Below are 910,496 nucleotides of genomic sequence, written 5' to 3' on the forward strand. Positions count from 1 at the left end.
CCGACGCGCGCGCGAAGCCCGGGCACGTCCACCCGCTCGCCGAGCAACGTGACCGCCTCGGTCAGGCTGAGACCGGCACGCACGGCGCGCTCGGCGTCGTCCTCGTGGGCGGTGGGGACACCCCAGACCGCCATCACCGCGTCACCGATGAACTTCTCTACGGTCCCACCGTAACGAGCGATGATCGTCCGGGCCGAGGTGAAATACTCGCTCAGAAGCTCCCGCACGTCTTCGGCGTCGCGTGTCTCGGACAACGTGGTGAATCCGACCAGGTCGCAGAACAGCACGGACGCGACACGGCGTTGCGCAACGGGTCCATCGGCGGCGGCCGCGGCCTCCGCGGCGGTTTTCGCCCCACAAGCTGGGCAAAAGCGTGCTCCGGCGGGCAGTCGAGACCCGCAGGCGCCGCACTCGCCCAGGGAGGATCCGCAGTGCGCGCAGAACAGGTCGCCGACGGCCACGGGTTCGAGGCACGTCGTACAGCGCATCCCACGGCCTCCTCTGCGAGCGGACGGTCAACGAACTCCCTCAGCCTAGGGGCGGGAGTGCTCCGGGCCGGAAGCGCCGGCCGCGTGAGGGACGCGACCGCCGGCCGATAGCATTCGGGAAAGTTTCCCGGCGGTGACGCTCGGGCTCCGATGCCGAGGTGACGCGATGACTGCCCGACCCGCCGCCCGCCTCCTGGGTGTGCTCCGCGATACCCGCGAGTCGATCGTGTCGGTATTCGCGAACCGCAACCTTGCACGGATGCAGTACGCACTGCTCACCTCGCTGATCGGCGATCTCGCCTTCGCGACAGCCGTGACGGTGTGGGCCTTCGGCGAGGGCGGAGCGACGGCGGTCGCGATCCTCACGGCCGCCCGTCTCGCCGCGGCCGCGATCACCGCTCCCTTCGCCGCGGCGGTGAGCGACCGTCTGTCGCGTCGGACCACGCTGCTGATCACCCTCGGCATCCGGATCGCGGTGATCGCCGCCGCCGCCGTCTGCCTCGTCGCCGAGGTCGACAGTCCGTGGCCGGTGTACATCCTCGCGGGGGCGGCGGGTGTGCTCGTGGCTCCCTTCCGCACGGCGCAGCGCGCGTGGATGCCGACCCTCGCCGCGCATCCGCGTGAGCTCGCCGCCGCGAACGCCACCAGCGGGACCCTCGAGAGTCTCGCCGTCTTCATCGGACCGGCCCTGGGCGGTCTGCTGCTCTTCGTCACGAGCGTGCCCGTCGTCTTCGGGGTCACCGTCGTGGCGTTGACGATCGCCGTCGTCGCCATCGTGCTGATACGTCCCCCTTCGCGGCTCAATCCGGTGGCCGTCGCTGCACATGAAGAGGCGGGGAGCTTCGTGCGAGAGCTGTCGGCGGGCTTCAGCACGGTGTTCGGCAGCAGTGATCTGCGTGTCGTCACCGGCCAGGTGTGCGCGCAGACCTTCCTCGGCGGTGCAGCCAAAGTGCTGCTCGTCGTGATCGCTGTGCAGATCGTCGGCACCGGCGCCGAGGGGGTGGGGCTGCTCGAGGCCGTTCTCGGTGTGGGCGCCCTCGTCGGCGGGCTCGTTGCGATCGCGCGCGCGTCGCGGCAGCGGCTCGGCTGGGACATGACCCTCGGCGTGCTGCTGTGGTCGGTGCCGTTGCTGCTCGTCGCGCTCGTGCCCCACGTGAGCATCGTGATCGCGGTGCTGCTGATCGTGGGGGCGGCCAACCCGGTCGTCGACATCAACCTCGACACCATCGTGCAGCGTATGACGCCCGAGCACCGGATGGCGCGAGTGTTCGGCGCCCTCGACACCTGTTACATCACCACGCAGGCCCTCGGCTCGCTCGCCATGGTGCCACTGCTCGACCTCGTGGGCCTGCGGTGGTCGCTCGTCGTGATCGCCGTGCCCGTGGCGGCTGTGGCGCTGCTGAGCCTGCGGCGGATGCGGGAGATGGACCGCCGCCTGCGGGCACCGGAGTCGCTGGGACTGCTCCAGCGGATTCCGTGGTTCGCCTCGCTCACGCCGGCGACGCAGGAGTCGCTGGCGCATTCGCTCGTGCGCGTCGAGGTGCCGGCCGGAACCGCGGTCGTCACGCAGGGCGACGACGGCGACGAGCTGTTCGTCATCGAGGCGGGCAGCGTCGAGGTGACGCAGGACGGGCGCCTGCTCCGCACGCAGGACGCGGGCAGCTTCTTCGGCGAGATCGCCCTGCTGTACGACACCCCGCGCTCCGCGACCGTCACGGCCCTCACCGACACGACGCTGTTGTCCCTGCATCGCGACGCGTTCCTGGGCGCGGTGACGGGGGTGAGCCGCTCGCTCGCCGAAGACGTCGCCACCACGCGGCTGACGTTCCGCGGCTGAGCCCTCACCCCCGTAGGAGGAACGGGGGTCAGACGCGGTGGCCGTTGGCCAGGACCGGGATCTTCGCCCGGGTGTCGGGAACGGCGGCGAGCGCGTCGGCGAGGTCCACGACGACGGTGTCGGGCGCGTCGCCGAGACGCACGACGTCGGCGCCGTCGGCTCCGATGACACCGCTGTAGCCGATGCCGGTCGGTGCTCCGACGCCGTCGTCGCGGCCGATCGTGCGCGGGTCGGCCTGGCCCACCGCCACCACCACGCTGGTCGTGTCGAGGGCGCGTGCGCGCGTCAGCAGTTCCCAGTGCTCGCGCTTTCCGGGGCCCGAGCCCCACGATGCGCAGACGATCACGAGCTGCGCGCCATCGTCGGCGAGAGCGCGGAACAGCTCGGGGAAGCGCACGTCGTAGCACGTGGCCACCCCGATGCGCACGTCGCCGAGATCGAAGACGACGGGGTGCTCCCCGGGTTCGACGGCATCCGATTCTCGGTATCCGAACGCGTCGTAGAGGTGGATCTTGTCGTACCGCGCCTCGACCCCGCCGGTGACCAGCAGGGTGTTGCGCACGCGATCGGCGGTCGCAGCCGGGGTGAACATCCCCACGACGACGGTGACCCCCGCGTCGCGGGCGATGCGGCGCACCTCACCGGCCCACTCCCCGTCGGTCGGTTGAGCGAGTTCGGCGAGATCGGGGCCGGCGAATCGGCACATCACCGCCTCGGGAAAGACGACGAGGTCGGCGCCGTCGGCGGCCGCTCTCTCGGTCTCGCGGGCGATGATGTCGAGGTTCTCGACGGGATCGGAACCGGCGACGACCTGGGCCAGGGCGATGCGCATGAGTGTCTCCTTCGTGACGGGTCTCCCCGTGTTGTATACCTGATGTATGCCTTCAGCTGAGCCGCGGTCCGGCCGCGACCGTGCCCTCGGACACCTTCGTGTGCTGTTGACCGACCCCGAGGTCGAGGGTGATTTCATCAATGAGCAGGATGTCGCCGACGCCGTGGGCGTCTCGCGCACGCCGGTGCGCGAAGCCCTGCTCATCCTGGCCTCGGAGGGGCTCGTCGACCTCGAACCGCGGCGCGGTGCGCGCGTCGCGGCGCTGACGCCGCGCGAGACCGCTGAGCTGATGGAGATGCGTGGCCTGATGGAACGGTTCGCGGTGCAGCGGGCGCTGTCGCAGCACGTGTCTCCGCACGAGGCGCTCGCCGAGATCATGCGTCGGCAGGAGGCCGTGACCGAGGGCTTGGATCGCCTTTCGTTCGAACAGGCCCGGGCGTGCATCGAGCTCGACCGCCAATTCCACCAGGCGCTCGTGGATGCCGCGGGAAACACCCTGCTCTCGCGCAGCTATGCGGCGCTGCGCGAGCGTCAGGTGCGCGTCGGTATCGCCGCGCTCGGCATCGGTCCGTCGCGGTGGCAGGCCGTCACGCACGAGCACGGCGCGATCGTCGATGCCCTGCGCGCGGGGGATCAGGCCGCCGCCGAGAAAGCCATAGACGACCATCTGAACATCACCCTCCGCACGATTCTGACCGGTTCCTAAGACGCACGCCCCGGCAGGGGCGGAAGACCCGCGGCCCGTTGGCCTACGGCCTGTCGCGACCCGCGGACCATCCACCTGCGGCCAGTTGCCCCGCGGCCCGCCTGACCGGCGGCCCATCGGTCCGCCGGTCAGGCGCCGGCGCGCTAGGACGCGACGCGCGACGAGGCGAGCACGTCGAGATACTCCTCGTCTTCGGCGTGCTGGGGGTTGCGCCCGAGCAGCAGGCCGACCACGGTGAGCACAGCAGCCACCCCGAGGTAGATCGCCGGAGCGACCCAACTGCCCGTCGCGCTCAGCAGTGCCGTGAAGATCACCGGTGCGAGGGCTCCACCGAACACGCCGGCGATCGTGTACGCCAGCGAGGAGCCCGTGTAGCGCAGGCGTGGGCTGAACTGCTCCGTGATGAACGCGGCCTGGGGCCCGTACATGAAGGAGTGGATCGCGAGGCCCACCACGACACCCAGGATGAACAGAGGTTGCGACCCTCCGCCGATCATGACGAAGAAGACGAACGGCCAGACAGCCGCGGCGACGGCCGCGATCGCGTACAGCACGCGACGGTTGACGAGGTCGCTGAGCCAGCCGGCGAGCGGGATGAGGGCGAGCTGGAACGCGGAGCCGATGAGGGTGGCGGTGAGCACCTGCGAGCGGTCCATGCCGAGCTGTGTCAGGCCGTAGGTGAGGGTGAACACCGTGAACATCGCGTAGAGGATGTCGGGGGCGAGCCGGCAGAGGATGGCGGCGAGCAGGCCACGGCCCTCGAGGCGGAACACGTCTCGGACGGGCGCTTCGGGGCGGTCGCCGGACTGCTCGATCGCGCGGAAGATCGGGGTGTCTTCGAGTGCGAGGCGGATCCACAGGCCGAACGCGACGAGCACGGCCGACAGCAGGAACGCGACGCGCCAACCCCACGCCAGGAACTGCTCGTCGGTGAGCATGAGTGTCAGGGCCGCGAGAACGCCGTTGGCGAGCAGGTTGCCCGCGGGCGGTCCGACCTGCGCGGCTGAGGCCCAGAACCCCCGCCGTCGCGGTGTGCCGAACTCGCTCGACAGCAGCACGGCACCGCCCCACTCGCCGCCGACGCCGACGCCCTGCGCGAAGCGCAGCAGCACGAGAATGACCGCGGCGAGCGGTCCGACGGCGTCGTAGGTGGGGAGCACGCCGATGAGGAAGGTGGCGACGCCCACGAGCATGAGCGTGATCACGAGCACCTTCTTGCGGCCGATCTTGTCGCCGAGTCGGCCGAAGACGATGCCGCCCACGGGGCGCGAGAGGTAGCCGACCGCGTAGGTCGAGAAGGCCAGGAGGGCGCCCGTCAGCGGGTCGCTCTCGGGGAAGAACAGCGCCGGAAAGACGACGGCCGCGGCCGCGGAGTAGACGGCGAAGTCGTACCACTCCAGAGCGGTGCCGGTGAGGCTGGCGGTGTAGGCCTTGGCGAGTGAGCGTTTGTGCTCTCGGCCGTGCAGCGCTCCGTGTCGAACGTTCGTCATGAGGGTCCCATCTGGTGTCGGCGAACCGCGTCGGTGCGTTTCCGTTCCCCTCATACTTGCTGTATACACGACGTATACGCAACCGATACGGCGAGATTTTCTCTCGTCGTAACACCGAGAAGAGGCGACGTGAGCATTCTGGAGTTCGAGATCATCGGCGAGGACACCCTCGTCACCGTCGACGTGCAGCACCTGTACAACGCCGGGTACGCCGGTCGTGACCAGGCCGCCGTGCGGCACCACATCGACGAACTCGCGGAGCTCGGGGTGCCCGCGCCGACGACGATCCCGTCGCTGTACCCGGTGTCGTCCTACCTCGCCCGGCAAGGCGACCTGGTCGAGGCTCAGCACGAGCGCACCTCGGGCGAGGCCGAGTGGGGCATCGTCATCGCGGGTCCCGCGGCCGACGACGTGCTGCTGACCGTGGCCTGCGACCACACCGACCGCGCCCTCGAGGTGCACGGTGTGGCGTGGAGCAAGAACGCCGGTCCCGACGTGCTCGGGCGTCGGGCATGGCGCCTGTCGTCGCTGGGCGGGCGCGCCGACGATCTGCGCCTGCGAGCCTGGGTGGGTACCGAGCGCACCCTCATTCAGGACGGCCGCGTGGGCGAACTGCTGTCGCCGCAGTACTGGCTCGACGTGCTCGCCGAGCGCGGTGAGCGGCAGGCGGGTGTCGCCCTCATCTCGGGCACCATCCCGATGATCGCCGGCGTCGACCAGTTCACCGACCGCTGGGAGGTCGAGCTGCTCGATGAGACCACCGGGGAGTCCAGCGTCGTCCGCTACGACGTCGAACGGATGCCGACGCCGATCGGCTGATCCCCACCGGCGACCGCGTCGGGCGGAACCCCGGGACGCGGGGACTCTCCGCGCGACGGGGGTTGCCGCAGTTCGTCGCTTCGGGGGTGCCGGAGGCGACAGATCGTGGCAATCGGTGGACGGAGGAGGGGTGGATGCCGGGAGTCAGGCCGAGGGCCCGAGTCCTGGCATCCGGGATCGCTCAGTCGGACGACGTGAGAGCCGCGCCGTTCCCGTTGCGCTCGATGTCGTCACACGAGGGGCGGGGCCGGAGCCAGACGCAGCGCCCCGGATGCCGTGACCTCGAGCCGCACGGCATCCAGGCCGTCCACGACGAGGTCGGCGGTCAGCTCCTCATCGGCCGTGGTGCCGGTCAGCGCCAGCACCGCGCACCCCGCGGCCCGTGCTGCGGCGATGCCGGCCGGGGCGTCCTCGACGACGAGGCAGCGTGACGGGTCGACGCCGAGGCGGGCGGCGGCGGTGAGGAACGGCTCCGGGTGCGGCTTGCCGTTGACGACGTCGTCGACCGTGACGAACACCGCGGGCTGCGCGTAGCCGGCCGCAGCGAGGCGAGCCGTCGCGATCGGCACCGACCCCGACGTCACGATTGCTCGACGTTCGGCGGGCACCGAGGCGAAGAACTCCGCGGCGCCGCGGATCGGCCGCAGGCCCACGGCATCCGTCACCTCGAGATCGGTGACGTGCGCGATCGCCTCGGCGTGCCGGTCGGAGGGCAGCAGATGCCCCACGAGCGTGCGCGCGGGCTGTCCGTGATTGGCGTGCAGGGCCTCCATCGACACCTCGAAGTGCTCGGCGAACCGGCGCCAGGAGCGGACGACGGATGCCGTGGAGTCGACCAGTGTCCCGTCGAGGTCGAAGAGCACGGCGTCGAACTCGCGGGTAAAGATGTCTGCGCTCGTGTCGACCGGCCGGCGGAGCCCGAGCGCAGGGAGCACCCGGGCCAGCTGCTGCGCGGTCGAGAGTTCCGCATCCACGGTGATCACCGGGATCGCGGGTGCGACGGGCGCGGTTTCGGGGCGGTGCGCGTCACGGGACGCTCCCCGGGAGGCGCGACGGGATGCCAGCACCGCGGGGTCTCCGTCGACGTGGATGACGTGCGGCTCGGCGGGGGCGAGAGCCGCGCGCAGCGCTTCCCACTCAGCGCCGCCCGCGAGCTCCGCGGTGAAGGGGGCGACGACCACGACGCGGCCGGCCGTGGACAGTGCATCCGCCGCCGTGGCGCGAAGTGCGGCGTAGCGTCCGGCGCGGATCGCGGCGGCGTGCGGCGAGGTGAGCCAGTGGTCGCCGAGCACCCCCGCAGGCAGGGCGTCGAGCAGGGGCGTCGTGACGCTGTCGAGGTCGATCAAGGGCGCCCGGAGCCGCTCGGCGATCGCGCGGCCGAGCGTGCTCTTGCCGCTCCCGGCGGTCCCGGCGACGACGACGGCGAGCGGATCGGGAAGTTGACACGGCGACGGCATACCTCCACGATAGACGTAGCAAGTCACCGGTGTCATGCTCGAAATTCCGGGACTCGAAGAAGTTCCGGAAAGGACGGCCGCGCATGCAAGACACCGGTGACATGGCGACGGGCCCCTCGCGCCTCCACGCGGGCATCGATCTCGGCAGCACGGGCATCAAGATGCTCGTCATCGACGACGCCGGAACCGAGCTCGCCGCCGCCCAGGTGCCCACACCCTGGCGTGTGGGCGAGGGCGGAACCACCGACATCGACGCGGGCGATCTGCTCGCCGCAGTTCGCGCGCTGATCGATCTGGTGGACGCCGAGCTCGCGCCTCTGACCGCCGACCCGCTCACCTCGCTCGCCGTCGCGGGCATGGGCGAGACCGGCATCCTGATCGACGCGGACGGCGTCGCCGCCGGCCCGGGCTTCGCGTGGTTCGACCCGCGCGGGTGGGAGCAGATCGCCGCGTTCCCCGCCGTCGTGCGCGAGGAGTTCGCCGGACGCACGGGATTGCCCCTCGGCGCCCAGGTGAGCGTCGCCAAGCTCGCGTGGCTGCGCGACCAGGGCACGTCGCTCCAGGGTCTGCGTTGGCTCGACCTCCCCGAGTTCGTCGTCGCCGCCCTCGGGGGAGACGTGGCGCTCGAGCTCTCGCTCGCCTCACGCACCGGGCTCATCGACCAGGACTCCGGTGCGGCCTGGCCCGCGATGCTCGACGCGCTGGGGGTCGACGCCGACCTGTTGCCGCCGCTGCGCGGAGGCGGACTGCCCTGGGGCGTGGCATCCGACGCTCTCGGTCCCCGCGTCGCGGGTGCCGCCCTCGCTGTCGCCGGCCACGATCACCTCGTCGCCGCCCAGGCCAACGGAACCCTGGATGCCGACGGCTACCACGTCTCCCTCGGCACCGCCGAGGTCCTTCTGCGCGTGCTCGACGCGCCCCTGGGCTTCGCCGCACGCCAGCGCCTCGCCGACGCGCTCATCAACGAGGTGCGCCACGTCGTGCCGGGCAAGCACGTGCTCGTCGCGGGCGTCAAGACCGGGCTCCTGCTGCGCCGCGCTCTCCACGCCGCCGGGATCAGCGATCGCGCGGGTCGCGACGCCCTCGACGACGCCGTGATGGCCCTTTCCTATGAAGGGGAACTGCCGGCCGGGGCGATCGAGGTCACCGGCGCCCGCAACGACGACGGCGTCCTGCGTCTGACCCTTCACGCCGAGGCGAGCCCCGCCGAGATCTTCGGCGCCGTGCTCCGGCACAGCAACGACGAGATCGCCCAGCTCATCGCCGCCATGGACCGCGAGGTCGCCCCCGCCACGCACTCCACCCTCACCGGCGGCTGGGCGGGCATGGCCAGCGTCCGGCGCGCCCGCGCCGAGGTGCTCCCGAATCCGTCCCTGTCCACCCGCGAGCAGGACGTCGCGTACGGAGCCGCCGACATGGCGCGGCGCCTCGTCTCGGCATCCGTCCCCTCCTGACTTCCCACCCGCCGCGCTCATCCCGACCGGACGCGCGAACAGACCCCCAGAAAAGAGAGATCATGAACGCACTCACCACGCTCGAGCGCCGCGCGCTCCAGTCGATCAGCACCCCCGACGGCCACATGCTCATCGTCGCCGCGGACCAGCGCAACGGCATGAAGGCCGCCATCAAGGACGCTCCGAACGGCTCCGACGCCATCTCGCGCGAAGAACTCGCCGAGGTGAAGGCCGACCTCGTGCGCCACCTCGCCAACCACGCCCCCGCGATCCTGCTCGACCCCGAGGTCGCGCTGCCGCAGATCGTCGACGACGGCGTGCTCGCCCGCGACACCGCCCTCGTCGTCGGTCTCGATGCCTCGGGTGCCGAGACGGTCGAGGGCCTCAAGTACACGCGCTTCGTCCCGGGGGTCACGCCGCACTCGATCCGGGAGCAGGGCGCCGACGTCGCCAAGATGCTCTGGTACACACGGCCCGACAAGCAGGATGCCGACTCCCGCGTCGCGCAGGAGATCCGTGATCTGGTCGCCGCCTGCGAGGCCGAGGGCCTGCTGCTGATCGTCGAACTGCTCACCTACCAGCTCGACGACGAGAGCGACGAGGAGTACAAGGCGAAGTTCGCCGACCTCGTCGTCGACGGTGCCGCGCTCGCGGTGGCGTGCGGAGCGAAGATCCTGAAGCTGCAGTACCCCGGTTCCGCCGAGGCGAGCGCACGCGTGACCGAGGCAGCTCAGGGCGTGCCGTGGGCCGTCCTGTCGGCCGGTGTCGACCACGAGACCTTCATCGAGCAGGTGCGCACGGCCGTCGCCAACGGCGCCTCCGGCGCGATGGCCGGCCGGTCGCTGTGGAAGGACAGCCTCTCGATCGACGCCGACCGTCGCGAGGAGCTCCTCTCGGGCCGTGCCCTGCCGCGTCTGCGCGAGCTCGCCGACGCCGTCGACGGTCGCTGATGACCCCGTCGCCCGCCCCGCATCGTGCGGCCGCTCCGCGGGTGCACGCGGTGCCGGACCGGCTCGATGCCGGGCGGGCGATAGGGTGGCGGGGCCGATCCGCCGCCCGACCCGACCCCGGAGGTGCCCTGTGACGACCATGCGCGACGTCGCCCTGCGCGCCGGGGTCAGCACCAAGACCGTGTCGCGGGTCTTCAACGAAGACCCGCACGTGCTCCCCGACACCCGCGCGCTCGTCGAAGCGGCGATGCGCGACCTCAACTACGTCCCCAACGCGCTCGCCACCACCTTCCGCGCCGGGCGCGCCTCGGTGATCGGCGTGGCCGTCCCCGACGTGGTCGACCCGTTCTTCGCCGCGATCGCGCGCGCCGTCGAGGATCTCGCACGCGACCGCGGGCTCTCGACCCTCGTCACGAGCCTCGGCGACGACCCCGCGGATGAGCGTCCCGCCCTCGAGTCTCTGCTCGGGCGCCAGCTGACCGGTCTCGTGATCGCCCCGGTCGGCACCGACCACTCGTGGCTCGAACGCTGGCGGGGGCACACCCCGATCGTCTTCGTCGACCGCGCTCCCTTCGGGCTGCACACCGACACCTTCACCGAGGACGATGAGGCCGGCGCTCACCTCGCCACGACCCACCTGCTCTCGCACGGGCACCGTCGCATCGCCTACATCGGCGACATGGTGCACCTCTCCACCGAGACCAAGCGCGTCGAGGGGTGGCGCCGCGCGCTGCGCGACGCCGGAGTCGATGTCGACGAGCGCCTCGTCGCCTCGGGTGTCTCGGACCGCGAGTCCGCGGCATCCGCCCTCGAACGACTCCGCGGAATCGACGACCCGCCCACGGCCCTGTTCTCGGCGAACGCGCGCTCGTCGATGGCGCTCGCCCACGTTCTGCGGGGCCGGCCGATGCCCTACGTCGGGTTCGGCGACTTCCCCATGGCCGACACCCTGACGCCGTCCGTGACCGTGATCGACCAGGACCCCCGCCGCATCGGCGCGCTCGCCGCCGAGCGGGTGTTCGCGCGCCTGCAGCCCGAGCCCGGGGTCGACCTCGATGAGGTCACGGTCATCGACGTGTCGCTCGTCGAGCGGGAGTCCTGCGGCCTCTGACGGCGGCTCGTCGTGCGTGGCGGGGCGTCCGCGGTGCCCGAACCGTGCGCTCGGGCCCTCGGGCTTGGCGTCGCCCCGACCCGGGGCGTTCGGATGCCGGGTGTCAGCGCCCTGAGGTGGCGCGACCGGGTGCTGCGCGCCGCCGCCCAGACGAGGGGCGTTCGGATGCCGCGTGGCAGCGCCCTGAGGTGGCCCGACCGGGTGCCGCGCGGCGCCGCCCCGACCAGGGACGCTCGGGTGCCGCGTGGCGTCGCCAGGAGTAGGGCCCGCTCGGGTGCCGCGCGGCGCCGTCCCGACCAGTCGCGCTCCGGCGGGAGGGACGAGCCTCAGGCGCCGATGACCCGAGCGATCGCGCCCCGCGCGCCGTGGGTGGCCAGCGACGTGCGCGCCTCACGATAGGCCTCGCGCAGGCGCGGGTTCTGCCCCAGGTCGCCGAACACGGGCGCGTAGTCGAGCAGCGCCATCGGGTCGTCGGCGACGATGGCGCGCAGGTCGTCGAGGCGGCTGTCGACGGCGGGCGTCTCTTCGCCGGTCTCGGTACGACCCTCGAGGAACACGCTCCACCCCGCGAGCACGAGGGCGGCGTGGTCGATACGTCCGTCACTGTCGAGCTGCGCACGGACGACCGGAAGCAGGAACTTCGGCAGACGGTCGGAGCCGTCGACGACCTGACGCGCGAGCGTGTCGCGGATCGCCTCGCTGCTGAAACGCGCGATGAGCTGATCGCAGTAGGCGTCGAGATCGATGCCCGGCACGGGGCGCAGGGTCGGGATGGCCTCTGCGTGCATGTAGCCCTGCAGGAACGACACGAACAGGTCGTCGGTGCACACCTCGTGCACGTAGTGCGCCCCCGACAGGATGCCGAGGTAGCTCATCGCCTGGTGCGACGCGTTGAGCAGCCGCAGCTTCATGAGCTCGTAGGGCTCCACGTCGTCGACGAGTTGCACGCCGACCTCGTCGAACGGAGGCCGGCCGGCCGGGAACGCGTCTTCGAGCACCCACTGCTCGAACGACTCCGCGCGGACGGGCCAGCGGTCCCGGATGCCGAACTCCTCGGCGATCGCGGCCCGCGTCTCGTCCGTGGTGACCGGGGTGATGCGGTCGACCATCGAGTTGGGGAACGAGACGTTCCGCGCGATCCAGCGTGCGAGTTCGGGGTCGCGGCGCTCGGCGAAGCCGAGAAGCGCCGCACGGGCCACGTGACCATTGCCTTGGATGTTGTCGCACGACATGACCGTGAACGCCGGGATGCCGGCATCCCGCCGTCGGCGCAGCCCCTCGGTCAGCAGGCCCATGACGCTGCGAGGGGGCAGAGCGCCTTCGAGGTCGGCGAGCGTCGCCTCGTCGCGAGGCGCGTAGGTGCCGGTGGCGTCGTCGATGCCGTAGCCGCCCTCGGTGATGGTGAGCGAGACGATCGCCGTGTCGGGGTCGGCGAGCTTGGCGACGACGGCCTCGGGGTCGTCGGGGACGAAGAGGTAGTCGACGATGGAGCCGATGACGCGGCCTGCGGAAGAGCCGTCGGGAGCGGTGGTGACGAGCGTGTAGAGGTCGTCCTGCGCGGAGAGGGCATCACGCATGGCGGCGTCGAAAGAGAGGACCCCGACGCCGCACAGGCCCCAGTCCGTATGGCCCGCCTCGAGCAGGCGGTCGAGGTACATCGCCTCGTGCGCCCGGTGGAACCCGCCGACGCCGAAGTGCACGATGCGCGACCGCACGGCCGAGCGGTCGTACGTCGGGACGGACACGTTCGCCGCGAGAGAGGGGAGGGCGGCGGCGGTGAGGTCGGTCATGCGGGGCTCCGTGTGGGTGGAAGGGGTGGGTCCGGTCCCTTCGACAGGCTCAGGGACCTTGCGTTGCGCGAGCCCGGTGGCTGAGCTCGGTCGTTGCGGGAGCCGGGTGGCTGAGCTTGTCGAAGCCTCCGGGCGGTGGGTCCGGTCCCTTCGACAGGCTCAGGGACCTTCGTTGCGGGAGTCGGGTGGCTGAGCTTGTCGAAGCCTCCGGGCGGTGGGTCCGGTCCCGTTGACGGGCTCAGGGAGCTTGCGTTGCGGGAGTCCGGTGGCTGAGCTTGTCGAAGCCTCCGGGCGGGAGGGGGTGGATGCCGGGACCCTGGGCGTGTGCGTCGGGGTCCCGGCATCCGGGGTTGATCAGCAGCTGGACTTGTAGACCGCGTCCTTGCCGTCGCCGTTGATGTTGTCCTTGGTGAGGATGGTGAATCCGGTCTGGATCTTCTCCTCGGTGGGTTCGCCCTTCAGGGCGGCGATGGCCTGCTTGACGCCGTCTTCGCCGATGGTGGCGGGCTCCTGGGCGACGAGGGCCTGGACGGTGCCGGCTTCGAGGGCCTTGACCTGGGCGGGACCGGCGTCGAACCCGACGATCGTCACGGCGCCCTGCTTGCCGGCCTGCTGGACACCGGTGGCGGAGCCCTCGGCGGCGAAGAGGTTGGCGGCGAAGATGCCGACGATGTCGGGGTCCTTCTGCAGGGCCGCCGTCACGATCTCCGCGGCGGTGGAGGGCTCGTTGTGCGAGTACTGCACCCCGACGGAGGAGAACTTGCTGTCCTTCTTGACGGCGTCTTCGAAGCCCTGCGCGCGGGCGTCGGTGGTGGACACACCCGGGTCGGTGGAGACGACGAGGACCTTCCCGCCGTTCGGGTTGGCCTTCTGGATCGCCTCGAACGCCGCGGCTCCGCCGCCTTCGTTGTCGGAGGAGATCTGCGACACGGCACCGGAGGGGTCTTCCAGGGTCGTGTCGACGAGGACGACCTTGATCCCGGCGGCTTCGGCCGCGGCGATGGGCGCCTGCATGGCGGAGACGTCGGTGGGTGCGATGAGGAGCGCGTCGGGCTTGGACGCGACCACGGCGTCGACGATCGGCTTTTGCAGGGTCGGGTCGAACTTCTCGGGGCCCTGGGTGGTGACGGTGGCGCCTTCGGCCTTGGCTTCGGCTTCGATGCCGCACTGCATGGAGATGTAGAACTCATCCCCGGCGACGCCCTGCACGAACGCGATCTTGTAGCCGTCTGCGCCGGCCGAGGCTCCACCGGAGGAGGCTCCGCCCGAACAGCCCACGAGGGTCAGAGTCGCTGCGATGCCGAAGACCGTCAGTGCGGTCGCCTTGCTGTTCCACTTCATTGTGATCACCGTTTCTTGGTTCGGGTTGTGGGGTGTTGTGTGGGTGGGGAAGGGATGCCGCCGCGGCTCAGCCGCGCCGACCTCCGCTGACGAACTTGCGCCAGAGGCTCTGGGTGTTGCCGCGCATGGCGGCCGAGCGGCGGACCTGGTCGACGTAGACCGCGGCGATCAGCACCGCGCCGACCGCGACCTGCTGCCAGAAGGGCTGGACACCGGTGATGACGAAGCCGTTCTGCAGCACCGCCGGGATGAAGAGGCCCACGACCGTGCCCATGATCGTGCCGACCCCGCCGAAGAGCGAGGTGCCGCCGATCACGACCGCGGCGATGACGTTGAGGTTGGTCTGTGACTGACCGGCGATCGCTGTCGTCGAGAACTGCGAGAGCGACAGGATGCCGCCGAGCCCGGCCAGGGCACCCGAGATCGTGTAGATCTTGATCAGCTGAGCGTCGACCTTGACACCGACGCGACGGGCAGCGATTTCGCTCGAGCCGACGGCCAGCGTGTAGAGGCCGAATCGGGTGAAGTGCAGCACGATCGCGCCGATCACGACGACCACGAGAGCGATGACGCTGATGATCGGGACACTGCCGAACACGTTGCCGTAGCCGATCGAGACGGTGAGCACGGTGGGGACGTCGCGGATGTCGACGCCGCCCGTGAGGATCTGTGCGAGACCCAGCGCCATGCCGAGCGAGCCCAGGGTCACGATGAGCGGCGGGATCTTGGCCTTGGCGATGAGGAACCCGTTCAGCAGTCCCCAGCAGACGCCGCTGAGGATCGCGATGAGGATGCCGACGGTCGCGACGCCCCAGCCCTCTCCGCCCATCGCCCGCATGACGATGGCCGAGACGACGCCGGAGAACACGAGGACCGATCCCACGGACAGGTCGATGCCCGCGGTGATGATCACGTAGGTCATGCCGACGGCGAGGACGGCGAGGATCGAGGCGTTCTGGATGATGAGGCGGAAGTTGGTCCACTGCGCGAACGATTCGGGCGCGATGATGCTGAAGACGATGATGATGGCCAGCAGCACCAGGAGGATCTGGAAGGCCTGCGTGCGCAGGATCCGGCGGACCGGGTTGACCTTCTGGTTGTCGTCGAACGTGCCGATCGCGACGGTCTCGGTGGGGGGAGTCGTGGTGCTCACTTCTGGTCGTCCTTCGTGACGGCGCCGGTCATGAGCCCGACGAGTTCTTCCATGGAGGTGTCTTTCGCGTCGATGTTGGCGACGCGGGTGCCCAGGCGCAGCACCTGGATGCGGTCGGAGACGTCGATCACGTGCGGCATCGAGTGCGAGATGAAGACCACGGCGATGCCCTTGTCACGTACCCGGCGGATGGTCTCGAGCACGTTCTTCGTCTGACGCACGCCGAGCGCGGCGGTCGGCTCGTCGAGGAAGACCACGCGCGAGGCCCAGTGCACCGCGCGGGCGATCGCGATGGCCTGGCGCTGTCCGCCCGACATCTCGCCGACGGGGGAGGTCAGGCTGCGGACCGTGGCACCCAGCTCGTCGAACGCGGCGCGCGAGGCCTTGGCCATGTCCTTGGTCTTCATGAAGCCGAGAGCACCGGCCAGCCCGGGGCGACGGATCTCCCGACCCAGGTACATGTTCTGCACCGGGTCGAGGTGGGGGGCGAGGGCGAGGTCCTGGTAGACGGTCTCGATGCCGAGCGACGACGCGACCTGCGGGTTCGACATGTCGATCGGCTTGCCGTCGAAGAGGATCTCGCCCTCGTCGACCGCGAGGTTTCCCGACAGCGCTTTCACGAGCGTGGACTTGCCCGCGCCGTTGTCGCCGATGAGCGCGGTGACCTCGCCCGGGTAGACCTCGAAATCGACGTTGTTGAGGGCGCGGACGGATCCGAACTGGCGCGACAGGCCCCGCGCCTGCAGCACCGGGGTGGTCGTGGTGGTGCTCATGAGGAAGCTCCTTCGTGATGTCCGACGATCCGGCTGGGAGCGTCGGTGACGGTGATGACGAGATCGGCGCGGTGGCGGCCCCGCTCGACGATGAGGGCGTTGGCTTCGTCGACGTCGCGGACCCAGGCGACAGCCTCTTCCCGGGGGTGGCCGTGCGAGAGGCGGCGCGCCACGAGGCGGTCGCGGCGCGCGTCGGCGTCGACGTCGAGGAACCAGGCCTCGTCGAGACGGGATGCCACGGCATCCCACCCGAGAGCGTCGTGCAGCAGGTAGTTGCCCTCGGTGATGACCAGCGGGACGTCGGCCGGGACGAGGACCGCGGAGCCGATCGACTCCTCGAGGTCGCGGTCGAAGCGCGGGGCGTACACCGCGCGGCCGGCGCGGATGCGATCGAGCAGAGCGATGTAGCCCTCGACGTCGAATGTGTCGGGGGCGCCCTTCCGGTCCCGGCGGCCGAGCCGTACGAGCTCCTCGTTCGCGAGGTGGAAGCCGTCCATGCCGACGAGAACGGCGTCGGCGCCGAGAGCGGCGAGCAACGCGTCGCTGACGGTGGACTTGCCCGCGCCCGGGGTGCCCGTGAGCCCGAGAACGCGACGCTCGCCCGAGTCGACCAGCCGGCGCGCTCGGGTGACGAGATCGTCGAGGCGCAGGGTCGCGGCGGCGGGCGTCGCGGCAGTGGGCGGGGTGTGGGTCACGGCGGTGTGGTCCTTCCGGGCGACGCCGCACGTCGGAGCGCTGCGTCTGTGGAGCGTGTCCGGCGGGGATGGCCGCCGGTCGAACTCCGGTTACGGTAAGCCCACCATGTCACCGGTGTCAACACCCGTGATCAATTCGTCATGACACCGAAGTCATCCGCGTGATTCTGTGGTTATCATGGGCCGCGACGACACCGCCGTCGTCCTTGCCTCCAGGACCCGCGAAAGAGCCCTCCCATGACCGAACTCACCGACCGCACCATCCTCGTCACCGGCGCCGGTGGCGGTATCGGCGGCGCGACCGTGCGCCACCTCGTCGCGGCGGGCGCCACCGTGCTCGCGGCCGGCCGCACGGCCGACAGCGTCGCCGCGATCGCCGCCGAGACCGGCGCCGAGCCCGTCGTGTTCGACCTCGAGTCCGAGGACGAGATCCGCACGGCCATCGAGGGCCGCGACATCTACGGCGTCGTGAACTGCGGTGGGTGGGGCGGCGAGATCGCCACCCCCATGGAGACCGACATCGATGTCTTCGACAAGGTCATGAGCATCAACGCGCGCGGTTCGCTGTTGGTGACCAAGTACGCGTCGCGCGAGATGATCCGCGTCGGCAAGGGCGGCGCGATCGTCAACGTCTCGAGCCAGGCCAGCCTCGTCGCCCTCACCGGGCACATCTCGTACGGCTCGTCGAAAGCCGCGCTCGACAACATCACGCGCGTCTCGGCCCTCGAACTGGGCGGCTACGGCATCCGCGTCAACAGCGTCAACCCGACCGTCGTCATGACGCCGATGTCGGCCTGGTACTGGGGGCGCCCCGACATCGAGGGCCCCTTCCTCGAGGCGATGCCGCTGCACAAGTGGGCGACCGAAGACGACATCGCCGCCCCGATCGTCTTCCTTCTCAGCGACGGCGCCGCCATGATCTCGGGCGTCTCGCTCCCCATCGACGGCGGCTACTCCAGCCGCTGAACGGATGCCACCCCGGCGGCGGCGCGGTGGGCGTCGCCGCCGGGGTGGTGGCATCCCGCGCCTGTCCGCGGGCGACGCGCCCCGGTTGCGGGCGACGCGCCCCGGTTGCGGGCGTCGCGCCCCGGTTGCGGGCGTCGCGCCCCGGTCGTGGGTGTCGGTCAGGCGCGCTCCCGCCCCGCGCAGCACCCACCCCACCCGCATAAACGCGATCCGCGCACAGAAACGCGAGCACAGCGTGTTTCTGTGCGCCGATCGCGTTTATGGGCGGCGAAGTCGTGGCCGCATTCCCACCCCGGGCAAAGCGGGCGGTGCCAGGATCGATGTATGGACCTCTCCGGCATCCCGATCACGACCATCCGCGGCGAGCAGACGACCTTCGGTGGCCTCACCGACGGCAAGGCGGCGCTCGTCGTCAACGTCGCTTCGCGGTGCGGTCTCGCGCCGCAGTACGAGGCGCTCGAGGCGCTGCACAAGAAGTACGCGGACCGCGGGTTCACGGTCATCGGCTTCCCGAGCAACCAGTTCCTGCAGGAGCTGAGCGACGAAGAGAAGATCGCGGAGTACTGCTCGGCGACGTGGGGTGTGACCTTCCCGATGTCGGAGAAGGTCAAGGTCAACGGGCGCCACGCGCACCCGCTCTACCAGGAGCTCACGCAGACCCCGGATGCCGAGGGCAAGAAGGGCCGCATCTCGTGGAACTTCGAGAAGTTCGTCGTCGCGCCCGACGGTCGCGTGACTCGTTTCAGCCCGCGCACGCTGCCGGACGCCCCCGAGGTCATCGCCGCGATCGAGGACGCGCTGCCGAACTGACGCGCTGCGCCACGCGCGCCCCCCGCGCCACCCGCGCCCGCCGCGTCGCGCTGCGCACCCGCGCTGCGCTGCGCCGCGCGACATCGGTGACTGTCCAAGACACGCCGTAACGGGGCGAAGCGTTGCGGCGTGTTCTGGACACTCAACGTGGATGCGCGGGTCGGTAATCTGAGCGCCATGACCGATGCCGTCGTCCTCGTCTCCGGCGGTGCCGCCGTCACCCCGTACACCGACACCGAGCACGCGGCGGCGTCGGGTCTGGCGGCGGGCAACACGATGACCGCGCTCCGCGCGCACCTCCTCGACCGTGGCATCCGCGTCTTCACCGCGCCGGCGCGGATCGGGGCGGGGGAGGTGCGGGAGGATGCTGGGTGGCAGGGCTTCGCCGACGTGCCGGTCGTGCTGCCCGCCGAGGTGACGATCAACGCGGTCGGTCGCGTCGACGACGCGGGCGTGGCACTCGCCGGGTTCCTTCGTCATCTCGCCGCCACGGAGGGTGTGGGCAGCGTCGACCTCGTCGGGCACTCGATGGGCGGGCTGTTCTCGCGCGCCGCGATCCGCGAGCTCGCCGGCGACGGCCCGCGGGTCGAGCGTCTCGTGACGCTCGGCACCCCGTGGGACGGTTCGGTCCTCGGCGACCTGCTCGACGATGAGATCACCGAGGCCGACGCGCACGGCGACCCGGCGACGCTGCAGATCTTCGCCGAGGCCCGCCCCTACGCCGACGCGAACTCCGAGGGCGCCGCGGCCGAGGTGTCACGTCGATTCCTGCGGGGCTGGAACGATCGCCAGGCGGGAGTGCTCGACGGCATCCCGGTGACCGCGATCGGCGCGGGGTACTTCTCGGCGGCGACCGAGCCGGTGCAGCTCTGGCCGCACGACGGACTCGTCTCGCTCACGAGCGGTCGGGCCGACGAGGTGCCGGCCGCGGTGCTCCCCGAGGTCGAGCGGCATTCGTTCCCCGATCACGTGCACAGCATCTTCCTCGCCGAGGGCTTCGGTCTGCCGTGGGAGCGTGCGCTGACGTGGGATCCGGCGGTGTTCGCGGTCGTGGACGCGGCGCTCGGGCGCTGAGGCGGGCGCGTCAGAGTGTCGGAGCGACGAATTCGTGCGCGAGGTCGCTCACGGCGGCGATGTGGTCGAAGTCGTGGTCGGCGCTGAGAATGGTCGCGTCGTTGGCGATCGCGTACGCGGCGATCAGGATGTCCACCGCACCCGCAACGCGCACGAGTCCGGCGTTCCAGAGAGCGGATTGGATGCCGACGGCGAGTGACTCGTCGGGAGCGCGCTCCAGGGGAAAACCCAGCGATATCTGCTCGAGGTAGTGTGCGTGCTCCTCCGGTGACCGGGCGCTGTGGCAGAACTCCACCACCTGGGGAGGGCACGTGACGAAGAGGTCCGACGGAGACCGGGCGATCCTGTCGAGCCGCGTTCGAATGGCGGGGTCGCCCGAAGCCAAGCGTGCCCAGACCGAGTTGTCGACCAGGTAGTCCGTCACGGGGTCGGAGTGGTGACGGGGGAATCCAGTTCGGCTTCGAGGTCGGTGAGCCCGGCGATTCCGGCGATCATCGCGTCTTTCTGCTTCGACGCGATGAGCCGACGCAGGGCGAGGTCGAGCACCGCGCGGTTGGACGGCTCGCCGGTTACGAGACGCGCGCGTTCGAGAAGTCGTGGATCGAGATCGACGCTGGTGACTGCCATGGGTGGCTCCTCTCGATATATAAGTCAGTATATGCCGAGGTGGGCCTTCGGGGCTGGACGCCGTGGCATCCGGGGTATATGTTGTGAGCACCAACAAACCCGCCGTGCGTCACCGCGCACTCGTGCGTCTCCATGCGAAGGAGCAGGAATGCCCACCCCCACCCGCGATGACAAGTTCTCGTTCGGACTCTGGACGATCGGTTACAACGGTGCCGACCCGTTCGGTGGCCCGACTCGCCCGGCGCTCGACGTCGTGCACGCGGTCGAGAAGCTGTCCGAGCTCGGCGCCTACGGACTGACGTTCCACGACGACGACCTGTTCGCCTTCGGATCCACGGATGCCGAGCGCCAGACGCAGATCGATCGCCTGAAGGGCGCTCTCGCCGACACCGGCGTGATCGTGCCGATGGTGACGACCAACCTCTTCTCGGCCCCCGTCTTCAAGGACGGCGGCTTCACGTCGAACGATCGCCAGGTGCGCCGCTTCGCGCTCCGCAAGGTGCTGCGCAACCTCGACCTCGCCGCCGAGCTCGGCGCCAAGACGTTCGTCATGTGGGGCGGCCGCGAGGGCGCCGAGTACGACTCCGCGAAGGACATCCGCCAGGCGCTCGAGCGCTACCGCGAGGCCGTGAACCTGCTCGGCGACTACGTCACCGACAAGGGCTACGACATCCGCTTCGCGATCGAGCCCAAGCCGAACGAGCCGCGCGGAGACATCCTGCTGCCGACCCTCGGCCACGCGCTGGCGTTCATCGACTCGCTCGAGCGCCCCGAGCTCGTGGGCCTCAACCCCGAGGTCGGCCACGAGCAGATGGCGGGCCTGAACTTCGCCGCCGGCATTGCCCAGGCGCTCTACCACGGCAAGCTCTACCACATCGACCTCAACGGTCAGCGCGGCATCAAGTACGACCAGGACCTCGTCTTCGGTCACGGCGACCTGCACAACGCCTTCGCTCTCGTCGACCTGCTCGAGAACGGCGGCCCCGGCGGCGTTCCCGCGTACGACGGCCCGCGCCACTTCGACTACAAGCCCTCGCGCACCGAGGACGAGACGGGCGTCTGGGACTCGGTCTCGGCCAACATGAACACCTACCTGCTGCTGAAGGAGCGCGCCGCGGCCTTCCGCGCCGACCCCGAGGTGCAGGAGGCCCTCGAGGCCGCCAAGGTGCTCGAGCTCGCGCAGCCGACGCTCAATGAGGGCGAGTCGTACGACGATCTGCTGGCCGACCGCTCGGCGTACGAGGACTTCGACACCGACGTGTACCTCGGCGGCAAGGGCTTCGGCTTCGTCCGCCTGCAGCAGCTCGCCACCGAGCACCTGCTCGGCGCGCGCTGATCCGCGTGGGGCCCGGATGCCACGGCATCCGGGCCCTTCTTTCCGTCGAGTGTCCAAGACACGCCGCATCGCCCCCGCGTGAAACGGCGTGTCTTGGACACTGAACGGGATGCCGCACCGGTGCGGCGCGAACAGAGGGAGTGAGCATGGCGCTCGTCATGGGAGTCGATTCGTCGACGCAGTCGTGCAAGGTCGTCGTCGTCGACGCCGAGACCGGGCGCGTGGTGCGTGAGGGGCGTGCGTCGCATCCCGCGGGGACGTCGGTCGATCCCGAGGCGTGGTGGGTCGCGTTGCAGGATGCCATCGGCCAGGCCGGCGGCCTCGACGACGTCGCGGCGGTCTCGATCGCGGGTCAGCAGCACGGCATGGTCGTGCTCGACGCGGGCGGCGCGGTCATCCGCGACGCGCTGCTGTGGAACGACACCCGCTCGGCGCAGGCGGCGCGTGACCTCATCGACGAGGTCGGTGCGGCCGAGTACGCCGAACGCACCGGGGCGGTGCCGGTCGCATCGTTCACCGGGACGAAGCTGCGCTGGCTGCGCGACGCCGAGCCCGAGAACGCCGAACGCGCGGCCGCGGTCGCGCTGCCGCACGACTGGCTGACGTGGCGTCTGCGCGGCTTCGGCCCCGGCAACGCCGTGCTCGAAGAGCTGGTCACCGACCGGTCCGACGCCTCGGGCACCGCGTACTGGGGGGCGGACGGGTACGACCTCGATCTCTTCACCCGCGCGCTGGGCCACGAGGCGGTGCTGCCGCGCGTGCTCGGTCCGTGGGAGAGCGCGGGCACGCTCGACGGTGGTGCGCTCGTCGGCCCGGGGGCCGGGGACAATGCAGGCGCCGCACTCGGCCTCGGTGCAGGAGTGGGCGATGTCGTCGTCTCGCTCGGGACTTCGGGCACCGTCTTCGCCGTCGCCGACGCGCCCACCCGTGACACCACCGGCACGGTCGCCGGGTTCGCCGATGCGACGGGGAAGTTCCTGCCGCTGGTCGCCACGCTAAACGCCGCGCGCGTGCTCGACGCCTTCGCCCGGCTGCTCGGCGTCTCGCACGACGAGCTCGGGGCCCTCGCGCTCGAGGCCGAGCCCGGTGCCGGTGGCGTCGTGCTCGTGCCGTGGTTCGAGGGGGAGCGCACCCCCAACCTTCCGCACGCGCAGGCGTCGCTGACGGGCCTGACCCTGGCATCCACGAACCGGGCGAACCTTGCCCGGGCGGCGATCGAAGGCATGCTCAGCGGCTTGGCCGTGGGGCTCGAGGCGATCCAGGCGCAGGGCGTCGAGGTCCGTCGCGTGCTGCTCATCGGCGGTGCCGCCGCCAACGAGGGCGTCGCGCGGATCGCGGCGCAGGTGTTCGACGCCGAGATCGTCGTGCCCGCGGCCGGTGAGTACGTCGCGCTCGGCGCGGCACGGCAGGCGGCGGGGGTTCTCGCCGGCGGCCCGGTCGACTGGACCGTGGCGACGACCCGCGCGGTCGACGCCGATCACCGGCCCGAGATCCGCGAGCGTTACGACGTGGTGGCGGCACTGCGCGCGCAGGAGTGATCCGTCGCGTCAACGGGCTGGTCGCGTCGCGCCTCGATCCGTAGCGTCGCGCCATGCCGTTGATCCGTCTGGACGCCCCGACCTTCCACCGTGAGATCGAGGTCGATGTTGCCGCCGACCTCGTCGAGGCCGAGGGGATGACCTGGGCGCGCGAAGGGGAGATCGAGGGTGTGCCGCGTTACGTCCCGGCCGCCGCGGGCTGACTCGTCGGCGTTCGGATCTCGGCATCAAGCGGCTGCACCCTCGCGTACGACGGTTGCCGTGCCGCCCGCACCCACGCGGGCCACCGCGCGCCCGGGATCGGGCGTCGCACGGCGTCGAACCGCAGGCCGTGGTCGTCCTGGTCGGGGTCGAGGCGCAGGACGAGTCGAGCGAACGGATGCCATGGGCCCGCCGGCGTGGCGTGCCCGAGCGTGAGGACCCACGGCGTGTCGTCCGCCCCGTCGAGCTCACGCGGATCCGTCGCGGGCGGTCGCCCCGACGCGGTGCGCGCGACGAGCAGAACGGCGCCCCGCGCGCCCTGGAACGGCAGGAGCGATCCCAGGCGCGCGTGTTCGGCGCGGCGGTGGGGCCGGAGCGCGAAGCGCGCGGGGACGTTCCACCCCGCGGACGCGAGTTCGACATCGGCGACGGGCGAGGCCGGGCCCGTCTTGTCGTTCATCGGCGAGGCAGCGCCCGGTTGCCGTCCGGGGGCTTCCCCGCGCAGAGTCCCCGCCGTCCCCCGATCCCACTCCGCGAGATCCACCCGCACCGCGAGCCCGATGATGTCGGGCAACGGCGCGGGCAGCCCGAGCGACCGCGACACCCGCGCGATGACCGGCACCGGCCCCGGCGGTGCGTCGTCGATGAAGGTGACGCCGGCGGACTCGGCATCCGGAATCCAGCGCATCTCACCGCGGAGCACGACTCCGCGGCTGTGGATGGGGCGCGGTGGGCGGAGCCCTTGCAGCAGGACGAAGCCGCTCGCGAGCAGACCCCCGAGCGTGCGCGCGACGGGGGAGTGGTGCAACGGCGGGATGCCGGTCGGCTCGGTCATGCCCCCAGAGCACAACGAAGACCCGCGGACGACCGAGGGGGTTGCGCGCCGCTACTGTGAGGGACCATGAGCGGCGACGGCGGAGGCAAGCGCATCGGGATGCGCGAGGTCGCCGAGGCAGCCGGGGTCTCGCCGCAGACCGTCTCTCGCGTGTTGAACGACTATCCGGGCATTCGAGATGCCACGCGCGAGCGCGTGCTCACCGCCGTCGCGGCGCTGGATTACCGCGTGAACAACGCCGCGCGGGCGCTCGGCACGAGTCTCACCCGGACCGTCGGCGTCGTGGCATCCGATGCCGTTCTGCATGGACCGTCGGCCGGTATCGCCGCTCTCGAGCGGGCGGCGCGGGCGCGGGGCCGGTGGATCTCGACCGCGTACACCGACTCGGACGACCCCGCCGACATCGACGCCGCCGTGCGCCACCTGCTCGACCAGGGGGTCGACGGGATCGTGCTCGTCGCGGCTCACGGAGCAACTCCTCTCGAGGGGTACGACGTGCCGCTCGTGCCGTTGTACGGCGAGTCGGGGATTCGCCAGCGCGACGCGGCCGCCCTCGTCGTGGATCATCTCGCGGACCTCGGACATCGCCGCATCGTCGAGGTCGCCGGCCCGCCGGACTGGCGCGAAGCCCTGGCGCGCACGGCGGGTGTCGCCGATGCCTTGGCCCGGCGCGGGCTCGCGCGGGAGGGGCGCGTCGAGGGGGACTGGAGTGCCGGCTCCGGTGCGGCCGTCGCCGACGCGGTGGCCGCGCACGTGCGCCGCGGTGCCACCGCGGTGGCGGTCGCCAACGACCAGATGGCACTCGGGCTCATGGCGGGGCTCGCCGCCCGTGGGATCACGGTTCCGGCCGACGTCTCGGTCGCCGGCTTCGACGACAACCCGGATGCCGCCTTCTACACGCCCGCGCTCACCACGGTGCGCCTCGACGTCGAGGGCGAGGCGGCGGAGGCGGTGGCGCGGGTGTTGGGCGACGAGCCGACGGCTCCCGCGCAGCCGGTGCTGGTGCCGCGCGCGTCGACCGCCGCGCCGCGCTGACGCCCCGCGAGGGTGCCGCGTCGGCGGCGGCCCCGCGCTGCTGCCCCGCGGCTGCCGCCGGGTCGGCGGCGGGCACAAGTCCGGCGATCCGGCTCAGCCGTCGGGGAGGTGGCATCCCGGGGTCTGTTCTGCAGGAGTTGTGCGGGTGTGCGCGGCACCCCGGGTCGGCGCATCCCGTGCGAAACTCCGGAGATTCGGCACCGTTCGCCGACGTGCCCCGCGGAAAGCCGCACGTCCGTCGGCCCGCCCGCTCGAAATCTCCGGAGCCCGGCACGCGCGCGACCGCGGGCAGTGGCATCCGCCTCTCGCCATCCCGCGATGTTACCGGTAACATGACTCGGGAACCCGCCACCGAGAGAGTCGAAGGAGACCCGCGTGTCCGCTGCCGCCCCGTTCGCCCCCGAGGTGCAGGAGGCGATCGACGCCGTCCGCGCCGACGTCGCGAAGCTGCACGCCGAGCTCGTGCGCTACAACCTCATCGTCTGGACCGGCGGCAACGTCTCGGGTCGCGTGCCCGGCGCCGACCTGTTCGTCATCAAGCCTTCGGGCGTTTCGTACGACGACCTGGCGCCCGAGAACATGATCCTCTGCGACCTCGACGGCAATGCGATCCCCGGCACCCCGGGCTCCGAGCGCAGTCCCTCCAGCGACACCGCCGCGCACGCGTACGTGTACCGCAACATGGCCGAGGTCGGCGGGGTCGTGCACACGCACTCGACCTACGGTGTCGCCTGGGCGGCCCGGGGCGAGGAGATCCCCTGCGTCATCACGGCCATGGCCGACGAGTTCGGCGGCCCCATCCCCGTCGGCCCGTTCGCGATCATCGGCGACGACTCGATCGGCCGCGGCATCGTCGAGACCCTGCGCGGCCACCGCTCGCGCGGCGTGATCATGCAGAACCACGGCCCGTTCACGATCGGGGCGACGGCGAAGGATGCCGTGAAGGCCGCCGTCATGCTAGAAGACGTCGCCCGCACCGTGCACATCGCGCGCGAGGCCGGGCCCCTCATCCCGATCCCGCAGGACAAGATCGACGCCCTCTACAACCGCTACCAGAACGTCTACGGACAGAGCACGGACGACCGCCGATGAACGCCGAACTCACCGCCCTCATCGAGCAGGGCCGCGCCTCGCTGGGCATCGAGCTCGGCTCGACCCGCATCAAGGCGTGCCTCATCGGCCCCGACGCCGAGGTGCTCGCGACCGGTTCCCACGAGTGGGAAAACGTCTACGCCGACAAGCTCTGGACCTACTCTCTGGATGCCGTGTGGTCGGGCCTCCGGGCTGCCTACGCCGAGCTGGTGCAGAACGTGCAGCAGCAGTACGGCGTCACTCCCGAGCGGTACGCCGCGATGGGCGTGTCGGCGATGATGCACGGCTACCTCGCGTTCGACGCCGACGGCGAGATGCTCGCGCCCTTCCGCACGTGGCGCAACACGAACACCGGTGTCGCAGCCAGCGAGCTCACCGAGCTGCTGGGTGTGAACATCCCGCTCCGGTGGTCGATCGCGCACCTGCACCAGGCGGTCGTCGATGCCGAACCGCACGTGCCCGAGATCCGCTTCCTCACCACGCTCGCCGGGTACGTCCACTGGAAGCTCACGGGCGAGAAGGTGCTCGGTGTGGGGGATGCCTCGGGCATGTTCCCGATCGACTCCGCCACGCGTGACTACGACGCCGAGCTGGTCGCCCGCTACGACGGCCTCGCCGCCGGCCGCGTGCCGGCGCTGACGGACCTGCTGCCCGAGGTGCTCGTCGCCGGTGCGGCTGCCGGGGAATTGACGGAAGAGGGCGCCGCGCTCCTCGACCCGACCGGAACCCTGCGCCCTGGCATCCCGTTCGCTCCTCCCGAGGGAGATGCCGGCACCGGCATGGTCGCCACGGGCGCCGTCGCTCCGCGTACCGGCAACGTCAGCGCGGGCACCAGCATCTTCGCGATGGTCGTGCTGGAGCGCCCGCTCACCGAGGTGCATCACGAGCTCGACCTCGTCACGACTCCTTCGGGCGACGCGGTCGCGATGGTGCACTGCAACAACGGCGCGAGCGAGCTGGCGGCGTGGGCGAACATGTTCACCGCCTTCTCGGCCGCGGCCGGCGTGCCGCAGACTCCGGATGCCACCTACGCGGTGCTCTTCTCCGCCGCGCTCGAGGGTGAGCCCGACGCCGGTGGGCTGCTGGCCTACAACCACCTCGCCGGAGAGCCCATCGCGGGTCTCGACGAAGGACGCCCCCTCGTCGTCCGCTCGCCTGACAGCCGCCTGACCTTGCCGAACTTCATGCGCGCGCAGCTGTACGGCGTCTTCGGGACGCTCGCGCTCGGCATGGCGGTGCTGCACGCCGAGGGCGTCGGCCTCGACAAGATGTATGCCCACGGCGGCATGTTCCGCACCGCGGGGGTCGCGCAGCGCTTCCTCGCGGCGGCGCTCGACGCTCCCGTCGCGGTCGCCGAGACGGCGTCCGAGGGCGGCGCGTGGGGCATGGCCGTGCTCGCGGCGTACGTCGCCGACGGCGCGGGCCGCGACCTCGATACCTACCTGGCCGAGGTCGTCTTCGCCGACGCACCCATCACCACCGCCGACCCCGACCCGACGGACGTCGCCGGATTCTCGGCCTACCTCGACCGTTACCGCGCGGGCCTCGCCGTCGAGGCCGCCGCCGTGGCATCCCTCTGAACACGCGAAAAGGAACAGCAATGACCCGCACGAAGCTCAAGAACGACCTCGACGGCTACGAGGTCTGGTTCGTCACCGGCAGCCAGAACCTCTACGGCGAAGAGACCCTGAAGCAGGTCGCCGAGCAGTCGCAGGCCGTCGTCGAGGGGCTGAACGGCCTCCCGGTGAAGGTCGTCTGGAAGCCCGTGCTGAAGGACTCCGACAGCATCCGCCGCATGGCGCTCGAGATCAACGGCCGCGACGACGTCATCGGCGTGATCGCGTGGATGCACACCTTCAGCCCCGCGAAGATGTGGATCTCCGGCCTCGACGCCCTGCAGAAGCCGCTCCTCCACCTGCACACGCAGGCCAACGTCGAGCTGCCCTGGAACGACATCGACTTCGACTTCATGAACCTCAACCAGGCCGCGCACGGCGACCGCGAGTTCGGGTACATCCAGACGCGCCTCGGAGTCTCGCGCAAGACCGTCGTCGGTCACGTGTCGAACCCGGCCGTGCGCCAGCAGATTGAGGACTGGGAGCGCGCCGCTGCCGGCTGGACTGCCGCCCGCACCCTCAAGCTCGCGCGCTTCGGCGACAACATGCGCTTCGTCGCGGTCACCGAGGGCGACAAGACCGAGGCCGAGCTGCGTTTCGGCGTGCAGGTCAACACGTGGGGCGTCAACGAGCTCGTCGAGGCCGTCGAGAAGGCGTCGGATGCCGACATCGACGCGCTCGTGCAGGAGTACGTCGACAGCTACGACGTCGTCGACGAACTGCTCCCCGGCGGCGCGCGTCACCAGTCGCTCCGCGACGGCGCGGCGATCGAGCTGGGCCTGCGCTCGTTCCTCGAAGAGGGCGGCTTCGGTGCCTTCACCACGTCGTTCGAAGACCTCGGTGCCCTGAAGCAGCTCCCCGGTCTCGCGGTCCAGCGCCTCATGGCCGAGGGCTACGGCTTCGGCGCCGAGGGCGACTGGAAGACGGCGATCCTCGTGCGCGTCGCAAACGTGATGGGCGCGGGCCTCCCCGGCGGCGCCTCGCTCATGGAGGACTACACCTACGACCTCGTCCCCGGCTCCGAGCGCATCCTCGGCGCGCACATGCTCGAGGTCTCGCCCTCGCTCACGACGAAGAAGCCGCGCCTTGAGATCCACGAGCTCGGCATCGGCGGCAAGGACGACCCGGTGCGCCTGGTCTTCACCGCCGACCCCGGCCCCGCGCTCGTGGTCGCGATGAGCGACATGCGCGACCGCTTCCGCCTCGTGGCGAACGTCGTCGAGAACGTCGACGCCCCCGACCTGCCGAAGCTCCCCGTCGGCCGCGCCGTGTGGAAGCCGGCCCCGGACTTCGCGACCTCGGCCGGCTGCTGGCTCGCCGCCGGTGCCGCGCACCACACCGTCATGACGACGGCCGTGGGTATCGAGGTGTTCCGCGACTTCGCCGAGATCGCCAAGACCGAACTCGTCGTCATCGACGAGGACACGACGGTCCGCGGTTTCCAGAGCGAGCTGCGCTGGAACCAGGCGTACTACCGCCTGGCCCAGGGCTTGTAAGACCCCGCCGTCCCCGGTTCCTTCGATGATCCGGGGGCGGTGCGGCACTCGCGCGTCTCGCTCTCTCGGGGCGCGTGCCGCGGACTCGTAGTGGCGGTGGGCTGCCACGGGTCCGGGGCATTTCTGTGCCCGGCGCACGTCTGTGTTCGGGGCTGGCCGCGGGCGGTAGCCGTGCCGTCGGGCGGAGTTCGGCCCCGACACGCCGCTACGGCGAGCGGCGTCAGGGCGTGTCGCCCCTGAACTCCGCCTGACGGTACGCCCGCCGGCGCCCGCGGGCCGCCGCAGCCGCGAAAGGGTGTTCGGCCCGCACCGTGTCGGGACATGGATGCCGAGGACAGGCGCCGCGCACCCCGGGGCGAACTCAGGGCCGACCGACGGGATTCTGACGTCCGGCGTCGGGGCCGTGCTCGGTGGTGAAGCGCCGGAGGCGACGCACCGCGCCGATCACTCGAACCACGGCGAACACCCCGAGGACGACGAATGTGATCGCGAATCCCCAGCGCCACCACGGGGCGTCGGCCCCCTCGGAAACGAGGGTCCACACGCTGCCCGCCGTCAGGAACACGGCGCCGACCAGCGTGCAGATCGCCGCTGTCCGTGCGCGATCGAGTCGCATCCGCTGCTGGATCAGCGACATCGCCTCGGGCTCTTCGTCAGAGGTCATGCTCACAGCCGCTGCCCCAGCGACCACAACCGATCAGCCCGCCCCGAGATCGCCTCGGACAGCGCGAACGCCTGCGAATCGGTGAGGGATGCCACGTAGTCGACGATTCCGCGAGAGCGCGCGAGCGTCTCGGCTTCGGCATCCGACGGTCGACGTTCCGCCGGCAGCGCCGCGTACTGCTCCCGGGCCAGCGCGATGAGTTCGCGGAGGCGCCGCGGGGTGCGGGCGCGGTCGAGGTCGTCGTCGAGCCACTCACCGAGGGCGCGCACCGACCGGGCGAGGATGCGGCTCATGCCGCGCTGCTGGATCGCCAGGTCGGGGCGGCTGAGCACGAAGCGCTTGTGCACGAACTTCAGCACCTCGACGTGGTGCCAGGCCCACGGCGAGAGCACCACGGGTCCGGCGCGCGGGGTGTCGAGCGGGCGCAGGCGCGCGGACTCCTGGAACCGACGGATCCACCGGTCGGTGAAGGCGGCGAGCCGGCGCTCGGCCGTCAACGAGCCGTCGAACGGGCGGGCGAGCAGGTCGGTGACCATCTCGGCATCCACATCGCTGACGGCGGCGAGGAAGGCCTCGTCGTCGGCGATCCACGGGTCGTCGCGGCGCATCTTTCGGCGCAGGCGCTCCAGTCCCGCGCCCGGCGCGAGCTCGGCGCGCACCTCCGCGTCGTCGCGCGAGCGCCACTCGAGCACGTCGTCGAGCCAGCCGCGGAACTCCGCCGCGATCGGCGCGTGATCGAGGATCCCCGCGCGGTAGAAGTCGTCGACGTCGTGCACCGAGTACGCGATGTCGTCGGCAAGGTCCATCACGGCACCCTCGATGCTCTGGCGGAGGGGCTCGGCATCCACCCCCTGCCGGGCTTCGTCGAGGTCGTCGAGGTCGAGGTCGTACGCCGAGTACTTGTGCACGCGATACGCGCCGTCGGAAGAGCGGCGGATGCCACGGGGCGGGCCGATCCGTTCGATGTCACGGGCTTCGACCGACGGCGCCCACGGGTACTTCGCCGAGGCGGCGCGCACGGCCGCGGTGAGATTCAGGCCGCGCGGGGCGTTCTCGACCACGTCGAGGGCGGTGAGGATGCGGTAGGTCTGCGCGTTGCCCTCGAAGCCGTCGGGAAGACCGAGCTCGTCGCGCGCGAGGCGATCGAGCGTCGACTCGCCCAGGTGGCCGAAGGGGGGATGGCCGAGGTCGTGCGCGTAGGCGGCGGCCTCGACGACGGTGGCGTTGCAGACGTCGCCCTCGCCCGCTTGGCGTGCGCGCGTGTTGAGCTGCAGCGCGACGACCCGCGCGATCGCGCTCACCTTGAGGGTGTGCGTGAGCCGGTTGTGCACGGGCGCGGCCCCGATGGACGGCGAGACGACCTGCGTCACGGCTGACAGCCGCGAGAAGTAGGGCGAGAACTGGATCCGCTCGAGGTCGATCGACCACGGATCGGCCCGGGCGTCGTCGTGGTCGGGGTGGATCCGGGATGCCGGGTTGCCGACGACGGTCTCGGTCCGGGCGGGGGTCTCCTCGTGCAGCGTCATCGGGTCCTTCCGCGGCGTCAGCGTGGTGCATCAACGCTAACGCCGTTGCGAGCTCACGCGCGGAAGTCGACGAGGCGACTCGCGTCCATCGAGCTCCGGGGAGGCTGTGGACAGCGGATCGTGTTTGCCGTGCCGCCGGTACTTTCGTTGTGAGCCCGGGACATCGCGTCGCGGTGACACGAAAACGGATGAACAACATGATTCAGAATGATGAGCCGATCGTGGTGGAGGCGCCCCCCGCGTCTTCGAGTTCCAGATTCGATGTCCGTAAAGCTGCGCTGCTCGGCGTCGGCGCTCTCGTATTCCTCGCCGTCGGTGCAATCGGAGGGCGTCTGTTTCCCCCGTTCGTCCTCGACGAGGGGTTTTGGCGAGACTTCGTGACGTCCGCGGGGTTCGGTGGGGTCGCGGCACTCGCCGCGGCGGCCATCGCGTTCGGCGCTGCGTGGTACACCAGTCATCGATCGACTCTGAATGCCGCCGCTGACCGGAGGCAACGTGACATCGCGGCCGAGGATGACCGCCTGCAACGAGAAGTCGCGGATCAAAGAGCGCAGTGGTGGGCCCGATTTACGTGGGCAACCGAGAGAGCACTCGACCCGCGACATCGAAACGTCGGTCTGGTGAGCATGATCGGGCTGGTGGGCCACCCTTGGGCCAGCCCGGAAGACACCGACATCGCCGACGCCGTTGCCGACGTCCTCGACAAGTTGGATACTGGAACCCCCGATGGGGGAGCAGAAGGAGGTGAGAGATGACGTCCACTAGTGATGAGACTCGTGACCTCGTCCGCCGGCTCCGCGAAAAAACGCGCCGGGTCAAAGCCCAGCGCGATTCGGGTGAGCAGACGGTGAAGACCTCCAGATCGGGACAGTACGTCATCGTCTCCCGCTCAGGGGGCTCGACCGGACGGTCCGTCTCAAGTGTGCACGGCGAGCCTCTCCCGCCGTCGCCCCGAACTCCTCGCTCTGCCGCCTGACCGGCTGTGCGTGCGCAGATCGCGCCGCTCATTCTGCCTCGCCACCCCTGACGCCTGCGGACGGTGTTCAGACAGCGAGGAGCGCCGCGATGAGGAGGGCGGCACCTCCCGCGCCGCCCTCCCACATGTGCGGCATCAGCCCCGGCGCACCACCACCTCGACCACGCGGGCGTCGTCGGGACCGAGCTCGTAGGTCGGGCCGGTGACGCGCAGACGCACCGCCTCGTCGACCTCGGCGCACGACGACCCCAGCCGCAGCTCGATCTCGCCCGGCTCGACCACACGGCGCATCGCGCGATCGCTGTACGCCAGGCGTGACGCGGGCACCGTGAACCGGATCTCGGCGCTCTCGCCGGGATCGAGCTCGACCCGTGCATACGCGACGAGCGCGGCCAGGGGCCGTGTGACGCTCGCGCCCGTGCGGTGCGTGTACACCTGCACGACGTCGGCTCCGCGCACGGTGCCGGTGTTCGTGACCTGCGCCGACACGGTGAACGCGTCGCCCGCGCGGACCTCGGGCGAGGTTCCGGATGCCGAGATCGCGGCGCTCCGCGAAGCATCACCGGCGCGGAGCCCGGCGGATGCCGCGCCCCCGCGCCCGGACCCCGCCCCCACCCCGTCCACCCGCAGCTCCCCGCGCGCGAACGTCGTGTACGACAGCCCGAACCCGAACGGCCGCACGGGCGTCGGGTCGGTGCTCGTCACACCCGACGGTCCGCCGAGCAGCGGATGCAGGTACGAGTACGGCTGCGCCCCGGCGGAGCGGGGGAGCGAGACGGGCAGGCGCCCGGACGGCGTGGCATCCCCCGCCAGAAGCGCAGCGAGTGCGGGCCCGCCCTCCTCGCCCGGGAAGAACGCCTGCAGCACCGCCGCGGGACCGGCGTTGCCGTCGAGCGCCCAGCTCAGCGCATACGGGCGACCGGTCAGCAGCACGAGCACCACGGGGGTTCCGGTCGCGACGATCGCCTCGACGAGCTGCCGCTGCACACCGGGGAGCTCGAGCGAGTCGGCGTCGTTGCCTTCGCCGACGGTTCCGCGTCCGAAGAGCCCGGCGCGGTCGCCGACGACGACGATCGCGACGTCGGCGTCCCGCGCCACCGCGGACGCCTCGGCGAAGCCCGAGGTGTCGTCACCCTCCACGGCGCAGCCGAACGCGTACGACACCTCGCCGAACCGCTCGACGAGCGCCTCGTGCAGGGTCGGCAGCGAGAAGCCGAGCGGCACCCCGGGGTGGTGCGCGAGCACGTGGTTCGCGAACGAGTAGCACCCCATCAGCGCCTCCGCGCTGTCGGAGTTGGGCCCGATCACCGCGATCCGTCCCGGCGTCGTGAGGGGGAGCACTCCGTCGTTGCGCAGTAGCACCGCGCTCTCGAGAGCGAGACGTCGGGCGAGCGCCCGGTGCTCGGCATCGTCGAGGTCGATCTCGGTCGGGGCGTCGGCGAAGTCGGCATCCAGGAGTCCGAGGTCCTCCTTCTCGGCGAGCACGCGCGCGACGGCACGATCGACCACGGCTTCGGGAAGGGCTCCGGATGCCACCCGCTCGGCGAGGTGCGGATACGCGTCGGGGCCGGGCAGCTCGACGTCGATCCCCGCCTCGAGGGCGAGCTGGGCCGCTTCGCCGAGGGAGCCCGCGATGCCGTGCATCGAGCGGAGGAACTCCACGGCGAAGTAGTCCGAGACCACCGTTCCGTCGAAGCCCCAGCGCCGGCGGAGCAGGTCGGTGAGCAGCTCGGGGCTCGATGCCACGGGTACGCCGTCGATCTCGACGTACGCGTTCATCACCGAACGCGCGCCTCCGTCGCGCACGGCCATCTCGAACGGCGGGAGGAAGACGTCCTGCAGCTCGCGCGGCCCGGCCGACACGGGGGCGTGGTTGCGTCCGGCCCGCGAGCCGGAGTACCCCACGAAGTGCTTCAGCGTCGCGTGCACCCCCGCACTCTGGAGGCCCCGCACGTACGCCGTACCGATGGTTCCCACGACGTACGGGTCCTCCGCGATGCACTCGTCGACGCGGCCCCAGCGGGGGTCGCGCACGACATCCAGCACGGGCGACAGCCCCTGATGCACGCCGAGATCGCGCATCGAGCGACCGATCGCGGATGCCATGAGCTCGATGGCATCCGGATCGAACGAGGCACCCCACGCGAGCGGTGTCGGGAAGGTCGCGGCCTTCCACGCGGCGAAGCCGGTGAGGCACTCCTCGTGGACCAGGGCCGGGATGCCGAGCCGTGTCTCGTTCTTCAGACGACGCTGCTCGCCCCACAGCCATTCGGCGCGCTCGATCGGGTCGACGGGCCGCGTGCCGTAGACGCGAGTGAGGTGGCCGAGGCCGTGCACGGTGGCATCCGCGTAGGCGGTGGAGGTGACCTTCTCGCCCGACAGGGGCGCGACGACCTCGTCGCCCTGGTCGACCCAGTAGCCGACGAGCTGCGCGAGCTTCTCGTCGAGCGTCATCTCGGCGACGAGGGCCTGAACGCGCGGAGAGACGCCGGACGTGAGGGCAGCACCGACGTCGGTGTGGTGGATGGTCATGATCGGATCAGCCCTTCACGGCGCCGGTCAGGCCACCGACGATGCGCCGCTCGAACACGCTGAAGAACAGCAGAGCGGGGATCATCGACAGCGAGGTGAATGCGAGCACGCGCGCGGTGTCGACCGAGTACTGCGAGGCGAAGGCCTGCGTCCCGAGCGGCAGCGTGAAAGCGGCTTCGTTGTTGAGGATGAACAGCGGCAGCATGTACGAGTTCCAGCTGTTGACGAAGGCCAGGATGCCGACCGTCACGACCGCGGGAACGGCGAGCGGCAGCACCATGCGCCAGAAGAAGCCGAGGCGACCGAGCCCGTCGATCGACGAGGCCTCTTGCAGCTCGTTCGGGATCGCGGCGAGGAACGGCGACAGGATGATGATCGTCAACGGCAGGGCGAACGCGATCTGCGGCACGATGACGCCCGCGAGCGAGTTCATCAGCCCGAGGTTGCGCACGAGGATGTACAGCGGCGTGATGGCCACGGTCATCGGGAACATCAGGCCCGCGGTGAACAGGGCGTACACCGCGCCGCGGCCGCGGAAGCGATAGCGCGACAGGGCGTAGGCGGCCATGAGGCCCAGCGCCACGACGAACAGGGTCGTCGCGACGGCCGCGATCGCCGAGTTGCCGACCTGACCCCAGAAGGTGGGGCTCGCCAGCACGTCCGCGTAGTTCTCCCAGTTCCAGCGCGTGGGGAAGCCGGACGGATCGACGGTGATCTCGGCGTTCGAGCGGAAGCCGCCGAGGATGATGTACACCACCGGTGCGAGCATCACGCCGATGAGCAGCAGGGCGACGAATCCCACGATCACGGACGAGCCGCGGTTCGCCCCGGCGGGGCGTCGACGGGACGCGTTGGCGCCCCGCGGGGTGACGAGGGTGGCGGTGGCGGTCACTTGGTGCCTCCCGTGAGGGCGCCGGCCGTGTCGCGACGCAGCACGAACCGCTGATAGATGAGGGCGACGGCGAGCGAGATGAGGAACATCACCACGGCCACCGCGCTGCCGTATCCGAAGCTGCCGGCGTTGCGGCCGTTGGCCACCATGTACGTGGCCATGGTCGAGGTGCCCGCGGTCGAGGCGACGTATTGGCCCCAGATGATCCAGACGAGGTCGAACAGCTGCAGCGAGCCGATGATCGACAGGAACGCCCAGATGCGGATGGTCGGACCCATCAGGGGCAGAACGATGTGCCGCTGAATCTGCCAGTACGAGGCGCCGTCGATCGCGGCGGCCTCGCTGAGCTCCTCGGGGATGCCCTGGAGCCCGGCGAGGAAGAGGATCACGGCGAAGCCGATGTACTTCCACGTGATGATGATGAGCAGCGTCCAGATCGCGAGAGCCGGGTCGGAGATCCAGTCGGCGCGGAGTGCTCCGAGGCCGATCTTCTCGAGCATCCCGTTCATCGCGCCGCTCGACTGGAGCATGAGGCCCCACCCGAGGCCCACGACGACCTCGGAGATGACGTAGGGCACGAAGATCAGCACGCGGATGAGCGACTGCGCCCGCATCTTGCGGTTCAGCAGCAGCGCGAGACCGAGCGCGAGAGGCCCCTGCAGCACGAGCGAGCCGACGACGATGAACGCGTTGTGGCCGAGCGCCTCGTGGAAGGCGGGGTCGGTGAGGATCGTGACGTAGTTGCGGATGCCGACGAAGTCGGTGGGCGTGCCGAACCCCGACCACTTGTAGAAGCCGTAGTAGGCGGCGAGGACCACCGGGAGGATGACGAACGAGACGAAGACGACCAGGGCGGGGCCGAGGAGGATCGCGAGCTCGCCGCGGATACGCCAGTTCTCGCGGCGGCGCCGGACGGGCGACCGCCCGGCCGAGGGGGTGCGCGGGGCACCCTCCTCGGCCAGGCGGCGACCGGCGACGTCGTCGGACGCGGTGGCGACCGGATGACGCACGGTGGTCATATCGGGACTCCTCAGCGCGAGGCGGCGGCGTTGACGGCGTCGACGATGCCCTGCGGCGTGCCCTTGCCGGCGAACAGGTCCACCACGGCGACGTTCAGCGCGTTGCCGACGTTCTGGCCGTAGAGCGTGTCGAGCCACACCGACACATAGGGGGCGTCGGTGTACGCCTGCAGTGCCGACTGCAGGGCGGGAGTGGTGACGGCATCCGTCGCCTCGTTCGAAGCGGGGATGGTCTGGAACGCGGCGGCGTAGTTCTCCTGGTTCTCCTTGTTGACGAGGAAGTTCAGGAAGTCGGTGCACTGCGCGGGAGCGTTGACCCAGCACGAGTAGCCGTCGACGCCGCCCATGATGGCGCCCTTCTCGCCCTTGCCGCCCGGGACCTCGGGGAACGGGAACCAGCCGAGGTCGGCCAGGGGCTTCTCGTCGGGGGTCAGCGAGGCGATCACGCCGGGGTTCCACGCGCCCATGAGCTCCATGGCGGCCTGGTGGTTGGCGAGCAGGCCCGCCGAGGATCCGGCGCCCTGCTGCGCGGCGGTGGTGAGGAAGCCCTCGTTGAACGGCTGGGTCTTCAGGAACGACTCGAGGTTCTCGCCGGCCTGCAACCAGCAGGGGTCGTCGAAGCTGCGGCTCTGGGCGGCCTCGTCGAGCACGTCCTTCGAGCACGCGCGCAGCGCGAAGTTGTAGTACCAGTGCGCGGCGGGCCAGGCGTCCTTGGCACCGACCGCGATCGGGGCGACGCCCGTCGCGCGGATCTTCGCGTCGGCGGCCTCGAGGTCGGAGATGGTCGCGGGGGCCTCGGTCACCCCGGCGGCGGTGAGGAGGTCCTGCGCGGTGAAGATGCCGGAGGGGAGCACGGCGACGGGCATGCCGTAGTTCTTGCCGTCGACCTCGAACGCGTTGAGTGAGGTGCCGAGCGCGCTCTTGGCATCCGCGGAGATCTTGTCGGTGAGGTCCATGACCTGGCCGGCCGCGACGATGTCGGCGAGCTTGCCGCCGCCGCGGGCCATGAACAGGTCGGGGGCATCTCCGGCGTTGAGGGCGGTCTGGAGCTTGCCGTCCATCTCCTCGTTCTGCACGGCCTGAATCTCGACGGTGACGCCGGGGTTCGCCGCTTCGAAGGCCGCGGCGGTGTCTTCCCAGTATTTCTTCCCGTCGCCGGTGGTGGAGTTGTGCCACAGCGTCAGCGTGACCGAGCTGTCGGCGTTCTGGCCCCCGCCGCCGCCGGCGCAGCCGCCGAGCGCGAGGGTGCCGGCGACGGCGAGAGCCGCTCCGGCGAGGATTCTGCGCGTGTTCATGTGATTCCCGTTTCTCTTCGTCGAGGTGCGTCCTCGGGGACGCGCGGTGGTCGTCGGCAGCGATGCCGTATCCAGGGCGTGTGCTGCGCCCCGGGTCTGAGCAGTGTCGCCCGGTCGCGAACGCTCGTCAAACGTTTTCGAAAATGATTTCCACGCTAGGGTCGGATGCCATGACCCGACGCGCCACCATCCACGACGTCGCCGCGGCGGCCGGTGTCTCGGTGGCCACGGTGTCGAAAGCCGTCAACGGGCGGTACGGCGTCTCGCCCGAGACGGTGAGCCGCGTTCTGGATGCCGTGAAGACCCTCGGCTACGAATCGAGCCTCGTCGCGAGCAGCATGCGGTCGCGCAAGACGGGCGTCGTCGGGGTGCTCGTCGCCGCGATCGAGCCGTTCTCGGCAGAGATCCTGAAGGGCGTCGGGGGAGCGCTGTCGGGCACCGGGTACGACCTGCTCGCCTACAGCGGATCGCGCCGCGAGGGCGAAGGGTGGGAGCGGCGATCGCTCAGCCGCCTCAGCGGAACTCTCATCGACGCCGCGATCATCGTGACGCCGACGGTCGTCAACGTCACGAGCGATGTGCCGATCGTCGCGATCGACCCGCACACGGGCCGCGCCGACCTCCCCACGGTCGAGTCCGACAGCTTCACCGGCGCGCAGCAGGCCGTGCACTACCTCGCCCAGCTCGGTCACCGCCGCATCGGCTTCATCGCGGGCCGCCCGGATCTACGGTCGGCCGTGGCCCGTGCGTCCGGGTACCGGGAGGGGCTCTCGGCCGCCGGCATCCCGTTCGATCCCGCCCTCGTCGGCGTCGGGAGGTACGAGCAGGACGTCGCGCGCGAGGCCGCCGACGCCATGCTGTCGCTCGACGACCCGCCGACCGCTGTCTTCGCCGCGAACGACCTGTCGGCCCTGTCGATCATCGACGTCGCGGCCGAGCGTGGACTGCGCGTACCCGACGACCTCTCGGTGGTCGGGTTCGACGACGTGCCCGAGGCCGCGCGCGCACAGCCCGCGCTCACGACCGTGCGTCAGCCGATGAAACGCCTCGGGGCCGAGGCCGTGCGGATGGTGCTCGCTCTCCTCGCGGGCGAAGACCTCCCCGAGACGCACGTGCTTCTGCCGACGCGGCTCGTCGCCCGCGGCACGACGGCTCCGCCGCGCCCGCGCTGAGCGCGGCGTCCCGCCCCGCCCCGCCCCGCCCGTTGAGTGTCCAAGACACGCCGCAACTCCGCACGCGGTAGCGGCGTGTCTTGGACACTCGACCTGCCGTCGCCGCGGGTCAGCGCGCGGCCAGGCGGTACAGCACCTCGGGGCGTCCGCGCGCGCCGAAGCGGTGCGAGATGTCGACCTCGCCGCGGGCCACGAGCACGTCGAGGTATCGCCGCACCGTCGCGCGAGAGGCACCCGACGCGGCGGCGATGTCACGCGCGCTCGCCGGTGTCACCGGGTGGAGAGCTGCCCGGATGGTGTGCATGGTCGACTCCGCGAGTCCCTTGGGGAGAAGGGCTTCGGATGCCACGACCGTGCGCACCGGAGAGGTCACCGGGGAGACCAGCCGGTCGATGTCGCCCTGGCCCATGCTGACGGGCACCTCGGCCGGGCGTTCGGCTCGCCCGCGGCGGTACTCTTCGAGCCGGTTCACGAAGGCCTCGCGGGTGAAGGGTTTGGCGAGGTAGCCGACGACGTGCGCGGCCGCGGCCTGGCGGATCGTCAGGGTGTCGCGCGCGGAGCTGATCACGAGCACGTCGACGTCCCACTCCCGCACGAGCCGCAGGCGGTGCAGCACTTCGACGCCGCTGAAATCGGGGAGGTTCATATCGAGCAGCACGAGATCCACGTCGCTCCCCGCGGCGAGGGCCGCTCCCGCGGCACCCGTCCGCGCGGTCCCCACGAGGCGGAACCCGGGCAGTGCCTCGAGATACGCGGTGTGCAACCGCACCACCGCGGGGTCGTCGTCGACGATGATCGTGCGGATCACGGCATCCGGACTCATCCCCGCACCCCCGCGTGCGGCAGCTCAACCGTGAACCGCGCCCCACCCGACGCCGACCGGCCGACCGTGACCGAGCCTCCGCGCGCGCCCGCGATGCGGCGCACGAGGTCGAGCCCCACGCCCCTGCCCGCGGCGGCCTTCGAGCTGACCCCGCGGTCGAAGATCCGGGCCACGTCGGCCGGCGCGACGCCGGGCCCGTCGTCGGCGACGTCGATCGTCAGCCGCTCGTCGCCCGCGAGCACGAGCACGTCGATGTGTCCGTCGCCGCCGGCCGCCTCGGCGGCATTGCGCACGAGGTTTCCCACGATCGTCAGCACCTCGTCGTCGACGCTTCCGCGCGGGACGAGGCTCGCGGTGTCCACGCGTAGTCCCGCGAATTCCGAGGCCAGCCCCTCGAGCAGCGCCCGCAGCGCCGGATCATCGATGGGGAGACCGGATGCCACGGGCGCGAGCCCGCCGATGTAGGTCAGCGCCTCGCCGGCCTCGCCCTCGGCCACGAGACCGCGGATCACGTGCAGGCGCGTGTGGAACTCGTGCGTCTGCTCGCGCAGAGCGCCGGAGATGCGCCGCTGCGTCTCGAGCTCGCGGGCGTCGGCTTCGAGGCGTCGCACGCGTCGGCGCAGCGCCGCGGTGAGCAGCCCGCTGAGCACGACGCCCAGCACGATCGAGCCGACCACCCAGGGCAGCATCCCCCCGACCGCTTCGTCGAAGCTGCGCGAGATCTCCGACTCCAGCACCCCGACCGAAGCGGTGCCCACCACGGCGTCGGCCGCACGCACCGGCACCTTTGCCCGCAGGCTCGGCCCGATGGTCCCTATCTCGGTGCCGAGGAACGTCTCTCCGGCCAGCACCGCGGTGGCATCCGTCGACACCGTCCGTCCGCGTTCGGCGGGATTCGGGTGGGTGAGCCGGATGCCGCGGACATCGGTGACCACGACATAGTCGACCCCGGATGCCGCGGCGACGACGTCGGCGAGCGGCTGGAGGTCGGCGGTGGCTGCGGCGGTGTCGAGCAGCACCGCACGCTGCACCTGGTCGAGCTCGACGAGGCTCCTCGCGACGTCGAGAACGCGTTCTTCCGTCGCGGCGCGGATGCTGCGCTCCTGAACCGACATGGCGACCAGGGTCGTCGCGAGCACGCAGACCAGGACGACGGTGCACTGCAGGGCGAGCAGGACGGCGAGGCGCACGCGCACGGGCGCGCGATCGGATCGGGTGATCGGCATCGGCACCTCCTCGTGCACGTCGCTTCGGGACCGGATGGTCGTGAGCATCAAAGAGCGCAAAGCCCCTCGAACGCGCCACCGGGGGAGAGGCGCTGACAACCTAGCTTCTCATCCGGAAACGACGATGTCCCGGGAGGGCTTGATGCAGCATCCGACGCCAGCAGAGGCGCAGCACCCCGCGCGCTCACCTCGACGCCGCCTCGTGACGGGGGTCGTGGTGGGTGTGGCCGCGGCGGCACTGTTCGTGACGGCGGGTCTCAGCGCCGCCGCGACCGGCGGGGTCGCCAACCCCCGCACGAAGCTCACCATCGTGGCTCCCGCTGCGCCCGGCGGAGGGTGGGACACCTTCGGTCGCGAAGCACAGCAGGTCATGCGCGAAGAGGGCATCGCCGGAGCCGTGCAGGTGATGAACATCCCCGGAGCCGCCGGCACGATCGGTCTCGGCGCCGTCGCCGAGATGGGCGACAGGCACGACATCATGCTCGTGACCGGAGGCGTGATGGTGGGTGGGGTCATCGTCAACCGGTCGCCCGTGAGCCTCGAGGACGTGCGGCCCATCGTGCGTCTCGCCGACGATTTCAACGTGCTCGTCGTGCCCGGCGACTCGCCCTTCCAGACCCTCGACGACTTCATGCAGGCATTCCTCGCCGACCCCGAGGGCACCGCGATCGCGGGCGGATCGCTCGGCGGCATCGACCACCTCCTCGCCGGCATGCTCGCCCAGCAGGGTGGCATCGACCCGCAGCGCGTGAACTACCTCGCCTACCCGGGTGGCGGCGAGGTCGTCACCTCGCTGCTGTCGCACACGACGCAGGCAGGACTCTCCGGATACAACGACTTCCGCGACCAGATCGAGTCGGGCAACCTCCGTGCCCTCGCGCTGTCGGCCGAGGAACCGCTCGACGACGTCGATGTGCCGACCTTCCGCGAGCAGGGCGTCGACGTGGCGATGTCGAATTGGCGCGGGCTGGTCGCGCCTCCGGGCATCGACGACGAGGTGCACGCGGAGCTCGTGGCCATGGCATCCGAGATGCGGGAGACCGAGGCCTGGCAGGAAGTGCTCACCCGCAACAGCTGGGTCGACAGCTTCCTCGCCGGTGACGAGTTCGCCGCCTACCTGTCGGATGAGACCGAACGTACGACCGCGATCATGAAGGAGCTGGGCCTGTGACCGAACCGTCCACCCTCACCACGGGGTCGCTGCGCGTGCAGCGCACGCCCCGCTGGTACACCGGCCGCAGCGAGCTGGTGGTCGTCGCCGGGGTCTTCGTGCTCGCCGGGTTCATGACCTACGGCACCGCCACCATGCAGGTGCCGGCCGACGTCGCCTTCCCCGGTCCGCAGTTCTTCCCGATGCTCGTCAGCTGTTTCCTCTGGCTCGCAGGCATCGGGCTGCTGATCGAGGTGCTGCGCACGAGTCGCCGTGCGCACGTCGCCGACGACCCCGTCGAGATCTCGAACGAGATGCTCGAAGACCTCGGGGCGATCGACGCGACGGGTGAGATCCGCATCGTCTCGCCCGAGGACGTGGCGTCGACCGCGAAGCCGGCCGCCGTCGACTGGCGCACTCTGGGCGTGACGGTCGCCGCTCTCGCCGGTTTCATCGTCGTGCTGCCGGTGCTCGGCTGGATCCTCTCGGCCGCCGCGCTCTTCTGGGCCATTTCGTGGGCCTTCGGCAGTCGCCGTCCCCTGCTCGACATCGGGGTCTCGGTGATCGTGTCATCCCTCGTCCAGCTCGCGTTCGGGGCGGGTCTGGGCCTGTCGCTTCCCGCCGGCATCCTGGAAGGACTCTCGCCGTGGATCAGCTGATCAACCTCGCCGACGGGTTCGCGGTCGCCTTCACACCGCAGAACCTGCTCTTCCTCGTCATCGGGGCCATCCTCGGCACGGCCGTGGGCGTGCTCCCGGGCCTCGGCTCGGCGATGGCCGTGGCTCTCCTGCTCCCCGTCACCTTCAGCCTCGACCCCACGGGCGCGTTCATCATGTTCGCCTCGATCTACTTCGGTGGTCTGTTCGGCGATTCGACCGCCGGCATCCTGCTCAACACCCCCGGCAACTCCTCCGCGATCGCGACGACGTTCGAGGGCCATCGCATGGCCAAGGACGGCAGAGCGGCCAAAGCGCTCGGCACCTCGGCGATCGGCGCGTTCCTCGGCGGCACGATCGCGTGCGTTCTCGTCGTGTTCTTCGCGCCGTACATCGTCGAGCTCGCGAAGGTGTTCGGCCCCGCGGAGTACTTCGCGCTCGCCGTGTTCGCGTTCGTCGCGATCTCGGCCGTCGTCGCCGATTCGATCGTGCGCGGCCTGGTCGCCCTCGGTCTCGGCTTCGCCCTCGCCCTCGTCGGCATCGACGCGATGACGGGTGCCGAGCGCTTCACCGGCGGAAGCCCGGTGTTCTTCGACGGCATCTCGATCATCGTGATCACCGTCGGCTTGCTCGCGATCGGCGAGGTGCTGCACGTCGCCGGTCACATCCGCTGCGCGGGCGGACCGGGCAAGCTCGTCGCCCCGAGCGGCTCGCCGCTGCTGTCGCGCCGCGAGTGGCGTCAGGCTCTGCCCGCGTTCCTGCGCGGCACGGCGTTCGGTGTGCCCTTCGGAGCGATTCCGGTCGGCGGATCCGAGGTGCCCACGTTCCTCGCGTACGGCACCGAGAAGCGGCTCGCCCGCCGGCGCGGTGACACCGATTTCGGCACCCGCGGTGCGATCCAGGGCGTTGCCGCCCCCGAGGCCGCGGGCAACGCCACGGCCGGTTCGGCGATGGGCGCGCTGCTGGGACTGGGGCTTCCGACCTCGGCCACGGCCGCGATGATGATCGCCGCCTTCCAGCAGTACGGGATGCAGCCGGGTCCGCTGCTGTTCGAGCGCTCCGGCGACCTCGTCTGGCCGCTGCTCGCGAGCCTCTTCCTCGGCCTCATCATCCTGCTGATCATCAACCTGCCCTTCGCGGCGGTGTGGGCGAAGCTGCTGCTCATCCCGCGCCACTACCTCTACGCGGGCATCACGGTCGTCGCGATGCTCGGCGTCTACGCGATCGCCTCGCGCGTGGTCGACCTGTGGCTCGCCCTCGCGATCGGCGTCGTCGGCTTCGTCATGCGGCGCTTCTCGATCCCGCTCGCGCCCGTGCTGATCGCCGCGATCCTCGGACCCATGGCCGAGACCCAGATGCGCCGCGCCCTCGCGGTATCGGAGGGCGACCCGACGATCTTCGTCTCGTCGCCGCTGACCGTCGTGCTGTACGCCCTGCTCGCGATCATCGTGACGGTGAGCGTGTTGCAGCACGCCCGCCACGCGCGCCGCGAGCGCGTCGAGGCCGCCGCCCGCCGCGACGCCCCGGTGCCGGCCGGGCGTCGCTGACCCGCCCGTCCCGGCCCGGCCTGCCGCGTGCGGCCGGGCCGGGCCTTCGGCGTCGCGCCTGCGGCCGCGTCCCGCCCCGCGGCCGCGTCCCGCCCTGCGGTCGCGTCCCGCCCCGCGTCGCGCCCTGCGGCCGCGCCGCGCTCTCGTTGAGTGTCCAAGACACGCCGTTATGGCGGCATGCATTACGGCGTGTCCTGGACACTCAACGGTGGGGCGGGGACGGGCGCGGGCGCAGGGCCCCGGCACCACGGATGCCGACCGGCTAAAGTCGGCGCGTGACCACCGTGCTGCTCGCGCCTGACGGCTTCAAGGGCTCGATCACCGCGGCCGACGCCGCCGCGGCGCTCGCCGCGGGATGGCGCGACGTCCGCCCCGCCGACGCCACGATCGAACGCCCCATGGCGGACGGGGGAGAGGGCACCGCTGACGCCTTCCTCGCGGCGGTTCCCGGTGCGCGCCGCATGCCCGTGCGCGTGATCGGTCCGCACGGCCGCGAGGTCGCGGCATCCTGGGTCCTCCTCCCTCCCACCGCCGCCGCGCCGCACGGAACGGGGGTGGTCGAGTTGGCATCCACCTCGGGAATCGAGCTGCTGGGCGGCGACCTCCGCCCGCTCGACGCTGACACCCGCGGCTTCGGTGAGGCGATCGCCGCCGCCCTCGATCACGGCGTCTCGCGGCTCGTGCTCGGCATCGGTTCGAGCGCCTCGACCGACGCCGGATTCGGGGTCCTCACCGCCCTCGGCGCACGGATCACGGATGCCACCGGCGCCCCCGTCTCGTCCGGCTTGCGGGGTCTGCGCGGCGCCGTCCGCCTCGATCGCTCGGGCTTGCGGCCACCCCCACCGGGCGGAGCGACGGTGCTGACCGACGTCCGCAGCCCGCTCGTCGGCGCGACGGGTGCGGCCGCGGTGTTCGGCCCGCAGAAGGGCCTGGTCGACCTCGCCGAGGCGGACGCCGCCCTCGGGCGCGCCGCCGAGCTGCTCGACACCGACGCTCTCGCACCCGGGGCCGGAGCCGCCGGGGGAACCGGGGCGGCGCTCCAGGCATGGGGTGCCGAGCTCGTTCCCGGGGCCGAGGCTGTCGCCGAGCTCATCGGGGTGCGCGACGCCGTCGAGCGTGCCGACATCGTGGTCACCGGCGAGGGCGCGTTCGACGCGAGCTCCGCGGCCGGGAAGGTCCCCGGCCGTCTCGCGGCCCTCGCCGGAGACCGTCCGGTGCTGCTCGTCGCGGGGCGGATCGCTCCGGATGCCGACACGTCGATGTTCCGCACCACGGTCGCGCTCGCCGATCTGGCGGGATCCCCCGCCGCCGCGCTCGCCGACCCCGCCCGGTGGCTGCGCACCGCGGGCCGCGCGCTCGCCGAGCGGCTCGGTGCAGCCCCACGAGCTCGTTGAGCCCGCGCGAGGTCCCTGAGCCCGCGCGAGGTCCCTGAGCTTGTCGAAGGGACCGGTGGCTTCGACGAGCTCAGCCACCTCGGCAGCACCGTCACAGCCGCCCGCGCGAGGTCCCTGAGCCCGCGCGAGGTCCCTGAGCCTGTCGAAGGGACCGGTGGCTTCGACGAGCTCAGCCACCTCGGCCGCACCGTCACAGCCGCCCACGCGAGGTCCCTGAGCCCGCGCGAGGTCCCTGAGCCTGTCGAAGGGACCGGTGGCTTCGACGAGCTCAGCCACCTCGGCAGCACCGACGCCGGCCGTCGTCGCCCCGGACGCCCGTGGGTCCGCGCCGGCATGACGACCCACCCCACCCCGCCGGAAAGCCGCCATCGCCCCGCGGCTCCGGTACCGTCGTCATGTGGCTATCGCAAGCAATAAGGATGACGAGGTCGATCTCCTCATCGACGCGTGGTCGCGCCTGCTCCCCGACATCGACCTCACACCGCTCGACGTCATGTCGCGTCTGCGTCGCGCGGCCTTCCACCTCTCGAAGCTCCGTGCCCGCGCGTTCGCGAGCGCCGACATCGCGCTGTGGGAGTTCGACGTCCTCGCGGTCCTCCGCCGCGCCGGCACCGAGCTGAGCGCCACCCGGCTGATCGCCGCGACGATGATCGGCAGCGCCGCGATGACCAACCGCCTCGACAAGCTCGCCGAGCGCGGGCTCGTCCACCGCCGCCCGAACCCGTCCGACGGTCGCGCGATCCTCGTCGCCATCACACCCGAGGGCATCGAGCGCGTCGACGCCGCGATGACCGAGCTCGTCCGCCTCGAGGCCGAGGCCTTGCGGGGCGTCAGCCGTGCGGATCAGGCTCTGCTCGCCGATGCCCTGCGTGTCCTCGCCGCTGGCGAGACCCACGAGGCGTGATCGACCTCGCCGCGACGCTCGCCGAGCGGGCGGTCGTGCTCGACGGTGGTCTGGGGACCCTGCTCGAGGCCCGCGGCAATGACGTCTCGTCGTCGCTGTGGTCCGCGCGGATCCTGCGCGACGACCCCGACGAGGTCCGCGCCGCGCACGCCGCGTTCGTCACCGCGGGGGCTGAGGTCGTCATCACGTCGAGCTACCAGGTGGGTTACGGAGCAGGGATTCCGGATGCCGAGGTCGACGCTCTCCTTCACCGGTCGGTGACGCTCGCCCGAGAGGCCGGCGACGTCGTGGTCGCGGCATCCGTGGGCCCGATCGGGGCGCTGCGCGCCGACGGGAGCGAGTACACGGGGGACTACGGTCTCACCGTCGACGAGCTGCGCCGGCAGCATCGCCGCCGCCTGCGCATCCTCGCAGACACCGGATGCGACCTGTTCGCCGTCGAGACCATCCCGTCCGCGCTCGAACTCGAGGCACTCGCGCTCGAGCTCGCCGATCTCGACGTGCCGAGCATCGTGAGTCTCTCGGCCGACAGCACCGCTTTCGCGGCGCGCGGGGCGTTGGCACGGGCTTTCGACATCGCGGCATCCGTGCCGGGAGTCGTCGCGATCGGTGTCAACTGCTGCGCCCCCGAGCACGTCCTCCCCTCCCTCGCGATCGCACCCCGGATGCCTTTGGTGGCCTATCCGAACTCGGGCGAGAGGTGGGATGCCGAGACCCGCACCTGGAGCGGTCGTGCGGCTCCGCTGGCCGAGACCGCTCCATCGTGGGTCGACGCCGGCGCGCGGGTCGTCGGTGGCTGCTGCCGGTCGATGCCCGCCGACATCGCCGCGATCGCCGCGGCCGTGGGCTGAGCGCGGCCGGGTCGCGGCGCCTTACGCGCCGGTTCTCCGCCGACTCCGCGGGGCCGACGAGCCGTCGATGAGCAGGCCGGTCTCTTCGGGTCGCCAGCCATAGGTCGATCGCATCCGTTCCCGCAGCGCCGAGGCGGCGGACGGGATGGCCACTTCCACCCCGTGTGGCGCGTCGACCGCCGTCGGGTCGAGGTCCTGCGCGGCGAGGCGCAGCTCGATGAGCAGGCCGCGCACGCGGTCTCTGCCGAAAGCGGCGGTCGCGAGCTTCCAGTCACCGATCGTGACCAACGTGCGATGGCTGCTGCCGCTGTGCTCCGTGCGCGCCGCGGGACGCCCGACGAGTCCGATGGCCACGCCGCAGAGCAACATCGACGTCACGGAGACGACGCCGGCGCCGGTGATCGAGAACAGGCTCTGACTCAGGGGCGACTCGGGCGTCGAATGCACGACGCTCCGGAGGGCGGAGTACACGCTGTACGCGCCCTGCACGGCGCCGAGGAGACGGGTCGATCGGGGCGGGAGTGCGCGGTTTCGCAGGGCGATCACCGCGCAGGCACCGCAGACCACGGTCAACAGCGCCACCTTGACCTTCATCGATGTGGCAGGGGTGAGCACGGTCGAGCAGACGGCCATGACCCCGCCGATCGCGATCGCGGCGCCGAGCATGACGGGCGAGCCGTAGCGTGCGCCCGACGGAGGCCAGACCGCGACGCACAGAGTGGCCGGCGCGAGAACCATCGCCGTATCGGCGACGACGAGGGCGCCTGGTGCTCCGCCGTTGAAGCTCACGATGTACATGAGACCGGACCCGACCGAGAGAGCCCCGGCGACCGCCGCGTAGCGCAGGTACACGCCCAGGGGTGTCCGGCTGCCGACGCGGGGCAGCACGACGCCGATGACGCCGGCCGCTAGCCCGACGCACATCACGACCACTCCGATCGACAGCAGCATTGACGCCTCCGCGTCACATCATGGGTGCTGACGCGGTCACGGACCCGCACTTGACGCCAGGCCCGAGTCATGCGCGGTGCGGGAAGGTCCTCTCGTGCGTCAGAGGCGGCGCGCGGCGGAATCAGCCGCCCGTCCCGGGGCCGAACGCCTGCTCGTACACGGCGCGGAGCTCGGCGGTTGCGGGCCCCGTCAGGCAGTCATCGGTGAATCCTCCCGTAGAGGCCACGAGGTAGGTGCGACCCGTGACGAACAGGTCGTCTCCCGAGGGCGTCCGCGACTGCGGCAGCTCCACCGTGGCATCCGGAGTCCCCGTGAAGACGTGCGACACCTCGAGGGTGACGACGCCGTCGTCGACGCCTGTCACGAGGGCCTCGTACGCCGTGTCGTTCGTCCGCAGTTCCGCGGCGGTCGGAACCTCGCACGTGACGTATCCGCCCGTGGGCCCGGGTGCCTGGAGCGCGGGTGTCGCCACGAGGCCGGCGATGAGTGCGGCACCCGCCGCGGTCGCCACGGCTCCGAGCGAGGCCCCGGCGAGGAGCAGACGCGCTCGCTTTCGGGGTGCCGGGGCGAGGTCGTCGCGCTCGGCGGCTGCGACGACGCGGCGAATGCGGGCGTCGTCGAGCGGCGGGTGCGCGTTCGTGGGGTCGGCCCGTCGCATCAGCGCTCTGAGGTCGTCGTCATCGGTCATCGTGCCCCTCCTCCCGAGGTCGTGCGCGAGACGGGCGGGCACGCCGCGTCCATTTCTTGACGGAGTTTCTTCTTCGCCCGGTGCAGGCGGATGGTCACGGCGTTCACGGTGCCCCCGATCACCATCGCGATCTCCTGCGGTCCGAGCTCTTCCCAGGCCCACAGGCGGAGCACCTCGGCGTCGGTTCTCGACAGGCGGGCCAGAGCGGTGCGCAGGCAGTCCTCGCGCGGATCGCCCTCATCCTCGGCATCCATCGCCTCCACGGGCGGGTCCACGGTGGTGATGCGATCGACGACGCGTTGCTGTCGCCGGGTGGAACGCTCCGCGTTGCGCAGGCAGTTGCGTGCCGTGACGTACAGCCAGGGCAGCGGATCTTCGGGCACCTCGTCGAAGCGCCGCCACACCACCAGCATGGTTTCCGAGAACGCGTCCTCGGCGGTCTGCGGGTCGGACCGCCGGCGGAGGAACCGAGAGACGGCGTCGCCATGTGCGCGGACGAACGCCTCGTACGTCCGCGTCTTCTCGGGGGAGTGGTGTCGCACACATTGATCATGTCCGACAGCGCGGCAGCCTTTCACCGCTTTCGCGCGCAGAAAAAAAGTTCGTTCCCGATGAAAGAACCCCGTCGGTGTCGGCCATGAACAGATCAGACGCCGCGAACGACGGCGCTCCCTCCCGAAAGGAACTCCCATGCGCACGCGAACCCTCACCCTCCTGGCCGCCTCCGTCGTCGTGCTCGGCATCGCCACGGGAACGGCGACCGCCTTCGCGGCGGCGTCCGACGACGCGATCTCCGACAACACCAGCGTCGACGTCATCGCGCCCGACACCGACGGCGCCGACACCGAGATCGGCATGCCGGCCCCGCTCATCATGACCCCCGCCGAACTCGCCGGGGCGAAGATCTCGCTCGCCGCTGGAGAGGTGCTCATCATCTCGACCGACGACGACACCGCCGGATGGCCGGGCACCGGCGGGACGGACAATGACGCCGTCGCGCACTTCGATGCCGCGTCGACCGATGCGGACGAGGTGTCGTTCAACGCGGGCTTCACAGCGGGCGAGACCGGAACGACGTCCGCCTGGATCCAGGATGCCGCCGGCGTCAAGACGACGTTCGAGATCACGGTCGAGGCTCGGTGAGCCTCGACTCCTCTCCTCGGGCCTCCTGGCTGCCGTCGCGTGCCGCGGTGAGCACGGCAGCCGGGAGGCGCGAGATCTACGTGTACGCGCGTTCCGCTACGCGCAAAGGGCCGGGGCGTCTGTCTCCCGGCGTCCTGCTGGCGGTCTCCACGGTGTTCCTCGCGCTGACGGTCGTCACCACGATCTCCGCAGCCCTTGTCCGTGACGGTCTTCTCGCCGCGCTGGCTCTCGCCGTGGGGCTCGCGATCGCCGCGACAGCGGCGTCGCGCGCGGCGTCATCTTCGTGCCGAGAGGATCAGTCGAAGTCGGCCGCGACAGCGTTCCGGTGATACTCGAAGATGATGCTCGTGCGTGTGGATGCCACGCTGTGCCGCGCCGAGAGGTGATCGACGACGAAGCGGCGCACGGCGGACGAGTCGTCGACGGCGATGTGCACGAGGAAGTCGTCGGCCCCGCCGAGGAAGTAGAGCTGGATGACATCCGGATGCCGGCGCACGTCGTGCGCGAACGCGCGGATGCTCTCCTGTCGCTGCCCCGGGCGGAGGGTCACCCCGACGATCGCCTGCAGCCCGCGGCCGAGGCGGCTCTGGTCGACGGCCGCGTGGAAGCCGGTGATGAGACCTCGATCGACGAGGGAGCGCAGCCGTGCGTGCGCGGTCGATGCGGCGACGCCGAGGTCCTCGGCGATCGCGGCGTTGGTCATTCGCGCGTCGGCGGAGAGGAGTTCGATGATCCGCGCGTCGTGAGGGTGAAGCTCGTCGTCGGGCATCGCAGATCCTTCGGTCGACGGTGGCACTTGGCATGGTTGCGTTCGACAGTACGCCGGTTTGCCGGCATCCATTCGAAGGATCATCGGTTTAACGTCGCCGAAACACTCGTTTCTGCGATTCTCTCGGCAACGCTCAGTCGATCGAGGAGAAACCCATGCGCGTGTCCGTGCCGACCGAGATCAAGAACAACGAGAACCGCGTCGCGATGACGCCCGCGGGCGTGGATTCTCTCGTCCACCGCGGCCATGAGGTGCTCGTCCAGACCGGTGCGGGGGAGGGCAGCGGGTTCAGCGACGACCAGTACCGTGCGGCGGGCGCTGAGATCGTCGCGACCGCCGACGAGACGTGGGCGCGCGCCGAGCTCCTCGTCAAGGTCAAGGAGCCGATCGCCCCCGAGTACGGGTTCCTCCGCCCCGACCTCACGCTCTTCACCTACCTGCACCTGGCCGCCGATCGCCCGCTCACCGATGCCCTCATCGCCGCGGGGACCACCGCCGTCGCGTACGAGACCGTGCAGACCGCCGACCGGGCCCTGCCGTTGCTCGCCCCCATGAGCGAGGTCGCCGGCCGCCTGTCGATCATCGAGGGAGCACACCACCTGCTGCGCGCTTCGGGCGGGCGGGGGCTCCTGCCCGGCGGTGTTCCCGGAACGCCTCGCGCGAAGGTCGTCGTCATCGGCGGCGGCGTCGCGGGGGAGCATGCGGCCGCCAACGCCCTGGGGCTCGGGGCGCGCGTGACGGTCGTCGACATCTCGCTGCCCAAGCTCCGCCAGCTCGAGGAGCGCTTCGGCGGAGCGATCGAGACCCGCGCGTCGACCCGCCTCGAGATCGCCGAGCAACTCGCCGATGCCGACCTCGTGATCGGATCGGTGCTGATCCCGGGCGCGGCCGCCCCCAAGCTCGTCACGGACGACATGGTCGCCGCGATGAAGCCCGGCTCCGTGCTGGTCGACATCGCGATCGACCAGGGCGGGTGCTTCGAGGGGTCGCGCCCGACGACGCACGACGCGCCGACCTTCCGCGTGCACGACTCGCTGTATTACTGCGTCGCGAACATGCCCGGCGCGGTGCCGCACACCTCGACGCGCGCGCTCTCGAACGCGACCCTGCCCTACATCACGCGGATCGCCGACGCGGGCTGGGACGCCGCGGCATCCGCTGATCCCGCCCTCGCGAAGGGCCTGAACGTCCGCGCCGGCGAGGTCACGAACGAGGGCGTCCGCGCCGCCTTCTCCCTCTGACATCCCCTCCGTGGCCTCCGGTCCCGGGGCTGCGGCGGAGGTGGCTGAGCTTGTCGAAGCCTCCGGTCCCTTCGACGGGCTCAGGGACCTCCCGTGGTGAGGGTTCCTCTGCGGCGGAGGTGGCTGAGCTTGTCGAAGCCTCCGGTCCCGGGGCTGCGGCGGAGGTGGCTGAGCTTGTCGAAGCCTCCGGTCCCGGGGCTGCGGCAGAGGTGGCTGAGCTTGTCGAAGCCTCCGGTCCCGGCCCGCAGCGCGACAGCCGGGGAAGATCTGCGCCCCGCTCGGCGATAAGTGCGAGCTTCTTCTCCCGGCGCCACCCCTGTAGCTGCTTCTCCCGCGTGAAGGCTAGCTCGACCGCGTCGAACCATTCCGCATAGACGAGCCGAACGGGTCGACGTTTCCGGGTGAAGGATGCCGCCAGGTCATCGTCGTTGTTGTGCTCCCACACGCGACTCTCGAGTTCGCGGCCGGTACTCCCGACGTATAGCGCACCGCCGCGGCATTCGAGGATGTAGGCCCAAGGCATCCCGTGATCATGGCAGCCTGTGGCGACTGCTCGCGGAGACTGTGGAGAACGTCGCGTCGGGTCCGGTCCCTTCGGCAAGCTCAGGGACCTCGCGTGGGCTCAGGGACCTCGCGTAGCTGGAGGTCTCGGTGCGGCGGAGGTGGCTGAGCTCGTCGAAGCCGCCGGTCCCTTCGGCAAGCTCAGGGACCTCGCGTGGGCTCAGGGACCTCGCGTGGCTGGAGGTCTCGGTGCGGCGGAGGTGGCTGAGCTCGTCGAAGCCGCCGGTCCCTTCGGCAAGCTCAGGGACCTCGCGTGGGCTCAGGGACCTCGCGTAGCTGGAGGTCTCGGTGCGGCGGAGGTGGCTGAGCTTGTCGAAGCCGCCGGTCCCTTCGACAAGCTCAGGGACCTCGCGTGGGCTCAGGGACCTCGCGTAGCTGGAGGTCTCGGTGCGGCGGAGGTGGCTGAGCTTGTCGAAGCCTCCGGTCCCTTCGACAAGCTCAGGGACCTCGCGTGGGCTCAGGGACCTCGCGTGGCTGGAGGTCTCGGTGCGGCGGAGGTGGCTGAGCTTGTCGAAGCCTCCGGTCCCTTCGACAAGCTCAGGGACCTCGCGTGGGCTCAGGGACCTCGCGTGGGCTCAGGGACCTCGCGTGAATCAGAGGCCACCCCCCGCCCGCACCCACGCGTACGTGATCTCGGGGCGGCCCTGGCCCCCGTACCGGGGAACGCGGCGCACCCGCCCGACGTCGGCGAGGTGCTCGAGGTAGCGCCGCGCCGTCACGCGCGACATGCCCTCGGTCTCGCCGACCTCGGTCGACGACACGGCTCCGGATGCCGTGCGCACACGTTCCGCGACGGCCTGCAGCGTCTCGTCGCTCAGGCCCTTCGGCAGCACCGGCGGGGTGACGGTGCGCAGCGATCCGAGCAGCGCGTCGACCTCGGACTGCGTCGCGTCACCGGCCGCGCGGTCGAGGCCCTCGACATAGGTGCGGTAGGCATCGAGGCGCTCGCGGAACGCCGCGAACGCGAACGGCTTGATGAGGTACTGCACGACGCCGATCGACACGGCGGCCCGCACCGTCGCCGCGTCGCGTACCGCCGTCACGGCGATGATGTCGACGCCCGACCCGGCTGCGCGCACCCGCCGCGCGACGTCGAGGCCGTTGCCGTCGGGCATGGTCATGTCGAGCAGCACGAGGTCGATCCGCCGCTCCGGGTCGGCGAGGGCGGTGAGGGCCGCGCGCGCTCCCGACGCCTGTCCCGCGACCTCGAAGCCCGGCACCCGCGCGACGTACGCCGAGTGCAGCTCGAGGGCGAGGGCGTCGTCGTCCACGACGAGCACCCGGATCACGACTCCTCCTCCACCGACGGCAGGAACACCCGCACCGTCGTCGGGTCGCCGGTGATCTGCAGGGTTCCGCCCCGGGCGGCCACGATATCGCGCACGAGCGCGAGCCCGACGCCGCGCCCGCCCGGTGCCTGCTCCGTCTTCGTCGACGCGCCGAACCGGAACGGGTCGGGCAGCGACGGGTCGAACCCTCCTCCGCTGTCCGACACCTCGATCGCGACGTCGCCGCCCTTCTCCGTCAGCGCCGCGCGCACCCACCGGGGCTCCGCGCCCGACGCCGCGGCATCCAGAGCGTTGTCGACGAGGTTGCCGACGACCGTCACCGCTTCCGCGGGAGCGAGCGGCAGCCGCGGTCGCGGCTCCGACACATCGAGGTCGAGGCGCAGTCCGCGCTCGGCCGCCTCGTCGAGCTTACCCAGCAGGAGGGCGACCACGACGGCATCCTCGTCGTCCGAGACGAGACGGTCGGCCAGTTCCTGCCGTTCGCCGGTGGATGCCACGATCAACCGCCGCGCGTCATCGAGCCGCCCGAGCTCCAGCAGCGCCAACAGCGCGTGGAGGCGGTTGCCGTGCTCGTGGGTCTGCGAGCGGAGGGTGTCGCTGAGCGTGCGGACGCCCTCGAGCTCGCCGAGCAGCGCCTGCAGCTCGGAGCGGTCGCGGAGCGTCATGACGTGTCCGCGCTCGGGCGCCCGCCGTCCGTTGAGGTCTCGCGCGTCCTCCTGGTTGACGAGCAGGACGCGATCGCCGTTGACCACCGTCTCCTCGACCATGCGGCGCCCCGTCGAGATGGCCTCGGCGAGGGTGGCATCCATGTCGACGTCGTGCGGATCGAGCGAGACCTGGCCCATCGTCGCGGGCGGGAGCCCGAGCAGGTCGGCGGCCTCGTCGTTGTAGAGCACGATCCGGCCCTCGCGGTCGGTGACGACGAGCCCCTCGCGCAGCGAGTGCAGCACCGTCTCGTAGCTCTCGACGAGCCGCGACAGCTCGGCGGGGGTGTACGACCCGGTCACCCGTCTCGCGCTGCGGCGCACATACAGGGCCCCGAGCACACCGACGCCGACGATGGCGGCGGATGCCACGGCGATCAACGGCACGCGAGCGGCAAGGTCCTGCTGCACGGCGCCCAGCGTGACCCCGACCGAGACGAGCCCGACGATCGGGCCGTCCTCGTCGCCGCCTTCGCGGATCGCCGCGATCGTGCGTACCGACGGGCCGAGGGTCCCCTCGTACACCTCGGTGTAGGTCTGGCCGGCGAGGGCCTCCTCGCGCGACCCCTGGTACTCCTGTCCGATCTCGGAGCGATTGCGATGGGTAAGACGGATGCCGTCCGGCGTCATGATCGTGACGAACGAGAGGTCGGCGTCGCCGAGGATCGACTCGACCATGGGCTGCAGGGTCGCAGAGTCGCGCCGCGCGACGAGGGCGGCTACGTCGGGCTCATGAGCGAGCGTCTCGGCGACCGACCGGGTGACCTGCTCGGCCTGGCGTTGTCCCGAGTCGGTGAGCTGGAACGACAGCAGCACCGCGAGGACTCCGGCGACGAGGACGACGACGCCGAGGGAGACGAGCGCCAGACGCCCACCCACGCTCAGTCGCATGTCACACCCTTCGTCGCGCCTGCCGTGAACAATACGACCACAAATGGTTCCCCCGTCCCGCCTCGATCAAAGTCTTCACATCGACCGGCGCCCCCGCCGGACTCAACGAAGGCGTTAGAAAAGGGGAATCACCCGTGGCACTCTCACTCCGCACCACGCGCGACGGTCGGCCTCGCAAGAGGATCGACCGCAACCACTGGCTCTACATCTCGGTCATCCTCGCGGTCGTCGCCGGTGTCATCGTCGGCCTCGTCGCCCCGGCGTTCGCGACGACCCTCGAGCCCATCGGCAAGGGCTTCGTCAGCCTGATCAAGATGATGATCGCCCCGGTGATCTTCTGCACGATCGTCGTGGGCATCGGCTCGATCGCCAAGGCTTCTACGGTCGGCAAGATCGGTGGCCTGGCGCTCGGCTACTTCCTCGTGATGTCGACCTTCGCGCTCGGTATCGGCCTGTTCGTGGGCAACATCATCCACCCCGGCGAGGGCCTCAACATCGCCGGTGCGCAGTACGACGCCGTTCCCGAGGCGACGACCACGCAGGACTTCATCCTGGGCATCATCCCGACCACGTTCTTCTCGGCCTTCACGGGCGGCAGCATCCTGCAGGTGCTGTTCATCGCACTTCTCGTCGGCTTCGCGCTGCAGGGGATGGGCGAGCGCGGGGCGCGCATGGTCGAGGGCATCAAGAACTTCCAGGTCCTGGTCTTCCGCATCCTCGGCATGATCCTGTGGCTCGCTCCGGTCGGTGCCTTCGGCGCCATCGCCGCGGTGGTCGGCAAGACCGGATTCCAGGCCGTGATCAGCCTCGGCATCCTGATGGGCGCCTTCTACCTGACGTGCTTCCTCTTCATCGCGGTCGTCCTGGGTGGTCTGCTGTTCGCCGTCACCCGCGTCAACATCTTCTCGCTCATGAAGTACCTCGGCCGCGAGTACCTCCTCATCGTCGGCACGTCGTCGTCCGAGGCGGCTCTTCCCCGCCTCATCGCCAAGATGGAGCACCTCGGCGTCTCGAAGCCCGTCGTCGGCATCACCGTCCCGACCGGCTACTCGTTCAACCTCGACGGCACCGCGATCTACCTGACGATGGCGTCGCTCTTCATCGCGACCGCCATGGGTGCGCCGATGTCGATCCCCGAGCAGATCGGCCTCCTGATCTTCATGATCATCGCCTCCAAGGGCGCGGCCGGCGTCACCGGTGCCGGTCTCGCGACCCTCGCCGGCGGCCTCTCGGCCTACCGCCCCGACCTGGTCAACGGCGTCGGCGTCATCGTCGGCATCGACCGCTTCATGTCGGAGGCCCGCGCGGTCACCAACTTCACCGGCAACGCGGTGGCGACGCTCCTCATCGGCGCCTGGACCAAGCAGTACGACGGACAGCGCGTCCGTGAGGTGCTCGCCGGCAACATCCCGTTCGACGAGACGCTCCTCACCGGTCACGACCACTCCGCGACGCCCGCGGATGCCAAGACCGAGCTCCCCGCGACGGTCGACACGCAGGCGCTCAACGCCTTCCGCGCTCAGGCCGAGGCGGAGGCTGCGGCGAAGGGTCGCTCGTGAGCCTGACCCACGACACCCCGGCGGGGGCGGCTTCGGCCGCCCCCGCCCCCGCGCGTGTCGACCTCGCGCGCACCTGGATGCTCCGTTCGCCTCTCGCCGGCCACCTCGAGACCGCGGCCGACGTGCTCGTGCTCGACCTCGAAGACGGCCTCCCCGCCGGCCGCAAGGGCGAGGGACGCGACCGTGCACGTCGAGCGGCGGCTCACGCTCCGGTCTGGCTGCGCATCAGCGCCGCCGGTACCCACGACGGAGAAGACGACCTCGCCCTCGGCCGCGAGCTCGACGACAGCCTCGCCGGTGTCGTGCTCGCGATGTGCGCGGGTCCGGCCGATGTCGCCCACGTCGCGGCATCCCTCCCCTCCGGCGTCTCGATCGTCGCGATGGTCGAGTCGGCCGCGGCCCTGCTCGCCGCCCCCGCGATCGCCGCGCACCCCGCCACGCGCCGCCTCGCCTTCGGCACGGGAGACTTCCGCCGCGACACCGGCATGTCGGCCGACCGACTCGCCCTTTCGTGGCCGCGCGCGCAGCTCGTCGTCGCTTCGGCAGCGGCGGGGATCGCCGGTCCCATCGACGGACCGTGCGGTCCCGTCGACCACGCTCGGGATGCCGCGCTCCACGCCGTCGCGATGGGCTTCACCGGCACTCTCGCGCTTCAGGATGCCGCCGTCCCCGGCGCCCACGCCGGCTTCACGCCCGCACCCGACGAGGTCGAGCGCGCTCGGGCGCTGCTGTCGGCGTCGCCCGACGGTCCGGTCGACGGCTCGTACGCCCCGACGCTCGCTCGCGCTCGCGCGCTGGTGGAGCGGGCGGAGGCGCTCGCCGCGCTGTAGCCCGCCCCAGGTCCCTGAGCTCGTCGAAGGGCCCGCGGGTCCCGGTGGCTTCGACGGGCTCAGCCACCTTGGTTCCGAGGTCCCTGAGCTTGTTGAAGGGCCGGTCTCATCGCGCGGGTTCCGGTGGCTTCGACGGGCTCAGCCACCGTGGTTCCGAGGTCCCTGAGCTTGTCGAAGGGCCCGCGGGTCCCGGTGGCTTCGACAGGCTCAGCCACCGTGGTTCCGAGGTCCCTGAGCTTGTTGAAGGGCCGGTCTCATCGCACGGGTTCCGGTGGCTTCGACGGGCTCAGCCACCGTGGTTCCGAGGTCCCTGAGCTCGTCGAAGGGCCCGCGGGTTCCGGTGGCTTCGACAGGCTCAGCCACCTTGGCTCCGAGGTCCCTGAGCTTGTCGAAGGGCCCGGTACCCTTGCGGTTTCCGGTGGCTTCGACGGGCTCAGCCACCTGGCGTGAGGTCCTGAGCGCGCCCGGAGGCTGCAACAGGCTCAGCCACCTGTGCCGGAGCGCCCCCGCCGGAACCACCGCCGCCGCGCCACCGGCGCGACCGCCGCCGCTTCCTCCCGCGCACGCCGCCGTTCCGCCCAGGCCGCCACCTCGGATTCGACGTCGACGGTCGGGGTCACCACGGGCGGCCCGCCCTGCAGCTGACGACGCGCCTCGATGACGCGCCGGTTGAAGTCGTGCAGCGCCTCACGCACGTCAGGCTCTCGGGCGATGGCATCCATTCGCTCGGCGCGCTCGGCGTATTCGACGCGCAGCGTCAGGGCGGGCGGACCGAGACCGGTGAGCTGTTCCGCCTCGATCTTGCGCCGGATCCACCAGTCGGGGTCGTGCGTCCCGCCCAGGTCGGGGAGGGGTTTGCCGGCGCCGGGCAGGTTGTCGAACTCTCCGCGGCGGATCGCCTGCTGGATCGACGTTTCGACGTACGCGGCCCGCTCCGCCGCGGTCGACCCGCGCTCCGGGCCGGTCGCTCGAGGCTCGGGCTCGAGTCCGCTCTCGCGCAGCTGCCGGTCGACCCGGTAGCGCTCGGCCGACTGGCGTGGGTCGTCGCTCATGGGCACCTCCGGTCCTTCCAGGCTACGACGGCGCGGTGGGCCCGGGGTCGGCGCGCGGCAGTGCGAGCTCGGGCCGGTGCAGCGTGCCGAACTCCGGAGAAATGGATGCCATAGCCCCCTCCCGCGGCCACCGTGGCGTCGAACGGGCGAAACGTCAGGAGTTTCGCACGCCCATCGCCCGCAACCGGGCCCCGCCTCACACCCCCAGGCGCCGCAACCTCTGCCGTGCCATGTCCTGCGCGCGCGGACCCGAGCCGAGCGCCCGCTCAGTCACCCGCAGGATCACGCGCGTCAGGGTCAGTACCGGTAGCGGCCAACGCCGCACGCCGAGCATCGCGCGGTACCGGCGGGGGATCGTGGCCACCGCCGCGGCGAACAGCACCCGGTAGGCGAGCCCCATCGATCCGCGGAACGGGGGCTTACGCAGAAACCGCACCACATCGTCGACCCGCTCGCCGCCCCGCAGCTCACCGCGTTCGTAGAAGCCGTCGATCTCTGCGCGCAGCGCCGCGCGCGTGAGGGGCGGATCGACGACGTGCATGAGCCGCCCCGCGGTCGCCCAGTCGGCGACGTACGCATCCGCTCCGCCCGGGATCGGCTTCCGCGACACCTCGTGCCCCGACAGGAACGCGTCGGTGAAGGCGAGGTGCACCCAGCGCACGAGGTCGGGCGCCTCGGCTGAGTACGCGCGCTCGCTTCCGTCGCCGGCGCGGTACTCGCCTTTCACGCGCTGGTGGAACCGGCCGACTCGTGCGGTCTCGGCATCCGCCTGTGTCCGTGAACCGTAGGTGAGCGTGATGACCCAGCGGACGGTGCCGGTGAGACGCCCGATCGGATCCTCGCGGTACCGCGACCAGTCGTGCACCCCGGCGAGAGCACCCGGGTGCAGCGCTTGGAGCAGAAGGGCCCGGATGCCGGCGACCAGGGTCCCCATTCCGGCATGGACCGTCCACGCGGGACCGTTCTCGACGAAGTACCCGGCGTCGTCGCCCTCGGCGATCGCCCGCACGTAGGGGGCCATACCGGTCGGGTCTCCGGCGAGGGCGACGAGCAGCTTTCCCCGCAGCGACGCGATCCAGTCGGGAACGGGGGAGGGGGAGTCGCTCACCTCTCCAGCGTGCCACCGCCGCGCACGACGGGCGCCGAGGTGTCGCGGCATCGAGAGAGTCAGTGTCCCTCGTGCGAGATGACCGGCACCGTGCCGTCGTCGCGCAGCAGGACGGCGTTCTGCGTCGCACCCAGCGCGGGGGTCACGACGACCGCGATGACCGCGGCGGCGACCAGCAGGCCCACGACGCTCATGGGCTGCGCGGTCCGCTCGGGATGAGCGACGCGGCGCCGACGGCGCAGATGCACGGCGGCGCTCGCGCCGACGATGACGAGAAGCAGGGATGCCGCAGCCACCGCGAGCACACTGGTGTGCGCCGGGACGACGAACAGCATCGCCGCGACGCCGAAGAGCGCGACGAGGCTGCCGCCGAGGGCAGAGCCAGGAGTGACCAGGCGTCCAGCCCACAGGACGACGCCGCCCCACGCCAGGGCGGCGAGCCCGAGGGCCACCAGGCCGGTTCCGAGGCCGATGGCGACGGCCTCGGAACCGGGACGGGTGATCGCACCCGCGCCGAGGGCGGCGGTGATGAGTCCGGCCCCCCACGCGGATACAGAGGGCCACGACCGCACGAAGGTCGCAGCTGTCATGCTCAGACCGCCGCAGTGCGGGGGACGTTGCGCTCGGTGCCGAGGCCGACACCCAGGAGCACGACGGCGCTGGCGAGGTGCAGGAAGTGGTCGGGGACGTTCAGCGCGAGGATGTTCGCCGAGGTGCCGGTCAGGAAGAAGCCGACGATACCGAGCAGCAGGTAGACGGCACCGACGGTGGTGTTGACGCCCTTGGCGGCGCGGGCGTTCGCGAGACCGGCCACGAGAAGGGCTCCACCGATGAGGAGGTGCGCGATGTTGTGCAGCGGGTTGACCTCGAAGATCCCCAGGAGCAGTCCGCCCTGGGTCGCGATGAAGCCCACGCCGCCGGTCACGGCGAAGCCGAGCAGACCGACGAGCAGGTACACGGCCCCGAAGATCGTGGCCACGAGGCGGTTAGGTGAAGAGCTCATGGTGAACCTCCCAGTGAGTTAGCAGCGACCTCGTGGCCGCCTTCCCCACATCTTCGGAGACAATGAGCGGTTCGGATTGGGCTTTGCGCGACCCGGCGTTCTCCGGTACAAGCGGCTGCGGAACACGCCGGTCTCCGGAAACGACAGAAGGCCCCCGAGTACTCTCCGAGGCCCTCCGTTACATAGGTCACCATACGAACCGGCGGGGCGCCTCCTCAGGGGATTGCATTTCACACGCTGTTCACGTACCAAGTCGCTCTGCCACACTCGGCTCATGAAGTTCGAGACGACGCTGTCGCAGATGGGCAACAACACCGGCATCGAGGTCCCGCCCGAGGTCGTCGATGCGCTAGGCGGAGGAAAGCGCGCCGCCGTCATCGTCGACGTGAACGGCTACGTGTACTCGAGCACGATCGGCGTCATGGCAGGCAAGATGCTCATCCCGTTCTCGTCCGACAAGCGTGCCGCGACGGGCCTCTCGGGAGGGGATGCCATCACCGTCGACCTCCAGCTCGACACCGCGCCGCGCACGGTCGAGGTGCCCGCCGACCTCGCGGCGGCCCTCGCCGAGGCGGGTGTGCGCGAAGCATTCGATGCGCTGTCCCCGAGCGCCCGCAAGGCTCATGTGACGAACGTCGAGGGAGCCAAAGCGACCGACACGCGCGCCCGCCGGATCGACGCGATCGTGGCCAAGCTCGGATAGCCCGACCGGCTCGTTCGAACGCCCCGACAGATAACCTGGGAGGGGAGGGTTTCGTGGGTCGCACAAAGGATGCCATTGCCGAGGGGCTGTCGATCGCGACGGCGGCGGCACGGCTCACGGTGCGCAACCGCATCCTCGTCGAGACGATCGCCCGGGGCGGGCAGTTCGACAGCGAGGTCTTCGCCGACTTCGCGCGCCAGACCCTTCGGGCTCTCGCCGATGAGCAAGACCAGGCCGCCGAACGGGTGACGCACCAGCGCAAGCGCGCGTGGGGTCGTTTCTCCGACTCCTCGGGCACTCACGATTACCGCGACCGCGATACGCGCAACCTCCGTCGTCGAGCGAACCAGTCGCGTGGGGTCGCGAAAGAACTGCGCGCCCTTGCCGACGATCCGGCGCGCGTGGAGTCCCTGGTCGCCGCGGCGCGGATGGCGGCCTGGGGAGACGTCGAGGCGAACCTCCGCCAGCGCCTCGACGTCGAGGGTATGACCGCCGACGCCGATCCCGATTACGCCACGATGCGACGCGCGCGCATGGACGCCCTGCGCATGGTCGACCTCGCACGCCTCGCCTCGCAGGCGAAGCGCAAGGCGAAAGAGAAGGCCGCGGCCGAGCCCGAGAAGCCGGCGGACGAGGACGACGACAAACCCGCCAAGTCCGGCAAGAAGAAGAAGTCGACTGCGCGCTGACGCAGCTTTTCTTTCGACCGGAATGTCACACGAGACGGTCGGCCGGACATTCCCGGGTATGGACGAAGCCGGGTTGTGGCGCCGCGTCGCCGCCGACGGCGATGAACGAGCGCTGAGCGAGCTCTACGAGCGGCACGTCGACCGCGTGTTCCGTCACGCCGCGCGATTGGCATCCGATCGACGGGATGCCGAGGATGCCACGGCCGTGGCCTTCTTCGAACTCTGGCGCCGGCGTGACGCGGTGCGTGTCGTCGACGGGTCGCCGCTGCCGTGGCTTCTCGCGACGACGACGAACGCGCTGCGCAACCTTCAGCGCTCGTCGGCTCGCTATCGGCGTCTTCTCGACACCCTGCCCCGCTCGGCGGACGCGAGCTCCGCCGAGGACGAGGTCTTCGCCGATGAGAACGCTCGTGCGCTCCTCGCACCGCTCGGCGCGGTCGATCGACAGCTCGTGATGCTCGTGCACCTCGAGGGCTATCGCGCTGACGAAGCCGCGGTGGTGGTGGGTCTCAGCGCCGCGGCGGCGCGTGCTCGCCTCTCTCGCGCGCGAGCGAAGCTCCGCGATCTCGTCCCGGATGCCACACGCGAGGAGGATTCCGCATGAACGCACCGCGCATCGATCCCGTCTTCCGCGCGGGCCTGCATCGCCAGCTCGTCGCGCAGACGAAGCTCCCGCAGCGGCGCAGCCGCGCGAAGCTGTTCGTCATCGCGGGGGCGGGGGCGATCGTGCTCGCCGCGGGGGCAACGGCGGCGACGGCCGAGCTCTGGACTCTCCCCGGCGGCATGGCCGTCAGCGAGCTGGGTGCTCCGGTGACCGCTGAGGGCACGGGCGACGGCATGCTGTCTCTGCCGCCTCGCCCCGACGCCGCGAACCACGTCCGCCTCGAGCTGCGCTGCCTCACGCCGGGCACCTTCACTTTTCCCGCGGGATCGGTGACGTGCACCGCGGACGACTTCGTGGCGCACCCTGACGGTGCGGTGTCGTGGATCGACGTGCCCCTCGACGCGGTCGGTGCCGAGGTTGTCGTGTCGTCGGATGCCGGCGAGAGGTGGCGTCTCACGGCGACCTATCTCGACGCGGAGCCCGTGCCGCTCGCGGTGAACGATCGCGGCCAGACCTATGGCTCGGCGGGCGCGGGGGAGGAGCCCGACCTCATCGCTGTCGTCGCGACGAACGGCCGTCAGGGCTACGTCGATGCTGACGAGTTGGCGGATGCCACGGGCTCGAGCCAGAACTTCACGTCGCCCGAAGAGGCCTTGCGGTGGCAGGAAGAGCGCGCTGGTCGGGCGGTCGTGGTGCCGGTGTACCTGTCGGACGGGGTGACGAGGGTCGGGGACTTCGTCGTTGGGTGACCCGCGTCGGTGACGCAACGAGTGAGGCCCCGTCGACCGAAGTCGACGGGGCCTCACTCGTTGCTGCGTGTGCGCTTACGCCATGTTCTCGGCGCGGTTGCGACGAACCTTCGCGGCGACCGCGCCGGTCGCACCGGCGAGCACGAGCGCGCCGCCACCGATGTAGATGCCCATGAGCGACTCACCGTTGACACCGGTCGCCGGGAGAGCGGTGCCGCCGCCCGGGTTCGAGCCGGAGCCGGCGCCGCCGCTGCCGTCGGCACGAGCGCCGCTCGCAGCGAGGGTGTACGGGCCACTGGGGTTAGCGGGAAGAGTGACGACCGCAGTCGCAGCGCCCGACGAGTCGGCGGTCTTGGTGACCGATGCCGAGGTGACGGGGAGGTTCGCGGTGGCGATGTTCGCACCGGTGACACCGCGGCCGACGAGCGTGAACGTCACTTCGGTGCCGGGCTGGAAGCCGGAAACCGGAACGGGGCCGTTCGAGGTAACGGTGATCGTGACGGTGTTGGGGCCGGTGGGAACGTACGCCTGCGCGGCGACGGGCGCGGCGAGGAGCAGCGCGGCGGCGACAGATGCCGAGGCAACCGCCGTAGTGAGACGACGCTTCATGAGAGCCTGCTTTCAAGACCTAAACGGTGGTTTTGTAGGTTCCGCTCGTTCCCCGTATCCGTCGGTGCTGCGTGAGGGGACGAGAATGAGGCGGTGTGGTGTAGCTGAGTCCCTACTGAGTATTCCCTAGGTGTCCGCAGGAATGCAAACCGTAACGGTTTCCATCGTGTGAACGGTGTGCGACACGGCGATACATTTCAATGCGAACACCGCATTCACGCTGCATTGCTTTCGATGTTTCAGACGACGAACGTTCGCCGTGCACTCAAGAGCCCGGGCCGCAAGCTGCAGTCACGGTGGGGCTGAGAGACGCGTCAGCGGTCGGCGTCACGAAAGCTTGAGCCTCGGTGGCTGTCGAGGTCCCGCGAACGTTCACCGTGAATGTTGTGGATGCTCCTGGCGAAAGGTCGGTGCTGAACGTGAGCACACGTCGGCCCTGGTATTCGGCCTCCGTGAACGTTCCCCCGTCAGACGCTTGGGCGGACACCAACTCGAAGCCTTCGGGAAGGTAGACGTTCGGGATGACCTTGGCGATTCCGGGGGGTGTCCCATACAACCCGCCACCTGTGATGTACCAGGGCAGAGAGGTTGCGGCGTCCGAGGGTGCGTTGCTCGTCAGCGTGAGGCTGAGGGAAATGTCGCGCTGGCCAACGACCTTGGCTGAGCCGCATGCCCCCCATGTAAGGGAAACGTCCGGCCGCACGTAATAGCTCATTTTTGAGCCGGTTCCGTCGTTCAGGTACACGCCGAAGCGCGCAGTGCGCTCGTCCGTGACGGGGAGCGGGCCGGCGATCGTCGTTCCGTCGATCACTGCTTGTTCTGCGGGGTCAGCGCTCCACATGTAGAAGCGATGCTCGGCACCGGCTCGCGCCAGAGCTGACATCATCGCATTTGCTGAACCTTTTCCGTCAAGAAGGCCCTGGAAGACTGCGCCCGCGGCTCCCGCGAATACAGCATCCTGCGCGGCTGGCTCTGGGTACTTCTTGTAGACGTCGTTTAGGAGGAACGACGCTGCGTTCTTCGAGTCGAGCACATCGCCCGTCGGCAGCGCGACCGGACCTGTGGCGGTAAGGAGGTAGGACAACACGACGGGGTCGACGGCAAAGACGCCGTCAACATTCACGCCCGTCTTTTCGGCATAGATTGACTGCGCAATCGGCCCGTCGACCGAGAAGTCAGGGATTTGTGTCAGGTTGTGAAAGTAGCGAATCGGCTTCGTCCCGTAGATGTCCGTTACCTCAGCGGGAAGCTCGATCGACGGCTGGGTTCCTTCCTTCGTGAGGGCCGTCGCGGACTGAGTGCCGTCAAGGGCGATCGACCCGTTGTCGACCTTAAGCAGAATGGCTGTGCCAGTAATCCCACCCAGCGAACGCCATTCAGCGTTGTTCTGAACGAGCAAGAGGTACTCGCGAGGACCGTTTTGACCCAGCATGACAGGTAGCAGCTGCGACGCTCTGGACAAGCCGTCGACTGAGCTCGCAACCTGACCAAAGAGGTCGCCCGCCTGCTGGACAGCCGACGATACGACGCCGACGAGTGGGGTTCGGTCGATGCCCCTCACCGCGGCTGCAGCTGAGTTCGCTTGAGAGGCAGCATTCTGCGCGGGGACTTGCAGACCAACGAGCGCGCCTGCGTTGACGCGGCCGTCATCGGGCGTTAAAGCGTCGATCGAGATCCCGCCCGCGGCTGTGGCAAGAGGCAGGAGGCTTAGGCGCACGAGGCTATCGGAGGCCTCAGCGACTGAAGCGAGTGCGGCGAGCTGAGGCCCAGCCCAAGGCGTCCGAGCTGCCAGCCCCCACAAGGGGTCCGACGTGAGTTCGTGGGCCGTTCGTGCATCTGATGCGAGACTCGCCAACGTCGGCACTGCGGAGGACGGGTCCTTTGCTGCAGTCGCAATCGCCTGCTGCGCCTGGGATTGGATGGAAGAGAGGATTTTATATGCAATCGCCCCTCGAACTCCGACCCAAAGAGCCAGAAGGGTGCAAGTCACCAGGAAACCGACGAGTATCCAGTTGAACAGACGTCCCGCCCTGCGAGCCAGAGGCGGAAGTGAGTGCGCGGTCATAACTGTGCCCTTAAATGCAAAACTTCGCTTCTTGGTGGGACCTAGGGCGACTTGCAGGGAATAGAGCCTTGAAAGTCGTCGACTGTCACTCGCCCGACTTCCCGAGCCGTCTTTCGCGCACTCAGCGCTCGTCCTCGAGCTTGCTCCGCCTTGCTGTGCGACGTGTGCTCGATCCAGCGTATCCCGACTTCGGTTGGCCCGCAGTTGCCTCGGAGGACGCTGAGCGGTCACGCCGTTTTGCGGGCGCGCCAGCGCCGCTCACTCCCCGGGCAGGTTCTTGCACGTATGCGTAGCCATAACCGTAACCGTACGACGCGTAGTATGAGTCCGGTCCGCGGGTCGGCACCATCGACATCACAAATCCCGCGAGCTTTGCCCCAACGGTGTTTAGCGCTTCGGTCGCGAGCGTTAGCTGATGGCGGGTCGTCCGCCCGGCCGAGACGACCATCAAGGCGCCGCTGGTCGCTTTCGCCAGGATGGCAGCGTCTGTGACGGGCAGTAAGGGCGGGGCGTCGCAAAGAACGACGTCAAAATCCCGCTCGAGCATCTCGAGCAGCACATTCATCTGCTTAGAGCCGAGGAGTTCACTCGGGTTCGGAGGAATCTTCCCTGCGGGCAGGACGTACAGGCTCCGTCCTCCCCAGGGCAACATCACCTCGTTCACTTTCGCTCTTCCGATGAGAACATCCGTGAGGCCCGCGCCGCCCTCGACACTGAGATATTCAGCGACCTTAGGCTTGCGAAGGTCGGTGTCAAGCAGAGCGACACGTTTTCCCGCGTCCGCTAAGGCGATAGCGAGGTTGATCGTCGTGGTCGACTTGCCTTCGCTAGGTATTGAGCTCGTAATGACAAAGCTCGCTCGCCCGCCCATGTCAAGGAACTGCAAGTTTGTTCTGAGCGCGCGAAAGGATTCCGCGCGCGGGCTCAGCGGGTCTACATGAACGATGAGCGGGCGCTCTTTCGCTCTGGCGTCGAAAGCGACGGCACCGATACTCGGCGCTTTGGTGATTTGCTGCGCGTCACGCGGAGTGCGAACGCGATTGTCCAGTAGCGTACGTGCGGCGGCGAAGACGCCGCCGATAACGAGTCCCACGACTGCCCCAATCACTAGACTGAGTGAGATGTTCGGGCTGGCAGGGCTGAGTGCGGCTTGAGCTGCGCTGACTCGACTAATGCGTACGGGGCTAGACCCGTCACTCGACTCAGGCTCGAGCTCCGGCACAACGGTCGAGAGGCTCGCGGCTACCGAATTGGCTATCGAGGCGGCCCGCTCTGCATCGATGTCCGACACGGTGACGGTAATGAGCGTCGAGTTGGGCGTCGCTGTGGCTGCGACGTTCTTTCGGAGTGCATCTGGGGTGGTTGCAAGCCCGAGGTCTTTGATCACAGGTTCAAGAACTGCGGGTGTGGTCACGAGGCCTACGTAGGTGTTTATCCGTGCCTGAGTGAAGCTTGAGCCCTGCTGCAACTCTGCCGCTGTACTTCCCGCTTGGGTCGACACGAACACGGTGCTCGACGACTCGTAGACGGGTGTTCTCGTGAAGGCATAGCCCGCCATTACGCCGAGGCCGACGACAGTGAAGAGTGCTAGTGCCACCCAGTTCTTGCGGAGGATTCGAACGATTTCGCTGAGCTCCATGCTGCCTTCCGAAGACACGCGCCAGCTCAAGGGTTACGCTGCGCAATTGAGCACAGTCTGCCACAGCCCTCAGCGCACCTATTACTCGGCTGGAAGCGGTGACAGATTGACCGCCAAGGAACCGACAACCCGTCCGACCAATGCATGGGGAAAACTCGGGTGCGTCTGACAAAGGTTGGCGGCTCGGGCTGGGAGTCTCGACGGGTGTCTCGGTTTCGGTTGCTTTCGGTGCTCAGTAACCATTGATCGAGGACATGTTGCCGCGCCGACGGGGCCGCCGGGGCGGAACTTCTCTGGCGCTCGGCTGATGGTCGAGGCGATCATCTATCGGTAATGGTGCGCGATCGCATAGCGGGACTTACCGGAGGTGTTCGGGCCGGGGCAGACGGTGTGGACGTGGCGTCACCGGATGGCCGCCGCCGGCAGCTGGGACAAGGTGCAGGCGAGGCTCTCAGCCGTGCCCGATGCGGCGGGATTGATCAATTGGTCACTGTCGGTGGACTCGACCGTCGCCCGCGCGCATCAGCACGCGACGAACACCACTCGCGCCACAGGGGGGCTGAGGCGAACTACACGAATCCGCTGATCGAGCCGCCTGATAGTGGCATCGGCCGCTCGCGCGGCGGGCTGGTGGCAAACATCTATCAGCTCATCGACGGCAATGGGCTGCTGCTTGTCACACTGATTACGCCGGGGCGGGCCGGTGACTCACCGATGTTCCTGCCGATTAGGGCGCACCTACGAGTCAGCCGCGCTGTTGGTCGGCCACGAACTCGTCCGGACGCGGTCCGCGCTGACAAGGCGTACTCATCACGCGCGATCCGCGGGCACCCCCGCTCCCGCGGGATCAGGGCGGTGATCTCCGAGCTCGACGACCAGATCGGTCACCGCAAGCGTCGCGGGTCACGCGGCCGCGGACCCGTCGGGCTCGAAGCCGCCGATTACAAGAACCGCAACGTGACCGAGCGCCGCTCCTGCCATCCCAAGCAATGGCGCGGCCTCGCTACCCGCTCCGACAAACACGCATCACCTACCGCGCCGCCGTGGTCCTCAACGCCGTTATCGCACGGAAAAGCAATGTCAGACAGGTGCTAGGCGCATCACTCCATGTCGGCACACCACTGCCTTCGGCGAGCGTGCCGGGCTCGATCCTCGTCCTCCGCTGACAGCTATGGCTCGAAAGAGTCGACCGTTGGGGTGACGATCGGGACGGTCTGCCGTCGATGTTCTCCGCGGCTTACCAGCACACCCGACATCCCCGCAAAAGTGGGATGCCGGAGTATGAGGCGGGGAGGCTGTCGACGCCGTTCGCCTCGAGTAGCAACGCCCGAAACGCACTCTCCTCGGCATAGGGATTGTACGAGCCGCCCACGCCGCGGTGTCGCGCTTCTGCAGGCGCCCTCGCCACCGTCCGGTCGACGACGGTCGCCTGAAGTCGAAGTCTCAGGCGCTGTTCCCTCAGGCGGTTCTGCTCAACAAGTAAGGAGCCACCGGCGTACAGCGAACCGACGATCGTCACCAACGTGGCCAGGAACGCGAGCATCGCATGAGCGTGTCGGCAAGATTGGCAGATCCGCCCAGCGCAGCAGCGTGGCGGTCGGGGCGATCTGCAAACGTGCCGCTCCCAGAGGGGGAGGGAGTTGGTTATCGATGGGCACGCACTGCAGCAGCGCCCAGAAGTACATGTACGGTAACCGTTCGAGTAGCTTTTTCGCTGCGGCGAAGGGGGTGCCAGACCGTCCGACAAAGTACTGGGGCTGCAGGCGGTCAAGCGCGCGTTTGGTGACGTCGTGCCCACCCGACCTCCGCTCATGTGCGTCCTGGAAGCTCCACAGCGTGCCGTCTGTCGCAACGATGGTGTAGTTCGTGTGCCCCTCGTGGGACCAGAATCCATGGATCGAGGTTGGCGTGATGTCCAAGCCCCACTTCTTGCCTGAGCAAATGTGCTGCGTGAAGGGTCAGAACCGGGCGAAACGCTGGGTCACCAGGGGCTCGGGCGTCGGGGACCGCGTCGACTAGCCCGAGCGCCGCTACTGCCACACCAAGCAATGGTGGGGCCTCGGTAACCTCTTCGACGAACACGCCGCCACCTACTGCGCCGCCGTGATCCTCGACACCGTCATCGCATGGACAAAGGCATTGTCAGACACGCCCTCAGCGATGCGGCCCGCAGCGCAACTTTTCGTAGCGGCGACGTTGACTGACCGTCCGAGACAGTGCGGTCATCCGAGAGCTCAAAGTCTCCTGGCAGCGCCACAACTGGAGAGGTCCGCGTGCTTGTGCCCCAATGCTCGGCGGCTAACGGCAACGAATCCGGGCCCATGTGACGCGATCTCAGCAGGTAGTTTTGCTTCGTGCCTGATGAATCCAGCGGAAATGACGTGGCGTTCGATCGAAGGCGCCATCCGTCGCATAGTGAGCGGGAAGTCAACGCGCCCGGGCGAGGCGGCGTGCGCAGGCGTGTGCGGTTGGACTGGCGCAGGGGCGGCGACCGACGTCGCCGCTGGGACGCCGTCGTGCTTTCCGTAGCGCTCATGGGGTTGGGGGTTGGAATTGTGTTCGGGGGCGCTGCCAACCGACTCGTCGTCGCATCGAATTCTCTCCTCTCTTCAGTAATCCTGTGGTCCGGCATGGCCGCGGCCGTGGCGTTCGCATTGACACGCGCTAGGCCACGTGGTCTCCTAAAGCTGCGCGGCGTCGATCTTCTTTGGGGGTTGATTCTCGGCGTCGTGCTTCGGTTGCTTCAGGGGTGGATGTCCGGCAGTGCGGGCATTCCATTTCCGACCATTGCGACATTAGATGGCGAACTTCCGCAGGGATGGTGGTTGCAGCAAGCGCTGCCCGCCGGGCTGATAGCACCTCTTGTCGAGGAATTCTTCTTTCGCGGGGTAGTCCTAGTTTCGACATACATCGTACTTAAGCCAGCGGTTGGCAATCTAGCGGCCGCGTTCTCTGCTCTGCTATTTTCCGGTGGAATGTTCGTTATGGTCCACGCAATTAACGGATCTCTATCCCTGGTGGATGGTGTCCAGCTCTTCGTTTTTGCGCTCACGTGCTCGCTGCTTGTCCTACTGAGTGGACGGATCTGGGGCGCTGTGATTGTTCACATCACCTACAATCTATCGTTTCTCGCGCTTTTGCTAACGGGCACATTCTTTGCGTAGGCGATGACGCGGTGGCCCTCGGTATGGCCGAATGCCAATTATGAGCTAGGTAGAGATATCTGAGTGTTCCGTGCGGCGCGTCTTGATGAACAGTGATTGTGAGCTCATGTTCTATTGATGCGATGCTCGCGGCTCCTTTCTCCTCAGGCTGCCGGCTTGCTTATACGCCGACCGAGGAGGTCCTCCCTGGCTACGACGAGGGTTCATGGTCATTACAAATCCGGAAGTTTGTGCACCGACTGCACGCAAAGCCTCCCTCGCGAGAACGAGTTGATACCGTGTGGCTCTGCTTGAGACGACGACTATCGCGCTCCCCGCAGTGCGGGAAAGTAACGCGGCGTCGGTTACAGGAAGCAATGGAGGGGCGTCACACAGCACGACGTCGAAGTCTTCCTCGAGTTGTCGAATAAGCGCGTTCATGGAGTCCGACCCGAGCAGCTCGCTGGGGTTAGGTGGCACTCGACCGGCCGGAATTACATAGAGGCTGCGTGTGCCCCATTGCGATACAACGTCGTCAATTGTAGCTCGACCGATAAGGAGATCAGTTAGCCCGGTTCCCGCTTCTATAGAGAGATAGTCTGAGACCTTTGGCCGTCTCAAGTCGGCGTCGATCAGCGCGACGCGCTTTCCTGCGTCGGCTAGCACTATGGCGAGATTGATCGCGGTAGTGGACTTGCCCTCGTTCGGCAGGGAACTCGTAATTACGAAACTCGCATTTTCCGAGGCGTGTATGAATTGGAGATTCGTTCGCAAGGTGCGGAAGGACTCGGCTCGGGCACTGGCGGTATCAGCGTGAACAAGAATGGGGCGGTCGGCCGAGTCCGGATCGGGTGTTATATCGCCGATACGTGGGGCGCGAAGAATCTTTTCTACGTCTTGTGCGCCCCGGATTCGGATGTCGAGCTTGCGCCGCGTAGACGCGGCTACAAAGCCTGACACGATGCCGATGATTGCGCCAAGGGAAAGGTTTATCGGCGTGTTGGGACTGGCAGGTTTGGGTTCTGGCTGCGCCGCTCTCACCTGTGTGATCTGCACCCGGCTAGTCCCGTCCGACGCCTCCGGCTCGAGCCCCTGAACTACTGCGGCAAGGCTCGCTGCGACGGAGTTTGCGATCTGGGCCGCTTGCTCGGCACTTGTGTCGACTACGTATATATCAATCAGTGTCGAATTCAGCGTGGCGGTCGCTCGGATGTTCCGCGCGAGTTGGTCAGGCGTGGTTGCAAGTTCCAGACGATGGATTACGGGACCGAGGACGGCCGGAGTGTTCAGAAGCTCGATATATGTTTTGACGCGACCCTGGGCGAAAATGGAGCCCTGCTGCAATTCGGCTGGCGTGCTGGCGTCTTGAGTCGATACGAATACTGTGGTGACCGACTGGTATAGCGGTGTCCGCGTGAGCGAGTATGTGGTGGCGAGTGCAAGGCCGACGAGGGTCGCGACCAGAATCACCAGCCAGTTCTTTCGGGCAGTGCGAAGGTATTGGGTGAACTGCATGATTCCCCTCGAGAGTGCGAGCTTGGGCAGTTCGCGCATGTCTGGCGTGCTTCAAAGCGTAACTCACGCTGCGATTTGGTTCTGGACTCCGCTCGCGGCCCGCTGAGTGTCAGGCGCACAACGAGGGTGCGGAGGGTCGGGATGGGCGGAAGCCAGTTCTGGTCCCAGGTCCTTTACCGACACCGCACGGGGTTTTTGTGCAATCCATCGTTCCGCGGATAAGGCACCCGTCGTTCGGCGGAGACGCTCGAAGTGCGCAACGGCTCGGCGGAGTACCTCGCTTTAGTAGACCCTGGGCCGTCTTCGTGCGCCGCTCAATGGCCTCCGGCGGCGTGCAATGCGCGTCCGATTGCCATCAGATCTCTGCCGCCTTCCTGGGGGTCAGCGAGACGCGATAGAGTCGCGGGTGTGACCGATTACGTGCGTACCTAGCGCTATGACATGGGGCCCACCTTTGGTGCAGCAGGCTGGCCGTCGCCGGTCTGTCTCGCTCGCACCTGTCTTGATGTTCGCGGCATTGCTCACCAGCCGTCCGAGTGTGCTCGGTGAACTCTTCACCACCGCCTCTGTAGTCCTGGCAGTTATCGCTGCAATCTTGGCGGTCTTTGAGGACCAAGACGTTCGCTTTTCCCGGATGTCGCTGCCGATCGTCGTTCTCCTGGGCGCTGCGCAGTCTTGGCTGCTTTTCCGGAGAGGTGATACAGGCCAGGTCGCCGATCCGAGGGCCACGTTGATTCTCTTGATAGTGGTACTGGCGGCTTCGATAGTTTTCTCGAGCGCTCCGCGCGTAGTCCAGTTCATCAGGATATTCGTCGGTGCAATAATTCTTTTTTGCGCATCCTGTTGCGTCACTGCTATTCTTTGGGCATTGGGTGTGCAAATCGTGATATTCAGCTTCTTCACGGGGCAATGGACGGCGACAGTGCTGTTCCCGTTCACTCCGTCGATAGGTAGTGTGTGGGTGTCCGGCGTTCTGATGCCTCGATTTGGCGGACTCGGGCGTGAACCCGGCTGGATGGGAATGTATATCGCGTTTGCAGCGGTGGCTTGGCGATGGGTCGGAAGGCCACGTTGGTGGGGCTATCTGGTGCTCGCCGTTGGCCTTGTGTGTACGCTTTCGACCGCCGGATTTGGCATTTTTGTGGTTGTAGTCGCGTACGAGGTTTTCTTCCGATTTCGGAGCGGCGACTCGCGAGGAATCATATTCTCGCGTCTTTTGATTGGTACCATGGTGGTCGCCGCGGCAGTTTGGGTCGCTCTCTTCGCGCCCGTGGTGGGTTTGTTAGCGAAAAGTGATGTCAACGCGCTTTCGTTGGACGAGCGAAGTTCTGTTATGCAACTCGGCTTTCGAGCTCTAGCTTCCCTGTCTCTGGGCTCACCGACTGGCGTGGCGAACGACGGAATTGGCCTCGTCGCAGCAACGGCCCCAAATGGGTGGCCATACTTTTTGTTCGTTTCACTCGCCTTTGTAGCCCCGTTAGTTCTAAGCCGACGGCAGGTCCCGGTGGCTATGGTTTCTGTGCTTTACCTGACGATCCTGCTCGCGCAGCCGCCGCAAGACTCAGTCGCTGTGTACATGCTTCTTGTCGCCGCATTCGCGCTCGCGAAGGCCACGGATGTGCCCGCCAATGAGGCCGAAGCGCCGCTGGGCTTACGACAAGAGGTCAGTGAGTAATCGGTACGGCGGTATTCCTCCGCGAACAGGTGGCAAGACTTCACCTATCGAGGGCCGGGGAGTTGCTGATCACTGTCCCAAACTCGACCGGGGCCGCAGACGGCCGGGACGGTCGTCCTGACGCTGGTCGGGGATCGGTTCGATCAGGTACTCGAATCCGCCGCGTCGCGCAGGATCTCCCGACCAAGCGTCATGGCGCTCACGCTGTGCAACGCAGTTCAGCTTCTGGAAGGAGATCATCGATCTGGCGTGTGCCGTACAGGCCCCTATCGGCGCTTCGAACTGAAGACAGTGGGACCGACCGCTGTGGCGACATCTCTGCGGGGCGATCCGCACTCTCGCGCGGGCTAACGTCTCGGGCCAGTACTCGTCGGTACGCAATGACGACGTGCATACTGCAATATAACCCTGTCGTTCGACCTGTTAGCGCTTCATCCGGGATTCGGCCGAGCGAGGGTGATCTCCGCGACACCAGGTCCTGGATCGAGTGGGGGCTGAGCGGGTTACGTGCTGGCTCCTCAATCACCAGCCTCGCTCCGAGCGCTACTCCAACGGGTTCCGGCTACCGTAGGGCCGTTGGAGCGGGCGCGGCGCAAAGCGCTGGCTCGGAACGGCTGGTTCGGCTCGACGTCGGTGATCGGTCGTTAGCCCCAGCGAATTAACGCTCAGTGACGAGCTCGTAAGCTGCGGCTTCCCCGAATCGGTCCCAGGTCAGTGTGCGTCCCTTTCTTGCCGCTGCCTCGGACATCTGGGCAAGCAGATCAGGTCTCCTGCGAATTTCGTGGACGCAACTTACGATAGCGGCCGAGTCTGCGATAGGAACGACAAAACCGTCACGACCGTGGGTAACGATCTCGTGAGAGCCTGCGTGCTCTGAGACGATGCATGGCAGCCCTGTAGACATTGCCTCAGGGACAACAAGTGAGAAACCCTCCGCAAGGCTTGGTAGCACGAGCAAATGGCTCTTCTGATACTCGACCAAAACGCGTTCGGTGCTGAACGGCCCTGTGAGAGAGACGTTCTTCAGACCGAGACTCAAAATCGAGCGCAGCGTCAGATCTGACCCGCGTCCTACAATTTTTAGAGTCGCGAGTCCTTCAAGTTGACGCATCGCCTCAAGCAGATAGCTGATGCCTTTACGCTGATTAACTTGACCCACGAAGAGGAGCCTGATTGGAGAATCGTCAATCTCCGGACGCCGCATGACGGGAGCGCGCTGTACTCTATCGTCGACTCCGTAATGTTGGACGATTGTAGGACCAAGCCCATCAGCTTCAAGAGATCGACGTACGAGATGGCTCCCAGCGATGAATACGTCAGCCAGCTGCATCTCAATTGCCATGTCGGCTAACTGCTCACGATCGCGGTCCAGTCCCTGAAGCGCGTGTGACCAGCTAGGGTTGCGGCTTGCTTCCTTGGCTAGTTCTCCTTCAAGCCAACGCTGGCTCGCAATCGGTTGCATCAAGACGCGTGTCGACTCGCCGGAACACATGAATACACGCGCGCCAGCGGTCTGCTGAGAGACGACATACTTCGGGGGCGTTGATAGGGCTCGGACGTACGCGGCAGCCCTTGCGGAGACGTATCGCGAACGCGTCACCATGAGCCTCTTGCTCCACCCTGACTTGACGCGGGAAAGCAGTTGAAATATCAACTCAAGCGCGAATCCCTTCGTTCGTACCTCGATCTCCTCACAGAAAGATGGTGGTAGGACACGCGCATCGTAGGCAGACTGAGAGATCAATTTGAGCATCTTGCCAGTAGTCGATCGTCCGTCAAACTGTGAGCCTGTGAAGTAGGCAACGCGATATCCGTGCCTGGATAAGCCAATCGCTAATGCGCGCGGCTCGGGATGCGTGCCGGGATTTACGACTATTGCACTCGGCTTCAGTGCCTTGTCACTAGCTCTCCCGGTCATGGCAGGTCGGCCCGTTCTGTTCGACGTGCAATCACTCGCGCGGGCGAGCCGACAGCAGTCGACCCGCTATCAACGTCAGTCAAGACGACCGAGTTCGCGCCGACCACCACAGACTCCCCAAGCCGCACTCCTCCGAGCACCTTGCTTCCGGCGCCCAGGACACAGTTGTCTCCGACAACGGGGTAGGAATGGTCTCCAGAACCGTCCGCATACCTTTCGCCCAGCGTGACCTGTTGTAAGAGAGTGCAGTCGGAACCGACTCTTACGCCAGCCCCGATTACGATCCCGTTCGGGTGCTGAATGACAAGGCCCGGTCCGAAGCCACATCCTGGAGAGAAGTCGGCACCTGTTGAGGAGAGGCACCATGCGCGCACCATACCGGCGAGTCGCCAACTACTTTTGGTGACTAGGTACTGTTGGAGTCTGAGGAAAAGCACCGCCTTGAAGCCGGGGTTCGTGAGCGCAGTTGCCATGAGACTGTGCCACGCAAACCCTTTGTTGGGACGCAGTCGAGAATAGTCTCGCCTCAAAGTAGAGTTTCTCATTTGACTTGTTTGCCTCTCATTGCGTGCCAAGACAGGACTATGACTCCAGCTGCACTACAGTGCATCGTGAACAATCCGATCGCAGATCCGGTTATCCCCAAGTTTGTCAATGCGGTTATAAGTGCGAGACCGGCGATGGTAGCGATAAGCATGCCGATGGGGACTCGCGTTGGTACACCAATCGCATAAAACCAAGAGAGGTACAGCTGCGCGACCGCCGATACTGCTGCCGATAGGAAAACAGCGACGGCGGCAGGGCCTCCCCCCGAGAACTCGGAACCGTAGAAAATCGACAAAGCGAGTGGCGCCAGCGGCGACGCCGCTGCCAGGGTTAGTGCGAAGATGATCACGGCGCGGCGAGCCTTCACGAAAACGCTCATGCGGTGGTCAGGTTCCGAAATCGAGGAGAGTTCTGGTACGACAATCTGCATAAGCGTCGAGATCAGCAGGTTGATCGGATTGAATAGTCGGACCGCGGCCGCGTACAACCCGCCAACCTCAGCGCCCGCCACGAGCGTGACTAAGGGCACATCAAGCTGGGCGAGATTTGCAGCGCCTCCACTTGCGACTAGCGACCAGTTCTCGCGCAAGATGCGGAGGGGGCTGCGCGGCCGTTTCCACAGCGGTGCTGATAAAGCAACGAAGGTCGCCAACCCCAGTACGCCGGCCGATGCGACAGCAGTCAGCGCCCCGAGCGGAGATGACCAGATGAGCATGATCGCCAGAGGAAGCGCGCGACGTAGCACAAGCGTCGTCATCGCGACCCCGCTTCGTTTCATCCCCTGCAGAATCCCGACGAGCAGGTCGCCGAGCGACTCCCCGACAACGTAGACGCAAGCAGCGATTGCCAGTAGGGCGTTTGCACTCCATCCGCCCACAATCGCAATGGCTGCAATCGGAATGGTAACGAACAGAATCAGCCGTAGTATCGCCAGTGTGGCGAGAGTGCCGCCGCCATCCGGGTCGGTTGAAATTCGGAGTACCCGAATCCCGGCCCCTAGGTCAAAAAGTGCGAGCGTGACGAGTGCGATGGAGGAGACGCTAGCGAATATGCCAAATTCTTCGACTCCAAGTGATCGCGCAGTAAGTGCAACCACAAAAATCTGAAGGATTGCCGCAACAATCCTGCCTCCGACGGAGATTGAGAATCGTTTAATCACGAGCTTCTCCTACGCGTTCGCTAGCTGCGACCACTGACTCTCGCACAGCTGCCGAACGTTGGGAAATACTGAAGCCCCAGTGGGGTCAATCTTCTTCGCGCTGGTTATCGCAGAAGAAATAGACTCCGGCTGTGTGGTTTCAGCTATTGCGCCTACCTTGTACATGTCGATCGCCCGATTGACAGCTATATTGCGCAAGCCAACGATGCGCAGCCCGCGGCTCAGTCCGTGGGTTAGGAGTCCGCTGCTTCCGAGCTCATTCGTGTACATGAGTGCCAATATGTCGGTTGTGTTAAGCGCGAGTTCGAGCTCCTGATCCGACAGTCCGCGTGCAACCATCAGCAGATCGTCGTTGGATATTCCCGTTGCGCGAGCCCTAATTTCATTTGCGAAGTCTGGGGATGAGGGCTGCCCTGCAATCAGGAGCCGGAACAATTTGCGGTTCTCCCCAAACTTCAATGCGTCGATGGTCTCAAGTACCGACTTTCTATCATTCAGAACTCCGATAATTCCCACGACGGGTCTGGCATCGGTGTTCTTCCAGGTCGAGAAATCTGATGACGCTCTGCTTATGCTTGTGTCGTCGAGCGATAGCGGGATGAGGCCGCTCGGGTCTATTAGATCCCACCTACTGACACTCGGGTCGAAGGGGCTCACGAGGGTGTGAAGTTCCACCCTCGTCCTCCGGAGCAGCCCGATCAGTAGTTTTTTGATCGTTGCAAACAAGCTGTGATCTTCTGCCTCGGGCCTTCGCATCACAATTCCGCGTACACTTTGCCTTGGAAAGAATGGTCGAAGAAGAAGCAGGGGGACGAGCTTCTCATCAACGTTCGGAATAATCAGCGTTGCCGTGTTCTTTTTTGCGCAACGCAGCGAGGTAAGCGTACTGCTGAGTTGGCTGCGAAGCGTGGATGAGAAAGAAAGTGTCGCTTGAACTTCTGATGGTCGGAATTCCGCTGTCCGACTCAGTAGTCGCGCGAATTCGGGCGAGTTCTGTGCTTCAGGGGAGGTGAGTAGGAGTGTGGCCGTACCATTCTTCGAGGCCTCAGACGAGAGGATGGAGACATAATCCAGTCTGTGGCCGGAGGCCGCTTGCTCGCTCACTACAAGTCGACGCGTGTCTGTCGTTCTCAAAGATTCTCACCGCGCTTCGTTCAGCAACTTAACGACGCCGTCCGCGAAGTTGTGGACCATGGCTTCCAGTTTCGGGTGTTCGTGAATTGGAGCCGTCTGCGGTCGGTCCTGGACAAATCTCGCGAGTAGATCCGCGTATGGCTGCGCGGCGTTAAGCGATGAGTACATGCTCAGTCCCTCGGTCAGGTACTCGATCTCGGGTGCGTGTTGCGAGTGTCGAGTGGTCAGGATGGGGCGAGCGGCGGCGAGCGCCTCCACAGCGACGAGGCCGACGCGACCGGGCACAAGAATCCCCCCACTCTCGAGGATCAGTCGAGCCTTTTGTTCTCCGGCGACGTACCCGACCATCTCTACCTGCCCGCGGGACACCGCGGTGTCGAGAAGATTTGCCTGTGGCCCTCTACCTGCCACCTTTACGTGAACGGGAATGCCTCGGTCGTGCAGAATCTCAAGTGAATCGGCGATGAGATCGATTCGCTTGCTCTGGTCGAGGCCGCCAATATAGACGAGGTACGGATCTCGTTGCCGTGAGTGTACGTGTTTCCGCAGACGCTCAAGTTCTGACGTGTCCAGAGAGTTGTTCACTACCGTGATCTTGTCCTCCGGTACCCCGCAATTCGTGGCGTAGCTCAGCCCGCCTCTCGTGTAGGCGAATATCCGGTTGGCGCGCTTCATCTGCCAGCGTTCCAGGGCAAGGTCTAGACGATTGCCAGCCGAGACGTACGGCGCGACGTGACCCCACAGGCCTACGGATCGTGACCCGCTTCGGAGCAGAGCCTCGTAGGTCCCGACGGAACTCCCCATCAGGGGGAGAATGATGGACTCGCAGTCCTGCCAGTGGCGGCGTGTGGTGTCCATGACGAGCGACCTGCCCCGGACGGATACTGCACGGTGATCGACAGTCGTGAGCCACTCCGGCATTACCGCGTCGCCGCGCTTCGCTTGGGCTGCATCAGGTCTGCCCGCAACCACTCGGATACTTATGCCAAGCGCACGCAAACTCTCCGACAGTTGCTCGAAGAAGGCGACGCGATAGGTGGGCACGTATGGCTGGACGATACATACTTTCTTCAAATTTCGACCCGTCGTGATGTACGGACGTTTGTCGCCCGGCTGCCCAAGCAGTAGCTGGCGCGGCAAGTGCGCGTCATGTTGGCGTCCCCTTGCTGCCGTCTTCACTCGTCGCGCTTCGGTAGTGATCACCAAGCATTCTTGCGACATCGTCGACGTTCAACTGCTGGGAGATGTAGTCGAACGCGCCTCTTCGAAGGCTTTCGGCGACACAGCCGGAGCGCAACACCGAATCTACGGCTTCGGCCAATTCCTCGACTGTTCCGTCGGTGATGAGCGCGGCACCGTAACGACGGCACTCCTCCGCGATCCCGAGGGAATCCGTGCCCACGACGGGCGTGCCGTTGCGAAACGCTTCGAGCATCGACATGGGGAAGACCTCACCGTGCGACGGGAGCACGGATACAAGGGCGTTGGAAAGTAGTCCGTCCGTGTGCTCAGGGGCGACGGGGCCGTCCCACCGGACCGATCCGTCGGGTGAGGCAGCCGCGCACGCTCGGACAACAGCTTCTGCCTGCCCCTCGTCCGGGCCGTACAACACAAAATCGACCGCCGGCCAATCTCGCTTAAGGCGCGCGGCCATCTCGACAAAAGCCAACGGACGTTTACGTTCTTGCAATCGTGCGAGGAAGAGGACGAGATTCTTTCTCCCCTCATATTTTGGGAGCTCGCCCAATTCGATGCCGTTCACAACTGAAGCAGTCCGCGCCTCGGGCGCGATCCGTAAGATCTCCTGCTCTTCTGCGGACGTGAGAGTGAGCACGCGAGACGCACCGACAAGGAGTGCTCTCGTCGACACGAAGTCGAGCGCGAGAGCCAGGGGGCGCGCAGATTTCAAGAGCATCCCGTGGGGTTGTACCACATAGGGTATTCGCCGCAGCTTGGCCAGCACCGCGGCTGGGAGCACGAGTAAGTCCCGTGACAGGTGAATGTGCGCCACATCGAAGTGAGACTTCGAAACTGCCTTCAGAAGCTTTGGTGACACCAAGAACGCGAACTTGCCCTTGCCCGCGAGGAATCGTGCTGGATACAGGCGTATCTCCACGCCGTTCTCGACGCTCACCTTTGGCCTCGCGACAGGTGCGCCGGCCATGATGGTGACAGAGTGTCCTTGACGCGCAAGCGCGGCTGCTTGAGTGAGGGCTACCCGGGTTGGTCCTCCATACGAGCCGTCTGGCGAGACGTATGCAACTAGATGCAAGATTCTCATGACGGACGTGTACCACCGAACCGTCGCCCCTGAGCAGTGCTGGGGCTCGCGCCGAATATCGTTTCGGGCGGAACGTCCCCAGACACCACGGAATTTGGTGTGATGAGAGCAGAGCGGCCGACGTGCGAGCCTCCGAGAACGATGCAGCGAGATGTAATCCAGACGCCGTCTGCGACGTTAACTGGTCGCGTTAGAAGGGCCATATCTCGGCGGTGGGCGTGGCTGCCGGTGCTGAGGAAGGACTCTTGCGAGATCACAACATCGTGTCCAACGTAAATATGGTCCTGATTGTGAAACCAAACGCCCTCACCGATCCAAGACCGATCGCCGATGTGCAGCTTCCACGGGAACTTGACTCGCGTTCGCGGTCGGAAGACGACGCCGCTTCCGATTTCTGCGCCGAACGCTCGAAGCACGCGGACTCGCAGGCTGGAGCTGATTTGCCATGGATTTGTTATGAAAATCAGCTCGCAAATCGCCCACAGATACACCTGCCAGGCTGGTCTATCCCAGGCCGCACGCTCGCCGGGGGCCTTTGAAAGATCGATCACCGGAATGTCGCTCACGGTGGTCCCTTTCCTGTAACTGTGTCGTAACGGTCGCGGCGGTATTCTCTGTCCCGTGAACCCACCGCGAACGCTCTTCTTCGGGCTGAACTATCCCCCGGAGACTACGGGAATTTCCCCGTACACCGGTGCCATGGCCGAGGGCCTGACGCGGCAGGGCCACGAGGTTCGGGCCATCGTGGCGCACCCTCATTATCCGGATTGGAAGATCACGCCAGGTTACGGGCAGTGGTCGCGCAGCGAACGGATTCAAGGTGTCGACGTGCATCGACTGCGGCATTTCGTTCCTGGGCAGCCTTCGTCGTTGCCGCGTGCCCTCTCGGAAGCCACGTTCGGACTGCGGCAGATTTTCGTTCGGTGGGGCCAGCCGTCGGCGATCGTCGCGGTTTCGCCAGCTTTGATCTCGTCTGTTCTCGTCCGTGCTCGTTCATTACTGTCGCACCGTAATACCCCCTTTGTCGTCTGGGTGCAGGATCTCTACGGCATCGGCATGACGGAAATGGGCCGCGGCGGCGGTCTGTCAGAACGCGTCATTCGCGGGCTCGAGCGCTGGCTGTTGCGCTCAGCCACCATGGTCGTCGTCATCCACGATCGGTTCGCGGATCGAGTGCATGCCGACTTTGGAGTGGCGCTCGAGCGCATCGCCGTCATCAGGAACTGGACGCACGTGACAGCGCCTTCTCGCGTCGATGTGGCTGCAGTTCGGGCGTCCTACGGATGGGGCGACGACGAAACGGTGGTACTGCACACGGGAAACATGGGGAGCAAGCAGGGACTTCACCACGTCGTCGATGCCGGTCGACTGGCCCACCAGCGCGGTGAACGCGTACGTTTCGTGCTGGTCGGAAAAGGCTCCCAGCGCGAGGAGCTGGCCGCGCGCATCGCAGGAGAACCCACGACGACCGAGCTTCTGCCGCCCCTCGATGACGCCGCGTTCGCCGCCATCCTGCAGTCCGCCGACATGTTGTTGGTGAATGAGCTACCGGGCGTTGCGGAAATGTGCGTGCCGAGCAAGTTGACGTCGTACTTCACGTCGGGTCGGCCGGTTCTCGCGGCCACCGATGCACTGGGCATCACAGCCCAAGAAGTGCACAACGCCGACGCCGGGATGACCGTTGCCGCGGGCGACCCGGAAGCCCTTCTCGAAGGTGCAATCTCACTCGCTGCAGACCCCGAGGAGGGGCTACGGATGGGCGAGAACGGGAAACGTTACAAAGAGACCGTGCTGAATGAAACATTTGCTATCGAGCGATTCGATAGTCTGCTCGCGGATCTGACCGCCGAAGCCGCCGTGAAGACTCCGGTTTAACTCTCTTTCTCGCTTCCCGAATGGCGGAAAAACGTGACAAAACGCGCTCTCATCACAGGCATCACCGGTCAAGACGGCTCCTACCTGGCCGAACTCCTTCTGGCGAAGGGGTATGAGGTCCATGGCATCGTCCGGCGGGCCTCCACTTTCAACACTCATCGCATCGATCACCTCTACGTCGATCCGCACGACCCGAACGCCAAGCTCTTCCTGCACTACGGCGACCTTTCCGACGGCGCGCGACTCGTCACGCTGATGTCGGAGATCAACCCCGACGAGGTCTACAACCTCGCCGCGCAGTCGCACGTGCGCGTGTCGTTCGATGAGCCCGAGCACACCGCTGACACGACAGGCACCGGGACGATCCGCCTCCTTGAGGCCGTCCGCCTGTCGGGAATCGACACGAAGTACTACCAGGCCTCTACGTCGGAGCTCTACGGTGCGACGCCGCCTCCGCAGAACGAGGAGACGCCGTTCTACCCGCGCTCTCCCTACGCGGCCGCCAAGCTGTACAGCTACTGGATCACCAAGAACTACCGCGAGGCGTACGACATGTTCGCGGTCAACGGCATCCTGTTCAATCACGAATCGCCGCGTCGAGGTGAGACCTTCGTCACGCGCAAGATCACGCGCGCCGTCGCCCGTATCAAGGCTGGACTGCAGAACGACCTCTACCTCGGCAACCTCGACTCGATCCGCGACTGGGGGTACGCCGCAGAGTACGTCGAGGGCATGTGGCGCATTCTGCAGGCCGACACCCCGGAGGACTTCGTCCTCGCCACCGGTGTGGGCTACACGATCCGCGAGTTCCTCGAGACGTCGTTCGGGCACGTGGGCCTCGACTGGCAGGAGTTCGTCAAGTTTGACGAGCGCTACCTGCGGCCCACCGAGGTCGACGCCCTGATCGGCGACCCCACCAAGGCTGCCGACAAGCTCGGCTGGGTGCCTTCGGTGCGCGGTGACGAACTCGCGAGGATCATGGTAGACGCCGATATCACCGCTCTCGAGAAAGGCCCCGAGTGGATCGACACGGTGTCGCTTCCGACGTGGAGCAACGCGGAGCTGTTGGGGGCGCGTGCGTGAGTACCGCTGTTGACGGCGTGAGCTACACCCCGCACGAACTGGACCGCGATGCGACGTTCTACGTCGCCGGACACCGGGGGCTCGTGGGATCGGCGATCGTCCGACGGCTCGAGGCGGCAGGTTTCGACAACATCGTCGGAAAGACCTCGGCGGAACTCGATCTGAAAGACCGCGACGCCGTCTTCTCCTACGTCGGAGAGATCAAGCCGAAGTACCTCGTGTTGGCTGCGGCGAAGGTCGGTGGCATCCTGGCGAACTCGACGTACCCGGTCGACTTCCTCAGCGACAACATGCGCATCCAGGTCAATGTGCTCGACGCGGCTCTCGCGAGTGACGTGGAGCGCGTGCTGTTCCTGGGGTCGTCATGCATCTACCCGAAGTTCGCGGAGCAGCCCATCCGTGAGGACTCGCTCCTCACGGGCCACCTCGAGCCGACGAACGACGCGTACGCGATCGCCAAGATCGCCGGCATCCTGCAGACCCAGGCCGTGCGCCGCCAGTACGGTCTGCCGTGGATCAGCGCGATGCCGACGAACCTCTACGGTCCGAATGACAACTTCTCGCCGCAGGGCTCGCACGTGCTCCCGGCGCTGATTCGTCGCTATGACGAGGCGGCGCAGTCCGGGGCTGAGAGCGTCACGAACTGGGGCACGGGAACGCCGCGCCGTGAGTTCCTGCACGCTGATGACATGGCCGACGCGTGCCTGCACCTACTCGAGCACTACGACGGACCCGACCAGGTCAACGTGGGCACGGGGTCGGACGTGACGATCCGCGAGATCGCCGAGACGATCGCGCGCGTCACCGGCTTCGAGGGCGAGACCGAGTGGGACACCTCGAAGCCCGACGGCACTCCGCAGAAGCTCCTCGACGTCTCGAAGCTGGCCGAGGCCGGCTGGACCGCGAAGATCTCGCTCGAAGAGGGCATGGAGCGCACCGTCGCCTGGTACCGCGACCACGTCGGCGCGCTGCGCCAGTAGGTGTTCCGGCACGTCGTTTTGTTCCGGGTCCGTGACGATGTCGCGGACCCGGACGTTTCGGTGGCCATCGCCGAGCTGAGGGCGGTGGGGGAGTGGCCCGGCATTCTCTCGTGGGATGTCGCGCTGTCGCTGGATACGCGTAAAGGGCGCATGATCGTCGAGGACGGGACGTTCGTCGACCGCGCGGCGTTCGAGGAATGGCGCGCGACCGAAAGGCACCTCGCCGCGGGGAAGAGAATGGCGGCGATCAGCGACTGGTTGGTAGCGGATTGGGAGCGGGGCTGAAGCTCGCCCGTTGGGCCGGAAATGAGACGAGGCCCGGTCGGAAAAACTTCCGAACCGGACCTCTTACTGTCTCAACACAGTGTGCGCCCGAAGGGACTCGAACCCCTAACCTTCTGATCCGTAGTCAGATGCTCTATCCATTGAGCTACGGGCGCAGGGCCTCCGCGCGAAACGGCGCGCAGGCCGTGGTCTAGCATAGTCGCGACCGGCGGCGACGTCTAATCGGCTCGGAACGGCGTGCATCCCGGGCGTGGCGCGAGGGTGACGACGGGGTGTCCGGACGGGGCGGGACGTACGCTGGCCGAATGAGCGCTTACACCTCCGCGTTCGAGCTGTTCTCCATCGGGATCGGACCCTCGAGCTCCCACACCGTCGGCCCCATGAAGGCCGCCCTCCAGTTCGCCACACGACTCGAGAGCGACGGCATCCTGGGCCGCGTGGCCTATGTCTCCTGCTACCTCTACGGCTCGCTCGGCGCGACCGGTATCGGTCACGGGACGCCCGACGCCGTCGTCGCCGGGTTGCACGGCTGGGATCCCGAGACCGTCGACCCGGATGCGGTCCGGCGCCTGTGGGTGGACTGGCCCGACGGGCGTCGGCTCCCGCTCGCCGGGTCGCACGCGGTCCGCTTCCAGAAGGCCGACATCTCGCTCGAGCCACGGAGACGTCTGCCCGGCCACCCCAACGCCATGACCCTCGTTGCGCGCGACGTCCGCGACCACGTGATTGCGGAAGACACCTACTACTCGATCGGAGGCGGGTTCATCCGGCGCGAGGGCGAGCCCGCTCGCGTGGCGGCCGCACCCTTCCCGCTCGCATTCGATGACGCGGCCACCCTCATCGAGCTGTGCGACGAGCAGGGCATCACGATCGCCGAGGCGGCACGTCGCAACGAAGAGGCCCTGCGCTCCGACGAAGAGATCGCCGCCGGCCTCGACCGGATCTGGGATGCCATGGCCGCCTGCGTCAACGCCGGACTCGAGCACGACGGTCTGCTTCCCGGCATCCTGAAGGTCAAGCGCCGCGCGGCGGTGATCCGGCAACAGCTCGAAGAGATCGAAGCCGAGGGGCACCGCGAGCTGCCGGGAGAGTGGCTCGGGGCGTTCGCGCTCGCCGTGAACGAAGAGAACGCGGCCGGAGGGCGCGTCGTGACGGCGCCGACGAACGGCGCCGCGGGCATCCTGCCGGCCGTGGCGATGTACTGGTGGCGGTTCCTCGCCGACTCCGGCCTCGGTGCCGGCAATGCTGTCACCCCGTACGGCGAGTTGGTCGGGAGCGCGCTGCTCGGTTACGACGGTCACGCCGTGACGCGCGGCGAGGTCGCCGGGTGGGACGACGGCGACGTGGCCGAGGCGAATCGACGCCGTGGCATCCGTCGATTCCTGCTGACCGCGACGGCGCTCGGCTCGCTGTTCAAGGCCAACGCGTCGATCTCGGGCGCCGAGGGTGGATGCCAGGCCGAGGTCGGATCCGCCTGCGCGATGGCCGCCGGTGGTCTGACGGCCGTGATGGGCGGAACGAACCGCCAGATCGAGAACGCCGCCGAGATCGCCATGGAGCACCACCTCGGGCTCACCTGTGACCCGGTGGGCGGGCTCGTACAGATCCCGTGCATCGAGCGCAACGCGATCGCCGCGTCGACCGCCGTGACCGCGGCACGTCTGGCGCTGCGCGGAGACGGCTCGCACTACGTGTCGCTGGACGCCGTCGTCGAGACGATGCGTCAGACCGGCATCGACATGTCGACCAAGTACAAGGAGACGAGCGAAGGCGGCCTCGCGGTCAACGTCATTGAGTGCTGACGCGGCTGCGCCCTCCGGGTGGTCGTGAGGCCGCCAGGCGCGGTGGGGCCGATCGGGTCAGCGCTCGCCGCGGAGCTTCGCGGTCAGCGCGTGCAGCTGCGCGAGCTCGTCGTCGTCGAGGCGGGCCATCCGGTCGGCGATCGAACGCCCGTGGGCGGCGGCGATCTTTCGGAACATCACGGCGCCAGCTTCGGTCGCGGTGACGAGTGAGCCGCGTCCGTCTTCGGGGTCGGCGCACTTCGTGAGGAGGTCGCGAGCGACCATGCGCTCGACGAGGCGCGAGACGCTCGGCTGGCTGATCAGCATGTTGCCCGTGACGTCGCGCAGACGCGCGGTCATCTCGGGGGCGCGGGTGACCGTGAGGAGCACGTCGTACTCGGCCTGCGTCAGGTCGGTCCCCTCGAAGTCCGATCGCAGTTCTTCGAAGACCTCGTGCTGCGCCCGGAAAAGGCTCTCCCAGGCCTGGACGGCGAGGCGGCGATCGGTCATGTCTCCACGATAGAGGGACGCATCGGTCGTGCGGCGAGGTCGACGCGGGGCGGGGAAAAAGAGTAAGGGCCGGTCGGAGAGGCTTCCGACCGGCCCTTGTCCCTGCACCAAGAGTGTCCTGCAATCACATGTCGGTAGCTGCCACAGCAAAACAACTACCGTGCGAGCACTCTATAACGGTGAGATAACGGAAGGGAAGGGGGCGGCGTTATCTTCTTGTGACTCTGCTGCCGAGATCGGAGAGAAGATGCGTCGGACTCCGCGGCCCGGCGCGACCGGTCCCTGAAAAAGCGCCGGTGATACAGTTGATTCATGGGCTTGCGGAGATCGACGGCGGACGCGGCTCGCGACCGTGTCCACCGTCAGAGCGTCGATCGCGTCGAGTATGTCGTCGTCGAGATCGACGGCGTCGAGCGTAAGGTGCCCGCGGGTGACATCGTCGAGATCCGAGGCAAGGGTCGCTACCGCCCGCGAGTGGGTCTCGGAGCGGTCAAGCTCGGTCGGGGTGAGCGTGTCCGGCATAGTGTCGACGGGGTGATCGAAGCGACGAAGCCGATTGTTCGGGTCCGCGTGGGTGCCTCCAAGAAGGGCTTTCCGGCGAAGGGCACCGCGCCGCGGCAGCCTTCGTTCGACGAACTGAGTGAGCGGGAACGGGCGGATGTCCTGCATGCGTGGGAGGAAGCGGCCGCCGTTCAGCGCGCGTCTCTCAACTACGTCGAAGAGTTCGAGCGCTCGGGGCGGCAGTACTCCGAAGCGGATGGAGACGGCAACGTCCTCGTCCATCAGCGTCGCGGCTGATGCCGCACCTCCACCTCCTTGTCGGGCCGAACGGCTCCGGCAAGTCGACCTACGTCCATGACGTGCTGTACCCCTCGCAGCCAGCGAACGTCTCGTTGCCGTTCGTCAATGCTGACAACATCGCGAGACGTCGATGGCCCGACGCTCAAATGGAGAATGCGCGTCGCGCGGCTCGAATAGCCGAACAGCAACGTAACGAGATGATTGCGCGCGGGCAGTCGTTCATCGCCGAGACGGTGTTCTCGCACTCCAGCAAGCTCGATCTGCTCCGACGCGCCGCGAGCCACGGTTTCACCACCCATGTACACGTGATGATGGTGCCGGTAGATCTGGCCGTGCAGCGTGTGGGCGACCGAGTCCTCGCTGGTGAGCACGATGTCCCGGAGGAGAAGGTTCGCGCTCGATTCGAGCGGCTGTGGCCGCACGTCGTCGAGGCGGCCGCACTCGCGGATGCGATGGATCTGTTCGACAACTCGCAACCGGCCGCGCCCTTCCGTTTGTGTGCGCGGATCCGGCACGGCGCCCTTATCGGCTCGGCGGAGTGGCCGAAGTGGGCGCCCGCAGAGATCAGGGCGTTCTCGGACGAGGGTGCGCGGTAGCCGGATAAGTCGCGATGTCTGCTTACGGCGGCACCGGCTTCAGCGCCCGCGCACGTGGTTCCACTGCGTGATGACAGCGTTACCGTGCTCGAAGCCCAGCTCGCTCACGGCTGAGGTGCCGAGCACGAAGTACCGCCCGCCGGCGGCGGTCAGGCCGAGCCACACCCCCGCGAGGGCGCGGAGGAAGTGCGCGTGCGAGAACACGAGGATCTGTTCGCCGTTCTCAAGGCGCGGACGGAGGTCGTCGAGAAGGGATGCCGCACGCGCAGTGACCTGCTCGATGCTCTCGCCCGGAGTGGCACCGGCGGGAGCGCCCGCCTGCCAGATGGTCCAGGGGTGGCCCAGCTGCTCGATGATCTCGGGTGTCGTCAGCCCCTCGTAGGCGCCGTAGTCCCACTCGACCAGCCGCGGCTCCAGCTGTGCGTCGGGGTAGCCGGCTCGGGTTGCGGTCTCCACCGCGCGCTGGAGGGGGCTCGTGAGCACCAGGTCGAAGCGGCGCGTCGCGAGGAGTGTCCCCGCGAGCTCGGCCTTGTAGGCGCCCGTCTCGGTGAGGGGGATGTCGGTGAGCCCGGTGTGGCGGCCGGTGCGGCTCCACTCGGTCTCGCCGTGGCGCACGAGCACGAGGCGTCCGTCGGGTTCGGTGAGATCTGCGTCGTTCACTCCCTCATCCTCCCGCGTTGCATCGTCTTGGCGGTGGCGGGAAACGGGCGAGAAACAGAAGAAGGGCCGGCCGAGAAACTCGACCGGCCCATTCTCTGCACCAGAGTGTCCTGCAATCACATGCCGGTAGTCGCCACAGCAAAACAACTACCGTGCGAGCACTCTATAACGGTGAGATAACGGAGGGGAAGAGGTCGGCGTTATCTTTTCGTGATTCATAGGTGGCTCATCAGTTCCCGTCACGGCGCGGTCCCGTTCGTCCACCCTCGAAGGATCGACCGACCCCCGTGAGTCCCGGCGTGCCACGCTGAGCGAAGGCGTGCACGAGGGGCGTGGCCGCCCGGGGAGGAACTCATGAAGGTCGCCGTGTGCGGTGCGACGGGAGTCGTCGGGTCCCACGTCCATCGAGTGGCCCGGGCCCGAGGCCACGAGGTCGTCTCGCTCACCCGGTCGAGCGGGCACGACCTCACGAAGGGGCTGTCCGAAGACGCGCTCGCCGGAGTCGACACGATCATCGACGTCAGTGGCATCCAGACGCTGTCACGGAAACGGGCGACCGATTACTTCCTCGCGGTGTCGCGAACGCTCCAGGAGGCCGGCGCGGCAGCGGGGGTCTCGCACCTGGTGGCGCTGTCCATCGTCGGTATCGACGGGGTCACGTCTTCGTACTACGGGGCGAAGGGGGAGCAGGAACGCGCTGTCCGTGCGGGTGTGCTGCCGTGGACTCTGCTGCGCGCCGCACAGTTCCACGAGTTCGCGGCGCAGACCATCGAGCGCGGATCGGTGGGGCCGCTCATCGTCGTGCCCCGGGCACCCGTCAGGCCGGTCGCGGCTGCCGAGGTGGCCGAGGCCCTGGTGGATCTCGCCGAGGCCGGCCCCGCGGGCGATGCGCCAGACCTCGTCGGGCCGCGAGACGAGATCCTTGTCGACATGGTCCGGGCGCTTCTGACTCGACGGGGAAGCCGTCGGCCGGCGATCGAGATTCCGCTCCCGGGTTCGATGGGAAAAGCGATGAGCTCGGGTCGACTCAGGGGGGTACCGGACGCGTCGCGGCAGGGGCGCCAGACCTTCGCGGGGTGGCTGGATCAGTCCTGACGTCGGAGAGGCGTGGCGTCCAGAGCCGCCGCGAGATCGGCGAGCAGGTCGTCCGCGTCTTCGAGACCCACCGAGAGGCGAAGGTGACCGTACCGGCGGAACTCTGACGGGTAGGTCGCGGTGCGGGGACCGTCGGCGGCGGTGTGCACGATGAGGCTGTCGTCGTGACCGAGCGAGAACCCCGACGTGATCAGGCGAAGGTTCGCCACGAACCGATTCTGCGCATCGGGGTCGCCGTCGAGGGCGAACGCCATCATCCCGCCGTACGCGTCACCCCCGAACTGCCGCCGAGCGAGCGCGTGCCCGGGGTGGGATGCCAGCCCCGGGTACGCGACGAACGCCACGCGCGGATCGGCCTCGAGGAACTCGGCGACCCGCTGTGCCGACGCGAAGTGCTGGCGCAGTCGCAGCGGAAGAGTGACCGAACCGCGCTGGATCATCCACGCGTTGAAGGGCGAGATGACACCGCCGACGTCGACCATGGCGTCGGCCTTGATCGGCTCGATCAACTCGGAGCGTCCGATCACCGCCCCACCCATCGCGTCGCCGTGGCCGTTGATGTACTTCGTCAGCGAGTGCACGACGAGGTCGGCACCGTCGCTGAGGGGTCGATAGAAGGGCGGGGGTGTGAACGTCGAGTCGACCATGAGGATCGCCCCGCCGGCGTGCGCGATCTCGGCGAGCATCGCGATGTCGGCGACCTTGGTGGTGGGGTTGGCGATGGCTTCGACGCACACGAGGCGCGTCTCTGGCCGCATCGCCGCGCGCACGGCATCCGGATCCGTCACATCCACGAAGGTCGCCTGGATGCCGTAGTGGCGGGGGAGCAGCTCGGTCCAGAGGCGCCAGGTCGCTTCGTAGACGACGTCGCTGACGACGACGTGGTCGCCCGCGCTGACGTGCGTGAAGAACACCGCGTGCAGGGCGGCGACTCCGGATGCCAGGGCCACCGCGTCCTCGCCGCCCTCGAGGGCGGCGAGCTTGCGCTCGAGGGCCTGCTGGTTGACGCCGGTGTTGCGCGTGTAGAGGCCGGGGGCAGTCGCCGACCAGCTGATCTCGCTGGGATCGTCGGGCAAGGCGAAAGAGTTCGACATGACGAGCGGTGTGCGCAGTGCCCGCGTGCTGTCCAGTTCGATGCCGGCGTGGACGGCGAGGCTCGCCTCGGAGAGGGTCGCGGCGTCGGTGCGGTCGGGTCGTGACGTCATCGCTGTGGCCTTCCTGTCGCCGGGTGACGGGGCGATCGATCTGAGCTACCCTAGCGTGCAATATAGACACGCGCGAGTGTCTAATTTGCACGAGGAGCACTCATGGCCGGTCCCCGCATCGACGCCGTCGACGAGCGCATCCTGAACGAGTTGCGGACCGACGCCCGGATCCCGCTCGTGACGCTGGCGGCTCGCGTTCACCTGTCACGCAACGCCGTGAAGCAGCGCATGGAGCGCATGGAACGCGACGGTCTCATCGTCGGATACACCCTCGCCCGCGGTCGCGCCGACGACGGGCGCGTCACCGCCATCGTGCTGGTATACCGGGCGGATCGCATGCGCGGCGCGGGCGTCATCACCGAGCTCGCGCGCATCCCCGAGGTGGTCCAATGCGACATCCTCTCGGGGCAGTTCGACCTGCTCGTGACCCTGCGCGCGGAGTCGATGGACCGCATCGGCCAGATCTGGGAGAGCATCGCGGCGCTTCCCGGGGTCTCCGACACCGTCACGTCGGTCTCGCTGACGCGGGTCATCGACCGCGCCTGACGCCGAGCGGATGCCACGCCCTCGTGCTCGTGGCGGGAGGGCGTGGCATCCGAGGGTCATGCGTTGATGCACACGACCTTGGGCTGGGTCATCTCCTCGTAGGCGAAGCGCACTCCTTCGCGGCCCATGCTCCCGTATTTGGCCCCGCCGAACGGCATGCTGTCGACGCGGTAGTCGGAGGAGTCGTTGATCATGACGCCCCCGGCCTCCAGGCGCTCCGCCACGCGCAGCGCGCGGCCGAGGTCGCGCGTGAACAGCCCGGCGTGCAGGGCGTAGTCGATGTCGTTCGCCTGGGTGACGGCCTCGTCCTCGGTGTCGAACGGCGCGAGGACGACGACGGGGGCGAACGCTTCGTCGGCCCACAGCTCGCACGAGAGGGCGACTCCCTCCACGACCGTCGGGGCGTAGACCGAGCCGTCGCGGCGATGACCGGCGAGCACGCGGGCACCGGCTCGCACGGCGTCGTCGACGACCCGCTCGGCGCGCTTCGCGGCATCCACGGTGATCATCGGCCCGACGTCGGTCGCCTCGTCGGTCGGATCGCCCGCCCGCAGGGCCGCCGCCGCGGCCACGAAACGCTCGCGGAACGCGGCGTAGATGCCGCGGTGCACGAGGATGCGCTGCGCGCCGACGCAGTTCTGCCCCGCGGCCCAGAACGCCCCCGAGACGCACGCGTCGACCGCGTGAGCGAGGTCGGCGTCGTCGAACACGAGGACGGGGGCGTTGCCGCCGAGCTCCATCGCGAGCCGTTTCAGCCCCGCGCCGCGCGAGATCGCCTCGCCCGTGGCGAAGCCGCCGGTGAACGAGACGAGCCGCACCTCGCGCGCCGAGACCAGCGCCGCGGCCACGTCGCGATCGCCGTGTACGACCGTCACGATCTCGTCGGGCAGACCCGCGTCGATCAGGATGCCGACGAGGAACTCCGCCGTGAGCGGGGTGTGCGGCGACGGCTTGAGGATCACGGAATTGCCGCCGGCCAGAGCCGGTCCGAGCTTGTGCGCGACGAGGTTCAGCGCGTCGTTGTACGGCGTGATCGCCACGACGATGCCGAGCGGTTCGCGGGTGAACCAGCCCTTCCGATTCTCGGACCCCTCGAAGGCGTCGAACGGGATGACCTCACCCGTCGCCGCGCGCGCCGTCTCGGCCGAGAGCGACAGCGTCGTCACGGCCCGTCGCACCTCTTTGCGGGCCTGCCGGATCGTCTTGCCGGCCTCGCGCACGATGAGCGCCGCCGCCTCGTCGGCACGGTCCTCGAGCAGCTGTGCCGCCCGGTGCAGGACCGCGTGCCGGGCGAAGCGGGAGAGGTCTCGCGACAGAGCGGCGCCGACGCGAGCGCGATCGAGCACGATGGGCACGTCGTTCACGCCGATGGTCGGGACGCTCCCGATCACCGAGTCGTCGAGCGGATTGCGCACCTCGAGAGCGTCGGCGGGAGTCATGAGTGTCATCGCCGTGCCGCCGCGGTCTGCGCCACGCGGGCGTCGATCTCGATGATGTCCGAGAGCAGGGCGTATGCCGTTTCGACGCGTCCCGCCCCGGGGCCGCTCACGGTCACGGTCCCCAGGAGGTCGGTCTCGAACGACACCGCGTTGGTGGGGCCGCTGATGCCGGCCAGCGGGTGGGTGAGGGGGAGGGCGACGGGCTCCACGCTCGCGCGCACCGAGCCGTCGGCCAGGCGTTCGGCCGCGCCGATGAGCTTGTAGCGCAGCCCGCGGGCGGCGGCATCCACGATATCGGCGGGAGTGATTCCCGTGATGCCGGTGCAGGTCACGTCGGCGGGGGTGATGTCGGCGCCGAGGACCTCGTTGGCGAGGATCACGACCTTCAGACGTACGTCGGAGCCTTCGATGTCGGCGGTCGGGTCGGCTTCCGCGTAGCCGAGGGTCTGCGCCTCCGCGACGGACGCGGCGAGGTCCATGCCCGCCTCCATCTGGCCGAGAACATAGTTGCTCGTGCCGTTCAGGATGCCGCGCACCGCGTCGACGCGCAGCCCCTGCAGGGTGGAGGCGGCGAAACGCAACACGGGCGTACCGCTGACGACGGAGCCTTCGTAGGCGAAGTGGACGCCGTTCGCGGCGGCGATCGCGTTCAACTGCGGACCGGCGAGAGCAACCGGTCCCTTGTTGGTCGTGGTGACGCTCTTCCCCGCCTCCAGAGCGAGGCGCACGTGCGAGACGCCGGGCTCGCCGTCGATCGGGTTGGTGAATGTCGCCTCGACGACGATGTCGGCGGTCGTGTTCCGGATGACCTCGACGTTGCGGGGCTCGGCATCCCCACCCGGCCAGCCGGCGAACGTCGCGCCCGGTGCCAGAGCGAAGACGGCGTCCAGATCGATGCCGTCCTCCTGCATGAGAGATCCGAGACGCAGATCGGTGATCGCGACGACACGGAGTGCGAAGCCGAGCTCGGTCGCGAGCTCGTCGCCGCGGTCGCGGATGAGTTCGGCCAGGGCGCGGTTCACGCCGCCGAAGCCGATGAGGGCGAGATCGTGACGGTTCATGGGTCTCCTCGGAAGGGTGCAGGACGGGGTCTGCGGATATCGTCCGTCGCCGTCGTGTCGCTCTGCGCCTGGCATTTCGGCGGCGGCGGATGCCGATATGTCGGTGCGGGTGACGGATTGTCCGACCGGTTTCCCGACTCTCCGCACTCTTGAGCGCAGGGGCGGGGACCGCTACTGTCCGAGGAAACATGTGCGAAATGAACACAGGGCAGTGTTCATGCCACACGAAACGCGATCCGTTCCCCTTCTTCCGAATGCGAGACGCCATGCCACGCTCCACCGACTCCACGTCCCTTCCGAACGCCCTGCCGCAGACCGTCGCGACACAGGTGCCGCTGCGCCGCCTGCAGCGCTCCATGGACGCGCGCCACCTCGTGATGATCGCCCTGGGCGGCGTCATCGGGTCGGGGCTCTTCCTCAGCTCGGGGTACACGATCAATCAGGCCGGGCCCCTGGGGGCGATCGTCGCCTACCTCGTCGGCGCCTTCGTCGTGTACCTCGTGATGTCGTGCCTCGGAGAGCTCGCCGTGGCCTATCCCGTGTCGGGCGCCTTCCACATCTACGCGGCCCGCGCGATCAGCCCCGCGACCGGCTTCACCACGGCATGGCTCTACTGGCTCTGCTGGGTCGTCGCCCTGGGCTCCGAGTTCACCGCGGCCGGGATCCTGATGCAGAGGTGGTTCCCCGGCGTCGAGGTGTGGGTGTGGTGCCTGATCTTCGCCGGCATCCTGTTCACCCTCAATGCGATCTCAGCGCGCGTGTTCGGGGAGACGGAGTTCTGGTTCTCGCTCATCAAGGTGGTCGCGATCGTCGCGCTCATCGTGCTCGGCGGTGCCGCGATCTTCGGCTTCACCCCGCTGTCGTCCGAGCACCCCGGGGCCGTCCTGTTCAGCAACTTCTCGACGCCGGACGGGCTCTTCCCCACCGGTATCGCCGGCGTGCTCATGACCTCTCTCGCCGTCTTCTACGCGTTCAGCGGCTCGGAGCTCATCGGTGTCGCCGCAGGTGAGACGAAGGACCCCGCCCGGAACATCCCGAAGGCCCTGCGCTCGACGGTGCTGCGCCTTCTCGTGCTCTTCGTCGGCTCCATCACCGTCATCGCCGCGATCCTGCCCTACGAGCAGGCGGGCCTGACGTCGAGCCCCTTCGTCGACGTCTTCGAGTACGTCGGGGTGCCCTTCGCCGGCGACATCATGAACTTCGTCATCATCACCGCGCTGCTCTCGGCGGGTAACAGCGGCCTCTTCTCGTGCGCGCGGATGCTGTTCTCGCTCGCCGAAGAAGGGCACGCACCGCGCGCGTTCACGAAGCTCACCTCCCGCGGCATCCCGATCGTCGCCCTCAGCGTCAGCATGGCCGTGGGACTCGTCTCCCTGGTGTCGAGCGTGATCGCCGCCGAGACCGTCTACCTCGTGCTGGTCTCGATCGCCGGTTTCGCCGTCGTCGCGGTGTGGATGTCGATCGTCGCGGCACAGTTCTTCCACCGACGGGCCTTCGTCCGCGGGGGTGGTGATGTGAAGACGCTCGCCTACCGCACGCCGTTCTACCCCGTCGTGCCGATCCTCGCGTTCGTGCTGCTCGGCGTCTCGATCGTCGCGATCGCCTTCGATCCGAACCAGGTCGCGGCGCTGTACTTCGGCATCCCGTTCGTCGTCGCGTGCTACCTGTTCTTCTGGTGGCGGTACGGTCGTCGAGGAGCTGCGCCCGCCGCCGTCGTCGACGAGGAGGCGCCGGCGGCTCCCGCACACGAAGGACGCTGATGAACCCGCCCGCCTCGCTGACGCAGGGACTCGCCCTGCTGCACACCGCGGTCGAGCGGGAGCGATCGGGTCGGCCCGGCTGGGCGCTGTCGCGCCTGGCCGAGGCCGCGGGCGTCGAACGCAGTCGCGCCTCCCGCGTCACACAGGACCTGCGCCGCCTCGACTTCGTCGAACGCGACGAGTCCTCGGCGCTCCGCGCGGGGCGGGCGTACTTCGTCGCGGCGGGGGCACGACACGAACCGTGGCTGCGCGCCGCCCGCGTCCACCTCCGGGGCATGGCGGCACAGCTCGGCATGACGGCGCGGGTCGTCGCCGCTGATGGGCCGCGGGCGCTGCTGCTCCGTGTCGAGGGGGCGGATGCCGCCGGCGAAGGCACCCTCCGTCCCGCGGCGGTCACCCCGATCTGGTGCACGGGCGCCGGAAGGGCGCTGCTCTGGGATCACTCGCTCGCCGACCTCGACGCCTTGCTCGGCGAGGCGCAGTTCGTCGGCGTCGGTGGTCCCGGTGCGGCTCGCACGGTCGCCGCCGTCGATGCCCTGCAGCGACGAGACCGGGCGCGCGGACTTGTGGTCGCGCACGAAGAGTACGTGGCGGGAGTCGACGAGTACGCCCTGCCCGTCCGGGGTCGGCACGGCATCGTCGCGGCGGTGTCGCTCAGCGGTTCGGCCGCCGGAAACGGTCGTGACGATCGGATCGAGGCCCTGCTCGCCGACAGCGCGGAGCGCTTGAGCACTCTCGCCCAGGCCTGAGCGTCAGTGGATGCCGTGCCCCAAGCGCGTCGACAACGTGGCGGCCGCGGTGAGACAGGCATCGGCGAGCCCCGCCGTGCGCGGCTGCAGGACCGCCCGCTCTCCGACGACCTGGACCGCAGCGACGACCTCGCCGCGGAAGTCCCACACCGGAGCGGCCACCGAGTAGAGGCCGGCCTCGGCTTCCTCGTCGACGATCGTGTATCCGCGTTCGCGGGCGGCGTGCAGCCGGGTCAGGAAATCGTCGACGGAGCGCGGCGCCCGAGGGCCCTCGCTCTCGAAGGCGGTGGCGGCGAAGACGGCCCGAACCTCGTCGTCGGGGGCGTCCCACAGCACCGCCTGACCCGCGTCGCTGCAGAACGCGGGGTAGGCACGGCCCACCCAGGTGCCGATCATGCGCGACACCGCCGGCACGCTCTCGACGATCGTGACGGTCGTATCTCCGCGCAGAACGCCGAGGAAGACGGCTTCTCCCGTGGTCGCGGCGAGCTCGTCGAGCACGCTGAGCCCTTCGAGACGCAGACGCCGGTCGACGAGGTCCTCGGCGGCGGTGTACCACGCCCACGACAGCCGGTAGCGGCGCCCGGCGTCGCGAGCGACGACGTCCTGGTCCGCGAGAGCGGCAAGGGTGCGCGAGACGTGCGATCGTTCCCGTCCCAGCGCCCGGGCGACGTCCGTCGCGGAGGCCCCCTGCCCCTCGCGCGTGAGGAGCGCGAGGCTCGCGATGACGTCGAAGGCCCGGATGACAGTCGACGTCGCCTCGTCGTCGGCGACGGCGGCTCCTGGATCGGCGGGGGTCATCGTCACAGCGTAGCCAGGGGTCGCGAACGACGACTTCCCGCGTCGCTCGTCCGCGCGTCGGGACGCCCGGGAGAGGCGACGAACGTCCGATCGATTACTCTGGCTCGCGGCGTCCGCGAGTATCGGCGGCATCCGCTCCGAGCACGAATGCGAGCACATCCATGAACCGCCCCTCGGATCCGTCCACGGCACAGCACGCCCCGCAACGGCAACTGCGCCGCGCCATGAGCGCCCGCCACCTGGTGATGATCGCCCTCGGCGGCGTGATCGGGTCGGGGCTCTTCCTCAGCTCCGGCTACACGATCCACCAGGCGGGGCCCCTCGGGGCCGTGCTCGCCTACCTGCTCGGAGCCTTCGTGGTGTGGCTCGTCATGGTGTGCCTCGGCGAACTCGCCGTCGTCTACCCGGTCTCGGGATCCATCCACATCTACGCGGCCCGCACGATGGGACCGGCGACCGGTTTCGTCACGGCCTGGCTGTACTGGCTCTGCTGGGTGGTTGCCCTCGGATCGGAATTCACGGCATCCGGAATCCTCATGCAGCGGTGGTTCCCGAACGTCGACGTGTGGGTGTGGTGTCTGGTGTTCGCCGGCACCCTGTTCACCCTCAACGCGATCTCGGCGCGCGTGTTCGGGGAGACCGAGTTCTGGTTCGCGGCGATCAAGGTCATCGCGATCCTCGCGCTCATCGTGCTGGGGACCATGGCGATCTTCGGGTTCACCCCGCTGTCGACCAGCCCGCACGAGGCGGTGCTGCTCAGCAACTTCGAGACGCCCGACGGTCTGCTGCCGGCGGGACTGGGCGGCGTGCTCATCACCTCGCTCGCCGTCTTCTACGCCTTCAGCGGCGCGGAGCTCGTGGGTGTCGCCGCGGGCGAGACGAAGGATCCCGGCCGCAACATCCCCCGCGCGCTGCGGTCGACCGTGCTGCGGCTGCTCGTGCTGTTCGTCTGCTCGATCACCGTGATCGCCGCGCTCCTTCCCTACGAACAGGCGGGGCTCAGCTCGAGCCCGTTCGTCGACGTCTTCGAGTACGTCGGTGTGCCGTACGCGGCCGACATCATGAACTTCGTCGTCATCACCGCGCTGCTCTCGGTGGGGAACAGCGGCCTGTACTCGTGTGCGCGGATGCTGTTCTCGCTCGCCGAAGAGGGATACGCGCCACGTGCCTTCACGCGGCTCACCCGCCGTGGCATCCCGATGATCGCCCTCCTGGTGAGCCTGGCGATCGGTCTCGTCTCGCTCATCTCGAGCGTCATCGCCGCCGAGACCGTCTACCTCGTGCTCGTGTCGATCGCCGGCTTCGCCGCGGTGGCGGTGTGGATGTCGATCGTCGCGGCGCAGTTCTTCCATCGGCGTGCGTTCGTCCGCGGCGGGGGAGATGTCGCGACACTCGTCTACCGCACACCGTTCTATCCGGTGGTGCCGATCCTGGCGTTCGTCCTGCTGACGGCCTCGATCGTCGCGATCGCCTTCGACCCCGAACAGGCTCCGGCGCTGTACTTCGGCATCCCGTTCGTCGGCCTCTGCTACCTCTTCTTCTGGTGGCGGTACGGCCGCAAGGGCGTCACCCCGCGCGCGCTCGACGAGGAGGCGCCGGTCGCCTGAGCCGGGGCGCGCGCCTATACGCGCCGTCGAAACCGGCCCGCGCCACCGTACGTCGTGGTGGCTGTCGCCGGTGGGCGGGGCACAGTACGTTCTCCGGAAAGGCGACGCGGCCCCGGTCGGGGGCGTGTCCGACGCTGGGGAGGCATCCGTGGAGACCGTCGACACGATCGTCGTGGGGGCAGGTGTGTCGGGTCTCGCCGCGGCGCGCTTGCTCACGCGTGCCGGACGCCGCGTCATCGTGCTCGAAGCGCGCGATCGGATCGGTGGCCGGACCCACACCGACCGCTCCGGCGGACACGTCACCGACCGCGGAGCGTCGTGGATCCACGGGATCGACGACAGCCCGGTCGCCGAGGCGGCGCGCGCGTTCGGGATGCCGATGGTCGAGTTCACGGTCGGTGGATATCAGCCTGCCGGACGGCCGCTGACGTACTTCGGCGAGGACGGGTCGCGTCTCTCCGCCGAGGAGATCGAGGGGTACGCCGCCGACATCCGTGCGCTGAACGCGGCCCTCATCGATGTGATCGCGGACTCCGCTCCGGATGCCACGTACGCTGACGTCGTCGAGCGAGCGCTGACCCAGCAGGACTGGGACGACGAGCGCAAGACGCGCGTGCGCGAGTACAACGACCGTCGCGCCCAGGAGCAGTACGGCGTCGCGATGACGGGGCTCGGGGCGCACGGCCTCGACGACGACACCGTCAACGGCGACGAGGTGGTCTTCCCCCGCGGATACGACGAGCTCGCCCGCAACTTCGCCGACGGGGTCGATGTGCGGCTGTCGCACGTCGTGTCGGCGGTGCGCTGGTCGCCCGAAGGGGTCACCGTCGAGACCGATCGCGGCGCCTTCTCGGCCGCGAACGTCATCGTCACCGTCCCGGTGGGCGTCCTGCAGTCCGGCGATCTCGTCATCGAGCCGGCGCTGCCCGAGACGCATCGCCGCGCCCTGGCCCTGTTGCGGATGAACGCCTTCGAGAAGGTCGTGCTGCGCTTCCCCGAGAGGTTCTGGGATGCCGAGGTCTACGGCATCCGTCAGCTCGGCGCCGAGGGGCAGTGGTGGCACTCCTGGTACGACCTCGGCCGAATCCACGACGAGCCCGCCCTGCTGACGTTCGCGGCGGGACCCGCAGCGGTCGCGACGCGGGAGTGGTCGGACGAGGAGATCGTCGCCTCGACGGTGGCGCAGTTGCGGCGGCTCTACGGGAACGACGTCCCCGAACCCGAGAGCGCGGTCGTGACGCGCTGGCAGGACGACCCGTTCGCGCGGGGCTCGTACGCGTACATGCTCCCCGGCTCGGTCGGTCCCGACCACGATCAGCTCGCCGTCCCGGTGGGCGGCGTGCTGCACCTCGCGGGCGAAGCGACGTGGGGCGATGACCCGGCGACCGTTCCCGGTGCGATGCTCTCGGGTCACCGTGCGGCCGAGAACGTGCTGGGGCGCGAGATCCCGGTGAGCGACCTCTGGTCATAGGTTCCGGTGGCTTCGACAGGCTCAGCCACCTGGGTTGCGGCCGGGGTAGTCGCTACCGCGGCTCCGGCGGAGGTCCCTGGCTCGCGGCGGAGGTCCCTGAGCTTGTCGAAGGGACCGGGGCACCGATGGATCGGTGGCTTCGACAAGCTCAGCCACCTGGATCGCGGCCGGGGTAGTCGCTACCGCGGCTCCGGCGGAGGTCCCTGGCTCGCGGCGGAGGTCCCTGAGCTTGTCGAAGGGACCGGGGCACCGATGGATCGGTGGCTTCGACAAGCTCAGCCACCTGGCTCGCGGGGGCGACCGCTACCGCGGCTCCGGCCCGGTCGCCACGGGCAGCTCCTCGTGGTTCGACCACTGGCTCCACGACCCCGGGAACACGCGCGGCTCGAAGCCCGCGAGCGTCAGCGCCACGGCCTGATGCGCCGCCGTCACCCCGGAGCCGCAGTAGACGCCGACCGTCATGCCGTCCTCGGCCCCCAGCATCCGGAACCGCGAACGCAGCGCATCCGGCTCGAGGAAGCGCCCGTCGCCGCCGACGTTCTCTGTCGTCGGGGCGCTGATCGCACCGGGAATGTGACCCGCTCGAGGGTCGATCGGCTCGACCTCGCCGCGGTACCGCTCGCCGGCGCGGGCGTCGAGCAGCAGCTCGGACTCGGCGAACGCCCCCACCTCGTCGAGCTCGAGCCTCGGCAGAGCCCCGTACGTCAGCTCGACCGTCCCGGGCGTCGGGGTCTCGGCATCCCCCTCCTCCACCTCGAAGCCCGCGTCGGTCCAGCCGCGCAGCGCGCCGTCGAGCAGCCGGACGTCCGCCACCCCCGCGTACCGCAAAAGCCACCATGCACGCGCGCTCGACATGTTCTTGAGGTCGTCGTAGACCACGACCGTGTCACCCGCGTCGATGCCCCAGCGTCGCGCGGCTGCCTGGAGCGTCTCGACCGGAGGGAGCGGATGCCGGCCCTCGGTGGGCGCGCCGTGAGCTGCCAGGTCGTGGTCGAGGTCGACGTACTGCGCGCCGGGGATGTGTCCGGCGCGGTACTCCGGGCGCCCGTCGGGGCGGTCGAGGCGCCAGCGGACGTCGAGGACGCGCACGCGCCCGCCATCGGGGAAGGTCCCGGCGGCGAGGGCGTCGTGCAGGTCGTGCGCGGTCGTGAGGATCGAAGCCATGGCTCCAGTCTGGCCCTCAGCTCACCGGGGCGGGACCCGGGGTCCGCCCGTCCGCCACGCGCGCCCGAGCGCGGTCATGGCGGGACGCGATCGGCACGAGTTCGGTGGCCTTCGGCAATCCCATCGGGGGCGTTGCGACGTAGATCGTCTCGGCGCGCTCGACGACGTGCGTCTCGTGCCAGATGCCGACCGCGCCCGGAGTCTTCCGCGCACGTCGGTTGAAACGGGTCCACGCGGGGCGGTGCTCGTGCTCGGGGGCGGAGGCGTACGCGTACAGCTTCTCGAGCGACGACCAGTACTGCACGAGGTAGGGCCCGCGCGCTCCGAGCAGCATCGTGGAGCCGAGCAGCCCCGAGTCGGGGTCTACGCTCAGCTCGCGCAGCATCCGGGGCATGTCACCCATCAGCGGCATCCACTGGTCGGGTCTCCACCACTTGTTGACGGTCATGCCGATGTGGAAGACGACCAGTTCGCCGTCGTAACGATGGGTCATTCGACCCGGGTTGATGGATGCCATGGGCTCGTCCTCGCTCGATAGTGGTGCTATCTAGTGTTGGATAGTAGAGCTATCGAGTCAAGGGGGTCGGCGTGCGGATTTCAGAACTGTCGACGGAGAGCGGCGTCCCCGTCGCGACGATCAAGTACTACCTGCGCGAGAAGCTGCTGCCGGAAGGGGAGCGATCCTCGCCCACGCAGGCGTCCTACGGCACCGCGCACGTGCAGCGGCTCGGGGTGATCCGCGCGCTCGTCGACGCCGGCGTCGGCATCGCGGGGGTGCGCAAGGTCGTCGGCGTGCTCGAGGAGCCACCCGAGAACCCCTACGACCTTCTCGGTGCGGCCAACGCCGCGGTGACACCCGAGGTCGTCGGAGACCCCGACCTGACGGAGGCCACCGCGTTGCTCGAGCGGATGGGGGGAAGCCCCGAGAAATGTTTCCCCGAGCAACTCGCGGCGGTCGCGCACGCCCTCGCGGCCCTCGATCGCGCGGGGTTCACGGTGCCGGAGACCGTGATGGACGCGTACCTCGAGCACCTGTTCGCGATCGCCGAGGCCGAACTCGCCGCGACGCCCGAGACATCGATCGAAGACGCGGTGCGGTACGTGGTGCTCGGTACCGCTCTCGTCGAGCCGCTGATCCTCGCTCTCCGTCGCGTCGCCGAGCAGGTCGCCGCGTCGCGACGCTTCGGCACGGGCTGACGTACAAGCAGACCCCGGGCGGCACCCCGGGGTACGGTCGAAGGATGGCCGTCACCCTGCACCGGGCGCCCGTCGCTGAGATCGACCCCCGCACTCTGTATCGCCTCCTCTGGCTGCGCGTGACGGTGTTCGTCGTCGAGCAAGAAGCGGCCTACCCCGAGATCGACGGCCGTGACATCGAGCCGGGTGCCGAGCTGATGTGGGCCAGCGAGGGCGACGAGGTGCTCGCGACCCTCCGCCTCCTGCGCGAGCCGACGAACACGCGCATCGGCCGCGTCGCCACCGCTGCCGCAGCCCGTGGCCGTGGCCTCGCTGCCGACCTCATGCGCGAGGCCGTCGATATTCTGGATGCCGAGGCCCCCGGCGTCCCGATCCTTCTCGACGCGCAGGCTCACCTGGCGTCGTGGTACGGACGATTCGGCTTCGTCGTGTCGGGGGCGCCCTTCGCCGAGGACGGCATCCCGCACGTGCCCATGCGGCGCACGCGCCTCGACACCGAGCGCCTCGTGCTGCGCGAATGGACCCGGTCCGACGATGACCGGGCGTTCCTCTTCGACATGTACCGGCGAGCGGAAGTCCGTCAGTACCTCGGCGACGGCCGGGCGATGACCGATCCGGCCGAGGTCGACGCGACCCTCGACCGCTGGACGAGCCTGGCCGACGGCATCCTCGGAGTCCGAGCCGTCGAGACGCGCGACGGCCGCCGGCTCGGATCAGTGCTATTGAAGCGCATCCCCTGGTCGGCGGGTGCGGGCGACGGGCGGCCCGAAGACATCGAGATCGGCTGGCACTTCCACCCCGACGCGTGGGGGTCCGGGTACGCCACCGAGGCCGCGGCCGCGGTCCTCGCGCTCGCCCACGAGAACGGCATCCGCACGATCGTGGCGGTCACGAATCCGGTGAACACGGCATCCGGCGCCGTCGCGCAGCGCATCGGGCTGCGCCCGGCGGGTGAGACGGCCGACTACTACGACACCACCTGCGCGCTCTACGTCGGCGAGGCCGACGCGTGAGAGCCCGCGCGGCGGCGGTGACGGCCCTAGCCCTCGCGTGCACGCTCGTGCTCGCCGGGTGCGACCTCGGGTTCTCGCTCGGTTTCGGCGGCAAGCCCGACGGGCACTTCGAAGGCAGTGAGCTCACCGTCCCGGTGCTCTACGTCAGCGGCGGCAAGGGAGGTGTGGCGACCCAACGGATCACCGCCGAAGCGGCCGACGGCGGCGACCTCAGCATTGACATCACCGAGAACGACGTCAGCGGTGTCGCCCCGGTCACGCAGTCCGCGACCTGGACCGCCGTCACGGCGGCCACGCTCCTCACCGGGGCGCGTCCCGACACGGCGTACACCTTCGGCTTCGACGCCCGCATCAACACTCCCGCCGCCGGAGCCGTGACCGCGGTCGGCGTGCTCGCGCTCTACTACGGCAGCGAGATCCAGCCCGGCGTCGCCCTCGCGGGAGGGGTGACGCCGTTCGGAACCGTGAGCCCGGTCGCGGGCCTGCCCGAGCAGGTGTCGGCGGCGATCGAGGCGGGCGGGATCGACACCATCCTCGTCCCGGTCGGACAGCGGATCGCCGCGGATGCCAACGGCCAACCGATCGACCTCGATCAGGTCGCGGCGACCGGCGGAATGACCATCACCGAGGTCGCCGACGTCGCGAGTGCCTACGCGATCATGACCGGCGAAGACCTGCCGGAGGCGGCATTCCCCACCCCCGCCGCTTCTCCGACGCCGCTGCCGACCGCGACGGAGGGGCCGGCCGAACCTGGCGACGATGCGTTCGACATCGCCGTCAACAGTGCGCTGGCCCCGCGCAGAGGCATCGCTCACGACGGCGAGCGACGCCTCGCTCGCCGAGCGCTCCCGTGCGACCGCCGACCGCGCACGAGCGCTACGCGAGGCCGGCGACGGTGGGGGAGCATTCGCCGCCGCCGCGACGGCAGCGGACGATGCCGCGGTGGCGGGTGCCCCGGCCGCTGACGCGGCGTCGGTCGGTGTCACGCGCACGGCGGCGGAAGACCTGCTGGACGAGGCGTCGCAGAGTCCTCCCGAAACGCTCGACGCCGCCGATCTCTCGCTCGAGGTCGTCGGAGCGGCCGCCGATGCCTACGCGCTCGCCGCCTACGCGGAGGCCGCCCTCGACGCGGGAGGAGAAGCGGCGCCGACCGCCGCGGCTCTCGCGGCTTCGGCGCTCGCCCGTGCGCAAGAGAGCGCCGCGCTGCGCGATGCGCTCGGCACCGGGGCGGGGTCGATCTCGCGCGACGCCGACCTCGACGGCCTCGGCTCGCTGTTGCGGCGGGCGGCGATCGCCGCCACCGACGCGTACGAGTCGCGCGCGGGCGACGCACCCGTCAGCGCGGGCGACCTGCCGGCCGTGCGGCTCGCTGCCTTCGACGCCGCCCGCGACGACCTCGAGTCGATCGCCGACGACGACGCGTGGCTCGGTCTCGCGCTCGCCGCGACCGCTTTCAGCCGCACCGTTCCGCCGCTCGCCACGCAGCAGGCGGTGCGCGTTCCCGAGGGCGTCGACCCGACGGCGGCGGTCCAGCAGCGCATCGCCGTCGGCGACGAGTACGCGGTGCGCGCGGTCGACGCGCTCGCCGACGCGGGGGCCGAGGTGCCCCTCGTCCGCGGAGCCCTCAGCGACGCGACGGCGACGGCCACGGCAGCTCCCGCTCCCGGCGCGTCGTCGGTGTACGCGACCCCGTTCCTGCGGGCACGCGTACTCGCGTTCGCGGCCGGCGTCGAGCGCGAGTAGAGCGCGGACACTCGTGCGCAACGCCTGGCCGGGCCCCGTGCTCTGACCGCCGGCGTCGGACACGTTCAGTGCGGAGCGTGGTATTCCGTTGTCCCGCGCTTCCAATACCCCTTGACCACGGTGGCGGCGGGGTCGCTCGACCACCGATCGAGCAGCAGAGCTCGTCCGGCGCGGACGATCGACTGTTCCGCGGCGACGAAGCCGAAAACGCATCCCTCCGGCTGCTCCTCGACGTCGAGCGCGTCGAGCCAGTCCGCGAGTTCCTCGCCGGCCGGTCGGTCGCCCCGATGCACCTGAATCACTTGCACGCCCGGGGGAGCGGCGACGGGGAGGTCGTGGGCGGCATCCGGAACCTCGATCGCGATGCGACCGACGGCGTCGTCGTCCATCGCCGCGGCGAATCGGCGGATCGCGGGAACCGCTGTCTCGTCGCCCGCGAGGAGCCACGCGTCCGGGCGCCCGACGAGCACCATCGAGCCGCGCGGCCCTCCGACGCCGACGGGTGCGCCGAGGGGAGCCGTCTCGGCCCAGCGACTGCCGACCCCGTCACCGTGCAGAGCGACGTCGATGTCGAGCCAGCCGCTCTCGGCATCCCAGCTCACCGGGGTGTACTCGCGGCTCGGTGCGGACCGAACGTCGTCCGCCGGTTCTGACGGGAAGAACACGCGGATGTGATCGTCGGCGCCGGGCGAGTCGAAACCCCGGAGGTCGGCTCCCTCGAGCCGCAGCCGGACGTACGACGGTGTCAGGAAGGTTCGGGCGGCGAGCTTCGCCGAGCGGAAGACCAGCTCGTGACGGCGGGGTTCGAGGCGGGCTCCGAGGCCCGGGTTCGACATCTTCACAAAGCTAAGGCTAACCTAACTTCGCGACCGGCCCCGGAGTGTGGCCGGTCCTCATCGCACATACAGCACTGGAGAGATCCCGCATGAGTACCCGTCTGATTCGTCCCCTCGCCGCCGCGTCCGTCGCGGCGGTTCTGGCCCTCACCGGCTGCGCCTCGGGAGCGGCCGCTCCTGCCGAGCAGGCCGCCGCGACCACCGTCACGGTCGAAGACAACCACGGCTCGATCGAGGTTCCCGTGGCCCCCGAGCGGGTCGTCGCGCTCGACAACACGACGTTCGAGACGCTCAGCGAGTGGGGCGTGAAGCTCGTCGCGGCCCCCAAGCCGCTCATGTACGACCTCTGGCCCTCGCTCTCGGGCGGCGATGAGGTGCTCGACGCGGGCCTGCACCGCGAGCCGAACATCGAGAACATCCTCGCCTCCGAGCCCGACCTGATCGTCGGCGGATACCGCTTCCGCGAGATCTACGACCAGCTGAAAGAGATCCAGCCCGCGACGATCGAGACGAGCCCGCGCGACGGCGAGGAGCACACGTCCGAGCTCAAGCGCCAGACCGCCATCCTCGGCCAGGTCTTCGACAAGAACGACGAGGCGGCGAAGCTGAACGCCGACCTGGATGCCGCGATCGCCGACGCGAAGGCCGCATACGACCCGTCGCAGACGGTGATGGGGCTGATCACCTCCGGAGGGAAGATCTCTTACGCCGCTCCCGGAGAGGGCCGCGGTGTCGGCCACCTCTTCCCGACGCTGGGCCTGACTCCCGCTCTCGACCGCGCCGCCGAGGACGCATCGCACGGAGACGACATCAGCGTCGAGGCGATCGCCGCCGCGAACCCGGAGTGGCTGTTCGTCCTCGACCGTGACGCGATGTTCGGCGAGGACGGCTACGTCTCGGCGCAGGAGCTCGTCGAGAACGCCGAGGCGCTGAAGAACGTCCCCGCGGTGCAGAAGGGGCAGATCGTCTACCTCGACGGCAGCTTCTACCTCGACGAGGGAATCCAGGCCTACACGAAGCTCTACCGTTCGGCCGCCGAGGCGTTCGCCTCCTGATCCCGGCCTCCGCCGCGCGCGCGTGAGGGGTCAAAAAGTGTCGCCTGGGTTCGCCCCGGGCGACAGAAAGTGACCCCTCACGCTCGAGCGAGGAGGCCAGAGAGGGATGCCATGAGACAGACCGTCCTCCCACCTCGGGTCGCGCTGCCCGCTGCGGGCTTCGGGGTCGCAGCTCTCGTCGTGCTCTCGCTCTTCGTCGGCACCTACGACATCGCCGGCGACTCCTTCGGCGCCGAGATGTTCTTCATCTCGCGCGTGCCGCGTACGCTCGCGCTCGTCCTCGCCGGCTGCGCGATGGCCGTCTCGGGCCTGATCATGCAGCTGCTCACGCAGAACCGCTTCGTCGAGCCGTCCACCACGGGCACTTCCGAATGGGCCGCCCTGGGACTACTCGTCACGGTCCTCCTCGCCCCGGCCGCACCTCTGCTCGTGCGCATGGTCGTGGCATCCGTCGCGGCATTCGTCGGGACCATGATCTTCATCGGCATCCTGCGCCGGATCTCGTTGCGGTCCTCTCTCGTCGTACCGCTCATCGGGATCATGCTCGGTGCGGTGGTCTCGGCGTTCACGACCTATCTCGCCGTGTCGACGAACTCCCTCCAGATGCTCGGGACGTGGTTCATGGGCAGCTTCACCTCGATCGTCCGCGGGCGGTACGAGGTGCTCTGGGTCGTGGCGATCGTGGTCTTCCTCGTCTTCCTCTACGCCGACCGCATCACGGTCGCCGGCCTCGGTCGCGACATCGCGACCTCCGTCGGCCTCGATCACACGCGGGTGATGCTCATCGGCACCGGTCTCGTCGCCGTCGCCACGGGCGTCACGACCGTGGTCGTCGGCTTCCTGCCGTTCCTCGGATTGGTCGTTCCGAACCTCGTCTCGATGTGGCGCGGCGACAACGCCCGCGCCAACCTGCCCTGGGTGTGCCTCGGCGGCGTGGCCATCGTCATCGTGTGCGACATCGTCGGACGGGTGATCCGGATGCCGTTCGAGGTCCCCGTGTCGATGATCCTCGGTGTCGTCGGGTCGGCGGTGTTCATCACCCTGCTGCTGAGGATGCGTGCTCGTGGCTGAGGTGCTGACCCGTCCTGCTCCGGTGCGGGGGCTCCGTCGTCCGCGGATCGCCCTGGGTTTCGGCATCCTGATCCTCATCGTGGTGGTCGCGGCCGTGGGCGTGCTGACCTGGAACGTGCCGGGTGAGCCCGGTTCACGTGCCTTCTGGCTCGCCGTCAACCTGCGCGTCGTGAGCGTCGCGACCATCGCCCTCGTCGCCTGTTGCCAGGCGGTGGCGACGGTGCTGTTCCACACGGCCACGGCGAACCGCATCCTGACCCCGTCGATCATGGGGTTCGACGCGCTCTACGTCGTGATGCAGACCGCGCTCGTGTTCTTCTTCGGCAGTGCCGCGCTTTCGGCGACCGACGGCCTGCTCAAGGTCGTGGTCCAGAGCGTGCTCATGGTCGGGTTCGCCACGTTGCTCTACGGCTGGCTGTTCGCCGGCCGCCGCGGCAACCTCCACATCATGCTGCTGGTCGGCGTGGTGTTGGGGGTCGGCTTCGGCTCGCTCTCGACGGTCATGCAGCGGCTGCTCACCCCGAGTGATTTCGACATCCTGTCGGCCCGCCTCTTCGGCAACCTGTCGAACTCGGATGCCGACTACCTGCCGTGGGGTGCCCTGGTCGTCGCCGTGGTGCTCGTGCTCGTCTGGCGCGCGCGACACCGGCTCGACGTGTTGGCGCTCGGCCGCGAGGCATCCGTCAATCTGGGACTCGCCTACCGGCGCGAGGTCGTCGGGATGCTCGTGCTCGTGGCCGTGCTCATCTCGGTGTCGACCACGATGGTGGGTCCGATGACGTTCTTCGGTTTCATCGTCGCGACCCTCGCGTACCAGCTCGCGGGCTCGGCGCAGCACCGCGTGGTGCTGCCGTTCGCCGTGCTGCTCGGCATGGCGACCCTGCTCGGCGGGTACTTCGTGCTGCGGCACGTGTTCTACGCCGCCGGGATGCTCTCGATCATCATCGAGTTCGTCGGCGGCCTGTTCTTCCTCGTCTATCTGCTTCGAAAGGGCAGCCTGTGATCTCGCTCACCGATGTCACCATGACCTACGGCGACCTCACCGTGCTCGGTCCCGTGACCCTCGACATCCCGGCCGGTGGGGTGACGGCGCTCGTCGGCCCGAACGGCGCGGGCAAGTCGACCCTCCTCACAATCGTCGGGCGCCTGGCGACGGCGACGAGCGGTCGTGTCACCATCGCCGGCCACGACGTGACGACGACGCCCGGGCGCGCGCTCGCGAAGATCGTGTCGATCCTCCGCCAGGAGAATCACTTCGTCACGCGCCTCACCGTGCGCGAACTCGTCGGCTTCGGGCGCTTCCCGCACTCGCACGGCCGTCTCACCGCCGACGACCACGCGAGGATCGACGAGGCCATCGCCTTCCTCGACCTGACCGAGCTGTCGGGTCGGTACCTCGACCAGCTCTCCGGCGGACAGCGCCAACGGGCCTACGTCGCGATGGTGCTCGCGCAGGACACCGATTACATCCTCCTCGACGAGCCGCTCAACAACCTCGACATGAAGCACGCCGTCGCGATGATGGGCCAGCTCCGGCGGGCTGCCGACGAGCTCGGCAAGACCATCGTCATCGTGGTGCACGACATCAACTTCGCGGCGGCCTACGCCGACCGCATCGTCGCGCTGTCGGACGGGAGGGTCGTGCACGTCGGCACGCCGGACGACCTCATGACCTCATCGACGCTCGAGAACGTCTTCGGCACGCCCGTAGAGGTGCGCCGAGACGGCCCGTACCCCTTGGCGGTGTACTACCGATGAGCCGTCATCGTCACAACTGGATGCCATTGTCCTCGTCGTTCACGCCGACGTTCCGCCCGCGGCTCGACTCGTACGCGATGAGCCATCCCACCGACACGGCGGCGGCCAGGATCAGGCCGAGCCACACGTTCTGCCACACCAGGCCGAACACGATGCCGACGATGAACAGCACCACGCTGCCGAGGACCCAATACGTGCGTCCGCGCGGCCAACCCGTTCCCGTCTGCGTCATGCGCCCAGCCTAGGGGCAGCCCCCTCCACCCCGACCCGCACGCGAAAGAAGACCATGGCCCGTACGAACGCCGCCCAGACGCGGCAGAAGCCCGAGAAGAGCGAACTCCTCACCCTCCGGGTGCGCGAGCGGCGACGCCTCTCGCCCTCGTTCGCGCGCGTGACGGTGATCGGTGACGATCTCGAGCGCTTCTCACCGCTGGGGCGGGACCAGTGGTTCCGGCTGTTCCTCCCCGTGTCCGAGGGCTCGCTTTCGCGCCTGCCGAGCCGGCTCGACACCCTCGCGTACTTCCGATACCTCGCGATCGCCAAGACCGAGCGTCCGGTCCTGCGCAACTACACCGTCGCGGGGTTCCGTCCCTCGGGCGAGCACGGCCCGGAGCTCGACATCGACTTCGTGCTGCACGGCTCCGCCGCCGACGGGACCGCAGGCCCCGCAGCGACCTGGGCGGAGACCTGCCGCCCGGGTGACGCGGTCGCGATCCTCGACGAGGGCATCCTCTTCACCCCGGCCGCCGGTCTCACGGGACCCTACGCCCTCGTGGGCGACGAAACGGCGCTCCCCGCGATCGCCGGCATCCTGGCATCCCTCCCCGCTGACGCCACCGGCACGGCGATGATCGAAGTCCCGGATGCGGGGGACGTGCGCGACCTCGTCGCTCCCGCGGGTGTCGAGGTGCGATGGGTCGTCCGCGCGGACCCGCGCGCGACGCCCGGGATCTCGATTCGCGACGAGGCGATCGCGGCGGCTGCGGAAACACCCGCCTACGCGTGGGTGGCGGGGGAGCAGTCGCTCGTGGCCGCGATGCGCCGGCAGTGGGTGCGCGTCGGCGTCGACAAGCGTGCGATCTCGTTCACCGGGTATTGGCGGGCGCCGCGGGGTCACTGACGTCGCCTGGTCTTCGGTTCGCATCGCCCGGGCCCGCCCTTACCTCGCCGATGTCGGTGGGGCACGCGCTCGCTTCTCCCGGCGATACGGAGGCCGAAGCGGTCAGCGGTCGCGATGGTCCTCGGGGTGCAGTCGCGGTCCGCGGCGCGGTTCGAGCGCCGAGCCGACGTAGATGAGCCGGATCACGCGCTGGCGGTGTCCCGCGAAGGGCTCGAGCAGCTCGAGCATGCCGTCGTCGTCGGTGCGGTGGCCGGTGAGGGCGTACCCCACCTGGTGCGCGAGGTGGTAGTCGCCCACGCTCACGGCATCCGGATCTCCGAAGGCGCGGATACGCGTCTCGGCACTGGTCCAGATGCCGACCCCGCGAAGGCTGATGAACACGCGGTCGCGCGCTTCGCCGTCGGTGGCGGCGCTCGCCGCGCGCACGACGGACTCGCCACGTCGCGCCGTCTCGACGATCGTGCGGGACTGCGGAGGCTCGAGCCCCGCGCGATGCCACGCCCACGACGGGACGTGACGCCACCCGTCGATGTCGGGCGGGGCGAACAGCGGCCGCGGGGTGGGACCGGGGGCGCGTTCGCCGTACCAGGTGACGATGCTGCGCCAGGCCGAGAACGCCTGGAGGCTCGTGACCTTCTGCTCCATGATGGCGCTGACCAGCGCGTCGAAGACGAGATCGGTGCGTCCGATGCGGAGGTCGGGGTGCCGCCGGTGCCACTCAGCGACCGAGGGATGCCGCGAGGCATCGAATCCGTCAGGATCGTCGAGCTTGCCGCAGAGCGCCGGCAGCTGGTCGAGCGCCCATTCGCCACCGGGGCCCCACGCCGCCGCGCGCACCGCGCCCCCGATGCTCTGGCGCAGGGCGAGTGTCGCGACGCCGAGCGGGGTGCGGCTGACGCGCCAGACGACACCGCCGTCGCGCAGCGGCATCGACGAAAAGTAGGTCGGGTCGTTGCGGCCGTGTCGTTGGGCGGCAACGGCGCGACCGATGTCGACGGGCTGCGCGGGACGGTACTCACCCTCGATCGGGCGCTCGGTCGGGACCGGAAGCTCGCGCGGCGTCTGCCGCGTGCGCACCCCGGTCGATCTCATGCCGACACCCTACGTCGCCCCGCCGACATCGCGGCATCCGGGGCTTCATCGCGCCCGCTGGAACGCGCGAGGTGCGGGGTGATCGATCAGAAGCGGTCGGGTGAGGGGGTGCCGTGACCGTAGCGGATCGAGACGTCGGCGTGACGGTCGAAGCGGTACCCCACGCCGCGCACCGTGCGCACGATGTCTTCGTACGCGCCGAGCTTGGCGCGCAGTCGGCGCACGTGTACGTCGATGGTGCGCTCGCCGGGGGCGTCGTCGTCGGTCGAGCCCTCCCAGAGGGATGCCACGAGCTCGGCGCGTTCGATCGTGCGACCCTCGCGCAGCACGAGGTACTGCAGGAGCTCGAACTCCTTGAAGGTGAACGCGGCCGACTCACCGTCGATGAGCACGCGCTTGCGCGAGATGTCGACGACCACGCCGCCGGGCGCACGGTCCTCTTCGGCGGGCTCGTCCTTGGTGCGGGCGACAGCGGACGGCTCGTGCAGGGCGAGGCGCACCACGTCGACGTCGCGGCCACCGGCTCCGGTCGGGGCGAGGGCGACCGTGGCGTACGTCTCGGCGGCGGGGGCGAGCTCGCCCAGCGTGCGGCGCAGTGCCTCGACGAGCGTGCCGAGGCTCACTCCGGCGGCCGCGGCTTTCGCCTCGTCGATGCCGACGTAGAGGGCGAAACCGCGCGGGGCCGAACCCGCGGGGAGCGCGGGGCGGGCCGCCGGGGCGGCGGGGGCGGCTGCGGGGGCGGGCGCCGCGGCAGCCGGGGCCGGTGCGACGGCGGGACGCGCGGCCGCGGGGCTCGCGGCGGTCGGGCGGATGACGGAGGTGGTGGGGCGGTCGAGAACAGCGGAGATCGACATGAGGATGAAGTCCTTGGGTGTGTGAACCCGGGCGTCGTCACGAGGCGGGGTTCGACGGGAGGTGAGAGCCGAGAGGCCGGTGCGCGGTGTCCGGACACGCGTGATCGACGCGCGACGCAGACGACCGGTGGACGACGTCGGCGTTCAGAAGCTCGAGATCGTCGGAGCGAGGGTCGCTGTTAGCGGCACATTCGACAACACATGACAACGCGGCCGGGCATCATCATGCCGGCAGTCCCGTTCGCCTCCCGGGCGGACAGAGAACGCGCATTGACAGTCATGGGGGGATTATGACGCAAGAAGTCCCGCGACGTCAAATCGCCCCGGATGCCGATGCCTCGCGCATTCTGCTCAGTCGGGCGGGGCGAAGGTGAGAGCGGACCGTGCATTCTGCGCCGTCGACGCCCGTTGCTCGTGGGCGGCGTAGCCTCTCGTCATGGCTGACCTGCTTTTCGCCGACGACAAGGCCGCGTCCCGTTTCACCCTGCATCGGGGCGACGATCTGGTCTCCGTTCTCGATTACCGCGACGACGGTCGCACAATCGCCCTCACCCGGGCGTTCACCATCCCGACCTTTCGCGGGCACGGCTACGCCGCCGTCATCACCGAACGGGCTGTCAATGCCATCGAGGCGAGCGGCGACCGCGAGATTCTTCCCGTCTGTTGGTACGTGGGGGAGTGGTTCGAAGCCCACCCCGAGCGTGCCGGCATCCTGAAACAGCGCACCTGACTACGCAGCGCCCCGGCGGGCGTCAACCCCTGCCCGCGTGACCCGCGATGCCGGGATGCTGGAGGCGTCGAAAGGGGAAGTCATGACCGACGACCGCGACCTGCCGGAAGGTGTCATCAACGCCGACCCGCCCGGTGGGTGGGAGAGCGGCGCCGTCGCCGACGGCGAGACCGCAGAGCAGAACGAGAACGCGAAGGGGTCGTCGCGCCTGAACGACGCCGCTCCTTCGGACCCCATCGAGGGGGATGCCGCCAGCCAGGGCATCGACCCCGATATGAGCACGGAGGACTGACATGTCGGACGAGACCCGAGCCCCACAACCTTCCACCGGCCCCGATGGCGGCGCGTCGCCCGCTGATTCGGTCGGCGGAGCACTGCACGACGAGGGCAAGCGCGCGGCACGCCCCGACGAGCAGTCGGAACCGATCATGGACACGCACGAGACCGACGACGAGGCCCGCATCGCCGGAGTCGTCGTACAGACCCGTGCCGACGTCGGCGGCAAGAGCGACGAGCGCGTCGCCGAGGTGTTGCGTCAGCGCTTCGCGCAGATCGGACTCGAGCTCGGCGACGACCGCATCCGTGCCCTCGCGGCTGAGGTCAACGCCTCCTGAGCCCCCCGACGACGCCCCGGCCGGTCCACTCGGCCGGGGCGTCGTCGCGTGCGGGCGAGGGGCCATCGGCCCCGTGATTCCGCGGTCGGGGCGTTTGCTGCGAGCCGATGTCGGAGGGTCGACGTACCGTGTCTGCATGCGGATCCTGCACACCTCCGACTGGCACATCGGGCGCTCCTTCCACGGGCATTCGACTCTCGATGCGCTCTCCGGTGTGCTCGACGCCCTCGTCGCGCAGGTGGCCGAGCACGAGGTCGACCTCGTCATCGTCGCGGGCGACGTCTTCGACTCCGCCACACCCGCCGCCGCCTGCTATCCGCTGCTCTCGCGCACGCTCGGGGCGCTCGCCGATGCCGGTGCCCGCGTCGTGGTCACCAGCGGCAACCACGATTCCGCGGCTCGGCTGGGGTTCCAGTCCGCGCTCCTGCGTCCCGAGATCTCGGTCGTGACCGACCCGCTCTCGGTCGGCGTTCCGGTGACGGTGCACGACGAGCACGGTCCCGTTCACGTCTACGGCATCCCGTATCTCGAACCGGCGATCGTGCGCCACGCGTGGGAGGGGGTCGAGCTGCGAAGCCAGGCCCAGACGATGCAGCACGCCCTCGACCTCGTGCGTGCCGATCTCGCCGAGCGGGGCGGACGATCGGTGGTCGCGGCACACTGCTTCGCCGCGGGCGTCGAATCCACGCCGGGGGTCGAGCGAGAGATCCGTCAGGGCGGGCTCGACGTCGTTCCGCTCCCCGCGTTCGACGGAGCCGACTACGTCGCCCTCGGCCACATCCACGGCCGTCAGCAGCTCTCCGATCGCGTGCGCTACGCGGGCGCGCCGCTGCACTACAGCTTCGGCGAAGCGGGGAAGCCGCGGGGGTCGTGGCTCGTCGAGCTCGACGCCGAGGGACTCTCGTCCGTGAGCTGGATCGACCTGCCCGTGCCGCGCCCGCTGGTGACCCTCCGCGGGCCGCTCGACGACCTGCTGACCGATCCCGCCTTCGACGGGCACGACGAGCACTGGGTGCGCGCCGAATACACCGACAGCACGCCGCAGCCCGACCCGATGCGGCGGTTGCAGGCGCGGTTCCCCTGGTGCGCCACCGTGGTCCACGCGCCGGCGGCGACGCGGCCCGACGAGGGGATCGGTTACGCCCAGCGGGTGCGCGCAGCGCGTGACGACGCCGAGGTCATCGACGCGTTCCTCGTCCACGTCCGCGAGGGCGAGGGCGCGTCCGAGGCGGAGCGTGAGCTCATCCGCGAGGTTCTCGACGCGCACGCACTGTCGGAGGCCCGGTCATGAAGCTTCACCGCCTCGAGCTCGAGGGGTTCGGTCCCTTCCTCGACACGCAGGTCGTCGATTTCGACGCGTTCGCCGACGACGGCATCTTCCTCATCACCGGGCGCACCGGCGCCGGGAAGTCGAGTGTGCTCGACGGTGTCTGTTACGCGCTGTACGGCGGTGTACCGCGCTACGACGGCGCCGAGCGCCGCTTGCGCAGCGACCATTGCACGCCCGACGACCCCACCCGGGTGACGCTGGAGTTCAGCGCCGAGGGCGAGCGCTGGCGGGTGACGCGGTCGCCGGAGTTCGAGCGGCCCAAGCGTCGGGGCGGCGGCACGACGAAAGAGCCGCACCGCGCACTGCTCGAGGTGCGCACCACCGAGGGCTGGGAGGGGGTCGCCGCGCGTCCCGTCGACGTCGGCACCCGGCTCGACGAGATCCTCGGCCTCAGCCAGCAGCAGTTCCTGCAGGTGATCCTCCTGGCGCAGAACCGCTTCGCGCGGTTCCTCCTCGCCAAGAACGACGAACGGCTCAGCCTGCTGCGCACCCTCTTCGGGACGCGGTCCTTCGAGGACTACGCCGCGCAGCTCGATGAGAAGCGCAAGCGCGCGCAAGAGCGCCTCGCCGCCGAGGGCGTCGAAGTCTCTACTCTGCTCGACGAGGCGGAGCGCCTCGCGGCTGAGCTCGACGCCGATCTCGAGACCGATGTCGCGGCGTCGGATGGGGCCGCGGCGACGGAACCCGTCGCGAGCGAGACAGCGAGCGAGGACGCGACCGTGATCGGTGACGCCGCGGCCCAGCCGCCTCCGGCGCCACGATCGGTCGGCGAACGTTTGGCGCACGTCGTGCGTGCCGTCGAGCGAGCCGAGTACCGTGTCGACACGCGAGAGCGCGAGCGCGGTGCCGCCGACGAGGTGCTCGACGGCGCCCTCGCGGCGGAGCGCGAGGCGCGCACCCTGCGCGACCGGCAGCTCGACCGGCTGCGCGTCCGCGAGCAGCTCGCGACTCTCGAAGCCGAGGCAGAGCGCGTCGCCGCGGCTCGTGCGGAAGCGGCGGCTGCGGGCGAGGCCGAAGCGCTGCGCGCAGCCATCGATGCCGACAAGCGGACAGCGGCCGATCTCGCGGCGTCGGAAGACCGTCTCGCGACGGCGGTCGGTCGGGTGGAGGCCGCCGGTGAAGACCCGACCGACGACCTCGACGCCCTGAGGCGTCGCGACGACGAGCTGACGGGCTTGCTGGCTCGGGGTGAGGCGGCTCTGGCGGCCGAGTCCGCCCTGGCCGAGGCCGACGCCGACGGGGCCCGCGCGGCGAGTCGCATCTCGGGCCTCGAGGCCGAGCGTGACACGTTGGCGGAGGGACGCGCAGATGTTCCCGGGCTTCTGAAGACACTCGACGAGCGGCTCGCGGAACTGGCGGGAGCGACGGCGCAGCGAGAGGCCGCGGCGTCGCGATGCGCCGAGACGCGGTCTCGGCTCGACGCGGCCCGAGAAGCCGAGCGACTGCTCGCTCATCGGGAGCAGGCCGACACGGCCGCCTTGGTGCGCGGGGAAGACATGCGCAATGCGACGGATGCGTGGACCGCGCTGCTCCGTCGTCGTCTCGCCGGAGCAGCGGCCGAGCTCGCTCACGAGCTCGTCGACGGGGAGCCGTGCGCGGTGTGTGGATCGCGCGAGCATCCGAACCCGGCGACCGGCGACGACGCTCCGGTCACCGACGAGCAGCTGGCCGCCGCAGAGGTGCGCAAGAACACCGCGATCGAGCAAGACCGTCTCGCGTCCGACGCGGCCCGGATCGCCCGAGACGACTATGCCCTCGCAGCGGCGCGCGCCGGCGGCGAGAGCGTCGAGGCACTCTCCTCTCGCCTCGAGGAAGCGGAGCAGGCGCTCAGCGCGGCACGCGACGACGAAGCCGAGTACGCGCGGGTACAGACCGAGCGCACCCGGGCGGCCGATCTCGATGCGGCGATCGCCGCCCGCCTCGAGACGCTCACCGTCGACCTCGCGAACGCTCGTCAAGAAGCTGCTCTGGCGATGCAAAGAGCCGACTCGCTCCGCGACGACGTCGAGGCCGCGCGCGGCGCGTTCCCCACGGTCGTGGCGCGTCAGGCCGACCTGACCGCTCGCCGCACCGCCGTGCGAGCGCTGACGACCGTCCGCGCCGAGGTCGCCACCGCGGCAGCGGCCCATCGGGAGGCCGCCGAGGCTCTGCGCCGCCTCGTGGCCGAGAGTCCGTTCGACACCGTCGACGCCGTCATGGCCGCCCTGCGTCCGGCTCCCGAACGGCGCCGACTCGACGAGACGATCGCGGCCCACGATGCCGCCGTCGCGTCGGCCCGCCAGCGTCTGCTCGATCTGGAGATGCTCCTCGTCGACGCCGCTGATGGGCCCGTCGACATCACCCCGCTCAGCGCGGCGGTCGCCGCAGCTCGAGAGAACGTCCAGCGGTCCGCCGCTGCACACGCCTCGGCTCTGGCACTCGCCGACCGTCTGCGCGGCCTCGCCCACCGCGCCGACGCGGGGCACGCGGCGGTCGCGACGCTGGCCGACGAACACGCTGTCGTCGCGCGCCTCGCCGACACCCTGGCGGGTCGCGCGCCCAACACCCGGCGGATGACGCTCGAGACGTTCGTGCTCGCCGCCGAGCTCGAAGAAATAGTGGTGGCCGCGAACCTCCGCCTCGAGCAGATGTCGTCCGGGCGCTACCGCCTTCAGCACACCGACGCGCTCGCGGCTCGAGGAGCTGCCAGCGGTCTCGGTCTCGAGGTGATGGACGCCTTCACCGGCCAGTGCCGACCCCCGCAGTCGCTCTCCGGGGGAGAGACGTTCCTCACGTCGCTCTCCCTGGCCCTCGGCCTCGCCGAGGTCGTGACGGCGCGAGCGGGCGGCATCCGCCTCGACACCCTGTTCATCGACGAGGGATTCGGATCCCTCGACGACGAGACCCTCGACCTCGCGATGCGCACCCTCGACGAGCTCCGGCAGGGCGGGCGGACGGTCGGCGTCATCAGTCACGTGGCGTCGATGAAAGACCAACTGCCGGCGCAGCTGCGCGTCGTCGCCACACCGAGGGGGCCGAGCGTGATCACGCAGGATTCCGCGCTGCAGATCGCGTGAGAGCGTCGCCCTCGTCGTCCGCCTAGGCTGGAGACATGCGTAAGAGCACCCTGTGGACCGTCCTCGGTGTCGTCGCTGCCGTCATCATCGCGTGGATCATCGTGAACGTCGTGTTCTCGCTCATCACCTTCGTGTTCCGCGTCGTCGCTGTCGCGGTGGTGGCCGTCATCGTCTTCTTCGTCCTGCGCGCTGTGTTCGCTCGCCGCGACGTCGACTGACGCCGGCACACCGAGCTCCTCCATCTCCGATCGAGGTCGCCCGCGGCGCAGCACCGCTCGCCGTGGGTCTCCCTCGATGCACGCCGGCGACGCAGCCCGCCCGCGTCGTGATCCCGGTCTCCGCGCGGCTCGCCTCGCGCAAGCCCACCCGCGGTGTCCGACGTCAGGAGTAGCGTCGGCCTCGATGCCTGATCACGCACCCTCGTCGAACGCCGCTCATCCCCCCACACGCGACATCGTGCTGTCTCCGAAGCACCGGTGGCGCGCCTACTGGGTCGCGGTCTCGGTCGCCGCGCTCACCATCCTCGACCTCACGAAGGTCAACGTCGCTCTCCCGTCCATCGAGTCCGCCTTGAACGCGGGACCCACCGAGCTGCAGCTCGTCGTGTCGGGTTACATCCTCACGTTCGGCCTCGTGCTCGTGCCGGCGGGGCGTCTGGGTGATCTGCGCTCCCGGCGCGTGCTGTTCCTCGTCGGGCTGTCGCTCTTCCTCGTCACGAGCCTCGTCTGCGCGCTCGCCCCCAACACCACCGTGCTGCTCGTGGCACGCCTCCTGCAGGGCGTGGCGGCCGGCATCCAGATGCCCCAGGTGCTGGGTCTCGTGCAGCAGCTCTTTCAGGGCAAGGAGCGCGGTCGGGCGTTCGGGCTCTTCGGTGCGACCGTGGGCATCGCCACCGCGTTCGGGCCCACCCTCGGAGGGCTGCTGATCGCTCTCGGCGGCGATACCGACGGATGGCGATTGATCTTCTGGATCAACATCCCCCTTGTCGCGATCGTCATCGTTCTTGCCGCGTGGCTCCTGCCGAACACCCGGACCAAGTCGCGCCGTCGGCTCGACCTCGACCCCGTGGGCGTGCTTCTCTTCGCGCTCACGATCCTCGCGCTGATGTGGCCCTTCCTGTTCACCACGGGCTCGCCCGACGACGATCCCCGCCGGTGGTGGTTCCTCGTGGCATCCGTCGTCTTCGCCGCGATCTTCGTGTTCTGGGAGCGCCGCTACGCCGACCTCGGACGCACGCCGCTCATGCCGTTCTCGATCTTCTCGCTGTCGTCGTACCGCAACGGCGTGCTCATCTCGACCGCGTACTTCTCGGCCATTCCGGCGATGTTCCTGCTGGGCACGCTCTTCCTGCAGGGCGGGCTCGGACTCGAACCCGTGTTCGCCGGCATGGTCACGATCGGCTTTGCCGTCGCGTCGGCGTGGAGCTCGTGGATCGGCGGCAACCTCGTCACGCGCCTCGGCCGCCCGCTCGTCGTCTGGGGGATCGTCGGCATGGTCGCCACCGCCGGTGGTCTCGTCCTGGTTGCGCTGTTCACCCCCGCCCGAGTGGACCCCGTGGGCGATGGCGGGAGTCATGGTGGTCGGCGGCTTTGCGGGCGGTCTCGTGATCTCGCCCAACCAGACGCTCATGCTGGCCGACATCCCGGTGTCGAGCGGCGGGGTGGCGGGGTCGGTCGGGCAGCTCGGCCAGCGCATCGGCACGGCGGTGGGCACGGCCATCGCCCTCGCGCTCTTCTACGCCACGATCTACCGCGAGCAGGCCGATGTCGACACCGTCGTGGTGTACCACGACGCCTACGCGTCGGGCATGATCACCGTCGGGATCTTCCTCGCGCTCGCCCTCCTCGTGGGCGTCGCTGACCTCGCGGGTCGGGCGCGCTCGGGCTCTCAGACCCCGTAGCGCTCGCGGAACTCCGCGCGCAGCTCGTGGCTGCACCGCTCAACGACGACGTCCCACAGTTCGGTCGCTCCGTCCTGCGCGCGGTCGGAGACGGCGCGCAGGATGCTGATCGGCACGTCGAACTGCTGGGCGACCCAGATGAGCGCGTACGTCTCCATGTCGACGAGACCGGCGCCGAGGCCTCGGATCAGCCGAACCGCGTCGGGGTCGTCGACGAAGTGGTCGCCGGTGGCGATGATCCGCCCCTCGTGGCCGGTGTCGACCCGGGTCGGCAGCGACACGTGCTCGCCGAACGTGCCGTCGAGCCCCTTCACGTCGTGCTGGATCGCCGCGGCGATGTCGTAGATTCCGCCCTCGATCTCGTCGTCGATCGCCCCGGCGGTGCCGACGACGACGATCTCGTCGTACTCGCCCTCGCAAAGCGCGCGCGTGAGCGCGTAGGCCGCGGGGATCTTCCCGACGCCGGTCAGCAGACGCCGGAAACCGGGGATGTCGTCCTCGAAGGCGACGAGTTCGGACGCGTGGGCGGCGACGAGAAGCTTCACCCTCTCATTGTCCCCGATGGTGCGGGCCCGCACGTCCCGGGCGCTCGGGCACGGAACGCCTCGGGGCGAGCGGAGGGCGTGGGATGAGCGGAGGATCGAGCCTCGGCATCCGCCCTCCCTCGGCCCCTGCTCCTCCGCTCGTCACAAAACGCGCGGCGCTGAGTGAGCGCCGTGGCCCCGAGCGCGACTCGGGGCCACGGGACGAGTCAGCTCTGCGCGGCCTCCGAGGCCTGCGACAGACGCGCGATCTCGTCGGCGCTGAGCTCGAGCGAGGTGCTGGCGAGCAGATCGGCGACCTGTTCGACCTTCGACGCGCTCGCGATGGGGGCGGCCACGGTGGGCTGAGCGCGCAGCCACGCGAGAGCGGTCGTGGCGATCGAGGCGCCGTGCGCCTGACCGATCTCGTCGAGGGCGTCGATCAGCGCGATGCCCGCGGGCGTCGCGAGCTTCGCGGCCCCCTCGGCGCGCGGCGAGTCGCCGGCGGCATCCGGAGTGCGGTACTTGCCCGTGAGGAAGCCGCTCGCGAGGGCGTAGTACGGCACGAGCGACATGCCGTACTGCTCGGCGACGGGGACGATGTCGCGCTCCACCTCGGTGCGGTGGACGAGGTTGTAGTGCGGCTGGATGGCGACGGGGAGGTCGAAGCCTCCGGCTTCGGCCAGCGATATCCACTCGCGGATGCGCTCGGCGGTGTAGTTCGACACGGCCACGTATCGCACGAGTCCGTCGGAGACGAGATCGGCGAAGCCCGCGACGGTCTCTTCGAGAGGTGTGTCGGCGTCGTCGAAGTGGGCGTAGTAGAGGTCGATGGTGTCGACGCCAAGGCGCTGGAGCGAGGCTTCTGCGGCGGCGCGAATGTTCTTCGCGCGGAGCCCCCGGAATTCGGGGTGCTGGCTGACCTTCGTGGCAACGACGACGTTCTCGGGCTTGCGCGAAGCGAGCCACTCGCCGATGAGGGTCTCGCTCTCACCGCCCGAGTTGCCGGGAGCCCAGGCGCTGTAGGCGTCTGCGGTGTCGATGAAGTTTCCGCCGCCCGCGTGGAACGCGTCGAGCACGGCGAATGAGGTGTCGCGGTCGGCCGTCCATCCGAAGACGTTGCCGCCGAGCGAGAGGGGGACGATGTCGAGGTCGCTGCGTCCGATGCGCGTCATGAGAGCCCTTCCGTTGTGGTGTGGTACCTCAGGGTCAACGACGGGTCTCGGCTCGCATTCCCGCGACGCGCGCGTCGCATGTTCGTCCGCACTCCGCGCGGGGGAGTTTTGCCCGAACGCCGCGACGTGGTGACGTCGGCGTGGGTCAGGATCCCCCGGACAGGATGCCGATGAGCCCGCTGATCAAGAACCACAGGCCGATGCCGGCTCCGGCGATCCAGATCACGACCGTTCCGGCGGGGTACTTCTTCTTGCCGTTCGGGTCCTTGCCGTCGGCGTTCTCGCCACTGGGCCCGTTGGGCGCGGTCACGAACGCACCATCATGACGATCGAGGCGATGAGCACGGCGAGACCTCCGACGACGGCGATGGCGGCGATGATGGGCCCCCCGCCCGTGAGGAAGGCGACGACGCCGAGAGCGATGAAAAGGACACCGACGACGATGCCGACCACCTGGTACACGCGATATCGCGCCGTACCGTCTCGGACTTCCTGTTCGCTCACGACGACCCCCTCCCTCCAACCTAGCGAAAAGCTGGGTGTCTCCTGAGACAGTCAGTGCACGATCAGATCTCGATCCGAGGACGTTCTGCGCGGCGTAGCGTAAGCGCATGGCACGCCCCGATCCCGACCCCGTCCGCCCCGGCCAGGAGTCCGTCTGGGGCTATCCGCGGCCTCCCCGCGTCGAGCGCGTCCGGAAAAGGGCGCAGATCGACTTCGGCGGTGTCCGCATCGCCGACACCGACGACGTCGTCCGCGTGCTCGAGACGAGTCACCCGCCGGTGTACTACCTGCCGATCACCGCGTTCGGCGACGCGCTGACCCTCGGTGAGGGGGCGTCGTTCTGCGAGTTCAAGGGTGGCGCCCGCTACTTCGACGTCCACGGCGGCGGGGGAGCCGTGGCTCCGCGTGCGGCCTGGAACTATCCGAGCCCCATGCCCGGTTATGAGGTGCTTGCCGACCGCGTGGCGGTGTACGCCGGCCCGATGGATCGCGTGATCCTGGGCGGCGAGACCGTCGAGCCACAGCCGGGCGGCTTCTACGGGGGCTGGGTCACGAGCGACCTCGCCGGTCCCTTCAAGGGTGTGCCGGGGTCGATGGGTTGGTAGCGGCCCGCACGGTCTGACGCCGCCTGCGCCCGCGGATTCGTCGCGTACGGGTCGATCGCGTGCCGGGCGGCCGCGTCAGCTGTGTGTCGCCTCGGCGAACGCCTCCGGGACGGCCGCGTGCAGGTCGGCCAACCAAACGCGAGCGTTTCCGTCCGATGGCGCGCGCCAATCTCCGCGCGGTGACAGTGAGCCCGCCGGCGACACCTTCGGTCCGTTGGGGATGGCCGTGCGCTTGAACTGCGCGAACCCGAAGAACCGCTGCAGGAAGACCTCGAGCCACCTCGCCACGGTGACGAGGTCGTACGAGGGTCTTTCATCCTCGGGGTAACCCGGCGGCCAGGCCCCGGCATCCGGATCCGACCAGGCGTGCGCGGCGAGGAAGGCGATCTTGGACGGGCGGAAGCCGAACCGCAGCACGTGATAGAGCGTGAAATCGTGCAGGTTGTAGGGGCCGATGCGGTCCTCGGTGGACTGCATACGCCCGTCTTGGCCGGCGGGCACGAGCTCGGGGCTGATCTCGGTGTCGAGCACCGCCTGCAGCACCTCGACGGTGTCGGCGCTGAGCTCGCCCGAGGCGATCACCCAACGGATGACGTGCTGGATGAGCGTCTTCGGCACGCCGGGGTTCACCGAATAGTGGCTCATCTGGTCGCCCACGCCGTAGGTCGACCATCCGAGCGCGATCTCGGACAGATCGCCCGTGCCGACGACGATGCCGCCGTTCTTGTTCGCGAGGCGGAAGAGATAGTCGGTGCGCAGCCCCGCCTGCACGTTCTCGAACGTCACGTCGTGCACCGGCTCGCCCGCCGCGAAGGGGTGACCCATGCGGGCGAGCATCTCGGATGCCGCGGGCCGGATGTCGATCTCCTCGATCGAGGCCCCGACGGCTTCGGCCAGAGCGATCGCGTTGCGCTTCGTTCTCTCGCTCGTGGCGAAGCCGGGCAGGGTGTACGTGAGGATGTCGCTGCGCGGACGGCCCATGCGATCCATGGCGCGCGCGATCACGAGCAGGGCGTGGGTGGAGTCGAGGCCTCCGCTCACCCCGAGGACCGGCTTCGGGTTGCCGATCGCCTGGAGGCGCTGAACCAGCCCCGACACCTGGATGTTGAACGCCTCGTAGCAGTCCTGCGCGAGACGGGCGGGGTCGTTGGGGACGAAGGGGAAGCGGTCGAGGGCGCGGCGCAGCCCGATGTCGCTCGCCGGCGGGGCGAGTTCGAACGGCACCGTGCGGAAGGACGGCGCCGTCGTTCGGCGGTTGTCGTCGAAGGTGCCCTGGCGGATCCGGTCTTGCCGCAGACGATCGAGATCGACATCGGCGACGCTGCGGCGCGGGCCGTCGGGGAAGCGCTCGGTCGTGTCGAGGAGCTGCCCGCCCTCGTAGATCATCGTCTGGCCGTCCCACGAGACGTCGTTCGTCGACTCGCCCTGACCCGCGGCCGCGTAGATGTAGGCCGCGAGGCACCGCATCGACTGCGACTGCGAGAGCAGGTTGCGGTCGTCGGCGCGCCCGATCGTGATAGGGCTGCCCGACAGATTCGCCAGCACGGTCGCACCGGCCAGGGCCGCACCGGACGACGGGGGGATCGGCACCCAGACGTCTTCGCAGACCTCGGCGTGCAGCGTGAGCCCGGGCACGTCGACGGCGTCGAACAGCAGGTCGGGACCGAAGGGCACGGTCTCGCCACCGATGAGGATGTGCTGACCCGCCTGGTCGTCGCCGCGCGCGTACCAGCGGTGCTCGTAGAACTCGCGGTAGGTCGGCAGGTACGCCTTGGGCGCCACCCCGAGAACGCGCCCTCGATGGACGACGACGGCGCAGTTGTAGAGGCGGTTGCCGTGCCGGAGCGGAGCCCCCACGAGCAGCACGGGAAGAAGATCGACGGATGCCGCGACCAGACGCTCGATGCCGGCCTCGACCGCGTCCAGCAGAGGGTCCTGCATGACGAGATCGTCGATCGCGTACCCCGTGAGGCACAGCTCGGGGAAGACGGCGATCGCGACGCCCTCCGCGTCGCACGCGCGGGCGGACTCGAGCACGGCGTCGACGTTGGTCAGGGGGTCGGCGATCGCGACGGGAATCGTGCACGCGGCGACGCGCGCGAAGCCGTGCCGGTAGACGCTCTCGAACGGCAGGTCGGTGATCACCCCTCCAGTCTGGCAGGCCCCTCCGACACAGGGCAGTCGGATCGCGAACCGGGGTCGGCCTGTGGATGGCCACCCGGCGATGTCGGGGGTCCCGGTTAGCGTGGAGGCATGCGGTACATCGAGCGCGACGCGCGCATCGTCTGGAGCGCCAGCGACCTCAAGGCCGCGGCCGAGTGCGAGTTCGCGTGGCTGCGCGCCATCGACGCGAAGATCGGGCGCATCGCCGCAGTCGACGATCCCGAAGACGCGACTCTCGAGCGGGCCGCGCGCCTGGGCACCGCTCACGAGCTGCGCGTGCTCGACGACTACCGCGCGCTCTTCGGCGCCGCCGTTCGCGAGATCCCCGCGGCCCGCTCCTCTGACGCCGAAGCGCTCGCCGAGGCCGTGCGCCTGACCGACGAGGCTCTCGCCGACCCCGAGGCCGAGGTGGTCTACCAGGCCGCGTTCGCCACCGCCGAGTTCGTGGGGTTCGCCGACTTCCTCGTGCGCGAGAAAGAGGCACGCATCGATGGGTCCCGTCCCTGGATCGTGCAAGACACCAAGCTCGCCCGCCGGGCCCGCGTCACCGCGCTCATGCAGCTGGCGGCCTACGTCGACCAGCTCGACCGACTCGGCGTGCCGCGGTCGGGCGAGGTCCAGCTTCTCCTGGGTGACGGAACGACGAGCACGCATCGCGTCGACGATCTCCTGCCCGTCTTCGGTCTACGTCGCTCGCGGTTGCGCTCGCTGATCGCCGACCGCCGGGTCGACCTCGGGGTCGCGGGACCGGTGATCGCGTGGGGCGACGCGCGCGGCGACCTCGACGTCGTCGCGTGCGGGCGCTGCGCCACGTGCGAGATCGAGGTCATCGCTCATCGCGACCTGCTTCTCGTCGCAGGCATGCGGCCGGTGCAGCGCGATCGACTGCGGGCGGGCGGCATCCTGACGATCGACGATCTCGCGCGATCATCCGAGGCGCCCCCCTCGATGAGCGCCGACACCTTCGCGTCGCTGCGCACCCAAGCGCGGCTGCAGCTCGACAGCCCCGCCGGTGTGCCCTCCGACGACGCGCCCGCCCACGCCGTCCCCACCTTCGAGGTGGTGGCGCCCAAGTCCCTCGGCGTGCTGCCCCGCCCCGACCACGGCGACCTGTTCTTCGACTTCGAGGGCGATCCGCTGTACACCGAGGGCGTCGGCGAGCACTGGGGGATCGACTACCTCTTCGGCTGGGTCGACACGAGAGAGACCTACGGCGCGATCTGGGCCCACACCTTCGCCGAGGAGCGTGTCGCCCTCGAGCGCTTCCTCGACATGGTGGCTCTGCGTCGCCAGCAGTACCCCGGCATGCACATCTACCACTACGCCCCGTATGAACCGACGCACCTTCTGACGATGGCCGCGCGTTACGGCGTGCGCGAGGCCGACGTCGACCGCCTCCTGCGCGACGGCGTCTTCGTCGACCTCTACCCGGTGGTGCGGCGTGCGCTCCGCGTCGGCTCCCGCTCGTACTCGATCAAGAAGCTCGAGCCGTTGTACATGGGCGACGAGGTCCGCACGAGCGACGTGCAACGCGGAGACGACTCGATCGTGAAGTACGTCGAGGCCCGCGCGCTCGCCGCCGACGGCGAGGCCGAGGCCGCTCAGCGCGTGCTCGACGATCTGGCCGACTACAACCGGTACGACTGCGTGTCGACCCGGCGACTGCGCGACTGGCTGGTCGACCGCGCACGCGAGGCTGGTGCCGTGCCCGCGCGCGGAGCAGAGCCCGACGAGCAGTCGTACGAGCCGTCGCCGCGCGCAACGGCTTTGCAACGGTGGGCGGCGGATGCCCCCGAACCCGACGCCACCGCGCTCCGCCTCGCCGCCGCCGCGATCGACTACTACCCGCGCGAAGAGAAGACCTACTGGGCGACGCACTTCCTGCGCCTGCGCGAGCCGGTGTCGGTGTGGGAAGAGACGCGCGACGTCGTGGTCGTCGACGCCGCACGATCGCGGGTCGTGGCAGATTGGCACATCCCCGAGTCGGGGCGCGGCTCCGAGCGCCGCCTGGTTGAGCTGCGCGGCGAGCTCGCTCCCGGTACGCGCCTGAGTCCGGATGCCGAGCCCTTCGCCGTCTACGATCTGCCGGCGCCGTTCCCGCTCGAGACCCGTCCGCGGTGGATCCACGGCGCACGCCGGGTCACGGTGCGCGAGGTGCTCGACGACGGAGCGATCGTCGAGGAGATCGCCGCAGACGGCGTCACCTGGGACGAGCTGCCGCTCGCCCTCACTCCTCCCGCGCCGCCCCGCGCCGGTAACCAGCAGAAAGCGATCGATGCGTGGGCCGACGCCGTCCTGGCGTCGGCCCCGACGATGCCGTCCGGCCCCGCCGCCGACATCCTGCGCCGCGTTCCGCCGCGCACCCGTTCGGGGGCGCTCGCGCCCGTGACCGCCGTCGACGGCAGTCCGGGCGATGACGAGGTCACCGCGATCGCACGCAGCGTCGCCGACCTCGAGCACAGTTACCTCGCCGTCCAGGGCCCTCCCGGGACGGGCAAGACGTACGTGGGCTCCCACGTCATCGCCCGGCTGGTCGCCGAACGCGGCTACCGGATCGGGGTGGTCGCTCAGTCGCACGCGACGATCGAGCACATGCTCGACCAGGTCATCGCGGCCGGGGTCCCGGCATCCCGTGTCGGCAAGGCGCCCAAAGACCCGAGCGCTCCGCACGCGTTCACGGTGCTGCCGAAGAACGGGGTGGCCGCCTTCACCGCCGAGAACGCCGCCCACGGATTCGTCGTCGGCGGCACCGCGTGGGACTTCAGTCACGAGACCCGCGTTCCGCGCGGCAGCCTCGATCTCCTCGTCATCGACGAGGCGGGGCAGTTCTCGCTCGCGTCGACCATCGCCGTCTCGCTCTCGGCGCAGCGATTGTTGCTCCTGGGCGATCCGCAGCAGCTGCCGCAGGTGAGTCAGGGTACGCATCCTGAGCCGGTCGACACCTCAGCGCTCGGGTGGATCATCGACGGAGCCGAGGTCGTGCCCCCCGAGCTCGGCTACTTCCTCGCCCGTACGCGGCGGATGCATCCCGCGGTGGCGGGCCCGGTGTCGCGGCTGTCGTACGAGGGCCGGCTCGCGGCGCACCCCTCGACCGCGCTGCGTCGGCTCGACGGCGTCGAGCCCGGTGTGCACGTGGTGCCGGTGCGGCACCGAGGCAACTCGACCTGCTCCAACGAAGAGGCGGCCGAGGTCGCACGTCTCGTGGGCGACCTCGTCGGACGCGCGTGGACCGGCGCCGAGGGGGGAGCGGGCGATTCCGCGACCGTGCACGAACCGCGACCCCTGCGGGCGCAAGACGTCATCGTGATCACGCCGTACAACGCTCAGCAGGTCGCGGTCGAAGAAGCCCTCGCCGCGGCTGGTTTCGGCGACGTGCCCGTCGGGACGGTCGACCGCTTCCAAGGGAAGGAGGCCGTCGTCGCCATCCTCACCCTCGCCGCGTCCTCCGGGCGTGAGGCCCCGCGCGGCCTGGAGTTCCTCCTGCTGCGCAACCGCATCAACGTCGCGATCTCACGCGCGATGCAGACGGCGTACGTCGTGTACTCGCCGTCGCTGCTCGACGACCTTCCCCGCACACCCGAGGGGGTGGCTCGGCTCAGCGGCTTCGCACGGCTGGTCGCCGAGGCCGATTGAGCGCGAAGCCGGCCTGTCGTGCGGGGTTTGGGGCGTGGGTTTCCGTTCGGGGCGCGGTTTTTCACGCCCCAAACGCGGAATGGCGCCCCAAACCGTGAGATCGGGCCCCGGCCCTGGGCGGGACCGCGCCGCCCGAGGGTGTGGCGCGGCTCGGCGGCTTCGCGCGACTGGTCGCCGAGGCCGATTGAGCCCGGCGCGGGCCTGTCGTGCGGGGTTTGGGGCGTGGGTTTCCGTTCGGGGCGCGGTTTTTCACGCCCCAAACGCGGAATGGCGCCCCAAACCGTGAGATCAGGCGCTTGCCGCGGGGGTGCGGTCCTGCCGCGGGTGCGACCCAGCCGGGGGTGTGACCCCGCCGCGGGTGCGACCCCGCCGCGGGTGCGACCCAGCCGGGGGGGGGTGGTGAACCCGCCGGGTGCGACCCCGCCGCGGGAGAGACCCCGCGTCAGGCGGTGCCGTACAGGCGGTCGCCCGCGTCGCCGAGACCGGGCACGATGTAGCCCTTCTCGTTGAGGCGCTCGTCGAGAGCACCCAGCACGAGCGTGACGTCGTGGCCCTCGACCTGCTTCTCGATCGCCGCGACGCCCTCGGGGGCGCCGAGCAGGCAGATGGCGGTGACGTCCTGCGCGCCGCGCGCGAACAGGAACTTGATTGCGGCACCGAGCGACCCGCCGGTGGCGAGCATCGGGTCGAGCACGAAGCACTGACGGTCGCTCAGGTCGTCGGGCAGGCGCTCGGCGTACGTGGTGGGCTGGAACGTCTCCTCGTCGCGCACCATGCCGAGGAAGCCGACCTCGGCGGTGGGAAGGAGCTTCACCATGCCCTCGAGCATGCCGAGACCGGCGCGCAGGATCGGCACGACGATGGGGCGGGGCTCGCTGATCTTGACGCCCTCGGTGAGGGTCACCGGGGTCTTGATCTCGATCGTCTCGACCCGGACGTTGCGCGTCGCCTCGTAGGCCAGCAGGGTCACGAGCTCTTCGGTCAGCTGACGGAAGACGGGCGACGAGGTCTGCTCGTCGCGCAGCACGGTCAGCTTGTGGGTGATGAGCGGGTGATCGGCGACGTGGACACGCATAGGCTCAAGGCTAGTCGCTTGATCGCGACGACTCCGCCTGCAAAATCCGGAAGCCCGCGTGACCCCCACCGCCCTCGACATCTCGGCCATGCGCCGCGCACTGGTGCTCGCCGACGCCGCCGCCGCCGAGGGCGACGTCCCGGTCGGTGCCGTCGTGATGGACGCGTCGGGGACCGTGCGCGCGGAGGGCCGGAATCTCCGCGAGGCGACCCACGACCCGACCGCCCACGCCGAGGTGGTCGCGCTGCGCCGCGCGGCGGAGGCCCTCGGCACCTGGCACCTCGCCGGCTGCACGCTCGTCGTCACCCTCGAACCCTGCGTCATGTGCGCGGGAGCCGTGCTGCAGGCGCGCGTTCCGAGGGTCGTTTTCGGAGCGTGGGATGCCAAGGCCGGCGCCGCCGGATCCGTGTACGACGTCCTGCGCGACAGGCGTCTGCCGCACCGGGTCGAGGTGGTCGGCGGGGTTGCCGAGCGGGAGGCATCCGAGCGCCTGCAGTCCTTCTTCGACGTGCGGCGCGACGCCGACGGACGCGTCGACTGACGCCCTGGCTGACGCGGCCGCCCGGGCGTCAGCGCGGAAGATGCGGGACGACGTCGGTGCCGATCTGATCGGCGTGATCGACGTCGCGGAGGTCGAGCAGCTGGAAGTACACGCGGCTCGCTCCGAGCTCGCGGAGACGGCCGACCTTCTCGATCACCTCGTCCGGCGTCCCGATGATGTTCGCCCCGTTGTCGAACTGCTCCCGGGACTGACCGATCGCCGCCAACCGTCGCTCGATCTCGGCGTCGTCCGCTCCGATGATCGTGGGCAGCGCGACCGACAGCTTGAGCGACGCGGGGTCGCGATCGATGTCCTCGCACGCGGCGCGGACCACCGTGAACTTCTCGGCGACGACGTCCTCGGCGACGAAGCCGATGTTGAACTCGGTCGCGTAGCGCGCCGCGAGCGCCGGCGTGCGCTTCGGCCCGCCGCCGCCGACGATCACGGGCACCCGCTCCTGCACGGGCTTCGGCAGGGCAGGCGCCTCGTCGAGGCGGTAGTGCTCACCCTCGAAGGTGAAGGTCTCGGCATCCGGAGTCGCCCACAGGCCCGTGACGATCGCGAGCTGCTCCTCGAGCAGGTCGAACCGCTTGGTGGGGAAAGGGATGCCGTACGCGGCATGTTCGCGCTCGAACCAGCCCGTGCCGAGTCCGAGCTCGGTACGTCCGCCCGACATCGCGTCGACCTGGGCGACCTGGATCGCGAGGATCCCGGGAACCCGATAGGTCACCGACGACACCAGGGTGCCGAGCCGGATGCGAGAGGTCTCGCGGGCGAGACCGGCGAGCGTGGTCCAGGCGTCGGTGGGGCCGGGACGCGGGTCGCCTTCCCCCATGCGGAGGTAGTGGTCGGAACGGAAGAACCCGTCCAGGCCGTGGTTCTCCGCGGAGCGGGCGAAAGCGAGCTGATCGTCGTACGAGAAGCCCTGCTGGGGTTCGGTGAACAGGCAGTATTCCACGGTGGCCTTTCGGGGCGAGCGTCAGTCGGCGGAGCGCAGGATGATCGCCTCGGTGGGAGGCGCGGGGTCGGCGGGGCGCCCGACGTAGCCGATGTGCGTCAGCAGGGCTTGGCGGAACGCGGCCGGGCGCTCGAGGTGGGCGGCGTGACCGGCTCCCTCCACCGGAACCTCGGTGACCTCTCCGCGCTTGGCGGCGTACGCGGCGAGCACGTCGCGGGTCTGCGACACCATCGGCTGCGCGGGGGCGACGTCTTCGCCGGGCCAGTCGGGGATGACGCCGAGAGCACCCAGGTGGTTGAGGTCGTAGAACGACGCGTCGGAGACGATGGCATCCGCGGTGCCGTAGATCCAGAGGATCGGCGGCTTCTCGGCGAGGTCGACGATCCCCGAGACGTCGAAGTGCTTCGGGGCCATGGTGTTGAGCACGCCGATGGTCCCGGGGGCGAACCCCGGCCAGTTCGGACTCGCCACGGCATCGCCGGGGTAGTTGCCGCCGGCGGTCGAGGTCGACAGCATCGACTCGATCCACACGTCCTCGTTCTCGCTCGCGTAGCCCGCAGCGACGTATCCCGATCGGAACACCGACCGCGGCGATGTGGGTGCCTCGTCGGTGGTGTCGCGGTCGGTCAGGCGCTGGACGAAGTCGGGGTTGGCGCCGCCCGCACCGGTGCCGGCGTCATCGTCGGTGAGACGCGAGCCGTCGCGGCGCGTGCCGCCGAAGCCGAACGGCGAGACGGGGGACTGCAGCGTCAGCGACAGCACGGGGTGGTCGAGCGCGTACTGCATCACCACTCCGCCGCCCATCGACCATCCGACGAGGTGCGCGGTGGGGATGCCGAGGGCCTCGAGGGCGGCGTGGACGTCGTCGCTGAAGTCGCGGACGCCGCGCGTGGCGTCGACGGGCATGTGCTCGGTGCCGCCGAACCCGCGCAGGTCGATCGCGAGCACGCGCAGGTCGCTGGGGAGGTCCTGCATGATCTCCTGCCAGAACAGCGACGACGACACGTTTCCGTGCACGAACACGACCGTGTGCTCGGGCGACGTCGCGGGGTCGTCGCCGGTCCTCTCGAGCACGTTCACGCTGAGGCGGTCGGTGTCGACGAGACGCGCGCTGATGCCGTCGAAGAGTGTCATGAGAGGGTCCTCCGTGTCGCTCGCGGGTGCCCCGGTACGCCCGCGATCCGACTCTAACGCCCACCCCTGTCGGTCGCACTCGGGGTTGCCTGGGAGCGGATCGACGCCCTTCGTAGACTGTCGGACATGACGGATGCCACGACCTCTCTGCCCCCGATCGCGATCCTCGGCGCCGGCTCGATGGGAGGAGCGATCCTCCGCGGTCTCGTCGCGGCCGGGCTGACGGGCGGTGGCGTCACCGCGACCAACCGCTCGATTGCGAAGGCCGCGGAGCTCGCCGAGCTCGAGGGGGTCACGAGTGTCGCCCTCGAGGCGGCTTCGGGTGGCAACACCGCGGCCGTGGCATCCGCCGACATCGTTCTCATCGGCGTGAAGCCGGTCATGGTCCCCGACCTGCTCGACGAGATCGCTCCTCACCTCCGTCCGGGCGCCGTGGTGGTCAGCCTCGCCGCCGGGGTCACTCTCAACACGTTCGCGAAGCACCTCGGCGCCGAGGTGGCCACGCTGCGCTCGATGCCGAACACGCCGTCGCTCGTGGGGAAGGGCGTCACCGGCCTCGCTGCCGGCCCGGCGGCATCCGCCGACGACGTCGCCGTCGTCCGCGCGCTGTTCGAGACGGTGGGGGCCGTGCTCGAGGTTCCCGAGGCGCAGATCGACGCTCTGTCGACGATCTCGGGCTCCGGGCCCGCCTACGTCTTCCTCCTCGTCGAGGAGTTCACGAAGGCAGCCGTTCGCATGGGGTTCGACGACGCCCAGGCGCGGATGCTCGCCGAAGAGACCTTCATCGGAGCCACCGCGCTGATGGCCGCGTCGGATGTCGATCCCGCTGAACTCCGCCGCCGCGTGACGAGTCCCAAGGGCACGACGGAACGCGCCATCGCGGTTCTGCAGGACGCGAGGCTCGACGACACCTTCACGACGGCGGCCGAAGCGGCGCTCGCTCGTGCGAAAGAGCTCGCGGCGGGCAACTGACGCGCGATAAACGCCGTTCGCTCACAGAAACGCGTGCAGCACGTGTTTCTGTGAGCGGCGAGCGTTTATGTGTGGGGGTGGGGCGTCGTCGCGGCGCGGATCGCCGCGCGCTCGCGCCCTCGCTCCGGCCGCGCAGCCGCGCTTACGACGCCAGAGCGTCAGCGGTCGAGCGCGGCGAAGCGCTCGATGTCGGAGTTCGTCCCCGACACGATCACGAGGTCGTGGTTGGTGACGACGGTGTCGGCCTCGGCGTAGCGGAACGGGCGGCCGGGACTCTTCACCCCGACGACCGTCACGTTGTACTTCGTGCGGACACCGGACTGATTGAGACCGACGCCGCGGATGAGCTTGGGCGGGTACATCTTGGCGAGGACGAAGTCGTCGTCGAAGCGGATGAAGTCGAGCATGCGTCCGCTCACCAGGTGCGCGACGCGCTCGCCGGCCTCTGCCTCGGGGTAGATGACGTGGTTCGCGCCCACGCGAGCGAGGATCTTGCCGTGCGACTGCGAAACGGCCTTCGCCCAGATCTGCGGAACCTTCAGGTCGACGAGGTTCGCGGTGATGAGGACGGATGCCTCGATGAGCGAGCCCACGGCGACGACCGCCACCTGGAAGTCCTGCGCACCGATCTGACGCAGCGCGTCGATGTTGCGGGCATCGGCCTGGACCGCGTGGGTCACGCGCTCCGACCACTTCTGCACGAGCTCGAGGTTGCCGTCGACCGCGAGCACCTCGCGGTCCAGGCGATCGAGTTCTCCGGCGCACGCGGCACCGAACCGCCCGAGGCCGATCACCAGGACCGGGGCGTCACTGCGGATGCGTTCAACCAACGATGGGCCTTTCGACGGGCAGCGCGTACAGCTGCGATCGAGACGAGGCCGCGACCGCGGCGGCGAGTGTCACAGTACCAATGCGTCCCATGAACATGGTCACGGCGAGAACGTAGACGGCGGGGTCGGGAAGCTCGGCGGTCAGGCCCGTCGACAGGCCCACCGTGGCGAACCCCGAGATCACATCGAAGAGCACGTGCTCGATCGGCGCGTCGGTGATCCGGCTGATCGTCACCGTCGAGATCGCGACGATCGTCGCCCCCCACGCCACGACCGAGAGGGCGACCCGCTGCACATCGCTGGGGATGCGTCGACCGAAGGCCTGCACCGAGGGACGTCCCTTGGCCTCGGAGAACACCGCGAGGGCGAGGACCGCGAGGGTCGTGACCTTGATTCCGCCGGCGGTGGATGCCGAGCCCCCGCCGACGAACATGAGCATCGACCCGACGATCAGGGTCGCTCCATTGAGGTCGCCGATGTCGATGACCGAGAAGCCGCCGGACCGCGTCATCGCGGAGAGGAAGAAGGCCTGGAACGTCGTGTCCCACGCGTCCATGCTTCCGAAGGTCAGGGGATTGTCGTATTCCAGCAGCAGAATGACGCCAGCCCCGGCGAAGAAGAGGATCACCGTGGTGATGATCGTGAGCTTCGCGTGCAGGGACCACAGTCGGAATCGCCAGTAATGACGCCACAGCGTGAAGATGACCGGGAAGCCGATCGACCCGAGGAAGACGCCCAGCATCAGCACCGAGAGCAGGAAGTAGTCCTGTGCGAACGGCGTGAGTCCGTCCGCATTCGGGACGAAGCCCGTGTTGGTGAAGGCCATCGCCGCGTAGTACGGCGCCTCCCACAGGGCGACGAAGGGGTCGATGCCGCCGATCACGAGTGACGGGTAGATGAGGACCGTGAGCCCCGCCTCGATCACGAGGGTCGACAGGGCGACGGTCCGCAGAAGCTGGCCGACCTCGCCGAGGCGGACCGTCTGGCCCTCGTTGACCGGGCCGCCGTGGGCGCGCAGTGGGTTGCTGTCGCCCGCGGCGATGAGCTTCGCCCGCAGGCCCAGCCGCTTCGAGATCACCAGACCCAGGATCGACGCGAGGGTGAGGACACCCAACGCACCGACGTTCACGCCGATGTACGTGATGACGTGGCCGAGCGGCGACCAGTGCGTGTACATGTTCACCGTCGACAGGCCGGTCACGCAGATCGTCGAGACCGCGGTGAAGAGGGCATCGGCGAACGGCGTGCGCTGTCCGCTCGCCGAGGCCTGGGGGAGCGAGAACAGCGCGGTGAAGAGAAGGATGAGCGCGACGAAGACGAGGACCGCGAATCGCGCCGGCGATGACGTCGTCAGATTCCGCAGCCGGTCCCATGCCTCGGCCGCCATGCGTCGAGCGCGCACGGACAGGCGCACCTCATTCGGCGTCGCTGCCATGCGCCGCTCCCTTCGGTGCCCGAACCCGAATCATGGTACTCGGGCGGGGGCGCGGCTAACCTAATGCCATGGCGGACATCTTCGACGTGATCGCTGACGGAACGCGTCGCGACATCCTTCAGCTGCTCCTGGAGCGGGCGACCGGTGGCGAGCGCGGAACGAGCGTGTCGCAGATCGTGTCGGCGCTCGGTGTGAGCCAGCCGACCGTGTCGAAGCACCTGAAGGTGCTAAGGGAGGCCCAGCTCGTCACGGTTCGCGAGGAGGGGCAGCACCGGTACTACAGCCTGGCCGTCGCCCCGCTCGACGAGGTCGACGACTGGCTGGTGCCGTTCTTCTCGGTGGATGCCGAGAACGAGCCGGCTCTTCCGGAATCGGCGATGCACTACGCCGAGGTCGTGGGCCGCGCGGCCGCCTCGGTGAAGCACTCGGTGACGACCGCATTCCGCAAACTGCCCGGACGGTGATTCGCATACGCGAGTCACAGTGGTCACATAGGTTTACAGCCGTCGCACCCAGACCCTAGAGTGTCCAGCATCGAAGGGTGAGTCCACCCTGGACGAAGGGTGAACGATGGCAGAGCTTCCCGACATGCGCTTCCTCACGGTCGCGGAGGTCGCCGAGCTCATGCGCGTCTCGAAGATGACGGTCTACCGTCTGGTGCACGCCGGCGAACTGCCCGCCGTGCGCTTCGGACGCAGTTATCGTGTGCCGGAGTCGGCGGTCGCCGAGGCCGTGCAACGCCCGGTGTCCGACGTCGGCTAGACTGATCCGAGGCTTTTTTCCAACGCCTGCTGTTCCCGGGGGCCGACATCGGCACCCAGACCCCGACTTAGTGAGGTTTTCCGTGGGTTCTGTCATCAAGAAGCGCCGTAAGCGCATGGCGAAGAAGAAGCACCGCAAGCTGCTTCGCAAGACTCGTCACCAGCGCCGCAACAAGAAGTAAGCGGCCACCACACCGAGCGCCTGTCCGATGCGACGGGCGCTTCGTGTATGCGCCCGCCAGATCCGCTCTTCGGAGGAAAGCATGCAGTCCATCACCATCGCCGAGCTGCGCGCCGGTCGCGATCGTCCGCTCATCGACGTGCGCGAGGAGCACGAGTTCGCCGCGGGACACGTCCCCGGTGCCGTGAACATCCCCATGTCGACGCTGGGTGACCACCTCGACGAGATCCCCGCCGAGCCGTTCGACGTCATCTGCCAGGCGGGCGGGCGCTCCGCGCGCGTGGTCGAGGCTCTCTCGGCGCGTGGCCACGACGCCACCAACGTCGAGGGTGGCACGGGCGAGTGGATCGCCGCGGGTTACGACGTCGAGGTCTGATCTCACCTTTCGTCCTCGTAGGATGAATACGTGACGACCCTCACGTTGATCGGTAAGCCCGACTGCCACCTCTGCGAGGTCGCCGAGCAGATCGTCGAGACGGTCGTCGCCGAGCTCCCCTCCGACGTGGCGGACCGCGTGGTCATCGACCGTGCCTCCATCGCGGATGACGCCGCGCTCTCCGAGAAGTGGTGGGAGAAGATCCCCGTCGTCCTCATCGACGGAGAGCTTCACGCGCACTGGCGCGTCTCGGCCGACCGACTGCGCACCACCCTGTTGGCTGCCGACACCGAAGGAACCCGCGCGTGAGCATCCGACACATCGTCCTCTGGAAGTTGGCCGCCGACGACGCCGACACGCGTGCGCTGCACGCCGAGCAGATCGAAGAACGCCTGCTCGGGCTGCGCGACGTCATCGACGAGATCGAGCACCTCGAGATCGGGCGCAACGTGGTCTCCCCGCAGACCAACTGGGACGTCGCCCTCGTCAGCCAGTTCGCGGATGCCGAGGCCCTCGAGCGCTACCAGGTGCACCCCGCACACCAAGAGGTTGTCGGCTTCGTGCGTTCCGTCGTCGCCGAGCGCGCCTGCGTCGACTACCCCGCCTAGAGCTCGAGCGCTCAGGGCGCGGCCGGTCGTCGAGAGCCGGGTTTCAGCCGATCGGTCGGATCGTCGCGGGCGCCGGGGCGAGAGCGACGCGGATGTGATCTTCCGGGTCCAAGCGGAGCTCGGACGGGTGCTCGACGACGACCTGAACGCCGTCGGAGGTGCGGACGGTGGATCGCCGCGCGCTGCCGAGGAACGTCGTCGCCTCGACGACGGCATCCATCCCGGGGTCGTCCGATCCGATGACCAGGACGTTCTCGGGGCGCACGATGACCTCGCAGTGACCGTCGGCAGCGGGGCGGGCGAGGGGCACCTCTCGGCCCCAGACCTCGACGATCGAGCCATCGACGATACCCGGCACAGCGTTGACGGGGCCGAGTACCTCGGCGACCACGGCGTCGTCGACGCGCGTGTAGAGCTCGTCCGGAGACCCCGCGGCGATGACGCGGCCTCGATCCATGACGACCAGGCGATCGGCCACGGCCGCGGCCTCGGCCGTGTCGCGCGTGACCCAGAGCGTCGTCACCCGGCGCGCGCGGAGCTCGTGCACGACCCGGTCGCGCGTCTCGGCCCGCGCCGCGGTCGGAAGCGCGGCGAGAGGATCGTCGAGCGCGAGGGCTCCGGGACCGGTCGCCAGAGCACGTGCGAGAGCCCAACGCTGGCGGTCGCCGTGCGCGAGCCGGTGCACGAGCTTGTCCAGCGCCCCGAGACCCACGACCTGCGCCAGGCGGGTCGCCTCGGCCTCGGCATCCGGTCGTCCCACTCGCCGCGCCATGGCGGCGATCGAGGTGCCCACGCGGCCGAATCGCGCGACGGGGGTGCGGTCACGGACCTCCGGTATCCGCGGAGCCGCCGCCCCCGCGCGCCCGTCGACGGTGATGACTCCGGCGTCGGGACGCTCGGCGCCCGTCACCGCGCGCAGCAGCGTCGAGGCTCCGCACCCGATCGGGCCGACGAAGGCAATGATCTCGCCCGGCCGTATCTCGAGGTCGATGTCACGCAGCACGGGATTGCCCGCGCGGGAACGGCGCACGCCCTGCAGGGAGATCGCCCACCCCGCCCGCGCGGAGTCGCCGGTCGAGGGCGGCGGGTCCACGGAGCGCACGGTGGTCATGCGCCGACGGTACGAGCCCCTTATGACGTGACGACGCCCGGGGAGTGAACCCCGGGCGTCGGTCGCTCGAACCTTACGGGGCGAGGCGGGTCGGGCCGCGGAACAGGTAGGTGACCTCGCGGATCGAGGATTCGCCGAGCAGGAGCATCAGCACGCGCGCGAGACCCATGCCAAAACCGCCGTGTGGCGGGGCGCCGAAGCGGAAGAAGTCGAGGTAGAAGTCGAGGTGCTCGGGGTCGAGACCCTTCTCTTTCGCCTGCTCGATGAGCACGTCGACGCGGTGCTCGCGCTGCGCGCCGGTGGTGATCTCGACGCCGTTGAAGAGCAGGTCGTACGACTTGGTCAGCCCGGTCTCTTCGTCGCGCATGTGGTAGAACGCGCGGATCTCGGGGTGGTAGTCGGTGATGAACACGAACTGGTGCCCGTACGTCTCGGCCACGTGGGCCGCGATCTGGCGCTCGCCCTCGGGGTCGAGGTCGCCGTCGGTGCGGGGGATCTCGTAGCCGCGAGCCGCGACGATCTCGCGCGCCTCGGCGAGCGGGATGCGCGGGAAGGGCAGCGTCGGCACCTGGACCTCGACGCCGAACAGTTCCTGGATCTCGGCGCCGTGCTTGTCGGCGACGGCCTGGAAGGCCGTGTGCAGGAGTTCCTCCTGCATGCGCGCGACGTCTTCGTGCGAGTCGATCCAGCTGATCTCGGCGTCGATCGAGGTGAACTCGGTCGCGTGACGACTGGTGAAGGACGGGTCGGCGCGGAAGGCGGGAGCGATCTCGAAGATCTTGCCGAAGCCGGCGACCTGCGCCATCTGCTTGAAGAACTGCGGGCTCTGCGCGAGGTAGGCCGTCTTGTCTTCGAAGTAGGGCACCTCGAACAGCTCCGCGTTCGACTCCGAGGGGGATGCCATGAGCTTGGGGGAGTGCACCTCGATGTAGTCGCGCTCGACCCAGTACGTGCGCATGGCGTGCTCGAGCGTCGTCTGCACGCGGAAGATGAGGTTGTTGCGGCGCTGACGCAGGTCGATGAAGCGCCAGTCCATGCGCTTGTCGGGGCTGCTGTCGGCGGCGATGGGGGTCTCGGGGTTGGCCGCGGCGGCGATGACCAGCTCGCCGACCTTGATCTCGACGCCGCCGAGCTTGACGCGCTCGTCGTGCTTCAGCTCACCGCGCACGGTGAGGAACGTGCCGGTCGCGAGGGCGCCGATCATCTCGGTGAGCGCGAGGGCGGCGGCATCCTGATCCGTGGCGTCCTCGGACGGGCGGGTGGCCGGGTTGACCAGCTGCACGGCACCCGTCTCGTCGCGGAGCACGACGAACTGCACCTTCTTCTGATCGCGCACGGTTTCGACCCATCCCGACACCTCGACGGCGCCGGCGGGGAGGGATTTCAGCTGGTTGACCAGGACGCGTTCGCTCACGATCGACAAGTCTACGTGTGGGGTGAGAGCGCCCGCGCTCAGCGGCCGGAGCCGGCGGTCAGCCCCGCCTTGACGTGACGCTGCGCCGCGAGGATGACCACGAGAGCGGGCACGCTGGCGATGAGCGATGCCGCCATGGTCGCTGCCCACGTGTTCAGGTTCGAGTTCGACAGCGCGAGGATCAGCACCGAGATGGGGTACATCTCGTTGCGGTTCACCAGCGTCAGGCCGAAGAGCAGATCGCCCCAGCTGAAGAGGAACGCGAACACGCCGGCCGTGACGATCGCGTTGCGCGACAGCGGCACGACGATGCGCCACAGCGTGCCCACAGGCCCGAGGCCGTCGACGGTGGCCGCCTCGATCACCTCGGTGTCGAGCCGGAGCATGAACGCGCGCATGACGATCACCGCGAAGGGCACTCCGGCGGTGGAGTTGGCGAGGATGAGTCCGATGAACGTGTTGAGCAGACCCCACGAGTTGAACATCGCGTAGAAGGAAGTCGCCAGCACGACGCTCGGGATCATCTGTGCCAGCAGCAGGAGGATCAGCGCGATGCTCACAGCCCGAGACCTCAGCCGGCTGAGCGCGTACGCCGCGGGGATCGCGACGAGCAGGGTCACGAGCACCGAGCCCAGCCGAGACCAGGATCGACACCCGCAGGCCACCGATCCCCGCGTCGTCCAGGGCCATCTGGTACCCGCCAAGACCGGGCGAGGTCGGGAACCACGCGGTGTCGGCCGAGTTCGCCTGCGGCTGGAGGGATGCCGAGATCATCCAGTAGACGGGGAAGAGATACACCGCGAGCACCGCGACCGTGACGATCGTCCACGTCCAGCCACGACGGCGGCGGCGCCTCGAGACGGCGGAGGTCGTGATCGGTGCCGCGTCGACGGTAGGCGCGGCGGGCAGGGTCGCGGTCATTCCTCACGCTCCCGACGGATCGACATCACGGTGTACGCGATGGCGAAGAGGATGCTGATGCCGAGCAGCAGCATGCCGTAGGCACCGCCCTGCCCGAACTGGAACTGCTGGAACGCCTGCCGGTACGACAGGAGGCCGAGCGTGACCGTGCTGTTCGCGGGACCGCCCGCGGTCAGCACGAGCACGAGGTCGACGATGAGCAGCGTGTAGACGACGCTCATCACCACGAGCACCGAGACGACGGGCCAGATCGTGGGGAGCACGATCGCGGTGAGTCGACGCCAGGCGCCGGCGCCGTCGAGCTGCGCCGCCTCGAGCTGCTCGGCGGGCACCTGCTTGAGGGCGGCCCCGAGAATGGTCGCCCAGTACGGCAGGCTCGCCCAGACCGCGACCACGATCACGGCGGGCAGCGCCGTCGCCGGGTTGGCGAGCCACGCCTCGACGGGGATGCCGAGCGCACCCAGGACGTCGTTGATCGGACCGTCGCCGGCCAGGAGCGATTTCCACACGGTGGCGACGACGACGGCGGGGAGCAGCCACGGCAGGAGGATGAGGGTGGGCAACCACCGACTGCCCGGGAAGGTGCGCGCGAACAGCAGCGCGAGAAGGAGTCCCAGGACGAGCTCGAGCGCGACCGCCACGACCGTGATCGTCACGGTGTTCGTCAGCGCGCGGAAGGTGATGGGCTCGGCGAGGATCGCTTCGAAGTTGGCCGTGCCGACGAACGGCGCGCGTCCGGTGATGAAGGTGCCCGTCGTGTAGTTCGTCGTGCTCATGTACACGCCGTACCCGAGCGGGAAGAGGAAGAAGACGACGAAGAAGACGATGGCGGGGGTGAGGAACCCCCACAGCTCACCGCGCTGACGCGCCGCCAGCGAACGCCGGAACCGGCCGGGAGCGCGAACCCCCGACCGGCCGGTCGTCGTCAGCGTGTCCGCTGTCACTTGCCGCTGGCCTGCTCCAGAGCGGCCTGTGCGGTCTGCCCGCCGACGGTCGCGGCCTGGATCGCGTCGACGTACTGCTGCTGCAGGGTGTTCCACTCGGTGCCGAGCTGTGCGGAGTTGTAGGCGCCGTCCACCGCGTCCACGAACGGAGCGGCCGCGGGGACCTTCTCGACGAAAGTGGCCTGCGCGCTGGTGAGAGCGGGGATGTAGCCGCCCTGGACGGCGGTGTCGACCTGGTTCTCCTCGGATGCGCGGCACTTCACCAGGGCTGCGGCGGCGGCTTCCTTCTGGGCATCCGCATTGGCGGCGACGCCGTAGGCGTAGCCGAGCAGGTTCACCTTCGGGGACTCGCCGGACGTCGCGGTGGGAAAGGGGAAAGTGCCCCACTCGAAGGGGATCGAGGTGTCGACGAGGTTCCAGGGGCCCGAGACGGTCAGCGCGGCCTTCTGCGAGGTCCACTGGTCGATCGACTCCCAGCCCCAATTCACGAACTCGGGGGACAGCGAGCCGTTCGCCACGAGGTTCTTGTACAGGTCGACCGCCGCGACGGCACCGGCGCCGGTCGGGTCGGCGGGGTCGCCGCCGGCCGAGAGCAGGAACGGGAGGAAGTAGACGGGAGTCGAGCCGTCACCGCCGATGCCGGGCAGCACGATGCCCTTCTGGTCGGCGGTGGTGAGGGAGCCGGCGAGCTTGACGAGGTCGTCGAACGTCTTCGGAGCCGTCTCGGGGACACCGGCCGCGGCGAAGGCCGCCTTGTTGTAGAAGATCGCGTAGTCCTCGACCTGCACCGGGAGGCCGTAGAGGGTGTCCTGGTAGGTGCCGAGACCGGCGACGCTGTCGGCCAGACCGTCGGTGCTGACGTCGTACTGACCGAGGTCGGCGAGGACTCCCTGCGAGGCGAGCTGCGGGAGCTGCGTGTCCGTGGAGAGCAGGGCCACATCGGGCAGCGACTTGGCTCCCGCCGCCTGCAGGAGCTTCGTCGTGTAGTCGCCGGACTGCGTCTGGACGTCGACCGTGATGCCGAGCTCGGACGCGCAGTCCTCGAAGTACTTCTTCTGCAGGCCCTGATAGGGCTCGAAGTCGATGTTGTTCCACACCGTGAGCGAGACGCCGTCGAAGCCGTCGGTCTGGGCGGGCGCGGCCTGGCCGCCCCCGGAGCAGGCCGTGAGGGCGAGAGCGGCGGTGAGGCCGACGGCGGGAAGAGCGACGCGTCGAAGTCGCTGAGACGTGGATGCCATGGGTGTGTCCGTTCCCGACGACGCCGACGGCGCCGATCGACATGTGCTGTGGGGGTGAGCGGCGGAGTCCGCCCGCGTCACCCCTCACTCTGGGGTCTTCTCGTGACGAACAGGGAACGAACGTGTCACGCGGTGTAACACCGGGCCGTGTCGGAGGCACCGAGCGGGCAGGGTGAAGGCATGGCATCCCCTTCTTCTTCCGTCTCTCGCCGCGTGCTCGTCGACACCGACACCGGTCTCGACGACGCCCACTCGCTCATGTATCTGCTGGCACAGCCCGATGTCGAGATCGAGGCGATCACCACGATCTACGGCAACACGCCGGTCGAAGACTCCGCGCGCAACGTCCGCACCGTCCTCCGGCTCGCCGGGCGCGAGGACATCCCGATCCACCTCGGCGAGGCCGCCCCCATCGAGGGTGAGGCGTCGATCGCCGACTTCGTGCACGGCACCGATGGGCTCGGCGACCGCTTCGAGCGTGCCGAGCTGCGCGTCCAGGACGAGAGTGCGGTGGATGCCATCGTCCGCATCGCCGCGGAGAACCCGGGCGAGGTCGACCTCCACCCGCTCGGACCGCTCACGAATATCGCCCGGGCACTCGAGCGCGACCCGGAGCTCTTCCTGAAGTACCGTTCCGTCGTCATCATGGGCGGCGCCGGCGCCTACCCGCCGCCCGGTGGGGCGACCCTGACGGATGCCAACACGGCCAACGACAGACGAGCGGCCGAGATCGTCTTCGGTGCGCGCAACAACGGCAACGTCGTCATGGTGGGTGTGAACGTGACCGCCCAGGCGATCCTCGACGAGCACGTGCTCACCGTCTTGCGAGGGGTCGGCACCCCGTGGGCGACGTTCGCGGGCGAGGTGCTCGACGCCTACAACGACTTCTACCAGTACAAGTGGGGTCGCCGGATCTCCTCGGCGCACGACGGCCTGGCCACGGTCGTGCTGCACCGTCCCGAGATCGTCACCGGGTGGATCGAGGGGCCGGTGGACTTCACCCCGTATGCGGACTCGCTCGCCACGCGGATCGCCCTGACGAACGACGGGCTGCCGCTGGTCTGGGGGACGCCGGACGGGCCGTCGGTCCGCGCCGTCACGTCGTTCGACAAGACGGAGTTCCTCCGCCGCTTCGTGCAGGCCCTCTCGACCGGCCCCGCCTCGCGCGACTGATTGCCGGCGCGCTCGCCGCCGTCGCGCGCCGCCCTCGCTCGGTACGCCCGCCCCGTCAGCGCACGCCGGCGCGGGCGGGGTGGTCGTCCGCGAGGCGGTCGCGGCGGTCGGAGCGCAGGCGGGAACGGAACGTGCCGTCCTTCGGGAAGCCGCCGTACAGCCCACGCTCGGTGAGGGCGGGGACGAGCATCTCGGCGAAGTCCTCGACCGACGCGGGCGACAGGAACGGGTGCAGCAGGAAGCCGTCGACCCCCGACTCCTCCACGAACGCTCCGATCGCGTCAGCCACGGCGTCGGGGGTGCCGAGGAACCTGTCGTCGGCGAACGCGGTGACTCGCGAGAACTGCCGGCGCACATCGCCCGCGGTCAGCGTGGGCGCGTCGGCGCGGGTCTCCTTCGTCTGCGTGGCGTTGGTGGCGCGCTTGACCAGCGGCTCGTCGTCGGCGTACCGCGAGAAGTCGATGCCGCCCCACCCGGCGTAGGCGGCGAGCTGCGCCTCGGAAGAGTAGTGCGCCTGTAGCGAGTCGATCTTCTCCTGCACCGCGATGTCGGTCGGAGCCACCACGAGGTTCATGCCGACGACGGCGCGGATCTGCGTGGCATCCCGGCCCAGTTCTTCGGCTCTTTTGCGGATGCCGGCCAGCCCCTCGCGGATCGCCACGGGGTCGCTGTCGCCCACGAAGATCAGCTCGGCGTGGCGCGCGGCGAACTCGCGGCCGCGCGGCGACCAACCGGCCTGGATGATGACCGGTGTGCGCTGCGGCGACGGGGTGCTCAGGTGGGGACCCGCGACACGGAAGTGCTCGCCCTCGTGGTCGATGCGGTGCACCTTCGCGGCATCGGCGAAGCGCCCCGAGGCCTTGTCGCCGAGGAACGCGTCGTCTTCCCAGCTGCGTTCCCACAGGGCGTACGCGACCTCGAGGAACTCGTCGGCCCGGTCGTAACGCTGATCGTGGGCGAGCACGTCGAGGCCGAAGTTCGCGGCGGCCCCCGGGAGGTACGAGGTCACGACGTTCCAGCCGATGCGCCCGTCCGTGAGGTGGTCGAGGGTCGAGAACCGGCGCGCGTGGGCGAACGGGTGCTCGTACGTCGTCGAGACGGTCGTGCCGAAGGCGAGGTTCTCGGTGACCGCGGCGAGCGCGGGGATGTGCAGCATCGGGTCGAGCGCGGGCAGTTCGACGCCGGTCTCGATCGCCGTCGCCGCCGACCCGCGGTAGGTGTCGTACATGCCGAGCACGTCGCCGAAGAAGAACAGATCCATGCCGGCCGCCTCGACGCGGCGGGCCTGGTCGATCCAGTAGCGCAGCGAGGTCGCGGAGAGGCGGTCGTCGGCGGGGTGCGTCCACATGCTCGCCGCCGAGGAGCCGTTGCCCACGCAGGCCTGCTCGTACAGGCCGAAGAGCAGGGGCCGGGGGTCAGACATTCGCGGTGGTCCGTTCTTCTCGGGCGGGGGTGCGCCAGCGGACGTGTCCGCCGACGACGGTGAGCAAGGCTTCGCCGGGCCCGGACTCGACGAGCTCCACGAGCGCGTCCTCGGGGGTCGTCGCGTCGACCGGGAACACCGCGAGGTCGGCGCGGGCACCGACGTTCAGGATGCCGGTCGGGTCGCTGGCATCCAGACCCAGGGCGTGCGCCCCTCCGGCGGTGGCGGCGTGGAAGAGGCGGGCGTGCAGATCGACGTCGTCGTACCCCTGGGAGCGTGCGAGGCGGTACAGTTCGGCGACGTCGTCCCAGAGCGACAGGCTCGGCGACGACGAGAGCGAGTCGGTGCCGACCGCGATCGCGTTGCCCTCGCGCAGGTAGGCCGCGATCGGGGGAGGGTCGAGGCCGATGACCGCGTTCGACCGGGGACAGAGTGCGACGCTCACCCCGCGTTCGCGGAGCAGCCGACGGTCGTCGGCATCGACGTAGATCCCGTGCGCGAGGTGCGTGGTCGGCCCGAGCGCACCCAGCGAATCGAGATACGGGATGACGCCCGTGCCGATGCCCCCGTCTCGCAGCAGCGCGAACTCGCCTCGACCGTTCGCGCGCCACCGCTCGGCGAGATCGCCGGTGCCGGTGCGGACGTAGGCGTCCTCCCAGGCGGACTCGGCCGCGTGGATGTGCTGACGCACGCCCCACTCCGCGGCCAGGCGGGACAGGTCGCGGATGACCTCGGTGTCGAGCGAGTAGATCGCGTGCGGCGAGATGCCCACCGCCGGGGGAGTGGGCAGGGCGCCCAGCTGCGCGCGGACGGTGTCGGGGCCCCCGAGGTGCCAGGCGCTCTCGGTCCACCCGAGCACCTCCCAGAAGGCGATCCCGTGCAGCCCCGCCGCGTGCACAGCGCTCCCGGCCTCGGCATCCGTGACGATCTCCGCCACCGCGGTCGTCCCGGACCGCAGGCACAGGGCGGCCCCGGCCGCGGCCGACGCGCTCCAGTCGCGGGGGAGGGGGTAGAGCTCCATGAAGGCGCTCATCCACGACTCGAAGCCCTCGTGCGAGGCGCGTCCGACCGCGGCCATGTCGGTGTACTGCAGGTGCGTGTGCGCGTTCACGAGCCCCGGAGTCAGGGCGCCGTCCCACTCGTGGACCTCCGGGGCGTCGAACTCGCGGACGACCTCGTCGAAGCCGCCGACCGCCGCGAGACGACCGTCGCGCACGGCGACCGCTCCGTCGGCTCGGGCCGGAGCGCCCGGAGAGAGAACCACGCGGGCGCGGTGGACGACCACGCTCACTCGTCGTCTCCCTCTGCGGCGATCCACGAGGCGAGGAACTCCCGCTGCGCCGCCGAGACGGTGTCGACCGTGCCCCCGAAAGAGGCGAGCGCGATCGCCGCGACCTCGTCGTCCGCGCCGCGCGGGAGCTCGTGCACCGCGGCCCCGAGCCCTGGCGTCGTGAGCAGGTACTCCACCGACGCGAGCTGCACCCCGAACGACAGGTCCATGATCTGCACCGGGTTGCCCTCGGCCGCGCTGACGTTGAGGCAGTTGCCGTCGTCGAGGACGTGCACGAGCGATCCGCTCGACATCCGGAGGGTCGACACCGCCCCGTCGCGCGCGATCTCGATCGCACCGGCCGCGCGGGCGGCATCCAGGGCGATCTCCTGCGAGACGCCTCCGCCGACCGCCACGATCGCCCCGCTCGGCAGGGCGTCGAGGTGGGCGACGTCGACGGTGTGCCGGATGCCGGTCGCCGAGATCACGATGTCGGCCTCGGCGGCGGCCTGAGCGAGGGTGCGCACCGGGAAGCCCGCGAACGCCGCTTGCAAGGCCGCCACAGGATCCGTCTCCGTGACGATCACGCGCGCACCGAGGGCAGCGGCGTGCTCGGCGATGCCGGAACCGACGCGCCCGTAGCCCACGACGACGACAGTCGCTCCGCGCAGCGAGCGGTTCGCGACGTCGGCGACCGCGAAGACGACCGACTGGCCCGTGCCGTGCCGGTTGTCGAACAGCGACTTCGACCGCGCGTCGTTGGCGGCGATCACGGGGATGCGCAGCGCACCCTCGGCGTGCATGCGTCGCAGGGGTCGGACGCCGCTCGTGGTCTGCTCGGTCGCGCCGCGCATCTCGGCGCCGACGTCGGGACGCTCGAGGTGCACGAGGCGGATCGTCGAGGCGCCGTCGTCGACGATCACCTCGGGCCGGTGGTCGAGCAGGGCGAGCGCGTTCTCGCGGTCCTCGGAGCGCCCGGCATCCGCCCGCGCGTACACCGCGAGGCCGGCGTGCGCGAGGGCGGCGGCCACCTCGTCGTCGGTGTTACGGCCCGCCGAGGTGACCGTCACCTCGGCTCCCGCCTCGGCGAGGGCGAGGGCGACGGCGGCGGTCTTCGGCTCGAGCACGTCGGACACGCCGATTCGCACCCCGGCGACGGTTCCCGCGCGGCGCAGTCGCTCGGCGAGAACCACGGTGACCGGCATGTGCGCGCGCGCCCAGTCGATGCGGTCCGCTCCCGCGCGCCAGAGCGAGGGGTCGGCGATGCGTCCGATCACGGGGTCACCTCCCGGGCGAAGCGGTCGTCGTCTCCGTCGAGGAGGATGAGGGCGATCAGGGCGTCGAGGAGCAGCCACGGGGTCGCGGCCGGAGGGGCGTCCTCTTCCGGCAGCGGCGACGGCATCTCGACGAGGAAGGCCTTCCCCGCCTGCCCGACGAGCGGGCGCGACGAGGGCGACGTGTGCACGCCCGCGGTCGCCGTCCCCGCGGGGGAGGCGTCGGCGACGAGCCCCTCGAGGGCATCGACGGGAAGGATGCCGTGCCCCTCACCGGTCAGCAGCGTGAGGTGCACGGGAGTGTCGCGGGAGGCGAGGGCGTCGAGCGCTCGCACGCGGTATCCGTCGAGGCGTGCGGCGAGGGCCACCACGGGTGCGTCCGTCGCGCGGATCACCGCGGCTCCCAGCGTGCGGAGCGAGGTCGCGAGCGCCTCGGCGAGCAGCCCGTCGCCCACGACGGTCACGGTCGTCCCCGCGATCGTGAGATTGGTGCGCGACGAGACGGCGCGGAGCACCTGTTCCGCACGAAGCCGGGAGTACAGGATGCCGAACGCCGGCGACCCGAACGGATCGACGCCGTCGTCGGCGCGGGAGAGATCGATCCCGGCCGCCTCACGCAGGAGCGCGAGCACAGACGGGGGGAGGGGAGGGAGGGCACCGCCGTACGACAGGGTCACGAGCGCGCTGCGCCACTCCCGGTGGAGGCGGAGGGAAACGGGGAGCAGCGCGTCGATCCTGTCGGGCGTGAGAGACCGGAAGGACGACACGTCTCGACGGTACGGTGCGCGGGCACCGGATCGCCACTTCGTGACGGTGCGTGGCGTGGCGTGGCGTGGCGTGGTGCGGCGTGGCGTGGTGCGGCATCGTGCCGAGCGGCGGTGGCCGTGGCATCCATAGGATGGCGGGCGTGACCTATTCGATGCCTCCGGAGTCGTTCCGGACGCTCCGGCCCGAGCCCGTGCATCGGTCTTCGCGCACGTGGGACATCGTGCTCACGATCGTCTTCCTCGTGCTGCTGCCGCTCGCCGCGCTCGCCGCGTCGTACGCGGGTCTGTTCCTGGCCTTCGCGTCGGACGCCTGCGGGGTGCAGAACTGCAACAGCGACCTCATGAACCTCGGGCTCTGGTCGGCCGTGATCTCCCCGTGGGTGGTGCTCCTGATCGGCGTCGTCGTCTCGATCGTGCTCCTGGTCAAGCGACGGCTGGCCTTCTGGGTGCCGCTGGCCGCGATGGCGCTCATGACGGCGCTGTGGTTCGTCGCCGCAGCCATCGTGAGCCTCGGGGTCTCGGCATCCTGAATCCGAGAACCCGCTCGGGGGCAACCCCCAGGATTCGCCTCTGACCGGGCCGTAGCCTGGAACGGGCGCCCGGACGGGCGGCCGATCACCGAGCGCGAAGGCACCCGATGACCGACATGACCCTTTCCGTCGCACCCGCGGCAGCCCCCTCCGCGGAGGAGGGGCAGTCCTGGCTGACCTCGCTCGCCGACTGGACCGTCTCGCTCATGGAGGTCATCGGCCCCGTGGGGGCGGGGGTCGCCATCGCCCTCGAGAACCTGTTCCCGCCGCTGCCGAGCGAGGTCGTGCTGCCGATGGCGGGTCTGACCGCGAGCCGCGGTTCGTTCACCCTCTTCGAGGCGTTGCTGTGGACGACCGTCGGATCCGTGGTCGGGGCGTTCATGCTCTACGGCCTCGGCCGCTGGCTCGGGGCAGCCCGCCTGCGCCGCTTCGCCGAGAAGATGCCCCTGTTGCATCCCGAAGACGTCGATCGCACCGTGGCCTGGTTCGAGCGCCACGGCGGCAAGGCGGTGTTCTTCGGACGCATGATCCCGATCTTCCGCAGTCTCATCTCGATCCCCGCGGGCGTCTCGAAGATGCCGATGTGGCGTTTCGGTCTGCTCACGGGTGCGGGCAGCCTCATCTGGAACACGATCTTCGTGCTCTCGGGCTACCTGCTGGGCGAGAACTGGCACATCGTCGAGGAGTACGCCTCGATCCTGCAGTACGTCGTCATCGCGGCCGTCGCGATCGGGGTGGCGTGGTTCCTGTACAGCCGCGTCCGGTCGCTGCTCGCCTCGCGGCACAGCGAGGTGTGAGACCACGCCGGTCCCTTCGACGGGCTCAGGGACCTCGGGCCGGCGTCTTGGCGGTGGCTGAGCCTGTCGAAGCCTCCGAACCACCGCGATCGTCGGTATCTCCACGTCGAAACAACCGCCCCGCTCGCTCAGTCAGACCACAGAACCCGCCCGTAGACTGATCCGGTGCCCGCGGATCGCCTTCATCTCGTGCGCCACGGGGAGGTTCACAACCCCCGTCGCGTGCTCTACGGTCGGCTCCCCGGGTTCGGTCTGAGCGTCGACGGCCGGCACATGGCACGCCAGGCCGCCGAGTACGTCCGCGGGCTCGATCGGCCCGTGTCGGCCCTCATCGCCTCACCGCTGCAGCGCACGCGCGAGTCGGCCGAACCGTTCGTCTCGCTCTTCGGCATCGAGCCCGTGATCGACGAGCGCGTGATCGAGCCGACGAACGTGTTCGAGGGGCGCCGCATGAAGCAGGCGCTCGCGAACCCGGTCAACTGGCGGCACCTGCGCCGGCCCGCCGTGCCGAGCTGGGGCGAGCCGTACGCCCAGGTGGTCGCGCGGATGACGGCCGCCATGACCGATGCCTGGGACCGCGTGCCCTCGGGCGATGTCGTCATCGTCTCGCACCAGCTCCCGATCTGGGTGACCCATCTCGCCCTCTCCCTCCAGCCCACCCGCCACGATCCCCGGAAGCGCCGCTGCGCGCTGTCGAGCGTGACGAGCTTCGAACGGCGCGACGACGCCGACGGCTCCCGCCGCTGGGTCGAAGTGGCCTACGCGGAACCGGCGAGCACCGCCGGGGCCGTCGACGTAGGAGCCGTGTGATGCGCCGAATCCTCACCGCCGTCGCTTCCGCGACCGCTGCCCTCGCCCTCGTGGCCGGGCTGTCCGCCTGCACCACCGACCCGCTGGCCGAGCAGTACCGCGCGGGCGACAACAAGGGCTACATCGCCGCCAACGGGTTCCAGACCCAGGAGATCGCCCCCGACCAGCGGGGGGAGCCCGTCGACTTCGCGGGAACCCTCGACAACGGCTCGCCCGTGTCGAGTGCCGACTTCTCGGGCAAGGTGCTCGTCGTCAACTTCTGGTACGCGACGTGCGGCCCCTGCATCATCGAGGCGCCGCGACTCGAGCAGGCGTACCAGTCGTTCCAGGGCCAGGACGTCGCGTTCCTCGGCATCAACACGTACGACCAGGGTCCGACCGCCCTGTCGTTCGCGCGCGACAACAAGGTGTCGTACTCCAGCGCCCTCGCCGTGAACGACGCCGAGCTCAAGCTCGCCTTCAACGACAAGACGCCCCTGAACGCCACCCCCACCACCCTCGTGCTCGACAAGCAGGGACGCGTGGCGGCCCGCATCATCGGCGAGCTGCCCGAGGCGTCGATCCTCGAGTCCATGGTGCGTACCGTGCTCGAGGAGAACGCGTGAATCCGGGCGCTCTCGTCTTCGACGGGGCACTCTGGCTCGCGATCCCCATCGCCCTCGCCGCGGGACTGATCTCGTTCCTCTCGCCCTGCGTGCTGCCGCTGGTACCCGGATACCTCGGCTTCATCGGCGGCGCCGTCGCACCGCGGGGGAGCTCGGCATCCGGGAACGGTCGCGGTCGTCTGCTCGGCGGGACCCTGCTCTTCATCGCCGGCTTCACCGTCGTCTTCATGGCGCTCAACGTGCTCGGCGGGGCCGCGGGGGCGTTCTTCACTCGTTACGCCGACGTGATCACGCGCATCGTGGGCGTCGTCATCATCCTCATGGGCCTCGTCTTCATCGGGCTCTTCGGCATCGCCCAGCGCTCCGTGCGGATGCAGGCGCGCGGCAACCTCGGCCTCATCGGGGCGCCCCTGCTCGGCATCGCGCTCGGCGTCGGGTGGACCCCGTGCATCGGCCCGACGCTGACCGCCATTATCTCGGTGTCGTATATCGTCGGCGACCCCTGGCGGGCAGCGATGCTGGGGCTGTCGTACTCGCTGGGCCTCGGCATCCCGTTCATCCTGTTGGCCCTCGGCTTCGGCTGGGCGACACGGTCCGTGGCGTTCATCCGCAAGCACATCCGCCTGGTCAACCTCATCGGCGGGGTGCTGCTGATCGTGCTCGGCCTGCTGATGGTCGTCGGCGTCTGGGGAACGTGGATGTCGACGCTGCAGGGGGTGATGCTCAATGTCCAGCTCCCGCTCTGATCGAGGTGGCACCGTGACCGAGCCGACCGACGGCGTCCTGCGCCCGTCCGATCACGCCGACTCCACACCCTCCGGCGACGGGGGCGACGACATCACGCAGCCGCGCCTGGGCGTCATCGGCTGGATGCGATGGGGCTGGCGACAGCTCACGAGCATGCGCACCGCGCTCGTGCTGCTGCTGCTCCTCGCGATCGCGGCCGTGCCCGGATCGATCGTCCCGCAGCGCAGCGCCGACCCCAACGGCGTGACGCAGTACTTCACCGACAACCCCGACCTCGCGCCGGTGCTGGACAAGCTGAGCATGTTCGACGTGTACACGTCGCCGTGGTTCTCGGCGATCTACATCCTGTTGTTCATCTCGCTGATCGGGTGCGTCCTTCCGCGCACCAAGCACCACTGGAAGGCGCTGCGCTCGCAGCCCCCGCGCACGCCCGCGCGGCTCGGTCGCCTCGACGATCACCGCGACGTGACCGTGCCGGTGCCGGAGGGCCAGGATGCCGCGGCCGTCGCCGCCGCGGCCGTCGACAGCGCCGCCGCGCAGTTGAAGAAGAGCGGCTACCGCGTCGCCCGATACGACGGGCGGGGAACGTTCTCGGTCTCGGCCGAGCGCGGGTATCTGCGCGAGACCGGAAACCTCGTCTTCCACGCGGCCCTGGTCGGAGTGCTGATCGCCGTCGGCGTCGGCGGAGGCTTCACCTACACGGGCCAGCGCGTGCTCGTCGAGGGACAGGCGTTCGCGAACAGCCTGCTCGACTACTCGTCCTTCAACCCCGGACGTTTCGTCAGCGGCGACACCCTCACGCCGTACTCGATGACGCTCGACAAGTTCGACGTGAACTACGTCGCCCCCGGGCAGCCCGGTGGCGGGCAGGCCGGCGACTTCGTCGCGCACATGACCACGCAGGCACCCGGCGGCACCCCGCAGGACGGCGAGATCCGCGTCAACCACCCGCTCGATGTGCAGGGCGACCGCGTCTACCTCCTCGGCAACGGCTACGCGCCCACCGTCACCATCCGCAACGCCCAGGGCGAAGAGGTCTTCCACGACTCGGTCGCGTTCCTCCCGCAGGACTCCAACATGACCTCGCTCGGTGTGATCAAAGTCGCCGACGGCATGCCGGAGCAGCTCGGCCTCATCGGCTTCTTCTACCCGACGATGAACGTGCTCGACTCGGGCGCTCTGACCTCGACCTACGGTGCTCTCGAGTACCCCGTGCTGACTCTGCGCGTCTACGCGGGAGACCTCGGCATCGACGACGGCACGCCCCGTTCGGTCTACACGCTCGACCCGACCAACATGACGCAGCTCGCCGGTGGCGACAGCGGCACCCCCGCGATCCGGCTCATGCCCGGCGAGACCCAGGACCTGCCCAACGGGCTCGGCACCATCACCTTCGACAACGCCGCGCCGGCGGGCGCTTCGGGATACGACGGTTCGGTCAAGCGCTTCGTGTCGCTGTCGATCCACCGTGACCTCGCCGGTCCGTGGGTGCTCGCTTTCGCCCTGCTGGCCCTGTTCGGTCTGCTTGCCGCCCTGTTCGTCCCGCGTCGACGCATGTGGGTCAAGGCGACACCGCGCGGCGGGGCGGTGCTCGTGGAGTACGCCGGTCTCGCCCGCGGCGAAGACCCGACACTCGCTGCGGCCGTCGATCAGATGGTCGAGAAGCATCGGGGGTCGCTTCCCGCGGCTGCTCCTGTTTCTGACGCTGCCGCTGCCGCGTCTGCGGCTTCGGCCTCTGCGGCTTCGACCTCCGCGGGGGATGCCCCGAGTGACCCCGCGAACGGTGCCGAATCCGCTCCGACCGACCCGTCCCACCCCGACACCGGAAAAGTAGACTGAGACCATGCCCGGACCGAACTCGCTCCTCCTCGACGAGATCTCCCTTCTCCTGGTGTGGACGGCGGTCGGCGTCTATGTGCTGGCGTTCATCGCCTACGCCATCGACCTCGCGCGCCGTTCCGACCTCGCTGTGAAGGCGAAGGACCAGGTCGTCGCTCGCGAGCTCGTCACGGCCGGTGGCGGGGGCGTCATCGACGCCTCGGCCGGGGGTGTGGCATCCGGTCCCTCGTTCACCGACAAGCCGCGCTATCTGTGGGCGCGCATGGGGACGGCGCTGACCGCGCTCGGGTTCCTCTTCCACCTCGCGGCGACCGTGCTGCGCGGCTTCGCCGCCGGTCGCGTGCCGTGGTCGAACATGTACGAGTTCGCCCTGACCGGCCTGCTCCTCATCGTGATGGTCTACCTCGCGTCGCTGACGCGGTACGACCTGCGCTTCCTGGGGTCGTTCATCACCGGCCTCGCAATCGTGCTGTTGGGCGGCGCGACCCTGGCGTACCACGTCGACGTCACGCCGCTCGCCGATCCGCTCAAGTCGGTGTGGCTCGTCATCCACGTCTTCGTCGCGATCCTCGCGACCTCGCTGTTCGCGCTGGCCTTCGGGCTCTCGGTCGTGCAGCTGCTGCAGACGCGGCGCGAGCGCAAGCTCGTTGGTGCGCCGGTGGATGCCGCCGGCCGCCGCAGCTTCCTGCGCACGCTCCCGTCGGCCGACGCTCTCGAGTCGCTCGCCTACCGCTTCGCGATCGTCGGGTTCATCTTCTGGACCTTCACGCTCATCGCGGGCGCGATCTGGGCCAACGACGCCTGGGGTCGCTTCTGGGGCTTCGACACCAAGGAAGTCTGGACGTTCGTCATCTGGGTGCTGTACGCCGGGTACATCCACGCCCGCGCGACCCGCGGCTGGCGCGGCACCCGCTCGGCCTGGCTGTCGATCATCGGTTTCTCGGCCGTGCTGTTCAACTTCACGATCGTGAACGTCTTCTTCAAGGGCCTGCACGCGTACAGCGGTCTGACGCAGTAGGCACGCGGGGCGGCGCGCCGGGGTGCGGCCGCGCGCCCGCGCGTCCGCCGCGCCCCGCGCGCGCGCCCACCCGTTGAGTGTCCAAAACACGCCGTAACTCGAGTCGGAGTTGCGGCGTGTTTTGGACACTGAACCGGATGCCGCGGCTCACGGGCGCCAACCGGCGGCGCGGAGCGCGGCCACAACGGGAGCCACAACATCGCGTTCCGGGAAGTCGAGGTGGTGGGCGACGATGCGGACAAGGGTCCAGCCCTGCGCGGCGATAGCGCGCCAGCGGTCGGCATCCTTTCGAAACTGCTCAGCGTCGGCGTGCTGTCGTCCGTCGTACTCGACCGCCACACGGTGATCTCGGTAGGCCATATCGAGCCGGGCAACAAATGCGCCAGACGGATCGCGGAGCGTCCAGTTCAGGTCGGGTTCGGGGAGCCCCGCCTGGACGAGAATGAGTCGAACGCGCGACTCGCGCGGGGATTCGGAGCCGGGACGCGCGAGGCCCGCGGCCGAACGTAGCGCGACGATGCCCCGGTGGCGGTGCCTTCCCGCGGCCGCCGCGAGCGCAGATGGCGGAACGTCGTGGGCGAGGAGCCAATCCCCGATCGCCACGAGGTCGGCCTCGCTGACGACCGTGGCGAGGTGCGCCCACGTCGCGACCTTCGCTGTCACGGGTAAGCCATCGAGCGTCGCGATCTCGTCAGACGAGAGGGTGAGGCGATGACCCATGACGCCCTTCGTGCGGGGCTCTCTTGCGGGAGGGACGGCGCTGACGTGTATGACCGCGTCGTGTCGGCAGGCCAACGGCATTCCCCAGAGCCGTGCCGCTGTCGCGTGGCTGAAGAACTGGCCGGGGTGCAGTCGTGGGAGATATGTCCGGCAGCGCTCGAGAACGGAATCGACGGGCACGTCAGCCGACGCGCGCACGCCGTGAAAAGGCGCGTTCAGGTCGCGCGCTATCAGCCGACGACGCGGGACGTGCAGTTCGTCGGCATCCTGCACATGAAACGCCGCGCCGAGGTTTGCGGGCAAGGGCCGGGGAGGTCGCATCGCGCCATCTCACCGGACTTCCGTCCGGCGTTTCGCTGTCCCCTCTCGTCTGTGGAGAGAACACCGCCCTGTGCAGAAGGAGTCGCCGCGTCTGCTCCCATCGCGTCGTGGACGGCCGCACCCCGTCGAGTGTCCAAGACACGCCGTTATGAAGGTGGCGGTTACGGCGTGTTTTGGACACTCAACGAAGGAGAAGGGATGCGGCGCCGCGCCCCGCCTACGCCGCGGCGAGCACCGCGGCGGCGCGCGCCGACGTCGTGCGGCGCCGGACGACCACCAGCGTCGTCACGATCAGCGCGAGCACGCCCCAGACCGCCAGCCCGGCGACACCGGCCCCGACTCCGCTTGCCGACGACAGGGCGCCGAGCATCGCGTCGTAGGCGGGGGAGGTGGGCAGGAGCGACGCGATGCCGGCGAGTACGGGCGGAACCGTCGAGACGATCGTCGCGGCGAGGGCCAGGCTGCCGACGATCGCGGCGATCCATCGCCCGGCTCCACCGAACAGCGCGACGAGCGCCTGGTGCACCGCGGCGAAGGCGACACCCGCGGCGACGCACACGAGCGCGAACAGGGCCCAGTCGCCCCAGTCGTACTTGGATGCCACCTGCACCACCCCCGCGACCAGCAGACCCTGCACGGCGCCGACGAGCGCCGCGGGCGCGAAGCCGCGGAGGGCGACGAGCGCCGACGGGCGACGGCTGGTGAGCGCGCGGGCCGAGACGGCCTGGAACGCGACGAACGACGCCAGACCCCCGAACCACAGCACCGCCATCGCGAGCAGGGGGACGGCTGCGGCTCCGAAGAGCGAGTCGCTCGTCCCGGTCGCCGAGACGGGGTCGGCGACCACGTCGGCGAGGGTCGTCGCCTGCGCATCCGTGTACTTCGGTAGCTGCGCCACGGCGCTGTCGAGGCCGGAGGCCAACGACGAGGTTCCGGATGCCACCTGGCTCACGCCGTCGGCGAGCTGGCCTGCGCCGGTCTCGGCGCCCTGGGCTCCGTCCGCGAGCTTCGCGGCGCCTCCCGCGGCGCTGTCCGCACCGCTGACGAGCTGACCTGCACCGTCGGCGGCCGTGCGCGCCCCGGTCGCAAGCTGCCCGGCACCGCCGGCCGCGGCCTGAGCGCCGTCGGCCAGCTGCGTCGCACCCGAGCCGAGCTGCGAGGCACCCGCGCCGAGCTGTCGCGCGCCGTTGCCGAGGTCGCTCGCACCGCCGGCTACTCCGTCGATTCCGCCCGCGATCGTGTTCAACCCCGTCTCCGCATCGCGCGCCCCCGATGCCAGTCCTTCGGCACCGTCCGCGAGCTTCGCATTGGCGTCGGCGATCGCGCGGACGCCCGCCGGCAGCTCGGCCGCCTGCCCGGCGATCTTGCCGATGTCGGTCACGGTCTGCTGGGCGTTCGGCAGTTCGGCGTTCGCGCGGTCAGACGCGGCGCGCAGCTGCGTGCACAGGTCGGGGGTCTTCTCGGGGTCGCACGAGTCGGCGAGACGTTCGAGGTCTCCGGCCGCGGTGCCCAGCGCCTCGTTCACCTTCGGCGCTGCCGCGGCGACCTCCTTGGCGGTGTCCTCGAAGCCCGGGGGGATGGCATCCGCGATCTGACCGACTTGCGTGGCCAGCTGCCGATTGCCGTCCGCGATCCCGTCGGCACCCGTCGCGAGCTTGCCGACACCGGAGGCCGCGTCGCGGGTGCCGTTCGCGAGACTCGTCGCTCCCGCTGACAGCTTGTCGGCCCCGCCCGCGAGGCCGTCGAGTCCGCCGGAGAGCTGGCCCGCACCGTTCGCGAGATCGCCGGCGCCCGCGGCGAGCTTGCCCGTCCCGTCAGCGAGTTGGTCGGCGCCCGTGGCGAGCTGGCCGACGCCGCCGGAGAGCGAGCCGACACCGGTGGCCAGCTGACCGAGACCCGTCGAGAGGTCACCCGCTCCGTTCGACAGCTGCCCCAGGCCGTCTCGCAGGCCGTTCGCGCCCGTCGCGGCCTGGCCCGCGCCGTCGGCGAGCTGGTGCGCGCCGCTCGCGGCGCTGCCGAGCTGGTCGCTCAGGGTCGTGAAGCCGAGGAAGACGTTCTTCAGGTACTGCGACGACAGTTCGGTGCCGAAGACCGAAGAGGCGGTGGATGCCAGGGTCGCGGTGATCGCGCCGTCCACGACGCGCGCGTTGGGCGCGGTGGCGACGTCGATCGTGGCCTTCTCGGGCGTCTCTCCGGGGCGGGTCGACAGCGAGGCAGCCGTGAAGTTCTCGGGGATCGTGACGACCGCCGTGTAGGTGCCGTCCTTCAGGCCCGCCGCCGCGTCCTCGTCGTTCGAGATGACCCAGTCGATGTTGCTCGCCTGGTCATCGGCTCCCTTGACGAGTCCGCCGGTGAGCTGACGACCGAGCGGCACCAGCTGCCCATTGAGCTCGACGGCCTTGTCGTCGTTGACGATCGCGGCGGTCATGTTCTCGAGTCGGTCGGTCGGGTTGTACAGCGCGCCGACCAGGATGCCGCCGATGACGGCAGGCAGCAGGAGCACACCGACGAGGGTGCGCCAGGTCACGGGGCGGCGTGAGCGCGAGCGCTCGACGGGGAGAGTCATGCGAACACCTCGGAGAGATCGGCGAAGGTTTCGGGTTCGGTGCGGTGCCCGCGCGGCGTCGGCAGGGCGAGGGATGCCACGTCGGGGCGCAGCGCCTCGGACAGGAGCGCGAGGGCCCGGCGTTCGTCGCGCGCCGAGACGATGAGCGTGAACGGGGACGACGCGTCGCCGGAGCGTTCGCGTGCCTCGGTGGCGGCACGCCGCAGCACGTGCGCCACCTCGTCGCGGGCGTCGTCGTCGAGACGGTCGACGTCCGAGACGACCACGATGCGCGTGCCGCGACCCACGGCGTCGGCCACGGTGCGAGCCGCGTCGGCCGTGTCGTCGAGCAGGGCCACCCCGACACGGGCTCGGACGGCCCCCGCGCGCTCGGGGACGAGCAGACCGTCGACGCGCAACCGACCCTCGATCCCGGCGAGGCGTCCCGACAGGGCGAGCAGGAGCGTGCGGGTCATCCGACTCTCGCCGGTGACCAGGAGGGTTCCGCCGTATCCGAGGCGCAGTGAGATGTCACGGAACACCGGCTGGTCGGCATCCGAGGATCCGACGGCGGTCAGCTCGTCGGCCGCGACGGCGATGGCGGGTTCGCTCGGCCAGTCGGCGAGCCGCACCTCGCGCTCGACCGCCTCGCCCTCGACGTCGAGCTTCGGCAGCAGACGGTCGAGCCAGCGCGGCATCCACCAGGCCTTGTCGCCGAGCAGGGCGAGAACCGCCGGGACGAGTGTCATGCGAACCAGGAACGCGTCGACGGCGACGCCGACGGCGAGGCCCAGGGCGATCGGTTTGAGGCTCGAGTCTCCCTCGGGGACGAATGCGACGAAGACGGCGAACATGATGACGGCGGCGGCGACGACCACGCGAGCCGAGCCCACGAACCCACTGCGGACGGCACCGAGCGCGACCTCGCGCGGCGTGCGACCCTCGCGGTTCGCGTGGACGTAGTCCTCTCTCATGCGCGAGACGAGGAACACCTGGTAGTCCATCGCGAGGCCGAAGAGCACGCCCATCACGACGATCGGCATGAAGCTGATGATCGGGCCGACCTTCGCGACGTGCAGGGCGTCGGCGAACCAGCCCCACTCGAAGACCGCGGCGACCACGCCGAACGACGCGGCGACCGAGAGCAGGTATCCGCCCGCGGCGGTCAGGGGAACCCAGATCGAGCGGAAGACGATCATCAGCAGGATCAGCGAGAGGCCGACGACGAAGATCCCGAACGGGAGGAGGGCGGCGCCGAGCTGATCGGAGATGTCGATCGTGACCGCGGTGTAGCCGGTGACGAGAAGGCGCACGCCGAACTCGTCGTACAGCCGCTGCTCCTGCGAGCGCAGCTCGCGCACGAGATCGGCGGTGCGCGGATCGTCGGGGGCCGTCTCGGGGATGATCTGGACGATCCCGGTGTCGGCGGTCTGGTTCGGGGTGGCGAGGGCGACCTCGGCGACGCCGGGGATCTTGGCGATCTCGTCGCCGATGTCCTTCATGAGGTTGAGCGGATCGTTCGAGGTCACGATCGTCCCGGTCATGATCAGCGGGCCGTTGGCGCCGGGACCGAAGTACTCGTCGGTCAGCTCGTACGCGACGCGCGCGGGGTTGCCCGGGGGCAGCTGCCCGGCATTGGGCAAAGTGAGGGCGAGGCTCGTGGCGGGGATCGCGGTGATTCCGAGCAGGCCGATGACCGCCACGGTGGTGACCAGGGGATGCCGGGTGACCAGGCCCACCCAGCGACGGGCCGGGCCGTTGCGCTGGGCGCGGATGGCCGCGGTCTCCGCCTTCTTCTCGCGCTCGGCAGCGTCCGCCGCAGCGGCCGCAGCGGCCGCGGCGACCGTGGCGTCGTCGGCGGGCCCGGTGGCCGCGCGGGCACGGCGGGAGGGCTTCTTCGGCCTCTTGAAGCCCCACCCGACCACGCGGTGCCCGGCGAAGCCGAGGAAGGCCGGGGTGAGCGTGAGCCCGACGCACACGGCGATGGCCACGGCGACGGATGCCGCGATGCCCATCGTGGTCAGGAACGGGATGTTCGCGAAGCCCAGACCGATGAGGGCGATGAGGACCGTGATCCCGGCGAACACGACGGCCGAGCCGGCGGTGCCGACCGCGCGGGCGGTCGACTCCTCGGGGTCCATCCCCGCCCGTGTCTGGTCTTGATGTCGCGACACGATGAACAGCGCGTAGTCGATGCCGACCGCGAGCCCCAGCATGACCGCCAGCAACGGGGTGGTCGACGAGACGGTCGCGAAACCTGTCGCGATGAAGATCAGAGCCACCGAGAGGGCGACGCCGAGCAGGGCGGTGGCCAGCGGCATCCCGGCCACGAGGAACGAACGGAACGTCACCATCAGCACGAGGGCGGCGATCACGACGCCCAGGGCCTCGGTGAGGGATGCTCCGGGGATCTCGGTGGCGAAGAGCTGTCCGCCGAGGATGGCCTGCGCGCCGGACGGGAGCGCGGAGCCGAGCGCCGTCGTCGCCTCGTGCAGAGCGTCCTCCGTCGCCTGAGGGACGGAGGACGCCTCGCCCGCGAACTGGATGCGCACGATCGCGGCGCGGTTGTCGTCGGCGATGCTGCCGGAGATGTTCGCGTCGTAGGGGTCGGTGACGGCCTCGACGAAGTCGAGCGTGCCGATGTCGGTGGTCGTCTTCTGGATGGCGTCCTGGTACGCCTGATCGCGCACGCTCGCGCCGTCGGCCGCGACGACGATGATCTCGGCGCTGGCCCCGCTGACCTGGGGGAAGGTGCGGTCGAGCATCTCGAGACCGGCCTGCGACTCGGTGCCGGGGATGGCGAAGGTGTTGTCGGTTCCCTTGGCGAGGAGAGCGACGCCGCCGCCCGCGAGCACGAGGATGAGCAGCCACGCGCTCAGGACCCGCCACGGGTGACGGAACGACCAGCGGCCCAGGGTGTACAGGAAAGTTGACACGGTGGCGGCTCCCACGATCGGCGGACAGTCGATACATCACCGTATCGGATACAACAATGTATCGTAGTCGCGGGGAGAGGACTCGAACCTGAGTCTCGGGTGTGAGCAGGAGGATGTGGATGACGGATACGGCACCGGCGCCGTCGCGTCGACGGGAGAACACGCGCACGCGTCTCATGGATGCCGCGGCCGAGATGTTCGCGGAAGTCGGCATCGAGGCCGCCTCGGTCGAGGCGATCTGCGAGCGAGCGGGATTCACGCGCGGTGCCTTCTACTCGAACTTCGCCTCGAAGGAGGAACTGTTCCTCGCGCTGTGCGCGCGCTCCGCCGAGACGACCATCGCGTCGGTCCGCGCGCGCGTGACCTCGATCGAGGATCGGGGGCTGAACGGGGCGGGCGATGTCATGCAACTCGTCCAGGAGGTGCTCGAGGCGACCGGCGAGGACCGCCTCGATGTGCTCCTCGGCGCCGAGACACGTTTGCAGGCCCTGCGCAATCCCGAGTTCGCCGAGGCCTATCTGACGCTGAACCAGGGGCTCGGCGAGAGCGTCACGCAGCTCGTGCGCGACATCGCTGACGCGCGGGGGCTGGCGTTGCGGGTCCCCGCCGAGGTGGCGACGGAGCTCCTGCTCGCGGTGTGGATCTCGACGTCCGAGACCGCTCTGCTGACCAATCAGGCGGTGACCGTGTCGCGCGTCCAGCTGGCCGAGCGTCTGTCGCAGGTCGTGGGCCTCATCCTCGAGTGAGCTCGAGCGCGGCGTGACAGCGCCGCAGCCGGTCCAGCCACAAGTCGCGACGATCGTCGTTCGCCGCGACGCGATCGAGATCAGCGGTATTCGGGCGCGGGCGCTCAACGGGCAGGACTCCGCCCCGGGCGCGGAGCGGGGATGCCACCACGTCGGCCGTGAAGAGCGACGCGGTGCCGAGCCCGCAGTCGTAGTCGAGCGCGGGGAGCGCCGCGGCCAGGGCGACGCCCATCGAGAGGCCGATCGACGTGTCGAGAGCGCTCGAGACCACCGCGGGCAGTCCCGCCTGCGCGACGATGTCGAGCGCCGCGCGCACGCCGCCGAGCGGTTGGGCCTTGACGACGAGCAGATCGGCCGCTCCCATCCGCGCCACCCTCAGCGGATCGTCGGCCTTGCGCACGCTCTCGTCGGCGGCGATCGGGATGTCGAGGTACGCGATGCGCTCGCGCAGCTGCGCGAGTTCGTCGACCTCGGAGCAGGGCTGTTCGACGTACTCCAGGTCGAACTCGGCGAGGGCGTGCACGGCCCGTTCCGCCTCATCGACGTTCCAGGCGCCGTTCGCATCGACGCGCACACGACCCTCGGGACCCATCGCCGACCGGACCGCCCGCACCCGCGCGACATCGTCGTCGAGCACCTGCCCCGCCTCGGCGACCTTGACCTTGACCGTCCGGCATCCGTCGTACCGGGCCAGGATTCCCGGGACCTCGGATGCCGCCACGGCGGGCATCGTGGCGTTGACGGGGACCGTATCGCGCCGGGCCGTCGGTGCGGGGTTCCAGCCGAAGTCGAGGGCGGCCGCGAGCCACGTCACCGCTTCCGCGTCGGAGTACTCCACGAAGGGCGAGAACTCCGTCCACCCCGCGGGCCCCTCGAACACGACCGCCTCGCGGGCCTCGACACCGCGGAAGCGGGTGGCCAGCGGGAGGGAGACCACCCGCGCCGTCGCGAGGATGTCGTCGAGCGGGGGGAGGGGCGCGGTGCTCATCTCCCCATCCTGGCCCGCGTGTCCACGCCCGGGAATAGGCTGGCGCCATGCTCTTCGACACTCCGGTGCGCCTCGGCGTCCAGATCCAGCCGCAGCACGTCCAGTACTCCGACATCCGCGATGCCGTCTTCCGTCTCGAAGAGATGGGCGTCGACATCCTGTTCAACTGGGATCACTTCTTCCCCCTCTACGGCGACCCCGACGGCGAGCACTTCGAGTCGTGGACCATGCTCGCGGCGTGGGCCGAGCAGACCGAGCGCGTCGAGTTCGGCGCGCTGGTGAACTGCAACAGCTACCGGAACGCCGACCTGCAGGCCGACATGGCCCGCACGATCGACCACATCAGCAAGAAGGGCGGCGACGCCGGCCGCTTCATCTTCGGCACCGGCTCGGGCTGGTTCGAGCGCGACTACGACGAGTACGGCTACGAGTTCGGCACGGCCGGCTCGCGCCTGAACGCGCTCGCGACCGACCTCGACCGCATCGTCGATCGCTGGGGCAAGCTGAACCCCGCTCCCACCCGCAAGATCCCCGTGATGATCGGCGGAAAGGGCGAGCAGAAGACCCTTCGCATCGTCGCGAAGCACGCCGATATCTGGCACAGCTTCGTCACGCCCGACGAGCTGCCCCACAAGCTCGGCGTCATCGAGAAGTGGGCCGAGACCGAGGGGCGCGACCTCTCGGGCCTCATCGTCTCGAACGAGCTGAAGGACCGCGACGAAGAGGTCGCGGACGCTCTCTTCGACGCGGGCACCCGCCTGTTCACACTCGGCTTCTCGGGCCCCGAATGGGACTACTCGCTCATCGAGCGCTGGTTGGCCTGGCGCGACGGCAAAAATAGCTGACCCCGGTACGCCATGATGAGCGCATGACCCTTCGTCGTGCCCTCCTGGTGGCCGCTGTCGCAACTTCCGTCGTCCTCACGTTGCCCGCGTGCGCGGGACTGAACGATCCTTCCGACGTCGACTCCCTGGTCGCCGAAGGGTCGTCGTTGTCGTCGGCCTCCCCGACGACCCCGACGACCCCGACGACCGACGCTGCGACCGTTTCCGTGCCGCTCGTTCATTCGCCCTCGGGCGGTCTGCGTCTGTACACCACCATCTCCGTAGGCGGCGGCGCGCCTTTCCTCGTCATGCTCGACACGGGGTCGACCGGACTGTTCGTGGAGCCCGGTGTCGTCGGGCCCGAGGTGACGAAGACCTCGACGCCGTTCAAGGTCGGCTATGTCAGCGACTCGCTCGAGACCGACCTCGCGACGGGATCCTTCTCGATCGGCGGTGTGCAGACGACGCAGGACATCACCTTCGGCATCGTCACGACGAAACAGACAGAGGCGATCTACGGCACCGAGGCCCAGGGCATCATGGGTGTGGCCCCTGTCGCCGCCGAGACGGCGTCTGCGGGCCTGCTCTCCCCGTTCGTGCAATTGCCCGCCCCCTACGACCAGGGCTTCCAGGTCGACATCTCGGCGACGGACTCGGGCACCCTGCAGATCGGTCGCCCGACCCCGTCGGCCCAGACCGTCACCACCCCGCTGTCGACGGTGCCTTCGCCTGCGTCCATGAGCGGCACGACGTTCTACAACAAGGACGTCACGCTGTGCTGGACGGTGGGCTCGAATGCGGCGAACTGCGGCCCGACCGATCTCGACACCGGGGCGCCCAAGGGGATGTTCGACACTTCGGTGGCCGGAGACCTGACCGTCGATTCGGGCATCGTCGCCCCCGGACAGACACTTGCCGTTTCCACGCCCGCGGGGGCACCGCTCTGGACGGTCACGACGGGCGGCACCGATGCGCAGAACAAGTTCGACGTCAATTCCCTGGCGAACGGCACGCTCTACAACACCGGTCTCGGTTTCTATTACGCCCAGGTGGTCGGCTTCGACTGGGTCGCCGGAGAGCTTCAGCTGACTCCCCAGTGACCTGCTCGGCTCGGGCTCATGACTCCTGCGTCAGTCGTCGGAGAGCATCCGCGGGAGGTAACCGAGAGTGTCAAGCCGCCGGATGAGCCGCGTTGCCAAGGGGCCGCGCGACAGGGACAGTCGATAGAACCGCGGTCCTTCCTCGGCGTATTGCAGGAGGTTGCGCTCGCGGAGTCCCCGGATGAAACGAGAACGCTGAGCGGCGCTGCCGCGGATGACGTCCTCGAGATCGCCGGCCTTCACGACACCGCGCTCCAAGGTCACGCGCAAAGCGGCATGAGCCTCACGGCTGACCACACCGTCGCGCAGGAGGCTGTCGAGCGCGGGGCCGACGAGATGGTCGATGACGAACTCGTGACGCTGTAGCTCGATCAATCGAGCGATATCGTCACGGATGCCGCTCACGAAGAACTCCGCCCAGGCGATTGTCCCGTCGGCGGTCAGGCTGTCCGCTCGTTCGAGTGCAGAGATGTAGGCGTCACGATCGTTGCCGAACACCGCCGTCGGGTTGAGAGCGCTGTAACCCCGTGTGGCGAAGATCGTCTTGCGGAGCATCGCATAGGTGAAGAGGCGAGAGACGCGCCCATTGCCGTTGCGGAACGGGTGGATCCAGACGAACCGGTGGTGCGCGATCGCGATCTGCAGCATCTGTTCGTGGAGAGGGCGCTCCGCGTTGGCGAAGTCGAGCAAGGCCGACATCTCGGCGTGCACGGTTACCCAGCTCGGGGGCACGTGCGTCGATTCCGTGATCGCCACGTCTACCTTTCGGTAGGAACCTGGTGTCGGATCTCCCTCGCGAACGAGGCCGTCCACCGTGCGGCGGTGGATCTCGCGGATAAGGGTATGCGTGAGTGCGGCTTCGGCGGGCAAGCTATCGATGAACCGGGCGGTCTCGGCGATGTTCTTGATCTCGCTGAGTTGATCCGCGGTGGACGATATGCCGCTCTCGATCTGATCCAAGGCGTCGTATACCGTCGTGTGGTTCCCCTCGATCCGCGCCGACACCACGCTCATCACGAAGTCGAACAGTCTGTGCAGCTCGAGGTAGGTGTCGCGCGGGGTGTCACCTGTTCCGATGTCGGAGCGGAGCCGTTCGATCTCGAAGAGAATCGCCACGAGTTGTGACTCGAAGTCCAGACGTGGAATCACGTACTTGTCTGTCATGGCTTGCTCACTTGCGGATAGAGGGCAAACTACTTGCACTTAGTGCGCCGAGTTCCCTGTCTTTGCGGTACTAAAGCGCTCACGCCGCGCCGAGTTATTTGCACTCACCGTACTGTAGAACTTGCGTGCACCGTATCCGCAACGTGCGCAGGGAGGTTCCGATGACCGTCTCCGAGCTGTTCGACCCCGCCGAGTGGACTCTCGCGCCCGGTGCCGAGCGATACACCGACATCACCGCGCACGTCACCCACGACGGGAGGATCGCGCGCATCGCGTTCGACCGCCCCGAGGTGCGTAACGCCTTCCGCCCGCACACCGTCGACGAGCTGTACACGGCCCTCGACATCGCGCGGCAGGACCACCGCATCGGCGTCGTCCTGCTCACCGGCAACGGCCCGAGCCCGAAGGACGGCGGCTGGGCCTTCTGCTCGGGCGGTGACCAGCGGATCCGCGGGCGAGACGGCTACAAGTACTCGCACGAGGAGCACGTCGTACACGACCCCGGTCGCGCCGGACGCCTGCACATCCTCGAGGTGCAGCGTCTCATCCGCTTCATGCCGAAGGTCGTCATCGCCGTGGTGCCCGGGTGGGCGGCGGGCGGCGGGCACTCGCTCAACGTCGTCTGCGACCTCTCGATCGCCAGCGCCGAGCACGGTCGTTTCAAGCAGACGGATGCCGATGTCGGCTCGTTCGACGCCGGTTACGGCTCCGCCTACTTCGCGCGCCAGATCGGGCAGAAGTTCGCGCGAGAGGTCTTCTTCCTCGCGGAGGAGTACTCGGCGCAGCGCGCGTACGAGTTGGGGGCGGTCAACCGCGTCGTGCCCCACGCCGACCTCGAGCGCGAGGCCATCGCGATGGCCCGCACGATCCTGACCAAGTCGCCGACGGCGATCCGCATGCTGAAGTTCGCGTTCAACGCGGTCGACGACGGGCTCGTCGGGCAGCAGGTGTTCGCCGGGGAGGCGACGCGCCTCGCCTACGGCACCGACGAGGCGGCCGAGGGGCGCGACTCCTTCCTCGAGAAGCGCGACCCCGACTGGTCCGATGTGCCGTGGCACTACTGAGGCCCGGAGCGACCGCGTGAGGCTCGAGGCCCCGGCATCCGGGGATCCTCGCGATGTCGTGCGCGCCCTGCGGGCGGCGGTGCTCGGCGCAGGTCCTGCCGTCGCGCTCGGGGGAGAGGCGCTGCCGGGCGAGGTACCCGCGGGGACCGCGGCCGTCGTGACCACCTCGGGTTCGACCGGCGTTCCGAAATCGGTGGTGATCTCGCGCATCGCCCTGATCAGCAGCGCCTACGCGACGGCCGCGCGCATCGGCGAGGGGGCATGGCTGCTCGCCGTCCCCGCGACCTACGTCGCAGGCGTCCAGGTGATCGTGCGGGCTCTGCTGGCCGACCGGGAGCCGGCCGTCGTCGCCGGACCCTTCCGTCCCGAGCCGTTCGCGGCGGCGGCCCTCGGCATGGCTTCCCACATCGACGGCGCGCGCGTTCCGAGTTACACCTCGCTCGTCCCCGCGCAGTTGCAGAGACTCCTGGATGCCGCGGACCACGACGACACCATCGCCCAGGCGCTGCGCTCGTTCGAGGCCATCCTCATCGGCGGTCAGGCGCTCGCCCCCGCCGTCCGCGAGCGTGCGGCGGCGGCCGGGGCGCGGATCGTGCGCACGTACGGCTCGACCGAGACCAGCGGCGGCTGCGTCTACGACGGGGTGCCGCTCGACGGCGTCGAGGTTGCGATCGTCGGCGGCGAGGTGCGCCTGTCGGGCCCGACGCTCGCCGAGGGCTACCTCGGCGACCCTGAGCGCACGGCATCCGTCTTCCCGACCGACGAGGCCGGCCGGCGGTGGTACCGCACGGGCGACGGGGGAGAGCTCGTCGATGGCGTGCTGCGCGTGACCGGCCGTCTCGACAACGTCATCGTCTCGGGTGGGGTCAACGTGTCGCTGGACCGGGTCGAGGCGGCGGTGCGCGGCATCCGGGGTCTCGAGTCGGCCGTCGTCGTCGCGATCCCGGATGCCACCTGGGGGCAGGGGTCCGCGGTGATCGCTCCGGGCCTCGACCCTGCCGCCACGAGCGAGATCCTGGCCCGCGTGCGTGACGTGGTCGCTGAGCACGTGGGCTCCGTGGCGCGACCGGCGCGCGTGATCGCCGTCGACGACCTGCCGACGCTGTCGTCGGGCAAGCCCGACCGGGCGTCGTTGGCGCGGCGGTTCGACGGCGCGGGCTTAGGATGACCCTCCGTGGCAGCACAGTCTCGTAAGCGCTCGCGTCCCGCCCCGAAGCGTCGTCCGCACGGCAATCCGCAGAAGCACAAGAGCGGGGCACCGCAGGCCGTGACCCCCGCCACCGCGCGCGACTGGATCGCCGCCGCCCGGCTGCGGACGCTGCCGCTCGCGATCACTCCGGTGCTGATCGGCACGGGAGCCGCGACCCTGGTCGACGACCAGCTCCACTGGGTGATCGCCCTCGCGTGTCTCGCGGTCGCGTTCGCGCTCCAGATCGGCGTGAACTACGCCAACGACTACAGCGACGGCATCCGCGGGACCGATGACGTCCGCGTGGGACCCGGGCGTCTGACCGGCGGCAAGAAGGCGAAGCCGCGCACCGTGCTCATCGTCGCGCTCGCGTTCTTCGCGCTCGCCGCGCTCGTGGGCCTCGCGATCGTCGTGCGCACAGGCCAGTGGTGGCTGATCGCGGTCGGCGCGGTGTGCATCGTGGCCGCCTGGTTCTACACGGGAGGCAAGCGTCCCTACGGGTACAACGCGATGGGCGAGCTGTTCGTCTTCGTGTTCTTCGGCCTGGTCGCGACCCTCGGCACCACCTGCGTGCAGGTGCAGGAGATCCCGCAGGAGGCGTGGTTCGGCGCGGTGGCTGCGGGGCTCCTCGCGTGCGCGGTGCTGCTGGCCAACAACCTGCGCGACATCGATCAGGACCGTCTTGCCGGCAAGCGCACTCTCTCGGTGCTGATCGGCCGTCGTGCGACGCAGGTGCTGTTCACGGTGTTCGTGCTCATCCCGTTCGCGATCTCGGCGTTCCTCGCCCTGTTCTACCCCGTCGCCTGGCTGACGCTGATCGCCCTTCTGGGGGCGCTGTCGTCCGTGCTGATCGTGTGGACCTATCGCACACCGCGCGAGCTGATCACCGCGCTGCAGGTCACGAGCTTCACGTCAGTGGCGTACGGCGCGCTGCTGTTCTGGGCATTCGTCGCCTGAGTCGCGAAGCCGGGTGGTGCTCAGCGCTCGGACGCGTCGGGCTTCGTCCGAGCAGCGAAGCCGGGCTGGGCTCAGCGCTCGGAAGCGTCGGGCTTCGTCGGTTCTGCCGCCGCCTCGGTCTCGGGCGACGCGGCGTCGACCACCGCGTCCTCCGCATCGGCGTCGGCCTCAGCGCCCGAGCGGCGACCCGTCGTGGCGCGAGCGGCGCGGCGCTCGGCGAGACTGCCGGTCACCTGGTCGAGCGGGCGGCGGAGGAAGAGCAGCGAAAGGCTGAGCCCGATCAGGGCGGCGAAGACCGCAGCGAGCCACGGGAGCTCTTGGAACACCGGGAACAGCAGCAGGATGCCGAGCGGCACGAGGAATGCGAGCAATCGCAGGACCGTGTAGACGAGGGCCGAGCGAGCACGCATCTCCCCATTCTACGGCGGGGCACGGGCTCGGCGGCGCCCGGCCCGTGTCCAGCCGACGCACGTAGAATCGGTCCATGGCACGGCTGCTTCTGGTACTGGCGCTCGTGGCGACCGCCTTCTGGGTCTACACGATCGTCGACTGCGCGGTGCAGCCCGCGACGCGACACCGCGGGGTCAGCAAGGGCGCCTGGATGGTCATCGTCATCCTGCTGCCCGTGCTCGGCGGCATCCTGTGGTTCCTCGTCGGCCGCGGTCGCGCGGGTGCCCCCGCGCTGCGGCGCGCGCCGGACGACGACCCCGAGTTCTTGGGACGCCTCTCGCCCGCCGCCCGCGCCGACCAGGACGAGCGCATCCGCCGCCTCGAAGAAGAGCTGGCACAGCTCGACTCCGAAGCCGACGACCCGCGCGATGCACGCCCGGAGACCCGGGACGACCCCGGCGACGACGATGCCCGCGGACAGCGCGGCGCCGTCAGCTGACCCGTGAGCACGCCCATCGAGCGCGCCGCGGCGCCCGCGACCGACGCGGCATCCGCCCTCCTCGCCGGCCTCGTCGCCCGCGGGGTCCGGCATGTGGTCGTCAGTCCCGGTTCGCGCTCTCAGGCCCTGGCCCTCGTGGCCGCCGACCTCGAGCGGGCGGGCCTCGTGCACCTGCACGTGCGCATCGACGAACGCGTGGCCGGATTCACCGCCCTCGGCATCGGCCGCGAGACCGGCATGCCGGCCGTCGTCGTCTGCACCTCGGGCACCGCGGTCGCCAACCTGCTGCCCGCTGCTCTCGAAGCCCACCACGCCGGTGTGCCGCTGCTTCTGCTCACGGCCGACCGTCCGCCCGAGCTCCGCGGCGTCGGCGCGAACCAGACCACCCGCCAGCCCGGGCTGTTCCGCGCGGCCGCGCGCTTCGAGGCCGACCTTCCCGTCCCCGAGGCCGTCGACCACGACGGCACCGCCGAACAGACCGCCGAGTTCGACGCGGTCGCGGCGACAGCTCTCGCCGCTTCCCTCGGCGAAGGGGCGCGAGCGGCGGGCCCGGTCCACCTCAACGTCCCGCTGCGCGAGCCGCTCGCGGGCGCCGCTCCGGAGTGGCTCATCGAGCGCGCCACCGCGCGGCCGGTGGCCCCGCCCGTCGACCTCGAGAGCGACGGCGAGGCCGAGGCATCCGGTGCTCTTTACCAGGGCGGAGGCGGGATCGGGGTCGCGGACGTCGCCCCCGAGACCGAGGCCGCGTTCCTCCTCGAGCTCGGGCCGCGCACGATCGTCGTCGCCGGTGCCGACGCCGGGCCGGCCGCCGAAGAGCTCGCTCACCGCGGCGGCTTCCCGCTCGTGGCCGAGATCGTCAGCGGGGCACGGTTCGGGCGCCAGGTCGTGCACGGGTATCGCGCGCTGCTGCGTGACCCCGAGCTCGGCGGCCGCATCGAGCGCGCGGTGGTGCTCGGTCATCCAACCCTCAGCCGCGAGGTCGCGACACTCCTCGGACGCGAAGACGTCGAGGTGATCGCGGTGCGCGGGCCCGGCGAGCCGGTCAACCTCAACGGGACGACCCAGGGAGTGGATGCCATCCGCGTCGCGGGCGGCGAGATCGACCGCGCGTGGCTCGGCGCGTGGATGCGCGCGTCGCGCGAGGCGGCGGTCGACCTGTCTCCGCCCGCCCCGGACGCCGACGGTCTCGCCTCGGCCGTGCCGCACGAACGCCTCGGGGCGATCAACGCCGAGGTCGAGGTCATCCGCGCCCCGCTCGACCGCGCCGCTCTGGTGGATGCGCTGTGGCGGGCGACGTGGCCGCACGACCGCCTGATGTTCGGATCGTCCCGCCTGGTGCGCGTCGCCGACGAGCTCCTGGGCGGCAAGAAGGTGTCGGTACATGCGAATCGCGGACTCGCCGGCATCGACGGTACGGTCGCCACGGCCACCGGGATCGCACTCGCGAGTCAGATCGAGGAGCGCCCCGGCGTGACCCGCGTGCTGCTGGGCGACCTCGCGTTCCTCCACGATCTCGGCGCGCTCCTGCTGCCCCCGGGCGAGGAGGAGCCCCGCCTGCAGGTCGTCGTCGGCAACGACGGCGGGGGCACGATCTTCGACGGCCTCGAGGTCGCCGCCGTGGCCGGTGCCGACGCGATGGAACGCGTCCAGTACACCCCGCAGACGGCACGCCTCGAACAGCTCGCCCTCGCGTTCGGCTGGGAGTACCACCGCGTCACCACGCGCGTCGCCCTCGACCAGGTGCTCACGGCCCCGGGCGGCGGGCGGCAGCTCATCGAGGTCCCGCTGCCGCGCTGAGCTCCCGCCGCGCTGACCTCTCGCAGGATCACCTTCGCGTCAAGGCGTGGCGCGATGTCGGTGGTTCGCGCCACGATGACGGGATGAGCACGAGCGAAAGATGGTCGGTTCCCGCGTCCGAGGCGTTGAGCGTCGCCCCGGGATTCCGCCTCGCCGACATCGACACCCGAGCCACCCCCGGGTATGACGGGAAGAAGGCCGACGGCCAAGCCGATCTCGAGGCCGGGATCGCCCCGCTCTCGGGTCTGCAAGAGCGTCTGTTCGCCCAGAGTGTCGCCGGCACGGCGACCGGTTCCGTCCTGCTCGTGCTGCAGGCCATGGACACCGCCGGCAAGGGCGGCATCGTGCGACACGTCGTCGGCTCCGTCGACCCTCAGGGTGTCGAGCTCGCGTCGTTCAAGAAACCGACCGCCGAAGAGCTCTCGCACGATTTCCTGTGGCGCATCCGTAAGCGGCTTCCGGATGCCGGCCGGATCGGCGTCTTCGATCGCTCACACTACGAAGACGTGCTGATCGGTCGTGTCCGCCAGCTCGCCCCGGCGGACGAGATCGAACGCCGGTACGGTGCGATCGTCGGATTCGAGGCCGAGGCGGCGGATCTCGGCATCCGGCTCGTCAAGGTCATGCTGCACATCTCGAAGGACGAGCAGCGCGCGCGTCTCGCCGAGCGTCTCGAGCGGCCCGACAAGCACTGGAAGTACAACCCGTCCGACGTCGACGAGCGCGAGCTCTGGGACGACTACATGGACGCCTACCAGGCGGCGATCGAGCGCACGTCGACGCCGCTCGCGCCGTGGCACGTCATCCCGGCCGACCGCAAGTGGTACGCGCGTCTCGCCGTGCAGCGCCTGCTCATCGACGCTCTCACCGACATCGATCCGCGGTGGCCGGCGGCCGATTACGACGTCGACGAAGAGAAGCGCCGCCTCGCGGCATCCTGACCCGGAACCCGGCTCAGGCGAGTGCGTCCACGATGGGCCGGAACTTCACGCGCGTCTCGAGCAGCTCCGACTCCGGGATGCTGTCCGCGACGATCCCCGCCCCCGCGTAGGCGGTGATCGGCGCGGTCGGGGACGAGGGCTCGGCGCGATCGATCTGGGCGCACCGCAGCGCGATCGCCCACTCGCCGTCGCCCGAGGCGCCGATCCAGCCGACGGCCCCGGCGTAGCGCCCACGGTCGAACGGCTCGAGGCGGCGGATCACGTCGATCGCCGCGTTCGTCGGCGTTCCCGCCACGGCCGCGGTGGGGTGCAGCACGCCCACGAGATCGAGCGACGACGCCGCCTCGCTGAGCACGCCCTCGACGTCGGTGGCGAGGTGCCACACGTTGGGCAGCTTGAGGGTGAAGGGCTGCTCGGCCGCCGCGAGCGCCGAGGTGTGCGGACGGAGCGCCGTGAGCACGCTCTGCACGGCGAACCGGTGCTCCTCCTGGTCTTTCGTGCTCTCGGAAAGAGCGAGGGATGCCGCGGCATCGGTGTCGGCGTCGGCTCCGCGGGCCACGGTCCCGGCGAGGACTCGCGCGGTCACCGTCCCGCCCGACACAGTCACGAGGGTCTCGGGACTCGCGCCGATCAGCCCGTCGACCGCGAAGACCCAGCAGTCCGGGTAGCCCTCGTGCAGCGACCGCACGAGACGGCGGAGGTCGGAGCCCGCCGGGATCGTGCCGGTGATGTCGCGCGCGAGGACGACCTTTCCCACCTCGCCGGCGTGGATCGCCTCGACGCCGAGGCGGACGGCATCCTGGTACGCCTCAGCGGTCTGGCGGCCAGGGCCGAGGGTCGCCGACCAGTGCGGTCCAAACGGGGAGCGGGGCGGTAGCTCGGGTTCCGGCTCGTCCGGGGTGTCGTCGAACGCGAGACGCGTGACCCACGCGCGTCCGCTGTGGCGGCCGACGATCGTTCCGGGCACGCGCAGGACGCTCTCGCGCTCGGACCGGGGGTCGAAGACGAACGATCCGAAAGCCACGAGTCCCGTGCCGGGGAGCTGTACGGGGTCGTCGACCTCGGCGGCCGCCGCGATCGCGCGCCACCGGTCGGCGACGCTCGCGTCGCCCGGACGTGCGCCCCGATAGCGCAGGGTGAGCAGGTCACCGAACGCGGCGAGGGACTCTCCGCGACGACTCCAGAAGAGCGGGTCGTAGGGGGTGGTGTACGCGAGCACATCGTCCATCGGGGGCAGCTCGCGCGTCACCACGCGCAGGCGCGGCACGGCGTCATCCGCGGGTTCGATCACGTTCTCGAGCGTAGACCCGCTCTCGGCGGGGCTCTCGGCAACCGTTCGCCGTCGACATAACGCCGTGCATCCGTGTCCGTGACCGTTTCGGGCATGCGTGTCGGTGCAGGTGCCCCCGGCGCGTCGGGCGCGCGGTGCCGCGGGATGCGCCAGGGTGCCGGTGGCCCGTTTTAGACTCGCGACATGTCCTCCCGTCCCGCTCCCGGCACGCGCCTGATGTTCCGCTGGCGCAAGTGGGACGGCTCACCCCACTGGGTGCAGGACAGCGTCTACCTCGGATCCGACGACTGGGGCGATTGGTTCGGCCAGCAGGTGGGCTGGCGCAGCGCGCGCCCCGGGGCCGAGTTCGTCTGCCGCCAGCCCAACGTCACGCTGGTTCCCGCGAGCGGCGACTGGGCCTTCACCCACAACGCCGCCCCGCACCCGGTGGCCGTGTACATCGACCTCGCGTGGGACATCCGGTGGAGCGACGACGGGGTGCCCGGCGGCATCGACATGGATCTCGACGTCGTCCGCCGCACCGACGGTCGCGGCACGTGGATCGACGATCGCGACGAGTGGGACGAGCACCGCGTGCAGTACGGCTACCCCGGCGACATCGTCGCGCACCTCGAGGCCACCGCCGTCGAACTCGAGCACCGTGTGCGCGAGGGCATCGCGCCGTTCTCCGACGCCGTGACCGGGCCGTGGCTCACGCGTCTGGCCGAGCTCGCAAGCCCCGAAGACCCGCCGCGCCCGCCCGCCTAGACTCGACGGGTGAGCAGCGACCCCAACCGCGCCGACCTCGGCAAGGACCCGCAGCGTGTCAGCGGCATGTTCGACCAGGTGGCCCCCGCCTACGACCGCACCAACACCGTGCTGAGCCTCGGCAACGACCGCTTCTGGCGCGCCGCGACACTCCGGGCCGTCGCCCCGAAGCGGGGCGAGCGCATCCTCGATCTCGCCGCGGGCACCGGGACCTCGTCGATGGCGTTCGTCCCCAGCGGTGCGCACGTCGTCGCGGCGGACTTCTCGAGAGGGATGATCGCCGAGGGACGCCGTCGCCACGGAAACGTGCCGAACCTCGAGTTCGTGCAGGCGGATGCCACCGACCTGCCGTTCCACGACGAGGAGTTCGACGCGGTCACGATGTCGTTCGGGCTGCGCAACGTCAATGATCCGCGGCGCGCTCTGCGCGAGCTGCTCCGGGTGACCCGTCCCGGTGGCCGGATCGTGGTGTGCGAGTTCTCGCACCCGCCGTCCCGCGCGTTCAACGGCCTCTACCGCCTCTACAACGACCGCGTCCTGCCGATCGCCGCACGCGCGGTCAGCTCGAACGCCGAGGCGTACGACTACCTCAACGAGTCCATTCGCGACTGGCCCGACCAGCCGACGCTCGCCAGCTGGATGCGCGACGCGGGCTGGGATGCCGTGGCCTACCGCAACCTGTCATTCGGCATCGTCGCTCTGCACCGCGGCATCCGCCCCGCCTGATGCGTGCGGCGCGACCGACGCGTGCGCACACGACCTCGCTCCGCAGACAGCCTGTCAACCGTCGAGATAGCCGAGGGACGGCGCGAGCGCGCCAGGATAGGCTGAAACCGTGACCCCGAGACTGCCCGCGGCCAGCACCCGCCTGTCGGGCAAGCTGGGCCTGAGTGACCGCATCTTCGCCGGCCTGCGTTCGCGCACCCTGCTGTCGACCGTCGAGGCGGGTCTCGCGCGCGTCGAGGGCACGCTCGAAGAAGAGGTGCGAAGCGCCGATCGCCTCGCCGACGTCACCGCCCGGTACCTGTACGAGGCCGGTGGCAAGCGCGTCCGGCCGATGCTGGCGATCCTCACGGCGCAACTCGGGCGCGGAACGACGCCCGAGGTCATCGAGGTCGCCACTGCTCTCGAGCTGACGCACCTCGGCTCGCTGTACCACGACGACGTCATGGACGGTGCCGACAAGCGCCGCGGGGTGCCGAGCGCCCAGACGGTGTGGGGCAACAACATCGCGATCCTCACCGGTGACCTGCTGTTCTCTCGCGCGAGCCAGCTCATGGCCCGGCGCGGCGAGCGGGCCATCCAGCTCCAGGCTGACACCTTCGAGCGGCTCGTGCTCGGGCAGATGCATGAGACCGTGGGCCCTGCGGAGGGCGACGAGCCCGTCGACTTCTACCTGAAGGTGCTTGCCGACAAGACCGGTTCGCTCATCGCCGCGGCCGCGCAGTGCGGCGTCATCTACTCCGGCGCCCCCGAAGAGTTCGAAGAGCCCATGGTGGTCTTCGGCGAGAAGGCGGGCGTCGCTTTCCAGCTTCTGGACGATGTGATCGACCTCTCGCCGGACGCGTCCGAAACGGGCAAGGTGCCCGGCACCGACCTGCGCGCGGGCGTGCCGACGATGCCGTACCTGCTGCTCGGGCACCGCTCCGACGCCGCGTCCGCCGATCTGCGCACGCGCATCGACGAGGGGCAGGAGCGCATCGCGGCCGGCGCCGACCCGGCGATCCTCGACGCTCCGCTCGCCGAGCTGCGCGATCACGACACGACGCACGAGACGCTCCGCCTCGCGCACCAATGGTCGCAAGAGGCGATCGACGCCCTCGTACCGCTGCCCGACGGTGCCGTGCGCGAGGCGCTGACGCGCTTCGCCCGCGCGGTCGCCGATCGTTCGGCCTGACTTTTCCACCACCCCCCGATCCCGATCGAGAGGACCCCATGACGAAGCTGCGCCTCGCCATCGTCGGAGCCGGCCCCGCCGGCATCTACGCCGCCGACATCCTGCTGAAAGCCGAGCGTCAGTTCGACGTCTCGATCGACCTGTTCGAGCAGCTTCCGGCACCCTACGGTCTGGTCCGTTACGGCGTGGCTCCCGACCACCCGCGCATCAAGGGCGTCATCACGGCGCTGCGCGAGGTGCTCGACCGCGGTGACATCCGCATCTTCGGCAACGTCCGCTTCGGCGAGGACATCACTCTCGACGACCTCAAGCAGCACTACAACGCGGTGATCTTCTCGACCGGCGCGATCCGCGACGCCGACCTGGACATCCCGGGCATCGACGCGCACGGCTCGTACGGCGCGGCCGACTTCGTCAGCTGGTTCGACGGTCACCCCGACGTGCCGCGCGAGTGGCCGCTCGAGGCCGAGTCGGTCGCCGTCATCGGCAACGGCAACGTCGCCCTCGACATCACGCGCATGCTCGCCAAGCACGCCGACGACCTGCTGCCCACCGAGGTTCCCGACAACGTGTACCAGGGGCTGAAGGCCTCGCCCGTCACCGACGTCCACGTCTTCGGCCGCCGCGGTCCCGCGCAGGTGAAGTTCACCCCGCTCGAGCTCCGTGAGCTCGGCGAGCTGCGCGACGTCGACATGGTCGTCTACGACGAGGACTTCGACTACGACGAGGCCTCGCTCGCCGCGATCCAGACGAACAAGCAGGTCAAGGTCATCGACCGTGTGCTGCAGGAGTGGCGTACCCGTCCGGGCGTGAACAACGCCGGGGGAGAGGCATCCCGTCGCCTGCACCTGCACTTCTGGGCCAAGCCCGTCGAGGTCGTGAAGGATGCCGAGGGCCGCGTCGCCGCATTCCGGTACGAGCGCACGAGGCCCGACGCCGAGGGCGGCGTCGTCGGCACCGGCGAGATCCGCGAAGTGCCGATCCAGGCGATCTACCGCGCGGTCGGCTACTTCGGTTCTCCGCTGAAGGACATCCCGTTCGACGAGCGCCACGGCGTGATCCCCAACCACGAGGGCCAGGTGCTGTCGGCCGAGTCGAACGAGCGCATCCCCGGCGTCTACGCGACGGGCTGGATCAAGCGCGGCCCCGTCGGCCTCATCGGACACACGAAGTCGGATGCCATGGAGACGGTGCGCCACGTCATCAACGACCAGAGCGAGTGGTGGCGTCCCGCGCACCCCGAGGAAGAGGCGATCCCCGCCCTGCTCGAGGAGCGCGGCGTCCGGTGGACCGACCTCGACGGCTGGCACCGCCTCGACGAGCATGAGATCGCCCTCGGCGCGCCGCACGAGCGCGCCCGCATCAAGGTCGTTCCGCGCGACGAGATGATCGCGATCTCGCGCGGCGAGTAACCCGCGTTCTCGAAGAGCCGCCCCGTCTCCGGACGGGGCGGTTCGTCGTTCGCGCGCGCGTGCCGCGCCACAGGGTGAAATCCCCAGGATGCAGGTATAGCTCCCCTCCGTGATGGGTGTTCGCACCCCGTCAGCCCCGGTAGCGTGGCGCCGGCGACGTACGTTCATCCACCGAACGGAACTCGCAATCTCGGTCGATGCACCTGCTGGTCGATGGCGCCGGAACGTTGCCCCGAACGTGCGGAGCGGCGCGTCGATGAAAACAAAGACGCCCTCCCGGAAGAGGGCGTCGGGCAGCGATCGTGACAATCAACCGCTGCTGTGGTGTCCGCCCAGTTTATCACCGCAGGGAAGTGGAGGGGAGTGTGGAAGCCGCAGAAGCAGAACGTCTCATCGTCTACATCGATGGCTTCAACCTGTATCACGGCCTGCACGACGCGGCTGGTAACCGGCTGCTGTGGCTCGACATCGTCAAGCTCGCGACAACTCTGCGGCCGCGGTCAGCTCTCGTTCAGGTCACGTACTTCACCGCCATCGTCCTGAACGAACCCGATGCGCAGGCTCGCCAGGATCGGTACCTCGCCGCGCTCCGCAGCTTGCACCCGAGCCGATTGACCGTGATCAAAGGCCAGTTTCAGGAGAAGTCTCGGACCTGTCGATCGTGCGGGGCGACATGGACCAGCTACGAAGAGAAACAGACGCATGTGAACATCGCTGTACACCTCGTCGCCGACGTCGCCGCGAACAGGGCCGAATCGTTCATGCTCATGACCGCCGACACCGATATCATCCCCGCCGTGAAAATGGCCTGGGGCGCGAATCCCAACGCACACATCTTCGCTCACTTCCCTCCTCATCGTGGTTCAGACGCCATGCGTCGTCTGATGCCCGCATCGCGACGCACCACCCTTGCCCGCGTGGAGAAGTGCCTGCTCCCTGCGGTCGTGAAGTCTCAGGACGGCGCAACCTTCCGGCGGCCCGAGAAATGGGACCCTTTGCCCGCCTCCGATGTCGTTGCTCCTCCGGCTGCGGCTGGTGAGCACGTGTGTTCATCGCCTCCACGGCAGCCCGGTAGCTGAGGTCGCGCGAGTACCATCCCCCGATCGGCGGGGGCAACCCTCGTGCCCGGATCCGCCCCGCATCGACAGGATGGACGCACGACGCCGGGCACCGACGCCCGCACCGAGGCGAGGGGGCCGGATGCGAACAACGAAACGGATCGTGGCCGGGGCGTCCGCGGTGGTCCTCGCCGGCACACTCGGCGCCTGTTCCGCGGGCGACGGGGTGCCGACCCTCACCTGGTACATCAACCCCGACGACGGCGGTCAGGCTGAGATCGCGGCATCCTGCACCGAAGCCGCCGACGGCGCGTATCGCATCGAGACCTCGCTGCTGCCGCGCGATGCCGCCTCGCAGCGGGAACAGCTCGCCCGGCGTCTCGCCGCGAGCGACCGCTCGCTCGACATCATGAGCCTCGACCCGCCGTTCATCCCCGAGCTCGCCGAGCCCGGATTCCTCGCTCCCGTCCCCGATGAGCTGCAGGACACCGACGGAATCGTCGAGGGCGCGGTGCAGTCGGCCAGCTGGAACGGGGAGCTCGTGACGGTGCCGTTCTGGGCCAACACGCAGCTGCTCTGGTACCGCAAGTCGGTCGCCGAAGCCGCCGGTCTCGACATGACGCAGCCGGTCACGTGGGACCAGATCATGCAGGCCGCGGAAGACCAGAACAAGCAGCTCGGCGTCCAGGGCGCACTCGCCGAGTCGCTCACGGTCTGGATCAACGCCCTCGTCGCCTCGGGCGGCGGCAAGATCCTCGAGGATCCCGAGGCGAAGCCCGACGAGATGCAGCTGGGCCTCGAGTCCGACGCGGGCAAGAAGGCGGCCGAGATCATCGGGCGTATCGGATCGTCGAACCTCGGCGGCCCGGGACTGCCGACGGCCGACGAGAACGCGAGCATGAACCTCTTCCAGGGCGACAACGGATCGTTCATGGTCAACTGGCCGTTCGTCTACCCGGCCATGCAGGGCGCGGCCCCCGAGGTCGTGGAGGACCTCGGCTGGGCGGTCTACCCCCGAGTGGATGCCGGGACCCCGGCCGCTCCTCCCGTCGGAGGGATCAACCTCGGCGTCGGGGCGTACAGCGAGCACACCGATCTCGCCTGGCAGGCCGTGAAGTGCATCGTCAGCCCCGAGAACCAGGCGCGGTACTTCGTCACCAACGGCAACCCGCCCTCCAACCTCGCCGCGTACGACGACGCCGAGGTGAACGAGAAGTTCCCGATGGCATCCACGATCGCGGAGTCCCTGCAGCTGGGGGCGCCCCGACCGCAGACGCCGTACTACAACGAGATCTCCATCGGACTGCAGCGCACGTGGCATCCGCCGAACGCCGTCACCCCCGATACGACGCCGCAGACCTCGACCGACTTCATCCTCGCGGTGCTCAGAGGGGAGCGACTGCTGTGACTGCTGAGATCGCTGCGGCCGGCAAGATCCGGGCCGACAAGGAACCGGGCGCGAAGCCCAAGAAGCGTCGCTCCGACCGTGCCCGGGCGGAGGCCCGCCTGGGCTGGATGCTCGCCGGCCCCGCTTTCGGCATCATGCTCCTGGTCACGCTGTACCCGATCGTGCAGGCTCTGTGGGACTCCCTCTTCAGCCTGCGACTGACGGCACCGGACGACCGGGAGTTCATCTGGTTCCGCAACTACCAGGTCATCCTCGGCGACCCGGCTTTCTGGCAATCCATGGGCGTGACGCTCTTCATCACCGTCGTCACCGTACTACTCGAGCTGATCATCGGTTTCGGTTTCGCGCTCGTGATGCACCGGGCGATCAAGAAGCTCCGCGGCTTCGCCCGCACGGCGATCCTCGTGCCCTACGGCATCATCACCGTCGTCTCGGCCTTCGCGTTCTTCTACGCCTTCGACATCAACTCCGGCGGGTACGTCAACAGCTGGCTGTCGTGGATCCCCGGGTTCGACGAGAACCTCAACTGGTTCGCTTACCAAGGCACCTCGCTCACGGTCATCATCCTCAGCGAGGTCTGGAAGACCACGCCCTTCATCTCGCTGCTACTGCTCTCCGGTCTCGCTCAGGTGCCCGGCGACCTTGAGGAAGCCGCGAAAGTCGACGGGGCGACCGGGTGGGAGGTGCTCCGCCGCGTCATCCTGCCGAACATGAAGGCCGCGATCATGGTCGCGGTGCTCTTCCGCACGCTCGAGGCGTTCCGCATCTTCGACAACATCTTCATCATGACCGCAGGGGCCAACGACACCGAAGCGCTGTCGCTGCTGGCCTACAACACCTCGATCGGACGCCTCGAGATCGGTCTCGGCTCCGCGATCTCGGTGCTGCTGTTCCTCAGCGTCCTCATCATCGCCGGCATCTTCATCAAGGGCTTCAAAGTGGATCTGTCTGCGGGGAGGAACTCCTGATGCGTGCAATGACCTGGCCCCAGCGGATCATGTGGCTCGTGATTATCGCGGTCGTGCTGGTGTGGTCGCTCTTCCCGGTCTTCTCGATCCTGATGACGTCGTTCAAGACGCAGGCGGGCCTCTTCTCCGGAACGCTGCTGCCCACCGAATGGACGCTCGACAACTACGCCACGATCCTCGCTCCGGGCGGTAGCGCGCCGGACCTCTTCCTCCCGGCGCTGCGCAACTCGATCGGCATCTCGCTCATCGCGACGTTCGTCGCCGTGGTGCTGGCGACGCTGTGCGCTTACGCGATCGCCCGGCTCGACTTCCCCGGCAAGCGCATCATCCTCACCACGGCGCTCGCGGTGTCGGTCTTCCCGATCGTGTCGATCGTCACTCCGCTGTTCAACCTGTGGCGTGTGGTCGGCCTGTACGACACGTGGCTCGGCCTGATCATCCCGTACCTGTCGCTCACGCTGCCGATCTCGATCTGGACGCTCGCGGCCTTCTTCCGCCAGATCCCGTGGGAGCTCGAGCAAGCCGCCCAGGTCGACGGGGCGACCCCGTTCGAGGCGTTCCGCAAGACCGTCGTGCCGCTCGCTGCACCGGGGGTGTTCACCACCGCGATCATCGCGTTCTTCATCGCGTGGAACGACTTCGTCTACGGCATCTCGTTGACGTCGACGGATGCCGCCCGCCCGGTGCCGGCGGCCCTGTCGTTCTTCACCGGGGCTTCGCAGTTCGAGGAACCCACGGGCGCGATCTCGGCGGCGGCCATCGTCGTCACCATCCCCATCGTCATCGTCGTCGTGATCTTCCAGCGCCGGATCGTGTCCGGTCTCACGCAGGGCGCCGTCAAAGGCTAAGGAGCGAGTCCGTGGCATCCATCACTCTGAACAAGATCGTCAAGACCTACGACGACGGCTTCACCGCGGTCAAGGGCGTCGATCTCGACATCGCCGACGGCGAGTTCGTGATCCTCGTCGGGCCCTCGGGCTGCGGCAAGTCGACGCTGCTGCGCATGATCGTCGGACTCGAGGACATCTCGGACGGCGAGCTGAAGATCGCCGACGAGGTCGTGAACGACAAGGCGCCCAAGGACCGGAACCTCGCGATGGTCTTCCAGAACTACGCGCTCTACCCGCACCTGACGGTGTACGAGAACATCGCCTTCCCGATGCGGCTGAAATCGAGCGACCTCGACGACAAGGAGATCGACGAGCGCGTGCGTCGGGCCTCGAAGCTGCTCGAGCTCGACGAGCACCTCGAGCGCAAGCCCGCCAACCTCTCGGGCGGTCAGCGTCAGCGCGTCGCGATGGGCCGCGCGATCGTGCGCAACGCCAGTGCGTTCCTGTTCGACGAGCCCCTGTCGAACCTCGATGCGAAGCTGCGGGGGCAGATGCGCACCGAGATCGCGCGGCTGCAGCGCTCCCTCGGGATCACCACCGTCTACGTCACGCACGACCAGACCGAGGCGATGACCCTCGGCGACCGCGTCGCGGTGCTGCGTCGCGGCGAGCTGCAGCAGGTCGCGAGCCCGCGCGGGCTCTACGACCAGCCGGTGAACCTCTTCGTCGCGGGCTTCATCGGCTCGCCGCCGATGAACTTCCTCAGCGGCACCGTCGACGGCGACGTGCTGCGCCTGCCGATCGCCGATGTGCCGCTCGACGACCGGCTGCGCAAAGCCGTCGAGGGGCGCGACCTCGTGATCGTGGGCGTCCGACCCGACGCGTTCGAAGACGCCGACTCGACCGAGCGCGATCTCACGGGCGGTGTGACGGCGGAGCTCGACATCGAGATGACCGAGTGGCTCGGCGAGGTGCTCTACGCCTATGTGCCCTATGAGACCGACGCCACGGTGAAGGACAAGCTGTCGGAGCTCGACCGCGACCTCGACGGCGAGAGCCTGCGCACCGAGCTCGTCGTGGCACTGGATGCCATGAGCTCGATCCGCGCGGGAGACGCGGCGCGCCTGTGGTTCTCGCCCGACTCGCTGCACCTGTTCGACCCGGAGACGGGCGTGAACCTCACGCGCGACGAGGCGAAGGCCGAGAAGCTGGAGGAGGACGCCCGCGCGGCGCGCAAGCGGGCGCTGGAGCGGGCGAAGGAGCGCGCCGCCCGAGAGGACGCGTCGGCGTCGCGCTGACGGGCGTCGGCGTCGCGCTGGGCGGGCCGAACTCCTGAGTAGCGGCACCTCGGGGGTCGGAGCCGCCGTCTACCCGGCTCTTTCGGCCGGCTTCTCAGGAGTTCTGCGCGGTCTCGCTAAGCGCCCCGCCGTAGGCTGGGGCGATGGGGGAGTGGCATCCGGACATGCTCGGTGAGGGCTTCGAGCAGCAGACGCTGCCGCTCGGGGACGATGTCGACGGAGAGGTGGTCGCCACGCTCGTGCGAGCCCGGCCGCACGCGGGGGCTCGCCTGTTCGGTGAGCTGCGCGATACCGACGTTCTCTACGTGCACGGATGGTCGGACTACTTCTTCCAGACGGACCTCGCCCGGTTCTTCACCGACCGCGGCGCACGGTTCTACGCGCTCGACCTGCGCAAGTACGGTCGCAGTCTGCGATCCGACCTCGCGCCCGGATACGTCGCGTCTCTCGACGTGTACGACGCCGACATCGCCGCGGCGCTGGATGCCATGGCCACCGTGCGCGAGGGGCGACGGCTCGTGCTCCTCGGGCACAGCACCGGTGGCTTGACGTTGACGCTCTGGGTGGCGCGGCATCCCGGGGTGGCCGATGCGCTCATCCTGAACAGCCCGTGGCTCGAGCTGCAGCTCGGCCCGCTCGGACGGCAGGCCCTCGCCCCGCTCGTCAACGCCCGCGCGCGATTCGACCCGCTGGGGACGCATCCCGTCGTCGACCTCGGCTTCTACACGCGGGCCCAGCGCGAGCTGGGCACGCTCCCCGACAGCCCCGAGGGCTGGCGCCCGGCCCAGGGCTTCCCGACGCACCCGGGCTGGTTGGCCGCCATCATCGCGGGCCACGCGCGGGTGGCATCCGGTCTCGACGTCGGCTGCCCGACCCTGGTGCTGCTCTCGGCGCGATCGACGGTGGCGCTCAGCTGGAACGACGCGATGCGCGAGACCGACTCAGTCCTCGTGGTCGACGACATCGCTCGAGCGGCGACCCGCATCGCCCGCACGGTAACGATCGCGCGGATCGACGGTGCCCTGCACGATGTTTTCCTCTCGGCACCGGGGGCGCGGGAGGCCGCGTACGCGGCGCTCGGGGCATGGCTGCGAGGGCTAGCGTAGAACGCGATCGAAGGAGACCCATGACCCTCACCGCCACCGAGCGCTACCGCGCCGCCCGTGACGAACTCCTCGCGGCGCGCACCGACCCCGACCGCGCGGCGGCGTTCACCTGGCCACGGTTCGAGGGATCCTTTAACTGGGCGATCGACTGGTTCGACCCGATGGCGCGAGGCAACCACGCTCCGGCTCTGATCGTCGTCGACGACGACGGCACCCACCACCAGCGCACCTTCGACGAGCTCGCCCGCCGATCGGACCAGGTCGCCGCGTGGTTGGCATCCCGGGGCGTCCGTCGCGGGGACGCGGTCCTGCTCATGCTCGGCAATCAGGTCGAGCTGTGGGAGGCGATGCTCGGCATCATGAAGCTCGGCGGCGTGATCGCGCCGACGACGACCGCTCTCGGCGCCGGCGACCTCGCCGATCGGATCGAGCGGGCCGAGATCCGGCACGTCATCGTCGGAGCCTCGGATGCCGAGAAGTTCGACGACCTGCCCGAAGGTCTGGGCCGCATCGTGGTGGGCGGTCAGCACGCGGGATGGGCCGCGTACGACGACGCGTTCCTCGCCGAGGCGGACCCCGCGCGGCATCCGGAGACCCTCGCCGACGACCGCCTGCTGCTCTACTTCACGTCGGGGACCACGTCGAAGCCGAAGCTCGTCGAGCACACGCACGCGTCGTATCCCGTGGGGCACCTCTCGACGATGTACTGGCTGGGTCTCCAACCCGGCGACGTGCACCTCGCCATCAGCTCGCCGGGGTGGGCGAAGCACGCGTGGAGTCTCTTCTTCGCGCCGTGGATCGCCGGGGCCACCGTGCTCGCCCTCAACTACTCGCGCTTCTCGGCCGAGCGTCTGCTCGACGAGCTCGAGCGCGACCGCGTCACGACGTTCTGCGCTCCGCCGACCGTGTGGCGCATGCTGATCCAGGCCGACCTCGCCGGGCGTCGGGGGGCGCTGCGCGAGGTCGTCTCGGCGGGCGAGCCGCTCAACCCCGAGGTCATCGCGACCGTGCAGCGCGCGTGGGGCCTCGACATCCGCGACGGCTACGGCCAGACCGAGATGACCGCCGTGGTCGCGAACAACCCCGGGAGCCCAGCTCGTGCCGGGGTCGATGGGACGCCCGCTGCCCGGGTGCCCCGTCGTGCTGATCGATCCGGTGACCGGAGAGCCGGCCGACGAGGGCGAGATCTGCCTCGACCTGTCGGTGCGGCCGCTCAACCTCATGACCGGCTACGTCGGCGACCCGGAACGCAACGACGAGTCCACCGCGAACGGTCTGTTCCACACGGGAGACGTGGCGCGCCGCGACGACCTCGGCACGATCACCTACATCGGTCGCACCGACGACGTGTTCAAGTCCTCGGACTACAAGATCAGCCCGTTCGAGCTCGAGAGCGTGCTCATCGAGCACCCCGCCGTGGTCGAGGCGGCCGTCGTTCCCGCCCCGGACGACCTGCGGCTGTCCGTGCCCAAGGCCTACGTCGTGCTCGCCGCGGGATTCGAGGCCGGTGATGAGGTCGCGATCGACATCCTCCGCTACGCGCGCGAGAAGCTCGCTCCGTTCCAGCGGCTGCGCCGCGTCGAGTTCCTCGAGCTCCCGAAGACGATCTCGGGCAAGATCCGCCGCGTCGAACTGCGTCAGCGCGAGGAGGCCGCGGTGCGCGGCGAGGTCACCCCGGTGGAGTGGCGCGACGACACGCTCCGGGGATGACCCGGCGCGCGTGGACCATCGCGGCGTCGCTCGTCGGCGTCGCCGCGGTCGTCGCCGCGGCGCTCGTGCTCTCGCAGGGGGCGACACCGGATGCCATGCCGTCCGCATCCGCGACGTCGCCGTCGGTGACGCCCACGCGCACCTCGTCGCCGCGTCCCTCGCCGTCGGTGACGCCGACGTCGTCCCCGACGTCGTCCCCGACGCCGTCCATGTCGACCTCGGGGCTGTTGCGGATCCCGCGCGACGCGAAGGGGAACGCGCGCGTGCTCGTCACGGGTGACTCGCTCGCGGCCGGATTCTTCGCCTCCACCGAGGCGCAGGGCTTCTCGTCCCTCGTCACAGGAGCGTTGGGGCGTGTCACGCCGACGACGGTGTCGCGCGCGCATCAAACCCTCTCGACGGTCGCGGGTGTCACCGAGGTCCCGCCCGACCTCGATCTGGCGGTGATCGAACTGGGGACCAACGATGTCGGCATCCCGACCCCGCTCGCGGACTTCGAAGCGCAATACGGCGATCTGCTGGGGCGGATCCGCACGTCGTCGCCGGACGCTGCCCTGGTCTGCCTCGGCACCTGGACGCACGACGGCGCTGCGTACGACGAGGTGATCGCGCGCTCCTGCGCGGCGAACGCCGGACGCTACGTCTCCCTTGCCGGTCTCTTCGCCGTGGCCGAACTGCACGGGCCGGCCGGCCGCGACACCTTCGTCGGTACGGGCGACGAGTTCCACCCCAACGACGCGGGGCACCGCGCCATCGCCGACGCCGTCTTGGCGGTGCTCGCGCGCTGATGGTTGCGCTCCGCACGCGGGGTGCCGAGAATCACGGGGTGAGCGTGATCCTGGATGCCGGTCCCTTCTTCCACGGAACGAAAGCCGCTCTGCGGGTCGGCGACCTGCTGACCCCCGGCTTCCGATCGAACTACCGCCCCGAGATCGTCATGAATCACGTGTACTTCACCTCGCGTCTCGACGGGGCGGGGCTGGCCGCCGAGATCATCCCGGGGGATGGACTCCCGCGCGTGTACGAGGTCGAGCCGACGGGCGAGTTCGAGGACGACCCGAACGTCACCGACAAGAAGTTCCCCGGCAACCCCACACGGTCGTTCCGCAGCGCCGCACCGGTGCGGATCGTCGCCGAGCGCGACGACTGGACCCGCCTGACCCCCGAGGCGCTTGAGACGTGGCGACGACGCCTGACCGAGATGCGCGACGAGAACGCCGAGATCATCAACTGACCGCGCGGTTCACGCCGGCTCGGTCGTGCGGATCAATCCGCAGTTCACGCACGACCACGCGACGAGGAAGCGTTCGTCGTCGAGAATCTCGAACGACAGCGGGTCTCCGCACGTGGGGCACCGGCGCGGGTCGGGAGTGCGCTGACGCATGACACTCAGGCTACGCGCGGTGGCGCGAGAGAGGGTCGATAGGCTCGGGGGATGCCGGACGCCCCTCGCCCCGCCGACGCGCGGACGCTCCACATCGTGGCGCTGGTGCTTACGGTTCTCTCGGTCGTGGCGTTCTTCACGCTCACCGGCGGAGTGATCGACTACCTGATCATGATCGCGTGCGCGGGAGCGGCGGTGTTCTTCGCCATCCGGGGAGTGCTCCGCCCCGGGACGCTCCGGTGGGTGGTCCTCGCCGCCGGAATCGTGGCGACGCTCATGCTCGTGACGTCGCTCGGTCTGTTCGTCATCCGCGTGACGCGGGTGCTGACGTCCGACGCCCCGTTCTAACGGGCGTAGGTGACGTGGATGACGCCGCTCTCGGCGACCTCCGACGTCACGCTGTAGCGCTGGTCGAGGCCGCGCAGACCGTCCCACAGCCGGTCGCCCTGTCCGAGGATCACCGGGCGGACGGCGACGTGCAGGTGGTCGACCAGGTCGGCCTCGAGCGCGGACCGAACGGTCGACAGCCCGCCGCCGATCCGGACGTCCGCGTCGCCGGCGAGTTCGCGCGCCCGGGCCACGGCATCCGCGATGTCCTCTGACGTGAACTCGAATCGCGTCCCGTTGTCGAAGGTGATCGGCGCGCGCTCCCGGTGGGTGAGAACGAGGACGGGAACGCGGAACGGCGGCTCGTCGCCCCACCAACCGCGCCAGTCGGGGTCGTCGGGGAACAGGTGGAGTCCGAACATGGCCGCCCCCATCACCTCGGCGCCGATGCCCTCGAAGTACGCCGCGGCGTAGCGGTCGTCGACCCCGGTGGTGCCGGCGCCCGAGGTGTCGCCGAAGACGCGGGCGCGGAACGTCCGCGTCGCCATGTAGTCCTCGACGAGCCGGCCCCAGTCCTCGCCCATGGGATTCTCGGCGGTCTGGTCGGCGGGCGCCGCGACTCCGTCGAGCGAGATGTTCAGATCGACGCGGACGGCCATGGCATCCCCTTTGCGGAACCGGTCAGTGATGATGCGTGAATCGTACGCCGGTGGCCCTTCACCGCCGAAAGGGGGACAGACATCGGCCATGCTCCGCCGTACGGTGGATCCCTTACTCGCTTCGACGACGCAGCGCTCCCCGCACGATCTGACCGTTCAGGAGCACCGATGTCTCGCCCACGCACTGTCACCCACGCGTACCGAATGCCGGGCGGGTGGGAGAAGATCGATCGGCAGGCTCTCACCGCCGACCACGCGGAGGCGCTTCGCGGCGAGGGTTTTACTCTCGTCCGCGCTCGCCGCGGCTGGTCCGATACGCGGGAGATCTCGCTCAGCCTCTTCCTGGCGAAACACGGCTAGACCGAGCGGCTCCGTGCCCCCGCGCGAGTCGCCGAATCGGGCAGTACCCGGCGGTGGCGAGCTGGCGGCTTCCGGGGTGGACCTGCGCGCAGAGCTGGTCGGCACCGCTACGCATGCTGCACCGCGTCCAACTACCATGGAGGCATGACCCCGCGAGACAGTCCGACTCTCGCCGATATGACGTCGTGGGTTCATCACTACGACGAGCACATCGCTGCCACGCCGGCTCGAGTGGTCGCGCACGGCGATCCTACGCAGGAGGGCCCGGGGATCGTTCTTGTCTATCTGAAGTACGCGCCTGCGGCCGTTTACCTCCAACTCAACGCGAACGGCAAGTGGGCGGCCACCCTCACCGAGCGCACCGACGAGCTGACGGGCACATCGCTCGATCTCATCGGTCTCGGCGAAGAAGTCACGGCCGCGGGGCGGCTGTGCGCGTACCTGCAGGAACGCACGGACGCACTCGTCTGAGCTCGCTGCTCGGCACATTCACCTGCCGACCTCGCTGCTCGCGGGCACGAGATGCGACGTGGCATCCGCCGCGGCTGCAGTCGTCGTTCACGCTGAACACGTACGCCCACCTGTGGCCGTCCGTGGAGGACACGACGCGAGCGGCGACGGCGGACCTCATGATCTCCTTCGCCGCTCTCGCGGACTGTCCGCGGGCTCCGGGCGGAAAGCCCGGCTCAGCGCGAATTCTTACCGATAGTTCGTGAACTGCAGATCCACGTCGAGGTCGGCGGCCTTCAGCAGGCGCTGAACCTCTTGCAGGTCGTCGCGCGACTTCGACTGGACGCGCAGTTCGTCGCCCTGGATCTGCGACTTCACGCCCTTGGGGCCCTCGTCGCGGATGATCTTGCCGATCTTCTTCGCTATCTCCTGCGAGATGCCTTCCTTGAGCGTGGAGGTGATGCGGTACTCCTTGCCGCTCTGCACCGGCTCGCCGCTCTCGAGGCTCTTCAGCGAGATGCCGCGCTTGATGAGCTTGGTCTGGAAGACATCGAGCACGGCGTTCGCGCGCTCTTCGGAGTTCGCTTTGATGACGATCGACTCGCCGCTCCAGGCGATCGACGCGTCGGTGCCCTTGAAGTCGTACCGCTGCTCAACTTCTTTGTGAGCCTGGTTCAGGGCGTTGTCGGCTTCCTGTCGATCGATTTTCGAGACGATGTCGAATGAGCTGTCGCTTGCCATTCCGCAAGTTTACAACCGCGGAAAATCAGGCCTCGGGGACTTGTGCTCGACGTCAATGAGAGCCACGCATACCGGGTGACGTATGGGGTGAGCCCTAGCCTCGGGCCATGTCACGACGACGCGTCCCCCGCTTCCGCGCCGTACTGCTCTCCCTCATCGCGGTAGGGGCGCTACTGCCGCTCTCGGCGTGCGCGTCCGGATCCGGCCACGCGCCGCCCTCGGGAGCGCAGGATCCCGAGGTCGTCGCCGCTCGCACCGCAGCCGCCGGCGCGGAAGACGAGTTGCTGGCCGCGGCCGCAATGGGTGAGGTCATCTCGACGGGCGTGCAGGACTACTGCAAGCGCGGGTCGTACAGCGCACCCTGGGGTCCCTTCGACCGGTACTACTGGTCGTGCGGACACGTCACCACCCGGGTCGTGTCGACCGACACCGCCGATCCTGCCGCGCTCATCGCCGGATACCGCGCCCGTCTCGGCGACATCGGGTGCGTGCCCGACGAGGCCGCCTTCGACATGACCGCCCAGTACTGGCAGATGTACGGGGTGCCGGGGCACAACGCCAACGGCGACCCGTACTCCGTCGACGACCTGCCCGGCGGGACTGCCGTCTGCGCGGACGGACGCAGCATGGGGGTCGCGGTCCGCTCCGCGGCGGGCTTCGACAGGGGGACTTTCTTCACGTACGCCGAGGGCGACGGCGAGAAGATCACGGATCAACGCGTCGATGCGGCCCTGGTCCACGCGCGCGCTCCGGAACTCGTCGTCGTGCTGAGCACCAGCACCGGGTATCACAGCGTCCTCCGCAACGAGCCCGAGCCCGAGGACACCCCCGAGCCGGGATACTGCGCCTGCTACAGCGGCAATCCGTGTGACTGCCCGGGCGGGTAGAGCGTGTTTCCGTGACACTCTCGGGTGCCGTGCGGGTGAGCCTCGAGGGGGCGTCGCGTCGGGTGATCCGCCGTCGTCTCCCATCGCCGTGGTTCAGCGTTGCCGTCGCACGGCTCACTCGTAGTCGGGCAGCTCGAAAGTGTCGGCAGGAGGGCGGAACAGCCCCGCGGTCACGCGCCGACCGGCGCGCGACGCGGCCGCTCGCAGCACGCCGTGGAAGATGGCGATCCCGGCGCGAGAGCGCGGGTTCGCGAGCCGCGGTGTACCGGGAGGCAGATCCTGGGCGCGCTCGACGAAGGGGCGGAGGACGTCCTCGTAGCGTTGGAGGGCCGTGTCGACGTCGTTGCTGCGCCCGAGTTCGCCGGCCAAGACGTACGCACCCACGAGCGACAGGGTCGTTCCCATGCCGCTGAGCGGGGAGGCGCAGTAAGCCGCGTCACCGACGAGCGCGACCCTGCCGCGGTGCCAGGTGTCGAGGTGCACTTGCCCGACCCGGTCGAGGTAGAGCTCGTCAGTGTCGGTCATTTCGCGCAGCACGCGCGAAGCCTCCCACCCGGCATCCGCGAACCGCTCGCGCAGCCCGGCCCGCACATCTCCGGCGGTGTCGTCGCCTGTATCAGTCCGCTCGTCGCCGCGGGTCGGGTACGACAGCGTGGCGCGGATCGTGCCGAGGTTGTCGGGCCGCAGGGTCACGCTGCGCCCGCCCACGGCCGAGTACCACCGCCACCAGTCGGTGTCGTCGGGCGTGCGGGGGATCGTCAGGTACGCGGTCGACATGTTCTTCGAAACGATCGGATCGATGCCGGGGAAGACCAATCTGCGGGTACGGGAACGCATCCCCTCGGCGATCACGACGAGGTCGAAGAGCTCGTCGCTCCCGTCGTCGAATCCGACCTGGCTGTCGGTGGCGCGATCATCGAGTGAGCGGATCGTCGTGCCGAAGCGGAAGACGACACGATCGGCGATGAGGTCGAACAGAACGCGCGACAGCTCGCCGCGGAGGATTTCGAGCTCCGCTGTCGCGCCACCGGTGTCGTCGCGCCCCGCCGGGAAGCTCGCCACGGTCTGCCCGCGGCCCCCGATGAACCGCGTCCCCACCTCGTGCGTGTTCCGGGCGCGGATCGCCTCCTCCACCCCCATGCGGCGCGCCACCTCGCGCCCGGCCCCGCGGATGTCGATGTTCTGCCCGCCCGTGCGAAGCTCGGGCGCGCGCTCGATCACGGTGACGTCCCATCCCGCGCGGTCCATCCAGAAGGCGAGCGTCGGTCCCGCGATGCTCGCGCCGCTGATGAGGACTCGTCTCCGCGCGGTCATCGTGTCACCTCCGTCGTGGCCGTCGCCCCGGACGCGGGTTGCTCGGACGCCTCGGCACTCACCGGGCGGGAAGGGATGAGGAATGTGGCGATGACGCCGATGACGAGGAACCCGGCGGCGACGAAGGCGCCGAAGGCGACGGCATCCGTCATCGCCTGACGTGCCAGGGCCGCCACGTTCTCGAGGCCCGGCACCTGGCCGATCGGCGCGATCGCCGCACCGGCGCTGTCGGTCACCGCATCGGCGAAGTCCTTCGCGTCGGTGGGGGCCAGTCCACTGTCTTCCAGTTTGCCCTCGAGGGTCCGGCTGAGCGAGGAGAAGAAGACGGTCGTGAGGGCTGCGATTCCGAGCGCGGAACCGAGCTGACGGAAGGTGCTCTGGATGCCCGAGCTCTGCCCGCCTTCGTCACTGGGCACATCGGCGAGTACGACGTTGGTGACCTGTGCGGTCGCGAACCCGACGCCCACGCCGTAGAAGAAGAGGACGACGGAGACGAACGGCCAGGACGCCTCGGTGAAGGCCGCGACAAGGCCGAGGCCCGCGAGGCCGAGCACTTCCAGCACCAACCCGAGTCGCACGAAGGTCAGTGCGCTGACCCGGTTCGCGAGGGGGAAGCTGATCCCGCTGGCGACGAAGCTGCCTATCGCGATTGGTACGAGCGCGAGCCCCGCCTGCAGAGGGGAGTATCCGAGCGTGAACTGCAGCCAGAGGGGAAGCACCGCGATGATCCCGAACTCGCCGAGCCCGATGATGAGGGTGGCGATGTTGCCGTTGCGGAAGGACGCGATCGAGAACAGGCGTGTGTCCATGAGCGGCCGGTGGCGGCTGCCCGGGCGGCTGAGTCGCGCCTGCCGCCAGACGAACAAGGAGAGGAAGAAGGCGGACACGACGAGCGCGATGAAGACGGGTGACAGGCCGGAGTCCCAGCGGAAGCCGAACAGGTCGAGAGTGTTCTCACTGAGGATCCAGCCGTAGACGCGGCCCTCGACGAGTCCGAAGGCAAGCAAGCCGAGTCCGATGACCGAGAGAGCGGCGCTGAGGCCGTCGACACCACCACGGGAGCGGGCAGGCTGAACGAGGAACAGGGCGCCGATGACGAGAATGACGATCGTGAGGGGGATGTTGATGCCGAATGCCCATCGCCACGAGGCGTGCTCGGAGAGCCATCCTCCGAGCACGGGGCCGAGCGCCGTGGCGGCGCCGATCGTCGAGCCCCACACCGCGAACGCCTTACCGCGCGCGGCGCCGGTGAACATCGCGTTGAGCAGCGCGAGCGAGGTCGGCAGGACGGCGGCGGCGCCGATGCCCTGCAGGAAACGGGCGAGGATCAAGATGTCGCCCGTGGGCGCGAGACCCGCGAGCAGGCTCGTGAGGCCGAAGACGACGACGCCGGTGAGGAACACCGTCTTCGCGCCACGAAGGTCGGAGATGCGGCCGACGACGAGCAGCAGCGCGGCGAAGACGATCGCGTACGACTCCTGGATCCACTGAGCTTGGCTCGAATCGATGCCCAGGTCATCGATCACCGAGGGGGTGATGACGTTGACGATCGTCGTGTCCACGACGATCAGGGCGACACCGAGGGCCACGGCGATCAGGCCCACCCAGCGGCGCGCGTTCTCGGACAGTGTCATCGCGATCTCCTCTAGTACTTTCATGATCAAATAATTGCTCGGAAGAATAACTTGAGGAAGTGATAACCTGCAAGTCCGACCACGGCACGTCAGGACGGGAGGCCGATGTGGGCGAACCCCACGCTCCCCTGACCCCGGACCCGGTTCCGGGGTCGGTCACGGAGGCGGTCACGGAGGCGCTCCGCGCCTACGGAGCGACGTATGCACAGGTCGCCCGGGCGTTCGCCGCTCACGCGGGACTGCACTCCACCGATGCGGCGGCGATGATCGAGATCCTCGGGGCCGAAGAGCGCGGCACGCCGCTCTCGCCCGCGAAGCTGAGCGACCGGATCGGCCTCAGTTTCGGTGCGACCTCGACCCTCTTGAATCGGCTCGAAGCAGTCGGTCACGTCGCCCGCAGCCGCACACACACCGATCGTCGAGTCGTGACACTGCACTCGACCCCCGAGGTGCAGCGGCTCGCCGAGGAGTTCTTCGAGCCGCTCGGGCAGCGCATCGACGCCCTCCTCGCCGCGCACTCTCCTTCGTTCCTCGCCGAGTTCTCGGCACTGCTGACGACGCTGCGCGACGCCACCGACGATTACGTCTCCGACGGCCGGGCAGGCTAGGACGAGTCGTCGAAGACGCTCGCGAACCCACCTCCTGTTCGACGTTCGGCGAAACGACCTACGGCCACCCGGGCTTCGGGGAGCGGTTGTCGTCGCGTCCGAGGACGCCGGTCCAGGATGCCGACTGCTCGCCGTCTCGCGCCCGCACCTGCCCGGGCTGTGCCCCCGTGTAGCGGAACCCGCACTTCTCGGCCACCCGCATCGACGCGATGTTGCCGACGACGCACTCCCAGAGCATCCGCTCGATGTCGACGCGCGCGAAGGTGGCGTCGATCACGGCTCCGAGCGCCTCCGGCATGATGCCGCGACCACGGTGCTCGGCCCCGAGCCAGTAGCCGACCATGCCCCATGGGACGCGGACACCGATCACGCCGAGCAGGGGTCCGGCATCCGATTCGCGCAGCGCCCAGGTCCATTCGCGGTCCTCGGCCCAGCCGTCCGCGACGTACCCCTCGATGAACCCGACCGCGTCGTCGCGGGTGTACGGCCACGGGGTGGTCATGTAGTGCTCGAAGACCGGGTCGGCGCAGTATCGGGCGATGTCGTCGACATCGGCGAGCGTGGGCTGATTCAGGACCAGGCGTGCGGTGCGCAGCGAGAACGGCGTCATCGCCGCAGCCTACCGATGCGCTCGTAAACTCGGATTCCATGCGAGCACTCACCGAGAACGAGGTCCGGGACGCGTTCATCAACGCCACCCCCGACGAACTGCGTGTCATCGCGATGCCCCATGATTTCGTGCTGACGGATTGGGATCACCTCGACTTCTTCGCGTGGCGCGACCCGAGAACCCGTGGGCGCGGATACGTCATCGCCGAGCGCGACGGCGAGCCCACCGGTGTGGTGCTGCGCGCCGCCGAGGGGCAGTCGCGCGCGCGGTCGGCGATGTGCAATCTCTGCCACACGATGCAGCCGGGGGATCAGGTGTCGCTGTTCACCGCCCGCAAGGCCGGGGCGGCGGGGGAGCAGGGCGACACGGTCGGCACGTACATGTGCGTCGACCTCTCGTGCCACGAGACGGTGCGCCTCGCCGCGCCCCTCGCCCCGAGCGAGATCCGCGCCAGCGTGGATCGCAAGATCGACGGAACGAAGCGGCGGACCGAGGAGTTCGTCGATCGCGTGCGCGAGGTCGCCGACATCGCACGGTAGGCACCCGGCATGAGATGCCCGGGGTGGTTGGAGGCATCCCTTCCGGGATAGTAGAGTGGTCTATCGCGCCTCCGGTCGACTGCCAAAGCCGGGCGGGTGCGCACTTGGCGAGTTACCCAAGCGGCCAAAGGGATCTGACTGTAAATCAGACTGCATTGCATTCGGGGGTTCGAATCCCTCACTCGCCACCGGCGTGACGTCCCGCGACATGAGGTTCATGTCGCGGGACGTTCTGGTTTTGGAACCTTCGCGTCAGAGTCGAGCGAGCGCGTTCTCGATGCGGCTTTCCATCACCGCGATGCTGTTCTGGTCTGCGCCGTGCGCCGAGGCGCGCTGAGGTGCCTTCTCGAGCGCGGCGCGCGTGGCATCCAGGAACTCCGTGACCTGCACCGGCTTGACGCCGAAGAGCGACAGGGTGTCGCCAGCCGTCCAGGCTGCGAGGTCGGGTGCAACGTTGCCGAACAGAGCGAGCTCGTGCGCGTCTCCGTCGGCGAGCGGTGTGGGATTCACATCGAAGGCGGGAGAGAGTTGACAGTCGCGACCTCGGCGGAGGAAGCCATGATTTCGGAGATGATCGTCGCGGTTTCCCACGAGGTGGCCGAACACGCCGCGGCGCCACAGCTCGACGGTATCCCCGCCGTTCGTGCGGGTGAAGTCGGCGAGGTCGAGCCAGTCGCCACCGTCGCCGTCACGGGCCTCCAGAGCGGTGAGGGCCGAGAAGTAGGGAATGCGCGTGTGGGCGACCGTACGGTCGAAGCGCTTCAGGAAGAGCACCGTTCTCGGCTCGCCGCCGACGGTGAGGGTTCTCGTCTCATGATCGGGAACGTCGATGCCCGCCGCTGACATCGCGTCGAGCATGGTGGCTTCCCACGCCATGACGTTCCATTCGTCGCCATGGGGTTTCGGGAACTTCACCAGCCACAGGTCGCTTCCGCGGCGTACGCCGGCCTTGGGGCGCGCGCCTCCCAGGGATCCGGTGGCCCGGAACAGTCGACGCAGCGCGACTTCAGCGATGTCGCGATCTCCGCGTTGGATGGCATCGGCCGCCGCGAGGATCTCGCGCAGTTCGGCTTCGACGGGGACGCCGTCGCCGTCGGAGACGGCCTGGCCGTCGACCCAGAATCGCGTGGCGCCCTGGCGGGAGAAGTCGTTCACCCCGAGCAGCAGGGTGATGTCGTCGAGGGTGCGCCCTCCCGAGGCCCGGGTCATCACCTTCCTGCCCCACGTATCGGGGGCCGAGTCGCTGAAGGGATTCGGCGTCATGGACTGCGCGCCGCCCGCGAGCGGCAGAGCGGGGACCAGGGGGAACGCTTTCGGATGAGCGAGATAGCTGTCGTCGTAGCGGAATGACCCCGTCGCGCGGGTCCGATAGATCGTGCCGGCAGGGATGTCTTCGCCGTCGATGACGGTGGTGACGCCTACCTGATCAGCCACGATCGGCCCGTACCCGTGTGGGAAGCTTCTCGCCCGCCAGGAGCCTGCCGCGGTCGGTCCGGTACGGATCGGCAGCGTCGATGACGGCATCCATCATCCCCAGGACCCGCAGGACCCGCAGTGTCTTCTCGAGGGTCGCTCCTTCCCCCTTTTCGAGCCGGACGATCAGCGGCTGGCTCACGCCCGAGCGTTCCGCGACCATCGCCTGCGTGAGGCCCATGAGCTTTCGTTGGGTCGAGATGTGCTGGCCCAACGCGCGCAGCGCGCGCTTCACGGGGAGAGGGGTGACGGCCATGCCTCAATTTAACACAACGAAATTGTTACCAAAAGAAGCTTACGTACACTAATTCGGTTTTTTAGCGCGTGGCGAGGTCCCGCCGTATCAGCGCCGGCCTCGCCCCTGGCTGTCGCGGTGACCCCCTCTTCACGCTCCGAGCGCCGCACCGCGTCCGTGGCATCCCCGCGTCCGCTCAGACACGTCAGGGCCATCGCATCCGGCCAGCGGTTGCGATCGCGGCCAGGGTCCCGAGCGGGCTCAGCCGGGTGGGCTCAGCCGGGCGGGCTCAGCGCGCCTGTTCGAGGAGGATGCGGGACTTCGACTCGAGGAAGCACAGGAGCGAGCCGAGCACGGTCACCTCGTGTCCGAGGTTGACGAGGTCGGCCGCGCCGAGCTCGATCACCGACTCGCGCGGCTCCATCGTGACCTTCCACGCGCCTTCGCCACCCGTCATCGGCTGCAGATAGCTGATCGTGTTGGCGCGGCTGAGATCGACCACGATCAGTCCCGCGTCGGGGTCTTGGTCGTCGTCCTGTTCGAGGACGCGGATCTCGCTGCCGGTCAGATAGCCGCGCGCGAGGAACTCCGCGAGCCACTGGTCGAGCGTCTCTTTGTCGAGCAGTTTTCGGACCGGCACGCGCGTCTCCTTCCCCGGGGGAGAACGAGAAGACCCGTTCCCACCGCCATTATGGCGGCCGGAACGGGTCGGGCGTGCGGTGTGCTACTAGGCGGCGCGGACGGGACGCGTCGAGGGGCGCGACGGCGAACTCGAGACGGAGGTTCGCGACGACACGCGGACGGCCTCCTCGGTGGCCTCCCATGTGCGTACGTCGATGTTGAGCCCGGTGGCGGAGTTGGACTGGTCGGCGAGGGCACGCAGGTACTCGCCGCTGAGCTGCTCGGGCTCGGGGGAGTCGAAGACGAAACGCAGGGGAATCGACGGCTGGAGCCAGATCGTCGAGCGCCCGGTCTCATCGTCGGCACCTGACCACGTCAGCGTGAACGATTCTCCGCGTCGCAGCTTGGTGGCCGTGATGACCTTGATGTATCCGAGCAGGCGGTCCGGCAGGGTGACGGGCGACGTGTCGGATCCGTAGTAGAGCTTTGCCATGGCGATCTCCTTGTCTGGGTCGTTGGGCGGGGCTAACTGCTAATCTAGCAGGTAATTCACGAATTTAAATAAATACATGAAATGTTCATCGATCTGGCTATGCTCGAAGAGAGGCCAGCCGGGGCCGCGGGGGAGATCGACCATGCCAGATGCGTCATCCGTCCTCATCGAGGCCCTCGGCGAGTATGTCGAGGCGGGAAGAGATGCCCTGGTCGTCGCGCGAAAGTCGCTGGGTGTCAGCGAGCTGGAGGCGCGCGCGATCCGCAGCATCGGTGCTCATCCCGGCATCCGTCCCTCCCTGCTCCGAGAGCACCTCGACGTCACCTCGGCCGGCGTGACGACACTCGTGGATCGGCTGGTCGGACGCGGCGTGCTGCGCCGCGAGCTCGACGCCGAGGATCGTCGCGTGAACCACATCTTCCTCGAGGTCGATCTGGATGCCGAGCCGTGGTCGGCACTCGGGCGCTTCGAGACCGAGGTGTACGCGGCCATTCGCGCGGAGTCCTCGGAGATGTTCCACGGCTTCGCGGATCTGCTCCGCCGCGTCACCGCGCGGGCGCAGGCGCGGATCTGACGCGACCCGCCTCGAGGCGCACGATGTGCGTCGCGCAGGCGATGAGCGCCTCGTCGTGGCTCACGCAGACGACGGATGTGCCGCGTCGCGTCTCCTCCGCGATCGCCGCGCGGATCAGGCTGCCGCTGTGGGTGTCCAGTCCGGTGGTCGGCTCGTCGAGGAGCAGGAGATCCGCGCCGCTCGCCAGCCCCTGCGCGAGGAGCGCGCGCTGTCGTTGACCGCCCGACAGGGACGCGAAGGGATGCCGAGCGAGGGGCGTGATGTCGAGTCGCGCCATCGCGGCGTCGACGGCCTCGCGCTTCGCGGCTGACGTGCGGGGCCGAGGGGCGGGGCGTCCCCATGTGCCCACCGCGACCATCTCGCGGACCGTGAGGGGGAGTCGATCGGAGATCGCTGCGCGCTGCGGAACGAAAGCGCGCGTGCGTCCGCGCACCTCGATCTCTCCCGACGTCGGTCGTCGGGCGCCGGCGAGCACTTCGAGGAGAGTCGACTTTCCCGCCCCGTTCGAGCCGACGATCGCGGTGAGGGCCCCCGCGGTGATGTCGAGGTCGACGTCGTCGACGGCGCGGACGCCGGAGAACTCGACGCGGATGCCGCGAAGGGAGGCGGAAAGGGGGGTCATGGCATCCATTCTATGAGTTTGAGAATCGTTCTCATCGACGCTACGGTCGTCCCTCGTGTCCTTTCTCACCGATCCGTTCTCGTTCGAGTTCGTGCAGCGCGCGTTCTGGGGCGGGTCGCTCGTCGCGATCCTGTGCGGCATCGCCGGCACGTGGGTGATCGTGCGCGGCATGGCCTTCCTCGGTGAGGCCCTCGCGCACGGGATGCTGCCCGGCGTCGCGCTCGCGACCGTTCTCGGTGTGCCCGTCCTCCTCGGCGCCGCCGCCAGTGCGGTGGTGATGAGCCTCGGCATCGGGGCGCTGCAGCGCCGCGGACGCCTGTCGTACGACACGAGCATCGGTCTGCTGTTCGTCGGCATGCTCGCACTCGGCGTGATCGTCATCTCGCACGCCGGGAGCTTCGCGACGGATGCCACGGCCATCCTCTTCGGCGACATCCTCGCCATCGGGGTCGACGACCTCGTCGTGCTCACGGTCGCCGTCGCGCTCGGGGTGGTGCTGGCGGTGGCCGCGCATCGCCACCTCGTCGCGCTCGCCGTCGACGAGCGAGTCGCGCGCGTGCTCGGTCTGCGGCCGCGGCTCGCACAGGCGGCGCTCGTCGGGCTCGTCACGCTCGCCGTCGTCGCCTCGTACCAAGCGGTCGGATCGCTCCTGGTCGTCGGCCTGCTCGTCGCCCCCGCGGTCGCGGCTCGCCCGTGGACCCACCGCATCCCGACCACGATGGCGCTCGCCGCGGTGATCGGTGTGGTCGCGGTCTTCGTGGGACTCGTGATCTCGTGGCACGCCGCCACCGCGGCCGGCGCGACCATCGCCGCCACCGCCATCGCCGCCGCCGGGGTCTCGGGCGCGCTGCGCTGCGGCGTCACCGTGCTTCGCCGCCGCCCCGTCTCGGCCGTTCCTGTTCCTCTCTGACGCAGAAAGCCCTGATGCTCCACCGCTCTTCCCCCCACCTGCTCATCCCCACTGGCGTCCTGCTCGTCGTGCTCTCCGGGTGCGCGGCCTCGACGGCTCCCGCGGCCGAGCCCTCGCGCGACACCCACGGCGAGATCGCCGGTGCGGCCGAGCTCGCCGAGCCCGCGCTCGGTCTCACCTCGATCGACGAGGAGGGGCGCGTGTCGCACTTCGACCTGCTCGACGAGACGACGGTCGATCTCGGCACCGTCCGCGCTCCCGTCGCGATCCACTCCGACGGGCGCTACCTGTTCTCGGTCGACGACGCCGGGATCTCGATCGTCGACAGCGGCGTCTGGACCTGGGATCACGTCGACCACTTCCACTACTACCGCGCCGAGGCGCGCGTCCTCGGCGATGTTGCGGGGGAGGGCGTCGCCACCGTCGCCACCTCGAACTCGTCAACGACCGGCGGAACGGGTCTGTTCTTCCCCGCGTCGGGAGAGGCCGTGCTCCTCGACACCGAAGCGCTGTCGAAGGGCGAGATCGCCGAGAGGTTCCGGTTGGCCGTCGAGCCCGGCCCCGGACTGGTCGTGCCCGCCGGGTCGTTCGCCGCGGTGGCCGCGGGCGACGAGGTCATGCTGCACGCCGCGGATGGCGCGGCGATGGGCGACCCGGTCGCCTGCGTCGATCCGGCAGGCACGATCACGACCCGCGTGGGGGCGGTGATCGGATGCCGGGACGGCGCTCTTCTCGTGACGGTCGAAGACGAGCAGCCCGTCGTCGAGCGCATCCCCTATCCCGCGGGAACGACCGCCCCGCGCGCGACCGCATTCGCCAACCGCGAGGGCCGCCCCACGGTCGCGGGCGTCGCCGAGGGTGCGGGCGTGTGGCTGCTGGACACCCGAGAGCGAACCTGGACGCTGCTCCCGACGACCCAGCCCGTCCTGCAGGCGGTCGCGGTCGACGACAATGATGCGAACGTCCTCGTGCTCACGGCCGACGGCAGCGTGCGGGTGCTCGACGGGGAGACGGGCGCGGAGCGCGCGGCATCCGTCCCGCTCGTCGGCGCGAGTCTCGCCGCGGGGCTCCCGGTCGCCCTTGTCGCCGACCAGCAGCGCGCCTACCTCAACGGCCCCGCCGAGAACCGCCTGTGGGAGCTCGACTTCGCCGACGGAGCCCGCGTCGCTCGGGAGTTCACGCCGGAGCGCGCCCCCCTGTTCTTCGCCGAGACGGGGCGCTGACATGAGAAGGATCTTCGCCATCGCCCTGGCCGGTGCGTTGCTCGCCGTGACCGGGTGCGCGGGGAACGCGGCATCCGATCGTCCGCTCGTCGTGGTGACGACCAACATCCTCGGTGACGTCGTGTCGCAGCTCGTCGGCGACGACGTCGAGGTCATGACGCTCATGCGTCCCGGCGCCGACCCGCACTCGTTCGAGATCTCGGCAGCGGAGGCGGCGCGCATGCGCTCGGCCGACCTCCTCGTGGCCAACGGTCTTGGACTCGAGGAGGGGCTGCAGCAGCACCTCGACGCCGCGGCGGCCGAGGGGGTGCAGACCTTCGTCGCCGGCGACGCCGTCACGGTGTTGCCCTACACGTCGACCGATGCCGACGGGGCCGACGATCCGCACTTCTGGACCGACCCCGCGCGGATGATCGCGGTCGTCGATGCCCTCACCCCGGTGCTCGAGAGCCTCGGAGGCACCGCGGTCGTCGATCACGCTGCCGCGTACCGCGCCGAGCTCGAGGATCTGGATGCCGAGATGACCGCCGCGTTCGCCGCGATCCCGGCCGAGCGACGCGCTCTCGTCACCAACCACCACGTGTTCGGCTACCTCGCCGACCGCTTCGGCTTCCGCGTGGTGGGGGCGGTGATCCCCGGCGGCACCACCCTGGCTGCTCCGAGCGCGAGCGACCTCGCCGATCTCGTCGCGGCGGTCGACGACGCCGGAGTTCCCACGATCTTCGCCGAGTCGTCGTCGCCCGATCGGCTCGTCCAGGCGCTCGCCGACGAGGCCGATCGCGACGTCGAGGTGATCGAGCTGTACACGGAGTCGCTCACCGACGCCGACGGGGGCGCCCCCGACTACCTGACCATGATGCGCGTCAACACGGAGCGCATCGCCCGCGGCCTGTCGCCCTGAGCGGCTGCCGCCCCTCCCGAAAAGAAAGAGAAATCACATGCGAAGTTCTTCCTTCCGCGCGGGTTCCCTCCGCCGTGCGGGCCTGATAGCTCTCGCGGTCGGCGCGACCGTCGGACTCACGGCGTGCGCGGGTGGTGCCGGCTCCGCCGCGCCCGCGTCGAGTGCCCCGGCGGACACCGGGACCCGCGTCGCCCTGTCGTACCCCGGCGGCATCGTCGTGCTCGACGGCGCGAGCCTCGAGACCCTCGCCGACGTCACCTCCGAGGAGTTCACGCGCCTGAACTCCGCGGGCGACGGCCGCCACGTCATGGTCACCACGAGCGAGGGCTTCCAGGTCCTGGATGCCGGGACGTCCTCGACCGAGCCCGAGCTGACCGACCTCGTGTTCCCGGCGTCCAAGCCCGGCCACGTCGTGACGCACGGCGGCAAGACGGTGCTTTACGCCGACGGCACGAGCGACTCGACGATCTTCGACACCGATGCCCTGCTGGCATCCACGGACGCGCTTCCCGCGGTCGAGACGATCCCCGGTGTCGAGGCGCACCACGGCGTGTCGATCGTGCTCGAGGACGGCTCGTTCGTCACGACCGTCGGCAACGCGAACGGTCGCACGGGCATCGTCGTGAAGGATCCGTCGGGGGCCACCGTCGCCGAGAACGCCACCTGTCCCGGCGTGCACGGCGAGGGAACCACCGAGGGAGAGGTCGTCGTCTTCGGCTGCGAGAACGGCGCGCTGATCTACGCCGACGGCGAGATCACCAAGGTCGACGCTCCGGACCAGCCCTACGGCCGCATGGGCAACATCTTCGTCACCGACACCAGCCCGCTCGTGCTCGGCGACTACAAGGACGACCGGGATGCCGAGGGCTACCTCCTGCACCGCGTCGCGGTGATCGACACCGAGGCGAAGACCCAGACGGTCGTCGACATGCCGGAGGGTGCCGAGTACACGTTCCGCGACCTCGCGCGTGGCCCCGGAGACCTCGGCTACATCCTCGCCTCGGACGGCGCGATCCACGTCTTCGATCTCGAGAAGGGCGCGTTCACCGATTCGTTCCCCGTCATCGACGCGTGGGAGGGGCCCGTCGAATGGCAGAACGCCCACCCCGCCATCAAGGTCTCGGGCGACATCGCCTACGTGACCGAGCCGGCGAAGAACGCCGTGCACGCGGTCGATCTCACCTCGGGCGAGGTCGTGAAGAGCGCGACGCTCGACGTCACCCCCAACGAGATCGCGCTGACCCGCTGATCCTCACCGACCGCCCCGGTCGTACGCCACCTGCAGTGCCCTGCGCACCGCGCGTACGCCGGGGCGGTCGGCCGTTCCGCGCCGGACGGCCGTGAACACCTCGCGGCGCGGCTCGCCCGGCAGGTCGACCAGCCGCACCGCCGGGGCGTCGCCGGCGAAGACGAGGTCGGGGATCATGCCGACGGCGTGACCGGATGCCACGAGCCGCACGTGCGCGGTCAGGTCGGCCATCTCGAACCTCACGTCGGGCTCGAAACCGGCGGCTCGGCACTGCTGGGTCGCCCACTGCCGGGCGGCGGTGCCCACCGGCTCCATCACCCAGGCGCGGTCGCGCAGGTCGTCGAGCCGCGCTGCGGGGTCGTCTCGGGAGACCGCCAGGCGGATGGCATCCCGCCCCAGCAGGCTCCGCTCGATGCCGCCGCGGTGCTCGCGCGTGTGGCCGGGGTACTGCTCGGCGACAGCGAGGTCGAAGCCGCGAGCGGCCACCTCGAACAGGCCCTCCTCGGGAGCGAGCTCGGCGACTTCGATGCGCATCCCCGGCTCGCTCTCGGCGAGGGCGTCGAGGGTGCGAGGGAGCAGGCCGTGGGCGGCGGACTGCATGACCGCGACGCGCACGGGCGCGAGGGACGGGCGAAGGCGTTCGAGCTCCGCGCGGGCGGCTTCGTCGGCGGCGAGCATGCGCGCGGAGTGGGCGGCGAGGGCCGCGCCCTGCGCGGTGAGGCGGAGGCGGCGGCCGTCGGGCTCGAGCAGCGGGACGCCGGCCTCCTTCTCGAGGAGCGAGAGCTGCTGCGAGATCGTCGAGGGGCTGTAGGAGAGGGCCTCGGCGACGGCGGCGAGGGTTCCGCGGATCGACAGTTCGTGCAGCAGGCGGAGACGGCGCAGATCGAACATGGCATCCCTTCGCTTTCATCGAAGATAACTCATTGCTATTGATCGCTTTTCCCGATGAGATCCGGGCTGCACACTGAGGGCATCCGAGGAAGGATCGCCATGTCGCTCACCGACCAGCACGCCCCCGCCACTCCCGCAGCCCTCGTGTCTCCGCACGAGCTCGCAGACGAGGCGATCGCCCTCGTGCGCCGCTGGCTCGCCGAGAGTCGCGACGAGCCCGTCGACGTCTCGGCCGAGCGTCTCGCCGGCGTGCTGCGCGATCCGCACGGCCTCGACTTCACCGTCGGTTTCGTCGACGGTGTCGTGCGCCCCGAGGACGTGCGGGTCGCCGCGCGCAACCTCGCCGCGCTGACCCCGCTCATCCCGGGGTTCCTCCCGCTGCACCTGAAGGCCGCGATCCGCCTCGGCGCGTTCACCGCGCCGATCCTCCCGCGAGTCGTCGTGCCCGCCGCACGCCTCGCGCTGCGGTCGATGGTGCGTCACCTCATCGTCGACGCGAGCGATCACAAGCTCGGCGCGGCCATCACCGCGATCCGCGGCCGAGGAGACGGCATCCGTCTCAATGTGAACCTTCTCGGTGAGGCGATCCTCGGCAAGAAGGAGGCAGCGCGCCGGCTCGCCGGCACCCGCAGGCTCCTCGCGCGCGACGACGTCGACTACGTCTCGATCAAGGTCTCGTCGACCGTCGCCCCCCACACGCCGTGGGCGTTCGACGCCGCCGTCGCCGATGCCGTGTCGGCTCTGCGCCCGCTGTACCGCGTGGCGAAGCAGACCGGCACCTTCCTCAACCTCGACATGGAGGAGTTCAAAGACCTCGACCTCACCCTCGCGGTGTTCGAGACCCTGCTCGGCGAGCCGGAGTTCCACGGTGTCGAGGCCGGCATCGTGCTGCAGGCCTATCTGCCCGACGCCCTCGCCGCGACGATCCGCCTGCAGGAGTGGACCGCCGCGCGGGTGGCATCCGGGGGCGCGCCCATCAAGGTGCGCGTCGTGAAGGGCGCGAACCTGCCCATGGAGCGGGTCGATGCCGACGTGCACGACTGGCCGCTCGCGACCTGGCCGTCGAAGCAGGCGACCGACGCTTCTTATAAGGCGGTGCTCGACTACGCGCTGCGGCCGGAGCACACGAAGAACGTGCGGATCGGCATCGCGGGACACAACCTGTTCGACGTCGCCCTGGCCTGGCTGCTCGCGGAGCGGCGGGGCGTCACGGCCGGCATCGAGGTCGAAATGCTCCTGGGCATGGCCACCGCGCAGCAGGCCGTCGTGCGCCGCACCGTCGGGTCGATCCTGCTCTACACGCCGGTGGTGCACCCGCAGGAGTTCGACGTCGCGATCGCGTACCTCATCCGACGGCTCGAGGAAGGGGCGTCGAGCGAGAACTTCATGTCGGCGGTGTTCGACCTCGACACCCACGAGGCGCTGTTCGCCCGCGAGCGCGATCGCTTCCTCGCATCCCTCGCCGATATGCCTTCCGGCGTTCCCGCCTCGAACCGGGTGCAGGATCGCACCGCGCCCGCTGCTCCCGCGCCGACCCGGGGCTTCCGCAACACCCCCGACTCGGACCCGGCGATCGAGGCGAACCGGCGGTGGGCCGCCGGGATCGTGACGCGGATGCAGGGCTCTTCGCTGGGCATCGACACGATCGCGGCCCACACCGTCACCGACGAAGCGGCTCTGAACACATTGATTCAGGATGCCGCGGACGCCGCCGCCGCGTGGCACGCGCTCGGGGCCGACGGGCGCGCCGAGATCCTGCACCGGGCCGGCGATGCCCTCGAGGCGCGTCGCGCCGACCTCATCGAGGTCATGGGCGCCGAGTGCGGCAAGGTCATCGAGCAGAGCGACCCCGAGGTGTCGGAGGCGATCGACTTCGCGCACTATTACGCCGAGCAGGCCCGGGCGCTCGCGTCGATCGACGGAGCGCGGTTCACCCCCGTCGGTGTCACCGTCGTGACCCCGCCGTGGAACTTCCCCGTCGCGATCCCCGCAGGCTCCACTCTCGCGGCGCTCGCCGCGGGCTCCGCCGTCGTCATCAAGCCCGCGGCACTCGCCGAGCGCTCCGGCGCCGTGATGGTCGAGGCGCTGTGGGAGGCCGGCGTTCCTCGCGACGTGTTGAAGCTCGTGCAGGTGTCGGAGAACGACCTGGGTCGGCAGCTGCTCACGCACCCCGCGGTGGAGCGCGTCGTGCTGACGGGTGCCTATGAGACGGCCGAGCTGTTCCGCTCGTTCCGTCCCGACCTTCCTCTGCTGGCCGAGACGAGCGGAAAGAACGCCGTGATCGTCACCCCCAGTGCCGACCTCGACCTCGCCGCGAAGGACATCGCGATGTCGGCGTTCGGGCATGCCGGTCAGAAGTGCTCCGCGGCATCCCTCGTCGTCCTCGTCGGCTCCGTCGCCCGCTCGCGCCGCTTCCGCGACCAGCTCGTCGACGCGGTGATCTCGCTCGAGGTCGGGATGCCGTGGGACGAGGCCTCGCGCGTCGGCCCCCTCATCGAGCCCGCGCAGGGGAAGCTGCTCTCGGCGCTGACCACTCTGGAGCCCGGCCAACGTTGGGTCGTCGAGCCGCGCCGCCTGGACGACGAGGGTCGTCTGTGGCGTCCCGGCATCCGCGGGGGCGTGCAGCCCGGTAGCGCCTTCCACCGGACGGAGTACTTCGGTCCCGTGCTCGGCATCATGACTGCCGAGACGCTCGACGAGGCGATCGACATCGTCAACGCGATCGAGTACGGCCTCACCTCCGGTCTGCACGCGCTCGACTCCGGCGAGATCGACGCCTGGCTCGCGCGCATCGAGGCGGGCAACGTCTACGTCAACCGCGGCACCACGGGAGCGATCGTGCAGCGCCAGCCCTTCGGCGGATGGAAGAAGTCGGCGGTGGGTGCGGGAACCAAGGCCGGCGGCCCGCACTACCTGTTCGGGTTCGGATCGTGGACGGATGCCGAGAACGAGGCCGTTGCGGGTCCGGACGCGCTCGCCGCTCCGGCGCTCGCCGCCGTGCCCGCCGCGGACCGTGCGTGGCTGGCATCCGCTCTCGCGAGCGACTCCGCCGCATGGGCCTCGGAGTTCTCGCTCGCGCGCGATGTGACGGGGCTCGAGTCGGAGCAGAACGTGCTGCGGTACGCGGCGGTGCCGGTGACCGTGCGGGTGGAGGAGGCGTCGGAGACGACGCTGGTGCGGGTCGTCGCCGCGGGGGTTCGGGCCGGTTCCCCGGTCGTCGTGAGCTCCGCGCGAGAACTGTCTCCCGCGGTGCGTGCGTGGCTCGAGGGAGTGAGCGTCGGCTTCGCCGTCGAGGACGCCGCGGAGTGGGGCCGTCGCGCCGCACGTCTCGCGCGTTCGGGTGGCCGCGTGCGCCTGCTGGGTGGGTCGATCGCCGCGGTCGCGGAGGTCACCGGGGGATCGCCATCGGTGGCCGTCTACGCCGGCGACGTCACGCGCGCCGGGCAGGTCGAGCTGCTGCCCTTCCTGCGGGAGCAGGCCGTGTCGATTACCGCGCACCGCTTCGGGACACCGCGGCGGCATGCGGTGCCGCCGCTGGTGTCCGCCGGCTGAGTTCGTGGCGCCGTCGGGTATCGCAGCCGTGCGCGCGCCGTCAGGCGGAGTTCGGTGTCGGCGCGCGGAACCGCGTGGGTGCGCGGCGGCGTGTCGCGTCTCGACTCCGCATGACGGTCCGCCCGTGGTCGCGGGTCAGGCCGTGCCCGAGGCCGTCACCCGCTCGGCCGCACGTCGAACCGAGGCCGGAACGGGCGTCCCCTCCCGCGTCTGAGGCGACGTGACGGGGTCGCCCACGCTCATCCGCAGCGGTAGCGTGCCGGCCCACACCGAGCGGTCCTCACCGTCGTCGTCCTCCTCGACCATCGAACCGGCATTGTCCTTGACGCTGGCCACGGCGAGCGGGATACGCAGCACCATGGTCGCGGCCAGTTCTCGTCCCGTCATCGGTCGCACCTCGAGGCCGCGCCCCGGCATGAGGTGCTCCGAGAGCGTCAGGAGCGCCGCTTCTTTCTCCTCGGCGGGAACCACGGATGCCACCCCGTGCACGACGGCGCACCGGTACCGCATCGAGCTGTCGAACAGGGAGCGCGCGTACTTCAGGCCCATGAGGTGGGTCACCGTGACGCACACCGGCGCGCCCGCGGCGATGCGGCGGAAGAAGTCGCTTCCGGTCGACCCGTGGATGAGGAGGTCGTCCCCGTCGCGGCCGATGCCGATCGGAAGCGCCACGGGGCGATCGTCGCGCACGATAGCCAGGGTGGCGGAGAGGGCGCCGTCGATCACGTCGTACAGGGCCGCACGATCGGTGACCTGGTAGTGGGATTCGCGGCGGACGCGGGTTTGGGCGGTGAGAGGGAGGTCGGTCATTCTCCGAGTTCACTCGATCGACTGGTCTAGTACGTAGACCAATTCGTGCCGTTCCGCGTGGACCAGTGGCAAACTGTCGCGGTGATCTCCCTTGGCATCCTGGATCGGCGCTCCGCCGTGCCCCTGCATGAGCAACTCGCGCACGGCTTGCGAGCCGCTGTTCTGGACGGGCGCGTGAGCGGTGGAGAGCCGGTGCCCTCCACGCGAGCCCTCGCCGCCGACCTGGGGGTCGCCCGGGGAACGGTCGTGGCGGCGTATGAGATCCTCGCGGGCGAGGGCTACCTTCTCGCCACTCCGGGGGGAGGGACGGTGGTCGCCGATCTTGTAACCCGTTCGGCCGAGCGACCCGCGCCGACGGTGGTGCCCGCGGCCGCGTCGGACGATGAGGTCGATCTCAGTCCCGGCCGCCCCCGCACCGAGGGTCTCTCTGACGCAGCCTGGCGCTCGGCCTGGCGGCGGGCGGCCGCCCTCGACCCGGCGTCGGACGTCGACGACGCGCAGGGGTTCCCCGCCCTGCGCGCGGAGATCGCGAGGCACCTCGGGCGCACCCGCGGTCTCGGGGTCGCGGCGGACGACGTCATCGTCACCGCCGGCACCAGCGATGCGATGCTGCTGACCCTGCTCGCGCTCGGATCCGAGCGCGGTCGGGAGCGACTTCGCGTGGGCATCGAGGACCCGGGCTACCCTCGCGTGCGCATGGTCCTTCGGCGTCTCGGTATCGACTCTGTGCCGATCCCCGTACGGGTGGGATCCGGGCTCGATCTCGACGCCCTCGCTCAGCACCGCGATCTCGACGCGCTGATCGTGACGCCGAATCACCACTACCCGCTGGGCAGTCGACTGGATGCCGAACAGCGGGCGGTCCTTCTGGCCTGGGCCGCAGAGGAGAACGTGATCGTCGTCGAGGACGACTACGACAGCGAGTTCCCGCACGGGCGGGCACCCCTGCCGCCCTTGGCGCTCCTGGATCCGTCCCGCGTGGTGCTGATCGGCAGCATGTCGAAGGTCCTAACGCCGGCCGTGCGGTGCGGATGGGTCGTCGCTTCCGGACCGGTGGGCGAGCGGATCCGTGCGACGCGCGAGGACCTCGATCTCCCGGTCTCGCTCGTGCAGCAGCATGCGTTGGCGCTGTACCTCGCCGAGGGGGCGCTCGCCCGCCATACGGCCCGACGGCGGCGCGACTACCGGCATCGTCGGCAGCTGCTGCTCGAGGCGTTCGCGAACGTGCCGGGGGTCGAACTCGTGGCGACGGACGGTGGACTGCACGCCGTGGTCCTGCTCGCCGGACAGGGACTCGACAAGGAACGCGCGATCGTGGCCGGCGTGGCTGAGAGCGGTGTGCGGGTCGAACCGCTGTCACGGTACGCGGCTGGCGTTGCGTCTGCGCCGCTTCCCGCGGGTTTCGTGTTCGGGTACGCCGAGCCGTCGACCGTGGCTCTCATGGAGGCGGTCGCTGCGATGATCGGCGTCCTGCGGGCCGAAGTCGCGGGCAGCGGTGCGGCGGAAAGGCTGAGTGGTCCCTAATCGGGCCGGGTGAGCCACCCCGCCCCGTACAGGATCTCTCGCCCGATGTCATCGGGGGAGCGCCCGTTCGTCGCGATCCGCGCATCGGCGGCGTGTGCGTCGAGCTCCGCGGCCGCGCGTCTGCTCCGGGCGATGTGCTCGTCGACGGACGTGCCCCACTCGCGCCGAGCGAGTCTCTCCGCTGCGGCAGCGTCGGTCGATGTCAGCAGAACGGTGTGGGCCCGCACCTCGCCACCGGCCGCCGCCAGCGCGGCCGACAGGGCCTCGACCTGCGCGATGCTCACGGTGTTCGTGAACAGCAGCCGGTGGTATCCGAGGGCTCGATAGGCGGCCCACATCGAGGTCAGATTGTGCTCAGCGAGAGCAATACCCTCTCGCCAGGGTTCCGGATATGCCTGGTCGAGATTGTCGCCCTCGATGACGGCGTGCCGTACGCCGTGTGCCGCGAGGATTCGCGACGCTTCCGCAGCCACCGTGGATTTGCCCACGCCGGATCGGCCCCCGATGAAGATGACTTCTGTGAGCGGCATGTCCTTCGGTGGGACACCGCCGCGAAGCACGCGCATCATCCCCGAATTATGTCGGCATCGCGCGATCGGTGCGGCGTCGGGGTCGAAAACGTTCCGTCAAAACGGCGCGGCGTCCGGCGGGGTCGAGATTGCGGTGGTGTAGCCCTCGCCCGCTCCGTCTGAATCCGGGAGGAACATGATCCGCGGCGGCGGAGTCTCCGTCACGTGCTGACCCAGCGGACTCCGGAAGCGGAGCGTGCCGTCAGACTCCTGAGTCACGCTCCACGCCGTCTCTGTCTTGAGGGTGTGATGCCGCACGCACAGGTGGCACAGGTTCGTCAGCGTGGTCGCGCCGCCGTGCTGTGCTTCGTGATTGTGATCGAGCTGGCACCGGGTCAGCGGTGCACGGCACCCCGGAGCGCGACAGTGCTGGTCGCGCGCAGCGAGGTAGCGGCGCTGGGCGGCGGACGGGCTGTAACGGTCGACCTCGAGCACCGTGCCCGTGACGGGGTCGCACAGGACGCGATCCCACCCCGGAGCGTGGGCAGCGAGGTGCCGTGCCGACTCCGGGTCGATGGGGCTTCGCCCGGCGACGGCCGCACCCGCGTCGGTGTGCCCGAGGAGCGTCAGCACGGGCACAGTGATCTGGACCTGAGCGCGAATCGCGCCGAGGCCGCCGGGACACGTCGCCTCGGTCGTCGGGTCGATCGTCGGAGCGGCCGTCAGGAGAAGGTCGGCGCAGAGATCGGCCCCGATCTGCGCGAGCGTCCGCTCGTCAGGGGAAACGCGAGGGGTGTCCGCCCGTGAAGGGGTCGCGCGATCGGCCGCTGTCGCGGTGTCACCGGGGAGCCCGCCCGTCGCGAGCTCGTCGGTTCCGCCATCTCCGGCCACCGCTCTGCTCGACGCCCGGATCACCGCGGCCTGTCGGCGCAGACGGTCCCGGATGCCATAGGCCACGGTCGCGGACAGGATGACGCTCAGCTCGGCCATGCCGTCCGCGAGGTCGCGAACGCTCACTCCCCGCGCTCGTGCTGCGCGGGCATGCCGAGTTGTCATCCCCTCCGGCTGAACACTCTCCGCGAGTTCGCGCGCGAAGGCCCGCACGCGCGCCGGGGAGTCTCGTTCCGCGCGGGAGAGAACGACCTCCTCCCACCCTCTTCGCGTCTCGTCGTCATCAATGGCGACCCCTGTCTCGAGCACCGCCTGAACGTGCCGGAGCGTGATGCGACCCGATTCGAGCGCATCGACCGTTGAGCTGAATTTCTCGGTCAGCGTGTACGCGTCGTCGAGCTCTCGCTGGACGGTCAGGTCGTGCGACTTGGTCGCCACCGCGATCTCGAGAGCCGCCGAACGGATCGGCATCTCGCGTTCTCGTGACGCGCGGGAGCCTGCCCGTGCGACCTCTGCGAGTGCGATCTGCATGACCTCTGCTCGCTGCCGGATCAGCGTGGCCTGCAGGCGCGCGACGTCGGCGGTGACCGCGCGGATCTCGGCGACCAGCGCGCGGAGGCGGTCGCCGTCGTCGGGACTCGGCCCCATGGGAGAGGGGGGAGCGAGGAGATCGGTCATGGCTCCACGATAGAAACTATGTTCGAATGTCTCAATCGAACTCACCCCGCTGTCGCGGAATCTCACCCGAGTACGCGCGCGCCGTCGCCGTCGCACTCGAGGCCTCCGACCTCGAGCGCCCCCACCCTCCTCACCCCTCGAGAATCTCCAACGCCGCCATCGCCGCGTTCTGTCCCCCGATCCCGCTCACCGCGCCGCCACGCTGCGCGCTCGACCCGCACAGCAGCACGCGCGAGTGCGCCGTCGCGACGCCCCATCGCGCGGACGGGGTGGCAACGGGCGCAGCAAGCCACGGCCACGACAGTCCGCCGTGGAAGATGTTCCCGCCGACCATGTTGAGCGATTCCTCGAGATCCGCGGTGGTGCGCGCCTCGATGCACAACCGCCCGTCCGGCGCCCGCAGGATGCAGTCCCGCAGCGGCTCGTCGAGCACCGCGTCGAGGGATTGCTGCGCTGCCGCCAATAGGCGCGCGCCGGCCGCGACGGGATCGGTGTCGTCGATGAGGCGATGCGGCACGTGAAGCCCGAAGAGCGTCAACGTCTGCGCTCCGCTCGCGCGCAACTCCTCGCCGAGGATCGACGGATCGGTCAGCGAGTGGCAGTAGATCTCGAGGGGAAGCGGATCCGGCAGCATCCCGCCCGTCGCCGCGACGAAGGCCGAGTCGAGCTGCGTCATGGTCTCGTTGACGTGGAACGTGCCCGCAAACGCCGCCTCGGGTGAGACGGAGCGGTCGCGAAGTCGGGGGAGCCGCGAGAGCAGCATGTTGACTTTCACCTGTGCTCCCTCCGGCTCGTCGACCGAGGTCGGTGTCCCGCCGGCCGTCAGGAGCCGCGCGAGCACCGCTTCCCCGACGCCGCTGAGCACGAGCGAGCCGTAGAAGACCTCGGGTCGATCGGTCACACCGTGCACTTCTCCGTCGGGGGAGACCGACACGACGTCGATGCCCGTGAGGATCTCGGCCCCGGCTTCGCGCGCGACCCGCTCGAGCTCGGCCGTGACGGCGCCCATCCCGCCCACGGGGACGTCCCAGTGCCCGGTCTCGCCGCCGATCACGTGATAGAGGAAGCACCGGTTCTGCGCGAGCGACGGATCGTCCGACGACGCGAAGGTCCCGATGAGTCCGTCGGTCAGCGCGATCCCGCGCACGAGGTCGCTCTCGAACGACGAGCGCAGCAGGTCGCCGAGCGGACGCGAGGTGAGCGCCGACCACAGCTCGTCGTCACCCACGCGGTCCCGAACCTCGTCCTCGGTCGGCAGCGGCTCCGTCATGGTCGGGAAGACCGCGCGCGCCAGCGGCGCCAGACGCTCCCCGAACGCCGCGTACCTCTCGGCGTCGCCGGCATCACCGAGCGTTCGGGTGAACGAGGCGGCGGTGGCCTCGGCATCCTGTGTGTCGATCAGGATCCCGCGCGATGGATCAGCCGGATCCGGCGTGTACGACGAGTACCGCCGACGCCGTAGGTCGATCCGCAGGCCGAGATCGTCGATGATCTTCCGCGGCAGCAGACTGACCAGGTACGAGTACCGCGACAGGCGTGCATCGACCCCCGCCCACGGTCGTTCCGACACGGCGGCGCCGCCCACGGCATCCGACCGTTCGAGAACCACCACCGATCGCCCTGCCCGGGCGAGGTAGGCCGCGGCGACGAGGGCGTTGTGTCCTCCTCCCGCGATGACGACGTCGTACCGGCGAGTTTCCGAAGCGGTCATGCCCCCACGCTAGCGATGACCCCGAATCGCACCGAGGGGGTGGCGCAGTAGCGTGGATGCCATGACCCTCGCCGCGGAACTGCTCGACATCGCCACCCGCATCGCCCGAGAGGCCGGTGACCTCGCACGTCGCCGCCGAGAAGAAGGAGTGACGGTCGCCGCGACCAAATCGGCCGCCGCCGACATCGTCACCGCCGCCGACCGCGAGGTCGAGGCGTTCGTGCGCGCCGAGCTGGAGCGCGTGCGTCCGGGGGACGGGTTCTTCGGAGAGGAGTCCGCGGCCACCGAGAGCGCCACCGGCGTCACGTGGGTCGTCGACCCGATCGATGGCACCGTCAACTACGCCTACGGTATCCCGGCGTGGGCGGTCAGCATCGCCGCCGTCGAGGGCCCCGCGGATCCGGCCGAGTGGGTCGCGCTCGCCGGTGCGGTCTACAACCCCCTGACCGGCGAGATGTTCCGCGCCTCGCGCGGTGGGGGCGCCTGGCTCGGTGACACGCGTCTCGCGGTGACGAACGATGTGGGCGAGGCCGGGGGCCTCGTCGCCACCGGCTTCGGATACGACCCCGCCACGCACCCGCCCACTCTTGCTCAGCTCGGCCGGGTCATGCCCATCGCGCGCGACGTCCGCCGCATCGGGGCGGCCTCGCTCGACCTCGCCTCGGTCGCCGCCGGACGAATGGATGCCTATTACGAGAAGGGCACCAACCCCTGGGATCACGCGGCGGGGGCGCTCCTCGTCGAGGAAGCGGGTGGCATGCTCGGGGGCGCTCCCGGGGGCCGTCCGGGCAAGGGAATGGTCATCGCCGCGGGGCCCGCGTTCTTCCCGCGCCTGGAGGAGCTGCTCGACTACGACAGGTGAGATCGGGGCTGCACTCATGGCATTCACAGTCCCGCCGGGTTAGTCTGTTTACCCGATCGTTATTTTCGCGACCCGAACAAGCGGAAATGGCAAAAGCCCCGAAAGCCCGAAGCCGTCGCGCCTGCGACACGACACGAGAGCCATCGCGCGTTGCCGTCAGAAGCCCCAGAGACTGAGCCCGCCCGCACCCGGCGATCCAGTCGACCCACCGCAGTGCCCGCCTCGACCCCGCAGCTCACGCGGGCCGAGATGCGCCGCCGCACCGCTCCCGCCGTCCTGGATGAATCGACTCCGGATGCCGCCACCCCCAGCGAACCCGCCCCGGTCGATGCCGAGGTGGCTGCCCAGTCGGCCATGGTCGAGCAGGTTGCCGCGGCCGTCGTCGAGACCGTCATCGCCGCGACGATCGAGCCCACGCTTCCTCCCCGCCGACGGTCGAGCCGCGCGGCCGAGGCGACCCCGGCTTCCGAGCAGCGTTCCTCCGAGGCCGGCGTCGAGGTCCTGGCATCCGAGTCCTCCTCCGTCGACGCCGATGCCCTGTCGGTGACCGTCGTCGACGAGCGCCAGTCCGACGAGGGCGACATCGCGGTCATCCTGCAGAGCGCCGAGCCCGCGACCGCGACCACCCCGGTCACGCTGCCGACCTCTCCCATCACTCTTCCCGCCACGCGGCGGACCCGTCGTCGACCCGTGGCCCCCGCGGAGATCGCGGACACCGAGGCGCAGCCTCAGACCGTGAAGCCCGAGGCCGCAAAGCCCGCGCAGGACGCGCCCACGGGCGCTTCTTTCGGTCCCGCCGCGACCACGGCCGCTGACAGCGACGTCGTGGACGAATTCGAGGCGGCCGCCCGCCTCTTCGCTTTCACCGGCGAGCCCTCCGAGCAGTCGGCCCCCAAGGTCGCCGCCCCCACCCAGCCCGTCACTCAGGGACTCCCGGTCGCCGCGGCTCCCCGCACGCGTCGGAACGGCCGCCGCATCGCGGCCGCGTCGTTCTCGGTCGGTGTCATGGGTCTCGTCGGCCTGATGACCGTCGGCATGACCATGCCCGTGAGCGCGCTGGCTTCGGCCAGCGGTACGTCGAGCGTCACGGCGCCCGACACCACCCAGCCCGCGACCGTCACGCTCGCGGCCGGTGACACGTCGGGCGGAGACGTCGGCGACAGCCAGGCCATCCAGGCGTACGTGGCCCCCGCCGAGTCGCAGGCCGCCGTCGTCGACCGCGCCGACGACGGCTACCAGGCGTCGACCTACGCGCAGATGGCCATCGACTCGGGCATCAAGTACCCGTCGAACTTCTACGTCAACAACCCGAACTCGCCCATCCAGTGGCCCTTCGCGGTCGGCGTGTCGATCTCGTACGGCTTCGGCATGCGCGACGGCGGCTTCCACGAGGGCGCCGACTTCGTGCCCGGCGAGGGTGCCCCCGTGCAGGCGATCGCCGACGGAACCGTCCGCATCGCGACCGAGCAGGGCGGGGCCTTCGGCGTCACCGTGCTGATCGACCACGAGATCGACGGTCAGCTCGTCTCGAGCCGCTACGGACATATGCAGTACGGCTCGCTGCAGGTCACCCCGGGCGAGCACGTGCACGTCGGACAGTTCCTCGGACGCACCGGCAACACCGGCCGCTCGTTCGGTGCTCACACGCACGTCGAGATCCTTCAGAACGGCACCACGCCGATCGACCCGATCGCGTGGCTGCGGCAGCACGCGGGAGGCTGACCGATTGGGGAATCGGGCCTCGGCTCTGATATCCTCTTCTAGTTGCCCGGAGAGATCCGGGTACGCCCCGATAGCTCAGTGGCAGAGCACTTCCATGGTAAGGAAGGGGTCGTCAGTTCAATCCTGACTCGGGGCTCAAGGCATCACTTTCGAACACCGGATGCCGTGCGGCGGGGTAGCTCAGTTGGTGAGAGCGCACGACTCATAATCGTGAGGTCGCGGGTTCAAGCCCCGCTCCCGCTACTTCTCAGAGGGGTTAGCTGCCTTACTCGAACAATCCTCGAGGCCAGGGCGGACCCTCCGCGTGGATCGTGCGGTGGTTGCTTAGATCGATGTTCTCCGGGAAACGCTTTCCTTGCCCGTCGCGGAACTATTGGTTCGTACCAAGCTCGGCCCGGAAACGATCGTTTTCGGCGACCACCTACTCCGATGCGACTCTGCATGGCGGGAGGTCCACGGTGCCGGCGGATCCGCACGTCAGTCGCATGCCCCATGTTCGATCGCGCCGACAGTTCACCATCTTGAACTCCGACCAGTCGTAGCTTCCGAACTTGCCGGGCCATGCCCAGAAGATGACTGCGGAGTCTTCGAATTTCACCTCAATGCCGGTCTCGGAGAACCAGTCCCACGTTGCAGCACCCGAGTAGACCTCACCTGTGTCGTCCCAACAGATTCCGGAATCGGTCCTCACCCATTGCCCTTCTGGCACATTCGTCAGTTCGGCATTACCCCCGGGCGAGATCATCAACGACATTCTCGGTTCCGTATCGCTGGCATCGGTATCGTTCCGGCCCCCGTCCCAGGCCGCCGGAGGCTGCGGTCTGGATTCGGGTTCGCGCCCACCGCAAGCCGCTAGTCCAATGGTCAGGAGAAGGGTGGCAGAGGCTATCGCGGCTAGGCGTCGGAGCATTGCATCATCTCTGTTGGTAGGCCAGTGGGGACACTCTGAGGCGTCGATGTTGCGGGCTCCGGAGATGAGCCCATCCGCGTGGGGACTGCCGCACGAGCCGACCTCGTTGACCCCGTCCTCTGCTGGTTTCGACGCAAGCTAGCGGCGCGGGCCGAGCAACCCAAGGTTCACTCCGCCGAGAACAATTGATCTCGCGCTACCCCCGTTGAATCAGCTTTGCGCCCGATGACCATCACAGCGGTTGCAAGGACCATGCCGAGGAGTCCGACGAGTGCTCCGGGGATAGTCAGCCCTGTCAAAGTCATAAGGTCGCTATTCGATCCGCTTGTCGCGCCAACGAGATAGGCGGCAACCGTGACGCTCGCCCAGACCAGCGTCACCGTGGACGTCAGCAGAAGAGAGGGAGCCGCGGTAAGGGTCCCGAGACCGCTTATGCACCTCGCAGCGCCTACGCAAAGGCCCACGGCCAAGAGCGCGAGAGCGGAGGCAATTGCGATCGCATAGCCTTCCTCTCCTTCGTCTGTGTAGCTAGCCGTGGACGCGAAGAAGAGAACCGCAGTCAGGACGCAGAACACGGCGACTGATACGCAGACCAAGGCTGCGAACGCGGCGCGCCAATGGATAGCCCGCCGCTCTCGAGCATGCAGTGCGCCGGGCGATTCAGACCTGATTCTGGTGACCCCCACGCCGCGAGCCTAGTCCCGTTTGCCTGTCAACTCCGTACGTGGTGTCGCGAAGTCGACTGATCTCCGACGGCGCTAGCCGTTTGCGCATTTGATGAGCGTGGACGTCAACGAGCTTTGCGTAAACAGCGTTCGGCGTGTTGCGAAAACTAACCGGTTTCGGCTCGGGTGAAGCCGTGGTGAAAAGCTCCCCTGAACATGCGTGTCGAGTCGACTTGATACCCCGTGCCGAAACGAGAAATGGGTCGAACGACGTGAAGCCATATCTGGGCCACAGGTTGATGCTCGTAACGCCGGGGGCGAGTCACCTCACTTGGGGCTACCGCCGCGCGGGCGCCGGCTGGTATGAAACCGATCGTTTCTGGGTCTAGTGAGGCGCAGCGAGTCTAAGGGTGTGAACTGCCGTGGCGAATGTCGCGTTTGTCGCATTGTTTCGCGTCCGATGAGGAGGACTTCCTCGGAGGCATCGACGGCCTCCTAGAGGTGACGCGGTTGCGGCCCTACTCATGCGATCGTGGACCAGTGAGCTTCGCAGACCTGGATCTTCCTGTTGCAGTGACGACACTTGGCGAGGGTGCAGGTCCGCCGGTGATCGTCCTGCCCGGAGGGCCCTGCCGAGGACCGGAGTACTTAGGTGATCTAGCAGGCTTAGGTGAGACGCGTCAGTTGATCCTGATGCATCCCCGTGGGACCCCTAAAAGCGGCGGCCTCTCCCGCGGTTGGTGGACAGACGCGAACGACGTCATCCTGGTTGCGGATGCACTCGGCCTTCAATCGTGGCCCACTCCGCCGGAACCAGACTCGCTCTCGCCACGGCGACCCAGTTCACGTCGCGGGTTCGTTCCATGGCTCTCATCACCCCGCCCGCATCCTGGCTCACCGACATACCGTCCGACGCCGAATCGATTGCCGAGAAATACTGCGCTCTGGAAGCTCGGGAGGCTCTTGCGCTCGTGTTGACGGACGAACCCTCCACAGAGTTCGAGTTTCATGAGGCCTTCCAAAGGCAGGCGCCTGCGAGCTACGCACACTGGACCGCGGTCGAGCAGAGCCACGCGAAATCGGGAGCCGTCAGTTTAGTAGCGGCGGCGGCATGGTTCGCCGACATTCCTCCGGACGCAGGCGATCGCATCCGAGCAACCCCACAACCACCAACCCTCGCGGTTGCGGGCGATCGGGACCTCCTGACCGGCGTCAAGCCCGTCGCTGGGTACGCCAGCCTTCTTGGCGCTGACTACGCCCTCATCGAAGAGTGCGGCCACTACCCGTGGGTCGAGCAGCCGCAAGCGTTCCGCGGCCGACTGGACGCCTGGCTGAACCGACACGTCTGAGACTCAAGCCGCCGCATGGTCGCGTGACACACCGCGTACATCGGCGTACGTGGGGACTGGCATCGCGGTAGGCGCGGAGTGTTCTCAAACACCGAGCCGTTGGCATCGGCGCCCCTCACGCACGCGTACAACGACCTGTGATAGCGGGCGGACGAAGACTCGAACGCCGCCTAGGTTCGACTCCCACCCCGGGGCCGGCGCTGGATACCTGCCCGAACTAGGGCTTGACGGACACCGTTGTAGCTGACGTCGAAGTGGGCCGCGGTAGCCGCGAGCGACTTGCCGCTCTTATAGAGCGCAGTGGCTTCGCGCACCTGCTCTTCCGACAGGGGCTGACGCCGAAGCTGAACGCCTTCGTCGCGGAGCAGCTTCAGCAGGCCACCCTTCGAAAGGGTGTAGTCGACGCAGAGAGATGGGGTTGTCGCGCCGGACTGGTACTTCTTTACGATCTCATCGACGAGAGAGGGATCAAGCCGACGGCGCAGGAGTCGAGGCGACCTCTTGGAGGGTGCATTGAATACGGGCGTATTCGGCGCTAGGCCAGCCAGTTTCTTCAGTTCCACCAGGGGTGGCGGCAGAAGTGCCGATTTATTCGAGTTGCGGTGTACTGGGCCTACTTCAGGGATAGGACTCGAGTCTTACTCGAACAATTGGCCAAGGCCAAGGCGCGGCACCTCCGCGGCGATGGCTCAGACACGTTCTCTTCCTTGCCCTATCGCGGGTCGCGAGACCATGCTGACCTGCTTTTCGTTGAGTCCAAGCAGCAGAGAGTCGCGGTCACCGGTACTCCGGGTCCGACTGAGCAGCGATCTGCCTGACCGGCATGGAGTGGTTGCTCAGATCGATCACCGTGTTCTGGAATTCGCCGTCCGTTGCCTGGGTCAGCTCGGGAGATAGGTGCTCGATCGGGACGAGAGCAGCTACGCCCTTGCCGTGCCGGGTCAGGACGATGGACTCGCCCCCGAATCGGACGCGGTTGACGAGTTCCGAGAGCTGACCGCGGGCCTCGGAAACTGGAACTTCGTCCGTCATGACACCATGCTACATTATGTGAAATTTGTACAAAATGTAGCGAGGCGAGGTACGTGGTCTATCGGGCGGAGGACGGTCGTAGCTTCGGGTGGCTGTGGGGCGCCACGGTAGGGGCCGCGCTGGGTGACGGTTTATCGATGACGGCCTTCCCGTTGTTGGTCGCCAGTCAGACGCGGGATCCGTTCATCGTCTCTCTTCTGCAGGTCGCGACAGGCCTACCTTGGCTGCTGTTCGGTCTCTTGGCGGGGGCCCTGGTCGATCGATGGGACCGCCGAGCGGTCATGTGGCGCACTGACCTGGCACGCCTTTGCATCGCCCTCTCGCTCGGGGTGCTGGTCGCGCTCGGTCATGCGCCGGTGGCCGTCGTTCTGCTCGCGGCTTTCCTTCTTGCGTGTGGGTCGACGTTGATCCGGAGCGCGGCGCCCGCGTTGCTCCCCACGCTCGTTGCGCGTGAGAAACTGGCGCACGCGAACGGCCGCCTGCAGGCGGGTTCTACCGTTTCGGGCAGCTTCCTCGGTCCCGCCGCGGGAAGCGTGCTGTACTCCCTCTCCGCGGCCGTGCCCTTCCTCACGCAGACGTTCGCCCTGGTCGTGTCGACAGTGTGCGTGTGGCGACTCCCCGCGACCCTCGTGCCGTCAGCATCGCGAACAGGGCGCAGCTCGATCTGGGCTGAGGCCACTGACGGGGTGCGGTGGCTGGCTGCGCACCGAGTTCTGCGCTCCATTGCAGTCGGCACGATTCTGCTCGCCGCCTCAACCGGCGTGCTCCTCGCCGTTCTCGTCATTCATGTGCTGGAGTTCCTACGTCTGCCGCCCGTCGGGTACGGCGTACTCATCAGCGTGTACGCCGGCGGGAGCCTCGCGGGATCACTCCTCACCGCACGACTCCGACACACACTCGGAACCAATCGGTGTCTGCTGACTTCTGCGCTCCTCGGGACTGTGTCCATCGCAGCCCTCGCGATGGCTCCCAACGCAGCTCTCGCAGGAGGCGCCCTCTTCACCCTCGGCGTCGCAACCATGCTGTGGAACATCCTGGCGGTCACGGTCCGACAGGAACTCACCCCAAACCACCTTCTCGGGCGGGTGACGAGCGCGTTCACCGTCGCAAGCGTAGGCACCGCACCCATCGCCGCACCGCTAGGGGGCGTCGTCGCTTCTCTCACCAACACGTCGGTGGCAATCAGCGGCGCAGCGCTGCTCTGCGCATTTGCATGCATTGCCGTCGGTCGACTCCCGTACCTGGATGACACAAAATGGGCCGAATAGATGACGCCATGGTGCGAGACCGATTGACTGCGGGAGCATGTGAGTGTGCATCACACACTGCGCCTCTCAGCCCGCGTCCGTAACTCGTCGAGGGGAAAATGTTGAGCGACGTTGAGGAGCGTCTCGAGCTCCTCGAAGCCGAACTGGCCATACGCCGGCTTGTCGCCGTGTACTGTCATGGCGCTGATAAACGTGATCTTGATCGATTTCTGAGCGTGTGGGCATCGAACGCATCTTGGGTGCTCAGTGACGAGGCGACCTTCAGAGGTCACGATGCCATCGCGAGTGTCGTTCGACGCCAATGGGAAGCCTTCGCCGGTTACGTTCACTAGACCACCAATCACGTCGTCGAAGTCGACGGGGACCGAGCAAAGGGCGAGTGCGATGTCGCCGTGGCGGTCCAGCTCCACAACGGTCAGTGGCTACACTCCGGGGGCACCTACATCGACGAGTACGTTCGTAGCGACGGGCGCTGGTTGATCGCTCGGCGAGATGCCCGCCGCGGCTTCGACATCGACCCGCCGCCGGAACCTCACGATATTCCGGTTCGTTTTGACGACCTTCTCTCGTCAACTGACGAAGAGAACTGAGCCGTCCCTGTCGGCTAAAGAGCGAAGCCGTGCTCATGACGTTTTGGTGCCAAACCGATCGGTTTCGCGCCGAGGTGTGCCGCTTCTGTCACATCAGCGCACCGTGCCTGGTCGGCGGCTAGGGTCGAATATCTCAGCGAGCGAAAGGAGCCCATCGGATGCGACGCCCCTTCATGACCGACCCCGAGCTGCTGCGCTCGTTGCGGGGCCAGCAGTACCTGGTGCGCCGCCCCGTCGCGGACGTTGCGAAGTTCTACGACGACGAACAGCGATCGCTTCGAGGTCTACTACAGACATCTCTCCCTTGTCCCAACACCGGCCATGTGACCTTGCGCGGCTTCTTCGAGCCCGAACGAGTGCAGCCGCTTGGAGATGCTCTAGCGGGGTGGGCGCAACTCCAAGCTCCCATCGATCTCCGGGTGGCAGCCGTCGACGGATTCCCGACACCATTTCAGATCGTGATCGCGCGAGCCGAACGTTCGCCATCCCTCGTGAGCGCCTACACGGCCCTCACCGAGATGCTCGACACCAGCGACTTTAGACGCATCGGCGAACTCCCGCTTTACGAGTGGGTGTTTCACCTGTCACTCCTATATGCCGGTGCCCTGCCCGAACTCGAGTGGCTGGCGCTCCATGGTCAGAGTCGGCGCGACCTTGCATCGGTGCCGGCCGAAGTGATCACCTCCGCTGAGTATGTCTGGTACGACGACGACGGCGAACACATCGAGGTCCTGCCCCTCGGCACGGATCGCTACTGACCCAACGGCGCTACCTCAAACATTGAACAAAGGCTCGGGTGCGAGCGTGGGATGCCGTGGCTATCGCTCTACCATTGAGCGCCATGCGATACCGGCTGATGAACGATTACTTAGCGGACTGGCCGTTCTGGGGGGAGGGGGAGGATGCCGGGCTGTGTGCTGCAGGTAATCCCGCGCTTCCCGCTGATCTGGAAGCCGACATTCGGGCATGGGCTGCATGCTTCAATGACCAGTTCAGTTGGGAGTATGGATGGCCGGATGAGGAGACCGCCGCTGCTCACAAAGTCGAGGGCGAACGGCTGCACCGTTGCGTACAGCGGGCCCTACCTGAGCATGACATCGTCCTCAACTACTGGGAGAAATCCGTCCGATAGGCACTCGCGCTTCGACGCATCACCGATCGACTTCGCTGCTATCGATTGATGGCTGCCCATGCCTCAAACTCCCCCTGCACCTCGTCGAAAAAAGCCGTCTTCGCCCGCGTGTAATCGTCGTAGTCGGCTTTGCCGACCTGTTGTGCACTGAGATCTCGTTTCACTGCCTCGTAGCGACTGCGAGCGTCAGGGTTAGCCCGTAACCAGTCGCGGAACCAGACCGTGTAAAAGCCCCAGGGGGAGTCTGCTCGTCGGACATGCAGGATGGCTTGGGCGTCCTCGTTCCAGAAAAGTTGCTTCTCCCATACGCGGGGATCGACCTCGACCGAGCCTCGTGGAAGGTCGCGGTCGACGCCCGGGGAATCTGGTCGGGATCCACGAGCCCTCATGTAGCCCAACGGTTGCAACCTCGCGCGGAGGTCCCCCTCGGCGGGCAGGGGAGAAATGCGTAGCTGCAGATCGATTAGAGGCTTCGCTGCAAGGCCAGGCACGGAGGTGGAGCCGATGTGATCGAGTTTCGCGGACTCGCTGCCATCCATTCCTTTCAACGCGTCGCCCACGTCAGACAGTAAACGCGATGCGCGCTGAGGCCACTCGGCTTGATGCTCGACCAGCGCAGCCGGATTTTTCTCCTCGCTCACGTCAGCTTCGCAGGGTCGCGTAGTCAGCTACGGACGTGAACTCTGCCGCGGCCGCTTGAAGTGTGGGGTCGGCGGCGATGAAGGCGTCGGCCTGCAAGGTCGCGACGGCGAGGTACTCCGCGAGCGCGGTGTCCTCCCAATCGAGTTGTCCTGCGATCTTCCACGCGGTGGCTCGGGAGACACGGTCGCCGAGCAGACGGATCTGCAGGGTGGCGAGCCCGTCGAGTTGAGCGCGCGCAACCTTCTCCTCAATCGCACCTTCGCGCATCTCGCGGTAGAGCAGGGAGAGCACGTGGCTGCGCAGCACGGCGGGACCCACGAGGCGATGCCGAGACCCGATTCCGGGATCGTCGCGAATGATTCGGAGTGCGGTGGGCGCGTCGATCGCGAAGCGCTTTCCTGCGGGCTTCATCATCTCTTCAGCCAATCCCGTTCGATCCTGGTACTCAAGTCTGAGGCGGAACACCACGGAAAAGGTGTCGCCCCCGAGGGCACAAATAGGAGTAACCAACCACTTCCACGGGACGCCTGGAAAATGGCCACTGACCCCGCTCCGCAACACCAACCTGTGGTGCAAAACCCATCGGTTCGCGCCACCAACCCGTCGAGGGTGGAGTGAGTGACGGTGTACGTATTACCGCCCTGCAGAAGACGCCTCGATCCTCTGACTCCCGAGTCAACCCTCGCCCGGACCCGATGCGAGTCGGGTGAGCCGCGTGCGCCCCGAGACGCTGGCGTAGTCGACCAGATACACATGTTGTCCCGGCCCAAGCCGGTCGATGAGATCGATTAGCGGGATACCTGACCGGAAATCGTGTTCACTGATCGACCGTGGGTAAGCCCCAGCGACGAGGAAAACGGGCATGCGTTCGATTCCGTCAACCGGGTGAGTCCTGGTCATGTGACGAGTCTGCTATGTGCGGCGGCACCGACGCCACATCGGTCGGGACAGGGCTAGCGCCAGTCCGACCGCGGGGTGGGAGTGCAACGAGCGATGTGGTGCGAAGCCGATCGGTTTTGAGCCGGGCAACGGCGCCGCGAGAAGTTTCCCTGAACGCGCTCACGGAGTGGGCTCGAAACCCCATGTCGAAACGGGAAACGGGTCGAAAAGTGTGTGGGCATTCTTGTGGCCAGGGGTCGATGCTCTCAGTGCTGGGGGGGCTCACTTATAGCTACCGCCGCGCGGACGCAGCTGAACTCCCTCTCTGATGAGGCGCTGCCGCACGTTGTTGTAGCTGGTGTCGAGGCGAGACGCGATGGTGGCGATTGGATGGCCGTGCTCGTACATCGCTCGTGCGACCTCGACCTGGTCGCTAGTGAGCGCTTGATGTCGCAGTGATGCTCCCTCGTCTCGAAGCAAGCGAAGGATGCCGGTCTTCGACAGACCGTAGGTCTCACAAAGACTTGGGGTCGTTGCGCCCGACTCGTACTCAGTGACGATTCGCTTGACCTGCGCAGGTTCGAGACGTCGCCGAAGTGATCGGCTCACCTGTTTTAGAGGGTTGGTTGAGAGAGGCAAATCTGTCGCTAGGCCAGCCAGTTTCTGCAGTTCTCCCAGGGGTGGCGGCAGCAGTGAATCGGCCTGGCTTTCGTTCCTATTGGGAGCCTTGTCCGGCAGGTGCTGGATTGGCTGATTCGAGGTCAGCGTAATACGCGTCCTCGACTTCGATCGGGGTGCGCATGTCGAGCTCGCCGTGGAGGCGGGAGTTGTTCCACCGCCACACGTATTCGAGTGTTGCCAGTTCCACCTGCTCGACGGTTCGCCAGGGGCCTCGCTGGCGGATCAGTTCGGTCTTGTAGAGGTTGTTCACGGCCTCGGCCATCGCGTTGTCAAACGAGTCGCCGACGGTTCCTGTCGAGGGGATGGCGCCGAGTTCGACGATCCGGTCGGTGTAGACCATTGCGGTGTAGTTCGATCCGTGGTCGGCGTGATGGATCAGCCCGTCGAGCCTGCCGCCGGCGTCCCACGCGGCCATGTCGAGCGCCTGCATCGGCAGGATCTCGGCCTTGAGCGTGGCGGCGACGTTCCACCCGACGATGCGTCTCGAGTAGACGTCGGTGACGAACGCGACGTACGCGAAGCCGGACCAGGTCGCGACGTAGGTCACGTCGCAGACCCAGAGCCGTCTCGGAGCCGGCGCGGTGAAGCGCCTGTTTACGAGGTCGGCGGGCAGCACCGTTGTCTTGTCGGAGCGGGTCGTGAACACCCGCTTCGACTTCCTCACGCCCCGGACACCCGCGAGACGCATAAGCCTCTCGGTCTGGTCGCGGCCGATGTCCCACCCCTGCCGGCGTATCAGCGCATGCATCTTCCGTCGCCCGTAGACGCCGTAGTTCTCCGCATGCAGCCTGGCGACCTCCGGTGCGAGCAGTTCGTCCCGCAACCGCCGCGTTGACGGCGTTCGGGCGAGGGCGGCGCGGTAGCCGCGGGAGGTAAGGAAACCCTGGACTGCCGGTCGGAGGACCCGGCAGATGAGCTCGACCCCGAAACGATCCCGGTGTTCACTGATGAACCGGATCATCTCGGTCAGGGGCGGTCGAGCTCCTTCGCGAAAAACACACTTGCAGCCTTGAGAATCTCATTCGCCTTACGAAGCTCGGCGTTCTCCTTCTGCAGCCGCTTGATCTCCGCCGCCGCGTCCGTTGTCAGCCCGGGTTTGGCGCCCGCGTCGACTTCCGCTTGACGCTGCCACAGTCGCAGCGTCTCCGGACTCATCCCCAGCAGGCCCGCGACATGCCGCACGGCGCTCATCATCGTCGGGTGCGACGGCCGCGTCTCCGCGAGCATCCTGAGCGCCCGCTCACGCATCTCCGGCGAGTACTTCCTGTTCATCGTCTTCCATCCTTGCTTGAAGAACGGAACGAAAGTCAGGCCGATTCAGCAGCGCGGATTTATCCGAGTAGCGGTGTACCGGCTCTACTTCGGGGATGGGACTCGAGTCTTACTCGAACAATTCTTCAAGGCCAAGATGCGGAACCGCCGCATGGATGGCTCATACGCGTTCCTTCTTTGCCCTGTCGTAGGTGGCGAGACCCATGCTGACCTGCTGTTCGTTGAGTTCAGTCAGCAGGGAGCGGTGGTCACCGGTAATCCGGGTCCGACTGAGCGGCAATCTGCCCGAGCGGCATGGAGTGGTTGCTCAGATCGATCACCGCGCTCTCCGGAAAACGCCTTCCTCGCCCGTCTCGGAACTATTCGTTCGTACCAAGCTCGGCCCGGAAACGATCGGTTTTGCGCCACGTGCGGTCGACGCTTTTCGTAGTGCGCACCGCGTTGATGCGCGAGGCGCTGGATTTGACTGTTGGGTAAGACCGTTAGGGTTGCGCCTCGTCTAGGAAGCCGCCATGCGTACTAACCAATCGCCGATCAGTGTGAGGACGACTCCCGATCGGTCCAGATGGACGTTGTGCCCGGCGGTATCCAAGGTGACGAAGGTGGCGCGCGGGTAATGCTCAATCGTTGCCCATGCGTCTTCGCAGCCGACCACATGGTCCTGCCGTCCTGTAAAAAACAGTGACGGCTGCGTGAATGGCTCTGGGGATAGAGTCTCAGGCTCAGCCGACAGCGCGTATCGCTCGGAGATCCGATTCAAAGCGTCTTGGTCTGCCGCGGCGAGGCCAGGATGCGCATGTTCTAGGAAAGCCTGCGCCTTGTCGTTCGTGTGCATCACGGCCATGTCGGCGTACTGGGGCGCAACGTCACCAAGTTCGCGCAACACCGACGCGTCGGATGACAAGACCGTCCGCTCTGGGACGGCCCTGTGTGACTTGTTGGACACGAAAACGGGTGCGATCAGCGCCAGCCCGAGAGCCTGGAGTCGGAAGTCGTGCGCAACTCGGCGGGCGATCATGCCGCCGAACGAGTTCCCGAGCACGGCGAACGGCTCATCACCTACCCGCTCGCGAACTTCGGCCTCAACCGCGAGCACGACGTCCTCCGCGCTCGCCACCTCACCAGCAGGTGTCTGCCCGTGGCCCGGGAGATCAAAGTACATGTCCACCTCGGAGGTCAGCCGTCGGTCAACGCGTACCACCGGCTGTGGGATCCGGTCACATCGTGATCGAGCGAGGGCGCGGTACCGCTCGCCGCGCCCCCGCCCGCCTGCCGTCGCAGCACGCGCGCGTGGTGTTACGCCCCGCTACGCTCCCCGTGCCCCCGACGAAGCGCGCAGCATTCCCGCGCCGCACCACACCCGTGCACCGTGCACACTCCCCGGTGTGAAGTCCGTCACTCGCGCCACTGTGCCGCCCGCGCGATGTTCCTAGCGTGAGGGGAGCGCGAAGACGCGCACTCCAACGCTCGAATCGCGCCGACGCAGCCGTCGGCGCGGGGAGGTGAACGACGATGTCTCTCGACGAACTCGACACGCGCACCACGACACGGGGCACGGTGTCCGGCCTCGATCATCTGCCGTGGCGGAGCCCCTCGGCGGGGACCGCGCGGCTGGCGGTGCGCGATGTGACCGAAGAACTCAGCTACCGCGCCCTCGAACGACGCGCCGCGGCCTGCGCGGAGCAGTTCGCCGCGCGGGGCATCGGCCGCGGCGACGTCGTGGCGATCATGCTGCCGAACTCCGTCGCGTTCCTCACCGCCATGCTCGGCGCCTGGCGCGTCGGTGCCGCGGTGACCCCGGTGAACCCCACCTTCACCGAGCGCGAGCTCCGCTACCAGCTAGACGACTCGGGAGCGCGTCTGCTCATCACCTCGGCGGCACCGAACGTCGAGGTCGAGACGCTCGCGCCGGCGGATCTCGCCCGCGTCGCGGACGGGCCCGTCGACGACCCGGCCATCACGCCCGACACCCTCGCACTGCTGGTGTACACGAGCGGTTCGACCGGGCAGCCCAAGGGCGTCATGCTCGACCACGCCAACCTCAGTGCGATGGCTCGATCCCTCGGCCGGCACATCGAGCTCGGACCCGACGACCAAGCCCTGCTCGTGCTGCCGCTGTTCCACGTCAACTCGCTCTGCGTGAGCTTCCTCGCCCCGATCAGCGCCGGCGGCAGTGTCTCGATCCTCGAGCGCTTCGCCCCCGCCACCTTCCTCGACGCGGTCCAGCGCTTCCGGCCCACCTACTTCTCCGCGGTGCCGGCGATCTTCGCCCGTCTGGCAGAGATTCCGCGGGAAGAGTTTCCGCGTCTGCCCTCGTTGCGCGTGGCGATCTGCGGGGCGGCTCCGGCCAGCCCTGAACTCCTCGCTTTCAGCGAGGAGCGCTTCGGCATCCCGATCCTCGAGGGGTACGGCCTCACCGAAGCCACGTGCGCCTCGGCGTGCAACCCGCTGTGGGGCGAGCGCAAGCCCGGCACCGTGGGCCGCGCGCTCCCCGGCCAGCAGATCGCCATCCTCGACGACGAAGGCCGTCTCGTGCCCCCGGGCGTGCGCGGCGAGGTCGCGATCCTCAGCCCCACCGTCATGCGCGGATACCTCGGACGACCGGATGCCACGGCCGAGGTGATGCGCGGAGGATGGCTGCGGACCGGGGATATCGGCATCCTGGACGAAGACGCCTACCTGACGCTCGTCGATCGGGCCAAGGACATGATCATCCGCGGCGGCGAGAATCTCTACCCCAAGGAGATCGAGGCCTTCCTCGTCACCCACCCCGCGGTGCTCGAGGCCGCGGTCATCGGGCGCCCTGACCCGGTGTACGGCGAGGTCCCGATCGCTGACGTCGTGCTGCACCCCGGCGAGACCGTCACCGAGGACGAGTTGCGCGCCCACTGCGCCGAGGGCCTCACCAAGATCAAAGTGCCCGCCGAGATCCGCATCGTCGCCGATCTTGTGCGCAACCCGGTCGGCAAGGTCGACAAGCCGGCGATGCGCCGCGCGCTCGCCGCGAGCGCCGCCTGACCACCTCTCTTCCCCTCATCCCGTCACCGAAGGAGTTGTCATGGGATTCAAAACCGGCGATTTTCCGCCCGTCGATCTGTCGACGTTCTTGCACCAACCGCTGCGTGAGCGCGTCAAGGCGCTCGGGCTCCACTGGGTCGAGTACGGCTTCGGATCGCCCCGTATGATCGCGGCGACTTACCTCGTCAAGATCGCCGTGCTGTGGCTCCTGATCGGCAGCATCATCATCACGGCGACGAGCGGTGTGGGATGGTTCTGGCAGGTCGACCAGTGGTGGAACCAGCCGATCGTCTATCAGAAGGCGATCATCTGGACGATGCTGCTCGAAGCGATCGGTCTCGCCGGGTCGTGGGGGCCTACGGCGGGCAAGTTCAAGCCCATGACCGGTGGCATCCAGTTCTGGGCTCGTCCGGGCACGATCCGGCTGCGGCCGTGGGCCTGGGTGCCGGGGACGGCCGGCGACACCCGCACGATCTTCGACGTCGTCGTCTACCTCGGGTTCCTCGCGGCGCTCGCCACGGCGCTCGTGCTCCCCGGCACGGTGACCCCGGCGCTCGCCGCGGCGCTGCCCGGGAACACGAGCGGGCTCGTGCAGACCGCCCCCGTGATCGTCGCGATCGCGCTGCTGGTGATCGTGGGGGTGCGCGACAAGACGATCGCGGTCGCCTCGCGCATCGAGCAGTACCTGCCGGCGCTGGTGTTCTTCTCGGTGCTGTCGTTCGTCGACATGATCATCGCGCTGAAGCTGCTCATCGTGGCCGTGTGGGTCTGTGCGGGCGTTTCGAAGTTCGGCAAGCACTTCGTCAACGTCATCCCGCCGATGCTCAGCAACACCCCGTTCTGGCCGCCGCGGTGGCTCAAGCGAGCCCTTTATCGCGACTTCCCGCGGGACGTCCGGCCGTCGAAGCTCGCGCACTTCATGGCGCACGCCATGGGCACCACGGTGGAGATCGCCGTTCCGCTCGTGCTGCTGTTCTCGCAGAACTTCTGGGTGACGCTTGCGGCGGTGGTGCTCATCGTGGGCTTCCACCTGTTCATCTTCTCGACGTTCCCGCTCGCCGTTCCGCTCGAGTGGAACACCCTGTTCTGCTACGCCGCGGTGTTCCTCTTTCTCGGATTCCCGGCGCAGTCGGGGTACGCGGTCACCGACTTCTCGAACGGGTGGCTCCTCGCCGGGATCGTGGCGGCCCTGCTGTTCTTCCCGGTGCTCGGCAACATCCGCCCCGACAAGGTCTCGTTCCTCCCATCGATGCGTCAGTACGCCGGCAACTGGGCGTCGGCGCTGTGGACTTTCACGCCAGGAGCGGAGAAGAAGCTGGATGCCGTCATCCGCCCGACGAAGAACCAGGTCGATCAGCTGGTGCAGCTGGGGTACGCCCCCGAGGTCGCTGAGATCACGATGCAGCAGACCCTGGCTTGGCGCTCGATGCACAGCCAGGGCCGCGGCCTCTTCTCGGTGCTGTACCGGGCACTGCCCGACATCGAGACCCGCACGATCCGCGAGGGTGAGTTCGCCTGCAACTCGGTGATCGGCTTCAACTTCGGCGACGGGCACCTGCACGACGAGTCGCTCATCCGTGCACTGCAGAGCCGCTGCCGCTTCGAGCCGGGCGAGTTCGTGGTGGTATGGGTGGAGTCCCAAGCCATCCACGCGAACTACCAGGAGTACAAGGTGATCGATGCGGCCCGTGGCGTCATCGAGCGGGGGCGCTGGCGCGTGGCGGATGCCGTGGCCGCCCAGCCGTGGCTCGCGGACGGGCCCATCCCGCTCGAGCGGTCCTGGCGCGCCGACGCGACCGGCCCGGTGACCGAGGCGACGAACAGCGTCCGCACGGTCTCGCGCAGGCGAGGAGAGCGGGTCCCGAAATGACACGCGCCGTGGTCGTCGGCAGCGGTCCCAACGGGCTGGCCGCTGCCGCGACCCTGTCGGCCGCCGGCCTCGACGTGCACGTCGTCGAGGCGGCGGACGAACTCGGAGGAGGGGCGCGCAACAGCGAGCCCCTCCTCGCGGGGCTCATCCAGGACCACTGCGCCGCGGTGCACCCGATGTCCGCGGGGTCGCCGTATTTCGCTGATCTCGAGCTGCCCGCCTCGCCATGGGCGCTCCCCGAGATCGACTGCGCCCACCCGCTCGACGACGGCGACGTGGTGCTGCTGCGCCGCTCCATCGACGACACCGCGGCCGACCTCGGGCGCGACGGGTGGCGGTGGCGGACCATCTTCGGGCCGTCGTCGAGGTCATTCGCGGCACTGTCGGAAGACATCCTGCGCCCCCTCGTCGGCATCCCGCGTCATCCTCTTCTCCTCGCGCGCTTCGGCGCCGGCGCGGCCCTGCCGCCGGTATGGACCTCCCGGGCGTTCGCCGAGGAGCGGACGCGGGCACTGTTCCTCGGCGTCGCGGCCCATGCGTTCCAGCGGCTCGACCAGCCCCTCGTGGGCGGGATCGGCGTGGGCATCATCACCGCCGGGCACGCCGTGGGCTGGCCCGTGGTCGCGGGCGGCACGGGGACGCTCACCGCGGCCGTAATCGCGCGGCTGCGCGAACGCGGGGTGACGTTCGAGACCGGTCGGCGCATCCGTTCGCGGCGCGATCTGCCCCCGCACGACGTCGCCATGCTCGACGTGCACCCGCACGCCGTCGCCGAAATCCTCGGGGGGAGCCTGCCGCGTCGCACGGCGGAGGCGTTCCGCCGCTTCCGCTCCGGGCCCGCGGCCTTCAAGGTCGAGTTCGCCGTCGAGGGCGGCGTGCCGTGGCGAGCGGAAGAGACCGGCCGTGCCGGGACCGTGCACCTGGCGGGGTCGGCGCGCGAGATCGCGGCCGTCGAACGCGACGTCGCCGAGGGGCGGATGCCGGAACGTCCCTTCGTGCTCGTGGGTCAGCAGCACGTCGCCGATCCGCAGCGCTCGGTGGGGAACGTGCACCCGCTGTACGCCTACGCTCACGTGCCCGCCGGCTACACGGGGGATGCCACCGACGCCGTCGTGTCGCAGATCGAGCGGTTCGCCCCGGGCTTCCGCGACCGCATCCGGGCGATGCGGGTCATCACCGCGACGGAGTGGAGCCAGCGGAACCCGAACTTCGTCGGCGGCGACATCCTCACCGGTGCCAAGACGCCGCTGCAGTTCACGCTCGGTCCGCGCATCACGGCGCAGCCGTACGATACGGGGGTGCCGGGCTATTACCTCTGTTCCGCGGCCACGCCCCCGGGGCCGGGGATCCACGGCCTGTGCGGCGTGAACGCCGCACGACGCGCGCTGCGCGGCATCGTGCCCACGGCCGCGCGGCGAACGGCGGAAGCTCAGCCCGCGTGACGACGGCATCCGGTCCCGGCGAGACCCACGAGGGCGACGTCTCCGAACTGCTCGCGCTCGTCGCGCGACAGCTCGACCTGCGCATGCCCGAGATCGTTCGCGAGATGCGCGACCTCCTGGCATCCCGGATCGACGATCTCGGGGGCGACCCGCAACTCGTCGAGATGCTGCAGGCGAGCATCGAGGGCAACGTGACGACGATCTGCCACATCCTCGCGAACCAGATCGATCTGGAGAGTCTGCAGCCCACGACCGCCGCCGTCGAGTACGCGGCGCGGCTCGCGCAGCGCGATGTTCCGCTGTCAGCTCTGACCCGCGCCTACTACCTGGGGCAGAGTATGTTCCTACGGCTCGGGATGGACGAGGCGGAGCGCCTCGGTGTCTCGGACCGCGTGAAGATCGACGTGGTCCGCGATATCGCCGACGTCGTGCACCGCTACATCGACTGGATCCTGCAGCTCGTGACGGGCGTGCACGAGCAGGAGCGTCGGCGCTGGTGGAGCACCCGCGCGACGTTGAACGCGAGCATCATCCTCAAGGTGCTGCGCGGCGACTACCTGCCGATCCGCGGATTCGTCTCCGAGACCGGATACACGCTTGCGCAGACGCACCTCGGTGTCATGGCGTGGTCTGACCTGGATTCCGATGACGCCGCGCGCCAGCACGAGATCGACGTCCTGCTGCGCCGGCTGGCCACGGTCGTACGGTCTCCTGCGCCGCCGCTGATCACGGTGGTGGACCGGTCGACCGCCTGGGCGTGGTTCGGGGCGCCGCTCCTTGACGCCGGCGTCGTCGCGCAGGTCGAGGAGCTCGTGACGACGGTGCCCGGTGTGCGGATCGCCCTCGGCGAGCCAGGCCACGACGTCGCCGGCTTCCGTCGCACGCACGAGCAGGCGGCGATCGCGCGGCTCGTGGCGCTGTCGTCGCCGCGCTACCGCGATCGCGCGGTGGTGTCGTACGCCGACCCGCAGGTCGCTCTCGTCCAGCTGTTGACGAAGGATGCCACGGCGACGGCGGCGTGGGTGCGCGAGGTTCTGGGCGATTACGCCGGTGCCGGGGAGCACGCGCGCTCGATGCGCGAAACCGTCGCGGCGTACTACGCGGCAGACAAGAACGCCGTGCGTGCGGCGGAGCAGCTCGGCGTGCACCGCAACACGGTACGTCAGCGCGTCGACCGGTTCGAAGGGGCGGTCGGGGCGCGCGGCGTCGATCCGCTGCAGGTCGCCCTGGCGCTGCGGATCTACGACGACCTTCTGCTCGACGGAGCCGACGCCCACCACACGTGACGGGCGTTGCGCCGCTCAGCGTGTCCGTGCGTCACCGATCTTCGCCGTGATGGTAGCCGCCCCCTGCGCGGAGGGTGCGTTCGCTGTCGTCGGTGTTGAGTGGGCTCGGCCGGGGGCGGGGCGCCGGATGCTTTGGCTCGCCGCGTGCATCGGCATCCTCGACGTGGTCGCCAACGCGCTGTACCTCGAGGCGGTGCGTAACGGGATGCTGTCGGTCGTCGCCGTGATCAGTTCGCTGTATCCCGCGAGCACCGTCGTCCTCGCCTTCGCGATCGATAGAGAGCGACCCACCCGCCGTCAGGTCGTCGGGTTCGTCGTGGCCATCGCAGCCTTGGGGATCATCACGTGGGGGAGAAGCTGAGGCGGCGGAGCTCTCACGACGTGGACGTCTCGTCACCGTCGGCCTCCTCTCGGTCGCCGCTCCACCCCGTCCCTGACGAAGGCTTGCCGGACGTTGCCGTAGCTGACGTCGAAGTGCGCAGCTATAGCCGCGAGCGAAACACCACTCTCATAGAGGGCCGCCGCCTCGCGCACCTGCTCGTCGGTCAGAGGCTGGCAACGGAGTCGGACGCCTTCGTCGCGGAGCAGCTTCAGCAAGCCGCCCTTCGAGAGGGAGTACTCGATGCAGAGCGATGGCGTGGTTGCGCCCGAGCAGTACTTGTCGACGATCTCAGCGATCAGAGTCGGTTGAAGACGTCTCCGAAGCGGCTGAGGCATCGGCGCGGGGCAAGCGGTTGAGGCGCCCGGAGCGGGCCTGAGGCCAGCCAGTTTTTGCAACTCCACCAGAGGTGGCGGCAGGAGCACTGATTTATTCGAGTAGCGGTGTACCGGCTCTACTTCTCGGACAGGTTAGCTGTCTTACTCGAACAAGTGCCGGGCCTAGATGTCGCAGCGACACGTCTCCGGCTCCTCCCTCGTTGGATGTCCGTCTCATCCTTCGGGTGAGCTTGCGCGAGGGCTACTCAGATCGTCCAGCCCAGAGGCGTGCTTGAGCGTGAGTATGGTCAGCGCAGTCTGGGTGGTCCAGACAACGCCCTAACTCGGAAGCGGCGGTCCTCGAGGGTGCTCAACGGCGCGCGCATTTTGCTGGTTCCGGTGTGTCGATAGTCGCGATGGTGGTGGGCGCTTCTGTTCCTGCCGAGGCGACGAGCTTCCCGGTGCCGGCTTCAGCTGCGCAGGCCGAAAAGCAGCCATCGCTTTCGTCAGAGCCAACACCCAATGTGGACTCTTCGGTACCGGAGAGTGAGTTCGATCCCCTCACCGACGAGCCCGTCACGCCCAAGCCTGTCTCGACGGTGGCGCCATCGCACCTGTGTCGACGTCGTTCGCGTCGAGGCAAGATCGACCACGACATTCTCGAGGCGCGAGTAGGCCTAACGACAAGTCTGATTGTTCATCAGCGTAGTACGCGGTCCCGACCTCAAGCGGCGTGATCATCACCAGATGGGGCGTCGTTGTGTGTCGATTCGTTGCTTGCGGGGGTATCGGAGCAGCCGGACCAGGTTTCCGATCGCGATGAAGGTGAAGACGACGCCAGTGAGATAGAACCAGGGGGTGTTGAACACCTCGGGCAGGGCGAGGACGAACATTCCGGTGGGGAGGAAGGTGTTGATCGTGCCGAAGACGATCACGATCCCCAGCCCCACGCTGGTGCCATCCCGGGAGCCGCGCCGCGCCCACAGAACGCCGGGGCCGGCAGCCATGACGACGTTGGTGAGCGCGAACCACTGGAGTACGCTGCCTTCGCCCATGAACACGATGAGCAGGTTCACCACCGCGTAGAACCCGGCGAGTTGAACCAGCAGGTTCAAAACCGCCTGGCGGATGGTGACTCGATCGCCGAAGTACGGGCCCCAGATCTCGACCCGTTCCAGGGTGACGGCCTTCCAAAGGTTGAAGATCTCGAATCCGGTCCACACGAACAGCGCGATCGACGCGACGGTGAGGAACCAGTTCCAGTTGTGTGCTGCGGCGGCGCTCAGCAGGATCACTGCCCAGGAGCTGTCGTGGGCAAGGTAGAAGGTGTGCATCCAGATCGGGAACGGGGCCTTCTTCTCCCGCGTCACCAGCCGGAAGCTATACAGGTACTCCCAGTAACCAAACGCGAAAGTGAGCCCCGCCGCGATCAGGAGAGGGATGTTGTCGAGAGTGAAGGCAGCGATGAGCTGGTCGTACATGGTGGGTTTCCTCTCTGGCTGCGCGAGCGGGACGCCTCATTGGAGAGGTCGGGCAGCCCCCCCCCGGGGGGGGGGGGGGGGGGGGGGGGGGGGGGGGGGCATCGGCGGAGGTCATGCGCGCGGAAGCTTTTGCTCGTTCTGAGATCTCGCCCGCGGGTCGAAAAGCCGCGTCAGCGCGTCCTGCCGGCCAGGACGGTTGCGCCCGGTCGCCCCGACTGAGCGGTGCGACCGGGCCGCGTCCAGCTTCTTACTTGCTGACCTTGCGGTATGTCTCGGGTCGGGGAAGCGCGGATCCGAACGAGTATGCTGCGGGGTCGTCGCCCCAGAACTCGGCCCAGCGCCTGATCTTGCCGTCTTCGATCTCGAAGACGGAGGCGAAATGTCCATCGTGGGTGTCGTCGTGGTCCGGGCTGAAGCAATGTTCGGTTCGTTCGGTGATGACGGTGGAGTCTCCCTCGGTGGCGAGGTGGAGGAGGGTTACCTTCGCAAAGGGTCGGCAGTAGATCTCGATGTACTTCTCGAGTGCACCGAGGACCGCGTCGATGCCTTCTCGGTCGGGCCTGCCTGTGTTCTGGAGAACGACGTCGGGATGCAGGTGACGAATGTAGGCCTCCTTGAAGCCGACCTCGCCCCAGTCCTTGTAGAAGTTTCGAACAACGGTTTCTGCGGTAGTAGGCATCTTCTTTCCGTTCTCGGTCGCTGCGCTCGCGCCAGACATTGGTTCGAGTCTTGATCTGTCGGGTGTTATGTCGGGGGTGCTGCCGTTACGGCGTCTTCACTGTTGCCAAATGAGCTTTGAGGGGAACCGCGGTATCGGCGAGCTCGGAGGCAGACGCGTGGACGCCGTTCTTGACGAGTTGCTTCCCCTGGGCGAAGTCGGCGACGGAGTTGATGCAGTCCAGGGCGATGACACGACCTTCTCGGAGGTAGACCACACTGAACTTCCTACTCTCGACGTCGCCGCGGATTACAGCGTCGTCGTGGCCGGTTTGAAGACCGACTGTCTGCAGTTTGACGTCGAACTGGTGTGACCAGAACCACGGCGGGGAAGGCGGGGCCTGGTCCACTCCAAGAAGGACCTCAGCCAGTGCTTTTCCGTGCTCATTCGCGTTGGGAACCGATTCGAGTCTGACTCGCGAGTCGGCAGCGAACGGGTGGGCGATGTTGACGCAGTCACCGATGGCAAACACATCGGGAAGCGACGTTCGGAAGCACTCGTCGACTTCGAGTCCGTTCGTCACCGTTGCGCCTGCAGCGGCGAGAGGCTCGACGTTGGGTATGAGGCCGACGCCGACAAGGACGATGTCTGCGGGGAGGAGAGTGCCGTCGAGAAGCTCGACGCCGGACGCATTCCCGTTCTCGCCGACGATGCGCTCGATCCCGCTCGCGAGCAACACCGTGGTGTCGTGCTTGCGGTGCAGGTCGAGGTAGAAGTCGGAAACGGCATTGCAGGTGACCCGGGCGAGGAGCCGGTCTTGTGCTTCGATGACGGTGACGTCGAGCCCGAGGGTGGCGAACGCGGCGGCGGCTTCGAGGCCGATGTATCCCCCGCCGATGATCACTGCGCGGTGAGCGGTGCCGACCCTCTGCCGCAGGTCGGCGGCGTCCTGGTGCGTTCGGAGAGAGAGGACGCCAGCGAGTTCGGCGCCGGGAAGTGAGAGTTTGCGGGCCCGGCCGCCTGCGGCCCAGATCAGCCGGCCCCAGCTGATGCGCTGACCGTCCTCGAGCATCGCGACGTGTCCTTCGGCGTCGACAGACTCGACTGTCGCAGGGGCGATCAGGTCGATGTCGTGCTGCGCATACCAATCGGCATTGTGAAACAGGAAGTCGTCGATTTCGGCTTCGCCACGCAGGAAGGCCTTCGACAGCGGAGGTCGCTCATAGGGCAGCGAGTCTTCCGCGTTGATGATGCCCACAGTTCCGGCGAATCCGCCTTTCCTGAGCGAATCGGCCACCTGCACGCCCGCTTGACCGGCCCCCACGACTAGCACGTCATATGCCTCGAGCACGTCTCTCTCCCTTCCCTTATGCGATCGACGGGGAAGAGCATCCGCACATCGTCGCCACGGTCGAGCTAAGCCAACTGGATGAGCAGACGCGCGTCCAATGCATCTTCCGCGGGGAAAAGATTCCTCCAACGCACAAAGCTCAGATGCGTTTCCCGCATTTTTCGGGTCTACAAGATGCATTGGACACTCGACCAGGCCCCGCGTCAACATGGGACCTCAGCCTCGCGGAAGGACAACGATGACCGACTGGCACGCAATCGATAACAAGCTTCTTGACCCTCACTGGTACACCACGCGTGAGTACCACGACGTGTTCAAGACCATGCGGGACGAGGACCCCGTGCACTGGACTGAGAACGAGCGATACGGTCGGCCTCACTGGTCGATCACGCGCTACGACGACGTCAAGGACTATCTGCTCCGCGACGATCTCTTCAGCAACCGGTGGGACACGCGCGTGACCCGTTCACCGAAGCGGCGCACGCCCGAGGAGCGCCACGCGCAGGGGTGGGACATCAACCCGGCCACCAACGACAACCCGGTCCACGATCTGTATCGGGCTCCGATCAACAAGCACTTCAGCGTGCCCGCGATCGGACGCCTCGGCTCGGATGTGTCCGGCATCGTCGACGAGATCATCGCGGATGTCGCGGAGCGAGGGGAGTGCGACCTCGTCGAGGACATCGCAGCCGAGCTTCCCGTGAAGGTGATCCTCCGGATGCTCGGTGTGCCGGAGTCGGACTGGCCGTACCTGCGCGAGGCGTCCTGGCAGTGGCTCGCCTCCGCGGATCCGCGATGGGTGATCGACAACGACCCGGTCGCCACGTACAACGTCGGAATGGGCAAGCTCCTGGACTACTGCCAGGACCTCGCGATCGCCCGTAGGAAGGACCCGAAGGACGACTTCGCGACGGTGATCGGCCAACTGCAGATCGACGGCGACGAACTGAGCATCCACGAGATGCGGATGTGGTTCACCACGATGATCGGTGGCGGCCTCGAGACCACACGCAACGCTGCAGCAGTCGGCCTGTGGGCCTTCATGCTCAACCCGGACCAGCGTACGGCACTCCTCGATGACCCGTCCCTGACCAAGCCCGCGATCGAGGAAGTCCTCCGCTGGGCCACCCCGACGAAGAGCCGGCTCAGAGTCGCAACCCGTGACTTCGACCTGAACGGGAAGCGGATCAAGACCGGCGACTGGGCGGTCGGCTTCCTGGCGTCGGCCAACAAGGACGAGACGGTCTTCCCGGACCCTCACCGCTTCGACATCACAAGGACCCCCAACGACCACCTCGCGTTCGGAACCGGGATCCACCTCTGCTTGGGACGGGCCCTCGCGCGACTCGAACTCGCATCCCTCATTCCGCGGGTCCTTCAGACCTTCCCCGACCTGCGCCCGGTCTCGGATGCGGAGCCGAACTGGATCGCGGACTACGGCGTCAACGGCTTCACTTCGATGCAGGTGGCGTACACGTCCGTCTCGTCGGCGGTGAGCGCCCGATGACGCGCATCGTGTACGTACTCCCCGACGGAGCGGAACGACTCGTCGAAGCGTCGGACGGGGAGTCCCTGATGAGGGCAGCTCTGCAGAACGACATCTCCGAGATCGTCGGGGAATGCGGCGGCGAGATGTCGTGCGGCACCTGCCACGTGTACATCGACGACGCTCCGGACGGGATTGATCCGCAGTCCCGTGACGAGCGGGAACTGCTTGACATGGTCGACAGTGCGCGCCCCTCAAGCAGGCTGGCGTGCCAGATCGCGGTCCGACCCGAACTTGCAGGCCTTTGCGTACGGATCGCCGACGCCCAGTGACGGACGGCATCCTGCGCTGGGGTGTGAAGCAGAGCTTCCGGGAGTACGTCCGCGCCATCGACGACGGGTCCGAAGACACCTCGGCACCTGCATACATGCAGAACGGGGAGTTCTGCTTTCCGCAAAGCGAGGGAGATGGTGGTCTCTGTTTCACGGGCAGAGCGACGCTGTCGGCCTACCGCGGCATGCTGGGCGTGACGATCATCGATCCGCGGATCGAGGCGTACAACAACGCGCTGGTGCTCTCGATCGTCGAACCCACGTCACGGTCTGTGCCGCCAAGCCGCCGTATCGTCTGCACCCTCACACCGCGTGAGTCGACAGCGGCTGACGAGCAGATCCTGGATGCGCACCTCACCGATGCGGGCACCGTGCTCTTCGACGACGTCTACCAGCCCGGAACGAGAATGGACCCGGTGACCGTCGTCGGAGCAGATCTCACGTGCTTGTCGCGTCTTCAGCCCGACCCTAGGGTCGCTCCATGATCGACGTTCACAAGCTCCGCCAGTTCCTCATCGTGGTCAAGACAGGCAGTTTTACCCGCGCCGCGGAGGCACTCAACCTCTCCCAATCCGCACTCTCTCGCAGCATCCAATCCCTCGAAGAGCATCTGGGGACCCGGCTGATCGAACGCGAACGCGGACGGACAGGGATCACACTCACCCTGGCCGGGACCGAGCTCTTCGAGCGCAGCGACGCCATCCTCCACGATCTCGACGAAATGGAGAGCCGAATGACGGGAATGCCAGTGCGCGCGGTCCCGACCATCTCCTTCGGCATTGGACCGATGCTCGGGGGTGTCGTCCTTCCAGGGTTCTTCAAGGATCGACTTCTATCCACCCCTGATCTGCGCGTCCGCGTGCACACCAGCACGTCGGATCTCATGACCGAGCTGCTCCTGGACGGTGAGATCGAGTTCTACCTTGGACTGCCCTCCGTGCGGCGGCGATCGACCCGTGTGCGTCAGCAGGTGTTCGGGAATTTCGCGCCCAACTTCTTTGTCAGGCCAGGGCACCCGCTGGCTGAGCAGGAGCGCGTGACGATCGAGGATCTTCTCGCCTTTCCGCGTATCTCGGGGACCGCGTGGAGCGAGAACCTGATGTCCCTGGGTAGCGAACGGGACCGCTACCTTTTCGCGTCGAGCCTCCAGGTGGACGACTACGGGATGCTCGTGGACATCGCATCCAGCTCAGACGCGCTGATCGTGGCCTCCACCCAGCGTCCAGGAGACGGTCTGGTGCGCCTCCCGATCACGATCGAACTCGCCATCTCCAGTAGCGAATTGTCCGTGTTTTCGCTCGCCGGGACGCGGATGAGCCCGCTGGCAGCGGAGATCGTGGACGACCTGAAGAACCGGTACTTGGCCTTGTACGGTGCCGAGCCGGCATTTCCCCCATCATCTACAAGCGCTCACGGCAATGAACCGCCGGCGGGAAGGAGAGCATCACCATGACAACAGCAGAACGGGATCGAGTCCACATCGCGCAGATCGAGGAGTACCTCACCACGCTCTCCAACTGGGGGCGATGGGGTGAGGACGACCGCCTCGGGACGCTGAACCTCATCACCCCGGAGGTCCGACGCCGCGCAGCCGCGAACGTGCGAAGCGGCACCGCCATCTCCTTGGCCAGAAACCTCGACCCCCTGCGCCCAGACCCGCTGCACTCCGGAGTGACGAACGTGCAACGCGATTCAAAGGTCGGCGAGGTGCGTCACCTGCTCGGTAAAGAGGCCCGCTGGGACGCGGTCGGCGAAGAGATCACGCTCAGCCCTCACGGCGGCAACGCACACCTCGACGGGCTAGGCCACTACTACTGGGATGGTCTGTTCTATAACGGCTTCCCCGCGAGCGCATCTAACAACACGATCGGGTCGGCCCATCTTTCGGTCTCGCACGCCACCGAGGGCATCATCACCCGCGGGGTTCTGCTCGACATCGCCGGGCTCCACGGTGTTCCCTACCTCGAGCGCGGCCACGCCGTTCACGTCGACGAGCTCCTCGAGGCCGAACGCCGACAAGGTGTGCAGGTGCGATCCGGGGACGTCCTCCTCATCCACACTGGCAACGCCGCCGCCCTGGAGACCCTCGGACCGGTGTACCGCACTGCCAACCCGGGACCCCTGGACGGCGTGCAGGCCGGACTCGACATCTCCTGCCTTCCCTTCCTTCACGACCGGGACGTTGCCGCCATGGGCGCGGACGGCACGCACGACGTGCAGCCCGCGCAGGTCGACGACTTCGATTTCGCCCGCCCGATCCACGCCGTCAGCCTCGTGGCGATGGGGCTGTGGCTGATGGACAACCTTGACCTGACTGCCTTGGCGCGGGCCTGCGAAGCCGAGAAGCGGTGGGAGTTCCTGTTCACCGCTCTGCCGTGGAGGTTCGTCGGAGCGACGTCCAGCCCCCTCAACCCTGTCGCGGTGCTCTGACGCCGACCAACCGCGAACGCCGGAACGCCCTTCTGGCCAGCAGACGCCACACAACACCAATCTGTATAAGGAGCATGCCCAATGCCTTCGTCAAGTCAGTTCGCCCCGGATCGCCTCGCGGACCGAGCCGAGATCCAGCACCGTGTCCACCAGTTCTGCCACGCCGTCGACCGCCTCCAGCTCGATGAGCTCAGGGAAGTGTTCCATGCAGACGGGATCGACGACCACGGCGCCTACAAGGGCGACGTCGACGGTTTCATCAAGTGGGTCGCGAACCGCCATCAGACGATCGCGTACTCGGCACACCATGTCAGCAACACGATGATCGAGTTTCTTTCGGACGACTCCGCTTTCGTGGAGACGTACTTCCTCGTCTGGCAGAGCGTGAACCCGCAGGCGAGCCTTTTCGCCTCGGACGGTGATGCGCAGCCGTTCGAGGCCATCTCCTCCGGACGGTATGTCGATCACTTCACCCGCAAGGACGGCCGCTGGGCGATCCAGAGCCGGACCACGGTCCCCGGCTCGATGACCAGAGCGGTGGGCAACGAGGGAATGGGCATGGTCCCCGGCTTTGCCGTGGGAAGCAGAAATGCCGATGACCCTGCCATCACCCGCCGTGCAGAACTCGTGGAGGCGACGCGATGAGCTCCACCGCTACCGCCCTGGTCCAGACCGGACCCGACAGTCACGAGTTTCAGGAGATCCCGCTTCCGAGCCTCGTCCCTGGCGCGGCGCTTCTCCGGGTGGAGGCCAACGGCATCTGCGCAAGCGACATCGACGCCTACGAGGGGCACGGCGGCGGCTACGACCCAGCCGACCTGACCCAGTACCCACGGATCAACGGGCATGAGATCGTCGGCGTCATCGAGGACCTCGGCGAGGCTACCGCGGCTCATCCCGGGCTCAAGGTGGGCGACCGTGTGGCGGTGAACCCATGGCTCGCGTGCGGAAGCTGCGAGGCCTGCCGCCGCAATCAGGCGCAGTTCTGCACCGGCATGCCCTGGCGGACGAGCTGCTACGGCTTCATACCGACCTACATCGGCCCGGGGCTATGGGGTGGCTACTCGACTCACGTCTACATCGACCCCCACACCGTCCTGTACCACTTCCCCCAAGAGGTGAGCGCCCCCGACGCCGCTCTGTGGAATCCCCTCGCCAACGGCATTCAGTGGGCGGTTATGGACGCCGGTGTCACCCTGGGGTCCCGCGTCGCCGTGCTCGGTTCCGGACAGCGCGGTCTGGCGTGTATTGCTGCGGCGAAAGCGGCCGGCGCCGGCCTCATCATCGCTACCGGACTCGGGCGAGACGCTCACAAGCTGGCACTCGCGGAACGGCTCGGCGCCGACGTCGTCGTCAATGTCGAAGAAGAAGATGTTGTCGATGTCGCAGCAGCGGCGACCGCAGGCGCCGGGTTCGACATCGTCATCGACACCTCACCCGTCGCGCAGCAGCCGATCCTCGACGGCATCGCGATGCTGCGCAAGGGCGGCACTCTGGCCAGTGCCGGCATCAAGGGGAAGCCCCTCACGGCTTTCCCTCTCGACGCTGTCACCATCAAAGGCATCCGACTCATCGGCGTGATGGGAACCACCCACCAGGCCCAGCAGATGGCCGCGGACCTGATCATCGCGAACACGCTCCCGCTGAGCGACCTCCGCACGCACATCTTCGGCTTCGACCAGCTCCCGCTCGCGCTCGAAACCCTGCAAGGCCGAGTCGAAGGGGAGAACGCGATCAACATTGTCGTCGAACCCCGGTTCACCGCGAACGCTGCGTGAGCTTCGCTCACCCCTCCCCGCCACCACGAAAGGACACCTTCACGCATGACCAGGCTCTACGCCCGCGCCGAGTTCGAACGACTCATCCGCAACGGCCACACCCCGGCAGGAGTGTTCGTCATGTCGACGGACGCCGCGATCACGGCGCTCTACGGCGACGCAGGCTACGACTGGGTCCTCATCGACCGTGAGCACGGAATCATGGACAACAGCCACCTTCGCGCGCACCTCATGGCGGCCGAAGCCAACGGCATCGTCCCCATCGTGCGCGTGCTCGAGAACAACCACGCAGCGATCCAGCAGACGCTCGACGCCGGCGCCCAAGGCGTCATGGTCCCCAAGATCGAGAGCGCGGACGGGGCCGCTCGCGCCGTCAAAGCATCGAGGTACCAAGCCGGTGGACGCGGCATGTGCCCCGTCGTGCCGGCCACGAACTTCTCGGGTGACGACTGGGCACCTTACGCCGCCCGCATGAACAACAACGCGCTCATCATCCCGCTCATCGAAACGAAGGCGGGCGTCGACCACATCGAGGAAATCTGCGCAGTGGAAGGCGTCGACTACGTGTTCTTCGGCCTGGCAGATCTCTCCCAAGACCTCGGGATCGACATGGTCGATGACATCGACCAGCTGATCGCACTCTGGGAGCAGGTGGTCCGCGCCGCTCACTCCGTCGGGGTCCGGGTTGGCGCACCGCTGGGGTACGGATTCGACGACCTCGCCGACTACGGAAGCCTCGCCAGCGACCTCTCAACCCTCCGCGCCGCGGCGGAACGCGACCTCGCCGGGCTTCGACAGGCGGCCACCCCTACCGCGCCCTGAAGGGCCACAACCATACGACCGGACACGCGCGTCGCTCGGCCCGGAGCGGGCGTGCTGGCCACGCGTCTTTGACGAAGAGGTGCAGATGTTCTCGAAGATCCTTGTGGCCAATCGCGGCGAGATCGCGATCCGGGCTTTTCGCGCGGCGAACGAGCTGGGTGCGGCGACAGTGGCGGTGTTCCCGTACGAGGACCGCAACTCGATGCACCGGTTGAAGGCCGACGAGGGGTACCAGATCGGCGAGCCGGGTCATCCGGTGCGGGCGTACCTGGATGTGAGGGAGATCATCCGGGTGGCGCTGCTGTCGGGGGCGGATGCGATCTACCCCGGCTACGGATTCCTGTCGGAGAACCCGGAGCTGGCGGCCGCGGCGGCGGCGAACGGGATCACGTTCATCGGTCCGGCGTCGAGCGTGCTGGAGATGGCGGGGCACAAGGTCACGGCGAAGGAGCACGCGATCGCGGCCGGGGTGCCGGTGCTGAAGTCCACGCCTGCGTCGCGCGACATCGAGGAGCTGCTGGCGGGGGCGGAGGAGGTCGGGTTCCCGATCTTCGCGAAAGCCGTGGCGGGCGGCGGCGGGCGCGGGATGCGCCGGGTCGAGACGCGGGCGGAGCTGCGTCCCGCTTTGGAGGCGGCGATGCGAGAGGCGGACTCGGCGTTCGGGGATCCGACGATGTTCCTGGAGCAGGCGGTGCTGCGGTCGCGTCACATCGAGGTGCAGATTCTCGCGGATGCGGCGGGCACGACCCTGCACCTGTTCGAGCGCGACTGCTCGGTGCAGCGACGAAACCAGAAGGTGGTGGAGATCGCGCCGGCGCCGAACATCAACGACGAGTTGCGCGCGGCGCTGCATCGAGACGCGATCGCGTTCGCCCGCTCGATCGGGTACGTGAACGCGGGCACGGTGGAGTTCCTCGTCGACACGGCGGGGGAGCGGGCGGGTGAGCACGTGTTCATCGAGATGAACCCGCGCATCCAGGTCGAACACACGGTGACCGAGGAGGTCACCGACGTGGACCTGGTGCAGTCACAGATGCTCATCGCGTCGGGCTCCACCCTGGCGGAGATGGGTCTGAGTCAGGACACGATCCGGCTGCACGGCGCGGCCCTGCAGTGCCGGATCACGACGGAGGATCCGACCGACGACTTCCGACCTGACACCGGCCGGATCACCGCGTACCGGTCGCCGGGAGGCGCCGGCGTGAGGCTCGATGGTGGCACCGTCGAGGTGGGTGTGCAGATCAGCCCGCACTTCGACAGCATGCTCGCGAAGATGTCGTGCCGTGGCCGCGACTTCCCGTCCGCGGTGCGGCGCGCGCGTCGTGGTCTGGCGGAGTTCCGGATCCGGGGTGTGTCCACGAACATTCCGTTCCTCCAGGCCGTGCTGGATGATCCCGCGTTCGCGGCGGGTGACCTCTCGACATCCCTTATCGACGAGCGACCGTGGCTGGTGCGTGGCCGGACGTCGAAGGACCGTGGCACAAAGATCCTGAACTGGCTCACCGACGTCACGGTCAACCAACCCCACGGCGTCCCGGTGACGACGGTGCATCCGATCGACAAGCTCCCGCAGATCGACGTGACCGCCCCGGCCCCCGCGGGATCCAGGCAGCGGCTACTCGCGCTGGGGCCGGTGGGCTTCGCGGATGCTCTTCGCACCCAGACCGCTCTCGCGGTGACGGAGACGACGATGCGCGACGCGCACCAGTCCCTCCTCGCCACCCGGGTGCGGACGAAGGACCTCGTCGCGGTCGCTCCCCACGTGGCCCGGATGACGCCGGGGCTGCTGTCGATGGAGGCGTGGGGTGGCGCGACCTACGACGTCGCGTTGCGCTTCCTCGGCGAGGACCCGTGGGAACGGCTCGCCGCCCTCCGGGAGGCGCTGCCGAACATCGCGATCCAGATGCTTCTCCGTGGCCGCAACACGGTCGGCTACACCCCGTACCCGACGGAGGTCACCGACGCGTTCGTGACCGAGGCGGCGAGCACGGGCATCGACATCTTCCGCATCTTCGACGCCCTGAACGACGTGTCGCAGATGCGTCCCGCGATCGACGCGGTCCTGGCCACAGGCGCTACGGTCGCGGAGGTCGCGGTCTGCTACACGGGCGACCTCCTTGACCCGGGCGAGGACCTCTACACCCTCGACTACTACCTGCGGCTGGCGGAGCAGATCGTTGACGCCGGGGCGCACATCCTCGCGATCAAGGACATGGCCGGGCTACTCCGTCCCGCCGCGGCCGCGAAGCTCGTCACCGCGTTCCGCGAACGCTTCGACCTGCCCGTCCACGTTCACACCCACGACACCGCCGGCGGCCAGCTCGCCACCCTCCTCGCCGCCAGTGCGGCGGGTGCCGATGCGGTCGACGTCGCCGCCGCCCCCCTGTCGGGCACCACGTCGCAGCCGTCCGCATCCGCTCTGGTCGCCGCACTCGCCCACACAGACCGCGACACAGGCCTCGACCTGAAGGCCTTGTCCGACCTGGAGCCCTACTGGGAGGCGGTGCGGAAGGTCTACGCCCCGTTCGAGTCCGGGCTGCCCGGACCCACTGGGCGAGTGTACCGGCACGAGATCCCGGGCGGTCAGCTGTCCAACCTGCGCCAGCAGGCCATCGCCCTCGGACTCGCGGACGACTTCGAGCTGATCGAGGACCTCTACGCCGCCGCGAACGGCATCCTCGGCCGCATCCCGAAGGTCACCCCGTCCTCGAAAGTCGTCGGCGACCTCGCCCTGCATCTGGCCGCGGTGAAGGCCGACCCGGAGGACTTCGCCGAGAACCCGCAGAAGTACGACATCCCCGACAGCGTGATCGGGTTCATGGCCGGCGAGCTTGGCGAGCTGCCCGGCGGATGGCCCGAGCCGTTCCGCACCAAGGTCCTCCAGGGCCGCGACGTCAGGGTCGGGGTCACCCCTCTCAGCGACTCCGACCGCGCCGACCTCGCTCCCGACGCCGAGCCCGCGACACGTCGGCAGGCACTGAACCGGCTCCTGTTCCCCACCCCGACCCGCGCGTTCGACTCCAACCGGAACCTCTTCGGCGACCTGTCCGTGATCGACACCGTCGACTACCTCTACGGCCTCCGCCAGGGCGAGGAGCACGTCGTCGACATCGACAAGGGCGTCAAGCTCTACGTCGGCCTCGAAGCCATCTCAGAGCCCGAGGAGAAGGGCATGCGCACCGTCATGACCACCCTCAACGGGCAGCTGCGGCCGGTGTTCGTCCGCGATCGCTCGGTCACAGTCGAAACCAAGGCTGCGGTGAATGCCGACCCGGCTCAGCCCGGACAGGTCCCCGCCCCGTTCTCGGGCGTCGTGACCCTGAAGGTCGCCGTCGGAGACACCGTGGCGGCGGGCCAGGCCATCGCCACCATCGAGGCCATGAAGATGGAGGCCGCAATCACCACCCCCGTCGCCGGCACCGTCTCCCACCTCGCGATCCCCGCGACGCAGCAGGTCGACGCGGGCGATCTCCTGGCCATCATCGCCCCGGGCGGCGCGTCCGTGCCCGCATCCGCCCCGGCAGAGGACAACAAGTGAGCCAGACCGTCGCCCTCCGTCCCGCGCCCAACGGCCGGCCCTGGCTCGCCGTCTCGTTGGGACTTGACTTCACTCAGACCCTCAAGGCCGGCCTCTGCCCGTTGCTCCTCGGCGGAGCCATCAAGGCCGCGATCGCCACAGCACCACTCTCATCCGCTTGGCACCTCGCCTCGAGGATCGGCCGCTGAAGCAACGGCGACCGATAGCAACCCTCAAGCCTCCATCGCTCCTACTCGACGAAGAGAAGAAAGGTACCCCCATGGCTTATGCCACCGTCAACCCATACACCAATGAGACTGTCGCCACATTTCCCGACGCGACGGATGCCGAAGTGGATGCTGCTCTCGACGCCGCTCACGCGGCGTACCAGTCGTGGCGTCAGAGACCTGTAGCCGAGCGGGCTGCGATTCTGGCGCGGGCCGCGGACATCATGCGCGAGCGCACCGAGGAGCTAGCCCGGATCAGCACACTTGAGACGGGACGCTTGTTGGCGGACGCGCGGTACGAGATCTCGGTAGCCATCGGCATTCTCGACTACTACGCCCAACACGCAGAACGCCTTCTCGCCTCACGCCCCGTCGAGACGTTCGCCGGTGACGCGTACAGCGCCGTCACGGTCATCGAACCGACTGGCATCGTGTTCGCGATCGAACCGTTCAACGGCCCCTACTACCAGCCGATCAGGCCGCTGGCCCCCCAGCTGGCGGTGGGTAACGTCGTCCTATTGAAGCACGCCTCGATCGTGCCGCAGAGTGCGGCCGCGGTGCAGCAGATCATGACCGACGCCGGGGTTCCCGACGGCGTCTTCACCAACCTGTACCTCACCCGCGCACAGATCGAGCGTGTGATCGGCGATCCGCGAGTGACAGGGGTTACCCTCACGGGCAGCGAAGCCGCCGGCGCGGTCGTCGCAGCTCAGGCAGGCGCAGCGTTGAAGAAGTCCGTTCTCGAACTCGGCGGTTCGGACGCGATGATCATCCTGGACGACGCGGATCTCGATCTCGCAGTCAGCTGCGCCGTCGCCGGCCGCATGAGCGTCAACGGCCAGGTGTGCATCTCGCCCAAGCGAATGATCGTCCTCGACCCCATGTACGATGCATTCCTCGAACGTTTCCTGTTCTCCCTCTCCGGGCTTACTCCGGGAGACCCGTTCGACCCGGCGACGACCCTGGCACCGATGTCATCTCAAAGTGCGGCCGAAGAGGTCGAGGCACAGATCCGGCTGGCGGTCGATCACGGCGCCAAGGCGAACTACGTCGGTGCTCCCGTCCCTCGCGCCGGAGCGTTCACCCAGCCTGCGGTCTTGACCGAGATCGACTCGGACAACCCGATTTTCCGCCAGGAGATCTTCGGGCCCGTTCCGATGGTGTTCCGTGTCAAGGACGAGGAGGAAGCCATAGCACTGGCCAATGACTCTGACTATGGACTCGGCGGGTCGGTTTACACCCGCGACCTCGACCGCGGCGCCGCGGTCGCCGCCCGGATCGAGACGGGCATGGTCTGGTTGAACTCTCCCACGGGTACGACTGGGGAACTTCCGTTCCACGGCACCAAGCGTTCGGGGTACGGCACCGAGCTGGGAGCGGAGGGGATCACCGAGTTCGCCAACGCGAAGCTCATCGTCACGGTGCCCGCAGTGCGACAGTCGAGCTGACTCGTCCGCATTCGATCGAGAGGCCGCCGGAGTGGTGCAGGCTCACTGCCTGCACTTCCGGCGGCCTCTCTGCGTCGTAGCGATCAGCGTTGTGGGCAGTGGCTTCGCGCGCCTAGCGACGTACGGAGCCACTGCCCGCGATCTATAGTCCGGCTCAGAACCTCGTGATCACTGATCGGATAACTGTTCCGGATGCCAGTGAGTCGTACGCCTCATCGATCTCATCAATCGAGATCTCATTCGTGACGAGATCGTCGAGGTTGTAACGTCCCGCGACGTACATATCGGCGTAGAACGGGATGTCGCGCTTCAGGTTGGTCGAGCCCATCATCACTGCCTTGATGGTCTTGTGCGTCGCAAGGAACGCTGCGGACGTCTCGATCTCGATCTTCGCGCCTGGCTTGCCCATGCCCACGAGGACCGCTGTTCCGCTCGTCTTGGCCGCGGCGATGGCCTGCATCTGAGTGGCGGGCAGGCCGATAATCTCAAAGGCGTAGTCCACCCCGCCGCCGCTGATACGACGGATCTCCTCGACCGGGTCGGTGTTGCGAGAGTTGACGACGTGCGTCGCCCCGAAGCGGGTCGCCATGTCCAGTTTGGTGTCCTGGATGTCGACAGCGATGATCGTCTTCGCGCCAGCGAGACGAGCAGCGGCGATGGCGTTCAGGCCCACGCCGCCAGTGCCGATGACCGCGACCGTATCGCCAGGAGCTACCTTGGCGCTGTTGATGACAGCGCCGGCGCCGGTGACGGTCCCGCAACCGAGGAGCGCCGCGCGGGAGAAGGGGATCTCGTCGTTTACACGGGCGAGCTGGTTCTCGTGGACGAGTGCCTTTTCTGCGAACCCGCCGAGCCCCATCCCTTGGTAGACCGGCCCGTCCGATCCAACCAGGCGAGGCTCTTCTCCTGCGCTGCGCTCGACCGCTAGCGGGTTGAGGCAGTCGGTCTGGATGCCCTCGATGCAGGGCTGGCATCTGCCGCACCACTGCACAAGACAGCCGACCACGTGGTCGCCGACCTGAAACTCGGTGACATCCGGTCCGACTGCAGCGACGACACCAGCGAGTTCGTGGCCGAAAACGGCCGGCAGCGGAAACCCGAAGTCGTTGGCCATCAGCGAGTGATCAGTGAGACACAGGCCAGACGCCTTGACGTCGACAAGCACCTCACGACCGATGGGGTCAGCGATTCGGATCTCGGTGGTGGTGAAGCCCTTCCCTGTCTTGAGGGTCACGGCTGCCTTCATCATGTTCTCCATTCATCTTCGAACGGGGTCGCCGACGGCGACCCAACTAGGCCTGATGGATCAGGTCATCCAGGGGAGTGATCCCGGCGTCAGACGTCAGCCACCAGTGCGGGGCGACGGTGTTGAAGACGCGCAGGAACGTGCGCGGGTTCCGGTCCTCGACGTAGCGGAGCCAACTGGTCAGCACCCCAACGAACAAGTGGGCGAAACCATTGGCAGCCGCCTCTGCGAAGAATTCAGGGTCGACATCTGCTGGCGGGGCGTCTCCACCGTTCCACGTATCTAACCCGAGAGTCTTCTGACTGAGGATCACCGAATCGTGCACATGCCTGATCAGCATCGAGGTCACGCCCGGCGCTTTATCGAACAGAAGCGCCGGGGCGTACACCGCTTCCCGGTGGACGACATGCCCGACCACCTTCATCAAGGTCGCTTCGAACTGCAGTCGCCGCGCGAGCGGATCCCGGATATCCCCGCGAAGTCCCGCGTCGCGCAGGTCGTCCAGTTCGGAACGGAGCGCTTCCTCCAACAGAGCTTCAGGTGAGGGGGAGTGCCGATAGAACGTCGCTCTTCCCACTCCCGCGCGTGATGCCACGTCGGTGATCTTCACGTCTCTGATCGGCGTCGACGCAGCTGCTTCCAGCACGGCCGTATGCAGACGGGCACGAGATTTCGCCTGGCGAGCATCTCCCTCGAATTCACCCATGATACAAGTGTCTCATAAATGGCTCACGAGAAGGAGGAAATTCAGGCTGGGCAACACCGTGGCGGGAAGCTCTTGTAACGCCGGGGCGAGTCACATCATTTGTGGCTACCGCCGCGCGGTCGCAGTTGGACTCCCTCCCCAATGAGTCGCTGCCGTACGTTGTTGTAGCTGGTGCCGAGGCGAGACGCGATAGTGGCGATCGGATGGCCGTGTTCGTACAGCGTTCGTGCGACCTCGACCTGGTCGCTTGTGAGCGGTTGACGTCGCAGTGTTGCTCCCTCGTCTCGAAGCAAGCGAAGAATGCCGGTCTTTGACAGGCCGTAGGTCTCACACAGACTCGGAGTCGTTGCGCCCGACTCGTACTCGGCGACGATTCGCTTGATCTGTGCCGGTTCGAGACGTCGGCGCAGTGATCGACTCACCTGCTCTCCTGGGGTAGCGGAGAAAGGCGAATTTGGCGCCAGATCAGCCAGTTTCTGCAGTTCCACAAGAGGTGGCGGTAGTAGCGCGGATTTATCCGAGTAGCGGTGTACCGGCTCTACCAAGACCGTCAGACAGAAGCGCCGGAGATTCTCCGGCGCTTTTCTCGTCGGTCTGCGCCTGGCTGGCCCGAGCCGCGCGGAATGGCATACGCGCGCCGCTTCCTGGGAAGCTGATGCCATGCACCTTCCCACCCTCCCTTTCGCCCTCCACGCCTCCGAAGGATCGGCGTGGATGCCGACGGCATCCGGAATCGAAGGGACCGCTCCGGCCGGAACCGATCTCTTCGTCGACCCGAGCGGGGTCAGCGGGGTCGCGGCCGAGACGCTGCTCAACGCGCACACCCTGCTCGGCACGCCGCCGGCGGGGGACTTCACGCTGTCCGCGCGGGTGACACCCGACTTCGGGGCGACGTTCGACGCGGGGGTCCTGCTCGCGTGGGTCGACGACACGACGTGGGCGAAGCTGTGCTTCGAGCGGTCCCCGGCCGGAGCGTCGATGGTCGTCTCGGTCGTGACGAAGGGGGTCTCGGACGACGCCAACGGGTTCGTCGTGCACGCGCCCGACGCGCGGCTCCGCATCGCGCGCGTGGGGAACCTCCTGGCTTTCCACGCTCACGACGGCGAGGGGTGGAGCTTCGTCCGGGCGTTCACGCTGCCGGGCGTCGCCGATGCCCTGACCGTCGGTTTCGAGGTGCAGAGCCCGACCGGAGAGGGATGCCGCGTCGCCTTCGACGAGATCGCGTTCGAGCATCGGACGGTCGCCGACCTGCGCAGCGGAGACTGACCCGGTCGCCTCCGCGCGCGCTCACCACCAGCCGGACGAAGCCTCGTCGCCCGTATCCGAGGAGTCGGAGCCGTCGGCCCACGCCAGCCGGAACCCGCAGTCGCGGCACTCGTCCGCCTCGAGGCCCTCATCGATCAGGGGGTGCATCGTGATACCGCACGACGGGCAGATGGGCTGGGCGTCGTCGCGGAGGTCTCCGTACGTCATGGTGGTCTCACAAGCTCGCGGTCGTGCGTGGAGCCTCCATTCAACCCCGGCCACGAGGGGGTGAGGCGCTACCCGCGCCCGACCGTCCGCACGGCCGCCGTCACCACCGGCGCCGCGATGTCGAACGCCGCGCCACCCGGCACCGACTCGAGGAGCCGGCGCGTGTAGTCGTCGCGGGGGTCGGCGAACACGGCCTCGATCGGGCCCTGCTCCACGATGCGTCCGTGCAGCAGCACGACCACCTCGTCGCAGAGCTCTTCGACGACGGCGAGGTTGTGCGAGATGAACAGCATCGTCAGTCCGTGTTCGTCGCGCAGGCGCTCGAGCAGCTGCAGGATCTCGGCCTGTGTCGACACGTCGAGCGCCGAGGTGATCTCGTCGGCGACGATCACGTCGGGGTCGACGACGAGCGCCCGGGCGATCGCGATGCGCTGGCGCTGACCGCCCGAGAACTCGTGGGGGTAGCGGTCCACGGCATCCGGACCCAGGGCGACGGATGCCAAGGCCTCGACGATCCGCGCACGGTGGCGACGCAGGCTCGCCCCGCGGGGATCGATCGCCTCCGCGAGCGTCTGCCCGATGGTGCGGCGCGGGTCGAGGGATGAGAACGGATCCTGCGGGATGTACTGCACCCGTCGGCGGACCGCCGCGATGATCGAGCGGGGAGCGGACGCGAGCTCGATCCCGTCGAACACGACCGACCCGGCGGCGACCCGGTGCAGGCCCACGATCGTCTTCGCGAGCGTCGACTTGCCCGAGCCGGACTCTCCGACGACGCCGATCGTGCGCCCGCGATCGACGCGCAGATCGACGCCGTGCAGCACGCGGGCGCTCCGGATGCCATGACCCAGATCGACCGCGAGGTCGCTGATGCTCAACAGAGGGGTGTCAGACACGGTGGGCCTCCTCGAGGGGGCGCGGAGCGGTGCGCAGGGTGGGGGTGGCCGCGAGCAGGGCCCGCGTGTAGGGGTGCTCCACCTCGCGGCGGCGCAGCTGCTCGGCGGTCAGCCGCTCGACGATCTCGCCGTTTCGCATGACCAGCACGCGGTCGCACAGCGCCTCGACCACCCCGATGTCGTGCGAGATGAACAGCACCGCGGTGCCGTGGTCGCGGTTCAGGCGCTTGAGCTGACGCAGGACGTCGGCCTGCACGGTGACGTCGAGCGCGGTCGTCGGCTCGTCGGCGATCAACAGGGCGGGATCGGTCACCAGCGAGCTGGCGATCGTCGCGCGCGCTGCAGCATGCCGCCCGACAGTTGGAAGGGGTGCTGTCCCATCACGGTTCGCGGCTCACGGATCCGCATCTCGCCGAGGCCGTCGCGTAGACGGTCACGGGCAGCGCGGCGTGAGAGACCGAGATGGACGCGGGCGACCTCGGTCAGCTGCGCGCCCATCCGTAGGGCCGGGTTGAAGGTCGAGCCCGGGTCCTGGTAGACCAAGCCGACCTCGCGCGCGAGGCGCGAACGATGCTTGTTCGACAGGAGGTCGAGGTCGCCGAGGCGGAGGACCTCGGCATCCACTCGCACCCCGTCGGCCTGAAGTCGCGCGAGGGACATCGCCGTCATCGACTTGCCCGAACCGGACTCGCCGACGAGCCCCAGGATCTCTCCTGCGCCGATCTCGAACGAGATGCCGCCGACGAGCGTCTTGCCGCTCGGGGCGGTCACGGTGAGCGCGCGTACCTCGACGAGGGCGTCGGTGTGCACCGAGGTTCCGCGGGGCGTGCGACGTGCGGCGGAGGCACGTGAGGTGCGCGAGCTGCGGGGGTCGAGCCAGATCGCGAGGCCGTCGCCGGTGAGCATCGCCGCGACGCCGGTGAAGACGAGCATGACGGAGGGGCCGACGACCTGCATCGGCTGCGAGTACACGGCGGGGAGGCCCTCGTTGAGCAGACGCCCCCAGTCGAACTCGGGGCTCTGCACGCCGAGGCCGACGAACGACAGGCTCGAGATGTCGAGCAGGGTCAGGGCGAAGCTCGACGCGATGAGCACGAGGAGCGGGCCCGAGATGTTCGGCAGCAGGTGCCGGCTGAACAGACGCAGGCGGGGGACGCCGAGCAGACGAGCGGTGCCGACGAAGTCGCGCGTCGCGACGGAACCGGTCATGTTCGAGGTGATGCGCGCGAAGCTCGGGACGCCGGCGAGGGTGATCGCGATGATCGCCGGAACGGTGCCGGCGCCGAGGATCGCCGCGATCACGAGCGCGAGGATCAGCGAGGGGAACGCGACGGTCGAGTCGACGATGCGCAGCACGACGTCGCGCACCCGGCGGCTTCCCACCCAGATCAGTCCGCCGATGAGCACTCCGAGGACGACCGATCCGATCGTGGCCGCGGTGGCCATGAGCAGGGTCAGACGCGTGGCGACGAGCGTGCGGGCGAGCACGTCGCGTCCGAGGTCGTCGGTGCCGAGCAGGTGCGCGGGCGAGGGTGGCATCCGGGTGTCGGCCGTGACGGTCGTGGCGCTCGCTCCCCAGACGATCGGGGCGACGACCGCGATGACGACGAGCACGGCGAGCATGATCGCGCCGGCGATGAGGGATGCCGGGATCCGGCGTCGGCGGTCAGACATGGGTGGGTCCTCCCAGGGTGCGCGGGTCGATGAGGCCGAGGACCACATCGATCACCAGGTTGATGAGGATGGCGAGCGCGCCCACCGTGAGGACGATCCCCTGGATGACGGGGAAGTCGCGGAAGATGATCGCCTGCACGACCTCGAGGCCGAGGCCCGGGAGGCTGAACACCGTCTCGATGACGATCGCGCCGCCGAGCATGCTCGCGAGGATGAGCCCGGTCAGGGTGAGGGTGCTCGCCATGAGGTTGGGCAGGGCGTGTCGGATGTAGAGCCGTGCCGCGCTCAGTCGGCGGCCGCGGGCCGTGCGCATGTAGTCCTGGTGCAGGACGGAGTAGGTCTCTTGCACGACCACGCGTGCGACGGCGAAGGTCGGGCCGAGAGCGAGAGCGGCGATCGGGAGGATGTAGGCGTTGGACGTCGCCGCCCCGCCCGCGGGGAGCACCTTCAGCCAGATCGCGAACACGACCACCAGCAGGGTGCCGGCGACGTAGGCGGGGAACGAGGCGAAGAAGCCCGCGAGCGTCCCGAAGCCGACGGACAGCCACGGGCGACGCCCACTGCGGGTGAGCACGCCGATCGTCATCCCGACCGGGATGGCGACGAGGATGACGACGAGGATCGCGCCGATCGCGGTCGTGGCCGTGTAGGGCAGCTTCGTCGCGATGGTCGTGGTGACGGGGGTGTTGTAGCGGAAGCTCTGGCCGAGGTCGAGAGTGATGAGACCGTGGAGGTAGTCGAGGAACTGCACCGGCAGAGGGTCGTTCAGGTGAAGGCGCTCGCGGAGAGCCGCGACGGCATCGGCCGAGGCGTTGGGGCCGAGGATCGCGATCGCGGGGTCACCGGGGATCAACGGGACGATCAGAAAGGTGAGGAGCACCAACAACCCGAGCGACAGCACGAGGCCCCCGAGACGGCGGAGGGCGAACGCGCCCCACCCGCTGCCCCCGCCCCGCCGGCGCACCGGTGCGGCGGGGGCCTCGGCGATCACCGAGAGATCGACGCCCGACATCAGTCCGCCGTGGTCCCGGTCAGGACGACACCGCGGGCGAGAGGAGCCTGGCGGTGCTGCCAGTCGAAGATCGGCTCGAGCTCGGCGCCGAGGCGGAGCAGCGTGGCCTCGTCGTAGGGCGCCCCCACGAGCTGGGCACCCAGCGGCATCCCGTTCGCTCCCGTGTGCACGGGCAGCGAGAGTGCCGGGAGGCCCGAGATGTTGCAGAACGCGGTGAACGAGATCGTCGAGAACTCGGTGAGCCGCTCGCCCGCGGGGTCGTTGTTCGCCTCGTCATAGACAGAGCCGACCAGGGGAGTGGGGACGGCAGTGGTCGGGGTGAGCAGCACATCGAAGTCGCGACCCCACTGGGCGTTCACCCGGCGGGTCTCGATCTGCAGCAGGACGGCGATCTCGGCGTACTCTCCCGCGTGGAACGATGCCGCCCGGTCGTAGCGGTACCGGATGTAGGTGTCGAGCTTGTCGGCATCCTCGATGGGCGAGGCCCAGGTCGAGGCACTGATGACGAGGTCGGCGAATCCGCGGGTGGCGCGCTCCGAGAAGAGGAACGGCGAGACGGGCGTGACATGGTGGCCGAGGCTCTCGAGCGCTCGCGCGGCCACCAGAGCCGCCTCGCGATTCTCGGGGTGCACGTCGACGCCGGTGGGTGCCTCGAGGAGCAGGCCGATGCGAAGGCGGGGTCCGGTGGTGCGGATCTCTTCGAGATAGGGCCGGATGGGCGCGGGCGCCGAGTACCACCCGAGCGGGTCGAGGCGGGCGAGCGCGTCGAGCACCCCCGCGGCGTCTTCGATCGTGCGCGTGATCGCGCCCTCGGTGGTGGAGTGCTCCCACGCGCGCACGTCATTGGGAATGCGGCCGCGGCTCGGCTTCAGCCCGACGAGGCCGGTGGCCGCGGACGGCACGCGGATCGACCCGCCGCCGTCCGAGGCGTTGGCGATCGGCGCGATGTCGGCCGCGACGGCGGACGACGCGCCTCCTGACGAGCCGCCCGAGGTGTAGTCGAGGTTCCACGGGTTGCGGGTCTTGCCGTGACGGGCGTTCTCGGTCGCGGTCAGCGCCCCGAACTCGGGGCTGTTCGACCGGCCGAACAGCACGAAGCCGGCCTCTTCGATGAGATCGACGGTGACCTCGTTCGCCTCGGCGGGGCGCTCCTCGACCGACATCGACGAGAAGGTGAGGGGCTGGTCACGGACGGCGACCAGGTCTTTGATCGGCATGGGCACCCCCTCGAACGGTCGGGAGGTGTCACCGCGGCGGATGCGGTCGTCGGACTCGCGCGCGCGGCGGAGGACGTCGTCGCGGTCGATCCACACGATCGCGTTCACGGCGGGGTTCACCGCGTCGAGACGGTCGAGGTAGTGCTGAGCAGCCTCGACGGCCGAGACCTCACCGGAGCGGATCTTCCGGGCGAGCTCGGTGGCGGAGATGGAGGAGGAGATCATGAGGGGTCCTTTCGGGATGCCGAGCCCTGAGGCCCGGCATCCCTGTCGGCGTTACTTCGAGATACGGAAGAGGGGGTCGTCGAGCGCTCCGCCGAGCATCTGCACGGTGAAGCCGGGACGCGAGGCGTAGATGAACGCGTCGTTGAGCAGCGGCAGCGTGTCGGAGCGGCTGACCAGCGCCTGGACCGTCTCGTCGAGGGCGGCGCAGCGTGCGGTCTCGTCGGTCGCGCTGTTGGCGGCGGCGAAGCTCGTCTCGGCGCCGGTGTTGGCGACCGCGCCGAAGTTCGTGCCGCCCCCCTCGAGCGTGGGACCGGTGAGGTTCAGCAGGGGGCTCGCGAGCGAGCCGAGGAAGTTGAGGTCGGCGAAGACCGTCATGTCCCAGTCGCCGGGCTTGGCGGCGACCGTGGTGATCCAGCTGCCGACATCGGTGTTGGTGAGGTCGACCTCGGCGCCTGCGGCACGCAGCGCTTCGGCGATGTACTCGTTGCCGGCACCGGCCGGGCCGATGATCGTCGGTGCCACGAGGCGGATCTTCGTGCCCGACAGCGCCGCGGTGGCAGCGGCCACGTCCTGCGAGGGGATGTCGATGTTCGAGCCGCTGACGCACGAGACGCTGTCGGCTCCGAGGGAGGTGAGCACCGTGCCCGTGTCCTGCGAGGTGACGTTGCCGAACATGGAGCGATCGATCGCCTGGATGACGCCCTTCCGCAGTCCCTCGTCGGTGAAGGGGCTCCCTTCGCGCTCGTTGAAGATGAGGTAGCTGTCCGAGAACGGGTTGACGGTGACGGTGTAACCCGTCTGGCCCTGGAACCGGTCGCGGGTCGTTGCCTGGATCTTGCCGATGTCGAGCTGACCGCCGAGGATGAGGTTCGCCGTGGCGGTGGAATCGGGCGACACCGTGTAGGTGAGGTTCGTCGCGGGAGAGCCGGTGACCGAGCTGGTCCAGGCCGGCCACGCCGAGTAGTCGCCACGCAGCGTGTAGTCGTAGCTCACCCCGGGCTGGAAGGTCTTCAGCGTGTACGGACCCGACTCGCTGCCCTTCACCGTGCCCGCGGCGAGACCGGCGGGGTCGGCGAGGCCGGCGGGGCAGATGATGCCGCTGCTCGCGACCGACATCGCGTCGACCATGTACGGCCACGGGTTGGCGATGTCGACCGTGACCGTGCCGGCGGCGTCGTCCGCGGTGATGGTCGGGGTGTTGCCGGGGCCGAACGTGTAGACGACCTGCGTCGAACCGCTGGCGGGCCGGGCGAAGTAGTCGAGGGAGTTCTTGACGATCGTCGGCGTGATCTTCGTGCCGTCGGAGCACGTGGCATCCGCTCGGATCGTGAAGACGGCCTGCGTCGGGGTCGACGTCCATTTCGTCGCGAGACCGGGCACCAGACCGCTCGCGTCGCGGCGTACGAGGGTGTCGTAGGAGCTGCGCGCGAGCAGGAAGTCCGGGAGCGAGGTGGCCAGCGTCGGGTCGAAGGTGGCCGGGATGTCGATGGTCGTGCGGATCGTGTCGGTGTACGTGGCGGTGGCGTCGCCACCGGTGGTCGTGCAGCCGGCTGTCGCGAACGCGACGGTCAGAGCGAGGGTTGCGGCGATGACGCCGTGACGGGTTTTCATGGTCTGCCTCTCGGGTGATGCGCGGGTCGGGTCGGGGTCAGTCGGCGATCTCAAAGATCTCGATGGTCGTGTGGTGGGGGTTCGCGGTGGCGCGCCGGCCGACGAACATCGATCGCGTCAGCCAGTGCAGGTGGGGAGCGACCGAGCGGAAGCGCGGCGTGCTCTCGAAGTAGACGGCGCCGTCCGCGGGCTCGCGCACGACGCCCACGTTGTAGACGTCGATGACGTCTCCCTCGGTGGTGCGGATGAGGTAGCGGGCTTCGACGGCGAAGGTGCCGTCGGCGCGCACGAGACACCAGTCGCCGCCCCCGGGCACGATCTCGCCAGTGACCTCGCCGGTCACGGGTCCCCCGGTGATGGGGATGAACTCGAGGACGTCGTCGCCCTGCTTCTCGAGCGGGATCCCGGGAGCGACGTGAGCGGTGATGGTGACGCAGTAACGCAGGGATGGAGCGGGAGCCATCGGTTACTCCGGGCTGTCAAATCGGTGCGCTTCGTTGCGCGGTGACGCCGAGTATGTCCATAGTGGATGACATAGTCAACAGCATTCACTAACTCGTAACAATGGCCGTCCACGAGGGAAACACGGGTGACGCGAGGCACGGATGACTGCTCTCCAGGCTGAGCCGCACGCGAGGTCGAAACGTTGTGAGTGGGATAGTCTTCTTCGTTCACGAGGTCGAGTACCGACCAGACCCGTGGACGCCCGCGGGGAGATCGGAGGCAGCATGGCCGAAGAGAAGAGGACCCGTCGCAAGCGCGGTTCGCTCAGTCGCGCCGAGATCGTCGACGCCGCCCTGCGTCTCATGGACGGCGAGGGGGAGTCCGCTCTCACGTTCTCCCGTCTGGGGGCGGAGCTGAAGTCGTCGCCCACTGCGGTGTATCGGCACTTCGCCAGTCGCGAAGACCTGCTGACCGCCCTCGCGGATCGCCTCGACGGCATCTCTCTCGAGGGCTACGAGCCCACGGATGACTGGCGAGCCGACCTGACGGACTTGGCGTGGCGTGCCTGGCGGACGGCGGAGGCTCACCCCGCCGCCGCGGCCGCGACGCTGCTCATGGTCGCCAACAGCATCAACGAGCTGCGCGCCGTGGAGTGGATCCTGCGAGCGATGGCGGTTGCGGGCCTGCGTGGTCGCCCGGCCGTGATGCAGTACCAGGTGTACACGCAGATGGTGCTCGGTGCGGCTTCGGCCTACGGGGCGCGACTGGTGAGAGCCGATTCGCGCGAGGTCGCCGAAGGCTGGATCCAGGTCTATGCGCCCACCGATCCTTCGCAGTACCCGCACGCGGAAGCGGCGAAGGCGGAGCTCGCGATGATGAACTACCGCGAGGTCTTCGCCACGCAGCTCGAGATGTACCTCTCCGCACTCGCGCTCGCGGTCGCCGCCCAAGGTGACGCGTCCGAGAACCCGGGGGACCGCACGGCCCGAGCGTGATGGGGCGCGGGCGCACCGCGCGACGGGTCCGGGTGGATCCTCCCCCGTACTGGGCAGGATGGGGAGCATGACCTCCCGCCTCGCCCTGATCACCGGCGTCGGCACGGGGGCGACCGTTCCTGCGGCTACCGTCGAGTCATGACCGACGCCGCTTCGCCGTCCGCTCGCCTCGGACTCGGTCTCGCGGCGGTCGGTCGTCCCGCCTACATCACCACCGACCGCGACGTCGATCTGGGTGACCCCGAAACGCGCTCGATCGACGCGATGCGCGAGCGCGCGCACGCTCTGCTCGACGAGGCGTGGGCGCTCGGCATCCGCTATGTCGACGCCGCCCGGTCCTACGGGTACGCCGAACGCTTCCTCGGGTCGTGGCTCGCGGCGCATCCGGAGCGTCGTGCCGAGCTGACGATCGGGTCGAAGTGGGGCTACGAGTACGTCGGCGAATGGCGAATGGATGCCACGGTCCACGAGCGCAAAGAGCATTCCGCCGCGATGCTCGAGAGGCAGTGGCCGGAGACTCTCGCCGCTCTCGGGTCGGCACCCGATTCGTACCTCATCCACTCGGTGACCCCGGAGAGTCCCGCGCTCGGGGACGCGGGCGTGCTCGAACGGCTCCGCGAGATCGCCGCCGGGGGAGTGCGCGTGGGGATCTCGACCAGCGGGCCCCATCAGGGCGATGTCGTCGACGCGGCGCGGTCGCTCACCGACAGTCCGTTCTCCGTCGTGCAGGCCACGTGGAATCTGCGCGAGCAGGCGGCGGGACCGGCTCTGGCCCGCGCCCACGCGGTGGGCTGGACGGTGGTGGTGAAGGAAGCTCTCGCCGGAGGAGAGCTCGCTCGTTCCGAGCCCGACGGCGACGTCGGAGCGGGCCTCGACGGAGCGTCGCTGGCCCTCGGCGTCGCTCGAGCGCAGCCGTGGGCCGACGTCGTGCTGAGCGGAGCGGTGACGATCCCGCAACTCCGCCGGGGAGCCGCGGCCACGCCGCGTGAGGTCGACGTCGAGACGCTCGGCCGGTGGGCGGACGATTCCAACGAGTACTGGCGCCGTCGGGCGGCTCGCCCCTGGCGGTAGGTAGCCGCCGGGCGTGATGAGTGACCGCGGGGGTGCCGTGTCCCCTAGTGTCGGCAGTACGTGCCGTCTGACTCGCTTCGAGGAGAACCGATGACCCCCACTGCGCCCGTCCCCACGAAACTCCGCATGTTCTTGAACAGTCTGCTGACCGCGGTGATCGCGAGCGTCGTGTACCTCGTCATCGGTATCCTCCAGGGCCACTCGTCATCGTCGATCACCTTCACCGTCATCGGCATGCTCGTGGTGATCACTCTCGTCAATTTCCTCGCCCAGGTCTGGCGCTACAGCCCGCCGCGTTCATCCCGCAAGGTCTGACATCGCGGACGCTCCGATGCGCCGGGGTGGACGAAGCCTGGACCCACGTCTGAGGGAGGCGCGAATGACACCGTTTCCGACCGAGGGGTCGACGGGTTCGGCCCACGGCCTTCCCGACCGATGACGGAATCGGCGGATCCGCTCCGGTGGCGCGCGCTGGCCGTCCTGCTGATGGGGCAGTTCGCCTCGCTCCTCGACCTCAGCGTCACGAACGTCGCCCTCCCCTCGATCGGGCGCTCGACGGGCGCCGGAGCGAGCGAGCTGCAGTGGGTGATCACGGGCTACGTCCTGGCCTTCGGGCTCGTGCCGGTCATCGGCGGTCGACTCGGCGACGGCCGCGGGCGCCGGCGCATGTTCATCGTCTCGATGCTCGGGTTCGTCGTCGCGAGCGCCCTCGTGGGACTCGCGCCGACCCCCGAGGTGCTCATCGCGGCGCGCGTCGTCCAGGGGATCTTCGGTGGCATGATCGGGCCGCAGGTATCGGGGTTCATTCAGAACGCCTTCCCCCCGCTCGAGCGGGGCAGAGCCTTCGGGCGGCTGGGGCTCACGGTCGGTGCGGGCACCGCCCTCGGACCCGTCGTGGCGGGCCTGCTGATCGCCGTGGGTGGCGAAGACAACGGCTGGCGCCTGGTGTTCTTCATCAACGTGCCCGTCGGTATCGCCGCCGTCCTGCTCGCGCGGCGCTGGGTCGCCGCCGACGTGCCCGCGGCGCAGGGAGCGGGGAGACGGCTCGATCTGCTCGGCGTCGTTCTGCTCGGCGCCGGGCTGCTGTGCCTGCTGTTCCCGATCGTCGAGACCGGCCAGGCCGGCGGTCCCGTGACACTTCTCCTCCTGCTCCCGGCGGCGGGACTCCTCGTCGCCTTCGTCCGGCACGAGTCCCGTCTGACGCGAGCGGATGCCGCGCCCTTGGTCGATCTGCGCCTGTTCCGCACGCGATCGTTCGTGATCGGCGTGATCTTCGCGGTCGTGTTCTTCTGCAGCAACACCGGCATTCCGCTCGTGCTCGCGCTCTATTACCAGAACGGCCTCGGCTTCACGGCGTTGCAGTCGGCGCTGGGGGTCACGGCCTACGCCGTCGGCACGGTCTTCGGAGCCCCCATCGCCGGACGCTTCGTCTCGCGGGTCGGCAGGCCCCTGCTGCTCGGAGCGGTCTCCGTCTTCACCCTCGTCACGATCGTGCTCGCCGTCGTCGTCCAGGCCGCGCCCGGGGCCACCGACCCGACGGGCGTGATCCTGCGCCTGTGCGTTCCGCTCTTCGTCCTGGGTATCGCCGGCGGGTCGATCGTGACACCGAACCAGACGCTGACCCTCGCCGAGGTCGATCCCGCACGCGGCGGCGTCGCCGGTGGCGTCGTGCAGACCGCGCAGCGGGTAGGCGCCTCGATCGGTCAGACGGTGCTCGGCACGAGTTTCGTGCTGGCGCTGGCGGGAACATCGCGCGCGGCCGGACCGGGTTCTCCCGCCCCCGATCCGAGCGCGTTCGCCGGTGCGCTCACCGTGGCGCTCGCCGTGTCCGTCGTCTTCTCCGCGGCCGCCGCGGTGCTCAGCGGGGTCGAAGTGCGCCGCTCACGGGGGCGGTAGCGCCGTTCGGCTCATCGCGGCGCATCCTCTCGCCCTTGCACATCCCAGAGGACGTACTCGATCAGCGACCCGGCGGGAAGGTCGAGATCGGTGTTGGCGTCGATCAGCGCCGACTCGAATCCCACGATCCGGCCGGTATCGACCGATAGCAGCAGAGTCACGTCGGCGTTCGCGGTCGTGGAGGGGATGCCGGCCAGACCCACGACCTCGCGACCGAGACGGTCGCGCGTGGTTCCGAGTACCCGCGCGTCGGGCGAAGCGGCGATGACGCCCAGGAGTGCGCCCTGCTGGACATCGTTCAGCGTCCACTCGCCGAGGAGGCTGCGCACCCCCACCATCGCATCGCCGGCGGTCAGGGTCTCGGTGGCACCCGTCGTGGCGACCAGGAGCGCGCGCATGGCCTCGGCGGACGCCGCCGGCGGCGTGGGGGACAGCGGTCGGAACTGATTGCGCACGTACGTCAGCTCTCCCACCACGGTGCCCGGGGCGGGATCGACGTTCGGCACGGTGTCGCCGCCGGCATCGGTGGCCTCGGCCGCCGTAGTCACCACCGACCCGGAAAGATCCTCGTTCCACCGGAAGTCCACCCATTCGCGCCGGAACACCGTCGCCTCTGCTCCGTCGGGCGAGGCGCTGAAGTACCAACCGAGCGACAGGGAGCGGCGCTCCGGGGGCACCGCGCCGTCGTCCGCAGCCAACCGCGCCTGCGCCTCCGCGACCACCTCGGCGGCCCCGGTCCCGCTGGGGAGAGCCGTGTAGACGAGCGGCTCGGGAGTGACAGCGGATGCCGGGGGCCCCGGCATCCACAGCACTCCCGTGATGATGGTCAGGATCAGCGCGACGGCCGCGGCGGCCGACGTCCACACCAGCATCGGGCGGCGACGCCGGACGGGCGGGCGGTCGAGGATCTGTCGCAGGCGACGTTCGGCGTCGAGGGGAAGGGCAGCGTCGAGCGGGGTCTCGGCGGGGTCGAGCCGGCGCAGCGCGCGCGCGAGGTCATCGTCGGTCATCGGTCACCCCTTCCGCGTGGACGGCGGCACCGTCGAGCAACGGCCGCAAACGTGCTCTCGAGCGATTCAGTCGCGTCCACACCGCCCCGGTGTTCATCTCCATGACCAGGGCCACCTCGGCGGCCGACAACTGCTCCCAGTAGGTGAGCCAGAGGATCTCGCGCTCGCGCTCGGGCAGACCGCGGATGGCATCGACGAGGCGTTGCGCCATCGCGGGCTCGGCCTCGTTCGCCAGAGCGCGCACGTGGTCCTCGATGTGCGTCCACAACGCCTCCTCCCGGTCGCGTCGCCGATACTCGTTCGCGATCAGGTTGCGCGCGGTGCGGTACAACCACGGCAATCCGAACGGATCGCGGGGGTCGCGCTTGCGCCACGCGATCTCGAAGCAATCCATCGTGAGGTCGGCGGCGGCCTCGCGATCCGACACACGCCGCTCGATGAATCGTCGAACGGCGTTGTGGTGCTCGCGGAAGAGCGCCACGAAGTCCGTCTCGTCGATCACCGGCATGCGCTTTCGTGCGTCCGCAGAGGCTGTGCCATGCGGCCGCCGATCCTTACGCGTCGACGGACGGAAGAAAATTCTCGCGCCGGTGTAAGGATCACGCCCCGGACGACACCACCTTGTCGGGGGTGGGTGTCGTCTCCGGCTTCGAGACGATACCCATACGCCCGTCGAGAGATGTTCGGGAAGCAATTCGACGGGCGAGGGAGTGCATCGCTTGGGGGTGGTGCACTCCCTCGGATCCTCGTCACGGCATCCAGGATGCCAGAGGGCGGCAGAGGGTTCCGTTCGGCGTCTGCTCCTGCCCCTTGCCCGGCGTCGAGGTCGGGTGAGTCGTCGCCGCCGGCGCGGGGCGTCGCGCTGCCTCGTGCCCTGTGGTTCTCATCGCCTCGGGATCTCGCCGCGCACGCGCGCTCACTCCGGATCGACGAGGAGGTTCGTGATGCGGGCCGTCGCGACGAGCCGACCATCGTCGTCGGTGACGCGCACGTCATAGGTCGCCATCCGGCGCCCGCGATGCGCCGGTGTGGCGACCGCATGGATGCGACCCTCGCGCGCGCCGCGATGGTGGGTGATGTTGAGGTCGACGCCGACGCACACCTTGTCGAAGGTGCTCGCGTGGATCATCGCCGCCCACGAGCCCACCGCCTCGGCGAGCGCGGCGGTGGCCCCGCCGTGCAATCGACCCAGCGATTGCGTGTTCCCCTGGACGGGGAGGGATGCCGAGACGCGCTCGGCGGACTGCTCCGTCACCGTGATGCCGAGGCGCTCGTCGAGGGCTCCGGGCACGATGGTCCAGGTCGTCATGAGTGCTCCCTCCGCGGTGCGCTTGTCGCGAGCCCGCTCCTCTGACACTATTACTGAACGCTCGGTTGGTAATAGTTTCACCGGGCGTTTTCCCCGCCCCACGGAACGACGGAGTTCTCATGGCCACACAGACCTCGGCATCCCCTTCTTCGACCGGGCTGAAACGAGAAGAACGGCGCGTGCTCGCCGGTACCCTCGTCGGCACCTCGATCGAGTGGTACGACTTCTTCATCTACGCCCAAGCGGCCGGGCTCGTGCTCGCGCCGCTGTTCCTCGCCCCGCTCGCGGAGTCCGACCCGGCCATCGCCCAGGTGCTGTCGTTCGCGACCATCGGCATCTCGTTCCTCTTCCGCCCGCTCGGCGCGATCGTGGCCGGCTACCTGGGTGACCGCCTCGGCCGCAAGAAGATGCTCGTCCTCACGCTCATCATGATGGGCGTGTCGACGGCGTTGATCGGCCTGCTGCCGACCTACGCCGCGATCGGTGTGGCCGCCCCCGTCCTTCTCATCCTTCTGCGCGTGCTGCAGGGTTTCTCGGCTGGTGGCGAGTGGGGTGGTGCGGCCCTGCTGTCGGTCGAGCACGCTCCGGTGAGCCGTCGCGGATACTTCGGCGCGTTCCCGCAGATCGGCGTGCCGGTGGGCATGATCCTCGCCACCGCGACGCTCTGGATCCTCACGTCGTCGATGTCGGCCGAGGCCTTCCTCGCGTGGGGGTGGCGCGTGCCGTTCCTGCTCTCGATCGTGCTGATCGTCGTCGGCTACGTCATCCGTCGCGCCGTCGAGGAGAGCCCGGTCTTCGAGGACCTCGTCCGTCGCCGCAAGGAGTCCTCGGCCCCGCTCGGCCAGCTCTTCCGCAAGAACTGGCGTCAGGTCGTGCTCACCGCGCTGGTCTTCATCGGCAACAACGCCGCGGGATACCTCCTCATCGCCTTCTTCTCCACGTACTCCGTCGCTGTGCTGGGTCTCGAGCGGCCGACCGTGCTGCTGGCCACGACGCTGGCATCCTTCGGGTGGCTCGGTTTCACCCTCTGGGGCGGCTGGCTGTCGGACCGCCTCGGACGCGTGCGCACCTTCCAGCTCGGCTACCTGCTGCTGGCCGTCTGGGCCGTGCCGATGTGGTTCCTCATCGACACCGGGAACATCGTCTGGTACTTCGTCGCCCTCTTCGTCATGACGCTCGGCCTCGGTCTGTCGTACGGACCTCAGGCGGCGCTGTACGCCGAGATGTTCCCGGCGAACGTCCGCTACTCGGGCGTCTCGATCGGCTATGCGCTCGGCGCGATCATGGGCGGTGCCTTCGCCCCGATGATCGCCGAGGCGCTGCTGCGCTCGACGGGCGTCTCGTGGGCGATCGGCGTGTACATCGCCGTCGCGGCGCTGGTGTCGCTCGCCGCGGTGTCGATGATCAAAGAGACGAAGGGCGTCGACCTGCACGCCTGATCCGGATGCCGACGGAGGGGCCTCGCGCGGTGCGCGGGACCCCTCCGCCGTGTCGTGGCCCGCTCCCCGTGCCGTCGTGCGGAGTTCTCGGGCGACGCGCCGCTGGGTGGGGGCGGGGTGCGGTGTGTCGGTGCCGAAGTCCGCGTGACGGTACGCGCGGTCGTGCCGTGCCGTCGTGCGGAGTTCTCGGGCGACGCGCCGCTGGGTGGGGGCGGGGTGCGGTGTGTCGGTGCCGAAGTCCGCGTGACGGTACAGGCGGTCGTGCCGTGCCGTCGTGCGGAGTTCTCGGGCGACACGCCGCTCGGCGGGGACGGGATGCGGCGTGTCGGCGCCGAAGTCGGCGTGACGGTACGCGCGGTCGGCGCGTGCGGGTGCTCAGACGGTGCGGAGTCCGTCGAGCGCGATCCGCACGATGTCGTGGCCGAGGCGATCGCCGTCGACACTGCCGCCGGGGCGGTACCACTCGACGACCGAGTTGATCATGCCGAACAGCAGGCGTGCGGCGACCGCGGCGTCGACGTCATCGCGCACACTGCCCTCCGCCTGCGCCTCGGCGACGAGGGCGGTGACGCGGTGGTCGAACACGCGTCGGCGCTCGAGCGCCGCCTGCTCGACGGCGCTGTTCCCGCGCACGCGAAGCAACAGGGTCACCGCGGGCAACTGGGCGACGAGCACGTCCGTCGCGCCGGTGAGGACGAAGCGAAGGCGATCGGATGCTGCGCCCTCACGGGCACCGGGCTGGTCGAGAACGGCCTCGAGGCCGCCGAGCGCCGCTTCGAGCGCGACCGCCAGAAGCTCTTCCTTCGAGGCGAAGTGGTGGTACAGCGCCGACTTGGTCAGACCCAGGCGGCGGGCGAGGTCGGCCACGCTCGTCGCGTCGTACCCCTGCTCGTTGAAGAGCTGCACAGCGACCGCGAGCAGACCCTCACGGTCGTACCCCGGACGCCCGCGGCGCGCGGGAGCCGTCGTCGTCGTCGAGGGGTCGGCAGCGGTCACGCACTCAGTGTGGCACTTCGATCGAGCGTTGCCGCGTCAGCGCGTGTCGCGCCACGAGTGCTGCGGGTCGTAGCCGAGCAGGCGGCGCGCCTTGTCGATCGACAGCAGCGTCGTGTTCTCGCCCAAATCGCCGCGCGTCTCGACGCCGGGGAACACCTCGGCGACGAGCTCGGCGTTGGGGCGGGTCATGACGGTGTCGGCCGCGGCGATGATGAACGTGTCGAACCCGGCCGGTGCCTTCTCGAGGGCGCGCTCGACGGCTTGCGCGCCATCACGCGCATCGATGTAGCCCCACAGGTTCCACTTGCGGGTGCGCGCGTCGGCGTCGAACGGGAACTCGGCATAGTCGTCGGGAACCATGACGTTCGAGAAGCGCAGGGCCGTGATCGACAGCTCGGGGTTCCAACGCACCAGTTCGACGGCCAAGCGCTCCTCGAGCGTCTTGACCAGCGAGTACACCGACTCAGGTCGCGGCGCGTACTCCTCGTCGACGGGGATGTAGGGCGGGTCGATGTCGAACGGCAGACCGAGCACCGTCTCGCTGGAGGCGTAGACGATTCGCTGGATGCCGAGGCGCACCGCCGCCCAGAACACATTGAACGTGCTGGTCATGTTGTTGTGGAAGGTCGCTACGTCGGACCGGATGCCGGGAGCGGGGATCGCGCCGAGGTGCACGAGGGCGTCGACGCCGTCGTGCTGATCATTCACTCCCGCGAGCGCGTCGATGACCTGGCCGTAGTCGGTGAGGTCGACCTGCACGAAGCCAGGACCGCGCTCGCCGCGAATGTCGAAACCGATCACTTCGTGACCGGCGGCGCGGAGCTCCCGCGCGACGACCGTGCCGAGCTTTCCGGACGAGCCGGTGAGAGCGATGCGCATGGGGCTCCTCGATGTCAGGGGACGTTCTCCGACGCTACCGCCGCCCTCCGACATCGGGGCCGTCTCCAGAAAGCGGAAATTCTGCACAGGTGTCCGCTCCGCGTCAACCTCTCGGTCCGGTTTCCGTCCGAAGTGTTTCGCTATGTGGACGGAACCGCCTCTTCAGCACCCCGGGTGTGCACGCACACCCCGACAGGAAATCGATGCCCTCTTTGTCCACCGCCACAGACGCGTTCCTCGCGTCGCGGGCGGCTGATGGCGACCAGCTCGCCTTCGGAGTGCTGGTGCGTCGTCACGCGCCGTTCCTCGTCGCGTTCGCCACCCGCCTCACCGGCTCGCGCGCCGACGCGGACGACTGCGTCCAGGAAGCCCTGATCACCGCGTGGCGGCGCCTGCCCGACCTCACCGAGCCCGAGAAGGTGCGCAGCTGGCTGACGACGATCGTGTCCCGCAAAGCGACCGATCGACTCCGCGCCCGCAAGGTCTCCGATCAGATCGATGAGCAGATGGTCTCGGCGAAAGACGACCCGGAGCGCTCGGTTGTGGCATCGTCGCAGATGGACGCGCTGAAGAACGTGCTGTCCGAGCTGTCCGAAGAGTTGCGCGTGGTCTGGGTGTTGCGCGAGATCGGCGGCCACAGTTACGACGAGATCGCCGTCGAAGTCGGCGAGAACGCGGCCACGGTGCGCGGCCGACTCGCCAGGGCGCGAAAGATCGTGCTCGAACGCATGCAGGACTGGAGGTGACGGGATGAGCGACGACATCGGGGGCTCGGGCTATTCGCTCGAGGACCTCTCCGCTTACCTCGATCGCGGGCGCGTTCCGCGCATCGCCGCGATCGAGCGCAATGCGGAATGCCAGGCCGTTCTGGCATCCATGGAACGGATGGGGCGGCTCTCGCGAGAGATCGTCGAGGAACAGGCCGCCAAACCCCTGGCCGAGTCCTGGTACGACTCGATCATGCGCGAGGTGATGCGCGAGTTCCGCGCGGGCCGCGATATCCCCCTCGTCCGAGGCGCCGACGGTGTCGAGATCGTCGTGACGGAGGGGGCGCTCTACGAGCTCATCCGTTCCGTCGGTGACGGCGTCGACGGCGTGCTGGTGGGGCGTGTGCGCCTCCAGCAGAACGAGCCCGATGCCCCGCTCGACGTGCGTGTCTCGGTGAGTGTGCGCTTCGGCCGGGCCATGACGGATGCCGTGGAAGAGATGCGCGAAGGGATCCGTGCCGCGATCCAGCGACACGGCGACCTGCGGGTGGGGCGCGTGGACGTCACCGTGGGCGACGTCCACGTCGACGGAGAGGAAGACCAATGACCGAGCTGACCACCGCTGCCCTCGCGCCGCGCATCGACCTCGCCGTCACCGCCACCGAGGGGGTGCGGGAGATGTACTCGGCACGCCCCCTCGTCGCCCGCGCCGTCGAGCGTGCCGTCGACGCCGAGGGGTCTCTCGCCGCGGTCGAGGAGGTCGACGGTGCACGTTCGATCACCGTCTGCATCGGCGTCTCGACCCAGGACGACTCGGTCGCGGTCGCTTCCGCGGTGGCGGCTGCGGTGCGCGGCACCGACGAAGCGGCTGCGGCGGCGACCGTACGGGTCCGCGTCGGGCGACTGGTGGCCCCCGCCTCCTGAACATCTTCTCGGCCCCGGCAAAGGACCGTCGCAATACGCTGGAAGCACCGCTCCCATCCTCTCGGAGGCCGAATGCCCACGCCGCCCGTCATCGCCGTCACCGGTTCCACCGGAGCCGTGGGAGGTCGTGTCGCCCGCGACCTCGCCGCCCGCGGCATCCCGCAGCGTCTGCTGGTGCGCGACGCCTCCCGCGCCCCGGCGCTCGAGGGCGCCGAGGTGCACGTGGCCCGGTACTCGGACGCGGATGCCGCGCGCGCGGCGCTGAGCGGCGTCGAGACGCTCTTCATGGTCTCGGCCTCCGAGACGGCCGACCGCGTCGAGCACCACCGCGAGTTCGTCGAGGCCGCCGCCGCGGCGGGCGTCCGCTCGATCGTCTACACGTCGTTCCTCGCGGCCGCTCCGGACGCCGTGTTCACTCTGGGCCGCGATCACGCGGCGACCGAGGAGATCATCCGCGCCTCGGGCATGCGGTGGACGTTCCTGCGTGACAACTTCTACATGGACATGATGGAGCTCTTCGCGGGCGACGACGGTGTCATCCGGGGCCCCGCGGGCGACGGGCGGTGCTCGCTGGTCTCGCGCTCCGACGTCGCGGCGACGGCCGTGTCGGTCCTGCTCGATCCCACCGCGCACGCCGACACCGCATACGACCTGACCGGCCCCGAAGCCCTGACCATGGCCGAGGTGGCCGAGAAGATCTCGGCCGTCCGCGGTCACCCCGTGCGCTTCCTCGACGAGACGGTTGACGAGGCCTACGCCTCGCGCGCGGCGTTCGGCGCTCCCCGCTGGCAGGTCGACGCGTGGGTGAGCACCTACACCGCCATCGCGAGCGGCGACCTGGCCGGCGTCTCGAGCGATGTCGAGCGGGTCACGGGTCGGCCGGCGCAGAGCTTCGAGGAGTTCCTGGGCGCTGTCGCGTGAGCATCGTCGGCGTCGGGTATGCTGGCGGCGTGCTGACCTGTCGCTGTTGTCGCTGAACGCCTCTCCGCGTTCGTTTTCGACGACCCCGTCAGCCGCGCCCGTACGGGCGCACAAACCCCTCAGGATGCCACCGTGCGTTACGCCCAGAGCGTCGCCGACCTCGTCGGCAACACCCCCCTCGTCCGTCTCACCCGCGTCACCGACGGCATCGCCGCCACGGTCCTCGCGAAGATCGAGTACGTCAACCCCGGTGGTTCGGCGAAAGACCGGATCGCCGCCAACATCATCGACGCCGCCGAGCGTGACGGACACCTGAAGCCGGGTGGCGTGATCGTCGAGCCGACCAGCGGCAACACCGGCGTGGGTCTCGCGCTCGTGGCCCAGCAGCGCGGGTACCGGTGCGTGTTCGTCGTCCCCGACAAGGTCGCCGAAGACAAACGCGCGGTCCTGCGGGCCTACGGGGCCGAGGTCGTGGTGACCCCGACCAACGTCGAGCCCGACGACCCGAACTCCTACTACAGCGTGTCCGACCGCCTCGTGCGCGAGATCCCCGGCGCCTTCAAGCCCAACCAGTACGCGAACCCGAACGGGCCCCGCAGCCACTACGAGACCACCGGGCCCGAGATCTGGCGCGACACCGATGGGCAGCTGACGCACTTCGTGGCCGGCGTCGGGACCGGTGGCACGATCAGCGGCACCGGCCGGTACCTTCGCGAGGTCGCCGGAGGCGCCGTGCGCATCATCGGTGTCGACCCCGTCGGCTCGATCTACTCGGGGGGCGACATTCACGGGTACGACGTCGAGGGCGTGGGCGAGGACTTCTGGCCGCCCGCTTTCGACCCGACCGTCGTCGACGCCTACGAGCGCGTGTCCGACGCCGAGTCGTTCGCGATGACCCGCCGCCTCGCCCGCGAGGAGGGTCTGCTCGTCGGGGGGTCGAGCGGCATGGCCGTCGTCGGCGCTCTTCGCGTCGCCCGTGATCTCCCCGCCGACGCGGTCATGGTCGTCGTGCTGCCGGATCACGGACGCGGCTACCTCAGCAAGATCTTCGACGACGACTGGATGCGCGCGCGCGGCTACGACGTCGAGCCCACGGCATCCCTCATTCCCACCCCCTCCGAGGAGCACTCCGCATGAGCACCCACGCCGCCGCCCGCGGCTTCGACAGCCTCGCCGTCCACGCGGGCCAGGCCTTCGACGAGACCACCGGCGCGGTCATCCCGCCGATCCACGTCTCGACGACCTACGCGCAAGACGGCATCGGCGGCCTCCGCGGCGGATACGAGTACGGCCGCAGCGGTAACCCCACCCGGACGGCGCTCGAGACGCAGATCGCCGCCCTCGAGGGAGGTGCACGGGCGCTATCGTTCGCCTCGGGTCTCGCCGGAGAAGACGCCCTGCTGCGCGCAGCCCTGGTCCCCGGCGACGAGGTGCTCCTCGGCAACGACGTGTACGGCGGAACGTACCGCCTCCTCGCCCGCGTGCTCGGCCCGTGGGGCGTGAAGCTGCGCGTCGTCGACATGAGCGACCTGGATGCCGTCGCCGCGGCGATCGAGGAACGCGCGCCGAAGATGGTCTGGGTCGAGACCCCCAGCAACCCGATGCTGCGCATCACCGACATCGCGGGTCTGGCGCGCCTGGGCCACGCGGCCGGCGCGATCGTCGTCGTCGACAACACCTTCGCCTCGCCCGCCCTGCAACGTCCGATCTCGCTCGGTGCCGATGTCGTCGTGCACTCGGCGACGAAGTACCTCGGCGGCCACAGCGACGTCGTCGGCGGGGCGCTCGCCTTCGCTGACGCGGAGCTCGCCGAGAAGGTGCAGTTCCTGCAGTTCGCCGCCGGTGCGGTCTCGGGGCCGTTCGACGCCTACCTGACCACGCGCGGCATCAAGACGCTCGCGGTGCGCATGCAGCGCCACAGCTCGAACGCGCAGGCCGTGGCCGAGCACCTCGCCGGTCACGACCGCGTCGCGCGCGTCTTCTACCCCGGTCTGCCGGAGCACCCGGGCCACGCGCTCGCCGCGTCGCAGATGAGCGGCTTCGGCGGCATCGTGTCGCTTGAGCTGGCCGACGGCGCCACCGCCCGCCGCTTCGCGGAGTCGACGCAGCTGTTCACCCTCGCCGAGTCGCTCGGTGGGGTCGAGTCGCTGGTGAACTACCCGGATGCCATGACCCACGCCTCCGTGCGGGGGACCGAGCTCGCGGTGCCCGACACCATCGTGCGTCTGTCGGTCGGCATCGAGTCGGTCGACGACCTGGTCGCCGACGTCGACCGGGCGCTCGCTTCGCTCTGAGTCGGACGCCGGGGTCCCGGCATCCACGCATAAACGCGATTCGCTCACGGAAACACGGGGAGAGCGTGTTTGTGCGTGCGGATCGTGTTTATGCGCGCGTGCCGATACCGCTGCGCGAACCCCGGCGGCAGCACGGTTCGTGCGGCGGGGGTATTTCGTTGCGGCGCCGGGGTCCCGGCATCCACGCGTGAACGCGATTCGCTCACAGAAACGCGTGGAGAGCGTGTTTCTGTGAGCGAACGGCGTTTATGAGCGTGCGGCGGGCCGGGGCGCGGAGCTCGCGCCCTCCGGGGCTCGCGCCGCCGCAGCCGCAGCGTGCGACGGTCGCGATGGCTGCGCCCGCCGCGGTCAGCGCTCCGCGCGTGCCAGATTCTGCGTCAGCTCGTCGGCGTTCTGGCGCACGACGTACGCGGGCTGGTCGCGCTCGACGCGCCAGCTCTCGCTGAGCGAGCCGATGTTGACGGTGTCGAAGCCGAACTCGTCGTACACACGCGTGATGAGTGCGACGCCCTCGTCGGAGTCGCTCGCGGTCGCCAGTGCGCGACGGTTGCCGGTGCCGGCGGGGGAGCCGTCGGTGAGGATGTCGGCGGCCATGATGTGGTTGAACGCCTTCACGACGACCGACTCGGGGAGGTGCTCCTGCAGCATCTGCGAGGTCGTGGTCTTCTTCTCGTCGAGGGCGGCGATGTGTCCGTCGCGCTCGAAGTAGTAGTTGTTCGTGTCGAGGACGATCTTGCCCGCCAGGGGAGCGGCCGGGATCTCGCCGATGGCCTTCAACGGCACCGTGACGACGACGAAGTCGCCGGCTTCCGCGGCATCCTGTGCCGTCGCCGCGCGCGCCCGATCGCCGATCGACGCGACGAGATCCGCGAGGGTCTCGGGCCCGCGCGAGTTGGCGATGACCACGTCGTAGCCGTTCTTCGCGAAGCCCTTGGCGAGGGCCGAGCCGATGTGTCCTGCTCCGATGATTCCTACGGTTGTCATGCTCGGATCAACGGCGGGGCCGGCGGGGACATTCCCGGCGAAGGGTCATTGTCATACGCGGTCTAAATATCTAGCAGTTCGAGATATCCGTGTCAATGGGGCACCTTCGTTCGACGCTCCTCGCTACCGTCAGTGCTGTCGCACCCTCGCGCGAGCGGTCGCGGACCGGTGTTCGGGTCACCGTGCCGCTAGACCTGCGAGGGCGACGGCCCCCGGTGGACGCGGCTTCGGACACCGGGGGCCGCTTTCGTTTCCCCCTGCGCGCGGCCTCGAGGGAAGACGCCGCGCGGCCGGGCGGGAGGTGCCAGACTTGACCCTCGTGCACGCCGACACCCGCGCCAAGCGCTCCGTCCGCTTCTTCGCCGTCTGCATCGGCGTCGGCCTTCTCGCCGGCCTGATGTCGGGACTGTTCGGCGTGGGCGGGGGCACCGTCATCGTGCCGCTTCTCGTTCTGCTGCTCGGCTTCGACCAGCGCTTCGCCGCGGGGACGTCGCTCGCGGCGATCGTGCCGACGGCCTCGGTCGGCGTCGTCACGTACGCCATCGACGGTCACGTCGCGTGGATCCCGGCGCTGATCCTCGCCGCGGGCGCCGTCGTCGGTGCCCAGATCGGCACGTGGCTCCTGCCGAAGCTGTCGCAGACGGCGTTGCGCTGGGCGTTCGTCGCGTTCCTCCTCGTCGTCATCGTGAGCCTGTACTTCGTGATCCCTTCGCGCGACGCCGAGCTCGTGCTCACCTGGATCACCGGACCCGGTCTCGCCGTGCTCGGTGTGGTCACCGGCATCCTGGCCGGTCTTCTGGGCGTCGGCGGCGGCATTATCGTCGTGCCCGCCCTGCTGCTGCTGTTCGGCACGAGCGATCTCGTCGCCAAAGGAACCTCGTTGCTCATGATGATCCCGACGGCGATCTCGGGCACCGTGGGCAACCTTCGTCGCTCGAACGTCGACCTCGCGGCGGCCGCCTGCGTCGGGATCGCCGCGTGCGCGACCACGGCGCTGGGCGCACAGATCGCGAAGGCCGTCGATCCGTTCGTGGCGAACGTCCTGTTCTCGATCTTCCTCGTCTTCATCGCGACGCAGATCGCGATCAAGGCGGTGCGGGGTCGCCACCAGCGCTGACGCGCCGATCGTCACGGGCTTCGGCCGACAGGACCGGGCGGACGCCCCGCCGTAGACTGGTTCGGTGCCCGTGAATCCTGAACTGGTCGGTCGTGTGTTCCCGCCGACCGCGCCGTACCTCGTCGGCCGCGAGAAGGTGCGCGAGTTCGCCCGCGCCGTCTTCGCCGACGCTCCGCAGCATTCCGACCCCGAGACCGCCCGCGCTCTCGGCTACGCCGATGTCGTCGCGCCGCCGACCTTTGCGATGGTCGTGCAGGACCTCACGCTCCAGCAGCTGCTCGGCGATCCCGACTCCGGCATCGAGCTGTCGCGCCTCGTCCACGCGGAACAGCGCTTCCGCTACACCCGCCCGATCGTCGCGGGCGACGAGCTCGTCGCAACGCTCTCGGTCACCGGCATCCGGTCGATGGGCGGCAACGCCATGATCACCAGCGAAGCGGAGATCGTGGATGCCACCGGCGCCCACGTCGTGACCACCACCAGCGTTCTTCTGGCGGGGGAGGCCGGCGCATGAGCGAGTTCACCGTGGGCGAGGTCATCGCCGAGCGCTCCGTGCACCTGACCCGCGAGTCGCTCGTGCGGTACGCGGGCGCGTCGGGCGACTTCAACCCGATCCACTACCGCGACGACGTCGCCGCCGCCGTGGGGCTTCCGGGCGTGCTCGCGCACGGCATGCTCACGATGGGCATCGCCGTTGGCACGCTCGCCGACGCGCTGGGCGACAGCGGACGCATCGCCGAGTACGGTGTGCGCTTCACACGTCCCGTCGTCGTCGACCCCGAGGCCGGTGCCGATCTGCACGTCAGCGCGAAGGTCGGTGCCGTCGACGACGACACCGCCCGTATCGACCTCACCGTCACGTTCGCCGAGACCACCGTGCTCGGCAAGGCGCAGGTGCGGGTACGGCTCGCCTGATGCCCGAGGTCGCCCCGATCCCGCTCTCTCAGCTCACGACGCTGCGCACCGGCCGCGAGCCCGCGCGTCTCATCGAGGCGCGCACGGCCGACGAACTCGTCGCGGCGCTCCGCGAGGTCTGGGCCGACGGAGACGAGTGGTTCGTCCTCGGCGGCGGCTCGAACCTCTTCGTCGGCGACGAGCCGTTCGAGGGAACCGTCATCCGCGTGCGCACGACCGGCATCGAAGAACTCCCCGGCTCCCGCCCCGACACCGTGCGCCTGCGCGTGCAGGCCGGGCACGACTGGGACGCGCTCGTCGCCGAGACCGTCGAGCGGGGTCTCGCGGGCATCGAGGCCATGTCGGGTATCCCGGGCACCGTCGGTGCCGCGCCGGTGCAGAACGTCGGTGCCTACGGTCAGGAGATCGTGCAGACCCTCGTCGAGGTGGAGCTGATCGACGAGTCGACGGGCGACGTCTCGGTGGTCTCGGCCGCCGAGCTCGGCCTCGGCTTCCGGACGTCGGTGCTCAAGCAGCACTACGGGTCGATCCCCGATCGTTCGGCGGTGATCCTCTCGGTCACCCTCGAGCTCGAGCGCGTCGGCTCCGGGGAGCGCCCGATCGCGGGGGAGCAGCTGCGCGGGGCACTGGGTCTGGATGCCGATGACGCCGTATCCCTGCGCTGGATCCGCGATCACGTCCTCGCGACCCGCGCCCGCAAGGGCATGGTGCTCGATGCGGAAGACCCCGACACCTGGAGCGCCGGCTCGTTCTTCCAGAACGCGATCGTCAGCGAGGCCTTCGCCCGTACCCTTCCCGAGGCGTGCCCGAAGTGGCCGATGGCGCCGGTCCTCGATCCGGTGACCGTGATCCCGCTCGCCGCGTTCGACGGCATCCTGCCCCCGCCCCCGATCGAGCGACACGAGGTCAAGGTGAGCGCCGCGTGGCTGATCGAGAACGCGGGCCTCCGTCGCGGGTTCCGGTTCCCGCGCTCGCGCGCCGGCCTGTCGACCAAGCACACGCTCGCGCTGACGAACCGCGGTGAGGCGACGGCGGCCGAGATCGCCGAGCTCGCCCGCTTCGTGCAGAGCCGCGTGCACTCCGAGTTCGGTCTGATCCTTCAGCCCGAGCCGGTCCTGGTCAACGTCGAGCTGTAGTCCCCTGCTCTGGCACCTGAGGGGTCAAATCTCGTCGCTTTGGCGCCCTCGAAGCGACACTTCTTGACCCCTCACGCGAGCCGGCGGGACAGGAGGCGGTGGATGCGAGCGATCAGAGTATCCGGGGCGTCGAAGTCGCGCGCGGTGACGACCGTCACCCGGTAACCCAGCGACTCGAGTTCCGCCCGACGAACCTGGTCTCGGCTCCATTGCCGCGGATCGCGGTGGTAGTCGCCGTCATATTCGACGATGAGGCGGGCGTCCCGGAAGAGCATGTCGACACGCGCGACGAACCGATATCCGTCGAAGATCTCGACGTTGCACTCGGGGACCGGAAGTCCCGCCGTCACCAGCAGGACGCGAAGCGCCGACTCCCTCGGTGATTCCGATCCATCGCTCGCCATATCAATGGATCGGCGTCTGGTCAGGGAGCCACGTCCGCCCAACAGGCGATTGTGCATCGTCTCGAGATCCGCGCGGGTGGCGAGGGGATGCCGTCGCGAAAGGAGACGATCGGTGATCGCGGTCAGTTCCGCCACGGAGAGCCACTCCGCGAGTTCTGCCCAGGTACGCACGGGGGAGGAGCAGCGGATGCCCCCGATTTCGACGACGTCCTCGGACGTGACGTCGAGTCGCCGTCCGATCACCCCCTTCCGGCGGATCCGGACCTGTGAGCGCGGCACGCCGACGAACGGCGTCTGCATCGCGCGCGACTCCCACCGGCGCGGCAGGGGCAGACCCAGGATCACGGCAGCCGTAGGCCCGCAACAGAACGCGCCGTCGGGGAGTGCGCGGACGAGCGCGGCGATGCGCCCGAGATCGTCGTCACTCTGGGCGACGACTCGCACGCCGCGATGGGGAGAGTCCCATGCACGAGATCGCACTGTGCTCGCCGATAGCCCGCTGGCACGGGCCTCAGCAAGGGTGAACGCCGGTGACGGAGCGCGGTGCACGGGGCTGCGAGGCATCCCTCATCGTGCCCGCTTCGCCGGATCCCCCGCTCACGCTCTCCACAGCCCTCCTCGTCGAAAGAGTGAGGGGTCAATTCCTGTCGCTGAGATGGAGTCCGAGCGACAGAAACTGACTCCTCACCGGGGGAGGGGAGGGGGGAGGGGAGAGGGGAGGGGGGAGTTAGGCGAACAGGCGCTGGAGGCGCTGCACGCCCTCGAGGAGCTGGTCGTCGCCGAGGGCGTACGACAGGCGCAGGTAGCCGCTCGGGCCGAAGGCCTCGCCGGGAACCACGGCGACCTCGGCCTTCTCGAGGATGAGGTCGGCGAGCTCGAGCGAGGTCGTCGGCGTCACCCCGTCCCACGACCGGTTGAGAAGGCCCCGCACGTCGGGGTAGACGTAGAACGCGCCCAGCGGGTTCGGGACCTCGACGCCGTCGATCTTCGCCAGCTCCGACACGATGAGCTGACGGCGGCGGTCGAAGGCCAGACGGAACTGCTCGGCCTCGTCCTGCGGGCCGTTGAGCGCTGCGGCCGCTGCGATCTGGGCGACGTTGTTGACGTTGCTCGACAGGTGCGACTGCAGGTTGCCGGCGAGCTTCATGGCATCCGCCGGGCCCACCATCCAGCCCACGCGCCATCCGGTCATCGCGTAGGTCTTGGCGACGCCGTTGACGAGGATGGTCTGCTCGGCGAGTTCGGGCACGGCCTCGACGATCGAGACGGCCTTGACGCCCTCGTACGTGAGGTTCTGGTAGATCTCATCGGTGATGACCCAGATGCCGTGCTCGAGGGCCCAGCGGCCGATCTCGGCGGTCTCTTCGGGGGTGTACACCGAGCCGGTGGGGTTCGAGGGCGAGACGAAGACGAGCACCGTGGTCTTGTCGGTGCGCGCGGCCTCGAGCTGCGCGACGGTGACCTTGTAGTCCTGGTCGGCGCCGGCGAACACCTCGACGGGCGTGCCGTCGGCCAGCGCAATCGCTTCGGGGTAGGTCGTCCAGTACGGCGCGGGCAGCAGCACCTCGTCGCCGGGGTTCACCACGGTCTGGAACGCCTGGTACACCGACTGCTTGCCGCCGTTGGTCACGATGACCTGCGAGGGCGCGACCTCGAGGCCCGAGTCGCGCAGGGTCTTGGCCGCGATCGCCTCACGCAGCACCGGGAGGCCGGCGGCGGGGGTGTAGCGGTAGTTCTTGGGATCCTGCAGCGCCTTCGCGGCGGCATCCACGATGAACGACGGGGTTGCGAAGTCGGGCTCGCCGGCCGCGTACGAGATGACGGGACGGCCGGCGGCCTGGAGGGCCTTGGCCTTGGCGTCGACCTTCAGGGTCGCGGACTCGGCGATGGCGGAGAGCTTGCGGGAGAGCGGGGCGCGGGAAGTCACAAGGGAGAGCCTAATGTTTTCGCGCTTCCGCGCCGAGGATCATGACGACCAGGGCACCAGCACGAGCAGGGCGGGAACGAGCATCAGGATGCCGAGCCCCAGCGCCACGATCGACCACACGCGTCTGCCCGCTCGGCGCGTGGCGACGATCAGTCCGATCACGGCCAGCACGATGACGATCACGCCGTCGCCGAAGAGCAGCGGCAGCAGGATGATGCCGAGCCACCAGATCGCGTTCATCTCGGGGATGAGCCCCACGAGGTAGACGAAGAGTGTCGGGATCGCGAGGACGGCGGCGAGGATCACCGCGACGATGCCGAGGACGTCGGCGGGGCGCCGGGGGGAGGCGGGGGCAGTGGCCATGCGGTCACGGTAGCGCGATACCGCTCGGCCGCGCCGGGCGTGAGCGAGAACGCGTCACGGGACGGTAACGCGGGTCCGTTAGCGTTGCGGGGTGACAGCAGAGCCCCTGGCGCGGACGCGCCCTCATCGCCGTGCCGTCCTCGCGCTGTCCAAGCTCGGCCTCGCCACGCTGATCGTCGGGCTGGCGACCGGCCTCGCGGTGCTGCTGCTCGTGTGGATCGTTCACTCGATCGAGCACCTCGTGTGGGGTCACGAGGAGGGGCCGTTCCTCGACGGCCTCGCGCTGCCGTCGCCGTGGTGGCTGCCGATCGTCACCGTGGGTGGGGCGGGTGTCGTCGCCGCGCTCGGGTGGTACCTGCTACGGCGGTTCGGTCGCAAGCTCGCCACGGTCGAGCAGGGTGTCGACGGCGCCCGGATGCCGTGGTGGGAGACGCTCGCCGACACCGTCATCCAGGTGACCTCGGTGGCCCTCGGCGCCTCGATCGGCAAGGAGGTCGCGCCGCGCGAGCTCTCCGCGATGGCGGGCTCGAAGATCGTCGGCTGGTTCGGCCTCGACGCGCGGTGGCGGTGCATCCTCATCGCCTCGGCGGCGGGTGCCGGTCTCGCGGCGGTCTACAACGTCCCGCTCGCGGGTGCGCTGTTCGCGATCGAGATCCTGCTCGCGCAGTTCAGCGTCGGCGGCGCGGTCGTCGCCCTGACCGTCAGCGCGATCGCCACGCTCGTCGCGCGCCCCCTCGTCGGCGACGGTTCGCTCTACGAGGTGCCCGCGCTCGAGGTGAACGCCTCGCTCGTCGTCGCGGCCGTCCTCATCGGCCCGCTCATGGGCTGGGGTGCGACGAGCTTTGCGACCGTGACCAAGGCGCTCGGACGCTTCCGCCCGGCGGGCTGGAAACTGCTCGTCGTCCTGCCCGTGACGTTCGCGGCCGTGGGGGTGCTCGGGGCGTTCTTCCCGCTGATCCTCGGCAACGGTCGCGCCCTGGCCACCGCGGGCTTCGACCTGTCGCAGCCCGCGCTCCTGCTGCTCCTGCTCGCTCTACTGAAGTACGTCGCGACGACGATCTCGCTGGGCTCGGGGGCGATCGGCGGCACCCTCCAGCCCTCCGTCGCAATCGGTGCGGCGCTGGGTGCGGCCGCGGCGGCCGGGTGGGCACTGATCTGGCCGGGCGCCGACGGCACGGCGCTCGCGATCATCGCGGCGGCCGCGTTCTTGGCATCCAACATGCGGGCGCCCTTCACCGCGATCGCGTTGATCATCGAGTTCACCGACACCGGCTTCACGCTCCTGCTGCCGATCTTCCTCGCGGTGGCGGGGTCGCTCGCCGCTTCGCGGCTGAGCTCGCGCGCGGGGCTGCGGCGGTTCACGCCGATCGACCCGGCGCGTCCCTGATCGCTCGGTCGCGAGAGTCGGCTCAGACGAAGGCGGCCAGGGCGGCCTCGAGCGCCGCGGGATCGGCGCCGGACGCGCTGTTGTCGAAGAGCACGTGGTGCGCGCCGCGCCACCGGCAGTCGGCGGCCTGCGCCGTGGCCCAGAACTCGTCCCAGTGGGCGAGCTTCCAGGCGTCGCGACCGTAGCCGCGCGAATCGACGCGGTCCCGGACGAGGGCACCGTCGACCGTCACGTGCACCACGGTGATGACGACATCGGCGGGCCAGTCGTGCGCGGCTGCGGCGCGCTCGAGGTAGTCCTCTTCCGGGAAGTACCGCACGAAGGGGGCGTCGAGCACGACATCGTTGCCCAGGCGCAGGTTGTCGCCGGCGAGGCGGAGGAGCGTCGCGTACTCCAGCCCCATCACCACGTCCTGGTAGTAGGGGTTGTTGTCGCGTTCGTTCTTGTCGCTCCCCGCGGCCTCGAGGAGAGCCTCGGTGAAGGCGGTGGCGACGGAGTCCTTGTCGAGGTACGCGGCACCGATGCGGCGGGCGATGAGGGTGCTCACGGTCGACTTGCCGCTGCCGGCCGGGCCGATCACGAAGAACAGTCGTGCGGTCATGGGGTTCCTCCCGGAGGGCGGGGAGGACGAGAGGTCGTCCTCCCCGCGCGGAATCAGGATGCCGCGGCGGAGCGGTCCTTGACGAACAGTCCGTACGACAGGGCGCCGACCAGCAGCAGCACTCCGCCGATGAGGAACACCGTCGTGTAGTTGCCTCCCGTGGAGGTGAGGATCGCCCCGGTGACCACGGGGGCGACGGCCGCTCCGATGAATCCGCCGAAGTTCTGGATGGCGCCGAGAGAGGCGACCTGGTTCGACGGCGCGACGTCGGAGGCGAGGGTCCAGAGGCACCCGATCGGCACCTGCGAGGCGAAGTAGCCGACCGACAGCAGCACGATGGCGAGCGGGGTGCTGTCGACGTACGCGACGGGGAGCACCGCCGCGGCGGCGAGGATCGCCCCGCCGACGATCGGGATCTTGCGCGCGCGGACGGTGTTCACACCGCGGCGGACGAGCCGGTTCGAGAGCCAGCCGCCGAAGATCACGCCGATGATGCCGCAGAGGAACGGCAGCGACGCGAGCCACCCGCTCTGGGCGAGGCTGAAGCCGCGGGCGGTCTGCAGGTAGCTGGGGAGCCAGGTGAGGTAGACCCACACGGTGTAGAAGATGCCGAAGGCGCCGAGAACCATGAACCAGGTGTTCGACTGCAGCAGCAGGCGTCCCCAGCCGACCTTCTCGACCGATGCGGCGACGCGCGCCTCGGCCTCGGCGCCCTTGATGAGCGCCTGCTCCTTCAGGGTCGGGTCGCGGTAGATGCGCAGCCACACGAGGGCGACGACGATGCCGAAGGCTCCGACGATGATGAACATCCCGCGCCAGCTCATCGTCAGCAGAAGGAAGGTCAGCAGCGGCGGGGCGATCGCGTTGGCGATCTGCGAGCCCGCGTTGACGAGCGAGACCGGGAGCGCCCGCTCGGACTTGTTGAACCAGCGCTCGTTGACCTTCAGCGCCGAGGTGAAGAACGGCGACTCGGTGATGCCGAGGGCGACGCGGCAGGCGTAGAGCACGCCGAAGGAGTTCGCGGCCGCGGTCACGATCGACACGAGAGACCACGCGCCCGCGGCGAACGCGAACATCTTCTTGGGCCCGAACTTGTCGACGAGGTAACCGGCGGGGAGGTTCGCGATCGCGTACGGCCACGAGAACGCCGACAGCAGCAGACCCATCGCGAGCGGGTCGAGCCCGAACTCTCCGGCGATCGTGGTGTTCGCCACGCTGAGGGTCGATCGGTCGAGGTAGTTCACCACCCCGCCGAGGATCAGGAAGCCGACCAGGAACCATCGGATCCGGATCGTCTTCTTCTCGTCGCGCGTGAGCACCGGCGCGTCAGCCGTCGTCTCGCTCATGGTCCACTCCTTCGTGATCGGGTGACGGCGGACGTCGCGGTCCGCCGCGGGGGTCAGTGCGGCGTGCGGACGCTCGCCACGGCGGCGAGGAAGTCCGCCGCTGCTCGGGTGACGTCGGCCATGTCGCCGGTCGGGCGGGCGGCCTTCGTGATGGCGCTTCCGACGCCGACCGCGAGGGCCCCGGCGCCGAACCAGTCGCCGACGTTGTCGCGCGTGGCGCCGCCTGCCGGGAGGATCGGGGCGTGCGCGAGCGGCGCCATGACCGTGCGCAGGTAATCGGGGCCGGCGATCTCGGTCGGGAACAGTTTGACGATGTCGGCGCCGGCCTCCATGGTGGCGACGATCTCGGTGGGGGTGAACGCCCCGCTGATCGTGAGCGCCTGATACCGATTGGCCGCGCGGATCATGTCGGGGTTCAGGTTCGGGCTCACGAGCATGCGCGCGCCGGCCTGCACCGACGCGACCGCCATCTCGGCATCCAGAACCGTTCCGACGCCCACGGCGACGTGATCCCCGAACTCGTCGGCGAGGGTGCGCACGACCTCGAGCGCCCGCGGCACCGAGAGGGTGATCTCGAGGGCCCGGATGCCACCGGCGACGGCGGCGCGAGAGACGGCGAGCGCCTCGTCGGGGGAATCGAGGCGGACGATCAAAACCACGCCGGTGTCGACGACGGCGGAGAGGACTTCGTGCTTCTTTAACATCGTTGCACACGGTATCACGAAAATTCACACGGTAGAACACGATGTCTCATGTCCGCGGAGGCTTAGGCTCGGAGGGATGTCGACACCGCCACCCCTCATCCCGGAACAGCGTCAGCGCGAACTGATGCGTCTCCTGCGCGGAGCGGGGGCTCTCAGCATCCGTCACCTGGCCTCGTCGCTGGGGGTGTCGCACATGACCGTGCGACGCGACATCGCCGCGCTCGAGGACGAGGGTCTTGTGGATGCCGTGCAGGGCGGCGTGCGCCTTCGCGAACGCACCGGTGTGGAGCCCCCGCGCGAGCGGGGTTCTCGCGCGGTGCTCGAGCTCCCGCGCAAGGAGGCCGTCGCCCGTCGAGCCGCCGCGCTGATCACGGACGACATGACCGTCTTCATCGACGCGGGGACGACGTGTCAAGCGCTCGTTCCCCATCTGACGGCGCGGCGCGGACTGACCGTGGTGACCAACGACTTCTTCACCGTCTCGGCGCTGTACGCGCACCCCGCGATCGAGGTCATCCACACCGGAGGGGTCGTGGATGCCGCGAGCGGTTCGTCGAGCGGCGCCCTCGCCGCCGCCACCGTCTCGGCCATGACCCTCGACCTCGCGATCCTCAGCACCGGAACCTGGGACACCGCGCACGGGTTGACGACCCCCGAGCTCGACAAGGTCGTCTTGAAGCGAGCGGTTCTGGATGCCGCGACCTCGGGCGCCCTCGTCGCCGACAGCACGAAGTACGGCACCGCGGAGCGTTTCCGCGTCGTGCCCCTCGACGCGCTCGACGTCATCGTGAGCGACGCCGAGCTGCCCGAGAGTGCGGCGGCGGCGATCGCCGAGATGGGCGTCGAGCTGTGGACCGCGGAGGACTGAGGAGACACCGGGTCACGAAGCGCGTGTCCCTCCGCCGGCGCGCCTAGGCTCGACGGGTGATCGAGTGGATTCTGACCGAGTGGACGCAGATCCTCGGCTTCGCGACGGGCGCCGCGTGCGTGCTGCTGGCCGCACGGCGGAACGTGTGGACCTACCCGATCGGGATCGCGAACAACCTCGTGTTCCTCGTGGTGTTCGTGCCGGCCGGGCTCTACGCCAGCGCCGCTCTGCAGGTGGTCTACCTCGTGCTCGGTGTGCACGGGTGGTGGCGCTGGACGCGCGGGGTCGAACACGACCGCGAGTATGTCGCCCGGACACCCCGGCGCGCCGTGCCCTGGCTCATCGTCGCCGCGGTGGCGGGGACGGCCCTGCTGACCTGGGTGCTCGCCACCTTCACCGATTCGCAGGTCGCCCTGGCGGATGCCGCGACCACCTCGGCGAGCCTCGTCGCGCAGTACATGCTCAACCGCAAGTGGATCGAGAACTGGTTCGTGTGGATCGGTGTGGACGTCGCCTTCGTGGCGCTCTCGATCGCCACCGGACTGTGGATCATCGCCGCGCTGTACGCCCTGTTCATCGGGCTGTGCGTGAGCGGGCTGTGGTCGTGGCGCCGTGTGCAGAGCGAGTCGTCGGATGCCGTGCCCGCGGCGGACGCCCGTGCCTGAGCGCCGCTACCGCCACGGCGTGGTCGTCGGCAAGTTCTACCCCCTCCACGTCGGGCACGCACACCTCATCCGCTCGGCCGTGCGCGCGTGCGAGAAGGTCACGGTCGAGGTGATCGCGGCATCCGTCGAGTCGATCCCCCTCGACAGGCGGGCCGCGTGGGTGCGCGCGGACCACCCGACGGTGCGCGTGGTCGATCTCCTCGACGACACCCCGGTCGACTTCGCCTCCGACACGGCGTGGGACGCGCACACCGCGACCATCGCGGGGCTTCTCGACGAACCGGTCGACGTCGTCTTCACCTCCGACGAGTACGGGGCGGAACTCGCGCGCCGTCTCGGCGCGGACTGGGTGCAGATCGACCCCGGTCGACGCATCAACCCCGTCTCGGGAACGGCCATCCGCGCCGACCTCGACGCGCACTGGCACGAGCTCTCGCCGACGGTCCGTACCGACCTCGCCGCCCGCGTCGTCGTGCTCGGCGCGGAGTCGACAGGATCGACGACGCTCGCCGAGGCGCTCGCCGCCGAGCTTGGCACGCTCTGGGTGCCGGAGTACGGTCGCGAGCTGAGCGAGACGCGCGAGGGCGGGCTCGAGGCGCCCTGGCGCAGCGACGAGTTCGACCTCGTCGTCGACCGGCAGATCGCCTGGGAACAGGATGCCGCGCGCCGGGCGCCGCGTCCGGTGCTGGTCTGCGACACCGACGTGCTCGCCACCGCCCTGTGGCACGAGCGGTACGTGGGCACGGCCGCGCCGCGCATCTTCGCGCGGGCCGCGGCGCACCGCCCGGCGTTGTACATCCTCACGGGCGATCAGATTCCCTTCGTGCAGGACGGGATGCGCGACGGAGAGCACATCCGCGCCGATATGCAGAAGCGCTTCCGCGAGGTGCTCGCGGCGCAACCGGTGCCGTGGCTCGAGGTGCGGGGGACGGTCGCCGAGCGGGTGGCATCCGCTCTTCCCGCCATCCATCGAGCGGTGGCCGAAGCGACCTCGTTCGCCGCTCCCATGGAGGGTCGACCGCACGCCGAGCAAGAGGATCTGCGGCGGCGGGCCGGCGGTTAGGCTGGCGCGATGGCGGACCGCTGGCACAAGCTCTCGCAGGCACCCACCACGGCGGGAACGGGGGAGGGGACGGCCTCGATGACGGCCGCCGACCTGTTCCGTGACACCGCCGAGACGGTCGCGGTGCCGCTCGACGAGAAGCTCCGCCAGACCTACTACTGGATCGTCAACCGCGCGGTGATCTCGCCGTACTACGACGTCGAGTTCTCGTCTGGCGCGCCGCTCGCCTACGCCCTCGGCGACGCGGGCGCCGAGCTGACCCTGCCGAGCGAGGCGTCGTTCTCGTCCAACGTCCTCCTTCCGCTGTTGAGCTTCGCGGTCGGGGGCAAGTGCCTACTCGTCGGCGGTCCGGGGCGCGGCAAGACGACCGTCGCGGTGCTCATGGGCGTCCTCGCCGGCTCCACGCCCGACGACGTGCGCCGCGGGGTGCAGCAGGGACAGCCGCAGCTCACGATCAGCGACCTCGTCGGCATCCCTCTTCCCCGGGACCTCATGAACGCCGCGAGTCTCGCCGAGGTCGGCGTCGCGTGGCGCGATTGGCTGTCGCGGCCGGTCAAGATCGTCGACGAGTACAATCGCATCCCCACGAAGACGCAGTCGGCGCTGCTGACGATGGTCGCCGAGGGGTACGTCGAGAGCCACGACCAGCTCAGGAAGACGGCGCCTGTGTCGGGGGTCGAGAGCTGGTTCTTCACAGCGAACGACGACGCCGGTGGGGGGACGTTCCCGGTCATCCAGGCGCTCCGCGACCGCATGGACGTCACGGTGCCCGCGGCCGGGTTCAACAGCCGTTTCCTCGACGAGCTGATCACGCGCGTCGAAGCCGGCGAGAAGCCCGAGGAGCACGTCCCCGCCGAGCTCGTCTTCGCGCCCGAGGAGCAGACCGCGATGCGGGCGGCGATCCGCGCGGTGCCCGTGCCCGTCGAGGTGCGGCGGCGACTGGAGTTCTTCCTCAGTCACTTCGAGTTCGTCCAGGGCGGCGGGCGACGCTTCGAGTACCGCACGAAAGACACCGTCACGACCGCCGGCGGAAAGGTCGCCGAGACGATCGAGGCGAATTCGGGTGCCGATCTCATGGCCGATCTCGGCGCCCAGACGCTGAACGGGCTCTCGGTACGCGCGTTGCAGACCCTCATCGTGTACGCCAAGGCGGTCGCGTGGTTCCGTGGGCGCGACGAGGTCTCGCTCGCCGACGTCGCCGCGATGGTGCCCTTCGTACTGCGCGGCAAGCTGCTGCCGAACCCCACGCACCCACGTTTCGACGTCGGTGTCGAGCGCGAACTGTCGACCGACCTCATGAGCTGGCTGAGCGATCTCTTCGCCGAGTCGTGCCGTCAGTACGACGCGCTCGGACGCGGACGTCAGGATCCGGTCGGAGAGCTCCTCGCGCAACTGGATGCCGGACTCGACGGGGTCTCCGCCGTCGAGGCCTCGCGGCGCCTGACGGCGGTCGAGGCGCGCCTGCGCGCCGCGTCGACCTCGGGCAAGCTGTACGGCCGCGACTTCGACGACCTGACCGCGCTGAAGTACCTGCACCAGCGCTACACCGCCTACCTCCGCTGGGTCGAGGGGCGGGCGTGATCCGTCGCCCCGGGCATCTCGCAGACACCGAGCCGCCGACCGGGGTGCCGACCGACGTCCCGGGGCTCGACTTCGAGCGCGCGGGGATCAACGTCGAGTCGGGGGGCGGGTCCGCCGAGCGGTTCTGGCACGCGCTCGCCGCCGGGCAGGCGATGCTGCCGGTCGATGTGCCGAGCGATCTCGTCGTCGCCCTCGCGGGGATCGCGGGTTGGCGTGCCGGGGTGCTGGGCCTCCGCGACGACGCCCTCGCTCACCTCCCCGAGGTCCCGCCGGCCGCGGCCGCGGCCGCGCTGGGTATCGCCGAGGGCGAGCTCGGCGCGTTCGCCGAGCGCCAGCGCACCGACCGCTTCTGGTGGCCGGGTCGCGCGGGCCAGCGCGGGTACGTGTGTGCGGTCGGCGGCTTCGCCGGGCTCGGGGGTGCGTGGACCGCCCCGCCCACCGACCCGAGACCGCTGCACGACGACGGCGCCTTCGCCGTGCGCGCGGGGGAGCGCTGGTGGCGCGTCGACGCCGATGTGTGGGGCTCGCGACTCGTCGCGCTCGAGGGGGAGCCGCTGACGGCGCTCGGACGGGGCGCGGGGCCCACGGCATCCCTCCTCACCTTCGCCGAGTCGTACCTCGCGTGGATCTACGTCGCGGGGCCCGCGTGACGGGGCCTCGCGTGAAGACGGCCGCGCTCGAGGGGGACGTCCGCCGCGCGTGGGAGAGCGCGCAGGAGCTCTGGGGCGTGCACATGCACGATCCCGAGTTGCGTCCCGGCGCGGGGAGGAGCCACGGGGCTCCGGCGTGGTTCCGCTTTCCTCCGGCGATCGTCGTCGACCCGCGCATGGTGGCCGAGCTCGGCGGCGCGGGCGAGATGGAGAGCGTCTTCGCGCACGAGCTCGGGCACCACGCCCTCGCACCCGGGACGCGTCTGGATTCGCTGAAGATCCGCCACCAGCTGGCGCGGACTCTCGTCGCGGCGGGAGCGAGCTCGGTGCGAGACGACGATGTCGCGATGCTGTCGAACCTGTGGACCGACCTGCTCGTCAACGCCCGGGTGGCCCTGCTGCAGCGGCGGCGCGACGGGACGGGCGAGCCGGGCATCGTGCGGCTGTCGCGCGCGCTGTACCGCGCCTCGCGCGACACGGGCGGTCGGCTCTGGTGGGTATACCTCCGGACGTACGAGCTGCTGTGGAACCTGCCGGGGGGAACGCTGTGCGCGATAGATCCGCCGCCGGCTCCGCCGCCGCAGGCCGCCACCGAGCACCGCGACAAGGAGAAGAGCCGCGGGAGCTATCGCGGCCGCGAGGATCGGATGCGCGAGGCCCGCGCCGAGGCCGAGCAGGCGGCGCTCGAGCTCGCGGAAGCCACCATCACCCGCCCCGGTCTCGACGCCGACACTCTCGCCGAGCTCGTGCGCACGTTCGCCGGCGACGCTGTGTCGGGCGCGCTGCGCTTCGGCGTGCTGATGGCCCCCTATGTCGTCGCGCAGCGAGCGTCCGGGGCGTCGACGCCGGGCGGCGCGTGTTCCGCCGACGAGGCTCCCCCGGGAGCCGCCGAGCTCGGTCGCGTCCTGGCGGATCGCCGTCTCCAGGCACCTCTCCCTGTGCCGACCGGACGTGGGCCGGGCACGGCACGGTCCGCCGGGAACGGGTCGGGACAGGCGCTCGGCATCGCGGAGACCCTCGAGCTGTACGCGGGCGCGGACCAGGATGCCGTGATCGCGGCGTGGTACCGCTCCGAGGCCGCGCGATGGGTGCGTCCCTTCACGCAGCGCGCACCGTCGACGCCGGCCGAAGAACTGCCCGGCCCCGTCGAGACGTGGGAGACCGGCGACGACCTGGCCGATCTCGACTGGCCCGCGACCCTGCGCGCCGGGGGCGTCATCGTCCCCGGCATCACGACCCGTCGGCGCTCCTTCCTCGCCGACGAGCCGGTGCCGCGCGAGGCGAGCATCACGCTGGACCTGTACATCGACTCGTCCGGATCGATGCCGAACCCTCGATCGGGGTCACCCGCTGTGCTGGCGGGCACGATCCTGGCGCTGTCGATCCTGCGGGGCGGCGGCCGGGTCCGCGTGGCGAGCTTCTCGGGCCCCGGGCAGGTCGCCGGCAGCGAGGACTTCACGCACGACCCGGTCCGCGTCGTTCGCGACCTCGCCCACTTCTTCGGCGGCGGGACGACCTTCCCGCTCGACCTGCTCGAGCGCCGCGCCGCGGGGCGGGGATCGGCGAGCGCCGAGGATCGTCGCCATCTCGTCGTGCTCTCGGACGACGGCCTGGTGTCGATGTTCGGGGCGGGCGATCCCGACCGAGCCGGGGTGGCGGCCCAGGTGCGGTCCACGCTGTCGACCGGCACGCTCGTCGTCCTCGACCGGTCGCGGCAGGTGGAGCCGCTCGCGCGGGCCGCCGGCTACGAGACGCTGTATCTCGAGACGATGGACGACGCCCCCGCGGCGTGCGCGACCCTGGCGGAGGTGCTCAATGGCTGACGCCGACGAACTCCTGAAGGTCTGGGCGAGCATGGCCCCGCCCGAGGGTGAGACCTGGTCGCTCGCGCGCCCCGGGCCCGCGCTCGACGCGGTCGCCGCACGGTTGTCGAGTGTGCCACGGTCGTTCCTCGACGACGACGTGTCGATCAGGGCGCTGTCGGGCGACATCGCGGGTGCCGAGTGCGCTTCTGCGGCCTACGCCGACGATGCCCGGGTGCGCCGCGGCGCGGCGATCGGGCTCTGGCTCCTCGCGAGCGAGGAGATCGTCGAGCCCTTCCGCCCGACCCTCGCCGGGCCGTGGGCGCTCCGCGCCGTCGACTCCCTCGGGCTCCGGGTCGCACCGGTCGTCGATCCGCTCGACTGGCTCGCCGACGACGAACGCCGGGAGGAAGCGGCACGCACCTTCCTGCTGTGGGCCGGGTTCGTCCCCGCGGGAGAGGACCGCGCGACCGCGCAAGCGCTCTGGCAGGCGCGCGACTCGCTCCGGCGCAGCAGCGCGCTCGCCGAGGCCTACGCCGCGTACGAGCACCGCGAAGAGATCGCGCGGCGGCTCGCCGAGGCCCGGGCGAGGGAGGCGGCGGCGAGGTACTCCAGTGAGTGAGCCCCGCGGCCTTCCGACTGCCTCCGAAACGGTGGCGGGGAGTGACAGCGGAGACCCGTCCCGCGGCATCGGCGGCGTGCCGAAGGTGCCGGCACCTGCCCCGATGGCCCCGGCGCGGAGCGACGGCGGTGGGCGGCAGTCGGGGACGGCGCCCGACCCCGACGATCCGCTCGCGCTCGGCGAGTACCGCCCGGGCTCCGCGGCGGTGCTCACGGATGCCGAGCGCTGGCCGACCCTCGACGCCCCCGCCGCGGAACGCCTCCGCCGCTGGCGCACCCACCCCTCCGCGCCCGCCTGGGTGCACGCGACCGGCGACCGGCTCACCGCCGAGGCGATCGAGCGCACGCGTACGCCGCTTCCGCTCGAGGGCTGGCTCGACGAGCACCTCGCGACGGCGCGGAAGCTCCCGTTCTATCGGGGGCACACGGGGCTGCGCACCCTCGCGGACTTCCCCTCGATCGCCCGCGCCGATCTCGCGGCCGACGTCTCGGCGTTCGTGCCGCTCGACGCCGACCTCGACCGCATGCTGCACGGCACGAGCTCGGGCTCGACGGGAGCTGCGCTCGTCATCCCCGACGACGTCGAAGAGGTCGCCCGGGGCTTCCACCTCCTCGTCGATCTCGCCCGCCGTGCGGGTGTCGAGTGGACCCCGGATGCCGAGCGCCTCGCGCTCGTCTGGGTGCTGCAGCAGCGCCAGGCGTTCACCTACATCTCGCTGATCAGCGGCTTCGCCCACCGGGCGATGGCGCGCGTGAACCTCGACGCGCGCGCCTGGCGCGCGGCATCCGATCGCTCCCGATTCCTCGCGGACGCGAACCCGCAGGTGATCTCGGGCAACCCGACGAGCCTCGCCGAGCTGCTGAGCGACGATCTGCGCGAGGTGCTGCGGCCGCTCGCCCTGTTCTCGGGCGCGATGGCGTTGTCGCGGCCCCTGCGTGCCGAGCTCGAGACCGCGTTCGCGTGCCCGGTCATCGACGTCTACGGCCTCCACGAGACGCGACCGATCGCCGCGCGCACCGACGACGGGCCGTTCCGGGTGCTGGACCGGCGCGTGCTCGTCGAGATCCTGGATGCCGCGGGCGACCCGGTGCCCGAAGGCGAGATGGGCGAGATCACGGTGACGGCGGGAGAGAACCCGCTGCTCCCGCTCGTGCGGTATCGCACGGGCGACGTGGGGCGTCTCGTGCGGTTCCCCGATGGTGCGGTCGGGATCGCCGATCTCGAGGGGCGCGAGCACACCGAGTTCGTCACCGGTTCCGGCGTGCGCGTTCCCTCGGTCGATCTCACCCAGCAGCTGCAGAGCCACGGCGCGCTCGGCTGGTCGGTCGTGCAAAGCGCCGGGGGCCCGGTCGAGGTGACGGTGGTCGGTGGTGACGCCGCGCGGATCCGTGAGGCGCTCGTCGTGCTGCTCGCGCAGCCGGTCGAGGTCGCGCGCGTGGACCGCCTCATCGACCTCGGCGAGGGCAAGCCCCGACGCTTCCGCTCCGCGGCGACGGCGTGACACGAGCCCCCTCCCGACACGGGGAGGGGGCTCGCGGCTCCGGCCGCCGTCAGTCGAGGTACTTCGCGTACGCCGGCAGGGTGAGGAACGCCGGGAACTCCGGACGCAGAGCCACCTCGCGGAACACCGCGGCGGCGTCGTCGAAGCGGTCGCCGTCGGTGCGCGGCACCTCGGCCAGCACCTCGTCGAGCAGACCCTCGACGAGGGACCGGGTGATCGTGTCGCCCTCGGCGGTCTCGCGGTCCTGGTGGATCCACTGCCAGATCTGCGAGCGCGAGATCTCGGCGGTCGCGGCATCCTCCATGAGGTCGTCGATCGCCACGGCGCCGAGGCCCCGCAGCCACGCCTCGATGTAGCGGATCGCCACCGAGACGTTGCCGCGCACGCCCGCCGTCGTCACGGGGAGGCCGATCCGCAGGTCGAGCAGGTCGGCGGGATCGACCGCCACCTCCTCGCGCGTACGGTGCAGCTGGTTCTCGCGCTCGCCGAGCACGGCGTCGAACTCGGCGCGCGCCACCGGGATCAGATCGGGGTGGGCCACCCACGTGCCGTCGAAACCGTCACCGGCCTCGCGGCGCTTGTCGGCGGCGACCTTCTCGAACGCCGCCTCGGTCACCTCGGGCTTGCGGCGGTTGGGGATGAAGGCGCTCATCCCGCCGATCGCGTACGCGCCCCGCTTGTGGCAGGTCCGCACGAGCAGCTCGGTGTAGGCCCGCATGAACGGCACCGTCATGGTGACCTCGCTGCGGTCGGGGAGCACGAACCGCGCCCCGCGCCCGCGGTAGGTCTTGATGATCGAGAAGATGTAGTCCCAGCGCCCGGCGTTCAGCCCCGCGCAGTGGTCGCGGAGGGCGAAGAGGATCTCCTCCATCTCGAACGCCGCGGGCAGCGTCTCGATCAGCACCGTCGCACGGATCGTGCCGTGCGCGAGACCCAGACGCTCCTCGGTGAACGAGAACACGTCGTCCCACAGTCGTGCCTCCTCGGCCGACTCGATCTTCGGCAGGTAGAAGTACGGCCCGCGGCCCGCGGCGATCAGCGCGTGCGCGTTGTGGAACACGTACAGCCCGTAGTCGACGAGGGATCCGGATGCCGGCAGCTCGCGGCCCGAACGGTCGATGAACGTCACGTGCTTCTCGGGCAGGTGCCATCCGCGCGGGCGCATCACGATCGTCGGGGTGCGCTCGGCGGTGACCTCGTAGCGCTTGCCCTCGGGGCTCGTGAACGACAGCTGCCCGCGGATCGCGTCGAACAGCGAGAGCTGACCGCCGATGACGTTCCGCCAGGTGGGGGAGGTGGCATCCTCTTGGTCGGCCAACCACACCCGCGCGCCGGAGTTCAGCGCGTTGATGGTCATCTTGGGGTCGGTGGGTCCGGTGATCTCGACGCGGCGGTCTTCGAGGCCCGGGCCCGCGCCGGCCACACGCCACGACGGGTCGTCGCGGATGTGCGCGGTGTCGGCGCGGAAGTGCGGGTCGTCGCCCGTGCCGATCTCGAAGCGCCGGCGCTCGCGCGCGGCCAGCCGGTCGTGTCGGCGCCGCGCGAAGCGGTCGTGGAGCTCGGCGACGAAGGCGATCGCCGCGGGGGTGAGGATCTCGGCATCCCGTCCTTCGAGGGGGCGCTCGAGGCGCAGGTGCGGGATGGATGCCGGAGCGCTCGGCATCCGGGATCCGTCGGTGCTCGCGCGGGTCGGGGTGGGCGGGGGAGAGGTGATGAGGGTCATGGTCGTGGCTTTCTGTGTCGGTGGCGTCCCCTGGCGGCTCGCGGCCGCGAAGTGTTGAGTGTCCAGAACACGCCGTAACAGAGGGGTGGATTACGGCGTGTCTTGGACACTCGACGGGGGTGGGACGGAGAACAGGGGGTCAGTGGAACTGGGCGGTCTCCGTGGAGCCGGCCAGGGCGAGGGTTGCGCTGTCGGGGTTGAGCGCGGTCGAGACGACGTCGAAGTAGCCGGTGCCCGCTTCGCGCTGGTGGCGCGTCGCGGTGTAGCCGTCGGCTTCGGCGGCGAACTCGGCCTCCTGCAGCTCGACGTACGCGCTCATGGCGCGCTCGGCGTAACCGCGGGCGAGGTCGAACATCGAGTGGTTCACGGCGTGGAAGCCGGCCAGCGTGATGAACTGGAAGGCGTAGCCCATCGCCGCGAGCTCCGCCTGGAACGTCGCGATCTGCGCGTCGTCGAGGTGGCGCTTCCAGTTGAAGCTCGGGGAGCAGTTGTACGCGAGCTTCTTGCCCGGGAAGCGGGCGTGGATCGCCTCGGCGAAGCGGCGGGCGAGCTCGATATCGGGCTCCCCGGTCTCGACCCACAGCAGGTCGGCATAGGGGGCGAACGCGAGGCCGCGCGCGATCACGGCATCCAGACCAGGTCGCACCCGGTAGAAGCCCTCGCTCGTGCGCTCGCCGGTGAGGAATTCGCGGTCGCGCTCGTCGATGTCGCTCGTGAGCAGGTCGGCGGCCAGCGCGTCGGTGCGCGCGATGATCACCGTCGGCACGCCCGCGACGTCGGCTGCGAGGCGCGAGGCGTTGAGGGTCCGGATGTGCTGCTGGATCGGCACGAGCACCTTTCCGCCGAGGTGACCGCACTTCTTCTCGCTCGCGAGCTGGTCTTCCCAATGGATGCCGGCGGCCCCCGCCTGGATCAGCGACTGCGCGAGCTCGTAGGCGTTCAGGGGTCCGCCGAAGCCGGCCTCGGCGTCGGCGACGATCGGGGCGAGCCAGTCCTGGGTGATCTCCCCCTCGGCGCGCTCGATCTGGTCCTGGCGGAGCAGCGCGTTGTTGATGCGCCGGACGACCGCGGGCACGCTGTTGGCGGGGTACAGGCTCTGGTCGGGGTAGGTCTGACCGGCGAGGTTGCCGTCGGCGGCGACCTGCCACCCGGAGAGGTAGATCGCCTTCAGGCCCGCGCGGACCTGTTGCACGGCCTGCCCGCCTGTGTAAGCGCCGAGGGCTCGCACGTACTCCTCGGTGTGCAGGAGGTTCCAGAGGTTCTCCGCTCCGCGGCGGGCGAGCGTCGACTCCTCGCGGACGCTGCCGCGCAGGCGGACGACGTCGTCGGCCGAGAACGTGCGCTCGATGCCGTCCCAGCGGGGGTCGGCATCCCAAGCGGCACGGAGCTCGGCGGCGGTCTCGGTCTGGTCGCCGGGGCGGAGCGGCGGCTGCGCGGGGGTGGCCTGGATCGTCATGAGCTTCTCCTTCGGATGTGGGGCTTCGGTGCCCGTGACGACCACTGTGGGCGAAGAACAACCCCGGTTTTCGACATTCGCGTTGTGAAGATCGCGCGATCTTCCGCTTCTGTGAGAACCTGCCGGTATGGACACCGGCGTCTCGATTCCTGCGGCATCCCTCCCGCTCGACGATGAGGGAGTGGACACGCTCACCATCGGCCGACGCATCCGGCAACTGCGCACCGCGCGCGGCATGACGCTCGACGACCTCGCCGGAGCGGTCGGTCGCGCGCCGAGCCAGATGTCGATGATCGAGAACGGCCGGCGCGAGGCGAAGCTCACGCTGCTGCAGGCGATCGCGCGTGCACTCGAGTGCAAGCTCGACCAGATCCTGGATGCCGAGCCCCTCGACGCCCGCGCCACCCTCGAGCTCTCGGTGGAGCGGGCGATGCGCGGGCAGACCTTCCAAGCGCTCGGGATCGCGCCGTTCCGCGTGGGGCGATCGGTGCCGGATGAGGCGCTCGCCGCGATGCTCGCTCTCCAAGCCGAGATCGAGCGCCTCCGGGAGGAGCGGTCGGCGACGCCCGAGGAGGCCCGGCGCGCGAACGTCGCCCTCCGTCGCCTCATGCGCACGCAGGACAACCATTTCCCGGAGCTCGAGCGTGTGGCATCCGGAATCCTCGACGCCGTGGAGCACCCCGGCGGGCCCCTCACCCAGCGCGGGGCGAGCGACATCGCCGCGCACCTCGGCTTCACACTGCACTACGTGCCCGACCTGCCGTCGTCGACGCGCAGCATCGCCGACGTCAAGAACGGCCGGCTGTACCTGTCGACGAAGGTCGCGAAGGGCGATCCGCGCGCGGCGGTGCTGCAGGCGCTGTCGAGCCGGATCCTCGGCCACGGCGAGCCGACGAGCTACGACGAGTTCCTCCGCCAGCGCGTCGAGACGAACTACCTCACCGGCGCACTCCTGATGCCCGAGGCGCACGTGGTCGCCGCGCTTCGCGAGGCCAAGGAGCGGCGCACGATCAGCATCGAGGACCTCCGCGACGCTTACTCGGTGTCGTACGAGACGGCCGCGCACCGTTTCACGAATCTCGCGACGGTGCATCTCGGCATCCCGGTGCACTTCCTCAAGGTGCACGAGTCGGGGACGATCACGAAGGCGTACGAGAACGATGACGTGAATTTCCCCACCGATCGCCTCGGGTCGATCGAGGGGCAGATGTGCTGCCGTCGGTGGACGAGTCGCGTGGTGTTCGAGGAGGACGACCTCTTCAACCCGTACTACCAGTACACCGACACGGGCAACGGGACGTACTGGTGCACCGCGCGCGTGGAGCAGTCGAGTGAGGGCGCGCACTCGGTGAGTGTGGGCGTGCGCTTCGACGACACGCGGTGGTTCCGGGGTCGGGATACGCCCAATCGCGGTGTGTCGCGGCACGCGGTCGAGACGTGCTGCCGCCGCGCTCCCGCGGACCTCGAGGCGACATGGCGCGGGCAGGCGTGGCCGAACGTCCGCACGCCGCGGACGCTCCTCGCGACCCTGCCGACGGGGGCGTTCCCCGGCGTCGACACGACGGAGATGTACGAGTTCCTGCAGGCGCACGCGCCGGCGGACTGACGGCGGGCGGCAGCGGCGCGGTCCCGGGGCGTGCCGTCGGGCGGAGTTCGTGGGTAGGGGGGGGGTGGGGGTGTGCCGTCGGGCGGAGTTCGTGGGGTCCGGGGGTGGTCGGGGGTGTGCCGTCGGGCGGAGTTCGTGGGTGACACGCCGGTTCGGGATGCCGGTGGCCCGGCGTGTCGGGTCGGGACTCCGCGTGACGGTCCGGGTGCGCGGCTCGGGCTGGTCGTGGCCGGTGGTCGGGGGTGTGCCGTCGGGCGGAGTCCGGGGGCCCGGGGGTGGTCGGGGGTGTGCCGTCGGGCGGAGTTCGTGGGTGACACGCCGGTTCGGGATGCCGGTGTCCCGGCGTGTTGGCTCTGGACTCCGCGTGACGGTCCGGGTACGCGGCTCGGGCTGGTTGTGGCGGGTGGACGGGGGTGTGCCGTCGGGCGGAGTTTGCGGGTGACACGCCGGTGCGGGATGCCGGTGGCCCGGCGTGTCGGGTCGGGACTCCGCGTGACGGTCCGGGGACGAGCCCGGCCACCACACCGAGGCCCCGCGTCGAGGCCGACGGGTTGACCATAAACCTGACACGTGTAAGGTTTCTGATCAGTGAGCTCCACCCCCCCGGAGCGCTTTCGATGAGGAGAGCAGTCATGAAGCACACCCTCGCGGCATCCACCGCGATCGTCGGACTCGTCCTGGGCGGTTTCGCCGCGGCATCCCCTGCCGTCGCCGCGCCGCCCTCCGCCGCGACCGAGAAGCCCGGACCCCCGGGTCATGCCGGACCGCCCGCGCACGCCGGCCCCGGCGCGCGCGACCTCGAGCGGTACGCCGCAGACACCTGGGCATCTCTCGCGGCGATGGCCCACGAGAACACCGGCCTGCCCGACGACAACATCGGTGGCGCGCTCGATGAGTCCACGGCATCCGGATACACCTCGCCCACCAACATCGGCGGCTACCTCTGGTCGACCGTGACCGCGCGCGACCTCGGGATCATCAGCGCCGACGAGGCGCGCGAGCGCCTCACCGCCACCGTCGCGACGCTCGAGACGATGGAGCGGAACGAGGGCAGCGGGATGTACTACAACTGGTACGCCCCGGACACCGGCGCGAAGCTCGAGGTCTTCCCGACTTCGGGCGAGGTCATCCACCCGTTCCTCAGTACGGTCGACAACGGCTGGCTTGCGGCGGGCTTGCGGATCGTCCGCGAGGCGGAGCCGACGCTCGCGGACCGCGCCGACGCGCTGTATGAGTCGATGGACTTTTCGGCTTTCTTCGACGCGGCGGGCGCGGCGGGTCTTCCGGCCGGAACGAACCGCGGCGGCTTTTGGGAGGCTCCTCCCGGTGACGGCTGCGCGGTGGAGGCGCCGATGTACAACGGCAGCGGCGAGACGGCGTTCTACACGTGCCACCACTACGACACGACGGTGAGCGAGAGTCGCATCGCGACCTACCTCGGCATCGCGGAGGGCTCCATCCCGGCATCCGGTCTGTACGGCACGCACCGCACGATGCCGGCGGGCTGCGACTGGGCGTGGCAGGAGCAGCTGCCCACCGGCGACACCCGCACCTATGACGGTGTCGACGTCTTCGAGGGTGTGTATTCCTACGACGGCATGAGTTTCGTCCCGAGCTGGGGAGGCAGCATGTTCGAGGCGCTCATGCCCGACCTGCTCATCCCCGAAGCTGAGTGGGGCCCGCGCTCGTGGGGCGTCAACCACCCGATCACCGTCGAGGTGCAGAAGCGTCACGGCCTCGACGAGGCCGGCTACGGGTACTGGGGCTTCTCGCCCGCCAGCAACCCGTTCGGCGGATATGCCGAATACGGCGTCGACATCGCCGGCATCCGCTCCGACGGCTACACCTCGGATGCCGAGAAGACCGACGTCGACGTCGACCGCCCCGGCTGCTCGGAGGGCACGAACCCGAACCCGACGTTCGGCGATGGTGTCGTCACGCCGCACGCCGCGTTCCTCGCCCTGCCCTATGACCGCCAGGGCGTGCTGAAGAACCTGCGCGGCCTCGAGAAGAAGCTCGGCGCGTATGGCCCCGGCGGCTTCTACGACGCGGTCGCCGTCAAGAGCGGCACGGTCGCCGAGCGGTACCTGTCGCTGGATCAGTCGATGATCATGGCGGCGATCGGTAACGCGCTGACGGGCGACTCGCTGAAGGACTACATGGTCGATGACAGGATGGAGCAGAACCTCCGGCCCGCCATCGAGCAGCAGGTCTTCGGCTCGTCGTGGGGCGCCTCGCGTCCCTGACGGCTCGGTCGCTCGATGCCCGGTGCCTCGCGGAGGTGCCGGGCATTGGTGTGCCCGGGGCGGGGGAGAGGATGCCGATGACCGACGCACCCGCTCCCCGCGCGCGCCGCGGCAGTTACGCCAAGGGGCAGCAGACGCGGCAGCGCATCGTCGATGAAGCCGTCGTGGTCTTCGGGCGGTCGGGTGTCACGGCCGGTTCGCTGCGGGAGGTCGCCGCGCGCGTCGGGCTCACGCCCGCGGGCCTCATGCATCACTTCGCCTCCAAGGAGGAGCTGTTCACGGAGGTGCTGCGCCAGCGCGACGAGCGCGTCCGCGCGGCGGCCGGCGACCCGCACGAGCACACGCTCGTCGAGCAGATGCAGAAGGTCGTCGCGCACAACGCGACCACGCGCGGTCTCACCTCGCTCTACACCCTGGTCGTCGCCGAGGCGGGCGACCCCGCGCACCCGTCGCACGAGGCCTTCGCCGAGCGCTATCGTCACGGTGCCGAGACCGCCGCCGAGCTGCTGCGCGCGGGGCAGGTCGCCGGCGAGGTGCGCGCCGACATCGACCCCGAGCATGCCGCGCGGTTGCTGAGCGCGGTGATGGACGGCCTGCAGCAGCAGTGGCTCCTCGACGAGTCGGTCGACATGCCGGCGCTGTTCGCCGAGTTCGTGCGGGGTTATCTGCGGCCTCCGGCTTGAGCTCTGGCATCCGGTGTTCCGTCGTACCTCCGTGTCCGGGTGGGTCGGTGCGCGTCGAGGTGTCGGGGGCGGGCCGTCAGGCGGAGTTCGTGGCGACACGCGGCGTCTGGATGCCGCTGGCTCGGCGTGTCGGCCGAGGTTTCCGCTCGACGGTACGGGCGCGGGGCGGGCGGTGGCGGTCCGGATGGGCAGGGGGCGGCGCACCGGGCGGGCCGTCAGGCGGAGTTCGGGATGACACGCGGGTTGTGGATGCCGCTGGCTCGGCGTGTCGCCGAAGAACTCCGCGTGACGGTACGGGGGCGGGGCGGGCGGTGGCGGTCCGGATAGGCAGGGGCCGGCGCACCGGGCGGCCCGTCAGGCGGAGTTCGGGATGACACGCGGGTTGTGGATGCCGCTGGCTCGGCGTGTCGCGGAAGAACTCCGCGTGACGGTACGGGGGCGTGCGGCGTGGACTCCGCGGGCCGGTACTCGTGGGGCGGGCGGGACGATACCGGGCGGGGCACGGACTCCGCGGGACGGTGCGGGCGGCGGGGCACGGACTCCGCGCGACGGTGCGGGTGGCGCGGCGCGGACTCCGCGCGACGGTGAGTGCCGCGCGGTGGGGAACGCCGCGTGAGGCGACACGCCGCTCGGGCGTGAGAGGGAAGACCGGTTACGACTGCGCGCGGTGCAGGCCGCGGTCGAGGTGGGCGCGGATCGCGAGCTCGACCGTCGGCCAGTCGTGCACGACCATCGCGTAGTCGAAGCGGAGGGTGACGAAGCCCCACGCGGCGGCGTGGGCATCGCGCACGAGGTCGCGGTGCCGGTGGTCGGGGGCGGCGTGGTTCTCGGCGCCGTCGACCTCGACGATCAGGCGCTCGCCGATGAGAAGGTCGACGCGTCCCACCGAGACGACGCCCTGCTGTGTCCGCACGTCGATTCCCCAGTGGCGCAAGCGCCACCGGACCAGGGTCTCGAGTCCGCTCTCGGCATCACGTCGGGCGAAGGCGATTGCCTCGCGACCCGCGGCGTTCGTGTGAGCTTCGAGCCAGGCGAGATCGGCATCCTGGATCTTGTTCTGGTGGAGTGCCGATTCGAGAGCGACCAGGAACTCCTCGATCCCCCGGCATCGGAGTACCTGGCGGAGGGTCCGCGCCACCGTGGGGAGGCCGAAGGCGTCGACGGTGTCACGGTCCCAGTGCGCGATCTCTCCGTTTGCGCGTCGATGTCCTCGCGGCTTCAGTCCGACGTGCAAGGGTTCGGGGTCGGCCAGGATCCAGAGGCCATGGTGTCGCGCAGCGCTCACGCACGCGGGCGGTCCCCCGAGGAGCGCCGCGCGGATCACGGGCTCGCAGGCGTCGGCATCCGCATACACTCCGCGCCGCAGGCGGATGAGAGACCCCGTCCGCAATGCGCGGTCGATCGCGCGGCGCGTCATGCCCGTGGCGAGCAGCTCTGCCCGTGTGCGGACGGATGACGTGTGGCACATCCTCCGAGGATGGCCGAAGCGGCCCGCCGCTCGGGGCGGTCCTGCCCCGACTTGTGGATGGATCGACAGGTTGATCGTCTGGGGAGGAGGCGTCGCCGCTCCCCCGAGGTGTGCCGTCAGGCGGAGTGCGACCCCGACACGCCGCTACGGCGCGCCGCGAAACGGCGTGTCGACCCCGAACTCCGCCTGACGGCGCGGCGGCGCCACGGCCCGCGGCGACGCGCGCGAGCGGCCGACCCCACACATCCCCGGGTTGCACCCCCGAAGGTTATGCGCTTAAACTCAACCACGACGCACGGAAAAAGCACCCGACGACGGGTGCCTGTTCGAGGAGGAACACGATGAAGAAGACCCGATGGAGCGCCGTGGCCGTGATCGCCGCCGCGGCGATCGCCCTCACCGGCTGTGGGCGCACCTCCGACACCGGTTCCGGTCCGAGCGAGGCGGGCACGATCGGTGACGCCAAGGCCGAGGGCACGCTCACGATGTGGGCGATGGGCGCCGAGGGCGAGGCGCTGCCCGAGTTCGTGAAGACCTTCGAAGAGGCCAACCCCGGTGTGACCGTCGACGTCACGCCCGTTCCGTGGGATGCGGCCTACAGCAAGTTCCAGACCGCGATCGCCGGCGGCAACACCCCCGACCTCGCGATGGTCGGGTCGACGTGGATGGCCGACTTCGGCGACGCGCTGCAGACGGTGCCGACCGACCTCTCCACCGACGGCATCTTCCCCGGTGCGATCGACTCGACGATGATCGACGACCGCGCGACGGGCGTGCCGTGGTACGTCGACACCCGCGTGCTCTACTACCGCACCGACATCGCCGCCCAGGCCGGCTGGAACCAGGCGCCCACCACGTGGGACGAGCTGAAGCAGATGGCCGCCGACATGCAGTCCAAGGGCGGGGCCGACTACGGCATCCGTCTCCCCGCCGGCAACGATTCGTTCCAGGGGAACCTCTGGATGCCGTGGTCGAACGGTGCCGAGCTCGAGGACGGCTCGAAGTGGACCCTCGACACCCCCGAGACCGCCGAGGCGCTCGACTACTACCAGAGCTTCTACACCGACGGCATCGCCAACCCCGCCGCCGACCGCTCGGCCGGCGCGCAGGAGGCGGACTTCGTCTCGGGCAACACGCCGATGTTCATCGACGGGCCGGCGTTCATCGGTCTGCTCAACGACCTGGGCGGCGAAGGCTTCGGCGACAAGATCTCGACGGCCGTGCTGCCCGCGAAGAAGTCGTCCACCTCGTTCAGCGGCGGTGCCAACCTCGCCGTGTTCGACAACTCGAAGAACGCCGCCAGCGCCTGGAAGCTCGTGCAGTGGCTGACCGAGCCCGAGACGCAGGCTGCCTGGTACGAGGCGACCGGTGACCTCCCGGCCGTCCAGGATGCCTGGAAGTCCGACGCCCTGGCCTCGTCGAAGACCCTCGCCGCCTTCGGCACCCAGCTCGAGACCGCCAAATCGGTGCCCGCCGTCACGACCTGGGTGCAGGTCGCCGCGGCCGGTGACGCGATGCTCGAGAAGATCCGCCTCGGCCAGCAGTCGCCGGCCGACGGTCTCAAGGAGCTCCAGGCCACCGCCGACCAGCTGGGCCTGGGCTGAGATCATGACGCAGGCAGTCGTGGGCGCGACCGGAACGCGTCGTGCGTCCGGTCGCGCCCGCGCCGGCGGGGGATCGAGCCGCCGCCGGCGCCAGGGATGGGTCGCGTGGGGCTTCGCCCTGCCGTTCGTCGCGGTCTTCGCGGTCTTTATGGTCGTGCCGATCGTGGGCTCGTTCGCGATGTCGTTCACCGACTTCACGGCGCGCGACATCCGCTCGCCGTTCGCGGTCAACTTCGTCGGACTCGAGCAGTACCTCTCGGTGCTCGGCGACCCGGTGTTCCTCACCTCGCTGGGCGTGACCGCGACGTTCGTCGTCGTCGGCATCCCGGTCACCATGGCGGTCGCGCTGGCCCTCGCGCTCGCGCTGAACGCCAGCAAGGGGCGCTTCGTCTCGATCCTGCGCGTCGGCTTCTACGCCCCCGTCGTGACGAGCATCGTCGCGGTGGCGGTCGTCTGGCGCTACATCCTGCAGCCCGAGGGCCTGCTCAACTCGGCGCTCGCGATCATCGGCATCCAGGGTCCGGACTGGCTCAACGACACCCGCACCGCGCTTCCCTCGCTCATCGCGATGGCGGTCTGGCGCAACGTCGGCACGCTGATGGTGATCTTCCTCGCCGGGCTCCAGGCGATCCCCACCGACGTGAAGGAGGCCGCCCTCATGGACGGCGCCTCGTCGTGGCGTCGTCTGACCTCGATCACCCTCCCGCTCCTGCGCCCGACGCTGCTGCTGGGTGCCGTTCTCATCTCCGTCGGCTTCCTGCAGTTCTTCGAGGAGGCGTTCGTGATGACCCAGGGCGGTCCGCTCAACTCCACCCTCTCGGTGGCCTATTACACGTTCAAGCAGTTCGGCTTCGGGCAGTACGGCACGGCCTCGGCCGCGAGCTACCTGCTGTTCCTGGCGATCGCGCTGCTCAGCCTGGTGCAGTTCCGCGTGCTGCGCTCCAAGGATTGAGGGAGGATGCCATGACACTCACGTCCCCCGCGGCTCCGGCCGTGGTCGCCGAAACCGTCGAGCCGCAGCGCCGCCGCCGCTCCGAGAACCGCGTCACCCCCGGTCGCGCGCTCACCTACGGCGTACTCGTCGTCGGCTTGATCGTGTGGATCCTGCCCTTCGCCTGGATGCTGCTGGGCTCGGTCAAGACGCAACGCGAGATCCTGCAGCGCCCGCCCACGTGGTGGCCGCAGGAGTTCACGTGGGAGAACTTCGGCGCCTGGTTCGGCCAGCTGAACTTCGGCCAGTTCTTCGGCAACAGCATCGTGGTGGCGCTGTTCACCGTCGCCGGCAACCTCGTCTTCTGCTCGATGGTCGGGTACGCGCTGGCGAAGATGGACTTCCCCGGCAAGAAGGCGCTGTTCCTCGTCGTCATGGTGACCCTGATGGTCCCGGGCGTCGTCACCTTCGTCCCGCTGTTCGTGATGGTGTCGTCGCTCGGCCTCGTCGACAGCTACGCCGCACTGATCCTGCCGTTCGTCACGACCCCGCTCGGCGTCTTCCTGATGCGGCAGTTCATGCTCGGCATCCCGGATCCGCTGCTCGAGGCCGCGCGCATCGACGGTGCGGGCGAGCTGCGGATCTTCGCCCGGATCGTCATGCCGCTGTGCGGGCCGCCGCTGGCGACGCTCGGCATCCTGACCTTCCTCGCCTCGTGGAACAACTTCCTCTGGCCGCTCGTGGCGGCGCAGACCGAGGCGAAGTACACCCTTCCCGTCGCGCTGTCGCTGTACTCGACCGGGCAGAGCGCCACGAACTACGGCCTCCTGCTGGCGGGTTCCGTGCTCGTGATCGCGCCGATCATCCTGCTGTTCGTCTTCCTGCAGCGCTACTTCATCCAGGGCATCGCCTCGACCGGCCTGAAGTGAGGCGTGGGGCGGGCCCGCGAGCCCGCCCCACTCTCCCGCCCCTGAGCTCCCGCCGGTCCGCGCACCGGCGGCCCCGAAAGGATCCCCCGCATGACCTCCGCCCGCTTCCTCACCGCGCCCGATGGCACGCGCTTCCGCGACCTGAACGGCAACGGCGTGATGGACCCGTACGAGAACCCGACGCTCAGCGTCGAGGAGCGCACCGAAGACCTGCTCGCGCGCCTGAGCCTCGAAGAGAAGGTCGGGCTGATGTTCCAGACCGTGATCGAGGTCGGCGACGACGGCGAGGTGCTCGAGGCCCCGGGCAAGATCTCGAAGTCGCCCACCACCACGGTCGTCGTGAACAAGCGGATGAACCACTTCAACGTGCACGCGATCCGCACCGCCCGGCAGGCGGCGACCTGGAACAACAACCTCCAGGCTCTCGCCGAGACGACGCCGCACGGCATCCCGGTCACGATCAGCACCGATCCGCGGCACGCCTTCGTCGAGAACACGGGCGTGGCCTTTTCGGCCGGTCCCTTCTCGCAGTGGCCCGAGGGGCTGGGGCTCGCCGCCCTCGACGACGTCGAGACCGTGCGCGAGTTCGCCGAAGTCGCGCGGCGCGAGTACGTCGCCGTCGGCATCCGCGCGGCGCTCCACCCGCAGATCGACCTGGCGACCGAACCCCGGTGGGGTCGGCAGGCGCAGACCCTGGGTCAGGATGTCGCCCGCGTGACCGAGTTCACCGCGGCCTACCTGCAGGGTTTCCAGGGCGACGAGCTCGGACCCGAGAGCGTGGCCTGCACGACCAAGCACTTCCCGGGCGGCGGGCCGCAGCTGGACGGCGAGGACGCGCACTTCCCCTACGGCCGCGAGCAGGTGTACCCCGGCGGCATGTTCGACTACCACCTCGAGCCGTTCCGTGAGGCGATCCGTCGCGGCACCGCGGGCATGATGCCGTACTACGGCATGCCGGTCGGCCTCGAGGTCGACGGTCAGCCGATCGAAGAGGTCGGCTTCGGGTACAACCGTCAGATCATCACGGGGCTGCTCCGCGAACAGCTCGGATACGACGGCGTCGTCGTCACCGACTGGGAGCTCGTGAATGACAACCACGTCGGCGACCAGGTTCTCCCCGCCCGTGCCTGGGGAGTCGAGCATCTCTCCGCGGTGGAGCGCATGGAGAAGATCCTGGATGCCGGGAGCGACCAGTTCGGCGGGGAGGAGTGCGTCGAGATGCTCGTCGACCTCGTCCGCTCGGGCCACGTGTCCGAGGAGCGCATCGACGCGTCGGCGCGGCGCCTCCTGCGGGTGAAGTTCCAGCTCGGGCTGTTCGACGACCCGTACGTCGACGTCGACGAGGCCGAGCGGATCGTCGGCAACGCCGAGTTCCGGGCGCTGGGGGAGCGGGCGCAGGCGCGCTCGCTCACCGTGCTGGTGAACGAGGGGGGCGTGCTGCCCCTGCGTCCCGTCAAGACGGTGTATGTCGAGGGCTTCCGTGCCGGCGACGTCGCCGAGCTGGGCAGCGTCGTCACCGACCCCGCCGAGGCCGATCTCGCGCTCGTCCGCATCGGCGCGCCGTTCGAGCCGCGCGACGACCTCTTCCTCGAGGCGTGGTTCCACCAGGGCTCCCTCGAGTTCGCGCCGGGCCTCGTGTACCGGCTGCAGCAGATCGCGGCATCCTGTCCTCTCGTGCTGGTCGTGAATCTCGACCGGCCCGCGATCCTCACCCCCTTCGTGGGGCATGCCGCGGCGATCGTCGCCGACTACGGCAGCTCGGCGAAGGCCGTGCTCGACGCCCTCACCGGCCGCGTGCCCCCGCGCGGGCGCCTGCCGATCGAGATCCCCCGGTCGATGGATGCCGTGCGTTCCTCGCGCGAGGATGTACCGTCGGACACCGGCGACCCCGTCTTCCCCGTGCACCACGGGCTCGAGCTGGAGGAGCCGGCGACCGCGGGGCAGAGGGGGTAAGGGCGGCTCATGGCGGAGGGGCAGACGACGCGACGACCGACCGTGTACGACGTCGCGAACGAGGCGAACGTCTCGATCGCGTCGGTGTCGTTCGCGTTCCGGCGCCCCGACAAACTCAGCGACGCCACCCGCGAGCGGGTCCTCGCCGCGGCGCGCCGCTTGGGGTACGCCCCCAGCGGCGCTGCGCGGGGGCTCGCGCGGGGCCGGACCGGCACGCTCGGCCTGCACGCCTTCGACCTGCTGCTCGAGCGCGCCGACCCGCTCGCGCAACCGCTGAGCGGCATGCCGTCCCCGCCGCTCGACACCGGGGGAGTGATCCCCTGGGATCAGACCGACGACGACGTGCTGTCCGACCCGCGTGCCTTCCCGCTGTACGTCGACGAGGTGCAGCGCGGCTTCGAGCTGGAGTGCTGGGCGCTCGGGCGCCCGGTCATGCTGAGCAGCGGATCGGATGCCGACGTCTCGGTCGCCGACACCGTCGGGCGCGTCGATGGGCTGGCGATCTTCCCCTCGCCGCAGACCGCGCCGACCCTCGCTCGGCACTCCCTGAGCATCCCCGTCGTGCTGTTCAGCGCCGCGCCGGCGGACGACGCGCACCACCGGGTCCGCGTCGACAACGCCCGCGGGATGCGCGCGCTCGTCGCCCACCTCGTCGATGAGCACGCCGCGACCGACCTCGCGTTCGTGGGGCGCCTGGAAGCGACGGATGCCGTCGAGAGACGCGACGCGATGATCGAGGAACTCGAGGCCCGTGGCATCCGGAGCCGTCCCGAGATCGTCGACGCGACCGTCCGCGGCGAGGACGACCTCGTGCCCCAGGTGCGGGCGCTGATCGCGGGCGGGCGGATGCCGCAGGCCTTCGTCTGCGCGACGGACCAGAACGCGTTCACGCTGCTCGACGTGCTCGCGGCCGAGGGGGTGCGTGTGCCCGACGACGTGATCGTCACGGGCTTCGACGGCACGCTCGGCTCGCGCCTGACCAGCCCGCCGTTGACGACCGTCCGCCAGCCGATGGAGGCCATGGGGCGAGCCGCCGCGCGGATCCTCGCGGGCGCGGCCGGAGCTCCGCCCGCGGGCGGCCCGTTCGACGTCGTGTTCGAGCCCCGGGTGCTGGTGCGGGAGAGCTGCGGCTGCTGACGTCGGCGCCGGTCCGTCGGCGGGTGTGCCGTCGTGGCGGGTCGTCCGGCTCGCGGCGGCCGGGGCGTCGGGTGGCTGTGCCGTCGGGCGGAGTTCGTGGGTGACACGCCGGTTCGGGATGCCGTGGCCCGGCGTGTCGGCGGGGATCTCCGCGTGACGGTCCCCGAGGGCCGGTCAGGCCGCGTTCCACCTCAGCCGCGGGGTGCCCAGGCCCGCCCGCACGCCGCCGGGATCGGCCACCGGGAACATCGTGACGATCCGCCCGTCGACGGCGTACGCCAGAGCCGCGGAGCCGTCGGGCAGCGGGGCGCCGAGCGCGATGCGCGCGGTGCGGCCCCCGAACTCCTCGGTCACGGCGTCGGCGCGGGCCAGCAGGGTCGAGGCCGCCGCGGTCGCGCGTGACAGTAGCGTCTTCGGCGGCGCCCAGGGCAGCAGCGCCCCGGTCTCGAGCCGGCACGCTCGCTCCAGTTCGCCCGACAGCCACCGGTCGCGCTTCAAGCCGTACGGGGTGGGCGTCGTCGACAGCAGATAGCCGTAGACGTGCAGCACCCCGGCGTTGCCGATCGGCCACTCCGCCGCGAGTCCCGCCCGCTCGTGCAGTTCGTCGAAGACCCCGCGGGGGACCACGGCAGCCCCGACGTTCTCATCGATCACCGTCGAACGTCCCCACGCGGCGAAGCACCCGGCGGCGCGATCGTCGGCGAGGGCACGGGCGAGCCAGGGGAGGGAGTCGATCGCGGACGCGGGGTCCGAGACGGCGAGGTGCGCGGCGGCGTTGAGGGTCTGCACCGCTCCACGCTACGACGCTCCCGCGCATCGTTTACACGGCGTTCATCTGACGTGGACATTCCGTCCACATTTGCGGCGCATCATGGACGCAACGTCCACGACAGGAGCTTCCTTGCCTCGCCCCGTCCTCATCTTCGACTTCGACGGTACCGTCGCCCTCGGCGACGGCCCCCTCTTGGCCTACGCCCGCGCGGTCGCTGCGCACGCGGCATCCGCCGACGCCCTCGTCTCCGCCGTGGCCGCTCGCCTCGCGGAGCCCTCGGGCGACGCGATCGACGGCTACGACGTCGTCCGCCGCGTCGCCGAGGCCGAGGGGATCGGCGACGACGCGCTCGCCGCCGCCTACACCGCCAGTCGCGTTCAGCTCGGCACCCCCGACGCGCCCGTCGCTGTCGCCGTCGGCCTCGCGGAGTTCCTCCGGACCACGGATGCCGAGCGCCTCCTCGTCACGAACGCGCCGGCGACCCGGCTCGACGAGGCTCTCGCCTCGCTCGGCCTCGCGGGACTGTTCGACCGCATCGTCACCGACGCGGCCAAGCCCGCGGGGCTCGAGGCCCTGCTCGACAGCCTCGAGGAGGGCACCCCCGTGCTCACGATCGGCGATGTCTGGCGCAACGACCTCGCGCCCGCGTACGCCCGCGGCCACGCGACCGCCCTCGTCGGCGGCTACCCCGACCCCGCCGCCCACCCCACCTACCGCGCCGACACCCTCGACGAGCTCCTGTCGGCGCTCGCCCAGTGGGTCGCGAACGCCCGTCTTCCGTTCTCCGCCTGATCTCCACCCGACCCGCAGAAGGAATCATGAACACTCGTCGCATCCGATTCGCCACCGCCCTCGCCTCGGTGGCCCTCGCTTCCGTCGCCCTCGCGGGCTGCTCCGGCACCGCGGGCGCCGCGTCCGGGCCCGCCGCCGACCCGAGCTCGCTCGTGCTCGCCCTCGTTCCCTCCCAGGACCAGGCGAACCTCGTCGACACCGCGAAGCCCCTCACCGACATGCTCACCGAGAAGCTCGGCATCCCGGTCACCGGTGTGGTGTCGAAGGACTACCAGGCCGCCGTCGAGGCCATGGGTGCGGGGCAGGCCCAGATCGGCTTCCTGCCGTCGCTGCAGCTCTGGCAGGCAAACGACCGATACGGTGCCTCGGTCGTCCTCCAGACCGAGCGCAACGGCAACATCACCTACCCGGGCCAGTTCATGACGAACAACCCCGACAAGTACTGCTCGACGCCCGTCGTCGAACGCGACGGCATGAGCTTCTGCAACGGCGCCGACGCGCTGAAGGGCCCGGCCGGGCTCGACTCGATCACCAAGATCGCCGGTGCCAAGGTCGCCGTGCTCGGTCCCGGCTCGCCCGCCGGCTACATCTACCCCATGCTCGCGCTGAAGGAGGCCGGCGTCGACATCGACAGCGGCTTCCAGAAGGTGCCCGTCACCGCCAACGACGCGTCCGTGCTCGCGGTGTACAACGGCGACGCCGAGGTCGGCTTCAGCTTCTGGGACGCGCGCACGCTCGTGCAGAAGGACAAGCCCGACGTGGGTCAGAAGGTCGTCGTCTTCGGCCTGACCAATGAGATCCCCAACGACGGCGTCGCCGTGTCGAAGGACCTCTCGCCCGACCTGCAGAAGAAGATCTCCACGGCTCTCGAGGAGTACTCCGCGACTGACGAGGGCTCCGCCGCGCTCAAGGCCGTCTACTCGATCACCAAGCTCGCCCCGGCCGACCCGTCGTCGCTCGATGTCGTCGCCCGCGCCGCGCAGGAGCTCGGACTCCAGTGACCTCCGGTTCCGTGACCCGGGGCGTCGAGGTTCAGACCTCGGCGCCCTGGGGCATCCGTCTCGACGGCGTCTCGGTGCGCTACCCCAACGGCACGATGGGGCTGCGCGACGTGAGCGTCGACATCGCCCCGGGCGACCTCGTCGCCGTCGTGGGGCTCTCGGGCTCGGGCAAATCGACGCTCATCCGCACGATCAACGGTCTCGTGCCGGCGACCTCGGGCACGGTCGAGGTCGGTGGACGCCGCATCGACGGCGCCTCCGGCCGTCGACTGCGCGAGACGCGCGGTCACATCGGCATGGTGTTCCAGAGCTTCAACCTCGCGGGGCGCACGAGCGTGCTCAACAACGTGCTCGTCGGCCGCCTCGCGCACACCCCGCTGTGGCGCACGCTCCTCGGCGCGTACCGGCCCGAGGATCGCGAGCTCGCGTTCGAGGCGCTCGACCGCGTCGGGATGCTGCCCAAGGTCTGGGACCGCGCCTCGGCGCTCTCCGGCGGCCAGCAGCAGCGCGTCGCGATCGCCCGCGCGCTCACGCAGCAGCCGCGCATCGTCCTCGCCGACGAACCCGTCGCGAGCCTCGACCCGCCCACCGCGCGCGGCGTGATGAACGACCTGCGCCGCATCAACGACGACCTCGGCATCACGGTGCTCGTGAACCTGCACCTGCTCGATCTCGCCCGCGAGTACGGCACGCGCATGATCGGCATGCGCGCCGGAGAGATCGTGTACGACGGGCCCGCGGCATCCGCCACCGATGCCGACTTCGCCGAGATCTACGGTCGCTCGGTGACCGCGGCCGATCGGCTCGAGCGATGACCTCCCTCACCGTTCCTCCGCGTCCGAGAGGACGATGGATGCCGTGGACCGCCGCGCTCGTGATCGTCGCGGTCACGGCGGTCATGTGCCTGCCGGGGGTCGGTGTCGGTCTCGACCTCGCCGCGATCGCGCGCAACTGGCAGCAGGGCGCACTCCGCATCGTCGAACTGCTCACCCCCGACTGGACGTTCTTCCCCCGCACGGTCGGCCCGATCCTCGAGACGCTGCAGATGGCCGTCATCGGCACGGCCGTCGGGGCGGCGATCTCGCTGCCGGTGAGCTTCTGGGCCGCGCGGCCCACCAATCCGTTCACCCCGACGCGGGCTCTCGTGCGCGGCATCCTGAACGTGATCCGCGCGGTGCCCGAGCTCGTCTACGCGGCGGTGCTCGTCGCGATGGTCGGGGTCGGTGCGCTGCCGGGCATCCTGGCGCTCGTGCTGTTCAACGTCGGCATCGTCGTGAAGCTCGTGTCCGAGTCGATCGACGCCACCGACGCCGGCCCGCTCGAGGCCGGGCGCGCCGCGGGCGGCTCGCAGACGCAGATCAACCGCACGATCGCGCTGCCCGACACCTGGCCCACGTTCGTCTCGCAGACGCTGTACGTCTTCGAGCTGAACGTCCGCGCGTCCACGGTGCTCGGACTCGTCGGTGCGGGCGGCATCGGCCTCCTCATCGACGCCGTGCGCACCTTCTACCGCTACGACCAGCTGTCGCTCGTCATCCTCGAGATCTTGGTGATCGTCGTGGTGCTCGACACCGTCAGCGACGCGATCCGCCGGAGGCTCGTATGACCGTCCTCGCTCCCGCCCGCCCCGCGGCGCTCGCCGTGCCCGCGCGCCGGCGTCGGCCGCTTCGCGCCCTGTCGTGGGTCGCGGTGAGCGTCATCGTGATCGCGGCCTTCTGGTCGGCCGACATCACGTGGTCGCGGCTCGGCGAGCTCCCCGCCGAGATCGTCCGCTATCTCGGGCTGATGTTCCTCTCGCCCAACTGGGCGAAGCTCCCCGAGGCGCTCTGGCAGACATGGCGCAGCGTCGAGATGGCGTGGATCGGCACGGTGCTCGGCATCCTGATCGCCACGCCGCTCTCGCTCGTCGCGGCGCGCGGCTTCGGACCGGCGCCCGTGCGCATCGCCCTGCGTTTCGTCTTCTCGCTCGTGCGGGCCGTGCCCGAGCTCGTCTTCGCGATCATCATCCTCTCGGTCACGGGGCTCACCCCTCTCACCGGCGCACTCGCCCTCGCGGTCGGGGGAGTGGGGACGCTCGGCAAGTGGGGCTACGAGGCGGTCGAGAACGTCGCCCCGGGTCCCATCGAGGCGGCGCGGGCCGCCGGCGGGTCGACCGCGCAGGTGCTGCGCTGGGGTGTCTGGCCGCAGGCGGCGCCGACGTTCTTCTCGTTCTGGCTGTACCGCTTCGAGATCAACGTGCGCGCGTCGGCCGTCCTCGGCCTCATCGGCGTGGGCGGCATCGGCGACATGCTCACCTCGTACACCCAGTACCGTGAGTGGTCGACGGTGGGGATGCTCCTGATCGTCGTGGTCGTCGTCACCGTCGCGATCGACGCCGTGTCGGGCCGCATCCGCCGCCGCATCATGGAGGGTCCCCGTGTCCGCTGAGGTGCCCGTCACCGCGCGCATCGCCGCGGTGCGCAACTCCCTGCAGCCGAGCGAGCGCCGCGTCGCCGACTTGATCGTCGACGATCCGGATGCCGTCATCGAGCTCACCGCGCAGCAGATCGCCGACCGCGTGGGCGTGGGACGCTCCTCGGTCGTCCGCGCGTGCCAGACCTTCGGATACCGCGGGTACCCGCAACTCCGCGTAGCGCTCGCCGCCGAGCGGGGGCGACGGACGGTGGCCCCGGCCACGGCGGACGGGCCGCTCGGCGGCATCCGTGCCGCGATCGATCGCATCGCCGACGACCTGCGGGCGGTCACGAGTCTGCTGGACGCCGAGGGGGTCACCGAGGCCGTCGCCGCGGTCGTCGCCGCCCGGCGACTGCTGGTGGTGGCCAGCGGTCTCTCGGCACCGGTCGCGACCGACCTCGCGATGCGTCTGACCGCGGTGGGCCGACCGGCCGAGACCGTGGGCGACCCGATCGGGCAGCAGATCGCGGCCCGGCACCTCGATCCCGAGGACGTCTGCGTCGTGATCAGCGGCTCGGGGGCGAACGAGGCGAGCCTGCGCGCGGCGTCCGCCGCGCGCGCCGCGGGGGCGCGGGTGATCGCCCTGACCTCGTTCTCGGCCTCGCCGCTGACCGAGCGCGCCGACCTCTCGCTCGTTCTCGCCTCGGGCGGCACGTTCCGCGACGAGCTCGAGCACACCTCCCGGATTGCGCACGCGGTGTTCGCCGAGGCGTTCGTCGACGCGGTGGCCGCCGCGCGCGCCGACGACGCCGCGCTCGCCCGCTCCCGCGTGCTCGAGATCCTCTCCGACAACCTCGGCGACGCGGGCTGACGTTCCCCGGGGCGCCGGCCCGTGGCATCCTGTGCCGTCGCGCGGAGTGTGGGGTCGACACGCCGGTTCGGGATGCCGGGGTTCCGGCGTGTCGGGGGCGAACTCCGCCTGACGGCTCGAAACGGCGGCGTCGGAGCGGTCGGGGCGTGGGCCGGTGGCATCCTGTGCCGTCGTGCGGAGTGTGGGGTCGACACGCCGTCCGGGATGCCGGGGTTCCGGTGTGTCGGGGGCGAACTCCGCCTGACGGCTCGAAACGGCGGCGTCGGAGCGGTCGGGGCGTGGGCCGGTGGCATCCTGTGCCGTCGTGCGGAGTGTGGGGTCGACACGCCGTCCGGGATGCCGGGGTTCCGGTGTGTCGGGGGCGAACTCCGCCTGACGGCTCGAAACGGCGGCGTCGGGGCGGTCCGGGCATCGGCCCGTAGCATCCTGTGCCGTCGTGCGGAGGTCATGGCCGACACGCCGTCCGGGATGCCGGGATCCCGGCGTGTCCGCAACGAACTCCGCCTGACGGCCCGGCCCCGGGCCTGACGCCCCGGCCCGGACTCCGCCCGACGGTCCGCCCCTCCTCCGCCGGCCCGGTGCCCGCCGGCCCGGCCCTACTCCGCCAACCGCAGCGCGGCCCACAGCTCCGCGCGGGCCGAGAACGACGACAGGTCGCGGCCCAGCACCCGTTCGGCCTGGGCGATCCGCGCGCGCACGGTGTGGCGATGGATGCCGAGCGCCTGGGCCGTCGCCTCGTGCGAGCAGTCGTGCGCGAGCCAGGAGTCGAGCGTCTCGAGCAGCGCCGATCCCTGCTCGGCGTCGTAGTGCTGGAGGGGGGCGAGTGCCCCGGCGGCGACGGTGCGGGCGGCCTCCGAACCGAGGGCCGCGAGCAGACCCGCGCGCGCGGTGTCGGTGAAGTCGGCGACACCCGGCGTCGCGGTCCGGTCGCGGGCGGTGCGGGCCTGCGTCACGGCGCGCGAGAATCCGTCGTATCCGCTCGGGACGGAGCAGCCGACGACGGTCTCGAAGCGGTCGGCGATCTCGGCGAGAAGGCCCGTCGCCCCCGCGGGGACCACGATGACGAGCCCGTCGTCGCCGCGCCCGAAGAAGAGCTCGCCGCGGCGCTCGTGCGCGCGCATCTCGAGCCACTCCGTCATCGCTGTCGAGCGCGATAATGCCGCCGGGGTGAGCCCGACCACGACGGGGGCCGTGGGCAGCGGCCCGAAGAGGTCGCGGGCGGCGCGGCGCGCGAGCCCGGGGTCGTCGCTCCCGAGCGCCTGGACGAGCCCGGCGCGGAAGGTGCCGATCGCCCGGCCCAGGCCGTCCTGCTGCTCGAGCGCGAGGGCCGCCATCGCGACGACCGCGGTCACGACGCTGCGCGCCTCGTGGTCGAGGTCGTCCGCGGCGATCGCGAGAGCCCCGCGCAGGTTCCCCCCGCGTCCCAGCGTCTGGACGCTGACCGAGACGTCGTCGACCCGCAGCGTCGAGGCCGCGCGGGTACCGCGGCGGAGCATCGTCTCGACCTCGGCCGCGACGCCCTCGACAACCGAGTCGGCGAGCGAGCCCGACGGGTGCGCGGTGCGCAGGGCCCCCGCGGCGTCGAAGAGCCCGACCCAGCAGTCGAGCTGCCGCGAGAGCTCGGCGAGGGTGGCCGAGAGCCCGTCGGGGCGGAGCGCGGCGAGAGAGACCGCACGCTGGGCGGCGAGCGACCAGCTGCGGCGGGCGTAGGCGTCGGCCGCGATCGCCTCGGCGCCGGCACGGGCCACCGCGATGAAGGGCGTGCGGTAGGGCACCTCGAACAGGGGCATCCCCGCCGCCAAACAGGCGTCGGTCAGGCCGGACGGGATGCCGTCGCGCACGACCTCCGTGCCGAAGCCGAGGGCGCGCACGCCCCGCGCCCGCAGGCGCCCCACGTAGGCGGCGTAGTCGTCGTCGGAGGCGAACTGCGTCCCGGTCGTCAGGAGGACGAGACCCTCGCTGAGGAACGGCGTCGGATCGGCGAGGTCGCTCGAGTGCACCCACCGCACCGGGTGATCGACGCTCCCGGCGGGGAGCGCCGACTCGTCCACGGCGAGACGCAGGTGCAGATCGCCGCGCGCGAGGAGGGCGCGCAGGCTCGGCGGCGAGACGGCGGAGTCGGGCATCGATGCTCCTGTACGAGACGTATATGGCAGTGCGAGTGACTGTACAGGGGGGAGAGTGCACCGCGTTGCGCGGCGTCCGTAGCATCGCCGCCATGAGCCTCGACACCCTCCCCACCGTCGGCGGTCCCTCGCTCGCCCAGGAGCGCCGCCTCGTCACCGCCATCCCCGGCCCCCGCTCGCAGGAGCTGCTCGACCGCAAGGCCGCCGCCGTGGCATCCGGGGTCGGGCACACCGTGCCCATCCACGCCGTCGCCGCGGGTGGGGGAGTGGTCGTCGACGCCGACGGCAACTCGCTGATCGACCTCGGCTCGGGCATCGCGGTCACGAGCGTCGGCAACGCGCACCCCGCCGTCGTGAAGGCCGTCCAGGACCAGGTCGCCGCCTTCACCCACACGTGCTTCATGGTCTCGCCCTACGACTCGTACGTCGCGGTCGCCGAGGCGCTCAACCGTCTCACCCCCGGTGACCACGCCAAGAAGAGCGCGCTGTTCAACTCGGGTGCCGAGGCCGTCGAGAACGCCGTGAAGATCGCGCGCAAGCACACCGGTCGTCAGGCCGTCGTCGCCTTCGACCACGCGTACCACGGCCGCACCAACCTCACGATGGCGCTGACCGCCAAGAACATGCCGTACAAGAGCGGCTTCGGCCCCTTCGCCGCCGAGGTGTACCGCGCGCCGCTGTCGTACCCCTTCCGCGACGGTCTCTCCGGCCCCGAGGCCGCCGCCAAGGCCATCAGCCTCATCGAGAAGCAGGTCGGCGCCGAGAACCTCGCCGCCGTCATCATCGAGCCCATCCAGGGCGAGGGCGGCTTCATCGTCCCGGCCGACGGGTTCCTCAATGCGATCGTCGACTGGTGCCGCGACAACGGCGTCGTCTTCATCGCCGACGAGGTCCAGTCGGGCTTCGCCCGCACGGGCGCGATGTTCGCCTCCGAGCTGTTCGGCATCGTCCCCGACCTCGTGACGACCGCCAAGGGCATCGCGGGCGGCCTTCCCCTCGCCGCCGTCACCGGCCGCGCCGAGATCATGGACGCCACCCACACGGGCGGACTCGGAGGAACCTACGGCGGCAACCCGATCGCGTGCGCCGCGGCTCTGGCATCCATCGACGCCTTCGAGAACGAGGGGCTCATCGAGCGCGCCCGGGAGATCGGCACCCTGCTCAAGGCACGCCTGCACGACCTGCAGGCGAAGGACCCGCGTGTCGGGGATGTCCGTGGGCACGGCGCGATGATCGCGGCCGAGTTCGTCGACCCGGCGACCGGCGCGCCCGACGCTGCGCTCACCGCGGCCGTGGCCAAGGCCGCGATCGCCGAGGGCGTCATCGTGCTCACGTGCGGGACTTACGGAAACGTCATCCGTTTCCTCCCGCCGCTGTCGATCGGCGACGATCTGCTGAACGAGGGTCTCGACATCGTCGAGGCCGCCCTGGCCCGCAACTGACGAACGTCCCGGCGGCGGCGTCGACCCGACTCCGCCGCCGCCGGGGCCGGCGGGGCGTTCCGCCAGCCGTCGGCGCAACACACAGACGTGAACGAGAAGAGAGAAGAGCTCATGGACGAGATCACCCGTGACGTGGTCGTCATCGGAGCCGGCGCCGCCGGCCTGACCGCCGCGAACGACCTGCGCAAGGCCGGCCTCTCGGTCGCTGTCCTCGAAGCACGTGACCGCGTGGGCGGGCGCCTGTGGACCGACGTGATCGACGGCGCGATGCTCGAGCTGGGCGGCCAGTGGGTCTCGCCCGATCAGACGGCGCTCATCGACACGGTCGCCGACCTCGGCCTCGAGACCTACAGCCGCTACCGCGACGGCGACAGCGTCTACGTGGGTCCGGACGGCGTGGCCAAGCGCTTCACGGGCGAGATGTTCCCCGTCGCTCCCGAGACCGAGCGCGTCATCGACGAGATCACCGCCCGCCTGGACGCCATGGTCGCCGAGATCGACCCGGACCGTCCGTGGGCGCACCCGAAGGCCGCCGAGTGGGACAAGATCTCGTGGGACGCGTGGCTCCGCGAGCAGACCGACGACGACGAAGCGGTGCGCAACCTCGCGTTCGCGACGGGCTCGGCGATGCTGACCAAGCCCACGCACACCTTCTCGCTCCTGCAGTCGCTGTTGATGGCTTCGTCGGCGGGCTCGTACTCGCACCTCGTCGACGCCGACTTCATCCTCGACAAGCGCGTCACGGGCGGCCTCCAGCAGGTGCCCGAGCTGCTCGCCGAGCGCCTCGGCGACGACGTCTTCCTGAACCAGCCGGTGCGCCGGCTCATCTGGGGCGCCGAGACCACGACGCCGGAGCGCGCCGCGGACACGGCGACCGGTCGGCGCGTCGACGACCTTCGCGCCCTGACCGCGCGCGTCGAAGCGGCGAAGTCCTCATCCGCCGGCGTCACGGCGATCGCCGACGGGATCACCGTCCGTGCGCGCTTCGCCGTCCTGGCGCTCGCCCCCGTCCTGTACTCGCGCATCTCGTTCGAGCCCCCGCTCCCGCGTCTGCAGCACCAGATGCACCAGCACATCTCGATGGGCTTCGTCATCAAGGTGCACGCGGTCTACGAGACGCCGTTCTGGCGCGACAAGGGCCTGTCCGGCACCGCCTTCAGCCCCTATGAGCTGTCGCACGAGGCGTACGACAACACCAATCACGGCGACGAGCGCGGCACCCTCGTGGGCTTCGTGTCCGACCAGAACGCCGACGACCTCTTCCGTCTGAGCGCCGAGGAGCGCAAGGAGAAGATCCTCGAGTCGCTCTCGCACTACTACGGGCCCGAGGCCAAGAACCCGATCGTCTACTACGAGAGCGACTGGGGCACCGAGGAGTGGACCCGCGGTGCGTACGCCGCGAGCTTCGACATGGGCGGCCTCCACCGGTACGGCGCCGACCTGCGCGAGCCCGTCGGCCCGATCCACCTCGCCTGCAGCGACATGGCCGGAGCCGGTTACCAGCACGTCGACGGCGCGATCCGCCAGGGACACCGCGCCGCCGACGAGATCCTCGACCGAGCACGCGGATGAGCGCCGCGGTCGTCGTCGGGTACACCGCGACCGATACCGGGGCCGACGCTCTCGCCCTCGGCATCCGCCTCGCCCGCGCGATCGGGGCACCGCTCGAGATCGCGCTGGTCCTGCCCGGCGACGCCCGCAGCGTCATCACCCCGCCGGACGCGGCCTACACCCGCCACATCCGCGAGCAGGCCGAGAGCTGGCTGAACGACGCGGCGCGTCGGATTCCGGATGCCGTGCCCCACCGCACCCGCATCCGTCACGCCGACTCTTTCGCCGAGGGTCTCGTGGCCTTCGCCGACGAGATCGGTGCGGGCTACATCGTGGTCGGTGCCGCGAACGGGGGACTCCGCGGCCGCCACCGTCTCGGGACCGTCGCGTCGGAGCTGCTGCACTCCTCCGACGTCCCCGTCGTCCTTGCTCCCGAGGGGTCTCGCCTCATCGACCCGGCGCTCGGCATCAGCCGGGTCACCGCCGCGATCGGCAGCCGACCCGGAGCCGACGTGCTGCGCGACGAGAGCGTGCAGCTCGCGGCAGCGGCATCCGTTCCCCTCCGTCTTCTCTCGCTCGTGACCGTCGATCTGCCCGCGGGGCTCGAGACGGGCGCGATCCGCATCGCGGGTGCCGCGCACTCCGAGGAGGTGCTGGCGCAGGCTCGCGCCGAGCTGCCCGCCGACATCGCGGTCGAGGCGACCGTCGCCGACGGCGACAGCATCGAAGAGGCGGTGCGCGATCTCGCGTGGGATCCCGCCGAGCTCGCGATCGTCGGCTCCAGCCGGCTCGCCCAGCCGCGACGCCTCTTCCTCGGCTCGACCGCGGCGAAGATGCTGCACGAACTCCCCGTTCCTCTCGTCGTCGTGCCACGAAGCCGTGCCGACGTTCCCGTCCAGGAAGGACCGCGGCCATGACCGCACCCGCACCCGCCACCGGCAGTGAGGCCGGCGGTCTGTCGAAGAAGGGCCTGAGCGCCGGCACGATCGGCCTCATCGGCGCCGTCGTCATCGGCATCTCGTGCATCGCTCCCGCGTACACGTTCACCGCCGCGATCGGTCCGACCGTGGGTGCGGTGGGCGTCCAGGTGCCGGCGATCATCCTCGTCGGCTTCATCCCGATGCTGCTCGTCGCCTTCGGCTACCGGGAGCTGAACAACCGGATGCCGGACTCCGGCACGTCCTTCACCTGGGCCTCGCGGGCCTTCGGGCCGTGGATCGGCTGGATGGCGGGATGGGGACTGATCGCCGCCACGATCATCGTGCTGTCGAACCTCGCGGGCATCGCCGTCGACTTCCTGTTCCTGCTGATCTCTCAACTCACCGGTCAGCCCGGCATCGCCGACCTCGCCTCGAACCTCGGCATCAACATCGTCGTGTGCCTGCTGTTCGTGCTCGGAGCCACCGTGGTGTCGTACCGCGACATGCAGACCACGCAGAAGCTGCAGTACGTCCTCGTGACCTTCCAGGTCCTCGTGCTCGTCGTCTTCGCGGTGGTGGCGATCACCCACGCGGTGCAGGGCAACGCCTTCGACGCCACGCCGTTCTCGTGGGAGTGGTTCAACCCGTTCGCGGTGTCGTCGTTCAGCGCTTTCGCGGCCGGGGTGTCGCTGTCGATCTTCATCTTCTGGGGGTGGGACGTGACGCTCACCATGAACGAGGAGACGAAGGACCCCGAGAAGACGCCCGGCCGCGCGGCCACCATCACCGTCATCACGATCGTCTCGCTGTACCTGCTGCTCGCGGTGTCGATGATCATGTTCGCCGGGATCGGCGACGGGGAGTTCGGACTCGGCAACCCCGACATCCAGGACAACGCCTTCTTCGCGCTCGCCGGCCCCATCCTGGGTCCCTTCGCGGCGTTCGTGTCGCTCGCGGTGCTGACCAGCTCGGCATCCTCGCTGCAGTCCACCTTCGTCGGCCCGGCCCGCACGCTCCTCGCGATGGGGCACTACGGCGCCCTGCCGGAGCGGTTCGCGAAGGTCAGCCCCCGCTTCTTCACGCCGGGATACGCCACGATCGTCTCGGCGGTCGTCGCCGCCGGGTTCTACGCCGTCATGCGGGTGGTCAGCGTCAACGTGCTCAGCGACACGATCCTCACGCTCGGCATCATGATCTGCTTCTACTACGGGCTCACCGCGTTCGCGTGCGTCTGGTACTTCCGCAAGCAATGGTTCGACTCGGTGCGCAACGTCTTCTTCACGCTGCTGTTCCCGCTCGTGGGCGGGGTGATCCTCGCGGTCATCTTCGTCACCACGCTGATCGACAGCATGAACCCCGAGTACGGCAGCGGTTCCGAGATCGGCGGCGTGGGACTCGTCTTCATCCTCGGAATGACCATCATCCTGCTGGGAGTGGCGATCATGGTCTGGCAGCATGTGCGCCGCCCGGCCTTCTTCCGGGGCGAGACCCTCTCGATCGACGCTCCGGCCAGCGCTCGCCGCGGTCGCCGCGCCGCCGCACGACCCTGACCGACCACCCACCACGACAGAAACGGACCGACACCCATGAGCGATTACGCCGTCGTCAACCCGGCCACGGGCGAGACCCTCGCCGAGTACGACACCCTGTCCGACGCCGGAGTGGAAGCCGCGATCGCCTCGGCCCACGACGGGTTCCGCGTCTGGTCGCGGACCGCGCCCGCCGAGCGCGCCGAGGGGCTGCGCCGCGTCGCCCAGCTGCACCGCGAACGTCGCGACGACCTCGCCGCGATCATCGTGCGCGAGATGGGCAAGCCCCTCGAAGCCGCGCTCGGTGAGGTCGACTTCGCTGCCGACATCACGGAGTACTACGCCGACAACATCGACAGAATCACCGGCGACACCCCGATCGACATCCTCGGTGAGGGCACCGCGGTGATCCGCCGCGCGGGACTGGGAGTGCTCCTCGGCATCATGCCGTGGAACTTCCCGTACTACCAGGTGGCCCGCTTCGCCGCGCCGAACCTCGCGGTGGGCAACACCATCCTCCTCAAGCACGCACCCCAGTGCCCCGAGTCGGCCGAGGCCCTCCAGCTGATCTACCGCGACGCGGGGCTCCCCGAGGGGGCGTACGTCAACGTCCGCGTGAGCAACGACCAGGCGGCGACCATCATCGCGGACCGCCGCGTCCAGGGCGTCTCGGTCACCGGCTCCGAGCGGGCCGGGTCTGCGGTCGCCGAGATCGCCGGTCGCCACCTCAAGAAGGTCGCGCTCGAGCTCGGCGGCTCCGACCCGTTCATCCTGCTGTCCACAGACGATCTGGATGCCGCGGTCCAGGCCGCCGTGGATGCCCGCCTCGACAACGTGGGCCAGTCCTGCAACGGCGCCAAGCGCTTCATCGTCGTCGACGACCTGTACGACGCGTTCCTCGAGAAGTTCACCGCCGCCCTCGGCGAGGCGAAGGTCGGCGACCCGTTCGCCGAGGACACGGTTCTCGGCCCCCTCTCGTCGCTGGCCGCCGCGGAGCGCCTCGACGAGCAGGTCCAGCGTGCGGTCGCCCAGGGCGCGAAGATCGAGGTCGGTGGCACGCGCGACGGCGCCTTCTACCCGGGGACGGTCCTCACCGGCGTCACGAGCGACATGGACGCGTACGGCGAAGAGTTCTTCGGTCCGGTCGGCACGGTCTACCGCGTCTCGGGCGAAGACGAGGCGGTCGCCCTCGCCAACGACACGAGCTTCGGTCTCGGTTCCTACGTGTTCACGACGGATGCCGATCAGGCGGCGCGCGTGGCCGACCGGCTCGAGGCGGGCATGGTCTATGTCAACCTCGTGCTCGCCGACTCCCCGGAGCTCCCGTTCGGCGGAGTGAAGCGCAGCGGGACCTCGCGGGAGCTGGGTCTGCTGGCGGCTGACGAGTTCGTCAACAAGAAGCTCATCCGCACGGCCTGACGCCGACGAGAAGACGGCGGCATCCTTTCTGGATGCCGCCGTCTTCTCGTTTTCCGCGGGGCGTCAGGCGGGCAGGGTGCTCCGGACCTCGGCGGCCTCGCCGTGGCGGCCGAGGCCCTCGAGCGCGTCCCCGAGGTCGATCGCCACCGCCTGGCGCAGCTGCTCCTCGTCGGCCGCGTGCTCGAGCGCCGAACGCAGGACCGCGACGGCTTCCTCGGTGCGCTCGGCACCGAGGAGGATACGCGCGGCGACGAACTCGGAACCGCCCGCCTGCGGGGCGCCGCCGACCGAGAGGAACCCGTCGGCCGCCTGCAGTGCGCAGGCCACCGCTTCGTCGACCCGACCCGCGTTCGCGAGGAAGCGGGCGCGCGTGTCGAGCAGATCGGCGACGAGCCACGGCGCGTCGTCCGCGCGACCGATCTCGATCGCTTCGTCGAGGGGGGTGAGAGCGTCGTCGTCGCCCCGGTACGCCTTGACCTGCGCGAGAGAGTGCAGCGCGTCCGCGAGCATCCCCCGGTTCTCGGGGTCGGTTCGCGCGACCTCGACCGCCGTGGTCAGGGTGTCGACCGACTCGTCCGTCTCGCCGAGGCGGCCGAGCAGTTGGGCCCACGCGACGAGTGCCGAGGCGCGGCGAGCGGGTTCGTCCGCTTCTTCGTGCAGGTCGGCGGTGATCTCCCACGCGCGCAGCGCGTTGCCCCACTCCTCGGCGTGCTCGAACGCGCGGGCGAGCAGACCGACCGTGATCGCGCGCGACCCGGGGGCCTCGCCGGCCGCCGTCTCGTCCTGCAGGACCTCGTCGATCACCTCGACGGCCTCGTGCGCGGCGCCCGTCGCGAGGAGTGCGCGGCCGAGTCCGTACCGCAAGGCGACCGTCGACTCGCTGGCGGCCTCGAGGCGCTGGACCGCGACGCGGTAGCTCGCGACGGCGCGCTCGTTCTGGCCGGCGCGCTCGGCGAACTGAGCCCCCAGCGAGAGCGCGGTCGCGACCACCGGCCCGTCGGCGTCCCACGTGAGGAGGAGTCGAGCTGCCTCGTCGGCGTCGTCGGCTCCGCGGGAGGGGTCCCCCAGGGACTCTCGGAGCACCGCGCGGTCGGTCAGGACGTGGACTCGCCGTCCGACCTCCAGTCGGTCATCCGCGAGGAGGTCGTCGAGCACCGCGATCGCGTCCGCGGGCGCCTGCTTCTCGCGATGGATGTCGGCTTCCGTGTGGGCGAGCGCGTGGACACGATCGATGTCGCCCACCTGTGCGTGGAGCTCGCGTGCCTCGCGGACCGTGCGGAGGGCCTCATCGAGACGGCCGGCGACCATGTGCCCGTACGCCACGATCGTCAGGAGTTGACCTCGTACCCCCGCCGGAGCATCCGGGTGCTCCGAGAGCGCGCGGGCGGCGAACACGTCGTCCTTCCCGAAGAGGGCAGGGCCGAGCTTCTCCTCGAGGTCGGCTCGCGCCTCGTCGCCGACGGCGCGCAGTGCATCCACCCGCGCGGCGAGCACCTGCGCGGCGTCGTCCACGCGTTCCTCCGCGAGCAGGCCGCGCAGCAGCTGGAAGGTCAGGGGCACACGGTCAGCAGCGTCGGCGTCGTCGAGCACGTCGGCGATCGCGTCGATCGACGAGGCGGTGCCGAGAGCTCCGAGCATTCGTGCGCGCACGCGCCGCTCCGCGGGCGTCCACTCGCGAGGCGCCGACACCGGAGCCGCGAAACCCCCGGACGACAGCGGGACGTCGTAGTGCTCGTCGGCCAGAGCGCGCGTGCGCTCGAGGCGCCGCGCGTGCGCGTCGGTCCTGTTGCGTTCGTCGAAGGCCCGCGCGATCTCCTCGGCCCGAGCCCAGCAGAGAAGGGCGAGATCGGATGCCGTCAGCTCCGCGTCGCGCGAGCCGAACAGCGGCGCGAGCTCCGCGGCATCCGATCCCCGCACCGGAGTGTCGCCGTGGCCCGCGCGGGTCACGGCATCCAGTGCCAGGCCGAAGGCGGTCAGGGCCTCCTGATGAGCCTCCGCGTTGAGACCGTCGTGGGTCAGCCAGCGCAGGTGCTTCTCGATCAGGCTGAGAGCGCGCGCTTCATTCCCGGTCACGGTGCAGAAGACCACGTGGTCGGCGATGATCGTGAGGTTGTCGGGGTTGTCGCGAGCGAGGCGATAGCTGCGCGAATGGAAGGAACGGGCTTCCTCGAACCGTCCGGCGCGCAACAGCGGGAGCAGCACGAGAGCAAGGGCGCGCTCGGGCTCCTCGCCGCAGGTGAATCCGCCCTCCACCATCTCCTCGACGAGGCGGATCGACTCGTCCTCGCGTCCGGTCTCGGCGAAGAAGCCCGCGAACTGGCTGCGCACGCACGCGTCGCAGTGGCTGTAGTCGTCGCGCGGTGTGGCCTCGAGGCGTTCGCGCAGCGCGGCCGCCTCGTCGATGCGGCCCGCCGCCCACGCGTCTTCGAACCGGGCCATCAGCGCGCCGCTCAGGCCGACGCCTGCCCGGCGGTAGTGCTGCTCCATGTCGTCGAGCACCGCTTCGATCTGCTCGCTCGCGAACTCCGGCGAACCGCGCAGCGCACCCGCCATCCACTTGTACTGCCACAGCAGGTCACCCGCGGGCTCGAGCTCCGCGGGGAACCGCTCGGGGTCGGACTCGTGCTGCGCGAGGCACCAGGCGAACGAGGTCAGCATGAGATCGGTGTCGCCGATCATGTTGGCGCTCGAGGTCTGCCGGAGGCGCGCTTCGTACTCCAGCCGGGTGTCGCCGCTCTCCTGCGCTCGCGCGACCGCCTCGGCGACGAGAGCCCTCTCTTTCGGTCCCCAGGGCGTCCGGTCGATCTCGTCGAACAGGGCGCGGATGCTTTCGACGGCGGCGGTCATGCGGATCCTTCCGGAGAGATGCGGGGTGAGACGGTCGGGCCGCCGTCGCCGGGCTGCGGCTTCGCGGCGGGCGTGAGGGCCGGCGAGGTGGCGAGGTCGACGAGGTCGGCCAGAGCCGACGACATCAACGCGCGATCCGCGGTGCCGAGGGGATGATGCCCGGCGAGCAGCGCCTGCACGTACAGCACCTGCACGCCGGCGCTGAACGCCCGGCCCTCGGGAGCGTGCGCGAGACGCTGCACGGTCGGGTTGGTCCAGTTCAGGCACAGGCGCGACGATGGGGCGGCCCGCGTCTCGTCTCGTCCGCGCGTGCTGGCGCGCTCGGCTCGATCGAGGACGCCCGCCCACAGTGCCCCGCCTGCGCTGCGGGCCCGGCCGCGATCGAGCGCGCGCAACACCTCGGGGTCGGCGACGAAGAGCGCGGCGGCTTCGGGCCGCTCGAAGGAACGCACGACGACCTCCACGGTCGCGAGCGCGTCCCGCGCGCGGCTCTCGAGCGCGACCACGGCGGCGCGCTGGTCCAGCGGCGGGGGAGCGAGCCGATCGATCTCGTCGGCCACGTCGACGGCTTCGACACGCACGTCGGGGAACACCTCGGGAAGCAGCCGGATCAACTCGTCGTCGTAGAGGTAGCCGCCGTTCACGAGCGTCGTCCCCGTGGGCGCGACGCTCACGACCTGCCGGAAGGCCTCGACCGTCTCCGCGTAGCGGACGGGGGAGGAACGCCGCACGAGGTCGTCGATGCGCAGTCGCCCGACGTTCGTCTCGACCGACAGCCACGGCACGATGAAGCGCGCCAGCTCGTCGTCGTGACGCACGAGCGATTTCAGGGCCACTTCGTGCACGCCGACGAACTGCGCCAGACGCAGGGGATCGCTCAGCGCGAGGTCGAGGATCCACCGGCGCACGGCATCCCCCAGCTCGGTCCGCGTCTGCTCGAGCGCGTCGTCGTCGACGAGGGCCTCGCGGCTCGCGGTGGGGTGAAGGCCCGCCGAATCGACGACGGCCCGCACGAAGAACGCCCAGTCCGGCAGCAGATCCTCGGCCCTCTCGGTGAGCAGCATGCGCTGGAGGTAGACGCGTGTGCTCTGGCGGGCGGTGGATGCCGGGGCGAACGGCAGCACGAACGCCAAGCCGCGCGTCTGCGTGGCGGGCACCGACAGGGGGATGACCGCGAGCGGCTCGGCGCCGAGGAGCTCTCGGCCATATGCCGCCTGTTCCTCGCGGTCGTCGCCGAGGAACGGGGGAGGCGCCGTGACGGTCGTCTCGCCGCCCGAAGGGAGGTCGACGCTCACCGTCACGGGAAGATAGCGGCCGAACGTCTCGGCGAGCTCGACGATGGTCGCCGTGCTCAGCAGCGAGCGGCTGTCGCCGCGCGGTCGCAGGTGCACGCTCGTTCCCACGGGGATGTCATCGGCGCCGGGGCCGACCTCGAAGGTGCCGTCGGCGTGACCGACCCACTCGACCGGATCCGCGCCGTGCGCGCTGCGCGAACGGATGACGATGTCGTCGCACACCATGAAGCACGACAGCATCCCGATGCCGAACTGCCCGAGGAAGTCGGAGCGCGGCAGGTCGAACATGTCGCGCTTGGAGCTGCGGCCGACGGTCGCGAGCAGATCCGCCACGTCGTCGGGGGTCAGACCGACCCCGTCGTCGCGCAGGACGAATTCTTCGGATGCCGCGCTGACCGGCGTGATGCGGACGCGCCCGCCCGCCCCGTCGACCTCTCGGCGTGCGGCGATCGCGTCGACGGCGTTCTGCAGGAGCTCTCGGAGGAACACGCGGGGACCCGAGTAGATGTGGCGGCTCAACAGGTCGATCACGCCGCGCAGATCGACCTGGAACTGCTGGGCGGGGGTCTGCGAAGGCATCCGTGGTCCTCGATCCTCACCGGTCGCCGCAGTGTCGGGGGCCAGAATGGCGACCACCCTCCAGCCTATCCAGGAGCCCCTCCGCGTGGTGCGGCGGGGTGGGGGAGTTCGTCGGCGGTGCGCCCGATGCCGTACACTTGCAGTGCAGTCGAAATCTGCATTCTTTCGCCGTGCCTCGCGCACAGCGGCATCCCTCCCCGAGAGATCCGTGGTGAAGGCGTGCCGGGTTTCGAATCCTGGATCCATCCGGATCTTAGGGCGGTAGCTCAATTGGCAGAGCAGCGGTCTCCAAAACCGCAGGTTGCAGGTTCGATTCCTGTCCGCCCTGCGCACAGCACACGCTGGCAACGAATAGCGACCTAGGTGGTTCGATGACGCAGGACGAGGCGAAGGGCGAGGTCGTCGCTGACCGCGGCGCGCCCCGCGAGAAGAAGCTCAACTTCTTCGCGCGGATCGCTCTTTTCATCCGTCAGGTCTTCACGGAGCTGCGCAAGGTCGTCACGCCCACGCGGCAGGAGCTGATCAAGTTCACCCTCGTGGTCCTCGGGTTCGTCGTCGTGATGATGGCGCTCGTGTACGGCCTCGACCTGCTGTTCGTGTGGCTGACCAGCGCCGTCTTCGGCGTCCCGAGCACCGCCGGCGCCTGACCGGCGCTACGGCGACGAGCGGCCCCACGAGCGGTCGCACTTCAACGGAAGAGATCATCAGTGTCTGAAAGATATGTCGACGACGCCGATTGGGCGACGGCTGCCGAGCAGTCCAGCGAAGACGACGAAGCCCAGGAGGGCAACGTGCTCGCCTCGCAGGAGCACGCCTCCGACGCGGCTGAGCACACCGCCGTCCACGTCGTGGACGACGCCGACGACGCGGATGCCGACGACGACCTCGACGACATCGACATCACCGACCCGGAGGCTGACGCGATCGTGAACGACGCTCTCGAGATCGACGAGACCAGCGAGGCCGAGGCCGCCGCCGAGGTCCTGAACGACGCCCTCGCTGAGGAGCAGGCCGAAGAGGCCGCCGAAGCCGCCGACGAGGTCACCCCCTACGACGGTCCCGACATCAACGGCGAGCCCGACGCGCCGGTCCTCGACGACGAGTTCGTCGACGAGGTGCAGGCCGCCGCAGGCGTGGTCGACGAGGTCGAGGCTGGGCCCACGCAGCCGGAGGCTCCGCTCGACGCGGAAGCGGCGAGTGGAGGGGCTGTGGGGACCGAGTCTCCCGCCGACGCGGCGACCGACGTCGACGAGATCGACGAAGACGCCGACCCCTACGAGGCGTTCCGCTCCGAGCTGCGTTCGCTCCCCGGCAAGTGGTACGTCATCCACTCCTACGCCGGCTTCGAGCGCAAGGTGAAGGCCAACATCGAGCAGCGCAAGTCGACGCTCGAGGTCGAGGACGACATCTACCAGGTCGAGGTCCCCATGGAGGACGTCGTCGAGATCAAGAACGGCCAGCGCAAGATGGTCAACCGCGTGCGCATCCCCGGCTACGTGCTGGTGCGCATGGACCTCAACGAAGACACCTGGTCGGTCGTCCGCCACACCCCCGGCGTCACCGGCTTCGTGGGCAACGCTCACAACCCGACGCCGCTGCGTTTCGAAGAGGCCTTCAACATGCTGAAGAGCCTCGTCGAGGTCAAAGAAGCCGCTCCGGCCAAGGCGGGTGCCGCCAAGGGCGCTCCGGTCGCGACGCGCTCCATCCCGGCCGAGGTCGACTTCGAGACCGGCGAGACCATCACGATCAAGGAAGGCTCGTTCGCGGGTCTGCCCGGCACGATCAGCGAGATCAAGCCCGAGAGCGGCAAGCTCACGGTGCTCGTGTCGCTCTTCGAGCGCGAGACCCCGGTCGAGCTGTCGTTCGACCAGGTCACCAAGATGATCTGACGCCCCGCGCGTCCCCGCGAACGCCCCGTCCGGCCCCGCCGGCGGGGCGTTCGCCGTTCCCCGCGGCTCGTCCCGCGTCGGACGTGCGCGCGGCCTCGCTGCGTGAGGGCTCCCGCACGCGCGGCCTCGGTGGAGACTCCGCCGCGGGTGCGGTCGCGGCGTGGGCTGCGCATAAACGCGATCCGCTCACATAAACGCGCTGTGCACGCGTTTCTGTGGGCGAACAGCGTTTATGCGCGGCTTCCGCACGTGTGGCGGGGTCGCTAGCGCCGCCGGGCCCCGGCGCGACCCCGGGGACGTGTCGTGTGCCGCGCACTGTGCGCGCCGCCGTTCCGGAGCGGGCGCGCCGCCGTTCCGGCGTGCATAAACGCGATCCGCTCACATAAACGCGCTCTGCACGCGTTTCTGTGAGCGGACGGCGTTTATGCGCGGGTGACCCGGCCGACCGGGGCTTCGCTTCTGCCCCCTCGGTCCGCGCGGCACGCCGAGGGCTCACGTCGAGCGCGGGTTCCGACCCACGGCTGAAAGGGCTGCGAGGTCGGGGCGTCGCACCGGACGCAACCCGGCCGCGAGCAGCGCGTCGCGCAGGGCGTCGACCCCGATAGCGCCCGCGTAGTCCCAGCGTGCGACGCGCCACCCCTGTCGGCGAAGGGCGTCTTCGCGCTGTTTCTCCGCGCGCAGCGCTTCAGCAGCCGCAGCGGGATCATGCAGGCCGTACTTCGACCACCCGTCGCTCTCGCCGATCACTCGATGTTCCGGCCAGCAGAAGTCCGACCTATACGTGCGCCCCGCGACCTGATGCTCCGTCTGAAGCGCCGGAGCGGGGAACCCGCACCACTCGATGACGGCTCGACTGATCGATTCTCCCGGCGACTCGGCCATCGGGACGGCGCGCGTCAGCGCCCACTGCGCCCGGCGCACTCCGAACGTGTTGCTCTGTTCGAGCAGACGTTCCAGGAACTGTTCGGCGTCCAAGCCGAACGTCCGTGACGCCGCATCCGCGACCGCCAGCCCGAGCGCCGGGGGGAGAGCGCGCGCGAGGTCGACGACGACGTTCGGGATGGTCGTGATCCGGATGCCGGCCACCTCGCACGTCGATCGCGGATCAGCGCTCGTGTGCACGGTGACGTCGCCGTAAGACACCGACCGCGCGCGACGTCCGTCGAAGATGTGGATCATGCGCGGCTCCCCGAACACCGGCAGTCCGACCAGCGCCGCGGCGGACTCATGCGAGAACACCGCATCTCTTCGTGCCACGGCGAACGCGTGGACTCGCACCAGGTAACGCTCCCACGGTGCGAGGCCGTCCCATGCGGTACGAACGGTGTACACACCCGAGCGGACGCGCAGCATCGACTCGTCGCGCCAGAGTGGCGGTCCGGATCGCGGCGCGCCCGAGGCCACGATCAGCGGTGCGGGCGAGGCGCGGAGCGCCCGGGGTGCGGTGTCCATTCCGCGAGGGTGCCACGTTCTCGCGCGCCGCTCGGGACGCCTGTGGATAACCACCGGCGCGGTCGCCGCATAAACGCGATTCACGCACAGAAACACGTGCACATCGCGTTTCTGCGCGCGGATAGCGTTTATGCGTGGGGGAACCGCCGTGCCGCACCCGCCCACCCGCGCCGCGGACCGCCCCGCCGGCCAGCGACGCGGCCCCGCCCCCCGGCACCCACCCGCGCCGTGACCCCGCCCACCCGCGACGCCGGACGCTAGACGCCAGACGCCAGACGCCAGACGCCAGACGCCAGACGCCAGACGCCGGACACCGGATGCCGCGACGTGGCGTATGATGTGAAGGTTGCTCGTGCGTCAGCACGGCGACGACCGCTGTCCGGAACCGCCGGACGTGCGGGAGAGAGGGAGCCGCGAGGCACCCGCTCGAGAGAGGAAAAGGATATGGCACCCAAGAAGAAGGTGACCGGCCTGATCAAGCTCCAGATCAACGCCGGTGCCGCCAACCCGGCGCCGCCGATCGGCCCCGCGCTCGGTCAGCACGGCGTCAACATCATGGAGTTCTGCAAGGCCTACAACGCCGCGACCGAGTCGCAGCGCGGCAACGTGATCCCCGTCGAGATCACGGTGTACGAGGACCGCAGCTTCACGTTCATCCTGAAGACGCCCCCCGCGGCCGAGCTCATCAAGAAGGCCGCCGGCCTGCAGAAGGGCTCCGCCACCCCGCACACGACCAAGGTGGGCAAGCTCACCAAGGAGCAGGTGCGTCAGATCGCCGAGACCAAGCAGCCCGACCTGAACGCGAACGACATCGAGGCCGCCTCGAAGATCATCGCCGGCACCGCCCGTTCCATGGGCATCACGGTTGAGGACTGAGGGAGATAACAATGGCTACCAAGTCCAAGGCATACCGGGCCGCCGCTGAGAAGGTCGCGCCCGACACGTTCTACACCCCGACCGAGGCCGTCGCCCTCGCGAAGGAGACCGGCTCGAAGAAGTTCGACTCGACCGTCGAGGTCGCGCTGAAGCTCTCGGTCGACCCCCGCAAGGCCGACCAGATGGTCCGCGGCACGGTCATCCTGCCCCACGGCACGGGTAAGACCGCGCGCGTCATCGTCTTCGCCAACGGCCCCGCGGCCGAGGCGGCTCTCGCCGCCGGCGCCGACGAGGTCGGTGGCACCGAGCTCATCGAGAAGGTCGCCGGCGGTTACACCGCGTTCGACGCGGCCGTCGCCACGCCCGAGCTCATGGGCCAGGTCGGTCGCCTCGGTAAGGTCCTCGGACCCCGCGGCCTCATGCCGAACCCCAAGACCGGCACCGTGACCCCCAACCCGGCCAAGGCCGTCGAGGAGATCAAGGGCGGAAAGATCGAGTTCCGTGTCGACAAGCACGCCAACGTCCACTTCGTGGTCGGCAAGGCGTCGTTCTCGGCCGAGCAGCTCGACGAGAACCTGAAGGCCGCGCTCGAGGAGATCGTCCGCCTCAAGCCGTCGAGCTCGAAGGGCCGTTACATCCAGAAGGGCGCTGTCTCGACCACGTTCGGTCCCGGCATCCCGCTGGACGTCAACGTCCTCGTCTGACGACCGTCACCGGAAGCCCCGCTGCGCCTCGCGCCGGCGGGGCTTCCGCGTGTCAGCAGCACTCCGCAGCTGCACGGACGTGCAACACGACGTCATCCGGGAAGACTCCCACTGCGCTCCGTGTTGTGCTGGAAGGCGCCTTCGCGCCTCACCCCCCACCCCCACCACCAAGGAACAGCTATGCCCCGTCGCCGTTTGACCGTCCTCGCCGCCACCCTGGGTCTGAGCGCCCTCGCGCTGACCGCCTGCAACGGCGGCACGACTTCTGGAGCGACCCCCGGTGCGGGATCGGAGTACGGCCTCGTCTCGGACGGCACCCTGACGGTCGCGACCGAGGGCACCTACCGCCCGTTCTCGTTCCACGAGGGCGCGGGTGACCTGACCGGCTTCGACGTCGAGATCGCGAAGGCCGTGGGCGACAAGCTCGGCCTCGAGGTGAAATTCCAGGAGACGCAGTGGGACGCGATCTTCGCGGGCCTGGATGCCGGGCGCTTCGACGTCATCGCGAACCAGGTGTCGATCAACCCGGAACGTCAGCAGAAGTACACCTTCAGCGACCCGTACACCGTCTCGCGCGGCGTCATCGTGACCACGGAGGGCGACACCTCGATCTCGAGCTTCGCCGACCTCGCGGGCAAGACCACCGCCCAGTCGCTCACGAGCAACTGGTACGAGCTCGCGACCCAGAGCGGCGCGCAGGTCGAGGCCGTCGAGGGCTGGGCTCAGGCCGTCGCCCTGCTCAAGCAGGGTCGTGTGGATGCCACGATCAACGACCAGCTGACCTACCTCGACTACGAGAAGACGAACAGCCCCACGGGCCTGAAGATCGCGGCCCAGACCGACGACACGTCCGAGAGCGCCTTCGCGTTCAAGAAGGGCCAGGACAAGCTCGCGGAGGCCGTGAACGGTGCTCTCGAGGAGCTTCGCGCCGACGGCACGCTCGCGGAGATCAGCCAGAAGTACTTCGGTGAGGACGTCACCCAGTAAGCACGCGCTGTAAAGCCCCGCGGACCGCCCTCTCCTCACCTCTAGCGTGGAGCGGGGCGGTCCGCCCCCGCGTGATGGATCCCGGGCACGCGCCCGTGTGAAGCGGGCGCCCCGCCCGTGTGAAGAAGGAGGCCCATGAACGACGTCTGGTCGTTGATGCTCGACTCGTTCTGGCCGATGGTGCTGGCGGGACTGCGGGGAACCATCCCCCTGTCGCTGGCCTCGTTCGCGATCGGCCTCGTCATCGCGCTTCTCATGGCGTTGCTCCGGCTGTCTCGCAACGTCGTGCTCTCCGGCTTCGCCCGGTTCTACATCTCGATCATCCGTGGCACGCCGCTGCTCGTGCAGCTGTTCGTGATCTTCTACGGCCTGCCCGCGGTCGGCGTCACCATCGACCCGTTCCCCGCGGCCGTCATCGCGTTCTCGCTGAACGTCGGCGGGTACGCCGCCGAGGTCATCCGCGCCGCGATCCTGTCGGTCCCGCGCGGGCAATGGGAGGCCGCTCACACCGTGGGGCTCTCGCCGCGCAAGACGCTGACGCGCATCATCCTCCCGCAGGCGGCTCGCGTCTCGGTGCCTCCGCTGTCGAACACGTTCATCTCGCTCGTGAAGGACAGCTCGCTGGCATCCCTCATCCTCGTCTCGGAGCTGTTCCGTCAGGCGCAGAACATCGCCGCGTTCTCGTACGAGTTCATGGCCGTCTACCTCGAGGCGGCTCTGATCTACTGGCTGTTCTGCCTGGTGCTGTCGTTCGGGCAGAACGCGCTCGAGAAGAGATTGGACCGCCATGTCGCCCACTGAGACTCCTCTGCTGCAGGTCACGGGCCTCGAGAAGAGCTTCGGCGCCAACCGCGTGCTCGACGGCGTCGACCTCGAGGTGCGCCGCGGCGACGTGCTCGTGCTGATCGGCCCCTCGGGCTCCGGCAAGACGACGGTTCTGCGTTGCCTCAACGGCTTGGAGACTCCGGATGCCGGTGTCGTGGCGTTCGACGGAGGACCGAGCGTCGACTTCGCGGGACGTGTGAGCAAAGCCGATCGCATGGCTCTGCGCGACCGTTCGGCGATGGTCTTCCAGCACCACAACCTCTTCCCGCACCTCACGGTCTTGCAGAACGTGATCGAGGGGCCGGTGCAGGCGCACGGTGTCCCGCGAGCGGAGGCCGTCGCGCGCGCCGTGACGCTGCTCGACCGCGTCGGACTGACCGAGAAGCGCGACGCGTACCCCTCGGAACTCTCCGGCGGACAGCAGCAGCGCGTCGGCATCGTGCGCGCCCTGGCGCTTCAGCCGCAGCTGCTGCTCTTCGACGAGCCCACCAGTGCTCTCGACCCCGAACTCGTCGGCGAGGTGCTGACCGTGCTGCGCGAGCTCGCGAACGAGGGCTGGACGATGGTCATCGTCACTCACGAGCTCGGTTTCGCGCGCGAGGTCGCCGACGAGGTCCTGTTCTTCGACGAGGGCGTGATCGTGGAGCGCGGTGCGCCATCGGAGCTGCTGCGCCAGCCGAAGAAGGAGCGCACGCAGCGCTTCCTCAACCGCCTGCTGCGCCCCCTCGACGGCCCCGATCCCGCCTGACGCCGGCCCGTCGCCGCGGTTGCCTCGTCGCGCGATCGCGGGGCTGGCTCCGCCGAAGCGGACGCGCGTCGGCCCGGGTAGCGTCGGAGCATGCGCCTCGAGAACCTGCTCGGCATCGACGTGCCGATCGTCCTCGGTCCTTTCGGCGGCCTCTCCTCGGTCGCTCTGACCGCGGCGGTCAGCGACAGCGGCGGCCTCGGTTCGTACGGTTTGTACGGATACACGCCCGACCGCATCCACGACACGATCGCTGCTCTGCGGGCGGCGACATCGCGGCCGATCGCGGTGAACCTCTGGCTCCCGCGCGGCGACGAGGTCACCCCCGTCGACGTCGACGTCGACCCCTTCCTCCGCGGTGCGGCGCCCCTGTACGCGGCCGCGGATGTCGCGCCACCCGTGCCCCCGGCATCCTTCCTTCCGCCCCTCGACGAGCAGCTCGACGCCGTGTTCGCCGCGCGACCCGACGTGTTGAGCGTCGTGTTCGGGGTTCCGGATGCCGCCACCCTGGCTCGCGCGAGGGACCTCGGCATCCGCGTCCTCGGTACGGCCACCACGGTCGCCGAAGCGGTCGCCCTCGATGCGGCGGGGGTCGACGCGGTGGTCGCGACCGGAGCGGAAGCGGGCGGGCATCGCGTGTCGTTCCTGCGGGACCCCGCGCAGTCGCTCGTCGGCACGTTCGCGCTGATCCCGCAGGTCGTCGACGCGGTGGACGTTCCCGTGATCGCGGCCGGGGGGATCGCCGACCGACGCGGGGTGGCGGCGGCCCTGGCGCTTGGTGCGGCCGGAGTGCAGGTCGGGACCGCGTTCCTGCGCACTCGCCAGTCGGCCGCGACCGCGGGTCACCGGGACGCGATCGCTGCGGCGGCTGACGTCGACACCGTGCTGACGCGAGCGATGAGCGGACGGCTGGCGCGCGGCATCCCGAACCGCGCGATGCGCGACCTCGAGGCCACGGGGATGATCGCGCCGTTCCCCGCACAGAACTGGCTGACCGGGGTGTTCCGCGCCGCGGCGGCTGCGGCGGGCGAGCACGACCTGGTGTCGCTGTGGGCGGGGCAGTCCGCGGGTCTCGCGCGTCTCGACGACGCGTCCCAGGTGCTCGCGGAACTCCGCGCGGGGCTGCCTGGCTAGGTGACCGCGCGGGTCAGACGGTCGCGCGGATCTCGAAGGCGTCGGGGGCCGTCTCGGAGCTGACCGCGACCTCGACCCGATCGACCGCGGCCGACGGTGGGCCGTGATGCGCCCACGCGAGGACGTCCTCCACGATCGCCGGATCGCCCGACAGCAGAGCCTCGACCGTGCCGTCGCGTCGGTTGCGGACCCACCCTCGCAGGCCCGCGCGCTGCGCCTCCTCGCGCAGGGCATACCGGAACCCGACACCCTGCACCCGTCCGTGCACCGTGATGGCCACTGTTCGCATGGGTCCATTCTCGTCGCCGAGCTTCCGGCAGCTCGGGGCGCGTTCGTCACGTCGGGGCGCGCGAACCGCCCTGAACCTGGCGATGGTGGAACGGACGCGATCGCCGCTCAGTGCGGGAGCACGAGCGAGAGCGCGAGCGCGAACATGACCACGGCGATGATCGCGTCGAGGATGCGCCACGCGCGCGGCGTATCGAGCCATCGCCCGAGGAAGCGGGCACCGAAGCCCAGGCCCGAGAACCACACGAGGCTCGCCACGCACGCGCCGAGCGCGAACGCCCACCGCCCGTCACCGTGAGTGGACGCGACCGAGCCGAGCAGGAACACCGTGTCGAGGTAGACGTGCGGGTTCAGCCAGGTGAGGGCGAGACAGGTCAGCACGGTTGCGACGAGGGTCGTGCGGGCCGGGCGGGTCTGCACGATCGTGGCTCCGGCATCCGGAATCGACGGGGACGCGGCGGTGTCGATGCGCAGCGTCTCGCCGCTCGGACGCACGGCCCGCCGAGCGGCGAGGACGCCGTATCCGACGAGGAATGCGGCACCGGCCCAGCGCACGACCACGATGAGCCAGGGGACCGCCTGCAGCACGAGCCCGATTCCCGAGACGCCGAGGAGGATGAGGATCGCGTCCGAGACCGCGCAGACGGCGACGACGGCGAACAGGTGCTCACGTCGAACACCCTGGCGCAGGACGAACAGATTCTGCGCGCCGATGGCGACGATGAGCGAGAAGCCGAGGCCGAGACCGGCGAGCAGGGGAGCGAGCACGCTCCGACGATAGGGGTGCGCGGAACGAAAGCCCAGCTCAGGATTCTGATGGGCCATTAGCATCGCTTCATGTCGATTCCCCTCGATCTCGCCCGCACGCTGGCCGTCGTCGTCGAGGAGGGAACCCTGGATGCCGCGGCCCGTCGCCTGCACGTCACTCCGTCCGCGGTGAGTCAGCGCCTCCGTGCGCTCGAAGACCAGCTCGGTCGCGTCGTGCTCGTCCGGTCGAAGCCGGTGCGGACGACCGAGGCCGGAGACGCGGTGGTGCGCCTCGCGCGCCAGCTCGCGCTGCTCGAGCACGATGCGCTGACTGCGATCGGTACAGAGGACGGGGCCGTGGCATCCGTCCCGCTCGCGGTGAACGCCGACTCGCTCGCCACGTGGTTCCTGCCGCCGCTGGCGCGCGTGGCGGCCCGTCGACCGGTCGTGTTCGATCTGCACCGCGACGACCAGGATTTCACCGCGGGCCTCCTCGAGGCGGGCACGGTGATGGCGGCGGTCACCTCGCGTGAGACCCCGGTTGCGGGATGCCGCGTGCGTCGGCTCGGCGTCCTCAGATACGAAGCGGTGGCGACGGTGTCGTTCGCGGCACGCTGGTTCGCCGACGGGGTCGATGCGGCCTCGCTGGCGGACGCGCCCGTGGTGGACTTCGACCGTCGCGACGACCTGCAGACGCAGTGGTTGGTGCGTCGGGGAGTGGCGGCGGGGGCCCCGCCGCGGCACCGGGTTCCGGCATCCCAGGACTTCGCCACCGCCGTCGAGTTGGGCCTCGGATGGGGGCTGCTGCCGCGCTTCCAGTCGGCCGCCGGCCTGGCCGAGGGCACGCTGGTGCGCCTCGGGGACGATCCGATCGACGTGCCGCTGTTCTGGCAGCAGTGGAATCTCACGTCCTCCCTCCTCGACGACATCGCGGAGGAGGTCGTCGAGGAAGGACGCCGGGTGCTCGCGAACGGCTGAGTCAGTCGTCGCTGACGTGCAGCACGATCTTGCCGCGGGTGTGTCCGCGCTCGAGCTCGGTATGCGCGGCGGCTGCGTCATCGAGGTCGAAGACCCGGTCGATGAACACGCGCACGGCACCGGAGTCGATCAGGCGACCGATCGTGGCGAGCGCTGCGCCGTCGGGGATCGTCTTGTAATCGGTGGACCGGATGCCACGCGCCGAGGCCGCTTCGCGGAATCCCGGCCAGGCGCCGGTCGGCACCTCGATCAGCAGACCGCCGGGACGCAGCACCTCGAGCGATCGCGTTCCCGTCTCGTCGGCGACGTTGCCGATGAGGTCGATGACGACGTCGACGTCGGCCACGACGTCTTCGAAGCGGGTCGACGTGTAGTCCACGACCTCGGCGGCGCCGAGGTCGCGCAGCCAGTCGAGGTTGTGGGGAGACCCCGTGGCGATGACGTGTGCGCCGAAGTACGCGGCGAACTGGACCGCGAAGTGCCCCACTCCGCCGCTTCCGGCGTGCACGAGGATGCGCTGACCCTGGTGGGCGAGAGCGGTCTCGACCACGAGGCCCCACGCGGTGAGCGCGGCGACCGGGACGCCCGCGGCCTCGACGTACGACAGGGCGGCGGGCTTGCGCGCGAGCGACAGGGTGGGGACCACGGCGTACTCGGCGTAACCGCCGGGCGTGCGGGGGACCGCGGCCATGCCGTACACCTCCGTGCCGACGGGGAAGGGGTGCGCGTCGAACGGGGCCTTCACGACGACTCCGGACACGTCGAGCCCGAGAACGGACGGCCACGCGTCGATCGCGCCCGACATTCCGCGGCCCGCGCGGGTCTTGGCGTCGATGGGGTTGATGCCGGCGGCGACCACCCGGATGAGCACCTCGCTGAGCACGGGTGTCGGGACCGCGATCTCGGCGACCCGCAGCGCGTCGGCGGCGCCGGGAGCATCGAAGACGACCGCCCGCATCGTGTCGGGGACCGCGGGGGCGGGGTCGATGCTCGTCTCGGGACGCGTCGATCGGAATCTCATCGGGCGCTCTCTCTCGCGTACGGGCGGCGGCACCGCCGCGGTTCCCCCAGTCAATCGCGCGATTGTCTCCGCGGTGTTACACCTCGGTCACCGTGTCGCGACGGGCCGTTCAGCGCCTGGCCGGGGCGTTGTGCGGTCTGCCCACGCCGCGGGCGTCTGCTCCTCGGGCCTCCGAGAGCGCGCGGCGGGCGTGAACGCGCCGCTCGAGTGTCCACGACACCCGGGCGATCCGAAAAGACACCGAAAAGACATCCGGGTGTTTCGCACACTCAGCGAAAGCCGGGCCGCTCGCAGCGAACGCGCGGTCGGCCCGAACGGGCGTGCGGCGCTCAGTCGCTCGCGGGGACCTCGCCGACGGCGAGGGCGTGCAGCAGCGTCGAGAGGTGTTGGATGTCGTCGACCGACCAGTCCGCCAACGCCTCGAACAGTCTGCTCTCGTGCGGAGCGCGGGCGTCGGCGAGGCGCTGGTGACCCAACTCCGTGACCGAGATCAGGCGGGAGCGTCCGTCGTTGGGGTCGGGGGCCCGCGTCACCAGACCCAGGTCCTCGAGCTCGCTGATCGCCCGGCTCAGGAACCCCTTGTCCGCGGTCAGTCGCTCGGCCAGGGCGGAGAGGGTGAGCGGTCCGAAGCGACTCACGACCGACAGGGCCTTGAAGGTCGCGGGGAGCATCCCGGGACTCACGCGTTCCGCCGCCTCGGAGACGAAGCGGCGGAACACGGTCATGAGCTCCGAAAACGACGCCTCCAGGGCCTGCACAGCCTCACGGCGCTCGTCGTTCGGTTCGCTCGTCACGTCAGACATCCTCTCCCATCTGAGCCTCGCGGCGTGCGCGGCGGGAGGGAGTGGCATCCTCAGTCGGCACCGCACCGGTCGCGGCCAGCGTCGACATGCCCGCCGGAACCGACACGGTGGCGAAGTCCGCCTCGCTCGCCGCCACGCGCTCGGTGGTCGTCATGCGGGTCAGCGGACGGTTCGGCAGGAAGAGGATCGCGATGAGGCTGACCACGGCGACCGGCACCGCGATCAGGAACGAGTGGGCGATCGACTGGGCGTAGATGTCCTCGACGATGACGCGCACGCTGTCGGGCAGCGTCGACACCTGCGGGATGGTGCCCGACTGCAGGGACTGGGCGACGGATGCGCCGTTCGCACCGAGGCCCATGATCGCGGTCTTGAGGTCTTCGGCCCGGTCGGTGAACAGGCTGGTGGCCATGCTGGCGAGGGCGGCTCCCATGACCGAGACGCCGATCGTGCCGCCGAGGCTGCGGAAGAACGTCACGCCCGAGCTCGCCGCGCCCATCTGGGTGGGGTTCGCGGTGTTCTGCACGACGAGGACGAGGTTCTGCATCGTCATGCCGACGCCCGCGCCGAGGAAGAACATGTAGAGCGAGACGAGGGCGAAGTTCGTGTCGTAGTGGATCGTCGACAGCAGGAACGATCCCGCGATCAGCAGCACGCCACCGGCGATGAGGAACGGCTTCCAGTGGCCGAAGCGCGAGATGAGCGCGCCGACCACGATGGACGAGACCAGCAGGCCGCCGATCATCGGGATGGTCATGACGCCGGCCTCGGTGGGCGTGGCGCCGCGGGCCATCTGCATGTACTGGCTGAGGAAGACCGAGGTGCCGAACATCGCCAGACCCGTCGCGATCGAGGCGATCGTGGCGAGGGTGAAAGTGGCATCCCGGAAAAGGGTGAGCGGCACGAGCGGCTCGGAGGAGCGCAGCTCGACGACGACGAACAGGACCGCGGCGATGACGGCGCCGCCGACCATCAGCATGGTCTCGGTGCTGGCCCAGTCGAAGGACTTCCCGGCGTTGGTGACCCAGATGAGGATGAGCGAGACCGCGGTCGAGAGCAGCACGATGCCGAGGTAGTCGATCTTCACGGTCCGCTTCGCGCGCACCGGCAGGTGCAGGGTGCGCTGCTGGATGAGGAGCGCAGCCACGGCGAAGGGGAGGGCGACGAAGAAGTTCCAGCGCCATCCGAAGGCGTCGGTGATGACACCGCCGAGGAGCGGCCCGCCGACGGTGGCGACGGCCATGACCGCACCGAACAGGCCCATGTAGCGACCGCGCTCACGGGGGCTGATGATGTCGGCCATGATGACCTGGCTGAGGGCGGCGAGGCCACCCGCGCCGAGGCCCTGCACCGCGCGGAACGCGATGAGCATGTCGGTGTTCTGCGAGAATCCGGCCGCGGCGGTGGCGAGCACGAAGATCGCGATGGCGACCTGGATGAGCACCTTGCGGTTGAACAGGTCGGCGAGCTTTCCCCAGATGGGGGTCGAGATCGCGGTGGTGAGCAGGGTGGCCGTGATTACCCAGGTGTAGGCGTTCTGGTCGCCCGACAGGTCGTGCACGATGACGGGCAGCGACGTCGAGACGACGGTCGAGGCGAGCATCGACACGAACGTGCCGAGCAGCAGCCCGATGAGGGCGGGGAGGACGCGCCGCTGCGCGGGCGCGTCGACGGAGGTGGTTGCCATGCGGAACTCCACGAAAAGGGGGACGGATGCCGCGACGACGATGGCGCGATTAGTTGACTGACGTCAACGATACGCCTGATGCTTGACTTGCGTCAACTATTAATCGAGGAGCGCGAGGGCGCGATACCTCTCCGTGGGTTCCTGCCGTGTCGGCGCCGGCTGGCGCGCCTGCATGGTGCGGCGGTAGAGCTCGTCGATGAGCGAGGTCGCGAGTCCCACGAGTTTGGCGATCTCCCGCTCGTCGCGGTCGATCCACTGGCAGCGCGGCTCGTCGTGCAGGGGCACGAATCCGTCGTGCTGTTCCCACGCCACGAGGGTCCGCTCCGCGCCGAGGACGTGTTGCTGCCACCAGATCTGCCGCATGTACGTGCGGGGGATCGAGCGCCAGGCCTTGTTGGTCGTCTTGATCTCGGCCAGGACGACGCGGCCCTCGCTGTCGACGACGACGCCGTCGGGAGTGGCCAGGTGCCGCTTCTCGACGACCGCGTGATACAGGGCTGACGAGGGCTGGATGCCGTGCGTCGCGGCCACCCACGCGGCGATCTCGGGCTCGCGTCGACGACCGTGCGCCGTGAAGGCATTGCCCGAGAAGTTCGAGCCCATGAGCTTGGCATCCGCTGCGCGCGCGATCGCGTTCGGGCTGGTCAGGGTGGCGACGTCGGTCGCGGTGATCCCGCGCGAACGCGCGCGGATCCAGGCGACGCGATCACGCGAATCCGCGACGATCCGGGCGTCGAGGTCGGCGCTGCGGGAGGCGACGAGCTCGGGGGACATGCGTTCGACCCTAACCCCGCTCGACGGCGGATCTCCTGTGACGCTCGGCGCGTCGGCATCCGGGGTCTTGTCATCGAAGTAAGGGTGACCTAAGTTGAGGTCATGACTCCGGATGCCGAGCACCTCCGTCGCCCCGACGGTGGATGCTGGTGCGAGCTCGAGGGGGCCGTGCTCCTGGGCGGCGACGCGAGGAATCTGCCCGAGATGCGGCGGATCGCCGCCGCGCTGTCGCCCGCGGCGCACGTGACGATCGCGATCGAGATGTCGGGGGTGCGGGAGGTCGAGCCGTTCGACGCGGGCGACGCGCGGGTGAGCTGGCTCGATCGTTCGGTCGGCGGCCGGATCCGTCCGCGTGGCGAGCGTTTGGCGCAGGCGATCCACGCCTGGTGCGCCGAGTGGGCGTGCGGGGAGTCTCCGGTCTGCACCGTGTGGCTCGGCGCCCGGACGCCCACGCGCATCGTGCGCATGACCCAGGCGCTGCTCCCGGCCCCGCGCGTTTCCTGATCGGGTGGGTGGCCGGTCGCGGCGGTGTCGCGAGATGACCGGCGTTTCACGAGATGACCTGGGTTTCGCCGTCATGGCGGGTCTTCTCGGCGAACGACGGTCATCTCGGCGAGGGACGGGGGTGCGGAAAGGGTTCCTGCACAGGCGGCGGCGGGAGCCGGCTGTCCACGGATCCCGACCGCAGGCGAGCGGGCGTGCATCAGGATGCCAGAGCATCGGGGAATGCGATCGGAGCAGCTGTGGTGGGGCCTCGGTTCCGGGATGTACTCCCGCGAGCTGTTGCTCTCTCGTGGTGTGCCTGCGAGCGTTCTGTCTCTCGCGTCGAAAGCGGGGCCGTGGCTTCGTCTGCAGCCGGGTGTCTACGTCGAGCGTGAGGTACATCTCGCGCGGCTTCCAGCTGAGCGGCACCGGGTCGCCGTCGCTGCTGCCATGTCGGCGACCCGCGGGGGGTCCGCAGTGGTGTCTCACCTGTCTGCGGCGGTCATCCACGGCCTGCCGCAGTATCGCTTCGCTGACCGTCCCGTGGAGGTGACACTCGCAGGCGCGATCGGAGGGTCCAGTCGCGCCGGCCTTCGTCGACATCTCGACGCGCTCCCCGACGACGACGTCGTAACGATCGACGGCATCGCCTGCACGAGCCTGGACCGTACGGTGTTCGATGTCGCGCGCACGGCCCCGCTCGAGATGTCGCTCACGTGCGCTGATGCGGCGCTGAGGCGTGAGGTGGTGTCGTCGCACCGGTTCGATCCCGGAGCTCAAGAGGCGTGGCGCGAGCGCATGCGGGAGCGTGCGCATCGCGCAGCCGGGTCGCGCGGCATCCGACGGGCGCGCGAGGTCATCGAGTTCGCCGACGGTCGCGCAGAGCTTCCCGGCGAAAGCGTCAGTCGGCTGCAGTTGCACCGCATCGGATTCCGAGAGATCGACCTGCAGGTCGCCGTCGCGGGACCTCAGGGTTCGACGTACTTCGTCGACATCGGGCTTCGCGATGTGCGGACCTTCTGGGAGTTCGATGGCGAGGTCAAGTACAGGGATGCCACGATGCGCGGCGGCCGGTCCATCGAGACCGTCTTGCTCGACGAGAAGCGTCGTGAGGACTGGATCCGCGGAACGACACAATGGCGCCTCTGTCGAGGCGGGTTCGGCGACATTCGCACGCCCGAGACACTCGCCGCTCGCCTTGCCTCCTTCGGTGTGCGCCCGCCCCGCTGATCCGCGACCCCGTGTGGGCCGTTCGGAATGCGGCCGCGTACGCCCCGGCGGGAAGTCGAGATGACCGGTGGTACGCGAGATGACCCGGGTTGCGTGGGAAGCGCGTGTCATTTCGGCGAACGCGGGTCACTTGGGCGCGCGGAACGGGGGCGGGCGGACGGGCCAGCGCGGGCGGCACCGGATTGGCGGGGGAGCGCGGCGTCGGGTACAGTAGAGGCCAAGCCAAAGACCGTCGGTCATCGGAGTGCTCGCACACCGATCGAAGCGTTCGCTGAAAAGCGGAGGACCTACGCAGGTAAACGAACCTCTTCCGAGCTCCGTGCGCCTGCGCCGGAGCTCTTCTTTTTTGTCCGGACCCCGGTGTCTTCGGCCGGCGCCCCGCCTCCGCGGAGCGCCTCGTACACACAAGGAGTGGCCATGGCGCAGAAGGATGCATCGGTCGCCGAGCTCACGAAGAACTTCGAGAACTCGACCGCCGTTCTGCTGACCGAGTACCGCGGTCTGACGGTTGCCCAGCTCAAGCAGCTGCGCAACGACATCCGTCAGGACGCGGATTACGCCGTGGTGAAGAACACGCTGACCAAGATCGCCGCTGCCAAGGCGGGGGTCACGGGACTGGATGACGAGCTCAAGGGCCCGTCCGCCATCGCGTTCGTGCACGGTGACCCTGTCGCCGTCGCGAAGGGCCTGCGTGCCTTTGCCAAGGCTAACCCTCAGCTCGTGGTGAAGGGCGGCTACTTCGATGGCGCCGCGCTGACCGCGGATGAGGTCAACAAGCTCGCCGATCTCGAGAGCCGTGAAGTCCTGCTGGCGAAGCTCGCCGGTGCGATGAAGGCGACGATGACCAAGGCGGCATACGTCTTCCAGGCGCTTCCGTCGAAGGCCGTTCGCACGGTCGACGCGCTGCGCGAGAAGCAGGACACCGCGGCCTGACCCGGCCCGGCTGATTAACCCGATCAAGGAGATACAACATGGCTAAGCTCAGCACCGAAGAGCTGCTCGACGCGTTCAAGGAGCTCACCCTCATCGAGCTCTCCGAGTTCGTCAAGGCGTTCGAGGAGACCTTCGACGTCACCGCTGCTGCCCCCGTGGCCGTTGCCGGCCCCGCCGCCGGTGGCGCTGCCCCCGCCGAAGAGGCCGAGGAGAAGGACTCGTTCGACGTCGTCCTCGAGGCCGCGCGGTGACAAGAAGATCCAGGTCATCAAGGTCGTCCGCGAGCTCACCTCGCTCGGCCTCGGCGAGGCCAAGGCCGTCGTCGATGGCGCTCCCAAGGCCGTGCTCGAGGGCGCGAACAAGGAGACCGCCGAGAAGGCCAAGGCTGCCCTCGAGGAGGCCGGCGCTTCGGTGACCCTGAAGTAATTTCGCTTCACGGTCGCAGCAACGCGATTCAGAAGGTCCGGATGCCACTGGCATCCGGACCTTCTTCGTTGTCAAGAGAGCGGGGTCCGAGGATGCCAATGGCATCCGGACCTTCTTTCGTTGCGGCACGTGTTCACACGATGGCAACGAAAGAACCCTGGGAATTCCTGATGAGGTCGTCTACGGTCGAAGAGACCCCCCGTCGATCCCCCCACCCGACGATGTCCGTCGGATTCGCAGGAGACCCATGTCACCCGTGCCCTCTCGGCGACCCTCGGGCCGCACCGCGACTGCGCTGAGCGCTGCCGTCGCCGCCGCCCTTCTCGGTTCCGCCCTCGTCGCCCCCGCCGCCGCCACCGCCGCACCGCTCGCGCCGGCCACGCCCGTTCCCACGGACACCGTCGCGCCGACCTCGACGCCGCCCGCGGAGGCGCCCGCGGAGCCCGCACCCACCGCGCCGGCTCCCACGGAGACTCCGGCAGTCGATGCCCCGGCGAAGACCGTCGAGACCGCCGTTCCGACGCAAGAGGCGGAAGCCGCGGCCGACATCACGCCCATCCGCGACATCCAGGGCGAGGGCGACAGCACTCCGCTCGACGGTCAGACCGTCACCACGCGCGGCATCGTGACCGCCGCGTACCCGACCGGCGGCTACAACGGCTTCTTCCTCCAGACGGCCGGGACCGGTGGTGAGCTGAGTGCCGAGCACACGGCATCCGACGCCGTCTTCGTCTACGGCTCGCGCGCGGTCGCCCAGGTCGCGATCGGCGACTACGTCGAGGTCAGCGGCACGGCGGGGGAGTACAACGGGCTCACCCAGATCGTCTCGGACGCCGACCTCGTCACCGTTCTCACCGAGGACGCGGAGCCGGTCACCCCGGCCGAGGTCGCGTGGCCGCGAACCGACGAGGAGCGCGAGCGCTTCGAAGGAATGCTGCTGGCCCCGCAGGGCGACTTCACCGTCACCAACACCTACATCACCGGCCAGTACGCGGAGATCGGGCTCGCGGCGGGCACGACGCCGCTGCTCACCCCCACCGAGGTCGCTCGACCCGGCACCCCGGAGCTCGATGAGGTCGTCGCCGACAACGCCGCGCGGGGTGTGGTGCTCGACGACGGCGCGTCGCTGAACTTCCAGCGCTCCGCGACGGACGTGCCCCTCCCGTACCTGTCGCTCACCGACCCCGTGCGCGTCGGCGCCCCGGTGACGTTCACGCGTCCGGTCGTGCTCGACTACCGCTTCGACGCGTGGAAGCTCCAGCCGACTCAGCAGCTGACCGTCGAGAACGCCGCCGACGTGCAGCCCGCGACGTTCGCCAACACGCGCGCGGAGCGTCCGGCCGACGTCGGAGGGACGGTCCAGCTCGCGAGCTTCAACGTGCTCAATTACTTCACGACCACCGCGGAGGACGTCGGTTGCGACTCGGTCTACACCGACCGCGAGGGCAACCCGATCACGGCGAACCGCTGCCCTGAGCCCGGTCCGCGCGGAGCGGCGAACGACGAAAACCTGCAGCGCCAGCAGGCGAAGATCGTCGCCGCGTTGAACGCGATGGATGCCGAGGTCGTCTCGCTCGAGGAGATCGAGAACTCCGCTGCCCTCGGTAAGCCCCGTGACGAGGCCCTGTCCACCCTCGTCGCCGCGCTGAACGCCGATCTCGGCGAGGACGCGTGGGCCTTCGTGCCGTCGCCGAACGCCCTTCCGGCATCGGAGGACGTCATCCGCACGGCCTTCATCTACAAGAAGGCGGCGGTCAGCCCGGTCGGCGACAGCGTCATCCTCGACGACCCGGCCTTCTCCAACGCGCGCCAGCCGCTCGCCCAGGCGTTCGCGCCCGCCGGTGGCGACGACGCCGCCTTCGTGGCCATCGTGAACCACTTCAAGTCGAAGAGCGACAGCGACCCGGCTGCCGGAGGCGACAACGCAGCCGGTGACCAGGGCGCCTTCAACGGCGACCGCGTGCGCCAGGCGGAGGCTCTCGTCGGCTTCGCCGACGAGCAGGCGGAGGCCCCCGCCTCCGGCGCGGTGTTCCTGCTCGGTGACTTCAATGCCTACACGCAAGAAGACCCGATCCAGGTGCTCCGCGACGCGGGGTACGTCGACCTGGCCGGCGACACCGGGAAGTACACGTACTCGTACGACGGTCAGTCGGGCTCGCTCGATCACGTGCTGGCATCGCCGGCGGCGCGGGAGCTCGTCACCGGCACGGACGTCTGGAACATCAACGCCGGCGAAGCGCTCGCGCTCGAGTACAGCCGTTACAACGCGAACGTCCGCAACTTCTACGACGCCTCTCCCTACCGCTCGAGCGACCACGACCCCGTGGTCGTGGGTCTCGACCTGTCGGGGACGACCGAGCTCAACCTGCTGAACATCAACGACTTCCACGGGCGCATCGACGCCAACACGGTCACCTTCGCCGGCACGATCGAGCAGCTGCGCGCCGAGAAGGGCGATGACCGCTCGCTCTTCCTCTCCAACGGCGACAACATCGGCGCCTCGCTGTTCGCCTCGGCGAACGCCCAAGACGCCCCCACGATCGACGTGCTCAACGCGCTCGAGGTCGCGGCATCCGGAGTCGGAAACCACGAGTTCGACAAGGGCATCGACGACCTCACCGGTCGCGTCACCGAGCGCGCGGCATTCCCCTACCTCGGGGCGAACGTCTACCGCGACGGTCAGCCGGTGCTCCCCGGGTACGAGATCGTCGAGGTGAACGGCCTCCGGGTCGGCGTCGTCGGCGCCGTCACCGAGGAGACCGCCTCGCTCGTCAGCCCCGAGGGAATCGAGGGCATCGAGTTCCGCGAACCGGTCGCCGAGGTGAACCGCGTCGTGGCCGAGATCCGCGATCAGGTCGACGTCCTCGTGGCGGAGTACCACGAGGGCGCCCTGCAGGGCGAGACGTCGGGAGGCACCCTCGATGACGCCCTCGCGCGTGGCGGAGCGTTCGCGCGCATCGTCACGGAGACGGATGCCGACGTCGACGCGATCTTCACCGGTCACACCCACGAGGAGTACGCGTGGGACGCACCGATCCCCGGCACCGACGGAACGCGTCCCATCCTGCAGACCGGCAACTACGGCGAGAACATCGGACAGGTCGTCCTGACGATCGACCGCGCGAGCCGCGACGTCATCGGCCACGAGGCCCGCAACGTCCCGCGGCTCTCGGCCGAGGAGGTCGAGGGTGACGACGAGCAGACCTCCGAGAACAGCAAGGCTCTGGATGCCGAGCTCATCGCGACCTACCCCCGCGTCGCCGAGGTCGCCGACATCGTCGATCGCGCCCTCGCCGAGGCCGAGCGGGTCGGTTCGCAGCCGGTCGGGTCGGTGTCGGCGGACATCACGACGGCATTCCGGGGTGGCGCGTACGTCGACGGTGTCTACCAGGGCGGTGAGCGCGACGATCGCTCGAAGCAGTCGGCGCTCGGCAACCTCGTGGCCGACGCCCTGCACGACACGCTCGCCGACCCCGTGCGCGGTGACGCCGACCTCGCGGTGGTGAACCCGGGCGGTCTGCGCGCGGAGCTGCTGCGCGGCGACGACGGCGTGATCACCTTCGCCGAGGCCAATGCCGTGCTGCCGTTCGTGAACAACCTCGGAACCACGAGCCTCACCGGCGACCAGCTGCGTCGTCTGTTGGAGCAGCAGTGGGGCGACGCGGCCGGTCGTGCCGCGACACTCTCGCTGAGCGTGTCCGAGAACGTGCGTTACACCTACGACGCCACGCGCGCGCCCGGCGAGCGCATCACCGGCATCTGGATCGACGGGATGCCGGTCGACCCGGCCGCGTCGTACCGGGTGGGCTCCTTCAGCTTCCTGCTCTCGGGAGGCGACGCCTTCACGGTGTTCGACGAGGGAACCGATTCGCGCGACTCCGGTCTGATCGACCGGGACGGCTGGATCGCGTACCTCACGTCCCACCCCGACCTCGCTCCCGACTTCACCGCGCGGGGCGTCCAGGTGACGGGTGCGCCGACCGAGGCGGCCCGCGGGACCGAGGCCGCGTTCACCGTGTCGGGCCTCGACCTCACCTCCCTCGGCAGTCCCGCGGCCACCGAAGCCAGCGTCACCGTCGGCTCAGGAGAGTCGCGAACGGTCGCCGTGCGCGACGGCGTCGCCGAGGTTGCGGTTGCCGTTCCTGCGGACGCGCCCGACGTGCTCGACATCACCGTTTCGACGGCCTCCGGCTCCACCGCCACGGTTCCCCTGCGCGTGGTCGGGGGCGCCGAGGTGCCGGCCGCTCCCGGCGGCGGCGACGGCGGCGAGGCGGCGCCCCCGCGCGGCCCCGACGGACTTCCGCGCACCGGTGCGGATACGGCGTGGATGGGCGGCGGAGTCCTCGCGGCCCTCGCCCTGCTCGCGCTCGGCGTGGCCGTGCGGCGGCGCGGGATGCGTCAGGCCGACTGAACCCTGAGAGAGAAGGGGCCCCGGATGCCACGGCATCCGGGGCCCCGTTCTGTCACGCGCTCCGCGGGGGAGCGGTGGAGGCGCGCACGACCAGGCGTGTGACCGCCTCGGTGCGTCGGGCGGGTTCGTCGGTGCCCTCGATCATGGACAGCAGCAGCCGCGTCGCTTCGACCCCCTGGTCGAGGGGATACTGCTCGACCGTGGTGAGCGAGAACATCTCGGCGTAGTCGTGGCCGTCGATGCCGACCACGCTGAGCTCGGTCGGAACCGAGATGCCCATGCGGCGAGCGGCGATGATGACCCCGATCGCGACCTCGTCGCACGCGGCCACGACACCGGTCGGACGCGACCCCGCGTCGGCGAGGAACGACGCAGCGGCCGCATAGGCGTCAGTGATCGTCAGCGTCGAGGGCACGCTGCGGATACGGACGGCGAGCCCGTGATCGTTCATCGCGTTGCGATAGCCGATCGAGCGTTCGTCGACGTCCTTCGCCGGGGCGTCGGTCGGGGGAGTGCTGCCGACGAAGGCGATGTCGGTGTGCCCCAGTGCGATCAGGTGCTGCGTGATGATCCGCGTGATCGCGACGTTGTCGAGGCCGAGGGTCGGGACTCCGGAGAGCGGGTTGCCGATACTGACGACGGGCTTGCCGATGTTCGCCAGGCGCTCCAGGTCGGCGTCGTCGGGCTCGAGCGCCACCGCGATGATCCCGTCGAACCGTTTGCGGGCGAGGTACGTCGAGTAGAGGCTCTCGCGGTCGTTGGAACCGGGCTCGGCGACATAGAGGGTGACGTCGTACCCCCGGGGGATGAGCGTCCGTTCGACGCCCTCGACGATGGCGCCGAAGTACCACCGGTTCACCTTGGGGACGATGAGCGCGATCGTACGCGTGCGGCCGGTCGCCAGGCTCACGGCGCTGGTGGACGGCACGTATCCGAGGGTCGACGCCGCGTCCGAGACGCGACGACGGGTGTCGTCGGAGACGTAGCCGCCGCCGGTCAGCGCACGACTCGCCGTCGATTTCGACACGCCTGCCAGGCGAGCCACATCGGCGATTCCGCTCATCGGTGTGTTCCTCGGTGTCCGGTCGACCTCCGTGTCGACGTCGAAGCAGATTACCTGAGATTCACCCTTTATGGAACCGGTTCCCCCGCGAATCGTCGCCCGAGATCCGCGTGATTTCGCCAGTTACGCGTTCGTGATATTTCGATGTTGCGCAACTTCTGGTTCTCGCCTACGGTGATCTGGAATCGGTTCCTGACAGAATCCGATGCACCATTGAACTCGAAGAGGAGAGACCACATGGGTATGTCACAGCGGTATCGCCTGCTGGCCCCCGTCGGGCTGCTGGCGGTCGGCGCGATCGCACTCGCAGGCTGCGCCGAGGGTGACAGCGGGGGCGGCACGAGCTCGGGGGGCGAGACCACCGTCCGCATCTCCGGCGGTATCACCGGCAGCGAAGCCGACCTGCTGAACCAGTCGTTCGAGAAGTTCACCGCCGACACCGGCATCAAGGTCGTCTACACCGGCGACAAGAGCTTCGAGGGCAACATCGTCACGAAGGTGACGGGTGGAGACGCCCCCGACATCGCGATCGTCCCGCAGCCGGGTCTGCTCAAGACCCTCATCGGCACCGGCGACGTGCAGAAGGCGTCCGACACCGTCTCGTCGAACGTCGACAAGTACTGGGGCGAGGACTGGAAGTCCTACGGCAGCGAAGACGGCACGTTCTACGCGGCTCCCATGCTCGCCAACCTCAAGGGCTACGTCTGGTACTCGCCGGCGAAGTTCAAGGAGTGGGGCGTCGAGGTCCCGAAGACGCTCGACGAGCTCATGACCCTCACGGCCACGATCCAGCAGAAGACCGGCGCCGCCCCCTGGTGCGCGGGCTTCGCGTCCGGCGACGCCTCGGGCTGGCCGGGCACCGACTGGATCGAGGACATGGTCCTGCGCCAGTCCGGACCCGAGGTGTACGACCAGTGGGTCGCCAACGAGGTCAAGTTCACCGACGCGCCGATCAAGGAAGCGTTCGACGCCACCGGCAAGATCCTGCTGAACCCGCAGTACGTCAACGCCGGTTTCGGTGACGTCAAGAGCATCAACTCGGTGGCCTTCGCCGACGTGGCCGCCAAGGTCGCCGACGGCAGCTGCCCGATGACCCACCAGGCGTCGTTCCTGTCGTCGAACTTCCAGACGGTCAAGACCGCCTCGGGCGGCGAGGTGAAGGTCGCTCCCGACGGTGACGTCTACGCCTTCCTGCTCCCCGGCGTGACCGAGGGCAAGCTCGCGGTCGAGGGTGGCGGCGAGTTCGTCACCGCGTTCTCAGACGACGCGAACGTGCAGAAGGTCGTGGAGTTCATGTCGACGCCCGAGTTCGCGGATGCCCGTGTGAAGCTCGGCGGCGTGATCTCGGCGAACAAGGGCGCTGACCCCTCGCTGGCGTCCAGCGAATTCCTCACCGAGGCGATGAAGACGCTGCAGGACCCGAACACCACGCTGCGTTTCGACGCATCCGACCTGATGCCCGCGACCGTCGGTTCGGGATCGTTCTGGAAGGGCATGGTCAGCTGGATCGACGGTACGCCGACCGACCAGGTCCTGAGCGACATCCAGGCCGGCTACAACAACTGACCTCTTGAGGTCCACCCGATGGGTCGTCCGTGCTGCGGGCGGCCCATCGGGGCCATACTTCTCATCTGCCCGGCATGGCCCGGGCACTCATCGGTGGGCACGAAGGCGTGTTCGGGAGGGACGTCATGACCGAGATCACACACGTGGAGAAGACGCCGTCGGCGTCTCCTCCGCCGCGGGGGCGAGCGGCGGCGAAGCCGCGAGACTCCGCGCCACAGCGCCGGACCACGATCCTCGTGGTCATGGTCGGGCTCATCCTCGTGGTGGCGCTCTTCCTCTTCATGGTCACGAGGGCCCCGGCCGAAACGAAGCCCACGACTCTGGGCTTCTCGCTCAACAGCTTCTTCAACTGGCTCGGCGGACTGAACCCGCTCGTGCAGATCCCCCTCGTGCTCCTGGTCTTCGGTGCCGTCGTGGGGCTCCTCCTGCTGCTCATCGAGTACGCGCCGCGCTCCGGAAAGGGCTACTTCTGGCTGCGGCTCGTCGCGTGCTTCGCGATCCCCGTGCTCGCGTTCATGCTCCTGCGTCCGTACCAGAACGCCGTCATCTACGTGCTCGGCATCGCGGTACTCCTCGGCGCGATCCTCTTCTACGCCGACTACCGCTCGCGTCAAGGTGCCGGCTACCTGTTCCAGCTCATCCTGTTCGCCGCCCCCGCCGCCATCCTGCTGCTCCTGGGCCTGGTGTACCCCGCCATCACCACCTTCTTCCAGTCGTTCTTCGACAAGACCGGTGACAACTTCGTCGGACTGGACAACTACGTCTGGACCTTCACGAACCCCGAGGGCTTCTGGTCGGTCATCAACACCCTCATCTGGGTGCTGCTCGCCCCGACCATCGCCACCGCGATCGGCCTGGCCTACGCGGTCTTCATCGACCGGGCGGCGGGCGAGAAGTACCTGAAGGTGCTCATCTTCATGCCGTTCGCGATCTCGTTCGTCGGCGCCGGCATCATCTGGAAGTTCGTCTACGACTTCCGTCAGGGCGACCAGATCGGCATCCTGAACGCCATCGTCACCGCCTTCGGTGGGCAACCCGTCTCGTGGCTCGCCGCGACGCCCCTGGTCAACACCCTTCTCCTCGTCGTGGTGTTCATCTGGAGCCAGACCGGTCTCGCGATGGTCATCCTCTCGGCCGCCATCAAGGCCGTGCCGCCGGAGCAGATGGAGGCCGCCGAACTCGACGGTGCGAGCGCGTGGGAGCGGTTCATCAACGTCACCGTTCCCGGCATCCGCTCCTCGCTCATCGTGGTCCTGACCACGATCGCCATCGGCGCGCTGAAGATCTACGACATCGTCGCCGTCATGACGGGTGGTCGCAACGACTCGACCGTGCTCGCGTTCGAGATGGTGAACCAGCAGCAGCGGTTCCAGAGTTACGGCCACTCCGCGGCACTGGCGGTCGTGCTGTTCGTCTTCGTGCTGCCGCTGATCATCTTCAACGTGCGCCAGATCCGGAAGCAGAGGGAACTGCGATGACCACCTCGACCGTCGTTCTCGAGCCGACGTCCGACGGGCGGAGCGCTCGCCAGGTCGCCCGCGACACGCGCAAGCACGAGGCCATGGCGCGCAAGCGCCTCACGTCGAAGGGCGCGACGATCGCGGCCGTCGTGATCGCCTTCTTCTGGACCATCCCGACGTTCGGCCTGTTCGTGACGTCGTTCCGGCCCGGATCCGACACCCAGTCGACCGGGTGGTGGACGGTCTTCACCGACCCCAGCTTCACGCTGGAGAACTACCGGCTGGCCTTCACCTCGGGTGGCACGGCGCTGACCCTCGCGCAGTCGTTCCTCAACTCCCTGGCGATCACGATCCCGGTTGTGCTGTTCGCTCTCGCGATCGCGTCGCTCATCGCGTACGCGTTCGCGTGGATCGACTTCAAGGGGCGGAACTTCTTCTTCATCTTCATCTTCGCGTTGCAGATCGTGCCGCTGCAGATGGCCCTGGTGCCGCTGCTGAGCCTGTTCTCGCGCGGGCTGACGATCAACGAGGTCACGATTTTCCCGGGCTTCGACCTGCGCGGCGTGGAGCACAGCTTCGCGACCGTGTGGATTGCGCACGTGATCTTCGCGATGCCGCTGGCCATCTTCCTGCTGCACAACTTCATCGCCGAGATCCCGCACGAGGTGATCGAGGCGGCGCGTGTGGACGGTGCCGGACACGGCCAGGTGTTCTTCCGCATCATCCTCCCGCTCGCCGCCCCGGCGCTCGCGTCGTTCGCGGTGCTCGAGTTCATCTGGGTGTGGAACGACCTGCTGGTGTGGCGACGATCTTCGCGCCATCGTCATCGCTGCCGCTGACGCAGTCGCTGAACTCGCTGTCGGGCACCTGGGGAGACCAGTGGTTCCTGCAGTCGGCCGGTACGTTCATCTCGATCCTCGTGCCGATCATCGTGTTCTTCCTCCTGCAGCGGTTCTTCGTCCGCGGCCTCCTCGCCGGCGCCACGAAGGGCTGAGGTCAGGCACGACCGGAGGGGCGTGGCATCCGTTTTGGGGGATGCCACGCCCCTTCCTGTGTCGGGCGCGCACACGCGGCTTGTCGGGTGTGCGGTGGCGGGTGCGCGGTACGCGTGCGGGCGCGCGGTGGCGGGGCGGGGGTTGCGCTCGCGCATAAACGCGATTCGCGCGCGGAAACGCGGTGTGCTCGCGTTTCTGTGAGTGGATGGCGTTTATGCGTGGCCGTTGGGTGCCTCGCGAGCTTTGGGCTGCCTCGCGGTTGCGGTGCGTCGGGTGGTGGGGCGGGGGTTCCGCTGGCGCATAAACGGGATTCGCGCGCGGAAACGCGGTGTGCTCGCGTTTTTGTGAGTGGATGGCGTTTATGCGTGGCCGTTGGGTGCCTCGCGAGCTTCGGGCTGCCTCGCGGATGCGGTGCGTCGGGCCGCGGGGTGAGGGTTGCGCTCGCGCATAAACGCGATTCGCGCGCGGAAACGCGGTGTGCTCGCGTTTTTGTGAGTGGACGGCGTTCATGTGTGGCCGTCGGGGAGCCCGCTCACCTCGGATGCCGGATGCCGGATGCCGGATGCCGGATGCCGTGAGTGGGGCGTCGAAGGGGCGGCGCGGGTGCGACCCCCCCCCGCATAAACGCGATTCGCGCGCATAAACACGATGTGCTCGCGTTTCTGTGAGTGGATCGCGTTTATCGATGCCAGCCCGGCCCGGCGCCCACCCCGCCCGGCGCGGAGCGGCTTGGAGCGGTGCCGTCTCGCCCGGCCCGGCCCCCGCCCGGCCCGGCCCAGTGCCCGCCCGACCCGACCCGGCCCGACCCGACCCGGCCCAGCCCGACCCGGCCCGGCGCGACCCGGCCCAGCGCGACCCGGCCCAGCGCGACCCGGCCCAGCGCGGCCCGCCCGCGGGCGCGGCGCGCGGGCGCGGGTCAGGCGGTGCAGGCGAGGCGGGACTGGATGTCGCGCATCGCGTCGATCTCGGCAGACTGGCCGGTGATGATCGCTTGCGCGACCTCGGCCACGCGCGGCTGGTCGCCCAGCTCGATGACGGCCTCGGCCATGGGGATCGCGCCCTGGTGATGGCGGATCATCAGGGAGAGGAACAGGCAGTCGGCGGGCTGGCCCTCGAGGGTCTGGAGCTGGTCGAGCTCGGCATCCGTCGCCATCCCCATCTGCGCGAGGAGCTCGTCCTGCGTGAACGCGGAGGTGTCTCCGTGGCTATGTGCGCCGGAGGCCTGCATCCACGTCATCAGCGGCTGCGGGGACGACTGCGGCAAGCCCCACTGCACCAACCAGCCGTACATCTCACCGCGCTGGCCCGACTGCGCCGTCGCGATGTCGTACGAGAGCGTGCGCAGTTCGTCGTCGTCGGTCTTGCGGTAGATCTCCATGGCCATCAGCACCGCTTGGGTGTGGTGCACCTGCATGTCGCGCGCGAAGCCGGCGTCGGCGGACGTCGTGGAGGGATACGTGGGCGCGGCCGTCGCGCCGAACGCCGTGAAGCGTCCGATCGCGAAGGCCACGGCCACGATGGCGACGGTCACGACCGCGACCACGATCCACCGGACCGCGGGGCGTGCGACCGGGGCGTCGTCGGTCATGTCAGGCCTTGCCCGGCCCGTCGATCGCACCCGAGCACGCGGCATTGGGCTCGGGCACGTTCTGGCTCCGCCAGTACTCGGTGAAGAACTCGCCGATGCGCGGGTCGGTGGGGGAGTCGACCTTGAGCTGGTGGTTCCAGCCGCTCACCGCGACGGGGGTGTCGAGGCCGGGGTACGGCGAGAGGATCGCGTAGCTCGACGGCATGACGGCCTTGAGCGCATCGATGCCCGCCGCGTCGACCTGATCGGGGTTGTACGTGATCCAGATCGCCCCGTGTTCCATCGAGTGGACCGCGTTCTCATTGGGCACCGGCTCGGTGTACACCGCGCAGTTCAGCCAGTACGGATTGTGCGGGCCGCCCGCGGGAGGGTTCTGCTCGTAGGTGACGGCACCCTGCACGTGGTCGGAACGGTTCTCGAAGGTCTGCACGCCCTCGATCACACGGCCCGTGCTGTTGCCCGCCTGGTAGCTCGTCGGGGGCGCGGGGGCGAAGACGAACGAGGCCACGACGACGCCCACGACGGCGAGGCCGGCCGTCGATCCGACGACCCACCAGACGAGCTTGCCGCGCTTACGACGCGCGAGCTCTTTCTGGTACTCGGCGAGCTTCGCCTGCCGCTTCTGCTCGCGCTGCTGCTTGACCGTGAGGTCGATCTGGGACTGCTTCGCCGGGTTTCCGCTGCTGCGTTTTTCAGGGGGAGGCGTCATGTGCGGTGTTCGTCTCTCTTCGGGGCGGGACACGTCGGCTCAGGCCGATTCGTCCAGCCTATGCGGATGAATACGGCGTCGGCCTGGGAGGAACCCGCATACCGGGATGGTGGGATGCACGGACCGCGCGATAGTATGACGATGTCGAATCGATTCGAGGTTCGATGATCCCCCACCTTTTTTTCGGCCCGACTCGTTCGGGCTGTCTGTGTTGCGAAACGAATTGACGCGTGCTCGATACTGCTTCTCTCCCCGTCGTCCCCCCGACCTCCGCGCCTGACCGCTCACCGACCGGTGCCATCCGCACCCTCGGCAAGAACCCCGCCACGGCGCCGATCGTGCTGCACCCGGGCGATGCGATCTCCGCCTCCCGCCGCGTGCTGTACATCATCGTGCTCGGCGCGTTGACGGCGCTCGGCCCGTTCACGATCGACCTCTACCTCCCGGCGTTCCCCGTGCTGGAGGCGGATTTCCAGACCAGCGCAGCCGCCATCCAGCTCACCCTCACCCGGAACGATGATCGGCTTCGCGCTCGGCCAGCTGATCGTCGGACCCCTGAGCGACAAGGTCGGTCGACGTCTGCCGCTGCTGTCGGTCACGGCGCTGCACGTCGCGGCGAGCGTCTTCGCGGCGCTCGCCCCCACGCTCGAGACCCTGTCGGTCGCGCGGGTGCTGATGGGAGCCGGAGCCGCCGCGGGAGGCGTCGTGGCCGCGGCGATCATCCGCGATCTCTTCGGCGGACGCCGCCTCGTGGTCATGCTGTCGCGCATGGCGATGGTCTCGGGTGTCGCCCCTGTGCTCGCACCCCTCGCCGGGTCGGCGCTGCTGCTGGTCATGAACTGGCGGGGCATCTTCGTGGTGCTCGCCGTGTACGGAGCGATCATGCTCGTCTCGGCGGTGTTGTTCGTCCCCGAGACCCTGCCGCCCGCGCGCCGCAGCGGCCCCGGCACCACGACGGTCTGGCAGCGCTACGCGAGCGTGTTCCGTGACCGCGTCTTCATCGGCGTGCTCATCATCGGCGCGATGGCCTTCAGTGGGCTGTTCTCGTACCTCTCGGCATCCTCGTTCCTGTTCCAGGTCACCTATGGCTTCAACGCCCAGCAGTACGGCGTGCTGTTCGCGGTGAACTCGGTCGGCGTCGTGGTCGGTGTGCAGATCGCCTCGCGCCTGGCTGCGCGCTTCGGCCCGCAGTGGGTGCTCGCGGTGTCGACGATCGTGCTCGTGCTCGCGGGTGGGACGATCGTGCTCACCGACCAGTTGGGCCTCGGGCTGTGGGGCACCGTCATCCCGCTGTTCTTCTTCATGACGGCGTGCGGCTTCACGTTCCCGTGCGCGCAGGTGCTCGCCCTCGATCGCCACGGCAAGGCGGCGGGCACGGCGCAGTCGATCATCGGTGCGGCGAACTTCGGTGTCGCGGGCATCATCTCGCCGGTCGTCGGGCTGCTGTCCGCCGGTGCGGGGATCACCGCCACGACCATGGCATCCGTCATGGTGGGCTGCGCGGTCATCGGCGTGCTCGCGCTCTGGCTGCTCGTGCGTCCCCGCACGGTCGAGCGCCTCGCGCCCTGAGAGTGGGGCGAAGGCGCCCTGACCAAGGCGAGGTGCGCCGCGAGAACGGGCCCAGAACACTAGCAGAGCGCGCGTCCGGCCCCGCGGCGATCCGAGAGACGGCATCATGAACCGATGGATGCCGAATCCGCCGACGTATCGGCCCCCGCTCTCCGCTCCGAGCGCGCGCGGGGGATCCTCGGCCTGACGCTCGTGGCGCTCGCGTGCGGACTCGGTGCCTGGGTCTTCTTCCGCGGGCCGACGCCGTTCGCGATCGACGTGTGGTGGAACCACCTGTTCGTCGCCGCACCGTCACCGCCGCTGCTGGCGTTCGCGCTGGCGATGGATGCCGTGGGCGGGCACTGGGTGGCCGTGTTCGTCGTTCCGCTGGGCGGGGCTCTGGCGCTGTTCCTCGCGGGACGACGCTGGGGAGCGTTATACTTCCTCGCCGCCTCCGTGGGCAGTGCCCTGATCGTGCAGCTTCTCAAACACACGTTCGGCCGCGCGCGACCGGAGGACATCCTCGTGCTGTCCGATCACGGGTCCTTCCCCTCGGGCCACACGGCCAACGCGGCCACCGTGGCCGTGGTCGCCGTCGTGATCTTCCCCGCCCTGTGGGTGCGGATTGCGGGGGTCGCGTGGGTCATTGCGATGGCGTTCAGCCGGACCTACCTGCACGCGCACTGGCTCTCGGACACTCTCGGCGGTGCCCTCGTCGGTGCGGGGATGGCGCTCATCCTCGCCGCGCTCTTCGCTCACCTGCGTCTTCGCGATGACGACCGGCTCGCCGTCCGACGGACCTCGCGACGACCGGATGCCACGATCTCGGGCGCGCCGTAGGCTGGCCGCCATGAGCGACAACGGAGCGTCGTCCACCGGTCCTTCCGACGATCCCGAGGTCGCCCGCCTGCGCGCGGCGGCCGAGGCCGCGGAGGCGGAGCTGCGCCTGGCGCGGGCGCGGGCCGATCTCGCTGAAGCGGAAGCCGCTGCGGCGCGGGCGCGCGCGGCGGCGGGCGGGGGAGGTGGGACTTCCCCTTTAGCGGAGGGAACGGACGGGCCGCCGGTGGTCGGCGGTCAGGTCGCGGACGCACCGGCCCCGGGAGCCCGTGCCCCGGAGACTCCGACCGCGCCGGCCCCTACGACGCAAGCTCCCGCCGCCGAAGCGCCCGCCCCGGAGTCCCCTACGCCGCAGGCCCCCGCACCCCAGGCCCCGGCCCCCCTCACCGACGCCCAGGTCGCCGCGATCGCCGCCGGGTACGCCTCGGACGCCGCTGCTCTCGACCTCGGCGTGCTCGTCAACGGCGGGCCGGTGGCATCCGTCCCCGTCCGGATCCCGCTCGCGATGACCAACCGCCACGGACTCGTCGCGGGCGCCACGGGAACGGGCAAGACGCGTACGCTGCAGCTGCTCGCCGAGCAGCTCTCGGCCCACGGTGTGCCGGTGTTCGCCGCCGACATCAAGGGCGACCTGTCGGGGATCGCCGCTCCGGGTGCTCCCAGCGACAAGCTCACCGCGCGCACCGCGGCCCTCGGGCAGGACTGGTCGCCGCGGTCGTACCCCACCGAGTTCTTCGCGCTGGGCGACGACGCCGCCTCGGGGATTCCCGTGCGGGCGTCGGTGTCGGGTTTCGGGCCGCTGCTGCTCAGCCGCGTGCTCGGCCTCAACGCGACGCAGGAGTCGAGCCTCGGACTCGTGTTCCACTACGCCGACGAGAAGGGTCTGGCGCTCGTCGACCTGCCCGACCTTCGCGCGGTGCTCACCTTCCTCACCAGCGACGAGGGGAAAGACGAGCTCAAGGGCATCGGCGGTCTGTCCGCCGCGACGGCCGGGGTGATCCTGCGCGAGCTCGTCGCTTTCGCCGCGGCGGGAGCCGACACGTTCTTCGGCGAGCCCGAGCTCGACGTCTCGGTCTTCCTGCGGACCGCACCCGACGGGGCCGGGATCGTGAGCCTGCTCGAGGTGCCGAACGTCGCGTCGCGACCCGAGCTGTACTCGACGTTCCTGATGTATCTGCTCGCCGAGCTGTACGAGGTGCTCCCCGAGGTCGGCGACCTCGACAAGCCGAAGCTCGTGTTCTTCTTCGACGAGGCGCACCTGCTGTTCCGCGACGCCTCGAAGGCGTTCCTCGCGGCGATCACCCAGACGGTGAGACTCATCCGGTCCAAGGGCGTCGGCGTGTTCTTCGTGACGCAGACCCCCAAGGACGTACCCGCCGACGTGCTGGCGCAGCTCGGCTCTCGCGTGCAGCACGCGTTGCGCGCGTTCACCCCCGACGACGTGAAGGCCCTCCGGGCGTCGGTGCGGACCTACCCTGACTCGGGCTACGACCTCGAGCGCGTCCTGCAGGAACTCGGTACCGGCGAGGCCGTCATCACGGTGATGAGCGAGCGCGGTGCGCCGACCCCGGTCGCGTGGACCCGTCTGTTCGCCCCGCGCGCCTCGATGTCGCCCATCCCCGCCGAGACCATGGCGGCCGCGGTCACGGCATCCCCCCTCTTCGCCACCTACGGCACCCTGATCGATCCGGAGTCGGCCCGCGAGATCCTCGGGGCTCGGATGCAGGCCGCTGCCGACGCCCGCGCCGCAGCGGAGAAGGCGAAGAAGGACGCCGCCGACGCCGCCGAGCACGCGAAGCAGAAAGCCGCGATCGACAGGGCGAACGCCGAGGCGCAGAAGAAGGCGCAGCGCGAGTACGAGCGGATCCTCAAGAGCACGGCGGCGCCACGTCGACGTTCGAGCGGCCCGACCTCACCGCTCGACGACGTGCTGGGGCGCGGTGCGACGAAGAGCATCGTGACCGATGTGATCCGCGGTCTCTTCGGTACGGGCCGACGGCGCTGAGAGACGGCGCGCGCCTCGGGACGCACGGCGGAAGGATCGTGGATGCCAGGGGTCCGGCATCCGCGATCCTTCGCGTCACGACCGACGCACGGAGAGCGGCATCGTCGAGGTGTCGATGAGGGGATCGGAATCCTGCCGCTCCACGAGAGCAGCGGCCTCGGCCGGCGTCTCGACCGTGGGAACCGACCCCAGCAGCGGGCGCCTCGCCGTCTCGCGCATCGCGAGGAGGGCGACGAGGCCCAGCGCTGCGAAGAGCATGATGTAGAACGCCGGCATGAGGGTGTTGCCGGTCGCGGCGATGAGGGCCTGGCTGATGAGCGGTGTCGTTCCACCGAAGAGCGAGACGGCGACGTTGTAGGCCACCGCCATCGCCCCGAAGCGCGAGGCGGTCGGGAAGAGCGCCGGAAGGGCGGATGCCGAGATCGCCACGTAGAACGCCACCGGGACGGCCGCCATGCAGAGGGCGACCATCACGGCCCACATCTCGCCGATCTGCATGATGAGGAACGCCGGCACGAGCAGGACGAGCGCCGAGCCCGCGGCGATCGCGTACACGGGCTTGCGTCCGATGCGGTCGCTCAGGCGTCCGATGAAGGGGAGGGCCGCGGACATCACCACGAGCACGGGAACCGTCGCGACGGCGGCCGTGAGGTTCGACACCCCGACCTCCTCTTCGAGGTAGACGGGGATGTAGCTCGTCAACGCATAGCCCGCCGTGTTCGTGGCGGCCACCAGCGCGATGCCGATCAGCAGCGCACGCCAGTGGTGCCGAACGATCCCGCCGAGACCCTGGCGAGCCAGCGGATCGTCGGCGTCGCGCTCGTTGACCGCGCTCGTCTGCTCGAAGGACGGGGTCTCGGGGATGCGCAGGCGGAACCAGATCGCGACGATTCCGAGGGGGATCGCGAGCAGGAACGGGATGCGCCAGCCGTACTCGACCATGGCGTCGGGACCCGAGATCGAGGTCGTGATCGCCGTGACGATCGCCACCGCCGACGCTCCGGCGGCGAAACCGATGTACGACCCCACGTCGAGGAACGACGACCAGAACCCGCGGGTGCGGTCGGGCGAGAACTCCGAGACGTAGGTCGTCGCACCGGCGTACTCGCCGCCGGTCGAGAAGCCCTGCACCATCTTGAGCACGTAGAGCGGCACGATCGCCCACAGGCCGATCGCCGCGGAGGTCGGGAGCAGGCCGATCAGGGCGGTGGCCGCGGCCATCATCGCCATCGTGAGGAAGAGCACCTTCTGCCGACCGATGCGGTCGCCGAGCGGGCCGAGGACGAAGCCGCCGAACGGTCGCACGAGGAAAGAGATCGCGAAGCCCAGGAGCGTGACCAGGAGGCCCCACGGGTCGGGGAGGTCGGAAGTGAAGACCACCGACAGCGTGACCGCCAGATAGCCGTAGATGCCGAAGTCGAACCACTCCATGAAGTTGCCGACAACGGTGCCGCCGATGGCGGTGCGGACGCGTTTCTTGTCGACGACGATGACGTCGTCGACGTCGAGCCGGGGAGTGGGGGATGCCGAGGGGGGATTCTCGTTCATCCTTCTAGCGTTACCCCGATCGGTGCCCGGATGCCAGCCGAGGCGCCCCGGCCGACTCGTTGCTAACGGAGTGCTAGCGGGTGCTAGCGGAAGGTCAGCACCTCGTCGCCCCACACGCGGCGGAGATCGCCGTCGAGATCGGCGACGACCTGGTCGTGGCGGTCGATCACGAGCGTCGCGCGCGCGTCGGCGCCCGCGGTCGTGAAGGCCGGCCACACGGGCGCGTCCGGCGCCGCGGGTTCGTCTCCCCGGGCGAAGGCGATCCACCGCGCCTGCATGCGGGCCGAGATCAGCTCCGCGACCCGCTTGCCGCCCAATCGGAACGTCGGGTCCTTCGGGCCGCTGACGAGGTTGCCCCACACGTAGGGCAGCTCCGCCGCGTGCGTGGCGCCCAGGCCGATCAGGCGCAGGAACGGCGAGGCGTGATCGAAGCGGTAGAGCCACACCGGGGCCGCGGCAGCGTGTCCCTCCGCCGCCCAGAGCGTCGGCAGGCGGAATCCGATGTCGCGGGCGACGCCGAGCCCCACCGCGCGGTGGCGCACGTGCTCGTAGGCGGCGAGGACCTGCTCGCGGCTGGGCAGTTCGACGCCGGGGTTCTGTTCCGCCATGTCGGCGAACATCTTGTCGATGCGGTCGCCCGTAATGGGGATCAGCGGCGACTTCATGTACGAGAACAGCGAGGCCTCGTCCTTGTTCGTGCCGATGATCAGGGGCACGGGGATGCCGCGGCCCTCGCGCAGCACCGTGATCGGCGCCTCGGGCAGGAGGTCGCCGTCGACGACGGGGGCGAACGCGAGCGTGCCCGGATCGGTCACGGGAACCGCCGAGTACACCGTCCATCCTGCGGCGACGACCGCGTCGACGGGAGCGTCGCGCAATGCAGCCGGATCGGCGGCATCGACGCCCAGCGCATCGAGGAACTGCTCGGCGACCCGGGTCGCACGCTCGCGGCCGTAGACGCTGGAGACCGGCGACGATTCGGCGATCGCTCGGGAGAACAGCCCGCGCGCCGACGGCGTCGCCAGCAGCGTCGTGACCAGTCCGCCGCCCGCGGACTCGCCGAACACGGTCACCCGCGCGGGGTCGCCGCCGAACGCCGAGATGTTGCGCTGCACCCAGCGCAGGGCGAGCAGCACGTCCTTGAGGGCGAGGTTCCCGTCGAAGCCGGCCCCCGGCACCGCGCCCGAGAGGTCGAGGAACCCGAGCGCGCCGAGACGGTAGTTGACCGTGACCACGATCACGTCGCCGGTGTCGACCATCGTTGTGGCGTCGTACATCGGCTGGCGCGACGATCCGAAGGTGTACGCGCCACCGTGCAGCCACACCATGACCGGACGCGGGGCCGTGTCGTCGCCGGGAGCCCAGACGTTCAGCGACAGGCAGTCCTCGTTCTGGACGGTGCCCTCTCCGAGCGGCATGGCGGGGTTCGTGGGCTGAGGGCACACGGGCCCGAAGGCTGTGGCATCCACCTCTCCGTCGGCATCCGGGGCCGCCAGGGGTTCGCGCCAGCGTCGCTCGCCCGTGGGCGCGACGGCGAAGCGGATGCCGCGCCACGACCGGACCCCGCGGTCGAGGAGGCCACGGAAGGTTCCGGCGGGGGCGGTGATGAGGGGAGAGGTGTCCATGGGCGTCCTCACGCGGTGAGCTGGTGGATCAGGTGGGCGGCTTCGGTCGCGGCGAGGATCGCGAAGAGCACCGTCATGATGACGGCATTGTGCGCGATCATCTCGTCCTTCAGACGGCGCAACGCGGAGACGACGGCGGGTAGGCCCGTCGCGCCGAGCAGCGTGGGCAGCACCAGCGCGAGGGATCCGGCGACGGCGAGCGCGACGCACAGCAGGACGGTCACGGCGACGGGGAGGTGCGCGGCGCCCAGCAGCGCGCCGCCCTTCAGCTCGAGGGGGAGGTTCTTGCTGTTGGTGGCGGCCATCAGCACGCCGAGCCCGGCGGCGCGCGCGGGAGTGATGGCATCCACCGCCGCCAGCCAGCCCGGGGCCACGGGAGCCGTGCCGGGCTTCGGGCGGCCGCGCCAGCTGACCACGGCGAACACGGTGAAACCGACCGTGAGCAGGGCCGTCAGCACGAGCACGACGATCTTCCCGCCCTCGCCGTGCGAGGCGGCCGAGGCCCCCGCCGATGTCGCGGTGCCGACGCCGATGACGGCGAGCGTGACCAGCACGAACGCGCCGGTGTAGGCGGGGGCGGCGGTGCGGCCGCGCGCCGAGAGCAGGATCGCGACGACGGCGACGATCGGCAGCGGCGAGATCGCCATGCCGACGGCGAGGGGCAGGAGGGAGGAGAGCTCGGACATCGACGCCGACGCTACGCGCGGCGTTCCGGCGTCCCGTCGGAATGTTCGGCGCACACGACAGAACCCGCCGCTGCGGCCGCGTCGTCGACCGCGAAGACCGCCTCGAGCACGGCATCCGCCCCCTCCGCCGTGAGTCGCGCCCCCAGGCGCTCGGCGTGCGATCCGGGGCGCAGCCGCGCGTGCGGGCTCGGTGCGCCCGGCGAGACGATCCGCACCCGCAGGCGGGGGCCGCCGGCGGTTGCGGCCACGCGCAGCTCGACGCGCGCGGTGCGTTCGCGCGCGTGCTTCGCCGCGTTCAGCAGGCCCTCGCTCACGACGTCGACGACGTCGCGCGCGAGGGCCGAGTCGGTGCGCAGCGCGGCGCTCGCCGCGTCGGAGACGTCGGCGGAGACCGGCATCGCGGCTCCCCAGGTCTGGAGCACCGGGCCGAGCGAGTCCGCCGCGGCGGGGGCGGTGGGGCGATCGAGAACGGTGCGGAGCTGCTCGCTGAGCATATGCAGATCGGCGGCGAGGACGGCGACGTCAGCGGGGGCGGCGTCGGGATGCCGGAGGGCGAACTGCACCGCCGCCCCCTGGGCGTCGGCGTGCAGGAGGCCGGCCGCGCGGCGCAGGGCAGCGCGGACGCGGCGGGTGCCGAGGTCGTCGGCGCGCCCGCGCGCGGCCACGGCACCGGACAGGCGCCGACGCTCGACGCGCAGCGCGTGAGCCGTGCTGCGGCCCGCGGCGAGGGCGAACGCCAGGGCGGGATAGGCCAGAACGGCGAGGGAGGCTGCGGCGAGCGGCACGCCCTGGCCGACGGCGACCGCTGCCAGCGTCAGGCCCGCGAGCAGGGTGGTCGCGACGAAGACGGCACCGCGGGCCCGGGGTCGCCGCCGCAGCGAGGGGAGTCGGGCCGCGAGATCGGCTGCGCCGCCGGAGAGGAGGGCGACGCAGAAACCGACGACCAGGTCGATCGGCGCGACGCTCCGCAGCGCGTAGGGGAGGACGGCCAGCGCGTAGACGCCCGCCGCGAGTCCCGGCGGGGGAAGTCGCAGCGGTGACGCCCGCCGGCGGAGGGCGCGCGGAGCCTGTGCGTCGAGCGGATCACCCGGCGCGGGCGGAGCGGCGGCGCGCTCGTCGAGCCGGTGGGCGTGCGCGCGGACATCGACGGCGAGAGCGCGCACGTCGGCCGTGGTCTCGAACCGGGCGGTGGTCAGGAGGTCGGCGGCGGCGAGGATGTCGGCCCGCGCGGCGGCGGCGTATTCGCGCACCCGCGCGGCACTGCCTTCCCACTGGGCGAGGACCTGCGCGAGCAGCGCGTTGGTTTCGCGGATCGACCGCGCCGCGTCCACGAGCGTGGCCGTTCCGATCAGCGCGATCGTCCAGACGACGAGATTCGTGAGGATCCGCAGGGGCGCGTCGGTGGGCGGGGGAACCGGCAGGCCGCCGAGCCGCGAGAGGGCGTCCTGCAGCGGCGGCCGCGCGGCCGCGGTGAGCACCAGCGCCGACACGATCACCGCCGCGCGTACTCGGGGGTCGGAGGCGGCGCGTTCGATCAGGGCGACCCCCGCCCAGACCACCGAGATCCCGGCCGCGCCGGCGGCACCGACGAGCGCGCGCTGGAGCACGGAGAGCCCGACCGGGAGCGGCGCGAGCAGCGTCACCGAGACGACGAACACCGCCGCGAACGTCCACGCGGTGACGAAGTGGCCCCCGGTCACCGCGCGACGCACGGCGGGCCACAGCGTGATCACGCGACGGAGCCGAACTCGGCGAGATAGAGAGCGCTCGCACGCACGCGGGGGTTCGTTCCGCCCGCCGCGCGCAGATCGAGGCGCGCGAAGATACGGCTCATCGCGCGCTCCACCGCCCGCGTCGTGGTGCCGCGCTCGCGCGCGATCTGCTCGTTCGACCAGCCGCGTGCGACGAGCGCGAGCACCTCGATCTGACGCCGGGTGAGACCGGCCAGAGCGGAGGCGCGCACCGGCGTCGGCGCGGGCGGTGTGGCTCGGCGCAGTGCCGCCTCGACGGCATCCACCACCACTTCGGCCGAGGTCACGTCGAGCTTCGAGACGAACACGGCCCCGGCGGGGCCGCGGTGCCCGGCGACGGCCCCGGGGAAGCTGCTGAGGAACACCACGGCCAGGTGCGGGGCCAGACCGGTGAGCATCGTGGCCAGCTCGACGCCGGACGGGCGCGAGCCCAGGTCGATGTCGGTGAGCAGGACGTCGGGGTCGCTGTCGGCGAACAAGCGCGTCGCCTCGGCGGCGTCCGCGGCTCCGGTGGCCTCGAATCCGCGGTGGACCAGCATGTCGCACAGCAGCGCACGCATCGCCGGCTGATCCTCCACGACGAGCACGCGTCGCACCCACGCGGTCACCACGCGCCTCACCCTAGCGCCGTCAAGCCCCCGTCGTGGGCGAGGCCGCGGCGTACCGTGTCGGGCATGAGCGAGCTGTCCGCCCCCACCGGCCGTGAACCCGCGCTCGTCGCGCAACCCCGCCCCGACGGGTCGGCGCCGCGGGCTCTCGTGCTCGGCGCCACGGGCTACCTCGGCGGACGGCTCGTGCCGCGGCTGCTCTCCGCGGGATATCGCGTGCGGGTGCTCGCCCGCGACGCGCGGCGAGTGGAGGCCTTCCCGTGGGGGCACGACGTCGAGACGATCGAGGGCGATGCGACGGATGCCGCCGCGGTGGCCCGCGCGGTCGACGCGGTCGACGTGCTGTACTACCTGATCCACTCCATGGGCGGCGGCCGGAATTTCGAGGATACCGATCGCCGCGCGGCGCGCACCGTCGCCGACGCCGCGGCCGCGGCATCCGTCTCGCGCATCGTGTACCTCGGCGGGCTCCACCCCGACGACGCCCCGCTGTCGGCGCACCTGCGCTCGCGCGTCGAGGTGGGGGAGATCCTGCTCGCCAGCGGCGTGCCGACGCTGGTCCTGCAGGCCGGGGTCGTGATCGGGTCGGGCTCTGCGTCCTTCGAGATGGTGCGTCATCTCACGGACGTTCTCCCGTACATGCCCGCGCCGAAGTGGGTGCGCAATCGCATCCAGCCCATCGCCGTGCGCGACGTGCTGCACTACCTGCTCGGGGCGGCGCGGGTCGCCCCGAACGTCAACCGCGCCGTCGACATCGGCGGCCCCGACGTGCTGCGGTACGGCCAGATGATGAACGGATACGCCCTCGAGGCCGGACTCCACCAGCGCGCCATCGCGTCGCTGCCCGTGCTCACGCCCCGGCTGGCCTCGCACTGGGTCAACCTCGTCACACCGATCCCGAAGTCCATCGCGCGTCCGCTCGTGGAGTCGCTGCAGAACGACTGCGTCGTGAAGGATCGCGCGATCGACGATCTCGTGCCGCGGCCCGAGGGCGGACTGTTGCCGTATCGCGAGGCCGTCCGACGGGCCCTCGGGCGCGTGAACGACGACGCGATCGAGACGAGCTGGCAGGATGCCGAGGTCTCCGGCGCCCCGAGCGATCCGCTGCCGAGTGACCCGGACTGGGCCGGACGGCTGGTGTACACAGACGAGCGGACGATGCGCACGAGCGCGAGCCCCACGCAGCTGTGGTCGGTGATCGAGGGGATCGGCGGAGAGAACGGCTGGTACTCCTCGCCGCTGCTGTGGGCCATCCGGGGGTGGATGGACCGCCTGGTCGGCGGCGTGGGCCTCGCGCGCGGCCGCCGCAGCCGGAGCGTCGTGACCGTCGGCGACGCGCTGGACTTCTGGCGGGTCGAGGCGATCGAGCCCGGACACCTGCTGCGCCTGCGGGCCGAGATGAAGGTGCCCGGCGGCGCATGGCTGGAACTGCGGGCGAGCCCCGACGGCGACGGTGCGCGCTTCGATCAGCGGGCTCTGTTCTTCCCGACGGGCCTCGCCGGGCGGCTTTACTGGCTCTCGGTGCTGCCGTTCCACGGCCTCATCTTCAGCGGCATGGCGCGGCGCATCACCGCGGCGGCCGAGTCGGTCCAGCGCGACGACCTCGAACCGAAGGCGAAGGCCGGGCGCATCGCCCCTGAGGTGCCGGAGGTCGAGACGGTCCCGTCGGCGGCCGACGCGCGCGCCTAGGCTGGAACGGTGCCGTACACCGCCCACGTGATCACCGTGTCCGACCGCTCGGCCGCGGGACTCCGCGAAGACCGGGGCGGTCCGCTTGCGGTCTCGCTCCTGCGGGACGCCGGCTTCGACTGCGGCGACCCGGTCGTCGTCCCCGATGGCGCCGACAGCGTCGAAGCGGCCCTGCGCGCGGCGATCGCCACGGGCCGCGGGCTCGTCGTCACGACCGGCGGCACCGGCATCGCGCCCACCGACCGCACGCCCGAGGGCACGGCGCGGGTCCTCGATCGCGAACTCCCTGGCATCGCCGAAGAGCTCCGCCGACGGGGACTCTCCGACACCCCGCTCGCGGTGATCTCGCGCGGCCTCGCCGGGATCGCCGACCCCGGCACCCTCGTGGTGAACCTTCCCGGAGCCACGCGGGCCGTGGCATCCGGAATCTCGGTGATCGTCGAGATCGCCCCCCACGTGCTCGACCAACTCGCCGGAGGAGACCACGCATGAGCGCCGTCCGCATCGCCCAGCTGTCGGAGGAGCCGCTCGACCTCGACGCGCACCTGCGCGCCGTGGAAGACGACGCGTCGGGCGCCGTCACGACCTTCGTCGGTCGCGTGCGGAACACGGATCCGGATGCCGATGACGCCGTCGTCGCGCTGGAGTACAGCTCGCACCCCGACGCGCCCGCCGCTCTCCACCGCATCGCGCAGGAGGCCGCCGCGGGTACCGACGCGATCGTCGCCGTGAGTCACCGCGTGGGCCGGCTGGAGGTGGGGGAGGCCGCCGTCATCATCGCCGTGGCATCCGGTCACCGCGCCGAGGCGTTCGAGGTGTGCCGCACCGTGATCGAGACGATCAAGACCGACCTCCCGGTGTGGAAGCGGCAGGTCGAGGCCGACGGCACGACCGCGTGGAAGGGTCTGGGCGGCTAGATCGGTCGCGCGACGGTCAGCGCGCGTGGTTCGGCGGGGAGTGGTGCCCCGGCGGGCGGGGGAGTGGCGCGCGCGGATTGCGGCGCGCAGCCGGCATAAACGCCATCCGCGCACATAAACGCGTGCAGAGCGTGTTTCTGTGCGCGAACAGCGTTTATGGGGAGCGAACGACGCGGAGCGCCCCGATCAGCCGCCCGCGAACGGCGGGAGCACATCGACGTGCGTGACGCCGTCCAGGGGCGCGTCGTCGTCGTGACGCGTGCCGTCGACGAGGACGGCGCAACGGTCGAGGATGCCGCCGAGGGCGGGGTGGTCCGCGACGACCCCGGCCCGCAGCGCGGCGAGGCTGTGCTCGGCGCGGTCTTCGGCATCCGTTCCCGCGGCCTCCGCGGCGGCGGCGAAGTACCGGACGCGGACGCTCACGCGCCGGCTCCCGCGTCGGGGGTGGAGCCGGCCGGTTCGCCCGGCCTTGCCCAGTCGCCCGACTTCCCGCCGGTCTTCGACACGATGCGGACGTTCTCGATGAACGTTCCCTTATCCATGCCCTTCACCATGTCGACGACCGCGAGGGCTGCGACCGAGACGCTCGTGAGCGCTTCCATCTCGACGCCGGTGCGGTCGGCGGTGCCGACGGTGGCCTCGATCTCGACGCCGTCGTCGGTGATCTCGAGATCGACCGACGCACGGTGCACGCCGATGACGTGCGCGAGCGGCAGCAGGGCGGGCGTGGACTTCGCGGCCTGAATGCCGGCGATCCGCGCCACGGCCAGCACGTCGCCCTTGGGCGCGGTGCCGTCGCGCAGCGCCGCGACCACCTCGGGCGCGCAGCGCACGAAGCCGCGGGCGGTTGCGGTGCGGACCGTGGGCTGCTTGAGGGTGACATCGACCATGCGGGCGTGGCCCGCGGCATCCAGGTGCGTGAAGGTCATGGAATCAGCATGACATCGAGCGTGTCGCCCACCGACACGGCGGACACCTCGGCGGGCACGATCGCGAACGCTTCGGCTCGCGCGAGAGAAGCGGCGAGGTGCGAGCCCGACCCGCCGGCCGTGGCCGGTCGGGCGGTTCCCGCGACGAGATCGACCGCGGCCGGGAGGTACTGGCGGCGTCCGGGCGGTGTCGTCCAGGCCTCGGATGCCGTGAGCCGGGCGATGCGCCGATCGAGCACCGCGCGTCCCTGCAGGGCCAGGAGGGCGGGCCGCACGAACACCTCGAACGACACCGCGACGCTCACGGGGTTGCCGGGGAGGCCGAAGACGAGCCGCCCGTCGGCGAGAGCGCCGAACGCCTGGGGCTTGCCGGGCTGCATCGCCACCTTCTTGAAGGCGATGCGGTCGGACAGGGCGAGGCGCACGGGCTCGTAGGCCCCCGCGCTCACGCCGCCGGTGAAGACCACCACATCGGCGCGCGAGGCGCGCGCGAGGACGGTCTCGATTCCCGCCGGATCGTCGCCGACGCGGTCGACGAGCTCGATGTCGGCGTCGGCGGCCGCGACGAGCGCGGCCAGCAGTGTCGCGTTCGAGTCGGGGGTCTGCCCGCGCGTGGGCGTGTCGCCGGGAGCGACGAGCTCGCTTCCGGTGGAGACGACGGCGACACGCGGGCGGCGCCGGACGGCGACCTCGGCGACCCCGGCCGCGGCGGCCGCCGCGAGAGCGAAGGGGCCGAGGCGTTCTCCTGCCGAGAGGACGACGTCGCCGGCGCGGGTGTCGCCGCCGCGCCGACGGATGAAGGCGCCCGCGGCGGCGGGGGCACGGAGGACCTCGATCGTGTCGAGCGAGTCGGCGAGGCCCCCGGCGGTGTCTTCGAACGGGACGATCGCGTCGGCGTCGGCGGGAACGGCGGCGCCCGTCATGATGCGCGCCGCCTGGCCCGGGACGATGGCGGGATCGTCGGCGGTGCCGGCCGGCAGATCGGCGACCACTCTCAGCGACGCCGGGTGCTCGGCATCCGCCCCCTCCACGTCGGCGAAGCGGACGGCGAAGCCGTCCATCGAGGAGTTGTCGAAGCCGGGGAGGTCGTGCGCCGCGAGCACGGGCTCGGCGAGGGTGCGGCCGGAGGCCTCGGACAAAGACACGGTCTCGGCGGGGAGCAGCGAGACGGCGGCGAGCACCCGGGAGCGGTGCTCTTCGACGGTGAGGAGGCGGGTCACGCTCGGGCCTTTCGAGTCGGGGCGGCGTATGCCGCCGCCTGTCGTACGTGTCTTACCGTCCCCGGATAGCGCTGAGGTGCGCTGTTTGTCCGGCGCGAGTGTGCCACCGCGTGCATTTCGCGCACCTCAGCGTGGGTTGTCACAGTCGCCTCGCGGGGCTCAGGGGAATGACGTCCTGACGTGCGCGGAGCGCGTCGATCACCACGAGGCGGCCGAGGAGCGGCTCGCCCGCGCCGGTGACGAGCTTGACGGCCTCGGTCGCGAGGAGACCGCCGACCTGCACGCACAGGGAGCCGAGCACGCCGACCTGCGCGCACGTCGGCGGCTCGCCCGCCGATCCGGGCGGAAAGAGGTCGCCGAGCACGACGGGTGCGTGTCCTTCGGGCGGGGCCGACCAGAACACGGTCACCTGCGCCGACCACTCCTGCACGGCTCCCCAGACGAGGGGGATGCCGAGGGCCTCGGCCGCGGCGGCCACCGCCTCGCGGGTGTCGAAGGTGTCGCTGCCGTCGATCACGAGGTGAGCGCCCTCGAGCAGCTCGCGGGCATTGTCGGAGGTCAGGCGTACCGTGCGTTCATGGACGACGGTGAGCGGCGACAGGGCCTGGACGGCACGGGCGGCGGAGGTGGTCTTCGCCGTGCCGATGTCGTCGACCCGGTGGGCGAGCTGGCGCTGCAGGTTGGTGCGTTCGACCGTGTCGTCGTCGATGATCACGAGCTCACCGACGCCCGCCGCGGCGAGCGAGAGCAGCACGGGGGAGCCGAGTCCTCCGGCGCCCACCACGGCGATACGCGCGGCCGCGATCCGCCGTTGCCCCTCCTCACCGATACCGGCGAGCACGGCGTGACGCGCCGTGCGGATGAGTTCTTCGGGGGCGAGGGATGCCACCGGCTCGACGAGCGGTCTCATCCGCCGATCGCGCTCATCGTGCGCTCGGGCTGGACGAAGTCGGCGCGCGCGAGCCCTACGCGATCGGAGCCGTGGGCGCGGGGCTTGAGCCACATGGCATCCCGCCAGATCTGCGCGAGACCCTCGTCGTCGGCGCCGTCACGGAGCGCCGTGAGCAGGTCGGTCTCTTCGTGGGAGAACAGGCACGACCGGATTCGGCCGTCGGCGGTGACGCGCGTGCGTGAACAGGTGGAGCAGAACGGTTCGGTGACCGACGAGATGATGCCGACGTGCCCGGCGAGGGCGGTCTCGCCGAGGCGGCGCACCTCCCAGCGCTCAGCGGGCGCGGCGCCCCGGCCCCGGGGGTCGGCGGTGAGGGTGAAGGCCCCCTCGATCGCGGCGCGGATGTCGCGGGCCGGGATGACGTTGGTCGCGCTCCATGACCGGTCGCCGTCGAGGGGCATGTCCTCGATGAAGCGCATCTCGAAGCCGTTCGACACGGCCCAGTCGACCAGGGGGACGACCTCGGTGTCGTTGATGCCCCGGAGGAGCACAGCGTTGATCTTGATGGGGCCGAGGTCCGCGGCGCGCGCGGCCTGGAGACCTGCGAGCACCTTGTCGAGGTGCGGGCGGCGCGTGAGCTCGGCGAAGGTCTCGGGGTGGAGGGTGTCGAGCGAGACGTTCACGCGGTTGAGGCCGGCATCCTTCAGGGTCTGGGCGCGGCGGTCGAGGCCGACCGCGTTCGTCGTCAGCGAGATCGGCAGATCGGGATTGTCGGCGCGGATGCCGGCGATGATGTGCTCGAGGTCCTTGCGCACGAGGGGCTCGCCGCCGGTGATCCGCAGTTCTTCCGCGCCCAGGGAGTGCACAGCGACGCGGACGATGCGCCGGATCTCGTCGGCGCTCATCAGCTGCGACTGCGGGAGCCACGGCATCCCGTCGGCCGGCATGCAGTACGTGCAGCGGAGGTTGCACTTGTCGATCACCGAGACGCGCAGGTCGGTGGCGACCCGGCCGAAGCGGTCGAGGAGACCGCCGCTCCGCGGAGCGCCGGCGACAGGTTCGTGCGCGGGGCGCTCAGGATTCGCCGTCGCGGGGCCGGTTCCGCCGGTCGTGCGGACCGCGCCGAGCCCGCTCACCGCGCCGTTCGCGGTCACGGTCGCGCCGAGGGGGACGACGACCGGACCACGCGTCGCGCTCGCGTGCTCGGCATCCATGGGTTGAGCCTAGGTCAGCGGAGAGGAAGCGGGGGCGTGAGCAGGGGATTCGGCGAGCGGGGCGGCGGGATGGTTGTCGCGGCGCTGCGTGTTGGGATGGGAGGAGATTCGGGGAGGGGAGGACGGAGTCGCGGCTGGGCGTCCTCCCCCGCAGAAATCTCCTCCCGCGGCCGCCCCGCCGTGCTCCGGCGGCCCGCGGTACCGTCGTCGCATGCCGAACAGCTTCCGCATCGCCACGGCCGCCCGCCTCCTCGGGGTCAGCGACGACACGGTGCGGCGCTGGATCGACCAGGGCGTGCTGCCGACGACGGGGGCGTCGCCGGTGGAGATCCCGGGCAGGGCGCTCGCCGAGCGGGCGGTCGCGCTCGCCGACGAGCCCGACGACCCCACCGGGATCGCCTCGAGCGCGCGCAACCGCTTCGTCGGCATCGTCACGCGCGTGCGCATCGACGGCGTGATGGCGCAGGTCGACCTGCAGTGCGGACCGCATCGGGTGGTGTCGCTCATGTCGGCGGAAGCGGCCGACGAGCTCGCGCTCGAGCCGGGCTCGCTCGCGGTGGCGTCGGTGAAGGCGACGGTCGTGACGGTGGAGGCGCCGCGCGGCTGATCGGCTCGGCCTCGACGGGAGCGAAACTCCTGAGTTTCGCCGTCGCGCCGCGCTGTGGGGCGTGGTGTGTACCCCTTCCGGATGGTTTCTCAGGAGTTTGGCCCGCTGGTGACCGCGGTCGCGCCACGAGGGATCGGGCCTCAGCGGCCCGAGCGGGCGGAGAGCGGATATATTCGACCTGAATATCCGCAAATGCGGATCCATGTCGAGGCGCCTGGCGCCGGGAAAGGAACTCCCATGCGCCGCCCCCTGCGTCTCGCCGGTGTCCTCGCCACCGCCGCTCTGCTCGCCGCGTGCGCCAGCCCGTCGTCTCAGCCCGCGGCATCCGCGGATCAGCTGGGCGTGACGCTCGAGGTCTACGCCGCGGCGTCTCTGCAGCGCTCCTTCGACGAGATCGCGACGGCGTTCGAGGCCGCGCACCCGGGCGTCACGGTGGCTCCCGTCTACGACGGGTCGAGCACGCTCGCGACGCAGATCGGCGAGGGTGCCCCCGCCGACGTGTTCGCCTCTGCCGATGAGAAGAACATGTCGAAAGTGGCCGCGCAGGCCCCCGACCCGCGCATCTTCGCGGCCAACACCCTCGTGATCGCGGTGCCGGCGGGCAACCCCGGGGGCGTCGAGGGGCTCGAAGACCTTCCCCGTGTGACGACGGTGCTGTGCGCCCCCGAGGTCCCGTGCGGGGCGGCATCCCAGACGCTCCTCTCGAACGCCGGGGTGACCGTGAGCCCCGCGAGCGCGGAGCAGAACGTCACGGCCGTGTTGTCGAAGGTCGCCGCGGGCGAGGCCGACGCCGGACTCGTCTACGCCACCGACGTCGTCGGTCGCGACGACGTCGAGACGATCGTGCCCGACGGAGCCGACGCGGTGGTCAATCGGTACCCGATCGCGGCGCTGGCCGACGCGCCGAATCCCGAGGCGGCAGCCGCCTTCGTCGCCTTCGTGCTGTCGGACGACGGAAAGCGTATCCTCGCCGACGCGGGGTTCCAGGCGCCGTGAGGGCGGCGGGGTACGTCCCGCGCTGGCTGATCGTGCCGGCGGCCATCGGGCTGCTCTTCCTGCTCGTGCCGCTGACCGCGCTGATCGCCCGGGTGGAGTGGGACACGCTGATCAGCGATGTGACGTCGGATGCCGCCCTCTCGGCGCTCGTCCTGTCGCTGGCCACGGGGGCCGTCGCCACCCTGGTGTGCGCGGTCGTGGGCATCCCCCTGGCGCTGGTGATCGCCCGGAGTCCCGCGCGGACCGCCGCTCTGCTGCGGGCACTCGTGACCGTGCCGCTCGTCCTGCCGCCGATGGTCGGCGGTGTCGCGCTCCTCTACCTCTTCGGCCGCAACGGCTGGTTCGGCGCGCTCGGGCTGCCGTTCACCACCCCCGCGGTCGTGCTCGCGCAGGTGTTCGTCGCGCTGCCGTTCCTCGTGCTCGCGGTCGAGGGCGCGCTGCGCAGTACGGGGGTCGAGTTCGAGCGCGCCGCCGCCTCTCTCGGCGCGTCGCGCGCGACGATCCTGCGGCGGATCACGTTGCCTCTCGCCGCTCCCGGGATCGTCGCCGGCGTCGTGCTGTGCTTCGCGCGGGCGATCGGGGAGTTCGGGGCGACCGCGCTGTTCGCCGGGAACCGTCCCGGCGTCACGCAGACCATGCCGCTCGCGATCTACACGGCCTTCAACGGTGCCGGCGTCTCGCAGGGCACCGCCGTCGCCCTGTCGCTCCTGCTGCTCGTGACGGCGGTAGCGGTGCTGCTGCTCGTGCGCGGGTGGCGCCCGGGGGTGGGGCGATGAGCGGGCGGAAACCTGGCGATCAGGCGGTCCCCGCGACTCCGGATGCCGCCGCCCTCCACGCGCACGTCGTGGTCCGCCGTCGCGACTTCGCCGTCGACATCGCCCTCGACGTCGCCCCCGGCGACACCGTCGCGGTCATGGGCCGCAGCGGAGCCGGAAAGTCGACGCTCCTCGGCGCGCTCGCCGGACTCGTTCCGCTCGACGGGGGAGAGATCGTGCTCGACGGACGTGTCCTCGACCGCGCTCCGCGCGTGCGCACCGCTCCGATGCACCGCGGGATCGTGCTGCTCGGGCAAGACGCGCGCCTCTTCCCGCACCTGACGGCGCGCGAGAACGTCGCTTTCGGCCCGCGAGCGGCCGGGGTCCCGGCATCCGTCGCCCGTTCCTCCGCCGACGAGTGGTTGACCCGGGTGGGACTCCCCGGTGCGGGGGACCGCCGGCCCGCGCAGCTCTCGGGCGGGGAACAGCAGCGGGTGGCCGTCGCCCGGGCGCTCGCCGCGGAGCCGCGCGTGGTGCTGCTCGACGAGCCCCTCGTCGCGCTCGACGCGGTGACGGCGGCGGAGGTCCGCGCGACGCTTCGCGAGTGCCTCGCCGGGGTCACGTCCGTCGCCGTCACGCACGATGCGGTCGACGCGGCCGCGCTGGCCGACCGGCTCGTGATCGTCGAGCGAGGAAGGGTGACCCAGGAAGGGGCAGTGCGCGAGGTGCTGTCCGCCCCGGCGACCGAGGTCGCCGCGAAGATCGCGGGGCTCGAGCGGCTCGTCGGTGTGGCGCGCGCGGGCGGTTGGGAGGGGGCCGGAATGCGCCTGGAGTCGACGGATGCCGCCTCTCGCGCTCTCGTCGGGAGCGACGGGGTCGCGCTGGCTGCCGTCTTCCGCGCGTCCGACCTGCGGCTGGGAGAAGGATTCCCCGCGATCGTGTCGCACCTCGAGCCGACGCCGTCGGGCGTGCGCGTCGTCACCGACCGCGGGGCTGCCGAGGTGGCGCCGGGTGAGGCCGCGGGGCTCGGTGCGGGAGACGCCGTGCGGGTGAGCGTGGCGCCCGATCGGGTGCGGTTCGTCGCGGCATCCTGACTCTGTGCGCCCTGTCGGGGCGGCGATCGACGGCAGGACCCTTACCCCGGGGCTCGACGCCGGTCGTGGCGGGGGTGACCCGCGCATGCGGCGGCACTCACCCGCCGCATGTAAAACACACCGTCAGATGGCATGCATACATGCCTTCCTGGTTGGCTGTCCCTGTTCGACGGATGACGGCGTACCAACGCTGTGAGGGGGCATAGTGATGGCTACGGCAAGTCCACCCGTGCGCGCTTTCCTGATCTACGGCCTTGTCCTCAGCGTGGTGATGGCGGGGTTCCATCTCGTGGCCGCCGGGGCGAGGGGCATCGATCTCGTGGCGCTGATCGTGCTGGCGCTCGCGGCGGTGACGATCGCCGTCGCGGCTGTCATCCTGCGGAAGCCGCTGACGCGTGCGCCCTACGCCTTCTTCGTCTTCCATGTCGTGAGTTATGTGATCGTCGCGGGCTCCACCTCTCTGCATGCCTTCGTGGCGGACTGGGCGGGTGCGCGCGGGGGTGGGCTCGGGTGGATGATCGGCCTGTGGAGCGTGGGGCTCCTCGTCCACGCGTTCGCCTCGGTTGCGCGCAACGGGTTTGCGGATGCTGACCTCTGAGGAGCACCGTCTCGTCGAGTACGCGTGCAAGACGTGGGCGGACGGGCATGTCAAAGCCAGCTTGGCGGTGTTCGCAATGCTCGCCCTGAGCAGCCGGCCGCAGTGGGTCGGTGACGTGCAGGAGAGCGTGCGCGAGATGTCGCGCGGCGCCATGCAGCCCGACGCGCAGACCCTCCACCGGATGATGCGTCGGCTCGACCGGCTCGGACTCGTGAGATGCGTGCGTTACGAGTCGCGGGGTCCGGGTGCGGCGCGCAAGATCTTCGCCCTGACCGAGGTCGGTGAGGCGGCGATCACAGCGCACTTCTCCCGGTCCTGGGGCCACCTGTCGTCGCAAAGCTTCGTCCACGCGTGGCGCCGGGTCGCGGCGAACGATCTTCCTGACTGCGCGTGCTGTCGGGGCCGCGTCCGTATCTCGGAGTGGCGATGACTGTCGTCAATATGCATGCCATCGGCCCTGGTTGCCTCGAAAGGGGCATGTTTGAGTGCTGTCGTGGGTAGTCGCCCACGACGGAGACCACGAGGAAAGACAGGAGTTTCGGATGCTCAACGTGCTCGATCGAGTGGAGGACAAGTTCTTCGCCGAAGAGGCATCGGTCGCACCGGGCGGCTGGTGCTGCTGGTGCTGGTGCTGCTGCTCCATCAACTTCAGCATCTTCTGACCGGGCGACGGGCGGGTTCGACCGTGGTTCCAGGTCGATCCCGCCTGTTTCCCGAAGGGCATCAGATGACAACGGAAGGAATCCCGCTTTGACCGCTACCGCCCCGTCTCCCTCGAATGCGCACGGCGTGTCCGACGCAACGACCTACCGCCTGCGGACGGGCTTGTACGTCCTTCCCCACGGTGACGATGAGGTCTTCGTCCGGGAGGGCAGTCGTGCCGCGTTCTCGAAGATCGTGCGTGATCCCGCTCGTCGGCGTCTGCTCGCGCGCATCGTGCAAGCGGCGACCGCCCCCGTCACAGCGGCCGCACTCGCCGAGGGCTGGGGAGTGGACGGGGCCGACATCGAGGAGATCGCGGAACAGCTCACCGAGGCCGGGGTGCTGACCCCGTGCGGGGGGCCCGCGGGCACGACGATCGTGGCCCTTCACGGACGAGGACTCCTCGCCGATGCTCTGACGGACCTCGCGCGAGGCGATTCGCGTCTCGACGTCCGCTCGCTCGACGAACTCGACGACGTGCACGAACTGATCGCCGACGAGGGAGTGGAAGCGGGGGATATCGTCCTCGCGATCGTTTCGGATGTGCTCGACCCGGTGCGCTTCCTCAGGGCCAATACGGTCTCGCTCGAGTTCGGCATCCCTGCGGTCTACGTCCACACCGACGGCCCGGAGGCGGTGATCGGTCCCATGGTCGTACCCGGCGAGACCGCGTGCTATCTGTGCCACGACCTTCAGGACGAGGGGGCCCGGCATCTTCGCGACGAGTACCTGGTCTACAAGGACAGTTTGAGCCGCGGCGTTTCCGGCCCGGGTGGCGACGCCGCCGTCATCGCGCTCGCGGCCGCGTGGGTGCGGCTTGCTCTTGCGCGACGCGATCCGTCCTCGACCGGCTTCCTCGATCAACGCGTCCTTCGTGTCGAGACGAGCCGGATGGAGGTCATGAGTCACCGCGTCCTCACCATTCCACGATGCCCCGCGTGCGCCACGACTCGGCCCGAGCTGCAGCACACCTTCCTCTGACGACATGGCCACTCTCAGCGATCACCAGAAGAACAATCGCATCGTCTTCGAGACGGTCGAACCCGGTTACGAGCACGGCGTCGAACAGACGGTGCTCTCCGGGCCCCATCTCCAACTCCTCGCGCCCACACCGCGCGACCTTTATCAGCACCGCCTGCACGACGTCGACGGCTCTGTTTCCGAGATGTATCAGGCCAACGCCCGGTGGCGCCTCTCAGACCTCGACGCCGCACCGAGCGACAACGAGGCGCAGCAGTTGCGGGCGTGGTTCCTCGCCTCCGGTCGCACCTACTCGACCATCGAGGAGAACGTCTCGGGCGTGCAACTCGCCCTCACCGACGTCCCCTCGCCGCTCGGCACGGCGCTCGCAGCCGTGGCACGTCTCGGCGCGGAATCCGGACTGTTGTACGGCTCCGATGTGGTCCTGCTGTGGCGCGGCGCGACGTGGTTGCTGCCCGCGTCGTCATCTCACCTCGTGCGTATGCGTCTCGTCGGGCCGAAGCTCCAGCGACGCCTCGTGAGCGCCACTCCGGTCGACAAGCGCGCGGCCTTCGACGCGGCGTCCGCGATCGTGTCGGTGACGACGGTGCCGTGGCGGGTCGAGATTCTGCAGGGTCCGCGTGGCTACCGCGTGGCCCTTCAACAATCGGGATTGCTGCTCACCGTCCTCATGCAGACCCTCGCTCGAGCGGGTGGCGCCCCGACCGTGGCAACGGACTTCGCCGACATCGAGGTCGACACGGTCTTCGACCAAGACGGGATCGAGCGGTTCACGACTGCTCTTGTCGCCGTCTCCGCGGAGGCCGCGCCGCGACCGCCCGGCACGGACGCCGGTCGCACGCCAGAAGACGCCGTGACAGACGCTGATCACGGGGAGGGCGCCCGATGACCGCCGAACACGCGACCGCGCTCGATCGGCCGAACACCGTGCCCGCGCTGATCGACGACCTCACCGTCCTTCTCGACCGCGCGGCGGCCGATGGGCTGTGTCACCCCTCGTGGGCGGCGGCCGCTCTGGACCTCGTGCGCGAAGGCGTGCCGTTGATCAGCGACGACGACGTTCTTGTCGCCCACCTTATCCATCGGTCGCTGCGTGCCGAAGCGAGCAAGGACGGGCCACCGGTCTCGCGCCTCGCGACCATGCGCGCTCCGGATCTCGCCGTCGGTCGGCCCGGCGAACGCCGCGTGAGCCTCCCGGGGGATCTGCCCGACATGCTGCAGCCTTTCGCCGAGCTCGTCGCCGAGCGCCGATCGACGCCGATGTACGGCAGTGACCCTCTGCCACTAACGGATCTCGCCGGCATCCTGAGCCAGTCGTTCGGTTCGAGAGGCTTCGAACTCGGATACCAACGCCGCGACATCCCCAAGCGCGTCGGGGCATCGGCGGGCGGCCTGCAGTCTTACGACTGCCAGGTGATCGTGAACGACGTCGAGGGTCTCGAACCCGGCAGGTACTCCTACGATCCGCTCGGGCACGAATTGGTGATCGAAGAACTCGGCGACTTCCGTCTTCCGCTCCGCGACGCGGCGATCGAGTCGGACTTCCTGCTCTTCGCACAGGCGGTGATCGCCCTGACCGGAGACTTCCCCCGCGTGGCGTGGAAGTACGGCACTCGCGGGTATCGCTACATGGGGCTGGATGCCGGGATCGTCACGGCTCACGTCTACCTCGCCGCCACGGCACTCGGCGTGAGCGTCAACGCCCTCGCCGCGTTCGCCGACGATCCGCTCAACCGATTGCTGCGGTTGGACGGCAAGGACCGGTTCGCGCACTTACTCATTCCCATCGGCACCGCTCCCGGGCGCCGTCCCCGATGACCGGTCCCCTCGAGGCGATCGGCGCGGCCGTCGGTGTTCTCGCCGTGTTCGGCATCGTGATGGCCGTGCTCGATCTCGTCGCCCGCGGCGGGGCGTGGTGGCTTCGAACGGTGGTCGAGGAGCACGGCGCTGTCGTGTACGTGGCGGTACTGCTCGTCGCCACCTTTGCTCTGGCGGTGACGGGCGCGCTCGACCCGCTCGCCGCGCTCCGCATCGACGTGGGGCCGACGGTGGTGCTCGCGTCGGCGATTGCGATCCCGGCAGCCGTGACGTGGTATGTCGTCGAACTGGCCGTCTCGTCGGCGTCCGTGCGCGCGCAGGCGGCGCATCGCCCGGGCGGCCGCGTCGGTTCCGTTGTCGACGGGGTCGCCGACGTCGTTCGACGCCCGGTCCTGTGGTGGTCGTTGGCGGTCGCCTCGGCGGTGACGGAGGAACTGATCTTCCGGGGGATGCTGCTCGTCAGCCTCGCCAGCGCGTGGGGGGTGCTCGCCGCCGTCGCACTGTCCGCCGTCCTGTTCGGTTTGCACCACATCTCGTTCGGCGCCCCGTCGGTGGTGTCCAAGACGGTGGGCGGGATCTTCCTCGGCGTCCAGACGGTCGTCTGCGGCTCCGTCGTCCCGGCGATCGCGACGCATCTGATGTTCCAGGCGCTGGTCTTCCGCCGGCTTCGGCGCCGACGGACGGCGCATCATGTCGGTTGATTTCCACGCCACGGGGGAGGGATACCTCCGTTCGCCGCGGCACAGTTCGCTGCGAGATGTCGTGCAGAGCACCATCGCCGCCGAGCGCGCGGCCGGTGTCGTGGTGACTCGCCGACTGGGGGTCTCTCTCGCCTGGTGGCTGTTCGCGAGGGAGTACGACGAGCGCGTCGGCATGACCGGCGACGACCCGCACCTCGGCGCGACCGAGTGGGGCGGAGAGTGGATCGAGACGGAGCCACGCGGACCGCAGGGGTGGTGGCCGGCGCCTCAGTGCGACGGTGTCGTCTTCGATGGCCTCGCGCGACTGGGTCTGCGCTGGGTGTGCCTCGGCGCTTCGGTCGGCGATCAGCTCGATCGGATCGCCGGCCTCGCCCGCGATCGGGGGTTGGCGTTGGCGCTGCGACCATCTCCGGGGGCGGTGCGGTTTGCCGCCTCGAACCCGTCCGTCGAGGCGACCTGGGAGTCGCTGCCCGCCCTCCTTGCGGTTCTGGTGACGGGGGAACATGCCGGTGTCCCGCCGGAGTCCACGGCCGACGTCCTGCGTGTCGTCGCTCGGGCGAGTCAGGATGACGTCGTCAGGGCGATCGATCGAGTCTCCGCCCTCGGCTTGCCGGTCGTCCCGCTCCTGACCGTCGCCGAACGGCAGGCGGGTCTGCGCGCGCTCGTGTGGTCGCCGCAGCTGAGCGCGGCGGCTCGTGCTCTGCCCTATCACGAGCGTCTGCTGTCGCTGCGTGCGCCCGGCGCTCTGCGGATGGGCGGGCGTGAGGCGGCCTTGCACCTCGGCATTCCTCTGCTCGATCGGGCCGGTGAACGCGAGGTCGCCGCGGGGCTCGAGCGCTCGCGCGAAGCGGTGCGCGAGCTGTATGCCCGCGGCCATGACGTTCGCGCGGGTTCGGGCGCTCCCGGGGCGGGCTGCGCGCCCGGACTGGCGGCGCTCGACGAGAACGAGGCGTTGGCGGCACTGGGGGCCGCCGCCGAGGCGGTATCGCGATGAGAGGGAACGAATGACGAGCGACATTCCGTTGTTGTCCGTGCGCGGTCTGGGTAAGGCGTACGGGCCGGTGCGTGCCGTCGTCGACGCTTCGCTCGAGGTTCGCGCCGGAGAGATCGTGTGCCTCGTCGGCCCGAACGGGTCGGGCAAGACCACGCTGATCGAGTGCGTCGAGGGGCTGCGCGCGCCCGATGCCGGTCGGATCGAGCTGCTCGGCGACGCCGGAGGGTCGCGCCGCGAACGCGCCAGGATGCTCGGGGTGCAGTTGCAGGAGGAGGGGTTCCCGGGGCGCATCCGCGTCGCCGAAGCCGTGATTCTGTACGCAGCGATCTACTGCGTCGTCGGCGCTGACGGTGACCTGATCGCGCGGCTGGGACTCGAGGAGTTCTCGCGCCGGCCGTTCGAGACGTTGAGCGGCGGGCAGAAGCGTCGGACGGCCCTCGCTCTCGCGTTCATCCACGACCCGCGCCTCGTGATCCTCGACGAGCCGTCCGCCGGGCTCGACCCCGAGGGCCAGGGTGAGATCATCCGCCTGCTCGTCGACCGGGCGTCGACGGGAGTCGGGATGCTGGTGACCACCCACGACATGCACGTCGCCGCCGAGATCGCGCACCGCGTCGTCGTGATGTCGCGCGGGCGCACCATCGCCGACGGCACCCCGGCGGAGCTGCTCGCGGCACTCCCGCACGAATGGTGCCTCACGGGTATCGACGCGGCGTCGTCCTCACAGACGGCGTCGGCGGTGCGCGACGGCCGCAGCACGCGCACCTACGGGCCGGTCGACGATCTGCGCGCGGCATACGAGGCGTTGACGCCCGCCCAGCGGGCACGCGCCACCCTGCGACGCACCGATCTCAGCGACATCGCATTCCTCGGCGGTGTCGCGCACGACGAAGGAACACCCGCATGACGTCTCTCGTCCGCTCGCTCCGGGCTCTCGTCGGAGTGGAACTGCGCCTGTTCCTGCGCGAGCCGACAGCGATGTTCTTCTCGATCGCCTTTCCCCTGATCCTGCTGCTGTTCGTCGGCTCCATCGGAGCAACCGACGAGGTGGCGCCGGGCATTCGCTTCATCGACACCTACATGGCGTCGATGGTTGCCGTCACCGCGGCCAACGTCGGCATCATGGGGCTGTCCATCCATGTCGCTGAGAACCGCTCGCGCGGGGCGCTGAAACGGTACCGTCTCTCTCCTCTCCATCCCGCCGTGTTCTTCGGGGCGCAGTTCATCACAGCCGCTGTCACGGTGACCGTCTCGCTCCTCGGTCTCATCGTGGTCACCCTCGTGCTCTACGGGTTGTCTTCGACGGCGAATTGGCCGGCGTTCCTGGCATCGGCCCTCGGGGTGCTCGTCGTGACGGTCGCGTGGGGGGTGCTCCTCGGCGGCCTCCGTCTGCCGATGCGCAGTGTGCAGGTGGTGTCCGCCGCCGTGTTCTTCGTCATGTTCTTCTCGAGTGGAGCGGCCCTGCCCCGGCAGTCGTTCCCCGATTGGCTGCAGGCCATCGTGCAGTGGAACCCTCTCGCCATCGCCAACGATCTGCTGGTCTTCACCTATAGCGGCTATGGCGAGGTCGACGCCTCGCGGCTCTTCGCCCTGACGCTCTCCACCGTTGTCGTCGTCATCGTGACGACGCTCACGTTCGATTGGGAAGGACGTAGTTCATGACACCCGTACGCCTCGAAGAGACGCACTGGAACCGTCGCCGCCCTGTGGTGGCGACCACGTTGACGCGCGAAGAGGAGAGGTCGCTCGCGGAGATCGAGTCGCTGCACTCGCCCGACGGCTTCATCCGACTGCTTACGACGTACTTTCGCGCGGCATCCGGCGCGCATCTGCACACCGCGCACGGGCAGTACTTCGACTTCGACCACATCGTGAGCCGTGTGCTCGGGGTGGCGGGATTGAACTCGGGCTACAGCTCGCAGGTCTACGGCGGCGGCAAGGGCCTGGATCTGCCGAACGCCTATGTGTCCGCGATGGGCGAGGGTGTCGAACGCGTGCTCGGGTCGTTCGCGTTCCTGCAGTGGGCCGACCGCCTCGCCTACGGCAGCCGCCGCGAGATGCAGCGACAGGGGCGCGTGTGTCTGGGAGCGGACGATATCCCGCTCTTCTCCGACGCGCAGTACGCCGACCCGCACTTCCTCTTCGACCGGTGGGGCGACGACGACCACCTCGGGTGGATCCCCGGCCGGCGCCTGTACGCCGGCGACGAGGTGTGGGTGCCCGCGCAGCTCGTGCTGTTCACGTACTATCGGCAGCCCGAGGAGCCGCTCATCGGTCTCGCCCCCAGCGGCGGACTCGCCTGCCACGTCTCGACCGACAAGGCCGTCTTCCACGCTCTCGACGAACTTATCGAACGTGACGCGGTCAATCTTCGCTGGCATGCCCGGGTGCCGCTCGACGAGATCGTGCTCGACGTGCCTTTACGTGACCGCCGCCTCCAACGCGCGGTCGATCGCCTCCACGAGGGGGTCGGAGCCCCGAGATTCTTCCTTCAGAACCTTGACTTCCCCGAGTTCCCGGTCATCACCGCCGTGCAGTTCGACGAGTGGCTGCCCGAGATGACCTACAACGCAGGCGGGGGGATCGGACCGACTCCGGATGCCGCGATGCGTTCCGCCCTGGGGGAGTACTCGCAGTCGGAGCGCACTCTGCGCATCTGCCAGCAGACCGACAACTGGCAGTTCCGGGCCTCGTTCGAGCGGCTCTTCGGCATCCACCCGGATGCAGAGCCGCACGAATTCCTCCGCTTCGTGCAGGCCATCACGTTCTATGGCTACCCCGAGAACGCGCGCCGCACCGATTGGTACTTCCGCGGCGGCGGGGAGGTGCGCCTGAGCGAGCTGTACGACATCGTCGATCGGGCCGACCCCGATCCCGTCGCTCGTCTGCATTCGTCGTTGCAGAAGCGGGGGATCGACCCGATCATGTTCGACTTCAGCCACCGCGACCTCATGCAGACGCGCATCTGGAAGAGCTATATTCCCGAGCTCGCGCAACCGTACCCGCCGCAGACTCCGGCCCTCGGGCATCCGCGTTATCAGACCGTGCCGGTCGAAGCCGGATTTCGCGCCGAACCTGTCGGCGACGATCTGCTCTCAGACCCCCTGCCGTACCCGTGAGCGGCGACGTGAGTTCGCACCGGCGACGAGACGCGCTCGCATCCACGGCCGTCGCACTGGCGTGCACGCGTTTGGGTGCGGTGCTCGGGCTGATGCCCGTGATCGTCGCATCCGTGGGGGCGCAGAATCTGCTGCCGTTCGCGCTGCATCTCGCCGGCGCCGCGGCGACGGTGATCACGCTCGTGCAGCACCGGGTCGTTCTCCGTCTGATCGGGATCGCCTTCACCGGCTACAGCACGATCGCCCTGGCCGGCACGGCTCCGCCTCTCGTGGCGACGTGGCTGTGGGTGTGCGGCGGTGCACTGACGGCGAGTCTGCTCATGGTGGTTCTTCGGCCCGGGGGGCGCCCGCGCCCCGCGGCGTGGATCGCCGGGGTCGTGGGCGGCGTCGTGGGCAGTGGCGTGTCGCTGCTCTTGCTCTTGACGTGACGGCTCCGGCGGGTCCCGGTCCGCGCGTCCGACCTGCGGCTGGGAGAAGGATTCCCCGCGATCGTGTCGCACCTCGAGCCGACGCCGTCGGGCGTGCGCGTCGTCACCGACCGCGGGGCTGCCGAGGTGGCGCCGGGTGAGGCCGCGGGGCTCGGTGCGGGAGACGCCGTGCGGGTGAGCGTGGCGCCCGATCGGGTGCGGTTCGTCGCGGCATCCTGACGCTCGCGCCTCGCCGATATCGCGCGGAGCGCCCGCCGGTGGGAGCGCGCCCGCCGTGGCCACGGCTCGCAGTGGCGATGTCGGACCCGTGGGCGACAATCGGCCTATGAGCGAATCGACCGTCACCCGAGCAGCGGGTGCGCGCCTGCTGAGCATCGGCGAGTTCTCGCGATACGTCGGTATCAGTGTGCGGATGCTGCGCCACTACGACGAGCGCGGGCTCCTCACGCCCGCGTCGGTCGACGCGTTCACGTCGTACCGGCGGTACACGCCCGATCAGCTGCGCGTGGCGGGCCGCATCCGCACCCTGCGCGACGCCGGTTGCGGCATCTCGCTCATCGCGGAGCTCCTCCCGCTCTTCGCCACCCCCCACGTGCTGCGGGCGCGCCTCGCTCAGCACGCGGCCTCGCTCGAGACCGCGGCCGCCGAGCTTCGAGCGCAGCAGCGTCTGACGCTGTCGTTGGCCGACGCGCTCGACACGTCGCCGGCCGTGGTCGGTGAGCGGGTCTTCCCCGCCGTGCGGACGCTTCGGCTGCGGCGCACGGTGGCCTGCTATCCGGCGGAGGGTGAGCTCTGGGCCGACCTTCGCGACCTGATCGCCCGCCCGGACGGCGCTGACCCGGCGCGCTTCGGCGAGCTGGTCGGCGCCACCTACTTCGACGAGGAGTTCCGCGACGACGACGTCGAGATGGCGATCTGGCGCGACTACAGCGGGCCGTTTTCGCCGCAGGACGGGTTCGACATCGCTGAACTCCCCGCGCAGCGCGTCGCCTGGACCACCCACAGGGGAGACTTCGACACCATCGGGCGCGCGACCGAGATCCTCGGCACCTGGATCGCCGAACACGGGTTCGCGCGAGCGGGTGCCCTCTTCAATGTCTACGTCGTGGGGCCCGGGCGAGAGAGCGACCCCGCGAAGTGGGTTACCGAGGTCAACGTGCCGATCGCTTGACCCTCTCACTGTGGCAGGTCGCACTCTCGATGCAGAGGGCGGACGAGCCGCCCGAGACGAGAGAGGTCACACCCATGAGCGACACGAACACCGTGAACTACTTCGAGATCGGCACTCCCGACCCGCAGGCCGCTCGCTCCTTCTACGGGCAGCTGTTCGGCTGGCGGTTCGCGGCCGCCAATCCCGGCGGCTACGCCGCCGTGAACGAGAACGCCGGCGGGCTCTGGGACACGTCGCAGATCGGCGGTGAAGCGTGGGCGGTGTTCTACGTCGAGGTCGCGGACATCCGCGCGACGCTGCAGTCGGCGATCGAGCAGGGCGCCGAGGCGGTGCGGCCGCTCGTTGACAACGGGACGATCCTCTTCGCCCACCTCGCCGATCCGGCCGGCAACCGGTTCGGCGTGTGGCAGCGCAAGCTCGTCGGCTGACGAGCGAGACGGGGCCGCTCCCGCTGGTGAGTGCCCACAACTCCCGGACGCCGAGTCCGTGACGCACGGGACTCCAACTGAGTGTCCAGAACACCCGGGCCTCGCAAGATTCTCTCCGGGTGTTCTGGACACTCAGCCCGCCGGCTGGGCCTACGGCGCGGTGACGGGACGTGATCAGCGCCCGGGCGGACGGGTCAGCCGGAGACGACCCGCCCGTCCTCCATCCGCACCTCGCGGTCCACCAGCCCGGCGGGCACCTCGACGTGCGACACGAGCAGCACGGCACGGTCGCGATCGACCGCGCCGAGCAGGTCGTGCAGCAGGGCCTCGGATGCCGCGGGGTCCACGCCCGCGGTCGGCTCGTCGAGCACGAGCACCGGGAACCCGCGCAGGAGCGCCCGTGCCAGAGCCAGTCGTTGCGCCTGCCCGCCCGAGACGAGGACGCCCCGGTCGCCGACGCGGGTGTCGAGGCCGCCGCGCTCGCGGACCCAGCCGTCGAGCCCCACGCGTGCGAGGACGGCCCACAGGTCTGCGTCGCTCGCCGTGTCGCGAGCGAAGAGCAGGTTCTGGCGCACCGACTCGTCGAACAGGAACGGCGCCTGCTCGATCAGCCCGACCGTCCGGCGCAGGTCGTCGCCGGAGAGCTCGCGCGCCTCGATGCCGCCCACCGTGTACGACCCCGCGTAGTCGAGGAAGCGCACGAGAACGTGGGCGAGCGTCGTCTTGCCCGCGCCGCTCGGCCCCGAGACGAGGACACGCTCTCCGGGGCACACGCGCAGTTCGACGTCGTCGAGCCGCCCGGCGTCGCCGTCGGAGTCGCTGCGGGCGGGCCAGTGCGCCGCCAGCCCGCGGAGCACGAGACCCTCGCCGAGTGCGGGCCCGGTGCCGGTGGCCGCGGGTTCGGTCTGCGGCAGGCCGTCGGGGATGGTCTCGGGCACCGCTTCGGCGATCCGCTCGGCCGCAGCCCGCACCTGCCGCCAGGACGCGAGGGCGAGAGGAACCGGTCCGAACACCTCGAACACGGCCATCGGCAGAAGCACGACGACCGCGAGCCCCGGCCCCGAGAGGGTCCCGCCGGTGACGCCCGGGGCCGCGACCGCGAGGGCGAGCAGCGAGGCGGCGCCGGCGAGCACCGAGACCGTACCGGAGGTGAGCCCCTGCGCCACGCCCCGACGGACCAGCGCCCGGCGCAGAGCGGCGTCGGCGGAGCGGACGCGCTCGCGCGCGGCATCCAGAGCCCCGTAGGCGGTCAGCACGTCGAGGTTCGTCAGGAGGTCGTGCACCGCGTCGGCGACGGCGGTGCGAAGCGGCGCCACCGAGCGCTCCGCGCGGGAGCCCGCCGCCCACCCGACGGCCACGGCGACCCCGAAGGCCACGACGAGGCAGGCGAGCAGCACGAGTGCGGCCGGCCACGAGATGAACGCCGTGAAGACGACCGCGGCGAGAGAGGTCAGGGCGGCGGCCGACAGGGGCAGGACGACCCGCAGCGGAAGGTTCTGCAGCTCCTCGACGTCGTCGACGACGCTCGACAGGAGTCCTCCGCGGTGCGCGCGCCCGAGCCCGTCCGGCGCCAGGGGCACCAGCTCGCGCACGAGATCGGCGCGTAGGCCCGCCAGCTGGTGCAGGGCCGCATCGTGGCTCGTCAACCGCTCGAGGTAGCGGAACACCCCGCGCGACAGCGCGAACGCGCGCACCCCGACGACGGCGGCCGACAGGTACATCACGAGCGGCTGCTCCGCCGCCCGCGCGATGAGCCATGCGCTCGCCGCGAGCAGCGCGACGGCACTCAGCGCGGTGCCGAAGCCCGACAGCACCGCGGGCGCGAACCGACGACGCGAGGGCATCGCCGAGCGCAGGATGCCGCGTACCCGGGTGTTCACTCGCGTCCCTCCTGGTGGCCGGGGGCGGGGCGGAGGTGGCTGAGCTCGTCGAAGCCTCCGGTCCCTTCGACGGGCTCAGGGACCTGGCGTGCGGGCTCAGGGACCTCGCGTGCGGGGTCGAGGGCCTGGGCGATGTCGGGGGCGGGGCGGAGGTGGCTGAGCTCGTCGAAGCCTCCGGTCCCTTCGACAGGCTCAGGGACCTGGCGTGCGGGCTCAGGGACCTCGCGTGCGGGGTCGAGGGCCGGGGCGACGTCGGTGTCGGGGCGGAGGGTGGCTGAGCTCGTCGAAGCCTTCGGTCCCTTCGACAGGCTCAGGGACCTCGCGTGCGGGCTCAGGGACCTCGCGTGCGGGCTCGAGGGCCGGGGCGACGTCGGTGTCGGGGCGGAGGTGGCTGAGCTCGTCGAAGCCTTCGGTCCCTTCGACGGGCTCAGGGACCTTGCGTGCGGGCTCGAGGACCTCGCGTGCGGGCTCGGGGGCAGCGGGACGCAGCTCGACCACGCGATCCGCGATCCACCGCGCGGACGGGCGGTGCGACACGAGCAGCACCCCGCGACCGGCGTCGGCCTCACGGCGCAGGGTCGTCCACAGGTGCGCTTCGGTCGTGGCATCCAGGGCGCTCGAGGGCTCGTCGAGCACGAGCACCGGCGCACCGGCGATGCGTGAGCGATACAGCGCTCGGGCCACGGCGACCCGCTGCGCCTGCCCACCGGAGAGGCCCGATCCGCCCGCGCCGAGCGGCGTCGCCGGATCGATGTCGGCGGCCGCGTCGGCCAGCGCTCGCGCTACGGCGACGGCATCGAGGGTCGACCCGAGCGCGACGTTCTCGCCGACCGTGCCCGACACGAGTCCGGGCCGCTGTCCCGCCCACGCGACCACGGCGCGCGCGTGGGAGACGGCCTCGCCACCCACGCGCACCTCGCCGTCATGCTCGGCGTACCCGAGCAGCGCGGCGATCAGCGACGACTTCCCGACTCCGCTCGGGCCGGTCACGAGCACGATCTCGCCCGGTCCCACCGACAGCGACACCGTCGGCATCCGGTGCACTCCGCGGTGCACACGCACCTCGCGCAGCGCCACCGTCGACCCGGTCGCCGAGGTCTCGGCATCCGGGGCGGGGGTCTTCCGGGCGGCATCGAGGGCGTCGAAGATCTCGCCCGTGGCCGCGACCCCCTCCGACGCCGCGTGGAACTGCACGCCGACCTGGCGCAGCGGAAGGTAGGCCTCGGGCGCGAGCAGCAGCACGAACAGGCCGACGAGCAGCGAGAGGTCGCCCGCGAGGAGCCGGAAGCCGATCGTCACGGCGATGATCGCGACGGAGATGGATGCCAAGAACTCGAGGGCGAAGCCCGAGAGGAACGACACGCGCAGCACCGTCATCGTCTCGCGCTTGTAGTCGCGCGTGACGGTCTCGATCGTGTCGGCGGCACGGTGCTGACGCCCGAACGCCTTGAGCGTGCCGAGGCCCTCGACCGTGTCGGCGAAGCGTGCGGCGAGCCTCCCGAGCGTGCGGTACTGCTTCTGCTGCACGGCACGGGTCGCCAGTCCGATCAGCACCATGAAGATCGGGATGAGCGGGATCGTGAGGACCACGATGAGGCCCGAGAGCGGATCGGCCAGGGCGATCGCCCCGATGAGGATCGGCATCGTGATCGCGGTCGCGACGAGCTGCGGAAGATAACGCCCGAAGTAGGCGTCGAGCGCCTCGAGGCCGTGCCCCGCGGTGGTCGCGAGCGACGCGGTGTTGCGCCCGGCCAGCCACCGGGGGCCGAAGCCGGGCCACCGCGGCGACGAGCTTCTCACGCAGCTGCAGCGAGGCGACCGCCGCTCCGCGCGCCGACACGCGCTCCGACGCGACGATCAGCAGCCCGCGCAGGAGGACCAGGGATGCCGCCACCCCCACGTATCCCCACAGGTCCGCCGGTGGTCGCCCGCCGATCGCGCCGACGAGCGCCGAGGTCAACGCCCACGCGAAACCGACGATCACGCCGGTCTGCGCCAGCACGATCGCGGCGGTGATGACGAGGAACCCGCGGGCGGCCGTGGCGTAGCGCATGAGCCGCGGGTCCACGGGACGCATCTTCTCTGCTCCCACGTCACTCACGACAACGATCCTTCCAGACGGGCCGCCCCGCTCCCCGAGGGAGCGGGACGACCGGCGTCAGTGCGCGACGAGGGCGGCCTTCTCGATGCGGGCGCGCGTGACGCGCTTGCGGAACACCCAGTACGTCCACCCCTGGTACGCGAGCACCAGCGGCAGGAAGATCAGCGCCGCCCAGCTCATGATCGTCAGCGTGTAGTCGGTGCTGGACGCGTTCTCGATCGTCAGGCCCGAGCCCGCCTCGAGCGTCGAGGGCATCACGTTCGGGAAGAGCGCGAAGAACAGGGCCGCCACCGCCGTGACGATCGTGATCGCGCCGAGCGTGAAGGCGGTGCCCTCGCGGTCGCGAAGGTTGGCCACCCACGAGCCGATCAGGGCCAGCGCGGCGATGCCGGACAACGCGACGACCCCCAGCAGGAGCGGCGCCTGATTGTTCGCCGCCTGGACGATCGTCCAGACCAGGAACAGGGCTGCGGCCACGATGGTCGCGAGGCCCGAGGTCCGGGCGAGTTTCCGCGCATCCGTCCGCACCTGCCCGTCCGTCTTCAGCGCCACGAAGTACACGCCGTGGGTGAAGAAGAGCAGCAGAGTCACCAGGCCACCCAGGATGCCGTAAGGGTTGAGCAGCGTGAACAGGGTGCCCACGTACTCGTGATCGGCATCCAGAGGCACGCCCTGCACGATGTTCGCGAACGCGACTCCCCACAGGAACGCGGGGACGGCGGAGCCGATCACGATCATCCGGTCGAAGCCGCGCTTCCACTTCAGCGACTCGCGCTGGTGACGGTACTCGAACGAGACTCCGCGTGCGATCAGCGCCAGCAGGATCAGCAGCAGCGGCAGGTAGAACCCGCTGAAGAGGGTGGCGTACCACTCGGGGAACGAGGCGAACAGCGCCGCTCCCGCGACGATGACCCACGTCTCGTTGAGGTCCCAGACGGGGCCGATGGTGTTGATGATCTGGCGGCGCGCGATGTCGTCCTTGCCGAGGAACGGCAGTGACATCCCGACACCGAAGTCGAACCCGTCGAGCACGAAGTAGCCGATGAAGAGGAATCCGACGATCCAGAACCAGAGGTAGGCGAGATCCATGATGTTCTCCTTGAGCCGACTCAGTAGACGGTGGTCGGGGTGTTCTCGACGGTGTCGGGCTCCCGCGCCGCGTTCGGATCCGGCAGTGGGTCCGGTCCCTTCTGCGCGTACTTCTTGATGAGTCCGAATTCGACCACCGCGAGGCTCGCGTAGGTGAGGGTGAAGGCGATGAGCGAGACGAGCACGCTCCATCCCGGGACGCTGGGGGAGACGCCGTCCTGCGTGAGCATCAGGCCGAAGACGATCCACGGCTGGCGGCCCATCTCGGTGAAGACCCAGCCGACGAGGCTCGCGATCATCGGCAGGGGAGCGGCCCAGATCGCCACGCGCCACATCCACTGCTTCACGGGGCGGGTCGCCTTCTTGCGCGTGACCCACAGACCGACCGCGCTGATGAGGGCGGTCAGGCCGCCGAGCGCGATCATCCAGCGGAAGGCCCAGTAGGTGACCCACAGCACGGGCGCGAAGTTCCCGTCCACCTGGTCGGCGAACTGCGGGAACATCTGCTGGCTGTACAGCGTGTTCAGGTCGTTGATGCCTTCGACGCAGCCGTCGAGGGAGTGCGTCGACAGGATGCTGAGGAGGAAGGGCACGCGGATCGAGAACAGCTCGCTCGTGCCGTCGGGGGTGCCCAACGTGAAGATCGAGAACGAGGCATCCTGTCCGCAGACGGTGTTGAAGGTCGCCTCCGCCGCCGCCATCTTCATCGGCTGGGTCGCGACCATCACCAGGCTGAGCTGGTCACCGGCGACAGCCACGAGCACGAAGGACACGATCGCCGACCACAGCCCGAATCGGAGGGTCGTGCGCATCATCTCGACGTTGCGACCGCGAGCGAGGTGCCAGGCGGAGATCGAGGCCACGATCATCGCCGCGAACATCCAGCCCGAGAAGATCGTGTGCGGGAAGGCCGCGAGCGCCACGGGGTTGGTGAGCATCGCCCAGAAGTCGACGAGTTCGGCGCGGTGGCCGTCGGCGGCCATCTGGTAGCCGACCGGGTTCTGCATGAACGCGTTGGCGGCGATGATGAAGTAGGCCGAGAACGTGGCCCCGAGGGTCGCCATCCAGATGCTCGCGAGGTGAGCGAGGCGAGGGAGCTTGTCCCAGCCGAAGATCCACAGGCCGATGAAGGTGGCTTCGAGGAAGAAGGCGAGGAGCCCCTCGAAGGCGAGCGGTGCGCCGAAGACATCGCCCACGAAGCGGGAGTACGCCGACCAGTTCATGCCGAACTGGAACTCCTGGACGATGCCGGTGACGACGCCCATGGCGAAGTTGATGAGGAAGATCTTCCCGAAGAACCGGGTGAGGTGCAGCCACTTCACGTCTCCGGTGCGGTACCAGACGGTCTGGAAGATCGCGACGACGAGCGACATCCCCAGTGTCAGAGGCACGAAGAGGAAGTGGTACAGGGTCGTCAACCCGAACTGCCAGCGGGCGAGAGCGAGGGGGTCGAGCCACTCCACGAGGAGCCTCCGATCAAGCTGTGCTATGTGGTCAGACCACATGCTACGCCGCGCCGCACCGCGCCATTCCGCGTTGATTCGGCATCGAACCATATACTCGGAAAGTCATTTCTCGAGCGTGTTCGGAGAGTCCATGTCGGTGCGTCAGAGCCTGCTCGCGATCCTCGATCAGGGCGCCTGCTACGGCTCCCAGCTTCGCGCCGAGTACACCCGTCGGACCGGGGCGGCGGTGAACGTCGGGCAGGTCTACACGACGCTCGAGCGGCTCGAACGCGACGGCCTGGTCGACAACCGCGGAGTCGACGACGACGGGCGGGTCCTCTGGAGCGTCACGCCGGCGGGGCGCGCGGAGGCGCGCGCGTGGCTGAGAGCGGCGACCGTTGCCGACGGACGCGACGAGGTGGCCCTGCGCATCGCGCTGGCGGTCACCCTTCCGGACGCCGACGTCCCCGGCATCCTGGCTGCTCAGCGCGCCGGTGTGCGGGCTGCCCTCGCGGAAGAGGCGACTCAGGGCGACGGAGCGGATGCCACCGGGACGGCGATCGTCGCCGCGGCCCGGCGCGCTCGTCTCGAGGCTGAACTGCGCTGGCTCGATGAGGTGGAGGTGCTCGCGGCCGGGGCGACCGGCCTCGCGATCTCGGACGAGCGTCCCCGTCGCGGTCGCCCGGCGCGGGCGGCGCTGTGAGGGTAGTTAGCCGCACGTAGGAGTTTCGTCAAGGCCGGAGTGGATCAGAACCTCGGGGCACAGGGTGAGAACACACCCGGACGACCGAAGGAGTCACACATGGTCATGGAAGCACCGCTCAGCCGCCCGGGTCGCGTCGTCGCCGCTACGGCGGCCCCGTCGACACCCGTGGCTCCGATCGAGATCCCCTGGACGCGCATCGACATGGACCTCTACGAGGTCGCGCGCGACGGGTACATCGTCGGTTACGTGGAGGTCGTCGGCTCGGTCTTCGTGGCGCTCGGCGGAACGCGCTACGACCGCGCGGTCGAGGTCGCCCAGCACCTGACTTTCCACGCCGCCGTCGACGCGGTCCTGCGTCGCTCCGCGTGAGCGGTCAGCGCACGAGCGTGTAACCGGCTTCGTCGATCGCCGCCGCCAGCTCGTCATCGCCGGCGGTGCCGTTCGAGCGGATGCGGACGATGGATACGCCCCCGACGTTCAGGTCGATGCTCGCGACCTCGACGCCGTCGAGGGCGTCCAGCTCTTCGGTCACGGCGCGGACGCAGTGAGCGCACGTCATGCCTTCGACGCGGAGCTCGCTGTCGTAGAGGTCCTCGCTCGCCGAGGGGGTGGGGGCGGCAGCCGCGATGGTGTGGCCGCACCCGCAACCGTCGCCGCATCCTCCGCCGGAGGGCGTCGAGGCGGTCAGTCCGAGTTCGATGCGCTGCGTGGCCATGGGGGTCTCCTTCACGAACGGACCAGGCGGGCGATCGCCTGGTTGGCTTCTCTGAGCTTCTCTTCGGCGACGGGACCGCCCTGCGCCGCCGCCTCGGCCACGCAGTGCGACAGGTGATCGTCGAGGAGCGAGAGGGCGACGGTCTCGAGCGCCTTCGTCGCGGCGGACACCTGGGTCAGGATGTCGATGCAGTACTGGTCGTCGTCGACCATGCGCGCGATGCCGCGCACCTGGCCCTCCGCGCGACGCAGACGCTTGAGCAGGTCGTCCTTGTGGCCCACGTATCCGTGCATACGTCGATAATACCCCCGTGGGGTATACGAAGCACCGAGTTCCGGTCTGTCAACCCCCTCGGAATTCCGAGCTCGCCGACGGATGGTCGAGACATCAGGAGGTCGACATGTTCTCTCGTCGTACCGGTGGTGGCCAGCGATGACCGCCGACCCCTTCCCCACCGGCCCCCATCGCCCCGTGCGCATCCCGCACCTGCCGCCGCTGCGCCAGACCCGTGCCCAGCGTCGAGAATCGAAGGATGACGCGAACGCTGGCCGCGCTCCCGGGCGCCGCACGCCGCCTCTGCCTGAGCCGGAGGAACGGGGAGATCTGCACGCGTGAGGCGGGCCACCGCGGGCTCCACCATCGCCGCGGCGGTCACCTCCTCTGGTCCGAGGCGCAGGCCGACCCGCCCGAGTGCGCCGGCGCGGGTGCGCCCGCCGAACCCGCTGTGACCTTGGCCGACGGATTCCCCGGCGGCCGGGCGCTGTGTCCGGTGTGCTGGGGTTTCGTGCCCCTCGACGATGCCGGCAGACTGCTCGCGCACGATACGTGGCGTGGCGATCCGACCCGCGAGGAGGCCGACCGCCGGCGTGTGTGGTTCAACGCGCACGGGTGGTGACGGTCACGAACCCCGGAGCGCGTCGACCGGTTCGATCCGTGCGGCGCGGCGGGCCGGGATACCGCCGGCGACGAGCCCCACGACAGCGCCGAGCAGCGCGCCTCCGACCGCGACGAGCGGGTCGAGGACGGGAGTCCACTGCTGCGCGACACTGACGCCGACGACCGCGAAGACGCCGAGCGAGGAGCCGATCAACCCCCCGAGCGTGCCGATCACGATCGACTCGATGACGAACTGGCCCGCGATCTGCCTCCGCGTCGCGCCGAGCGCGCGGCGCAGACCGATCTCGGTCACGCGTTCCATCACCGACATCATCGTGACGTTCGCGATCCCCAGCCCGCCGGCCAGCAGGACGATCACGCCCAGCAGGACGAAGACGAACCCCACATCGGACTGCACGCCCGTGCTGAGCTCCGATGTCCCCGGCGGCGCGCCCACGACGATGGTCTCGGGGGCGTCGGGTGAGAGCGTGAGGGGAACCTGGTCGCGCAGCTGAGGGCCGGCGCCGACCGCGATCCGCGCCCGAAGGTCTCCCGGCGCCCGCACACCGAAGTCCCGCCGAGCGGCGCCGTTCGGGACCACGGCGGCGTCGAGCAGCTCACCCGCCGTGTCGACGCCGTCGAAGATTCCGATGACGGCGTACGCGACACCGTCGATGAAGATCGACGGCTGGGTGTCGATGCGGTCGACGCCGAGTTTCGCCGCCGCGCTCGCCCCGAGGAGCGCGACACGGTCGCCCCGTCGATCGTGCCCGTCATCGAAGGAACGCCCCGCGACGAGGTGCCCGCCGACCATGTCGAGCACCCCCGCGGATGCCGCGAACAGAGCGGGAGAGAGGATCGTGGGCGCGGACGGGTCGTCGACCGACACCGCGCTGATCGTCCCCGTGCCGAGATCCACCTTGGTCGACAGCGCGGCCGCCTCGACACCGGCGAGCCGCTCGACGCGCTCGGGGGCGTCCCACGGGAGCCGGGCCGTGGCAACGGAGGTCCCGCCCTGCGACGAGGTCTTGGCGGGGGTCACGACGATCTGCGTGGCGGAGGCGGCGTCGAACTGGCGGGCGATCTGGTCCGTCGCCGTCTGGGAGAAGCCGATGGTCGCGACGAGGGCGGCGATCCCGAGGACGGTGCCCGCCACCGTCATCGACAGGCGACCGGGGCGGGTGCCGATGTCGCTCGTCGCCTCGGTCAGGAGATCGAGGAACCCGAATCGGTCGGCGCGAGGCACATCGTCGTCGACCCGATGCCGCCGTCGTCGCGCGAACCGGGTGAGGAGGCGCCTCATGCCACTTCGTCCACTCGTCCGTCGGCGATCCGGACGGTCCGGTGCGCTCGCTCGGCCACGTGCGCATCGTGCGTGATGAGCACGAGCGTGAGCCCGTCCGCGTGAAGTTCCTCGAAGAGCTCCATGATCTCGAGTGTCGTCGTGCGGTCGAGGTTCCCCGTCGGTTCGTCGGCCAGCAGAACGCGCGGGCGTGTGACGACAGCTCGGGCGACGGCCACGCGCTGACGTTCGCCGCCGGAGAGCACCCCCGGCCGGAAGTCCAACCGATGATCCAGTCCCACACGGTGCAGGGCTTCCCTCGCCCGCGGCTCCCGTTCCGCCCGTGGCGTGCCGCTGTACAGCATCGGCATCATGACGTTCTCGAGGACCGTGCGACGCGGCATCAGATGAAACGCCTGGAACACGAAGCCGAGGGAGCGGGCACGCACGGCCGCGCGCTCGTCTTCGCCGAGGTTCCTCGTGGGAGTGCCCGCGAGGACGTATTCGCCGATCGTCGGCCGATCGAGCAGGCCGAGGATGTTGAGCATCGTGGACTTCCCCGATCCGCTCGGACCGACGATCGACAGGTAGTCGCCCTCATCGACACGGAGGTCGACGGCCCGGAGCGCGTGAACCTCGGGGGTGCCGGGGAACGAGCGCGTGACCTCCCGCAGATCGATCACCGGCGGGCGCTCAGCGTGCGTCACCGTCCCACCACCACGAGATCACCGGGCGACAGTGCGCCTTCGACGGGCTTCACCTCGACGGCGCCGTCTGCAGCGAGACCCGTCTCGACCGTGATGAGTCTGGTCGCGGCGCGGTCTCCGTCGCGCGGATCTCCCTCGACCACCTCGACGCGTTCTTCTCCACCCGGACCGGCCGACAGAGCGGCCAGGGGGACGTTCAGGACATCGCCCTGGGTCGCGCCGACGGGAATGGTGACGCGCAGGTTCTGACCCTGCACCGCGGTCACTTGGTCCGGGGTGAGCGGGTCGGGGGACAGGGCCACGGTCCAGCGGTCGGACGATTTCTTACCCGGCGTCAGGGCGGTGATGGTGGCCGCGTGCGTCGAGCCGTCGGGCAGATCGGCGGTGGCCTTGTCGCCGACCTTCAGCAAGCGCGCATCGGCTTCGCTCGCCGACCCGGAAAGAGCCACGGTCGCCCCCGAGACGACCATGGCGACCCCTTTCAGTTCTGCGCCGCGCCGCGCGTCGACGGAGTCGACGCGACGTGGCAGCGACGTGAGGTACAGCACCTCTCCCGCCGGGAACACGGGCAGCGCCGCCTCCCGGGCGCGTGCGAGATCGACGGTCGCCTCGCTCAAGCGCGCGCGGGCGGCATCGAGTTCCGCGCGCGCGCTGCCCGTATCGGGAGCTGTGTCGAGCTGTCGGCGCTTCAGCTGAGCGAGGTCCAGAGCATCCTGCAGGTCGCCGATCTTCGCGCCGTCGTCCGGCGTCTGCGCGCGAGCCTGGTCGAGAGCGCGCTGCGCGCTGGAGACGGCGTTGTCGGCCTCGCGCTTCTCGACGTCGCTCGCCCCCGTCCGCGCCTTGTCGAACGCGGTCTGCGCGGTGGTCACGCCCTGCTCGGCCGACGACACGGCGGTCTGCGCGCTGCGCAGCGCCGCTGTGGCGGTGTCGTCGGTCGCCGGCGCCGAATAGCCCACCTGTGCGTACAACGAGGCGACGGAGGCGGCCGCCTGTTCGTCGAAGACGTTGTTCGCCGGGTCGCCGGCATCCAGTCCCACGGTGCGCATCGCCCACTTGAACTGCACGACGTCGGGCCCCGCGACGCCGTAGCGCAGGGTGCGGTACGACGGCAGATCGCCGGGGAGGACGATGACGGGTCGCCCGGCCACCTCGAGTGCCACCGACAGGGCGGAGAGCGGGGTTCCGACGGACGGGACCTGCCCCGTGACCACGGCGGCGCCGGGGAGTCCCGCCGTATCGATCTGCACGTCGACGGGGTCGGCGTAGCCGACCTCGGCCCGGATCGTGACGTCGTTGCTGAGCGGGCCGAAGGCGACGGGCACCGTCACGAGGCCCGGTGCCGGCGCTGTCGTGTTCGCCGCGGCGTCGGCGGGGGAGACCACGAATCGACCGACGACCAGACCCGCCACCAGCGCGCAGACCGCGACGATCGCGGTCACCCACAGCGGACGGTTGCGCCGGAAGAGGGCACCCGGTCCGGTCCACCGGGAGCGCCGCGCCGCGTTCGCCGCCTCTTCGCCCACGGCGCTGTCCGACGCGGCATCCGATGCGGTGGTCGGCCCGGTCACTTCTTCGCCTGCGCGGCGGCCTTCAGCGCCTCGAGCTCGGTCTTGTGCGCCGCGATGAACGCCGTCTCGGCCTCCGTCTGGGCCTTTCGGGCGCGAGCGGTGTAATCCGTCTTCTCGCGGCAGTCGAGATCGGCGAGGGCGAGGTCGATCTCTTCGTCTTTGAGCTCCGCCAGAGCCTTCTTGTCGGGAGTGGCCGGTGCCTCGGAGGAAGCCGCGCCGCCCGCGTTCCAGAGCGCGTTGAGCTGGTCGTGGATGCTCGCCGCGGCATCGGGTTGCGTGGCGAAGCCCGTGTGTCCCGCCTCCTCCATGCACGCCGACCATTCGCGGTTCGCCTCGGACATCCCCGGATACGTGCTCGATTGCTGCCAGAGCTCGGTGATGGCGTTCATCAACGGAGCGAACTGATCGGTCTGAAGCGGATCCTCGCCGCTGACCTCGTGCTGCGCCTCGCCCTGGCATCCGGCCGTCTTCCAATCCCAGGTGGGGGTCTCATCCTCGGCAGCGGTGTCAGTCGTGGAGGCGGGGGGCGTGCCCCACAGCGCGTCGGAGAAGGCCTGCTTCTCGGACTCGGAGAGGGTGCTCAGGTAGTCGGCGTTGGGGTCGACCCACGTCGTCGAGGGGTTCTCGGCGTCGTCGCTCCCGGGGAACGCGACGGCACCGTAGCCCCACTGCGAGACCCACTGACGGTCGTCGGGCTTCCACGCCTCGCCGGAGCCGTCGACGATGGTCGCCGATGCCTGCAGGTCGGGGGTGTACTCGAACCCGTTCTTCTTCATGCAGGCCGCCACGAGCTCTTCCCGTTTCTTCCCGAGCTCGGCCAGCTGTTCCTCCGAGCTGCCTCCCGCGCCGTACACCGCGGACAGGTACTCGGTCAGCGGCGATTGCTCGGTCGCGCCACCGTCGCCCGACGCGTCGGGTGACGACGCGCCGGTGCAGCCGGTGAAGAGGAGGGCCGCGGCGAGGGCGATCGGCACAGCGAGAAGGGGGCGAGACAGCGGCATGTGGTCCTCCGTGGTGTCAGAAACACCCACCCTCACAAGGCATGGCCCCGCGGACGTCGTTCTCAGGGCTCATTTCGCCCGCCGCTTCCGCTGACGAGCGCGCCCGCCGTCACCCGACCGTCGGTCACGATGAACGTCTCATCGAGGGAATCGCTATGAACGAGGTCGTGCGTGACCAGGAGCGTCGCCGTCTGTCGTTCGTGCGTGAGTCGGGCGATGAGCGCCATGATGACCGCCCCGCGGGCGCGGTCGAGAGCGCTGGTGGGCTCGTCGACGAGGAGCACGCGCGGCTCGTGGACGAGCGCCCGGGCGATCGCGACGCGCTGGCGCTGTCCGCCCGACAACTGCGCGGGTCGTCTGTTCGCGTGCTCCGCGAGCCCGACGGCGTCGAGCAACTCGTCCACTCGCGCACGGATCGCGGGCCTCCGGGTGCGACGGTGGCGCCCTCCCAGCTCGGCCATCGCGCACAGCTGCTCGCGCGCGGTGAGCGCGGGGAGAAGCTGCGGCTGCTGGAACACGATTCCGATGCGCTCGCGGCGAAGAGCGGTGGCGTCCGCGCGGCTGAGGCGCGTGGCATCCGTCCCGTCGATGACCACGCGGCCCGCGTCGGGTCGGACGAGGGTCGCGGCGATCGCGAGCAGGCTCGATTTGCCGGAGCCCGATGCTCCGGTCAAGCCGGTCACGACACCGGGACGAGCCTCGAGAGTGGCGTGGTCGACGGCGGTGAGGCGGGCGTCTCCGTCGGGATAGGTGAGGGTGACGTCGTCGAGAAGAATCATCGAGTGCTCCCGAGAGCGGTGAGGGGGTCGGACGAGGTGACGGTGCGCAGCGAAACGGCCGAGCCGAGCACGCCGAGCGCGATCATGATCGCGGCGGGCACGAGGGTCGTCAGGGGGCTGAGGACGAAGGGCAGCGCGCCGCCGGCCAGCGTGCCGAGCAGCGCCGTGAGGCCGATGCCGACCCCCACCCCGACCGCGAGCATCACCAGCGCCTGACCGAGAGCGTCGCGGACGAGAGCGGGGGTGCTCGCCCCGAGGGCCTTGAGCACCGCGATGTCGCCGGAGCGCTGCATGGTCCACACGGTGAAGAACGCGCCGACGACGAGCGCCGAGACGCCGAAGAGCATTGCGATCATCAGCGCGAGCGAGCCGATCTCGGAGCGGAACGTCGACAGGGCGGTGAGGCTCGACAGGGGAGAGGATGCCGTGGTGCCGGTGTCGGCGGCGACGGTGTCCCACGCGGGTGAGCCGGAGACCGCGAGCACGGTCGGCTGTCCCGTTCCGCCCAGACGCTGGTCGAGGGCTGCCCACGCGTTCGACGTGAGCGTGACAACCGGCGTGTGGCTGTACCAGTCGTCGCCCCCGATCGCCGTGACCCGATAGGAGGAACCCGCGATCGTGATCTCGTCGCCGACCGCGGCGCCCAGGTTCTTCGCGGCCCCCGTCGAAAGATCGATCTCGTCGTCGCGGCGGGGAGCGGCGAACGTCGTGCCGGCGTCGAGGCCGAACACGGCCACCGCGGTCGAGGCGCCGGGTCCCTCGGCGCGCGTCTGCGTGATGCCGACCGGGGCGACCGCGTCGACACCCGCGGCGTCGCGCCACGCGTCGACGGTGGCGCCGTCGATCGCGGAGTCGGCGAAGGTCGCCGCAGCGTCGCCCGCCGGCTGCAGCACGAGCCGGTCGCCGGGGAGTGCGAGCACCGCCGAGACGTTCTGGGCGGCGAGGCCTCCGGTGAGGCCCGACAGGAATCCGACGAGCAGGGTGATGAGGGCGACGACCGCCCCGATGAGGGCGAATCGCCCGCGAGCGAAGCGCAGATCGCGCCATGCGACGTACACGCCGCCTCCTTTCGGTCGACGGGTCTCGTCGACGTCCTTCCACCCTCGGCACCGGATGCCGCCGGGTCATCGCCGTCCCGGGCGAACTCTCGTTCCACCTTTCGGATGATCCGCCGGGGCGGCGGCATCCGTAGCCTGGATCGCGTCATGTCTCATCGCCCTCTCGCCCCGGTGTTCGCAGGGCTGCGCATCGGGCTGCACGCGCTCTTCGCGGGCCTGCTGGCGCTCGTCGTGGTGCGTGTCCTGTTGACGGGCGGGGGAGTGACGCCGATCGTCCTGGCCGTGGCACTCGGCGGGATCTATGGCGCGGGAGCCTGGATCGCGCGCGGCGGACGCTCTCCGGCGGGGGTGGCCTGGGTGCTCGCTCTGACCGCGGTGTGGGCCGCGCTGGTGTGGCTCGTACCCGAGGCGGCGTACCTCGTCTTCCCCCTGTTCTTCCTCTATCTCCACGTGCTCCCCGGAGCGGCAGGCCCTCTCGCGGTGGTGGCGACAACGGCGCTCACAATCGCCGCCTTCGCGCTGCACGGCGGCCTCACCGTCGGCGGAGTGGTCGGCCCCGTCGTGGGCGCCGGCGTCGCCCTGCTGATCGGACTCGGATACGCGGCCCTCGAGCGTCGCGCCGCCGAACGCGAAGAGCTGATGGCCGAGCTGCTCGCGACGCGCGATCGCCTCGCGGCTGCGGAACGAGAACAAGGCACCCTGGCGGAGCGTGCGCGCCTCGCGCGCGAGATCCATGACACGGTCGCCCAAGGGTTGTCGAGCATCCAGATGCTGCTGTACGCGGCGGAGCGGGCGGATGCCACCGGCCCCGGCATCGACCACATCCGTCTGGCGCGACGAACCGCCGCCGACGGTCTCGCGGAGACACGGCGGTTCATCCGCGAGCTCGCGCCACCGAGTCTCACGCACGGTCTCGGCCCCGCCCTGGAGCGGCTCGCGCGCGGATGGGGAGAGCACGCGGGGGTCGCCGTCGACATCGACGTCGCCGAGGAGGTACTCCTGCCCATGGACGCCCAGACCGCTCTGCTGCGCATCGCGCAGGGAGCCCTCGCCAACGTCGCTCAGCACGCCGCCGCGACGCACGTGCGCGTGAGCTTGAGCACCTCCGACGACGCGGTCCGTCTGACGGTGTCCGACGACGGTCGCGGCTTCGACCCTGACTCTGACGAGGCGCAGGACGGGGGAACCGACTCCTTCGGCCTTCGCGCGATGCGCGAGCGCGTCGATCAGCTCGACGGCACGATCGAGGTGACGAGCGCACCCGGAGAGGGAACGACCGTCACCGTCGCGCTTCCGGATGGGGGAGCCCGATGATCCGCGTCGTGGTCGCCGACGATCACCCCGTCGTCCGCGCGGGGGTTCGCGCGCTGCTGGACGCCGAGCCCGACGTCGACGTCGTGGGGGAGGCGGCGACACCCGACGACGCCGTGGACCTCGCCGCCCGCCTCTCGCCCGAGCTCGTCCTGATGGACCTGCAGTTCGGCGACCGCGCCGCCGGGGCCGAGGCGACCCGACGCGTCCGCGCGCTCGCCGCGCCTCCGTACGTCCTGATCCTCACCAACTACGACACCGATGGCGACATCCTCGGCGCCGTCGAAGCCGGTGCCAGCGGGTACCTGCTCAAGGACGCGCCGCCGCACGAACTGCTCGCGGGCGTCCGCGCGGCCGCGGCCGGTCACAGCGCCCTCGCCCCCGCGATCGCGGGCCGACTCATGGCGCGTCTGCGCGAACCCCGCATCAGCCTTTCGGCGCGCGAGATCGAGGTGCTCCGGCTCGTGGCGCGCGGCGCCGCGAACGCCGAGGTCGCGGCCCGTCTGCATATCACCGACGCCACCGTGAAGTCGCATCTCGCGCACGTGTTCTCCAAGCTCGGAGTCACCTCGCGCACCGCTGCCGTATCGGCCGCCCGCTCGCTCGGCATCCTGAGATGAGAACCGCCGCCCGCGCCCGTTCGCAAGGCGAGCCCGGAGCGGGCTCGCGCTCCTAGACTCGCGGGGAGGGCCCTCCGCGGCCCCGACGCACGATGAACCATCCACGATGAACGGGGATCCAATGCAACTCGCCATGGTCGGTCTCGGACGAATGGGCGCCAACATCGTCCGCAGGCTCATGAAGGACGGTCACGACTGCGTCGTCTTCGACGTGAATCAGGATGCCGTGGCTGCCCTCGTCGCGGAAGGCGCGACCGGCGCGACCAGCATCGCCGACCTCGCCTCGAAGCTGACCAAGCCGCGCGCCGTGTGGCTGATGATCCCCGCGGGCTTGACGGGCACCGTCGTGGATCAGGTCGCGGAGGTGTTCGAGCCCGGCGACATCATCATCGACGGCGGGAACTCGAACTATCGCGACGACGTGCGTCGCGCGGCCAAGCTCAACGAGTCCGGCATCCACTATGTCGACGTGGGCACGAGCGGCGGCGTCTTCGGTCTCGAGCGCGGCTACTGCCTCATGGTCGGCGGCCACGACGAGGCCGTCGCGCACCTCGAGCCGGTGCTGCGCACCATCGCTCCCGGGCCGGGCGACGTCGAGCGCACGCCCGGCCGCACCGGTGAGTACTCGACCGAAGAGCGCGGATACCTGCACTGCGGCCCCTCGGGTGCCGGGCACTTCGTGAAGATGGTGCACAACGGCATCGAGTACGGCATCATGGCCGCGCTCGCCGAGGGGCTCAACGTGCTCAACAACGCCGACGCGGGTCTGCACCAGGGCGAGCACTCCGCCGAGGTCGCGCCGCTGGAGGAGCCGGAGTTCTACCAGTTCGACATCGACACCGCGCGCGTGACCGAACTGTGGCGCCGCGGCTCGGTCATCTCGTCGTGGCTGCTCGACCTCACCGCCGCCGCCCTTGAGCAGAACCCCACTCTCGACGGTCTCGCCGGCCGTGTCTCGGACTCGGGCGAGGGCCGCTGGACCGTCAAGGCGGCGGTCGACACGGGCGTTCCGGTCCCCGTGCTCGCGGCCTCCCTGTTCGAACGCTTCGCCTCGCGCGGTGAGGACCACTTCGCCAATCAGGTGCTGTCGGCCATGCGCCTGCAGTTCGGCGGACACCAGGAGCTTCCCGCCGGCGACGTTCTCGAGGCCGGGTCGAAGAAGGCTGACAGCGGCAAGAGCTGACCCTCGGACGGTGCCCGCCGCGCCCTGTGTGCGGCGGGCACCGGAAAGCAGCGAGACTGGAGGGATGAGCACGTCTGCCCCTCCCCCCTCTGACCGCTACGTCGTCGCCACAGACGGTGCCTGCAAGGGCAACCCGGGTCCGGCCGGTTGGGCATGGGTCGGGGAAGACGGCCACTGGGCGGCGGGCTCGATCCCCGAGGGAACGAACAACATCGGCGAGCTTCTCGGGCTCCTCCACGCGATCACCGATCACGCCGACGTGCGGGAGCTGGTCGTGCAGGCGGATTCGAAGTACGCGATCGACACGTACTCGTCGTGGATGGACGGCCACCGTCGTCGGGGCTGGGTCACGAGCGCGAAGAAGCCGGTCGCGAATCGCGGCATCCTCGAGGCGCTGATCGCCGCCCGTGACGCCCGACGCGCGGCCGGTCTTCCGGACGTCGTGCTGGAACACGTCCGCGGGCACAGCGGTCACGTGCTGAACTCGTGGGCCGACGAGCGGGCCGTGCGCGCATCGCAGCACGCGGCCAAGGGCGAGGAGCTGATCTGGACGTCGTTGCGCGGTCTCGAGCGGCTGGACGTCGCTTCGGCGCCACCGCGTTCCGCGGCCGACCGCAACGGGCGCTGAGGCGCGGTTCGGCGGGCGGCGATCCCGGGGCGGCGTCCCGCGGGCGGCGTTCGCCGCGCCGAGGCGCGGCCATAAACGCTCTCCGCCGCGTCGAGGCGCGACCATAAACGCTCTCCGCGCCCATAAACACGTGCGCAGCGCGTTTATGTGAGCGGATCGCGTTTATGCGGCGTCCCGACGCGGCTGCGGATCGGGGCTGACCCGGCCGACTCGCTCAGAAGTCCTTGCTCGCGAGCGCGGGGGTGCGCAGCAACGCGCTCTTCAGGACGTTCTCGCCCGGGTAGAGGCGCGTGCCCTTGAGGCTCCCGAACGCGAACGGCGCGCGCATGTGCCAGATCGAGACGCCCGTGCACCAGCGCGACTGCAGCGGTGCCCGCAGGACCGACTGGTACAGCAGCCCCTGGACGTCGAAGTTCTCGACGCCCGTGGGCGGAGAGCTGTTGTCCTGCTTGGCGAGACCGTCGACGCGGGGTTGCACACCGACCTCCGTGATCAGGAACGGGATGCGCAGGGCGTCGCAGACGGTCTCGAGCTTGCCGAGGTGGTCGTCGGTCTTCCCCCCGCCGCCCCGCCATCCCGCGGCGAGCTCGTCGACACTGATGTTCGGCGTATTCGGCGTGTAGACCTTATCGGTCAGAACGACCCACGAATTGATGCCGAACACGTCGAGCAGCCGTGCCATGTGCGGCGTCGACTGCGGGATCCAGAAGGTGTACAGCAGAAAGAGCTCGAGCGTCGTGAACGCCGCGGTGAGTTTGAGCGCCGGCTCCGCATCGCGGAGCTTCTGGATCAGCGGCACCCAGCGGTCGTAGGTGGCGGCATCCGTCTGATGCGGCTGCTCGCACGCGAGTGAGAGGTATTCGACGTCGTTGCGGGCGCAGAGGTCGGCGAAGAAGAGAAGCTGGTCCTCCCAGTTCGCGAAGAACGCATCGAGCGAGGCCGGGGTGTAGTTGCCGCGGTAGAACCCGTCGCCCTGGTCGTTCGTGACGATGTGCGGCTTCACGAGCGTGACGCGGACGCCGCGTTCGCGCGCCTGCTGGAAGACCTTGTCGATCCGATCGTCCGAGACGCGGGTGAAGGTCGTGGAGGTCGGATCGGAGATGAAGCAATAGATGACGAGCGTCGCGTTCGCCCCGAGGCGGGCGATCCGATCCAGTTCTTTCGCCGTGACCGACATCGGCGTGCGCTGGTCGAGGCTCAGCGAGATGCTCAGGTCGCGCTTGAGGGGCGCGACCTTTCCCGCGAAGGTGCGGGTCGACCGCTTCTTGCCCGCGGCGACCTCGAGGGAGAAGCGGTAGGCGCCCTCCTCGGTCGGGCGCCCGACGAGGCTGCCGGCGGCGATGCTCACGCCCGCGGGCAGGGTCCCCGACGTGAGCGTGAGGGTGGCGTCGGCGGCATCCGAGATCCTGCGGACGACGCTGTCCCACGCGGAGAGGCGAAGGTCTTCGGGGCCGTCGGTGGGTGAGGGGCTGGAGCGCGGCGTCGGCGTGGCAGAGCTCGCTCGCGCGCTCGGCGCGGACATGGGCTTCTCGGGGGCGCCGTGGGTCATCACGGTTGCGGCGGCGACGCTTCCGACACCGAGACCGAGGGCGCCCAGGGTGCCGACGATCATGCTCCGCCGTGACAGCTCCATCAAACCCCTCCCGATGCGATGGCTTCGTCGACCGAGAAGAACTCGTGCTCTCCCGCCGGATCAGCGTAGGACGCGCGGATGAACGGCGTGCCCCGCGAGACCGAATCGTCGGCTTTTCAGGGGCTTCTCTCGGTCGAGCGCGGTCAGACCAGCGTGAGTCGCCGCCGACCCGGATCGAGCACCCATCGCGGAGCGAGGGGTGCACGCAGATGATCGATCAGGGGTGTGTGCGTCGTCGGGACCCCGGTCGCGCCGCGGAGCCAAACGAAGACGATCAGCGCGATGAACCCGGTGAGGAGTTTGTCGATCACCGAGGTGAGGAGGTTCGTCGAGAAGGCCGCGGCGACCATCGGCAGCCCCATGGTCTCGAGCGACAGCGTGACGGTGTCCGATCCGTGTCCGGAGAAACCGGCGAAGAGCAGCACGTTGAGGGGTGCTCCGACCAGCGAGCACGCGAGGGCCACCAGCAGGTTCAGCTGGAAGTACCGCACGATGTCGCCGCCCATCCCGAAGCGGCGGACCCCGTACCCCCAGACGAGCGCGCCGACCGCGTTCACGAGCGCGAAGGGTGCGGCCCCGGTAATCCCGACGGCGACCCCGCACAGGTTCGTCAGCAGACCCATGGCCACGCCGTACCAGGGCCCGAACACGATCGCCGCGACGGCGGTGCCGACCATGTCGAGGTAGAGGGGCAGATGGAGCTGCTGCACCACGACGAGCCCCACGACGTTCAGCAGGAGGCACCCGACGAGCGTCAGGGGCGCGAAGCGGCGACGGGTGGGGGCCGCGGGGAGCAGACGGGGTCGCTCGACCGGTGCCGGAGCGTCGACGGCCGGGGTGGGCCGTTGACGAGCGGCGGGTTCGGTGAGGCGGCGCACGCGGTGGTAGCGCTCGACCCATGTCTCGGCCTCCGCGTCGTTCGCGCCGAGGGCGCGGACGATGTCGTGCACGAGAACCGGATCCATGCGCGATCGTCCCGGGCGGAAGACGTCGTAGACGGTCGTGCGTGCCGGGTACGCGGATGCGGCGGGAACTCCGCGTGCGATCCGGAGCTCACCCACGCGACGCGCCAGTTCACCGTACGAGAGGGGGCCGCGGGCGTCTTTGAAGGCCACGAGGTCGCGCGCGATGCGGTCCAGGGAATCGGGTTGATCCTGCGGTGAGGCGGAGAGGACCACGGCAGCCCCTTCTGTCGATCACGGTGGTGCGCTGATCACCCTATCCGCGCGATCCGTCCTCGTTACGCTGGAGTCTTCCCTGTGATGTCGACGCTCCGCGTCGCGCTCGAAAAGGAGCCCCTCATTCCCGAGTCCCGTATCCGTGCCCTTCGCACCGCGTCCCTCGTCATCGCGGGCCTCGGTGCCTCCGCCACCATGAGCACCCTCGGTTCGTGGTGGACACCGCTCATCCTCCTGATCGCCACCGCCGGCGCGCTGCTGGTGGTGTTGCGCACACCGGCCGGGGCGGTGGCATCCCGTGCCCTGGTGCCGGTGCTCGTCGTCGTGGTGGCGCTGACGGTCGCGGGTGTCCTCGGGGCGCTGGGCGTCCTGCCGAACGGGTGGGTCTGGGCTGCGCTCGGCGCGTACATCGTGGCGTGGGGCGAGTACCTCGTGTCGCAGACGATCGCGCGCTCGCGGGGGACGACGGCGCGCTGACCGCTCGTCTACTCGACGGCGGTGCCCTGGTGGAAGATGCACCGGGGATGGGGTGAGACGATCCACAGGGACGACCGGCGGCTGACGCGGTCGTCGAAGCGCAGCACGTACTCGAGCAGCACGGTGTCGGGCGCGACGGTCCGGGCCGCACGTTCCGTCATTGTCCCCGGCGCCTCGCCCGGCTCGTCGCGCAGTGCAGCGATGATCGCTCCCTTGGTCCATCGGCGTCCGGACTGGCCGACCTCGACGAAGGCGTCGTCGAGCAGTCGGTCGACTTCGGCAGGGACGCGGCGGACGGCCGGGTCGAGCAGGCGTTCCTCGGCGGCCCAGGCTGCCGCGACCAGCGCGTCGGTATCTTGGACTCGGAACCGTGTGAGGGTATTCGGCACGGGACTCGTGCTCCCGGAGACGTGGTCGCGACGCAGGGCGCAGTAGGCGACGGATGCCACGGGCTCAGCGCCCTCGACCGGCCACCCGTCGCGGTAGTACGCCTCGCACACCCACCCTCCGCGCTCGAACGCGCGGCGCATCGCGAGGTTGTCCTCGCGCGTCTGGCCCTCGAGCCGGAGGACATTCACTCGGGTCGAGAACACGCGATCACGCGCCAGCGCGAGGGCCGTCGTTCCGAAGCCGTGCCCGCGCCAGACCTCGGCGAGGCGGAGGTCGATCATCGCCGTGGCGTCCCCGAGGTCGTCGAGCCGGATGAGCCCGACGCGGCCGCGGTCGCCGTCGAGCCAGTAGGCCTCGGTGTCGTCGCCGTGCCACGCTCCGTCCTCGATCGCCCGTTCCACGTCTGCGGCCGTGAGACGCGATCGCACGTGGAAGGGGAAGACGTTCGTCGTGAGGAAAGCGATGAGCTCCGCGCGGTCACGCCGCGACGGATCCATCGGGGTGAGCGACAGGGGCATGCCCCCCCACCGTAGACACCCGGGGCACCGATGCCGAGGGCCCGGACGCCGAGCGGGTGGCATCCGGGCCCTCGGGGGATCGATCAGGCGGTGACCGACGTGGTGGTCGGGACCCAGCCGAGGGCCGGGGCGACGTGGCGCGCGAAGTTCTCGACGAGTCGGAGATTGAACTCGACGCCCATCTGCGACGGGATCGTGAGCATCAGGGTGTCGGCGCTCATCACGGCGGCGTCGTTCTGCAGCTGCTCGACGAGCACGTCGGGGGTCGCGGCGTAGGTCTTGCCGAAGGTCGAGCGCATGCCGTCGATCACGCCGATCTGGTCGCTGCCGGCCGAGCCGCCGAAGTACATCTCGTCTTCGGCGGTGACGATCGGGAAGATGCTGCGGCTGACCGAGGTGCGCGGCTCGCCCTCGTGCCCGGCCTCGCGCCACGCGGCGCGGAACGCGTCGAGTTGCTGCGCTTGCAGGAGGTCGAACGGCGTGCCGTCCGCCTCGGTGAGGAGCGTCGACGACATGAGGTTGACGCCGACGCGGCCGGCCCACTCGGCGGTCGCCGTCGTGCCGGCGCCCCACCAGATGCGCTTCCGGAGTCCGGGGGAGTGCGGCTCGATGCGCTGCAGACCGGTGCCGCCGCCGAACGGGCTCATCGGGTCGCGCTCCGCGAGACCCTCGCCGTCGATCGCGCGCAGGAACAGGTCGAAGTGCTCGCGAGCGATGTCGCCGCCGCGCGGGTCCTGCGAACCCGTGTACCCGAACGCCTCGTATCCGCGCACGACCGTCTCGGGTGACCCACGGCTCACACCGAGGGCGAGGCGGTTGCCGCTGATCAGGTCGACGGATGCCGCCTCCTCGGCGAGCATGAGCGGGTTCTCATAGCGCATGTCGATGACGCCGGTGCCGACCTCGATGCGCGAGGTGCGGGCCGCGATCGCCGCGAGCAGGGGCATGGGCGCCGCCTGCTGGCGCGCGAAGTGGTGCACGCGGAACGAAACGCCGTTGACCCCGAGGTCATCCATGCCCTGGGCGAGGTCGATCGCCTGGAGCATCGAGTCGCCGGCGGTGAGCTGGCGACCGCCGCCGAGGGGGCCGTAGTGGCCGAAGGAGAGTGTGCCGAAGGAGCGCATGTACGGTGCAACGCGGCATCCGTCAATCTATTCCCACGCATGAACTTGCCGTGACACGATGCACAGGATGGACGCGGATCACGGCAGCGAGCTCGAGCGTCTTCGCGCGCGGGCGTACGGTCCGAACGCCGACATCGGGGGCGACCCCGCTGCCGTCGCGCGTCTGCGTGAACTCGAAGACCTCGAGCGGATGCGCACTGTCCCGCTCGAGGCCGAGGCCGAGACCGAGGCGGATCCGGGCGACGACGCCGACGTGCCCCAGCCGGACCCGGAACCGGAGGAGGCGGAGCCCGCCCCGCGGCGCCCCCTCCTCCGCTCGCGCCGCCGCGTCTGGGTCGCGGCGCTGGCGGTTGCGGGGGTCGTGGCCCTCACGAGCGCCGCCACCGCGGCCGGGGTCAGCGTCACCGCCGTGGACCGCACCTCGGGGATCGCGCAGACGGACACCCTCACGGTCGATCCCGACGCGGAACTCGGGTCGGCGGGATACCTCGGATTCGATCCCGAACAGACCAGGGGGTTCGCCGACTACTACGGGCTGACGGTGTTCTCGGGCGTCTCGCAGATCGACTCCGAGGGCAATCAGGCGGAGTGCCTCATCGCGCTCGACACCAGCGAGGTGCGCGACGCGGACTCCCCGCGCTCCGCGCCCCGGGGGATCCGGGTCGGTGGCTGCGGCGCCGGTCCTTTCCCGGCGAGCGTCGAGTTCATCGTGACGTCGTCGTTCCCCGAGCCGTTCCGCGCCCGCTATCCCGTGGGCACGGCGATGCAGTTCGTGCTCGACGACGGCGACGTCGGGGTCTTCAGCGCCGACGGTTGAGTCGAGGAGCGGTGGCGGTCCATCTGCATGACCGGTGGGGCGGGTGGGGCGCCCGGACCTCCGCGAGAGCACTCCCGCCCCTCGGATCATGCAGATGAGCCACGCCCCCATCGGGCGAGACCCCGGCGGATGAGAGGGTGGAACAGTGACCCCCCTCCTCGAGCACGTGCCCGCCGGCAGCGATCCGGATGCCGTGTACCTCGGCTTCGTCGAGTGGGCGGCCTCGCGCGGGCTGACGCTCTACCCCGCGCAGGACGAGGCGATCATCGAGATCGTCTCGGGCGCGAACGTGATTCTGTCGACACCGACGGGGACGGGGAAGTCACTCGTCGCGGTCGCCGCGCACGCGGCATCCCTCGCCCGGGGTGGCCGCAGCTACTACACGGCCCCGATCAAGGCGCTCGTGAGCGAGAAGTTCTTCGCGTTGGTCGACATCTTCGGTGCCGAGAACGTCGGCATGGTCACGGGCGATTCGTCGGTCAACGCCGACGCGCCGATCGTGTGCTGCACGGCGGAGATCCTCGCGAACCTCGCCCTGCGCCAGGGGGCCGACGCCGTCCCCACGGCCTCTCCAGACGCCGCTGGCGCGGCGCCCGGAGCCTCGGGCCGCGTGGGCCCAGTCGACCAGGTCGTCATGGACGAGTTCCACTACTACGGCGAAGCCGACCGGGGCTGGGCGTGGCAGGTGCCGCTGCTGTTGCTGAACCGCGCGCAGTTCATCCTCATGTCGGCGACGCTCGGCGACGTCGAGGACATCGCCGACGACCTCTCGCGCCGCACGGACCGGCCCACCGCGCGGGTCACCGGTGTCGAGCGCCCTGTGCCGCTGCACTTCGAGTACGCCCGCACGCCCGTCCACGAGACGGTCCAGGAACTGCTCGACACCAAGCAGGCGCCGATATACGTCGTCCACTTCTCCCAGGCGGCGGCGATGGAGCGAGCGCAGGCGCTGTCGTCGATCCGCATCATCGGCCGCGAGCAGCGCGACGAGATCGCCGAGGCGATCGGCGGCTTCCGCTTCACGACCGGCTTCGGCAAGACGCTGTCGCGCTACGTGCGCGCCGGCATCGGCGTGCACCACGCCGGTATGCTGCCGCGCTACCGCCGCCTCGTCGAGACGCTCGCGCAGCGCGGCCTGCTGCGCGTGATCTGCGGCACCGACACCCTGGGCGTCGGCATCAACGTGCCGATCCGCACCGTGCTCATGACCGCGCTGACGAAGTACGACGGCACGCGCATGCGCCAGCTGTCGGCGCGCGAGTTCCACCAGATCGCCGGACGGGCGGGGCGTGCGGGCTACGACACCGCCGGCACGGTCGTCGTCATGGCGCCCGATCACGAGATCGAGAACGCCGCTCAAATCCTCAAGGCCGGCGACGACCTCAAGAAGCAGAAGAAGATCGTGCGCAAGAAGGCGCCGCAGGGCTTCGTCAACTGGACGGAGCAGAGCTACGACCGCCTCGTCGCGGCCGAGCCCGAGCCGCTCGTGCCGCAGATGAAGCTCAGCGCCGCGATGCTCATCAACGTCATCGCCCGCGGCGGCGACGTCTTCGGAAACGTCCGCTCTCTCGTGTTCGACAACCACGAGCCCCGCGCCCGGCAGTACGAGCTCGCGCGGCGGGCGATCGCGATCTTCCGCACCCTCGTGCAGGCGGGCGTGGTCGAGGTCATTCCCGCGCGTGAGGGGTCAGTTTCTGTCGCTTCCGAGGGGTCGGAAGCGACAGAAACTGACCCCTCGCGCATCAGGCTCACCGTCGACCTGCAGCCCAACTTCGCGCTCAACCAGCCGCTGTCGCCGTTCGCGCTCGCGGCGATCGAGATGCTCGACCCCGAGGTCGAGCTGGGCAGGGGCCCGGATGCCACGCCCCCGGCGTCGTCGGTCGGCACGGGGCACTACGCGCTCGACGTCGTCAGCGTCATCGAGGCGACGCTCGACGATCCGCGCCCGATCCTGTCGCAACAGCAGTTCCGCGCGCGCGGCGAGGCGGTCGCGGCGATGAAGCGCGAGGGTATCGAGTACGACGAGCGCATGGAGTTGCTCGAGGAGATCACCTGGCCGAAGCCGCTGGACGAGCTGCTCGCGCAGGCGTACGAGGTCTTCGCCTCCAGCCAGCCCTGGATCCGCGACTTCGAACTGTCGCCCAAGTCGGTCGTGCGCGACATGTTCGAGCGGGCGTGCTCGTTCGGCGAGTACGTGTCGCTGTATCAGCTCGCCCGGAGCGAGGGGTTGGTGCTGCGGTACCTCAGCGACGCGTACCGGGCGATCCGCCAGACCGTGCCGGTGGATGCGCAGACGCCCGACCTGCTCGACCTGATCGCCTGGCTCGGAGAACTGGTGCGCCAGGTCGACTCGAGCCTCGTCGACGAGTGGGAGCAGCTCATCAATCCTGCCGACGACCCGTCCGCCCCGGTGGTGCCGCCCGCGCCGCCGTCGATCCTCACGAACCGCCGCGCGTTCGTCGTGCTCGTGCGTAACGAGATGTTCCGGCGCGTGCAGCTCGCTGCCCTGCAGAAGGACGAGGAGCTCGTCGAGCTCGACCCCGACGTCGACTGGCCCGGCGTGCTCGACCGCTACTTCGACGAGCACGACGCGATCGGCACGGGCGGTGCCGCGCGTTCGTCGGCGTACGTCGACATCGACGAGTCGGCCGCCGCCGAGGGCATCTGGCGCGTCGAGCAGACGATCGACGACCCCGCGGGCGACCACGACTGGCGCATCCGTGCCGAGGTCGACCTCGCCGCCTCCGAGGAGGAGGGGACCGCGATCGTGCGGGTCACCGAGGTGCTGCGGCTCTGACCGTTCCTCCCCAGGGGGTATGGGGTGAATTCCTTCCCGGGATGGCGCCCTCCCGGGCCCGGCCGAAGCATCGGTCGCCTAGAGTCGTGCCATCCCGGTGAAAGAAAGAAGGAGCCGCTCGTGGAGACTCTTCCGCTCATCTCGACCGCGATAGGTCTCGTTCTGTCGGGCTCGGCGGCCATTCTCGGAGGCACGAAATGGATGCTGACCCGGGTGGAGCAGCGCACCGACGCCCGTTTTGCTCGCGTGGACGAGCGTTTCGATCGGATGGACGCGCGCTTCGAACGGCTTGAGGCTCACACGGATGAACGCTTCGCCACGGTCGGGGACTCGCTGGTAGAGGTCAAGCTCGGTCTCGCACGCCTGGAGGCTCGCACTGATGAGCGTTTCTCCGCGGTCGGGCACTCTCTCGGCGAGGTCAAACTCGCTCTCGCGCGGCTGGAGGGTCCCCACCCTCCGTTCATGATCGCTCGGGGCTGACTGTTCGAGCGGCTCTGGTATCGACCCCGCTCGGCCGAGATGCCTGAGCCTGTCGAAGCCGGCGGAACCCGTATGGACCGACGGATGCCGAGGCACTGAGGCCCCGGCATCCGGTGTCTTCGTGCGTGTTTACGACTTGCGGGCGACGCGGTTCTCTGCGCTGACCATCCACGAGAGCTGCTCGAGACGCTCGAGGACCCCGTGCAGGATGTCGGCGCTGGTGGGGTCTTCGTCGTCGACGTCGTCGTGGACCTCGCGGACCGTGCCGACGGTCGCATCGAGGCGTTCGGTGATGAGGTCGATGACCTCGGACGTGTCGACCTCTCCCTGCGGGAACTCGGGCAGGGTCGTCGTCTCGGCGATCGTGTCGCTGCGGCCGTCGGGCAGCGCGTGCAGGGCACGCATACGCTCGGCGACCTCGTCGCTGAACTCGCGGGCCGCGTCGATGATCTCGTCGAGCTGCAGGTGAGTGTCGCGGAAGTTCTTGCCGACGACGTTCCAGTGGGCCTGCTTGCCCTGGATCGAGAGCTCGATCAGATCGACCAGCACGGCCTGGAGGCTGTCGGTGAGTTTCTCCGACGCCTGGAAGCCCTTCTCGGCGTTCTGCTCGTCGGTCGTTTCGGGGCCGCTGCCACCGCGCGCGGGGCGGCGGCGGTTCTTGGTCGGGGTGTCCTTGGTGGTCGTGGACATGCACGTTCCTTTCACTCGCGGTGTCAGCGACGTTAGAGGTGCCGACCGAGCGGAGGGCGGGGGTTGTGCCTCGCCGAGTGTCGCGGTAATCGGAAGCGGACGTTTCGGATCGTCGCGCTCGTGGTCGAGGGCACCGCGACCGCGCATGTGCCGCTGTCGAGGATCTCGCCGTCGCCGTCGATACGACGCTCCCGTAGCCGCTCCCCGCCAGATCGACAACCCCGCCGTATCGAGACAGGAGCGTTCTTAGCGTGGGGACGTGCCCTCGACCCCGCCTCCACCTTCCCGGCCGCTCCGCGACTACGCCGCGATCGGCGACGGGCGAACGGTCGCGCTGATCGGCCGTGACGGATCGATCGACTGGCTGCCGCTGCCGAACATCCACTCGCGCCCGGTCTTCGCGCGGCTCGTGGACGAGTCGGCCGGCGGGTGCATCGAACTCGCTCCCGTGGGGGAGTACGAGGTGACCCGCCGCTACATCCCGCGCACCAACGTGCTCGAAACCACGTTCACGACCGAGAGCGGCGTCGCGACACTGACGGACGCCATGGTGACCGGCATCGCGGGCCGTCTGCCCTGGGCCGAGCTCGCCCGCCGTGTGGAAGGCGTGAAGGGCGAGGTCGAGTTCGCCTGGTGCGTGCAGCCCGGCACCATGCTGCGCTCGGCCGCGCCCTGGACCGAGCGGATCGACGGCTTCACCGTGATGCGCGTCGGCCACGTGTCGCTCGCCGTGGTCGGCCACGAGCATGGCATGCGAGGTGAACCGGATGCCGGGAACGAGAGCATCGAGGGCGGGTTCACGACGTCGAAGGGGTCGCGCCATCTCCTCGTCGTCGCGGCGACCGAGGGGGAGCCGCTGCGGATCCCGGACGCGCAGAACGTCGATCGGGGCATTGACCGCACCGTGGACGGGTGGACGATGTGGTCCGACGAGTTCGCGTACGACGGGCCGTGGGCCGAGGACGTGCAGCGCAGTGCCCTCGCGCTGAAACTCCTGCTGTTCAGCCCGACCGGGGCGATCGCGGCCGCGGCGACGACGTCGCTCCCGGAGAACCCGCGGGGCGGGAAGAACTGGGATTACCGCTACGCCTGGGTCCGCGACCTGGCCTACACCGCGCACGCGTGGGTGGGTTTCGGCCTCCGCGAGGAGACGCACGCGGCGATCTCGTGGTTGCTGCGCACGATCCGCAAGAACGGTCCCGAGGTGCAGGTCATGTACACCCTGGACGGGGACGCCGAGATCGGGCTCGAGAAGCACGAGGTCCCGGGCTGGAACGGCAATCAGCCCGTCGTGACCGGGAACCCCGCACAGGGCCAATTGCAGCTCGGCGTGTACGGCGACCTCATCGCCCTGTGCCGCACCTACGTCGAGGCCGGCAACCGCCTCGACATCCAGACCGGCCGCCTCCTCGCCGACGTCGCCGACCGCACGTGCGATCTCTGGCGGCGCGAGGACTCGGGCATGTGGGAGCTCCCGGAGCTGCGCCATTACACCTCGTCGAAGATGGGGTGCTGGAAAGCCCTCGACGACGCGCAATGGCTCGCCCAGGGCGGGCACATCCCCGACAACGGCGACCGCTGGCGCGCCGAGCGCGACCGCATCCACACCTGGGTCGAGGAGCACTGCTGGTCGGAGAAGCTCGAGGCGTACACGATGGCGCCCGGGACCGAAGACCTCGACGCCTCGGTCCTCTTGCACGCTCCCACGGGTTTCGACCGCGGCGAGCGGATGTCGAAGACCCTGGACGCCCTCACCGAACGCCTCGGCACCGAGAATCACCTCGTCTACCGCTATACGGGCATGGACCAGGAGGAGCAGACGTTCGTCGCCTGTGCCTTCTGGCGGGCCACCGCTCTCGCCTGTGTCGGCCGGCACGACGAGGCGATCGAGGCGATGGACGCCCTCGTCGCGCAGGCGAACGACGTCGGCGTCTACTCCGAGATGATCGCCGAGTCCGACGGGGCGTTCTGGGGCAACCTCCCGCAGGCCCTGAGCCACCTCGCCCTCATCAATGCCGCTCTCGTCATCCGCGATGTCGTGGATGCCGAGGAACTCGGCGGCCGTTGAACCGGCCGGGTACGTGACACCCGGCATCCATCCCCCACCGAAAGGACGTGTCATGAGCACGCAGTACACCTTCACCGACCCCACGAAGCTCTACGCCGACATCGAGCCGCAGGCGCAGGATCAGCCCGAGCCCGGGCTCGATGCCGAGCTGACCCCGAAGGCCGCTCTCGGCGAGGACACCTACGTCGGCAGCGATCGCCTGAAGGGTCGGAAGGCCCTCATCACCGGTGCCGACTCGGGCATCGGCGCGGCCACCGCGATCGCCTTCGCCCGCGAGGGCGCTTCGGTGGCGATGTCGTACCTGCCCGAGGAGCAGGTGGATGCCGACCGCATCGCCGACATCCTGCGCGAGGCCGGAGCGACCGTCGTGCAGATCCCCGGCGACCTGCGCGAGCGGGAGTACGCCCGCACGCTCGTGAAGGAAGCGGTCGAGGGGCTCGGCGGTCTCGACATCGTCGTCAACAACGGCGGCAAGCAGATCTTCAACGAAGACGTCACGACCCTCTCGGATGAGCAGTTCGACGACACCTTCAAGACCAACGTGTACGCGATGTTCTGGATCTGCAAAGAGGCGGTGCCGCACCTGAAGCCCGGTTCGACGATCATCAACACCACGTCGATCCAGGCGTACTCGCCGGCGCCGATCCTCGTCGACTACGCCTCGACGAAGTCCACGATCAACACCTTCACGAAAGCGCTCGGCCAGCAGCTCGCCCCGAAGGGCATCCGCGTGAACGCGGTGGCCCCGGGACCGATCTGGACGCCGCTGCAGGTCACCGACGGCCAGCCGAACGAGAAAGTCGACGAGTTCGGTGAGGAGACGCCGCTCGGACGCATGGGCCAGCCGGCCGAGCTCGCGCCCGCGTACGTGTACCTCGCCTCGGCGGAGTCGAGCTACGTGATCGGCGAGACGCTGAACGTCAACGGCGGCATGCCGACGCCGTAAGCATTTCGCCAAGAGGGGCCGTCGTCCGGGTGCGGGCGGCGGCCCTTCCGCGTGTCCCGGTCCCTTCGACGAGCTCAGGGACCTGTGGTGGGGAGGTGGTTGAGCTTGTCGAAGCCTCCGGTCCCTTCGACGAGCTCAGGGACCTGTGGTGGGGAGGTGGTTGAGCTTGTCGAAGCCTCCGGTCCCTTCGACGAGCTCAGGGACCTGTGGTGGGGAGGTGGCTGAGCCTGTCGAAGCCTCCGGTCCCTTCGACGAGCTCAGGGACCTGTGGTGGGGAGGTGGTTGAGCTTGTCGAAGCCTCCGGTCCCTTCGACGAGCTCAGGGACCTGTGGCGGGGAGGTGGCTGAGCCTGTCGAAGCCTCCGGTCCCTTCGACGAGCTCAGGGACCTGGCCGGCCCCGGTCAGATGAGCCGCTTCCGGTAGAAGATCTCGCCGTCGGCCGTCTCCTCGGTGCGGTGATACCCCTCGCGCTCGTACAGGCGCTGGTTCGCCTCGCTGAGGCCGCCCGTGAAGAGCTCTGCCTCGATCGCTCCGGCTTCGCGCCCGCGTTCTTCGACGGCGCCGAGCAAGAGCGTCCCGAGTCCCTCGCCCTGCTGGTCCGGTGCGATCGCGAGACGCCCGATCAGCAGCAGATCGCCGTCCCGCCGCGCGCGCACGGCACCGACGATGCGGTGATCGGACACCGCGACGCAGCCGAGGTTCTCGACGAGCTCAGCGCGGAGTTCCTCCAACGTCTGGGTCAGCGGCGGCATGTCGGGGTCGCCGTAGATGAGCGCCTCGCTCGCGAACGCCGCGCGCTGGATTGTGAGCACCTCTCCGGCGTCGTCGGGGGTGATGGGGCGGATACGGGGGCTGGCGGTCATGATCGCTTTCCGGGGGAGAGGTGAACAAAAAGGGCGGAGATGACAACGGTCCGGGGTCACGGGGTTAACTACGATGGCTGTGGCCACCAATGAACGACTTCTTCGATACCCGCGTCCGCACCGACGACGTCGCGGACACGCTGGCGTGGCTGCAGGCGCAGTACGGACACGTCGATGTCCAGGCCGACGACGCGTCGTTCGCCGAGCACGCGATCGGGGACGGGGCGTTCTCGTTGCGCCACCTCGACTGGGACTGTCGTGCCGAAGTCATCTACGAGGCCGACCGGTTCTTCGTGGCGACCTCCACGCCCGGATACGTCTGGAGCATCGGATCGGATGCCGGGGAGTACAGCGTCGAACCGGGGATCGTCCAACCCGGTCAAGAGCTGATCGGCCGCCCCGAATCGACGCGGTTGCAGCTCGCCGCCTTCGATGCTGGCCGGCTCACCGAGACGGCGCGCATGATCTACGGCGATGAGACGCTCACCGTCCGGTTCGAGGGGACGGCACCCGTCTCGCGCCGGATGCGCGAGTACTGGCTCGCCACACTGCGCTGGTCGCTGACCCAGGGGCCGGTCATGTCGGAACCGCTCGTGCGGGCCCAGGTCTACCGCTCGCTCGCCGCCGCCACGCTTGAGACGTTCGCCCTCGTGGGCGATCCGCGTGAGCGCCGCGCGTCGGCGATCGAGCAGGCGGCGATCTACGCCTCGGCGACCGCATGGCTGGACGATCACGCTTCGCTGCCCATCACGATCGATGACGCCGCCGCCGCGGTGGGCGCTTCGACCGAGGGGCTGCGGCGCGCCTTCGCGGCGAATGGCCAGCTGGCGCCGACCCCCGAGGCGTACCTCGCCGCGGCGCGAATCAGCGCCGCCCACGCCGATCTCGTCGCGGCCGACGCCGCGGTCACCACGGTCGCCCAGGTCGCGGCCCGTTGGGGCTTCACCGCTCCGGGACGCTTCGCCCAGGCGTACCGCGCAGCCCACCGCGTGGATCCACAGGTCGTCCTCGATCGCTGAACCGTTCAGCGGTCGCGGTCGGTGTACTCGCCGGGGTTCTCGAGGTCCTCGCGGTCCTCTTTCCCCGACGGAAGCTCGACATCGGTGTAGGCGCCGGCTTCGTCGGCTCGTGGCCGCGATTCGGTACCGTCCGCATTCTCCCGATCGACGTACTCGCCGGGCAGATCGGAACTGCCGTGGTCGCGCTCGCGGCCGGGGAGTTGCACGTCGGTGTACTCGCCTTCGTCGGGTCCGGTTCCACGGCCTGTGGTGTCGCGTTCGCTCATCGTTGGGTCTCCCGCCGTCGTGATGCTCTCGACCGTAGACCCGACTCCGCGAGGCCGCCCGGCCTTGACACGACGGCCTATCGGCCTCGTGTCAAGGGCGGTCGCCCGAGGGGGTCGGCGGGACAGAGTGGAGACATGCCAGCTCTCGCCATCATCCTCATCATCGTCGGACTCGTCCTGCTGTTCCTCGGCGTCTTCGTCGAGGCCGTGAAGTTCCTCCTGTGGATCGGGATCATCATCCTCATCGTGGGTGTGATCGCGGCCCTCATGCGCTTCATCCGTCGAAACGCCTGACCGACTCGTCCGCCCGCCCGATCTGCTCGGGCGGGCGCTTCGTCACGCGCCGTCCGTCACGCCGAGAAGAGGTCGCGTGCGCGCGGGCGATGCACCGAGGCCACGGCATCCAGAGCCGGACCCAGCTCCGGATGCCGGAAGCGGAAGCCGGCCTCGGTGAGGACGCGCGGCACGGCCCACCGGCTCTTCAGCACCAGCTCGGGTTCGTTGCGCAGCACCGCCATCGCGGGGTCGAGCATCCACCGGTAGGCGCTGAGGCCGATCCTCCGCCCCGCGACGCGCCGGATCTCGCGCATGAGCGTGCGGTTGTCGCTGACGCCGGGCGCCGCCAGGTTGACCGGTCCCTCGAGATCGTCGCGATCGCGGAGGAACCGGACGGATGCCACCACGTCGTCGATGTGGATCCAGCTGAAGCGCTGGCGGCCCGACGTCCGGTGCCAGTTCGACCAGACCGGCCCGGTCGGATGCGCGCCGATCCCTCGGTAGCGGCGGTGCGGGAACCACCAGCTGTCGATCTGCGCTCCGCCGAGTCCGAGGCGCCCGAGCGCGAACAGCATGCGTGTCGCCGGTCCGTCACCGAGGACGATCGCCATGCGCAGCGCGATGCGGCGGGTCGCGGGGAGGTCGCCGTCGAAGAACGTCTGCTCCCACGAGGTCGCCACGTCGACCGAGAATCCGTCGCCGATGACCCCGTCGCGTTCGTCGTTCCCCCGCTCCGTCTCGTGGCGGTAGATCGTGGCGGTGGACGCGTTGAACCACACGCGGGGCGGACGGGCTGCCGTGCGCACCGCGCGGTGCAACGCCCTCGTCGTCTCGACCCGTGAACGCAGGATCTCGTCGCGTGCCGCGTCGGTGTACCGGCACGACACGATCTTGCCCGCGAGGTTGATGAGCACGTCCGCGCCGTCGACGAGGCGATCGATGGCCGGTTGGTCTCCCCAGGTCGCGGTGCCCGTCCGGCCGATCGTGTCGAGGTCGTATCCCTCGTCACGGAACGCGGATGCCAGAGCTCGGCCGACGAAACCACTCGCTCCGGCGATGACGACACGGGGTCGGGGCACGGCATCCTCCTGGGTCGGACTCAGCCTAGGGGGCGCACCGCCCGCGCCCGCTGTCGACAGAATGAAAGGCATGGCGAAACCGCTCGACGTGGCCCCCCTCCTGCAGCTGCGCGACGGATACGGCGACCGCGAGGAAACGGAGGCCGTGCGTCTGTTCGCCGAGGCGAACGGCGCGCAGTTCTGGCCCCTCGTCCTCGACCAACCGTTGCCGGGTGTGGTCTTCCGCGACGCCGCCGGCCGTCCGCGTCAGATGCAGGGTGCGGGCCGGATCGTGCGGTTCCCGGGCGACCCCGAGATCGAGATCGCCAACTCCGCGTTCCAGTACGCGATCGAGCTCAACGTCATGAGCTCGGCGTGGGGATACGCCGCCGTCCGTCTGTCGCGCCCCGCGCCGGCCCTCCTCGTCGAGACGGCGAGCGCGCGGGCGATCCGGCTCCTGCCGTCGACGCCGACCGCCGCGGTGACGCTCACGCTCGGGAACGGTACCGAGGTTCACGTCGATACTCGGGCGGTGGACTGGGCCCGTGGCATCCTGCGTCCTGACATCCTCGAGCTCCTCGACGACGCCGAGCTGCCGTTCGACCTCGAGATCGTCGAGGGCTGGCTGTTTCTCTACAGTCCGCGGCAACTCGCCGTGGGGGACCCGCGCGTGTGGCGGCGGGCGCTGGGCGTCGTGGCGGCCGTCCGCGAGGCCGTCGAGGAGGCGGACGGCACCGATGCCATGGCATCCGGGGCTCCTCCGGTGCTGCCGATGAAGGACCGGCCGTGGAAAGGCGGAGGACGGCGGGCTCTCGTGCTCTACGGCTCCGTGGCCGCCGTCGTGATGCTCCTGGGCGTCGGGATCGCGCTGTTCGCGCGGTGATGGCGGCGGTCGGCCCCGCGCCCGCCTGACACAATGGCTGTCATGCGACGGCAGGAACGAGGAACGCGCGTCGTGCGCGGAGCCGTGGCTGCCGCGGTGGCGACGTTCATCGCTCTGCTCTCGCACGTGACCGCCGGGGGAGCCCTGCCCGGCGCGGTGGGCATCTTCGTCCCTCTCGCGCTGTCGTTCGTCGCGTGCACGGTGCTCGCCGGTCGTCGCCTCTCGGCTTTACGTCTGGGCTTTGCGGTCGGCATCAGCCAGGTGCTGTTCCACACGCTCTTCGTCCTCGGCAGCTTCGGTCCGGGAGCCTCCGCCGGTCACGTCCACGGAGGAACAGACGCGGTGCCCGCCCTCGGTGCGGATGCCGTGATGATGACGATGGCTCCGGATGCCACGATGTGGGGCTGGCACGTCGTCGCCGCCGCGTTGACCACCGCCGCCCTGCACCGCGGCGAGCGGACCGTCGCGCACCTGCGCGAACTCGCCGTCCGCCTGGCCGGCTGGCTGCGCGCGCGGGTGCACATCCTCACCGTCGCGCCCGGGCCGGTTCCGGCGCGTCGCGTCCTCGCCGAGATCGTCGCCGACGTGCGATCCGTCTCGGTCCTGCTGGCCGCGAGCTCTCGGCGACGCGGCCCGCCCCTCGGCGCACACTGACGCCCGCCCCGCGTGATCCGTCGCGGGGCGTTCGGTCGTCGGCATCCGGTGTCTGACGCTCCTCAGCGCTCGGCACCCGCCGCGACCGGCCCGTCGTGCACGCGCACGGCGGGGATTCGCGTCCTCAGGGACGCCCGTGTCCGTCGTGCCGTACGGTCGCCCGTGCGCGTGGGCAGCGCTGTGCGCTGAACCCGCGCCGTCGCGGCGCGCTCGGCATCGCCGAAAGAGAGAACCCCATGATCCGCCTCCGCGCCGTCGCGGTTGGATGCGCCGTGGCCGTCGTCGTCGTTCTGACGTCGGTCGTCCCGGCATCCGCCCACGACCAGTTGTTGTCCCATCCATTCGGAGAGGGGGTCTCGCGATGACGCCTCACCGACCCGGTGGTCTTTCCGCCTCGGGCGGCGCACCCGTGTCAGGCGCCTCCCCCTCCCCGTCTCCAGCCCCATCGAGTGTCCAAGAAACCCGGAGTGCCGGGGACGCGAGTCCGAGTGTTCTGGACACTCAACATGGTCGCGGTGCCGGAGGCGCGGCATCCGGTGCCGTCCGCAAGGGATGGTTCACGGCGTTGCTGCGGAGGGTGCACTTCTTCGCGGGGATCCTCGTGGGGCCGTTCATCCTCGTCGCGGCGGTGAGCGGCGGGCTGTACGCCCTCACACCCACGATCGAGAAGATGGTGTACTCCCACGAGCTCACCGCGACCTCGACCCTGGTTGGGATGCCGTTGGCCGACCAGATCGAGGCCGCCGAAGCCTACGTCGGTTCCGGTGCCTCGCCCGTCGCCGTGCGACCCGCGCCCGAGCCCGGCGCCACCACACGCGTGATGTTCACCGATGAGACGCTGCCCGAGAGCACCACGCGAGCGATCTTCGTCGACCCCGCCACGGCCGAGATCCGCGGCGATCTCCCCGTCTACGGCACGAGCGGCGCGCTCCCGGTGCGTCACTGGATCAGCGATCTGCACCGCTCGCTCCACCTCGGCGCCCCGGGCCGCTGGTACAGCGAGCTCGCGGCATCCTGGCTCGGAATCGTCGCGCTCGCGGGACTCGGACTGTGGATCGGGCGCTTCGTACGCAGCCGCCGCGGGCGCCGCGATCTGCTCCGCCCCAACCGGTCGCACCGCGGGTACCGTCGCCTGTCGGGCTGGCACTCGGCGGTCGGGATCTGGGTCGTCCTCGGGGCGATATTCCTCTCGGCCACCGGGATCACGTGGTCGACCTTCGCGGGCGCGAACGTGACGGACCTGCGCGCGGCGATCGGCGGGGGAACGCCCGCTCTCGACACCTCGCTGCACGGTGCCGCCGACGCCGGCGGGGACCACGCGGAGCACCTGGGCGCCATGCCCACTGCGCCGACGGCGGCGAATCCGGCGACGTTCGACGCGGTGCTCGCGACTGCGAAGGGCGTCAACGTCAACAGCGGCGACGTCGAGATCCGCCCACCGAGCGCCCCGGGCACCGCGTGGGTCGTGCAGGAGATCCACCGGAGCTTCCCCACCGAGGTGGATGCCGTGGCGATCGACGGCACGACCATGCAGGTCGTCGACCGCGTCGACTTCACGGACTTCCCGCTGCTCGCGAAGCTGTCGCGCTGGGGGATCGACCTGCACATGGGCACGATGTTCGGTCTGGCGAATCAGATCGCTCTGTTCGCTCTGGCGGTCGGGATCGCCGCTCTCGTGGTGCTCGGCTACGCGATGTGGTGGAAGCGTCGGCCCACGCGGGGATTCGCCGCCGCTCCCGCGCGGGGCGCTCTTCGTGGGGCTCCCTGGTGGGGCGTCGGGGCTGTTCTCGTCGGCGCCGTGCTCATCGGACTGGTGCTTCCGCTGGTCGGCTACCCGCTCGCCGCCTTCGTGGTGCTTGACGTGCTGCTCGGGTGGCGCGCGCGGCGGACGGGGCTCCGGCCATCCGACGGGTGACCACGCCCGCCTCGGAGCCCGCCTCGGACCCCGCCGGTCAGGCGTCGTCGGGATCCGGGAGGTTCTGGGCGATGCGGCTCGAGGCAGCGGAGTCGCGGCCCACGCCGGGCTGATACTTCGCGATCGGATCGTCGCCGTCGACGTGCGGCTCCGGATCCGTGCCGTTCACGGGCTCCTCGGCCGTCGTGTCCTCATGGTGGCGCGAGGTCGAACCGCTGTCACCCCGGGCGTCGTCGGTGCCGCGCTCCATGCCGCCGTCGGCCGCGCGCGTTCCGACCCCGGGCAGGTCGTTCTGGCTCGACACGTTCTGCACGCGCGCATCGTCGTCGGTGTCGATCTCGGTCGCGGCGACAGCGCCGCTGTCGGCTCCCGCGCCGCCCGCGGGGACGTCGGCGGCGAGACCGTCGGAGTCGGCGACGGTGTCGCCGTGATCGGCGCCGGGGAGATTCTCGGGGGTGGGAGTGTTCATGGACGGTCCTTCCGTGGGGCGTGCGGCCACGTTAGGCGCGGGGTCCGACATCGGCGGCGGGGTTGACGTGACTCGAACGCCGGGATCCCGGCATCCGACCGCCCCGATGTCGGAAGCGCTGGCTAGGCTCGAGAACAGCGTCGAAAGGACATCCCATGCAGCAGCGCCCCCTCTCCCGCACCGGCCGCGAGGTCTCGGCGATCGGTCTCGGCACCTGGCAACTCGGTGCCGACTGGGGAGACGTCAGCGAAGACGATGCGCGGGCCGTGCTGGCGGCCTCGGCCGAGGCCGGCGTCTTGTTGTTCGACACCGCCGACGTCTACGGCGACGGCCGGTCCGAGCAGATCATCGGGGCATTCATGAAGAGTCGGGATGCCGATGACATCACCGTCGCCACCAAGATGGGCCGCCGCGAAGACCAGGTGCCCGAGAACTACGTGATGGAGCACTTCCGCGGCTGGCTCGACCGTTCGCGCCGCCTGCTCGACACCGAGACGCTCGACCTGGTGCAGCTGCACTGCCCGCCCTCGGCCGTGATCGACGACGACGCCACGTGGGAGGCCCTCGACCAGCTCGTGTCCGAAGGGGTGATCGCGGCGTACGGCGCCTCGGTCGAGACGATGGACCAGGCGTTGTCGGCCCTGACCCGCCCGAACCTCACCAACCTGCAGATCATCTTCAAACCCGTTCCGCCTCAAGCCCCTCGACGAGGTGCTTCCGCTCGCGGCCGAGAAGAACGTCGCCGTGTTCGCGCGCGTGCCGCTCGCGAGCGGGCTGCTGTCGGGCAAGTATTCGCGGTCCACGACCTTCGCCGAGAACGACCACCGCTCGTACAACCGCAACGGTGAGGCGTTCGACAAGGGCGAGACGTTCTCGGGTGTCCCGTTCGACGAGGGCGTGGCCGCGGCCGACGAGCTCAAGGCATCCCTCCCCGAAGGAGTGTCGCTGCCCGCGGCGACGCTCGCGTGGATCGCGTCGCGCGAGGGTGTCACGTCGGTGATCCCGGGCGCACGCTCGGTGTCTCAGGCCACGGCGAACGCCCAGGCCGCCGAGCTGCTCGAGGGCGGCTTCGACCTCGACGCGTTCGACGCTCTCGTCCGCGACGTGTACGACCGCCGACTGCGAGCCGAGATCCACCCGCAGTGGTGACCCGCGCATGACGAAAGCCGGGCCCGCTCGTGAAGGCGGGCCCGGCTTGTCGTTCAGGGGACGCGTCAGCTGACGTCGCCGCGCCAGGCGCCGGACTCGGCACCGCGCGACTCGATGTACTCCTTGAAGTTCTCGAGGTCCTTCTTCACCGAGTGGTCGTCGGCGCCGAAGACCGCGCCGAGCTTCTCGAGCACGCCCGTTGGCGCCCAGTCGATCTGAACCGTGACACGCGTCTCGTCGTCCGACAGGCGGTGGAATGTCACGACGCCGGCGTGGTTTTCGTCTCCGCCGATGCTGTTCCACGCGACCCGCTCGTCGGGGTGCTGTTCGGTGATCTCGGCGTCGAACTCGCGCTCGGCCCCGGCGATCTTCACCTTCCAGTGCGTGAGGGTGTCGCTCTTCTGCGTGATGGACTCCACGAAGCTCATGAAGTGCGGGAAATCCTCGAACTGCGTCCACTGGTTGTACGCGACGCGGACGGGAACGTTGACGTCGATGGTTTCGATGACCTGGGCCATGGTGTCCTCTTTCGTGTGGTTTCCGGGGCTGTTCCAGTCTTCGGCCGTCGTGGCCGACATGCCCCCGGGGTTGAGGGATCGGCGCGGATGACCTATACGCGCGGGTGCTGTGGCGACGGCGAGCGGGGGCCGCAGCGATGGCGGCGCGCGGTCGCGGCGGCGAGGGCGCATAAACGCGATCCGCGCACAGAAACGCGAGGAGAGCGCGTTTATGGTCGCGGATCGCGTTTATGCGCGGATGTGGGCGCCCCGGATGCCGGGTCGGCGCCCCGGATGCCGGGTGGGCGCCCCGGATGCCGGGTCGGCGCCGGGTGCCGGGTCGGCGCGCCGGGTGTCGCGAGCGGGCGGGTCGCGCGGACGTCGGGTCGTCGCTCCGCGGTCGCTCGTGCGAACGCCCCGGAGCGTGGGGCGGAACCGCCGGGAGCCCCGTGTCAGGCACGCCCCCGCAGGATCAGGTGCCAGTACACCCAGGGCAGCACCCGGCGGTCGGCGATCCAGGACAGGTAACGCTCCCGGTACAGCGAGCGCCAGAACGGGATCGTCGGCTGCAGCCGGCCCCACCGGTCGAACTCCGCGAACACGACCGTGCCGCGCGACACCGTGAACGGCACCACGCTGTACCCGTTGTACTTCTGGTTGGGCGCGCGTCCCTCCAGAACGGCGCGCAGGTTCTTCACGAGCGCCTTGGCCTGCTGACGAATCGCGCCGCCCGAGCGCCGGGTGGCGACCGCCGCCGCGTCGCCGACGGCCCAGATCTCCGGGTGCCGCACGTGCTGCAGCGTCTCGGGATCGACGTCGACGAACCCGTGCGGATCATCGGATGCCGCGAGTCCACTGCCCGCGATCCACTCGGGCGCCCGCTGAGGAGGCACGGCGTGCAGCACGTCGTACTCCAGCGTCTCCTCCGCGTCGCCGCGGCCGATCGTGAGCGTGCGGGTCTCGGCATCCACGGATCGAAGGTCACGGCTGTAGCGCACCTCGATGCCGTACTCGTCGAGTTTGCGCCGCAGCTCGCGATCGATCGCCGGGATGCCGAAGGGCACGGGGTCGGGACACACGAAGACGACGCGGATGTCGTCGCGGACGCCGATCGCGCGCCACCAGTCGCACGCGAGGTACATGGGCTTCTGCGCGGCCGCGCCGCACGAGGCCGGCTCGGGCGGTTGCGTGAACACCACGGTCCCCGACCGGAGATCGCGCAGGACCGCGGAGGCCTTCGCGGCCAGCGCGTAGTCGTAGTTCGAGATGCCGGAGTCGGCGGCCATCGCCTCGGGCAGGCCGGGGACCTGTTCCCACGCCATGCGCATCCCGGCGCAGACCACGAGCTGGTCGTAATCGACTCGCCCGCCCGAGACGAGGTGGACTCGCCGGGTGTCGGCATCCACCGTGAAGACCTCGTCGCGCAGCCACCGCACCCCCGGAGGGATGACGTCGGCCTGGGGCCGCGCGGCCTCCGAGGCGCGGGCAGCCCCGCCGGCGATGTGCGACTGCAGGGGAGCGAAGACGTGGAGCGTCCGCGGTTCGATGACCGTGATGTCGGCCAGACCGGCGCGGTGCAGGCGCCCGGCGACCGACAGTCCGGCGTTGCCGCCGCCGACCACGACTATGCGGGGATTCGTCATGCCCTCACGCAACGTCATGTCGTGGACCCGCGCCAGCGCCTTGACAGCCGTGGTGGGTGACGCGCTTACGCGAAGGTGGCGGCGGGGAGGCTGTCGTCCGCGGGTTCCGGCACGACGTACAGACCGGTGGGGGAGTTCGCCGTCGACATCAGCGCTTCGAGCCACGCGCGGTTCACCGCCGGCGGACGTCCGCCGTTGAACTTGAACACGAGGTTCGCTCGGGGGTGAAGCCACACAGCGGTACGTCCGCCGCCCGTGCTGATGTCGTCCTTCCACACGAAGTAGAACGGCTCGCCCCGGCGCAGCTTGTTTCCGATCACGACCTGGAGGTGCGCCAGGAGGCGATCCTCGAAGTCGTTGCGAACGCCGCCCTCGTAGATGAACTTGCCCACGTATCCCTCTCCGCGGGCCATCCCGCTGCTGTGTCCGTGTCATCGAAGCCGCTCGCGAGCTCCACGCGGCCCGGCGCGCGCCGAAGGACGGCCGCTTTGCGTACGAGTCCCCGCACTTTCGCGTCGTCGGGTGGGCCGGCCTAGGTAGTTTTCCCCGTAGTCCTCGTCCTGCCCGTGGCGCTGTCAAGGGGCGGGGCGGTGCGCGTCGCCCGCGATGGGATGAAGGGGTTCAAACGAAAGGACCTCTCATGAGCGACGCCTCGATCGACCCGTCCACCCCCGACGTTCCCGTCACCGACCCCGACGGCGGTCTCTCGGGTGCCCAGCCGTTGCGCGACGGCGACACTTCCATCGAGCCCGATCCCGCGCTCGACCCCGCGCAGGCGGAGTGGGATGCCACGACGGCCGTCGATGCCGGTGTCGACCCCGAGGACATCAACCCCGCGACGGCCACCGGTGCCGACCCGGCCGAGATCCCCGCGGACGACAGCGACATCCCGCTCGAGGACATCCACCCGGAGTCGACCGGGACCGACTCGCAGGGGGAGGACCCCGGCATCGTCGAGCTCGGTGAGGAAGGCCAGGGCGACCTCGCTCCCGAAGACCTCTGACCGCTTCGCGTCGCCCCCGGCTCCTGCGGCGGGGCGGCGCGGGGCGAAACTCCTGAGTTTCTGTGGTCCAGCGGGCAGCAGGTCGCGGATCTCCACCCCTGCGCCACACTTCTCAGGAGTCTCGTCCGCCGCGAGAGCGGACGGCGTCGTCCGTAACCCGCAGGCGCAGCGTCCGCAACGGTGTCGCCGCCAGCCGCAGACGTGCGCCGGCGTACGGCACGCCGCCGCGGAGCCGGAGTCCGACGGCCGCCCAGCTGCAGAGGCCGCGCTCGATGGCCCAGACCGGCACCCACAGCGCCGCGGACCGTGGGTAGACGGCCCCACCGCCCGCGCGACGGCGACCGAGTTCCCCGAGCCCGATCACCGCGAGGGTGAGGAAGGCCAGGATGCCGCGCCGCCGACGCAGGCGCCACACGACGGGGATGATCGCCAGCTCGGCCATGAGCCGCACCGGCTGGGCATGACTGTCGTACGCCTGGCGGACGCGCTGCGACCAGAACCGGCGCGCGGACGGAGGTCGTCGGGGCACGAAAAGGTCGCGCCGCGCGCGTACTCGCCCTCCGCCTGCGCGCACGGTGCGCTCCATCTCGCAGTTCTCGAACAGGGCGTCTGCGTCGTATCCGCGAGGCAGGGCTGACCGGCGGAGCCCATACGTCCCGGGGTAATCGGCTCCGAGGGCGCGGTTCACGAGCGACCGCGCCGTGTCCCAGTGGGCGTGCCAGGGGCGCGGGAAGAAGACGTTCTGCGGCTTGACCAGGTCGGCATCCTGAAGCTCCGTCACGAGGGCCGCGAGGGTGTCGGGCGTGTGGCGCACGTCGTCGTCGGCGAGGACGACGCGCTCGTGACGAGCGACCGCGAGCCCGCTCAGCACGCCGCGGACCTTGCCGTTCGCCCCGCCCTCGACGGCGGGCTGCACGTGGCGCACGTGCCCTCCCCACGCGTGGGCGTGCGCGCGGAAGAGCGCCGGCGCGGAACCGTCCACCACGGTCACGTCGATCCACCGCGAGAGGTCGCGCAGATAGGCGGTCAGCTCGTCGAGGTCGTGGTCGTCGTGCCACCGCAGCGGCAGCACGTACTCGGCGTCGACGCGCACGGCTCAGTCGTCGGTGCGGAACCCGGATGCCTTGTGGGTGCCGTCGCAGTAGGGCTTGATCGTCGACAGGCCGCAGCGGCAGAGCGCCACCGTGCGCCGGGTTCGGGCGACGGGCTCGCCCTCGCTCGTGCGGATCTCGGCGTCCCCGCGGACGAGGAGCGGACCGTCGGGGTAGGCGGTGATGGTGACGGGGTCGTCGCTCATCGTGCATCCTCTTCACGCAACGACGATTCGCCCCGCGACCAGGCGTCGAGCATGTGCCGGCCCACCCGCGCATCGACCTCGAGGCACACCGCCGCGCCGAACAGGATGTCGGCGAGCAGGTCGGGGCGGTCTTCGGCGAGGGCGCCGGCCAGGTCGTGTCCGGCGATCTGTTCGTGCACCGCATCCGCTTCGACGTGCTCGTCGAAGTACTCGCAGACGTCGTCGTCGAACCCGAGCCGACGTAGCCCCTCGGCGTAGAGACGGTTGGGGATGGACGAGGTCATCTCGAACGCGGCGAGATGCCCGACGATCGCGCCCAGCAGGCGCCGATTGAGGCCGAACATCGACATGGCGTTGTGCGATGCGAGGGTCACGGCTGGCACCTCGTCGATGTACGCTCCGTACTCGGCATCCAGGCCTGCGGCGCGGACCGCGCGGGCGAAGAGGGTCGCGTGCACGCGGTCCGGGCGGCCGCCGCCGTACTCGTCGGACTGGATCTCGACGAGCGCCGCCTTCGGGCGCCCGGTCAACCGCGGGATCGCCCACGAGTGCGGGTCCGCTTCCCGGAGCGTGTAGATCGTGCGCTGGACGAGGAACTCGCGCGCCTGGTCGAGGGTCGCCTTCCGAGCAAGGTGGCGCGACAGGCTCGGGCCGGTGTCGGCGCCGGTCATCGTGAAGAGCGCGCGGGCCACGGCATCCGCTGTCGCCGCCGGAAGCGCGGGAACCTCGACGCTTCGCCGCAGCGAGAGATCGAAAGCCGTCTCGATCACGCGGCGCGTGGCGATGAGGCTCGGGTTCCACTCCAGGTCGGCGCGGAAGGCGGGGATGGATCCGTACGACGACGCGTACAGCGCGAACAGGGCCAGCTGCAGATCCTCGTCGCGTTCGATGTCGACGGATGCCGCGACCGCGGCGTCGGCGAGAGCCGTGTGGGCGGTGACGGCACCGTGGACGAGGTGGTCGAGCACGGCGGCGCTGACCGGGCCGCGCGGACGGAAGGGCAGGGTGGGCGCGACGGCGCGATCGTCCGGGGGGCTCAGGGGGGAGGGGATGGTGACAGACACCTCGGCACTCTGCGGCGGTCAGCGCGCTGCGCCGAGGGCCTTGACACCGAGCGCGGGCACGACCGGCCGTGCCCTCCGCGCACGCGGCGTTTGCCCCGCGCGCACGGCGGGGCGCGCCCGTCGCCCACCTTCACGGTTGCGCCCATGCACCGCGCGCAGACGGCGAGGGGGCCGGCCCCGGAAGGCCGGCCCCCTCGTGGTGCGACTCACTGCTCGATGAGCTGCGGGGTGCTCTCGTGCGCTTCGATGACGCCGTCGTGGTCGTCGGTCGAGACGGCGATGCGGCGCGGCTTCGCCTTCTCGCTGACCGGGATCGTGACGCTGAGCACGCCGTTGCGGTACGACGCGCTGATGTTGTCGGTGTCGATGCCCTGGCCGAGGTTGAGCTGCCGCACGAACGAGGCCGTCTCGCGCTCGCGGGTGATCCACTTCACGCCTTCGCCCGAGGAGAGCGTGCGTTCGGCGCGGATCGTGAGCAGCTGACCGTCGACGTCGATGTCGACCGATCCCGGGTCGACGCCCGGGAGGTCGGCGGCGAGGACGTAGTGGTCACCATCGCGGTAGAGGTCCATCGGCATCCGTCGCGGTCCGCCGCCGCGGCGAGCGTCGAGAAGGGTCGACGCGAGGCGGTCGAGGTCGCGGAAGGGGTCGTAGGTGGCCATGTCGATACTCCTTTTCGATCTGTCCGTTGAAGTTGAGTCGTGTTCGCTCAACTGCGACCAGATTAGCACTCTCGGGATGAGAGTGCCAAGACCCCGGGTGCGCGATTGTCACGCACTCCGTGGCCGACGACAACCCCCGTGCCGAACCCGTCGAGCGACCCGTTTCGTAGCCCCCAACGCGCCACCCCGGTCGACCGACCGAGCATCCCCCCACGGCGCGGTGAGGAGAGACGATGTACTTCCACCGGCAAGAGCTCCAGCATTCCGCGACCCCCGAGAAGCCCGACGCGGTCTACGCCCGCAAGCTCCAGGAGGTGCTGGGCGGGCAGTACGGCGAGATCTCGGTCGCGATGCAGTACCAGTTCCAGGCCTGGAACATGCACATGCCCGGCAAGTACCGGGATCTCGTGTTCGGGATCGGCGCCGAAGAGATGGGCCACGTCGAGATGCTCGCGATCATGATCGCCCAGCTGCTCGAGAAGGCCCCGCTCGGCATCACCGAGGAGGCCGTGCAGAACGACCCGACCGTCGCCGCGGTCATCGGCGGCACCGACATCCAGCACGGGATCGTCGCGGGGGCCGGCGCGCGCCCGGTCGACTCGATGGGCAACCCGTGGCAGGGCAGCTTCGTCACCGCGAGCGGCAACCTCCTCGCCGACTTCACGGCGAACGCGAACGCCGAGATGCAGGGGCGCGTGCAGGTCGCGCGGCTCTACCACCAGACCGACGACCACGGCGTGAAGGACCTGCTCGCGTTCCTGCTCGCACGCGACACCATGCACCAGAACCAGTGGGCAGCGGCCGCCGCCGAACTGCAGGCCGAGGGGCTCGAGAAGCTCCCGGTGCCGAGCAACTTCCCCCTCGACAAGGAGGATCGCGACGTGTCGTACCAGTACATCAATTTCAGCGACGGGAAGCAGGCCGGAGACGGTACCTGGGCCTCGGGCCCGACCCCCGACGGCAAGGGCGAGTTCACCTACCTGCCGGAGCCGCCCGCGGGCGTGCCGATGCCCCCGCCCACGCACCCCGACGCCCGGTTCTACGGCACGACCGAGCTGCCGAACACGGTCGAGAAGCTCGCCGGTCGCGCGCAGGACGCGCTGCACAAGGAATGAGCGGGGCGGATGCCGCGGTGCCGGGGCCCTCGACGGTCTCGGCACCGCGGAGCGGAGCGAGCTTCCCCGCGATGCGCGCGGCCAAGGTTCCCCGGGCGATCGTCGCGGGGCCGTACGGCCATCCGTTCCATCCGGTCGCGGTGACGATCCCGATCGGGGCGTGGTCGTCGAGCCTGGTGTTCGATCTGCTCGGGCTCGCCGCCGACGACCCTCGGGCTTTCGCGACGGGCTCGCGCTGGCTCATCGGAATCGGTCTCGGCGGGGCCGCGTTCGCCTCGGTGCTCGGGCTGCTGGACATGTCGCGCATCCCGTCCGGGACCCCCGCTCGCCGGACCGCGCTCGCGCACCTGGTGCTCAACGTCACGGCGATGGTGCTGTTCTCGCTCGGTCTGCTCGTGCGTCTCCTCGACCTCGGCCGCGTGCCGGTCGTCGCCTTCGCTCTGAGCGCCGTGGCTTCTCTCGGTCTCGGCGTCTCCGGCTGGCTCGGCGGCAAGCTCGCGTACCGCTGGGGCGTCCGTGTCGCCGACGAGAACACGCAGCGAGAGGGCTTCGAGACCGCCTGAGGGTCGCGTCGTCTCCGTTTCGGAACCCGGATGCCATGGCATCCGGGTTCCGTCGTTCCCCCGTCGCGGTCGTGCCGGGACGTGTGCCGTCGGGCGGAGTTCGTCGGCGACACGCCGGGTGGGGGTGTGGGGTGGCGGCGTGTCGGGGAGGGGCTCCGCACGACGGTACGCGGGGACGGGTGGCCGGGGAGGCCTGTGGCCGTGTCGCGGCTGTGCTGGGACGCGTGCCGTCGGGCGGAGTTCGTGAGCGGCACGCCGGGGGAGCGGTCTCGGGATCGGCGTGTCGGGCGAGGTCTCCGCGTGACGGCACGGTTGGCCGGGAGACCTCGTGGATGACGAAAGTGGCAGGACGTGTACCGTCGCGCGGACCTCGGCGGCGACACGCCGGCGCCGCGGGCTCGGGACCGGCGCGCCGCGCCCCGACTCCGCGCGACGGCACGGCGCGCCGGGTGAAAACTCCGCACGACGGCACGCCGCGCCGACCGCCCTCGCCGCACGATAGCGTCGACGAATGACGGATGCCGCGGCGAAGCCGCACCTCGTGCGGGCCCTCTGGGGCGCGACCCATCCCGGTCCCACGCTCGTGGTCACCGTCCTCTCCCTCGCGCTCGGGATCGCGGCGGGCGTCGAGCCCGCGCGCCTCGCGCTGCTCGTGGTGGCCGTCTTCGCGGGTCAGGTCTCGGTGGGGCTCTCCAACGACGCGATCGACGGGGCGCGTGACGCGGCCGTCGGCCGCACCGACAAGCCCATCGCCGGGGGAGCGGTCACCCCGGAGCGTGCGCTCGCGGTGGCCGTGGCATCCGCGATCCTCGCCGTGGGGCTCTCGGTGCCGCTGGGCCCGGGGCTCGTCGCGGCGCACGCCATCGCGCTCGGCTCGGCCTGGGCCTACAACGCCGGGCTGAAGTCGACGCCGTTCTCGATCGCGCCCTTCGTGTTGAGCTTCGGGCTCTTCCCCTCGTTCGCGACGCTGTCAACCGTCCCTCCGGCGCTCGCGGCGCCCTGGGCGTCCGTCGCCGGGGCGGCGCTCGGAGCAGCCGTCCACCTCACCAACGTCGTGCGCGACCTCGACGACGACCGCCGCACCGGGGTGCGGGGACTCCCGCACCGTCTCGGAGCGCGCGCCTCGGTGGTCCTGGCCGCGTGCGGGATCCTCGCCGGCGCGATCGCGGTGCTTCGGGGCACGGATGCCACGGCCCTGGGCCTCGTCTTCTTCGTGGCGGTGGCGGCGGTCGCGGTCGCCGCGGTGGTCATGGTGTTCGTGCGATCGCCGGGGCGGGCGGTGTTCCAGCTGACGATGCTGGCGGCGCTGCTGCTCGCCGCGCAGCTCGTCGTGGCGTGACGGCGCGGGCCGCTGGGCAACGGCCCGGTGGCTTCGACGGGCTCAGCCACCTGTGTTGCGGGGGTGGGGGCGGGGTCCGGTGGCTTCGACGGGCTCAGCCACCTGGGCTGCGGGGGTGGTGCGCTGCTCAGCCACCGGCAGTGAAGCGGTCGGGGCGGGGCACCGACGGACTGAGCCGCCGCGGCGCCCCGCCCCGGACCGCGGACTACTGCGGGCGCACCCGGAGGTGCGTCACGCCGCCGTCGACCTCGAGGGCCGTGCCCGTGGTCGACCCCGACAGCGGGCTCGCGAGGTACAGGATCGCCCCGGCGACCTCGTCGGGCGTGACCATGCGGCCCGTCGCCTGGCGGGCGTCGAGCGCGGCACGCTCGGCGACCGGGTCGGGGAAGTTCTGCAGCATCCGCTCGACGAAGGGCGTCGACACCGTGCCGGGGCTCACGCAGTTCACCCGCACGCCCTCGCGCACATGGTCGGTCGCCATCGCGTAGGTGAGCGAGAGGATCGCTCCCTTCGAAGCGTTGTAGACGGCGCGCTGGGGGAGGCCGTTGAGCGCCCCGATCGAGCACACGTTGACGATCGACGCGTGCTCCGAGCGCTTAAGGTACGGGAGTGCTGCGGCGCACGCGCGGGCGGTGCCGCGCACGTTGATGTTCAGCACACGGTCCCAGTCGGCCTCGGTGGCCTCCTCGACGGTTCCCACGCAGCTCACACCCGCGCTGTTCACCAGCACGTCGACGCCGCCGAATCGGTCCGCGACGGCGGCCAGGGCGGCATCCACGGAGTCCCGGTCGGTGACGTCCGCCCCGAATCCGGTCAGGCCCTCGTCGAGATGATCGGTGACCAGGTCGAGCACCGCCACCCGTGCGCCCCGCGCGGCGAACGCCTGTGCCGTCGCCAGTCCGATGCCCGAGGCTCCGCCGGTCACGACGACGGACAGACCGTCGAACTCGCCGGCGCTCATGCCTGCACCATCGTCTGACGCGCGCGGCCGAGACCGTCGATCTCGAGCTCCACCACGTCGCCGGCTCGAAGATAGGGCATGTCCGGGAGCCCCATGGCCACGCCCGCGGGGGTCCCCGTGTTCACCAGGTCGCCCGGGCGCAGCACCATGAACTGCGACAGGTACCAGACGACGTACGCGACCGGGAAGATCTGCGCCGAGGTCGAGCCGTTCTGCCGTTCGACGCCGTTCACCGAGAGGCGCAGGCCGAGAGCCTGCGGGTCTTCGATGTCGGATGCCGGCACCAGGTCGGGTCCGAGGGGGTTGAACGTCTCGCAGCTCTTGCCCTTGTCCCACTGGCCGCCGCGCTCGAGCTGGAACTCGCGCTCGGAGACGTCGTGCGAGACGACGTATCCCGCCACGTGGGCGAGCGCCTCGTCGGGGGAGGACAGGTACCGCGCGGTCGAGCCGATCACGACCCCGAGCTCGACCTCCCAGTCCGTCTTCGTCGATCCGCGCGGAATGAGCACGTCGTCGAAGGGGCCGACGATCGTCGAGGGGTCTTTCATGAAGACGACCGGCTCGGCGGGCACCGCGGCACCTGTCTCGGCCGCGTGGTCGTGGTAGTTCAGCCCGATGCACACGATCTTGCCCGGGGCGGCGATCGGCGCTCCGACACGGAGGGCGTCGGCATCGGCGAGCGGTGTCAGCTCGCCGCGTGCGGCCGCGGCACGCGCGCGGGCCAGACCGTCGGCGGCGAGGAACGCCCCGTCGATGTCGGCGGTCAGCGGCCGCAGGTCGTACACGGCACCGTCGTGGCGCAGGACGGGGATCTCGGCGCCGGGGTCACCGAGTCGAGCGAAGGTCATGGGTTCTCCTTGGGGTGGATGGTTCAGCGGGTGACGGGGTCGGCGGATGCCGCGCCGTCGAGCTCGGATCGTCGGATGCCGCCCTGCCAGTCGCCGGGATGCAGGCAGGCGTACGCGCCGGCCAGCGATGCCGTGCGCAGGCGGGTCGCGGCGTCGCCGCCGAGGAGGCGCTCGGACAGGTATCCGGCGGCGAACGCGTCACCGGCGCCGACGGTGTCGACGGGGGTGATCGGGACGGCGGCCACGCGATGGAGGTCGCCGTCGACGACCGCGACGGCCCCGTCGCCGCCGAAGGTGACGACGGCCTCGGCGGGACCGGCCGCGGCCAGCGCGCGGGCGAGGTCTTCCGGAGCCGTGTGCGCGTGCAGCATCCGGGCTTCGTCGTCGCTCGCGAAGACGATGTCGGCGCGGGCGATCACGTGCGCGTACGCGGCGACGGCCTCGGCGTGGGCCCAGAGACGGCTGCGGTGGTTCACGGCGAACGACACCAGGGCGCCGGCTGCGCGAGCACGGTCGACCGCGACGACCACGGCGTCGCGCGCCGACTCCGACAGGGCGAGCGTGACACCGGTCACGTGCAGGATGTCGCCGGCGGAGAGGGGAAGCCCGTCGAGGTCGGCGGCCTCGAGACGGCTCCCCGCGCTGCCGCGGCGGTAGTAGTCGACGGTCGTGGCCCCCGCGCGCGGCGTCGACTTGAGCATGAGACCGGTGGGCGCGCCGGTGTCGACCAGGGCTCGGACCTCGACGCCCTCCGAACGCAGGTCTCCCACCACGCGACGCCCCAGAGCGTCATCGCCGACGCGGCCGAGCCACGTCACGGGGATCCCGAGGCGGGCGAGTCCGATCGCGGTGTTCCCCTCGGCCCCGCCGGTCGCGACGTGCGCCTGCGACTGGTGCTCCCAGCCCCCGACACCGGCACCGAGGACGAGCCCCATGCTCTCGCCGAGCGTGACGACGCGGCTCATCGGGCGGACCGTGCGTCGTCGCGGATGCGGGCGCAGTCGGCGGCTGCCGCCGCGATCGCGTCGAAATCGCCGCGCGCGATCGCGTCGCGCGGAACCATCCAGCTGCCGCTCGCCGCGAGCACCCACGGACGACGGAGGTAGTCGCCGAGACTGTCGGGCGAGACGCCGCCGCTCGGCACGAATCGCATACCGGGGAACGGTCCGTGCAGGGCATCGAGGTAGCTCGCGCCCCCGAGGTGCCCGGCGGGGAAGACCTTCACGTCCGTGAACCCGTCGGACAGGGCCCGCTGGACCTCGGTGGGCGTGGCCACTCCCGGCACGACCGCGACGCCGCCGGCGCGCAGCCGGTCGGCGATCGCGGGGTCGTACCCCGGCGTGACGGCGAAGGTCGCGCCTGCGTCGATCGCGGCATCCGCCTGCTCGACGGTCAGCACCGTCCCCGCACCCGCGAGGAACCCGTCGATGCCGGAGGTCGCGGAGATCGCCGCGAGTCCCGCGGGGGTGCGCAGAGTGAACTCCGCGCAACCGATACCCCCGTCGCGCAGGGCGAGGGCGAGATCCCGCGCGCGATCGGCGTCGTCGAGCACCACGACGGGGACGATACCTACGGAGCTGAGGCGTTCGGTGAGCGAGGACGAGTCGTTCATCGCCCGAGCCACCCCCCGTCGACCGGGAGCGTGATGCCCGACACGTAGTCCGAGGCGCGGGAGGCGAGGAACACCGTCGCCCCGGCGAGATCGGATGCCTCGCCCCAGCGCCCCGCCGGGATGCGGTCGAGGATGGCAGTCGAGCGGGCGCTGTCGGCGCGCAGGGCCTCGGTGTTGTCGGTGGCGATGTAGCCCGGCGCGATCGCATTGACGTTGACGCCCTGGGACGCCCACTCGTTCGCGAGGGCCTTGGTGAGCCCGGCGATGCCCGACTTGGCCGCCGTGTAGCCCGGCACGTTGATTCCGCCTTGGAAGCTCAGCAGCGAGGCGGTGAAGATGATCTTGCCCCGACCGCGTTCGAGCATCTGCCGGGCGACCGCCTGCGTGAGACGGAACTGGCTGCTCAGGTTGATCTGCACCACCCGGTCCCACGCGTCCAGCGGGTGCTCCGCCGCCGGGGCGCGCTCGATGGTGCCGGCGTTGTTGACGAGGATGTCGATATGGCGTCCGGAAAGCTCCGCCGACAGCGCGTCGACCGCCGACGGGTCGCCGAAGTCGCACGCAATTCCGGTGAAGGAGCGACCGGTGGCCGTCACCGCGCGTTCGATCTCGCTGCCCGACGTCGATTGCGAGGCACTGACCCCGATGATGTCGGCCCCCGCCTCGGCGAGGCCGAGCGCCATCGCGAAGCCGATCCCGCGTCGGGCGCCCGTGACGACGGCGGTCGTGCCTTCGAGGGAGAACAGCCCGCTCATGCCTGGCCTCCCACGTCGACGAGGATCTTCATCGCGCGGCCGGCCTCGAGGTCGGCGAAGGCCTCGGCGGTGGCGCTGAGCGGCACGATGCGGGTGATGAGCAGATCGGTGGGGATCACACCGCCGGCGACGAGCTCGACGGCGGTCTCGAAGTCGGGACGTTGGTAGACGCGCGCGCCGAGCAGGCGCAGCTCGCGCCAGAACATCCGCTGCAGGTCGATCTCACGCGGAGTCGGATGGATGGCGACGACCACGATGGTGCCGCGCACCTTCGCCAGGCCCGTGGCACCGCGAACGGCGGCAGCCGCTCCCGAGACCTCGAACACGACGTCGGCGCCCGCGCCCCCGGTCCATTCCTCGACCACGGCGACCTGGTCGCGCTCGCGGGGATCGAGGGTGGCGAAGCCGAGCTCCTCGATCTGCGCGCGGCGCTTCTCGTCGAGCTCGATCACGAGCACCTCGGCGCCGACATGGCGGGCGACGCACGCGATGAGGACGCCGATCGGGCCACCGCCGATGACCACGGCCTTGTCGCCGGGCGCGAGCTCGGCGCGGCGCACGTCGTGCACGGCGACGGCGATGGGCTCGACGAGGGCGGCGTGATCCAGTGCGATCCCCTCCGGCAGACGCACGAGCGTCTCGACCGGCACGTTCCACAGCCCCTGGAGCGAGCCGGGGGAGTCGATGCCGATGAAATCGAGGTTCTGACAGATGTGCTGGTTGCCGGCGCGGCAGGCGGGGCAGGTTCCGTCCCACGCGAGCGGCATCACGGTGACCCCGTCGCCGACCGCCCATCCTTCGACGCCCTCGCCGAGGGAAGCGATCGTGCCGCTCATCTCGTGACCGAAGACGAGCGGCGTCTGCACCCGCGCGTCCATCGAGCCGTGCAGGATGTGCAGGTCCGTCCCGCAGAGGCCGGTGTAGGCCACGCGGATCTGCACCTGGCCGGGACCGGGAGGGGTGGCATCTGCCTGCCGGACGTCGATCGTGTGATCGCCCACGTAGGCTGCTGTCAACATTGACTCTCCTAAAGATCAGATGACTCTCGCATCCATCATGCACCACAGGTGGTCATATGTCTTGGTTTCGCCACCAATGACGGGCCAGAAAGCGGTTTCTATGGCAAGGAGCACGATACCAAGCCGCGAGGGCGCGGGCGGCGCGCGGTAAATATGTCTCAGTCATCGGATGAATGTCGTGTACGCTCAGCGAGACGAAGGAGGCTCCATGCGAACGCGTGCACTGCGGCACGGAACACCGCTCACCGAGATCGGTCTGGGTGCCGCCCAACTGGGCAACCTCTACCGCGAGACCACCGAGGCCGAGGCGGACGAGTCCGTCGACGCGGCGTGGGTCGGCGGTATCCGGTACTTCGACACGGCCCCCCACTACGGACTCGGCCTGTCGGAGCGTCGCCTGGGGGCGCGTCTCGCGAACCGGCCTCGCGACGAGTTCGTGATCTCGACCAAGGTCGGGCGCGTGCTCGAGTCGAGCCCCGAGACCGCGGATCTGCGCGATGACGAGGGCTTCGACGTGCCGCGCGACGTCGTCCGCAGGTGGGACTTCAGTCGCGACGGCATCCTGCGCTCGGTCGAGGACTCCCTGCGGCGTACGGGACTCGACCGGTTCGACATCCTCTACCTGCACGATCCCGACGATCACTTCGCGCAGGCGTCCACCGAGGGCATCGGCGCGCTCATCGAGCTGCGCGAGCAGGGGGTCGTCTCGGCCGTCGGTGCCGGGATGAACGCGGCCGACCCGCTCGCCGAGCTCATCCGGCGCGCCGACATCGACGTCGTGATGTGTGCGGGGCGGTACACGCTCCTCGACGACTCCGCTGCCGCAGAGCTTCTGCCGCTCGCCCAGGAGCGCGGAGTCGGCGTCGTCGCCGCCGGGGTCTTCAACTCCGGCCTCCTCAGCGCCCCGCGTCCGCCGGCGGACGCGACCTACGACTACCAGCCCGCGCCCCCGGAGCTCATCGCGCGGGCGAACGCGATCGCCGACGTCAGCGAGCGCCACGGGGTGACCCTGCCCGACGTCGCGGTGGCCTTCGCCCTGCGGCATCCCGCGGTCGTATCCGTCGTGCTCGGCGCGCGAGGACGCCGCCAAGTGACGCAGAACCTCGATCGCGCCGCCACCCCCATCCCCGACGACCTCTGGCTCGACCTCGCCGAGGCCGGCCTCATCTCCCAGGAAGACGCATGACCACGATCACCGCCGTCACCGCGCACGACGTGCGCTTTCCGACCTCGCTCAGCATGGACGGGTCGGATGCCATGAACAAGGACGGCGACTACTCCGCCGCCTACGTGGTGGTGCACACCGACGACCCCGAGCTGAAGGGGTACGGCTTCACGTTCACCATCGGACGCGGCAACGACCTGTGCGTGGAGGCGGCGCGTCAGCGTGGACTGCCCCTCGTCGGACGCTCGGTCGAAGATGCCGTCGCCGACCTCGGGGGCGTCTACCGCGAGCTCGCGTCCGACTCGCAGCTGCGCTGGCTCGGTCCCGAGAAGGGCGTCGTGCACCTCGGCATGGCCGCGGTCATGAACGCCATGTGGGACCTCGCCGCCCGGGTCGCGCAGAAGCCCCTGTGGCGTCTGCTCGCCGACATGACCCCGGAGCAGCTCGTCGACGTCGCCGACATGCGCTACCTGTCGGACGCCCTCACGCGCGAGGAGGCCATCGGCATCCTGACCGAGCTCGCTCCCACGCGCGCCGCGCGCATCGCCGAGCTCGAGGGCCGCGGCGGCTACCCCTGCTACACCACGAGTGCCGGCTGGCTCGGGTACAGCGACGACAAGTTGCGGCGTCTGCTGCAGGAGGCCGTCGACGAGGGGTACCGCCACGTCAAGCTCAAGGTCGGCGCGAGCCTCGACGACGACATCCGGCGTCTGCGCATCGCGCGAGAGGTGATCGGGTGGGATGCCAACCTGATGATCGACGCGAACCAGGTCTGGGACGTCCCCGAGGCGATCGAGTGGATGAGCCACCTCGCCGAGTTCAAGCCGCTGTGGATCGAAGAGCCCACGAGCCCCGACGACGTTCTCGGGCACGCCGCGGTGCGCAAGGCCGTCGCCCCGATCGGGGTCGCGACCGGCGAGCACGGGATGAACCGGGTGCTGTTCAAGCAGATGTTCCAGGCCGAAGCGATCGACTTCTGCCAGCTCGACTCCGCCCGCCTCGCGAGCGTGAACGAGATCATCGCCGTCTACCTGATGGCCGCGAAGTTCGGGGTACCGGTGTGCCCGCACGCCGGCGGCGTCGGTCTGTGCGAGCTCGTGCAGCACCTGTCGATCTTCGACTTCGTGTGCGTGTCCGGGACGCTCGAGAACCGCGTCACCGAGTTCGTCGACCACCTGCACGAGCACTTCGTCGACCCGTGCATCGTCGAGAACGGCGCGTACGTGCTCCCGTCGCTGCCCGGTTACAGCGCCGAGATGTACGACGCGTCTCTGGCCGAGTACACCTTCCCTGAGGGAACGTACTGGGCGAGCCGGTGACGGCTACTGGGCTTCGGGGTCTTCGTCCGCGTGTGCGGCGCTGAACTCCTCGACGCCCAGGAGGTGCACCTGCATGCGGATGCGAGCCCGGGCGGGATCCCGACGGACGAGTTCGTCGAGGATCGCCCGGTGCTCGGCCTGCGTCTCGCGCACCGACCCGCGGTGCGTGATGGCGCGCCAGAGTCGCGCGCGGAACGTGCGCCCCACGAGCGTGTCGATGATGGCGGCCAGCGCGGGATTGCCGCTCGCTCGGGCGATGATGCGGTGGAACTCGGTGTCGGCGTCGATGAAGCCCTCGAGGTCCATGTCGGGCTCGTTCTCGAGGATCGTGTCGACGACCCCGAGCGTCCGGTCGAGCTGCTGCAGCTCCTCGTCGGTGAGACGCGTGGCGGCGAGCGAGACGGTCTCGGCCTCGAGCATTCGTCGCACCGCCAGCAGGTCGGCGGCGTGGGCGGGCTGCTGGAGGTCGGCGAGGAAGCCGAGCGGGCTCAGCAGGGTGCGGGGGTCGAGCGCCGTCACGTACGTGCCGTCGCCCTGTCGCGTCTCGAGGACCCCGAGCGTCGCGAGCGCCCGGACGCCCTCGCGCAGCGAGCCGCGCGAGACGCCGAGTTGCGCCGCCAGATCTTTCTCGATCGGCAGGCGCGACCCGGGACCGAGCTCCCCTCGCGTCAGCATCGTCTTGATGCCGTCGATGACCACGTCCGTCTGGGAACGCGGTGCGGAGACGAAGTCGTCGGTCATGGCGGTCAGTCTACGGACTGCAAGGATTCATCGGAGGAATTCGGCCGATTCCGCTCGAAACACCCCCGTCGGTGGCGAAAACCTCCGATGATGATTGTCCGAACCCGCCCGAGGAGGCACGCATGACCTTTCCCGTGATCGACGCCCATCAGCACGTGTGGGACCCGTCCCGCGCCGAGTACGACTGGCTCACGCCGGACGCCGCCCCGATCGACGGGGTCATGACGTTCGCCGACGTCGCCCCAGAGCTGCGCGCGGCCGGTATCGACTTCACCGTGCAGGTGCAGTCGGCCGACAATCCGGAGGACACGCAGCTGATGCGCGAGTCGGCTGCGGCCCACCCCGAGGTGGCCGGCATCGTCGGGTACGCCCCGCTCGAGGATCCGGAGGCGACGGCTCGCACGCTCGCGTCGTGGGACGGCGACCCGCTCATGGTCGGCGTCCGCACCCTCATCCACAACCAGCCCGACCCCGACTGGCTCCTGCGGCCGGACGTCGACGCCTCCCTGGGGCTGCTGGAAGAGCGCGGTCTGTCCTTCGACGTGGTCGCCGTGCTCCCGCGCCACGTCGAGATCGTCCCACTGGTCGCCGCTCGTCATCCCCGCCTGCGGATGGTGATCGACCACCTCGCGAAGCCGCCGATCGGCGTGAGCGACGGGGCGGAGTGGGGTCGTCTGATGAGTGCCGCCGCGGAGAACGCGAACGTGTACGCCAAGGTGAGTGGACTGTACTCGGCGACGGGCGACAGCTCGGCGTGGACGACCGACCAGATCCGCCCGTTCGTGGACAGGGCTCTCGAGATGTTCGGGCCGCACCGCCTGATGTACGGCGGGGACTGGCCGATCTCGGTCCTCTCCGGCGGGTACACGCGGGTGTGGAACGGTTTGCGCCCCCTCTTCGACGAGCTCGACGCCGACGCCCGCGAGCGAGTCCTGGGGCGCACGGCGGCAGAGTTCTACCGTCTCGACGCGCTCCGGCTGGGCATCGCCGACTGATCTGGAACTCCTCCTCCGGTGGACGAGGTCGTCATTCATATGATGTATCGTCGGGACGAACCTGATGCCGCCGCAGCTGGTCGACCGGCTTCGCCCGGTCACCCCCGTGCCGGTGACCGTGCCGCTTCGAAGGAGAACGAATGAGAAGGATCGCGTCCGTCATCGGTGTCTCGCCCGAGAACCGCGAAGAGTACGAGCGGTATCACGCCGCCGTCTGGCCCGGTGTGCTCGAGCGGCTCACGCGCAGCAACATCCGCAACTACTCGATCTATCGCTACGGCGAGCTGCTGTTCGCGTACTACGAGTACGTCGGCGACGACTACGAGGCCGACATGGCGGCGATCGCGGCGGACCCCGAGACGCAACGCTGGTGGTCGGTGCAAGAACCCCTGCAGAGCCCCGTGCCCGACCGGCGCGAGGGCGAGTGGTGGCACGAGCTCCCCGAGATCTTCCACCTCGACTGACCCGCGGCCCGGGCGCCGTGTCGCGGCCGGCATCGCGCCCGCGCCAAGGTGCGGCTCAGCTGCGGGCGGCCCGATCCGCCTGCATCGCGTACGCGCGGGTGAAGGCGAGGCCACCCGGTCCCCGCAGGACCGCGCGCAGCGCCGCCGTCTTGGCCGCGTGTGCGGACGGGCCGAGCGCCCGCCCGAGGAACGTGTTGAGCGCGGCCAGGCGGGCCGCGTGCCGCGCCGACGCGAGACGATCGCGCTCCCAGCGGGCGAGCCCGTCCGGTGCGTCCGTCCGCAACCAGCGCGAGAGCAGCGGGGCGAGGGTGAGCGCGTCGAGGAGTCCGAGGTTCATGCCCTGACCGCCGATCGGGCTGACCTCGTGCGCCGCGTCGCCGACGACGATCACGCGGCCGCGCCGGAGCGCGGGAGCCACGGCGCGGCGGACGCGGAAGGTCGTCGCCGCGGGGATGTCGACGTCGAGCCCGGCCCGGTCGGCGACGGCGCGGCGGAGGAAGGCCGTGGCATCCGGGATCTCGTCCGTGCCCGCCCAGGCCACGAGACGACGGTGACCGTCGGGGAGCGGGAATGACTCGAGCACGCCCGCGCGTTCGAGGTGGACGCGCGCGACGGGACCGCCGGGAGCGACGACGTCGGCCATCGCGTACCGGTCGGGGTATCGGTGCGTGCGCACGGCACCGGGTCGGTAGACGAGGTCTCTCCCCGCCCACCCGGATGCCACGACGACGAACCGGGCGCGGATCTCTTCGTCGCCGTGCGGGCCGACGGCTCGCGCGCGCACCGACGCGCCGTCGTCGATCAGCGCCGTGACGGCGACCCCGCGCCGGACGGGCGGGGCGAGCCGGGTGAGGACGTCGACCGTGTCGGCCTGGGGGAGCGCGGCGACGTGCGGGTGTCGCGCGCGCAGTCGGTCGAAGCGGATCTCGGCCAGCAGCCGCCCGTCGGCGCGGGCCTCGCCGCGTTCGATGGCGCACCGCGCGGGCGAGCAGGTCGTCGGTCGCGCCCGAGTGCTCGAGGAGCGCGAGGGCGGGGGAGTGGATGCCGATGGCCCGCGTCCCTCCGCCGATCGACGTCCGCTTCTCGACGACGTCGACCTCGACCGCCCGCGCGCGCAGGTCGGCGGCGAGGGCGAGACCGACCGGGCCCGCACCGACGACGAGGACCTCAGGCATCCGCGCGCCCTCTCGCGACGGCGAGCACGCGGAAGGGCGCCGGGGTCTCGACGTGCCACGGCGAGCCGAGGGCCTCGGCCAGCTCGGGTGCGCGGTGGCTGCGGCGGATGGAGCGGAGCCCGTCGACCCGCAGGAAGGTTCCCGCCGACAGCGGCGTGATGCCGACGGCGTACAGCGCGTAGGCGAGGCGGCCGCGGGCGATGTCGCCGTGCAGCACGGGTCCGCGCGACAGCGTGAGCGAGTCCTCGGCGAACCGGTGAAGTCCGTCGGCGTCGAGGTGGTGCAGGACGTGGTTCGAGAGCACGACGTCGAAGCGCTCGCCGGCGGCGATCAGCTCGCGTGACCCCTGTGCGACGAAGCGGACCCCGGGTCGTTCTCTCTCGCGTGCCGCCTCGAGCGCCCGGGGATCGGGGTCGGCCCCCACCCACTCGACGTCGAGGCCGTCGCGCGCGGCGAGGGTCGCGAGGCGCACCACCACGTCACCGCCGCCGCATCCGAGATCGAGCACGCGGGCGGGGCGGCCGAGCGCGCGCAACTCGGGGCGCACGCGCGAGCGGTACACGTGGCCCCACGCCGAGACGAGCCGGTTCACGAGGCCGAACCGGCGGTACGTCGCGGCGAGGGTACGGGGGTCGCAGTCGGGGTCGTCCATCAGCTCGGTGAGGGCGGTGTCGCGCTCGGCGAGCCCTCGCCACGCTCCCCGTGCGCGGGTCACGGGCGCCGCAGCGTCAGACGCGCCGCCTCCACGGTGAGCCCCGGGCCGAAGGCCAGCGCGGCCACGCGGTCGCCGTCGTCGCGCGAGGGCTCGGCGAGGAGGTCGCGCAGGATGAACAGCAGGGTCGCGCTCGACATGTTGCCGTGCGCGCGCAGGACCTCTCGCGAGGGCGCGAGGGCGCCGGCATCCAGATCCAGGGCGGTCTCGACGCGGTCGAGGATGCTGCGGCCCCCGGGATGAACGGCCCACGCGTCGATCCCGTCGAGGTCGCCGATCACGTCGGCGGCGATGCCGACGATCTCTCGGCCGATGATGCGCGGGACCTCGGGCGTCAGCGTCATCTCGAAGCCCGAGTCGCCGACGGTCCAGGCCATGTCCCGCTCGCCCTCGTCCGTCACGTGGGTCGCGAAGCCGTCGAGGTCGAAGCCCTCGTGCGCGGGATCTCCGGATGCCACGACCGCCGCAGCGGCACCGTCGGCGAACACCGAGGCGGCGACGATCTGATCGGGGTGCGACGAGGTCTGCCAGTGCAGAGAGCACAGCTCGGCGCACGCCACCAGCACGACGGCGTCGGCGTCGGCGGCGACGATGCGCGCGGCCAGGCGCAGCGCGGGGATCGCCGCGGCGCACCCGATGAATCCGAGGTGGTACCGCTCGACCGTGGTGGCGAGACCCAGGTCGCGGACGAGCCGGTAGTCGGGGCCGGGCGCGAACATGCCGGTGCACGAGACGGTCACGACGTGGGTGATGGCATCCGGCGTCCGCCCCGACCCGGCGATCGCGGTGCGCGAGGCCTCGGCGAAGAGCGTCGGCGCGGTGCGGCGGTACTCGTCATTGCGGGCGCCGGTCGGGGGCATCAGCAGGGTGTCGCCGTCGCGGACACCGAGGGCTCCGCCGCCCTCGCCGGCGAGCTGGGGGAGGACGACGTGCCGCGTGTCGATCGCCGCCGCGTCGAAGGCCGCGCCGACCAGCCGCTGCGCTTTCCGGTCGAACCCGGGCTGGGCCGCGAAGAGGTCGCGGAGCGTGGCCTGGTCGACGCGCGTCTCGGGCAGGGCCGTGCCGATCGAGAGGATGCGCGCGGTCATGCCTCACTGTAGACACGCTTTCCCGGGTCGGCTGCGGGGATGGCGCGGGTGTCGCCCGCCGTCTATGGTGCGGCGCCCGTCGGAGGGCACGGTGGCTTCGACGGGCTCAGCCACCTCGCGTTCCGGCCGGGTCGCCGTCGCGGCGAGGTCCCTGCCGCGTGGAGGTCCCTGAGCCTGTCGAAGGGACCGGTGGCAACCGCGGCGCGGTCCGGTCGCACGTCCCTCGCGGCGGAGGTCCCTGAGCTCGTCGAAGGGACCGGTGGCAGTCGTGTCCGGAGCCTGTCAACCCGCTCAGCTCGTTCCGCTCGACAGGCCTACGGTGGCCCCTCCCCACGGAAAGGACGCCGCCATGACCGGCCCCCGCCACGACCCGAACCGGGTGTTGAACCAGGAAGCCGTGCAGAACCCGAATCGCAAGGCCTGGCTCCTGGCATCCGGGCTCCTCGCCCTGATCGCGATCGTGCTGTTCGCGTTCTCGGTCCCGATCGTCGCGGCGTGGGCATGGATCGGCATCGCGTTCCAGGTCGCGATCTTCGCGGCCCTGCTGGTCAACGGCTTCACGGGACGCAAGGGCTCGTACCAGGGCTACCTGTTCGCCGTCCTCCTGTGCGTTCAGGCCGCGGTCGCGCTGCTCGTGATCGTGGTGATCGCTATCGCCGCGTGGATGCCCGCCTGAGCAGCACGGGCGCTCCGCGTGCTGCTCCAGTGTCCGAAACACCCGGACGCTCGGAAAAATCGTCCGGGTGTTTGGGACACTCAGCGCCGGGACGGCACCTCGCGCGACCCGACTCGGTTACGCGGCGAGCGCGTCCCGGAGCAGCAGGCCCGAGATCGCCTCGCGATACTCGTCGACCATCCGGCGTCGGTCGAGACGACCCCGCGCGCGGATCGCGGCTGCGCGGAGCGCGCCGCGGTGGGCGAGAGCGTGCGCCCAGGTGCCGGCGATCGCGTCCGCGTCGCGCGGAGTGACGAGGCCGAAGCCCTCGACGACGCGAGCGGCGTCGCCGACGTCGGTGGTCACGGGGATGGCCCCGGATGCCGCCCCCTCAGCCAGGCAGAGCGGTGCGGCCTCGCCGAAGGCACTGGTGAGCGCCACCACGTCGGCGATCCGGTACAGCTGCGGCATGTCCTCGCGGAGTCCGAGGGCGTGGAGGTGCGCTCCGTCCGGGATGCCGCTCTCGGCGACGAGCGAGGCGAATCCGACGTTGTCGCGAGTCATTCCCGAGCCGCACATCACGTAGTGCGCGTCGGGGAAGCGCCGCGCGTGCCGCGCCACCGCCGCGAGGAACAGGCCCGGATCCTTCATCGCGTCGAACCGCGCCGCCAGCAGGACGACGTGCGCCGATTCCGGGATGCCGAGACCCTCGCGGATCCGGCGACGCTCGAACCGCGTCCCCGGCCGGAACCGTCGCGTGTCGATGCCGTTGTCGATGATCCAGGCGTCGCCGGCGGCGACACCGGCGCGGGCGTACGCGTCGGACGTGGAGGCCGCGCACGAGATCGTCGCCGACACGATGCCCGCGGCGGCGGCATCCGTCAGCCATCCCAGAGCCGGTCCGGAGTGGGTGGGGTCGGAGCGGTGCAGGCACGCGGCCGTCGGACGAACGGGGAGCAGGCCTGCCTTCTCGAGCGCGAGGACCAGGCTCAGGGGCTGCTCCTTCAGAGACAGCACGATGTCGGCCTCGTCGAAGAGCGCGGCGGCGTGGTCGAGCTCGGCAGCGCTGAACGCGTCGGGTGTGATCGGTCGATCGCCGGCGACGCGCTCGAACGCGGTAATCCCGACCCCCGCTTCGCGCAGACGGCGGTAGCGCGTGTCATCCCGGGCGTCCTGCAGGGACGCGTCGCGACGGGCCGCGGAGGTCAGCGACAGGACATGATGCTCTTGATCGCCGGATGCCGCCAGGCTCGCGACGACATCGGAGTGCAGGATCCGCGCGCCTCCCGCGAAGAATCCTTCGTAGAGCGACAGCACGCGCACGGGTCGAGACATCGGATCGCCTTCCGGGGGAGGGGCGCCGCGTCGTCTGACGCGGTTGTCTCATGCTGAAGGCTCGACCCCGGGTGGCGGGTTACGCCGCGAAGACCATCGTGTGAACGACCGGACACGTCACGAGGCGCCGGATTCCGAGAGGGACCCGGCGCCTCGTTGCAGGGCAGCCGTGGGGCGGGGCGAGCCCGGTGCCCCGCCCCACGGTGTTCTCGGCGCAGCCGCTCCGTCACGCCTCGCGGACGGCGTCTCCGGCGTCCTGCGCGCGATCGCGGACGGTCGACACCGCCGCCGACGAGTCGTCTTTGACGTGCTGCACCGCCTCAGTCGCGCGGTCTTTCACCGCGGCGGCGGCATCTGCGGCCGGTTCTTTGAGATCCTCCGCGATGTCGTGGGCGACGCTCTTCGCCTGCTCGACGAGCGGTTCGGCCTTGTCCTTCGCTTTCGCGGCGGCGTCGCGCTCGGCGCGCGACGGGGGGATGAGCGAGGCGACGACGAGACCGGCGCCGAAGGCCACCAGGCCGACCGCCAGCGGGGCACCCTTCACTTTCTCGGTCGCGTTGTGCGCGGCATCCGCGGCTCCGTGGGCGAGATCGCTCGCAGCCGAGCCTGTGTCGTCTGCAGCACCCATGAGGCGGTCGCGCAGGCCGCCGACGGCGTGGCGCACCTTGCTCTTCTGGCGGTCGACGATCTTCGACGGGGTGACCTTGTCGGCGAGAGCGTCGACGTCCGAGCCGAGCTCGGCTCGCGTGCGCTCGATCTCTGCGCGGATGGCTTCCGGTGAATCGGTCATCGGTTCTCCTCGTTCCTGGTGAATGCTTCCGGGATCTCCTGCAGGGTCGCCGCCGTCTGCGGCACGCCCTGCACCTTCTTCAGTTGTGCGCGGCCGATCGCGAAGAGGATCCCCGCGATGATCGCCCAGAGCACGGCCACGACGACCGCGGACCACGCCGACCCGACGACGAGGGCGAGGGCCGCCCAGAGGGCGATGGAAAGGAACAGCACGACCATCCCGGCCGCGTAGCCCGCCCCGCCGAGCAGCCCGGCACCTTTCGCCGACTTCGAGGCCGAGTCCTTCACCTCCGCTTTCGCGAGCGCGAGCTCCTGGCGCATGAGGGTGGACATGTCGCGCGTGACCTCGCCGACCAGGTCGCCGAGCGATGTGGTCGCGGCCCGGCGCTCCGAGGGGGTTGCGTCGCTCATCCGTCACCCCGGGCGTCTGTGCCACCGAGGCGGGCGGCGGATTCGGTGTACAGCGGCGGATCGCCACCGTCGACTCCCGCGACGAGGCCGGTGTCGTCGACGACGGCATCCCCCTCGGTCGAGGGGAGAGGAGCCTCGGCTGCCCGCGCGGCGGCATCCGCCTCGGCGAATCGTGGGCCGTCCGCCGTGTCCGACGCGCTCGCGGTGCTCGATGCGTCTCCGGTCGATGCGCCGGCGGCCAGGGCCCGGCTGAGGCGGCCGACGACGATTCCCGCGATCGCGGCCGCCGCGATGAACGTGCCGGGCCGACGCCGGGCGAAACCCGTCACATCGTGGAGGAGCTGCTGGGGATCGCGGTCGCCGAGCCAGGTTCCGACCGTCGACACGTGAGACGCCGCGCGCCGCACGAGTTCGCCCGCGAAACCGCCGTTCTCGTCGGCATCCGCCATCCGCGAGAGGTCGTCGCCCATCGTGCCGAGGCCGACGGCGAGACGCTGCTGCTGGCCGGCTGCCTGGTCGGCGAGCTCTCGACGCGACTGCGACACGAGGTCGGCGACGCGATCCTTGGCGACGCCGGCGACCGCTGCCGCCTCGTGCGCACTCGTCTCGGCGACGCTCTGCGCGGCCTCTCGTGCGGTGGTGGTGACCTCGGACGCCTCGTGCGTAGCGGCATCCATCTTTCCGGGGGCGTCTCGCTCCTCGCCGTCCGACGCGGTGAACTGCGACATGTTCGCTCCTTCCGTTGTCCTGATGGGACTCTCGGTATAGGTGCGATCGATGGGCGCCTCCGATGGCCTTGCGCCCCGCCGTTGCGCGTGCAACGCGCGATCCGGCCCAGTGCTCGTCCCTTTCACCCGTCGGCGCGCGCTCACGCGCACAGAGCCGGAATGAGTACGATGTACGGTCGTGTCGTCGTCACCCGATTCGCCATCCGGCTCCGCCCCGGATTCACCGATGGGCCGCGCCCTCCTCGCCTACGGCGAGGCGCGTCGCACGGCGGTCGCCGAGGCGCGGCGCGAGCTGTCGTTGAACGAACTCGACGCTCGCGCGCTGCTCTTCATCGTCGACAGCCCGGGCGCTCGACCCTCGGACGTGCGCGACCACCTCGGCATCACGTCCGCGGGCGTGACGACGCTGATCGATCGATTGGTGCAGCGCGGTGCGGTGCGTCGCGACCTCGACACCGAGGATCGTCGGGTGAACCACATCACCGCCATCATCGACCTCGACGCGCACCCCTGGTCGCTGTTGCGCGCTTTCGACCGGTCGATCGAGCGGGCGATCGCGGCACTCGACCCGGATGAGGGCGCACGCGTCGCTCACATCCTCGAACGCGTCGTCGCCGAGGCCTCGCGAGCGGGCTGACGCGCCTTACTGCCCCGCGAGGAATGCTTCGGAGCGCGCCTGCAGGAACGAGCAGAGCGCCGAGAGCATCGCGAGCTCTCCCGAGAGGGCGAGCACCTTCCCCGCGGGCAGGGGAGCGGCGTTCTCGCGCGGCTCGAATGTCACGGCCCAGTCCGTCGATCCGGCCGCAGCGCCGGGAGCCACGAAGAACGTCGTCGAAACGCTGCGCAGCTGCGCCGCGATCAGTCCTCGATCCAGATCGTCGTCCAGATCCTGGGGAATGACCCGCAGAATGTCGGCGTCGTGGTACCCCAGGCCGTGGAAGTCATCGACCCACGATTGCAGAGTCGCCATGGTGCGAAAGGTCATTCGGCATCCCGTCGATCGATGGCCGCCGGAACGCGCGCCTCACCAATTATGCGACCCGCCGTCTCGGTTGCGGGCCGAGAGACCACGATCGGTGCGCGAGCGCTGCCCAGCGGCCGCCCTCGCTCGTTTCTCGCCAATGACCGGGAACGGTACGGTGAAGGGATTCCCCCGGCATCCTTTCTCGTCGATATCCCCCCGATGTCCTGAGAGCGATCCCACGCACATTTCGCGTGAGAAAGCAACGGTGTTGCCGCACGTTTCCGGACGATTTAGGAAAGCCCCGTGGAGCATACGAACATCGAGACCAGGGATGCCGCCGTCGTCGAGGAGATGTGGCAGACGGTCGTTCCGGGGGCTCGTATCTCGCGCGCCGACGCCATTCAGCCCGCGTTGAACTGGCACGCCGTGTCGGATACGGGATTCGCTTTCTGCGATTACACGATCGGATCGACCATGCTCGTGGAGTCCGACCCTCTCGATCAGGTTGTCGTGGGGCGGATCGCGGGGTCGCGCGTGGCGGGAACGTATCGCCGTGAACGCATCGACACGGCGGTCCCCTTCATGGTCGTCGATCGTCCACTCGAGGTGGCCTTCACCGGACGCATCGCCGGGACCGCTGTCTCGTTCTCGCGCTCCGACTTCGAGGACGGTGCGCGTCGGCTTTCGGGTGATGAAGGACTGCGGGTCCGTGCGACCGGGTACGCCCCGGTCAGCGAGCAGCGCCTGCGGTACTGGACGCGCACGTGGGAGTACGCGAGAGACGTCCTGCTGCGCTCCCCGGAGCGAACCCCGCTGATCCAGCAGCAGGCGCGGACGCTCATGCTCGAGGCGTCGCTGCTCACCTTCCCCACGACCTTCACCGATGCGCTCGCCGCGGGCCGCCCTGCCCGTCCGCTGCCGGCGCCCGTCCGCCGCGCCAAGGCGTACATCGAAGCCCACGCGGCGGAGTCGGTCGTTCTGGCCGACATCGCTGCGGCGGCCCGGCTGTCGCCCCGCGGCTTGCAATACGCCTTCCGGGCCTCCACCGGGCGCACCCCCATGCAGTACCTGCGGCGCGTGCGCCTGGACGCGGCTCGCGCCGATCTGCGCAGCGCCGACCCGTCCGTCGACACGGTCGCGGCGATCGCGGCGCGCTGGGGCTTCTCGAACCTCGGTCGCTTCGCCGCGATGTACCGCGGGGAGTTCGGCGAGACGCCGTCGACGACGTTGAGGTCCTGAGCGGCTCAGGTCATCGGGGAGGGCAGCACCGGACTGTTCGCGGTGAGCCGCGCGAGCACGCGGTGCGCGAGCTTCATGAACTCGGTCGTCGCCGGGGAGACGGTTCCGCCGCGCCGCGTGATGAAGGCGTAGTGCTCGTTGACGGGCGGATCGAGCGTCGTCCAGTGCAACCCGCGCTCCGCGATGACGGATCGTCCGACGTGGTACGACACGAGCGAGTCGCCGACGTCCTGCGCCGCCAGCTCGAGCGCGTGGGTCTGGAACTCGACCTCGATGATCGGCTGCATGCCCAGTCCGGCTGCTTGCGCGCGCTGCAGGATGGAGACACGCAAAGGATCATCCTGTGACCAGCGCGCTTCGGAAAGGATGAGGGGACGGGTGGCCAGGGTCTCGATCGCGACCGGCGCGGCGGTGTGCGCGGGATCGCGAGAGACGTAGACCACCTGATCGACGAAAACGCTCTGCGAGACGACGAGGTCGCGATCGTTTACCGGGAGCTGCACCAGACCGGCCTCGAGATCGCCCCCGCGGACCGCGTCGGCGACCTCGGACGAGTTCAAGCCCGTCACGCGGATCCGCACGCCGGGGTGCTGAGCGTGGAACTCTCGGATGAGGTCGGTCAAGAGGTACAGGTGCGCGCTGTTGAAAGTGCCGAACGACACCGTGCCCTCTTCGAGGCTCTTCACTCGGCGGCCGAAATCGGCGAGTTCGACGACATCGTTGACCGCGCGCTCCGCCAGCGGCAGGAGCTGTCGGCCCGCGTCGGTGAGCGTGAGTCGGCGCGCCGTGCGGCTGAAAAGGCGCAGTCCGAGGTTCTGTTCGAGTGCGGCGATCTGCTCGGACAGGCTCGGCTGCGCGATGTGGTGCTCGGCCGATGCGGCGGCGAATGTGCCGACGCGCGCGGCGGTCACGAAGTACTCGAGCTGTCGCACGGTGGGCAATGGCACGACTCGGCCTCCAAAGGTTCTACCTGTGCTCACCATAGCGAAACAAGCCTGGCTCTTCTTCCGTGGCGCTGGTGCACTGAATCCAGGTCATCACCGACACGAACGGAGACAGTGCATGCACGGAACGGCGGGTATCGCCCTCATCACGGGTGCCGCGAGCGGCATGGGCGCGAGCGCGGCTGCGCTGTTCCTTCAGCGGGGGTATCGCGTGCTGGGCGTCGACGTCGCGTCCACGTCGGCACCCCGGGGGTTCGAGGCATCGTACGTGTCCGTCGTCGCCGACGTGCGGTCCCGCTCTGCGCTCGAAGCGGCGATCGGCGACGCCCTCGAGCTGCAGGACGCCATTGACGTGGTCGCGAACATCGCCGGGGTCTACCCGCCGACCACCCTGGACACCTACGACGAGGCCACCTTCCACCGCATCTTCGACATCAACGTGCTCGGCATCCTGAACGTCATCGCTGCGGCCCGGCCGCGTCTGTCGCGCGGAGCGTCGATCGTCAACTTCGCCTCGGTCGACGCGTTCGAGGTCTCGCGCGGGCAGCTGCTGTACGGCGCGTCGAAAGCGGCGGTGGTCATGCTCACGAAGTCGCTCGCGCTCGAGCTGGCCGGTGAGGGCATCCGCGTCAACGGCATCGCGCCGGGGTGGGTGGCCACCCCGGGCAATGCCGCGACGGGACGAATGGATGCCGCCGCGGCATCCATTCCGCTCGGACGGGTGGCTCAGCCCGAGGAGATCGCGGCGTGGGTCTGGCTGATCTCGCAGCCCGACTACGGCGCGTTCCTCACGGGTGAGACCGTCGTGCTCTCGGGTGGGGACGTGATGCGCTGATGCGCGGCCTCGTCGTCGTGACCGGAGCCGCCCGCGGGCAGGGTGCCGCGCACGCCCACCTGCTCGTCGAGCACCGGTACGCCGTCCTCGTCGCGGACGTGCTCGACGCCGAGGGCGAGCGCACCGCGGAGAGCCTGCGCGCGAGCGGGGCCACCGCCACCTACCGGCACCTCGACGTCACCTCCGAGGCGGACTGGGGGAGTCTCGCCGAGGAGATCCGTTCGAGCGGCGTCCCCCTGCGGGGTCTTGTCAACAACGCCGGTATCCTGCGCCACCGTCCCCTCGCCGACACGTCTCTCGATGAGTGGGAGCTGCAGATGGCGGTGAACGCGCGCAGCGCGTTCCTCGGCATCCGTGCGCTCGCCGCGTTGCTCGTCGACGGGGGATCCATCGTGAACGTCTCGTCGACGGCCGCCCTCGTCGGGTCGCCCGGCTACGCGGGGTATTCGGCGTCGAAGGCCGCGCTGCTCGGACTCACGCGCGCCGCCGCCGTCGAACTCGCGCCGCGCGTGCGCGTCAACGCCGTCTGTCCGGGCGGCGTCGCCACGGCGATGAACGACGACGAACCCGCCGGAGGGTCGAGCTCGACCGCACCGCTGGGCCGTCGCGCGCGGGTCGACGAGATCTCCCCCCTCGTGGCCTACCTCGTCGGCGAGGACGCCGCGTTCGTGACCGGCTCCGTCCTGACCATCGACGGCGGCCTGACCGCCGCCTGAGACCTGCACCACCCCGTCACCCGACCCGAAGGAACAGCACCATGACCCGAACCATGCCCCGTCGCTCCGCCCGTGTCCTCATCCTCCTCGCCGCCTCCGGTCTCGCCCTCGCCGGCTGCGCCTCCGCGGCTCCCGCGTCGACGGTCTCGGCGGACTGCACCCCCGCCGACGCGGGGCTGACCACTTTCACCGCCGGCACGCTCACCGTCGGCGTCCCCGAGAACCCGCCGTACACCGAGACCGACGGCTCCGGCGGCGCCTCCGGCATCGAGATCGACATCATCAAGAAGCTCGCCGACGCCGAGTGCCTCGCCGTCAGCTACGTGCCCATCACCTACGCCAACGGCATCCCGATGATCACGGAGCAGAAGAAGACCGACATCATCACCGGTGGCTGGTACGTCACGCCCAAGCGCGCCGAGCAGGTCGGCTTCACCACTCCGACGATGTACGACACCATGGGCGTCGTCTCGAAGGACGGCATCGACACCGTCGACGAGCTCGAGACGGTCGGTACGGTCGGCACCGGCACGGGCTTCTCGTGGAACGAAGAGCTGGCGCCCCTGCTCGGCAGCAAGCTGCAGCAGTACCCCGGCACGGTCGAGATGAAGCAGGACCTCGTCGCCGGGCGCATCCAGGCCGCGCTCGACGGGTACGCCGTCGCGGTGGCCGCCTACGCCGACACCGACTACAAGGTCGAGCCCATCCAGGCGGATCCCCGCGTGTCGATCACCCAGACCAAGCCCCTGATCGCGTTCCCCGTGTCGAAGGACAACACCGCCCTCTCCGACGCCCTCAGTGCGTTCATCGACCAGTACCGCACCGACGGCACCCTCGCCGATCTGCTGGCGACCTACAAGCTGCCGGCCGACCTGCTGGTGCCCGCCGACGTCGCGGCGACCTCCATTCGATGACCCGCCGGGGCGCCCGCCGTGCGCGGGCGCCCCGCTTCCTCCGAGAGGCCCCCATGCCCCAGCTGATCACCGAGGCCAACGAGCTCGCCACCGCGGGCGTCACCATCTCGCACCTGTCGAAGAGCTTCGGCACCAACCTCGTGCTCGACGACATCTCCATGACCGTCGCCCCCGGAAGCGTCACGGCGCTCATCGGACCCTCGGGCTCGGGTAAAAGCACGTTGCTGCGCTGCGTCAACCTGCTCGAGCAGCCCGATCGGGGGTCGATCACGGTCGGCTCGACGACCATCGAGGCCGGGGCCAAGGTCACCGATCGTACCCTGCTCGCGCTGCGCCGACAGGTGGGCATGGTGTTCCAGTCGTTCAACCTGTTCCCCCACATGACGGTGCTGCGCAACGTCGCCTACCCGCAGGAGAAGATCCTCGGCCGATCCCGCGCGGAGGCCGAAGAGCGCGCGCTCACGCTGCTGGAGCGCGTGGGCCTGCGCGACAAGGCGCAGCAGCATCCGGGTCGCTGTTCCGGTGGGCAGCAGCAGCGGATCGCGATCGTCCGGGCGCTCGCCCTGAACCCCCGCGCCATGCTGTTCGACGAGCCCACGAGTGCCCTCGACCCCGAGGTCGGCGTCGAAGTCCTCGCGGTGATGCGCGAGCTCGCCGACAGCGGAATGACGATGATCGTCGTCACCCACGAGATGCAGTTCGCGCGCGACGTGTCCGACCACCTCGTCGTGATGGCCGACGGTCACATCATCGAGGAGGGCGACCCCCGCGCGATCATGGCCGCGCCGCGCGAGGAGCGTACACGCCGCTTCCTCTCGGCCGTCCTGGAGCGCTGACGTGGAGGCCGTCGTCGCGGTCCTGCTCGGACTGCCCATGACCCTGCTCGTCACGGCCGCGGCCTTCGCGATCGGCCTGGTCGGTGGCATCCCGCTGATGCTGGGCCTGCGCTCCCGCCATCGTGTCGTGCGCCTCGTCGTGCGTTTCGTCGTCGACCTCATCCGCGGCATCCCGCCGATCGTGTGGCTCTTCGTTCTGTTCTTCGGCGTGTCGATCGGTGCGCTCCGTTTCAACGCGCTCGCCGCGGCGATCGTCGGGCTCGGCGTCATCTCGGCCGCCTACCTCGCCGAGATCTACCGCGGGGGCTTCGCGACCCTGCCCGCCGGGCAGACCGAAGCCGCCCGCGCCCTCGGACTCGGCCGCCGCGCCACCTTCGTCCGCGTGCTCGCACCGCAGGCGGCTCGCACGGCACTGCCCTCGATCACGACGTTCCTGCTCGCACTGGTGAAGGACTCCTCCATCGCCTCCACGATCGGCGTCACCGACATGGTGTTCGCCGCCAACACCTTCGTGCGCCAGAACCCGATGACCGCCGGGCTCACCCCGTTCTTCGTCGCCGCCGCCGTGTACGTGGCGATCAGCATCCCGCTCGCGATCGTCGCCCGTCGCCTGGACTCCCGTCTGAGGAGGAGCGCCTGATGGATCTCTCGATGTACCTTCCCCGCCTGCTCGACGGGCTCGGCGTCAGTCTGCAGCTGACCGCGATCTCGGTCGTCTTCGGGTACGCCCTCGGACTGCTCTTCGCGCTCGGGGTGTCGTCGATCCACCGCGGCCTGCGCTGGCCCGCTCTCGTCGTCGTCGAGATCGGCCGCGGCATCCCGGCCCTCGTCGTGCTCTACATCGTCTACTACGGCCTGCCCGCCGTCGGGGTGCTGTTCAGCAGCTTCTGGGCGGCGGCGGCCGGCCTGACCTTCACGGTCGCGGCCTACTCGTCGGAGATGATCCGCGCCGGCATCCAGTCGGTGCCCCGTGGGCAGGGCGAGGCGGCCGCCGCCCTCGGTCTGTCGCGCCTGCCGACCTTTGCCCGGGTCATTCTGCCGCAGGGGCTCCGCTCGTCGATCCCCGCACTGATGGGGCTGGCGATCCAGTCGTTCCAGGGCACGTCGCTCGCCTACTCGATCTCGGTGAACGAACTGATGAGCCAGGCGTACCAGGTGAGCTCGCTGACCTTCGCCTACCTCACCGTGTACGTCGTGACCGGCCTGATCTACGCGGTCATCGCCGTGCCCGCCACGTGGGCTTCGGTTTGGGTCGAGCACCGTCTCGCACGGGGGCACGCGTGATGCGCCTCACCTGGATCGAGGCGACGGTGGGCGATCCGGCTCACGCGCCGTTGTGGCAGCTGCTCGCGGCCCACGTGGAACGGCTGGCGGCCGGGCGCGCTCAGGTGCGGCTGCGTCACGTCGACACGGATGCCGGCGGCATCCGCACCCCCGCCAACCGCCTGCTCAGCGACGCATCCGTGCTCGCCACGGCTATGGATGCCGAGACCTCGAGCGACGCGATCGTGGTGGGCTGCTGGGGTGCGCCGACGCTCGCCGTGCGCGACGCCGTGACGGTGCCGGTGTCGACGCTGACCGACGCGGCGGCACGCACGGCGGGCTCGCTCGCGCGGCGCGCGGCGGTGGTCACCGTCGCCGGCATCCTGGCGCCGCTGTTCGCCGACGACCTCATCGCCCACGGCGCGAGCGGTCTGACCGTGCGCGCGTACGAACCCGAGTCGACGCTCGCCGACGTCACGCGGGCGGTCACCGACCCCGCCGACCTGATCGCGCGCTTCGACACCGCGGCCCGCCGCGCCGTCGACGAGGGGGCGGATGCCGTGATCGCGGGGTGCGCGTACCTCGGCGCCCTGTTCGCCGCCCACGGCTACACCGCCGTCGGCGGCGCTTCGGATGTGCCGGTGTGGGACCCGAATGCGCTCGCGATGGAGCACGTGCTCTCGCTCTCGCGGCTGGCCGCCGCCGGCATCAGGCCGACCGACCGCGGCTTCCCCCGACCCCGCGGCGAGCGGGCGAGCGCGCTCGCCGCGGCCGCCCGACGTCTCTCCGACGGAACCCCGTCACCCGAAAGGACACCCGCATGACCCGTTACTGCGTGATCGGAGCCGGCGCCGCCGGCATCTCCACCCTCCAGCGCCTTCGCGCGGCCGGCTACGACGCCGACTGCTTCGAGAAGACCGACCGTGTCGGCGGGCACTGGCACACCGACTACGACGCTCTGCACCTCATCACCTCGCGAGACATGACGGGTTTCGAGGGCTTCCCGATGCCGGAGGAGTACCCGCACTTCCCGCGCCGCGACCAGGTGCGCGCCTACCTCGAGTCGTACGCGCGCGAGCACGGTCTGTACGACGTCATCCGCTTCGAGACCGCGGTGGTCTCGGTCGTGCCGCGCCCGGGCGAGGGGCCTGTCGGATCCGCGGGGTGGACGGTCACCCTCGACACCGGAGAAAGCATTGACTACGACGGCGTCTTCGTCGCGAACGGTCACCTGTGGGACCAGAAGCGTCCCGCGATCTCGGCCGACTTCACCGGGAAGCAGGTGCATTCCGGGTCGTACCGCAACACGGGTGACATCGAGGGCACGCGTGTTCTCGTCGTGGGCGCGGGCAACTCCGGATGCGACCCTCGCCGCGGACGCGGCCCAGCACCGGTTGGAGGTCGACATCGTCATCCGCGAGGGCGTGTACTTCCAGCCGAAGAGCTACTTCGGCGTGCCTCGCCAGGAGATCCCGTGGATGGGGCAGTTCTCGCCGGACGAGCAGGATCTCATTGCGCGTCTGCTCGCCCGCGTGTCGATCGGCGAGGCGAAGGACTACCCGGGCCTGCCGGAGCCGGCCTACCGCACGCTCGCGGAAGGCCGCACGGTCGTGAACGAGCTGCTGCTGTACTGGCTGCAGCACGGTCGGATCGGCGTGCGCCCCGCGATCGAGCGCATCGAGGGGCGCACCGTGCACTTCGTCGACGGGGAGGCACGGGAGTACGACACGATCCTCTGGGCCACCGGCTTCCACGCCTCGCTGCCGTTCCTCGACGAAGCGCTGGTGCCTCGGCGCAACGGCGTTCCGCTCCGCTTGGCGGCCGGCATCGTGCCGGTGGGCCTCGACAAGCTGTACTACATCGGACTGTCGGCCCCGCGCGGACCGCAGATCCCCGTCTACGGCGTGCAGGCCGCGCTCGCCCTGCGCATGCTCGCGCTGCACGAGTCCGCTCCCGGCGGCCATGCGCCGCTCGCGGCATATCTCACGGGGCTCCAGGACGCGGATGATCGTATCGACATCGTCCGGGCGGTGTGGAACGACCAGCTCGCCGACACGGAGCGTCTGCTCGACGCGTTCTCGCTCGCGCACGCGGAACCCGTCGCCGGCACCGTGTGACGCGGACGCCGTGCCTGGCTGGGCATCTCGGAGGCGCAGGCAGAAGAGCGGAGGGCGTGGGGCGAGCGGAGGAGGATTCCGGCCGGGGCCTCCTCCCGCCGTCCCTGATCCTCCGCTCGGCACGGTGGCGCGGTCGCCGGCGTCGCCCGCCCGGTGGCGAAGGGAGGAGATGTGACCGGCGGAGGAGGATTCTTGCCCGGGCGTCCTCCCGCCGTCCCTGATCCTCCGCTCGCCACGCACGCGCAGCCGGCGAGCGTCAGTGCCCCGCGCCGAGGCCCCCGCTGAGGCGCTCGTGGAACCGCGCCGCGGCGGCGTTCATCCCCTCGAGCTCGACGGTCGTCCCGAGGTGGGCGTACTTCGTCTGCACGGCATCCAGGGCCGCGACGGTCGATGCGTCCCACACGTGCGAACGCGACAGGTCGATCACGACGCGCGCCGGGTCGCGGTGGTACGCGAACTTCGTCGTGAGGTCGTTGCTCGACGCGAAGAAGAGCTCGCCCTCGACGGTGTACCGCGCCGTGTCGCCCTCGACCGAGCGGGTGACGGTCGTCAGCGAAGCCACGCGCCGGGCGAACAGCACCGCCGCGGCGATCACCCCGACCCCCACGCCGATCGCGAGGTTGTGCGTCCACACGGTGATCGCGACCGTGAGCACCATCACGATGGTCTCGCTGAGCGGCATCCGGCGCAGGGTCGAGGGGCGGATGCTGTGCCAGTCGAAGGTGGCGATCGACACGACGATCATGACGGCCACGAGCACGGCCATGGGGATGATCGCGACGACGTCGCCGAACACGAGCACGAGCACGAGCAGGAAAACTCCGGCGAGAAAGGTCGAGATGCGCGTTCGCGCGCCCGACGCCTTCACGTTGATCATCGTCTGGCCGATCATCGCGCAACCGCCCATCCCGCCGAACAGCCCCGACAGCACGTTCGCGGCGCCCTGGCCGAGCGACTCGCGGGTCTTCGACGACGGCGTGTCGGTGATGTCATCGACGAGGGCCGCGGTCATGAGCGACTCGAGCAGCCCGACGATCGCCATGGCGAGCGCGAAGGGGAAGACGATGCCGAGCGTCTCGAGGGTGAACGGCACGTTCGGGATCAGCAGCGCAGGCAGGCTCTCGGGGAGTGCCCCCTGATTGCCGACGGTGGGCACCGAGATGCCGAGCACCACGACGGCGCCCGTCAGCAGCACGATGGCCACGAGCGGAGCGGGAACGGCCTTCGTCAGGCGGGGCAGGAGGTACATGATCACGAGCCCCGCCGCCGCGATCGGGTACACCGCCCAGGGCACCCCGATGAGCTGCGGCACCTGCGCGGTGAAGATGAGGATCGCCAGCGCGTTGACGAACCCGACCATGACGCTGCGCGGGATGAAGCGCATGAGCTTCGCGACGCCCGCGAGACCCAGGACCACCTGCAGGATGCCGCCGAGGATCACCGTCGCGAGCAGGTAGTCCACCCCGTGCTCACGGGCGACCGGCGCGATGACGAGGGCGACGGCGCCGGTCGCCGCGCTGATCATGGCCGGGCGTCCGCCGAGGAACGCGATCGCCACGGCCATGACGAACGACGAGAACAGACCCAGTCGCGGGTCGACCCCGGCGATGATGGAGAAGGCGATCGCCTCGGGGATCAGCGCGATCGCCACGACGAGGCCGGCGAGCACTTCGCGGGTGAGCAGGCGGGGCGAGCGCAGGGCCTGCAGCACCGTCGGCTCGGGGCGCGGGCGCGCGAGGACGTTCGTCATGGAGGTGCTCCGGAGGGGATCCGCGTCGCGCGGGGAAGAATAGGGGGGTCGCGATCGCGGCCCAGGAAGACTCTACCGTAACGAGAGGGTTGCGGGATCGGGGAGGTCATGACCGACGAGCGCACGATGCAGATCGGCGAGCTCGCGGAGCGGACGGGCATGTCGATCCGCACGCTCCGCCACTACGACGAGATCGGTCTGCTGCGCCCCTCCGCGCGCAGCGAGGGCGGGTTCCGTCTGTACACCGCCGATGACGAAGCGCGCTTGCTGTTGATCCGGCGCATGAAGCCGCTCGGGTATTCGCTCGAGCAGATGGGAGAGCTGCTCGCGGTCGTCGATGGCCTCGATGCCGCACCCGGAGACCCGGCGCTCGAGGCCCGCCTCGCCGACATCCGCGACGAGGCGATCCTCCGCCGTGACGACCTGCGCCGCAAGCTCGCCGCGGCCGACGAGTTCGTCGCACAGCTGGAGGCGCGATGACCGCCCATGACCTCGTGCTCGAGGGGCACGGCATCCGTCTCACCCCCGCTCGTCCCGATGACGCCGCAGAGGCTTGGGCCCTGACCGACGCCTCCCTCTGGGCGGGCATGACGACGCCCTGGCCCGCGACGGTCGACGCCTATGCCACGCACGTCGAGCGTCAGCGCGAGACGCCGGGAATGTTCGCTTTCACGGTTCGGGATGCCGAGACCTCCGGCGTCCGTGGATCCACCACGTTCTACGACCTCGCGCCCGCGCAGGGCCGGGTCGAGATCGGGACGACCTGGTACGGCCGCGCGTTCCAGGGCGGGCGAACGAATCCCGCGACGAAGCTGCTGTTGCTCGCGCACGCGTTCGAGGAGTGGGGGCTCAACCGCGTGGCACTGCGCTGCGACGCGCGCAACGAGCGCAGCGCGCGGGCGATCGAGCGCCTCGGCGCGACCTTCGAGGGACGGCTGCGTCACCACCGCATCGCCGGCGACGGCTCGATCGGCGACACGCTCTACTTCTCGATCCTCCGGGAGGAGTGGCCGGGCGTCCGGGCGGGCCTGGAGGCGCGCCTGCAAGGCTGAGGCCGAGCTCTCGGGAGGAGATTCGGCGAAGGGAGGATGCCGCCGGCCCGGATCGTCCTCCCGTCGCCGAGTCTCCTCCCGTCTCAGACGCCGAGCTACGCCCCGCGTCGTCGGCGCGTCGGGCCGCGACGGTTCCTGGGAGGAGATTCGGCGGAGGGAGTATTCCGCGGGGCCAGATCGTCCTCCCGTCCCAGAATCTCCTCCCGTCCCGGACGCCGAGTCACGCCCCGCGTCGTCGGCGCGCCCGGCTGTGACGGTCCCCGGGAGGAGATCTAGCCGAGGGAGGATGCCGGAAGCCGTGGCGGTCCTCCGCGTGCGGAACATCCTCCCGTCGCGGCCACCGCTTGCGCGCCTCAGCCCGAGCCCGCGGCCGCGGCCGCGCGGCGGCGCGCGAACTCCCGCGCCTCGGTGAAGAGCTCGAGGTCGATCTGCACGTGCCGGCGCGCGAGCTCGGCGGCCTCGTCGGGGGCCGCCGTCACGATCGCCGCCACGATCGCATCGTGTTCGCGCGCGGCGCGGCTCTCCATGCGACGGTGACTCTCGCGGTCGCCCCACGGGTGCGCGGGAGCCGACAGCGAGAGGTGTCTCTCGTGCTCGAGGAGGATGTCGCGCAGGGCCGTGTTGTGCGCCGCGTCGATGATCGACAGGTGCAGCAGGCTGTCGGCGCGCTGCTTGGGATTGCCGGAATCCGCCGCGTGGAAGGCGGCCAGACGGTCGCGCATGACCGCGATATCGGCATCCGTCCGCCTCTCGGCGGCGAGGCGGGCAAGGGACGAGTGCAGCATCGAGCTCGCGGTGCACGCGTCGACGAGGTCGCTCCAGCGCTGCTCGAACCAGCGGTCGACGCCGACGACGATCGAGGCCGGCCACTCCTCGGCGACGAAGGTGCCGCCCGCGCGGCCGCGGCGCTTCTCGATCAGTCCGCGCGTCGCCAGGTCGTCGAGTGCGGCGCGGACGGTGGTGCGCCCCACTCCCAGGAGGGGGGAGAGGTCGCGCTCGGCCGGAAGACGGGTGCCGGGCAGGAACTCGCCCACCGCGACCGCGGTGATGAGGCGCTGGGTGACGCGGTCCACCAGGGAGGCGTCGTCGGTCTCGGCCATGGGCTCCCGTCGTTTCCTCCATGTTAATTCCGCAGAAAAGGTTTGCCAACGAACCATTAAGGGGTCCACGATGACTCCATGCACCGCGAGATCACCGTTCCCTTCCACGACGGCTTCACCTGGGCCCGTCTCACCGAGCCCGCCGAGCCGACCGGCAAAGCGCCGCTGTTCGTCCTGCACGGCGGACCCGGAATGGCGCACAACTACGTCGCCAACCTCGACGCCCTCGCCGAGCTCACCGGCCGAACCGTCGTGCACTACGACCAGATCGGGTGCGGGAAGAGCTCGCACCACCCCGACGCCCCGGAATCGCAGTGGGTTCCCCAGCTCTTCGTCGACGAGTTCCACAACCTGCGCGAGGCTCTCGGCTTCGACGAGTACCACGTGCTCGGACAGTCGTGGGGAGGCATGCTCGGCGCCGAGATCGCCGTCCGACAGCCGACGGGGCTGAAGAGTCTCGAGATCTGCAACTCCCCGGCATCCATGGAACTGTGGCTCGCCGGCGCGGCTCGGCTGCGCGCCGAGCTGCCCGTCGAAGCCCGCGAGGCCCTCGACCGTCATGAGGCCGACGGCACGCTCGACGACCCCGAGTACGTGGATGCCACCCGCGTCTTCTACGAGCGCCACGTCTGCCGCGTCACCCCCATGCCGCAGGACTTCGTCGACAGCGAGCAGCAGATGCTCGCCGACCCGACGGTGTACTTCACGATGAACGGGCCCAACGAGTTCCACGTCGTCGGCACCGGCCGCGACTGGACGATCATCGACCGCCTCCCGCAGGTCGCCGTGCCCACGCTCGTGGTCGCCGGCGAGTTCGACGAGGCCACGCCCGAGACCTGGGCGCCCTTCGTCGAGCACATCCCCGGCGCGCGCTCGCACGTGTTCGCGGGAGCCAGCCACTGCACCCACCTCGAGCAGCCCGACGAGTTCCGCCGGGTGATCGCCGACTTCCTCGCTCCTCTTCCCTGACCCGACCCGCCCCGTTACGCTCCACCGCACCCGAACAGGAGTTCCATGTCCGACACCGCCCCCGGAGCCCAGCAATCGCTGGAGTCCTTCGGCTACAAGCAGGAGCTCAAGCGCTCCATGTCCACCCTCGACCTCGTCGTCTACGGCCTGGTCTTCATGGTGCCGATCGCCCCGTGGGCCATCTTCGGCGTCGTGTACAACGCCGCCAGCGGCATGGTCCCGCTTGTGTACATCACGGGCGTCGTGGCCATGATCTTCACCGCGCTCGCCTACGCGCAGATGTCGAAGGCGTTCCCGATCGCGGGCTCCGTCTTCTCCTACGTGGGTCGCGGCATCCACCCCACCGTCGGGTTCTTCGCCGGGTGGGCGATCCTGCTGGACTACCTGCTCGTCCCCACGCTCCTCTACGTGTTCGCGGCGTCGTCGATGGCCGGGATCTTCCCCGACGTGCCCCAGTGGATCTGGGCGGTGGCGTTCGTCATCATCAACACCGTCATCAACGTGCTCGGCATCGGCTCGATCAAGCTCGCGAACCGCGTCATGCTCGGCATCCAGCTCCTCTTCGTCGTCATCTTCGTCGTGATCGCCATGGTCGCCCTCTCCTCAGGAGCGATTCCCGGGGCCGAGTTCTCGATCGCCCCGGTGTGGGATGCCGGAAAGGTCAACCCCGCTCTCATCGCCACCGCTCTCTCGATCGCGGTGCTGAGCTTCCTCGGCTTCGACGGCATCTCGACGATGGCCGAGGAGTCCACCGGTGACCGCAAGTCGGGCGGTCGCGCGATGATCATCGCGCTGCTCGTGGTGGCGGTGCTCTTCATCGCCCAGACGTGGTTCGCCAGCGCCCTGGCCGCAGGCACGATCTCGTTCTCGGACGACGACGTCAACAACGCCTTCTTCCTGCTCGTCGCTCAGGCAGCGGGTTCGGGCTGGGCCACCGCGTTCCTCGCCGTCAACGTCGTCGCGGTCGGCATCGCCAACGCCGTCGCGGCCCAGGCCGCGACCTCGCGCCTGCTGTACTCGATGAGCCGCGACCGGCGCCTCCCCGCCTTCCTGTCGAAGGTCAACTCGCGCCAGGTGCCGTTGGCTGCAATCCTCTCGGTCAGCGCGATCTCGCTCGTGCTCGTGCTGTTCTTCGTCGGCCAGATCGCCGTGATCTCGTCGCTGGTGAACTTCGGGGCGCTGCTCGGCTTCCTCCTGCTGCACGTCTCGGTCGCGGTCTACTACCTCGGCAAGAAGAAGTCGAAGAACTACCTGCTTCACCTCGTCGTGCCGGTCATCGGATTCCTCATCATCGGCTACGTGCTGCTGAACGCCGACATCACCGCGAAGGTCGGCGGCATCCTGTGGCTCGTCGTCGGTGGCGTCGTCTACCTCATCTTCGCTCGCAAGAGCGGTGGCGCGACCGGGCCGCTGCCCGAGCACGCGACGGCGACGGCCGGTGAGGGCGGCGGCGAGGTGGCATCCCGGTGACGGACCACTTCCTGGGCAAGGAGCACGGACGCCCCGGTCACGATGCGTCGGTGCCGCCCGTGCTGCGCGTGCGGCCCGGCACGGGGGAGCGCCTCGCGTTCCAGACCGACGACGCCGTTTACCGCGAGCTGCATGAGCACGGCGACCTCGCGAGGCTCGAGGCACCGCTGAATCCGGTGACCGGCCCCGTGTACGTCGAGGGTGCCCGTCCCGGAGACGCCCTCGCGGTGACGATCCACGAGATCCGGCTGACCGACACCGGGTGGGCGATGAGCCTGCCCGGTGTCGGGGCCCTGCGCGACCGCATGCCCGACCGCGTCGTGACGCGTCGCATCCCGATCGACGCCGCCGGAGTGCACCTGACGGATGCCGTGACCGTCGCGCCCCGACCCATGGTGGGCTGCATCGGCACGGCGCCCGCCTCGGGGGTCGCGAGCACGGTCATGCCCGCCCACGCGATCGGCGGCAACATGGACGTCACCGACATCGCCCCCGGCGCGACGGTGTACCTGCCCGTCGAGGTCGAGGGGGCGCTCCTCGCGATCGGCGACGTGCACGCGATCATGGCGCGCGGCGAGTCGTCGTTCGTCGCGATCGAGGCCGAGGGCACGGTCGTCGTGTCGGTGGAGGTGGTCCCGGGCATGGGGCTGCGCGCCCCGCGCATCGCCACGGCCGGGGAGTGGATCTTCGTCGGCCTTGGTGCCACCGTGCAAGAGAGCGTGCGACGCGGCTACGAGGACGCCTTCGACGCCTTCGTCGACCGCGGATGGGATGCCATGGACGCCTACACCGTGATGAGTGCGCTCGCGCACTCGGAGCTCGGCGGTCCCACCGGCGCGGTCGATCCGGACCCCCTGCACCCGTTCGACGCGGTGGGGGCGGTCACGCTGCACCGCGTGCCGCGGTCGTTGCTCGACCAGGGCGCCGACGTCCGCTGAGAGAGCCCGCGGCGGGGGACGGGGTCGCCGCCGTGTAAGATCGTCCCTTGGAAGTGTGTCCGAGCGGCCTAAGGAGCATGGCTGGAATCCATGTAGGCGGGGTAACTCGCCTCGCAGGTTCAAATCCTGTCACTTCCGCCACGAGGAGCCCCGTCCGAACGCAAGTTCGGGCGGGGCTCTCGCGTTCGTTCCGCGCGGGGCGCGAGACGTCCGGGGGCTCGAACCCGCTACGCGCCGACCCGCTCACGCTCTTCGGCAGCCGCCGTCCCCGGTCGCACGACGAGCGAACGCGGAAGGACCCGCGCGAGCACGCGGCGCGGCCCCGCGACCTGGGCGCTCAGGCTCGCGCCGACCCGCGCGGCGGCGTCGGCGAGGAGCGGTCCGGCGGTGGCATCCAGCGCGTTCTCGGCGTAGCTGACGCGCTCGACCGCCGCGCGCAGGAGGTCGACACCGTCGGGATCGGCGCCGTGGTCCCGCACCAGACGCTCGGCGAACCTCCGCGGCGACTCACCGCCCGGGACCGGGATGCCGAGATCCACCGCGTCGTCCTGCACCGCCGCCCACGCGGCCACGGGGTCTCCCGCCCGTGCCGCGGTGAGACGCGAACGGCGTCGCAGAGATCGAACCACCGCGGGAACCGCGAGAATCAGGAGCAGCACCGCGATGCCCGCGGCGATCAGCAGACCCGGACCGATCGCCCGCGTCGCGCCCGCGGTGCTTCCGCTCGACAGTCCGGGGCCGTCCTGGTTTCCGAGCGAGGGGGCGGTCGTGGGTTGGCTGCCCGGTGCCGCGCTCTGCGACTGCTGCGGAGCGTTGGGGGTGGTGGTCGTGCTGCCCGTGCTGCCGGAGGCGAAGTTCGTGGGGACGCCGAGGCTGTTGGTGGGCTCGAACGGCACCCAGCCGATGCCCTGGAAATACACCTCGGGCCACGCGTGCAGCTGGCTCGAGGTGACGGTGAACGTGGACCGCTCCTGCCCGATGCCCGAGCTGGACATCGTGCCGGGCAGGTAGCCCACGACGATGCGTGAGGGCATGTCGAGCGTTCGGGCCATCACGGCGAAGGCCGAGGCGTAGTGAACGCAGTATCCGGTGCGCGCCTGGAGGAAGTCGGCCACGGCATCCAGTCCCGCCCCGTCGAAGCCCGCCTCGACCGGGGCGTCGAGCGAGTACCGGAACGCGCTGCTGCGGAACCAGGTCTGCAGGTCGATCAGGGCGTCGTACGGCGACGACGCGCCCGCCGTGATCTCACGGGCGGTGTCGCCGATGATGGCGGGGACGTCGGCGGGCAGGGCGCGCACCGCATCGCCCAGCTCCGATCCTCCGACGGGACGCGCGCGGATCTGCTCGAGGGTCGGTCGCGGCGCGATCGTCTGCACCTCGTAGTCCTGGTCGCGCGACGAGCCCGCGCGCGACACGATCGTGCGGTTGTCCGGCATCCCGAGCCAGTCGCCCTGCAGACCCGTCACGGTCGTCGCGGGGGAGGGGACGGGGAGCCACGGGCTGTCGAGCTCGCCGACCGAGATGTCGGTCGTGTACTGCGCGACCGCGATGTCAGGGTCGATCTCCGGGGCCGCGAACACCGGGCCGTCGTCGGGGACGTTCACGGTGTCGGCGCGGTCGGGCTGCCACACCGAGCCGTCGAAGCTCGAGAGCGTCACCGCGCGCAGGTAGGGCGGTGTGGGTGCGTCCGTCTGCAGCGTGAGCACGTCGACGTCGCGCGGCTGGCGCAGGTCGTTGCCGAGCTCGAGGTTGGGGTTGATCGTCGTTCCGTATCCGCCCGTCCCGCCGGAGGCGAAGCGCAGGGCCGGTTGGGGGAGGAGGGGCGTCGCGACGACGGCGACGAGCACCGCGACCGCCGCGATGCCGAGGGCGGTGGCAGAGGCGCCGCGTCCGCGCGCGCGACTCCCGCCGTGCCGCGAACGTGTGTCGACGCGGAGGAGGAAGAGGAGCGCCAGGGCCAGCAGCACGAATCCGGGCACGTCGACATCTGCGGGGATCGCGATGGTCGGGATGAGCGAGACCGCGACGAGACCCACGGCGGCGAGCAGCGGCATCCGGGCCGTGAGCACGACGTGGTCGAGGACGATGGCGAGGGCGCCGATCGCCGCGACCAGCACGAACGCGAGTCCCACGCCCGGAGCGACCGGGGCGACACCGGTGCGGATCTCTTCCGATGCCGCAGAGACGAGACCGGGCACGGTGCCCACAGTCGCGGAGCTCGGGATGACCCACAGCACCGCGGTGGCACGCCCGAACAGGGCCGTGAGCGCGAAGATCCAGATGCCGAGCTCGATCACCGTCGCGACGAGCGCCGGCAGCGCGCACAGCCGCGCGATCAGACCGGCCCCGAGGATCGCCGCCGCGAGGAACCCGGCCTGCACGGTCCACGAGCCCGGCGCCATGACCGAGAACACCGGGAGCATCGCGGCGGCGATCGCCGCGAACAGTCCGAGGGTCAGAAGTGACGCATCGCGGCGGCGGCGCGGGGTGCGCAGCTCCGTCACGTCACCGGCCGACATCGGCGAGTCCCCTCTCGGTCGCGTCGGCCCACGCCGCGGCGATGTCGCCGCCGGGACGGACGGATGCCACGCGCCACCCCGCGGCGAGGGGAGCGTCGAGGTCGGGCTGGGGCGCGACCACGACCATGATCGGCAGCGCCGAGCGCTGCGCGAAGGCGCCGGGAACCAGCGCGGGGTCACGCGAGGGGTCGGACGTGACGACCACGACCGGTCCCATCATGACCGCGGCAGACGCGGGAATCACGCGCGCGGACGAACCGTCGACGCGCGCGGTCAGGCCGGCGAACGACGCCGCGAGCGCGCGCGCCTCTCCCTCTTCTCCGCCGTCGACGGGCTCGGCCAGGAGCTCGCCGTCGCTGTCGACGACGTCGACCGTGTACCCCTCGTGCACCAGGCGTGCGACCGCCGACACGCACGCCGAGACCGCGGTCTCGAAAGCGATGTCGGCGCTCGGCGCCTCGCCGGCCGCGGCGGACCACCGCGACGGGGCACGATCGAGCACGACGGTCGCCGCGGGGCTGGACTCCTGTTCCTCCTGGCGCACCATGAGGGTGTCGCGATGCGCGGTCGCGCGCCAGTGGATGCGCCGCATCGAGTCGCCCGGGGCGTAGGGACGGGCGACCAGGTTGTCGACGCCCTCCCCGAGCTGCAGCGCAGAGGACTGCCGGGTACCGCCCGCCTCGCCCCCGGTCGGGGGAAGCGGCGGAAGGTCGACGATCGCGGGGGCGACCGTGATCGGGGAGGGCCGCCCGAGCTTGAATCGGCGACGGACGAGGCCGAACGGGTCGGTCGTGACGACCTCGAGGGGTCCCAGCGCATGAACGCCCCGCTCGCGGCCGACGATCTCGTAACGGAGCTCGACGGGGACGGTGTCGCGGCCGAGCGATGACGCCGTCGCCGGGAACAGACCCCGCGCGTTCCCGCTCACCCCCGCGGGAAGGGCGTCGGCCCATCGGCCGGGAGCGGTCGGCAGGGCCGTCTGCAGGCCGACGCGCACGACGACGTCGGTGCGCGATCCCACGTCGATCACGTCGGGGCGGACGGTCCGCGTGACGCGGTCGGTGCGCCGCGCGATCAGGAGGGTGACGGCGGCCGCGGCCAGCAGCGCGGCCATGAGCACGCCGAAGTACATCAGTTCGGGGATGCCGGCCCGCTGCGCGATGACGAGGGAGGCGACCGCGAGCACCGCGGCACCGCTGCCCCGGAGGGTCAGCGGCCACCGGCGTCTCATCGGGTCCTCACGCTCGGGCGGCGAGCGGGACGCGCACGCTCGCGGCGATGCGGTCGAGCGCCTCGGACACCACGACCGCTCCCGCGCGGCCGCCCGCGGCGGAGCGGTTCGCGATGAGGCGGTGACCGAACACCGGGTTGAGCAGCGACGTCAGGTCGTCGGGGATGACGTAGGCGCGCCCGTCGAGCGCCGCCCGGACCTTGGCCGCACGGACCAGCTGCAGCGTGGCCCGCGGGCTCGCACCCAGGCGGATGTCGGGGTGGCTCCGCGTCGCCTGAGCCAGCGCCACGACGTACTCCTCGAGCGCGGGGGCGACGTGCACCCCACGGGCCCAGGCGATCATCGCGGTGACCTGCCGCGCGGTCACGACGGGCACGATCCCGTCCAAGGGGTTCACCGAGTCGCGCTGGCGCAGCATGAGCGCTTCGGCGGCGGCATCGGGGTAGCCCATCGAGATGCGCAGGAGGAAGCGGTCGCGCTGAGCCTCGGGGAGGGCGTAGGTGCCCTCCATCTCGAAGGGGTTCTGCGTCGCCACGACGAGGAACGGGGAGGGCAGCACGTGCGTCCGCCCGTCGATCGTCACCTGGCGCTCCTCCATCGCCTCGAGCAGCGACGATTGCGTCTTGGGGGAGGAGCGGTTGATCTCGTCGGCAATGACGATGTTGGCGAACACCGCGCCAGGCGTGAACTCGAATTGCCGCGTGACCGGGTTGAAAACCGAGACGCCCGTGATGTCTCCCGGGAGGAGGTCGGGCGTGAACTGGATGCGTCGCACGTCGGCGTCGACCGTCGCGGCCAGCGCGCGGGCGAGCATGGTCTTGCCCACCCCGGGGACGTCCTCGATGAGCAGGTGCCCCTCGGCCAGGAGCGCGATCAGAGCGCTCTGGACGGCCTCCGGCTTGCCGTCGATGACGTTCGAGACGGATGCCGTGATCTGATCGGTCAGCCGGGCGAAGGACTCCGCGGTGAGCGGCTCGTCACTTCCCGGGCGGGCGGTCTCGGTGCGGCGGAGTCGCGATGCCGCCTCGGGCGTGGCCGTCTCGTCCATGGCATCCCTCGTGTCGATGGGCGGCGGCAGCCGTTGCCGCCGTGACCTGATCGTAACCTGCGCCGCGGGGCTCGGGGCCGTCCGGGGCGCGGTGCACAGGCGTCACTCGGCGGATGCACCGGCCCCTAGGATCGGGGAGCATTCGTTCACCCGAGGAGCGCGCATGTCCGATGCCACCCCGTCCCTGCCCGCGTACACCCACGTTCTCGCCGTCGACATCGGCGGGACGAAGGTCGACGCTGCCGTCGTGTCGGTCGCCGGCGAGGTGGTGCGAGAGAGCGTGACGCGCCGGCCCACCGGGCGCGAGAACGACCGCAAGGCCATCGCACGCAACGTCCGCGAAGCGGCGGAGGGGGCGCTGGCTGCGGTCCCCGGTCTGCGTGTCGGCGCGATCGGCGTCGGCAGCGCCGGACCGGTCGACCTCCCGTCGCGCTCGGTCTCGCCGCTCAACCTGCCCCAGGCCGCCGGTCTCCCGATCGACGAGGTGCTGAGCGGTCTGATCGACGGTCCGATCACGCTCGCCCTCGACGGCACGTGCATCGCGCTCGCCGAGCACTGGCGGGGATCTCTGCGCGGATGCCGGAACGCGATGGCGATCGTCGTCTCCACGGGGGTCGGCGGAGGATTCGTCCTGGACGGGCGTCCGATGGGCGGGGCGAGCGGCAACGCGGGTCACCTCGGGCAGACGTTCGTGCGCACGATCCACGACGGTGACGCCGTGGCATCCACTCTCGAAGCCGTGGCCGCCGGTCCCGGAACCGTCGCGTGGGCGCGCACGCAGGGCTGGGAGGGTGCCACCGGACTCGACCTGGCGGCGTCGTACCGTGCCGGCGACGAGATCGCCCGCGCCGCCGTGTCGCGCTCGGCGACCGCGGTCGGCCAGGCCATCGCCGCGGCGGCGACGCTGTGCGACCTCGAAGCGGTCGCGATCGCGGGCGGGTTCTCGCAGGTCGCCGACGACTACGTCGATCAGGTGCGCGTGGCGGTGGAGGCCGCGGCGGTGCACGCCTACGCGCGACGCTGTCGCATCGTCGGCTCGGGCCTGGACGGCGACGGGCCCCTGCTGGGCGCAGCGGCGCTCGCGCTCGGCGCCTGACGGACGACGACGCGGCGGGGCACGGCTTCTACGCGGGCGTACGCTGAGCGGGGGTCTGCGACGCGGGCCGGCGAGCGAGAGTGGGAAGCGATGCGGACGGGGGCGAACCTGCCGGCGGTCGGCGAGTACAACCAGACCCTCGTGCTCGACCTCATCCGCCGTGCACCGGAGGGGCTGAGCCGCGTGGAGCTGTCGGCGCGCACCGGACTCAGCGCCCAGACCCTCAGCAACGTCACGCGACGCCTCGCCGACGAGGGGCTGATCGTCGAGGCGGGCAAGGTCATCTCGGGTCCCGGCAAGCCTCGCACCCTGTTGAAGCTCGAGCCCCGCTCGCGTTTCGCCGTTCTCGCCGAGGCGGGGCACGCCTCTCGCTCGACGTGGACTGGCACGAGCAGCAGAAGCTGCTCAAGCTCGGGGTCCCCGTGGACGTGCACACCGACCGCGCGGCATCCGAGATCCAGTTCGGACACATCGTGCGCCCGACCCACACGAACACGTCGGGGGACTCGGCCCGCTTCGAGACCGCCGCGCACCGCTGGGTGCGGGTCGCCGAGCCCGGCTTCGGCGTCGCGGTGACGAACGACTCGACGTACGGTCACGACATCACGCGCCACGAGCGCGAGGCCGGCGGCACGTACTCGCTCGTGCGTCTGTCGATCATCCGCTCGGCGATGTTCCCCGACCCGGGCCAGGACCAGGGTGTGCACCACCTTGAGGTGGGCATCGTCGTCGAGGCCGAGGTCGTGGATGCCGTGGCCGAGGGCTACCGGACGAACCTGCCCGCGCGGGTGGTGACGGATGCCGCCGAGGAATCGGTCGCCCCGCTGGTGACGATCGATCAGCCGGGCGTGGTCGTCGAGGCGATCAAGCTCGCGCAGGACGGCTCGGGAGACGTCGTCGTGCGCCTGTACGAGGCGCTCGGTCAGCGGGTGCACGCGCGCCTCGAGGCCGGGTTCTACGTCGCCCGCGTGAGCGAGACCGACCTGCTGGAGCGTGACGTGGATGCCGCAGCGGTGACCGCTGTGCAGGGCGGCGTCGTGGATCTCGAGCTGCGTCCGTTCCAGCTCGTCACGGTGCGGTTGTCGCGCTGACATCCGACTGACACGCGGCCGGGGTGCATCGCACCCCGGCCGCTTCGTCGTCATGACCTCCCCGAGGGGGAGAGGCTGCTCTCAGCCGTTCGCGTGGAATGCGACCAGAAGGACGATCATCAGCACAAGCAATGCGACGACTCCGATACGGATGGATTGCCGTGGGGTCGTTCGCGCCGCGTCCGCAACGGGGGCCGGTTCCCCGTCCATGTACGTCACCGTCATGTACAAGATCTCGGCGTCTTTGAGCACGAGCACTTCGCCTTCGTAGGCTTCGAGCTCTCCCCCAGGAGGGCGAATGCCGATGGCGCCGACCAGAGTGAGTGCTTTCGGCATACCCTCTTCACCGACGTTGCCGTACGTGTCGACGAACCCCTGGACCCAGGTGCCCTCCTTCAGGCGGACCCCTGCGAAGTTACGCGCCTCGGGTTTCCTGGTGAAGACATAGCCCCAGGAGTCTCGGTTGGGGTCTTCCGCGCGGCGGGCGAAGATGAGGTCATCGGCTCGCTTGCTCCCCAACCACCAGGCAGCCCAGGTCGCCACACTCAGAAGAACGAAACCGAAGATGACGAACCCCTCGAAGCGTTCGCGGGCGTACAGCGCGGGATCTTCGAGGAAACGAACGACTTCGGAATGAACAGGCGGTGACAGCAACGAAGCGATCGCGACGGTGAAGCCGAATGATGCCGCGATTGCGGTGCTGACGAAGATGGCCGTGGCGGTCTCTCGGAAAGCGGACTGCTTGATGCGGGGGCGGTGTCGTTCGCGACTGATCGCGAACATGACGCCCGGGAGAATGAGGAGGACGTAGAACGCGACGCCGACGAGATCTGTGGGCACGTGTCATCTCCAGACTCCGGGTGCTAAATTCGTCCCACACAGTCAATGGAGGATGCCATGACGAATTACTCGGGTAACGCGCACTATACGACGATGCGTGGACAGACGATCGAGCATGCGCAGCAGCCTGTGAACAACCGTGTCGAGCCGACCGTCCGTCCGGCCAACCAGTTTCCGAAGCCGCCGAGCGACTCACCGTCGCGATCGTCGCGCTGATCACGACTCCCAACACATCGATGGGCCTCGCTGCCGACGCAGCGAGGCCCATTTCTTCTCCTCCTGCTGATCTGGGTCCTGGACCTGCACGGGACGTCACGCCCACGGGACTGAGACCGGGCGGAGGGGGCGGGGACCTGCCTACATCGCTGCAACGCCCATGAGGATGACGGATGCCGCCATGGCCCCGATCTGCGCACGGTCGAGCCGCGCCGGCATCCGTCGCATGGCCTCGAGCGACAGCACGGCGTAGACGGCCGCTGCGCCCACGAGCACGGGGGGCAAGGAGAGCCCGTGAGCATGGCCGGATGAGGTCGCGTGCCCGCCCATCGCCAGCTGCAGGCCGGCCATCACGATCATTCCGAGCGTCGTGTGCAGCGTCATGACGGCGGGGACGCGTGGCACCCGGCGTTGCCGCGGGCGACGCCAGGCCCCGAGCCCGAGGGCCGCCGTCAGCAGCAGAACCGTCCACCACACCGGCGCGATCACGCCGAACACCGCGGCATCCAGCATCGCGAGCAGCATCAGCACGGATGCCGCGACCTCGGGCGGCCGCACCCGCGCGCGATCGGCTGCCAGACAGCAGGCGCCGACCGCGGCGGGGGCGACCGCCCAGGCGTGGAGGATCTCGCTCATCGGTTCAACAGTGGTGCGCGTCGCCGTGCCCGTCGTGACCGTGCGTGCTGTGGTCATGACCGTGCGCGCCGACCGCCTCATCCGCGTGCGGGCCGTGGCCGTGCCCGTCGGCATGCGCCGTCGGCGCGCAATGCGTGTTCGCCGGCGCGGGGACGTTCAGGACGGGATTGCGCTCGAAGAAGTTGTACGGCTTCAGTGTGAACTTCGCGTAGTCCATCGGCATGACGGGCCAGTCCTCGTTGCGCGGGAAGTGCGTGAGTCCGAATGTGTGCCAGAGCACCACGTCTTCGCCGACGAGCGGTTCGTCGCCCGCGATGAAGGCCGGGATGCCGGCACCACCCGGGTGCTGATTGACGAAGTCGCCCGCGGCGTATCGCTCATCGGGGTCGTACTTCGTCACGAACAGGTTCTTCGTGGCGAACGCCGCGCGCGCGGCGATCGAAGAGGCGTCATCGGCCAGCAGCACCGGAGTCTCGGTCGGGAACAGCATGTACGACGTCGCCTGTCCGCGCTCCGTCGTCTTCTCGGTCGAGGCGATCTGCCACACGCGGTTCACGGCGCCGTCGGCGACGCGGCCCGACACCTTCTCCGACGTGATCGGCGTCACCTTCTTCGTGAAGGCGTTCCCGGCGGGGTTCTCGGCCGAGATGGGCACGCGCACCGCGTCGATCTCGTTCACGACGTTCGCGACCCCGTCGACGGTCATGTCGAGCCGCGCCGAGAACAGGTGCTGATGGTACGGCGCCCCGAGGCCCGGCGCGACCTCCGAGGCGTACGGGTAGCCCTCGCCCGGGTAGGCGGAGGTGAACAGGATGCCGGTGAGCTTCGCCTCGCACTCGATCGTGCCGTCGAGGTACAGGTACCAGTAGAAGCCGTAGTCGTAGTTGCCGACGGTGGTGAAGAACGAGATGACCAGCCGCCGTGAGCGGCGCACCTCGCTGGCGCCGGTGAAGATGTCGGTGTGCTTCCAGAGGGTGCCGAAGTCCTCCTCGTGCATGCACACGGCGTTGCGGATGGTGCGCGGCATCCCGTTCTCGTCCGACAGCACGGCGTCGACGTAGGTGATGTCGCCGACGCAGTCGCAACCGAGCTCGAGCTCGTTCGTGTACCGGCCGAAGAGGTACTCGCCGGTGTCGAAGTAGTTCTGCCAGAACCGGTTGGGCGCGGGGTCGGCGTAGGGCACGACCATCTCGCTGATCGAGCCGCGGTACATCACGGGGCGCCCGGCGAACGAGAGCTGACGCAGGATGAGCCCCTCGCGGGTGTCGAAGCCGATGCGCAGGTCCCATTCGCCCCACGTCACGTGCTCCTCGTCGACGGTGAAGCTCGCGCCCTCGGGCTGGGTGATCACGATGGGCTTGAGCCCCTCGAGGGGCGGGCCCTGCAGCTCGGGATCGTCGAAGTTGCCGTGCGTCTCGGGCACCGTGAAGCCGGGGGTGTCGACGATCTCGATGATCCGGCGGTCGGCGACGTCGATGTAGGCGGTGAGGCCGTCGACGGGGTGCGCCCACGGGTGGTCGGCGGGGTGGTCCTGACGGAACGCGAAGGTGCGCAGCACGCGGCGCCCGACCTCGTTCTCATAGCCGTAGTGGCCGGCTGAGAGCGGCACGAGCACGACGTCGGCGGTCGTGAGACCGCGGGCGGCGAGGGCGGCGACCCACTCGGCGCTCTCGTTCGCGATGAGTCCGACCTCCTCGAACTCGGCGTCGAGGATCGGCAGCTGCCCGTCGGAGCCGTCGAGCTCGGTGTGACGCAGAACCTCCCCGGTGGCGAGCGAGACGACGAGGTCGAGTGAGTGGGCGGTGCGCAGGTTCAGCAACTGCACCCGGGCGCGGCGCTCGGGGAAGGCGGCCTCGCCGCGCTCCCACGCGAGAACCTCTCCCTTCGGCGCTTCCTCGAGGCCGACGTAGGCGAAGCGGGTCGCCTCGTCGAGCCCGTCGAGGCCCGAGACGATCGCGTGGACCGTCGTGATCTCGGCGGGGGAGAGCGATGCCAGCGGGTGGGCCGGAGCCGGAGGAGCGGTGAAGGCGGTGGACGTCGGGTCGGTGAGGGTCATGGTGTCTCTCTCGGATGGGGCGGGGAGGGAAAGGAGCGGGAAGGATGCCGCGGCGCCGGGCCGCGGCATCCGGTCATCCCGCGATGGTGTCGGTGAGCTTGGCGTAGGCGGCGGGGCGGCGACGGCGGATCCAGGCGGCCTGGGCGTAGCCGAGGACGGGGAAGACCACCACCAGCGCCAGAAGGAACCAGGTGACCGCGCCGAAGACGGGGTTTCCGTCACCGTCCACGTCGCCGACCATGATCGGGAAGTAGACGACGATGATCACGGCCGACACCGCGAGCCCCACGAAGCCGAGCGCGGGGGCGACGATCGTGTTCCATACGCGCCGGTCGGCGCGGGTCCGGGCGAAGTACACGATCACGGCGACGGAGGTCGCGGCCATCAGCACCGCGATGGCGAGGGTGGCGACACCGGCGAACCACGTGAACACCTGCAGCAGCGGGTCGAGGTTCAGCACCGCGAAGACCGCCGTGAGAACCGCGGCCGTCGCCGTCTGCACGATCGACGACACGTGCGGCGAGAGGTGGCGCGCGTGCACGCCACCGATACGGTCGGGCAGCACCCCGGCGCCGGCCATGGCGTGCTGGTAGCGGGTGAGCACGTTGTGGAACGACAGCACGCACGCGAACATCGAGGTCAGCAGCAGGACGTTGACGATGATCTCGCCGACGGTGCCGAGGTAGATCGCGACGGTGCGGAGCATGAGGGTGCCGGGATCGGCTGCGGCCTCCATGATCCCGCCGGGACCCCAGGCCATCACCAGGCCCCAGGACGCGAGGGTGTAGAAGATACCGATACCGATCACGGCGCCGTACGTGGCGCGGGGGATCGTCCGGTCGGGATCGCGTGCTTCGTCGCGGAAGATCGCCGTCGCCTCGAACCCGATGAACGCCGCGATGGCGAACATGAGCCCGACACCGGGCGAGCCGCTGAAGACGTTCGCCGGCTCGAACGGTGCCGCGCTCAGGCCCTCGGGGCCGCCGTTGAACACCACGGCCGCGACGAGCGCGAGCACGATGGCGACCTCGGCCACGAGAAGAACGCCGAGCACCTTGCTCGACAGGTCGATGTGCCGATAGCCCAGGATGCCGACGAGCCCCACCACCGCGAGCGCGTACAGCCACCACGCGAGGTCGGGACCCCCGAGCGAGACGACGGTGATCTCGAGCAGGTAGCCGATGTAGCCGTAGACCGAGACCTGGATCGTCGTGTACGTGAGCATCGCCGTCCACGCCGCGGCCAGGCCCGAGGGGCGGCCGAGGCCGTAGCCGATGTACGTGAAGAAGGCGCCGGGCTTCGGGACATGGCGCGTCATCGCGGCCAGGCCCACGGCGAACAGCAGGAGGATGACGGCGCTGACCGCGTACAGGGTCGGGAAGCCCGCCCCGTTTCCGATCAGGATGCCGAGCGGTGCGGCGCCGCCGACGACGGTGAGCGGTGAGGCGGCGGCGACCACCATGAACACGATCGCCGTGACACCGAGGGAGCCCTGCAGCGTCCGCTTGGCTGACGCCGCCACCCCCTTCGATTCGAGCTGGGTCATATCGATTCCTCCGGGATGTCGGGTGAGGTGGAGCGTTCGTGTGTCGAGGTTCCTCCGCCGTCGTTGCCTGTCCGTGTTGCCCCCGTGAAGGTGTGGCACGACGGATTGAGACGCCCGACGCCCCCGGTCTCATTCGAAGGTCACGAGCACGAAACATGCGGTTCGTCCGGGTGCAACGCCCGGCGCGTACGGTCGTCAGCACCCGACGGAGACCACGTGACTGCACTCGCCCGCGCCATCGCGCGCCCCGATCCCGTCGCCGGTTTCGGCGACCGTTCCCCGCTGCACGGACTCGACCGGCGCCGTATCGGCATCGTCGATCTCGCGGCGCAGTCGGTCGCGGCGGTCGCGCCGGCGGCGGCGGCCACGACGGTCGTGCTGCTCGTTGCGGGCTTCGCGCCGGGGGCGACGGTCACCGCGATCGTGGCCGCCGCGATCCTGAGCCTCGGGGTCGCGCGCACGGTCTCGCAGTTCGCGCGCCGCTTCGCCGCCACGGGAGCCCTCTACACGTACACCGCGCGCGGTCTCGGCACGCGCGCGGGTCTCGCCGCGGGCGCGGCGATCCTCACGGGGTACGGTGCGGTGGCCATGTTCGCATTGCTCGGCGGCGCGTACTACGCCACCTACCTGGTCGCGGGACTCTGGCCGTCGATCGATCGAGCGCTCGTGACCGCGCTCTTCGTCGTGGGGCAAGGCGTTCTCGTCGCGTTCGTGCTCGTCCGCGGCATCCGGATCTCCGCCCGCGCGGCGCTCGTCGTCGAGACGCTGTCGGTCGCGCTGATCGTGGTCCTTCTCATCGCGCTCCTGGTGAAGATCGGCCCGCTCGACCTGACGGCGATCGCGGGGATCGGCGGGGCCCAGCTCGACCCGACCGCGTTCGCGGCAGCCGCCGTGATCGCGCTGACGGCCTTCGTCGGGTTCGAGTCCGCGGCCACCTTGAGCGTCGAGTCGGTCTCGCCGCTGCGCAACGTCCCCCGCGCGATCACCGGCACCGTGGTGCTGTCGGGGCTCCTCTACGTCCTCGCCGCCGTGACCCAGGTCGCGGGTTTCGACGCGCTGGGCGCCGATCTCGCCACCAGCGCCTCACCGGTCAACGAGCTCGCCGAAGCGTACGGCCTCGGCGGCTGGGGTGTCGTCGCCGACCTCGGCATCGCGGCATCCTTCCTGGCGTGCGCGATCGGCACGACCACCGCGCTCGTACGCGTGCTCTTCGCTCTGAGCCGCGACGCCGTCCTCCCGGCCGCGATCGGTCGCACTCATCCGCGCTTCGGAACTCCCGCGACGGCGGTGGCCGCGGCGTTGCCGCTCATCACCGCGCTGCCGGTCGTGGTGGTCGCCGCGGGGATCGACACGCGCGATGCGATGCACGTGACGATCGGGCTCGGTGCCGCGGGCTACATCGTGGCGTACATCCTCGTGTGCGTGGCGGCGCCCTTCTTCCTCCGTCGTATCGGCGAGTCGACGGTCGGTTCCACGGTGGTCGCCGGCGTCTCGGCGCTCGCGCTCGCCGCCGCCCTCGTGTCCTTCTTCGTCGACGACCTCTCGTCCGGCGGTGCGATCGTGGTGATCGTCGCGGGGCTGACGGCCGTGTGCGCGGTCGTCATCACGCTCCTCCGTCGACGACACGGGTCCGGTGCGCTCGGGGTCTACGACGAGCCTGTCGCGGCGCAGGTGCTCGGGGGAGTGGTCTCGCCGCGGCATCCCGACGATGCGTGAGCAGCCGGCGCTCGCCGCGCGTCAGCCCGGTGCCGTGCACTCCGCGCTCGCCGTGCTCGAGGCCGTCGCTCAGCTCGGCGCCGGTGTCAGCGCCCAGCGCCTCTCGGCCGAACTCGGTCTGCCGCGCGCGACGACGTATCGCCTCGTGAATCTGCTGGTGGAGGACGAGTACCTCGTGCGCACCCCTGACCTCGCGGGATTCGCGCTCGGCGCGAAGGTCGCCCAGCTCGCGGCGGTCGTGGCTCCGCCCGCGCGGCTGTCGTCCGCTGCCCGAGCGGTGCTCGCCGAGGCGCGTTCGACCCTGCGCGGGGGAGTGCACGTAGCGCTCTTCGTCGACGGGCGGATCGCGGTCGTGGATGCCGACCCGGACTTCCCCCTCTCGGACGAGGCGCGCCTCGCGCGCGAACCCGCCCGCTACGCGCTCGGTCGGCTCATGCTGCTGTCGCAGGGCGACGCGGGGACTCCCGAACTCGACCGCGCCCGCGACGATCTCGCTCGCTGGGGTGCGACACGCCAGAGCGGCGAGCTGATCGCCACCGCCGGCTGCCTCGCGGTTCCGATCGTCGACGCGAGCGGACTGGCCGCGGGAGCCGTGGCTTTCTCGGGTCCGCGGCATCGCGTCGACGAGCCCGGGGATGTGCTCTCGGCGCTGCGCCCGGCGGCCGACGCCCTGGCCCCGCTGATGGTGTGACGCGGATCGGGTAAGCTGTTCACGGCTCTCCGCGTGGCGGCATCCAGGCCAACTCCCCCAGGACGGAAACGTAGCAAGGGTAACCAGGCTCTACCGGGTGCGCGGAGAGTCTTTTCTTTGCCCGGAATTGCTGTCTCGGCTCAGCGCCGGGCGAACGGCCCGTCGAGCACCGCCCACTGCAGCAGCATGATCGTCTTGGCATCCTGGATCTCGCCGTTGCCGATTCGCTGGAGCGCCTCGTCGATGCCGTACTCGAGGATCTCGATCTCCTCGCCCTCCTCTTCGAGGCCGCCCCGATCGCCCACGCGCGTCGAACCGTCGTACGCCGCGGCGAAGAAGTGCAGGCGCTCGGTGACCGAGCCGGGGCTCATGTAGACGTCGAAGACGTGCTCCACCTCTTCGACGCGGACACCCGTCTCCTCCTCGGCCTCGCGACGGATCGCGGTGAGCGGATCGTCGTCGTCGAGCAGACCCGCTGCGGTCTCGATGAGCATGCCGTCGGGGTGGTCGTTGACGTACACGGGGTAGCGGAACTGCCGCGTGAGCAGCACGGTCCGCCGCGTGGGGTCGTAGAGCAGGATCGTCGCGCCGTTGCCGCGGTCGTACGTCTCGCGCTTCTGCGTGAGCCACTCGCCGTCGTCGCCGCGGTACCGGAAGGTCGTCGCGCGCAGCACGTGCCATCCGGCGGCGAGGAGCTCGACGTCGGTCACCTCGACGCGGGGATTGCGGTCGAGGTCGCGGCCGGTGAGGTGCAGGCCGGTGCGACCGCGGTGGTCGGGCACGGTGGTGCCGGGAAGCGCGTCATCCATGATTCGGAACAATAGTGCAGGAACGTGCAAGAATATGAAGCGTGATGCTCGCAGCCTCCCGAAAAGACGCCCTGCTCGAGCGGCTCCGTCGCGACGGACGCCTCGTCGTGAAAGACGTCGCCCTCGAACTCGGGCTTTCCGAAGACAGCATCCGTCGCGACCTCCGAGAACTGGATGCCGCCGGCCTCGCCGTCCGCGTCTACGGCGGGGCTCTCCCGGCCTCGCCGGCGGTCGCCGACTACGACGCGCGGGGGAGGGTGGCGCGATCGAGCAAGGCCCGCGTCGCCGCGGCCGCGGTCGAGCTCATCGAACCCGGTGCCACGGTGCTCCTCGACGGCGGAACGACAACGTTGGCGCTCGTGGAGGCGCTGCCCCGCTCGTTCGCCGGCACCGTGATCACGCATTCGCCGACGATCGCCGCCGCCCTCCTGCACCACGACGCCGATGTCGTCGTGATCGGCGGCAGGGTGTTCAAGCACTCGGCGGTCGCGTGCGGTTCCGCGGCGGTCGAGGCCGCCCAGAGGATCAGCGCCGACATCTTCTTCCTGGGGGTGACGGGTGTGCACCCCGCGGCGGGGTTCACGACGGGGAATGCCGATGAGGCGGCGATGAAGCGCGTGCTCGCCGAGCGGGCCGCCGAGACGTTCGTCCTCGCGAGCGAGGAGAAGCTGGGTGCGGCCTCGCGCTTCGGCATCCTTCCGCTCGACGGGGTGACGGGAATCGTCGCCGATCTCGACCCCGCCACTCCGCTAGCGGCCGACCTCGAGGCCGCGGGTGCGCACGTGCGGTATGCCTCGACGCCGAAGCAACCCCGGAGCGATGTCGGGGGCCCGCAATAGGCTGGAACACGTGACGCAGAGCATCTACATCACGTCGGCCGAGGGGCACTCGGGCAAATCCACCGTGGCTCTGGGTGTCCTCGACGCCCTCAGTCGCGTCACTCCGCGCGTGGGGGTGTTCCGCCCGATCGCGCGATCGACCGCCGAGCGCGACTACGTGCTCGAGATGCTGCTCGATCATGACGGGGTCGAGCTCGACTACGACGACTGTGTCGGCGTGACCTACGACGACGTCCGCGACGACGCCGACGCGGCCCTCGGTCGCATCGTCGAGCGTTACAAGGCGGTCGAGGCGCAGTGCGACGCCGTGGTCGTCATAGGCAGCGACTACACCGACGTCGGCAGCCCCGCCGAGCTCGCCTACAACGCGCGGATCGCGGCCAACCTCGGCGCCCCGGTGCTCCTCGTCCTCGGCGGCCGTGCCCAGCAGGGACAGGGCGAGACGCTCGGCCTGTCGGTGGCGCGCACCCCGCACGAGGTCGGTCAGATCGCGTCGCTCGCGGTCGCCGAGCTCCTGCACGAGCGGGCCGAGGTCTTCGCCGTGATCGTGAATCGCGCCGATCCCGACCAGCTCGACGGGGTCGTGGCATCCGTTCGTCAGGTCATCGACACCCTTCCCGTCACCCCGTCGGCCGAGCGTCGACCCGTGCCGGTGTGGGCTCTCCCCGAAGACCGCTTCCTCATCGCCCCCTCGATGCGCGGTGTTCTGCGCTCGGTCGAGGGCGAGCTCATCAAGGGAGACCCCGAGCTGCTCACCCGTGAGGTGCTCGGGGTGGTCGTGGCCGGGATGTCGATGGTCAACGTCCTTCCGCGGCTCAAAGAATCGGCCGTCATCGTCATCCCCGCCGATCGCAGCGAGGTCCTTCTCGCGACGCTCCTCGCCAACGCCTCGGGAACCTTCCCCTCGCTCGCGGGCATCGTGCTCAACGGCGGGTTCGAGCTGCCGGATCCGATCGTGCGCCTCATCGACGGTCTCGGCTCGCCGCTGCCGATCATCGCGACCGACCTCGGCACCTACGACACGGCCGTCCGCATCATGAACACGCGCGGACGCCTGGCCGCCGACTCGCAGCGTCGCTACGACACCGCGCTGGCGATGTTCGAGCGTCACGTCGACACCGCGCTGCTGACGCGAGAGCTCGGCGTCGCCCGACCCAGCGTCGTCACCCCGCTGATGTTCGAGTACGGCCTCGTCGACCGGGCCCGCACCGACAAGCGCCGCATCGTCCTGCCCGAGGGCACCGACGACCGTGTGCTCCGGGCGGCGGCCACGGTGCTCTCGCGCGGCATCGCCGACCTCACGATCCTCGGCGAGCCGATCGAGGTCCGCGGGCGCGCGATCGAGCTCGGCATCGACATCCGCGACGCCGAGGTGCTCAGCCCCTTCGATGCCGTGCACGTCGACAAGTTCGCGACCGAGTACGCCCGGCTCCGTGCGCACAAGGGCGTCACGTACGCCCAGGCCGCCGACACCGTCACGGACGTGTCGTACTTCGGCACCCTCATGGTTCACATGGGCCTCGCCGACGGCATGGTCTCGGGCGCCGCCCACACGACGGCCCACACCATCCGCCCCGCCTTCGAGATCATCAAGACGGCCCCGGGCGTCTCGGTCGTCTCGAGCGTGTTCCTGATGGCCCTCGCCGACCGCGTGCTCGTCTACGGCGACTGCGCGGTCATCCCCGATCCGACCAGTGAGCAGCTGGCCGACATCGCCGTGTCGTCGGCGGCGACCGCCGAGCAGTTCGGCATCGAGCCGCGCGTCGCGATGCTCTCGTACTCGACGGGGGAGTCGGGCACGGGTGCCGACGTCGAGAAAGTGCGTGCCGCCACCGCTCTCGTGCGCGAGCGTGCGCCGGAGCTCCTCGTCGAGGGACCGATTCAGTACGACGCCGCGGCCGACGCGGCCGTAGCCCAGGCCAAGATGCCCGGCTCCGAGGTCGCGGGCCGCGCGACGGTCTTCGTCTTCCCGGATCTCAACACCGGCAACAACACGTACAAGGCCGTGCAGCGCTCGGCCGGCGCCGTCGCGATCGGGCCGGTGCTCCAGGGCCTCAACAAGCCCATCAACGACCTGTCGCGCGGCGCGCTCGTCGACGACATCGTTAACACCATCGCGATCACCGCGATCCAGGCCCAGGGGAGCAGCAAGTGAGCGTGGTGCTCGTCGTCAACAGCGGGTCGTCGTCGTTCAAGTACCAGCTGCTCGACATGCGACACGAGCGAGTGCTCGCTTCGGGCCTCGTCGAGCGCATCGGCGACCCTTCGACAGGCTCAGGGACCGGGGGAACAGCGAAACACACCGTCGAGGCGGCCGCCCTCGCACCCGGCGACGAGGCGCCCGCGGTCACGGATGCCACGCACACGATCGAACGGGAGATCCCCGACCACACCGCGGGCTTCGCCGTCATGCTCGACGCGTTCGCCGCGCACGGGCCCTCGCTCGACGAGCATCCGCCCGTCGCGGTCGGCCACCGGGTCGTCCACGGCGGAGCGCGGTTCTTCGAGCCCACCGTCGTGACGCCGCTCGTCGAGATCAACATCGACGAGCTCTCGGTGCTCGCGCCCCTGCACAACCCGGCGAACCTCGCCGGCATCGTCGCGGCGAAGAAGGCTTTCCCCGACGTGCCGCACGTCGCCGTCTTCGACACCGCGTTCCACCAGTCGCTCGCTCCCGAGGCCTACACCTACGCGATCGATCGCGAGATCGCCGAGGCCCACCGCATCCGCCGTTACGGCTTCCACGGCACGAGCCACAAGTTCGTCAGCGAGGCCGCCGCGGCCTTCGTCGGCCGCCCGCTCGGCGAGCTCAAGCAGATCGTCTTCCACCTCGGGAACGGCGCCTCGGTCACCGCCATCGAGGGCGGCCGTTCGGTCGACACGTCGATGGGCCTCACGCCGCTCGAGGGGCTCGTCATGGGTACGCGCTCCGGCGACCTCGACCCGGCCGTGCTGTTCCAGCTCGCGCGTCGCGCCGACATGTCGATCGCCGACCTCGACACGCTTCTGAACAAGCGCTCCGGCCTCCTGGGCCTCGCCGGTGTCAGCGACATGCGCGACATCGGTGAGCGACGGGATGCCGGAGACCCGGCGGCGCAGCTCGCCTTCGACGTCTACATCCACCGTCTCCGCGCCTACGCGGGGGCGTATCTCGCCCAGCTCGACGGCGTCGATGTGATCTCCTTCACCGCCGGGGTGGGAGAGAACTCGATCCGCGTGCGCGAGGAGGCCATGGCGACCCTCGGCTTCGCCGGCGTCGAGATCGACCCCGAACGCAACGCGACGCGCGAGCGCGGCATCCGTCGGATCTCGACCGACGCCTCGCGCGTGGAGGTGCTCGTGGTCCCCACGAACGAGGAGCTCGAGATCGCCCGTCAGACGCTGTCGGTCACCTCCGGGGTCACCTTCGGTCGCATCTGATCTCGCCCCCGTTCCCGCGGCACCCCTGGTGCGTGGGCGTCGACGGCGCGTGTGAGCATCGGCGGATGCCCTTCCTCCGTCGTTCCTCAGCCGCGCGCGCTGCGCGCATCGATCATCGGGTGACCGCTGACGGCATCGTCGCGATCGTGGATGTGACCACGACCACCCGCCTCACGGCCGACGAGGTTCATGCGATTCTCCAGGCCGACACTGTTCATCCGGTGTGGGGGAGGCGGCAGGTGCGACGCGCCCGCAGGCGCATGGGAGGGGAGGAGACCAGGCCTGCCCCGGGAGCGGAGTGTCCGATCCGCCCCCTGGTCTCGGTGATCCTGCCGGTCTACGACGGCGAGCGATACCTGGCCGAGACTCTCGACGCCGTCCTGGCCCAGACGTTCGTGGACTTCGAGCTCATCGTCGTCGACGACGCGTCGAGCGACCGATCGCTCGAGATCGCGCGGCGGGTCACGGCGGGGCTGTCGCATGTCCGGGTGGTGTCGCTGGGGCGCAACACGAGGAAGTGCGGGGCGGTGGCGATCGGTCTCGCGCTGGCGGCGGGGCGCTACGTCATGGAGATCAACGCCGACGACGTGCTGGAACCCGACGCCCTCTCCCGCCTCACCGCGCCGGTGCGCGACGGCGTCGAAGCGGACTGCATCTTCGGCGATCACACCGTCATCGACGCGCGGGGTGTCGTGCGGCCGCAGGCAGCCCAGCGGTGGTCGCGCTCGACCGGACGCGCCGACCTGACGGCGGGCGCTGTCGCGGACGCGCGGCGACGGCACCTCCGTCACGGTCTCGTCCCGGCGGCGGTGTGCGCGCTCATCCGGCGCGACGTCGTCGGCGCGTGGCCGGCCTTCACCGAGGCTCACACCGACTACTGGCTGGCGTGGCGCGGGGTGCGTCGCGAGCGGGTGTGGTTCGTCGGTCCCGAACCGCTCGCGCGCTACCGGGAGCACGAGGGCGGAATCACGCGGTCGTTCCACTCCCGACGTCGCGCGCGAACGCGTCTCGTGATGGATGCCGCGGTCCTCCGTTCGATCCGGCTCCGCGAGGCGCCCGCGCTGCTCCGACGGTTCGCGGATCACGGCTTCGACCTCGTCTTCGGCCCCGCCGCGCGCGACCGGGCGCGGATGCTGGTGCGCCGGCGGGCGTGGCAGCACGGCGAGTTCGACGAACCTTCCGCTCGCTGACTCGCTCACCCGCGGAGGTGTCGGAGGTTACCCGCCACTACGCTGGAAGCACGACGCGGCGTCGCGTCCGCACGCCCCGCCCTGCGATCTGGAGCCCGCCGTGACCGACACCCCCGCCCTGCCCGACCTCACCGCGTACGAGGGTGTGCTGTTCGATCTCGACGGCGTGCTGACGCCGACCGCCGAGGTGCACATGCGGGCCTGGAAAGAGATGTTCGACGAGCTCTTCGCGGCCTGGAACATCGAGCCGCCGTACACCGATCGCGACTACTTCGAGTACGTCGACGGCAAGAAGCGCTACGACGGCGTCGCGAGCCTGCTGCGCAGCCGCGACGTGGAGGTTCCGTGGGGCGATCCGTCCGACGACCCGTCCGAAGACACCGTGTGCGGCGTCGGCAACCGCAAGAACGCCGTGTTCTCGCGCATCCTCCGTGCCGAGGGCATCGCGCCCTACCCGGGTTCCGTCGCCCTGCTCGACGTGCTGCAGGCCGCGGGGACGCCGATCGCCGTCGTGTCGAGTTCGAAGAACGCCGTCGAGGTGCTCGAGGCGGCGGGGCTGCGCGACCGATTCCCCGTCGTCATGGACGGGGTCATCGCCGAGCGCGACCACCTGGCCTCCAAGCCGGCTCCCGACGTCTTCGCCGAGGCTGCCCGTCTCCTGGGCGTCGACCCCGCGCGGTCGGTCGCCGTCGAAGACGCCCTGAGCGGCGTGCGTTCCGCGGCCGCAGCCGGGTACGCGGTGGTCGTGGGCGTCGATCGTGGCGTCGGAGCCGACGATCTCACGGCGGCGGGTGCCACCGTGGTCGTCGACGACCTGGCGGCGTTCGTAGACTGAGCCGTCGCCTCGCGGCATCCTGAGCCCCATCCCTCGCGCGCACACCCGAGTCCCGCGCGCGAGCCGACCCGTACCTCGCCACTGGAAGGCACGCCCGATGATCGATCGCGATCGTTTCCCCATCGACGAATGGCGCCTCATCGAGACCGAGTTCTCGGTCGACGATGTGGGTGTCACCGAAACGCTGTTCTCCGTCGGCAACGGCTACCTCGGCCTGCGCGGAAACCCCATCGAGGGGCGTTTCGCCCACGAGCAGGGCACGTTCATCAACGGCTTCCACGAGACGTTCCCGATCCGTCACGCAGAGCAGGCGTACGGCTTCGCCGAGGTCGGCCAGACGATCATCAACGCACCGGATGCCAAGGTCATGCGCGTCTACGTCGACGACGAGCCGCTCTCGCTCGACGTCGCCGACGTGCGCGAGTACGAGCGCGTGCTCGACATGCGCCAGGGCATCCTCCGCCGGAGCCTGCTGTGGGTCACGCCCGCGGGCAAGCACGTGCGGATCGAGGACGAACGGTTCGTCTCGTTCGACGAGAAGCACCTCGCGGTGCTCCGTCTCACCGTCACGGTGCTCGATTCCGATGCGCCCGTCTCGGTGAGCAGCCAGCTGCTGAACCGGCAGGACGGTGAGGGGATCTACGGCGGTTCGCCGATGGCATCAAAGCAGGCCGGATTCGATCCGCGGAAGACCGAGAAGCTCAGCGACCGTGTGCTGCAGCCGCGGGAGTACTGGCAGGACGGCGACCGTTCCGCGCTGAGCTACGAGGTGACCGAGTCGGGGATGACGCTCGCCGTCGTCGCCGATCACCTCGTCGACACCGCAAACGAGTGGACCTCTCGCCAGCTCATCGAGCCCGACATCGCGAAGAACGTCTTCCGCGTCGACGCGCGGGCCGGCGTCCCGACGACCATCACCAAGCTCGTGAGCTACCACACCTCCCGGGGCGTGCCCACGGGTGAGCTTCTGGACCGGTGCCGTCGCACCCTCGACCGCGCGCGCGAGACCGGGGTCGAGGGTCTCGTCGAGCAGCAGATCGCCTGGTACGCGGCATTCTGGGACCGCTCGGACGTGCGCATCGGGGGTCACGGCGACCTGCAGCAGGCCACGCGCTGGTGCCTCTTCCAGCTCGCGCAGGCCGCAGCCCGCGCCGACGGACAGGGCGTTCCCGCCAAGGGCGTGACGGGCTCCGGCTACAGCGGCCACTACTTCTGGGACACCGAGGTCTACGTCCTGCCGTTCCTCGCGTACACCTCGCCGCTGTGGGCACGGAACGCGCTGCGCATGCGCTATCTCATGCTCCCGGCGGCCCGAAAGCGCGCGCACCAGCTCAACGAGGCCGGCGCGCTGTTCCCCTGGCGCACCATCAACGGCGAGGAGGCCTCGGCCTACTACGCCGCCGGCACGGCGCAGTACCACATCAACGCCGACGTCTCGTTCGCGTTGGCGAAGTACGTCCGCGCCACGGGCGATGAAGAGTTCCTCGCCCGCGAGGGCGTCGACATCGCGGTCGACACGGCGCGACTGTGGTCGACGCTCGGCTTCTGGCGCTCGAGCGACGGCGGCGAGGAGCACGACTCGTTCCACATCCACGGCGTGACCGGTCCCGACGAGTACACGACGGTCGTCAACGACAACCTCTTCACGAACGTCATGGCGCGCTTCAACCTGCGGTTCGCCGCGCGTACCGTGCGCGAGCTCGCCGAGAACGACCCCGACGCGTACGCGCACATGGCCGACCGCATGAACCTCGACCCCTCCGAGCCCGAGCGCTGGGATCGGGCGGCCGAGGCGATGCACATCCCGTTCAGCCCGGCGCTTGGCATCCATCCTCAGGACGCGGTGTTCCTCGAGCGCGAGATCTGGGACCTCGAGAACACCCCGCCCGACCAGCGCCCGCTGCTGCTCCACTTCCACCCGCTCGTGATCTACCGGTACCAGGTGCTCAAGCAGGCGGATGTCGTGCTGGCGCTGTTCCTGCAGGGGAATCACTTCACGGATGCCGAGAAGCTCGCCGATTTCGAGTACTACGACCCGCTGACCACGGGCGACTCGACGCTGTCCGCGGTCGTGCAGTCGATCCTTGCGGCGGAGGTCGGGTACCAGGACCTCGCGCTCGAGTACTTCCGTCAGGCCGCGTTCGTCGACCTCGGCGACCTCCACCACAACGCCTCCGACGGGGTGCACGTGGGCGTCGGCCGGCGGTGTCTGGACGGCGCTCGTCAGCGGCTTCGGCGGCATGCGCGACCACTTCGGTCGCCTGACGTTCGACCCGCGCCTCCCGGCGGACTGGCCCGAGCTGTCGTACGTGTTGCACTGGCACGGCACCCGTCTGGACGTGACCCTGACCGCGACCGCTCTGACGCTGCGCGCGAGCGGCGACGGCGAGCCCGTCGAGTTCGCCGTGCGCGACGTCGAGTACACCGTGGCCCCCGGCGAGTCGGTGCGCGTCGCGCTGCACGGGCAGGGACCCGTGCGGCCGGGGCGCCCCTCGATCCGACAGCTCGAGGGGTCGGTGCGCGAGGACGGCACGCTGCTGTCGGCCTCCGTGCCGATCGTCACGGCATCCATACCCATCGTGGGCGACGACGACGACGAGCCGGTCGCGGTCGGTCTCGACGTCTGACGTCGCTTCACGAACGCGGCGGTGCCTTTCGGGGTGCCGCCGCGTTCTGGTTTCCGTGCGGTCGGGCTACGAGGCGCGGGGACCGGTGACGAGCGGAGGGTGAGGGAGGAGGGGAGGATGCCGAGGGCCTCAGCGTCCTCCCCTCCTCCCTGATCCGCCCCTCATCACGCGCGCCGCCGCCGTGCGCAGACGCCCGCGGACGCGATGTCGGAGGGACGCCGTAGGCTGGTCGGGTGACGACAGCCCTGTACCGCCGATACCGCCCGCAGGCGTTCGGCGAGATGATCGGGCAGTCCCAGGTGACCGAGCCCCTGATGACCGCCCTGCGCAGCGATCGCGTCGGCCACGCCTACCTCTTCTCGGGTCCGCGCGGCTGCGGTAAGACCACGTCGGCGCGCATCCTCGCCCGGTGCCTCAACTGCGCCGCGGGCCCGACCGACACCCCCTGCGGCACGTGCGACAGCTGCGTCGAGCTCGGACGCGGCGGCAGCGGATCGCTCGACGTGGTCGAGATCGACGCCGCCAGCCACAACGGCGTCGATGATGCGCGCGATCTTCGCGAGCGCGCGATCTTCGCCCCCGCCCGCGACCGCTTCAAGATCTTCATCCTCGACGAGGCGCACATGGTGACGCAGCAGGGCTTCAACGCGCTGCTGAAGCTGGTCGAAGAGCCGCCGGCGCACGTGAAGTTCATCTTCGCGACCACTGAGCCCGAGAAGGTCCTCGGCACGATCCGTTCGCGGACGCACCACTACCCGTTCCGGCTCGTTCCGCCGGCCGCCATGCTCGAGTACGTCCAAGAGCTCTGCGAGAGCGAGAACGTCGGAGTCGAAGCCGGCGTGCTGCCGCTCGTCGTGCGTGCCGGCGGGGGCTCGCCGCGTGACACGTTGTCTCTGCTAGACCAGCTCATCGCCGGCAGTGACGCGGATGCCGCGGGCCACGTGCTCGTGCGGTACGAGCGTGCCGTGGCCCTCCTGGGATACACCCACTCCGAGCTCCTCGACGAGGTGGTCGATGCTTTCGCGGCGAACGACGGCGCCGGGGCTTTCGCCGCGGTCGACCGCGTGGTGCAGACCGGGCAAGACCCGCGTCGCTTCGTCGACGATCTGCTCGAGCGCCTGCGCGATCTCATCGTGGTCGCGGCGACCGGTGCCGGCGCCTCGGCCGTCCTGCGAGGCGTTCCCGACGACGAGCTCGAGCGCATGGCCCGGCAGGCCACGGCGTTCGGGGTGGCGCGCCTGTCGCGGACCGCCGACCTCGTTGTGGCCGCCCTCGACGAGATGACGGGTGCCACCTCGCCGCGTCTGCAGCTCGAGCTGCTCGTCGCCCGCGTGCTCACCCACGCCGGGGTGTCGCAGGGCTCGTCCCCGGCGACGATCCACGACCTCGACGCCGCCCGTGCGACGGCGCCCGCGACCCCGGTCGCCACCGGGCGGCCCGCGTCTCCTGCGGCCGACATCGCACCGGGGGGCGTCAGCGCTCCGCGCGTCGCGGCTCCGTCGACGCCGCGCATCGCGGCGCCGGGGTCGGCGACCCCGGCGGGCGGTTCTGCCGCGCCGGCCGTTGCTTCACCGGGGATCGCTTCGCCTGGCATCGCGGCACCGGGAATCGCGGCACCGCGGGTTGCCGCGCCGAACGCGGCCCCGCCGGTCGCGGCGCCGACGGCTGCTCCGAACGTCGCGGCGCCGGTCGCATCGCCCCGTGTGGCGGCGCCGAACGTCGCGGCGCCGAACGTCGCGGCGCCCGCCGTCGCGCCGCCGGTCGAGGCTCAGAGCGCTGCCGCGCCGAGCGCCGCCGCGCCGAGCGCCGCGTCTCCCACCGCGCCGAGCGCCGCTCCGCCCGCCGAAGAAGACGCGCCCCCGCCGTTCACCGACGATGACGCGCCGCCGCTCGACGACGAGCCCCGTCCCGTCGATGCTGCGCCCGAGCAAAGCGCACCGGCGCGAGAAGCGGCTCCGCGCGCCGCCGCCGGCTCCCACGACGAGGCGCACCCGTTCGACACCGCGCCCACCCCCGACGGCCCCGCCGCTGACGCCGACCGTGCGAGCGCGACGCGCGCGGGTAACGCTCCCGCGCCGACGCCCGCCTCGGCCCAGCCGGCCACCCCCGCCCCGGAAGCAGCCCCCGCGGCGGACACCCCCGTGTCCGACACCCGCACCGAGCCCGACCCTTCTCCGCTCGAGCCGGTCGCTCCGACTCCGCCGGCGATCCCCGTCGGACCCATCGAACTCGGACACGTGCGCGACGCGTGGCCCGAGATCCTGGCTCAGCTCGAGGTGGCCAGCCGGCCGTCGTGGCTCATCGTCTCGACAGCGACGGTCGCGGCTTTCGACGACGACGTGCTGACGCTGCTTTTCCGCACGGCGAGCGACCTGACGGCGTTCAAGACGCGCTCGGCCGACGGCGGTCCGAGCGAAGACCTGCGTCAAGCGATCCTCGCCGTCCTCGGCGTGCGGGTGAAATACCTCGCGCGCCTCGACGGCGACGGCCCGGGTGGCCCCGGCCCTGGTGGCCCGCGCGGCAGCGGGTCCGGCTCGCCGGCCGCTCCGCCCCGCGGGGGAGCGACCGCGGGCGCTCCCGCGCGGTCCTCGGCACCGTACTCGGCGAGCGTGACCGATTGGGCGGTGGCACCGATCCCCGGTGCCGCTCCGACGGTCGCGTCTCCCGCCGCGGCCCTGGCCGTCGACGACGAACCCGAAGAGGCCCGTCCGACGATCGCGCCCGCGGCTGCCTCGACCGTCCGCGAGGGCGGCGTGCTCCCCGCGACCGAGGTCTCCCGGTCGGTGCCGGCACCCGACGAGGTCGACGACGACGACGTGATCCCGCCCGCCGACGAAGCGCCCGATGTGCCCGTTCCGCCGGTCGTGGTTCCGCGCATGCCCCCGCTTCGCGGCGGCGTCCAGCGATACGGTGAGGCCGTCGTCCGCCAGATGCTCGGCGCGACGTACCTGCGCGACGAGCCCTACGAGCCCCCGACGAGGTTCACCTGATGTACGACGGCATCGTCCAAGACCTGATCGACGAGTTCGGCCGGCTCCCGGGGATCGGTCCGAAGTCGGCCCAGCGCATCGCGTTCCACATCCTGCAGTCGCCGAGCTTCGACGTGTCGCGGCTGTCGACGCTGCTCGGCGAGATCCGCGACAAGGTGAAGTTCTGCGAGATCTGCGGCAACGTCTCCGAGCAGGAGCGGTGCTCGATCTGCCGTGATCCCCGACGCAACCCCGCGCTCATCTGCGTCGTCGAAGACGCGAAAGACGTCGCGGCGATCGAGCGCACACGCGAGTTCCGTGGTCTCTACCACGTGCTCGGCGGGGCGATCAGCCCCATCGCGGGCATCGGTCCCGACGACCTCCGCGTCGCCCAGCTCATGCAGCGTCTCGCCGACGGCACCGTCCAAGAAGTGATCCTCGCGACCAATCCGAACCTCGAGGGCGAGGCCACGGCCACGTACCTCAGCCGCTTGCTGCACACCCTCGAGATCCGCGTCACGCGCTTGGCATCCGGTCTTCCGGTGGGTGGCGACCTCGAGTACGCCGACGAGGTCACCCTCGGTCGTGCCTTCGAAGGCAGACGCACTCTCTGACCGTCCTCCGCGCCCGCGCGGACAGTTCACCCGGCGGGTGATGACGCGTGACGTCGAGCGTTGCCATGTCGTAGCCCGTTCGTTCACCCCCTGCTCGCGCTGCGGCTACGGCAGAACGGCACTTTCTGTTCTGCGGAACAGCTCGAGACGACCCGAAAGTCCGACGCTCAGTCCGTCAGACAGGGGCTTTCCGTGAGCGATCGACTCACCGTCGCGCGCGCCCGCACCGGGCGCGTGATCTTCGACACCTTCCGTTCTCACTACGACCCGCGCCTCGCCGCGTGGTTGTTGCTGCGTTCGCACTTCCTCCCGGAGCTGGCCGCGGCGCACCTCGAAGCCCAGGCCGCGACGCCGAGCGAGAGCATCGTCTCGCTGGGTGTGTTCGGCGTGTGGCGGTTGCTCGCGACCAATAACCGCGAACTCGCGCGTTGCGCCGCCGTGTACACGTCCCCGGCAGCGGCCGTCGCAGCCGCCCGGCGCGATCAGAGCCGCGCCGCCGACCTGCAGCTGACGGCCGTCCGAGGCCCCGGGTCGACCAAGCACGGCTGGATCCTGCGCAGCGCGGGGGTGCCGGTCGTGACGACGGCCCGGTGGTACGAGTCGGCGGGCGAGGCCATGGCAGCCGGTCGAACGGCGGTGAACGTCTTCGCCTCGGCGCAGGTGGTCGACGGAGTGAGCATCGGCACCCCCTCCGGCCGACGTTCCCGCGTGCTGGACAGGACGACGTGACACGCGGTCCGCGCGCCCTCGGGCGTCGCCGTGGGTGAGGGCGAACAGGCGGGGGTCATCGCCGGCCGCTTCCGTCTCGGCGGGCTCCTCGGCTCGGGCGGTACCGCGTCGGTGTTCTCGGCGGAGGACACGGTCACCGGACGTCGGGTCGCCGTGAAGCTCCTCCATCCGCACCTCTCCGAGAGTCCCGAGGTGCGCGCAGCCTTCCTCGACGAGGCGAAGCGCATCGCCACCCTCTCGCACCCCTGCGTCGTCACGATCGTCGACCTCGGCACGTTCCTCGACGGTGACACCCCGATCGCGTGGATCGCGCAGCAGCTCGTGGACGGACGGACGCTCGCCGAGCACGTGCGCGTCGAGGGCGTGCTCTCGCCGGCCAAGGTCGTCGACGTCGGCTCGGACGTCCTGTCCGGACTCGCCGCCGCCCATCGTGCCGGGCTGATCCATCGCGACGTGTCGCCCGCGAATGTGCTCGTCCGCCACGTCGACGGGGGACTCAAGGCGACGCTGCTCGACTTCGGTCTCGCCGACGCGGCGGGCCGCACGGCGCACGGCGACGACGTGCTGCGCAGCTCCGTCACCACGGCCACGGCAGGGGTCGTCGGCAACGCCCATTTCGCGTCTCCGGAGCAGTTGTCCGGGAGCGCGGTCGGACTCGCGGGCGATCTCTATCAAGTGGGCGGGCTGCTCTACTTCGCCCTGACGGGGCGAGCTCCGTTCGAGGGCGGCGACCGAGCAGCCGTCGTGCGCGGGCACCTGAACGCGCCTCCACCGGTCCCGTCGGTGCGGCGACGCGGGATCCCGCAGGCGATCGACAGGGTCGTGGTCCGCGCGCTGCTGAAGGATCCCTCGCTTCGCTACACGGATGCCGACGAGATGCGCCGAGCCCTCCTCGCGACGCTGCCTCCCGACGCCCCGCAGCCGGCACCTCCGCGGGCATCTTCGCCGTCCGCGACGGCGATGACCACCGCAACGCGGGCGCTGGCACCCGCGCCTCCTGCCATCGAGACGCCGCCTCCCGTCGAGGAGCAGCCCCCGCGCGAGCGTCGCGCTGCCGGATGGGGCCTCGTCATCGCGATCATCGCCGTGCTCGTCGCCACCGCCACGGCCGTGCCGTTGCTCTCGGGCGCCGGACGCACGGCGCCCCCCGCCGAGGCCGTCACCCCCGACGACGCCGCGACCCCGTCCGCCACGGCCGCGATCACGCCGGGGACGGCGGCACCCTCCGCCTCGGTCGCGGCGACGGTCGTTCCGGCCCTGACCACCGTCGCCGACGCCGCCTCGATCCTCGCGGCGACCGGTCTCCGCCTGGGAGACGTGCGCACGCGCGACGACGTCGCGCCCGCGGGAACGGTCCTCGAGTCCGACCCCGCGGCGGGCACGACCGTCGTGCGGGGATCGACCGTCCGTCTCACGGTGGCATCCGGCTCGAACGCGGTTCCCGACGTCACCGGGATGGATGCGGCGGCGGCGGACGCGCACCTGCGAGCGGCCGGCTTCACGTCGACCACAGTGACCGTCGTCTCGGAGCGGCCCGCCGGGCTCGTCCTGGGGAGCGAACCCGCCGCGGGCAGTTCGGTGGCGCTCGGAAGCGCCGTCCGCGTGCTCGTCGCCGCGGCACCGCTGCCGAGCCCCACGGTCTCGCCGCCCGCCCCCACGTCGACGCCGAGTCCGTCGCCCACGGCGACGGTCCTGCCGACCTCGTCGCCTACGCCGGCGCGCTGATCCCGCGCGCGGGAGGAGTGCGCCCGGGTCGCGCGAGGCCGCGGCATCCTCCGGCGTGCCGCGCGGTGCACCGGCACCGGCGCCATCGACGTCCGTCGTTCACCTTCGCGCGTCCAGCGTTCACCCGTCGGTCAGGGCGTGTGGCGGGGTGAGGTCGGCCGCGTTCACTGCCCGCTCATAGCGTCTCGCATGCCGGTTACCCGAGCCGGCTCCCGGCGGACGAGCGAGACGCATCGCCGTTCGCACAGCCGCCCGCCGCCGCCCGCGACCACCCGTCATCGGCGGGAACGAGTGTCTGCGGCGGCCGCGATCCCTGGAGCATGAATGACCGATCTGACCACCGAGGTGCTGCCGTCGCGCCCGGCGGGACCGCCCGAGCCCCGATCTCTGCGGAGCGCCCCCGTCGTGGGCGACCGCGTCTTCCGCAGCGGAGCCTACGCGGCCGGCATCATCACCGTGGCGGTCATGCTCGCCGTCGGAGTGTTCCTGACGGCGCGGGCGGGTGACGCGCTCGTCGTCGCCGGTCCGTCGTTCCTCACCACGCAGGAGTGGTCGCCCGAGACGGGGACGTTCGGCGTCGCCGCCGTCCTGTTCGGCACCGTGACGATCGCACTCGTCGCGATGGCGATCTCCGTCCCGCTGGCACTCGGGACCGCGCTGCTCATCAGCGAGATCGTCCCGCCCCGGCTGCGGTCGTTCCTCATCACCATGGTCGATCTCATGGCGGCGGTCCCCAGCGTCGTGTTCGGGCTGTGGGGGGTGTTCTTCCTGCAGGCGAACGTCATCCCGGTCGCCGAGTGGATCTCGACCTACTTCGGCTGGATCCCGATCTTCGACGTGACGGATGCCGCGGGCACCCGACTCACGGAGGCGGGGGCGTTCACCTCGTCCGCGTTCATCGCCGGCATCGTGGTCGCGCTCATGGTGGTGCCCACCCAGACCTCGGTCATGCGCGAGGCGTTCTCGCAGGCGCCGCTGGGGGAGCGCGAGGGGGCGCTGGCGCTCGGATCGACGCGCTGGGGAATGATCCGCGCGGTCGTCCTGCCCTTCGGCCGCGGCGGGATCATCGGCGGAACCATGCTGGGCCTCGGGCGTGCGCTCGGCGAGACGATCGCGGTGGTCATGATCATCTCCCCGATCTTCACCATCAACACCCAACTGCTGAAGACGGGAACGAACTCGGTGTCGGCCCTCATCGCCCTGCGCTACGGCGAGGCGAGTCAGTTCGGTCTGTCTGCGCTCATGGCGGCGGGCCTGGTGCTGTTCATCATCACGCTCATCGTGAACTTCACGGCGTCCACGATCGTGGCTCGCAGTCGATCCGGGGCGGAGAGCACCTGATGGCGATCGTCACCCCCGAGGCGCCCACCGCCGACGAGGGCGTGCCGCGTCAGCCGATCCGCACGACGATTCCCCTCCGAGACGGTCACGTGGGAGAGCGCCGCGACCTGCGCACCGTGCCCTTCGGCGATCGGTTCGACCTGCTCGGCAGCATGGCCGCGAGCCTCGCCCTGTCGTCGCTGCTGTTCGGCTGGCTCACTCCGATGACGGGCGGCATCGGCTGGGCGGTGCTGTCGTTCATCGCGTTCCTCGGGATCTACGCGGTCATGTCGTCGCTGCGGGCCGACCGTCTCGCGGTGCGCGAGCGCATCGTGACGGCGCTGTTCTACTCGGCCGGGATCCTGCTCCTCGGAGCGCTGACGTTCGTGCTCTTCTTCACGCTGATCCGCGGATCCTCGGCGCTGTTCCACGGCAACTTCTTCGTCGAGACCATGACGACGGCGGGTCCGCTCGACCCCCTGACCGTGGGCGGTATCGCGCACGCCGTCGTGGGCACGCTCATCCAGATCGGCATCGCCCTCTTCATCACCATTCCCCTGGGGGTGATGACGGCCGTGTTCCTCAACGAGGTCGGCGGACCCTTCGCGCGCTTCGTGCGGACGGTGTCGGATGCCATGACGGCGCTGCCCTCGATCGTGGCGGGCCTGTTCGTCTATGCGGCCGTCGTCACCCTGATCACCCACGAGCGCTCGGGCTTCGCGGCATCCATCGCCATCAGCGTGATGATGCTGCCCATCATCATCCGCGCCTCCGATGTGGTGCTGCGCCTGGTTCCCCACAATCTCCGCGAGGCCTCGTACGCCCTCGGGTCGAGTCGCTGGCGCACCGTGTGGAACGTCGTCCTGCCGACGTCGCGCTCGGGACTGGTCACGGCGGTGATCCTCGGGACGGCCCGAGGGATCGGCGAGACTTCGCCCGTGCTGCTGACCTCCGGCGTCACGGCGCAGATGAACCTCAACCCCTTCTCGGGGCCGATGATCTCGCTTCCGCTGCAGGTCTTCGACTTCGTCAAGTCGCCCGAGCCGAACATGATCGCCCGCGGTTTCGGTGCGGCGGCGACCCTCGTCCTGCTCGTCCTGACGCTTTTCATCATCGCCCGCCTCATCGGCGGACGTGGTCCTGGGCAGCTCTCGGACCGTCAGCGTCGCGCCGCGATGGCCGCGTCGGCGCGAGACCTGCGTCGCATCAGCGCGGATCCCGCGCAGCACTCGCGGGCCGTGCGGCGCTTGTCCACGGCATCCCGTGTCCCGTTCTTCGGCGGGCGCGCAGCCCCCGTCGCTCGTCCCCGATCCCCCGAGGAGAACCCGTCGTGAACCTTCGTCGCCGCCTGGGCCGCACCGCGGCCATCCTCGCGGTCGTGACGCTCGTGGCTCTGGTGCCCGTTCCCGCTCAGGCCGACGGCTACGTCCGCATCTCGGGTTCGGGGTCGACCTGGTCGCAGAACGCGCTCGATCAGTGGCGCAAGAACGTCGCGAACAACTACGGCATGACCGTGAACTACTCGGGAACCGGTTCGTCGGCGGGGCGGAACGACTTCATCAATCAGACGGTGGACTTCGCCGTCAGCGAGATCCCCTTCCAGAGTCAGCCCGAGGACAACTCCCCGCCCGAGAACCCCACGAGCGGGTACGCGTACATGCCGATCGTCGCCGGCGGCACCTCGCTCATGTACAACCTCAAGATCGGCGGCAAGCGGGTCACCAACCTGCGTCTGTCGGGTGAGGTCATCACGAAGATCTTCGCGGGCCAGATCGCGAAGTGGAACGACCCGGCCATCCAGGCCGACAACCCGGCGCTCGCGATGCCCGATGTCTCGATCACGCCGGTGTATCGCTCCGACGGGTCGGGCACGAGCGCGCAGTTCACGCTGTGGATGTCGAAGCAGTTCGGGAGCATCTGGACCTACGGCATGCGGTCGCAGTTCCCGCAGGTCACCGACGCCTTCAAGGGGCAGAACGGTTCGCTGGGTGTGGCGGGCTACGTGAGCCAGAACTACGGCGAGGGAGCGATCACCTACGTCGAGTACTCGTACGCGATGAAGTCCGGCTTCCCCGTCGTCAAGATGCTCAACAACGCCGGGTACTACGTCGAACCGACCTACCAGTCCGTCGCGGTCGCGTTGATGTCGGCCCAGATCAACAACGATCTGACGCAGAACCTCGACGGGGTCTACAACAGCAACGATCCGCGCGCGTATCCCATGTCGAGCTACTCGTACATGATCGTGCCGACCGAGACCAATAAGGTGTTCACGCCCGAGAAGGGCCGCACCCTGAGCCGCTTCGCCACGTACATGCTGTGCGAGGGGCAGCAGCAGGCGTCCGCCCTGGGGTACTCGCCGCTGCCGATGAACCTCGTCCAGGCCGGATCCGACGTGCTCAAGAGGATCCCCGGCACCGAGGGCGGCGTCGACTTCAACAACTGCAACAACCCGACCTTCAAGCCCGGCGACTCCCCGCGGAACAACCAGCTGGCGCTGACCGCGCCGGCACCGCCCGACTGCGACCGCAAGGGCGCGACGCAGTGCGTCGAGGGCACCGGCGGTGCGCAGGAAGAGACGCCGACCACGGGAACGGGCGGGGCGAGCGGCGGCGCGAACAGCGCGGATGCCGCGGCGGGTGCCGCGGGCACGACCGGCGGTGGAACCGACGCGGGAGCGGCCGGCACGGCACCGGGCACGACCGGAGGCACGGCGGCCGACCCGGTGTACGACGCGAACGGCAACCTCGTCTCGGCGGCAGCGGGAGGGACGTCGGCCGCCGTCTCGGCCCCCTTCTCGCTCGCCGAGAACGGGTGGGGGACGCCCCAGATCATCATGCTCGCGGCGGGACTGCTCGTGGTCGCCGCGATCCTCATCCCGCCCGTCGTCGGTCGTCGATCCCGCGGAGAAAAAAGACCACTCTGATCGGGGATTTTGCAACGTTCAAGCGTTGCAGTCACCGCGGCGGTGCCTCGTTGACACCGCGTTCATCCCGCCGTCACCCGCCGCCCGTCCACTTGTCTCGACGCTTCTTCGAGAAGCACTCTGCAAAGGAAACCTCGTGTCTGAACACCGTGAGCGGCGAACCGCTGCGTCCCGCTCCGCGGGGCGACGCGCACGGACGGCGTCCGGTGCCCGGGCCGCGGATAGTGTCGTGTCGCGCGGGCGCCGGGCCCTGGCATCCGTCGTCGTCGGCACCCTCGCGGGTCTGACGATCTTCGCCCTGACCGGCGGGACAGGAGCGCTGTCCGCGATCGCCCCGTCGGCCGTCGCGGACGACTCCTCCGCGGTGACCGTCACGGCGAAGGATCAAGACCTCGACGTCGAGAACGCCCCGTTCCCCGACCTCTCGGTGACCGTCTCGCAGACGCGGGCGTTGGAGTCGCAGGGCATCGTCGTGTCGTGGACCGGGGGAAAGCCCTCGACCGTGCCGAGCTCGCAGATCGGCGGAGCGGACTTCCTGCAGGTCTTCCAGTGCTGGGGCGACGACCCGGCGCATCCGGGCACCCCCGACCGGACGACCTGCCAGTACGGGCTCGGAGGCGTCCCCGGCTCGCACCGCGACGATCCCCGCGACACCGACGCATCGGTCGCCGCAGAGGACAAGCCGTACACGGTCTTCGGTGACGGGTTCGCCACCCCGACCTACACGTCCATTCCCTTCCGGGGAGCGAACGGCCGCACCGTCGCCAACGTCGTCGACGGTGCCTACTCGTACACCAAGGACGCCGACGGCAAAGACGTCCTGGCCGACATGAACACGAACGAGTTCTTCTCGAAGTACACGACCAACATGGTGTCGTGGGCGGGGTCCGGCGGCGACGGCTCCGGGTCGGTGAAGTTCGAGGTCCAGACCGCGCTGCAGTCGCAGGGTCTCGGCTGCGGCTCACCCGTGACGGCCGCCGACGGCAGCGTGTCCGGTTCGAGCTGCTGGCTGGTCATCCTGCCTCGCGGGCAGCAGGACGGCGGGGCGTCCTTCATCACGAAGTCGGGGCTCTTCTGGGACGCGTGGAAGCACCGCATCGCGGTCAAGCTCGACTTCAAACCCCTGGGCGTCCGGTGCCCCATCGGCGCGGCCGAGCGGCAGCTCGCGGGAAGCGAGCTGATCAGCCGGGCGGTCTCGTCGTGGCAGCCCGTGGTCTGCAACCAGTCGGGCGGCTCGGTCTACTCGGCCATCACCGGGGCGGAGTCCGACGCGGCGCGCGCGGCGAACGGCACCGCACCGGCACCGCTCGCCCTGACCTCGCGCCCCCTGGATCCGAGCCTGGGCACCGACTCGCTGCGATACGCCCCCGTGGCCATCACGGGAGCGGCGATCTCGTTCGCGATCGACCGGAACCCGCGCCCGGGAGACGACACCGTGCCCGAGGACGTCCAGAAACGCGTCGGACTACCCTTCACCTCTCTGAAGCTGACCCCGCGACTCGTGGCGAAGCTGCTCACGAACTCGTACCTCGACTCGCTGCCGACCTTCGCCGACCGGGACCATCTGAGCCACAAGGACGGCGACGAGCGCGTGTACAACCCGCGCAACCTCGTCAGCGACCCCGACTTCCTCGCGATCAACGATCCCGAGTGGAAGTACCAGGCGCTCGCCGCGGCGTCCCTCGCCGACGCGCTGGTTCCGCAGGGGCGCTCCGACGCGGCCTGGGCGATCTGGCAGTACGTGATGAGTGACGAATCGGCTCGTCAGTTCCTCGCCGGCACCCCGGACGAATGGGGGATGACGGTCAATCCGTGGAGCTCGACGGATGCCGAGAAGAACCCCACGAAGGCCGCGTTGACCCTGCCGCGCGAAGACTTCCCCAAGGCCGACCCGGTCGAGCAGGCCGAGACGCCGTCGGCGGGGCCGGTCAACCTCGTGACCTGGCGTCCCTACGTCAACGATCTCGACTCCGGCGCGTACAACACGCTGCGCGGCGACGGTCTGACGCTCGGGGCGTGGGATCCGATCGCCGTGCCACCGAAGTACGGCAAAGCCGATCGGAGTCTGCCCGGGCGTCAGGCGGTCGTGGCGGTGACCGACACGGCATCCGCGGCCCGGTACCAGATCGTCACGGCGTCGCTGAAGAATCCGGCGGGGGAGTTCGTGGGAGCGACGACGGATGCCATGGCCGCCGCGGCCGCGGCCATGACGCCGACCGCCGGGCAGGCGCAGGTCGTGGCGTTCGACCCCGGTTCCCCGAGTGCGATCGCCGCGCGCGGCGCGTACCCGCTCACCATGCCCGTGTACGCGGCCATCAACCCGAAGTCCTCCGACGCGGAGCTCCGCAAGAGCTACGCCGCCTTCATCCGCTTCGCCGCGAAGGACGGGCAGCGTCCGGGAACGGCTCCCGGGCAGCTGCCGCAGGGATTCGTTCCGCTGCCCGAGGGATGGCAGACCCTCGCCCTCACGGCCGCGGACGACATCGAGGCGGGACGGATGCCGAGCCTCGGCGGCACACCGACCCCCGCGGCGAACGGCCCCGCGGCGGGCGTGCCCTTCCCCAGCGGCGGCGTCGTCGGCAGCGCCCCGGCCGCGGCCGCCCCCGCACCCGCGGCCCCGGCGCAGGCCTCCCCCCCGGACCCCGTGGCATCCGGTTCCGCCGCCCCCGCTCGGACGGGTGGCACCACACCCGACGATCCGGACATGGGCGCCCTGCCGGCCGCGCTGCCGGCCAGTGTCGCGGGTGGGCTCGCCGCCGCCTTCGCCGTGCCCCTCCTCGGACGACTGCGCCGACGGCTCTGACGCCGCGCCGGTCTCCGCTCCCCAGACCCGTCCTCTCGCAACTGAACACCCGAATCACATCTGTGCACCACACCAATCGAAAGGCATTGAGTTGAAGCTCAAGAAGCTGGCCGCCATGGGCGCGGCTTGCGGTATCGCGATCGCCGGCCTCGGCGTCGCCTCCATGGCCTCGGCCGAGCCGGTCTCGAACAGCTACTCGCTGGTCGGTTCCGACACGCTGCAGGACGCGGCCAACGCGATCACGAACGGAACGACCCTCACGGGCTCGCTCGTCCGTGTGACCTCCACCAACAAGACGCTCGGCAGCTTCGACGCGTTCGGTTCCACGGCCATCCAGACCAAGCAGGGCGGTCCGTTCTTCGGCCGTCCCGCCGGTTCGGGCGCGGGTGTCACGGCGCTCCGCGCCTCGATCACGGGTGCGCTGTACAGCGGCAACGCCGGCGTGCCGGCCCGCCAGATCACCGGCCAGGTCGACATCGCCCGCTCCTCGAGCGGTCCCGGCAACAACGCCAACGCCAACGGTCTGCTCGCGTACGTGCCCTTCGCGCGCGACGCGGTCGGTTTCGCGTTCCGCGGTGGCGACTCGTCGTGGTCCACGCTGACGCCCGCCCAGCTGAAGTCGATCTACGAGTGCAGCACGACGTCGATCGGTGGCGTCACCGTCAAGCCGCGCCTGCCCCAGAACGGCTCGGGGACGCGCAACTTCTTCCTCGGCGCCATCGGCAGCCCGACGCTCGGCTCGTGCGTCACCGACGCCAACGGCACCACGCCCGAGAACGACGCGTCGGTGCTCGGCACGAACGACCTCATCCCGTTCAGCGCCGCCAGCTGGATCGCCCAGGCGAACGGCGCCACCGGGGTCAACACGACGACGACCTCCGGTGTGAAGTTCGGCTCGCCCGTCAACCAGGAGCCCGCCTTCACGGGCACCGCGCCCAACCTCGTCCCCAACGTCGACTTCTATAAGGACGCGACCTTCGGCCGCGACACCTACCTGGTCGTCGAATACGCCCGCATCGTCCCCGGTGGCGACAAGTACGACGCGGGCCTCGCCAACCTCGTCAACCCGTCGGTCACCAACAGCCTCACCAGCTTCGGTTCGCTGCCGATCTCGGTCGGCGCGGTGAAGAAGAAGTTCGGCTTCCTCGCTCCCTCCACCACCACCATCCAGCGCGCGTTCGCGACGCTGTGACCTCTGAGAACGGAAAAGGACTCCACCTCATGAACATCAAGAAGTTCGGGACGATCGTCGCCGCGGCGACGGCGGTCTCGCTTCTCGCGGGCGGCTTCTCGGCCACCGCGGCGAACGCGGCCACGGGTGCGCCGCAGTTCTACCTCCTCGACGGCGGTGACGGACACCTCCTCGCCGACGACACCGTCCTGAACTGGGATTCGCAGGTCGTCGCCACGCCCGGACCGACCGTCGACGACATCACGGTGCTGTTCCCCGGCACGGCCGACGCGACCGGTGTCGCGTACTTCATCGCCCCCCAGGGCAAGGAGACCACGATGTCGGCCTGGACGGCGTCCAGCGACGGCGCCCTCACCCCCGGCACGGTCGACATCATGGCCCCGAACCTGACGCTCTCGGGCTTCCTGTTCGGCAACTGGGCCCAGGTCAAGGCGAACGGCGGTGACTTCAGCCTCGGCTTCGCGTGGACCCGCAACAACGGTCTGAACATCGCGGATGCCGGCGTGAAGTACGTGGGCATCCACGTCAAGCCCGGCGGCGACTGGACGTTCGACCCGCAGAGCTCCGGCCCCTCGGCCACGGCTCCGACCATCACGACCACCGCTCTCGGCACGGCCAAGGTCGGTGCGGCGTTCTCGCAGACGCTCACCGCCGACGGCACCGCCCCGATCACGTGGTCGATCAAGGACGGCGGGGCCCTTCCCGCCGGTCTGACCCTCGACGGCGCGACCGGTGTCGTGTCGGGCACGCCCACCACCGCCGGCTCGTACAGCTTCACCGTCGTCGCCACCAACAGCGCGGGCAGCAACGAGAAGGCGTTCACCGGCACGGTGGACACGGCCGCTCCGACCGCGCCGACGAAGCCCTCGGGCTCCTCGGCGAACAAGGTCGACGTGGCCGACCCCGCCAAGGGTGCGAAGACGATCACCGTCCCCGCGGGCGCCGCCAACAAGGGCAAGACCCTCGAGGCGTGGGCCTGGTCCGACCCGACCGACCTCGGTCAGGTCACCGACGACGGCAACGGCAACTTCTCGGTGGACATCTCGAGCCTGCCGGGCGGCGAGCACACCATCGCCCTGGTCGCCCCCGGCGACGCGACGTACACCGTCCTCGCCTGGGACACCTTCACGAAGCAGTCCGCTGCCGGTGACACCACCACCGACGCCGTCGACCTGTCGGCCGCGGTCACCGCGAGCGACCTGTGGTCGCTGAACGCCGAGGCCACCAAGGTCGACTTCGGCAGCGTGGCGCGCGACAAGAGCGTCACCAAGTCGCTCGGCAAGGTCACCGTCATCGACGACCGCAACGTTCTCAAGGGCTGGGACCTCACCGCCGCGTGGACCCCCTTCAAGAACGGCGCGGGCGACGAGATCCCCGCCACCGCGCTCGCCGTGGCGCCCAAGGCCTACACCGGCTACACCCCCATCACGGGTGTGACCGTCGGCACGGGTTCGAAGATCGCCTCCAGCACGGCCGTCACGACGCTCACCACCGGTGCGCTCTTCGACGCCGACCTCACCTTCACCGCCCCGAAGGACGCGCAGACGGGCGACTACACGTCGACCCTGACGGTCACCCTCACCTCCAAGTGAGCTGACCGGCGCCGGTGGCACGGGGGGATCCTCGCGATCCCCCCGTGCTGCCACACCATCAGCCCTCGTTCACCTCGGCGACACGCTCGTGTCGCCCCCACCTGCGGAGATAGAGCGTGTTCTCTTCGACCCTGCGGCACCGCCTCCCGGCTCTGGGTGCCGTCTCCCTCGTCACCGCGGCGATCATCGCCGGCCTCGGGATGCCGTCCGCCGCCACGGCTGCCACCGGCACCGCCGTCCTCGCGACCGACGATGCGCCCGCCGCCGGGAGCGAGTCGGCCGTCACCGTCGGCGTCGCCACCCGCCCCGCCGGAGAGGACGGGCGCCCCGACGGGCGGTCCCGCTTCACCTTCGCCGCCGACCCGGGACAGACGGTCACCGATCGCGTGCTCGTCGGCAACACCGGCACGGCCCGCCAGGACTTCACCGTCTACGCCACCGACGCGTTCAACGACGACGCCGGCGAGCTCTCCCTGCTCCCCACGGATGCCACTCCCACCTCGGTCGGGTCGTGGATCCGCTTCGACGACGGCAGCGACCGCGTGACGTTCGGCCTCGAGCCGCAGGAAGTGCGCCTGCTGACCTTCACCGTCGCGGTACCGGCGGACGCGACCCCGGGCGATCACGTCGGCGGGGTCGTGGCATCCGTCCTCGAGGCGGGCGCGCAGGTCACCGTCGACCGCCGCGTCGCGACCTCGGTCTTCGCGCGGGTCGCCGGTGACCTCCAACCGCAGCTGTCGCTCACGAGCTACGAGGCGTCGTATCAGGGGGACTGGTGGAACCCGTTCTCCGGGCACGTCCAGCTCCACTACACCGTGAGCAACCCCGGCAATGTCGCTCTCGCCGCGAACCTCACGTCGGGCACGCGAACGTGGCTCGGCATCCCGGCGACGGGGGAGCAGGGCGGCAAGGTTCCCGTCGTGCTGCCGGGCAACAGCGCGTCGTACGAGTCGACGGTCGACGGTGTCGGCCAATGGCTGTACCTGAACCCGTTCACGACCCTCAGCCCCTTCGTGGAGTCGCCCGACGCGTCGATGCAGGTGGTGGTGACGCCGATCACGCGTGACGCGGTGGCGTTCGCGGTTCCGTGGACGGTGCTGATCCTGGGAGTGCTGGCGGCGCTCGCGGTCCTGTTCTCGCGCTGGCGCCGGCGTCGCGACGAGGTGCGTGCCCGTGAGTGGATGGACTTCGTCGCCGAGACCGCGGCCGCGGACGCCGCCGCGGACGCCGCGGCGCTCGCGGGAACTCGGGCGGACGGTTCATGACGCGTCCCCGGCGATCGGCGCCGCACGGGGCGATGCCCCCGGTCGCGTCGCGACGCGTCGCCGCCGCGGGGATCGCGCTCGCCCTCGTCGTGCTCGCGGGTTCGGGTGCGGCGAGCGCCTCGGCTTCCCCGACGGATGACCCCGGCACCCTGTCCGTGACGATCACCGACGGATCGACGGCGACACCGTCTCCTCCCGTGTCGCCGGTGGCGACCGGGGGATCGAGCGTTCCGGGCGGGTCGGTTCCCGCCGGCGGCACGAGGCCGGTGCCCCTGCCCGCCACGGGCTCGAGCGGCTCCGGCGGCGGGGGCGTCGCCCCCGCGAGCGAGGTCAGCGTGGCCGGCATGGTCTACGTCGGGGGACTGAACGCCTCCGCGTTCCCCGAGCCCGATCCCACCGCCGGGATCGTCGACGTGTGGTTCACGGTGCGCAACGCCGCCTCGACCCCGATCGACGCGACGGCGGACTTCTGGATGGATGCCGGGATGTTCTCGCAGCGTCTGGATGCCGTCGACGGCGTCCAGGTGACCGCTCTGCAGCCGGGCGAGAGCCGGGTCGTCTCGGCTCGCCTCCGCCACGGGGGCCAGTGGACGCTGCTGTCGACCCACGTGACGCTCACCCCGCCGGAAAGCGTCGACGGCGTCGCCCTGACGCCGGTGACCCGTGACGCCCTCACCCTGCTCTTCCCGTGGGTGATCGCGGCCGCCGTCCTCCTCGGCGGTCTCGTCGTCCTGGTCGTGCAGATCGGCCGGGTGAGCGGTCGGGGCGAAGCGACTCCCGTGGCGGCGACGACGTGACCCTCCTCAATCGTCCCGCGGGCGCCGGAGCCGGCACCGCCCCGCGCCGCCCGCCCCGCCCGCCGCGCCGTCCGCCCCGCCCTCGTCCGACCTACGCGCCGCTGTCGCCGACGCAGGTGTTCCTGCGCGGGATGCTCGTATCGGTATCGGTGCTCGTGCTGGTCTTCCTGCTCAACCTCCTCGTCATCAGTCACGTCTCGCACTTCGCCGCGCAGCAGCAGCTGCGCGATACGTTCCGCGCTCAACTCGCCGCGGGGACCGCACCCGTCAGCGAGGGCGATTTCGAGGATCACCTCCTGGCGGACGGGGCACCGGTGGGCATCCTGTCCATCCCGCAGCTCGGCATCGACGAGGTCATCTCCGAAGGGACGACATCCGGCGTGCTGATGCACGGCCCCGGTCATCGCCGCGACACCGTGCTGCCCGGTCAGGCGGGGGTGAGCGTGATCATGGGACGCGCCGCGGCCTTCGGCGGCCCGTTCGCTCGCCTGCAGGCGCTGCAGCCGGGCGAGACCTTCACCGTGCGGACGGGGCAGGGCGAGCAGACGTTCGCGGTGCTCGGCGTGCGCTACGCCGGCGACCCGACCCCACCGGCCCCCGTGCGCGGTGAGAGCCGCCTCATCCTCATCACGGCTCGGGGCGGCCCGTACCTGCCGACCGGGATCGCCTACGTCGACGCGCGGGCGACAGGCCCCGCGGTGCCGGCGGGTGCGCGCCAGACGACGTCGATGACCCTGCCGCCCGAGGCCAAGCCGCTCGCCACCGATATGACCACCGTCTGGGCGCTCATCTTCGCGTTGCAGTTCCTCGTCGTCGCGGAGTTCGTGGCCGTCTGGGCGTATCGCCGCGTCGGCTGGCAGAAGACGTGGATCGTCTTCGCCCCCGTCCTCCTCCTGGCGAGCGTGTTCGTTGCCGACCAGCTCGTCCGCCTTCTTCCCAACCTTCTCTGAGCGGTATCGATCATGACCTCCACCCCCGAAGCCCACGATCCGGCCTCCGAAGCCCGCGAGGGTGTCCGCGACAGTCCGCGCGCCGACCTCCCGCGCCCCGACCTCGAGTACACCGAGGTCGTGCCGCTCGACGCGGCGTCACCCGCGTCCGATCCGTACATGACGGATGTGCTCAGCGCCGACGAGGCGCGCATCATCGCCGAGATCGAGCTCGAGAACCTCAGCGCGGGGATGGCGGGTGTGCCCGCTGCCGATGCCCCCTCCACCCGCCGTGCGGGTCGAACGGCTCCCCGTCCCGTCGGTGTCGACACCCCCGCGCTGGTCACCACCGCGTCCCCGATCGACGCGCACACGGCGGTGCTGGTCCCGCCGTCCTCCGCTCCTCTCGGTGAGGTCGCGGCATCCGTTCGACCCGCTCCGATCGATCCGCCCGCGAGCCCGCTCTCCGAATTGGATGCGCGATCGATCTCGGCGTGGTTCGGCGATCACCAGGTGCTCCTCGACGTGTCGCTGACCATGCCCGCCGGACAGGTGACCGCCCTCATCGGTCCGTCCGGCTGCGGCAAGTCCACGTTCCTGCGCATCCTCAACCGGATGCACGAGCTCGTCCCCTCGGCGGCGCTCGCCGGGGAGGTGCTGCTCGACGGTGACGACATCTACGACTCGGGGCACCGACTCATCGACGCGCGCAAGAACATCGGCATGGTGTTCCAGAAGCCCAACCCCTTCCCGGCGATGTCGATCTACGACAACGTCATCGCGGGACTGAAACTCACCGGCAAACGCGCCGCGCGCGACGAGAAGGACCACCTCGTCGAGACGTCGTTGCAGAGCGCCGGGCTGTGGAAAGAGGTCAAGGACAGGCTGAGGGCTCCCGGCGGCGGCCTGTCGGGCGGTCAGCAGCAGCGCCTGTGCATCGCCCGCTCGCTCGCGATCAAGCCCAAGGTGCTGCTGATGGACGAGCCGTGCTCGGCGCTGGATCCCACGTCCACGCGCGTCATCGAGGAGACGATGGGCGAACTGCAGAAAGAGCTGACGATCGTGATCGTCACGCACAACATGCAGCAGGCGCAGCGCGTATCGCAGCAGTGCGCCTTCTTCCTGGCATCCCAGGGGCAGCCCGGTCACATCGTCGAGCACGGCGACACGGATGCCATGTTCGACTCGCCCATCGACCCGCGCACCTACGACTACGTCAACGGGCGCTTCGGGTAGGGCTCGGCCGCGCGCTCAGCGCCGCGTGCGCGCCCGTGTCCGCACCACGCTCGACAGCGTCGCCCGGACGGGCTGACCGAGGTAGATGCCGAGCGAGGCCCCGACCGCGAGCGCGATCCCGATGGTCGCCGCCCCCGTGAGCGTCGTGACACCCGTCATGAGCACCGCCGGGTCGTCGCCCGACTCCACGATCCCCAGCAGCCCGCGGAACACCGCCGCTCCGGGGACCATCGGCAGGATCGCCGCGGTCGTGATCGCCACCGACGGCACGTGCAGGCGGTACGCGACGACGATGCCGGCGAAGCTGCCGATGAAGGCGCCGACGCCGCTCGCCGCGGCGACCTCGAAGCCCAGCGACGAGGCACCGACGTATCCCGCCCAGGCGACCAGGCTCAGGGCAGCGCTGACGACGATGATCCGCGCTCCCGCGCCGTTGATCACCGCGACGGCGATCGCGATGACCGCGGCGCCGATGAACTGCACGCCGACCGGCCCGAGGGGGAGGGCGTTCGACGGGGGAGACATCCCCATCCCGAGCACGCGCACGGTCTCGAGCCCCGCGAGGATCCCGAGGACCACACCGAGCGTCTGCGTGGTCAGCTCGAGGATGCGGCCGGTCGCGGTGAGCGCGAAGCCGTCGATGGCATCCTGAGCCGCTCCCACCACGGTCAGTCCCGCGAGCATGAGGACGATCCCGGATGCCACGATCACCGACGGTCGGATCGCGGCGGCCGCGTCGATCCCGGTGTACCGCAGCAGGGGAGACAGCGCCGCGACGACGGTCAACACGAAGCCACCCGCGATCTGTGCGAAGAAGTACGGCACGCGCGCCCGGGCCAGAACGTGTTGCGTGGTCGCGGCGAGGCCCGCCGCGATGAACGACAGCACCAGCGCGAGCCAGTTCGCGCCGAACATGATCGCGACCCCCACGGCCAGGCCGGCTTGCGCTGCGATGACGATCGCCGGGCGGTAGCGGAACGGGAGCCGCCGGATCGCCCGGCATCGCGCGATGGCGTCGTCGAGCGCGAGCCCGCCGGTGATCTCGGTCACGAGGGACTGCAGCCGCTGGAGCTTCGCGTGGTCGGGCACCGACCCCCGCACGACGCGCAGCAGGGTCGTGGGGTGCGAGGCGCCGGGGCGACTGTGCGCGATCGTGATCGAATTGTAGGTGACGTCGACGTGCACCGGGTCCAGGCCGTAGGCGCCGCAGACCCGCACGATCGTCAGCGTCACCTCGTTCGCCGGTGCTCCGACGACGAGCATCGTCTCGCCGATGCGGATCGCGAGATCGAGGATGCGCGCCGAGAACGCCTCGTCGATGACGGGGAGCAGGTGCGTGTCGGGGGAGCCGAAGTCCTCGGTGTGCACGAGACGACGCAATGACGACAGCAGTCGGCGCGGGGTGGGGGACAACCGCGAGCCTCCAGGGGCAGAGAACCGGGTGGGGGAGGCTCGATCCTATCCGCGCGGGCTGATCGGGCTCCGCGCATGGCGGAGGTGGCATACCCGCGCCCCTAGGATGGACCCTCGGGTGCGGCATCCGAGCGCCCCGTCGTGGCATCCCGACGCTCGTCCCTCCCCGGGAGTTTCCCTTATGGCGCTGATCGTCCAGAAGTACGGCGGTTCCTCCGTCGCCGACGCCGAGAGCATCAAGCGCGTCGCCAAGCGCATCGTCGACACGCGTCGCGCGGGTCACGAGGTCGTCGTCGCCGTCAGCGCGATGGGCGACACGACCGACGAGCTGCTCGACCTCGCGGGTCAGGTCGCTCCGATCCCCGCTCCGCGCGAGCTCGACATGCTGCTGTCGTCGGGCGAGCGCATCTCGATGGCGCTGCTGGCCATGGCGATCCACTCGATGGGCTTCGAGGCCCGTTCCTTCACCGGCAGCCAGGCGGGGATGATCACGGATGCCACGCACGGCGCCGCCCGCATCGTCGACGTCACGCCCGTGCGTCTGCGCGAAGCGCTCGACGAGGGCGCGATCGTCATCGTCGCCGGCTTCCAGGGCTTCAACCGCGACACCCGCGACATCACCACGCTCGGTCGCGGCGGCTCCGACACCACGGCTGTCGCTCTGGCCGCCGCCCTGAACGCCGACGTGTGCGAGATCTACAGCGACGTCGACGGCATCTTCACCGCCGACCCCCGCGTCGTGCCCCTGGCCCGCAAGCTCGACCGCGTCGGCAGCGAAGAGATGCTCGAGCTCGCCGCCAACGGCGCGAAGGTCCTCTACATCCGCGCCGTCGAGTACGCGCGCCGCCACGGCGTGCTGATCCACGCGCGGTCCACGTTCAGCTCGGGCGAGGGCACCTGGGTGCTCGACGCCTCCAAGTCCTCCCCCCTCGTCCCCGAAAGTGAAGCCATGGAAGAGCCCATCGTCGCCGGCGTCGCCACCGACCTCAGCCAGGCGAAGATCACCGTCATCGGCGTCCCCGACGTCCCCGGCAAGGCCGCCGACATCTTCAAGATCGTCGCGAAGTCGGGCGCGAACGTCGACATGATCGTGCAGAACGTCTCGGCCGCCGCGACCGGTCGCACCGACATCTCGTTCACGCTGCCCAAGACCGATGCCACGACGGCGCTGAAGGCGCTCGCTGGCGAGCAGGCCGAGGTCGGGTTCGAGAGCCTCGTGCACGACGACCAGATCGGCAAGCTGTCGGTCGTGGGCGCGGGCATGCGCACGCACTCGGGCGTCTCGGCGACGCTGTTCGAGGCGCTGAGCATGGCGGGCGTCAACATCGAGATGATCTCGACCTCCGAGATCCGCATCTCGGTGGTCGTGCGCGGCGTCGACCTCGCCGAGGCCGCGCGTCTCGTGCACACCGCCTACGGTCTGGACGGCGAGGCCGAGGCCACCGTCCACGCCGGCACCGGTCGCTGACGCGCGCGGCCGCTCGTCCGCGCGCGCCGCTGTGCAAAACTCCTGAGTTCTCGAGCGGCGCCGCGCCGTACCCGCGAGATCCCGCCATTCTGGTGCGAATCCCCGTCGTTTTCTCCGGAGTTCGGCCCGCTCGAGGCGAGCGTATCGCGCGGTCCGCGCTACCCTGACCCGAACGCCGCGCGTCGCGGCATCCACTCCCGAACACCCGAGGTACTTCGCATGACCCGCATCTCCGATTCCGGAATCTCCCTCGCCGTCGTCGGCGCCACCGGTCAGGTCGGCTCCGTCATGCTCGAGATCCTCGCCGAGCGGGCGTTCCCGATTCGCGAACTGCGCCTCTTCGCCACGGCGCGCTCCGCCGGCACCTCGATCGAGTTCGGTGGCCACTCGGTCGTCGTCGAAGACGTCGCCACGGCTGATCCTGCCGGCGTCGAGGTCGCCCTGTTCTCGGCCGGTGCCACCGGTTCGCGCGCGCACGCTCCCCGCTTCGCCGAGGCCGGTGCCCTCGTCATCGACAACTCGAGCGCCTGGCGCATGGACCCCGAGGTTCCGCTCGTCGTGAGCGAGGTCAACCCGCACGCGATCGACGACGAGGCCGTCAAGGGCATCGTCGCGAACCCCAACTGCACGACCATGGCCGCGATGCCGGTGCTGAAGGTGCTCGACACCGAGGCGGGCCTCGAGCGCCTCATCGTCAGCACCTACCAGGCGGTCTCGGGCTCCGGCCTCGCGGGCGCCCAGGAGCTCCTCGGTCAGGTCGAGGGCGTTCTCGCGCAGGGCGACGTCGAGCGGCTCGTCCGCGACGGCTCGGCCCTCGACTTCCCGCAGCCCGGGAAGTACGTCGCCCCCATCGCGTTCGACGTCATCCCCTTCGCGGGCAACCTCGTCGACGACGGCCTCAACGAGACCGACGAAGAGAAGAAGCTCCGCAACGAGAGCCGCAAGATCCTCGAGCTGCCCGACCTCCGTGTCGCGGGCACGTGCGTGCGCGTCCCCGTCTTCACGGGCCACTCGCTCAGCATCAATGCGGAGTTCGCCCGCGACCTCTCGCCCGAGCGTGCGCGCGAGCTCCTCGCCGACGCTCCCGGGGTGAAGCTCGAAGAGGTCCCCACGCCGCTCCAGGCGGCCGGCACCGACCCGAGCTACGTCGGACGCATCCGCGCGGACCAGTCCGCTCCCGAGGGCAGGGGGCTCGTGCTGTTCGTCAGCAACGACAACCTGCGCAAGGGCGCCGCGCTCAACGCCGTGCAGATCGCCGAGATCGTCGCGCAGAAGCTCGCCGCGCGCGTCTGACCCGACGGCATCCGGATGCCGTGAGCCGGGGTTGTCTCGACATCGAACCGACCGATCTCTCGATGTCGAGAGACCTTGCAGCCCGCGCCTAGAATCGTCGGGTGACTGAAAACGTCGATGTTCTCCTCATCGGTGGCGGCATCATGTCCGCCACTCTCGGCACGCTGCTGAAAGACCTCCAGCCCGATCTGAAGATCGCGGTCATGGAGCGTTTGAGCGACGTCGCACAGGAGAGCTCGAACGCCTGGAACAACGCGGGCACCGGTCACGCGGCGCTCTGCGAGTTGAACTACACGCCCGAGGCGAAGGACGGCTCTATCGACCCCGCCAAGGCGATCACGATCAACGAGCAGTTCCAGCAGAGCCGCCAGCTGTGGGCCTCGCTGGTCGCCGAGGGCGTGCTCGACGAGCCGTCGACGTTCATCAACGCGACCCCGCACATGACCTTCGTCAGGGGAGAGAAAGACGTCGCGTTCCTCCGCAAGCGCTACGAGGTCCTCAAGGAGCAGCCCCTGTTCGCGGGAATCGAGTACACCGAGGACTCGCGGGTCATCAACCAGTGGGCGCCGCTGCTCATGCAGAAGCGCCGCAAGGGCGAGCCCTTCGCGGCCACGCGCGTCCCCGCCGGTACGGACGTCGACTTCGGCTCGCTCACGCGACAGCTCTTCGCGAACCTGCGCGAGAAGGGTGTGGAGGTCGTCACCAACCACGACGTCAAGAAGCTGAAGAAGCAGAAGGACGGCTCGTGGGAGGTGTCCTACCGCCACGTGATCGGCGGAACACCGGGCTCGATCAACGCGACCTTCGTCTTCGTGGGTGCGGGCGGCTGGGCGCTCAAGCTCCTGCAGCGTTCCGGCATCCCCGAGATCAAGGGCTACGGCGTCTTCCCGATCGGCGGGCAGTGGCTCAAGACCTCCAACCCCGACATCGTCGCGAAGCACCGCGCGAAGGTCTACTCGCAGGCGTCGGTCGGTGCCCCGCCGATGTCGGTTCCGCATCTCGACACGCGCGTCATCGACGGGGAGTCCTCGCTGCTGTTCGGCCCGTTCGCCACGTTCAGCCCCAAGTTCCTCAAGAACGGGTCGATGCTCGACATCGTGACGCAGGTGCGCCCGCACAACCTCCTGCCCATGCTGAAGGTCGCCGTCGACAACCCGGGTCTCATCAAGTACCTGATCAGCGAGCTCCTGAAGACGCATGCGAAGAAGGTCGACAGCCTCCGCGACTTCATGCCAACGGCGAAGGCCGAGGATTGGGAGCTGCTCGACGCGGGCCAGCGCGCTCAGGTGATGAAGAAAGACAAAGACAAGGGCGGTGTGCTCCAGTTCGGCACCGAGGTCATCACGGCCTCCGACCGCTCGATCGCCGGTCTCCTCGGTGCGTCCCCGGGCGCGTCCACGGCGGTGTCGATCATGCTCGGCCTGATCAAGACGTGCTTCCCCGAACGCATGCCCGAGTGGGAGCCGCGTCTGCGCGAGCTCATCCCGAGCTACGGCGAGTCACTCAACACCCACCCCGAGGCGGCGCGCCGAGAACTGGATGCCACGGCCCAGGCGCTGAAGATCAACCCCTGATCCCGTGGCGAAGCTGTACTTCCGCTACGGAGCGATGAACTCGGGCAAGTCGACGGCCCTGCTGCAGGCGGCGTACAACTACGAGGAACGCGGACAGCGCGTGCTGCTCGCCAAGCCCGAGATCGACACCAAGGGCGCCGACCAGATCGAAAGCCGCTTGGGCGTGAGCCGCCCGGTCGACTTCCTCGTGGGCCCCGACGACGACCTGCGCGCGGTGTTCGCCGCGGCTGCCGGCCCCGACCCCGTCGCCTCGCTCCTGGTCGACGAGGCGCAATTCTTCACCCCGGCGCAGGTCGACGACCTCTTGCGCATCGCGGTGCTCGACGACGTGCCGGTGCTCGCCTACGGCATCCGTACCGATTTCCGCACGGAGGCCTTCCCGGGGTCGGCGCGGCTCATGGAGATCGCGCACAGCCTCGAAGAGCTCAAGACCATCTGCCGGTGCGGACGCAAGGCGATCTTCAACGCGAGGTTGGTGGGCGGGCGCTTCGTCTTCGACGGCGATCAGGTGGCGATCGACGAGGGGCAGATCCAGGGCGAGGTCACGTACGAGTCGATGTGCGCGGCGTGCTACCTGCGCGAGTCCGGCGGCCGTCTCGACGGACGCTGAGACGCCGGACGCCGTCCCCGGCTCGCCCGGCGCGCCGCCCCTGGGCCAGGAGTGCGTCGGAGGCTGATTTGCGGCATATGCCCGCAGGGGATCCGGTCCGGTGTGCAGATGGCGCAAGTCAGCACTCGACGACCCGACGATCGGACGAACCGGGGACGTCGGCGCCGAACGATAGCCTGGGAGTATGCGCGTACTCCTGGCCGGCGGTGCCGGTTACATCGGAACCCACACGGCCGTCGCCCTCCTCGAAGCCGGCCATGATGTCGTCCTCCTCGACGACCTGTCCGGTACTCACGAGGTCGCCGCCGAGCGCGTGGAGCGCATCACGGGCAAGCCCGCGCCGCTCGTCATCGGCGACGCCGCCGATGACGCGGTCGTCTCTGCTGCCTTCGAGGCGCACGGACCCATCGACGCGATCATCCACCTCGCCGCCTTCAAAGCGGTGGGGGAGTCCACGCAGAAGCCCCTGGAGTACTACTCCAACAACCTCGACACCACGTTCGCGCTCCTTCGCGTGGGCCTGGCGCACGGCATCCGGTCGTTCGTGTTCTCGTCCACCGGGACCGTGTACTCCGACCCGGCCGACCTGCCGTTCACCGAAGAGTCGACGACGAGCATCGACCTCTCGAACGCGTACAGCAAGTCGAAGCGCATGAACGAGGTCGTCCTCGCCGACGTCGCCCGCGTGAACCCCGAGCTCAACGTGACGGTGCTCCGCTACTTCAACCCGGTCGGTGCGCACCCGTCCGGCCTGATCGGCGAAGACCCAGCCGGCATCCCGAACAATCTCATGCCCTACGTCTCGCGGGTCGCGATCGGAACGCTCGACGAGGTCGGCGTCTTCGGCGACGACTACGACACCCCCGACGGCACCGGTCTGCGCGACTACATCCATGTCGTCGACCTCGCCGAGGGGCACGTCGCTGCGCTCGAGCAGGCGCAGCCGGGGCACCAGGTCTTCAACCTCGGCACCGGGCGGCCCGTGAGCGTGCTCGAGCTCGTCGCCTCGTTCGAGAAGGCCGTCGGGCACGAACTCCCGAAGCGGATCCTCGCCCGCAGACCCGGCGACGTCGCCGCCACCTACTGCGACCCGACCAAGGCGGCCGACGTGCTCGGCTGGCGCACGCGCCTCACCATCGACGACGCCTGCCGCGACTACTGGAACTGGCAGACGACGAACCCGGCCGGGTACGCCACCCCCGCCGACGCCTGACGATCCGCGCGTAGGCTGATGTGGTCCGGCCACATCGGCCCGACCGGACGAGGACAGGGATGCCATGCCGGACACCGCACCGCGCGCGTGGCAGGTCGTTCTCGAGCGCATCGAGGCTGACCTGCGCGACGGGCGCCTGTCTCCCGGCGATCGACTGACGCCCGAGAGAGAGCTGGCGGCGGTCCTCGGCGTGGGCCGTTCGAGCGTCCGCGAAGCCATTCGCGTTCTCGAGGTTCTCGGGGTGGTGCGAACCGCGACCGGGTCAGGCCCGAGCGCGGGGGCGATGATCGTCACCACTCCGCGCGGCGGACTCGCCGCTTTCCTGCGGTTGCAGGTCGCCGCGAACGGTTTCCCCATCGCCGACGTCGTGCGCACGCGCGTCGTGCTCGAGGGCGATGTCGTGGAGCGTCTCGCGGCGGAGCCTGCGGCCGACCTCGCCGAGGTCCACGAGATCCTGGATGCCATGGACGCGGGCGAGCTCTCGCCGGAAGAGTTCCTCGCGCTCGACGCACGGCTGCACCAAGCGCTCGCCGAGGCGTCCGGCAACGCGGTCGTCGCGGCGATGATGGCGGGACTGCGCAGCTCCATCGAGTCGTACACCCAGCTCGGCGCCGCTCGGATGAGCGACTGGACGACGACCGCACGGCGGTTGCGGAGCGAGCACCGCGACATCGTCGCGGCGGTGGGTCGCGGGGACGGCGCCGCGGCGCGAGATGCCGTCCGCGGACATATCGCCGGATACTTCCGTCAGGTCGCCCAGGAGTTGGGGGCGCCCGTCGACGACGAGAGCGTCCCCGCGGCGAACGTCGACACCGCGCCCGTCGGTACCCGCCCGGAGAGAGGACTTCCATGACCGATCGCCCTGTTCGACCGCCCCGCCCGCAGCACGTGCTCGAGGTCGTCGCCACCGAGCGGATCACACCGCATCTGGTTCGCATCCGGGCGCGGGGAGCCGACCTGTCGGTGTTCCGCGAGAGTCCCTACACCGACCGATACGTCAAGATCACGTTCGTGAAGCCGGAGCTCGGTCTGGAGCCGCCGTACGATCTTGCGGCGCTGCGGGACACCCTGGCCCCCGAAGACCTTCCCGTCACGCGGACCTACACGGTTCGAGAGGTCGTCGGCGACGAGCTCGCGATCGACTTCGTCGTGCACGGCGACGAGGGTTTGGCAGGCCCCTGGGCGGCGCGGGCACAGCCGGGGGAGCGTCTGGTCGTCTCGTCGCCGGGAGGAGGGTACGCGCCCGACCCGGAAGCGGACTGGCACCTTCTGGCCGGAGACGAGTCCGCCATCCCGGCGATCGCCGCCGCTCTCGAGGCTCTGTCCCCGGATGCCGTGGGTGTCGCCTTCCTCGAGGTGCAGGGGCCCGACGAGCACGTGCCGCTCTCCGCTCCGGAGGGGGTTCTCGTCGAGTGGATCCACCGGGGCACGGCGCCGGCGGGGACGACGCACGCGCTCGTCGACGCGGTTGCCGGATGGACCCCTCCGGCGGGACGCGGTCACGTGTTCGCGCACGGTGAGCGTGAGGCCATGAAGGGCTTGCGAGATGTGGTCTTCGGGCGCTGGGGTCTGCCTCTCGCGCAGGTCTCGTTGTCGGGCTACTGGGCGTACGGCCGCACAGAGGATCGGTTCCAGGCGGAGAAGCGCGAACCGATCGGGCAGATCCTCTGAGCTTCACCGCGGATCCCGACGACGAAGAACGCCGCCTCGCGATCGAGGCGGCGTTCGTCGAATGGTGCGGGCGTCAGACCTGGGCGCGGACCGGCAGCGTCGGGATGAGGGCGTCGAGGTAGTCGGCCGTGTCCTCCCAGCCGTGGACCGCGTGGCAGGCGACGCCCATGGCGAGCACGGGGTAGTCGTTGCCGTCCGGGTCGAGGCGGTCGCCGACGAAGAGCATGTCGTCGAGGGGGATGCCGGTCGCATCGGCCAGCTGGCGCATGCCGTAGGCCTTGTCGATGCCGCGGTGGGTGATGTCGACCGAGGTCGATCCGCCGGAGCGGACCTCGAGGTCGGGGATGCGGGCCGCGACGGCCTCGCGAAGGCTGTTCTTCTTCTCCCCGGTCGGGTCCCACGCCATCTTCGCGTCGAGCGGCGCGCTCTGACCGAGAGCCGAGAAGGTGATCTGAGAGCCGCGGTCCTCGAGGATCTCGCCCCACGGTTCGGCTTCCCAGAGGCCGAGACGCTCGGCCTCCTCGCGGACGGCGGACAGCGCCCGGGCCTTCTCGTCTTCGGTGAGGGAGTGGGCGTAGACGGTCTGGATGCCGTCGGCGTCGAGGCGGTAGTACTGGGTTCCGCACGTGGGCATGAGGTGGAGATGCTCGAGGAGGGACGCATCCGTCTGCGGCAATCTCTCGACCACCTGGGACCGGAACTGCTGCAGTTGGCCGCCGGAGATGATCGCGACCTCCACGCGTTCCGCGAGAGCGAGCAACAGGTCGCCGATACGGGGATCGATCGCGGTCTTGGACGGGGCGAGCGTGTCGTCGAGGTCGAAGGCGACGAGACGGGGCGTGGTGTCGGGCACGGTGCTCCTGAGCGGTAGGTGGCCGCACCGCGGGTGGCGGCACGGTCGGCAATCGCCGGGCGCGTGTAGCCGCGCGGCTTCAACTGATTCTATGCGGGTCACGGCGACGGCATCGAGGTGGCCGTCGCGTCCGTCGTCGCCTCGTGAACCGCGGTGCGCGGAGTGGGGATCGCAGGCCTCATCCCCGGTTCATTCTTGTGGAATTCGCGGCCTTTCTCGCAAGCAATACGCCGGCCAATGAAATCGATGCGATGCATTGGGCAAAGGTGAATTGAAAATGAGATTTTTCTCATCATCGGCCAAAATGCGAAAGATCCTCACAAGCAATGCTCAGCTCATCGTAGGGTTGCCGTCGACGCTGTGAGGTGGGTGGGGGCCCGAACGCGATCCCCGACCGTTTCGCGCGTCGTTCCACCGACACACACGAGATGAGACGATGACAAGAAACATGAAGCGCACGGGGTGGGTCGCTGCGTCCGCCGCTCTCGCGCTCACTGCGACCGGCCTTCTGGCCCCCGCGGTGGCCTTCGCCGGTGACAATCAGTCGATCGCACCCACGGCGGGTCCTGAGTTCGACTCGACCGCTCGCGAGCTGCTCAGCAGCGGCGACCAGGTCCAGGCTGTCGCCAAGGACGGCGAGGGCAACGTGGTCGTGTTCACCACCGCTGACGAGTCGAACCTGGAGGGCGAGGCCAAGTCCTTCGTCCAGACCAAGTCGAACGTCAAGGTCCAGCACATCGACAGCGAGTTCTCGGCTCTGGCCGAGAACGACGTCGTGGGTGGCGCCGGGTACCTGGGTTACGAGTCGTCCGACCCGTCCAACGGCGGCTACTGCTCGGTCGGGTTCAGCGGCTGGACCCCGAAGGGCGACCCCGCGGTCATCTCCGCCGGTCACTGCGCCGTCGACGGCGTCATCGACCGCAGCATCCTGACCGTCCCCAGCACCGACCCCGCCGGCGGTGGCAACACCTCTGAGGAAATGGCGCCGCTCGGCTCGCTGTCGTTCTGGCAGTTCGGTGGCTCCGACAACTCGCAGGGTTCGGAAGGCGACGTCAACTCGGTCGACATCTCGACCATCGACGTGACCAACGATGACCTCGACCTTCTTCCGAAGGTCACCGACTGGAAGACGGCTTCGTCGGAAGACCTCGCTGCGTCGACCATCGACGTGCGCGCCGTGGGCTCGGCCCAGGTCGGCCAGGCCGCCTCGAAGTCGGGTCGCACCACCGGTTTCACCACCGGTACCGTCGACGCGGTCGAGGGCTGGTCGCGCATCGGCAAGCCCGACGGAACGTTCCGCTGGGTCTACGGCTTCGCCGTCGTCAGCGACCAGCGCGTCGGTGCCCCCGGCGACTCGGGTGGCGCTGTCATCCAGGGCAACACCGCCGTCGGTCTCGTCTCCGGTGGTACGGAGTCCGGCACCTGGATGTGGGCCGCTGACCTCCAGCAGGGTCTCGCCCAGACCGGTGGCTACACCGTCGCCATCAAGATCGACGACCCCGCTCTGACCTCGCCCGCCAACGGCGGCACGGTCGGCGTCGGCGCTCCCATCACGGGTACTGCCCCGGCCGGCACCACGCTGAAGGTCACGCCCGCTTCGGGTGACACGTTCGACGTGCCCGTCGACGGCAACGGGAACTGGACGTTCAACGCGCCCGACAAGCTCGGCACGTTCGCCTTCTCGATGACCGCGGTCAACGGCTACAACAAGTCGTCGAAGGTCGACGCCTCCGTCGAGGTCAAGGCTGAGGCGCCGGTCATCACGACGCCCGCCAACGGCTCCACCGTCGAGACCGAGGTCACCGCGATCTCGGGCACCGGCCTCGCCGGCGCCACGGTCACGGTCGAGGGCGATGTCGACGGCACCGCCAAGGTCGCCGCTGACGGCACCTGGTCGGTCGAGGCCGACCTCGGCTACGGCAACTACACCGTGAGCGCCTCGCAGGCACGTGACGGCCAGACCTCGGCTGAGGCGACCTCGTCGTTCACCGTTGCTCCCGCCGCTCCCACCATCACGGGTATCCAGGACGGTGCCACCTACAGCGGTGACGCCATCCCGACCTCCGTCTCGGGCACCGGTGTGAATGGGGCCGTCGTGTCGGTCACCGTCAACGACGCCAAGGTGGGTCAGGCTACGGTCAAGGACGGCAAGTGGTCCGTCGCGCTGAAGAACGCTCTCGGTGAGGGCGCCTACACGGTCGTCGCCACCCAGACGATCGACAGCGTTTCGAGCTCCGCTTCGGTGAGCTTCGCGGTGGCGGCTGCTCCGGCGCCGACCCCCTCGCCGACCGCGACCCCCGGCCCCGCCGGTGGGGGTAACGGCGGCGGCAAGCTGCCCGTCACCGGTATGGGTGACCCGGCCCCGCTGGCCTGGGGTGCCGTTGCGCTCCTGCTCGGTGGAGTCGGTGCTCTCGGCTACCGTCGCCTGCGTCGCGTCGAGCGCTAAGCACGACTGAGTGAAAGCACCCCCGGTGCTCCTTTGCGGAGCACCGGGGTGCTTTTCTGTGTGCAGGGGTTCGCTCGACCCACGCGAAGATTTGGGCACGCGTACCCCCGCCCGCCGTCCGCGGTCGCGTGCAACCGAGATGAAGGGCGCCGACGTGGCCGTTCGCCGGCGGCCGGGGGGAGCGATGTGTCCGGAGCGAGGCAGCCCGACCTCACGCGGGATGCGGGCTGCTCTCGTCGGTCCCGGGCAGCGATCGCTCGTGGGGCGCATGCGGGCGAGCGGGGCGTGTGCGCGAGGGTGGAGCGTGCGCGTCTCGCTGTGGCCGCACCTCGTGCAGGGAGCCGAGCGGGGCCGGGCTGGAAAGAGAGAAGCGCTCGAACCCGTGAAGGGTTCGAGCGCTTCTCTTGTCCGGATGAGGACAGTGGTCGGGGTGACAGGATTTGAACCTGCGGCCTCGTCGTCCCGAACGACGCGCGCTACCAAGCTGCGCCACACCCCGTGGCCAACCCTAAAAGTCTACCCTGTCCGCGGACGTGCGCCCAATCGGCGTGCACAACGGGAGTGTCGGTTGCAGGGCGTGTCCTCGCGGAAGCTCCGCACGCGGCGTACGGACGGGCTCCCGCGAGGACATCGGCCCCTGACGTCGGCCGGGACATCGGCCGCCGGACATCGGCCCCGGGCAGCCGCGATGCGCGTCAGGGGTGACGTGTCGGGCGGCGCCTCGCGACGATGGCTGCCCCGGTGCCGAGCACGATCGCGATGATTCCTCCGACGGCGGCTCCGCCCGCGGAGGCGCTCGAGACGCCCGTGGCGGCGAGGGCCGTGGGAGCGGGTGACGCCGACGGGGCCGGCGATGTCGTCGGAGCGACCGTCGGCGTCGGTGTGTGCGACGGTGGCGTGGGGGCGAGCTGCTCCGTCTGCGACGGGGAGGCGAAGCGTTCGGCCCAGGCGTATCCCCGAGGCAGGTGCGGCGCGACAGCCGGGTCCTGCTCATCGAGGGAGATCCGCCAGACGGCGGTGTACACGCCCGGACCCGGAAGACGGTCGGCGAGCTCGACCCGGTAGGTGCCCGGTCCTCGGGCGGGATCCGTCGCCAGCGTGAGTCGGGCCATGGGGGAGAGGTTCGAGGGCACCTCGTCCGACTCCGCGGGGAATGCTCCGGTCCGGTAGAGATCGGCCGTCGCGCTGAGCGGGACGAAGGAGCCGTCCGCGAGGCGCGGCCACACGCCGTCGTCGACGGAGACGGTCACGTCATCGATGAACCGATCATTCTCGATGCGAGCCGAGGTCTCGATCCGAGGGCGGAACTGCACGGGGCGCGCGGAGGTGTCCTCCGTGGCGAGGGCGAAGGTCTGCGGATCCGCGGGACCCGCGGACTCCTGCTGACCGGGCGTGCTGTACAGGTGCACCGCAGCCGCGCGCACGGTGAACGTCCCGGACGCGCGAACGGTGTATGGACGCCCGTCGCTGCCCTCCGGGCGGGGAGCAGAGATCGGGTAGACGACGCCGGCTCGGACGTCGTTCCGTTCCGCGGAGCCCGTGTCGGCGAACACGGCGTTCTCGAGGTGCAGGACGCCACTCGCGTCGGGGTCGACGTCGGCGACGATGGTGCCCTCGGTCGGCTCGTCGGCGGCAGTCGTCAGGGTGAGGGATCCGCCGACGCGCGGCACGCGAACAGCCGCGGCCTCGGTGAGGTACTGCTCGACCCTTGTCTGGATCGCCGCGCTGTTCTCCGGGCTGGCGCGGCGCATGATGTAGTCGATCGCTCCGCTGAGCGAGTCTCCGCTGTACCCCCAGGAGTGAAGCGTGGTGTCGCGGTCGACGATCGCCTTGACGGCCCACCCCACGCTCGCGGCTTGGACGGGATCGTCGGTCTGCCCGTACGTGGAGACGAGATGGTTGATCGAGACGAGCTGCTGGGCGCTGAGCCCGCGCACGTCGGAGCTGACGCCGAGGTCGGTCGTCGTTCCCGTCGCGACGGGCAGTCCGGGGTGGATGCAGTACGTGTGAACGGCGCCGACGCGCATGGACCCGTGCCATCCCGTGGAGGACAGGGGTGCCCACGTGCCGAAGCCCGTTCCGCGATCGGCAGCCGTCGCCGGTGCGGCGAAGAGGGCTGTGGCGGCGGCGACCAGAGCGAGCACGGCGAGCAGCGCGCGCCGACGTCGCGGAGGTCGAGAGGAGCGGGAGTGATGCATGAGGAGTCCCTTCGATTGAGAGACTCGATCTTCGCTTCGCGGCGAGTCCGCAGAACGGGCGAAGGGGCCGTTCCGTGGACGGAACGGCCCCTTCGGACAGTGTGCAGAAGCGGTCAGCGAGGGAGCAGCGTGAGCAGCGTCGCCTCGGGCCGGCACCCGAAACGAACGGGTGCGTAGATGGAGTGGCCGAGCCCCGCGCTCACGTTCAAGGGCACCGAGCGGCCGCTGTGGGACCACTCGCTGAGGCCGCGCGCCTGGTCGAGCGGGAGGTCGCAGTTGGACACGAGCGCTTTGCGGCTGAAGGGGACTCGCACCTGACCGCCGTGGGTGTGTCCCGCGAGAAGGATGTCCGCGCCCAGGTCGGTGAATGTGTCGAGCGTTCGACGGTACGGGGCGTGCATCACTCCGAGTGTGAGGTCGGCGGCATCCAGAGTCGCCAGGACCGGCGGAATCTGGTCGGGGCGGTCCCACTTGCGGTGAGCGTCGTTCACACCGAACGCCGTGATGCGCACGCCCTTCACCTCGAGCGATACGGCGGTGTCGTCGAGGATGTTCCAGCCGAGGTCGTCGGAGAAGAATCGGTCGAGAGCCTCGACGTCGAGGTGCTTGTGGGCGGGGACGTTCCCGGAGGGGCCGAGGAAGTACCGCAGGGGATTGCGCGGCGACGGCTCTTGGAAGTCGTTCGATCCGTGCACCACGAGGCCGGGGATGTCGCGGAGGGGAGCGAACGCGGTACGGATGCCGGTGAGCCCGTCGCGGTGGCCGAGATTGTCGCCCGTGGTCACGACGAGGTCGGGCGACAGGTCCGCGAGCCGGGCCATCCACTCCTGCTTGCGATGCTGCCACGGTGCCATGTGTGCGTCCGACACATGGAGGACGCGAATCGGTTCCGCACCCTTCGGAAGGACGCGGAGCGCGTGATAGCGGACCGTGAAGAGGTAGCGCTCGATGCCGACGCCCCAGACGGCGGCGCCGACAGCGGCCGCCCCCGCAACCCCGAGGGGTGCGAGGGCGGCCGTCACTGCGGGACGGGTCACGGGCAGTCCTTCGCGGCGATGCTCAGCGACACCGGGGTGTTCTTGTTCGTCGCGGTCCCTGCGGCGGGGTTCGTCCCCGTCACGCGGCCCTCGGCGGGTGCGCTCGCGTCCTTCTCGCAGCTGCCGATCGAGACGGTCCCGAAGCCCGCGGCGAGCAGAGCGGCCCGGGCGGAGCTGACGGGGTTTCCGGACACGTCCGGGACCGTGGCACCCTGGCCGTTGCCGGGGCTGATCGTGATCGTCGATCCCGCGGGCGCCGTTCCGCCACCGGGGTTCTGCGCCGCGACGCGATCGCCGCCCATGTCGGAGTCGACGGGGGAGCCCACGGTCACGCTGAAGCCCGCGGACTCGAGCGTCGATCGGGCCTCGTCGATGCTCTTGCCCACCACGTTGGGCAGGTCGCGCTGGATCGTGCGGGTCAGGTTCGACGGCGGCGGCGGGAAAGCGTCCCCTCCGTAGAACTCATCCGCGGCGCGCTGAGCGCCCTCGGCGATCGAGTACCTCATGTTCGAGAGCTGTTGCCCGTTCCAATACTTGCCGAACAGGGTTTCGGTGCCCTCCCAGTTGCCGACCCACACGGCGGTGGTGACGTTGGTCGAGGACTCGATCATCCACGTGTTCCAGCCCTCGTGGGTACCGGTCTTGCCGATCAGGGCGGTTCCGTCGTACGGATTGGCCGACTGTCCGGTTCCGCCGCCGGTCATGACGCCCTGTAGAGCGTAAGCGGCCGCGGCGGACACTTCGGGCGTCAGGGTGCCGGGCGTGCACTGGCGGTCGGGGATCGGACGCTCGGCACCGTCACTGTCCGTCACCTTGTCGATGACCTTCGGTTGGCAGTGGGTGCCACCGTTGGCGACGGTCGCATAGGCTCCGGCCATCGCGATCGGCGAGACGTTGTCGTCGCCGATGACGTTGTTGGCGACCCGCATTTCGATGTCGGTGCCGTCGCCACGGGTGACGCCGAGCTTCTTGGCGACCTTGGCGATGTCGCACAGGTCGAGCTGCGCGGCCATCGCGAGGTACCCGGTATTGAGCGAGTTCTTGGTGAAGGTCATCGGGGTGCCGTAGTAACCCGGGTCGGACCCGAAGTTGTTGATGATGGTGCCGCCCCCGTTGGTCCAGTCGCCGTAACACGAGTTCTTCATGTTCGGCACCGGACGCAGACGACCGTTGAGGTTCTCGTTGAGCGAGTGGCCCTTCTCCAGCCAGTCCACGAGCGTGAAGAGCTTGAAGGTCGATCCGGCGTTGAAGCCGATGGAACCACCGGTGTCCTTGTCCCCCGCGAAGACGATGGAGTTGTAGGCGGGGTCGGACTCCGCCTGCGTCGGGTCCTGCGTGAACTTCGTGTTCTGCGCGATGCCGAGGATGCGGCCGGTCTTGGCCTCCATGCTGACGGCGGTGGAACCGAACTTCATTCCATCGAAGCTCTGCGGCGCGTTCTCGTTCATCGCGGTCTGCGCGGCATCCTGAATACGCCAATCGAGCGTGGTCTGGATCGTGAGACCGTCCTGGCGGAGCGCGTCGACGCGGTCGTCGACGGTGGCGCCGAAGGCGGGGTCGTTCAGGATCGTCGCGACGACGTACTGGCAGAAGTACGGGGCACCCGAGTTCGCGCAGCCCTGATCGGTCGCGGTGATCTGCGGGGTGATCGGCTCGATGGCCGCCGCGACGTATTGCTCGTGCGTGATCTTGCCGTCCGCTTCCATGCGGCTGAGGACATACAGCTGTCGACCCTTGGTCTCGCTGTAGCCGTCGGCGGCGTTCACGAGCTGCTCCTGCGTGATCTCACCGTTGTCGCGCAGCGTGTAGAGCGCCTGGATGGTGCTCTGGTCGACGTCGTCGATCGACCCGTCCGGCGCCTTGTTCCACGAGGTCTCGCCGTCGCTGATGGACCCTTCCGGGCGGTCGATGCGGAAGCGGTTCGGGTTCTGCACCATGCCCGCGAGGACGGCGGCCTGGCCCACGTTCAGCTGCGCGGCCGGGACGTTGAAGTAGTACTTCGCGGCCGCGTCGATGCCGTAGGTCACGCCGCCGAAGTTCGCGATGTTGAGGTACCCGAGGAGGATCTGGTCCTTCGTGTACTGCTTCTCGAGCTGGATCGCATACCGCATCTCCTGCAGCTTGCGCTGGTAGCCCGCGACGCCGTCGGACTGGATCGCCTCGAGGGCGCACGCCTGCAGGGCCTCGTCGCGCGTCTGAGCGGGCTGGCCGTCGGAGCCGTCCGTCGCCTTGGCGTCGCGCTCGCATCGCTGCACGAGCACGTTCTTGACGTACTGCTGGCTGATCGACGAGCCACCCTGGGTCTCGCCGCCCGAGGCGTTGCTGAGGAGCGCACGGGTGGTACCGATGAGATCGACGCCGCCGTGCTGGTAGTACCGCGGGTCCTCGGAGGAGAGGATCGCGTCGTACATGACGGGGTTCACCTGGTCGAACGTGACGGGGGAGCGGTTCTGGTCGTAGAACTTCGCGAGGACCCGGTCGCCGGCCATGAGCGTCGTGGGCAGCATGAGCGCGTCAGGCTGCAGGTAGCTCGGCATGTTGTCGAAGATCGTGATGGCGCTGCTGGCGGCGGCACCTGACACGGCGATCGCCGGGGTGACAGCGGCGGTCAGCAGAACACCGGCGGCCGTGCTCAGACCGACGAGGCCGAGGATGCCGCCGAGCGCACCGCTAGCCGTTCGTTTGTTCTCAGGCATAGGGTTGATGCTAAGCGACGTTGCTGGGCGATGCCTCGATGGCGTGCGCTCGCGCGCGTACGCGTCCTGGCCGCGCACACCTCGTGCGCGGCATCCGAGTCACCTTCGGGAGCTGCGAATGACCACGTGGGAGTACCTCACCACGCCGCTGTTGATCCACAACACCGCGGCGATCCTCAACAACTGGGGAAAGCAGGGGTGGGAGCTCGTGCAGGTCGTCACCGGCCCCGAAGGCGGGCTCGTGGCCTACTTCAAGCGCCCGACCGGCGGTGGCACGGCCAACGCGGGCCTCGGGGCAGCCGAGGCCGCGGCGCGTCAGTTCGAGGGCCAGCAGTGAGCGTCGCGGAGCGTCTCGCCGAGCTCGGCGTCGAGGTCCCCTCGGTCGTCCCGCCGGTCGCTGCCTACATCCCCGCGAAGCAGCACGGCGATCTCATCTACACCTCCGGTCAGCTGCCGATGGTGCAGGGCGCCCTGCCCGCCACGGGCAAGGTCGGCGAGTCCGAGGGTCTCGTGAGCCCCGCGGATGCCAAGACCTACGCGCGCCAGTGCGCGCTCAACGCCCTCGCGGCGGCGGCGGCCGTCGCCGGCGGTGTCGACAAGCTGACGGGCGTGCTCAAGCTCACCGGGTTCGTGGCATCCGTCCCTGAATTCACCGGGCAGCCCGGCATCATCAACGGCGCGAGCGAGTTCCTGGGCGAGGTCTTCGGCGACGCCGGGGTCCACGCACGCTCCGCCGTCGGCGTTCCCGTTCTGCCTCTGGACAGCCCGGTCGAGGTCGAGGTCGTCTTCACCGTCGCCTGAGCCAAGAGAACGTCAGAGGGGGCGGGACCGCATAGGTCCCGCCCCCTCTGACGTTCCTACGCCTCTTCTGGCCGTGCGGCGGCAGCTCGGTCCGCCTCGGACGCGACGTATCCCTCGACGTGCCGTTCGTCGACGCCGGTGTACGCCGACAGCGGGCGGATGAGGGCGTTGGATGCCGTCTGCTCCATGATGTGAGCCGTCCAGCCCGTGACGCGGGCCGCGACGAACAGCGGGGTGAAGGTCGGGGTGTCGAAGCCGATGAGGTGGTACGCCGGTCCGGACGGATAGTCGAGGTTCGGGTAGATGCCCTTCCGCGCGACGAACGCGGTCTCGAGCTCGTCGTACAGGGCGGCGAGTTCGTCGGCGCCGTAGTGGGCGACGAGCGTGTCGAGGGCCGCCTTCATCGTGGGAACGCGAGAGTCGCCCTTCTTGTAGACCCGGTGCCCGAAGCCCATGATCTTTCGCTTGTTCGCGAGGGCGTCGTCGAGCCAGCCCGCGACCCGCTCGGCCGAACCGATCTCGTCGAAGATGTGCATGACCGCCTCGTTCGCGCCTCCGTGCAGAGCGCCTTTGAGTGCTCCGATCGCGCCGACGACCGCCGAGTACAGGTCGGCGGTCGTCGAGGTGATGACGCGCGCGGTGAACGTCGATGCATTGAACGAGTGCTCGGCGTACAGGATCATCGACACGTTGAACGCCTCGGCGACGACGTCCACCGGCTCTTCGCCGAACGTCATCCAGAGGAAGTTGCGCGAGTAATCCAGGTCGTCCCGGGGCGGAACCAGCTCCTGCCCCCGTCGGCGGCGCTGGTCGTAGGCCACCATCGCGGGGATCTTGGCGAACAGCAGCTTCGCCTTGGCGAGATCGGCCGACGGAGAGTTGTCGGCCACGTCGGCCGCCGAGGCGCCGAGGGCCGAGACGGCGGTCCGCACGACGTCCATGGGGTGAGCGTCGAGCGGGAGCAGGTCGATCACGGTCTTGATGTCGTCGTCGAGGTCGCGGTTCGCGCGCTCGAACGTCTCGAACTCCCCGCGCTCCGACTCGGTCGGCAGGTCGCCGTTCCACAGCAGCAGGGCGACGGCCTCGAACGACTGCGTGGCGGCGAGCTCTTGCACGGGATACCCGCGATACAGGAGCGAATTGGTCTCGGGATTGACCTTGCTGATGGCGGTGTAGTCCACCGTGACGCCGGCGAGGCCCTTCTTGATGTCGTCCTGGGTGTCAGCCATGCTCACTCCTTCGTGATGGTGAAGTCGAAGATGTTCGTGTCGAAGTGGTTGTACTGCTCGTAGTCGATCAGGTCGTAGAGGTCGGCGCGATGCTGCATCGAGCCGAGCTGGCTCTTCAGGTGTCCCTCGTCCTGGAGGACGTCGAGGGCGCGGTCGGCGGCCCCCATCGCGAGGCGCAGGAGCGAGACCGGCCAGATGACGATGTTCACGCCGACGCTCCGCAGGTCGTCGACGCTGAAGAGGTCGCTCTTGCCGAACTCGGTCATGTTGGCGAGGATCGGCACGTCGACAGCAGCGCGCACCGCCTCGAACTCGGCCAGGGTGCGCATCGCCTCGGGGAAGATCGCGTCCGCCCCGGCATCCACGAGCTGTCGCGCGCGGTCGATCGCGGCGTCCAGACCGTCGACGGCCCGGATGTCGGTGCGGGCCATGACGAGGAAGTTGTCGTCACGCCGCGCATCGACCGCCGCGCGGATGCGCTTGATCGCGGTGTCGGTGTCGACCACCGCCTTCCCGTCGAGGTGGCCGCACCGCTTCGGGTTGATCTGGTCTTCGATGTGGCATCCGGCCAGTCCCGCGTCTTCGAGCGTCTGGATGGTCCGCGCGACGTTCATGGGTTCGCCGAAACCGGTGTCGGCGTCGATGATCGCGGGGAGGTCGGTCATCCGGGCGATCTGCTGCCCGCGACCGGCGACTTCGGTGAGGGTGGTCAGACCGATGTCGGGGAGCCCGAGATCGGCGCTCAGCACCGCTCCCGAGATGTACACGCCCTCGAACCCCTTGCGTTCGATGAGGCGGGCCGACAGCGGGTTGAACGCCCCGGGGAAGCGGAGGAGTTCGCCGGATGCCAACCGCTCGCGGAACGCCCGCCGTTTCTCGGCTGCCGAGACCGACGAGTACAGCATCAGAAGAGTCCCTTGGGTGCGGGAGCGGATGCCAGGACGCCGGGCTTCGCGACGATGGTGAGCTGCATGACCTCGGCGGGGGTGAGCTCGGGCAGGCGCTCGGCGAGGGCGAGGAAGCGTTCGATCTCCTCGGGGAGCAGGACGGGCTCGGCGAGGATTCGGAACTTGCGGATGTAGTCCTCGCGGGCGAAGGGTCGGGCGCCGAGAGGGTGGGCGTCGGCGACGGCGATCTCGTCCTCCAGGGTCGACCCGTCGGTGAGGGTGATGACGACGCGACCGCCGAAGGCCTTCTCGTTCGGGTCCTCGGAGTGGTACCGGCGGGTCCACTCGGCATCCTCCGCCGTCGTGACCTTGTGCCAGAGCCGCACGGTGTCGGAGCGGCCCGCGCGTTCGGGGGCGTAGGAGTCGACGTGGTGCCAGGCGCCGTCCTGCAACGCCACGGCGAAGATGTACGGGATGGAGTGATCCAGCGTTTCGCGCGAGGCCGTGGGGTCGTACTTCTGCGGGTCGTTCGCGCCGGAGCCGATCACGTAGTGCGTGTGGTGGCTGGTGTGCAGCACGATCGAGGCGATGTTCGCCGGGTCGGTGAGGTCGGGGCGCTCGTGGTGGAGCTTGCGGGCGAGGTCGATCCACGCCTGCGCCTGGTACTCGGCGGAGTGCTCCTTCGTGTACGAGTCGAGGATCGCCCGCTTGGACTCCCCGTCACCGGGCAGCGGGACGTCATAGGTGGCGGTGGGGCCGTCGAGCAGCCACGCGATGACACCGTCTTCGCCTTCGTAGATCGGGGACGGCGACGTCTCGCCCCGCATGGCTCGGTCGACGGCTTCGATCGCCATCTTCCCCGCGAACGCGGGGGCGTGCGCCTTCCACGTGGAGATCTCGCCCTTGCGGGACTGACGGGTCGCGGTGGTGGTGTGAAGGGCTTGGCCGATCGCCTGGTAGATCGTGGCCTGATCGAGGCCGAGGAGGGTGCCGATGCCGGCCGCGGCGGAGGGGCCGAGGTGGGCGACGTGATCGATCTTGTGCTTGTGCAGGCTGATCGCGCGGACCAGGTCGATCTGCACCTCGTACGCCGTCGCCAGCGCCCGCACCACGGCGGCGCCGTCACGGCCGGTGTGCTGGGCGACGGCGAGGATCGGGGGGATGTTGTCGCCGGGGTGGGAGTAATCCGCCGCGAGGAACGTGTCGTGGTAGTCGAGTTCTCGCACGGCGACGCCGTTCGCCCACGCCGCCCACTCCGGGCTCGAACGTCGCTCCAGCGCGCAGCCGAACACCGTCGCCCCGGCCCCGCCGATCGACACCGCGTGATCCAGGGCCTGCTGACGCGCCGCGCTGACCGGTTCGCGCGACAGCGACGCCGCCGCGACGGCGGCGTTGTCGATCACCCGGTTGATGATCATGTCCGCCACATCGGCGTCGACCGCCACCGGATCGACCGCGATTCGCGCGAGAGACCACGCGAGTTGTCCCTCACGAGCCAGGTTCTCTTCGCTGCGGTGGACACGAACGTGGTGCGTGATCGTCATGATCTTCTCTTTCGGCCGATGGATTGCGCGCTGGACGCGAGGGTCGGGGAGGTCTCGAGCGAGTCGAGGATGCTGGTGAGGGCGTTGTGCAGGTGGACGTGGACGGCATGCGCGGCGAGATCGCCGTCGCCGGCCGCGATGGCCGAGGCGATCAGGCGGTGCTCGGCGACCGAGGCGGCGAGTCGTTCCGGGCGGTACCGCGCGAGGCGTCGGACGCGCACGAGATGAGCGCGGACGGTGCGCAGTGCGCCGACCAGATAGTCGTTGTCGGCGGCGGCATCCATCTCCTCGTCGAACTCGGCGATGAGTGCGTAGTACGCGTCGCGAGCGGTGTCGCCGTCAAGATCGGCGGCGGCGAAGGCGTCCGCCAGCCGGGTGAACGCCGTCGCCGAGGGCGAAGCCGCGGCCAGGCGGGCCGCCGTCTCCTCGAGGGCGCGGCGGACGGTGAAGAGCGCGCGGATGTCGTCGCTCTGCACGTCGGTGACGACGGTGACCCGCGGGGACGACTGGGCGACGAGTCCATCGGATGCCAGGCGGGCGAGGGCCGTGCGCAGCGGAGTCCGGCTCACGCCCAGGCGGGCGGACTGCTCGACTTCGCCGAGGACGGTGCCCGGCGCGAGGACGCCGGTCTGGATCTCTTCGAGGAGGGTGGCGTAGGCCCGATCGCTCGCGCGCATGCTGGCCTCCTCGACATCGCCGTTCACCGCTGAGTGTATACGCAAGGCGCCCTGCGGGGCGGCGATCGGGTCGCTGAGGGGTCCAATGTATCCAGAACACGAAGAATCCCGGATGCCGAGGGTGTGGCATCCGGGATCTTCCGTGTCGTGTCGTCTACTTCACCTGCGCGCTGATCACGCTCATGACGGCGGTGTCGGCGAGGGTCGTGGTGTCGCCGACCTCGCGGCCTTCGGCGACGTCGCGGAGGAGACGTCGCATGATCTTGCCGGAGCGCGTCTTGGGCAGCTCGCCGACGATGTAGACGTCGCGCGGGCGGGCGATCGGGCCGATCTGCTCGCCGACCCACTTGCGCAGCTCGTCGCCGAGCCCCTCGACCGGGTGCTGTTTGAGGTAGCTGCTCTTGATGATGACGAAGGCCACGACCGCCTGCCCCGTGGTCTCATCTGACGCGCCGACGACGGCCGACTCGGCGACGCCCTCGTGCCCCACGAGGGCCGATTCGATCTCGGCGGTCGAGAGACGGTGACCCGAGACGTTCATGACGTCGTCGACCCGCCCGAGGAGCCAGACGTCCCCGTCGTCGTCGAGGCGGGCTCCGTCGCCCGCGAAGTAGTACCCCCTGTCGGAGAACTTGTCCCAGTACGTTTCGCGGTAGCGGTCGGGGTCGCCCCAGATGCCCCGCAGCATGCTCGGCCAGGGCTCGGTGATCACGAGCAGACCACCGCTGCCGTTGCCGACCGGCTCGCCCTGGTCGTCGACGACGGCGATCGAGATCCCGGGGATCGGCACCTGCGCCGAGCCGGGCTTCGTCTCGGTGACACCGGGGAGGGCGGAGATCATGATGGCGCCCGTCTCGGTCTGCCACCAGGTATCGACGATCGGCGTCCTGTCGGCGCCGATGATGTCGCGGTACCAGACCCACGCCTCGGGGTTGATCGGTTCGCCGACCGATCCGAGCAGACGGAGCGAGCTCAGATCGAACTTCTGCGGCACGTCGCGGCCGATCTTCATGAACGAGCGGATCGCGGTCGGCGCGGTGTAGAAGATCGTGACGCCGTGCTTCTCGATGAGCTCCCACCACCGGCCGGGGTGCGGGGTGTCGGGAGTGCCCTCGTAGAGCAACTGCGTCGCGCCGTTGGCGAGCGGACCGTAGGCGACGTAGGTGTGGCCCGTGATCCAGCCGATGTCGGCGGTGCACCAGTAGACGTCGGTCTCGGGGTGCACGTCGTGCACGACGCGGTTGGTGAAGGCCGCCTGCGTGAGGTAGCCCCCGGAGGTGTGGAGGATGCCCTTGGGCTTTCCGGTGGTGCCGGAGGTGTAAAGGATGAAGAGCGGCGTCTCGGCGGGGAACGCCTCGGCCCTCGTGCTCGCCCGAGGCCTGTGGTACGACGTCGTGCCACCAGATGTCGCGGTCGTCGATCCACTCGACGTCGTTCTCGCCGCGCTTGACCACGAGCACGTGCTCGACGGTCTCCTGGATGCCGGACCCGTTGCGGTCGGCGAGCGCTTGGTCGACCGCGGGCTTGAGGGGAGACACCTTTCCCTTGCGCCAGCCGCCGTCGGCGGTGATGACGAGCTTCGCGCCGGCGTCGTCGATGCGGGAGCGGAGGCTGTCGGCCGAGAAGCCGCCGAACACGACCGAGTGCACGGCTCCGATGCGGGCGACGGCGAGCATCGACGCGATGGCCTCGGGAATCATCGGCAGGTAGATCGCCACGCGGTCGCCGCGCTCGATCCCCAGATCGATCAGGACGTTGGAGAGGCGTTTCACCTCGTCGGTGAGCTCGGCGTAGGTGACGTTCCGCTGATCGCCGGGCTCACCCTCCCACCGCAGCGCGATGCGGTCGCCGTGGCCGGCTTCGACGTGGCGGTCGAGGCAGTTGTAGGCGACGTTCAGCTCGCCGTCGGCGAACCACTCCGCGAACGGCGGGTTCGACCAGTCCAGCACTCGCGTGAACGGCGTGTGCCAGTGCAGGTCTCGTGCCTGGTCGGCCCAGAATCCCTCGCGGTCGGCCGCGGCGCGCTCGTAGAGACTCGCGTCGGCGACGGCGTTCGCGGCGAACTCCGCCGACGGGGCGAAACGGCGGGTTTCATTGAGGAGATGGTCGATCTGGCTGCTCATCGCGGCGCTCCTTCGCGGTCGAGGGGATGCCGCGTCCTCGCAGGCATCGTCACCGTGATGACGCTAGCGAGAGCCCCCGACAACCGGCCACCTCCGATAGTTGGCATCCCCGCGGGAAGAAAACGGGTGATATATCAGGGTGCGGTGGTGCGTGGTGAGTTGGCGCGGCCGTCTGAGGCGCGTAATCTAACAACGCCCGAACATCGCTTCCGGCATCCGCGTCGGTGGGAGCCCCCCAATTTCCGCCGGCGCGTGGCGGCATCCCTCGCCCCCCACTGACGGGATGCCGCCCCCTCTTTTTTCTGCCCCGGTCCACTGTCGGATCGTGTGGGGCGGCACTTCTTCTCCCCGAGCCGCGAGCTCGGTGATCTCTCCACGAATCCGACATTCGGCTCGGTGCGAGGCGGGCTCGCCCTCGTACCGTCGTCGGCATGTCTCCCGTCCTTCCCCTCCGGTCTCCCTCGGAGGTCTGGCGCGACCCGGCGCTGTCCTTCCTCCGGCCGTTCCTCGATGACCCCGCGGTCACCGACCTGTTCCTCAACGGCGAAGAGGGACTCTTCGTCGATCGGGGGAGCGGGGTCGAGTGGGTTCCGTCGTGGCGAGCGGGTGAGGGGGAGGTCCGTCGACTCGCCGTCCGTCTGATCGCCCTTGGAGGGCGGCATCTCGACGACGCGTCGCCGTGCGTGGACGTACGCCTGGACCGCGGCATCCGGGTGCACGCGGTGCTGTTCCCCGTCGCGACGAGAGGGACGGCGGTGTCGATCCGTGTGCCGCGGTGGGATGCGCCCGACCTCGACCGGCTGGAGTCGGCGGGCATGTTCACCGCGCACGGTCGGTCGCACCTCGATGCGCTCGTCGATGAGCGGGCCAATATCCTCATCACCGGTGCCACGGGGGCGGGGAAGACCACCCTGCTCAGCGCTTTGCTCTCGCGGGTTCCGCACGGGGAGCGCCTCGTCACGATCGAAGAGGTCGCGGAGCTCCGGCCCGATCACCCGCATCACGTGGCTCTCGAAGCGCGGCAGCCCAACCTCGAGGGCGCCGGAGGCATCGGCCTGGCCCGTCTGGTCCGCGAGGCGTTGCGGATGCGGCCCGATCGCCTCGTCCTCGGGGAGTGCCGCGGAGAAGAGCTCCGCGAGCTTCTCCTGGCGCTGAACACGGGGCACGACGGGGGAGCCGGAACCCTCCACGCGCGCAGCCTCTCCGACGTTCCGTCGCGCCTCGAGGCGTTGGGGGCGCTCGCGGGCATGGACGCGGCGGCAACGGCGCGGCAGGTGCACAGCGGCATCGACGTCGTCGTCCACGTGGAACGCACCCCCGTGGGTCGACGCATCGCGGGGATCGGTCGACCCGTGGTCCGCGATGAGCGCCTGTCGATCGAACCGGAGCGGTGGGGATGACCGTCCTCGGCTCCCGGTCGCGCCCTGTCGGACCGGATCCCCTCGACACCGTCCTGCGCCTCGCCGTTCTGCTGGCGGCGGGTTTGAGCACGGCCACCGCGTGGCGGCACCTGGCCGAAGACGCGGGTCCGGTGGGACGCGACGCGGCCGCAGCCGCCGCGATCGGTGACGACGTCTCCCGAGTTCTTCGCGAGGCGGGCGAGGGGTGGCTCGACATCGCGGCGGTGTGGGCCGTCGCGACCGCGGTGGGCGCACCGCTCGCCGACACGCTCCGCGGGGTCGGGACGTCGCTTCGCGAGGCGCGTGACATCGTCGACGACGTCCGGGTGGCTCTTGCCGAGCCGCTCGCGACCGCGCGCCTGCTCGCCGGGCTTCCGCTCGTGGGTGTTCCCCTCGGCATGGTCCTCGGATTCGACACCGTCCGGGTGCTCGTCACCGACCCGATCGGTCAGGTCTGTCTCGGGGCGGGGCTCGCGCTGACCGTCGTCGCGCGCGTGTGGTCGAAGCGCCTCGCGCGGAGCGCGACGCCGCCGCTCGGCGTCCCGGGAATGACCGCGGAGCTCTTCGCGGTCGCCCTCTCGGCCGGTGCCTCGATCGAACGCGCGCGTGCCCTCATCGCCGCGGAGCGACACCGCACCGATCCTGCCGCGGTCGACGACGACGTGCGGCGTGCCGAGGCGACGCTCGAGCTGTCGCTGCGCGCCGGTGTCCCCGCGGGCGAACTCCTCCGCGGCGACGCGTGGCTCGCCCGACAGGCGGCCCGAACCGAGGGTCGAGAGGCCGCAGCACGGTTGTCCACGCGTCTTCTCCTCCCGCTCGGGGTGTGCACGCTCCCCGCCCTTCCTGCTGCTCGCCGTCGCGCCGCTCATGATCGGCATCCTCCGATCCGGCGTCTCGCCGTTCTGATGTGTCCGTTCGTTCCGTCCACACCCATGAAAGAGGTCTCCATGTCCGCCCCGTTCTTCTCACCTGCTGCACCCGCTTGCGCCGTGCCCGCTCTGCCCCCTCTGACGACCCGCCGTGCCGGAGCGCTCTTCCTCGACGACCGCGGCGCCGCCACAGCGGAGTACGCCATCGCGACCATGGCCGCGGTGGCCTTCGCGGGCTTGCTGGTCATCATCATGAGGAGCGATGAAGTGCGCGGCATCCTGACCGATCTCGTCCGTCGTGCGCTCACGGTCCAGTGAGGAGCCTCTCGTGAGGCGGACGTGGCGCGATGAACGCGGATCGGTGACCGCCGAGTTCGCGGTCGCGGTCCCGGCCGTCGTCATCGTCCTCGCGCTCTGCGTGGGCGTGCTGGCATCGGCTGCGACGGCCGTTCGGCTCCAGCACGTGTCGGCGGAGTCCGCGCGAATGCTCGGGCGCGGTGACGAGGCGCGAGCGTTCGCGGCGGTCGGCGAGGTCGGCGCATCCATGGCGGTGTCGCGGGCCGACGGGCTCGTCTGCGTCGACACGTCGGCCCCGGTATCGCTCTCCGTCCCGCTCCCGCCCGTGACGGCGCGAGCGTGCGCTCTGGACGGGGGCGAGTGATGGCCGGCACCGTCACCGTCGTCGGGATCGCGGCGGCGACCGTCGGTCTGACGCTGGCGCTCGCCGCCGCGTGCGGCGCGGCCGTCCAGGCGCAGAAGCTCGCCGGGACAGCGGATGCCGCCGCCCTCGCCGCCGCCGACACGGTGAGCGGCGCCGTCGACGGCGTGCCCTGCGACGCCGCCGCCGCGGTCGCTGCGGCGGGCGGAGCGACCCTCGAGGAATGCGTGCTCGACGGCCTCGTCGCCACGGTGACCGTCGGCACGGCGTACGGTGGAATTCCGTTCGATGCACACTCGCGAGCCGGTCCACCCGATACGACCGCCCGCGCGGTCTCCGGGAACCCCACCAGGAATGCGTGTGTATGGTGTGCAGCGAAGAAAGGACCCCAGTGGCAAACGGCAAGAAGCTCGTGATCGTCGAGTCCCCGACCAAGATGAAGTCGATTCAGGGATACCTCGGTGACGACTATGAGGTCCTCAGCTCGGTCGGGCACATCCGCGACCTCGCGTCGAAGAAAGAGATCCCGGCCGACAAGAAGGCGGCATACGGGAAGTACTCGATCGACGTCGAGAACGACTTCGACCCCTACTACGTCGTCAACGACCGCAAGACGAAAACGGTCGCCGAGCTGAAGCGGGCGTTGAAGACGGCCGACGAAGTCCTGCTCGCCACTGATGGTGACCGCGAGGGCGAAGCCATCGCGTGGCACCTCCTCGAGGTCCTGAAGCCCAAGGTCCCCGTGCGACGCATGATCTTCCACGAGATCACGAAGGACGCCATCCGCGACGCCGCGGAGCACACGCGCGACCTCGACGTCTCGCTCGTCGACGCGCAGGAGACCCGTCGCGTCCTCGACCGCCTCTACGGGTGGGACGTCTCACCGGTCCTCTGGCGAAAGGTCGGTTCCGGCCGCGAGGGCACCGCGCTCAGCGCGGGCCGCGTGCAGTCCGCCGCGACCCGCATGGTGGTCGAGCGCGAGCGAGAGCGCATGGCCTTCGTGTCGGCGTCGTACTGGGACGTCGAGGCTCGCGCGTCGCAGGCGGGTTCGTCGTTCACCACGCGACTGAACCGACTCGACGGAGCCCCGATCGCACGCGGTGGCGACTACGACGACAACGGTCAGCTGAAGAAGGCCGTCGTCGTCCTCGACGAGGCGCAGGCTCGCGCGCTCGCCGACGCCGTGACCGCCGCCGGACGCGCGACGGTCGCCAAGGTCGAGGCCAAACCGGGAACCCGCAGCCCCCGTGCCCCCTTCACGACCTCCACGATGCAGCAGGAGGCCGGTCGCAAACTCTCGATGAGCGCCAAGCACGCCATGGGCGTCGCGCAGCGGCTCTATGAGAAGGGGTTCATCACCTATATGCGTACCGACTCCGTCGCGCTCTCCGCCCAGGCGATCTCGGCGGCTCGCGCCCAGGCGGTGTCGCTCTACGGCGACAAGGCCGTGCCCGCCAACCCCCGCGTCTACAAGAGCAAGTCGAAGAACGCGCAGGAAGCGCACGAAGCCATCCGCCCCTCGGGCGAGACCTTCCGGACCCCGGCGTCCGTGGCCTCCTCACTCGACCGCGACGAGCAGAAGCTCTACGACCTCATCTGGAAGCGCACCGTCGCCAGCCAGATGGCGGATGCCAAGTACGAGACGACCACCGTCACCCTCACGGTCCAGGCGGAAGAGAAGGTCGCGGAGTTCACGGCATCCGGAACCGTCTACACCTTCAAGGGCTTCCTCGAGGCCTACGAGGAAGGCGCCGACGAGAAGCGCAACGGCCGTGACGACGACGAAGACCAGTCGCTGCCCGCGGTCGCCGTGGGCGACGAGCTCGCCGTCAGCGACGTCGAGCCCAAGGGGCACAGCACCTCACCGAAGCCGCGGTACACCGAGGCGAGCCTCGTCAAGGCGCTCGAAGAGAAGGGGATCGGTCGTCCCTCGACCTTCGCCAGCATCATCGGCGTGATCCTCGACCGCGGGTACGTCACGAAGCGCGGCCAGGCGCTCGTTCCGAGCTGGCTCGCGTTCAGCGTCGTCCGTCTGCTCGAGGAGCACTTCGCCGACCTGGTCGACTACGACTTCACCGCGGCCCTCGAAGACGACCTCGACGCGATCGCCCGCGGCGAGCAGCGTCGCACCGAGTGGCTCAAGGAGTTCTACTTCGGCTCCGACAAGCAGATCGGTCTGCGTCACATCGTCGACAACCTCGGCGAGATCGACGCGCGTGAGCTCAACTCCACGCGGATCACCGACACCGCGACGCTCCGTTTCGGCAAGTACGGCCCGTACCTCGAGGTCACCGAGCCCGGCGCCGATCCCGAGGCGAAGCCGCGCATCGTCAACATCCCCGAGGATCTCGCGCCTGACGAGCTCACCCCAGAGAAGGCGCAGGAGCTCATCGACGCTCCCGTGGCCGGTGACCGTGTGCTCGGGGAGAACCCTGAGAACGGCAAGCTCGTCGTCGTGAAGGACGGCCGCTTCGGTCCGTACGTGCAAGAGGTCGAGCCCGAGGACCCCGAGGAGGTCGACCCCGCCACGGGTGAGGTCGTCGAGCAGCCGAAGAAGAAGACGACGAAGAAGGATGCGGCTCCCAAGCCGCGCACCGCGTCGCTGTTCCGCTCGATGTCGGTCGACACCATCGACCTCGACACCGCGCTGCAGTTGCTGTCGCTCCCGCGTGTCGTGGGCGTCGACCCTGAGTCGGGGGCCGAGGTCACGGCGCAGAACGGGCGCTTCGGCCCGTATCTGAAGAAGGGCACCGACTCGCGTTCGCTCGACAACGAGCAGCAGATCTTCGACATCACGCTCGAAGAGGCCCTCGCGAAGTACGCCGAGCCCAAGTACGGGGCACGTCGCGCGTCGAGCGCCCTGAAGGAGTTCGACGCCGATCCCGTGAGCGGCAAGCCGATCAAGCTCAAGGACGGCCGCTTCGGTCCGTACGTCACCGACGGCGAGACGAACGCCACGGTCCCGCGCGGTGAGGATGCCATGGCCATCACCTTCGAGCGCGCCGTCGAGCTCATCGCCGACAAGCGTGCCAAGGGTCCCGCCCCGAAGAAGACCGCCGCACGGAAGACGACGACCACCCGCAAGGCCCCGGCGAAGAAGTCGTGACCGCGGATTCGACCCGGCCGCCGCGCGCTCCCCGAGCCGCGACGGCCGGGGGACCCGGTCTGTTCGTCACGTTCGAGGGCGGCGACGGCGCAGGCAAGACCACCCAGGCGGCGCTCCTCGAGGAGTGGCTTCGCGAGAGCGGCCGCGAGACCGTCCGCACGCGTGAACCCGGCGGTACCGAGGTGGGCATCCTCGTGCGCGACATCGTGCTGCACCACCGCGGACACATCGCGCCACGCGCCGAGGCTCTGCTCTACGCGGCGGATCGCGCGCACCACGTCGAGACCGTCGTCCGCCCGGCGATCGCGCGCGGCGAGGTCGTCATCCAGGACCGGTACCTCGACTCCTCCGTCGCGTACCAGGGGGCCGGGCGAGTGCTCGACTCCGACGACATCCGCGAGCTTTCACTGTGGGCGACCGGCGGGCTGCTTCCCGATCTGACCGTGCTCCTCGACCTCGACCCCGCTGCGGCCCGGACGCGCCTCGACGCAGACGCCAAGCCGTTCGACCGACTCGAGGCCGAGAAGGAGGAGTTCCACGCTCGGGTGCGCGCGGGTTTCCTGACCCTCGCGGCGGCCGAGCCCGCACGCTTCCTCGTGCTGGACGCACGCCAGCCCGTGCCCGTCCTCGCCGCCCGCGTGCGCGAGGCCGTGGCATCGCGTATCGGGTGACGCCGTTTCACGAGGCGAGCGCACAGCGGATCGCCAGCGGCGCTGTCGGAACCCGCGTCTAGGGTGGAACGCATGCCCGCCGTGCTCGACCCCTCACCCGACGTGGCCGTTCCCGCGCCGTTCCCCTGGGACGCCGTGTGGGGACAGCCCGAGGCCGTACAGACGCTGCAGGCGGCGGCCTCCGACCCCTCGGCTCTCGCGCACGCCTGGCTCATCACCGGGCCTCCCGGTTCGGGCCGTTCCACCCTCGCCTACGCCTTCGCGGCTGCGCTCATCGCCGACCCGGGTGACATACCCGCACAGCGTCAGGTGATCGCCCGTACCCATCCCGACCTCACGGCGCTCCGGACCGAGCAGGTCGTCATCCGCATCGACGAAGCGCGCCGGCTCGTCGAACGCGCCTCGTTCGCCCCCTCGCTCGGGCGATACCGCGTCATCGTGGTCGAAGACGCCGACCGCATGGCCGAGCGCACCTCCAACGTCCTCCTCAAGGCGCTCGAAGAGCCGCCCGAGCAGACGGTATGGGTGCTCTGCGCGCCCAGCGACGCCGACCTGCTCCCCACGATCCGCTCGCGAGTTCGCGTCCTGCGCCTGCGAGAGCCCTCGGTTTCCGATGTCGCGGCACTCATCGTCGAGCGCACGGGGGCCGCCCCCGATGTCGCCGAAGAGTCGGCCCGTCACGCGCAGCGCCACATCGGAATGGCTCAGCGGCTCGCGACTGACGACGACGCGCGCGCCCGTCGGGCTGAGACGCTCGCCGCGGTCCTCGGCGTCCGCGGCATCGGCGACGCCGTCGAGGTCGCCGGGCGGATCGTGCGGCTCGCGACCGACGACGCCAAGGCGCTGACCGCGACCCGAGACGAAGAAGAGCGACGCAACCTGCTGCGCATGCTCGGTGTCGCCGAGGGCGCCGCGGTCCCCCCGTCGGTGCGCGGCCAGGTCAACGCCCTCGAGGACGACCAGAAGCGGCGGGCGACACGGAGCCTCCGCGACGGAATCGATCGCGTGCTGACAGACCTGCAGTCGCTCTTCCGCGACGTCGTCATGCTGCAGTTCGGCCGCGACACCGATCTGGTCAACAGCGAGCGCGCCGACGACCTCCGCGTGCTCGCGGGGGAGTGGTCTCCGGCGCGCACGCTCGGCGTACTCGATCGGATCTCCGAGACCCGGCGCAATCTCGAGCAGAACGCAGCCCCCCTGCTCGCGCTCGAGAGTCTGCTGATCACCGTGGCCGACGGGTCGGCACCGTGAACGCGCGTCGTCGCGTCGTCGCCCTCGTCGCTGGTCTCGCGACCGCGATCCTCGCCCTCGCGGGTTGTCTCTACGCCCAGATCCCGCCTGCCGCACCGGCCCCGGGGCCCTCTCTCGCGCCGCAGACCGACGGCGTGGCCCCCGAGCTGCTGCCCTACTACTCGCAGGCGTTGACCTGGGAGGAGTGCGGCACCGGTCTCGACTGCACCACGGTCACGGCCCCCCGCGACTACAGCGACCCCTCGAAGGGTGATCTGCAGCTCGCCGTCGTCCGACACCGCGCGACCTCCGGCACGCCCCTCGGCTCGCTCCTGACCAATCCCGGCGGCCCCGGCGCCAGTGGCGTCGACCTCGTGAAGTCGTCGCTGTCGATCCTCGTCGACCAGAAGCTGGCCGACGCGTACGACGTGATCGGCTTCGATCCCCGCGGCGTGGGTGCCTCGACGGCGGTCAGCTGCTACGACGCGAAGGGTCTCGACAGCTACTTCTACGACATCCCGCCCGGCGCGCGCGGCAGCGACGAGCGCGAGCAGGCCCTGAAGGAGCGCGCCGCCGCCTTCGCCCAGGCGTGCGACGCGAACAGCGACGGCATCCTGCCCTACATCAGCACCGAGAACTCCGCACGCGACATGGACCTGCTGCGCGCGGTCCTGGGCGACCCGAAGCTCAACTACCTGGGCTTCTCGTACGGATCGTTCCTCGGCACCACCTACGCGGGACTCTTCCCCGAACGGGTCGGCCGCATGGTGCTCGACGGGGGGATCGACCCGACCCAGTCGCAGTCCGAGGCCTCGATCGGTCAGGCCGAGGGCTTCGAGCAGTCCCTGCGCGCCTTCATGGCCGACTGTCTCAACCTGTCGGAGTGCCCCTACGGGGGCTCCGTCGACGATGCGATGTCCGACCTGGCGGCGACGCTCGCCCGGGTCGACGCGCGCCCGATCACGGCGAGCGACGGGCGTCAGCTCGGCGGAGACACGCTCATGACGGCGATCGTCGCCGCGCTCTACAGCCAAGACAGTTGGCCGTACCTGCGTGCAGCCCTGACGGATGTCGGCAACGGCCGCGCCGACGTCGCGTTCCAGCTCGCCGACTTCTACAACGATCGCCAGGGCGGCAGCTACGCCAGCAACACCATGGAAGCCTTCATCGCGTACAACTGCATGGACTACCCCGACGAGGGGTCCGATGCCGATGACGCGGCGTTCCGTCAACGTCTGGCCGAGGCCGCCCCGACGACGGCCCCGTACTGGGAGGGTGTCGACGTCTGCGCCTCATGGCCGGCCCCGCCGACCGGGACGCGCGGAGCGATCACGGCGGAGGGCTCGCCGCCCATCGTCGTCATCGGAACCACGGGCGACCCCGCCACCCCCTACGTGGGGGCGCAGCGCCTCGCCGAGCAGCTCTCGGAGGGCGTCCTCATCACGAACGTCGGCGAAGGCCACCTCGGTTACAACAAGGGCAAAGCGTGCGTGACCGACGCCGTCGATGCTTATCTCGTCGACGGGACCGTGCCCGAGAACGGCCTGCGCTGCGAGTGAGGGCGGTCCGCTCCGTCTCGCCGCCGCCCAGGTCGGAACACCTAGGCTGGTTCACGTCCCACCCGAAGGAGTCCCCATGACCGCGCCCGTCACCGACCTGGCCCGCTACATCGACCACACGCTGCTCAAGCCCGAGGCCACGCGCGCCGACGTCGAGCGCATCATCGCCGAGGGCGCTGAGCTCGGCACGTACAGCGTCTGCCTGTCGCCGTCGTTCCTGCCCGTCGATGTGCCCGCCGGGCTCAAGGTCGCGGTCGTGTGCGGTTTCCCGAGCGGCAAGCACCACGCCGAGGTCAAGGCCGCCGAGGCCGCGCTCTCCGTGGCCCAGGGTGCCGACGAGATCGACATGGTCATCGACGTGGGCGCGGCGATCGAGGGACGCTACGACATCGTCGAGACCGAGATCCGCGCCGTGCGTGCCGCCGCTCCCGCGCCCACGGTTCTCAAGGTCATCATCGAGTCGGCTGCACTCTCCGACGACGCCATCGTCGCCGTCTGCGAGGCGGCGGTCGCCGCGAGCGCCGACTTCGTGAAGACCTCGACGGGCTTCCACCCCGCCGGCGGCGCGAGCGTGCACGCGGTCGAGCTCATGAAGCGCACCGTGGGCGATCGCGCCGAGGTCAAGGCATCCGGGGGCATTCGCACCCGCGCCGCGGCCGAAGAGATGATCGCCGCGGGCGCCACGCGGCTGGGTCTGTCGTCGAGCCGCGAGATCCTCGCCGACCTCTCGGCGACCGGCGACTACTGACGCGTGCGTCGACACGCGCTGGAGCATGTAAGATCGATGATCGTGCACGCGACAGCGCGCACACGCCGCCTTAGCTCAGACGGCAGAGCGATTCACTCGTAATGAATAGGTCAAGGGTTCGATTCCCTTAGGCGGCTCCACCACAGAAGGCCCGGGACACCCCGGGCCTTCTGCCGTTCACGGCAGCTTCGACGCGGTGGGTGCCCGCGGCCCGGGAACTCGGCATGCGACCGCTGCCCGGGTCCCCCGCCGCGGTCCCTCGTCATCGAGGCATCTCGCGGCGCCACGACGGCCGCGGTCGTACTCTCGGGAGCACAGCCCGGGAGGCCGCATGACCCTCGCACCCGCACTACTGCGCCGCGTCCGCTTCTGTCTGACGGTGGTCGTCGTCGGTCTCGTCGTGAGTGGAGTGACCGCTTTCCCCCTGCGCGAGGAGCTTGCTCTGGCGCGGGACGTGCTGGCGCAGCTGAACGTGGGCTCGATCCTGCCGGGCGCCGTGTGGTGGGTGAACCGCGTCGCCGAGGGCCTGGATGCCACGGCCGCGGCGTATCCGTTCATCTCCTACGGCACGGACTGGCTCGCGTTCGCCCATCTCCTCATCGCGGTGGCCTTCCTCGGGCCGCTCGTCGATCCCGTGCGCAATGCCTGGGTCATCGTCTGGGGTCTCATCGCGTGCGCCGGCATCGTGCCGCTCGCGGCCATCGCGGGCGCGCTTCGGGGACTGCCGCTCGGGTGGCAGCTGATCGACATGTCGTTCGGCGTGGTCGCGGCGGTCCCGCTCGTTCTCGCGCTGGTGTGGACGCGTCGCCTCGCCAGTCCGATCGAGGCGGCCCGCTAGGCTGACGTCACCCGTTCTGCCCTGGCCCGACGGAGGCCGTCCCGTCCGCGACCCGCAGGAGACCCCCGTGTCGAACGCCCTCGACGCCGTCATCGAGATCTTCACGTGGGTGGGGCTGGGCGGTGGGACGTTGCTGGCCCTCCTCGCCGTCGTGCTGCTGCTCGCCGACGGGACCTGGCTTCCGGCCCGTGCCGTGGTCGAGGAGGTCGACGGGGGCCGCGTGGTCCGGTGGTTCGACGATCACGGTGGGGTCAACGAAGCTCCGCTCTCCGCCCACGACGACGCGAAGATCGGGTCCGCCGACATGGCCGACATCTTCTACCGCCGGGGAAGCGCGCACCGCATGCGGCTCACGCGTGCGTCTCCCGTGGTGCGGTTCGTCTCGCTGCTCGCGGCCGGGATCCTCGGGCTCGGACTCATCGCCTTCGTGCTGTCGATCGTGGTGCTCTTCGCGCGGGGCTGAGAACTGGCGCGAAAGCCATGTAGCTAGATAAGCTAGCGACATGGCTCGCTCCTCCTCCACCCCTGCTCTTCGTCGCGACCGCGTCGCGCCGCGCGTCTCACGCTGGCTGCGCATCGGCATCCCGAGCCTGCTCGTGCTGATCTGGGTGGTCGGCGGATCGATCGGCGGCCCGTTCTTCGGCAAGGTCGACGAGGTCGCGACGAACGACCAGTCGTCGTTCCTTCCGCAGTCGGCGGATGCCACGCGCGTCAGCGAGCGTCTCACCGACTTCACCGGCGGCGACACGATCCCGGCACTCATCGTCGCCGAGACGACGGACGGCACGGCGCTCTCGGACGCGCAGCTGACGGCGTTGAAGACTCTCGCCACCGCGGCCGCCGAACTCGAGGGAGTCGAGGGGGAGGCATCCCCACCCGTCGTCTCCGAGGACGGGCAGGCCGCGCAGATCTTCCTGCCCCTCGACAGCTCCGGAGAAGTGCGCGAGGTCGTGGAGGCCGTGCGGACACTCGTCGCGTCAGACGTCCCGGCCGGGGTGCAGGCGTGGGTGACCGGTCCGGCGGGGTTCACGGCCGACCTGGTCAAGGGTTTCCTCGGCATCGACGGTCTGCTGCTCATCGTCGCCCTCGGCGCCGTGTTCGTCATCCTCGTGGTCGTCTACCGGTCGCCCCTCCTGCCGATCCTCGTGCTGCTCACCTCGGTGTTCGCCCTGTGCGTGGCTCTGCTGACGGTGTGGTGGCTCGCGTTCGCCGGCATCGTCGTGCTCAACGGTCAGGTGCAAGGCATCCTGTTCATCCTCGTCATCGGGGCGGCGACCGACTACGCGCTGCTGTACGTGGCGCGGTTCCGCGAGGCGATCGGCGCGGGAGACAAACGGTGGGATGCCACGATCCGGGCGTGGAAGGGAGCGGTCGAGCCGATCCTGGCCTCAGGTGGCACCGTGATCGCGGGGCTCCTCTGCCTGCTACTGTCCGACCTCGCCACCAACCGCGCCCTCGGTCCGATCGCCTCGATCGGCATCGCCTTCGCCGTGCTGTCGGCGTTGACGTTCCTGCCGGCTCTTCTCGCCCTGTTCGGGCGCGCGGCCTTCTGGCCTTTCCTCCCCAAGGCCGGTGCGACCGATCTCCCCGACGACCTCACGGCTCCGGTGAAGGGGCTGTGGCCCCGCCAGGCGCGCTTCGTCGCCCGACGGGCGCGACCGGTGTGGATCGTCTGCACGGTCGTCCTCCTCGCGGCGTGCGCGGGCCTGACGCAGCTCCGCGCGGACGGCGTGCCCTCGAGCGACCTCGTGCTGGGCGCATCCGAGGCCCGCGACGGCCAGGCGGCACTCGCCGAACACTTCCCGGGCGGCTCGGGCAGCCCCGCGTACGTCCTGGTGGCGGAGGACCGTGCCGCGACAGCGGTCGAGGTGCTCGATCGCGCGAGCGGCATCGACTCGGTCGCCGTCCTCTCCACCGATGCGATCGGCGGACAGGCACCCGTCCAGGCGGTGGACGGCAGCCTCGTGACGACCGCGTTCGGCCCTCCGGGGACACCGGCACCCGCGCCCACCGTGTCCGACGGCGACGTGCTCCTGGCCGCGACGCTCACCGACACGGCGGATTCGGCCGCGGCCGACGACACGGTCCGTCAGCTCCGCGTCGATCTCGCCGATGCGCTGGGGGAGGGAACGGCCCTGGTGGGAGGGGTGACCGCGACCGACATCGACTCCATCGACACGTCGATCCGCGACCGCACTCTCATCATCCCGATCGTCCTCGCGGTGATCCTACTGATCCTGATGGCGCTGCTGCGGTCGATCGTCGCGCCGGTGCTCCTCATCGGCACGGTCATCCTGTCGTTCGGGGCGGCGCTGGGCGTGAGCGCCCTCGTCTTCAACGGGCCCCTGGACTTCCCCGGCGCGGACCCTTCGGTTCCGCTGTACGGCTTCGTGTTCCTCGTCGCCCTCGGGGTCGACTACAACATCTTCCTGATGTCGCGTGTGCGCGAGGAATCCCTCGCTCATGGCACGCGCTCCGGCATCCTGCGCGGGCTCGTCGCGACGGGCGGGGTGATCACGTCGGCGGGTCTCGTGCTCGCGGCGACCTTCGCGGCGCTGGGTGTGATCCCCATCCTCTTCCTCGCCCAGCTCGCGTTCATCGTGGCCTTCGGCGTTCTGCTCGACACCTTCGTCGTCCGCTCGCTCCTCGTCCCGGCGCTCGCGTACGACCTCGGCTCGGCGATCTGGTGGCCGTCGAAGCTGTGGCGTCGCGACCACGCGCAGTCGGCTAGCGGCGCGAGCGCGGGCCGGGACCCGCGCGACGGGCAGCCCGCCACCCGCGGGAGCGCGCGTAGGCTCGACGCATGACCAGGGCACTGTTCATCGTCGATGTCCAGAACGATTTCACCGAGCACGGGGCTCTCGGAGTCGCCGGTGGCGACGCCGTCGCCGAGCGCATCTCGCGTTACCTCGCCACGCATGCCGACGAGTACGCCGTGATCGTCGCCTCGCGCGACTGGCATCACGGCGACGACGACAACGGCGGTCACTTCTCGGCCACCCCCGATTTCGTCGACTCGTGGCCGGTGCACTGCGTCGCGGAGACCGAGGGGGCCGAGTACGACGCGATCTTCGACGCGGGGCGGGTGACTCATCACCTCAAGAAGGGGCAGGGGCATCCGGCGTATTCGTTGTTCGAGGGTGTCTCGGATGACGGGCAGACCGCGGCCGACATCCTCGACGCCCACGGCATCCGTGACATCGACATCGCCGGCATCGCGACCGACTATTGCGTGCGCGCCTCAGCCCTCGACGCCATCGCGGCGGGACGCACGGTGCGGGTCTTCACCGACCTCGTCGCCGGCGTGCACCCCACATCCAGTGAGGCCGCGCTGGCCGAGATCGAGCGCGCCGGGGCGACGCTGGTGCCCTCAGAGCTCTAGATCGTCGGCCCGCGGCACCGAGATGGTGACCCGGGTCCCCACTCCCGGCTCGCTGGTGATGCGCAACACACCGTGATGCTCGGTCACGACGCGCTGAACGCTCGCGAGACCGATGCCGCTTCCGCCGTCGTGGGGGTCGGCCAACCGGCCGCGTTCTCCCTCTTCGACGATCGAATGCAGATCGTCGGGATGGATGCCGCGACCGCGATCGCTCACGGAGATCACTGCTCCCTCGTCGGTCTCATACGTCTCGACGGTGATCTCGTCGTCAGAGTACTTGGCCGCGTTCTCGAGGACGTTGGCCACCGCGCGGCGCAGACCCAGGACGTCGCCCGTGACGGGGATGGCATCCATTCGTCCAAAGACGACGCGCCCCGTACTGTCGCCCGGGAGGACGAGAGCCACGGCCCCGCGTGCGACGAGATCGAGCGTCGCCCGCCGTCGCTCGCGCTCGGGCCGCGTCGTGGCGTTGGTCGCGAGGGCCTGAGCCATCGCCACCAGGTGTTCGCTCGCCTCGGACGCCAGGCGCAACAGCCGGTGGTCCGCGGGGAGCTCGTCGGCGAGAAGGTCGAGGTAGCCGCGCAGAGCGGTCACCGGGGAGAGCAGGTCGTGGGCGAAGGTGCGCTGAAGGGCAGCTTGTTCGTCGGCGGCCTGCTTCTCGCTCGTCAGGTCGCGCACGATCTTGACGAACCCGAGGACCTGCCCCTGGTCGCTGCGGATGGCGGAGATGGTGACGCGCGCCCAGAACTCGGTCCCGTCCTTGCGGACCCGCCATCCCGTGTCTTCGACGTGACCGTCGCGCTGGGCGGACGCCAGGAGGCTATCCGGAACGCCGCGTCGCCGATCCTCCTCGCGATAGAAGCGTGAGAAGTGCGAGCCGACGATCTCGTCTTCGGTGTAGCCCTTGATGAGCTCCGCCCCGAGGTTCCATCCGCGGACGAAACCCCCGCCGTCGAGCTTGACGATGGCGAACTGATCGACCTGATCGTCCCAGTCGGTCGGCAGGACACGGCGGAAGGTCGCCAGCGGTCGTTCACCGCGGGCGGTTCCGTCGAGTCCGGAACCGCCGGGAGGAGAAGACTGCGCGGATGCGTTCACCGGGACAGGGTGGAACACTCGGGAATGCTTGCTGAGGGCATTTCTTGATTTTCCTGTCCGTGCGAGGATCGCACCAGGACTTGACAGGGCGAACAGCGTGAGGAAACCATCGCGCGCCTCAGCTGACGGTCACGAGGGTGCGCTGCCACCCGCTCGACCCGTTCGGGGCGATGGCCGCCTGCTCCTGGATCTGCAGATTGCCCTGCTTGTCCCGCGCGCGCACGACGATGTAGTGCGTGCCCGCATCGGCGTTCCAGTCGAGCTTCCACTGCACCCACGACTGATCGTTGATCGGGGTCGACAGGGTGGCCTGCTGCCAGTCGCCGTCGTCGATGCTCACCTCGACGGCCTGCACGCCGACGGGCTGCGCCCACGCCATACCGGCGATGACCACGTTGCCCGCCGGGACAGGATTGCCGATCTTCGGGGTGTCCACGCGCGACGACATCTTGATCGGCGCTTCAGCCGCGTAGCCGCGGGGCGTCCAGTACGCCTCCGCCTGATCGAAGCGCGTCACGGTCAGCTTGGTGACCCACTTCGTCGCCGACACGTATCCGTACAGTCCCGGAACGACCATGCGCACCGGGAAGCCGTGCTCGAACGGCAGCGGTTCGCCGTTCATGGCCACCGCGAAGATGGCGTCGAGGTCGTCGTCGACGAGAGAGGAGAGGGGAGTGGATGCCGTGTACCCGTCGACGCTCTCGGACAGCACCATGTCCGCTCCGCTCTGCGGACCCGCTTTGCGCAGCACGTCGCGGATCGGCACGCCGGTCCAAATAGCGTTTCCGACGAGGTTTCCGCCGACCTCGTTCGACACGCAGGTCAGGGTCACGCCGTACTCGTCGAGACCCATGCCGACGAGGTCGTCGAAGCTCAGCTCGATCGGCGTGTCGACCATTCCCTCGATCGACAGCCTCCAGGTCGTCGGGTCGACGTTCGGGACGGTGAGCGCGGTGTCCACGCGGTAGAAGTCCGCGTTGGGCGTGATGATCGGCGTCACACCCGGCACGCCGAGGTCGGCACCCGCGGGGACGGTCACGGTGCTGCGCGCCGCGGGGAGACGGAGGGCGTCGCGAGCGGCTGCGACCGACGCCGTCGCGACATTCACGACGCGAGCGCCGACGCCCACGACGATCGCGGTCGCGGCGGCGATCCCCGAGACGATGAAGAATCCGCGACGATCGACCCCGGCAGCGGGAGCGTCCGCGGCCGAGGCATGGGCCACCCAGCGGCGCAGCCGCGCGGTCAGGGCGAGCAGGATCGCGACACCGGCGGCAGTGCCGACGACGGGCGGCAGCCATGCCAGAGCGCCGGCGCCGGCGCGGGTCACGATGGCGGCGGTGGCCAGCGCCCCGCCGATCGCGAGGAGGACTGCCCCGACGAAGCGGAACCGGTACTCGAGCACGCCCGCGACCGCGGCGGCGACGGCGGCCCCCAGACCCACTCCGACCAGGAGTGCGATCTTGTCCGATTCGCCGAACAACGTGATCGCCAGCTCCTTCAGCGGGCGCGGCACGATGTCGACGATGAACGAGCCCACGGCGAGGACCGGGCTGGCCGATCGGGCGAAGATCGCCGCCAGCAGCTCCGCGCTGCCCAGCAGAACGAGAGCCGACACGATCCCGGTGAGCGGCGCCCAGATCCATGAGCGCGGTCGGCGAGCAGCACCTGCGTCCGTCGTGGTTTCGGTGGCCATGGCATCCCTCGTTCCCGACGGACGCACGCGGTATGCCCGTCACACCGTATTCGGAACCATGCGGAGAACGGATGCCGCGGGCTCAGCGCCGCGGCGCCAGGTGGAACAGCGCGACGCCCGACACGATCAGCGCGAGAGCGATCGCGAGGCCCGCGGTGAGCGGTTCGTTCAGCAGCGGGACGGCCACGACCGCGGTGAGGACGGGGCTGAGAGCCCCGGCGCTCGAGGCCAGGCTGCTCCCGAGATGCTTCACGGCGAGCACGTAGCACGCGGTCGAGAGCAGGCCCGTGCCGACGCCCTGGACCAGCGCGTACGTCGCGATCTGCGGTGCCGGGAGCGTCCCCGCGAGCAGGTGCGAGGGGAGCACGCCGGTCACCGCCAGGGCGAGCGCGACGATCGCGGAGGTGATGCTGATGACGACGATGACGCTCACCAGGTCCAGTCGAAGGGATGCCAGTCCCACCGTGTAGAGCGCCCACACGAGGCCCGCGGCCAGGAGCACGACGACCCCGCCGAGATCGGCCGCGCCGCCTCGGAGCATCGCGCTCGCCGCGACACCGAGGACGATGGCGGCGAGAGCGCCGAGACGTCGCCGCGAGACGGGTGTGCGGTGACGGAGGAAGAGCAGGAGCGTGACGAAGAGCGGAACCGTGCCGGGGACGAGGAGACCGGTCAGCCCGGCCGAGGTGAGCTCTGCGCCCCACGCGAAGAGGAGGAAGTGCGGGAGGCCGGCGAGGAGCACGAGACCGAGCGCGCCTGCGCCGGCGCCGCGGAGGGCGCGCAGTGTTCGAGGGATCCATGGGGTGAGAAGGAGCGCGGGCACGGTGAAGCGGAGGATCGCGGCATCCCCGGTCGTGAGGCCTGCTCCCTCGATCGCGCGTGTCGACAGCGCGAACGCCGACCACAGCGCGACGACGCCGGAAAGAGCGGCGACGCCGATGAGCGTGCCGCGCGACAGGGCGAGACGCGGGGACAGGACGAACGAGGTCACCTGGTCAGCGTAGGAATGCGGCGTGCGCAGTCGATTGCGAATATTGCTCTGTGGCGTCGAATATTGGCAGAATCTGCTCCATGCACGCTCTCGACGATATCGACCGCCGTATTCTGCGAGAACTCCAGCGCGATGGCCGACTGTCCAATCAAGACCTCGCCGACCGTGTGGGCCTGTCGCCGTCGCCGTGTCTGCGCCGCGTTCGCCAGCTCGAGCAGGCCGGCATCCTCGAGGGATACCGTGCGGTCGTCTCTCCGAAGGCCGTCGACCTCACGATCACGGCGTTCGTCCGCCTGCGTCTCGCCTCTCACGAGGGGGCGACGGTCGACGCCGTCGAGGAGCGTCTGCGAGCTCTCCCGAACATCGTGGAGGCGCACCTCCTCGCGGGCGACTGGGACTACCTCGTGCGCATCGTGACCCCGAGCTTCGAAGAGTACGAGCGCCTGCTCCGGGAGCACCTGCGGGCCATTCCGTCGCTCGCGTCCATCGACACGACGTTCGCTTTCGGGGTGACCAAGCCGCTGTCGCCGTTGCCTCTCGGATGACGACGCCCGCCGATACGATGGCACGACCCATGGCATCCGGGATCCGCCCCTGCCCGAGAGGAGTCCGCACGTGGATGACCTCACCCGGTGGACGGCGGCGCTGACGACACTCGTCGGACTCGGGTTGACGCTCGGCCTGAACCCCGCGCTCTACGGCGCCACGGCCGACATGCTGGCGCAGAACGTCCGTGTCGTCCCGCGCATGGCGTTCATGGTCGCGGGTCTCGCGACCGGAGCCACGATCCTCTACCTCGCGCTGCAGAGCTTCGACCCGACCGAGTTCGTGTCGGCGGCCGAGCGCCAGGCCACCGAGGCGGTGCTGGACCGCCGCGTGGATCTCGCCGCGGGCGCGCTGTTCCTCGCGGGCGCGGTCGCGATGGTCGTCTGGCGTCTCCGGGTTCCGATCCGTGCGCCGCGGGCCAAGCCGGTGAAGAGCCGTGCGCACTCGTGGAGCTACTACGTGCTCGGGGTGAGCTGCTCGATCATCGGCTTCACGACGCTGCCGATCATGTACATGACCGGTCGGATCGCCGACGGGGTGAGCGATCATCCCGCGCTTCGATGGACCGCGTACGCCGTCTTCCTCGTGGCGCTCGCCGCGCCGTTCGTGCTCCTCGCCACCGCGTGGCTGCACTTCCCGACGACCGCGGCCCGCGTCAACGGCTACTACACCCGCGCCATCGATATGGACCACCGATGGCTGTACTCGGCCGTCCTGGGAGTCGCCGGCATCGCTTCCGTCGTGCTGGGCGTGATCCCGGGGCGCTGAGCTCAGCGCTTCGCGCGCTGCTTCCGCACCTTCGCCACGACCCGGCGGCGCACCTTCTGCACCTTCGGGTCGGTCCACACGCGGTAGGCCACCGTTCCCGCGGCGACCGCGCGACCGATCGCCGTTCGTGCGAGCACGGCTCCCGCCAGCCCCACGGCCCCGGTTCCGACCCAGCGTGCAACTCCCATGGCATCCCTCGTTCTCTCGGTGGAGAACCCAGCAGACACGAGGAGCGTCCGGATGCCAGGCGGCTTGCGCCGCGGGAGGGGATGTGCGTGCCGATGCACACGCGGCGTGCTGAGGGCTGACCGGCGCGTGACGGCGACCCCGCTAAGGTGAGCCGGGTGAGCGACGCGGGAGAAGGGCAGGCGGGGTCGGGCGACTTCGTCCAGTCTCTCGCGCGCGGGCTCGAGGTCATCCGCACCTTCGATGCCGAGCACCCGGCGCTGACGCTCAGCGATGTGGCGCGTCGAGCGGATCTCACCCGCGCCGCCGCGCGGCGCTTCTTGCGCACCCTCGAGACGCTCGGTTACGTGCGCGCCGACGGCCGGGTCTTCTCGCTCACGCCGCGGGTGCTGGAGCTCGGCTTCAGCTATCTGTCGGCGCTGTCTCTCCCGGCTCTCGCCCAGCCCCACCTCGAGCGCTTGTCGCGCGAGGTCGACGAGAGTGTGTCGTCCGCCGTCCTCGACGGCGCCGACATCGTCTACGTCGCGCGCGTCCCCACGCGGCGCATCATGAGCGTCGGGATCACGATCGGCACGCGATTCCCCGCCTACGCGACCAGCATGGGGCGCGTCCTGTTGGCCGCGCAGCCCGAGGGTCGCGCTCGCGAGATCATCGCGGCATCCCATCCCGAACCGCTCACGTCCCGCACCCGCACCGACGTCGATGCGATCCTCGAAGAGCTCGCCTCCGTGCGCGCGCAGGGGTGGGCGCTCGTCGACGGCGAGCTCGAGGAGGGGCTGCGCTCGCTCGCCGCGCCCATCCGCGACCGCGAGGGAGCTGTCGTCGCGGCGCTCAACATTTCGGCCACCGCCCGGGGTGACGGCGACGCCTGGCGCGAGCAGTGCCTCCCGGCCCTCCTCGCGGCCGCCGCCGATATCGACGCGGATCTTCGTCTGATCTGACGGGCTCACGCCCCGACCGCGTGGCGAGTGTCCAGAACCCCCGGACGTTTTTCGCGGCGGTCCGGGTGCCGTGGACACTCGAGCCCGCTTTCCGGGATGCGGATGCCACCGGCCCGCCGGGCGCGCCGGGTTGATGCCGACCCTTGTCGCCGTCGCGCGCGCGTCGTAGAATGTTCGCAAGACGTACGTACGTGCGCAGAGCGAACACATGGGAGCCCGAGTGATCGACAAAACCGTCCCCGACGTCGCGGCGGCCGTCGCCGGCATTCCCGACGGAGCCACCGTGATGATCGGCGGCTTCGGGCGAGCCGGGCAGCCGGTCGAACTCATCGACGCGCTCATCGCGCAGGGTGCCCGCAACCTCACCGTCGTCAACAACAACGCCGGCAACGGCGACACGGGCCTCGCCGCCCTGTTGGCCGCCGGCCAGGTGCGCAAGATGATCTGCTCGTTCCCCCGGCAGAGCGACTCGTGGGTGTTCGACCGCCTCTATCGCGCGGGCGAGGTCGAGCTCGAGCTCGTTCCGCAGGGCAACCTCGCCGAGCGCATCCGCGCGGCCGGCGCCGGTATCGGCGGGTTCTTCACCCCGACCGGCTTCGGCACGCAGCTCGCCGAGGGCAAAGAGACCCGGCGCATCGACGGGCGCGAGTACGTGCTCGAGTACCCGATCCACGCCGATGTCGCCCTCATCAGCGCCCGCGCCGCCGACCGCTGGGGCAACCTCGTCTACCGCGAGACCGCGCGCAACTTCGGACCGATCATGGCTGCGGCCGCCGCGACCACCGTGGTGCAGGTCGATGAGATCGTTCCGCTCGGCTCCCTCGATCCCGAGGCCGTCGTGACTCCGGGACTCTACGTCGACCGCGTCGTCGCGGTCGGGGAGCGCGCGTGGCTGCGCGACGGAGAGTTCGTCGGCGGCGTCGACATCGAGGGCCGCGTCCTCTCCGAAGAAGGTGCCTGATGACATTCGTCATCCCCTCCGCACCGGCACGTCGTCGAGCTCGCGCGCAGCGCGCGGGGAAGAGAGCAGCACAGTGACCACCCGCATCTCCCGCGCGCAGCTCGCCGCTCGCGTGGCATCCGATATTCCCGAAGGTGCCGTCGTGAACCTCGGCATCGGTGCCCCGACCCTCGTCGCCGACTACCTGCCCGAGGGTCTCGAGATCGTGCTGCACACCGAGAACGGCATGCTCGGCATGGGGCCCGCTCCCGAGCGCGGGCGCATCGATCCCGACCTGATCAACGCGGGTAAGCAGCCCGTCACCGCCCTCGCGGGGGCGGCGTTCTTCCACCACGCGGACTCGTTCGCGATGATGCGCGGCGGTCACCTCGACGTGTGCGTGCTGGGCGCGTTCCAGGTCTCGGCCGGGGGAGACCTCGCCAACTGGTCGACGGGTGAGCCCGGCGCGATCCCCGCGGTCGGCGGGGCGATGGACCTGGCCATCGGAGCGAAGGACGTCTACGTGATGACCGACCTGCTCACCAAGGGCGGCGAGCCCAAGCTGGTCGAGGCGTGCACGTATCCGCTCACCGGTGTCGGCTGCGTCTCGCGCGTCTACACCGACCACGGCGTCTTCGACGTCACCCCCGACGGCTTCCGCGTGCGCGAGCTGTTCGGCGACAACACGCACGCCGAGATCTCGGCCCTGCTGGGTCTCGACCTCATCGAACAGGAAGCCTGAGCCATGACCGCATCCTTCGTGTACGACGCCGTCCGCACGCCTTTCGCGCGGCACGGCAAAGCGTTCGCCGACGTCCGCCCCGACGACCTCGCCGCGACCGTGATGGCATCCGTCGTCGAGCGCACGGGTATCGACCCGGCCCGCATCGAGGACGTGATCTTCGGCGACGCCAACCAGGCCGGCGAAGACAACCGCAATGTCGCGCGCTTCGGCGCCTTGCTCGCGGGCTTCCCGTCGTCGGTTCCCGGAACGACGATCAACCGCCTGTGCGGATCGTCTCTGGATGCCGTGATCCAGGGCTCGCGCGCGATCGAGGCCGGAGACGCCGACGTGATCCTCGCCGGTGGCGTCGAGTCGATGACCCGCGCGCCGTTCGTCGTCGAGAAGAGCCCGCGCCCCTTCCCCGCGGCGAACCAGACGATGTGGAACACCTCGATCGGGTGGCGCATGACCAACCCGCGCCTGCGCAAGGACTGGACCATATCGAACGGCGAGAGCGCCGAGAAGCTCGCGCAGATTTACGGCATCTCCCGGGAGGAACAGGATGCCTTCGCCGCCCGCAGCCACCGCCTGGCCGCCGCCGCGTGGGTCGCGGGGACCTTCGACGACGAGATCGTGCAGGTCGAGGGTCACGCGCTCGCGCGCGACGAGGGCATCCGCGACGACTCCACCGCCGAGGTGCTCGCGGGGCTGCGCCCGGCGTTCCAAAAGGACGGCACGGTCACGGCCGGCAACTCGTCGCCGATCAACGACGGCGCCTCGGCGGTGCTCCTCGGCTCCGAGGGAGCTCTGGATGCCGAGCCCCTCGCGCGCATCGCCGGTCGCGCCGCGTTCGGCAACGACCCCGATGTCTTCGGTGTCGCCCCCGTCGAGGCCGCGAACCGCGCCCTCACGCGCGCCGGCCGCTCGTGGAGTGACGTGACCTTCGTCGAGCTGAACGAGGCCTTCGCCTCGCAGACCCTCGCGTGCGCGCAGCTGTGGACCGAGCTCGACCCGGCGAACCTCAACGAGAACGGCGGCGCCATCGCCATCGGTCACCCGCTCGGTGCCTCCGGCGGTCGCATCATCGCCCGCGCGGCACACGAGCTGAAGCGTCGCGGCGGGGGAGTGGCCGTCACCGCGATCTGCATCGGCGTGGGTCAGGGCCTTGCGGTGGTTCTGGAGCGCTGAGCGGCAGAGCTTCTCGTGGCACGCCGACGTCGATCGGCCGCGGCCTTCGTAGACTCCGGGCATGGCCTTTCCCTCGTTCCAGGATGACGCGGCGATCCTGCTGGCCGCGATCGGTGGCAGTGAGCGGTCGTCGAGGTCGGTCCGCTCGGTCATCGGGACCTGGGACATGATCAACGTCGACGTCCCGTCGCGGGAGATGATCGAGTCCGCGGCCGGTGCGCTCCAGCGCGCGGGTCTCGTGGTCATCGACGAGGAATGGCGCCTCCGTCCCACCGCGGAAGGAGCCCGTCTCCAGCGCACGCCACGCCGCGTCTCGATGCGCGGGCTCCCGAGCGCGATCCGCGAGCTCTTGCCACCCCTGACGCTCGACCCGTCCGTCGTGATGCCGCAAGAGATCTATGACGCGGCCCTCGAGGACTACCTGCATCCGAAGCCGCTGCTTCCGCGGTGGCTGACGGGGTTGTTCCGGTGATGGATGATTCGAATGCCGCGGACGGTTGTGAATCGCGGCGATAGATGTCGTGCTTGTCGCGTCGTTCAGCGTCCGATGAGGAGGGCTTCTTGGGCGGCGTCGACAGCCTCGGGGGTGAGGTGTGTATGCCCGTTGATGTCGAGAATCGGTCTGACTTGGGTTACGAGGCGATCGGCGAGACGGAAGTTCCCGTTCGTGGCGCGCACGATAGCGGCTAGGGCAGCGGCGTGTGCGAGTCCGGCGTCGGCTGGGTCTGGTGCGGGGAGGCGTTGCGTGACGACGGCGGTGAGTTCGTCGCTGCGGAGTGGGCGGTATTCGTGGGCGAAGCCGATGCGGCTGTAGAGCTGGGGGTAGCGGGCGAGGCGTTTTTCGATGCCCGGCATGCCGATGAGGATGACGCCCATGTGGTGACGGTCGTAGAAGTCACGGACCTGTTCGAGGCCGGCGGTCTTGAGCCGGTCGGCTTCGTCGATGATGAGCAGTTCTGTGTTCCCGCTGTGTTGGGATTCGGGGTGGACGTAGGGGTCGACGTGGCCGTGTTGGGCTCCGACGATTACCAGGGCACCGTGGCGGCGTTCTCATCGAGGAATTGACCGTTCGCGGCTGCGGTAGGGGCGGCAGCGAGAGTGACGATCGTCGCGGCACCCTCCTGGGGTGTGAGGGCCGCATTGCCTGCCGTCAGGTCTGTCGCGACGTGACCTGGCGACACAGCCGTAACCGCGAAGCCCTGCGGGCCAAGCTCCCGGGCAAAATGGACGGTGATCGCATTGAGGGCGGTCTTGGCGCTGCCGTAAGCGGTCGACCAGGCGCCGATCCACTCGGCTTTCGAGCCGAGAGAGCCGCGGAAGCTCGAAACGTTCACAATTCGCGGGTAGGGAGACGTCTGCAACAGGGGCAGGAACGTCAGGGTGACGTCGACGACGCCGAACACGTCGGTGCCATACACGGCTCGGTAGTCCTCGAGGTGCGATTGCGAGGGCTTGTCGAGGTAGCCGACGTTGATGCCGGCGTTGTTCACCAGCCCGTCGAGGCGGCCGAAGTGATCTTTGATCGTGTGGGCGGCGGCTTGGATGGAGTCGTGGTCGGTGACGTCGATTCGTACCGCATGGACGTCACCGGGGATGTTCGCGGCTGCGGTGCCGCCGCGATCGAGGTCCCGGGCGCCGAGGAGCACGGTGTGCCCCTCGGCGGCGAGAGCTTCGACGGCCGCGTGGCCGATGCCCCGGGTCGCGCCGGTGACCAGGACGATGCGTGGGTTCGTCGTCACCATGCGAGCTGCACGTCATCTTCGAACACCGCACCGGTCGGGCCGTCGGCGGGGAGGGTGGCGAGGCGGACCGCGACGGCAGCACCCTCGTCGGGGGTGCGGGTTCCGCGGAAGTTGTTGAACTCGGTAGCGACGTGCCCGGGGGCTGCGCCGTTGATCTTCAACGCCGAGTCGGCGAACTCGCGAGCGTAGTGCACGGTGAGGGCGTTCAGGGCCGTCTTCGAGCTGGAGTAGACCATCGATGGCTGACCGGTCCAAGCACCCTCCTCGCCGATCGAACCGCGCTTGCTGGTGACGTTCACGATCCGGGGCGCATCTGCCTTCGTCAGTAGCGGCAGGAATGCGTTGATCATGCGAACGACGCCGAAGACGTTGACCTCGTAGACGTTCTTGATGTCGTCGACGGTCTCCTCGGTGGGCTTGGGCAAGTGGTCCATCGGGTGGAAGGTCAGCGTGTTCACGCCCGCGTTGTTGACCAGCACATCCAAGTGCCCGAACTCGGCGGCGATCTTTGCGACCAGGGCGTCGACCTGCCCCTGATCGGTGACGTCGAGCACGACCGGGCGGACGTCCCCGGTGAGGGTGTCTGCGGCCGCCTGCCCGACCTCAATGCTGCGCGCACCGAGCAGGACGGTAAAGCCCTCAGCTGCGAGCCCGCGGACGATCGCGATGCCGATGCCCTTGTTGCCGCCGGTGACGAGCGCGACCTTGCTTGCCTGATTCTCATCTGTTGTCATGACAACATTATTGTTCGCTTATGTTGTCGCGTCAACAGCGACCCGAGGCAGATCGATCTACAAACGGAAGCCGCCGCTTGCCTCGATCCGTTGGCCAGTGACCCACTCTCCAGCGGGGCCGGCCACGGCCATGACCGCGGACGCGACGTCGTCGGGCGAGGCGACGCGGCCAAGGGCGGTCATGCTGGCCATCGTGGTCTGCACGTCGTCACTGGCACGGATGTATCCACCGGCGAAATCGGTCGGCACGGGGCCCGGCGCGATCGTGTTCACGGTGATGCCCCGCGACCCCAGCTCCTGCGCCCAGTACCTTGTGAGCACCTCCACGGCCCCCTTCATCGAGGCATAGACGGCATTGGGTGCGGTGACGAACCGCGCCAGCCCGGTCGACAGGTTCACGATCCGCCCCCCATCCGCCAAGAGCGACGGCCCGGCAACCGGGGCGACGATGCCTTGCGTGAGCAGGTACACCCCCTTGAAGTGCACTGCGAACAGCTGATCGATGACCGACTCTTCAGTGGACCCCAGCACGGTCGGGCCCGCAAAGCCAGCGTTGTTCACGAGCACGTCCAGGCTGCTGCGATCCCAGCTCGCGCGAAGCGCCTTGCGCAGGTCCAGCACGAAGTCCGAGAACGCCGCGGTATCCGTCGTGTCGAGCTGTAGCGCCACCGCCGTCCCGCCTCGCGCAGCGGCGCTCGCTACGACCTCTTCGGCCTCTTCCGCATGGGATCGGTAAGTCAGCACGACTCCAGCGCCGGCATCGATGGCCGCTTCGACGATCGCCCTCCCGAGGCCGCGATTGCCGCCCGTCACGAGCACGATCTTGTCGGTAAGAACTGTTGATGTCATTCGACGAGCATGCACCCGGCAATGTTGTCACGTCAACATAAGTCAGGTAGGTTGGGAGCAAATGGATGACCTACTGAGTGAGAACGAGCTACGCCTCTGGCATGCCTGGAAGGCAGCGACCGACACAGTGCGAACGCGCGTCGCGGAAGAGATCACGACCGTCACCGGACTCTCCGACCCCGACTACGGGGTGCTCAGCCGGCTCGTCGACCTCGGAGACGGCGAACTACGGCAGAACAAACTCGCCGCGTCCATGGGGTGGCATCGCAGTCGCCTCTCCCACCAGCTCACCCGGATGGAACAACGCGGCCTCGTAACTCGCGCCGACGCCGATGGCGGAGTGCTCGTGACCATCACACCGACCGGCCGAGAACAGATCGACAAGGCGCGGCCCGTCCATGCCCGCGCCGTCCGACGTTCGCTATCCGCACACGTCCCACTGGAAGACTTCGCCCGGGTGTTGATGGTGCTAGAAGCACTGACCGCACCATAGAGACGACTCCACCGCCGAGCCAGGGTGAGAGTGCGCGATCAATGGTCGTCAATACCCAGTGGCGAGTGTCTACTTCTGTCTCATCGCGACTATGGCGCTCGGAGCGGCCTTTGCTCGTGGCGAGCGGAGCGACCGCGTCTTTCGAGTGCTTAAAGTGGCATCGGCTGCCTTCATCTCTCCCGCCGTTGTCTGTATCGTCGGTGACGTTATTTGTCAGGCGTTCGAACGAGTAAGCCGCGCGATACGGACGGCCCTTTCTCCAGTTTTGTCTACGGGATCATGGCCACAGCTAGGGCATGTCTCTTAAATGGTGGGTCCAGGCGAGGACGGCTGCTGAGCGGTAGACGGTGGCGAGTTTCGCCGCCGGCCAAGAGCTACGGCCGCGGGGGAGGCCTGCGCGGAAGGTGGGTGCGTGACAATAACGAACTCAGTTTAGGGTGAGGGCGGATCAGCTTCCGCGAGCTGAGTTGCTCCCCAGCTGAGCATGAGGCTTGTATAAGCCACCTCTCCAATGCGAACCGTTCCGACCAGTCGACGGTGCAGAGCCTCAAGAGACTCGAGCGTGTGTTGGACCACAACCTGCTTGCGCTCGCTATCGGGCACGTCCACGATGGACACCGTCGCCAACTGCCCCGCGTTCGATTTCCGGACTTTGTACCGGATACCAGTGATCAGATCAGGGTCACTTGTATCCGCGCCGAAGAACCACCTGGAGTGGACGACTCCGTTACGTTCTTCCTGGTCTGCACGAGCTCTCTCATAGAATCTTTTGACCTTCTTGCTCGAATCCGTTTCTTCCGAAGGTAGGTGAGCCAGTCGATCTTTGAGGTACTCAATCTGACCACTCACCGCGACGATGCGGCCGAGCAGAGAGAAAAACTCTTCGGGCGGCCTCGTGCCGAACGAATCGACGGGTGTTCCAAAACCATCAGTGTTCAGCGAGCTAGTGCGGCGAATTCGCCCGAACGCACTTAGATCGTCAGCGGGCATCTTCTGCCCGGAGGGCTTGGCTGCTGAGCCGAAGGATGATTGCTCCAACGATGTGGACTGTGAACCAGGCGTCGTCTCGGCTGGCACTGCTGGAGTTATGGGCATCGCCGGTGTTGCTTCGGTCCGCTGAGACCCATCTGCATGCCTTGTCGATTGTCTGCAGGAGCGGGGCGTCGTGGGCAGCGATGATGCCTCTGTGTTTCGCTGAGGTGGTCAGATCGCCTATCTGATTTCCCTCGGCTCCGCGCAGTATCAAAGCTTCTTGAAGGGCGGTCCCAGCGTCTGTGATGGCGTTTGCGCCCTCGCCCCGAGCGAGTTCTGAAAGTGCGTTCTGGTAGCTCGTTTCGACGCGTTCCCAGCCCGCGGTCGCGAGGAGACGGAGCGCCGGCTGAGTGACCTCAACGTGAAGTTCGCGCGAGGCGAACGGAACCATCTCTCCATCGACAAGCTCGAAGGCCACTCGGTCCTCGGCGAGCACTCTGTTGAGCTCACGCAACAGCTCCTCGCTCATGGGAATGAGCGTCTCTGTGTAAGAAGTACCACTATGGAAGGCCTGAATCCGTGCGTTTTGTTCGAAGGCGCGAGTGTAGCCCTGCACGAAGGCTTCCATGACGGATGGGACCATTTCATCCTCGCATTCGCTGAGGTACGAGAAGAAGTCGTCGCGAGCATCTGATCTGCTCGAGGATAGGTGTAGTTGGCCGAGATCCGCGAGAAGGCACTGAACTGCAGCTTCTAATGTGCGGTAGTCTCGGCCGCCGGTGCTACTGAGCATGACCAGCTGAAGCCGGTTACGGGTCTCGGGTGAGAAGGATTCAGTCCAAAACGTTTCACCTTGACGCTCGCGCTCTTGAAGCTCACGAAGCTCTCGTCTGCGCTTATATAACGGACACATCTCGTTCCAATCTTGCCGATTACGCCTCGGCGACTTGGTTCGTGTGGTGCGAACCGTAGCGGTGCACGAGGAGTCGTTTGAAATTCACTGACAATTTGTGCTCAGCTGGCAATCATCCTCGTGAGTAAGGCGACCATGACGTCCTTCTCCTTCGGGTCGCTCATCGCCACGAGCAGTGTGGTGGCTGCCAGAGCGTTGTTGGACACGCGCGGAGTGCCATCAACGTTGCTGAGGGTGCCGTTTCTGGCGAGGAAGGTGACGAAAAGAGCGGCAGCGGTGCGTTTGTTGCCGTCGGAGAGAGGATGGTCTTTCACGACCAGGTAGAGCAGGTTGGCCGCTTTCTCCTCGACCGTGGGGTACAGATCCTGACCGCCGAAGGTCTGATATAGCGCCGCGATGATTCCCGCGAGGCCGTCACCTCGTTCGCGACCGAACAACGCGTCGTCGGGAAACTCCTCGCGAAGCTGTTCGATGACGCTGCGTGCCTCATCGACGGTCAGCTCCCAGTCAGGAACAGCTGAGGGGCGGGTGTCGATGTGTCCTTCGTCGTAGTCACGGAGGAGAGTGAACCCGGGGAGGTAACTCTGGAGCACATCGGCGACACCGGACACGAGTTCGTCGCTTGAGCGCCCGAGGATCTGCACGATCGTCCCGAGATGCTCGAGGCGCTGCTCGTTGACGGCGTAGCCACGCACCAGGTAGTCGCGGAGTTGACGTGTTGCCCAGATGCGGAACTGCGTGGCCGTGGCGCTCTTGACCCGGTAGCCGACGGACAGGATGAGGTCGAGGTTGTAAAAGGGGATCTCACGCGCGACCTGGCGCGTGCCTTCCGTACGAACCTGTCGGAAATTCCGACAGGTTGCCCCCTCGTCGAGTTCGCGTTCATCGTAGACGTGCTGGATATGCTCCACGACGTTCGTCCGCGAGGTCTGGAACAGCTCCGCGATCTGCTGTTGGCTCAGCCACACCGTCTCGGCATCGAGCCGGACGTCAAGGGCCGGGGCGCCGTCTTCTCGCGTGTAGAGGATCACCTCGCCGGATGGCTGTTGGTCGGTCATGCCGCGGTCTTCCGATCCTGCATGTCCTCATCTTGCCCTGGGATCTCCCAGTGGTCCGGGATCATGGAGATGAGGTAGCTGCGGTTCCTCATGAAGTTCGGGTCGTCGTCGTTCTCCATCATGGCGATGCCGTCGTAGAGCGCCTGGCGGATGATCCGGTTGAGTTCCGCCATCTGAGCGTCCGAGAGGTGCCTCACGTGCAAGTCCTCCATCGCGTTTCGAATTTGCATCGCCAGGAGCATGGCGTGCTGCTGCGGGGGAGTGAGGCGGGCGAAAGAGGAAGCATTCATCTGCCCCGAAGTATGCGAAACTATGTTCGATATGTCAATGGGGAGGAGCGTGGGAACCACTCGGGTCCACCCGCCTGAACGGGCTGTGCCTTGTCTTCCAGAAGCAAAGAGCGTCATCGATACCGCTCACGCTCTGCAATCCACTCCCAGCAACCTTTATCTCAAGGCGATTTGTTCCAGTAAGCGCGAGATGGTGGGGCTGGGCTACGACTTCAGGACCGCGGGAGCTGGGTCGACCGTTGGGCCAAATGGAATGCTTCCTCAGACACCGCCACGACGTCCGGCGCACTCCTTTACGGCATCGGTCGGGCAAGTGAGGACGCGCTGCGGTGTGCAATGCACCCGAGCTTCGCCGCTGGCAAGGCGTACGGCCGCCGACCACATCGGGAGAGCAGGTCAGGTGCCCGAGTCTGCCTCGCCCCACAACAGCCGGGCTGCGAGCTTTGCCTGAACCTGCACAACCTCCCGAGTAGCGAATGCCGGGATATTAAGATCCTCCGGGTCAATGGTGCGAATCCACTCGACCGCTTGACTAGGCGTGATGTCTGAGTCAGGAATATAGGTCTCCAGCTCTCGAACGGTGGCGCGAGAGAGCCCGGCGGCGATGAGCGACATGTCAGTTTTCCGGGGGACGCCAAGTTCCAGCATCATCTCGATGTCGATGACCAAGCCGCCGCACGTTCGCTGCACACACAGCTGACTGCGAACCTTCGGAAGCTCGACCAGCAGCAAGAGAACCTGCTCGATCTGGCCGCGGATGGAACGCTTCCTCGCGACGTCGTGCAGCGGCGGATGAATGGCATCGCGAAGAGCCGAGCAGCTATGACGGCTCGGCTTGAGAACACGGAGAAGAAGCTGACTGCGGTCCTGGAGTACATCGATGCCGCACTCTCGATACTGGAGCGCCCCGGCGACCTCTACGCAGGTGCCACGGACGAACAGCGACGAATGCTGAATCAGGCGGTGTTCTCGCGCATCTACGTCGAAGCAGACGAGGTGACGGGCGTGGAGTTCAATGAGTCGTTCGACGTGCTCATCGCCGCCGACGAGCAGTACGCGAACGCCACCAGCAGTGGAGAAACCAAAACCGCCCCTGTGAACAGGGGCGGTGGGAAATCGTCGGAAGTCGCGACTCTCGTAAATATCGCCAAGGACGATATTTCGAGTAACGCTGACGTGGTGGGGCTTGTTGAGAGGTACTCGCAAAAGTCCTGGGACACGGATCGCCTTCGTACTCTGGCTGATCTACCGGCCCACAGGTCGACCAAGCCAGCCCGTGCGATCGTGAAGAAGGCGAAGCGGCTGAGCGATGCTGAGCTATCGACCTTCCAAGCGCGCTACCGCGAGGGAGCGACAGTCGATGTGCTTGCGCGGGAGTTTGGTGTCCACCGGACGACCGTCATGGCCTTCACGAAACGGCTTGACCTCCGCCGTCCGATCCGTGCACTGTCGGAGCCTCAGATCCAGCAGGCCGCCAACATGTATTCAGAGGGCGAGCCGTTGGCTGTTGTAGCGAAGCGATACGGGGTCGGCGTGGAGACGATGCGAACCACACTCCTCGCCGCAGGGCAGGAGCTGCGGCCCCGGGGGAGGCCTGCGCGGAAGGTGGGTGCGCGGCAGTGACGAGTCAAACTCAGGGGTGGGGCGGATCAGCATCTGTGAGCCGCGTTGCTCCCCAGCGGAGCATGAGGCTCGCATACGCCACTTCTCCGATGTGAGCCGTTCCAACTAGTCGGCGATGCAGGGCCTCGAGAGACTTGAGCGTGTGTTGGACCACGACCTGTTCGCGCTCGCTATCGGGCACGTCCACGAGAGACACCGTCGCGATGTGCCCCGCGTTTGATCTCGGGATCCTGTACCGGATGCCGGTGATTAGATCGGGATCACTCGTATCCGCGCCGAAGAACCACCGTGAGTGAACAACTCCGTTACGTTCTTCCCGGTCGGCGCGAGCCCTCTCATAGAACCGCTTGACCTTCTTGTTCGACTCCGTCTCTTCCGCCGGTAGATGAGCCAATCGATCTTTGAGGTACTCGATCTGCCCACTCAATGCAACGATTCTGCCCACCAGGGAGAAAAATGCCTCGGGCGGCTTTGTCCCGAACGATCCCACGGGTGTTCCGAAGCTGTCGGCCTCCCAGTGCTGCGAGTGGCGAATGTTTCCGAATGCGCTTTCGCGGTCGTCTGGATTCATCGCCAGGTCCAAGCGGTGTAATACATCAAATAGTCAATCAGTGAAGGCCAGGAGGGAGTCCGAGGATGTCCTTTGCTGCCCGTGTCTGCACATCGCTGGAGAGTCCAAGCTCCGCGAGGAGCACCAGTGTGATGAGAGAATTAGTCACCCACTCGAGGCTAAACATCGCATCGCTCGCGGACTCGTTTCCTGTGTGAGCGAGATTGTTCCGTGCGGTCCGGAGCGTTCGAGCCCACTTGGGTACATCATCGATCACGAGTGCCAGTGCGCTCTCATCCGGCTTGGTCGCCAGGGAAACCATTCGCTCCCGAAAGCTCGGCGTGTTACGAAGTCTGGACTTCACCCAGACTCTCTCGCTTGCATCTTCTATGGCGTCCAGTATGCGCGTTCGAAGGGACTGGAACACGTCGTCGTGAAGTTCGGTTTCGTCTCCGTAAAGAGACCCATGGAGCGTCTCGGCAGTGATCGAGAGTAAGAGCAACCGAACTTCCGTGTACGTCGGGCGCGCGTATCGCAAGCCGAAGAAAACGTTGCACGCGTCGGGCGCGCGGCGGCGTATGTGGACCCATCGGGGCACGAGCACATCAAAAGGCATGTCCCCGCGAGTAAACAGGAATTGCCTGCTGCGAGGCGACGCTGCTTCGGGGTCGGCAGTGTGGGTTCGCTTGGAGAACACGTCGACTCGTCGTTCCCATTCCAGCGCCGTGCCGTCGACATCCGTTCGGGTGAATGGGTCCTTATGGATTAGCGTCATACTGATCCGACCGGAGGCCTGACCTGTGGCTAAGGTGACGAGGTCGGTTAGCTCCAGCACCATGCTGTTAAAGTCATCAATCCACGTTGCGGAGGGTGGCCTCAACACGAGATATGCTTCAACTTCGCCCGATACCGCGACACGCGAATGCTCGAGGCTTACGTGGAACGGCTGGACGAGAGCGCGTGCCGTTATCAGCCAGTCGTCGACCTGGCATGTGATGTCAGGCGATCGCCGAGAGGCTGCGGATTCAATGGTCGAACCGCCACTCCGAGAGATGAACTGATCCATCTGAAGGAAACTCGAAAGATTCTCGATTGAGAGAAGCGCTGCGGAGAAGGCGGCCTCGCCGTCGGCGACGTGAGCGCCAACAAGCGCTTCGTGAACGTGGATGTCGTGCAGTCCGTCGGGTCGCCTACCCCAGCCGTCTCGATTCGTTGTGAAGCAGTCGAGCAGCGTTACTTCCTGACCCTCCGCTGCACCCAGGATCACGGGCACACGATCGGATGCATCTAGGGATCTCATGTCTCCTGGAAGGTCGAGCCCGCCGATAAGCTCAAGCTGGCATGCGCCATCATCTTGAATGACTAAGCGCCCGGGGGCCTTCTCTTCCGGGCGCTCCGGCAGCCACCAGTAGCCCCGCCACGTCTTCTCACCCACAGGCATGACTCGGATACCGGGCAAACGCGGCTGCCACTTCCCATTCCAGTCTCCTACCGCAGTCCCGATCGAGCCTCGATGTTCCTGCCAACCCACTTGAAGAATCGGTAGATGCCGATCACGATGATGGCCACGAGGGCGCTCATCATGATGAGCATGCTGATTCCACCCGCAGGCGCGGAAACACCGGGGTCGAACGCGTAGATCACTAGGCTCACTATGAGACCCGCCGTACCAAGGATGAGCACTCCGGTCCAGACGAGCAGGGGTGTGATCTTAAGGCGTTTGCGTGAGGTGTCGATCGCCCGGGCAGTCTCGCTGACGCCATCGCGAAGCACATCAATGTCCGGTAGGACTCGGTTGACATGAACATCGGGCGTTCCATCGACGATGACGCGGATCGTTGATTGGAACTTCCGATGGATGAGTGCTGGCCGAAGCACGACTTGGTTGGGAAGAACGACTTCGAGATGCGCTCCAGCAATGCCGACAGTGGGCATCTCCTCGACGATGGGTGCGCCGAGATCGAATGTGAGGGGCGTGCCCGCGTCAAACGCGTTCGAACCGATATCTGCTGTTCCCGATGACCACAGACTGAGGGTGACCATTTGCGGTGCAGTCACCGGTCGACCTTCCAGAGCGATCGTGAGCCGATCGCCAGCACCTGCTCCCGCCGCGAGAAGGGGCGATGCCTCGACTCTGTAGCGCAACTGTCGCTTCGGATTCATCTTCCGATATGTCCAGACGGAAACGACGGTCGCGATGATGATCCCGACCACGCTGACGAGCAACTCGATCCCCATCCGCGCAGTATGGCAGAGCGAATGCCCGTCCACAGAGACGACGTGGACGGCCGTCCCTGCGCGTGTCGACCTTCTGAGAGATTCTTAGTGGCCGGGCGCCTGCTGTTCGAGACTCTCTGTGTTGTGTCTGCGCGCCCAGGGATCTTGTGACCTGCATCGCGTTCGCGCAGCACAGAGTGAAGCGGCGGTGGTCGTAAGTGACCACCGCCCTCATCAAGGCTGATTGCTCTCGCCTACGACACCATCGACGCGCTCGATGCGTACCTCCAGAGCTGGCGACATCTCCTGTAGGAGCGCCGCCCAGATGACCGTCTCGAGGTAGTCATCTCGGTCGATCGGCTCCTCGTGCCACCGCTTCCGGCCGCGCTCCCGGGTCCGGATTCGGTAGACGCCAGGCTCGGTCATCCGCCGCCGAAGTTCGCTCGATAGCTCGGTGTTCTCGCCTTTGTCGTCGGTCAGTCCGACGACCGCGACGTCGCCGACGAGGCGGGCGTCTTGGGCCTGCGGGACATGGAACCGCCATAGGAACGTGGCGCGCCGGTTGAACGGTAAGTCGCGGATGAGCCCCTCCTCGTTGACGTACATCGTGACGCCGAGGTCGGGGATGTCGACCGCTTCGAACCAGCCGCCGACGGCTCGCTGGTAGTCCTCGAGCGAATCCAACCTGACGGTCCTTGGGGGTGCGGTGTTGTCTGCCGGAATGATGATGCCCTGCACCATGGCTGTGTTCCTCCTTTGTGCGTGCGACCGGGAACCGAAATGGTTCTCGTGGAATCGCAGAGCACAAACGAGGTCGGGCAATCGGCGCAGGGGAGTGGCGGGGCGGCCGGCGAGCAAGCGTCCGGATGGACGAAAGCTCGAGCCGACCGCCCGGGTGAGGTGGAGCCGTCAGGTGCCCTGGGGCTTCGGCGGCGTCCGCGGCGTCTTCGGTGCCGGAGAGGCATCGAAGATGGCGGCGATGGCGTCGCGTTTGCCTGCTGCCTCGCGTTCGATCTCGTCTCGCACGTCTTTCGCGCGGCGTTGGATGTGCGGGTCGGTTCGGGCCTTGTCGATCCAGGCTTCGATGGCGAGGCGGACTTCGTCGGTGACGGTCCGGTCGTTGAGCTGGGCGATGATGTCCAGCTGTGTGCGGGTGGACTCGTTGAGTCTGACCGCGAGGGGTTTGATCGGGCCGTATCCGAGTCCGTTGGCGGACGGAGCCGAGGCGGGCGGAGTAGTGGTGTTGGACTCGCTCATGGGCGGGTCACCTTCCTTGACGGGTGCGGCCCGAGAACTCGGATGGTTCTCTCCAAGACCGCATACCGGCAACGAAGCTGTGGAGCGGTTGCCAGGACTGAACTGCAGCACCCGCTGACTCCAGTGAACGACAAGAGGTGCGCCGCGCCAACCGTCCGATCGGACGTCATGATGGCCGGCACCTTGGTCGACGCCACTCCGGCCGCCTTCTCGTGGAACCGGATATCCACTATGTGGACAACCCTGCCCGTCTCGCCCTTCGATCTAGTTGCCCGTGATTCTGGGCTACTTGTACGGTGGCGATCGTCCCCCCAATGTACGAGCCTGTGAGGACGGACACAACACAATTTGCGAAGCTCTAGGGCACGGATCTCGCATTGCAAACACCCCTTCAGATCTTGACCTATGGATCTGCAATGTTTACAGTTGCCATTATTGCTGACACGACCAGGAGTCGACGTGTTGCGATCATCCCTAATCGGAGTCCGTCTCTTGACTGCTTCAGCAGGTGCGGCTCTCGCCCTGACTTTCGCGGGTTGTTCGGGCGACGGTATAGAGCCTTCTCCAACGTCAGATCAGGCGGATCCGTCGACTTATGTCGGGGTTTGGATGATGGACGACGATCCGAATGTGCGGCTAGAGCTAAAGGACGATCGAAGCGCTCTTGGATTCGACGGATGTAACACGATTTACGGCGCCTGGGCAGCGGGCGAGTCCGCGGCGACGTTGGAGCTCGACAGCAGTACGGAACGAAGCTGTCCTGGCGATGAGCCGCTCCTCTCATTGTCCAAATCGGCGAAGATCTCCGGCACCACCCTCATCCTGTTCGACGATGAGGACCGCGAGATTGTGAGGCTAGCTTCAGGTGCTTGACGCAGGCCACCACCGTGGTGGCTGGAATCACAGGAATAGGGGGAATCATGCGGAGGGACTCGTTGTCGAATCATTTAACTCTCGGGTTGACGCTCGTCATCGCGGTCGGAACGATTATGTTCTTGGGTGGTGCAGCGTCTGCCACTTCCGCCGAGCCGACGAATTCGAAGGTGACTACGGCGGCCCAGGACGCGAACGACGCGGTAGCGGAGATTGACCAGCAGTCAGCGAAGAGCGGTCAACCTTCATGGACCGAGGAGTTCAACCTTGCCGTCGATAAAATCCGCGCCGACTATCCGGATTCTTTCGGCGGCTCACTTGTGTATGCATCACAGGCCGCTGGTCGCGTTTGGTTTGTCGGCAACCCACCTGACGAGATTGCGGGCTACTTTTCCAGCATCAAGAACGTCGTAGTAGAGGGTGGCGCATCCGTATCAGAGAAGACCCTTTATCAAGCTGCGTCCGACACGATGGATCAACTTTTTGTAGCGACGGGCGGAGAGATTAACCTTGTTACATACCCGGAGCCGCAGGAAGCGAAAGTAGTTGTTGAGCTTCCCGCGGGAAGCCAGGAAAAGGTCGAAGAAATTCTTTCAACTACGGCACGTAAATTCCTGCCGGAAGAAATAGCCGTCGAGTTGCATGCGACCGATGATTTTTCCCCGGCCGAGCCCGAGCTGTTTCATGGTGCTCGACCTCTCGGCGGCGTCTGCACAGGAGCGTTCCCGGTGAAACGCAAGGGCGGAAACGAACTCGGAATCTTCACGGCGGCACACTGCCCTGGAACGGGTTCGTATGACGGAACGTCGGATGCGTTCTTTGCGCCATATGCGTACTCGATCTCCACCGCCTCCGGACCGGGCGGAGGTGACTTCAGGTGGAATCACAGCAAATACGGCCTCAGTGGGCTCACCTTCGTGGCCGGCAATCAATCGATGCGTGTGTTCGATTCTTATGCGGTTCCTTCGGTGGGCTCAGGCATATGCGGATATGGTAAGCAAACCGACTACAAATGCAATACTGTTGCACAGTGTGGTCTTTCAGCGACCACCACCGTCCCGGACAACAATCAGCAGTATACAGTCGGCGGGCTATGTCGGGTCACGGGTCACGTGACGACTGGGGGTGATTCCGGGGGGCCGTGGTTTATGGGGAGGACCGCCAATGGGATCCACTACGGGAAAGTGAATGGTCATTCCGCATTCAGCCTCGTCAGCAATGCCCTGGTTCAGACAAGGGTAAATCTCGTCGTCGATTCGGCAGGCAATACAGTTCAGTAAGCATCTGGCAACAGAATGACCCCCAGGTTTTCTCCTGGGGGTCATTCTGACTATGCTGCGTAAGGTCACGTTGAACCTGAACCTTAAGGGTTGGTTTGAAAGCGCTTCGAGACAATGACCCTACACCAGTTACATTGGGCTAAATCTTTGTGTAGTGCCTGACAGCTTGCCTCGCGCACTCGGAATGTCCGCCGATTTGCGCGATCACAATTGGTTTACATCACCGAGAGATTGCAAACTTCGACGGAGTGGTTGTGTTTTCGGGCGAGGCAGTCCCCGACAATCCGAAGTGGTCTACTTTGCGGCGCACAGAATGGCGGAGATCACCGCCTGGAGTCGCTGTGCGCTGTCCAAGGTGACCGCGAAGAACCGACGCCCGTCCTCAAGCGACCCGATGTAGAGGTAGGTGGCTTGGGCGTCCTGCTCGATCGCTACGACGAAATCGTCGGCGAAGAGCGGTGCCGGGTCACCGCCGAGGGGTGCGCGGCGTCGTTCGGTCACGCTCACGACGATGCCGTCGCTGCGGTGCCACCGCGCCGGTGTGGGCTCCTGTTCGTCTTCGTGGCCCGCGCACCACACGGGGCACTCGGGAGAGGCGTCCGGGGCAGACGGGGTCATTTGTGGCCTTTCTGTTCCGGGGAGGGTTGGGCTCAGGACTCCCGGGATGGGTGCGGTGACGATCAGGCATACCCGCGCTGAGCAGCGGGTGTCGAGATGTCTGACGACACGGGATTGGTGCGCATCGAGCTGTCGGGTTCCGTCATCTTCCGGGAGAATCGAGCCTCTCAGTCAGGTTGGGACAAGGTGAGACACCCATGAGCGATAACCCGAACCCTCTCGCGTCGATCCCGTCGACGTGGGCGCAGTTCGGGGCGGGGTTGCGGCAGCTCCGAGACATCAGCCTGCGGGCGGTGGAGCACCAGCAGCACGCGAATCCGGCGGGCATCGTCCTGTCTCGCTCGCAGCTTCAGCGCTACGAGGCGGGAACGTCGCGGCCCAAGCTCGCGTACGCCGACCACCTGGACGAGTTGTACGGTGCGGCTGGCTGGGTGTCCCTGGCGATGCGTTCGCTCTATGGGGCGATCTGGGATCCGTGGCACGAGGCGCACGGTGTCGCCCGTACCCACCACGCTCATAAGTGGCCGGCGCGGTACGACGGTCTCGTTTGGATTGCCATCAGGCCGCTTCCGGCATATGTGGGCCACGACCACGCCCTGACGCTCTCCTGGGGGCCGTGGCAACTTGAGCTCGCTCTGAGCCTTCCGGCTTCTGGTGCCGTGCTGGTGACGGGGAAAGCCGAAGACCCGTCAGGTGAAGCGGCGACGCTCAACCTGGACTGCGCCGTACCGGTGTTCTCCCTCCGCGGAGCTGGGCCCGCACCGGCGGGGACGAAGGTCGTCGATATCCGTCGGCGGTGGCGGCATATGAACATCGAGCCGCGTGAAGGTCGACCACGACTACGAGAACTCGGTCGCGGCCCCCGACAGATCGAGTCGGCACTCCCTCGCGCCCGACGACGGAGACGGAGGACAGCCACGTAAGCCGTCAGCTGGCGTGCGCGGGCATTCGTTCCGAGGAATGTCCGCAGTTCAAAGCAGCCGCCGACGTTATTCAGAAGAGGCTCGCCCGAATGGGCGAGCCTCTTCTGAATGGTGCGAGCTATCGGCGCTGGGGTCTACGCGTTCGCACTCTTGTACGCGTCGACGATGGTCGCAGGCACGCGGCCGCGGTCGCTCACGGTGTGCCCGTTCTCGCGAGCCCACTGCCGGACGGCTGCAAGGTCCACGTCGGTCTTGGTCCGTGTGGCACGGCGACCTGCGCGCGGAGCAGCGGCGGATCCGGCGGGGCGGGCGACACCCACGAATGGGGCGAGTGCCTTGTAGAACTTGTCGGCGTTTTCTTCGGAGAGGTCGATTTCGTATGCACGTCCCTCGACCGAGAAGGTAATCTGCTTGCCCTCTCCGGTGTCGAGGACGGTGCCGTCGAGATCGTCCACCATTTGAGTAACGCGTCGAATTGCCATGTCGGGAACGCTATACCGCTAAGACGGACACTGTTAGCTGCACACGCATTGACCCGTCCGATCGAGCCCAAGTTCTTTCTCTCGGGAGTGAAGCTGGCATACTGCGCGCTATCCGTTCTTATAGCGCCAGCGCGCAGATATGGAGGACGCCCCCACCTCAAAAGGGAAGTGGGGGCGTCCTGGCACGAGAGGTCTACGAGCGCCTGCGTGCGGCGCGGGCCATGAGCGTGCCCGTCCCGGCCAGCAGGAGCAGGACGGCGACACCGGCGGTGATCCCGCTGACGTCGCTACCCGTAGTAGCCAGCGTGCTGCCGCTCGGGGACTTCGAACCGGAGTTCCCGGTACCGTTCGAGCCAGGGCCCGTTCCGGTCGATGCGGATGCCGAGGGCTGAGGCGTCGGCGTGACGGTGGCCGTCGGGCTCGGAGACGAGGTCGGCTGCGGAGTGGGCGTGGGCGTGACCGCGTAGTAGACGTAGGTTTGCTCCGTCGACGCGTCAGAAGGGAAGGTGTAGCCCTCTGCAGGGGTGGCCGTGATCGTCGTGTTGCCCTCGGTTACCGTGAACGAGCCGTCGATGACGTTGCCGTCGGCGTCCGTGAAGATCACACCCTGCTGGGGAGTGAACGTGATCACGTTGCTGCCCGGCTCCTGCTCGGGGAACGCAGGCGTGACTTCAGTCGGCTGTGGCACCGGCGGCACGTATTCGTACGTCTTCTCGGTATCGGTACCCTCCGGGAACGCGTAGCCCTGCTCGGGCGTACGGATCACGGTGAGACCGTCCTCGGGGACGGGCACGTCGCCGGTCAGGGCGTTGCCGTCCTTGTCGGTGAAGATGACGCCTGGCTGCGGCACCACCTTGATGATGTTGCCTTCCTGGATGGGCCAGGTCGGCGTGACCTGCTCGGGCACCGTGAACGTGTAGGGCGCGACGATGTCCTTGATGGGCATGCAGTCGCAGTGCCGCAGGTACGTACTCGTGATGTACCGGGTGTAGGTACCCGGCTTCAATGTGACCGAGTGGTCGAACGTTGCCGGACCGTCGACTCCGATGAGTTGCTTGCCAACCACTGTGCGCTCTCCTGCAGCGTCCTCGATGTAGACATCGAGCAGAGCGGCGATTCCCTCCCGCTCCGTGTCAGGACGCAGGTCGTAGTTGAAGGTGATCGTCACCTCGCCGTCGCTGTGGACGGTCTGGTTGGGACCGCTCGTCAGGATGACGAAGGTGTCCTCGTTCGGGAGGTACGTCCATGGTCCGTCGTACTTCAACGCGCAACCGTTGAGGCTGCGCGCATCCAAGGTGAGCTTGCCGGTGTCGGCAAGATCGAGTGTGCCGGTCACCGTCTCGCCGGTGGTGACGTTGAAGTACTCGGCCCCGTCCGGTGCCGGTGGAACCACCACAGTGTTCCCCACCTGCTGGGGCGTCGGTACGACGATGGTCCGATCGAGAATCTCGAACGATTCTTCCCGCACGACGGTGGTGCCACCGCCAGTCAAGGGCGACACAAAGTGGAGCGTGTAGTGCCCCGGTGCGAGGAAGTACGTGTCCGAGGTGCCACCTCGGGCAGCCCGCTCGACGACGGTCTGGTCAACAACGTCGCCAGCATCGTTGAGAACCAGAACGACGAGGCGGCTGGATTCGGGGTTGGTCCAGTCCTCCATAGGGGCGTCCGGCTCATAGCTGAACTCGATTGACATATGAGGAACGCAGCCGAGACGGTTCGGATTGGTTGTGAAGTTGGTGACCTTCAGCTCCGGCTTGCTCGCGCTCTCAGTGACTGTCACGTCGTACGCGCGGTCGAAGCGCGGTGCGTCTTCGCCTTGGTGGTAGATGAGCGCGGCGAAGGTGTATTCACCTGCGGGCAGGTTGAATGTGTGGTCGTACCGGCCCGACTTCCTGAAGACTCCGGTGGAGTCCGACGCCACTTCCTCTTCGTACTGGAAGACGCCCTTCCACACCTTCACGATGACTTCCGTGCTCTCGACTCCTTCGTTGAGGATGTAGTCGAAGGACGTCCGGAAGTACCCGTCACCGGCCCAGATCTCGCCGTTCTCGACGCGGGCGAGCGCTTGGCCGTCCGCGATCGCCGCGGTGGTGTCCGCAGAAGCGTCAAGCGCGGGCGTGACTTCGGCCTCAGTGCCGGCGGTGCCGCTCGTCGACTCCTCCTGCGCCTCAGGGGCGTCGATGGCCGCCGCGACTTCAGGGACGGCGACCTCAGCGGTATCGGGCGAGGTGATGGGTGAAGGAGCCGATGTCTCGACCGGGACTTCGCTCGTACTCGGCGACGGTGCTGCTGTGATGTCGACACCGCTACTCGCGTAGGCGCGCGGCGACGGCGAAGACGCCTGAGCCTCCGACGAGGAGCGCCACGGCGCCCGCGATGACGGAGCGGTGAATACGTGTGCGGACGCGCTGCGTCGCGCGGGCTGCGCGGCGCGGTGGAGGCGCGGACGAGTGGGCAGATCGGGTCATGGCAGGGCCCCCAGAGTGTGCGGATGAACGCCGGACGGGTGGCCGGCGAGCGCCTGTCTAGGACGGCAGGCAGGGTACGTCCGGAGATTACCAATTTCTATTGGTTACAGCCAACTCTTCTTGGTTTCAGGGTTGAGTAGTGAGTACCAACCCCGCGAGCACGCCCGAATGGGCCGAGTTCGCGCAGGAGCTCGGGATGAACCTGCGGCGCAGGCGCGACGCGCTGGGGCTGACGCAGGAGGCCGTCGCCGAACGAGCGGGGATCTCGCTGTACGCGTATCAGCAGTACGAGCGGGGTGCCGTCACGAAGGGCGGGGCGGCTACCAATCCGCGGCTCGCGACCGTACTCATGTTGTGTCAAGTGCTCGACGAGCCGATTCAGCGACTTCTGCCGCTAGTGCCTCGCTTGCGCAGTCACTGACACGGTGGTGCTGTGCTCCATCAGAGCGCCCAGCGCAGCGTGGTGGAGCTGCGCGCCCTCCGCAGTGACGGCTATGACCCGGCCGTGGTCTTCGAGTGCTCAGATAGGCACATGTGACGCCTGTGCGCTTCTCTCAGACGTAAACATGCAGTCCACGACAGATAGCTGAACTGCACCGCCTTCTATCGAACTCGCCGACGGACGCTCGAGGAGCGATAGCACTTGCCCTTGGCTGAGGCCCCCTCAAGGCGGGCGTGCCTCCTGAATAGCGTCATGACTCGCGCACGATCTGAGCACGAAGAGCATCGCTCAGCATTGAACGGCAAGCGGGGTCGGCGGCGAGGCTGGAGTTCTTCGCGACGATTTCGCAGCGACTCTCCGTGCTTCGCCCCGGCTACCGAGGCGGGGGCGACCAGACCTCGACTATGCATCGCGTATGCAAAATCTGTAGCTTTACCTCACACGTGACGTTGGTCGTCCCGAACATGGTTGGGGGAGACATGGTAATTGCCCACCATGGCACCAGTGCAGCTGCTGCGTCCGCAATCGCGAGTTCGGGGTTCAGGGTGTCGGCCAATCAGTGGGACTGGCTGGGGGACGGTGCGTACTTCTGGCAGGACAACTATCCTCGTGCAGCCCGCTGGGCTAAGGATCACTTTGAGGGCGGCGCGGCCGTGATCACGGTCGACGTAAGCCTCGATGACTGCCTCGACTTGACTCAAGAGCCTTGGTTCGCTTTCCTGCAGCGACACGCTGACAAGATCCTCGCCACGCGTGGAGAGTTGAAGTTGCCCGCGTTGCGACAGCGCGGTCTATTCCATGGCAAAGATCGATACGTCATAAACTTTGTGGCGGAAGTCATGGAAGCGGCCGGTACTCCATTTAAGTCTGTACGTGCCGCCTTCGCGGAAGGTGACCCTCTCCATCCCGAATCGGAAATTTTCTCGCTTTCACACGTTCAGATTGCGGTTCGAGATATTTCTGCGGTTCAGATAACGTCTATCGATTACCTTTAAGGAGTATAGGATGATTGACCCTGAAGATGCTGATCTGGCGATGAGTCAGCACTTTGACCTGATCAGCCCGCCCGAGAAGAAGCTCAACGCAAAACCCTCTGATCTAAATCTGGATCTCGTCCAAGGTCATCCAGTCGCGGACGAAACCGTAGCAACGACCCTGCGGTCAATCGCTCCAGCCTCTCATGGGGTTGCGCTGGACGCCTATCTAGCGTGCGCATTGACCGGTTTGAATGATGAGCAGTACGAGCACATCTCGCTGCTATCTGACCGAATCTCGATGATTTGCGGCGAGCGAGATATATCTCTTTATCAGCCGCGGCTGTTCACTGACCCTGTCCATAATCCTGACATCTCGGCTCATGACGTTTTTCGGCTTGACCGAGATAAGGTCGTAGCCTCGGACCTATTGATAGTGCTTAGTCATCATGCAAGCTTCGGTGCGGGTCAGGAACTCGACTTTGCCCACAATGCGATGGTCCCGATCATTATCATTGCGCCGTCCACTAAACGTGTAAGTCGAATGGTCACCGGAATTCCGGGGTTGGTGGTCAAGATTGAGTACACGGACCCGGAACATCTGCGAGATGAACTTTCTCGCCAACTTGACGTACTCCGGCCGCTACTTGTTCAACGCCATCTGCAATTCTCCCGTCATCGGGTAAATGTAATCGGAGAACGAATCAGACAAGCGCGTGAGGCCGCGGGCTTGACGCGCGCGGAACTCGCCTTAAGTTCGCAAAGTCTGCCCGGTGACGCGTCCGTGAACGCGATTGCTGAGTCGATGGTTCAGCACTGGGAAGAATCAACAGACAGCCAGTCCAACCTGAGCGTGATTCAATTGCGGGAAATTGCCGTGCTGCTTAACGTAAGTGCTGCCGAGTTGATTGAACCGAACATTGAGGGCTTGTACCTTTCGTTTGTAAACTCGCTGTTCGAGTCTGCGGCCAGTGATGATATAGCCGCGCGATGGGGGCAATATTCAACGAAGGACAAGAAACGGCTCATCATGCGCCTTCTGGAGCGGTTTGGTATCGAGCTTGGCCTTAGCGACGACCGATGAAACTCGGCCATGAACGAATTCCTTGGTGACTTGCGTCGCTTCGCATGGAACGCTGGCGCGGAAGCCGCAGCAGGCATGGTGCTGGATAGAGCAGAGATCTCGCACGTCCCGGTAGACCTGACTCGTATTGCTAGGCTTTGGCCTGGCTTGCGGATTTCAGTCGATGATATCGACGGAGCCGGATACCTGGTAGTGCTAGACGACTCTAGAGCGGAAATCCTATTGAGGCAGGGTGATTCTGTTAGGCGTCGCCGATTCACGCTGGCGCATGAATTTGGCCACTGGGTTATTGGCAAGAGTCATTCGACTTCGGCCAGAGCCCTGGAGCCCGCCGGGAAGAGGGTCCCAAGCGAAGTGGACGAAGTTGAACGCTGGTGCGACAGGTTCGCAACCTCATTGCTGATGCCAACTCGTCACATTTCAATACTCAGGCGAGAGGTAGCGGGCTCGCCGAAGCGACTTGCAGTGGCGATTGCTTCTATGCCTGACCGTTTTGACGTTTCCGCCGAAACTGCGTACATACGCGCATGGGAGACCCTCAACATCAGAGGGTTATTAGTTCGCAGTCGCTCGCGGACGATAATCGAGAGATACCGAGGTGAGGTTGGAAACGATGAATTAGCGAGTTTCAGGAGTCTCGCAGGCACGCGAATTGCCGACACGATAGCTATCGTGTCGTCCCGTCGCGATGTTGGATACGCGACTCTGCAGGGGAGGGATCACCGCGTCTTTGTGCTGATGCCGCGTTGAGTTGCCGCTAGGGCCAGCGCCTCCGCAGCCATCTGTCGCAGGAATGATTCCTGCGCAGGTTCCGGCACTCCCAAATCGGCCAGGTGCTCTTTGAGCTCCTTTGCGGCTCGAATATGCTCGATCTCCCGTTCTTGTTCACTGGTCAACTTTGGCGCGCTATCCATTCTGATTCTCCTGCTTATGCTTCTATTGTGAGGCCTCGGACAAACCCTGGGAAGCCCTAGAAAGAACAACGGATGAAGGCGTGACCATTCATCCCGCTATTGCCTTGTGCTGGTCGATTCGCCGAAATTTTCTGTTCTCGCCATCCCGCCACTCCTGGACCCGTACCTCGTCGGCGCGATTTTGAGACGATGCGCGTTCACGTATGGGCTCCGCGGCTTCGCCGTCCGCGACCGTACCCAAGGTTGGCCAGACCGCCGTGACGGCTGCGCGGCGGAGCGTCTTGTCGGTTCGCCGTGCTCTTGGGCCGTGTCCGCCGACACGTCGGGTGGGCTTTCCCAGTTGGCTACGGATACCGTCAGGACCTCCGCTCTAATAGCTTTAAAGATACGGTTCGTCTCCGTATTGTGCTCTCGCTATACCCTCGCCGCCGTAGCAGCGCCACGTACTGCTTCTTGTCCTTCTCCGTAAGCGCCATTACGTCCTTGTCGCGCTCCACAGCCCACTCGAACCAGTCCTGGAGGTCGGCCCAGTACGCCCGGGCGGTGTTGTAGCCGTAGTTGACCAACAGCGCCTCGCGGCGGTCGGTGAACTCTCGCCACCGTTCCGGGATCTCGGGCGCGAACGGCATCGAGTCGTCCGGGTACCGCCCGTCTGCCATGCCCTCAGAGTAGCACTGGGTGTTATCACGCTTATGCTTTAGCCCAGGTCAGTGGTGCTTTTAAGCTCACCTTCGTCACCACTTCGGTGGCCCTGGTCTTAGGACCAGGTCAGACGAAAGGAGTCGTCTCATGTTCGAGACGAAGAAGGAGTTGGCACCGCTGGGCGGTGCGTTCAGCTCCACCGGGTTGGCTCAGATGGGCGCTGGTGCGCAGCGTCAGACGAGCCGCGAGGTGGAGCGTGTGCAGGGTCAGGCGATCGTGGCGGAGGTGCACGAGCAGGCCCGAGGTTTCATCGCGCACACGATGCTGCAGAACGTCGGCGCGCTGACGTCGCTGGAGCAGCACCTGATCCAGGTCGCCCCGCTCGGCGAGGCTCGCTACAAGCACATCGTGGACGCCTACGCGATGGGTGCCGCCGCGAAGCTGACGCGTTGGTGACGCCGTGTCCCTCCTGGCCTTGTTCGGCGTCTGGCTTGCCATTGTCCTTGGGGCGTGCGCAGTGGCTGTCGTGATCGAGCGTGGCGTCCTCGGCCCCGTGGAGGACTGGTTCCGTCGCCGTCAGGATCGTAAGCGCGCCCGTATCGAGGCGGAGCTCGACCGTACTCAGGCCGAGCTCCGTCAGACGATCCTCCAGCTCGCGGTCGCCTTGAACGGCGACGCGCTGGAGGCCCGCAAGGCCCTCATCCGCGAGTCGTTCCTGGCGCGCGGCGAGGTGCCGAAGGAGTAGATCCCCAAGGCCGGCCGGGGCGGCGACATCACAAACGTGTGCGTGGATTGCACTGCCCCGACCTTCCTCCTCGCCGCCCGCGCCGACCTACGGCGCGGGCGGCGTTCTCTTCCTGTGGATGAGGGCGTGTGCTTTGTGCAACACGCTCACGGTTATCCACACCCCCACCTCTGACAGGCCGTCGAGGTGGCTCCCGCCTGGCGCGATCGGACGGTTGCTGAAACGCAGCTGAGAGCGCATAACCAGGGGGCAGCCCCGCACGGCCCCTCATACTCGGCCGTCATTCTCAGCGGGTAAAGACCGCTGCGGGAAGGAGCACATTCTCATGCACACCACCAACACCACGCCCGCGTCGACGGACACCGACGGCATCGCCGGGGGGACCCCGGACGGCCCCGCCCAGTACAAGACGATCCTCGTCGACCCGCCCTGGCCGACCGGCCAGCAGGGGAAGTACGGCGCGGCATCGAAGTACCCCTTGATGACGCTGGAGCGCATCAAGGCGATGCCGGTCGGCGACCTCGCCGCCGACAACGCCCACCTCTACCTCTGGTGCTACCCAGCCACCCGCTACATCGCCGAAGACATCATGCGCGGCTGGGGGTTCGAGTTCAAGGACGAGTTCGTCTGGGGTAAGGACCAGATGGGCCTCGGCCAGTACTTCCGTCACGCCCACGAGACGCTGCTGCTCGGCGTGAAGGGGAAGCTGCCGGTCAAGTTCCGCGGCCAGCGCTCGTTCACGATGCTGCCCCGTCAGGACCACTCCCACAAGCCGGAGGAGTGCCACGTCATGATCCAGCGCCTCAGCCCCGGCCCCTACCTGGAGCTCTTCGCCCGACGTCCGATGCCGGGCTGGGACGTCTGGGGCAACCAGGTGACCGCAACGATCTCGATCCCGGGCTACCCCGTGCCCAGCGACATCAAGAAGGCCAAGAGCTCCGGCAGCACCGTCGTCATCGACGAGGAGGCCGCCGATGCCTAGCCGTCTCGCCCCAATCCTCACCCGCCTCCTCGACCATCTGAATGGAGTGCTCCATGTCCTCTTCCGACCGTGGCCCGCTGGAGGCCGCGAAGGCCTTCGCCTGGACCGTCTTCCTCGTCGCCCTGCTGCTCTCCGGAGCCGTCTGGCTCATCCAGCAGGTCTGGGTGTGGCTGCTCGTCATCCTCGCCGTCGTCCTGCTTCTGGGCGGGCTGGTGTGGTGGCTGCGCGCACGCCGCGACCGCTGGTGAAGGAGGCCCGCCGATGAGCCGCTCATCCTCCTCGAGGCGTGGTCGGGGACGTCCGCGCCGCGAGTACCGCATCCGCGTCCGCGGCGAACGCCGTGAGCACCCGGACTACGACAAGCTGGCCCGTGCCCTCCTCGAGCACGCCGCTATGGAAGAAGCCAAGCGCCGCGCCAACGTCACCGACGCGACGGACAACACGGCGACGACGTCCACCAAGATCAATGTCGGCGACATCCCGTCGATGGACGATGAGCTCGACGGAGACGCCGATGACTGACTCTTGGCGTCAGCTGCATTGGCCGCGCCCCTTCGACGCGACCACGGCCCTCGGGTTCCTGGAGACCCTCGCTGCCGATGAAGCCCGTGGGCCGGTCGTGTTCGAAGCCCGCGCCGAGGGCGGCACTATTCGTCACCTGATGGGCGGGCACCGCACCACGCTCTCTGGCATCAGCAGCGGCCTGCGGCGTCTCCTTCCCGGAGTCGCCGTCACCGACCTTGACGGCGACCGGGTGCCTGTGGAGCGGGCCGGGCGCGTGCGCATCCGTCAGCGCAACCTCGGCCTCAGCCTCGACACCACCGGCGCTGCTCTCCGTGCCCTGTACGCCGCCTTGTCCGGGGCGGTGGGGAAGGGGGACGTGTTGGTGCTGCAGGTCATTCTCGGTGCCAGCGTCCCACCCCAGCCACTGCCGGCCTCGATGCCGGATCCGAATCTCAGCCTGTTGGACCTCATCACGAAGGGCACCCGTCCCGCGCCACTGGAGATCCGGGCGGACCTGCGCGACAAGCTCGCCCAATACCGGTTTCGCGCCACCATCCGCATCGGTGTCACCGCCGCGAGCCCGGTCCGCCGACGCCTTCTTGTCCACGCCGTCCTCGCCGCACTCCGCCAACTCCAAACCGGCTCGACTCGGATCGACCTCGTCTCCGACCGCCCCGAACTCGTCGACGACGCCGTCATCCCGGCGAAGAAGCCGCTGCGCCTCACTGCCGCCGAAGCGCTCTGCCTCGTCGGTTGGCCCACCGGCGACACCGCGCTTCCGGGTATGCCGCCGATCTACCCCCGCCAGATCGCCCCGCCTGCGGGGTACAAGCCGAGCAGGGAGCGGGTGTTCGCGCGCACCAGCGCTCCCGGCCCGAGCTTGCCGGTGGGCATCTCGATGAAAGACGCCGTCCGCCACAGCCACGTCATGGGACCCAACGGCGTCGGCAAGAGTACGGTGCTGCTGAACCTGATCGCCGCTGACATTGCGGCCGGGCGCAGTGTCGTCGTCATCGACGCCAAACGCGACCTCGCCATGGACGTGCTCACCGTCATCCCGGAGTTCCGCGCGGGCGACGTCATCGTCCTCGACCCGATCAGCCCCGACCCAGTCGGCCTAAACCCCTTCGCCGGAGCGGGTGACCAAGCGCCCCTCATCGCTGACCGGCTCCTCGCCGTCTTCCGCAGTCTCTTCCCGTCTGCCTTCGGGCCGCGCACCAGCGACGCCGTCCATGCCTCACTTCTCACCCTCGCCGGACGAGAGGGCTCGACGCTGGCGGACCTGCCGCGCCTGCTCACCGACGACCCCTACCGGCGCAGCTTCACGAACAACGTCACCGACCCGTCGCTGATCGAGTTCTGGGCGCAGTATGACGCCATGAGCCCTGGGGCTCGCTCGGCCATGATCGGCCCCGTCCTCACCCGGCTCCGCCAGTTCCTGCTCCGCCCCTCCATCCGCGCCGTGCTGGATCAGGCTGCGCCGCGCTTCGACCTCCGCGACCTGTTCGATAAGCCCCGCATCCTCGTCGTTCCCCTCAACCGCGGCCTGCTCGGACCCGTCGCCGCCGAGCTGGTCGGATCGCTGCTCGTGAGTCAGCTCTGGCAGCTCACCCTTGCCCGGGCAGGCGTGCCGAAGGAGCGGCGCCGCCCCGTCTCGATCTACCTCGACGAGGCGCAGATGTTCGTGAAGCACGAGTCGGACCTCGGTGAAGCGCTGGAGCAGTCCCGGTCAATGAATGTCGCCTGGCACCTGGCCCATCAGCACCGCGCGCAGATGCCCGCGAGTCTGCTCGCCGGTATCGCCGCGAACGCCCGGAACAAGATCCAATTCCAGGCAGACCCCGTCGATGCCGCGGCAGTGACGAAGTACTCCGTGCTTACGCCGGAGGACGTCATGAAGCTGCCGCCGTACCACGTCTACGTCGACCTGATGTCGGGTGGGGTGCAGTCCGGCTGGTTTTCTGCAATCACACTGCCGCCGCCCGTCACCCTCTCCGACCCCGACGCCGTCCTCGCCGAAAGCCGCCTCCGCTACGGATCCCAGGTCTCGGGGCACAACCCAACCGCGACCGCTACCCTCGCTCCGGCCTCGGAACAGGGTGACGTGCGCATCACCCTCGAGGGTGATGCAGCGGGTGACGAGGGTGACGTCGAGCCCATCGGACGACGCCGAAAGGCCCGCCCATGACCACCCAACTCGACCATCGGAGAAGAGGAGAACGGTGTCCGGTCGCTCGTCCGCTCGACCGTCCGATCGCTGAAACTTCCACGCCCGCTTTCCCGCGTGTTTCCGCTACTCCTGGCCTCAGTTGGGAGCGGACTACTCCGCCCCTGGCGGAGTTGCAGGCCGCCCGCGAACTCGCCAGACGCCGCCCACGCCGCTCACAACCAGAGAGGGGACGCCCATGACGATGCGCCTGCCCCGCACAGGTGCCGGACCGTCCCGGCTGCTCCTCCTGCGTAACGAGCTATCTGTCCGCGACGAAGAGATCCTGATCCTCCTCAACCGGCACCGGTACGCCACCACCATGCACCTGCGCGACGTGTTCTTCGCCGATCACGCCACCCTCACCGCTGGTACCCGCGCCTGCATCCGTGTCCTGCACCGACTCATGCACAACCGGCTCATCGCCCGACTCGAACGACGCGTCGGCGGCACAACCCGAGGCTCTGCGGCCACCATCTGGTACCTCGACGCCGCCGGCGAACGCCTCACCCGACCCGAAGGCGCCCGCAGACGACGCTTCGCCGCCGTCTCCACACCCTTCCTCGGCCACACCTTGGCAGTCACCGACACGCACGTCGCCCTGATGCAGCATGCCCGCACCGGGGCGTTCCAGGTCGAGCGAGTTGACCTCGAGCCCGACACTTGGCGGTCGTTCCTCACGCGCGCGGGCACGGCCGGGATCCTCAAACCCGACCTCTACATCCACCTCACCACCCCGGACTACGACGACCACTGGTACCTCGAGATCGACCTCGGCACCGAGAGTATCCCCGTGCTCCTCGCCAAGTGCCGCACCTACGCCGCCTACAAGGCCACCGGCCGCGCCCAAGCCGAACACGGCGTGTTCCCGCGTGTGCTCTGGGTTCTCCCCACAGCCGCCCGCACAGCCCGCCTCCGTGCTGCCATCCACGCCGCCCCGGACCTCGACAACCGGCTTTTCGCGTGCACCACCTCGGACGAGCTGCTGGACGTCCTAGAAGACCCCGACTGCTCCAACGCACCCGCAACAGACGCTCACGAAAGGAGGACCCCATGACCCCCGAACTACCGCGCCCACCTGAACGCGAACCGTCCTACTCCAACGGCAACGCCCCCTTCGGCCCCGAGTCAGCGGCATCGGTGGAGCGGTCGCTGTCCGTCCTTCGTGACCCCGACGACGCGCTGCGCATCCTCCAGGGGGTGAAGCAGAACGGTGCCGCTTTCGCCGCGTTCCTGCTGCTCGCCGACACCAACCTGGCCGACCCGGAGATCATCGACCGGTTCCACGAAGGCTACGCCGACGCCTGGGAGTACTTCGCCCAGTTCCGTCACGACGTGCTCGAAGGGCTCGGCTGGCTGCAAGCGCTGGAGAAGGTGATGAGCGAGCAGGGCATCCCGGATGACCATCTCACCTGGAACCACGCCGCGATCGACAAGCAGATCCTCGACACGTACGACGTCGTCCACCTCGACGGATGGTGGCACGTCTTCCACAAGTAGCGGCCCGAGTTTTCCCCAGGTCAACGATGACAAAACCACAACGCAAAACATCTCGACTCAAGAGGTGAAGTGAGCGTAAATCAAGGAGCCACGTCTGCCCAACAAGCGGACAGAAAGGAGGTAATCGTGAGCACATCATCAAGCAACAAGATGACTTCAGAACTCGACGTGACTCAGTTCACGTCGGCCCCGCAACTGCGACGCGCTCAGCGAAAATCCGAGGTGATCGGCGGTGCCACATCTCACGAGCTACGCGGCCGTCGGGCGGTGCTCTACCTGCGCGTGAGCAGCAAGAAGCAGGTCGCAACGGACTACGACCCGGAAGGGATCTCGCTCCCTGCTCAGCGGCAAGCGTGTGAGCGCAAGGTTGAGCAGATGGGACTGGAGGTCGTAGAAGAGTACGTCGAGCCCGGTCGCTCGGGAACGAACGCATCCGGGCGTCCGAAGTTTCAGGAGATGCTCGAACGCATCAAGAGGCAACGCGACGTCGACTACGTCATCGTCTACAAGCTCTCGCGGCTCCACCGCAACCGTTACGACGAAGCCTTCACTATGGCTGAGCTGCAGCGCCGCGGCGTCACTCTGGTTTCGGCAACGGAGAGCATCGATGGCACCCCCGTGGGCCAGCTGATGCAGGGCATCCTGTCGGCCTTCAATCAGTACCGGTCCGCCGAGGACGGTGCAGATATCGCGTACAAGTTGGGGGAGAAGGCCAAGAAGGGCGGCACCGTCTTCATGGCGCCGCTCGGCTACATCAACGTCGGCGTACGCATCGAGGATCGGGAGGTCCGCGCCGTCGACTTTGATCCGGACCGCGCTCACCTCGTCAAGCTCGCGTTCGAACTCTACGCAACTGGCAAATACAGCATCCCCGAACTCGGGGACGAGCTGTTCCTTCGTGGGCTGAAGACGCGCGCTTCGGGACGCTGGCCATCGCAGCAGCTCTCGGACAACCAATTGCTCCGGCTTCTTCAAGACCCGTACTACCTCGGCCTGACTCGATTCAAAGACCAGATCTACCCAGGACGACACGAAGCGCTCGTGGACGGCGAGCTCTTTGCTCGAGTCCAGGAGGTCGTGGCGATGCTGTCAACGGGGGAGCGGCAACGCGTGCATCACCACTACCTCAAGAGCACCCTCTATTGCGGACGCTGCTACGACCGCGACGGTACGCACGGTCGAATAATCATCAACAGCGCGAGTGGGCGCGGCGGTCGCTACGACTACTTCTTCTGTCGACTCCGCCAGGAGCATCTGTGTGACTCGCCCTACATGCAGATCGAACGGGTGGAAGAGGCGATCGAGCGGTACTGGTACCGGCTCACCCTGAATAACGAATTCCTTGAAGGGGCTCGTCGAGGACTTCGCCGCACGATCGAAGGTGACCAAGCTGCCGCCCGTTCGTTGCACACGCACCTAACTGAGAACCTTCGGAAGCTCGACCAGCAGCAGGAGAACCTGGTCGATCTGGCCGCGGACGGAACGCTCCCCCGCGACGTCGTGCAGCGGCGGATGAATGGCATCGCGAAGAGCCGAGCAGCTATGACGGCTCGGCTTGAGAACACGGAGAAGAAGCTGACTGCGGTCCTGGAGTACATCGATGCCGCACTCTCGATACTGGAGCGCCCCGGCGACCTTTACGCAGGTGCCACGGACGAACAGCGACGAATGCTGAATCAGGCGGTGTTCTCGCGCATCTACGTCGAAGCAGACGAGGTGACGGGCGTGGAGTTCAACGAGCCGTTCGACGTGCTCATCGCCGCCGACGAGCAGTACGCGAATGCCACCAGCAGTGGAGAAACCAAAACCGCCCCTGCGAACAGGGGCGGTGGGAAATCGTCGGAAGTCGCGACTCTCGTAAACATCGCCAAAGACGATATTTCGAGTAACGCTGACGTGGTGGGCCCGGAGGGGCTCGAACCCTCGACCCGCGGATTAAAAGTCCGATGCTCTGCCAACTGAGCTACAGGCCCTCACTCCCAGCCTAGCGGGCGCGACGGGGGTGCCGTGCTCACCGGCGGGAGCGGGCGACGATCCAGAACAGGTAGGCGCCGCCCACCGCCGCGGTCAGCAGGCCCACGGGGATCTGCACGGGAGCGAGCGCCCGCTGGGCGACGACGTCGGCCACGATCAGCACGACGGCCCCCGTGAGGGCGGATCCGACGAGGGGGATGCCGCTCGGCCCCATTGCACGACGAGCCAGCTGCGGTGCGGCGAGGGCGACGAAACCGATCGGGCCCGCGACCGCTGTCGCCGTTCCGGTCAGGAGCGCGGCGACCACCACGAGCGCGAGGCGCGCGCGACCGGTGCGGACGCCCAGCGACCGCGCGGTGTCGTCGTCGAGCTCGAGGGCGCGATAGTCGCGACGGAGCGCGACCAGCGCGGCGGCGAGCACGCCCAGTGAGGCGAGGAGCAGCACGACGTCATTCGCGGAGGTGGCGGCGAGACTTCCGTGGAGCCACTGCGTCGCGTTGCGCGCGACGTCGAGCGGAGCGCGCGTGAGGAGGTAGTCGTTGACAGCCGCCAGGAGGGTCGTCAGGGCGATGCCGGCGAGAATCGTGCGCTCTCGCGAGATCCCGACGCTGCGGGCGATGGCCATGACCACGAGGACCGTGAGCAGGCCTCCCGTCCACGCCCCGATGGCAGGAGACGGGGGAGGAGAGATGAGGGTCAGCCCGATGAGCGCCCCGGTCGCCGACCCGGCCGTGAAGCCGACGATGTCGGGGCTCGCGATCGGGTTTCGGGCGAGTGTCTGGAAGACCGCGCCGGCCATTCCCAACGCGGCCCCGATGAGAAGGGCGGCGACGAGGCGTGGCATCCGCATGCCCATGACGACGACGGTGGTTCGGGCGTCGGCGTCTCCGGTGAGAGCGGATGCGACATCCCCGAGCGACGCGTCGAACGAACCCGTCGTGAGGCCAACGGCGGCTGCGCCCACAGCGACAGCGATCAGGATCGCCGCGACCGCGAGGGGGCGTCCGCGTCGCGATAGACGGGTTCGAGAGGGCGCGCTCATCGGCTCCTCCGCAGGATCAGCCAGAGCAGCAGCGGCGCGCCGAGGAAGGCGGCGACGATGCCGGCCTCGACCTCGCCGGGGAGGGCGATGACGCGTCCGACGATGTCGCTCGCGAGCGTCAGGGCGGCACCCGTGACCGCCGCGAGCGGCAGGGACACCGGCACGGAGCCGCCGACGGCACCGCGGACGGCGTGGGCGACGAGGAGGCCGATGAACGCGAGCGGCCCCGCCGCCGACGTCGCGGTCGCGCAGAGGACGGTGATCGCCGCGCCCGAGGCGATCGTCACGAGGGCAGGGGAGACCCCGAGGGATCGGGCCAGATCACTCCCGAGCTGCAGGTGGTCGAGGCCGCGCGCCACGAGGGCGGCGAGCACGATCCCGACGACCGCGAACGGCCACAGCTGCGCCGAGACATCGGCATCCCTCCGTTCGAACGAGCCAACGGCCCAGAACCGGAACGACTCGAACGTGGCGTCGTCGGCGAGGGTGATGATGCCGACGATGGCGCTGAGGCAGGCGCTCAGCGCGACCCCGGCGAGGATCAGCCCCACGGTGTCGTTTCGGCGATCGGGCCGCGCGGCGGCGTTCACGAGCAGGGCGGCTCCGCCGGCGCCGCCGAAGGCGAACCACACGTAACCGCTCGCCGTCCCGACGCCGAAGGCGGCGATCGCGATGACCACGCCGAGCGCGGCGCCCGCGTTCACCCCGAGAAGCCCGGGGTCGGCGAGCGGGTTCCGGGTGAGCGCCTGCATGAGGACGCCGGCGACCCCCAGGCACGCTCCGGCGAGGAGCGCCGTGAGGGTGCGCGGCACACGGAGCTCATGGACGATGACGCCGACGGCATCCCGTCTCTCGGAGAACAAGGCCGAAAGCACGTCGGCGGGCGCGAGGGCGCGCGAACCGACGGCGAGGCTCGCGACGACGAGCACGGCGAGGAGCACGGACACGGCGAGCGTGAGCACGACCGCGCGAGAACGCGCCGCTCGACGACGCGCAATCAGCTGCCCCGCGATCCCCGGCGAGGTGGCAGCGGCCGAATCGAGCACAGAGGTAAGGTTATCCTAACCGTGTGACCCTCTTTCGTTTCTCGTCTCCGCACGTCCGTCATCGTCCTAGACGAGCGATCCTTGCCCTCGGGGCGGCCCTCGTCCTCACACTCAGCGGCTGCGCTGGGGCCGGTGCGCCGACGTCGACCGTCGACGCCGAGGCTGCTGCCAGCGGCGACTGGGTGGTCTCGCGCGACCTCGAGCCCGGGATGGGTTCGAGTGAGGCCGACGGGGTCTTCCCCCGCGAGGTGACCCACTTCGGGGGTGTCACCCAGATCCCCGCGCAGCCCACACGGATCGCCGTCGTCTCGACCGGTCAACTGGACGCCCTCCTGGCGCTCGGAACCGTGCCGGTCGCGGCGACGCGCGCCGAGAACAGGGGCCTCGTCCCGCAGTACTTGCAGGATGCCTTCCCCGAAGAGGCCGCGCCGCTCGCCGCGATGGCCGACATCGGCAAGCGGACGGAGCCCGACCTCGAGGCCATCGCCCAGGCCGACCCCGACCTGATCCTCATCAACTCAACTCGCGGCACGGAGCTGTACGACGCGCTCTCCGCGATCGCCCCCACTGTCCTCACCAAAGGCAACGGCGTGAACTGGAAGAGCGACTTCCTGCTCATCGCCGACGCCCTCGGTCAAGAGGGAGAGGCGCGCGGCATCCTGGATTCACTGCAGACAGACAGTGCGGCGTTCGCCGAGACGCACGCGGCGGGGGAGCCGACGGTCTCGTTCCTGCAGTCCACCGGGGACCGCACGCGCATCATGGGGGTGCCCTCGTTCGCCGGGGGAATCGCCGAAGACCTCGGGCTCGGACGACCCGCCTCGCAGCAGTTCGATGACACGTCGCAGGACATCAGCGCCGAGCAGATCGACCTGGCCGACGCCGACCACGTGTTCTACGCGGGCATCGGTCAGGGGACCGCGTTCATCGAAGACGCGCCGCTGTGGAAGACGCTCGGCGCCGTCGCCGACGGCCGTGCCGTCGCGGTCGACTACGACCCGTGGTTCACCAACGCCGGGCCCGTCGCGGCACGCCTCGTTCAGGATGAGATCGTGCGCGCGGTGGACGGCAACTGACGCCGGAAAAAGAGCGAGAGCCGGACCCCCTCGCCTGGGGTCCGGCTCTCGCCGTCAGGTCCGGTCGATCATCGACCGGTCGGGTGCGTGACGATCACGCACCCGAGGACTTACGCCGGGGGCATCAGCACCGTGTCGATGAGGTAAACGGTCGCGTTGGCGGTCTTCACGCCACCGCAGATCACCTTGGCGTCGTTGACCATGAGGTTGTCGCCCGAGCCCGAGACGGTGACGTCCTGGCCCTCGACCGTGGCGTGGGTGCCGTCGATCTCGGACGGGCTGAGCTGACCGGCGACCACGTGGTACGTGAGGATCTTGCTCAGCGCGGCGCTGTCGGTCTTGAGGCCGTCGACGGTCGCGGCGGGGATCTTGGCGAACGCGTCGTCGACCGGAGCGAACACGGTGAACTCGCCGCCGTTGAGCGTGTCGACCAGGTTCACGTCGGGGTTCAGCTGGCCGCTGACGGCGGCGGTGAGCGTCTTCAGCAGCGGGTTGTTAGAGGCGGCGGTCGCGACCGGGTCAGCGGCCATGCCTTCGACCGAACCGGCGCCCGAGGGGACGGCGGCGGCGTAGTCGGCGCAACCGGGGCCGACGAGGTCCGACGCAGCGTCCATCGAGCCCGAGGAGGCCGAGGGCGACGCTGCCATCGAGGGGGCGCTGCTGGTCTCTTCGCTCATGGAACCGCCCGAGGTGGTGCCACCCGAGCAGGCGGTGAGGGCGAAGGCCGAACCCAGAACGAGGGCGAGACCGGCGACGACAGGCTTCTTGTTGGTGAGCATGACATTCCTCCGAAATCGTTCGGACCACTTTCGCGGTCCGTCAGGGACACCCTGGTGCGGGTGGTTCGCCGTGGAGCGGCTTACACGGGGTCTTCGGGGCCCCCGGGAGATCGGATTGGCGCCGAGGCGGAATTTCTCCTCGAGTACGCGGCGACCGGATGGAAAACTCCAGGTGAGAGGGGCGGAAAGATTCTCGGGAACATTTTCTGATCCGCTCGTTGGGAGGTCGATCCCAGCGCATAACGGTTCCGTACCCGATGTCTCGACGCGCGGACACCCGGTCGGGTCGCGTCCTCGACGTACGAGAGGATGGATGCCATGGTGATCGACGGCTTCGACCTGCCCGACGAGGGCTCGGATCGCGTCGACCACGTGGGCGATCTCATCCAGCGAGTCGCGACGGGCGACCGCGACGCATTCGCCGAACTGTACGACGCCCTGTCGCCCCGGGCGTTCGGTCTCATCCTGCGTGTGCTCGTTGACCGGGCGCAGAGTGAAGAAGTCCTTCAAGAGGTCTTCCTGGAAGTGTGGCAATCCGCCGCGCGTTTCACTCCGAAGAGAGGACAGGGAAGGTCGTGGGTTCTCACGATCGCACACCGCAGGGCGGTGGACCGCGTGCGGTCCGCGCAATCCAGTGTCGATCGAGATGTGCGCGCGGGCTTCCGCGATATCCACGTTGCCTATGACAACGTCGCCGAAAAAGTCGAGATGAAGATCGAGGGGCGACGCGTCGTCGATGCGTTGGCGGCGCTTCCCGAAGCCCAGAAAGAAGCGCTCACGTTGGCCTACTTCGGTGGATACAGCCAGAGTGAGATCGCTACTCTCGTCGGTGCGCCCCTCGGGACGATCAAGACGAGAATGCGTGACGGCCTGTCGCGTTTGAGGATGGAAATGGGGGTGGACAAGTGAACGAGAGGGAATTCGCCGACCTCGCAGCCGGTCACGCGCTGAACGCGCTATCCGACGCTGACGAACGCGCGTACCAGGAGGCGCTTGCGAGCAATCCCCATTGGGAGTCGCACGTCCGCGACGCGGCCGAGGCGATCGCCGCCCTGAGTGCGGTCGTCGAGCCCGTCGACCCGCCGCCGTCGGTGCGCGCCTCCCTCATGGCTCGTATCGCCGACCTTCCTCAGCAACCCGTCGCGCCGGCCACCACCCCCGAGGTCGCCCGCGACGACGAGGACTACGCGGCGGCAGGTCCCGCGCCGGTGATTCCGGATGCCACTTCCTCGCGCCCCGCGAGCTGGGGCCGTCGTCGCTGGTTCACGCTCGCGGCATCCATCGTCGCCGTTCTGGTCCTCGGCTTCGGGGCGGCGTCGCTCGGTCAGTACCTCACGCGCCCCGCGGCCGTCGTCGCCCTGCAGCAGATCGAGAGCGCGCCCGACGCACGGTCCGCCTCGGTGTCGATGCCGGACGGGGGCTCCGCGACCGCGCACTGGTCGGCTTCGACCGGGCAGAGCGTGCTCGTGACAGACGGCATGCCGGCGCTCAGCGACGACCAGACCTACGAACTGTGGTTCGTGCGGGGCGAGACGCCGATCGCCGCGGGCATTTTTGAGACGGATGCCGAGGGTCGGGCGACGGCGATGCTCGAGGGAGAATTCCACTCGGGCGACGTCATCGCGGTGACGGTCGAACCGGCGGGCGGATCGCCCGACGGGACGCCGAGCTCCGCGCCGGTCGTGGCGGTCGCCACCGCGTGAGGCTGCTCGAGCGAGGTCCCTGAGCTTGTCGAAGGGACCGGACCCTCGTCCCCGGCTGACCGCCTAGCCTGGAACGATGAGCGATTCGCCGCGCGAGTTCCACAAGCCGATCCGACGCCCCGCCGAACTGTTCGACCGCCTCTTCGCCGCCGACGACCCCGCCGAGGTCTCGCGCGTCGCGCACAGCACCGCTCACGCTCTCCTCGCGCGCGTCCGCGCGGATCCGAGCGTCGACATCGTCGAGCGTCTCGTCGCGTTCACCGACGATCACGGCATCGACGACATCGCCGAGTTGTGGTCGCGGTCACCCGCGCGCTCCCTCCCGGGGGCACTGTGGCGTCTCTACCTGCTGCAGCTCATGATCCACGACGATGCGGCGACGGCGGCCCTGCTGTACGAGCGAGGACGCGTCGAGATGGCGACGGTCGACCCCGTCGTGGTCGGCGCCCCTGCGCCCGCCGGCCCCGAGGAGCTCGTGCAGCTGATCGACACGATCCTCAGGGGACTGTTTGAGGGCGATTTCGCCGTGGCGCTGGACCGCGCCGCCGCGTTCTGCCGAGTCCAGGCGTCGGGGTCGACGCATCTCGCCGATGACTACGAGAACACCGAGTCGGAGCGGGCTTCGGCGTTGACCACGCGGGCGCTTCGGCTGTCGACGTACGCCGAAGATTTGTCAGCGGCCGCGGCGCTGTGGCGGCGGGATGCGCTGACCTGAGGGTGCGCCCGGTCCCTTCGACAAGCTCAGGGACCTCGCGTGAGCGGGCGGCCTCGCGTGAGCGGGCGGCCTTGCATGAGCGGGCGGCCTTGCGTGAGCGGGCGGCCTCGCGGGAGCCGTGCCTGGCGTGGAGCCGGTGGCTGAGCTTGTCGAAGCCACCGGCGGAGAGAGCGCGGCGGGAAAGGTGGCTGAGCTTGTCGAAGCCACCCGCGGGAGGAACACACCGCAGAAAAGAAAAGTGCCGGACCGCAGAACGCCTCTCGGCGCATGGCCGCTCATAGCGGCAGAAGATGGAGCCCGGGGTTACTGCGGCCCGGCATGAAAAGTGTAACAAGCGTCAGCCGCCGACATTCCCTCCGAAGGCCCCGTTGACACGACCCGGGCGTGTCGTAGCCCGAGCGTAGGCTCGCTCCATGGCTTTACGTTTCGCCCTCATGATCGACCCCGTGGCATCCGATGATCGACGCGAGAGCTTCGACGACGCCTTCACCGTGGTCGACCCGCTCGGTCCGGCGCTGCCTCTCGGCGAGCTGAGCGCGCAGCGCGGCGACGGCGTCTTCGAGTCACTCGGTGTGGTCGACGGGCACGCTCAAGAGGTCGGTCCGCACCTGGATCGGCTTGCGCATTCCGCGCACCTGCTCGACCTCCCGGCGCCGAACGCGGCGCAGTGGCGGGCGGCGATCGCGCGCGTCGCCGCCGAAGCCGGGCCGGGGGAGAGCGTGATCAAGCTCATTCTCAGCCGGGGCGTCGAGGAGGGGGCGTCGCCGACCGCGTGGGTCACCCTCGCCACCGCGCCCGAAAACACGCGCGCGCGCACCGAAGGGGTGCGCGTCGTCACCCTCGATCGCGGTTACCAGCTCGATGTCCCCTGGCGCGCGCCGTGGCTGCTGCTCGGGGCGAAGACGCTCTCCTACGCCGTCAACATGGCCGCGATCCGCGAGGCGAAGCGGCGGGGAGCCGACGACGCCGTGTTCGTCACGACCGACGGTTACGTGCTCGAGGCGCCCACGGCATCCGTCATCCTCCGCTCCGGGAATAGGTTCGTCACGCCCGAGCCCGCCGCCGGAATCCTGCACGGGACCACGCAGCGAAGCCTTTTCACCCACCTCGCGCAGCGCGGCTTCTCGACCGTGTACGAGCCGGTGCTCCTGAGCGACCTCAGAGCCGCGGATGCCGCGTGGTTGCTGTCGAGCGTCCGCCTGGCCGCGCCGATCTCGGCGGTTGACGGTGTCGACAAGTCCGTCGATCGCGATCTGACCGACGAGTTGAACGCTTACCTGCTCTCGCCGCGCGACTGACGCCCGAATCGCCCCCGAACCGGCTTGCCCGGGGACGTCCCGCCCCCGCAAACGACGATGGCCCCGCCGAAGCGGGGCCATCTCGCGTGACGCGGGCTTATCCGAAGCGTCCCGAGACGTAGTCCTCGGTCGCCTGGACGGTCGGGGCGGTGAAGATCGCCGAGGTGTCGTTGTACTCGATGAGCTTTCCGGGCTTGCCGGTTCCGGCGATGTTGAAGAACGCCGTCTTGTCGCTCACGCGCGAGGCCTGCTGCATGTTGTGCGTCACGATCACGATCGTGTACTCGCTCTTCAGCTCGCCGATCAGCTCCTCGATCGCGAAGGTCGAGATGGGGTCGAGGGCCGAGCACGGCTCGTCCATCAGCAGCACGTCGGGCGAAACGGCGATCGCGCGGGCGATGCACAGGCGCTGCTGCTGACCACCGGAAAGGCCGCCGCCCGGCTTGTCGAGGCGGTCCTTGACCTCGTTCCAGAGGTTGGCGCCCTGCAGCGACTTCTCGACGAGGGCGTCGGCGTCGCTCTTCGACATGCGCTTGTCGTTGAGCTTCGCGCCGGCCAGCACGTTCTCGCGGATCGACATCGTCGGGAAGGGGTTCGGACGCTGGAAGACCATCCCGACGTGACGGCGCACGAGCACCGGGTCGACCCCGGGGCCGTACAGGTCGTCACCGTCGATCAGCACGCGGCCCTTGACGTGTCCGCCCGGGATGACCTCGTGCATGCGATTCAGCGTGCGCAGGAACGTGGACTTCCCACAGCCCGAGGGGCCGATGAAGGCGGTGACCGAACGCGGCTCGATGTCGATCGAGACGCCCTCGACCGCGAGGAAGTCGCTGTAGTAGACGTTGAGGTCCTGGACCTCGATGCTCTTGGACATGGGGGTGTGCCTTTCCGCGCTCAGCGGGACTTCGGTGCGAACAGAGCCGCGACGATCCGGGCGATCAGGTTGAAGATGACGACGAGGACGACGAGGAGGAAAGCCGCGCCCCAGGCGTTGGCCTGAGAGGCGTCGATGTCTTGCCCGGGGAAGCTGTACGCGGTGTACGCCATGACCGGCAGGGTCTGCATCGGACCCTCGAAGGGGTTGGAGTTGAAGTTGTCGGTGAAGCTGGCGGCGATGAAGATCGGTGCCGTCTCACCCACGACGCGCGCCACGGCCAGCACGACACCGGTGATGATGCCCGAGGCCGCCGTCCGCAGCACGACCTTGACGATCGTCGCCGAGCGGGGGACGCCGAGGGCGAGCGACGCTTCGCGCAGGTCGGCCGGCACCAGGCGCAGCATCTCTTCGGTCGAGCGGATGACGATGGGGATCATCAGCACGCACAGGGCGATGGATGCCGAGAACCCGCTGAACGCCTTCGGACCCACGATGAGGCTGAACAGCGAGAACGCGAACAGACCCGCGACGATCGAGGGGATGCCGGTCATCACATCGACGAGGAAGGTTATCGTGCGACGCAGCGGGTTGGTCGGCAGCGCGTACTCGACGAGGTAGACGGCCGCGAGGACGCCGACGGGGACGGAGATGAGCGCGGCGATCCCCGTGATGATCAGGGTGCCGGTGATGGCCTGCCACGCACCGGCGGTCGCGACGACCTCGAGGGTGTTCGGATCGAAGGAGCTTCCGCCGACCTGGGTGATGAACTGCAGGTTCACCACGGCGAGTCCCTTGGAGATCACCGTCCACAGGGTCGACACGAGCGGTGCGAGGGCGAGAAGGAACGCGGCGGTGACCAGCCCGCGGACGATGCGGTCCACGGCCTTGCGACGGTTCTCGACGATCGCGGAGCCGACGCCGATCGCGATCAGGTAGATCACGGCGGTCAGGATGAGCCAGAGCGCGAGGTTGAAGCCCCCGAAGAGGAACTGCACCGCGGCGATGACGACGGCGACGCCGACGAGCAGCGCGGGTTCGATGAACCGCGGAAGCTGGCCGCTGGTGAGGGCCAGGGGAGCCGAGGACGGGACGGCGGAGGCGGTCACGAGCGCTTTCCTCTCTTGCGGCCCTTCGCACCTGGTCCCGTCGCCGAGATGATGTAGCGCGCGAGCATGTTGACCGCGAGCGACACGACGAAGAGCATGAGGCCCGTGCCGATGAGCGCGGAGCGCTGCAGGTCGGTCGCGATCGGGAAGTTCAGGGCGATGTTGGCGGCGATGGTCTGGGAGTTGTAGCCGTCGGTGAGCAGGAGCACTGAGTAGATGAGGCTCGGCGAGATGATCAGGGCGATGGCCATGGTCTCGCCGAGGGCACGGCCGAGACCGAGCAGCGTCGCCGAGACCATGCCGCTGCGCGCGTAGGGGAAGACCGCCAGGCGGATCATCTCCCAGCGCGTGGCACCGAGGGCGAGAGCGGCTTCTTCGTGCAGGCGCGGGGTCTGCAGGAAGATCTCCCGGGTGATCGAGGTCACGATCGGCAGGATCATGACCGCGAGCACGACGCCACCGGTGAACATCGTGGAGCCGGTGGTCGACACGGGGCCCTGGAAGAGCGGGATCCAGCCGAGGTACTCGTTGAGGAACTGGCTCACCGGCAGCAGGAGCGGGCGCATCACGATGATGCCCCAGAGGCCGAAGACGATCGAGGGCACCGCGGCCAGCAGGTCGACGATGTAGCCGAGCGCCCCGGCGATCTTGCGGGGTGCGTAGTGCGAGATGAACAGCGCGATGCCGATGGCGACGGGGGTTCCGATCACCATCGCGATGAGCGCCGCCCAAATGCTGCCGAAGAGCAGCGGACCGACGTACTCCCAGAAGCTCGACCAGTTGCGGTTCTGGTAGCCGGCGAGGTCGCCCTCGCTCCAGTTCGCCGTGATGGCCGGGAGGCCCCGGATGATCAGGAAGATGGCCACACCGGCGAGGATGACCATGATCGACACGGCGGCCGTGGTCGACAGGCCGAGGAAGACGGTGTCGCCGACGCGACGCTTCCCGACGATGCTGGCTTTCGGGGTGCTCGGTGTCGCGGCGTCGGTCGCGGCGTCACTCACGGTGTCAGTCACGGGGGACCTCATGCTCGGCACGGATCAAGGGGTGCTCCTCGGTCGGGTTCTCTCTGAGGATGTTCGGCTCAGCGGAACGGTCGATGCGGAATCGACCCCTCCGATCAGCCCGGCCCGGTCCGCACAGGAGGTGCGGACCGGGCCGAGTCCGAGAGGTGTTACTTGATGGCCGCGAGCGTCTCCGCAGCAGCCGAGAGGACCGAGTCCGGCAGCGGGGCGGAGCCGGCGTTCTTCGCGGCGACGGCCTGGCCCGTGGTGCTCGTGACGAAGCCGAGGTACGACTTCACGAGCTCGGACTGCTTGGTGTCCTTGAAGGTGGTGCAGGTGACGGCGTACGACACGAGCGGGATCGGGTAGGTCTCGGCGGTCAGCTTCGAGTAGTCGAACTTCTTCGACAGGTCACCCGGGACGCCGTTGCTGGCGTCGACGGCCGCGGCCTCGAACGTCGCGGTGACGGCCTCGGCGCTGTAGGGGATCGCGGTGCCGTCCTGGATGATCGCGGCCGCGTTCAGGTCGCCGATGGCGGAGTGGTCGGCGTAGCCGATGGTGCCCGAGCCGGCCTTGACCGCCTCGACGACGCCGGAGCCGCCCTTCTGCTTCGACACGTTGCCCTCGATCGGCCAGTCCTTGCCCGCGGGCGAGGTCCAGACCGACGACTGCGTCGCGGCGAGGTAGTTCGTGAAGTTCTGCGTGGTGCCTGAGCCGTCCGAACGCGCGACGGTCGTGATGGGGCCGGCGGGGAGAGCCGTGCCGTTGTCCTTGGTGATGGCCGGGTCGGACCAGTCGGTGATCTGCAGCGCGAAGATCTTCGCGACGGTCTCACCCGAGAGCTTGAGGTCGGTCACGCCGGGGACGTTGAAGATGATCGCGACACCGTCGAGGTAGATCGGGATGTTCACGCCACCCTCGGTGCAGAGAGCCTTCGACTGCGCGGTCTGGTCGGCGTTGAGGGGCGAGTCCGAGCCGGCGAAGTCGTACGCGCCGCTCAGGAAGTTGGTGACACCACCGCCAGAGCCCTGCGACTTGTCGTAGTTGACCGTCACGCCCTTGACCTGCGCGTTGTACGCGGCGGTCCAGGCGGCCTGCGCGTTGGACTGGGCGCTCGAGCCACCCGCGGTGATCGTGCCCGTGAGGTTCGGGTCGAGCGTGGCCGTGACGTCGGACGAGGTCGGCGATGCCGAGGTGCCCGCGGCGTCGCCGGAGCCGGAGGGGGAGGAGCAGCCGGCGAGAGCGAGCGAGGCGACGGCCGCCACGGCGCCCAGCTGAACGAATCGGGAGAGCTTCACTGTGTGAATCCTTCGTATGTCGGGGACACGAACCCGGTGCAGGGTTCTCCCGCACGGTAAACACCGACTCTTACGAGAGTGCGTTGTCCGGGTGAACGGAGGGTGAACCACTCCGGCCTGACCGGGACGTTTTCTTCGGCGGTATACGCTTCACCCCCGTGACGACACCCGCCTCCGCCGCGCAGGCGCCGCTCGATCGAACGAGCGCCGCCCCGCACGCACGCACGCTCATCGACCTTCTCGCCGACGTCGCGTCGCGGCATCCCGAGGCCTCGGCGATCGACGACGGTTCGGGCGCCCTCAGCTATCGCGAACTGCTCGCACGCGTCTGGAAGACCGCCGGTGCCCTCCACGCCGCCGGGGTGCGTCGCGGCGACCGCGTAGGCGTGCGCATGCCGTCGGGGTCGAAAGAGCTGTACGTGTCGATCCTCGCCGTGATGGCCGCCGGGGCGGCATACGTGCCGGTGGATGCCGACGATCCCGACGAACGCGCTCGTCTGGTGTTCGGCGAGGCGGGCGTGAAGGGCATCATCGCCGGCGACGGAGAGTTCCTTGCCGACGATGACGATCTGGTGCGCCTGTACGAGGGGGACGCTCCGCACCCGAGCACGAACGCCGTCCCGATCGTGGCCCCGCCCACGGTGGACGACGATGCGTGGATCATCTTCACCTCGGGATCGACCGGCGTTCCGAAGGGCGTGGCGGTGTCGCACCGCTCGGCGGCGGCCTTCGTCGAGGCCGAGGCGCGTCTTTTCCTCCAGCAGGATCCGCTCGGCCCCGGCGACCGCGTGCTCGCGGGGCTGTCCGTCGCCTTCGACGCCTCGTGCGAGGAGATGTGGCTCGCGTGGGGCCACGGCGCGTGCCTCGTCCCGGCCCCGCGCTCGCTCGTGCGCTCGGGCGAAGACCTCGCGCCCTGGCTGCTGCGCCAGGGCATCACCGTGGTCTCGACGGTGCCCACCCTCGCGGCGATGTGGCCGGCCGACTCGATCGAGAACGTGCGCCTGCTGATCTTCGGCGGTGAGGCGTGCCCGCCCGAGCTGGCGGCACGACTGGTCGCCGAGGGGCGCGAGGTGTGGAACACCTATGGACCCACCGAGGCGACGGTCGTCGCGTGTGCGGCACCGCTCGACGGCACCCTTCCCGTGCGTATCGGCCTGCCCCTCGACGGCTGGGCCCTGGCGGTCGTGGATGCCGAGGGCCTCCCCGTCGCGGAGGGCCAGGTCGGCGAGCTCATCATCGGCGGCGTCGGCCTCGCGCGGTACCTCGACCCCGAGAAGGATGCCGAGAAGTACGCCCCCATGCCCACGCTCGGTTGGGAGCGGGCGTACCGTTCCGGCGACCTCGTGCGCTTCGATTCCGAGGGACTCGTCTTCCAGGGCAGGGCCGACGATCAGGTCAAGGTCGGCGGGCGTCGCATCGAGCTCGGCGAGGTCGAGTCGGCGCTGCAGGACCTCGCCGGAGTCAGCGCCGCCACGGTCGCGGTGCGGACGACCGATGCCGGGGTCCCGGTGCTCGTGGGGTATCTGGTGATGGATGCCGGGGTCGACCTCGATCGCGGGGCGGCCCGTGCCGCGCTCGCCGAGCGTCTCCCCGCCTCGACGATCCCGCTGCTCGGCGTCGTCGACGAGCTCCCCGTGCGCACCTCGGGCAAGGTCGACCGCGCGGCCCTGCCGTGGCCCCTTCCCGGGGTCGACGCGCCCGCCGCGACGGACTTCTCCGCCGACGAACTCTGGCTGGCCGAGCAGTGGCAGGCTGTCCTCGGACTTCCGGTGACCGAGCGCAAGGCCGACTTCTTCGACCTCGGTGGAGGTTCTCTCGCCGCCGCGCAGTTGGTCTCGCGGATCCGCGCCCGGGTACCCGAGTTCTCCGTCGCGGACATCTACGACGTCCCGCGCCTCGGTGCGATGGCGAAGGCCCTGGGCCCGCAGCTCGTGGACGACACGCCCGCCGAGTTCCATCGGGCGGCGCCGACGCCCCGGACGACGCAGTGGGCGCAGACCCTCCTCGGGGCGCCCCTGTTCATCCTCGCCGGCGTGCGGTGGCTGCTGTACCTGTTGACCGCCTCGGCGATCCTGCAGCTCCTGCCGGGCTTCGAGGTGCTTCCGACCGTGCCCTGGCCCGTGCTGCTCGTCGGACTCCTGGTCTTCGCGACGCCGTTCGGGCGCATGGCGATCGCCGTGGCATCCGCCCGTCTCCTGCTCGCGGGGGTGCGCGCGGGCGACTACCCGCGCGGAGGTTGGGTGCACATCCGCCTGTGGCTCGCCGAGCAGATCGCCGACCAGGTGGATGCCGTGGGCCTCGCCGGTGCGCCCTGGGTGTCGTACTACGCCCGCGCGTTGGGCGCGCGCATCGGCCGCAACGTCGACCTGCACGCCCTGCCGCCCGTGACGGGGATGCTCGTCGTCGGCGACGGCGCCTCGATCGAGCCCGAGGTCGACCTCACGGGCTACTGGATCGACGGTGACCTCGTGCGCATCGGAGAGGTCCGTATCGGAGCGGATGCCACCGTGGGAGCGCGCTCGACCCTGGCGCCGGGAACGCGCATCGGTCGTCGCGCCGAGATCGCCCCCGGCTCTGCGGTCTTCGGCCGGGTCAAGGCGGATCAGTCCTGGGCCGGCTCGCCCGCCGTCCGCGTCGGCGGAACGGCGAAGGGCTGGCCCGGGGAGCGCCCGCCGGCTCCGACGCGCTGGCTGTGGGCGTACGCGGCGTCGGCCGTCGTGCTCGCGCTGCTCCCGCTCGCGGCGTTCACCGTCGGCGGTCTCGTGATCGCGCAGGGCATCCACGGGGCCGACAGCCTCGGTGAGGCGACCGCGCGGGCCTTCGCCTGGCTCGTGCCGGCGGTCGCGGTCACGGGCGTCGTGTTCGCGGCATCCGTTGTCCTTCTCGTACGGCTGCTCTCGATCGGTCTCGTCGAGGGGACGTTCCCCGTCCGCAGCCGGGTCGCGTGGCAGGCGTGGAGTATCGAAAGACTCCTGGATGCCGCGCGCACGATCCTCTTCCCGCTGTACTCCTCGCTCTTCACCCCCGTCTGGCTGCGCCTGCTCGGCGCCCGCGTCGGGCGTGACGTCGAGGCATCCACTGTCCTGTTGATCCCGTCGATGGCGCGCATCGAGGACGGAGCGTTCTTGGCCGACGACACGATGGTGGCGTCCTACGAGCTGCGCGCGGGGTGGCTCCGCCTCGGACCCGTCCGCATCGGCAAGCGCGCGTTCCTCGGCAACTCGGGGATGGCGGCTCCCGGACACCGTGTGCCCCGCGACGGTCTCGTCGCCGTCCTGTCGGCGGCGCCGCTGAAGGCGAAGCCCGGCTCGTCGTGGCTCGGTTCTCCGGCGGTGCGACTGCGACGCCTGTCGGCCGAGGGCGATGAGTCGCGCACGTACCAGCCGACCCCGGGCCTGCGTCTCGCGCGCACCCTGTGGGAGCTGTGTCGCTTCGTGCCCGTGGTGGTCACGTGCGGGATCGGCCTCGCGGTGCTGTTCGCGCTCGCCGCCCTGTGGCACCTCGTCGGACCTGTGTGGACCCTGCTGCTCTCGGGCGTCGTCCTGCTGGCGGCGGGCGCGGTCGCGGCGGCCGTGTCGACCGCGGCGAAGTGGGCGATCGTCGGGGTCATCCGTGCGGGAGAGCAGCCCCTGTGGTCGAGTTTCGTGTGGCGGACCGAGGTGTCCGACACCTTCACCGAGATGGTCGCGGCGCCGTGGTTCGCTCGCGCCGCGTCCGGCACGCCGGCGCTCGCGGTCTGGCTGCGCAGCCTCGGCGCGCGGATCGGCACGGGCGTGTGGTGCGAGAGCTACTGGCTGCCCGAGCCCGACCTCGTGACTCTCGGCGACGCGTCGACGGTGAACCGCGGGTGCGTCGTGCAGACGCACCTGTTCCATGATCGAATCATGAGTATGGACACCGTCGAGCTGGAACCCGGGGCGACACTCGGCCCGCACAGCGTGGTGCTGCCGGCATCCACTCTCGGCGCCCACGCCACCGTGGGCCCGGCTTCTCTGGTGATGCGCGGTGAGACCGTCCCGGTCGGCTCGCGCTGGAGCGGAAACCCCATCGGACCCTGGCGCGCGGTCAAGGTGCGCGCCTACCAGTCGACGTCGTGAGCGGCGGCGACCCCTACGCCCCGCAGAGCGGGGATGCGTCGTACGACGTCGAGGAGTACGACCTCACCCTCAGCTACCGCGTGCGCACCAACCGGCTCGAGGGGGTGGCCACGATCACCGCTGTCGCCCGGCAGCCGATCGCCTCGTTCGCCCTCGACCTCGTCGGACTCCGCGCGACGCGCGTGAAGGTCGACGGCGTGGCCGCGCGTCACACGAGCGGTCCTCGCGCGCTGCGGGTCACCCCGCCGCGCGCCCTCGCCAGCGGTGCGCCGTTCCGCGTCGAGGTGGTCTACGCCGGTTCGCCGGCCCCGCGGCGCTCGCGCTGGGGGACCGTCGGGTGGGAGGAGCTGACCGACGGCGCTCTCGTCGCGGGACAGCCGACGGGCGCACCCACGTGGTTCCCCTGCAACGACCGGCCCGACAACCGCGCGCGCATGCGGCTGGAGGTCACGGTCGACGACGGATACACGGTCGCGGCCACCGGCGTCGCGGGGGCGACGACACGGCGCGGCGGCCGCACCACGACGACCTTCACGTCCGCTGTCCCGACCGCGACCTACCTCGCGGCGGTGCACGTCGGGCGCTACCGCACCCAGGTCCTGGCGGGAAGCGGCGTCGACGTGGTGCCCGTCGTCAGCGTGACCGCCCCGCCCGCGCTGACCGCGGCCGCCGACCGCGCCTTCGCCCGCGTCCCCGACATGCTGCGCGTGTTCGACAGGCTGTTCGGTCCGTACCCGCAGGAGGCGTGCACGCTCGTCGTCACCGCGGACGAGCTCGAGATCCCTCTCGAAGCGCAGGGACTGGCGGTGTTCGGCATGAACCACCTCGTCCCGGCGGCACAGCGGCTCGTCGCCCACGAACTCGCGCACCAGTGGTTCGGCAACAGCGTCGGCATCGCCCGGTGGAGCGACATCTGGCTGAACGAGGGTTTCGCCTGCTACGCGGAGTGGCTGTGGTGGGACGCCTCAGGTGGCCCCTCGATCCGGGCTTCCGTCGTCGAGAACCACACCCGGCTCGCCGCGAAGCCGCAGGATCTGCTGCTCGTCGATCCCGGGCCCGACGACATGTTCGACGATCGCGTCTACAAGCGCGGCGCTCTCGCGCTGCACGCGGTGCGTCGCGCGCTCGGCGACGACGCCTTCTTCGCGCTGCTGCGCGGCTGGACCGCCGACCACCGCCACGGTCTCGTCACGACCGACGACTTCCGCGCCGCGGTGGAGCGGGCCGGGGGAGCGGATGCCGCTGCCCTGCTGTCGCGGTGGATCGACCATCGCGAGCTGCCGACGCTGCGCTGAGTCATTGCGCTGGGGCGCTGCGCTGGCGCTTTGCGCGGTGCTTTGCGTGGCGGGAACGCGTGATGAGCGGAGGGTCAGGGACGAGGGGAGGACCTGATCGCGGTCTCGGTCCTCCGCTCGCCCCACGTCCTCCGCTCGTCACGCGCACCGCACGTCTGTCACGGTGTCGCGGGCAGCACCGCGACGGCGACCACGACCCCCTCGGGCCCCTCGACGTCGTACCCGTCGAACGCCGGGCCGTCGTCGATCGCGCCGATCCAGGTGCCGTCGTCGCGCGCGTCGATCCGCACGCGCGCCGGATCGATCTCGAGCCCCCGACCGTCGGTCTTGACCACAGCTTCAAGGCGTGCCCACGCCCTCGCATCTGCGCCCGGTATCACGCGGTCGAGGCCGGACGCGTCGGCGGGCACGGCGTCGAGCCCCACACGCCCCTCGCCCTCGAGCGTTGCGACCACGGCCCAGCCCCCGGCATAGGAAACGGATGCCGCAGCCGCCACGCCCGAGACGCGCAGGCGCCCGTGGTCGCCACCGCACCGCGCGCAGCGCGACGAGAGCCGCGCTCCGGGCAGGAGTTCGCTCACCAGGGCCCGCGACACCGACCGCCGCTCCGCCCCTCCGGCGACCTCTCCCCACGCGACGCGGAGACCGCGGGGCAGCGTCACACCGGTGGCTCGTGCGTTTCGATCGCGACGATGCCCGCACCGGGGTGGTGGACGGGGATGTGCACCACCGAGAACCCGCCGGTCTCGAGCGCCGACGAACTGCCGAGGTAGGAGCCTCGCATCGTGCCGGTCGCGAGCGCTAGCTCGTGCATGATGGCCGGCAGGACCGGCCCGTGGCTCGACAGGACGACGGGCTTTCGTGCCCGCACCCGTTCGCCGACGACCCTGCGCACGTCGGCGCGACCCTCTTCCCAGGCGTCCTGGCTGATGTCGGCCGCCAGCTGGATCTTCAGCGCCAACGCCTGCGAGAGCGGCGTCACGGTGCGCACACATCTTTCGGCGGGACTCGACACGATCCGGCGCACCCCGAACGCGAGCAGGGGGCCGACGATCGCGTTCGCCTGCTTCCGTCCGCGCGGGGCGAGGGGGCGCTCGGCATCCGGGCCGTCCCACTCCTCGCGCGGGCGGGCCTTGCCGTGTCGGAGCGCGATGATCGGGAAGGTGGGCAGAGCCTTCTCGTCGACGAGCCGGATGAACTCGTCGAGGATCTCGAGATCGACCGGATAGCTCAGGTTCTTCCGGGCCTTCTTCAGGCTCATCCACTCGATCGCGGCGACCTCTTTGTTCGGCACGAAGGTCGACGTGCGCACCGCGGCATCCGACGCCTCGGCGGCCCAGTAGTGCACGATCTTCGTCCGCGAACTCGGCATCCGATACCGCGAGACACCGACGGGCACACCGAGGGCGACACGGATGCCGGTCTCTTCGCGGATCTCGCGCACGGCGGTCTCGGCGAGCGTTTCGCCGGGGTCGACCTTTCCCTTGGGCAGCGTGACGTCGCGATACTTCGTACGGTGGATCAGCAGGACCCGCAGCTTGCCCTCGACCTCGCGCCAGACCACGCCTCCCGCCGCGTAGACGGCGGTTTCACTCACCGCGCCGCCCGCGCGCGCCGCTTGCGCTGCACGCGTGCCATCGTGTGCTCCTGCAGATCGATGAGAGGCGCGCCCTCCGCGTCGACGCTGTGCCGGATCCACTCGCCCTCGGCGTTCAGGTGCCACGACATGGTGCCGTCGTCCATCGCGAGGTCGAACAGGGTCGACAGCTCCTGCAGCTGGCTCGGATCGACGACCCGCACGAGCGCCTCGACACGGCGATCGAGGTTGCGGTGCATCATGTCGGCGCTGCCGATGTAGATCTGCTCGTCGCCGTCGTTCGCGAACGAGAAGATGCGCGAGTGCTCGAGGTAGCGGCCGAGGATCGAGCGCACCGTGATGTTCTCGCTCATCCCCGGAACCCCGGGCTTGATCGAGCAGATGCCGCGCACCCAGACCTCGACGGGAACCCCCGCTTGGCTCGCACGGTAGAGCGCATCGATGATCTCTTCGTCGACCATCGAGTTGACCTTGATCCGCACGCGAGCGGGCTTGCCCTCGAGGGCGTTGCGGCGCTCCTTGTCGATGTGGCGGAGCAGGCCCTTGCGCAGGTGAAGCGGCGCGACGAGGAGGCGCTTGAACTTCTTCTCGATCGCGTACCCGCTCAGCTCGTTGAACAGGCGGGTCAGGTCGCGCCCGACCTGATCGTCGATCGTGAACAGACCGAAGTCCTCGTAGATGCGGCTCGTCTTGGGGTTGTAGTTTCCCGTCCCGACGTGGCTGTAGTGGCGCAGGCGCCCCTCTTCCTCGCGGATCACGAGCGCCAGCTTGCAGTGCGTCTTGAGTCCGACGAGGCCGTACACGACGTGCACGCCGGCCTTCTCGAGCTTGCGCGCCCAGACGATGTTGTTGGCCTCGTCGAAGCGCGCCTTCACCTCGACGAGGGCGAGCACCTGCTTGCCCGCTTCGGCGGCGTCGATCAGGGCCTGCACGATCGGGCTGTCGCCCGAGGTGCGGTAGAGCGTCTGCTTGATCGCGAGGACGTGCGGGTCGCGCGCCGCCTGCTCGAGGAAGGCCTGCACGCTCGTCGCGAACGACTCGTAGGGGTGGTGCACGAGGACGTCCGCCTTGCGGATCGCCCCGAACAGGTCGGCGCGCCCGTTCTGTTCCGGCGGCTGGAACGCCAACGCGGTCTTGGGTACGTGCGGCGGGTAGTGGAGGTCGGGACGGTCGATGCGCGAGAGGTCGAACAGCCCGCGCAGGTCGAGCGTGCCGGGGAGGCGGTAGACCTCCTGCTCGGTGATGTCGAGCTCGCTCAGAAGGAGAGAGCGCGTGACGTCGTCCATGTCCTCGGTGATCTCGAGGCGGATGGGCGGGCCGAAGCGACGGCGGAGGAGCTCGGCCTCGAGGGCCTGGATGAGGTTCTCGGTCTCGTCTTCCTCGATCGTCATGTCTTCGTTGCGCGTGAGCCGGAACGCGTGGTGATCGAGCACCTCCATGCCCGGGAACAGGTCGCCGAGGTGGTTCGAGATCAGTTCCTCGAGGGGGAGGTACCGCACGCCCGGGCCCTCGCCGGGGACCTCGACGAATCGCGGCAGCATCGGCGGCACCTTCAGGCGCGCGAACTCCTGGCGACCGGTCCGCGCGTTGCGGATGCGGATCGCGAGGTTCAGCGACAGGCCCGAGATGTAGGGGAAGGGGTGCGCTGGGTCGACCGCGAGGGGCATGAGGACGGGGAAGACGTTGTGCTGGAAGTACTCCGTCAACCGCTCAGCGGTGGGCTCGTCGAGCGAATCCCACGTGACGACCTCGATACCCGCCTCGGCGAGAGCGGGACGGACCTTCTCGGTCCATGCCGCCGCGTGGCGGAGCTGGAGACGGTGAGCTTCGGCCGAGATGTCGGCGAGGACGTCGAGGGGAGCGCGACCGACGTTGGTCGGGACAGCGAGTCCGGTGATGATGCGACGCTTCAGGCCGGCGACGCGCACCATGAAGAACTCGTCGAGGTTGCTCGCGAAGATCGCGAGGAAGTTCGCGCGTTCCAGGACGGGGACCGTCGGGTCTTCGGCGAGTTCGAGCACGCGCTGGTTGAAGGCGAGCCAGCTGATCTCGCGATCGAGGTACCGGTGATCGGGCAGCTGGTCGTCCGCGGCCTCGATCGCCTCGTCGAAGTCGTCGTCGTCCGCGTCGCCGAGGCCCGCGTCGAGAGCGTCGTGTTCCATCATCCCCACATCATTGCAGGGGTCGGTGACACGGGAGTGAACACGCGGTACGCGCGCCATAAGCGCGGGTGTTCAGAGGCGGAAACTCAGGCGCGGGTGCTCACGCGGGAGCGGATGCCACGGGCGGCTGGTCGTCTTCGTACACGTTGAAGCGGTAGCCGACGTTGCGCACCGTGCCGATGAGCTGTTCGAGGTCGCCCAGCTTCGCGCGCAGACGCCGCACGTGGACGTCGACCGTGCGGGTACCGCCGAAGTAATCGTAGCCCCACACCTCACTGAGCAGCTGCTCGCGCGTGAAGACGCGCGAAGGATGCGTGGCGAAGAAGTGCAGGAGCTGGAACTCCTTGTAGGTGAGGTCGAGCGGCTTGCCGTGGACCTTGGCCGAGTAGGACGACTCGTCGATCGTGATGCCGGAGGTCTGGATGCGCGTCGACACCTGATCGGCGCTGCGCCGCCCCATGGCCAGGCGGATGCGAGCGTCGATCTCGGCCGGACCCGCGCCCACCAGCACGACGTCGTCGACTCCCCAGTCGGTCGATACCGCGGTGAGACCGCCCTCGGTGATGACGAGGATCAACGGGGCTTCGATGCCCGTCGTCGTGAGGATCTTGCACAGCGACTTCGCGCCGACGAGGTCGAAACGCGCGTCGACGAAGACGATGTCGGCGCTCGGGGCATTCACCAGCTGAGCCGGCTCGGCGGGGATCTGGCGCACCCGGTGGCTCAGAAGTTCGAGCGCAGGCAGAACGGCACCACCGCCGGGGGCGGAGCTGAGAACGAGAAGTTGAGCCACGCGGTCCTCCCAGTGCGGGCTGCCGCACACCCGCCCATCTTAGGGTGAGGCGCGCCACCACGCCGCACGCCGCCGTCCGGGGCGTGCGTCACGCCCCGGACTGAGCAATGATGGGGGCATGTCGACGCCCGACCTCGTACCGCGCCGCACCTACGGTGGCGTGATCGCCGTGTGGGTCCTGGCCGTCATCGCGGGTGTGGCGATCGGCATCCTGGTACCGGCTCCGTGGCGGGCGCAGTGGGTCACCGTGGCCCTCGGGGTGTGCGTGGTCGCCGCCTTCGCCATCCAGCTCTGGTACGGCCGGTCGCAGGCGTTCATCCAGCGCATGGCCGCGAGCGTTCTGGGTGCCCTCGTCGTTCTCGGACTCATCACGGCCGGCTTCGGTCTGGCGGCCATTGTTCCCCGCTAGAGTTGAGGCATGAACCTCCTCGCGCTCGAACTGTTCTTCGTGGGACTTCTGGGCCTGGCGTCGCTGGCGATCGCCTTCGTCTCCGGCACGGTCATCTGGAACCTCTTCCGCGGCCAGCGCTGATCGGCATCTCGTGATCGAGATTCCGACGGACCTTCCCGCCGACCTCGTCCCCCTCTCGTGGCTCCTCGGCGTCTGGGAAGGCACCGGGGTCATCGACTATGAGGCGGACGGTCGTTCGTTCTCGGGCGAGTTCGCGCACCGCGTGAGCTTCAGCCACGACGGCGGGGACTTCTTGAACTACTCCGCGGACGCGTGGCTCCTCGACGGGGAGGAGCGGCGGCCCCTCGTCTCCGAGATCGGCTACTGGCGCGTCGCGCGCTCGTCCGGCGGCGCTGACGCCGGCCCGGCGCTGCTGCCGCCGACCGAGCCCGCGGTGGTCCGTACGGCCGACGACGTCGAGAAGCTCCGCAACGACGACGGCGGGTTCGACCTCGAGGTGAGCCTCGTGCACGCGGACGGCGTCCTCGAGCTGTACGTCGGGCAGGTCAAGGGCCCGCGCATCGACCTCGCCACCGACGCCGTCGTGCGGACGGCCGGCGCGAAGCCGTACACCGCCGCGACCCGTCTGTACGGGCTCGTCGACAACCACCTGCTCTGGGCGTGGGACATCGCGGCTTTCGGGCGCGAGCTGGGCTCGCACGCCTCGGCGCGTCTCGCGCGGGCGGAGTGACGATGGCGACGCTCGCGGACGTCCCCGGCGCCGTGGTCGACAACCGGGGTCTCCGCCACGTCGGTTCCCCGGTCGCGGAGCAGCGACGCCTGGCATCCGGATCCGCTCTCGCCCCCCTCGGCGACCGCCGTGTCATCTCGGTCGGTGGTGAGGACCGCCGCAGCTGGCTCGACTCGCTTTCGTCCCAGGCGCTGACGCACCTGGCGCCGGGCGTGTCGACCGAGATGCTCATCCTCGATCCCCAGGGACGCGTCGAGCATGCCGCTTCCGTCGTCGATGACGGAGAGACCGCGTGGCTCATCGTCGACAGGGCCGACGTCGAGGCGCTCGCCGGGTGGCTCGCGCGCATGCGGTTCCGCCTGCGGGTCGAGGTGAAGGACCGCTCCGACGACCTGTTCGTCGTGGGCGGCACGCGCGACGCGGTGTCGTCGCTCTCCGCCGTCGCTCCGGTGTGGGTCGACCCGTGGCCCGAGGTGTCGCCCGGGGGCTGGGCGTACGCGCGTGTCGAGCCGCACCCCGGTTCCGACCGTGACTGGGCGGAAGCCATTCTGGATGCCGTCGAGTTCGACCGCGTGATCGATGCCGCCGTACGGAGAGAGGTCGCGCTCGCGGGCCTCGATGCCGTCGAAGCGCTGCGCGTCGCCGCGTGGCGCCCGCGCGTGGGTGTCGATGCCGACGAGCGCCTACTGCCGCACGAGATGGACTGGCTGCGCACCGCGGTCCACCTGTCGAAGGGCTGCTACCGCGGTCAAGAGACCGTGGCGAAGGTGCACAACCTCGGTCACCCGCCTCGGCGCGTGGTCGCCCTTCAGCTCGACGGCAGTGACAACGTGCTGCCGCAGCGGGGTGACGAGGTCCGCGCGGGCGACGCGGTGATCGGGGCCATCACCTCGGTCGCCGTCCACCATGAAGAGGGACCGATCGCCCTCGCGCTGATCAAGCGCACGGCCCCGGAGGGGATCCCGCTCGTCGTCGAGACCGCCGACGGTCCCTTGGCGGCCGCGCAAGAGACGGTCGTGCCCGCCGACGCGGGTGCGACGGCCTCGATCCCGCGGCTCCCGCGCCTCGGTCGTCGTCGCGCCGCGGAATGACCGCGGACGACGCGTCGACCACCACCGTCGGGGTGGCGGTCGCGCGGCCCGGATGGCGCACGGCCCTCGCCCGTCGCACCGCTCGGGTGCGCGAGTCGCTTCCGGCGATCGCGCAGATCGTCGTCGCGGCCACGGCGGCCTACTGCTTCGCGCATTTCGTGCTCGGACACTCCGTGCCCCTCCTCGCCGCCACCGTCACGGTGTCGAGCCTGGGGCTCGTGCGCGACGCCCGCCCGTGGCGCGTGGCCGAGACCGTCGCCGGGATGCTCGTCGGCATCCTGATCGCCGAACTCGTGCTCCTGATCGCGGGCGCGGGGTGGTGGCAGCTCGCGGTCGCGATGACCGTCACGCTCATCGCCGCGCGCTTCCTCTCCCCGCAACCCGGCTTCGCCCTCGCGGCGGTCGTGCAGTCGCTCATCGCGCTCGTCCTCGTCTCGGGGGTGCCGTTCCTCCGACTCGTCGACGGGGCCGTCGGGGGAGTGGCGGCCCTCATCGTCACGGCCCTCATCCCGCGCACCCTGCGCCGCACCGAGCTGCGTGACGCCGACGAGCTCTTCGACGCGCTCGATGTGGCGATGAACACCATCGTGCGCGCGCTTCGCCGGGGTGACAGAGCCCGTGCCGAACGCGGGCTCGAGCGCGCGCGCTCGCTGCAGACCTATGTCGACGCGTGGAGCGGCTCGCTCGAGTCCGGTCAGGAGGTCGCCCGGATCTCCCCGTTCCTCCGACGGCAGCGCACCGAGCTGCAGCGTCACGCCCGCGTGCGTGAAGCCCTCGACCTCGCGACCCGCAACCTCCGCGTGGTCGCTCGCCGCGCCGCCTACCTGTGCGCCGACGGACAAGCACGTCCGGTTCCCGCCGACCTGCTCGCGGAACTGGCGCGCGGTGCGGCTCTGGTACGGGACAGCCTCGACGACATCTCGCTCGAGCCCGCTGCCCGATCGGCCGTGGTCGCGGTGATCCGCCGCCTCGATCCGGCGGCGCTGCTCCCCGGTGGCGGGGTCGGCGAGCTCAACCTGGTGGCCGCGATGCGTCCTCTGGCCGTCGATCTCCTGGTCGCCGCGGGGATGCCGTCGGCAGAGGCGCGGGCCCTGCTCCCGCGCATCTGAGGGCGACGTGGCGCGCGTCAGCGCGGAGCCACAGCCTCCCAGGCTACGCCGACTTCGCCGAGCCGCCAGCGCTCGCGTCGCACGAGCGGCCAGCCGGCGTCGGCCAGCGCGTGCATCGCCGTCCGCCACCGATGCACCGGCCCGAAGGGCGCGACCGCGGCCGCCCTCGTCCACTCCCGATCGACGGATGCCACGAACTCGTGTACGCGTTCCCCGGGGACGTTGCGGTGGATCAGAGCCTTGGGCAGGCGCTCCGCGGCGATCGAGGGGACGTCGAGTCCGGCGAGGCGGAGCGAGATCGTGAGGCTCCGGGGCTCGGCATCCGCCCCGATCTCGATCCACGTCGCGACGCGACCGATCTCGTCGCACGTGCCCTCGACGAGGATGCCGTCCGGTTGGAGTCGCCCGCACATGAGGGCCCACGCCTCGGCGACGTCGCCCTCGTCGTACTGCCGCAGCACGTTCATCGCACGGACGACGGCGGGACGCTCGCTGCGGGGCAGGGGGATCTCGAAACCCCCGCGCGCGAAGCGCACGCCGTCGATGCCCTGCGCCTCGGCGCGCGCGCGTTCCACACGCTCCGGATCGATCTCCAGGCCGACGACGCGCGCGTCCGGGCGCTCGCGCCGCAGACGCGAGAGCATCTCGACGGGCGTGACCGAACTCGCGCCGAATCCCAGATCGACCACGAGCGGATCTTCGGTGCGACGGAGCACAGGATGCCGAGCGACCCACCGATCAATCCGGCGGAGACGGTTGGTCCCGGTCGTGCCGCGGGTCGGGCGGCCGACGGGGGAGGAAGTCACTCCCGACATGATGCCAGGCTCGGCTCGGGAGCAGGCTCCGCTCGGGAGCAGCCCGCGCGTCGATAGCATGGAGTCATGCCTCACACGCTGATCCTCCTCCGCCATGGGCAGAGCGAGTGGAACAAGACCAACCAGTTCACCGGCTGGGTCGACGTGCGACTCACCGACCAGGGCAAGGCCGAGGCGAAGCGCGGCGGCGAGCTGCTGGCCGAGTCCGGCACTTTGCCCGACGTGCTGCACACCTCGGTGCTCAGCCGCGCGATCCAGACGGCGAACATCGCCCTCGACGCGGCCGATCGCCTCTGGATCCCGGTGAAGCGCTCGTGGCGCCTCAACGAGCGCCACTACGGCGCCCTGCAGGGCAAGGACAAGGCGCAGACCCTCGAGGAGTTCGGCAACGAGCAGTTCATGCTCTGGCGTCGCTCGTTCGACGTTCCGCCGCCGCCGCTGCCCGCCGACGACCAGTACAGCCAGGTCGGCGACCCGCGCTACGCGGGCATCGACGGCGAGGTGCCCGACACCGAATCGCTCAAGATCGTCATCGACCGCATGCTGCCGTACTGGCACAGCGACATCGTCCCCGACCTCCAGGCCGGCAAGACCGTGCTCGTGACGGCACACGGCAACTCGCTGCGCGGTCTCGTCAAGCACCTCGAGGGCATTAGCGACGCCGACATCGCCGAGCTCAACATCCCCACCGGCATCCCGCTGGTCTACCAGCTCGACGACGACATGAAGCCGCTCGGCCCGGGCCAGTACCTCGACCCCGAGGCCGCCGCCGCGGGCGCCGCAGCCGTGGCCGCGCAGGGCAACAAGCACTGACACCGCGACGAAGAAGGGGGTGGATGCCGATCGGCATCCACCCCCTTCTTCGTTCCCCGCTCAGATGACGGGGTGGGGTTCGTGCTCGGCCTCGTCGTCGGCGCCGGCCCAGTCGCCGGTCGCGAGGTAGACGACCTTTTTGGCGACCGATACAGCGTGGTCGGCGAAGCGCTCGTGGTAGCGGCTCGCGAGGGTCGCGTCGACCGTCGCGGTCGCCTCGCCCTTCCACGAGTCGCCCAGGACCTTCTCGAAGACGCTGACGTGCAGCTCGTCGATGTCGTCGTCGGCGTCGCGGATGGCCTCGGCGATGCGAAGGTCTTGGGTGCGCAGCAGCTCGGCGAGCTTGCGCGCGACCTCGACGTCGAGTTCGCCCATCCGGGTGAACGTCGTCTTGAGGCCCTTCGGGACCGCGCGCTCGGGGAAGCGCGACCGCGCCAGCTGAGCGATGTGCTCGGCCATGTCGCCCATGCGCTCGAGAGAGGCGCTCACCCGGAGCGCCGTGACGACGATCCGCAAATCGCGCGCGACGGGCTGCTGACGCGCGAGGATCTCGATTGCGAGCTCGTCGAGCTCGACGGCCTTCTCGTCGATGATCGCGTCGGCCTCGATGACCTCCTCGGCGAGCGAGACGTCGCTGGTGCCGAATGCGCGCGTGGCGCGGTCGATCGCGACCGTCACCAGGTCGGCGATCTCGACCAGGCGGGCCTGAACGTCCTCGAGGGACTGGTGGAATACTTCGCGCATCGCGGTACCTTCCGTCGGCGGCACGGCTCAAGTGCGTTCCGCTACCTCCGGGGATTGTTTCCAGCGAAGATGAACGAACGGTGCCGTGACAGTGAATAGTAACGTTCGGCTTCGGCATCCCGTGCCTGAACGGCCGGTGACGCCGTGACCACGCCTTTACGCTGGGGACATGGAACCACCGCAGCTCTCGCTGCTCGCGCTCCTCGTGGGTCTCCTGGTCGGGGGCGGCATCGTCGGCCTCGTGGTCGGAGCCCTGCGAGCACGCGATCGCTCGTTGGCGCAGACCACCGTCGACCTGCCCGAGGGCGTCGAGGCGATGCTCGGGGCGATGGACGACCCCGCCTTCGTCTGCGACATGTCGTCGACGGTTCTCGCGCTCTCGTCGACCGCGGGCGTCTTCGGTCTGGTCGCCGGAGAGGTGATCGCCAGCGACGAGCTGCGTCGCGTCGCGCGAGCGGCGCGCGACACGGGAGCCTCGGTCAGCGAGAACCTGCGGCTGCGCCGAGGTGCCGCGCCGGCGGAGCCACGCCTGGTCGCGGTGCGCGCGACGCCCATCTCGCCGCGGCTGGTCCTCCTGGTGCTGCGTGACATCACCGAGCGGGAGCGCGTCGAAGAGATGCGTCGCGACTTCGTGGCGAACACCAGCCACGAGCTCAAGACTCCCGTGGGCGCGGTGAGCCTGCTGGCCGAGGCGATCGAGTCCGCGGCCGAGGACCCGGAACAGGTGCGGTACTTCTCATCGCGGCTGCAGGCGGAGGTGACGCGGCTGGCCGGCCTGGTGAACCGCATCCTGAGCCTGTCCCGTCTGCAGGCGTCCGACGAACTGCGCGACGTCCGGGACGTCTCGATCGACGAGGTCGTCACCTCGGCTGTCGAGGCCTACGCGATCGCCGCGGACTCGGCTCAGGTGACGGTCGTGCGCGGGGGGACCAAAGGGCTGTGGGTGCGCGGCGAGCCGCAGATCCTCACCGAGGCGCTCGGCAACCTCGTCGCGAACGCGATCGCCTACTCGCCCAGCGGCTCCAAGGTGGGTGTCGGGGTCAAGCTCGACGGCACGGTCGTCGAGATCGCCGTCACCGACCGCGGGATCGGCATCCCCGAAGCCGATCAGCACCGCGTGTTCGAGCGCTTCTACCGGGCCGACCAGGCGCGATCCCGCCGCACAGGGGGAACCGGGCTCGGTCTGTCGATCGTCAAGCACGCCGTCCAGCGCCACGGAGGCGAGGTGCGACTGTGGTCGCGCCCCGACCGCGGCTCGACGTTCACCATCCGACTGCCGATGTCCGAGGCGCCCGACCTCGAGCAACCCCGCCCCAAGTCGGGACGCAAGGGCCGCAAGGCCGCTGCTGCACGTCCCGCCCCCATGAACGGAGACACCGTATGACCCGCGTTCTGATCGTCGAGGACGAGCCGGACCTCGCCGACCCGCTGGCCTATCTGCTGCGGCGGGAGGGGTACGAGGTCGAGATCGCCGAGGACGGCGCTCTCGCCCTGACGGCGTTCCACGACCGCGGTGCCGACATCGTGCTGCTGGACCTGATGCTGCCCGGCATGCCGGGCACGGAGGTCTGCCGGCAGATCCGGCTGTCGTCGCACGTGCCGATCATCATGCTGACGGCCAAGGACTCCGAGGTCGATATCGTCGTGGGGCTCGAGCTCGGTGCCGACGACTACGTGACGAAGCCCTACTCGACGCGGGAGCTGCTGGCCCGGATGCGCGCCGTCCTGCGACGTCGGACCCCGGATGACGCCGACCTCGACGACCGGATCCTGAGCGGAGGACGCGTCACCCTGGACATCGATCGACACACCGTGTCGGTGGATGGAGCGGAGATCAACATGCCCCTGAAGGAGTTCGAGCTGCTCGAGGTCCTCATGCGCAACGCCGGCCGCGTGCTGACTCGCGGTCAGCTCATCGACCGGGTCTGGGGCACCGACTACTTCGGCGACACCAAGACGCTCGACGTTCACATCAAGCGCATCCGCTCGCGCATCGAGCAGAGCCCGAGCGAGCCGACGATGCTCGTCACCGTCCGAGGACTCGGCTACCGATTCGAGGCCTGAGACGGGAATGATGAAGGCGCCGACGGGAATCCGTCGGCGCCTTCATCATTCCCGTCAGGAGGACGGCGTGGGGCTCGGTGTCGCGCTGGGCGTCGGCGTCGCGCTGGGCGTCGGGGTCTTCCAGGCGGTGGCCTGCGGGGTGGGCGCGAGAGTGCTCAGGTACTGCAGCGCGCCGTCGAGGACGGGGACCTGCATGAGCGCCCCTTCGCCGTCGCCGGACTGGAAGTAGACCGGGACGGTCGATCCGGGGACGGCCTCGATGCCGTCGAGACGGAGCGGCTCGACACCATTCGTGAGGTCGCCCAGGCTGAGGGTGCTGCTGGCGGGGACCTTGACCGAGGCGCGAACGGCCGAGGAGCCCTCGCCGACCTCGAGGCGCAGCGTCTGCGGCTCGGTCGTGGAGTTGACGACGGCGGCGACGAAGTTGCCGACCTCGCCGCTCTCGTCGGCGACGATCAGAGCGTTGCGGACGTCGAGGGGGCCCGAAGCGGCGGGGACGTTGACTCCGTCAGAGGCGGAGTAGTCGATCGTCGTCGCCTGGGGCGCAAGGATGTTGCAACCCGTCGTGCCCAGCACGACGGCGGCACCTACGGCGATGGACGCGATCAGGCGCGATTTCACGGATCCTCCCAGGACGACAGACGGCACACCCTCATCCTACGGGGTCGGCGCACCGCGGTCGGCTCGGCGCGCGCCTCACCACCGCGTTCGCGCGCGAGAGGCGCGCGTGAGGGGAAGGCGCGTCGGGAGGGCGGAACCTTAGCGTATGAGTGCCTGTGGTATCCTGGATGTTGCCGAAAGGACATAACTCCATGCTTTTTGAGGTTGGCGAGACCGTCGTTTACCCGCACCATGGCGCGGCCACGATCATCGAGGTCAAAGAACGCGTCATCAAGGGCGAGACGAAGAAGTATCTGAAGCTGAACGTCACGCAAGGCGACCTCGTGATCGAGGTCCCGGCTGACAACGTCGACCTGGTCGGCGTTCGCGACGTCATCGGTAAAGAGGGTCTCGATCGCGTCTTCGACGTGCTGCGCGCACCGTTCACCGAAGAGCCCACCAACTGGTCTCGCCGCTACAAGGCGAACCTCGAGAAGTTGGCCTCGGGCGACGTCATCAAGGTGAGCGAGGTCGTCCGCGACCTGTGGCGCCGCGACCAGGACCGCGGGCTCTCCGCGGGCGAGAAGCGCATGCTGGCGAAGGCTCGTCAGATCCTCGTGTCCGAGCTGGCTCTGGCCGAGAAGACCGACGAAGACCGCGCGAGCGTCGTGCTCGACGAGGTCCTCGCGTCCTGAGACGTTCCATCGCCCGTCGTTCCTTCCGAGCGGCGGGCGATGCCCGCGCTAGCGTAGGGGAGTGATCCCCTCGCCTTCCCCGCGTCTCGCGGTCATCGTCGTCGCCGCCGGCTCCGGCACCCGTCTCCAGGGGGGAGCGCCGAAGGCCTTCGTGCCTCTCGATCGCGACTCGATCCTGCGTCACTCCCTCCGGGGGGTTCTGGCGGCACCGCGCGCCCAGGTCGTGGTCGTCGTGCCCGACGGGTTTCAGGATGCCGCCCGCGCCGACACGCAGGCCGTGTCCGGCGATCGTGGCGACGCCGTCCGCGTCGTCGTCGGCGGTCGCACCCGGCAGGAATCCGTGGCCGCCGGCCTCTCGGCGCTCGACGCGGACATCGAGCTCGTGCTCGTGCACGACGCAGCGCGCGCGCTGACCCCGGTCTCGGTATTCGAGCGGGTGATCGACGCGCTTCGGGGAGGCGCGCCCGCCGTCATCCCGGCCGTCCCTGTCGTCGACACGATCAAGCGCGTCGATGAGAACGGGGTGATTCTCGCCGCGGTGGATCGTTCCGAACTCGCCGCCGCGCAGACCCCGCAGGGATTCCGACGCGACGTGCTCGAGGCGGCGGTCGCGGCCGCCGACGCCGACCACACCGACGACGCCGCCCTCGTCGCGGCTGCCGGTCATGACGTCGTCACGGTCGCGGGCGACGCCGACTCCTTCAAGATCACCACCGCCCCCGATCTCGAACGCGCGCGAAGTCTCGTCGCGCCGCGACCCCTGGCGGCCCCGCGCATCGGTATCGGCACCGACGTCCACGGCTTCGGCGGCGAGGGAACGCTGTGGCTCGCGGGTCTCGAGTGGCCCGGCGAGCAGGCGCTGTCCGGGCACTCCGACGGTGACGCCGTCGCTCACGCGATCGTCGACGCTCTGCTGTCGGCCGCGGGCCTCGGCGATATCGGCACCCACTTCGGCACCGATCGGCCCGAGTTCTCGGGTGCGCACGCCGAGGCCTTCCTCTCGCACACGGTGCGGCTGGTCGAGGACGCCGGCTGGCGCGTCGGGAATGTCTCGGTCCAGGTACAGGCCAACCGCCCGCGTTTCGCCGCGCGCCGGGTCGAGGCGGAGGATGTGCTCTCACGCGCTCTCGGCGGGGCGCCGGTCTCGGTCAGCGCCACCACCACCGACGGGCTCGGCTTCACCGGACGCACCGAGGGAGTCGCCGCCTTCGCGATCGCGCTGGTGCTTCCGCGCTAGATCTCGCGCGTCATGAAGGTCGACAGCGGGTCGGGCACGTACGCCCCGAACGGCGCGCACTCGACGAAGCCCTCGCTGGCGTAGAGACCGCGGGCCGCAGCGAAGTCGTCACCGCTGCCCGTCTCGAGCCACAGGCTCCGGATGCCACGTGCCCGCGCCTCGTCCACGATGTGGCGCAGAATCGCGCGGCCGATTCCCTTCCCGAGGAACGCCTCCGTCACGCGCATGGACTTCAGTTCTCCCTGGTCGGCGCCGAACGGCGACAGGGCGCCGATGCCGGCGAGTTCTCCGTCGGCCCATGCCGACCACAGCAGGGCTCCTTTGCCCATGAGCGCGTCGGCGTCCAGGGCGTGGCAGCTCTCGGCTGGAGTGTTCGCCAGCATCCCGGCGACGTGGGCTGTGACCAGCTCCCGTGTCGGTGCGCCGGAGAGGTCGTCGAGGCGGATGTCGAGCTGCACGGATCGAGACTAGCGTCGCCGTGTTTCGGGCTCGGGTCGCCGTCGGAGGCGGCCGGTAGGCTGGGGCGGTGACTGTTCGGCTCTACGACACGAAGGCTCAGGCCCTGCGTGACTTCACGCCTCTCGACCCGTCGAATGTCACCGTCTACGTCTGCGGACCGACCGTCCAGTCGGGTCCGCACATCGGGCACGTGCGCGCCGCCCTCGCCTTCGATCTGCTGCGCCGCTGGCTCGCTCATCGCTTCGGCCGGGTGACTTTCGTCCGCAACGTCACCGACATCGACGACAAGGTGCTCGCGAATGCCACCGACACCGAGCCGTGGTGGGCGCTCGCGTATCGGATGGAGCTCGAGTTCTCCCGCGCGTACGCCGCTATCGGCATCCTCCCGCCGACCTACGAGCCGCGCGCGACCGCGTCGGTAACGCAGATGCAGGAACTGATCGCGGAGCTCATCGAGCGCGGTCACGCATACCCCGCCGAGGGTGACGTGTACTTCGACGTCCGGTCGTGGCCCGCCTACGGGGAGCTCACGCGTCAGAGCCTGGATGCCATGGAGCCCGCGTCCGACGCCGACCCTCGCGGAAAGCGCGACCCGCACGACTTCGCCCTGTGGAAGGGCGCGAAGCCCGGCGAGCCCGCGTCGGCGACGTGGGCCTCGCCGTGGGGCGCGGGCCGGCCGGGCTGGCACATCGAGTGCTCGGCGATGTCGCGCCGGTACCTCGGCCCCGAGTTCGACATCCACGGCGGCGGACTCGATCTGCGCTTCCCCCATCACGAGAACGAGATCGCCCAGTCGACCGCAGCCGGCGATGCGTTCGCGCGCTATTGGGTGCACAACGGTCTCGTGACCGTCGACGGGCAGAAGATGTCGAAGTCGCTCGGCAACTTCACGCTCGCGGCCGACGTGCTCGACGCGCACGACCCGCTCGTGGTGCGATACGCGCTCGCCGCGGCGCACTACCGCTCCAACCTCGATCTGAGCGACGCATCATGGGCCGAGGCCGAGGCAGCCCTCGGCCGGATCCGGACGTTCCTCGACCGGGCCCGACGTGTCGTCGCGCCCGGGTGGCCCGAGGCGAAGGAGGGGCTGCCCGCGGAGTTCTCCGAGGCCATGGACGACGACCTCTCGGTGCCCCGCGCGCTGGCGGCGATCCACACCAGCATCCGGGCGGGAAATGCGCTGCTCGACGCCGGCAAGTACGATGAGGCGAAGCAGGATGTCATGGACGTCATGCAGATGACGCTCGTCCTGGGGATCAACCCTCACTCTTCTCAGTGGGGTGGCACCGGCGGGGGAGCGGAGACCGCCGCTCTGGACGCCCTCGTCCAGACGATGATCGCGCAGCGCGCGCAAGCGCGCGCGGACAAGGATTGGGCGGCCGCGGATCGCATCCGTGACGCGATCGCCGCCGCAGGAATCACGCTGGAGGACACTCCAGCCGGAACCCACTGGAGTATCGATGGCTAAGCCAGGACGCCCGGGCGCACGCAACCCCGGCAAGAAGAAGGGCCCTCTGAAGGGCACCGGCGGGCACTCCCGCAAGGCGCTCGAGGGTCGGGGTCCCACCCCCAAGGCCGAAGACCGCGCGTGGCACCCCGCGGGCAAGCGCAAGGCCGCCCAGGAGCGCTACGCCGCCGCCGGAGGCAAGGCCAAGCCCGCCGTCCGCGGCGTCGGCGGCAACGCGAACCGGAAGAGCCCCAAGGCGTCCGACGACACCGAGACCGTCACCGGCCGCAACTCGGTGCTCGAGGCTCTGCGCGCGAAGATCCCCGCCACGGCCTTCTACATCGCGCAGCGCGTCGAGATGGACGACCGCGTGAAAGAGATGCTGTCGATCGCGACGAACCGCGGCATCCCGGTCCTGGAGGTCACGCGCCCCGAGCTCGACCGGATGGCCGGCTTCGACGGCGTCCACCAGGGTGTCGCCCTGAAGGTGCCGCCGTACACGTACGCGCATCCTCAAGACCTGCTCGAAGAGATCATCGACCGCGGCGAGGTCCCGCTGCTCGTCGCCCTCGACGGGGTGACCGACCCGCGCAACCTCGGGGCGATCATCCGCTCGACCGGGGCGTTCGGCGGTCAGGGGCTCATCCTCCCGCAGCGTCGTTCGGCGAGCGTCAACTCCGCAGCCTGGAAGACCAGCGCCGGAGCCGCGGCGCGCATCCCGGTGGCGCTCGCGGCCAACCTCACCGCGACGCTGAAAGAGTTCAAGAAGCAGGGCGTGTTCGTGCTCGGTCTCGCCGGCGACGGCGAGGTCTCGCTGCCCGCGCTCGAGCTCGCGGATCGTCCCGTCGTCATCGTCGTGGGCTCCGAGGGCAAGGGGCTCTCACGCCTGGTGACCGAGACGTGCGACCAGGTCGTGTCGATCCCGATCTCCGCCGCCACCGAGTCGCTGAACGCCGGTATCGCGGCATCCGTGGCTCTGTACCAGGTGTCGACGCTTCGCGCCGCGCACTGATCCCGTCGAGGAAGGAACGCTCATGACCCGTATCGCCGTCATCGGAGGAACCGGCTATGCCGGTAGCCACATCGTCGCCGAGGCCGCCCGCCGCGGACACACCGCCGTCTCGATCGCCCGGTCGGTCCCGACCGATCGAGTCGAGGGCGTGACCTACCTCGAGGGCACCGTCCTCGACGTCCCCGGCCTCGTCGCTCAGCTCGAGGGCGTCGACGTGGTCGTGTCGGCCGTGGCTCCGCGCGGCGACATGGAGGGCAAGCTCCGCCCCGCGGTCGCTGAGCTCGTCACGGCACTGCCCGAGAACGTACGGGTGGGTGTCGTCGGCGGCGCCGGTGGCTCGCTGGTCGCCGAGGGCGGCCCGCGCCTCATCGACACCGACGGTTTCGCCGAGGAGTACAAGCCCGAGGCGCGGGAGGCCATCGGCATCCTCGAAGACCTCCAGGCCGACGACACGGGTCGCGACTGGTTCTACATCCACCCCGCGGGTGGCTTCGGCTCGTGGGCTCCGGGCGAGCGTACGGGCTCGTACCGCGACGGCGGCGACGTCCTCGTCGTCGACGGCGACGGCAACTCCTTCATCGGCGGCGCCGACTTCGCGGTCGCGGTCCTCGACGAGATCGAGAACCCGAAGCACACGCGCGAGCGTTTCACCGTCGGTTACTGAAACCCGCTTCTTACACGGAAGGCCGTGGCATCCCGGATCGTCTCCGGATGCCACGGCCTCCGCGTTGAGGAGCGGTGGCGTCAGACCAGGTCGCGCCAGTCCACGACGTCGGTGTCGGTCGTCGGCACCTCGCCCGTCGCGGGAGCGTCGGCGTCGGACACCGTCGGCAGCGACATCGTGTCGGTCGGCGGGCCCATGACGGTGGCCTCGTCGCGGCGGTGGCGCAGGACGTCGTCGATGTACGACGACACGACCTCGGCGAGCGGCACGGACCGGCCGCGCGCCTGCGACATGTACCAGCGGTGCTCGAGAACCTGGTGGAAGACCTCGGCGGGCTCGAGCTTGGCGCGCAGATCGAAGGGGATCGCCATGACGATCGGCTCGAAGACACGCGTGAGCCACTCGTGGGCGACCATCTCTTCGTCCGAACCCAGCCGTGACACGCGGGCGCGGAACTCGTCGAGGTCGTTCAGCAGGCGCCGAGCCTGGTTCTCCTCGACGTCGAGTCCGGTCAGGCGCAGCAGTCGTCGCTGGTGGTGACCGGCGTCGACGACCTTCGGCTGGATGGACACGCGGGTGCCGTCGGGCGTCGTGCTCATCGACATCTCGCCGATGTCGAAGCCGAGGGCGTTCAGACGGTGCACGCGCTCGGTGATGCGCCACGATTCGTCGACGGCGAACGACTCCTTGTCGGTCAGGGCGCCCCATAGCGAGTGATACGACGAGACCAGACCGTCGGCGATCGCGACGGCATCCAGTCCGCCCTCGAGCCGACCCCCCGCTTCGAGGTCCATGATCTCGCCCGCGATGTTGGTGCGCGCGATGTCGAGGTCGTGGGCTCGCTGCCCCGGGCTCAACCGGTTGCCGTGGAGTTCGCCGGTCTCGGCGTCGACGAGGTACGCGGCGAACTCCCCGGCGTCGCGCCGGAAGAGGGTGTTCGACAGCGACACGTCGCCCCAGTAGAACCCGACGTTGTGCAGGCGCACCAGGAGAACGGCGAGGGCGTCGACGAGACGCGTGGCGGTGTGCGGCCGCAGTACCTGCGTGAACAGCGCGCGATAGGGGAGCGAGAAGCGCAGGTGCGCGGTGACGAGCGCTGCGGGGAGGGGGCGGCCCGAGGCGTCGGTGCGCCCGGCGATGACGGCGATCCGATCGACGCAAGGGGCGTCGAGCCGGTCGAGGTTGCCGAGCATGTCGTACTCGCGGCGCGCCATCTCTTCGGTGGTCTCTTTGATCGCGACCACGCGTCCGGACAGGTTCGCGAAGCGCACGAGGTGGCGGGAGATGCCTTTGGGGAGCGCGACGATGTGGTTGCTCGGCCAGTCGGCGAGACCGGTCGACCAGGGGAGCTGCAGCAGCCCGGGGTCGACGGCGCTGGCGGTGATGCGGAGGGATTCGGACACGGTGTCTCCGGGAAAACAGGTGCGGCGCGTCTTCGTCCCACGACAGGTCGGGAACGAAGACGCGCCGCAGCGGTGCGTCGATCAGGCCGAGGCGATGGCCTTGTCGGTCAGGCGGTCGCCCGAGGTGGCGTCGAACACGTGCACGTGTCCGGGGACCGGAGCCAGGACGACGGTCTCGCCGGCGTTCGGGTGACGACGGCCGTCGACACGGGCCACCAGGTCGGTGCGCTTGCCGTTGATGTCGGTGTGACCGTAGAGGTAGCCGTCCGCGCCGAGCTCCTCGACGAGGTCGACGACGACCGACAGGCCGCGCCCGTCGGCCGGAGCGACCTGGATGTCTTCGGGGCGGACACCGATGGTGACCTCGGAGCCGTGCGCCTTGCCGATGACGTCGGCCTCGACGGGGACGACGAGGTCACCGAAGCGGACGCCACCCTCGGCGAGGTCGACCGAGAACAGGTTCATCGCGGGCGAGCCGATGAAGCCGGCGACGAAGACGTTCTTCGGCTTCTCGTACAGGTCGCGCGGGGTGCCGACCTGCTGGAGCAGGCCGTCCTTGAGCACGGCGATGCGGTCGCCCATGGTGAGCGCCTCGGTCTGGTCGTGCGTGACGTAGACCGTGGTGACGCCGAGGCGGCGCTGCAGCGACGCGATCTGCGTACGCGTCTGGACGCGGAGCTTGGCGTCGAGGTTCGACAGCGGCTCGTCCATGAGGAACACCTGGGGCTGACGGACGATCGCGCGGCCCATGGCGACACGCTGACGCTGACCACCCGAGAGGGCCTTCGGCTTGCGGGTCAGGTACTGCTCGAGGTCGAGGAGCTTCGCGGCCTCGAGGACGCGCGCGGCGCGCTCTTCCTTGCCGACGCCCGCGATCTTGAGCGCGAAGCCCATGTTCTCGGCGACGGTCATGTGGGGGTAGAGCGCGTAGTTCTGGAAGACCATGGCGATGTCACGGTCCTTCGGGGGGACGTCGGTGACGTCGCGGTCGCCGATGAGGATGCGACCCGAGTTGACCTCTTCGAGGCCGGCCAGCATGCGGAGCGACGTGGACTTACCGCAACCGGAGGGGCCGACCAGGACGAGGAACTCGCCGTCTCCCACCTCGAGGTTGAGCTTGTCGACGGCGGCGCGGGTGCCACCGGGGTACAGACGGGTTGCGTTGTCAAATGTGACGGACGCCATGTTCTCTTCTCCTTCACCGGCAGGTACGTGCCGGACGATCCGTAGTGAATGGAATGAGCGGGGGCGACCCCGCGCGCTCGACGGTGGGCGCAGGGTCAGTATGCCATGCGTCTGGGCTTTTCTCAGCCAGCCTGGCTAGCATCGATGCTCGTTCGCCCCAACCCGAGCGATCCCCAGATTTGTTGCGGCACCGCCGTGCCCGAGAGGTTCCATGTCCAACGACCAGACGCCGAATGTGCCCGCCGAACGCGATCGCCGTGAGGCGGTGCGTGAGAAGGCGCAGCAGGTCAAGGCGCGCCAGGCTCGCTTGCGCGTCCTTCGCCGCTCGCTGATCGGCGTGGGCGCCGCGGCCGTCGTCGCGGTGGGTGCGGTCGCGGTGACGTACGCAGTGTCGTCGAACGGCTCGCGTCCGCAGGCGCTTCCGGCCGCGGCCACGGACGACGGCTTCCTGGTGTCGAGCGCGACCGGTGTCCCCGACCCGCTCGCGCCCCAGGCGGTCGACGGCGACGCGTCGACGCTCGCTGCGGGAGCGACTCCGGAACCCGCGACCACCCCGACGCCGGCCCCGACGTCGACGGCCGCTCCGGTCGACATCCGCGTCTACGTCGATTACCTCTCCACTGAAGCCCGTGAGTTCCAGGTGGCCAACGCGGAGCAGCTTTCCAAGTGGGTCGACGAGGATGCCGCGAAGCTGACGTACTACCCGGTCGCGATGCTCACCTCCAAGTCGAACGGCACGAAGTACAGCCTCCGCGCCGCCGGCGCCTCGGCCTGCGTCGCAACGCACGCGTCGGATCGATTCTTCGCCTTCAACCACGAGCTGCTCACCAACCAGCCCGCCGTCGACTCCGAGGGCTACAGCGACCAGCAGCTCGCCGACATGGCGCAGGGCGCCGGGGTCAGCGACGTCGCGACGGTGCGCTCGTGCATCGAGGACGAGACCTACACCGGTTGGGCGAAGGCCGCGACCGATCGCGCGATCAAGGGCCTGCCCGACACGAAGGGCCTCGCGCTCACCACGCTGCCCACCGTGCTCGTCAACGGCACTCCGTACGTGGGTCACATGGACGACCCGAAGGAGTTCGCGCAGTTCGTCCTGACCATCGACAGCAACGCGTACTACTCCACCGCGACGCCGACCCCCACGCCCTCCGCCACCCCGACGGCGACGCCCGCGGGCTGACCCGGGGCTGCGCGGGAGGCGCTCCCGCGCATAGCTAGCTCGCGCATAGCTAGACTGGGACGCCTGCCGGCTTGGCGCAATTGGTAGCGCACCGTACTTGTAATACGGGGGTTGCAGGTTCAAGTCCTGTAGCCGGCACCACGTTCGATTCCCCGTCGTGTCCAACCTCGCGAGGGGCTTGGCTCGCTCACGGCCGGCTCTGACCGATTGTTCACACGATCGGAACGTCGTCGATGCCTCACGGGCCGGCGGCGGTGGCATCCTGCACATGAGGAGGACTCTCATGGCTCGCCCACGCGTCGTCACCCACGCCTACCGCTACCCCGCAGGCTGGCAGGAAGTGAAGCACGAGCGCCTCACGCGAGAGTACGCCCGGGCCCTGAGCGCGGAGGGATTCACGCTCGTGCGTGCCCGGCGCGGATTCTTCGACGTGCGCGAGGTCTCGCTGAGCTGGTACACCGGCTGAGGCGCCTCAGCGCAGCGCGACCCGCAGCCAGGCGACCCCGTGCGCGGAAAGCGTGCGGCCGGGCCGGAGCGAGACCTTGACCCCCTCGACGAGGTCCACGGCGTCGGGGGCGAGTCCCGACAGGGTCAGGGGGGCGATGTGGACGGCGTGATCGCCCACGTTTGCCAGAACGAGAACCGAACTGCCCGCAGCCCCCGGGCGCAGGAAGCCGACCACCGAATCGTGGTGCGCGTCGAAGGGGATGAGCTCGTTGCCCGCGAACTCCGGCGTCGCCCGACGCACGTCGATGAGGCGCGTCAGTCGAGCGAAGACCCGACCCGCCGGGGTTCCGGCATCCATTCGGTCGGCGTAGCCCTGCACCGGACGGAAGGGGCGGTGCACCCAGCGGCTGTCTCCAGCTTCGTCGGGGCGGTCGCGGTAGCCGTAATCGTTCAGCTGAGCGACCTCGTCGCCGAGGTACAGCAGGGGGATGCCCCCGGTCGACAGCGCGAGGGCGTGCGCGAGGATCACACGATCTTCGCCGCCGGCGTCGCCCGCTTCGATTCCCGCGAGGGATGCCGTGGTGCCGGTGACGCGGGCGTCGCCGGTGCGCGGGTTCTCCTGGAACGGCACCCCGCGGGCGAAGGTCCCGTCCGCTCGACCGACGTAGAAATCGTTGAGGAAGCGGCGGTGCGGGTAGCCGTCGATGCCGAGCTCGGCGGCATCCTCGTCGGCGAAGGTCCAGCCGATGTCGTCGTGGCTGCGTACGTAGTTGACCCACGCGGTGCCCTCGGGGAGGGCGTGCCGACGCTCGAGCGCCTGCTGCAGCAGGCGACCGTCCCGGGTGGCCAGGGCCTCCCAGGTGAGGGCCATCTGCAGGGGGTTGTAGGAGATCTGGCATTCGTCGGGGGAGATGTACGACACGACCTCGTCGGGGTGCACGATCGCCTCCGACTTGAACAGCAGGCCGGGAGCGGCCATCCGCAGCACCGCGTTGAACGCCTGCAGGAGCAGGTGCGCCTCCGGCAGTGACTCGCACGTCGTTCCGAGTCGCTTCCAGATGAAGGCCACGGCATCCATCCGGAGGATCTCGACGCCCTGGTTCGCGAGGAAGAGCATCTCGCCGGCCATCGCCTCGAAGACGGCGGGGTTGGCGTAGTTCAGGTCCCACTGGAAGTGGTAGAACGTGGCCCAGATCCACCGGCCGTCATCGAGCTGCACGAACGACCCGGAGTGGTCGTCGGGGAAGATCTCGCGCGTCGTCTGCTCGTAGGCGTCGGGCATCTCGCGGTCGGGGAAGATCAGGTAGAAGTCCTCGTAACCGGCCTCGCCGGCGACGGCCTTCTGCGCCCACTCGTGCTCGTTGCTCGTGTGGTTGAAGATGAAGTCGACCACGAGAGAGATGCCCGCGCGGAGCAGGTCCGCGGCGAGCGCGGCAAGCTCCTCCATCGTTCCCAGTGCGGGGTTCACGCGTCGGTAGCTCGACACCGCGTAACCGCCGTCGCTGTTGCCTTCGGGGCTCTCGAACAGCGGCATGAGGTGCAGGTAGGTCAGCCCCAGCTCGCGGAAGTACGGGATCTGATCCCGGATGCCACTGAGTCCGCCCGCATACCGGTCGACGTAGCAGACGCCGCCGAGCATGCTCTCGCTCTCGAACCAATCGGGCTCGCCGTCGCGCGCGCGGTCGAGAGCGCGGAGGTCCGCGGGTCGCTCCGCCCAAGAGCGGTGGGCGAGGTCGACGAGGGACGCCAAGCGCTCGAGGCCGTCGGTTCGCTCGCCGTAGAGCCGGACGAACAGCTCGTGCAGACGGGGCAGATGCAGTTCGGCGTGAGCGAGGAATTCGCGATCGGTGCCCGACGACGCAGTCAGGTCTCGGAGAATGCGCGATACGTCATGGGGGCCGGGGCGGAGCTGGGTCACGGGGACAGCCTGACGCATGCGTGAGGGTGACGTCGACATCGACGTGGCTGTCCGGGCGTCTCGAAGGCCTTTCCTGCGCCCTCTCGCAAATTGTGTCGCGATAGTGGTACAGAGTGTGCTAAGAATGTGGCACGAAAGGTGGTTGCCGTGAGCCCCGAGAATGTGTGGAACGTGTGGAATCGGATCCTGCGGGCGTCCCCGTGGGAGATCGTCTGGGGGCTGCTGTCGTCGCCCGTGGTCTGTGCCGCGCTCGGCATCGCGCTCGCTCTCGTCGTGGTGCGGGTACGGCGCGGGAGCTCGACGGGGCGAAGCATCCTCCGTGGGGAGCGGGTCGCGGTCGGCGCGATCGCGCTCGTCGTCGGGGTCGTCTGGGTCGTCGACATCGCGTTGCGCGGCTACGTTCTCGACATGTCGGCCACCGTGTCGTGGTGGCGGTTCGCGGTCGCGCCGATCGCGGCTGCGGCGGGGATGGTGGTCTGGGGTGCACTCCTGCGGACGAAGGCGCCGCGGCGCGCCGTCGACGCGACATCGGCGGGCCGGCGCACCTGGACGACGTTCGGCTCCCGCCGCGGCATCCGGATCCTCGTCGCGCTGATGCTCGTCACCTCGTGCATCGTCGTCGTGTTCGGTCAGATGTCCACTGCTCTCGACCCGGGCGTCGCCGCTCACGTGGCCCTGGACGTGCCCAACGTCGAGGCGCCACCCATCGTGACCGTCTTCCCCGGTTGGGCCTATGGCATCCCGTTGCTCGCGGGAGTGGTCGCGCTCGCCGCCGCCGTCGTGTTCGCCCTGCACCGGAACGCCGTGCGTCCGTTCTCGGACCGTGTCCGGCTCGACCTGGAACGCTCCGGCCGATCCGATGCGGCGCGTGACGTCGTCACGCTCGCTCTCGGTGTGGTGCTCATCGCGCTCGGCGGGCTGCTGCACATGGCGCGTTCGGGTGCGGTCACGACCATGATCGTCATGACGGATTCGGGTGCCGAGGCGCGCCACGACGTCTCGCTCCCGCACGCCGATCTGATCCTCGCCGGAGGGTTCGTGGCACCGTTCCTGCAGATCGCAGGCTGCATGCTCCTGGCCCTGCTGGTCGTCCGCGCCATCGGTCTCGTCCGCGCCCGACCGCGGCGCTCCGCTTCGCCGGTGGAGGTACCGGCATGACGGATGCCACGCGCACGCGACCCGAGAACGTCACCGCTCCCATCGATCTGCACCGCTTCTTCCGCGGTCTGATCCTGTCGGGCCGGCTCGGAGCGGGGGAGAAGCTGCCCACCGTCCGGCAGGCCGCCGCCGACTTCGGTGTCGCGCCCGGCACCGTGCAGAAGGCGTACCGGGCTCTCGAGCACGAGGGCCTCATCGTCAGCCGGGTGGGATCGGGGACGCGCGTCGCGCCGGGTGTCGCTCCGCTGCCGGCCGACCTGACCCGGCAGCTTCGCACCCTCGTCGACGCGGCCGTCGCCGAGGGGGTCGCGGTCGACACCCTCGCCGACGTGCTCCGGGTGATGTGGAACGACGCGCACGCCCGCTGAGCGAGGCGACGAGCACCGTCGGCTCCCGTGGCGGCGCGTGAGGCGTCGTACGATCGACGATGGCCCTCACGGCGAGCGGCCGCGAGGAGAGCACCATGGCGCAGCGCGGGTCGATCGTCGCCGCCGTGGGTGGCGCCGTCGCGGTGGGGGCGATGACCGCGGTGCAGACGCGGGTGAACGGCAGCCTGGGCGCGGCGCTGAACGACGGCGTCCTCGCGGGAGCCGTCTCGTTCGGCTCCGGGCTCGTCGTGGTCTTGGCGATCGCCCTGGTGCTTCCTGCCGGGCGGCGCGGGATCGGTCGTCTGCTCGCGGGGGTGCGAGCGCGATCGATACCGGTGTGGATGCTGCTGGGCGGAGCCGCTGGCGCTTTCACCGTCGCGAGCCAGGGGCTGACCGTCGGGGCGATCGGGGTCGCCCTGTTCACCGTCGGGTTCGTCGCGGGCCAGACCAGCGGGGGACTCGCGCTCGATCGGGCCGGCTACGGTCCGGCCGGCGTGGTGGCGGTGACCCGCCCCCGCCTGATCGGCGCCCTCCTGGCGATCGCGGGGGTCGGCGTCTGTCTCGCAGACGGAGCGGTCGGCAGCGTGCCGCTCTGGATGATCCTCATCCCCGTCGTCGCCGGAGCCGGAGTGTCGTGGCAACAGGGCACCAACGGGCGACTGCGAGTGCGCGTCGACAGTCCTCTCACGGCGACCCTCGTGAACTTCCTCGGTGGCACGATCGTGCTGATCGCCGCTGCCGCCATCCACATCGGATTCGCCGGCCCGCCTCGCGCTCTCCCGACCGATCCGTGGCTGTACCTCGGCGGGACGATCGGCGTCGTCTACATCTTCCTCTCGGCGCAGATCGTGCGACGCACCGGAGTGCTCCTGCTCGGACTCGGCTCCGTCACGGGTCTGCTGAGCACGTCGGTCGTGCTCGACGCGTTCTGGCCGGCGCCCGCGGCCCCCTCGACACCGATCGCCCTTCTCGCCGCGGGAACCGCCCTCCTGGGTGTCGCGGTCGCGACGGTCCCGTGGCGCCGCCGCACACGCTGACGCCGCCGGCGACCACGTCACCGGCGGCGTCACGCGGGAGGATCTCAGAGAGCGGCGGCTTCGCCCTTCGCCTTCTTCCCGGATTTGGCCCCGGGCAGTCGCGAGATGTGCTTCGTGGCATCCACGGTCTTCCGGCGAACCGGACGCGAGCGCTGCGGCTTACCGCCGACGTAGAGCCACCCCAGCAGGACCTCGCCCTTCTTCAGACCGTGGGCCTTCGCCAGCGACTTGCTGCGCGTCTTGTCGTCGGTGCGCCAGAACACGCCGAAGCCGGCCTCGTCGAGCGCGAGGCTCAGCATGTGGGCGACTCCGGATGCCACGGCTTCCTGTTCCCACGCGGGGATCTTCTTCGACGACACGTCGGCGACGACGGCGAGGATCAGAGGGGCGCGGCGCGGCTTGGAGGAATGACCCTTCTTGCCGTCCGCCTTGTTCAATGCGCGGGCGAGGATGTCGCGATCGCTCCCGCGGATCTCGATGATCCGCCACGGGCGCAGGGACTTGTGATCGGCGACGCGACCGGCTGCGGCGACGAAGGCCTCGAGCTCGACGCTCGTGGGAGCGAGATCGGTGACCTTCGACCACGACCGACGGTCGCGCATCGCCTCGAGCGCGCTCACGCCTGCGTTTCCGGGGTGAAGGTGAGCGACAGCGAGTTCATGCAGTAACGGTCGCCGGTGGGCGTGCCGAAGCCGTCGGGGAACACGTGGCCGAGGTGCGATCCGCAGTTCGCGCAGCGAACCTCGGTGCGCTGCATGCCGTGGCTGTTGTCTTCGAGCAGCTCGACGGCCTCGGGTCGCACCGACTCGTAGAAGCTCGGCCACCCGCAGTGCGAGTCGAACTTGGTGCCGCTCTGGAACAGCTCAGCACCGCACGCGGCGCACGTGTAGAGGCCCGCGCGGCTCTCGTCCAGGAGCTCACCGGTCCACGCGCGCTCGGTCCCCGCCTGCCGCAGCACCGCGTACTGCTCGGGCGAGAGCTCCTCGCGCCACTGGTCGTCGGACTTTTCGACGGCATAAGTCATTGGAAGGTCCCCTTCGTTCACGTCCTATTCTCTCGTGCCGGACGCCGGTCAGGTCGGCGCGAGAGAATTCTCGGATGCACCAGGATGCCGTGACCACCGTCGTCGATCGCTACCGCCGATTCGCGCGCGACGAGGCTCCCGGTCGGTCGGTGCTGTACGCGATCTGGGCGGAGCGCGTCGTCGCCGACGCCGAGGTGACCGAGATCGTGGCGCGCATCGCGGAGACGCACCGCCAGCCGCCGCTCGTGTTCGCCGTGACGCGTCTCCTCGGTGCGCCGGACGCGGTCGACGCCTGGGCGGAGTGGGTGGTCGCGCACGCGGACGCCCTCGTCGCGGATTGCGATCGCCGGAGCGTACAGACGAACGAACCCCAGCGCTGCGCGGCGTTGCTGCCGGCGCTCTCGCTCATCGAGGGGCCGATCGCGCTGCTCGAGGTCGGCGCGAGCGCGGGTCTGTGTCTGTACCCCGATCGCTACTCCTACCGCTATCGCCGGGGTGCGGAGGTGGTCGCTCTCGACCCGGTCGACGGACCGAGCCAGGTCGTTCTCGAGTGCGACCTCGACGGTGCCCCATCCCTGCGGATGCCCGAGATCGTCTGGCGCGCGGGCATCGACCTGAACCCTCTCGACGCCCGCGACGCGGAGGACCGGGCGTGGCTGACGGGACTGGTGTGGCCGGGGGAGGAGGGACGGCGCGAGCGTATCGTCGCCGCGCTCGACATCGCGGCATCCGATCCTCCGCGCCTCGTCGAGGGTGACGGCGCCGCCACGCTGCCGGCGCTCGCCGCGGACGCCCCGCGAGAGGCGACGCTCGTCGTCACGACGCCCGGCGTCCTCGCGCACGTTCCTCGCGCGCGGCGCGGCGACGTGATCGCCGCAGCACAGCGGGCGGGACGCTGGATCACCCTCGACGCACCGGGACTCCACGACGGGTGGACGAGCCCGCCGGACGTGCGCTCGGACGGCTTCGCGCTCGCGCTCGACGGCGAGGTGCTCGGGGGCGTGGATCCTCTCGGGGCGTGGGTGGCGTGGCATCCCGGGATCCGCTCCGCCGCGCAGTAGCGTGGCGCCGTGCCTCTTTCCGACCGCGACCGCGAGATCCTCGCTTTCGAGGGTGAATGGCGTCGGCACGGGGGTGCGAAGGAGGAGGCGATCCGCAGCGCCTTCGACATGCCGCCCGCGCGCTACTACCAGCTGCTCGGGCGAGTGATCGACCGCCCCGAGGCCCTCGCGCACGACCCGATGCTCGTTCGTCGTCTGCGGCGTCTGCGTGACGGCGACCCGCGCACGCGGCTCGACCGCGCCGCGACCCTGTGACGGGGCGCAAAGGCAACGACCGGTAGCATCGTCCAATGGCCAGATCGACCTTCCCTCGGGATTCGCTTCGACGACCTCCCCGCCGAATCCGGCCGCGTCGGTGCGCACCGCGCTGAGAACCCGCATCTCCGGGGTTGGGTCGTGTTCCTGTGGGCGGCGGTGGCCACCGTGGTCCTCATCGCCGTCGGCATCTTCGGAACGATCGTGGTCTCGGGGCGCATCTCGTTCGGCTCCGAGCCCGTCGCGACGCCGACGATCGTCCCCACGACCCCGGCGGTGATCGACCCCTCGTACTCTGTCGTCGTGCTCAACGGCACGTCCGACGAAGGTCTCGCCGGCAACCTGCGCGATCAGATCATCGCGGCGGGGTGGGCGGCGGACACGGTCCAGACCGGCGACTCCGACACGACCGACTTCGCGACGACGACCATCTATTACCTGCGCCCGGAAGACGAGCAGGCCGCCCGGGGGCTCGCAGACGCCATCGGAGGGGCCGAGGTCGCGCAGAGCGACTTCCTGCAGCCCACCGACGACCCGAACACGCCCGACGACGAGAGTGCCGAGAAGCGGCTGATCGTCGTGATCGGCCTCGATCGCGCGGCGGCCCAGCCCACCCCCTGACGCCCTCGCGGCCCGCGTGTTTCCGCGGCGTAAAAAGTTGGGTGCACGCACGTCAACAATGCCGCTGACGGCCGATTCCGCGCATCTTCGCGTGCTTACGTTGACCTCGTCATCCAGCAACACAGGAGATTCGCATGACGCAGGGCACCGTCAAATGGTTCAACGCCGAGAAGGGTTACGGCTTCATCACCGTGACGGACGGCCAGGACGTTTTCGTTCACTACTCGAACATCGAGATGTCGGGCTTCCGTGTTCTCGAGGAGGGGCAGGCGGTCGAGTTCACCGTCGGCTCCGGCCAGAAGGGACCGCAGGCCGAGTCGGTTCGCCTGATGGCTTAACACGACGTTTCGCACGCCGTGGCATCCGTTCGACGGATGCCACGGCGTCGTGCTGTGCGGCACGGCTCGCGGCTTGCACTCCCTAGGGGCGAGTGCCAGAATGAGTTAGCACTCGCTTTCGTCGAGTGCCAAAATCTGGAAGTCACCCGTCCGGGAGGGACGACACACTTATGGCAAAGATCATCGCTTTCGACGAGGAGGCCCGCCGCGGCCTCGAGCGCGGCCTCAACACGCTGGCCGACGCCGTCAAGGTGACGCTCGGCCCCCGCGGTCGCAACGTCGTGCTCGAGAAGAAGTGGGGCGCTCCCACGATCACGAACGACGGCGTCTCGATCGCCAAGGAGATCGAGCTCGACGACCCGTACGAGAAGATCGGCGCTGAGCTGGTCAAGGAGGTCGCCAAGAAGACCGACGACGTCGCGGGTGACGGCACCACCACCGCTACCGTCCTCGCTCAGGCGCTCGTTCGCGAGGGCCTGCGCAACGTCGCCGCCGGCGCCGACCCCATCTCGCTCAAGAAGGGCATCGAGAAGGCCGTCAAGGCCGTCACCGACGAGCTTCTCGCCTCGGCGAAGGAGGTCGAGTCGAAGGAGCAGATCGCCGCGACCGCCTCCATCTCGGCCGCCGACCCCGCGATCGGCGAGCTCATCGCCGAGGCCATCGACAAGGTGGGCAAGGAAGGCGTCGTCACCGTCGAGGAGTCGAACACCTTCGGCACCGAGCTCGAGCTCACCGAGGGCATGCGCTTCGACAAGGGCTACATCAACCCCTACTTCGTCACCGACCCCGAGCGTCAGGAGGCGGTCTTCGAAGACCCGTACATCCTGATCGCGAACCAGAAGATCTCGAACATCAAGGACCTTCTGCCCATCGTCGACAAGGTGATCCAGGAGGGCAAGGAGCTCCTCATCATCGCCGAGGACGTCGAGGGCGAAGCTCTCGCGACGCTCGTGCTCAACAAGATCCGCGGCATCTTCAAGTCGGCGGCCGTCAAGGCCCCCGGCTTCGGCGACCGTCGCAAGGCGCAGCTCCAGGACATCGCGATCCTCACCGGCGGCCAGGTCATCACCGAAGAGGTGGGCCTCAAGCTCGAGAACGCGACCGTCGACCTGCTCGGCCGTGCCCGCAAGGTCATCATCACCAAGGACGAGACCACGATCGTCGAGGGTGCCGGTGAGTCGGAGCTGATCGAGGGTCGCGTGACCCAGATCCGCCGCGAGATCGAGAACACCGACAGCGACTACGACCGTGAGAAGCTCCAGGAGCGCCTCGCGAAGCTCGCCGGTGGCGTCGCCGTCATCAAGGCCGGCGCGGCCACGGAGGTCGAGCTCAAGGAGCGCAAGCACCGCATCGAAGACGCCGTCCGCAACGCGAAGGCCGCCGTCGAAGAGGGCGTCGTCGCCGGTGGTGGCGTCGCGCTCATCCAGGCGGGCAAGACGGCGTTCGCGTCGCTCGAGCTCTCGGGTGACGAGGCCACCGGTGCGAACATCGTCAAGGTCGCCATCGAGGCCCCGCTCAAGCAGATCGCGCTGAACGCCGGTCTCGAGCCCGGTGTCGTCGCGAACAAGGTCGCGGAGCTCGAGGTCGGTCACGGCCTCAACGCCGCAACCGGCGAGTACGGCGACCTCTTCGCGCAGGGCATCATCGACCCCGCCAAGGTCACGCGCTCCGCGCTGCAGAACGCCGCGTCGATCGCCGGTCTGTTCCTCACGACCGAGGCCGTCGTCGCCGACAAGCCCGAGAAGGTCGCCGCTCCCGCGGGCGACCCGACGGGTGGCATGGACTTCTGATCTACGCCTGACGCGTCATGAGAACGCCCCCTCCTTCGGGAGGGGGCGTTCTCTCGTTCTCGGCCGCGACCGAACCCGCGGGCGACCCAGATGAGATGACTCGCGCCGAATACTCGCGGCGGGAGCGTCAGGGTGAGCATTCGGCGCACGTCAGCGTGCTCGTCCTCGTTCCCCTCGTTCCACGTCAGCGTGGCGAGGGGAACGAGGGGGAGCGGACGAGGCCGCGGGTACGGTGCGGGGGGCGGGCGCGGGCACCGCGAGGGGCGCCGTGTTGCCGGGCGCAGGGCAGGCGGGTGACAGCGAGCGCGGGGCGCGGAAGGGTCACGCGGTGGGTGGCTCGGGCCGGTAGTCCTCGGGGAGACGCTGGAGCGGCTGCGTCTCGATCAGCGCGTGCTCCTGCGCGTCGCGTCGATCGGCGAGGGGAAGGGAGACCCGGAAGGTCGCTCCTCCGCCGGGGGTGTCGACGACCTCGACTTTTCCATGCAGAAGATCGACGATGGATGCCACGATCGACAGGCCGAGACCCGACCCGCCCGTCTCCCGCGTGCGCGAGGTGTCCGCCCGCCAGAACCGCTGGAAGATCTGGTCGCGAATCTGCTCGGGAACCCCTTCGCCGTGGTCGATGATCTCGATCCACCCCATGTCGGCATCGGCATCCACTCCCACGCGCAGTCCGATGGGGGAGTCGTCGGGGGTGAACCGCCGCGCGTTGCCCAGAAGGTTCGTCACGACCTGTCGCACCTTGTTCTCGTCGCCCAACACGATCGGCGCGAGGCGGGGCGACGAACGCACGGAGTTCGGCGCGGTCGTCGGCGAGGACGACGCCTCGGCGGGGGACTCGACGACCGGTCCGTCGCCGGTGTCCTTCGCGCGTCGCCGCAGCCGTGACAGTGTGGCACCCGCGATCGCCATCGCCGAGGTGGTGGGAGCGACCCGACGCCGACCGTTCGGGCCGGTGGCATCCGTCTCCGTCTGCGGCAGCACTTCGAGGCGCATGACGGGCAGCACGATCTCGTCGCGGCTGGTCGTGTCGTCGACCGTGACCTCGCGCTGCGGTGAGGTGACGCGCAGGTCGAGGGCGGCGTCGCGCGCGATGGGGCGGAGGTCGATCGCGGTGATGCTCACGTCGCGACGCTCGTCGAGGCGCGCGAGAGCCAGGAGGTCTTCGACGAGGGCACCCATGCGGATCGCCTCCTTCTCGATCCGCTCCATCGACTGGGCGACATCCTCGTCGGAGCGGATGGCACCCATCCGGTAGAGCTCGGCGTAGCCGCGCATCGTGACCAGGGGAGTGCGCAGCTCGTGGCTCGCGTCGCCGATGAACCGGCGCATCTGCCGGACGGTGGCGTCCCGCTGTCCGAGCGCTCCGTCGATGCGCGCGAGCATGGCGTTGATCGCCGTCTTGAGGCGACCGACCTCGGTGTCGGGGACGATGTCGGTGAGACGTTGGCTGAAGTCGCCGGCGGCGATGTCCATCGCGGTGGTCTCGACCTGATTCAGACTCCGGAACGTGAGGGTCACGAGCCAGCGGGTCAGCAGCGCGCTCGCTATGAGGATGAGCAGAGCGACGAAGCCGTAGATGCCGACGTAGGCCGCGACGATCCGATCCGTCGGTCCGAGCGGCTGGATCACCATCTGGGTGTAAGAGCCGCTGTTGGGTACTTCGAAAAGACCCACGCGCGCGATGAAGTGCTGCCCCGTGACCGGGTCATCCAGGTCGATGCGCTTGTCGAGCTGGGTGTAGGTCTGCGGCGTCGTGAACGTGTCGGGCAGTTGCGGCGTGGCCTTCGTCGACGTGCCGTTGAAGAAGGCCTCGCGCTGGCCCTCGGCGTTGTAGACGACGACCATCGACCCGATCTGCGGGGCGTTCTCGACCGGCGTGAACACCATCCGACCGTCTTCGTTGGTCGTCGTGAAGATGGTGTTCGCGATGTTGCCCGCCGCCTGCTGTGCCAGCTGCTCGTCGAGGTTGTTCACGAGCGTGGTGCGCAGGAAGACCATCGTGCCGATGCCGGCGGCGAACAGCCCGACCGCGAGGAGCGTGACAGTGACGCCGGTGACCTTGGCCCGCAGGCTCAGTCGGCGCCACCAGCGCGTCACGGCATCGTCGGAGTGCAGGAGGAGGCTCCGCTCAGACGGTCTTGCCCGACTTCAGCATGTAGCCGAAGCCGCGCTTGGTCTGGATCAGCGGCTCCGAGGAGTGCGGATCGATCTTGCGGCGGAGGTAGGAGATGTAGCTCTCGACGATGCCGGCGTCGCCGTTGAAGTCGTACTCCCAGACGTGGTCGAGGATCTGCGCCTTCGACAGCACACGGTTGGGGTTGAGCATGAGGTAACGCAGGAGCTTGAACTCCGTGGGGCTGAGGTCGATCGAGACGTCGCCGACGCTGACGTCGTGCGTGTCCTGGTCCATCGTGAGCTCGCCCGTGCGGATGATCGACTCCTCGTCGGCCTGCATCGTGCGGCGGAGGATCGCCTGGATGCGCGCGACGATCTCGTCGAGGCTGAACGGCTTGGTGACGTAGTCATCGCCTCCGGCGTTCAGCCCCATGATCTTGTCTTCGGTCTCGTCCTTGGCCGTGAGGAAGAGGATCGGAGCGGTGTAGCCGGCGCCGCGGAGACGCTTGGTGACACTGAACCCGTTCATGTCCGGCAGCATCACGTCGAGCACGATGAGGTCGGGTTCTTCTTCGAGCACGGCCGAGATCGTCTGCGCGCCGTTGGCCACGGCTCGCACCTGGAAACCGGCGAAGCGCAGGCTCGTGATGAGCAGATCGCGGATGTTCGGTTCGTCGTCCACGACGAGGATGCGAGGAGCTGTCATGCCCTCATTATCGTGACTGCACCCAGCAAAGTGCTGGATATGGAACGGAAAGCCGCACCCTGGTATGTCTCAGGCGGCCGCGGCGTCGATTCCGTCGGCATCCAGAATCGTGTACGCGTACCCCTGTTCGGCGAGGAAACGCTGGCGGTTCTGCGCGAAATCCTGGTCGACCGTGTCGCGCGCGATGAGCGTGTAGAAGCTCGCCGTGTGGTTCGACTGCTTCGGTCGCAGCAGGCGCCCGAGGCGCTGCGCCTCTTCTTGACGCGACCCGAAGGATCCCGAGACCTGGATGGCGACCGACGCCTCGGGCAGGTCGACCGAGAAGTTCGCGACCTTCGACACGATGAGGAGCGAGATCTCTCCCACGCGGAAGGCCTGGAACAGCTCTTCGCGCTCCGCCACGGGGGTCGCCCCCGTGATCTTCGGCGCGTCGAGGGCCTCGGACAGCTCATCGATCTGGTCGAGGTACTGACCGATGACGAGGATGCGCTCGTCGGGGTGGCGCTCGACGAGCCGGCGCACGACGTCGATCTTCGCGGGAGCCGTCGCGGCGAGCCGGTAGCGGTCTTCGTCGGCCGCGGCGGCGTATTCGAGCCGCTCGCCGGCGGGCAGGTCGATGCGCACCTCGTAGCACGCGGCCGGCGAGATGAAGCCCTGCGCCTCGATCTCTTTCCACGGCGCGTCGAACCGCTTGGGGCCGATCAGGCTGAAGACGTCGCCCTCGCGTCCGTCCTCGCGGACGAGCGTGGCGGTCAGCCCCAGGCGCCGTCGCGCCTGCAGGTCGGCGGTGAGCTTGAAGACGGGAGCGGGGAGAAGGTGCACCTCGTCGTAGAGGACCAGACCCCAGTCGAGCGCGTCGAGCAGGGCGAGGTGGGCGTACTCTCCCTTCCGCTTCGCGGTGAGGATCTGGTACGTCGCGATCGTGACGGGCTTGATCTCTTTGACCTGGCCCGAGTACTCGCCGATCTCGTCGGGGGTGAGAGTCGTGCGGCGGAGCAGTTCGTCGCGCCACTGCCGGGCGCTCACGGTGTTCGTCACCAGGATGAGGGTCGTCGTGCGGGTGTCGGCCATGGCGCCCGCTCCGACGAGGGTCTTGCCCGCCCCGCAGGGGAGCACCACGACACCCGAACCGCCCTCGGAGAACGAGTCGACGGCCTGCCGCTGGTACGGGCGCAGGCTCCACCCGTCCTCGGCGAGATCGATCGGGTGCGGGGTGCCCGGTGTGTAGCCGGCGAGGTCTTCGGCGGGCCAGCCGATCTTGAGGAGCTCCTGCTTGATGTGCCCTCGCGCCCACGCGTCGATCAGGTAGGTGTCGGGCGTGGGGTGCCCGATGAGCAGGGGCGAGATGCGCTTGTTGCGCGAGACCTCGCCGAGCACCGCCGGGTCGGTCGAGCGGAGGACGAGCTCGTTCTCGTCGTTGCGTTCGATGACCAGGCGTCCGTAGCGGTTGACGGTCTCGCGGATGTCGGTGCTCACCGAAGCCGGGACCGGGAAGCGCGACCAGCGGTCGAGCGTCTCGAGCATCGCGTCGGCGTCGTGGCCGGCCGCCCGCGCGTTCCAGAGCCCCAGCCGGGTGATCCGATAGGTGTGGATGTGCTCGGGTGCGCGCTCGAGCTCGGCGAAGACCGCGAGCTCATGCCGCGCCGTCTCCGCCTCGGGGTGTGCGACCTCGAGGAGGACGGTGCGGTCGCTCTGCACGATCAAGGGGCCGTCAGCCATAGCGTTCGAGTCTACCGGGGTCGCGGCGGTCGAGCTTCACGCGGCGTCACTCGACGGGTGCGATCCCGTCGATGTGCGAGAGCGGGAGCGTGCGCTCGACGTCGGCGCCCCGGTCACGGCCGCGGAGTCGGCCGCCTCCCAGTCCCGTCGCCTCCAGACGGAACACGCGCGTCGAACCGTCGGGCAGGCGAACGGTCACGTCGATGATCGCGCGGGCACGCACCGCCTGGTCGAGTTCGCGTTCGAGCCAGGCGGCATCCGAGTCCTCACCGCCAGCGCGTACGCGCCCGATGAGCGGCGCGTAGGTCTCGAGGGGATCCGTCGACGGGGTGTCGGCGGCCAGCCGGGCGCGCTCCAGCGTCCTCGGGGCGCCGGACTCGTCGACGGCGACGGCGGGGTAGTGCGCGTCGGTCAGCGCCCAGAAGACGACGTCGGCGGCGACGTGCGACTCGAGGGCGTCGTCGGCGCGCGACAGTGCCACCGAGCGCAAGGACTGGTCGACCTCCATCGCCTGCAGAAGAGTCGGGTCGGTCGTCGTGACCCGCGTCAGTCGCGTCTCCGGGTCGCTCGAGACACGGACGCGTCCGTGCTGCGCCGAGGTCCGCTCGATCACGTAGGCCAGGGGCTGCGGCAGCCCGGTGAGCGACAGGTCGGTGAGGAAGTCGCGCAGAGACTCGGCCGTCTCGCCGCCGGTGATGGCTGCGCCGATCGTCGCGGCGCTGAACCGGTAGCTCGACGCCTGTGCCCGGGATTCTCGCGTCGCCATGCTCCGCAGGCGCACATCGAGGTGCGGAGCGAGCGGACCCGGGGCGATGGCCGTGAGGTCGTTCTGGAGGTACACGCGGTCGACCTCGGGCGGAAGGAGGTCGCGGAGGGCGGAGACGTCGACCTCGTCGCCCGCCGCGAGCCCGGAACTCCAGGGAGGAGTCTGGTCGGCGGCGTCGATGAGGCCCCATGCCGAGAAACGCTCTCGCCACAGCGCCGCCCGCTCCGCGCCGGACGGGTCGAAGGGCAGTGCGTCGGGCCAGCTCGCGCTCGGGATCCAGCCGCCCTCGGCTGTGCGATACGCCCGGGGCAGGACGTCGCGCAGGGTCTTCGCGGTCTCCTGCCATCGATCGAGGGTGGGTAGGCGCAACCACGCCTTGCCGGCGGGGGTGACCAGCCACGCGCGGCCCGTGCTGCCCAACAGACCGACGGATGCCGCGATCCCGACGAGCAGATCCGCTTCCTCGGGTGTCTCCACGGCTCCCGCATCCACGAGGCGCCGCCGCTCGGTGGCGCCGAGCGATCCCGAGCCGATGCGTCCGAGCGGTGCGTCGAGAGTCAGGAGGAGGACGTCGGCCAGGGCCGCGGCGTTGGTGAACGCGGCTTCGGCGGCGGCATCGGATGCCGCGGCTCGGCCGGGGCGGGAAGGCTCGGCATCCGGGATCCCGTCGGGGAACGTCTCGCCGACGATCGTGGCGACCGCTGCGTAGGCGACGCCGTCGTCGCGCACGAGAGCTCGCGCGACGAGCGCGGCGCGCACCTCGGTGAGTACGGGCGATCCGGTCGAGACGGCCGCGACGAGGGCTTCGGCCTCGGTCCGCGTCAACGGGGGGAGTGCGCGGGAGATCGAGGGGGGATCGAGCAGCGCATCCGCGGCGTCGAAGGTGTCGCGCCACGTCGCCGAGGGTGAGACGTCGCGCTCGAGGAAGAGCTGAGCGAGGTCTTCGTCGGCCCGTGCGCTCAACGAGACCGCCAGTGCGCGTTGGTCGGAGGTCTCGGGCACGGTCAACGCTCCTTGTTCGCGCGTGCCCTTCGCACGAAGCTCATGATGAGCACGGCCACCAGGCACGCGAACGCGACCGGGGGTGCGATGTAGAGCAGAACGCCCACCGTCGGCCAGATGCCGGTGCTCATGTCTGCCTTGGCCGTCGACGCGATGATGATCGCGAAGAAGCTCACGACGGACAGGATGAGCAGTCCGAGCGACATGAACGCCAGGATGCGATCGATACGGCGGATCGGGACATCGCCGTCGGGGGTGCGTGTGCTCATCGCCCCTCAGCCTACTGCCTGGCACGCGTGGCGTAGGCTGAAGGGCCGGGATCCGTTCGGGTCCCGGGTTCCACCGCGCGTTCGCGCATGTCTTTCAGCGAGGTTTCCATGCCCACCGGCAAGGTCAGGTTCTACGACGAAGAGAAGGGCTTCGGCTTCATCGCCACCGATGACGGCCAGGACGTGTTCCTGCACGCCACCGCCCTGCCCGCCGGAACCCCCGCGCCCAAGGCCGGCACGCGCCTCGAGTTCGGCGTCGCCGACGGCAAGCGTGGTCTGCAGGCCCTGTCGGTGCGCGTCCTCGAAGCACCCGTGAGCATGGCGAAGCGCTCGCGCAAGCCCGCCGACGACATGGCGATCATCGTCGAGGACCTCGTCAAGCTCCTGGACGGCATCGGCGGCGATCTGCGTCGTGGCCGGTACCCGAGCGGTGCGCACGCCAGCAAGATCGCCGCGGTACTGCGCAAGGTCGCCGATGACTTCGAAGCCTGAGCAGCCGGTCGACGACCGACTGCTTCACGCCCACGACCTCGCGCTGAGCGCGCTGCACGAGATCACCCCCGCCGACACGGTGGGGCCGCCCGCCGACTACATCGTCGAGAACGACGGCGTCGTCTCGCTGCGGTTCCACACGCGCCTGCTCGGATACCCCGGGTGGTACTGGACCGTGAGCGTGGCCGTCGTCGACGACGCCGAGCCGACGGTCCTCGAGGCGGAGCTGATGCCCGGCGAGGGCGCGCTCCTGGCACCCGAGTGGGTTCCCTGGGCGACGCGCCTGGCGGATTACCAGGCGGCGCAGGCCGCCGCGGCGGAGAGCGGCGAGTCGGATGACGATGTCGACGATGACGATGTCGATGTCGATGATGACGATCTCGACGGCGAAGACGACGACGCCGAAGACGACGACGAGTCGGAGGACGAGCCGAAGGCGCGGTTCCACGCCGGAGACCTCGACGGTGTCGACATCGATGAGTTCGACGAGTCGGGTGACGCCGAGCCGGAGTCCGAGGACGACTCGGACGGCGACGAAGAAGACGGCGACGAAGAAGACGACTACGAAGAAGACGACGACGAAGACGACGAGGACGAGCGCGAACGCAGCTACTGATCCCGTGAACGACGAAGGCCGTCCCGCGCGTGTGCGGGACGGCCTTCGTCGTTCGATCAGGTGCCGGGCAGGCGTTCGATCGTGTAGTCGATCGCGCCGATGAGACGGCGGACGTCATCGGGCTCGATCGAGACGAACGTCGCGACGCGCAGCTGGTTGCGACCGAGTTTGCGATAGGGCTCCGTGTCGACGATGCCGTTCGCGCGCAGGCTCTTGGCGATCGCCGCGGCGTCGATGCTCTCGTCGAAATCGATCGTGACGACGACGGGGGAGCGGTCGGCCGGGTCGGCGACGAACGGCGTCGCCACCGCGCTCGCGTCCGCCCAGTCGTAGAGCGCCGAGGACGACTCCGCCGTGCGCGCTCCGGCCCACGCCAGACCGCCGTTGTCGAGGATCCAACCGAGCTGGTCGTCGAGGAGCAGGAGGGTGGCGAGCGCCGGGGTGTTGAGCGTCTGCTGCAGTCGCGAGTTGTCGAGCGCGTTCTTCAGGCTCAGGAATTCGGGGATGTACCGATCGGATGCCGCGATGCTCTCGATGCGCTCGATCGCCGCCGGCGACACGGCGGCGTACCAGAGTCCGCCGTCGGAGCCGAGGTTCTTCTGCGGGGCGAAGTAGTAGACGTCGGCTTGGGTCACGTCGAAGTCGATGCCGCCCGCGGCGCTCGTGGCATCGATGACGGTGAGCGCACCCGCGTCGCCATGGACGCGTTCGATGGGGGCGGCGACGCCCGTCGAGGTTTCGTTGTGCGGCCAGGCGTACACGTCGACGCCCTCGACGACCTCGGCGACGGTGCGCGTGCCCGGTGCGGCCTTGCGCACATCGGGGGTCTGCAGCCACGGGGCGGCCGCGGCCGAGGCGAACTTGCCGCCGAACTCGCCGAAGACGAGGTTCTGGCTGCGCTTCTCGATGAGGCCGAAGGCGGCGGCATCCCAGAAGGCGGTCGATCCGCCGTTGCCCAGGATGATCTCGTAGCCCTCGGGCAGGCGGAACAGCTCGGCGAGACGCTCGCGCGTGCTGGCGACCAGGTTCTTCACGGGGGCTTGGCGGTGCGAGGTGCCCAGGATGCTCGCGCCACGGGTGACGAGAGACTCGAGCTGCGCTCCGCGCACCTTCGAGGGGCCGCATCCGAAGCGGCCGTCGGCGGGCAGGAGGTCGGTGGGGAGGTCCACGTGCGGCATGGGCTCGATTCTAGGGCGCGGGGTGGCGGCATCCGGAGTCTGTGTCGGATGGGGTCGGTAGGCTGTCCTTACCAGCCGCGCGACGCCGAGGACTCCTGAATGACCGATCTCATCGACACCACCGAGATGTACCTGCGCACGATCCTCGAACTCGAGGAAGAGAACATCGTGCCCCTGCGGGCCCGCATCTCCGAGCGTCTCGGGCACTCCGGCCCCACCGTCTCGCAGACCGTCGGCCGGATGGAGCGCGACGGTCTCGTGGTCGTCTCCGAGGACCGCCGCCTCGAACTCACCGGTGACGGGCGTCAGAAGGCCGTCGACGTCATGCGCAAGCACCGCTTGGCCGAGCGCCTGCTCAGCGACGTGATCGGTCTCGACTGGGCCTACGTGCACGACGAGGCCTGCCGCTGGGAGCACGTCATGAGCGAGCAGGTCGAGCGCCGCCTCGTCGAGCTTCTCGGGCACCCCACCGAATCGCCCTACGGCAACCCGATCCCCGGTCTCGATCAGCTCGGCGACGTCGCCAGCTCGACGTTCGAAGAGGGCGTCGTCGGCCTGGTGCGCAAGCTCAACGACGCCGGCCAGCCCATCACCGGTACGGTGCGACGTCTCGCCGAACCCGCCCAGGTCGATCCCGAGCTCCTCCAGCAGCTCAAGGCCGCGGGGGTCCTGCCCGGGGCGCGAGGCGACTACCGGTTCAACGAGGGATACGTCCTCGTGCAGATGGAGGGCGCCGACGAGGGGCTCGAACTCCCCGTCGAGGTGGCGTCGCACATCTTCCTCGTCGACGAGGCCTGAAGCCCCTTCTTCCGTCGTCGATTCGTCGCGTGGTGTCCCGCGATGTCGTCGCGAGGCCGGGGCGGCCGTGCATCTCCTGTACGCGATGTCCTTTGCGTGACTTGTTCGTTATCTTCGGGTAGCCTCTGAGGGTCCACAGGCGAGAAGCCCGCCGTCGGACCCCTCGCGGTTTGCCTCCCCGGCTCGTCGTCCGCAGAGGGTGAAGCCCGCACATCGTGCCCCCAATATCGAGTGCTGACGAGCCAGCGTCTTCACGGACGCAGAGGCGCCGGAGGAAATTTGGCTGAACACACCCATCCCGTCGATGACCGACCCGAGGTCTCCTCGACGGGGCTGACCCGGAAGAGCGCGCGCGCAGCGGTTGCCCGACCCTCGCGTCGCACCATTCGACCCACCGCTCCCGCGGCATCCCCGGTTCCCCGGACCGCGCCGCCCGCCCGTTCGCTTCCCGCGGCCCGCCGCGTCGGAAAGCCCCTGCGCAGCGCCGTCATCCTGTCGATGGTGGCCGGTCTGGTCGCCACGGTCGCGATCCCGGCCTATGCGGCGACGGTGCCCCCCTCGAACACGGTGACCCTGGGTGAGATGTCCGCTCCCGACAACCAGTCGATGGTCGTCGCCTCTGACGTCGCCAGTGAGGCCCTCGATCGCAGCAGCTACTCGGCGACCACCGCCGACGAGATCCAGAAGAAGAAGGATCAGGAAGCCGCCGCTGCCGCCGCCGCGGAGCGTGCGCGTCAGCTGGCCGCCAGCGCCGGCGCATCGCTGTCGAACATCGACCTCAACATGACCGCTCCCGGTTCGGGAGAGGTGCGCTGGCCGCTGACGAGCTACGTGCTCGGTCGTGGTCTGTGGGACTCCGGATATCACCAGGGCGTCGACCTGCTCGCTCCCGGTGGGCAGCCGATCTTCGCCGCCGCCGCGGGCGTGGTGAGCACCTCGTCCGAGAGCTTCGGCGGCTACGGCGTGGGTATCGTCATCGAGCACGTGATCAACGGTCAGAAGGTCTCGACCACGTACGGACACATGACGTACGGCAGCCGTCAGGTCCAGGCGGGCGACACCGTCGCCGCGGGCCAGCTCATCGGTCTCGTCGGGTCGACCGGAAGCTCGACCGCCAACCACCTCCACTTCGAGGTGCACATCAACGGCCAGGTCGTCGACCCCTACGCCTGGCTGCAGCAGAACGCGGGCTGACCGCTTCTCCTCGAGCGCTGGACCTCGACAGCTCGACCTCGACACGGCGTGTCGGAGACTCCTGTTCTCCGACACGCCGTTTCTTGTTTCCCGATCTCGCGGACCCGGGCGTGTCGGTGGTGGGTTAGCCTGTCAGCGACGTCGGGAAGAACCGAAGGGAAAAGCCGATGAACGCCAGGCCACGCATCCGCACCATGGATGCGCTCGGGCTGCTCGTTCTTCGGCATCGTCTGTTCGGATGCCACGGTCTCACCGTGACTCCTCGGGCGCTGTCTGTCTAGACAGCGCCTTTTTTCATACGCCTGCGCACCTTCCTCTCGTCGCGAGTCGAACATCCGAGAAGCCGTCTCGGCCATTCGAGAGGAGACCTCATGCGTACTCTGGTGCTGAACGCGGGCTACGAACCGCTCGCCGTCGTGTCGTTCAAACGAGCGCTCGTGCTCGTGATGAACGAGAAGGCCACCGTCGTCGAGCGCGTCGACGAAGATCCGGTCTGGGCCGCGGGAGGGACGTACGATCGCCCGGCCGTGATCATCCTCACGCGGTACATCCGGGTGCCCGGGGCGCGTCAGGTGCCGGTCACCCGGCGAGGGGTGCTCCGCCGCGATGCCCACCGGTGCGGGTACTGCGGCAAGACGGCCTCGACCATCGACCACATCCTGCCGCGTTCGCGCGGGGGGAAGGACACGTGGGAGAACCTCGTGGCCTGCTGCCTGCGATGCAACAACGTCAAGGGCGACCGCACGCCGCAGGAGATGTCGTGGGAACTGCGGGTGATCCCCGCCCCGCCGAGGGGGTCGTCGTGGACGGTGCGCGGTGTCGACAAGAGCGACCCGCGGTGGGAGCCGTATCTCGCGCTCGCGGCGTGATGGCGCTCGTGCGTCGGTGATCGTCCGCTTCCCGCGGCCCTGGTGTCGGCGGTCGGTGGTGGAATGGGGCCATGACACGTGCTCTGGTCGTCATCGACATGCAACGGGGTTTCGACGACCTCGCGTTCTGGGGTCCCACGGCCAATCCCGACTGTGAGGCCAACGTCGCCGCCCTTATCGAGAGGTGGAGCCGCGAGGGCGAGCCGATCGTGATCGTGCGTCACGATTCCCCGAAGGAAGGCTCGCCGTTGCACCCCGCGGCGCCGGGGAACGCCCTCGTCCCGGCGGTGGCCGCCGTCGAGCCCGACGTGCTGGTGAGCAAGAGCGTGAACTCGGCGTTCTACGGCGACCCCGACCTGCGGGTATGGCTCGACGAGCGCGGCATCCGGGATCTGGTGATCTGCGGAATCCAGACGAACATGTGCGTCGAGACGACCGCGCGGATGGCGGGAAATCTCGGGTACGACGTGACGGTTGCTCTGGATGCCACGCGCACCTTCGATCTGATGGGCGAGGTCGCGGGCGTCGGGACGGTCAGCCGGACGGCGGCGGAGTTGATGGCCGACACCGCTCTGGTGCTCCAGCAGGGCGGATTCGCGCGCATCGTGCGGACGGTCGATCTGCTCTGAGGGGCGCTGGTCATCGCGCTCGGGACGATGTCGGAGGTAGATCGTATCTTCGAACCACAGGGATTGAGAGTGTAGAACACATGTTCTAACCTGTGGGAGTGAGGGCGATCGTGCGAGACCAGGTGCAGGCGGTGCCTGACATCCACGCGCTGCGAGACCGTCTCGAGCGCATGCAGGGCCGGCGGATGGACGCCCCCGTGCTGCCGACGCACCCGGCTTTCACCTCGCTCCTTCCCGGCGGGGGACTGCGGTCGGGCTCGGCCTATGCGATCGCCCGGTCGTCGTCGCTGCTGCTCGCCCTCATGGCGCGCCCGTCGCAGGACGGAGCCTGGTGCGGAGTCATCGGCATGCCCGAACTGGGGGCGGAGGCCGCCGAGAAGTATGGGCTCGATCTCGACCGTCTCGTCTTCATCCCCGATCCCGGGCCGCGCTGGTTGGCGGTCACGGCGACGATCGCGGAGGTGCTTCCCGTCGTCGCCGTGCGCCCTCCCCAGGGCTCGAACGCGGCACGCGGCGGGGCCGAGGCCACGCGATTGGCTGCGCGTCTGCGTGACCGGGGGACCGTTCTGCTGGTGCAGGGATCGTGGCCGCAGGCGGAGGCCGTCATCGATGTGACCGACCCGCGTTGGACGGGACTGGGGCAGGGGAACGGATACCTGGCCGGTCGCGAGCTGACGGTGTCGGTGAGCAGCCGACGCTCTCCGAACGCCCGCCGGGCGCGCATGCTGCTGCCCGCGGCCGACGGCACGATCGAGATGCTCGGCGCTCCGACCGAGCGTCTCGTCCCGCGCACGCACGAGACGTACCGCACCCGGGCGGTGGGCTGATGCAGGCGCCCACGCGCAGCCTCGTGCTGTGGTTCCCCGACTGGCCGATCACGGCGTTCGCCCGCGAAGCATCGTCGCCCCCGCGCGATGACGCCCCCGTGGCGGTGTTCGCGAACAACGTCGTCGTCGCCTGTTCGGCTGTCGCCCGTGCTCACGGGGTCCGGCGCGGGCAGCGTCGACGCGACGCGCAGGCGCTCTGCCCTACCTTGGTGGTGATCGCCGCCGACCCGGTCCGTGACGCGCGGGTCTTCGGTCCCGTCGTCGCACGCATCGAGGACCATGCGCCGGGCGTGCAGGTCGTCCGGCCCGGACTCTGCGCCCTGCGCGCCCGTGGCCCCGCGCGGTACTACGGCGGCGAAGCCGAGGCGGCGCGCACGCTCATCGACCTCCTCACCGCCGACGGCTTCTCCGGGGTGCGCGCGAGCGTCGCGGACGGGATCTTCACCGCCGGCCATGCGGCGCGCGCGGCGTCTTCCGATGACCCCGTGCGGGTGGTTCCTCCCGGCGACGCCGCGCCCTTCCTCGCGCCGCTGTCGGTGGCGGCCCTCGACGACGACGAGATGGCGAGTCTGCTCGCGCGACTGGGAGTCCACACCCTCGGCGCCTTCGCCGCGATGCCCGTCGAGCGGGTGCTCGAGAGGTTCGGGCCGCGGGGAGCGCGACTGCATGCGCTGGCCGGTGGGCGCGACTCCCGACCCGTCGAACCGCGTATCCCTCCTCCCGAACTCCACCGCGACGTCGCGTTCGAACCCCCGCTCGATCTCGCCGACCAGGTTGCTTTCGGCGTCCGCGTGGCGGCCGATGAGTTCATCGCCCACCTCGGTGCTCAGAATCTCGTCTGCACCGAGCTGCGCGTCGTGCTCTCCGGAGAACGGGGAGAGCGCAGCGAGCGTGTCTGGCTGCATCCGGGGTCTTTCGACGCGGCGGCCGTCGTCGACCGTGTGCGCTGGCAGCTCGCCGAAGACGGGCAGGGCATCTTCGGCAGCGGGGTCGCCGGGGTGCACATCGCACCCGAGGCCGTCGACGACGCCGCGCACCACAGCAAGGGGCTCTTCGGCGCCGGGCCTGACGAGCGGGTGCATCACGCGCTCTCGCGTGTGCAGGCCATGCTCGGCCATCGCGGGGTGGTGACGCCGACGATCGGCGGGGGCCGGTGGCTCGCGGAGCGCCAGGTGCTGGTCCCGTGGGGCGATCGCGCGGTGACGGCCAAGGACCGCACCCGCCCCTGGCCGGGCAGTCTGCCGGATCCCCTGCCGGCGACCGTCTACCCCGAGCCGCGGCTGGTGGAGGTCACCGACATCGCCGGGGCACCCGTCACGGTGGGGGAGCGCGATGCGCTGAGCGCCCCGCCCGCGGTGCTCGTCACGGGCGAGCAGCGCCGCCGCATCCTCGAGTGGGCCGGACCGTGGCCCATCAGCGAACGGGGATGGGATCCTCTGCGTCGACGCCGGGCGCACCGGTTCCAGGTCGTCGACGCCGACGGGGGCGCGTGGCTGCTCGTGGTCGAAGAGGGGGAGTGGCGAGCGGAGGGGCGTTATGACTGAGCGCGTGGCCCCGCGGGGTGTCGCCCCGCGCGGTGTCGCGCCGCGCGGCGTCGTCGCCCAGCCCGTCGAGTGTCCAGAACACGCCGCAATGCGGGGCGGGGATACGGCGTTTCTTGGACACTCGACGGAGCTTGCGGGGGCGGGGTGGCGCCGGGCGGCGTGGCGCGCGGCGAGGCGGTGCGTGAGGGCGGGGGTGCCCTGATGGGGTGGAACAACCCGCCGGTGAAGTGGTCGGAGCTCGAGCGCCTGCTCAGCGACGCGCGGCGCCCGACAGGGGCTCCGCCGAACGGCGACGGAGGCGACAGCCCGGCGTGGTCGCACAAGCGCGGAGCCTATGTCGCCCCGGAGATCGAGCGCCCCGCGGACGCCGTGCCCTATGCCGAACTGCACGCGCATTCGTCGTACTCGTTCCTCGACGGGGCCTCCTCACCCGAAGAGCTCGTCGAAGAAGCAGAACGCCTAGGTCTTCACGCGCTGGCGGTCACCGATCACGACGGGTTCTACGGGATCGTGCGTTTCGCCGAGGCGGCTGAGGCGCGAGCGGTGCGGACCGTGTTCGGGGCCGAGCTCTCGCTCGAGCTCCCCGGACCCCAGAACGGCGAGGCCGACCCCGCGGGATCGCACCTTCTCGTGCTGGCTCGGGGCGAAGAGGGATACCACCGTCTGGCCGCAGCGATCACCCACGCGCAGCTCACCGGGGCCGAGAAGGGCCGCCCGGTCTACGACCTCGCGGAGCTCGCGGAGCGTTCCGGCGGCCCGAAGGATCCGCACTGGGCGGTGCTCACCGGATGCCGCAAGGGAGCCGTGCGGCACGCGCTGGCATCCGAAGGTCCGGCGGCGGCCGCTCGCGAGCTCGACACGCTCGTCGACCTCTTCGGCGTCGAGGCCGTGTTCGTCGAGCTGATGGATCACGGGAACCCACTCGACTCGCGCCACAACGACGTGCTGGCCGCCCTCGCCGCGGAGCGCGGACTGCCGATCCTCGCCACCAACAACGTGCACTACGCCGTTCCCCGGAAAGAACTGCTCGCGGCCGCCGTCGCGGCTGTGCGGGCGAACCGCGGTCTCGACGAACTGGACGGGTGGCTCCCGGCCCATGCCGGTGCGCATCTGCGCTCGGGGGCCGAGATGGCGGCCCGGTTCGCCCGCCACCCCGGCGCGGTGGCACGCACGGTGACGCTCGCCGACGAGCTCGCTTTTCCCCTGCGTCGCGCCAAGCCTGCGCTGCCGAAGCAGGCGGTGCCCGAGGGACACACGCCCATGTCGTGGCTTCGTCATCTGGTGTGGGAGGCCGTGCCGCGCAAGTATCCGAACCTCTCCGACGACGATCGCGACCGCATCGAGCGCGAGCTCGGCGTCATCGAGATGAAGGACTTCCCGGGGTACTTCCTCATCGTCTACGGCATCGTCGCCGAGGCCCGACGTCGCGGCATCCTGTGTCAGGGACGCGGGTCGGCCGCCAACAGTGCGGTCTGCTTCCTGCTCGACATCACCGCGGTCGACTCGATCTTCTACCGGCTGCCGTTCGAGCGGTTCCTGTCGAGCCTGCGCGACGAGGAGCCCGACATCGACGTCGACTTCGACTCGGACCGGCGCGAAGAGATCATCCAGTGGGTGTACGAGACGTACGGGCGCGAGCGTGCGGCGCAGGTGGCGAACGTCATCCAGTACCGCCCGAAGAACGCCGTGCGCGACATGGCCCGCGCGCTCGGGCATTCGCCCGGGCAGCAGGATGCGTGGTCGAAGCAGGTCGAACGGTGGGGAGCCACGCTCGAGACCGGAGCCGATCACGACATCCCCGATCAGGTCATCGAGTTCGCGTCCGAGTTGCTGAAGGCCCCTCGGCATCTCGGCATCCACTCCGGGGGCATGGTGCTCACCGACCGTCCGGTGGGCGAGGTCGTGCCGATCGAGCACGCGCGGATGGAGAATCGCACGGTCATCCAGTGGGACAAAGACGACGCCGCGTGGATGGGGCTGGTCAAGTTCGACCTGCTGGGTCTCGGCATGCTCGCGGCGCTGCAGTATTGCTTCGACCTGATCCGGGATGCCACGGGCGAGACGTGGGAGCTGTCGACGCTGCCGAAAGAAGAGAAGGCCGTCTACGACATGCTGTGCCGCGCCGACTCGATCGGGGTCTTCCAGGTGGAGTCGCGGGCGCAGATGGGACTGTTGCCCCGGTTGCAGCCGCGGAAGTTCTACGACCTCGTGGTGCAGATCGCGCTCATCCGCCCGGGGCCGATCCAGGGCGGTGCCGTGCACCCTTTCGTGCGGCGGAAGCTCGGTCAGGAGCCGATCACGTACGTGCACGAGAAGCTGCGACCCGTGCTCGAGCGCACCATGGGGGTGCCGGTGTTCCAGGAGCAGCTCATGCAGATGGCGGTCGCGATCGGCAACTGCACGCCCGAGGATGCCGACCTGCTCCGGCGGGCGATGGGGTCCAAACGCGGGCTGGAGCGGATCGACTCCCTGCGCGAGAAGCTGTACGCGGGTATGGCCGAGAACGGGCTCGTCGGCCAGGTCGCCGACGACCTCTACGCGAAGATCCAGGCGTTCGCGAACTTCGGTTTCGCGGAGTCGCACTCGCTCTCGTTCGGGCTTCTGGTGTACGCGAGCTCGTGGATCAAGCTGCACTACCCGGGCGTGTTCCTCGCCGGGCTCCTGCGGGCTCAACCGATGGGGTTCTATTCGCCCGCCACGTTGACCGCCGACGCGCGGAGGCACGGAGTGCGGGTTCTCCGGCCCGACCTGCTGCGCTCGGGTGTCGAGGCGGAGATGGAACCTCTCGACGAGGCGCGTGCCCACGGGCCCACGGGGCTCGAGGCCTGCACCGCCGCGCATGCCCACGGGCCCACGGGGCTCGAGGCCTGCACCGACGCGCACCAGCCGCCGACGGGGGAGTTCGACCGATCGGCACCCGACGAGACCGCCGCACACCGGAGGGACGGAGCGTTCGCGGTACGGCTCGGACTGGCGGGAGTGACCGGGATCGGCGCGAAGGTGGCGGAGCGGATCGTCGCCGAAAGGGAGCGGAGCGGTCCCTTTCGCGACATGCGCGACCTCGTGCGGCGTACGGGGCTGATCACCTCGCAGCTCGAGGCGCTCGCGACCGCGGGAGCCTTCGAGAGCCTCGGCCATTCGCGACGAGAAGCGATCTGGCTTTCGGGGTCGGCGGCCCAGGACCGCCCGGAGTTCCTTCCTGACTCTCTCGTGGCGGTTCAGCCTCCGCTGTTCACCGACCCGACGAGCTATGAACTGCTCGCGTCCGACCTGTGGGCGACGGGTCTCTCCACCGACGATCACCCCCTCACGCACTTCCGATCGGCGCTCGACGCGCGCGGGGTCCTCACCTCTCGCGAACTGCAGACGGCAGAGACCGACCGCCGGATCGAGGTGGCGGGGCTGGTCACCCACCGCCAGCGTCCGGCGACGGCATCCGGGATCACCTTCCTCAACCTCGAAGACGAACACGGCCTCATGAACATCATCTGCTCGGTCGGGGTCTGGAATCGCTACCGCCGGATCGCGCGCGAGTCGCCCGCCCTGATCGTCCGGGGCATGCTCGAACGCTCGGTCGAGGGCGTGACGAACGTGGTGGCCGACGGCTTCACCGACCTCCGCGTGGGCGTCTCGCACGCATCGAGGGATTTCCGGTGATCGCGAGCCCGCTCACTAGACTCGGGGGACTCGCATGAACCGCCCGCATCACCATCCAGGGGGACGACCATGACCGACACGCCCACTCCGCCCGAAGGCTGGTACCCCGACCCCGCCGGCAGCGGCGGGACGCGACGCTGGGACGGTATCGCGTGGACGGACGAGGTGCGTCCGGCGGTCAGCGAGCACACGGATGGCGCGCAGGTCGATGCGCCGAGCTCCGCCGAGGTCGAGACGACAGCGGTCGCCACAGCGGGCGAGAGTCGGGATGAAACCGAGGCCGCGGCTCCCGCCGCGTCGACCGCGCACCCCGCGGCGCCCACCGAGTCTGTGCCCTCTCCGGCCCCGGCTCCCACTGGTCCGTCCCCGGCCGCGTCGGATGTTCCGGCCGAAGCGGCTGCTCCGCCGGCTTCCACGGTGCCCGCGGCGCCCATCACGCCCGCGGCTCCCTCGGCCACGACCACCCCCGCGGCGCCGACCACCCCCGCGGCTCCCGCGGCCCCCGCCGGCACCCCGGCCTACTCCACCGCGCCGGGCTACCCGGGTGCGGCCGCCGCCTCAGCTCCGGGATACCCCGCGTCTCCGGGCTACGGCGCCGCGCCGGGGTACCCCGCGGCGCCGGGATACCCGGCCGCCCCGGGCTACGCCGGAGCGTCCACCCCTGCGACCCCAGCGAAGAGCGGTGTCCCCACCGACACGGTCTGGGTGTGGCTGATCGTCGCCCTGCCACTGGTGCAGTTGCTGTCGTTGTTCCTCATCGACTGGCGGTCGATCCTGGAACAGGCGATCTACTCGGCGGCGTTCTCCGAGAGCGGCGGGTACTCGTCTTCCATGCTGAGCGCGTCGGTCGGAACGACCCTCGCCACCCTGGGGGTGAGCGTCCTCTCCCTCGTGATCGCGGGTCTCAGCATCCTCTTCGCGTTCCTCGACTGGCGTCAGCTCCGCGCACGCGGAATCCAGAACCCGTTCCACTGGGCCTGGGCGTTCTTCGTCTTCCTCATCTCGTCCGGCGTGTACGTCATCGGCCGCGGGATCGTCCTGCGCCGGCAGACCGGCAAGGGACTCGGCCCGATCTGGGGTTTCATCGCCGTGACCGTCGTGTCGCTCATCGCGGCGACGATCTGGGCGGTGGTCGTCCTCCGCGAGGTGTTTGCCCTCATCGAGCAGGTCGCCTACTACTACAGCTACTGATCGCACATCGCGGTCAGCCCCGTCGGCGGGTGACGATCGCGTCGAGCAGAGCGTGGGCGGTGTCGTCCTTCGAGCCGGATGCCGCCGCCACGACCTCGCCCTCGCGCTCGACGATCACGAGCGCGTTGTCGGTCGACTCAAACCCTCGCGTCCAGCCGACCGCGTTCGCCGCCAGCAGGTCGACGCCTTTGCGCGCCGCCTTGGTGCGGGCGCGTTCGAGCAGCTCGTCGTCGTCGCGGACCGTCTCGGCGGCGAACGCGACGATCGTCTGCCCGTCGCGGCGCGCGGCGACGAGACCGGCCACGATGTCGCGGTTCTCGACGAGCTCGAGAGTGAGTCCTCCGGGGGCGTCCTGCTTGCGGATCTTGTTCTCCGACACCGAGGCCACGGAGTAGTCGGCGACCGCCGCGGACATGACGACGACGTCGGCGTCGGGGGCCGTGGCATCCATCGCCCTGCCCAGTTCATCGGCGGTCGCCACGGCGATGACCTCGACCCGTGGATCGGGGACGACGTCGGCGTCGAGGTGCGCGGCGACGAGGGTCACGCGGGCGCCGCGGTCGGCGGCGGCTCTCGCGATCGCGACGCCCTGTCGACCGCTCGAACGGTTGCCGAGGAAGCGGACCGGGTCGATGGGTTCGCGCGTGCCTCCGGCGCTGACGACGATCGATACGCCCTCGAGATCGCGGGTGCGCTCGACGAGGGACAGTGCGAAAGCGGCGATGTCCTCGGGCTCCGACATACGGCCCGGACCCGAGTCGCCTCCCGTGAGGGCTCCGTCCGCGGGGCCGACGACGTGGACACCGCGTTCCCGCAGCACCCGCATGTTGTGCGTGGTCGCCGGGTGCCGCCACATCTCGGTGTGCATCGCCGGGGCGACCACCACCGGCGCGGTTGTCGCGAGAAGGGTCGTGCCGAGGAGATCGGATGCCAGGCCCGCCGTCATCGCGGCCAGGGTGTTCGCCGTGGCGGGGGCGACGATCACGAGCTCGGCCGATTGCCCGAGCCCGACGTGGCGGACCCGCGCGACATCGTCGTGGACCGAGGTGGTGACGGGGTTGCGGCTGATCGCCTCCCACGTCGGGGTCCCGACGAAGCGCAGGGCGTCGTCGGTCGGGATGACGTGCACGTCGTGCCCCGCTTTCACGAGAAGGCGCACGAGGCCCACGGTCTTGTAGGCGGCGATTCCCCCGGTGACCCCGACGACGATGAACATCGCCCCAGTCTTCCAGGTGGGGGCTCTTCCCGGTGTTTGGGCTCTTCCGATGCCCTGTTCTTTCGATGCCCTGCTCTTTCGGATGCCGGTCGGGAAGGAGGGAGGGGGAGCGGTTCGGGGGCGCGACGCGACCACCGTTCGCGTGGCGCGGGTAGCGTGGAGCGGGTGTGCACCGTCGTGATCGATGTTCCCGTTGTGGTGGACGAGCCGGTGCGGCTCCTCGCCGTCCGGGACGAGGATCGTGAGCGCCCCTGGCGCGGCATCGGGCCCTGGTGGCCGGATCGACCGCGTGTTCTCGGCGTGCGCGACGACCGCGCCGGCGGTGCCTGGCTCGCGGTCGACCCCGACCGCCGTCGGCTGGCGGTGCTGCTCAACCGCGAAGACCTCTCGGGCCGCGGCGACGACGAGGTGGTCAGCCGCGGCGCGATCGCCCTCGACGCGCTGGGGGACGGCGTCCCCGAGAATCCGCCGACCCGGGGGTTCAATCTCGTCGAAGTGGATGCCACGGGTGCATACCTCGTCGAGTGGGACGGTCTGCGGACGCAGCGCACGCGGCTGGAACCCGGGACCCACATGATCGCGCACCACGCGGCGGATGACCCGGGAACGCCACGGATCGCGAGATGGCTCGAGGAGTTCCGTCGCGCCGGCGTCGGGAACGGATCGAATTGGTTCGAGCCGTGGCTCGCGGTCGTCGAGAACTCGACACACGATCCCGGATCGTCGGTCCTCCGGCGAGATGCGCATGACGGTCTCGTGCTCGAGTCGCTCCTCGTGTGCGCGGCCCGCATCGGAACCGATGGCGTCGAGGTCCGCGAAGCGGCCCTCCCCGAACCGGGGCGATGGGACGCGGGTCTGCCGACGCGGCTGTTCTCGGGCGACCCCCTGTCGCGACGGTAGGCTGGTGGCATCCCGCCTCCGTAGCTCAGGGGATAGAGCGCCGCACTCCTAACGCGGGCGTCGCAGGTTCGAATCCTGTCGGGGGCACCACATCGATGACGATGGACGCCGTCGCCCCCGGCTCATGATCTGAGGTGCCGGTCGGTGCTGACCGTGTGACACGCGTCATCGACGCGTGGCTACCGTGCGTTTGAGCGTGGTCGAGTGGACGGCCGCGCGGAGAGCCGGACATCGCACCACGCTCTGCCACACTGACATCGTGAGCAGCACAGTGCGGCCTCGGCGCCGGACCCTTCTCGGAGTCGGGGGCATCGTTGTGGCGATCCTCGCCCTGTACGTCACGGTCGTCGCGCTGTACGCGAGCGGAAGCGACATCGTTTCGCGGGGTGGCGACGAGCCTCCGGCCGACGCGGTCGCGCTGGTGCTCACGCCGGAGAAGATGGATGCCGCGACGAGTCGACTCACGGTGTCGCTGTTGCCGAATCAGGCGGGCGAGGGGGAGTACACGAACGGCATCGTGGTGAACAAGCCGTTCTACGTGCTGGTGTCGGCCGTCGCGGGTTCGAAGGCGGTGCAGTACGAGCCGAGCCGCCTCGTCGAGCCGGCGGAAGTGTCGTTCGTGATGGACGGCTCCATCGCGGAGTGGCCGTTCGATCGATACCGGGTGACGTCGTACATGGTCGCGGGTGTGGACGATGAGAATGCCGAGACCGTTCCCCTCCCGACGGCGATCGATGTGAGCGGGCGTGGTGTGACGGGGTGGGACATCACGATGACCGCGCACGACGGCGGGAACGGTCTGATCGCCGTCGACATCGTGGCGTCGCGGTCGGGCGCGACGGTGGCGTTCGGCATCGTGCTGTTGACGCTCATGATCATCATCCCCACTCTCGTCCTTGTGGTCGCGATCGCCGTGCTGCGGGGGCGACGCAAGGTCGAGGTCACGGCGCTGGGCTGGATGGGTGCGATGCTCTTCGCGACGATTCCGCTGCGCAACTTCCTCCCCGGATCGCCGCCGATCGGCTCGTGGATCGACTACCTCATCGTGCTGTGGGTCCTGGCGGCGCTGGTCGCGGGGCTCGTCGTCTTCGTGATCGCCTGGTGGCGGCGCGGTCCGGCCTGAGCCCCGTCGCGGTTCCTCCCCGTGCCTGCGTGGCGCGGACGCGCGTCGGGCCATGCGCCCCGAGGTGACTCGATGTGTGCGAGGTCACCTCCGCTGACGCGATCGGACGGTGTGGCCTCGACCCGATCATGTGATCTCGGGGGCGCGCCGGCAGAGCGGCGATGCCGCGGCGTTGCCCTCGGCGGCATCCTCTGACATGATTACTGAACGATCGGTCGGAAAACCTCGCGGACGAGGTGGAGACGACCCCGCCAGAGTCGGCGGGGGAGAGGATGGCGATGTCGCAGGCGTTTCTCATCGGCGGTGCGCGCACCCCGGTCGGCCGATACGGCGGGGCTCTGGCATCCGTTCGTCCCGACGATCTCGCGGCCCTCGTGGTCGGCGAAGCCGTGGCCCGCGCGGGCGTTCCGGTCACCGCGATCGACGAGGTGATCCTCGGAGCGGCGAACCAGGCCGGCGAAGACAACCGGAACGTCGCGCGCATGGCCGTGCTGCTCGCCGGGCTCCCGGATGCCGTTCCCGCCCTCACCGTGAACCGCTTGTGCGCCTCGGGGATGAGCGCGATCGCGCTTGCGGCCCAGGCGGTGCGCGCGGGCGACGCCGACATCGTCGTCGCGGGAGGCGTCGAGTCGATGACCCGCGCGCCCTGGGTGCAGGCGAAGCCGTCGAAAGCGTGGGCGAAGCCGGGCGAGGCGTTCGACACCTCGATCGGTTGGCGGTTCACCAACCCTCGCCTCGCCGTCCGCGACAAGGCCACGTTCACCATGCCCGAGACCGCCGAAGAAGTGGCCCGGGTCGACGGGATTTCCCGTGCCGACGCCGACGCGTTCGCTCTCCGCAGCCACGAGAGGGCGATCCGGGCTCAGGATGCCGGACGCTTCCGCGACGAGATCGTCGCCGTCGAGACCCCTCGCGGATCGGTGGACACCGATGAGGGGCCGCGTCGGGACACCTCGCTGGAGGTGCTCGCGGGACTCCGGCCCGTCGTGAAGGGCGGGGAGGTGGTCACCGCGGGCAACGCGAGCTCCCTCAACGACGGCGCCTCGGCGATCGTGGTGGCGAGCGCCGAGGCGGTCGAGCGGTACGGCTTGCGGCCGCGCGCACGGATCGTCTCGCACGCCTCGGCCGGAGTGGCTCCCGAGGTCATGGGACTCGGTCCGGTGCCCGCGACCGAGAGAGCGCTCGCGAAGGCCGGGCTCTCGGCATCCGATCTGGGGGCGGTCGAGCTCAACGAGGCGTTCGCCTCGCAGTCGCTCGCCTGCATGCGCCGGCTCAGCCTCGACCCCGAGATCGTCAACGCCGACGGAGGGGCGATCGCGCTCGGGCATCCGCTCGGATCGAGCGGGTCGCGGTTGGTCGTCACTCTGCTCGGCCGGCTCGAGCGGGAGGACGCGCGGTATGGCCTCGCGACGATGTGCGTCGGTGTGGGTCAGGGCACCGCGATGATCGTGGAGCGGGTCGATGGCTGAGTCGACGACCGGTTCTCGCGCGGGGGCGGTGGCTTCGACAGGCTCAGCCACCGGCGCGACAGTCACCGGCACGTCCGAGGCCCCTGAGCGGGCCGAGGTCCCTGAGCGGGCCGAGGTCCCTGAGCGGGCCGAGGTCCCTGAGCGGGCCGAGGTCCCTGAGCGGGCCGAGGTCCCTGAGCTTGTCGAAGGGACCGGTACCCCCGACGCACCCCGCCTGCGCATCGACGCGCACGACGACCGCGTGGTCGCCACCCTCGACCGCCCCGACCGCCGCAACGCGATCGACCAGGCCATGGTCGACGAGCTGCACGCGCTGTGCGCTGAGCTCGAAGAGCACCCGCGCTCGCTGATCCTCACCGGCGCGGGCGGCATCTTCGCCGCCGGTGCCGACATCGCGCAACTGCGCGAGCGCACCGGCGATGACGCCCGTCGGGGCATCAACGCGACCGTCTTCGATCGCATCCGCCATCTGCCCATGCCGGTCATCGCCGCCGTCGACGGGTACGCGCTCGGCGGGGGAGCCGAGCTGGCGTATGCGGCCGACATCCGACTCGGCACCCCGCGTGTGCGTTTCGGCAATCCTGAACCCGGCCTCGGCATCATCGCCGCGGCGGGCGCTGCGTGGCGCCTGCCCGAGATCGTCGGCCACGCGCGCGCGAGCGAGCTGCTGCTGACCACCCGCGTGATCGACGCCGACGAAGCTCTCGCCTGGGGTCTCGTGTCGAGCATCCACGAGCCGGACGCCCTGCTCGACGCCGCCCACGCGATCGTCGACCGGATCGCCGCGAACTCCGTGCGGGCGACGATCCTCACCAAGCGTGCGCTGCTCGCCCCGCGCGCGGAGCATCCCGCGATCGACGGCGAGCTGCAGGCTGAGCTGTTCGACAGCGCCGACAAGCGCGCGCGTATGACCGCGTTCCTCGAGAGGAAGAAGAAGTGACCACGCTCCCCGAAACCGTCGGCGTGCTGGGCGGAGGCCGCATGGGCGCCGGTATCGCCCACGCCTTCCTGATCGCCGGCGCGCGCGTCCACGTCGTCGAGCGTGACGCCGCCGCGGCCGACGCCGCCCGCGAGCGCGTCGAGGCCGCCGTGGCCCGCTCTGCGCAGAAGGGCATCGAGATCCCGGATGCCGACACCCTCACGACCGGCGTCGACACCGCCGCGTTCGCCGACGCGGGCCTCGTGATCGAGGCCGTCCCCGAGGATCGCGCGCTCAAGCTCGACGCCCTCGCGCGGATCGAGGGAGTCGTCGACCGCGCCGCGGTGGTGGCATCCAACACCTCCTCCATCTCGATCGACGCGCTCGCCGCCGCGCTCCGCCGCCCCGAGCGGTTCCTCGGCCTGCACTTCTTCAACCCTGTCCCGGCATCGGCGCTGGTCGAGGTCGTCACCGGCTCGCGCAGCGAACCGCAGGTCGTCGGCGCGGCGACCGACTGGGTGGAGGCCATCGGCAAGACCGCCGTCGTCGTGCGCGACGCCCCCGGCTTCGCCTCCAGCCGTCTCGGTGTCGCGCTCGGGCTCGAAGCCATTCGCATGCTCGAAGAAGGAGTGGCGAGTGCGCACGACATCGACACGGCGATGGAGCTGGGGTACCGGCATCCGATGGGCCCCCTGCGCACGACCGACGTCGTCGGACTCGACGTGCGCCTGGGCATCGCTGAAGAACTCGAGCGTGCGTTCGGCGCGCGCTTCACCCCGCCCGCGCTGCTGCGAGAGCTCGTCGCCCAGGGGCACCTGGGCCGCAAGACCGGCCGCGGATTCTACGAATGGAGCGAACGATGACGTTTCTGCCGAGCTACGTGAACGGCGCGTGGTGGATGCCCCAGGACGATCCCGACGCCGCGGTCGTGCGCGACGCCTCGACCGGTGACGAGATCGTGCGGGTCAGCACGAAGGGTCTCGATCTCGCCGGAGCGGTCGCCTACGCGCGCCGCGAGGGCCAGAGAAGCCTCGGTTCCCTCACCTTCCCCCAGCGGGCGATGGTGCTGAAGAACCTCGCGATCGCCCTGAACGAGCGCCGCGAGGAGCTGTACGCCCTCTCGGAGCGCTCGGGGTCGACCCGGCGCGACTCGCTCAGCGACGTCGACGGTGGCATCGGCGTGCTCTTCACCTTCTCGTCGAAGGCCCGTCGCGAGCTGCCCGCCGGAAAGGTCGTGCTCGACGGGCCGATCGAGCCGCTGTCGAAGGACGGCTCCTTCCTCGGCCGGCACGTCTACACGCGCCTCCCCGGCGTCGCGGTGCAGATCAACGCCTTCAACTTCCCGATGTGGGGAGCGCTCGAGAAGTTCGCGCCGGCGTTCCTCGCCGGGCTGCCCACGATCGTCAAGCCCGCGACCCCGACGGCGTACATCGCCGAGGCGTGGGTGCGGATGGTCGTCGAGACCGGACTCCTCCCCGAGGGATCGCTGCAGCTGATCAGCGGGAGCGTCCCGGGCCTGTTCGACCTGCTCGATCTCGGCGACACCGTCGGTTTCACCGGCAGCGCCTCGACCGCCGAGCGACTGCGCGCCCAGGCGAAGCCCGGCGTGCGCTTCACGAGCGAGACCGACTCGATCAACGCCTCGATCCTCGGCCCCGACGCCGCGCCCGGCACCCCCGAGTTCGACGCGTACGTCAAGCAGTTGCTCGTCGAGATGACGACCAAGGCCGGCCAGAAGTGCACGGCGATCCGTCGCGCGATCGTGCCGGCGGGGATGACGGATGCCGTGGCCGAAGCGTTGCGTGCCAAGATCGCCGAGCGTGTCGTCATCGGCGACCCGCGCACCGAGGGCGTCACGATGGGCCCGGTCGTCTCGATCGAGCAGCGCGACGAGGTGCGGCGGCAGGTGGCGGCGCTCCAGGCGGCGGGAGGGCGGTTCGTCGTCGGCTCGGCCGAGGCGCCCGAGGGCACGCCCGTGGAGGGGGCGTTCCTCCAGCCCATGCTGCTGGCCTTCGTGGATGCCGCGACCCCGGCCGTCAACGACATCGAGGCGTTCGGGCCGGTCGCGAGCATCGTCGAGTACGCCGATGTCGCGGAGGCGGCGGCCATCGTGGCGCGCGGCGGCGGCTCGCTCGTCACGAGCGTCGCGACCCACGACCCCGACGTCGCGACCGAGCTGCTCACCCGAATGGGAGCGATGAACGGTCGCGTGCTCTTCCTCGACCGCGACGACGCGCGCACCTCCACCGGGCACGGCGCTCCCGTGCCGCACCTCGTGCACGGCGGGCCCGGTCGCGCCGGCGGTGGGGAGGAGCTCGGCGGCATCCGTTCGGTGCTCCATTACATGCAGCGCACGGCGATCCAGGGCTCGCCGCGCATGCTGACCGCGCTCACCGGGGTGTGGCATCCGGGTGCCGAGACCGACTCCGCCGGGACGCACCCCTTCCGCAAGCCCCTGTCCGAGCTTCGGATCGGGGATGCCGTGGAGTCGGCCGAACGACAGGTCACCCTCGACGACATCGAGGTGTTCGCGAGATTCACCGGCGACACGTTCTACGCGCACATGGACGAGGAGTCGGCGGCGGCCAACCCCTTCTTCCCGGGGCGTGTGGCCCACGGCTACCTGCTCGTGTCATGGGCGGCGGGATTGTTCGTCGACCCCGCGCCCGGCCCGGTGCTCGCGAACTCGGGGCTCGAGAACCTTCGCTTCGTCACCCCCGTCTCACCCGGCGACCGCATCCGCGTCGCGCTGACGGCCAAGCAGATCACCCCGCGCGAGACCGACGAGTACGGCGAGGTTCGCTGGGATGCCGTCATCCGCAACCAGCGCGACGAGATCGTCGCGCAGTACGACGTGCTCACGCTCGTGGCGAAGACGTGGGCGCCCGCGCCTGTGGCGGTGCCCGCATGACCCTGCGCCCGATGATGCGGAACGATCGGGCGTCGGCGATGCTCGGCATGGTCGTCGAACACGACGCGCCGGGGGAGTCGCGGGTGTCTATGACCGTGCGCGACGACATGCTCAACGGCTTCGCCATCACCCATGGCGGACTCGTCTTCACGCTCGCCGACACCGCGTTCGCGATCGCCTGCAACGAGGACGAGCGGGTGACCGTCGCCGGTGGTGCCGACATCACGTTCCTGAAGTCCACGACCGCCGGGCAGACGCTCACGGCGACGGCCGCGCGCCGCGCCCGCAGTGGTCGGACGGGCCTGTACGACATCCGCGTGACGGATGAGACGGGTGACCTCGTCGCCGAGGTGCGCGGCCGCAGCATCACGACCGACCGGCGACCGCCGGCGGCGCCCCCGGTCCCTTCGACGGGCTCAGGGACCTCCGCCGCGGCAGGGACCTCCGCCGCGGCAGGGACCTCCGTCGCGGCAGGAACCTTCGCCGCGCCGGTGGCTGAGCCTGTCGAAGCCTCCGGCCCCCGACCCGTGCGGTTCCCGGTCCCTTCGACGGGCTCAGGGACCTCCGCCGCGGCAGGGACCTCCGTCGCGGCAGGAACCTTCGCCGCGCCGGTGGCTGAGCCTGTCGAAGCCTCCGGCCCCCGACCCGTGCACGACCCCGATCCCGAGCGCAACGCCGCGCTCCCCACCACGGAGGTGTCTCGATGACCATGACCGTTTCCTCGCGCCCCGACTTCCTGGCATCCGTCGATCCGACCGGCATCCCGCTCGAGAGCCTGCGTGCGCTGCAGCTCGAGCGGCTGCGGTGGACCGTGCGCCACGCCTACGAGAACGTCGCTTTGTATCGGCGCAAGTTCGACGAGGCCGGCGTCGGCCCCGACGACATCCGCAGCCTCGACGACATTCGCCTGCTGCCCTTCACGACCAAGGCCGACCTGCGCGAGACCTACCCGTTCGGCATGTTCGCCGTCCCGATGCCCGACGTCCGCCGCATCCACGCCTCCTCTGGAACCACGGGCCGTCCCACTGTCGTCGGGTACACCGCCGGCGACCTCGATCGCTGGGCCGACCTCGTCGCGCGCTCGCTGAGCGCCGCCGGTATCCGCGCGGGCGACCGTGTGCACAACGCGTACGGGTACGGCCTGTTCACCGGCGGTCTCGGTGCGCACGCGGGGATCGAGCGCCTCGGCGCGACGGTCATTCCCATGTCGGGCGGGCAGACCGCGCGGCAGGCGCAGCTCATCCAGGACTTCGCGCCGGATGCCATCCTCTGCACGCCGAGCTACCTCCTCACAATCGCCGACGCGCTCGAAGCCGCCGGCGTCGACCCGCGCTCGACGTCGCTCCGCGTCGCGGTGCTCGGAGCCGAGCCGTGGACCAACGAGATGCGCCGCGAGATCGAGCGCCGCCTCGACATCGTCGCCGTCGACATCTACGGCCTGAGCGAGGTGATGGGTCCGGGTGTGGCATCCGAGAGCGCCCTCACCAAGGACGGTCCGCACATCTGGGAGGACCACTTCCTCCCCGAGACGATCGACGGCGAGACCGGCGCCCCTGTCGCGGACGGCGAACTCGGCGAACTGGTCTTCACCTCCCTGACCAAGGAGGCGTTCCCGGTGATCCGCTACCGCACCCGCGACCTCACCCGGCTGCAGCCCGGCACGGCGTTCCCGTCGATGCGGCGCATCGAGAAGATCACCGGCCGCAACGACGACATGATCATCCTCCGCGGCGTGAACCTCTTCCCGACGCAGATCGAGGAGATCGTGCTCGGCATCGAGACTCTCACCCCGCACTTCGTCCTCGAGCTGCGTCGCGAGGGACGAATGGATGCCATGACCGTCCGCATCGAGAGGCACCCCGCCCTGGAACGAGAGGTGTGCGAGGCGGCGGGCGTCGTCCTGCAGCAGCGCATCAAAGTGCACATCGGGACGAGCGTCGACGTCCGTGTCGAGGAGCCCGGCGCGCTCCCGCGCAGCGAGGGCAAGTACAAGCGCGTGTACGACCTGCGCTGACGCTTCTCATGCTCACGCATGACCTCCCCCGGCGTGCGTATGGCGCAAGTCAGCGGGGCTGGCGGCGGCCGCGGTCAGGCCGGGCGCGCGAGGGGAGTGTCGTCGAGGCCGTCGATCAGGTCGCGGAGGCTGTCGAACACGTGCGCGGCGCCGGCGTCCCGCAGTTCCTCGGGTGAGAAGCCGCCGGGTGCGCACCGCGATCGTGGGGACCTCCGCGCGGGCGGCGGCGATGGCATCCCACGGGGAATCACCGATCATCACGCCGCTCGATCCGGGCACCCTCTCCAGCGCTGTCTGCACGAGGTCGGGCGCGGGTTTGCTGGCCTCGACGTCGTCGGACGAGGTCCATGCGTCGGCGAGGCCGCGCGCATCGACGAGGTCGAGGAAGTGCTCGACGTGTTCGCTCTTGCCGGAGCTGGCGAGCACGACCTGAAAGCCTCGCCGCTTCACCTCGACGAGAAGGTCGTGCGCCCCGTCGAAGGGGTGCACCTCGTCGATCATCGGCTCGAACTCCTCGGTCCACGCCTCGCGCAGGGCGTCGCCGTGCCGGTTCTCGACGTCGTCGCTCGTGAGCGAGGGGACGAGCTGATCGCCGCCCATGCCGATCGAGCGATGGATGCGCCAGATGGGCAGAACGATGTCGAAGCGCAGGAACGAGCGGTACCACGCGAGCGCGTGCTGGTAGTTCGTGTCGACGAGGGTGCCGTCGACGTCGAAGATCGCGGTGTCTGCCATGCGCCCACTCCACGCGCTCGCGCCCGAGGCGTCACGCCCGTTGCGGTTGCCCAACCCCTCCGCTACAGTTTTACTGAACGATCGGTCTGTAAAGGAGTCGACGATGACCATGACCGCACCCACCCCGGATGCCCTGGATGGCGAGGCGATGTTCGACGCGCTCATCGAGGCCGACGGCCGCATCGAACCGCGCGACTGGATGCCGGACGGCTACCGCCGCACCCTGATCCGCCAGATCTCCCAGCACGCGCACTCCGAGATCATCGGCATGCAGCCGGAGGGGGCGTGGATCACGCGCGCGCCGAGCCTCAAGCGCAAGTCGATCCTGCTCGCGAAGGTGCAGGACGAAGCAGGGCACGGCCTCTACCTCTACTCCGCCGCGCAGACCCTCGGCATCACGCGCGACGAGATGACGCAGCAGCTCGTCGACGGCAAGGCCCGCTACTCGTCGATCTTCAACTACCCCACCCCGACCTGGGCCGACATGGGCGCCATCGGCTGGCTCGTCGACGGTGCCGCGATCTGCAACCAGGTGCCGCTGTGCCGCGCCTCATACGGGCCCTACGGTCGCGCGATGGTGCGCATCTGCAAAGAGGAGTCGTTCCACCAGCGCCAGGGGTTCGAGATCCTGCTCACCCTCATGCAGGGAACCGACGCGCAGCGCGAGATGGCTCAGGATGCCGTGAACCGCTGGTACTGGCCGAGCTTGATGATGTTCGGGCCCCCGGATGACGACTCGCCCAACTCGGCGCAGTCGACGGCGTGGAACATCAAGCGCTTCAGCAACGACGTGCTCCGCCAGCGCTTCGTCTCGATGCTCGTGCCGCAGGCCGCTGTGCTCGGCGTGACGCTGCCCGACCCCGACCTGCGCTTCAACGAGGAGACGGGTCAGTACGACATGGGCGAGATCGACTGGAGCGAGTTCCACGAGGTGCTCGCCGGGCGTGGACCGCTCAACACGATGCGGCGTCAGCACCGTCGCGACGCGCACGAAGAGGGCGCCTGGGTGCGGGAAGCCGCCGCGGCGTACGCCGCGAAGAAGAGTGCCGCCCGTACCGAGACGGCGGCTGCCTGATGGCGACGCCGGGTGGGAGCCCCACCGAGACGTGGCCCCTCTGGGAAGTGTTCGTGCGCGCGAACCGCGGTCTGAGCCACGTGCACGTCGGCTCGCTGCACGCCCCCGACGCCGAGCTCGCCGTGCGCAACGCGCGCGACCTCTACACCCGTCGCGGCGAGGGCGTCTCGGTGTGGGTCGTGCCTTCGGATGCCGTGACCACGAGCGATCCGGGAGCGAAGGGCGCGTTCTTCGAGTCGCCGGCGGGAAAGAACTACCGTCACGCGGTGTACTACACCGCCTCCGAGGGGGTGCCGCACCTGTGAGCACCTCGACCGATCACGAGTCCCGGTCCCTTCGACAGGCTCAGGGACCTGACGCGGCCCAGGTGGCTGAGCCTGTCGAAGCCCCCGACGCGGGGGGCCGGTCCCTTCGACAGGCTCAGGGACCTCACGCGGCCCAGGTGGCTGAGCCTGTCGAAGCCCCCGACGCGGGGGGCCGGTCCCTTCGACAGGCTCAGGGACCTGACGCGGCCCAGGTGGCTGAGCCTGTCGAAGCCCCCGACGCGGGGGGCCGGTCCCTTCGACAGGCTCAGGGACCTCACGCGGCCCAGGTGGCTGAGCCTGTCGAAGCCGCCGACCCGCACGGCGACGTCTCTCTCGACGCCCGCGAGCTCGCCGCCGAGCTCGCCGGGGGAGAGGACCGCGCCACGGATCCCGACGTCGCCGCCTACGCGCTGCGCCTCGGCGACGACGCGCTGATCCTCGCCCAGAACCTCTGCGGCTGGATCGCCCGCGCCCCCGAGATCGAGGAGGACGTCGCCCTCGGCAACATCGCCCTCGACCTGCTCGGCCACGCCCGCTCCCTGTTGCGTTACGCGGGCAGCTACGACGGTCGGACCGAAGACGACCTCGCCTACTGGCGCGACGAGAAGGAGTTCCGCAGCGCCTGGCTCTTCGAACTCCCGAACGGCGACTTCGCCCACACGATCGTCCGCCAGCTCCTGGCATCCGCGTACCTCGTCGAGCTGTACCGCGACCTCACAGCATCCACCGATCCGGTGCTCTCCGCCGTCGCCGCGAAGGCCGAGAAGGAGGTCGACTACCACCGCGACCACGCCGTGCAGTGGACACTCCGCCTCGCCGGCGGAACCGACGAGTCGCGGCGCCGCTTCCTCGTCGCCCTCGACGACACCTGGCCGTACCTCGACGAGCTGTTCCGCGACGAACCGCTCCACGACCGACTCGACGGGGTCGCGGTGCGTCCCTCGACGCTGCGCACGCGGGTCGACGAGGTCGTCGCGACGGTGTTCGCCGAAGAGGACGTCGAGGTTCCCGGCATCCCGTTCTCGTCCGCCGGAGGTCGCCGTGGCATCCATCACCCGTCGTTCGGACCCCTGATCGCCGAGATGCAGGTGCTGGCCCGCCGACACCCGGGGGCGACATGGTGACCGCGACCGCCGAGTACGCGCGCAAGGTCGCCGCCGCCGTGGTCGACCCCGAAGTCCCGGTGCTCACGATCGACGACCTCGGCGTGCTCCGCGATGTGCGAGTCGACGGCGACATGGTGACCGTCACGATCACCCCCACGTACTCGGGCTGCCCCGCGGTCGAGGCGATCCGCGACGACATCGTCCTCGCCCTCACCTCGGCCGGTTTCGACCGTGCGGTCGTGCAGACCACCCTCACCCCGGCCTGGACCACGGAGTGGATGAGCGACGAGGGAAGGCGAAAGCTCACCGAGTACGGCATCGCCCCGCCGACCGGGCGTGCTCCCGCCGGCCCCATCCGACTGAAGCTCAGCGTCGCGTGCCCCCGCTGCGGCTCGCTCGACACCCGCGAGGTCTCGCGCTTCGGCTCCACCTCGTGCAAGTCGCTGTGGGAATGCCGCGCCTGCCTCGAGCCCTTCGACCACTTCAAGGCCCTCTGATGACGATGACGGATGCCACGCCCTCGCGCGTTCCGACCACTCCCGCCCCGCGCGCCCGCGCGCGCTTCCACACCCTGCGCGTCGCGGACGTGCGGCCCCTCACCCCGACCGCGATCGAGGTGACGTTCGCGGTTCCCGACGAGATCGCCGACGCCTTCGATTACGCGCCCGGCCAGTACGTCGCCCTGCGGGCCACGGTCGACGGGGAAGAGCTCCGCCGCTCGTACTCGCTGTGCCGTCCGCCCGCTCGTGGCGCGATCAGTGTCGGCATCAAGCGCGACCCCGACGGACGCTTCTCGTCGTGGGCGCACGAGGGCCTGCGTCCGGGCGACGAGATCGACGTCATGAGCCCGCAGGGCACATTCGTGTCGAAGGTGTCCATCGCCACCGGTCACGTGGTCGCGATCGCCGCGGGGTCGGGCATCACCCCGATCATGGCGCTCGCCGCGGGCGTCCTCGAGCGCTCCGCCGACAGCCGCATGACGATCGTCTACGCCAACCGCTCGTCGACCGACGTCATGTTCGTCGACGAGCTCGCCGACCTCAAGGACCGCTACCCGTCCCGCCTCACGCTCCACCACGTGCTCTCGCGTGAGCAGCGCGCCGCCCCGGTGTTCTCGGGACGACTCGACGAGGAGCGGCTGCGCCTGATCCTGTCGCGACTCATCGACCCGGCATCCGTCGACGAGTGGTTCCTCTGCGGTCCCTTCGCCCTGGTCGAGGTGTGTCGCGAGACGCTCGCCGAGGCGGGCGTTCCGCGCGACCGCGTGCGGTTCGAGCTGTTCACCGCCGGTGACGGTGACGCCCCCGCGCAGACCGGGGGAGCGCGCCCCGTGCGCGTCCGCGCGGACGAACCCGTCCGCTCCATCGAGGTCACCCTCGACGGTCAGTCCGCGCATGTCGACAGCCCGGTCGCCGCGAATGAGACGATCCTCGCCGCCGCCCTGCGTGTCCGCCCCGACGTGCCGTTCGCGTGCGCGGGAGGGGTGTGCGGCACGTGCCGCGCGCGGGTCATCGAGGGATCGGTGTCGATGACCGAGAACTACGCGCTCGAGCCCGACGAGATCGAGCGCGGATACGTGCTGACCTGCCAGTCGCACCCGACCTCCGACGCCGTGCGCGTCGACTACGACGGATGAGGATGCCGTGATCGACTACTCCTTCGCCGATGACCTCGCGATCATCACGCTGAACGCGCCCGCGCGGCGCAACGCGCTCGGTCTCGAGGCGCTGACTGCGGTCGCCGAGGCGTACGACCGCGCCGAGGCTGACGGCGCCCGCGCCGTCCTGCTCCGCGGCGAAGGGCCGTCGTTCTGCGCGGGACGCGACATCTCCGGCGTCGACCCGGCGACCGACGACGTCGCCGGATACCTCGACGCCACGCTCGCGCCGCTCCTGCGTCGCATGGCGGCTTTTCCCGCGCCGACATTCGCCGCCGCTCAGGGCGCGTGCCTCGGCGTGGGCCTCGGTCTGCTCATCGCCACCGACGTCGTCTTCGTCGCCGACGACGCGAGAATCGGCTCGCCCTTCGCCGCCCTCGGCGCGACCCTCGACTCCGGCGGTCACGCCCTGTTCGTCGAGCGCCTCGGCACCCACGCCACTCTCGACCTCATCTACACGGGCCGGATGCTGACGGGCGACGAGGCCGTGCGCGCCGGGCTCTTCTCACGGGTGGTTCCGGCATCCGAGGTCCAGGATGCCACCGAGCTCGCCGCCCGCCGGGCCGCGGCCGGACCGACCGAGGCGTTCCGCGCCAGCAAGCGCATCGTCACGGCGATCCGCGACGAGCGGCTGGGCCTGTGGGAGGCGATGGCGCTCGAGAACCGCGCGCAGGCCGCCCTCTCCCGGACGGAGGACTACCGCGAGGGCTTCGCCGCGTTCCAGGCGAAGCGCGCCCCCGAGTTCACGGGGCGCTGACGTCCGCGTCGCTCGCGCGCACGAACGGGAGGCACTGCCCGTCGTCGACGTTGCCGTACTCGAGGCACAGCCCCGGGCCGGAAGCTCGGAGGTTCACCGAGAAATCGTCTCGCGGATCGTGGACGTGAGGAATCACGGACACGGAGCCGCTGTCGCGCGTGCCGGTCGGGTCGAAGAAGAGCCACTCACCGTCCAGGTCGACCGTGTCGTTCCTGTCGAGCTCGACGGGCTCCGGTTGCGAGGGATCACTTGTCACCGCCGCGCGGGGAACATGCTCGAGTCGCACGGTGCCGTCTTCATCGAAACGGAGGATGGCGGAATGCTCGTTCTTCGGCGCTGTCCATTCGCCGATCAGATCGTCGCTCGTCTGGAGAGGAGGGGGCGAGGCAGCGCACGACCCGCACAGCGCGACGAGCAGAATGGGTGCCACCGTCTTCGCGACGCGCGAGGCCGCGGTGCCGAAGAGGGGCCGCGCTTCCATGGTCGCAGTATGACATTGCGCCGCGACCGGCCCGTCCGTCCGCGTGCGCCGCTCGCGCAGCCGGCCGGTGATTGAATCGGCTCATGTCCACCGACGAAGAAGCCGAACTCGCGCAGCTGCGTCACCGGGCGTACTCGCCCTCCGCCGACATCGCGTCGGATCCCGACGCCGTGCGTCGCCTGGTCGAGCTCGAGGCCCGGGCGGCCGCGGACGAGCGGGTGCCCGAGCCGGCCCCGGCGGCGCCAGACGAGCCCGTCGGCGCTCCCGAGGACGAGATTCCGGATGCCATCCCCGAGCTGTCGCGGTTCACGCTGCCGCGTCTGCGTCGGTCGACGGTGATCATGCTGGGTGCGGCTGCGCTCGTGGTGGCGACGCTCGCGACCCTGCTCGTCGTCGTGCAGCGTGTGCAGACCGATCCCCTCCAGGCCGGAGCGACGCAGATCGCGCGTCTGGCTCCGGACCCCACCTTCGAGGTGCCGAGCTCGCTCACGACGGGGATCACGGGCAACGTCACGGCCTTCGAGGAGTTCGAGGGTTTCCGCGTGATCTCACAGCCGTCGTACTTCGACGCGGAGGGCGCGGCGCGCTGCATGACGGTGTGGCAGCCGGAACTGCTCGACAGGGCGGGCGGTGGCGGGTTCTCGTACGACGGTGAGTTCTTCCTGACCACGTGCGGGGCCGGTTCCTTCCCGGCGAACATGACGATGCTGCTCCGAGAAGAAACCCCCGAGCGCGCGCAGACCGACTTCCCCGCGGGGACCGCCCTGCAGTTCGTCTACGACGCGACGAACAACGAGATCGTCGTCTTCCGCGGCTGATCCGAGAAACGACGATGCCCCGGCACGCGGCCGGGGCATCGTCGAGCGGGGCGGTCGTCAGGCCGCGGTGGTCACCGCGAACTGCACCGAGCCCTGGGGGTCGATCTTCGCGTCGAGGACGCGGTCATCGAGCACGGCGGCGGCATCGGTGTCGAGGAAGACCCGCGCACCGGCGTTCTCGACGACGGCGTCCTGGGGCTCCGGGCCGTCGACGACCGACAGCGTGAACTGCGACTCGGGCGAACCCGCGCCCTCGATGCGCACCCCGCCCTGAGCGGCGTCGGGGTACTGCGCGGTGATGGTCTTGACGGCGGTCGTGGCCTCTTCGGTGAGCGTCAGCATTCGTGGCTCTCCTTCTTTGTCGACGACAGGAGCCAGCCACGATGCCGAGAATCCGCGCGGCTCTCAACCCCCGGCATCCATTTCCAGGGGATTCCCACGGAGCGTCCAGAGAGCGCTCACGGCACATCCGCCGGGGTCAGGGCAGCAGACCCGCGCGCCTCGCCCGTGCGACGGCGGCGTGCCGCGTCGAGGCGTCGAGCTTGGCCATCGCCGACGCGAGATACGACTTCACGGTGGTCTCGCGGAGGTGGAGGGATGCCGCGATCTCGCCGTTCGTCGAACCGACGGCCGCGCACGCCAAGACATCGATCTCGCGGCGCGACAGGTGGATGTCGGCGTCCTCGACGGAGCGGGGAGCGTCGCCGGTGAGCGCGGCCAACCGTGCCTCGAGCTCCTCGAGCCGCCGGCGCACGTCGTCGTCACCGACCGTCGCGGCGATGCTGCGCAACTGCGCATAGCTCTCGCGGATCTCCTCACGCACGCCGACGCTCAGCCCGGTGTCGCCCACCGGCATGCCCGAGAGGCGCCGATCCACTTCTTCGCGGACGCGCAGTTCGGTGCCGAGCTCACCGGCGACGTCGAAAGCGGGTCGCGCCTCGAGCTCGCCGACCGGGGCCTGTGCCCACGACCCGCAGTACAGCACGCCTCGCGCATGACCGCGGACGAGGACGGGCACGGCGAACAGCGTCGCGATTCCCTCGCCCAGGATGGCCCGGTCGTAATCGTGGGTGATGGACCGCGCCGTGCGGTAGTCGAGTGTCATGCGCGGTCGTCGTTCGACGAGGGCCCGTCCGCCGAGGCCGCGCTCGGCGCGGACGACCAGGCCCTCGATGCTGCGCGTGCGCGCACCGACGATCGTCGACACGTGGACGGCTCCGTCGTGCTCCAGACCGCCGAACGCGAGGGGGAAATGGGTGCGGCGCGCGAGTTCGGTGACAGCGTGCGACACCAGCGTCGCGTCGTCGCGAAGAAGAGTCGGTGCTCCCACGAGAACTACCTACTTCCGGGGGTGACGGCTGCGTCGCCGCCTTTCGTAGCGTCGACCCTACCACCGGGAGCGCTACCACGATCCCGGGTCACCATCCCCCCATCGGTGCGAGGTTGCACCGGTCCCATGAGGCAAGGAGGCCACATGACGGACAGAAGGATCGACCCCGCTCGCGGGGGCGGCGTCGACTACATCACGGTTGAGGAATCGCCCCGCTTCCGCGAGTTGAAGAAGCGTCAACGCAGCTTCATCTTCCCGCTCGCCGTCGCGTTCCTCGTCTGGTACTTCGTCTACGTGCTGCTGTCGTCGTTCGCTCCGGCGTTCATGGCGCAGCCCGTATTCGGTGCGGTGACGGTCGGACTGCTGTTCGGCCTCGGGCAGTTCGTCACGACCTTCGCGATCACGATGGGATACGTCGCCTACGCGAACCGGCGGCTCGACCCCATCGCCGAAGAACTGCGTGACGAGCTCGAGCGCACGGAGCGGGGGTCGAAGTGAACGAGGTCTTCGGCACCGTCCACGCCGCCGTTCAGACGGTCGAGAACAACCCGGTTCTGAACATCTCGATCTTCGGAGCCTTCGTCGCGGTGACGCTGTTCATCGTCATCCGTGCCAGCCGCAACAGCAAGACGGCGGCGGACTACTACGCCGCCGGGCGTTCCTTCACGGGGCCGCAGAACGGCTTCGCCATCGCGGGCGACTACCTGTCGGCGGCCTCCTTCCTGGGAATCGTCGGCGCGATCGCGATCAACGGGTACGACGGATTCCTCTACTCGATCGGCTTCCTCGTCGCGTGGCTGGTGGCACTGCTGCTGGTCGCGGAACTCATGCGCAACACCGGCAAGTTCACGATGGCCGACGTGCTCTCCTTCCGGCTGCGGGAGCGCCCGGTGCGGATGGCCGCGGCCATCACGACCCTCGCGGTGTGTTTCTTCTACCTGCTGGCGCAGATGGCGGGCGCCGGCGGACTCGTCTCGCTGCTCCTCGGCATCACCGAGCGTCTCGGGCAGTCCATCGTCGTCGCGGTCGTGGGCCTGCTCATGATCGTCTACGTGCTCATCGGCGGGATGAAGGGGACCACGTGGGTGCAGATCGTCAAGGCGTTCCTGCTGATCGGCGGCGCCGTCGTCATGACGATCTGGGTGCTCGCGATCAACGGGTTCAACCTCAACACGCTCCTCGAGGCCGCCGTCGCCGCATCGCCGAAGGGTGAGGCGGTGCTCGCTCCCGGTCTGCAGTACGGCAAGAACCCGTGGGACTTCATCTCCCTCGCGCTGGCGCTCGTGCTCGGCACTGCGGGTCTGCCGCACGTCCTGATGCGCTTCTACACGGTGCCCACGGCCAAAGAGGCACGCCGCTCGGTGGTCTGGGCCATCTGGCTCATCGGGCTGTTCTACATCCTCACCCTCGTGCTCGGTTACGGTGCGGGTGCCCTCGTCGGACCGGATGCCATCCTCGCGGCGCCGGGAGGCGTCAACGCGGCTGCTCCGCTGCTCGCCCTCGCCCTCGGCGGACCGATCCTGCTCGGATTCATCTCGGCCGTGGCTTTCGCGACGATCCTCGCGGTGGTCGCCGGTCTGACCATCACCGCGGCTGCCTCCTTCGCTCACGACATCTACGCGAGCGTCGTGAAGAAGGGGGACGTTCCGCCCGACGGAGAGGTGAAGGTCGCGCGGCGCACCGTCATCGTCATCGGCGTCCTCGCGATTGTCGGAGGCATCGGGGTGCAGGGGCAGAACGTCGCCTTCCTGGTCGCCCTGGCCTTCGCCGTCGCGGCGTCCGCGAACCTCCCGACCATCCTCTACTCGCTCTTCTGGCGCCGTTTCACCACGCGCGGCGCAGTGTGGAGCATGTACGGCGGTCTCGGCTCGGCTCTCGTGCTGATCGTCCTGTCTCCGGTGTTCTGGGGCACGCCCACCAGCGTGTTCGTCAACACCGGCGTGGCGGTCTGGCCGCTGAACAACCCGGGCATCGTGTCGATCCCGCTGGGGTTCCTCCTCGGATGGCTCGGGTCGATCACCTCGCGTCGCGCCGAGGACGCGCGCAAGGCGGCCGAGATGGACGTCCGCTCGCTCACCGGCTTCGGCGCCGAGAAGGCGTCCAGCCACTGACGATCCCGTTCGGATCGGGAGCACCCGGTCTCGTCGGCACCAGCCGTCGGGCCGGGCGCTTCCCGTTTCGGCGGCAGCGCCCGGGTCCGTCGTGCGTGGCCTCCCTCGTCGCCGCGCCGGTGCACCGGGCCGCACGAGAGGACGTCACCCACCCCCGCGCAGTCCCTCACGGAGTACGACGTCATTCTCCAGCGACAGCAGGTACTCCTTGACCTCGGGGTGTCCGCCGTACTCGCCGATCGATCCGTCGGCGCGCACCACGCGGTGAACGGGGACGACGATCGAGAAGGGGCTCTTCGCGCACGCCGTCCCTACGGCCCGCGCTGCTCCGGGCGCACCCGCCAGGATCGCGACCTCGCCGTACGACGCCATCTCGCCGTAGGGGATCTCGACGGTGGCCTGGAGCGCAGTGCGCGTGAATCCCTGCACCAGCCTCCAGTCGAGCGCGACGTCGAAGTGTCGGCGTTCGCCCTCGAAGTACTCGTCGAGCTGCGTCCGCAGGTCGACAGCGCCCTCGGGTTCGGGTTCGGGGAGAACCCCGAGCCGCTGCGCGATCTCCGCCCGAGCGAGGTCCATCCCGTCGTGCGCGACGTCGAGCCGCACCAGGGCCTCGTCGACGAAAGTGAGCAGGATCGGGCCGACGGGGCTGTCGTATTCCGTGCTGGTGACTGTGTTCATGTGCTCATCCTCGTGACGGGGCGGACCGTCCGTCGGGGCGGCATCGCGAAAGGGGGACAGCCCGGCGATTCGGCATCCTGGGGAGGAAGAGCCGATCCGACGGCGTTTCGCGGATTCCCGCAAAACCCGCCCCGGCTACGCCCCATCCGGGAATGCCCGGCTTAGTCTGGCAGGTGTGTGGCGAGCTGAGGAGGACACCGTGAGCGGTGCCGACGGAGACGTTCCCTCGTCGACCGTCGATCCGGGCGAGCTGCGACTGTCGGAGCCCGGCATCGTGGTCCGCCACGTCGCCGACCCCGAGCGCGATCGCATCCGCGCCGAGGCGGCCGCCCTGGGTGGCCGATCCACGCTGCTGCGGTTCGACGACGCGCTCGACGCCGGCATCGATATCACGAAGGCTCACCCCGGGTCGCTGCCCCAGTTCATCACCGGTCGGGCGACGCTGCTCTCCAACCTCTTCCGCGACGAGGTGGCACTGCGCACCGCGCGACTGGCGGCCGAGCGCATCACGGCGAAGAACGTCGAGCTGCGCACCGCGCGCGGCCTCGAGCCCGTCCATCTCGCCGTGGGTCTCGCCGCGTGGAAGATCGGGGGAGTGGAGTGGTCCTCGCCCGTTCTGCTCCGGCCCCTCGCGATCCGTCGCCACAACGGCGATTTCGAGCTGAAGCTGCACGGTGCTTTCGTGATGAACCCCGAGCTGGCCCGCGCATTCCGCAGCCACCTCGGTATCCACATCGACAGTGCCGCTCTCGCCGGCCTCGCCTACGACCAGGGCGTGTTCAAGCCGCAGCCGGTGATCGATCACATCCGTCGCCTGACCACGCACGTCCCGACGTTCGTGGTGCACCCGCGCTTGGTCATCTCGTCGTTCGCCGACGTGGGCTCGGGCATGGCCCGCGACACGCAGCATCTCGACGACACGCTCCTGAACGCCCTCGCCGGGCACCCGGACGACCGTGCGCGGATCACCGTGCGCCGCGAGGACCCCGTCATCGTCAGCCCCGACGAGCGCCCGCCGGCGTCCGACACCCTCCTGCTCGACGCGGACGCTGAGCAGGAACGCGTCCTCGCCCGAATCGCCGCAGGCCACTCGCTCGCCGTCCACACGCTCCCCGGCACCGGTGGTACCCAGACCGTGATCAACGCGGTGGGACAGCTGGTGCACGCCGGAAAGCGCGTCCTCGTCGTCAGCGCCCGCCGCTCCACGCTCGACGGCATCCGTCACCGCCTCGCCGGGGTCGGTCTCACGGGGCTCGCGGTCTCGCCGAACCACGTGCGCCGCGACCTGATCCGCGCGATCGGCCGCAACGAGAAGGCCGAACAGCCCAAGGTCGCCGAGATCGACGACGCGCTGCTCCGCCTGCGCACCGTCCTTCGCGACTACCGCTCGGCCGTGACGGAGCCGCACCTGGCGCTGGGGGTCTCGGCCCTCGACGTTCTGCGTGCGCTCACGGCTCTGGCATCCACCTCCCCGCCGCCGTCGACCGCCGCCCGCTTCGATCTGGCGACCATGGAACGACTCGCCGGGCGCCGCGATGCGGCCGCGCGGGCGCTGGCGATGGCCGCGCGTCTGGGCGAGTTCCGTTTCGGACCCGACGACTCCCCGTGGTACGGCGTGAGCTTCACGCGCACGGAAGACGCGAGAGCGGCGCACGACCTCGCCGGCAAGCTCCACACGAACGACGTACCGCGCCTCCTCGAGCGCGGATACGAGCTCATCGCGCAGACGCGCATGCGTCCGTTCCAGACGGTGTCCGAGCTCGGCGCGTACCTGAAGCTCCTTCAGGGCATCCGCGAGTCGCTCGACCGCTTCAGCCCGAGCGTCTTCGAGCGCCCGCTCGGCGAACTCATCGACGCCCACTCACCGCGTCGCGACGCGTCGCCGATGAGCGGCCCGAACCGCCGTCGCCTCAAGCGCCTGTCGAAGGAGTACGTGCGCCCCGGCGTCCACGTCACCGACATGTACGAAGCGCTCGTGCGGATCCAGCAGCAACGCACCGAGTGGCAGCGCGTCGTCGAGGCCGGCGTCACGCCCGAAGTGCCCCTGGGCCTCGCTGATGTGCACGTCGCCTGGCAGCGCGTCGACGCCCTGCTCGGCGAACTCGATCAGATCCTCGGCCGTCAGGGGTCGGAGCGCCTCGCGACCCTGCCGGTGCACGAGCTCGTGCGCACGCTCGCGGGTCTCGCCGCCGAGTCGACGTTCTTCGACAATCTCGTCGAACGTGCGCAGCTGCGCTCCGAGCTCGCCCGCCTCGGGCTCGAGCCGCTGCTGGTCGAGCTGTCGGTCCGCCACGTTCCCGAAGAGCGCGTGGGCAACGAACTCGAGTTCGCGTGGTGGCAGTCGGCGCTGGAGCACCTCTTGCGCACCGACCGCGCGCTGCTCGGCGCGAACACCGCCGTGGTCGATCGTCTCGAGCGCGACTTCCGTCTCGTCGACGAGGCGCACGCTGCCGCCGCGGGTCCGCTGCTGGCTGCCGAGCTGGCGAAGCAGTGGCGCATCGGCATCGTCGATCACCCCGACGAGGCCGCGGCGCTCAAGCGTTCTCTGAAGGACGGGTTGCACACGGCGACCGAGATCTCGGATGCCGCGCCGACCCTGCTGCGTACCCTCGCTCCCGTGTGGCTCGCTTCGCCGTACGAGGTTCCGGACGTGCCGACCGACCTCGCCTTCGACGTCGTCATCATCGCGGACGCCGCGGCCCTGTGCCTCGCCGAGGCCGCCCCTGCTCTGCGCCGTGCCCGCCAGGTCGTGCTCTTCGGTGACCCGGTGGTGCAGAAGCCCACCCCCTTCCGCGTGAGCGCGTCGATCACGCCGGCGCCCGACGAGGCGGACGACGTGCCTTTCGACGAGGTCTCGGTCTTCGAGCGCATCGCCGAGCTCCTCCCCGTCGAGACGCTGACCCGCAGCTATCGCGCGGGCGGCGAAGATCTGGCGCAGCTCGTGAACGACGCGTTCTACGGCGGCGAGATCGTCTCCCTCCCGTGGGCCGGCTCCTACCTCGGACGCGGCAGCCTCAGCGTCGACTACGTCGAGAACGGCGTGGGAGCCCCTCACCCGGTGAGCGGCGCCGTCGAGAGTCCGGATGCCGAGGTCGCCCGCGTCGTCAGCATCGTCATCGAGCACGCGGTCAACCGCGCGTCCGAATCGCTCATGGTCGTCACCGCGAGCCGCACCCACGCGGAGCGCGTGCGCGCCTCCGTCGAGGCGGCGCTCGCGGGCCGTTCCGACGTCGCGGCCTTCGTGTCTCGGGATGCCGCCGAGCCCTTCGCCGTGCTCACTCTCGAGGAGTCCGTGGCCGAGAGCCGCGACCGCGTGGTGTTCTCGCTCGGTTTCGGTCTCACCCGCCACGGGCGTGTGCTGAGCGACTTCGGTGACCTGTCGACCCCCGACGGCGAACGCCTCTTGACGGTCGGCATGACCCGCGCGCGGCGCTCGATGGTCATCGTGTCGTCGATCCGCCCCTCGGCCTTCGACGACGGGCGCCTTGAGCACGGGGCCGCGACGCTCATGGGCATCCTCGGGTCGGTTGCGTCGCGCGGCCGCGAGAGCCGCCTCGAAGACCTCGCCGATCCGCTCACTCGCGCTTTGGCACGGGAGTTGCGCGCGCTCGGCGTCGAGGTCGACCTCGACTACCGGGGACTCCTCCCGCTCGTGGCCCGCCACGGAGGAAAGGCCGTCGTCGCCGAGAGCGACCCCGAGACCATCGGCGAGTCCCTGCGCGAGACGCTCCGGCTGCGTCCGCAGATCCTGCGTCGTCTCGGTTGGCACTACGTGCGCGTGCACGCGTTCGATCTGTACAGCGACCCCGCGGGAGTGGCATCCCGGATCGCCGAACTGCTCGGCGTCGCACCCGACGACCCCGGGACGACCACCGAGCCCCTCGACCTGCCTGGTTGAGCGCGATGAGCACGACCCCGGATGCCATGGGTACCGCGGGCGATCCGGACCCGGAGCTCCCGCGCGACGACGCTGCATCGCACGAGGAACGTCAGCCGGTGATCCGGATCCGCGGCGCGCGCCGTGCGCGGCTGCTGCCCGCGCCGGGCACGACGGCGGAACCCGCCCCCGCGGACGACCCGCACCGGGGTGGAGGGCCGGGGCCGGTGGCATCCGGTCCGAATGATGACCGCATGCTCCGCGACGTTCCCCCGCACTACTGACGAACGGGCCCGCGCTGACGCCAGCGCGAGCCCGTTCATCGAGGCGGTCAGGCCTTGTTCTGACGCTCCAGGAGGTCGCGGATCTGCACGAGGAGCTCCTGTTCGGTGGGAAGCTTGGGCTCTTCGGATGCCGCGTCGGTCACGCCGGCGCGGGCGGCGGCGCGCTCCTTCCAGCGGTTCATCGGGAAGACGAACACGAAGTACACGATCGCGGCGACCGCGAGGAAGTTGATGACGGCGACGAGGATCGACCCGAACTCGAATGTCGCGATGCCGCCGAAGATCGTCGGAACCGAGAGGTTGAGGTTCGTCAGATCACCGATCTGGAACACGAATCCGATGAGGGGATTGATGAAGCCCTGGACGATCGCGTTGACGATCGCCGTGAAGGCTGCACCGATGACGACGGCGACCGCGAGATCGATCACGTTGCCGCGGAGGATGAACTCTTTGAATCCCTTGATCACGTTGGTCTCCTGGGGGGTCGAGGGTCTGCTGGCGAGGGGCGACGCGTCAGGACGACGACGAAGCCGTCGAAGTCGATGATGACGACGTCGACGACGATCCGCCACCGCTTGCGCCGGCCGAGCTCGACGACCCGCTCGACGACCCGCTGCTGGACGAGCTGCTCGACGAGCTCCGGGAGTCGGTGCGGTAGAAGCCCGACCCGTTGAACGTCACGCCGATCGACCCGTACTGCTTGCGGAGGTCTCCGCCGCACTCGGGGCATTCGGTGAGGGCCGCGTCGGAGAACGACTGGACGGCGTCGAAACGGTGTCCGCACTGCTTGCAGGCATACGAGTAGGTGGGCATGGTGCTTCTTTCGGGTGTCAGGCGGGGGAGGCGGCGATGCGCACCGTGCGCGTCGGGGTCACGATGCCCGAGACGGGCTGGTCGTGCACGTCGCGCGGAACGTCGTCGACGAATTCGGAGTCGAAGATGACGGCGTAGACGGGAGGGCACTTCTCCATCGAGCCGAGGGTCTTGTCGAAGTAGCCGCGGCCCCAGCCGAGGCGCATCCCTCGCCGGTCGACCGCCGCCGCGGGGATGACGAGCAGATCGACGTCGTTCACGGCGATCGGTCCGAGCACGTCGCCGACGGGTTCGGGGAGGCCGAACAGTCCCTCGGCGATGTCGGCGTCGGGCGTGGCGACCGCCCAATCGAGCAGCCCGTCTTCGCGCGTGATCGGAAGAAGGACCCGGATGCCGCGCGCCACCGCACCGGCGACGAAGGCGTGCGTGCCGGGTTCGGTGGTCGTGGACAGAAAACACGAAATGCTGCGTGCGCCGAGCCTTTCGACCAGGGCGTCGAGCTGTTCTTTGACGCCGTCCTCGGCGATTTCGCGCGCGTGCGAAGAAATGATCTGGCGTCGTTCGCGAAGATCGGCGCGTAATGCGCGCTTGGCCTGCTCGATGCTGTCGGGCATGCAGTAAGTGTAAGTGCGCGTCCCGTCACGCCGCCGTCACAGGAGACCAGTAGGGTATGCCCATGCCTCATAAGCCCTTCAAGGCCGTCATTCCGGCCGCAGGACTCGGTACGCGCTTCCTCCCGGCCACCAAGGCCATGCCGAAGGAGATGTTGCCGGTCGTCGACAAGCCGGCCATTCAGTACGTCGTCGAAGAGGCCACCGGTGCCGGCATCGACGATGTCCTGATCATCATCGGCCGCAACAAGAACAACATCGCCAATCACTTCGACTCGATGCCCGAGCTCGAGGCGAAGCTCCGCGAAAAGGGCGACAGCGACAAGCTCGCCAAGGTCGAGCACTCCTCCGACCTCGCCGACGTGCACATGGTGCGCCAGGGCGAGCCCAAGGGCCTCGGTCACGCCGTTCTCCGCGCGCGCAGCCACGTCGGCGACCACCCCTTCGCGGTTCTCCTCGGCGACGACCTCATCGACGAGCGCGACCCGCTGCTCACGACGATGATGGAGCAGTACGACAAGCGCAACGCGACCGTCATCGCTCTGATGGAGGTCGACCCCGAGCACATCCACCTCTACGGCGTCGCCGCGGTCGAGCCCACCGAAGAGGACGGTGTGGTCAAGGTCACCCAGCTCGTCGAGAAGCCGAAGGCCGAGGACGCTCCCTCCAACCTGGCCATCATCGGCCGCTACGTGCTCGGACCCGACGTGTTCGGCATCCTGGAGCACACCGAACCCGGCAAGGGTGGCGAGATCCAGCTGACCGACGCGCTCGAAGAGCTCGCCAACGGCGGTGGCGACGGTGGGGGCGTGTACGGCGTGGTGTTCCGCGGCCGTCGCTACGACACCGGCGACCGCGTCGACTACATCAAGGCGATCGTCCAGCTCGCCGCGGACCGCGACGACCTGGGCCCGGCGCTGCGTCCGTGGTTCAAGGAGTTCGCGGCGGGTCTCTGACCCCATGGATCTCTCCGTCCCACGACGGCACGGCGAGGTGTCGATCCGTCTCATCCGCAACCGCGATGCGCGCGTCCTTCAGCAGCAGCTGATCGACAACCGCTCGTGGTTGCGGCCGTGGGAGGCCACGAGCCCCGATGGTCCGGTGTCGTTCGACATGCGCCTCGGAATCCGGCGTCTCCTGCAGCAGTACCGCGACGGCGTCGGCGTTCCCTTCGTCATGGAGTGGGACGACGAGGTCGCCGGTCAGCTGAACGTGTGGGGCGTCTCGCGGGGCTCGCTCGCCTCGGCGACCATCGGGTACTGGGTGGCCGAGGCCTATGCGGGGCGCAACATCACCACGATCAGCGTCGCGATGGCCACTGACATCTGCTTCACCTCGCTGAACCTGCACCGCGTCGAGATCTGCATCCGTCCCGAGAATCACGCGAGCTTGCGGGTCGTCGAGAAGCTCGGCTTCCGGTACGAGGGGCTGCGCCGTCGATACATCCACATCGACGGTGACTGGCGTGACCACTACGCCTTCGCTCTCGTGCGCGAGGAGGTCCCGCACGGCGTGCTCGACCGCTACGAGCGCGGCCAGGTGCCGCCGGACGCCGCTCGCGTCCCGCCCGCCGACCGGCTCTAGTCTTTCGGTCGCTCCCGACCACTCGCGCCCGCGCCCGCGTGGCGAGACTGCATCGCGCTGACATTCCCACTGCAGGCTGCAATGGAGATGTCAGCTGGATGCAGTCTGGGCTGGTCAGGGGAGATCGCGCGGTCAGCGACGACACGCGCGGGGATGCCGAGCTGTGACCGTCCCGTGACCTACCGTGTTCACATGGGTGGACAGGTTCTCGGTGGCGGGGTGATCGTCTTCGTCGCGGTCGCGCTGTGGCTCGTCTATCTTCTGCCGTCATGGCAGAGCCGACACCGGTTCACCTCGGCCGAGCGCAACGCCGTCCGCCTCAACCAGGCGCTCCGCGTACTCGCCGAGACGGCGGAGACGCCCCGTGAGGTCCACCTCGAGCTCACCGCGCGGACGGCGCACCAGCAGCAGAAGATCGCGCGTCAGGTGCAGGCCAAGAAGGCCGAGATCGAGCTCGCCGAGGCGAAGGCCCGACTCGAGGTCGCCCGCCTCGAGAACGCCCGCGACCGTGATCTCGTGAAAGAGCAGCGCGCTGCCGCCCTCGAACTCGCGCGGGCGGAACGCGCCGCCGCCGTGCACGTCGCTCGTGCCGAGCGCGCCGCGGCTCTCGAGAAGGCCCGTGCCGAACGCGAGGTGGCCATCGAGCGGGCCCGCGCCGAGCGCGCCGCGGCGGTTGCCCACCCCGAAGCGCGTCGTGCCAAGGCTCGTCGCCGCTTCCGTCTCGGCACCTCCGTCTTCGCGCTCGCGGGCGTGATCGCGGCCGTTGCCGGAACCGTGATGGCCGTCGCCGGTGGGGGACCTGTTCTCCTCATCGCGGGTTCGACCGGGGTCGTGGCATCCGTTCTCCTTCTCCGTCGTCTCGCGGTCGTGGCCTCTCGCGGCGTCGCTCGCCCGGCGGTCGTCGCCGAGGAGCGCGTGGCAGCGGTGGTGCAGGACTTCGCTCCGGCGGCTCCTGCTCCGCGTCAGACCTGGACGCCGCGCGAGCTCCCGCGGCCGCTCGTCGCCTCGGCCGGCTCGCGCGCTGCGGCTGTCGTCGACGAACAGCTCGCCCGCGAGGCCCTGCGTGCCGCCGCCCGCGAAGAGGCCGCCCGCGAGATCGCCGCTGCCCAGGCTCCGACCCCGATCGAGACCGCGCGTCCGGCGGCTGCTCCCTCGCCGTACGCGGCGATGGGATACGTCGACGACACCGAGATCGAGGACCACGTTCGCCGACTGCTCGAGCGTCGCGCGTCGGGTCAGTGACAGGCCGCATGCCGCCCTCGGCATGACGCGCCCGGGCGGTCGGCTCCGCGCGGGCGTCGGGCTCGCGGCGTGATAGTGTTGTGGAGTTGTCCGGGCCTGTGGCGCAGTTGGTAGCGCGCCTCGTTCGCATCGAGGAGGTCAGGGGTTCGAATCCCCTCAGGTCCACCAGATAGCCAAGAAGAACCCCGCTCCGGCGGGGGTCTTTCTCGTTGCGAGGAACGCGGCTGCCGGCCTTCGTGTCTCAGGCTCTGTTGCCTTCCGCCCACCCACCCGGCGCCGCGATGTTGAACATCCACGCCACGCCCCACGGGTCGATGATCTCGCCGTAGAGGTCGCCCCAGACCTGCTTCTCGAGCGGCTGGGTGACCTGGGCGCCGCGCTCGACGAAGCGGTCGTAAAAGCCCCGGACACGGTCCGTCTCGTCGCTCATGAAAGCGGCGTGCACGCGGCTCTTGCCCCATCCCTCGGCGGGTTCCTCGAAGCCGTCGGCGCCCATGATCGTGAAGCCGTCGGCCGAGAGCTCGGAGTGCATGACTCCGTCGGCCGGAGCGTCGGGGATGCCGAAGTCGGAGAACGTGTGAATCGACAGCTCGCCGCCAAACACCGACTGGTAGAAGGTCATCGCCTCGCGGGCGGCACCGGCGAACGAGACGTAGACAACGAGGGAGGTCGACATCGAGGCATCCTTCTCTCTGGGTATTTGCCCTCACGATAGACCGGCCACGTTCGCCGCGGGAAGACCCGGATATGCTCGGGAAAAGCCCGCTCACCCTCCGAGGGAGAAGCCATGATCCTCGCCCACGACGTGTCGGGTTCCGGCCCGCTGCTGGTCCTCCTGCACGGCATCACCGAGGATCGGCGCAGCTGGGATCCGGTCGATCTGACGCGGAGCTTCACGGTGGTCCGGGTCGACATGCGGGGGCACGGTGCGTCGGCGGCTGAGGAGCCGTACGACATCCCGACGCTCGCGGCCGACGTGCACGAGACGCTCGTGCAGCTCGCCGAGAGCGACGCCGTCCCCGCGGAGCCGCCGGTGGTCGTCGGGCACTCGATGGGGGGCATCGTGGCGACGGCCTACGGGGCGCTCTTCCCCGCCCGCGCGGTGGTCAACGTCGACCAGCCCCTGCAGCTCGCGGGGATGCAGGGGCAGGTGCAGCAGGCGGAGGGAATGCTGCGCGGCGCGGACTTCCCGCTGTTCATCCACGGGATGTTCGCGCAGATGGCGGGCGGCCTGGATGCCGATGAGATGGCGCGGGTCGATGGCATCCGGTCTCCGAAGCAGGACGTGGTTCTCGGGATGTGGCGGCCGCTGCTCGAAGACTCACCCGAGAAGCTTTCGGAACTCGTGAGCAGTCTGACCGCGATCCCCGCCGACGTTCGGTACCTCGTCATCACCGGGCTCGATGCGGGTCCCGAGTACGCGGCGTGGCTGCAGCAGGAGATCCCGCACACCGTGCACGAGGTATGGCAGCCGCCCACCCACTACCCGCACCTCGTGGACCCGCAGCGCTTCGTGGCACGGGTCGAAGAGTTCGTCAGCTGAGAGCGGCGGGCCCGCCCCCGAGAGGGTGCGGGCCCGCCGTGTGGGGCGTTGCGTGCCTGCGGGGAGTCAGTGCGCCACGACGGGCTCGGCGGCTCCATCGGTCGGGGTCGGGCGCTCCGCGAGCAACGCCGCCGTCTCTGAGCGGGTGCGGAACAGCAGTCCCGCCACGACGGCGCCGACGGCGAAGATCCCTGTGGCCCACCAGTACACGGTGGAGTAACTGGCCACCGCCGCACTTGCGATGACCTCGGGCGAGGCAGGTGCGTGGGCGGCGATGTAGTCGGTCGCGGCGGCGGCGGCGATCGTGTTCAACATCGCCGTGCCCATCGAGCCGCCGACCTGCTGGCTCGTGTTCACGAGTGCCGACGCGACGCCCGCGAAGTGCCGGTCGACCCCGAGCGTGGCGGTCTGCATGGAACCGGGCATGATCGTGCCCATCGCGGTCCCCATGACGACGAGCGCCGGTAGCACGTTCGCGACATACGAGCTGTCCAGGTCGAGCCGCGTGAGGAGGAGCATGCCGAGCACCCCGAGCGTCATCCCGATCGTCACCATGATCTTCGGCCCGAAGCGGGGCAGGAAGATGTTGGTCGACAGCTGGGCGGCGAGAACGAGCATCATGATCATGGGCAGGAACGCGAGACCGGTCTGGATCGGGCTGAACGCGAGCGACACCTGCAGGAAGTAGGTGACGAAGAGAAAGATGCCGAACATCCCCGCACCGGCCACCAGGATCGAGATGTAGGCCGCCGCCCGGTTGCGATCGCGCAGCACCTGCAGCGGCAGGAGGGGATGAGCGGCCCGGCTCTGCCACGCGACGAATCCTCCCAGCAGGACGGCGGCGGCGATCAGAGTGCCCCAGGCCAGGGGAGACTCCCACCCGTCGGTCTCGGCGTTCGCGAAGCCGAACACGACCCCGAACAGGCAGGCCGAGACGAGCAGCGTGCCGGGCACGTCGAGCCGCGGTCGCGGCCCGTGACGCTCGATGCGCGGGACGAAGACCAGCACGCCGATCACCGCCACGGCGGCGATGACGACGTTGATGTAGAGGTTCCAGCGCCAGTCGAGCTTCTCGGTCAGCACGCCGCCGAGCAGGAGACCGACGGCACCGCCGGCGCCGGCGATCGCCCCGAACACGCCGAACGCGCGGGCGCGCTCCTTCGGCACGGTGAATGTCGTCGTGAGGACAGCCAGCGCGGTCGGGGCCAGCAGTGCCCCGAAGGCCCCTTGAAGAGCCCGGGCGGCGACCAGCGTGGCGAAGTCGGGTGCCGCTCCGGCCCACGCCGACGCCACCGCGAAACCGATGAGGCCGACGACGAAGGTGAGCTTGCGCCCGATCAGGTCGGAGAGCCGGCCACCGAGCAGCAGCAGGCTGCCGAAGGCGAGCGAGTAGGCCGTTATGACCCACTGCCGATCGCCGTTCGAGAATTCGAGATCGGCTTGGGCGGCGGGCAGCGCGATGTTCACGATGGTCGCGTCGAGGACGACCATGAGCTGGGCGAGGCCGACGATGACGAGCGTCAGCCAACGGCGGCGCGAGGGCGGCACCGAGGTCGAGGAGGAGGTCATGGGCGACACCATATACGGAACTGAGCAGTTCCGGAAACAGCCAGTTCCGAAATTCATCCGGTCCGCTTAGACTGAGGGCTCGGCGGGATCGCCGGAAGAGACGAAGAAGGGGGTCGGCTGCGATGACGCCGCTGGATCTCATCGACGCAGAAGCCGTCGACACTGCCGACGAGCAGTCCGGACCGGGGCGCAAGCGCGATCGATCACGGGATGCCGAGATCCTCGACGCCGCGCTCGACGTCCTCGCCGAGGCGGGGTACGACGGAATGACCATCGACATGGTCGCCGCCCGCGCGCGAGCGGGGAAGGCCACCGTCTATCGTCGCTGGGCGTCCAAGGAGGAGCTCGTCCTCGACGCCGTGGCGTGCATGAAGCGCGATGATCTCCGTGCGCGCGACGTGCCCGACACGGGAACGCTCCGCGGAGATCTCGTCGCGATGGTCAAGCCGCTCTCGATCGAGGAGGGGGAGAAGAAGCTCCAGGTCATGGCGGGCATCGTGTCGATGCTCTCGCGCTCGCCCGAGCTCGCCGATGCGGCGCAGACGGCGCTCGTCGCGCCTCGTCTGGAGCTCAACAAGATGCTCATCCGTCGCGCGATCGAGCGCGGCGAGGTCCCGGCCGACCGGGACGTCGACATGATCGCCTCCGTCGGCTCGGCGATGATCTGCTATCGCACTCTCATGCAACGCACGCCGATCACCCCGGAGTACGTGATCTCGGTCATCGACGACGTCATCCTGCCCGCTCTGGGCGTGACTCGCGCGACCTGAGCAGGCGTCGGGGCGACGGCCGTCGTGTCGTGACGTCCGCCGCCCCCGTCCGGTCAGCTGGCGCAGCCGCGGATGCCGGTGCGCACGATGGTCACGCCTTCGCGCGGAACTCCTCTTCCAGGCGACGCGCGCTGGTGATCAGATCCACACCGTCCGGGCCCCAGAGCAGCTTCATGATGCGGGCCTCGCTGTCCGGGCTCTGGATGGCGCGGATGTCGCCTTCACGCGCGCGGATCGCGTCGCCGGAGGCGTCGACCTGCTCGCGCGTCCGGCCGGCCGCCAGCTGCAGTTTCTCGGGGAGGATGGCCGGCATGACGTCGTGCCAGTCGTTGTAGGTCTCGGCGAGGACGTCCGTGGCGAGTGCGTGGCTCGGATGCCAGTTCGTTTCCGCCACCTGACGGTACTGCAGCATCATGTCGACGCCCGTTTCGAGATCACGGAAAACGCTCTCGCGGTGGCCGAAGTAGGGCGAGTACTTCTCGTAGAGCGCGTCGAGGTCGGCCATGCTGTGCGGGATCTCCGACTCCTCGGCGCCCACGAGCCGGAGGTACGGCGCCATCTCGGCGACGTACTGGTCACGCTCTTCCGGTGAGAGCGGGCGCGGCGGTTCGTCTCCGTGCCAGGCGAGACTTTCGTACGCGAGGAGCATCGCGTGCATCTCCGTGATCGCGGCCCACATGGCGTCGCGGGGTTCGGCTGCGGCATACCCGCCGAGCGACGCGTCGTCGGGATCGATCACCGGACCCTGCACGTGGCCGTGGATACGGTGCAGGTGGGTCGCCATCCGCGTCGCGGTCTCGGTGTCGCCCAGCCACATCGGTGCGTGCATCCCCGAATTGCGCTGGAACCGCTCGAAGAAGTCGAACCAGGTGAACTTGCCGGAGCGCGCGCGCCGGGAGATGGGGTCCGCGTCTCGGATCCCCGCGGTGATGGGCTTGTAGAGGAACTGCAGGACGGCTTGGGCGGGACTCTCGAACACGATGATCGCGGGATGCAGAACCACCTTCCACGTGACCGACCCCGGGCCGAACAGCCCATAGTCCACGGATCCGTCGAGCGCGAGAGAGTGGGCCGCCGGCACGACGTCGCCGAACCGTCGCCATCTCGCGATGTCGCCCCACAGAAGCTCCTCGGTGAGGACGAACGGTGCGTTCGCTGAGCCTGCCGGCGGGAGGGTGGTGGTCATCTGGGACTCCTTCGTCACTTACGTACGGATATCGTACGTAAGTGACGTTAGACCCATCCCCTCGTCCATGCAACGGTCGGCCCGTCCCCGGGATCGCCGTCGGTATCGTGGACCGCGTGGCGGAGACTCGACAGCGAACCGGCCGCCCTCGTGACCCCGAGATCAACGCGAGGGTGTTGATGGCGGCGCAGCGCGTCTATGCCGCATCGGGTCGAGCGGGTCTCACGTTCGACGCCGTCGCCCGCGAGTCAGGCGTCGGTAAACCCGCGATCTACCGCCGATGGTCCTCGGCGGACGAGCTGCTGGACGAAGCTCTGCGTTCGCACGTGCTCGAGCCCGCCCAGACGGACGGGACGGACATCCGCGGTCACCTTCGCGAGATCGCTCTCTCGGTGCTGCGACTCATGTTTTCCGACCAGGGCAGTTTCGTCCTGCGCGTGAGCGCTGAACGCGCCTCGCAGCCCGCCGTCTTCGACCAGTACTTCGAACGACTGCGTACGGTCATCCACGTCGGCAATCGCGGCCTGGTGCAGGCGGCCATTGAGCGAGGCGAACTGTCGGATCGATGCGACGCCGACGTGCTGCTGCAGGCGATCACGGGTTCGGCGCTGGTGGGAACCCTGATGGGCTTCGCGCCGTCTCCGTTCGACGACCCGCTCGCCGCCGAGAGCTACTGCGAGCGCGTCGTCGATCAGGCCCTTCGCGGAGCCGGCCCCTCGTCGGCCTGACGTCGGCACTGAGATCGCCCGGCCCCGACCCGGCGCCGGGCGAACGGCATCCGCCCCTCTACGCCCCCTGGAACGACCGCAACTGCGCGAGCAGGCCCGGCGCGTTGACATCGAAGCGCTTGCCGCCGAGCACGACGCCGGCCGCCAGCACCGCGACGCCGAGCACCGGCCCGACGACGAACCCGATCCACCCCGCGAGACTCGACCCGGCGAACGTGGCGATCATGGCGGGGATCACCGTCGGCAGCCCGATGACCGCGACGAGGGCCCAGCACAGGAAGAACGTCAGGAACATCGAGAACGACGAGCCCGGCACCCGCTTGAACGGCGAATCACCGGGCGCAGGGGTCGGGACGACGAGGAACGCCGAGCTCACCGCGCTGATGCCGAAGCCGATGAGCGTCAAGCCGAGCGAGGCGCCGAGCACCGGCGGCAGGAGATCCCACCGCCCCGAGATCGCGAGAGTGACGATGTCGGCGGCGACGACGAGCGGAACAGCGACGCTTGCGGTGCCCAGCGTGCGCCCGAGTCGATCCGCGCGGCCGCGGATCCCGGTCTGCATGACGGTCGCGAAAGCCGTGCCGTCGTACGAGATGTCGGAGTAGGGGAGCACCCCCGCGAAGAACCCGACCAGCAGGCCCGAGAGGGCGAAGAACGGTCCGCTGACGTCCCACTGCGAGTAGATGAGCACGAGGATCGGCGCGAACGGGATGAGCAGCAGCTGCCGGATGTAGCGCAGATCGCGGGTCCAGGACGTGAGCGAGCGGGCCCAGGTCGCGCCGACCGGGTTCGACGGCATGATGCCGAACCAGCCGAGCGAGCCGGTCTTGCGCTTCGTCGTCGACCGCGCGGGCGGGGCGATGACGGACGCCGACAGGTTGCGGAACCACAGCACCCACAGCACGGCCAGAGTCGCGACGGCGATCACGAACTTCAGGATCGCGGTCAGCCACGAGCCGGTCGCGAGGTCTCCCGGCACGGCCCAGGCGGCGCCGATCGGCGTCCAGGAGATCGCGCCCACGAGGGACTGCAGCTGCAGGCCCTGCGCGGTGGCGGACTGCACCGCGTTCAGGATGCCGATGAGGATCGGGCTCGCGAAGATCACCAGCGCGAAAGCGACGAGGCCGATCAGCTCCTTGGTGCGCCGTCCGCCGCCGATTCCGGATGCCAGCGCCGTCACGGCGCGCGAGGCGACGACGCAGATCAGCACGCCGATCGGGACGCACACGATCGCGGCGATCGCGGCGACCGGCTCATGCACCCACACGAGGAAGGTGAGCAGACTCGCGACGACGGTCGCGAGGCCACCGACGCCGGTGAGCCCGCCCGCGGTGATCGCGATCATCATCTGCGTGGTGGTCATCGGGAAGGGGGCGAGCTTCGCGGGATCCAGCGTCGTGTCGACGCCGGTCGCGAAGATCGGACCGACGACCCACCCGAGGATCAGCACGGCCCCCGCTCCCGTGACGGCCGCTCGGGCCGTGTCGAAGTCGAGCGTGCCGACGAAGAACAACCCGACCGCCGCGAACAGCAGCATCCAGAGCGCGCCGAGCACGCCGAAGATGAACCCGACCAACTGCATCGGGCTGCGCGCGAGGGTGTTGCCGAGGACGCGGAAACGGATCTTCAGGACTGTCGCAACCACTGCGGCCCCTCCGCGTGGTGGCGGCCGCCGACGAGCTCGACGAACCGGTCCTGAAGCGTCTTCCCGGCGCGCACCTCGTCGACGGTTCCGGATGCCAGCAGCCGGCCCTGAGCGATGACGGCGACGTGGTCGCACATGCGCTGCACGAGGTCCATCGAGTGACTCGAGACGATGACCGTGCCTCCCGAGGCGGTGTAGCCGCGGAGGATGTCCTCGATGTTGGCGGCCGACACGGGGTCCACCGACTCGAAGGGCTCGTCGAGCACCAGCAGGCGCGGTGCGTGCACGAGAGCGCAGGCGAGGGCCACCTTCTTGGTCATGCCCGCGGAGTAGTCGACGACGGGAGTACCGGCGGCCTCGGTCAGGTCCATGATGCGCAGGAGGTCGGCCGTGCGCGTGGCGACCTCGTCGCGCGTGAGGCCGAACATCATGCCCGTGTAGGTCACGAGCTGTTCGCCGGTGAGGCGGTCGAAGAGCCGCACCCCGTCGGCGAGGTTGCCGATCAGCTTCTTGGCTTCGACCGGCTGCGCCCACACGTCGACGCCGTGGATGTGAACCGTTCCGGCGTCGGGGCGCAGCAGTCCCGTCGCCATCGACAGCGTCGTCGTCTTCCCGGCGCCGTTCGGACCGACCAGGCCGTAGAACGACCCCGCGGGGACGCGGAGGTCGAGACCGGCGACGGCGACCTTCTCGCCGAACCGCTTCACGAGGCCCGTGATGTCCATCGCGGGGAGCGAATCGGTGGGCGTCGGGGGAGCGACCCCGTCGGGCAGGGCGGAGGGCGGCGGCACGGCGCTCGAGGAGTCGGTCACGTTCCGAACCTATCGGGCGCTCCGCCGCGCCGCGAGGCTCCGGCGCGGACGTCAGTAGCGGATCGCGTCGATCACCTTGACCCGCACCGCGACGAGGGCCGGCAGCAGGCCCGCCAACGCCCCCACCGCGGTGGCCGCGACGAGACCGACGATCGCGGCATCCACGGGGAAGGGCGGGAAGTCACTGACCATGCCCTGACCGACGAGGTCGCGCATCGCCGGTGACTGCACGATCAGGATCGCCGCCACCACGCCGAGGGCGCCCGCGACGACCGTGGCGACCACGCTCTCCATCATCACGGCGAAGAAGACCCGACCCGCCGTCGCTCCGAAGCTGCGTCGGATACCGATCTCGCGCACCCGCTGCTTGACCGTGACCAGGGCGATGTTGACCAGGCCCAGCGCGCCGAGCAGGAGGACGAGCACCGCGATCCCGATCACCACGAGCTTCGTCACCAGGAACGGGTCGTTGCCGTATTGCGCCCAGTCCTGCCGCGACACGTTCACCTCGGTGCCGTCGCCGAGGGCCGCCTGCAGGTCGCGCGTGACGGCCGCCGTGAGGGCATCCGCGAGCTCGGGCGGCACCCACATCTCGTACTGGCTCTGCGGTGCTCCGCCGCCGCCGTACGGGTCCGCGGCCGCGGCGGCCGACCCGCGTTCACCGGTGGCGGCCTTCTGCATCGCCTCCGCGTGCCGCGCGAGCATGATCATCGTCGGCTCGGTCTCCCACGTGCTGGCGGGAGTCACTCCGACGACCACCGCGAGCGTGCCTCCGGCGGGGATTCCGGATGCCGCGCCCGGGACGCCGTCGCCGCCGAGGGCCACCACGGGGTGGCTTTCGAGCGGTGGCCGGCCCATGCGGTCCCAGAAGACCTCGTTCACGATGATCCGCGGCGCGAGCTGTTGCTCGTCGGTCGGCGAGAACCACGAGCCCTCGGTGAGTTGGACGCGGTGCATCTCTCCGAAAGGCTGGTCGACGGCCTGCGTTCCGACCTGGACCGCGCCCGTCGCGAACGGGACCATCTGGACGGTGTTCTGCACACGCGACGCGTAGGAGATCTCATAGCGCTCGAGGACCTTGCTCCACGCGGCATCCATGTCCGCCGGGTCGATCGCCCCGTCCAGACGGAACGCCGAGACGTAGAGGGTGGCGGGCCTGCCGCCCTGACGTTCGCTGAGCTCCTGGTTCGCCTGCTGCACGATCGCGCCGAGGGCGACCACCGTGGTCAGCGAGCACACGGCCACGGCGACGCCGATGAGCGAAAGGAGCACGCGCGTGCGGTGCACGCGTACCTCCTGCCAGGCCTCGAGCAGAGCGCCGACGAAGCCGGTGAGCCCGCGCATCAGACGTCCTTCCGATCATCGGCGAACAGGTCGAGCATGTCGGCGTCGTCCTCCGCCGCCTCACCGCTCGGCTCGACCGGCGCCATCTCGCGGATCTCGCGGCGCGTGAGCGGCTCGAAGGCGGGATCATCGACGGGCGTCAGGATGCCGCGATCCAGGCGGAAGTGCCGGCGCGCGCGCCGAGCGATCATCGGGTCGTGCGTGATGACGACCTGCGCCGCGCCGGTGCGCTCGGCGACGTCGTCGATCAGCTCCATGACGCTCTGGCCGGTGTCGAGGTCGAGGGCACCCGTGGGCTCGTCGGCGAGGATCAGGCGCGGCCCGCGTACGAGGGAACGGGCGATCGCGACGCGCTGCTGCTCTCCGCCGGACAGGCGGTCGGGCATGCTGTTCAGCCGGTGCCCGAGACCGACCAGCTCGAGCATCTCGGCCGCGATCCGTTTGCGCTGCCAGAACGTCCGTCCCGACGAGTAGAGCAACGGCATCGTGACGTTCTCGAGTGCCGTGCGTCCCGCGAGGAGGTTGAACTGCTGGAAGACGAAGCCGATCGACGCGCCGCGCAGTCGATCGCGTCGGGCGCTCGAGTAGCTCTTCACCGGGCGGTCGTCGAAGCTGATCACGCCGCTGGTCGGAAGGTCGAGCAGACCGAGCAGGTTCAGCAGAGTGGACTTCCCCGAGCCGGAACGGCCGACGATCGACACGTGGTCGCCCGGCTCGATGGTGAGGTTCACCCCGGAGAGGATCGTGAGGGCGGGTTGATCCGGGGGGATGACCGTGCGGGTGACGTCTTCGAGTCGGAGGAGGCTCACGACGCCGGTACCGACTCGCAGAACATCGTGCCGTCGGGGTACGTGGTGCAGTTGTCTCCCGCACCCGATCCCGCCATCGCCCCGGGAGCGAACTCGAGCACCTCTTCGCCCTCGGTCAATCCCTGCGTGATCTCGACCTGGGTCCCGTCCGTCAGGCCGAGGGCGACGGGGCGCTCCTCGGTCGCGCCGTCGGCCGTCGACACCCAGACCGTGCCGCTCTGGGCGGCGCCCCGGACGGCGGTGGTCGGGACGACGAGCACGTTCTCGGCCTTGCCGCCGGCGATGGTCATCTCGGCGGCGAGGCCCGCGAACACGGTGACCTCGCTCGGGACGGCGCACGTCACGGTCGTGCCGGAGCCGCCCGCCGAGGAGGAAGTGCCGCTACCGCCCGTCGACTCCCCGTCACCGGAGCTTCCCGCGAGAGGCGTGACCAGGCGCAGGTTCGTGCACGTGAAGGGTGCGGGTCCGCCGGTGATGGCGACGGATGCCTCGGTCGGACGGTTGAGGAGGCGGTACTGCTGCGCCGCTTCGAGCGTGCCCGTCACCGAGAAGCTCGGGGGCGCGACGTTCCCCGCCGCCATCCCGACGGTGACCTCCTGGCCCTCGATGACGGCGAGCGAGCTGAGCGTGCCGCCTGCCGGGGCGGTGACGTCTTCGTAACGGAAAATCGCGGGCTTGGGCTTGCCCTCGGCATCCACGCTGTCGGCCGGATCTCGTTCGATCGTGACTTTGACGTTGAAGATCACGTCGCCCTGGTTCACACCCGACCCCTGGGTGATGAAGATCTTGTTCACCACGCCGCCGGCGGTGGACTTCACCGGCACGGCCGGGTCGGCGGCCACGGTTGCGGCGACGACGACATCGTTCGTGATGGTCCCCAGGGTGGCCGCGACGCGCGGCTCGACGATCGCGCCCGTGGGTTCCGCCGGAAAGGTGTCCGCTGGTCGGTCAGGGAAGAACGCCAGTTTGATCAGAGCGGCCGCGACGAGCGCGACCAGAAGCAGACGCAGAATCGGAAAGACCCACGTGCGTGCGATCCCCATGAAACCCCCCGGAGTGGTGATCGTCGGTGACAGACGCTTCTCACCCTAGGGGGAAGGACATATCGCGCACGTATCGCGGATAGCTCTTCGTGATGGGGCCCGCAGACACCGACGGATGCCAGGGCTCCGGCGGAGTCGCATCCGCCGGGGCCCTGGCATCCGGAATCGATCAGTCCTTCGGCCGCGCGATGACCTGAGGCGTCACGTCCTGCATGCCGACGCGCGCGTGCCGGCGCGAGTACGCGAAGTAGATCGCGAACCCGATCGCCACGCCAGATGAGGAAGCGCAACCACGTCTCGACCGACAGGTTGAGCATCAGGTAGGTGCAGATCGCCGCCGACAGGATCGGAAGCACCGGGCTCAGGGGGACGCGGAATCCGCGCTTGAGATCGGGCCGCGTCCGGCGCAGCACCACCACGCCGATCGAGACGAGCACGAAGGCCGAGAGGGTGCCGATGTTGACCATCTCTTCGAGGATGCCGACCGGCGTGAGGCCGGCCACGATCGCCACCACCGCGGTGACGATGATCGAGATGACCCACGGGGTGCGGAAGCGGGGGTGGACCTTCGCCAGAGCGCCCGGCAGCAGTCGGTCGCGCGACATGGCGAAGATGATGCGCGTGGCGCCGATGAGCAGCGTGAGCACAACGGTGGTGAGGCCCGCGACGGCGCCCGCCGCGATGACGGTGGCCATCCAGGTCTGGCCGTGGAAGGCGAAGGCCTCGGCCAGCGCGGCCTTCGGGTTGAGCTGGTCGTAGGGGACCATTCCCGTCACGACGATGGCGACCGCGCAGTACAGGATCGTGCAGATGACGAGCGAGGCGATGATGCCGATCGGCAGGTCGCGCTGCGGCTTCTTCGTCTCTTCGGCGGTCGTCGCGACCACGTCGAAGCCGATGTAGGCGAAGAAGACCAGCGCCGCACCCGCGAGGATGCCGCCGACGCCGAACGTCGCCGGTTGCAATCCGGAGAGGAATTGCAGCAGAGGCTGCGTCAGGCCCGAGGTCGACTCGGTGGGGACGGATGCCGGGATGAACGGGTCGTAGTTCGCCGGGGCGATGAACATGATGCCCGCGATGATGACGAACAGCACGATGAACAACTTCACCGCGACGAGGACGAGATTCACCCGTAGCGATTCCTTGATGCCGATCGTCATCAGGCCACCCAAGACGAGCACCAGGAGAATGGCCGGGATGTCGACGACGCCTCCCGAGCTGATGGCCGCGGGCAGGGCGACGCCGAGCTGCTGCAGGAAAGCCGAGAGGTAGGCGCTCCACCCCTGCGCGACGACGCTCGCGCCGAGGAACATCTCGAGGATGAGGTCCCACCCGATGATCCAGGCGAAGAGCTCGCCCAGCGAGGCGTACGAGAACGTGTAGGCCGAGCCCGAGACGGGCACCGTGGACGCGAACTCGGCGTAGCACATCGCCGCGAGGCCGCAGGCGATCGCCGCGATGACGAAGCTGATCACGACGGCGGGACCGGCGACGTCGTGGGCCGCGCGCCCGGTGAGGGTGAAGATACCGGCGCCGATGACCACGCCGACGCCGAAGACGGTCAAGTCGACGGCGCTGAGGGACTTCTTCAGCCGGAACTCCGGCGCGTCGGTGTCGGCGATCGACTGCTCGACCGACTTCGTGCGGAATAGGCTCACGCGCAACTCTCCTAACGGGCGCTCTCCGTGCGGACGCCACGGGGGAGGATAGCGCTTCTCGTCGCTCGTGCCTATCGCCCCCTGAACGCGCGCGAGAGGGTGTATCACATTCTCGAATGTCGCTGTCAATTGCGTAAAAGGTGTAGCGTTTTATGCATCATGGCAATCAAGCACATCACTCACCTTGTTGACGATCTCGACGGCTCCGTCCTCGAAGAGGGAGAAGGAAAGCAGATCACCTTCTCCGTTGAAGGCCGTGCCTACGAAATCGACTTGTCGAACCGCAATGCGGATAAGTTCTACAACGCCATCGCTCCTTTCGTCGATGCCGCGCGCTCGGTGTCGCGGACGACGACCACGTCGCGTCGCCCTCGTGCCGCACGCCGCGACAACGACCTGGATCTCGGCGCGGTGCGCGAGTGGGCGCGGGCGAACGGGCACACGGTGAGCGATCGCGGTCGCGTTCCCGCCGCGGTGCTCGAAGCGTATTCGGCCGCTCAGTCCTGATCGTGGCGGGGGACATTCGCCCCGCAGCAGTGATCGACCCGGGTGTCGTCACGCAATTCGCCGCTCTCGACGCCCTTCTGGGTGGGTTGTATTCCACCGGTATCACCGTGGACGACGCGCGCGCCCTCGGTGATACCGGCATCGGATGCTGTGAGCGATTCGGCGGCGAAGTCATCGTGCTCGATGGTGAATTCTTCGCGTGCACCACGGACGGGCCTCCCCGTCGAATGAGTGACGACGAGACCATGCCGTTCCTCGACATGTGCTCTTTCGGGGAACCGCTCTCCCGCACCGTCCGCGACCTCGACGGACCGGCTCTGGCGGCGGAGATCGACGGCGTCCTCGTCAGTCGGAACCTGTTCCACGCGATCCGCCTGGACGGCGTCGTGGCGCGGGTTCGCACGCGCCTCACGCCGCGCGAACAACCGCCGTTCCGACGTCTCGCCGAGGTCACCGCGGAGCAGATCGAGACGGTATCCCACGACGTGCGCGGAACGGTCGTGGGGTTCTGGATGCCGGGCCTCTATCAGGGCATCACCGTCGCGGGTCTTCACCTGCATTTCCTCAGCGAGGACCGTGCGCTCGGCGGCCACGTTCTGGAGATCTCCGTCCGTGAGGCGGTTCTGCGGGTATCCGCGTATGCGCGATTCGCGCTTCACCTGCCCACCGACCCCGAATTCCTCTCGAACGAACTCACGCACGATGAGGATCGCCGGATCGGTGCGATTGAGGGCGGTGCTTCTCGCTCTGAGGGGTGAGGAACGGTGTTCCGATCGGCGGGTTAGTCGAGGGGTGAATTACCATTCTTTCGCCCCGTGACGCCATATCGCCGGTCTTATGATCGCGGCATGGCCAAGAAGCACATCACGCAGTTGATCGACGATCTCGACGGTTCCGTCCTCGAAAGCGGATCGACGATCACATTCTCTCTCGAGGGTCGCGCCTACGAGATCGATCTCTCCGAAAAGAATGCCGCGAAGCTGCGGGAGGCATTCGAACCGTTCACGACGGCGGCGCGCTCGATCGGCTCATCGAACCATGCCGCACATCGCGCGTCGCGCGGCCGTGTTCCTTCTTCTCGAGACCTCGCGGATGTGCGTGCCTGGGCGGAGAAGAACGGGCACTCGATCAATCCGCGCGGTCGCATTTCCTCCGCTGTTCTCTCGGCGTACGACGCCGCACACTGACCGAAAAGAATCCGGATGCCGCGAGAGCGCGGCATCCGGATTCTTCGTGTTCAGACCAGAGCGTCCGAACGGGCGCCTTCGCGCAGGCGCTCCGCGGCGACGCCCTCGGCGGCCGCAAGCGGCGTGACCCCGCGCGACTCGGCTTCATCGAAGATCCGGCGAAGCGTGTCGCCGATACCCGCCACGCGCGCCATGATCTCGTCGCGGGTTCCGCGCTGCTTGGCCTCGAGGTCGAGGTAGATGACCCCGCCGGCGTTCACGACGAAGTCGGGCGCGTACAGGATGCCGCGCTGCGCCAGCCGGTCGGCCCCGGATCGGTCCGCGAGCGGGTTGTTGGCGGGTCCGCAGACCGCGCGGGCGTCCAGCGCGTCGATGACCTCGTCGGTCAGCACGCCGCCGATCCCGGCGGGGACGAAGACGTCCGCGGCGACCAGGTGCGCCTCGTGCGGCTCGACCCACGCTGCCCCGAGCTCAGCGGCGAGCGCGCGCTTGGCGGGATTCACGTCGGTGACCGTGAGCACGGCGCCCTCGGAGGCAAGTCGGGCGGCGAGTCGGCTGCCGACCTGGCCGAGTCCGGCCACAGTGATGCGGCGCCCGGCGACGTCGCGGACGCCCGCACTCCGCTCGAGGGTGGCGATGAGCGAGGCGTACACGCCGAGGCTCGTCGGCCCGGCGGGCTCACCGGAACCGCCGCCCGCCTCGGGCAGGCCCACGACGTGGGAGGTCCGCTCGCTCACCACGAGCATGTCGTCGGTGGTCGAGCCGACGTCTTCGGCGGTGCGGTACAGGCCGCCGAGGCTTTCGACGGCGTCACCGAGATCGAGGAACGCGGCGCGGCGTCGGTCGGGGTCGAGCACCGTGCCCGGCGGCAGACCGATCACCGACTTCCCGCCCCCGGCATCGAGGCCCGCGGAGGCGTTCTTGAGCGTCATCGCCGCCGAGAGGCGGAGAGCGTCGCCGAGAGCGTCGCTCCAGGTGGGATAGGTCCACAGGCGGGCACCGCCGAGAGCGGAGCCCAGCACCGATGAGTGCAGGGCGACGGCGATGAAGAGGCCGCTGCGGCTTCCCGTCACCACCTCCACGCGCTCGTGGGAGAAATCGGGCAGGGGCAGGGCGTGGGTCATCGCGATCCTTGTCGTCGGCCACCTTGTGGGTGGCGCTTTCCGGGTGCCGCGGCTTTGCGGCATCCGTCCTCCATTCTGACTCGCGCGTGCTCCGGGCGCGAGGGCGGCGCGCCTGTCGGTGTGCCGTCAGGCGGAGATGGCGGGCGACACGCCGTTTCGGAGGCGCCGCGGCGGGCGTGTCGGGGGAGAACTCCGCCGCACGGACCGCGGCGCGCGTGGCTCTAGGCTGTCGGGCATGACCGACGCCCTCCCCACTCGCAGCCGTCTCGTCGCCGCTTCGGTGGAGTCCGCGGGCATCGCGGGCAAGATCATCGTCCTTCCGGATGCCGCATCCACGGCGGCCCTGGCCGCTGCGGCCCTCGACGTCGAAGCGGGCGCGATCGCGAACAGCCTCGTGTTCTGGAGCGACGACGAGCCCCTCCTCGTGATGACCAGCGGAGCGCACCGGGTCGATACGAAAGGCCTCGCCGAGCGTCTGGGGCGCGGGGCGATCCGCCGAGCGACGCCCGAACAGGTTCTCGCGGCGACGGGTCAGCCGATCGGCGGTGTCGCCCCGACGGGGCACCCCGCTCCGCTCACCACGATCGTCGACGAGGCGCTGGCCGCCTTCCCCGAGATCTGGGCGGCCGGCGGCACTCCGCACACGGTGTTCCCGCTGACGTTCGACGAGCTCGTGCGATTGACGGGCGGAACGGTCGCGAAGGTCGACTGAGCCCGGCCCCGGGTTTGGGGCGCGTTTTTCCGTTTGGGGCGTGGAATGTCGCGCCCCAAACGGAATCGCGCGCCCCGAACCGAGCCGTGCCCCGGACCAGAGGGGCGGAGGCGGCGCGGGGTCAGGCGCGGGGCGCGAGCGCGGTCAGGCAGACCACCGCGGCGGCGGCCGACCAGGCCTGGGGGCGGCAGGCCGCGGGGTAGGGGGTCGGCACCGACGAGTGGCTCCGCGGGTCGCCCGCGTGCAGCTCGGGAACCCGGTAGGCGAAGCCCTCCGCGGCATTCAGCAGCCCTTCGACCACCGCGCGGGCGTCGTCGCTGAGCCCGGCCCGCAGCATCCCATGGGCGGCGATCGCGGTGTCGTGCACCCATACACCGCCGCCGTGGTACGACAGCGGCCAGTAGCCGGCGGCATTCGTCGACATGGTCCGGATGCCGTACCCCGTCGACATGCTCTCGCCGAGCAGCAGCGCGGCGACGTGCTCTTCCTCTTCGGGCTCGAGGATGCCGGTGCCGATCAGGTGGCCGATGTTGCTGGTGAGCGTGTCCACCGGACGCTTCGCGCGGTCGAGGGCGACAGCCGGGTAGCGCCCCTCGGGGGTCTCGACCCAGTACGCCTCGGCGAAGCGCGCCTTAAGGTCAGCGGCCCAGGATCGCCAGAACGCCGCGTCGGCGGCATCCGGTCCTTCCCCGAACTCCTCGAGGAGCGCAGCGCCGTCGAGAGCGGCCTCGTACGCATAGGCCTGCACCTCGCACAGGGCGATGGGTCCCTCGGCGAGGCGACCGTCGCGCCACTGGATCGAGTCACCGGAGTCTTTCCACCCCTGGTTCGACAGGCCGGTGCCGAGGCGATCGATGTAGTCGAGGAAGCCGTCGCCGTCGCTGTCGCCGTGGTCGCGGATCCAGCCGAGCGCGGCGCGCAGCGCCGGCAGCAGTTCGCGCACCTCGGCTTCGGGCATGCCCGCACGCCACGCGTCGCCGAGCAGGCAGATCCACAGCGGTGTCGAGTCGACGCTCCCGTAGTACTTCGGGGGCAGCACGATGCCCTCACCGGGCATCTCGAGCGCGGACGCCCGCAGCTCGTGCAGAATCTTGCCGGGCTCCTGCGCCGTCTGCGCGTCGTCGTCGGTGCCCTGCAGGCGCGCGAGCACGCGGAGAGTGGATGCCGCGATCTCGCGGTCGAGTGGGAGGGCGAGGCGCGCGGCCCAGATCGAATCGCGGCCGAACAGGGTGAAGAACCACGGGGCGCCGGCGGCGAAGAACTCGTCGTCGGGGTGCTCGGGCAGCACGAGGCGGAGGGCGTCGAGATCGTCGAGGGCGGTGCGCACCCAGCGGCCGAGGCGAGGATCGGGCGAGCTCGCCGCGACCGCCGCCGCGTCCCACAGGGCGGGCGTGGTCGCCGCACCCACGACGAGGGTGTCGTCGCGGAGGGTGATCGTCCACGCCACCTCGGCGGTGCCGAACGCGGGAAGGTCCACGTGCCAGCGCGCCTCGACCCCCTCGGGACCGGATGCCACGCGGCCCCCCGGAGCGACGAGCTCGAGGCCCTGCGCGCCGGCGTCGATCGTGGCGCGGTCTCCGTCGATGTCGACGACCGCGGTGCGGGCGTGCGCGTGCCCGGACTTGACCTCGTGCAGCTGGGCGAACTCGGGCGAGAGCGCGAGGTGCAGTGCCGTCGAGATCGGCCGGTCGACGCGCGAATGCAGGGTCCAGGTCTCGCTCAGCCGTCCGTCGGCGACGCGGCGGTCGCGGAGCAGACGCACCTTGGGGTCGGGGGTCGTGTCGTCGAGCCCGCGGAGCAGACCGCCGAGGACGAGACGCGAGGCGCCGTCGGGGGCGGCCGAGATCCATTCGACGGGGGAGTCGTCGCACGTCAGCGAGAGCGAGCGGACGTGCCGCACGTCGCCGTGGTAGACCCCGTGCACGGGGGCGGCACCCATGTCACCCATGGTGTCGGACCACACCTGGGTGGGGGCTCGCAGCACGATCACCGCGTCGTCGAGCAGCGGTTGCAGGGGAGTGGTCTCGGTGGTCGTCCCGGCCGGTGAGGTGGTGGGGGCGGCGGTCATTCTTTGACGGCTCCTTCGCTGGCGTTCATGATGCGGCGCTGGAAGATGAAGAACACCACGGCGACGGGGATCGTCATGATGGCGGCGGCCGCGAGCTTGAGGGGGAATTGGCTGCCCTGACTGAGCTGGCCGCTCGCGAGCGAGGCGACGCCCTTGGTCAGGGTGGTGAGTTCGGGGGACTGGGTGGAGATGACGAAGTGGCTGAGCTCGTTCCAGGAGCCCTGGAACGACAGGATCACGATCGTGATCAGAGCGGGTCGTGCCATCGGCAGCACGACCGACCAGAAGATGCGGAACGTGCCGGCCCCGTCGATGCGCGCCTGCTCCTCGACGGACGGCGGGATCGACTCGAAGAAGTTCTTCATGATGAAGACACCGGCGGCATCCACGAGGAGCGGGAGGATCATGCCGGCGTACGAGTCGTAGATGCCGAGCTGGTTGATGACGAGGAACTTCGGGATCAGCAGCACGACGGTCGGGACCGCCATGACGGCGACGAGCCCCGCGAACACGAGACCGCGTCCGCGGAACTGCAGACGGGCGAGCGCGTAGCCGGCGAGCGAGTTGAAGAACACCCGACCCGTGGTGACGAACACGGTCACCACGACGGAGTTGCCGAACCACACGGGGAAGTCGGAGTTCAGGAACAGCCGTTCGTAGGCCGCCCACGTGAAGGGCTGCGGCGTCAGCGAGATCGGATCGGCCGCGGCCGCGGCATCCGTCTTGAACGACGTCGCGACCTGGACGAGGAACGGACAGATGTAGATGAGGGCGAGGACGATGAGCAACGCGTAGAGGCCGACCTGCCAGCCCAGGGCCCTGCGCGACAGGCGGTGCTTCGCGGGGCGCGGCGGGCCGTCGAGGCGCTGCTCGGCGAGCACCGTCGTCTGCGGGGTTGCGGTGGCGGTCATCGCCGGGCTCCCTTGGCCGTTGCGGGGGCTTTCCGGGCGGCCGCCCGCACCTCGTACCGCCGGATACGCCGGCGAGACACCGGGCGGTCGCGCAGCACGAACCGCTGGAGGATCGTCAGCGCGACGATGATCACGAAGAGCACGAAGGCGATCGCCGCGCCCTGCCCCCACTGCTGCGACAGGAACGCCGAGGAGTAGCTGAGGTAGGCGGGGGTCAGCGTCGTCTTGCCGGGACCGCCCTGCGTGCCGGTGTAGATCTGGTCGAACACCTGCCAGGTGCCGATGAGGCCCAGGGTGAGCACGGTGAACAGCACGGGCTTGAGTTGAGGGAGCGTCACCCGCCAGAAGCGCTGCCACCCGTTCGCTCCGTCCATCATCGCCGCTTCCTGCACGTCGCCGCCGATGTTCTGCAGGCCCGCGATGAACAGCAGCATGAAGGTTCCCGAGGTCGTGAACACGGCCATGAGGATGAAGGCCGACATCGCCACCGAGGGGCCGGCGAGCCAGTCCCACCAGGAGACGCCGAGCAGCGTGTTGTCGGTGAGGAAGGCCGGGCCGCTCGTGACGCCCACGGCGCCGAGCAGGTTGTGCACGACTCCCGAGGGGTCGCTGAACCAGTTCGGCCCGTTGATGCCGAGCCACGACAGGACCTCGTTGATGGCTCCGGACGACGAGAAGAGGAACAGCCAGAGCACGGTGATCGCGACGGAGCTCGTCACCGAGGGGAAGTAGAAAGCGGTGCGGAAGAAGCCGCGACCGCGCAGGATCGCGCGGTTGACCAGCACGGCGAGGAAGAGCGAGAGCGCCGTCTGCAGCGGAACGACCAGGAGGACGTACCAGGCGTTGTTGCGCAGTGCCGTTCCGAAGTCGCGTTCGGCCAGGCCGCCCCCGGTGGTGACGGCGGCGTAGTTGTCGAGACCGACGAAGCCCACGTTCGACGAGAAGGGGCTGCCGCGCCCGGTCCAGTCCGAGAAGCTCACCCACAGGGCCATGACGACCGGCACCAGCAGGAAGACTCCGAGGATGATCAGCACAGGGGCGGTGAAGAGCCAGCCGGCGGCGGCCTCGCCGCGCCGGATCCCCGGGGAGGGAGATCCGGCGCGACGCGGCGCTGAGGTGAGAGCACTCATGGCTACTTGGTGATGGCCTCGAGGTTGGACTGCGCCGTCTTCAGCAGCGCCTGCGGGTCGCCGGTCCTCAGAGACTCGAGCTGCGCGTTGAAGTCGGTGATGACGTCGGCGGCTCCGGCCATGTTCGGCGGGAACTGCGCGTACTCGGCGCCCGCGAGGAAGGCGGTCTGGTCGGGGTTGGCGCTCGACCACGCGTCGGCCGCCGACTGGATCGACGGCATCGGGCCGAAGGCCTTCGAGAACGCGAGCTGCTGGTCGGTACTCGTCAGGTACTGGACGAGGTCGCGCGCCTGCTCCTGGTTGCCGCTGTCGGCGGCGAGCCCCCAGCAGTTGGTGAACTGCAGCGTGCCCTTGCCGCCGGGGCCGGCGGGGAGCTCGGCGACCTTGTACTTCACGTCGGGGTAGTCGGCCTTCATGGCACCGGTGATCCAGTTGCCCTCGATGACCATCGCCGCCTTCTGCGTACCGAGGGCTTCGCCGCCCCAACCGGCTCCCACGTCGGAGGCGAAGGCGAAGCTGCCGTCGTTCAGGTGGGTCTTCACGTAGGTCAGCGCCTCGACGTTCGCGGAACTGTCGGCCGTGGCCTTGCCGTCGGTGACGAGGCCACCGCCCGCCTGCGCCATGAACGCGCCCACGCGCTGGTACTCGGCGCCGAAGGCCAGGCCGACGCGCCCGTCCGCGGTGAGCTTCTGGGCGACGGATGCCAACTGGTCCCAGGTCGTGGGGATGTCGGCATCCGTGAGCCCGGCGGCCGACCACAGGTCGGTGTTGATGATGAGCGCCAGGGTCGAGAAGTCCTTGGGGGCGCAGGAGAAGCTGCCGTCGATGGTGAAGTTGTCGACGAGCGAGGGGTAGAAGTCGCTCTTGTTCTCGAGGTCGTCGCCGTACGCCGCGATCGATCCGTTCGCGGCGTAGCCGGCGAGGGCCTCGGGCGCGAGGTAGAAGAGGTCCGGCGGGGAGCCGGCCGCGAAGCCCTGCGAGAGCTGCTGGGGGAGGTCGTTGGCGGTCTGGACCTCGGCCTGGACGCCGGACTTCTCGCTCCACGCCGCGACGGCGTCGGTGACGGCCTTGGTCTCGGCATCGCCGGAGGAGCCGATGAGGATGCTGAGCTTTCCGCTTCCGGAGGCCTGCCCTTCACCGGGGGTGTCGTTGAAGCCCGAGCCGCAGGCGGTGAGCGTGAGCGCTCCGGTGGCGAGCAGGGCGCCCGCGGTGAGCCAGAGGCGGGCTGGATGCCGTGTCATGTGTCTCTCTCCTTCGATGAGGCATGCGACCCCTCCGCATGTGGTCGGAGGGTCAAAGTTTGAACGTTCAAACTTTGATGCGACCACCGTACGAAAGGCCGGTCGCGCCTGTCAAGTGGTTGTCGTGCGCCTTAGGCTGACGGTCTGGTGGCGCGCGCCGCCGGCGTCGACGAGCGAGGGGGGACTGCGTGGCGAAAGCGCCCACCGTCGACGATGTCGCCCGTGTCGCCGGCGTCTCGCGGCAGACGGTGTCGAACGTCGTGAACACGCCCGACATCGTGAAGGAAGCGACGCGCCTGCGCGTGGAGGCGGCCATCGCCGAGCTGGGATACCGACCCCACGCCGCCGCGCGGCGCCTGCGGACCCGCCGTAGCTCGACCATCGGCATCCATCTCGATCCCTATGCGGGCGGGATCTCGGGTGTCGTCCTCGACCGATTCGTGCACGCCCTCACGGAGCGCGCCGGCGACCGCGACATGCGCGTGCTCCTGTACGCGGCGCGCACGCCCGAGGAGGAGATCGCGCGGCTCGGCGATCTGCTCGAAGGGGGAGAGGTGGATGCCGTCGTCGTCACCGGTACCTTCCACGGCGACCCCCGAACCGGCTGGCTGACCGCGCGCAACCTTCCGTTCGTCTCGTTCGGGCGCCCGTGGGGCGAGGACGACGTCGAGGCCCCGGCGCACCTGTGGGTCGACGTCGACGGTGCCGCGGGTACCAAAGCCGCGACGGCGCACGCCCTCGCGCGCGGCGGCGGTCGCGTGGCTTTCCTCGGCTGGCCCGCGGGGTCGGGAACGGGGGACGAGCGCGAACGCGGCTGGCGCGAGACGGTGGCCGACGGACCACGGTGGGTCGTCGAAGAGAACGTCGGGGCCGCACGCGATGTCGTGGCCGCGGGCCTCGCCGCCGACCCCGGCGTGACCGGCATCGTCTGCGCGAGCGACTCCCTCGCGATCGGCGCCCACCTCGCGGTCACGCTCGCGGGACGCGACGACGTCACGATCGTCGGCTTCGACAACACCCCCGCGGCCGAGGCGCTCGGACTCTCGAGCGTCGAGCAGTTGCCCGAGCGCGTGGCATCCGGGGCCCTCGATCTGCTCATGGGTGAGAACGGGACGGTGGTCGCCCCGCGCGCCGCCGTCGCGGGCGGTGCCCACGTGCTGGTGGAACCGCGTCTGGTGGTGCGCTGACGGGAGCCCGCTCCTTCCCGCGGGTCGGGCCGGGTGGTTTGGGGCGGGATCTTCCGTTTGAGGCGCGGAATATCGCGCCCCGAGCGAAATTACGCGCCCCAAACCTGCGCTGCGCCAGGGCTCAGGCGTGCCGGCCGATACGGCGGGCGAGCTCGGCGGCGGTTCCGGATGCCGCTGAGGCCAGCGCCTCGGCATCGTGGGCGGGTCCGTCGGCGGGCCACGTGATCGCCACCGCCGCGGCCGGCCACCCGGCGTGGTCGAGCACCGCGGCGGCGACGGACCGGAATCCGGGCGTGATCTCGCCGTTCTCGCTCGCGTAGCCGTCGGCTCGCACGAGTCGGAGCACCTCGCGCAGTTCACGCGGGGTCGCGGGGCCTGTGCCGTGACGCTGGGTGAGGGCCGTGGCATCCGGGAACAACGCCCGCACCTGCTCGCGGGGGAGCGCCGCGAGCATCGCGCGGCCCGTCGCGGTGAGGTGTGCGGGCAGTCGTACGCCCACGTCGGTGACGAGCGTGGGGCGGCGCGGAGCGCGCTCCTCGACGATGTACAGCACGTCGCGTCCGGCCAGCACGGCGAGGTGCGCACTCTCGCCCACCCGATCGGAGAGCGCGGCGAGCAGGGGCCGACCCAGCCGTGCGAGCGGCTGCTGTCGGGCGTAACCACCGCCGAGTTCGAACGCCGCGGTGCCCAGCCCCCAGCGGCGGTCGCCGGGCAGGTGAACCACGTATCCGTGCTGCTCGAGCGTCGCGAGCAGGTGATAGGTGCTCGAGCGGGGGATCCCGAGTGACGCCGCGATTGTCTGCGCGGCGATCGGCCCGGGCTGGCGCGCGAGCAGCGAGAGGATCCGCAGCGTCTGATCGGCGGCGGGCACCTGCGGTCGCGTGAGGTCTGGCATGACAGACACAGGATGCCAGATCCCCGCCGATCCGCGTTCTCGCAGGCGATGGAATCGGCGTATGCACTCCATCGTCACCGTCGGTTCCGTCCCCCTCGCCCCCGCCGATGTCGTCGCCGTCGCCCGGCACGACGCCCGGGTGACGGTCGATGCGGAGGCGATGCGGCGCGTCGCGCAGACCCGCGCGCTGATCGAGGGGCTCGCGGACGACCCGCAGCCGCACTACGGCATCTCCACGGGATTCGGCGCGCTGGCCACGACCTTCATCGCGGAGGACCGGCGCGCCCAGCTGCAGGCGAGCCTCATCCGCTCGCACGCCGCCGGCACCGGCTCCGAGGTCGAGCGCGAGGTCGTGCGCGCCCTCATGCTGCTGCGGCTGCAGACGCTCGCGACCGGACGTACGGGTGTGCGCCCTGTCGTCGTCGAGACCTACGCCGCGCTTCTGAACGCGGGCATCACCCCGATCGTCCGAGAGTACGGATCGCTCGGGTGCTCGGGTGACCTCGCCCCGCTCTCGCACGTGGCACTCGCCGTGATGGGCGAGGGGGACGTGCGCGACGCGGACGGGCGGTCGATGACCGCGGGCGAAGCGCTCGCCGCCGCGGGGATCGAGCCGGTGCTCCTTCGCGAGAAAGAGGGCCTGGCCCTCATCAACGGAACCGACGGAATGCTCGGGATGCTGCTCCTCGCCGCGCACGATCTCGAAACCCTTCTCACCACCGCCGACGTCGCGGCGGCGATCTCCGTCGAGTCGCAGTTGGGGACGGATGCCGTCTTCGCGGCGGATCTCATGGCGCTGCGGCCTCAGCTCGGTCAGGCAGCCTCGGCGGCCAACCTTCAGGCGTTCCTGGCCGGCTCTGCCATCGTCGCCAGCCACCGCGGCCCGGAGTGCACGCGTGTCCAAGACGCATACTCGTTGCGCTGCGCGCCCCAGGTGCACGGCGCGGCGCGCGACACGCTCGCTCACGCGACGGCCGTGGCCGACCGCGAGCTCGCATCGGCGGTCGACAACCCCGTGGTGACGGTGGACGGACGCGTCGAGTCGAACGGCAACTTCCACGGAGCGCCGGTCGCCTACGTGCTGGATTTCCTCGCGATCGCGGTGGCGGATGTGGCATCCATGTCGGAGCGACGCACCGACCGGGCGCTCGACGTCGCTCGCAGCAACGGGCTGCCGCCGTTCCTCGCCGACGAGGTCGGCGTCGATAGCGGCCTCATGATCGCGCAGTACGCCGCCGCCGGGATCGTGTCGGAGCTCAAGCGCCTCGCCGCGCCCGCGTCCGTGGACTCGATCCCCTCGAGTGCGATGCAGGAGGACCACGTCTCGATGGGGTGGGCCGCCGCGCGCAAGCTCCGCCGGGCGCTGGACGGCCTCGCCCGCGTGCTCGCGATCGAGGTGATGACCGGATGCCGTGCTCTCGACCTGCGCGCGCCGCTGCAGCCCGCGGCGGCCACCGGTGCCGTGCGAGACCTCGTGCGGACCCGCGTCGAGGGGCCGGGCACCGATCGTTTCGTCTCGCCCGAGATCGAGGCGGTGACCGAGTTGGTCGCCTCCGGTGATATCGCGCGGGTGGCGATCGCGGCGGTCTGACCGGGGCGGGTGGGCGGGGTGGCCGCCGCCGAGTTACGGCGTCAGTACGTCGAACTCGTCGGGGGGCCGTGGCATCCACGTCGTCCCACGTTCCGTCGTGCCACGTGAAGATGGCCACGGCGCACGTGACCATCCGAACGTCGCGGTCGGCCAATCGCGAGACGAGTGCGCTCATCCCGGGGTCGTGCGCGACGACCATCACCTCGTTCGCACCGGCCTCGCGTGCGGCCGCGAGGAGCCGCGCGGGGTCGGCGAGGTACAGGTCGTCGCGGAGCGTGACCTCGACCTCGAACTCGGCGGCGAAGGCCTCGGCGGTGGTCGCCGCGCGGAGAGCGGTGCTCGACAGCAGCACCTCGGGGCGCACACCCCGGCGGCTCACCGCTCGCGCGACCTGGGGAGCGTCGCGACGACCGCGCTCGTTGAGCGGACGGTCGTGGTCGGCAAGGCCCTCGTCGGCCCAGTCGGACTTCGCGTGCCGCGCCAGCACCAGTTGGATCATCGTTCCTCCGCGTCACGCCGGTGTCGCGGGTTCGAGGAGCCGCCCGCGTTCCACCGAGACAACGATATCGTCGGCCTCCGACATCGGCCGGGGGCTGGCGCTGTCGGGGTGTGGCGTGCTGCGGCCCCCTGATGCTCCTATGGGTTGTCAAGTGGTGAGGAGCCATTGGCGGTAGGTGTGGGTGAAGTCGTCGTCGCGGCGTTTGCCGCGTTCGATGGTGGAGATTTTCATGGGCCATACGCCGAAGTGGTGTGCGGCGGTTTCGATGCTGATGCCGCGGGCTTGTCGGAGGGGGCGGAGGTCGTCGATTCGGGGGACATCGACGTTGCTGGTGAGGAGGGTGAAGATCTCACGGGCGATGGCGCGTTTGAGGCATCGGAGGGCTTCCTTGGTGGTCTTGCCGTCGCCGCGTTTCTTGGCGACGTAATCGCGGGTGCGAGGTTCGTAAGACATCCGGGACAGGGCGATGTGGTGCAGGGCGGCGTTCGCGTGTCGGTCGCCGCCGCGGTTGAGGCGGTGACGGGTGGTTTTGCCGCTGGATGCAGGGATGGGGCTGACGCCGCAGAGGGCGGCGAACGCGGCTTCACTGCGCAGACGCTCGGGATTGTCGCCCGCGGTGACGAGCAATTGACCGGCGGTGACCGGGCCGATGCCTTTGGTGGCGGCCAGGGCGGGGTTGGTGGCGGTAACGAGCTGTTCCAGCGTCTGGTCGAGGTCCGCGATCTCTCCGGTGAGGTACTGGTGGCGGCGGGCGAGGGACCGCAACGCGCGCAGGGTCGCGTCGGTGGTGGTGTCCTCGCTGCTGCGGGTGCGGGACAGGGCGCTGATCAAGGCTGTGTCTGTCAGGGTGCGGTATTTCGCGCGGACAGGGGTGGGGGCGGTGACCAGGAGTGTTTTGATCTGGACCTGCGCGGCGGTGCGGGCCTTGACCGCGCTGCGACGGGCGACCAGCAACTGCCGGATCGCTTCGACCTGCCCGTCCGCGACCTTCGGAACCGGGAGATCGGGTTCGGCCAACGCTGCCCTGGCTGCGGCGTAGGCGTCGATCGGGTCAGACTTGCCTCTGATCCGACGCAGCTGCCGGTTCGGGCGGATCACCTCCGCGACATGGATGTGGTGGGCTCGCGAGCCTGTCAAGTTGTGTGTGTAAGTGGGTGGTGTCTCGGGGGTTAGAGGTAGCGGTGGATGCGTTCGGGGTAGACGAGGGAGAGTTGTTCGAGGGCTTTCATCCAGTTCGTGACGACTTGCCCCTCGACGAGGCGTCCTTGGGCTTTCCGCTTGGATCCGCGGGGTAGCCCTCGTTCGCTGGCGCGGTCGCGGGCTCGTTTGTCCTCGATGTCGCAGATCGCGAGCCAGAGCAGCTTCACGGCTGCTTGGTCGTTGGGGAAGTGGCCGCGGTTTTTGATGATCTTCCGAAGCTGGAAGTTCAACGACTCGATCGCGTTCGTCGTGTAGATCACCCGCCGAAGCTCCGGCGGGAACGCCAGAAACGGTATGAACCTCTCCCAGGCGTCCTCGAACACCTGCGCCGACCGCGGGTTCGCCTGCCCCAGCTCGGAGGCCTTAAACGTATCGAGCGCCGCCAGAGCCGCGTCCGCGGTGGGGGCCTGGTAGATCGGCTTGAGCGCTGCGGCGACGGCCTTGCGTTGCCCGTAGGCGACGAAGCGCATCGCGTTGCGGATGAGGTGAACGACACAGGTTTGGACCATCGATTCCGGCCAGGTCGCCTCGATCGCTTCGGGGAACCCGGTCAGCCCGTCAACGCAGACGATGAGGACATCGCGGACACCACGGTTGGCGAGTTCGGCGCAGACGGACGCCCAGAACTTCGCGCCCTCGGCGTGTTGGACCCAGATCCCGAGGACGTGCTTGATGCCGTCCATGTCGACGCCGACAGCGATATGGGCGGCCTTGTTGCGGACGTGGCCGCCGTCACGGACCTTGATCACCAGGGCATCGAGGTAGATGACGGGGTAGAACGCCTCCAGCGGCCGTGACTGCCAGGCCAGGACCTCGTCGGCGATCTCCTCGGTGATGTTGGAGATTGTCTCGTGGCTGAGGTCGACGCCGAGGGTTGCGACAAGGTGATGCTCGATGTCGCGGACGGTCATCCCGCCGGCGTAGAGCGAGACGATCATCTCGTCCAACTGCGACAACCGTCGCGACCCGGTCGGGACCAGCCGCGGCGTGAACGTGCCGTTGCGGTCCCGGGGGATCCGCAACTCGACCTCGCCCGCCGTGGTCCCCACCGTCTTCGGAAACGACCCATTCCGGGAGTTCGGATGCAGCGCCGCTTCGGGGTCGCCCTTCTCATAACCGACGTGCTCGGTCAGCTCCGCCTGCAGCCCCCGCTCGAGACCGGTCTTGATCAGCTGCTGAATGAAGCCGCCGTCGCCATCGAGCTGAACCTCGCCGGCGTCGATCTTCGCGAACAAGTCATCCAGCATCCCGGACTCGATCAGACGCTGAGCACCCTCAGCCTGGGCCTTACGCCGCTCTTCACGCGACGCCTTGTCGATAGCCAACAGTGTGTTTCCTTTCGTAAGGAGACCCACCCCTTACACACACCATTTGACACGCTCGGGCTCGCAGAGCACGGGCAAGCCCCGCCCCGTAGGACCCGGTGCCTTCCACCCCCACGCGCAGGAGCGTCCCGAACGAGACGAGGAAACCGATCAGCGCGACGTATCCGGCCTCGGTGGTCGGGAACTGCCGGTCCGCGAGTTGCCGACCGGCCGTGTCAACGACGGCCGCGTGGTGGGTGTCCGCGTGCGTGTCGACACCCCCAACGACTTCGAGGGTCACGTTTGTCATGATGGTCTTGCCTTCCTTAGCGGGATCGCGAAGACCGGTCAGGCGGGCAGACAAGACGTTGAGGGGGCCTCTGGCCAGGCTCCTATGAGGTCATGCCTGCCTGGCCAGTCCTCTGAAGAACACCTCGCCCGAGCCGACCGATCATTACAAAGACACAAAGTCAGTCGGTGGCTGAGTCAGACCCGAACGAAGCACTATCAGTCTCAACGTCGGCGGCGCGCGGACCCGAGCGCCGGGATCCGACGCCTCGACGCCAGATCTCAGACGCCGAGATTCAGGCGCCGACGTAGACCCACGCCTCCCGGCCGCTGACCAGGATCACCGAGATACGCCGGTAGAGCGAGACCTCGTACTCGTCCGCCGCGTCGAGCTCGTCCGGCGTGAGCTCGAGCACCCGTCCGAAAACGCGATCTCGCGGATCACCCGTGTGGCGCAGGATCGGGTGCGAGTCCAGCCCCGACAGCTGAGCGACCCGTTCGTCGTCGATGTCGACCCATTCGAGGCGGTAGCCCGGCAGGGCGTCTTCGTCGCTCGGCACGCGGCGACCGAACGTGTCGAGCTGAACGTCGGGCAGCAGCAGCGTGCCGTACGAGAAGAGGAACTCCCGACCCGAATCGTCGCTCACGCGCTCAGGCTATCGACCCCCGCGTTCGGTCGATACGGTCACCCCCAGAAGAGGTGCGCGATCGTGAAGATCGCGAGACCTGCGAGGGCACCGACGATCGTTCCGTTGAGGCGGATGTACTGCAGATCGCGGCCCACCATGAGCTCGATCTTCTCGGTGGTCTCTTCGGCATCCCATCTCTCGACGGTGTCGGTGATGATCGAGGCGATGTCGTGGCGGTACCGCCCGACCACGAAGACCGCTGCGTCGGTGACCCATCCGTCGACGCGCCGCTGCAGGGTCTCGTCGTTCTGGAGGCGGACACCGACCTCGGCGAGAGCCGCGGTGGCGCGCCGTCGCAGCGCGCTGTCGGGATCGGCGAGCGCGGTGAGCAGGCCGGTCTTGGCGGTGTTCCAGGCGTCCGCCGCGAGCTGGCGGACGCGCGGGCTGTCGAAGACGGCGGCCTTGGCCTCTTCGAGGCGCACCATCGTGGCCGGGTCGTGCTGCAGGTTGTCGGCGAGTCGGGCCAGGTATCCGTCGATCGCGCCGCGCGCCTGGTGGCGGGGATCGGCGCGGACGGCGTCGACGAAGCTCACGGCCTCGCGGTAGATCGTGTCGTCGACCAGGCGCAGGGCGAGGCTCGGCACCCACGCGGGCAGACGCTGGGACACGAGCCCCTGGAACACCTCGCGGTTGTTGCCGAGCCAGACGGCGATGTTGTCGAAGGCGAGGTCCACGGCGCCGTGGTGTGCCCCCGAACTCACGACGCGTTCGAGCCACCCGCCGACCGAGGGGCCCCAGTCGGGGGAGAGGAGGTGTTCGCGCGCGAGGTCTTCGATAAGACCCTGCACGTCTTCGTCGCTGAGGGCGCGCAGCACGCTCGTCGCGAGCGTCGCCCCCTCGGCGGCGAGTCGCTCGGCGTGGGCGGGCTCGGCGATCCACGCCCCCGCGCGCGCCGCGAGGGGCGTCGACTCGAGCTTGGTGCGCACCACGTCACCCTCGAGGAAGTTCGTCTCGACGAACTCCCCGAGCTGGCGTCCGATCTCGTCTTTGCGACGGGGGATGATCGCCGTGTGCGGGATGGGGAGGCCGAGCGGATGCCGGAACAGAGCCGTCACCGCGAACCAGTCGGCGAGGGCACCGACCATGCCGCCCTCGGCGGCCGCACGCACGTACTGCAACCACGTGACGTCGCGCTGGAACGCGAACGCGACGGCGAAGATGACCGCCATCCCGATCAGCGCGCCGAGCGCGACGCCCTTCATCCGCCGGAGGGCGCGGCGCCGCTCCTGGTCGGCGGGGCTCAGTAGCGCAGTAGGGGTGCGCGCCATCACGACGACACCGGTCCGAGCCACGCCGTCGCCGCGGCGGAGTGCGCGGATTCGGGGTCGGAGGGGTGGAACATGCCGGCGAGCACGTCGCGGTAGAGCCGGCTGAGCTCGCTGTGCGCCGAGTACGACGAACCGCCGCCCACGAGGATCGCGTCGTCGACGACCGCCTTCGCCGTCGTGACGGCGCGATGCTTGATCCCGGCGAGCAGCGAGAACCACCGGCCGCCGTGATCGACGAGGGTGTCGACATCGGTGCTCAGATCGGCGAGTTGCGGGGGCAGGGCGTCGTAGGCGATCGCCATGTCGGCGATCCGCCAGCGGATGTCGGGGTCGTTCGCGTACGTCGTTCCGCTCTTCTTCGATCGGCGCGCGTGTGCGGTCTCGACGGCGAGGTCGAGGGCGCGACGGGCGATACCCGTGTAGACCGAGGCCAACAGAATCTCGAACACCGCGAAGATCCCGAACACGAGCGGGTCGGGTTGAGGTCCGGGCGCGAGTCGGCGCACGACGCGCTCCGCGGGGGAGGTCGCGCCGTGGAGTTCGGTGGTGCGGCTCTGCGTGCCCCGCATGCCCAGGGTGTCCCAGTCGTCGCGCGTCACGACCGCGTCGGTCCGGTCGAGGAAGGCGAACACCATCCGCGGCGCATCGGGCGAGGTGGTGTCGAGCCCGTGCACACCGAGGTGGTCCCAGACCGGGGCCAGCGAGGTGAAGATCTTCGTGCCCGTGAAGGAGTAGCCGCCGTCGGCCTCGGGACGCGCCTCGGTGTCGCTGCCGAAGAGCACGAGGTCGTTACCCGCCTCGCTGATACCGAAGGCGAAGACGTCGCCCGCCGCCGCTCCGCGCTGAACGAACGCGAGGTCGTCGATCCCGCGGTCCCGCAGGACCTTCGCTACGCCCGTCCAGACCAGGTGCATGTTGATCGCGAGGGCCGTCGCCGGCGCGGCGCCCGCGAGACGCTGCTGGAGCACCGACGCCTCCGCCAGGCTGAGGCCTGCGCCCCCGCGATCGGTGGGGACCAGGATGCCGAGGTAGCCCGCCGCCCGCAGCTCGTCGAGGTCGTCCTGGGGGAACGTGTTGTCGCGGTCGTGCGTCACGGCCCGCTCGCGGATGCGCGCGAGCAGATCGTCGGGCAGGAACCGAGCGGGATCGAACGGGGTGGTCATGGCATCCATTCTGTCGTCGTCGGTGGGCCGCGGGGCGTCCCGGCCCGAGAGTCCTCACCGCCCCGCAGAATGGATGCCATGATCTCGACCGAGATGGCCCTCGCCCTGCGCGAAGCGGGGCTGGTGTGGCATCCGCGATCCGGCGACCGTTTCCAGCTCGACGAGCCGGAGTTCGAGGCGGACGTCTTCACGGTCAGCGAGATGACGGTCGAGCCTCGGGACTATCCGACGGGGCGCATCCTCGCGTTCAACGGCACGACCGAGTGGGCGCTGGACTCCGTGGCCACCGAGGACGCGCTGTGGTTGCCGTCGGAGTCGCAGCTGCGCGAGATGCTCCGCAGCGCCTTCCGCTCGCTGCGTCGCCTGTCGGACACGTACGAGGTCGAGATCTCGGTCGGCGGCGCGAGCGTCGTGTTCGACCACCCCGAACCCGCGGACGCGTACGCGCTCGCCGTGCTGGAGCTTTTGCGTCGGATCCAGTGAGGGTCGGTGCCGGACGCCGGGCCTCAGCTCAGGTGATCGTCTCGACCGGTTCGGTGTCGGGGATCGGGGTCGAGTCCCGGTGACGCAGGTCGGGGAAGCCCTTGACGAAGACCGCTGCTACGGCGAATCCGGCGATGGCGAACGCGGCGGCGGCGATGTATGCGCCTCGCGGGCCGATGCCGTCGACGAGGAACCCCGCGACGGCGGATCCCGCGGCGGCACCGATGAGCTGACCGGTGCTGATCCAGCCGTAGGCCTCGGCGGTCTCGCTGAATCGGACGCTCGCCGAGGTCATCGCGAACATCACGGCGAGGGCGGGGGCGATGCCGGCGCCCGCGACGAGGAGGGTGGCGCCGAGCCACCACGCGTTCAAGGACACGATGGTGAGCGAGAGTCCCAGGGCGACGATCGCCAGGCGGCGTGCCATGGCCCACGGTCCGATCGGGATGTGACCGAACGACAGGCCGCCCGCGAGGCTGCCCACCGCGAATACGGCGAGGACGAGACCCGCCTCGAGGCCGCCGTGGTCGAAGGTCGCCACGACTCCGGCCTCGACCGCGGCACATGCGCCGATGAGCAGGAAACCGGTGGCCGTGGCGAGGAGGACGGGCGGCTTACCCAGCACGCGGCCGAGGGCGCGACGGCTGCGCGGGATGCGCACCCGCCCGACCTCGGGGCTCAGGATGAACCAGGCGCCACCGCCGAGAAGGATGACGACGACCAGCAGCAGGCCCGGGACCGTGCCGGCCTGGGTGGCGACGAGGGTGATCAGCACCGGCGCGAGCACCCAGATGATCTCTTGCAGCGATGCGTCGAGCGAGAACAGCGGGGTGAGCTGCTTCGAGTTGACCATCTTGGGGTAGATGGTGCGCACGGCCGACTGGATCGGCGGGGTCGACAGCCCCGCGATCAGCCCCAGGGTCATGTAGAGGGGGAGGGGCATCTCAATGAGCGCGAGGGTCGCGATCGCGGCAGCGCACACGAGGAGCGTGACGGTCAGCACGCGACGCATTCCCCAGATGCCCATCCAGCGGCTCGTGATCGGGCCCGAGATCGCCTGACCGACGCTCGTGGCTGCGAGCACGAGACCCGCCGCTCCGTAGGAGCCGGTGACGTGCTCGATGTGCAGGAGCACGGCGAGGCTGGTCATGCCGTTGGGGAATCGCGCGGTCAGCTGGGCGGCGATGATACGCCCGACGCCCGGGGTTCGGAGGAGTTCGCGGTAGCCGGCCACGGGACAACGCTATCTCGCCCCTCCGACATCGATGCAGCGGTCGGTGAGGCGCCGTCGCGCGACACGCCGCGACACGCCGGAGGTCGAAATCCACCGCCTGTGCAATGTCGGAACCCCCCTCTAGCGTGCGAGCTGTGGATGGATGCCGGAAGCCCCGGCGAGATCCGCGGAACGGCGGGCATCGCATGGCGTCAAAGAGGTGCGCGACCTGTGGATGAAATCGTGGAGAACCTGTGTTGTACATGGGGAGAGCGGTGGAAAATCACACTCGTGTAACTACTACCCCTTGTGGTTCCACCTGATGTCCGTCCCCATATGTAGTATTGAGGTCCCGGCGGGCCCCGCTCGCTCGGAAGATGAGTTTCCCCGGGAGAAAGAGAACAGAATGGCGATCACGGTCTACACCAAGCCGTCGTGCGTTCAGTGCACGGCCACCTACCGCGCGCTCGACTCGAAGGGCATCGAGTACGACGTGCTCGACCTGTCGGAGGACCCCGCAGCCCTCGAGCAGGTCAAGTCGCTGGGCTACCTGCAGGCCCCCGTCGTCATCACGGACGAGGACCACTGGTCGGGCTTCCGTCCCGACAAGATCGACGAGCTCGCGTCGCGCCTGGCGTGACACCGCGACAGGCTCACCGACCCCCGTCATGAGCGCTGTCCTGTCGGCGACCACGGCTCCGCTGCTCGTCTACTTCTCGAGCGTGTCGGGAAACACCGCGCGTTTCATCGAGAAGCTGGGCATGCGGGCCCTGCGCATCCCCCTTCGGCCGACCGATTCGCCCCTCGTCATCGACGAACCCTTCGTGCTGGTCACCCCCACTTACGGTGGGGGTGCCGGCCGAGGCGTCGAGAAGGGCGCGGTCCCCAAGCAGGTCATCCGCTTCCTCAACGAAGAGCGGAACCGACGACACATCCGCGGAGTCATCTCCGCGGGCAACACGAACTTCGGCGATGCGTTCTGCCTCGCCGGCGACATCATCAGCCGCAAGTGCAACGTGCCGCACCTGTATCGGCTGGAAGTATTCGGCACGCCCGACGACGTCGAGCGCGTCACCGAAGGATTGGAACGATGGTGGAAGTTGAGCTGACCGACGTGGACTTCAAGACCGAAGCGCGCTTCGAGGGCCTGGATTACCACGCCCTGAACGCGATGCTGAACCTGTACGACGCCGACGGCAAGATCCAGTTCGACGCCGACAAGCGCGCTGCGCGGGAGTACTTCCTGCAGCACGTCAACCAGAACACCGTGTTCTTCCACTCCCTCAAAGAGCGTCTCGACTACCTGGTCGAGAAGGAGTACTACGAGCCCAAGGTCCTCGAGAAGTACTCGCTGGAGTTCATCCAGGAGCTCAACGATCGCGCCTACGGCAAGAAGTTCCGCTTCGAGACCTTCCTCGGTGCGTTCAAGTACTACACGAGCTACACGCTCAAGACCTTCGACGGGAAGCGCTACCTCGAGCGCTTCGAGGACCGCGTCGTCATGACCGCTCTCGCACTCGCCGACGGTGACCAGCGCCTCGCGGTGCAGCTCGTCGACGAGATCATCTCGGGTCGCTTCCAGCCCGCGACCCCGACGTTCCTCAACGCCGGCAAGGCCCAGCGCGGCGAGCTCGTCTCGTGCTTCCTCCTGCGCATCGAAGACAACATGGAGTCGATCGCCCGCGGCATCAACTCGGCGCTGCAGCTGTCGAAGCGCGGCGGCGGTGTCGCCCTGCTCCTGTCGAACATCCGCGAGTCGGGTGCCCCGATCAAGCAGATCGAGAACCAGTCGTCGGGCATCATCCCCGTGATGAAGCTCCTCGAAGACAGCTTCAGCTACGCCAACCAGCTCGGCGCGCGCCAGGGCGCCGGCGCGGTGTACCTCAACGCGCACCACCCCGACATCCTGCGCTTCCTCGACACCAAGCGCGAGAACGCCGACGAGAAGATCCGCATCAAGACGCTGTCGCTGGGTGTCGTCATCCCCGACATCACGTTCGAGCTCGCCAAGAACGGCGAGGACATGTACCTCTTCTCGCCCTACGACGTCGAGCGCGTCTACGGCAAGCCGTTCGGTGACATCTCGGTGACCGAGAAGTACCGCGAGATGGTCGACGACCCGCGCATCAAGAAGACCAAGATCAACGCGCGCGAGTTCTTCCAGACCCTCGCCGAGATCCAGTTCGAGTCGGGCTACCCGTACATCATGTTCGAGGACACGGTGAACAAGGCCAACCCGATCGCCGGTCGCATCAACATGTCCAACCTGTGCTCGGAGATCCTCCAGGTCAACACGCCGACCACGTACAACGAGGACCTCTCGTACGACACCATCGGCAAGGACATCTCCTGCAACCTCGGCTCGATGAACATCGCCCTCGCGATGGACGGCGGCGACCTCGGCCTCACGGTCGAGACCGCGATCCGTGCCCTCACCGCAGTGAGCGTGCAGAGCCACATCGCCTCGGTGCGTTCGATCGAAGACGGAAACGACCGCTCGCACGCCATCGGCCTCGGCCAGATGAACCTGCACGGCTACCTCGCTCGCGAGCACGTCTACTACGGCTCCGAAGAGGGCATCGACTTCACGAACATCTACTTCTACACGGTGCTGTTCCACGCGCTGCGGGCCTCGAACCGGCTGGCGATCGAGCGTGGCACGGCTTTCGACGGCTTCGAGAACTCCACCTACGCGTCGGGGGAGTTCTTCGACAAATACACCGAACAGGTGTGGGCCCCGCAGACCGAGAAGACGAAGCAGCTGTTCGCCGGCATCCAGATCCCCACCCAGGACGACTGGCGCGAGCTGAAGGCTTCGGTGCAGGCGCACGGCATCTACAACCAGAACCTGCAGGCCGTGCCGCCGACCGGTTCGATCTCGTACATCAACAACTCGACGAGCTCGATCCACCCGATCGCGTCGAAGATCGAGATCCGCAAGGAAGGCAAGCTCGGTCGCGTCTACTACCCGGCGCCGTTCATGACGAACGACAACCTGGACTACTACCAGGACGCGTACGAGATCGGCTACGAGAAGGTCATCGACACGTACGCCGCCGCCACGCAGCACGTCGATCAGGGCCTGTCGCTGACGCTGTTCTTCAAGGACACCGTCACCACGCGCGACATCAACAAGGCGCAGATCTACGCGTGGAAGAAGGGCATCAAGACCATCTACTACATCCGCCTGCGTCAGCTGGCGCTCGAGGGCACCGACATGACCGAGTGCGTCTCGTGCATGCTCTGATCCGCTGATCCCGACGATTCCGACAAAGGACACTCATGGCTGAGAAGCTGCAGCTGCTGAACCACGTGCAGGCCATCAACTGGAACCGCATTCAGGACGACAAGGACCTCGAGGTCTGGAACCGTCTGGTGAACAACTTCTGGCTCCCCGAGAAGGTGCCGCTGTCCAACGACATCCAGTCGTGGAACACGCTCACCCCCGAGGAGCAGACCCTCACCATGCGCGTGTTCACGGGGCTCACGCTCCTCGACACGATCCAGGGCACGGTCGGCGCCGTTTCGCTCATCCCCGATGCGATCACGCCGCACGAGGAGGCCGTCTACACGAACATCGCGTTCATGGAGTCGGTGCACGCGAAGAGCTACTCGTCGATCTTCTCGACGCTGTGCTCGACGAAGGAGATCGACGAGGCGTTCCGCTGGTCGACCGAGAACGAGTTCCTTCAGAAGAAGGCGCGCATCGTCATGGACTACTACCGTGGCGACGACCCGCTCAAGCGCAAGGTCGCCTCGACCCTGCTCGAGTCGTTCCTCTTCTACTCAGGCTTCTACCTGCCGATGCACTGGTCGAGCCGCGCGAAGCTCACCAACACGGCCGACCTGATCCGCCTCATCATCCGCGACGAGGCCGTGCACGGCTACTACATCGGGTACAAGTTCCAGCGCGGCCTCGAGACGGTCGACCAGGCGCGTCGCGACGACATCAAGGACTACACGTTCTCGCTGCTCTACGAGCTGTACGACAACGAGGTGGGCTACACCCAGAGCCTCTACGATGCGGTGGGCCTCAGCGAGGACGTCAAGAAGTTCCTGCACTACAACGCCAACAAGGCGCTGATGAACCTCGGCTACGAGGCGATGTTCCCATCGTCGGTGACGAATGTGAACCCCGCGATCCTGTCGGCCCTGTCGCCCAACGCCGACGAGAACCACGACTTCTTCAGCGGGTCGGGTTCGTCGTACGTCATCGGCAAGGCCGAGGCGACCGAGGATGACGACTGGGACTTCTGAGTCGCCAGGTTCGCCGGTTGTCCTTCGAAAGTCATGTCCGATCCTGCAAGAACACCCACGGGATTCTGGAGTTCAGTGGCCATTCTCGCGATCGTTGCGGCTACCAGGATTTCTGAGAGGCCGGGGCGACGCGTGGTCGGCAAGTCGCTGGGGACGTGGTCGCATCTGGGGAATACGGCCAACGTAGAAAGTTTTTATCGTCCGCGGCGAGCCACTCCCGAACAGGCTGTGACAATGAGGAGGTCAATCAGATGACCGAAGCACTTCCGACCCGAGGCGCCGTATTCTGGCCGGTTGGCACAGGCGACAGCACCACGCTCGTCATCAGCGAAGAGCTTGTGATGCAGATCGACCTGCATGACATGGCGAAGGCGGACTCCGACGACAACCCTGAGCGCCCTGTCGTCGACGAACTCGCAGCGAGCTTGCCCGTGCGAGACGGGCGTCCGTACCTGGCTGTGTTCGCGCTAACCCACGCTGACAAGGACCACTGCCTAGGGTTTGCGGATCTGCTCGACAAGGTCACTATTGGCGAGCTATGGGCAACCCCTCGGCTGTGGCGCGAGTACCTCGACGGCTCAGAAGATGGCCTGTGCAAGGACGCTCAAGCGTTTCAGGAGGAGGCCGAGCGACGCGTTGCCGCGGTTCTGTCGGATGTTGCGGACGGTAGGACGCCTCAAAGTGGTGACCGGATTATCGTTTTCGGCTATGACACAGACCACGACAAGCACGCGTACGACGAGCTTCCGGCGGAGTTCAAGAGCGGACCTGGCAAGTCCGTCACCGCACTCGACGGCGTCGACTGCAGTGATGTGTTTGAGGCGTTCATCCATGCTCCCTTCGCGGCAGATGCGGCAGCGTCACGGAACGAGACATCGCTCGCAATGCAGGTGACGCTTCGCGACGAATCCGGGGTAGATGGGAAGCTTCTACTTTTTGGGGACCTTGCTCACGACACCATCATGAAGATCATGAGCTACAGCGAGGAGCACGAACGTACGGAAAAGCTGCAGTGGGACCTTTTGCTTGCTCCTCACCACTGCTCGAAGAAGGTCATGTACTTGAAGTCGGTGGACGGCACCGAGCTGCTTCTCGACGATGTACTTGACAAGTTCGTTGAGCATCAGCGTGATGGTGCGGTGATCGTTTCCAGCAGCCATACCATCCCCGATGAGGACAGCGACGGCGCGAACCCTCCGCACAAGATGGCAGCGGATCGATACCGCGAGATGGCCGACGAGCTACTCGTAACTATGGACTGGCTAGACGTCAACGAGCCTTCACCCATAGTTTTCGGCGTCTCCGCCGCCGGAGCTGGGATCGTGCGCGATGAGACGGTCGAGCTGGCCGCGTCCGCGAATCTCTCCAAGGAGCTTGCGTTCGCGAACGCCGACTCGCGGCTGGCAACCGTGCTCGCCCGCGCGAGCATCCTCGCAGGCGCCGTTGCCTCCACAGGGACGGCTGTTGCGGCCGCTTCGGGTCCTGCGCAGGTGCGCCAGGCGACGTCGCAGGACCGAGGCGGAGACGCGGCACCCGCGACCGCCGTCGGATTTGGGCAGTGAACACGCTCGCTGTCGAGCAGATCACAGCGCTCGCGACGCCAGACGGACCCATCCAACTGCTCGCAACCTCAGCAAAGAACGGTCTGACATTCCTCGAGGTGTCTCTCGACACGCGAGGCATCGCACACGCACCCGGAGGAATCCGGGTGCGTGCCCGCGAACGTTTCACCATCATTGTTCCGGAGGCATTTCCTTTTGCTGCTCCGAGCATCGCGGCGAGCCACGCGCGCTGGGCGAAAACTGCTCACGTTCAGTGGGGAAGGCAGCTTTGCCTCTATGCTGCGCCATCTGTCGAATGGAATCCCGGAGACGGGATCCGCGGGTACCTGGATCGTCTCATCAGCTGGTTGGAGAGAGCTGCGGCGGGGACTCTCGACCCCGAAGGGCAGCCGCTCCATCCGCCTGCTGTGTACTCCTCTTCTGCAGCCGGGCACCTCCTGGTAAAGCCAGATCTAGGGCAGATGGTCCCGTGGTGCAGTGATGACCAGGCAGAGCGAACCAAGATCCTTTACGCGTGGTGCGTTCAGCGGACTTATCGCGCTGAAGTAATTGAATGGCTTGCCTGGCCAGAAACGCTTGACCGGATTCTAGCTGCCAACTTCGAGCCCCAAGACGCTCTCGGCGACGCCTATTTTGTTACGCCCGTGGTGCTGATGTCCGACCAGCTCGGATTCGAGTTCCCGGACAGGGCCAAGCCTCTCATTGACTCGCTTGAAGCCGGTGGTGTCGCGCGAGAATCCCTGCTCGGAGAGCTATCAAGGGCGCGGCTTGTCAACCACTTCATCGAGGAGAAGCAGGAGCGCGGCGAACCATTACCGGCACTCCTTATTGTCGGGACACCGGCCCGACGGGTCGACCGTGCACTCCTTGCGCATCTGAGCGCGTGGCAGCTTGACGATATGGGGGCAAAGGTCGCCAACCTCGTCAGCGAAGGCGACTTCGGCGTCATGAAAGACAAGCGCGATGAGCTGTACGAGCTGGGACGTATGTGGGTCGAGGTCTCAAAAGTCACCTGGATGCGTGTGTGGGAGGACCGGGCCGAGGTAACTAGACCTCGTGATGCTGGCGCTGTAAGCGCTACTTTGCGAGGCAAGCGCGTGCTCGTCCTCGGGTCAGGAGCGCTTGGCGCGCCTATAGCAGAGCACTGCGTTCGGGCTGGCGTCAGCGAGTTGGCTGTCGCAGACAGGGGACGCGTCAACCCAGGGATTTTGACCAGACAGCCATACTCGGACGCGGACATCGGCCGACCCAAAGCTCAGGTGCTCGCCGAGCGCCTCAGCACCATTCGAGGTGACCTCAACGTGCAGCCGCTGCTCGGCGACGTCGTGACCAGCGTTCTTTCCGCCGCAGCGCAAGCACCTGACTTTGACCTAGTCATCGACGCGACAGCAGACGTTGGCGTCCGCAACGCGCTTGAGCGGCACCGAATGGATCACCGTGGCCGGTGGCCTGCTGTTGTAAGCGTTATGATCGGCCACGATGCGAGCCACGGGCTCGGAACCATCTCTGCTCGGGGCGTTTCGGGTGGTCCGGTGGATGTACTGCGTCGGCTTGCGATCGAAGCCGTTGCCTCGCCGGGCCTCGACGACATCGCCAACGACTTTTTCCCGCGCGAACCTCGCACTGATCTGTTCTTCCCGGAGCCAGGATGCTCATCGCCGACCTTCACTGGATCGCATGCTGACGTCAGCGCACTCGCCAGCATGCTCCTGAACGAGACCCTCGCCGCACTAGCGGCGCACTCCGATGAGATGTCAGCGGTTGTTGTGCGCCGTTCGAGCCGAACAAAGCCTGCTGTCGATATCAGGACGTGGGCGTCGGATCTCGTCCTCCCGGACAAGAACTCGGGGCGGTATGAGATCCGGATGTCACAGCAAGCGTTGGCAGAGATGCGCACAGAAGCTCGGCGAGGGCGACGGCTCCGCGGCGACCGCATCGAGACTGGTGGGATGATGCTCGGAGCGTTCGACGACGCGTGCCTCATCCTTCACATCGACCGTGCGATCGGGCCGCCGCCAGACAGCGTACTGTCAGCTAGCTTCTTCGATCACGGAGTCGTCGGCACGCAGGACCTCGTAGACCACCGCCGTGAGGTCACGCACAATCGTCAGAGCTTTGTCGGGCTGTGGCATTCGCATCCGGGTGGCGCTGCCTCCCCCTCTTCCACCGACGATGAGGGCATGTGGCGTCTGGTCAATCGGGAACGCGTGGGTAAACGGGCGCTCATGGTGATACTCGGGGGTCCGACGTGGGAACAGTGGCTCGATGGTGGTGCCGAGCCGTCCATTTATGCGCGCGTTTCCACACTGAGCGGAGCCGACCTCGAGGTGCCGGCTATTGTCAGCGTTCTTTCTCGCGGTGCAGACGAAGTGTTCGCCGGAGGATTCTCCTATCCGAGAAGATTTCATTCGGACCCCGGAGCGACATCGTGACTGCCACGCCGAGAAGGATCGGACTTGCGTTGTCCGGCGGAGGCTTTCGGGCGATGGCGTTCGGGCTCGGCGCGATGCGCGCCCTCCACGACCAGGACCTGCTGGATTCCGTTCGGGTTGTATCTGGAATCAGTGGCGGTAGTGTGCTCGCTGCAATGTGGGCGTACGGCCCTAACGACTTCGACTCATTCGATCTCGACGTTCGTCGACTTCTGCGAAAGGGTCTGCAGACGGAGCTCGCGCGACGCGCTTTCACCCCGGCGGCCGTGGCGCGGTCAACCGCAGCGTCTGTTGAAGGTGCATGGTTCGGCAGGCCTCGTGCCTTCTCCCGGACGGAGGCGCTGGCGACGGCCCTGCGCGGACGAGGCCTCGACGTTCGCATGGATGCCGTCAACCGCGAAGATCTTGAGACCGTCATCACTGCGACCGACTTAAGTCGTGGGCAGGCGGTGCGATTCGGCAGCAAGACAAGCGCTAGCTGGTCTCTGGGACGGATCACAGGGGAAGTCACTGTGGCCGATGCCGTGGCCGCATCTGCAGCATTTCCACTATTGTTGCCACCGCTGGTGCGGCGCTACGAGTTCGAAGACCGCGACGGTGCGAAGACCCGGACGACTCTAGCGCTCACTGACGGGGGCGTCTATGACAACCTCGGAGTGACGCCGCTGCTGCCCGGCCGCTCGACAGATCACACCGCCCACGTGTACAACCTTGACACCATCATTGTCGTCGACTCTGGACGCGGACAGTATCGACGTGCACCCGCCCGTCACTTCCCGGGGCGAGCGGCACAGACCTTCGGCATTGCTCACGGCCGTGCGCAGGACGGGACGCGCAGCCGCCTCCACCAGCACGCTGCAGAACTGAATGGCATGCTGCACGTTTACCTGGGCACGAACGACAAGAAGTTGCCACCTATCGCTGACTTGGTCCCGCGAGACTCCATCGCGCATTACCCAACGAACTTCGCGAAGATGCCTGCTCACAAGCTCGAGGCGCTCTCCGTGCGGGCAGAACAGATGACGAGGACTCTTGCTGCCCAGTATCTCCGGTAACGTCGCCGGAGCCGAGCCCGGCGAAGGTCCGGGCGTAACGCAGTTTCGTGCGGCCGACGATACGTGCTCATCCCGGGGCCGAGGCCCATATCGTTCGGGCATTCGAGCAGAGGACGACGGCTTGGCGAAGGCACTGACGAGCGACAACGGATCTCGTGTCTTGAGACCGCGCGAGGTCTCCGAGATTCCCTCTGCCAGGTGAACGCTGGTGTCCCGATTCCGCCGGCGACACGGCTTCTCAGTGATCGGCCGGTACTCCGATACCAGCGCGAACATGGGCACGAGGCCTTTCGACTCGCGAACAGATACATCGATGGCAACCCATCGCAGAGAGCGGCAGTCGCAGCCGTGGCTGTCGCGATGTCTCAGCCCGGCCACACCCGCCGCTCGAGGCGGTCCAGCAGCAGCTCGACCGCCGAGCCCTCCATGCCGCGCACCCAGCGCTGCGTATCGGACGCGTGCGACGACACGGTGCGACCGCGTTCGCCGCGTTCGAGGCGCACGTCGATGCGTCCGCGGGCGACGCTGACCCCGCGCAGCGATCCCGCGGCGACCATCGCGGCGAGCGGGTCGTGCAGTGCGCAGCGGCGGTCGGGGAACACGCGGCCCTCGTAGAAGTCGAGGTAGGCCGGGAGCATCGCGGCCAACGCGCGGGGGAGAGCGCCGGGGATCGCGTCGAGGCGCACGAGGTCGGTGGCATCCAGGGTCTGCGTCATCGTCACGTCGAGGGGGACGACGGTGATGTCCCAGTCCTGCGCGAACACGACGGCGGCGGCCTCGGGGTCGTTGTGGATGTTGGCTTCGGCCCACGCGGTCACGTTGCCCGAGTGCGAGAACGCGCCTCCCATGATCACGAGCCGATCGAGAGCGGCCACCCCGGGGGTCTCGGCGTACGCGGCGAGGTTCGTGAGAGGTCCGAGGGCGAGCACGGTGAGATCCGGATGCCGCTGGGCCAGGTGATCGATGAGCTCGACGGCCGCGCGGGCGTCATGTGCGCGGGCGGCGGCCGTCAGCGCGATCCCGCCGACCCCGTCCGCGCCGTGGACGTGCGGGGCCCCGCCGGCGTACTCACGCCCGCGGAAGTCGTGCGCTCCGATCGCAACGGGGATGTCGTCCACCCCGGCGAGCTCGAACAGCGAGAGGGTGTTGGCGGCCGCGCGGGCGGCATGCGTGTTCCCCGACACCGTCGTGACGCCCACGATCTCGACGTTCGGCTCGGCCAGCAGGTACGCCAGGGCGAGGGCGTCGTCGATGCCGGTGTCACAGTCGACGAGGATCGGGCGGCGGGTCATACGGATGCTCCGTACGCGTCGAGGGGTTCGAGGGCGGGTTGCGACGCGTCGTCGGCGACGGCCGCGGCTCCCACGGCGCAGGCGCGTGCGAGGGCGTCGGCCTCGGCGTCACCGCGCAGGAGTCCGCACACGAGCGCCGCGCAGAAGGCGTCGCCCGCTCCGACGGTGTTGCGGACGGTCGTGCGCACTCCTTCCGCCGAGGCGACGACCTCGCCGTGGCGGTACAGGCGGGCGCCGTCGGCGCCGAGCGTCACGCAGAGCAGCGGAGCGTCGTGCACCTCGGGGAGCTGCGCGTACTCCGTCTCGTTCACGATGACGAGGTCCGAGCGCTCGAGGACCCCGGGGGGCAGCGGCCGCGCGGGAGCGGCGTTCAGTGCGAGGTAGCCCGCGGTCTCCGCGGCGGCCGAGACGACGGCATCCGAAACCTCCAACTGCATCAGCACCGCGGCGCCGCTCTCGATGCCGAGTGCGCCCGGGTCGATCGCCGCGTTCGCGCCGGCGCACACGACGATCGAGTTCTCGCCGGTCGCATCGACGACGATGAGCGCGGTGCCGGTGGCGGCCTCGGTGGTCTGCACGCCCGAGGCGTCGATGCCCACGGCGGCCAGCTGATCCCGGATGCCGCGCCCGTCGAGGTCATCGCCAACCGCGCCGACCATCCGCACCTGGGCGCCCAGTCGGGCGGCCGCGACGGCCTGATTCGCGCCCTTCCCGCCCGGTCCGCGCTGGAGCACCCCGTCCGCGACGGTCTCTCCTGCGGCCGGAGCACGCTCGACGCGCGCGGTGAGGTCGACGTTGATCGCGCCGACGACGGTGAGATGGGGGACGGCAGAAGACGGGCTCACGAGGACCCAGCATGTCACGGCCCGCCGACATCGCCGGCGACGCGGGCGGGTGACACGCGTGCGCGACATGACGGCGCGAGTGCGCGACGATGTTCGCATGACCTTCGACGACGCCCTCCGCGACCTCGAGCGCGCCCTGGATGCCATGGGCCACGGCGATCCGCGCCCGTTCGCGTCGCTGTGGACACGGACCGACGACGCCACCCTCATGGGCGGGTTCGGGACGCACGCGACGACCGCCGCCGACGTCGCGGCCACCCTCGAGGTCGTGGCGCGCCGCTTCCGCGGCGGAACCCTCGTGCCCGAGTACGACCGCGTGCTCGTCGGCGACGACTGGGCGATGACCGCGGGGCGCGAGAGCGGTGTGCTGTCGGTCGACGGCGCCGAGCCGCGGGCGTTCGTCGTCCGCGTCACGCACGTCTGGCGCCGCGAAGACGGCGCCTGGCGCATCGTTCACCGGCACGGCGACCACACCACGACGCCGGTCTGAGTGCGGCGCGCCCCGGCCCGATCAGTGCAGCAGCAGCTTCGCCACGATCAGCAGCCCGGCGATGACCGCGGCGCCGACGGCGGTGAGGATCACCACGATCGGCGAGTAGCCGCGAAGGCGCGCGCCGGTCGTCGCCACGGCGACGAGATAGGCCATCGCCACGCCGACGCCCCACAGCAGAGCGGTCGGAAGGTCGACGCCCGTCGCCACGAGCACCACGACGACGATCAGGGGAAGGAAGGTGACCGACACCATCGGCGCGCTCACCGCGAGGTGGTGTCGGACGATCGACGACGGGCGCTTCGCCGAGACGTCGCCGAGCGAGTAGGCGAAGACATGGGTCGCGAAGTAGACGACGTTCGTCAGCGCGACGACGAGGATCACGTCGCTCAGATCGGCGTCGCCGAGACCGATGAGAGTGGATGCCGAGACCAGGGCGCCGTAGCATCCCGCACTGATCCGCTCGGCGGCATCGGTTCCGAGACGGCGGGCGTTTTCGGCATCCATGGGGTCAGTTTGCCGGGGAACGGCGCCTGAGCCCCGCCGACACGATCGCCACCACGGTTCCGACGGCGACGCCGATGACCGTCTCGAGCACGCGATCGCGCAGCAGCAGGTCGGGCGTGACCGGTGAGGCGAGCGAGACCATGAGGAGCGCGAGCGGAGTGATGAAGATCATCGCGATGCCGTAGTTGCGGCCCACGAACAGCTCGGCGCCGGCCTGCAGGGCGACGGCGACGACGATCACGAGCCACGGCGGCAGGTCGAGGGCGAGGAGTCCGGCCGCGATCAGCACGCCGAGGAGCGTTCCGACCAAGCGCTGCACACCTCGGATGAGACGGGCCGTCACGTGCGCACCGCCGACCGCGGCGACCGCGCCGACCATGGCCCAGTACCAGTGCGTGCCGATCAACAGCGCGCCCGCGATGCCGGCGAGCAGAGCCGCGACGCCGACCGTCGCCGTCATCTCCCACGCGACGGGACCGATCGGCGGGCGCGTGCGCTCGGGGCGTCGCCACGACGCGCGGCGGCCGAGCGCGAATGCCGTCGTGACGACGAGGCTCCAGACGACGCTCGCGCCGCCGACGAGCAGCACGAGGCCGAAGGTCGCCGCCGTCGCGGGAAAGCTCGCCGTCGCCCCCGCAGCGAACACCGCGAACAGGGCCCCCGGCGGGTGCCAGCGCTTGCGGTACGCGAACAGGGTCACCGCGGCCGCCAGCACGGCGACGACCGCGACGCTCGCGAGCGCGGGCGTCGCGAGGAACGACAGGAGCGTCCCGACGAGCATCGATCCGACGAGGACGGCGCCGGCGGTCGCCTGCATCCCGACGCGCGTGCGCGGGCGGTCGGCGCGGCCGTACAGCGCGGCGAACGCGCCGAAGCTCGCGTACACGCTGAGATCGAGGCGGCCGATCAGAAGAAGGACGAGAAGGGGAGCACCGACGCTGATCACGGCCCGCAGCGCGACGCGATGATCGCCCTGTCGCGGCCCCACCCGGATGACCCCGGTCCACACGCGCCCCCGGGATTCCGCCATCCCTCCAGCCTACGCGCCCCCCATAGGGCGCTCGGATCCGCCTCCGCGGCGGGCTGGGCGAAACTCCTGAGATAACGGGGCTGTGGCACCTCGGGGCGCCGTGGCACGCCCAGCGCTCCCGAATGCTCAGGAGTTTGGCCCGGGCGCGGTGCGGCCATCCCGCCCCGCGTCGTCAAGTCCCTGGCATCCGGTCGCCGATCTGATGGGGTGGAGGAATGGACACCGAGCGAGAGAAGCGCCCCATCGAACCCGGTCCCGAGCCCGACACGTCGACCGCGGCCGAGGCCGACAGGTCGGACCCGTCGCTCGAGGAGGACGACCAGCCCACCGAGTGAGCGTCGTTCGACGTCGAGGAGACCCGGGATGCCGCGGCCTCGGGTTCCGTAGGGTGGAAAACCCCGACCCCGGGATTCCCGACCCCGCCCGAGGAGAGACGTGTTCCGCACGCCCCTGACCCTGTTCCGCACGCTCGCGATCGCCGAGGCGATCTCGTGGACCCTCTTGATCGGCGGGCTCATCCTGCGGGCCACCGCCGACCTCCCGATCGCGGTGAGCATCGGCGGCGGCATCCACGGGTTCGTGTTCCTCGCCTACGGCGCGACGGCGGTGCTCGTGGCGCTGAACCAGCGATGGGGATTCGTCCCGGCGGCCGTGGCGATCGTCAGCGCGGTGATCCCGTACGCGACGATCCCGACCGAGGTGTGGCTGCAGCGGTCGGGGCGCCTCCGCGGCGCGTGGCGTCTCGACGACAGCGGCGACCCGCGCGACAGGCGTCCGATCGACCGTTCGCTGCGGTTCTTCCTGCGCCGGCCGTGGGTGCTCGGGCTCGTCCTCGTCGCCGTCGTCGCGCTCGTCTTCGTCGTGCTGCTCATCGTCGGCCCTCCCGGTGGCAAGGGCTGAGACCCGCCTCAGCGCACCCCGATGCGCGCGGGAGCCGACGAGAGCGAGCAGGCCGCCACGGCCGTCTCGACGGTTCCCGAGATCGTCACGACCGCGAGACCGGTGCCGACGTACGTCACCATCCCCTCGCTCGCGGGCGTCGAGCCCGTCGGCCCCGAGAAGCGGTGCACCGTGGTTCCCGCCCGTCCCGAGACCGACACAGTCAGGTCCACGCCGTCGATCGGACCGGTCCCCGAAGACGCTCTCCACGTGACCGCCGCGACACCCCGGCCCCAGCTCATCGCCGTCAGGGTGAGCGCGCCGCACTCCTCGCCACCGACCGCTTCGGTGCGCAGTGCGACCCCCGGCGGGGTGGTGTTGGCTGCGCACACGGCGATGCCGTGACGGCGCGCGTACTCGCGGCCGCTCGCGTCCACCCGTGAGCAGTCGGCGAACAGGGGGGTCGTGACGGTGGTCCCGAGAGGATCGGTGTAGGCCGCCACAGCCGCCGTCGTGGGGATGCCGGTGACGAGGACCGCCAGGGCGGCGACGGCGATCGGCACCCCGATGATGCGACGTCGCATGGCGCCTCCTCGCGCTGATGACGAGAATCTACGCCGTCCGGGTCGACACCGTCACCGTGAATTTGCGATCGCGGGCGACCTGCCGGGTCGGCCCGACGAGACGCTCGAGGGCGGGCCGGTACTGCAGCGCGGAGTTCCACACCGTCCAGAGTTCGCCGCCCGGCCGGAGCACGCGCGCCGCCTCGGCGAACATGCGCGGGGCGATGCCCTCGGTGACCGCCGCCCCCGAGTGGAAGGGCGGGTTGAGCGCGATGAACGACGCACTGTCGTCGGGCCGGCCTCGCAGCATGTCGTCGCGCACCACCGTGACCCGGTCGGCGACGCCGTTGGCCTCGGCCGTCGCGCGCGCCGACTCGACCGCGATCGCGGACTGGTCGCACGCGAGAACCCGGAGGGAGGGATGCCGTGTCGCCAGGGTCGCGGCGACGATGCCGGTGCCGCACGCGAGGTCGATCGCCTCCGCGTCGCGCGGCTCGGGGAGGTGGGCCAGGAGAAGCCGGGTGCCGATGTCGAGCGACGCCCCGGCGAACGCGCCGCCGAACGCGCGGATCTCGAGTCCGTCGATCCGCGCCCTCTCCGGTTCGGGGTCGGCGCCGTCGTGCGGCCCGCGGGCGATGAGGACGCGCGACTTCTGCCGGGCGTGCGAGACGTCGACCCGCTCGAACCGTTTGCGGAGCACGTCGTTCATCGTCAGGGTCATGTGCTTCAGCCGCCCGCCCGCGAAGACGACCACGTCCGGGTGGGCGTATCGGGCGATGAGCCCTGTGATGTCGTGCAGCTCACGCAGCGCCCGCGGCAGACGCAGCAGCACGACGCGCGCGTTCTCGAGGAGGGCGGCATCCCGGGCGTGCGAGGTGAACGATCCGGTGAGCTGCGTCGTCTCGGCGTTCGCCGCGAGGGCCTGTTCGCCGGTGAGCTCGTCCTGATGTACCCGGATGCCGCGCGCTCCGGCAGCGGCCGAGGCCAGGGTGAGTGCCCCGTAGGCGTCGCCGATCACGACGAGCTGTCCGTCCGCGAGACCCGCACGGGCCTCGGCGGACTCGTCGAGGATCAGCCGGTCGGCCGCGTCCACGGCGAGCAGGTCGGGTGCCTCGAGATCGGGCCAGCGGCGGAGGGCATCGAGTGAGAACGGCACTCGGACACGGTACCCGGCGCGCGACCTCGCCGACGGTGGGCCGGGCCGGTTGCGAGACGTCAGGACCGGCGGTTCGCGGCGGCCGCGGCGGCGGCCAGGTCGGCGAGTACCGGCGGCACATCGTCCTGCGGGACGACCGCCTGGATGAGCGTCAGCCCCTCCGATCGCCGCGCCGCGGCGAGTGCGTCGCTGAGAGCCCCGACGGTGTCGACGCGCACACCGACGTTCGTACCGGCGGGATCCATCGCGCCGAGGAGCGCGGTCCAATCCCACGTCGCGATGTCGTTGTACTCCTCGTGCAGGCCGTGGATCACGCGCTCGACCGTGTAGCCGCCATTGTCGACCACGACGATGACCGCCGGCACGCCGTGGCGCACGAGCGTACCGAGCTCGGCGCTCGTGAGCTGGGCGGCGCCGTCGCCGATCAGCAGCACCGGGCGCCGCTCGGGTCGGGCGAGCGCGGCACCGAGGATCGCCGGCAGCGTGAAACCGATCGCGGCCCACAGCGGCTGACCACCGAACACGACGCCGTGGGGCAGGCGTTCTCCGGCCATGCCGTAGAACGACGTGCCCTGGTCGGCGAGCACGGTGTCGCCGTCGCGGAGGAAGGCGGCCACCTCGTGCCACAGCGCCGACTGCGACAGCGCGTCACCCGCTTCGGCGGCCGGTCGCGGAGCGACGGGCGGGGCTCCCGCATCGACCGCGAAGCGACCGGGGAGCGCGGCGAGTTCGTCGGCGACGGCGTCGAGGGCGTCCCGCATCGCGAGCGGGCGGAAGTCGTCGTCGCCGATGCGCGCGTGCTCGCCGCGGATCTCGATCGTGCGCGCCGGGTCGATGTGCTGCGAGAAGAACCCGCTCGTCAGATCGGTGAACTGCACGCCCGCCATGACGAGCACGTCGGCTTCTTCGATGCCCGCGCGGACGGCGGGAGCACTCGCCGCACCGAGGTAGGGACCGAGATACCCGGATGCCGACTCGTCGACGACGCGGCGGCCCCACAGCAACGAGGCGTGCGGCACTCCGCTCTCGAGGACGCGGTGCAGGTGGTCTTCGGCGTCGAGGCGCGCGACGAGGATGTCGGCGAGGACGGCGGCGGAGTCGGCCACGGCCAGTCGAGCGGCGACCGCATCGCGGAACCGGGTGAGCACCGCGGGGTCGGTGACGGTGTCGGGGGAGGGGAGCGGCTCGGACGGAGGGTCGACGGGCGTCTCGCCGATGTCAGCGGGGATCAGCAGATATCCCGGTAGGCGCCGATGGCGCACCTCGGTGACGAGGCGGTCGATCTGGGCCGTGGCATCCGTCGCGGTGAGCGCTTCTTGAGCGGCGGTGACCTCGGCGGTCATGCGGGCGAAGTGGCCGAAGTCGCCGTCGCCGAGGGAGTGGTGGCTCGCCCGCCCCGCTGCCTGCACCGCGGTGGTGGGAGCGCCGACGACGTGCAGGACGGGGACATGCTCGGCGTAACTGCCGGCGACCGCACTGATGGCCGAGAGCTCGCCGACGCCGAAGGTCGTGCTGAGGGCGCCGAGGCCGTGGAGGCGCGCATAGCCGTCGGCGGCGTAGCCCGCGCCGAGCTCGTTCGCGCACCCGACCCATTCGATGAGCGGATGGCGCTCGACGTGATCGAGGAAGGCGAGCGTGAAATCACCGGGAACGCCGAAGAAGTGCCGTACTCCCGATTCGGCCAGTCGATCGAGGAGGTAGTCGGCCACGGTATAGGTCGTCATGGCCGATGCTCCCGGTTTACCGCGTGCCGAAGTGGAAGGGCAGCGCCAACGATGCCGAGACCAGGATGATGCCGAGGGCGAAGAACAGCGCGGGGGCCGCGAGCGAGAACGAGAGGCCGGTGAGCAGCATGCCCCCGACGAACAGGATGAGCGAGACGATGAACATGAGGATCCCTTCGGTCGCTCCAGGCTACCGTGCCGGGTCGGCGGGTCGTGCCTCGGGCTCGACCGCGTCGCGGGACGGTTTCTCGCCGAGCGCGGCGTGCGCCCAGAGCGTGCTCCCCGCCACGGCCGCCGGCATGATCGCGACCGCGCCGAGCGGGACGAGGAAGCAGATCTGGGTCGCGACGCCGAACCCGAGGGCCTTCGCGCGGTGCTCGCGAAGGAGGGTGCGTCGCGCCCGGCGGTCGAGGCCACGGGCCGAGAGCGCGCGGGAGGTGAGTTCGTCGGCGAGGAGCCAGCCGGTCAGCAGGAGGCCGACGACACCCCCGAGCACCCCTCCGACGAGGGGGATGAGCCCGAGCAGCCACGCGAGAAGTGCGACCAGGATGCCACGGAGCACCAGCCGCGCGCTGTCGCCCACTCCCCGCCAGAAGCCGTACTCGACGTTCGGCACCGCGCCGAGGGCGGAGCGCTCGGTCGCGCGCCAGATCCGGTCGTAGATCGGCTCGCCGACCGTCAACGTCACGGCGGTGAACGAGACCGCGAAGAGGAACAGCACCGCACCGAACGACGCGACCCCGATTGCCACGCGGAGGGCGGCGGCCCAGAACGGTTCCCATCCGTCGGCGAACGGCGTCCAGTCGTCGACGAGGCTCGGAAGCCAGAAGCCCCACCCCACGAGCGCGGCGCCGAACGCCAGACCGACGACGGCACCCGGGATGAGCCCCAGTGCCATCGCGCCCGGCGTGCGTCGCCACTGGCCGAGACCACGGAGCAGGAGGCCGGCGCCGGCGAGGAAGTCGCGCATGGCGACGAGTCTGGCAGACGCCTCCGACACGGGTCGGATGCGCCGACGGTCGGGGTGGGCGGGTATCCGCGGCCCCGGCCTGGTCATGTCGGTGGCCGGTGCCAGGATGTGGGCATGCGGATCCGCACGACGTCGACCCAGCGCACCTACCGATACGTGCGGTTGTCGATCGTGGCGGCGACCCTCGTTCTGGCGCTGTCCGTGGGGCTCGAGGTCGCGAGTGCGGGTGTGCTTTCCTCGATCAGCGCCGCGTTCTACACGCCGGCGGGCGATCTCTTCGTGGGGAGCCTGTGCGCGATCGCGCTGGCGCTCCTCGTCCTCTCCGGGCGCAGCATCGAGCAGGGACTCCTCGACGTGGCGGCGGTGTTCGCTCTCGTCGTCGCGCTGGTGCCCACGCCGATCTCCGACGCTTCCTGCGAGGGCGCCGCGGTGTGCGTGCCGGGTGCGGCGGTCGCCGGAGTGATCAACAACGGCGTGTCGGTGGCATCCCTCTCCGTCGTCGTCCTGATCTTCGCCGCGGTCCTCGCTCGCACGCAGGGGTCCGCGGGGTGGGGGACTGTCGTGACGCTGGTCGGGATCGCGCTGATCGTCGTCGGATTCGTGTCGTGGGCTCTCGCCGACTTCCCGACGTTCCTCCGCGGTGCGCACAACGTCGCGGCCGTCGGGTTCTTCTCGGTGATCGGTGTGGTCGCCGCCGTGTCGGCGTGGCGGCCCCAACGCGCCGCGCGTCGCTTCCGGGTGCTGTACGCCGTGGTCGCGGTCGGCATCCTGGGGGTGCTGATCGCCCTGGTCGCGGTGCTGGTCGCCGGAAGAGCGGCGACGGCGACCGTGGGGGGTGTGCCGGCGATCTTCCTCGGGGAGTCTGTCGTGGTGGTCCTGTTCGCGGTGTTCTGGCTCGTGCAGACGGTCGAACTCTGGGACGCCACCGATCCCGCGCTGCGCGCGTGAGATTGCCGGGAATAACCTCGGAACCACGTCGTTGAAGTTGATACATGGCCGCTCAAGTCTCAAACTTGAGTGAGCTTGACTCATGTATCACAGGAGACATTCGTGCCCGAAGACTTCACCCCCGACGCCGGGGACAACGGTGCCCAGTCGTTCGACGAGTTCCTCGCCCGCTACCTCGCGGGGGAGCGCGCCCGCGCCGAACGGTCCATCGACCTCAGCAGGTTCCTGAGCGCCCGCACGCAAGAGGCGTTGCAGGCGGCGGGCCGGTACGCACTCGGTCGGGGCCAGCGCGAGCTCGACGCCCTTCACGTGCTCCACGTCCTCGTGGGGCAGTCGCCCGCGCGCGAGGCCGTGTCGCGCCTCGGCGCCGACCCGGTCGCGATCGCCCGCGCCGCCGAGAGCCGCCTCCCGGCGGCCGGTCCCGCTGCCGACGTCGACGGGGCCGTCGTCGCCGGTTCCGTCCAGCGCGCGCTGTTCCACGCCTTCCAGGTCGCGCGGGCCGCAGGATCCACCTACGTCGACCCCGACCACCTCTTCTTCGCGCTCGTGCTGGCGCAGGACGCGCCCGCCGGGCAGATCCTCGCGCAGGCCGGTGTCACGGCCGAGGCCCTGACCCAGGGCGTGCGCGAGACCGTCGTGGGCGGCGAGCCGAGTTCCGCGCCCGAGCAGACGGCATCCACGACCCCGTATCTCGACCGCTTCGGCACCGACCTGACCGCCCTCGCGACGGCGGGCGAGCTCGACCCGGTCATCGGCCGGTCCGACGAGATCGAGCAGACGATCGAGATCCTCAGCCGCCGGACGAAGAACAACCCGGTCCTGATCGGCGAGGCCGGCGTCGGAAAGACCGCGATCGTCGAGGGACTGGCTCGTGCGATCGTCGCCGATGAGGTTCCCGAACAGCTCCGCGGCACCCGCGTGGTCTCGATCGACCTCGCGGCGATGCTCGCGGGCGCACGTTATCGCGGCGACTTCGAGGAGCGCCTCACCCAGACGATGGAGGAGATCGCGGCATCCGAGAAGCTCGTCGTCTTCATCGACGAGGTGCACACCCTCGTCGGTGCGGGCGGCAGCGGCGACGGATCGATGGACGCGGGCAACATCCTCAAGCCGCGTCTCGCGCGCGGCGACGTGCGTCTCATCGGCGCGACCACGCTGCGTGAGTACCGCACGATCGAGAAGGACCCCGCTCTCGAGCGGCGTCTGCAGCCGGTGCGCGTGGGCGAGCCTTCGCTGACGGATGCCGTGGAGATCCTCCGCGGTCTGCGTTCGGCGTACGAGGAGCACCACGCCGTCACCTACACCGACGACGCGCTGCGCGCCGCCGTCGAGCTGAGCGACCGGTACCTTCCCGACCGCGTGCTCCCTGACAAGGCGATCGACCTCATCGACCAGGCCGGAGCGCGCCTGCGTCTGAAGCTCGGGGTCTCGGTCGACACCTCGTCGCTGTTGGAGCGGCTCGCCACTCTCGAGGCGGAGAAGAACGCCGCCGTCTCAGCCGAGCACTACGAGGAGGCCTCGCGCCTGCGCGACGAGATGGCCGCCGTGCAGGCCCGGCTCGACGACGCGACGCGTGGCCCCCGGGTCGCGGCCGTGGTGGACGAGCCCGAGATCGCCGCGGTGATCAGCCGGTCCACCGGCATCCCGGTCGCCCGACTGACGGCGACTGAACGCGGACGCCTTTCGCAGCTCGAGAACGAGTTGCACGCCCGGGTCATCGGGCAGGACGACGCCGTCACCGCGGTCGCCAAGGCCGTGCGCCGCAACCGCACGGGCATGGGAGACGAGAACCGTCCCGTCGGTTCGTTCCTCTTCCTCGGCCCCACGGGCGTCGGCAAGACCGAGCTCGCGAAGGCCCTCGCGGGGTCGCTCTTCGACGACGACGGTGCCGTGATCCGCTTCGACATGAGCGAGTTCGGCGAGCGCCACACCGTGTCGCGCCTCGTCGGTGCCCCTCCCGGATACGTCGGCTACGACGAGGCGGGTCAACTCACCGAGCGCGTCCGACGCAACCCTTACGCGGTCGTGCTGTTCGACGAGATCGAGAAGGCGCACCCCGACGTGTTCACTCTGCTGCTGCAGGTGCTCGACGACGGACGCCTGACCGACGGCCAGGGACGCACGGTCGACTTCCGCAACACGGTGATCGTGATGACCTCGAACCTGGGCGCCGAGATCCTGGCATCCCGTTCCGGCGCGATCGGCTTCGCGACGCGCGAGTTCGCCGCCGAGGACGTGCGCGACCGCGTCATGGGCAAGCTGCGCGAGGCGATGCGGCCCGAGTTCCTCAACCGGATCGACGACATCGTCCTGTTCCAGAAGCTCGAGAAGGCGCAGCTGCGCGAGATCGTGCGGCTGCTGCTGGGCGCGTCCGCGCGGCGACTCGCTTCGCGCGACGTGGCTCTGGAGGTCACCGACGCGGCCGTCGACCGCCTCGCCGAGGTCGGGTACGAGCCCGAGTACGGCGCACGGCCGCTGCGCCGCCTCATCCAGCGCGAGGTCGACGACCGCATCGCCGACCTGTTCGTGTCGGGCGAGCTGAACGACGGGGGAGCGGTGACGGTGGATGCCGACGCCTCGGGCTTCGTCGTCCGCGCGGCGTCCGCGGCTCTCGCGGCGTAGGGCCGTCGGGCTCCAGGCCCTCGGAACCTTCGGGTTCCGGGGGCCTTTCGCGTGTTCGGGGATCTCCGCGGGACGTCACGGGGTGGTCGGGGGTGGGCGGCCTTGGGGCCGGGGCCGTGGGGCCGGGGTGGGCCGTGCCGTCGCGCGGAGTTCGGGGGCGACACGCCGGTGGGGGTGGGCCGGTGGCGGAGTGTTGCCGGTGATCTCCGCCGGAGGGTACGGGGCTGCCCGTGAGCGGACGGCCGGCGGGCCGGTACGGGCTGGGCCGTCCTGCGGAGTTCGTCCGGCTTCGGGGCCGGCGTGGGGCCGTGCCGTCGCGCGGAGTTCGGGGGCGACACGCCGGTGGGGCTGGGTCGGTGTGGGCGTGTTGCCGGTGATCTCCGCCGGACGGTACGCGGTAGCCCGTGGGCCCCCAGCAGATCGGCCCACCGGATGCCACGACCCTCGCCCGATGTCGGAGGTTCGGGGCAGAGTAGAGGGATGAGTCGTATCGGCACGATCTTCAGCCCCTACCCCCACCCGCCCGAGCAGCTGCGCGACGCCGCGCGCGCGGCGGAAGACGCCGGCATCGAGGAGCTGTGGCTGTGGGAAGACTGCTTCCGCTCCTCCGCTTGGGCCGCCGCAGCCGCCGCCCTGGCCGTCACCGATCACCTGCGCATCGGCGTCGGGATCGCGCCGTTGCCCCTCCGCAACGTCGCCGCCTCGGCGATGGAGGTCGCGACGATCGAGCGCATGTTCCCCGGGCGGCTCCTCCCCGGTTTCGGACACGGCGTACAGGACTGGATGCGTCAGGTCGGGGCGAAGGCCGCCTCGCCGCTCACGCTCATGCACGAGCAGCTCCCCGCCCTCCGCTCGTTGCTCGCGGGCGACACGGTCAGCGCCGAGGGGAGGTACGTCCGACTGCGCGAGGTCGCCCTCGACTGGCCGCCCGCCGAGGCTCCGCTCGTCTACGCGGCGGCCGAGGGGCCGAAGACGCTGGCTCTCGCCGGTGCCGTCGCCGACGGTGTCATCCTCGACAGCCGGCACACGGTCGACGAGATCGCCGAGGCCGTCGGCGTGGTGCGGGCGGGGCGAGCGGATGCCGGTCGCGACGGCCGCACCGACGTCGTCGCCTACGTGCTCACGGCCTTCGGTCCCGACGCCCGCGAAAGGGCAATCGCCGCGGCGGGTGACCGACCCGATGCCGGGGATCGGGTGCTCGCCGGTTCGGTGTCGGAGGTCGCCGACGGCGTCGCCCGGTTCCAGGCCGCGGGTGTCGACGATGTCGTGCTGCTCCCGACGGATGACGTCGACCTCGCGGCCTTCTACGCCGCGGTCGGTCAGGTGGCGATCGCTGTCCCGAACGCCGGAGGGGTGTCATGACCCGCGGTGTCGTCTCGCTCGGACTCGCGGGAGCGCTCGGCCCCGACGCCATCGCGCGCATCGCCCCCGAGGTCGAGAGAGCCGGGTTCCACGCGCTCTGGATCAACGACACCCCCGACGGCGACGCTCTTGCCGCGCTCGCCGCGGCGGCGACGGTGACGGACCGTCTGCACCTCGCCACGGGAGTCGTGCCCGTCGACCGTCGACCCGGTGATGAGATCGCCGCGGAGGTGGCATCCCTCGGTCTTCCCCTCGACCGGTTGACGCTGGGCATCGGGTCCGGCGTGGCGAAAGAGGGGGCACTGGCACGCGTCAGAGACGCGATCGAGGTGCTGCACGGCGCGGGCATGCCGCGTGTGCTCGTCGGCGCGCTCGGCCCGAAAATGCGCCGCACCGGCGTCGAGCGGGCCGAGGGGGTGCTTCTCAACTGGGTGCCGCCGGTCGAGGCACGCGCGCAGACCGAGGTCCTTCACGAGGTCGCACCGGCCGCCCATGTCGCCGTTTACGTGAGAACGGCGATCGTTCCCGGCGCCCGAGCACGCCTCGCCGCCGAGACCGAGCGATACGCGTCGTTCCCGAACTACGCCGCGAATTTCGCGCGGATGGGGGTGGATGCCGCCGACACGACGATCCGCGACGTCACCGAGCTGAGCGGTGCACTCGAGGCGTACACCGCGGTGACCGACGAGGTCGTGCTCCGCGCGATCGTGCCGGAAGACACGGTGGAGGCCTACGTCGATTTCGTGCGGCGGACGGCACCTTCGCCGAGCTGACGGGAGGGGGCGCCGCCGATCCGTCTTCGCGCGGGCCGACGGCGACAGTCGTCGCACGGTTCTCGCGCCGGCCGATCCGTGCCTGTCGGCGTGCCACGGCGGTGGCTGCGGGACCCCGCGCGGATGTTCGCCGCGCCGCGCGCCGTAGCATGGGCCCATGCGGCGACTTCCGGTGACCCTCGTGACGATCGCGGCCACTGCGGCGCTGCTCTCCGCCTGCACCGGTGCGCCGGCGGCCGGGGACGCTCCCACAGGCAACGCCGCGGCGGCCTCGGTCGGCCCACCGCCCGCCACGGAGTCGAACCTCGGTTCGGAGCCCACGCCGACGCCCGCGTCCACACCGGACGCCGCCTCGATCGCCCAAGCCGATGCGTGGCTCGGCGCGATCGCACTGCCCGCGGGGGCGGTGCGCACGGACGACAACACCCGGTTGTACACGTCGTTCGCCGGATGGATCTGCGCCCCCATCGCGGGGCGTCACGGGGAATGGCTCGTCCCGAACACCGGTGTGGACGAGACGATCGAATGGATTCGCGATAACCCGCCCGCCGGTCTCAAGGCCACGACCGGGGGCGGCTCATTCGGCGACGCCCCGCCGCCGACCTCCGCCACCGTCGCCTTCACCCCGGAAGACCTCTCCCAGCAGGGCGTCCTCTTCCGGGTGGATCGGAGAGGTTCCAGCGTCGCGGTGCAAGCCGACGTCGTCGCGCTCGGCTCGACCTCGGTGTGCCCGACGCCCGATCCCGGCACCAGCTTCGGTCTTCCCGGTCAGGGCTGATCCGGCGCGGGTGAGACTTCGATTCAGCAGCGTGGGCCCACGCGGTCGCACTCGTCGAGCGCGAACTGCCGGGGAGGAAGGACTTCTCGCACCGTCCTGACGCAGGGGCTACCGGACCATCCTCAGGGTTCGGGGGATCGGCCCGAACGTCGATACGGCGCCGTCGGGGCGGAACCCGTTGCGTCGGTAGAACGCCTCAGCACGCGGATTGTCCGCCGCGACCCAGAGCGATGCGTGCCGGTCTGCGATCACAGCGTCGAGCAGCGCCTGCCCGGCACCATTGCCGTGCGCCGACGAGAGGACGTAGAGCGCCGTCACTTCCTCGGGACGCACGGCCTCGGGCTCGGGCGTCCGTTGCGCGGCGGCGAAGCCGATGATCTCGCCGTCGGCCACCGCGACCATCGGGGGTGTGGCGGTGTCTTCGAGGGCAGTCGTCCACATCTCGATCCGACGCTCGACGGCGAACCAGGGGTTCGTTTCGGGGTCGTCGACGAACTTGCCATAGGTCTCGCGCCAGGACCTCGCGTGCACGCGGGCGATGGCCGTGGCATCCTCAGGGGTGGCCGGACGGATGACGACGACCTCCGGCCCCACCCCGGCGTCCGCGATCACTCGATCGATCCAGTCCCTGCGGGGGAGCGCGGCGATCTCGCCGCGCGCGAACCACCCCACCTCGAGAAGCTCGTCCTGGTCGGCGACGGCCGCGCTCAGCAGCTCGCAGTCGTAGGCGGTGGTCACGTATCCGACCTGATCGCCGTTCGGGTAGGTGACCATCATGGGTTCCCCACCATAAACGCCGACGATCGCGCGGATGCGCACGGCGGCTCCGGTTTCTTCGCCGACCTCGCGGTGCAGGGCCTCGGCCGGCTCTTCGCCGGGTTCCACCGCTCCGCCCATCAGGCTCCACAGCCCGGAGTGACGGTGGCGGGCCAGGAGGAACCGATCCCGGTCCCGGATCACCGCGGTCACTCCCGGCAGGAGCAGTAGGTCGGTTCCGATGCGCGAGCGGATCGAGGCGATGTAGTCCGAGACGGGCATGCGGCGAGTTTAGGGAACGCGACGCACGCCGCACGCCGACAACGCTCGCGCGACCGGCCCTCGACCGCGTCGTGAGTGAAAGACTGACCGGATGCCACGCCCCCGAGGTCTCACCATCCGCTCCGTCGCGCGCGGCGGCCTGGCCCTGCTCCTGGTCGGCGCCGGCGTCAGCCACCTGACGTGGGGTCGTCGCGGCTACCGCATCGTCGTGCCCGGCTGGGCGACGAGAATGCTCCACACCGACAAGGACGCCATCGTCGTGGCATCCGGAGCGGCCGAAGTGCTCCTCGGCACCGCGCTCATCGCGCTCCCGCGAGAACGCGGACGAGTCGGCGCGGCGATCGCCGCGTTCTTCGTCGCGGTGTTCCCCGGCAACGTGCACCAGTGGCGCACGGGTCGATCGGCACCCGGCCTGAACACCGATCGCGCGCGGTTCGTCCGGCTCTTCCTGCAGGTCCCGCTCGTGGCGTGGGCCTGGTGGGCGACGCGTCGGCGCTGACGTCGCGCCGAGTTCCGCTCTCGCCGCGGGACGCTCCGCGCCCCGCCCCGCCGCCCTCCACCCGCAACGGCGACCGCAGACGACGCGGGATGCTCTACGCCGCCTCCCCGAGCTCCAGGATGCCGTTCTCGAACGCGGCGCGGGCGAGGACCTTGTAGCCGTGTTCGGGGAAGAAGACCGTCAGCCGGTCGTCCTCGATGCCCATGACGGTGCCGGTCCCGAACTCCGCGTGTTCGACGGTCGAGTCGACGCGGATCCCGCCGTCGTCGGTCGCTCCCGTGGCCTCGATCGGCGCGACGTCACCGCCATCGCAGCGGTCGCAGGAACCGCACGATGCGGGGCTCTCGACACCGAAGTACTCCAGCAGAGCGCGGCGGCGGCAGTGCGTGGTCTCGGCGTAGCCGCGCATGATCTCGATGCGCGAGGCACGGATGCGCTCCTCGGCCTCGTCGCGCTCGCGCACGGCAGCGACGGCGTCGCCGGCCGAGACCTTCTTCTGCACGGAGACGCCCTCGGCTCCCGACACGGCCAGACCGCTCGCGACGAGTTGGTTGAGCACGCGCCCGATGACTCGCACGGAACGACCACTCCGCTCAGCGACGTCTTTCGCCCGGAGCGGCTTGCGCGAGCGGCGCAGCACATCCCAGACACCGGCGATGTCGCTGCGCTTCGTGTGCCCGCCGGCGAAGAACGACCGCAGCGAGAAGTCCTCGGCGCGATAGTGGAGGATCGCCCGCGCGGGCTGACCGTCGCGAGCGGCGCGGCCGATCTCCTGCGCGTATGCATCCAGCGACTCGGTCACGTCGGCGTGCACGACGAGGCGGACGTCGCTCTTGTCCACACCCATTCCGAACGCCGAGGTGGCGACGACGACGTCGAGCTCGCCGGCGCTCCACGCGGAATGCACCTCGTCGCGTCGCTTCTGCGCCATCGCGCCGTGGTAGGCGGCCGCCCGGAGCCCGAGCTCACCCAACTCGTCCGCGTACAGCTCGGTGCCCTTGCGCGTGGCAACGTAGAGGAGCGCAGGGCCCTCGGCGTCCTGAACGTCCGCGAGCACGGCGCGACGCTTGTCGGCGTCGTGCTCGTGGCGGCGGACCGCCATGTGGATCTCGGGGCGGTCCATGCCACGTACCTCGAGGTGGGGATCGCGCATGCCGAGGCTCGAGACGATGTCGTCGCGGACAGGGGCGGATGCCGTCGCCGTCAGCGCCAGCACCGGAGGATGCCCGAGTGCCTCGACGGCATCGCCGATGCGCGCGTAGTCGGGGCGGAAGTCGTGTCCCCAGGCCGACACGCAGTGCGCTTCGTCGACCACCACCAGCCGCACGTCGGAGCGCGCGAGTCGCTCGAACACCTCGGCGTTGGCGAGCTGCTCCGGCGCGAGGAACGCGTACACGGCGTCTTCGCCCTCGATCGCCGCCCACGCGGCCTTCCGTGCCGAGGCGCTCGTGCGGGAATTCAGCGCGACGGCGGCGGGAGCGTCGGGGGCGGCGTCGATCGAGTCGATCTGGTCGCGCTGCAATGCCAGGAGGGGCGAGATGACCACGGTCGTGCCGCCCAGCTCGCACCCGGCGATCTGGTAAACCGCCGACTTGCCCGCGCCCGTCGGGAACACCACGAGCGTGTCGCGCCCGCCCACGACGGCGTCGATCGCCTCGGCCTGGCCGGGCAGCAGGTCGTCCCAGCCGAACACCTCGCGGGCGGTGCGGGCGGACTGTTCGAGGGTGGCGGGTGCGTTCACGGTGCCTCATTCCTGGGGAAGACCCCCAGCACACCCTGAACCTCCGACATCGCCTCGGGGGTTGCGAGCAGGGGGCGCGTATGGAAGACCGGGCCGTCACCCGCCTTGTAGGGCCCGCCGTCCCGGCATCCGGCTCGACGTGCCATGGCGGTCGCGGTCGCGCAAGCGTCGAGGCGATGTCGGAGGGGGATGCCAGGATGCCGACATGCTCTTCGGCGACATCGAAACGGCCCTCGCGGCAGTGACGAGCACGCGCTCGCGCCTGGCCAAAGTCGACGCCCTGGCCGCCCTGCTCCGCGACCTCGAGCCGGACGAGATCGTTCCGGCGGTGGGTCTGCTCACGGCGTCTCCCCGGCAGGGCCGGCTCGGCGTCGGGTGGCGCACGCTGTCCGCGCGCGGTGGGTCGCACGCGGCGGATTCGACCCTCACGATCGGCGAGGTCGACGAGGCGTTCTCGCGTCTCGTCGAGATCGGCGGAGCGGGATCCGCTGCCGCGCGCACGGTCCTCCTCGACGACCTCGCGTCTCGCGCGACCGCGAGCGAGTGGCAGCCCCTGGTCCGGATCATGACGGGCGAGCTGCGGACCGGCGCCCTCGAGGGCGTCCTGCAGGATGCCATCGCGCGAGCCGCAGAACGCGACGGCGCCGCGGTGCGGCGGGCCGCCATGCTGTCGGGCGATCTGGGTGAGACCGCCGTGATCGCCCTGACCGGCTCGGTCGATGACCTCACCGCCGTCGGGCTCGTGGTCGGCCGCGGCGTCCAGCCCATGCTGGCGTCCACCGCCGCGACCGTGGCGGAGGCTCTGGATGCCGCGGGCCGAGCGTCGGTGGAGTACAAGCTCGACGGTGCGCGGGTCCAGGTGCACCGGCACGGCGATGAGGTGCGCGTGTTCACCCGGACGCTCGCCGACGTCACGCACCGCGTGCCTGAGATCGTCGAGGTGGCGCGATCGCTCCCCGTCGACGACGTGATCCTGGACGGAGAGACGCTCTCCCTCGACGGCGACGGCGCCCCGCGCCCGTTCCAAGACACGATGGCGCGCTTCGGCGCCGAAACGGCCCGCGAGATCGCTCTGCGGCCGTGGTTCTTCGACATCCTGCACGTCGACGGTCGTGACCTCATCGACGAACCGCTCGAGGCGCGACTCGACGAACTGGAACGCGTCGCGGGGGAGTACCGCATCCCGGCGCTTCTGACCGACGACGCAGATGACGCCGATGCCTTCGCCCGTGCGGCGCTCGATGCGGGGCATGAGGGCGTGATGGTGAAAGGTCTCGACGCGCCGTACGCCGCCGGGAGGCTGGGGAAGAGCTGGCTCAAGGTCAAACCGGTGCACACATTCGACCTGGTGGTGCTCGGCGTCGAGCGAGGGTCCGGACGCCGCGCGGAGTGGCTGTCCAACCTGCATCTCGGGGCGCGTGACCCCGAGGGTACGTTCGGCGACCCCGGCGGCTTCGTGATGGTGGGCAAGACCTTCAAAGGGCTGACCGACGAACTCCTGCGGTGGCAGACCGCGCACTTCGCCGACCGCGCGACCGGTGAGGTGCCCGGCGGCATCCGCGTCGTCCCGGATACCGTGGTCGAGATCGCGATCGACGGGGTTCAGCGGTCGGTGCGGTATCCCGGCGGGATCGCCCTGCGCTTCGCCCGTGTGAAGGCCTACCGCCCCGACAAACCGGCGGTCGAGGCCGACACGATCAGCACCCTCCGGGCGATGCTTCCGGGTGGTGGTGCCGGAGCGGATGCCGAAGAACCGACGGGCGACCGAGGCGGAGCGGCGACCTCCGCCGACGAGAGGACGACACGATGAGTCTGGCTCCCTGGCTCGACGGCGAACTGGGCTACCGCAGCTTCGGTACACCGGGCGCCCCGCGGGCGGTTTTCGTCCTGCGTACGGGCGATGTCTCGACGACGGATCCCGATGCGCGCGTGACCTCGGGGTATGACGTGCGGGTCGTGGCGGTGGGGCTCGACGCCCCCGAACTCGAGGATCCGCCGGTGTTCGGCGGACAGACGCCCGCGGGCCTGACCGTCGAAGCGCTGCGCGATCTCCTCGAGCGTGAGGCTCCCGGCGCGACTGTGGGACTCGTGGGGGAGCGGGCGGCCGGACCGATAGCGATCTACCTCGCCGCGGCGATGGGGCCGGTCGTCGACCGCCTCGCGATCGTCGGCGTGGCGAGTCCGTCCGACCCCTTGAGCCGAGACCTGCGGACCCCTCTCCTCGACCATCTCGACGCGGAAGCGCTCGTGATCGTCGGGGGAGAGGGGCCCGCGGCGGTCGCCGACGCCGAGTGGTACGTCGGGCGCATGCGGGCGGCCGAGATGGATGTCGTGCCCGACGACGAGATCGGCTCGGTCAACGGCGAGGTGACCCTCACGGCGGTTTGGGAGCGCGTTCTCGCCCATGTCGCCCCGGGCGCCGCGCGTCGATGATTCGCCGCTGATGTCGGCTCAGCTCCGCCGACGCGTTGCGGGATGGACCGCGCGCTCTCGAGTCGCCGACGAATCAACGGCGGGATTGCGCCGGGTCAGCCTCGCGACACCGCCTTGACCTGCACGACGTTCGACTCCTCGTCGACCTCGACGTGGTCCGTCTGCGCCTTCAAGAAGTCCGAGAAGCTCCGGAACCCGAGCGCCTTCTCGCTGAACGAGGGATCGAGGCGCTTCATGAGGTCCTTCACGGCGGAGGCGTGCAGCCATTCGCCGTCGGCGCGCTCGCCCTCGAGCTGCATCGCGCGGTCGAGCAGGTCGACCGCCGGGTCCTTCGAGCGCTTGCGGGCGCGCGGCCGCGACGGCGCGGCATCCTTCTTCGTCTCCGCCAGGTTCGGGATGCCGGGAAGCGAATCGTACGAATCGAACCGGTCGCACGCCGCGGCGAGCGACTTGGCCGTGGAACCGGCCACGCCGACGCCCACGACGTAGCGCCCGAGTCGCTTGCAGCGCTGGGCCAGGGGAACGTAGTCGCTGTCGCCGGCGACGATGACGACGTGGGTGAGGTCGGGCAGGCGGAACATGTCTTCGACGGCATCCACCGCGAGGCGGATGTCGGCGCCGTTCTTCGCATACGCGGCCGCGGGGAAGAGCTGAACGAGGTCGACCGCGCGCGCCACCAGCTGCGACCGGTACTCTGCGTTCACGGGGGCCGACCAGTCGGCGTAGGCGCGCGTGAGCACGAGTGTGCCGAACGATGCCGCGTAGTCGATGACGGCGCCGACGTCGATGGTCGCCTTGGTGAGCCGGTCGGCGATCTCGGGGTCCATCGGGTTCTCGGCGATCTTCTGCCGGTCGCGCGAGTAGGCGTTGCGGCCGTGCACCCGGTCGTACCAGGACATGACGATGTTGTCGAAGTCGAGATAGACGGCGACGCGGGCGCTCTGCGTTTCGGGCATGGCATCCAGTCTCACCCGTCGGAGCGGCCAGGGCCAGTCCGCGGTCGGTCGCCGGGGGAATGGATGCCAGTGGATCGGTGCTGCGGTCGGGGTGGGGTGTGTGCCGTCGTGCGGAGTTCGGCCGCGGCGCGCCGGTTCGGGCCGCCGCGTGGCGGCGTGTCGTGCACGGACTCCGCGCGACGGTACGCCCCGAGTGCCTGCCGCTCGTGCGAACCGCGCACGAACTCCGCGGGACGGCACGCCCCGAGTGCCCGCCGCGCGTCGGCCACGACCTCCGCCGGACGGTACGCCCCGGCGGTCCGCCGCCGGCGAATGGATGCCGTGGGCCGGTGCTGCTGTTGGGGTGGGGTGTGCCGTCGTGCGGAGTTTGGCCGCGGCGCGCCGGTTCGGGCCGTCCCGTGGCGGCGTGTCGGCCACGGACTCCGCGCGACGGTACGCCCCGGCGGCCCGCCGCCTGTACGAACCGGTGCACGACCTCCGCCGGACGGCACGTCCCGGGCGCCGCACGCCAGGGGGAATGGATGCCAGTGGATTGGTGCTGCGGTCGGGGTGGGGTGTGTGCCGTCGTGCGGAGTTCGGCCGCGGCGCGCCGGTTCGGGCCGTCCGGTGACGGCGTGTCGGCCACGAACTCCGCGCGACGGCGCGCCTCGAGTGCCCGCCGCCCGTACGAACCGGCGACCGACTCCGCGCGACGGAGCGCCGCGAGTACCGACCGGTCCCGCGACTCGGCGGCAACCTCCGCGCGACGGTACGCCCCGGCGGCCCGCCGCCCGGGAATGGATGCCGCTGCCCCGGCGCCGCCCCCGAGAACCGCCCCGGACTCAGCGCTCCCCGGGGTAGACGACGCCAATCTGGCGGCGCACCTCGTCGAGGACGCCCATGATGGCGACGGTCTCGTCGATGGGCAGCAGGTCGCTCGAGGTCACGCCGGCCGCGACGAAGCGCTCGGCGGCCTCGGCCTGGAACTGCATCCCGCGGCCCTCGATCTCGGTCGTGAACTCTTCGAGCACGTCTCCGTCGGGCGACACGACGCGGAAGGACGTGGGGGTATACCAGACCCGGTCGATCTCGATCCGGGCCTCGGTGCCCACGATCTGCGCCGTGTTGGCTCCCGCCCCGCGCGACGACGACACGGTGGTCGAGACGGCGCCGCCGGGGTGCACGAAGAGCGTGGCGACCTCGGCGTCGCTGCCGGCATCCGACAGCCGGGCGACAGCCGAGACGCTCTCCGGCAGGCCGAGCACGTCGACGGCGAACGAGATCGGGTAGATGCCGAGGTCGAGCAGGGCACCGCCCCCGAGCTCGAGGGCGTTCAGGCGGTGGGCGGGGTCGGTCGAGATCTTCTGCGTGTGATCGGCCGAGACCACGCGGATCTCACCGAGGGTTCCCTCGGCGATGATCTCGCGGATGCGCACCATGTGGGGCAGGTAGCGCGTCCACATCGCCTCCATGGCGAGCAGGCCCTTCTCAGCGGCGCGGTCGCGGATGATCGCGGCTTCTGTCTCGTTGAGGGTGAAGGGTTTCTCGACGAGGACGTGCTTGCCGTGGTCGAGAGCGAGCAGCGCGTTGTCGACGTGACCGGGGTGCGGCGTGGCGATGTACACGATGTCGACCGTCGGGTCGCTCACGAGCTCTTCGTAAGACCCGTGCGCGTGCGGGATGTCGTACGTCGCGGCGAACTCGCGCGCGCTCTCGATGCGGCGCGAGCCGACGGCGGCGACGTCGAGACCCGCCGTGCGGAGGTCGGAGGTGAAGGCGTGGGCGATGCCACCTGTCGCGAGGATGCCCCAGTGCAGTCCGGTCATGCTTCCACCGTATCGGCGGCGTCCGACACCGACCGTTCCGTCTGCGCGAGAAGTCCCGGATGCCGCGGGCATAGGCTCGCTGCATGACGCCCGTCGAGCGATTCCGCGAGCTCCTGCGCATCCCCACCGTCTCCCGGGCAGATCCCGCCGAGATCGACGACGCGCGGTTCGACGAGTTCCATGCGGCGCTCGAGCGGCTCTACCCGCTGACCCACGCCCGGCTGGAGCGCGAGGTCGTCGCCGGTCACTCCCTGCTGTACCGGTGGGCGGGGGAGACGGCCGATGCGCCCCTGGTGCTCCTCGCGCACCAGGACGTCGTGCCGGTGGACGGGCAGGAGTGGCGGCATCCGCCCTTCGACGCCGTGATCGACGGCGACGGGTCTGATCGGGCGATATATGCCCGCGGAGCCATAGACGATAAGGGCGCTCTGGTCGCGATCCTCGAGGCGGTCGAAGAAGCGCTGTCGGAGGGGGTCACGCCGCGAACCGACGTGTGGCTCGCCTTCGGCCACGACGAAGAGACGCACGGCTCCGGAGCGCGTGCGATCGCCTCGCTCATCGAGCAGCGCGGCATCCGTCCCGCTCTCGTGATCGACGAGGGTGGGGCCGTGGTCGAGGGCGCGCTGCCGGGCGTGGCGGCGCCCACCGCGATGATCGGCGTCGCCGAGCGCGGTGTGGCGACGTTCGACCTGGTCACGCGCGAGGCCGGCGGCCACGCCTCGACCCCGCCGCGCCTGCCCGCCACCGCGCGGCTCGCCCGAGCGATCGACCGTCTGCGTCGACGTCCGTTCCCGCTCCGCCTCGCGGATCCCGTGCGCGCGATGCTCGGCACCGCCGCCGCCCACGCGACCGAACCCCTGCGCACGCTCTTCCGGCGTACGAGTCTGTCGGCGCCGCTCGTCACCGCCGCGTTCTCTCTGCTCGGCCCCGAGACGAATGCGCTCGTCCGCACGACCGCGGTCGTCACCCGGCTCGAGGGTGCCGCCGGCGAGAACGTCCTGGCCACGACGGCGCGCGCGAGCGTGAACGTCCGCCTCCTCCCCGGTGACACGCTCTCCGACGTCGCGATCCATCTCCGCCGCGCCGTCGCGGATCCGTTCGTCGACATCGAGCTCCGCCAGGGCGGCGAGGCCTCTCCGGTGTCACCGTGGCACGGCGAGGAGTGGCGTCGAGTGGCGAGCGCGGTGGTCGCGACGCTCGGCGACGACGTGGTGCCCCTGCCGTACCTGCAGCTCGGGGCGAGCGACAGTCGCTTCTACACCGGTCTCACCGCGAACGTGTACCGCTTCGCACCGTTCCGCCTCACCCGCTCCGAGCGCGACGCGCTGCATGCGCCGGACGAGCGCATCCGCGTGGATTCCTGGCTCCGCGGCATCCGCTTCTACCGGGCTCTGCTCGAATCCTGACCGTGCGATCGCGCGCGACACGCAACGGGCGAAGCGCCGGGTTATCCTCGTGTGACCGGTCACGCGAGGACCGTTGACGCAAAGAGGCGAACCATGAGCGAGACCGACCTTCCGGATGCCACGGGCCGGGCCCCCAGCATCCGCGACGTGGCGCGTCTCGCGGGGGTGTCGTATCAGACGGTCTCCCGGGTCATCAACAACAGCCCCCAGCTGCGCCCCGAGACGGCGGCGCGGGTCCGCTCGGCGATCGCCGAGCTGAAGTTCGTCCCGAACCAGGCGGCTCGCGCCCTCGCGACGAGTCGTTCGCGTCTCATCGGCGTCCTCGGGCCGAGGACGACGACGCACGGCACGGCGACGATGGTCCAGGCCATCGAGTCCGCAGCCCGCGCCGCGGGATACCGGCTGACCCTGACGAACCTGGCCACGAGCGCCCCCGAGGACGTGCGCGCCTCGATCGACCACCTCATGCAGCAGTCGGTCGAGGGGCTGATCGCGGTGGCGCCGCAGACGCGCGTCGTTCCGATCCTCGACGAGCTGCGGCTCCCCGTGCCGGTGCAGATCGTCGCCTCGACGGGCACCTCGACCTCGCACAACGACCAGGCGGCCGGTGCGCGTGCCGCGGTGCGCCACCTCATCGAGATCGGGCATACGCGCATCCTGCACATCGCCGGTCCCCGCGACTGGGTCGAGGCCGACCACCGCATGCGGGGGTACCTGGCGGAGATGGATGCCAACGACCTCGCACCGCGTCCCCCCGTCCTCGGCGACTGGACGGCGCAGTTCGGTTTCGAAGCGGGCCTCGAACTGCTGCGCACCGAGGATGCGACCGCGGTGTTCGCGGGCAATGACCATATGGCGCTCGGGTTCATGCATGCCGTCCGGGCCATAGGACGCTTGGTGCCCGAGGACATCTCGGTGGTCGGCTTCGACGACGTGCCGGAGTCGGCGCACCTGTGGCCACCGCTGACGACGGTGCGGCAGGACTTCGCGGGCATCGGCGCGCGCGCGGTGCGCGAGGTCCTCGCCGCGTTGGGTGAACCCGCCGACGCGGGCGCCTCGGTCGAGCCCGACCACCTGCGCCTGATCGTGCGGTCGTCGACCGCTCCGCCCAGTCGCTGATCGTCACATTTCGGCAACGGCTGGACGGCGTGCGCACGGGGACTTGACACGTCGGTCCCGCACGGGGGTAGCATCACACACACAATGTGAACGGTCACATGACCGGTCACACGGCCGACGGGACTCGCTGCGGAGCGGATCCGTCGAGACGAAGATGTTTCGACCGTCTTTCGTTTCGCCCTGTCGACTCGTGCGCCCGGTGTGACCTCGTCCGCAGAGACCGCGGTGGGCTCCGCGTGGAGAGACCGCGACACAAACCCAATGGAGGGAACCAGAGTGAACAAGCACAGCATGCTCAAGACGATCGCCGGAGTGGGCGTTCTCGCGCTCGGCATCGGCCTGGCCGGTTGCGCCGGCGACCGCACGGGCAACAGCGCCGGCGGCGACCAGGAGGCGGGCGGCACCATCGGCGTCGCGATGCCGACCCAGCAGTCGGAGCGGTGGATCGCCGACGGCAACAACGTCAAGTCGCAGCTCGAGGAGCTCGGCTACCAGGTCGACCTGCAGTACGCCAACGACGACATCCCCACCCAGGTCTCGCAGATCGAGAACATGATCACCACGGGCGCCAAGGCCCTGATCATCGCCTCGATCGACGGCACCACGCTCACCGACGTGCTGCAGCAGGCCAAGGACGCGAACATCCCCGTCATCGCGTACGACCGCCTCATCAACGGCACCGAGAACGTCGACTACTACACGACATTCGACAACTACAAGGTCGGCGTCCAGCAGGCCACCTCGCTCCTCACGGGCCTCGGTGTCCTCGACGCCTCGGGCAAGGAGACCGGCGCCACCGGTCCGTTCAACATCGAGCTGTTCGCCGGAAGCCCCGACGACAACAACGCCACGTTCTTCTGGAACGGCGCGATGGACACCCTGAAGCCCTACATGGACAAGGGCGTGCTCGTGGTCCCCTCGGGTCAGACCGAGTTCGGCCAGGCGGCGATCCTCCGCTGGCTGCCCGAGACGGCGCAGAAGCGCATGGAGAACATCCTCACCGTCATCGGCGGCACCAAGCTCAACGGTGTGCTCTCGCCCTACGACGGTCTGTCGATCGGCATCATCTCGGCACTCACCTCGGGCGGCTACTCGGCCACCGACCTCCCCGTCATCACGGGTCAGGACGCCGAGGCCGGCTCGATCAAGTCGATCATCGCCGGCGAGCAGTACTCGACGATCTTCAAGGACACGCGCGAGCTCGCCAAGCAGGCCGTGACCATGGTCGACGACATCCGCAAGGGTGAGACCCCCGAGGTCAACGACGAGAAGACCTACGACAACGGCAAGAAGGTCGTCCCCTCGTACCTCCTCCAGTCGACGATCGTCACCAAGGACAACTACAAGGAAGTCCTGATCGACAGCGGTTACTACACCGAGGCCGACCTCAAGTAATCCCCGCGGGCGTGCCCTGAGCCGCCCGCACAGCCTCCGCCGCGATCGATCCGTTCGGTCGCGGCGGAGGCGCCCCCACGTCTCTCACCCCCACCGGCTCCGGCCGGCCCTGCAAGGAGGACCTCGTGAGCACCATCCTCGAGATGCGCTCGATCACCAAGGAGTTCCCCGGCGTCATCGCGCTCGCCGACGTGTCGTTGACCGTCGAGCGCGGAACGGTCCACGCCATCTGTGGCGAGAACGGCGCCGGCAAGTCCACTCTCATGAAGGTGCTCAGCGGTGTGTATCCCGCGGGCGACTACCGCGGCGAGATCGTCTTCGACGGCAAGACCGTCGAGTTCAAAGACATCCGCGACAGCGAATCCGCCGGCATCGTCATCATCCACCAGGAGCTCGCGCTGAGCCCCTACCTCTCGATCGCCGAGAACATCTTCCTCGGCAACGAGATCACTCACCGCGGTCTCATCGACTGGGACGCGACCAACCGCGAGGCATCCAAGCTCCTCGCCCGCGTCGGGCTCGGCGACAGCCCCGACGTGCCCGTCAATGAGATCGGCGTCGGCAAGCAGCAGCTCGTCGAGATCGCGAAGGCCCTCTCGAAAGACGTCAAGCTCCTCATCCTCGACGAGCCCACCGCGGCCCTGAACGACGACGACTCCGAGCACCTGCTGGACCTGATCCGTCACCTCAAGGGCCAGGGCATCACCTGCATCATCATCAGCCACAAGCTCAACGAGATCCGCGCGATCGCCGACGAGGTCACGATCATCCGCGACGGTCGCACGATCGAGACCCTCGATGTCGCCACCGGGGGCACGAGCGAAGACCGCATCATCCGCGGGATGGTCGGACGCGAGCTCGAGAACCGCTACCCCGACCGCGACGTCGAGATCGGCGATGAGGTCCTGCGCATCGAGGACTGGAACGTCAGTCACCCCACGGATGCCACTCGCACGGTCATCCACAACGCGAACCTCACCGTTCGCGCCGGCGAGGTCGTCGGGATCGCAGGCCTGATGGGTGCCGGTCGCACCGAGCTCGCGATGAGCGTCTTCGGCAAGAGCTTCGGCTCGCGCATCTCGGGGAACGTCTACGTGCGCGGTCAGAAGGTCGACACTTCGACGGTCCCCGCGGCGATCCGCAGCGGACTCGCGTACGTCACCGAAGACCGCAAGGGCGCCGGACTCAACCTGATCGACACGATCAAGCGGAACATCTCGATCGCCGGCATGCGAAAGCTCGTCAAGGGCGGGTTCGTCGACGGCGACGAGGAGTACCTCGTCGCGAACCGCTACCGCAAGTCGATGAACATCAAGGCGCCGAGCGTCGACGTGGTCGTCGGGAAGCTCTCCGGCGGCAACCAGCAGAAGGTCGTGCTGTCGCAGTGGCTCTTCTCCGACCCCGAGGTGCTCATCCTCGACGAGCCCACGCGCGGCATCGACGTCGGCGCGAAGTACGAGATCTACACGATCATCAACTCCCTCGCGGCGCAGGGGAAGGGCGTGCTGGTGATCTCTTCGGAGCTCCCCGAGCTGCTCGGCATCTGCGACCGCATCTACACCCTCAGCGAAGGCCACATCACCGGCCAGCTGCCCATCGAAGAGGCCACTCCCGAGGCACTCATGGTGCTCATGACGAAGGAAAAGGAAGCCGACCATGTCAGCGCTTGACAACACCGTGACCCCGCAGGGTCCCGCGACGCCGAAGGGTCCCGTCGGCGGCGGAGCCGGCGGCGGTGCCGGCAGCATTCTGCAGTTCTTCACGTCGCGACTGCGTGAGATCGGCATCTTCATCGCCCTGATCGTCATCGTCCTGCTCTTCCAGGCGCTGACCGGCGGGCGCCTGCTCACCGCGGGCAACGTGTCGAACATCATCGTCCAGAACAGCTACATCCTGATCCTCGCGATCGGCATGGTGATGATCATCATCGCCGGCCACATCGACCTCTCGGTCGGTTCGGTCGCCGCCTTCGTCGGTGCGGTCTCGGGTGTGCTGATCGTGCAGTGGGGCCTGCCCTGGTGGCTCGGCATCCTGCTCTCGCTCCTCCTCGGTGCCGTGGTCGGCATGTGGCAGGGCTTCTGGGTGGCGTACATCGGCATCCCCGCGTTCATCGTGACCTTGGCCGGCATGCTGCTGTTCCGCGGTCTCACGCAGATGACCCTCGGCAACACCCAGATCACCCCGTTCCCCACCGAGTACCGTGCACTCGGCGGCGGCTACCTGTTCCCCGACCTGTTCCCGGCTGCGAGCTCGCCCGCCGAGTGGATCACCGTCGGGCTCGGTGTGCTGACCCTTGTGCTGTTCGTCGTGTCGCAGGTGCGTCAGCGCGCCAAGCGCGCCGCGCTCGAACTGCAGAACGAGCCGCAGGTCGCCTTCCTCGTCAAGCTCATCGGCGGCGGCGCGCTGATCGCGTACCTCACCTACCTGCTCGGTGTGGCACCGGGGTCGCGCGGCACGCCCATCGTGCTGGTCGTGCTCGGCGTGCTGATCATCGGGTACTCGACCGTCATGAGCCGGAGCGTCTTCGGCCGCCACATCTACGCGATCGGCGGCAACCGCACCGCCGCGAAGCTGTCGGGCATCAACACGCGCCGCGTCGACTTCCTGCTGTTCGTGAACATGGGCGTGCTCGCGGCCCTCGCGGGCATCGTGTTCACGGGTCGCCTGAACTCCGCCGGCCCCGGTGCCGGAAACCTCTTCGAGCTGGATGCCATCGCCGCATCGTTCATCGGCGGCGCCGCGGTGCAGGGTGGTGTCGGCCGCGTGGTCGGCGCGATCGCCGGTGGTCTGGTCATGGGTGTGCTCAACAACGGCATGTCGCTCATGGGTATCTCGACCGACGTGCAGCAGTTCATCAAGGGTCTCGTGCTGCTGCTGGCCGTCGCCTTCGACGTGTGGAACAAGAACCGCACGCGCGGTTGATCCACCCCCCCATCGAGACGCCCCGACGCTTCCGCGCCGGGGCGTCTCGCCGTTCCTGCGGCAGGATGGAACGGTGACCCCCCGCACGCCCCTCCGCCGCGCCGCCGCGGTGCTCGCCGTGGTCGCGCTGGGCCTCGCCGGTTGCACGGCGACGCCGCCGCGTGAGGGCGGCTCGAGCGACGGGGCCGGGGTGATCGGCGTCGCGCTGCCCTCGACCGCCGACGCCGGATGGGAGCACGCGGGGGAGGTCGTGGCATCCGAACTCCGCGATCGTGGCTACCGCGTCGATCTGGAGTACGCCGCCGACGACGCGCGAACGCAGGCCTCGCAGGTGCAGAACATGCTCACCAAGGGGATGGATGCCGTGATCGTGGCGCCCCTGTCCACCGAGGAGCTCGCGGCGCCCGCTGAACTCGCCGAGGAAGACGGCGTCCCGATCGCCCTCCTCGGTCGCGGTCTCCCGGTTTCCGGAGCGGGGTTCGCGGCGGTGGTCGAGCCGGAAGAGCTCGGCCGCGCCCAGGCCCAGGCTCTGCTCGACGCGCTCGACGCCGTGCAGGGGACGGATGCCACGGACCCGACGCCCACACCCGACTCCGACGCCCCCGACTCCGACGCATCGGAGACGGACGCATCCGCGGACCCCGCACCGGCCTCCCCGGCCGGACCCGTCGAGCTCACCGTGCTCGCCGGTGCCGCGGACGACGCCTGGGAGCAGCGACGCTTCGCCGCCGCGCGCGAGGCCCTGGCCTCCGCGGTCGACGAGGGGCGCGTCGTGATCACGTCGGGCGCCACGTGGGACGACGCCGCTGTCGCCGACGATCCGCTCGACGTGTCGGACGCGGCGGAGAAGCGCGCCCGAGTGGTCGTCGCGGTCACGGACGCGGACGGCGAGACGCCCGGCCGCCCCGCGTTCCTCGCGCTCGGTGACGACGTCACCCGCGGCGTGGTGACCGCGCTCACCACCGACCCGCCCGCGGGCGAGACCCCTTCACCCACGCCTTCGCCGTCGCGCGCGGCCGAGCGTCCGGACCCGATCGTCGTCGGTTCGGGGGCCGACCTCGCCACCGCGCGTGCCCTCGACGCGGGTGTCGTCGCCGCGACCGTGTTCGTCGACACGCGCGATCTGGCCGCGCCGATCGCCGATGCGATCGAGGCGCTGCTCGACGAGCGCGAACCGGTGTCGGACGGCACCGAGATCCCCGGACTGACGGACGCCCCGGCTGTCGCGGTCGGCCCGCAGACCGTTCGTGCCGACGACATCACGCGTGTCCTGCTCGACACCGGCTGGCTGACCCCCGAAGAGCTTTCGGGATAACCCGAACGAGGGCGGGGGCTGCCCGGGCGGTGCGGAGGCGAGGCCCACCCCTACCGTGGAACACATGACCACGGCATCCGTTCTTCCGCCTCCTCCGCCGAACCCGCCCGGCCGCGACGACTCCGCGGACACCGCAGCTCGCACCGTGCCGCTGCCGCCCGTCGAATCGACCGTCGTCCCCTCGTCGCGCGTGCGCATCGCCACCCCCGGGCGCATCGCCGGGGCCGCGGCCCAGATGGCCGCGCTCGGCCTGATCGGCCCGACCGTCTTCGGCGCGCTCTTCGGCATGCTGGGCGGCGGTATCGGACTGCTCTTCGCCCTCCTGATCGGCGTCGTCGTTCTCGTCGCCCTCGTCTACGCCCTCTTCGCGGTGGCCTGGTTCGAACGGGCCCGTGTCGACGGCCTGTACGGCTTCGGCCTCGCGGCGCTCAGCCCACGCCGGAGCCCGCGTCCCGGATTCGTCGGCTTCCTGCACACGGTCTGGCTGCAGGCGATCGACCCCGGCCAGTGGCGCGCGGTGGCCTCGTTCACCATCGGCACGATCCTGGGCCTGGTGACCCTGACCGCCGCAGGTCTCGCCGCGTGGGGCTTCGCGCTCTCCATCGCCCCCATCTTCGGCTGGCCGGATACGCGCTTCCTCGGCATCTTCCCGCTCGAGGGGTTCGCCGCGCCCCTCGTCGGCGTCGTCGCCCTCGTCGGATCGCTCGCGGGCATCGTCGGACTCGCCGTACTGCACGGTCTGATCGTCCGCGCGATCTTCGTCCCCTCGCGCGAGGCGGAGCTCGAGGAGCGCGCACGCACCTCGGACTCCCGCCGCGCCGGCGCGGTCCGCGCCGCCGAGGTCGAACGCACCCGCATCGAACGCGACCTCCACGACGGCGTCCAACCGCGACTCGTCTCGATCGGTATGACGCTGGGCCTCGCGCAGACCAAGATCGACGACGACCCCGAGACCGCGAAGGCCCTCGTCGCCGAGGCGCACGCCTCGACCAAATCGGCGATCACCGAACTCCGCCAGCTCGCCCGTGGCATCCATGCCTCGGTGCTCGATGACCGGGGACTGGATGCCGCGCTCTCGGCGCTCGCGTCGCGTTCGCACATCCCCGTGACCCTCGACGTGCGTCTGCCGCGTCGGTGCAGTCGTCCGGCTGAGGCCGCGGTGTACTTCGCGATCGCCGAGGCGCTGACGAACGCGGCGAAGCACTCCCGAGCGACCGGGTGCCGCGTGCACGTCCGCCTCCGCGAGGACGGGACCCTCTGGGCCCGGGTCGAGGACGACGGACTGGGCGGGGCGCGTGTCGTCCCGGGCGGTGGCCTCGACGGCATCGTGAACCGCGTGGTGGCCGCCGGCGGCACGGCCCGTATCGACAGCCCGCAGGGCGGACCCACGACCGTGGAGGTGAGCGTCCCGTGCGCATCCTGATCTGCGAAGACTCCGTCCTGCTGCGCGAGGGGCTCGTCCGCCTTCTCGCCGACGACGGTCACGAGGTCGTCGTCGCCCTGCCCGACGCCGACGGGCTCCAGGCCGCGGTCGACGAGCACGCACCCGACCTCTGCGTCCTCGACGTGCGGCTTCCGCCGACCTGGACCGACGAGGGCATCCGCGCGGCGATCGCGCTGAGGTCCCGGCATCCGGGACTCGCGGTCCTCGTCCTCTCGCAGTACGTCGAGGAGCAGTATGCCAGCGACTTGATCGCCGACGGGCAGGGCTCGCTCGGCTACCTGCTCAAGGACCGGGTCGCCGACGTCCGCGACTTCCTCGACGCGGTCGCCCGCATCAGCGGGGGAGCGACCGTCCTCGACCCCGAGGTCGTCGGGCAGCTCCTCGCCCGTCGCCGTCGTGATGAGCGGCTGCAGAGCCTGACGGAGCGGGAACGCAGCGTGCTCGCGCTCATCGCGGAAGGCCGGTCGAACCAGGCCATCGCCGCGGCGCTCTTCGTGAGCGAGGCCAGCGTCGAGAAGTACATCACCGCCATCTTCACCAAGCTCGGCCTGGAGCAGGACGAGACCGGCAACCGCCGCGTCATCGCCGCCCTCGTGCACCTGGGCCACGACCACACCGGAGCAACGTCATGACCACGCAGACCCCCGTCGACCAGGCTCCTCTCGAGCCGACCCCTCCGCCGGCTCCCACCTCGCGCCGGGGAACCGTCCTGGCAGTGTCGATCGTCACGATCGTCGTCGGAGCGATCGCCCTCGTCGGCACGGTGGGCGGCACCGCGATCACCGCGGCGGCCACGCTCTCCGACACACGATCCGGCGTGCAGGCGGGCTCGGTGTCGGCGCGGGGCCTCACCGATCTCTCGGTCGACGTGGCCGGAGGCTCGCTCACGATCGAGTACGGCGACGGGACCGACGCGACGCTCGAGGCCGGGGGCGCTCGACGCGGCGGCTGGACGTTCGAGCGCACGGGCGACACGCTGCGCGTGTCGTCGCCGCGGGGCGCCTTCGTCGACTGGGACCGGAGCCCGGGCGCGACGCTGACGCTCCCGCGCAGTCTGAAGGGCGCGCCGCTCGACGGGCGTATCGACGTCACGGGTGGGACGCTCGACCTCGACGCCGAGATGCGGGGGCTGACGGTGAACCTCGCCGGCGGTGCGGTCGACCTGTCCGGGAGCGCCGAGACGCTCGAGGTCACGGTTGCCGGCGGGGCCGCCACGGCCGACGTCGAGGATGTCGACACGGCGACCTTCGAGGTCGCCGGCGGTGAGCTGACGGCGGGGTTGAGCGGTGCGACCCCCAGCCGCACGACGGTCACGGTCACGGCGGGATCCGCCGACATCACGCTGCCCGACGACGAGTACCGGGTCGTGAACCAGGACGGTATCGGCTCGGTCGACAACAGCCTGCGCACCTCGTCGTCGGCGAAGGCCGTCGTCGACGTCGAGGCGGCGCTGGGTCAGGTGTCACTGTCGTCCTGAGCGCTGCGCTCCCGGAGGGCCCCTTCTCGTCGCCGAGCGACGGGGAGGGGCCCTTCTCGCGCGGGACGCGGACGCGCGACGACCAGCGACAGCAGGACGAGCGCGATGCCGAGAGCCTGAAGCGGGGCGAGGGACTCCCCGCCGACGAGCACCCCGAGCACGACCCCGGTCACCGGGTTGAGCAGCCCGATGATCCCGACGGTGCCCGCCGGCAGGTGGCGAAGCCCGGTGAACCAGCACACGAACGCCAGCGCGGTGGCGACGACGGCGATCCCCGCGTAGGCCGCGCCGCCGATCGCATCCACGCGCGGGGGCGGCCCCTCGACGATCGCCGCGGCGACCACGAGCGCGATCCCTCCGGCGATGAGCTGCCATGACGTCGTCGCGAGCAGCGGGGTGTCGTCGCGCCACCGGGTGGTGAGGATCGCCCCGAGCGACGACGCGAGCAGAGCGATGACGGATGCCGCGACCCCGGCGGGCGACACGGCGCCGGCCCCGAGCCCGACGACCAGCAGCACACCCCCGATGCCGAGCACGGCCCCCGCCGCCCACCGCGGGGTCGGGCGCTGCGAGAGGATCGGCCACGCGATGCCCGCGAGGGCGAGTGGGGCCAGCGCCATGATCGACGCCGCGATCGAGGAGGGCAACAGCTGCGCGGCGAGGTAGACCAGCACGAAGAAGGCGCCGAAGTTCAACAGTCCCAGGACGGGTGCGCGCCACCACCACGAGCCGCGCGGTCGCCGTCGGGCCAGCGCCCACAGCAAAAGTCCGGCGGGCAGGGCGCGCAGGGCGGCGCCCCAGAGTGGGGCGTCGGGCGGGAGCAGGTGCCGCGTGACCACGTAGGTGGCACCCCACGCGATCGGGGCAACCGCGGTGATCGCGACGAGGCGCCATATACCTTCCATGGAAGACAGTATAGTTTCCGCGGAAGGTATCATGGATGCCATGACCGACCACGTCGATGAACTCGTCGCGCAGTGGGCCGCTGAGCGCCCCGACGTCGACGCCTCGCCGATGCAGATCATCGGGCGCATGAGCCGCATCGTCGACTACCTCGAGGCCGAGCTGCTCGTCGTCTTCCGGCGCTACGGTCTGGGCGAGGGGGAGTTCGACGTCCTCGCCGCGCTCCGTCGGAGCGGTGAGCCCTTCGCGTGCGCCCCCGGAGAGCTCGCGCGGCACACGATGGTGACCACCGGTGCGGTGACCAAGCGCGTCGACCGGCTCGTGGCATCCGGACTCGTGTCGAGGGAGGCGAGCGACGACGACGGCCGCGGTCGGGTGGTGTCGCTCACTCCGGCGGGTCGGCGGGTCATCGACGAGGCGCTGGTCGCCCACGTCGAGAACGAGGAGCGCCTGCTGTCGGCGCTCCGCCCGGCCGACCGTCGTGTGCTGGAGGCGCTGCTGCGCAACTGGGGGTCTGCCCTCGGCGTGTAAGCGCTGAGGCTGCGCTGACGCTTCCGGTGCCGCCGCCGTGCCCGTGCCTTGTTTGCCCCCGTTCGTCGTGCGGCGCATGCTGCGGCGACCACGTGCGGCAAGTGACGCCCCGACGCCGTCGCGCCCGTGCCTGGTTTGCCCCTACTTGTCGTGCGGCGCGTGCTTGGGCGACGAAGTGCGGCAAGTGACGCCCCCGACGCCGTCGCGCCGGTGCCTGGTTTGCCCCTACTTGTCGTGCGGCGCGTGCTCGGGCGACGAAGTGCGGCAAGTGAGGCTTCCCGACGCCGGCGCCCCCGGCGCCTCGGTTGCCCATGTTTGTCGCGTGGCGCGTGCTCAGGCGACGAATTGCGGCAGCTCACGCACGTGGCTTCCGCTACGACAAGCCGCCCGCACGGGCGATCGCCTCGCATGGCGCATCCCGCGCGCGACTCACGCGCCCTTCAGCGCCTTCGCGATGCGCTGGATCGACACGGGTTCCGCCGTGCCGAGGCGCTGGGCGAACAGGCTCACGCGCAGCTCCTCCAGCAGCCACCGCGTCTGCACGAGGTTCGCCGGGGCGTCGGCGGGAAGAGGCACCGTGCCTCCGGCCTCGACGAAACCGGCGGCGGCGCGCTCGTACTCGGTCATGCGCTGTCGGTCGCGGCCCGGATTGTCCGACAGAGTCTTCACCCGCTCGAGCGCACCGGCGAGGTAGCGGGGATAGTGCTGCAGGCGCGGGATGCCGGTGCGCGAGAGGAAGCCGGGGAACAGCAGCCCCTTCACCTGGCCGCGCACGTCGTTGAGCGCTCCGAGGAGCGTCATCGACGCGGCATCCTTCATCGCCCTCTCGACCTCGCGCTGCGCGAGCAGGATCTTCGCCGCGAGTGACACCGTCTGGAACGTGCGCTCCACCGAAACGGAAGAGAACGCGTCGCGCACCCGCTCGAAGTCCCCTCGGGTGCGCACGGCGCCGTCGCTCCCGAGGATGTCGTCGGCCAGGGCCACGCGCGCATCCTCGATCAGGGCTTTCGCGTTCTGGTACGGGGATGCCGCGAGCGCGAGCTTCTCGTTCGCGGTGAGGTGGTCGAGAACGTAGGTGGCGGGGGAGGGGACGGCCAGCAGCATCAGGCGACGGATGCCGGCCCGCGTGAGCCGCGCGGCGTCTTCGGGTGTCGCCTCGACGCGCAGAGCGACGCTGTCGCCCTCGTCGACGAGCGCCGGGTAGCCGCGCACGACGCCGCCGGCGACGGGGGTGTCGACGACCTCGGTGAGCTCGTCGAGGTCCCAGGTGGTGAGCTTCGTGCGCGAAGCGAAAGCGGGGGAGGCCTGGGCGACCTTCGCGGCCCTCTGCGGGGGCCGAGAGATCGTCGACTCGACGCTGGAGCGCGCCCGGTCGGCCAGTCGTCGCTGCAGCGCACCGAGGTCGCGGTCGCTGCCGACCGCCCGGCCCCGGGCATCGACCGCTCGGAACGAGGGGAGGAGGTGCGCGGGAACGCGCTCGAGCTCGAAGTCAGCCGCGCTCACCCGCTGGTTCGCGACGCGCTGCACCAGGGCGGCGAGGGCGTCGACGAGCGTCGTCTTCGGGAGGCCGTTCGCGTGCTCGGGGCCCTTCTCGGCGAGTTCGGCCGAGAACTTCTCCGCCCAGTCGGCGGCCGGCACCACGTTGCGGCGGATGGTCTTCGGCAGGGCGCGAAGCAACGCCGTGACGAGCTCGTCGCGCATGCCGGGCACCTGCCAGTCGAAGCCGTCGGGGCGCAGCTGCGCGAGCAGGGGCAGCGGAACGACGACCGTGACGCCGTCGTCGGGGGCGCCCGGCTCGAAGCGATACGCGAGGTTCAGCGTCTGGTCGCCCTGTCGCCAGCGCGCGGGGAAGGCCCGATCGTCGCCCTGCGCCCGGTCTCCGGTGAGGTCGGACTCGCGCAGGTCGAGCAGGTGCGGTGTGCGGTTCGAGGCATCCTTCCACCAGGTCTCGAACGAGCGGACGTCGGTGACGTCGGCGGGGATTCGCGCGTTGTAGAACGCGAACACCGCCTCGTCGCCGATGAGGATGTCACGGCGGCGCTCGCGCTCCTCGATCTTCTCGAGCAGGCGGCGCTGCTCGACGTTGCGGCGGAGGAACGCCGTGAGGCGCTTGTCGAGGACCGAGGGGTCCCACTCGCCCTCGACGAGTGCGTGGCGGACGAACATCTCGCGGGCGAGAGGGCGGTCGAAGCGCGCGAGCTGGACGCGACGACGGCCGACGAGCTCGACACCGAACAGCGTGACCTTCTCGTACGCGGCGGCGGAGCCGGCATCCTTCGACCAGTGCGGCTCGCTCAGCGAGCGCTTCACCAGGTCGGGGGCGAGTTCCTCCGCCCACGCAGGGTCGACGGCGGCGACCGTCCGCGCGAACAGGCGCGAGGTCTCGACGAGCTCGGCGGCCATGACGGCGGAGGGGCGCTTCTTCTTCAGCCCCGACCCGGGGAAGATCGCGAACCGCGCCCCGCGGGCACCGATGTACTCGCCCTTGACGGGGCGAGCATCACCGGGCGCCTTGCGATCCCTCGTCTGCGCCATCGTGCGCGGATCCAGGATGCCGAGATGCGACAGCAGTCCGGAGAGGATCGCGCGGTGGATGGCGTCGCCGGCGGCGTGGCCCTCGGGGGCGGCTGTGTCGTGGCGCTCGTCGCGACGGCTCGCGGACCGGGACGGGTCCGACGTGGGCGGGAGGGCCCGGGTCCGGTCCCGCCGGCCGGTGCTGTCACGCCCGGCGCTGTCGCGGTCTCCGGACCCCCGCTCGCCGCCGAGCGACCGCAGCTGCCGGTGCACGTCGACCCACTCGCGCACGCGCACGTAATTCAGATGCTCGCTCCGGCACAGGCGCCGGAACGCGCTCGAGCCGAGCTCGGCCTGCTTCTCCTGCAAGTACTCCCACAGGTTCAGCAGCGAGAGGAAATCGCTGGTCGGGTCGGTGAACCGGGCGTGGAACCGGTCGGCTTCCTCGCGGCGGTCCTCGGGGCGCTCGCGCACGTCCTGGATGGACATGCCGGAGACGATCGCGAGGACCTCGGCCGAGACGTCGTTCCGGCGCGCCTCGATGAGCATTCGCGCGAAGCGCGGGTCGATCGGCAGCCGCGCGATCTCGCGGCCGATCTCGGTGAGGCGGGGACCGTCTTCGCGCCCGCCACCGCGCGACGGGTCGCGATCGGGTCGGTCGTCGCGCGAGCGCGCCCCCGGTGCCGGCAGCTTCACGGCACCGAGCTCGACGAGCAGGTCGAATGCCGCCTTCACACCGCGCGAATCGGGCGGGGTCAGGAACGGGAACGCCTGGATGTCGCCGAACCCGAGCGAGAGCATCTGCAGGATCACGGATGCCAGCGACGTGCGCAGGATCTCGGGTTCGGTGTACTCCGGCCGACGCGTGAAATCGTCCTCGGAGTAGAGGCGGATCGCGACACCGGGCGACGTGCGCCCCGCGCGACCGGATCGCTGCTGCGCCGAGGCCTGGGACACGGCCTCGATCGGCAGCCGCTGGATCTTCGACCTGTTGCTGTACCGCGAGATGCGGGCTGTGCCGGTGTCGACGACATACCGGATGCCGGGGACGGTGAGACTCGTCTCGGCGACGTTGGTGGCGAGGATGACACGGCGGCGAACGCCCGCGACGGTGGAGCGCTCGAACACCCGGTGCTGCTCGGCGGCGGACAGACGCCCGTAGAGGGGCAGCACCTCGGTCGGCGCGGCATCCTTCTGATACGCCCCGCGGATGGCATCCGCCGCATCCCGGATCTCCGCCTCGCCCGGGAAGAACACGAGCACGTCGCCCGCGGGCTCCCGGTCGAGCTCGCGGAGCGCCGCCACGACGGCCCCGACCTCGTCGGCGTCGTCGCCGTCGCGCGTCGCGCGGGCCGAACTCCTGACTTTCTGCGGCGCTGCGACCCCGCGGCCACGGGATGTCGCGGCGTCGGAGCCGTCGGCATCCGGATCCTCAGGAGTTTCGCCCGCACCGTCGGCGCCATCCAGCGGCCGGTAGCGGATCTCGACCGGATAGGTCCGCCCCGACACCTCGATCACGGGCGCCGGCACCGGCTCGCCGCCCGGCTCGGCGGGCGCGGCGGCGAAGTGCCGCGCGAAGCTCTCGGGGTCGATCGTCGCCGAGGTGACGATGACCTTGAGGTCGGGGCGCTTCGGCAGGATGCGGCGGAGGTATCCGAGCAGGAAGTCGATGTTGAGCGAACGCTCGTGCGCCTCGTCGACGATGATCGTGTCGTAGCGGCGCAAGAGCCGGTCGCGGTGGATCTCGTTGAGCAGGATGCCGTCGGTCACGAGCGCTACGCGGGTGTCGGCCGACACCTTGTCGGTGAAGCGCACCTTGTAGCCGACGGTGGAGCCGAGGGGAACCTGCATCTCTTCGGCGATGCGCTCGGCGATCGTGCGCGCGGCGATGCGGCGCGGCTGCGTGTGTGCGATCGAGGTGCGGCCGAGCTCGAGGCAGATCTTCGGCAGCTGCGTCGTCTTGCCCGAGCCGGTCGCGCCGGCGACGATCACGACCTGGTTGTCGCGGATGGCGCGCGCGATCTCGTCCCGCGCGGCGCTGACGGGCAGCTCGGGCGGGTAGACGATCACGGGTTCGACAGACACAGCCTTCTAGTTTATCGCGCGGTGGCGCCTCGGCGTCCGGCTCCGACTGTTCGCGTCAGCGCGTGAGTTGTCGCGATTGGTCGCGTCGCGTGGGGTGTGGCGCACATATGCGGCACCTCAGTGTCGGGCCGTGTGGGTTTCGTGAGCGGAGGCGGCGGCTCCGACCCGCGTGGATTGCCGCAATGTGTCGCTTCGGAGGGCGGAGAAGCGACGTTCTCCGGCAAATCACGCGAACGGGCGTCAGGGCATCGCGGCCTTCGCGGCCAGGATCCGGGTCACCGCCGCGTCCACCTTCGCGGCGAACGCGCTGTCGTTCTGCGCCTTTGACAGCACGGCCTGGTGCATCTCGGGGTAGACCGACGAATCGGCCGAGACGAGCAGCAGGTCGATCCCCGCCTCGACGGCGAGCGTCGCGCGGTCGGCGGGCGACCACGCCTGCACCTGTTGCGCCGCCGAGAGGTCGTCGGTGGTCACCACGCCGTCGAAGCCGACGGTGTCGCGCAGCACCCCGACCACCGTGGGCGAGAACGCGGCGGGCGCCGAGGAGTCGATCTTCTCGTAGATCGCGGTCGACAGCATGACCACGGCGGGTCCCTCCGGCAGCACCGTCGAGTACACGCCGACGTCGGCGCCGTCGGCCGTGACGAAGTCGTCCGTCACCCCGGCGGTCGTGTCGGTGTTGTCGCCCACGTGCCCGAGCCCGGGGAAGTGCTTGAAGGTGGGCAGCACCCCGCCGTCGCGCATCCCGGCGGCGAACGCCCCGGCCTTGGCTGCCACCGTCGCCCCGTCGTAGCCGTACTCGCGCTCGAGTTCGCCGATCGGCGGGTTGCTCTGCGCCGTCTCGGGGCTCGTGACGATGTCGGCGACGGGAGCGAGGTTCATGTTCACGCCGGCCTGCGCGAGCTGCCCGCCCCAGGTCGCGGCGTTGCGGCGCAGGGTCGCGTCGTCCTGCTGCCCCTGGTCGACCGCGGAGGGGATCTCATCGAACCCGGGGCCGCTCAGCACCTGGACCTCGCCGCCCTCTTGATCGGTGGACACCCACAGCAACGGTTGACCCGCGGCCTGCGCCGAGGTGAATGTCGACACGAGCTGGGCGGTCGCCTGCGCGCCGGCATCCGATCTCCCGTGCAGGAAGATCCCGCCGATGTGATCGTCCGCGACCGCCGAGAGGGTGGTCTGGTCGGCTCCGTCGACGGACGTGCCCACCATGAACATCTGCCCGACCCTGTCGTCGAGGCTCATCCCCGCGAGCGGGTCGGTCGTGGGCGTCGGCGTGGGTGTCGGTGAGGGAGAGGGGGATGCCGTCGGACTCGGCGTCGGAGCGGGCTCGGGGACGCACCCGGTGAGCGCGAGCGCGGTGAGCACGAGAAGGGCGCAGGTCCGTGTGGCGGTTTTCACCCTCCGATGTTCTCGCCCGGGGCGCCGGAATCACGGACCCTTGCGCCGGGACTCGCCGCGCCTCCGCGCGGGAGGGGTGCCGCCGCACCCCACCGAGCGGCGCACCTCAGCCCCGGCGCGTCGCCCTCGACGCCGTCGGGCGAGCCTCAGCCGCACCCCACCGAGCGGCGCACCTCGGCCCCGGCGCGACGCCGACGCCACGGTCGGGCGGACCTCAGCCGTTCCCTCGCGAACAGGTCGCCTGGTCGGCCTTGCTGCCGCTGACGCTCGCCGGCAGTTCGACGACCTCGGGGCCGGGGGTGGCATCCGTCGCTCCGGGCGTCGGGGTCTCGGGCGCCGTGGGCTCGGCCGTGGGGGCCGAGGGGTCCAGCGTCACGCCCTCGTTCGCGCCGAGCTCACCGGTCAGCGCGATCGGGGCGTTGCGGGCGAGGGCATCCCACAGGACGGCGGCACCGTCGAGGTCGGGAACGACCTTGTCGCTGTCGTCGGGGTCCGGCAGTACCGGGTACTGCACGAAGGTCGTGTCGCTGAGCGGGACATCCTTCAGCGTGTATGCCAGCTGCGCGATGCGGACGGGGTCGGCGAGGCTCTCGCTCGGGGTGACGTTGTTGACCGCGGTGTTCGCGAGCCCCAGCAGGGTTGCGGGGTTGGAGAGCACCTCTTCGCTGCGCACCTTGTTGAGCAGTCGCGAGAGGTACTGCTGCTGGTTGCCGATGCGGGCGAGGTCGCTGCCGTCGCCGATGCCCTTGCGCGTGCGCAGGAACGCCAGGGCGTCATATCCCTGCACGACGCGCGGGCCGGGCTCCCAGTTGATCCCGGCGTCGTAGTCGTTGATGCCGTCGCCGCCGATGCACACCTCGACGCCGCCGACGGCGTCGGTGATGTTCACGACGTTGCCGAAGCTCACCTTCGCGGCGAAGGGGATCTGCTGACCCGTGAGGTTCGATACCGTGCTGGCGACGCACGCGAGGCCGCCGGCCTCGTACGCCGTGTTGATCGACGCCTTCCACGCTCCGGACGACACCGAGCCGTCCTCGTTGGTGCACTCCGGGATCTCGAGCCGCAGGTCGCGCGGGAACGAGACGACGGTGGCGCGGCGCGGAGCCTCGGACACGTGCACGAGGAGGTTGACGTCGTTGCGGATGCCCTCGGCCTCGGGATCGCTGCAGCGTTCGCCGAAATTGTCCTTGACCTGGTCGTCGCACTCGTCGGTTCCGACGATGAGCACGTCGAACGCTCCCGCGTACTCGCTCAGCGACGGGGCTTGCGAGGGGGCGTCGGGGAGCGGCACCGCGGCCTCCTGCAGGCGCTGCGACAGCATCCAGGCGTAGACGCCGCCGACGGCGACCGCGGCGACGACGGCCACGGTGAGGCCGATGGCGAGCAGTTTCAGTCCTCGGCGCCAGCCCGAATCGGGACGGCGGCGGGCGTGAGCGGCGGAGGGTTCGGGGGGCACGGCGTCAGTAAACCACGCCCCTCGCAAAGAACCCCGGACGCGCGCGACGGGGCGACCGATGGCATCCGGCCGCCCCGCGCGTGAGTGTGGTGTTACTGGCCGCCCTCGGTGAGGGTGACGTCGATCGGCGTGTATTCACCGTCGACGGTGACGCCCTCGTCCTTCAGCTCGGAGAGCGCCTTGTCGATGTACTCGTTCGAGTACGCGGAGTCGGCCGGCTCGGTCGTGATGAGGTTGAGGCCGTCCTGGTTGACCGCCTTCAGCGCGCCCTGGACCGTCTTGTCCCACGCGGCGGAGTCGATCGTGCCGAAGTCGCCGCCGGTCCAGATGAGCTTGTTGACCTCGTTCATCTGCCACAGCTGGTGCACGGGTCCCACGGGGAACGCGTTCACACCGGGAGCCGTCGCGGCCTTGTAGGTGATGTCCGCCGCCTCGGTGGGGTTGTCGCGGGCGAAGACCCAGCCCTTCGTCACGGCCTTGAGGAAGCGCGTGGCGGCGTCGGCGTACGCCGGATCGTCGGAGAGACGCTTCGTGTCGGCCCAGATCGCGTCCTGCAGCATGGCGCCGGCGGTGTCCTGGTACGAGATGACGTTGATGTCGTCCATCGTGTAGAGCTTGCCGGTGGCGGGGTTCACCGTCTCGAGCAGCTGCGCGAGCTCGTTGTACGTCATCGCCTGGGCGGCATCCACGTCCTTGTCGAGGAGCGCGTTCATCGAGAAGTCCTGCGTGGTGATCTTCACCGTCGAGGCGTCGAGACCCTTGTCGGCCATGGCCGCGAAGATCTCCCACTCGTTGCCGAAGCCCCACGAGCCGATGCGCTTGCCCTCGAAGTCGTCGACCGACGTGATGCCGGAGTCCTTCCACGACACCTGGGTCGTTCCGGACTTCTGGAACACCTGGGCGATGTCGGTGAGTTCGACGCCCTGGTTCTCCATCGTGCCGAGGACCTTCGGCACCCAGGCGACCGCGAAGTCCACGTCTCCGGCGACCAGCGCGTCCTGCGGCACGATGTCACCGCCCGAGGGGATGACGTCGACCTTGTCGAAGCCCTCCTCCTGGAAGTAGCCCTTGTCGAGGGCGACGTAGTACCCCGCGAACTGCGCCTGCGGCAGCCACTGCAGTTGCAGCTTCACCGAGGTGAGAGGCGTGAAGTCGGCGTCGGATGCCGCGGGTGCGGAGCTGCCGCCGGAGCAGGCGGAGAGCGCGAGGGCGGCGACGCTGACGCCGGCGATCGCGCCGAACGTGCGTCGGATGCTGTGTCTCATGGAAGGTCCTTCCGGTTCGGGTGGAGCGTGTGGCGGGTGGTGCAGGCTCTTTCGTCGTGGGGTGGATGCCGATCAGCTGCGCGCGCGTCCGGCACCGAGGCGGCGCGCGACGAGGCGTTCGAGCAGTGAGGTGACGAGGAAGAAGACGAGGCCGATCACGATGCCTCCGCCCACGAACGCCCAGGCGAGGGAGGCGCGTCCGGACTTGGCGTAGGTGGCGATCGCCGTGCCGATGCCGTCGGCGGGTCCGCCGAAGTACTCGGCGACGAGGGCGGAGATGACGGCGAGGGATGCAGCGACCCGCACGCCCGTGACGAGGTACGGCAGGGCCGTGGGGAGCGTGAGGCGCAGGAACGTCTGGCCCCCGGTCGCCGCGGTGGCGCGGAAGAAGTCGCGTTGCACGGGCCTGGTCTGACGAAGCCCCCGGAGAGTGTTGACGAACACCGGGACGAACGCGGCGATCCCGGCGACCGCCTGGCGACCGAACTGGCTCGAGGCCCCGAACATCGTGTTGAAGATCGGGGTGAGCGCGACGATGGGGACGACGGCGAGCGCGGCGACGAGGGGCGCGGTCATGCCGTCGACGGGGCGCCAGGTGGCGGCGAGGGCGGCGAACAGGATCGCGAGCAGGCTGCCGGCGAGGAGGCCGACGAGGGCGTTCGTCCCCGTGATCCCCGCGGCCTCGGCGATCAGGCCGAAGCGCTCGACGAACTCGTTCGCGACCGCGAAGGGGTCGGGCAGCATCCGTGGGGCGCTGCCCGAGGCGACGAAGGCGTACCACGCGGCGAGTCCCGCGACACCGACGACGAGGGGCGCGAGCAGCCGCACCCACCCGGGGAGTCGAGCGGCCGTCATCGCTCGTTCGCCCGGTGCAGGGGCGAGCCGTGGAGCGCTTCGCGGACGGCGGTGACGCGCGAGAAGTACTCCGGCGACTCCCGGAGGAGGTCGTCGCGGGCGCGGCCCGGGCGCGTGTCGACGATGTCGGTGATGCGTCCGGGGCGCGGGCTCATCACCACCACCCGGTCGGAGAGGAACACGGCCTCGGGGATCGAGTGGGTGACGAACACGACCGTCGCTCCGGTCTCGGCGGCGATCCGGGCGAGCTCGCTCTGCAGATGCTCGCGGGTCATCTCGTCGAGCGCGCCGAACGGCTCGTCCATCAGCAGCAGCTTCGGCGAGGCCGCGAGGGCGCGGGCGATCGCGACGCGCTGTTGCATGCCGCCGGACAGCTGGTCGGGGTATCGCCCGACGAAGTCGGTCAGACCCACGAGCTCGGCGAGCTCGGCGACGCGAGCGTCGCGGCGGCTGCGGGTCCACCGGTGCAGTTCGAGAGGCAGCGCGATGTTCGCCGCGACGGTACGCCAGGGGAGAAGACCCGCCTGCTGGAACGCGATGCCGTAGTCCTGGTCCAGTCGCGCTTGCCGTGCCGTCTTCCCGGCAAGGGAGAGCTCGCCGCTGGTTGCGGTGTCGAGGTCCGCGATCAGGCGGAGCAGAGTCGATTTGCCGCAGCCGGAGGGGCCGATGAGCGAGACGAACTCGCCGGCCGCGATGTCGAGGTCGACGTCGGTCAGGGCGATCACCTCACCCCCCGCGCTCGGGAAGACCTTTCCGAGCCCGCGGGCCCGAACAGCGGTGTCGGTGGTCATGCGGTGTCCTCCCCGCGACGGAAACGATGAAGGGCCACGCCGACCAGGGCGACGCCGCCGGCGGCGACGAGTCCCATCACGACGGTGCCGAAGGTGGGAGCCCAGGGCGCGGCGGGGTCGGACGACGCCTGCCCCGCGAGCTGGATGAGCATGCGGCCGATCCCGCCGCGCAGGCCGATCGACACCTCGGCGACGACGGCACCGACGACGGCGGATGCCGCGGCCAGGCGGAGCGCGGGGAGCAGGTGCGGCACGGCGGCGGGAAGGCGCAGGTGCACGAGGGTCTGCCACCACCCGGCGGAGCTCGAACGCATGAGGTCGAGGTGGAGGGCGTCCGGGGCTTCCAGCCCGCGGAGCATGCCGACCGCGACGGGGAAGAACGCGAGGTACGACGCGATCAGCGCGACCGAGAACCATTGCGGCCAGGGGAAACCGGAGCGATCGATCTGCGTGCCGAGCGCGTTGACCACCGGCGCGAACGCGATGAGCGGCACGATCTGGCTCACGACGATCCAGGGCAGCAGTCCCGCCTCGACCAGGCGCCACCGCTGCATCGCGATCCCCAGCAGCGAGCCGACGACGACGCCGATCAGCCACCCCAGCGCGGCGAGGCCGAGGGTGGTTCCCGCGGCCTGGACCACCGACAGCAGCAGCGGCGGCGTGTCCCCTCCGCTGGTCGGCGCGAACATCCGCGCGATCATGTCCCACACGTGCGGCATGGCACGGTCGTGCGTGCGGGGGAGCAGGATGACGCCCGACCCGGCCGATCCGTCCCCGCCCACGGTCACGCCGTCCGCCGGCCCGAGGAACTTGTAGAGCTCCCAGAGGGCGATGACCGCCGCCACCCCGGCCGCACCCCAGCCGATCCGGGCCGCCGCGGTGCGTCCGCGTGCGGACGCGGCTCTCCCGACGATCGCGGTTTCGCCGGGCGTGACGACCTGATCGGTCACGGGGCGCTCACCGCTTCGCCGTGACGTGCTCGGACAGGGCCGGGATCACGGTCTCGCCGTACACCCGCATCGTCTCCTCCTTGTTGTCGTGCTGGAGGTAGCCGGCGAACTGCGTCACGCCGAGGGCGCGAAGCTTCTCGAGCTTGGCGATGTGCTCCTCGGCCGTCCCGAGCACGCAGAAGCGCTCGACGATCTCGTCGGGCACGAAGTCGACGTGGTCGTTGTCGCTCTTGCCGTGCGAGTTGTAGTCGTACCCGGTGCGCCCGGCGATGTAGTCGGTGAGGGCCGCGGGCACATCGGAGCCGTCGCCGTACTTCGCGACGATGTCGGCGACGTGGTTGCCGACCATGCCGCCGAACCATCGGCACTGCTCGATCATGTGCGCGCGCGACTCGGGGGTGTCGTCGCCGATGTACATCGGGGCGGCGACGCAGAACGCGATCTCGTCGGGGTCGCGGCCGACGTTCTCGGCGGCCTGGCGGACCGTCTTGATCATCCACTCGGCGATGTCGAGGTCGGCCAGCTGCAGGATGAAGCCGTCGCCGACCTCTCCGGTGAGCTTCAGCGCGAGAGGCCCGTAGGCGGCGACCCACACGTCGAGCTTCGACCCGCGGCTCCACGGGAATTGCAGGGTCGCGCCGTTGTACTCCACGGCCCGGGAGTTGCCGAGCTCGCGGATGACGTGGATCGACTCCCGCAGCGCCTTCAGCGTCGTGGGGCGCCCGTTCGTCACGCGCACGGCCGAGTCTCCGCGGCCGATGCCGCAGATCGTGCGATTGCCGTACATCTCGTTGAGGGTGGCGAAGGTGGACGCCGTGACGGTCCAGTCGCGGGTCGCGGGGTTCGTCACGAACGGGCCGACCGTCACGCGGCGTGTGGCCGCGAGAATCGCCGAGTGCACGACGTACGGCTCCTCCCACAGCAGGTGCGAGTCGAAGGTCCAGACATGGCTGAAGCCGTGCGCCTCGGCGAGCTGCGAGAGCTGGATCGTGCGGGCAGCGGGCGGGTTGGTCTGGAGGACGACGCCGAAATCCATGGGTTCTCCTCTCAGACCAGGTACTGGCTCAGGCCGCGCTTGACGAAGCGCCCGTCGCCCTTGGCGCCGATGTACGCGCCGTCGTCGACGACGACCTTGCCGCGCGAGATGACGGTGTCGACGTGCCCGTCGATCTCGTAGCCCTCCCACGCGGAGTGGTCCATGTTCATGTGGTGGGTCTTGCCCACGCCGATGGACGTGTGCCCGGCCGGGTCGTAGACGACGATGTCGGCATCCGCTCCCGGGGCGATCACGCCCTTCTTGCCGTACATGCCGAACATGCGCGCCGGCGTCGTGCTGGTCAACTCCACCCATCGCTCGAGGCTGATCTGACCGGTGACGACGCCCTGGTACATGAGGTCCATGCGGTGTTCGACCGAGCCGATGCCGTTGGGGATCGCGCGGAAGTCGCCCTGCCCGAGGGTCTTCTGGTCCTTCATGCAGAACGGGCAGTGGTCGGTGGAGACCATCTGGATGTCATTGGTGCGCAGCGCCTGCCACATGTGGTGCTGGTGCCCCTCGTGCTTCGAACGCAGGGGAGTGGAGCACACCCACTTGGCGCCCTCGAAGTCGCCCCACTCCTCGCTCGAGGCGCCGAGCTGGTCTTCGAGAGAGAGGTACAGGTACTGCGGGCAGGTCTCACCGAACACGTTCTGTCCGTTGTCGCGCGCCCACGCGAGCTGCTCCACCGCCTGCTTCGCGCTCACGTGCACGACGTACAGCGGCGCGCCGGTGAGGTTCGAGAGCATGATCGCGCGGTGCGTGGCCTCCTCTTCCATCTGCCACGCGCGCGCGACGCCGTGAAAGTACGGCGAGGTCTTGCCCTTCTCGATCAGCTGCTCGGCGAGCACGTCGATGACGGGCCCGTTCTCCGCGTGCATCATCGTGAGCAGCCCCGTGTCGGCGGCGACCTGCATCGCCCGGAGGATCTGCGCGTCGTCCGCGTAGAAGACACCCGGGTACGCCATGAACATCTTGAAGCTCGAGATGCCCTCGTCGATCAAGCCGGGAAGAGCGGCCAGGGAGTCGGCATCCACCCCTCCGACGATCTGGTGGAAGCCGTAGTCGATCGCGCAGTTCCCCGCGGCGAGCTCGTGCCAGTGTGCGAGACCGTCCTGCACGCGCTCGCCGGCGCGCTGCACCGCGAAGTCGACGATCGTCGTCGTGCCGCCCCAGGCTGCGGCGCGGGTGCCGGTCTCGAACGTGTCCGAGGCGCTCGTGCCGCCGAAGGGCAGCTGCATGTGGGTGTGCGCGTCGATGCCGCCCGGGATGACGTACTTCCCGGTCGCGTCGATGACGGTGTCGACGGATGCCGCGAGGTCATGGCCGAGCAGGGTGGAGCCGGGGGCGAGGACGGCGGCGATCGTCTCGCCGTCCAGCAGCACGTCGGCGGCGCTGCGCCCCGTCGCCGAGACGACGGTGCCGCCCGTGATGAGGGTGGTCGCCATCTCAGGCCTCCACGATCTCGCCGTAGGTGTCGGGCCGGCGGTCGCGGTAGAACTGCCAGTCGTCGCGCATCTGCTGCACGAGGTCCATGTCGAGGTCGCGGATGAGCACCTCCTCGTGCTCGGAGGAGCCGACGGCGCCTACGTGGTTGCCACGCGGGTCGATGACCTGGCTCGTGCCGTAGAAGGTGACCGCATCCTCGCCGTACTCGTTGTCCTCGCGGCCGACGCGGTTCGGCTGCAGCACGAAGTAGCCGTTGGCGACGGCGGCGCACGGCCCCTCGACCTCCCACAGGCGGTTCGACAGGCCCGGCTTGGTCGCGTTGGGGTTGAACACCATGTGCGCGCCGTTCAGGCCGAGCTCCCGCCATCCCTCGGGGAAGTGCCGGTCGTAGCAGATGTACATCCCGACCTTGCCGACGGCGGTCTCGAAGACGGGGTAGCCGAGGTTGCCCGGGCGGAAGTAGAACTTCTCCCAGAACTTGTCGAGGTGCGGGATGTGGTTCTTGCGGTAGCTGCCGAGCACGGTGCCGTCGGCGTCGACGAGCACGGAGGTGTTGTAGTAGACGCCGGTCTGCGCCTCCTCGTAGATCGGAAGCACGGAGACGAGCCCGAGCTCCTTCGCCAGGGCGGCGAAGCGCTGCACGATCGGGCCGTCGACGGGCTCCGCGTAGCGGTAGTACTTCTGGTCCTGCGTGATGCCGAAGTAGGGGCCGTAGAACAGCTCCTGGAAGCACACGACCTCGGCGCCCTGCGCCGCGGCATCCCTCGCGAACTGCTCGTGCTTGTCCAGCATCGATGCCTTGTCGCCGGTCCACGTCGTCTGCGTGATGGCCGCTCGCACCGTCGTCATCGGGTCCTCCTCGCTCTCGACCGTCCGTCTGTGCGGTCGTGTCGTGTTCTGTTACTGTCGCGCCTGAACATTTCTCCACGATTTCCACGAGTGACACCGCCGTAAATTGGGGGCCCATGATCCCGCCCGACTCCTTCGTCGAGCGCACGTCGGCCGGCCTGGCCGCCGAGATCGCGAGGCTCGTGAGCGACGGGACGCTCGCACCGGGGGAACGACTGCCCACGGTCCGCGACGTCGCCGCCGCCCTCGGGGTGTCGACGGGAACCGTCGCGTCGGCATGGCGGGCGCTTGCCGACGCGGGAGTCGTGTTCTCGCGCGGCCGTGCCGGGACGTTCGTCCGCGCCGAACGGCGGGAGTGGCTGAGCCCCCGAGTGCAGGGGATGTCGGCCGCCCGCGTCCCCGGTGCGCCGCGGGGCCTCGGGGCCGGGCGCGACGTCGCAGCGTTGCGCCTCGACCTCTCGCTCGGCACTCCGGACCCCGCGATGCTTCCCTCCATCGAGCGCGCGCTCGCCCTCGCTCGCCCGCGCGCCGACACCGGGCGGTACCACGACCTCCCGGTGCTCCCCGACCTCTACGACGTTCTCCGCGAGCAGTGGCCCGTGCGTGGCGTCGAGGAGCTCACCGTCGTCGACGGCGCCCTGGACGGCATCTCGCGCACGCTCGATCAGGTGGTGCGCTTCGGCGACCGCGTCGCGGTCGAGTCGCCCGGGTTCCCCTACTTCTTCGACCTGATCGAGGCCGCCGGCGCGGTGCCGGTGACGCTCGAGTCCGACGCCGACGGTGTGATTCCGGCATCCCTCGCCCGTGCTCTCGCGCTCGGACCCTCGGCCGTCCTGCTCCAGCCGCGCGCGCAGAATCCGACCGGAGTGTCGATGTCGTCCGAGCGCGCACGTCGACTCGCGAACGTGCTCCTGAGCGTCCCCGGCGGCACCCGGGTCACGGTGATCGAAGACGACCACTCCGCCCTCATCGCGAGCGCGCCGCCGGTGACCCTCGCGCTGTGGCTTCCGGCTCAGGTCGTCCACGTGCGTGGGTTCTCGAAGTCCCACGGCCCGGACCTGCGCATCGCGGCCCTCGGCGGTCCGTCGGCGATCGTCGACCGGATCGTGCGCCGACGCATGCTCGGCCCCGGCTGGACGTCGCGGCTCCTGCAGTCGGTGCTGTTCGAGCTCCTCACCGATCCGCGCTCCACCGCGCCGGTGCGCACAGCGCGCCTGATCTATCGCGACCGTCTCGACCGTCTGGCCACAGCCCTCCGCCGCCTCGGCATCGACGTCGGCGACCCCGACGGCATCAACCTCTGGATGCCGGTCCGCGACGAACGTGCCGCGCTCGTGCACGCGGCTGCCGAGGGGATCGGCATCGCCGCCGGGTCTCCGTTCGTCGTCGACCCCGACACCTCGCCGTCGGGTGGGGACCGTGTGCGGGTGACGGCCGGATCGGTCGTCGAGAACGTCCGGCTCGTCGCCGAGGCGCTCGCCCGCGCGGCCTCGGCCGCACCGCTGGCGTAGACGCGTCAACCCCGGAGTCGATGTCGGTGGGGACTTCTAGGGTTGAACGCATGACCGTTCCTTCTGTGCAACTCAACGACGGAAACTCCATCCCCCAGCTCGGCTACGGCGTGTTCCTCGTGCCCGCCGACGACGCCGAGCGCGCCGTGTCCGAGGCTCTCGAGGTCGGCTACCGCCACATCGACACCGCCGCGATCTACAAGAACGAAGAGGGTGTCGGCCGCGCGATCGCCGCGAGCGGCATCCCGCGCGACGAGCTCTTCGTCACGACCAAGCTCTGGAACGACCGGCACGACGGCGACGAGCCGCTCGCCGCGATCGACGAGAGCCTGCAGAAGCTGCAGCTCGACGCCGTCGACCTGTACCTGATCCACTGGCCGACGCCGAAGAACGACAACTACGTCCACGCGTGGCAGAAGATGATCGAGATCCGCGACGCCGGCAAGGCCCGCTCGATCGGCGTCTCGAACTTCCTCGTGCCGCACCTCGAGCGCATCGTCGCCGAGACGGGCGTGACCCCCGTGGTCGACCAGATCGAGCTGCACCCCGCCCTCAGCCAGCGCGAGATCGCGGCGTGGGGTCAGGAGCACGACATGCACATCGAGTCGTGGGGGCCGCTCGGCCAGGGCAAGTACGACCTGTTCGAGATCCCCGCGGTGAAGGATGCCGCCGAAGCCCACGGCAAGAGCCCCGCCCAGGCCGTACTGCGCTGGCACATCCAGCACGGCTTCATCGTGTTCCCGAAGTCGGTGCGCCGCGAGCGCCTCGAGGAGAACTTCGACCTTTTCGACTTCGAGCTCACCGCCGACGAGATGGCCGCGATCGACGCCATCGACCCGGGCGACGGCTCGGGCCGCGTGGGCACGCACCCCGACGACCTGAACTGACCGCGGGCGCCCCGCGCGTATGAACCGCCTCGCGAACGCCTCGAGCCCCTACCTGCGGGCCCACGCCGACAATCCCGTCGCGTGGTTCCCGTGGGGGCCCGAGGCGTTCGCGCTCGCGGCCGAGAGAGACGTCCCCGTGATGGTCTCGATCGGCTACAGCACCTGTCACTGGTGCCACGTCATGGCGCGGGAGTCGTTCGAGGATGCCGAGACCGCCGCCCTCCTCAACGACGGCTTCGTGTCGATCAAGGTCGACCGCGAGGAGCACCCCGATGTGGATGCCGCCTACCTCGACGCCGCCTCCGCCTTCACCCCGCACCTCGGGTGGCCGCTGACGGTGTTCGTGAGCCCCGAGGGTCGCGTCTTCTACGCGGGCACGTACTTCCCGCCCGTGCCCCGGCCCCCGCAGCCGTCGTTCCGTCAGGTCCTCGCCGCGGTCCGCGAGGCGTGGACCGAACGGCGGAGCGACGTGGATGCCACCGGCTCCTCGCTCCGCGACGCTCTGGCCGCTGCGGCCACCGCTCCGGCAGACGCGCCGCCCACCCTCGAACAGCTCGCCGCCGCCGCACGCACCGTGGCCGCCCGTGAGGACCGCGAGTACGCCGGCTTCGCGGCGGGTCCTGCGTTCGAGACCCCGAAGTTTCCCAACACCCCCGTGCTGAGGTTCCTGCAGCACCCCGCGCTCGCGTCCGAGGTGCCGGATGCCGCAGCCGTGGCATCCCGTGCCCTCGCCGCCATGGCGGCATCCGATCTGCACGACACTGTCGAGGGCGGTTTCTTCCGCTACGCGACCCGCCGGGACTGGAGCGTGCCGCACTACGAGCGCATGCTCACCGACAACGCCGGTCTCGTCGAGGTCGCGCTCGCCGCGTCCGACGAGGCGACGGCGACGGATGCCGCGCGATTCCTGGTCGACGTTCTGCAGCTGCCGTCCGGCGGGATCGCCGCGGCACAGGACTCCGAGTCCATCATCGACGGCAAACGCTCGGAAGGCGGGTACTACCGGGTCGCCGACCGCTCGGCGCTGCAGCCGCCCGCCCTCGACGCCAAAGTGGTCACCGGCTGGAACGGCCACGCGATCGCCGCGCTGGCCGCCGCCGGAACACGCACCGACCCGCGGTTCCTCGAGGCCGCGCGCTGGGCTGCCGACGCCGTGCTCGAGAGCAACGTCGCCGACGACGGCACCCTCCGCCGCGCCTCTCTCGACGAGATCCGCTCCGCCGCCCCCGCAACACTCGAGGACTACGGCGGACTCGCCCGCGGTCTGCTCGCCCTCGCGCGGGCGACGGGCGAAGTGGCCTACGCCTCCCGGGCGCGTGCCCTGATCGACGCGTGCCTCGGCGACGACGGCATCCATCCTCCCGGTGGGGGAGACCCGGTGCTTCTCGCGCAGGGGATGCAACCGCACGGCGTCCCGAGCGACGGCGCCTCGCCCTCGGGGCCGTCAGTCTTCGCGGCAGCCGCCCTCGATCTCTGGCGTCTCGGTGCGGGGGAGCGGTACCGGACCGCCGCCGAGACGCTCGTCCGCGCGGCGGCGGACGGCGCGTTGGCGACGCCGCTCGCGCACGGCGCGATCCTCGAGGTGGCCGTGGGACTGGCATCCGCCCCGCGTCAGGTGGTCGTCGTCGGAGAGGCGGATGCCGAGATCGCCGACGCCGCGCGACGGGTCGCCGCCGACGTGGTCGCGGTGGTCGCACCGGAACAGGCCGCGGCGTTCGCCGAGGCGGGCTTCGCGCTCTTCGAGGGGAAGACCGCGCTCGGCGGCGAGGCGACGGCCTACGACTGCCGCGCGTTCACGTGCGCGCTGCCGACGACGGATGCGGCGCAGTTGGTGTGACCTTGCCCTGCGCGACGTAGATCCGGCGAGTGCTCCGGGCATATGCGCCGCGCCGCCCGGCTCGCGCGCAGCGCCGCCACGGACTGTCGAGCCACGAGGGCGAACACCGGATGCCGCCCGGCTCGCGCGCAGCGCCGCCACGGACTGTCGAGCCACGCGGGCGAACACCGGATGCCGCCCGCCCCGCCCGCGGGTGAAAATGCCCTCCGCGCGCCGCGGAACGACGCGGAGCACCGCGGAACCTGGGAAAACCTGATGCCTAACCTCAGCGGAGCCTGAGTCGGCAGGCGACGTTCTCCGCCACGTCGGGCGGTCTCCGCGGGGTGGGCATGCGCTTCTCTTCTCGTTTCTGGCTGGTCTCCGTGCTGGCCACGGTCTCCCTGGTGATCGGCGTGGCCGTCCCACTGCATGCGGCGATGGCGGTCGCGCCGGCGACTCTCCGTCCCGAGGAGGTGCCGAGCGAGAACGCTCCTGCTCTCCCCTCAACCGATGAGGCCACCGCCGCCCCTCAGCTGCCCGAGGGGTCTTTCGCGATCCCCTCCGACAAGACGCTGCCCCGCGACAGCACCGAGGTCATCCCGGATGTGACGCCGCCGCCCGTCTCGGACGCCGTGGCCGAGTGGGAGAAGCGCTCTGTCGACACGTCTGGCCTGCGCCGCGTCGACGAGTCCGAAGATGTCACGCGGTACACGAACGCCTCCGGGTCGACCGTCACACGTGTGTCGTCCGAGCCCGAGCGTGCGCGGGACGACAACGGCGAGTGGGTCGATGTCAACACGTCCGTCTCGCGGGATGGTGACGACTGGACGGTGCGGAACCACCCTCTCGATCCGGTTTTCCGTGGCGGGCGCGACGACGCCCCGTCCGTGGAGGTCTCGCGCGACGGGCACGACGTGTCGTTCGCGCTCCTCGGCGCGGAGTCGGGCGAACTCGCCGCCCCGTTCTGGTGGTGGGACGACTGGGAGGAACTCACCTACCAGGACGTCTTCGGAAGTGCCGACCTCGAGTACCGCGTGGAACCGGGGGCGGTCAAAGAGTCTCTCGTTCTGGACGCCACGCCGACGAAGCGCTCCTCGTGGACCTGGCGGATCGACGCGGGCTCGTTGACTCCCGCCCTCGGCGAGGCGGACTCGGTGATCTTCACCGATGAGGCCGGAGTCGAGGTGCTGATGATCCCGACCCCCATCGCCACCGACTCGAGCGGGGCCGAGGGCGAGCGCGAGAGCGCGGGGACGGCGCTCAAAGTCTCGCTCTGGCAGGCGAGTGACGGATCGTGGCGGTACACGCTCCGCGCAGATCGGACGTGGTTGAGCGATCCCGCCCGCGTGTACCCGGTCCGTATCGACCCCACGGTGATGACGCCGAACGGTGCGTCGGCTTACAAATCGGACGGAACGGTGTGGCGAGGCAGCCAGATGGTCGGAAACACCCGCGAGGGCGGGCGAAACCGCTTCTGGCGATCGGTGGTCGCATTCGACTACGGGGCGATTCCGGGGAAGTTCATCGCGGCGGCGAACATCGGTGTCGGATACGACAACCAGGGCACCACGTCGATGCAGACGGGGTGGGTGCAGCACGCCAGCAGCTTCTCGTACAACGGGATGGGGTCGCACCTCGGCAACTACAACCTTTCCACGGGCTGGGCCGATGTCGAGGGTGACGGTGTCGCCGCGCGCCTGGCGAGCAACCTTCGAATCGGTGACCGCCCGGCGTTCATGATCGGCGGCTGGGAGGGGTCGTCGTACTCCTTCAAGCGTGTGCAGTCCGACCTTTGGGTCGAGTCGTGGGATTACCCGTCGGTGTGGGGTACGCGAGTCGGAGACGGGTGGACGGGAATCGGCCTGGCACCGATCCTCGGGGTCTCATCGACGAACCCCGGCGGGCGGCCGCAGCAGTATGCGTTCGAGCTCGCCACCGACCCCGGGATGACGAACATCATCGCCGCGCGCAACTGGGAGAGCGGTCAGCAATACCAAGTGCCTGCGGGTCTCCTGCGGACCGGCACACCGTACTACTGGAGGGTCTCGCTGGTCGACGACCTCAATGGGCTCTGGGGGCAATCGACCTATCGCCAATCACCGACATACACCTTCACGACGAACGCCGTTCCGTTGCCGGACGCCGCGACCGCGACGCCCGGCAGTGCGGTGACCGAAACGCCGACCACGGTGACCACGCTCACGCCGACCCTGCGCGTCGGTGCTGTCTCCGACACGGACGCCACGGGCGGGGCGATGACCTACCAGTTCAAGATCGCCACAGGCCAAGACGCGCGGTCCGGTGCGGTCGTGACGTCGGGGTGGATCACCGCAGCCGATGGTGTGGCCTCGTGGACGGTGCCGCAGGGAACGCTCCAAGACGGCGGTGTCTACTCGTGGACAGTGACGACCAATGACGGCCAAGACATCAACACCGAGAACGGGTGGGTCCGTCGCCTGCGCACCGACTTGAGGCTCGGTTCCTCGGGACCTTCTCCCTATGACACAGCCGGCGCGGTGACGACGAACCTCGCCAACGGCAACGTGAATGTGTCCTTCGCGTCTCCGACGGTGCAGACACTCGGCGGCGCTATGGGCATGTCGTTCACGTACAACTCGCAAGAGGTGGCCGATGCCAATCGCGGGTTGACCGGCGAGTACTTCGACGCGCGGTCCGGCGGCGTTGCTCCCTCTGCCCCCAGCGGATACGTCTTCACCGACAAGACCGCGGCTCTCGTCCGTACAGACCCCGCGGTCTCCTTCCGTTGGGGTCTCGGGGCGCCGACCGACGCGCTTCCCGTCAACCATTTCCTGGCGCGGTGGACCGGCTTCCTGACATTGCCCTCGGCGCTGGTCGGCCGGGAGATCCGGTTCGGCGCATCGCACGACGACGGCATCCGCGTCTTCTACGACGGTCGCCAGCAGTTCGAGCGGTGGCAGGGCGGTGCGTGGGTCACTGCGGCGGGCTCCACCGTCACCGCGAGCGGCGGCGCCAAGCCTCTGCGCGTGGAGTACTACGAAGAGACGGGCGACGCCCATGTCGACCTCTGGATCGAGTACACCCCCGAGGGGGCGTCCACGCCCACCCGTATGACCATTCCGCCAGACTGGTTCACCAAGCGGGTCACGACTCTGCCGCAGGGCTGGGGTGCCTCCGTTCCCTTGGCGGGGGCGTCGTCGAACTGGGTCTCCGCGCAGATCACCGACGCCTCGGTCGTCCTCACCGACACGACGGGCAAGGCCCACACCTACACGAAGGCCTCCGCGGGCGGCTACACCGCCCCGAGTGGGGAGTACGGCGTTCTCTCGCTCGACGGCAACGGCTGGGTCGTCTTCACCGATGAGGACGGCACCGTCTATCACTTCACGAAGGAGGGCCGCGTGACCTCGGCCACGCCTCCCGAAGATGTTCGGAAGGCCGCGGCCCCGCAGAGCATCCTGAACGCCAACGGCGTCGCCATCGAGGTGGTCGACCCGGTGTCGAAGAGCGGCGACCAGTACACCCGCAAGGTCTCTTTCACCTACCAGACCGGTGACCGCTCCGCCTGCCCCGAACGGCCGGGCACGGGGTTCGCGAAGGCCCCTGTCGACATGCTGTGCCGTATCTCGTACCCGGACGGCTCGGAGTCTCGGCTCTTCTACAACGGCAACGGTCAGCTTGCGGCAATTCTCGACCCGGGCGACGAGCTGACGCTTTTCGGTTACGACAGCGCCGGCGGATTGCTGAGCCAGATCCGGGATGCCGCGGCCAACGACAGCATTCCCGTCCCGGTCGCGGCGGGTGCCGCCGACCCGGGTACGACCTCGATCACCTACGACGGTTCGCGGGCCACGGGGGTGACCCTGCCCGCGCCCGACGGCGTGACGACGTCGGAGCGGCCGTCGCGCACCTATTCCTACGGTGATGGCCGCACCACGGTCTCGATCGCGGGTCTCCCGGGTGTCTCGCAGACCGTGACTTTCGACGCGGCGTGGCGCCAAACGGCATCCACGAGCGCGATGGGCGTCACCACGAGCCAAGAATGGGACCCGGCGAAGGACCTCGTGCGTCGGACGACGGATGCCACGGGGCTCGTGTCGACCCGCGTGTACGACCGCACCGACCGCCCGGTGGCGGTGTATGGCGCGGCACCGGCGGCCTGTTTCGCCTCCGACGGGCGGCCCGTCGGACAGCCACTTGATGCGGGCGGCTGCGGAATCGTCCCGGCATCGAGCAGCACCGTGTACGACGGTGGGCTGAACGGTCTGCAGGCCGCGTACTACTCGAACACCGAGAAGCTCTCGGGCAAGCCGGAGGCCTACAGTCTCGGCATCGCGGGCCTCACCGGAGGGGCTGTCGACCGGGACTGGGGAACGAACGCACCGATCGCGGGGGTGTCGAGCGATCACTGGTCGCTGCGGTTGACCGGCCTCATCACCTTCCCTGAGGCGGGCACCTACCGCCTCCGCACGACGAGCGACGATGGCGCGCGGGTGTGGCTCGACGACGTGCTCATCATCGACCGCTGGGGCGCGCCCGCCGGAACCGACGGCACGAGTGCCGCTTTCACCGTCGCCGCGGGAGACGTACGCCGTATCCGGATCGAGTACTTCGACATCACCTCTTCGGCTTTCCTGCAACTGAAGTGGGCGACGCCGTCGAACGGAGAGTTTGCGATCGTGCCCGGCTCGCAGCTCCGACCCGACTACCGACTCGTCACGTCGAGAACGGTCGACGACGCCACGACCATCGTGGGAGCGGCGGCACCGTCGGTGACGACCGCGAACACGTACGCCGACCCCGTGGTCGGGCAAGTGACCGAAAGCACCGTCGACCCGGGCGGTCTGGCACTGCAGAGCACCGCGACCCACGAGACGGTGAACGGCGCCGGGTGGCTCCGCCAGAAGTCGAAGGCTCTGCCGGCCGCCGCGGCATCCGGTTCGATCACGGATGCCAAGAGCACGACCCGCGCGTACTACGGCGACGCGGAGCAAGTGACCGAAGACACCTGCGGCGTGCCCGCAGGAACGCGCCAGTTCGGGATGTTGAAGTCATCGACGGGGCCGACACCGGCGAGCGGCCCCGCGATTGTGACCTCGTACGTCTACGACGTCATGGGTCGGACGGCCGGCACGCGTGTCACGGGTGACGAGGCGTGGTCGTGTACCACGGTCGATGCGCGCGGTCGCACGGTGAAAGAGGTCTCGGTGGGTGGCGCGGGTGTCGCGACCGACACGGTCACGACCACGTACACGCCGACCTCTTCTGGTCTGACGGTGACGGTGGCCGGGTCGCCCGTGCCCGGGTCGAGCACCTCGGCGACGACGACCCGGACCGACCTTCTCGGTCGCGTGGTGTCGTACACCGACGTGTGGGGCGTCGTGACGACCCCGGTCTACGAGTCGCTGACCGGACGCGTGCTCCGGGTGACGACCGCGGGACCGGGTGTTCCGTCGTCGACCACCGCGTTCGCGTACGACCGTGACGGCAAGACGACCACGGTGACGTTCAACGGTCAGGTGTATGCGGCGTCGTCGTTCGATGCGAAACAGCGGATTGCGCAGGTGTCGTATCTGGGTGGTTCATCGCTGGGTGTGGCCTGGGATGACAAGCGCGGCTCGATCGGGGCGCAGGCCTGGTCGTTCCCGGCATCCGCGCCGATCACCGACGAGGTGACGCGGTCGGTGGCGGGTCGGGTCGTGCGGGAGCGGATCTCGCAGGGGGGTCGGGTCGTCGAGTCGACGTATGGGTATGACGCGGCGGGGCGTTTGGTGTCGGCGCAGATTCCGGGTCATGAGCTGTCGTATGAGTTCGCGTCGTCGGGTGGGTGCGGTCCGAACACCGCGGCCGGTGCCTCGGGGAATCGGACGCGGTCCGTCGATCGGTATACCGCGCCCGGGTCGTCTGCGGCTCTCGTGTCGACGACGGACTATTGCTACGACTGGGCGGATCGTCTGCTCTCGAGCAGTGTGTCCGGGGCGGTGCGGGGAGCGTCGTCGGTGTCGGATGGGCTCGGCGCGGGTGAGCTCGCGTATGACGCTCGCGGGAACACGACGCGGCTGGCGGATCTGTCGATCTCGTATGACGCCGACAACCGGCATGTCGCAACGAGTACGGCGGCGGGGTCGAAGGTCTCGCTGGTGCGGGATGGTTCGGGTCGTGTGGTGTCGCGGTCGGTGGATCCGGCGGGTGATGCGCCGGCGGTGACGTCGCGGTATGTGTATGCCGGGGCGGGGGACAGCCCCTGGGCGGTGGTGTCGGGGGATGCCGCAGCGACGGTGTTCCTGTCGCTTCCCGGTGGGGTGACGGTCGATGTCCCGTCTTCGGGTGCGGCGTCGTGGTCGTATCCGTCGCTGCAGGGGCACACGCTCACAACCGGCGACGGGTCGGCCTCGTCGGGTGTGCAGTTGTATGACCCGTTCGGTCAGCCGTTGGAGTCGGGCACCCTGGCGTTGGGTACCACGGCGGCGAATGACTCGGGTGCGGTGAATGGGACGACGGGGTGGCATCAGGGTGCGCAGAAGCTGACGGAGTCGGTGGACTCGGCGCTGCTGGTCGAGATGGGTGCCCGGTTGTATGTGCCGGCGTTGGGTCGGTTCTTGCAGGTCGACCCGGTCGAGGGCGGCGTCGACAACGACTACGTCTGGCCGACCGACCCGATCGGGAAGAACGACCTGAGCGGGCAGTTCGCTATCGCGGCGGCAGCACCCCTTCTCGCCTTTGGGCCTTGGGGGTGGGCCGCGTTGATCGCGGTTGTGGTGGTCGTGACCCTCGTGGCCATTGCATCTTCGCCGAGTTTTCAACGGGGAGTTGCGTCGATGAGAACCGGCATTATGGAGATGGCGCACCGCAAGAAAACGAGTGCTCGCAACGCGGATCGGCGTGGCCACGGTGCAGACAAGCAGGGCAAGGCCCCCGATAAGCACACGAACGCTCAAAGTCACGGTGGTCGTCAGAAACCCAACTTCAAGCCGAACGCAAACAAGCGCAGCAGTGGCTACTTCTCGAGGCGAGCGCCGTACCAGAGATTTGCTTGGTGACCAGAACATCTTCCGCGGGGAGCGTATGAACAGGACAATATCTTCCGGGAATGACTACGAGGCGTTCTTACGTCGAGTCCGCGCGACGGACGGCAACGACCAGGTGACGTATGTCACAGCCTCTGGAGTCGTTCTGTCGCAGGCTCTTGTTAATGAGCTGTGCACCGCCGAGGGGCCGGCAACAGCGATGTATCTTCTCGGCGCATACGTTTGGTCTGAACCCGCCGGCGAGTTAGAGGGTCTAGAAATATTTCGGACGGCCGCGACCCTCGGCTCGGTTAGCGCAGTGCGGGCACTTGGTGATGCGCTCAACTGGATGGGGTTGTATGAAGAGTCGGTGCCGGTACTGGAGGCGGCGTTGCGGAATGAGCCCGACGACCCTCGCCTTCATGGTCTCCTCGGACTCTCGATGTACGAGTTGAAGCTTGACGAGGGTGCGCAACTTCACCTGAGAATTGGTTTGCGCGCTGATCCCTCGCTCGCTATTGCGCTAGCGCATATTCGACGTCGAGTTGGAGACGAGGTGGAGTATCGGGATCTCATCACTGAAGCAGCGCATCGTGATGTTTATGGCGCTCACGTTCTTGCAGGCAATTTCTTCGCGGAACAGGGCGACAGGGTCCGTGCTGCAGATTTGTATCGACAGGGAATCTTATCCGGTGATGCGCATTCTGCTTTCAACCTTGCTTGTTTGTTCTACGACGACGGCCAGCTGGAAGAAGCTCGTCGGAACTTTCATCTGGCGCGCGAGATGGGAGATTTGCGCGTGTCGCCGTTCGATCAGGTCGAAAAGTGATTTCGGCGACGCCGGGTGCCTCGCGATTATCCGAGCGAGCCGATGGCTCAGGTTTACCGGCTCTTCGGACATTCGGTGGGGGTCATGGTGTGAGTCCGCCGGCGGCGAGGAGCATGCGTAGCCGGTAGTTGTCGCGGTTGCGGAAGCCTCTGGCGAGTCGGCGGTGTAGCTCGATGATGTCGTTGATGGCCTCGGTGCCGCCGTTGTTCGCGCGACTGGTGGTGAAGTACGCGAGGAACGCGTCCCGCCAGCGGCGAAGTGTCCGGCCGAGCCTGGCGATCTCGGGAATCGGGCAGGAGTGGAATGAGTCCACGACCTTCTCCGCGATCCGTCGCCCCTCGGCCAGGTCCTTCGCGTGGTAGGCGGAGCGGAGTTCCTGCGCGCACTGCCAGGCGACGAAGACCTCCTCGTGCGCGGGGTCAGCGTTGAGCGCCGCGACGAGGCGGGCGCGTTGTTTCTCGGTGAGGTTCTCGGCGCCGGCGCGGAGGATGGTCTGGATCCCATAGAGCGGGTCGTCTTTACGGCCGCGATGCCCGAGAGTGTCTTGCTGGACGCGGCGGCGGACCTCGTCGACGGCGGCGGTGCCGAGCTTGACGACGTGGAACGCGTCGAGCACCGCGGTGGCGTCCTGCAGCTTGTCGTCGATCGCAGTCTTGTAACCCGCGAACGGATCAAGAGCTGCCACTCGCACGTTCTTCCGGAACGCGTCGCCACGATCACCGAGCCAGGAGGCATACGCCTTCCCCGACCGGCCCGGGACGAGATCCAGCAGCCGGGCCCGCGTCTTTCCGTGCTCGTCGCGGGTGAGGTCGACCATCCCGGTCAACTCCTTCGGGCCGCGCTTACGGGGGTCGACATGGTGCCAGATGTGCTCGTCGACGCCGAGCGTGGTGACGTTCTCGAACCGGGTCTCATCGAGGGCCAGCTTGACGAGTTCGGGTTCGACGGCCCGCCACACCGTCTTCCACGACGTCCCGAGCTGCCGGGCCAGGCCCGCGATCGTGGCGTGTTCGCGACGCAGCTGCCCGATCGCCCAGCCGATAGCGCGCGTCGTGATCGACCCGCGCCGGGCGACCAGCGGCGGCAGCTGCTCCGTGAATGTCTTCCGCAGACAGCTCTCGTCGTCGCAGCGCCAGACCCGCTGCCGCCACACGATCCGCACCCGGGTCGCTCCGGGCACGTCATGCAGCACCCGCCGGCGGCGCCCTCGACCTGTCGCGACGACACCGCACGACGGACACCCGGCAGGCGCGGCGGCGCTCGAGACCGTCACGACCAGCAGCCCGTCGCGACGGTCGACGTGCTCGACATGAACACCGGGGAGGCCGACGAGCAGGTCGCAGCGGGCACACGGACAGCAAGCAGAGCGCGCCGAAGCGCACCCCGAAGTAGGGTGAAGCACGTCGAGGTCCTCGGGGTCGATCAGAGAGTTAGCGCTTCTGATCCTCGGGGACCTCGACCCCTACACACCGACCATCACCCCGCGAGCCTCACCCCCACCGGATGTCCGAAGAGCCCAGAAACGGCAAGACGGCTCTGTTGACATTCAACGGGGCGGTGGTGTCGCAGGATGCCGGTGCGACGGTGTTCTTGACCCTGCCCGGTGGGGTGACGGTCGATGTTTCCGTCTCGGGTGCGGCGTCGTGGTCGTATCCGTCGTTGCAGGGTCACACGCTCACGACCGGTGATGGTGCGTCGGCGTCGGGTGTGCAGGTGTACGACCCGTTCGGGCAGCCCCTCGATCCGGTGACTCTGGCGGTCGGTACGGCCGCGGCGAACGATGCGGGTTCAGTGAGCGGGACGACGGGGTGGCACCAGGGTGCGCAGAAGCTCACCGAGTCGGTCGACTCCGCGCTGCTGATCGAGATGGGCACCGATCCGGGCGTGCCGTCGTCCACCAAGACGTTCGCATATGACCGCGGCGGGTCTGACCAGCGCCTGCTCCGCGCGTCGCAGATTCGGAGAAGCGCACCAGATCCGGACGAAAGCGTTGAACCGATCCGATTCTGCGGGCCATTTCCGAATCCATCGACCCCCGGCACGCCCTCACTCCAGCAGATGCCGCAGATACCTCCCCGGCGCCTCCAGAAACCCGCGGTGCAACCGCACAAGATCCAGGTCTTCCCAGGCGCTCTCGCGGATGCCCCACTCGCCCAGCTCGAGGATCGTCGCGCCCGGCAGTGCGGCGAGGACGGGGGAGTGGGTCGCGCAGATCACCTGCGTGCCGCGGGAGCGCATGCGGTCGAGGGATGCCAGCCAGCGGAGCGTCGATGAGAACGACAGGGCCGCCTCGGGCTCGTCGAGGCACGCGAGGCCGGCGACGTAGCGCTCGTGGTCGAGCACCTCGTCGAGGAGGCTGTTGAACGACTCGCCGTGACTCATCTCGTGGAGGCGCAGGGCGTCGCCCCCGACGAGGTCCTGTCGCCACGAGTAGTAGCTGTGCATCGTCTCGGCGCGCAGGAAGAATCCCCAGCGGGGTGCGCGGGGACTCCGCTCGACGCGCAGCCACTCGCCGAGCGGGCTCTCGGTGCGCCGCGTCTCGCCGCCGCCGTTCGTCGACCCGCCCTCGGCGGGGAGCCCCGCGGCCTCGGCGATGCCCTCGATCAGGGTCGATTTGCCCGAGCCGTTCTCGCCCACGAGGAACGTCACGCCCGGTCCGAACTCCCAGCCCTCACCCTCGGCGACCTCGAGGAACTGCGCGACCGCGGGAACCGTCGCCGGCCACGCGGCCCGATCGACCGGGGCGTCGCGGAAGACCTTGACCCGCTGCACGGGCCGCGGGTCGTGCAGCCACTCGTCGCCGCGGGTCACGTCGTCAGACCCAGGTCCGCAGCCAGTTGTGCAGGCGCCAGAACTCGTACGGGACGGGCAGCCCCGCCCACACGGGGTACCAGAACGCCGAGAGGGCGACGCACAGCACCAGGAACCCGACGACGAACGCCTGCCCGCCGGCCCTCGACCCGTCGCGCATGCCGCGGGCGACGTCGCGCAGCGCGAACGCCAGCGCGAGCACGAGGAACGGCAGCATCGCCACCGTGTAGAACTGGAAGATCGTGCGCTCGGGGTATAGCAGCCACGGTACGTAGGTGGCGGCGAGGCCCGTGAGCACGAGCGCGTATCGCCAGTCCCGCACGAGCACGAAACGCACGAGGAGATACACGGATGCCGCGACCCCGGCCCACCAGATGAGCGGGTTCGCGAGGCTCGAGATCGCTTCCGTGCACCCGCTCGGCAGACCGCACCCGTTGACGCCGTAGTCGTCCTGGTGCCAGTACATCGACGTGGGGCGGATGAGGAAAGGCCACTGCCACGCGGGGCTCGCGTAGGCATGCGGGGTCACGAGGCCCACGTGGAACTTGTACATCGCCTCGTGATAGGCCCACAGGCTCTGCAGGGGCGCGGGCACCCACGACCAGAGGCCGGCGGACGCCACCGGCGTCGAGCGCATCCAGCCGCCGTCGGTGAACAGCCATCCCGACCAGCTCGACAGGTAGACGAGGGCGGCCACGGGCACGAGCAGCACGAACGAGGCGAGGCCCTGGCGCACGGCATCCATCGGCCACTGGCCGATCCCGGCGCGTCGGCGCGCGAGGGCGTCGGTGACCACGGCGTAGATGCCGACGGCGGCGAGCACGTACAGACCAGACCACTTCACGGCCGTCGCGGCCCCCGCAGCCGCCCCGGCGGCGATCAGCCACGGGCGGTTCCAGAGGATGGGGCCCCACATCGGAGCCTCGCCCTCGCGAGCGACCCACAGCGCGGCCCACCGATCGGCCGTACGCCGATGATCGAGGGCGACGAACCAGAACGTCAGCACGATGAAGAACGTCAAGAAGATGTCGAGCAGGGCGATCCGGCTCAGCACGATCCCGAGTCCGTCGATCGCGAAGAGTCCGGATGCCACGGTCGCCAGCGGAATGGACCGGGTGAGCGTGCGCGCGACGAGGTAGATCAGCAGCACCGTCGCGGTGCCGAAGGCGGCCGCCGCGATGCGCCAGCCCGTCGCGGAATCCGCTCCGAACAGCGCCATGCCGGCGCCGATGAGGATGCGCCCGAGCGGGGGGTGCACCACGTAGCTTCCGATGCCCGTGAAGATGTCGGTGTCGCCGGCGGCGAAGCGTTCGTCGGCCTTGTCGGGCCACGTCGACGGGTAGCCGAGCACCCACTGGCTCCACGCGTCCTTGACGTAATAGGTCTCGTCGAACACGAGCTGGTGCGGGTTGCCGATGTCGATGAGACGCAGCACCGCCGCGATCAGCGTGACAAGGGCGGGCGCCAGCCAACGCCAGAGGCGCAGGCCGCGCGGGTCGGCGAGCAGCGCGTCACGCCACCGGTCGAGGCGTGTGCGCTCGACCGGCGGGAGCAGAGGAGAGAGGTCGGTGCTCACGCGCCCCAGCCTAAGGTGGAACGGTGATCATCCTTGCGGCCACCCCGATCGGCAACCTGGGTGACGCGTCGCGCCGTCTGATCGAGGCGCTCGAGAACGCCACGGTCGTCGCGGCCGAAGACACCCGCACGACCCAGCGCCTGCTCGCGGGCCTCGGCGTCGAGAACCGCCCGCGCCTGATCGCCCTGCACGATCACAACGAGAAGGAGCGCGCAGCCGAGCTCGTCGAGCTCGCGCGCGAAGATGACCTCCTCGTGCTCAGCGACGCCGGCATGCCCACCGTGAGCGACCCCGGTTTCGGCCTGGTCGCGGCGGCTGCCGCCGCGGGCGTGACGGTCACTGCTCTTCCCGGGCCCAGCGCGGTGGTCACGGCTCTCGCCGTCGCGGGGCTGCCCACCGACCGTTTCGCCTTCGAGGGCTTCCCTCGCCGCAAGCCCGGGGAGCGGCGCCGCGCCTTCGCGCAGTTGGCGTCGGAGGAGCGGACCCTGGTCTTCTTCGAGTCGCCGTCGCGACTGGCATCCACTCTCGACGACCTCGTCGCGACCTTCGGCGCCGATCGTCCCGCCGCGGTCTGCCGCGAGCTGACGAAGCTGTACGAAGAGGTCAAGCGGGGCACGCTCGTCGAGCTCGCCGCGTGGGCGGCCGAGGGCGTGCGGGGCGAGATCGCGATCGTCGTCGGCGGTGCCACGGCGCGCGAGGTGGCGTTCCCGGATGCCGTGACCCAAGTGCTCGAACTCGTGCGCGGCGGCGCGCGGCTCAAGGAGGCGGTGTCCGAGGTGGCGTCGCTGACCGGTCACTCGTCGCGCGAGCTCTACCAGGCGGGGCTCGCGGTCAAGCGCTGAGGCCCCGTCACACGGTCGGTCGTGTCGGTGCCTCCCCGTAGAATCCTCAGGTGACTTCCGGCCGATCTTTCTACATCACGACGCCGATCTACTACCCGAGCGACGTCCCCCACATCGGCCACGGCTATACGACCGTGGCCGTGGACACGCTCGCGCGCTGGCACCGCCAGGCCGGTGACGACACATGGATGCTGACCGGCACCGACGAGCACGGCCAGAAGATGATGCGTGCCGCGGCCGCGAACAACCACACCCCGCAGGAGTGGGTCGACAAGCTCGTGGGCGAGTCGTGGTTCCCTCTGCTGAAGACGCTCGACGTCGCCAACGACGACTTCATCCGCACGAGCCAGCCCCGTCACGAGGAGCGCGTCGCCAAATTCGTGCAGGCGCTCTACGACCGGGGCTACATCTACGCCGGCGAGTTCGAGGCGCTCTACTGCGTCGGGTGCGAGGAGTTCAAGACCGAGGCCGAGATCGTCGACGGCGAGGGTCCCTTCGAGGGACTCAAGGTCTGCGCGATCCACTCGAAGCCGCTCGAACTGCTGCAAGAGAAGAACTACTTCTTCAAGCTCAGCGAGTTCCAGGACCGCCTGCTCGAGCTGTACAAGACCGAGCCCGACTTCGTGCGCCCGGAGTCGGCGCGCAACGAGGTCGTCTCCTTCGTCAAGAACGGTCTGAAAGACTTGTCGATCTCGCGGTCGACGTTCGACTGGGGCATCCAGGTGCCCTGGGATGACGCGCACGTCATCTACGTGTGGGTCGACGCGCTCCTCAACTACGCCACGGCCGTCGGCTACGGCAACGATCCCGAGCAGTTCGCGCGCCGCTGGCCCGCCTATCACGTGGTCGGCAAAGACATCCTGCGCTTCCACGCCGTCATCTGGCCCGCGATGCTCATGGCCGCGGGCCTCGAGGTGCCGCGCGGCGTCTTCGCGCACGGCTGGCTGCTCGTCGGCGGCGAGAAGATGTCGAAGTCGAAGCTCACCGGCATCGCCCCGACCGAGATCACCGACGTCTTCGGCTCCGACGCGTACCGCTTCTACTTCCTGTCTGCGATCGCGTTCGGGCAGGACGGCTCGTTCTCGTGGGAAGACCTCTCGGCCCGCTACCAGGCCGAGCTGGCCAATGGCTTCGGCAACCTGGCATCCCGCACGATCGCCATGATCGAGCGGTACTTCGAAGGGATCGTCCCGCCGGCCGGCGAGACGACCGAGATCGACCGAGCGATCCAGCAGACGGTGGCGGATGCCGCGACGAACGCCGACGCGGCCATCGAGAAGTTCCGCATCGACGAGGCGATCGCGGCGATCTGGACGATCGTCGACGCGCTGAACGGCTACATCACGGACAACGAGCCGTGGGCCCTGGCGAAAGACCCCGAGAAGCGCGAGCGCCTCGGCACGGTGCTGTACACGGCCGCCGAGGGACTTCGCGCGCTCGCCGTGCTGCTGTCGCCGGTCATGCCGATCGCGACCGAGAAGCTGTGGATCGCGCTGGGCGCCGCCGAGAGCATCGGGCGACTGCACGACCAGCGGCTGCGCGACGCCGGAGAGTGGGGCGTGCTGCGTCCCGGCTCGTCGGTCAACGGGCTTTCGCCGCTGTTCCCGCGCGTCGAGCAGGCGTGAGTACGTCGGCCCCGGATCCCGCGGCGGTCCCGGATCCCGCGGCGTTCCCTGAGCTTGTCGAAGGGTCCGCCCCCGGCGCCACCCCGGTCGAGCGGCCCCGCGGCACCATCGAAGGCGGCGACCCGAGCCAGTACGTGCGGGAGCGCTCGACCGATGGCCGGCGCGACGTGAGCTACCCGCCAGCGCCCGAGCCTCTCGGCATCCCGGTCTATGACAACCACACGCACCTCGAGATCGAGGACGGCCCTTCGACGGGCTCAGGGACCATGCACGGTTTGTCGCTGGATGAACAGCTCGAGCGCGCCCTCGCCGTGGGTGTGCACGGCGTCGTCCAGGCCGGCGGCGACGTCGACTCGTCGCGCTGGTCGGCGTGGGCGGCCGCGACACATCCGCGTGTGCTCGCCGCCGTGGCGATCCACCCGAACGAGGCTCCCGTCTACGAACGCGCCGGCGAGTTGGATGCCGCGATCGCGGTCATCGACGAACTCGCGGCCGCTCCGCGCGTGCGGGCGATCGGCGAGACGGGGCTCGATTTCTTCCGCACCGAGGCCGATGGCATCCCGGCTCAGCTCCGCTCGTTCGAGGCGCACATCGCGCTCGCGAAGAAGCACGGGATCGCCATGCAGATCCACGATCGCGACGCCCACGACGCCGTGCTCGAAACCCTCGAGCGCGTCGGCGCACCCGACAAGACCGTGTTCCACTGCTTCTCCGGCGATGCCGAGATGGCGCGGATCGCCGCCGACCGCGGCTACTACCTCTCGTTCGCCGGCAACGTCACGTTCAAGAACGCGCAGAACCTGCGCGACGCCCTCGCGGTAACCCCCCTCGAGCGCATCCTCGTCGAGACCGACGCCCCGTTCCTGACTCCCGCGCCCTACCGCGGGCGCCCGAACGCCCCGTATCTGATCCCTGTCACTCTGCGCTTCCTCGCGTCCGAGCGGGGGATGGATGCCGACGAGCTCGGCGCGCAGATCGCGGCGAACACGATCGAGGTCTACGGCGAGTTCTGACGCCGCCACGACGAAGGCCGGCACCCCGCGGGATGCCGGCTTTCGCGTTTTGCGTCGAGCTCAGCGCTTCTCGTCGTCGAGACGGGCTTCTTCGGCGCGCTCCAGACGGTCCTTCTCCTTCTGAGCCGCCTCGCGCTCTTCGCGGATCTCTTCGTGCGACTTCGAGTTGTTGGTCATGTTTCGGTCCTCTCAGGCGGTTTTCTTCGGTTTGCGGACGAAAAGTGTCTCGGTCTGCTCGAGCTCCATGCCCTTGGTCTCGGGAATCTTCCACAGGACGAAGACGAACGACAGGGCGGCGAAGAACGCGTACCCGCCGTAGGTGATCGCGAGCGACCAGTCGGCCAGCTGCGGGAAGGTCCACGAGACGAGGAAGTTCGCGAGCCACTGCGCACCGGCGGCGACACCGAGCGCCTTTCCGCGGATGCGGCTGGGGAAGATCTCGCCGAGCAGCACCCACACCAGTGGACCCCACGAGGCGCCGAAGCCGACGACGAAGAGGTTCGCCGCCACGAGGGCGACCGGTGCCCAGATGCCCGGGAGCGAGACGTCCTGGCCCGAGCCCGTGGCGAACGAGAACGCCAGGGCCATCGCGCCGAGCGACAGGGCCATCAGTGCGGACCCGACGAGCAGGAGCGGCTTGCGGCCGACCCGGTCGACGAGCCAGATCGCGATGAGAGTCACGAGCACGTTGGTCACCGAGGTGATGACGCCGATCAGCAACGAGTCGCTCTCGTCGAAGCCGACCGCGCGCCAGAGGCTCGTGGAGTAGTAGAAGATCACGTTGATGCCGACGAACTGCTGGAACACCGACAGGATGATGCCGATCCACACGATCGGCTGAAGACCGAGGGCCTTGCCGGCGAGCGACGCCCCCTTGTTCTTGCGGTCGGTCTCGATCGCGCTCGTCAGCTCGTTGATGGTCTTGTCGAGGTCGGCCGGCGGCACCAGGCGCGCGAAGATCGCGCGGGCTTCGTCGGCGCGCCCGCGCGCGAGCAGGAAGCGCGGAGACTCGGGCATCGTGAACGCGAGAAGGCCGTAGACGGCGGCGGGGACCACACCGACCAGGAACATCCAGCGCCAGGCCTCGAGGCCCCACCAGAGCTGGTTGTCGGCGGTGCCCCCCGCAGCTCCCACGAGGAGGGCGTTGCTGAGCAGGGCGGCGAAGATACCGAGGGTGATCGCGAGCTGCTGCAGCGATGCGAGGCTGCCGCGGATCTGCCGGGGCGCGACCTCGGCGATGTAGGCTGGTGCGACCACCGAGGCGATGCCGATGCCGAGACCGCCGATCACGCGCCAGATCGTCAAGTCCAGGACGCTGAACGTCAGTGCCGATCCGATCGACGACGCCAGGAAGAGCACGGCGCCGACCATCATGACCTTGAGGCGACCGAAGCGGTCCGACAGGGCACCGGCGGCGATCGCGCCGATCGCGCACCCGATGAGGGCGATCGCGACGACGAAGCCGGTGAGGGTCGGCACCTTCGTGTACTCGGTCTCGATCGACTGGACGGCACCGTTGATCACGGAGGAGTCGAAGCCGAAGAGGAACCCGCCCACCGCGGCGGCGACCGAGAGCACGATGGCTCTTCGACCGAAGGGGCTCCGCATGGTGAAGGCGTTTGCGGGTATCGACTGCGTCTGACTCACCCGCTCAACGTACTCCTGTCACCCGGCGGGTGGCGGGAGGCTGACTACAGTGGAACAATGCCCGTTTCCCTCCTCGGTGCCGCCGAGATCCGCCGACTCGCCACCGAGCTCGACGTCACCCCGACCAAGAAGCTCGGGCAGAACTTCGTCGTCGACGCGAACACGGTGCGCAAGATCGTCCAGGTGGCCGGGGTCTCGGCATCCGACCGTGTCGTCGAGATCGGGCCGGGTCTCGGTTCGCTCACACTCGCGATCCTCGAGACGGGCGCCTCGGTGGTCGCGGTCGAGATCGACCACCGGCTCGCGGAGCGGCTGCCCGTCACCGCCGCGGCCCACGACGTCCCCGCGGACCGTCTCACCGTGATCGACGCCGATGCTCTCCGCGTCGACTCGCTCCCGGGCGAGCCGGGCGTGCTCGTCGCGAACCTCCCGTACAACGTCTCGGTGCCCGTGCTGCTGCACTTCCTCGAGACGTTCCCCTACCTGCGCAGCGGGGTCGTCATGGTCCAGGCCGAGGTGGGGGAGCGCCTCGCCGCCCCTCCCGGCTCGAAGGTCTACGGCGCCCCGAGCGTCAAGGCCGCCTGGTACGGCTCGTGGCGGCTGGCGGGCACGGTGTCGCGTCAGGTCTTCTGGCCCGTCCCGAACGTCGACAGCGTGCTGGTCGCTTTCGAACGGGATGCCGAACCCCGCGGCACCGAGGAGCACCGGCGCCGAACGTTCCAGATCGTGGATGCCGCCTTCCAGCAGCGGCGCAAGATGCTCCGCCAGGCGCTGTCCGGCGTTCTCGGTGGAACCGCAGCCGAGGCCTCGCTCCAGCTTGAGCGGGCAGGCGTCGACCCCACTCTCCGCGGCGAGCAGCTGACGGTCGACGACTACGCGCGTATCGCGGCTCTCTGAGGCGGCCGGCTCGACGCTGAGCCGTCACCCGGTGCCCTCGTGCCGTTCATGGTTCATCTGCATGATCGGTGGGGCCCGTGAAGCCTCGTGGGGCTCCAGCGCGTCGAGCGGAGCGATCGCTCCTGCATCCTGACCACCTCGACCGCCGCGGCCCGCCGCTCGCGCGCCAGCGCACGCCGGGCGACGAGCGGCCGCAGGTGAAATTCTCACCGTGTTCATCGCGCGTTCCCGAAACATGCCTGTAACATTCCAGGGCAAGCCGGGAGCATCACGCCGGTCGCGAGGTCGTACCCGACGACCCGAGAGGAACGAGATGCGTTACGCCGAGTACCCCCGAGCCGAGAGGGTGCTGCTGCACCTGAGCGACACCCACCTGCGCGCCGGCGGGGCGCCGCTTTACGACGACGTCGACTCCGAGGCGTACCTCGCCCGCGCGGTCGCCGCGATCGAGGCCTCCGGGGTCCGTCCCGATGCCCTGGTGTTCACGGGAGACCTCGCCGATTTCGGTGAGGCCGACGCCTACGACCGGGTGCGCGCACTCGTCGAGCCGCTCGCCGCGCGTCTCGAGACGCGGGTCGTGTGGGTCATGGGCAACCACGACGACCGTGCGACGTTCCGCTCGCATCTGCTTCCCGGCGACGCGGCCGATGCCACGGCGCCCGTCGACCGCGTCGACGAGTTCGACGGTCTGCGCATCGTCACGCTCGACACGTCCGTCCCCGGTGCCCACCACGGCGAGGTCACCGCCGACCAGCTCGCCTGGCTCGCGGACGTGCTGTCGACGCCCGCTCCGCTCGGCACGATCCTCGCCATGCACCACCCGCCGGTCCCGAGCGTGCTCGATCTCGCCGCGTCGGTGGAGTTGCGCGACCAGCGGAGCCTCGCCGCCGTGCTGCGCGGATCCGACGTCCGCACGATCCTCGCCGGACACCTGCACTACTCGACTTTCGCCACGTTCGCCGGTATCCCGGTGTCGGTGGCCTCAGCCACCTGCTACACGCAGGACCTGATGGTTCCCGTCGGCGGAACCCGCCCCCAGGACGCGGCGCAGGGCTTCAACATCGTGCACGTCTACGACGAGACCATCGTGCATTCCGTGGTGCCGCTCGCGACCAGCGACGCCCTCCAGTACGTGGATGCCGCCGAGTCGCAGCGGCGCCTCCGTGACGCCGGCATCGAGGTCCCGGCGAACCGCGGACTCAGTGGGCGGGTGTCGCCGCCGACGACGCCGCTGCCGGTTCTGCGCTGACGCTCGTCTTCTCCCACGGGGCCGCGATCGGGAAGTAGCGCTCGAGGCACGCGCGGAGCGCGGGCACCCGCACCTCCTCGGGGATCTCGGGCACGCTCCCGTCGTTGAGGCAGAACATGTCGGTGTCGCGGCGCGAGACGAGACGCTCCATCGTGCGCAGCGAATCGAGCTGCGTCGTCTGGACGTAGCGCGTGCGCGGCTCGGTCGTGACGACCGCGCGGCCCGTGGCCAGCGCGTAGTAGTGGTAGAGGCTGTTCGTGACCGAGATGTCGGTGGCCGAACGAAAACGGCTCGCGGCCGTCCGCGCGTAGTCGTCGGCGAACTCCTGCTCGAGCTCGAACGCCACGGAGCGGCGCAGCGGCGTCGCGCAGTGCTCCAGGTCGAGCGTGATCACCCGGCCGAAGCGCTCCTTCAGCAGCGCCCGGTTCACGCGCAGACCGTTGTCGTGGCCCGAGCGGTCCACGTGCGGGGCGCCGCTGCCGATCCGGATGCCGCTCTCGACGAAACGGCTCACGCCGCCGCCGCTGAAGAACAGTTCGGGGGTGACGGGGCGACCGAAGAACATGTCGTCGTTACTGTAGAGGAAGTGCTCGGCGAGCCCGGGGATGCGGTGAAGCTGCGCCTCGACGGCGTGCGAGTTGTGCGTCGGGAGCACCGAGGGGTCGGCGAAGAACTCCTCGCTGCGCACGATCGTGACCTTGGGGTGGTCCGCGAGCCACTCCGGGGTCGGGGAGTCGGTCGCGATGAAGATGCGGCGCACCCAGGGCGCGTACATGTGGACGCTCCGCAGCGCGTACCGCAGTTCGTCGACCTGTCGGTAGCGGGCGGCGTTGTCGTCGCCGTCGCCCACGACGTAGCCCTGCATGCGTGCGGCGCGCTGCCGCTGGAACTCGCTCGACGACCCGTCGACCCACGAGAACACCATGTCGATGTCGCCGACGAACTCTTTCGGGTGCGGGTCGAACATGCCCGCGACCGTCTGCCACCGGCGGCCGTACCGCTCGATCTCGACGAGGTCGAGGTCGGCCCGCGCGAAGCGGCGGCGGGTGAGGGCGCTCGGGCGCGGAGCCTCGATGGTCTTCTCGCCGAACCGCCAGAACTCCAGCCGCGGGGCGAGGGCCGCTCCGTACCGGTACGAGCCCTCGGTCGAGGTGCGCGGACGGAAGACGGCGTACGCCTCCACCGAGCCGGGGGAGGGGGCGACGCTGTGAGCAGGGACCGGGTCCTCGCCACGCGCCTTGAGGTAGATCGGACCCAGCTCGGGGTCGCGCAGAGCGGCGAGAGCGGCATCCGCGTCGACCGTGTCGACGACGAGCTTCGGCCGCCGGTTGGCGTCGCGAACGAGCATCACGGAGACGCCGGCGGCTTCGACGGCCTCGGCGACGGTCAGCAGGTCGTCTCGCTCGGCATCCGATGGGGTGGACGCGTCGTCGATGACGTGGAGGATGCCGTCCAGCATCCGGATATCGGGTCGCGAAAGGAGCGCCCGCCAGGGGTCGGTGTCGATCGGAAGGGGAACGATCGAGCGCATGTGCGGCCTCCTCAGGGGTCGATGGTGAATCCGTACACCGTAGATACTCGGCGTTACGGGAGCGTTTCGGCATCGGGGCCGAAGCAGGGGGGTGGGCGCGCTACTGTCGAAGAGTGACTGATCCCGCTCGATTCGGCCCGGACGTACCTGACCTTCACCGGCCTTACAGCGCGCGGGATGCGCGATATTCCAGTGTCGCATACCGGCAGGTCGGTCGGAGCGGCCTCTTCCTCCCCCCGATCTCCCTCGGATTGTGGTGGAACTTCGGCGACAACGTGCCCTTCGACCGCCAGCGCGAGGTGCTTCGTCACGCTTTCGACCGCGGCATCACGCACTTCGACCTCGCGAACAACTACGGCCCGCCGTACGGCTCGGCCGAGACGAACTTCGGCCGCATGATGCGCGAGGACTTCGGCCGGTATCGCGACGAGCTGATCATCTCGTCGAAGGCCGGCTACGACATGTGGCCCGGGCCCTACGGCAACTGGGGATCGCGCAAGTACCTCCTGGCGAGCGCCGACCAGTCGCTGAAGCGCATGAGCGTCGACTACGTCGACATCTTCTACTCGCACCGCGTCGACCCGGTGACCCCCATCGAAGAGACGATCGGCGCCCTCGATACGCTCGTCCGGCAGGGCAAGGCGCTCTACGTCGGCATTTCGTCGTACAGCGCCGAGCGCACCGCCGAGGCCGCCGCCGTGGCCCGCTCGCTCGGCACGCCGCTGGTGATCCACCAGCCGTCGTACTCGATCCTCAACCGCTGGGTCGAGGACGGGCTCACCTCCACGCTCCGGCAGGAGGGCATGGGCGCGATCGCCTTCACGCCCCTGGCGCAGGGGCTCCTCACCGACAAGTACCTCGGCGACGGTCAGGCCGACCGCTCCCAGAAGCGTTCTTCCCTGCCCGACCGGATGCTGACGGATGCCGCCCTCTCGGCGCTGCGGAGCCTGAACGTCATCGCGAAGGAGCGCGGGCAGACCCTGGCGCAGATGGCGCTGCAATGGGTGCTGCGCGATGAGACCGTGGCATCCGCCCTCATCGGCGCCTCGCGGACGCAGCAGCTCGACGAGAACCTCGCCGCGCTCGAGGGCCCGGCGTTCGACACCGAAGAGCTGGAGCGCATCGACGCGCTGTCCGAGGCCGCCGACGTCGACCTCTGGCGGGCGTCGTCGTCATCATGAGCTCCGCTGAATCGGTCCGCGTCCGTGCCCCGGGCAAGATCAACGTCTTCCTCGAGGTCGGCGACGTCAAGGACGACGGCTACCACGATGTGGCCACGGCGTACCAGGCCGTTTCGCTCTACGAGGAGATGACCGCCACCGCGGCCGACGATTTCACGCTCGAGGTGTCCGCGCGGGGTCCCGTCGACATCGACGGGGTGCCCACCGACGACCGCAATCTGGCGGTGCGGGCGGCCCGTCTGCTGGCCGAGACCGCGGGGATCGATCGCGGGGTGCACCTCTCGATCGTCAAGGCCGTGCCCGTGGCCGGCGGCATGGGAGGCGGCTCCGCGGACGCAGCGGCGGCTCTCGTCGCGTGCGACGCCCTCTGGGGGCTCGGGATGCCGACCTCGGAGCTGGTGCGCCTCGCGGCCCAGCTCGGAGCCGACGTGCCGTTCGCCCTGCTCGGCGGGACGGCGGTCGGAACCGGGCGCGGCGACGAGCTCAGCCCCGCCCTGGCCCGTGGCCGTTTCGACTGGGTCCTGGTGCCGAACGAGATCGGCATGTCGACCCCCGTGGTCTACGGCGAGCTCGACGCGCATCGCGAGCGCCACGCCGTCGACATCGGACCGGCGCCCCGGGTGCCCGCGGTGGCACCCGAGATTCTCCACGCGCTGCGCCAGGGCGACGGCCGAAATGCTCGCCGCCTCGCTGCGCAACGACCTGCAGGCGCCCGCCCTCCATCTCCGCCCCGACCTCGCTCGGGTGCTCGAGCGCGGCGAGAGCTCTGGAGCCCTCGCCGGCCTCGTGTCCGGGTCGGGGCCGACGCTCGCGTTCCTCGCGGCCGACGAGGAGTCGGCGATCGATCTGCAGGTCACGTTGAGCGCCGCCGGGCTCGTCGCGTTGCACGTCCACGGGCCTGTCGGCGGCGCCCGCGTCCTCTGACCGACCCGCACCCTAGACCAGCCCGTCACACGGGGCAATGTTCGTTTTGCGCAGCATCCGCCCGGTTAGCCTCTCGGGAGGTGGTCAATCCACCGCTGGGTGCCGTGCCCGCGGGACACCACGAAAGGGGTTCGCCATGAAGGCAGTGCTCGACGGCGTCGTGATCGCCGAAGCCGACCGCGACGACGTGGTGTCGATCGAGGGCAACTGGTACTTCCCGCCGCGCGCTGTGCGCGAGGGCGCCCTGAACGAGAGCCCCACTCCGTACACCTGCCCGTGGAAGGGCGAGGTGCAGTACTGGAACGTCTCGCTCGACGGGGCGGAGCTCGCCGACGGCGCCTGGTCGTACCCCGACCTGCGCCCCGGCGCGGTGGAGCGCGTCGGCACCGACTTCGCCGGCTACGTGGCTTTCGACCGCAAGGTCGTGGTCTCCGACTGAGGTCGGGCACAGCATGATCGAGTTCTCGACCGTCTCGAAGGTCTTCCCCGACGGCACCCGCGCCGTCGATGAGTTCAGCCTCGTCATCCCTTCGCGCAAGACGACCGTGCTGGTCGGATCCTCCGGCTGCGGCAAGACGACGCTGCTGCGGATGATCAACCGGATGGTCGAGCCTTCCTCCGGCACGATCTCGATCGACGGCGACGACATCGGGGGAAAGCCCGCGGTGCAGCTGCGCCGCAGCATCGGCTACGTCATGCAGAACTCCGGTCTCCTGCCGCACTTCACCGTCGCCGACAACATCGCCACCGTCCCCGTGCTCCAGGGACAGAGCCGCAAGACCGCGCGCAAGCGGGCGCTCGAGCTCATGGAGACCGTGGGCCTCGACACCGCGATGGCCGACCGCTACCCCAGCCAGCTCTCCGGCGGTCAGCAGCAGCGCGTGGGCGTGGCCCGCGGGCTGGCCGCCGACCCCAACATCCTCCTCATGGACGAGCCGTTCGGCGCGGTCGACCCGATCGTCCGCGACGAGTTGCAGCAGGAGCTCCTGCGCCTGCAGAGCGAGATCGGCAAGACCATCGTCTTCGTCACGCACGACATCGACGAGGCGTTCCTCCTCGGCGATCAGGTCGTGATCCTCGAGAAGGGCGCCCACATCGCGCAGGTCGGCTCTCCGAGCGAGATCGTCGAGAACCCGGCATCCGACTTCGTGGCGAGCTTCATCGGTGCCGTCAAAGGCAAGCGCGCCCTGCACCTCAAGCAGACGTCACGCGGGACGGTCGTTGTGGATGCCGAGGGGCGCACGCAGGGCGCTCTCGTGGAGGACTCCCACCCGTGAACTGGGTCGTCAACAATCTCGAGCTGATCGGGGAACTGACCCTGGTGCACCTGCGTCAGAGCCTCATCGCCCTGGTCGTCGGCTTCGTCGTGAGCATTCCGATCGGGTGGGTCGCGTGGCGCTATCGCCTCGTCCGCAGCAGCGTGATCACGATCACCGGCCTGCTCTACACGATCCCCTCACTCGCCCTTCTGATCCTCGTCCCCGTTATCACCGGCTGGTACAGCATCATCAGCGAGAACAACCTCGTCGTCGCGCTCGCGATCTACGCGGTGGCGATCCTCGTTCGCGCCGTCGCCGACGGCCTGGATTCGGTGGATGCCGGGGTGCGCCAGGCGGCCACGGCGATCGGCTACGGGTCGTTCCGTCGGTTCTGGGCGGTGGAGTTCCCGCTCGCCGGTCCCGTGGTGCTCGCGGGGCTACGTGTGACCTCGGCCAGCACGATCGCGCTCGCGACGGTCGGCATCCTCGTCGGCATCCAGAACCTCGGTTACCTGTTCACGAACGGCCTCCAGCGCCGCATCATCCCCGAGGTGTTCGCCGGGGTGATCGCGGTCGTGGTGATCGCTCTCGTCGTCGATCTGCTCCTCGTTCTCGCCGGGCGTCTGCTCATGCCGTGGACGCGGGGTGCACGGACCGTGTCGCGCATCTCCAACCGCACGCTGGTGAAGGCATGAACCTCATCGGCGAGGCGTTCGCGTGGATCTTCTCGGGCGATCAGAGTCCCTACGACCCGCTCGGCACGGCGCTGGGCGTGCAGCTCGTGTACACGCTCATCGCGGTCGTCGTCGCGGGGGCGATCGCCATCCCGCTCGGCTGGTTCATCGGTCACACCGGCAAGGGACGCGAGACCGCGGTCGCGATCTCGGGGGCGGCGCGCGCGATCCCGTCGTTCGGCCTGCTGATCCTGCTGACGCTGCTCCTCGGGGTGCTGCACAAGCCCGAGGCGGCGGTCATCTCGTTCGTCATCCTCGCGATCCCTTCGCTCCTCGCCGGCGCCTACACGGGCCTCGAGGCGATCGACCGTCGCGTGATCGACGCGGGGCGCTCGATGGGCATGACCCAGATGCAGGTCTTCTGGCGCATCGAGGTCCCCCTCGGGCTGCCGCTGCTGGTCGGCGGCATCCGCGCCGCGACCCTTCAGGTGCTGGCCACGGTCACGATCGCGGCCTACATCGGCCTCGGCGGGCTCGGCCAGTACATCGTGGCCGCGATTCCACTCCGCCGCTTCGACATGCTCATCGGCGGCGCGATCCTCGTCGCCGCGCTCGCGCTCGTCACCGACGGGCTCTTCGCCCTTCTTCAGCACCTCGTGGTGCCCCGCGGCATCCGTGTCGCCGGTGCCGCCCAGCCCCGGCGACGCTCAGCCCGCCGTCGCCGTGCCGAAGCTCTCGCCGTGGGATCGCCCGCAGCGCCCCCGGCGACCCCCTGATCCATCCGATTCCCGAATCACCAGGAAAGAGAGCACCCATGTTCACAGCACGAACCCGGAAGGGCCTCGGCCTCTTCGCCGGCCTCGCGGTCGCCTCCCTCGCCTTCGCCGGTTGCAGCGGCGGGTCGAGCGACCCCCTCAGCAACGGCGGCGGCGACGCCTCGGCCTCGTCCGCCACGATCGTCGTCGGCTCGCAGGCGTACTACTCGAACGAGATCATCGCCGAGATCTACGCCCAGGCCCTGGAGGGCGCGGGCAAGACGGTGACCCGCCAGTTCCAGATCGGTCAGCGCGACGCCTACATCCCGTTGCTCGAGGACGGCACCGTCTCGGTCTTCCCCGAGTACACCGGCAACCTCCTGCAGTTCTTCGAGAAGGACACCACCGCCCGCACCTCGGAGGACGTCTACAAGGCGCTGCCCGCCGCCCTTCCCGAGGGCCTCGAGGTCCTCGACCAGTCGCCCGCGACCGACCAGGACTCGTACACCGTCACCAAGGCCTTCGCCGACGCGAACGGTCTCACTTCGATCGCCGACCTCGCCAAGGTGACCTCGGGTCTCACCCTCGGAGGCAACCTCGAGCTCGCCGAGCGCCCCTACGGGCCGACGGGTCTGCAGTCGACCTATGGCGTCAGCGTGCAGTTCTCGGCCACCGGCGACACCACGGTCGACGACCTCGTCGCCGGCACGGTCCAGGTCGCGAACGTCTACACGGCCGACCCCCGTATCAAGACCGACAACCTCGTCACGCTGACCGACCCCAAGGGGTTGTTCCTCGCGTCGAACGTCGTGCCGGTCGTGAATGCGAACATTGCGCCCGAGGTGTCCGACGTGCTGAACAAGGTCAGCGCGAAGCTCACGACCGAGGGCCTCGTCGCACTCAACGTCGAGTCCAAGGTCGACCAGAAGTCGTCCGCCGACATCGCGAAGGAATGGCTCTCGGCCAACGGCCTCTGAGCCTCTCCGCTCCGACGGGGTCGTCCGGTTCGCCGGGCGACCCCGTCGTCGTTTCCGGATGCCGGGAGCACCACGCGCGCCGGGGGCCGGGCACCGCGTAGCCTGGGACGGATATGGCACATCTGCTCGGGGGCGAAGCCCTGCACCTGGAATACCCGACCAAGGTCGTCTTCGACTCCGTCTCGCTCGGCGTGAACGAGGGCGATCGCATCGGCATCGTCGGTCGCAACGGCGACGGCAAGTCGAGCCTGCTCGGCATGCTCGCGGGCATCCGCGAGCCCGACGGCGGTCGCGTGACGGTGCGCGGGGGAGTGACCGTGGGCGTCCTCGATCAGCAGGACACGCTCGACGACGACGACACCATCGGCCACGCGGTCGTCGGCGACCGCGCCGAGCACGAGTGGGCGGGAGACGCGCGCACGCGTGATGTGATCGCGGGGCTGCTCGGCGACCTGCCGTGGGACGCGCGTCTCGGCGACCTCTCCGGCGGCCAACGACGCCGCGTCGCGCTGGCGAGGCTGCTCTCAGGCGACTGGGACGTGCTGTTCCTCGACGAGCCCACCAACCACCTCGACGTCGAGGCCATCACCTGGCTCGCCGGGCACCTCAAGAAGCGCTGGGCGCCGAGTGCGGGCGGACTCCTGGTCGTCACGCACGACCGGTGGTTCCTCGACGAGATCTGCAACACCACGTGGGAGGTGCACGACCGCATCGTCGAGCCCTTCGAGGGCGGTTACGCGGCGTACATCCTGCAGCGTGTCGAGCGCGACCGCCAGGCGGCATCCATCGAACAGCGTCGGCAGAACCTCGCCCGCAAAGAGCTCGCGTGGCTGCGCCGCGGCGCGCCCGCCCGCACGTCGAAGCCGAAGTTCCGCATCGACGCCGCGAACGAGCTCATCGCCGATGTTCCGGAGATCCGCGACAAGGTGGCGCTGCAGTCGCTCGCGGTCGCACGCCTGGGCAAGGACGTCGTCGATCTTCTCGACGCGGGCGTCGCGTTCGGCGACAAGACGGTGCTGAAGGACGTCGAGTGGCGCATCGCGCCGGGGGAGCGCACCGGCATCCTCGGGGTGAACGGCGCGGGCAAGTCGACGCTCCTCAGCCTCATCACCGGCACGCTCGAACCCACGAGCGGTCGCGTGAAGCGCGGGAAGACCGTCAAGGTCGCGACCCTCACCCAGCGTCTCGACGAACTCGAGCAGCACCTGAACGACCCGGTGCGCGTCGTCATCGCGGGGCTCCGCACCACGTACTCCTTCGGCGCGGGGTCCAAGGCGCAAGAGCTCACCCCGGGCCAGCTGCTCGAGCGGCTCGGGTTCTCGAGCGCGCAGCTCTCGACGCCGGTGAAAGACCTCTCGGGCGGACAGAAGCGGCGTCTGCAGCTCCTGTTGATCCTGCTCGACCAGCCCAACGTGCTGATCCTCGACGAGCCGACCAACGACCTCGACACCGACATGCTCGCGGCGATGGAAGACCTGCTGGACTCGTGGTCCGGCACGCTCATCGTCGTCTCCCACGACCGGTACTTCCTCGAGCGCGTCACCGATCAGCAGTACGCGATCCTGGATGCCAAGCTCCGCCACCTCCCCGGTGGAGTGGACGAGTACCTGCGGCTCCGGGCACTTCAGGATGCCGAGCCCTCGCGGTCGACGGCGGCTGGGGCCGCGGCATCCAGGGGCCTCCAGGGCGCCGACCTTCGCGCGGCGCAGAAGGAGGCATCCGCCACCGAGCGCAAGATCGAGAAGCTGCAGCAGCAGATCGACCGGGCCAAGGCGGCGCTCGCCGAGCACGACCAGGGCGACTACGTCGGTCTCGGCAAGGAGATGCAGCGCATCTCGGGTCTCGAGGCCGAGCGCGACGAGCTCGAGATGCGGTGGTTCGAGCTCACCGAGGCGATCGGCTGACCCGCGGCGCCGAGGACGCGCGTCAGTGCACCATCGTCTCGAGCACGACGATGAACACCCCGAGCACGGCGGTCGACAGGGCTCCGACGAGACGGAACACGAGCCGGGATCCGCGGCGACGGTAGGCGTTGTAGCCGAGGATCGCGAGCACGATGATCGTTGCCAAGGCGGTCCAGTCCGAGGCGTCGTCGACCGAGGCGTTCGTCATCCCCGCCCACACGAGGCAGAGCGCGGCGGGCAGCGACGCGTAGAGCATTCCGGCGGCGTGCCGCATCGCCTCGCGCGTCGAGTGGCGCAGGCCGTGCGTACCGTGCTCGGTCAGGGTGTGAGCGAAGACGTGGGCGATGTAGAAGACCAGCAGGGGGAAGACGGATGCCCCGAGCAGTTCCCAGGGTGAGTCGGCGTGGTCGTCGGCGATCGTGATGAACGACGCGTAGACGATGAGGCCGTAGATGGCCGCGGGGGAGCGGAAGCGCACGTCGAGCCACGCTTTGAATCGGTCCCACATGGTGGCGGCCGCGGCGGTGTCGGTCACGCGTCGAATCCCATGCTCAGCTTGCGCAGCAGGGTGGCCAAACGGTCGCGGTCGCTGCGCGACAGGCCGTCGAGAAGCAGCGCTTCGGCGTCGACCAGGCGGGTGATCGCGGCGTCGACACGCACACGGCCGTCGTCGGTCAGGGTCACGAGAATGCTCCGTCCATCGCCGGGGTCGGATTCGCGCCGCACGAACCGGCGGGCGACGAGCCGGTCGATGCGGTTGGTCATCGTGCCGCTCGAGACGAGCGTCTGCTGCAGGAGTTGCTTCGGGCTGAGCTGGTACGGCTCGCCCGCGCGCCGCAACGCCGAGAGGACATCCCACTCCCACGACTCGATGTCACTGCGGCGGAAGGCTTCCTTCCGGGCGATGTCGAGGTGACGCGAGAGGCGCGCGACGCGCGAGAGCACCTCGAGGGGAGAGAAGTCGAGGTCGGGGCGTTGGCGCATCCAGGCGTCGACGATGCGGTCGACCTCGTCGCTGTCCCGGTTCGTGCTCACGGTCTCATTATGGCGAGAGCGTGCGGCGCGCCGACGCGCGGCTGACGGGTCTGGCAGACTTGACCGGTGCCCGCGGGCACGGTCCGCCGTGGTGTAACGGCAGCACGACAGCCTTTGGAGCTGTTAGGTCTAGGTTCGAATCCTGGCGGCGGAGCATGACCTCAACGACCGAGCTCGCCGTCGTCGTCCTCGCTGCGGGCCAAGGCACGCGTATGCGATCCCGCCTCCCCAAGGTGCTGCATCCCGTGGGCGGCCGCCCCCTGGTCGGGCATGTCCTCGACACGGCGGCATCCCTCGATCCCGCGCGCATCGTGGTGGTCGTCCGGCACGAACGCGAGCAGGTCGCCGCCACCGTCGCCGAGCTCGCCCCCGGGGTCGTCGTCGTCGATCAGGACGATGTCCCCGGCACCGGCCGCGCGGTCGAGGCGGCGCTCGGCGCCCTCGAGGGATTCGAGGGCGACGTGCTGGTGCTGAGCGCCGATGTGCCGTTGCTCGAGACGGGCACCCTCACCGAGCTGCTCGCCACCCATCGCTCCGGCGGCACCGCCGTGACCCTGCTCAGTGCGCGCGTCGACCAGCCCTTCGGGTACGGCCGCATCCTGCGCGACGAGACCGACGGCGTGCGCCGGATCGTCGAGCAGAAAGACGCCACGGCCGACGAAGCAGCGGTCACCGAGATCAACGTCGGGGTCTACGTCTTCCAGGCGTCACCGCTTCGGACCCAGCTCGCGCTCGTTGGGACCGACAACGCCCAGGGCGAGAAGTACCTCACCGACGTGGTCGGTCTGCTCCGGGACGCGCACCTCGGGGTCGCGGCATCCGTCACCTCCGACGCCGCTGCGGCGCTCGGGGTCAACGACCGTGTCCAGCTGTCGGAAGCGGGCCGCACGCTCAACGCGCGAACCGTCCGTCGCTGGCAGCTGGAGGGAGTCACGGTCGTCGACCCCGCGACCACCTGGATCGACGTGACCGCGACACTGGCGCCCGACGTCACGATCCTGCCGAACACGCACGTGCGCGGGGCCACCGTCATCGCGTCGGGGGCGACGATCGGCCCCGACACGACGCTCACCGACTGCGAGGTGGGCGAGGACGCGACGATCACCCGCACCGACGGCACGCTCGCCGTCATCGAGGCCGGAGCGACCGTCGGCCCCTTCGCCTACCTGCGTGCGAACGCCCGGGTCGGCGTGAAAGGCAAGGTCGGCACGTTCGTGGAGGTCAAGAACTCGTCGATCGGCGAGGGCAGCAAGGTTCCGCACCTGTCGTACATCGGTGACACCGACATCGGTCGCGGCGTCAACCTCGGCGCCGGCGCGATCACCGCGAACTACGACGACCTCACCAAGCACCGCACCGTGATCGGCGACGAGGTGCACAGCGGCTCGCACAACGTCTTCGTCGCGCCGGTTACGATTGGAGACGGCGCCAAGACGGGTGCCGGTGCGGTCATCCGCAAGGACGTCCCGCCCGGCGCGCTGGCCCTCAGCGTTGCACCTCAGCGCAACATCGAGGGGTGGGTCGAGAAGAACCGACCGGGCACCGCAGCGGCCGATGTGGCCGCACGGGCTCGGGCTGAACAGGAAGCGGCCGATGGCTCGTAAGAAGAATCGTGTAGACCTCGACCGCGACAACGGCATCGCCCCCGGGCTCGTCGCCAAGACCAAGAAACGACTCGTCGTCGCCTCGGGGCGCTCCCACCCCGAGCTGGCGAAGCAGGTCGCCGAGCACCTCGGCACCGAGCTCGCTCCCACCGAGCACCGCACCTTCGCCTCGGGTGAGATCTACACCCGCTTCGAGGTGTCGATCCGCGGCTGCGACGTCTTCGTCGTGCAGTCGTTCGGGCCGCCGGTCAACGAGTGGCTCATGGAGCTGCTCATCATGCTCGACGCGCTCAAGCGCGCCTCGGCCAAGCGCATCACCGTGGTCGCGCCGTACTTCCCGTACTCGCGTCAGGACAAGAAGGGCCGTGGTCGCGAGCCCATCAGCGCCCGGCTCGTCGCCGACCTGCTGAAGACCGCCGGAGCCGACCGCATCATGAGCGTCGACCTGCACGCGGCACAAATCCAGGGCTTCTTCGACGGTCCGGTCGACCACCTGTTCGCCAAGCCCGTCCTCCTCGAGCACTTCGAGCAGGGACTCTCCGGCGAGGACCGCGACACCCTCACGGTCGTCTCGCCCGACATGGGGCGCGTGCGCGTCGCCGACACGTGGTCCGACAGCCTGGGGGCGCCGCTGGCGATCATCCACAAGCGTCGTGACCCGAAGGTCGCCAACCAGGTCTCGGTCCACGAGATCGTCGGTGACGTGAAGGGCCGTACCTGCCTGCTGGTCGACGACATGATCGACACCGGCGGGACCATCCAGAAGGCCGCGCAGGCGCTCAAGGCCAACGGCGCGCGCAAGGTCATCGTCGCCGCCACGCACGCGATCTTCAGCGATCCCGCGAGCGAACGCCTGCAGGATCCCGCGATCGACGAGGTGGTCGTCACCGACACCGTGCCGCTGCCCGCGGAGCGCCGCTTCCCCGGTCTCACGGTGCTGCCGATCGCGCCGCTGCTCGCGCGCGCGATCCACGAGGTCTTCGAGGACGGCTCGGTCACGAGCATGTTCGGCGGCGACGCGTAAGCGTTCCTCCGTCGCTCAGCCGTCTCCTTACGGGAGGCGGCTGAGTTCGTTTCCCTCGTGGCTGTACCGTCAGGCGGAGTCCGGGGCCGACACGCCGGTTCCGGATGCCGTGACCCGGCGTGTCGCCCGAGATCTCCGCGCGACGGTACGGGGTTCCCCGCCCACTGCGCCGCAGGGTCTCTCATAGGTTGCACAAAGTATTGAACCGAGGTGCCGCCAAGGTCGTGTTCCTACGGTGAGCACGAACGCGCCGCGAGGCACGACAGAAGGAGGACCCTGATGATCCGCACCACCGCCGTACCCCGTCCCGTCCGCATCGGCACCGCTCTCCTGGGCGTCGCCGGCATCGTCACCCTGGCCGGTTGCTCGGGCGGCTCGACCACCGACGCCGCTGCTCCCGCCGACACGGCTCCGGCGGCGACCGCGGCTCCCACCGCGAGCGCGACCACCGACAGCTCGACGACGGACACCTCGACGACCTCGAGCACCTACAAGGACGGCACCTACGAGGCGACGGGCCAGTACGCCACTCCCGAGAGCGTCGAGACCGTCGACGTCACCCTCACCCTCGCCGGAGACACCATCACCGACGTGACGGTCACGGGCGATCCGCAGGCCGCCGAATCGAAGCGCTACCAGAGCGAGTTCATCGGCGGCATCAAGGACGAGGTCGTCGGCAAGAAGCTCGACGAGATCTCGGTGAGCAAGGTCGCCGGGTCGTCGCTCACCAGCGGCGGCTTCAACAAGGCGGTCGACACCATCAAGACCGAGGCCAAGGCCTGACCATCATGACCATCCCGACCGCGACGGGTTCGACCTGGACCTTCGACGCGATCGGCACGTCGTGGGCGATCGAGACGGCGGCGCCGCTGCCCCCGGTCGCCCGCGACGCGGTGTCGGCCGTCATCGACCGCTTCGACCGGGAGTGGTCGCGGTTCCGCGACGACTCGCTCGTCTCCGCCCTCGCGGGAGGACGCATGGCATCCGTCCCCGCCCCCGACGACGCGGATGCCATGCTCTCGCTGTACGACGAGCTCGACACCGCGACGGCCGGCGCCGTCAATCCGCTCATCGGCGACGCGCTCGCGCGCCTGGGCTACGACGCGCGGCTGACGCTCGCCCCGTCGGGCGATCCGGAGCCGGCGCCGGTGTGGCGCGACACCCTCTCGTGGAGCGACGGGCGGCTCGCCGTCGCGCGTCCCGCCACGATCGACGTGGGCGCGCTCGGCAAGGGTCGTCTCGTCGACCTCGTGGTCAACGTGGTGCGCGCGCACGTCGACGGCGACATCGTCGTCGACGCATCCGGCGACCTCGCCGTTCGCGGCGAGCCGATCCGCGTCGCGCTCGAGCACCCGTACGACCCGACCCTCGCGATCGGTGTGATCACCGTCGCCGAGGGGGCGCTGTGCGCGTCGGCGATCAATCGGCGGGCGTGGGGCGACAACCTGCACCACGTCCTCGACGCCCGCACGGGCGCGCCGGTCCGGGCCTACGCGGCGACCTGGGCAGCGGCCGACACCGCGATGCGGGCCGACGCCCTCGCGACCGCGTTGTTCTTCGACGGGGGACCGGAACTCGCGGCATCCTGGAACGCGCACTGGGTGCGTATGCACACCGACGGTCGCGTGGAATGGTCGCCGGGTTTCACCGGCGAGATCTTCTCGTGACCTCAACGCCACAGCTTTCGAAGGGAATCCCATGAGCGCCACGCTCACCGCGGGCTCGACCCACGTGCTCGGCCTCATTGGCCGGGTGTCGATGTACCGCCTCGTCCTGTCGTCGCTCGGCCTGCTGGCTGTCTATGCCCTCGTGCTCTCCTTCGCCGGACAGATCGGGCCCCAGCCGCTCGAGATCGTCGCGAGCGCCGTGGTGCTCGCTGTCGCGTGCGCGGCGACCGACCTGGTCGCGCAGGGCATACTCCGGATGCCGCGCCGCCTCGAGTCCTCGCTGATCACCGCCGCGATCCTGCTGTTCGTGCTCCGTCCGAGCCTCGAGCCGCTCGCGCTGGCCGGTCTCGCCCTCGCCGGGGTCGTGGCATCCGCATCGAAGTACCTCCTCGTCTGGCGTGGCCGTCACGTCTTCAACCCGGCAGCCACGGGGGCGGCGGTGCTGACCATCGTGAGTGTCTGGGCGCCGGATCTCGGTGGCTCGGCCTGGTGGGTCGGAACCCCGTTGATGGCGATCGGCGTACTGGCGCTCGGTGTGCTGCTGCTCCTACGCACCGACAAACTCCCGATCGTGGTGACGTTCTGGCTCGTGGCGATGACGGTCGCGTTCGTGCGCACCAGCATTCAGTTCCAGTCGGCGGGCTTTCCGGTCGACGTGCCGACGCTGCTCGTGCAGGTCGCGTTCTCGTCGCCGTTCCTCTTCCTCGGTGCGTTCATGCTGTCGGAGCCGCTCACCCTGCCGCCGCGCCGCCTGCAGCAGTACGCCGTCGCGATCGTCGTGGGCGTCCTGGCCGGCTGGCCGATCGCCGTCGGGGCGATCACGCTCGGACAGGAGCGCGCTCTGCTGATCGGCAATCTCGTGGCGTTCGCGTTCTGCCTGCGCGCGGCGGTGCGCCTGCGCGTCGAACGCCGTCGCGACCTGACTCCGACCGTCCGCGAACTGACCTTCCACGCCGCGCGTCCCTTCGCGTTCTCGCCCGGTCAGTACCTGGAGCTCGACGTCCCGCACCGTCGACCCGACGCCCGCGGCACGCGGCGGGAGTTCTCGATCGTGTCCGCCCCGGAAGACCTGCCCGAGGTGCGCATCGCCTACAAGGACGGCTCGCAGTCCTCGTACAAGAAGGCGCTCGCGGCCGTCGAGCCGGGCTCGACTCTCGCTGTCACGGGCGTGTGGGGGGACTTCGTCCTTCCCTCTCGACCGACCGCGCCCGTGCTGCTGGTCGCCGCGGGGATCGGCGTGACGCCGTTCGTCTCGCAGCTGCGGCACCTCCAGGCCACCGGGCAGCGCCGCGACGCCGTTCTCGTCTACGTGGTGTCCGACCCGAGCGAACTCGCCTTCCGTGATGAGATCGCGGCGAGCGGCATCCCGGTCGTCGTCTTCTCGCGTGAGGAACCGCACGATCTGCCCGCGGGATGGTCGTGGGCGGGACCCGACCGGGTCGACGCCGATGCTGTGCTTCGCACGGTTCCCGACATCGCCCAGCGCGTGGCCTATGTCTCGGGTCCGCCCCGGCTCATCTCGGATCTCGCGCCGGCGCTCGCCAAGGCCAGATCGCTCACGACCGACGCCTTCGCGGGGTACTGACCCGCGACCGGACGCAGACGCGGGCGCGCCCCGCAAGCGCCCGGGAGGGGCAGGCCCGACCCGATAGCGTCGCGACATGCTCCTCCTGGCTTTCGCCGCGCTGCTGCTCGTCGTCTTCGCGGTGGCGCGTGCCCGTCAGCGTGCCCAGCTGCGCGAGGGGACTCTGCTCGTCGCCGCGGTCGTCTTCGCCGCGCTGGGCGTGCTGCAGCTGCTCGTGCAGACGGATCCGGATGCCGCCCGCGCGGCGATCCTCGTCGTCGCCGTCGCGGTGCCCGTGGTCGTGGCGGTGCTCGCGGTGTTCCTCATCACCAACGGCATCACCATGCTGCGACTCGAGGGGCGGAGTCTGGCGAACCTGCTGTCGCTGATCGCCGGGATCGGGCTCGTGGCCTTCCCGTTCGTCCTCCTCGCGCTCCTGGCGTGGGGAGGACTGGGCGGCTTCCTCGTGGCGGCTCTCGTGGTCCTGATCGCGGGGTACGCGGCGGCCGCGTTCGTCGCGTTCCTCGTGTCGTCGCTGCTGTACGCCGCGCTGCCCGTCCCGCGCACGCCGACCGCGATCGTCGTCCTGGGCTCCGGGCTGATCGACGGGCGGGTGCCGCCGTTGCTCCGGGGCCGCCTCGATCGCGCGATCGCCGCCTGGCAGCGGGCGGTCCGGGCCGGGGGAGTCGCGCCCTTCGTCATCCCGTCCGGCGGTCAGGGGCCCGACGAGCCGCGCGCGGAGGCCGAGGCCATGGCGGACTACCTGCGAGAGCGCGGCATCCCCGCGGACCTCGTCCATCCCGAGACGCGCTCTCTGAACACACGGGAGAACCTCGCCTTCTCACGTGCGATCGTCGGGGAGATCGACGCATCGAAGCCGCTGCTGGTCGTCACGAGCGACTACCACGTCCTTCGCGCAGGGCTCCTGGCGCGTCGCGAGTTGCCCGGAGCGCGTGTGGTGGGTGCCCGCACGGCGGCGTACTTCGTGCCGAGTGCGTTCCTCCGTGAGTACGTCGCCCTGCTGAACCGGCAGAGGTGGATGCACGTCGTCTTCGCGCTCGTCTTCGGCGTCGCGCTGGTGAGCGTCTACGCCGTGATCTTCCTCACGTGAACCCCCGCCTCGTCGTCAGGCGTCGGCGGGCGGACCGGGGTCGGCGGGCTTCGCGGGAAGGCGGACCTCGAAGGTCGTGTCTCCGGGCGTGCTCTGCACGCTGATCGTGCCGCGGTGCGCTTCGACGATCGCCCGGGCGATCGACAGCCCCAGCCCCGTGCCGCCCGTCTTCCGGTCGCGAGAGCGGTCGGCGCGGGCGAAGCGCTCGAACAGCTGGGCCGCGACCGCGGGGTCGACCCCGGGCCCGTTGTCGTTCACGCGGAGGACGGCATCGTCGCCCTCGCGGGTCACCGACACGGCCACCTCGCTCCCGGCGGGCGTGTGCGTGCGCGCATTGGCGAGGAGGTTGGCCACGACCTGGTGGAGGCGGGAGGCATCGCCGGCGAGCTCGACGGGCTCGTCGCGGACGTCGATGGTCCACGAGTGGTCGGGTCCCGCGGGACGCGCGTCCCCGACCGCCTCCACCGCGAGACGCGTGAGGTCGACCGTGCCGAAGACGAGTTCCTGGCCCTCGTCGAGCCGGGCGAGCAGCAGCAGATCCTCGACCAGCGTCGTCATGCGGATCGACTGGGCGAGGATCCGCTCGAGCGACTGCTCGGTGGTCTCGACGGCCATTGCGGTTCGCTGACGCGACTCGTCATCGTGGGCCTGGCGCATGGCGCGCAGCGAGAGCTCCGAGAACCCGCGGATGGATGCCAGGGGCGTGCGCAGCTCATGACTGGCGTCCGCGACGAATCGGCGCATCAGTTCTTCGTTGCGTTGGCGGGCGGAAAGTGAGGCGTCGACACGGTCGAGAAGCGTGTTGAGGGCCGCGCCGACCTGCCCGATCTCGGTGTGGTCGTCGACCTGTTCGGTGGGCACGCGCTCGGTGATCGACACGTCGCCCTGGTCCATGCGGATCGAGGCGACGCGCGTCGCCGTCTCGGACACCGCCTTGAGGGGGCGGAGTCCCAGACGGATCACGAGTGCGATGACGGCGGCGAGGAGCAGGAGCCCACCGGTCGTGACCAGGGCGACCGTGGTGAGGATGGCACCGATCGTGCCGGTGACCTGTGACAGGGGAAGCCCGACGAGAAGGACCTCGTCACTGCCGGCCGTGCCGTAGGGGCGGACGAGGTATTCGCCGAGGTTCGGCAGTTCCACCGTGCGCGAGGCGGGGCTCGACGAGGCGAGGCTCTCCACGATCTGCGCGAGCTCGTCGGCGGTCAGGGCGCGGGAGTTCCCGTCGTCGACGACCGCCCCCGTCGTCCCGCCGAGGCGCGTCTTCATGACCATGAGGGTGCCGTTGTCGAACGGCCCCGAGTCCAGGACGTTCTCGGCCGTGCTCTGCAGATTGATGCGCGGCTGGGCGAGCGAGGCGACGTCGCCGACCTCCGCCTCGAGGTTGTTCAGCAGCACCTGGCTGAGGATCGCGCTGGTGGACACCCCGATCATGATGAGGATGAACGCGACCATACCGATGACCGCCGTCATCAGGCGAGCCTGGAGGCTCCACGGCCGAGTCAGCCGCCGTGAACGGGCGGGCGGAGGAGACACCGGTGGCTCCGGCCGCGGGGGAGTCGTCACTGCGGCGCTTTGATCATGTAGCCGACGCCGCGAACCGTGTGGATGAGCGGCTCGTGACCCGCGTCGATCTTCTTGCGCAGGTACGAGATGTACAGCTCGACGACGCTCGAGCGGCCGCCGAAGTCGTAGTTCCAGACCCGGTCGAGGATCTGCGCCTTCGACACGACACGGCGCTGGTTCCGCATGAGGAACCGCAGCAGCTCGAACTCGGTCGCCGTCAGCTCGATCTCCTGACCCGCGCGCACGACCTCGTGGCTGTCCTCGTTGAGCGACAGGTCGCCCACGCGCAGGATCGGCTCCGCGTCGCGCGTCAGAGCGGTACCGGCGCGGCGCATCAAGCCACGCAGACGCGCCACGACCTCCTCGAGGCTGAAGGGCTTCGTGACGTAGTCGTCGCCACCCGCGGTGAGACCGGCGACGCGGTCCGCGACGGCGTCCTTCGCGGTCAGGAAGAGGACCGGCACGTCGTTGCCGGAGTGACGCAGCCGCTGCAGGACCGCCATGCCGTCGAGGTCGGGCATCATGATGTCGAGCACCATGGCATCCGGAGCGAAGTCGCGCGCGGCCTGCAGGGCGTCGAAGCCGGAGCCCGCTGTGCGGACGTCCCATCCCTCCATGCGCAGAGCCATCGAGAGGAGGTCGGTGAGCATCTGCTCGTCGTCGACGACGAGGACGCGCAGGGCGCTCCCGTCGGGGCGAGTGAAGGCGGGAGCGGTGGCGGTCACGGTCATGGAACTCATTGTGCGCTCGTATCTATGAGCTTTCTATGGCGTGGCTTATGGGAATCCTGAGAGCGAGCTGCGCGCCAGCCGACAACGGCCATCAGGACGACGCCGATCGCCGCTCCCGAGGTGTTCGCGATCACGTCGCGCACGTCGGCGACGCGGGTGGGGAGGAACAGGAGCTGCGTCGTCTCGATCGCGGAGCTGATGAGCAGGCCCGCCGCGATACCGTGCCACCACCGTCCGCCCCACAGCAGGACGAGCACGCCGAGGGGCGCGAACATCACCACGTTGGCGGTGAACTCGACCCCGTCGAAAGTGATCCACGCGGTCGGCGGCCAGCCGCGGGCGGCGCGGAGGATCGCGTGCAGGATGCCGCCGACGTTCTCGTCGTAGATCGTGGGACGCAGCGTCATCCACCAGACTCCCGCGGCGTACAACGCCGAAGCGGCGACGAGCAGAGCCCGTCGCCGCCTCGTCACCTGCACCGTCAGTGAGTGTCCTCTGCCTCGATCTCGGTGCGGTCGCCCGACCAGAGGGTGTGGAACGTGCCCTCCTTGTCGACGCGACGGTACGTGTGCGCACCGAAGAAGTCGCGCTGGCCCTGAATGAGCGCCGCGGGGAGGCGCTCGGCGCGCAGGCCGTCGTAGTACGCCAGCGACGAGCTGAACGCGGGGGCGGGGATGCCGCTCGCCGCGGACAGCGCGACGATGTGGCGCCAGGCGTCCTGGGCGCGGCCGAGGGCCTCGACGAAGTACGGCGCGGTCAGCAGCACGGGGAGCGTGGCCTCGGCGTCGTATGCCTCGGCGATGCGGTTGAGGAACTGGGCGCGGATGATGCAGCCGCCGCGCCAGATCTTCGACACCGCGCCGAGGTCGATGTTCCAGTCGTACTGGGCCGCGCCGGCGCGGATCTCGTCGAAGCCCTGAGAGTAGGCGACGATCTTCGAGGCGTACAGCGCGAGGCGCACCTGCTCGATGAACGCGTCGGCATCCTCGCCCGAGAGCAGGTCGGTGCCAGAGGGGCCGGGGAGCTCGCGCGAGACCTCGCGCTGCTCGGGGTGGCTCGACAGCGACCGCGCGAAGGTGGCCTCCGCGATACCCGAGACGGGGACGCCCAGGTCGAGGGCCGTCTGCACGGTCCAGGCGCCGGTGCCCTTGGCGCCGGCCTGGTCGAGGATGACGTCGACGAGGGGCTTGCCGGTCTCGGCATCCGTCTGACGCAGGACCTCGGCGGTGATCTCGATGAGGTACGACTCCAACTCGCCGCGGTTCCACTCGGCGAACACGTCGGCGATCTCGGCGGGGGTCTTGCCGGTGGCGCGACGGATGAGGTCGTATGCCTCTGCGATGAGCTGCATGTCGGCGTACTCGATGCCGTTGTGCACCATCTTCACGAAGTGGCCGGCGCCGTCGTGGCCCACGTGGGTCACGCACGCCTCGCCCTCGGCGACCGCGGCGATGGAGGTCAGGATCGGGCCGAGCGTCTGCCACGACTCGTCCGAGCCGCCGGGCATGAGCGAGGGGCCCAGAAGGGCGCCCTCCTCACCGCCCGAGACACCCATGCCGACGTAGTTGATCCCCGTCTCGCGGACGGCCTTCTCGCGGCGGATCGTGTCGGTGAAGAGGGCGTTGCCGCCGTCGACGATGATGTCGCCGGGCTCGAACACCTTGACCAGCTCGTCGATGACGAAGTCGGTGGGGCGACCGGCCTTGACCATGATGATCGCGGTGCGAGGCTTCGACAGCGACGCGGCGAAGTCCTCGTACGAGAACGACGCGACGAAGTTCGCCTCGGGGTGCGCTTCGAGCAGCTCGTCGGTCTTCGAACGCGAGCGATTGAACACCGCGACGGTGTTGCCCTCGCGGCTGGCGAGGTTGCGTGCGAGGTTGGACCCCATCACCGCCAAGCCGACGACGCCGATGTTCGCGTGGGCCTGACCGTCGCCCTGCGGGCGCGAATCGGCCTCGGCGGTGGGACGCGCGACCTCTTCGGGGCCGGGCGCACCCTCGTGCACCTGCGCGGCCTCGTGCGGGGCCTGGTCCTGGTCGGTCGAGGGTCCGGTCGGGGAGGGGGTGGACGTCATGCGTTTGCTCCGTATTCAGGTGCGAGGAAGGGTGGGCGATTCACGCGGGCCGCCTCCGCCACTTTATCGGCTCGGCCTTTGCGTGTTTCAGGGGGTGATGGTGGGGAGGCTGAGTCGGTCGATGACCTCCTCCACCTGCTGGGAGGGAGTCAGATCGAGGTCGACGCGGATCGCCCGCTCATCGGCATCCGGCATCTGCAGGGTCTCGAACTGCGAGGTGAGCAGCGACGGCGGCATGTAGTGCCCCTGGCGGCGCAGCAGACGCTCGAGCACGAGAGCGGGGTCGCCCATGAGGAGGACGAACGTGACCTCGTCCCGGCGCAGCACGTCACGGTAACTGCGCTTCAGTGCGGAGCACGTGATGATCCCGGGGCGGCCGGCCGCGATCTGTCCGTCGATCCACGCCGCGACGCGGTCGAGCCACGGCCAGCGGTCGTCGTCGTTCAGCGCGTGACCGGCGGCCATCTTGGCGACGTTGGCCTCGGGGTGCAGATCGTCGCCCTCTTGGAAGTCCCACCCGAGGCGTCCGGCGAGCATGCTCGCGACGGTGGATTTGCCGGTCCCGGCGGGACCCATGAACACGAGGACGGGGGGTGTGGTGACCATGAGCTCTCTCTTCGTCGATCGGTCGGTCAGAGGGTGGGGCGGACTTCGGTCAGCACCGCCGCGACGTAGCGGCGGGTGTGCTCCTCGGCGGCATCGGCGTCGGCGCGGCCGATTGCGGCGGCCGTCTCGACGTGGTTGTCGAGGGCGTCGGGGTTCGGGATGCCGGGGGTCAGTCCGTGGAGGGCGCGTCCCTCGATTGCGGCGGCGATCGGCGCCCGGGCGGCTGCGAGCATGAGATTCCCGCTCGAGACGAGGATCAGGTCGTGGAACGCGATGTCGGCCGCGAGGTACTCGGGGGAGTCGCCGAGGCCCGCAGCTCCCAGGCGGGCGAGCTCGTCGGCGAGGCGGAGCAGCTCGCCGCGCTGCAGGTCGGTGGCGCGGCGGGCGCTGAGGCGCGCAGCCGCCGGTTCGATCGCGGCCCGCAGTTCCGTCGTGTTCGCGATGAGCTGGTCGCGGCGGCGTCCGGCGAGCTGCCACCCGATCAATCGCGTGTCCAGGGCGCTCCAGTCGACCGCGGGGCGCACCGTGATGCCGACCCGACGCCGTTGCTCGAGCATGCCCATCGCCTCGAGCACGCGCACGGCTTCGCGCACGACGGTGCGGGAGACGGCGTACTCGGACTCGAGCGCCGCGAGAGTCAGGACGCGACCCGCGGGCAGGTCGCCGTCGACGATGCGCATCCCGATGGCATCCACCAACGAGCCGTGCGACGCTCGGGCCATCCGTCCCTCCTGAGTTGTTTGATACGACCATATCTTGTCAAAAATATGATCATTGTGTGAGGATTTGCGGGCGTGAGTCGGTGATCGGCTTCGCGGCCGCTCTCACCGTCTTCAGACTCGGAGGACCCCCATGACCGCCTCGAACGCCGATCTCTTCGACGTGTCCGACCGCTTGGCTCTCGTGACCGGCTCGTCTCGCGGCCTCGGCCGGGGCTTGGCGCTGACCCTCGCACGCGGCGGAGCGCGGCTGATCGTGCACGGACGGGACGCGGATGCCGTGGAGCAGACGCGCGCCGAAGCCGAAGAGCTGTCGGGTCGTCCCGCGCACGCCGTGACCTTCGACGTCAGCGACGCCGGCGCCGTCGAGAGCGCCGTCGCGGATCTGCTCGACAACGTCGGGGCGCCCGACATCCTCGTCAACAACGCGGGCGTGCAGCGCCGCGCGCCCATCCACGAGTTCCCGGTCGCCGACTGGGACGACATCGTCGCCGCGAACCTTTCGGGCGTCTTCTACGTCTCGCGCTTCATCACGCCCGCGATGGTCGCTCGGGGCTCGGGCAAGGTCGTCAACGTCGCGTCCGTGCAGTCGCGCCTCGCGCGTCAGACGATCGCGCCGTACTCGGCGACGAAGGGCGGTGTCGCGCAGCTGACCGCCGGCATGGCCGCCGACCTCGCGCGGTTCGGCATCCAGGTCAACGCGCTCAGCCCTGGTTACTTCGCGACCGAGATGAACCGCGCCCTGGTCGACGATCCCGAGTTCACGCGCTGGCTGACGCAGCGCACGCCTGCGGCCCGATGGGGCGACGTCGACGAACTGCGGGGGGCGCTGCTGTTCCTCGCGTCCGACGCGTCGAGCTTCGTCTCGGGTCAGAACATCTTCGTTGACGGCGGGATGACAGCGGTCGTCTGACCGCGGAGAGGAATCACCGATGAAGTCTCTGCTGATCGAGAAGGCGCTCACCGCTGAGGTGCGCGACGTGCCCATCCCCGAGCCCGGCAAGGGGCAGGTGCGCCTGCGTGTCGAGTACGTCGGCATCTGCGGGTCGGACCTGCACTACTACTACGAGGGCGCGAACGGGGCGTTCGTGGTTCGGGAACCCCTGGTCCCCGGTCACGAGCTCTCCGGCCGCGTCGACCTCGACCCCTCCGGCGCTCTGGCGCCGGGGACGCCGGTCACCGTCCACCCCGCGCGCTTCGGCACGCCGCGCGAGGGCATCGAGAACGCCCCGCACCTGTGGCCGGGCGGGTCATATCTCGGCAGCGCGTCGACCTGGCCGCACACGCAGGGCGCGGCATCCGAGTACCTGATCGTCGAGGCCGACATGGTGCGAGTCCTTCCCGACGGTCTGCCCGTGCGCCGTGCGGTTCTCGCCGAGCCGCTCGCGGTCGCGCTGCACGCGCTCGGCAAGGCCGGTCCCGTCGAGGGGCTCGACGTGCTCGTCACCGGTTCCGGGCCGATCGGCCTGATGGCCGTGGCGGCGGCCGTCGCTGCCGGTGCACGCGTCACCGCCACCGACGTGCTCGCGGGCCCGCTCGAGCGGGCGGCGGCGCTCGGCGCGTCGGCGACCGTCGATGTCTCCGCCGACGCGGTGGAATCGGGTGCCTATGCGGTGGTCCTGGAGTGCTCGGGCGTGCCGGTGTCGATCTCGACCGCGCTGAAGGCCGTCCGCCCCGGTGGCACCGTCGTGCAGGTCGGCATGCTCCCCGACGATCCGCGACCGGTGAACCTCGCCCCCTTCATCTCGAAAGAGGTGCGCTATCTCGGCGCGTTCCGCTTCCGCGACGAGATCGATCAGGCGGTCGCGCTGCTCGCGGCGAACCCCGGCATCGAGAGCGCGCTCACGCACGAGTTCGCGGTGACGGATGCCGCCGAGGCCTTCGCCACGGCGCGGGACTCGCAGCGCTCGGGCAAGGTCGTCTTCGCCCTCTGAGGAACAATGACGCCCCGGTGGTCGCTGCCACCGGGGCGTCGTCATTCGTGCGTCAGTCGTCGCTGCGGACCGCCGTGAACCGGCGCGTGACGGCGATGTCGCGCTCGCCGAGGCCACGGTCGACGATCTCGTCGAAGGCCGCGCGAAGGGCGGGGAGCAGCGCGGGACGCGTGTCGGTCGCGGCGGCGATGTCGGCGGCGAAGCGCAGATCCTTGACCATGTAGCCCGCGACGCCGCTGGGGGAGTCGTCGCCGGTGACGAGCTTCTCGCGTCGGCTGGCGAGCAGGTTCGATCCCGCGTATCCACCGCCGAGCAGCTCCCAGAGTGCGGCGGGGTCGACGTCGGACCGTGCGGCGAGCTCGGTCGCTTCGCCGAGGGCGAGGATGGTCGCCGCCACGACCATCTGGTTGCAGGCCTTGGCCACCTCTCCCGCGCCGAGGGGGCCGAGACGGATGGGGGTACCGCAGGGCGCGAGGAGCTCCGCGGCGAGATCGGCGACGGCGCTGTCTCCGCCGAGCATGATCGAGAGGGTCCCGGCCTTCGCGCCGTCCTCGCCGCCCGAGACGGGGCAGTCGACGACCCCGATGCCGGTGGGCAGCCGTTCCGCCAGCTCGCGCACGCCGACGGGAGAGGATGTCGACCCGATCATGAGGAGGAAAGGGCGCCCCTCGATGCCCGCGAGCAGCCCGTCGGGGCCGTCGAGGTGCTCCTCGAGCTGCGGGAGGTCGGGGAGCATGATGAGGACAGCGTCTGTGGCCGCTGCGAGTTCTCGCGCCGTCGAGGCCCACGCGGCTCCCGCCGCGATCAGTGCGTCGCGCTCTCGGCGGGCGTGGACGGTCAGGGCCCCGCGCGCGGACAGCAGATGCTGCGCCATGGGCTCGCCCATGGCGCCGAGGCCCCAGACGCCGAGGCGCACCTCGGGAGCGGGGGGAAGCGTGCCGGTCTCTTCGTCGAGCGTCGTCATGTCGGCATCCTATCGGCTAGACAATAGGTTGAACAGGGTTCAGTATGGTGAACGACGTTGGGCGAGTCCGCGACGGGCGGCCAGCCTCGCGGCGAGAGGAGACGACGACGATGTCGACACGCAAGAGCTTACGCGCGGTGGTGGCGGTGCCCCTGAAAGAGGAGCACTGCGAACTGATCGAGCGCCTCGAGCCGCGCGTCGAGCTGATGCGCGACGCCTCGCTCACGCACCCGATGCGCGGGCCCGCCGACTGGTCGGGTGACCCGGCGCACGAGCGCTCGGCTGACGAGCAGCGCGCATTCGACGACATGGTCGACTCGGCGGACGCGCTCTTCGGCATCCCGGACGTCGATCCCGCCGCCCTCGCACGGACCGTCGCCGCCAATCCGAAGCTGCGGTGGGTGATGACGACCGCTGCGGGCGGGGGAGGGCAGGTGAAGGCGGCCGATCTCGACCGCGCGGCGCTGGATCGCATCGTCTTCACCACCAGCGCCGGCGTCCACGGGGGACCGCTCGCCGAGTTCGCGGTGTTCGGCGTCCTCGCCGGCGCGAAGGACCTGCCGCGGCTCGCGCAGCAGCAGGCGGATCGACGCTGGACCGATCGCTGGGAGATGCGCCAGGTCGACGAGATGACCGTGCTCGTCGTCGGGCTCGGGGGAATCGGGGCGGAGTGCGCGCGCCGCTTCCACGCGCTGGGCGCCGAGGTGTGGGGGACGACGCGCTCCGGCACCCCCGTGGACGGGGTCGACCGCCTCGTCTCGCTCGACGAGCTGGCCACGGCGGTGAGCGAGGTGGATGCCATCGTCGTCACCCTGCCGGGAACCGATCAGACGCATCACCTGATCGGCGCCGAGGTTCTCGCCGCGGTGAAGCCGGGGGTGATCGTCGCGAGCGTCGGTCGCGGGACCGTGATCGATGAGACGGAGCTCCTCGCGGCTCTCGACGACGGACGCGTGTCGTTCGCCGCCCTCGACGTGTTCGAGGTGGAGCCCCTCCCGGAGGAGTCGCCGCTGTGGCGGCATCCGAGAGTCCTCGTCAGCCCGCACACGGCCGCGCTCAACAGCAAAGAGGAGGAGCGCATCGCGCGCCGGTTCGCAGAGAACGCCACGCGCCTGCTCGACGGCGAGCCGATGCGCGCGGTTGTCGATACGGTCGAGTTCTATTGACCTGTCGCGGCCCTCGCGACTCCGGTTCGACGGGAGGACGCCGTGAGTGATGACGAAGCGAGCGCGATCGCGCGCGATCCGGCTCCAGCCGTCGGGCGCAGCATCCGTCTTCTCGGCCTGCTCGCCGAGGCGGGTCGCGCGCTGACGCTCACCGAGCTGGCGGCGGGCCTCGGGCTCGCGAAATCGTCGACGGCCAATCTGTGCCTGTCGCTGGAGGCGGGGCGCATGATCGAGCGCGTGCCGCTCGGCTACCGTCTCGGGATCCGCACGGCAGAACTCGGGGGAGCGTTCGCCGCGCAGTTCAACCAGGTGCGCGAGTTCTACGCCGTCTGCGAGACCTCTCCGGCCCTCTCGTCCGAGCTCGTGCAGGTCGCGGTCCTCGATGACACCGACGCGCTGTACCTGGCGAGGTACGAGGGGTCGCGCTCGGTGCGGCTCGGGACCCCGCTCGGCTCGCGCCTGCCCGCGGCCCTGTCCGCCACGGGGCGCGCGCTGCTGATGACCCGCAGCGACGACGATGTCCGGGCGCTGCTGACGCGAGGGCGTCCGCTGCCGAAGCTGACGGAGCACAGCACGGTCGACGTCGAGGGTGTCATCGCGAAGCTCGCCGCGGCGCGGGAGCGCGGGTGGTCGGTGGACGAGGAAGAGTCGTTCCGCGGCATCGTCGGCGTCGCTGTTCCGCTCGAGGGGTGGGCGCCCGGCGATCCGCAGCTCGCCCTGGGCGTCGGCATCCCCGTCGCGGATGCCACCGGCGACCGTGTCGCGCGCGTCGGCGCTGCTCTTCGCGAGGCGGCGAAGGCGCTGACGAACCCGTTCAGCGCCTCTCGCTCCCGCTGACGAGCGCTTTCCTCCGCCCCGGCAGGGGCGGTGATCGTCATGTCTGCAGCACGGGCGGGAAATGGCGTGTCCAATATATTGAACTGTGTCCACAGGGTTGGTACAGTCGCGGAAGTCGCAAGACCCCAGCCGATCGAAGGAGATGGCCGTGACCACTGCATCCACACCGACGCCGCAGCCGCAGGATGACCCCGAATACGCCGCGAACCTGCGTCGTGCAACGCTCGCCTCGAGCATCGGCAGCGCGCTGGAGTACTTCGACTTCGCGCTCTACGGCCTCTCAACGGCCCTGATCTTCAACGTCCTGTTCTTCTCGCAGGACAACCCGGCGCTCGCCACGGTCGCCGCGTTCGCCACCTACGGCGTCGGCTTCCTCGCCCGTCCCTTCGGCGGACTGTTCTTCGGAGTCCTCGGCGACAAGCTCGGCCGCAAGTGGGTGCTCGTCATCACGATCCTGCTGATGGGTGGGGCGTCGACGGCGATCGGCCTCCTGCCCACCTACGAGGCCGTCGGCATCCTCGCGCCGATCCTGCTCGTGATCATGCGCCTTCTCCAGGGCTTCGGCGCGGGTGCCGAACAGGCGGGTGCGACGGTGCTCATGGCCGAGTACGCGCCGGTGAAGCGCCGCGGTTTCTTCTCGGCGCTGCCGTTCATCGGCATCCAGGCGGGCACGCTGCTCGCGGCCGTCGTCTTCAGCCTCATCTCACTACTGCCCGAAGACCAGCTGCTCAGCTGGGGCTGGCGCGTGCCGTTCCTGGCGTCGTTCGTGCTGATCCTGCTCGCGCTGTTCATCCGCATGCGGCTGCGCGAGACCCCGACCTTCATCGAGCTCGAGAAGAGCGAGCAGATCGCCGAGCGTCCGATCCGCGACATCTTCACGCGGGGCCTGCCGGGCGTCATCGTCGGCATCGGTCTGCGCATGGCCGAGAACGGCGGCTCGTACATGTTCAACACCCTCGCGCTGACGTTCTTCGTCGCCTCCGTGGGTGGCCAGGCCGACCGCAGCCTGCTGACCTGGGGCGTCACGCTCGGCTCGCTCATCGGCATCTTCTCGGTGCCCCTGACGGGCGCGCTGTCCGACCGCATGGGTCGCCGCACCGTCTACCGCCTGGGTGCGCTGTTCATGCTGGTCTTCACCTTCCCCGCCTGGTGGCTGATCTCGCTCGGGAGCTACCCGATCACGATCGCCGTGATCGCGATCGGCATCGGCGTCGCCGTCAACTCGATGCTCGGACCGCAGTGCGCCATGCTCCCCGAGCTGTTCGGCAACCGTCACCGCTACCTGGGCGTGGCGATGGCGCGCGAGATCTCGGCTGTTCTCGCCGGTGGCCTCGCGGGAGTCCTCGGTGCGTACATCATCGCCGTGAGCGGGGCGAACTGGCTCCTCCTGGCGATCTACATGGGAACCCTCGCGCTCATCACGACCGCGTCGACGTTCCTCGTCCCTGAGACCCTCCGCCGCGACCTCACGCGCACCGACGACGCCATCAAGGTGTCGCGCGACGAGGCGGGCGAGGGTGTGGATGCCACGACCGTGACCGTTCGGACCATCCGATGACGCGCATCGCCCGCGTGCGGACGCTGGAGGGCGTGCGCACGGTCCGGCTCGACGGGGACCGGCTCGTGCCGATCGCCGATCCCTACGTCGCCTTCGCGGCGGGGGAGGAGATCGCGGATGCCGGCAGCCCGGTGCATGGGTCGTTCGAGGCGCCGTGCGTCCCGACTCTGGTCGTGGGCATCGCCCAGAACGGGCCCGGGCACGCCTCGCCTGTCCAGGCGTGGCTGAAGAGCCCCCGCACCGTCGCGGGTCCCGATCGCACGGTGACGCTGCGTCGCGACGCCGGCACGACGGTGGCGGAGGCGGAGGTGGCGGTCGTCATCGGTCGCGGAACGACGGGGCTCACCGCCGAGAACGCGCACGAGTACGTGCTCGGCATCACCGCGGTGAACGACCTGTCGAGTCCCGATCGGTCGGAGTTCGACCCCCGCAACTTCGAGTCGAAGTCGGGGGAGGGGTACACCCCACTGGGGCCGTACATCGACACCGCGATCGGTCTCGACGACGACGTGACGCTCCAGCTCGTCGTCGACGGGGAGCCCGTTCGCGACACGTCGGCGGGGCGCTACCCGATGTCGATGCGCGCGTGTCTCGCGTACGTCGCAGCGTGGACGACGTTGGGCCCCGGGGACGTGATCATGATGGGAGCGCCGTTCTCGGCATCCCCGATCCGTCCGGGAGTCACGGTCGAGGTCGTCGTGGGCGAGATGCGGCTGCGGACCCCGACGATCTGACGTGCGTCAGTGCTTCTTGTAGCCCGCGTTGCGGCCCATCGAGAAGAGGGCGCCGATCGCGCCGATGCCGCCGAGGAGGGCGACACCGCCGATGACCCAGAGCACGACGTGGGAGAAGAAGCCGCTGTCCATGATGATCCTTCGGGTCGGTGGGTTTCGATTCTACCGGCGCGCTCCGGTGCTCCTCGACACGCGCGGGTCGTGCGGACGCGCTCGCGCTGGTAGACTTCCGAGGAACTTCGGCGAGGGACTGTCGCACACCGTTTGGTGAACGTGGCATCCGTGATCGACGCGGTGATGCAGGCTCCCGGCTTTCCTCACGCGCTCGCGTTCGAGTCGAATCCAGACCACCAGTGCGGGCCGTGTTCCGCCCCCAAGCTGCGGGCCGCATGCCCGCGAGGAGAACATCATGTCGGAAGACAACAAGGTCGTCGCGGAGCTCCGCGAGAACTTCGGCAAGGGCTTCGCCCGTCGCCTCCGCGCCGCGGGCAAGATCCCGGCCGTCATCTACGGCCACGGCACCGAGCCCCAGCACGTCGCGCTGCCCGGTCACCAGACCGCGCTGCTCATCCGCCGCGCGAACGCCCTGCTCGACCTCGACATCGCGGGCAAGAGCCAGCTCGTGCTGGTCAAGGACGTCCAGAAGGACCCCGTGCGCCAGATCATCGAGCACATCGACCTCATCGTCGTGAAGAAGGGCGAGAAGGTCCAGGTCGACGTGCCCGTCGTCGTCATCGGCGAGCCCTTCTCCGGCACCATCGCGATGCTCGACACCGCGACCCGTGTCGCTCGAGGTCGAGGCCACCCACATCCCGCAGAACGTCGAGGTCGACGTCGAGGGCGCCGAGGACGGCACGCAGATCACCGCTGCCGACCTGAAGCTCCCCGCCGGTGCGAGCCTCGTGACCGAGCCCGAGACCCTCATCGTGGGCGTCTCGGTGCCGCTCGACACGCTGGCCGCCGAGGAAGAGATCGCCGAGGCCGACGCCGAGGTCGCCGAGGAGCAGTCCGAAGAGGCCGAGGCCGCCGACAACTGACGCCGGACGGCTGCGAGTCGCAGTTCGTCGACGAGGGGGCGCGTTCTCGCGCCCCCTCGTTTCGTTTCCGGCTGGACTGTCGTTTCGGCCGAACCGAGAGAATGGATGCCATGGCAGACACGTGGGTGATCGTCGGACTGGGCAACCCGGGCCCGCGTTACGAGGCGACGCGGCACAACATCGGCCAGATGGTCGTCGACGAGCTCGCGGCGCGGCGGAGCGAAGCGTTCCGCGCACACAAGGCGAACGCCCGCGTCGCCGAGACGTGGCTGCGCCCGGGCGGCGCCAAGCTCGTGCTCGCGAAGCCGAACAGCTTCATGAACGTCTCGGGCGGTCCGGCTGCCGGGCTCGCCCGCTTCTACGACGTCGCTCCGGAGCGGGTGGTGGTCGTCCACGATGAACTCGACATCCCATACGACACCGTGAAGCTCAAGACGGGCGGCGGTCACGGCGGACACAACGGTGTCCGCGACGTCGCCAAGGCGCTGGGCACTCCGGAGTTCCCGCGCGTGCGCGTCGGCATCGGCCGCCCGGTGGGTCGGCAGGACCCAGCGGACTGGGTGCTGGATCCGTTCGGCGCGACCGAGCGTCAGACCCTGCCGATCCTCGTCTCGGATGCCGCGGACGCGGTGGAGATGCTCGTCGAGGAGGGGCTGGTCGCGGCGCAGCAGCGATTCCACGCCCCGCGCGCCTGAGCAACGCCCCTCCCACGACGAGAGCCCCGGCCGATCGGCCGGGGCTCTCGTCGTCGCTGAGCGGAGGCGTTCAGCCGATGGTGTTGACGTACGGCGCCGCTCCGGCGGTCGCGCCGATGCCGAAGACCACGGCGACGACGATGCCGCCGAGGACCGCGAGGATGATCGCGGTGATGCCGTAGCCGCGGCCACGGTTCTTGACGGCCGCGATGATGCCCTGGATGAAGCCCCAGAGGCCCAGCGCGCCGAAGACGAGGAAGCCGGCGACGGCGAGCAGACCCGCCACGGCCGCGGCCTGCTGCGCGCTCTCGGGGAGCGTCGACGCGTCGATCTGCGTGCCGTTCGCGCCGGTGGTCGCGTACTGCACGAGGGCGCCGCTCTGCATGCCGCCGATGAAGGCGAGGATCGAGCCGATCACGATCGCGGCCAGCGACACCACGAAGGCGATGAGGCCGAGACGATTCGACGGCTTCGCGGCCGACGCGGTCGGCGGCTGGTAGCTCGGGGACGCGGGGTAGCCCGCCTGAGCGGCGTCGGCGCGCGTGGCGGGAGGAGGGTTGTACGGCTCGGGGGGCGGCGTCGTGCTGCTCACGGGGTACTCCTTCGATCGCGGGACGGATTCATCCCATGGCCGCGAGTATAGGGAGACCGACCGATTTCTGAGAAGAAGCTGGACGCGCGCCCGCAAACGCGGTAACGCCCCGAGTCAGACGAGCGCTCCTCCCGTGCCCGCGGTGGTTCCGGCACCCGCGACAAGCGCGATGGCCACGAGGGCGCCGAACACCAGGGGGCCGAGGGCGGCGAAGACGATGGCGACGATGCCCATCGGTCGGCCCCGGTCGCGAGCGGTCGCGATGATCCCGACGACGAGCGCGGCGATCCCCAGTGCGGTGCCGCTCCAGAAGGCGATCTCGACGACGAGGACGAGATCGCGGACGGGGGTCAACACCCGCAGGTCGATGTTCTGTCCGCCCTGAGCGACGATCTGCGCGCCGGCTCCGCGGCCGACGCGGAACGCGGCGAACCCGGCGACCGCGGGGGCGACGAGCATGCTCAGGATGCCGGCCACGAGGGCGAACGCCCCGAGAGGGCGCCGCTTCTTCGGCTTCGGTGGGGGAGCCAGAAGCGTTCCCGTCGCGGGAGCGACGTAGGGGGCGGCGAAGGGCGACGACATGTCAGCACTCTACGAGACGGGCTCCCGCCGACCCGATGTCGGTGCCCCCGCGTAGACTTTCCCGAGTGACAGTTCCCGGGATCGTGCGCGCCCTCGAGCAGGCTGAGTCGTACCGTGAGGCCGCGTCCGCGGCATCCGCCGACCTTTCTCTCTCCCTCGTCGACGGGCTCGATGCCCCCGTCATCGCGGGCCTCGTCGAGCGTCGCCGCGCGGCGGGCGACCCGGGTGCCGTGTTGGTGATCGCCCCGACCGGACGTCGTGCCGAGTCCCTGGGGCCGGCGCTGGATGCCGTCCTGCCCGGCGCGCAGGTGCTGCACTTCCCCGCGTGGGAGACGCTCCCGCACGAGCGTCTCAGCCCGAGCCCCGAGACCGTGGGACGACGCCTCGACGTGTTGCGCCGGATCGCCGCGTGGAACGGTGATGCGCCCCTCGTGGTCACCGCGTCCGTCCGCAGCGCTCTGCAGCCGCTCGCACCGGGACTCGGCGACGTCGCTCCGGTCGAGCTGGCCGTTGGCGGCCGCGGCCACGAGCTCGAAGCGGTCACGACGCGACTCGTCGAGCTGGCGTACCACCGCGTCGACATGGTCTCGCGCCGCGGCGAGTTCGCCGTGCGCGGCGGCATCCTCGACGTGTTCCCGCCCGTCGCCGACCACCCGTACCGCGTCGAGTTCTTCGGTGACGAGGTCGACCAGATCCGCGCCTTCTCGGTCGCCGACCAGCGCTCGCTTCCGGGCGAGGTGACGACCGTCACGCTGGTCCCCAGCCGCGAGCTCCTGCTCACGCCCGCGGTGCGGACGCGCGCGGCGGCGCTTCGCGACGCCTACCCGGGCCTGCGCCAGTTGCTCGAGAAGATGGCCGAGGGCATTCCCGCCGAGGGGATGGAGTCGCTCATCCCCGTGCTCATCGACGACCTCACGACCCTGGTCGACTACCTGCCCGGCGGTAGTGCGGTCGCGCTCGTCGACCCGGAGCGCTCGCTCGCGCGCGCGACGACGCTCGGCGACACCAATCGCGAGTTCCTCGAGGCCGCGTGGTCGGCGGCGACGGCGGGAGCCGACACCCCCGTCGATCTCGACTCCGGCGACTTCGTGACCCTCGACGACCTCCACGAGCGCGCCAGCGGACGCGGGGGAGTCTGGTGGCAGCTCAGCGCCTTCGACTCGGGCGCAGCGGATGCCGAAGACGAGGGGCTCGTGACGGGGGACGACTCCCCGCACCGCATCAAGGCCGACGCCGTTCCCTCGTTCCAGGGCAACGTCGACGGGGCCACCGCCCACGTGGGCCAGTTGCTCGGCGACGGGTGGTCGGTGATCGTCACGGCATCCGGACCCGGTCTGGTGGACCGCGCGCGCGACGTGCTCGCCGAGCGCGGGATCGCGGCGCGGCGCGTGGACGACGTGCTCACCCCTCCCGAGCCCGGTGTCGCGCACGTCGTGTGCGCGCCGCTCGAGCGCGGCTTCGAACTCGGCGAGGCGCGGTTCGCCGTCATCACCGAGACCGAGTTCTACGGTCGCTCGGTGGGCGGCGACAACCGCGGCGCGAAGAAGCTCGCCTCGCGTCGCCGCAACGTGGTCGATCCGCTGCAGCTGAAGCCCGGCGACGTCGTGGTGCACGCGACCCACGGCATCGGCAAGTTCATCGAGTTGACCCAGCGCGAGGTGTCGAGCGGCGGGCGCAACGCCGTGAAGACGACGAAGGAGTACCTCGTCCTCGAGTACGCGCCCTCCAAGCGCGGCTACCCGGGCGACAAGCTGTTCGTCCCCACCGATCAGCTCGATCTGCTGTCGAAGTACGTCGGCGGCGAGGCCCCGACCCTGTCGAAGATGGGCGGCAGCGACTGGGCCGCGGCGAAGGGCCGGGCCCGCAAGGCCGTCCGTGACATCGCCGTCGAGCTGGTGAAGCTGTACTCGGCGCGCATGGCATCCAAGGGATACGCCTTCGGTCCCGACACCCCGTGGCAGCGCGAGCTCGAAGAGGCCTTCCCCTTCGCCGAGACGCAGGACCAGCTGCAGACGATCGACGAGATCAAGGCCGACATGGAGAAGCCGATCCCCATGGACCGCCTGCTCTCGGGCGACGTCGGCTTCGGCAAGACCGAGGTCGCCGTACGCGCGGCGTTCAAAGCGATCCAGGACGGCAAGCAGGTCGCGATGCTCGTGCCCACGACCCTTCTCGTGAAGCAGCACCTCGAGACCTTCGCCGAGCGCTTCGCCGGGTTCCCCGTGACCGTGCGCCCGCTGTCGCGTTTCCAGAGCGACAAAGAGGCCAAGGCCACGCTCGCGGGGCTCACCGACGGCACCGTCGACATGGTCATCGGCACGCACCGCATCCTCACCGAGAAGGTCATCTTCAAAGACCTCGGGCTGATGATCATCGACGAGGAACAGCGCTTCGGCGTCGAGCACAAGGACGCCCTGAAGAAGCTGAAGACCAACGTCGACATCCTTGCGATGAGCGCCACGCCCATCCCGCGCACGCTCGAGATGGCGGTCACCGGCATCCGCGAGATGTCGACCCTCGCCACCCCGCCCGAGGATCGGCATCCGATCCTCTCCTACGTCGGGCCGCGCAACGACAAGCAGATCGCGGCCGCCATCCGCCGCGAGCTGCTGCGCGAGGGCCAGGTGTTCTACGTGCACAACCGCGTGTCGTCGATCCAGCGCGTCGCGGCGCACCTCGCCGAGCTCGTGCCCGAGGCCCGCATCGTCGTCGCGCACGGTCAGATGGGCGAGCACGCTCTCGAGCAGGTCGTCGACGACTTCTGGGAACGCCGCGCCGACGTGCTCGTGTCGACCACGATCATCGAGACGGGCCTCGACATCTCGAACGCGAACACGATCATCATCGACCGGGCCGACAAGTACGGCCTGTCGCAGCTGCACCAGCTGCGCGGTCGCGTCGGTCGCGGGCGCGACCGCGCGTACGCCTACTTCCTCTACGACGAGATGAAGCCGCTGTCCGAGACCGCGGCCGACCGCCTCGAGACGATCGCCGTGAACAACGACCTCGGTTCCGGCATGCAGGTCGCGTTGAAAGACCTCGAGCTGCGCGGGGCGGGAAACCTGCTCGGTGCCGAGCAGGCGGGGCACATCGCGGGTGTCGGGTTCGACCTGTACCTGCGCATGATCGGCGAGGCCGTGTCGACCTTCCGCGGTGAAGACGTCGACGGCCCCACCGAGCTGCGCCTCGAGCTTCCGGTCGACGCGCGCCTGCCCGAGTTCTACATCGACAGCGAGCGGCTGCGCCTCGAGGCCTACCAGAAGCTCTCGGCCGCGGCATCCGCGACCGCCAAGGACGACGCGATCGATCTGGTCGTCGAGGAACTGCGCGATCGCTACGGCGAGCCGCCCGCCGAGGTCGAGGGTCTCATCGCCGTGGCGCGCCTGCGTCGCCGCGCGGCGCAGGCCGGGCTCGCCGATGTCGTCGCCATGGGCTCGAACCTCCGCATCGCCCCCGCGAACCTCGCGGAGTCGATGCGCGTGCGCCTGCAGCGGCTCTACCCGAAGGCGAAGCTCGTCGCGGGCGGCGACGCGATGGTCGTCCCGCTCCCGCAGGACGCCGACGACGCGAATCTCATCGCGTGGGTGCGGCAATTGCTCGACGCGCTCTGGCCGCTGCCGGTCGAGACGGCGTCGGTCTGAGGGATGCCATGATCGGCGCACTCGTGACGAGCACCGTGGCGATGGTCGCGGTGGCGGCGCTCGCGTTCTGGACCGCGCAGCGCGGAGCGGCGGGCACGCTGCCGCGGAACGACTTCATCGGCATCCGGACGGGGGCCACCCGGGCATCCGACGAGGCGTGGATCGCCGCGCATCGCGCCGGTGCCGTCGATCTTGCTTGGTCCGGAGCCGGCGCGCTCCTCACCGCCCTGGGTCCCTGGGCGGCGCTCATCGTGCCGACATCCCTTCGCGAGTTCGTCATCGTCGTGGCAGTCGTCGTGGGTCTGGTTGTGCTGCTGGGCTTCTCGCTCCGAGCGGCGGTGGTCGGCGGTCGCGCCGCGCGGGAGTTGACCGAAGGCCGGTGAACGCCCGCGTGGGCGGGCAGGGGTGTTCACCGAGGACGCGTGCGCGCGCACCCGTCCGGTGGCGGGTGTGGTGACGCGGCCGGCTGGTGGTCAGCCGGCCGCGTCGTTGGGGTGGGTGTTAGTTGCAGGTGCGGGTGGTGTAGGGGGCGGTGGTGGTGGCGGTGGTGGGTGTTCCGTCGATGGTGGCGGTGACGGTGGCGGTGGCTGTGCCGGCGGTGATGGTTTTGCTTCGCGTGGTGTAGGCGAAGCTGGTGCTCTTGCCGGCGGCGAGGGCGGTGGTGGTGCGTGTTCCCCAGGGGGTGGCGACGGTGGTGTCGACGGTGCGGGAACTGGTGTTGGTGACGGTGACGGTGAGGACGACCTTTCCGCTGACGCATCGCGAGGAGGCGGTTGCTTGGGCGCTGAGGGTGGGGGTGGGTGCCTGGGGGACCACGTCCACGGTGTATTGGGTGGTGGTGGTGTGGTCTTGGGCGAGGGTGTTCAGGGTGAGACGGGTGGTCGTGCCCTGGGTGAGGGGGAGGGTGCGTGGTTTGGTGTCGTCGATGAGGATGTCTCCGACTTTGACCAGGCCGCTGGGGGTGGTGGGGTCGGCGTCGAAGGTGACGCTGGTGGTGCCGGCGGGGACGGTGAGCGTGTAGGCCTTGGTCGTGCCGGTGAAGGTCGGGCTGAGGGTACCGGTGGTGAAGGTCAGTTTGGAGAGGTTCGCGTCGGTGGCGTAGGTGGTGGTGCGGGCCGTGGTGAGGCCGTAGATTCCGCCGACGTAGCTGCCGGAGCCGTCGGCGGTGAAGCGGACGGTGACGACGGGAATTTTGTTCCCCTTGGCGTCGAGGACGTATTTGCCGGCGGCGTCTTTTTTGTAGCTGTCGGTGGTGGCGATGTTCTGCAGGATCGACGCGGGGATCTCGTCCCACTGGGTGTAGAAGGAGTTGCCCTGGGCGTTGGTGATCTTCTCGGTTTTCAGCTTGGTGCCGTTGAGGAGCACGTCGAAGCTGCGGCCGTTGTCGCCGCCGTTGTAGCGCACGCCGAGGTAGTTCTTGGGTGCGGTGGGGTCGACGTTCATCTCCAGCTGGAAGTACGATCCGGCGGAGCGTTCGGCGTCGCGGTAGGCCTGTCCGGCCCAGGTGCCGGAGTTGGAGCGGACGGTTTTGAGGTTGCGGGCGGCTTCTTCGCTGCTGTTGCCGAGTGCGGAGAACGCGTCGATGTTCACCTCCGTGTCGCGCAGCGCCTTCTTGTCGTCCAGGATGCGCTGCTGCGCCGCCGCCGAATCCACCGGCTCCGACCCGTCCGAGAACGACAGGGCGCTGAATCGAGCGGTCGAGGTGCCCAGTTCGCCCGAGTTGCCCGCGCGACCGGCGCTGGACTGTACGACACCCGCATCGAGGTTCTCATCGGCACCGACGAGCGGGGCCTGGCCGAGGGTGGTGTAGTTCGTGCCGTCGGTCGAGTACGAGGCGGTGACGATGTTCTTGTTCCGCGTCAGCTTGACCCACAGCGGGCGAGCGGTCGTCTGAACCGCAGCGGCCTGCGAGTCGATGGCGCCATCGCCGTCCTTGTCGTAGCGCAGCGCGATCCAGTTGGGCTCGATGGCGAGGTGCGCGTATCCGGTGGACTTGTCCGCCGACGCGGCATCGGCCATCTTGCTCAGGTCGTTGCGCACCGACAGGCCCGCGCGATACCAGCCCGTGTTGCCGCCCTCGAACTTCGCGGTGATCGACCCGGTGGGCGTCAAGACGTCGCTCTTGTAGACGGAGGTGTACTCGTCACCCCCGCCGCCGATGTCGCGGCCCTTGTTCTGCAGCGCGATCACGTCGCCCGTCTGCACGGCTTGGTTCTCGGCGTACAGCGAGGGCGCGGCCGTGGTCAGTCCGGCGGCCACTCGACCGCCGAGGGCGACCGCGAGCGACTTCGACACCGTCTCGCGGCTGGTGCCGGTGAACTCCTGGCGGGTCATCGTCGCGTTGGCAGACACCGTTCCACTGGTGACGGCGTCGGCGCCGGTGATCTTCCAGGTGGCCGTGGCGGTGACGCCCGGCTCGAGGCTGGTCGGGGCGGTTGTGAGGGGGGTCAGCGAGACCTTGTCGGATCCGCTCACCTGTACGGCGATGTCGCTGAGGGGGGTCGAGCCGAAGTTGGCGACGGTGGCGGTGAGGATCTGCGATCCGGAGGTGTCACGGGCGATCGAGAGGTCGAGACCGCGCGATTGGCCGATCCAGTCACCGGGCTTGCGGTACTGCGGCGAGATGCCCGCCTCGGCGATCACCTTCTGAGCCGCCAGGGGGTACTCGTTGATGCCCAACTGCGACCTCGTGGTGATGCGGTTGTTGTAGTACTCGCCGTTGGCGTCGCATTCACCGGAGTTCGCGCACCACGGACCTGCGTTGATACCGCCGCCGAGCCACCAGGTGCCGTCGATCGTGTTGTCGCGCGTCGAGTTTCCGACGTTATCGGCCGGGGTGCCCTGGTTCTCATTGAACCCGTTCGCGAACGCCTGGTAATACGTGCCGTCGAGGGCGTTGTTCTTGGCCGTCAGGTAGCGGGTGCCTTCGTCGAAGTAGAGCTTGGTGCCGTCCCCGCCGCGCAGGTAGTTGCTGTCCCAGCTGCTGCCGGGTGCCGCGCCGAGGTGGTAGAGGACGCCGCCGTCGTTACCCTCCTTCTTGAAGTCCCACATGACGTTCTTGGCCACGTGCATGTTCTTCGCGATGGTGGGGTTGTTCTCCGCGAAGCGGGGCCAGAAGATGTACGAGCCGCGACCCTGGTAGACGGCGTTGCCGCCGGCATCCGGAACACCCCAACCCCAGCCGGTGTCGACGACGTCGTAGGGGCCGTTGGTGAGTTCGTTGTTCGAGATCTCGGCACCGTCGATGTAGGTCGCCAGCACCGCCGAGGATTCGAAGTAGTCCTGGCCCATCTTGGTGATGCGGTTGTTGGTGATCGAGAGGGAACGGTTCGCCTGCGCGTCGGTTGCCGGACGGGCGGCGGCGAGCGTGGTGCCGCCCGCGACGACGGCCGAGCCGGCGATGTCGTTGAACGTGTTGCCCACGACCGAGACGTTCTGGGCTCCGAGGCCGACCCCGGAGGAGTTCGCCTCTTCGTTCATGCCGATCCCGAGGCCCTTCGAGCCGAGGTGGGTGAACTCGTTCAGGGTGAACGACACGGACTTCGCCGCCGACACCTGGATGCTTGCGGGCGTCTGCTGGAACATGTTGCGGTTCGACTCGAACACGAAGCAGTCGATCGCGTAGGTGCCCTGCGCGCACTCCTTCTTCTGCGCGTCGGGGTGCGCGGCGTTCCACGCCGCGAGCTGCGTCGAGTTCAGCGGCATGGTCGGGTAGTCCCGCAGCCGGATGAGACGGGTCAGGTCGTTCGTGGCGACCGGGCTGTTGTCATCCAGGTATCGATACGCGTTGAACGCGTCGCGCTTGATGAGGCGCACAAGTGGTGCCTGATCCTTGGTGGGGTCGAAGGTGCGCTGATCCGAGGTGGGCAGGTCCTTCGTGGTGGGGTCGGTCAGTGCGTAGAGGTATCCGCGCAGGACCGCGCCGTTCTGCTGGCTCGCGTAGCCGTCGTCGCTGTTCGCTGCCGTGTCGCTGGAGTACTGGAACGACAGTCCGGAGAAGGTCAGGTTGGACACCGGTGCCGACGCCGAGTCGCCACTGATGCTCATCAGCGATGTCACCTGCGGGGCGACGATCGAGAGGCTGTTGGGGTTCACTCCGGATGCCGGCTTGTACGACAGCTTCTTGGCTTCGGTGTCGTAGTACCACTCGTTGTCCTCGTCGACGAACGCGAGGGCATTGCGCAGCGAGAAGGCGGGGGAGTGCAGGGGCTTGTTGACGGTGTCCCAGCCCCAGGTCTGGTTGTCCCACGCCGGCTGGCGCATGGTGACGACGTTGTTCGAGATCGACTGGAAGGGGGCGAACCGGTCGGTGAACGAGGCCCGGCTGCGCAGTTCGATGCGCTTCTGCGCAGCGGGCGACAGGGCGGTCAGCTTGGCCCAGGCCGCGCCGACGTCACCGGCGGAGACGTAGGCCGGGTCGACGGTGAGGCCCGTGCGAGAGAAGCTGAACTTGTTGTAGTCCACCCACATGCGCGACCGCAGCGCCTGCGCGCCGTTGACGTAGAGCTGGCGGAAGTCGATGGCCGAGTCGAGCGGGGCTTCCCAGATGCCGTTTCCGTCGGTGTCGGTCCATCCGGTGACCGCCTTCCCGCCGGAGAGGACCGGTTTGGCGCCGTCCGCCGCCTTCCACGTCACGGTGTTGCCGTTCTGGCCCCCGTCGGCGGTGCGAAAGGTGAGCGCCTGAGACAGCGGATACACGCCATCGGCCAGAACGACCGTGACGTTCGACGAGGAGTTCGCCCCGCGCACGGCTTCCTGCGCTCGGGTGAGCGTCTTGAACGCGGATCCGGAGCTCGTTCCGTTCGCCGAGTCGCTGCCGGACGGCGAGACGTAGAACGTCGTCGTGGTGGCGGCCGTTGCCGGGGCGGCAGCGACGAGCCCGACTGTGGTGAGCGCTGAGACGACGGACAGAGCGGTGATGACACGTAGTGCGCGTTTCGGCACGGTGACTCCTCTTTGAGTGCGTGGGGCGTCCGTGGGGACGCGAGAACATCGGGGTGGGATGGGGTGGGAAACGGGGACGTCGTCGTTCGGCTCAGCCGCCGCGCCGGCTCCTCAGCGGTTGCGCGCGCGCAGCTTCGAGCTGTCCCAGGCGACCGGGTCGGCTTTCTTTCGTTCCTCCTCTCGTGCGGCGGCGACGGCGCGGCGCAACCGCTGCTTCGCGCGCAGGCGGTCCCAGGCGATCGCGCCCGCGATCAACAGGACGGCGAGCAGGATGAGCAGGTGCGGCCAGGGCACCGCCGCGGCGACGAACGACTCGTGTGCCGGAGACACCTGCAGCCCGTCGCCCTCGGGTGCCGAGACCCGGGGGGAGACGCTCACCTCGCCCGGGACGACGAACACGGGCCAGACCTGGCCGATGGTCAGCGTGACGCGCCGCTCGGCCCCCGGCAGCAGCTCCAGCGGAGCCTCACCGGGCGCGGGCGCGAAGTCGGCGGACTGCCCGAGAGAGGTGGTGGCGGTCGCATCGACGATCAGTCGGATGTTCCCGGTGTTGCGCACGACGAAGCTGGCGTCGAGAGACCCGGGCTCCAGCGGGTTCCAGGCGGTGCGATACCCGGTGTCCACCTCGCTGACGGTGTACGCGGGGGTGAGCTGGCCCGTCACCCGGGTCAGGACCCGGAAACCGACGCGGCTTTCCACCCCGATGCTGTTGCCGCTGTCGTCCGTTCCCGTCGACGACACGGATGCCGCGATGCCGGCCGCGTGATCGCCGGGTGTCGCTGTCCTCGGGACCGTCAGCGTGAACGGGACGTCCACCGTCGCCCCGGCACCCACGGTCACCGTGCGCGCGACGTCGATCCAGGTGCCGGAATCGACGGACGTCGCCCCCGTCGGCAGCATGTTGAATCGCCCGCGCTCGTTGGTGTAGCCGTCCGCCGCCGTGATCGCGAAGGTGACGGGTGTCTGCGAGAAGTTGCTCACCTGGAAGGTGTCCGAGCCGGTCTCGCCCGGATCGAGGGTGAGATCGACCCGGGCGCGCGGGGAACCGTCCGACGCGGGGACCGGGCGCACCGCCCAGGTCGTGTCGTCGGACGTGGTCGAGGCCGCTGCCGGAGGGGCCCACGCCACGACGAAGACGAACGTGAGCAGGACCCAGAGAAGGGAGTGCGGAGACCGTCGTATCGGCATCTCGAATCCTTAGGGGACGTGCCAGGGCAGCGCTCACCGGCCGGGCGCGCGCAGCGTGCCGCGCCGACCGGTGAGCGTCGCCGGGATCACTCGAAGAGCGAGATGGTCAGGGTCGAGGTGTACGAGCCGGCGGCGACCGTCTGGGGGGTCTTGAGCTTGAGCGTCGCGGTGGCCGTCCACGCGGTGCCCTTGGCTCGAGCCTCCGCCGACGACGTCGCGATCGCGAACAGTTCCTTGTCCTTCAGGCCGACGTTGTTGTTGTTGGCGGGGTTGTTGGTCGGGTCGTCGAGAGCGGGAACGGTCCCGTCCCCGGGAGCGACGGTGCCATCACTGTCCGTGGTGACGTCGGGCGTCCATCCGAGGTTCTCGGGACCGATGACGTCGGTGCTTCCGGCCTTGGTGAACGCGCTTGCCTGGCCCTCGACATACCAGGCGGTCGGGATGACGTTGCCGTCCGAGTCCGTCGTGTCCGCGGGGATCTGCGAGGGGTCGCGCGTGTCGTTGACCGTCACGGTGGGCAGGGTTCCCCAGAACTCTCGGGTCTCGGCATTACCGTCGTCGACCTCGGTCAGTGAGGTGCTGTCACCGTCGACGGTGAGGGTCAATGCCCCGGTGCTGACGGGAGCGATGTCGACGTTCACAGCCACTCCGTGGTCCTCTTCGACCGCGAATGCGGCGGATGCGACGCCGCTCAGGAGCAGACAACCGACTCCCGCAGCAGCGACGCGGATTCCGACGGCAGACTTCTTCATTTCTTCCTCTCGATGGGGAACGGCCACGGGGCCACGGGCGGGCGCTGACCGGGCTTCGTGCGGCGCGCACCGAACAGGCCATGGTGTCGGGAACGTATCGGCGGGAATTCGACTTTGAATCACCCTGATCGGTGTCGGAGACGCACCGAAAACGTTCATCAGACGTATGACCTATTACGAGAAAGCTAGCGCACACCAGCGCGTCGTGTCGAGTGCGAAAAATCGGCAGCCGAAACCTTCGTTGCGGGGCCGGAGCTACCGCTCCGTCGACCGCGCGACGCTGCCAGGATGAGCACATGACCAATGCCGCGATCGCCGGCCGAGGCTCGACTCGACCGTCCGTCGGGACTCGTGCCTTCGACGCCCTCGACATCGCAGCGACGGCGCTGTTCGGACTCGAGGGCGCTGCGGCTGCGGCCCACGCCGGCTTCGACCTGCTCGGTGTGGTGGTGGTCGGGCTCATCGTGGCGCTCGCGGGCGGTGTTCTCCGAGACGTCCTTCTCGGTGACCTCCCGCCCGCCGCCCTGCGAACCCCCAGTCGTATCGTCGCGGGACTGGCCGGTGCGCTCGTCGCGTTCGTCTTCATCGAGATCGTCGATGCGTTCCCGGTTCTGCCCCTGCAGATCCTGGATGCCATCGGCCTCGCGCTCTTCGCCGTCACCGGCGCGCAGAAGGCGTGGGCCTCCGGCGCGAACCTCTGGGTCGTGACGATCCTCGGAACCCTCGCGGCGACCGGCGGTGGTGTCATCCGCGACGTCCTGCTGGCACGGACCCCCTACGTCTTGTCCGAGAGCATCTACGGCACGGCCGCTGCCGCGGGCGCGGTGGTGACCGGCATCCTGCTCGCGGTGACGGGACGCCCGCGTCTGGCCCTCGGGGCCGGCTTCGCCGTGGCGCTCGCGCTCCGGCTCGGTGCGGTCGTCTGGGGCTGGTCCCTGCCGAGGATCGCGTGACGCTCACGGTCCGCGTGTCCGGCACCGCGGTGCGCCCTCTCCCGGGGCGCCCCTCGCTCGGCGCGCAGGCGTTCGCGGCCTTGGACATCGTCGCCACCGGGGTCCGCGGCGTCGAGGGCGCAGCGCTCGCCGCCAACGCCGGCTTCGACCTGCTCGGCGTTCTCGTGGTCGGGTTCGTCGCTGCCGTCGTCGGCGGGATGCTGCGCGACGTGCTCCTGGGCGATCTCCCCCCGGCCGCTCTGCGTTCCTCGAGTCGCATCATCGTTGCCCTGGCGGCGTCCGCGGCCACGTTCGCGCTACTGAAACTCGTCGACGAGGTCCCTCCGACGGTGCTGCTCACGCTCGACGGCGTCGGGCTCGCCCTGTTCGCGGTGATCGGTGCACAGAAGGCCTCGGCGCACGGCGCGAGCCTGTGGGTGGTCGTGGTGGTCGGGGTGGTCGCCGCGACGGGCGGGGGAGTCGTCCGCGACGTGCTCCTCGGGCAGACGCCCGTGCTGCTCACCCAGAGCGTTTACGGCGGGGCTGCTGCGCTCGGGGCTCTGGCCACCGGCATCCTGCTCGTCACCACCCGACGTGCGCACCTGTCGATCGTGGTCGGATTCGTCCTCGCGTTCGGTCTCCGCGAGGCGGTGCTGCTGATCGGCTGACGTCGGCCGGTCGCGGGTCTACGCTGACCGCATGCGCTTCGCTCACCTCGGGGCCGAGCCCCGCATCCATCCCGACGCGGTCGTTGCTCCGACGGCCGTCGTCAGCGGCGACGTCACGATCGGTCCCGGATGCCAGGTCCTCCACGGTGCCGTTCTCACCTCCGAGGGCAGTCCCATCGTGTTGGGCGAGAACGTCATCGTGATGGAGAACGCGCTCGTGCGTGCCAGTTCGACGCACCCCGTGCATGTGGGTGCGCACACCCTGGTCGGGCCGATGGCGAGTGTCGCCGGTGCGGATGTGGGCGAAGAGGTGTTCCTCGCCACGGGGACGCGTGTGTTCAACGGAGCCGAGATCGGCGACCGCAGCGAGGTCCGTATCAACGCGGTCGTGCACCTGCGGACCGTCCTCCCCGCCGAGACCGTCGTGCCGATCGGGTGGGTCGCCGTCGGCGAACCGGTGCAACTGCTCTCGCCGGACCGTCACGACGAGATCTGGGCCGCGCAGAAGGAACTCGACTTCCCCGGGTACGTCTTCGGCCTCGACCGCGAGACCCCCGACCTGATGGTGCAGCTGACCGAGCGGTACGGCCGCAGCCTCGCGCGCCACGCCGCCGACCGCGCCCTCGACTGAGTCCACGCCCGGCTCGGGTGTGCCGTCCCGCGGAGTTCGTGGGCGACACGCCGGTTCGGGGGTGGTCGGGGCGGCGTGTCATGGCCGAACTCCGCCTGACGGCACGTGCCCGCCTCGCACGGCGGCGCGCCGACCCCCGCGAGGGGAGCCGGCGCGCCGAGGATAGAACGGATGCCGCTCAGCCGGTGTTCTGCAGACCCGCCGCCACACCGCTCACCGACAGCAGCAGCAGGCGCTGGTGCTCGGCATCCGGGGTCCCGGACTCGGTCGAGGCGTCGCGGAGCGCGCGCAGCGCGCGCAACTGCAGCAGAGACAGGGCGTCGACGTACGGGCTGCGCATCTTCACCGCGCGCTGCAGCACCGGCTTGTTGCCGAGCAGCTCACCGCCCGTGATGCGCTCGACCCACGAGCGGGTGAGGAGCATCTCGTCCATCACGAGCTGAGCGAGGTCGTCGCGGTCGCCGAGCGCGAGGTAACGGCGGGCGATGCGCTCGTCGGCCTTCGCGAGGCTCATCGCGACGTTGTCGATCATCGTGCGGAACAGGGGCCACTGCTCGTATGCATCGCGGAGGCGCTGCTCGTCACCGACCGCGTCGAGTGCGGTCCCGAGGCCGAACCATCCGGCGAGGTTGATGCGGGCCTGCGTCCACGAGAACACCCACGGGATGGCGCGCAGGTCTTCGAGCGATTCGACCGACAGGCCGCGACGCGCGGGACGGGAGCCGAGCGCGAGATGACCCAGCTCCTCCATCGGGGTGACCGTGGCGAACCACGGCGCGAAGCCCGGAGCCTTCACGAGGGCGAAGAAGCGCTCGCGCGAAGCGACGTCCATGGTCTGGGCGACGTCGGCGAATGCCTCGGCGGCCCCGCGGTTACGGCGCTCGATCGAGGGAGAGGATGCCGTGAGCACGGCCGCCGCGACCTGGTCGATGTGGCGCATGGCGATGTCGGGATCGCCGTAGCGGGCGAAGATGACCTCGCCCTGCTCGGTGAGCTTGAAGCGTCCGTCGACCGAGTGCGGCGGCTGCGCGAGGATCGCCGAGTTGGCGGGTCCACCGCCGCGCCCGAGGGCACCGCCGCGGCCGTGGAAGAGCGTGAGCTCGATGCCCTCGGCCTCGGCCCACGTCGAGATCTTGGCCTGGGCTTCGTAGAGGGCGAGGTTCGCGGCGACCGGCCCGACGTCCTTCGACGAATCGGAGTAGCCGAGCATGACCTCGAGGCGTCGGCCGGTGGCATCCAGTCGGCTGACGAAGGAGGGGTGCGTGACGATCTCGGCCAGGATGCCCGGGGCCGCCTGCAGGTCGGCGAACGTCTCGAAAAGCGGGATGACGTCGAGCACGGGGAGGGCCTCGCCCGGGCCCATCGCGTAGGAGGCGAGCTCGTGGACGTTCGCGAGGTCTTCGGCTGACTGCGTGAACGACACGATGTAGCGGCCGGCGGCGCGGGGGCCGAAGCGCTCCTGCACGTAGGCGATCGAGCGGAAGACCTCGAGCACCTCGTCGGTCTGCTCGCTGCGCTCCCCACCCGCTCGCAGTTCGTCGAGCACCTTCCGGTGGACGGCGGAGTGCTGGCGAACCTCGAGCTCGGTCAGATGGAAGCCGTACGTCTCGACCTGCCAGACCAGACGCTGGAGCGCGCCGTTTGCCTGCCGTGCGGCGCCCGCGGCGACGAGCGAGTCCTGCACGACGCGCAGGTCGGCGAGAAGGTGCTCGGGGTCGCGGTACGCGAGGTCGGCGTTGCGCGTGCGGGTCGCGGCGATCTTGCGCGCGAGGAGCAGCATGATGCGCCGGTGCGGCTCGTCCGGCGACCGCTCGGCGATCTCCTTGGCCGCGTCCTCGTCGGCGGCGCGCAGACGGTGCCACAGGGCGACGAGGGCGTCGCTGGGCGGCGTGGTCTCGGCATCCAGGGTGAGACCACGCCCCACGCGCTGCGTCGTGCGCTCGAGGCCGAGGAGCACGTGCTCGCTCGCGATCGCGGCGGCCTTGCGGGTGACGGATGCCGTGACGAAGGGGTTGCCGTCACGGTCGCCGCCGACCCACGAGCCGACGCGCACGAACGGCTTCACGATCGGAGCGCGCGAACCGGCGTTCTCGCCTTGGAGGATGTCGTCGATGCGGCGGTACACGCGCGGGACCGCGGTGTAGAGGGTCTCGTCGAACACCGACATGACCGAACGGACCTCGTCGACCGGCGATGGCTTCTCGCGGCGCAGGGGAGCGGTGCGCCAGAGCGTATCGATCTCCTCGAGCATGCGCCGCTCGGCGCGGCGGCTCTCGGTGCCGCCCTCGGTCGCGGCGTCGTGCTCCGACAGCAGTTCCGACAGACGACGGATGCTGGTCGAGATCGCGCGGCGGCGAGCCTCGGTGGGGTGCGCCGTGAAGACGGGGTGGAAGCGCAGGGCCTGCAGGCGGGCGAGGGCGGTGTCGGCGCCCACCTCTTCCGACAGGCGTTCGAACGCCGAGGCGATCGTGTCGGGCGTACCCGAACGCGACGGGCGGTCACCACGCTCACGCAGGATGCGCACGCGCTGGTGCTCCTCGACGAGATTGACGAGGTGGAAGTACGCCGTGAAGGCGCGGGCCACCTCGTCGGCCCGCTCGATCGAGAAGCCGTCGGCGATCGCCGCGGCCCGCTCGAACGCCTCGGGCGTCTCGTCGGTGTAGGCCTGGATCGTCGCCGTGCGCAGCCGCTCGACGTCGTCGTACAGTCCGGGGGAGCCGCTCTCCTGAAGCACGCGGCCCAGGAGCGATCCGAGCAGGCGCACATCGGCACGCATCTGTTCGGGCAGCTCCTGGCCGGCCTCGAAGCGGCCCACGAGGTCGATGGCCTCGGTCGGGGTCAGTTCTCGCACACGCCCCAGATTATCGGCGTCCCGTGTCGAGCAGATGACGCGCGGACACAGTGGTACACGTCCGGTCCATCGCCGCCGTGCCGAACTCCGGACTTTTCGCCGCTCGTCGCACGGATGCCGCGGGATTCTGCGGTCGCTGCCGCGTGGCATCCGAGATCTTCCGGAGTTCGGTCCGTTCTCGGTCCGCCGCGCGTTCGAGCGGGGCATACTCGGGACAGCGGCGTCTTCGCGCCGGGGAGGGAGGCGCCGTGACCGACGACGCACTGCGACAGGCCGCCGACACCATGCGAACTGTGCGCGAGCGCTGCGCGTGGACGCGGACCATCGATCACCGCGACCTCGTGCCGTACCTCGTGGAGGAGAGCGCCGAGGTGATCGACGCCGTCGAGTCCGGCACGCGCGCGGACCTGCGCGAAGAGCTGGGCGACCTGCTCTGGCAGGTGCTGTTCCACTCCGAGATCGCGGCGGGCGATCCCGACGACCCCTTCGACATCGACGACGTCGCGCGCGGGCTGACCGAGAAGATGGTGCGGCGGCATCCCCATGTGTTCGCGGATGCCGTGGCATCCACTCCCGAAGAGGTGCTCGTGCACTGGAACGCGGCGAAGGCCGCGGAGAAGCACGACCGCACCAGCGTGCTGGACGGGGTCAGCGATCACATGCCGTCACTCGCGCTGGCACAGAAGGTGATCGGCAAGGCGGCGCAGGTGGGAGTCTCCGCACCGCATCATCGCCTCGCCGATCCCGCCTCCGAAGCCGAGCTCGGCGACGCCCTGCTGACGTTGGTGCAACTCGCTCGCGAGCGCGGGTGGGATGCCGAGCGCGCTCTGCGCGAGCGCCTCCGGAGCCTGCGTGCCGAGGTGCGCGCCGCCGAGCAGTCCTGACTCTCCCCGGCTCGTACGCCACGGGCACCCGCCCGACCCTGGAACAATGGACCAGTGGCATCCGTAAACCCGCCGCGCGGCATGCGCGACTTCCTCCCCGCTGACAAGGCCCGTCGCGAGCGCGTGCTCGCCATCATCCGCGAGCGCTACCGCGCCCACGGCTTCGACGAGATCGAGACCCCCGTCATGGAGGACTACGACCGCCTGCACGCGGGCCTCGGCGGCGACAACGAGAAGCTGTCCTTCAGCATCCTCAAGCGGGGGATGGATGCCGAGGCGATCCGCGCCGCGGCCGGCGACCAGGCTGCATTGGCCGACCTTGGCCTGCGCTACGACCTCACCGTCCCGCTCGCGCGGTTCTACGCGACGAACCGCGCTCAGCTTCCGGCGGTGTTCCGCGCGATCCAGATGGCGCCCGTCTGGCGGGCTGAGCGGCCGCAGAAGGGACGCTACCGCCAGTTCATGCAGTGCGACATCGACATCATCGGCGATGCCTCGGCCCGCGCCGAAGCCGAGCTGATGACCGCGAGCCTCGACGTGCTCGACCACTTGGGTCTCGAGGGCGGGTCTATCCGCGTGAACGACCGGCGTGTGCTCGACGCGATGCTCGACGTGTTCGGCTTCGTCGTCGACGAGCGTCCGGGCGTGCTCATCACGATCGACAAGCTCGACAAGATCGGGCCGTCCGGTGTCGTCGCCGAGCTGCGCGATCGCGGTGCGACCGCGGACGCCGTCGATGCTCTCGCCGCCTACCTCGACCGCCCTGCGAGCACCCCGTCGTTCGACGAGGCCGGTATCCGCGCGGCCCTGCCGGACGGCATCCCGGACGAGGTCATCGCGCACCTCGTCGCGCTCGGCGAGACGGTGGCTGCCGCCCGGGGCGCCGACGCCCCTCTCGTGTTCGACCCCTTCCTCGTTCGCGGCATGGGCTACTACACCGGCACGATCTTCGAACTCGCCCACCCCTCCGTCGACTACTCGCTCGGCGGCGGCGGTCGCTACGACGGCATGATCGGGCGCTTCCTCGGACAGGACGTCCCGGCGGTCGGGTTCTCGATCGGCTTCGAGCGCATCGTCGATCTGCTGCAGGATGCCGCGGACACCGGCGAGCGATCCGTCGTCCTCGTGCACGACCGAGACGTGCCGCTCTCCACCCTGCTCGCGCTCAAGACGGCGCTGATCGCCCAGGGCGTGCGCGTGCGCGTCGAACAACGGGCGAAGAACATGAAGGCGCTGCTCGAGCGATCCGCCGCCGACGGCTACGTGTCGTTCGCGAGCGTCGGGGTGGACACCACGGCCGAGTCTCTGGAGCTTCGCCCACTGAACTGAGAGCGCGCGGGGCCGCTGCGCGCACCTCGCTCGTGAGGTCCCTGAGCCTGTCGAAGGGACCGGCTCGGCGGCCCGGTGGCTTCGACGAGCTCAGCCGCCTCTCGCGCGGCTCCGCGTCGGTACGGGGGCTGGCGACGAGCTCAGCCACCTTTCGCGCAGCTCCGCGTCGGCGAGGGACGCGGCTAAGCGACCGCGCTGATCAACGCCTCCGTCGGGTTCTCGGCCGCGAGGCGATCCAGACGCGCCGCGGTGTCGGCATCCCGGGGCGAGAACCAGACCACGCGAGAGCCGAGGCCGTCGTCGATCCACAGGCTCGACATCTCGAGGTTCAGTTCGCCGACCCGCGCGTGCACGAGGTGCTTGACGGCATTGCGCTCGCCGCCCACGTCGCCCAGGCGCCAGAGCTCGGCGAACCGCGGCGACTCCTCTTCGAGCTCGGCGACGAAGCGCTGCCAGGACGGCTCCTCGTGGTGTCGCCCGTACGCTGCGCGCAGGCGCGCGGCGATCCGCCGTTGGGCGTGGTCGAGGTCGACGTGCGCGTGTTGCCACACGGAGTCGGTGAACAGCAGCACGGCGCAATTGCGTCGCTCGGCGGGCATCTCGTCGAGGTCGTCGAACAGGTAGCGGTACGAGCGGTTGTACGCGCGGATATCGAAGCGAGCGGTCTGGACCGCCGCGGGGTAGGGAAGCAGCTTCTCGAGCAGGTCGAGATGCGTCGCTCCCACGCAGAGGCGCGTTCCTCGATCGGGAACGGGGAGGTCGGCGAGGGCGAACAGGTGGTCGCGCTCGTCGTCGCTCAGGCGGAGCGCCCGCGCGATGGCCGCGACGACCTGCGCGGACGCGGCGATCGGTCGGCCCTGCTCGAGCCAGGTGTACCAGGTGAGCCTGACACCGGCGAGCTGCGCGACTTCTTCACGGCGGAGACCGGCGACACGGCGTCGCGTGCCCTCGGGCAGCCCCACGTCTGCGGGGCGAAGACGCGCTCGCCTACTGCGCAGGAACCCCGCGAACTCGGCGCGGACATCATCGGATCGGGTCACGGCATCGCTCCTTCTCCGGCGATCATAGGGCGGTCCTCCGACACTCGACCGCCGCAGGGGAGTGGTGCCAGTACCAGGATGAGTGCACTCCTGGTACCAGGATGCCGCGGTCTCCATGCTGGCACCATGACCACCTCCGCACACCCCGCCACCGGCACGGCTCCCGTGCCGATCCGTCCGGGAGCCTTCGCCGATGTCCCCACCTGGCGCTACCTCGGGTTCCTTCTCGGGCCGGGCGTGGGGACGTTCGCCTTCAACGCGGTCACCGTGATCCTGCCGACGCTGCGCGAGCGCTTCGGGGCGGGAGATGTGGCTCTCGAGCTCGTCATCGCGGGTTACGGCATCCCCTTCGCGGTCCTCCTCATCCTCGGCGGGCGGCTCGGCGACCGCTTTGGGCGGCATCGCCTGTATGTCGTCGGCATGGGACTCTTCCTCGTCTCGGCGATCGCGTGCGCGCTCGCCCCCTCGATCGAGACGTTGATCGCCGCCCGGATCGTGCAGGGCGTGGGCGCGGCCCTCTGCACACCGCAGGTCCTCGCCACGATCCAGGCCACCTCGCAGGGAGCCGCACGCACCCGCGCGATCGCCGCGTTCGGGGCGAGCGGCGGGATCGGTGCCGCCGTCGGCCAGGTCGCCGGAGGGGCGCTCGCCGCGCTGTCGTTCGGTCCGGTCGAGGGATGGCGCGCGGTGTTCGTCGTCGTCGCGCTGATCGCCGTCGCGGCGATCACGTTCGCTCCGCTCGCGCCCCGGTCGCGCGCCCACGAGATCGTTGCGATCGACCTGGTCGGCACCGCGGCGCTGGGGCTCGGCATCCTGGCCGCTTCCCTGGCCCTGACCTTCGGCCCGGCGTGGAACTGGTCGTGGCCGGTCGGTGTCGCCCTCGTCATCGCGGCGGTGTCGCTCGTGGCGATGTGGAAGCACCAGAACGCGATCGAACGCTCCGGGCGGGTGCCCCTCCTGCCGCCGAGCGTCCTGCGCCTTCGGCCCCTGCAGCTCGGCCTGATGGCGGCCGGCCTCTTCTTCGCCGGATACTCGGCCCTGCTCTACGTCTTCCCGCGCGCGGTCGAGGCGGGCGGACTGACCTCGCTGCAGGCCGGCCTGGCTCTGCTGCCGTTCGCTGTCGTCTTCGCGGGCGTCTCGCTCGCCGTGGCGCGTATCCAGAGCCGGCTCGGCGACTCCACGCTGATCCTCGGCGTCTCTCTGCAGATCGTCGCCCTGGTCGCGATGGCCGTGACTCTCACGCTCGCGTGGGGGAGCGAGATCGGGTTGTGGCTGCAGCCTTCGCTCCTCGTACTCGGCGCCGGTCAAGCGCTGATCTTCTCTCCCCTCACGCAGCTCGTTGTGCGCGAGGTCCCCGTCGAGGCGGCCGGGCTGTCGGGCGGAATGTTCAGCACCGCCCAGCAAGTGGCTCTGTCGTTCGGCGTCATCGTGATCGGAGGTGTCATCGCCCTGACCGGGGTCGCCGGCCGGGCTGAGCTGCTCGCGGGTCTCGGCCTCGACATCGCGCTCGCCGTCGCTGTCCTCGCGCTGGCGGTGGCCCTGCGTGCGCGGAGCCGCCGCGCGGCAGTGTGAGCCGTCCGGATGCCGGGAGCCCGCCGTCGCCCTCCCGTCACGGCGCGGCCACCCGGCGTTCACCGCGGGCCGGTGTCATCGGAGGATGCGCACGCGTCGACCGGTGACCCTGGCCGCGGCCTCCGTCGTGGCGCTCGCCGGGGCGGGGGCGGTCGGTCTGCGGACCCTCCTCATCCGCCAGGCGGCGGTTGCCCGCCGCCGCATCGGCAAACCGCTCGGTGAGCAGGCGCTCGACGCCGACCGCGTGTGGCGCCGGAAGAAGCATCCCGGCGAGCCGGTCGAGCTGTTGCTGCTCGGCGACTCGATCGCTGCGGGTCTCGGCGCCGCCCACCGGCGCGACACGCTCGGTGCACGCCTCGCGAAGGGGATCGCGCGGCACGCGGGTCGGCCGGTGCGGCTGCGCACGGCGGCGGTGGTGGGGTCGGAGACGTCCGCTCTCGCCCGCCCAGGTCGCGTCGCTTCCCGCGGAGTACGTGCCGGACGCGGCGGTCATCGTCGTCGGCGGTAACGACGTCACCCACCGCATCCCCGCGGCACGCTCGGCGGATCAGCTGGCCGACGTCGTCCGTGAGCTGCGGGAGCGCGGCGTGCCCGTGGTGGTCGGTACGTGCCCTGACCTGGGGACGCTGCGCGCGATTCCGCAACCCCTGCGTGCGCTGGCCGCGCGCTCGTCGAGGCAGTTGGCGTCGGCGCAGGCTGCGGCGGTCCACGGCGCCGGAGGGCGCGTCGTCGCGCTCGCTCAGGCCGTGGGGCCGATGTTCGCCGAGCGCCCCGACGAGATGTTCAGCATCGACCGCTTCCACCCCAGCGCACTCGGCTACCGCCGCACGGCCGACGCGTTGCTCCCCGCGGTGCTCGCCGCGCTGGCCGAACCGGCGCACCCCGGGCGAAACTCCTGATCGTCCCGCTCTCGCGCCGTCCCGACCCCCGGGTTCACGCGGCGAGGCGTCGCATGAGCTCGCGAAACTCAGGAGTTTCGCACGACCCCGGGCCGGGCCGCTCCTCGGCCGATCCATAGGTCGCGGCCCTACTTTTTCCCCACGCCTCCCATCGATGTCTTCCTCAGCACCTGGCGCGCCGATCCGATCACGCTCGGCGTGCTCTTCGTGGCATCCGTCGCCTATCTCCTCGGCGTCCGCCGCGTGCGTCGCCGGGGCGAGCCGTGGCCGGTCCGCCGTACGATCGGCTTCTTCGCGCTCGGGTTGCTTCCTTACGCCGTCATCGAGCTCGGCTTCCTCGGCGTGTACTCCGCGGACCTGCGCTGGGCGTTCTCCACGCGCATCGCGCTGCTGATCTTCGCCGTGCCCGCGGGGATCGCCGCCGGTCGTCCTCTCGACCTCGTCCCTTCCGCCCTCCGCGAGCGTGTTCTCGCCTCCCGGGTCACCCGCATCTTCGGCAACGCGATGGTCGCCACCGTCGTCATCGCGGCGGTGTTCTGCCTCTTCCTCACGCCGGTGGCCGGCATCCTGCGCGTCAATCCCGTGGTCGAGGCCTCCCTCGGCATCGTCGTGCCCCTCGTCGGGCTCGCCATGGTGCTGCCGATGATGGCCCTGGGTGCTGTGCACACGGGAACCTTCATCGCGATCGAGTTCCTGCTCGCGTTCGTCGAGCTGCTGATCGACTCGGTTCCGGGCTTGCTCATGCGGCTCAACGACAATGTGCTGGATCTGATCCCGGATGCCACGCGCGCGGTGTCGTGGTGGCCGTCGACGCTGCACGATCAGCACCTGGCCGGCGACTGGATCTGGTTCATCGCCGAGTTCGCCGACGTCCCGATCCTCGTGATCCTCATGATCCGGTGGATGCGCAGCGACCGCGTCGAGGCGAAGAGCTTCGACGACCTCTCCGACGAGGAGTACGACGAGATGACCCGCGCTCACCTGCGCGGCGAGCGTTGACCCGCGCTCTCCTCGCCGACAGGCTGGGGGAGTGCCCACCCACGAAGACGTCGACGCGTTCCTGACCGACACCCTGGTCGGTGACGACCCCGTTCTGGATGCCGTGCTCCAGACGCAGCACGACGGTGGCCTTCCGTCGATCGAGGTCGCCCCCGTCAACGCCAAGTTCCTTCACCTGCTGACCCGCATTGCGGGCGCGCGGCGGGTGCTGGAGGTCGGCACGCTCGGCGGCTACTCGAGCATCTGGTTCGCCCGGGCGGTCGGGGCGGGAGGACGCGTCGTCACGATCGAGGCCGAGCCCGCCAACGCGGAGATCGCGCGCGCGAACCTCCATCGCGCCGGGGTCTCCGACCGGGTCGAGGTGCGCGTCGGTCGCGGGGCCGACGTCCTCCCCACCCTGGAGGGCGAGGAGCCCTTCGACCTCGTCTTCATCGACGCCGACAAGGAGTCGAACACCGTCTACCTCGACTGGGCGGCGCGGCTCGGGCGCCCCGGCACCGTCGTCGTGCTCGACAACGTCGTGCGCGGGGGAGAGGTGGCCGATGCCGCCACCACCGATCCCAAGGTGCGTGGCGCCCGCGCCGGCCTGGTGATGCTGGGGCAGGATCCCCGATTCGACGCCACGGCGCTACAGACCCTCGACCGCAAGGGCTGGGACGGGGTGGCGGTGGCGATCGTGGTGGACCCGGTGGCAGCGGCCGGAGCCTGAGGAGGTCCCTTCGCGCGGTGAGGTCCCTGAGCGCGGTGAGGTCCCTGCGCGCGGAGAGGTCCCTGAGCGCGGAGAGGTCCCTGAGCCTGTCGAAGGGACCGGGCGCACGCGCTCACCGGTGGCTTCGACAGGCTCAGCCACCTCGTGCACGACCCGACCGCACGCCCGCCGAACGACATCACTAGACTCGACTGCGGACCGACGACGCTCCGCCCTCTTCCACCCAAGAACCAACGAGGAGTCCTTCGTGGCACTTATCGAGGCTGTCAACGCGCGCGAGATCCTGGATTCGCGCGGTAACCCGACCGTCGAGGTGGAGGTGCTCCTCGACGACGGCATCGTCCAGCGTGCGGCCGTTCCGTCCGGCGCGTCCACCGGTGCCTTCGAGGCCTACGAGCTGCGCGACGGTGACAAGAGCCGTTACGGCGGCAAGGGCGTGCTCAAGGCGGTCGCCGCGGTCGTCGACGAGCTCGGCCCGGCCATCGAGGGTGTCGAGGCCAGCGAGCAGCGCATCATCGACGAGATCCTCATCGAGACCGACGGCACCGAGAACAAGTCGCGCACCGGCGCCAACGCCATCCTCGGCGTGTCGCTCGCCGTCGCCAAGGCCGCCGCCGACAGCGCCGACCTCCCCCTGTTCCGCTACCTCGGCGGCCCGAACGCGCACCTGCTGCCCGTGCCGCTGTTCAACGTCATCAACGGCGGCGAGCACGCCGACAACGGCATCGACTTCCAGGAGTTCTTCCTCGCGCCCATCGGTGCCGACACCTACGGCGAGTCCCTCCGCTGGGGCACTGAGGTCTACCACGTCCTCAAGGGCGAGCTGAAGTCCGCCGGCTACAACACCGGCCTCGGCGACGAGGGTGGCTTCGCCCCCGACCTGCCCAGCAACCGCGAGGGTCTCGACTTCCTCATCCGCGCGATCGAGAAGGCCGGCTTCACCCCCGGCAAGGACATCGCGGTCGGCCTCGACGTCGCTGCCACCGAGTTCTACAAGGACGGCGTCTACACCGTCGAGGGCAAGGAGTGGAGCGTCGACACCCTGGTCGACTACTTCGCCGACCTCGTCGCGAACTTCCCGATCGTCACGATCGAAGACGCGCTCGCCGAAGACGACTGGGACGGCTGGAAGAAGCTGACGGATGCCATCGGCTCCAAGGTCCAGCTCGTCGGCGACGACCTCTTCGTCACCAACCCCAAGCGACTGAAGCAGGGCATCGACCTGGGCGTCGCGAACTCGCTCCTGGTGAAGGTCAACCAGATCGGCACGCTGTCCGAGACCCTGGATGCCATCGCCCTGGCGACCCGTTCCGGCTACACCTCGATGCTGTCGCACCGCTCGGGTGAGACCGAGGACACCACGATCGCCGACCTCGCCGTCGCCGTGAACGCCGGCCAGATCAAGACCGGTGCCCCGGCGCGCAGCGAGCGCGTCGCGAAGTACAACCAGCTGCTCCGCATCGAGGAAGACCTCGGCGACGCCGCCGTCTTCGCCGGCCGCTCGGCGTTCCCCCGCTTCAAGGGCTGAGCGTCTGACATCGCGAGGAGGGGGAGCCGCGAGGCTCCCCCTCCTTCGTCGTTTCCGGGATTCTCGCGTGTTCGCTGAGACCCTCGACCGTCCGCGGCGCGTCCCCGGGGCGCCGCGAACGGGCGACGTAGACTCGGCTCGGCCCGTTCAAGGAACACGCGGGCGAAGACGAGAGGGGATGCCGTGGACCGACCGACACCGCCTCCCCGGGGCTCGGCATCCGAAGGTCCTTCGGGCGCGAAGGGCAAGGCGGCTTCGGGCAACGGTGCGAAGCCCACGGGCGCGAAGACGCCCGCCGCGAAGACCGCCGCGGCGAAGACCGCTCGGACCAAAGCCCCCGTCGCAAAACCACGGGCCGCCTCGCCGAAGCGTCCGGTCGCCGCGCAGCGCCGGGTCGACGTGCGGGGCTGGCTCGGCGGCATCCGCGTGTCGGGGTTCGTCGTCATCATGCTCGGCCTCGTGGTTCTCGGAACGTTCGTGCTCGTCCCCACGGTCGGGACGTACATGGATCAGCGTCAGCAGATCCAGGCGCTGAAGAGCGCGGTGGCTGTGAGCCAGTCCGAGGTCGCCGACCTGCAGGCGCAACGCGAACGGTGGTCGGACCCGGCGTACATCACGACCCAAGCGCGCGAGCGGTTGTACTACACGATGCCCGGCGAGGTCGTGTTCCTCATCGACGACGACCTACCCGCCTCGACCGCTCTGCAGGAACAGCCCGACGTGAGCGGCGACGTCGGTCAGACCCGTACCGACTGGATGTCGCAGTTCATGCGGTCGCTCACGTCCGCTGGTGCCGCTCAGGTGGTCGTCCCGACCGTCGGTGTTCCCGACCCGACGCCAGCCCCCGCCTCGACGCCCGCGCCCTGAGCGGGGCCTTCCCCGGCCGCGGCGTGACGTTCGGACGCGGCGCTCCGCCCTGTCGAGTGTTCGCCCGTGCGGGTGGCATCGTCACGCATAAACGCTCTTTGCTCACATAAACGCGAGCGCAGCGTGTTTGTGTGAGCGAATGGCGTTTATGGAGTGCGCGGGCGGGCCGCACCGCTGCCCGCGCCGCCTCGACCGCGCCGAACCACCGCCCGCATCGCTCTCCCGCAGGCCGGCAACACCGCCGGGTACCCTGGAAGCGATGACTTCTCCGCAGCTTCCCCCCGCCTCCGACGCCGACCTCGCCGTTCTGCAGACGCAGCTCGGCCGTGTGCCGCGTGGCGTCGTCGGCATTGCGGCGCGCTGTGTCTGCGGCAACCCCACGGTGGTCGCGACATCTCCCCGGCTCGACGACGGCAGCCCGTTCCCCACGTTCTACTACCTGACGCATCCCGCTGCGACGGCCGCGATGTCGGTACTCGAGGCCGGGCACGTCATGAAGGAGTTCCAGGACGAGCTCGCCGAGGACGACGACCTGCGCACCGCGTACCTCGCCGCGCACGAGGCGTATCTGCGCGACCGAGCGGCGTACGGCGAGCCCGACGAGATCGCGGGGATCTCCGCCGGCGGGATGCCGACGCGCGTCAAGTGTCTGCACGCTCTGGCCGGCCATTCCCTCGCCGCCGGTCCCGGCGTCAACCCGATCGGCGACCGCGCTCTCGCCCGCGGCACCTGGTCTCCCGAGCGGTGCGTCTGCGAGACACCCGGAGCCGGAGGATGAGACGCGTCGTCGCCGCGGCGGCATCCCTCGTCCTCGCGGTGATGCTCAGCGGGGCGACGACCGCTCCCGTGCCCGAAGACCCCACCGACAGCGTCCGCGCCTCGGAGTACTGGCTCGATCAGTACGGCATCCGGGATGCGTGGAAGACCACCCGCGGTGCGGGGCAGACGATCGCCATCATCGACACGGGAATCGGACGCGGGCCGACCGAGTTCAACGGTGCCGTCGCCGGCGGAACCGACGTGTCGGGGGCCGGCTCGTCCGATGGCCGCACTCCGGTCGGCGCGGTGGACTCGAACCACGGCAGCTGGGTCGCCTCTCTCGCGGCTTCTCGGGGAACCGGGAACGGCCGCGGGATGATCGGTGTCGCCCCCGAGGCGGAGCTGCTGTCGATCTCGATCGGGTTCGGGGCCTCGGCATCCGTTCCCTTCACCGAACAGATCGCGAAGGCCATGCGGTGGGCCGTCGACAATGGAGCGACCGTCATCAACCTGTCGCTCACGACGAACACGCTCGACTGGGATCCCAGCTGGGACGACGCCTTCATGTACGCGTTCGACCATGACGTGGTCGTCGTCGTCGCCGCCGGCAACCGGGGAAGCGGCACCGACCGCGTGGGCGCCCCCGCGACCATCCCCGGGGTGCTCGCCGTGGGTGGCGTCGACCCGTCCGGACGCGCGAGCAGCGACGCGTCCACCCAGGGCATCACGATCGGCATCTCGGCTCCGAGCGAGCGCCTCCTGGGCGTGTCGGCCGACGGAACGCTCGCGCAATGGAACGGCACGAGCGGCGCAGCGCCGATCGTGGCGGGCATCGCCGCTCTCGTGCGTGCCGCGCATCCGGGAATGGATGCCAACAACGTCCTGAACCGTCTCATCTCCACCGCGAAGCCGGCTCCGGGCACCTCACCCGGACTCGACCTCCTTTACGGCTACGGTCTCGTCGACGCATCCCGTGCCGTCACGGCGGACGTCGACTCGGTGTCGGAGAACCCGCTCGGCAGTCTCGAGGACTGGATCCGCGTCTACCGCCGCGCCGACAGCGAGCCGAGTCCGACGCCCACGTCGGCGCCCGTCTCGATCCCGCCGCTCCCGCCGATCGAGGGGCCGCCCTCGGCGAGTTCGCCTCTGCTCCCGTCGCGCGATACCGTGCTGTACGGGTCGCTGCCGCTCGCGGGTGCCACGCTCGCCGCTATAATGGTTGCGCTCGGCGTCAGTGCTGCTGCCCGGCGAATTCGAAAGGCGCGCATTCATCGCGAGCCGAGCCGCACCACAAACCAGGAGTCTCTCCCATCGTGACCAGCACCGTGCCCAGGATCCTCATTGTCGGCGGAGGCTACGCGGGTTTCTACACCGCGTGGAAGCTCGAGAAGCTGCTCAGCCGCGGCGAGGCCGAGGTCACCATCGTCGACCCGCTGCCCTACATGACCTACCAGCCGTTCCTCCCCGAGGTCGCGGCCGGTGAGATCGAGCCGCGCCACGTCGTCGTCGGCCTCCGTCGCCACCTCAAGCGCACCACGGTCATCGCGGGCAAGGTCACGGGCATCAACCACGCGACCAAGACCGCGACGATCACCCCCATCGCGGGCGACGAGACCTGGCAGCACGAGTACGACCAGATCGTCGTGACCGCCGGTGCCGTCTCGCGCACGTTCCCGATCCCGGGTATCGCCGAGAACGCGATCGGCCTCAAGACGATCGAAGAAGCCGTCGCGATCCGCGACCGCCTGACCTCGAACTTCGACAAGGCGTCGGTGCTCCCCGCCGGCCCCGAGCGTGACCGCCTGCTGACCGTCGTCGTCGTCGGCGGCGGCTTCGCCGGCATCGAGGTCTTCGCCGAGCTGCGTGCCTACGCGTCGTCGCTGCTGAAGTCCTACCCCCAGCTGTCGTTCGACGACACGCACTTCCACCTCATCGAGGCCATGGGCCGCATCATGCCCGAGGTGTCGCAGAAGACGAGCGAGTGGGTGCTCGCCGACCTCGCGAAGAAGGGTGCCTTCGTGCACCTCGACACGCAGGTCAAGGGCGCCGTCGACGGCGTCATCGAGCTCTCCACGGGCGAGCAGCTGCCGAGCGACCTCATCATCTGGACGGCCGGTGTCATGGCGAACCCCACCGTCGTTCGTGGCAGCGACCTCCCCGTCGAGGAGCGCGGTCGCATCCGCACCCGCCCCGACCTGCGCGTCGGCACTGACGAAGAGTTCGTCGAGGGGGCCTGGGCCGCTGGTGACGTTTCGGCCGTTCCCGACCTCTCGGGTGGCGGCGTCGGCGGTTTCTGCGTGCCGAACGCTCAGCACGCCGTCCGCCAGGGCAAGCTCATGGCGAAGAACATCGTGGCGGTGCTGCGCGGCGAGGAGCCCAAGCAGTACTTCCACAAGAACCTCGGTGCCGTCGCCGGTCTCGGTCTCTACAACGGCGCCTTCCAGTCGGGCAAGATCGCGCTGACCGGCTTCATCGCCTGGCTCGCCCACCGTGGTTACCACGGCCTGGCCATGCCGACGTGGGAGCGCAAGTTCCGCGTGATCGGCGACTGGGTGCAGAACTTCGTCCACGGTCGCGAGACCGTCAACCTCGAGGCCGTGCAGAACCCGCGCGCGACCTTTGAGGAGTTCGCGGCTCGCCCGCGTCCCGCGGCTCCCGCCGCCGAGGCGCCCACGGCCGAGAAGAAGCCCGAGCCCGTCGCGGCGAAGTAAGCTTCCGCGTTCCGAGACCCCCGTGCCCTCTCCGCGGGTTCTAACGGTGGTCGCAACACCCCAGATTTTGGGAGGTTGCGACCACCGTGTCGTTTTCGGAGGAGAAGGATCGTCGTCGGGATGAGTTCCTGACGCTGTTGAAGGAACTCGGCAGTGTGACGTTGGCTGCGCGAGCGCTCGGGATAAATCGGAATACGGGTTTCACCTGGGCCAGGAAGGCGGGGTTCCGTTCCGAGGGGAAGTTCCCGGCGCGGCCGCATCCGCGTCGGGGCGAGTATGCCCGGCTGCGCGGGGAAGGTGTGTCGCGGCGGGACGCCGCAGCGCAGGTCGGCATCCACGAGCGCACCGCACGGGATTGGGATCACGGGGTCCGGCATTCGCGGAACTCGCGGTTCTACCCGGACGGGCGACGCGTTGACTACTCGACTGGGCGCACCACGATGGAGTCCATGACGACCCCACCGCCCCGGGTTCCGGCGCAGATCGGTTCTCGGCTGCTGTCTCTGCAGGAGCGAGAGAAGATCGCCGATTTACGGCGGCTCGGGTGGACGTTGCGGTCGATTGGCCGGGAGTTGGACCGGGCAGCGTCGACGATCAAGCGCGAACTCGACGCGCGCAGGGATGCGAACGGGCGTTACCTGCCGCACGCCGCTCACCGCGATGCCGCGGCGAAGAGGGTCCGGCCGAAGCCCGCGAAGCTGGCCCAGCCCGGACGGTTGCGGGAGTACGTCTCGGACCGGCTGAAGGAACAATGGTCTCCGGGACAGATCAGCGGCGTCCTGTCGCGAGATCACGCGGGCGACGAGAGTATGCAGGTGAGCGCGGAGACGATTTACCAGGCGATTTACGTCCAGGCTCGCGGCGGTTTGAAACGCGAGGTCGCCGATGCGCTGCGCACCGGGCGCGCCCGCCGCAAACCGCACCGCACCCCCGAGCACCGCACGAGCCGTTTCGTTGATCCGATGGTGATGATCAGTGAGCGACCGCCGGAGGTCGCAGATCGCGCCGTCCCCGGGCATTGGGAGGGGGATCTGATCATGGGAGCTGGTAATCAGTCCGCGATCGTCACCCTCGTCGAACGCGCCACCCGCTACGTCATGCTCGGGCATCTGCCCGCCCGTGATCACACCGCCGAAACCGTCCGCGACGTCCTGGTGGGCCTGATCGGCAGCCTCCCGGCGCACCTGCGGGGGTCGCTCACCTGGGACCAAGGGACGGAGATGGCCGCGCACAAGGCGTTCACGGTCGCCACCGACGTCCCCGTCTACTTCTGCGACCCCGCCAGCCCCTGGCAGCGCGGATCGAACGAGAACACCAACGGCCTGCTCCGGCAGTACTTCCCGAAAGGCACCGACCTGTCCGTCTACGGTCCGGAAGACCTCGAGCACGTCGCCCAGAAACTCAACGGCCGCCCACGCAAAACGCTGGGCTGGGACACCCCAGCCCAGCGTCTGCTAGAACTCGTTTAGTTCAGTTGGTGTTGCGACGACCCCTAGAAACCGCCCTCTGGGTGCGGGGGTCTCGTCGTTCCCGGATGCCACGGCGCCGACGCCACGGCATCGGGTGCCGTCGTGCGGAGTTGATGGTCGACTCGCCGTCCGGGGTCGTCGTGTGGCGGCGTGTCGGGTGCGGACTCCGCCGGACGGTACAGCAGTGCCGTGGGGGTCTGGGTGGTTCCGGATGCCGCGACCCCGGCGCGGTGGCATCGGGTGCCGTCGTGCGGAGTTGATGATCGACTCGCTGTCCGGGTCGTCGTGTGGCGGCGTGTCGGGTGCGGACTCCGCCGGACGGTACGGCGGTGCCGTGGGGGTCTGGGTGGTTCCGGATGCCGCGGCACCGGTGCGGTGGCATCGGGTGCCGTCGTGCGGAGTTGATGGTCGACCCGCCGCTCGGCGCCGTCGTATGGCGGCGTGTCGGGTGCGGACTCCGCCGGACGGTACAGCGGTGCCGTGGGGGCTCGAGTGGTTCCGGATGCCGCGACCTCGGCGCGGTGGCATCCGGTGCCGTCGTGCGGAGTTCATGGCCGACGCGCCGCCCCGGCACGCCCGCTGGCGGCGTGTCGCGACCGATGTCCGACTGACGGCCCGCCGCGCGCATGACCGAGCCCTGGGGCGTTCCTCTTACCGGTACCCGGAGCTACCCGCGATACGGTTGAGCCTCGGGCCCCCGTAGCCCAATGGCAGAGGCAGGCGACTTAAAATCGCTTCAGTGTGGGTTCGAGTCCCACCGGGGGTACTGGCCCTGATCCACATCCGCTGAGAGTCCCCGCCACCCCCCGGTTCCCCGCCCCGGGCCACAGTTACACTGAAGGGCAATCTTCCGAACGGAGTGTGGGGACTTATGTGGGAGTGGCTCGTACCGGTCTTGGTGATCGTCGGCATCGTGGTGATCGCCGGCATCTACCTGTGGGCCACCTACAACTCGCTCGTCGCGCTGAACGTGCGCGTCGACGAGGCGTGGAGTGACATCACGGTCCAGCTCAAGCGCCGCGCCGACCTGCTCCCGAATCTCATCGAGACGGTGAAGGGGTACGCGGCCCACGAGAAGGCCGTGTTCGAGAACGTCACGCGCGCTCGTGCCGAGACGCTCTCGGCCGAGAGCCCTGCGGCCGCCGGCGTCGCCGAGGGACACATGCAACAGGCCCTGAAATCATTGTTCGCCGTCGCCGAGGCATACCCGCAGCTTCAGGCGAGCCAGAACTTCCTGCAGCTGCAGCACTCGATCGTCGACACCGAAGACAAGATCCAGGCCTCGCGTCGCTTCTACAACGGTGGCGTCCGCGAGCTCAACACGAAGATCAAGGTCTTCCCGAACAACCTGTTCGCCCGGCAGCTCGGCTTCAGCGAGCGGGAGTTCTTCGAGGTCGTCGACGGCGCGGCCATCGCCGAACCACCTCGCGTCCAGTTCTGACCGAACGCGCCCCCTCCGTATCGGAGGGGGCGCGTTTCAGGTCGAGCGCCCGTCGGGATGCTCGTGGCGCTCCGCGCTGAGCGCGCCCGCCAGGGCATCCGCGGCGTCGCCCCACCGGGAAACGGTTACGCGGTCGAGGTCCTGCCAGCGCGCAGCCGTGAGCAACTCGGCCGCGAGTCGCTCGGTGGCATCCGGGGGCGCGCCGTGCTCCCACCACGCCGACTGCACGCGGAGGGCGCTGGACGCGCGGTCGGCCTTGAGGTCCACGCGACCCACGACGTCGTCGCCGATGATCACCGGGAGCGAGTAGTAGCCGAACCGGCGCTGGGGAGCCGGCGTGTAGATCTCGATGCGGTAGTCGAAGTCGAACAGCCGCTCCGCGCGGTCGCGGAACCAGACGACCGGATCGAAGGGCGTCAGGATCGCCGCCGCATCCACGCGGCGGGGGTGCGCGGCATCCCGATGCAGCCATGCCTTCGCGGGCCGTCCGCCCACCTCCCACCCCTCGACCTGTACCGGGATCAGCTCACCGGCCTCGACGAGGTCGTGCACGGCGGCCATCACCGCCGGCCGATCTCGGATGCGCCAATAGTCTGCGAGGTCGGCCGCCGTCGCCACCCCGTACGCCACCGCGGCCCGCCGCACGAGCTCGGTGACGGCTACCTGGCGCGCCACGGTGGTCTCGAGCGCCGAGGGCGGAAGGACATCGGATGCCAGCGCATACCGCCGCTCGAACCCCCGTCGCCCCGCGATCGCGACGTCGCCGAAGAGCCAGAGGCGCTCGAGGCCGTTCTTGACGTCGTCCCAGCCCCACCACGACCCTCGTGAGCCACGGCGAGCATCGTGCTCGATCTCGGCCGGCCGCAGCGGGCCGCGCGCGGCGAGCTCGTCGCGCAGCCACTGCATCAGCGGCTGATTGGCCGCGGCCCAGGCATCGCTGCCGTACTTGTCGCGGAGCGCGTCGTGGCGGAACTGCAGCAACGGCCAGTCGTCGACGGAGACGAGGGATGCCACATGCGCCCAGGACTCGGTCCACTTCGGGCGGCGCGAGAAGGCGAGCTTGTCGAGCAGGGCCGTGTCGTACGCGCCGAGGCGCGCGAAGAGCGGCATGTAGTGCGAGCGTGAGAAGACGTTGACCGAGTCGATCTGCAGGATCCGCATGCGGTGCAGCGCCGCCGTGATCTGACGCGTGCCGACCGTCTCGGGGCGAGGGCGGGCGAAGCCCTGGGCGGCCAGGGCGATGCGGCGTGCGTCGGCGCGGCGGAGCGTCGTGATCATGCGTCTCACCGTAGCCACAGCCTCCGACATCACGGCGATCGCGCAGGGAGCGCGGCGGTAGGCTGACAGGATGACCGGACCCGATCCCGAGCCTCGCGGGTCGTTCCTCGACGCCCTCCGACGGCGCACGGTTTCGAGCGATCTTCAGCCTCCGATACCCCCGGCGCTCCGGCAGACCACGGCGTACGCGTGGCGGCTGCTCGTCATCGCCGCGGCCGTCGGCGTCGTCATCTGGGTCGTCATCCAGCTGAAGCTGCTCGTGATCCCTCTCCTGGTCGCGATCCTCGTCACGGCGCTCGTCTGGCCGGCGTTCTCGTTCCTGCAGCGTCACCGCTGGCCCAAGTGGCTCGCCATCGTCGTCACGGTGCTCGGGACCATCGCGATCATCTCGGGCCTCGTCTGGCTCGCTGTCTGGCAGATCTCGCGCGAGTTCGCCTCGGTCCAGAACCGCACGGTGCTCGCGGTCGAGCAGTTCCGCCAATACCTCATCGACGGCCCCCTGCATCTGAGCGCCCAGCAGATCGACGACGGGCTGACCCAGGCGGGAACTTTCCTGCAACAGCAGGCGGAACTCCTGTGGACCGGTGCCCTCGCCATCGGTACGACTCTCGGCCACGTCGGCACCGGGGTGCTGCTGACGCTCTTCATCCTGCTGTGCCTGCTCGCCGACGGTGGCGGCATCTGGCGCTGGACCACGCGCCTGTTCCCGCGCGTCGCGCGCCCGGCCGTCGACGGCGCGGGCCGGGCCGGATGGCGCACGGTCAAGAGCTACGCGCGCACGCAGCTGCTCGTCGCGACGATCGACGCGATCGGTATCGGCCTCGGCGCCTTCCTTCTCGGTGTGCCGCTGTCGATCCCGATCGGGGTGCTGGTCTTCCTCGGGGCGTTCATCCCGTTCGTCGGAGCCGTGGCCACCGGCGCCCTCGCCGTGTTCATCGCGCTCGTCTACAACGGCCCGCTCATCGCGCTGTTCATGCTCATCGTCGTCCTGGGTGTGCAGCAGGTCGAGAGTCACATCCTCCAGCCGATTCTCATGGGCTCGGCCGTGAAGGTGCACCCGCTCGCCGTCGTCCTGGTCGTCGCCGGCGGAGCCATGATCGGCGGGATCGCCGGTGCGCTGTTCGCCGTGCCCCTCGCGGCGTTCGTCAACGTGGTCGCGGTTTACCTCAGTTCCAAGGCCTGGGAGCACGAGGGCCAGCCACTGGCGTCTCGCGATCTCATCTGGCAGACCGTCCCGCGCGAGCGCGGAAGGAGATCATGAACGACACTCCCACCCTGGCCGAGTTCGAGGATGCCGCGCATGCTCTGCGCGGCATCATCACGCGGACTCCGCTCGACGAGTCGCTGCACCTCACCGAGCTGCTCGGCGTTCCCGTCAACCTCAAGCTCGAGAACCTGCAACGGACCGGCTCGTTCAAGATCCGCGGCGCCACCTACCGTCTGTCGCGTCTGACGGCGGAGGAGCGCGCGCGCGGAGTCGTCGCCGCGTCCGCCGGCAATCACGCGCAGGGCGTCGCGCTGGCGGCCCAGCAGCTCGGGATCCCCGCGACGATCTTCATGCCGCTGGGCGTCCCCGTGCCGAAGCTGCTGGCCACGCGCGGGTACGGTGCCGAGGTGATCCTCGAGGGCGCCACCGTCGAGACGCCACTGCGCCTTGCAGCCGAGTTCGCCGAGCGCACCGGGGCCGTGCTGATCCACCCGTTCGACCACCGCGACATCATCGTCGGGCAGGGCACGCTCGGGCTCGAGCTCGTCGAAGACATGCCCGACCTCGAGACGATCATCGTGGGTATCGGCGGGGGAGGGCTGGCGGCCGGCGTCGCCGCGGCGGTCAAGGCCCGCGCCGCGGCGGAGGGTCGCGAGGTGCGCATCATCGGCGTGCAGGCGCACAACTCCGCCGCGTACCCGTCGTCGCTCGCCGCCGGGTACCCGATGCAGGTCGAGACGACCCCGACGATCGCCGACGGCATCGCTGTCGCGCGTCCCGGCGATCTGCCGTTCGAACTCATCCGGCAGTACATCGACGAGGTCGTCACCGTCACCGAGGACGACATCGCGCGCGCTCTGCTCGTGCTCCTCGAGCGGGCGAAGCAGGTCGTCGAGCCCGCAGGAGCCGTCGGGGTCGCCGCGATCCTCGCCGGCAAGATCCAGGCGACCGGACCGACCGTGACGATCCTGTCCGGAGGGAACATCGACCCCCTGCTGCTGCAGCGCGTCGTGGCGCACGGTCTCTCGGCATCCGGTCGATACATGTCGCTGCGGATCCCCTTGCCCGACCGTCCCGGCCAGCTCGCGCGCGTCTCGGAGCTTCTCGCGCAGGTGGGCGCGAACGTCATCGAGGTGCTCCACACGCGCCACGGACAGGGCCTGCAGATCAGCGAGGTGATCCTGCAGCTGAGCGTTGAGACCCGTGGAGCCGAGCACCGCGCGCTGGTGATCCAGACGCTCGAAGACGCCGGCTTCATCGCCACGGTCGTCCCCGACTGAGGCTACCCGGGGTTTGGGGCGCGTTCTGCCGTTTGGGGCGGGGGATTTCGCGCCCCAAATGGCAAAATCCGCCCCAAACCGGCACGCGCACCCCTGCGCGCGCCCCCGATCACGCAGACGACGCGAGCCGCTCACCCCGAACGGGGGAGCGGCTCGCGATCGTGGGGCTTACTGACCGGAGTAGGTCTCGACCTTGAGGATCTCGACCGAGATCTCCTTGCCGTTGGGGGCGGTGTACGAACCCTTCTCGCCCTCCTTGAGGCCGATGATCGCCGCACCCAGCGGGGAGGCCTCGCTGTAGACGTCGAGCTCGGAGTTCGCCGCGATCTCGCGGTTGCCGAGCAGGAACTTCTCCTCGCCGCCGGCGACGACGGCGGTCACGACGGTGCCCGACTCGACCACGCCGTGGCTCTCGGGTGCCTCGCCGACCTTCGCGTCCTTCAGGAGCTGCTGCAGCGTGCGGATACGTGCTTCCTGCTTGCCCTGCTCGTCCTTCGCGGCGTGGTAGCCACCGTTCTCTTTCAGGTCGCCCTCTTCGCGGGCGGCTTCGATGCGCTTCGCGATCTCTTCACGGCCGGTGGTCGAGAGGTGCTCGAGCTCCTGAGCCAGACGGTCGTAGGCGTCCTGGGTGAGGAACGTCACCTGAGCGTCGTGGGACACGATTACTCCTTCGTCGAGGGCGAGCGGCGTTCATCGAGTGTGCCGCCCGGGTATATGTCGAACGCCCCGGCATCGAGCCGGGGCGCGTCATCTGAGGCTATTTTACGGCACCCAGCAAGAGTTGACAAAACCCGTGGTCGCCAGCGCGAGGGTCGGAATCTCCTCCGAGAAGGCCCGGCTGTGATCTTCGGATGCCGGGTACTCGACGACCCGCCATCCGACCGTTCCGTGATCTTCGTCCTGCGCCTCGATCGCGCATGCCACGGGTTCACCGACGGGGGCCGTGAACTGGAAGGAGATCGTGACGGCGCTCGCATCCGTGACGGTGAAGCCCGTGTCGGTCGCCGTGACCGACCGCAGGGTGTTCGACACGGTGGTCCACCCCAGCAGCGCCGTGAGCGTCAGCGCGACGACGCCGACGATGCTCCACAGCACGATCCGGCGGCGGGGTGACGTGCGCCGACCGTAGCGCTCATCGAGCATCTCCTGCGTCGTCATGGTCTCTCCGGGCTTTAGGCTGGAGTTCCAGGCTACGCGCTTCCGCCCGGACCGAAGGACTCCATGCTTCCCGTGCTCGTCGCTCTCGCGACCACGCCCACCCCGGCCAACACCCCCGACGACTCCCTCGTCACGCCCGGACCGTTCGGCTTCGGCGCGATCGCGTTCATCGGTGTCGCGGTGTTCCTCCTCGTCTGGGACATGCTGCGTCGCATCCGTCGCGGGCGCTACCGCGAAGAGGTCAACGCCGAGCTCGACGCCGAGGAGCAGGCGCGCGCCGCTGCCACGACCGCCGCGCCGAACGACGACGACACCGACCCGGCCGCTCCCCGCCGCTGAGCGCGGTCTCGAGGTCGCGGCATCCGCGATCGGGGTCGTCGCAGAATCGGAGAAATCAACCGGATTCGGAGAGCTCGGGGCAGCGCAACCGACTGTGTTCCGCTCGTCCGAATCGGCGTGAGCGGGCGGGCCCCTCAGCCGCCGTGGTACGCCGGAGCGAGGGCGATCAGCAGGCACGCGGTCCAGTGGCAGAGGAACGCCAGGACCGTGCACACGTGGAAGATCTCGTGGAAACCGAAGTGCCCCGGCCACGGGTTCGGCCGCTTGAGCGCGTAGACGATCGCCCCGGCGGTGTAGAGCAGGCCGCCCACGACGACGAGCACCATCATCGCCGGATTCGCCTTGAAGAGGTCGACGATGTACATCACCGCGGCCCAGCCCAGGGCGAGGTACAGCGCCACGTACAGCCAGCGCGGGGCGTTGATCCAGAACACGCGGAACAGGATGCCGAGCAGCGCTCCGCCCCAGACGATCGACAGCAGCAGGACGGTCTGCGGGGTATCGAGGGCCAGGACCGCGAGCGGCGTGTACGTGCCCGCGATGAGCAGCAGGATGTTGGCGTGGTCGATGCGCTTGAGGACGGCCTTCGTCTTCGGCTTCCAGTGGAAGCGGTGATAGAGCGCCGAGTTGCCGAAGAGGAGGAGTGAGGATGCCGCGAACACGGCGCATGCCCACTTGGCCGGGGCGCCGTGTGCGAGGACGATCAGCACGATGCCGGCCGCGATCGCCACGGGGAACGTGCCCGCGTGGATCCATCCGCGCCAGCTCGGCTTGACCTCGTCTTGGGCGCCGACGGCAGATGCCTCGAGCAGAGGAAGCTGGGGCATCTCCACACCGTCATCAGGGATCGTCGGGGTCACGGGAAAACCCTACGCGTCCGCCTATGCCGCAGACGGAACGCGGGAAGATGCTCACCCTTTCCGCAGGTGGAAGCCGCCCACGCGAAGCGGCGAATCGCCCCGCGCGCGGTAGCGTAGGCGGGTGGCGCGGATGCGAAGGAACGAGGGGCGCGGCCCCCTGTACCGTCTGTACGCCTCGCGGTTGCGTCGACGGATGCCCGCGACCGTTCCGCACCACGTCGCCATGATGATCGACGGCAACCGTCGGTGGGCGCGCCAGCTCGGCTACGACAGCGCGGCGCACGGCCATCGCGCGGGCGCGGCGAAGATGCACGAGTTCCTGCGGTGGTGCGACGACCTGGGTATCGGCGTCGTCTCGCTGTACCTGTTGTCCAACGACAACCTCGTCAAGCGCGACAGTCGCGAGCTGGGCGACCTGCTCGAGATCATCGCCGAACTCGCCCGGGAACTGTCGCTCGAACCCGACTGGCGCGTCCAGCACGTGGGCCGGGCAGAAGGGCTCCCACCCGAGCTCGCCGAGGTTCTGCGCGAGGTCACCGAGCGTACCCGCTCGCACACCGGCCTTCACGTCAACCTCGCGGTGGGGTACGGGGGTCGGAGCGAGATCGTGGACGCCGTACGCAGCATCATCGCGAAGCACGACGCGTCGGGGGGTTCCTTGGAGGAGCTCGCGGCCAGTCTGACGCCCGAGCAGATCGGCGAGCATCTGTACACGGGCGGCCAGGCGGACCCCGACCTCGTCATCCGCACCTCGGGCGAGCAGCGCCTCAGCGATTTCCTCCTCTGGCAGTCCGCTCATTCCGAGTTCTACTTCGTCGAGGCGCTGGGACCGGATCTGCGAGAGGTCGACTTCCTCCGAGCCATCCGCGACTTCTCCGCCCGGGACCGGCGTTTCGGTCAGTAGGCTCACGGGCCGGCAACCCTCACCACGAGGGTGAGACTTGTTCACACACTTGTCATTTTGGTGGCGTGTTAACGACCCTCGGATGCCGCTGGGCATCGTACGGTGATCACATCGGGCACGGAGCCCGATCGAGTCGGCCTTCGGATTGCGACTCGTGACCCACAGGTCGACTCGTGACAGCCGGGTGAGACACCCGGGTCGGGAGTGGGTTGTGACTGCACGAGCACCATTCGACCAGCGTCACGTCGACGAGAGCAGCGTCTCCGAACAGGATCTGCGCACCTATGTTCTGGACACGTCTGTCCTTCTGAGCGATCCGCGGGCATTCTTCCGCTTCGCGGAGCATTCGGTCGTGATACCCGTGGTGGTGATCACCGAGCTCGAGGGCAAGCGCCACGACCCCGAGATCGGGTACTTCGCTCGGCAGGCGCTCCGTCATCTCGACGAGCTCCGGATCGAGCACGGCCGCCTCGACTTCCCCGTCCCCGTCGGCAACGACGGGACTCTCCGTGTGGAGCTGAACAACACCGACCAGATGGTCCTGCCCTCGGGCATGCGCACCGGCGGCAACGACAGTCGCATCCTCGCCGTCGCGATGAACATCGCGAAGGACGGCGCCGAGGTCACCGTCGTGTCGAAGGATCTGCCGATGCGCGTCAAGGCCGCGTCCCTCGGCCTGACGGCGGAGGAGTACCTGGCCGAGCAGGCGATGGACTCGGGATGGACGGGCATCGCGTCTCTCGACATCTCGGGCGACGACCTCAGCGACCTGTATGAGAGCGAAGTGGCCACGAGCGACGAGGTCGTCGGTCTTCCGGTGAACACGGGGCTGATCATCCACTCCGAGCGCGGCTCGGCGCTCGGCCGTGTCACGGGCGACGGCGAGTTCCGACTCGTCCGCGGAGACCGAGACGCCTTCGGGTTGCACGGTCGATCGGCCGAGCAGCGCATCGCCCTCGACCTGCTGCTCGACCCCGAGGTCGGCATCGTGTCGCTCGGCGGACGGGCGGGCACCGGCAAGTCGGCGCTGGCGCTGTGCGCGGCGCTCGAGTCGGTGCTCGAGCGGCAGCAGCAGAAGAAGATCATCGTGTTCCGGCCGCTGTTCGCCGTCGGCGGGCAGGAACTGGGGTATCTACCCGGCGACCAGGCCGAGAAGATGGGCCCCTGGGGGCAGGCGGTCTTCGACACGCTGGGCTCGGTCGTCTCGGGCAACGTCCTCGAGGAGGTGCTGGCTCGTGGTCTCCTGGAGGTGCTGCCTCTCACGCACATCCGCGGTCGATCCCTCCACGACGCCTTCGTGATCGTCGACGAAGCCCAGTCTCTCGAGCGCAACGTGCTTCTCACGGTGCTGAGCCGCATCGGGCAGAACTCCCGCGTCGTGCTCACGCACGATGTGGCGCAGCGCGACAACCTGCGCGTGGGGCGTCACGACGGCGTCGCCTCGGTGATCGAGACGCTGAAGGGCCACGCGCTCTTCGGCCATGTCACCCTGACGCGCTCGGAGCGTTCGGCGATCGCCGCTCTCGTGACCGATCTCCTGGAGGCCGGCGAACTCTCCTGACGCGATTCCACAACGGAGGGCTCGGGCGAACCGCTCGAGCCCTCCTTCCTTTCCTAGATGAGAGCATTCTCATTCTCGGCTCCTGTGGCTTTCATATGCACACGGCAGAATGGAGCCATCGACGAGGGAACAGTCTCGTCACCGCCTCCGGCGGTTCCCCCTGAGAAATGAACACGAGATCCGCTCTCAACGGGCTGGTCGCTGCATTTCGGGTAAGTCGGCAGACCCCCGGAGCAGGATCTCCCCACAGCCCCCGGTTTCCCCCCGCCGGGGGCTTTCGGGTTAACGGCGACTACTCCCAGCGATAGCCGGCGCCGCGCACGGTCGCGATCCGACTGGCGCCGAACTTCGCGCGAAGGTATCTCACGTACACGTCGACGACGTTGGAGCCCGGATCGAAGTCCATGCCCCAGACACGGCTGAGGAGCTGCTCGCGGCTGAGGACCTGTCCGGCGTGGCGGAGGAACTCCTCGGCGAGGGCGAACTCGCGCGCGCTCAGGTCGACGTCGCGTCCGCCGATGCTCGCCCGTCGCCCGCGTACGTCGAGCGTGATGTCGCCGTGCGAGATCGAGATGGTGTGGGCCGTGAGCGGTTCACGCAGTCTCGACCTGACGCGCGCGAGCAGCTCATCGAACTTGAAGGGCTTCGCCATGTAGTCGTTCGCTCCCGCGTCGAGACCGTCCACGGTGTCGCGTGTGCTGGTGCGCGCGGTGAGCATGATGACGGGGATCGCGGACCCCTGTCCCCGGAGGGTGCGAAGCACCTCGAAGCCGTCGAGCGTGGGCAGCCCGACGTCGAGCAGCACGAGGTCGATGTCGCCGGACAGGGCGGCACTGAGGGCTTCGGCGCCGTCGTCCACGGTCGCAGTCTGATAGCCCGCCGCTTCCAATCCTTTCGCGACGAACGCGGCGATGCGCTCTTCGTCCTCGGCGATGAGGATGCGAGTCATCCGGTGGCCTCTCTCTGCATCACGACGTCTCCGGCGCGCACGGGGGTGGGGAGGTCGGCGGCGGAGTGCGACCGACCGCGGGGGAGATGCAACGTGACGGTGGCACCGCCACCGGGGGTGTCGCTCACGCTGCAGTAGCCCTCGTGGGCTTTGGCGATGGCATCCACGATCGACAGGCCGAGTCCGGATCCCTCGACCCCGCGCCGCGTCGAGATGCGGTCGAACCGGCGGAAGACGCGGTGGCGCGCAGCGGGAGGGATGCCGGGACCGTGATCGCGCACCCACAGTTCGGCGCTGCTGTCACCGACGCTGCTGCCGATCTCGATCGGCGTCCCCGGTGGGGTGTACTTCGCAGCATTGTCCGCGAGCTGCAGCCACGCTTGAACGAGGCGGTCGTGGTCGCCGTGGATCGTCCCGCGACCCCGGGACTCGATCGTCCATGTGTGGTGAGGTATCGCGCTGACGAGCTCGCCGACGCGATCCGTCAGAGCCGCGACCTGGATGACTTCGGTGGTCAGAGAACCGGCCTCGACCACAGCCAGGGCATCGATGTCGTCGACCAGACGCGAGAGGCGGTCCAGCTCGGCGATTCCGAGGTCGCGCGTCTCGGAGACATCGTGCGGGTCGGCGGGGTCCATCATCTCGAGGTGCCCGCGGACGATCGTGATCGGCGTCTTGAGCTCATGCCGCACGTCGTCGAGCAGCTGTCGCTGGGCTTCGACGGACATCGCGAGACGATCCAGCATCGAGTTGACGGAGGAGGTGAGGTCGGCGATCTCATCGTTGCCCTGCGGCGGCAGACGCGTGCCCAGATCCGCCAGGGTGATGGCATCCGTCGTGTCGCGGAGCCGCCGGAGGGGCGAGAAGAGCAGGCCGGTCACGAACCAGCCCGCGACGGCCACCGCGAGCAGGACCACGGTGCCCGCGATGGCGAACGTGGTGGTCGAGAGGGTGACCAGCTCCATCCGTTGGTCGATCGAGATCGCCTGGACGACCGAAGCCCCGTCGAGCGGGACGGCGGCGTACAGAACCGGTCCATGCTCGCTGTCGACGCGCCCGCGTAGTTCTCCGCGCGCGATCGCGTCGCTGACGGCCGAGACGAAGCGCGTGTCGTTCGAGAGGGAGAGCCCCGGCGGCGAGGGCGTGCCCGCGAGCATCGTCGTGCCCGACAGGGCGACGGTGCCGTCGGTGCGGCCGGGGATGGTCGCAGCGACGAGGTCGACGGCATCCGTTCCGCTCGACGGGGCGGTGCTCGAGAAGCCGTCCAGCTGACGTTCCGCGTTGGCGATGACGCGTTCGCTCTGGACGAGGAAGGTGACCCCTCCCGTGATGATGAGCCCCAACAGCAGAACACCGAGGATCGCGCCGAGGAGTCGCGCGCGCACCGAGACGGGTCTCGGTGCGCGGCTCATCCTTCGATTATGGCGCGCCTCGGCGTTCGATCCTGCGGAGCTCAGCCCGGGTGGGTCATCGAGAGCAGGTCGAGCTTGGCGTCCAGCACCTCTTCGGTGATCTCGCCGCGCTCGACGTACCCGAGGTCGATGACGGCCTCACGCACGGTGATGCCCTTGGCGACGGCGTGCTTCGCGATCTTCGCGGCCGCCTCATAGCCGATGACCTTGTTGAGGGGCGTGACGATCGACGGGGACATACCGGCGAAGGCCTCAGCGCGAGCCACGTTGGCCTCGAGGCCGTCGATGGTCTTGTCGGCGAGCACCCGCACGGCGTTGGAGAGCAGGCGGATCGACTCGAGCAACGCCGTACCCATGACGGGGATCGCGACGTTCAGCTCGAACGAACCCGATGCGCCCGCCCAGGCGACCGTGGCGTCGTTGCCGATGACGCGCGCGCAGACCATGAGGGTGGCCTCGGGGACGACGGGGTTGACCTTGCCGGGCATGATCGAGGAGCCGGGCTGCAGGTCGGGGATGTGGAGCTCGCCGAGGCCCGTGTTCGGGCCCGACCCCATCCAGCGGATGTCGTTGTTGATCTTCGTGAGCGACACCGCGATCGTGCGGAGGGCTCCGGATGCCTCGACGAGACCGTCGCGGTTGGCCTGAGCCTCGAAGTGGTCCTTGGCCTCGGTGATCGGGAGCTGCGTCTCGGCGGCGAGGATCTCGATGACCTTCTGCGGGAAGCCGAGCGGTGTGTTGATGCCGGTGCCGACGGCCGTTCCGCCCAGGGGGACCTCGCCGACGCGGGGGAGGACGGCCTCCACGCGCTCGATGCCGAGGCGCATCTGGCGGGCGTACCCGCCGAATTCCTGACCGAGCGTGACGGGCGTCGCGTCCATGAGGTGCGTGCGGCCCGACTTCACGATGCCCTTCCAGGCGTCGGCCTTGGCCTCGAGAGCGACCGCGAGGTGGTCGAGCGCGGGGATGAGGTCGGTGATGAGCGCCTGGGTGACGGCGATGTGCACGGACGTCGGGAAGACGTCATTCGACGACTGCGAGGCGTTGACGTGGTCGTTCGGGTGGACCGTCGAACCGAGGATGCGCGTCGCGAGGGTCGCGAGCACCTCGTTCATGTTCATGTTCGACGACGTCCCGCTGCCGGTCTGGTACGTGTCGACGGGGAAGTGCGCGTCGTGCACCCCGGTGACGACCTCATCCGCCGCCTGGGCGATGGCATCCGCGATCCGACCGTCGAGGGTGCCGAGATCCTTGTTCGCGAGGGCCGCGGCCTTCTTGATCCGGGCCAGTGCCGCGATCTGCGTCGATTCGAGCCCCGAGCCCGAGATCGGGAAGTTCTCGACCGCGCGCTGGGTCTGCGCCGCGTACAGGGCGTCCTTCGGCACGCGCACTTCACCCATGGTGTCGTGCTCGATGCGGTACTCGGTGTCGGTCACGTCGTCGTTCCTCCAGGTCGTTCGTTCGGTTCTCAGTTGCGGGCGTCCGCGAAGCGGGGGTCGTCGACCCGGGGGTCGTCGACATCGCCCACGATGACGACGGGGAACGCTTCCCCCTCGTCGAGTCGGTAGTTGGCCCCGACGACCGCGGTGCGGCCCTCGGCGACGGCTTCGCTGATCAGCTCGGATGCGCGGAGCAGCTCGCCGACGGTGTGGCGCAGGTGCTCACGCCCCACGAGCTCGGGGTCGACGTGGTCGGGCAGGTGTCCGTCCACAGCGGTCTGACGCTGCACGCGGCGCACCGCGGGCACGATCGGCGCGATCTGGCGCCAGATGTACGCCGGCAGGGTGGGGGCGTCGACGCCGGTGCTCTCGATCGCGGCCCCGACGGCACCGCACGCGTCGTGCGCGAGCACGACGATGAGAGGCACTTCGAGGACGCCGACGGCGTACTCGAGGCTGCCGATCACGGAGTCCGAGATGACCTGGCCGGCGTTACGGACCACGAAGAGGTCGCCGAGTCCTTCGTCGAAGATGATCTCGGCGGCCAGGCGCGAGTCGGAGCACCCGAACAGGGCGGCGGTCGGATGCTGCGAACCCGCGAGTTCGGCGCGGCGCTCGACGTCTTGACGCGGGTGCGCGGGTGCTCCGGTCACGAACCGGCGGTTGCCTTCGACCATCTGCTGCCAGACCTGGCCGGGGGTCAGGGGTGCGCTCACGGGATCTCTTTCAGCTGCTTCACCTGCGTGGACACCGACGCCGCCGCGAGTGCCGCGGTCTCGGGCGCGGCGTCACCGTAGACGAGCACGTAGTCGGGGCCGGCGGGAGTCGCCAGCGCATAGTCGATGTTGCCGGTGCCGGACGGGTTGGCCGGTCGGTAGACGTTCCAGGTGATCCCGTCGATCTCGGTGGTCTCGGTGCTCCGTGTGCCGTCGAGGACCTGAGCGACCCAGGCCTCATCGGTGTCGAAGCCCTGAGCGACACGGAGGAATCCGGATTCGCCGGACCGGACGTAGACCATCGTCCAGGCCTCGGTGCCTCCGACGCCCTCGACGGTGGCCTGGTTGACCCGCCAGCCTTCCCCGAGGGAGGGGGTCAGAACCGGGCGGCCGCGGTCGGTCTCGAGGTCGGCGGCCAGTGCCGTGACGTCGGGCTCGGGCCGCGGAGCCGGTTCACCGCGCGGGACTGCGGCGACGACGACGAAGACGACCGCGACGGTCACCAGCAGCGCCGCGATCAGGTTGCGGAAGGTCTTGCTCGAGCGATAGCGGCGGGACGACTCGGCCTTGCGGGCCGCGGTCTCCTCCGGAGTCTCGGGGCGGCCGAGCTCGGCGACGATGCGGGCCATCAGGCGTCCTCGCCCTCGCCGCGGGCGGCGTCGAGACGGCGCTTGGCCCCGAGCAGCCACTCTTCGCAGCGCGCGTAGAGCTGTTCGCCGCGCTCCCAGAGGGCCAGCGACTCCTCGAGCGTCGGTGCGCCCTGCTCGAGCTCGGACACGACGCGGACGAGTTCGTCGCGTGCCTGCTCGAAGGAGAGGGTCGCGACGTCCGCCGAGGGCCCGGGAGTCGTCGCGGTCATGGCATCCATCTTAGGCGGGACCCACCGACACGCCGTCGCCCGATGCCTCGCCGTCGAGCGGAGCGGCGGGCGTCTCGTCGATCTCGCCTTCCGAGCGCGCCGTCAGCGACCCACGTGCGACCGTGATGGTGAGCCCGGTTCCGGCGGGGGTTTGGCTCGCGTCGCGGACGATCGCACCGCCCTCGACCTGGGCGATCGCGTATCCGCGTGCGAGTGTCGCGAGGGGCGAGAGTGCACGCAGGGATGCGCTCAGTTCGCGTGTCCGGCGCTGTTCGCCCTCGAGTCGACGATCGACGATGTCACGGCCGCGGTTCGACAGCATCCACAGTTCCTGCGCCCGCGAGGTGAGCATGGCGTGCGGGGTGCGCAGCGACGGACGCGAACGGATCTGCTCGAGCTGGGCGATGTCGTGCAGCACACGCTGCGTGAGGCGTCCGGTCAGCCGGGCGCGCAGCTGCGCGACGAGAGCCCGCTGCTCGGCGACGTCGGGAACCACGCGTTTGGCGGCGTCGGTGGGTGTGGAGGCGCGAAGGTCGGCGACCTCGTCGAGCAGGGGGCGATCGTTCTCGTGACCGATCGCACTGACGATCGGCGTGGATGCCGCGGCCACCGCGCGCAACAGGCGCTCGTCGCTGAAGCCGAGAAGGGTCTGCGGATCGCCGCCCCCGCGGGCGATGATGATGACGTCGACCTCGGGGTCGGCATCCAGCGCCTTCAGCGCGGCCAGGGTCTCCGGGACGCAGCGGTCGCCCTGGACCGCGGCGTACTTCGTCCGGAAGTTCACCCGCGGCCAGCGCAGCTCGGCGTTGCGGTGCACGTCTTTCTCGGCGTCCGAGTTCTCGCCCGTGATGAGGCCGATGCAGTGGGGGAGGAAGGGCAGCTTCTTCTTGCGCACCGGGTCGAAGAGGCCCTCGGAGCGCAGCTGCACGCGTAGCCGCTCGAGTCGCTCGAGCTGTTCGCCGAGGCCGACGTGACGCATGGCGGAGATCGCGAACGAGAAGTCGCCGGTGCGGGGGAAGTAGTCCGCCTTGACGCACGCCACGACGTGGTCGCCCACCTGGAAGTCCTTGGGGAGGCGCGCGAGCGTGCTCGACCAGATACGGAACGCCACCGTGGACTCGGTGTTGAGGTCTTTCAAGCGACCGAAGACGTTGCCACCCCGACGGTTGAACGAGGTGATCTCGCCCTCGACCCACACCGAGCCCCAGCGTTCGATGAAGCCGCGGATCGTGTCGTTGAGCCGAGACACCGACGTGGGGGTGTCGGTGCGCGAGTCGCGAGGGTGGACCGAGTCGGCGGGGGGCGCCTCGCCGACTACCGTCTCGGGGTGGAACGAGGTCATGGGCTCCAGTCTGAGGGGTTCGGCCGTCGTCCAGGGGCGCCCCGGTAGAATCGAGGGGTGAGCACACCTGTCGTCCAACTGCCCGTTCCCCGGATTCCGGGTCGACGTGGGCGGCTCCAGGATATCCCGGTCAAAGGCCAGAAGAAGGTGCTGCTGGCGGCACCGCGCGGCTACTGCGCCGGTGTCGACCGCGCCGTCGTCGCCGTCGAGAAGGCCCTCGACCGCTACGGCGCCCCCGTGTACGTGCGCAAGCAGATCGTGCACAACATCCACGTGGTGACCGAGCTCGAGAAGAAGGGCGCGATCTTCGTCGAAGAGGTCGACGAGGTCCCCGAGGGCTCGCACGTCGTCTTCAGCGCGCACGGCGTGTCTCCCGCTGTGGTTTCCGCGGCGTCCGACCGCGGCCTGCAGGCCATCGACGCCACGTGCCCCCTCGTCACCAAGGTGCACCGCGAGGCCGTGCGCTTCGCGCGCGACGACTACGAAATCCTGCTGATCGGCCACGACGGCCATGAAGAGGTCGAGGGCACCGCCGGTGAGGCTCCCGAGCACGTCACCGTCGTCAACTCACCCGAGCACGCCGACACCGTCGAGGTGCGCGACCCGTCGAAGGTGGTGTGGCTCTCGCAGACGACGCTGTCGGTCGACGAGACGATGGAGACGGTGCGCCGACTCCGCCTGCGCTTCCCGCACCTGCAGGACCCGCCCTCCGACGACATCTGCTACGCGACCCAGAACCGCCAGGTCGCGATCAAGAAGGTCGCCGTCGGCGCCGACCTCGTCATCGTCGTGGGCTCCGCGAACTCCTCGAACAGCGTGCGCCTCGTCGAGGTCGCGCTCGAACACGGGGCCAAGGCCGCTTACCGCGTCGACTATGTCGACGAGGTCAAGCAGGAGTGGCTCGACGGCGTCGAGACGGTCGGTGTCACCAGCGGCGCGTCGGTGCCCGAGGTGCTCGTGACCGAGGTGCTCGAGGAGCTCGCCGGCGCGGGCTATCGCGACGTCGAAGAAGTACGGACCGCCGAGGAAGACCTGATCTTCTCGCTCCCGAAGGAGCTGCGTCAGGATGCCGCCGGCCAGCGCGACCAGCGGGCGCTGGGCGGCCGGGGTCGTTCGTGAGCGACGCCGACCCGAGGCCGCGTCCGCAGTTCGGCGAGTACGCGACGCCCGAGGAGCAGCAGGCTCGCATCCAGCGTCCGGAGGTGACGGAGGCGCTCGACGCGGGCGTCGCCCCGCAGCCGGCCGCTCCGGCGTCGGCCACGGTCGCACCGGCGGCGGCCCGCGGGCCCCTGGTCGACCGCGTCATCACGCTCATGCTGCTCGTCTACGGGCTGTTCTCGGTCGTCACGACGATCGTGCAGGTGCTCGACTTCCCCCACTACGCCGAGCAGGCGGCGAAGGTCCTGGGCGTCGACGCGACCTACTCGAACTTGGCCGCCGGTTTCGTCTGGGGTGCGGTGGCCGCCGTTGTCTACGGAGTCGTCTACCTCGTCACCGCGCTGCTGACCTGGCGTCGGCTCAAGCGCGGCCGCATCGCCTTCTGGATCCCTCTCGTCGGCTTCGCCGTGGCCGCGCTCGTGGGCAGCACCTGCATCGCGATCGCCGTCGTCAGCGACCCGGCCTATCTCTCCGCACTGATGGACGGCATCTCGAAATGAACCGACGGGGCCGGCATCCCGTGTTCTTCTGAGAACCCGAGAGAGGAGCCGGCCGTGGTGCGAGAAGATCACGCGCGTCTGACCGCGCTCTACGACGCCCACGCGGCACCCGTCTGGCGGTACGTGGTCAGTCTCACGGGCGACCATGCGGGGGCGGACGACGTCGTGCAGGAGACGCTGCTGCGCGCCTGGCGGTCGCCGCGCATCATGAGCGATGATCCGGGATCGCTGCGGTCGTGGATATTCACGGTGGCCCGTAACCTCGTCATCGACGAGGCACGCAGCGCCCGTCGGCGCCACGAGCTGGCCGTCGACGAGGTCCCGGACGCGGGGCGCGACGACGACACGGATGCCATGTTCGACGCGTTGCTCGTCGAGGAGGCGCTCTCGACCCTGACGCCCGATCACCGCGCGGTCATCGTCAGCGCGTACTACGGCGGTCGAAGCGTCGCACAGACGGCCGAGGAGCTCGGCATCCCGGCGGGGACCGTCAAGTCGCGACTGCACTACGCGGTGCGAGCGCTGCGGCTCGCCCTGCAGGAGAGGGGGGTGACGCGATGAGCGCCGATCACTCACGGATGTCCGAGTGGGACGGAGCCTACGTTCTGGGTGCCCTGTCGGCGGCGGATCGCGCGGAGTACGAGGGGCATCTCGCGATCTGCGCGGAGTGCCGGACCGCGGTCGCCGAGCTCGCGCCCACGGCGGGCCTGCTCTCGCGACTGTCGGCTGACCGCGCCCGGGCTATCGATGCGTCGAGCGGTCCGGTACCCATCGTCATGCCGCACCCCTCACTTCGGACCCGGGTCGTGCAGACCGCTCGTCGGCGTCGCGCCCGGCTGATCACGGCGTGGACACTGGCGGCATCCCTCGCCGTGGTCGCCGTGGGTGTGCCGACCGTCGTCACGATCGCCAACGCCTCCTCGTCGTCGGCGACGACTTACGCGCTCGACGAGGTCGGCGGGGCTCCGCTCGAGGCGTCGGTCAAGCTGACCCCGGTCGCGTGGGGCACCCGGATCGACCTCGTGTGCCAATACACCGGTGAGGTGCTCGACGCGCCACCCGGCGGTTGGCCCTACGCTCTGGCGGTGACCGACGACTCCGGCTCGACCTCGGTGCTCTCGACCTGGCGCGCCGGTCCCGGGGCCACGACCGAGCTCAGTGCCGGGACCGATCTCGAAGCGTCGAGCATCGGCTCGATCGAGATCCGTTCCGTCGACGGCGATCGGGTGGTCATGCGGCGAGACTTCTCGGCCCCGTAACATCGACGGATGCCACGCCTCGTCGCCGTCTGCGCCGTCCACCAGCTTCACCCGGACGCGGGGTCCGTCGGAGTGACCGCGATCGACAAGCGGGCGCTCGACGGTCCCGTTCGCCTGGGCCCGCTCGGCGTGCGCGCGGATGTCCAGGCGAGCCGCAAACACCACGGCGGGCGTGAGAAGGCGGTGTACGCCTACTCCGAGGCGGACGCCGCGTACTGGGAGGCCGAGCTGGGCCGTGATCTGCACCCGGGGTGGTTCGGTGAGAACCTCCGGGTGGAGGGCATCGACGTCAACGCGGCGCGCATCGGCGAGATCTGGCGTATCGGCGACACCGTCGAGGTCGAGGTCACCATGCCGCGCACGCCGTGCGCGACGTTCGCGCGCTGGGTCGGCGGACGCGACGCCCGAGGGTGGGTGAAGCGCTTCTCCGACGAGGGACGCCTCGGCGCTTACCTCCGGGTCCGCCGCGCGGGAGATGTCCGGGCGGGGGATGCCATCGAGGTGCTGTCGTCCCCCGAGGGGGCGCCCACGGTGCTCGAGGTTTACCGCGCCTGAGCCGGGCCCTCAGCGCCCGCGCGGGCGCGGCATCCGGGAACGACGAATGCCCCGGCCGGAGCCGGGGCATTCGCGGGAGAGAGATCGGTCAGCTCTTCGACTGGCCGTACGAACCCAGCTGCTTGGTGGCTTCGACCACGCGGACGGCCATGGCCGACTCGGCGACCTTGCCCCAGGCGCGGGGGTCGTACTGCTTCTTGTTGCCGACCTCGCCGTCGATCTTCAGCACACCCTCGTAGTTCGAGAACATGTAGCCCGCGATCGAACGGGTGAAGGCGTACTGCGTGTCGGTGTCGATGTTCATCTTGACGACGCCGTTCGCGACCGCGAGGGCGATCTCTTCGTCGCTCGAGCCGCTGCCGCCGTGGAAGACGAGGTCGAGGGGCTTGGGGCCGGTGCCGAACTTCGCGGCGATGCCCTCCTGGATCTCACCGAGCAGCTCGGGACGGAGCTTGACGCCGCCGGGCTTGTACACGCCGTGGACGTTTCCGAACGTGAGGGCCGAGATGTAGCGGCCGTTCTCGCCGAGGCCGAGGCGCTCGACGGCCTTGGTCACGTCCGCGACGGTCGTGTAAAGCGCCTCGTTGGAGCCCTCGTGCTGAACGCCGTCCTCTTCGCCGCCGACGACGCCGACCTCGATCTCGAGGATGGCGTTGATGTTCTTCATGCGGGGGAGGAGCTCGGCGGCGATGTCGATGTTCTCGTCGAGCGGAACGGCCGAGCCGTCCCACATGTGCGACTGGAAGATCGGGTTGCGGCCGGCCTTGACCTCTTCCTCGGATGCCTCGAGGAGGGGGAGCACGAACCCGGGGAGCGCGTCCTTGGGGCAGTGGTCGGTGTGGAGAGCGACCGTGATCGGGTAGTTCTTGGCGACCTCGGTGACGTACTTGGCGAAGGCGAGCGCGCCGGTGGCGCGGGCCTTGACCGTGTGGCCGGCGAAGTAGTCGGCGCCGCCGGTGGTGACCTGGAGGATGCCGTCAGAACCGGCCTCGGTCAGGCCCTGGAGCACCGAGTTGATGGTCTGCGAGCTCGAGACGTTGATCGCGGGGTACGCGAAGCTGCCGGCCTTGGCGCGGTCCAGCATCTCGGCGTACTGCTCAGGGGTGGCGACGGGCATTGTGCTCCTTGTGTCGTTGCGGGGACACCGTCAGCCTAGCGAAGGTGCTGGATCGTGCTGAGGCTGTCTGAAGAGGAACTGGCGGAGTATGCGCCAGTGATAAAAATCGCGATTCCTTCGTCGGCGAGCGCCGGAAATTGCCCGATTGTCACATCTCTCGTGGCTACAGTGGCCACATGGTGAGCCTGACATCCGATATGAGTCCGTTGCACCCCGATCGGAACCTGGCTCTCGAGCTGGTTCGCGCGACCGAGGCGGCATCCATCCGGGCCGTCCCCTTCATCGGTCGTGGAGACAAAGAAGCGGCGGATGGTGCGGCCGTCGACGCCATGCGCGCGTTCTTCAGCACGGTCGACTTCGACGGCACGATCGTCATCGGCGAGGGCGAGAAGGACAACGCCCCGATGCTCTACAACGGCGAGCGTGTCGGAAGCGGGCGCGGACCCCGGTGCGACGTCGCGGTCGACCCGATCGACGGCACCTCGTTGACCGCGGCGGGACGGCAGAACGCCCTCTCGGTGATCGCCGTGTCCGACCAGGGCACGATGCTCGACGCATCAAGTGTCTTCTACATGGACAAGCTCGTGACCGGTCCGGCAGGCGTCGGTGTGGTCGACATCCGGCTCCCCATCGGCGAGAACATCCGCCTGCTCGCCAAGGCCCTCGGCAAGCCGGTCGATGAGATCGTCGTGTCGGTTCTGAACCGTCCGCGTCACGAACAGCTCATCGCCGACATCCGCGCGGCCGGTGCGGGCACCCGCCTCATGAGCGACGGCGATGTCGCCGGCGGCATCAACGCGGCCCGACACAATGCCCGGACTGATATGTGCGTCGGTATCGGAGGCAGCCCGGAAGGCATCGTCACCGCGTGCGCGATCAAGGCGCTCGGTGGGCACATCCAGGGCGTGCTCGCTCCGCGCAACGACGAGGAGAAGCAGAAGGGCGTCGACGCCGGCCTCAAGGTCGACGGGACGGTCTACGAGGCCGACGACCTCGTCAAGGGCAAGAACACGATCTTCGTGGCCACCGGGGTGACGGACGGCCAGCTGGTGCAGGGCGTGCGCCGCGACGGCGACTTCATCTACACCGAGAGCGTCGTGCTCCGCGGCGCGTCGGGAACGCTTCGTCGTATTTCGTCGGAGCACCTGACGTCCAAGTGGCTCTGAATCGGTAGCGCTCCGTCTCGCTGAGCACAGCCGCCGCCCGGCCGTGCTCAGCGAGACGGCACTGACCCAGTAGTGCGTCGCGCTTGCTCGGCGGCGGAGCTCCGGCGGGAGGCGCGGCGACGGACGCGGAACGCACACCTACAGCCGGGCGTGTCGTGACGCAAGCGTGACCGGTGTCGCGGGGGTGGTCTGGCAGAATCGTGTGCAGTGTCAACGGCGACGCTGTGTTCTTCCGAGACCCGAAGGGGGATCGTCCATGGCAACTCCCACGAACCAAACCGCACCCCAGACCGGGGCGCAGGCGGTCATCGCCGACGCCGTTGACCCTGCGCGCCGCCCTGATGTGCTGCTTCGCGTCCGTCGCGACGACGGCCACGAGATCAGCGCCTGGTGGATGGTCGGCGCATTCGTCGGTGTATCCGCCGCTGTCGTCAGCCTCCTGAGTTGGGTTCCCGGCGGCTCTTGAGCCACCCCGCAGCCTCTTTGGTCATCGGTTCCGCTTAGCGCTCCTCCGCCTCGAGGCCCGCGCGGATCCGCACGTCGCCCAGATCGGCTGAGGCGACGCTTCTGTTTTCCCCGTCAGCTGCGCGGTCGGACGTCGGGCCGTCACCGATCGGTCCCGTCGCTGCGGAGTCGATGAACTCGGCGGCCGCCCAGCGACGCGGCGTCGCCTCGATCGGGGCGGGAGGGGAGACGGCGTCGAGCTTCGTTTCGTCAATCCCCGGGAATTTCCGCGCCGTCACGAGCACGCGCGACTCGAGCGATCCGGCGAACTTGTTGTAACTGTCGACCGTGCGCTCGATTGCCCGGCGGAGGTCGCCGGCGTGCCCGGCGAGGACCCCGACGCGCTCGTACAGCTCGGATCCGAGGGCGAAGAGCGCGCGCGCTTCGTCGGAGACGTCTTGCTGAGTCCACGTGAACGCGACGGTCTTCAGAACCGCCCACAGATTCACCGGTGAAGCGAGAGCCACCCGACGGGAGAACGCGTAGTCGAGAAGCGTCGGGTCTTCGTCGAGAGCTGAGGCCAACAGTGATTCGCTGGGGATGAAGCACACCACGAACTCCGGGCTGCTCTCGAGGCCCGCCCAATAGGTCTTGCGAGCGAGAGCGTCGACGTGGCCCCGAACCGCCTTGGCGTGGCGGGTGAGCAGCGTCGCACGGCGCGCTCCCTCCTC

Annotated in this window: 845 protein-coding genes, 14 tRNA genes, 1 other RNA gene and 20 pseudogenes (2 of these 880 running past the window's edge); 517 read left to right on the top strand and 363 right to left on the bottom strand. The window is 69.6% G+C overall.

Features of this window, described 5'->3' with window-relative positions; all coding sequences use genetic code 11:
* Positions 1-488: the beginning of an adenylate/guanylate cyclase domain-containing protein gene (locus tag QE388_RS09225; protein WP_275799791.1), read on the bottom strand. 2,800 nt of this gene lie to the left of the window's left edge; 488 of the gene's 3,288 nt are visible here — the first part of the coding sequence; the start codon lies at positions 486-488; its stop codon lies off the left edge, out of view.
* A gap of 166 nt (positions 489-654) precedes the next feature.
* Between QE388_RS09225 and QE388_RS09230 the strand changes: the two genes are divergently transcribed.
* On the top strand, positions 655-2,325 hold the full coding sequence (locus QE388_RS09230; RefSeq protein WP_275799790.1) for an MFS transporter: 1,671 nt from the start codon (positions 655-657) through the stop codon (positions 2,323-2,325).
* A 28-nt stretch (positions 2,326-2,353) separates the two neighbouring features.
* On the opposite strand, the gene QE388_RS09235 is transcribed toward QE388_RS09230, so the two are convergent.
* Positions 2,354-3,157 carry a carbon-nitrogen hydrolase family protein gene (locus QE388_RS09235; protein WP_275799789.1) on the bottom strand — a complete coding sequence of 268 codons (804 nt, stop codon included), beginning with the start codon at positions 3,155-3,157 and terminating at the stop codon, positions 2,354-2,356.
* A gap of 46 nt (positions 3,158-3,203) precedes the next feature.
* Between QE388_RS09235 and QE388_RS09240 the strand changes: the two genes are divergently transcribed.
* Positions 3,204-3,863 (top strand): GntR family transcriptional regulator, encoded by a 660-nt coding sequence (locus QE388_RS09240; protein ID WP_275799788.1) that lies wholly within the window; start codon positions 3,204-3,206, stop codon positions 3,861-3,863.
* A 143-nt stretch (positions 3,864-4,006) separates the two neighbouring features.
* Here QE388_RS09240 and QE388_RS09245 read toward each other — a convergent pair whose 3' ends face one another.
* The gene (locus QE388_RS09245; RefSeq protein ID WP_307384925.1) at positions 4,007-5,353 is read right to left on the bottom strand and encodes an MFS transporter; all 1,347 of its coding nucleotides are present in this window, start codon (positions 5,351-5,353) and stop codon (positions 4,007-4,009) included.
* A 129-nt stretch (positions 5,354-5,482) separates the two neighbouring features.
* Here QE388_RS09245 and QE388_RS09250 point away from each other — a divergent pair, with 129 nt between their 5' ends.
* Positions 5,483-6,172, top strand: coding sequence for a DUF2848 domain-containing protein (locus QE388_RS09250; RefSeq protein ID WP_275796268.1), 690 nt, complete (start codon positions 5,483-5,485; stop codon positions 6,170-6,172).
* A gap of 230 nt (positions 6,173-6,402) precedes the next feature.
* Here the strand turns inward: QE388_RS09250 and QE388_RS09255 are convergent, their stop codons facing one another.
* Positions 6,403-7,629, bottom strand: a complete 1,227-nt coding sequence (locus QE388_RS09255; protein ID WP_307384926.1) for an HAD-IA family hydrolase — start codon at positions 7,627-7,629, stop codon at positions 6,403-6,405.
* A gap of 83 nt (positions 7,630-7,712) precedes the next feature.
* Here QE388_RS09255 and QE388_RS09260 point away from each other — a divergent pair, with 83 nt between their 5' ends.
* The 3 genes from QE388_RS09260 (at position 7,713) to QE388_RS09270 (ending at position 11,144) form a co-directional block, all read left to right on the top strand.
* Positions 7,713-9,083, top strand: a complete 1,371-nt coding sequence (locus QE388_RS09260) for an FGGY family carbohydrate kinase (RefSeq protein WP_307384927.1) — start codon at positions 7,713-7,715, stop codon at positions 9,081-9,083.
* Positions 9,084-9,145: 62 nt separating this feature from the next.
* The gene (locus QE388_RS09265) at positions 9,146-10,033 is read left to right on the top strand and encodes a hypothetical protein (protein ID WP_307384928.1); all 888 of its coding nucleotides are present in this window, start codon (positions 9,146-9,148) and stop codon (positions 10,031-10,033) included.
* Positions 10,034-10,172: 139 nt separating this feature from the next.
* Positions 10,173-11,144, top strand: a complete 972-nt coding sequence (locus QE388_RS09270; protein WP_307387102.1) for a LacI family DNA-binding transcriptional regulator — start codon at positions 10,173-10,175, stop codon at positions 11,142-11,144.
* 326 nt (positions 11,145-11,470) lie between these two features.
* On the opposite strand, the gene QE388_RS09275 is transcribed toward QE388_RS09270, so the two are convergent.
* The 5 genes from QE388_RS09275 to QE388_RS09295 all read right to left on the bottom strand — a co-directional run bounded on the left by QE388_RS09275 (position 11,471) and on the right by QE388_RS09295 (position 16,896).
* Positions 11,471-12,934 carry a mannitol dehydrogenase family protein gene (locus tag QE388_RS09275; RefSeq protein WP_307384929.1) on the bottom strand — a complete coding sequence of 488 codons (1,464 nt, stop codon included), beginning with the start codon at positions 12,932-12,934 and terminating at the stop codon, positions 11,471-11,473.
* A gap of 354 nt (positions 12,935-13,288) precedes the next feature.
* Positions 13,289-14,275 carry an ABC transporter substrate-binding protein gene (locus QE388_RS09280; protein ID WP_307387104.1) on the bottom strand — a complete coding sequence of 329 codons (987 nt, stop codon included), beginning with the start codon at positions 14,273-14,275 and terminating at the stop codon, positions 13,289-13,291.
* Positions 14,276-14,342: 67 nt separating this feature from the next.
* Entirely contained in the window at positions 14,343-15,428 is a 1,086-nt protein-coding gene (locus tag QE388_RS09285) for an ABC transporter permease (RefSeq protein WP_307384930.1), read from the bottom strand.
* Positions 15,425-16,201 carry an ATP-binding cassette domain-containing protein gene (locus QE388_RS09290; RefSeq protein ID WP_058595733.1) on the bottom strand — a complete coding sequence of 259 codons (777 nt, stop codon included), beginning with the start codon at positions 16,199-16,201 and terminating at the stop codon, positions 15,425-15,427. The genes QE388_RS09285 and QE388_RS09290 overlap by 4 nt, the downstream gene beginning before the upstream one ends.
* Positions 16,198-16,896: a nucleoside/nucleotide kinase family protein gene (locus tag QE388_RS09295; protein WP_307384931.1), complete on the bottom strand. Its 699-nt coding sequence runs from the start codon at positions 16,894-16,896 to the stop codon at positions 16,198-16,200. Before QE388_RS09295 ends, QE388_RS09290 begins: the two co-directional genes overlap by 4 nt.
* Before the next feature lie 237 nt (positions 16,897-17,133).
* Here QE388_RS09295 and QE388_RS09300 point away from each other — a divergent pair, with 237 nt between their 5' ends.
* The 3 genes from QE388_RS09300 (at position 17,134) to QE388_RS09310 (ending at position 19,746) form a co-directional block, all read left to right on the top strand.
* Complete coding sequence (locus QE388_RS09300; RefSeq protein ID WP_275800412.1) at positions 17,134-17,862, top strand: SDR family oxidoreductase; 729 nt, start codon at positions 17,134-17,136, stop codon at positions 17,860-17,862.
* Between the two features lie 324 nt (positions 17,863-18,186).
* Positions 18,187-18,672 (top strand): glutathione peroxidase, encoded by a 486-nt coding sequence (locus QE388_RS09305; RefSeq protein WP_058597352.1) that lies wholly within the window; start codon positions 18,187-18,189, stop codon positions 18,670-18,672.
* 177 nt (positions 18,673-18,849) lie between these two features.
* Entirely contained in the window at positions 18,850-19,746 is an 897-nt protein-coding gene (locus QE388_RS09310; RefSeq protein WP_307384932.1) for a triacylglycerol lipase, read from the top strand.
* Positions 19,747-19,756: 10 nt separating this feature from the next.
* Here QE388_RS09310 and QE388_RS09315 read toward each other — a convergent pair whose 3' ends face one another.
* Both QE388_RS09315 and QE388_RS09320 read right to left on the bottom strand, forming a co-directional pair.
* Positions 19,757-20,170: a PIN domain-containing protein gene (locus QE388_RS09315; protein WP_307384933.1), complete on the bottom strand. Its 414-nt coding sequence runs from the start codon at positions 20,168-20,170 to the stop codon at positions 19,757-19,759.
* A complete protein-coding gene (locus tag QE388_RS09320) occupies positions 20,167-20,373 on the bottom strand; it encodes a type II toxin-antitoxin system VapB family antitoxin (RefSeq protein ID WP_275798299.1) in 207 nt (68 codons plus the stop codon). Before QE388_RS09320 ends, QE388_RS09315 begins: the two co-directional genes overlap by 4 nt.
* A gap of 148 nt (positions 20,374-20,521) precedes the next feature.
* Between QE388_RS09320 and xylA the strand changes: the two genes are divergently transcribed.
* The 3 genes from xylA to QE388_RS09335 all read left to right on the top strand — a co-directional run bounded on the left by xylA (position 20,522) and on the right by QE388_RS09335 (position 23,450).
* Positions 20,522-21,709 (top strand): xylose isomerase, encoded by a 1,188-nt coding sequence (xylA, locus tag QE388_RS09325; protein WP_307384934.1) that lies wholly within the window; start codon positions 20,522-20,524, stop codon positions 21,707-21,709.
* 146 nt (positions 21,710-21,855) lie between these two features.
* Positions 21,856-23,247: a xylulokinase gene (gene xylB, locus QE388_RS09330; RefSeq protein WP_307384935.1), complete on the top strand. Its 1,392-nt coding sequence runs from the start codon at positions 21,856-21,858 to the stop codon at positions 23,245-23,247.
* Positions 23,248-23,300: 53 nt separating this feature from the next.
* Complete coding sequence (locus QE388_RS09335; RefSeq protein ID WP_307384936.1) at positions 23,301-23,450, top strand: hypothetical protein; 150 nt, start codon at positions 23,301-23,303, stop codon at positions 23,448-23,450.
* Here QE388_RS09335 and QE388_RS09340 read toward each other — a convergent pair.
* The gene (locus tag QE388_RS09340; protein ID WP_307384937.1) at positions 23,426-24,283 is read right to left on the bottom strand and encodes a hypothetical protein; all 858 of its coding nucleotides are present in this window, start codon (positions 24,281-24,283) and stop codon (positions 23,426-23,428) included. The genes QE388_RS09335 and QE388_RS09340 overlap by 25 nt on opposite strands.
* A gap of 66 nt (positions 24,284-24,349) precedes the next feature.
* Between QE388_RS09340 and QE388_RS09345 the strand changes: the two genes are divergently transcribed.
* From QE388_RS09345 to araA, 4 genes are all read left to right on the top strand, one after another.
* On the top strand, positions 24,350-25,318 hold the full coding sequence (locus tag QE388_RS09345) for a LacI family DNA-binding transcriptional regulator (protein ID WP_307384938.1): 969 nt from the start codon (positions 24,350-24,352) through the stop codon (positions 25,316-25,318).
* A gap of 375 nt (positions 25,319-25,693) precedes the next feature.
* Positions 25,694-26,410 (top strand): L-ribulose-5-phosphate 4-epimerase, encoded by a 717-nt coding sequence (locus tag QE388_RS09350; RefSeq protein WP_307384939.1) that lies wholly within the window; start codon positions 25,694-25,696, stop codon positions 26,408-26,410.
* Positions 26,407-27,990, top strand: a complete 1,584-nt coding sequence (locus tag QE388_RS09355) for a xylulokinase (RefSeq protein ID WP_307384941.1) — start codon at positions 26,407-26,409, stop codon at positions 27,988-27,990. The genes QE388_RS09350 and QE388_RS09355 overlap by 4 nt, the downstream gene beginning before the upstream one ends.
* 20 nt (positions 27,991-28,010) lie before the next feature.
* Complete coding sequence (gene araA, locus QE388_RS09360) at positions 28,011-29,522, top strand: L-arabinose isomerase (RefSeq protein ID WP_307384942.1); 1,512 nt, start codon at positions 28,011-28,013, stop codon at positions 29,520-29,522.
* Positions 29,523-29,883: 361 nt separating this feature from the next.
* Here the strand turns inward: araA and QE388_RS09365 are convergent, their stop codons facing one another.
* Complete coding sequence (locus QE388_RS09365) at positions 29,884-30,186, bottom strand: hypothetical protein (RefSeq protein ID WP_307384943.1); 303 nt, start codon at positions 30,184-30,186, stop codon at positions 29,884-29,886.
* A gap of 2 nt (positions 30,187-30,188) precedes the next feature.
* On the bottom strand, positions 30,189-31,712 hold the full coding sequence (locus QE388_RS09370; RefSeq protein WP_307384944.1) for a deoxyguanosinetriphosphate triphosphohydrolase family protein: 1,524 nt from the start codon (positions 31,710-31,712) through the stop codon (positions 30,189-30,191).
* 197 nt (positions 31,713-31,909) lie between these two features.
* On the opposite strand from QE388_RS09370, the gene QE388_RS09375 reads away from it, so the two are divergent.
* Positions 31,910-32,467 (top strand): hypothetical protein, encoded by a 558-nt coding sequence (locus QE388_RS09375; protein ID WP_307384945.1) that lies wholly within the window; start codon positions 31,910-31,912, stop codon positions 32,465-32,467.
* Positions 32,468-32,823: 356 nt separating this feature from the next.
* On the opposite strand, the gene QE388_RS09380 is transcribed toward QE388_RS09375, so the two are convergent.
* The 4 genes from QE388_RS09380 to QE388_RS09395 are packed head-to-tail and all read right to left on the bottom strand — an operon-like array spanning position 32,824 to position 38,426.
* Positions 32,824-35,220, bottom strand: coding sequence for a glycoside hydrolase family 3 N-terminal domain-containing protein (locus QE388_RS09380; RefSeq protein ID WP_307384946.1), 2,397 nt, complete (start codon positions 35,218-35,220; stop codon positions 32,824-32,826).
* Between the two features lie 7 nt (positions 35,221-35,227).
* Positions 35,228-36,112 carry a carbohydrate ABC transporter permease gene (locus QE388_RS09385; RefSeq protein ID WP_307384947.1) on the bottom strand — a complete coding sequence of 295 codons (885 nt, stop codon included), beginning with the start codon at positions 36,110-36,112 and terminating at the stop codon, positions 35,228-35,230.
* Complete coding sequence (locus QE388_RS09390; protein WP_307384948.1) at positions 36,109-37,131, bottom strand: carbohydrate ABC transporter permease; 1,023 nt, start codon at positions 37,129-37,131, stop codon at positions 36,109-36,111. Before QE388_RS09390 ends, QE388_RS09385 begins: the two co-directional genes overlap by 4 nt.
* 11 nt (positions 37,132-37,142) lie before the next feature.
* A complete protein-coding gene (locus tag QE388_RS09395; protein ID WP_307384949.1) occupies positions 37,143-38,426 on the bottom strand; it encodes an extracellular solute-binding protein in 1,284 nt (427 codons plus the stop codon).
* A gap of 170 nt (positions 38,427-38,596) precedes the next feature.
* On the opposite strand from QE388_RS09395, the gene QE388_RS09400 reads away from it, so the two are divergent.
* On the top strand, positions 38,597-39,598 hold the full coding sequence (locus QE388_RS09400; RefSeq protein WP_307384950.1) for a LacI family DNA-binding transcriptional regulator: 1,002 nt from the start codon (positions 38,597-38,599) through the stop codon (positions 39,596-39,598).
* Positions 39,599-39,707: 109 nt separating this feature from the next.
* Here the strand turns inward: QE388_RS09400 and QE388_RS09405 are convergent, their stop codons facing one another.
* Together QE388_RS09405 and QE388_RS09410 are read right to left on the bottom strand one after the other, a co-directional pair.
* Positions 39,708-40,421, bottom strand: a complete 714-nt coding sequence (locus QE388_RS09405) for a response regulator (RefSeq protein ID WP_275797848.1) — start codon at positions 40,419-40,421, stop codon at positions 39,708-39,710.
* Positions 40,418-41,647, bottom strand: coding sequence for an ATP-binding protein (locus QE388_RS09410; protein WP_307384951.1), 1,230 nt, complete (start codon positions 41,645-41,647; stop codon positions 40,418-40,420). Before QE388_RS09410 ends, QE388_RS09405 begins: the two co-directional genes overlap by 4 nt.
* A gap of 142 nt (positions 41,648-41,789) precedes the next feature.
* Between QE388_RS09410 and QE388_RS09415 the strand changes: the two genes are divergently transcribed.
* The 6 genes from QE388_RS09415 (at position 41,790) to mmuM (ending at position 48,149) form a co-directional block, all read left to right on the top strand.
* Positions 41,790-42,818 carry a tripartite tricarboxylate transporter substrate binding protein gene (locus QE388_RS09415; RefSeq protein WP_307384952.1) on the top strand — a complete coding sequence of 343 codons (1,029 nt, stop codon included), beginning with the start codon at positions 41,790-41,792 and terminating at the stop codon, positions 42,816-42,818.
* Positions 42,815-43,456: a tripartite tricarboxylate transporter TctB family protein gene (locus QE388_RS09420; protein ID WP_307384954.1), complete on the top strand. Its 642-nt coding sequence runs from the start codon at positions 42,815-42,817 to the stop codon at positions 43,454-43,456. Before QE388_RS09415 ends, QE388_RS09420 begins: the two co-directional genes overlap by 4 nt.
* Positions 43,444-45,000, top strand: coding sequence for a tripartite tricarboxylate transporter permease (locus QE388_RS09425; RefSeq protein WP_307384955.1), 1,557 nt, complete (start codon positions 43,444-43,446; stop codon positions 44,998-45,000). Before QE388_RS09420 ends, QE388_RS09425 begins: the two co-directional genes overlap by 13 nt.
* A 275-nt stretch (positions 45,001-45,275) precedes the next feature.
* On the top strand, positions 45,276-46,394 hold the full coding sequence (locus QE388_RS09430; protein ID WP_307384956.1) for a glycerate kinase: 1,119 nt from the start codon (positions 45,276-45,278) through the stop codon (positions 46,392-46,394).
* A 397-nt stretch (positions 46,395-46,791) separates the two neighbouring features.
* The gene (locus tag QE388_RS09435; RefSeq protein WP_275798317.1) at positions 46,792-47,298 is read left to right on the top strand and encodes a MarR family winged helix-turn-helix transcriptional regulator; all 507 of its coding nucleotides are present in this window, start codon (positions 46,792-46,794) and stop codon (positions 47,296-47,298) included.
* On the top strand, positions 47,295-48,149 hold the full coding sequence (mmuM, locus tag QE388_RS09440) for a homocysteine S-methyltransferase (protein ID WP_275798318.1): 855 nt from the start codon (positions 47,295-47,297) through the stop codon (positions 48,147-48,149). Before QE388_RS09435 ends, mmuM begins: the two co-directional genes overlap by 4 nt.
* 21 nt (positions 48,150-48,170) lie before the next feature.
* Here mmuM and QE388_RS09445 read toward each other — a convergent pair whose 3' ends face one another.
* From QE388_RS09445 to QE388_RS09455, 3 genes are all read right to left on the bottom strand, one after another.
* Positions 48,171-49,100, bottom strand: coding sequence for a hypothetical protein (locus tag QE388_RS09445; RefSeq protein ID WP_307384957.1), 930 nt, complete (start codon positions 49,098-49,100; stop codon positions 48,171-48,173).
* Positions 49,101-49,221: 121 nt separating this feature from the next.
* Positions 49,222-49,788, bottom strand: a complete 567-nt coding sequence (locus QE388_RS09450) for a hypothetical protein (RefSeq protein ID WP_307384958.1) — start codon at positions 49,786-49,788, stop codon at positions 49,222-49,224.
* Positions 49,785-50,330 (bottom strand): RNA polymerase sigma factor, encoded by a 546-nt coding sequence (locus QE388_RS09455; RefSeq protein ID WP_275798323.1) that lies wholly within the window; start codon positions 50,328-50,330, stop codon positions 49,785-49,787. The genes QE388_RS09450 and QE388_RS09455 overlap by 4 nt, the downstream gene beginning before the upstream one ends.
* Before the next feature lie 148 nt (positions 50,331-50,478).
* Between QE388_RS09455 and QE388_RS09460 the strand changes: the two genes are divergently transcribed.
* On the top strand, positions 50,479-50,931 hold the full coding sequence (locus QE388_RS09460) for a hypothetical protein (protein WP_307384959.1): 453 nt from the start codon (positions 50,479-50,481) through the stop codon (positions 50,929-50,931).
* 47 nt (positions 50,932-50,978) lie between these two features.
* Complete coding sequence (locus QE388_RS09465) at positions 50,979-51,260, top strand: hypothetical protein (RefSeq protein ID WP_275798327.1); 282 nt, start codon at positions 50,979-50,981, stop codon at positions 51,258-51,260.
* Here the strand turns inward: QE388_RS09465 and QE388_RS09470 are convergent.
* Complete coding sequence (locus QE388_RS09470) at positions 51,227-51,700, bottom strand: Lrp/AsnC family transcriptional regulator (RefSeq protein ID WP_307384960.1); 474 nt, start codon at positions 51,698-51,700, stop codon at positions 51,227-51,229. The two genes, QE388_RS09465 and QE388_RS09470, sit on opposite strands and share 34 nt — an antisense overlap.
* A gap of 155 nt (positions 51,701-51,855) precedes the next feature.
* Here QE388_RS09470 and ald point away from each other — a divergent pair, with 155 nt between their 5' ends.
* Entirely contained in the window at positions 51,856-52,941 is a 1,086-nt protein-coding gene (gene ald / locus QE388_RS09475) for an alanine dehydrogenase (protein ID WP_307384961.1), read from the top strand.
* Here the strand turns inward: ald and QE388_RS09480 are convergent.
* From QE388_RS09480 to QE388_RS09490, 3 genes are all read right to left on the bottom strand, one after another.
* Positions 52,904-53,464 (bottom strand): GIY-YIG nuclease family protein, encoded by a 561-nt coding sequence (locus QE388_RS09480; protein ID WP_307384962.1) that lies wholly within the window; start codon positions 53,462-53,464, stop codon positions 52,904-52,906. The genes ald and QE388_RS09480 overlap by 38 nt on opposite strands.
* 631 nt (positions 53,465-54,095) lie before the next feature.
* Complete coding sequence (locus QE388_RS09485) at positions 54,096-54,791, bottom strand: response regulator (protein WP_307384963.1); 696 nt, start codon at positions 54,789-54,791, stop codon at positions 54,096-54,098.
* Positions 54,788-56,386 (bottom strand): ATP-binding protein, encoded by a 1,599-nt coding sequence (locus QE388_RS09490; RefSeq protein ID WP_307384964.1) that lies wholly within the window; start codon positions 56,384-56,386, stop codon positions 54,788-54,790. The genes QE388_RS09485 and QE388_RS09490 overlap by 4 nt, the downstream gene beginning before the upstream one ends.
* Before the next feature lie 134 nt (positions 56,387-56,520).
* Here QE388_RS09490 and QE388_RS09495 point away from each other — a divergent pair, with 134 nt between their 5' ends.
* Both QE388_RS09495 and QE388_RS09500 read left to right on the top strand, forming a co-directional pair.
* Positions 56,521-57,945, top strand: a complete 1,425-nt coding sequence (locus QE388_RS09495) for a cation:dicarboxylate symporter family transporter (RefSeq protein WP_307384965.1) — start codon at positions 56,521-56,523, stop codon at positions 57,943-57,945.
* Positions 57,942-58,775: an aldolase/citrate lyase family protein gene (locus QE388_RS09500; protein ID WP_307384967.1), complete on the top strand. Its 834-nt coding sequence runs from the start codon at positions 57,942-57,944 to the stop codon at positions 58,773-58,775. The genes QE388_RS09495 and QE388_RS09500 overlap by 4 nt, the downstream gene beginning before the upstream one ends.
* 482 nt (positions 58,776-59,257) lie before the next feature.
* Here the strand turns inward: QE388_RS09500 and QE388_RS09505 are convergent, their stop codons facing one another.
* The 4 genes from QE388_RS09505 to QE388_RS09520 all read right to left on the bottom strand — a co-directional run bounded on the left by QE388_RS09505 (position 59,258) and on the right by QE388_RS09520 (position 61,938).
* Positions 59,258-59,827, bottom strand: coding sequence for a DUF1992 domain-containing protein (locus QE388_RS09505; RefSeq protein ID WP_307384968.1), 570 nt, complete (start codon positions 59,825-59,827; stop codon positions 59,258-59,260).
* Between the two features lie 196 nt (positions 59,828-60,023).
* Positions 60,024-60,935: an oxygenase MpaB family protein gene (locus tag QE388_RS09510; RefSeq protein ID WP_307384969.1), complete on the bottom strand. Its 912-nt coding sequence runs from the start codon at positions 60,933-60,935 to the stop codon at positions 60,024-60,026.
* A gap of 59 nt (positions 60,936-60,994) precedes the next feature.
* On the bottom strand, positions 60,995-61,525 hold the full coding sequence (locus tag QE388_RS09515; protein ID WP_307384970.1) for a hypothetical protein: 531 nt from the start codon (positions 61,523-61,525) through the stop codon (positions 60,995-60,997).
* A gap of 2 nt (positions 61,526-61,527) precedes the next feature.
* On the bottom strand, positions 61,528-61,938 hold the full coding sequence (locus QE388_RS09520) for a DUF4383 domain-containing protein (protein ID WP_275798070.1): 411 nt from the start codon (positions 61,936-61,938) through the stop codon (positions 61,528-61,530).
* A gap of 274 nt (positions 61,939-62,212) precedes the next feature.
* Here QE388_RS09520 and QE388_RS09525 point away from each other — a divergent pair, with 274 nt between their 5' ends.
* Genes QE388_RS09525 through QE388_RS09540 form a run of 4 tightly spaced genes read left to right on the top strand, consistent with a single transcriptional unit; the run spans position 62,213 to position 64,683 of the window.
* Positions 62,213-62,641 carry a YdeI/OmpD-associated family protein gene (locus QE388_RS09525; RefSeq protein WP_307384972.1) on the top strand — a complete coding sequence of 143 codons (429 nt, stop codon included), beginning with the start codon at positions 62,213-62,215 and terminating at the stop codon, positions 62,639-62,641.
* A 53-nt stretch (positions 62,642-62,694) separates the two neighbouring features.
* Positions 62,695-63,330 (top strand): asparagine synthase, encoded by a 636-nt coding sequence (locus QE388_RS09530; protein ID WP_307384973.1) that lies wholly within the window; start codon positions 62,695-62,697, stop codon positions 63,328-63,330.
* 58 nt (positions 63,331-63,388) lie between these two features.
* Complete coding sequence (locus tag QE388_RS09535; RefSeq protein WP_307384974.1) at positions 63,389-63,934, top strand: RNA polymerase sigma factor; 546 nt, start codon at positions 63,389-63,391, stop codon at positions 63,932-63,934.
* Positions 63,931-64,683, top strand: coding sequence for a hypothetical protein (locus QE388_RS09540; protein ID WP_307384975.1), 753 nt, complete (start codon positions 63,931-63,933; stop codon positions 64,681-64,683). The genes QE388_RS09535 and QE388_RS09540 overlap by 4 nt, the downstream gene beginning before the upstream one ends.
* Before the next feature lie 75 nt (positions 64,684-64,758).
* On the opposite strand, the gene QE388_RS09545 is transcribed toward QE388_RS09540, so the two are convergent.
* The 3 genes from QE388_RS09545 to QE388_RS09555 all read right to left on the bottom strand — a co-directional run bounded on the left by QE388_RS09545 (position 64,759) and on the right by QE388_RS09555 (position 68,996).
* A complete protein-coding gene (locus QE388_RS09545; protein WP_307384976.1) occupies positions 64,759-65,292 on the bottom strand; it encodes a hypothetical protein in 534 nt (177 codons plus the stop codon).
* A gap of 265 nt (positions 65,293-65,557) precedes the next feature.
* On the bottom strand, positions 65,558-67,009 hold the full coding sequence (locus QE388_RS09550) for a DUF4012 domain-containing protein (RefSeq protein WP_307384977.1): 1,452 nt from the start codon (positions 67,007-67,009) through the stop codon (positions 65,558-65,560).
* Between the two features lie 469 nt (positions 67,010-67,478).
* Entirely contained in the window at positions 67,479-68,996 is a 1,518-nt protein-coding gene (locus QE388_RS09555; RefSeq protein ID WP_307384978.1) for a polysaccharide biosynthesis tyrosine autokinase, read from the bottom strand.
* A gap of 204 nt (positions 68,997-69,200) precedes the next feature.
* On the opposite strand from QE388_RS09555, the pseudogene QE388_RS09560 reads away from it, so the two are divergent.
* A pseudogene (locus QE388_RS09560) lies at positions 69,201-70,063 on the top strand (IS5 family transposase); the annotation flags it as partial.
* A gap of 1,287 nt (positions 70,064-71,350) precedes the next feature.
* Complete coding sequence (locus QE388_RS09565) at positions 71,351-72,160, top strand: CPBP family intramembrane glutamic endopeptidase (protein ID WP_307384979.1); 810 nt, start codon at positions 71,351-71,353, stop codon at positions 72,158-72,160.
* Between the two features lie 111 nt (positions 72,161-72,271).
* On the opposite strand, the gene QE388_RS09570 is transcribed toward QE388_RS09565, so the two are convergent.
* Positions 72,272-73,693, bottom strand: a complete 1,422-nt coding sequence (locus tag QE388_RS09570) for a polysaccharide biosynthesis tyrosine autokinase (protein ID WP_307384980.1) — start codon at positions 73,691-73,693, stop codon at positions 72,272-72,274.
* A gap of 415 nt (positions 73,694-74,108) precedes the next feature.
* Here QE388_RS09570 and QE388_RS09575 point away from each other — a divergent pair, with 415 nt between their 5' ends.
* Positions 74,109-75,329 carry a hypothetical protein gene (locus QE388_RS09575; protein ID WP_307384981.1) on the top strand — a complete coding sequence of 407 codons (1,221 nt, stop codon included), beginning with the start codon at positions 74,109-74,111 and terminating at the stop codon, positions 75,327-75,329.
* Between the two features lie 658 nt (positions 75,330-75,987).
* Here QE388_RS09575 and QE388_RS09580 read toward each other — a convergent pair.
* The 6 genes from QE388_RS09580 to QE388_RS09600 all read right to left on the bottom strand — a co-directional run bounded on the left by QE388_RS09580 (position 75,988) and on the right by QE388_RS09600 (position 82,367).
* Positions 75,988-76,791, bottom strand: coding sequence for a glycosyltransferase family 4 protein (locus QE388_RS09580; RefSeq protein WP_307387105.1), 804 nt, complete (start codon positions 76,789-76,791; stop codon positions 75,988-75,990).
* A 452-nt stretch (positions 76,792-77,243) separates the two neighbouring features.
* Positions 77,244-77,792, bottom strand: coding sequence for a serine O-acetyltransferase (locus QE388_RS18535; RefSeq protein WP_373426612.1), 549 nt, complete (start codon positions 77,790-77,792; stop codon positions 77,244-77,246).
* A complete protein-coding gene (locus QE388_RS09585) occupies positions 77,789-78,952 on the bottom strand; it encodes a lipopolysaccharide biosynthesis protein (protein ID WP_307384983.1) in 1,164 nt (387 codons plus the stop codon). The genes QE388_RS18535 and QE388_RS09585 overlap by 4 nt, the downstream gene beginning before the upstream one ends.
* A 9-nt stretch (positions 78,953-78,961) precedes the next feature.
* A complete protein-coding gene (locus tag QE388_RS09590; RefSeq protein ID WP_307384984.1) occupies positions 78,962-79,678 on the bottom strand; it encodes a hypothetical protein in 717 nt (238 codons plus the stop codon).
* Between the two features lie 414 nt (positions 79,679-80,092).
* Positions 80,093-81,130 carry a glycosyltransferase gene (locus tag QE388_RS09595; protein WP_307384986.1) on the bottom strand — a complete coding sequence of 346 codons (1,038 nt, stop codon included), beginning with the start codon at positions 81,128-81,130 and terminating at the stop codon, positions 80,093-80,095.
* Positions 81,131-81,233: 103 nt separating this feature from the next.
* Complete coding sequence (locus tag QE388_RS09600) at positions 81,234-82,367, bottom strand: glycosyltransferase (protein ID WP_307384988.1); 1,134 nt, start codon at positions 82,365-82,367, stop codon at positions 81,234-81,236.
* 621 nt (positions 82,368-82,988) lie between these two features.
* Here QE388_RS09600 and QE388_RS09605 point away from each other — a divergent pair.
* Genes QE388_RS09605 through QE388_RS09620 form a run of 4 tightly spaced genes read left to right on the top strand, consistent with a single transcriptional unit; the run spans position 82,989 to position 86,590 of the window.
* On the top strand, positions 82,989-84,242 hold the full coding sequence (locus QE388_RS09605; RefSeq protein ID WP_307384989.1) for a glycosyltransferase: 1,254 nt from the start codon (positions 82,989-82,991) through the stop codon (positions 84,240-84,242).
* Positions 84,243-84,275: 33 nt separating this feature from the next.
* Positions 84,276-85,325, top strand: coding sequence for a GDP-mannose 4,6-dehydratase (gmd, locus tag QE388_RS09610; RefSeq protein ID WP_307384991.1), 1,050 nt, complete (start codon positions 84,276-84,278; stop codon positions 85,323-85,325).
* Positions 85,322-86,305: a GDP-L-fucose synthase gene (locus QE388_RS09615; protein ID WP_307384993.1), complete on the top strand. Its 984-nt coding sequence runs from the start codon at positions 85,322-85,324 to the stop codon at positions 86,303-86,305. Before gmd ends, QE388_RS09615 begins: the two co-directional genes overlap by 4 nt.
* Positions 86,306-86,590 carry a Dabb family protein gene (locus QE388_RS09620; RefSeq protein WP_307384996.1) on the top strand — a complete coding sequence of 95 codons (285 nt, stop codon included), beginning with the start codon at positions 86,306-86,308 and terminating at the stop codon, positions 86,588-86,590. It abuts the gene before it with no gap.
* An 82-nt stretch (positions 86,591-86,672) separates the two neighbouring features.
* Here the strand turns inward: QE388_RS09620 and QE388_RS09625 are convergent.
* Positions 86,673-86,745: transfer RNA gene (locus tag QE388_RS09625), tRNA-Arg, on the bottom strand.
* 150 nt (positions 86,746-86,895) lie between these two features.
* On the opposite strand from QE388_RS09625, the gene QE388_RS09630 reads away from it, so the two are divergent.
* Positions 86,896-88,392 carry an L-serine ammonia-lyase, iron-sulfur-dependent, subunit alpha gene (locus QE388_RS09630; protein ID WP_307384998.1) on the top strand — a complete coding sequence of 499 codons (1,497 nt, stop codon included), beginning with the start codon at positions 86,896-86,898 and terminating at the stop codon, positions 88,390-88,392.
* A gap of 57 nt (positions 88,393-88,449) precedes the next feature.
* On the opposite strand, the gene QE388_RS09635 is transcribed toward QE388_RS09630, so the two are convergent.
* A complete protein-coding gene (locus QE388_RS09635; protein ID WP_307385000.1) occupies positions 88,450-88,881 on the bottom strand; it encodes a MarR family winged helix-turn-helix transcriptional regulator in 432 nt (143 codons plus the stop codon).
* 312 nt (positions 88,882-89,193) lie between these two features.
* Between QE388_RS09635 and QE388_RS09640 the strand changes: the two genes are divergently transcribed.
* Positions 89,194-89,679, top strand: a complete 486-nt coding sequence (locus QE388_RS09640) for a hypothetical protein (protein WP_307385001.1) — start codon at positions 89,194-89,196, stop codon at positions 89,677-89,679.
* Positions 89,679-90,278, top strand: coding sequence for an AAA family ATPase (locus QE388_RS09645; RefSeq protein WP_307385002.1), 600 nt, complete (start codon positions 89,679-89,681; stop codon positions 90,276-90,278). The genes QE388_RS09640 and QE388_RS09645 overlap by 1 nt, the downstream gene beginning before the upstream one ends.
* 39 nt (positions 90,279-90,317) lie before the next feature.
* Here the strand turns inward: QE388_RS09645 and QE388_RS09650 are convergent, their stop codons facing one another.
* A complete protein-coding gene (locus QE388_RS09650) occupies positions 90,318-90,938 on the bottom strand; it encodes a histidine phosphatase family protein (protein WP_307385003.1) in 621 nt (206 codons plus the stop codon).
* Positions 90,939-91,292: 354 nt separating this feature from the next.
* On the opposite strand from QE388_RS09650, the gene QE388_RS09655 reads away from it, so the two are divergent.
* The gene (locus QE388_RS09655) at positions 91,293-92,033 is read left to right on the top strand and encodes an SDR family oxidoreductase (RefSeq protein ID WP_307385004.1); all 741 of its coding nucleotides are present in this window, start codon (positions 91,293-91,295) and stop codon (positions 92,031-92,033) included.
* Here QE388_RS09655 and QE388_RS09660 read toward each other — a convergent pair.
* The gene (locus QE388_RS09660; RefSeq protein ID WP_307385005.1) at positions 92,024-93,238 is read right to left on the bottom strand and encodes a PLP-dependent aspartate aminotransferase family protein; all 1,215 of its coding nucleotides are present in this window, start codon (positions 93,236-93,238) and stop codon (positions 92,024-92,026) included. The genes QE388_RS09655 and QE388_RS09660 overlap by 10 nt on opposite strands.
* Positions 93,239-93,340: 102 nt before the next feature.
* Between QE388_RS09660 and QE388_RS09665 the strand changes: the two genes are divergently transcribed.
* Complete coding sequence (locus tag QE388_RS09665; RefSeq protein ID WP_307385006.1) at positions 93,341-93,784, top strand: Lrp/AsnC family transcriptional regulator; 444 nt, start codon at positions 93,341-93,343, stop codon at positions 93,782-93,784.
* 56 nt (positions 93,785-93,840) lie between these two features.
* On the opposite strand, the gene QE388_RS09670 is transcribed toward QE388_RS09665, so the two are convergent.
* Positions 93,841-95,223, bottom strand: coding sequence for an aldehyde dehydrogenase family protein (locus QE388_RS09670; RefSeq protein ID WP_307385008.1), 1,383 nt, complete (start codon positions 95,221-95,223; stop codon positions 93,841-93,843).
* 5 nt (positions 95,224-95,228) lie between these two features.
* Complete coding sequence (locus QE388_RS09675; RefSeq protein ID WP_307385010.1) at positions 95,229-96,284, bottom strand: homoserine dehydrogenase; 1,056 nt, start codon at positions 96,282-96,284, stop codon at positions 95,229-95,231.
* A gap of 266 nt (positions 96,285-96,550) precedes the next feature.
* Here QE388_RS09675 and QE388_RS09680 point away from each other — a divergent pair, with 266 nt between their 5' ends.
* Positions 96,551-98,044 (top strand): amino acid permease, encoded by a 1,494-nt coding sequence (locus tag QE388_RS09680; RefSeq protein WP_081318189.1) that lies wholly within the window; start codon positions 96,551-96,553, stop codon positions 98,042-98,044.
* On the top strand, positions 98,044-98,793 hold the full coding sequence (locus QE388_RS09685; RefSeq protein WP_307385012.1) for an IclR family transcriptional regulator C-terminal domain-containing protein: 750 nt from the start codon (positions 98,044-98,046) through the stop codon (positions 98,791-98,793). Before QE388_RS09680 ends, QE388_RS09685 begins: the two co-directional genes overlap by 1 nt.
* A gap of 3 nt (positions 98,794-98,796) precedes the next feature.
* Here QE388_RS09685 and QE388_RS09690 read toward each other — a convergent pair whose 3' ends face one another.
* The gene (locus QE388_RS09690) at positions 98,797-99,594 is read right to left on the bottom strand and encodes an IclR family transcriptional regulator (protein ID WP_307385013.1); all 798 of its coding nucleotides are present in this window, start codon (positions 99,592-99,594) and stop codon (positions 98,797-98,799) included.
* A gap of 161 nt (positions 99,595-99,755) precedes the next feature.
* Here QE388_RS09690 and QE388_RS09695 point away from each other — a divergent pair, with 161 nt between their 5' ends.
* Positions 99,756-101,201 carry an amino acid permease gene (locus QE388_RS09695; protein WP_307385015.1) on the top strand — a complete coding sequence of 482 codons (1,446 nt, stop codon included), beginning with the start codon at positions 99,756-99,758 and terminating at the stop codon, positions 101,199-101,201.
* 148 nt (positions 101,202-101,349) lie between these two features.
* Positions 101,350-102,672: an NAD(P)/FAD-dependent oxidoreductase gene (locus tag QE388_RS09700; RefSeq protein WP_307385017.1), complete on the top strand. Its 1,323-nt coding sequence runs from the start codon at positions 101,350-101,352 to the stop codon at positions 102,670-102,672.
* Between the two features lie 303 nt (positions 102,673-102,975).
* Here QE388_RS09700 and QE388_RS09705 read toward each other — a convergent pair whose 3' ends face one another.
* Both QE388_RS09705 and QE388_RS09710 read right to left on the bottom strand, forming a co-directional pair.
* On the bottom strand, positions 102,976-103,836 hold the full coding sequence (locus QE388_RS09705; RefSeq protein WP_307385019.1) for a sulfurtransferase: 861 nt from the start codon (positions 103,834-103,836) through the stop codon (positions 102,976-102,978).
* A 16-nt stretch (positions 103,837-103,852) separates the two neighbouring features.
* On the bottom strand, positions 103,853-104,353 hold the full coding sequence (locus tag QE388_RS09710; protein ID WP_307385021.1) for a DUF4188 domain-containing protein: 501 nt from the start codon (positions 104,351-104,353) through the stop codon (positions 103,853-103,855).
* A gap of 71 nt (positions 104,354-104,424) precedes the next feature.
* Here QE388_RS09710 and QE388_RS09715 point away from each other — a divergent pair, with 71 nt between their 5' ends.
* From QE388_RS09715 to QE388_RS09730, 4 genes are read left to right on the top strand one after another with little or no spacing between them, the layout of a single operon-like run.
* On the top strand, positions 104,425-105,033 hold the full coding sequence (locus QE388_RS09715; protein ID WP_307385022.1) for a MerR family transcriptional regulator: 609 nt from the start codon (positions 104,425-104,427) through the stop codon (positions 105,031-105,033).
* A 44-nt stretch (positions 105,034-105,077) separates the two neighbouring features.
* A complete protein-coding gene (locus tag QE388_RS09720; protein WP_275801795.1) occupies positions 105,078-106,046 on the top strand; it encodes a GNAT family N-acetyltransferase in 969 nt (322 codons plus the stop codon).
* Positions 106,043-107,011, top strand: a complete 969-nt coding sequence (locus QE388_RS09725) for a S16 family serine protease (RefSeq protein WP_307385025.1) — start codon at positions 106,043-106,045, stop codon at positions 107,009-107,011. The genes QE388_RS09720 and QE388_RS09725 overlap by 4 nt, the downstream gene beginning before the upstream one ends.
* On the top strand, positions 106,989-107,789 hold the full coding sequence (locus tag QE388_RS09730; protein WP_307385027.1) for a hypothetical protein: 801 nt from the start codon (positions 106,989-106,991) through the stop codon (positions 107,787-107,789). The genes QE388_RS09725 and QE388_RS09730 overlap by 23 nt, the downstream gene beginning before the upstream one ends.
* A 65-nt stretch (positions 107,790-107,854) precedes the next feature.
* Here QE388_RS09730 and QE388_RS09735 read toward each other — a convergent pair whose 3' ends face one another.
* Positions 107,855-108,625 carry a siderophore-interacting protein gene (locus tag QE388_RS09735; protein WP_307387106.1) on the bottom strand — a complete coding sequence of 257 codons (771 nt, stop codon included), beginning with the start codon at positions 108,623-108,625 and terminating at the stop codon, positions 107,855-107,857.
* 89 nt (positions 108,626-108,714) lie between these two features.
* Here QE388_RS09735 and QE388_RS09740 point away from each other — a divergent pair, with 89 nt between their 5' ends.
* From QE388_RS09740 to QE388_RS09755, 4 genes are all read left to right on the top strand, one after another.
* Positions 108,715-109,680, top strand: coding sequence for a siderophore ABC transporter substrate-binding protein (locus tag QE388_RS09740; RefSeq protein WP_307385028.1), 966 nt, complete (start codon positions 108,715-108,717; stop codon positions 109,678-109,680).
* A gap of 111 nt (positions 109,681-109,791) precedes the next feature.
* The gene (locus QE388_RS09745) at positions 109,792-110,751 is read left to right on the top strand and encodes an ABC transporter permease (RefSeq protein WP_307385030.1); all 960 of its coding nucleotides are present in this window, start codon (positions 109,792-109,794) and stop codon (positions 110,749-110,751) included.
* On the top strand, positions 110,744-111,754 hold the full coding sequence (locus QE388_RS09750) for an iron chelate uptake ABC transporter family permease subunit (RefSeq protein WP_307385031.1): 1,011 nt from the start codon (positions 110,744-110,746) through the stop codon (positions 111,752-111,754). Before QE388_RS09745 ends, QE388_RS09750 begins: the two co-directional genes overlap by 8 nt.
* Positions 111,751-112,509 carry an ABC transporter ATP-binding protein gene (locus tag QE388_RS09755; RefSeq protein WP_307385033.1) on the top strand — a complete coding sequence of 253 codons (759 nt, stop codon included), beginning with the start codon at positions 111,751-111,753 and terminating at the stop codon, positions 112,507-112,509. Before QE388_RS09750 ends, QE388_RS09755 begins: the two co-directional genes overlap by 4 nt.
* 10 nt (positions 112,510-112,519) lie before the next feature.
* On the opposite strand, the gene QE388_RS09760 is transcribed toward QE388_RS09755, so the two are convergent.
* Entirely contained in the window at positions 112,520-112,741 is a 222-nt protein-coding gene (locus tag QE388_RS09760) for a hypothetical protein (protein ID WP_275801789.1), read from the bottom strand.
* A gap of 54 nt (positions 112,742-112,795) precedes the next feature.
* On the opposite strand from QE388_RS09760, the gene QE388_RS09765 reads away from it, so the two are divergent.
* The gene (locus QE388_RS09765) at positions 112,796-113,629 is read left to right on the top strand and encodes a siderophore-interacting protein (RefSeq protein ID WP_307385036.1); all 834 of its coding nucleotides are present in this window, start codon (positions 112,796-112,798) and stop codon (positions 113,627-113,629) included.
* Positions 113,630-113,731: 102 nt separating this feature from the next.
* Here the strand turns inward: QE388_RS09765 and QE388_RS09770 are convergent, their stop codons facing one another.
* Together QE388_RS09770 and QE388_RS09775 are read right to left on the bottom strand one after the other, a co-directional pair.
* Entirely contained in the window at positions 113,732-114,721 is a 990-nt protein-coding gene (locus QE388_RS09770) for a DNA-3-methyladenine glycosylase (RefSeq protein ID WP_307385038.1), read from the bottom strand.
* An 86-nt stretch (positions 114,722-114,807) separates the two neighbouring features.
* Positions 114,808-115,575, bottom strand: a complete 768-nt coding sequence (locus QE388_RS09775; RefSeq protein ID WP_307385040.1) for a winged helix-turn-helix domain-containing protein — start codon at positions 115,573-115,575, stop codon at positions 114,808-114,810.
* 436 nt (positions 115,576-116,011) lie between these two features.
* On the opposite strand from QE388_RS09775, the gene QE388_RS09780 reads away from it, so the two are divergent.
* The 7 genes and pseudogenes from QE388_RS09780 to QE388_RS09810 all read left to right on the top strand — a co-directional run bounded on the left by QE388_RS09780 (position 116,012) and on the right by QE388_RS09810 (position 123,205).
* The gene (locus tag QE388_RS09780) at positions 116,012-116,305 is read left to right on the top strand and encodes a GNAT family N-acetyltransferase (RefSeq protein ID WP_307385041.1); all 294 of its coding nucleotides are present in this window, start codon (positions 116,012-116,014) and stop codon (positions 116,303-116,305) included.
* Positions 116,306-116,387: 82 nt separating this feature from the next.
* Positions 116,388-116,597: a hypothetical protein gene (locus QE388_RS09785; protein ID WP_058615074.1), complete on the top strand. Its 210-nt coding sequence runs from the start codon at positions 116,388-116,390 to the stop codon at positions 116,595-116,597.
* Position 116,598: 1 nt separating this feature from the next.
* Positions 116,599-116,919: a hypothetical protein gene (locus tag QE388_RS09790; RefSeq protein WP_058597936.1), complete on the top strand. Its 321-nt coding sequence runs from the start codon at positions 116,599-116,601 to the stop codon at positions 116,917-116,919.
* 136 nt (positions 116,920-117,055) lie between these two features.
* Entirely contained in the window at positions 117,056-118,210 is a 1,155-nt protein-coding gene (locus tag QE388_RS09795) for an exonuclease SbcCD subunit D (RefSeq protein ID WP_307385045.1), read from the top strand.
* On the top strand, positions 118,207-121,305 hold the full coding sequence (locus QE388_RS09800) for an SMC family ATPase (RefSeq protein WP_307385046.1): 3,099 nt from the start codon (positions 118,207-118,209) through the stop codon (positions 121,303-121,305). The genes QE388_RS09795 and QE388_RS09800 overlap by 4 nt, the downstream gene beginning before the upstream one ends.
* A gap of 35 nt (positions 121,306-121,340) precedes the next feature.
* A complete protein-coding gene (locus QE388_RS09805; protein ID WP_275800531.1) occupies positions 121,341-121,523 on the top strand; it encodes a hypothetical protein in 183 nt (60 codons plus the stop codon).
* A gap of 184 nt (positions 121,524-121,707) precedes the next feature.
* Positions 121,708-123,205, top strand: a pseudogene (locus QE388_RS09810) (MFS transporter).
* Here QE388_RS09810 and QE388_RS09815 read toward each other — a convergent pair.
* The 4 genes from QE388_RS09815 to QE388_RS09830 form a co-directional block, all read right to left on the bottom strand.
* Positions 123,193-123,750 (bottom strand): nucleoside phosphorylase, encoded by a 558-nt coding sequence (locus QE388_RS09815; RefSeq protein ID WP_275800530.1) that lies wholly within the window; start codon positions 123,748-123,750, stop codon positions 123,193-123,195. The pseudogene QE388_RS09810 and the gene QE388_RS09815 overlap by 13 nt on opposite strands.
* A gap of 206 nt (positions 123,751-123,956) precedes the next feature.
* Positions 123,957-124,901 (bottom strand): aldo/keto reductase, encoded by a 945-nt coding sequence (locus QE388_RS09820; protein WP_307385050.1) that lies wholly within the window; start codon positions 124,899-124,901, stop codon positions 123,957-123,959.
* 145 nt (positions 124,902-125,046) lie between these two features.
* Positions 125,047-125,211 (bottom strand): hypothetical protein, encoded by a 165-nt coding sequence (locus QE388_RS09825; RefSeq protein ID WP_193751326.1) that lies wholly within the window; start codon positions 125,209-125,211, stop codon positions 125,047-125,049.
* Positions 125,208-125,405 carry a hypothetical protein gene (locus QE388_RS09830; protein ID WP_307385052.1) on the bottom strand — a complete coding sequence of 66 codons (198 nt, stop codon included), beginning with the start codon at positions 125,403-125,405 and terminating at the stop codon, positions 125,208-125,210. Before QE388_RS09830 ends, QE388_RS09825 begins: the two co-directional genes overlap by 4 nt.
* A gap of 107 nt (positions 125,406-125,512) precedes the next feature.
* Here QE388_RS09830 and QE388_RS09835 point away from each other — a divergent pair, with 107 nt between their 5' ends.
* A complete protein-coding gene (locus QE388_RS09835) occupies positions 125,513-126,010 on the top strand; it encodes a DUF427 domain-containing protein (RefSeq protein WP_275800526.1) in 498 nt (165 codons plus the stop codon).
* A gap of 75 nt (positions 126,011-126,085) precedes the next feature.
* On the opposite strand, the gene QE388_RS09840 is transcribed toward QE388_RS09835, so the two are convergent.
* On the bottom strand, positions 126,086-128,155 hold the full coding sequence (locus QE388_RS09840; protein WP_307385054.1) for an NAD(+) synthase: 2,070 nt from the start codon (positions 128,153-128,155) through the stop codon (positions 126,086-126,088).
* A 108-nt stretch (positions 128,156-128,263) separates the two neighbouring features.
* Here QE388_RS09840 and QE388_RS09845 point away from each other — a divergent pair, with 108 nt between their 5' ends.
* The gene (locus tag QE388_RS09845) at positions 128,264-131,806 is read left to right on the top strand and encodes a bifunctional RecB family nuclease/DEAD/DEAH box helicase (RefSeq protein WP_307385055.1); all 3,543 of its coding nucleotides are present in this window, start codon (positions 128,264-128,266) and stop codon (positions 131,804-131,806) included.
* A 442-nt stretch (positions 131,807-132,248) separates the two neighbouring features.
* Here QE388_RS09845 and upp read toward each other — a convergent pair whose 3' ends face one another.
* Entirely contained in the window at positions 132,249-132,881 is a 633-nt protein-coding gene (gene upp / locus QE388_RS09850; protein ID WP_013585398.1) for a uracil phosphoribosyltransferase, read from the bottom strand.
* A gap of 88 nt (positions 132,882-132,969) precedes the next feature.
* Here upp and tadA point away from each other — a divergent pair, with 88 nt between their 5' ends.
* A complete protein-coding gene (tadA, locus tag QE388_RS09855) occupies positions 132,970-133,422 on the top strand; it encodes a tRNA adenosine(34) deaminase TadA (protein WP_307387107.1) in 453 nt (150 codons plus the stop codon).
* A 28-nt stretch (positions 133,423-133,450) separates the two neighbouring features.
* On the opposite strand, the gene QE388_RS09860 is transcribed toward tadA, so the two are convergent.
* Together QE388_RS09860 and QE388_RS09865 are read right to left on the bottom strand one after the other, a co-directional pair.
* Positions 133,451-134,380: an LLM class F420-dependent oxidoreductase gene (locus tag QE388_RS09860; protein WP_307385057.1), complete on the bottom strand. Its 930-nt coding sequence runs from the start codon at positions 134,378-134,380 to the stop codon at positions 133,451-133,453.
* A gap of 21 nt (positions 134,381-134,401) precedes the next feature.
* The gene (locus tag QE388_RS09865) at positions 134,402-135,514 is read right to left on the bottom strand and encodes an alpha/beta hydrolase (RefSeq protein ID WP_307385059.1); all 1,113 of its coding nucleotides are present in this window, start codon (positions 135,512-135,514) and stop codon (positions 134,402-134,404) included.
* Between the two features lie 126 nt (positions 135,515-135,640).
* Here QE388_RS09865 and proC point away from each other — a divergent pair, with 126 nt between their 5' ends.
* Positions 135,641-136,486, top strand: coding sequence for a pyrroline-5-carboxylate reductase (gene proC, locus QE388_RS09870; RefSeq protein ID WP_307385061.1), 846 nt, complete (start codon positions 135,641-135,643; stop codon positions 136,484-136,486).
* Positions 136,487-136,644: 158 nt separating this feature from the next.
* Here the strand turns inward: proC and QE388_RS09875 are convergent, their stop codons facing one another.
* Both QE388_RS09875 and QE388_RS09880 read right to left on the bottom strand, forming a co-directional pair.
* Positions 136,645-137,316 (bottom strand): TrkA family potassium uptake protein, encoded by a 672-nt coding sequence (locus tag QE388_RS09875; RefSeq protein ID WP_013585403.1) that lies wholly within the window; start codon positions 137,314-137,316, stop codon positions 136,645-136,647.
* On the bottom strand, positions 137,309-138,751 hold the full coding sequence (locus QE388_RS09880; RefSeq protein ID WP_373426613.1) for a TrkH family potassium uptake protein: 1,443 nt from the start codon (positions 138,749-138,751) through the stop codon (positions 137,309-137,311). The genes QE388_RS09875 and QE388_RS09880 overlap by 8 nt, the downstream gene beginning before the upstream one ends.
* Before the next feature lie 68 nt (positions 138,752-138,819).
* Here QE388_RS09880 and QE388_RS09885 point away from each other — a divergent pair, with 68 nt between their 5' ends.
* The 6 genes from QE388_RS09885 (at position 138,820) to QE388_RS09910 (ending at position 140,677) form a co-directional block, all read left to right on the top strand.
* Entirely contained in the window at positions 138,820-139,215 is a 396-nt protein-coding gene (locus tag QE388_RS09885; protein ID WP_275801713.1) for a helix-turn-helix transcriptional regulator, read from the top strand.
* Between the two features lie 106 nt (positions 139,216-139,321).
* Positions 139,322-139,513 carry a helix-turn-helix domain-containing protein gene (locus QE388_RS09890; protein ID WP_013585406.1) on the top strand — a complete coding sequence of 64 codons (192 nt, stop codon included), beginning with the start codon at positions 139,322-139,324 and terminating at the stop codon, positions 139,511-139,513.
* A gap of 82 nt (positions 139,514-139,595) precedes the next feature.
* Positions 139,596-139,694: a 30S ribosomal protein bS22 gene (locus tag QE388_RS09895; RefSeq protein WP_003792170.1), complete on the top strand. Its 99-nt coding sequence runs from the start codon at positions 139,596-139,598 to the stop codon at positions 139,692-139,694.
* Positions 139,695-139,775: 81 nt separating this feature from the next.
* The gene (locus tag QE388_RS09900; RefSeq protein WP_058613839.1) at positions 139,776-140,069 is read left to right on the top strand and encodes a rhodanese-like domain-containing protein; all 294 of its coding nucleotides are present in this window, start codon (positions 139,776-139,778) and stop codon (positions 140,067-140,069) included.
* Positions 140,070-140,099: 30 nt separating this feature from the next.
* Positions 140,100-140,378 (top strand): glutaredoxin family protein, encoded by a 279-nt coding sequence (locus QE388_RS09905; RefSeq protein WP_307385064.1) that lies wholly within the window; start codon positions 140,100-140,102, stop codon positions 140,376-140,378.
* The gene (locus QE388_RS09910) at positions 140,375-140,677 is read left to right on the top strand and encodes a Dabb family protein (protein WP_275801710.1); all 303 of its coding nucleotides are present in this window, start codon (positions 140,375-140,377) and stop codon (positions 140,675-140,677) included. Before QE388_RS09905 ends, QE388_RS09910 begins: the two co-directional genes overlap by 4 nt.
* Positions 140,678-140,720: 43 nt before the next feature.
* On the opposite strand, the gene QE388_RS09915 is transcribed toward QE388_RS09910, so the two are convergent.
* From QE388_RS09915 to QE388_RS09935, 5 genes are all read right to left on the bottom strand, one after another.
* On the bottom strand, positions 140,721-141,788 hold the full coding sequence (locus tag QE388_RS09915; RefSeq protein WP_307385066.1) for an ABC transporter ATP-binding protein: 1,068 nt from the start codon (positions 141,786-141,788) through the stop codon (positions 140,721-140,723).
* A 73-nt stretch (positions 141,789-141,861) separates the two neighbouring features.
* Positions 141,862-143,202 carry an aspartate--tRNA(Asn) ligase gene (gene aspS / locus QE388_RS09920; protein WP_275801707.1) on the bottom strand — a complete coding sequence of 447 codons (1,341 nt, stop codon included), beginning with the start codon at positions 143,200-143,202 and terminating at the stop codon, positions 141,862-141,864.
* A 38-nt stretch (positions 143,203-143,240) separates the two neighbouring features.
* A complete protein-coding gene (locus QE388_RS09925; protein WP_307385068.1) occupies positions 143,241-143,828 on the bottom strand; it encodes a carbohydrate ABC transporter permease in 588 nt (195 codons plus the stop codon).
* A 291-nt stretch (positions 143,829-144,119) separates the two neighbouring features.
* Positions 144,120-145,067, bottom strand: coding sequence for a carbohydrate ABC transporter permease (locus QE388_RS09930; RefSeq protein ID WP_275801704.1), 948 nt, complete (start codon positions 145,065-145,067; stop codon positions 144,120-144,122).
* Positions 145,064-146,305: an extracellular solute-binding protein gene (locus tag QE388_RS09935; protein WP_275801703.1), complete on the bottom strand. Its 1,242-nt coding sequence runs from the start codon at positions 146,303-146,305 to the stop codon at positions 145,064-145,066. Before QE388_RS09935 ends, QE388_RS09930 begins: the two co-directional genes overlap by 4 nt.
* 180 nt (positions 146,306-146,485) lie before the next feature.
* Between QE388_RS09935 and QE388_RS09940 the strand changes: the two genes are divergently transcribed.
* On the top strand, positions 146,486-147,478 hold the full coding sequence (locus QE388_RS09940; protein WP_307385070.1) for a nucleoside hydrolase: 993 nt from the start codon (positions 146,486-146,488) through the stop codon (positions 147,476-147,478).
* A gap of 55 nt (positions 147,479-147,533) precedes the next feature.
* Here QE388_RS09940 and QE388_RS09945 read toward each other — a convergent pair whose 3' ends face one another.
* Genes QE388_RS09945 through QE388_RS09960 form a run of 4 tightly spaced genes read right to left on the bottom strand, consistent with a single transcriptional unit; the run spans position 147,534 to position 152,212 of the window.
* Positions 147,534-148,901, bottom strand: coding sequence for an NtaA/DmoA family FMN-dependent monooxygenase (locus QE388_RS09945; RefSeq protein WP_307385071.1), 1,368 nt, complete (start codon positions 148,899-148,901; stop codon positions 147,534-147,536).
* Positions 148,894-150,192: an amidohydrolase family protein gene (locus QE388_RS09950; protein ID WP_307385073.1), complete on the bottom strand. Its 1,299-nt coding sequence runs from the start codon at positions 150,190-150,192 to the stop codon at positions 148,894-148,896. Before QE388_RS09950 ends, QE388_RS09945 begins: the two co-directional genes overlap by 8 nt.
* Positions 150,189-151,448 (bottom strand): adenosylhomocysteinase, encoded by a 1,260-nt coding sequence (locus QE388_RS09955; protein ID WP_307385075.1) that lies wholly within the window; start codon positions 151,446-151,448, stop codon positions 150,189-150,191. Before QE388_RS09955 ends, QE388_RS09950 begins: the two co-directional genes overlap by 4 nt.
* Positions 151,445-152,212 (bottom strand): hypothetical protein, encoded by a 768-nt coding sequence (locus QE388_RS09960; protein WP_307385077.1) that lies wholly within the window; start codon positions 152,210-152,212, stop codon positions 151,445-151,447. Before QE388_RS09960 ends, QE388_RS09955 begins: the two co-directional genes overlap by 4 nt.
* Positions 152,213-152,352: 140 nt before the next feature.
* Here QE388_RS09960 and QE388_RS09965 point away from each other — a divergent pair, with 140 nt between their 5' ends.
* From QE388_RS09965 to ccsB, 7 genes are all read left to right on the top strand, one after another.
* On the top strand, positions 152,353-152,742 hold the full coding sequence (locus tag QE388_RS09965) for a DUF6264 family protein (RefSeq protein ID WP_307385079.1): 390 nt from the start codon (positions 152,353-152,355) through the stop codon (positions 152,740-152,742).
* 107 nt (positions 152,743-152,849) lie between these two features.
* Positions 152,850-153,539, top strand: coding sequence for a DedA family protein (locus QE388_RS09970; RefSeq protein ID WP_363374255.1), 690 nt, complete (start codon positions 152,850-152,852; stop codon positions 153,537-153,539).
* A 165-nt stretch (positions 153,540-153,704) separates the two neighbouring features.
* Positions 153,705-154,349 carry a histidine phosphatase family protein gene (locus tag QE388_RS09975; RefSeq protein ID WP_307385083.1) on the top strand — a complete coding sequence of 215 codons (645 nt, stop codon included), beginning with the start codon at positions 153,705-153,707 and terminating at the stop codon, positions 154,347-154,349.
* The gene (locus tag QE388_RS09980; protein ID WP_307385085.1) at positions 154,349-154,954 is read left to right on the top strand and encodes a TlpA disulfide reductase family protein; all 606 of its coding nucleotides are present in this window, start codon (positions 154,349-154,351) and stop codon (positions 154,952-154,954) included. Before QE388_RS09975 ends, QE388_RS09980 begins: the two co-directional genes overlap by 1 nt.
* Positions 154,951-155,700 (top strand): cytochrome c biogenesis CcdA family protein, encoded by a 750-nt coding sequence (locus QE388_RS09985; protein WP_307385086.1) that lies wholly within the window; start codon positions 154,951-154,953, stop codon positions 155,698-155,700. Before QE388_RS09980 ends, QE388_RS09985 begins: the two co-directional genes overlap by 4 nt.
* A complete protein-coding gene (locus tag QE388_RS09990) occupies positions 155,681-157,540 on the top strand; it encodes a cytochrome c biogenesis protein ResB (protein WP_307385088.1) in 1,860 nt (619 codons plus the stop codon). Before QE388_RS09985 ends, QE388_RS09990 begins: the two co-directional genes overlap by 20 nt.
* A gap of 4 nt (positions 157,541-157,544) precedes the next feature.
* Positions 157,545-158,558 carry a c-type cytochrome biogenesis protein CcsB gene (gene ccsB / locus QE388_RS09995; RefSeq protein ID WP_275801689.1) on the top strand — a complete coding sequence of 338 codons (1,014 nt, stop codon included), beginning with the start codon at positions 157,545-157,547 and terminating at the stop codon, positions 158,556-158,558.
* Between the two features lie 147 nt (positions 158,559-158,705).
* Here ccsB and QE388_RS10000 read toward each other — a convergent pair whose 3' ends face one another.
* From QE388_RS10000 to QE388_RS10010, 3 genes are all read right to left on the bottom strand, one after another.
* Entirely contained in the window at positions 158,706-159,278 is a 573-nt protein-coding gene (locus QE388_RS10000; RefSeq protein ID WP_307385090.1) for an endonuclease domain-containing protein, read from the bottom strand.
* A gap of 538 nt (positions 159,279-159,816) precedes the next feature.
* The gene (locus tag QE388_RS10005) at positions 159,817-162,165 is read right to left on the bottom strand and encodes a YhgE/Pip domain-containing protein (protein WP_307385092.1); all 2,349 of its coding nucleotides are present in this window, start codon (positions 162,163-162,165) and stop codon (positions 159,817-159,819) included.
* Positions 162,162-165,080, bottom strand: coding sequence for an MMPL family transporter (locus QE388_RS10010; RefSeq protein WP_307385094.1), 2,919 nt, complete (start codon positions 165,078-165,080; stop codon positions 162,162-162,164). Before QE388_RS10010 ends, QE388_RS10005 begins: the two co-directional genes overlap by 4 nt.
* A 119-nt stretch (positions 165,081-165,199) precedes the next feature.
* Here QE388_RS10010 and QE388_RS10015 point away from each other — a divergent pair, with 119 nt between their 5' ends.
* Positions 165,200-165,826, top strand: coding sequence for a TetR/AcrR family transcriptional regulator (locus tag QE388_RS10015; RefSeq protein WP_275799472.1), 627 nt, complete (start codon positions 165,200-165,202; stop codon positions 165,824-165,826).
* Here QE388_RS10015 and QE388_RS10020 read toward each other — a convergent pair.
* A complete protein-coding gene (locus QE388_RS10020; protein WP_307385096.1) occupies positions 165,813-166,814 on the bottom strand; it encodes an o-succinylbenzoate synthase in 1,002 nt (333 codons plus the stop codon). The two genes, QE388_RS10015 and QE388_RS10020, sit on opposite strands and share 14 nt — an antisense overlap.
* Positions 166,815-166,861: 47 nt before the next feature.
* Here QE388_RS10020 and QE388_RS10025 point away from each other — a divergent pair, with 47 nt between their 5' ends.
* Positions 166,862-167,659, top strand: coding sequence for an LLM class F420-dependent oxidoreductase (locus tag QE388_RS10025; RefSeq protein ID WP_307385098.1), 798 nt, complete (start codon positions 166,862-166,864; stop codon positions 167,657-167,659).
* Between the two features lie 23 nt (positions 167,660-167,682).
* On the top strand, positions 167,683-168,738 hold the full coding sequence (locus QE388_RS10030) for a hypothetical protein (RefSeq protein WP_307385100.1): 1,056 nt from the start codon (positions 167,683-167,685) through the stop codon (positions 168,736-168,738).
* 30 nt (positions 168,739-168,768) lie between these two features.
* On the opposite strand, the gene QE388_RS10035 is transcribed toward QE388_RS10030, so the two are convergent.
* A complete protein-coding gene (locus tag QE388_RS10035) occupies positions 168,769-169,902 on the bottom strand; it encodes a Fic family protein (protein ID WP_307385102.1) in 1,134 nt (377 codons plus the stop codon).
* Between the two features lie 161 nt (positions 169,903-170,063).
* On the opposite strand from QE388_RS10035, the gene QE388_RS10040 reads away from it, so the two are divergent.
* The 3 genes from QE388_RS10040 to QE388_RS10050 are packed head-to-tail and all read left to right on the top strand — an operon-like array spanning position 170,064 to position 173,112.
* Positions 170,064-170,966, top strand: coding sequence for a 1,4-dihydroxy-2-naphthoyl-CoA synthase (locus tag QE388_RS10040; RefSeq protein ID WP_058596855.1), 903 nt, complete (start codon positions 170,064-170,066; stop codon positions 170,964-170,966).
* 16 nt (positions 170,967-170,982) lie between these two features.
* Positions 170,983-172,134 (top strand): AMP-binding protein, encoded by a 1,152-nt coding sequence (locus QE388_RS10045; protein WP_307385103.1) that lies wholly within the window; start codon positions 170,983-170,985, stop codon positions 172,132-172,134.
* A 6-nt stretch (positions 172,135-172,140) separates the two neighbouring features.
* Entirely contained in the window at positions 172,141-173,112 is a 972-nt protein-coding gene (locus QE388_RS10050) for a 1,4-dihydroxy-2-naphthoate polyprenyltransferase (protein ID WP_307385105.1), read from the top strand.
* Between the two features lie 71 nt (positions 173,113-173,183).
* Here the strand turns inward: QE388_RS10050 and QE388_RS10055 are convergent, their stop codons facing one another.
* Positions 173,184-173,522 carry a DUF4229 domain-containing protein gene (locus QE388_RS10055; protein ID WP_307385107.1) on the bottom strand — a complete coding sequence of 113 codons (339 nt, stop codon included), beginning with the start codon at positions 173,520-173,522 and terminating at the stop codon, positions 173,184-173,186.
* A 74-nt stretch (positions 173,523-173,596) separates the two neighbouring features.
* Here QE388_RS10055 and QE388_RS10060 point away from each other — a divergent pair, with 74 nt between their 5' ends.
* From QE388_RS10060 to QE388_RS10070, 3 genes are all read left to right on the top strand, one after another.
* Entirely contained in the window at positions 173,597-174,001 is a 405-nt protein-coding gene (locus QE388_RS10060; RefSeq protein WP_307385109.1) for a PLD nuclease N-terminal domain-containing protein, read from the top strand.
* A 3-nt stretch (positions 174,002-174,004) separates the two neighbouring features.
* The gene (gene menD / locus QE388_RS10065) at positions 174,005-175,798 is read left to right on the top strand and encodes a 2-succinyl-5-enolpyruvyl-6-hydroxy-3-cyclohexene-1-carboxylic-acid synthase (RefSeq protein WP_307385111.1); all 1,794 of its coding nucleotides are present in this window, start codon (positions 174,005-174,007) and stop codon (positions 175,796-175,798) included.
* A gap of 83 nt (positions 175,799-175,881) precedes the next feature.
* Entirely contained in the window at positions 175,882-176,739 is an 858-nt protein-coding gene (locus QE388_RS10070; protein WP_275797037.1) for a polyphosphate kinase 2 family protein, read from the top strand.
* A gap of 13 nt (positions 176,740-176,752) precedes the next feature.
* On the opposite strand, the gene QE388_RS10075 is transcribed toward QE388_RS10070, so the two are convergent.
* The gene (locus tag QE388_RS10075) at positions 176,753-177,967 is read right to left on the bottom strand and encodes an isochorismate synthase MenF (protein WP_307387110.1); all 1,215 of its coding nucleotides are present in this window, start codon (positions 177,965-177,967) and stop codon (positions 176,753-176,755) included.
* 246 nt (positions 177,968-178,213) lie between these two features.
* On the opposite strand from QE388_RS10075, the gene QE388_RS10080 reads away from it, so the two are divergent.
* The 14 genes from QE388_RS10080 (at position 178,214) to arr (ending at position 191,698) form a co-directional block, all read left to right on the top strand.
* Positions 178,214-178,777 carry a DUF402 domain-containing protein gene (locus QE388_RS10080; protein ID WP_058596861.1) on the top strand — a complete coding sequence of 188 codons (564 nt, stop codon included), beginning with the start codon at positions 178,214-178,216 and terminating at the stop codon, positions 178,775-178,777.
* Positions 178,778-178,786: 9 nt separating this feature from the next.
* The gene (locus QE388_RS10085; protein ID WP_307385113.1) at positions 178,787-179,503 is read left to right on the top strand and encodes a demethylmenaquinone methyltransferase; all 717 of its coding nucleotides are present in this window, start codon (positions 178,787-178,789) and stop codon (positions 179,501-179,503) included.
* Positions 179,504-179,612: 109 nt separating this feature from the next.
* Positions 179,613-180,674 carry a polyprenyl synthetase family protein gene (locus tag QE388_RS10090; protein ID WP_307385115.1) on the top strand — a complete coding sequence of 354 codons (1,062 nt, stop codon included), beginning with the start codon at positions 179,613-179,615 and terminating at the stop codon, positions 180,672-180,674.
* Between the two features lie 38 nt (positions 180,675-180,712).
* Positions 180,713-182,086, top strand: a complete 1,374-nt coding sequence (locus QE388_RS10095; RefSeq protein ID WP_275797031.1) for an FAD-dependent oxidoreductase — start codon at positions 180,713-180,715, stop codon at positions 182,084-182,086.
* Positions 182,087-182,388: 302 nt separating this feature from the next.
* Positions 182,389-183,165, top strand: a complete 777-nt coding sequence (locus QE388_RS10100; protein WP_307385117.1) for an NYN domain-containing protein — start codon at positions 182,389-182,391, stop codon at positions 183,163-183,165.
* A gap of 121 nt (positions 183,166-183,286) precedes the next feature.
* Positions 183,287-184,552, top strand: coding sequence for an extracellular solute-binding protein (locus QE388_RS10105; protein WP_307385119.1), 1,266 nt, complete (start codon positions 183,287-183,289; stop codon positions 184,550-184,552).
* A 26-nt stretch (positions 184,553-184,578) separates the two neighbouring features.
* Positions 184,579-185,520, top strand: coding sequence for a carbohydrate ABC transporter permease (locus tag QE388_RS10110; protein WP_307387111.1), 942 nt, complete (start codon positions 184,579-184,581; stop codon positions 185,518-185,520).
* Entirely contained in the window at positions 185,520-186,368 is an 849-nt protein-coding gene (locus QE388_RS10115; RefSeq protein WP_307385121.1) for a carbohydrate ABC transporter permease, read from the top strand. Before QE388_RS10110 ends, QE388_RS10115 begins: the two co-directional genes overlap by 1 nt.
* Positions 186,369-186,379: 11 nt before the next feature.
* A complete protein-coding gene (locus QE388_RS10120) occupies positions 186,380-187,648 on the top strand; it encodes an ABC transporter ATP-binding protein (RefSeq protein ID WP_307385122.1) in 1,269 nt (422 codons plus the stop codon).
* A 143-nt stretch (positions 187,649-187,791) separates the two neighbouring features.
* Positions 187,792-188,754, top strand: a complete 963-nt coding sequence (locus tag QE388_RS10125) for an alpha/beta hydrolase (protein WP_307385124.1) — start codon at positions 187,792-187,794, stop codon at positions 188,752-188,754.
* A gap of 20 nt (positions 188,755-188,774) precedes the next feature.
* Positions 188,775-190,265 carry an AMP-binding protein gene (locus QE388_RS18540; protein ID WP_373426614.1) on the top strand — a complete coding sequence of 497 codons (1,491 nt, stop codon included), beginning with the start codon at positions 188,775-188,777 and terminating at the stop codon, positions 190,263-190,265.
* Positions 190,171-190,464: a hypothetical protein gene (locus QE388_RS18545; protein WP_373426615.1), complete on the top strand. Its 294-nt coding sequence runs from the start codon at positions 190,171-190,173 to the stop codon at positions 190,462-190,464. Before QE388_RS18540 ends, QE388_RS18545 begins: the two co-directional genes overlap by 95 nt.
* A complete protein-coding gene (locus QE388_RS10140) occupies positions 190,461-191,252 on the top strand; it encodes an SGNH/GDSL hydrolase family protein (protein ID WP_307385126.1) in 792 nt (263 codons plus the stop codon). Before QE388_RS18545 ends, QE388_RS10140 begins: the two co-directional genes overlap by 4 nt.
* Entirely contained in the window at positions 191,252-191,698 is a 447-nt protein-coding gene (gene arr, locus QE388_RS10145; RefSeq protein ID WP_373426616.1) for an NAD(+)--rifampin ADP-ribosyltransferase, read from the top strand. The genes QE388_RS10140 and arr overlap by 1 nt, the downstream gene beginning before the upstream one ends.
* 9 nt (positions 191,699-191,707) lie before the next feature.
* Here arr and QE388_RS10150 read toward each other — a convergent pair whose 3' ends face one another.
* Positions 191,708-191,848, bottom strand: a complete 141-nt coding sequence (locus tag QE388_RS10150) for a hypothetical protein (protein WP_275800666.1) — start codon at positions 191,846-191,848, stop codon at positions 191,708-191,710.
* 51 nt (positions 191,849-191,899) lie between these two features.
* Between QE388_RS10150 and QE388_RS10155 the strand changes: the two genes are divergently transcribed.
* On the top strand, positions 191,900-192,196 hold the full coding sequence (locus QE388_RS10155) for a hypothetical protein (RefSeq protein ID WP_307385130.1): 297 nt from the start codon (positions 191,900-191,902) through the stop codon (positions 192,194-192,196).
* Here the strand turns inward: QE388_RS10155 and QE388_RS10160 are convergent.
* Positions 192,193-192,834 carry a dihydrofolate reductase family protein gene (locus QE388_RS10160; RefSeq protein ID WP_307385132.1) on the bottom strand — a complete coding sequence of 214 codons (642 nt, stop codon included), beginning with the start codon at positions 192,832-192,834 and terminating at the stop codon, positions 192,193-192,195. The two genes, QE388_RS10155 and QE388_RS10160, sit on opposite strands and share 4 nt — an antisense overlap.
* Positions 192,835-193,338: 504 nt before the next feature.
* Here QE388_RS10160 and QE388_RS10165 point away from each other — a divergent pair.
* On the top strand, positions 193,339-193,665 hold the full coding sequence (locus QE388_RS10165; protein ID WP_275800671.1) for a hypothetical protein: 327 nt from the start codon (positions 193,339-193,341) through the stop codon (positions 193,663-193,665).
* Between the two features lie 228 nt (positions 193,666-193,893).
* On the opposite strand, the gene QE388_RS10170 is transcribed toward QE388_RS10165, so the two are convergent.
* A complete protein-coding gene (locus tag QE388_RS10170; protein ID WP_013585459.1) occupies positions 193,894-194,385 on the bottom strand; it encodes a YajQ family cyclic di-GMP-binding protein in 492 nt (163 codons plus the stop codon).
* A gap of 107 nt (positions 194,386-194,492) precedes the next feature.
* Between QE388_RS10170 and QE388_RS10175 the strand changes: the two genes are divergently transcribed.
* Positions 194,493-195,272, top strand: a complete 780-nt coding sequence (locus QE388_RS10175) for a hypothetical protein (protein ID WP_275800673.1) — start codon at positions 194,493-194,495, stop codon at positions 195,270-195,272.
* Between the two features lie 114 nt (positions 195,273-195,386).
* On the opposite strand, the gene QE388_RS10180 is transcribed toward QE388_RS10175, so the two are convergent.
* A complete protein-coding gene (locus QE388_RS10180) occupies positions 195,387-196,586 on the bottom strand; it encodes an FAD-dependent monooxygenase (protein ID WP_307385134.1) in 1,200 nt (399 codons plus the stop codon).
* Positions 196,583-198,244 (bottom strand): DHA2 family efflux MFS transporter permease subunit, encoded by a 1,662-nt coding sequence (locus tag QE388_RS10185; protein ID WP_307385136.1) that lies wholly within the window; start codon positions 198,242-198,244, stop codon positions 196,583-196,585. Before QE388_RS10185 ends, QE388_RS10180 begins: the two co-directional genes overlap by 4 nt.
* Before the next feature lie 83 nt (positions 198,245-198,327).
* On the opposite strand from QE388_RS10185, the gene QE388_RS10190 reads away from it, so the two are divergent.
* Complete coding sequence (locus QE388_RS10190) at positions 198,328-198,828, top strand: MarR family winged helix-turn-helix transcriptional regulator (protein ID WP_307385138.1); 501 nt, start codon at positions 198,328-198,330, stop codon at positions 198,826-198,828.
* Between the two features lie 58 nt (positions 198,829-198,886).
* On the opposite strand, the gene QE388_RS10195 is transcribed toward QE388_RS10190, so the two are convergent.
* Complete coding sequence (locus QE388_RS10195; RefSeq protein ID WP_307385140.1) at positions 198,887-199,438, bottom strand: GNAT family N-acetyltransferase; 552 nt, start codon at positions 199,436-199,438, stop codon at positions 198,887-198,889.
* A gap of 38 nt (positions 199,439-199,476) precedes the next feature.
* Here QE388_RS10195 and QE388_RS10200 point away from each other — a divergent pair, with 38 nt between their 5' ends.
* The gene (locus QE388_RS10200; RefSeq protein ID WP_058628674.1) at positions 199,477-199,977 is read left to right on the top strand and encodes an FBP domain-containing protein; all 501 of its coding nucleotides are present in this window, start codon (positions 199,477-199,479) and stop codon (positions 199,975-199,977) included.
* A 106-nt stretch (positions 199,978-200,083) separates the two neighbouring features.
* Positions 200,084-200,165 (top strand) — tRNA-Tyr (locus QE388_RS10205).
* A gap of 64 nt (positions 200,166-200,229) precedes the next feature.
* Here QE388_RS10205 and QE388_RS10210 read toward each other — a convergent pair.
* The 4 genes from QE388_RS10210 to QE388_RS10225 form a co-directional block, all read right to left on the bottom strand.
* Positions 200,230-201,411 (bottom strand): type II toxin-antitoxin system HipA family toxin, encoded by a 1,182-nt coding sequence (locus QE388_RS10210; protein WP_307385142.1) that lies wholly within the window; start codon positions 201,409-201,411, stop codon positions 200,230-200,232.
* Positions 201,404-201,706 (bottom strand): helix-turn-helix domain-containing protein, encoded by a 303-nt coding sequence (locus QE388_RS10215; RefSeq protein ID WP_307385143.1) that lies wholly within the window; start codon positions 201,704-201,706, stop codon positions 201,404-201,406. The genes QE388_RS10210 and QE388_RS10215 overlap by 8 nt, the downstream gene beginning before the upstream one ends.
* Positions 201,707-201,974: 268 nt before the next feature.
* A complete protein-coding gene (locus QE388_RS10220; RefSeq protein WP_307385145.1) occupies positions 201,975-202,325 on the bottom strand; it encodes a hypothetical protein in 351 nt (116 codons plus the stop codon).
* Between the two features lie 87 nt (positions 202,326-202,412).
* A complete protein-coding gene (locus QE388_RS10225) occupies positions 202,413-202,799 on the bottom strand; it encodes a hypothetical protein (RefSeq protein WP_275799384.1) in 387 nt (128 codons plus the stop codon).
* Between the two features lie 142 nt (positions 202,800-202,941).
* On the opposite strand from QE388_RS10225, the gene QE388_RS10230 reads away from it, so the two are divergent.
* A complete protein-coding gene (locus tag QE388_RS10230) occupies positions 202,942-203,373 on the top strand; it encodes a MarR family winged helix-turn-helix transcriptional regulator (protein WP_307385147.1) in 432 nt (143 codons plus the stop codon).
* On the opposite strand, the gene aztA is transcribed toward QE388_RS10230, so the two are convergent.
* Positions 203,345-203,995 (bottom strand): zinc ABC transporter ATP-binding protein AztA, encoded by a 651-nt coding sequence (aztA, locus tag QE388_RS10235; RefSeq protein WP_307385149.1) that lies wholly within the window; start codon positions 203,993-203,995, stop codon positions 203,345-203,347. The genes QE388_RS10230 and aztA overlap by 29 nt on opposite strands.
* Before the next feature lie 55 nt (positions 203,996-204,050).
* Between aztA and aztB the strand changes: the two genes are divergently transcribed.
* From aztB to aztD, 4 genes are read left to right on the top strand one after another with little or no spacing between them, the layout of a single operon-like run.
* Positions 204,051-204,905 carry a zinc ABC transporter permease AztB gene (aztB, locus tag QE388_RS10240; protein ID WP_307385151.1) on the top strand — a complete coding sequence of 285 codons (855 nt, stop codon included), beginning with the start codon at positions 204,051-204,053 and terminating at the stop codon, positions 204,903-204,905.
* A 14-nt stretch (positions 204,906-204,919) separates the two neighbouring features.
* Positions 204,920-206,128: an ABC transporter gene (locus QE388_RS10245; protein ID WP_307385153.1), complete on the top strand. Its 1,209-nt coding sequence runs from the start codon at positions 204,920-204,922 to the stop codon at positions 206,126-206,128.
* Between the two features lies 1 nt (position 206,129).
* The gene (aztC, locus tag QE388_RS10250) at positions 206,130-207,029 is read left to right on the top strand and encodes a zinc ABC transporter substrate-binding protein AztC (protein WP_307385155.1); all 900 of its coding nucleotides are present in this window, start codon (positions 206,130-206,132) and stop codon (positions 207,027-207,029) included.
* A 37-nt stretch (positions 207,030-207,066) separates the two neighbouring features.
* The gene (gene aztD / locus QE388_RS10255) at positions 207,067-208,278 is read left to right on the top strand and encodes a zinc metallochaperone AztD (RefSeq protein ID WP_307385156.1); all 1,212 of its coding nucleotides are present in this window, start codon (positions 207,067-207,069) and stop codon (positions 208,276-208,278) included.
* 3 nt (positions 208,279-208,281) lie between these two features.
* On the opposite strand, the gene QE388_RS10260 is transcribed toward aztD, so the two are convergent.
* The gene (locus QE388_RS10260; protein ID WP_307385158.1) at positions 208,282-209,169 is read right to left on the bottom strand and encodes a LysR substrate-binding domain-containing protein; all 888 of its coding nucleotides are present in this window, start codon (positions 209,167-209,169) and stop codon (positions 208,282-208,284) included.
* A gap of 99 nt (positions 209,170-209,268) precedes the next feature.
* On the opposite strand from QE388_RS10260, the gene QE388_RS10265 reads away from it, so the two are divergent.
* The gene (locus QE388_RS10265) at positions 209,269-212,721 is read left to right on the top strand and encodes a bifunctional proline dehydrogenase/L-glutamate gamma-semialdehyde dehydrogenase (RefSeq protein WP_307385160.1); all 3,453 of its coding nucleotides are present in this window, start codon (positions 209,269-209,271) and stop codon (positions 212,719-212,721) included.
* Between the two features lie 135 nt (positions 212,722-212,856).
* Here QE388_RS10265 and QE388_RS10270 read toward each other — a convergent pair whose 3' ends face one another.
* Entirely contained in the window at positions 212,857-213,531 is a 675-nt protein-coding gene (locus QE388_RS10270) for a pyridoxamine 5'-phosphate oxidase family protein (RefSeq protein ID WP_307385162.1), read from the bottom strand.
* Positions 213,532-213,612: 81 nt separating this feature from the next.
* Here QE388_RS10270 and QE388_RS10275 point away from each other — a divergent pair, with 81 nt between their 5' ends.
* Positions 213,613-215,055: a PLP-dependent aminotransferase family protein gene (locus QE388_RS10275; RefSeq protein ID WP_307385163.1), complete on the top strand. Its 1,443-nt coding sequence runs from the start codon at positions 213,613-213,615 to the stop codon at positions 215,053-215,055.
* Here the strand turns inward: QE388_RS10275 and QE388_RS10280 are convergent.
* The 3 genes from QE388_RS10280 to QE388_RS10290 all read right to left on the bottom strand — a co-directional run bounded on the left by QE388_RS10280 (position 215,052) and on the right by QE388_RS10290 (position 218,844).
* Positions 215,052-215,624, bottom strand: coding sequence for an adenylyl-sulfate kinase (locus QE388_RS10280; RefSeq protein WP_307385164.1), 573 nt, complete (start codon positions 215,622-215,624; stop codon positions 215,052-215,054). The two genes, QE388_RS10275 and QE388_RS10280, sit on opposite strands and share 4 nt — an antisense overlap.
* A 57-nt stretch (positions 215,625-215,681) precedes the next feature.
* On the bottom strand, positions 215,682-217,133 hold the full coding sequence (locus tag QE388_RS10285; protein ID WP_307385166.1) for an HNH endonuclease signature motif containing protein: 1,452 nt from the start codon (positions 217,131-217,133) through the stop codon (positions 215,682-215,684).
* Positions 217,134-217,263: 130 nt separating this feature from the next.
* On the bottom strand, positions 217,264-218,844 hold the full coding sequence (locus QE388_RS10290; protein ID WP_307385168.1) for an NAD(P)/FAD-dependent oxidoreductase: 1,581 nt from the start codon (positions 218,842-218,844) through the stop codon (positions 217,264-217,266).
* A gap of 61 nt (positions 218,845-218,905) precedes the next feature.
* On the opposite strand from QE388_RS10290, the gene QE388_RS10295 reads away from it, so the two are divergent.
* The 5 genes from QE388_RS10295 to QE388_RS10315 all read left to right on the top strand — a co-directional run bounded on the left by QE388_RS10295 (position 218,906) and on the right by QE388_RS10315 (position 224,352).
* Entirely contained in the window at positions 218,906-219,706 is an 801-nt protein-coding gene (locus tag QE388_RS10295; RefSeq protein ID WP_275799398.1) for an inositol monophosphatase family protein, read from the top strand.
* Positions 219,707-219,919: 213 nt separating this feature from the next.
* Complete coding sequence (locus QE388_RS10300) at positions 219,920-221,428, top strand: M23 family metallopeptidase (protein ID WP_307385170.1); 1,509 nt, start codon at positions 219,920-219,922, stop codon at positions 221,426-221,428.
* A 64-nt stretch (positions 221,429-221,492) separates the two neighbouring features.
* Positions 221,493-221,564: transfer RNA gene (locus QE388_RS10305), tRNA-Thr, on the top strand.
* Positions 221,565-221,597: 33 nt separating this feature from the next.
* Positions 221,598-221,671 (top strand) — tRNA-Met (locus QE388_RS10310).
* Between the two features lie 2,126 nt (positions 221,672-223,797).
* On the top strand, positions 223,798-224,352 hold the full coding sequence (locus tag QE388_RS10315) for an alpha/beta hydrolase (RefSeq protein ID WP_307385173.1): 555 nt from the start codon (positions 223,798-223,800) through the stop codon (positions 224,350-224,352).
* A 777-nt stretch (positions 224,353-225,129) separates the two neighbouring features.
* Here the strand turns inward: QE388_RS10315 and QE388_RS10320 are convergent.
* Positions 225,130-225,384: a type II toxin-antitoxin system Phd/YefM family antitoxin gene (locus QE388_RS10320; RefSeq protein WP_275799403.1), complete on the bottom strand. Its 255-nt coding sequence runs from the start codon at positions 225,382-225,384 to the stop codon at positions 225,130-225,132.
* Positions 225,385-225,437: 53 nt separating this feature from the next.
* Here QE388_RS10320 and QE388_RS10325 point away from each other — a divergent pair, with 53 nt between their 5' ends.
* The 3 genes and pseudogenes from QE388_RS10325 to QE388_RS10335 all read left to right on the top strand — a co-directional run bounded on the left by QE388_RS10325 (position 225,438) and on the right by QE388_RS10335 (position 228,000).
* On the top strand, positions 225,438-226,652 hold the full coding sequence (locus QE388_RS10325) for an MFS transporter (RefSeq protein WP_275799404.1): 1,215 nt from the start codon (positions 225,438-225,440) through the stop codon (positions 226,650-226,652).
* A gap of 98 nt (positions 226,653-226,750) precedes the next feature.
* Positions 226,751-227,242 (top strand): annotated as a pseudogene (locus QE388_RS18550) (nuclear transport factor 2 family protein).
* Between the two features lie 173 nt (positions 227,243-227,415).
* Entirely contained in the window at positions 227,416-228,000 is a 585-nt protein-coding gene (locus QE388_RS10335) for a 2'-5' RNA ligase family protein (protein WP_307385177.1), read from the top strand.
* A 412-nt stretch (positions 228,001-228,412) separates the two neighbouring features.
* On the opposite strand, the gene QE388_RS10340 is transcribed toward QE388_RS10335, so the two are convergent.
* From QE388_RS10340 to QE388_RS10355, 4 genes are all read right to left on the bottom strand, one after another.
* Complete coding sequence (locus tag QE388_RS10340; RefSeq protein ID WP_275799408.1) at positions 228,413-229,015, bottom strand: GrpB family protein; 603 nt, start codon at positions 229,013-229,015, stop codon at positions 228,413-228,415.
* A 1-nt stretch (position 229,016) separates the two neighbouring features.
* The gene (locus tag QE388_RS10345; protein WP_275799409.1) at positions 229,017-229,430 is read right to left on the bottom strand and encodes a hypothetical protein; all 414 of its coding nucleotides are present in this window, start codon (positions 229,428-229,430) and stop codon (positions 229,017-229,019) included.
* Positions 229,431-230,610: 1,180 nt separating this feature from the next.
* Positions 230,611-231,848, bottom strand: a protein-coding gene (locus QE388_RS10350) for an IS3 family transposase (RefSeq protein WP_307385179.1) whose coding sequence is annotated in 2 segments (ribosomal slippage) — positions 230,611-231,563 and positions 231,563-231,848 — 1,239 coding nt in all. Because the reading frame shifts where the segments join, the coding sequence is not laid out codon by codon here.
* Positions 231,849-232,347: 499 nt separating this feature from the next.
* Positions 232,348-233,049 carry an alpha/beta fold hydrolase gene (locus QE388_RS10355; RefSeq protein ID WP_275801307.1) on the bottom strand — a complete coding sequence of 234 codons (702 nt, stop codon included), beginning with the start codon at positions 233,047-233,049 and terminating at the stop codon, positions 232,348-232,350.
* Between the two features lie 311 nt (positions 233,050-233,360).
* On the opposite strand from QE388_RS10355, the gene QE388_RS10360 reads away from it, so the two are divergent.
* The 5 genes from QE388_RS10360 to QE388_RS10380 are packed head-to-tail and all read left to right on the top strand — an operon-like array spanning position 233,361 to position 239,825.
* Positions 233,361-234,866 (top strand): class I adenylate-forming enzyme family protein, encoded by a 1,506-nt coding sequence (locus QE388_RS10360; RefSeq protein ID WP_307385181.1) that lies wholly within the window; start codon positions 233,361-233,363, stop codon positions 234,864-234,866.
* A gap of 40 nt (positions 234,867-234,906) precedes the next feature.
* The gene (locus QE388_RS10365) at positions 234,907-236,736 is read left to right on the top strand and encodes a DUF3556 domain-containing protein (protein WP_307385183.1); all 1,830 of its coding nucleotides are present in this window, start codon (positions 234,907-234,909) and stop codon (positions 236,734-236,736) included.
* Complete coding sequence (locus tag QE388_RS10370) at positions 236,733-238,178, top strand: NAD(P)/FAD-dependent oxidoreductase (protein ID WP_307385185.1); 1,446 nt, start codon at positions 236,733-236,735, stop codon at positions 238,176-238,178. Before QE388_RS10365 ends, QE388_RS10370 begins: the two co-directional genes overlap by 4 nt.
* Positions 238,175-239,464, top strand: a complete 1,290-nt coding sequence (locus tag QE388_RS10375; protein WP_307385187.1) for a CdaR family transcriptional regulator — start codon at positions 238,175-238,177, stop codon at positions 239,462-239,464. Before QE388_RS10370 ends, QE388_RS10375 begins: the two co-directional genes overlap by 4 nt.
* A gap of 49 nt (positions 239,465-239,513) precedes the next feature.
* The gene (locus QE388_RS10380; protein WP_345799726.1) at positions 239,514-239,825 is read left to right on the top strand and encodes a DMT family transporter; all 312 of its coding nucleotides are present in this window, start codon (positions 239,514-239,516) and stop codon (positions 239,823-239,825) included.
* A 32-nt stretch (positions 239,826-239,857) separates the two neighbouring features.
* On the opposite strand, the gene QE388_RS10385 is transcribed toward QE388_RS10380, so the two are convergent.
* The 4 genes from QE388_RS10385 to QE388_RS10400 form a co-directional block, all read right to left on the bottom strand.
* Entirely contained in the window at positions 239,858-240,268 is a 411-nt protein-coding gene (locus tag QE388_RS10385; RefSeq protein ID WP_275800845.1) for a hypothetical protein, read from the bottom strand.
* Between the two features lie 632 nt (positions 240,269-240,900).
* Positions 240,901-241,641, bottom strand: a complete 741-nt coding sequence (locus QE388_RS10390; RefSeq protein ID WP_275800844.1) for a hypothetical protein — start codon at positions 241,639-241,641, stop codon at positions 240,901-240,903.
* 247 nt (positions 241,642-241,888) lie between these two features.
* A complete protein-coding gene (locus tag QE388_RS10395; RefSeq protein ID WP_275799501.1) occupies positions 241,889-242,359 on the bottom strand; it encodes a nuclear transport factor 2 family protein in 471 nt (156 codons plus the stop codon).
* 46 nt (positions 242,360-242,405) lie between these two features.
* Positions 242,406-243,650: an NAD(P)/FAD-dependent oxidoreductase gene (locus QE388_RS10400; RefSeq protein ID WP_307385189.1), complete on the bottom strand. Its 1,245-nt coding sequence runs from the start codon at positions 243,648-243,650 to the stop codon at positions 242,406-242,408.
* Positions 243,651-243,888: 238 nt separating this feature from the next.
* Here QE388_RS10400 and QE388_RS10405 point away from each other — a divergent pair, with 238 nt between their 5' ends.
* The 11 genes from QE388_RS10405 (at position 243,889) to QE388_RS10455 (ending at position 255,690) form a co-directional block, all read left to right on the top strand.
* Positions 243,889-245,157 (top strand): cytochrome P450, encoded by a 1,269-nt coding sequence (locus QE388_RS10405; protein WP_275799499.1) that lies wholly within the window; start codon positions 243,889-243,891, stop codon positions 245,155-245,157.
* Positions 245,154-245,468 (top strand): 2Fe-2S iron-sulfur cluster-binding protein, encoded by a 315-nt coding sequence (locus QE388_RS10410; protein ID WP_275799498.1) that lies wholly within the window; start codon positions 245,154-245,156, stop codon positions 245,466-245,468. The genes QE388_RS10405 and QE388_RS10410 overlap by 4 nt, the downstream gene beginning before the upstream one ends.
* Complete coding sequence (locus tag QE388_RS10415) at positions 245,465-245,953, top strand: HtaA domain-containing protein (RefSeq protein WP_275799496.1); 489 nt, start codon at positions 245,465-245,467, stop codon at positions 245,951-245,953. The genes QE388_RS10410 and QE388_RS10415 overlap by 4 nt, the downstream gene beginning before the upstream one ends.
* Positions 245,950-246,921 (top strand): LysR family transcriptional regulator, encoded by a 972-nt coding sequence (locus tag QE388_RS10420; protein WP_275799495.1) that lies wholly within the window; start codon positions 245,950-245,952, stop codon positions 246,919-246,921. The genes QE388_RS10415 and QE388_RS10420 overlap by 4 nt, the downstream gene beginning before the upstream one ends.
* Complete coding sequence (locus QE388_RS10425; protein ID WP_307385192.1) at positions 246,918-247,898, top strand: cyclase family protein; 981 nt, start codon at positions 246,918-246,920, stop codon at positions 247,896-247,898. The genes QE388_RS10420 and QE388_RS10425 overlap by 4 nt, the downstream gene beginning before the upstream one ends.
* 81 nt (positions 247,899-247,979) lie before the next feature.
* A complete protein-coding gene (locus QE388_RS10430) occupies positions 247,980-248,543 on the top strand; it encodes a nuclear transport factor 2 family protein (protein WP_275799492.1) in 564 nt (187 codons plus the stop codon).
* Entirely contained in the window at positions 248,540-249,676 is a 1,137-nt protein-coding gene (locus QE388_RS10435; RefSeq protein WP_275799491.1) for a zinc-binding dehydrogenase, read from the top strand. Before QE388_RS10430 ends, QE388_RS10435 begins: the two co-directional genes overlap by 4 nt.
* Positions 249,677-249,721: 45 nt before the next feature.
* Positions 249,722-250,498, top strand: a complete 777-nt coding sequence (locus tag QE388_RS10440) for an HpcH/HpaI aldolase/citrate lyase family protein (protein WP_275799490.1) — start codon at positions 249,722-249,724, stop codon at positions 250,496-250,498.
* Between the two features lie 85 nt (positions 250,499-250,583).
* Positions 250,584-254,036, top strand: a complete 3,453-nt coding sequence (locus tag QE388_RS10445; protein WP_307385194.1) for a pyruvate carboxylase — start codon at positions 250,584-250,586, stop codon at positions 254,034-254,036.
* A complete protein-coding gene (locus tag QE388_RS10450) occupies positions 254,033-254,224 on the top strand; it encodes a hypothetical protein (protein WP_275799488.1) in 192 nt (63 codons plus the stop codon). The genes QE388_RS10445 and QE388_RS10450 overlap by 4 nt, the downstream gene beginning before the upstream one ends.
* Positions 254,194-255,690 carry an aldehyde dehydrogenase family protein gene (locus QE388_RS10455; protein WP_307385195.1) on the top strand — a complete coding sequence of 499 codons (1,497 nt, stop codon included), beginning with the start codon at positions 254,194-254,196 and terminating at the stop codon, positions 255,688-255,690. Before QE388_RS10450 ends, QE388_RS10455 begins: the two co-directional genes overlap by 31 nt.
* Before the next feature lie 154 nt (positions 255,691-255,844).
* Here QE388_RS10455 and QE388_RS10460 read toward each other — a convergent pair whose 3' ends face one another.
* The 3 genes from QE388_RS10460 to QE388_RS18555 all read right to left on the bottom strand — a co-directional run bounded on the left by QE388_RS10460 (position 255,845) and on the right by QE388_RS18555 (position 258,304).
* Positions 255,845-256,924, bottom strand: coding sequence for a zinc-binding dehydrogenase (locus QE388_RS10460; protein WP_307385196.1), 1,080 nt, complete (start codon positions 256,922-256,924; stop codon positions 255,845-255,847).
* Positions 256,925-256,982: 58 nt separating this feature from the next.
* Positions 256,983-257,642 carry a TetR/AcrR family transcriptional regulator gene (locus tag QE388_RS10465; RefSeq protein WP_275798789.1) on the bottom strand — a complete coding sequence of 220 codons (660 nt, stop codon included), beginning with the start codon at positions 257,640-257,642 and terminating at the stop codon, positions 256,983-256,985.
* A gap of 95 nt (positions 257,643-257,737) precedes the next feature.
* A complete protein-coding gene (locus QE388_RS18555) occupies positions 257,738-258,304 on the bottom strand; it encodes a helix-turn-helix domain-containing protein (protein ID WP_373426617.1) in 567 nt (188 codons plus the stop codon).
* Here QE388_RS18555 and QE388_RS10470 point away from each other — a divergent pair.
* Positions 258,303-258,908 (top strand): DUF1349 domain-containing protein, encoded by a 606-nt coding sequence (locus QE388_RS10470; protein WP_307385198.1) that lies wholly within the window; start codon positions 258,303-258,305, stop codon positions 258,906-258,908. The two genes, QE388_RS18555 and QE388_RS10470, sit on opposite strands and share 2 nt — an antisense overlap.
* 21 nt (positions 258,909-258,929) lie before the next feature.
* Here the strand turns inward: QE388_RS10470 and QE388_RS10475 are convergent, their stop codons facing one another.
* The 8 genes from QE388_RS10475 to QE388_RS10510 form a co-directional block, all read right to left on the bottom strand.
* On the bottom strand, positions 258,930-259,115 hold the full coding sequence (locus QE388_RS10475) for a zf-TFIIB domain-containing protein (protein WP_275798767.1): 186 nt from the start codon (positions 259,113-259,115) through the stop codon (positions 258,930-258,932).
* A 68-nt stretch (positions 259,116-259,183) separates the two neighbouring features.
* Entirely contained in the window at positions 259,184-260,011 is an 828-nt protein-coding gene (locus QE388_RS10480; protein ID WP_307385200.1) for an ABC transporter ATP-binding protein, read from the bottom strand.
* Positions 260,004-260,324, bottom strand: coding sequence for a hypothetical protein (locus tag QE388_RS10485; RefSeq protein WP_307385201.1), 321 nt, complete (start codon positions 260,322-260,324; stop codon positions 260,004-260,006). Before QE388_RS10485 ends, QE388_RS10480 begins: the two co-directional genes overlap by 8 nt.
* Positions 260,321-261,685, bottom strand: a complete 1,365-nt coding sequence (locus QE388_RS10490; protein ID WP_307385202.1) for an ABC transporter permease subunit — start codon at positions 261,683-261,685, stop codon at positions 260,321-260,323. Before QE388_RS10490 ends, QE388_RS10485 begins: the two co-directional genes overlap by 4 nt.
* Entirely contained in the window at positions 261,678-262,697 is a 1,020-nt protein-coding gene (locus tag QE388_RS10495) for an ABC transporter permease (protein WP_307385203.1), read from the bottom strand. The genes QE388_RS10490 and QE388_RS10495 overlap by 8 nt, the downstream gene beginning before the upstream one ends.
* Complete coding sequence (locus QE388_RS10500) at positions 262,697-264,139, bottom strand: amidase (protein WP_307385204.1); 1,443 nt, start codon at positions 264,137-264,139, stop codon at positions 262,697-262,699. Before QE388_RS10500 ends, QE388_RS10495 begins: the two co-directional genes overlap by 1 nt.
* Positions 264,140-264,190: 51 nt before the next feature.
* Positions 264,191-265,750, bottom strand: coding sequence for an ABC transporter substrate-binding protein (locus QE388_RS10505; protein WP_275798757.1), 1,560 nt, complete (start codon positions 265,748-265,750; stop codon positions 264,191-264,193).
* A gap of 37 nt (positions 265,751-265,787) precedes the next feature.
* Entirely contained in the window at positions 265,788-266,213 is a 426-nt protein-coding gene (locus QE388_RS10510) for a DUF3237 family protein (protein WP_307385206.1), read from the bottom strand.
* Between the two features lie 265 nt (positions 266,214-266,478).
* Here QE388_RS10510 and QE388_RS10515 point away from each other — a divergent pair, with 265 nt between their 5' ends.
* From QE388_RS10515 to QE388_RS10530, 4 genes are all read left to right on the top strand, one after another.
* On the top strand, positions 266,479-267,189 hold the full coding sequence (locus QE388_RS10515) for a TetR/AcrR family transcriptional regulator (RefSeq protein WP_275798753.1): 711 nt from the start codon (positions 266,479-266,481) through the stop codon (positions 267,187-267,189).
* Positions 267,190-267,327: 138 nt separating this feature from the next.
* On the top strand, positions 267,328-268,260 hold the full coding sequence (locus tag QE388_RS10520) for an aldo/keto reductase (RefSeq protein WP_307385208.1): 933 nt from the start codon (positions 267,328-267,330) through the stop codon (positions 268,258-268,260).
* 90 nt (positions 268,261-268,350) lie between these two features.
* On the top strand, positions 268,351-268,575 hold the full coding sequence (locus tag QE388_RS10525; RefSeq protein ID WP_275798749.1) for a hypothetical protein: 225 nt from the start codon (positions 268,351-268,353) through the stop codon (positions 268,573-268,575).
* Positions 268,576-268,695: 120 nt separating this feature from the next.
* Positions 268,696-270,156 carry an MFS transporter gene (locus QE388_RS10530; RefSeq protein ID WP_307385210.1) on the top strand — a complete coding sequence of 487 codons (1,461 nt, stop codon included), beginning with the start codon at positions 268,696-268,698 and terminating at the stop codon, positions 270,154-270,156.
* 11 nt (positions 270,157-270,167) lie between these two features.
* On the opposite strand, the gene QE388_RS10535 is transcribed toward QE388_RS10530, so the two are convergent.
* The 3 genes from QE388_RS10535 to QE388_RS10545 form a co-directional block, all read right to left on the bottom strand.
* Positions 270,168-271,166 carry a hypothetical protein gene (locus QE388_RS10535; protein WP_275798745.1) on the bottom strand — a complete coding sequence of 333 codons (999 nt, stop codon included), beginning with the start codon at positions 271,164-271,166 and terminating at the stop codon, positions 270,168-270,170.
* Positions 271,153-271,668, bottom strand: coding sequence for an RNA polymerase sigma factor (locus QE388_RS10540; RefSeq protein WP_307385212.1), 516 nt, complete (start codon positions 271,666-271,668; stop codon positions 271,153-271,155). The genes QE388_RS10535 and QE388_RS10540 overlap by 14 nt, the downstream gene beginning before the upstream one ends.
* Positions 271,669-272,082: 414 nt before the next feature.
* A complete protein-coding gene (locus tag QE388_RS10545; RefSeq protein WP_307385213.1) occupies positions 272,083-272,475 on the bottom strand; it encodes a PaaI family thioesterase in 393 nt (130 codons plus the stop codon).
* Between the two features lie 119 nt (positions 272,476-272,594).
* On the opposite strand from QE388_RS10545, the gene QE388_RS10550 reads away from it, so the two are divergent.
* Positions 272,595-273,914 carry an MFS transporter gene (locus QE388_RS10550; RefSeq protein WP_307385215.1) on the top strand — a complete coding sequence of 440 codons (1,320 nt, stop codon included), beginning with the start codon at positions 272,595-272,597 and terminating at the stop codon, positions 273,912-273,914.
* Positions 273,915-274,289: 375 nt separating this feature from the next.
* On the opposite strand, the gene QE388_RS10555 is transcribed toward QE388_RS10550, so the two are convergent.
* Both QE388_RS10555 and QE388_RS10560 read right to left on the bottom strand, forming a co-directional pair.
* Positions 274,290-274,910, bottom strand: a complete 621-nt coding sequence (locus tag QE388_RS10555) for a TetR/AcrR family transcriptional regulator (protein ID WP_307385217.1) — start codon at positions 274,908-274,910, stop codon at positions 274,290-274,292.
* A gap of 36 nt (positions 274,911-274,946) precedes the next feature.
* Complete coding sequence (locus QE388_RS10560) at positions 274,947-275,789, bottom strand: NAD(P)-dependent oxidoreductase (protein WP_307385219.1); 843 nt, start codon at positions 275,787-275,789, stop codon at positions 274,947-274,949.
* 203 nt (positions 275,790-275,992) lie between these two features.
* On the opposite strand from QE388_RS10560, the gene QE388_RS10565 reads away from it, so the two are divergent.
* The 6 genes from QE388_RS10565 (at position 275,993) to QE388_RS10590 (ending at position 280,635) form a co-directional block, all read left to right on the top strand.
* Entirely contained in the window at positions 275,993-276,535 is a 543-nt protein-coding gene (locus QE388_RS10565) for an RNA polymerase sigma factor (protein ID WP_307385221.1), read from the top strand.
* Between the two features lie 4 nt (positions 276,536-276,539).
* Complete coding sequence (locus tag QE388_RS10570) at positions 276,540-277,103, top strand: Asp23/Gls24 family envelope stress response protein (protein ID WP_307385223.1); 564 nt, start codon at positions 276,540-276,542, stop codon at positions 277,101-277,103.
* A complete protein-coding gene (locus tag QE388_RS10575) occupies positions 277,100-277,420 on the top strand; it encodes a hypothetical protein (protein ID WP_307385225.1) in 321 nt (106 codons plus the stop codon). Before QE388_RS10570 ends, QE388_RS10575 begins: the two co-directional genes overlap by 4 nt.
* Positions 277,421-277,492: 72 nt before the next feature.
* On the top strand, positions 277,493-278,341 hold the full coding sequence (locus QE388_RS10580) for an SDR family oxidoreductase (RefSeq protein ID WP_307385227.1): 849 nt from the start codon (positions 277,493-277,495) through the stop codon (positions 278,339-278,341).
* Between the two features lie 132 nt (positions 278,342-278,473).
* Positions 278,474-279,478: a pyridoxal-phosphate dependent enzyme gene (locus QE388_RS10585; RefSeq protein ID WP_275797449.1), complete on the top strand. Its 1,005-nt coding sequence runs from the start codon at positions 278,474-278,476 to the stop codon at positions 279,476-279,478.
* Positions 279,475-280,635, top strand: a complete 1,161-nt coding sequence (locus QE388_RS10590) for a cystathionine gamma-synthase (RefSeq protein ID WP_307385230.1) — start codon at positions 279,475-279,477, stop codon at positions 280,633-280,635. The genes QE388_RS10585 and QE388_RS10590 overlap by 4 nt, the downstream gene beginning before the upstream one ends.
* Before the next feature lie 348 nt (positions 280,636-280,983).
* Here QE388_RS10590 and QE388_RS10595 read toward each other — a convergent pair whose 3' ends face one another.
* On the bottom strand, positions 280,984-281,619 hold the full coding sequence (locus QE388_RS10595) for an NADPH-dependent F420 reductase (RefSeq protein ID WP_373426618.1): 636 nt from the start codon (positions 281,617-281,619) through the stop codon (positions 280,984-280,986).
* 319 nt (positions 281,620-281,938) lie between these two features.
* On the opposite strand from QE388_RS10595, the gene QE388_RS10600 reads away from it, so the two are divergent.
* From QE388_RS10600 to QE388_RS10615, 4 genes are all read left to right on the top strand, one after another.
* On the top strand, positions 281,939-282,736 hold the full coding sequence (locus QE388_RS10600; protein ID WP_373426642.1) for a sulfite exporter TauE/SafE family protein: 798 nt from the start codon (positions 281,939-281,941) through the stop codon (positions 282,734-282,736).
* Between the two features lie 64 nt (positions 282,737-282,800).
* A complete protein-coding gene (locus tag QE388_RS10605) occupies positions 282,801-283,250 on the top strand; it encodes a MaoC family dehydratase N-terminal domain-containing protein (protein WP_307385233.1) in 450 nt (149 codons plus the stop codon).
* Positions 283,247-283,651 carry a MaoC/PaaZ C-terminal domain-containing protein gene (locus tag QE388_RS10610; protein WP_275797440.1) on the top strand — a complete coding sequence of 135 codons (405 nt, stop codon included), beginning with the start codon at positions 283,247-283,249 and terminating at the stop codon, positions 283,649-283,651. The genes QE388_RS10605 and QE388_RS10610 overlap by 4 nt, the downstream gene beginning before the upstream one ends.
* A complete protein-coding gene (locus tag QE388_RS10615; RefSeq protein ID WP_307385235.1) occupies positions 283,651-284,787 on the top strand; it encodes a UDP-N-acetylmuramate dehydrogenase in 1,137 nt (378 codons plus the stop codon). The genes QE388_RS10610 and QE388_RS10615 overlap by 1 nt, the downstream gene beginning before the upstream one ends.
* Before the next feature lie 71 nt (positions 284,788-284,858).
* Here the strand turns inward: QE388_RS10615 and QE388_RS10620 are convergent, their stop codons facing one another.
* From QE388_RS10620 to QE388_RS10630, 3 genes are all read right to left on the bottom strand, one after another.
* A complete protein-coding gene (locus QE388_RS10620; RefSeq protein ID WP_307385236.1) occupies positions 284,859-285,635 on the bottom strand; it encodes an endonuclease domain-containing protein in 777 nt (258 codons plus the stop codon).
* A gap of 283 nt (positions 285,636-285,918) precedes the next feature.
* Complete coding sequence (locus QE388_RS10625) at positions 285,919-287,118, bottom strand: pyridoxal phosphate-dependent aminotransferase (protein ID WP_307385237.1); 1,200 nt, start codon at positions 287,116-287,118, stop codon at positions 285,919-285,921.
* Positions 287,119-287,157: 39 nt separating this feature from the next.
* Entirely contained in the window at positions 287,158-287,481 is a 324-nt protein-coding gene (locus QE388_RS10630) for a hypothetical protein (protein ID WP_307385238.1), read from the bottom strand.
* A gap of 91 nt (positions 287,482-287,572) precedes the next feature.
* Between QE388_RS10630 and QE388_RS10635 the strand changes: the two genes are divergently transcribed.
* Positions 287,573-288,868 (top strand): chloride channel protein, encoded by a 1,296-nt coding sequence (locus QE388_RS10635; RefSeq protein ID WP_307385239.1) that lies wholly within the window; start codon positions 287,573-287,575, stop codon positions 288,866-288,868.
* 22 nt (positions 288,869-288,890) lie between these two features.
* On the opposite strand, the gene QE388_RS10640 is transcribed toward QE388_RS10635, so the two are convergent.
* From QE388_RS10640 to QE388_RS10650, 3 genes are read right to left on the bottom strand one after another with little or no spacing between them, the layout of a single operon-like run.
* The gene (locus QE388_RS10640) at positions 288,891-289,469 is read right to left on the bottom strand and encodes an AAA family ATPase (protein ID WP_275796571.1); all 579 of its coding nucleotides are present in this window, start codon (positions 289,467-289,469) and stop codon (positions 288,891-288,893) included.
* 53 nt (positions 289,470-289,522) lie between these two features.
* A complete protein-coding gene (locus tag QE388_RS10645; protein ID WP_307385241.1) occupies positions 289,523-290,815 on the bottom strand; it encodes an MFS transporter in 1,293 nt (430 codons plus the stop codon).
* 53 nt (positions 290,816-290,868) lie between these two features.
* Positions 290,869-291,519 carry a bifunctional 4-hydroxy-2-oxoglutarate aldolase/2-dehydro-3-deoxy-phosphogluconate aldolase gene (locus QE388_RS10650; protein ID WP_275796567.1) on the bottom strand — a complete coding sequence of 217 codons (651 nt, stop codon included), beginning with the start codon at positions 291,517-291,519 and terminating at the stop codon, positions 290,869-290,871.
* Between the two features lie 76 nt (positions 291,520-291,595).
* Between QE388_RS10650 and QE388_RS10655 the strand changes: the two genes are divergently transcribed.
* Genes QE388_RS10655 through QE388_RS10690 form a run of 8 tightly spaced genes read left to right on the top strand, consistent with a single transcriptional unit; the run spans position 291,596 to position 300,271 of the window.
* On the top strand, positions 291,596-292,387 hold the full coding sequence (locus tag QE388_RS10655; RefSeq protein ID WP_275796566.1) for a DeoR/GlpR family DNA-binding transcription regulator: 792 nt from the start codon (positions 291,596-291,598) through the stop codon (positions 292,385-292,387).
* Positions 292,388-292,443: 56 nt separating this feature from the next.
* Complete coding sequence (pnuC, locus tag QE388_RS10660; protein ID WP_307385243.1) at positions 292,444-293,052, top strand: nicotinamide riboside transporter PnuC; 609 nt, start codon at positions 292,444-292,446, stop codon at positions 293,050-293,052.
* Positions 293,045-294,115 (top strand): AAA family ATPase, encoded by a 1,071-nt coding sequence (locus QE388_RS10665; protein WP_307385245.1) that lies wholly within the window; start codon positions 293,045-293,047, stop codon positions 294,113-294,115. Before pnuC ends, QE388_RS10665 begins: the two co-directional genes overlap by 8 nt.
* Positions 294,116-294,124: 9 nt before the next feature.
* Complete coding sequence (locus QE388_RS10670; RefSeq protein ID WP_307385247.1) at positions 294,125-295,696, top strand: AAA family ATPase; 1,572 nt, start codon at positions 294,125-294,127, stop codon at positions 295,694-295,696.
* The gene (locus QE388_RS10675) at positions 295,693-296,346 is read left to right on the top strand and encodes a potassium transporter Kef (RefSeq protein WP_307385248.1); all 654 of its coding nucleotides are present in this window, start codon (positions 295,693-295,695) and stop codon (positions 296,344-296,346) included. The genes QE388_RS10670 and QE388_RS10675 overlap by 4 nt, the downstream gene beginning before the upstream one ends.
* An 11-nt stretch (positions 296,347-296,357) precedes the next feature.
* Positions 296,358-298,169, top strand: a complete 1,812-nt coding sequence (locus tag QE388_RS10680) for a VWA domain-containing protein (protein WP_307385250.1) — start codon at positions 296,358-296,360, stop codon at positions 298,167-298,169.
* Positions 298,162-298,770, top strand: coding sequence for a phosphohydrolase (locus QE388_RS10685; RefSeq protein ID WP_275796555.1), 609 nt, complete (start codon positions 298,162-298,164; stop codon positions 298,768-298,770). Before QE388_RS10680 ends, QE388_RS10685 begins: the two co-directional genes overlap by 8 nt.
* Complete coding sequence (locus QE388_RS10690) at positions 298,763-300,271, top strand: AMP-binding protein (protein WP_275796553.1); 1,509 nt, start codon at positions 298,763-298,765, stop codon at positions 300,269-300,271. The genes QE388_RS10685 and QE388_RS10690 overlap by 8 nt, the downstream gene beginning before the upstream one ends.
* 49 nt (positions 300,272-300,320) lie before the next feature.
* Here the strand turns inward: QE388_RS10690 and aceB are convergent, their stop codons facing one another.
* Both aceB and aceA read right to left on the bottom strand, forming a co-directional pair.
* Positions 300,321-301,934, bottom strand: a complete 1,614-nt coding sequence (aceB, locus tag QE388_RS10695) for a malate synthase A (protein ID WP_373426643.1) — start codon at positions 301,932-301,934, stop codon at positions 300,321-300,323.
* A gap of 199 nt (positions 301,935-302,133) precedes the next feature.
* On the bottom strand, positions 302,134-303,450 hold the full coding sequence (aceA, locus tag QE388_RS10700; RefSeq protein WP_275796549.1) for an isocitrate lyase: 1,317 nt from the start codon (positions 303,448-303,450) through the stop codon (positions 302,134-302,136).
* A 127-nt stretch (positions 303,451-303,577) separates the two neighbouring features.
* Between aceA and QE388_RS10705 the strand changes: the two genes are divergently transcribed.
* From QE388_RS10705 to QE388_RS10715, 3 genes are all read left to right on the top strand, one after another.
* Positions 303,578-305,056: a helix-turn-helix transcriptional regulator gene (locus tag QE388_RS10705; RefSeq protein ID WP_307385254.1), complete on the top strand. Its 1,479-nt coding sequence runs from the start codon at positions 303,578-303,580 to the stop codon at positions 305,054-305,056.
* A gap of 632 nt (positions 305,057-305,688) precedes the next feature.
* The gene (locus tag QE388_RS10710) at positions 305,689-307,302 is read left to right on the top strand and encodes a glucoamylase family protein (RefSeq protein ID WP_307385256.1); all 1,614 of its coding nucleotides are present in this window, start codon (positions 305,689-305,691) and stop codon (positions 307,300-307,302) included.
* Between the two features lie 77 nt (positions 307,303-307,379).
* A complete protein-coding gene (locus tag QE388_RS10715) occupies positions 307,380-307,985 on the top strand; it encodes a TetR/AcrR family transcriptional regulator (RefSeq protein ID WP_307385258.1) in 606 nt (201 codons plus the stop codon).
* 652 nt (positions 307,986-308,637) lie between these two features.
* On the opposite strand, the gene QE388_RS10720 is transcribed toward QE388_RS10715, so the two are convergent.
* Positions 308,638-309,453, bottom strand: a complete 816-nt coding sequence (locus tag QE388_RS10720) for a type IV toxin-antitoxin system AbiEi family antitoxin domain-containing protein (protein ID WP_307385260.1) — start codon at positions 309,451-309,453, stop codon at positions 308,638-308,640.
* A gap of 341 nt (positions 309,454-309,794) precedes the next feature.
* Between QE388_RS10720 and QE388_RS10725 the strand changes: the two genes are divergently transcribed.
* The 5 genes from QE388_RS10725 to QE388_RS10745 all read left to right on the top strand — a co-directional run bounded on the left by QE388_RS10725 (position 309,795) and on the right by QE388_RS10745 (position 316,007).
* Positions 309,795-311,057, top strand: coding sequence for an extracellular solute-binding protein (locus QE388_RS10725; protein WP_307385261.1), 1,263 nt, complete (start codon positions 309,795-309,797; stop codon positions 311,055-311,057).
* 4 nt (positions 311,058-311,061) lie between these two features.
* Positions 311,062-312,009, top strand: a complete 948-nt coding sequence (locus QE388_RS10730) for a carbohydrate ABC transporter permease (protein WP_307385263.1) — start codon at positions 311,062-311,064, stop codon at positions 312,007-312,009.
* Between the two features lie 11 nt (positions 312,010-312,020).
* Positions 312,021-312,917 carry a carbohydrate ABC transporter permease gene (locus QE388_RS10735; protein WP_058626998.1) on the top strand — a complete coding sequence of 299 codons (897 nt, stop codon included), beginning with the start codon at positions 312,021-312,023 and terminating at the stop codon, positions 312,915-312,917.
* A gap of 90 nt (positions 312,918-313,007) precedes the next feature.
* The gene (locus QE388_RS10740; protein ID WP_307385264.1) at positions 313,008-314,870 is read left to right on the top strand and encodes a glycoside hydrolase family 3 protein; all 1,863 of its coding nucleotides are present in this window, start codon (positions 313,008-313,010) and stop codon (positions 314,868-314,870) included.
* 9 nt (positions 314,871-314,879) lie between these two features.
* Complete coding sequence (locus tag QE388_RS10745) at positions 314,880-316,007, top strand: LacI family DNA-binding transcriptional regulator (RefSeq protein ID WP_275796133.1); 1,128 nt, start codon at positions 314,880-314,882, stop codon at positions 316,005-316,007.
* Between the two features lie 174 nt (positions 316,008-316,181).
* Here the strand turns inward: QE388_RS10745 and QE388_RS10750 are convergent, their stop codons facing one another.
* Positions 316,182-316,796, bottom strand: coding sequence for an amino acid deaminase (locus tag QE388_RS10750; RefSeq protein WP_307385266.1), 615 nt, complete (start codon positions 316,794-316,796; stop codon positions 316,182-316,184).
* A gap of 112 nt (positions 316,797-316,908) precedes the next feature.
* Here QE388_RS10750 and QE388_RS10755 point away from each other — a divergent pair, with 112 nt between their 5' ends.
* The 6 genes from QE388_RS10755 to QE388_RS10780 are packed head-to-tail and all read left to right on the top strand — an operon-like array spanning position 316,909 to position 321,837.
* Complete coding sequence (locus QE388_RS10755) at positions 316,909-317,571, top strand: HAD family hydrolase (RefSeq protein ID WP_275796129.1); 663 nt, start codon at positions 316,909-316,911, stop codon at positions 317,569-317,571.
* A gap of 26 nt (positions 317,572-317,597) precedes the next feature.
* Positions 317,598-318,572 (top strand): phosphate/phosphite/phosphonate ABC transporter substrate-binding protein, encoded by a 975-nt coding sequence (locus QE388_RS10760; protein WP_307385268.1) that lies wholly within the window; start codon positions 317,598-317,600, stop codon positions 318,570-318,572.
* Entirely contained in the window at positions 318,569-319,387 is an 819-nt protein-coding gene (gene phnC, locus QE388_RS10765; protein ID WP_058630103.1) for a phosphonate ABC transporter ATP-binding protein, read from the top strand. Before QE388_RS10760 ends, phnC begins: the two co-directional genes overlap by 4 nt.
* The gene (gene phnE, locus QE388_RS10770; RefSeq protein ID WP_058630102.1) at positions 319,384-320,178 is read left to right on the top strand and encodes a phosphonate ABC transporter, permease protein PhnE; all 795 of its coding nucleotides are present in this window, start codon (positions 319,384-319,386) and stop codon (positions 320,176-320,178) included. The genes phnC and phnE (QE388_RS10770) overlap by 4 nt, the downstream gene beginning before the upstream one ends.
* The gene (gene phnE, locus QE388_RS10775; RefSeq protein WP_307385272.1) at positions 320,175-320,999 is read left to right on the top strand and encodes a phosphonate ABC transporter, permease protein PhnE; all 825 of its coding nucleotides are present in this window, start codon (positions 320,175-320,177) and stop codon (positions 320,997-320,999) included. Before phnE (QE388_RS10770) ends, phnE (QE388_RS10775) begins: the two co-directional genes overlap by 4 nt.
* The gene (locus QE388_RS10780; RefSeq protein ID WP_307385273.1) at positions 320,989-321,837 is read left to right on the top strand and encodes a MurR/RpiR family transcriptional regulator; all 849 of its coding nucleotides are present in this window, start codon (positions 320,989-320,991) and stop codon (positions 321,835-321,837) included. The genes phnE (QE388_RS10775) and QE388_RS10780 overlap by 11 nt, the downstream gene beginning before the upstream one ends.
* A 596-nt stretch (positions 321,838-322,433) precedes the next feature.
* Here QE388_RS10780 and QE388_RS10785 read toward each other — a convergent pair.
* Positions 322,434-323,963, bottom strand: coding sequence for a PucR family transcriptional regulator (locus QE388_RS10785; RefSeq protein ID WP_307385274.1), 1,530 nt, complete (start codon positions 323,961-323,963; stop codon positions 322,434-322,436).
* Positions 323,964-324,055: 92 nt separating this feature from the next.
* Between QE388_RS10785 and gabT the strand changes: the two genes are divergently transcribed.
* From gabT to QE388_RS10810, 5 genes are all read left to right on the top strand, one after another.
* A complete protein-coding gene (gabT, locus tag QE388_RS10790; RefSeq protein WP_307385276.1) occupies positions 324,056-325,405 on the top strand; it encodes a 4-aminobutyrate--2-oxoglutarate transaminase in 1,350 nt (449 codons plus the stop codon).
* 111 nt (positions 325,406-325,516) lie between these two features.
* Entirely contained in the window at positions 325,517-326,977 is a 1,461-nt protein-coding gene (locus tag QE388_RS10795) for a flavin monoamine oxidase family protein (RefSeq protein WP_373426619.1), read from the top strand.
* Positions 326,974-327,873 carry a universal stress protein gene (locus tag QE388_RS10800; RefSeq protein ID WP_307385280.1) on the top strand — a complete coding sequence of 300 codons (900 nt, stop codon included), beginning with the start codon at positions 326,974-326,976 and terminating at the stop codon, positions 327,871-327,873. The genes QE388_RS10795 and QE388_RS10800 overlap by 4 nt, the downstream gene beginning before the upstream one ends.
* Positions 327,870-329,426 carry an APC family permease gene (locus tag QE388_RS10805; protein WP_307385281.1) on the top strand — a complete coding sequence of 519 codons (1,557 nt, stop codon included), beginning with the start codon at positions 327,870-327,872 and terminating at the stop codon, positions 329,424-329,426. Before QE388_RS10800 ends, QE388_RS10805 begins: the two co-directional genes overlap by 4 nt.
* A 36-nt stretch (positions 329,427-329,462) precedes the next feature.
* Positions 329,463-330,824 (top strand): NAD-dependent succinate-semialdehyde dehydrogenase, encoded by a 1,362-nt coding sequence (locus QE388_RS10810; protein ID WP_307385282.1) that lies wholly within the window; start codon positions 329,463-329,465, stop codon positions 330,822-330,824.
* Between the two features lie 63 nt (positions 330,825-330,887).
* On the opposite strand, the gene QE388_RS10815 is transcribed toward QE388_RS10810, so the two are convergent.
* Positions 330,888-333,671: a hypothetical protein gene (locus tag QE388_RS10815; protein ID WP_307385283.1), complete on the bottom strand. Its 2,784-nt coding sequence runs from the start codon at positions 333,669-333,671 to the stop codon at positions 330,888-330,890.
* Positions 333,668-335,545: an HSP90 family protein gene (locus QE388_RS10820; RefSeq protein WP_307385284.1), complete on the bottom strand. Its 1,878-nt coding sequence runs from the start codon at positions 335,543-335,545 to the stop codon at positions 333,668-333,670. Before QE388_RS10820 ends, QE388_RS10815 begins: the two co-directional genes overlap by 4 nt.
* A gap of 255 nt (positions 335,546-335,800) precedes the next feature.
* On the opposite strand from QE388_RS10820, the gene QE388_RS10825 reads away from it, so the two are divergent.
* The 3 genes from QE388_RS10825 (at position 335,801) to nusG (ending at position 337,434) form a co-directional block, all read left to right on the top strand.
* Positions 335,801-335,873 (top strand) — tRNA-Trp (locus tag QE388_RS10825).
* A gap of 43 nt (positions 335,874-335,916) precedes the next feature.
* Positions 335,917-336,192, top strand: a complete 276-nt coding sequence (secE, locus tag QE388_RS10830) for a preprotein translocase subunit SecE (protein ID WP_058597563.1) — start codon at positions 335,917-335,919, stop codon at positions 336,190-336,192.
* Positions 336,193-336,252: 60 nt separating this feature from the next.
* Positions 336,253-337,434: a transcription termination/antitermination protein NusG gene (gene nusG / locus QE388_RS10835; protein ID WP_307385286.1), complete on the top strand. Its 1,182-nt coding sequence runs from the start codon at positions 336,253-336,255 to the stop codon at positions 337,432-337,434.
* Between the two features lie 492 nt (positions 337,435-337,926).
* Here nusG and QE388_RS10840 read toward each other — a convergent pair whose 3' ends face one another.
* Positions 337,927-338,886: a hypothetical protein gene (locus tag QE388_RS10840; protein WP_307385288.1), complete on the bottom strand. Its 960-nt coding sequence runs from the start codon at positions 338,884-338,886 to the stop codon at positions 337,927-337,929.
* Positions 338,887-339,330: 444 nt separating this feature from the next.
* Between QE388_RS10840 and rplK the strand changes: the two genes are divergently transcribed.
* The 6 genes from rplK (at position 339,331) to QE388_RS10870 (ending at position 344,157) form a co-directional block, all read left to right on the top strand.
* Positions 339,331-339,762 (top strand): 50S ribosomal protein L11, encoded by a 432-nt coding sequence (gene rplK / locus QE388_RS10845; protein WP_058595375.1) that lies wholly within the window; start codon positions 339,331-339,333, stop codon positions 339,760-339,762.
* An 11-nt stretch (positions 339,763-339,773) separates the two neighbouring features.
* Positions 339,774-340,466: a 50S ribosomal protein L1 gene (gene rplA / locus QE388_RS10850; protein WP_058595376.1), complete on the top strand. Its 693-nt coding sequence runs from the start codon at positions 339,774-339,776 to the stop codon at positions 340,464-340,466.
* Positions 340,467-340,646: 180 nt separating this feature from the next.
* Positions 340,647-341,453 carry an amino acid ABC transporter substrate-binding protein gene (locus QE388_RS10855; RefSeq protein WP_307385289.1) on the top strand — a complete coding sequence of 269 codons (807 nt, stop codon included), beginning with the start codon at positions 340,647-340,649 and terminating at the stop codon, positions 341,451-341,453.
* Between the two features lie 135 nt (positions 341,454-341,588).
* Entirely contained in the window at positions 341,589-342,254 is a 666-nt protein-coding gene (locus QE388_RS10860; protein WP_275799991.1) for an amino acid ABC transporter permease, read from the top strand.
* Positions 342,241-343,026, top strand: a complete 786-nt coding sequence (locus tag QE388_RS10865) for an amino acid ABC transporter ATP-binding protein (RefSeq protein WP_307385291.1) — start codon at positions 342,241-342,243, stop codon at positions 343,024-343,026. The genes QE388_RS10860 and QE388_RS10865 overlap by 14 nt, the downstream gene beginning before the upstream one ends.
* Positions 343,027-343,116: 90 nt before the next feature.
* Positions 343,117-344,157, top strand: coding sequence for a nitronate monooxygenase family protein (locus tag QE388_RS10870; protein WP_307385293.1), 1,041 nt, complete (start codon positions 343,117-343,119; stop codon positions 344,155-344,157).
* 13 nt (positions 344,158-344,170) lie between these two features.
* Here QE388_RS10870 and QE388_RS10875 read toward each other — a convergent pair whose 3' ends face one another.
* Both QE388_RS10875 and QE388_RS10880 read right to left on the bottom strand, forming a co-directional pair.
* Positions 344,171-344,446 (bottom strand): acylphosphatase, encoded by a 276-nt coding sequence (locus tag QE388_RS10875; protein ID WP_307385294.1) that lies wholly within the window; start codon positions 344,444-344,446, stop codon positions 344,171-344,173.
* A 107-nt stretch (positions 344,447-344,553) separates the two neighbouring features.
* Positions 344,554-345,213 (bottom strand): LysE/ArgO family amino acid transporter, encoded by a 660-nt coding sequence (locus QE388_RS10880; RefSeq protein WP_307385296.1) that lies wholly within the window; start codon positions 345,211-345,213, stop codon positions 344,554-344,556.
* A 69-nt stretch (positions 345,214-345,282) separates the two neighbouring features.
* On the opposite strand from QE388_RS10880, the gene QE388_RS10885 reads away from it, so the two are divergent.
* Positions 345,283-346,170, top strand: coding sequence for a LysR family transcriptional regulator ArgP (locus QE388_RS10885; RefSeq protein ID WP_307385297.1), 888 nt, complete (start codon positions 345,283-345,285; stop codon positions 346,168-346,170).
* Between the two features lies 1 nt (position 346,171).
* Here the strand turns inward: QE388_RS10885 and QE388_RS10890 are convergent, their stop codons facing one another.
* The 4 genes from QE388_RS10890 to QE388_RS10905 all read right to left on the bottom strand — a co-directional run bounded on the left by QE388_RS10890 (position 346,172) and on the right by QE388_RS10905 (position 350,455).
* A complete protein-coding gene (locus QE388_RS10890; RefSeq protein ID WP_275799983.1) occupies positions 346,172-347,191 on the bottom strand; it encodes an NADP-dependent oxidoreductase in 1,020 nt (339 codons plus the stop codon).
* A gap of 329 nt (positions 347,192-347,520) precedes the next feature.
* Positions 347,521-347,994, bottom strand: coding sequence for a MarR family winged helix-turn-helix transcriptional regulator (locus tag QE388_RS10895; protein ID WP_275799981.1), 474 nt, complete (start codon positions 347,992-347,994; stop codon positions 347,521-347,523).
* Positions 347,987-349,681 (bottom strand): MDR family MFS transporter, encoded by a 1,695-nt coding sequence (locus QE388_RS10900; RefSeq protein WP_307385299.1) that lies wholly within the window; start codon positions 349,679-349,681, stop codon positions 347,987-347,989. The genes QE388_RS10895 and QE388_RS10900 overlap by 8 nt, the downstream gene beginning before the upstream one ends.
* Positions 349,682-349,780: 99 nt before the next feature.
* Complete coding sequence (locus QE388_RS10905; RefSeq protein WP_307385300.1) at positions 349,781-350,455, bottom strand: YqaJ viral recombinase family protein; 675 nt, start codon at positions 350,453-350,455, stop codon at positions 349,781-349,783.
* Between the two features lie 102 nt (positions 350,456-350,557).
* Here QE388_RS10905 and QE388_RS10910 point away from each other — a divergent pair, with 102 nt between their 5' ends.
* From QE388_RS10910 to QE388_RS10930, 5 genes and pseudogenes are all read left to right on the top strand, one after another.
* Positions 350,558-350,959: a hypothetical protein gene (locus tag QE388_RS10910; RefSeq protein ID WP_307385301.1), complete on the top strand. Its 402-nt coding sequence runs from the start codon at positions 350,558-350,560 to the stop codon at positions 350,957-350,959.
* A 222-nt stretch (positions 350,960-351,181) separates the two neighbouring features.
* Positions 351,182-352,168 carry a hypothetical protein gene (locus tag QE388_RS10915; RefSeq protein ID WP_307385302.1) on the top strand — a complete coding sequence of 329 codons (987 nt, stop codon included), beginning with the start codon at positions 351,182-351,184 and terminating at the stop codon, positions 352,166-352,168.
* A 417-nt stretch (positions 352,169-352,585) separates the two neighbouring features.
* Positions 352,586-353,101 carry a 50S ribosomal protein L10 gene (rplJ, locus tag QE388_RS10920; protein ID WP_058595389.1) on the top strand — a complete coding sequence of 172 codons (516 nt, stop codon included), beginning with the start codon at positions 352,586-352,588 and terminating at the stop codon, positions 353,099-353,101.
* Positions 353,102-353,139: 38 nt separating this feature from the next.
* Positions 353,140-353,527, top strand: a pseudogene (gene rplL, locus QE388_RS10925) (50S ribosomal protein L7/L12).
* A 247-nt stretch (positions 353,528-353,774) separates the two neighbouring features.
* The gene (locus tag QE388_RS10930; RefSeq protein ID WP_307385303.1) at positions 353,775-357,938 is read left to right on the top strand and encodes an ExeM/NucH family extracellular endonuclease; all 4,164 of its coding nucleotides are present in this window, start codon (positions 353,775-353,777) and stop codon (positions 357,936-357,938) included.
* Between the two features lie 52 nt (positions 357,939-357,990).
* Here QE388_RS10930 and QE388_RS10935 read toward each other — a convergent pair whose 3' ends face one another.
* Positions 357,991-359,001, bottom strand: coding sequence for a LacI family DNA-binding transcriptional regulator (locus QE388_RS10935; protein ID WP_275801505.1), 1,011 nt, complete (start codon positions 358,999-359,001; stop codon positions 357,991-357,993).
* A 237-nt stretch (positions 359,002-359,238) separates the two neighbouring features.
* Here QE388_RS10935 and QE388_RS10940 point away from each other — a divergent pair, with 237 nt between their 5' ends.
* The 3 genes and pseudogenes from QE388_RS10940 (at position 359,239) to QE388_RS10950 (ending at position 363,021) form a co-directional block, all read left to right on the top strand.
* Positions 359,239-360,567 carry an ABC transporter substrate-binding protein gene (locus QE388_RS10940; protein ID WP_275801504.1) on the top strand — a complete coding sequence of 443 codons (1,329 nt, stop codon included), beginning with the start codon at positions 359,239-359,241 and terminating at the stop codon, positions 360,565-360,567.
* Between the two features lie 125 nt (positions 360,568-360,692).
* Entirely contained in the window at positions 360,693-362,045 is a 1,353-nt protein-coding gene (locus QE388_RS10945) for a carbohydrate ABC transporter permease (RefSeq protein ID WP_275801503.1), read from the top strand.
* Positions 362,042-363,021 (top strand): annotated as a pseudogene (locus QE388_RS10950) (carbohydrate ABC transporter permease). The gene QE388_RS10945 and the pseudogene QE388_RS10950 overlap by 4 nt, the downstream one beginning before the upstream one ends.
* Positions 363,022-363,938: 917 nt before the next feature.
* On the opposite strand, the gene QE388_RS10955 reads toward QE388_RS10950, so the two are convergent.
* Together QE388_RS10955 and QE388_RS10960 are read right to left on the bottom strand one after the other, a co-directional pair.
* Complete coding sequence (locus tag QE388_RS10955) at positions 363,939-364,610, bottom strand: DUF305 domain-containing protein (RefSeq protein ID WP_307385304.1); 672 nt, start codon at positions 364,608-364,610, stop codon at positions 363,939-363,941.
* Position 364,611: 1 nt separating this feature from the next.
* The gene (locus tag QE388_RS10960) at positions 364,612-365,319 is read right to left on the bottom strand and encodes a DUF3105 domain-containing protein (protein ID WP_307385305.1); all 708 of its coding nucleotides are present in this window, start codon (positions 365,317-365,319) and stop codon (positions 364,612-364,614) included.
* A gap of 230 nt (positions 365,320-365,549) precedes the next feature.
* Here QE388_RS10960 and QE388_RS10965 point away from each other — a divergent pair.
* The 3 genes and pseudogenes from QE388_RS10965 (at position 365,550) to QE388_RS10975 (ending at position 369,709) form a co-directional block, all read left to right on the top strand.
* Positions 365,550-366,888 (top strand): annotated as a pseudogene (locus QE388_RS10965) (multidrug effflux MFS transporter).
* 114 nt (positions 366,889-367,002) lie between these two features.
* Positions 367,003-367,707, top strand: coding sequence for a phosphatase PAP2 family protein (locus tag QE388_RS10970; protein ID WP_307385306.1), 705 nt, complete (start codon positions 367,003-367,005; stop codon positions 367,705-367,707).
* Between the two features lie 10 nt (positions 367,708-367,717).
* Positions 367,718-369,709, top strand: a complete 1,992-nt coding sequence (locus QE388_RS10975; protein WP_307385307.1) for a helicase HerA-like domain-containing protein — start codon at positions 367,718-367,720, stop codon at positions 369,707-369,709.
* A gap of 75 nt (positions 369,710-369,784) precedes the next feature.
* On the opposite strand, the gene QE388_RS10980 is transcribed toward QE388_RS10975, so the two are convergent.
* From QE388_RS10980 to QE388_RS11000, 5 genes are all read right to left on the bottom strand, one after another.
* A complete protein-coding gene (locus tag QE388_RS10980; RefSeq protein ID WP_307385308.1) occupies positions 369,785-371,257 on the bottom strand; it encodes an MFS transporter in 1,473 nt (490 codons plus the stop codon).
* Between the two features lie 83 nt (positions 371,258-371,340).
* Positions 371,341-372,882 carry a carboxylesterase/lipase family protein gene (locus QE388_RS10985; protein ID WP_307385309.1) on the bottom strand — a complete coding sequence of 514 codons (1,542 nt, stop codon included), beginning with the start codon at positions 372,880-372,882 and terminating at the stop codon, positions 371,341-371,343.
* A gap of 8 nt (positions 372,883-372,890) precedes the next feature.
* Positions 372,891-373,568 (bottom strand): GAP family protein, encoded by a 678-nt coding sequence (locus QE388_RS10990; protein ID WP_307385310.1) that lies wholly within the window; start codon positions 373,566-373,568, stop codon positions 372,891-372,893.
* An 11-nt stretch (positions 373,569-373,579) separates the two neighbouring features.
* Complete coding sequence (locus tag QE388_RS10995; protein ID WP_307385311.1) at positions 373,580-375,301, bottom strand: hypothetical protein; 1,722 nt, start codon at positions 375,299-375,301, stop codon at positions 373,580-373,582.
* On the bottom strand, positions 375,298-375,930 hold the full coding sequence (locus tag QE388_RS11000) for a response regulator (protein WP_307385312.1): 633 nt from the start codon (positions 375,928-375,930) through the stop codon (positions 375,298-375,300). Before QE388_RS11000 ends, QE388_RS10995 begins: the two co-directional genes overlap by 4 nt.
* 63 nt (positions 375,931-375,993) lie before the next feature.
* Between QE388_RS11000 and QE388_RS11005 the strand changes: the two genes are divergently transcribed.
* From QE388_RS11005 to QE388_RS11015, 3 genes are read left to right on the top strand one after another with little or no spacing between them, the layout of a single operon-like run.
* Positions 375,994-377,616 (top strand): SDR family oxidoreductase, encoded by a 1,623-nt coding sequence (locus tag QE388_RS11005; RefSeq protein ID WP_307385313.1) that lies wholly within the window; start codon positions 375,994-375,996, stop codon positions 377,614-377,616.
* Between the two features lie 9 nt (positions 377,617-377,625).
* A complete protein-coding gene (locus QE388_RS11010; protein ID WP_307385314.1) occupies positions 377,626-378,108 on the top strand; it encodes a molybdenum cofactor biosynthesis protein B in 483 nt (160 codons plus the stop codon).
* The gene (locus QE388_RS11015) at positions 378,105-378,533 is read left to right on the top strand and encodes a molybdenum cofactor biosynthesis protein MoaE (RefSeq protein ID WP_307385315.1); all 429 of its coding nucleotides are present in this window, start codon (positions 378,105-378,107) and stop codon (positions 378,531-378,533) included. Before QE388_RS11010 ends, QE388_RS11015 begins: the two co-directional genes overlap by 4 nt.
* Positions 378,534-378,719: 186 nt before the next feature.
* Here the strand turns inward: QE388_RS11015 and QE388_RS11020 are convergent, their stop codons facing one another.
* From QE388_RS11020 to moaA, 5 genes are all read right to left on the bottom strand, one after another.
* Positions 378,720-378,956, bottom strand: a complete 237-nt coding sequence (locus QE388_RS11020) for a MoaD/ThiS family protein (protein ID WP_307385316.1) — start codon at positions 378,954-378,956, stop codon at positions 378,720-378,722.
* A complete protein-coding gene (gene moaC / locus QE388_RS11025) occupies positions 378,953-379,462 on the bottom strand; it encodes a cyclic pyranopterin monophosphate synthase MoaC (protein ID WP_307385317.1) in 510 nt (169 codons plus the stop codon). Before moaC ends, QE388_RS11020 begins: the two co-directional genes overlap by 4 nt.
* Entirely contained in the window at positions 379,459-380,682 is a 1,224-nt protein-coding gene (gene glp, locus QE388_RS11030) for a gephyrin-like molybdotransferase Glp (protein WP_307385318.1), read from the bottom strand. Before glp ends, moaC begins: the two co-directional genes overlap by 4 nt.
* Positions 380,683-380,821: 139 nt before the next feature.
* Positions 380,822-381,592, bottom strand: a complete 771-nt coding sequence (locus QE388_RS11035) for a HesA/MoeB/ThiF family protein (protein ID WP_307385319.1) — start codon at positions 381,590-381,592, stop codon at positions 380,822-380,824.
* Complete coding sequence (gene moaA, locus QE388_RS11040) at positions 381,589-382,788, bottom strand: GTP 3',8-cyclase MoaA (protein WP_307385321.1); 1,200 nt, start codon at positions 382,786-382,788, stop codon at positions 381,589-381,591. Before moaA ends, QE388_RS11035 begins: the two co-directional genes overlap by 4 nt.
* A gap of 211 nt (positions 382,789-382,999) precedes the next feature.
* Here moaA and QE388_RS11045 point away from each other — a divergent pair, with 211 nt between their 5' ends.
* The 18 genes from QE388_RS11045 to QE388_RS11130 all read left to right on the top strand — a co-directional run bounded on the left by QE388_RS11045 (position 383,000) and on the right by QE388_RS11130 (position 397,180).
* On the top strand, positions 383,000-383,395 hold the full coding sequence (locus tag QE388_RS11045) for a molybdopterin-binding protein (RefSeq protein WP_307385322.1): 396 nt from the start codon (positions 383,000-383,002) through the stop codon (positions 383,393-383,395).
* A gap of 237 nt (positions 383,396-383,632) precedes the next feature.
* Positions 383,633-384,391 carry a molybdate ABC transporter substrate-binding protein gene (gene modA, locus QE388_RS11050; RefSeq protein ID WP_307385324.1) on the top strand — a complete coding sequence of 253 codons (759 nt, stop codon included), beginning with the start codon at positions 383,633-383,635 and terminating at the stop codon, positions 384,389-384,391.
* A complete protein-coding gene (gene modB / locus QE388_RS11055; protein WP_307385325.1) occupies positions 384,388-385,167 on the top strand; it encodes a molybdate ABC transporter permease subunit in 780 nt (259 codons plus the stop codon). Before modA ends, modB begins: the two co-directional genes overlap by 4 nt.
* Positions 385,164-386,240 carry a sulfate/molybdate ABC transporter ATP-binding protein gene (locus QE388_RS11060; protein ID WP_307385326.1) on the top strand — a complete coding sequence of 359 codons (1,077 nt, stop codon included), beginning with the start codon at positions 385,164-385,166 and terminating at the stop codon, positions 386,238-386,240. The genes modB and QE388_RS11060 overlap by 4 nt, the downstream gene beginning before the upstream one ends.
* A gap of 229 nt (positions 386,241-386,469) precedes the next feature.
* Positions 386,470-386,838, top strand: a complete 369-nt coding sequence (locus QE388_RS11065) for a hypothetical protein (RefSeq protein WP_307385327.1) — start codon at positions 386,470-386,472, stop codon at positions 386,836-386,838.
* The gene (locus QE388_RS11070; protein WP_275798817.1) at positions 386,825-387,268 is read left to right on the top strand and encodes a PadR family transcriptional regulator; all 444 of its coding nucleotides are present in this window, start codon (positions 386,825-386,827) and stop codon (positions 387,266-387,268) included. The genes QE388_RS11065 and QE388_RS11070 overlap by 14 nt, the downstream gene beginning before the upstream one ends.
* Before the next feature lie 359 nt (positions 387,269-387,627).
* Positions 387,628-388,521 carry a TOMM precursor leader peptide-binding protein gene (locus QE388_RS11075; RefSeq protein ID WP_275798814.1) on the top strand — a complete coding sequence of 298 codons (894 nt, stop codon included), beginning with the start codon at positions 387,628-387,630 and terminating at the stop codon, positions 388,519-388,521.
* Positions 388,522-388,525: 4 nt separating this feature from the next.
* Entirely contained in the window at positions 388,526-389,410 is an 885-nt protein-coding gene (locus QE388_RS11080) for a hypothetical protein (RefSeq protein WP_275798811.1), read from the top strand.
* Positions 389,407-390,339: a SagB/ThcOx family dehydrogenase gene (locus tag QE388_RS11085; RefSeq protein ID WP_275798808.1), complete on the top strand. Its 933-nt coding sequence runs from the start codon at positions 389,407-389,409 to the stop codon at positions 390,337-390,339. Before QE388_RS11080 ends, QE388_RS11085 begins: the two co-directional genes overlap by 4 nt.
* Entirely contained in the window at positions 390,336-391,040 is a 705-nt protein-coding gene (locus QE388_RS11090) for a CPBP family intramembrane glutamic endopeptidase (RefSeq protein WP_275798805.1), read from the top strand. The genes QE388_RS11085 and QE388_RS11090 overlap by 4 nt, the downstream gene beginning before the upstream one ends.
* Positions 391,030-392,034 (top strand): hypothetical protein, encoded by a 1,005-nt coding sequence (locus tag QE388_RS11095; protein ID WP_275798802.1) that lies wholly within the window; start codon positions 391,030-391,032, stop codon positions 392,032-392,034. Before QE388_RS11090 ends, QE388_RS11095 begins: the two co-directional genes overlap by 11 nt.
* Positions 392,035-392,044: 10 nt before the next feature.
* On the top strand, positions 392,045-392,941 hold the full coding sequence (locus QE388_RS11100) for an ABC transporter ATP-binding protein (protein WP_307385332.1): 897 nt from the start codon (positions 392,045-392,047) through the stop codon (positions 392,939-392,941).
* Entirely contained in the window at positions 392,938-393,696 is a 759-nt protein-coding gene (locus QE388_RS11105) for an ABC transporter permease (protein ID WP_275798798.1), read from the top strand. The genes QE388_RS11100 and QE388_RS11105 overlap by 4 nt, the downstream gene beginning before the upstream one ends.
* Entirely contained in the window at positions 393,693-395,153 is a 1,461-nt protein-coding gene (locus QE388_RS11110; RefSeq protein WP_275798796.1) for a YcaO-like family protein, read from the top strand. The genes QE388_RS11105 and QE388_RS11110 overlap by 4 nt, the downstream gene beginning before the upstream one ends.
* A gap of 98 nt (positions 395,154-395,251) precedes the next feature.
* Positions 395,252-395,581, top strand: coding sequence for a hypothetical protein (locus QE388_RS11115; RefSeq protein WP_307385335.1), 330 nt, complete (start codon positions 395,252-395,254; stop codon positions 395,579-395,581).
* 63 nt (positions 395,582-395,644) lie between these two features.
* Positions 395,645-395,800 (top strand): hypothetical protein, encoded by a 156-nt coding sequence (locus QE388_RS11120; RefSeq protein ID WP_193752605.1) that lies wholly within the window; start codon positions 395,645-395,647, stop codon positions 395,798-395,800.
* 106 nt (positions 395,801-395,906) lie between these two features.
* The gene (locus QE388_RS11125; RefSeq protein ID WP_275797810.1) at positions 395,907-396,752 is read left to right on the top strand and encodes a MerR family transcriptional regulator; all 846 of its coding nucleotides are present in this window, start codon (positions 395,907-395,909) and stop codon (positions 396,750-396,752) included.
* A 74-nt stretch (positions 396,753-396,826) separates the two neighbouring features.
* Entirely contained in the window at positions 396,827-397,180 is a 354-nt protein-coding gene (locus QE388_RS11130) for a VOC family protein (RefSeq protein WP_275797808.1), read from the top strand.
* A gap of 194 nt (positions 397,181-397,374) precedes the next feature.
* Here QE388_RS11130 and cydC read toward each other — a convergent pair whose 3' ends face one another.
* The 4 genes from cydC to QE388_RS11150 all read right to left on the bottom strand — a co-directional run bounded on the left by cydC (position 397,375) and on the right by QE388_RS11150 (position 403,713).
* Positions 397,375-399,060 (bottom strand): thiol reductant ABC exporter subunit CydC, encoded by a 1,686-nt coding sequence (gene cydC / locus QE388_RS11135; protein WP_307385337.1) that lies wholly within the window; start codon positions 399,058-399,060, stop codon positions 397,375-397,377.
* 213 nt (positions 399,061-399,273) lie between these two features.
* Positions 399,274-400,860, bottom strand: coding sequence for a thiol reductant ABC exporter subunit CydD (cydD, locus tag QE388_RS11140; RefSeq protein ID WP_307385338.1), 1,587 nt, complete (start codon positions 400,858-400,860; stop codon positions 399,274-399,276).
* A gap of 358 nt (positions 400,861-401,218) precedes the next feature.
* Positions 401,219-402,250 (bottom strand): cytochrome d ubiquinol oxidase subunit II, encoded by a 1,032-nt coding sequence (gene cydB / locus QE388_RS11145; protein ID WP_307385339.1) that lies wholly within the window; start codon positions 402,248-402,250, stop codon positions 401,219-401,221.
* Positions 402,251-402,270: 20 nt separating this feature from the next.
* Positions 402,271-403,713 (bottom strand): cytochrome ubiquinol oxidase subunit I, encoded by a 1,443-nt coding sequence (locus tag QE388_RS11150; RefSeq protein WP_307385341.1) that lies wholly within the window; start codon positions 403,711-403,713, stop codon positions 402,271-402,273.
* A gap of 133 nt (positions 403,714-403,846) precedes the next feature.
* On the opposite strand from QE388_RS11150, the gene QE388_RS11155 reads away from it, so the two are divergent.
* On the top strand, positions 403,847-404,398 hold the full coding sequence (locus QE388_RS11155) for a PadR family transcriptional regulator (protein WP_275796030.1): 552 nt from the start codon (positions 403,847-403,849) through the stop codon (positions 404,396-404,398).
* Positions 404,399-404,497: 99 nt separating this feature from the next.
* The gene (locus QE388_RS11160; protein WP_275796028.1) at positions 404,498-404,770 is read left to right on the top strand and encodes a hypothetical protein; all 273 of its coding nucleotides are present in this window, start codon (positions 404,498-404,500) and stop codon (positions 404,768-404,770) included.
* Positions 404,771-404,774: 4 nt separating this feature from the next.
* On the opposite strand, the gene QE388_RS11165 is transcribed toward QE388_RS11160, so the two are convergent.
* Positions 404,775-405,116 carry a heavy-metal-associated domain-containing protein gene (locus QE388_RS11165; protein ID WP_307385343.1) on the bottom strand — a complete coding sequence of 114 codons (342 nt, stop codon included), beginning with the start codon at positions 405,114-405,116 and terminating at the stop codon, positions 404,775-404,777.
* Between the two features lie 11 nt (positions 405,117-405,127).
* Entirely contained in the window at positions 405,128-405,409 is a 282-nt protein-coding gene (locus QE388_RS11170) for a metal-sensitive transcriptional regulator (RefSeq protein WP_307385344.1), read from the bottom strand.
* Between the two features lie 239 nt (positions 405,410-405,648).
* Here QE388_RS11170 and QE388_RS11175 point away from each other — a divergent pair, with 239 nt between their 5' ends.
* Positions 405,649-406,011 carry a hypothetical protein gene (locus QE388_RS11175; RefSeq protein WP_307385346.1) on the top strand — a complete coding sequence of 121 codons (363 nt, stop codon included), beginning with the start codon at positions 405,649-405,651 and terminating at the stop codon, positions 406,009-406,011.
* A gap of 3 nt (positions 406,012-406,014) precedes the next feature.
* On the opposite strand, the gene QE388_RS11180 is transcribed toward QE388_RS11175, so the two are convergent.
* From QE388_RS11180 to QE388_RS11205, 6 genes are all read right to left on the bottom strand, one after another.
* Positions 406,015-407,295, bottom strand: coding sequence for an ABC transporter permease (locus QE388_RS11180; protein WP_307385347.1), 1,281 nt, complete (start codon positions 407,293-407,295; stop codon positions 406,015-406,017).
* Positions 407,292-407,981 (bottom strand): ABC transporter ATP-binding protein, encoded by a 690-nt coding sequence (locus QE388_RS11185; protein WP_307385349.1) that lies wholly within the window; start codon positions 407,979-407,981, stop codon positions 407,292-407,294. The genes QE388_RS11180 and QE388_RS11185 overlap by 4 nt, the downstream gene beginning before the upstream one ends.
* Positions 407,978-409,549, bottom strand: a complete 1,572-nt coding sequence (locus QE388_RS11190) for a hypothetical protein (RefSeq protein WP_307385351.1) — start codon at positions 409,547-409,549, stop codon at positions 407,978-407,980. The genes QE388_RS11185 and QE388_RS11190 overlap by 4 nt, the downstream gene beginning before the upstream one ends.
* Complete coding sequence (locus QE388_RS11195) at positions 409,546-410,550, bottom strand: hypothetical protein (protein ID WP_307385353.1); 1,005 nt, start codon at positions 410,548-410,550, stop codon at positions 409,546-409,548. Before QE388_RS11195 ends, QE388_RS11190 begins: the two co-directional genes overlap by 4 nt.
* A 62-nt stretch (positions 410,551-410,612) precedes the next feature.
* Positions 410,613-411,329 carry an ABC transporter ATP-binding protein gene (locus QE388_RS11200; protein WP_275800988.1) on the bottom strand — a complete coding sequence of 239 codons (717 nt, stop codon included), beginning with the start codon at positions 411,327-411,329 and terminating at the stop codon, positions 410,613-410,615.
* The gene (locus QE388_RS11205) at positions 411,326-412,387 is read right to left on the bottom strand and encodes an FtsX-like permease family protein (protein ID WP_307385355.1); all 1,062 of its coding nucleotides are present in this window, start codon (positions 412,385-412,387) and stop codon (positions 411,326-411,328) included. The genes QE388_RS11200 and QE388_RS11205 overlap by 4 nt, the downstream gene beginning before the upstream one ends.
* 147 nt (positions 412,388-412,534) lie before the next feature.
* On the opposite strand from QE388_RS11205, the gene QE388_RS11210 reads away from it, so the two are divergent.
* From QE388_RS11210 to QE388_RS11225, 4 genes are all read left to right on the top strand, one after another.
* Complete coding sequence (locus QE388_RS11210; protein ID WP_307385356.1) at positions 412,535-413,701, top strand: sensor histidine kinase; 1,167 nt, start codon at positions 412,535-412,537, stop codon at positions 413,699-413,701.
* Complete coding sequence (locus QE388_RS11215; RefSeq protein WP_307385358.1) at positions 413,698-414,318, top strand: response regulator transcription factor; 621 nt, start codon at positions 413,698-413,700, stop codon at positions 414,316-414,318. The genes QE388_RS11210 and QE388_RS11215 overlap by 4 nt, the downstream gene beginning before the upstream one ends.
* Before the next feature lie 121 nt (positions 414,319-414,439).
* Entirely contained in the window at positions 414,440-415,501 is a 1,062-nt protein-coding gene (gene gnd, locus QE388_RS11220; RefSeq protein ID WP_307385360.1) for a phosphogluconate dehydrogenase (NAD(+)-dependent, decarboxylating), read from the top strand.
* 64 nt (positions 415,502-415,565) lie between these two features.
* The gene (locus QE388_RS11225; RefSeq protein ID WP_275800994.1) at positions 415,566-416,129 is read left to right on the top strand and encodes a ribonuclease H; all 564 of its coding nucleotides are present in this window, start codon (positions 415,566-415,568) and stop codon (positions 416,127-416,129) included.
* A 214-nt stretch (positions 416,130-416,343) separates the two neighbouring features.
* Here QE388_RS11225 and QE388_RS11230 read toward each other — a convergent pair whose 3' ends face one another.
* Positions 416,344-417,741 (bottom strand): putative Ig domain-containing protein, encoded by a 1,398-nt coding sequence (locus QE388_RS11230; protein ID WP_307385363.1) that lies wholly within the window; start codon positions 417,739-417,741, stop codon positions 416,344-416,346.
* A gap of 164 nt (positions 417,742-417,905) precedes the next feature.
* Entirely contained in the window at positions 417,906-418,940 is a 1,035-nt protein-coding gene (locus tag QE388_RS11235; RefSeq protein WP_307385365.1) for an ECF transporter S component, read from the bottom strand.
* An 84-nt stretch (positions 418,941-419,024) separates the two neighbouring features.
* On the opposite strand from QE388_RS11235, the gene QE388_RS11240 reads away from it, so the two are divergent.
* Entirely contained in the window at positions 419,025-419,417 is a 393-nt protein-coding gene (locus QE388_RS11240; protein ID WP_307385366.1) for a hypothetical protein, read from the top strand.
* Between the two features lie 8 nt (positions 419,418-419,425).
* Here QE388_RS11240 and QE388_RS11245 read toward each other — a convergent pair whose 3' ends face one another.
* Both QE388_RS11245 and QE388_RS11250 read right to left on the bottom strand, forming a co-directional pair.
* Positions 419,426-420,325 (bottom strand): GNAT family N-acetyltransferase, encoded by a 900-nt coding sequence (locus tag QE388_RS11245; protein WP_307385368.1) that lies wholly within the window; start codon positions 420,323-420,325, stop codon positions 419,426-419,428.
* 83 nt (positions 420,326-420,408) lie between these two features.
* Positions 420,409-421,449 (bottom strand): LLM class flavin-dependent oxidoreductase, encoded by a 1,041-nt coding sequence (locus tag QE388_RS11250; protein WP_058594981.1) that lies wholly within the window; start codon positions 421,447-421,449, stop codon positions 420,409-420,411.
* A gap of 67 nt (positions 421,450-421,516) precedes the next feature.
* Between QE388_RS11250 and QE388_RS11255 the strand changes: the two genes are divergently transcribed.
* The 3 genes from QE388_RS11255 to QE388_RS11265 all read left to right on the top strand — a co-directional run bounded on the left by QE388_RS11255 (position 421,517) and on the right by QE388_RS11265 (position 425,543).
* The gene (locus QE388_RS11255; protein ID WP_307385371.1) at positions 421,517-422,266 is read left to right on the top strand and encodes a hypothetical protein; all 750 of its coding nucleotides are present in this window, start codon (positions 421,517-421,519) and stop codon (positions 422,264-422,266) included.
* Positions 422,267-422,411: 145 nt separating this feature from the next.
* Positions 422,412-425,063: an RNA helicase gene (locus QE388_RS11260; protein ID WP_307385373.1), complete on the top strand. Its 2,652-nt coding sequence runs from the start codon at positions 422,412-422,414 to the stop codon at positions 425,061-425,063.
* Between the two features lie 120 nt (positions 425,064-425,183).
* The gene (locus tag QE388_RS11265) at positions 425,184-425,543 is read left to right on the top strand and encodes a hypothetical protein (RefSeq protein ID WP_307385376.1); all 360 of its coding nucleotides are present in this window, start codon (positions 425,184-425,186) and stop codon (positions 425,541-425,543) included.
* Positions 425,544-425,672: 129 nt separating this feature from the next.
* Here the strand turns inward: QE388_RS11265 and QE388_RS11270 are convergent, their stop codons facing one another.
* Positions 425,673-426,233 carry a Dps family protein gene (locus tag QE388_RS11270; RefSeq protein WP_058594985.1) on the bottom strand — a complete coding sequence of 187 codons (561 nt, stop codon included), beginning with the start codon at positions 426,231-426,233 and terminating at the stop codon, positions 425,673-425,675.
* A 259-nt stretch (positions 426,234-426,492) separates the two neighbouring features.
* On the opposite strand from QE388_RS11270, the gene QE388_RS11275 reads away from it, so the two are divergent.
* Together QE388_RS11275 and QE388_RS11280 are read left to right on the top strand one after the other, a co-directional pair.
* Positions 426,493-428,301, top strand: a complete 1,809-nt coding sequence (locus QE388_RS11275) for a glycoside hydrolase family 15 protein (protein ID WP_307385378.1) — start codon at positions 426,493-426,495, stop codon at positions 428,299-428,301.
* A gap of 52 nt (positions 428,302-428,353) precedes the next feature.
* Positions 428,354-429,247, top strand: coding sequence for an SDR family oxidoreductase (locus tag QE388_RS11280; protein WP_307385379.1), 894 nt, complete (start codon positions 428,354-428,356; stop codon positions 429,245-429,247).
* 401 nt (positions 429,248-429,648) lie between these two features.
* Here QE388_RS11280 and QE388_RS11285 read toward each other — a convergent pair whose 3' ends face one another.
* The gene (locus QE388_RS11285; protein WP_307385380.1) at positions 429,649-430,110 is read right to left on the bottom strand and encodes a GNAT family N-acetyltransferase; all 462 of its coding nucleotides are present in this window, start codon (positions 430,108-430,110) and stop codon (positions 429,649-429,651) included.
* 89 nt (positions 430,111-430,199) lie between these two features.
* On the opposite strand from QE388_RS11285, the gene QE388_RS11290 reads away from it, so the two are divergent.
* A complete protein-coding gene (locus QE388_RS11290; protein WP_307385383.1) occupies positions 430,200-431,129 on the top strand; it encodes a helix-turn-helix domain-containing protein in 930 nt (309 codons plus the stop codon).
* Between the two features lie 5 nt (positions 431,130-431,134).
* Here the strand turns inward: QE388_RS11290 and QE388_RS11295 are convergent, their stop codons facing one another.
* Positions 431,135-431,395, bottom strand: coding sequence for a hypothetical protein (locus tag QE388_RS11295; protein ID WP_307385384.1), 261 nt, complete (start codon positions 431,393-431,395; stop codon positions 431,135-431,137).
* Positions 431,396-431,530: 135 nt separating this feature from the next.
* Between QE388_RS11295 and QE388_RS11300 the strand changes: the two genes are divergently transcribed.
* Positions 431,531-431,689 (top strand): hypothetical protein, encoded by a 159-nt coding sequence (locus tag QE388_RS11300; RefSeq protein WP_193751287.1) that lies wholly within the window; start codon positions 431,531-431,533, stop codon positions 431,687-431,689.
* A 56-nt stretch (positions 431,690-431,745) separates the two neighbouring features.
* Here QE388_RS11300 and QE388_RS11305 read toward each other — a convergent pair whose 3' ends face one another.
* Entirely contained in the window at positions 431,746-432,750 is a 1,005-nt protein-coding gene (locus QE388_RS11305) for an epimerase (protein WP_275801429.1), read from the bottom strand.
* Positions 432,751-432,820: 70 nt separating this feature from the next.
* Between QE388_RS11305 and QE388_RS11310 the strand changes: the two genes are divergently transcribed.
* The 3 genes from QE388_RS11310 (at position 432,821) to QE388_RS11320 (ending at position 436,181) form a co-directional block, all read left to right on the top strand.
* Positions 432,821-433,612, top strand: a complete 792-nt coding sequence (locus QE388_RS11310; RefSeq protein WP_307385387.1) for a hypothetical protein — start codon at positions 432,821-432,823, stop codon at positions 433,610-433,612.
* A 42-nt stretch (positions 433,613-433,654) separates the two neighbouring features.
* Complete coding sequence (locus QE388_RS11315) at positions 433,655-434,266, top strand: hypothetical protein (protein WP_307385389.1); 612 nt, start codon at positions 433,655-433,657, stop codon at positions 434,264-434,266.
* Positions 434,267-434,627: 361 nt separating this feature from the next.
* Complete coding sequence (locus tag QE388_RS11320) at positions 434,628-436,181, top strand: PepSY-associated TM helix domain-containing protein (RefSeq protein ID WP_373426620.1); 1,554 nt, start codon at positions 434,628-434,630, stop codon at positions 436,179-436,181.
* Between the two features lie 37 nt (positions 436,182-436,218).
* Here the strand turns inward: QE388_RS11320 and QE388_RS11325 are convergent, their stop codons facing one another.
* A complete protein-coding gene (locus QE388_RS11325; RefSeq protein ID WP_307385393.1) occupies positions 436,219-436,650 on the bottom strand; it encodes a hypothetical protein in 432 nt (143 codons plus the stop codon).
* Between the two features lie 155 nt (positions 436,651-436,805).
* Here QE388_RS11325 and QE388_RS11330 point away from each other — a divergent pair.
* Positions 436,806-437,799, top strand: a pseudogene (locus QE388_RS11330) (aldo/keto reductase).
* A gap of 65 nt (positions 437,800-437,864) precedes the next feature.
* Here QE388_RS11330 and QE388_RS11335 read toward each other — a convergent pair.
* From QE388_RS11335 to QE388_RS11345, 3 genes are all read right to left on the bottom strand, one after another.
* On the bottom strand, positions 437,865-438,317 hold the full coding sequence (locus tag QE388_RS11335; RefSeq protein ID WP_275801430.1) for an SRPBCC family protein: 453 nt from the start codon (positions 438,315-438,317) through the stop codon (positions 437,865-437,867).
* Between the two features lie 431 nt (positions 438,318-438,748).
* Positions 438,749-439,939: an NAD(P)/FAD-dependent oxidoreductase gene (locus tag QE388_RS11340; RefSeq protein WP_307385395.1), complete on the bottom strand. Its 1,191-nt coding sequence runs from the start codon at positions 439,937-439,939 to the stop codon at positions 438,749-438,751.
* A 65-nt stretch (positions 439,940-440,004) separates the two neighbouring features.
* Positions 440,005-440,331 carry an ATP-dependent DNA ligase gene (locus tag QE388_RS11345; RefSeq protein WP_275796008.1) on the bottom strand — a complete coding sequence of 109 codons (327 nt, stop codon included), beginning with the start codon at positions 440,329-440,331 and terminating at the stop codon, positions 440,005-440,007.
* A gap of 248 nt (positions 440,332-440,579) precedes the next feature.
* On the opposite strand from QE388_RS11345, the gene QE388_RS11350 reads away from it, so the two are divergent.
* Positions 440,580-440,942 carry a hypothetical protein gene (locus QE388_RS11350; protein ID WP_058597067.1) on the top strand — a complete coding sequence of 121 codons (363 nt, stop codon included), beginning with the start codon at positions 440,580-440,582 and terminating at the stop codon, positions 440,940-440,942.
* A gap of 112 nt (positions 440,943-441,054) precedes the next feature.
* Here QE388_RS11350 and QE388_RS11355 read toward each other — a convergent pair whose 3' ends face one another.
* The 4 genes from QE388_RS11355 to QE388_RS11370 form a co-directional block, all read right to left on the bottom strand.
* Positions 441,055-442,035: a glycosyltransferase family 2 protein gene (locus tag QE388_RS11355; protein WP_307385397.1), complete on the bottom strand. Its 981-nt coding sequence runs from the start codon at positions 442,033-442,035 to the stop codon at positions 441,055-441,057.
* 3 nt (positions 442,036-442,038) lie between these two features.
* Positions 442,039-442,239 (bottom strand): CDGSH iron-sulfur domain-containing protein, encoded by a 201-nt coding sequence (locus QE388_RS11360; RefSeq protein WP_307385398.1) that lies wholly within the window; start codon positions 442,237-442,239, stop codon positions 442,039-442,041.
* The gene (locus QE388_RS11365; RefSeq protein ID WP_373426621.1) at positions 442,236-443,303 is read right to left on the bottom strand and encodes an iron-containing redox enzyme family protein; all 1,068 of its coding nucleotides are present in this window, start codon (positions 443,301-443,303) and stop codon (positions 442,236-442,238) included. Before QE388_RS11365 ends, QE388_RS11360 begins: the two co-directional genes overlap by 4 nt.
* A gap of 206 nt (positions 443,304-443,509) precedes the next feature.
* Positions 443,510-443,965: an Hsp20/alpha crystallin family protein gene (locus QE388_RS11370; protein ID WP_058615312.1), complete on the bottom strand. Its 456-nt coding sequence runs from the start codon at positions 443,963-443,965 to the stop codon at positions 443,510-443,512.
* A 233-nt stretch (positions 443,966-444,198) separates the two neighbouring features.
* On the opposite strand from QE388_RS11370, the gene QE388_RS11375 reads away from it, so the two are divergent.
* From QE388_RS11375 to QE388_RS11385, 3 genes are all read left to right on the top strand, one after another.
* Positions 444,199-445,080: a manganese catalase family protein gene (locus QE388_RS11375; protein WP_307385399.1), complete on the top strand. Its 882-nt coding sequence runs from the start codon at positions 444,199-444,201 to the stop codon at positions 445,078-445,080.
* Positions 445,077-445,643: a DUF2231 domain-containing protein gene (locus tag QE388_RS11380; protein WP_307385401.1), complete on the top strand. Its 567-nt coding sequence runs from the start codon at positions 445,077-445,079 to the stop codon at positions 445,641-445,643. The genes QE388_RS11375 and QE388_RS11380 overlap by 4 nt, the downstream gene beginning before the upstream one ends.
* A 511-nt stretch (positions 445,644-446,154) precedes the next feature.
* Positions 446,155-446,982 (top strand): UbiA family prenyltransferase, encoded by an 828-nt coding sequence (locus QE388_RS11385; protein WP_275800596.1) that lies wholly within the window; start codon positions 446,155-446,157, stop codon positions 446,980-446,982.
* 205 nt (positions 446,983-447,187) lie between these two features.
* Here QE388_RS11385 and QE388_RS11390 read toward each other — a convergent pair whose 3' ends face one another.
* From QE388_RS11390 to QE388_RS11415, 6 genes are read right to left on the bottom strand one after another with little or no spacing between them, the layout of a single operon-like run.
* A complete protein-coding gene (locus QE388_RS11390) occupies positions 447,188-447,943 on the bottom strand; it encodes an SDR family NAD(P)-dependent oxidoreductase (protein WP_275800571.1) in 756 nt (251 codons plus the stop codon).
* A complete protein-coding gene (locus QE388_RS11395; RefSeq protein ID WP_307385404.1) occupies positions 447,940-448,791 on the bottom strand; it encodes a fumarylacetoacetate hydrolase family protein in 852 nt (283 codons plus the stop codon). The genes QE388_RS11390 and QE388_RS11395 overlap by 4 nt, the downstream gene beginning before the upstream one ends.
* A 23-nt stretch (positions 448,792-448,814) precedes the next feature.
* Positions 448,815-449,756: a sugar kinase gene (locus QE388_RS11400; protein ID WP_307385405.1), complete on the bottom strand. Its 942-nt coding sequence runs from the start codon at positions 449,754-449,756 to the stop codon at positions 448,815-448,817.
* The gene (locus tag QE388_RS11405) at positions 449,753-450,403 is read right to left on the bottom strand and encodes a bifunctional 4-hydroxy-2-oxoglutarate aldolase/2-dehydro-3-deoxy-phosphogluconate aldolase (protein ID WP_307385406.1); all 651 of its coding nucleotides are present in this window, start codon (positions 450,401-450,403) and stop codon (positions 449,753-449,755) included. Before QE388_RS11405 ends, QE388_RS11400 begins: the two co-directional genes overlap by 4 nt.
* Complete coding sequence (locus tag QE388_RS11410; protein WP_307385408.1) at positions 450,400-451,158, bottom strand: SDR family oxidoreductase; 759 nt, start codon at positions 451,156-451,158, stop codon at positions 450,400-450,402. Before QE388_RS11410 ends, QE388_RS11405 begins: the two co-directional genes overlap by 4 nt.
* Positions 451,155-452,177: a zinc-binding dehydrogenase gene (locus tag QE388_RS11415; RefSeq protein WP_307385410.1), complete on the bottom strand. Its 1,023-nt coding sequence runs from the start codon at positions 452,175-452,177 to the stop codon at positions 451,155-451,157. The genes QE388_RS11410 and QE388_RS11415 overlap by 4 nt, the downstream gene beginning before the upstream one ends.
* 208 nt (positions 452,178-452,385) lie before the next feature.
* On the opposite strand from QE388_RS11415, the gene QE388_RS11420 reads away from it, so the two are divergent.
* Positions 452,386-453,363, top strand: coding sequence for an aldo/keto reductase (locus QE388_RS11420; protein ID WP_275800580.1), 978 nt, complete (start codon positions 452,386-452,388; stop codon positions 453,361-453,363).
* Positions 453,360-454,661: an L-fuconate dehydratase gene (locus QE388_RS11425; protein WP_058630023.1), complete on the top strand. Its 1,302-nt coding sequence runs from the start codon at positions 453,360-453,362 to the stop codon at positions 454,659-454,661. The genes QE388_RS11420 and QE388_RS11425 overlap by 4 nt, the downstream gene beginning before the upstream one ends.
* A gap of 3 nt (positions 454,662-454,664) precedes the next feature.
* Here QE388_RS11425 and QE388_RS11430 read toward each other — a convergent pair whose 3' ends face one another.
* Positions 454,665-455,402, bottom strand: coding sequence for a FadR/GntR family transcriptional regulator (locus QE388_RS11430; protein WP_058597079.1), 738 nt, complete (start codon positions 455,400-455,402; stop codon positions 454,665-454,667).
* A 122-nt stretch (positions 455,403-455,524) separates the two neighbouring features.
* Between QE388_RS11430 and QE388_RS11435 the strand changes: the two genes are divergently transcribed.
* Positions 455,525-456,397 carry an amidohydrolase gene (locus QE388_RS11435; protein WP_275800584.1) on the top strand — a complete coding sequence of 291 codons (873 nt, stop codon included), beginning with the start codon at positions 455,525-455,527 and terminating at the stop codon, positions 456,395-456,397.
* Positions 456,398-456,537: 140 nt separating this feature from the next.
* Positions 456,538-456,861, top strand: a complete 324-nt coding sequence (locus tag QE388_RS11440; RefSeq protein WP_307385411.1) for an L-rhamnose mutarotase — start codon at positions 456,538-456,540, stop codon at positions 456,859-456,861.
* 55 nt (positions 456,862-456,916) lie between these two features.
* Here the strand turns inward: QE388_RS11440 and QE388_RS18560 are convergent, their stop codons facing one another.
* The 4 genes and pseudogenes from QE388_RS18560 to QE388_RS11460 form a co-directional block, all read right to left on the bottom strand.
* The gene (locus QE388_RS18560) at positions 456,917-457,504 is read right to left on the bottom strand and encodes an FAD-dependent oxidoreductase (protein WP_373426644.1); all 588 of its coding nucleotides are present in this window, start codon (positions 457,502-457,504) and stop codon (positions 456,917-456,919) included.
* A 379-nt stretch (positions 457,505-457,883) separates the two neighbouring features.
* Positions 457,884-458,036, bottom strand: a pseudogene (locus QE388_RS11450) (NAD(P)-binding protein); the annotation flags it as partial.
* The gene (locus tag QE388_RS11455) at positions 458,029-458,751 is read right to left on the bottom strand and encodes a methyltransferase domain-containing protein (RefSeq protein WP_307385413.1); all 723 of its coding nucleotides are present in this window, start codon (positions 458,749-458,751) and stop codon (positions 458,029-458,031) included. The pseudogene QE388_RS11450 and the gene QE388_RS11455, both read right to left, overlap by 8 nt.
* Positions 458,748-459,836 carry a type III polyketide synthase gene (locus QE388_RS11460; RefSeq protein WP_307385415.1) on the bottom strand — a complete coding sequence of 363 codons (1,089 nt, stop codon included), beginning with the start codon at positions 459,834-459,836 and terminating at the stop codon, positions 458,748-458,750. The genes QE388_RS11455 and QE388_RS11460 overlap by 4 nt, the downstream gene beginning before the upstream one ends.
* 349 nt (positions 459,837-460,185) lie before the next feature.
* Between QE388_RS11460 and QE388_RS11465 the strand changes: the two genes are divergently transcribed.
* Positions 460,186-460,512: a hypothetical protein gene (locus tag QE388_RS11465; RefSeq protein WP_275800593.1), complete on the top strand. Its 327-nt coding sequence runs from the start codon at positions 460,186-460,188 to the stop codon at positions 460,510-460,512.
* 117 nt (positions 460,513-460,629) lie between these two features.
* Here QE388_RS11465 and QE388_RS11470 read toward each other — a convergent pair whose 3' ends face one another.
* The 4 genes from QE388_RS11470 to QE388_RS11485 all read right to left on the bottom strand — a co-directional run bounded on the left by QE388_RS11470 (position 460,630) and on the right by QE388_RS11485 (position 463,754).
* Positions 460,630-461,826: a glycosyltransferase gene (locus QE388_RS11470; protein ID WP_307385417.1), complete on the bottom strand. Its 1,197-nt coding sequence runs from the start codon at positions 461,824-461,826 to the stop codon at positions 460,630-460,632.
* Positions 461,827-462,052: 226 nt separating this feature from the next.
* Entirely contained in the window at positions 462,053-462,616 is a 564-nt protein-coding gene (locus tag QE388_RS11475; RefSeq protein WP_307385419.1) for a DUF3618 domain-containing protein, read from the bottom strand.
* On the bottom strand, positions 462,613-463,026 hold the full coding sequence (locus QE388_RS11480; protein ID WP_307385420.1) for a phage holin family protein: 414 nt from the start codon (positions 463,024-463,026) through the stop codon (positions 462,613-462,615). Before QE388_RS11480 ends, QE388_RS11475 begins: the two co-directional genes overlap by 4 nt.
* Positions 463,023-463,754 carry a hypothetical protein gene (locus QE388_RS11485; protein ID WP_307385422.1) on the bottom strand — a complete coding sequence of 244 codons (732 nt, stop codon included), beginning with the start codon at positions 463,752-463,754 and terminating at the stop codon, positions 463,023-463,025. The genes QE388_RS11480 and QE388_RS11485 overlap by 4 nt, the downstream gene beginning before the upstream one ends.
* Before the next feature lie 226 nt (positions 463,755-463,980).
* Here QE388_RS11485 and QE388_RS11490 point away from each other — a divergent pair, with 226 nt between their 5' ends.
* Positions 463,981-464,391, top strand: a complete 411-nt coding sequence (locus QE388_RS11490) for a MarR family winged helix-turn-helix transcriptional regulator (RefSeq protein ID WP_275801052.1) — start codon at positions 463,981-463,983, stop codon at positions 464,389-464,391.
* 6 nt (positions 464,392-464,397) lie between these two features.
* On the opposite strand, the gene QE388_RS11495 is transcribed toward QE388_RS11490, so the two are convergent.
* Positions 464,398-464,739: a hypothetical protein gene (locus QE388_RS11495; protein WP_307385425.1), complete on the bottom strand. Its 342-nt coding sequence runs from the start codon at positions 464,737-464,739 to the stop codon at positions 464,398-464,400.
* Between the two features lie 282 nt (positions 464,740-465,021).
* Between QE388_RS11495 and QE388_RS11500 the strand changes: the two genes are divergently transcribed.
* Positions 465,022-465,957, top strand: a complete 936-nt coding sequence (locus QE388_RS11500) for an AraC family transcriptional regulator (RefSeq protein WP_307385426.1) — start codon at positions 465,022-465,024, stop codon at positions 465,955-465,957.
* Between the two features lie 5 nt (positions 465,958-465,962).
* Here QE388_RS11500 and QE388_RS11505 read toward each other — a convergent pair whose 3' ends face one another.
* Positions 465,963-466,904, bottom strand: coding sequence for a LysR family transcriptional regulator (locus tag QE388_RS11505; RefSeq protein ID WP_307385427.1), 942 nt, complete (start codon positions 466,902-466,904; stop codon positions 465,963-465,965).
* Between the two features lie 115 nt (positions 466,905-467,019).
* On the opposite strand from QE388_RS11505, the gene QE388_RS11510 reads away from it, so the two are divergent.
* The 9 genes and pseudogenes from QE388_RS11510 to QE388_RS11545 all read left to right on the top strand — a co-directional run bounded on the left by QE388_RS11510 (position 467,020) and on the right by QE388_RS11545 (position 473,582).
* Entirely contained in the window at positions 467,020-467,736 is a 717-nt protein-coding gene (locus tag QE388_RS11510; protein WP_307385429.1) for an SDR family NAD(P)-dependent oxidoreductase, read from the top strand.
* Positions 467,736-468,452 (top strand): SDR family NAD(P)-dependent oxidoreductase, encoded by a 717-nt coding sequence (locus tag QE388_RS11515; protein ID WP_307385431.1) that lies wholly within the window; start codon positions 467,736-467,738, stop codon positions 468,450-468,452. Before QE388_RS11510 ends, QE388_RS11515 begins: the two co-directional genes overlap by 1 nt.
* 41 nt (positions 468,453-468,493) lie before the next feature.
* Positions 468,494-469,366, top strand: coding sequence for an ABC transporter substrate-binding protein (locus QE388_RS11520; RefSeq protein ID WP_307385433.1), 873 nt, complete (start codon positions 468,494-468,496; stop codon positions 469,364-469,366).
* 53 nt (positions 469,367-469,419) lie between these two features.
* Positions 469,420-470,202: an amino acid ABC transporter ATP-binding protein gene (locus tag QE388_RS11525; RefSeq protein WP_307385435.1), complete on the top strand. Its 783-nt coding sequence runs from the start codon at positions 469,420-469,422 to the stop codon at positions 470,200-470,202.
* A gap of 1 nt (position 470,203) precedes the next feature.
* Positions 470,204-470,842, top strand: coding sequence for an amino acid ABC transporter permease (locus QE388_RS11530; protein ID WP_307385437.1), 639 nt, complete (start codon positions 470,204-470,206; stop codon positions 470,840-470,842).
* Positions 470,842-471,486, top strand: coding sequence for an amino acid ABC transporter permease (locus QE388_RS11535; protein WP_307385439.1), 645 nt, complete (start codon positions 470,842-470,844; stop codon positions 471,484-471,486). The genes QE388_RS11530 and QE388_RS11535 overlap by 1 nt, the downstream gene beginning before the upstream one ends.
* Positions 471,486-472,289: an aspartate/glutamate racemase family protein gene (locus QE388_RS11540; protein ID WP_307387116.1), complete on the top strand. Its 804-nt coding sequence runs from the start codon at positions 471,486-471,488 to the stop codon at positions 472,287-472,289. The genes QE388_RS11535 and QE388_RS11540 overlap by 1 nt, the downstream gene beginning before the upstream one ends.
* Positions 472,286-472,771, top strand: a pseudogene (locus tag QE388_RS18565) (flavin-containing monooxygenase); the annotation flags it as partial. The gene QE388_RS11540 and the pseudogene QE388_RS18565, both read left to right, overlap by 4 nt.
* A 4-nt stretch (positions 472,772-472,775) precedes the next feature.
* Positions 472,776-473,582, top strand: a complete 807-nt coding sequence (locus tag QE388_RS11545) for a hypothetical protein (protein WP_307385441.1) — start codon at positions 472,776-472,778, stop codon at positions 473,580-473,582.
* A gap of 256 nt (positions 473,583-473,838) precedes the next feature.
* Here QE388_RS11545 and QE388_RS11550 read toward each other — a convergent pair whose 3' ends face one another.
* The gene (locus tag QE388_RS11550) at positions 473,839-475,332 is read right to left on the bottom strand and encodes a SulP family inorganic anion transporter (RefSeq protein ID WP_307385443.1); all 1,494 of its coding nucleotides are present in this window, start codon (positions 475,330-475,332) and stop codon (positions 473,839-473,841) included.
* Positions 475,333-475,440: 108 nt separating this feature from the next.
* On the opposite strand from QE388_RS11550, the gene QE388_RS11555 reads away from it, so the two are divergent.
* Positions 475,441-475,812 (top strand): MerR family transcriptional regulator, encoded by a 372-nt coding sequence (locus tag QE388_RS11555; protein WP_307385444.1) that lies wholly within the window; start codon positions 475,441-475,443, stop codon positions 475,810-475,812.
* The gene (locus QE388_RS11560) at positions 475,809-476,384 is read left to right on the top strand and encodes a GNAT family N-acetyltransferase (RefSeq protein ID WP_307385446.1); all 576 of its coding nucleotides are present in this window, start codon (positions 475,809-475,811) and stop codon (positions 476,382-476,384) included. Before QE388_RS11555 ends, QE388_RS11560 begins: the two co-directional genes overlap by 4 nt.
* A 353-nt stretch (positions 476,385-476,737) precedes the next feature.
* Here the strand turns inward: QE388_RS11560 and QE388_RS11565 are convergent, their stop codons facing one another.
* Positions 476,738-477,484 carry a FadR/GntR family transcriptional regulator gene (locus tag QE388_RS11565; protein ID WP_307385447.1) on the bottom strand — a complete coding sequence of 249 codons (747 nt, stop codon included), beginning with the start codon at positions 477,482-477,484 and terminating at the stop codon, positions 476,738-476,740.
* A gap of 78 nt (positions 477,485-477,562) precedes the next feature.
* Between QE388_RS11565 and QE388_RS11570 the strand changes: the two genes are divergently transcribed.
* The 4 genes from QE388_RS11570 (at position 477,563) to QE388_RS11585 (ending at position 481,002) form a co-directional block, all read left to right on the top strand.
* Entirely contained in the window at positions 477,563-478,453 is an 891-nt protein-coding gene (locus QE388_RS11570; protein WP_307385449.1) for a proline iminopeptidase-family hydrolase, read from the top strand.
* Positions 478,454-478,498: 45 nt separating this feature from the next.
* Positions 478,499-479,923: an APC family permease gene (locus QE388_RS11575; protein ID WP_307385450.1), complete on the top strand. Its 1,425-nt coding sequence runs from the start codon at positions 478,499-478,501 to the stop codon at positions 479,921-479,923.
* Entirely contained in the window at positions 479,920-480,861 is a 942-nt protein-coding gene (locus tag QE388_RS11580; protein ID WP_307385452.1) for an acetamidase/formamidase family protein, read from the top strand. The genes QE388_RS11575 and QE388_RS11580 overlap by 4 nt, the downstream gene beginning before the upstream one ends.
* A 49-nt stretch (positions 480,862-480,910) precedes the next feature.
* Positions 480,911-481,002: transfer RNA gene (locus QE388_RS11585), tRNA-Ser, on the top strand.
* Between the two features lie 86 nt (positions 481,003-481,088).
* On the opposite strand, the gene QE388_RS11590 is transcribed toward QE388_RS11585, so the two are convergent.
* The 3 genes from QE388_RS11590 to QE388_RS11600 are packed head-to-tail and all read right to left on the bottom strand — an operon-like array spanning position 481,089 to position 485,659.
* Positions 481,089-483,380, bottom strand: coding sequence for a DUF3488 and transglutaminase-like domain-containing protein (locus tag QE388_RS11590; protein ID WP_307385453.1), 2,292 nt, complete (start codon positions 483,378-483,380; stop codon positions 481,089-481,091).
* The gene (locus QE388_RS11595; RefSeq protein ID WP_307385455.1) at positions 483,367-484,611 is read right to left on the bottom strand and encodes a DUF58 domain-containing protein; all 1,245 of its coding nucleotides are present in this window, start codon (positions 484,609-484,611) and stop codon (positions 483,367-483,369) included. Before QE388_RS11595 ends, QE388_RS11590 begins: the two co-directional genes overlap by 14 nt.
* A 7-nt stretch (positions 484,612-484,618) precedes the next feature.
* Positions 484,619-485,659, bottom strand: coding sequence for a MoxR family ATPase (locus QE388_RS11600; RefSeq protein ID WP_193752676.1), 1,041 nt, complete (start codon positions 485,657-485,659; stop codon positions 484,619-484,621).
* Between the two features lie 163 nt (positions 485,660-485,822).
* Between QE388_RS11600 and QE388_RS11605 the strand changes: the two genes are divergently transcribed.
* The 4 genes and pseudogenes from QE388_RS11605 (at position 485,823) to QE388_RS11620 (ending at position 487,846) form a co-directional block, all read left to right on the top strand.
* Positions 485,823-486,755: an ROK family protein gene (locus QE388_RS11605; protein ID WP_307385457.1), complete on the top strand. Its 933-nt coding sequence runs from the start codon at positions 485,823-485,825 to the stop codon at positions 486,753-486,755.
* A gap of 78 nt (positions 486,756-486,833) precedes the next feature.
* Positions 486,834-487,010, top strand: a pseudogene (locus QE388_RS18570) (MarR family transcriptional regulator); the annotation flags it as partial.
* 119 nt (positions 487,011-487,129) lie between these two features.
* Positions 487,130-487,429, top strand: a pseudogene (locus QE388_RS11615) (glycoside hydrolase family 38 C-terminal domain-containing protein); the annotation flags it as partial.
* Positions 487,427-487,846, top strand: a complete 420-nt coding sequence (locus QE388_RS11620) for a glycosyl hydrolase-related protein (RefSeq protein ID WP_307387118.1) — start codon at positions 487,427-487,429, stop codon at positions 487,844-487,846. The pseudogene QE388_RS11615 and the gene QE388_RS11620, both read left to right, overlap by 3 nt.
* A gap of 81 nt (positions 487,847-487,927) precedes the next feature.
* Here QE388_RS11620 and QE388_RS11625 read toward each other — a convergent pair whose 3' ends face one another.
* Positions 487,928-488,686 (bottom strand): DUF6338 family protein, encoded by a 759-nt coding sequence (locus QE388_RS11625; RefSeq protein WP_307385459.1) that lies wholly within the window; start codon positions 488,684-488,686, stop codon positions 487,928-487,930.
* Positions 488,687-488,743: 57 nt separating this feature from the next.
* Here QE388_RS11625 and QE388_RS11630 point away from each other — a divergent pair, with 57 nt between their 5' ends.
* The gene (locus tag QE388_RS11630) at positions 488,744-488,902 is read left to right on the top strand and encodes a hypothetical protein (protein WP_307385460.1); all 159 of its coding nucleotides are present in this window, start codon (positions 488,744-488,746) and stop codon (positions 488,900-488,902) included.
* Positions 488,903-489,043: 141 nt separating this feature from the next.
* Here QE388_RS11630 and QE388_RS11635 read toward each other — a convergent pair whose 3' ends face one another.
* From QE388_RS11635 to QE388_RS11645, 3 genes are all read right to left on the bottom strand, one after another.
* Entirely contained in the window at positions 489,044-489,538 is a 495-nt protein-coding gene (locus tag QE388_RS11635) for a hypothetical protein (protein ID WP_307385461.1), read from the bottom strand.
* 4 nt (positions 489,539-489,542) lie between these two features.
* Positions 489,543-491,594, bottom strand: a complete 2,052-nt coding sequence (locus QE388_RS11640; protein WP_307385463.1) for a primary-amine oxidase — start codon at positions 491,592-491,594, stop codon at positions 489,543-489,545.
* Between the two features lie 73 nt (positions 491,595-491,667).
* Complete coding sequence (locus QE388_RS11645; protein ID WP_307385465.1) at positions 491,668-493,140, bottom strand: APC family permease; 1,473 nt, start codon at positions 493,138-493,140, stop codon at positions 491,668-491,670.
* A 216-nt stretch (positions 493,141-493,356) separates the two neighbouring features.
* Here QE388_RS11645 and QE388_RS11650 point away from each other — a divergent pair, with 216 nt between their 5' ends.
* The 3 genes from QE388_RS11650 (at position 493,357) to ffs (ending at position 495,664) form a co-directional block, all read left to right on the top strand.
* A complete protein-coding gene (locus QE388_RS11650; RefSeq protein WP_307385467.1) occupies positions 493,357-494,856 on the top strand; it encodes an APC family permease in 1,500 nt (499 codons plus the stop codon).
* A complete protein-coding gene (locus QE388_RS11655; protein WP_275799510.1) occupies positions 494,849-495,547 on the top strand; it encodes a helix-turn-helix domain-containing protein in 699 nt (232 codons plus the stop codon). The genes QE388_RS11650 and QE388_RS11655 overlap by 8 nt, the downstream gene beginning before the upstream one ends.
* Before the next feature lie 20 nt (positions 495,548-495,567).
* Positions 495,568-495,664: signal recognition particle sRNA small type (gene ffs, locus QE388_RS11660), an RNA gene on the top strand.
* A gap of 23 nt (positions 495,665-495,687) precedes the next feature.
* On the opposite strand, the gene QE388_RS11665 is transcribed toward ffs, so the two are convergent.
* The gene (locus QE388_RS11665; RefSeq protein ID WP_307385470.1) at positions 495,688-496,356 is read right to left on the bottom strand and encodes an NUDIX domain-containing protein; all 669 of its coding nucleotides are present in this window, start codon (positions 496,354-496,356) and stop codon (positions 495,688-495,690) included.
* 44 nt (positions 496,357-496,400) lie between these two features.
* Between QE388_RS11665 and QE388_RS11670 the strand changes: the two genes are divergently transcribed.
* The 20 genes and pseudogenes from QE388_RS11670 to QE388_RS11765 all read left to right on the top strand — a co-directional run bounded on the left by QE388_RS11670 (position 496,401) and on the right by QE388_RS11765 (position 525,364).
* Positions 496,401-497,195 carry a DeoR/GlpR family DNA-binding transcription regulator gene (locus tag QE388_RS11670; protein ID WP_307387120.1) on the top strand — a complete coding sequence of 265 codons (795 nt, stop codon included), beginning with the start codon at positions 496,401-496,403 and terminating at the stop codon, positions 497,193-497,195.
* Positions 497,196-497,205: 10 nt separating this feature from the next.
* Positions 497,206-499,350, top strand: a complete 2,145-nt coding sequence (gene pta / locus QE388_RS11675; protein WP_307385472.1) for a phosphate acetyltransferase — start codon at positions 497,206-497,208, stop codon at positions 499,348-499,350.
* A complete protein-coding gene (locus QE388_RS11680) occupies positions 499,347-500,615 on the top strand; it encodes an acetate/propionate family kinase (RefSeq protein WP_307385474.1) in 1,269 nt (422 codons plus the stop codon). The genes pta and QE388_RS11680 overlap by 4 nt, the downstream gene beginning before the upstream one ends.
* Positions 500,616-500,680: 65 nt before the next feature.
* On the top strand, positions 500,681-501,805 hold the full coding sequence (locus tag QE388_RS11685; RefSeq protein WP_275799516.1) for a glycosyltransferase family 2 protein: 1,125 nt from the start codon (positions 500,681-500,683) through the stop codon (positions 501,803-501,805).
* Positions 501,806-501,905: 100 nt separating this feature from the next.
* Complete coding sequence (locus tag QE388_RS11690) at positions 501,906-502,640, top strand: HAD family phosphatase (RefSeq protein ID WP_307385476.1); 735 nt, start codon at positions 501,906-501,908, stop codon at positions 502,638-502,640.
* A gap of 97 nt (positions 502,641-502,737) precedes the next feature.
* A pseudogene (locus tag QE388_RS11695) lies at positions 502,738-505,267 on the top strand (glycoside hydrolase family 65 protein).
* Positions 505,268-505,500: 233 nt separating this feature from the next.
* A complete protein-coding gene (locus tag QE388_RS11700; protein ID WP_307385477.1) occupies positions 505,501-508,257 on the top strand; it encodes a DNA polymerase III subunit gamma and tau in 2,757 nt (918 codons plus the stop codon).
* Complete coding sequence (gene recR, locus QE388_RS11705; protein ID WP_058232585.1) at positions 508,257-508,850, top strand: recombination mediator RecR; 594 nt, start codon at positions 508,257-508,259, stop codon at positions 508,848-508,850. Before QE388_RS11700 ends, recR begins: the two co-directional genes overlap by 1 nt.
* Positions 508,851-509,042: 192 nt before the next feature.
* Positions 509,043-509,579, top strand: a complete 537-nt coding sequence (locus tag QE388_RS11710) for a hypothetical protein (RefSeq protein ID WP_307385479.1) — start codon at positions 509,043-509,045, stop codon at positions 509,577-509,579.
* A gap of 30 nt (positions 509,580-509,609) precedes the next feature.
* A complete protein-coding gene (locus QE388_RS11715) occupies positions 509,610-511,304 on the top strand; it encodes a PASTA domain-containing protein (RefSeq protein ID WP_307385481.1) in 1,695 nt (564 codons plus the stop codon).
* 324 nt (positions 511,305-511,628) lie between these two features.
* The gene (pstC, locus tag QE388_RS11720; protein WP_275799521.1) at positions 511,629-512,645 is read left to right on the top strand and encodes a phosphate ABC transporter permease subunit PstC; all 1,017 of its coding nucleotides are present in this window, start codon (positions 511,629-511,631) and stop codon (positions 512,643-512,645) included.
* Positions 512,645-513,958 carry a phosphate ABC transporter permease PstA gene (gene pstA, locus QE388_RS11725; RefSeq protein WP_307385483.1) on the top strand — a complete coding sequence of 438 codons (1,314 nt, stop codon included), beginning with the start codon at positions 512,645-512,647 and terminating at the stop codon, positions 513,956-513,958. Before pstC (QE388_RS11720) ends, pstA (QE388_RS11725) begins: the two co-directional genes overlap by 1 nt.
* On the top strand, positions 513,955-515,550 hold the full coding sequence (pstS, locus tag QE388_RS11730) for a phosphate ABC transporter substrate-binding protein PstS (RefSeq protein WP_307385485.1): 1,596 nt from the start codon (positions 513,955-513,957) through the stop codon (positions 515,548-515,550). The genes pstA (QE388_RS11725) and pstS overlap by 4 nt, the downstream gene beginning before the upstream one ends.
* A gap of 229 nt (positions 515,551-515,779) precedes the next feature.
* Complete coding sequence (locus QE388_RS11735; RefSeq protein WP_307385487.1) at positions 515,780-518,353, top strand: hypothetical protein; 2,574 nt, start codon at positions 515,780-515,782, stop codon at positions 518,351-518,353.
* Positions 518,354-518,468: 115 nt separating this feature from the next.
* Positions 518,469-519,545, top strand: a complete 1,077-nt coding sequence (locus QE388_RS11740) for a hypothetical protein (RefSeq protein WP_307385488.1) — start codon at positions 518,469-518,471, stop codon at positions 519,543-519,545.
* A gap of 29 nt (positions 519,546-519,574) precedes the next feature.
* Positions 519,575-521,137: an Ig domain-containing protein gene (locus tag QE388_RS11745; RefSeq protein WP_275799526.1), complete on the top strand. Its 1,563-nt coding sequence runs from the start codon at positions 519,575-519,577 to the stop codon at positions 521,135-521,137.
* Between the two features lie 116 nt (positions 521,138-521,253).
* Positions 521,254-522,402, top strand: a complete 1,149-nt coding sequence (locus tag QE388_RS11750) for a hypothetical protein (RefSeq protein WP_275799527.1) — start codon at positions 521,254-521,256, stop codon at positions 522,400-522,402.
* On the top strand, positions 522,399-523,199 hold the full coding sequence (locus QE388_RS11755; protein WP_307385490.1) for a hypothetical protein: 801 nt from the start codon (positions 522,399-522,401) through the stop codon (positions 523,197-523,199). The genes QE388_RS11750 and QE388_RS11755 overlap by 4 nt, the downstream gene beginning before the upstream one ends.
* On the top strand, positions 523,196-524,149 hold the full coding sequence (locus QE388_RS11760; RefSeq protein WP_307385492.1) for a sortase: 954 nt from the start codon (positions 523,196-523,198) through the stop codon (positions 524,147-524,149). The genes QE388_RS11755 and QE388_RS11760 overlap by 4 nt, the downstream gene beginning before the upstream one ends.
* Before the next feature lie 450 nt (positions 524,150-524,599).
* A complete protein-coding gene (locus QE388_RS11765) occupies positions 524,600-525,364 on the top strand; it encodes a phosphate ABC transporter ATP-binding protein (RefSeq protein ID WP_307387122.1) in 765 nt (254 codons plus the stop codon).
* Positions 525,365-525,379: 15 nt separating this feature from the next.
* Here QE388_RS11765 and QE388_RS11770 read toward each other — a convergent pair whose 3' ends face one another.
* On the bottom strand, positions 525,380-526,777 hold the full coding sequence (locus QE388_RS11770) for a threonine/serine exporter ThrE family protein (protein WP_307385493.1): 1,398 nt from the start codon (positions 526,775-526,777) through the stop codon (positions 525,380-525,382).
* A gap of 181 nt (positions 526,778-526,958) precedes the next feature.
* Here QE388_RS11770 and QE388_RS11775 point away from each other — a divergent pair, with 181 nt between their 5' ends.
* The 7 genes from QE388_RS11775 (at position 526,959) to QE388_RS11805 (ending at position 534,606) form a co-directional block, all read left to right on the top strand.
* Positions 526,959-528,245, top strand: a complete 1,287-nt coding sequence (locus QE388_RS11775; protein ID WP_275799532.1) for an aspartate kinase — start codon at positions 526,959-526,961, stop codon at positions 528,243-528,245.
* Between the two features lie 219 nt (positions 528,246-528,464).
* On the top strand, positions 528,465-529,538 hold the full coding sequence (locus QE388_RS11780; protein WP_307385494.1) for an aspartate-semialdehyde dehydrogenase: 1,074 nt from the start codon (positions 528,465-528,467) through the stop codon (positions 529,536-529,538).
* 101 nt (positions 529,539-529,639) lie between these two features.
* A complete protein-coding gene (locus tag QE388_RS11785) occupies positions 529,640-531,112 on the top strand; it encodes a malate:quinone oxidoreductase (RefSeq protein WP_275798054.1) in 1,473 nt (490 codons plus the stop codon).
* A gap of 4 nt (positions 531,113-531,116) precedes the next feature.
* A complete protein-coding gene (locus QE388_RS11790; RefSeq protein WP_307385496.1) occupies positions 531,117-531,722 on the top strand; it encodes a thymidine kinase in 606 nt (201 codons plus the stop codon).
* Between the two features lie 184 nt (positions 531,723-531,906).
* Positions 531,907-532,935: a UDP-glucose 4-epimerase GalE gene (gene galE, locus QE388_RS11795; protein WP_307385497.1), complete on the top strand. Its 1,029-nt coding sequence runs from the start codon at positions 531,907-531,909 to the stop codon at positions 532,933-532,935.
* 64 nt (positions 532,936-532,999) lie between these two features.
* Positions 533,000-533,788 (top strand): FadR/GntR family transcriptional regulator, encoded by a 789-nt coding sequence (locus tag QE388_RS11800; protein ID WP_307385498.1) that lies wholly within the window; start codon positions 533,000-533,002, stop codon positions 533,786-533,788.
* The gene (locus QE388_RS11805) at positions 533,785-534,606 is read left to right on the top strand and encodes a siderophore-interacting protein (RefSeq protein ID WP_307385499.1); all 822 of its coding nucleotides are present in this window, start codon (positions 533,785-533,787) and stop codon (positions 534,604-534,606) included. Before QE388_RS11800 ends, QE388_RS11805 begins: the two co-directional genes overlap by 4 nt.
* A gap of 73 nt (positions 534,607-534,679) precedes the next feature.
* Here QE388_RS11805 and QE388_RS11810 read toward each other — a convergent pair whose 3' ends face one another.
* Entirely contained in the window at positions 534,680-535,459 is a 780-nt protein-coding gene (locus QE388_RS11810; RefSeq protein WP_307385500.1) for an HAD-IIB family hydrolase, read from the bottom strand.
* Positions 535,460-535,895: 436 nt separating this feature from the next.
* On the opposite strand from QE388_RS11810, the gene QE388_RS11815 reads away from it, so the two are divergent.
* Positions 535,896-537,905, top strand: coding sequence for a hypothetical protein (locus tag QE388_RS11815; RefSeq protein ID WP_307385501.1), 2,010 nt, complete (start codon positions 535,896-535,898; stop codon positions 537,903-537,905).
* 422 nt (positions 537,906-538,327) lie between these two features.
* Here the strand turns inward: QE388_RS11815 and QE388_RS11820 are convergent.
* From QE388_RS11820 to QE388_RS11835, 4 genes are all read right to left on the bottom strand, one after another.
* Positions 538,328-538,404: transfer RNA gene (locus QE388_RS11820), tRNA-Pro, on the bottom strand.
* A 196-nt stretch (positions 538,405-538,600) separates the two neighbouring features.
* On the bottom strand, positions 538,601-540,103 hold the full coding sequence (locus tag QE388_RS11825; RefSeq protein ID WP_307385503.1) for a hypothetical protein: 1,503 nt from the start codon (positions 540,101-540,103) through the stop codon (positions 538,601-538,603).
* A gap of 113 nt (positions 540,104-540,216) precedes the next feature.
* Positions 540,217-541,140: a metallophosphoesterase gene (locus QE388_RS11830; protein WP_307385505.1), complete on the bottom strand. Its 924-nt coding sequence runs from the start codon at positions 541,138-541,140 to the stop codon at positions 540,217-540,219.
* Positions 541,137-543,836 (bottom strand): transglycosylase domain-containing protein, encoded by a 2,700-nt coding sequence (locus QE388_RS11835; protein ID WP_307385506.1) that lies wholly within the window; start codon positions 543,834-543,836, stop codon positions 541,137-541,139. The genes QE388_RS11830 and QE388_RS11835 overlap by 4 nt, the downstream gene beginning before the upstream one ends.
* 118 nt (positions 543,837-543,954) lie before the next feature.
* Between QE388_RS11835 and QE388_RS11840 the strand changes: the two genes are divergently transcribed.
* Both QE388_RS11840 and QE388_RS11845 read left to right on the top strand, forming a co-directional pair.
* Positions 543,955-544,173 (top strand): hypothetical protein, encoded by a 219-nt coding sequence (locus QE388_RS11840; protein WP_013585749.1) that lies wholly within the window; start codon positions 543,955-543,957, stop codon positions 544,171-544,173.
* Positions 544,170-544,637: a RidA family protein gene (locus QE388_RS11845; RefSeq protein ID WP_307385508.1), complete on the top strand. Its 468-nt coding sequence runs from the start codon at positions 544,170-544,172 to the stop codon at positions 544,635-544,637. The genes QE388_RS11840 and QE388_RS11845 overlap by 4 nt, the downstream gene beginning before the upstream one ends.
* A gap of 56 nt (positions 544,638-544,693) precedes the next feature.
* On the opposite strand, the gene QE388_RS11850 is transcribed toward QE388_RS11845, so the two are convergent.
* The 5 genes and pseudogenes from QE388_RS11850 to acs form a co-directional block, all read right to left on the bottom strand.
* Positions 544,694-545,866, bottom strand: a complete 1,173-nt coding sequence (locus QE388_RS11850; RefSeq protein ID WP_307385510.1) for a bifunctional 2-methylcitrate synthase/citrate synthase — start codon at positions 545,864-545,866, stop codon at positions 544,694-544,696.
* A gap of 2 nt (positions 545,867-545,868) precedes the next feature.
* The gene (gene prpB, locus QE388_RS11855) at positions 545,869-546,771 is read right to left on the bottom strand and encodes a methylisocitrate lyase (RefSeq protein ID WP_307385512.1); all 903 of its coding nucleotides are present in this window, start codon (positions 546,769-546,771) and stop codon (positions 545,869-545,871) included.
* Positions 546,771-548,297 carry an MmgE/PrpD family protein gene (locus QE388_RS11860; protein WP_307385513.1) on the bottom strand — a complete coding sequence of 509 codons (1,527 nt, stop codon included), beginning with the start codon at positions 548,295-548,297 and terminating at the stop codon, positions 546,771-546,773. The genes prpB and QE388_RS11860 overlap by 1 nt, the downstream gene beginning before the upstream one ends.
* The gene (locus QE388_RS11865; protein ID WP_307387123.1) at positions 548,294-548,974 is read right to left on the bottom strand and encodes a GntR family transcriptional regulator; all 681 of its coding nucleotides are present in this window, start codon (positions 548,972-548,974) and stop codon (positions 548,294-548,296) included. Before QE388_RS11865 ends, QE388_RS11860 begins: the two co-directional genes overlap by 4 nt.
* Positions 548,975-549,128: 154 nt before the next feature.
* Positions 549,129-551,097 (bottom strand): annotated as a pseudogene (gene acs, locus QE388_RS11870) (acetate--CoA ligase).
* A 431-nt stretch (positions 551,098-551,528) separates the two neighbouring features.
* On the opposite strand from acs, the gene QE388_RS11875 reads away from it, so the two are divergent.
* From QE388_RS11875 to QE388_RS11945, 15 genes and pseudogenes are all read left to right on the top strand, one after another.
* The gene (locus QE388_RS11875) at positions 551,529-552,497 is read left to right on the top strand and encodes a TadA family conjugal transfer-associated ATPase (RefSeq protein WP_275799462.1); all 969 of its coding nucleotides are present in this window, start codon (positions 551,529-551,531) and stop codon (positions 552,495-552,497) included.
* Positions 552,494-552,820, top strand: a pseudogene (locus QE388_RS11880) (pilus assembly protein TadB); the annotation flags it as partial. The gene QE388_RS11875 and the pseudogene QE388_RS11880, both read left to right, overlap by 4 nt.
* Before the next feature lie 624 nt (positions 552,821-553,444).
* Entirely contained in the window at positions 553,445-553,684 is a 240-nt protein-coding gene (locus tag QE388_RS11885) for a DUF4244 domain-containing protein (protein ID WP_307387125.1), read from the top strand.
* Positions 553,685-553,694: 10 nt separating this feature from the next.
* Positions 553,695-554,027, top strand: coding sequence for a TadE family protein (locus QE388_RS11890; protein WP_307385516.1), 333 nt, complete (start codon positions 553,695-553,697; stop codon positions 554,025-554,027).
* Positions 554,027-554,440, top strand: a complete 414-nt coding sequence (locus QE388_RS11895; protein WP_275799458.1) for a helicase — start codon at positions 554,027-554,029, stop codon at positions 554,438-554,440. Before QE388_RS11890 ends, QE388_RS11895 begins: the two co-directional genes overlap by 1 nt.
* Positions 554,416-557,130 (top strand): type I DNA topoisomerase, encoded by a 2,715-nt coding sequence (topA, locus tag QE388_RS11900; RefSeq protein ID WP_307385518.1) that lies wholly within the window; start codon positions 554,416-554,418, stop codon positions 557,128-557,130. Before QE388_RS11895 ends, topA begins: the two co-directional genes overlap by 25 nt.
* Positions 557,127-557,801, top strand: a complete 675-nt coding sequence (gene tmk / locus QE388_RS11905; protein ID WP_275799457.1) for a dTMP kinase — start codon at positions 557,127-557,129, stop codon at positions 557,799-557,801. Before topA ends, tmk begins: the two co-directional genes overlap by 4 nt.
* 72 nt (positions 557,802-557,873) lie before the next feature.
* On the top strand, positions 557,874-559,052 hold the full coding sequence (locus QE388_RS11910) for a DNA polymerase III subunit delta' (protein WP_307385520.1): 1,179 nt from the start codon (positions 557,874-557,876) through the stop codon (positions 559,050-559,052).
* Positions 559,049-560,590 (top strand): alpha/beta hydrolase, encoded by a 1,542-nt coding sequence (locus QE388_RS11915; RefSeq protein ID WP_307385522.1) that lies wholly within the window; start codon positions 559,049-559,051, stop codon positions 560,588-560,590. Before QE388_RS11910 ends, QE388_RS11915 begins: the two co-directional genes overlap by 4 nt.
* 76 nt (positions 560,591-560,666) lie before the next feature.
* Entirely contained in the window at positions 560,667-561,338 is a 672-nt protein-coding gene (gene deoC, locus QE388_RS11920; protein ID WP_307385524.1) for a deoxyribose-phosphate aldolase, read from the top strand.
* A 64-nt stretch (positions 561,339-561,402) separates the two neighbouring features.
* Positions 561,403-561,478: transfer RNA gene (locus QE388_RS11925), tRNA-Thr, on the top strand.
* A gap of 191 nt (positions 561,479-561,669) precedes the next feature.
* Positions 561,670-562,176 (top strand): hypothetical protein, encoded by a 507-nt coding sequence (locus tag QE388_RS11930; protein ID WP_307385525.1) that lies wholly within the window; start codon positions 561,670-561,672, stop codon positions 562,174-562,176.
* Positions 562,177-562,243: 67 nt separating this feature from the next.
* A complete protein-coding gene (locus tag QE388_RS11935) occupies positions 562,244-562,639 on the top strand; it encodes a hypothetical protein (RefSeq protein WP_307385526.1) in 396 nt (131 codons plus the stop codon).
* Between the two features lie 40 nt (positions 562,640-562,679).
* A complete protein-coding gene (locus QE388_RS11940; protein ID WP_307385528.1) occupies positions 562,680-564,983 on the top strand; it encodes an efflux RND transporter permease subunit in 2,304 nt (767 codons plus the stop codon).
* Positions 564,980-565,558: an isochorismatase family protein gene (locus QE388_RS11945; protein ID WP_307385531.1), complete on the top strand. Its 579-nt coding sequence runs from the start codon at positions 564,980-564,982 to the stop codon at positions 565,556-565,558. The genes QE388_RS11940 and QE388_RS11945 overlap by 4 nt, the downstream gene beginning before the upstream one ends.
* Here QE388_RS11945 and QE388_RS11950 read toward each other — a convergent pair.
* From QE388_RS11950 to QE388_RS11960, 3 genes are all read right to left on the bottom strand, one after another.
* Positions 565,547-566,674 carry a HAMP domain-containing sensor histidine kinase gene (locus tag QE388_RS11950; RefSeq protein WP_275799449.1) on the bottom strand — a complete coding sequence of 376 codons (1,128 nt, stop codon included), beginning with the start codon at positions 566,672-566,674 and terminating at the stop codon, positions 565,547-565,549. The two genes, QE388_RS11945 and QE388_RS11950, sit on opposite strands and share 12 nt — an antisense overlap.
* A 100-nt stretch (positions 566,675-566,774) precedes the next feature.
* Entirely contained in the window at positions 566,775-568,352 is a 1,578-nt protein-coding gene (locus tag QE388_RS11955) for a molybdopterin-dependent oxidoreductase (RefSeq protein ID WP_307385533.1), read from the bottom strand.
* 82 nt (positions 568,353-568,434) lie between these two features.
* Positions 568,435-569,343, bottom strand: a complete 909-nt coding sequence (locus QE388_RS11960) for a DMT family transporter (protein ID WP_307385535.1) — start codon at positions 569,341-569,343, stop codon at positions 568,435-568,437.
* 80 nt (positions 569,344-569,423) lie between these two features.
* Between QE388_RS11960 and QE388_RS11965 the strand changes: the two genes are divergently transcribed.
* Together QE388_RS11965 and QE388_RS11970 are read left to right on the top strand one after the other, a co-directional pair.
* Entirely contained in the window at positions 569,424-569,888 is a 465-nt protein-coding gene (locus QE388_RS11965) for an Lrp/AsnC family transcriptional regulator (protein WP_307385537.1), read from the top strand.
* Between the two features lie 70 nt (positions 569,889-569,958).
* Positions 569,959-570,657, top strand: coding sequence for a hypothetical protein (locus tag QE388_RS11970; protein ID WP_275799445.1), 699 nt, complete (start codon positions 569,959-569,961; stop codon positions 570,655-570,657).
* Positions 570,658-570,659: 2 nt separating this feature from the next.
* Here the strand turns inward: QE388_RS11970 and QE388_RS11975 are convergent, their stop codons facing one another.
* Positions 570,660-570,845, bottom strand: coding sequence for a hypothetical protein (locus tag QE388_RS11975; RefSeq protein WP_307385540.1), 186 nt, complete (start codon positions 570,843-570,845; stop codon positions 570,660-570,662).
* Positions 570,846-571,001: 156 nt separating this feature from the next.
* On the opposite strand from QE388_RS11975, the gene QE388_RS11980 reads away from it, so the two are divergent.
* The 5 genes from QE388_RS11980 to QE388_RS12000 all read left to right on the top strand — a co-directional run bounded on the left by QE388_RS11980 (position 571,002) and on the right by QE388_RS12000 (position 575,108).
* The gene (locus QE388_RS11980) at positions 571,002-571,784 is read left to right on the top strand and encodes an IclR family transcriptional regulator C-terminal domain-containing protein (RefSeq protein ID WP_307385542.1); all 783 of its coding nucleotides are present in this window, start codon (positions 571,002-571,004) and stop codon (positions 571,782-571,784) included.
* Positions 571,785-572,004: 220 nt separating this feature from the next.
* Positions 572,005-572,745, top strand: a complete 741-nt coding sequence (locus QE388_RS11985; RefSeq protein WP_307385544.1) for a 3-oxoacid CoA-transferase subunit A — start codon at positions 572,005-572,007, stop codon at positions 572,743-572,745.
* A gap of 73 nt (positions 572,746-572,818) precedes the next feature.
* On the top strand, positions 572,819-573,466 hold the full coding sequence (locus QE388_RS11990) for a 3-oxoacid CoA-transferase subunit B (protein ID WP_307385545.1): 648 nt from the start codon (positions 572,819-572,821) through the stop codon (positions 573,464-573,466).
* 3 nt (positions 573,467-573,469) lie between these two features.
* Complete coding sequence (locus tag QE388_RS11995; protein WP_307385547.1) at positions 573,470-574,636, top strand: thiolase family protein; 1,167 nt, start codon at positions 573,470-573,472, stop codon at positions 574,634-574,636.
* 61 nt (positions 574,637-574,697) lie between these two features.
* On the top strand, positions 574,698-575,108 hold the full coding sequence (locus QE388_RS12000) for a hypothetical protein (protein WP_307385549.1): 411 nt from the start codon (positions 574,698-574,700) through the stop codon (positions 575,106-575,108).
* A 65-nt stretch (positions 575,109-575,173) separates the two neighbouring features.
* On the opposite strand, the gene QE388_RS12005 is transcribed toward QE388_RS12000, so the two are convergent.
* The 5 genes and pseudogenes from QE388_RS12005 to QE388_RS12025 all read right to left on the bottom strand — a co-directional run bounded on the left by QE388_RS12005 (position 575,174) and on the right by QE388_RS12025 (position 577,961).
* Complete coding sequence (locus QE388_RS12005) at positions 575,174-575,512, bottom strand: ATP-binding protein (protein WP_275799435.1); 339 nt, start codon at positions 575,510-575,512, stop codon at positions 575,174-575,176.
* Between the two features lie 15 nt (positions 575,513-575,527).
* Positions 575,528-575,668 (bottom strand): annotated as a pseudogene (locus QE388_RS12010) (hypothetical protein); the annotation flags it as partial.
* The gene (locus tag QE388_RS12015; protein WP_307385552.1) at positions 575,662-576,378 is read right to left on the bottom strand and encodes an SDR family NAD(P)-dependent oxidoreductase; all 717 of its coding nucleotides are present in this window, start codon (positions 576,376-576,378) and stop codon (positions 575,662-575,664) included. The pseudogene QE388_RS12010 and the gene QE388_RS12015, both read right to left, overlap by 7 nt.
* Positions 576,372-577,112 carry an SDR family NAD(P)-dependent oxidoreductase gene (locus QE388_RS12020; RefSeq protein ID WP_307385553.1) on the bottom strand — a complete coding sequence of 247 codons (741 nt, stop codon included), beginning with the start codon at positions 577,110-577,112 and terminating at the stop codon, positions 576,372-576,374. The genes QE388_RS12015 and QE388_RS12020 overlap by 7 nt, the downstream gene beginning before the upstream one ends.
* Positions 577,113-577,169: 57 nt before the next feature.
* A complete protein-coding gene (locus tag QE388_RS12025; protein ID WP_275799432.1) occupies positions 577,170-577,961 on the bottom strand; it encodes an SDR family NAD(P)-dependent oxidoreductase in 792 nt (263 codons plus the stop codon).
* 61 nt (positions 577,962-578,022) lie between these two features.
* Here QE388_RS12025 and QE388_RS12030 point away from each other — a divergent pair, with 61 nt between their 5' ends.
* On the top strand, positions 578,023-578,454 hold the full coding sequence (locus tag QE388_RS12030; RefSeq protein WP_275799431.1) for a MarR family winged helix-turn-helix transcriptional regulator: 432 nt from the start codon (positions 578,023-578,025) through the stop codon (positions 578,452-578,454).
* 432 nt (positions 578,455-578,886) lie between these two features.
* On the opposite strand, the gene QE388_RS12035 is transcribed toward QE388_RS12030, so the two are convergent.
* The 5 genes from QE388_RS12035 to QE388_RS12055 all read right to left on the bottom strand — a co-directional run bounded on the left by QE388_RS12035 (position 578,887) and on the right by QE388_RS12055 (position 582,356).
* Complete coding sequence (locus QE388_RS12035; RefSeq protein ID WP_307385555.1) at positions 578,887-579,444, bottom strand: hypothetical protein; 558 nt, start codon at positions 579,442-579,444, stop codon at positions 578,887-578,889.
* Positions 579,434-579,955, bottom strand: coding sequence for a hypothetical protein (locus QE388_RS12040; protein ID WP_307385557.1), 522 nt, complete (start codon positions 579,953-579,955; stop codon positions 579,434-579,436). Before QE388_RS12040 ends, QE388_RS12035 begins: the two co-directional genes overlap by 11 nt.
* A 485-nt stretch (positions 579,956-580,440) precedes the next feature.
* The gene (rhuM, locus tag QE388_RS12045; protein WP_307385559.1) at positions 580,441-581,397 is read right to left on the bottom strand and encodes a virulence protein RhuM/Fic/DOC family protein; all 957 of its coding nucleotides are present in this window, start codon (positions 581,395-581,397) and stop codon (positions 580,441-580,443) included.
* Positions 581,394-581,687 carry a hypothetical protein gene (locus QE388_RS12050; RefSeq protein ID WP_307385561.1) on the bottom strand — a complete coding sequence of 98 codons (294 nt, stop codon included), beginning with the start codon at positions 581,685-581,687 and terminating at the stop codon, positions 581,394-581,396. Before QE388_RS12050 ends, rhuM begins: the two co-directional genes overlap by 4 nt.
* Positions 581,688-582,083: 396 nt before the next feature.
* A complete protein-coding gene (locus QE388_RS12055) occupies positions 582,084-582,356 on the bottom strand; it encodes a hypothetical protein (RefSeq protein WP_307385563.1) in 273 nt (90 codons plus the stop codon).
* Positions 582,357-582,509: 153 nt separating this feature from the next.
* Here QE388_RS12055 and QE388_RS12060 point away from each other — a divergent pair, with 153 nt between their 5' ends.
* On the top strand, positions 582,510-583,310 hold the full coding sequence (locus QE388_RS12060; protein WP_307385565.1) for a hypothetical protein: 801 nt from the start codon (positions 582,510-582,512) through the stop codon (positions 583,308-583,310).
* A gap of 10 nt (positions 583,311-583,320) precedes the next feature.
* Here QE388_RS12060 and QE388_RS12065 read toward each other — a convergent pair whose 3' ends face one another.
* From QE388_RS12065 to QE388_RS12085, 5 genes are all read right to left on the bottom strand, one after another.
* Positions 583,321-583,881 carry a hypothetical protein gene (locus QE388_RS12065; RefSeq protein ID WP_307385566.1) on the bottom strand — a complete coding sequence of 187 codons (561 nt, stop codon included), beginning with the start codon at positions 583,879-583,881 and terminating at the stop codon, positions 583,321-583,323.
* 37 nt (positions 583,882-583,918) lie between these two features.
* The gene (locus tag QE388_RS12070) at positions 583,919-585,295 is read right to left on the bottom strand and encodes a HEPN domain-containing protein (protein WP_307385567.1); all 1,377 of its coding nucleotides are present in this window, start codon (positions 585,293-585,295) and stop codon (positions 583,919-583,921) included.
* Between the two features lie 53 nt (positions 585,296-585,348).
* Entirely contained in the window at positions 585,349-586,098 is a 750-nt protein-coding gene (locus tag QE388_RS12075) for a hypothetical protein (protein ID WP_307385570.1), read from the bottom strand.
* A 213-nt stretch (positions 586,099-586,311) separates the two neighbouring features.
* Positions 586,312-586,818, bottom strand: a complete 507-nt coding sequence (locus tag QE388_RS12080; RefSeq protein ID WP_307385572.1) for a DUF3846 domain-containing protein — start codon at positions 586,816-586,818, stop codon at positions 586,312-586,314.
* A 168-nt stretch (positions 586,819-586,986) separates the two neighbouring features.
* The gene (locus QE388_RS12085) at positions 586,987-587,334 is read right to left on the bottom strand and encodes a hypothetical protein (RefSeq protein WP_307385574.1); all 348 of its coding nucleotides are present in this window, start codon (positions 587,332-587,334) and stop codon (positions 586,987-586,989) included.
* A gap of 612 nt (positions 587,335-587,946) precedes the next feature.
* Here QE388_RS12085 and QE388_RS12090 point away from each other — a divergent pair.
* Positions 587,947-588,207 carry an META domain-containing protein gene (locus tag QE388_RS12090; RefSeq protein WP_307385576.1) on the top strand — a complete coding sequence of 87 codons (261 nt, stop codon included), beginning with the start codon at positions 587,947-587,949 and terminating at the stop codon, positions 588,205-588,207.
* Between the two features lie 86 nt (positions 588,208-588,293).
* A complete protein-coding gene (locus QE388_RS12095; protein ID WP_307385578.1) occupies positions 588,294-589,487 on the top strand; it encodes a hypothetical protein in 1,194 nt (397 codons plus the stop codon).
* Between the two features lie 294 nt (positions 589,488-589,781).
* On the opposite strand, the gene QE388_RS12100 is transcribed toward QE388_RS12095, so the two are convergent.
* On the bottom strand, positions 589,782-590,105 hold the full coding sequence (locus tag QE388_RS12100; RefSeq protein WP_307385580.1) for a hypothetical protein: 324 nt from the start codon (positions 590,103-590,105) through the stop codon (positions 589,782-589,784).
* 197 nt (positions 590,106-590,302) lie between these two features.
* On the opposite strand from QE388_RS12100, the gene QE388_RS12105 reads away from it, so the two are divergent.
* On the top strand, positions 590,303-591,028 hold the full coding sequence (locus QE388_RS12105; protein WP_307385582.1) for a hypothetical protein: 726 nt from the start codon (positions 590,303-590,305) through the stop codon (positions 591,026-591,028).
* A gap of 134 nt (positions 591,029-591,162) precedes the next feature.
* On the opposite strand, the gene QE388_RS12110 is transcribed toward QE388_RS12105, so the two are convergent.
* Both QE388_RS12110 and QE388_RS12115 read right to left on the bottom strand, forming a co-directional pair.
* Positions 591,163-591,510 (bottom strand): Lsr2 family protein, encoded by a 348-nt coding sequence (locus QE388_RS12110; RefSeq protein WP_307385584.1) that lies wholly within the window; start codon positions 591,508-591,510, stop codon positions 591,163-591,165.
* A gap of 193 nt (positions 591,511-591,703) precedes the next feature.
* Positions 591,704-593,470: a hypothetical protein gene (locus QE388_RS12115; protein WP_307385586.1), complete on the bottom strand. Its 1,767-nt coding sequence runs from the start codon at positions 593,468-593,470 to the stop codon at positions 591,704-591,706.
* Positions 593,471-594,117: 647 nt separating this feature from the next.
* Here QE388_RS12115 and QE388_RS12120 point away from each other — a divergent pair.
* The 4 genes from QE388_RS12120 (at position 594,118) to QE388_RS18575 (ending at position 597,228) form a co-directional block, all read left to right on the top strand.
* Positions 594,118-594,399 (top strand): helix-turn-helix domain-containing protein, encoded by a 282-nt coding sequence (locus QE388_RS12120; RefSeq protein WP_307385587.1) that lies wholly within the window; start codon positions 594,118-594,120, stop codon positions 594,397-594,399.
* A 464-nt stretch (positions 594,400-594,863) separates the two neighbouring features.
* Positions 594,864-595,415 carry a hypothetical protein gene (locus tag QE388_RS12125; RefSeq protein ID WP_307385589.1) on the top strand — a complete coding sequence of 184 codons (552 nt, stop codon included), beginning with the start codon at positions 594,864-594,866 and terminating at the stop codon, positions 595,413-595,415.
* 10 nt (positions 595,416-595,425) lie between these two features.
* On the top strand, positions 595,426-596,478 hold the full coding sequence (locus QE388_RS12130) for a hypothetical protein (protein ID WP_307385591.1): 1,053 nt from the start codon (positions 595,426-595,428) through the stop codon (positions 596,476-596,478).
* Positions 596,479-596,553: 75 nt separating this feature from the next.
* Positions 596,554-597,228 carry an ImmA/IrrE family metallo-endopeptidase gene (locus tag QE388_RS18575; RefSeq protein WP_373426645.1) on the top strand — a complete coding sequence of 225 codons (675 nt, stop codon included), beginning with the start codon at positions 596,554-596,556 and terminating at the stop codon, positions 597,226-597,228.
* A gap of 520 nt (positions 597,229-597,748) precedes the next feature.
* Here the strand turns inward: QE388_RS18575 and QE388_RS12135 are convergent.
* Positions 597,749-598,051 (bottom strand): site-specific integrase, encoded by a 303-nt coding sequence (locus QE388_RS12135; protein WP_307385593.1) that lies wholly within the window; start codon positions 598,049-598,051, stop codon positions 597,749-597,751.
* A 130-nt stretch (positions 598,052-598,181) separates the two neighbouring features.
* Between QE388_RS12135 and QE388_RS12140 the strand changes: the two genes are divergently transcribed.
* The 9 genes and pseudogenes from QE388_RS12140 to QE388_RS18580 form a co-directional block, all read left to right on the top strand.
* Positions 598,182-598,490 (top strand): hypothetical protein, encoded by a 309-nt coding sequence (locus QE388_RS12140; protein ID WP_307385595.1) that lies wholly within the window; start codon positions 598,182-598,184, stop codon positions 598,488-598,490.
* 61 nt (positions 598,491-598,551) lie between these two features.
* Positions 598,552-598,779, top strand: coding sequence for a hypothetical protein (locus QE388_RS12145; protein ID WP_307385597.1), 228 nt, complete (start codon positions 598,552-598,554; stop codon positions 598,777-598,779).
* A gap of 325 nt (positions 598,780-599,104) precedes the next feature.
* Positions 599,105-599,761, top strand: coding sequence for an MT-A70 family methyltransferase (locus QE388_RS12150; RefSeq protein ID WP_307385598.1), 657 nt, complete (start codon positions 599,105-599,107; stop codon positions 599,759-599,761).
* A 53-nt stretch (positions 599,762-599,814) separates the two neighbouring features.
* Positions 599,815-600,009, top strand: coding sequence for a hypothetical protein (locus tag QE388_RS12155; RefSeq protein WP_307385599.1), 195 nt, complete (start codon positions 599,815-599,817; stop codon positions 600,007-600,009).
* A 13-nt stretch (positions 600,010-600,022) separates the two neighbouring features.
* Positions 600,023-600,283 carry a hypothetical protein gene (locus tag QE388_RS12160; protein ID WP_307385600.1) on the top strand — a complete coding sequence of 87 codons (261 nt, stop codon included), beginning with the start codon at positions 600,023-600,025 and terminating at the stop codon, positions 600,281-600,283.
* Positions 600,276-602,453, top strand: a complete 2,178-nt coding sequence (locus QE388_RS12165) for a type IV secretory system conjugative DNA transfer family protein (RefSeq protein WP_307385601.1) — start codon at positions 600,276-600,278, stop codon at positions 602,451-602,453. The genes QE388_RS12160 and QE388_RS12165 overlap by 8 nt, the downstream gene beginning before the upstream one ends.
* Before the next feature lie 217 nt (positions 602,454-602,670).
* A complete protein-coding gene (locus QE388_RS12170) occupies positions 602,671-603,528 on the top strand; it encodes a replication-relaxation family protein (RefSeq protein WP_307385602.1) in 858 nt (285 codons plus the stop codon).
* Positions 603,525-603,971 carry a hypothetical protein gene (locus QE388_RS12175; protein WP_307385603.1) on the top strand — a complete coding sequence of 149 codons (447 nt, stop codon included), beginning with the start codon at positions 603,525-603,527 and terminating at the stop codon, positions 603,969-603,971. The genes QE388_RS12170 and QE388_RS12175 overlap by 4 nt, the downstream gene beginning before the upstream one ends.
* A 150-nt stretch (positions 603,972-604,121) precedes the next feature.
* Positions 604,122-604,988, top strand: a pseudogene (locus QE388_RS18580) (recombinase family protein); the annotation flags it as partial.
* Between the two features lie 880 nt (positions 604,989-605,868).
* Here QE388_RS18580 and QE388_RS12185 read toward each other — a convergent pair.
* The 3 genes from QE388_RS12185 to QE388_RS12195 form a co-directional block, all read right to left on the bottom strand.
* A tRNA-Lys gene (locus tag QE388_RS12185) sits at positions 605,869-605,944 on the bottom strand.
* Between the two features lie 38 nt (positions 605,945-605,982).
* Complete coding sequence (locus QE388_RS12190; protein WP_307385605.1) at positions 605,983-606,987, bottom strand: iron chelate uptake ABC transporter family permease subunit; 1,005 nt, start codon at positions 606,985-606,987, stop codon at positions 605,983-605,985.
* A complete protein-coding gene (locus QE388_RS12195; RefSeq protein ID WP_307385606.1) occupies positions 606,984-608,033 on the bottom strand; it encodes an iron ABC transporter permease in 1,050 nt (349 codons plus the stop codon). Before QE388_RS12195 ends, QE388_RS12190 begins: the two co-directional genes overlap by 4 nt.
* A 23-nt stretch (positions 608,034-608,056) precedes the next feature.
* Here QE388_RS12195 and QE388_RS12200 point away from each other — a divergent pair, with 23 nt between their 5' ends.
* The gene (locus QE388_RS12200; protein WP_307385607.1) at positions 608,057-609,109 is read left to right on the top strand and encodes an iron-siderophore ABC transporter substrate-binding protein; all 1,053 of its coding nucleotides are present in this window, start codon (positions 608,057-608,059) and stop codon (positions 609,107-609,109) included.
* Between the two features lie 110 nt (positions 609,110-609,219).
* Here the strand turns inward: QE388_RS12200 and QE388_RS12205 are convergent, their stop codons facing one another.
* Positions 609,220-609,888, bottom strand: a complete 669-nt coding sequence (locus tag QE388_RS12205; RefSeq protein WP_307385608.1) for a fasciclin domain-containing protein — start codon at positions 609,886-609,888, stop codon at positions 609,220-609,222.
* Positions 609,889-610,206: 318 nt separating this feature from the next.
* Between QE388_RS12205 and sigK the strand changes: the two genes are divergently transcribed.
* The 4 genes from sigK to QE388_RS12225 all read left to right on the top strand — a co-directional run bounded on the left by sigK (position 610,207) and on the right by QE388_RS12225 (position 613,604).
* Entirely contained in the window at positions 610,207-610,797 is a 591-nt protein-coding gene (gene sigK / locus QE388_RS12210; protein ID WP_307385609.1) for an ECF RNA polymerase sigma factor SigK, read from the top strand.
* Complete coding sequence (locus QE388_RS12215) at positions 610,794-611,591, top strand: anti-sigma factor (RefSeq protein ID WP_275796731.1); 798 nt, start codon at positions 610,794-610,796, stop codon at positions 611,589-611,591. Before sigK ends, QE388_RS12215 begins: the two co-directional genes overlap by 4 nt.
* Positions 611,592-611,667: 76 nt before the next feature.
* Positions 611,668-612,306, top strand: a complete 639-nt coding sequence (locus QE388_RS12220; protein ID WP_058597412.1) for a hypothetical protein — start codon at positions 611,668-611,670, stop codon at positions 612,304-612,306.
* Positions 612,307-612,719: 413 nt separating this feature from the next.
* On the top strand, positions 612,720-613,604 hold the full coding sequence (locus QE388_RS12225) for an aminodeoxychorismate lyase (RefSeq protein ID WP_307385610.1): 885 nt from the start codon (positions 612,720-612,722) through the stop codon (positions 613,602-613,604).
* A gap of 97 nt (positions 613,605-613,701) precedes the next feature.
* Here the strand turns inward: QE388_RS12225 and pstB are convergent, their stop codons facing one another.
* The 4 genes from pstB to QE388_RS12245 all read right to left on the bottom strand — a co-directional run bounded on the left by pstB (position 613,702) and on the right by QE388_RS12245 (position 617,892).
* Positions 613,702-614,481, bottom strand: a complete 780-nt coding sequence (gene pstB, locus QE388_RS12230; RefSeq protein WP_275796726.1) for a phosphate ABC transporter ATP-binding protein PstB — start codon at positions 614,479-614,481, stop codon at positions 613,702-613,704.
* Between the two features lie 20 nt (positions 614,482-614,501).
* Complete coding sequence (gene pstA, locus QE388_RS12235; protein WP_307385611.1) at positions 614,502-615,590, bottom strand: phosphate ABC transporter permease PstA; 1,089 nt, start codon at positions 615,588-615,590, stop codon at positions 614,502-614,504.
* The gene (gene pstC / locus QE388_RS12240) at positions 615,587-616,606 is read right to left on the bottom strand and encodes a phosphate ABC transporter permease subunit PstC (RefSeq protein WP_275796722.1); all 1,020 of its coding nucleotides are present in this window, start codon (positions 616,604-616,606) and stop codon (positions 615,587-615,589) included. The genes pstA (QE388_RS12235) and pstC (QE388_RS12240) overlap by 4 nt, the downstream gene beginning before the upstream one ends.
* A 158-nt stretch (positions 616,607-616,764) precedes the next feature.
* A complete protein-coding gene (locus QE388_RS12245) occupies positions 616,765-617,892 on the bottom strand; it encodes a PstS family phosphate ABC transporter substrate-binding protein (protein WP_307385612.1) in 1,128 nt (375 codons plus the stop codon).
* 158 nt (positions 617,893-618,050) lie between these two features.
* Between QE388_RS12245 and QE388_RS12250 the strand changes: the two genes are divergently transcribed.
* Together QE388_RS12250 and QE388_RS12255 are read left to right on the top strand one after the other, a co-directional pair.
* Entirely contained in the window at positions 618,051-621,989 is a 3,939-nt protein-coding gene (locus tag QE388_RS12250) for a Pls/PosA family non-ribosomal peptide synthetase (protein ID WP_307385613.1), read from the top strand.
* On the top strand, positions 621,986-623,284 hold the full coding sequence (locus tag QE388_RS12255; protein ID WP_307385614.1) for a M1 family metallopeptidase: 1,299 nt from the start codon (positions 621,986-621,988) through the stop codon (positions 623,282-623,284). The genes QE388_RS12250 and QE388_RS12255 overlap by 4 nt, the downstream gene beginning before the upstream one ends.
* A gap of 158 nt (positions 623,285-623,442) precedes the next feature.
* Here the strand turns inward: QE388_RS12255 and QE388_RS12260 are convergent, their stop codons facing one another.
* The 4 genes from QE388_RS12260 to QE388_RS12275 all read right to left on the bottom strand — a co-directional run bounded on the left by QE388_RS12260 (position 623,443) and on the right by QE388_RS12275 (position 627,836).
* Positions 623,443-623,946, bottom strand: coding sequence for a hypothetical protein (locus tag QE388_RS12260; RefSeq protein WP_307385615.1), 504 nt, complete (start codon positions 623,944-623,946; stop codon positions 623,443-623,445).
* On the bottom strand, positions 623,943-624,881 hold the full coding sequence (locus tag QE388_RS12265; RefSeq protein ID WP_275799095.1) for an NUDIX hydrolase: 939 nt from the start codon (positions 624,879-624,881) through the stop codon (positions 623,943-623,945). The genes QE388_RS12260 and QE388_RS12265 overlap by 4 nt, the downstream gene beginning before the upstream one ends.
* Positions 624,878-627,046: an RNA degradosome polyphosphate kinase gene (locus tag QE388_RS12270; RefSeq protein ID WP_307385616.1), complete on the bottom strand. Its 2,169-nt coding sequence runs from the start codon at positions 627,044-627,046 to the stop codon at positions 624,878-624,880. Before QE388_RS12270 ends, QE388_RS12265 begins: the two co-directional genes overlap by 4 nt.
* Before the next feature lie 97 nt (positions 627,047-627,143).
* Positions 627,144-627,836 carry a response regulator transcription factor gene (locus QE388_RS12275; RefSeq protein ID WP_058597422.1) on the bottom strand — a complete coding sequence of 231 codons (693 nt, stop codon included), beginning with the start codon at positions 627,834-627,836 and terminating at the stop codon, positions 627,144-627,146.
* 118 nt (positions 627,837-627,954) lie between these two features.
* On the opposite strand from QE388_RS12275, the gene QE388_RS12280 reads away from it, so the two are divergent.
* The 4 genes from QE388_RS12280 to QE388_RS12295 all read left to right on the top strand — a co-directional run bounded on the left by QE388_RS12280 (position 627,955) and on the right by QE388_RS12295 (position 631,178).
* Entirely contained in the window at positions 627,955-628,245 is a 291-nt protein-coding gene (locus tag QE388_RS12280; RefSeq protein ID WP_058626108.1) for a hypothetical protein, read from the top strand.
* 133 nt (positions 628,246-628,378) lie between these two features.
* Positions 628,379-628,978 carry an FABP family protein gene (locus QE388_RS12285; RefSeq protein ID WP_307385617.1) on the top strand — a complete coding sequence of 200 codons (600 nt, stop codon included), beginning with the start codon at positions 628,379-628,381 and terminating at the stop codon, positions 628,976-628,978.
* A gap of 2 nt (positions 628,979-628,980) precedes the next feature.
* Positions 628,981-630,069, top strand: coding sequence for a folate-binding protein YgfZ (locus QE388_RS12290; protein ID WP_307385618.1), 1,089 nt, complete (start codon positions 628,981-628,983; stop codon positions 630,067-630,069).
* Positions 630,066-631,178: an aromatic acid exporter family protein gene (locus QE388_RS12295; protein ID WP_307385619.1), complete on the top strand. Its 1,113-nt coding sequence runs from the start codon at positions 630,066-630,068 to the stop codon at positions 631,176-631,178. The genes QE388_RS12290 and QE388_RS12295 overlap by 4 nt, the downstream gene beginning before the upstream one ends.
* Before the next feature lie 17 nt (positions 631,179-631,195).
* Here QE388_RS12295 and QE388_RS12300 read toward each other — a convergent pair whose 3' ends face one another.
* Complete coding sequence (locus QE388_RS12300) at positions 631,196-631,993, bottom strand: class I SAM-dependent methyltransferase (RefSeq protein WP_307385620.1); 798 nt, start codon at positions 631,991-631,993, stop codon at positions 631,196-631,198.
* A gap of 66 nt (positions 631,994-632,059) precedes the next feature.
* Between QE388_RS12300 and QE388_RS12305 the strand changes: the two genes are divergently transcribed.
* Positions 632,060-632,806, top strand: a complete 747-nt coding sequence (locus QE388_RS12305) for a phosphoglyceromutase (protein ID WP_058597427.1) — start codon at positions 632,060-632,062, stop codon at positions 632,804-632,806.
* 60 nt (positions 632,807-632,866) lie between these two features.
* Here the strand turns inward: QE388_RS12305 and phoU are convergent, their stop codons facing one another.
* Positions 632,867-633,550 (bottom strand): phosphate signaling complex protein PhoU, encoded by a 684-nt coding sequence (phoU, locus tag QE388_RS12310; protein ID WP_307385621.1) that lies wholly within the window; start codon positions 633,548-633,550, stop codon positions 632,867-632,869.
* Between the two features lie 169 nt (positions 633,551-633,719).
* Between phoU and QE388_RS12315 the strand changes: the two genes are divergently transcribed.
* Entirely contained in the window at positions 633,720-634,934 is a 1,215-nt protein-coding gene (locus QE388_RS12315) for a cell wall metabolism sensor histidine kinase WalK (RefSeq protein WP_307385622.1), read from the top strand.
* The gene (locus QE388_RS12320; protein ID WP_307385623.1) at positions 634,931-635,614 is read left to right on the top strand and encodes a response regulator transcription factor; all 684 of its coding nucleotides are present in this window, start codon (positions 634,931-634,933) and stop codon (positions 635,612-635,614) included. Before QE388_RS12315 ends, QE388_RS12320 begins: the two co-directional genes overlap by 4 nt.
* Before the next feature lie 54 nt (positions 635,615-635,668).
* Here the strand turns inward: QE388_RS12320 and QE388_RS12325 are convergent, their stop codons facing one another.
* Positions 635,669-636,235 carry a hypothetical protein gene (locus QE388_RS12325; RefSeq protein ID WP_058628409.1) on the bottom strand — a complete coding sequence of 189 codons (567 nt, stop codon included), beginning with the start codon at positions 636,233-636,235 and terminating at the stop codon, positions 635,669-635,671.
* Positions 636,236-636,426: 191 nt separating this feature from the next.
* Between QE388_RS12325 and QE388_RS12330 the strand changes: the two genes are divergently transcribed.
* Positions 636,427-636,909, top strand: coding sequence for a CarD family transcriptional regulator (locus QE388_RS12330; RefSeq protein ID WP_013585821.1), 483 nt, complete (start codon positions 636,427-636,429; stop codon positions 636,907-636,909).
* Between the two features lie 61 nt (positions 636,910-636,970).
* Positions 636,971-638,146, top strand: coding sequence for a 2-C-methyl-D-erythritol 4-phosphate cytidylyltransferase (ispD, locus tag QE388_RS12335; RefSeq protein ID WP_307385624.1), 1,176 nt, complete (start codon positions 636,971-636,973; stop codon positions 638,144-638,146).
* Here ispD and QE388_RS12340 read toward each other — a convergent pair.
* Positions 638,143-638,604 carry a GNAT family N-acetyltransferase gene (locus QE388_RS12340; protein ID WP_275796338.1) on the bottom strand — a complete coding sequence of 154 codons (462 nt, stop codon included), beginning with the start codon at positions 638,602-638,604 and terminating at the stop codon, positions 638,143-638,145. The two genes, ispD and QE388_RS12340, sit on opposite strands and share 4 nt — an antisense overlap.
* Positions 638,605-638,672: 68 nt before the next feature.
* On the opposite strand from QE388_RS12340, the gene cysS reads away from it, so the two are divergent.
* The 3 genes from cysS to QE388_RS12355 are packed head-to-tail and all read left to right on the top strand — an operon-like array spanning position 638,673 to position 641,728.
* Entirely contained in the window at positions 638,673-640,073 is a 1,401-nt protein-coding gene (gene cysS, locus QE388_RS12345) for a cysteine--tRNA ligase (RefSeq protein ID WP_307385625.1), read from the top strand.
* A complete protein-coding gene (rlmB, locus tag QE388_RS12350; RefSeq protein WP_058614805.1) occupies positions 640,066-641,064 on the top strand; it encodes a 23S rRNA (guanosine(2251)-2'-O)-methyltransferase RlmB in 999 nt (332 codons plus the stop codon). The genes cysS and rlmB overlap by 8 nt, the downstream gene beginning before the upstream one ends.
* A gap of 22 nt (positions 641,065-641,086) precedes the next feature.
* On the top strand, positions 641,087-641,728 hold the full coding sequence (locus QE388_RS12355; protein WP_307385626.1) for an NAD(P)-dependent oxidoreductase: 642 nt from the start codon (positions 641,087-641,089) through the stop codon (positions 641,726-641,728).
* An 80-nt stretch (positions 641,729-641,808) separates the two neighbouring features.
* Here QE388_RS12355 and QE388_RS12360 read toward each other — a convergent pair whose 3' ends face one another.
* Together QE388_RS12360 and QE388_RS12365 are read right to left on the bottom strand one after the other, a co-directional pair.
* Positions 641,809-643,131 (bottom strand): DUF4032 domain-containing protein, encoded by a 1,323-nt coding sequence (locus tag QE388_RS12360; RefSeq protein WP_058597442.1) that lies wholly within the window; start codon positions 643,129-643,131, stop codon positions 641,809-641,811.
* Between the two features lie 81 nt (positions 643,132-643,212).
* Entirely contained in the window at positions 643,213-644,316 is a 1,104-nt protein-coding gene (locus QE388_RS12365) for an ABC transporter ATP-binding protein (protein ID WP_058597443.1), read from the bottom strand.
* Positions 644,317-644,527: 211 nt separating this feature from the next.
* Between QE388_RS12365 and QE388_RS12370 the strand changes: the two genes are divergently transcribed.
* The 3 genes from QE388_RS12370 to QE388_RS12380 all read left to right on the top strand — a co-directional run bounded on the left by QE388_RS12370 (position 644,528) and on the right by QE388_RS12380 (position 645,965).
* Positions 644,528-645,499: a thioredoxin domain-containing protein gene (locus QE388_RS12370; RefSeq protein ID WP_307385627.1), complete on the top strand. Its 972-nt coding sequence runs from the start codon at positions 644,528-644,530 to the stop codon at positions 645,497-645,499.
* A gap of 65 nt (positions 645,500-645,564) precedes the next feature.
* Positions 645,565-645,640: transfer RNA gene (locus QE388_RS12375), tRNA-Thr, on the top strand.
* 142 nt (positions 645,641-645,782) lie between these two features.
* Positions 645,783-645,965: an alternative tryptophan synthase beta-subunit gene (locus QE388_RS12380; RefSeq protein ID WP_275799917.1), complete on the top strand. Its 183-nt coding sequence runs from the start codon at positions 645,783-645,785 to the stop codon at positions 645,963-645,965.
* Positions 645,966-645,971: 6 nt separating this feature from the next.
* On the opposite strand, the gene QE388_RS12385 is transcribed toward QE388_RS12380, so the two are convergent.
* Positions 645,972-647,882, bottom strand: coding sequence for an alpha-amylase family protein (locus QE388_RS12385; protein ID WP_373426622.1), 1,911 nt, complete (start codon positions 647,880-647,882; stop codon positions 645,972-645,974).
* A 129-nt stretch (positions 647,883-648,011) separates the two neighbouring features.
* Here QE388_RS12385 and QE388_RS12390 point away from each other — a divergent pair, with 129 nt between their 5' ends.
* The 3 genes from QE388_RS12390 to QE388_RS12400 are packed head-to-tail and all read left to right on the top strand — an operon-like array spanning position 648,012 to position 650,427.
* Positions 648,012-649,022, top strand: coding sequence for a hypothetical protein (locus QE388_RS12390; protein WP_307385628.1), 1,011 nt, complete (start codon positions 648,012-648,014; stop codon positions 649,020-649,022).
* Positions 649,019-649,390 carry a GntR family transcriptional regulator gene (locus QE388_RS12395; protein ID WP_275799922.1) on the top strand — a complete coding sequence of 124 codons (372 nt, stop codon included), beginning with the start codon at positions 649,019-649,021 and terminating at the stop codon, positions 649,388-649,390. Before QE388_RS12390 ends, QE388_RS12395 begins: the two co-directional genes overlap by 4 nt.
* Before the next feature lie 59 nt (positions 649,391-649,449).
* The gene (locus QE388_RS12400; protein WP_307385629.1) at positions 649,450-650,427 is read left to right on the top strand and encodes a DMT family transporter; all 978 of its coding nucleotides are present in this window, start codon (positions 649,450-649,452) and stop codon (positions 650,425-650,427) included.
* Between the two features lie 44 nt (positions 650,428-650,471).
* Here QE388_RS12400 and QE388_RS12405 read toward each other — a convergent pair whose 3' ends face one another.
* Positions 650,472-651,029 (bottom strand): nitroreductase family protein, encoded by a 558-nt coding sequence (locus tag QE388_RS12405; protein ID WP_307387128.1) that lies wholly within the window; start codon positions 651,027-651,029, stop codon positions 650,472-650,474.
* Between the two features lie 14 nt (positions 651,030-651,043).
* The gene (gene msrB / locus QE388_RS12410) at positions 651,044-651,451 is read right to left on the bottom strand and encodes a peptide-methionine (R)-S-oxide reductase MsrB (RefSeq protein WP_307385630.1); all 408 of its coding nucleotides are present in this window, start codon (positions 651,449-651,451) and stop codon (positions 651,044-651,046) included.
* Between the two features lie 74 nt (positions 651,452-651,525).
* Here msrB and QE388_RS12415 point away from each other — a divergent pair, with 74 nt between their 5' ends.
* The 5 genes from QE388_RS12415 to groL all read left to right on the top strand — a co-directional run bounded on the left by QE388_RS12415 (position 651,526) and on the right by groL (position 655,516).
* Positions 651,526-652,512 (top strand): DUF2332 domain-containing protein, encoded by a 987-nt coding sequence (locus QE388_RS12415; RefSeq protein WP_307385631.1) that lies wholly within the window; start codon positions 651,526-651,528, stop codon positions 652,510-652,512.
* Positions 652,513-652,521: 9 nt separating this feature from the next.
* Positions 652,522-652,767, top strand: a complete 246-nt coding sequence (locus tag QE388_RS12420) for a DUF3263 domain-containing protein (RefSeq protein ID WP_058614745.1) — start codon at positions 652,522-652,524, stop codon at positions 652,765-652,767.
* 141 nt (positions 652,768-652,908) lie between these two features.
* Positions 652,909-653,388 (top strand): LytR C-terminal domain-containing protein, encoded by a 480-nt coding sequence (locus QE388_RS12425; protein ID WP_307385632.1) that lies wholly within the window; start codon positions 652,909-652,911, stop codon positions 653,386-653,388.
* Positions 653,389-653,522: 134 nt separating this feature from the next.
* Positions 653,523-653,726, top strand: a complete 204-nt coding sequence (locus QE388_RS12430; RefSeq protein ID WP_013585848.1) for a cold-shock protein — start codon at positions 653,523-653,525, stop codon at positions 653,724-653,726.
* Positions 653,727-653,896: 170 nt separating this feature from the next.
* Positions 653,897-655,516 carry a chaperonin GroEL gene (groL, locus tag QE388_RS12435; RefSeq protein WP_058597322.1) on the top strand — a complete coding sequence of 540 codons (1,620 nt, stop codon included), beginning with the start codon at positions 653,897-653,899 and terminating at the stop codon, positions 655,514-655,516.
* A 321-nt stretch (positions 655,517-655,837) separates the two neighbouring features.
* Here the strand turns inward: groL and QE388_RS12440 are convergent, their stop codons facing one another.
* From QE388_RS12440 to QE388_RS12460, 5 genes are all read right to left on the bottom strand, one after another.
* Positions 655,838-657,517 (bottom strand): cell wall metabolism sensor histidine kinase WalK, encoded by a 1,680-nt coding sequence (locus tag QE388_RS12440; protein WP_307387130.1) that lies wholly within the window; start codon positions 657,515-657,517, stop codon positions 655,838-655,840.
* A 130-nt stretch (positions 657,518-657,647) separates the two neighbouring features.
* Complete coding sequence (locus tag QE388_RS12445) at positions 657,648-658,340, bottom strand: response regulator transcription factor (protein ID WP_013585852.1); 693 nt, start codon at positions 658,338-658,340, stop codon at positions 657,648-657,650.
* A gap of 69 nt (positions 658,341-658,409) precedes the next feature.
* The gene (locus QE388_RS12450) at positions 658,410-660,059 is read right to left on the bottom strand and encodes a DNA repair helicase XPB (protein ID WP_307385633.1); all 1,650 of its coding nucleotides are present in this window, start codon (positions 660,057-660,059) and stop codon (positions 658,410-658,412) included.
* A gap of 46 nt (positions 660,060-660,105) precedes the next feature.
* Positions 660,106-661,827 (bottom strand): helicase-associated domain-containing protein, encoded by a 1,722-nt coding sequence (locus tag QE388_RS12455; protein ID WP_307385634.1) that lies wholly within the window; start codon positions 661,825-661,827, stop codon positions 660,106-660,108.
* 2 nt (positions 661,828-661,829) lie between these two features.
* On the bottom strand, positions 661,830-662,096 hold the full coding sequence (locus QE388_RS12460) for a multidrug ABC transporter ATPase (protein WP_307385635.1): 267 nt from the start codon (positions 662,094-662,096) through the stop codon (positions 661,830-661,832).
* Between the two features lie 108 nt (positions 662,097-662,204).
* Here QE388_RS12460 and QE388_RS12465 point away from each other — a divergent pair, with 108 nt between their 5' ends.
* Both QE388_RS12465 and QE388_RS12470 read left to right on the top strand, forming a co-directional pair.
* Positions 662,205-662,588, top strand: coding sequence for a cold-shock protein (locus QE388_RS12465; RefSeq protein WP_013585856.1), 384 nt, complete (start codon positions 662,205-662,207; stop codon positions 662,586-662,588).
* Positions 662,572-663,204 carry a DUF3027 domain-containing protein gene (locus QE388_RS12470; protein WP_307385636.1) on the top strand — a complete coding sequence of 211 codons (633 nt, stop codon included), beginning with the start codon at positions 662,572-662,574 and terminating at the stop codon, positions 663,202-663,204. The genes QE388_RS12465 and QE388_RS12470 overlap by 17 nt, the downstream gene beginning before the upstream one ends.
* Before the next feature lie 56 nt (positions 663,205-663,260).
* Here QE388_RS12470 and serC read toward each other — a convergent pair whose 3' ends face one another.
* Entirely contained in the window at positions 663,261-664,382 is a 1,122-nt protein-coding gene (serC, locus tag QE388_RS12475; RefSeq protein ID WP_307385637.1) for a phosphoserine transaminase, read from the bottom strand.
* A 99-nt stretch (positions 664,383-664,481) separates the two neighbouring features.
* On the opposite strand from serC, the gene QE388_RS12480 reads away from it, so the two are divergent.
* From QE388_RS12480 to QE388_RS12515, 8 genes are all read left to right on the top strand, one after another.
* Positions 664,482-665,180 (top strand): metal-dependent transcriptional regulator, encoded by a 699-nt coding sequence (locus QE388_RS12480; protein ID WP_307385638.1) that lies wholly within the window; start codon positions 664,482-664,484, stop codon positions 665,178-665,180.
* Positions 665,181-665,459: 279 nt separating this feature from the next.
* Positions 665,460-666,374 (top strand): M23 family metallopeptidase, encoded by a 915-nt coding sequence (locus tag QE388_RS12485; protein ID WP_307385639.1) that lies wholly within the window; start codon positions 665,460-665,462, stop codon positions 666,372-666,374.
* A gap of 371 nt (positions 666,375-666,745) precedes the next feature.
* Positions 666,746-667,243: an HNH endonuclease gene (locus tag QE388_RS12490; protein WP_058598194.1), complete on the top strand. Its 498-nt coding sequence runs from the start codon at positions 666,746-666,748 to the stop codon at positions 667,241-667,243.
* A gap of 71 nt (positions 667,244-667,314) precedes the next feature.
* The gene (locus tag QE388_RS12495; protein WP_275797830.1) at positions 667,315-667,872 is read left to right on the top strand and encodes a cysteine hydrolase family protein; all 558 of its coding nucleotides are present in this window, start codon (positions 667,315-667,317) and stop codon (positions 667,870-667,872) included.
* A 98-nt stretch (positions 667,873-667,970) separates the two neighbouring features.
* Entirely contained in the window at positions 667,971-668,699 is a 729-nt protein-coding gene (locus tag QE388_RS12500; protein ID WP_373426623.1) for a hypothetical protein, read from the top strand.
* Positions 668,699-670,243 (top strand): DNA polymerase Y family protein, encoded by a 1,545-nt coding sequence (locus QE388_RS12505; protein WP_307385640.1) that lies wholly within the window; start codon positions 668,699-668,701, stop codon positions 670,241-670,243. The genes QE388_RS12500 and QE388_RS12505 overlap by 1 nt, the downstream gene beginning before the upstream one ends.
* Before the next feature lie 201 nt (positions 670,244-670,444).
* The gene (locus tag QE388_RS12510) at positions 670,445-673,900 is read left to right on the top strand and encodes an error-prone DNA polymerase (protein WP_307385641.1); all 3,456 of its coding nucleotides are present in this window, start codon (positions 670,445-670,447) and stop codon (positions 673,898-673,900) included.
* A 69-nt stretch (positions 673,901-673,969) separates the two neighbouring features.
* On the top strand, positions 673,970-675,091 hold the full coding sequence (locus QE388_RS12515) for a DUF2510 domain-containing protein (RefSeq protein WP_307385642.1): 1,122 nt from the start codon (positions 673,970-673,972) through the stop codon (positions 675,089-675,091).
* Positions 675,092-675,104: 13 nt separating this feature from the next.
* On the opposite strand, the gene coaBC is transcribed toward QE388_RS12515, so the two are convergent.
* Entirely contained in the window at positions 675,105-676,307 is a 1,203-nt protein-coding gene (coaBC, locus tag QE388_RS12520; protein ID WP_307385643.1) for a bifunctional phosphopantothenoylcysteine decarboxylase/phosphopantothenate--cysteine ligase CoaBC, read from the bottom strand.
* Between the two features lie 165 nt (positions 676,308-676,472).
* Between coaBC and QE388_RS12525 the strand changes: the two genes are divergently transcribed.
* From QE388_RS12525 to paaK, 9 genes are all read left to right on the top strand, one after another.
* On the top strand, positions 676,473-677,207 hold the full coding sequence (locus QE388_RS12525; protein ID WP_307385644.1) for an NRDE family protein: 735 nt from the start codon (positions 676,473-676,475) through the stop codon (positions 677,205-677,207).
* A 14-nt stretch (positions 677,208-677,221) separates the two neighbouring features.
* Positions 677,222-677,297, top strand: a tRNA-Arg gene (locus QE388_RS12530).
* A 169-nt stretch (positions 677,298-677,466) separates the two neighbouring features.
* A complete protein-coding gene (locus QE388_RS12535) occupies positions 677,467-678,330 on the top strand; it encodes a DUF4436 family protein (protein WP_307385645.1) in 864 nt (287 codons plus the stop codon).
* A gap of 278 nt (positions 678,331-678,608) precedes the next feature.
* Complete coding sequence (locus QE388_RS12540) at positions 678,609-679,799, top strand: acetyl-CoA C-acyltransferase (protein WP_307385646.1); 1,191 nt, start codon at positions 678,609-678,611, stop codon at positions 679,797-679,799.
* Between the two features lie 214 nt (positions 679,800-680,013).
* Positions 680,014-680,739 carry an enoyl-CoA hydratase/isomerase family protein gene (locus QE388_RS12545; protein ID WP_307387132.1) on the top strand — a complete coding sequence of 242 codons (726 nt, stop codon included), beginning with the start codon at positions 680,014-680,016 and terminating at the stop codon, positions 680,737-680,739.
* A gap of 41 nt (positions 680,740-680,780) precedes the next feature.
* On the top strand, positions 680,781-681,581 hold the full coding sequence (locus QE388_RS12550; protein WP_373426646.1) for a 3-hydroxyacyl-CoA dehydrogenase family protein: 801 nt from the start codon (positions 680,781-680,783) through the stop codon (positions 681,579-681,581).
* Positions 681,578-683,629: a phenylacetic acid degradation bifunctional protein PaaZ gene (gene paaZ, locus QE388_RS12555; RefSeq protein WP_307385648.1), complete on the top strand. Its 2,052-nt coding sequence runs from the start codon at positions 681,578-681,580 to the stop codon at positions 683,627-683,629. The genes QE388_RS12550 and paaZ overlap by 4 nt, the downstream gene beginning before the upstream one ends.
* Entirely contained in the window at positions 683,626-684,336 is a 711-nt protein-coding gene (gene paaI, locus QE388_RS12560) for a hydroxyphenylacetyl-CoA thioesterase PaaI (protein WP_307385649.1), read from the top strand. The genes paaZ and paaI overlap by 4 nt, the downstream gene beginning before the upstream one ends.
* Positions 684,333-685,643 (top strand): phenylacetate--CoA ligase PaaK, encoded by a 1,311-nt coding sequence (gene paaK / locus QE388_RS12565; RefSeq protein WP_373426624.1) that lies wholly within the window; start codon positions 684,333-684,335, stop codon positions 685,641-685,643. The genes paaI and paaK overlap by 4 nt, the downstream gene beginning before the upstream one ends.
* Before the next feature lie 12 nt (positions 685,644-685,655).
* On the opposite strand, the gene QE388_RS12570 is transcribed toward paaK, so the two are convergent.
* Complete coding sequence (locus QE388_RS12570) at positions 685,656-686,378, bottom strand: HAD family hydrolase (protein WP_307385650.1); 723 nt, start codon at positions 686,376-686,378, stop codon at positions 685,656-685,658.
* Between the two features lie 103 nt (positions 686,379-686,481).
* Between QE388_RS12570 and paaA the strand changes: the two genes are divergently transcribed.
* The 6 genes from paaA (at position 686,482) to QE388_RS12600 (ending at position 691,278) form a co-directional block, all read left to right on the top strand.
* Positions 686,482-687,453, top strand: coding sequence for a 1,2-phenylacetyl-CoA epoxidase subunit PaaA (paaA, locus tag QE388_RS12575; RefSeq protein WP_275797279.1), 972 nt, complete (start codon positions 686,482-686,484; stop codon positions 687,451-687,453).
* Positions 687,453-687,758, top strand: a complete 306-nt coding sequence (gene paaB / locus QE388_RS12580; protein WP_307385651.1) for a 1,2-phenylacetyl-CoA epoxidase subunit PaaB — start codon at positions 687,453-687,455, stop codon at positions 687,756-687,758. Before paaA ends, paaB begins: the two co-directional genes overlap by 1 nt.
* A 287-nt stretch (positions 687,759-688,045) precedes the next feature.
* Positions 688,046-688,882, top strand: coding sequence for a 1,2-phenylacetyl-CoA epoxidase subunit PaaC (gene paaC / locus QE388_RS12585; protein ID WP_307385652.1), 837 nt, complete (start codon positions 688,046-688,048; stop codon positions 688,880-688,882).
* Positions 688,876-689,361, top strand: coding sequence for a 1,2-phenylacetyl-CoA epoxidase subunit PaaD (paaD, locus tag QE388_RS12590; RefSeq protein ID WP_307385653.1), 486 nt, complete (start codon positions 688,876-688,878; stop codon positions 689,359-689,361). The genes paaC and paaD overlap by 7 nt, the downstream gene beginning before the upstream one ends.
* Positions 689,361-690,500 carry a 1,2-phenylacetyl-CoA epoxidase subunit PaaE gene (paaE, locus tag QE388_RS12595; RefSeq protein WP_307385654.1) on the top strand — a complete coding sequence of 380 codons (1,140 nt, stop codon included), beginning with the start codon at positions 689,361-689,363 and terminating at the stop codon, positions 690,498-690,500. The genes paaD and paaE overlap by 1 nt, the downstream gene beginning before the upstream one ends.
* 7 nt (positions 690,501-690,507) lie before the next feature.
* Complete coding sequence (locus QE388_RS12600; protein WP_307385655.1) at positions 690,508-691,278, top strand: enoyl-CoA hydratase/isomerase family protein; 771 nt, start codon at positions 690,508-690,510, stop codon at positions 691,276-691,278.
* Here QE388_RS12600 and QE388_RS12605 read toward each other — a convergent pair.
* Positions 691,265-691,759 (bottom strand): hypothetical protein, encoded by a 495-nt coding sequence (locus tag QE388_RS12605; protein WP_307385656.1) that lies wholly within the window; start codon positions 691,757-691,759, stop codon positions 691,265-691,267. The genes QE388_RS12600 and QE388_RS12605 overlap by 14 nt on opposite strands.
* Positions 691,760-691,842: 83 nt before the next feature.
* On the opposite strand from QE388_RS12605, the gene QE388_RS12610 reads away from it, so the two are divergent.
* Positions 691,843-692,577 (top strand): hypothetical protein, encoded by a 735-nt coding sequence (locus QE388_RS12610; RefSeq protein ID WP_307385657.1) that lies wholly within the window; start codon positions 691,843-691,845, stop codon positions 692,575-692,577.
* Positions 692,578-692,634: 57 nt separating this feature from the next.
* On the opposite strand, the gene QE388_RS12615 is transcribed toward QE388_RS12610, so the two are convergent.
* Both QE388_RS12615 and QE388_RS12620 read right to left on the bottom strand, forming a co-directional pair.
* Positions 692,635-692,919: a Fe-S cluster assembly protein HesB gene (locus QE388_RS12615; protein ID WP_307385658.1), complete on the bottom strand. Its 285-nt coding sequence runs from the start codon at positions 692,917-692,919 to the stop codon at positions 692,635-692,637.
* A 136-nt stretch (positions 692,920-693,055) separates the two neighbouring features.
* On the bottom strand, positions 693,056-693,907 hold the full coding sequence (locus QE388_RS12620; RefSeq protein ID WP_307385659.1) for a helix-turn-helix transcriptional regulator: 852 nt from the start codon (positions 693,905-693,907) through the stop codon (positions 693,056-693,058).
* A gap of 144 nt (positions 693,908-694,051) precedes the next feature.
* Here QE388_RS12620 and QE388_RS12625 point away from each other — a divergent pair, with 144 nt between their 5' ends.
* Positions 694,052-694,405, top strand: coding sequence for a DUF485 domain-containing protein (locus tag QE388_RS12625; protein WP_275797705.1), 354 nt, complete (start codon positions 694,052-694,054; stop codon positions 694,403-694,405).
* Entirely contained in the window at positions 694,402-696,018 is a 1,617-nt protein-coding gene (locus tag QE388_RS12630; protein ID WP_275797707.1) for a cation acetate symporter, read from the top strand. The genes QE388_RS12625 and QE388_RS12630 overlap by 4 nt, the downstream gene beginning before the upstream one ends.
* Positions 696,019-696,162: 144 nt before the next feature.
* On the opposite strand, the gene QE388_RS12635 is transcribed toward QE388_RS12630, so the two are convergent.
* Positions 696,163-696,696 carry a methylated-DNA--[protein]-cysteine S-methyltransferase gene (locus tag QE388_RS12635; protein ID WP_307385660.1) on the bottom strand — a complete coding sequence of 178 codons (534 nt, stop codon included), beginning with the start codon at positions 696,694-696,696 and terminating at the stop codon, positions 696,163-696,165.
* Positions 696,697-696,895: 199 nt separating this feature from the next.
* On the opposite strand from QE388_RS12635, the gene QE388_RS12640 reads away from it, so the two are divergent.
* Together QE388_RS12640 and QE388_RS12645 are read left to right on the top strand one after the other, a co-directional pair.
* A complete protein-coding gene (locus QE388_RS12640) occupies positions 696,896-700,594 on the top strand; it encodes an AAA family ATPase (protein WP_307385661.1) in 3,699 nt (1,232 codons plus the stop codon).
* A 5-nt stretch (positions 700,595-700,599) separates the two neighbouring features.
* A complete protein-coding gene (locus QE388_RS12645) occupies positions 700,600-700,857 on the top strand; it encodes a hypothetical protein (protein WP_307385662.1) in 258 nt (85 codons plus the stop codon).
* Between the two features lie 47 nt (positions 700,858-700,904).
* Here the strand turns inward: QE388_RS12645 and mscL are convergent, their stop codons facing one another.
* Genes mscL through QE388_RS12660 form a run of 3 tightly spaced genes read right to left on the bottom strand, consistent with a single transcriptional unit; the run spans position 700,905 to position 702,284 of the window.
* The gene (gene mscL / locus QE388_RS12650; RefSeq protein ID WP_058595036.1) at positions 700,905-701,324 is read right to left on the bottom strand and encodes a large conductance mechanosensitive channel protein MscL; all 420 of its coding nucleotides are present in this window, start codon (positions 701,322-701,324) and stop codon (positions 700,905-700,907) included.
* 46 nt (positions 701,325-701,370) lie between these two features.
* Positions 701,371-701,670 (bottom strand): FmdB family zinc ribbon protein, encoded by a 300-nt coding sequence (locus QE388_RS12655; protein WP_275801032.1) that lies wholly within the window; start codon positions 701,668-701,670, stop codon positions 701,371-701,373.
* Between the two features lie 17 nt (positions 701,671-701,687).
* On the bottom strand, positions 701,688-702,284 hold the full coding sequence (locus QE388_RS12660; RefSeq protein ID WP_275801033.1) for a 5-formyltetrahydrofolate cyclo-ligase: 597 nt from the start codon (positions 702,282-702,284) through the stop codon (positions 701,688-701,690).
* 62 nt (positions 702,285-702,346) lie between these two features.
* Here QE388_RS12660 and galU point away from each other — a divergent pair, with 62 nt between their 5' ends.
* From galU to QE388_RS12680, 4 genes are all read left to right on the top strand, one after another.
* A complete protein-coding gene (gene galU / locus QE388_RS12665; RefSeq protein ID WP_307385663.1) occupies positions 702,347-703,237 on the top strand; it encodes a UTP--glucose-1-phosphate uridylyltransferase GalU in 891 nt (296 codons plus the stop codon).
* A 4-nt stretch (positions 703,238-703,241) separates the two neighbouring features.
* Positions 703,242-703,865 carry a GNAT family N-acetyltransferase gene (locus tag QE388_RS12670; protein ID WP_307385664.1) on the top strand — a complete coding sequence of 208 codons (624 nt, stop codon included), beginning with the start codon at positions 703,242-703,244 and terminating at the stop codon, positions 703,863-703,865.
* Positions 703,866-704,057: 192 nt separating this feature from the next.
* A complete protein-coding gene (locus QE388_RS12675) occupies positions 704,058-705,107 on the top strand; it encodes a large exoprotein (RefSeq protein ID WP_307385665.1) in 1,050 nt (349 codons plus the stop codon).
* A gap of 92 nt (positions 705,108-705,199) precedes the next feature.
* Positions 705,200-705,275: transfer RNA gene (locus tag QE388_RS12680), tRNA-Ala, on the top strand.
* Positions 705,276-705,348: 73 nt separating this feature from the next.
* Here QE388_RS12680 and QE388_RS12685 read toward each other — a convergent pair.
* Entirely contained in the window at positions 705,349-705,783 is a 435-nt protein-coding gene (locus QE388_RS12685) for a VOC family protein (RefSeq protein ID WP_307385666.1), read from the bottom strand.
* A gap of 111 nt (positions 705,784-705,894) precedes the next feature.
* Between QE388_RS12685 and QE388_RS12690 the strand changes: the two genes are divergently transcribed.
* Positions 705,895-706,650 carry an alpha/beta fold hydrolase gene (locus QE388_RS12690; protein WP_307385667.1) on the top strand — a complete coding sequence of 252 codons (756 nt, stop codon included), beginning with the start codon at positions 705,895-705,897 and terminating at the stop codon, positions 706,648-706,650.
* A 66-nt stretch (positions 706,651-706,716) separates the two neighbouring features.
* Here the strand turns inward: QE388_RS12690 and QE388_RS12695 are convergent, their stop codons facing one another.
* Complete coding sequence (locus tag QE388_RS12695) at positions 706,717-708,219, bottom strand: MFS transporter (protein WP_307385668.1); 1,503 nt, start codon at positions 708,217-708,219, stop codon at positions 706,717-706,719.
* Positions 708,220-708,341: 122 nt separating this feature from the next.
* On the opposite strand from QE388_RS12695, the gene QE388_RS12700 reads away from it, so the two are divergent.
* Positions 708,342-708,989: a TetR/AcrR family transcriptional regulator gene (locus QE388_RS12700; protein WP_307385669.1), complete on the top strand. Its 648-nt coding sequence runs from the start codon at positions 708,342-708,344 to the stop codon at positions 708,987-708,989.
* 91 nt (positions 708,990-709,080) lie between these two features.
* Here the strand turns inward: QE388_RS12700 and QE388_RS12705 are convergent, their stop codons facing one another.
* A complete protein-coding gene (locus tag QE388_RS12705) occupies positions 709,081-710,175 on the bottom strand; it encodes an oxygenase MpaB family protein (RefSeq protein WP_307385670.1) in 1,095 nt (364 codons plus the stop codon).
* 116 nt (positions 710,176-710,291) lie between these two features.
* On the opposite strand from QE388_RS12705, the gene QE388_RS12710 reads away from it, so the two are divergent.
* Positions 710,292-710,903: a TetR/AcrR family transcriptional regulator gene (locus QE388_RS12710; protein WP_307385671.1), complete on the top strand. Its 612-nt coding sequence runs from the start codon at positions 710,292-710,294 to the stop codon at positions 710,901-710,903.
* Positions 710,904-710,961: 58 nt separating this feature from the next.
* Here QE388_RS12710 and QE388_RS12715 read toward each other — a convergent pair whose 3' ends face one another.
* The 6 genes and pseudogenes from QE388_RS12715 to QE388_RS12740 form a co-directional block, all read right to left on the bottom strand.
* A complete protein-coding gene (locus tag QE388_RS12715; protein ID WP_307385672.1) occupies positions 710,962-712,548 on the bottom strand; it encodes a hypothetical protein in 1,587 nt (528 codons plus the stop codon).
* Positions 712,530-713,273, bottom strand: coding sequence for an ABC transporter ATP-binding protein (locus tag QE388_RS12720; RefSeq protein WP_058614160.1), 744 nt, complete (start codon positions 713,271-713,273; stop codon positions 712,530-712,532). The genes QE388_RS12715 and QE388_RS12720 overlap by 19 nt, the downstream gene beginning before the upstream one ends.
* 138 nt (positions 713,274-713,411) lie before the next feature.
* Positions 713,412-714,704 carry an ABC transporter permease gene (locus QE388_RS12725; protein WP_307385673.1) on the bottom strand — a complete coding sequence of 431 codons (1,293 nt, stop codon included), beginning with the start codon at positions 714,702-714,704 and terminating at the stop codon, positions 713,412-713,414.
* Positions 714,704-715,513, bottom strand: coding sequence for an ABC transporter ATP-binding protein (locus tag QE388_RS12730; RefSeq protein WP_307385674.1), 810 nt, complete (start codon positions 715,511-715,513; stop codon positions 714,704-714,706). Before QE388_RS12730 ends, QE388_RS12725 begins: the two co-directional genes overlap by 1 nt.
* Positions 715,510-716,556, bottom strand: coding sequence for an efflux RND transporter periplasmic adaptor subunit (locus QE388_RS12735; protein WP_307385675.1), 1,047 nt, complete (start codon positions 716,554-716,556; stop codon positions 715,510-715,512). The genes QE388_RS12730 and QE388_RS12735 overlap by 4 nt, the downstream gene beginning before the upstream one ends.
* A gap of 169 nt (positions 716,557-716,725) precedes the next feature.
* Positions 716,726-718,214 (bottom strand): annotated as a pseudogene (locus QE388_RS12740) (amino acid permease).
* Positions 718,215-718,373: 159 nt separating this feature from the next.
* Between QE388_RS12740 and QE388_RS12745 the strand changes: the two are divergent.
* The 3 genes from QE388_RS12745 (at position 718,374) to QE388_RS12755 (ending at position 719,908) form a co-directional block, all read left to right on the top strand.
* Complete coding sequence (locus QE388_RS12745; RefSeq protein ID WP_058627514.1) at positions 718,374-718,721, top strand: Lsr2 family protein; 348 nt, start codon at positions 718,374-718,376, stop codon at positions 718,719-718,721.
* Positions 718,722-718,723: 2 nt separating this feature from the next.
* Positions 718,724-719,479 carry an acetolactate decarboxylase gene (gene budA, locus QE388_RS12750; protein WP_307385676.1) on the top strand — a complete coding sequence of 252 codons (756 nt, stop codon included), beginning with the start codon at positions 718,724-718,726 and terminating at the stop codon, positions 719,477-719,479.
* Positions 719,480-719,569: 90 nt separating this feature from the next.
* Positions 719,570-719,908, top strand: a complete 339-nt coding sequence (locus tag QE388_RS12755; RefSeq protein ID WP_058613441.1) for an Lsr2 family protein — start codon at positions 719,570-719,572, stop codon at positions 719,906-719,908.
* A 50-nt stretch (positions 719,909-719,958) separates the two neighbouring features.
* On the opposite strand, the gene QE388_RS12760 is transcribed toward QE388_RS12755, so the two are convergent.
* The gene (locus QE388_RS12760) at positions 719,959-721,032 is read right to left on the bottom strand and encodes a Glu/Leu/Phe/Val dehydrogenase family protein (protein ID WP_307385677.1); all 1,074 of its coding nucleotides are present in this window, start codon (positions 721,030-721,032) and stop codon (positions 719,959-719,961) included.
* Between the two features lie 235 nt (positions 721,033-721,267).
* Between QE388_RS12760 and QE388_RS12765 the strand changes: the two genes are divergently transcribed.
* Positions 721,268-721,744: a YbaK/EbsC family protein gene (locus QE388_RS12765; RefSeq protein WP_307385678.1), complete on the top strand. Its 477-nt coding sequence runs from the start codon at positions 721,268-721,270 to the stop codon at positions 721,742-721,744.
* A 121-nt stretch (positions 721,745-721,865) separates the two neighbouring features.
* On the opposite strand, the gene QE388_RS12770 is transcribed toward QE388_RS12765, so the two are convergent.
* From QE388_RS12770 to QE388_RS12785, 4 genes are read right to left on the bottom strand one after another with little or no spacing between them, the layout of a single operon-like run.
* Entirely contained in the window at positions 721,866-723,812 is a 1,947-nt protein-coding gene (locus QE388_RS12770; protein ID WP_307385679.1) for a glycogen debranching N-terminal domain-containing protein, read from the bottom strand.
* Positions 723,809-724,723: a carbohydrate ABC transporter permease gene (locus tag QE388_RS12775; RefSeq protein ID WP_307385680.1), complete on the bottom strand. Its 915-nt coding sequence runs from the start codon at positions 724,721-724,723 to the stop codon at positions 723,809-723,811. Before QE388_RS12775 ends, QE388_RS12770 begins: the two co-directional genes overlap by 4 nt.
* On the bottom strand, positions 724,720-725,853 hold the full coding sequence (locus QE388_RS12780; RefSeq protein ID WP_307385681.1) for a carbohydrate ABC transporter permease: 1,134 nt from the start codon (positions 725,851-725,853) through the stop codon (positions 724,720-724,722). The genes QE388_RS12775 and QE388_RS12780 overlap by 4 nt, the downstream gene beginning before the upstream one ends.
* 2 nt (positions 725,854-725,855) lie before the next feature.
* Entirely contained in the window at positions 725,856-727,094 is a 1,239-nt protein-coding gene (locus QE388_RS12785) for an extracellular solute-binding protein (RefSeq protein ID WP_307385682.1), read from the bottom strand.
* 188 nt (positions 727,095-727,282) lie between these two features.
* Here QE388_RS12785 and QE388_RS12790 point away from each other — a divergent pair, with 188 nt between their 5' ends.
* Complete coding sequence (locus QE388_RS12790; RefSeq protein ID WP_275799727.1) at positions 727,283-728,281, top strand: LacI family DNA-binding transcriptional regulator; 999 nt, start codon at positions 727,283-727,285, stop codon at positions 728,279-728,281.
* 121 nt (positions 728,282-728,402) lie between these two features.
* Here QE388_RS12790 and QE388_RS12795 read toward each other — a convergent pair whose 3' ends face one another.
* Entirely contained in the window at positions 728,403-729,176 is a 774-nt protein-coding gene (locus QE388_RS12795) for an IclR family transcriptional regulator (RefSeq protein ID WP_307385683.1), read from the bottom strand.
* A 61-nt stretch (positions 729,177-729,237) separates the two neighbouring features.
* Between QE388_RS12795 and hutH the strand changes: the two genes are divergently transcribed.
* Positions 729,238-730,767: a histidine ammonia-lyase gene (gene hutH, locus QE388_RS12800; RefSeq protein ID WP_307385684.1), complete on the top strand. Its 1,530-nt coding sequence runs from the start codon at positions 729,238-729,240 to the stop codon at positions 730,765-730,767.
* Between the two features lie 319 nt (positions 730,768-731,086).
* Here hutH and QE388_RS12805 read toward each other — a convergent pair.
* The 7 genes and pseudogenes from QE388_RS12805 to QE388_RS12835 all read right to left on the bottom strand — a co-directional run.
* A pseudogene (locus QE388_RS12805) lies at positions 731,087-731,266 on the bottom strand (histidine phosphatase family protein); the annotation flags it as partial.
* Positions 731,267-731,413: 147 nt separating this feature from the next.
* On the bottom strand, positions 731,414-732,550 hold the full coding sequence (locus QE388_RS12810) for an IS110 family transposase (RefSeq protein ID WP_307387135.1): 1,137 nt from the start codon (positions 732,548-732,550) through the stop codon (positions 731,414-731,416).
* Positions 732,436-733,713, bottom strand: coding sequence for an IS256 family transposase (locus tag QE388_RS12815; RefSeq protein ID WP_373426637.1), 1,278 nt, complete (start codon positions 733,711-733,713; stop codon positions 732,436-732,438). The genes QE388_RS12810 and QE388_RS12815 overlap by 115 nt, the downstream gene beginning before the upstream one ends.
* A gap of 52 nt (positions 733,714-733,765) precedes the next feature.
* The gene (locus QE388_RS12820) at positions 733,766-734,080 is read right to left on the bottom strand and encodes a transposase (RefSeq protein WP_307385685.1); all 315 of its coding nucleotides are present in this window, start codon (positions 734,078-734,080) and stop codon (positions 733,766-733,768) included.
* Positions 734,081-734,354: 274 nt separating this feature from the next.
* Positions 734,355-734,705, bottom strand: a complete 351-nt coding sequence (locus tag QE388_RS12825) for a gamma-glutamylcyclotransferase family protein (protein ID WP_307385686.1) — start codon at positions 734,703-734,705, stop codon at positions 734,355-734,357.
* A 38-nt stretch (positions 734,706-734,743) separates the two neighbouring features.
* Positions 734,744-736,015: a DUF445 domain-containing protein gene (locus tag QE388_RS12830; protein WP_307387137.1), complete on the bottom strand. Its 1,272-nt coding sequence runs from the start codon at positions 736,013-736,015 to the stop codon at positions 734,744-734,746.
* On the bottom strand, positions 736,015-737,178 hold the full coding sequence (locus QE388_RS12835; RefSeq protein WP_307385687.1) for an acyl-CoA dehydrogenase family protein: 1,164 nt from the start codon (positions 737,176-737,178) through the stop codon (positions 736,015-736,017). The genes QE388_RS12830 and QE388_RS12835 overlap by 1 nt, the downstream gene beginning before the upstream one ends.
* 78 nt (positions 737,179-737,256) lie before the next feature.
* On the opposite strand from QE388_RS12835, the gene QE388_RS12840 reads away from it, so the two are divergent.
* Complete coding sequence (locus tag QE388_RS12840; protein WP_058595075.1) at positions 737,257-737,661, top strand: hypothetical protein; 405 nt, start codon at positions 737,257-737,259, stop codon at positions 737,659-737,661.
* A 28-nt stretch (positions 737,662-737,689) separates the two neighbouring features.
* On the opposite strand, the gene QE388_RS12845 is transcribed toward QE388_RS12840, so the two are convergent.
* Entirely contained in the window at positions 737,690-738,895 is a 1,206-nt protein-coding gene (locus QE388_RS12845) for an MFS transporter (protein WP_307385688.1), read from the bottom strand.
* Between the two features lie 385 nt (positions 738,896-739,280).
* On the opposite strand from QE388_RS12845, the gene nrdH reads away from it, so the two are divergent.
* The 7 genes from nrdH to QE388_RS12880 all read left to right on the top strand — a co-directional run bounded on the left by nrdH (position 739,281) and on the right by QE388_RS12880 (position 748,180).
* Positions 739,281-739,514: a glutaredoxin-like protein NrdH gene (gene nrdH, locus QE388_RS12850; RefSeq protein WP_058595077.1), complete on the top strand. Its 234-nt coding sequence runs from the start codon at positions 739,281-739,283 to the stop codon at positions 739,512-739,514.
* Positions 739,515-739,542: 28 nt separating this feature from the next.
* A complete protein-coding gene (gene nrdI / locus QE388_RS12855; RefSeq protein ID WP_058625193.1) occupies positions 739,543-739,983 on the top strand; it encodes a class Ib ribonucleoside-diphosphate reductase assembly flavoprotein NrdI in 441 nt (146 codons plus the stop codon).
* Positions 739,965-742,121: a class 1b ribonucleoside-diphosphate reductase subunit alpha gene (nrdE, locus tag QE388_RS12860; RefSeq protein WP_275799735.1), complete on the top strand. Its 2,157-nt coding sequence runs from the start codon at positions 739,965-739,967 to the stop codon at positions 742,119-742,121. Before nrdI ends, nrdE begins: the two co-directional genes overlap by 19 nt.
* A 35-nt stretch (positions 742,122-742,156) precedes the next feature.
* A complete protein-coding gene (nrdF, locus tag QE388_RS12865) occupies positions 742,157-743,131 on the top strand; it encodes a class 1b ribonucleoside-diphosphate reductase subunit beta (RefSeq protein WP_013585931.1) in 975 nt (324 codons plus the stop codon).
* 251 nt (positions 743,132-743,382) lie between these two features.
* Positions 743,383-744,693, top strand: a complete 1,311-nt coding sequence (locus tag QE388_RS12870; protein ID WP_307385689.1) for a hypothetical protein — start codon at positions 743,383-743,385, stop codon at positions 744,691-744,693.
* Positions 744,690-747,125, top strand: coding sequence for a ThiF family adenylyltransferase (locus QE388_RS12875; protein ID WP_307385690.1), 2,436 nt, complete (start codon positions 744,690-744,692; stop codon positions 747,123-747,125). The genes QE388_RS12870 and QE388_RS12875 overlap by 4 nt, the downstream gene beginning before the upstream one ends.
* Positions 747,122-748,180: a patatin-like phospholipase family protein gene (locus QE388_RS12880; RefSeq protein ID WP_307385691.1), complete on the top strand. Its 1,059-nt coding sequence runs from the start codon at positions 747,122-747,124 to the stop codon at positions 748,178-748,180. The genes QE388_RS12875 and QE388_RS12880 overlap by 4 nt, the downstream gene beginning before the upstream one ends.
* A gap of 365 nt (positions 748,181-748,545) precedes the next feature.
* Here the strand turns inward: QE388_RS12880 and QE388_RS12885 are convergent, their stop codons facing one another.
* Positions 748,546-749,472 carry a nucleoside hydrolase gene (locus QE388_RS12885; protein WP_275799738.1) on the bottom strand — a complete coding sequence of 309 codons (927 nt, stop codon included), beginning with the start codon at positions 749,470-749,472 and terminating at the stop codon, positions 748,546-748,548.
* Positions 749,469-750,317: a ribokinase gene (locus tag QE388_RS12890; protein WP_275799739.1), complete on the bottom strand. Its 849-nt coding sequence runs from the start codon at positions 750,315-750,317 to the stop codon at positions 749,469-749,471. Before QE388_RS12890 ends, QE388_RS12885 begins: the two co-directional genes overlap by 4 nt.
* Positions 750,318-750,414: 97 nt before the next feature.
* Here QE388_RS12890 and QE388_RS12895 point away from each other — a divergent pair, with 97 nt between their 5' ends.
* The gene (locus tag QE388_RS12895) at positions 750,415-750,807 is read left to right on the top strand and encodes a nuclear transport factor 2 family protein (RefSeq protein WP_275799740.1); all 393 of its coding nucleotides are present in this window, start codon (positions 750,415-750,417) and stop codon (positions 750,805-750,807) included.
* A 21-nt stretch (positions 750,808-750,828) separates the two neighbouring features.
* On the opposite strand, the gene QE388_RS12900 is transcribed toward QE388_RS12895, so the two are convergent.
* Complete coding sequence (locus tag QE388_RS12900; protein WP_275799741.1) at positions 750,829-751,314, bottom strand: hypothetical protein; 486 nt, start codon at positions 751,312-751,314, stop codon at positions 750,829-750,831.
* A gap of 4 nt (positions 751,315-751,318) precedes the next feature.
* Positions 751,319-752,344: an FUSC family protein gene (locus QE388_RS12905; protein ID WP_275799742.1), complete on the bottom strand. Its 1,026-nt coding sequence runs from the start codon at positions 752,342-752,344 to the stop codon at positions 751,319-751,321.
* 435 nt (positions 752,345-752,779) lie between these two features.
* Between QE388_RS12905 and QE388_RS12910 the strand changes: the two genes are divergently transcribed.
* Positions 752,780-753,244, top strand: coding sequence for a DUF3817 domain-containing protein (locus QE388_RS12910; RefSeq protein ID WP_307385692.1), 465 nt, complete (start codon positions 752,780-752,782; stop codon positions 753,242-753,244).
* Between the two features lie 8 nt (positions 753,245-753,252).
* Here the strand turns inward: QE388_RS12910 and QE388_RS12915 are convergent, their stop codons facing one another.
* From QE388_RS12915 to QE388_RS12935, 5 genes are read right to left on the bottom strand one after another with little or no spacing between them, the layout of a single operon-like run.
* Entirely contained in the window at positions 753,253-753,807 is a 555-nt protein-coding gene (locus QE388_RS12915) for a hypothetical protein (protein WP_307385693.1), read from the bottom strand.
* 28 nt (positions 753,808-753,835) lie between these two features.
* Positions 753,836-754,942 carry a class I SAM-dependent methyltransferase gene (locus QE388_RS12920; RefSeq protein WP_307385694.1) on the bottom strand — a complete coding sequence of 369 codons (1,107 nt, stop codon included), beginning with the start codon at positions 754,940-754,942 and terminating at the stop codon, positions 753,836-753,838.
* Between the two features lie 59 nt (positions 754,943-755,001).
* Positions 755,002-756,666: an alpha-keto acid decarboxylase family protein gene (locus QE388_RS12925; protein WP_307385695.1), complete on the bottom strand. Its 1,665-nt coding sequence runs from the start codon at positions 756,664-756,666 to the stop codon at positions 755,002-755,004.
* A 16-nt stretch (positions 756,667-756,682) separates the two neighbouring features.
* Positions 756,683-756,832: a hypothetical protein gene (locus QE388_RS12930; protein WP_013585971.1), complete on the bottom strand. Its 150-nt coding sequence runs from the start codon at positions 756,830-756,832 to the stop codon at positions 756,683-756,685.
* Between the two features lie 24 nt (positions 756,833-756,856).
* The gene (locus QE388_RS12935; RefSeq protein WP_307385696.1) at positions 756,857-757,636 is read right to left on the bottom strand and encodes an EI24 domain-containing protein; all 780 of its coding nucleotides are present in this window, start codon (positions 757,634-757,636) and stop codon (positions 756,857-756,859) included.
* A gap of 114 nt (positions 757,637-757,750) precedes the next feature.
* Here QE388_RS12935 and QE388_RS12940 point away from each other — a divergent pair, with 114 nt between their 5' ends.
* The 5 genes from QE388_RS12940 (at position 757,751) to QE388_RS12960 (ending at position 764,119) form a co-directional block, all read left to right on the top strand.
* Positions 757,751-758,584, top strand: a complete 834-nt coding sequence (locus QE388_RS12940; RefSeq protein WP_307385697.1) for a hypothetical protein — start codon at positions 757,751-757,753, stop codon at positions 758,582-758,584.
* Positions 758,585-758,686: 102 nt separating this feature from the next.
* Positions 758,687-761,206, top strand: coding sequence for an ATP-dependent Clp protease ATP-binding subunit (locus tag QE388_RS12945; RefSeq protein WP_307385698.1), 2,520 nt, complete (start codon positions 758,687-758,689; stop codon positions 761,204-761,206).
* 480 nt (positions 761,207-761,686) lie between these two features.
* Entirely contained in the window at positions 761,687-762,568 is an 882-nt protein-coding gene (locus tag QE388_RS12950; RefSeq protein ID WP_307385699.1) for an LLM class flavin-dependent oxidoreductase, read from the top strand.
* Positions 762,565-763,341 carry an LLM class flavin-dependent oxidoreductase gene (locus QE388_RS12955; RefSeq protein ID WP_307385700.1) on the top strand — a complete coding sequence of 259 codons (777 nt, stop codon included), beginning with the start codon at positions 762,565-762,567 and terminating at the stop codon, positions 763,339-763,341. The genes QE388_RS12950 and QE388_RS12955 overlap by 4 nt, the downstream gene beginning before the upstream one ends.
* 157 nt (positions 763,342-763,498) lie before the next feature.
* On the top strand, positions 763,499-764,119 hold the full coding sequence (locus QE388_RS12960; RefSeq protein ID WP_307385701.1) for a hypothetical protein: 621 nt from the start codon (positions 763,499-763,501) through the stop codon (positions 764,117-764,119).
* 108 nt (positions 764,120-764,227) lie between these two features.
* Here QE388_RS12960 and QE388_RS12965 read toward each other — a convergent pair whose 3' ends face one another.
* The gene (locus QE388_RS12965) at positions 764,228-765,157 is read right to left on the bottom strand and encodes a GNAT family N-acetyltransferase (protein ID WP_307385702.1); all 930 of its coding nucleotides are present in this window, start codon (positions 765,155-765,157) and stop codon (positions 764,228-764,230) included.
* Positions 765,158-765,248: 91 nt separating this feature from the next.
* On the opposite strand from QE388_RS12965, the gene QE388_RS12970 reads away from it, so the two are divergent.
* Positions 765,249-765,656, top strand: a complete 408-nt coding sequence (locus QE388_RS12970) for a hypothetical protein (protein WP_081319288.1) — start codon at positions 765,249-765,251, stop codon at positions 765,654-765,656.
* Between the two features lie 94 nt (positions 765,657-765,750).
* On the opposite strand, the gene QE388_RS12975 is transcribed toward QE388_RS12970, so the two are convergent.
* Entirely contained in the window at positions 765,751-767,397 is a 1,647-nt protein-coding gene (locus QE388_RS12975; protein WP_307385703.1) for an ATP-dependent DNA helicase RecQ, read from the bottom strand.
* A gap of 205 nt (positions 767,398-767,602) precedes the next feature.
* On the opposite strand from QE388_RS12975, the gene QE388_RS12980 reads away from it, so the two are divergent.
* Both QE388_RS12980 and QE388_RS12985 read left to right on the top strand, forming a co-directional pair.
* Positions 767,603-769,207, top strand: a complete 1,605-nt coding sequence (locus QE388_RS12980; protein WP_307385704.1) for an ATP-dependent DNA ligase — start codon at positions 767,603-767,605, stop codon at positions 769,205-769,207.
* Positions 769,204-769,830 (top strand): hypothetical protein, encoded by a 627-nt coding sequence (locus tag QE388_RS12985; RefSeq protein ID WP_275799757.1) that lies wholly within the window; start codon positions 769,204-769,206, stop codon positions 769,828-769,830. The genes QE388_RS12980 and QE388_RS12985 overlap by 4 nt, the downstream gene beginning before the upstream one ends.
* A gap of 95 nt (positions 769,831-769,925) precedes the next feature.
* Here the strand turns inward: QE388_RS12985 and QE388_RS12990 are convergent, their stop codons facing one another.
* Together QE388_RS12990 and QE388_RS12995 are read right to left on the bottom strand one after the other, a co-directional pair.
* Complete coding sequence (locus QE388_RS12990; RefSeq protein ID WP_058596910.1) at positions 769,926-770,786, bottom strand: NYN domain-containing protein; 861 nt, start codon at positions 770,784-770,786, stop codon at positions 769,926-769,928.
* An 821-nt stretch (positions 770,787-771,607) separates the two neighbouring features.
* Positions 771,608-772,591 (bottom strand): Gfo/Idh/MocA family protein, encoded by a 984-nt coding sequence (locus QE388_RS12995; protein WP_307385705.1) that lies wholly within the window; start codon positions 772,589-772,591, stop codon positions 771,608-771,610.
* Positions 772,592-772,674: 83 nt separating this feature from the next.
* On the opposite strand from QE388_RS12995, the gene QE388_RS13000 reads away from it, so the two are divergent.
* The 9 genes from QE388_RS13000 (at position 772,675) to QE388_RS13040 (ending at position 783,669) form a co-directional block, all read left to right on the top strand.
* Positions 772,675-773,997, top strand: a complete 1,323-nt coding sequence (locus QE388_RS13000; protein ID WP_307385706.1) for a M20/M25/M40 family metallo-hydrolase — start codon at positions 772,675-772,677, stop codon at positions 773,995-773,997.
* A gap of 93 nt (positions 773,998-774,090) precedes the next feature.
* A complete protein-coding gene (locus QE388_RS13005; RefSeq protein ID WP_307385707.1) occupies positions 774,091-775,116 on the top strand; it encodes a LacI family DNA-binding transcriptional regulator in 1,026 nt (341 codons plus the stop codon).
* Between the two features lie 291 nt (positions 775,117-775,407).
* The gene (gene chvE / locus QE388_RS13010; RefSeq protein ID WP_275799786.1) at positions 775,408-776,511 is read left to right on the top strand and encodes a multiple monosaccharide ABC transporter substrate-binding protein; all 1,104 of its coding nucleotides are present in this window, start codon (positions 775,408-775,410) and stop codon (positions 776,509-776,511) included.
* Between the two features lie 143 nt (positions 776,512-776,654).
* On the top strand, positions 776,655-778,181 hold the full coding sequence (gene mmsA, locus QE388_RS13015) for a multiple monosaccharide ABC transporter ATP-binding protein (RefSeq protein WP_275799787.1): 1,527 nt from the start codon (positions 776,655-776,657) through the stop codon (positions 778,179-778,181).
* Positions 778,168-779,433 (top strand): multiple monosaccharide ABC transporter permease, encoded by a 1,266-nt coding sequence (gene mmsB, locus QE388_RS13020; protein ID WP_013585998.1) that lies wholly within the window; start codon positions 778,168-778,170, stop codon positions 779,431-779,433. Before mmsA ends, mmsB begins: the two co-directional genes overlap by 14 nt.
* Before the next feature lie 73 nt (positions 779,434-779,506).
* Positions 779,507-780,748: a substrate-binding domain-containing protein gene (locus QE388_RS13025; RefSeq protein WP_307385708.1), complete on the top strand. Its 1,242-nt coding sequence runs from the start codon at positions 779,507-779,509 to the stop codon at positions 780,746-780,748.
* A 64-nt stretch (positions 780,749-780,812) separates the two neighbouring features.
* Positions 780,813-782,171: a sensor histidine kinase gene (locus tag QE388_RS13030; RefSeq protein ID WP_307385709.1), complete on the top strand. Its 1,359-nt coding sequence runs from the start codon at positions 780,813-780,815 to the stop codon at positions 782,169-782,171.
* Positions 782,159-782,824, top strand: coding sequence for a response regulator transcription factor (locus QE388_RS13035; protein ID WP_275799765.1), 666 nt, complete (start codon positions 782,159-782,161; stop codon positions 782,822-782,824). The genes QE388_RS13030 and QE388_RS13035 overlap by 13 nt, the downstream gene beginning before the upstream one ends.
* The gene (locus tag QE388_RS13040; protein ID WP_307385710.1) at positions 782,821-783,669 is read left to right on the top strand and encodes a hypothetical protein; all 849 of its coding nucleotides are present in this window, start codon (positions 782,821-782,823) and stop codon (positions 783,667-783,669) included. The genes QE388_RS13035 and QE388_RS13040 overlap by 4 nt, the downstream gene beginning before the upstream one ends.
* Here QE388_RS13040 and QE388_RS13045 read toward each other — a convergent pair.
* Positions 783,648-784,574, bottom strand: coding sequence for an EamA family transporter (locus tag QE388_RS13045; protein ID WP_307385711.1), 927 nt, complete (start codon positions 784,572-784,574; stop codon positions 783,648-783,650). The genes QE388_RS13040 and QE388_RS13045 overlap by 22 nt on opposite strands.
* Before the next feature lie 40 nt (positions 784,575-784,614).
* Between QE388_RS13045 and QE388_RS13050 the strand changes: the two genes are divergently transcribed.
* Entirely contained in the window at positions 784,615-785,103 is a 489-nt protein-coding gene (locus QE388_RS13050) for a MarR family winged helix-turn-helix transcriptional regulator (protein ID WP_307385712.1), read from the top strand.
* Between the two features lie 429 nt (positions 785,104-785,532).
* Here the strand turns inward: QE388_RS13050 and hrpA are convergent, their stop codons facing one another.
* From hrpA to QE388_RS13100, 10 genes are all read right to left on the bottom strand, one after another.
* The gene (gene hrpA, locus QE388_RS13055) at positions 785,533-789,702 is read right to left on the bottom strand and encodes an ATP-dependent RNA helicase HrpA (RefSeq protein WP_307385713.1); all 4,170 of its coding nucleotides are present in this window, start codon (positions 789,700-789,702) and stop codon (positions 785,533-785,535) included.
* Positions 789,703-789,942: 240 nt separating this feature from the next.
* A complete protein-coding gene (locus QE388_RS13060) occupies positions 789,943-791,100 on the bottom strand; it encodes a glycoside hydrolase family 3 N-terminal domain-containing protein (protein WP_307385714.1) in 1,158 nt (385 codons plus the stop codon).
* Positions 791,101-791,314: 214 nt separating this feature from the next.
* The gene (locus QE388_RS13065) at positions 791,315-792,556 is read right to left on the bottom strand and encodes an LCP family protein (protein ID WP_307385715.1); all 1,242 of its coding nucleotides are present in this window, start codon (positions 792,554-792,556) and stop codon (positions 791,315-791,317) included.
* A 92-nt stretch (positions 792,557-792,648) separates the two neighbouring features.
* The gene (locus QE388_RS13070) at positions 792,649-793,821 is read right to left on the bottom strand and encodes an ABC transporter substrate-binding protein (RefSeq protein ID WP_307385716.1); all 1,173 of its coding nucleotides are present in this window, start codon (positions 793,819-793,821) and stop codon (positions 792,649-792,651) included.
* 72 nt (positions 793,822-793,893) lie between these two features.
* Complete coding sequence (locus QE388_RS13075; protein WP_307385717.1) at positions 793,894-794,676, bottom strand: ABC transporter permease; 783 nt, start codon at positions 794,674-794,676, stop codon at positions 793,894-793,896.
* Complete coding sequence (locus QE388_RS13080) at positions 794,673-795,467, bottom strand: ABC transporter ATP-binding protein (protein ID WP_307385718.1); 795 nt, start codon at positions 795,465-795,467, stop codon at positions 794,673-794,675. Before QE388_RS13080 ends, QE388_RS13075 begins: the two co-directional genes overlap by 4 nt.
* Positions 795,464-796,417, bottom strand: a complete 954-nt coding sequence (locus tag QE388_RS13085) for an ABC transporter permease (protein WP_307385719.1) — start codon at positions 796,415-796,417, stop codon at positions 795,464-795,466. The genes QE388_RS13080 and QE388_RS13085 overlap by 4 nt, the downstream gene beginning before the upstream one ends.
* Before the next feature lie 7 nt (positions 796,418-796,424).
* Positions 796,425-797,453 (bottom strand): TIGR03842 family LLM class F420-dependent oxidoreductase, encoded by a 1,029-nt coding sequence (locus QE388_RS13090; protein ID WP_275799777.1) that lies wholly within the window; start codon positions 797,451-797,453, stop codon positions 796,425-796,427.
* 11 nt (positions 797,454-797,464) lie between these two features.
* Entirely contained in the window at positions 797,465-798,901 is a 1,437-nt protein-coding gene (hydA, locus tag QE388_RS13095; RefSeq protein WP_307385720.1) for a dihydropyrimidinase, read from the bottom strand.
* A 1-nt stretch (position 798,902) separates the two neighbouring features.
* Positions 798,903-799,751 carry a nitrilase-related carbon-nitrogen hydrolase gene (locus tag QE388_RS13100; protein WP_275799779.1) on the bottom strand — a complete coding sequence of 283 codons (849 nt, stop codon included), beginning with the start codon at positions 799,749-799,751 and terminating at the stop codon, positions 798,903-798,905.
* A 116-nt stretch (positions 799,752-799,867) separates the two neighbouring features.
* On the opposite strand from QE388_RS13100, the gene QE388_RS13105 reads away from it, so the two are divergent.
* The 5 genes from QE388_RS13105 (at position 799,868) to QE388_RS13125 (ending at position 811,780) form a co-directional block, all read left to right on the top strand.
* Positions 799,868-801,262: an aminotransferase class I/II-fold pyridoxal phosphate-dependent enzyme gene (locus QE388_RS13105; protein ID WP_307385721.1), complete on the top strand. Its 1,395-nt coding sequence runs from the start codon at positions 799,868-799,870 to the stop codon at positions 801,260-801,262.
* Positions 801,263-801,312: 50 nt separating this feature from the next.
* On the top strand, positions 801,313-802,149 hold the full coding sequence (locus QE388_RS13110) for an aldo/keto reductase (RefSeq protein WP_307385722.1): 837 nt from the start codon (positions 801,313-801,315) through the stop codon (positions 802,147-802,149).
* Positions 802,150-802,168: 19 nt separating this feature from the next.
* Entirely contained in the window at positions 802,169-803,986 is a 1,818-nt protein-coding gene (locus tag QE388_RS13115) for a thioredoxin domain-containing protein (protein WP_307385723.1), read from the top strand.
* Positions 803,987-804,315: 329 nt separating this feature from the next.
* Positions 804,316-810,984 (top strand): PA14 domain-containing protein, encoded by a 6,669-nt coding sequence (locus QE388_RS13120; RefSeq protein WP_307385724.1) that lies wholly within the window; start codon positions 804,316-804,318, stop codon positions 810,982-810,984.
* Positions 810,938-811,780 carry a tetratricopeptide repeat protein gene (locus QE388_RS13125; protein WP_307385725.1) on the top strand — a complete coding sequence of 281 codons (843 nt, stop codon included), beginning with the start codon at positions 810,938-810,940 and terminating at the stop codon, positions 811,778-811,780. The genes QE388_RS13120 and QE388_RS13125 overlap by 47 nt, the downstream gene beginning before the upstream one ends.
* Positions 811,781-811,862: 82 nt before the next feature.
* On the opposite strand, the gene QE388_RS13130 is transcribed toward QE388_RS13125, so the two are convergent.
* The 3 genes from QE388_RS13130 to QE388_RS13140 form a co-directional block, all read right to left on the bottom strand.
* Complete coding sequence (locus tag QE388_RS13130) at positions 811,863-813,116, bottom strand: ISL3 family transposase (protein ID WP_307387138.1); 1,254 nt, start codon at positions 813,114-813,116, stop codon at positions 811,863-811,865.
* A 710-nt stretch (positions 813,117-813,826) separates the two neighbouring features.
* Positions 813,827-814,591: an AAA family ATPase gene (locus QE388_RS13135; protein WP_307385726.1), complete on the bottom strand. Its 765-nt coding sequence runs from the start codon at positions 814,589-814,591 to the stop codon at positions 813,827-813,829.
* Positions 814,592-814,595: 4 nt separating this feature from the next.
* On the bottom strand, positions 814,596-816,167 hold the full coding sequence (locus tag QE388_RS13140; protein ID WP_307385727.1) for a dolichyl-phosphate-mannose--protein mannosyltransferase: 1,572 nt from the start codon (positions 816,165-816,167) through the stop codon (positions 814,596-814,598).
* A gap of 23 nt (positions 816,168-816,190) precedes the next feature.
* Between QE388_RS13140 and rsmI the strand changes: the two genes are divergently transcribed.
* The 3 genes from rsmI to QE388_RS13155 all read left to right on the top strand — a co-directional run bounded on the left by rsmI (position 816,191) and on the right by QE388_RS13155 (position 819,647).
* Positions 816,191-817,009, top strand: coding sequence for a 16S rRNA (cytidine(1402)-2'-O)-methyltransferase (gene rsmI, locus QE388_RS13145; RefSeq protein WP_307385728.1), 819 nt, complete (start codon positions 816,191-816,193; stop codon positions 817,007-817,009).
* A gap of 50 nt (positions 817,010-817,059) precedes the next feature.
* Positions 817,060-818,634, top strand: a complete 1,575-nt coding sequence (gene metG / locus QE388_RS13150) for a methionine--tRNA ligase (protein WP_307385729.1) — start codon at positions 817,060-817,062, stop codon at positions 818,632-818,634.
* 107 nt (positions 818,635-818,741) lie between these two features.
* Complete coding sequence (locus tag QE388_RS13155; protein WP_307387139.1) at positions 818,742-819,647, top strand: TatD family hydrolase; 906 nt, start codon at positions 818,742-818,744, stop codon at positions 819,645-819,647.
* 189 nt (positions 819,648-819,836) lie between these two features.
* Here QE388_RS13155 and QE388_RS13160 read toward each other — a convergent pair whose 3' ends face one another.
* Positions 819,837-821,255 (bottom strand): sugar porter family MFS transporter, encoded by a 1,419-nt coding sequence (locus QE388_RS13160; RefSeq protein ID WP_363372221.1) that lies wholly within the window; start codon positions 821,253-821,255, stop codon positions 819,837-819,839.
* 96 nt (positions 821,256-821,351) lie between these two features.
* On the opposite strand from QE388_RS13160, the gene rsmA reads away from it, so the two are divergent.
* Together rsmA and QE388_RS13170 are read left to right on the top strand one after the other, a co-directional pair.
* On the top strand, positions 821,352-822,191 hold the full coding sequence (gene rsmA, locus QE388_RS13165) for a 16S rRNA (adenine(1518)-N(6)/adenine(1519)-N(6))-dimethyltransferase RsmA (RefSeq protein ID WP_307385730.1): 840 nt from the start codon (positions 821,352-821,354) through the stop codon (positions 822,189-822,191).
* A gap of 313 nt (positions 822,192-822,504) precedes the next feature.
* Positions 822,505-823,440: a phosphodiesterase gene (locus tag QE388_RS13170; protein ID WP_307385731.1), complete on the top strand. Its 936-nt coding sequence runs from the start codon at positions 822,505-822,507 to the stop codon at positions 823,438-823,440.
* Here the strand turns inward: QE388_RS13170 and QE388_RS13175 are convergent.
* Positions 823,391-824,971: a stealth family protein gene (locus QE388_RS13175; protein ID WP_307385732.1), complete on the bottom strand. Its 1,581-nt coding sequence runs from the start codon at positions 824,969-824,971 to the stop codon at positions 823,391-823,393. The two genes, QE388_RS13170 and QE388_RS13175, sit on opposite strands and share 50 nt — an antisense overlap.
* A 113-nt stretch (positions 824,972-825,084) precedes the next feature.
* Between QE388_RS13175 and mgrA the strand changes: the two genes are divergently transcribed.
* The 8 genes and pseudogenes from mgrA (at position 825,085) to QE388_RS13215 (ending at position 832,645) form a co-directional block, all read left to right on the top strand.
* Positions 825,085-826,152, top strand: coding sequence for an L-glyceraldehyde 3-phosphate reductase (gene mgrA, locus QE388_RS13180; RefSeq protein WP_307385733.1), 1,068 nt, complete (start codon positions 825,085-825,087; stop codon positions 826,150-826,152).
* A pseudogene (locus QE388_RS13185) lies at positions 826,149-827,076 on the top strand (4-(cytidine 5'-diphospho)-2-C-methyl-D-erythritol kinase). Before mgrA ends, QE388_RS13185 begins: the two are co-directional and overlap by 4 nt.
* A gap of 136 nt (positions 827,077-827,212) precedes the next feature.
* Entirely contained in the window at positions 827,213-827,515 is a 303-nt protein-coding gene (locus tag QE388_RS13190) for a DUF427 domain-containing protein (RefSeq protein ID WP_013586035.1), read from the top strand.
* Between the two features lie 13 nt (positions 827,516-827,528).
* Positions 827,529-828,353: an ABC transporter ATP-binding protein gene (locus QE388_RS13195; RefSeq protein ID WP_307385734.1), complete on the top strand. Its 825-nt coding sequence runs from the start codon at positions 827,529-827,531 to the stop codon at positions 828,351-828,353.
* Positions 828,350-829,030: an ABC transporter permease gene (locus tag QE388_RS13200; protein WP_275801771.1), complete on the top strand. Its 681-nt coding sequence runs from the start codon at positions 828,350-828,352 to the stop codon at positions 829,028-829,030. Before QE388_RS13195 ends, QE388_RS13200 begins: the two co-directional genes overlap by 4 nt.
* The gene (locus QE388_RS13205; RefSeq protein WP_275801772.1) at positions 829,027-829,785 is read left to right on the top strand and encodes an ABC transporter permease; all 759 of its coding nucleotides are present in this window, start codon (positions 829,027-829,029) and stop codon (positions 829,783-829,785) included. Before QE388_RS13200 ends, QE388_RS13205 begins: the two co-directional genes overlap by 4 nt.
* Positions 829,786-829,823: 38 nt before the next feature.
* Positions 829,824-830,741 (top strand): ABC transporter substrate-binding protein, encoded by a 918-nt coding sequence (locus QE388_RS13210; RefSeq protein WP_275801773.1) that lies wholly within the window; start codon positions 829,824-829,826, stop codon positions 830,739-830,741.
* A gap of 113 nt (positions 830,742-830,854) precedes the next feature.
* On the top strand, positions 830,855-832,645 hold the full coding sequence (locus tag QE388_RS13215; RefSeq protein ID WP_307385735.1) for an ABC-F family ATP-binding cassette domain-containing protein: 1,791 nt from the start codon (positions 830,855-830,857) through the stop codon (positions 832,643-832,645).
* 22 nt (positions 832,646-832,667) lie between these two features.
* On the opposite strand, the gene QE388_RS13220 is transcribed toward QE388_RS13215, so the two are convergent.
* Together QE388_RS13220 and QE388_RS13225 are read right to left on the bottom strand one after the other, a co-directional pair.
* Positions 832,668-833,180, bottom strand: coding sequence for a hypothetical protein (locus tag QE388_RS13220; protein ID WP_275801775.1), 513 nt, complete (start codon positions 833,178-833,180; stop codon positions 832,668-832,670).
* A complete protein-coding gene (locus QE388_RS13225) occupies positions 833,177-833,629 on the bottom strand; it encodes a MarR family winged helix-turn-helix transcriptional regulator (RefSeq protein WP_050901880.1) in 453 nt (150 codons plus the stop codon). The genes QE388_RS13220 and QE388_RS13225 overlap by 4 nt, the downstream gene beginning before the upstream one ends.
* Positions 833,630-833,762: 133 nt before the next feature.
* Here QE388_RS13225 and QE388_RS13230 point away from each other — a divergent pair.
* From QE388_RS13230 to QE388_RS13260, 7 genes are all read left to right on the top strand, one after another.
* Positions 833,763-833,834 (top strand) — tRNA-Gln (locus QE388_RS13230).
* Position 833,835: 1 nt separating this feature from the next.
* On the top strand, positions 833,836-835,284 hold the full coding sequence (glmU, locus tag QE388_RS13235; RefSeq protein WP_307385736.1) for a bifunctional UDP-N-acetylglucosamine diphosphorylase/glucosamine-1-phosphate N-acetyltransferase GlmU: 1,449 nt from the start codon (positions 833,836-833,838) through the stop codon (positions 835,282-835,284).
* Positions 835,274-836,308: a ribose-phosphate diphosphokinase gene (locus QE388_RS13240; RefSeq protein ID WP_307385737.1), complete on the top strand. Its 1,035-nt coding sequence runs from the start codon at positions 835,274-835,276 to the stop codon at positions 836,306-836,308. The genes glmU and QE388_RS13240 overlap by 11 nt, the downstream gene beginning before the upstream one ends.
* Positions 836,309-836,587: 279 nt before the next feature.
* Positions 836,588-837,091: a hypothetical protein gene (locus QE388_RS13245; protein WP_307385738.1), complete on the top strand. Its 504-nt coding sequence runs from the start codon at positions 836,588-836,590 to the stop codon at positions 837,089-837,091.
* Positions 837,092-837,096: 5 nt separating this feature from the next.
* A complete protein-coding gene (locus QE388_RS13250; protein WP_307385739.1) occupies positions 837,097-837,975 on the top strand; it encodes an FAD:protein FMN transferase in 879 nt (292 codons plus the stop codon).
* Positions 837,976-838,006: 31 nt separating this feature from the next.
* Positions 838,007-839,560 (top strand): FAD-dependent oxidoreductase, encoded by a 1,554-nt coding sequence (locus tag QE388_RS13255; RefSeq protein WP_307385740.1) that lies wholly within the window; start codon positions 838,007-838,009, stop codon positions 839,558-839,560.
* Positions 839,561-839,636: 76 nt separating this feature from the next.
* Positions 839,637-840,650 (top strand): YdcF family protein, encoded by a 1,014-nt coding sequence (locus tag QE388_RS13260; protein ID WP_307385741.1) that lies wholly within the window; start codon positions 839,637-839,639, stop codon positions 840,648-840,650.
* A gap of 15 nt (positions 840,651-840,665) precedes the next feature.
* Here the strand turns inward: QE388_RS13260 and QE388_RS13265 are convergent, their stop codons facing one another.
* From QE388_RS13265 to QE388_RS13290, 6 genes are all read right to left on the bottom strand, one after another.
* Positions 840,666-842,123: a cell wall metabolism sensor histidine kinase WalK gene (locus QE388_RS13265; RefSeq protein WP_307385742.1), complete on the bottom strand. Its 1,458-nt coding sequence runs from the start codon at positions 842,121-842,123 to the stop codon at positions 840,666-840,668.
* Positions 842,124-842,212: 89 nt separating this feature from the next.
* The gene (locus QE388_RS13270; RefSeq protein ID WP_058597454.1) at positions 842,213-842,947 is read right to left on the bottom strand and encodes a response regulator transcription factor; all 735 of its coding nucleotides are present in this window, start codon (positions 842,945-842,947) and stop codon (positions 842,213-842,215) included.
* 5 nt (positions 842,948-842,952) lie between these two features.
* Positions 842,953-843,426 carry a VanZ family protein gene (locus tag QE388_RS13275; RefSeq protein WP_275799415.1) on the bottom strand — a complete coding sequence of 158 codons (474 nt, stop codon included), beginning with the start codon at positions 843,424-843,426 and terminating at the stop codon, positions 842,953-842,955.
* A 2-nt stretch (positions 843,427-843,428) separates the two neighbouring features.
* Positions 843,429-845,024 (bottom strand): NADP-dependent phosphogluconate dehydrogenase, encoded by a 1,596-nt coding sequence (gndA, locus tag QE388_RS13280; protein WP_275799416.1) that lies wholly within the window; start codon positions 845,022-845,024, stop codon positions 843,429-843,431.
* Positions 845,025-845,111: 87 nt separating this feature from the next.
* Positions 845,112-845,630 (bottom strand): gluconokinase, encoded by a 519-nt coding sequence (locus tag QE388_RS13285; RefSeq protein WP_307385743.1) that lies wholly within the window; start codon positions 845,628-845,630, stop codon positions 845,112-845,114.
* A gap of 26 nt (positions 845,631-845,656) precedes the next feature.
* Positions 845,657-846,352: a FadR/GntR family transcriptional regulator gene (locus tag QE388_RS13290; RefSeq protein ID WP_275799419.1), complete on the bottom strand. Its 696-nt coding sequence runs from the start codon at positions 846,350-846,352 to the stop codon at positions 845,657-845,659.
* 130 nt (positions 846,353-846,482) lie between these two features.
* Between QE388_RS13290 and QE388_RS13295 the strand changes: the two genes are divergently transcribed.
* Both QE388_RS13295 and QE388_RS13300 read left to right on the top strand, forming a co-directional pair.
* Positions 846,483-847,262 (top strand): SDR family oxidoreductase, encoded by a 780-nt coding sequence (locus QE388_RS13295; protein ID WP_275799420.1) that lies wholly within the window; start codon positions 846,483-846,485, stop codon positions 847,260-847,262.
* A 19-nt stretch (positions 847,263-847,281) separates the two neighbouring features.
* Positions 847,282-848,283: a zinc-binding dehydrogenase gene (locus tag QE388_RS13300; RefSeq protein WP_275799421.1), complete on the top strand. Its 1,002-nt coding sequence runs from the start codon at positions 847,282-847,284 to the stop codon at positions 848,281-848,283.
* A gap of 52 nt (positions 848,284-848,335) precedes the next feature.
* Here QE388_RS13300 and QE388_RS13305 read toward each other — a convergent pair whose 3' ends face one another.
* Complete coding sequence (locus tag QE388_RS13305; RefSeq protein WP_307385744.1) at positions 848,336-849,247, bottom strand: NAD(P)-dependent oxidoreductase; 912 nt, start codon at positions 849,245-849,247, stop codon at positions 848,336-848,338.
* Between the two features lie 110 nt (positions 849,248-849,357).
* Here QE388_RS13305 and QE388_RS13310 point away from each other — a divergent pair, with 110 nt between their 5' ends.
* The 4 genes from QE388_RS13310 (at position 849,358) to QE388_RS13325 (ending at position 853,542) form a co-directional block, all read left to right on the top strand.
* Complete coding sequence (locus tag QE388_RS13310; protein WP_275799423.1) at positions 849,358-850,413, top strand: D-2-hydroxyacid dehydrogenase; 1,056 nt, start codon at positions 849,358-849,360, stop codon at positions 850,411-850,413.
* A gap of 42 nt (positions 850,414-850,455) precedes the next feature.
* Positions 850,456-851,250, top strand: coding sequence for an IclR family transcriptional regulator (locus tag QE388_RS13315; protein WP_307385745.1), 795 nt, complete (start codon positions 850,456-850,458; stop codon positions 851,248-851,250).
* A gap of 142 nt (positions 851,251-851,392) precedes the next feature.
* Entirely contained in the window at positions 851,393-852,808 is a 1,416-nt protein-coding gene (locus QE388_RS13320) for an MFS transporter (protein ID WP_307385746.1), read from the top strand.
* The gene (locus tag QE388_RS13325; RefSeq protein WP_307385747.1) at positions 852,805-853,542 is read left to right on the top strand and encodes a fumarylacetoacetate hydrolase family protein; all 738 of its coding nucleotides are present in this window, start codon (positions 852,805-852,807) and stop codon (positions 853,540-853,542) included. The genes QE388_RS13320 and QE388_RS13325 overlap by 4 nt, the downstream gene beginning before the upstream one ends.
* Before the next feature lie 6 nt (positions 853,543-853,548).
* Here the strand turns inward: QE388_RS13325 and QE388_RS13330 are convergent, their stop codons facing one another.
* Complete coding sequence (locus QE388_RS13330; protein WP_013586064.1) at positions 853,549-853,674, bottom strand: hypothetical protein; 126 nt, start codon at positions 853,672-853,674, stop codon at positions 853,549-853,551.
* Between the two features lie 277 nt (positions 853,675-853,951).
* Here QE388_RS13330 and QE388_RS13335 point away from each other — a divergent pair.
* Positions 853,952-854,579 (top strand): annotated as a pseudogene (locus QE388_RS13335) (50S ribosomal protein L25/general stress protein Ctc).
* Between the two features lie 110 nt (positions 854,580-854,689).
* Positions 854,690-855,274, top strand: coding sequence for an aminoacyl-tRNA hydrolase (gene pth, locus QE388_RS13340; protein WP_275799429.1), 585 nt, complete (start codon positions 854,690-854,692; stop codon positions 855,272-855,274).
* 70 nt (positions 855,275-855,344) lie between these two features.
* Here the strand turns inward: pth and QE388_RS13345 are convergent, their stop codons facing one another.
* Positions 855,345-855,866, bottom strand: coding sequence for a hypothetical protein (locus QE388_RS13345; protein WP_307385748.1), 522 nt, complete (start codon positions 855,864-855,866; stop codon positions 855,345-855,347).
* A gap of 114 nt (positions 855,867-855,980) precedes the next feature.
* Positions 855,981-856,448 carry a hypothetical protein gene (locus QE388_RS13350; protein ID WP_307385749.1) on the bottom strand — a complete coding sequence of 156 codons (468 nt, stop codon included), beginning with the start codon at positions 856,446-856,448 and terminating at the stop codon, positions 855,981-855,983.
* A 65-nt stretch (positions 856,449-856,513) separates the two neighbouring features.
* Between QE388_RS13350 and mfd the strand changes: the two genes are divergently transcribed.
* Complete coding sequence (gene mfd, locus QE388_RS13355) at positions 856,514-860,089, top strand: transcription-repair coupling factor (protein WP_307385750.1); 3,576 nt, start codon at positions 856,514-856,516, stop codon at positions 860,087-860,089.
* Between the two features lie 8 nt (positions 860,090-860,097).
* On the top strand, positions 860,098-860,472 hold the full coding sequence (locus QE388_RS13360; protein WP_275801591.1) for an SdpI family protein: 375 nt from the start codon (positions 860,098-860,100) through the stop codon (positions 860,470-860,472).
* 118 nt (positions 860,473-860,590) lie between these two features.
* Here the strand turns inward: QE388_RS13360 and QE388_RS13365 are convergent, their stop codons facing one another.
* From QE388_RS13365 to QE388_RS13375, 3 genes are all read right to left on the bottom strand, one after another.
* The gene (locus tag QE388_RS13365; RefSeq protein ID WP_307385751.1) at positions 860,591-865,033 is read right to left on the bottom strand and encodes a cadherin-like beta sandwich domain-containing protein; all 4,443 of its coding nucleotides are present in this window, start codon (positions 865,031-865,033) and stop codon (positions 860,591-860,593) included.
* 111 nt (positions 865,034-865,144) lie between these two features.
* Complete coding sequence (locus QE388_RS13370) at positions 865,145-866,221, bottom strand: WxL protein peptidoglycan domain-containing protein (RefSeq protein WP_307385752.1); 1,077 nt, start codon at positions 866,219-866,221, stop codon at positions 865,145-865,147.
* 86 nt (positions 866,222-866,307) lie between these two features.
* Positions 866,308-866,973 (bottom strand): hypothetical protein, encoded by a 666-nt coding sequence (locus QE388_RS13375; protein ID WP_307385753.1) that lies wholly within the window; start codon positions 866,971-866,973, stop codon positions 866,308-866,310.
* Positions 866,974-867,269: 296 nt separating this feature from the next.
* Here QE388_RS13375 and QE388_RS13380 point away from each other — a divergent pair, with 296 nt between their 5' ends.
* The 3 genes from QE388_RS13380 to QE388_RS13390 are packed head-to-tail and all read left to right on the top strand — an operon-like array spanning position 867,270 to position 869,204.
* Positions 867,270-867,926, top strand: a complete 657-nt coding sequence (locus tag QE388_RS13380; RefSeq protein ID WP_307385754.1) for a trimeric intracellular cation channel family protein — start codon at positions 867,270-867,272, stop codon at positions 867,924-867,926.
* Positions 867,923-868,573, top strand: coding sequence for a trimeric intracellular cation channel family protein (locus tag QE388_RS13385; RefSeq protein WP_307385755.1), 651 nt, complete (start codon positions 867,923-867,925; stop codon positions 868,571-868,573). The genes QE388_RS13380 and QE388_RS13385 overlap by 4 nt, the downstream gene beginning before the upstream one ends.
* Positions 868,574-868,604: 31 nt before the next feature.
* Complete coding sequence (locus tag QE388_RS13390) at positions 868,605-869,204, top strand: gamma carbonic anhydrase family protein (protein ID WP_307385756.1); 600 nt, start codon at positions 868,605-868,607, stop codon at positions 869,202-869,204.
* A 178-nt stretch (positions 869,205-869,382) separates the two neighbouring features.
* On the opposite strand, the gene QE388_RS13395 is transcribed toward QE388_RS13390, so the two are convergent.
* The gene (locus QE388_RS13395) at positions 869,383-872,055 is read right to left on the bottom strand and encodes a phosphoenolpyruvate carboxylase (RefSeq protein WP_307385757.1); all 2,673 of its coding nucleotides are present in this window, start codon (positions 872,053-872,055) and stop codon (positions 869,383-869,385) included.
* Between the two features lie 284 nt (positions 872,056-872,339).
* Here QE388_RS13395 and QE388_RS13400 point away from each other — a divergent pair, with 284 nt between their 5' ends.
* Positions 872,340-872,939: a MazG family protein gene (locus QE388_RS13400; RefSeq protein WP_307387143.1), complete on the top strand. Its 600-nt coding sequence runs from the start codon at positions 872,340-872,342 to the stop codon at positions 872,937-872,939.
* Positions 872,940-873,020: 81 nt separating this feature from the next.
* Complete coding sequence (gene hisS, locus QE388_RS13405; protein ID WP_307387145.1) at positions 873,021-874,268, top strand: histidine--tRNA ligase; 1,248 nt, start codon at positions 873,021-873,023, stop codon at positions 874,266-874,268.
* Positions 874,269-874,450: 182 nt separating this feature from the next.
* Here hisS and QE388_RS13410 read toward each other — a convergent pair whose 3' ends face one another.
* Positions 874,451-875,308, bottom strand: a complete 858-nt coding sequence (locus QE388_RS13410; RefSeq protein WP_307385758.1) for a helix-turn-helix transcriptional regulator — start codon at positions 875,306-875,308, stop codon at positions 874,451-874,453.
* A 126-nt stretch (positions 875,309-875,434) separates the two neighbouring features.
* On the opposite strand from QE388_RS13410, the gene QE388_RS13415 reads away from it, so the two are divergent.
* Positions 875,435-876,880 (top strand): MFS transporter, encoded by a 1,446-nt coding sequence (locus QE388_RS13415; RefSeq protein WP_307385759.1) that lies wholly within the window; start codon positions 875,435-875,437, stop codon positions 876,878-876,880.
* A gap of 37 nt (positions 876,881-876,917) precedes the next feature.
* On the opposite strand, the gene QE388_RS13420 is transcribed toward QE388_RS13415, so the two are convergent.
* On the bottom strand, positions 876,918-877,211 hold the full coding sequence (locus QE388_RS13420; protein ID WP_307385760.1) for a hypothetical protein: 294 nt from the start codon (positions 877,209-877,211) through the stop codon (positions 876,918-876,920).
* A 16-nt stretch (positions 877,212-877,227) separates the two neighbouring features.
* Between QE388_RS13420 and QE388_RS13425 the strand changes: the two genes are divergently transcribed.
* The 11 genes from QE388_RS13425 to QE388_RS13475 all read left to right on the top strand — a co-directional run bounded on the left by QE388_RS13425 (position 877,228) and on the right by QE388_RS13475 (position 888,262).
* A complete protein-coding gene (locus QE388_RS13425; RefSeq protein WP_307385761.1) occupies positions 877,228-877,779 on the top strand; it encodes a GDSL-type esterase/lipase family protein in 552 nt (183 codons plus the stop codon).
* A 207-nt stretch (positions 877,780-877,986) separates the two neighbouring features.
* Positions 877,987-878,778 (top strand): cytochrome c oxidase assembly protein, encoded by a 792-nt coding sequence (locus QE388_RS13430; protein ID WP_307385762.1) that lies wholly within the window; start codon positions 877,987-877,989, stop codon positions 878,776-878,778.
* Positions 878,779-878,809: 31 nt separating this feature from the next.
* The gene (locus QE388_RS13435; RefSeq protein WP_307385763.1) at positions 878,810-879,487 is read left to right on the top strand and encodes an O-methyltransferase; all 678 of its coding nucleotides are present in this window, start codon (positions 878,810-878,812) and stop codon (positions 879,485-879,487) included.
* A 247-nt stretch (positions 879,488-879,734) separates the two neighbouring features.
* Positions 879,735-881,015 carry a phosphopyruvate hydratase gene (eno, locus tag QE388_RS13440; protein ID WP_058597836.1) on the top strand — a complete coding sequence of 427 codons (1,281 nt, stop codon included), beginning with the start codon at positions 879,735-879,737 and terminating at the stop codon, positions 881,013-881,015.
* 183 nt (positions 881,016-881,198) lie between these two features.
* Entirely contained in the window at positions 881,199-881,882 is a 684-nt protein-coding gene (locus QE388_RS13445; RefSeq protein WP_307385764.1) for a septum formation initiator family protein, read from the top strand.
* Between the two features lie 259 nt (positions 881,883-882,141).
* On the top strand, positions 882,142-882,660 hold the full coding sequence (locus QE388_RS13450; RefSeq protein ID WP_275800007.1) for a DUF501 domain-containing protein: 519 nt from the start codon (positions 882,142-882,144) through the stop codon (positions 882,658-882,660).
* Positions 882,657-883,958, top strand: a complete 1,302-nt coding sequence (locus tag QE388_RS13455; RefSeq protein WP_307385765.1) for a S8 family serine peptidase — start codon at positions 882,657-882,659, stop codon at positions 883,956-883,958. The genes QE388_RS13450 and QE388_RS13455 overlap by 4 nt, the downstream gene beginning before the upstream one ends.
* On the top strand, positions 883,955-885,352 hold the full coding sequence (locus QE388_RS13460) for an NAD(P)/FAD-dependent oxidoreductase (RefSeq protein WP_307385766.1): 1,398 nt from the start codon (positions 883,955-883,957) through the stop codon (positions 885,350-885,352). The genes QE388_RS13455 and QE388_RS13460 overlap by 4 nt, the downstream gene beginning before the upstream one ends.
* 299 nt (positions 885,353-885,651) lie before the next feature.
* Positions 885,652-886,821 (top strand): IS30 family transposase, encoded by a 1,170-nt coding sequence (locus QE388_RS13465; protein ID WP_307382296.1) that lies wholly within the window; start codon positions 885,652-885,654, stop codon positions 886,819-886,821.
* A gap of 693 nt (positions 886,822-887,514) precedes the next feature.
* Positions 887,515-887,587, top strand: a tRNA-Leu gene (locus QE388_RS13470).
* Positions 887,588-887,692: 105 nt separating this feature from the next.
* Positions 887,693-888,262 carry a LemA family protein gene (locus QE388_RS13475; RefSeq protein ID WP_058597833.1) on the top strand — a complete coding sequence of 190 codons (570 nt, stop codon included), beginning with the start codon at positions 887,693-887,695 and terminating at the stop codon, positions 888,260-888,262.
* 36 nt (positions 888,263-888,298) lie between these two features.
* On the opposite strand, the gene QE388_RS13480 is transcribed toward QE388_RS13475, so the two are convergent.
* A complete protein-coding gene (locus QE388_RS13480; protein WP_307385767.1) occupies positions 888,299-889,540 on the bottom strand; it encodes a winged helix-turn-helix domain-containing protein in 1,242 nt (413 codons plus the stop codon).
* Between the two features lie 70 nt (positions 889,541-889,610).
* Here QE388_RS13480 and QE388_RS13485 point away from each other — a divergent pair, with 70 nt between their 5' ends.
* Entirely contained in the window at positions 889,611-890,801 is a 1,191-nt protein-coding gene (locus QE388_RS13485) for an AI-2E family transporter (RefSeq protein ID WP_307385768.1), read from the top strand.
* Entirely contained in the window at positions 890,798-892,027 is a 1,230-nt protein-coding gene (ilvA, locus tag QE388_RS13490) for a threonine ammonia-lyase (protein WP_275797844.1), read from the top strand. The genes QE388_RS13485 and ilvA overlap by 4 nt, the downstream gene beginning before the upstream one ends.
* Before the next feature lie 168 nt (positions 892,028-892,195).
* Here the strand turns inward: ilvA and greA are convergent, their stop codons facing one another.
* Positions 892,196-892,687, bottom strand: a complete 492-nt coding sequence (gene greA, locus QE388_RS13495; RefSeq protein WP_307385769.1) for a transcription elongation factor GreA — start codon at positions 892,685-892,687, stop codon at positions 892,196-892,198.
* A gap of 102 nt (positions 892,688-892,789) precedes the next feature.
* Positions 892,790-893,185 carry a DUF4307 domain-containing protein gene (locus QE388_RS13500; protein WP_275797778.1) on the bottom strand — a complete coding sequence of 132 codons (396 nt, stop codon included), beginning with the start codon at positions 893,183-893,185 and terminating at the stop codon, positions 892,790-892,792.
* Between the two features lie 63 nt (positions 893,186-893,248).
* Between QE388_RS13500 and QE388_RS13505 the strand changes: the two genes are divergently transcribed.
* Positions 893,249-893,524, top strand: a complete 276-nt coding sequence (locus QE388_RS13505; RefSeq protein ID WP_275797780.1) for a hypothetical protein — start codon at positions 893,249-893,251, stop codon at positions 893,522-893,524.
* A gap of 134 nt (positions 893,525-893,658) precedes the next feature.
* Here the strand turns inward: QE388_RS13505 and QE388_RS13510 are convergent, their stop codons facing one another.
* Entirely contained in the window at positions 893,659-894,351 is a 693-nt protein-coding gene (locus QE388_RS13510; RefSeq protein WP_275797801.1) for a hemolysin III family protein, read from the bottom strand.
* A gap of 163 nt (positions 894,352-894,514) precedes the next feature.
* Between QE388_RS13510 and QE388_RS13515 the strand changes: the two genes are divergently transcribed.
* Entirely contained in the window at positions 894,515-895,288 is a 774-nt protein-coding gene (locus QE388_RS13515) for an isoprenyl transferase (RefSeq protein WP_275797802.1), read from the top strand.
* A 211-nt stretch (positions 895,289-895,499) separates the two neighbouring features.
* The gene (locus QE388_RS13520) at positions 895,500-896,849 is read left to right on the top strand and encodes a PhoH family protein (RefSeq protein WP_058597825.1); all 1,350 of its coding nucleotides are present in this window, start codon (positions 895,500-895,502) and stop codon (positions 896,847-896,849) included.
* A gap of 292 nt (positions 896,850-897,141) precedes the next feature.
* On the opposite strand, the gene QE388_RS13525 is transcribed toward QE388_RS13520, so the two are convergent.
* From QE388_RS13525 to xseA, 7 genes are read right to left on the bottom strand one after another with little or no spacing between them, the layout of a single operon-like run.
* On the bottom strand, positions 897,142-897,798 hold the full coding sequence (locus QE388_RS13525) for a response regulator transcription factor (RefSeq protein ID WP_275797782.1): 657 nt from the start codon (positions 897,796-897,798) through the stop codon (positions 897,142-897,144).
* On the bottom strand, positions 897,795-899,210 hold the full coding sequence (locus tag QE388_RS13530) for a cell wall metabolism sensor histidine kinase WalK (RefSeq protein WP_275797784.1): 1,416 nt from the start codon (positions 899,208-899,210) through the stop codon (positions 897,795-897,797). The genes QE388_RS13525 and QE388_RS13530 overlap by 4 nt, the downstream gene beginning before the upstream one ends.
* Before the next feature lie 41 nt (positions 899,211-899,251).
* On the bottom strand, positions 899,252-900,646 hold the full coding sequence (locus tag QE388_RS13535; protein ID WP_058614933.1) for a class II fumarate hydratase: 1,395 nt from the start codon (positions 900,644-900,646) through the stop codon (positions 899,252-899,254).
* A 32-nt stretch (positions 900,647-900,678) separates the two neighbouring features.
* Entirely contained in the window at positions 900,679-901,326 is a 648-nt protein-coding gene (locus QE388_RS13540) for a carbonic anhydrase (RefSeq protein ID WP_373426647.1), read from the bottom strand.
* Between the two features lie 35 nt (positions 901,327-901,361).
* Complete coding sequence (locus tag QE388_RS13545) at positions 901,362-901,994, bottom strand: DUF4245 family protein (RefSeq protein WP_307385771.1); 633 nt, start codon at positions 901,992-901,994, stop codon at positions 901,362-901,364.
* The gene (locus tag QE388_RS13550) at positions 901,994-902,224 is read right to left on the bottom strand and encodes an exodeoxyribonuclease VII small subunit (RefSeq protein WP_013586103.1); all 231 of its coding nucleotides are present in this window, start codon (positions 902,222-902,224) and stop codon (positions 901,994-901,996) included. The genes QE388_RS13545 and QE388_RS13550 overlap by 1 nt, the downstream gene beginning before the upstream one ends.
* A 10-nt stretch (positions 902,225-902,234) precedes the next feature.
* Positions 902,235-903,566 carry an exodeoxyribonuclease VII large subunit gene (gene xseA / locus QE388_RS13555; RefSeq protein WP_307385772.1) on the bottom strand — a complete coding sequence of 444 codons (1,332 nt, stop codon included), beginning with the start codon at positions 903,564-903,566 and terminating at the stop codon, positions 902,235-902,237.
* Between the two features lie 57 nt (positions 903,567-903,623).
* Here xseA and QE388_RS13560 point away from each other — a divergent pair, with 57 nt between their 5' ends.
* From QE388_RS13560 to QE388_RS13580, 5 genes are read left to right on the top strand one after another with little or no spacing between them, the layout of a single operon-like run.
* Positions 903,624-904,685 (top strand): 4-hydroxy-3-methylbut-2-enyl diphosphate reductase, encoded by a 1,062-nt coding sequence (locus tag QE388_RS13560; RefSeq protein WP_193751282.1) that lies wholly within the window; start codon positions 903,624-903,626, stop codon positions 904,683-904,685.
* Positions 904,682-905,224, top strand: coding sequence for a DUF6264 family protein (locus QE388_RS13565; protein WP_307385773.1), 543 nt, complete (start codon positions 904,682-904,684; stop codon positions 905,222-905,224). Before QE388_RS13560 ends, QE388_RS13565 begins: the two co-directional genes overlap by 4 nt.
* Positions 905,225-905,278: 54 nt before the next feature.
* On the top strand, positions 905,279-905,785 hold the full coding sequence (locus QE388_RS13570; RefSeq protein WP_307385774.1) for a sigma-70 family RNA polymerase sigma factor: 507 nt from the start codon (positions 905,279-905,281) through the stop codon (positions 905,783-905,785).
* Complete coding sequence (locus QE388_RS13575; RefSeq protein ID WP_307385776.1) at positions 905,782-906,483, top strand: anti-sigma factor; 702 nt, start codon at positions 905,782-905,784, stop codon at positions 906,481-906,483. The genes QE388_RS13570 and QE388_RS13575 overlap by 4 nt, the downstream gene beginning before the upstream one ends.
* A gap of 9 nt (positions 906,484-906,492) precedes the next feature.
* Complete coding sequence (locus tag QE388_RS13580; RefSeq protein ID WP_307385777.1) at positions 906,493-907,038, top strand: MOSC domain-containing protein; 546 nt, start codon at positions 906,493-906,495, stop codon at positions 907,036-907,038.
* 88 nt (positions 907,039-907,126) lie between these two features.
* On the opposite strand, the gene fbaA is transcribed toward QE388_RS13580, so the two are convergent.
* A complete protein-coding gene (gene fbaA / locus QE388_RS13585; RefSeq protein ID WP_275797077.1) occupies positions 907,127-908,155 on the bottom strand; it encodes a class II fructose-bisphosphate aldolase in 1,029 nt (342 codons plus the stop codon).
* A gap of 176 nt (positions 908,156-908,331) precedes the next feature.
* Between fbaA and glpX the strand changes: the two genes are divergently transcribed.
* Both glpX and QE388_RS13595 read left to right on the top strand, forming a co-directional pair.
* Complete coding sequence (glpX, locus tag QE388_RS13590; RefSeq protein ID WP_307385779.1) at positions 908,332-909,321, top strand: class II fructose-bisphosphatase; 990 nt, start codon at positions 908,332-908,334, stop codon at positions 909,319-909,321.
* A 256-nt stretch (positions 909,322-909,577) separates the two neighbouring features.
* A complete protein-coding gene (locus tag QE388_RS13595) occupies positions 909,578-909,787 on the top strand; it encodes a hypothetical protein (RefSeq protein WP_058597811.1) in 210 nt (69 codons plus the stop codon).
* Between the two features lie 34 nt (positions 909,788-909,821).
* Here QE388_RS13595 and QE388_RS13600 read toward each other — a convergent pair whose 3' ends face one another.
* Positions 909,822-910,496, bottom strand: the 3' portion of a protein-coding gene (locus QE388_RS13600) for a DNA recombination protein RmuC (protein ID WP_307387147.1). It continues 672 nt past the right edge of the window; the window shows 675 of its 1,347 coding nt (coding positions 673-1,347); its start codon lies beyond the right edge, outside the window; the stop codon is at positions 909,822-909,824.

The sequence above is a fragment of the Microbacterium sp. SORGH_AS_0969 genome, assembly GCF_030818255.1.
GTDB lineage: Bacteria > Actinomycetota > Actinomycetes > Actinomycetales > Microbacteriaceae > Microbacterium.

Excerpts from the sequence above, each read along its gene's own strand:
- QE388_RS09370 (WP_307384944.1), bottom strand. The coding sequence starts at position 31,712 with ATGACGCTGCACGAGGAGACCCCCGCCCGGACCGAGACCGTCGTCGGC.
- QE388_RS12295 (WP_307385619.1), top strand. The coding sequence starts at position 630,066 with ATGACCGCGGACGACGCGTCGACCACCACCGTCGGGGTGGCGGTCGCG.
- QE388_RS10570 (WP_307385223.1), top strand. The coding sequence starts at position 276,540 with ATGAGCGACGACATCGGGGGCTCGGGCTATTCGCTCGAGGACCTCTCC.
- QE388_RS09535 (WP_307384974.1), top strand. The coding sequence starts at position 63,389 with ATGGACGAAGCCGGGTTGTGGCGCCGCGTCGCCGCCGACGGCGATGAA.
- QE388_RS11215 (WP_307385358.1), top strand. The coding sequence starts at position 413,698 with ATGATCCGCGTCGTGGTCGCCGACGATCACCCCGTCGTCCGCGCGGGG.
- QE388_RS09665 (WP_307385006.1), top strand. The coding sequence starts at position 93,341 with ATGGCCGGTCCCCGCATCGACGCCGTCGACGAGCGCATCCTGAACGAG.
- QE388_RS11370 (WP_058615312.1), bottom strand. The coding sequence starts at position 443,965 with ATGGCCACCTACGACCCCTTCCGCGACCTCGACCGCCTCGCGTCGACC.
- QE388_RS11510 (WP_307385429.1), top strand. The coding sequence starts at position 467,020 with ATGCACGGAACGGCGGGTATCGCCCTCATCACGGGTGCCGCGAGCGGC.
- QE388_RS10650 (WP_275796567.1), bottom strand. The coding sequence starts at position 291,519 with ATGTTAAAGAAGCACGAAGTCCTCTCCGCCGTCGTCGACACCGGCGTG.
- rhuM (WP_307385559.1), bottom strand. The coding sequence starts at position 581,397 with ATGACCGACCAACAGCCATCCGGCGAGGTGATCCTCTACACGCGAGAA.
- paaK (WP_373426624.1), top strand. The coding sequence starts at position 684,333 with ATGACCATGACCGTTTCCTCGCGCCCCGACTTCCTGGCATCCGTCGAT.
- QE388_RS11940 (WP_307385528.1), top strand. The coding sequence starts at position 562,680 with ATGGCTCGCTCCTCCTCCACCCCTGCTCTTCGTCGCGACCGCGTCGCG.
- recR (WP_058232585.1), top strand. The coding sequence starts at position 508,257 with ATGTACGACGGCATCGTCCAAGACCTGATCGACGAGTTCGGCCGGCTC.
- QE388_RS10875 (WP_307385294.1), bottom strand. The coding sequence starts at position 344,446 with ATGCGAACAGTGGCCATCACGGTGCACGGACGGGTGCAGGGTGTCGGG.
- QE388_RS10395 (WP_275799501.1), bottom strand. The coding sequence starts at position 242,359 with ATGTCTGGCGCGAGCGCAGCGACCGAGAACGGAAAGAAGATGCCTACT.
- QE388_RS10535 (WP_275798745.1), bottom strand. The coding sequence starts at position 271,166 with ATGACCGACGATGACCTCGCGCGCGCGCTGCGCCGGCTCGACCCCGCC.
- moaA (WP_307385321.1), bottom strand. The coding sequence starts at position 382,788 with ATGGATGCCGAGCACGCGAGCGCGACGCGTGGTCCGGTCGTCGTCCCC.
- QE388_RS12130 (WP_307385591.1), top strand. The coding sequence starts at position 595,426 with ATGATTGACCCTGAAGATGCTGATCTGGCGATGAGTCAGCACTTTGAC.
- QE388_RS09280 (WP_307387104.1), bottom strand. The coding sequence starts at position 14,275 with ATGAAGTGGAACAGCAAGGCGACCGCACTGACGGTCTTCGGCATCGCA.
- QE388_RS10430 (WP_275799492.1), top strand. The coding sequence starts at position 247,980 with ATGCCTTCGTCAAGTCAGTTCGCCCCGGATCGCCTCGCGGACCGAGCC.
- QE388_RS12540 (WP_307385646.1), top strand. The coding sequence starts at position 678,609 with ATGTCGCAGGCGTTTCTCATCGGCGGTGCGCGCACCCCGGTCGGCCGA.
- QE388_RS10020 (WP_307385096.1), bottom strand. The coding sequence starts at position 166,814 with ATGAGCACCGCGCCCCTCCCCCCGCTCGACGACATCCTCGCGACGGCG.
- QE388_RS09410 (WP_307384951.1), bottom strand. The coding sequence starts at position 41,647 with ATGCCGATCACCCGATCCGATCGCGCGCCCGTGCGCGTGCGCCTCGCC.
- QE388_RS11110 (WP_275798796.1), top strand. The coding sequence starts at position 393,693 with ATGACACCCGTACGCCTCGAAGAGACGCACTGGAACCGTCGCCGCCCT.
- QE388_RS10610 (WP_275797440.1), top strand. The coding sequence starts at position 283,247 with ATGAGCGAGTTCACCGTGGGCGAGGTCATCGCCGAGCGCTCCGTGCAC.
- msrB (WP_307385630.1), bottom strand. The coding sequence starts at position 651,451 with ATGACTTATGCCGTCGAAAAGTCCGACGACCAGTGGCGCGAGGAGCTC.
- xseA (WP_307385772.1), bottom strand. The coding sequence starts at position 903,566 with ATGACCTCGTTCCACCCCGAGACGGTAGTCGGCGAGGCGCCCCCCGCC.
- QE388_RS09545 (WP_307384976.1), bottom strand. The coding sequence starts at position 65,292 with ATGAAGCGTCGTCTCACTACGGCGGTTGCCTCGGCATCTGTCGCCGCC.
- QE388_RS12330 (WP_013585821.1), top strand. The coding sequence starts at position 636,427 with ATGCTTTTTGAGGTTGGCGAGACCGTCGTTTACCCGCACCATGGCGCG.
- QE388_RS11570 (WP_307385449.1), top strand. The coding sequence starts at position 477,563 with ATGCACCGCGAGATCACCGTTCCCTTCCACGACGGCTTCACCTGGGCC.
- QE388_RS09900 (WP_058613839.1), top strand. The coding sequence starts at position 139,776 with ATGCAGTCCATCACCATCGCCGAGCTGCGCGCCGGTCGCGATCGTCCG.
- QE388_RS12980 (WP_307385704.1), top strand. The coding sequence starts at position 767,603 with ATGCTCTTCGGCGACATCGAAACGGCCCTCGCGGCAGTGACGAGCACG.
- QE388_RS11515 (WP_307385431.1), top strand. The coding sequence starts at position 467,736 with ATGCGCGGCCTCGTCGTCGTGACCGGAGCCGCCCGCGGGCAGGGTGCC.
- QE388_RS09520 (WP_275798070.1), bottom strand. The coding sequence starts at position 61,938 with ATGAGCTCTTCACCTAACCGCCTCGTGGCCACGATCTTCGGGGCCGTG.
- QE388_RS10890 (WP_275799983.1), bottom strand. The coding sequence starts at position 347,191 with ATGAGATTCCGATCGACGCGTCCCGAGACGAGCATCGACCCCGCCCCC.
- QE388_RS13540 (WP_373426647.1), bottom strand. The coding sequence starts at position 901,326 with ATGGTCGAAGGCAACCGCCGGTTCGTGACCGGAGCACCCGCGCACCCG.
- QE388_RS11230 (WP_307385363.1), bottom strand. The coding sequence starts at position 417,741 with ATGATCGTCGGCACCCTGGGCGCCCTCGGTCTCGGTGTCGGAAGCGTC.
- QE388_RS12100 (WP_307385580.1), bottom strand. The coding sequence starts at position 590,105 with ATGACCCCGTCTGCCCCGGACGCCTCTCCCGAGTGCCCCGTGTGGTGC.
- QE388_RS11640 (WP_307385463.1), bottom strand. The coding sequence starts at position 491,594 with ATGACCCTCACCGACCCGACGTCCACCGCCTTCACCGCTCCTCCGGCT.
- QE388_RS09340 (WP_307384937.1), bottom strand. The coding sequence starts at position 24,283 with ATGACCGAGCCGACCGGCATCCCGCCGTTGCACCACTCCCCCGTCGCG.
- deoC (WP_307385524.1), top strand. The coding sequence starts at position 560,667 with ATGACCGCGCCCGTCACCGACCTGGCCCGCTACATCGACCACACGCTG.
- QE388_RS13450 (WP_275800007.1), top strand. The coding sequence starts at position 882,142 with ATGACTTCTCCGCAGCTTCCCCCCGCCTCCGACGCCGACCTCGCCGTT.
- QE388_RS12570 (WP_307385650.1), bottom strand. The coding sequence starts at position 686,378 with ATGGCAGACACCGCGATCTTCGACGTCGACGGCACCCTCGTCGACACG.
- rplJ (WP_058595389.1), top strand. The coding sequence starts at position 352,586 with ATGGCGCAGAAGGATGCATCGGTCGCCGAGCTCACGAAGAACTTCGAG.
- QE388_RS13285 (WP_307385743.1), bottom strand. The coding sequence starts at position 845,630 with ATGGTCACCACACCCCCCGTCCTCGTGTTCATGGGTCCCGCCGGGACC.
- QE388_RS09540 (WP_307384975.1), top strand. The coding sequence starts at position 63,931 with ATGAACGCACCGCGCATCGATCCCGTCTTCCGCGCGGGCCTGCATCGC.
- QE388_RS11415 (WP_307385410.1), bottom strand. The coding sequence starts at position 452,177 with ATGTTGACAGCAGCCTACGTGGGCGATCACACGATCGACGTCCGGCAG.
- QE388_RS09710 (WP_307385021.1), bottom strand. The coding sequence starts at position 104,353 with ATGGCATCCATCAACCCGGGTCGAATGACCCATCGTTACGACGGCGAA.
- QE388_RS10075 (WP_307387110.1), bottom strand. The coding sequence starts at position 177,967 with ATGGACGATGTGCTCGCGTACACCACCCCCTACGACCCGCTCTTCTGG.
- QE388_RS13120 (WP_307385724.1), top strand. The coding sequence starts at position 804,316 with ATGCGCTTCTCTTCTCGTTTCTGGCTGGTCTCCGTGCTGGCCACGGTC.
- QE388_RS09865 (WP_307385059.1), bottom strand. The coding sequence starts at position 135,514 with ATGACACTCTTCGACGGCATCAGCGCGCGTCTCGTCGACACCGACCGC.
- QE388_RS12735 (WP_307385675.1), bottom strand. The coding sequence starts at position 716,556 with ATGGGGATCGCACGCACGTGGGTCTTTCCGATTCTGCGTCTGCTTCTG.
- QE388_RS10410 (WP_275799498.1), top strand. The coding sequence starts at position 245,154 with ATGACGCGCATCGTGTACGTACTCCCCGACGGAGCGGAACGACTCGTC.
- pth (WP_275799429.1), top strand. The coding sequence starts at position 854,690 with ATGGCAGACACGTGGGTGATCGTCGGACTGGGCAACCCGGGCCCGCGT.
- QE388_RS13190 (WP_013586035.1), top strand. The coding sequence starts at position 827,213 with ATGAAGGCAGTGCTCGACGGCGTCGTGATCGCCGAAGCCGACCGCGAC.
- QE388_RS11800 (WP_307385498.1), top strand. The coding sequence starts at position 533,000 with ATGCCGGACACCGCACCGCGCGCGTGGCAGGTCGTTCTCGAGCGCATC.
- QE388_RS12270 (WP_307385616.1), bottom strand. The coding sequence starts at position 627,046 with ATGATGGAACACGACGCTCTCGACGCGGGCCTCGGCGACGCGGACGAC.
- QE388_RS12445 (WP_013585852.1), bottom strand. The coding sequence starts at position 658,340 with ATGACAGCTCCTCGCATCCTCGTCGTGGACGACGAACCGAACATCCGC.
- QE388_RS10885 (WP_307385297.1), top strand. The coding sequence starts at position 345,283 with ATGTCGATTCCCCTCGATCTCGCCCGCACGCTGGCCGTCGTCGTCGAG.
- gndA (WP_275799416.1), bottom strand. The coding sequence starts at position 845,024 with ATGACGTCCACCCCCTCCCCGACCGGACCCTCGACCGACCAGGACCAG.
- QE388_RS09640 (WP_307385001.1), top strand. The coding sequence starts at position 89,194 with ATGGGCTTGCGGAGATCGACGGCGGACGCGGCTCGCGACCGTGTCCAC.
- QE388_RS11430 (WP_058597079.1), bottom strand. The coding sequence starts at position 455,402 with ATGACCGACGACTTCGTCTCCGCACCGCGTTCCCAGACGGACGTGGTC.
- QE388_RS10345 (WP_275799409.1), bottom strand. The coding sequence starts at position 229,430 with ATGATGAAGCCCGCAGGAAAGCGCTTCGCGATCGACGCGCCCACCGCA.
- QE388_RS12165 (WP_307385601.1), top strand. The coding sequence starts at position 600,276 with ATGACTGACTCTTGGCGTCAGCTGCATTGGCCGCGCCCCTTCGACGCG.
- QE388_RS12155 (WP_307385599.1), top strand. The coding sequence starts at position 599,815 with ATGTCCTCTTCCGACCGTGGCCCGCTGGAGGCCGCGAAGGCCTTCGCC.
- QE388_RS09675 (WP_307385010.1), bottom strand. The coding sequence starts at position 96,284 with ATGAACCGTCACGATCTCGCCCTCATCGGCTTCGGCGGCGTGAACCGC.
- QE388_RS10860 (WP_275799991.1), top strand. The coding sequence starts at position 341,589 with ATGAACGACGTCTGGTCGTTGATGCTCGACTCGTTCTGGCCGATGGTG.
- QE388_RS11745 (WP_275799526.1), top strand. The coding sequence starts at position 519,575 with ATGAACATCAAGAAGTTCGGGACGATCGTCGCCGCGGCGACGGCGGTC.
- modA (WP_307385324.1), top strand. The coding sequence starts at position 383,633 with ATGCGCCGCCCCCTGCGTCTCGCCGGTGTCCTCGCCACCGCCGCTCTG.
- QE388_RS13005 (WP_307385707.1), top strand. The coding sequence starts at position 774,091 with ATGAGCGAGACCGACCTTCCGGATGCCACGGGCCGGGCCCCCAGCATC.
- QE388_RS09235 (WP_275799789.1), bottom strand. The coding sequence starts at position 3,157 with ATGCGCATCGCCCTGGCCCAGGTCGTCGCCGGTTCCGATCCCGTCGAG.
- QE388_RS10820 (WP_307385284.1), bottom strand. The coding sequence starts at position 335,545 with ATGCCTTCGCAGACCCCCGCCCAGCAGTTCCAGGTCGATCTGCGCGGC.
- QE388_RS12470 (WP_307385636.1), top strand. The coding sequence starts at position 662,572 with ATGACTTCGAAGCCTGAGCAGCCGGTCGACGACCGACTGCTTCACGCC.
- QE388_RS10870 (WP_307385293.1), top strand. The coding sequence starts at position 343,117 with ATGCGCCTCGAGAACCTGCTCGGCATCGACGTGCCGATCGTCCTCGGT.
- paaB (WP_307385651.1), top strand. The coding sequence starts at position 687,453 with ATGGCGACGCCGGGTGGGAGCCCCACCGAGACGTGGCCCCTCTGGGAA.
- QE388_RS10405 (WP_275799499.1), top strand. The coding sequence starts at position 243,889 with ATGACCGACTGGCACGCAATCGATAACAAGCTTCTTGACCCTCACTGG.
- QE388_RS11485 (WP_307385422.1), bottom strand. The coding sequence starts at position 463,754 with ATGTCGCAGTTCACCGCGTCGGACGGCGAGGAGCGAGACGCCCCCGGA.
- QE388_RS10915 (WP_307385302.1), top strand. The coding sequence starts at position 351,182 with ATGCGATCGGAGCAGCTGTGGTGGGGCCTCGGTTCCGGGATGTACTCC.
- xylA (WP_307384934.1), top strand. The coding sequence starts at position 20,522 with ATGCCCACCCCCACCCGCGATGACAAGTTCTCGTTCGGACTCTGGACG.
- arr (WP_373426616.1), top strand. The coding sequence starts at position 191,252 with ATGGTTGCGCTCCGCACGCGGGGTGCCGAGAATCACGGGGTGAGCGTG.
- QE388_RS13110 (WP_307385722.1), top strand. The coding sequence starts at position 801,313 with ATGACCGTTCCTTCTGTGCAACTCAACGACGGAAACTCCATCCCCCAG.
- QE388_RS10225 (WP_275799384.1), bottom strand. The coding sequence starts at position 202,799 with ATGGCAAAGCTCTACTACGGATCCGACACGTCGCCCGTCACCCTGCCG.
- QE388_RS13090 (WP_275799777.1), bottom strand. The coding sequence starts at position 797,453 with ATGGATTTCGGCGTCGTCCTCCAGACCAACCCGCCCGCTGCCCGCACG.
- moaC (WP_307385317.1), bottom strand. The coding sequence starts at position 379,462 with ATGACCTTCACGCACCTGGATGCCGCGGGCCACGCCCGCATGGTCGAT.
- QE388_RS09450 (WP_307384958.1), bottom strand. The coding sequence starts at position 49,788 with ATGACCGATGACGACGACCTCAGAGCGCTGATGCGACGGGCCGACCCC.
- QE388_RS09760 (WP_275801789.1), bottom strand. The coding sequence starts at position 112,741 with ATGACGCAGACGGGAACGGGTTGGCCGCGCGGACGCACGTATTGGGTC.
- QE388_RS10810 (WP_307385282.1), top strand. The coding sequence starts at position 329,463 with ATGAGCGATTACGCCGTCGTCAACCCGGCCACGGGCGAGACCCTCGCC.
- QE388_RS11125 (WP_275797810.1), top strand. The coding sequence starts at position 395,907 with ATGAGCGAATCGACCGTCACCCGAGCAGCGGGTGCGCGCCTGCTGAGC.
- QE388_RS13415 (WP_307385759.1), top strand. The coding sequence starts at position 875,435 with ATGACCACCTCCGCACACCCCGCCACCGGCACGGCTCCCGTGCCGATC.
- QE388_RS12870 (WP_307385689.1), top strand. The coding sequence starts at position 743,383 with ATGACCGAAGCACTTCCGACCCGAGGCGCCGTATTCTGGCCGGTTGGC.
- QE388_RS12990 (WP_058596910.1), bottom strand. The coding sequence starts at position 770,786 with ATGCCCGAAACGCAGAGCGCCCGCGTCGCCGTCTATCTCGACTTCGAC.
- QE388_RS12995 (WP_307385705.1), bottom strand. The coding sequence starts at position 772,591 with ATGACCGGACTGCACTGGGGCATCCTCGCGACAGGTGGCATCGCCCAC.
- QE388_RS09740 (WP_307385028.1), top strand. The coding sequence starts at position 108,715 with ATGAGTACCCGTCTGATTCGTCCCCTCGCCGCCGCGTCCGTCGCGGCG.
- QE388_RS09795 (WP_307385045.1), top strand. The coding sequence starts at position 117,056 with ATGCGGATCCTGCACACCTCCGACTGGCACATCGGGCGCTCCTTCCAC.
- QE388_RS13390 (WP_307385756.1), top strand. The coding sequence starts at position 868,605 with ATGCGCTTCGCTCACCTCGGGGCCGAGCCCCGCATCCATCCCGACGCG.
- QE388_RS12950 (WP_307385699.1), top strand. The coding sequence starts at position 761,687 with ATGAGTCGTATCGGCACGATCTTCAGCCCCTACCCCCACCCGCCCGAG.
- QE388_RS09480 (WP_307384962.1), bottom strand. The coding sequence starts at position 53,464 with ATGCCTTGGGCCTACATCCTCGAATGCCGCGGCGGTGCGCTATACGTC.
- QE388_RS11465 (WP_275800593.1), top strand. The coding sequence starts at position 460,186 with ATGACCGGCCCCCGCCACGACCCGAACCGGGTGTTGAACCAGGAAGCC.
- QE388_RS09310 (WP_307384932.1), top strand. The coding sequence starts at position 18,850 with ATGACCGATGCCGTCGTCCTCGTCTCCGGCGGTGCCGCCGTCACCCCG.
- QE388_RS09230 (WP_275799790.1), top strand. The coding sequence starts at position 655 with ATGACTGCCCGACCCGCCGCCCGCCTCCTGGGTGTGCTCCGCGATACC.
- QE388_RS09405 (WP_275797848.1), bottom strand. The coding sequence starts at position 40,421 with ATGAGTCCGGATGCCGTGATCCGCACGATCATCGTCGACGACGACCCC.
- QE388_RS12385 (WP_373426622.1), bottom strand. The coding sequence starts at position 647,882 with ATGCGTCAGGCTGTCCCCGTGACCCAGCTCCGCCCCGGCCCCCATGAC.
- QE388_RS13305 (WP_307385744.1), bottom strand. The coding sequence starts at position 849,247 with ATGACGACGCTCGACGAAGAGACCGGCACGCTTCCCCCCGCTCCCGAG.
- QE388_RS12225 (WP_307385610.1), top strand. The coding sequence starts at position 612,720 with ATGGCTTTACGTTTCGCCCTCATGATCGACCCCGTGGCATCCGATGAT.
- QE388_RS10525 (WP_275798749.1), top strand. The coding sequence starts at position 268,351 with ATGACCCCCACTGCGCCCGTCCCCACGAAACTCCGCATGTTCTTGAAC.
- QE388_RS13105 (WP_307385721.1), top strand. The coding sequence starts at position 799,868 with ATGATCCCGCCCGACTCCTTCGTCGAGCGCACGTCGGCCGGCCTGGCC.
- ccsB (WP_275801689.1), top strand. The coding sequence starts at position 157,545 with ATGCCCGGACCGAACTCGCTCCTCCTCGACGAGATCTCCCTTCTCCTG.
- QE388_RS11930 (WP_307385525.1), top strand. The coding sequence starts at position 561,670 with ATGACCCTCGCACCCGCACTACTGCGCCGCGTCCGCTTCTGTCTGACG.
- QE388_RS12815 (WP_373426637.1), bottom strand. The coding sequence starts at position 733,713 with ATGCTGGATGACTTGTTCGCGAAGATCGACGCCGGCGAGGTTCAGCTC.
- QE388_RS10280 (WP_307385164.1), bottom strand. The coding sequence starts at position 215,624 with ATGATGCGCGTGCTTCGCGGCGGTGTCCCACCGAAGGACATGCCGCTC.
- QE388_RS12085 (WP_307385574.1), bottom strand. The coding sequence starts at position 587,334 with ATGAGCGAGTCCAACACCACTACTCCGCCCGCCTCGGCTCCGTCCGCC.
- QE388_RS12760 (WP_307385677.1), bottom strand. The coding sequence starts at position 721,032 with ATGACCCACGCCCTGCCCCTGCCCGATTTCTCCCACGAGCGCGTGGAG.
- QE388_RS12060 (WP_307385565.1), top strand. The coding sequence starts at position 582,510 with ATGACGGCTCGGCTTGAGAACACGGAGAAGAAGCTGACTGCGGTCCTG.
- tadA (WP_307387107.1), top strand. The coding sequence starts at position 132,970 with ATGCGCCGCGCACTGGTGCTCGCCGACGCCGCCGCCGCCGAGGGCGAC.
- QE388_RS11645 (WP_307385465.1), bottom strand. The coding sequence starts at position 493,140 with ATGACCCAGCTCGAATCGAAGGGGGTGGCGGCGTCAGCCAAGCGGACG.
- QE388_RS10005 (WP_307385092.1), bottom strand. The coding sequence starts at position 162,165 with ATGACTCTCCCCGTCGAGCGCTCGCGCTCACGCCGCCCCGTGACCTGG.
- QE388_RS12175 (WP_307385603.1), top strand. The coding sequence starts at position 603,525 with ATGACCCCCGAACTACCGCGCCCACCTGAACGCGAACCGTCCTACTCC.
- QE388_RS11250 (WP_058594981.1), bottom strand. The coding sequence starts at position 421,449 with ATGCGCTCCTTCGGCACACTCTCCTTCGGCCACTACGGCCCCCTCGGC.
- nrdE (WP_275799735.1), top strand. The coding sequence starts at position 739,965 with ATGGTGGAAGTTGAGCTGACCGACGTGGACTTCAAGACCGAAGCGCGC.
- QE388_RS13380 (WP_307385754.1), top strand. The coding sequence starts at position 867,270 with ATGACCAATGCCGCGATCGCCGGCCGAGGCTCGACTCGACCGTCCGTC.
- QE388_RS11635 (WP_307385461.1), bottom strand. The coding sequence starts at position 489,538 with ATGAGCGAGATCCTCCACGCCTGGGCGGTCGCCCCCGCCGCGGTCGGC.
- QE388_RS09570 (WP_307384980.1), bottom strand. The coding sequence starts at position 73,693 with ATGCGCGAACTGCCCAAGCTCGCACTCTCGAGGGGAATCATGCAGTTC.
- QE388_RS13205 (WP_275801772.1), top strand. The coding sequence starts at position 829,027 with ATGAACCTCATCGGCGAGGCGTTCGCGTGGATCTTCTCGGGCGATCAG.
- QE388_RS09940 (WP_307385070.1), top strand. The coding sequence starts at position 146,486 with ATGGCATCCCCTTCTTCTTCCGTCTCTCGCCGCGTGCTCGTCGACACC.
- ald (WP_307384961.1), top strand. The coding sequence starts at position 51,856 with ATGCGCGTGTCCGTGCCGACCGAGATCAAGAACAACGAGAACCGCGTC.
- nrdI (WP_058625193.1), top strand. The coding sequence starts at position 739,543 with ATGAGCGCTGTCCTGTCGGCGACCACGGCTCCGCTGCTCGTCTACTTC.
- QE388_RS11155 (WP_275796030.1), top strand. The coding sequence starts at position 403,847 with ATGTCGGTGCGTCAGAGCCTGCTCGCGATCCTCGATCAGGGCGCCTGC.
- QE388_RS11895 (WP_275799458.1), top strand. The coding sequence starts at position 554,027 with ATGGCCGGCACCGTCACCGTCGTCGGGATCGCGGCGGCGACCGTCGGT.
- QE388_RS11600 (WP_193752676.1), bottom strand. The coding sequence starts at position 485,659 with ATGGACGAGACGGCCACGCCCGAGGCGGCATCGCGACTCCGCCGCACC.
- QE388_RS10140 (WP_307385126.1), top strand. The coding sequence starts at position 190,461 with ATGACCCGGCGCGCGTGGACCATCGCGGCGTCGCTCGTCGGCGTCGCC.
- QE388_RS10440 (WP_275799490.1), top strand. The coding sequence starts at position 249,722 with ATGACCAGGCTCTACGCCCGCGCCGAGTTCGAACGACTCATCCGCAAC.
- QE388_RS10180 (WP_307385134.1), bottom strand. The coding sequence starts at position 196,586 with ATGACCGCGCGGAGACGAGTCCTCATCAGCGGCGCGAGCATCGCGGGA.
- QE388_RS09270 (WP_307387102.1), top strand. The coding sequence starts at position 10,173 with ATGCGCGACGTCGCCCTGCGCGCCGGGGTCAGCACCAAGACCGTGTCG.
- QE388_RS09290 (WP_058595733.1), bottom strand. The coding sequence starts at position 16,201 with ATGAGCACCACCACGACCACCCCGGTGCTGCAGGCGCGGGGCCTGTCG.
- QE388_RS10980 (WP_307385308.1), bottom strand. The coding sequence starts at position 371,257 with ATGAACGAGAATCCCCCCTCGGCATCCCCCACTCCCCGGCTCGACGTC.
- QE388_RS10615 (WP_307385235.1), top strand. The coding sequence starts at position 283,651 with ATGCCCGAGGTCGCCCCGATCCCGCTCTCTCAGCTCACGACGCTGCGC.
- QE388_RS09775 (WP_307385040.1), bottom strand. The coding sequence starts at position 115,575 with ATGTCGATCTCCGCTGTTCTCGACCGCCCCACCACCTCCGTCATCCGC.
- QE388_RS12690 (WP_307385667.1), top strand. The coding sequence starts at position 705,895 with ATGATCCTCGCCCACGACGTGTCGGGTTCCGGCCCGCTGCTGGTCCTC.
- QE388_RS11405 (WP_307385406.1), bottom strand. The coding sequence starts at position 450,403 with ATGAACGACTCGTCCTCGCTCACCGAACGCCTCAGCTCCGTAGGTATC.
- QE388_RS12300 (WP_307385620.1), bottom strand. The coding sequence starts at position 631,993 with ATGTCGGGAGTGACTTCCTCCCCCGTCGGCCGCCCGACCCGCGGCACG.
- QE388_RS12775 (WP_307385680.1), bottom strand. The coding sequence starts at position 724,723 with ATGACCGCCACCGCAACCCCGCAGACGACGGTGCTCGCCGAGCAGCGC.
- rplA (WP_058595376.1), top strand. The coding sequence starts at position 339,774 with ATGGCTACCAAGTCCAAGGCATACCGGGCCGCCGCTGAGAAGGTCGCG.
- QE388_RS13475 (WP_058597833.1), top strand. The coding sequence starts at position 887,693 with ATGTGGGAGTGGCTCGTACCGGTCTTGGTGATCGTCGGCATCGTGGTG.
- QE388_RS13030 (WP_307385709.1), top strand. The coding sequence starts at position 780,813 with ATGACCACGGCATCCGTTCTTCCGCCTCCTCCGCCGAACCCGCCCGGC.
- QE388_RS12625 (WP_275797705.1), top strand. The coding sequence starts at position 694,052 with ATGACGGACAGAAGGATCGACCCCGCTCGCGGGGGCGGCGTCGACTAC.
- QE388_RS12935 (WP_307385696.1), bottom strand. The coding sequence starts at position 757,636 with ATGCGCGACTTCCTCGCCGGCGCCGGCCTCCTGCTCCGTGGTCTCGGC.
- QE388_RS11165 (WP_307385343.1), bottom strand. The coding sequence starts at position 405,116 with ATGGCCACGCAGCGCATCGAACTCGGACTGACCGCCTCGACGCCCTCC.
- QE388_RS10705 (WP_307385254.1), top strand. The coding sequence starts at position 303,578 with ATGGACACCGGCGTCTCGATTCCTGCGGCATCCCTCCCGCTCGACGAT.
- QE388_RS11105 (WP_275798798.1), top strand. The coding sequence starts at position 392,938 with ATGACGTCTCTCGTCCGCTCGCTCCGGGCTCTCGTCGGAGTGGAACTG.
- QE388_RS11565 (WP_307385447.1), bottom strand. The coding sequence starts at position 477,484 with ATGGCCGAGACCGACGACGCCTCCCTGGTGGACCGCGTCACCCAGCGC.
- QE388_RS11175 (WP_307385346.1), top strand. The coding sequence starts at position 405,649 with ATGACGCGAACGCTGGCCGCGCTCCCGGGCGCCGCACGCCGCCTCTGC.
- QE388_RS11480 (WP_307385420.1), bottom strand. The coding sequence starts at position 463,026 with ATGAGCGACGCAACCCCCTCGGAGCGCCGGGCCGCGACCACATCGCTC.
- QE388_RS10070 (WP_275797037.1), top strand. The coding sequence starts at position 175,882 with ATGAGCACGAGCGAAAGATGGTCGGTTCCCGCGTCCGAGGCGTTGAGC.
- QE388_RS13050 (WP_307385712.1), top strand. The coding sequence starts at position 784,615 with ATGACCGACCACGTCGATGAACTCGTCGCGCAGTGGGCCGCTGAGCGC.
- sigK (WP_307385609.1), top strand. The coding sequence starts at position 610,207 with ATGGTGATCGACGGCTTCGACCTGCCCGACGAGGGCTCGGATCGCGTC.
- QE388_RS13325 (WP_307385747.1), top strand. The coding sequence starts at position 852,805 with ATGACGCGCATCGCCCGCGTGCGGACGCTGGAGGGCGTGCGCACGGTC.
- QE388_RS10855 (WP_307385289.1), top strand. The coding sequence starts at position 340,647 with ATGCCCCGTCGCCGTTTGACCGTCCTCGCCGCCACCCTGGGTCTGAGC.
- QE388_RS10490 (WP_307385202.1), bottom strand. The coding sequence starts at position 261,685 with ATGTCTGACCGCCGACGCCGGATCCCGGCATCCCTCATCGCCGGCGCG.
- QE388_RS11525 (WP_307385435.1), top strand. The coding sequence starts at position 469,420 with ATGCCCCAGCTGATCACCGAGGCCAACGAGCTCGCCACCGCGGGCGTC.
- QE388_RS12830 (WP_307387137.1), bottom strand. The coding sequence starts at position 736,015 with ATGGCGCGCACCCCTACTGCGCTACTGAGCCCCGCCGACCAGGAGCGG.
- QE388_RS10335 (WP_307385177.1), top strand. The coding sequence starts at position 227,416 with ATGACCGACCCCGAGCTGCTGCGCTCGTTGCGGGGCCAGCAGTACCTG.
- QE388_RS12700 (WP_307385669.1), top strand. The coding sequence starts at position 708,342 with ATGACGCCGCTGGATCTCATCGACGCAGAAGCCGTCGACACTGCCGAC.
- QE388_RS12140 (WP_307385595.1), top strand. The coding sequence starts at position 598,182 with ATGTTCGAGACGAAGAAGGAGTTGGCACCGCTGGGCGGTGCGTTCAGC.
- QE388_RS12450 (WP_307385633.1), bottom strand. The coding sequence starts at position 660,059 with ATGGCTGACGGCCCCTTGATCGTGCAGAGCGACCGCACCGTCCTCCTC.
- QE388_RS10000 (WP_307385090.1), bottom strand. The coding sequence starts at position 159,278 with ATGGGTCATCGCCTCACCCTCTCGTCTGACGAGATCGCGACGCTCGAT.
- QE388_RS13320 (WP_307385746.1), top strand. The coding sequence starts at position 851,393 with ATGGCCGTGACCACTGCATCCACACCGACGCCGCAGCCGCAGGATGAC.
- QE388_RS11245 (WP_307385368.1), bottom strand. The coding sequence starts at position 420,325 with ATGCCCCTGTCGCTCACCCCGATGGATCCGTCGCGGCGTGACCGCGCG.
- QE388_RS10060 (WP_307385109.1), top strand. The coding sequence starts at position 173,597 with ATGGCACGGCTGCTTCTGGTACTGGCGCTCGTGGCGACCGCCTTCTGG.
- QE388_RS12495 (WP_275797830.1), top strand. The coding sequence starts at position 667,315 with ATGACACGTGCTCTGGTCGTCATCGACATGCAACGGGGTTTCGACGAC.
- QE388_RS13070 (WP_307385716.1), bottom strand. The coding sequence starts at position 793,821 with ATGAGACACAGCATCCGACGCACGTTCGGCGCGATCGCCGGCGTCAGC.
- QE388_RS09980 (WP_307385085.1), top strand. The coding sequence starts at position 154,349 with ATGCGCCGAATCCTCACCGCCGTCGCTTCCGCGACCGCTGCCCTCGCC.
- QE388_RS12505 (WP_307385640.1), top strand. The coding sequence starts at position 668,699 with ATGCAGGCGCCCACGCGCAGCCTCGTGCTGTGGTTCCCCGACTGGCCG.
- QE388_RS11325 (WP_307385393.1), bottom strand. The coding sequence starts at position 436,650 with ATGAACACTCCCACCCCCGAGAATCTCCCCGGCGCCGATCACGGCGAC.
- QE388_RS09490 (WP_307384964.1), bottom strand. The coding sequence starts at position 56,386 with ATGCGACTGAGCGTGGGTGGGCGTCTGGCGCTCGTCTCCCTCGGCGTC.
- QE388_RS13310 (WP_275799423.1), top strand. The coding sequence starts at position 849,358 with ATGTCGACACGCAAGAGCTTACGCGCGGTGGTGGCGGTGCCCCTGAAA.
- paaD (WP_307385653.1), top strand. The coding sequence starts at position 688,876 with ATGGTGACCGCGACCGCCGAGTACGCGCGCAAGGTCGCCGCCGCCGTG.
- QE388_RS18560 (WP_373426644.1), bottom strand. The coding sequence starts at position 457,504 with ATGGCCGACGTCGTCGCTCCCGGCGGTCCCGTCGCGCGCGTCCACCTC.
- QE388_RS12135 (WP_307385593.1), bottom strand. The coding sequence starts at position 598,051 with ATGGCAGACGGGCGGTACCCGGACGACTCGATGCCGTTCGCGCCCGAG.
- paaA (WP_275797279.1), top strand. The coding sequence starts at position 686,482 with ATGACCATGACCGCACCCACCCCGGATGCCCTGGATGGCGAGGCGATG.
- QE388_RS11575 (WP_307385450.1), top strand. The coding sequence starts at position 478,499 with ATGTCCGACACCGCCCCCGGAGCCCAGCAATCGCTGGAGTCCTTCGGC.
- aztD (WP_307385156.1), top strand. The coding sequence starts at position 207,067 with ATGCGAAGTTCTTCCTTCCGCGCGGGTTCCCTCCGCCGTGCGGGCCTG.
- QE388_RS10840 (WP_307385288.1), bottom strand. The coding sequence starts at position 338,886 with ATGGACACCGCACCCCGGGCGCTCCGCGCCTCGCCCGCACCGCTGATC.
- prpB (WP_307385512.1), bottom strand. The coding sequence starts at position 546,771 with ATGCTGTACTCGTCGGTCTCGGCAGCCGAGAAACGGCGGGCGTTCCGC.
- QE388_RS12635 (WP_307385660.1), bottom strand. The coding sequence starts at position 696,696 with ATGAACACAGTCACCAGCACGGAATACGACAGCCCCGTCGGCCCGATC.
- QE388_RS12075 (WP_307385570.1), bottom strand. The coding sequence starts at position 586,098 with ATGGGGATCGAGTTGCTCGTCAGCGTGGTCGGGATCATCATCGCGACC.
- QE388_RS13525 (WP_275797782.1), bottom strand. The coding sequence starts at position 897,798 with ATGACTCGCATCCTCATCGCCGAGGACGAAGAGCGCATCGCCGCGTTC.
- QE388_RS12895 (WP_275799740.1), top strand. The coding sequence starts at position 750,415 with ATGACCTTCGACGACGCCCTCCGCGACCTCGAGCGCGCCCTGGATGCC.
- QE388_RS11395 (WP_307385404.1), bottom strand. The coding sequence starts at position 448,791 with ATGACCTTCGCTCGACTCGGTGACCCCGGCGCCGAGATCCCCGTCCTG.
- QE388_RS12015 (WP_307385552.1), bottom strand. The coding sequence starts at position 576,378 with ATGGTGACGACGAACCCACGCATCGTCCTGGTCACCGGCGCGACCCGG.
- QE388_RS11045 (WP_307385322.1), top strand. The coding sequence starts at position 383,000 with ATGCCGAACAGCTTCCGCATCGCCACGGCCGCCCGCCTCCTCGGGGTC.
- QE388_RS12725 (WP_307385673.1), bottom strand. The coding sequence starts at position 714,704 with ATGCGCGGGCTCACCGGCTTCGTCGGCGCTCTGCTCGAGGCCTGGCAG.
- QE388_RS11875 (WP_275799462.1), top strand. The coding sequence starts at position 551,529 with ATGTCTCCCGTCCTTCCCCTCCGGTCTCCCTCGGAGGTCTGGCGCGAC.
- QE388_RS09305 (WP_058597352.1), top strand. The coding sequence starts at position 18,187 with ATGGACCTCTCCGGCATCCCGATCACGACCATCCGCGGCGAGCAGACG.
- QE388_RS12365 (WP_058597443.1), bottom strand. The coding sequence starts at position 644,316 with ATGGCGTCCGTCACATTTGACAACGCAACCCGTCTGTACCCCGGTGGC.
- QE388_RS10515 (WP_275798753.1), top strand. The coding sequence starts at position 266,479 with ATGGCCGAAGAGAAGAGGACCCGTCGCAAGCGCGGTTCGCTCAGTCGC.
- QE388_RS10645 (WP_307385241.1), bottom strand. The coding sequence starts at position 290,815 with ATGAGCGAGACGACGGCTGACGCGCCGGTGCTCACGCGCGACGAGAAG.
- QE388_RS11850 (WP_307385510.1), bottom strand. The coding sequence starts at position 545,866 with ATGGCTGACACCCAGGACGACATCAAGAAGGGCCTCGCCGGCGTCACG.
- QE388_RS09460 (WP_307384959.1), top strand. The coding sequence starts at position 50,479 with ATGCGCACGCGAACCCTCACCCTCCTGGCCGCCTCCGTCGTCGTGCTC.
- QE388_RS10730 (WP_307385263.1), top strand. The coding sequence starts at position 311,062 with ATGACGCAGGCAGTCGTGGGCGCGACCGGAACGCGTCGTGCGTCCGGT.
- fbaA (WP_275797077.1), bottom strand. The coding sequence starts at position 908,155 with ATGCCCGTCGCCACCCCTGAGCAGTACGCCGAGATGCTGGACCGCGCC.
- QE388_RS13595 (WP_058597811.1), top strand. The coding sequence starts at position 909,578 with ATGGCAACTCCCACGAACCAAACCGCACCCCAGACCGGGGCGCAGGCG.
- phnE (WP_058630102.1), top strand. The coding sequence starts at position 319,384 with ATGACCTCCCTCACCGTTCCTCCGCGTCCGAGAGGACGATGGATGCCG.
- QE388_RS11195 (WP_307385353.1), bottom strand. The coding sequence starts at position 410,550 with ATGCCGCTGTCTCGCCCCCTTCTCGCTGTGCCGATCGCCCTCGCCGCG.
- QE388_RS10465 (WP_275798789.1), bottom strand. The coding sequence starts at position 257,642 with ATGGGTGAATTCGAGGGAGATGCTCGCCAGGCGAAATCTCGTGCCCGT.
- QE388_RS12970 (WP_081319288.1), top strand. The coding sequence starts at position 765,249 with ATGCCACGCCCCCGAGGTCTCACCATCCGCTCCGTCGCGCGCGGCGGC.
- QE388_RS10745 (WP_275796133.1), top strand. The coding sequence starts at position 314,880 with ATGGCGGAGGGGCAGACGACGCGACGACCGACCGTGTACGACGTCGCG.
- QE388_RS12745 (WP_058627514.1), top strand. The coding sequence starts at position 718,374 with ATGGCAATCAAGCACATCACTCACCTTGTTGACGATCTCGACGGCTCC.
- QE388_RS12370 (WP_307385627.1), top strand. The coding sequence starts at position 644,528 with ATGTCCAACGACCAGACGCCGAATGTGCCCGCCGAACGCGATCGCCGT.
- QE388_RS09780 (WP_307385041.1), top strand. The coding sequence starts at position 116,012 with ATGGCTGACCTGCTTTTCGCCGACGACAAGGCCGCGTCCCGTTTCACC.
- QE388_RS11035 (WP_307385319.1), bottom strand. The coding sequence starts at position 381,592 with ATGAGACCGCTCGTCGAGCCGGTGGCATCCCTCGCCCCCGAAGAACTC.
- QE388_RS12985 (WP_275799757.1), top strand. The coding sequence starts at position 769,204 with ATGAGTCTGGCTCCCTGGCTCGACGGCGAACTGGGCTACCGCAGCTTC.
- QE388_RS13370 (WP_307385752.1), bottom strand. The coding sequence starts at position 866,221 with ATGCCGATACGACGGTCTCCGCACTCCCTTCTCTGGGTCCTGCTCACG.
- QE388_RS10815 (WP_307385283.1), bottom strand. The coding sequence starts at position 333,671 with ATGACCGCCGCCGTCGAAAGCATCCGCGCCCTGTTCGACGAGATCGAC.
- QE388_RS09765 (WP_307385036.1), top strand. The coding sequence starts at position 112,796 with ATGGCCCGTACGAACGCCGCCCAGACGCGGCAGAAGCCCGAGAAGAGC.
- mmsA (WP_275799787.1), top strand. The coding sequence starts at position 776,655 with ATGCGCTCGATCACCAAGGAGTTCCCCGGCGTCATCGCGCTCGCCGAC.
- QE388_RS09945 (WP_307385071.1), bottom strand. The coding sequence starts at position 148,901 with ATGTCTGACCCCCGGCCCCTGCTCTTCGGCCTGTACGAGCAGGCCTGC.
- QE388_RS12480 (WP_307385638.1), top strand. The coding sequence starts at position 664,482 with ATGACCGATCTCATCGACACCACCGAGATGTACCTGCGCACGATCCTC.
- QE388_RS09645 (WP_307385002.1), top strand. The coding sequence starts at position 89,679 with ATGCCGCACCTCCACCTCCTTGTCGGGCCGAACGGCTCCGGCAAGTCG.
- QE388_RS10550 (WP_307385215.1), top strand. The coding sequence starts at position 272,595 with ATGGCCACACAGACCTCGGCATCCCCTTCTTCGACCGGGCTGAAACGA.
- upp (WP_013585398.1), bottom strand. The coding sequence starts at position 132,881 with ATGCGTGTCCACGTCGCCGATCACCCGCTCATCACCCACAAGCTGACC.
- phnE (WP_307385272.1), top strand. The coding sequence starts at position 320,175 with ATGACCGTCCTCGCTCCCGCCCGCCCCGCGGCGCTCGCCGTGCCCGCG.
- QE388_RS12005 (WP_275799435.1), bottom strand. The coding sequence starts at position 575,512 with ATGGGCGTCATCCTCATCGGCATGCCGGGCATCGAAAAACGCCTCGCC.
- QE388_RS11470 (WP_307385417.1), bottom strand. The coding sequence starts at position 461,826 with ATGTCTCGACCCGTGCGCGTGCTGTCGCTCTACGAAGGATTCTTCGCG.
- QE388_RS12610 (WP_307385657.1), top strand. The coding sequence starts at position 691,843 with ATGTCCACCGACGAAGAAGCCGAACTCGCGCAGCTGCGTCACCGGGCG.
- QE388_RS10155 (WP_307385130.1), top strand. The coding sequence starts at position 191,900 with ATGCCGGACGCCCCTCGCCCCGCCGACGCGCGGACGCTCCACATCGTG.
- QE388_RS10290 (WP_307385168.1), bottom strand. The coding sequence starts at position 218,844 with ATGACCGCTTCGGAAACTCGCCGGTACGACGTCGTCATCGCGGGAGGA.
- QE388_RS11620 (WP_307387118.1), top strand. The coding sequence starts at position 487,427 with ATGTTCCCCGACCCGGGCCAGGACCAGGGTGTGCACCACCTTGAGGTG.
- QE388_RS11440 (WP_307385411.1), top strand. The coding sequence starts at position 456,538 with ATGAGAAGGATCGCGTCCGTCATCGGTGTCTCGCCCGAGAACCGCGAA.
- QE388_RS10295 (WP_275799398.1), top strand. The coding sequence starts at position 218,906 with ATGACCCTCGCCGCGGAACTGCTCGACATCGCCACCCGCATCGCCCGA.
- QE388_RS12660 (WP_275801033.1), bottom strand. The coding sequence starts at position 702,284 with ATGCCCGACAGCATCGAGCAGGCCAAGCGCGCATTACGCGCCGATCTT.
- QE388_RS11100 (WP_307385332.1), top strand. The coding sequence starts at position 392,045 with ATGACGAGCGACATTCCGTTGTTGTCCGTGCGCGGTCTGGGTAAGGCG.
- QE388_RS12405 (WP_307387128.1), bottom strand. The coding sequence starts at position 651,029 with ATGCGCGACCGTCGGTCGTGGTCGAAGGTCACCGATCTCGCTCCCACG.
- QE388_RS09555 (WP_307384978.1), bottom strand. The coding sequence starts at position 68,996 with ATGGAGCTCAGCGAAATCGTTCGAATCCTCCGCAAGAACTGGGTGGCA.
- phoU (WP_307385621.1), bottom strand. The coding sequence starts at position 633,550 with ATGCGCGAAGTATTCCACCAGTCCCTCGAGGACGTTCAGGCCCGCCTG.
- QE388_RS11225 (WP_275800994.1), top strand. The coding sequence starts at position 415,566 with ATGAGCACGTCTGCCCCTCCCCCCTCTGACCGCTACGTCGTCGCCACA.
- QE388_RS09515 (WP_307384970.1), bottom strand. The coding sequence starts at position 61,525 with ATGACAGCTGCGACCTTCGTGCGGTCGTGGCCCTCTGTATCCGCGTGG.
- QE388_RS11280 (WP_307385379.1), top strand. The coding sequence starts at position 428,354 with ATGAGCACGCAGTACACCTTCACCGACCCCACGAAGCTCTACGCCGAC.
- mmsB (WP_013585998.1), top strand. The coding sequence starts at position 778,168 with ATGTCAGCGCTTGACAACACCGTGACCCCGCAGGGTCCCGCGACGCCG.
- QE388_RS12695 (WP_307385668.1), bottom strand. The coding sequence starts at position 708,219 with ATGACCTCCTCCTCGACCTCGGTGCCGCCCTCGCGCCGCCGTTGGCTG.
- QE388_RS10475 (WP_275798767.1), bottom strand. The coding sequence starts at position 259,115 with ATGACGTACGGAGACCTCCGCGACGACGCCCAGCCCATCTGCCCGTCG.
- QE388_RS09445 (WP_307384957.1), bottom strand. The coding sequence starts at position 49,100 with ATGCTGCTGTCGATCGGAGTGGTCGTGATGTGCGTCGGGCTAGCGGCC.
- QE388_RS12915 (WP_307385693.1), bottom strand. The coding sequence starts at position 753,807 with ATGCGACGTCGCATCATCGGGGTGCCGATCGCCGTCGCCGCCCTGGCG.
- QE388_RS10580 (WP_307385227.1), top strand. The coding sequence starts at position 277,493 with ATGCCCACGCCGCCCGTCATCGCCGTCACCGGTTCCACCGGAGCCGTG.
- QE388_RS13260 (WP_307385741.1), top strand. The coding sequence starts at position 839,637 with ATGCTCCTCCTGGCTTTCGCCGCGCTGCTGCTCGTCGTCTTCGCGGTG.
- QE388_RS12025 (WP_275799432.1), bottom strand. The coding sequence starts at position 577,961 with ATGACATCAACAGTTCTTACCGACAAGATCGTGCTCGTGACGGGCGGC.
- QE388_RS11910 (WP_307385520.1), top strand. The coding sequence starts at position 557,874 with ATGCCCGCCGTGCTCGACCCCTCACCCGACGTGGCCGTTCCCGCGCCG.
- QE388_RS11315 (WP_307385389.1), top strand. The coding sequence starts at position 433,655 with ATGCGACGGCAGGAACGAGGAACGCGCGTCGTGCGCGGAGCCGTGGCT.
- QE388_RS11340 (WP_307385395.1), bottom strand. The coding sequence starts at position 439,939 with ATGACGAATCCCCGCATAGTCGTGGTCGGCGGCGGCAACGCCGGACTG.
- QE388_RS10640 (WP_275796571.1), bottom strand. The coding sequence starts at position 289,469 with ATGACCGCACGACTGTTCTTCGTGATCGGCCCGGCCGGCAGCGGCAAG.
- QE388_RS11180 (WP_307385347.1), bottom strand. The coding sequence starts at position 407,295 with ATGAGGCGCCTCCTCACCCGGTTCGCGCGACGACGGCGGCATCGGGTC.
- QE388_RS09580 (WP_307387105.1), bottom strand. The coding sequence starts at position 76,791 with ATGCAACCGATTGCGAGCCAGCGTTGGCTTGAAGGAGAACTAGCCAAG.
- QE388_RS09685 (WP_307385012.1), top strand. The coding sequence starts at position 98,044 with ATGAACCCGCCCGCCTCGCTGACGCAGGGACTCGCCCTGCTGCACACC.
- QE388_RS11015 (WP_307385315.1), top strand. The coding sequence starts at position 378,105 with ATGAGCGCCGTCCGCATCGCCCAGCTGTCGGAGGAGCCGCTCGACCTC.
- QE388_RS13075 (WP_307385717.1), bottom strand. The coding sequence starts at position 794,676 with ATGACGGCCGCTCGACTCCCCGGGTGGGTGCGGCTGCTCGCGCCCCTC.
- QE388_RS10900 (WP_307385299.1), bottom strand. The coding sequence starts at position 349,681 with ATGGCAACCACCTCCGTCGACGCGCCCGCGCAGCGGCGCGTCCTCCCC.
- QE388_RS11290 (WP_307385383.1), top strand. The coding sequence starts at position 430,200 with ATGAACGACTTCTTCGATACCCGCGTCCGCACCGACGACGTCGCGGAC.
- QE388_RS09695 (WP_307385015.1), top strand. The coding sequence starts at position 99,756 with ATGAACCGCCCCTCGGATCCGTCCACGGCACAGCACGCCCCGCAACGG.
- QE388_RS11380 (WP_307385401.1), top strand. The coding sequence starts at position 445,077 with ATGAGCGGGGCGGATGCCGCGGTGCCGGGGCCCTCGACGGTCTCGGCA.
- QE388_RS09345 (WP_307384938.1), top strand. The coding sequence starts at position 24,350 with ATGAGCGGCGACGGCGGAGGCAAGCGCATCGGGATGCGCGAGGTCGCC.
- QE388_RS09635 (WP_307385000.1), bottom strand. The coding sequence starts at position 88,881 with ATGACCGATCGCCGCCTCGCCGTCCAGGCCTGGGAGAGCCTTTTCCGG.
- QE388_RS13195 (WP_307385734.1), top strand. The coding sequence starts at position 827,529 with ATGATCGAGTTCTCGACCGTCTCGAAGGTCTTCCCCGACGGCACCCGC.
- aceB (WP_373426643.1), bottom strand. The coding sequence starts at position 301,934 with ATGCCGAGCGCTCCGGCATCCATCCCGCACCTGCGCCTCGAGCGCCCC.
- QE388_RS11375 (WP_307385399.1), top strand. The coding sequence starts at position 444,199 with ATGTACTTCCACCGGCAAGAGCTCCAGCATTCCGCGACCCCCGAGAAG.
- QE388_RS13245 (WP_307385738.1), top strand. The coding sequence starts at position 836,588 with ATGATCCGCACCACCGCCGTACCCCGTCCCGTCCGCATCGGCACCGCT.
- QE388_RS12955 (WP_307385700.1), top strand. The coding sequence starts at position 762,565 with ATGACCCGCGGTGTCGTCTCGCTCGGACTCGCGGGAGCGCTCGGCCCC.
- QE388_RS10215 (WP_307385143.1), bottom strand. The coding sequence starts at position 201,706 with ATGGCCGTCACCCCTCTCCCCGTGAAGCGCGCGCTGCGCGCGTTGGGC.
- ilvA (WP_275797844.1), top strand. The coding sequence starts at position 890,798 with ATGAACGACACTCCCACCCTGGCCGAGTTCGAGGATGCCGCGCATGCT.
- QE388_RS11160 (WP_275796028.1), top strand. The coding sequence starts at position 404,498 with ATGGTCATGGAAGCACCGCTCAGCCGCCCGGGTCGCGTCGTCGCCGCT.
- QE388_RS10685 (WP_275796555.1), top strand. The coding sequence starts at position 298,162 with ATGGCTGACGCCGACGAACTCCTGAAGGTCTGGGCGAGCATGGCCCCG.
- QE388_RS10760 (WP_307385268.1), top strand. The coding sequence starts at position 317,598 with ATGAACACTCGTCGCATCCGATTCGCCACCGCCCTCGCCTCGGTGGCC.
- QE388_RS11860 (WP_307385513.1), bottom strand. The coding sequence starts at position 548,297 with ATGACGATCACGCACCACGTTCGTGTCCACCGCAGCGAAGAGAACCTG.
- QE388_RS12840 (WP_058595075.1), top strand. The coding sequence starts at position 737,257 with ATGATCTCGACCGAGATGGCCCTCGCCCTGCGCGAAGCGGGGCTGGTG.
- QE388_RS12925 (WP_307385695.1), bottom strand. The coding sequence starts at position 756,666 with ATGACGACCTATACCGTGGCCGACTACCTCCTCGATCGACTGGCCGAA.
- QE388_RS10940 (WP_275801504.1), top strand. The coding sequence starts at position 359,239 with ATGGGTATGTCACAGCGGTATCGCCTGCTGGCCCCCGTCGGGCTGCTG.
- QE388_RS10955 (WP_307385304.1), bottom strand. The coding sequence starts at position 364,610 with ATGACCGACGACGCCCCGGTCGCACGCCCCGCGGTCCGGTGGATCGTG.
- QE388_RS10425 (WP_307385192.1), top strand. The coding sequence starts at position 246,918 with ATGACAACAGCAGAACGGGATCGAGTCCACATCGCGCAGATCGAGGAG.
- QE388_RS10115 (WP_307385121.1), top strand. The coding sequence starts at position 185,520 with ATGCGTGCAATGACCTGGCCCCAGCGGATCATGTGGCTCGTGATTATC.
- QE388_RS12000 (WP_307385549.1), top strand. The coding sequence starts at position 574,698 with ATGGCCTTTCCCTCGTTCCAGGATGACGCGGCGATCCTGCTGGCCGCG.
- QE388_RS11755 (WP_307385490.1), top strand. The coding sequence starts at position 522,399 with ATGACGCGTCCCCGGCGATCGGCGCCGCACGGGGCGATGCCCCCGGTC.
- QE388_RS10265 (WP_307385160.1), top strand. The coding sequence starts at position 209,269 with ATGTCGCTCACCGACCAGCACGCCCCCGCCACTCCCGCAGCCCTCGTG.
- QE388_RS13580 (WP_307385777.1), top strand. The coding sequence starts at position 906,493 with ATGCCACGCCTCGTCGCCGTCTGCGCCGTCCACCAGCTTCACCCGGAC.
- QE388_RS11655 (WP_275799510.1), top strand. The coding sequence starts at position 494,849 with ATGCGTGAGCAGCCGGCGCTCGCCGCGCGTCAGCCCGGTGCCGTGCAC.
- QE388_RS12645 (WP_307385662.1), top strand. The coding sequence starts at position 700,600 with ATGAGCACGACCCCGGATGCCATGGGTACCGCGGGCGATCCGGACCCG.
- QE388_RS10740 (WP_307385264.1), top strand. The coding sequence starts at position 313,008 with ATGACCTCCGCCCGCTTCCTCACCGCGCCCGATGGCACGCGCTTCCGC.
- QE388_RS12905 (WP_275799742.1), bottom strand. The coding sequence starts at position 752,344 with ATGGCGGAATCCCGGGGGCGCGTGTGGACCGGGGTCATCCGGGTGGGG.
- QE388_RS12280 (WP_058626108.1), top strand. The coding sequence starts at position 627,955 with ATGTCGACGCCCGACCTCGTACCGCGCCGCACCTACGGTGGCGTGATC.
- QE388_RS10360 (WP_307385181.1), top strand. The coding sequence starts at position 233,361 with ATGTCTCTCGACGAACTCGACACGCGCACCACGACACGGGGCACGGTG.
- QE388_RS10245 (WP_307385153.1), top strand. The coding sequence starts at position 204,920 with ATGCTCCACCGCTCTTCCCCCCACCTGCTCATCCCCACTGGCGTCCTG.
- QE388_RS11320 (WP_373426620.1), top strand. The coding sequence starts at position 434,628 with ATGACGCCTCACCGACCCGGTGGTCTTTCCGCCTCGGGCGGCGCACCC.
- QE388_RS10040 (WP_058596855.1), top strand. The coding sequence starts at position 170,064 with ATGACCGTCTCCGAGCTGTTCGACCCCGCCGAGTGGACTCTCGCGCCC.
- QE388_RS13295 (WP_275799420.1), top strand. The coding sequence starts at position 846,483 with ATGACCGCCTCGAACGCCGATCTCTTCGACGTGTCCGACCGCTTGGCT.
- QE388_RS13515 (WP_275797802.1), top strand. The coding sequence starts at position 894,515 with ATGCGAAGGAACGAGGGGCGCGGCCCCCTGTACCGTCTGTACGCCTCG.
- QE388_RS11670 (WP_307387120.1), top strand. The coding sequence starts at position 496,401 with ATGCTCGCAGCCTCCCGAAAAGACGCCCTGCTCGAGCGGCTCCGTCGC.
- QE388_RS13270 (WP_058597454.1), bottom strand. The coding sequence starts at position 842,947 with ATGACCGTGACCGCCACCGCTCCCGCCTTCACTCGCCCCGACGGGAGC.
- QE388_RS11495 (WP_307385425.1), bottom strand. The coding sequence starts at position 464,739 with ATGACCTTTCGCACCATGGCGACTCTGCAATCGTGGGTCGATGACTTC.
- QE388_RS11685 (WP_275799516.1), top strand. The coding sequence starts at position 500,681 with ATGCCCTTCCTCCGTCGTTCCTCAGCCGCGCGCGCTGCGCGCATCGAT.
- QE388_RS11285 (WP_307385380.1), bottom strand. The coding sequence starts at position 430,110 with ATGACCGCCAGCCCCCGTATCCGCCCCATCACCCCCGACGACGCCGGA.
- QE388_RS11350 (WP_058597067.1), top strand. The coding sequence starts at position 440,580 with ATGAGCGACGCCTCGATCGACCCGTCCACCCCCGACGTTCCCGTCACC.
- chvE (WP_275799786.1), top strand. The coding sequence starts at position 775,408 with ATGCTCAAGACGATCGCCGGAGTGGGCGTTCTCGCGCTCGGCATCGGC.
- QE388_RS09800 (WP_307385046.1), top strand. The coding sequence starts at position 118,207 with ATGAAGCTTCACCGCCTCGAGCTCGAGGGGTTCGGTCCCTTCCTCGAC.
- QE388_RS09770 (WP_307385038.1), bottom strand. The coding sequence starts at position 114,721 with ATGAGATCGACCGGGGTGCGCACGCGGCAGACGCCGCGCGAGCTTCCG.
- QE388_RS13480 (WP_307385767.1), bottom strand. The coding sequence starts at position 889,540 with ATGATCACGACGCTCCGCCGCGCCGACGCACGCCGCATCGCCCTGGCC.
- QE388_RS11170 (WP_307385344.1), bottom strand. The coding sequence starts at position 405,409 with ATGCACGGATACGTGGGCCACAAGGACGACCTGCTCAAGCGTCTGCGT.
- QE388_RS11005 (WP_307385313.1), top strand. The coding sequence starts at position 375,994 with ATGAGCGAGCTGTCCGCCCCCACCGGCCGTGAACCCGCGCTCGTCGCG.
- QE388_RS12465 (WP_013585856.1), top strand. The coding sequence starts at position 662,205 with ATGCCCACCGGCAAGGTCAGGTTCTACGACGAAGAGAAGGGCTTCGGC.
- QE388_RS12050 (WP_307385561.1), bottom strand. The coding sequence starts at position 581,687 with ATGAATGCTTCCTCTTTCGCCCGCCTCACTCCCCCGCAGCAGCACGCC.
- QE388_RS09470 (WP_307384960.1), bottom strand. The coding sequence starts at position 51,700 with ATGCCCGACGACGAGCTTCACCCTCACGACGCGCGGATCATCGAACTC.
- QE388_RS11210 (WP_307385356.1), top strand. The coding sequence starts at position 412,535 with ATGTCTCATCGCCCTCTCGCCCCGGTGTTCGCAGGGCTGCGCATCGGG.
- araA (WP_307384942.1), top strand. The coding sequence starts at position 28,011 with ATGACCCGCACGAAGCTCAAGAACGACCTCGACGGCTACGAGGTCTGG.
- QE388_RS10590 (WP_307385230.1), top strand. The coding sequence starts at position 279,475 with ATGAGCACCCACGCCGCCGCCCGCGGCTTCGACAGCCTCGCCGTCCAC.
- QE388_RS10565 (WP_307385221.1), top strand. The coding sequence starts at position 275,993 with ATGCCCTCTTTGTCCACCGCCACAGACGCGTTCCTCGCGTCGCGGGCG.
- QE388_RS09835 (WP_275800526.1), top strand. The coding sequence starts at position 125,513 with ATGGCACGCCCCGATCCCGACCCCGTCCGCCCCGGCCAGGAGTCCGTC.
- QE388_RS10080 (WP_058596861.1), top strand. The coding sequence starts at position 178,214 with ATGTCCTCCCGTCCCGCTCCCGGCACGCGCCTGATGTTCCGCTGGCGC.
- QE388_RS11255 (WP_307385371.1), top strand. The coding sequence starts at position 421,517 with ATGGACGCGGATCACGGCAGCGAGCTCGAGCGTCTTCGCGCGCGGGCG.
- QE388_RS12170 (WP_307385602.1), top strand. The coding sequence starts at position 602,671 with ATGACGATGCGCCTGCCCCGCACAGGTGCCGGACCGTCCCGGCTGCTC.
- QE388_RS10795 (WP_373426619.1), top strand. The coding sequence starts at position 325,517 with ATGGACGAGATCACCCGTGACGTGGTCGTCATCGGAGCCGGCGCCGCC.
- QE388_RS13455 (WP_307385765.1), top strand. The coding sequence starts at position 882,657 with ATGAGACGCGTCGTCGCCGCGGCGGCATCCCTCGTCCTCGCGGTGATG.
- QE388_RS12785 (WP_307385682.1), bottom strand. The coding sequence starts at position 727,094 with ATGACACGGCATCCAGCCCGCCTCTGGCTCACCGCGGGCGCCCTGCTC.
- QE388_RS10390 (WP_275800844.1), bottom strand. The coding sequence starts at position 241,641 with ATGTACGACCAGCTCATCGCTGCCTTCACTCTCGACAACATCCCTCTC.
- QE388_RS10945 (WP_275801503.1), top strand. The coding sequence starts at position 360,693 with ATGACCGAGATCACACACGTGGAGAAGACGCCGTCGGCGTCTCCTCCG.
- QE388_RS11995 (WP_307385547.1), top strand. The coding sequence starts at position 573,470 with ATGACCGCATCCTTCGTGTACGACGCCGTCCGCACGCCTTTCGCGCGG.
- QE388_RS09365 (WP_307384943.1), bottom strand. The coding sequence starts at position 30,186 with ATGACCTCTGACGAAGAGCCCGAGGCGATGTCGCTGATCCAGCAGCGG.
- QE388_RS13175 (WP_307385732.1), bottom strand. The coding sequence starts at position 824,971 with ATGCGCTCGATCGTTCCCCTTCCGATCGACACCGACCCCTGGCGGGCG.
- QE388_RS12510 (WP_307385641.1), top strand. The coding sequence starts at position 670,445 with ATGGGGTGGAACAACCCGCCGGTGAAGTGGTCGGAGCTCGAGCGCCTG.
- paaI (WP_307385649.1), top strand. The coding sequence starts at position 683,626 with ATGACCCTGCGCCCGATGATGCGGAACGATCGGGCGTCGGCGATGCTC.
- QE388_RS10805 (WP_307385281.1), top strand. The coding sequence starts at position 327,870 with ATGACCGCACCCGCACCCGCCACCGGCAGTGAGGCCGGCGGTCTGTCG.
- QE388_RS09525 (WP_307384972.1), top strand. The coding sequence starts at position 62,213 with ATGAAGTTCGAGACGACGCTGTCGCAGATGGGCAACAACACCGGCATC.
- QE388_RS13510 (WP_275797801.1), bottom strand. The coding sequence starts at position 894,351 with ATGCCCCAGCTTCCTCTGCTCGAGGCATCTGCCGTCGGCGCCCAAGAC.
- QE388_RS13575 (WP_307385776.1), top strand. The coding sequence starts at position 905,782 with ATGAGCGCCGATCACTCACGGATGTCCGAGTGGGACGGAGCCTACGTT.
- QE388_RS12205 (WP_307385608.1), bottom strand. The coding sequence starts at position 609,888 with ATGCTCACCAACAAGAAGCCTGTCGTCGCCGGTCTCGCCCTCGTTCTG.
- QE388_RS09735 (WP_307387106.1), bottom strand. The coding sequence starts at position 108,625 with ATGTCGAACCCGGGCCTCGGAGCCCGCCTCGAACCCCGCCGTCACGAG.
- QE388_RS10270 (WP_307385162.1), bottom strand. The coding sequence starts at position 213,531 with ATGACCGACCTCCCTCTCACCGCCCAAACCCGCGTCCGCCGCGAATCC.
- QE388_RS10725 (WP_307385261.1), top strand. The coding sequence starts at position 309,795 with ATGAAGAAGACCCGATGGAGCGCCGTGGCCGTGATCGCCGCCGCGGCG.
- QE388_RS12670 (WP_307385664.1), top strand. The coding sequence starts at position 703,242 with ATGGATCTCTCCGTCCCACGACGGCACGGCGAGGTGTCGATCCGTCTC.
- QE388_RS12440 (WP_307387130.1), bottom strand. The coding sequence starts at position 657,517 with ATGGTCTTCCTGCGCACCACGCTCGTGAACAACCTCGACGAGCAGCTG.
- paaE (WP_307385654.1), top strand. The coding sequence starts at position 689,361 with ATGACGATGACGGATGCCACGCCCTCGCGCGTTCCGACCACTCCCGCC.
- QE388_RS09970 (WP_363374255.1), top strand. The coding sequence starts at position 152,850 with ATGACCGACATGACCCTTTCCGTCGCACCCGCGGCAGCCCCCTCCGCG.
- QE388_RS18540 (WP_373426614.1), top strand. The coding sequence starts at position 188,775 with ATGACCCTCACCGCCACCGAGCGCTACCGCGCCGCCCGTGACGAACTC.
- QE388_RS12415 (WP_307385631.1), top strand. The coding sequence starts at position 651,526 with ATGCACCAGGATGCCGTGACCACCGTCGTCGATCGCTACCGCCGATTC.
- proC (WP_307385061.1), top strand. The coding sequence starts at position 135,641 with ATGACGGATGCCACGACCTCTCTGCCCCCGATCGCGATCCTCGGCGCC.
- QE388_RS10500 (WP_307385204.1), bottom strand. The coding sequence starts at position 264,139 with ATGATCTCCTCCTCCATCTCCGCCACCGAGCTCGCCCGGAAGATCCGC.
- QE388_RS09790 (WP_058597936.1), top strand. The coding sequence starts at position 116,599 with ATGTCGGACGAGACCCGAGCCCCACAACCTTCCACCGGCCCCGATGGC.
- QE388_RS12080 (WP_307385572.1), bottom strand. The coding sequence starts at position 586,818 with ATGGTGCAGGGCATCATCATTCCGGCAGACAACACCGCACCCCCAAGG.
- QE388_RS10495 (WP_307385203.1), bottom strand. The coding sequence starts at position 262,697 with ATGTCGGGCGTCGATCTCTCGGTGATCGCCGAGGCCCCCGCCGCACCG.
- QE388_RS09680 (WP_081318189.1), top strand. The coding sequence starts at position 96,551 with ATGCCACGCTCCACCGACTCCACGTCCCTTCCGAACGCCCTGCCGCAG.
- QE388_RS13115 (WP_307385723.1), top strand. The coding sequence starts at position 802,169 with ATGAACCGCCTCGCGAACGCCTCGAGCCCCTACCTGCGGGCCCACGCC.
- QE388_RS10930 (WP_307385303.1), top strand. The coding sequence starts at position 353,775 with ATGTCACCCGTGCCCTCTCGGCGACCCTCGGGCCGCACCGCGACTGCG.
- QE388_RS11590 (WP_307385453.1), bottom strand. The coding sequence starts at position 483,380 with ATGTCGGCCGGTGACGTGACGGAGCTGCGCACCCCGCGCCGCCGCCGC.
- QE388_RS12020 (WP_307385553.1), bottom strand. The coding sequence starts at position 577,112 with ATGACAACAGATGAGAATCAGGCAAGCAAGGTCGCGCTCGTCACCGGC.
- galU (WP_307385663.1), top strand. The coding sequence starts at position 702,347 with ATGCCTCATAAGCCCTTCAAGGCCGTCATTCCGGCCGCAGGACTCGGT.
- QE388_RS09670 (WP_307385008.1), bottom strand. The coding sequence starts at position 95,223 with ATGACTCCCGCCGACGCTCTCGAGGTGCGCAATCCGCTCGACGACTCG.
- QE388_RS13255 (WP_307385740.1), top strand. The coding sequence starts at position 838,007 with ATGAGCGCCACGCTCACCGCGGGCTCGACCCACGTGCTCGGCCTCATT.
- QE388_RS11955 (WP_307385533.1), bottom strand. The coding sequence starts at position 568,352 with ATGGCCACCGAAACCACGACGGACGCAGGTGCTGCTCGCCGACCGCGC.
- QE388_RS09390 (WP_307384948.1), bottom strand. The coding sequence starts at position 37,131 with ATGACCACCGTGCGTCATCCGGTCGCCACCGCGTCCGACGACGTCGCC.
- QE388_RS18535 (WP_373426612.1), bottom strand. The coding sequence starts at position 77,792 with ATGAGAAACTCTACTTTGAGGCGAGACTATTCTCGACTGCGTCCCAAC.
- rlmB (WP_058614805.1), top strand. The coding sequence starts at position 640,066 with ATGGCTAAGCCAGGACGCCCGGGCGCACGCAACCCCGGCAAGAAGAAG.
- QE388_RS11550 (WP_307385443.1), bottom strand. The coding sequence starts at position 475,332 with ATGACGAACGTCCTCGCGCGCCCGCGCCCCGAGCCGACGGTGCTGCAG.
- QE388_RS18555 (WP_373426617.1), bottom strand. The coding sequence starts at position 258,304 with ATGGCATCAGCTTCCCAGGAAGCGGCGCGCGTATGCCATTCCGCGCGG.
- QE388_RS11070 (WP_275798817.1), top strand. The coding sequence starts at position 386,825 with ATGCTGACCTCTGAGGAGCACCGTCTCGTCGAGTACGCGTGCAAGACG.
- QE388_RS12040 (WP_307385557.1), bottom strand. The coding sequence starts at position 579,955 with ATGAGCGAGGAGCTGTTGCGTGAGCTCAACAGAGTGCTCGCCGAGGAC.
- QE388_RS10015 (WP_275799472.1), top strand. The coding sequence starts at position 165,200 with ATGACGGATACGGCACCGGCGCCGTCGCGTCGACGGGAGAACACGCGC.
- QE388_RS11270 (WP_058594985.1), bottom strand. The coding sequence starts at position 426,233 with ATGTCCACGACCACCAAGGACACCCCGACCAAGAACCGCCGCCGCCCC.
- coaBC (WP_307385643.1), bottom strand. The coding sequence starts at position 676,307 with ATGTTCATCGTCGTCGGGGTCACCGGGGGAATCGCCGCCTACAAGACC.
- cydB (WP_307385339.1), bottom strand. The coding sequence starts at position 402,250 with ATGGATCTCGCCTACCTCTGGTTCTGGATCGTCGGATTCCTCTTCATC.
- QE388_RS11335 (WP_275801430.1), bottom strand. The coding sequence starts at position 438,317 with ATGGCCCAGGTCATCGAAACCATCGACGTCAACGTTCCCGTCCGCGTC.
- QE388_RS11605 (WP_307385457.1), top strand. The coding sequence starts at position 485,823 with ATGTCCGATGCCACCCCGTCCCTGCCCGCGTACACCCACGTTCTCGCC.
- QE388_RS10510 (WP_307385206.1), bottom strand. The coding sequence starts at position 266,213 with ATGGCTCCCGCTCCATCCCTGCGTTACTGCGTCACCATCACCGCTCAC.
- QE388_RS12965 (WP_307385702.1), bottom strand. The coding sequence starts at position 765,157 with ATGCCCGTCTCGGACTACATCGCCTCGATCCGCTCGCGCATCGGAACC.
- QE388_RS13265 (WP_307385742.1), bottom strand. The coding sequence starts at position 842,123 with ATGACGGCGGTCATCGGTATGGTCGCGTTCATCCTCATCATGATCGGG.
- QE388_RS12770 (WP_307385679.1), bottom strand. The coding sequence starts at position 723,812 with ATGACCGCCGCCCCCACCACCTCACCGGCCGGGACGACCACCGAGACC.
- QE388_RS13040 (WP_307385710.1), top strand. The coding sequence starts at position 782,821 with ATGACCACGCAGACCCCCGTCGACCAGGCTCCTCTCGAGCCGACCCCT.
- QE388_RS10435 (WP_275799491.1), top strand. The coding sequence starts at position 248,540 with ATGAGCTCCACCGCTACCGCCCTGGTCCAGACCGGACCCGACAGTCAC.
- QE388_RS12105 (WP_307385582.1), top strand. The coding sequence starts at position 590,303 with ATGAGCGATAACCCGAACCCTCTCGCGTCGATCCCGTCGACGTGGGCG.
- QE388_RS13485 (WP_307385768.1), top strand. The coding sequence starts at position 889,611 with ATGACCGGACCCGATCCCGAGCCTCGCGGGTCGTTCCTCGACGCCCTC.
- QE388_RS12960 (WP_307385701.1), top strand. The coding sequence starts at position 763,499 with ATGCGGCGACTTCCGGTGACCCTCGTGACGATCGCGGCCACTGCGGCG.
- QE388_RS10445 (WP_307385194.1), top strand. The coding sequence starts at position 250,584 with ATGTTCTCGAAGATCCTTGTGGCCAATCGCGGCGAGATCGCGATCCGG.
- QE388_RS09600 (WP_307384988.1), bottom strand. The coding sequence starts at position 82,367 with ATGAGAATCTTGCATCTAGTTGCATACGTCTCGCCAGACGGCTCGTAT.
- QE388_RS10935 (WP_275801505.1), bottom strand. The coding sequence starts at position 359,001 with ATGAGCGGAATCGCCGATGTGGCTCGCCTGGCAGGCGTGTCGAAATCG.
- QE388_RS09630 (WP_307384998.1), top strand. The coding sequence starts at position 86,896 with ATGAGCGCTTACACCTCCGCGTTCGAGCTGTTCTCCATCGGGATCGGA.
- QE388_RS09990 (WP_307385088.1), top strand. The coding sequence starts at position 155,681 with ATGTCCAGCTCCCGCTCTGATCGAGGTGGCACCGTGACCGAGCCGACC.
- QE388_RS10365 (WP_307385183.1), top strand. The coding sequence starts at position 234,907 with ATGGGATTCAAAACCGGCGATTTTCCGCCCGTCGATCTGTCGACGTTC.
- QE388_RS11535 (WP_307385439.1), top strand. The coding sequence starts at position 470,842 with ATGGATCTCTCGATGTACCTTCCCCGCCTGCTCGACGGGCTCGGCGTC.
- QE388_RS12795 (WP_307385683.1), bottom strand. The coding sequence starts at position 729,176 with ATGCCAGACCTCACGCGACCGCAGGTGCCCGCCGCCGATCAGACGCTG.
- QE388_RS12720 (WP_058614160.1), bottom strand. The coding sequence starts at position 713,273 with ATGGACATCACGGGCCTCGTGAAGCGGTTCGGCGAGAAGGTCGCCGTC.
- QE388_RS11825 (WP_307385503.1), bottom strand. The coding sequence starts at position 540,103 with ATGCATCACTCCCGCTCCTCTCGACCTCCGCGACGTCGGCGCGCGCTG.
- QE388_RS10055 (WP_307385107.1), bottom strand. The coding sequence starts at position 173,522 with ATGCGTGCTCGCTCGGCCCTCGTCTACACGGTCCTGCGATTGCTCGCA.
- QE388_RS12835 (WP_307385687.1), bottom strand. The coding sequence starts at position 737,178 with ATGACCACCCCGTTCGATCCCGCTCGGTTCCTGCCCGACGATCTGCTC.
- nrdF (WP_013585931.1), top strand. The coding sequence starts at position 742,157 with ATGGCTGAGAAGCTGCAGCTGCTGAACCACGTGCAGGCCATCAACTGG.
- QE388_RS12940 (WP_307385697.1), top strand. The coding sequence starts at position 757,751 with ATGCGGATCCGCACGACGTCGACCCAGCGCACCTACCGATACGTGCGG.
- QE388_RS09785 (WP_058615074.1), top strand. The coding sequence starts at position 116,388 with ATGACCGACGACCGCGACCTGCCGGAAGGTGTCATCAACGCCGACCCG.
- QE388_RS11390 (WP_275800571.1), bottom strand. The coding sequence starts at position 447,943 with ATGAGCGCCGGCGAGTTCGACGGTCTGTCCGTCGTCGTGACCGGCGGA.
- QE388_RS13045 (WP_307385711.1), bottom strand. The coding sequence starts at position 784,574 with ATGGAAGGTATATGGCGCCTCGTCGCGATCACCGCGGTTGCCCCGATC.
- QE388_RS10985 (WP_307385309.1), bottom strand. The coding sequence starts at position 372,882 with ATGGACACCTCTCCCCTCATCACCGCCCCCGCCGGAACCTTCCGTGGC.
- QE388_RS09915 (WP_307385066.1), bottom strand. The coding sequence starts at position 141,788 with ATGACCACCGTGCGCTCCGTGGACCCGCCGCCCTCGACCGGCGACTCC.
- glpX (WP_307385779.1), top strand. The coding sequence starts at position 908,332 with ATGGTGAGCCTGACATCCGATATGAGTCCGTTGCACCCCGATCGGAAC.
- QE388_RS11805 (WP_307385499.1), top strand. The coding sequence starts at position 533,785 with ATGACCGATCGCCCTGTTCGACCGCCCCGCCCGCAGCACGTGCTCGAG.
- QE388_RS10970 (WP_307385306.1), top strand. The coding sequence starts at position 367,003 with ATGGATGCCGAATCCGCCGACGTATCGGCCCCCGCTCTCCGCTCCGAG.
- QE388_RS11130 (WP_275797808.1), top strand. The coding sequence starts at position 396,827 with ATGAGCGACACGAACACCGTGAACTACTTCGAGATCGGCACTCCCGAC.
- QE388_RS10785 (WP_307385274.1), bottom strand. The coding sequence starts at position 323,963 with ATGCCCGACTCCGCCGTCTCGCCGCCGAGCCTGCGCGCCCTCCTCGCG.
- QE388_RS13375 (WP_307385753.1), bottom strand. The coding sequence starts at position 866,973 with ATGAAGAAGTCTGCCGTCGGAATCCGCGTCGCTGCTGCGGGAGTCGGT.
- QE388_RS11080 (WP_275798811.1), top strand. The coding sequence starts at position 388,526 with ATGGCCACTCTCAGCGATCACCAGAAGAACAATCGCATCGTCTTCGAG.
- QE388_RS10150 (WP_275800666.1), bottom strand. The coding sequence starts at position 191,848 with ATGCGTCAGCGCACTCCCGACCCGCGCCGGTGCCCCACGTGCGGAGAC.
- QE388_RS10165 (WP_275800671.1), top strand. The coding sequence starts at position 193,339 with ATGACCCCGCGAGACAGTCCGACTCTCGCCGATATGACGTCGTGGGTT.
- QE388_RS12605 (WP_307385656.1), bottom strand. The coding sequence starts at position 691,759 with ATGGAAGCGCGGCCCCTCTTCGGCACCGCGGCCTCGCGCGTCGCGAAG.
- QE388_RS10895 (WP_275799981.1), bottom strand. The coding sequence starts at position 347,994 with ATGTCTGACGTGACGAGCGAACCGAACGACGAGCGCCGTGAGGCTGTG.
- QE388_RS11475 (WP_307385419.1), bottom strand. The coding sequence starts at position 462,616 with ATGACCGATTCACCGGAAGCCATCCGCGCAGAGATCGAGCGCACGCGA.
- QE388_RS09245 (WP_307384925.1), bottom strand. The coding sequence starts at position 5,353 with ATGACGAACGTTCGACACGGAGCGCTGCACGGCCGAGAGCACAAACGC.
- QE388_RS09805 (WP_275800531.1), top strand. The coding sequence starts at position 121,341 with ATGCGTAAGAGCACCCTGTGGACCGTCCTCGGTGTCGTCGCTGCCGTC.
- QE388_RS12065 (WP_307385566.1), bottom strand. The coding sequence starts at position 583,881 with ATGAATCCAGACGACCGCGAAAGCGCATTCGGAAACATTCGCCACTCG.
- QE388_RS10320 (WP_275799403.1), bottom strand. The coding sequence starts at position 225,384 with ATGACGGACGAAGTTCCAGTTTCCGAGGCCCGCGGTCAGCTCTCGGAA.
- QE388_RS13250 (WP_307385739.1), top strand. The coding sequence starts at position 837,097 with ATGACCATCCCGACCGCGACGGGTTCGACCTGGACCTTCGACGCGATC.
- QE388_RS12315 (WP_307385622.1), top strand. The coding sequence starts at position 633,720 with ATGGAACCACCGCAGCTCTCGCTGCTCGCGCTCCTCGTGGGTCTCCTG.
- QE388_RS09690 (WP_307385013.1), bottom strand. The coding sequence starts at position 99,594 with ATGACCCCCGCCGATCCAGGAGCCGCCGTCGCCGACGACGAGGCGACG.
- QE388_RS12755 (WP_058613441.1), top strand. The coding sequence starts at position 719,570 with ATGGCCAAGAAGCACATCACGCAGTTGATCGACGATCTCGACGGTTCC.
- QE388_RS11095 (WP_275798802.1), top strand. The coding sequence starts at position 391,030 with ATGTCGGTTGATTTCCACGCCACGGGGGAGGGATACCTCCGTTCGCCG.
- QE388_RS10520 (WP_307385208.1), top strand. The coding sequence starts at position 267,328 with ATGACCGACGCCGCTTCGCCGTCCGCTCGCCTCGGACTCGGTCTCGCG.
- pstC (WP_275799521.1), top strand. The coding sequence starts at position 511,629 with ATGACCGATCTGACCACCGAGGTGCTGCCGTCGCGCCCGGCGGGACCG.
- QE388_RS10505 (WP_275798757.1), bottom strand. The coding sequence starts at position 265,750 with ATGAAAACCCGTCACGGCGTCATCGCCGCAACCCTCGCTCTGACCGTC.
- QE388_RS12150 (WP_307385598.1), top strand. The coding sequence starts at position 599,105 with ATGCACACCACCAACACCACGCCCGCGTCGACGGACACCGACGGCATC.
- QE388_RS10095 (WP_275797031.1), top strand. The coding sequence starts at position 180,713 with ATGACGAAGCTGCGCCTCGCCATCGTCGGAGCCGGCCCCGCCGGCATC.
- QE388_RS10905 (WP_307385300.1), bottom strand. The coding sequence starts at position 350,455 with ATGTCCCCCGAGCTCGTCGCCTCCCGCAGCGCCGACCTCGACGCCCGG.
- QE388_RS10655 (WP_275796566.1), top strand. The coding sequence starts at position 291,596 with ATGTCGACACCGCCACCCCTCATCCCGGAACAGCGTCAGCGCGAACTG.
- pstA (WP_307385483.1), top strand. The coding sequence starts at position 512,645 with ATGGCGATCGTCACCCCCGAGGCGCCCACCGCCGACGAGGGCGTGCCG.
- QE388_RS09885 (WP_275801713.1), top strand. The coding sequence starts at position 138,820 with ATGGCGGACATCTTCGACGTGATCGCTGACGGAACGCGTCGCGACATC.
- QE388_RS12305 (WP_058597427.1), top strand. The coding sequence starts at position 632,060 with ATGCCTCACACGCTGATCCTCCTCCGCCATGGGCAGAGCGAGTGGAAC.
- galE (WP_307385497.1), top strand. The coding sequence starts at position 531,907 with ATGCGCGTACTCCTGGCCGGCGGTGCCGGTTACATCGGAACCCACACG.
- QE388_RS10910 (WP_307385301.1), top strand. The coding sequence starts at position 350,558 with ATGACTCCGGATGCCGAGCACCTCCGTCGCCCCGACGGTGGATGCTGG.
- nrdH (WP_058595077.1), top strand. The coding sequence starts at position 739,281 with ATGGCGATCACGGTCTACACCAAGCCGTCGTGCGTTCAGTGCACGGCC.
- QE388_RS18575 (WP_373426645.1), top strand. The coding sequence starts at position 596,554 with ATGGTGCTGGATAGAGCAGAGATCTCGCACGTCCCGGTAGACCTGACT.
- QE388_RS09300 (WP_275800412.1), top strand. The coding sequence starts at position 17,134 with ATGACCGAACTCACCGACCGCACCATCCTCGTCACCGGCGCCGGTGGC.
- QE388_RS11085 (WP_275798808.1), top strand. The coding sequence starts at position 389,407 with ATGACCGCCGAACACGCGACCGCGCTCGATCGGCCGAACACCGTGCCC.
- QE388_RS12615 (WP_307385658.1), bottom strand. The coding sequence starts at position 692,919 with ATGCTGACGCTCACCGAAGAGGCCACGACCGCCGTCAAGACCATCACC.
- QE388_RS11865 (WP_307387123.1), bottom strand. The coding sequence starts at position 548,974 with ATGCGCGCGAGCGATCGGGCCTACGCCACCCTCCTCGAAGAGATCCAG.
- QE388_RS12395 (WP_275799922.1), top strand. The coding sequence starts at position 649,019 with ATGACGGATGCCACGCGCACGCGACCCGAGAACGTCACCGCTCCCATC.
- QE388_RS11520 (WP_307385433.1), top strand. The coding sequence starts at position 468,494 with ATGACCCGAACCATGCCCCGTCGCTCCGCCCGTGTCCTCATCCTCCTC.
- QE388_RS12030 (WP_275799431.1), top strand. The coding sequence starts at position 578,023 with ATGGATGACCTACTGAGTGAGAACGAGCTACGCCTCTGGCATGCCTGG.
- QE388_RS13530 (WP_275797784.1), bottom strand. The coding sequence starts at position 899,210 with ATGAGCCGCGCACCGAGACCCGTCTCGGTGCGCGCGCGACTCCTCGGC.
- QE388_RS13545 (WP_307385771.1), bottom strand. The coding sequence starts at position 901,994 with ATGGCCCGCATCGTCGCCGAGCTCGGCCGCCCCGAGACTCCGGAGGAG.
- QE388_RS13210 (WP_275801773.1), top strand. The coding sequence starts at position 829,824 with ATGTTCACAGCACGAACCCGGAAGGGCCTCGGCCTCTTCGCCGGCCTC.
- gnd (WP_307385360.1), top strand. The coding sequence starts at position 414,440 with ATGCAACTCGCCATGGTCGGTCTCGGACGAATGGGCGCCAACATCGTC.
- aztA (WP_307385149.1), bottom strand. The coding sequence starts at position 203,995 with ATGACCCCCCTTTCCGCCTCCCTTCGCGGCATCCGCGTCGAGTTCTCC.
- QE388_RS09745 (WP_307385030.1), top strand. The coding sequence starts at position 109,792 with ATGAGACAGACCGTCCTCCCACCTCGGGTCGCGCTGCCCGCTGCGGGC.
- QE388_RS13225 (WP_050901880.1), bottom strand. The coding sequence starts at position 833,629 with ATGCGCCAACGCCCCGACCTCGACTTCTCTCCCCTCGAGGTGCTCTCG.
- QE388_RS10030 (WP_307385100.1), top strand. The coding sequence starts at position 167,683 with ATGACCCTTCGTCGTGCCCTCCTGGTGGCCGCTGTCGCAACTTCCGTC.
- QE388_RS13505 (WP_275797780.1), top strand. The coding sequence starts at position 893,249 with ATGCTTCCCGTGCTCGTCGCTCTCGCGACCACGCCCACCCCGGCCAAC.
- QE388_RS13550 (WP_013586103.1), bottom strand. The coding sequence starts at position 902,224 with ATGACCGCGACGACTCCCGGGCCCTCGGCGGACGTCGCGACCCTCTCC.
- QE388_RS10105 (WP_307385119.1), top strand. The coding sequence starts at position 183,287 with ATGCGAACAACGAAACGGATCGTGGCCGGGGCGTCCGCGGTGGTCCTC.
- QE388_RS12550 (WP_373426646.1), top strand. The coding sequence starts at position 680,781 with ATGGGCGCCGGTATCGCCCACGCCTTCCTGATCGCCGGCGCGCGCGTC.
- QE388_RS12780 (WP_307385681.1), bottom strand. The coding sequence starts at position 725,853 with ATGAGTGCTCTCACCTCAGCGCCGCGTCGCGCCGGATCTCCCTCCCCG.
- QE388_RS11665 (WP_307385470.1), bottom strand. The coding sequence starts at position 496,356 with ATGGATGACGCGCTTCCCGGCACCACCGTGCCCGACCACCGCGGTCGC.
- QE388_RS12900 (WP_275799741.1), bottom strand. The coding sequence starts at position 751,314 with ATGGATGCCGAAAACGCCCGCCGTCTCGGAACCGATGCCGCCGAGCGG.
- QE388_RS09935 (WP_275801703.1), bottom strand. The coding sequence starts at position 146,305 with ATGGCATCCACGTCTCAGCGACTTCGACGCGTCGCTCTTCCCGCCGTC.
- QE388_RS09275 (WP_307384929.1), bottom strand. The coding sequence starts at position 12,934 with ATGACCGACCTCACCGCCGCCGCCCTCCCCTCTCTCGCGGCGAACGTG.
- QE388_RS13215 (WP_307385735.1), top strand. The coding sequence starts at position 830,855 with ATGGCACATCTGCTCGGGGGCGAAGCCCTGCACCTGGAATACCCGACC.
- QE388_RS11490 (WP_275801052.1), top strand. The coding sequence starts at position 463,981 with ATGGGCCGCGCCCTCCTCGCCTACGGCGAGGCGCGTCGCACGGCGGTC.
- QE388_RS10975 (WP_307385307.1), top strand. The coding sequence starts at position 367,718 with ATGAGCGACAACGGAGCGTCGTCCACCGGTCCTTCCGACGATCCCGAG.
- serC (WP_307385637.1), bottom strand. The coding sequence starts at position 664,382 with ATGCCGCACGTGGACCTCCCCACCGACCTCCTGCCCGCCGACGGCCGC.
- QE388_RS11425 (WP_058630023.1), top strand. The coding sequence starts at position 453,360 with ATGACCACGATCACCGCCGTCACCGCGCACGACGTGCGCTTTCCGACC.
- rsmA (WP_307385730.1), top strand. The coding sequence starts at position 821,352 with ATGCCCGTTTCCCTCCTCGGTGCCGCCGAGATCCGCCGACTCGCCACC.
- hutH (WP_307385684.1), top strand. The coding sequence starts at position 729,238 with ATGCACTCCATCGTCACCGTCGGTTCCGTCCCCCTCGCCCCCGCCGAT.
- QE388_RS09255 (WP_307384926.1), bottom strand. The coding sequence starts at position 7,629 with ATGCCGTCGCCGTGTCAACTTCCCGATCCGCTCGCCGTCGTCGTCGCC.
- QE388_RS12705 (WP_307385670.1), bottom strand. The coding sequence starts at position 710,175 with ATGACCACCACCCTCCCGCCGGCAGGCTCAGCGAACGCACCGTTCGTC.
- QE388_RS09400 (WP_307384950.1), top strand. The coding sequence starts at position 38,597 with ATGACCCGACGCGCCACCATCCACGACGTCGCCGCGGCGGCCGGTGTC.
- QE388_RS11740 (WP_307385488.1), top strand. The coding sequence starts at position 518,469 with ATGGGCGCGGCTTGCGGTATCGCGATCGCCGGCCTCGGCGTCGCCTCC.
- QE388_RS11780 (WP_307385494.1), top strand. The coding sequence starts at position 528,465 with ATGACCCGCATCTCCGATTCCGGAATCTCCCTCGCCGTCGTCGGCGCC.
- QE388_RS12820 (WP_307385685.1), bottom strand. The coding sequence starts at position 734,080 with ATGACAAACGTGACCCTCGAAGTCGTTGGGGGTGTCGACACGCACGCG.
- QE388_RS09655 (WP_307385004.1), top strand. The coding sequence starts at position 91,293 with ATGAAGGTCGCCGTGTGCGGTGCGACGGGAGTCGTCGGGTCCCACGTC.
- QE388_RS10545 (WP_307385213.1), bottom strand. The coding sequence starts at position 272,475 with ATGACGACCTGGACCATCGTGCCCGGAGCCCTCGACGAGCGCCTCGGC.
- QE388_RS10025 (WP_307385098.1), top strand. The coding sequence starts at position 166,862 with ATGCTCTTCGACACTCCGGTGCGCCTCGGCGTCCAGATCCAGCCGCAG.
- QE388_RS13350 (WP_307385749.1), bottom strand. The coding sequence starts at position 856,448 with ATGTCGTCGCCCTTCGCCGCCCCCTACGTCGCTCCCGCGACGGGAACG.
- QE388_RS09320 (WP_275798299.1), bottom strand. The coding sequence starts at position 20,373 with ATGGCAGTCACCAGCGTCGATCTCGATCCACGACTTCTCGAACGCGCG.
- QE388_RS09705 (WP_307385019.1), bottom strand. The coding sequence starts at position 103,836 with ATGGCTTCGATCCTCACGACCGCGCACGACCTGCACGACGCCCTCGCC.
- QE388_RS12515 (WP_307385642.1), top strand. The coding sequence starts at position 673,970 with ATGACCGACACGCCCACTCCGCCCGAAGGCTGGTACCCCGACCCCGCC.
- QE388_RS09265 (WP_307384928.1), top strand. The coding sequence starts at position 9,146 with ATGAACGCACTCACCACGCTCGAGCGCCGCGCGCTCCAGTCGATCAGC.
- QE388_RS13300 (WP_275799421.1), top strand. The coding sequence starts at position 847,282 with ATGAAGTCTCTGCTGATCGAGAAGGCGCTCACCGCTGAGGTGCGCGAC.
- QE388_RS12220 (WP_058597412.1), top strand. The coding sequence starts at position 611,668 with ATGAGCGATTCGCCGCGCGAGTTCCACAAGCCGATCCGACGCCCCGCC.
- QE388_RS12320 (WP_307385623.1), top strand. The coding sequence starts at position 634,931 with ATGACCCGCGTTCTGATCGTCGAGGACGAGCCGGACCTCGCCGACCCG.
- QE388_RS13240 (WP_307385737.1), top strand. The coding sequence starts at position 835,274 with ATGGCTCGTAAGAAGAATCGTGTAGACCTCGACCGCGACAACGGCATC.
- QE388_RS12290 (WP_307385618.1), top strand. The coding sequence starts at position 628,981 with ATGGCGACGCTCGCGGACGTCCCCGGCGCCGTGGTCGACAACCGGGGT.
- aztC (WP_307385155.1), top strand. The coding sequence starts at position 206,130 with ATGAGAAGGATCTTCGCCATCGCCCTGGCCGGTGCGTTGCTCGCCGTG.
- QE388_RS10230 (WP_307385147.1), top strand. The coding sequence starts at position 202,942 with ATGCCAGATGCGTCATCCGTCCTCATCGAGGCCCTCGGCGAGTATGTC.
- QE388_RS13100 (WP_275799779.1), bottom strand. The coding sequence starts at position 799,751 with ATGACGACGGTGCGAGCGGCCATCACGCAGACGACGTGGACCGGCGAC.
- QE388_RS11775 (WP_275799532.1), top strand. The coding sequence starts at position 526,959 with ATGGCGCTGATCGTCCAGAAGTACGGCGGTTCCTCCGTCGCCGACGCC.
- QE388_RS11945 (WP_307385531.1), top strand. The coding sequence starts at position 564,980 with ATGACCAGGGCACTGTTCATCGTCGATGTCCAGAACGATTTCACCGAG.
- QE388_RS11815 (WP_307385501.1), top strand. The coding sequence starts at position 535,896 with ATGACAAGAAACATGAAGCGCACGGGGTGGGTCGCTGCGTCCGCCGCT.
- QE388_RS10865 (WP_307385291.1), top strand. The coding sequence starts at position 342,241 with ATGTCGCCCACTGAGACTCCTCTGCTGCAGGTCACGGGCCTCGAGAAG.
- QE388_RS10260 (WP_307385158.1), bottom strand. The coding sequence starts at position 209,169 with ATGTTCGATCTGCGCCGTCTCCGCCTGCTGCACGAACTGTCGATCCGC.
- QE388_RS10710 (WP_307385256.1), top strand. The coding sequence starts at position 305,689 with ATGAAGCACACCCTCGCGGCATCCACCGCGATCGTCGGACTCGTCCTG.
- QE388_RS09240 (WP_275799788.1), top strand. The coding sequence starts at position 3,204 with ATGCCTTCAGCTGAGCCGCGGTCCGGCCGCGACCGTGCCCTCGGACAC.
- QE388_RS11835 (WP_307385506.1), bottom strand. The coding sequence starts at position 543,836 with ATGCCTGAGAACAAACGAACGGCTAGCGGTGCGCTCGGCGGCATCCTC.
- QE388_RS13160 (WP_363372221.1), bottom strand. The coding sequence starts at position 821,255 with ATGCGGAGCCCCTTCGGTCGAAGAGCCATCGTGCTCTCGGTCGCCGCC.
- QE388_RS11885 (WP_307387125.1), top strand. The coding sequence starts at position 553,445 with ATGTCCGCCCCGTTCTTCTCACCTGCTGCACCCGCTTGCGCCGTGCCC.
- QE388_RS09660 (WP_307385005.1), bottom strand. The coding sequence starts at position 93,238 with ATGACGTCACGACCCGACCGCACCGACGCCGCGACCCTCTCCGAGGCG.
- QE388_RS09260 (WP_307384927.1), top strand. The coding sequence starts at position 7,713 with ATGCAAGACACCGGTGACATGGCGACGGGCCCCTCGCGCCTCCACGCG.
- QE388_RS12190 (WP_307385605.1), bottom strand. The coding sequence starts at position 606,987 with ATGAGCGCGCCCTCTCGAACCCGTCTATCGCGACGCGGACGCCCCCTC.
- QE388_RS09380 (WP_307384946.1), bottom strand. The coding sequence starts at position 35,220 with ATGACCATCCACCACACCGACGTCGGTGCTGCCCTCACGTCCGGCGTC.
- QE388_RS12490 (WP_058598194.1), top strand. The coding sequence starts at position 666,746 with ATGCGTACTCTGGTGCTGAACGCGGGCTACGAACCGCTCGCCGTCGTG.
- QE388_RS11560 (WP_307385446.1), top strand. The coding sequence starts at position 475,809 with ATGACCGCCCATGACCTCGTGCTCGAGGGGCACGGCATCCGTCTCACC.
- QE388_RS13170 (WP_307385731.1), top strand. The coding sequence starts at position 822,505 with ATGCGTTACGCCGAGTACCCCCGAGCCGAGAGGGTGCTGCTGCACCTG.
- QE388_RS13000 (WP_307385706.1), top strand. The coding sequence starts at position 772,675 with ATGACGCCCGTCGAGCGATTCCGCGAGCTCCTGCGCATCCCCACCGTC.
- QE388_RS11295 (WP_307385384.1), bottom strand. The coding sequence starts at position 431,395 with ATGAGCGAACGCGACACCACAGGCCGTGGAACCGGACCCGACGAAGGC.
- hydA (WP_307385720.1), bottom strand. The coding sequence starts at position 798,901 with ATGGCGACCACCCTCATCACGGGCGGCACCGTCGTCTCGGCGACGGGG.
- QE388_RS13080 (WP_307385718.1), bottom strand. The coding sequence starts at position 795,467 with ATGACCACCGACACCGCTGTTCGGGCCCGCGGGCTCGGAAAGGTCTTC.
- QE388_RS10715 (WP_307385258.1), top strand. The coding sequence starts at position 307,380 with ATGACCGACGCACCCGCTCCCCGCGCGCGCCGCGGCAGTTACGCCAAG.
- QE388_RS11595 (WP_307385455.1), bottom strand. The coding sequence starts at position 484,611 with ATGAGACGCCGGTGGCCGCTGACCCTCCGGGGCAGCGGTGCCGCGGTG.
- QE388_RS11965 (WP_307385537.1), top strand. The coding sequence starts at position 569,424 with ATGCACGCTCTCGACGATATCGACCGCCGTATTCTGCGAGAACTCCAG.
- QE388_RS11420 (WP_275800580.1), top strand. The coding sequence starts at position 452,386 with ATGCGAACGCGTGCACTGCGGCACGGAACACCGCTCACCGAGATCGGT.
- QE388_RS12380 (WP_275799917.1), top strand. The coding sequence starts at position 645,783 with ATGGCTCGCCCACGCGTCGTCACCCACGCCTACCGCTACCCCGCAGGC.
- QE388_RS10035 (WP_307385102.1), bottom strand. The coding sequence starts at position 169,902 with ATGACAGACAAGTACGTGATTCCACGTCTGGACTTCGAGTCACAACTC.
- QE388_RS11540 (WP_307387116.1), top strand. The coding sequence starts at position 471,486 with ATGCGCCTCACCTGGATCGAGGCGACGGTGGGCGATCCGGCTCACGCG.
- pstB (WP_275796726.1), bottom strand. The coding sequence starts at position 614,481 with ATGTCCAAGAGCATCGAGGTCCAGGACCTCAACGTCTACTACAGCGAC.
- QE388_RS09415 (WP_307384952.1), top strand. The coding sequence starts at position 41,790 with ATGCAGCATCCGACGCCAGCAGAGGCGCAGCACCCCGCGCGCTCACCT.
- QE388_RS11240 (WP_307385366.1), top strand. The coding sequence starts at position 419,025 with ATGTCGACGCTCCGCGTCGCGCTCGAAAAGGAGCCCCTCATTCCCGAG.
- QE388_RS09820 (WP_307385050.1), bottom strand. The coding sequence starts at position 124,901 with ATGACGCGCATCGGACGCAGCGACCTCGACATCGTCCCCCTCTCGCTC.
- QE388_RS12685 (WP_307385666.1), bottom strand. The coding sequence starts at position 705,783 with ATGTCGACCTCCCTCGTTGTCTACGTCTCGTTCGCCGGTGCCGCCCGC.
- QE388_RS12035 (WP_307385555.1), bottom strand. The coding sequence starts at position 579,444 with ATGCCCGCTGACGATCTAAGTGCGTTCGGGCGAATTCGCCGCACTAGC.
- QE388_RS10175 (WP_275800673.1), top strand. The coding sequence starts at position 194,493 with ATGTCACGACGACGCGTCCCCCGCTTCCGCGCCGTACTGCTCTCCCTC.
- QE388_RS11385 (WP_275800596.1), top strand. The coding sequence starts at position 446,155 with ATGACGGATGCCGCGGCGAAGCCGCACCTCGTGCGGGCCCTCTGGGGC.
- QE388_RS12090 (WP_307385576.1), top strand. The coding sequence starts at position 587,947 with ATGGACGACGATCCGAATGTGCGGCTAGAGCTAAAGGACGATCGAAGC.
- QE388_RS11090 (WP_275798805.1), top strand. The coding sequence starts at position 390,336 with ATGACCGGTCCCCTCGAGGCGATCGGCGCGGCCGTCGGTGTTCTCGCC.
- QE388_RS10800 (WP_307385280.1), top strand. The coding sequence starts at position 326,974 with ATGAGCGCCGCGGTCGTCGTCGGGTACACCGCGACCGATACCGGGGCC.
- QE388_RS13400 (WP_307387143.1), top strand. The coding sequence starts at position 872,340 with ATGCGAACTGTGCGCGAGCGCTGCGCGTGGACGCGGACCATCGATCAC.
- secE (WP_058597563.1), top strand. The coding sequence starts at position 335,917 with ATGACGCAGGACGAGGCGAAGGGCGAGGTCGTCGCTGACCGCGGCGCG.
- QE388_RS12430 (WP_013585848.1), top strand. The coding sequence starts at position 653,523 with ATGACGCAGGGCACCGTCAAATGGTTCAACGCCGAGAAGGGTTACGGC.
- QE388_RS09395 (WP_307384949.1), bottom strand. The coding sequence starts at position 38,426 with ATGAACACGCGCAGAATCCTCGCCGGAGCGGCTCTCGCCGTCGCCGGC.
- QE388_RS11840 (WP_013585749.1), top strand. The coding sequence starts at position 543,955 with ATGACCACGTGGGAGTACCTCACCACGCCGCTGTTGATCCACAACACC.
- QE388_RS09880 (WP_373426613.1), bottom strand. The coding sequence starts at position 138,751 with ATGGCAGCGACGCCGAATGAGGTGCGCCTGTCCGTGCGCGCTCGACGC.
- QE388_RS09335 (WP_307384936.1), top strand. The coding sequence starts at position 23,301 with ATGCCGTTGATCCGTCTGGACGCCCCGACCTTCCACCGTGAGATCGAG.
- QE388_RS09355 (WP_307384941.1), top strand. The coding sequence starts at position 26,407 with ATGAACGCCGAACTCACCGCCCTCATCGAGCAGGGCCGCGCCTCGCTG.
- xylB (WP_307384935.1), top strand. The coding sequence starts at position 21,856 with ATGGCGCTCGTCATGGGAGTCGATTCGTCGACGCAGTCGTGCAAGGTC.
- QE388_RS10595 (WP_373426618.1), bottom strand. The coding sequence starts at position 281,619 with ATGACAACCGTAGGAATCATCGGAGCAGGACACATCGGCTCGGCCCTC.
- QE388_RS10670 (WP_307385247.1), top strand. The coding sequence starts at position 294,125 with ATGGCGGACCGCTGGCACAAGCTCTCGCAGGCACCCACCACGGCGGGA.
- QE388_RS10960 (WP_307385305.1), bottom strand. The coding sequence starts at position 365,319 with ATGACGCCTCCCCCTGAAAAACGCAGCAGCGGAAACCCGGCGAAGCAG.
- QE388_RS10735 (WP_058626998.1), top strand. The coding sequence starts at position 312,021 with ATGACACTCACGTCCCCCGCGGCTCCGGCCGTGGTCGCCGAAACCGTC.
- hisS (WP_307387145.1), top strand. The coding sequence starts at position 873,021 with ATGCGCGACTTCCTCCCCGCTGACAAGGCCCGTCGCGAGCGCGTGCTC.
- groL (WP_058597322.1), top strand. The coding sequence starts at position 653,897 with ATGGCAAAGATCATCGCTTTCGACGAGGAGGCCCGCCGCGGCCTCGAG.
- aceA (WP_275796549.1), bottom strand. The coding sequence starts at position 303,450 with ATGACGATCCAGGCCACCCCCGCGCAGCCGCCGCTCCGCCCCGGCGAC.
- QE388_RS11060 (WP_307385326.1), top strand. The coding sequence starts at position 385,164 with ATGAGCGGGCGGAAACCTGGCGATCAGGCGGTCCCCGCGACTCCGGAT.
- QE388_RS10370 (WP_307385185.1), top strand. The coding sequence starts at position 236,733 with ATGACACGCGCCGTGGTCGTCGGCAGCGGTCCCAACGGGCTGGCCGCT.
- QE388_RS11410 (WP_307385408.1), bottom strand. The coding sequence starts at position 451,158 with ATGAGCGGGCTGTTCTCCCTCGAAGGCACGACCGCCGTCGTCACGGGC.
- QE388_RS12460 (WP_307385635.1), bottom strand. The coding sequence starts at position 662,096 with ATGAGCACACGCACCCCCGACGGCGATGTCCCGATCCGCCGTATCGAT.
- QE388_RS09890 (WP_013585406.1), top strand. The coding sequence starts at position 139,322 with ATGGCAGAGCTTCCCGACATGCGCTTCCTCACGGTCGCGGAGGTCGCC.
- QE388_RS09720 (WP_275801795.1), top strand. The coding sequence starts at position 105,078 with ATGGCCGTCACCCTGCACCGGGCGCCCGTCGCTGAGATCGACCCCCGC.
- QE388_RS10185 (WP_307385136.1), bottom strand. The coding sequence starts at position 198,244 with ATGAAAGTACTAGAGGAGATCGCGATGACACTGTCCGAGAACGCGCGC.
- QE388_RS10990 (WP_307385310.1), bottom strand. The coding sequence starts at position 373,568 with ATGTCCGAGCTCTCCTCCCTCCTGCCCCTCGCCGTCGGCATGGCGATC.
- QE388_RS11630 (WP_307385460.1), top strand. The coding sequence starts at position 488,744 with ATGACGAATTACTCGGGTAACGCGCACTATACGACGATGCGTGGACAG.
- QE388_RS13330 (WP_013586064.1), bottom strand. The coding sequence starts at position 853,674 with ATGGACAGCGGCTTCTTCTCCCACGTCGTGCTCTGGGTCATCGGCGGT.
- QE388_RS10530 (WP_307385210.1), top strand. The coding sequence starts at position 268,696 with ATGACGGAATCGGCGGATCCGCTCCGGTGGCGCGCGCTGGCCGTCCTG.
- QE388_RS10720 (WP_307385260.1), bottom strand. The coding sequence starts at position 309,453 with ATGTGCCACACGTCATCCGTCCGCACACGGGCAGAGCTGCTCGCCACG.
- QE388_RS11200 (WP_275800988.1), bottom strand. The coding sequence starts at position 411,329 with ATGATTCTTCTCGACGACGTCACCCTCACCTATCCCGACGGAGACGCC.
- QE388_RS12110 (WP_307385584.1), bottom strand. The coding sequence starts at position 591,510 with ATGGCAATTCGACGCGTTACTCAAATGGTGGACGATCTCGACGGCACC.
- QE388_RS10160 (WP_307385132.1), bottom strand. The coding sequence starts at position 192,834 with ATGGCCGTCCGCGTCGATCTGAACATCTCGCTCGACGGAGTCGCGGCG.
- QE388_RS11300 (WP_193751287.1), top strand. The coding sequence starts at position 431,531 with ATGCCAGCTCTCGCCATCATCCTCATCATCGTCGGACTCGTCCTGCTG.
- glmU (WP_307385736.1), top strand. The coding sequence starts at position 833,836 with ATGACCTCAACGACCGAGCTCGCCGTCGTCGTCCTCGCTGCGGGCCAA.
- QE388_RS11975 (WP_307385540.1), bottom strand. The coding sequence starts at position 570,845 with ATGGGAGTTGCACGCTGGGTCGGAACCGGGGCCGTGGGGCTGGCGGGA.
- rplK (WP_058595375.1), top strand. The coding sequence starts at position 339,331 with ATGGCACCCAAGAAGAAGGTGACCGGCCTGATCAAGCTCCAGATCAAC.
- gabT (WP_307385276.1), top strand. The coding sequence starts at position 324,056 with ATGAGCCTCGACACCCTCCCCACCGTCGGCGGTCCCTCGCTCGCCCAG.
- QE388_RS10575 (WP_307385225.1), top strand. The coding sequence starts at position 277,100 with ATGACCGAGCTGACCACCGCTGCCCTCGCGCCGCGCATCGACCTCGCC.
- QE388_RS11310 (WP_307385387.1), top strand. The coding sequence starts at position 432,821 with ATGGCGAAACCGCTCGACGTGGCCCCCCTCCTGCAGCTGCGCGACGGA.
- QE388_RS10630 (WP_307385238.1), bottom strand. The coding sequence starts at position 287,481 with ATGGCCACTGCCCCCGCCTCCCCCCGGCGCCCCGCCGACGTCCTCGGC.
- QE388_RS10470 (WP_307385198.1), top strand. The coding sequence starts at position 258,303 with ATGCACCTTCCCACCCTCCCTTTCGCCCTCCACGCCTCCGAAGGATCG.
- QE388_RS12355 (WP_307385626.1), top strand. The coding sequence starts at position 641,087 with ATGACCCGTATCGCCGTCATCGGAGGAACCGGCTATGCCGGTAGCCAC.
- QE388_RS10420 (WP_275799495.1), top strand. The coding sequence starts at position 245,950 with ATGATCGACGTTCACAAGCTCCGCCAGTTCCTCATCGTGGTCAAGACA.
- QE388_RS11460 (WP_307385415.1), bottom strand. The coding sequence starts at position 459,836 with ATGACCGCGCGCATCCTCTCGATCGGCACGGCCCTGCCCGAGACGCGC.
- QE388_RS09505 (WP_307384968.1), bottom strand. The coding sequence starts at position 59,827 with ATGAGCGACGACCCACGCCAGTCGGCCGAGCGCTACCGGGTCGACCGG.
- QE388_RS09845 (WP_307385055.1), top strand. The coding sequence starts at position 128,264 with ATGCGGTACATCGAGCGCGACGCGCGCATCGTCTGGAGCGCCAGCGAC.
- QE388_RS12160 (WP_307385600.1), top strand. The coding sequence starts at position 600,023 with ATGAGCCGCTCATCCTCCTCGAGGCGTGGTCGGGGACGTCCGCGCCGC.
- QE388_RS12655 (WP_275801032.1), bottom strand. The coding sequence starts at position 701,670 with ATGCCCACCTACTCGTATGCCTGCAAGCAGTGCGGACACCGTTTCGAC.
- paaZ (WP_307385648.1), top strand. The coding sequence starts at position 681,578 with ATGACGTTTCTGCCGAGCTACGTGAACGGCGCGTGGTGGATGCCCCAG.
- QE388_RS12400 (WP_307385629.1), top strand. The coding sequence starts at position 649,450 with ATGGCCCTCACGGCGAGCGGCCGCGAGGAGAGCACCATGGCGCAGCGC.
- QE388_RS10380 (WP_345799726.1), top strand. The coding sequence starts at position 239,514 with ATGGTAGCCGCCCCCTGCGCGGAGGGTGCGTTCGCTGTCGTCGGTGTT.
- QE388_RS10195 (WP_307385140.1), bottom strand. The coding sequence starts at position 199,438 with ATGACGCCGTTCTCGCTGCGCACCGCACGCCTGGTCCTGAATCAGCCC.
- QE388_RS10170 (WP_013585459.1), bottom strand. The coding sequence starts at position 194,385 with ATGGCAAGCGACAGCTCATTCGACATCGTCTCGAAAATCGATCGACAG.
- QE388_RS13360 (WP_275801591.1), top strand. The coding sequence starts at position 860,098 with ATGATCGGCGCACTCGTGACGAGCACCGTGGCGATGGTCGCGGTGGCG.
- QE388_RS09375 (WP_307384945.1), top strand. The coding sequence starts at position 31,910 with ATGATTCAGAATGATGAGCCGATCGTGGTGGAGGCGCCCCCCGCGTCT.
- QE388_RS11435 (WP_275800584.1), top strand. The coding sequence starts at position 455,525 with ATGACCTTTCCCGTGATCGACGCCCATCAGCACGTGTGGGACCCGTCC.
- QE388_RS10560 (WP_307385219.1), bottom strand. The coding sequence starts at position 275,789 with ATGCGCATCGCTCTCACCGGCTCGTCCGGAAAGCTCGGCACGGTCGTC.
- QE388_RS10285 (WP_307385166.1), bottom strand. The coding sequence starts at position 217,133 with ATGACCGATCTCCTCGCTCCCCCCTCTCCCATGGGGCCGAGTCCCGAC.
- QE388_RS10200 (WP_058628674.1), top strand. The coding sequence starts at position 199,477 with ATGCGAGCACTCACCGAGAACGAGGTCCGGGACGCGTTCATCAACGCC.
- QE388_RS12675 (WP_307385665.1), top strand. The coding sequence starts at position 704,058 with ATGGGTGGACAGGTTCTCGGTGGCGGGGTGATCGTCTTCGTCGCGGTC.
- QE388_RS12765 (WP_307385678.1), top strand. The coding sequence starts at position 721,268 with ATGACCGACGCCCTCCCCACTCGCAGCCGTCTCGTCGCCGCTTCGGTG.
- QE388_RS13500 (WP_275797778.1), bottom strand. The coding sequence starts at position 893,185 with ATGACGACGCAGGAGATGCTCGATGAGCGCTACGGTCGGCGCACGTCA.
- QE388_RS11555 (WP_307385444.1), top strand. The coding sequence starts at position 475,441 with ATGACCGACGAGCGCACGATGCAGATCGGCGAGCTCGCGGAGCGGACG.
- QE388_RS12930 (WP_013585971.1), bottom strand. The coding sequence starts at position 756,832 with ATGTTCATCGTCTCGCTCATCCTGTTCGTCGGGGGCATGCTGCTCACC.
- QE388_RS12885 (WP_275799738.1), bottom strand. The coding sequence starts at position 749,472 with ATGACCCGCCGCCCGATCCTCGTCGACTGTGACACCGGCATCGACGAC.
- QE388_RS13290 (WP_275799419.1), bottom strand. The coding sequence starts at position 846,352 with ATGGCCCGAGCGTCGCACGGCTCGTTGGTGGATGCCATCGGGATGCGC.
- QE388_RS10125 (WP_307385124.1), top strand. The coding sequence starts at position 187,792 with ATGGGGGAGTGGCATCCGGACATGCTCGGTGAGGGCTTCGAGCAGCAG.
- QE388_RS11360 (WP_307385398.1), bottom strand. The coding sequence starts at position 442,239 with ATGAGCGACGACCCCGTCACCATCACCGCCTACCCCGACGGTCCGCTC.
- QE388_RS11400 (WP_307385405.1), bottom strand. The coding sequence starts at position 449,756 with ATGAGCCGCGTCGTCACGCTCGGCGAGAGCATGGGGCTCGTCCTCGGT.